Below are 914050 nucleotides of genomic sequence, written 5' to 3'. Positions count from 1 at the left end.
GCCCGCCTGCACATCCTTGGCAAGATGACCGAAGCGATGGGCGAGGCCAAGGCCGAGGTGTCGCAGTTCGCACCGCGCCTGTACACGATGAAGATCAACCCCGAGAAGATCCGTGACGTGATCGGCAAGGGCGGCGCGACCATCCGCGCGCTGACCGAAGAGACCGGCACGACGATCGACATCGGCGAAGACGGCACCATCACCATCGCCTCAGCCGACGCCGACAAGGCAGCCTACGCCAAGAAGCGCATCGAAGAGATCACCGCCGAAGTGGAAGTGGGCAAGGTCTACGAAGGCCCGATCACCAAGATCCTGGAATTCGGTGCGCTCGTGAACCTGCTGCCGGGCAAGGATGGCCTGCTGCACATCAGCCAGATCGCGCACCAGCGCGTCGAGAAGGTCACCGACTTCCTGAAGGAAGGCCAGATCGTCAAGGTCAAGGTGCTCGAGACCGACGAGAAGGGTCGCGTCAAGCTGTCGATGAAGGCCCTGATCGAACGCGAACCGCAGGCGCCTGCCACGCAGGAGTGATGCGGAGCGGGCGGCGACCGTCGCTGCCTGCCTGCTTCTTGACGCCATGAAAGCCATCGAAATCTCGTCCTACGGCAAGCCGGACGTGCTGCGTCCGGTCGATCGCCCCACGCCCTCTGCGGGGGCGGGGGAGGTGCTGATCCGTGTCAGCGCCTCTGGCGTCAACCGGCCTGACGTGCTGCAGCGCAAGGGGCACTATCCGGTGCCACCCGGTGCGTCCGACTTGCCGGGGCTCGAAGTCGCCGGCGTCATCATCGACGGCGACCGCGAAGCGATGCGCGCTGCAGGCTTCAAGCCCGGTGATCGCGTCTGTGCGCTGGTGGCCGGTGGCGGTTATGCCGAGCAGTGCGTGGCGCCGATCGGGCAGTGCCTGCCGGTGCCGGGCTCGCTGAGCGATGTCGAGGCGGCCAGCCTGCCCGAGACCTTTTTCACTGTCTGGTCGAACGTGTTCGACCGCGGTGGCCTGAAGGCGGGCGAGACCTTCCTCGTGCAAGGTGGGACCAGCGGCATCGGCGTGACGGCCATTCAGCTTGCCAAGGCGGTGGGCGCGACGGTGATCGCCACCGCGGGCTCCGACGAGAAGTGCGAGGCCTGCCGCTCGCTCGGTGCCGACCATGCGATCAACTACCGCAGCCAGGACTTCGTCGCCGAAGTGGCGCGTATCACCGAGAAGCGCGGCGTCGATGTCGTGCTGGACATGGTCGCCGGCGACTACGTGGCGCGTGAGCTGAGCTGCCTGGCCGAAGACGGCCGGCTGGTCATCATCGCAGTGCAGGGCGGGGTGGAAGCGCGCATCGACGCAGGTGTCGTGATGCGCAAGCGCCTCACCGTCACCGGCTCCACGCTGCGGCCGCGTCCGGTCGCGTTCAAGACGGCCATCGCGCAGTCTCTGCGCGCGAAGGTGTGGCCCTGGTTGGCTTCGGGCGCGGTCAAACCGGTGATCTTCAAGACCTTCCCGGCCGAACAGGCAGCGCAGGCCCACGCGTTGATGGAATCGAACGAGCACATCGGCAAGATCGTGCTCACGTGGTGAACCTCTAGGAATCGAATCGATGCGTCGCAAACTCGTGGTGGGCAACTGGAAGATGAACGGCAGCCGTGTGGCCAATGCCGAGTTGCTGGCTGCACTGAAGGAAGCCGAGCCGTGGGATGCCGCAGTGGCGGTGTGCGCGCCGTTTCCGTATCTCGCCGACACGGCGCTCTCGCTACAAGGCAGCCGCATGCAATGGGGGGCGCAGGACTGCTCGGCCCACGAATCGGGTGCGTACACCGGTGAGGTGTCGGCTGGCATGCTGGCCGAGTTCGGCTGCCACTTCGTGATCGTCGGCCACTCGGAGCGCCGAGCGCTCCATGCCGAGTCGGATCAATTGGTCGCCGACAAGACCAAGATCGCGCTGGCCCACAAGCTGACGCCGATTGTGTGCGTCGGCGAAACACTGGCCGAACGCGAAGCAGGCCAGACCGATGCGGTCGTCAAGCGCCAGCTGTCGGCGGTGATTCACACGCTCGGCCACTGCATCTCGCAGGTGGTCGTGGCCTATGAGCCGGTGTGGGCCATCGGCACCGGCAAGACCGCCACGCCCGAGCAAGCGCAGGCCGTGCACGCGGTGTTGCGTGCTCAACTGCATGCCGCCACCGAAAAATCAGGCGAGATGCTCATCCTCTACGGTGGCAGCGTGAAGGCCGACAACGCCAAGCACCTGTTCGCCCAAGCCGACATCGACGGCGGTCTCATCGGCGGTGCGTCGTTGAAGGCTGCCGATTTCGCTGCCATCTGCAAAGCCGCCGCCTGAGCGTCGGCCCTGAAGAACAAAACCTGGAGCTCGTAGCAATGCAAGTGTTGATGAATGTCGTGTTGGTGCTGCAGATCGTGACCGCGTTGGCCATGATCGGGTTGGTGTTGATCCAGCACGGCAAGGGCGCCGACATGGGCGCATCGTTTGGCAGCGGTTCATCGGGCAGCCTTTTTGGCGCCAGCGGAAGTGCCAATTTCCTGTCCCGTTCCACCGCGGTATGCGCTGCGATCTTCTTCTGCTGCACCCTGGCTCTTGCCTACAGCGCCAACACGCGCTCCGGTGCCACGCCCAGCGACAGCGTTCTCGATCGCGCAGGGGCGGCACCCGCGGCTGCGAGTGCTCCTGCGAGCAGTGCGGTACCGGCTGCGGCGGTGATCCCAGGGGCAGCGCCTGCTACTTCGACGTCCGCGCCCTCGGCCTCTGCGCCTGCCTCGATCCCGGGCAGCAAGTGATGTGAAACGCCGGGCGTTGTCCGGCGTCAAATCGCGCTGTAGGTAATACTGCAGCAGTGAGTTCGCGTGATGTTTGAGGTTAGAATCACAGGCTGTCTGGTGAGCGATACCTCATGCAATCCAGGCGCCGTTGCTGGAAGTTGAACGGCAGACCCGTTAGGCCGACGTGGTGAAATTGGTAGACACGCTATCTTGAGGGGGTAGTGGCGAAAGCTGTGCGAGTTCGAGTCTCGCCGTCGGCACCAGATCCATCGGCAAGGCACCTACCCGGCGCCTTGCCGGATTCAGCAGCCTGACGCCACCATGAATCTCGGCCCCTACCTTCCTGTGATCTTGTTCATCCTGGTAGGTGTGGCGGTCGGTGTGGCGCCCCAGGTGCTGGGTTTTCTCTTCGGGCCGCGTCGTCCTGACGCCGCCAAGAACTCCCCTTACGAATGCGGTTTCGAGGCGTTTGAAGACGCGCGGATGAAGTTCGACGTGCGCTACTACCTGGTGGCGATCCTCTTCATCCTCTTCGACCTGGAAATTGCTTTCCTCTTCCCCTGGGCCGTGTCGCTGCACGAGATCGGTGCTGCCGGCTTCTGGGCCATGATGTTGTTCCTGGGCATCCTTGTCGTCGGCTTCGCCTACGAGTGGAAAAAGGGCGCCCTCGACTGGGAATGATTGCGAGGTAGTACCGTGGGTATCGAAGGCGTTCTCAAAGAAGGCTTCATCACCACGAGCGTCGATGCTCTGGTCAACTGGTCCAAGACCGGTTCGCTGTGGCCGATGACGTTCGGCCTCGCGTGTTGCGCGGTGGAAATGATGCACGCGGGTGCCGCCCGTTACGACATCGACCGTTTCGGGATGCTGTTCCGTCCCAGCCCGCGCCAGAGCGACTTGATGATCGTCGCTGGCACGCTGTGCAACAAGATGGCGCCGGCGCTGCGCAAGGTGTACGACCAGATGGCCGAGCCGCGCTGGGTGCTCTCGATGGGCTCCTGCGCGAATGGTGGCGGCTACTACCACTACAGCTACTCCGTCGTGCGCGGCTGCGACCGCATCGTGCCGGTGGACGTCTACGTGCCGGGCTGCCCGCCGACGGCAGAAGCGCTGCTCTACGGCATCCTGCAGCTGCAGACGAAGATCCGCCGCGAAAACACGATCGCCCGCTGAGCGCACGCATGAGCAGACTCGACACACTCCAAACTGCGCTCGAAAGCGCGCTCAGCGACAAGATCAAATCCCTCGTCCGCGATCGCGGCGAGATCACGGTCACCGTGTCCGCCGCCAACTACCTCGACGTGGCGACCCGGCTGCGCGATGACGGCACGCTGTACTTCGAGCAACTCGTCGACCTTTGCGGCGTCGACTATTCCTCGTACAAGGACGAGCCGCGCGATGGCCCGCGCTTCGCCGTCGTCTCGCACCTGCTGTCGGTCCGCCACAACTGGCGCGTGCGCCTGAAGGTGTTCTGCCCTGATGATGATTTGCCATCGGTGGCGGCGCTCACCCCGATTTGGAACTCGGCCAATTGGTTCGAGCGCGAGGCATTCGACCTCTACGGCATCCTCTTCGACGGCCACCTCGATCTGCGCCGCATCCTCACCGACTACGGCTTCATCGGTCACCCGTTCCGCAAGGACTTCCCGGTCAGCGGCCACGTCGAGATGCGGTACGACCCCGAGCAGAAGCGCGTCATCTACCAGCCGGTGACCATCGAGCCGCGCGAGATCACGCCGCGCATCATCCGCGAAGACAACTACGGCGGCCTGCACTGATGGCTGAGATCAAGAACTACACCCTCAACTTCGGCCCGCAACACCCGGCTGCGCACGGTGTGCTGCGCCTCGTGCTCGAGCTCGACGGCGAAGTCATCCAGCGTGCCGACCCGCACATCGGCCTGTTGCACCGCGCAACCGAGAAGCTCGCCGAGACGCGCACCTACATCCAGTCGCTGCCCTACATGGACCGGCTCGACTACGTCTCGATGATGTGCAACGAGCACGCCTACTGCCTGGCCATCGAGAAGCTGCTGGGCATCGAGGTGCCCGAGCGTGCGCAGTACATCCGCGTGATGTTCTCCGAGATCACCCGCCTGCTGAACCACCTGATGTGGCTCGGTGCGCACGGCCTCGACTGCGGTGCGATGAACATGCTCATCTACTGCTTCCGCGAGCGCGAAGACCTCTTTGATATGTACGAGGCCGCCTCGGGCGCCCGCATGCATGCGGCCTACTTCCGCCCGGGTGGTGTGTACCGTGATCTGCCGGATTCGATGCCCCAGTACAAGGCCTCGAAGATCCGCAACGCGCGCGCGCTCGCGCAGATGAACGAGAACCGCCAGGGCACGCTGCTCGACTTCATCGAGACCTTCGCGAACAACTTCCCGAAGCGCGTCGACGAATACGAGACGCTGCTCACCGACAACCGCATCTGGAAGCAGCGCACCGTCGGCATCGGCGTCGTCTCTCCGGAACGCGCGCTGAACCTTGGCTTCACCGGCCCGATGCTGCGTGGCTCGGGCATCCAGTGGGACCTGCGCAAGAACCAGCCCTACGACGTCTATGACCGCATGGACTTCGACATCCCGCTGGGCAGCAACGGCGATACCTACGACCGCTACCTCGTGCGCGTGGAAGAGATGCGCCAGGCCAACCGCATCATCCAGCAGTGCGTGAAGTGGCTGAAGGCCAACCCCGGCCCCGTCATCACCGACAACCACAAGGTCGCGCCGCCCTCGCGCGTGGACATGAAGTCCAGCATGGAAGAGCTGATCCACCACTTCAAGCTCTTCACCGAAGGCTTCCACGTGCCCGAGGGCGAGGTGTACTCGGCCGTCGAGCACCCGAAGGGCGAATTCGGCATCTACATCGTGAGCGACGGCGCCAACAAGCCTTATCGCCTGAAGATTCGTCCCCCCGGCTTCCCGCACCTCGCGGCGCTGGATGAAATGTCGCGCGGCCACATGATCGCCGACGCGGTGGCCGTGATTGGCACCATGGACATCGTGTTTGGAGAGATCGACCGGTGAGCGCCGCCACTGCAACCCTCAGCGAGGCCACGCGCGCCCGCTTCGACCGCGAGGTCGCCAAGTACCCCGCCGACCAGAAACAGTCGGCCGTGATGGCGTGCCTGTCCATCCTGCAGCAGGAGCAGGGCTACGTGTCGGCCGACGGCGAGCGCCTGATCGCCGACTACCTCGGCATGCCGCCGATCGCGGTGCACGAGGTCACGACCTTCTACAACATGTACAACCAGCAGCCGCTGGGCACCTTCAAGCTCAACGTCTGTACCAACCTGCCGTGCCAGCTGCGCAACGGGCAGGGCGCGCTCAACCACCTGTGCGAGAAGCTCGGCGTGGAAGAGGGCGGTACCACGGCCGACGGCCTCTTCACCGTGCAGAAGAGCGAGTGCCTGGGTGCCTGCGCCGACGCGCCGGTGATGCTGGTCAACGACCGCCAGATGTGCAGCTTCATGGACAACCAGCGGCTCGATGCGCTGGTCGACACGCTGCGCGCCGGCGCCAGGAAGTGAGTTCGACGATGCAACCCCAGATCGACCTGTCGCAGTTCCAGGCCAAGGGCACGGAGACCTGCTTCCACGGCCGCCACATCGGCGCGCAGATCTATGACGGCCTCGACGGCAAGAACTGGTCATTGAAAGACTACGAGGCACGCGGCGGCTACCAGGCGCTGCGCCGCATTCTCACGGGCGGCAACGGCCTCGAGCCGATGACGCCCGAGCAGGTGATCGCCGAGGTGAAGACCTCAGGCCTGCGCGGCCGTGGCGGTGCCGGTTTCCCGACCGGCCTCAAGTGGAGCTTCATGCCCCGCATGTACCCGGGCGCGAAGTACCTCGTCTGCAACTCCGACGAGGGCGAGCCGGGCACCTGCAAGGACCGCGACATCCTCATGTTCAACCCGCACATCGTGATCGAGGGCATGGCCATTGCCGCCTTTGCGATGGGCATCGCCACCGGCTACAACTACATCCACGGCGAGATCTTCGAGGTGTACGAGCGGTTCGAAGCCGCACTTGAAGAGGCCCGCGCTGCCGGCTACCTCGGCAACAACATCTTCGGCTCGTCGTTCAACTTCCAACTGCACGCTGCGCACGGTTTCGGCGCCTACATCTGCGGCGAAGAAACCGCGCTGCTCGAGTCGCTCGAAGGCAAGAAGGGCCAGCCGCGCTTCAAGCCGCCGTTCCCGGCCAGCTACGGCCTCTACGGCAAGCCGACCACGATCAACAACACCGAGACCTTCGCGGCGGTGCCCTGGATCATCCGCAACGGCGGCCAGAAGTACCTCGAGATCGGCAAGCCCAACAACGGCGGCACGAAGATCTTCTCGGTGGTGGGTGACGTCAACCAGCCGGGCAACTTCGAAGTGCCGCTCGGTACGCCGTTCCCGAAGCTGCTCGAACTGGCGGGCGGTGTGCGCACCGGCCGCAAGCTCAAGGCGGTGATCCCCGGTGGCTCGTCGGCCCCGGTGCTGCCGGCGTCGATCATGAACGAGTGCACGATGGACTACGACTCCATCGCCAAGGCTGGCTCCATGCTCGGCTCGGGCGCCGTCATCGTGATGGACGACTCGCGCTGCATGGTCAAGAGCCTGCTCCGCCTCTCGTATTTCTACATGCACGAAAGCTGCGGCCAGTGCACGCCCTGCCGCGAAGGCACGGGCTGGCTCTTCCGCATGGTCGAGCGCATCGCCAACGGCCAGGGCCGCATGGAAGACATCGACCTGCTGAACTCGGTGGCCGACAACATCCAGGGCCGCACCATCTGCGCGCTGGGCGATGCCGCCGCGATGCCGGTGCGCGCCATGATCAAGCACTTCCGCGATGAGTTTGTCCACCTCATCGAGCACAAGACCAGCGTGGTCCCGGCCTACGTCTGACGCGGGCCCCCAAGGCAACACGACATGATCGAAATCGAACTCGACGGGAAGAAGGTAGAGGTCGCCGAAGGCAGCATGGTGATGCATGCAGCCGACAAGGCCGGCACCTACATCCCGCACTTCTGCTATCACAAGAAGCTCTCCATCGCTGCCAACTGCCGCATGTGCCTGGTCGAGGTGGAGAAGGCCCCGAAGCCCATGCCCGCCTGCGCCACGCCGGTGACGCAGGGCATGATCGTCCGCACCAAGAGCGACAAGGCGATCAAGGCCCAGCAGGGCGTGATGGAGTTCCTGCTGATCAACCACCCGCTCGACTGCCCGATCTGCGACCAGGGCGGCGAGTGCCAGCTGCAAGACCTGGCCGTGGGCTACGGCGGATCGTCCTCCCGCTACACCGAAGAGAAGCGCGTCGTCTTCCACAAGGAAGTCGGCCCGCTGCTCTCGATGGAGGAGATGAGCCGCTGCATCCATTGCACCCGCTGCGTGCGCTTCGGCCAGGAAGTGGCCGGCATCATGGAGTTGGGCATGGTGCACCGGGGGGAGCACTCCGAGATCACCACCATCACCGGCGACACCGTCGACTCCGAGCTGTCGGGCAACATGATCGACCTGTGCCCGGTCGGCGCGATCACCAGCAAGCCTTTCCGTTACAGCGCCCGTACGTGGGAGCTGTCGCGCCGCAAGAGCGTGAGCCCGCATGACGGCACTGGCGCCAACCTGATCGTCCAGGTCAAGAACCACAAGGTCCTTCGGGTGGTGCCGCTTGAGAACGAAGACGTCAACGAGTGCTGGCTCGCCGACCGCGACCGTTTCTCGTACGAAGCCGTCAACAGCGAAGACCGCCTGACCGCCCCCATGCTCAAGCAGGGCGGCGAGTGGAAGACGGTCGACTGGACGACCGCGCTCGAATACGTCGCCAACGGTCTGAAGCAGATCAAGACCGACCATGGTGCCAAGGCCATCGGCGCCTTGGGCTCCGCCAACAGCACCACTGAAGAATTGCACCTGCTGGCAAAGCTGGTGCGTGGGCTCGGCAGCGAGAACATCGATTACCGCCTGCGTCACGCTGACTTCGCCAATGTGGGCGGCGTGTCGTCCGGCTCGCCTACGGCTCGATGGCTTGGCACTTCCATCGCCTCTCTCTCCACGCTGCAAAGCGCGCTGGTGGTGGGTTCGTTCCTGCGCAAGGACCACCCGCTCTTCGCCCAGCGCATCCGGCAGGCTGCGCGCAAGGGCGCCAAGGTGTCGCGCATCAACGCCGTGGCCGATGACTGGCTGATCCCGACCGCGAACGACCTCATCGTCGCCCCGAACCTGTGGGCACAGGCGCTGGCCGAAGTGGCCAGCGCCGTCGCCGCCAGCAAGGGCATCGCTGCACCCGTGCAGGCTGAAACGACCGATGCGGCCAAGGCCATCGCCGCCGCATTGCTGGCCGGCGAACGCAAGGCCGTGCTGCTCGGCAATGCCGCCGCGCAGCACCCGCAAGCCAGTCAATTGCTGTCGCTCGCGCAGTGGATCGGCGAGCAGACCGGGGCGTCTGTCGGCTATCTGACCGATGCGGCCAACACCGTCGGCGCACAGCTCGTCAACGCGCTGCCCGGCAGCGGCGGCCTGAACGCCGGTCAGATGCTGTCGACCGGCGGGCTGAAGGCGGCCCTGCTGCTCAACGCCGAACCGGCCTACGACGCCGCCAACCCGGCTGCCGCCCGTGAAGCGCTGAACGGTGCTCAGATGGTGGTCGCGCTGACCTCGTTCAAGAACGCCGCCGTCGACAACGCCGACGTGCTGCTGCCCATCTCCCCGTTCACCGAGACCTCGGGCACCTTCGTCAACGCCGAAGGTCGCGTGCAAAGCTTCCACGGCGTGGTGCGCCCGCTCGGCGACACCCGTCCCGCGTGGAAGGTGCTGCGCGTGCTTGGCAACATGCTCGGCCTGAAGGGCTTCGAGTTCGAAACCTCGGAAGAGGTGAAGGCCGAAGCGCTGGGTGATCTGAGCACCGTTGCCGGTCGCCTGAGCAACAAGCCTGCTGCCGCACGGGCGGCTGCACCGACGGCCACACCCGGCCTCGAGCGCATCGCTGATGTGCCGATCTACTGCACTGACCCGCTGGTGCGTCGCGCCCCCTCGCTGCAGCTCACCGCCGATGCCAAACCGCCGGTGGCCGACATCCCGTCTGCCCTCTGGCTGCAACTCGGTTTGAGTGAAGGCGCCTCCGTGCGCGTTGCGCAGGGCAAGGCGCAGGCCGTGCTGCCTGCTCGTCTTGACGCCACGCTCGCGGCCACCGCCGTGCGTGTGCCGGCCGGCCACCCGTGCACCGCGTCGCTCGGCGCGATGTTCGGTGCCATCACCGTGGAGAAGGCCTGACCATGGTCGACTTGTTCAACCAGTTCACCCAGGCCTACCCCAACACCTGGGCCGTGGCCTGGAGCCTGATCAAGATCATCGCGCTCGTCGCACCGCTGATGATCTGCGTCGCCTACCTCACGCTCTGGGAGCGCAAGGCCATCGGCTGGACGCAGATCCGCCCCGGTCCCAACCGCGTGGGCCCGTGGGGCCTGCTGACGCCGATCGCCGATGCGGTGAAGCTGATCTTCAAGGAGATCATCCTCCCGACCGCTGCCAACAAGGGCCTCTTCCTGCTCGGCCCGATCATGACCATCATGCCGGCGCTGGCGGCCTGGGCGGTCGTGCCCTTCGGTCCCGAGAAGGCGGTGTCGAACATCAATGCCGGCCTGCTGTTCCTGATGGCGATCACCTCGATGGAGGTCTACGGCGTCATCATCGCCGGCTGGGCCTCCAACTCGAAGTACGCCTTCCTCGGCGCGCTGCGAGCGTCGGCGCAGATGGTGAGCTACGAGATCGCGATGGGCTTTGCGCTCGTCGTGGTGCTGATGGTCTCGGCCAGCCTCAACATGACCGACATCGTGCTCGGCCAGAACAAGGGCACCTTCGCATCGGCGGGCTGGAACTTCCTGTCGTGGAACTGGCTGCCGCTGCTGCCGATCTTCGTCGTCTACTTCATCTCGGGCCTGGCAGAAACCAACCGCCACCCGTTCGACGTGGTCGAAGGCGAATCCGAAATCGTCGCCGGCCACATGATCGAGTACTCGGGCATGGCCTTCGCCATGTTCTTCCTGGCCGAGTACGCCAACATGATCCTCGTCTCGGCGCTGGCCGTGACCATGTTCCTCGGCGGCTGGCTCGCGCCGATCTCGTTCTCGGCGATCGGCATGCAGACGCCGGCCTGGATCGAAGCCACCTCGTGGTTCTGGGACTGGTTCTGGCTCTTCGGCAAGACCTTCGTCGTGGTGACCATCTTCCTGTGGGTGCGCTCGACCTTCCCGCGCTACCGCTACGACCAGATCATGCGTCTGGGCTGGAAGATCTTCATCCCCGTCACGCTCGTGTGGCTCGTGGTCGTGGGTCTCTGGATCCAGTCCCCCTGGAATATTTGGAAGTAATCAGAGGGCAATGCCATGAGCGCTGTTGCATCCGTCAAGAACCTGTTTTCGAGCTTCCTGCTCACCGAGCTTTTCAAAGGCATGGCCCTGACCGGCCGCCACTTCCTGTCGCGCACGATCACCGTGCAGTTCCCGGAAGAGAAGACGCCGCTGTCGCCGCGTTTCCGCGGCTTGCACGCGCTTCGCCGTTATGAGAATGGTGAAGAGCGCTGCATCGCCTGCAAGCTGTGCGAAGCGGTGTGCCCGGCGCTGGCGATCACGATCGAGTCGGACATCCGTGATGACGGCTCGCGTCGCACCACCCGCTATGACATCGACCTGACCAAGTGCATCTTCTGCGGCTTCTGCGAAGAGAGCTGCCCGGTGGATTCGATCGTCGAGACCCACATCTTCGAATACCACGGCGAGAAGCGCGGCGACCTGTACTTCACCAAGGACATGCTGCTGGCCGTGGGTGACCGCTACGAGAAAGAAATCGCGGCCAACAAGGAGGCTGACGCGCGCTATCGCTGACCCAGCGGGCCGCAAGGCCCGGTCAGCGTGACCGTCACAAGAACCACATGGATACATCCACCGCGCTCTTCTACGTCTTTTCTGCCGTGCTGCTGGTCGCCGCGTTTCGCGTGATCACCGCACGCAGCGCCGTGCACTCTGCGCTCTTCCTCGTGCTTGCCTTCTTCTCCGCCTCGTGCGTCTGGCTGCTGCTGCGCGCCGAGTTCCTCGCCATCTCGCTCGTGCTCGTCTACGTGGGCGCGGTGATGGTGCTGTTCCTCTTCGTGGTGATGATGCTCGACATCAATGTCGATGCATTGCGCGTCGGCTTCTGGAAGCACTTCCCCGTGGCGGCCATCGTCGGCGTGGTGATCGTGCTCGAGATGGCACTCGTGCTCATCCCGGGCTTCGACGTTGTCAACGCGCCGCCGGCCGATGCCAAGTCGATCGCGATGGGCAACACCAAGCTGCTCGGCATCGAGATCTACACCCAGTACCTATACCCCCTGCAGATCGCGGCGCTCGTGCTGCTTGTCGCCATCATCGCGGCCATTGCGTTGACGCTGCGCCAGCGCAAGGACAGCAAGGCGATCGACGCGTCGCAACAGGTCAAGGTGAAGAAGGCCGACCGCCTGCGCATCGTGAAGATGCAGCCGGTCGTGGAGCCTCCGCCTGCGCCCCCCGCCCCGCCCGCAGGAGAGACCAAATGACAAGCCTCTTTGCCGGCCCGGTTGCGCTGGGGCATTACCTGACGCTGGGCGCGATTCTCTTCGCTCTGTCGGTGATCGGAATCTTCCTCAACCGCAAGAACCTGATCGTGCTGCTGATGGCCATCGAGCTGATGCTGCTGGCGGTCAACCTGAACTTCGTCGCCTTCTCGCACTACCTGGGCGACATGGCCGGGCAAGTGTTCGTGTTCTTCATCCTCACCGTGGCCGCCGCCGAGTCGGCGATCGGCCTCGCGATCCTGGTGGTGTTGTTCCGCAACCGCTCCAACATCAACGTCGACGAGCTCGACACGCTGAAGGGTTGATGGCATGAGCGCGACTTTGAACCCGAACCTGCTGCTCGCCGTTCCGCTGGCACCGTTGGCCGGTGCCATCCTCGCCGGCTTCTTCGGCAAGGCGATCGGCCGCCGCGGAAGCCATATCGCGACCATCCTGGGCGTGCTGGTGTCGTTCATCATCTCGGCCTTCGTGCTGAAGGACGTGATCGACGGCGCCCGCTTCAACGCCACCGTCTACGAGTGGATGGTGCTCGGCGGCCTGAAGATGGAAGTCGGCTTCCTGATCGACGGCCTGTCGGCCATGATGATGTGCGTGGTGACCTTCGTGTCGCTGATGGTGCACATCTACACCATCGGCTACATGGAAGAAGACGCCGGCTACCAGCGTTTCTTCTCGTACATCTCGCTCTTCACTTTCTCGATGTTGATGCTCGTGATGAGCAACAACTTCCTGCAGCTCTTCTTCGGCTGGGAAGCGGTGGGCCTGGTGTCGTACCTGCTGATCGGCTTCTGGTACACCAAGCCCACGGCGATCTTCGCCAACATGAAGGCCTTCCTGGTCAACCGGGTCGGCGACTTCGGCTTCATCCTCGGCATCGGCCTGATCGTGGCCTACGCCGGCACGCTGAACTACAGCGAGACCTTCGCCCGGGCCGGCGACCTCGCCAAGCTCACCTTCCCGGGCACCGAGTGGATGCTCATCACCGTCACCTGCATCTGCCTCTTCATCGGTGCGATGGGCAAGAGCGCGCAGTTCCCGCTGCACGTGTGGCTGCCCGACTCGATGGAAGGCCCGACGCCGATCTCCGCGCTGATCCACGCGGCGACCATGGTCACGGCCGGCATCTTCATGGTGGCGCGCATGTCGCCGCTGTTCGAGCTGTCGGACACGGCGCTGAGCTTCATCCTCGTGATCGGTGCCATCACGGCGCTCTTCATGGGCTTCCTCGGCATCATCCAGAACGACATCAAGCGCGTCGTCGCGTACTCCACGCTCTCGCAGCTGGGCTACATGACGGTGGCGCTCGGCGCCTCGGCCTACTCGGTCGCCGTCTTCCACCTGATGACGCACGCCTTCTTCAAGGCGCTGCTGTTCCTCGCCGCGGGCTCGGTGATCATCGGCATGCACCACGACCAGGACATCCGCAACATGGGCGGCCTGCGCAAGTACATGCCGATCACCTGGATCACCTCGCTGCTCGGTTCGCTGGCACTGATCGGCACGCCGCTGTTCTCGGGCTTCTACTCGAAGGACAGCATCATCGAGGCGGTGCACGAGAGCCACCTGTGGGGCGCGCAGTTCGCGTACTTCGCAGTGGTGGCGGGCGTGTTCGTGACGGCGTTCTACTCATTCCGGATGTACTTCCTCGTCTTCCACGGCAAGGAGCACTTCCACCACAAGCCGTTCCCCGGTGAACACGATCACCATGACGACGAGCACGGCCACCACGAGCCGCACACACCGCACGAATCGCCCTGGGTGGTGTGGCTGCCGCTCGTGTTGCTGGCCATCCCCTCGGTCCTCATCGGCTACCTGACCATCCAGCCGATGCTGTATGGCGAATTCTTCAAGGACTCGATCTTCGTCGACGCGACCAAGCACCATGCGATGAAGGAGATGGGCGCGGCCTTCCACGGCGCCTGGGCCATGGCGCTGCACGGCCTGCAGACGCTGCCGTTCTGGCTGGCGCTGGGCGGTGTGGTCACGGCCTACGCTTTCTATCTGGTCAAGCCCGAGATCCCGGCCTGGTTCCAGTCGAAGTTCGGCTTCATCAACCGCGTCCTCGAGAACAAGTACTACTTCGACGCCTTCAACGAGAAGGTGCTGGCTGCAGGCGCGCGCCTGCTCGGCACTGGCCTGTGGAAGGGCGGCGATGCGGCGGTGATCGATGGTGTGCTGATCAACGGCACGGCCCGTGGCGTGGGCGGTGTTGCCTCGCTGGTGCGGAATGTGCAGACCGGGCGCCTGTACTGGTATGCGCTGGTCATGATCCTCGGCGTGCTGGGCCTGATGACCTGGCAGTTGTGGCCCAACCTCGGCGCGGCGCTGGATGCTTTGCTCCGCGCCCTGTTTGGACGCTGATCGGGCACGGAGAACAAGAACATGGGTTTGATCAGTCTCGCCATCTGGCTGCCGATCGTCGCGGGCGTCCTGCTGCTCGCGCTCGGCCGCGATGAAAACGCCAAGGCCGTTCGCTGGATGGCGCTCGTCGCTGCCATCGTCAGCTTCCTCGTCACGATCCCGTTGATCACGGGCTTCGACTCCACCACCGCCGCGATGCAGTTCCAGGAAAACATCGCCTGGATCGAGCGCTTCCGGGTGCGCTACCACCTGGGCCTGGACGGCATCTCGGTGTGGTTCGTGCTGCTCACTGCCTTCATCACCATCATCGTGGTCATCGCCGCGTGGGAAGTGATCGACGAGCGCGTGAATCAGTACATGGGGGCCTTCCTGATCCTCTCGGGGATCATGATTGGCGTGTTCTCCGCGCTCGACGGCCTGCTGTTCTACGTCTTCTTCGAGGCCACGCTGATCCCGATGTACATCATCATCGGCGTGTGGGGCGGCCCGCGGCGTGTGTATGCGGCGTTCAAGTTCTTCCTGTACACGCTGGCGGGCTCGCTGCTGATGCTGATCGCCCTGATCTTCCTGTACTTCAAGTCGGGCAGCAGCTTTGAGATCCAGACCTGGCACAACGTGCCGCTCACGATCGGTGAGCAGACCTTGCTCTTCTTCGCCTTCTTCGCCGCCTTCGCGGTGAAGGTGCCGATGTGGCCGGTGCACACCTGGCTGCCCGACGCCCACGTCGAGGCACCCACCGGCGGCTCGGTGGTGCTGGCGGCCATCATGCTGAAGCTGGGTGCCTACGGCTTCCTGCGCTTCTCGCTGCCGATCACCCCGGACGCCTCGCACAAGTGGACCTGGGTGATCATCGCGCTGTCGCTGATCGCCGTGATCTACATCGGCCTCGTGGCGCTGGTGCAGCAGGACATGAAGAAGCTGGTGGCCTATTCGTCGATCGCCCACATGGGCTTCGTGACGCTGGGCTTCTTCCTCTTCAACGAGCTCGGCGTGTCGGGCGGCCTTGTGCAGATGATCTCGCACGGCTTCGTGTCAGGTGCCATGTTCCTGTGCATCGGCGTGCTGTACGACCGCGTGCATTCGCGGGAGATCGCAAGCTACGGCGGCGTGGTCAACACCATGCCCAAGTTCACCGCCTTCGCCGTCTTCTTCGCGATGGCCAACTGCGGCCTGCCGGGCACCGGTGGCTTCGTCGGCGAGTGGATGGTCATCCTCGGCACGGTGAAGGTGAACTTCTGGCTGGCCGCACTTGCCGCGACTGCACTGGTGTTCGGCGCGGCCTACAACCTGTGGATGGTGAAGCGGGTTTACTTCGGCCCCGTGGCCAACGAAGACGTGCGCGCGCTGAAGGACATCAATGCCCGCGAATTCGCGATGCTTGCCGTGCTGGCCGTGGCAGTGCTCTGGATGGGCCTCTACCCCAAGCCCTTCACCGACACCATGCACGTGAGCGTGACCGAGCTGCTGAAGCACGTGGCCATCTCCAAGCTGAACTGACGGAAGCTCAATTGAGCAACGCTGAACTGAGCGCAAGAACATGAACGACATGAACTGGCTGGCCGTCTACCCCGAGCTCGTGCTCCTGGGCATGGCCTGCGTGGTGGCCATGGTGGACCTGTGGGTCAAGCACCCGCGCCGCACACCGACCTACCTGCTGACGCAAGCAACGCTCGCCGTCGTGGCGGTCATGCACTGGCTGTACTTCGAAGGCGGCTTCACCATCTACGGCATGCAGCGCATGGTCGTGACCGACCCGCTGGGTCACTTGCTGGGTGTGTTCGCGACCATCTCCGTGATGATCGCGCTGGCCTATGCGCGGCCGTATGCCGAGCACCGCGAGATCCTCAAGGGCGAGCTCTTCACGCTGAGCCTCTTCTCGCTGCTGGGCATCTCGATCATGCTCTCGGCCAACAACTTCCTCGTGGTCTACCTGGGCCTGGAGCTGATGTCGCTGTCGCTCTATGCCCTGACGGCGCTGCGCCGCGACCATGCCGACTCGACCGAAGCGGCGATGAAGTACTTCGTGCTGGGCGCACTCGCCAGCGGCTTCCTGCTCTACGGCCTGTCGATGATGTACGGCGCCGCCGGCTCGCTCGACATCCCGAAGGTCTTCGAAGCCATCGCCACCGGGCAGATCAACAAGGCGGTGCTGGTGTTCGGCGTGGTGTTCATCGTGGCAGGCCTCGCGTTCAAGCTCGGCGCGGTGCCGTTCCACATGTGGATCCCGGACGTGTACCAGGGTGCACCCACTGCCGTCACGCTGCTGATCGCCGGTGCGCCGAAGCTGGCGGCCTTCGCCATCACTTTCCGTCTGCTTGTCGAGGGCATGTCAGGCGTGGCCAACGACTGGCAGCAGATGCTGATGTTCCTCGCCGTCGCGTCGCTCGTGATCGGCAACCTGGCCGCCATCGCTCAGAGCAACCTCAAGCGCATGCTGGCCTATTCGACCATCGGGCAGATCGGCTTCATGCTCCTGGGCTTCACGCCGACGGTGATCTCCAACAACACCTTCTCGGCCGCCAACGGCTACTCATCGGCGCTGTTCTACCTGGTGAGCTACGTGCTGACCACGCTCGGCACCTTCGGCATCATCATGCTGCTGTCGCGCCGTGGCTTCGAAAGCGAAGAGATCGACGACTTCAAGGGCCTCGCCAGGCGCAGCCCCTGGTACGCCGCGGTGATGGCGATCTTCATGTTCTCGCTGGCCGGTATCCCGCCGACGGTGGGCTTCTACGCCAAGCTGGCGGTGCTGCAGTCCCTGGTGTCGACCAACGATTCGCTCTACATCTGGCTGGCCGTGATCGCGGTCGTGCTGTCGCTGATCGGTGCCTTCTACTACCTGCGCCTGGTCAAGGTGATGTACTTCGACGAGCCGGTCGAAACCGCCCCGATCACCAGCACCGGCGACGTTCGCATCCTGCTTTCGCTCAACGGTGCGGCCGTGCTGATCTTCGGCCTGCTGCCCGGCTGGCTGATGATGGTCTGCGCCAACGCCGTGCTGCTCGCGCTCAAGACCTGAGCCGACGCGGCAAGATGAAAACCCCACGTCGCTTTGCTCTGCCCCGAGGGGGCGGTCAGCGGCTTCGGGCGGCCGGGCGCCGCTGACATGAGCGATCGCCATCTGACCGAGGAGCAGGTCAGCTCCGAGCAGGTCTACCGCGGCCACTTCCTCGACGTGCGACGCGACGAGGTGCGCCTGCCCGATGGCACGCTGGCGGCGCGTGAATACATCGTCCACCCAGGCGCGGTGATGATCGTGCCGCTGCTCGACGACGGCCGCCTGGTGGTGGAGCGCCAGTACCGCTACCCCCTGGGCCGTGTGATGCTCGAGTTCCCCGCCGGCAAGCTCGACCCGGGCGAGCCGCCGCTGCAGTGCGCCATCCGGGAGCTGATGGAAGAGACCGGCTACACCGCCCGCGAGTGGGCGAGGGCGGGCATCCTGCACAACGCCATCGCCTACTCCAATGAGGGCATCGAGGTCTGGTTCGCCCGCGGGCTGCAGGCCGGCGAGCGCTCCCTGGACGCGGGTGAGTTCCTCGACGTCGGCATCGCGACCGCCGAAGAGCTCGAGGCCCAGGCCGCCAGCGGCGAGCTGACCGACGCGAAGACCTTGATCGGCCTGCTGTGGCTGCAGAACTGGCGCGCGGGCCGCTGGGCCTTGAATTGGGGGCCTGCGTAAGCGCCATTCCCCCGCCCATAATGTGGGCATCATGAAGGTCCTGAACCTGCGCTGCGCCCACCACCATGCCTTTGAAGGCTGGTTTGCGTCCGAAGACGACTACCAGTCCCAGAACGAGCGGGGGCTGATCGAATGCCCGATGTGCGGCGACAAGGCGGTGGTCAAGCTGCCTTCGGCGCCGCGGCTGAATGTCTCTGGCGCGCGTGAGCCGGCGCCCCCAGCTGCGCCCGCTTCACCTCAGCAGGACCAGTCCATGACCTTGCAGTCGCTCTGGTTGCGTGCGGTCCAGCACGTGATGTCGACGACCGTCGACGTGGGCGACAAGTTTGCCGAAGAGGCTCGCCGCATTCACTACGGCGAAACGGAAGAGCGTGCCATCCGCGGCAAGGCCTCGGCTGAAGACGCCCAGGCCTTGCAGGAAGAAGGCATCGAAGTCATGGCCTTGCCGATCCCGGCGGCGGCCAAGGGCAAGCTTCAGTAGGCTGCGGCGCAGTCCCGCACGGGCAGGGCGGCCTCGGATGCCGCGGGCCTCGGGCTCAGCACCATGCTGGCCGACCGGCGGTAGACGAAGGCCGCGTCCTTCAGCGCCGACACGACGGCAGTGCCCGCGCGGTCCAGCGTGAAGCATTCCCTAGGGCCGAGCACGATGTCGCGCGGGTCGCCGTCCTGCGTGATCCACAGTTCCCCGCTTTGGCACTCGATGCGCTCGCCGCGGCGGGCACGCAGTTGGAAAGTCTGGCGGCGCTGCAGCCGGGTGACGGGGGTGATGGCGACTTGCATGGTGAGCTCCTTCGGTTGGGGGCCTGCATGCCATCCGGTCATGTGAGCGGCCGGTGACTGCGGGCTTGTACCTAGTGTCTGCAGCGATGGCGCGCATGACAAACGATCGTTTGGCATCCTTTGCATGCGAAATTGGAATGCGAGGTGTTCTCCATGCGACGCTACAAGCTGCCCCCACTCGACCTGCTCGAAGCCTTCGAGGCCGCAGCCCGCCATCTGAGCTTCACCCGGGCGGCCGATGAACTCGCGCTGACGCAATCGGCCGTCAGCCGGCAGATCGCGGCGCTCGAAGACAGCCTTGGCGTGCCGCTCTTCCAGCGCATGCACCGTGCCCTGCGGCTCACTGAATCGGGCGAGCTGTTTGCGCGCACCGCGAGTGCCGTGCTGATGCAACTGCAAGGCGCCACCGAGCAACTGCGCCAGATCGAGCGCCAGAAGACGGTGGTCGTCACCACCACGCCGGGCTTTGCAGGCTTGTGGCTGATCCCGCGCCTGTCCTCGTTCACCGCGCGCCACCCCGGGGTGGACGTGCGCATCTCCGCGAGCTTCACCCTCGTCAAGCTGGAACGCGAGGGTGTCGACATCGCCATCCGCTATTGCGCGAGCGCCGCCGCAGGCCCGCAGGCGGTGAAGCTCTTCGGCGAGGTGATGACGCCGGTGTGCAGCCCGGCCCTGCGTCGCACGCCGGGCAAGCCGCTCAAGAAGCCCGAGGACCTGCGCCACCACACCTTGCTCTACACCGAGCAGTCGCACAGCGCGCCGCTCTACGACTGGTCGATGTGGCTGCGGGCGATGCAGCTGGACATCAAGCCCGCCGCCGCGCTGTATTTCTCTGACTACGACCAGATGGTGAGCGCCGCGCTGCGCGGTCAGGGCGTTGCGCTCGGCCGCCTGCCGCTGGTCGAGCAGCTGGTGCGCGAGCGCAAGCTGGTCACCCCGTTCAGCCAGAGTGTGGCGTCACCGATGGGCTACCACCTGCTGCGTTCGGCGAACTCCGCCGACAAGTCGGAGGTGAGCGACTTCAGCGCCTGGCTGATGGAGGAAGCGGCGCGCTGAGCTTTGCTCAGAGCACCCGGCCCGGGTTCATCAAGCCTTGCGGATCGAGCGCGCGCTTGATGGCCCGCATCATCTGCAAGGCCACCGGCGACTTGCGGTGCGTCAGCTCGTCGCGCTTGAGTGCCCCCACGCCGTGCTCGGCCGAGATCGAGCCGCCATAGGCGGTGACGGCGTCGTAGACGATGGTGTTGACCGAGGGCTCGTGCAGGCGCAGGAACTCCGAGCCGTCCACGCCCAGCGGCGCCTGCAGGTTGTAGTGCAGGTTGCCGTCGCCCAGGTGGCCGAAGTTGACCGAACGCGTGCCGGGGTGGGCGGCTTGCAGGGCCGCATCGGTCTTCGCCACGAACTTGGGGATGCTGGAGACCGGCAGCGAGATGTCGTGCTTGATGTTCGGCCCTTCCTCGGGCTGGGCGAGCGGGATCGATTCGCGCAGGTGCCACATCGAGCGCGATTGCTCGATGGATTCAGCCACCGCCGCGTCCGTGATGAGGCCGGTCTCCATCGCGCTTTCGAGCAGGCCCTCGAAGAGGGCGCGGGCGTGGGCCTCGCTTTCGGTGTCCGACTGCTCCAGCAGCACCGTCCACTCGGCCTCGGGCAAGGGCTGGCGCAGCTGCGGGAAATGCTTGCGCACCAGCGACAGCGAAAAGCGGTTCATCACCTCGAAGCCGGTGAGCCCGGCACCCAGGCGCGCCTGCGCCATCTGCAGCAGCGCGACGGCGTTGGGCAGCGAGTCCAGCGAGGCGAGCGCCGTGGTGCGCGCGGCCGGCTGCGGGTAGAGCTTCAGCGTGGCGGCGGTGATGATGCCCAGCGTGCCTTCGCTGCCGATGAAGAGATCGCGCAGGTCGTAGCCGGTGTTGTCCTTGCGCAGGCCGACGAGCCCGTCCCACACCTCGCCGCCCGCGTTGACGACTTCGAGCCCCAGGCACAGCTCGCGCGCATTGCCGTAGCGCAGCACCTGCGTGCCGCCCGCGTTGGTGGCGAGGTTGCCGCCGATGGTGCAGCTGCCTTCGGCCGCCAGGCTCAGCGGGAACAGCAGGTTGCGGGCGGCCGCCGCCTGCTGCACCGCCTGCAGGATGCAGCCGGCCTCGACTGTCATCGTGAGGTTGGCCTCGTCGATCGCGCGCACCTTATTCATGCGCTGCAGGCTCAGCAGCACCTGAGAGCCACTGCCATCGGGCACGGAGCCCCCCACGAGCCCGGTGTTCCCACCTTGCGGCACCAGGCCGGCCCCATGGCGTTCGCACAGCTTGACGACGGCCGCCACTTCGGTGGTGTTGGCCGGCCGCACGACGGCGAGCGCCTTGCCGCGGTAGCGGCGGCGCCAGTCGAGCTCGTAGGCGGAGAGGTCGCCTTCGACCATCACGTTCGCCGCGCCGACCACCGTGCGCAGTGCGTTGACGAGCGCGGTGCTCATGCTTGTGCCTCCTTCGCGCTGCGCAGCCGCCAGCGCACGTGCATCGCACACGCGGTGAAGAGCGCCAGGCACAGCAGCACCTCGGCACCGGCCAGCCACGCGCTCAGGCCGCGGTCGCTGGTGGCACGCACCACGCCCTCGGTGAAATACAGCCACACCATCAGGCTCACCCAGCGGTAGGTGTACATGCGGTTGCGCCAGAGGCCAGGAATCGGAATCAGCAAGGGCAGGGCCTTGACCGCGAGCGTGCCGCGGCCGACGGGCGCAAGCCACAGCTCCCAAGCAAGGCACAGCACGAAGAGCGCGATCAGGCTGGCGAGCGCCAGCGCGCGGGTGCGGGCGACGAAAGGCGGGATCGGGGCGGGCGCGGCCGGTGCGGGCGGCGCGCCAGAGGAGGGTGTTGTAGAGGGCATGGCAGAGGTCATCGCTGGCTATGATGCCGCAAATGAATGTCCCGACCGTCTTCAAGCTCAGCTGGCGCGCACGTGTGAGCGAGTTGCTCGAGACCTTGCAGAACTGGCCGTGGCTGGAGACGCTGCGCACCCTGCGCCAGCGATTCCGCGAAGACCGACTGGGCCTGACCGCCGGCAGCCTGACCTTCACGACGCTGATCTCGCTCGTGCCGCTGGTGACGGTGATGCTGGCGCTCTTCACCGCGTTTCCGATGTTCGCCAAGTTCCAGGTCTCGCTGCAGAAGTATTTCCTGCAGGCCCTGGTGCCCGACAGCATCGCCCGCCCGGTGCTGGGCGCGCTGACGCAGTTCGCAAGCCAGGCCAATCGCCTCGGCACCTTCGGCCTGATCGTGCTGGTCCTCACGGCGCTCGCACTGATGCTCACGATCGACCGCACGCTCAATGCGATCTGGCGCGTGCGCAAGTCGCGCCCGATGACGCAGCGCGTGCTGGTCTACTGGGCGGCCGTGACGCTCGGGCCACTCGCGCTGGGTGTGAGCCTCTCCATCACGTCGTACTTCATCTCGGCCAGCAAGGGCCTGGTGAGCGACGTGCCCGGCGTCGTCACCGTGGTGCTCAACACCTTGCAGTTCGGGCTGCTGGCCGGCGGCATGGCGAGCCTCTTCCACTACATCCCCAACACGCACGTGCAGTGGCGCCATGCGCTCGCCGGCGGCCTTTTCGTGGCGGCCGCCTTCGAGCTGGCAAAGCGAGGCCTGGGGCTCTATCTCGCGAGCGTGCCGACCTACCGCACGATGTATGGCGCCTTCGCCACCGTGCCCATCCTGCTGATCTGGATCTACCTCGCCTGGGTGATCGTGCTGCTGGGGGCCGTGATCGCGGCCTATGCGCCGAGCCTGCAGATGCGGGTGGTGCGCCGCCCGTCTGTGCCGGGCTTCCGCTTCCTGCTGGCGGTGGGCATGCTGCAGGAGCTCATGCTGGCCCGCAAGCTCAACACCCACGGCATGAGCGCGGCGCAACTGTCGGCCACCCTGCGCACCGATCCGCTGCAGATCGAGCCCTTGCTCGACACGCTCGTCGCCATCGACTGGGTGGGCCGGCTCGACGAAGCCGGCAGCTCACGTTACGTGCTGCTGTGCGACCCCGAGACCACGCCGGCGAAGCCGCTGCTGGAGCAGGTGCTGCTCGACCCGGCGCCCGCCGTGCGGGCCTTCTGGGAGCACGCGCGCTTTTCAGAGCTCAAGCTGAAGGACGTGCTCCAGGCCTGAGCGGTCTCGCCTCAAAGCGGGATGCGGCCGGTCCAGATGTCCTTGTACATGACCCAGTCGCCCATGAAGCTGTAGAGCGGGCGCTTGAACGAGGCCGGCTTGTTCTTCTCGAAGCCGAAGTGCCCGATCCACGCGAAGCCGTAGCCGAAGACGAGCCCCAGCAAGATGAATGCGGGCGCTGTCGTCACGATCGCCGCGGCCAGGCAGAGCAGGGCCAGCGTGGAGCCCACGAAGTGCAGCCGCCGGCAGGTGCGGTTGCTGTGCTCGCTCAGGTAGAACGGGTAGAACTCGTCGAAGCTCTTGAGCGACTTCGGGTCAGGGGTAGTCCCGCCAGTGACGGTGGTCATGGTGTACGGCTGAGGAATGATCTGATGGCATTCAACACCCCATCGGGGGCTTCTCCCATCAGGGAATGTCCTGCGGGCAGCAAGACCTTGTCGGCCTCGAGGGCAGAGGCCAGCGCGTCGGCCGCCTTCGGTGGCGTCATCTGGTCAGCCGTGCCCAGCACGAGTGTCACCGGGCAACGCACCTTGGCCGCCGCCTCCAGCCCACGCGCATAGCCGTCGCAGGCCAGGAAGTCCTGGTGGAAGAGGTTGCCGTGGCCCTGTGCGGCATAGGCCGCTTGCAAGCGGCGCATCAGCGCGCGGTTGCCACCCTGCAGCCAGAAGCCGGGGGCAGGGGCCGAGGGCTTGGCGGCCAGGGTCGAATGCGAGAAGGCGTTGACCATCTCGATGGCTTTGAGGGGCGCCTCTGCGGCGGTCGAGATCAGCGCCGGCGACACCTTCATCGGGAATGCCGTGCCCACCATCACCAGGTGCGTCGCACCTTCGCCCAGGCGCGCCGCGGCTTCGAGTGCGATCAGCGAGCCCATGCTGTGGCCGACGAACGCCGCGCGCTCCACGCCGGCCGCCTGCAGCAGGTCGACGATCCATTGCGCCGCGGCTTCCACGGTCGCCGGCGCCGGCCCCTCGCTTCGACCGTGCCCGGGCAGGTCGACCGCCAGCACCGCGTGGCCGTGGTGTGCCAGCGAGCGCGTCTGCAGGCCCCACACACTGTGGTCGTGCATCGCGCCGTGGATGAAGACGATCACCGGGAGCTTGCCATCGAAGGGCTTGCCACCGGTGTACGCAAACGCGTCACGGCCTTGCACGCTGAGCTTCATGCGCCCGCCTTCTGCGCGGCCTTGAGTGCGCGCGAGAGGTCGTCGATCAGATCGTCGGCATCTTCCAGCCCGATCGACAGGCGGATCGTGCCCTGCGTGATGCCCGCCTGCGCCAGCGCCGCGTCGTCCATGCGGAAGTGGGTGGTCGATGCCGGATGGATGACGAGCGAGCGGCAGTCGCCCACGTTGGCCAGGTGCGAGAACACCTTCAGCGCCTCGATGAAGGCCTTGCCCTGCGCGCGATTCCCCTTGAGGTCGAAGCTGAACACCGAGCCGCAGCCGCGTGGCAGCAGCTTCGTCGCGAGCGCGTGGTCGGGGTGGTCGGGCAGCTCGGGGTAGCCCACGCGCGCGACCATCGGGTGCGCCGCAAGATGGGCCACCACCTTGCGCGCGTTGGCGACGTGCCGCTCCATGCGCAGCGACAGCGTCTCGATGCCTTGCAGGATCAGCCACGCCGTGTGCGGGCTCATGCAGGCGCCGAAGTCGCGCAGGCCCTCGCGACGCGCGCGCAGCAAGAAGGCACCGACCGTGCTCTCGTCGGCGAAGACCATGTTGTGGAAGCCGGCATAGGGCGCCGCGAGCTCGGAGAAATGGCCGTGTTTCGCGAATGCAGCCGCCCAGTCGAAGCGCCCGCTGTCCACCAGCACGCCCCCCACCACCGTGCCGTGTCCGCTCAGGAACTTGGTGGCCGAGTGGTAGAGCAGGTCGGCCCCATGGTCGAAGGGCTTGATGAGGTAGGGCGAGGTGAGGGTGGAGTCGACCAGCAGCGGCAGCCCGCGCTCGTGTGCGATGTCGCTCACGCTCGGAATGTCGAGCACGTCGAGGCCGGGGTTGCCGAGCGTCTCGCCGAAGAGCAGCCTGGTGTTGGGCCGGATCGCGGCGCGCCAGCCGTCGAGGTCGCCGGGCTTGACGAAGGTCGTCTCGATGCCGAATCGAGCGAGGGTGTAGTGCAGCAGGTTGTGCGAGCCGCCGTAGAGCGCGCTGCTCGACACGATGTGCGAGCCCGCCCCGGCGAGCGTCGCGATCGCGAGATGCAGCGCGGCCTGTCCGCTCGCGGTGGCGATCGCACCCACGCCGCCTTCGAGCGCGGCCACACGCTCTTCGAAGACGGCGGTCGTCGGGTTGGAGATGCGGCTGTAGACATGCCCCGAGCGCTCCATGTTGAAGAGCGCAGCGGCGTGATCGCTGCTCTCGAACACGAAGCTCGTGCTCAGGTAGATGGGCAGCGCGCGTGCGCCTGTGGTCGGGTCGGGCGCGCTGCCCGCATGCAGCGAGAGGGTGTCGAAGCCAGGGTCGGAGGGTCCGGGCATGGGGTCTCCCCGTAGTTGATGCGAGGGGATCTGTCTAGGGGGCAGGGGTGTTGCGTCGCGGGATTGTGGGCTATATTGGCCCGACACCTGCCACGGGAGATACCCATGAAAGTCTCGGACATCCTGCGTGTCAAGGGCGGCACCCTGTACACGGTTTCGCCCGACCAGCCTCTGGGCGATGCCGCCAAGACCATGGCCGAATTCGACATCGGCTCCCTCGTCGTGATGGACCACGGCGACCTGGTCGGCATGCTGACCTTCCGCGAAGTGATCCTCGCCGTCGTGGGCAACGGCGGCTCGGTGGGCAACAGCACCGTGCGCGGCGTGATGGACGACCACCCGCTCACCTGCACCCCCGAGACCGAGATCGACGAAGTGCGCCGCATGATGCTCGAGCGCCATGCGCGCTACATGCCGGTGGTGAGCCAGCGCACCCTCATGGGCGTGATCTCCTTCTACGACGTGGCCAAGGCCGTGGTCGACAGCCAGGACTTCGAGAACCGCATGCTCAAGGCCTACATCCGCGACTGGCCCGCCGCCGAAGACGCCCAGCCGCAAGCCCGGCTCTGACCTCTCTTCACGCGAGGGATAATCGCCGCCCATGAGCGGCAGCACCTTCGGCACACTTTTTCGCGTCACCAACTTCGGTGAATCCCACGGCCCCGCCATCGGCTGCGTGATCGATGGCTGCCCGCCGGGCATGGCCTTGTCGGACGCCGACATCCAGCCCGAGCTCGACCGCCGCCGCCCCGGCACCTCGCGCCACGTGACGCAGCGCAACGAGGCCGATGCGGTCGAGATCCTCTCCGGCGTGTACGAGGGCAAGACCACCGGCACGCCCATTGCCCTGCTGATCCGCAACACCGACCAGCGCAGCAAGGACTACGGCAACATCCTGCAGACCTTCCGCCCGGGCCATGCCGACTACACCTACTGGCACAAGTACGGCATCCGCGACCCGCGCGGCGGTGGCCGTTCATCTGCTCGCCTGACCGCCCCGACGGTGGCCGCGGGTGCCGTGGCTCGCAAGTGGCTGAAGGAAAAGTTCGGTACCACCTTCTTCGGCCACATGACGCAGCTGGGCGAGATCGCGATTCCGTTCGAGTCGCTCGACCACATTCCGAACAACCCTTTCTTTGCCGCCAACACGAGCGATATCGCGCGCCTCGAGGGCTACATGGACGAGCTGCGCAAGGCCGGCGACAGCTGCGGCGCGCGCATCGCCGTCGTGGCGCGCGGCGTGCCGGCAGGCCTGGGCGAGCCGCTGTACGACCGGCTCGATGCCGACATCGCCCACGCCATGATGGGCCTGAACGCGGTGAAGGGCGTCGAGATCGGCGCGGGCTTCGCGAGCGTCGCGCAGCGCGGCACCGAGCACGGCGACGAGCTCTCGCCCGAAGGCTTCCGCAGCAACAACGCGGGGGGCGTGCTGGGTGGCATCTCCACCGGGCAGGACATCACCGTCTCCATCGCCATCAAGCCGACGAGCTCGATCCGCTCGCCGCGCCAGTCGATCGACCTGCAGGGCCAGCCGGCCACGGTCGAGACCTTCGGCCGCCATGACCCCTGCGTGGGCATCCGCGCGACGCCCATCGCCGAGGCGCTGCTGGCGTTGGTGGTGATGGACCACGCGCTGCGCCACCGTGCGCAGTGCGGCGACGTGCACGTCGAGCCCGGCCCGATCCCCGGCGCGGCACCCTGATCCGCGTCAAGCGCGGAGAAAACCACGCTCAGGCGGGCTCACCCGCACTCAAGTTCGTCGGCCAGTCGGCCGAAACCCGTTGAGAAACCACCTCAAAGGTGGCGAGGGAGCCAGCCTCCCATGAAAACCAACGGGGATCGACATGAGCAGCACACCAGACGCGACGCGCCTGCCGGAAGCAACCTCCCGTCACCACGCCTTGTGGTCGCCTGGGGTGAGCCTCTTCCAACGCCTGCGGTTCAAGGCCAAGGCGGCCGTGGTGTCCGTCATGTTCCTCGTGCCGATCGTGGCGCTTGGCTGGAGCTTCTACAACGACAAGGCGGCCTCCATCGGCTTCTCGGCCAAGGAACGCCTGGGCATCGAATACATCCGTGAACTGATGCCGGCGCTCAAGCTGGGCGTGCAGCAGCGCAGTGCTGCAGGCACGCCCGCCGCCGCCGAGCTGGCCGGCAAGCTCGACGCGCAGCTCAAGCTCGTGGCCGTGGTCGAGCAGCGCCTCGGGGCCGAGCTCGGCACCACGCCGCTGCATGCCAAGCTGGTCGACGCGCACAAGGCCGTGGTCGCCGTTGCCGGCCAGAAAGACGAAGCGGCGTTCAAGGCCCACACCCAGTTCATCGCCGCGGTGCTCGACGTGCTGGGCCAGGCAACCGACGGCTCCAACCTCATCCTCGACCCGGACCTCGACACCTACTACCTGATGGACCTGTCGACCACCCGCGTGCCGCAGCTCATCGAGCTCGTCGCCCGAATGCAGCTGGCCGGTGACGCGGTGCTGGGCAGCTGGGCCGAACCGGTGCAGATCCGCGTGCTGGCCGACCGCGTGCCGCTGGTCGAGTTCCATGAAGAGCAGGTCAAGATCGGCCTGGCCAAGAGCACCGGCGCCACGGCCGAGCTCAGCGCCACGCTGAAGGCCGAGGCACCGATGAAGGACCTGCGCGCCTTCATCGAGCTGTCGCGTGCGTCCTTCTTCGGCGATGCGGTGAAGGGTGACAAGGCCGCGTACTCGCAGGCTGCGGCCAAGGTGATCGAGTCGCAGGTCGAGTTCTCGACCCGACTGCTCGACGACCTCGACCGTCTGATCGCCAAACGCGTGGCCGGCATGACCGCCGTGCGCGACGTGACGACCGCGATCGTCGCCGTGGCGCTCGCCGCGGGCCTCTACCTTTTCTACTGCTTCTTCCTTGTCACGCAGACGGGCTTGCGCGAGGTTCAGAAGCACCTCGAAGCCATGACCTCGGGCGACCTCACGACCCAGCCGCAACCCATGGGCAGCGACGAGCAGGCGCGCCTCATGGTGTCACTCGCCGACATGCAGCGCTCATTGCGCGCCATCGTGTCGCGCGTGCGCGGATCGTCCGACCAGCTCGTGCAGGCCAGCGGCGAGATCGCGTCCGCCGCGATGGACCTGTCGGCCCGTACCGAGCAGACCGCGTCCAACCTGGAGCAGAGTGCAGCGTCGATGGAGCAGATCTCCTCCACCATCAAGCACACCGCCGACAACGCCCATGAAGCGGCCAGCGTGGCCGTCACCAACTCGGGTGTGGCGCAGCGCAGCGGCGAGGTGATCGGCCAGGTGGTGAGCACCATGCAGGAAATCCACGCCTCGTCGACCAAGATCAGCGACATCATCGGCGTGATCGACGGCATCGCGTTCCAGACCAACATCCTGGCGTTGAACGCGGCGGTCGAAGCCGCGCGTGCCGGCGAGCAGGGCCGTGGCTTTGCAGTGGTGGCGAGCGAAGTGCGCAGCCTCGCGCAGCGCAGCGCGCAGGCCGCGAAAGAGATCAAGAGCCTCATCTCCGCCAGCGTGGAGCGTGTCGACTCCGGCACGCGGGTGGTGCAGGGCGCGGGTGCCACGATGGACGAGCTGCTCGGAAGCGCCCGCCGCATGAGCGACCTGCTGCACGAGATCTCGACTGCGGCCAAGGAAGAAAGCGCCGGCGTCACCCAGATGGGCGCCGCGGTGCAGGACCTCGACCGCATGACGCAGCAGAACGCCGCGCTCGTGGAGCAGACGGCCGCGGCCGCGTCGTCGCTGAAGGATCAGGCCACCGACCTGGCCGCCGAAGTGGCCAAGTTCCGCCTGCCCTGAGGCCCTCTCTTCGCCTCTGGCGGCCAGGCAGGATCAGCCTGCGAGTGCCAGGCGCTCGGTCGCAGGCTGCTGGGCGGTCTGTCGGGCACCGAGCCAGCGCCTGATTGCCGTGGCGGCTCGCTCTGCGCCGTTCACGCCTGCATACCAGCGCTGCACCCGTGCCGCGCCCTCGGCGAAGCCTGGCTCTTCGAGGAGGCGGTGAACCATGGCCGTCATCTTCGGTGTGTCGACATGGCGCGGCGCGATGGCCAGGCCTGCGCCGTGGCGGGCCGCGAGGTCGACGTTGAGCTCCTGCTCCGGGTGCAGCGGGATGCCCAGCAGCGGCGTGCCGCAGGTCATGGCGGTCTGCACCGTGCCCTGGCCGCCCATGCACACCGCGAGATCGACATGCGGCATCACGAGGTGGTTGGGCAGCAGGCCCGCGACCACGACGTCGGCGTCATCGCTCGGGCCATAGTCGTGGATCGTCGCGCCCACGATCACCCGCGCCCCCGTGGCGCGCACGCGCTTGACCGCGTTGCACAGCAGCTCGGGTGTGGCAGATGACAGCACCACCAGCACCGTGGGCCGTGAGCCGTCGAGGAAGGGCGTGACGACCGGCGGCACCGGAACATCGAGGCGGGCAAACAGCGGCCCGGTGTTCGCGAGTTGCGTGCCGGGCCGGAATGCCGCGGGGCGTCGCGGCTGCCAGCGGGCCATGTCGTCGTCCGACACGCCGAGCACCTCGGCGACGTCGGTCACCAGCGTCAGGTCGCCGAGCATCAGCGCGGCCAGCGTGGGCACCGGCTCCACGCCGAGTTCGGCGGCCACCACGTTGAGAAACCGCGTCGGGTCGCGCATGCGCGTGGCGCCCTGGTTGGCGAGAAAGCGCTTGACGGCGCGCGGCAGCCACTCGGTGCCCGGGATCGGCATCGTCGTGGGCACCGGCGCCAGGCCCCGCTCGAACACCGGCGGCACGTAGGAGCCGCCGTGCGAGGTGATGAGCGGTATGCCCGCGAGCCGCGACGACAGGTAGGTGGTGAGCGTGAAGCCCGTGACCACGGCGCGCGCGCCTACGCCGCGCAGGAATGCCGCCTCGGCCTGCACGCTCTCGCGCACTTCGTCGGGCGGCTGCATGCGCACGCCGGGCCGGCCGATCTGGATGAGGTTGCGCAGGAAGACCTCGCAGCGCGCCCGGTCGAAGTGCGGCGCCAGTGGTGTGGCCTGCTCGCCGGCCCGGCTGAGCACATCGGCATAGGGGCCGCCGTGCGTGGCAAGGCACACCGCCTCGCCCTGCGCGCGCAGGGCCTGCGCGATGTGCAGCATGCGTGTCGTCTCGGAGAGAAAGCCGCAGTGGGGCAGCAGTGCAATCATGTCGGTCCTCCGTGTGGATCGATAATAGGTAATATATTGGATATGTCAACCGACAAGCAGCGCCTCGACCAGTCACTCGAGGGGGTCGCGCCCGAAATCGCCGAGCGCGTGCGTGCCTTCCGGCTGCTGCTCGTGAGTGGCGCGCGGCTGCGCAAGCTGCTCGACCGAGAGCTCGCGCCCAGCGGCATCACGGTGCAGCAGGGCTCGATGCTCTCGTGGATCGAAGCCCAGGCCGAGCCGCCGACGCTCAAGCTCGTGGCCGAGGGCCTGGGCATGACGCACCAGAACGTCAAGCAGATCGCGGTGGCCCTGGAACGCAAGGGCTTCCTGGAGATCGCGGTCGACCCGGCCGATCGCCGCGCACGCCGCCTGCTGCTCACCGAGCAGCACCGCCGTTTCTGGCGCGAGCGCAATGTCGATGACTTTTCGGCCGTGCAGTCGTGGCTGTCGGTGCTGAGCGATGCCGAGGTGAGGCAACTCGTGCGGCTGATGCGCCGGCTGCACCAGCACCTGGGCGCGTTCGACGGCCCAGGCTGACCCGGCGACAACAACCATGGTTTTTCGCGGCGCTGCCGCAGGCGCTAACCTTGCGGCTCCGCTTCAGCGATCAAGCACACCATGAAATACACCCGCCTCGGCTCGACCGGTCTCAACGTTTCTCGCCTGTGCCTGGGCATGATGACCTACGGCACGCCGGAGTGGCGGCCCTGGGTGCTCGACGAAGCCGCGAGCCGGCCGCTGGTGAAACGCGCCGTCGAGCTCGGCATCAACTTCTTCGACACCGCCGACACCTACTCCGCCGGCGAGAGCGAGGTGCTCACCGGCAAGCTGCTCGGCGAGTTCTGCAAGCGCGACGAGATCGTCATCGCCACCAAGGTCTTCTTCCCCGTGTCGATGGAGACCAAGTTCGGCACCCACACCTCGGCCCAGCGTGTGCCGCTGAACACCCATGGCCTCAGCCGCAAGCGCATCTTCCACGCCATCGATGCCAGCCTGAAGCGCCTGAACACCGACTACGTCGACCTCTACCAGATCCACCGCTGGGACCCGCACACGCCGATCGAGGAGACGATGGAAGCGCTGCACGACGTGGTGAAGGCCGGCAAGGCGCGCTACATCGGCGCGAGCTCGATGTGGGCGTGGCAGTTCGCCAAGGCGCAGCAGGTGGCGAAGGAAAACGGCTGGACGCGCTTCGTCAGCATGCAGAACCACTACAACCTCGCCTACCGCGAGGAAGAGCGCGAGATGCTGCCGCTGTGCCGCGAGCAGGGCGTGGGCGTGATCCCGTGGAGCCCGCTGGCGCGCGGTTTCCTAGCCGGCAACCGGGCGCGTGACGACAAGACGAGTGGCGCCACCGCCCGCGCGAAGACCGATGACCTGGCCCAGCACCTCTACTACCGCGACAGCGACTTCGCGACCGTCGAGCGCCTGAAGGCGATGGCCGCGCAGCGCGGCGTGAGCGCCGCGACGCTCGCCTACGCCTGGCTGCTGCACCAGCCGGGCGTCACCGGGCCGATCATCGGCGCGAGCAAGATGCCGCAGTTCGACGATGCCGCCGCGGCGGTGGAGCTGAAGCTCTCAGCCGATGAGGTGAAGGCGCTCGGCGAGGGCTACGAGCCGCATCCCGTGCTCGGCCATTCCTGATGCGTGATCAGCTGCTGCCGCGCTGCACCAGCTGGTAGCCCACGTCGACCGAGGTCTGCGCGACCGGCTCGCGCTTCATCAGCGCGAGCAGCATGCGCGCCGCCTGCTCGCCGATCTCGGTGCGCGGCGTGTGCACGGTGGTGAGCGGGGGCAGCATCTGGTCGCTGCCGGCGAGGTCATTGAAGCCCGCCACCGCCACGCGCTCGGGCACCTTCACGCCCATGCGCAACGCGGCGAGCAGCCCGCCCTGGGCGAGGTCGTCGTTGCAGAAGAACATGGCATCCACATCGGGCCGCGTCTTGAGCAACTGCTCGAAGAGCTGGCCGCCAAGCGCCATCGACGAGCGCTCGGGGTTGAGCAGCTCCAGCTTCGGGTCGTAGCAGCCCGCTTCGCGCAGACAGCGGCGGTAGCCCTCGGCGCGCTGCATCACGCGCGGGTCGAGCTGTGCGGCGACGAAGGCGATGCGCTGGCGGCCGCGCGCGAGCAGGTGCGCGGTGATCGCATGCCCGGCATCGGCCTGCGAGAAGCCCACGCTGTGCACGCCGGGGGCCTGCGTCGTCTCCATCACGTGCACGCATGGCACGCCGCTCGCGGCGATGAGCTGGCGGCTCGCTTCGGTGCGGTCGAAGCCGGTGACGAGCAGGCCGGCGGGGCGGTGCGCCATGTAGCTGCGCAGCAGTTGCTCTTCTTCCTGCGGGTCGTAGTGCGTCACGCCGATGAGCGTCTGGAAGCCGGCGGGCAGCAGCGTGCGGTGCACGGCTTCCAGCAGGTCGACGAAGAGGGTGTTCGTCAGCAGCGGGATCAGCACCGCCACGTGAGAGCTGCGAGCAGACGCGAGCGCGCGGGCCGCGGGGTCGGGCACGTAGCCGAGCTGTTGCGCAGCGGCCTGCACGCGGGCCACCAGATCGGCGGCCACGCTGCGCTCGCCGCGCAGTGCGCGCGACACGGTGATCGGGCTGACGCCGGCCGCAGTGGCGACGTCACCCAGGGTCACCCGGCCGGTGGCGCGGGGACGGCGGGAAGAGGGCATGGGGGCGCTTGGAAAAGGACTTACGGGTTAGCCCGGATGGCGATGAAAGCTGTGGCGCCTAGGATAGCGCTGTCCAACGCAGTGCAGCAAGGCCGATCTCTCGTGGGTTTCCCTGAGAGAGCCTGATGCCACGGAAGGTCTGGCGGCCGCATGAAAGGGCCGTTTTTCTCCTCGATCGAGATAGCGCTATCCAATGTCTTCTGTCGTGTTCATGGGTGTGGCGGGTTGCGGCAAGTCGAGTGCGGGTCAGGCTGTCGCGCAGCGCCTGGGCTGGCCGCTGATCGAGGGGGACGATTACCACCTCGAGGCCAGCAAGGCCAAGATGAGGCAGGGCATCGCGCTCACCGACAACGACCGCGCCGAGTGGCTCGCCCTCCTGGGTGGACTGCTGGCCGACCATCAACGGCGCGGCCAGAGCGCGGCGCTCACCTGCTCTGCGCTCAAGCGCAGCTACCGCGACCTGCTGCGCAGCCGCAATGCCGGCTTGCGCTTCGTCTATCTGGAAATCGACAAGCCGCATGCGCTCGAGCGTGTGGCGGCGCGCGCGGGCGAGCACCTCTTTCCGCCCAGCCTAGTCGACAGCCAGTTCGCCACGCTGGAGCCGCCGCATGGTGAGCCGGGCGTGCTGTGCATCGATGCGCTGCTGCCGCGCGACGTACTGGCCGACCGCGTGGCCGACTGGGTGAGGACCACCGCATGACCCGACACGACGCCCCCCGTTCTCGCGTTCAGCGCCTCGCCGAAAGTGCGATGGCGCTTGCGCTCGCGGTGATGGCACTCGCCGTCTTCATCAACGTGGTGCTGCGCTATGGCTTTGGCAGCGGCATCGCCGCGAGCGAAGAGCTCTCGCGGTTGCTCTTCGTGTGGATGGTGTTCATCGGCGCGACGGCGGCGTATCCGCTCGGCGAGCACATGGCGTTCACGAGTCTCCTGCGCCCCTTGCAGAACAAGCCCATCGCGATGCGCGTGATGGCGGTCGTGATCCACGGGTTCGTCGTGCTGGCCTGCGCGCTGGTGGGGTGGGGCGCCTGGCAGCAGGTGGTGGTGGGCCTCGACAGCAAGAGCGTCGTGATGGGCTACTCGGCGGCATTGTTGCCTTTGCCGGCGTTCCTGTCGTCGGTCGCCATCGGCGTGATGGCCTTGATCAATCTCGTTCGTGGCAAGGCCATCGAGCTGGGCCATGAGGTGGACGTCGAATGATGACCCCCACGCTCACTTCGTTCGCTGCCCCCCGAGGGGGCGCAGGCCTTCCTTGGGGCGGCCCGGCGGGAGGCCTGTCATGAGCCAAGGCGCCGTCACCGTCCTCTTCATCGTGGTCATGCTGGGCCTGATGGGCATCGGCGTGCCCATGGCCTTTGCGCTCGTGCTCACCGGCGCCTCGATGGCCTGGGGCCTCGGCTTCTGGGACACCCAGCTCTTCGCGCAGAACCTCGTGGCCGGCATCGACAGCTTCCCGCTGCTCGCGGTGCCGTTTTTCATCCTCGCCGGCGAGCTCATGAACACCGGCGGCATCAGCCAGCGCATCATCGGCATGGCGCAGGCGTGGCTGGGCCACGTGCGCGGCGGTCTCGGCTTCGTGACCATCGGCGCGGCGATCCTCTTGTCGGCCATGTCAGGCTCGGCGCTCGCCGATGCGGCGGCGATGGCCACCATCCTGCTGCCGATGATGCGCAAGCACGGCTATCCGGTCGCGCCCTCGGCCGGCCTGATCGCGGCCGGGGGTGTCATCGGCCCGATCATTCCGCCGTCGATGGCCTTCGTGATCTACGGCGTCACGACCAACACCTCGATCTCCTCGCTCTTCCTCTCGGGCATCGTGCCGGGCTTGATCATGGGGGCGGGCCTGGTGCTCGCGTGGAAGATCGAGATCCGCAAGTTCGAGCTGGAGACCGACCCGCCGCTTCCCATCGCCGACCGACTGCGTGCGAGCGTGCGTGCGGTGTGGGCGCTGCTCATGCCGGTCATCATCATCGGCGGCATGAAGACCGGCTGGTTCACGCCCACCGAGGCGGCGGTCGTGGCGGCGGTCTACGCGCTCGTGATCTCGTTCTTCGTGCACCGCGAGATGAAGCTGTCTGACCTGCACGGGGTGCTGGTGCGTTCGGCCAAGACGACCGCGGTGGTGATGTTCCTCTGCGCCGGCGCGCAGGTCACGAGCTACATGATCACGCTGGCCGACCTGCCGGCCACGCTGTCCGCCTGGCTCGGGCCGATGGTCGAGAACCCGCGCCTCCTGATGGCCGTGATGATGGTGACGCTGGTGGTGATCGGCACCGCGCTCGACCTCACGCCGACCATCCTCATCTTCGCGCCGGTCATGCTGCCGATCGCCGTCAAGGCCGGCATCGACCCGGTGTACTTCGGCCTGATGTTCGTGCTCAACGGTTCGATCGGCCTCGTCACGCCACCGGTGGGCACCGTGCTCAACGTGGTGGCCGGCGTCGGCCGCGTGCGGCTCGACCAGGTCATCAAGGGCGTGAACCCCTTCCTGATCACCTACCTCGTGATCCTCGTTCTCTTCGTCGTGTTTCCCCAGCTCGTCACTGCACCGGTCAAGTGGATGCGGTGACCACCACAAGCAACGCTCACTCCCCAGGAGACAAACCATGAAGCTCATCCGCCGCACCCTGCTCGCCGCGCTCGCCGCTGCGTGCGTCGCCCCTGCGTTCGCGCAGGACATCAAGCCCCGCCTCATCCGCTTCGGCTACGGCCTCAACGAACAGTCGAACCAGGGCCGCGCCACCAAGGTCTTCATCGACGAGGTTGACAAGCTCTCGGGCGGCAAGATGAAGGTGCGCGCCTTCGGCGCCGCGAGCCTGGGCACCGACGTGCAGATGCAGCAGGCGCTGATCGGCGGCGCGCAGGAGATGATGGTCGGCTCGACCGCCACGCTCGTGGGCATCACGAAGGAGATGGCGCTATGGGACACGCCGTTCCTCTTCAACAACGCGCAGGAGGCCGACGCCGTGCTCGACGGCCCGGTCGGCACCAAGGTCAAGGCCAAGCTGGAAGAGAAGGGGCTGGTCGGCCTCGTCTACTGGGAAAACGGCTTCCGCAACCTCACCAACAACAAGCGCGCGGTCGCCAAGCTCGAAGACCTCGACGGCATCAAGCTGCGTGTGATGCAGAACACCGTCTTCCTCGACAGCTTCAAGACGCTCGGTGCCAACGCCGTGCCGCTGCCCTTCAGTGAGCTCTTCAGCGCGCTCGAGACCAAGGCGGTCGATGGCCAGGAGAACCCGTACAACACCATCCTCTCCAGCAAGTTCTACGAGGTGCAGAAGTACCTGACCGTCACCAACCACGTCTACAGCCCGTGGATCGTGACGGTGAGCAAGAAGTTCTGGGACCAGCTCTCGCCGGCCGAGAAGAAGGTGCTGCAGGACGCCGCGGTGAAGAGCCGCGACTTCGAGCGCAAGGACACGCGTGACGAAGCCGCCAAGGCCCTGGCGGATCTCAAGGCCAAGGGCATGCAGATCAACGAGCTGCCGGCCGCTGAAGCCGCACGCATGCGCGAGAAGCTGGGTTCGATCAACAGCTCGATCGCGGCCAACGTCGGCCAGGACCTCTGGAACGAGACCCAGGCCGAGCTCGCCAAGCTGCGCAAGAAATAAATGACGGCCCCTCGGCCGCGGGTACGCGGCCGATCCCCCGAGGGGATGCCGGCCGGCTTGGGGCGGCCCGGCGCTCGGCCGGCCCGCGCTGTTCACCGCTTCACTGCGAGACGTGGATCACGTCTCGCACCACCGGATAGATCTGGCTTCTCCAGCGCCGGCCACTGAACACGCCATAGTGGCCGACGCCGGCCTGCACATAGTGCGTCCGCATGTACGGCCGCAGGTTGGTGCAGAGGTCCTGCGCGGCGAGCGTCTGGCCCGTGGAGCAGATGTCGTCGCGCTCGCCTTCCACCGTCAGCAGGGCCGTCCTGCGGATCTTCGACGGGTCGATCGTGCGCCCGCGGAACTTGAGCTGCCCCTGCGGCAGCGCGTACTCCTGGAACACCAGGCTCACCGTCTCCAGGTAGAACTCGGCCGGCAGGTCGGCCACCGCGAAGTACTCCTCGTAGAACTTGCGGGTGTGCTCGGCCGCCTGGATCGTCTCTTCGTCTGGGTCGGGGTGCGCGAGGTTGGCGTAGTAGGTCTTGAAGGCCTCCATGTGCCGCTCCTTGTTCATCGACATGAACGCGGTCAGCTGCATGAAGCCCGGGTAGACGCGCCGCCCGCCGCCCTTGAAACGCCAGGGCACGCGGCTCACCAGGTTCTGCTCGAACCACTCGATGCCCTTGGTCATCGCGAGCTTGTTCACCTCGGTCGGGCTGATGCGGCAATCGATCGGGCCGGCCATCAGCGTGAGGCTCGCAGGCGTGGCCACGTCGCCGTCTTCCGACATCAGCGCCACCGCGCTCAGGGCCGACACACACGGCTGGCAGATCGCCATCAGGTGCGCGCCGGGCCCAAGCACGCGCAGGAAGTCCATCAGGTGCTCGGTGTACTCGTCGAGGCCGAAGCGGCCGTTCATCAGCGGCACGTCGCGCGCGTTGTGCCAGTCGGTGATGTAGACGTCGTGGTCGGGCAGCATGGTCTCGACCGTGTCGCGCAGCAGGGTGGCGAAGTGGCCCGACATGGGCGCCACGATCAGCACCCGTGGCTGCGCGGGCGTTCCGGCAGGCAGATCTTTCTTGAAGTGCAGCAGCGTGCCGAAGGGGGTGACGTGGGTCGCTTCCTCGGTCACGTCGACCGTGGCGCCCTTGAACTGCACGCTGTCGATGTCGAAGGGTGGCCGCTGGTGCGTGATCTCTCCGAGCTTGATGACCTCGAGCATCGCGGCGAACTTGCGGTTGGTCTCCACCTCGTCCCAGCCCAGGGTCTTGTCGCGCAGCAAGGGCAGGGTGCTCTTGGCAAAGGTGCGCAGCGGCCACATCAAGTCGGCATGGGCTTGGTAGGCCTCGTACATGGGCGTCTCCTGTCGCGCTGTTCGATGTGAGCTGCTTCTGCAACTTGTGCGCCAGCAGCGCTGCACCAAAGGGCACCGCCTTGGTGTGCGGCCGTGGCACATGCCTTGCAGAACGGGCCACCATCACGCCAACGGGAGACACGCTTCATGCCCTCAGTCGCCACCAAGGCCGCCCCGAAGAAGACCGCCGCCAAGCCGGCGAGCAAGCCCGCCGCTGCGCCCAAGCCGGCGAAGAAGCCCGTCGCGACGCTCAGCCTGTCGAGCAAGAACTATTCGTCGTGGTCGCTGCGCGGCTGGCTGCTCGCCAAGTTCGCGGGGCTGGAGTTCGAAGAGGTGATGGTCCCGCCCGACGATGCCGATGCACGCAAGGAGCTGCTGTTGCTGGCCCCGTCGATCCGCGTGCCGTGCCTCGAGCACGACGGCGCCAAGGTGTGGAACACGCTCGCCATCGCGCAGTACCTCAACGAGATCAAGCCCGACGCCGGGCTGATGCCCGACGACCGCATCGCCCGTGCGCACTGCCGCTCGGTCAGTGGGGAGATGAATTCGGGCTTCTCGAACCTGCGCTCGTCGCTGCCCATGAACCTGAAGGCACACCACCCGGGCTACAAGATCTGGGCCGGCGCCCAGCCCGACATTGACCGCATCATCGAGATCTGGACCGAGTGCCTCGCCACCTATGGCGGGCCCTATCTCTTCGGCAAGCAGCGCACGATGGCCGATGCGATGTTCGCGCCGGTGTGCACCCGGTTCCTCACCTACGACGTGAAGCTGCCCAAGAGCTGCATCCTCTACTGCCAGACCATCATGGCCATGCCGGAAATGCAGGAATGGGTGGCAGCGGCTCGCGCGGAGCCAGACGACATCGAAGAACTGGACATGGACTTCTGAACGTCGGCGAGGCCGGCGGCTGCGATGGCCGGACCTTGATCGACAGCAGGCCCAGCGTGCACAGCACGCACAAGGCGAGCTTGAGCTTGCCGGGCCTCAAGCCCACGGCGTGAAGGGCGGCACCTCGCACGGGCCTTCGACGTCCACCGTCTTGAAGTCCGCCGGGCTCACGATCTCCAGGTACTCCATGTCGGGCGAGTAGTCGAAGAGGTAGTGCACGATGCCCGGCCGCTGGTGCACGCAGTCGCCGGCGGAGACCAGCGTTTCCTTGTCGCCGTACATGAAGCGCGCCCAGCCCTTGATCATGATCACGATCTGGAACTCCGCTTCATGGCGGTGCCAGCCAGTGCCCTTTTCGGGTGCCATGTTGGCCTTCACGAGGTGGGCGATGACCTTGCCACGCGTGGCCTCGGCGACACCGAGGTCGCGGTAGAGGAAGAAGTCCCGCAGGCCTTCGCCCTTCCACTCCGTTTCGCCCGGTTTGACGTGCGAGAACTTGGTCTGGGTGGTGTCCAACATGTCCGCGCTCCTGGTTTGCTGCGACGCGCCATCGCCATGCATGAAGCGTTCCGCCCTGAACTGGCGCAAAAAGCCGCGAAAAAGGCCGTGGCAGCCTGTTTCGCCTGGGAACGCTTTGCCGGCCGGCCTGTCGGAGAATGCGAAGCATGAGTACCTGGGCACATTTCAAGGGCGCACTGCGCCTGGCCACCGGCGCGCTGGCCAGCTTGCTGCTGGCCGCGGGCGCACTGGCGGCCGACGAGTTCCTCGACCCCGAGGTGGCCTTCCGCCCCTCGGCCCGGGCGCTGGACGCGAACCACATCGAGGTGCGCTTCGACATCGCCCCCGGCTACTACCTCTACCGCGAGCGCCTGGGCGCGACCGCCGAGCCGGCCGGCATCCAGGTGACCGAATTGCGCATTCCCGCCGGCAAGATCAAGTACGACGAGACCTTCCAGAAGGACGTCGAGACCTACCGCGACAGCGTGACGATGACGGTCGCGCTCGCGCACATGCCCGCCACGCCTTTCAAGCTGACGATCACCAACCAGGGCTGCGCCGACAAGGGCCTGTGCTACTCGCCGCAGAAGCGCGGCTTCAAGGTCGAGCCGGGGCAGGGCGCGGGGGGCGCGCCGCGCTTCACCTACCTCAACGAAGCCCAGGCAGCGGCCTATGTGCCGGGTGGCGCCGCCACGGGTGCAGTGGCGGCCGCGTTGACCGGGGGCCCCTCGACCGCATCGCCCACCACCACACCGGCCCAGAGCAGCGCCGCGAACCTGCCGGAGGTGGCTGCACCGGCCGCCACCACCGGTGAGCCCACCGAGCCGGTCGGTCGCGCGCTGCAGTCGGGCAGCACGCTCCTTGTCGTCGGGCTGTTTTTCCTGCTGGGCCTCGGCCTGTCATTCACGCCCTGCGTATTGCCGATGCTGCCCATCCTCTCGTCCATCATCGTGGGGCAGGGGCAGCCGGTCTCCAAGGCGCGCGGCTTCTCGCTGGCGCTTGCCTATTCGCTGGGCATGGCACTCGTGTACACGCTCTTCGGCGTGGTCTCGGCGCTGGCTGGCGAAGGCCTGGGCCAGGCGCTGCAGAACGTGTGGGTGCTGGGCGGCTTCGCCCTGCTGCTGGCGGTGCTGTCGCTCTCGATGTTCGGCTTCTACGAGCTGCAGATGCCGGTGTCGGTGCAGAACCGGCTCAACCAGTTCTCGCAACGCTTCACCGGCGGCCAGTTCGCGAGCGTCTTCGTGATGGGCGGCCTGTCGGCGCTCATCGTCGGCCCCTGCGTCGCCGCACCGCTGGCCGGTGCGCTGGTCTACATCAGCCAGACGCGCGACGTCGTGCTCGGCGGCACGGCGCTCTTCTCCATGGCGGGTGGCATGAGCGTGCCGCTGCTGCTGCTGGGCCTGTCGGCCGGGGCGCTGCTGCCCAAGGCCGGCGAATGGATGAAGTACGTGAAGCTCGTCTTCGGCGTGATGCTGCTGGCCGTGGCCGTGTGGATGGTCGCCCCGGTGCTGCCCAGCTGGGCCGGGATGCTGCTCACCGCGGGTGTGCTGGTCGTCGCCGCGGCCTGCCTGGGGGCCTTCAGCGCCTTGCCGAAGCCGGCGTCGGTCTTGCGCCGCTTCTCCAAGGGCGCAGGCGTGCTGCTCGGCGTGTTTGCAGTCGCGCAGGTGGTCGGCGCGGCCACGGGCGGGCGCGAGCTCGCCCGCCCGCTGGCCCACCTGGGCAAGGGCGCTCCGGCGCATGCCGAGCTGGCGTTCCAGACCGTGCGCAGCGTGGCCGAACTCGACGCCGCGGTGCGCGCCTCGACCAAGCCGGTGATGCTCGATTTCTATGCCGACTGGTGCGTGGCCTGCAAGGAGCTCGAGAAGTTCACCTTCACCGATCCCGCCGTGGCCAAGAAGATGGCCGGCATGACGCTCCTGCGCGCCGACGTCACCGCCAACAACGACGACGACCGGGCGCTGCTCAAGCGCTACACGCTCTTCGGGCCGCCGGCGCTGATCTTCTTCGCACCCGCCGGCAACGAGCTGCCCGCCTCACGCGTGATCGGCTACCAGGACGCCCGCCAGTTCGGCAGCCACCTCGACCGGGTGCTGGCCACGGCCAAGCCGCTGAGCGGCCCGCAGGTCGGCCTCAAATAAGACGTGGCCGGCTCCCAACGCTTCGACCGGCTCGATGCGCTGCGCGCCGTCGCCATCCTGTGGATGGCGGTCTTCCACTTCTGCTTCGACCTGAACCACTTCAGGTTCATCCAGGAGAACTTCTACCGCGACCCGTTCTGGACGGTCCAGCGCACGATGATCGTGACGCTCTTCGTCTTCGTCTCCGGCCTGGGGCAGGCCATCGCGTGGGAACAGAGCCAGAGCTGGCCGCGCTTCTGGCGCCGCTGGGCGCAAGTGGCGGGCTGTGCGCTGCTGGTCACGGCCGGCTCCTATTTGATGTTCCCGAAGAGCTACATCAGCTTCGGCGTGCTGCATGCCTTCGCGGTGATGCTCATCATCGGCCGGCTCACCGCCGGCGCGAAGCGCTGGCTGTGGCCGATGGGGCTGGTGGCGATCGCGCTGCCTCACCTGGTGCAGGACCCGTTCTTCGACACGCGCCTCACCAACTGGGTGGGCCTCGTCACCCGCAAGCCGGTGACGGAGGACTACGCGCCGGTGCTGCCGTGGATCGGCGTCATGTGGTGGGGTCTGGCCGCCGGCCAATGGGTGCTGGCGCATCGGCGCCAGTGGCTCGCCGGGCCGCTGCCACAGCGGCTCTCGCCGCTGGCGGTGCTGGGCCGCTGGTCGCTCAGCTTCTACATGGTCCACCAGCCGGTGCTGATCGGCCTCCTGATGGCGGTGCGCGCGCTGGTCTGAGCCTCAGGCACCGCCGATTGCGCGGTTGACCTTGCCCGTGCCGTTGCAGTTCTGGCAGGGCGCCGAGTCCACGCGGCCCGAGCCGCCGCAGCGCGGGCACAGGCCTTCGCCCGAGCCCGGCGTGCCGGGCGGTGCTTCGTCACCGGGAACCGGCGCCGAGGTGACCGGGGCGCCTTCCCGCGGCGGCGGGACCGACTGGTCGATGGAGGCGCCGGGGTCTTCCTCGCCCGCGACGGACTCGCGGGCCAGGTCCACCGGCTTCGGGGCGGAGGAGGGGGCAGGCTGGTTCATGCCGATGGATCGGCAAGCGGCATGCCGCGCCGCCCGCCCACCCGCCGCGCCTCAGTCGCGCTGGCAGCGGCGCTCGTTCACCAGACAGCGCGCGTAGTCGGGGTCGGTCTTCAGCAGGTACATCGCGCGGGCCGCGTAGGCGGTGTCGGCGAAGTCGCTGAAGAGACCGTCGACGCCCAGCTCGTAGAACGCCAGGTACTCGTTGACCGGGTTGCCCTGGTAGTTGCTCGCCAGGCGCCTTTGCTCGTTGCGGAAGGTGTAGGGGTGCACCACCAGGCCGAGCTTGTGGGCGTTGGCCACGATGTCGGTGGCCGGCACCAGGCGGCGGTCGCGCTCGTCGACCACGCCATCTCCGTTGGCATCGGCGCAGGCCCCGTTGCGAACGGTGATGCACGCGCTGCTGATGAGGTAGGTTTTCCACGGGCCGATGCCGTCGGCGTAGCTGCGCACCTCGGCAAGGCCTTGCGGCGTGAGCAGGTCGCGGAAGAGGCCGGCCCGGCCGGCCACCGTCCAGTCGTAGGGGCGGTCATAGGGCGGGGTGAAGTCGAGCGAGCCGTCGGCATTCACGTCGTTCGCGTCCACCAGCTGCACCAGGCGCACGCTGGTGCGCGAGCGCAGGTACTTGAGGTTGGCCTGCTCGAAGGACTGGATGAACACCGGCGCGTTGCGGTGGTTCCAGCCGGCCTGGGCAAGCACCTGCAGCAGGCGGTCTTCGAGCGCCAGGCCGAGCTTCTGGTGGTAGGTGGGATGCTTGGTCTCGGGGTAGATGCCGATCTGGCGGCCGTGCTCGCGCGACTTGCGCTTCACGAGCTCGATCACCTCGGGCAGCGTGGGGATCAGGTATTTGCCGTTGAAGCTCTGGTCGCGTTCGCCGAACGACTGCACGGCGCGCAGCTGCTTGATTTCGGCCAGCGTGAAGTCGCTGGCGAAGAAGCCTTCTTCCTCCACGCCATCGACCACGGCCTTGCGCTTGCGGCTGGCGAATTGCGGCAGGCTGCCCACGTTGGTGGTGGCGATCAGGTTGGGCTCGTGGCGGGCGATCAGGTGGCCGTCCTTCGTGGCCACGAGGTCGGGCTCCACGTAGTCGGCGCCCAGCTCGATGCCCAGCGCATAGGCCTCCAGCGTGTGCTCGGGCAGGTAGCCATTGGCACCGCCGCGGTGGCCGATGACGAGCGGCGTGGTCTGGTCATGGTGATGGCGGCGGCCATGCGGCTCGGCCATCGCCGTCTGGGCACTGCCCAGGCAGGCCGCGAGCAGGGCCATGGTCATCGGCAGCTTGTTCAGGAATCGCATCGACTGTTCTCCTCTTTTGCAGGTCGGGAAGCCGGCGCACCTTAGGGCCGCCCGATGACATGCCCATGAAACGCGCCTCGGAACAGCAAAGTCGCGCATCGTAGGCACGCCACATTCCCCTGTGAGCGATGGGCCTGCCGGCAGCGGGGCCTGACAGATGTGTCAGTTGTCGCGAGGTGTGACCGGGGGTACGTTCCGCCTGGAGGAGACTCCATGAAGCACATCTCGCCGCAGCGTGCCATCTTGCTTGCCATGCTCGTGGCCGCCGCGGTCCTGACGGCACTGGCTTATTTCGCGTGGGACTTCGCCCGGCAGACCGTCGATGCCGCGCGCTACGTGGCGCACACCCACGAGGTCAAGGCGGTGATCCGCGACCTCGAATCGAGCCTGTACCGGGCCGAAGCCGGGCAGCGCGCCTACCTCACGACCCGCATCACCGCCTACCGCAACGAGCGCGACATGGCATTGCAGTCGCTCGAGAAGGGGCTGGCGGAGTTGTCGCGCCTGACCACCGACAACCCCGCGCAGGCCGCACGTGTCGGGGACCTGCGCCGCGACGTGGCAGCACGCCTGGCCGTCTACCGCGTGAGCGATGGGCTGCTGCAAAGCGGCAGCGCCTATTCGGCCGAGCAGCGCATCGAGATCGGTGCGCAGGCACTGGCCAACATCCGTCCCCACATCGACATGCTCGTGGGCGAGGAGGACCGCCTGCTGGCCGAGCGCGAAAGCCTGCAGGCCCAGCGCACGCGGACCACGGTGATGATCGGCGCCGCCTTCGTGGCGCTGCTGCTGGTGGTGCTGCCGACCACCTTCTGGCGCATGGCGCGCGACCTCAAGGCACGAGCCAAGGCCGAGGTGCTGGTGGCCGAGGAGCGTGCCTTCGACCTGGTGCACGCGCGTGCCCTCACGCTCTACAACGCCGAGAACGACCGCCAGCGCGTACTCGACGGCACGCTTGCGCTCCTGGGCGAGAACCCGCTGTTCCCCGTCGGCGCCTTCTATTGCTACGACGAATGGGCCGGCGGCCTTCGGCTCGATGCCTCGCGTGCCACGCCGGCCGACATCAAGCGCATGGTGCGCCTGGACGAAGGGCCGATCGGCGCAGCCGCGCGCGAGGGCCGCACCCTGTATCTGGACGGCCTGCAGGCCGAAGGCGCGATGAGCATCGAGACGGGCCTGGCCACCGTGCGGCCGGCCGGCGTGCTGATGTGCCCGGTGCAGTACCAGTCGCGACTGCTGGGCGTGCTGGTGCTGGGCGTGGCGCGCCCGCTTGCCGACCGCGACCGCGAGTTCGTGGTGCGCATGAGCTCCCAGCTGGCCGTGGCGATCAACAACCTGAACCACCTCGCCGAGATGAACCTCCTCACCGACCAGCTGCGCAGCCGCGGCGAGGACATCCAGCGCAAGAACGCCGAGCTCGAGCGGGCCAACCGCATGAAGAGCGAGTTCCTCGCCAACATGAGCCACGAGCTGCGCACGCCGCTCAACGCCATCATCGGCTTCTCCGAGATCATGAAGGACGGCCTGACCGGCCCCATCGCCGGCGAGCAGCTGGAGTACGTGCAAGACATCCACGGCAGCGGCAAGCACCTGCTGTCCCTGATCAACGACATCCTCGATCTCTCGAAGGTCGAGTCGGGCCAGGTGGTGCTCGAGCTCGACCAGGCCGACCCGCAGAACCTGGCCGCGAGCACGGCCTCGGTGCTGCGCGAGCGCGCCTCGACGGCGCGGGTGCGCTTCAGCGTGCAGTGCCCGCCCGACATCGGACGTCTCTGCCTGGACATGCGCAAGGCCAAGCAGATCGTCTACAACCTGGTCTCCAACGCCCTCAAGTTCACGCCCGAAGGCGGCAGCGTCACGCTCGCCATGGAGCGGGTGCCGGCGGAGCGGGTGAACACGGTGGTCTCCGAGCCGGGCACGCGGGTGTTCCCGCCCACCGGGCCGGCCTTCGATCACTACCTGGAGCTGCGCGTCGTCGACTCGGGCATCGGCATCGCGCCGGCCGACCTGGAGCAGCTCTTCCAGGCCTTCGTGCAGATCGACTCCTCGCTCTCGCGCCAGTACGCCGGCACGGGCCTCGGCCTCACGATGGTCCGCCGACTGGCCGAGCTGCACGGCGGCGGGGTGATGGTGCGCAGCGTCGAGGGGAAAGGCTCGATGTTCGTCGTGTGGTTGCCGTGGCGCAAGGCGGCCGCGCAGGCCGACGCGACGGGCCAGGCCGACCACGACGCCACGGCGGCACCCCACGAAACCGGCAACGGCGCCAGCGGCCCGGCCCGCCTGCCTGCGGGCAAGCCGCTGGTGCTGGTGATCGAAGACGACCCGCGGGCCGCCAACCTGATGCGGCTGCAGCTCGAGGCCAACGGCTACGCAGTCGAGTTCGCGGGTACCGCGGAAGAGGGCCTGAAACGCGCGTCCGAGCTGCGCCCGACCGCCGTGGTGCTCGACATCATCCTGCCCGGCATGGATGGCTGGGGCATGCTGGCGCGGCTGAAGGAGCAGCCCGACACCAGCAACATCCCGGTCGTCATCGTCTCGATCACCGACGAAGCCCAGCGCGGTTTCGCGCTCGGTGCGGCGCAGGTGCTGGTGAAGCCGGTGACGCAGAGCGACCTGCTCGCGGCGCTGGCCGCCGCGGGGCTCGACGAGCCGCACACCGGCGCGCGCGTGCTCGTGGTCGACGACGACCCCAAGGCCGTGGCGCTCGTGAGCAAGCACCTGCAGGTGGCCGGTTATGAGCCGGTGGGCGCCTATGGCGGCCAGGAGGCGCTCGACATCGTGCGTTCCGAGGCGCCGGCCCTTGTGGTGCTTGACCTGATGATGCCGCAGGTGTCGGGCTTCGACGTGGTGCAAGGCCTGCGCAACCACCCCGACACTGCCGGCATCCCCGTCATCGTGCTCACCGCCAAGCTGCTCACGCGCGAAGACCGCGCGCTCCTGAGCGGCAAGGTGCAGCAGGTGATGGAGAAGACAGACTTCAACTCCATCGGCCTCCTGGCCGAGATCAAGCGCGCACTGGCCGGCCGGCGGCCGCCGACCTGGCACTGAGAGGCCGCAAGGACCCGCATGCGACCCGACCCGACCATCCTGATCGTCGACGACAACGCGGCCAACCGCCGCCTCTACCAGGCCACCCTGGGTGACCTGGGCGCCGAGCTCTTCATGGCCAGCTCCGGCGAAGCCGCGCTGGAACTCTGCGATGCGCACCCCTACGCCATGGTCCTGCTCGACGTGCACCTCTCGGGCATGGACGGCTTCCAGGTGGCACATGCCATCCGCGACAAGTGCCCCGGCCTCGATGCGCCCATCGTCTTCGTCTCGGCGGTCTACGTGCACGAGCAGGACACCTACCGTGGCTACCGGCTCGGCGCGGTCGACTACATCCTCTCGCCCATCGTGCCGGAGATCCTGCGCGCCAAGGCGGCGAACTTCATCCGCATGTACCGGCTGCGCGTCGAGGCGCAGCAGCAGGCGCAAGCGATCGAGAAGGCCTACCGCGAGCTGCGCACCGTGCATGCCGAGATGGAAGGCTTCAGCTACTCGGTGTCGCACGACCTGCGCACGCCGCTCGGCCAGGTCGCCGGCTTTGCCGACCTGATGGCGATGGGCCACGCCGGCGAGCTCCCCGCCAAGGCGCGCGAGTACGTGGGCTACATCCAGGGTGCGGCCCACCGCATGAACAGCCTCATCGACGACATGCTGCTGCTCGGCAACATGAGCCGCACCGAGATGCAGGTGCAGCCGGTCGACCTCTCGCACCTCGCGCAGTCGCTGCTGATGGAGCTTTCGACGCTGCGGCCGCAGGCTCACCTGTCGTGGGAGGTGATGCCCGGGATGCAGGCACAGGGAGACCAGCGCCTGCTGCGTGTGGCGCTCTCGAACCTGCTGTCGAACGCATGGAAATACAGCGCAGGCGTGCCGCGCCCCTTCATCGAGGTCGGCAGCCGGGCCGAGGCGGGCGAGACGGTCTTCTTGGTGCGCGACAACGGCGCCGGCTTCGACGTGCATGCGGCGGGGGAGCGGCTTTTCCGGCCGTTCCAGCGCTTCCATGCCGACTCGGTCTTCCAGGGCAACGGCGTGGGGCTCGCCATCGTGCAGCGCGTGATCGACAAGCACGGCGGCCGCATCTGGGTCGAGTCGGCGCCGGGGCGGGGCGCCGCCTTCTTCTTCACGCTCGGGCGCTTGTCCAGCCGGCCGGCGCCCCTCGTCTGACATCAGGAGCAGTACAACCATGGCCAACATCCTCGTCGTCGAAGACAACCCGCAGAACCTGAAGCTCGCGCAGCTCGTGCTGCACAAGGCCGGCCACGCCGTGCTGGCCGCCGAGAACGGTGAGCTCGGCCTGCAGATCGCGCACGACAAGCAGCCCGACCTGGTGCTGATGGACGTGCAGATGCCGGGGCTCGACGGCCTGGAGGTCACGCGCCGGCTGAAGTCGAACCCGAGCACCTCGCACATCAAGGTGGTGGCGCTCACGGCGCTGGCGATGAAGGGCGATGCCGAGCGCATCCTTGCGGCGGGCTGCGACGCCTACCTCGCCAAGCCCTACCAGTACCAGCAGCTGATGGACGTGGTGAACAAGGCGCTTAACTGAGGCGCCTGCGCGGCGTGGCGCAGATACCATCGCCGCATGAGCAGCAAGACTTCGATCCTCTTCGGCTTCCACGCCGTCACCGTGCGGCTGAAGACGGCCGCCGACTCCATCGTCGAGATCCACGTCGACGCGACCCGGCGCGACCAGCGCATGCGCCAGTTCGTCGAGCGCGCCAAAGACGCCGGTGTGCGGCTGATCGAGAGCGACGACGATCGGCTGCAGAAACTCTGCGGCACCCATCGGCACCAGGGCGTGGTGGCGCGCGTGAACGCGGTGGCCAAGAGCCACTCGCTCGACGACACGCTCGACGCGGTGGAAGGCCCGCCGCTCTTGCTGGTGCTCGACGGCATCACCGACCCGCACAACCTCGGCGCCTGCCTGCGCGTGGCCGATGGGGCCGGCGCTCACGCGGTGATCGCCCCGAAGGACCATGCCGTGGGCATCAACGCCACCGTCGCCAAGGTCGCCAGCGGTGCCGCCGAGACGGTGCCGTACTTCATGGTGACCAACCTCGCGCGCACGCTGGGCGAGCTGAAGGAGCGCGACATCCGCGTCATCGGCACGTCGGATGCCGCCGAGAAATCGCTCTACGACATCGACCTCACCGGACCGGTGGCGCTGGTGCTCGGGGCCGAAGGCGCCGGCATGCGCCAGCTCACCGGCAAGACCTGCGACGAGCTCGTCCGCCTGCCGATGAAGGGCGCAGTGGAAAGCCTCAACGTGTCGGTGGCCTCGGGCGTGTGCCTGTACGAGGCCTTGCGTCAACGCGAGCCGGGCGGATGAACGAGGAGCCCGTGCCGCTGATGCGCGAGGCACGTGCCTTGGTGCAGGGCGCGGGCACTCTCGCGGTGCTCACGGGGGCCGGCATGTCCGCTGAAAGCGGCATCGCCACCTTCCGCGATGCGCAGACCGGCCTGTGGGCCAAATTCAACCCGGCCGAACTGGCCAGCCCCGAAGGCTTTCGCGCGAACCCGTCGCTCGTGTGGGACTGGTATGCGGAACGGCGCCGGGGCGTTCAACGGGCGCAGCCCAATGCGGGCCACGTCGCGCTCGCGCAGTTTGAAAAGACCCATCGCGGCCGCGTGAGCATCGTCACGCAGAACGTGGACGACCTGCACCAGCGCGCCGGCAGCCGCGACGTGATCCGCCTGCATGGCGACATCCTGCAGGACATCTGGCTCGACACCGGCCGCTGCCGCCCCTGCGACATGGCCCGCGTCGAGCCCGGCAGCCCGCCGCGCTGCAGCGCCTGCGGCAACCTGCTGCGCCCCGGCGTGGTGTGGTTCGGCGAGATGCTGCCGGCCGAGGCGCTCTCGCGCGCCGAGCTGCTTGCGCGGGGCTGCGACGTGATGCTCGTGGTTGGCACCTCGGGCGCCGTCTATCCCGCAGCGGGCCTCGCGCATGTGGCACGGCGTGCCGGCGCGAAGGTCATCATCCTCAACCCCGAACCGAGCGAGATCGACGACGAAGCGCACCTGCTCTTGCGCGGCACGGCGGCGCGGATCTTGCCTGCGTTGCTCCAACACGATTGAGGTCCATCCCATGCCTGTCATCGACGTCAAGCACCCCCTCGTCAAGCACAAGATCGGCCTGCTGCGCGAGGCCGACATCTCCACCAAGAAGTTCCGCGAGCTGACGCATGAGCTTGCGCGGCTGCTCGCCTACGAGGCCACGGCCGACTTCCCGCTCGAGAAGACCACCATCGACTGCTGGAGCGGCCCGGTCGAGATCGACCAGGTGAAGGGCCGCAAGGTCACGGTGGTGCCGATCCTGCGCGCAGGCCTCGGCATGGTCGACGGCGTGCTCGACATGATCCCGAGCGCCAAGATCAGCGTGGTGGGCCTGTCGCGCAACCACGAGACGCTGCAGCCCGAACACTACTTCGAGAAGTTCGTCGGCCACCTCGACGAACGCACCGCGCTCATCGTCGACCCCATGCTCGCGACCGCCGGCTCGATGATCGCGACCATCGATCTGCTGAAGCGACGCGGCTGCACCGATGTGCGCGCCCTCGTGCTCGTGGCCGCGCCCGAGGGCATTGCGGCGCTGCAAAAAGCGCACCCCGATGTGCGCTGCTGGACGGCCGCGGTCGACAGCCACCTCAACGAGCTGGGCTACATCATCCCCGGCCTCGGCGACGCGGGCGACAAGATCTTCGGCACGAAGTAAGCGCAAGGCCCCACGCTCTGCGAGGGGTCAACGTGTTGTCACACATCGGCGTCAGGCTGCGGGAACACATGCGGCGGTGCGTCATCACACGACCGAGGGAAGCACCTGAGTGCTTTTACGTTTCTTCGCTTTGCAGTGCCTTGACCGACCGTTTCAAGCAGTCGTAAGGTCGGCGCTCCCGAGCGTGAAAGGAGCTTTCTGATGAAGAAACCGTTTCGCTTCTGGATGACCAGTGGTGTCGCGATCATGGTCGCGGCCGTCAGTGGTGGCAGAAGTCTTGCCAGTGAAGACGAGCGGCTGACGCTGACCAATGTCAGCCGCTTCGGGGTGTCTGAAACGGTACACCGCATCGAGGCCAGCGCGCAGCGCCACGGCATGCACGTGCTGGCCTGCCTGCCGCAAACGCTCAACGAGGTGACGGGCGAGTCACGCTACATGCTGGTGCTCGAGTCGTCGCAGGGTGGCACGCCGGTGGTGATGGAAAGCGAAGGCGCCAAGCCCAGCCTGCTGCTCACTGTCTACCTCCAGCAGGCCCGCTCCGGCCACGGCACCGAGGTCTTCCTGCAGCAGGGGGCGCTGCAGGACCTGCCCGAGGGCCTGTCCGACCAGTTGCAGAGCGACCTCGCCGGCCTGCCGGCGGTGGTCGACGAGGCGCTCTCGGCCTGAGGCCGCGCCGCTACTGCGGCGAATAGTCGAAGTAGTCGAAATCCGCATGCAGGCCTGAGCCGCTCAGGTCCTGGCAGGCGAGGCCGATGTAGTTGCCGGTGAAGCCGAAGCTGCGCGGGAATCCGTCGTCGAAGCGTGTGGCGTGCTCGTCCGACAGCATGGCCGCGCGCAGCGTCTCGCCGAAGGGGCGCCAGTCGCCTTCGGCCAGGGCATACGAGAAGCGCAGCGCCTCGCCTTCGAATCGAAGCTTGAGCCACACCCGCGGCGCGCTGCCGATGGTGATGGGGGCGGCCGCCTCGCGCAGCTTGCCGTGGTCGTTGACCGACAACCGCAGCACCCGCCCGCCGCGCTCCTCGTCGTGCGAGACGTGCAGGTAGGCGTGGTTCTGCGTGTTGTAGTACGCCACCAGGCCCGCCATCTGCTGGAACACCACCGGCTCGAACTCGACCACGGTCTCCGCTTCGCAGTCGAAATGCTGCTGGCGCCGCGCGAGCAGGCTCTGGTCGAAGTTGGACATCAGCGAGCAGCGGCCGACCAGGCGCAGATGGCCAGGCCGTGCGGTCAGCGAGAGCCAGCTCGCGTCGGCCGGCTCGCGCAGCGTGTTCCAGTGGCCCGAGAGGGCGCTGGAGTCGAAATCGTCACGCACCGGCTCGCGTTCCACCGGCGCGGGGGCGAGCTTGGGTGCGGGCACTTCGGTGCGCGGCGCGTTGTCGCCATGGGCGAGGCGCGGCCAGCCCTCGGCCGTCCACTCGATGCGCTGCAGCGCGGTCTCGCGGCCGAGGTTGCAGTGCAGGCCGTCGTAGCTCTCGGGGGGCGAGGCGGGCGGCTGCTCGCGCCATTCGAGCGGCCGGCCGCACAGGTGCGCCATGTACCACTCGCCCTCGGGCGTGTCGACGAGGCTCGCATGGCCGGCGCGTTGCAGCCCTGCCGGCGACTTCTGCCATGCGGTGAGCAGCGGGTGGTGCGGGCTCAGTTCATACGGGCCGTCGATGTTGCGCGAGCGCGCGATCGTCACCGCGTGTTCGTAGAAGGTGCCGCCTTCGGCGGTGAGCAGCACGTACCAGCCGTCACGCTTGTAGAGGTGCGGGCCTTCCACCACGCCAAGCGAGGTGCCGGGGAAGATGTTCTTCACCGGGCCGGTGACGCAGCGCTTCTCGTGGTCGTATTCCTGCAGCAGGATGCCGTGGAACGCGTTGTGGCCGGGCCGGTGGTCCCACTGCATGCTGAGCACCCAGCTTCGGCCGTCGTCGTCATGGAACATCGACGCATCGAAGCCGCGGCTGTGCAGGTAGACCGGCTCCGACCACGGGCCGCTCGGATGCGGCGCGGTCACCACGTAGTTCGGCGTGTCCTTGTAGCCGCCGAGCTTGCTGCGCACGTTGGTGAACACCATGTAGAACAGCCCGTCGCGGTAGCTCAGGCACGGTGCCCAGATGCCGGCGGAGTCGGGGTTGCCGCGCATGTCGAGCTGGCTCTTGCGCGTCAGCGCGTACGAGAGGTGCTGCCAGTGCACCAGGTCGCGCGAGTGGTGGATGCGCACGCCGGGCCACCATTCGAAGGTGGAGGTGGCGAGGTAGAAATCGCGGCCCACGCGCAGGATGGCCGGGTCGGGGTGGAAGCCCGGCAGCACCGGGTTCTGGATGGTGGCGCTCATGTTCAGATGAATCGGTTGAACCAGTTTTCCAGCGCCTCTTGCTTGCCGGAGCGTGGTGCCACGTCGGTGTTGCGGTCGAGCGTGCGCTGGGCCAGGGCTGCCAGGTCGAACTTGCCGTCGTGGATGTCCTTGCCGAACTGCCCGTCCCAACCGGCGTAGCGCTCGGCCACGGCGCGGGCGTGGCCGCCGTCCTGGATCATCTTCTCTGCAGCCAGCAGCGCACGTGCTGCTACGTCCATGCCGCCGATGTGGCCGATGAAGAGGTCTTCCGCATCGATCGACTGGCGGCGCACCTTGGCATCAAAGTTCAAGCCGCCGGTCGTGAAGCCACCGGCCTGCAGGATGTAGTACAGCGCGAGCGCGGTCTCGGGGATGTTGTTGGGGAACTGGTCGGTGTCCCAGCCGCACTGCATGTCGCCGCGGTTCATGTCGAGCGAACCGAAGATGCCAAGCGAGAGCGCGGTCACGATCTCATGCTCGAAGCTGTGGCCGGCGAGCGTGGCGTGGTTGGCTTCGATGTTGACCTTGACCTCCTTCTCCAGGCCGTACTGCTTGAGGAAGCCGAAGACGGTCGCCACGTCGAAGTCGTACTGGTGCTTGGTCGGCTCGCGCGGCTTGGGCTCGATGAGGATGGGGCCCTCGAGGCCGATCTTGTGCTTGTGGTCCACCGCCATCGAGAGGAAGCGGCCGAGCTGTGCGAGCTCGCGCTTCATGTCGGTGTTGAGAAGCGTCTCGTAGCCTTCGCGGCCGCCCCACATCACGTAGTTGGCGCCGTTGAGCTTCTTCGTTGCGTCCATCGCCTCCTTCACCTGCAGCGCGGCCATCGCGAAGATCTCGGGGTCGGGGTTGGTCGCGGCACCGCTCATGTAGCGGCGGTGGCTGAAGAGGTTGGCCGTGCCCCACAGCAGCTTCACGCCGGTGCGCTGCTGGTGTTCGCCCAGCACGTCGACCATGCGGCGCACGCGGTCGGTGCTCTCGCGCGGGGTGGCGCCCTCGGGGGCGACGTCGAAGTCGTGGAAGCAGTAGTAGGGCACCCCGAGCTTGCTGAAGAACTCGAAGGCCATGTCAGCCTTGGCGCGCGCGGCCTCCATCGGGTCGGCCATCTTGTGCCACGGGCGCTGGAAGCTGCCGTCGTAGCCGAAGACGTCGAAGCCGTTCCAGCAGAAGGTGTGCCAGTAGCAGGCGGCGAAGCGCAGGTGGTCTTCCATGCGCTTGCCGAGCACGACACGGTCCTTGTCGTACCAGCGGAAGGCGAGGGGGTTGGTGCTGTGCTCGCCCTCATAGCGGATGGGGGCGATGTTCTTCAGGTAGCTCATGGGTACTTCTCCGAAAGTGAGGTTCAACCCGCGGGGCTCAGGCCTGAGCGAAGAGCTCGCGGGTTGCGGCATAGAGGCCGCGGAATCGTTGGTGCCGCGCGGCGAGCGCGGCGGTGCGCGAAGTGCGCGGCATGAAGCTCTGGCGCATTGCGGGCGGGCGGCAGACCTCGGCTTCGCTCCCGCCGTCGGCCAGCCATGCGAGCCGTGCCGCGCCGAGCGCGCCGCCGGCCTCTCCGCCCTCGACGGTGTGCACCTCGACGCCCAGCACGTCGGCATGGAGCTGGGCCCACATCGCGCTGCGGGCGCCGCCGCCCACGAGCGCGAGCGAGCGCACGTCGGTGCCGGCCGCACGCAGGGCGTCGAGCCCGTCGCGCAGGCCGAAGGCCACGCCTTCGAGCACGGCATGGGCGAGGGCGCGTGCATCGGTGTCGTGCGTCATGCCGAAGAACACGCCACGTGCGTTGGCATCGTTGTGCGGCGTGCGTTCACCCGAGAGATAGGGCAGGAAGAGAGGCGCCGCGTCTCGCTCGGCGTCGGTGAGCGTCTCGGTGCGCGCCAGCAGCGAGGCCTCGTTCTCGGCGCCGACGAGCTGCGTGACCCAGTGCAGGCACGAGGCCGCCGACAGCATCACCGCCATCTGGTGCCAGCGCCCGGGCAAGGCATGGCAGAAGGCGTGCACGGCCGAGGCCGGGTTTGGACGGAAGCGGTCGTTGACGACGAAGAGCACGCCGCTCGTGCCGAGCGACAGGAACCCGTCGCCCGGCTTCACGGCGCCGATGCCGACCGCGCTCGCGGCGTTGTCACCACCGCCGCCGGCCACGAGGACCGAGGTGGACAGCCCCCACGCGCTCGCCACCTCGGGCGAGAGGCGGGCCGACACGGCGCTGCCTTCCACCAGCTCGGGCATGTGCGCACGCGTGAGGCCGGTCGCGGCGAGCAGCTCGTCGGACCACGCCCGCTTCGCCACGTCGAGCCACAGCGTGCCCGCCGCGTCCGACATCTCGCTCACGAAGGCACCCGTCATGCGCCAGCGCAGGTAGTCCTTGGGCAGCAGCACCTTGGCCACCCGCTCGAAGACGGCCGGCTCGTGCTCGCGCACCCACGCGAGCTTGGGTGCGGTGAAGCCCGGCATCGCCAGGTTGCCGGCGATCTGCGGCAGGCTGGGAAGGGCCCTCGTGAGGCCCTCACACTGCGGCGCAGACCGCACGTCGTTCCAGAGGATGGCCGGGCGCAGCACTTCTCCGATGGCATCGAGCAGCACCGCACCGTGCATCTGGCCCGAGAGCCCGATGGCGCGCACGCTGCCCCACGCCTGTGGCGCGAGCTGGCGCAGCCGCGTCACGGCCGTCTGCGTGGCGGCCCACCAATCAGCCGGCGCCTGCTCGCTCCAGCCGGGGTGGGGTCGCAAGATGCCGAGCTTGACGCCAGCCTGCGCCACCACCGCGCCGCCGGTGTCGAGCAGGACAAGCTTGACTTCCGAAGTGCCGAGGTCGATGCCGAGGTACATGCGGGTACTGCCTTCCGTTCAGCGACGCACGCGCTTCTTGATCGCGGCTTGCGCGTCGGCCAGGGCGGCCTTGATGTCCTTGTTCTGCTCCAGCACCTTGTCGAGCTCGGCATTGACGATCTCGTTGGCGACCGGGTCGTACTTGTCGACCGCGATGGCCTGGATCTTGTCGGCCGAGACCTTCCAGAGCTGGCGCGCCTTCTGGCCGCCGAAGTACTCGATGGGCTCGTTGACGAACGGGTCGGACTGCGCCTCGATCAGCGCCGGGAATGCATCGAGCTTGCGGAAGGCCTCGATCTGCATGTCCTTGTTGGTCGTCATGAACTTGATGAACTCCCAGGCCGCGGCCTTGTTCTGCGCCTTCTGCGGAATGGCGTAGAACGAGCCGCCCCACGAGGCGAAGGCGCCTGCGGGCAGCTGGGCCGAGCGCCACTGGCCCTTGGAGTCGGGCGCGAGCCAGTTGCTCAGGTGGCCGCCGAGCCAGGCACCCATCATCTGCGAGGCCACCTTGTCGCGCTTGAAGCCTTCGCCCCACTCGGGCGACCAGGCCTTGACCTTGGCGTCGATGCCCGCGCTGCGCGCGGCCTTGGCCAGCTCGAAGCCCTTCTGGAAGCGAGGCGTGTTGATGAGCGGCTGGCCCTTCTTGTCGAAGTAGATGCCTTCGCCGGCCTTGAGGCCGGAGCGGATGTAGATGTCCTTGATGTCGACCGCGTCGGCCATCAGGTAGGCACCGGTGGCGGCCTTCACCTTCTTGCCGGCCTCGATGTACGACTCCCAGCTCTTGGTGAGGTCGGCCTCGCTGACGCCGGCCTTGTCGAGCAGGTCCTTGCGGTAGAAGAGGGCGCCGGGGCCGATGTCGGCCGGGATGGCGGCGAGCGTGCCCGAGCCGCTCATCGCGAGCGGCACGGTGAACTTGGCGAACTTCGAGGTGAGCACGTTGCCGTTGTAGGGCGGCTTGCCCAGGTCTTCGAGGCCCTTCGACTCGACGAGCCGGCCGATGAAGCTCAGCTCCACGCCCATCACGTCGGGCACGGTGCCGCCGGCGGCGAGCGCGGTCGTCATCGCGGTGTGGTGGTCCATGAAGGCCAGGCTCACGAGCTTGATCTCCACGTTGGGGTTGACCTTCTTGTACAGCGGGATGGCGGCCTTGACGGCCAGGTCGAAGCTCGGGAAGGACGCGACGGTCAGCGTGGTCGTGGCCTGTGCGTGTGCGCCGAAGGCGGCCACGGCGGCAGCAGTGCCGATGACCAGGCGCTGAAGCGCGGCCCGCTTGGTCAGTGTGTGCATGGGTTGTCTCCTGTGTTCTGAAAATGACTTGAAAAAGGATGGTGGTATTGGCGGAGAACAGGCGTTTTCAAATCTGCCGGTCAGGGGCTCGGTGAAGAGCTGGTCCTGCCGGGCAGTGGTTTGCCGCCGATGATCATTCCGAGCACTTCGTCCTCGGTGACCTCGGCGGTCTTGTAGGTGCCCACGGTGCGGCCGTTCTTCATCACCGTGAGGCGATCGGAAAGGCCGAACACGTCGGGCATGTCATGGGTGATCAGGAAGATGCCCACGCCCTGGGCCTTGAGCTTCTTCACGAGCTCGTGGACCATGCGTGTCTCTTCGGGGCCGAGCGCGGCGCAGGGCTCGTCCATGATCAGCACGCGGGCGTTGAAGTACAGCGCCCGCGAGATGGCGACCACCTGCCGCTGGCCGCCCGAGAGCGAACGCACCGGCACGCGGATGTTCTTGAAGTTGGGGTTGAGGCGGTGGAACACCTCGCGCGCCGCCACTTCCATCGCATCGTCGTCGAGCGTGCGAAAGCGGGTGAGCAGCTCGCGGCCGAGGAAGAGGTTGGCCACGCTGTCGAGGTTGTCGGCGAGTGCGAGCGTCTGGTAGATCGTCTCGATGCCGAGAGCCTGCGAATCGGCCGGCGTGTCGATCTTCGCCGGCGCACCGTTGACGAGGATCTCGCCGCTGTCGATCGGGAAGGCGCCCGCCAGCATCTTCATCAGCGTGGACTTGCCGGCGCCGTTGTGGCCGAGCACGGCGACCACTTCGCCGGGGTAGACGGTGAGGCTCACGTCTTCGACGGCGCGCACGCCGAAGAAGGCCTTGTGAATGTTCTTCAGTTCGACCAGCGGCGCGGTCATGGGCATCGGCGTGTTCATGTGAGCCGCTCCCCGGTCCAACGACGGTAGAGCACGTCGAAGACGACGGCGACGATCAGCACCTGGCCGATGATCACCATGCGCTGGCCGATGCCCACGTCGAGCAGCAGCAGGCCGCTCTCGAGGAACTGGATGATGAGTGCGCCCAGCACCGAGCCGAGCACGGTGCCGCTGCCGCCCGAGAGCGCCACGCCGCCGATCACTGCCGCGGCGATCACGTAGAGCTCCATGTTCGTGCCGAGCGAGTTGGTGCCGGCGTTGAGGCGCGCCACCGAGACCACCGAGGCGATCGTGACCAGCACCGCCAGCAGCAGGAAGAGCATCAGCATCACGCGCTTCACCGGGATGCCGACGAGCAGGGCGGCTTCAGGGTTGCCGCCGATCGCGTAGACGTAGCGGCCGAAGCGTGTGCGCCGCACGATGAAGGCCATGCCCATCACCACCACGCCCCAGATGACGACCGGGATGGGCACGCCTTGCGCGGCGTCCTTGCCGGGCAGCTGATAGGCGCAGGTGACGGCCACGAAGCCGAGCAGCATCGCCACCACGAGGCCGGCGAACGCGGCGTCGAACCACAGCGGCCGCACGGTGAAGCCGTGCGCTCGCTTGCTGCGCCGGCGTGCGGCGGTGTTGAAGATCACGAGGGCCGAGAGTGCCGCACCGAGCGCCCAGCTCAGCGCGGGGCCGAGCGAGCCGTCGAGGCCGCCGCCGAGCGCGAGGAAGGTGGGGTCGGTGATCGGCTGCGTCTTGCCGTCGGCGATGAGGAAGGCCGCGCCGCGGAAGGACATCAGTCCGCCCAGCGTGACCACGAAGGAGGGCACGCCGAGATACGCGGTGAGCCAGCCTTGGTAGAGGCCGACGACGAGCGCGAGCGCCAGCCCGGCGAGCGAGGCCGGGATCCAGTGCCAGCCCGAGGTGTACTGCAGGAAGGCGATGAGCACGCCCACGCAGCCCATCACCGAGCCGACCGAGAGGTCGATCTGGCGCGCCACGATGATGAGGGCGATGGCGGTCGCGACGATGCCGACCACGGCGGTCTGCTGCGCGATGTTGTAGAGGTTTTCCGGCGTGAGGAAAGTGCCGGTCAGCACGTGGAAGACCACGGCCATGACGGCGAGCACGACGGCCATCAGAGAAAGCCGCAGGTCGAGCGCGCTGATCTGGAGGGGAAGTGACATGGGGCCGAACGAGGCACCCGCTTGCGCGGGCGCCTTTCATTCACGTCGAGGGTTGGGTGGTGATGGCCTTACTTGCAGGCGGCGGGAGCGGTGGCTGCGGCCACGCCCTTGCATACCACGTCCTTGCTGACCCAGCCAGCCTTGATGACCACGTCGAGGTTGGCGGCGGTGACGGGCACCGGTGCCAGGAACTTCGAGGTCATCGGCACCTTCTTCTCGCCTTCGGCCCAGGTGACGGTGCCGTCGACCTTCTTGCCGCCGGCGAGCGCCACGGCGGCGGCTGCGGCTTCACGGCCGAGCACGCGGGCGTCCTTCCACACCGAGACGGTCTGCGTGCCGAGCGCCACGCGGTTCAGCGCGGCATGGTCGCCGTCCTGGCCCGAGACGGGCACACCCTTGATGCCGCGTGCGGACAGTGCCGCCACCACGCCACCGGCCGTGCCGTCGTTGGAGGCCACCACCGCGTCGATCTTGTTCTGGTTGCGCGTGAGGATCTGCTCCATGTTCTTCTGGGCGTTCTCGGGCTTCCAGCCGTCGGTGTATTCCTCGCCGACGATCTTGATGTCGCCCTTCTTCAGCGCATCGGCCAGCACTTCGCCTTGGCCGGCGCGCAGGAAGTTGGCGTTCGGGTCGGTGGGCGAGCCCTTGATCATCACGTAGTTGCCCTTCGGCTTGGCGGCCAGCACGGCCTTGGCCTGCAGGCGGCCGACTTCCTTGTTGTCGAAGGTGATGTAGAAGACGCCGGGCTGCTCGATCAGGCGGTCGTAGGCGACGACCGGGATGTTGCGCTGCTTGGCTTTTGCGAGCGCCGGCACGATCGCGTCCTTGTCCATCGCGAGGATGATCAGCGCCTTCGCGCCCTTGGCGATCAGGCCGTCGACGTCGGCCAGCTGCTTCTCGGGCGAGCCGCCCGCATCGGCGCTGATGTAGTTGGCGCCCAGCTTGGAGAGCTGTTCCTTGATGGCGGCCTCGTCGGTCTTCCAGCGCTCTTCCTGGAAGTTGGACCAGCTCACACCCACCACCGTTTGCGCGGCAGCGAGTGTTGAAAACGTTGTCAGAGCAGTGGCAAACAGTGCGTGGGTGAATTTCATGTTGTCTCCGTGCGTGTGTGATGGCGCCGAGGCGCGCTTTTGGGGATCAGGTGACGGGCCTCGGCCCGTCGGGGTCGGTCTCGAACCCGTGCCGTGACACGGATTCGAGAATCTCTGCGGACTCGTCCAGGCGCTGCAGCACCAGCGACGCGGCGCCGCGCGCCCAGGTCTCGTCGCCGCGGTGATGCACCACCAGCAGGTCGCGCTGGCGATGGGGAAGGGCCAGCGCTTCGTTCATCGCGCGCTGCAGCGAGTCGAAGAAAAGCTCGGTGCCTTCCTGCATGCCGTCGAGCATCACGAGCTGCGGCGCGAGCAGGTTGACCATGTTGCCCATCCAGCGGCCGAGCAGCTCGCCTTGTTGTTCGAAGATCCGGCGTGCCTGCTGGTGGCCTGCGCGGGCCTTCTGTGCCAGCTCGACATAGGCGGTCTCGATCTCGCCCGAGCCCAGCTCGCCCGCGGGCAGCAACCCGGCCTCCTGGCCCTGGCCGACCACCGCGCTGTGCGCCACGTAGGCTTCGAGGCAGCCGTGCTTGCCGCAACGGCAGGCACGCCCGTCGGGCACCACCTGGATGTGGCCGAACTCGGCCGCAAGGCCCGAGTGGCCGCGGAAGAGTTCGCCATCGAGCACGAGGCCGAGGCCCAGGCCGTGCTCCAGCGTGACCACGGCCACGTTGGTCAGGCGGGCGGCTTCGCCGAACCACTGCTCGGCGAGCGCCAGCATGTTGGCGTCGTTCTCGATCATGACGGGCACGCCCAGCGCGTCGGTGAGCGGGGCGGCGAGCGGAGCCGACTCGTCCTTGCGGCCCGGCTTGAGCATCGGGGACCAGTGCACCTCGCCGCGTAGCGAATCGACCATGCCTGGCACCGCCACGCCCACGCCGGCGAGGCGCTGGCGCACCTGCGGGTCGGCTGCGGCGAGGCAGGCCTTGATCTCCTTCACCAGCCGCTGCAGCAAGGCGGCCTGCGTGACGGGCGCGGAGATCGGCACCTTCAGGGTGTCGCGCACGCCGCCGGCAAAGTCGACGAGGGCGAGGGTGATCTGGTGCATCGACACCTTCACGCCCACCACCCAGGCGAAATCGGGGTTCACCGCCAGCTCGCGCTCGCGGCGGCCACCGCCGAGGGAGGGCCGCGCGCCGACTTCCATCAGCGCGCCACTTTCCAGCAGGCGGCGGGTGAGGGACGACACGGCCGGCTGGCTCAGCCCCGTGGCCTGGCCGATCTCGGCGCGCGACACGGGCGAACGCCCGAGACGCACGGTGTGCAGCACCTGGTAGAGGTGCAGCAGCGAGATCTGCTTGGACTGGAGACGGGTCATGGCCGCGGGTTCACGCGTTCGAAACCGGGATGGCTCCGAAAACATGGCGGCATTTTATTTCGGCGAACTATTTCTCCATGGGGGCTTACCCTGAACGCCGTTTCTGCTGGTTTCAGCGAACGGCTTCGAGCAGCACCCAGTGCTGCGCGTTGATCGCCACGCGGCCATTGCTCACGACCGCCGTGTTGCCGGAGTAGGCATCGCGCACCGTGCTGCCGTCAGGGAAGACGTCGCCCACGACGATGTGCTCGGCGCCGGTGGCGTCCATCGCGACCACCACACGGTCGCCGCTGACCGCATCGATGCGGCTGAAGGTGTACGGCTTGTCGGCGAGCTTCTGATGCGCGCCGCGGGCCACCGCAACATGTGCGCGGCGGAACTGGCCGAGCTTGCGCCAGTGCACGAGCAGGCTCGTGTCGACGTTGCCCCAGTTCATGTCGGAGCGGGTGGCCTGCTGGGGGTCGCTGGTCGGCGCGGGGCCGGGCAGGCGACGCGTCTCGTCGCCGTAGTAGATCTGCACCGCGCCGGGCGCGAGCATCAGCCAGGCGGCGCCGTCGGCGAGCCGCTTGCGGTCGAAGAGCTCGGTGTCGTGCGACGACAGGTAGCTGAGTGCGTTGTAGCCCGGCCGGCCGCCGAGCAGGCTGGCGTAGCGCGCATAGAGCTTTTCGGGATGCGCATCGCGCAGCGCCGCGTTCTGGAAGTCGAAGTTGATGAGCGCGTCGAAGCCGCTGTCGTGCAGCGGGTCGCGCTGCGGGCCCTTGCCCCAATCTTCGCCGACCATCCAGAAGGGCTCGTCGTCGATCTTCTTGTCGGGGTTGGCCTTCTTCCAGTCGGCGAGCGCTTGGGTCGCGGCGACTTTCAGCTCGGCCCACGCGGCCGGCTCGACGTGCTTGACGGTGTCGGCACGGAAGCCGTCGATGCCGTACTCGCGCACCCACTCGGTGAGCCACGCGACGAGGTAGCCGCGCACGGTGGTGTCGCGCAGGTCGCGCGCGCGGGTGCCGGGCTTTTCGCGCAGGAACTTGGGCAGCTTCACATGCGCCGTGCTCTCGGTGCGGAAGTCGGGCAGGAAGGCCAGCTGCTTGGTGAGCTCGTCGCGCCCGCCGTCGAGGTAGCTCGGCAGGCCGGCGCGCACCCAGTCGCGGCCCCACCAGTCGGTGAAGGCGAAGTTGTTGTAGTCGATGAACGAGTGATAGTTGGCGAGCGTCGCCTTCTCGGAGCCCGGCCACAGCACCCGCAGGTTGAGCTCGCGCGCGGTCTGCAGGTCGAGGTAGCCCGGGTGGTTCATCACCACGTCGAAGAGGATGCGGATGCCTTGCGCATGCGCGGTGTCGACCAGCTCGCGCAGGTCGGCCGGCGTGCCCATGGACTTGTCGAGCACGGTGTAGTCGAGCGCGTAGTAGCCGTGGTAGGCGTAGTGCTTGAAGGCCTTGTTGCCGCCGATCACCCAGCCGTGGATCTGCTCGTAGGGCGCGGTGATCCAGATCGCGTTGACGCCGAGTTCGCGGAACCAGCCTTCCTTCAGCTTGGCGGTGAGGCCTTTCAGGTCGCCGCCGTGGAAGGTGCCCACGTCGTCTTCGGGCTTGGCTTCGCGGGTGCGGCCGTAGGCGTTGTCGTTCGACGGGTCGCCGTTGAAGAAGCGGTCGGTGATGACGAAGTAGACGATCGGGTTGTCGGCGAAACGCGCCGGGCCAGGCGCGGTCGGCGCCGTCAGCAGCAGCACCGGCACCAGGGCCAGCAGCACCGCCAGGCGCCTCATCCCTTGATGCCCCCGGCGGTGAGGCCCGAGATCATCCAGCGCTGCGCGAGGATGAACACCAGCGTGATCGGCAGGCCCGACAGGATGGCCGCCGCGGCGAAGTCGCCCCACAGGTACTTCTGCTCATAGAGGAAGAGGTTGGAGCCGACCGCGAGTGTGAGCTTGGCCTGCTCGTTGAGCAGGATGGAGGCGACCGGGTACTCGATGATCGCGCCCACGAAGGCGAGCAGGAACACCACCATCAGGATCGGCAGCGCCATCGGCAGCAGCACGATGCGGAAGGCCTGCCAGGGTGTGGCGCCGTCGACCTTCGCCGCTTCTTCGATCTCGGCTGGGATGGTGTCGAAGTAGCCCTTGATGGTCCACACGTGCAGCGCGATGCCGCCCGAGTAGGCGAGCAGCAGCGACCAGTGGCTGTCGATCCCGAAGGTCGGGAAGACGTTGCCGATGCGGTCGAAGATGGCGTAGATGGCCACCAGCGCCAACACGCTCGGGAACATCTGCACCAGCATCAGGCCGGTGAGCGAGGCCTCCTTGCCGCGGAACTTCATGCGTGCGAAGGCGTAGGCGGCGGTGGTGGAGAACAGCAGCGTCACGAGGCCGGTGAGCGCGGCCACCTTCACCGAATTCCACAGCCAGCGCAGCACCGGGAAGGTGGGCTGCACCAGGCTGCCGTCGGGCGCGGTGTACGAGAAGCCGAGCGCAAGCGTCCAGTGTTCGAGGCTGATGCGATCCGGGATCAGGCTGCCGGTCGCGAAGTTGCCCGGCCGGAACGAGATCGACAGGATCATCAGGAACGGGAAGATCGTGACGATCACGAGCCCGATCAGGAAGGCATGCGCCAGCAGCACGCGCCAGCGCTGCGATTTGGCGACGACGATGGCCATCGTGTTGTCCTTTCAGCGGGCGGGATCGCGCGCGATCCGCGTGAACTTGATCTGCACCATCGAGATCGCCGCCACCATCAGGAAGATGACGGTGGAGACAGCCGCAGCGAGGCCGAACTGCTGGCCCGAGTCTTCGAAGGCGATGCGGTAGGTGTACGACACCAGGAGGTCGGTGGTGCCGGCGGGCACGGTGGTGTCGAGGAAGTCGGGCCGGCCACCGGTCAACAGCGAGATCAGTACGAAGTTGTTGAAGTTGAACGCGAAGGCGGCGATCAGCAGCGGCGTGAGCGGCTTGATCACGAGCGGCGCGGTGATGCGGAAGAAGTTGGTCAGCGGCCCGGCACCGGCCACCGCCGAGGCTTCGTACAGGTCGGCCGGGATGGCGCGGATGAGGCCCATGCACACCAGCATCATGTACGGGTAGCCCAGCCACACGTTGACGATGAGCAGCATCGCCTTCGCGAGCGTCGGGTCGGAGAACCAGGTGGGGCGGATGCCGAACAGCGCATCGAGGATCAGGTTGATCTCGCCGAAGTTGTTGTTGAAGAGGCCGCGGAAGACGAGGATGGAGATGAACCCCGGCACCGCATACGGCAGGAAGAGCAGCACGCGGTAGACGCCCTTGAAGCGCAGCGCATCCCAGTTCAGCAGCACGGCGAGCAGCATGCCCAGCGAGGCGGCGAAGAGCACGGTGAGCCCGGCGAACGCGACCGTCCACACGAAGATGCGCAGGAAGGGCTCGCGGAAGGCGGGCTCGGTGAAGATGCGGCGATAGTTGTCGAAGCCCACGCCGACCTGGAAGCCGGGGGTCACGCGCTCGCCATTGGCCTTCTCGTAGAAGCCCGTCTGGTGATTGGCCTTGAGCAGCTCGCCGGTGCGCTTGTTGACCAGTACGCCGGGTTCGCGTTGTTCGTAGACCTTCTCCAGACCCGAGAACTGGCGCAGGCCGGTCATCACCACCTGGCGGCCGCCGGGCAGCTCGAAGGTCAGGGCCTTGAGAGCCGCCTGGCGCTGGATGACGTCGCGCAGGGGCAGCGGCTCGCCCAGCGGCAGCTTCACCTGCGGTGCCGGCTCGACAGCCAGCTTGAGCGGTGCGTTGTTCTTGAGCGCGAGCGGGCCCGAGACCCAGGCCTTGGCTTCGTCGTCCGGGTCGCTCAGGCGCACGCGGAACTCCGGGCCGTCGGCGTGCAGCGTGAACGCGAGCGGGTCACCTTCGGCGGGCGCGGTCTCGTCGAGGTGGTACTGCGTCGCCCGCTGGAAGCTCAGCAGGTTGGCCGAGCTGTAGTTGGTGAAGCCGATGCCGATGGTGTAGAGCATCGGAAACACCACGAACACCATCGCCGCGGCGATGCCCGGGAAGAGATAGCGCCACGCGTAGAACCGTGGCGAGGTGTAGAGCCACGCTGCGAGCGCGGTGATGAAGAGGAGGGTGGCGGCCAGCAGCGTCTGGCCTGCGGCGTGGACCACCACCACGATGTAGAGCGCGGCCAGCAGGGCCGCGATCAGGATGAGCGGGCCGAACCAGCGCGGCGAATTTTTCTTGTGTGTCGGCATGGGGCCCGCGAGGACGAAGACTCAGGGTGCAGCGATGCGCTTGGCGGCGGCGTCCATCGCTTCCTTGGGCGACTGGCGGCCTTCGGTCATGTTCTGCAGCGCTGAGGCCATCGACGACCAGAAGCGGCCCATCTCCTTGTTGTTGGGCATCGGGGCGCCGTCCTGCGCGCTCGCCATCGTCGCCTGGATGTTGGGGTTGTTCTTGAGCTCGTTGAAGAAGGCCTTGTTGGCGGGCGTGCCGAGCGGCACGTCGTCGTTGATCTTCTTCAGGCCATCGACCGTGAGCATGTGGTTCTCGAGGAACTCGACCGCCAGGTCCTTGTTCGGCGTGGCCTTGGTGACCATCGCGCCGAGCACGCCGACGAAGGGCGCGGCCTTCTTGCCGGCGACGGTCGGGATCTTGGCGACGCCGAAGTTGACGTTGGCCTTCTTGAGGTTGTCCCACGACCAGGGGCCGTTGATCATCATCGCGACCTTGCCCTGCGCGAGGCCGGCTTCCATCTCGGCGTAGTTGGCGCCCTTGGTCATGACGCCGTCCTTGATCATCTTCGACAGCAGCTCGGCGCCCTTGAGCGCGCCGGCGTTGTTGACGCCGGTGTCCTTGGCGTCATAGGTGCCGTCGGCCTTCTGCTTGAAGGGGTAGCCACCGTTGGCGGCCAGCAGCGGCCAGGTGAAGTAGGTGTTGTTGTAGTCCCAGAGGATGGCCTTCTTGCCCGAGGCCGAGAGCTTCTTGTCGAGCGCGATCACCTCCTCGAAGCTCTTGGGCGGCGTGGGCACCAGGGCCTTGTTGTAGACAAGCGCCACCGCCTCGATCGACAGCGGGTAGCCCCAGGTCTTGCCGCCGACGGTGAAGGCCTTCCAGGCCAGCGGGTCGATGTCGGCCTGCACCTTCTTGCCCGGGGTCACCGGCTGCAGCAGGCCGCCTTCGATCCACTCGCCGATGCGGTCGTGCGGCCAGATCCAGATGTCGGGGCCCTTGCCGGCGGCGGCGGCTGCCTGGAACTTGCTCGGTGCGTCTTCGGGGTACTCCACCGTGACCGGGATGCCGGTCTTCTTGGTGAACTCCTCGCCGATCTTGATGATGCCCTTGTAGCCCTTGTCGCCGTTGATCCAGACGAGCAGCTTGCCGGGCTCGGCGGCCTGCGCGAGCGGCGCGAAGGCGGCGCCGAGGGTGAGGGCGGCCGCGGCCGCGAGAAGAGTGCGTTTGGTCTGCATGCTGGATGTCTCCTGGTTGTGGTGAGGTCTTGTCATGGCAGGGTGGCTCCCTGCTCGTCGAATACGAAGCAGCGCTCGCGCGGCAGGTGCAGCCATGCGGTGTCGCCGGTGTTGAGCGGGTTGTCGGGCGCGGTGCGCACGGTGATCGGCTCGGGCGCGCCGGGCACGCGCAGGTGCAGGTAGGTGGTGTCGCCCAGGTGCTCGGCGAGCTGCACGGTGGCTTTCACTGAGCCATTCGCCGGCGTGCTGTCGGCGGCGATGTGCTCGGGGCGGATGCCAAGCGTCACCGGCTTGCCGACGGCGGCGGCGCGCGCTGCGTCGCTGCTCGGCGACACGGGCACGACGCTGCCGTCCTTCAGCACCACGTGGCTCGCGTCGCCCAGTGTTGCGTCGAGAAAATTCATCCTCGGCGAACCGATGAAGCCGGCGACGAACTTGTTGACCGGGCGGTGGTAGAGGTCGAGCGGCGCGCCCACCTGCTCGATGCGACCGGCGTTGACGACCACGATGCGGTCGGCCAGCGTCATCGCCTCCACCTGGTCGTGCGTCACGTAGACCATGGTGGTGCGCAGCTCGCGGTGCAGGCGCGAGAGCTCCACGCGCATCTGCACCCGCAGCGCGGCATCGAGGTTGGACAAGGGCTCGTCGAACAGGAACACGCCGGGCTTGCGCACGATGGCGCGGCCGATGGCCACCCGCTGGCGCTGGCCGCCCGAGAGTGCCTTGGGCTTTCGGTCGAGCAGGTGCTCGATCTGCAGCGTCTGCGCGGCGCGCTGCACCGCGTCCTTCATCTCCTGCTTGCTGTAGCCGGCCAGGCGCAGCCCGAAGGCCATGTTCTCCGCCACGCTCATGTGCGGGTAGAGCGCATAGCTCTGGAACACCATTGCGATGCCGCGCTCGGCGGGTGGCACGTCGTTGACCAGGCGGTCGCCGATGTACAGCTCGCCGGCAGTGATCTCTTCCAGACCGGCGATGCAGCGCAGGAGCGTCGACTTGCCGCAGCCCGAGGGGCCGACGAAGACGAGGAACTCGCCGTCGTCCACCTCGAGGTCGATGCCGTGCAGCATCTCGACGTCGCCATAGGACTTGCGCAAACCGCTGAGCTTGAGGGTGGCCATGACGTGACCTTAGACGCTGCCGTGCTGCCCGTAGAAGAAACCATGCGCGGGCAGGGTGATGCGCTCATTGGCGACGCTGCCTTCGAGTTGCGCGTCGACCTGCGTCACGATCTGCCTCAGGCCGGTGGCCGGCACGTCGATCTCGACCGGCGTGCGGCCGAGGTTGAAGACGCACAGCAGCTCCGGGCCTTGGTCGGGCGTGCGGTAGAAGGCCAGCACCGGCTCGGCCGTGTCGACGAAGCGGATGCCGCCACGCAGCAGCCTCAGCTCCGTCTTGCGCCAAGCCAGCAGTCGGCGCATGAAGTGCAGGGGTGAAGTCGGGTCGGCTTCGCTCGCGTCGACGGCGCGGGCCGCATGCTCGGCCGGCACCGGCAGCCAGGGCTCGACCTCGCGGCCGCCGCTGAAGCCGGCGTGCACGAGGTCGCGCGACCACGGCATCGGCGTGCGGCAGCCATCGCGGCCCTTGAACTCGGGCCAGAAGGTGATGCCGTACGGGTCCTGGATCTTCTCGTAGGGGATCTCGGCTTCGGTCAACGCGAGCTCATCGCCCTGCCACCAGCACACGCTGCCGCGCAGCGACGAGAGCATAGCCAGCGCCACCTTGGTGTAGTCGGCCGTGGCACCCACGCCGCCCCAGCGGGTGAGGAAGCGCGGCACGTCGTGGTTGCCGATCGACCAGCTCGTCCAGCCGTCGGCGATCTGGGCTTCGAGCTCCTCGACCTGGCGGCGGATGTACGCCGCGCCGGTCTCGGCCGACAACAGGTTGAAGCTGTAGGCCATGTGCAGCTTGTCGCCGCCGCAGGTGTAGGCGGCCATGGTCTTGATCGAGTCGTCGTCACCGATCTCGCCCACGCTGGCCGCGCCGTATTCGTCGAGAAGGGTGCGGATCTTCTGCAGGAAGCCGATGTTCTCGGGCTGCGTCTTGTCGTAGAGGTGGCGCTGGAAGCTGTAGGGGTTGGAGGCGGGCACCGAGAGCGTGTCGGCCTTCTGGGCCGGCGGGTTGTCGCGCAGCTGCAGGTCGTGGAAATGGAAGATGCAGGCGTCGAAGCGGAAGCCGTCAACACCACGGTCTAGCCAGAAGCGCAAGTCGTCGAGCAGCTGCTTCTGGACCTCGGGGTTGTGGAAGTTGAGGTCCGGCTGGCTCGCGAGGAAGTTGTGCAGGTAGTACTGGCGGCGGCGCGTGTCCCACTGCCAGGCCGAGCCGCCGAAGATGCTGAGCCAGTTGTTGGGCGGCGTGCCGTCGGCCTTGGGGTCGGCCCAGACGTACCAGTCGGCACGGGCGTTGTCGCGGCTGGCGCGGCTCTGGATGAACCAGGGGTGCTGGTCGGAGCTGTGGGAGAGCACCTGGTCAACGACGACCTTGAGGCCGAGCTCGTGGGCGCGGGCGACGAAGTGGTCGAAGTCCTGCAGCGTGCCGAAAAGCGGGTCGACGTCGCGGTAGTCGCTGACGTCGTAGCCGAAGTCCTTCATCGGCGAGCGGAAGAAGGGCGAGACCCACACCGCGTCGACGCCGAGGCTCGCGATGTAGGGCAGGCGCTCGACCATGCCGGCGAAGTCGCCGACACCGTCGCCATTGCCATCGGCGAAGCTGCGCGGGTAGATCTGGTAGATGACGGCGCCGCGCCACCAATCGCGGTCGTGGGATGCCGCGGCCAGCACGGTCTGGGGCTCGCTCTTCATGGGCTGTGTCAGGACGATTTCTTGTGCTCTTGAACGATTCAGATGCAAGGCGAACCTAGGTAACGCGGTTACATCAACGAGGGCCGAACTTCAGGCTGGGCTCGACTTTAGTGAAGCTTCTGAATCGAGAAAGAGCGGGGTAACCCTAGGGTCCGGCTCATATGTACCCGAGGTACAGCTTTCAGGTGTCTCGAGGCACGAGCGTGAGCGGCAGCACCACCGAGGGCTCGTCGTCGAGCACCACGCGCACGGCGCTTTCGCCTTTTTCGACGCCGTCCTGCCGGATGGTGGTGAGGCCGGCGGCGGCAGCGGCGGGGATGTCGTCGAAGCCGACCACTGACACCAGCTCCACGCTTGGCCAAGTGCGCATCGCGCCCATGGCAGCGAGTGCGATGCGGTCGCTCGCCGCGACCAGCGCGATGCGCTTGTGCTTGCTGAGTCGGGCGCGCTCCTGCTCGACGGCGCGCAGCGCTGCGGTTTCGGGGTCACCGTCGTCGACGATGTGCCACACGATTCGCGAGGCATCGAAACCGGCGCGCCGTGCCGCTTGGGCGTAGCCGGCCACTCGCTCGCAAGCGTTGAACGGGCTGCGCGGTGCGCGTGCGGCCTGCGCCCGCTTCATCGGTTCTTCCGCAACGAAGAAGCACAGCACGAGCACGACATCGGGCTTCGCTTTCAGTGCATGCGCCATGGCGAGTTCGGCACCACGACGGTCTTCGAGGCAGACCGACGCCGCCCCCGGCACCATGGTGTCGACCACCACCAGCGGCAAGGGCGCCGCGCGAACCATCGGGGCGAACTCCGGGGGTACCTCGGCGTGGAAGATCAGTGCATCGGCCGTGGTCTGGAACGCAACGTCGAGCGTGGGCTCGATCTGGCGCGAGAACATGGGGATGAGCTGCAGCGTGAGGCCGCGCTGCTGCAGCTGCCTCGCCACGCCGCGCATGAAGTCGAGCGTGAGCGGGTCGTTGAAGGCGTAGGGCAGGTCGTGGTGGAAGACGAGCGCGACCTCGCGCAGCTCCTTGCGGCGCAGCGCGCGGGCCTTTGGGTCGGGGCCGAAGTAGCCGAGCTCGCGGGCGGTCGAGAGGATGGTCTCGCGCAACTCCTTCGAGAGCTGCTCCGGCCGGTTGAAGGCGTTGGAGACGGTGGTGCGGCTGATGTCCAGCTTGGCGGCCACGTCGGCGAGCGTCAGGCGCACCCGCCCGCTTCGGGCTCCGGTGTGCGCGGAGGAGGTCTCGTCGGTGGCCATCGTCGGTCGTGGAAAGTCGCGGGGACTATAGCGTCGAGCGGACGGGCTGATTCGCGATACATGCCGGTTACGGCATCGCGACCTTTGCAATCGAGATTGGACGCGAGCGCTGCGGCTCTCTATCCTGCGCGGCTCACTCAAAGCATGCAGGAGACATCAGATGCAATACCGCCCGCTCGGCCGCACCGGCTGGAACGTCTCGACCGTCAGCTTCGGCGCCTGGGCCATCGGCGGCACCTGGGGCGCCGTTGACGACGATGCTTCCATGAAGGCGCTGCACCGCGCGCTCGACCTCGGCATCAACTTCTTCGACACCGCCGACGTCTATGGCGACGGCCACAGCGAGCGGCTGATCGCGCGCCTGCGCCGTGAGCGTTCGGAGCCGTTCTACGTGGCGAGCAAGGCGGGTCGGCGTCTGTCGCCGCACACGGCTGACGGCTACAACAAGGCCAACCTCACTGCCTTCATCGAGCGCAGCCTGAAGAACCTCGAGGTCGAGGCGATCGACCTGCTGCAGCTGCATTGCCCGCCGGTGGAGGTGCTGTACCGGCCCGAGGTGTTCGACGCGCTCGATGGGCTGGTGAAGGCCGGCAAGCTGCGCCACTACGGCGTGAGCGTCGAGAAGGTCGAAGAGGCGCTCAAGGCGATCGAGTACCCCGGCGTTCAATCGATCCAGATCATCTACAACATCTTCCGCCAGCGGCCGGCCGATCTTTTCTTCGCTGTAGCACAGCGGCGTGGCGTCGGCATCCTCGCGCGGCTGCCGCTGTCGTCAGGGCTGCTCAGCGGCAAGCTCACGCGCGAGTCGACCTTCGCGCAGGACGACCACCGCAACTTCAACCGCGAGGGCGCCGCCTTCGACAAGGGCGAGACCTTCTCCGGCCTCGACTTCGAGCTCGGCCTGCAGGCGGTGGAAGCGCTCAAGCCGCTCGTGCCCGCCGGCCAGACGCTGGCGCAGTTTGCGCTGCGCTGGATCCAGATGCACCCGGCGGTGACCTGCAGCATCCCCGGTGGCCGCTCGCCGAAGCAGGTGGAAGACAACGCCGCGGCGGCCGACCTGCCGCCGATCTCGCCCGAAACGATGGCGGCCGTGCAGCAGGTCTACGAGCGCTTCGCCAAGCCCCACGTGCACCAGCGCTGGTGATCGGGCCTCGGCGTCAGACCTTGCCGCCGAGCTTGATGGTCTGGCGCTGCGCCCACACGCTCAGCGCGAGGGCGACGATCACCCAGGCGGCGGCGATCCAGTGCAGGCTCTTGTAGAGGTCGCGGCCTGATTCGCCGAGCGCGGCGTGCGCCGCGACCACGATGCCGCCGCCCGCGGCGCCCACCGCCTGGCCGAGGTAGATGGCCGACGAGTTGAGCGCCATCAGCGCGGTGGCCAGGTGCGGTGCCGCGAGCCCCAGCCGCGCCTGCTGCGCCGAGTTGGACGCGAAGCCGCCCAGGCCCCACGGCAGGATCACCAGCGCCATCGAGATCACGCCGGTGGCGAGCGGCCAGGCCAGCATGCTGATGGCCATGCCCACCATCGAGACCGCGACGATGCGTGCGGCGCCGATGCGGTCGATGTAGCGCGAGAGCAGCAGGTTGCCGAGCAGGCCGAAGGCGCCCGTCCAGAAGAAGAGGAAGCTGGTCTCGGCCGCGTTGGCCCCGATCACCTGGCGGTAGTAGGGCGCCATGTAGGCGAAGAGCGTGAACTGGCCCGCGCCACACAAGGCCGTGACCAGCACGATGGCCATCAGCACCGGGTGCGTGAAGACCTCGCGCCAGTCGGCCAGGCGCATGGTGGGCGGCTTGATGCCGTCGGGCATCACCACCCACACCCACCACGCGGCGCCGGCCGAGAGCAGGGTGACCAGGCCGAAAGCCCAGCGCCAGCCGTATTCCTCGCCGATGTAGCTGTGCATCGGCATGCCCACCACCGAGGCGACCGACCAGCCGAGGAAGATGAAGATGATCGAGCGGCCGCGCTCCTCGGGCGGCGCGACGAAGCCAATGGCCGCTGCGGCCTGCGGCGTGTAGACCGCCGCTGCCACCACGCAGAGCGCGCGCAGCGGCAGCAGCAAGGCGTAGTTGGGCGCGATGGCCGACAGGCCGTGGCCGATGGCGAACCACACGAGCGACAGCACCAGCAGGCGGCGCCGGTCCCAGTGGCCGAGCAGGGCGGCGAGCACAGGGGCGCCGAAGCACATCATCACCGCGGCGATCGAGATCAGCTGGCCGCCGAGCGCCACGCTCACCTCGAGCGAGCGGATCAGGTCGTTCAACGAGCCCGCCACCACCATCACGCCACAGCCGATGGCGAAGTTGCCGGCCATCAGCGCCCATCGGGCGCGGGTGACTTGCTGGTGCGGTGTGAGCTCTGCGGAGGCGGTCATCCCCGCAAGACCTTGAGGGCGGCTGGATTCACGATGCCCGTCGGGTTGCCGTTGACGAAATTGACGACGTGGTCGAAGGCCGCGCCGAAGTACATCTCGTAGCTGTCTTGTTCGACGTAGCCGATGTGCGGCGTGCAGATGGCGTTTTCCAGCCGCAGCAGCGGGTGGCCTTGCAGGATGGGCTCGCTCTCGAACACATCGACCGCCGCCATGCCGGGGTGGCCGCGGTTGAGGGCCGAGACGAGTGCGCCTTCCTCGATCAGCTCGGCGCGCGAGGTGTTGATGAGCAGGGCGGTCGGCTTCATGCGCCAGAGGTCATCGAGCTTGACCATGCCGCGTGTCGCGTCGGACAGGCGCACGTGAAGGCTCAGCACGTCGGCCTGCTCGAAGAAGGCTTCGCGCGACCCGGCCGCGGTGTGGCCCGCGGCCACTGCCTTCTCGCGCGAGGACTCGCTGCCCCACACGATCACGTTCATGCCAAAGGCGCGGCCGTAGCCCGCCACCAGCTCGCCGATGCGGCCGTAGCCCCAGATGCCGAGCGTCTTGCCCTTGAGCACCATGCCGATGCCAAAGTTGGACGGCATCGAGGCCGACTTCAGTCCCGACTGCTGCCAGGCGCCGTGCTTCAGGTTGCCGATGTACTGCGGCAGGCGGCGCATCGCCGCCATGATCAGCGCCCAGGTCAGCTCGGCCGGTGCCACCGGCGAGCCGGTGCCCTCGGCCACCGCGATGCCCAGCCGCGTGCAGGTCTCGACGTCGATGTGCGGCCCCACGCGCCCGGTCTGCACGATCAGCTTGAGCTTGGGCAGCTTCTCGAGGAGCTGGCGTGGGAAGTGGGTGCGCTCGCGGATCAGCACCAGGACTTCGGCGTCGCGCAGGCGCACCGAGAGCTGGCCGATGCCTTTGACCGTGTTGGTGAAGACCTTGGCGTTCAGCTGCTCGAGGCGCGTGGCGCACTTGAGCTTGCGCACCGCGTCTTGGTAGTCGTCGAGGATGATGATGTTCATCAGGGGGGCGTGAGGCCATCTCGGAAGGACCGGCCGATTGTGCCCGTCCGCAGTAGCATCCGGGCTCCCAAAAATACCGACACCACAACGGAGATTCCCCCATGCCCATCACCATGCACTCGGCGAGCGTGCCGATGTTCGTCCGCATGCTCACCAACCTGAGCAAGTTCATCGACAAGGCCGAGGCCCACGCGCAGGCGAAGAAGTTCGACCCGGCGGTGTACCTCGTGGCGCGCCTCGCGCCCGACATGCTGCCCTTCACCCGGCAGGTGCAGATCGCCTGCGACACGGCCAAGTTCTGCGTCGCCCGGCTGGGGGGCGTCGAGGCGCCCAAGCACGAGGACAACGAGGCCAGCCTGGGTGACCTGAAGGCGCGTATCTCGAAGACGCTCACCTTCATCCAGTCGGTGCCGGCGGAGCAGATCGTCGGCACCGAAGAGAAGGACATCAACGTGCCGCGCCGCGACGGCGTGATGGTGATGAAGGGTGAGGCCTACCTCAAGCATTTCGCCACGCCGAACTTCTACTTCCACGTGACGACGGCCTACGCGCTGCTGCGCCACTACGGCGTGGAGCTGGGCAAGGCCGACTTCCTCGGGGGCGCGTGATGCTCGAATCCCTGGGCGTGCACAACCTGCCGCTGTTCGTTGCGGCGGGGCTGCTGCTCAACATCACGCCCGGGGCCGACATGCTTTACGTCGCGAGCCACGCGGCCAGCGGAGGCCGGCGCGCGGGCCTGCTGGCGGCGCTGGGCATCGGGGCGGGCTGCCTCTTCCACGTGGCGCTGGCGACGGTCGGGCTGTCGGCCCTGCTCGCCAGCTCCGAGCTGGCGTTCAACCTCGTGAAATGGGTCGGTGCCGGCTACCTGGTGTGGATGGGCATCGGCATGCTGCGGGCTTCGCCCGGCGATGCACGCGAGGCGGTGGCGCCCGACGTGCGGCGCGTGTTCTGGCGCGGCGTGCTGACCAATGCGCTCAACCCGAAGGTGGCGCTGTTCTTCCTCGCGTTCCTGCCGCAGTTCATGACCCCGGATGCGCCGCACCAGGCGCTGGGCTTCGCGCTGCTGGGCTTGATCTTCACCGTCAACGGCACGCTGGTGACGCTGGCGTTCGGATGGCTGGCGGGCACGGCGTGCGAGCGCCTGGCCGGCCGGTTGCAAGGCAGCCAGGTCGGCCTCTGGCTGCAGCGAGCGGCGGGGGCGATGTTCATCGGGCTCGGCGTGAAGCTCGCGGCGGGCAGCCGCTGAATCGTTCAAACGAAGGATCTGCCTCCACGGCCAGGTCTGTACTCTTGGGCGTCCACAAGAGAACGGCCGATGAACGCTCTGCTGGTAGATGACCATGCCCTGTTCCGCGAAGGCTTTGCGCTCCTGCTGGCGACGCTCAAGCCCGACATTCAACTGGCCCATGCTTCCGGATGGCAGAACGCCGCGGACCTTGCCGCAACCCAGCGATTCGAGTTGGTCCTGCTCGACTGGTGGCTGGAGGACTGCGATGGCCAGACGATGCTCGAAAAGCTCAAGGCACAGGCTCCCGATGCCCGCATCGTCATCCTGTCGGGCGAGCGCAGCCCCGACATCGTCAATCGCGCCATCCAGCTGGGCGCCTGCGGTTTCATCCCGAAGGGGGCGAGCAAGCGGGAGTTGACCGACGCGCTCCAGCGTGTCTTGTCAGGCCAGATCTACTTGCCGAGCATGGAGCCCTTGCCCGCACGGCGAGTACCGGCGCCGACGGTGCACCAGAGCTTTCCCGAACTGACGAATCGGCAGGCGGACGTTCTGCGGTCGGCCTTGCGAGGGCACAGCAACAAGCTCATCGCGCGCGAGCTGGGCATTTCGGCCGCCACGGTCGCGACGCATTTGGCGGCCATCTACGGCATCGTCGGTGTAAAGAATCGAACGGAAGCCGTCTTCCTGGCCGCCACCCGGGGAGCGGTGATTGGATGAACGCAGCGCCCTCGACCACCACCGGGTGCACCTGATCGCCCGGCAGCGGTGGCGTGTCATCGTTCCCGTGCTGATCGCCGATCTGTTTCAGGCCTATCTGGCCTACTCGATCGGCTATGGCGCAGTTGCCGTCGTGTGGTACCTCGCCTGCATCGCGGTCCACGCCGCGAGGACGACGCATGTCACGAGCGCCCTGAAGATCGCTGGGCAAGAGCCAGGGCGTGCCTTGCGCCGGTTGACGATCAGCATCGGGGTGGTCGGCCTGCTCAAGGCGGCCATCTTGCCGGTGTTCTTCCTTCATGGCGTGACGCCTGAAACCTACCTTGCCTGCGTGATCGCGGCAGGCGTGGCGGCGGGAGGTGTCTCGTCGGTCGGCGGCACGGTCACGGGCTACGCGGCCTGGGCAGCGCCTCAGGCACTGGCGCTTTCCGTGGGCTGGGCGATACAGGGTGGCCTCGGGCCGCTCATTGGGGCCCTGTGGATCATGCTGTACGTCATCCTGCTGACGCTGGTACGGGACCACCGGACCGCCATGCTCGATCTGGTACGGGAAGTGGCCCAGCGGGAGCAGCTGGCGCAGAGCCTGGAAGCCGAGCGCGATCGTGCCAACGCTGCTGCCGCAGCGAAGACACGTTTCTTCGCCGCGGCGAGCCACGATCTGCGACAGCCGTTGCACGCGCTGGCCATCAATGCCACCACCCTCGAAATCGTTGCAGGGCAGCTGGGCGACCCGCGCGTCGTGGCGGTCAGCAATGGCATTGGGTCGGCTCTGGAGCAGAGCCGGTCGCTGCTCGATTCATTGCTCGACATCTCCAAGCTCGATGCTGGTGCCATCAGCGTGCGCGAGTTTCCGTGTGACCTGGCCGCGCTGCTGAGGCAGCTTGCGTCGCCATATCAGGTCGAAGCCCAACGCATCGGGCTGCGCTTCGACGTGGATGTCCAGCCGCCGCCCGAAGGTGGCTGGTGGGTGCTGGTCGACCCGGAACTGATGAGCCGGCTGGTGTCGAACCTGCTGTCCAACGCCATGAAGTTCACGAACGCTGGGTTTGTTGCCTTGCGCCTGGCATGGGAGCCGGTTGCGCAGCGGGTCTCGATCTCGGTGTCGGATTCGGGACCAGGTATTCCGCCCGAACAGCATCAGCAGGTGTTCGAAGAGTTCTTCCAGGCCGGGAATCCGGGTCGGGACCGGTCAAAGGGGCTGGGTCTTGGGCTGTCCATCGTGAGCCGCATTGCCGGGCTGATGGGTGCCAGCGTGGAGTTGCAGTCGGCCGTCAGCATCGGCTCGACCTTCACGGTGAGCTTTCCCTTCAAGTCGTCGCAGCCGGAAGCGGTCGAGGTGGCGAGTGCCGCGCCTGCGAAGCTGCACCGCGGCACGGTGCTCGTCGTCGACGACGAGAGCCAGATCCGCGATGCCCTGGCCACCATGCTCGCCACATCGGGGTGGAAGGTCCTGGCTGCCAGCGACGAGCCCGAGGCGATGCTGGCCGTCAGCGGTGCCGATGCGCGGCCCGATGCCGTGCTCATGGACTATCGGTTGGGCGACCAGAACGGCGTGGTGATCGCTGCGCGATTGTTCGAGCGCTTCGGCCAGATGCCGACCTTGATTCTGACCGGTGAGACGTCCACGAGCGTCTTGCTGCGCATCCGGGAGGCAGGCCTGTCCATCCTCCACAAGCCGGCTCTTGGGCGTGATGTGCTTGTGGCGCTTGACGAGATGCTCGCCTCGCAGCAGCCCGCGCGTTGAGCGGCTACAGCCGCGCCGTCGAGCCGTCGCTTTCCGGGAAGTGCTGTCCATGCTGCTTTCGGCGTGGGCGTGTCACGAGGCCCCGTCTTGAATCCATCGGCGCCTCCCCGGTGTGGGCGATCGTGGGCATGGTCGATGCCGACAAAATCGCGAATAGCGGGACTTGAGTGCGGCAGTGCGCCGTTCGTCGGTTCGAAGGATGGCCGCCGGCTCACGCATCCGGTTACGCTGCGCCCCGTTCGAAGGAGACAGGACACAACATGAAATGGATACGTCGCGGCGCCTGGGCGCTGCTGTGGCTGGCGCTGATCGTGGCCGTGGCCTTGTGGATCTACAGCCGCCGTGTGCTGCCCACGACGCAGGGCACGATCACGCTGGCGGGCGGCCCCGGCGGGTTGCGCGGCGAACTGCGCATCGAGCGTGATGCCGACGGCATCCCCACCATCAAGGCGGCCTCGCATGACGATGCGTTCTTCGGTCTCGGCTACGTGCACGCGCAAGACCGGCTGTGGCAGCTCGAGACGCACAAGCGCATCGCCAGTGGCCGGCTGGCCGAAGGCTTCGGCGAATCGGCCCTCGAGACCGACAAGTTTCTCCGCACGCTCGGCGTGCGCCGTGCGGCCGCGCAGCAGTGGGAGCAGGTGAGTGCCGAAGGCCGCGCCGCGCTCAGTGCCTACGCCGCCGGCATCAACGCCTATGTGCAGAACGAGCTGAGCGCCCGCCCGCCGGAGTTCATGCTGACGGGCCTGCAGCCCGAGCCGTGGGTGCCCGAAGACACCATCGGCTGGGCCACGATGATGGCCTGGGACCTGGGCGCCAACTGGTCGGGCGAGCTGCTGCGCCTGCGCCTGGCGCTGCAGCTGCCGGTCGATCGCATCCAGGAGCTGCTGCCGCCATACCCCGGCGAGAAGCCGCTTCCGACGGCCGACTATGCCGCGCTCTTCCGCAGCCTGAAGCTCAACGCCAACCTCGGCCAGGCGGCGCTGAGCGCGGCGCCGGTCTCGGGCATCGAAGGCGTCGGGTCCAACAACTGGGTGGTGGCCGGCTCGCATACCGAGACGGGCAAGCCGCTGCTCGCCAACGACCCGCACCTCAAGCTCACGGCGCCGGCCCTGTGGTACTTCGCCCGCCTCGAAGCACCGGGCTTCAAGGTGGCCGGCGCGACCATGCCCGGCCTGCCCATGGTGGTGCTGGGCCAGAACGAGCGCGTCGCCTGGGGCTTCACCAACACCGGGCCCGACGTGCAGGACCTGTACATCGAGCGCGTGAACCCGAACGAGCCCGCCGAGTACCAGACGCCCGAGGGCTGGGCCCGATTCGTCAGCGTCACCGAGACCATCAAGGTGCGTGGCAAGCCGGATGTGACGATCACGGCGCGAAGCACGCGCCACGGCCCGGTCATCTCCGACATCGGCGGTGCGACCGAAGGCATCGTCTCGTCCACGCGCCCGGCCTACGTGCTGGCGATGCGCTGGACGGCGCTCGACAAGGACAGCGGCACGCTCGACGCCGCACTTGCCTTCAACACGGCGCGCACGGTGCCCGAGTTCATCGCCGCAGCGGGCAAGCACCTGGCGCCGATGCAGAACATGGTGGTGGCCGATGTCGACGGCCGCATCGGCTTCGTGGCCGCTGGCCGCGTGCCGGTGCGCAAGCCCGAGAACGACCTCAAGGGCCTGGTGCCCGCGCCGGGCTGGGATGCACGCTACGACTGGGCAGGTGTGCTCGAGCCGACCTGGACGCCGCGCGAGACCGACCCGCCGCGCGGCTGGATCGCCACCGCCAACCAGCGCATCCACGACGCTTCCTACCCGCACTTCCTCACCAGCGAGTGGGCGGCGCCGTACCGGCAGCAGCGCATCGAGCAGTTGCTGGCCGCCAAGCCGAAGCACAGCCTGGAGAGCCTGCGGCAGATCCAGGCCGACGTGGTCTCGCTCGGCACGCAGCGGCTGATGCCGTTCCTGCGCAAGGCCCAATCTCAGCACGCGCTGGCCAGTGCTGCGCAGAAGGAGCTGGCGGGGTTCGACGGCACGATGGCGGCCGACAAGGCCGCGCCGCTCATCGCCTGGGCCTGGGCGCGGCAGCTCACGAACGGCATCTTCCGCGACGAGGTGGGCGCCGCGCAGTTCGACCGACTGATCGCCACCCGCAGTTTCCGCGAAGGGCTGGAGGGCGCGCTGGAGCGCAACGATGCCTGGTGGTGCGACGACAAGAGCACGCCCGCGCAAGAGAGCTGCCAGGACCAGGTCGATTCGGCGTTCACCCGCGCGCTCGACGAGCTGCAGGCGCTGCAAGGTGCCGATGTGACGAAGTGGCAGTGGGGCAAGGCGCACCAGGCGCGGTCAGAACACCGGCCGTTCAGCCGGGTGAAGCTCCTGGCCAAGTACTTCGAGCTGCGTACGCCAGTGGGCGGCGACACCTACACGGTGAACGTGTCGCGGGTGTCGCAGAAGCCCGACGCGACGACCGGTGAGCTCTATCTCGACGAGCACGGGCCGTCGTTCCGGGCGCTGTATGACCTGGGTGACCCGAGCAAGTCACGCTTCATGCATTCGACGGGGCAGTCGGGGATCGTGTTTTCGCCGCTGTACCGCAGCTTTGTTGACCGCTGGCGCGATGTGCAGGGCGTGCCGGTCTGGGCGTCTGAGCCGGCGAAGCATGTGTTGGTGTTGAAGCCTCGGGCTTCCTGAGCTCCTGTGTGTCTGAGCGGCGGGAAGGGCGTGGGGTGAGGGGCTCCGTTCATGTCCCTCCTTCATGAACGCTCCCGCGTTCATGAATTCCTTCCTTTACTTCACTGCGCCCCTCACCCCACGCCCTTCCCGCGAAACGAAGGAGGCATGCAAAGAAGCTTCACGGCCGTGCCCGGAGCGCAGTGGTGGGGTGCCGCATGGAGTGAAGTATTAGGAGGAATTCCTGAACCCGGGAGGGTTCAGGAAGGGGGACATGAACGCAATGCGGTACCCCGCCGCTGCGCTCCCCGCTCCGACTTCAGCACCGCAAGCTAGACCTGCCCGAACAATGCCTTCCGCTGCGCCGTGTAGTTCCACCAAGGCGCCGGCTCCGCCCCACCCATGAAGTCGGTGGCCGCCATGAAGGTGTCGAGCACGCAGGGGTCGTGTCGATGCCCCGTCACCGCGCAAAGCTTCTGGTAGAGCACGAAAGCGTCTTTGCCGCGCAGCTCCCGCGGGTGGGCGATGCCGATCAGCCGCAGGTCTTCGGCAAGCGAAGGCCCAATGTTGGGCAGCTGCTCCAGCCGCTCGCACTCCTGGGCGGTCTTGGCTTTCGGTGATTTGATGGAGGCCATCAATCGCCTCACATCATCATGTTGTTGCGAATCAAGCCGACGGCGATGCCTTCGAGTTCGAAGTCGACGTCACCGAAGGGGATGACGATGGGCTTGAAGTCGGGGTTTTCGGGCAGCAGCTCGATGCTGGTGCGTGTGCGGCGGAAGCGCTTGACGGTCACGTCTTCGCCGAGGCGGGCGACGACGATCTGGCCGTTCTTGGCGTCTTTGGCCTTCTGCACGGCGAGCAGGTCGCCGTCCATGATGCCGGCGTCTCGCATGCTCATGCCGCGCACCTTGAGCAGGTAGTCGGGGCGGCGCGGGAACATGCTCGCTTCCATCAGGTAGGTCTGGTCGATGTGCTCCTGCGCGAGGATGGGGCTGCCGGCGGCCACGCGGCCCACCAGCGGCAGCGTGAGCTGCGACAGGCTGGGCAGGGGTAGGCTGAACTGCTTGCCGCGGATCTCGTTCAGGGCGCGCAACGTGTCAGACTTCAGCCGGATGCCGCGCGACGTGCCGCCCACGAGCTCGATGACGCCCTTGCGGGCCAGGGCCTGCAGGTGCTCTTCGGCGGCGTTGGCGGAACGGAAGCCCAGCTCGCTCGCGATCTCGGCGCGGGTGGGCGGGGCGCCGGTGCGCTCGATGGCGCTTTGCACGAGATCGAGGATCTGCTGTTGGCGTTCAGTGAGCTTGGGCGCTTCCATCGGCGGCATCCTGAGTTTTCATCCAGTGCCTGTATTTTCATCCAGCTCAGCGAGAAATGCAAAACACTTCCAGAACAATCGTGGTGCTGGGCACCGGCGGCACCATCGCCGGCACGGCGGCCGATGCGGCTGACAACGTCGGCTACACCGCGGCGCAGCTGGGCGTCGAGGCGCTGGTCAAGGCGGTGCCCGCGTTGGCTGGCCTGCCGCTCGAATGTGAGCAGGTGGCGCAGGCCGACAGCAAGGACATGGGGTTTGCCATCTGGCGCGCGCTCGCGCAGCGCACGGCCCATCACCTTGGGCGTGACGACGTGGCCGGCGTCGTCGTGACCCACGGCACCGACACACTCGAAGAGACCGCCTATTTCCTGCAGCGCGTGCTGGCGCCGACGAAGCCGGTGGTGATGACCGCGGCGATGCGGCCCGCGACCTCGCTGCAGGCCGACGGCCCGCAGAACCTGCTCGATGCGGTGACCGTGGCCGGCGTGCCAGGTGCGCGAGGCGTGGTGGTGATGCTGTCCGGCACGGTGCACGCCGCGACCGATGTGCGCAAGGCCCACACCTACCGCGTGGACGCGTTCAGCTCAGGCGATGCCGGGCCGCTGGGCGTGGTGGAAGAGGGCGCCGTGACGGCGTGGCGCGCCTGGCCGCAAGGCGAGGCGCTTGGGCTGCAGTGGCTGCCGATGGAAGCGGATGCCTGGCCGCAGGTCGAGATCGTCACCAGCCATGCCGGGGCGAGCGGGGCGCTGGTGCGTGCCGCCTGCGAAATCGGTGTGCAGGGCCTGGTGGTCGCGGCCACCGGCAATGGCACGGTGCACGCGGCGCTGGAGGAGGCATTGCTCGAAGCCCAGGACCAGGGCGTGACCGTCTGGCGCAGCAGCCGCTGCGGCAACGGCCGGGTGCTGAAACGGGCCGACGACGTGCTGCCGTCGGCCGGTGAACTCACACCCGCGCAGGCACGGGTGGAGTTGATCCTTCAGTTGCTGTCGCCAGCGGGTTAGACCACGGTCAGGGTCACGTCGATGTTGCCGCGGGTCGCGTTCGAATAGGGGCACACCTTGTGGGCTGCCGCGACCAGCGCTTCAGCCTGGGCCTTCTCGAAACCCGGCACGGTGATCGCCATCGCGACCTGGATGCCGAAGCCGCCGGGGATGGGGCCGATGCCCACGTCGGCCTTGATCGACACGTCGTCCGGCAGCTTGATCTTCTGCGCGGCCGAGACGGCCTTCATCGCGCCGATGAAGCAGGCCGAGTAGCCGGCAGCGAAGAGCTGCTCGGGGTTGGTGCCCGGGCCGCCGGCGCCGCCCAGCTCCTTGGGGGTGCTCAGGTTGACCTTGAGGGCGCCGTCAGACGACTCGGCGGTGCCGGTGCGGCCCCCGGTGGAGGTGGCGTGGGCGGTGTAGAGGACTTTTTCGAGGGCCATGTGAAGCTCCGTTCAGGGGTGGGTGGAAGAAGGGGGTGATCAATGTGCCCCTGCGGCATCACCCGCAGTGGCGTCGAGGAGATTGGCGCGCAGTTGTTGCAGGCGTTGCGTGAGGCCTTCGATCTCCTGCACGTCGCACTGCATGGCCTGACCGAGCTGCACGGGCACGCGCTTGGCCTTTTGCCGGAGGGCGCGGCCTTCCGGTGTGAGGTGGACCACGACGCGGCGCTCGTCATCGGCAGCCCGCTTGCGCGTGAGCCAGCCCGACGCTTCCATACGCTTGAGCAGGGGCGTGAGCGTGCCCGAGTCGAGGAAGAGGCGCTCGCCCAGTTCGCCGACGGTGAGCCCGTCGCGTTCCCACAGCACGAGGAAGGCCAGGTACTGCGGGTAGGTCAGGCCCAGCGGTGCCAGGAGCGGCTTGTACAGCTTGGTCATCGCAAGCGACGTGGAATACAGCGCAAAGCACAGCTGCTGGTCGAGCTGTAGCCAATCGGCCTTGGCATCGTGGCGGCGTGGAGCGGTGTTCATGGAACGAGACTCTAATCGAAAGCTCGCAATTAGATTGCGCGCAATATAAATACCCTCCGAAGCGCAGGGTTGAACCCGGTTGGTGCGGCGCCGGCGGTTTGGGTATGGTGAGCCCATGACGCAGACCTACACCGAAGCGGCCCTGGCGGCCGCCCGCGCCGCAGCCGCCTTCAATGCCGAACAGCTCGATGCTGATGCCAGCGATCCGCAACGGCTGGGCTGGATGACCGGCGCACCACCGGCGCCGGAACGCCGCATGGCCTTTGCCGACAACAGCCGCAATCGCTTCCCGCAGATCCGCTGGTCGTTCAGCCATCAGCGCCACTTCCTGCCGACGAGCCCCGTGTGGCGCGGCGAGGGCCCGGTGTCGGCGCTGCCGCGTGCGCTGGAGGACTTCGGTGCCTTGCGCTTCACCCCCATCGCAGCCGACAAGCCGATGAGCTGGGCGGACGGCCTGAAGGCCACCTGGACCGACGGCGTGGTGGTGCTGCACAAAGGCCGCATCGTCGACGAGCGCTACTTCGGCGCGCTGCAGCCGCATCTGCCGCACCTGGCGATGTCGGTCACTAAGTCCTTCGTCGCGACGGTGGCGGCATCGCTCGTGGCCGAGGGCAGCCTCGACGAAACCCGCCGTGTCGACCACTTCGTTCCCGAGCTTGCGGGCTCCGGATTCGGCGATGCCACCGTGCGCCAGGTGCTGGACATGCGCACCGGTATCGCCTACACCGAGGACTACCTCGACCCGGAGTCAGGCGCCATCCGCCTGGGCCGGGCCATCGGCCTGTCGCCTCGCAGGCCCGACGACGCGGCCTCGCTCACCGACTACCTGCGGTCCATCGCCAAGCAGGGCGAACACGGCCAGGCCTTCACCTACAAGACCGCCAACACCGACGTGCTGGCCTGGGTGCTGATGCGCGTGACGGGCGTGACGCTCTCGGAGCTGCTGCACACTCGCCTGTGGGCGCCGCTCGGCATGGAGCAGGACGCCTACTTCGCCATCGATGCCTGGGGCACCGAGTTCGCCGGCGGCGGCCTCAACCTCGCGCTGCGCGACATGGCGCGGTTCGGCGAGGCGATGCGCTGCGATGGCGTGTTCAACGGCCGCCAGGTGGTGCCGGCGAGCGTGGTGGCCGACATCCGCCGCGGTGGCGAGCGCGGCGATTGCGAGCGCGCCGGCTTCCCCATCCTCACCGGCTGGAGCTATCGCAGCATGTGGTGGGTGTCGCACAACGCGCACGGCGCCTTCATGGCGCGCGGCATCCACGGGCAGGCGATCTACGTGGACCCGGTGGCCGAGGTCGTCATCGCCCGTTTCGCCTCGCACCCGGGCGCGGGCAACATGTTCAACGACCCGGTGTCGCTGCCGGCGTACCACGCCGTCGCGCAGGCCCTGCGCGCCTAGCCGGCGCTGAGCTCGTCGATCTGCGTCGTGAGCTCGAGCCAGCGGCCCTCGGCCTGCTCGGTCTCGTCGCCGATCTGCTTCAAGCGCTTGCCTTGCTCGATGCGCTGCGCAGGCGTGAGGTCGGGGCGGGCCGAGGCGGCTTCGATGTTGTCCTTCTCCTGGGTGAGCGCGGCGATGCGCTTCTCCAGGGTTTCGAGCTCCTTGCGCAGCGGCTTGGTCTGCTCGGCGAGTTTCTGCCGGGCCTGGCCGGAGGCCTTGCGGTCTTCGCGCTTCGCGGGCTCGGGTGGCGGGGCGGCGACCACGGCGGCCTGTGTTTCTTTCTTCACCTTGCCGCTGGCCGCATCCTTCGCGGCGCGTGCCATCTCGCGCGAGGTCTCGAGCAGCCACTTCTGGTAGTCGTCGAGGTCGCCGTCGAAGGGCTTGACGGTGCCTTCGGTGACGAGCCAGAACTCGTCGCACACCTCGCGCAGCAGCGCACGGTCGTGGCTCACCAGCATCACCGTGCCCTCGAACTCGTTGAGCGCCATCGAGAGCGCCTCGCGGGTGGTGAGGTCGAGGTGGTTGGTCGGCTCGTCGAGCAGCAAGAGGTTGGGGCGCTGCCACACGAGCATCGCGAGCACGAGCCGCGCCTTTTCGCCGCCCGAGAGCGTGCCCACGGCCTGCGACACCATGTCGCCCACGAAGCGGAAGGAGCCGAGGAAGTCGCGCAGCTCCTGCTCGCGCGCCTGCGGGCCCACGTCGCGCGCGAGGCGGATCATGTGCATCAGCGGGCCATCGTCGAGCGAGAGCACGTCGAGTTCCTGCTGGGCGAAGTAGCCGATCGTGAGGCCCTTGCCTTCGGTCACCTCGCCGGAGATCAGCGGGATCTCGTGGGCGATGGTCTTCACGAGCGTCGACTTGCCCTGGCCGTTGGCGCCGAGGATGCCGATGCGCTGGCCGGCGAGCACCGAGCGGTTGATGTCGCGCACGATGGGCACGCCGTTGTAGCCGCAGTTCATCATCGAGAACGCGAGCATCGGGTTGGGCAGCGAGACCGGCTCGCGGAACTCGAACTGGAAGTCGCTGCTGGTCAGCACCGGCCCGAGCTTCTCCATCCGCGCCAGCGCCTTCACCCGGCTCTGCGCCTGCTTGGCCTTGCTGGCCTTGGCCTTGAAGCGGTCGATGAACTTCTGCAGGTGCGCCATGCGCTCCTGCTGCTTGGCGTAGTTGGCCTGCGCCTGCAAGAGGCGCTCGGCGCGCATCTCCTCGAAGGCGGTGTAGTTGCCGGTGTAGCGGGTGAGGCGCGTCTCGTCGAGGTGCAGCGTGACCTTGGTGATGGCGTCGAGGAACTCGCGGTCGTGGCTGATGACGATCATCGTGCCTTCGAACTTCTGCAGCCAGGCTTCGAGCCAGACGAGGGCATCGAGGTCCAGGTGGTTGGTCGGCTCGTCGAGCAGCATCAGGTCGGCGGGGCACATCAGCGCGCGCGCGAGCTGGAGTCTCATCCTCCAGCCGCCCGAGAAGCTGTTGACCGGGTCGTCGAGCTGGTCGAGGCGGAAGCCCAGGCCCATGAGCAGCGCCTGTGCGCGAGGGCGGGCCTCGAAACCGCCGGCTTCGGCGATCTCCTGGTGGGCGTCGGCCATGGCGTGGCCGTCGTCGGCGGCTTCGGCGGCGGCCAGCGCCGCGTTGGCTTCCATCAGGCGCGTGTCGCCCTCGAGCACGAAGTCGGTGGCGCCTTGCTCGGTCTCGGGCATGTTCTGCGCGACCTCGCCCACGCGCCAGCGTGGTGGGATGGAGACGTCGCCCGAGTCCGACTGAAGCCGATGCGTCAGCAGGGAGAAGAGGGACGACTTGCCGGCCCCGTTGCGCCCCACCAGGCCGATCTTTTCACCGGGCTGCAGGGTGACGCTCGCGTCCTGCAGCACGATCTTCGTGCCGCGGCGCAGGGTGACGTTCTTGATGACTATCATGCTGAGACTGCTTCAATCCAAATTCTTCTTGAGACCTGACATGAGCCGCGGCCTCACCACCCAACTTCTCCATGCCGACCGCCTGGGCGGCGTGGAGCATGGCGCCACCCACAAACCTCTGCACACCTCGGCCGCCTTCGGCTACGAGACGGCTGCCGAGCTGGCCTCTGTCTTCCAGGGCGAACGCAGCGGCCATGTGTACGCCCGCCAAGGCAACCCCACCACCCAAGCGCTGGAGGCCAAGGTCACCCTGCTGGAAGGCGGCGTGGGCACCGTGAGCTTCGCCACCGGCATGGGCGCCATCGGCTCGATGTTCATGGCCTTGCTCAAGCAGGGCGATCACATCGTGGCCAGCCAGTTCCTCTTCGGCAACACGGCCAGCCTGTTCACCACCCTCGAGAACCTGGGCTGCTCGGTGACGCTGGTCGATGCGACCGACGCTGCCCAAGTGGCCCGGGCCATCACGCCCAAGACGCGTATTGTCTTCGTAGAAACGATCGCCAACCCGCGCACCCAGGTCGCCGACCTCGAAGGCATCGGCCAGCTCTGTGCGGAACGCGGCATTTTGTACGTGGTCGACAACACCATGACCACGCCGTACCTGTTCCGCCCGTCGGCGGTGAAGGCCGGCCTGGTGATGAACTCACTGTCGAAGTCGATCAGCGGCCACGGCAATGTGCTCGGGGGTGCGATCACCGACACCGGGCTCTTCGACTGGGCGAGCTTTCCCAATATCCAGGCGCCCTACAAGAAAGGCGCGCCCAAGACCTGGGGCCTGCTGCAGATCCGCAAGAAGGGTCTGCGCGACTTCGGCGCCACGTTGGGCGCCGAGGCGGCGCACCGCATCTCGAACGGTGCCGAGACACTCACGCTGCGCATGGACCGCGCCTGCGACAACGCCTTGAAGCTCACCACCTGGCTGGAGCAGCACCCGAAAGTCGCCGCCGTGCACTACCCTGGCCTCGAGAGCCACGCCCAGCATGAGAACGCCAGGCGCTGGTTCAAGGCCTATGGCGCGCTGATGAGCTTCGAGCTGAAGCCCGGCCACGACACCTTCGCGATGCTCGATGCGCTGGAACTCGTCATCAAGTCCAGCCACCTGGGCGACAACCGCACGCTGGCCATTCCCGTGGCGCAGACCATCTTCTGGGAGATGGGCCTGGAGAAGCGCCAGAAGATGGGCATCAGCGAATCGCTGGTGCGCATCTCGGTCGGCATCGAGGACTACGCCGACCTGCAGGCCGACTTCGAGCAGGCGCTGGCGAAGGTCTGATCAGCGCGGGCTGATCGCGAAGAGCTTCATCGTGCCGTTGGCCGACAGGTCGAGCCCGGCGGCATAGATCGTCGGCGTGCTGGAGCCGGCGCAGAACATGCCGCTCTGCACCGCGCTCGAGATCTCGGTGACCGCGAGCTGCGTGGCAGGCGAGACGCTGCCCGGCCCCTGCAGCCACGGGCGCGGCGTGTTGATCGACGGCAGCCCGTCGTACGCCATGCCGTCGCTGCCGTAGAGCGTGCCACCGGAAATGCAGAACTGCGGTTGCAGCGCTGTCGTCGCGAAGCTGTGGTTGAGCGTCGCGAACGACGACACCGTGTTGCTGCCGAGCGGCAGCGTCATCACCAGGTCGCGATAGCCGATCCACAGGCGGTTGTGCTTGTAGATGAGCGTGTGGATGCTGCCGTAGCCAAGGGTCGAGAAATCCCAGCGGCGCGCATCGCCGGTGGCGCCGATGCGGAAGAGGTTGCTGCCGCTGGCGGCGTAGAGGTTGCCGGTGCCGTCTGCCACCGCCGGCCAGGTGCCCAGGCCGGAGGAGCTGAGGGTGGCGATGCGCTCGTAGCGTGCGCTGAAGCTGGTGCTGGCCGTGCCGCTGCGAGATTCCCGGTAGACGTAGTTGCCGCTCAGGCCCCATGACAAGGCGCTGGTGCTGCTGTCGCCATCGGGCACGATCAGCTCGATGTTGCGGTCGTCAAGGTAGTTGAGCGAGATGCCGCCGTTGTTCATGTTGGCGGTGCCATAGCGGCGGGTGCCGGTGCCCTGCGCGATGCCCGACCAGTGGATGCCGAACTCGTCGATGCCTTCCGTCGTGCTGAGCGAGGCCGAAAAGCTGGCGGCCACCACGGGCAGCTGCCACTGCATCCAGCGGCCGGTGGTCGAGCCGCGCGCCGTGCGCTTGACGATGATGTCGTTGCCGCCGGTGTCGTACATGCGCAGGTAGACGCCGTCGTTGGTGGCCTGCATGCTGGCGATGTCGGGGCTGCCAGCGGGGAAGGAGAACTTGTTGACCGAGGCGACGGTGGCCGCACCGCCGCCGCCTCCTCCGCCACCACCACCGCCGCTGGAGGCGGCATCGTCGCCGCCAGCGCCGCCGCAGGCGGCAAGAGACAGGGCCAGCAGGATGGCGCTGGGGCGCGTGAAGCGGGCGGGCAGGGGCATCGTGACGGCGCGAAGTGAAGGGGCGCCGTGACTATCCTCAGGCGGCCATGCGCCTCCCATCGGCCGAATGGTCGATGTCGTGTGACGTAGTGCCGGTTGTCGGGCGGGCCAGTGCGATTGCTTCCGCGAGCGGCACCAGACCCACCATCGCGCCGCTGCCCGTGGCAGGCAGCCCGTCCTCCACGGCATGCGCAAACTGGACCGCCGGGTCGGCTTCGAGCCGCGCCTTCAGGGCCTGGACCTTGGGATGGGCGCGTGGGTCGACCGCCGAGTGGAAGTCGGCCCAGCGTGCCACGCCGATGAAGATCGCATCGGCCAGTGTCGGCCGCTCGCCCACCAGGTAGGGACCCTCGCCGATCATCGCTTCCAGCTGGGTGTGGCGGAGGGCCACCGCCTCGCGGCCGTGGTGCTGCAGGACCTGCTTGACGTCGTCCGGCATGCTCGGGTTTTCCATGGCCGCCCACAAGGGGCTGAAGGCGCCGGTGAAGCTGGTGTTGAGAAAGGCCATGAGCTGGTGCATGCGCAGCGAATCGCCGCTGCCCGGCGCGAAGCTGATGCGATGGTCGGTGTCGCGCGAGGCCATCCAATGCGCGATGGCCAGGTTCTCGGTGAGCGGCTGCCCGTTCTCGAGGATCAGCGCAGGCGTCTCGCGCCGGCCGTTCAGCCGCCCGTAGGCCTCGCTGAGCATGTCATCCGGCATGTGGACCCGCGCCACGCGATAGGGCAACCCCAGCCATTCGGACGCGGCCACCAGGCCGAGCGAGCTGCCTTGCGGAAAGCCGGCGAAGAGGATCGGTGTCATGTGAAGCTCCTTGTGTGTTGGAGCCTTCAGCGTAGGCATCGGAGTGGTCATCGTGAAGATCGCGAGCGTCGACATAAAGTCCACGCACGGAGACTTCCACCGATGACCAACCTCAACGACCTGCTCTTCTTCGTGCGCGCGGTGGATTGCGGCGGCTTCGCCGCGGCGGCGCGCCAGCTCGACGTGCCGAAGTCGACCGTGAGCAAGCGCGTGGCCGAGCTCGAGAAGCAGCTCGATGCGCGCCTCGTGCATCGCTCGTCGCGCAGCTTCGTGCTCACCGACGTCGGCCGCGAGGTCTACGACCATGCCCGTGCCGCGATGACCGAGGTCGAGGCCGCGGAAAGCGCCGTCAAGCGACGCCGCAGCGAGCCGAGCGGCGTGGTCCGCATCACGAGCTCGGTGCCGGTGGCGCAGCTCGAGCTGGCCTCGAAGCTGCCTCGCTTCATGCGCCAGCACCCCAAGGTGACGGTGCACCTGCAGGTCACCGACCGGTTTGTCGACCTGCTGCAGGAAAACGTCGACATCGCGGTGCGCAGCCATTTCGCGCCGCTGCGTGACTCGGAGCTGGTGCAGCGGCAGATCCGCAGCGAGCCGATCGTGCTGGCAGCCTCGCCGGCGTATCTGGCGCAACACGGCACGCCGGACAGTCCTGATGCGCTGGCCGTCCACCACGGCCTGCTGGCGCCGAATGCGGGCACCGGTGCCTCGTGGGCTTTGCGCCATGGGAATGGGGACGACGCTCAGGTGGAGCCCATGCCGCGTTTCCTGTCGAACGAATCGCTGACCTTGCTGGAGGCCGCACAGGCCGACCTCGGCATCGTCGCGCTCCCCCGCGGCATGCTGGCGAAGCATTTCGATGCGGGCCGGCTGGTGCACGTGCTGCCAGGGTGGACGGCCGGGACGGTCGTCACGACGGTGCTCACGCCGCACCGGCGCGGGCAGCTGCCCTCTGTACGAGCGGTGATCGACTTTCTGGCGGCGGAAGCAGGCAGCGCCTGATCAACGCGCCCACTTCACGAGCGCATCGCGCGTGACCAGGAGCACCTGGTCGTCGCCCGCGCTCGTGTCCAGCCAGGCCACTTCGAGCTTGCGGAAGGCGTGCTCGAAATGCGGGCGTTCGTTGCCGATCTCGAGCACCAGCACGCCGATGTCGCTCATGCGCGAGGGCGCGTCTTTCAGGATGCGGCGCACGAGGTCCATGCCGTCTTCTCCACCGGCCAGCGCGAGCTGGGGTTCGTGCAGGTATTCCTTCGGCAGCTCGCGCATGCTCTGGGTGTTGACGTAGGGCGGGTTGCAGACGATCAGGTCGTACGGGCCCTGCAGGTCGTTCAGGAGGTCCGACTTCACGAGCGTGATGCGCTTGGCGAGCTTGTGCTTGTCGATGTTCATCTTCGCGATGGCCAGGGCGTCGTCGGAGATGTCGGCTGCGTCCACCGTCACTTCCGGGTAGGCCATGGCAGCGATCACGGCCAGGCTGCCGTTGCCGGTGCACAGGTCGAGCACACGCTGCGTGCGGTCGGACAACCAGCTGTCCAGCGTGCCTTCGCCTTCACCATCGGCCAGCAGCTCGGCGATGAAGGAGCGCGGCACGATGGATCGCTCATCGATGTAGAAGGGCACGTTCTGCAGCCACGCTTCTTTCGTGATGTAAGCGGCGGGGCGGCGGGTGTCGATGCGCTCGGTGATCACCGCGTCGATCTTCGTGAGTTCGGCGTCGGTGAGTTCGCGCTTGGCATGCGGCTCCAGCTCGTCGAGCGGCATGCCGAGCGCCCACAGCACCAGCCAGGCGGCCTCGTCGAACGCGTTGGTTGTGCCATGCCCAAACGAAACGCCCGCCGATTTGAGGCGGGCGGCTTGCGCGGTGATGCAGTCGATGAGCTTCACAGCAGCAATCCTTCCAATGTCTTGCGGTAGATGTTCTTCAGCGGCTCGATCTCGGCCACCGCCACGTGTTCGTCGATCTTGTGGATGGTGGCATTGAGCGGGCCGAATTCGACGACCTGCTCGCAGATTTTCGCGATGAAGCGGCCGTCGGAGGTGCCGCCGGTGGTCGAGAGTTCGGTCTCGACGCCCGTCTCGCTGCGGATGGCGTTTTGCAGCGATTCGACCAGTGCACCCTTCGGCGTGATGAAGGGCTCGCCGCTGAGCGACCAGGCGATGCGGTAGTCGAGCCCGTGCTGGTCGAGCACCGCGTTCACGCGCGCCTTCAGCGTGTCGACGGTCTGCTCGGTCGAGAAGCGGAAGTTGAAGTCGACCACCAGCTCGCCGGGGATCACGTTCGACGCACCGGTGCCGCCGTGGATGTTGGACATCTGCCAGCTCGTCGGCGGGAAGTATTCGTTGCCGCGGTCCCAATCGATCGCCGCCAGCTCGGCCAGCGCCGGCGCGGCCAGGTGGATCGGGTTCTTCGCGAGCTGCGGGTAGGCGATGTGGCCCTGCACGCCCTTGACGGTGAGCTTGCCCGAGAGCGAGCCACGCCGGCCGTTCTTGATCATGTCGCCCAGCGTGTTGACGGAGGTCGGCTCGCCGACGATGCAGTAATCGAGCTTCTCGCCGCGTTCCTTCAGCGCCTGGCAGACCTTGACGGTGCCATCGACCGACGGACCTTCCTCGTCGCTGGTGATGAGCAGCGCAATGCCACCGCAACGATCTCCATGTTGGGCAACGAATTCCTCGACCGCCACCACGAAAGCAGCAATCGAGGTCTTCATGTCGGCCGCGCCGCGGCCATAGAGCTTGCCGTCGCGGTGCGTGGGCACGAAGGGGTCGCTCGTCCACTGCGTGAGCGGGCCGGTGGGCACCACGTCGGTGTGGCCGGCGAAGACGAGCAGCTTGCTGCCGGGCTTGCCCCGCCGCACGGCCCAGAGGTTGGTGACGCGGAAATCGTGCGGGCCGAAGCTCAGCGTCTCGCAGTCGAAGCCGAGCGCGGCCAGGCGTTTGATGATGAGCGCCTGGCAGCCACCGTCGTCAGGCGTGACCGAGCGGCGGGCGATGAGCTGTTCGGTCAGCGAGAGGGCAGCAGACATCAATCAGAAGCGCGTCGCGCGGAAGCCGCTGTTGCGGCCATCGTCGCCCGGCACGTCGAGCGTGATCTCGGTGAAGGTCGGCTGGTCATCGACCTCTTCCTTCTTGGGCTGCAGGCGCGACACCGGTTCGGTGTCGTTCTGCAGGCGCCACATCAGGTTGGTCGGCGAGTCGGCGTAGGCGAGGCCTTCGTCGCGGGTGATCACGCCTTCGCCGATCAGGCGGGCAAGGTCGGCCTCGAAGGTCTGCGAGCCCTCGGCCATCGAGTTCTCCATCGCTTCCTTCACGCCGTTGAAGTCGCCCTGTTCGATGAGCTCCGACACCAGCTTGGTGTTGAGCATCACCTCCACCGCCGGGCGGCGGCCGCCGGCCGACGCGCGCACCAGGCGCTGCGACACGATGGCCTTCAGGCCCGAGGCCAGGTCTGAGAGCAGGGCGGGGCGCGACTCCGGCGAGTAGAACGACAAGATGCGGCCCAGCGCGTGGTAGCTGTTGTTGGCGTGCAGGGTCGACACGACCAGGTGGCCCGACAGCGAATACGAGATCGCCATCGTCATCGTCTCGCGGTCGCGGATTTCGCCGATGTAGATGCAATCGGGCGCCTGGCGCAGCGCGTTCTTCAGCGCGATCTGCAGCGACTGCGTGTCGCGGCCCACCTCGCGCTGGTTCACCATCGAGCGCTTGTTGTGGAAGATGAACTCGATCGGGTCCTCGATGGTGAGGATGTGGCCGGCCATCTGCTGGTTGCGCTGCTCCAGCATCGAGGCGAGCGTGGTGCTCTTGCCGGTGCCGGTGGCGCCGACCAGCAGGATGAGCCCGCGCTTTTCCAGGATCATCGTGTTCAGGACCGGCGGCAGGTTGAGGCTGCCCAGCGCCGGGATGTCGTGCGGAATGCAGCGGAAGACGGCTGCGATCGAGCCGCGCTGGCGGAAGGCGCTCAGGCGGAAGCTGCCCACGCCGCTGATGCCGATGCCCACGTTGAGCTCGCCCGTGTCTTCCAGGTCTTCGAGCTGGCTCGGGGTGAGCAGCTCGGCCAGCAGCTGGCGCGGCTGTGATGCGCTCAGCGGCTGGTCGGAGAGCTGCAGGATCTGCCCGTTGATCTTGATGAGGATGGGCGTGGCGGCCGACAGGTAGACGTCGGACGCACTCTTCTCGGCCATCAGCCGCAGCACGCGTTCCATGTTGCCGCCGGAACCGGCGGTGCTGCTCGTCGTGGTGTTCATCGGAGTCCTTTCGGGGCTCGATCGATCAGGTTCAGAGAGCGAGGCGAGACTTCTTCGTTTTAATGGGGGAAAGAGATCAGCTGCGCAGCAGTTCGTTGATGCTGGTCTTGGCACGCGTCTCGGCGGTGACGCGCTTGACGATGACCGCGCAGTACAGGCTGTGGCTGCCGTCGACGGCGGGCAGCGAGCCGCTCACCACCACCGAGCCCGAGGGCACACGGCCGTAGGTGACTTCGCCGGTCATGCGGTTGTAGATCTTGGTGCTCTGGCTGATGTACACGCCCATCGAGATCACCGAGTTCTCTTCGACGATCACGCCTTCCACCACTTCGGAACGGGCGCCGATGAAGCAGTTGTCTTCGATGATGGTCGGGTTGGCCTGCAGCGGCTCCAGCACGCCGCCGATGCCCACGCCGCCCGACAGGTGCACGTTCTTGCCGATCTGCGCGCAGGAGCCGACGGTGGCCCAGGTGTCGACCATCGTGCCCTCGTCGACATAGGCACCGATGTTCACGTAGGAGGGCATCAGCACCACGTTCTTCGCGACATAGCTGCCATGGCGGGCGACGGCCGGCGGCACGATGCGCACGCCGGTGGCGCGCACTTCTTCTTCGCTGAGGCTCGAGAACTTGGTTTTCACCTTGTCGAAGAAGGCGAGTTCGCCGGAGCGCATCAGTTCGTTGTCGTTCAGGCGGAAGGACAGCAGCACCGCCTTCTTGACCCACTGGTTCACCGTCCAGTCGCCCACGCCCTTGCGGTCGGCCACGCGGATGCGGCCGGCGTTCAGGTCGTCCACCACCTGCGTGACCGCATTGCGGATCTCGGGGCTCGCGTTCTGCGGGTTCAGGCTGGTGCGGCCTTCCCAGGCGAGGTCGATGATGTTCTGGAGCTGTTGGGTCATGAGGGCTTCGGCTTAAAGGGACTTCACGTAAGAAGCGATGCGGTGCGCGGCTTCGAGGCATTCCTCGACTTCGGCCACCAGGGCCAGCCGCACGCGGCCGGCTCCCGGGTTCACACCGTCGACTTCACGGGCGAGCAGGCTGCCAGGCAGGACGGTCACATTGTATTGAGCCAGAAGGCCCAGGGCGAAGGCGATGTCGTCGCCGCCGTGTGCGTGTTTTGGGATGCCGGCCCAGAGGTAGAAGCTCGCGTCGGGGAGCTTCACGTCGAAGGCCTGCTCGAGCACGGGCATCACCTGCGCGAACTTGCGGCGGTACTTGTCGCGGTTGTCGACCACGTGCTGCTCATCGTTCCAGCCGGCGATGCTGGCGCGCTGGATCATCTGGCTCATGGCGCTGCCGTGGTAGGTGCGGTAGAGCAGGAATTTCTTGATGATCTGCGCGTCGCCGGCGACGAAACCCGAGCGCATGCCGGGCACGTTGGAGCGCTTCGAGAGGCTGGTGAGCGCGATCAGGTTTTTGAAGTCCTTCAGGCCGAGTTGCACGGCCGCTTCCAGTCCGCCGAGCGGCGGCTCTTCGCGGAAGTAGATCTCGGAGTAGCACTCGTCGGAGGCGATCACGAAGCCGAAGCGTTCGCTGAGCTCGAAGAGACGCTTCCATTCGGCCAGCGGCATCACCGCGCCGGTCGGGTTGCCCGGCGAGCACACGTAGATCAACTGCGTGCGCGCCCAGACGCTCTCGGGCACCGCGTCCCAATCGGCGGCAAAGTTGCGCTTCGGGTCGCTGTTGACGTAGTACGGCGCAGCACCGGAGAGCAGCGCGGCGCCTTCGTAGATCTGATAGAACGGGTTGGGGCAGACGACGGTGGCGCCGGGCTTCGTCGGGTCGATCACCGTCTGGGCCAGCGCAAAGAGCGCTTCGCGCGAGCCGTTGACCGGCAGCACCTGCGTCATGGCATCGACGGTCAGGCCGTAGCGGCGCGTGAGCCAGCCGGCGCACGACTCGCGCATCGCACGGTCGCCGGCCGTGGCGGGGTAGGACGCGAGGCCGCCGAAGCCGTCCACCAGCGCATCGAGGATGAGCTGCGGCGTCGCGTGCTTGGGCTCGCCGATACCCAGGCTGATGGGCTTGTAGGCCGGGTTGGGGGTGATGTCCTTGGTGAGGGCGCTCAGCCGTTCGAACGGGTAGGGGTGCAGCTTGGCCAGCAGAGGGTTCATGCGCCCGATTATCGGGGAGCGCGTTTGCCGAAACCGTCTGAGCCGGTGCGGATGACGGGCGCCTTCCACCCGGGCGGCCAGACGGGCTGGCCTTGCTCGCCGAGCGGGCTCTCCTGGCCCAGCTTGCGCATCAAGGTGGCGGCGTCGTAGGGCGCGTGGACCTTCACGTCGTTGTCGAAGTAGGCGTAGATGTCGCGCCGGGCGCGCTTGGGGGCGGGTTTGGGAGATGCGAGACGCGCATCCTCCACCTGGCCGCCTTCGCTCCAGGTCTGGATGCGGTGCGCCCAGCGGTCGAGCGCCGCATCGCTGTAGCCGCTGGCGTACAGCTCCTTGTCGCCGTGCAGGCGCAGGTAGACGAAATCGGCCGTCAGGTCTTCCAGCAGCGGCCATTTGCCGGCGGTGTCGGCCACGACGAGGGCGATGCGGTACTTGCGCAGGAGCGCGATGAACGCCGGGTCGGCGAAGCTTTCGTGGCGGATCTCCACGGCGTGGCGCATCGGCCGTTTGGCGTCGGGCTCGACGCTCGCGCGGCCCTCCACCCGCTTGTCGTGATGTACGGCGAGCTTCGCCGCGGCTTCGGTGTCGCGCGGCAGTTGCGCGAAGAAGGCTTCGAAACGCTCCGGCTTGAAGGGCAGCATCGGCGGAAACTGCCACAGGATCGGCCCGAGCTTGGGCCCGAGCTCGAAGATGCCGTTGGCCAGGAAGTTCGCGAGCGGCGTCTCGATGTCCTTGAGCCGGCGCATGTGGGTGATGTACTTCGGCCCCTTCACCGCGAAGACGAAATCGTCGGGTGTGTCGGCCGCCCACTGCGCATAGAACTCAGGTCGCTGCAGCGAGTAGAACGAGCCGTTGATCTCGATCGTGGGCAGCATGCGCGAGGCGTACTCCAGCTCGCGCCGCTGCGCCAGTTTCTCGGGGTAGAACACCCCTCGCCAAGGCTCGTAGCGCCAGCCGGAGATGCCGATGCGGATGTCGTGTGTGGCCATGTGCAAAGCCCGGCAAATGAAGTGCCGGACCGCGGTTTGCTGCAACCTCGGCATGCGAAGAACGCTCATCTCGACCTTGCTGCTGGGGCTTTCGGCCGTGGCCTGCACGGCGGGCCCGCCGCCAGCTGCGGCGCCGGCACCGGCCCCGGCCGCGCCGGCGGCGCGCAGTTGCGGCATCGCCAGCCTGCAGGCCAGTGTGCTGGCCCGCGTCAATGCGGCCCGGGCCCGTGGCGCCAGTTGCGGCAGCGCCGGCCGTTTCGGCCCCGCCCCACCGCTCGTGTGGAACGACGCGCTCGCCCGCGCCGCCGAGCGGCACTCGCGTGACATGGTGGCCGGCAATTTCTTCTCGCACACCGGGTCCGACAAGACCGAGTTGCGCCAGCGTGCCGATGCCGTGGGCTACAACTGGCGCACGCTGGCTGAAAACATCGCCGGCGGCCGTGGCTCGGTCGACGGGACGGTGCAGCAGTGGCTTGACAGCCCGGGACACTGCGCCAACCTGATGAAGCCGGACCTCGTGCACGTGGGCGTGGCCTGCGCGCTCGGCGGGCCGCGCAGCACCTACACCCACTACTGGACGATGGCGCTGGGTGCGCCGATGCGCTGATCGCTCAGAGGAGGCCGCGCTCTTCCACGTGTTTCGGCAGATCGACCACCGGCTGCGGCTTCCAGCCCTTTTGCCGGTGTTCGGCCACCACGTTCGTGTAGATGCCGCCGCGCACGTACCACTTGGCGGTGATGCGCACGAAGCGCGGGTTGGTGGCCTTCACGATGTCGTCGAGGATGGTGTTGGTCACTTTCTCGTGGAACGCGCCTTCGTTGCGATAGCTCCAGAAGTACATCTTCAGGCTCTTCAGCTCGATGCAGAGCTTGTCGGCAATCATGTCGATGGTGAAGTGCGCGAAGTCCGGCTGGCCGGTCAGCGGGCAATGGCAGGTGAACTCCGGCACCTGGAACTGGATGACGTAGTCGCGCTGCGGCGCCGGATTGGGGAAGACCTGCAGGTCCTTGCTCGGCGCGGTGGGCGGGTTGGCCGGTTTCTCGCGCTGGTTGAGTTTGGGCTTCGGGGCGGCGACTTTGGAGGACATCTTGGCCATGGCGGGGAAGGGCGTTTCGAGAGGTTTCTACGGGGGTTTCGCGAGGGGGGCGATGGTATCATCGCGCCTCGCTGGAAAGCCGCTGGATAGCGGAATTTCCTAAATAAATCAAGCACTTAGAAGCGCTCGGCGTGATGCCTGAGCCGCACCCGGACAGCTCTCTCCATGCGTCTGAATTCCATCAAGCTTTCGGGCTTCAAGTCCTTTGCCGAGCCCACGAATTTCCAGCTTCCAGGGCAGCTCGTCGGCGTGGTCGGCCCCAACGGCTGCGGCAAGTCCAACATCATGGACGCCGTGCGCTGGGTGCTCGGTGAGTCGAAGGCCAGCGAACTGCGCGGCGAGTCGATGCAGGACGTGATCTTCAGCGGCTCGGGCAACCGCAAGGGCGCGAGCCGCGCAAGCGTCGAGCTCGTCTTCAGCAACGAAGACGCCCGCGCCGGCGGCCAGTGGAACCAGTTCACCGAGATCGCGGTGAAACGCGTGCTCACGCGCGACGGCACCAGCAGCTACTTCATCAACAATCAGCCGGTGCGCCGCCGCGACGTTCAGGACGTCTTCCTCGGTACCGGCCTCGGCCCTCGCGCCTACGCCATCATCGGCCAGGGCACGATCAGCCGCATCATCGAATCCAAGCCCGAGGAGCTGCGTCTCTTCCTCGAAGAAGCCGCCGGTGTCTCCAAGTACAAGGAGCGCCGTCGCGAGACCGAGAACCGGCTGAAAGACACGCGCGAGAACCTCACCCGCGTCGAAGACATCCTGCGTGAGCTGAACGCCAACCTCGAGAAGCTCGAGAAGCAGGCCGAGGTGGCGAGCCAGTACCGAGCGCTGCAGGAGAGCGGCTCGCTCAAGCTGCACCAGCTGTGGTTCCTCAAGCACCGCGACGCGGCGAGTGAGCAGGAGCGCGTGAAGAAGGAAGTGCTTGAAGCGACCAACGCGCTCGAAGCCCGCATGGCCGAGCTGCGCCACGGCGAAGCCGAGCTGGAGACGATCCGCCAGGCGCACTACGCCGCAAGCGACGAGCTGCACACCGCGCAAGGCTCGCTCGCCGAAGCCTCGCTCGAAGTGAGCCGGCTGGAGGAGCGCATCCGCTATGTGGTCGAAGGCCGTCAGCGCGTGGAGCAGCGCCTTACCGAGCTGAAGGCGCAGAACGAGCAGTGGGAAGAGCGACAGGCCGAGGCCCAGGTGGAGCTGGAGCAGATCGCCGAGCAGATCGCCGCGGCCGATGAGCAGAGCGAGATCCTCGCCGCGCAAGCCGAAGAGCAGGCCGGCAACCTGCCCAACGCCGAAGACGCGGTGCGCGCCGCGCAGGCACGCGCCAACGAGCAGCGCAGCTCGGTCACGAGCGTGCAGCAGCAGATCCAGGTGCTGGCCGCCGAGAGCCGCAACATCGACGACCAGCGCCGTCAATTGAACGCCCGCCGCGAGCGCCTCGATGGCGAGCGCCGGCAACTCGCTGCGCCCGACACGGCGCGGCTCGAAGAGCTGAAGCAGCAATCCGCCGTCGCCGAAGAGGCACAGGCCGTGGCCGACGAGCGCCTGCACGAGCTGAGCGAGCAGGTGCCGGCGCTCGACGAAGACCGCCGCACGAAGCAGGAGCAGGTCAACGCCGAGAGCGGCAAACAAGCCGACCTCAGTGCCCGCCTCGAAGCGCTGCGCGCGCTCCAGGAAAAAGTGCAGACCGAAGGCAAGCTCAAGCCCTGGCTCGCCAAGCACGGGCTCGATGGCCTGCAGGGCCTGTGGACCAAGATCCACATCGAGTCGGGCTGGGAGACGGCGCTTGAATCGGCGCTGCGCGAGCGCATCAACGCGCTCGAGGTCGGCCGCATCGAGACGGCCCGTGCGTTTGCCTCCGACGCGCCGCCGGCCAAGCTGGCGTTCTACACGCCGCCGCAGGCCGCGATCACCAACACGCACCAGACGCTGCCGCGCCTGAGCGACCTGCTGCGCCTGGGCGATGCGGGCCTGAAGGCGCTGCTGAACGACTGGCTCGAAGGTGTCTACACCGCCGCCAACATCGACGAAGCTTTTGCCGCGCGCGACAAGCTGACGCACGGCGAAGTGATCATGACCCGCGAGGGCCATGCGGTGAGCCAGTTCGCGGTCTCTTTCTACGCGCCCGACTCCGAGCAGGCCGGTATGCTGGCCCGCGCGCAGGAGATCGAGAACCTGGAGCGCCAGTCGAAGGCGCAGGCGTTGATCGCCGAAGAGTCGCGCAGCAGCCTCGTGCGTGCCGAGGCGGCGTACACCGATGCGTCGCAGCGCCTGGTGACGGCGCGCCGTGAAGCGGCCGAGACGCAGACCCGTGCGCATCAGCTGCACGTTGAGCTGCTGCGCCTCTCGCAGCAGGCCGAAGCGACGAGCACCCGCCGTGGCCAGCTCGATGCCGAGCTCGCCGAAATCGACGGCCAGCTCGAAGAGCTGAACGAGCGCCGCGCCACCGGCGAGGCCAAGTTCGAAGAGCTCGACATGCAGCTCGCCAACACGCAGGAGCGCCACGCCGAGCTGGAAGAAGCGGTGATCACCGCCGAGCGCAAGCTGGCCGAAGCGCGCGAGCAGCTTCGCTCGCTGGAGCGCCAGGCGCAGGAGGCGCAGTTCTCCTCACGCTCGCTGGCCGCGCGCCGCAGCGAGCTGCAACGCAGCATCGAGACCGCGACGCAGCAGGTCGCCGCCAACGAACAATCGGCGGTGCAGCTGCAGGAAGAGCTGACGCGCCTGACCGATGCCTCGGCCCAGGCCGGCCTCGAAGCGGCGCTCGCCGTGAAGCTCGAGCGCGAAGCCGCCCTCGGCGCGAAGCGCAGCGAATACGACGACCTGACCCTGCGCCTGCGCCGCGCCGACGAGCAACGCCTGCAGCACGAGCAAAGCCTGCAGCCGATGCGCGACCGCATCACCAAGCTGCAGCTCGAGGAGCAGGCCGCCCAGCTGGGTGGCGCGCAGTACATGGAGCAGCTCACCGCTGCCGAGGTCGACCTCGAAGCGCTGGCGAAGAATGTCGCCGAGAACAACGTCAAGCTCTACGGCCTGCAAGGCGAGATCGATCGCATCAACCGCGAGATCAACGCCCTCGGCGCCGTGAACCTGGCGGCCCTCGATGAACTGACGGCTTCGCGCGAACGTAAGACCTTCCTCGACGCGCAGAACGCCGACCTGAACGAAGCCATCACCACGCTCGAAGGCGCCATCCACAAGATCGACCTGGAAACGCGCGACCTGCTGGGCAACACCTTCAACCAGGTCAACTCGCACTTCGGCCGCATGTTCCCCAGCCTCTTCGGCGGCGGCCAGGCCAAGCTCGTGATGACGGGCGACGAGATCCTGGATGCGGGCGTGCAGGTGATGGCCCAGCCGCCGGGCAAGAAGAACAGCACCATCCACCTGCTCTCGGGCGGCGAGAAGGCGCTCACGGCCATCGCGCTCGTGTTCGCGATCTTCCAGTTGAACCCGGCACCGTTCTGCCTGCTCGACGAGGTGGACGCGCCGCTCGACGACGCCAACACCGAGCGCTACGCCAAGCTCGTGAAGGAGATGAGCAGCGGCACGCAGTTCCTCTTCATCAGCCACAACAAGATCGCGATGGAGATGGCCGAGCAGCTGATCGGCGTGACCATGCAGGAGCAGGGCGTGTCGCGCATCGTGGCGGTCGACATGGAATCCGCGGTCAGCATGGCGGAAGCGGCCTGAACCCATGAACAGCCTGACCATCGCGCTGGCGGGCCTCGGGGGCGTGGTGCTGGCCGGCGTGGTGGCGCACGGCGCGTGGCAGGCCCGCAAGGCCGGCCCCAAGCGGGCCGAGCAACCGACGCCTGAGCCGCGCGAGCGCCAGGAGCCGCGCGACCTGATCGAGCCGGTGCTGGGCGATGTGCCCACCGACGCTCTGCCGCTCGATGCGGCCCCGATCACGGTCGACGACAAGCCCGTCTCGCCGCTGCCCATCGCGACGGTGCGCCGTGCAACGCAGCGCATCGATGCGCTCGTCGACGCGATCGCCACGCTGACCCTCGAATCGCCAGTGACCGGCGAGCTCGTGCTGGCCCACCAGCCCACCACCCGCCGCGCGGGCAGCAAGCCCTTCCTGATCGAGGGCCTGAACACCGAGACCGGCGAGTGGGAGGCGCCGCTGCCCGGCCGCCACTACGGCGAGCTGCAGGCCGGCGTACAACTCGCCAACCGCACTGGCGCGATGAACGAGATCGAGTACTCCGAGTTCGTGCAGAAGATCCAGCCGATGGCCGACGCGATCGGGGCGATGGCCGACTTCCCCGACATGCTCGACGCCGCTTTGCGCGCCAAGGAGCTCGACACCTTCGCCAGCCAGCACGATGCGCAGCTCGCCGTGCACCTGCAGGCCCGCTCGGTCGCGTGGAGCGTGGGCTACATCCAGCAGCACGCCGCCCGCCATGGCTTCGTGCCCGGCATGGTGCCCGGCCGGCTGGTGATGCCGTCTAAGGAGGAGGGTGCCCCACCCATCCTCACATTGACCTTCGACGCGCAAGCCGCGCTCGCCGACGACCCCAACCAGGCCGCCGTGCGCGACGTGACCCTGAGCTTCGACGTGCCGCAGACCGAAGCCAAGGCGGAGCCCTTCATCGCCTGGCAGGCGAGCGCGCAGGCGCTGTCGCTCGGCATGGATGCGGCGATCGTCGATGACAACGGCCAGCCGCTGAGCCCTCAAGGTTTTGCGGCGATCGGGGCTGAGCTCGGGAAGCTGTACGAGGCGCTGGAAGCGCGCGACATCGCGGCTGGGTCGATGGTGGCACGCAGGCTCTTCAGCTGAACGAAAACGGCCCGACGGGGCCTAAACTGCGGCGCCATGCCGCAGACCCCAGATACCGCCCGACGTGCCGCCCAGCTGCGTGAGCAGCTCAACCACCACGCCCACCGCTACTACGTGCTCGACGATCCGGAGATCCCTGACGCCGAGTACGACAAGCTGTTCCAGGAGCTGCAGGCCATCGAGGCCGCGCACCCCGAGCTGCTGACGGCCGACTCGCCCACCCAGCGTGTCATCGGCCAGGTGCTGGACGGCCTGACGCCGGTGTTCCACACCGTGCCGATGCTGAGCATCCGCACCGAGACCGACACCGAATCGAGCGGCGCCGTGGCCTTCGATGCGCGTGTGCGGCGCGAGCTCAAGCTGACCGAGGCCGACCCGCCGGTCGAATACGCCGCCGAGTTGAAGTTCGATGGCCTCGCCATCAACCTGCGCTACGAACACGGCGTGCTGGTGCAGGCGGCCACGCGGGGCGATGGCGAGAAGGGCGAAGACGTCACGCACAACATCCGCACCATCGGGCAGATTCCGTTGCGGCTGAAGGGGGTCGACGTACCGGTGCTCGAAGTGCGCGGCGAGGTCTACATGAGCCGCGACCAGTTCGAGAAGCTCAACGAACGCCAGCGCGAGCTGATCGCCAAAGGCGCGAAGAACGAGAAGACCTTCGTCAACCCGCGCAACGCGGCAGCGGGCGCGGTGCGCCAACTCGACTCGGCCGCGGCAGCGAAAAAGCCGCTGAGCTTCTTTGCCTACGGACTCGGCGACGTGCAGGGCTGGGAGGTGCCGCCCACGCACAGCGAGATGCTCGACGCGCTGCAGCGCTTCGGCCTGCCGGTCAGCAATGAACGCGTGGTGGTGAAGGGCGCAGAGGGCCTAGTCGCCTTCCACCAGAAGATCCGCGAGAAGCGCGACAGCCTGCCCTTCGACATCGACGGCATCGTCTACAAGGTCAACTCGCGCGAGCTGCAGAAGCAGCTCGGCTTCGTGTCGCGCGAGCCGCGCTGGGCGGTGGCGCACAAGTACCCGGCGCAGGAGCAGATGACGCTCTTGCGCGACATCGACATCCAGGTGGGCCGCACCGGCAAGCTCACGCCGGTGGCGAAGCTGGAGCCGGTGTTCGTGGGCGGCACGACGGTCAGCAACGCCACGCTGCACAACGAGGACGAAGCGCGCCGCAAGGACGTGCGCATCGGCGACACGGTGATCGTGCGGCGTGCCGGCGACGTGATCCCCGAAGTCGTGGGCGTGGTGCTGGAGAAGCGGCCGGCCGATGTCGGCGAGCCGTTCGATCTCTACAAGCGCCTTGGTGGCAAGTGCCCCGTCTGCGGCAGCGACATCGCGCGTGAAGAGGGTGGTGCCGACTGGCGTTGCAGCGGCGGGCTTTTCTGCCCGGCGCAGCGCAAGCAGGCGATCCTGCATTTCGCGGGCCGGCGCGCGATGGACGTGGAGGGCCTGGGCGACAAGCTCGTGGACCAGCTCATCGAATCGGGCCTCATCCGCACCTTGCCCGAGCTCTACACGCTGGGGCTTGCGAAGCTCACCGCGCTCGAGCGCATGGGCGAGAAAAGCGCGCAGAACCTGCTGGCCGGCCTGGAGAAGAGCAAGAAGACCACGCTTGCGCGCTTTCTCTTTTCGCTCGGCATCCGCCAGGTCGGCGAGACGACGGCGAAGGACCTGGCCAAGCATTTCGGCAAGCTCGACCTCATCATGGACGCGACGGTCGAGCAGTTGCTCGAAGTGCCCGACGTCGGCCCGATCGTGGCCGAGAGCATCCACACCTTTTTCCGCCAGCCTCACAACCGCGAGGTGGTCGAGCGCCTGAAGGCCGTCGGCGTGGGCTGGGAAGAGAAGGAAGGCGCCGGCGACCTGAGCCCCAAGCCGCTGGCCGGCAAGGTCTTCGTGCTGACGGGCACGCTGCCCTCGCTCTCGCGCGACGAGGCCAAGGAGATGATCGAAGCCGCCGGCGGCAAGGTCTCGGGTTCGGTGTCGAAGAAGACGACCTATGTCGTCGCGGGCGAAGAGGCGGGCAGCAAGCTCGACAAGGCGCGCGAGCTCGGGGTGGACGTGATCGACGAAGCCACCTTGCGCGAGCTGCTGGCTTCAGCCGGCTGAAGTCACCCCACCGAGCGCCGCGGCGAGCTGGCGTGCGCGAGCACGGCCAGCACCGCGAGGCACCACACGATCAAGGCACCGCTCGGCAGGTCGAACACCGCCGACAGCACGAGCCCGAGCGCGTAGCCGCCAATGCCGATGGCATAGGCCAGCGGCAGGCGCCGCGCTTGCGCGTGCTGCCGCACTCCGAGGGCCGGCACGATCAGGCTGGCGAAGACCAGGTACACGCCCACCAGCTGCACCGACACCGTGACGGCCAGCGCGAACAGCAGGTAGAAGCCCAGCCGCGGCAGCCGCGCGTGCCAGCCGAACCACATGGCAAGGATCAGCGCGGTGAGCGCTGCCGGCACGGCGAGTTGGCCGAAGCCCACCCAGAGGATCTGCCCGGCGAGCAGGTCACGCAGGTGCTCGCCGCCGTGCGGGTTCTTCGCCAGCAGCAGGATGCCGGCGGTGGCGGCCAGCACGAAGAGCACGCCGATCTGCGCTTCCTGCACCTCGGGCCAGCGCCGCTCCGTCCACGTCAGCAGCAGGGCGCCGGCGATGGCCGAGCTTGCCGCCGCCGCCTGCATCTGCCAGCCGCCCGACGGCAGCTCGAGCAGGCCCGCCACGATCACACCGAGGGCCGCGATCTGTGCGATCGCAAGGTCGATGAACACGATGCCGCGCTGGAGCACCTGAGCGCCCATCGGCACGTGCGTGGCGAGCACCAGCAGGCCCGCCACGAACGGCGCGAGCAGGATGGCGAGGTCGTGGTTCATCGCGTCGCCGCGAGCAGCAGCGAGAGCGTGCTGTCGAAGAGGCCGACGAGGTCCTTCGCCTGCTCGTTGCCGCCCACCGTGAACGGCAACGCCACGGCCGGGATGCGCGCCTGCTCCGACAGCCACTGCGACGCCCGTGGGTCCTGGTAGGCCGCGCGCACCACGAGCCGTGCCGGCTGCTTCGCGAGCTGCGCCTTCAGTGCCCCGAGGTGGCCCGCGCTCGGCTCGAGTCCGGGTTTGGGTTCCAGCGTGCCGACTTCGCGCATGCCCAGCCAGTGCCACAGGTAGCTCATGTTCTTGTGGTGCACGACCACAGGAAGCCCCTTGAGCGGCGCGGCCTGCTGCTCCCACCGGCGCAGCGCCTCGGCCCAGCGTGCGGCAAAGGCGACTTGTCGCTCCTGGTAGACACGTGCGTTGGCGGCATCGAGCTGCGCCAGTCGCTCGGCCAGGGCCTTGGCCACGAGTGCGATGTTGCGCGGGTCGAGCTGGATGTGCGGGTTGCCGGCGGCATGCACGTCACCGTCGCTGCGGTCCAGGCGCGCCGGCACGTCGAGCGCAGCGACGTACCGGCCCGCCTCGAAGTGGCCCGGCGCACCCGGTGCCACCTTCGCATTGCCCGACTGCTGCAGCAGCACCGGCAGCCAGCCCACCTCGAGCTCCATGCCGGTGCAGACGAGCAGGTCGGCGTTGCGCACCCGGGCGATGAGGCTCGGACGGGCCTCGATGCGATGCGGGTCCTGCAAGGCCGTGGTGGCCGACGAGACCTCCAGCTTGTCGCCGCCGAGCTCGGTGGCGAGTGCTGCCCACTCCGGCTCGCAGGCGACGACCTTGAGGGCCGCCTGCGCGTGCAGGCCGACGCCCAGCAAGGCCGCGCACAAGAGATGTCGAAGCATCGAGGTCTCCTCAGAACGTGTGAGCACCATGGGCGCCGAGGCTCATGATGTACTGCAGGAAGACCTGGCGGTCGGTCCCGTCGCCTCGGCTGCGGTCGGCGGCGAACTGCAGGCGCACGCGGCTGAACTCCGAGGGGGCGTAGTCGAGCATCACGGTGCTGCGCTCTGGCGTGGCCTTGGCAAGCGACGGGAAGTCGGCCGCGGTGAGCGTGCCGTTGTCGACCAGGCCGATGCGCGCGGTGCCCGAGTCGAGCCGGTCATAGCGTGCGCCCGCGCGCCAGCGGGGCATGAACTGGTAGACCGCCTGCGCGTACCAGCCGCTTTGCCGGCTGCGGTAGCTGTCGCTGAACGGGCCGCCCACGGCCGAGTCGTTGTCGAAGCTCAGGTCGCCGCTCTCGCGACGCTGGAAATACTCGGCCTGGACCTTCAGGTTGCGCTGGGTCGCGTTGCCCTGCGGCGCCCACTTGTAGACGGCATCGAGCACCCAGGTCGTGCTGCGGCCGGTGAAGCTGTTGACGATGGCCGTGCCGCCGGCATCGGTGTCTTCGAAGGCCCGGTCGGTCGCGCGATGGCGCAGCCATGACACGCCTGCGCGCCAGCTCGAGCTCGCGCCGAGGTCATCGCCCAGGTGCGCGGTGAGCGCGAAGACGCCGGCGCCGTTGCGCGAGGTGTCGCTGCCGGGGAAGCTGCGGCCCGCGCCGACCTCGGCGCCCAGCTCGATGAAACGGTCGGTCGGGGCGAGCCAGCGCAGTTGCAGGCCGTCGTTCTTGAAGGCGCCGCCGAAGAAGGCCTGGTAGGCCAGCGGTGCATCGGCGAAGTCCCAGGCGTGGGCATGCTGGCCGTTCAGGTAGCCGATGGACGACAGGAAGCGGCCGCCTTTGAGCGTGGCGCCGTTGAAGAGGCCGGTGCGTTCGAACCAGGCCTCTTCCACCTCGACCTCGTTCTCGGGCGTCACGGCGGCGGTGAAGCGGCCGTTGAAGGTGGGGTCGATGGCAGCGGTGAGGGTGAGCTCCGATTCGCCGAGCTGGAAGCTGCGCCCGCCGGGGCCGATCTCGCCGCCGCTCGGGATGAAGCCCTGGAAGCGGTAGGTCTCGGGGTCGCGCGAAAGCCTGGCGTAGGTGCCGTTGAGGATGAGCGAGATGGCCGGGTTGAACGAAGACGACGGCGTGGAGGCCGGGGTGGCTGGCGGGGTGGCTTGTTGGGCGGAGACGAACGAGGGAAGGGACGCGGCCAGGCAGGCGCCTGCAACCGCAAAGCGGAAAGCGAACATGAGAACGAAGTCCTGTGTCTGAAGAATGGAAGGCCCCCACCGCTGCAGAAGGCCGCGGTGGTGCGGTGACTTGCAGTGCGCAAGCCGGGGCTCAGGTCACAGGAAGACGGGCGGGGCGCGGGCCTGGAAGTGCGCCGGCGGGCGCTGGGCCGCGGAGGCGATGGCGGTGACGCCCGGCAGCACCGCCTCGGCGGCCATGACGGCCCATCCGTGCTGGCTGGCCAGCGCCTGCCCGAGGTGGGCGAGGGTGAGGCAGACCTCGCAGGCCTTGTCGGGCGCTTGCTGGCGATCGTCGCCGCCGGCCTGGTGCACGTCGGCGGAGCCGTGGTGCGAGAGCGCGTGCAGGTACGAGAGCTGGGGCGCAGCCACCAAGGCCAGCGCCAGCCACAAGACTCGCCATGAACGCAGGAAGGATCTCAAGGTACAGCCAGTTGCAAACCCGGCTGCATTTTCTGGCGGGCCGGCAGGGGGCGAAAGCTAACACAGCCGCAGAATGTCGCAAAGCCATGCGGTCAAGCATCCAGGGAGGACGCCATGCATCAGACCCAGCACCCCATTCGATGGGCGACCCTCACGCTGCTGGCCCTCGGGCTGGCGGCCTGCGGCGGCGGCGAGAGCTCTGCCGCCGCGAACCCGTGCACCAGCCTCGCCGGGCAGACGGTGGCCGGCGCCGCCATCAGCCGCGCGACGGTCGTGCCGGCCAACGGCGGCATCGGCGAGTACTGCCGTGTCGAAGGCTCGGTGCGGCCGGGCTTCCTGTTCGAAGTCCACCTGCCCACGCAATGGAACAACAAGCTGGTGCAGAACGGCGGTGGCGGCTGGGACGGCGTGCTGCAGCTCGTGCCGCAGGCCTCGATCTCTTCGTACGTGCGCGTTGCCTCCAACGGCGGGCATGTGGGTGACCCGCTCGATGCGTCCTGGGCACTCAACAACACGCAGGCGAAGAACGACTTCGGCTACCTCTCGGCCCACACGACCCTCGGTGTGGCCAAGGAGCTGGTGCGGCGCCGCTACGGCCGCGATGCGCAGCGCCATTACTTCCAGGGCTGCTCCAACGGCGGGCGCGAGGCGCTGATCGCGGCCAGTCGCTACCCCGCCGACTACGACGGCATCCTCGCGATCATGCCGGCCGTGAGCTTCACCGAGCTCTTCCAGGCCTTCATCCGCAATGCGCAGGCCTACAGCGCGCCAGGAGCGGCGATCAACTCGAACAAGGCCCGCGCCATCGCCACCGCGGCGGTCAACCAGTGCGACTTGAACGACGGGCTGCGAGACGGCCTGGTCGGTCAGCCCTGGGCCTGCAACTTCGACCCGGGCTCGCTGCAATGCACCGGCGCCGACAACGACAGCTGCCTCACCGCCCCGCAGGTGGCGGCCGCGCGCACCATCTACTCCGAGTACCGCTTGCCCAACGGCACGCTGGTCTACCCCGGCTGGAGCCCGGGTGGTGAAGACATCGGCTGGCCGGGCTGGATCGGCAACCCGCCCAACCAGCCGCTGGCCAACCAGTTCATCTTCGCCGACGGCCTGGTGCGCTACTGGCTGGCCAACGACCCGAGCTACAACACGCTCGCCAACTTCTCGCCGGCCAACTTCCAGCCACAGCTCGCCGCGGCCGCGGCCACGCTGGACGCATCGCCCAACCTCACCACCTTCTTCGCCCAGGGGCGCAAGCTGGTGCTGGTGCATGGCACGCACGACTGGGCCATCAGCTACAAGGGCTCGGTGAAGTACTTCGTGGAGGCCGGCGTCATGTCGGGTGGCGACGCAGTGCGCGACGCCAACATGGAACTCTTCCTGCTGCCCGGGGTGCAGCATTGCGGCGGCGGCGTGGGGCCTTTCTTCGTCGATTATTTCGATGCCACGGTGCAGTGGGTCGAGACGAATTCCCGGCCCTCGTCGCGCAGCCTGGTGGTCTTCGGCCCCGATGCGAACGGGCAGCTGAGGACGCGCCCCTTGTGCCGCTTCCCCACCTTCGCACGCTACGTTGCCGGCAACGAGGCATTGGCCTCGAGCTTCACCTGCTCGCTCTCCTGAACCAGAATGCCGGCATGGCCATACGAGACATCCTGAAGATGGGCGACCCGCGCCTGCTGCGCGTCGCCAAGCCGGTGCAGCAGTTCGACACCCCCGAGCTGCATGCGCTGATCGCCGACATGTTCGACACCATGCATGCCGCCAACGGGGCCGGGCTGGCGGCGCCGCAGATCGGCGTGGACCTGGCGCTCGTGATCTTCGGCTTCAAGAAGAACGAGCGTTACCCCGACGCGCCGCCGGTGCCCGAGACGGTGCTGCTCAACCCGCAGATCACGCCCTTGTCCGACGACGAGGAAGAGGGCTGGGAAGGCTGCCTCTCGGTGCCCGGCATGCGCGGCGTGGTGCCGCGTTTCGCTCGCATCCGCTACACCGGCTTCGGCCCACGCGGCGAGCGCATCGACCGCGAGGCCGATGGCTTCCATGCGCGCGTGGTGCAGCACGAATGCGACCACCTCATCGGCAAGCTTTACCCGATGCGGGTGCGCGACTTCCGCCGCTTCGGCTTCACGAGCGTGCTGTTCCCCGAACTGGACCCGGCCGACGACGATTGAGTTGCTGAACGCGGCCCGATTGCGAAGAAACGTTTCTGTGGTCAGCGCAGGGCGCGCGGGGCGCGTTGAAGCGGAACCGCGGCTCATTGCCGGCGCTCGAACGCGAGACATGCCCATGAAACAAACCTCCTTCGCGGCCCCCCGCCCTGCGTTCGCCCAGTGGCTGGGCCTCCTGGTCGGCCTGATGCTGCTGAGCCTGCTGGTGCTGCCGGCCGGCGCGGCCGAGGCCGACGACCCGCCAAGCCGGGCTGGCCGGGTGGCCGACGTGCGGGGCCAGGTGTGGATCTACGCCACCGACACCCAGGAGTGGATCACCGCCGTGCGCAACCGGCCGGTCACGACCGGCGATCGCCTGTCCACCGAGAAAGACGGCCGGGCCGAAGTGCGCATCGGGTCGACCGTGCTGCACCTGGGTGCCGACACCGAAGTGGAAGTGCTGCGCCTCGACGACGATCGCCTGAGCCTGCACCTGCACGGCGGCAGCCTCGCCGCGCGCCTGCGCACCCGCGAGGCGGCCGATGAATTCAGCCTGCGCACCGATGAAGGCACCTTCGTCACCGAGCGTGCCGGCCAGTACCGCTTCGACCGCGACGACAACACCAGCGTCGTCACCGTCTCCGACGGGCTGGCCCGCTACGAGGCCGATGGCACGGCGCTGCCGGTGCAGCCGGGCCAGCGCGTCGAGTTCTGGCGTGAGCGCGGTGCGCCGCAGTACTCGATCACCGATCCTCGCCGCGATGAGTTCGCAAGCTGGGTCGCTGCCGACACCGCGCGCGACGAGCGAAGCGTGTCGTCGCGCTACGTCTCGCCCGAGATGACAGGCGTGGAAGACCTCGATCGGCATGGCCGCTGGGAATCGGGCACCGAGTACGGTGCCATCTGGATCCCCCGCACCGTGGTCGCCGGCTGGGCGCCGTACCGCATGGGCCACTGGGCCTGGATCCACCCCTGGGGCTGGACCTGGGTCGACGATGCGCCCTGGGGCTTCGCACCGTTCCACTACGGCCGCTGGGTCTGGTATCGCAATGCCTGGTGCTGGGCGCCCGGCCGCTACGTGGCACGGCCGGTGTATGCACCGGCGCTCGTGGCGTGGGTGGGCCGCCCGGGGGTGAACGTGTCGGTGCGGGTCGGCAGCGCGCCGACGGTGGGCTGGTTCCCGCTCGGGCCGCGCGAGGTCTACGTGCCCGGCTACCGCGTGAGCCCCCGCTACGTGCAAAACGTCAACATCACCCACGTCACGCGCGTCACCAACGTCACGACGATCATCAACAACCCCGGCCAGGTGATGGCCAACACCCGCTACGTGAACCGCGGCCTGCCGCAGGCGGTGACGGTGGTGCCGTCGCAGGTGGTGGAGCGCCGCCAGCCCGTCGGGCGGGCGTACACGCCGGTCAATGAGCGCACCTTGCGCGAGTTCCACAACGAGCGGCCGCGGGCCCAGCCGCCGGTCGTGGCGCCGCCGCGATTCGAGCCGGGCACGCCGCGGCAGGTGGTCGACCCGCGCGCATCGCGCCCCGGCATGCCTCGCCCCGTGACGGGCCGCGATGCGGAAGCGGGTGGCCCGCGGCCGCCGGCCGTGATCTCGGCGCCTCGCACACCGGATCGTGACCCGCGTGATGGCCGTGACCCCCGCGAGCAACGCGACCCGCGGGACGGGCGTGACTGGCGAGATGGGCGTGAGGCGCGCGACGGGCGAGACGCCCGCGATGGCCGGGACCCACGTGATGGGCGAGACTGGCGCAACGGTCGCGATGACCAGAACGGCCGCGATGGGCGTGGTGGGCGGGATGCGCAGATCGGCCGTCCGACACCGCCGCCGCCTCAGCCGGTGCAGCAGCCCGCTCAACCGGCGCAGCCGCCGCAGCCCGGCTTCATCGGGCGGCCTGGTGTCGGTGCGCCGGACCGGCGCCCGGACGATCGCCGCTCCGACGAGCGTCGGCCGGATGAGCGTCGCCCTGACGAGCGCCGCACCGAGCCGCGCGAGCGGCCCGAGCCGCCGCGCATGGCACCGCCGCAGGTGCAGGCGCCGCAGCCGCGGCCGATGCCCGCTCCTCCTGCGCCGCAGCCCCAGCCTCAACCTCCGCAGATGCGGCCGTTGCCGCCGCCGCAAATGGCGCCTGTGCAGCCGCCTGCTGCGCGGCCGCCGATGGCGCCGCCTCAGCGCGATGCCCAGGTGCCGCGTGTGCGGGAAGACCGTGAACGGCCCGACCGCCCCGACCGCGGCGAGCGGCCGGAACGCGGCGAACGCATGCGCTGAGACAGGAAGCCTGCTGCTCCGCTCAGCGCAGCAGCGGCTTCAGCCCGGCCCACACGTTGGCCAGCATGGTCGGGTGGGCCTGTGCCGTCGGGTGGATGCGGTCGGCCTGGAAGAGCTTCTCCGGCTCGGCCACGTCGGCCACCCCTTTCAGCAGGAAGGGCACGAGCGCCACGTTCTCCGCCTTGGCCACGGTGCCGAAGAGGGCCGCGAAGTCATCGCTGTAGCGCCGGCCGTAGTTGGGCGGCACCTGCATCCCGACGATCAGCACCTTTGCGCCGGCGGCCTTGGACGCGCGCGCCATCGCGAGCAGGTTGTCGCGCGCCGTGTTGAGCGGCAGGCCGCGCAGGGCGTCGTTGGCGCCGAGCTCGATCACCACCAGCGTGGGCTGGTGCTGCTTGAGCAGCCCAGGCAGGCGCGAGCGACCACCCGAGGTGGTGTCGCCGCTGATGCTGGCGTTGACGATGGTCGCGTTCTGCTTGTCTTGCGCGAGCTGCTTTTCCAGCAGGGCGACCCAGCCCTTGCCGCGCTCGATGCCGTATTCGGCCGACAGGCTGTCGCCCACGATGAGGATGGTGTGGCGGGTCGCGGCCCAGGCGGGCAGCCCCGCCGATGTGGCCACCAGCGCAAGCGCGGTACAGTGGGCCAGCAGCGATCTGCGCTTCATCGCCGTCGTTTTCGATTCCATCTTCTGATCCATGTCCGAATCCATCATTGCCGTCGAACACGTCACCAAGCAAGTGCAGGACGTGAGCGGCCCGTTGACGATACTGCATGACATCGACTTCACGCTGGCACCGCGGCAATCGGCCGCGATCGTCGGCGCCAGCGGCTCGGGCAAGAGCACGCTGCTGTCGATCATCGCGGGCTTGGATACGCCGACGAGCGGTACGGTTCGCCTCGCCGGCACCGATTTGTTTGCCCTCGACGAAGACGCCCGCGCCGCCGCGCGTGCCGCGAAGCTCGGCTTCGTGTTCCAGAGCTTCCAGCTGCTGGGCAACCTGACGGCGCTGGAAAACGTGATGCTGCCGCTGGAGCTGCAGGGGCGGGTCGATGCACGCCTGCAGGCGCAGGAGATGCTGCACCGGGTGGGCCTGGGGGAGCGGCTCACGCACTACCCGAAGGTGCTCTCGGGCGGCGAGCAGCAGCGTGTGGCGCTTGCGCGGGCCTTCGTGGTGAAGCCCGCGGTGCTGCTCGCCGACGAACCCACCGGCAGCCTCGACTTCGCCACCGGCGAGCGGGTGATGGAGCTCATGTTCGAGCTCAACCGCGAGGCGGGCACGACGCTCGTGCTGGTGACCCACGACCGCAGCATCGCGGCGCGCTGCGACCGGCAGTTGAGGATCGAGGCCGGCAGGCTCGCAACGAGCTGAAAAACAAGAAGGCGCTCCGAGGAGCGCCTTTTTTCTGTCTCTGAGTCGAAATCAGCCCGAGGTGAACTTGTAGTCGGTCTTGGCCTTGCTCTTGATGTCGTCGCGGTACTTGGTGAGCTTCTGCTGGACCAGGCCCTGCTGGATGCGCGGCTTCACCTCCTCGAGGCTCGGGAACTGCGCTTCGCGCGTGTCTTCGAGCTTGATGATGTGGTAGCCGTACTGCGTCTTGACCGGCGTCTCGGTCAGCTCGCCCTTCTTGAGCGCCGACAGGGCCTTCGCGAATTCGGGCACGTAGGAGTCGGGGGCGGCCCAATCGAGGTCACCGCCGTTGGCGCCGGAGCCCTGGTCCTTCGAGTGCTTCTTGGCCAGCTCGTCGAACTTGGCGCCGGCCTTGAGCGCCTTGATCAGGTCCTTCGCCTCGTCTTCCTTCTCGACCAGGATGTGGCGGGCGTGGTATTCGGCGCCGCCGGCCTGGGCCTTGAACTTGTCGTACTCGGCCTTGATCTCGGCGTCGGTCACCGGGTTGTTCTTGTTGAAGTCGTTGAAGAGCTCGCGGATCAGGATGCTCTGGCGGGCCAGCTCCATCTGCGCCTTGTAGTCGGGCGAGCGCGCCAGGCCACGTTTCTCGGCTTCCTGCATGAACATCTCGCGCAGCACGACTTCGTCTTTCACCTGCGCCTCGAGTTCCGGCGTCTTGGGCTGGCCGCCGCGGGTGGCCTGCTGGAGCAGCACGTCGACGCGGGTCTTGGGCACGGCCTTCCCATTGACGATCGCCACGTTGCCGGCGACTTCGTCCTTCGACTTGCCCGGCTCCGCGCAGCCATGCAGCAGAGGGATGGCCACGACGAGCAACGATGCACGGGCGATGTTGGACAGCTTGTTCATGGGCGGATGCCTTTCAACGGAGAGATTTCGGCGGAGAACTCGGAGAGGGCGAAGGGGTGTCGTCGCCAGGGCGTGCGGCGTCTCGTGAGACGGCCTGTGGTTGCGTCAACCTTCGCCGGGGGCCCGGGCGTCGATCGCCAGGGCGTGGATGCCACGGGGCATCAGAAGGTGCAGGGCATCATAAACGAGGCGATGCCGCTTCAAGCGGCCCACACCGGCGAAGCGGCTACTGACGATGCGCACGCTGAAGTGCCGGCCTTCGCGGGCGCCGGCATGGCCGGCATGCAGGTGGCTGTCGTCGGTGATGGCGAGCTCTTCAGGCTGCAGCTGCTCGCGCAGCGCGGCCTCGATCTCCGAGGCGGTGACCGGCATGGCAGCTCAGGGCGTCTTGTCGGCCGGCGCAGGCTCGGCGGGCTTGGGCTCGTCCTTCAGGTAGCGGCTGATGAAGATCACCTGCGCGGCCATGAAGACGAACATGCACACCGTGATGCCGAATACCTTGAACGTCACCCAGGTCGACTCGGGGTAGCTGTAGGCGACGTAGATGTTCAGGAAGCCCATGAACGAGAAGAAGGCGACCCAGATGATGTTCAGGCGCTGCCACACGAAGTCGGGCAGCTCGATCTCGCCACCCATCAGCGTGCGCAGCAGGTTCTTCTTGAAGACCACGCGACTGAGCCACAGGCCCACGGCCATCGCCCAGAAATAGCCGCTCGGCTTCCACTTGATGAAGGTCGGGTTGTGGAACCACACCGTGGCGCCGCCCAGCACGACCACGAGCGCCAGCGTGATCCACAACATCATGTCGATCTTGCGGCGCATCAGCTTGAGGGCGGCCAGCTGGATGAGCGTGCCGCCGATGACGGCGATGGTCGCCAGCAGCGCGGGCGCTTCTTCCGCCCGGATCACGCCGCCCGAGACGAAGCCCGAGAAGTACTGGTTGGCGATGCCGGTCGCCCATTCGACATTCCTGCCGGCAAGCATGTAGACACCGAAGAAGAGCAGCAGCGGCAGGAAGTCGAGGAGGAGTTTCATCGCGAATCAGGGGCGCGCGGGGGCGCACGGGTGGCGGGTCAGGGCGAGGGCTTGAAGTCTATCGCCGCCGAATTGATGCAGTAGCGGTCGCCGGTGGGGGCAGGGCCGTCTTCGAACACATGGCCCAGGTGCGAGCCGCAGTTGTTGCAGCGAACCTCGATGCGCACCATGCCGTGGCTCTTGTCGACCACGCGCTCGATCACCTCGCTGTTGATGGGCTCCCAGTAGCTCGGCCAGCCGCAGCCGGCGTCGAACTTGGTGTCCGACTTGAAGAGCGGCGTGCCGCAGCCGACGCAGTTGTACTGGCCACGCTCGAAGTGGTCCCAGTACTTGCCGGTGAAGGCGCGCTCGGTGGCGGCGTGGCGTGCCACTTCGTATTGCATCGGGTCGAGCTGGGCTCGCCACTCCGCATCTGACTTTTCAACCTTGTACTTGCTCATGATGAACACGACACCTCGATGGCTTGCGCCCAGTCGGGCGGGAAATCGGCATACGCCGAATGCTCGGGCTGTTCGTCGTAGGGACGCTCCAGAACTTTCAGCAACTTGTGTGTCTCGCTGAAGTCACCTTGCCGGGCGGCGCGGATGGCCACTTCCGCCAGGTGGTTGCGCAAGACGAACTTGGGGTTCGCGCGGTTCATGCGCTGCGCGCGCTCCTCATCGACGCTGCCTTCGGCGCGCAGCCGCGCGCTATAGCCCGCCGCCCAGGCGTCGAAGGCGGGGCGGTCGAGGAAGAGGTCGCGCACCGCGTCGTTGCGCGCACCCTCGGCGCTGCTGAACTGCGCGAGGCGGCGGAAGGTGATGCTGAAGTCGGCCCGGTCGGCGGCCATGAGCTTGAGCAGGCCATCGATCAATTCGGCGTCGGCATCCTGCTCCGTGGCCAGGCCGAGCTTGGCGCGCATGTGGCGCTTGAGGGCCTGCGGGAACACGCTCTTGTAGGGCTCGAGTGCGGCGAGCGCCGCGTCGGGGTCTTCGATCAGCGGCATCAGGCCCTGCGCCAGGGCGTGCAGGTTCCAGAAGGCGACGTTGGGCTGGCGTGCATACGCATAGCGGCCCTGGTGGTCGGAGTGGTTGCAGACGTGGCCGGGGTCGAACGCATCGAGGAAGCCGAAGGGCCCGTAGTCGATGGTGAGCCCGAGGATCGACATGTTGTCAGTGTTCATCACGCCGTGGCAGAAGCCGATGGCCTGCCACCACGCCATCAGCTCGGCCGTCTTGCGCGCCACCGCTTCCAGCAGCGCGGCGTAGGGCTGCGCCAAAGTGGCGCACTCGGGGTAGTGGTGTTCGATGACGAAGTCGGCGAGCTGGCGCAGCGCGTCGTGGTCGTCGGCGGTGTGCGTGAAATGCTCGAAATGGCCGAAGCGGATGAAGCTCGGCGCCACACGGGTGACCACTGCGGCGGTCTCGACCGTCTCTCGCCGCACGGGAAGCGCCGAGCCGGTGATGCACAGCGCGCGCGTGGTCGGCACGCCGAGTGCGGCCATCGCTTCGGAGCAGAGAAATTCACGGATCGATGAGCGCAGCACGGCGCGCCCGTCGCCCATGCGCGAGTAGGGCGTGAGTCCGGCACCCTTGAGCTGGATTTCCATCGGGCCGCTGGCGGTGTCGAGCTCGCCGAGCAGGTGCGCCCGGCCGTCGCCGAGCTGCCCGGCCCACACGCCGAACTGGTGGCCGCTGTAGACGCTCGCGAGCGGCTTCATGCCAGGCAGGGAAGCGTTGCCGCTCAAGACCTGCAGCAGGCTTTCGCGGTCGCTTTGCAGGCCGAGCATCTCGGCGCAGCGCTCGCTCCAGGCGACCCAGTGCGGATCGGGCAGGCCTTGTGGCTGCAGGGCCGTGTAGAAACGGTCCCCCAGCGCTGCAAAGCGATTCGGCCAGCGCCGATCAAGCACAACCGACGCGTTCGCGCCATCGACAACTTCAACCATCACGGCAGTGTAGCGAGCGGCTCCTGCTCTGATTTCTCTAGGGGTAAACAGTAGAAATCGCCGAGGGAAGGCGTTCCTATCATCCGCTGCATCGCAGCAATCTCGAGAGGTAAGGACATGGCGCACCTGATGGGCCAGATGATGGAAATGCCGTTGATGATTTCGTCGCTCATCACGCACGCCGCGCGGCACGCGGCCGACACCGAGATCGTCTCCAAGCGCACCGAAGGAGACATTCACCGCTACACCTACAAGGACTGCGAGCTGCGTGCCCGCAAGCTGGCGCAGGCCTTCGCGCGGCTGGGCTGCGAGCCCGGCGACCGCGTCGGCACGCTCGCCTGGAATGGCTATCGGCACCTCGAGATCTATTACGGCGCCTCGGGCTCGGCGCTGGTGTGCCACACCATCAACCCGCGCCTCTTCCCCGAGCAGATCGTCTGGATCGCCGAAGACGCGAAGGACCGCGTGCTGTGCTTCGATCTGACCTTCCTGCCGCTGGTGGAGAAGATCGCACCGCTGCTCAAGAGCGTGAAGCACTTCGTGCTGATGACCGACCGTGCGCACATGCCGGCCAGCAGCAGCCTGCCGGGCCTGCTGTGCTACGAGGAGCTGGTGGAGGCCGAAAACGGGCAATACGCCTGGCCCGAGTTCGACGAGCGCACGGCGTCGAGCATCTGCTACACCTCGGGCACGACCGGCAACCCGAAGGGTGCCGTGTACAGCCACCGTTCAACGATGCTGCACGCCTACGCCAGCGCCTTGCCCGATGCGCTGGGTTGCTCGGCGGCCGACACCATCCTGCCGGTGGTGCCCATGTTCCACGTCAACGCCTGGGGGCTGCCGTACTCGGCGGCGCTCGTGGGCGCGAAGCTCGTGATGCCGGGCCCGCACCTCGACGGCAAGTCGCTGCACGAACTTTTCGAGACCGAGAACGTGACCTTCAGCGCGGGCGTGCCCACCGTGTGGCTCGGGCTCATCAACTACGTGAAGCAGAACGACCTCAAGTTCAGCACCTTCAAGCGCACCGTCATCGGCGGCTCGGCGTGCCCGCCGTCGATGCTGCGCACGCTGCAGGACGAATTCGGCGTGGAGGTGATCCACGCCTGGGGCATGACGGAGATGTCGCCGCTGGGCACGCTGGCCAAGCTCAAGGGCAAGCATCTGTCGCTCAGCAAGGAGGCGAGGGAGCGCCTGCAGTTCACGCAGGGTCGCGTGGTCTATGGGGTCGACATGCTGATCCTCGACGACGACAACAAGCCCCTGCCGTGGGACGGCAAGGCGTCGGGCAACCTCGTGGTGCGAGGGCCCTGGATCATCGCGAGCTACTTCCAGCGGCCCGAATCGCCGCTGGTGAAGGTGGACGGCCTGGAGTGGTTCCCGACCGGCGACGTGGCCACCATCGATGCCGATGGCTTCATGCAGATCACCGACCGCAGCAAGGACGTCATCAAGTCCGGCGGCGAATGGATCAGCTCCATCGACCTCGAGAACATCGCCATGGCGCACCCTGCGGTACATGAAGCGGCGGCCATCGCGTGCAAGCACCCGAAGTGGGATGAGCGGCCCTTGCTGGTCGTCGTGAAGAAGCCCGGCATGGAGGTCAACCGCGAAGAGCTGCTCGCGTTTTTCGAAGGGCGTATCGCGAAGTGGCAGATCCCCGATGACGTCGCCTTCGTCAAGGAAATCCCTCATACGGCGACCGGCAAGATCCAGAAACTCAAGCTGCGGGAGACATTCAAAGACCACCGACTACCGAGCTGATTTCTGGCTGTTCTGCAGAGTGGGAGCGGGGGTTTGCACTAGCGTGCGATTCCGGGTAATCCTTGAATCGAGTTGTAGGGCTATTCGGTTATGTTCATAGGGTTTTGTTTTGGCACTAAGGAGAAGTCATGAAATTCACAAAGAAGATGTTCGGCTTGTCGGTGGCCGCGGCACTGGCGCTCAACGCGAGCGTCGCGTTTGCTCAGGCCGGGGAGACCGTCAAGCTGGCATTCGTTGACCCGCTGTCGGGTCCGATGGCCAACATCGGCACGAACATCTTGCACACCTTCCAGGCCTTGGCCGACCGCAAGAGCGGCAAGGGCAACCCTGCAGGTGTGAAGTACGAGATCGTTCCCTTCGACAACAAGGGTTCCGCCCAGGAAAGCCTGAGCGTCCTGAAGGCCGTGATCGACCAGAACATCCGCTACATCGTCAACGGCAACGGCTCCGCCCCCGCCATGGCCCTGGTCGATGCCATCAGCAAGCACAACGAGCGCAACCCCGGCAAGGAAGTCGTGCTGCTGAACTACGCTGCGGTGGACCCTGACCTCACCAACAGCAAGTGCAACTACTGGCACTTCCGCTTCGACGCAGACACGTCGATGAAGATGGAAGCCATGACGACCTACATGAAGGACCGGAAGGACATCCAGAAGGTCTACATCATTGGCCAGAACTACTCGCACGGCCACCAGGTCGCCAAGTTCGCCAAGGAAAACCTGGCCCGCAAGCGCCCCGATGTGCAGATCGTCGGTGAAGACCTCCACCCGATCGCCCAGGTGAAGGACTTCGCTCCCTACGTCGCCAAGATCAAGCAGTCGGGTGCCGACACCGTGATCACCGGCAACTGGGGCAACGACATGGCCCTGCTGTTCAAGGCCGCGAAGGACGCTGGCCTGACGGTCAACTGGTACACCTACTACGCGGGTGCCGCCGGCACGCCGGCCGCCATCGGCGACTACGGCCTGGGCAAGATCCGCTACGTGTACCCGGGCTACCCCAACCTGCCGGGTGAGTACCAGGACGTGATGAAGGCCTTCGAAACCCGCTTCAAGGGCGAAGACTTCAGCACCGCCACCTCGATCTCGTTGTTCGACATCCTCAGCGGTGCCATCGCCAAGGCCAAGTCGACCGATCCGGTGAAGGTGGCCAAGGCCATGGAAGGCCTGTCGGTCAAGACCTACTCGGGTGAAGTGCAGATGCGCGCGGCCGACCACCAGCTGCAGCAGACCCTGTACCTCGCCAGCTGGAACAAGGTCGACAAGAAGAACCCGGTCAACCGCGAAAACACCGGCAACACCTGGCACCAGGAGAAGGTGTTCGAGCCCTATGTGGCCAGCACCCCGACCACCTGCCAGATGAAGCGCCCGGGCTGATTGCGCGCACGCCTTGAAGGCCTGCATCTGCAGGCTTTTCAAGGCGCCATTCGCATCTCTCTTGCAAGAGGCAAGTCTTCACGGGCTTGCCTCTTTTTGTGCGTTGCAGCGGGGTAGTCCCTAGCCGCGGGCTTTCCAAAATGAACTACGGTGCGCACTGCCTGCGCTGGTGTGCAGTCGAGTGCTTTCGTGTCTCGACCGCGACCGCGCGGCGTTGCGTCACGTAGTACGCTGGCGCGTTTTTTTGCGGGACGTTGCTCCGGCCACGCATGCCCTCCCGGGCGTGCACAAGAGCTTTCCACACTCACCTTTATCGGACCTGACGACGCGATGGAGTTCTTCACCATATCGCTATTGAACGGCATCAGCTACGGGCTGTTGCTGTTCATGCTGAGTTCGGGCTTGACCCTGATCTTCAGCATGATGGGCGTGCTCAATTTCGCCCACGCGAGCTTCTACATGCTCGGTGCCTATTTCGCGTTCACCACGATGAAATACGTGGGCTACTGGCCCGCGCTGATCGTGGCGCCGCTGCTGGCCTTCCTGGTCGGCGCGGCATTCGAGCGCTTCTTCCTGCGCCGCGTGCACAAGTTCGGCCACGTGCCCGAGCTGTTGATCACCTTCGGCCTGTCGTTCGTGCTGCTCGAGCTGGTTCAGCTCACCTGGGGCCGCCTGCCCGTGGACTACAAGGTGCCGCCCTCGCTCAGCGGCCCGCTGTTCACGCTCTACGGCACGCAGTTCCCGATGTACCGCGGCTTCATGATGTTGGTGGCCTTGCTGATGCTGGTCTCGATCTGGCTGCTGCTGGCGAAGACGCGCATCGGCCTCATCATCCAGTCGGCGCTGACGCACCCCGAGATGTCGGAAGCGCTCGGCCACAACGTGCCGCGCGTGTTCATGCTCGTGTTCGGTGGCGGTGCCGCACTGGCGGGCCTTGCAGGGGTGATCGGCGGCAACGCCTACGTCACCGAGCCTGGCATGGCGGCAGCGGTGGGCCCGATCATCTTCGTGGTGGTCGTGGTCGGTGGCTTCGGCTCGCTGGCTGGCGCCTTCGCGGCGTCGCTGCTGATCGGCATCATCCAGACCTTCGCGGTGGCGATGGACCAGTCGGTGCTGACGGCATTGCGCCATCTCAACGTGAGCGTTTCGCCCACCACCTTCGGCTACCCGCTGATGGAGCTCAAGATCTCCCAGGTGGCCCCCATCCTTCCCTACGTCTTGCTGGTGCTGATGCTGATATTCCGCCCGAAGGGCCTCATGGGCACGCGTGAGGGCTGACATGAGCAAAACACAATATTTCCAGTTCCAGCCCTTCAACGTCGGGCGTCTCCTGGTGTGGGGCGGCTTTGCGCTCCTGCTGATCGTCGCGCCGCTCATCTTCAAGAGCAGTCTCGCGCTGACGGTGCTGTCCCAGATCGGCTACATGATCATCATCTGCCTCAGCTACAACCTGCTGCTGGGGCAGGGGGGCATGCTGAGCTTCGGCCATGCGGTGTACACGGGCCTCGGCGCGTTCTTCACCATCCATGCGCTCAACATGGTCGGTGGCGGCAAGCTGCCGATCCCGGTGAGCCTGTTGCCCATCGTCGGCGGTCTTGCCGGTGCAGGCATCGCGGCGTTGCTGGGTTGGGTGACGACCAAGAAGTCGGCCAACACCTTCGCGATGATCACGCTGGGCGTCGGCGAGCTGGTGTTCGCGATGTCGCTGATGTTCGCGGGGTTCTTCGGCGGTGAAGGCGGCATCAGCGGCAACCGCGTGGTTGGCCAGCCGGTGCTGGGCATCACCTATGGCCCCGCCATTCAGATGTACTACCTGATCGCGGTGTACTGCTTCATCTGCACGGCCCTCATGTTCATGCTGACGCGCACGCCGTTCGGTCGCATGCTCAATGCGGTGCGCGACAACCCGGAGCGTGTGGAGTTCGTCGGTTACAACACCCAGGTGGTGCGCTATGTCGCGTTCATCATCGCCGGCTTCTTCGCCGGCATCGGGGGTGGCCTCACGGCACTGAACTTCGAGATCGTCACGGCCGAGGCGGTCCACGCCACGCGTTCGGGCGGCTACCTGCTGTTCACCTTCCTCGGTGGCGCGGCCTTCTTCTTCGGCCCGATCATCGGCGCGGTGCTGGCGGTGTTTGCCTTCGTGCTGCTGTCCGAGGTGACCAAGGCCTGGCTGCTCTACCTGGGCATCGTGTTCCTCGTGATGGTGATGTTCGCCCCCGGAGGCGTCTCCAGCATCATCATGATGAACCTGCGGGTGGCGAAGTTCGGCAAGTGGCGTCGCCTGGCGCTGTCGTACGTGGGCCTCTTCCTGACCACCCTGCTGTGGCTGGCGGGAGGCGCGGCGATCGTCGAGATGGTCTACCACCTCCAACTCGAAGCCGGCATGGGCGACACGATCAAGTTCATGGGCCGGGTCCTCAACGTCAGGGATGCCAACACCTGGATCGTCGCGGCTGCGCTGTTCCTTGTCGGCGGCGTGTTGTTCGAACTGGTGCGTCGCCGCTTCAAGGCGAAGTGGGACGGCATCCAGGAAGAAATCGAGAAAGAGATTCACCGCAGGGGTGCTGCATGAGCCAGGGCAACGTGGCAAACAACAAGGGCGGCTGGGCTGTCGAGCTCAATGACTGCCGCAAGAGCTTCGGCAAGACCGAGATCATCCGGGGCGCTTCGCTCAAGGTGAAGGAAGGCGAGCGTGTGGCCGTCATCGGCCCCAACGGCGCCGGCAAGTCGACCCTCTTCAACCTCATCAGCGGCCGCTTCGGTCTCACCAGCGGCGAGATCAAGCTGCACGGCGAGCGCATCGACGGGCTCAAGCCGTATGAGATCAACCGCCGCGGGCTGGCGCGCAGCTTCCAGGTTTCCAACCTGTTCGGCCGCCTGTCGGTCTTCGAGAACATCCGCTGCGCGGTGCTGTGGTCGATGGGCTACCGCTACGTGTTCTGGAAGTTCCTCGCCAACCTGCACGACGCGAACGACCGCGCCGAGCAGGTCATGCGCATGATCAAGCTGGAAGCCAAGCGCGACGAGGCGGCGATGAACCTCACCTACGCTGAACAGCGTGCGCTCGAGGTGGGGATCACCATCGCGGGCGGCGCGAGCGTCATCCTGCTCGACGAGCCGACGGCCGGCATGAGCAAGAGCGAAACCTCGCGCTTCATCGAACTCATCCGCGAGATCACCGTCGGCAAGACGCTGCTCACGGTAGAGCACGACATGGGCGTGGTGTTCGGCCTGGCCGACAAGATCGCCGTGCTCGTGTATGGCGAGGTGATCGCTTTCGACACGCCCGATGCCGTGCGCGCCAACGCGCGTGTGCAGGAGGCCTACCTCGGCTCGGTGCTTGCCGACCAACAAGCAGCGGGGCACTGACGACCATGACGATGCTTCAACTGAAAGACCTGCACGCCTATTACGGCAAGAGTCACGTGCTGCACGGCGTCGACCTCAACGTGAAACCGGGCGAGATCGTGGCGCTTCTGGGGCGCAACGGCTCCGGGCGCTCGACGACGGTCAAGACGATCATGGGTCTGGTCGAAGGCCATGGCTCGATCAAGTGGCGCGATCAGGAGATCCTCGGCAAGAAGGCCTTCGAGATCGCCCACGCCGGCATCGGCTACGTGCCCGAGAACCGCGACATCTTCCCCAAGCTCACCGTGCACCAGAACCTGATGCTCGGTGAGAAGGGCACGGGCAAGAAGCCGCGCTGGTCGTTCGACGACATGTACCAGATGTTCCCGCGGCTGAAGGAACGCCAGCACACCGAGGCCGGCGTGCTCTCGGGCGGCGAGCAGCAGATGCTCACGCTGTGCCGCACGCTGATGGGCGACCCCGACCTCATCATGATCGACGAGCCGACCGAAGGTCTGGCGCCGAAGATCGTGGAGCTGGTGGCTGAGTACCTCAAGGAACTCAAGCGCCGCGGCATCTCGGTGCTGCTGGTCGAGCAGAAGCTCACCATCGCGCTCGAGATCTCGGAGCGCTGCTACGTGATGGGCCATGGCCAGGTGGTGTTCGAAGGAACGCCGGCCCAGCTGCGCGCCGACGCGGCCATTCGCAAGGAGTGGCTGGAGGTCTAAGATCGACTGAAGCTTCAGCCGCCGCCCCCGGCCGGCACTGCTTCGCACGACATCCGGCTTGCCGGCTTGTCGCTGACGAGACAGGAGCCGGCCGTTCTGTTTTCTAGACTCGAACGATCGTTCGTTTTCTCTTCTCGAGGGTCTTCGCCATGAGCGCCACCTATGAACTGCGCGGCAACGTTGCCGTCATCACGCTGAACAATCCGCCGGTGAATGGCCTCGGTCTCGCGACCCGGCTCGGCATCACCCAAGGCCTGGAAAAGGCCGAAGCCGACAGCGCCGTCAAGGCCATCGTGATCACCGGCGCCGGCAACGCGTTCTCGGGGGGCGCCGACATCAAGGAGTTCGGCTCGCCCAAGGCGCTGGCCGAGCCCAATCTGCTGAGCGTGATCGCCGCGGTCGAAGCGACGAGCAAGCCCGTCGTCGCCGCGATCCACAGCGTGTGCATGGGCGGTGGCCTGGAGCTGGCGCTGGGCTGCCACTACCGCGTGGTCGCCAAGGGCACGCAGGTCGCGCTGCCCGAAGTGAAGCTCGGCCTGCTGCCCGGTGCTGGCGGTACGCAGCGCCTGCCGCGTGCGCTGGGCGTCGAAACGGCACTCAACATGATCGTGAGCGGCGAGCCGGTGAAGAGCGAGCTGCTCGCCTCGCTGCCGGGCCAGAAGCTGTTCGACAAGCTGGTCGACGGTGATGTGGTCACCGCCGCGCTTGCATTCGCAGCCGACGTCGCCGACAAGCGCCCGCTGCCCCTCGTGCGCAACCTCAAGGCCACGCACCCCAACGCCGACGGCTACTTCCAGTTCGCCCGCAACTCGGTGGGCGCGATGTCGCGCAACTACCCGGCGCCGCTGCAGTGCGTGGAGGCCGTCGCCAACGCCGTCTACAAGCCCTTCGACGAAGGCATGCGCCTGGAGCTCGTCACGTTCCAGAACCTGATGCTCACGCCCGAGAGCCGTGCGCTGCGGCATGTGTTCATGGCCGAGCGCGCCACGAGCAAGATCCCCGACGTGCCGGCCGACACGCCGGTGCGCGACGTGAAGAAGCTCGCCATCATCGGCGCCGGCACCATGGGTGGCGGCATCGCGATGAACTTCCTCAACGCCGGCATGCCGGTGGTGATGCTTGAGATGAAGCAGGAAGCGCTCGACCGCGGCATTGCGACCATCCGCAAGAACTACGAAGCCCAGGTCAAGAAGGGCAAGCTCACGCAGGAGAAGCTGGAGGCCCGCATGGCACTCCTGAGCACCACGCTCAACTACGGCGACCTGAAGGACGCCGACATGGTGATCGAGGCGGTGTTCGAAGAGATGGGCGTGAAGGAGAAGGTGTTCAAGGCGCTCGACGAGGTGATGAAGCCGGGTGCCATCCTTGCGTCCAATACCTCCACGCTCGACGTCAACCAGATCGCCGCCTTCACCAACCGCCCGCAAGACGTGATCGGCACGCATTTCTTCAGCCCGGCCAATGTGATGAAGCTGCTGGAGGTGATCCGCGGCGAGAAGACGGCGAAAGACGTGCTCGCCACCGTGATGGCGCTCGGCAAGAAGATCAAGAAGACCTGCGTGGTCTCGGGCGTGTGCGACGGCTTCATCGGCAACCGCATGATCGAGCAGTACTCGCGCCAGGGCGGCTTCCTGCTGGAAGAGGGCGCGACGCCCGAGCAGGTCGACAAGGCGATCGAGAAGTTCGGCTTCGCAATGGGCCCGTTCCGCATGGGTGACCTCGCCGGCAATGACATCGGCTGGTACATCCGCAAGCGCCGCTACGTCGAGCAGCCCGACATGGTCTACAGCAAGACGGCCGACGTGCTGTGCGAGATGGGCCGCTACGGCCAGAAGACCGGCGCCGGCTGGTACGACTACAAGCCGGGCAAGCGCGATGCGATCCCGTCGAAGGAAGTGGTCGCGATGATCGAGAAGGTGCGGGCCGAGAAGGGCATCACGCCGCGCAAGATCAGCGACCAGGAGATCGTGCAGCGCCTGGTCTACGCGCTCGTCAACGAAGGCGCCAAGATCCTCGAGGAAGGCATCGCGCTGCGCGCCTCCGACATCGACATGGTCTACCTCACCGGCTACGGCTTCCCCGCTTTCCGCGGTGGCCCCATGTGCTACGCCGACACGCAGGGCCTCTTCAACGTGGTCGCCAGCATGCGCCGCTTCCAGAAGAACCCGCTCGACGACGCGAAGTTCTGGGAGCCAGCTCCCTTGCTCGCCAAACTCGCCGCCGAAGGCAAGACCTTCAGCTGACGCAAACCACAGGAGACAAGCCGATGAAACGCGCCACCTTCACCAGCATGGAAACCAGCACCGCCGATGACTGGGCCATCATCAAGGAGGAGGCTGGCGCCTTCCAGCGGTCCTTGCCCGACCGCCTCATCGCCCACCTGAAGCTGCTCGAAGGCGACTACGGCGGCTTCCCGGTCGACCGCTACACCCACTCGCTGCAGACCGCCACGCGTGCCATGAAGGACGGTCGCGATGACGAGTACGTGGTGTGCGCGCTGCTGCACGACATTGGCGACACGCTCGGGCCCGCCAACCACTTCGACATCGCCGGCGCGATCCTCAAGCCCTGGGTCAGCGCCGAGAACCTCTGGATGGTGCAGAACCACGGCATCTTCCAGGGCTACTACTTCTTCCACCACCTGGGCCTGGACCGCAACCTGCGCGACCAGTTCGAAGGCCACCCGAGCTACGAGCGCACGGCCGAGTTCTGCGCGCTCTACGACAACCCGGCCTTCGACCCCAAGGGCGAGACGCTGCCCCTCAGCGAATTCGAGCCCGCGTTGCGCAAGGTCTTCGCCAAGCCCAAGAACAGCATCTACCTGCCGGCCCAGAAGGCGGCCTGATTCGACAAGACACCGGAGCATTCCCATGACCTCAGCCGTGATCGTTTCCACTGCCCGCACGCCGCTCGCCAAGAGCTGGAAGGGTGCCTTCAACATGACCCATGGCGCCACGCTGGGCGGCTTTGCGGTCAAGGCCGCCGTCGAGCGCGCCGGCATCGAAGGTGCCGAGGTCGACGACGTAATCATGGGTTGTGCAACCCCCGAAGGCGCGACCGGCGGCAACATCGCCCGCCAGATCGCACTGCGCGCCGGCCTGCCGATCACGGCGAGCGGCATGACCATCAACCGCTTCTGCTCCAGCGGCCTGCAGACCATCGCGACGGCCGCGCAACGCATCATCGCGGGCGAGGGCGACGTGTACGTGGCCGGCGGCGTGGAGAGCATCTCCTGCGTGCAGAACGAGGCCAACCGCCACATGGCCGCCGACGGCTGGCTCAAGGAGCACAAGCCCGAGATCTACTGGAGCATGCTGCAGACCGCCGAGCAGGTGGCCAAGCGCTACAACATCGGCCGCGACCGCATGGACGAATATGGCGCCGCCAGCCAGCAGAAGGCCTGTGCTGCGCAAGAGGCCGGCAAGTTCAACGACGAGATGATCTCGGTCACCACCGTGGCCGGCGTCGCCGACCCGGTGATGGGCCTGCGCACGAAGGAAGTGACCATCAGCGCCGACGAAGGCCTGCGCCCTGGCACCACCAAGGAAGGTATCGCCGGCATCAAGCCCGCATTGCCCGGGGGCGTGATCTCCGCCGGCAACGCCAGCCAGTTCAGCGACGGCGCCGGCGCCTGCGTGCTGATGAACGAGAAGCTCGCCGAGCAGCGCGGCTTCAAGCCGCTGGGCCGCTTCCTCGGCTTCGCGGTGGCCGGCTGCGAGCCCGACGAGATGGGCATCGGCCCGGTGTTCGCCGTGCCCAAGGTGCTGAAGAAGCTCGGCCTCAAGGTGAGCGACATCGACCTGTGGGAGCTGAACGAAGCCTTCGCAGTGCAGGTGCTCTATTGCGCCGACACGCTGGGCATCCCGATGGACCGCCTCAACGTCAACGGCGGCGCCATCGCGGTCGGTCACCCCTACGGCGTGAGCGGCCAGCGCCTCACCGGGCACGCGCTCATCGAAGGCAAGCGCCGCGGTGCCAAGCGCGTGGTGGTGACGATGTGCATCGGCGGTGGCATGGGTGCTGCCGGCGTGTTCGAGGTGCTCTGACAGGCCGCTGCCATGACGTACCGCTCCACCGTCGATTTCTTCCTGTATGACTGGCTGGCGGTGGAGGAGCTGACGCGGCGTCAGCGCTTCTCCGACCATTCGCGCGAGACCTTCTCGTCGGTGCTCGACACCTGCGAGCGCATCGCCCGCGACAAGTTCGAGCCCTTCAACCGCCTTGCCGACACCGAAGAGCCGCACTTCGACGGCGAGAAGGTGATCCTGCCGCAGGCGTCGTATGACGCGGCCAAGGCGTATGTCGAGTCCGGCATGCTCGCGGCCGCACAGGACTACGACATCGGCGGCATGCAGCTGCCCTGCGTGGTGGAGATGGCGGCCAACACCTTCTTCTCCAAGGCGAGCATCGGCCTCGGTGGTGGCGCCATGCTCACCAGCGGCAACGCCAACCTCCTGATGGCGCACGGCACCGAGTTGCAGAAGGAAGTCTTCGCGAAGAACGAATTCGCCGGCCGCTTCTTTGGCACCATGTGCTTGAGCGAGCCGCAGGCGGGCTCGTCGCTGTCCGACATCCTCACGCGGGCCACGCCCGATGGCGACGACTTCGAGGGCGACCCGCTGGGCCCACGCTACCGCCTGCGCGGCAACAAGATGTGGATCAGCAACGGCGAGCATGAGCTCACCGAGAACATCGTGCACCTGGTGCTGGCCAAGATCCCCGGGCCCGATGGCAACCTGATCCCGGGCACCAAGGGCATCTCGCTCTTCATCGTGCCGAAGAAGCTGGTCGACACCGAGGGCAATCTCACCGGCGAACGCAACGACGTGGCCCTGGCGGGCCTGAACCACAAGCTCGGCTACCGCGGCATTCCCAACACGCTGCTCAACTTCGGCGAAGGCAAGTACCCGGCGCGCGGCAAGGCCGGTGCGATCGGCTACCTGGTGGGCAAGCCCGGCGATGGCCTCAAGTGCATGTTCCACATGATGAACGAGGCGCGCATCGGCGTGGGCCTGGGCGCGGTGATGCTGGGCTACGCAGGATACGAGGCGAGCCTCGAATACGCGAAGGGCCGCCCGCAGGGCCGGCCCATCGGCGTCGGCGGCAAGGACGCCAAGCAGCCGCAGGTGCCGATCATTCAGCACGCCGACGTGAAGCGCATGCTGCTGGCACAGAAGTCGTACTGCGAAGGTGCGCTCGCACTGGAGCTGTACTGCTCGCGCCTCGTCGACGAGCTGCACACGGGAGACGTCGACAAGCGCGCTGAAGCCGGCCTGCTGCTGGAGATGCTCACGCCGATTGCGAAGAGCTGGCCCAGCGAGTGGTGCCTGGAGGCCAACAGCCTCGCGATCCAGATCCATGGTGGCTACGGCTACACCCGCGACTACCCGGTGGAGCAGTACTGGCGTGACAACCGCCTGAACATGATCCACGAGGGCACACACGGCATCCAGGGCCTCGACCTGCTGGGCCGCAAGGTGGTGATGGATGGAGGCAAGGGCCTCGCGCTGCTGGCCGCCAAGGTCAACGCGACGATCGAGCGTGCGGTGCAGACGCCCGAGTGGGCGGAAGCCGCGAACTCGCTGGCCGGTGCGCTCAAGCACCTGGGCAACGCGACCAAGTCGGCCTGGGCCACCGGCGTGCCGGAAGAGGCGCTGGCCAATGCCGTGCCGTACCTGCAAGCTTTCGGCCACACCGTGCTCGCCTGGATCTGGCTCGACGTCGCACTCTGCGCGCAAGCGTCGAAGGCCGACGAGAACCTGCGCCAAGGCACGCTCGCCGCCGCGCGCTATTTCTTCCGCTACGAGCTGCCGCGTGTACCCGCGTGGCTGAAGGTGGTGGAAACGCGCGACGACACCTGCCGCACCATGAACGACGCCTGGTTCTGAACTCGCCATGAAAACAAGCACCGTCGACACGCTGATCTGGGTCCTCATCTACGGCGGCCTGCTGGGCGTGGGCCTCGGGCTCTCGGTCCAGCGCAGCGACGATGCGCTGGGCACCACCGTGATCGTCATCGGCGGTGCAATCGCCGCCCTGGGCTTCGCCCTCATCTACGTGCGCTCGCGCATGAAAGACACGCCTCAACCTTCGGACAAGACAACACCATGAGCACCCCGATCCAGAAACTCTTCAACCTCAGCGGCAAGACCGCCCTCGTCACCGGCGGCTCGCGCGGCCTCGGCCTGCAGATCGCCGAAGCGCTCGGCGAAGCCGGCGCGCGCGTGCTGCTCACCTCTCGCAAGGCGAGCGACTTGGAAGAGTCCGCCGCGCACCTGAAGGCGCGCGGCATCGACGCGCTGTGGGTCGCCGCCGATGCGAGCCAGCCGGAGGAGATTCAGCGCATTGCGAAAGACGCGATGGAACGCCTGGGCAACGTCGACATCCTCGTCAACAACGCCGGCGCGACCTGGGGCGCGCCCGCCGAAGACCACCCGCTCGAAGCGTGGGACAAGGTCATGAATCTCAACATCCGCAGCATCTTCCTGATGAGCCAGGCCATCGGCAAGCTGAGCATGATTCCCCGCAAGCAGGGCCGCATCATCAACGTGGCCTCGATCGCCGGCCTCTCGGGCGCGGGCCCCGACATCCAGTACATCGCCTACGGCACGAGCAAGGGCGCGGCGGTGAACTTCACCCGCACGCTGGCGGGCGAGTGGGGCAAGTACGGCATCACCGTCAACGCGCTGGCACCGGGCTTCTTCCCGAGCAAGATGACCAAGGGCACGATCGAGCGCGTGGGCGCCGATGCGATGGCCTCGCGTGCGCCGCTGCGCCGCATCGGCGACGACGACGACCTGAAGGGCGCGGCACTGCTGTTCGCCTCGGCGGCCGGCAAGCACATCACCGGGCAGATCCTCGCCGTCGACGGTGGCGTGTCGGCCATCCACGGCGGCTGAACCTGCGGTGTCATGAAGTTCCACACCTTCATCCCCTTCGTCGAGCACCTCGGCTTCGAGCTGCTGAAGTTCGAGGACGGTGAGGCCGAGATCGCCGTCACGCTGCGCGAGGAGCTGTGCAACTCGTGGAGCGTGGCGCACGGGGGTGTGACGATGACGCTGCTCGACGTGACGATGGCGCACGCGGCCCGTGCCACTGGCCTGGACGGGGAAGGGCAGAGCAACGGCATCGGCGTCGTCACCATCGAGATGAAGACGAGCTTCATGCGCCCCGGCCTCGGCCGGCTGCATGCGAAGGGCAAGCGGGTGCACGGCACCGCCTCGCTCGCGTTTTGCGAAGCCCAGGTGTTCGACGAAAAGGGCGCGCTCGTCGCCCAGGCCACCGGCACCTTCAAGTACCTCAAGGGCCTGCCGGCCGGTGGCCGAAAGATCATGCGCAACAACGCGTCAGATTGATCGCGCCGCTGCGACACAAGACTCCCTCAAACCCTCACGAACACGCCCATGTCCGATCTGGTCTTGCACCACTATGCCGGCTCGCCTTTTTCAGAGAAGGTGCGCCTCATCCTCGGCTACAAGGGCCTGGCCTGGAAGTCGGTCACCGTGCCGGTGATGCTGCCCAAGCCCGACGTGGTGGCGCTCACCGGCGGCTACCGGCGCACGCCCTTCCTGCAGGTCGGCGCCGACATCTACTGCGACACCGCGCTGATGTGCCGCGTGATCGACGCGATGGCGCCGCAGCCGCCGCTGTACCCGGTCGCCGCGGGTGGCCTTCAGCACATGCTCGCGCAGTGGGCCGACACCACGCTCTTCTGGTCGGCCATTCCGTACACCATGCAGCCCGCTGGCGCGCAGTACTTGTTCGGCGATGCACCGCCTGACTTCCTCAAGGCCTTTGCCGCCGATCGTGCTGCGATGACGCCCAACCTGCGCCGCGCGACGACGGTCGACGGTGCGGCGCAACTGGCCAGCTACTTCGGCTGGCTCGACACCGAGCTCGCTGACGGTCGGCAGTTCCTGCTCGGCGCACAGCCCTGCATCGCTGACTTTTCAGTGGCGCAGTCGATCTGGTACATCCGCCGTGCGCCGCCGGTGGCCACCGTGCTGGCGCCGTTCACGCGCCTGCTCGCGTGGTACGAGCGCGTGGCGGCCTTCGGCCATGGCACGCCCGAGAAGATGCGCAGCGATGCGGCGCTCGAACTCGCCGCCGGCACGCATCGATTCGCGCCCACGCAGGTCGAGGCCAATGCCGGCTTTGCGGCCGGCGACGCGGTGACCGTGGCGCCCACCGACTACGCGACTGACCTCGTCAGCGGCACGCTGGTCGGCCTCAATCAGAACGAAGTGGTGATCGAGCGCAAGGACGAACGTGCCGGCACCGTGCACGTGCACTTCCCTCGCATCGGGTACCAGATCAAGAAACCCAAGATCGACTCAGGAGAAACGAAATGAAGAACTTCAAGGGCGGCACCGCCGTCATCACCGGTGCGGGCTCGGGCTTCGGCCTCGAGGCCTCGCGCATCGCCGCGAAGCTGGGCATGAATGTCGTGCTGGCCGACGTGCAGAAGGATGCGCTCGATGCTGCTACGGCCGAGATCGAGGGTTTGGGTGCGAAGGTGCTGCCCTTCAGGCTTGACGTGGCCAAGGCTGCTGAAGTGGAAGCGCTCGGCGCCGCCACCTTCGAGCGCTTCGGCGCTCCGACCTTCGTGTTCAACAACGCCGGCGTCGGCGGTGGTGGCCTGATCTGGGAACAGTCGCTCAAGGACTGGGAGTGGGTCGTCGGCGTCAACCTGATGGGCGTGGCCCACGGCGTGCGGGTCTTCACGCCGATGATGCTGGAAGCCGCGAAGAAGAACCCGGCCTACGAAGGCCACATCGTCAACACCGCCTCGATGGCCGGCATGCTGAACGCGCCCAACATGGGCGTGTACAACGTGACCAAGCATGCGGTGGTGGCGCTGAGCGAAACGCTCTACCAGGACCTGCGCCTCGTCACCGACCAGATCGGTGCTTCGGTGTTGTGCCCGTACTTCATCCCGACCGGCATCAGCAACAGCGCGCGCAACCGCCCGGCCGAGATGAAGGACGCCGATGCGAAGCCGACCAAGAGCCAGCTCATTGCCCGCGCGATGAGCGACAAGGCGGTGAGCAGCGGCAAGGTGACGGCGGCGACGATGGCGCAGTCGGTGTTCGACGCGGTGGCCGAAGGCCGTTTCTACATCTTCAGCCACCCGCACGCACTCGGCGGCGTGCAGACACGCCTGGAAGACGTGATGCAGCAGCGCAACCCGACCGACCCGTTCGCGGCCAAGCCCGAGCTGGGCCAGCAGCTCAAGGCGGCCTTGCGCGCGGCCGACTGAAACGGCGCGAGGAGGCGCGGCGGGGCACACAGTCCCGCCGACAATGCCTCCATGAATGCTTCTTCTCGAACGCCGCACATCGCCATCGTGGGCGGTGGGCCCGCCGGCCTCATGGCCGCTGAGGTGGCCGTGCAGGGTGGCGCGCAGGTCGACGTCTACGACGGCATGCCGTCTGTCGGCCGCAAGTTCCTGCTCGCCGGCAAGGGCGGCCTCAACCTCACGCACGGCGAGCCGCTGGAGCGATTCCTCGACCGATACGGCCCGCAGAGAGCGCGGCTCGAAGCATGGCTGCGTGCATTCGGCCCCGAGCAGATGCGCGCGTGGGCGCAGGGCCTGGGCATCGACACCTTCGTCGGCTCGTCGGGCCGTGTCTTCCCGACCGACATGAAGGCCGCGCCCTTGCTGCGTGCCTGGCTGCAGCGCCTGCGTGCGGCGGGTGTCCGCTTCCACATGCGCCATCGTTGCCGCGAGGTGCGCGCCGGACATCCCGTGAAGCTGCAGTTCGATGCACCTGAAGGCCCGACGGCGATCGAGGCCGACGCCGTCGTGCTGGGGCTGGGTGGTGCGAGCTGGGCGCGGCTCGGGTCCGACGGGGCCTGGGCGAATTGGTTGTCCGCGGACGAATTGGCCCCGCTTCGCCCGTCCAACTGCGGCTTCGACGTGGGGTGGTCGGCGCATCTGCAGGAGCGCTACGCCGGCCAGCCCCTGAAGTCGGTGCGGCTGTCATTCCAGCCGAGCGATGGGCCAGTGTTCGATCAGGTGGGGGAGTGCGTCGTCACGCAGACGGGGCTCGAGGGGAGTCTGGTCTATGCCGCGTCCGCCGCGCTGCGTGACGAGATCGAAGCTCGCGGCCATGCCGTGGTGCACCTCGACCTGCTGCCGGCCCGCAGCCTCGACTGGGTGCGTGACGAGCTGGCCCATCCCCGTGGACCTCGCTCATTGTCGACACACCTGAAGAGCCGGCTCGGCCTGCACGGCGTCAAGGCCGGCTTGCTGTACGAAATGCTGTCGAAAGACGACATGGCCGATGTAGGTCGGCTGGCGCAGGCCATCAAGGCGCTGCCGGTGCGCGTGAGGGCCACGCGGCCGATGGATGAGGCAATCAGTACTGCGGGCGGTGTGCGATTCGAGGCCTTGAGTGACGAGCTGATGCTGAAAGGGCGGCCGGGCGTCTTTTGCGCCGGTGAGATGCTCGACTGGGAAGCACCCACCGGCGGCTATCTGCTGACGGCCTGCTTCGCCACGGGGCGCACGGCTGGAGCCGGCGCCCTGTCGTGGCTGGCACGCGGCGCGTCTCCCGACGGCGCGCGCGCGTTGAACTGACCGGGTCAATACGGGCAGTTGTTGCGCGCGTCGGCAATGCGCAGGGTGTTGGCGACTTGCTGCTGATGGGGCGCGCCGCAGAGGAACGGGCTGTAGCGGGTGTCGTTGTCGACGAAGCGCTTGAACCACGAGATCATGTACTTGCCGACCAGGCCGTACTCGCCGCTGTCTTGCGGGAAGAAGTGGTCTTCGTTGTTCAGTTCCAGGTAGCCCTTGGGCGTGCTCGACGGAATGCTGTTGTAGAACGGGATCGAGTGCGTGGAGACGCTCGCGACCGAGTCACCATCGGCACCGATGATCAGCGTCGGGGCACGCACCGTGGAGAAGTTCTTGGTGGAGTGCCACGGGGCGAGCGGCACGGCCGCCTTCAGCTGCGGGTAGTCGCGCACGGCGGCCAGGCTGCCGCCGCCGCCCATCGAATGGCCTGCGACGGCCATGCGCGACGAGTCGACCTTGCCATACAGCACGTTGGTGCGGCTGCTGGCGTTGCTGACCACCTTGTCGAGCGCGGCCTTGAGCTGGCGTGCGCGGCTGTCGGGCTGGTCGGACGTGGAGTTCGTGTCGATCGTGATGACGACGAAGCCGTGCGAGGCGAGGCGGCTGCCGATCCAGCTGATGGAGGACTGGTAGGCAGTGAAGCCGGGCGACACGGCAATCACGCCGTAGCTGCCGGTGGCGGTCGGGTAGTAGATGGTGCCGCCGCCGAAGCCGCTCGCGCTGAGACGAGAGACGGTGGTGGTGCGGACGGCGAAGCTCCCGTCACGCTCGAGGCCAGCCACCGTGGGATCCGGGCCCTTCTGGTACTGGGCGCTCGCGACGCCGGTGAACAGGACGGCGGCTGCAATGACGGAAGCCTGGGTGAAACGCGCGAGGTGGCGCGTCGATTGGGAAGCAAGTTGCATGTTGTCTCCTTGGTTTTGGGCGTGTGCCGATGCAGGGCCCTTGTAGACGGCCGTTCGATATCGACAGTCGAATAGTGCACTAGTGTGCTATTAAACGTTTCATCGGTTTCCCTGAAAGACCGCGTCGCGATTTGTATGGCGGTGCTACTTCCCGTCAAAAAAGCAACCAGGGCGCGCAGCCGAGGCTGGCGCCCTGGGGGGCAGGTGCCGCGGCGCGTCTGGCTGACGGCCGGTGGCGGCCTTCAGATCAGTACGGGCAGTTCTCGCGGTAGTCGGAGAACGGGCCGAAGAAGCCCAGGTCCGCCTGGTGCTGAGCGCCGCAGAGGAACGGGCTGTAGCGCGTGTCGTTGTCGATGAAGCGCTTGAACCACGAGATCATGTAGCGGCCGACCAGCGGGTAGTTGGAAGACAGCTGTGGGAAGAAGTGGCCTTCGCCGTTCAGCTCCGCGTAGGCCTTGCGGGTCGTCGAGGGCAGGCTCGTGTAGAACGGGATCGAATGCGACGACACGCTGGCGATGGTGTCGGTCTCGCCACCGATGATCAGCGTGGGCACGGTCACCGTGCGCCAGCTCTTGGTGGTGTGCCACGGCGCCAGAGGCACGGCCGCCTTGTACGACGGGTTGTCGCGGGCCGCGGCCAGCGTGCCGCCGCCGCCCATCGAGTGGCCCGCCACGCCGAGGCGAGATGCATCCACCTTGTTGTAGAGCACGTTGGTGCTGGAGCGGCTCATGCTCACCACGCGGTCGAGCGCGGCCTTGAGTTGGCGGCCGCGGCTGTCGGGCTGGTCAGACGTGGTGATGGTGTCGATGGTGATGACCACGAAACCGTGCGAGGCCAGGCGCTCGCCGATCCAGCTGATCGACGATTGGTAGGCGGTGAAGCCGGGCGACACGGCGATGGCGCCATAGGAGCCCGAGGTGGTGGGGTAGTACACCGTGCCGCCGCCGAAGCCGCTGGCGCTGGTGCGCGAGATGGTGGTTGAGCGGATGGCGAACGGGCCACGGCTGGATTCCAGCGCGGACGTCGTCGGGTCCGGGCCCTTCTGGTACTGGGCATTGGCAACGCCTGCCAGCAGGACAGTGGCTGCCAGGACCGAAGCCTTGGCGAAGCGCGCGACATGGCGCAGTGTGGGGTTCAATGCGAGTTGCATGATGTCTCCTGTGTTGGGGCTAACGCCGATGGGACGAGCTATTTATGTACGGCTGTTCTAAATCGGCATTGCGAATGCTGCACGACAGTGCGTTTAAACGTTTCATCGATTTCCCTGATCCTGAATTCAGGCCCGGTATGTGAGGCTTGCGCGGCAAGTAGCCTCTCGTGGCGGCCCGATAGTTCTGATTCAGAAAGTTTTTTGTATGTCCGTGCACATCAACGATTCGCCCGTGTGGAAACGACCCGCCTTCTGGGCTTTGGCCGGGGCGGTGGCGGTGATAGGCGCTGTGGGCTGGCAGTGGTTCGGCAGTCCCGCCGATTTGTACCCAGCTGCTGAGACCGCGCAGCGAAGCGATTCCGCCCAGAAACAAATATCAAGTGCTGCGAGTGGAGCCTCTGGCGGCGCGGTGATGGGCGACAACGGCCTCGTGGAAGTCGATGTCCTTGGTGCCCGCATGGACGTGTCCCGCCTCTTCCAGCTTGGGTTTGGTGGCGGACTCAACGTCGACGGCGAGACCCGGGCAACGCTGGACACGCTGATGACGCAGCTGTCGGACCCCCCGTCCCAGAAGGAACTCGAGAAGCTGGAGTACACGCTGCGCCAGGGCCTGCCGAAGGAAGAGGCGGATAGGGCGCTGAAGCTGCTGCAAGGCTATCGGAGCTACCAGACGGACCTGCGCGCAGAAGGTGCGCAGCTCGGCATTCCCGAGACGCAGCAGAGCGTCGACGAGTACTTTGCCCAGGTGGGCCGCATCCAGCGGCGGCATTTCGACGAAGCGACGGCCACCGCGCTCTTCGGGGCGGACATCCGCAACGCCCGCGCCGTGATGATGGCCGCGGTGATCGACCAGAACCCGAACCTGAGCCTGGCGCAGAAAAAGGAGCAGATCGACGCGCTGCGCGCCGAACTGCCGCCGGAGCAGCGTGGCACCGTTCCCGAACCGGGTGCAGGGGCAGCGCCCGAGGCGAAATGACCGTGTGGCACACTTCGCCGCTTTCGTTTTTCGTCCCTCTGCGGACAGCTGTACTTGGACAAGATTCTTCTGCAGTTGGCTGGCGAACTGAAGGTTCGCGCAGCCCAAGTGAACGCCGCGGTGGAGCTGCTCGATGGAGGCGCCACCGTTCCCTTCATCGCCCGCTACCGCAAGGAGGCTACCGACGGCCTCGATGACACACAACTGCGCGAGCTGGAAGCCCGTCTGGGCTACCTTCGCGAGCTGGAAGAGCGCCGCGGCGCGGTGCTCAAGAGCATCGAGGAACAGGGCAAGCTGACGCCCGAGCTTCGCGCCGCCATCGAGGCGGTGCCGACCAAGCAGGAGCTGGAAGACCTCTACCTGCCCTACAAGCCCAAGCGCCGCACCAAGGGGATGATCGCCCGCGAGGCCGGCCTGGAGCCGCTGGCCGACAAGCTCTTCGCCGACCCGACACTCGACCCCGCGGCAGAAGCTATCGGCTTCATCAACGCAGAGGCCGGCTTTGCGGATGCCTTCGCCGTGCTCGACGGCGTGCGCGATCTGCTGAGCGAGCACTGGGCCGAAGACGCGACGCTGGTCGGCAAGCTGCGCGAGTGGTTGTGGGAAGAGGGCCTGCTCAAGTCCAAGCTGATGGACGGCAAGGACGAGAACAACGCCGACGTGGCCAAGTTCCGCGACTACTTCGACTACGACGAGCCGATCGGCCGTGTGCCGTCGCACCGGGCGTTGGCGGTGTTCCGGGGTCGCACGCAAGAAATTCTCGATGCCAAGCTGGTGGTCGATGAAGAAGTGGTGCCCGGTCAGCCCACGCTGGCCGAAGGCCGGATCGCGCGCCACCTGGGTTGGAGCCACGCCAAGCGGCCGGCCGACGACCTGATCCGCAAGACCATCGCCTGGACCTGGAAGGTCAAGCTGAGCCTGAGCCTGGAGCGCGACCTCTTCAGCCGCCTGCGCGAAGAGGCCGAGAAGGTGGCGATCAAGGTGTTCGCCGAGAACCTGCGCGACCTGCTGCTCGCCGCGCCCGCCGGCCCGCGCGTGGTGATGGGGCTGGACCCCGGCATCCGCACCGGTGTGAAGGTGGCGGTGGTCGATGCCACCGGCAAGGTGCTCGACACCAACACCGTCTACCCGCACGAGCCGCGCAAGGATTGGGAAGGCTCGATCCACACGCTCGGCCGCCTGTGTGCCACGCACGGCGTGAACCTGATCGCCATCGGCAACGGCACCGCCAGCCGGGAGACCGACAAGCTGGCATCCGATCTCATCAAGCGCATCCAGCAGCTCGCGCCCGGGACGCACATCGAGAAAGTGGTGGTGAGCGAGGCCGGTGCGTCGGTGTATTCGGCGAGCGAGTTCGCGAGCAAGGAACTGCCCGACCTCGATGTCAGCTTGCGGGGTGCGGTGAGCATCGCGCGGCGCCTTCAAGACCCGCTGGCCGAGCTGGTGAAGATCGAGCCGAAGAGCATCGGCGTCGGCCAGTACCAGCACGACGTAAACCAGGGCGAGCTGGCCAAGAGCCTCGATGCGGTCGTCGAAGATTGCGTGAATTCGGTCGGCGTCGACTTGAACACCGCTTCGGCCCCGCTGCTGGCACGCGTGTCGGGCCTGAGCACCGCGGTCGCCAACAGCATCGTGCGCTGGCGCGATGCCAACGGCGCCTTCAAGAACCGCCAGCAGCTGCTCGATGTGAGCGGCCTGGGCGCCAAGACCTTCGAACAGAGCGCCGGCTTCCTGCGCATCAGCGGCGGCGACAACCCGCTGGACCAGTCGGGCGTGCACCCCGAGACCTACCCGGTGGTCGAAAAGATCCTCAGCAAGGTCAGCAAGCCGCTGGCCGAGGTAATTGGCCGCAGCGACGTGATCCGCGCGCTGAAGCCCGAGGCATTTGCCGACGACAAGTTCGGCGCCATCACGGTGAAGGACATCCTCGCCGAGCTGGAGAAGCCGGGCCGCGACCCGCGCCCCGACTTCAAGGTTGCGCGCTTCAACGACGGCGTGGAAGACATCAAGGACTTGCAGCCGGGCATGACGCTCGAAGGCACGGTTAGCAACGTCGCCCAGTTCGGCGCCTTTGTAGACCTGGGGGTGCACCAGGACGGCCTGGTGCATGTCAGCCAGCTGTCGAACAAGTTCGTCAACGATGCGCGCGAAGTGGTGAAGGCGGGCGACATCGTCAAGGTGAAGGTGCTCGAGGTCGACCTGGCCCGCAAGCGCATCTCTCTCACGATGAAGCTCGATGCCGCGCCTGCGCCGCGTGGGGAACGGGGCGACAACAGCTATCGCCCGGCCGCGCGTGGCGAACGCATGGGTGGCCAGCGTGCCCCCGCACAGGCCCAGGTGCCGTCGGCGATGGCCGCGGCGTTTGCCAAGCTGCAGACCAAGCGCTGACCGGCCTGAGGTGATGCAAGCCCTGCAGGTCCACGCCGGTCCGCGTGCGCTGAAGCACTTGCGAGAGCACGGGCTTGCGGCATCGGACGTGCGGGCCATTCCCGGTGCGGCGGGAGGGCCGAAGGGCCTGGTGCTCGGCCCTCTCGACCAGTTCATCTTCGGGGACTGGCTGCTGCGCGACGAGGGGCAACCCGTCCATTTGATCGGTGCGTCGATCGGCGCCTGGCGCATGGCGACGGCCTGCCTGGACAACCCGCGGCAGGCCTTCGCCCGTATGGCCGATGACTACATCACGCAGGAATACGAGCACAAGGCCGGCAAGGCGCCGACGCCCACGCATGTGAGCGAGGTGTTTGGCGCAAAGCTGCTGGAGCACTTCGCGGGACAGGAAGCGCGTGTGCTCGCGCACCCCAGGTTCCGCCTGCATGTGTTCACCAGCCGAGGCAGGCACGTGCTCAGGCGCGAAGGTCGTAGCCTGTCGCGCGTCACGACGCCTCTGGGGTACCTGGGCGCTTTCGCGACCAACGTCGTGAGCCGCAAGGCCATGGGGGCGTGGCTCGAGCGGGTGATCTTCTCCGATGCGCGTGACACCTTTCCGCTTCACACCCACGACTACAGCACCCGCATCGTCTCGCTCGATGCGCAGAACCTGCAGCGGAGCATTCTCGCAAGCTGCTCGATCCCGTTCTGGCTCGATGCGGTGCACGACATCCCCGGCGGGCCGCGCGGTGCCTATTGGGATGGTGGCATCACCGACTACCACCTGCACCTGAACTACGCCTCGTTGCGCGAGGGCTTGGTGCTCTATCCGCACTTCCAGAAGACGATTATTCCCGGTTGGCTTGACAAGGCGCTGAAGCACCGCCACCGCTCGAGCGCGCACCTGGATAATGTCGTGGTCCTATCGCCTAATCCCGAATGGATTGCAACGCTTCCCAATGGCAAGCTTCCGGACCGCAACGATTTCAAACGCTATACCCACGATGTGCCTGCCCGGGTGAGGTCCTGGAGGCAGGCAGTGGCAGAAAGCGAACGCCTGCGAGACGAGTTCCAAGCGCTCGTCGAACGGCGCCAGCCCATCGCCGCGTTGCCACTTTGATCACCGACCCACGACCGTCGCCCACCACAGGAGGAGCCGCACCATGACCAACCCGCAGGGCCGCCCGAGCGCCCAAGCTGTCCAACTCCCGCACCAGCCGCTGCCGGACTACTACCCGTCCAACGATCTGCAGGCCCGCGAGAGTTTCCTGCGCAAGACCTTCGACGACACCGCGGTCGACTACAACCGGCTCGAAGCCATCCTGGGCCTGGGCACGGGTGCCAGCTACCGCGGCCGCGCACTCAAGCGTGCAGGCCTCAAGCCCGGCATGACGGTGGTGGACGTGGGCATGGGCACCGGGATCGTGTCGCAGCAGATCCTCAAGATCACCGGCGAACCCTCCAAGCTGATCGGCGTCGACCCAAGCCCGGGCATGATGGCGCAGGCGAAGCTGCCGGCCGACGTGGTGTGCAAGCTCGGTCGTGCCGAAGAGATTCCCGTGCCCGACGCGTCGGTCGATTTCCTGGTCATGGGCTACGCGCTGCGCCACATCAGCGACTTCTCGAAGGCCTGCGCCGAGTTCCGCCGCGTGCTCAAGCCGGGCGGCCGCCTGCTGATCCTGGAGATCACCATGCCGCAAGGGCGCATCGCCACGGCCTTGCTGAAGGCCTACATGCGGGGCGTGGTGCCGCTGCTGGCGCGCTTCGTGTCCAAGTCGTCCACGACGCCCATGCTGTGGCGCTACTACTGGGACACGATCGCCGGTTGCATTCCCCCGGCCCAGGTCATCGCGTCCTTGACCGAAGCCGGGCTGCTGGAGTCGGGGCGGTATGTGGAATTGGGCATCTTTTCCGAGTACACGGCACGGGGCTGAACTAGAATCGGCGCCTTCCAGTTCCACTGGCAATCTACAAGAGCGAGAAGGGCACCATGGTTATGACACCGCGAACTACGACCCGGCAGGTAAAGGTTTAGTCGGCCGCGGCTTCGTCACGTCTCTTCTCGTCATCATCAGAAAGCGCGGTTCACCACCGCGCTTTTTGCTTTCTGGAGTTCGCTCATCATGATTTCCGTTCAATTGCCCGATGGATCCAAGCGTCAGTTCGACGGCCCCGTGACGGTGGCCGAGGTGGCTGCTTCGATCGGCACCGGCTTGGCCAAGGCTGCGTTGGCTGGCCGCGTGGGGCAGGGCAGCGACGCCAAGGTCGTCGACACCAGCTACCGCATCGAAGCCGACACGTCGCTGGCCATCCTGACCGACAAGGATGCTGACGGCCTGGACGTCATTCGCCATTCGACGGCGCACCTGCTGGCGTATGCGGTGAAGGAGCTGTTCCCGGAGGCCCAGGTCACGATCGGCCCGGTCATCGAGAACGGCTTCTATTACGACTTCTCGTACAAGCGTCCCTTCACGCCCGAAGACCTGGCTGCCATCGAAGCAAAGATGTCGGAACTCGCCAAGAAGGACGAGAAAGTCGAGCGCCGCGTGCTGCCGCGCGACGAGGCGGTGGCGTATTTCAAGAGCCTGGGCGAGCACTACAAGGCCGAGATCATCGCGAGCATCCCGGCGAACGAAGACGTCTCGCTGTACCGCGAAGGCAAGTTCGAAGACCTGTGCCGCGGCCCTCACGTGCCCAGCACAGGCAAGCTCAAACACTTCAAGCTGATGAAGGTGGCCGGTGCCTATTGGCGTGGCGACCACCGCAACGAGATGCTGCAGCGGGTCTACGGCACCGCATGGGCCACGAAGGACGAGCTTCAGCAATACCTCACGATGCTCGAAGAGGCCGAAAAGCGCGATCACCGCCGGCTCGGGCGCGAGCTCGATCTCTTTCACATCGACGAACATTCGCCCGGCACGGTCTTCTGGCACCCGAAGGGCTGGGTGATCTGGCAGCAGGTCGAGCAGTACATGCGCGCGGTCTACCGCGACAACGGCTACCAGGAAGTGAAAGGCCCGCAGATCCTGGATCAGGGTCTGTGGGAGAAGACGGGCCATTGGGGCAAGTACCGCGAGAACATGTTCACCACCGAGTCGGAGAAGCGCGACTACGCGCTGAAACCGATGAACTGCCCTGGCCACATCCTGATCTTCAAGCAGGGCATCAAGAGCTATCGCGACTTGCCGCTGCGCTATGGCGAATTCGGGCAGTGCCATCGCAACGAGCCTACGGGCGGGCTGCACGGCATCATGCGCGTGCGGGGCTTCACGCAGGACGACGGCCACATCTTCTGCACGGAAGAGCACATCCAGGCCGAAGTCACGGCCTTCACGGCGCTGCTGCAGAAGGTCTACAAGGACTTCGGTTTCACCGACATCATCTACAAGCTTTCGACGCGCCCCGAGAACCGCATCGGTACCGAAGAAAGCTGGGACAAGGCCGAAGCTGCGCTGGCAGATGGCCTGCGCGCCTCGGGGTGCGAATTCGAATACCTGCCAGGCGAGGGCGCGTTCTACGGTCCGAAGATCGAGTACACGCTGAAAGACGCGCTGGGCCGCCCTTGGCAGTGCGGCACGATCCAGGTCGATCCGAATATGCCGGAGCGTCTTGATGCCGATTTTGTCGGCGAGGACGGTGCTCGCCACCGGCCCCTCATGTTGCATCGAGCCATCGTTGGCAGCCTGGAACGCTTCATCGGCATCCTCATCGAGCAGCATGCAGGCGCGCTGCCGGTTTGGCTTTCCCCGGTGCAGGCCGTGGTCATGAGCATCACCGACGATCAGGCGGATTACGCGCGGGACGTGACGAAAACGCTTCAAAAACAAGGGCTTAGAGTCGAGAGCGATTTGCGCAACGAGAAAATTACCCGTAAAATCCGCGAGCATTCCCTGCAAAAGGTCCCGTTCCTCCTCGTCGTTGGCGACAAGGAGAAGGCGAACGGGGCCGTTGCCGTGCGCGCTCGCGGTAACCAAGACCTCGGTGTGATGCCCCTCGCCGACTTCGCTTTGAAGATCGCGGGTGACATTGCCAATCGCGTTTGACGAGAGGTCCGGTTGCCCAGCACGCTTTGATTATTTTTGGGCCCTGTCGCCTTGGGGTTCGCTGAAGGATTTGAACTATCGCTACTTTTGCTGACCGCCGCGCTCCCAACGTGGAACGCAAGCACCGCCTGAACCGCGAAATCATGGCGCCGGAAGTCCGGCTCAACGGGGTGGACAACGAGCCCTTGGGCATCGTCCCCCTGCAAGAAGCTTTGCGGATGGCGGGTGAACTGGATGTTGACCTTGTCGAGATCGCCGCCCAGGCCGACCCGCCTGTGTGCCGCTTGATGGACTACGGCAAGTTCAAGTACCAGGAGCAGAAGCGCGCGGCGGAGGCAAAGGCCAAGCAGAAGGTCATCGAGATCAAGGAAGTCAAGTTCCGCCCGGGCACCGATGAAGGCGACTACCAGATCAAGCTGCGCAACCTGCGCCGCTTCATCGAGGAAGACGGCGACAAAGGCAAGGTCACGCTGCGCTACCGCGGCCGCGAGATCACCCACCAGGACATCGGCATGCGGCTTCTGGAGCGCATCCGCGACGACCTGGCAGATTGTTCGGTGGTCGAGAACATGCCCAAGCTCGAAGGCCGCCAGATGATCATGGTCCTGGGGCCGAAGAAGCGGTAGTCGAGGGTCGTTGAAGAGTTCACTGCCCTGGTTTGGTCACCGGGGTGATGCAAGAAGCCTCTGCAGGCTTACAAGACCGCGAGAGATTTCGCGGGCGCCTGCAGGAGCAATTTAGAAGGAGCAGTCATGCCCAAAATGAAGACCAAGAGCAGTGCGAAAAAGCGTTTTCGCGTTCGTCCGGGTGGCACCGTCAAGCGCGGTCAAGCGTTCAAGCGCCACATCCTGACCAAGAAGTCGACGAAGAACAAGCGCCAGCTCCGTGGTGCTGTCGGCGTCCACGAGACCAACATGGCGGGGATGGCGCAGATGCTGCCGTTCGCCGGTCTCTGATTTCTAGAAAGGAAACGACATGCCTCGCGTCAAACGTGGTGTAACCGCACGTGCTCGTCACAAGAAAGTTCTCGCACTCGCCAAGGGTTTCCGCGGCCGCCGCAAGAACGTATTCCGCATCGCCAAGGAAGCGGTCATGCGCGCTGGGCAATATGCCTATCGCGATCGCCGCACCAAGAAGCGTGTGTTCCGCCAGCTCTGGATCGCCCGTATCAACGCGGCGAGCCGTGGACTGGGTGTCACCTACAGCAAGTTCATGGCCGGCCTGAAGAAGGCCAACATCGACATCGACCGCAAGGTTCTTGCCGACATGGCCGTGAATGATCCTGCCGCTTTTGGCAGCATCGTCGAGAAGGTGAAGGCCCAGCTCGCTTGATGTCGTGATCACGCCGGGTGTTTGTTTGCCCGGCGCACGCAAGCTTTCAAAGGCCGACCTCGTGTGCGGCCTTTTTTGTTTGTTCTGAATTCGCTTTCCGTCCAACTGAACCGATGAACGATCTCGATCAACTGGTGCAAGCTGCGCAGGCCGATTTCCACGAGGCCACCGCACCTGCAGATCTGGAGAACGCCAAGGCACGCTACCTCGGCAAGTCCGGGCGTGTCACCGAGTTGCTCAAGGGCTTGGCCGCGCTATCGCCCGAAGAAAAGAAGACCCGCGGTGCCGACATCAATGCGGCCAAACAACGCGTCGAAGCCGCACTCAATGCGCGCCGCCAGGCGTTGGCCGATGCCGAGCTTCAGGCGCAGCTGAAGGCAGAAGCGCTCGACGTCACGCTGCCCGGCCGCAAGCGCGGCATCGGCAGCCTGCACCCGATCACTCGCACGATGGAGCGCATCGAAGCGATCTTCGGCTCGATGGGTTTCGATGTGGCCGACGGCCCCGAGATCGAGACCGACTGGTACAGCTTTACCGCACTGAACAATCCCGAGAACCATCCGGCCCGTTCGATGCAGGACACCTTCTACGTCGACATGAAAGACGCCGAAGGCCGCTGGCTCAACCTGCGTCCGCACACCTCGCCGATGCAGGTGCGTTACGCGCGGGCGCATGCAAAAAAGTACGAAGGTCAGGCGAAGATGCCCGACATCCGGGTCATCGCGCCAGGCCGCACCTACCGCGTCGACAGCGATGCGACGCACTCGCCGATGTTCCACCAGGTCGAAGGCCTCTGGATCGGCGAGAACGTGAGCTTCAAGGACCTGAAGTCGATGTACCTGGACTTCATCCAGGCCTTCTTCGAAACCACCGAACTCAAGCTGCGCTTCCGCCCCAGCTATTTCCCGTTCACCGAGCCCAGCGCCGAGATCGACATCATGTTCGAGCGAGGGCCGCTGAAGGGCCGGTGGCTTGAAGTGTCCGGTTCTGGCCAGGTGCACCCGCAGGTCGTGCGCAACATGGGCCTCGATCCCGAGCGCTACATCGGCTTCGCCTTCGGCTCGGGCATCGACCGCCTGGCGATGCTGCGATATGGCGTGAGCGACCTGCGCATGTTCTTCGAGGGTGACTTGCGCTTCCTGTCGCAGTTCAAATAAATCAGAAGCAGAAAAGACGAGATGCAATTTCCAGAGTCCTGGCTGCGGGAGTTCTGCAACCCGCCCCTCACCACCGAACAGCTGGCCGACCTGCTGACGATGTCCGGCATGGAGGTCGAAGAGCTGCGCCCCGTCGCGCCACCGTTCTCCGACGTGGTCGTCGCCGAGGTGCTCGAGGTCGCGCGTCATCCGAACGCCGATCGGCTCAACGTCTGCCAGGTGCGCACCGGCAGCGGCCCGACGCTCAACATCGTCTGCGGCGCTCCCAACGTGCGCCCCGGCATCAAGGTGCCGTGCGCGCTGGTCGGTGCCCGGCTGCCGCCGGCGGAAGAGGGCGGTGCGCCCTTCGAGATCAAGCTTGGCAAGCTGCGCGGTGTCGAGAGCCAGGGCATGCTGTGCTCGGCGCGCGAGCTCAAGCTGTCGGAAGACCACGGCGGTCTGCTAATCCTTGCCGACGACGCGCCGGTGGGGATGTCGATCCGCGAGCACCTGAAGCTCGACGACACGCTCTTCACGTTGAAGCTCACGCCCAACCTCGGGCACTGCCTGAGCGTCTACGGCATCGCGCGTGAAGTTGCGGCGCTGACCGGCTCGCCGCTGTTGAAGCAGAGCTTCACGCCGGCGAAGATCGTGCACGCCGACAAGCTGCCGGTGCGCATCGAAGCCCCCGACCTGTGTGGCCGTTTCTCGGGCCGCATCATCCGCAACGTCAACACAAAGGCGAACACACCCGCGTGGATGGTCGACCGTCTCGCGCGTTGTGGCCAGCGTTCGGTCACCGCGCTCGTCGACATCTCGAATTACGTGATGTTCGAGTACGGCCGGCCGTCGCACATCTTCGACCTCGACAAGATTCACGGCGGCCTCGTCGTGCGCTGGGGCCGCAAGGGCGAGCAGCTCAAGCTGCTCAACGGCAACACGATCGAAGTCGACGAGCGGGTCGGTGTGATTGCAGACGATCAGGCCGTGGAGTCGCTCGCCGGCATCATGGGCGGTGACGCAACCGCGGTGTCCGACGACACGCGCAACGTCTACGTCGAAGCCGCGTTCTGGTGGCCCGAGGCCGTCGCTGGCCGTTCCCGCCGCTACAACTTCAGCACCGATGCCGGCCATCGTTTCGAGCGCGGCGTGGACCCCGCGCAGACAGTCGAGCACATCGATCACATCACGCAGCTGATCCTTGACATCTGCGGCGGCGAGCCGGCCGCCATGGACGACCAGGCGACGAAGCTGCCGGCGCGCAAGCCCGTGTCGCTGCGCGTCGATCGCGCAGCCAAGGTGATCGGCATGCCAGTCACGCAAGCCCAGTGCGGCGAAGTGCTGCGACGCCTCGGTCTTGAAGTGAGCGAAGCGCCCGGTGTGTTGACCGTCACGCCGCCGAGCTGGCGCTTCGACCTGCAGATCGAGGAAGACCTGATCGAGGAAGTGGTGCGCGTGCTGGGCTACCAGAACCTGCCCGACACCCCGCCGGTCGCGCCGATCCGTGCGCATGTGCGCAGCGAGTCGCGCCGCGGTGTGCATGAGATCCGCCACGCACTGGCGGCGCTCGACTATCAGGAGACGATCAACTTCAGCTTCGTCGAAGAGCGTTGGGAAAAAGAACTCGCCGGCAACGAGAACCCGATCCGCGTGCTGAACCCGATCGCCAGTCCGCTCTCGGTGATGCGCTCGAGCCTGATCGGCAGCCTTGTCTCGGTGCTTCGCTTCAACCTGACCCGGAAAGCCACGCGCGTGCGCATCGCCGAAGTCGGGCGTGTCTTCAAGCGGGACGCGGCCGTCGTCGACGGTGCCGGCGCGGTGGCGGGCATCGATCAGCCGATGCGTGTCGCCGGGCTGGCCTGTGACTCGGTGGATGAGCTGCAATGGGGCACGAAGGCGCGCCCGGTCGACTTCTATGATGTGAAGGGCGATGTCGAGGCCTTGCTCTCGCCGCGCGTGGCGCGCTTCGTGCCCGCTTCACACCCCGCCTTGCACCCAGGGCGCTCTGCACGTGTCGAGATCGACGGCCGGGTGATCGGCTTTGTCGGCGAGTTGCACCCTCAGTGGCGCCAGTCGTATGAGTTGCCGGGAACGCCGGTGCTCTTTGAGCTGGATCTGGCGGCGCTGACCGAGCGGCCGGTGCCGGCTTTCCAGCCGATCCCGCGGCAGCAATCGGCTTGGCGCGACATCGCCGTGATTGCAGGTGAGCAGGTCAGCCACGACGCCCTGATCGAAACCGCCAAGGGCGCCAACGAGCAACTCGTGCGCTCGGTGAAGCTGTTCGATGTCTACAAGCCGGCGGCCGGTGCGTCGACCGACATGGCTGCGGGTGAACGGAGTCTGGCCCTGCGCTTGGAGATCCTCGACGACTCGACCACCCTGACCGACGAGCGCATCGAATCGGTCAAGGCCGAGGTCGTGGCAGCGCTCGGCCAACGGCTGGGCGTGCGTCTGCGTGCGTGACCTACTGGATAACCCGAATGAGTACCCCACCTCCAGAGAAAGCGCCTGATCGGGTCATGCTCCCGATGCTCGAAACACCGACCTTGACCAAGGCCGAGCTGGCCGAGTTGCTTTTCGAGCGGCTCGGCCTCAACAAGCGCGAATCCAAGGACATGGTCGAAGCCTTCTTCGACATCATCCATGGGACCCTTGTCACCGGAGAAGACGTCAAGATGTCGGGGTTCGGCAACTTCAATATCCGCCGCAAGGCGCCTCGGCCGGGTCGCAACCCGCGTACCGGCGAGGCGATCCCGATCAAGGCGCGAAACGTCGTCACTTTTCACGCGAGCCACAAACTTAAGGGGGTTGTCCAAGGCGACATCCCCGCGGGAGACGACTTCGAGTAAAGTCTAGCTTTCTCTCCTGATCTTATTGATTTACATGGAGAAAGCGCTTCCCGCCATTCCAGCCAAACGCTACTTCACCATTGGAGAGGTGAGCGATTTGTGCGGCGTGAAGCCGTATGTGCTGCGTTACTGGGAACAGGAGTTCACGCAACTCAAGCCCATGAAGCGGCGTGGCAATCGCCGCTACTACCAGCACCATGAGGTGCTCCTGATCCGCCGCATCCGAGAGCTGCTGTACGAACAGGGCTTCACCATCAGTGGTGCGCGCAATCGCCTGACCGAACTCGGCCACAGCCGCGGTGAGCCAGCTTCCGTGATCGACAGCAAGGAACCGGATGGCGTCGATGATGCCGAAGTGCTGGCCGCCGACGACGCGCTGGTGGCAGTAGCAGATGAGCCGGTGCCCGTTCCTGAGGTGATCACGACCGAGGTGTCGATGGTGCAGATGCGACAGGAACTGATCTCCATTCGCGGACTGCTCGTCGTCTGAGCGGAAGGCCTGATTTTTCAAGCTATACTGCGCGGCTCGTCGGGGTGTAGCGCAGCCTGGTAGCGCACTTGCATGGGGTGCAAGGGGTCGCGAGTTCGAATCCCGCCACCCCGACCATTGAACAGCACAAGCCCGGTACCGAAAGGTGCCGGGCTTTTTGCTTTCCGGCGCCAACAAAAAAAGGGGCTCACATGGAGCCCCTTCGGGTGGTGCGATGCGCTTTACCGGCTGGCCGCACTGGCGGGCGCGGCAGGAAGCGAGGCGGGTGCCGCCGGCGTGGCCGCCGCAGGCGCCGAAGCAGCAGTCGGTGCGCTGTGCGTCGCCGTACTGCTGGTCGCCGCAGTCATCGGCAGCAAAGGCACGATCAACAGCGCCACGATGTTGATGATCTTGATCAACGGGTTCACCGCGGGGCCGGCCGTGTCCTTGTAGGGGTCGCCCACGGTGTCGCCGGTGACAGCCGCCTTGTGCGCATCGGAGCCTTTGCCACCGTGATGGCCGTCTTCGATGTATTTCTTGGCGTTGTCCCAGGCGCCGCCGCCCGTGCACATCGAGATCGCGACGAAGAGACCGGTCACGATGGTGCCCATCAGCAGGCCACCCAGCGCGGCAGGGCCGAGCAGGAGGCCGACCAGGATTGGCACGATCACGGGCAGCAGGCTCGGCACGATCATTTCCTTGATCGCGGCCGTGGTCAGCATGTCGACCGCCTTGCCGTATTCGGGCTTGCCGGTGCCTTCCATGATGCCCTTGATGTCGCGGAACTGCCGGCGCACTTCTTCCACCACCGAGCCCGCTGCGCGGCCGACGGCCTCCATCGCCATGGCACCGAAGAGGTAGGGGATCAGGCCGCCGATGAAGAGCCCCACGATCACCATGTGGTTCGACAGGTCGAAACTCACGTGCATGCCGCGCGCTTCGAGCGCGTGCGTGTAGTCGGCAAACAGTACCAGCGCCGCAAGGCCGGCCGAGCCGATGGCGTAGCCCTTGGTCACCGCCTTGGTGGTGTTGCCCACAGCGTCGAGCGGGTCGGTGATGTCGCGCACGCTGTCGGGCAACTCGGCCATCTCGGCGATGCCACCGGCGTTGTCGGTGATGGGGCCGTAGGCGTCGAGCGCCACCACGATGCCGGCCATGCTGAGCATGGAGGTCGCAGCGATGGCGATGCCGTAGAGGCCGGCCAGCCAGTACGACACGACGATCGCGATGCAGACGAAGATCACCGGCCACGCGGTCGACTTCATCGACACACCCAGGCCCGCGATGATGTTGGTGCCGTGGCCGGTGGTCGAGGCTTGCGCGACGTGCTGCACCGGCTTGTAGTCGGTGCCGGTGTAGTACTCGGTGATCCACACCATCGCCGCGGTCAGCACGAGGCCAACCACGCAGGCGCCGAAGAGCGACATCGCGCTCACCGTGCCGCCGCCCACCAGTGCGACCGGTGCCGGGAACATGGTCTTCGCGACGAAGAAGAAGGCGATCAGCGACAACACGCCCGCGACGATCAGGCCGCGATAAAGCGCAGGCATCACGTTCTTCATGCCGGGCGAGGCCTTCACGAAGCTGCAGCCGATGATCGACGCAATGATCGACACCGCACCCAGCACGATCGGGAAGACCACGGCATTGATCGAGCCGCCCGTGACCATCAGCGCGCCAAGTGCCATGGTGGCGATCAGCGTCACGGCGTAGGTCTCGAAGAGGTCGGCGGCCATGCCGGCGCAGTCGCCCACGTTGTCGCCCACGTTGTCGGCGATCACCGCCGGGTTGCGAGGGTCGTCTTCCGGGATGCCGGCCTCGACCTTGCCGACCAAGTCGGCACCGACGTCGGCGCCCTTGGTGAAGATGCCGCCGCCCAGACGCGCAAAGATCGAGATCAGCGACGAGCCGAAGGCAAAGCCGAGCAGCGGCTTGAGCAGCGTCGACAGCGAACCGTCGGCCACAGGCTTGCCCGAGTTGATGAGGTACATGAAGAACACCGTCACCCCCAGCAGGCCCAGGCCCACCACCAGCATGCCGGTGATCGCGCCGCCCTTGAAGGCCACATTGAGCGCAGGGCCGATGCCTTGTGTGGCGGCCTGCGCGGTGCGCACGTTGGCGCGTACCGAGATGTTCATGCCGATGAAGCCGCAAGCGCCCGAGAGCACTGCGCCGACGACGAAGCCTGCGGCTGTCGTCACGTCAAGGAAGATGCCGATGAGCACGGCGAGCACCACGCCGACGATGCCGATGGTTCGGTACTGCCGGGCCAGGTACGCCGCGGCGCCCTGTTGAATGGCGCCCGCAATCTCCTGCATGCGGGCGTTGCCAGCGTTCTGGCTCAGGATCCAGCTTCTCTGAACGAAGCCGTAGAGAACTGCGGCAATGCCGCAGGCCAGCGCAAAGTAGAGCGCCAAGTTCGTCGACATCAGTGGGACTCCTCTTATCGGTTGTTCAAACACGTGAGAGAGACGGGCCCAGCGCTACTTCACCCCCGAGCAGAGGTACGGCCGGGTCTGCGGCGCATGCTACGGGGTTGCCCCCGTACTGGCAACGAACACCGCATGGTGTTTTCCATCGGTCATTCGCGGCCGACGCGACAGCGTCGTTGGCATGGATGCCGCGGCTACACTTCGGGTTTTCCCGCGCATTACACAGAGACAACGACCATGAGCCTTCACAACGTGACCCCTGGCGCCAAGGCGCCCGAGCAATTCAACGTCATCATCGAAATTCCGATGAACGCCGACCCGATCAAGTACGAGGTCGACAAGGAGAGCGGCGCGATCTTCGTCGACCGCTTCATGACCACGGCGATGCACTATCCCTGCAACTACGGCTACGTGCCGCAGACGCTGTCGGACGACGGTGACCCGGTCGACGTGCTCGTGATCACCCCGTTCCCGCTGACGCCTGGTGTGGTCGTGACCTGCCGCGCCATCGGCGTGCTGAAGATGGAAGACGAAGCCGGCGGCGACAGCAAGGTGCTCGCCGTGCCGATCGACAAGATCCTGCCGATCTACACCCACTGGCAGAAGCCGGAAGACATCAACCAGATGCGCCTCAAGGCCATTCAACACTTCTTCGAGCACTACAAGGACCTCGAAGCTGGCAAGTGGGTGAAAGTCGTGGGCTGGGAAGGCCCCGAGTCGGCGCGCCAGGAGATCGCAAACGGCATCGCGGCCTACAAGCCCGGCAAGTGAGGCCTGAAGTTCTGTTTTCGTACAGAGGGAGCTCCGGCTCCCTTTTTTCATGCTGGAACCCGGTCTTTGGAGCGGGCTCTACACTGACCTGTTGTTTGTCCAAGAGGTGCCGATGCTGCGTCGATTGCTGGGTCTCATGTTCGTCCTTTTGCTGCAGCCCGCGGTGGCGCAGACGCTGCCTGCGGGTGTGACGAAGGGGCCGTCGGTCGAAGGCATCACCGAGTACCGCCTGGCCAATGGCCTGCAGCTTCTGCTCATCCCCGACGACTCGAAGCCGACGACCACGGTCAACATGACCTACCGCGTGGGCTCGCGCCATGAGAACTACGGCGAGACCGGCATGGCGCACCTGCTCGAGCACCTGCTCTTCAAGGGCACGCCCAAGACGCGCAACGCGCTGGGCGAATTCACCAAGCGCGGCTTGAACGCCAACGGCAGCACCTGGTTCGACCGCACCAACTACTTCGCCAGCTTCGCCAGCAACGACGAGAACCTGAGGTGGTACCTCGACTGGCAGGCCGATGCGATGGTCAACAGCTTCATCGCCCGCAAGGACCTGGACACCGAGATGACGGTGGTGCGCAACGAGATGGAGATGGGCGAGAACAGCCCCGAGCGCATCCTCTTCGAGAAGACGCTGGCCACGATGTACCAGTGGCACAACTACGGCAAGAACACGATCGGCGCGAGGGCCGACGTCGAGAACGTCGACATCCCGCGCCTCCGGGCCTTCTACCGCCAGTACTACCAGCCCGACAACGCGACGCTCATCGTGGCGGGCAAGTTCGACCCCGCGAAGGTGCTGGGCTGGGTTCAACAATCGTTCGGCAAGCTGAAGAAGCCGGCTCGGAAGCTGCCGACGCAGTACACCCTCGACCCGGTGCAGGACGGCGAGCGCAGCGTGACGCTGCGTCGCGTGGGCGGCGTGCCGCTGCTGATGGCGGCGTATCACGTGCCGGCAGCGGCCCACCCGGACTTTGCGGCGATCGAGGTGCTGAATCAGATCCTGGGTGACACGCCATCGGGCCGCTTGCACAAGCGGCTCACCGCCAGGCAACTCGCAGCAGGCACATATGCCTTCTCGCAAGGGCTGGCGGACCCCGGCTTTGCGATCTACGGTGCGCAGCTTGCGCCGGGGCAGGACGTCGACAAGGCCCGCGGCGAGCTGCTGGCCACGGTCGAGTCCATCGCCCAGGAGCCCATCACCGAAGAAGAGCTGAAGCGGGCACAAGGGCAGTGGCTCAAGGCCTGGGAACAGGCCTTCACCAACCCGGAGACAGTGGGCGTGTCGCTCAGCGAATCGGTGGCGCAAGGCGACTGGCGGCTCTTCTTCCTGTTGCGCGACCGGGTGCGCGATCTCAAGCTTGCTGATGTGCAGCGGGTGGCCGTCGAGCGCTTGCTGCTGTCGAACCGTACGCTCGGCACCTACCTGCCGGTGGATGCGCCGGCACGTGCGCCTGCGCCAGTCAGGCCTGATGTGGCGGCCGAGCTGAAAAGCTTCAAACCGTTGGCGGCGGCCGCCGCGGTGCAGGCTTTTGACGCCTCGCCGGCCAACATCGACCGCCTGACCCAGCGCTTCGACATCGGTGGCCTGAAGGTAGCGGTGCTGCCCAAGGGCGCGCGAGGTGGTGCGGTGTCCGCGCTCCTGACGTTGCGCTTCGGCGACGAGAAGACGCTCTTCGGACAAGGCGAGGTGCCGGAGTTCGTGGCCGCCATGCTCGACAAGGGCACGGCCACGCTCTCGCGCCAGCAGATCCAGGACAGGCTCGACGCGCTGAAGACCGAGATGCGCATCGGCGGGGGTGGTGGTGTCGTCACCGTGAGTCTGACCTCGCGGCGCGACACCTTGCCCGACGCGATCGCGCTCGTGGGCGACGTGCTGCGCAACCCCTCATTCCCGCCCGAAGTGCTCGAGGAGCTGAAGCGCGCGGCGCTGGCCGACATCGAGCAGCAACGCAAGGAGCCCGAGGCGCTGGCCGACAACGCGGTGTCGCGCGCGATGAACCCGTACCCGCGCGGCGACGTTCGCTACACCAGCAGCTTCGACGAGATGGTGGCCGACATCAACGCGGTGACGGTCGACCAGCTCAAGGCCTTCCACAAGCGCTTCTACAGCGCGGCGCGCAGCGAGTTCGGTGCGGCCGGCGACTTGGACGTTGCGGCCTTGCGGGCTGCGCTCGACAAGGCCTTCGGCGGCTGGTCCGGCGGCGAGCCCTACACGCGGGTGCCACGCCCCATCGCCGCAGTGAAGCCGCAGCGCCTCCAGCTGCCCGCACCTGACAAGCAGAATGCGACGCTGCTGGTCCGCCAGAGCGTGCCGCTGCACGACCTCGACCCGGACTACCCGGCCTTGTCCATGGCCAACTACCTGCTCGGCACCGGTGGCCAGTCGCGCTTGTGGAAGCGCATTCGCGAAGACGAAGGCCTGTCGTACGACGTGCGCACCGGCATCCTGTGGAACAGCCACGAGCCGCACTCGATGCTGCAGGGCAGTGCGATCTTCGCGCCGCAGAACCTCGCAAAGGTCGAAGCGGCTTTCCGGCAGGAGCTCGCGCGGGCGCAGAAGGACGGCTTCACCGCGCAGGAGCTGGCCGAAGGCAAGCGGGGCCTCCTGGCATTTCGACGCCTCTCACGTGCGCAGGACCGCAACTTGGCCAGCGCACTGGCGAACAACCTGGACCTCAACCGTACGTTCGAGGTATCTGCGCGCGTGGACGACGCCCTCGGCAAGCTCACGCTGGAACAGGTGAACACGGCGCTGCGAAAGTACGTGAAGCCCGAGAGCTTCGTGACCGCCGTTGCCGGCGACTTCAAGCCTTGAAGGGCTGGCGCTCGTTGAGCTCGTCGAGGTAGCTCTCGACGCCGGCGCCTTCGCGCGACAGGAAATCGGCCACGGCTTGCGCGAACTGCGGGTGCGCCAGCCAGTGCGCCGACCAGGTCTGCACCGGCATCAGGCCGCGCGCCATCTTGTGTTCGCCTTGCGCGCCGCCTTCGAAACGCTGGTAGCCCTGGGCGATGCACCAGGCGAGCGGCTGGTAGTAGCAGGCCTCGAAGTGCAGACAGGAGATGTGCTCGGTCGCGCCCCAGTAGCGGCCGTAGGCAGCGCGCCGTTCGGGGTCGATCACGATCAGCGAAGCAGCGATGCGCTTGTCGTCGCGTCTTGCGATGAAGAGCAGCCAGTGCTCGGGCATGGTGTTGGCCATGCGCTGGAAGAAGTCGCGCGTGAGATAGGGCGAGGAGTGGTGCGCCCGGTAGGTGAGGGTGTAGCAGCGGTAGAAGAAATCCCAGTCGTCGCGTGAGATGTCTGCGCCTTGCAAGGCGCTGAAGGTGACGCCCGCTTCGATGACCTTGCGGCGCTCCTGCTGGATCTTCTTGCGCTTCTCGCGCTGCAGGCTCGACAGGAAATCCGCGAAGTCGGCATACCCCTCGGGCCGCCGGTTCTGCCAGTGGAATTGAACCGTGCTGCGCATCATCCAGCCGGCGTCTTGGGCTGCTTCTTGGTCGGCATCGTCGAGAAAGAGCACGTGAGCCGACGAAAGCTTGGCGTCCGTGGCGATCTGGGCCATGCCGCGCAGGAGCGCCACGCGCGACGCCGCGTCGCGCGCGAGCAGCCGGGGGCCCGGCACTGGCGTGAAGGGCACGGCGCTGAGCAGTTTGGGGTAGTAGCGCAGGCCGTGGCGCTGGTAGGCATCGGCCCACGCCCAGTCGAACACGTACTCGCCATAGGAGTGCGACTTCAAGTACAGCGGGCAGGCGGCGACCAGCGTGTCGCCGTCGTGCAGGGTGAGGAACTGCGGCTGCCAGCCGGTCTCGTCGATGGCGCTTTTCGACTCGTGCATCGCGGCGAGGTACTCATGCCGCATGAAGGGCGTGGCGCTGGGCTGTTGATCGAGCAGCAAGTTCCAATGCGCGGCGTCCACTTGGCCCGGGTGGTCGTGGACCCGAATGACATAATTCTTCGAGCTTCTTTCCTCACGCATATGTCATCGAACGCATCGGTCAAGGTTGCAATCGCGCAGATCAACGCAACCGTGGGTGATCTGGCCGGCAACGCGCGCAAGATCGTGGAGTTCTCGCGCCGTGCGCATGCGGAAGGTGCGCGTCTCGTGCTGGCTCCGGAGCTGGCGCTGTGCGGCTACCCACCCGAAGACCTGCTGCTGCGGCCCGCGTTCATGCAGTCGTGCGCGCAGGCGCTCGCCGAGTGCGCGCAGGCGTTGGCCGATCTGCCGGGGCTGCATGTGGTGGTGGGGCATCCGCATCAATGGGGCGAGCGCGGCGATGTTAGGTCGAAGTCGCATGCCGTGCAGCAGCGCTTCAATGCGGCCTCGGTGCTGCAAGGGGGGCGTGTCGTCGCCACCTACTGCAAGCGGGAGTTGCCCAACTACCAGGTGTTCGACGAGCGGCGCTATTTCGCCTCGGGCCGCGACGCGGGGCAGGGCCCGCTCGTCATCGAGATCGACGGCCTGACCTTCGGCATCAACATCTGTGAAGACGCCTGGTTCGACGAGCCGCCGCGTGCGGCCAAGGCGGCCGGTGCACAGGTGCTGTGCGTGCTGAACGCGTCGCCCTTCCACCTTGGCAAGGTGGCCGAGCGCGAAGAGCGCATGCGGCTGTGCGCACGAGACACTGGCATGCCGGTGCTCTATGCGCACCTGAGCGGCGGGCAGGACGAGGTCGTCTTCGATGGCGCGTCCTTTGCCCTCGATGCGACGGGGCAGGTTGGTGCACGGGCGCCGTTCTTCGAGGAGTCGCTGCTGGTGGTCGAGGTGAGTGCGAGCGAGGTGCGCGGCGCCGTCGCGCCGGTGCCCGAGATCGAGGCACAGGCCTGGGGCGCGCTCGTGACCGGCGTGCGCGACTACATCGGCAAGAACGGCTTCCCCGGGGTGCTGCTGGGCTTGAGCGGTGGCATCGACTCGGCGCTGGTGCTGGCGGTGGCCGTCGATGCGCTCGGCCCCGACAAGGTGCGCACGGTCATGATGCCGTCGCCCTACACGGCCGATATCTCCTGGATCGACGCGCGTGACATGGCCGAACGCCTGGGCGTGCGCTATGACGAGATCTCGATCGTGCCGATGTTCGAAAGCTTCCGGCAAAGCCTGGCCGCTGAATTTGCCGGCCTGAAGGAAGACACGACCGAAGAGAACATCCAGGCCCGCATCCGCGGCATCCTGCTGATGGCCCTGTCCAACAAGTTCGGCTCCATCGTGCTGACCACCGGCAACAAGAGCGAGATGGCGACCGGCTACTGCACGCTGTACGGCGACATGGCCGGCGGCTTCGCGGTGATCAAGGACGTGGCCAAGACCCTCGTGTACCGCCTTGCTGCCTGGCGCAACGCGCAGGGGCGCGAGATCATTCCAAAGCGAATCATCACGCGCCCGCCCTCGGCCGAGCTGCGCCCTGACCAGAAGGACCAGGACAGCCTGCCTCCCTACGAGGTGCTCGACGCCATCCTGCAGCGCTACATGGAAGAGGACCAGAGCATCGACGAGATCGTCGCGGCGGGCTTTTCTCCGGCCGACGTGGAGCGCGTCACTCGCCTCATCAAGATCAACGAGTACAAGCGCCGCCAGGCGCCGGTGGGCATCCGCATTACCCATCGAGCTTTTGGTAGGGATTGGCGCTATCCCATCACGTCGAAGTTCCGCGCTTAAACTACGTCCATCCTTTTGTTGCCTCGGAGTCCTCCATGAAACAGATCACCGCGATCGTGAAGCCCTTCAAGCTCGAAGAAGTGCGTGAAGCCCTCGCCGAGGTCGGCGTGACCGGTCTCACCGTGACCGAGGTCAAGGGCTTCGGCCGCCAGAAGGGCCACACCGAGCTGTACCGCGGCGCGGAATACGTCGTCGACTTCCTGCCCAAGGTGAAGGTCGAGGTGGTGGTGAAAGACGGCGATGTTGATCGATGCATCGAAGCCATCGTGAAGGCCGCCAAGACCGGCAAGATCGGTGACGGCAAGATCTTCGTCACCGCAGTGGAGCAGGTGGTGCGCATCCGCACCGGCGAGACGGACGAAGCCGCGGTCTGAACGCACTGGCTCCCCGCCGGAAAGAAGCCCGCTGCGAGCGGGCTTTTTCTTTTCAGATCTTTCGGTAGTCGTCGGGAGCCGTGGCCATCTTCGCATCGCGCGCCAGGCGCTCCAGCAGGTCGACGGCGTCGGCGGACGATTGCAGCAGCGGGCGTTGTGCCGCCGGTACGAACCCTTGGGCGACGCTCTGGTCGAGAAAAGCGAGCAACTGGTCGTAGTAGCCCTCGACATTGAGCAGGCCGACCGGCTTGTCGTGGTAGCCAAGCTGGCGCCAGGTCCACACCTCGAACAACTCCTCGAAGGTGCCGATGCCGCCGGGCAGGGCCAGAAAGGCATCGGCCCGTTCGGCCATCATCTGCTTGCGCTGGTGCATGGTGTCGACCACGTGCAGCTCGTGCAGGCCGGTGTGGCCGTGTTCGCGGTCCATCAGCGATTTCGGGATGACACCGACCACGCGGCCGCCGGCTGCCAGCACCGCGTTGGCGACGGCGCCCATGAGCCCGGCGTTGCCTCCGCCGTAGACAAGTTGCCATCCGCGTTCGCCGATCAGCGTGCCGACGTGGCGCGCTGCCGCCTCATAGCCGGGCTGGTGCCCGACCTTGGAGCCGCAGTAGACGCAGAGCGAGAAGGTGCTCACGGGAACTGGTGCCACAGGGCAGCTGCCCAGACGCTGCCGCACAGCACGAGCGAGAGGAACACGGCGGCGCTGGCCAGGTCCTTGGCGCGCTTGGAAAGGTCATGCCACTCGAACGACACGCGGTCGACGACGGCCTCGATGCCCGAATTCAAGAGCTCCACGATCATCACCAGCAGCACGCTGCCGGCCAGCAAGGCCACCTCGACCCAGCCGCGGCCGACCCAGAACGAGGCCGGGATCAGCACGAGGGCGAGCCACGTCTCCTGGCGGAAGGCGCTCTCCCCGCGGTAGGCCATCTTGAGGCCATCGAACGAATAACCCGTGGCGCGGATGATCCGGTCCAGGCCGGTGCGCCCCTTGAAGGAATTGCTCATGGGCGACGATTGTGCCCGGCAAGTTTGACGGTCTATGTCGTGGCGGGGCGCCGGGGGTCCGGCGTGGTGACGAGGCGTGTGCCGCACAGCGCGTCGTGCCAGAACTGGCGCTGCGGATGGAGCCGAGAGAGCAACGCGTAGACGACGATGCCGATGCCGACAGCCGTGAGCTCGGTGGTTGCAGACCAGTGGTTCAGTTTGGCCAGGAGATAGGCCGGTGCGATCCAGAGCGCGCAGGCAGCAAAGCGCAGGGCCGCGCGCGTGACGGTCAACGGGGCACCTGTCGCGGTGACGACCTTGATGCGCCAGGTCTGCATCGGCAAGGTCTGGCCGCGGCGCGTCCAGAACCACACGAAATAGAGGCCCCAGACGGCCACGCCGACGATCTGCATGATCACGTGGTACGAGGTGGCCGTGGCCGCGCCGGTGATCTTCAGGACGAGGGTGCCGACGAAACCCGACACCAGGGTCACGCCGAACAGCAGCAAGGCCTCGTAAAGCAGGCAGGCCAGACGTCGGCGCAGGCTGGGTGCCTGCAGTTCGCCGCCCTGCGCGGCCTCACGGGAAGTCATTGACGGGCAGGAGCGGAGGCTGGAGCAGCCGCCGACCGTGTCGCAGCGCCTTGCGGGCCGCGCTTGGGCAGCAAGGTCGACTGGTCGACGAAGCCCGGGGTCACGGCGATCTTGGGCAAGCCCGCAGGCTGGTGCGCTGGCGGGTTGGGCCGCTTGGTGATCAGGTTGGTGGTCGCACCGGGCTGCGCCTGGGCGACAGTGGGCGCCACGGGCTTGGGCTTGGGGGCGTACGACGGGTTGGGCACGACGTTCGACTTGAGAGGGCTCGTCGCCACGGCGCCTTCAGTGGCGGGCCTGCGGGCGGGAGGAACGGGTGCGGCTTTCGCGGCGAGTTGCTGGCGTTGCTCGGGCGGCAGCGCGTTGTAGGCCTCCCACTTGGCCTTGCGCTCCTGAACGGGCACCTGCTGGGCCTCCCGGAAGTTCAGGCGCGCTTGGCCGCGCTCGGGCGGGGTCATCTTGGCCCATTCGGCCATGCGGTTCTGGATGCGCGCCTGTTCGGCGGGTGGCATCGACGGAAACTTGTTCGCGATGTCGATCCACTTCGAGCGGCGCGGGCTGTCGATCCGGCCCCATTCGGCTTCCAGCGGTCGAAGGGCTTGCTGCTGGCTCTGGCTCAGCGACGACCAGGGCGTGCCTTCGGTGACCTTCGGGACCGGCCGACCGGACGTTGCCGAAGGGGCGGGTTGCGCCAGGGCGGCCGAGGTGCCGCAAGCGAGCACCGCCACGACCCACGCAACCCGGCGCAGCGCAAGGCGGCTGCGCTGAAGGGAGTCAGGGCGGGCGGGGTGCACGACTGCGACTCCGGTCAATCGCGAGGAGTCTTCAAGAACTCGACGAAGCCGGGGTCGCTGTAGGCCGCGGGAGGCAGGTCGTCGGCGAGGATCGAGGCGTCGATCTCGGCCGCGGCCGCAATCTGGTTCTGGGTGTGGATGCGCTGGATCAGCACCAACCCGCCAACGAGCACCAGCAAGGGCATCCACGCGGCGATCTGCACCCACCAGCCGGGGCGGCCGTCTTGCGGGTTGCCCAGGGTGAGGGTGCTGCCTCCGTTGTCTACGGCGGCCGAGGCGGACGTGGTGGCGGAGGAGGCGGCCCGGGCAGCCTGGGCGCGCTGGAGGGCCTGCTCACGGGCGAAGCGCAGCCGTTCGCTCACGTCTTGAGGGAGTGCGGCAGCGCGTTCCGTCAGCCGAGCCGTCATGCGCAAAGCGAGCCGGGCCTCCATGGCTTCCAGCTCCGCCGGTGCATAAGGACGAAGTTCAGTGCGGTTCATAGCTCAATTCCCTTTGCCTTCAGGGCATCGGCCAAGGCGTGCACTGCGCGTGAGCAGTGGGTCTTGACGCTACCCTCCGAGCACCCCATCACGGCGGCTGTCTCGGCGACATCGAGTTCTTCCCAGTAACGCAACAGAAAGGCTTCTCGTTGACGCGCGGGCAGCTTGGCCACTTCACCATCGATGGCTAGCAGGATCTGCGCCCGTGAAACCGAGTCTGCGGCGCTCTCCGAAGCTGATGAGTCATTCTCAGCCGCCAGAGTTTCCAGCAGATCGAAATCTCCGTCCTCGGATGAGGATTCGTACTCGGAAAAATTGCGCACGACCGCGTTGCGCACCTTCTGGCGGCGGAACCAGTCCATCGTGGCGTTGGACAGGATGCGCTGGAAGAGCAGGGGAAGTTCTGCCGCGGGCCGGTCGATGTATTTTTCGGCGAGGCGGATCATCGAATCCTGGACGATGTCCAGCGCCGCATCGTCGTCCCGGACGGCGTACGCAACGCGTTTGAAGGCGCGTCTCTCAACGCTCTTCAGGAAGTCCGCAAGTTCTTTGTCAGATGCCAAGGAGGTGCGCCTCGGGCGGGGCCGCTCAAAACGGCGGGGATTATGTCACTCGCCCACTCGGGCACCACGCCTCGTAGTTTGGCGTTCTATAATCCGCGTTCGCACATCATCTGGTCTCAATTTGGCGCCCGACCTGGGCGCCTGTGTTTTTGACCGAGCAGGCACCACACCCGCTTCACGAGAGCGAGGAGAGGTGCACCGATGGTTTTTCGTTAGAGAAATTCACAAAGGTTCAACATGGACATGTCTGCCGCGGACATCAAACGCGCCGCCTCGGCGCAGCCGCAAAACTCCCCCTCTGCCGAGCCCAATGGCTCGGAAATCCTGGTCCGCTGCCTTCAGGCCGAAGGCGTGAAATTCCTCTGGGGCTACCCCGGTGGTGCGGTCCTATACATCTACGACGCCCTGTACAAGCAGGAGAGCATCGAGCACATCCTGGTTCGCCACGAGCAAGCGGCGATCCACGCGGCCGACGGCTACGCCCGTGCGACCGGCGACGTCGGCGTCGCACTCGTGACCTCGGGCCCTGGCGTGACCAATGCCGTGACCGGCATCGCGACCGCGTACATGGACTCGATCCCGATGGTGATCATCACCGGCCAGGTCCCCACGCCGGCGATCGGCCTCGACGCCTTCCAGGAATGCGACACCGTCGGCATCACGCGCCCGATCGTCAAGCACAACTTCCTGGTGAAGGACGTGCGCGACCTCGCGACGACCTTGAAGAAGGCCTTCCACATCGCCCGCACCGGCCGCCCTGGGCCGGTGGTGGTCGACATCCCGAAGGATGTCTCGCTCAAGACCGCTCCGTTCCACTACCCGGCGAGCGTCGAGATGCGCTCGTACAACCCGGCGCGCAAGGGCCATGGAGGCCAGATCCGCAAGGCCGTGCAGTTGCTGCTGGCGGCCAAGCGCCCCTATATCTACACCGGCGGCGGCGTAGTGCTGGGCAACGCCTCGGCCGAACTGCGGGAACTGACCAATCTGTTGGGCTACCCGTGCACCAACACGCTGATGGGCCTGGGTGCCATTCCGGCGAGCGACCCTAAGTTCCTCGGCATGCTGGGCATGCACGGCACCTACGAAGCCAACATGACGATGCAGAACTGCGACGTCCTGCTGGCCGTGGGCGCCCGGTTCGACGACCGTGTGATCGGCAACCCGAAGCATTTCGCCACCGTCGAGCGCAAGATCATTCACATCGACATCGACCCGTCGTCGATCTCCAAGCGCGTCAAGGTCGACATCCCCATCGTGGGCGACGTGAAGGATGTGCTGCAGGAGCTGATCGCCCAGATCAAGGAAGCACAGGCCAAGCCTGACGTGCAGTCGCTGTCGGCCTGGTGGGGCCAGATCAACGAATGGCGCAAACGCGAGTGCCTGAAGTACAAGAACAGCACCGAGGTCATCAAACCTCAGTACGTCGTCGAGACGCTGTGCGAGCTGACCCGCAACCGCGACACCTACATCACCTCCGACGTCGGCCAGCACCAGATGTGGGCGGCGCAGTTCTACCGCTTCGAGGAGCCTCGCCGCTGGATCAACTCCGGCGGCCTGGGCACGATGGGCGTCGGCCTGCCGTACGCGATGGGCATCAAGATGGCCAAGCCCGATTCAGACGTGTTCTGCATCACCGGCGAAGGCTCCATCCAGATGTGCATCCAGGAATTGTCGACCTGCCTGCAGTACAAGACGCCGGTCAAGGTGGTCTCGCTCAACAACCGCTACCTCGGCATGGTGCGCCAGTGGCAGGAACTGGACTACCAGGGCCGCTACTCGCACAGCTACATGGACGCGTTGCCCGACTTCGTGAAGCTCGCCGAGGCCTATGGCCACGTCGGTCTGCTGGTCGAGAAGCCGGGCGATGTGGAACCGGCCCTGCGCGAAGCCATCAAGCTCAAGGACCGCACCGTTTTCCTCGACATCCGCACCGACCCCACGGAGAACGTCTGGCCGATGGTGCAGGCCGGCAAGGGCATCTCGGAGATGCTGCTCGGGTCCGAAGACCTGTGAAGCGCTGAACCCAGCCAGGGGTGGTGCGTTACCGCGCCCACCCGACCGCCTGGGAGACGCGCCGAACGCCTTCGGCCAATTCAACTTCACTCACGGACAGCGTGGCCAAGGGCCATGGGTTACCGCCCATGTCCTGAAGAGCGCGCTACACACCATGAAACACATCATTGCCCTGCTGCTGGAAAACGAACCAGGAGCCTTGTCGCGCGTGGTCGCGCTGTTCTCGGCCCGCGGCTACAACATCGAAAGCCTCACGGTCGCGCCGACGGAAGACCCGTCGCTCTCGCGCATGACCATCGTGACCACCGGGTCCGACGACGTGATCGAGCAGATCACCAAGCACCTCAACCGCCTGATCGAAGTGGTGAAGGTCGTCGACCTGACCGAAGGTGCCTACACCGAGCGCGAGCTGATGCTCATCAAGGTGCGCGCCGTCGGCAAGGAACGCGAGGAGATGAAACGCATGGCCGACATCTTCCGCGGCCGCATCATCGACGTCACCGAGAAGAGCTACACCATTGAACTGACGGGCGATGCGTCCAAGCTCGATGCCTTCATCGAAGCCCTGGACCGCACCGCCATTCTGGAAACCGTGCGCACCGGCACCAGCGGGATCGGGCGCGGCGAGCGCATCCTGCGCGCGTGAGTCCCTCACCGAAAATCCCCGAAACCCGCTTTGAACTGACGACAGAGAGAAGGAGCTAGACATGAAGGTTTATTACGACAAGGACGCCGACCTCAGCCTGATCAAGGGCAAGAACGTCGCCATCATCGGCTACGGCTCGCAAGGCCACGCGCACGCGCAGAACCTGAACGACAGTGGCGTGAAGGTCACCGTCGGCCTGCGCAAGGGTGGTGCTTCCTGGGGCAAGGTCGAGAAGGCCGGCCTCAAGGTCGCCGAAGTCGCTGACGCGGTCAAGGCTGCCGACGTCGTCATGATCCTCCTGCCTGACGAGCAGATCGCGGCCGTGTACTACAAGGACATCGAGCCGAACATCCGCCAGGGCGCTTCGCTCGTCTTCGCCCACGGCTTCAACGTGCACTACGGCTTCGTGACGCCGCGTGCTGACCTCGACGTCTGGATGGTCGCCCCGAAGGCGCCCGGCCACACCGTGCGCGGCACCTACACGCAAGGCGGCGGCGTGCCGCACCTGATCGCCGTGCATGCCGACAAGTCGGGCAAGGCGCGTGACCTCGCCCTGAGCTACGCCGCGGCCAACGGTGGCGGCAAGGCCGGCATCATCGAGACCAACTTCCGTGAAGAGACCGAGACCGACCTGTTCGGCGAGCAAGCCGTGCTGTGCGGCGGCACCGTCGAGCTGATCAAGGCGGGCTTCGAGACGCTGACCGAAGCGGGCTACGCGCCCGAGATGGCCTATTTCGAATGCCTGCACGAGCTGAAGCTCATCGTGGACATGATCTACGAAGGCGGCATCGCGAACATGAACTACTCGATCTCGAACAACGCCGAGTACGGCGAGTACGTCACCGGCCCGCGCGTCGTGACCGAAGAGACCAAGAAGGTCATGAAGCAGGTGCTGAAGGACATCCAGACCGGCGACTACGCCAAGAGCTTCATCCTCGAGAACAAGGCTGGTGCGCCCACGCTGCTGTCGCGTCGCCGCCTGATGGCCGAGCACCCGATCGAACAGGTCGGCGAGAAGCTGCGCGCGATGATGCCGTGGATCAAGAAGAACAAGCTGGTCGACCAGAGCAAGAACTGATCGGTCGAGCCTGCCCGCACGAGACGCCGCAAGGAAAACCTTGCGGCGTTTTTGCTGGGGGCTGCTGTATCCTCCTTGCCTTGGTTTTCGCCACTCTCACTGACGCAGATGAACGACATGCATGACGGCGTGCAACCCGTGGCCGACGCAGACGAAGCGCCTGCGCGCCCGCGCCGCAAGGGCATCTACATCCTGCCAAACCTGTTCACGCTGGCTGCGCTCTTTGGCGGCTTCTACGGCATCGTGATGGCGATGAACGGCCGCTTCGAGCAAGCGGCCATCGGCATCTTCTGCGCGATGGTGCTCGACAGCCTCGATGGCCGCGTCGCCCGCATGACCAACACGCAGAGCACCTTCGGCGAGCAGATGGACAGCCTGTCCGACATGGTCTCGTTCGGTGCGGCGCCTGCGCTCATCGTCTACGAATGGGCGCTGAAGGGCCTGGGCAAGCTGGGCTGGATCGCGGCTTTTGTCTATTGCTCATGCGCCGCGTTGCGCCTGGCCCGCTTCAACACCAACCTGGGTGTCGTCGACAAACGCTTCTTTCAAGGACTGCCCAGCCCCGCAGCCGCAGCCCTCGTCATGGGCTTCATCTGGTTGATGGACGACTCGGGCTTCAAGGTGGCGCTGACCGGCGACTGGCTGCGTTGGACGGCGTTCGGCTTCGCCCTCTATGCCGGTCTCACGATGGTCACGAACGTCCCGTTCTACAGCTTCAAGGACGTGAGCTTCAAACGCTCGGTGCCCTTCATCGTCATCGTGGCCATTGCACTGGGCATTGCCTTCATCACCTTGCATCCACCGTTGGTGTTGTTCGGCCTGTTCGTGATCTATGGCTTGTCCGGCTATGGGGTCTATGCATGGAAGCGCATGAAAGGCCGTCCGGTGAGCGTTATTGCCACCTCGATGGACGAGCCCGACGAAGAAGGCCTGCACCGCTGAAGAAAACGCTGATATATTCGCCGGCATGACGTTTTCGATCTCCCTCGCGCTAGTTCTACTAGAGGTGCCACGGGCTCGCTGATCGTTCACGTCCATCGTTTTCGTTCTCAACGGCCCGTTTGCAACCAGCATCGGGCCGTTTTGCATTTGGGTTTGCTGGTTGCCGTTCAACTCTCTTCAGGGGATGACCATGTTGAAGCAACCGCAGCAGAAGTACCGACCGTTTGCACCCATCGGCCTGCGTGACCGCACCTGGCCGGATGCCGTGCTCACCGAAGCACCGATCTGGCTCAGCACCGATCTGCGCGACGGCAACCAGGCGCTGATCGAGCCGATGGACGTGTCGCGCAAGCTGCGCATGTTCGAGATGCTGTTGCGCATCGGCTTCAAGGAGATCGAGGTCGGCTTCCCATCCGCGTCCCAGACGGAGTTCGACTTCGTACGGATGCTGATCGAGCAGGACCTGGTGCCGGACGACGTGACGATCCAGGTGTTGACGCAGGCGCGCGAGCCGTTGATTCGCCGCACCTTCGAGTCGCTCAAGGGCGCGAAGCGCGCCATCGTGCACCTCTACAACGCCACCGCACCGGTGATGCGCGACGTGGTGCTCGGCCTCGACCAGGATGGCGTGGTCGCGCTGGCCGTGGAGCATGCGCAGTTGATGAACCGGCTCGCTGCGGAGCAATCCGAGACCGACTGGCGCTTCGAGTACTCGCCCGAGACCTTCTCCGACACCGAACTCGTTTTCGCCAAGCGCATCGTCGATGCCGTCACCGAGGTGTGGCAGCCGACGCCGGAGCGCAAGTGCATCATCAACCTGCCGACGACCATCGAGCGTTCGACACCGAACATCTTCGCAGACATGGTCGAGTGGATGCACCGCCATCTGGCCCGTCGTGACTGCATCGTGCTGTCCGTCCACCCGCACAACGACCGCGGCACGGGCACGGCGACCGGTGAATTCGCGTTGATGGCGGGTGCCGACCGCATCGAAGGTTGCCTCTTCGGCAATGGCGAGCGCACCGGCAACTGCGACCTGGTGAATATCGCTTTGAACCTCTACACGCAAGGGGTGTCGCCGAACCTCGACTTCTCCGACATCGACGAAGTGCGCCGCTGCGTCGAGCACTGCAACCAGCTTCCGGTGCACCCGCGCCATCCGTACGTGGGCGACCTGGTCTACACCTCGTTCTCCGGCTCGCACCAGGACGCGATCAAGAAGGCCTTCGCCGCGCGCAAGGAGGGCAATGTCTGGAACATGCCTTACCTGCCGATCGACCCCAAGGACCTCGGCCGCAGCTACGACGCGGTGATTCGCGTGAACAGCCAGTCGGGCAAGGGCGGCATCTCGTATCTGCTCGAAAACGAATACGGCCTCGAGCTGCCGCGCCGCCTGCAGATCGAGTTCAGCCAGGTCGTGCAGGCCGTGATGGACGATACCGGCAAAGAGCAGACAGCCGCCGAACTGTGGAACATCTTCCAGCGCGAGTACAGCGCTGCGGGTGCCTGGGATGCGCAGGTCGTTCACGCGTCTATCTCGCCGGTTGCCGACGGGCAGGTGAAGCTTTCGACCAGCGTCTACGTCGATGGCCGAGGCCTCAAGGTCGAAGGGCAGGGCACCGGGCCGATCGAAGCCTTCGTCGAGGGCGTGAACCGCCAGCTGGCGAGCAAGGTGCGCGTGCTCGACTACCACGAGCACTCGATCGGCAGTGGTGCCGATGCCAAGGCCGTGGCCTACCTGGAGCTGCGTGTCGGTGACAGCCTCACGCTCTTCGGCGTGGGCATCGACGCCAACATCGTCTCGGCATCGCTGAAGGCCATCACCTCGGGCCTGCACCGTGCCCGTCGGCAAGGCAAGTTGCAGTTCGCCCAGGCCGCGCTCGCCTAACATCGCGGTAAACACAGTTCACGAGGAGCACCCCATGACCGACAAACTCATCATCTTCGACACCACCTTACGCGATGGCGAACAGTCGCCTGGGGCCTCGATGACCAAGGACGAGAAGCTGCGCATCGCGCGTCAGCTCGAGCGGCTGAAGGTCAACGTGATCGAAGCGGGTTTCGCCGCTTCGTCCAACGGCGACTTCGAGGCCGTGCGCGCGATCGCGCAGGCGATCAAGGACAGCACCGTCTGCTCGCTGGCCCGCGCCAATGACCGTGACATCTCGCGTGCCGCCGAGGCGCTGAAGGGCGGCAACTCGACGCGCATCCATCTCTTCCTCGCGACGAGCGCGCTGCACATGGAGAAGAAGCTGCGCATGACGCCCGACCAGGTGTTCGAACAGGCGCGACTGTCGACGCGCTTCGCGCGCAATCTGTCGGAAGACGTGGAGTTCTCGCCCGAAGACGGCTACCGCTCCGACCCCGACTTCCTCTGTCGCGTCCTCGAAGCCGTGATCGACGCCGGCGCGACCACTATCAACATCCCCGACACCGTGGGCTATGCGATCCCCGAGCTCTACGGCAACTTCATCCTCGACCTGCGCAAGCGCATCCCCAATTCCGACAGGGCGATCTGGTCAGTGCACTGCCACAACGACCTGGGCATGGCGGTGGCCAACTCGCTGGCGGGGGTGAAGATCGGCGGCGCACGCCAGATCGAGTGCACGATCAACGGCCTGGGTGAGCGTGCCGGCAACTGCGCGCTGGAAGAGGTCGTTATGTCGGTGCGCACGCGGAAAGACTACTTCGGCCTTTCACTCGACATCGACACCTCGCAGATCGTTGCCGCCTCACGCCTGGTCTCGCAGACCACCGGCTTCGTCGTGCAGCCCAACAAGGCCGTGGTCGGCGCCAACGCCTTCGCGCACGCCTCCGGCATCCACCAGGACGGCGTGCTCAAGGCGCGCGACACCTACGAGATCATGCGCGCCGAAGACGTGGGCTGGACGGCCAACAAGATCGTGCTGGGCAAGCTCTCGGGTCGGAACGCCTTCAAGCAGCGCCTGCACGAGCTGGGCATCGAGATGGAGTCCGAAGCCGAGATCAATGCAGCCTTCGCCAAGTTCAAGGAGCTGGCCGACCGCAAGAGTGACATCTTCGACGAGGACATCCTCGCGCTCGTGATGGACGAGTCGGTGACCGCCGAGCACGAGCACTACCGCCTGCTCGCGCTGTCGCAGCGCTCCGAGACAGGCGAACGGCCGCACGCGAAGGTTGCCTTCGCGGCGGGTGACCAGGAACTGCACGCCGAGAGCGACGGCAACGGCCCGGTCGACGCCAGCCTCAAGGCGATCGAGACGCAGGTGAAAAGCGGGGCAGAAATGCTCCTTTATTCGGTGAATGCCATCACCTCGGGCAGCACAGAATCCCAGGGCGAGGTCACTGTGCGGCTTCAACACGGCGGGCGCGTCGTCAACGGTGTGGGGTCTGATCCTGACATCGTCGTCGCGTCGGCCAAGGCCTATCTCTCGGCCTTGAACAAGCTGCACAGCAAGAACGAGCGCGTTGCGGCGCAGGGGTGATAAATGTCACACACCTGACAACACCTAGAGGCCGACTTTAGGAAAAACGCGCAAGTTTTTGATCTTGCGAGGTTTTTTCTGGTGGCCTACACTCGGGCGACCGAGCGTGAAAGGGTAGTTGTCGTGGTGCGTTTCACTTCCAGATCGGCGTCGTCTCTGCTGCGTGGCCTGATTGCCGTGGTGATTGCCGCCGCTGTGCCCCTGTCAGCGGGCGCGGCAGCCAAGCCTGCCAAGAAGCGCGCCGTGGCGGTTTCCAAGGCTCCGATCAAGTCCAAGACCGTGGTGGTGCGCGCCAACGTCAAGCGCACCAGCCTGCGCCACCGTGTGGTCGTTCCTGCCCGTCCTTCGTTCGGCCAGATCTATGGCCTGCACTCGGCGGAAGACCCGCTCGACCTGAAGTCCAGCGTGGCCCTGGTGATGGACCAGGACACCAATGAGGTCCTCTTCAGCAAGAACCCGCAGGCCGTGTTGCCCATCGCGTCGCTGACCAAGCTGATGACCGCGCTGGTGGTGGCCGAGGCCCGCCTGCCGATGGACGAGGTGCTGACGATCTCGCAGGACGACGTCGACACCGAGAAGGGCAGCCACTCGCGCCTGAAGGTCGGCACGCAGCTGACGCGCGGCGAGATGATGCATCTCGCGCTGATGTCTTCCGAGAACCGCGCCGCCCACGCCCTGGGCCGCCACTACCCCGGCGGGCTCGACGCGTTCGTCGCGGCCATGAACCGCAAGGCCATCGAGCTCGGCATGCCGGCCACGCGCTATGTGGAGCCGACCGGCCTGTCCAGCCGCAACCAGTCGAGCGCCCGTGACCTCGCGACCTTGGTCAAGGCGGCCTACCGCTACCCCGTGATCCGCGAACTGTCGGTGTCGCCTGAGCACCAGGTGGCCGTCGGCCAGCGCCACCTGCAGTTCCGCAACACCAATGGCCTGGTGCGTGACCCCGAGTGGGAGATCGGCCTGCAGAAGACGGGCTACATCTCCGAAGCCGGTCGTTGCCTGGTGATGCAGGCGAAGCTGGCCGGCCGCCAGCTGATCATGGTGTTCCTTGATTCGGCCGGCAAGTATTCGCGCATCGGCGATGCCGAGCGCGTGCGCAAGTGGGTCAACGAGCACATCAGCGCGGCCGCTCCGACGCCCGTGCGTGCCCCTGCCCTGGTGCCTTCGATCGTGCCACCGATCGCTCCGCTGCTGCCCGCTGCGCCGGTGGTGGCCCCTGCGGCTGTCGTGCTGCCCGAGGCCGCGGAAGAGAAGGCCCGCGAGATCATGGAAATGCCGAAGCTCACCTCCTGAGTTCCGCCCCGTTCAAACGCAAAGGGCCTGGCACTGCCAGGCCCTTTGCTTTGGGGCATCGATCAGGCGCGGTGCCCGAGTGCCGAAGAGATCTGCAGGGCAGTGGACTTCAATCTCTCCAGCCAGGCCTCTTCCAACCGGTCGGCGGGCGCCGAGATCGACAGGCCCGCCACGAGCTTGCCCTGGTCATCCAGGATGCCGGCGGCCATGCAGCGCACGCCCAGCTCCAGCTCTTCATCGTCGCGCGCGGTGCCGTATTGCAGCACCTTGGAGAGCTCGCGCTCCAGGTTGTTGACGTCGGTGATGCTGTTGCGCGTGTGGCCGGCCAGGCCGGTGCGCGTGGCATAGGCACGCACCCGCTGCGGGTCGTCGTGCGCGAGGAAGAGCTTGCCGACAGAGGTGAGATGCAGCGGGGCACGGCCGCCGACCGCGCGGACCACCTGCATGCCCGAGCGTTCGCTGTAGGTGCGCTCGATGTAGACGATCTCATCGCCCTGTCGCACCGACAGGTTCACCGGCTGGTGCGTCAGCTTGTGCAGCTCACGCATGGGGCCGAGGGCGGCGTCGCGCACGTCGAGTCGAGCCTTCACGAGGTTGCCCAGCTCCAGCAGGCGCATGCCGAGGCGGTAGCTCCCTGCCTCGGGACGGTCGACATAGCGGCCGACGGTCAGATCGTTCAGGATTCGGTGGGCGGTGGAGGGGTGGAGGCCGGTCTGCTCGCTGATGAGTTTCAAGGAGACCGGGTCCTGGTGCGAGGCCAGCAGGTCCAGCAGGGCAAACATGCGTTCCAACACCTGGATCGCCGGTTTTTGATCCTCTTTGCTTTTCATGCGGGCATTCTCCCCCGATTCATGCTCGTTTTGCATCGCGAAAATCAGACGACCATGCCGGCAGCGCGCCCCGAGCGGGTGGCGCCTTCGAGCGTGGCCGGGTAGGGGCCCTCGACGTAGTCGCCGGCGGCGAGCAGCCCTGCTGCAATGTGCTGGGCCGGCCGGCGCAGCCCGGGCGTGCAGAGGAAGGTCGCGCGCTTTTCCGTGGTGGTGCGCAGCCGCTGCAGGGGTGGCCCACCGAAAGCGGCATGCGCTTGCCGCAAGGTGGCCTCTTCGACGGCACTCATCCCGCGCGCGACCCACTCGGCCGCACCGCTGACCACGAGGGCGATGACCCCAGCCGGCCCCCCCAGCGCGCCGAGATCGAAGGCGAATTGCGCGGGATGCCCGTCGTCGCTGCGCAGCGCCATCATCGGTTGTGGCAGTCGTTGCGGGGCAGATTGCTGCGCGTAGACCGTGACGATGGGCTCGTAGCGCAACTCGGCGGCTTGTGCCGACCAGGTGGGGGCGATCGTGGCCGTCAAGCGTGCGGCTTCATTGGCAGTGCAGGCGAGCACGACGGCATCGAAGGTCTCGCCATCGAGTTGCCAGCCATCTTGAGCTGCCGCGAGACGCTCGACCCGCCTCGACAGGTGCACCGTCGCACCGGATGCCTTGAGCCAGCGCGCCGCAGGCGCGGGCCAGAGCTCGCTGAGGCGCTGTCGCGGCAGCAGCAGGTCGGCCGAGCCGGGGCCGGAGAAGAGCGCATCCTTCAGCACGCGCAGGAAGACGGCGGCGCTGGCCTGAGGCGCCGGCGTGTTCAGCGCCGCCACGCACAGCGGGTCCAGCAGCTCATCGCGCACCTTGGGCGGAAGCCGGGCGGTCAGCTGCGACACCGTGAGCGAAGCATCGCAGCGAAAGCGCTTCAGGGCCCACGCCGTCGAGGCCGTCAGCATCGCCCGCTTCTCCCGCCAACCCCACCCGGGGTAGCGCAGCACCGCGGCCGCGAAAGTGACGAGTGGCGACCCCGGTTGCAGCTGCAGGCCGGCACCATCGGGGTAGGTGACCTTCAGCGGCGTGCGCAGCAGCGCTTGGTCGAGGTCGACGCCGACGAATCGCATCAGCGACAAGGTCTGCGAATACGCGCCGATCAGGATGTGCTGGCCGTTGTCGAGCAGGGCATCGCCGAAGTCGACGGCGCGCGCACGGCCCCCAAGCTGAGGCGCCATCTCGTAGAGCGCGACGTGCTGGCCGCGCCGTGTGGCTTCGACCGCTGCCGCGAGACCCGCCCAGCCGCCCCCGACGACGGCCACCCGCCGTGCAGCGGCCATCAACGGCCTCGCCAGTTCGTGCGCGCCGCGATCCACAGCTTGCGCACGGGCGTGAGCGAGATGCGCTGGTGCAGCACCTGGAAGCCGCCGGCCTCGATCTCGCGCAGCAGCGTGCGGTAGATGTTGGCCATCATCAGCCCCGGCTTCTGCGTCTTGCGGTCGGCCTCGGGCAGCAGCGCGAGCGCCTCGTCATAAATGCGGTGCGCACGCTCGGCCTGGAATTTCATCAGTGCGGTGAAACGCTCGCTGTAGCCGCGGTTCAGCACCTCGTGGGCCTTCACGTCGAAGCGCTGCAGTTCCGACACCGGCAGGTAGACGCGGCCACGCCGCGCGTCGTCGCCCACGTCGCGGATGATGTTGGTGAGCTGCATCGCCAGCCCGAGCTTGTGCGCGTACTGCACGGTCGAGGCCTCGGTGCGGCCGAAGATGCCAGAGGCCACTTCGCCCACCACGCCGGCCACCAGGTGGCAGTAGCGCTCGAGGCCAGGGAAGTCGAGATAGCGCGACTGCTCCAGGTCCATCTGGCAACCCTCGATCACGGCGATGAGGTGCTCGGCGCGGATGTCGTAGTCGGCGATGTGCGGCATCAGCGCCTTCATCGCAGGGTGGCTCGGCTGGCCGCCGAAGCTGCTTGCCACCTCCTTGCGCCACCACGCGAGCTTGGTGGCGGCGACGCCGGGGTCGTGCACTTCGTCGACGACATCGTCTACCTCGCGGCAGAAGGCATAGAAGGCCGTGATGGCCGCACGGCGCGGCGGCGGGAGGAAGAGAAAGGCGTAGTAGAAGCTCGACCCGCTGGCCGCGGCCTTCTCCTGCACGTATTGCTCGGGCGTCATGGGCGGGCCTCCCGCAGCGACGCGGTGGTACGCGGCTTCATGCGAAGCGCACGCCAGAGCAGCAAGGGCGCGTCGTACCAGCGCAGCGTGGGTCGGGTGTGCAGCGTGTCGTGCTGCAGGTGCTCGATCTTCTCCAGGATGCGCAGGCCCCCTTGCACGACGAGGCGCAGCTCCCAGCCGGCGCGGCCGGGAATGGTGTGCACGAGCGGGGCGCCTTCGAGCATCATGCTCCGGGCCCAGGCCACCATCTCGGCCACGAGGGCGCGCATCGATGGCGAGTCTTCGCGTGCGAGGAATGCGCTGAGCCGGATGCCGTGGCGTGAGAGATCGGCCATCGGGATGTAGGCGCGGCCGCGGGTGGTGTCGATGCTCAGGTCCTGCCAGAAGTTGATGAGCTGCAGGGCACTGCAGACGGCATCGGACTGCTGAAGCGAGCGCGCATCGCGGATGCCGTAGAGGTGCAGCAGCAGGCGGCCCACGGGGTTGGCCGAGCGGCGGCAGTAATCGAGCACGCCTGCGCGGTCCGCGTACTGGTGCTGGCGGACGTCTTGTTCGAAGGCGGAGATCAGGTCTTCAAGCAGGTCCAGCGGCAGCTGGTGCTGGTCGAGCGCGCGTTGGAGCGGCGTGAACACATCGGCCCAGCGAGGCGCTGGTGCGGTGCCGCGGGCCACGGCCCGCAGTTCTGCCCGGTAGGCCTGCAGCTCGGCGCCCCGGTCCTCGGGAGAGGCCTCTCCTTCGTCGGCGATGTCGTCTGCCGTGCGTGCAAACCAGTAGATCGCGGCCACGGCCGGGCGCAGCGCAGGCGGGCACAGCACCGAAGCGACCGGGAAGTTTTCGTAGTGATCGATGCTCATGAGAGGCGCGCATTGTCGCTGTGAGCGGTGCCCGTGCCGATGGCGACATTTGCCGCAACGCGCGCGCCAGTTGCGCAAAAGTCATTTGACAGGGCAGGGTTTGCCTGAATACATTACTGACCAGTCAGTCAGTTGCGTAAACCCGATCCAGTCGAGGCTCTCATGCGTCCTACCCTGCTCGTTCCGTTGCTCAGCGTGGCCGTTCTGGCGGCTTGCACCAAGGCCGAACCGCTCTCGGAGCCGGTCCGGGCAGTGCGCACGACGACCATTTCGACCGACAGCGCCGGCGGCACCTATGAGTACGCGGCCGAGGTCCGTGCTCGTACGGAGTCGCGCCTGGGCTTCCGCGTCGGCGGGAAGGTGGTGCGCCGTGTCGTCAACGTGGGCGACTCCGTCAAGGTCGGCCAGGTGCTGGCGCAGCTCGATCCGCAAGACCTGAAGCTCGGCCAGGCGGCCGCGCAGGCGTCGCTCGTCGCGGCGCAAGCCAACCTCGACCAGAGCCAGGCCGATTTCAAGCGCTTCAAGGAGCTGCGCGACCAGGGCTTCATCAGCTCAGCCGAGCTGGAGCGTCGAGAGACGGCGCTCAAGGCCGCCCAGGCCCAGTTCGACCAGGCCCGTGCCCAGGCCAGCGTGCAGGGCAACCAGGCCGGATACACCACGCTCGTGGCCGATGCCAACGGCGTGATCACCGGTGTCGATGCGGAGCCGGGCATGGTGGTGGCCGCTGGTGCGCCCGTCGTGCGCCTGGCCCATGACGGCCCGCGGGACGTGGTGTTCAACGTCCCGGAAGACAAGGTCGGCCTGTTGAAGAGCCTGGCCGCACAACCGTCGCGGCTGAAGGCCAGGCTCTGGGGCTCGACCGAGACCTTCCCGACGCAGATCCGCGAGATCGCCGCTGCGGCCGACCCGGTGACCCGCACCTTCGCGGTCAAGGCCGACCTGGGCCAGACGCCTGCCACCGCCGCGGTGCGCCTGGGCCAGACCGCGACCATCGTGGCCGAGCTGCCACGCCAGGCCGGCGTGACCAAGCTGCCGCTGTCGGCGCTGCGTGAGTCGCAGGGGCAGACGAGCGTGTGGGTGGTCGACAAGGCGACGATGACGGTGTCGTCCAAGCCGGTGCAGCTCGCCGGTGCCGAGGGCAACGAGGCAGTGATCACCGGTGGCGTGAGCGCCGGCGACGTCGTCGTGACGGCCGGCGTGCACGTGCTCAACCCGGGCCAGCAGGTGAAGTTCTACGTCGACCCGACCGCGCCTGCCACGGCGGCGGCGAACGTCGGCACCTCCGTGGCCGTGAAGTAAAGCGAGGCCGGTGTGAGCGATGCATCTCCCGCCGTGCGCGCGGCGCGGTTCAACATTTCAAAGTGGGCGCTGGAGCACCCGGCGCTGACGCGTTATCTGCTCGTGGTGCTGATGGTGCTCGGCGCCGCGGCCTACTTCCAGCTGGGGCAGGACGAGGACCCGCCGTTCACCTTCCGCGCGATGGTCGTGCGGGCCTACTGGCCGGGCGCCACGGCGCAGCAGGTCGCCGAGCAGGTGACCGACAAGCTCGAGAAGACGCTGCAGGAGGTGCCTTACGCCGACAAGATCCGCAGCTACTCCAAGCCGGGCGAGACGCTGATCATCTTCCAGCTGAAGGACTCGACGCCGCCCAAGGACGTGCAGCAGATCTGGTACACGGTGCGCAAGAAGGTGGGCGACATGCGCGGCACCTTGCCGGGCGGTGTGGCCGGGCCGTTCTTCAACGACGAGTTCGGCGATGTGTACGGCTCGATCTATGCGCTCTCGAGCGACGGCTTCACCTATGACGAGCTGAAGGAGCACGCCGACCAGGTGCGCCAACGCCTGCTCAAGGTGAAAGACGTCAACAAGGTCGAGGTCTTCGGCGCGCAAGACGAGAAGATCTTCATCGAGATCTCGCAGAAGCGCCTGGCGCAGCTGGGCATCGACTTCAATGCCGTGCTTGCGCAGCTGGGACAGCAGAACGCAGTCGAGTCGGCCGGCGTCATCAACTCGCCGAGCGACTACGTGCAGGTGCGCGTGGGCGGGCAGTTCAACTCGGTCGAGCAACTGAAGAACTTTGCCATCCGCGCCAACGGGGCCAGTTTCAAGCTTGGTGACATCGCCGATGTGAAGCGGGCCTACGTCGACCCGCCGCAGGTGAAGGTGCGCCACCAGGGCAAGGAGGTGATCGCGCTCGGCATCTCGATGGCCAAGGGCGGCGACATCATCGAGATGGGCCAGTCGCTCAAGAAGGCGACCGACGCCATCCGCGACGACCTGCCGGCGGGCATCACGATGCACCAGTTCCAGAACCAGTCGACGGTGGTCGCGCGTTCGGTGAACGAGTTCGTCGGCGTGCTGATCGAGGCGGTGGTGATCGTGCTGGCGGTGAGCTTCGTCAGCCTGGGCCTGCACTTCAAGCCCTTGCGCCTCGACTGGCGCCCGGGCCTGGTGGTCGGCATCACCATCCCGCTCGTGCTGGCCATCACCTTCGTGACCATGTTCTATTGGGGCGTGGGCCTGCACAAGATCTCCCTCGGCTCGCTGATCATTGCGCTCGGCCTCTTGGTCGACGACGCGATCATTGCGGTCGAGATGATGGTGCGCAAGCTGGAAGAGGGCTACGACAAGGCCCGTGCTGCGACCTTCGCGTATGACGCGACGGCGATGCCGATGCTGACCGGCACGCTGATCACCGCGGTCGGCTTCCTGCCGATCGGCTTGGCGAAATCGACGGTTGGTGAATACACCTTCGCGATCTTCGCGGTGACGGCCGCGGCGCTGCTCATCTCGTGGTTCGTCTCGGTCTACTTCGTGCCGTATCTCGGCACGCTGCTGCTCAAGACCAAGCCGCATGCCGACAGCGACCAGCCGCACGAGCTTTTCGACACGCCGTTCTACACACGCTTCCGTTCGCTGGTCGACTGGTGCGTGAAGCACCGCTGGATCACCATCGGCCTGACCGTCGGCACCTTGGGGCTCGGGGTTGTTGGCATGAGTAAGGTGCAGAACCAGTTCTTCCCCGATTCGAACCGGCTCGAACTGCTGGTCGACCTGTGGCTGCCGGAAGGTTCGTCGTACAGCGCCAACGAAGCGATCACGAAGAAAGTGGAAGCGCGCCTGATGAAGCTGGAAGGCGTGGACCACGTGACCACCTGGGTGGGCAGCGGCGTGCCGCGCTTCGCGCTGGTGCTCGACCAGATCTTCCCGCAGACCAACGTCAGCCAGATCGTGCTGCTGCCGAAGGACCTGGCTGCACGCGAGAAGCTGCGCCACGAGCTGCCCGAGCTGCTCGCGACCGAATTCCCCGAAGTGCGGGCGCGGCCCAAGCTGCTGCCCAACGGGCCGCCGGTGCCTTACCCGGTGCAGTTCCGCGTCGTCGGGCCGGACCCGGCCCAGGTGCGCGCCTATGCCGATGAGGTGAAGGCGATCATGTTGAAGAACCCCAACATGCGCGGCGTGAACGACAACTGGAACGAGTCGGTCAAGGTATTGCGCCTGGAAGTCGACCAGGACAAGGCACGGGCGCTGGGTGTTTCCAGCCAGGCCATCGCGCAGGCGGCGCGCACGCTCAACAGCGGCACGACCGTCGGCCAGTACCGCGATGGCGACAAGCTGATCGACATCGTGTTGCGCCAGCCGTTGGAAGAGCGCAAGGCGATCACCGACCTGGCCAATGCCTACGTGCCCACGACCACCGGCCGCAGCATCCCGCTGGGGCAGATCGCCAAGGCGAACTTCGTGTGGGAACCGGGCGTGCTGTGGCGCGAGAACCGCGACTACGCTGCGACGGTCCAGGGCGACATCGTCGAAGGCCTGCAGGGGGCGACGGTGACGGCACAGCTCGACCCGCTGTTCGCGCCCATCCGCGCCAAGATGCCCGCAGGCTACCGCGTGGAAGTGGCCGGTGCGGTGGAGGAAAGCAGCAAGGGCCAGGGCTCGATCGCGGTCGGTGCGCCTCTGATGCTCTTCATCATGTTCACGCTGCTCATGCTCCAGCTGCAGAGCTTCAGCCGCGCGATGCTGGTGTTCCTGACCGGGCCGCTGGGCATCGCTGGTGTGGCAGCGGCGCTGCTGCTGCTGAATCGGCCGTTCGGGTTCGTGGCGCTGCTCGGCGTGATCGCGCTGATGGGGATGATCATGCGCAACTCGGTGATCCTCATCGACCAGATCGAGCAGGACCGCGCCCGCGGCGTGCCGACCTGGGACGCAGTAGTCGAAGCCTCGGTGCGGCGCTTCCGCCCGATCATCCTGACGGCCGCGGCGGCCGTGCTGGCGATGATCCCGCTGTCGCGCAGCGTCTTCTGGGGCCCGATGGCGGTGGCCATCATGGGCGGCCTGATCGTCGCGACGGCACTCACGCTGCTGGCCTTGCCCGCCATGTATGCGGCCTGGTTCCGCGTCAAACCTGCGGGGCAGGAACAGAGTAAGCAGGAAGAGGGCGGAAGGCTCGCCACAAGCGGCTAAAATCCGCGGTCCCCGAATTCGGCCGGATCAGTGTGACGGGGTCGCAGGTACTCGGTACAGCGACCCCGAAGCACTTTTCAGGCACCCGCGCGGGTGGCGAAATTGGTAGACGCACCAGGTTTAGGTCCTGACGCCAGCAATGGTGTGCGGGTTCGAGTCCCGCCCCGCGCACCAGCCTTATCCAAACCAGAGAGTCCGTACACATCATGGCTGTCACTGTTGAAACCCTCGAAAAGCTCGAACGCCGCATCACGCTGACGCTGCCGGCCGACACCATCAACAACGAGGTGCAGTCGCGCCTGAAGCGCCTGGCCCGCACGGTCAAGGCCGACGGGTTCCGCCCCGGCAAGGTGCCGATGAGCGTGGTGACCCAACGCTATGGCTACTCGGTCCACTACGAGGTGATGAACGACAAGGTCGGCCAGGCTTTCGAGCAGGCCACCAACGAAGCCAAGCTGCGCGTCGCCGGCGCGCCGCGCATCACCGAGAAGGAAAACCCGCCCGAGGGCCAGGTCGCTTTCGACGCGACCTTCGAGGTCTACCCCGAAGTGAAGCTGGGCGACATCTCCACCGCCGAAGTCGAGCGCGTGAGCGCTGAAGTGACCGACGCTGCCATCGACAAGACCCTCGACATCCTGCGCAAGCAGCGCCGCACCTTCGCCCAACGCGCCCAGGGCGACGCTGCCGGTGAAGGCGACCGTGTGACCATCGATTTCGAAGGCAAGATCGACGGCGTGCCCTTCGACGGCGGCAAGGCCGAGGGTTTCCAGTTCATCATCGGCGAAGGCCAGATGCTGGAGCAGTTCGAAAAGGCCGTGCGCGGCATGAAGGCCGGCGAATCGAAGACCTTCCCGCTGCAGTTCCCCGAGGACTACCAGGGCAAGGACGTGGCCGGCAAGGAAGCCGACTTCCTCGTCACTTTGAGCAAGATCGAGTCGCAGAACCTGCCCGAAGTGAATGAAGCGCTGGCCAAGAGCCTGGGCATTGCCGACGGCACCGTGGCTTCGTTGCGCGCCGACATCAAGAAGAACCTCGAGCGTGAAGTGAAGTTCCGCGTGCTGGCCCGCAACAAGGCCGCCGTGATGGACGCCGTGGCCAAGACCGCCGAGCTCGACCTGCCGACCGCACTGGTGGCCAACGAGACCGCCCGCATGATCGAGTCGGCCCGTGCCGACCTGAAGAAGCGCGGCATCAAGGACGCCGACAAGGCCCCGATCCCGGAAGAAATCTTCAAGCCGCAGGCCGAGCGTCGTGTGCGCCTGGGCCTGGTTGTCGCCGAACTCGTGCGTGCCAACAACCTGCAGGCCAAGCCCGAGCAGCTGCAGGCCCACATCGAGGAAATGGCGCAGAGCTACGAGAAGCCGGCGGAAGTCGTTCGCTGGTACCTCAGCGACCGTGAGCGCATGGCCGAAGTGGAAGGCGTGGTCATCGAGAACAACGTCACGGAGTTCGTGCTCAGCAGGGCCAAGGTCACCGACAAGGTCGTGCCGTTCGACGAGCTGATGGCCGGCTGATCGACCGCGATCGGCGAGGAAAGGGCGCCAGCCGGCACGGCGGGGCGCCCTTTGTTTTTCCATCGATCACTTTTCTGTGTCGCCTCTCTTGACGCGACATAATCAAGCCCAACCTGTAGGCATCACTTCTGAAGGACGCAACGGCATGAGCGCGCTGGACACTCTGGGTTTGGGCATGGTGCCCATGGTCATCGAACAGTCGGGCCGCGGCGAGCGCGCCTATGACATCTACAGCCGCCTGTTGCGCGAGCGCATCGTGTTCCTGGTCGGCCCGGTGAACGACCAGACCGCGAGCCTGGTCGTCGCGCAGTTGCTCTTCCTCGAGAGCGAAAACCCCGACAAGGACATCCACTTCTACATCAACTCGCCGGGCGGCTCCGTGACGGCCGGCATGGCGATCTTCGACACGATGGAATTCATCAAGCCCGATGTGTCGACCATGTGCGTGGGCATGGCAGCCAGCATGGGTTCGTTTCTGCTGATGGCCGGTGCCAAGGGCAAGCGTTTTGCGCTGCCGAATGCCCGCGTCATGATCCACCAGCCCTCGGGCGGTGCTCAGGGCCAGGCCACCGACATCGAGATCCATGCCCGCGAGATCCTCAAGACCCGCGAGCAACTCAACAAGGTCTACGCCGAGCGCACCGGACAGCCGATCGAGAAGATCCGCGCCGACATGGAGCGCGACTTCTTCATGGACCCGGAAGAGGCCAAGAACTACGGCCTGATCGACCAGGTGCTCAACAAGCGTGCCGGTCCGTCTGCCAGCTGAGGCAAACGGACAGGGGCCAAGGCCCGTAACTGCGACTGAAACGGGGCCTTTTTTGCGATCAAGGCCCCGTTTTCTTTTGCTCTATCATTGAACCGACTCCCTCTATCAAGCGCTCGTGCGACCCACCTAAATGGCCGAGAAAAAAGGCTCCTCCAGCGAGAAAGTCCTGTACTGCTCCTTCTGCGGCAAGAGCCAGCATGAGGTGAAGAAGCTGATCGCCGGTCCGTCGGTGTTCATCTGCGACGAGTGCATCGAGCTGTGCAACGACATCATTCGCGACGAGGTGCCGGCGGATACGCCGGAAGCCCGCGCCGCCAAGTCTGATTTGCCGGTTCCGGCCGACATCAAGGCCAGCCTGGACCAATATGTGATCGGGCAGGACACGGCCAAGCGCACGCTGTCGGTTGCGGTCTACAACCACTACAAGCGCCTCAAGCACATGGCCACGTCGAAGGACGACGTGGAGCTGGCCAAGAGCAACATCCTCCTGATCGGCCCGACGGGCTCGGGCAAGACGCTGCTTGCGCAGACGCTGGCTCGCCTGCTCAACGTGCCCTTCGTGATCGCCGACGCCACCACGCTCACCGAAGCCGGCTACGTGGGTGAAGACGTCGAGAACATCATCCAGAAGCTGCTGCAGAACTGCAACTACGACGTCGACAAGGCCCAGCGTGGCATCGTCTACATCGACGAGATCGACAAGATCTCGCGCAAGGCCGACAACCCGTCCATCACCCGCGACGTGTCGGGCGAGGGCGTGCAGCAGGCCCTGCTCAAGCTTGTGGAAGGCACCATGGCGTCTGTGCCGCCGCAGGGTGGCCGCAAGCACCCGAACCAGGATTTCCTGCAGATCGACACGACCAACATCCTGTTCATCTGCGGCGGGGCCTTCGACGGGCTCGAGAAGGTCATCCAGAACCGATCCGAGAAGTCGGGCATCGGCTTCGGTGCCACGGTGCATTCAAAGAGCGAGAAGCGTGTTTCCGAGGTGTTCCGCGAGGTCGAGCCTGAAGACTTGATCAAGTTCGGCCTGATTCCCGAACTGGTGGGCCGCCTGCCGGTCGTTGCGACCCTGGGTGAGCTGACCGAAGACGCCCTTGTGCAGATCCTGACCGAGCCGAAGAACGCGCTCGTCAAGCAATACCAGAAGCTTTTCGCGATGGACGGCGTCGAACTCGAGATCCGCCCGTCTGCTCTGAGCGCCATTTCCAAGAAAGCCCTGGCCCGCAAGACCGGCGCCCGCGGCCTGCGCTCGATCATGGAGCTCTCCTTGATCGACACGATGTTCGAGTTGCCCACGCTGGACGGCGTGGCCAAGGTGGTGCTCGACGAGCACACCATCGAAGAGAACGCCAAGCCCCTCTTGGTGTATCGAGAACAGGCTAAAGCCAGTGCCTGACGCGCCTCTGAGACTGAGGACCCTGAATAGCCTGCGCCTATCGGGCAGGTGTCTTGCAATTGATCCCTCGAGCCCTATGTGGGCCTGAGAAAGAGAGGTTCCTATGTCCGGACATCCTGTTTTGCCCGCTGAGCCCATCACCATGCCGCTGCTTCCGCTGCGGGATGTGGTGGTCTTCCCACACATGGTGATCCCGCTGTTCGTGGGTCGGCCGAAGTCCATCAAGGCGCTGGAAGCGGCGATGGAAGCGGGTCGTCAGATCATGCTGGTTGCGCAACGCGCCGCCGGCAAGGACGAGCCCAAGCCCGACGACATGTTCGAGGTGGGTTGCGTCTCCAGCATCCTGCAGATGCTGAAACTACCCGATGGCACGGTGAAGGTGCTGGTCGAAGGCATCCAGCGCGCCAACACCCACAGCATCAGCGACAACGGTGAGCACTTCGTGGCCGAAGTGACCCCGGTGCCGCCGGAGACCGACTCCAAGCCCGAGGTCGAAGCCCTGCGCCGCGCGGTGACGCAGCAGTTCGACCAGTACGTCAAGCTCAACAAGAAGATTCCGCCGGAGATCCTGACCTCCATCGCGGGCATCGATGATGCCGGCCGCCTGGCCGACACGATTGCGGCGCACCTGCCGCTGAAGCTGGAAAACAAGCAGTCGGTGCTCGATCTCTTCGCCGTGGACAAGCGGCTGGAGAAACTGCTCGAGCAACTCGAGCACGAAGTCGACATCCTCCAGGTGGAGAAGCGCATCCGTGGTCGCGTGAAGCGCCAGATGGAGAAGAGCCAGCGCGAGTACTACCTGAACGAGCAGGTCAAGGCGATCCAGAAGGAACTCGGTGACGGCGAAGAAGGCGCCGACATGGAGGAGCTGGAAAAGAAGATCATCGCCGCGAAGATGCCGAAGGAGGCGCGCAAGAAGGTCGATGCCGAGCTGAAGAAGCTCAAGCTGATGTCGCCCATGTCGGCCGAAGCGACCGTTGTGCGCAACTACATTGACACGCTGATCAACCTGCCCTGGACCAAGAAGACCAAGATCAAGCACGACCTTTCGCATGCCGAGGAAGTGCTGAACGAGGACCACTACGGCCTCGAGAAGGTCAAGGACCGCATCCTCGAGTACCTCGCGGTGCAACAGCGAGTCGACAAGGTCAAGGCGCCCATCCTGTGTCTGGTCGGCCCTCCTGGCGTGGGCAAGACCTCGCTCGGTCAGAGCGTGGCGCGCGCTACTGGGCGCAAGTTCGTCCGCATGGCGCTGGGCGGCATGCGGGACGAGGCCGAGATCCGCGGCCACCGCCGCACCTACATCGGATCGATGCCGGGCAAGGTGCTGCAGAGCCTCTCGAAGGTCGGCACGCGCAATCCGCTGTTCCTGCTCGACGAGATCGACAAGCTGGGAATGGATTTCCGTGGCGACCCGTCGTCGGCGCTGCTGGAAGTGCTCGACCCCGAGCAGAACCACACCTTCAGCGACCACTACGTCGAGGTCGACTTCGACTTGAGCGACGTGATGTTCATCGCCACCTCGAACTCGATGAACATTCCGCCGGCCCTGCTGGACCGGATGGAAGTGATCCGCCTCTCGGGCTACACCGAGGACGAGAAGGTCAACATCGCGACGCGCTACCTGCTGCCCAAGCAGCGCCAGAACAACGGCGTGAAGGACGAAGAACTCGACGTCACCGAATCGGCGGTGCGCGGGATCATCCGCTACTACACACGTGAAGCCGGCGTGCGTTCGCTCGAACGCGAGGTGTCGAAGATCTGCCGCAAGGTGGTCAAGGGTCTGCAACTCAAGACCTACACCGGTCAGGTGGTGGTGACCGAGGAAAACCTCAACGACTTCCTCGGTGTGCGCAAGTTCACTTATGGCCGCGCTGAAAACGCGAACCAGGTCGGCCAGGTGGTCGGTCTCGCGTGGACGGAAGTCGGTGGTGACCTGCTGACGATCGAAAGCGCTGTGATGCCTGGCAAGGGCAACATCATTCGCACCGGCTCGCTGGGCGACGTGATGAAGGAATCGGTCGAAGCAGCACGCTCTGTCGTGCGCAGCCGTTCACGCCGCCTCGGCATCAAGGACGAACTCTTCGAGAAGCGCGACATCCACATCCACGTGCCCGATGGTGCCACCCCAAAGGACGGCCCGAGCGCCGGCATCGCGATGACCACGGCCTTTGTTTCCGCGTTGACGGGCATCCCGGTGCGTGCCGACGTGGCGATGACGGGCGAGATCACGTTGCGTGGTGAAGTTACGGCGATCGGTGGTCTGAAGGAAAAACTCCTCGCAGCTCACCGCGGTGGCATCAAGACGGTGCTGATCCCGGAGGAGAACACCAAGGACTTGCAGGACATCCCCGAGAACGTGAAGAACCATCTCGAGATCGTGCCGGTGAAGTGGATCGACCAAGTGCTCGAGGTTGCGCTCGAGTCGGCGCCGCAAGCGCTGTCAGAAGAAGATCCTCCGAAGGTCGATGCGGAAACCGTGAAGCCGGTTGATGCGCCCGCCGTCAGTGGCGATTCGCTGAAACACTGAGTTGAAAGTTGCCCCGGTCTTGCAGGCCGGGGCATTTTTCCCTTATACTTTCAGCTTCAGTTGATTCGAGCAGTTGAGTCGATTGAAACCCCTGCGGGATTAGCTCAGTTGGTAGAGCGATACCTTGCCAAGGTATAGGTCGAGAGTTCGAGCCTCTTATCCCGCTCCAAATTCAAAAGGGAAGCTTCGGCTTCCCTTTTTGCCAAGGCAAAAGGCCTTTGGCCGCCACAGTCAACGGCGCGGTAGCAAAGCGGTTATGCACCGGATTGCAAATCCGTGTAGGTCGGTTCGACTCCGGCCCGCGCCTCCAGACATGCAGCTCAGAAAAACGCCCCGTTCACCGGGGCGTTTTGCTTTCCATGGCGCGTGATTCAGGCCGTCATTCGAACGCCTGCACGGCGACCAGCTTGCCGTTGCCCGGCTCGAACTCACAGCGGTAGTTGAACTGCACAAGGTTCATGCCCGGGGCACGTTGCACCGCGCCAATGCCTTCCAGGCTGGCGCGCCCACCAGGGGCAGGGCGGAGCTGTCGTGAGTCGGAGCCGAAGGCGATGCGGCCCACACGCGGGTGTTTGCTCTTGAGTGTGGCGGCCACGGCCGTTTCACACGCTTCGGGTGACACGCTGAGCAGGTCCGGTTGCCACTCCTTTTCTTCGCTCGCACGCGGGCCGGCGGCGTCACGAAACACGATGCCCGAGGTGGCGCCCGTCTTGTCGTTGTAGGCGCAGCCGTAGGTGAAGGGTGTCGCGGCGCCAGCGGCGTTGCGGTAGCGGCCAGCGCCCTTGATGTCGGTTTCTTCACCGGTGGTGGGCGACAACACGCGCTTTTCCTTGTTGAACTGAACGTCGCTCGCGTTGCGGCCACGCATTTCCTTGATGGTGTCAGTGACAGCCGCTTCGCAACTGTCCGCGGCCTTGGCGCCATCGGCAGGCATGGCGGCGTGCGCGGCGCTGCCGATCGCGAGCATGAAGTAGAGAGGTAGAAGAGTCTTCATCGGATGGACTGCGAGAAGCGGTTGATCGGCATGTTGTCGTGTTTTGCCTGCAGCGGCAAGAGAACGAGCCCTGAGCGTTTGGAGTCGAGACGAGCCGGCCGGTTCACCGAGGCTTCACACAAGGTCGTGCGGCTTCATCGCGCCTTCCCACGGCTGCCGGAAGCTTCCGAGCAAGCTGCCTCATCGGGTGGCGTACCGGAGCCCAAACTGTGACTTCCTCTTCCCATGTCGTCGTCCACGGTGGCGCGCCCTTGACGGGCCGGATCGACCCGTCGGCCAACAAGAATGCGGTGCTGCCCATCTTGTGCGCGACGCTGCTCACTCGCCAGCCCGTGCATTTGCGGGGCGTGCCCGACATCACCGACGTTCGCAAGATCCTGCAGTTCTTCGAGTCCATCGGCAGCGAGGTGCATGCCGACTGGGTGCGCGGCATCGTCGGCCTGCACCATCGGCACAGCATGTTCGATGCACGTCGACACCGCCTGCCCTTGGAGATGCGGTCTTCCATCATGCTGGTGCCGCCGTTGCTCGCGCGCTTCGGCGAGGCGCGCATCGAAGCCGAGGTGAAGGGCTGCACGCTCGGGGTGCGCGAGATCGATCCGCATGTGGAGACCCTGCGCTGCTTCGGCGCCCACATCGAGCAGGGCGACGATGCCTTCATCGTGCGCTGTGACGCTCCGTTGCGTGCGGCCGAACACTGGCTCGACTACGCTTCCGTCACCACCACCGAAAACTTCGTGTTGTGCGCGGCACTCGCCAGCGGGCGCTCGGTGCTGACCAACGCCGCCTGCGAGCCGCATGTACAGGAATTCTGCGAGTTCATGTGCCGTCTGGGAGCCCACATCGAAGGCATCGGCACGTCGCGGCTTGTGATCGAAGGTGTCGACGCACTCGGCGGCACCGAGTTCCGGTTTGCTGAAGACTTTCATGAGGTGACCACCTTCCTCGCCCTGGGCGCCATCACAGGTGGCGAAGTCACGGTGCGCAACTCACGGCCCGAACACTTCCCGCTCATCGACCGCAGCCTCGCCAAATTCGGCGTGCACGTGACTCACCGCGATGGCTGGTCGCATGCGCGCGTGCAGGGCGGCTTGAAGGTGGCCGAGCCCTTCACCCGGAACATGCTGCAGAAGATCGAAGCCGCCCCGTGGCCCTATCTGCCGGTGGACTTGCTTCCGATCTTCATGGCCTTGGGCGCGCGCGCCGAGGGCAGCGCGATGTTCTGGAACAAGGTCTACGACGGTGCGATGGGCTGGACCTCCGAGCTGTCGAAATTCGGTGCGCATGTGTTCCTCTCCGATCCGCACCGTGCCATCAGCTTCGGCGGCCGCCCGCTTGCGCCGGCAGAGGTGGACAGCCCCTACATCATCCGCGTGGCCATCGCCTTGCTGATGGTGGCGGCAAGCATCGAGGGCCGCTCGGTGATCCGCCATGCCGCGCCCATCCGGCGAGCCCACCCGCGCTTCGTGGAGAACCTCTCTGCACTCGGGGCGCAGATCGAATGGACGGAGCGCCCCTGAGCCCTGGGCATCCTTCAAGGCCGCAGGGCCATCGTGGGCGATAGACTCGCGGCCACGATGTACGCCAAATTCTTCGGCCTGCGGCAGGAGCCGTTCTCCATCGCCCCGGATCCGCGCTACCTCTTCATGAGCGAGCGGCACCGAGAGGCGCTGGCGCACCTGCTTTACGGGCTGCGCGGGGGTGGGGGCTTCGTGCTGCTCACCGGCGAGATCGGCGCCGGCAAGACCACGGTGTGCCGCTGCTTCCTGGAGCAGATTCCGAAGCGCTGCAACGTCGCCTACATCTTCAACCCCAAGCTGACGGTCATCGAGCTGCTGCGCACCGTCTGCGAGGAATTCCGCATCCCGCTCGATGCGGACCGCGTCCGCACCGAGAGCGTCAAGGAATACCTGGACCCCATCAACGAGTTCCTGCTCAAGACCCATGCGGTCGGGCAGAACAACGTGCTGATCATCGACGAGGCACAGAACCTCTCGTCCGAAGTGCTGGAGCAGCTGCGCCTGCTGACCAACCTCGAGACCAGCGAGCGCAAGCTGTTGCAGATCATCCTCATCGGCCAGCCCGAGCTGCGCGACATGCTGGCCCGGCCCGAACTCGAGCAGCTCGCGCAGCGCGTGATTGCCCGCTACCACCTGAAGGCGCTGAGCGAGAGCGAGACGGTGCAGTACATCCGGCACCGCCTGGGCGTGGCGGGCCTGAGTGGGGTGGTGCCGTTCGACCGGGCGGCACGAAAGCGCATCCACGAGTTGTCCCGCGGCGTGCCGCGCCGCATCAACCTGCTGTGCGACCGTTCGTTGCTCGGTGCCTACGCCGAGGGGCGCTCGCGGGTGACCCGCGAAATGGTCGACCACGCCGCGGTTGAAGTCTTCGGCGAGGCCGAGCGGCCGATCGCGGCCGCCGTGAGTGGCTTCAACCGCAAGCCGGTGTACGCCGCAGTGGCGGGCTTGCTGGCGGGTGTGTTGCTGTTCGGCCTGGTGAGTTGGGTGAGGGACGACGGCTCGAGCAGGTCGGCCGCGGCCATGGCCGCATCGGCGGTGCCGTCCAAGGCCGCGGTGGCTGCCCCCGTGGCCTCACGCCCGGCGACGCCCGCCTCGGCGGTGAAAGCGGTCGCCACGCTCGCCCTGGATGCCGGCCTGCGCAGCGAGACCCAGGCCATCCGCGAGCTGGCCGCCGCGTGGAAGGTGCCGCTCGCCGAGACCGACCCCTGCGGCACCGCTGCACGCCAGCAACTTCAGTGCTTCAAGAGCGACGATGGCGGGCTGGCGATGCTGCGGGCGCTCGATCGGCCGGGCGTGCTGACCGTGTATGACGACGCCGGCAAACCGGTCTACCTGCAGCTGGTGTCCCTCGGCACCGACAGCGCAACGCTGCGTGGCGCCGGCGGGGCGACCCAGACGGTGCTGCTCTCGGCGCTTGCGAAATCGTGGCGTGGCGAATTTGCGACCTTGTGGCGCACACCGCCGGCCTACATCGGCCGGGTGCCGATCGGCCAGAACGGGCCGGTCGTGGACTGGGTGGCCCAGCAGGTCGCGCGTGCTCAGGGCGAAGCGCTGCCGTCAACACCGGGCACGCTGGATGCCGCGTTGCAGGAGCGCATTGCCAACTTCCAGCTGGCGCGTGGCCTCAAACCCGATGGGCGGGTGGGGCCGATCACGCTGATGCACCTCAACCGTGTCGCGGGCGTGGACGAGCCGCGTCTGCTGCCCATCGTGGCGTCGAACTGAAAGGCGGGCGATGTCGTACATCCTTGATGCGCTGCGCAGGGCCGATTCCGAGCGGGAGCGCGGCGCCGTGCCCAGCCTGCACAGCAAGCAGATCGCGGCCGGCGTGGCCGAGGCCGATGACGGCGACGAGAGCCCGAGCGGTTCGGTGCAGCCCTTGTGGTGGGCGGTCGGTGGCTTGTCGCTGGCCCTGGTGGGCATGGCGGCCTGGCTGATGCTCGGGCGCTCGACGCCTGAGCCTGCGCCCGTTGCGCCAGCGGTGGCCGCAGCGCCGGTGCTGCCCCCGCCAGCGGTCACGGTTCAGCCGCCCCCTGTCTCCGCACCGGAAGCGCCACCGCAGGCAGCACCCGTGATGCCGCCGCCGCCGGTCGAACGCCGGAGCGCGCCCGTTGCGCCGCCGGCACCTGCGCCGGCGCGTGTCGCCACGGCCCCCAGGCCGACCGCGAAACCGGCCGAGGCGGTGGCCGCTGCGCCTCGTGATGAAGAAACGCCGGTGCCGTCGATCTCCGAGCTTCCCGATGACATCCGTCGCCAGTTGCCCACGCTTTCGGTCAGCGGCGCGAGCTATTCCAAGAACCCGGCGAGCCGCATGCTCATCCTCAACGGGCAAGTCTTCAAGGAAGGCGACAAGGTGGCCAACGACCTGGTGCTGGAGCAGATCCGCCTGAAGAGCGCCGTGCTGTCGTTCAAGGGGCGGCGCTACAGCGTCAGTTTCTGAACGGGGCTTTGGCGCGCGTCGATAATCCGCGCCCTGCCTGGTGATTCGGGCCTCGCCTGGGTGGTGAAATCGGTAGACACAGCGGACTTAAAATCCGCCGCTTCTCGAAAGAGGGCGTACGGGTTCGATGCCCGTCCCAGGCACCACATCGCGAGCGGCTCGATCAGCGCAGCCCGGCGGCCCTGAGCTTGTCTTTCTTGCTCGGCCTCTTGCCCTTGACGCCCCCTGTCGCCGCACCGGGCACTGCCGTCTCAGTCGGCTCATAGCCTTCGATCCGTTCGCGCGGCACTCGGCGGCTTTGCCGCTTCTCGATGAGGCGGAAATGCGCTTCGTCCTGGGCCCCGATGAAACTCACCGCCAACCCCTGGGCACCGGCGCGCGCCGTGCGGCCGATGCGGTGCACGTAGTCCGTGGCCGAGCGCGGCAGGTCGTAGTTCACGACGACGGGCAATTGCGAGATGTCAATGCCGCGTGCGCCCAGGTCGGTGGCGACCAGCACCTGCAGCTGGCCGGCCTTGAAGTCGGCGAGCACCCTTGTGCGCGCACCCTGGCTCGCGTCGCCATGGAAGGCCGCGGCCGGGATGCCGGCCTTGCACAGCTTGTCGGCCACGTGGTCGCAGGCATAGCGGGTTGCCACGAAGACCAGCGCGCGCGACCACGCGCCTTTTTCGATCAGGTGGCGCAGCAGGGGCGTTCGCCGCGCAGCGTCGACCTCGATCGCGTGCTCTTCGATCCTGGCAGGCACCTCCGGCTCGCGGGCGATGTCGACGCGGACCGGGTCGCGCAACAGGCCATCTGCCAAAGCCTGCACGGCAGCGGGGAAGGTGGCCGAGAACAGCAGGTTCTGCCGTGCCGTTGGCAGCAGCGCAAGCACGCGTTGGAGCTCATCCGAAAAGCCGGCCTCGAGCAGCCGATCAGCTTCGTCGAGCACGAGGCAGCGCACGCTGGTCAGGTTGAGTGCGTTCTGCGCGACCACGTCGAGCAGGCGTCCGGGTGTGGCGACGACCACATCGGCGCCGCCCCGCAAGGCCATCATCTGCGGGTTGATCGAGACGCCGCCGTACAGGATGGACACCTTCACCGGCTCGGCCAGGAAACGCGCGATCTCGCGCATCGATTCACCGACCTGTGCCGCGAGTTCACGGGTGGGCACGAGCACGAGCGCCTGGGTGCGCCGGGGTCTGGCCACGGCTTCGATGCCCTGAAGTACGGGCAACACGAACGCGGCCGTCTTGCCCGAGCCGGTCTCCGCCGAGGCCTGCAGATCGCGCCCGGCCAAGGCCACCGGGATGGCCGCAGCCTGGATGGGCGTGGGCGCTTCATAGCCCAATTCCCCCACCGCACGCAGCAGCGCGTGCGAGAGGCCCAGCGAGGCGAATGTCATGAAGCTGCTCACAGCCGTCTCGCCTTCACCGACTTGCCCTTCACCTTGCCGGCGTTGAGGCCGCGCAGTGCCTGGTCGGCGATGCTGCGCTCCACGGCCACATAGGTGGAGAACTCGTTGACGTTGATCTTGCCGATCTGTGCGCCTTCCAGACCGAGGTCTTTGGTGAGCGCTCCCAGCACGTCGCCCGGGCGGATCTTTTCCTTGCGGCCACCGAGGATCTGCAGCGTCACCATCGGCGGGCGCAGCGGCTTTGCGTCGGCCGGCGCGGTGAGCTCGCTCAACGGGTGCCAGGCGCTCGGGCTGCCCTGCATTTCGTCGATGCGGCCCACGCGCCCCATCTCGTCCATGCTGGCGAGGCTGAAGGCCCAGCCGGCTTCGTCGGCGCGCCCCGTGCGGCCGACGCGGTGCGTGTGCACCTCGGGGTCGGGCGTGATGTCGACGTTGATCACGGCTTCGAGCTGGGCAATGTCGAGTCCGCGCGCGGCCACGTCGGTGGCCACGAGCACGCTGCAGCTGCGGTTGGCAAACTGCACCAGCACCTGGTCGCGCTCGCGCTGCTCCAGGTCTCCGTGAAGTTCCAGCGCCACGATGCCTTGGGCCTGCAGGATGGCGACGAGGTCGCGGCATTGCTGCTTGGTGTTGCAGAAGGCGAGCGTGCTGGCGGGCCGGAAGTGGTTCAACAGCAGGCCCACCGCATGCAGACGCTCGCTTTCCTTCACCTCGTAGAAACGCTGGCGGATCTTGGTGTCGGCATGGCGCTCGGCGAGCTTCACCTCCTGCGGCTCGCGCATGAAGCGTGCGGCGAGTTGGGCCACGCCGTCGGGATAGGTGGCCGAGAACAGCAGGGTCTGGCGCCTCTTCGGGCAGGCGGCGATCACCTGTGCGATGTCGTCGGCGAAACCCATGTCGAGCATGCGATCGGCTTCGTCGAGCACCAGTGTGTTCAGCGCGTCCAGCGACAGCGTCTCGCGCGACAGGTGGTCGAGGATGCGGCCCGGCGTGCCGACCACGATGTGCGCCCCGTGGGCCAGGCTTGCCAACTGGTTGCGGACCGGCGCGCCGCCGCAGAGGGTGAGCGTCTTGATGTTGTCTTCAGCCCGTGCGAGGCGGCGGATCTCCTGCGTGACCTGTTCGGCGAGCTCGCGTGTCGGACACAGCACGAGTGCCTGCACGGCGAAGCGGCGTGGGTTCAGGTTTGCGAGCAGCGGCAGGGCGAACGCGGCGGTCTTGCCGCTGCCGGTCTTGGCCTGGGCGATCAGGTCCTTGCCGGCCAGTGCGAGGGGCAGGCTCGCGGCCTGGATCGGCGTCATCGAGGCGTAGCCCAGCTGTTGCAGGTTGGCCTGCGTCGCGGGAGGCAGGGGCAGGCTGCCGAAGGAGAGGGCATCGGTACGGGTCATGCGTGATTGTCGGCTGCGGCCGGGCCGACCTCAGCGCACTGGTCGTGCCCTTCGGCCGTTCAGAGGCCGGGTGCGTGCGCCACCTGGCATTCGAAGGGCAGCCAGCGCCCGGCGAGCTCCTGCAGGCGGGCTGCTTCGCCGGTGGTTTGCAGGCACACGCGGCGGGGCACCGCGGATGTCGGCTGCACAACGTTCAACAGGCGGGCGGCCTGGCGGGCCACCGGCTCGGCGGTGTCGACCAGCGTGACCCCATTGCCGAAGGCCTGCTGGATCTGCGCGTGCACGAACGGGTAGTGCGTGCAGCCGAGCACGACGGTGTCCACCTCGGCCTCTTTCAGCGGCGCGCTGAACTGGTCGATCAACCGGAGGAGCGCCGGGTCGTCGTGGATGCCTCGTTCGATCTGGCCGGCGAGGCCCGGGCACGGCTGCAGGTGCACGCAGAGGCCGGCACCGTGGGCGCTGAGCAGGTGCTTGAACTTCTCGCTGCGCAGCGTGGCGGGCGTGGCCATCACGCCGATGCGCCCATTGCGCGTGAGCGCGACGGCGGGCTTCACCCCCGGCTCGACGGCCACGATGGGCACCTGCGGCCAGCGCTCGCGCAGGCTCGCCACGGCCACCGCCGTGGCCGTGTTGCAGGCGATGACGAGGAGGCTGGCGCCTTCGGCAAGCAGGTGACTCGCGATGCGGTGGGTGCGTTGGCTGATGTACTCGTCGGTGCGCTCGCCATAGGGCGCATGGGCCGAGTCGGCCACGTAGAGCAGGTCGTGCGCGGGCAGCTGCGAATGCAGGGCCTTCAGCACCGACAGGCCGCCTACCCCGGAATCGAACACGCCGACAAGTGGGGTCCGGGTGGGGTTCATGGGGCGCGCAGTCTAGCAGTGCGAGACGAATGCACGTTTGCGGCGGCGCGCAATCATGAGACAATCACGAAAGCGAACGATCGTTCGTTTTTTTGCCGGGTCCTGCAAAGGGACGGCGGGAAAGCGGATTCCCCGTCTTCAATGTCCTAGGAGATACGTGCGATGAAAGTGCTGGTAGCCGTCAAGCGAGTGGTGGACTACAACGTGAAGGTGCGTGTGAAGAGTGACGGCAGCGGTGTGGACATCGCCAACGTCAAGATGAGCATGAACCCCTTCGACGAGATTGCGGTGGAAGAGGCCGTGCGTCTGAAGGAAAAAGGCGTGGTCACCGAAGTGATCGCCGTCTCTGCCGGCCCGGCCCAGTGCCAGGAGACCCTGCGCACCGCGATGGCCATCGGTGCCGACCGCGGCATCCTGGTCGAGACCCTTGATGGTCCAGGAAACGAGCTCCAGCCGCTGGCGGTCGCCAAGATCCTCAAGGCACTCGTCGACAAGGAACAGCCCGGCCTCGTCATCCTCGGCAAGCAGGCCATCGACGACGACTGCAACCAGACCGGCCAGATGCTGGCGGCCCTGGCCGACCTGCCGCAGGCCACCTTTGCGAGCAAGGTCGAGCTCACCGCGGACTCGGCCACCGTCACCCGTGAGGTTGATGGCGGCCTGGAGACCCTGAAGCTCAGCCTGCCGGCCGTCGTCACCACCGACCTGCGCCTGAACGAGCCGCGTTATGTGACGCTGCCCAACATCATGAAGGCCAAGAAGAAGCCGCTGGAGACCGTCAAGCCCGACGCGCTGGGTGTGGACGTCGCCCCGCGCATCAAGACCCTGAAGGTCAGCGAGCCCCCCAAGCGCAGCGCCGGCATCAAGGTGCCCGATGTCGCGACCCTCGTCGACAAGCTCAAGAACGTCTCCAAGGTCATCTAAGGGAAGCAGGAGAACACAACATGACCACGCTCGTCATTGCTGAACACGACAACAAGTCCGTCAAGGGTGCGACCCTGAACACCGTCACCGCTGCCGCCGCCATCGGGGGCGACGTGCACGTGCTCATCGCCGGCAACAGCGCCGGTGACGCCGCCAAGGCCGCCAGCCAGATCGCCGGTGTGGCCAAGGTGATCCACGCCGACGGCGCCCAGCTCGACCACGGCCTGGCCGAGAACGTCGCCGCCCAGGTCTTGACCATCGCCGGCCACTACAGCCACATCCTCTTCCCGGCCACTGCCAGCGGCAAGAACGTTGCCCCGCGCGTGGCCGCCAAGCTCGACGTCGGCCAGATCAGCGACATCACCAAGGTGGTGAGCCCGGACACCTTCGAGCGTCCGATCTACGCCGGCAACGCGATTGCCACCGTGCAGAGCGCCGACAAGGTGAAGGTGATCACCGTGCGCACCACCGGCTTCGACGCCGCGGCCGCCACCGGTGGCAGCGCCGCCGTCGAGACGGCAACCGCAGCCGCCGACTCCGGCAAGAGCAGCTTCCAGGGCAGCGAGATCGCCAAGAACGACCGCCCCGAACTGACCGCCGCCAAGATCATCGTCTCCGGTGGCCGCGCGCTCGGCTCGAGCGAGAAGTTCGTCGAGGTGATGACCCCGCTGGCCGACAAGCTGGGCGCGGCCATCGGTGCCAGCCGGGCTGCGGTGGATGCGGGCTACGCGCCCAACGACCTGCAGGTCGGCCAGACCGGCAAGATCGTCGCGCCGCAGCTGTACATCGCCGCCGGCATCTCGGGGGCCATCCAGCACCTGGCCGGCATGAAGGACAGCAAGGTGATCGTGGCCATCAACAAAGACCCCGAGGCGCCGATCTTCTCGGTGGCTGACTACAGTCTCGAAGCCGACCTCTTCACCGCCGTGCCCGAGCTGGTGAAGGCGCTCTGACCCACCACACGACGACGACAGCAGGCCCGTTCGCCCCAACCAGGCTGACGGGCTTTTTCTTGCCTACATAGAGAAGTATCGAAGGAGATGCCATGAGCTACGTTGCCCCCGTGAAGGACATGCTGTTCTGCATGAAGGAGCTGGCAGGTCTGGAAGAAGTCGCGAAGTTGCCGGGCTTCGAAGAGGCTGGGATGGAGACCGCACAAGCGGTGCTCGAAGAATCGGCCAAGTTCAACCAGGACGTGCTCGCGCCCCTCAACTTCGAGGGCGACAAGAACCCGTCGTACTGGAAGGACGGCCAGGTCTTCACCACGCCGGGCTTCAAGGATGCGTTCCGCCAGCTCGCCGAGGGCGGCTGGCAAGGCCTGCAGCACCCGACCGACTTCGGCGGCCAGGGCCTGCCCAAGACCATCGGGGCAGCCTGCATCGAGATGCTCAACAGCGCCAACATGAGCTTCGCGCTGTGCCCGCTGCTCACCGACGGCGCGATCGAAGCGCTGCTCACCGCCGGCTCGCCCGAGCTGCAGCAGACCTACCTGCCCAACATGATCTCGGGCAAGTGGACCGGCACGATGAACCTCACCGAGCCGCAGGCCGGCTCCGACCTCGCGCTCGTGCGCACGCGCGCCGAGCCGCAGCCCGACGGCACCTACAAGATCTTCGGCACCAAGATCTTCATCACCTACGGTGAGCACGACATGGCCGAGAACATCGTCCACCTCGTGCTGGCGCGCGTGGCCGGTGCGCCGGAAGGCGTGAAGGGCATCAGCCTCTTCGTCGTGCCGAAGTTCCTGGTCAACGCCGATGGCTCGCTGGGCGCGCGCAACGATGCGCACTGCGTCAGCATCGAGCACAAGATGGGCATCAAGGCCAGCCCGACGGCGGTGCTGCAGTTCGGCGACCACGGCGGCGCGATCGGCTACCTCGTGGGCCAGGAGAACCGCGGCCTCGAGTACATGTTCATCATGATGAACGCCGCGCGCTACGCGGTGGGCATCCAGGGCATCGCAGTGGCCGAGCGGGCCTACCAGAAGGCAGTGGCCTATGCGAAAGAGCGCGTGCAGTCGCGCCCGGTCGATGGCTCCATCAACAAGAGCGCGCCCATCATTCACCACCCCGACGTGAAACGCATGCTGATGACGATGCGTGCGCAGATCGAAGGGTGCCGCGCGATGGCCATCACGGCCGGTGCGGCCTATGACGCGGCCCATGCGCACCCCGATGCCGAAGTGCGCAAGCAGAACCAGGCCTTCTACGAGTTCATGGTGCCGCTGGTGAAGGGCTTCAGCACCGAGATGAGTCTCGAGGTCACCAGCCTCGGCGTGCAGGTGCACGGTGGCATGGGCTTCATCGAGGAGACCGGCGCCGCGCAGTACTACCGCGACGCGAAGATCCTCACCATCTACGAAGGCACGACCGCGATCCAGGCGAACGACCTCGTCGGCCGCAAGACCGCGCGTGACGGCGGCCAGACCGCCAAGGCCATCGCGCAGCAGATCGCGAAGACCGAAGCCGAGCTGGCCAAGCGCGACGGCGCCGCCGCCCGCGCGGTGCACAAGCGCCTGAGCGCGGCCCGCGTGGCTTTCGAGCAGGTGGTCGACTTCGTGGCCGGTGGCACCAAGGGCAACCCGAACGCGGTGTTCGCCGGCTCGGTGCCCTACCTGATGCTTGCCGGCAATGTGATGGCGGGGTGGCAACTGGGCCGTGCGCTGCTGGCCGCTGAATCGCAGCTCAAGGCCGGCGAGGGCGATGCCGCTTTCCTGCAAGCTAAGGTGACGACGGCGCAGTTCTACGCCGAGCACATCCTGAGCCGTGTGCCGGGCCAGCGCGATGCGATCGTCGAGGGTGCCGACAGCGTCACGGCACTCGCCCTCGAATCCTTCTGAGAACTTTCGGAGACTCCCTTGGCCTTGCCACCCATCCTTCAGAACCTGCCGCTGCCCATCATCGGCTCGCCGCTGTTCATCATCAGCAATCCCAAGCTCGTGATCGAGCAGTGCAAGGCAGGCGTCATTGGCTCGATGCCCGCGCTCAATGCACGCCCTGCGGAGCTGCTGGACGAGTGGCTGGCAGAGATCACCGAGACACTCGCGGCCTACAACAAGGCCAACCCGGACAAGCCGGCCGCGCCGTTCGCCATCAACCAGATCGTGCACAAGAGCAACGACCGGCTCGAGCACGACATGCAGCTGTGCGCCAAGTACAAGGTGCCCATCGTCATCACCTCGCTGGGCGCGCGTGAGGACGTGAACCAGGCGGTGCACGGCTGGGGCGGCGTGGTGCTGCACGACATCATCAACAACAAGTTCGCGCACAAGGCGATCGAGAAGGGCGCCGATGGCCTGATCGCCGTGGCGGCCGGGGCTGGGGGGCATGCGGGTGTGAAGAGCCCGTTCGCGCTGATCCAGGAGATCCGCGAGTGGTTCGACGGTCCGCTGGCCTTGAGCGGCTCGATCGCCAACGGTGCCGCCGTGCTCGCGGCCCAAGCGATGGGCGCCGACTTCGCCTACATCGGCACGGCCTTCATCGCCACCGAAGAGGCGCGCGCCGACGAGCGCTACAAGCAGTCGATCGTCGACGGCACGTCCGACGACATCGTCTACAGCAACCTCTTCACCGGCGTGCACGGCAACTACCTGGCGCCGTCGATCCGCAACGCCGGCCTCGACCCCGACAACCTGCCGACGAGCGACGCCAGTGCCATGAGCTTCGGTTCCAACCGCGTGAAGCCGTGGAAAGACATCTGGGGTTCAGGGCAGGGGATCGGCGCGGTGAAGAAGGTGCTGCCGGCGCGTGAACTGGTGCAGCGTCTGGCCAGCGAATACGCCGCCGCCCGCGAGCGGCTCGCAGCGATCGCCTGATCAGCCGGCGTCGACCGACAGGCTGCAGTCGCAGCCTTGGCCCGCGGCGATCAAGCGCCGCGCGGCCCGGCCCAGCACCTGGGCCATCCATCGCACCTTGATGTAGCGCTGCGGCTCGCTCACCACGCCGCAGCGGTACACCCGTTCACTTTCCATCCACACCAGCGCGGCGCAGCTGCCATGCCGTCGCCGGCTCACGAGCATGCCGACAGGGCAGGGCTCGGCCGCGCAGCACACCCCACAGCCATTGCAGGCTTCGCCGATTGCCGGTTTGGCGGGCGCTTCGGGCTGGATGTGGATCACGCGGTGCATGCGAGTGTGAGATTTATCCCTGTTGTCATCGTATGAAGCGCCGGGGAGTCCAATGCGGCGAAGTGACAGTGGTTCCAAGCCGGTGTTACAGTCGCGCCCAGACTTTTCAGGTCCTTCCCGTCCCCTTGATGTCAGTCAAGGCGGGTCGCAATCCGCCAGTCGGTTAAGCCGTGTCGCGGAAGGTTTATCAACCCACTACAGCCCCGGAAACCGGAGCGAAAGGTGAGCGAAATGATGCAGGAATACAGGTCGAACTCGTACCTGTTCGGAGGCAATGCGCCCTACGTCGAAGAGATGTACGAGGCCTACCTCGACAACCCGGGCTCCGTGCCCGACAACTGGCGTGCGTACTTCGACGCCCTCCAGAACGTCCCTGCGACCGATGGCACCGAGGCCCGCGACGTGGCCCACGCGCCGGTGGTGGAATCATTCGCTCAACGCGCCAAGGCCAACGCCTTCGCCGTCAAGACGAGCAGCACCGAGCTGGCCGTCGCACGCAAGCAGGTCCACGTCCAGTCGCTGATCGCCGCCTACCGCTCGATCGGCGCCCGCTGGGCCGACCTCGACCCGCTCAAGCGCCAGGAGCGCCCCAAGATCCCCGAGCTGGAGCCGGCGTTCTACGACCTGAGCGAGTCCGACATGGACATCACGTTCAGCGCGACGAACACCTACTTCACCACCGCCGAGCAGCAGACGCTGCGCGAGATCCTCCAGGCGCTGCGTGAAACCTATTGCGGCAGCATCGGCGCCGAGTTCATGCACATCACCGAGCCGGTGGAAAAGCGCTGGTGGCAGCAGAGGCTCGAGTCGATCCGCTCGAAGCCGAACTTCACGGCCGACGAGAAGAAGAACATCCTCGAGAAGCTCACGGCCGCCGAAGGCCTGGAGCGTTACCTCCACACCAAGTACGTCGGTCAGAAGCGCTTCTCGCTGGAAGGCGGCGAGAGCTTCATCGCCTCGATGGACGAAGTGGTGCAGCGCTCGGGCGTCAAGGGCGTGCAGGAGATCGTGATCGGCATGGCCCACCGCGGCCGCCTGAACGTGCTGGTCAACACCCTGGGCAAGATGCCCAAGGACTTGTTCGCCGAGTTCGACCACACCGCGCCGGAAAACCTGCCCTCGGGTGACGTGAAGTACCACCAGGGCTTCTCGAGCGACGTGTCGACCGACGGTGGCCCGGTGCACCTGAGCCTCTCGTTCAACCCCTCGCACCTGGAAATCGTGAACCCGGTGGTCGAAGGCTCGGTCAAGGCCCGCCTCGACCGCCGCGGCGACAAGGCCGGCGACACCGTGCTGCCCGTGCTGGTGCACGGCGACGCGGCCTTCGCCGGCCAGGGCGTGGTGATGGAAACGCTGGCGCTCGCGCAGACCCGCGGCTACTACACCGGCGGCACGCTGCACATCGTCATCAACAACCAGATTGGCTTCACCACCAGCGACCCGCGCGACACGCGCTCCACGCTGTATTGCACCGACGTCGTCAAGATGATCGAGGCCCCGGTGCTGCACGTGAACGGCGACGACCCCGAAGCCGTGGTGCTGTGCACCCAGCTCGCGCTCGACTACCGCCAGGAGTTCAACAAGGACGTCGTCGTCGACATCGTCTGCTTCCGCAAGCTGGGCCACAACGAGCAGGACACCCCCTCGCTCACCCAGCCGCTGATGTACAAGAAGATCGGCCAGCACCCCGGCACCCGCAAGCTCTACGGCGACAAGCTCGTCGCCCAGGGTGTGCTGCCGCCCGAGGGGCCGGACGACATGGTCAAGGCCTATCGCGCCGCGATGGACGCCGGCAAGCACACGGTCGACCCGGTGCTCACCAACTACAAGAGCAAGTACGCCGTCGACTGGTCGCCCTTCCTCAACAAGAAGTGGACCGACTCGGCCGACACCGCGCTGCCGCTCACCGAGATCAAGCGTCTTGCCGAGCGCATCACCTCGATCCCGGTCAACTTCAAGCCGCACCCGCTGGTCGAGAAGGTGCTCGCCGACCGTGCCGCGATGGGCCGCGGCGAGATCAACGTCGACTGGGGCATGGCCGAACACTTCGCCTACGCCTCCCTCGTGGCGAGCGGCTACCCCGTGCGCCTGTCGGGCGAAGACTGCGGCCGTGGCACGTTCACGCACCGCCATGCCGTGCTGCACGACCAGAACCGCGAGAAGTGGGACGAAGGCACCTGGACGCCGCTGCAGCACATCGCCGACAACCAGGCTCCGTTCGTCGTCATCGACTCGCTGCTGTCGGAAGAAGCCGTGCTCGGCTTCGAATACGGCTATGCGTCTGCCGACCCCAACACCCTCGTGATCTGGGAAGCGCAGTTCGGTGACTTCGTGAACGGTGCGCAGGTCGTGATCGACCAGTTCATCGCGTCCGGCGAAGTGAAATGGGGCCGTGCCAACGGCCTCACGCTGATGCTGCCGCACGGCTACGAGGGCCAAGGCCCCGAGCACTCGTCCGCCCGTCTCGAGCGTTTCATGCAGCTGGCGGCCGACAACAACATGCAGATCGTGCAGCCGACCACGGCCAGCCAGATCTTCCACCTGCTTCGCCGGCAGATGGTGCGCATGTTCCGCAAGCCCCTCGTGATCATGACGCCCAAGTCGCTCCTGCGCGCCAAGGATGCGTCGTCGCCGCTGAGCGAATTCACCAAGGGTGAATTCCGCACCGTCATCGGGCCGAACCACCCGGAGATCGACCCGCAGAAGGTCAAGCGCATCATCGCCTGCTCGGGCAAGGTCGCCTACGACCTGATGAAGAAGCGCGACGAGAAGAAGTCCTTCGACACCGTGATCCTGCGCGTGGAGCAGCTGTACCCGTTCCCGCACAAGGCCTTCGCCGCCGAGCTGAAGAAGTTCCCGAACGCGACCGAGGTGGTGTGGTGCCAGGACGAGCCACAGAACCAGGGCGCCTGGTTCTTCGTGCAGCACTACATCCACGAGAACATGGCCGAAGGCCAGAAGCTTGGTTACGCCGGCCGCCCGGCCTCGGCCTCGCCGGCCGTGGGCTACTCGCACCTGCACCAGGAACAGCAGAAGGCGCTGCTGGATCAGGCATTCGGCAAGCTCAAGGGCTTCGTCCTCACGAAATAAGGTATTGCGGCACGTCTGCCGCAATAACCTGCGCCGTTCGAAAGGCGTCTTCGACGCCTCTCAACGCCGCGGTTGTCGCAGCGAGTGCTCTAACGACAGCATCGAGACACAAAAATGGCAATCGTAGAAGTCAAGGTTCCGCAGCTTTCCGAATCCGTCGCCGAAGCGACGCTGCTGCAGTGGAAGAAGAAGCCCGGCGACGCCGTGGCCGTGGATGAAATCCTCATCGAGATCGAGACCGACAAGGTCGTGCTCGAAGTGCCGGCACCGTCGGCCGGCGTGATGGGTGAAATCGTCAAGGGTGATGGCTCCAGCGTCGTGAGCGACGAAGTCATCGCCAAGATCGACACCGATGGCAAGCCTGGTGCCGCTGCGCCTGCTGCGGCCGCGCCTGCGCCCGCTGCAGTAGCTCCCGCGCCGGCCGCGGCAGCGCCCGCCGCCGGCGGCAGCAAGGGCGACGTGGCCATGCCGGCCGCTGCCAAGCTGCTGGCTGACAACAACCTCGCGGTCAGCGCCGTCGCCGGCACCGGCAAGGACGGCCGTGTGACCAAGGGCGACGTGCTGGGCGCGATCGCCGGGGGTGCCAAGCCCGCGGCCGCCGCACCCGTGAGCGCACCGGTGAATGCCGCTGTCGCCAAGCCGCTGCCCGCCGTGACCGCACCTGTCGCGATGAATCTCGGCGACCGCCCCGAGCAGCGCGTGCCGATGAGCCGCCTGCGCGCGCGCGTGGCCGAGCGCCTGGTGCAGTCGCAATCGACCAACGCCATCCTCACCACGTTCAATGAAGTGAACATGGCCCCGGTGATGGAGATGCGCAAGAAGTTCCAGGAGAAGTTCGAGAAGGAGCACGGCGTGAAGCTGGGCTTCATGAGCTTCTTCGTGAAGGCGGCCGTGGCTGCGCTCAAGCGCTACCCGGTCGTCAACGCCTCGGTGGACGGCAACGACATCGTCTACCACGGCTACTTCGACATCGGCATCGCGGTCGGCTCGCCGCGCGGCCTGGTGGTGCCCATCCTGCGCAACGCCGACCAGATGACCTTCGCCGAGATCGAGAAGAAGATCGCCGAGTTCGGCAACAAGGCGAAGGAAGGCAAGCTGTCGCTCGAAGAGCTGACCGGCGGCACCTTCTCCATCTCGAACGGCGGCACCTTCGGCTCGATGCTGTCGACCCCGATCATCAACCCGCCTCAGTCGGCAATCCTGGGCGTGCACGCGACCAAGGACCGCGCCGTCGTCGAGAACGGCCAGATCGTCATCCGCCCGATGAACTACCTGGCGATGAGCTACGACCACCGCATCATCGACGGCCGCGAAGCCGTGCTGTCGCTCGTGGCGATGAAGGAAGCGCTGGAAGATCCGGCTCGCCTGCTGTTCGACATCTGAGGACACGACCATGAGCAAATCTTTTGACGTGGTCGTCGTCGGTGGCGGCCCCGGCGGCTACATCGCCGCCATTCGCGCCGCGCAGCTCGGCTTCAATGTCGCCTGCATCGACGAGTGGAAGAACAGCAAGGGCGGCCCCGCACCCGGCGGCACCTGCACGAACGTGGGCTGCATTCCCTCGAAGGCGCTGCTGCAATCGAGCGAGCACTTCGAGCATGCCGGCAAGCATTTCGCCGACCATGGCATCGGCCTGTCGAACCTGAGCATCGACGTCGCCAAGATGCTCGGCCGCAAAGACACCGTCGTGAAGCAGAACAACGACGGCATCCTGTACCTGTTCAAGAAGAACAAGGTGTCGTTCTTCCACGGCCGGGGCTCGTTCGTGAAGGCCGCCGATGTCGGCTACGAGATCAAGGTGGCGGGCGCGGCTGAAGAGAGCCTGACCGCCAAGCACGTGATCCTTGCCACGGGCTCCAATCCGCGTGCACTGCCGGGCGCGGCATTCGACGAAGAGAACATCCTCTCCAACGACGGCGCGCTGCGCATCCCCTCGGTGCCGAAGAAGCTGGGCCTCATCGGCGCCGGTGTGATTGGCCTCGAGATGGGCTCGGTGTGGCGTCGCCTCGGTGCCGAGGTGGTCGTGCTGGAAGCGCTGCCTACCTTCCTGGGTGCCGTCGACGAGCAGATTGCCAAGGAAGCGAACAAGGCCTTCGTCAAGCAAGGCTTGAAGATCGAACTGGGCGTGAAGATCAACGAGGTCAAGTCCGGCAAGAAGGGCGTGACCGTGGCGTATGCCAACGCCAAGGGCGAAGCGCAGACGCTGGAAGTCGACAAGCTCATCGTCTCAATCGGCCGTGTGCCGAACACCATCGGCCTGAACGGTGAGGCCGTGGGTCTGAAGCTCGACGAGCGTGGTGCCATCGTGGTCGACGACGACTGCAAGACCAACCTGCCCAACGTCTGGGCCATCGGCGACGTGGTGCGCGGCCCCATGCTCGCGCACAAGGCCGAGGAAGAAGGCGTGGCGGTGGCCGAGCGCATCGCCGGCCAGCATGGGCACGTGAACTTCAACACCATCCCGTGGGTGATCTACACCTCGCCGGAGATCGCGTGGGTGGGCCAGACCGAACAGCAGCTCAAGGCCTCTGGCCGTGCCTACAAGGCCGGCACCTTCCCCTTCACCGCCAATGGTCGCGCGCGGGCCCTGGGCGACACGACGGGCATGGTGAAGTTCCTGGCCGATGCCAAGACCGACGAGATTCTGGGTGTGCACATCGTGGGCCCGATGGCCTCCGAACTCATCTCGGAAGCGGTGGTGGCGATGGAGTTCAAGGCCTCGGCCGAAGACATCGCGCGCATCTGCCACGCGCACCCGTCGTTGAGCGAGGCCACCAAAGAAGCCGCGCTTGCGGTCGACAAGCGCACGCTGAACTTCTGACGTGACGGGCGTTCGAGCGCTCTACGAGCAGACGCTGGCCGAGCGGGGCTACCAGCCCGACCCGGCCCAGCTGCGCGCCATCGATGCGCTCGAACGCTGCGAGCGGGAGTGGGCGGACTACAAGTCCCGCCGCAGCAATGCGATCACCAAGCTGGTGGTCAAGCCGCCCATCCCGCGTGGCGTCTACATGCACGGCGGGGTGGGGCGGGGCAAGAGCTTCCTCATGGATTGCTTCTTCAACGCCGTGCCGCTCACCCGCAAGACCCGCCTGCACTTCCACGAGTTCATGCGCGAGGTGCACCGCGAGCTGGCTGAACTCAAGGGCACGGTCAACCCGCTGCATGAGCTGGGCAAGCGCATCGCGCGGCGCTATCGGCTCATCTGCTTCGACGAGTTCCACGTCGCCGACGTGACCGACGCGATGATCCTGCACCGTTTGCTCGAATCGCTGTTCGAGCACCGCGTGAGCATCGTCACCACTTCCAACTTCGAGCCCGACGGGCTGTACCCGAACGGCCTGCACCGTGACCGCATCCTGCCGGCGATCGAGCTGCTGAAGGAGAAGATGGAGGTGCTGAGCGTGGACAACGGCACCGACTACCGCCGTCGCACGCTTGAGCAGGTCAAGCTGTACCACACGCCGCTCGGGCCCGAAGCCGATGCCGCGATGAGCGAGGCCTTCACCCGCCTTGCCGAGAGCAAGGACGAGCCCCCGGTGCTGCACATCGAGCACCGCGAGTTGCAGGCCCGCCGCAAGGCGGGCGGGGCCGTGTGGTTCGACTTCAAGCAGCTCTGCGGTGGCCCGCGTTCGCAGAACGACTACCTCGAACTGGCAACGCAGTTCCACACGGTGCTGCTGTCAGATGTGCCGCAGATGTCGCCGCGGCTCGCCTCCGAGGCGCGGCGCTTCACGTGGCTGGTCGACGTGCTTTATGACCGTCGTGTGAAGCTCATCATGTCGGCCGCCGTGCCGCCCGAGCAGCTGTACACCGAAGGGCCGTTGGCGCACGAGTTCCCGCGCACCGTGTCGCGCCTCAACGAGATGCAGTCGACTGAATTCCTGTCGCTGGCAAAGCGGGACGTGGACACTTCGCTGACATGAAGGCCGCCGTGTTCTGTCTCGCACTCGCGGCCCTCACGGCTGCCCATGCGGCCGACCGCGAAGACCTCAAGCGCGAGCGCGAGTCCATCGAAGCCGACTACGCTCGCCGCGCCGAGGCCTGCAAGACGCAGTTCGTCGTGACGCCATGCCTCGACAAAGTGCGGATCGAGAAACAGAAGGCCCTGAGCCACGTGGCTGCGCAGGAAAACGCGCTGGACGCGGCCGAGCGCCAGGCGAAGGCGGATGCTCGCAAGAAGCGACTTGCCGACAAGGCGGCTGCGGCGGAAGCCGCTGCATCGGCGCCAGCGCCGGCAGCGTCAAAAGCACGTTCGGCTGCAGCCCGCAAGCCCGCCCAAGCGCGGCAAAAGCCGCAGGTGGACGAGCAAAGCCGCAATGCACGCGAGCAGGAAAAGCGTGCAGATTTCGAGGCCCGCCAACGCGAGATCGAAGCGCACCGAAAGAAGGTGGAAGAGCGCAACGCCGAACGAGCGCGCACGAAGCCAGCGCCGCGGCCCTTGCCGCCACCGGCGAGCGCCGCTGGCTGACGCGTCAGCTCAGCGGGTCGAGGCGCACGAGCGCCAGCGACAGGTTGTCGCCCGATCCACGGGCCCGCTGGCGGGCCTTGCTCACCAGCATCTCGCTCGCTTCACGCGGGGGCAGCGTGTGCACGATCGCGCCCAGTTCCTTGGGCGTGAAGTAGTGCCACAGGCCGTCGCTGCAGGCGAGCATGGTGTCGCCGATTTCCAGGCGGTCGATGTGGTGAAGGGTAAGCGGCGGATCCTGGAAGGTGCCCAGGCACCCGGTCAGCAGGTTGGACTGCGGGTGGGTGTTGGCCTCGTCTTCGGTGATCTGGCCTTCATCGACCAGGCGCTGCACGAACGAGTGGTCGATCGTGCGGCGAACCATGTCGGGCCCGCGGAAGTGGTACACGCGGGAGTCCCCCGCATGGATCATGTCGCACTCGCGAGAAGGGCTGATCAGGAACGCGGTGACCGTGCTGTGCGGCTCTTCCTCGGCCGTGATCGCGGTCAGCTTGATCATCAGGTGCGCTTCCAGCACCAGCTGCTTCAGCAACTCGGACGGGTCGTCCTGGTTGGGGCTGTAGCGATCGAAGAGCTGGCGCGCGGTGAGGATCACCTGGTCAGCGGCCTTGCGGCCTCCGCTCTTGCCGCCCATGCCGTCGGCCAGCACGGCCAGCGCGCAGCCGGGGATCCGGTGATGGGGCAGGATTTCGACCTGGTCCTGCTGGTAGGCGCGGTCGCCGCGGTGAATGCCGGTGGCCGCAGACAGCCGGTAGCCAGGTGGATTGCTCATGGGCGAAAACTATAATCGCTTCCGCCTCGCTGCCCTCATCGCGCTTTCATGGATGACAACCTGCATTCGCCACAGCGCCGATTGATCGAGCTGCGCATGGAACACGCCGACCTCGATTCGCTCATCGACCAGGTCGGCGAGGGCCGGCCCGACGAATTGGCACTGCGAAGGCTGAAAAAGCGCCGCCTCATCCTGCGCGACCAGATTTCCCAACTCGAAGCCCAGCTGGAGCCCCCAGAGCCCGCATGAGCATTCTTCGCGAGCATGTGGCGCAGGCCTTTGCGTCGGGCGGCCCTCTGGCCGAGGCGGACGAGCGCTACATCGAGCGTGAAGCCCAGCAGCGCATGGCGGACGCGGTGGCCGAGGCCATCGACGGGCAGAAAGCCCTGGTCGCCGAAGCGGGCACGGGCGTGGGCAAGACCTTCGCCTACCTCGTGCCGACCTTGCTGTCAGGCAAACGGGCGCTGGTCAGCACGGCCACCAAAAGTCTGCAGGACCAGCTTTTCCTGAGGGACTTGCCACGCTTGCGAGACGCGCTGCAATTGCCCATCTCGCTGGCGCTGCTGAAAGGGCGGGCGAGCTACCTGTGCCTGCACCGCATGAAGCAGGCGCACCAGTCGGCCCAGCTGCCCGATCGCTGGGCGGCGCGCACGCTGGCCAAGATCGAGGCCTGGTCTCAGAGCACGCAAAGCGGTGACCTGGCAGAGCTCGAGGGCCTGGACGAGCGCTCGAGCGTGATCCCGCTCGTCACCTCATCCCGCGACAACTGCCTCGGCAGCGAGTGCCCCGATTACCGTCAATGCCACGTCATGCGCGCCCGGCGCGAGGCCATGGCGGCCGACCTGGTGGTGGTGAACCACCACCTCTTCTTCGCCGACATGGCGCTGCGCGACAGTGGGGTGGCCGAGCTGTTGCCGAGCGTGGAAGTGGCGGTGTTCGACGAGGCGCATCAGCTGGCCGAAGCCGGCGTGCAGTTTCTCGGTGTGACGCTGGGCAGTGCGCAGGTGATCGACTTTGCCCGCGACATGCTGGGAGCAGGCCTGCAACTCGCGCGCGGCCTGGTGCCATGGCAGGACCTCTCCGCCGCCTGCGATCGTGCCGCGCGGGAGCTGCGGCTTGCGGCGGTGGGGCCGCTGCGCGAAGTGCGGGGCAGTTTCAAGTTGCGCTGGGATGAGCGGTCCGAACGAGACGACTTCCAGGCAGCTCTCGTCGCCGTGGCGGACGCCTGCAGCGCGGCGGCCGAAGCCCTCGACACCGTGGACGAGCTGGCGCCCGACTTCACGAAGCTCGCCGAACGTGCGCGTCAGCTCGCCCGTCATGCCGAGCAGTTCAGCCGCGAGGCGACGCCCGGCCGTGTGCGCTGGATCGATCTGTCGCCGCACCAGGCGCGCATGGTCGAGTCGCCGCTCGACATCCGCGAAGCGCTGCGCGAGCAGATGAACGCAGCGCCCAAGGCCTGGGTCTTCACCTCGGCGACGCTGGGAGACGACGAGCGCCTGAGCTGGTTCACGGAACCTGCGGGGCTCGACGACGCGGAGGTGCTGCGGGTCGGCAGCCCGTTCGACTATCCGGCCCATGCGCGGCTCTACGTGCCCACGCGTTTCCCCAAGCCGAATGAAGGCGCTCATCCGGCCGAGGTGGCGGCGCTGGCGGCTCGCCTGGCGCGTGCGCTCGGTGGGCGCACCTTCGTGCTGACGACCACGCTGCGTGCGCTGCAGGCCATCGGAGAACGTCTGCGCTCGATCTTCGAGGCCGAGCTGGATTCGATCCAGGTGCTGCAGCAAGGTGATGCGCCGAAGCGGCAACTGCTCCAGCAGTTTCTCAACCAGCCTCGCTCGGTGCTCGTGGGCTCGCAGAGCTTCTGGGAAGGCATCGACGTGCCCGGCGAAGCGCTGCAGTGCGTGCTGATCGACAAGCTGCCGTTTCCGCCGCCCAACGATCCCCTGGTCGAGGCACGGGTGAAACGCCTGGAAAGCGAAGGCCGCAATCCCTTTGCGGACTATTTCATCGCCGAGGCGGCGGTCTCGCTGAAACAGGGCGCCGGGCGATTGATTCGCAGCGAGACCGACCGGGGCCTCCTGGTGGTCTGCGACCCGCGGATGGCCGGTATGAACTACGGTCGCCGCTTGCGCGAAGCCTTGCCGCCGATGACACGTGTGGCGTCTGAGGAGGAGGCGCTGGCCTGGCTGGCGGAGCTGTCCGCCGCCGCGTTGCCGTTTTGAAGCTGCTTACTTCGGCGCCGGGAGGGTGGCCAGGAAGCTGCTGGTCGGGAAGTTCTGGCGCAGCACGCGGCGGGCATCGTCTCGCAGCTGGGTCAGGCCGAGCTTGTCGTAGCACTGCACGAGCAGCGCCAGTGCTTCTTCGGCAGCCGGTGCCTGCTGGAACTCCTGCAGCGTCTGCTGTGCGCGATTGACCGCCGCGAGGTAGGCACCACGGCGATAGTAGTAGCGCGCCACATGCACTTCATACGCCGCGAGCGAGTTCACGATGTAGCGCATGCGCACCTGTGCGTCCGGCGTGTACTTGGAGCGCGGGAACTGTTCGGCCAGTTGCTTGAACGACTGATACGAGTCGCGCGAGGCCTGCTGGTCACGCTCCGACAGGTCCTGGTTGGCCAGGCTGCCGAAGATGCCCAGGTTGTCGTTGAAGTTGATCACGCCCTGGAGGTACAGCGCGTAGTCGAAGGCGGGGCTGGTGGGGTGCAGCTTGATGAAGCGCTCGACGATGGCAAGGGCCTGGGCCTTCTCGCCGGTGCGGAAGCTCATGTACGCCCGCTCCAGCTGCGCTTGCTGCGACAGCAGCGTGCCGGCGGCGCGGCCCTCGAGCCGTTCATACAGCTTGAGCGCGCGTTCATAGTTGCCGGCAGAGGCTTCTTCGCGAGCCTCTGAATACAATTTCTCCACGCTCATGCCGGCGGTCTCGTCCTTCGGGACCGAGTCGCAGGCCGACAGCAGCAGCGACACCACAGCCAGCGACAAGGCTTTCGACGCGCGGCGAGTCCAGCGGATCCGATTCATCAACGACATGGCGCCGCCGCGGCAGCGCTTCGAGTGGAAAAGCGCAGAGTATATGGTTCGCCCCCCGCTGCCGGCCCTGGTGCCCCTGCTGACCGAGCAGGAGGAAGACGACGCGCCTGAGCGACGCACGAGCCTCGTGCCGGCCGAGCTGCACGGCACCCGCCTGGACAAGATGCTCGTCACGATGGCAGACGAGTTCTCGCGCAACCACCTGCAGCATCTGATCGACACCGGGCACGTCTGGGTCGACGGCGCGCCCGGCAAGGCTGCGTCGCGCAAGGTGCTGGCCGGGCAGCGCGTGGAGGTCGAGCTCGTGCCGACGGCCGAGAGCCGTGCCTTCAAGGCCGAGCCGGTCGCCTTGCCGATCGTGTTCGAGGACGATCACCTGCTGGTGATCGACAAGCCTGCCGGCCTGGTGGTGCACCCGGCAGCGGGCAACTGGTCAGGGACCTTGCTCAACGGGTTGCTGGCCCACCACGCAGAGGCCGCCTCCCTGCCGCGCGCCGGCATCGTGCACCGGCTCGACAAGGACACCTCGGGCCTGATGGTGGTCGGCAAGACCTTGCCGGCCGTCACTGCCCTCGTACGAGCGATCGCAGCACGCGAGGTTCGCCGCGAGTACCTCGCGCTGGTTCACGGGCGGTTCGCCGAAAAGTTTCTGCACATCGACCGGCCGCTCGCGCGCGACCCGCAATCGCGCGTGCGCATGGCCATCGTCGCCAGCGGAAAGCCGGCGCAGACCGACGTTACCCGGCTCGCCATGGCCGAGACCGATGACGGCCCCGTGACCGCCGTGCGCTGCAAGCTGCACACCGGGCGCACGCATCAGATCCGCGTGCACCTCGCGTCGCGCGGGTACCCGCTGCTTGCCGATGCCATGTACGGCGGCCGGCCAGCGCTCGGTCTGCATCGGCAAGCCTTGCATGCGGAGCAGCTGGCATTCGCGCATCCGCACAGTGGTGAGCCCGTGGCATTCCGGGCTGGCTTGCCGGCGGATCTGGCCGAGGCGTGGAAGCAGGTCGAGTAGGCCGTGGCGCCCCCCTCCGAGCTTCTATACAATGCCGGCAGTTCTCCCCAGGGTCTCGAGCGTCTGATTTGCGTTTGGCGCGCCGCGCACAGCGCGCACCTGCGGAAATGATCGTGCCGAAAGGGGCGCGATCCGTGGTTCACCGCGATGAGCGGTGTGAACTTCAAGGCCACACACTCAGCAGCCGACGACGTGGACATGCCGCCTGACGGCAGTCCCATGCGAAAAGCCGCTGTGAAAGAGTCCCGATGCGATGCCGGAAACGTGTCCGGCGATCCCGACTGAGGATGTAGACGACGTCTATGAACACACAGGATGCGAAGCGCGTCCTCGAAACCGCGCTCATCTGTGCGCAGCAGCCCTTGCCCCTGAAGGACATGCGCACCCTGTTCGCCGATGAACTGGGCCCCGACAGCCTGAGGGCCCTGCTCGACGAGCTGACCCGTGACTGGGAAGGGCGGGGCGTCGAGCTGGTGGCTTTGTCCACCGGCTGGCGCTTCCAGAGCCGGCCCGAGATGCGCGACTTCCTTGACCGGCTCAACCCCGAGAAGCCGCCCAAGTATTCGCGCGCGGTGATGGAGACGCTGGCCATCATCGCCTACCGCCAGCCGGTGACGCGGGGTGACATCGAAGACATCCGCGGCGTGACTGTCAGCAGCCAGATCGTCAAGCAGCTCGAGGACCGCGGCTGGATCGACGCCATCGGCTACCGCGAAGCGCCAGGTCGCCCGGCCTTGTATGCCACGACCAAGCAGTTCCTCGATGACCTCGGTCTCGCGAGCCTCGAGCAGCTGCCCGTGCTGGAAGGAGGCGCTCCGGCAACGGCCGTGGCCTTGGCCGAGGCACTGCCCGACCAGGGGTCGTTGCTGGAAGACTCGGGCCAGGCGGTGCTGAGCCTGGAGGGCGAGACGGAAGCTCCCGCAGAGGCCGATGTCGAGGCCGACGTCCATGCGGAGGCCCAGGATGAAGAAGCCTCGATCGCTGTTGCGGCTGATGCGGTGGCCGAGGTCGCCGAACCTTCACAAGGCGCTGCGGAGCTTCCTGCCGCTCACCCATCCGATGACGACCACGAGGCGGTGTTGCCGCCCGAACCCTCCGAACCACCTTCAGAACCCGCGGCAGAGACCGCCCCGACGGATCCCCAAGCATGAACCAGCCTGACGACGACACCCCGGTTGACGTGAGCTCCGCATCCGGCGATGCGGCGCCTGCCGAGGCCAAGCCTGTGCGGCGTCGCCGCACGGTCAAGGCCGAGGCGGCGGCACCCGTCGAGGACGCCGATGCGCCGGCAGCCGAAGCGCCTGTCGAGGCTGCGCCCAAGCCGGCGCGCAAGCGCCGCACCGCAGCGGCCAAGTCCGGCGAGGAAGCGGACGCCGCGACCCCTGCAGCGGTGCAGGAACAACCCGCGCCACACGAGGTGAGCGAAGAACCCGTGGCGCCGCGCGTTGAAGCGGCTGACGTTGCGGCTGCGCCTGAGGGGGATGCCGGCGAAGGCGGTTCGGAGTCTGCTGGTGCGGGTGACGAGGATCGGCCACGTTCGTCACGCAACCGCCGCCGCAACCGCAAGGATCGCCAGCGCGAGCGAGAAAGCGCGCCTGACCCGGCTGTTGCCGCGCAGTCCGTTGCCAACCAGGCCGGTGAGGTGTTCGCCCAAGTGTTGTCGGGGGATTTCGACGTCGAAACGCCCGTCGCCGAAGAGGCGCCTGAAGCCACGGAGGCAGGCGATGACGCCGCCACCGAACACAAGCGCGTGCTGGCCGCCGAGCCCGACGCACCCAAGCTTCACAAGGTGCTCGCCCAGTCGGGCATCGGTTCGCGCCGCGACATGGAGCAGCTGATCGAAGACGGTCACGTGACCGTCAACGACCAGCCGGCTCATGTGGGCCAGCGCGTGTCGTTCGGCGACCAGGTGAAGATCAAGGGCAAGCCGGTGCGCATCCGCATCGTGCCGCCGCCGGCGCGCATCATTGCGTATCACAAGCCCGTGGGCGAGGTCGTCACGCACGATGATCCGGAGGGCCGCCCGACGGTGTTCCGCCGACTGCCGCGATTGCAGCAGGGCAAGTGGCAGTCGGTGGGCCGCCTCGACCTGAACACCGAAGGCCTGCTGCTCTTCACCACCTCAGGCGAACTCGCCAACCAGCTGATGCACCCGCGCTTTGGCGTGGAGCGTGAGTACGCGGTGCGCGTGCTGGGCACGCTGACCGAAGACGACCGCGAAGAGCTGCTCAACGGCGTCAACATCGAAGGCCAGATGGCCAGCTTCAAGTCCATCCAGGACGGCGGCGGTGAAGGTGCCAATCACTGGTACCGCGTCGTCATCACCGAAGGCCGCAACCGCGAGGTGCGCAAGCTCTTCGACGAAGTGGGCCTCACCGTGAGCCGCCTCATCCGCATCCGCTACGGCACGGTGGTGCTGCCGCGCGGCCTCAAGCGCGGGGTGTGGGTCGACCTCGAAGAGAACGACGTGCGCGCGATCCGCCGGCTGGCCAGCGGCAACAACCCCGGCCAGCAGCAGGGCGAGCGTGGTGGCCCGGGCAACCAGCAGAACAACCAGAAGCGCGGCAACCGCAATGACCGCAACGACCGTGGCAATCGCCAGGAGCGTGGTCCGCGTGGTGGCCAGCAGCAACCCGTGCCAGCACAGGCGCGCGAGAACAGCTACGACGACCAGGACCGTGATGACGACCTGGACTTCGACCCCAGCAAGATCCCCAACCCGCTCGAGCAGACCTTCGACAAGCGCTTCGTGCAGAAACCGCGTGGCCCGGTGGGCGGCGGCGGCTTCGGCCGCGGCGGGGGGGGTTTCGGCGCCGGTGGCAGTGCGCCGCAGCGCCCGCAGGGCGGCGGCAACAACAAGAAGGGCGGCGGCCCGCGCGAGCCGGATCCGCTGCAGACCTCCGTCGGCTACATCGGCGCCGATGCCTTCCACCGCAAGAACCGCGGCGGCCGCGGCAAGGGCGGCGGGGGTGGTGGCGGGTACGGCGGCGGCGGAGGCGGTGGCTTTGGCGGCAACCGCCGCGGCCGCTGAGCCCTGCTGGAATTACGAAGGAACCCACCTTCGAGCGTTAGAATCCAAAACTTTGCCAAGTGCTTGATTCAGGAGAAGAAATATGGCGATCGAACGTACCCTTTCCATCATCAAACCCGACGCGGTCGCGAAGAATGTGATCGGCCAGATCTACGCGCGCTTCGAAGGCGCCGGCCTCAAGATCATCGCGGCTCGCATGGCGCACCTCTCGCGCAATGAAGCCGAGCAGTTCTATGCGGTGCACAAGGCCCGCCCGTTCTTCAAGGACCTGGTGGACTTCATGGTGTCCGGCCCGGTCATGATCCAGGTGCTCGAAGGTGAAGGCGCCATCGCCAAGAACCGCGACCTGATGGGCGCCACCGACCCGAAGAAGGCCGAGAAGGGCACCATCCGCGCCGACTTCGCCGACAGCATCGACGCCAATGCCGTGCACGGCTCCGACGCGCCGGAAACGGCCGCTGTCGAAGTGGCGTTCTTCTTCCCTGGCATGAACGTCTACAGCCGCTAAGTGCTGGCCTTGCGCCTCGACGTAGGCGTTGCCTGCTGAGCGCAAGGAAACCATCTCATGACACCGGCCAACCTGCTCGACTACGACCTCGACGGACTGGCCGCGTATTGCGAAAAGCTGGGTGAGAAGCGCTTTCGCGCCACCCAGCTTTTTCGTTGGATCCATCAAAAGGGCGAGGCCGACTTTTCGGCCATGTCCGACCTGGCCAGATCGCTGCGCGACAAGCTGGCCGGCGTGGCCGTCGTGGCGCCGCTCACCGTCATCAGCGAGCAGGCCTCGGCCGACGGCACCATCAAGTGGCTCTTCGACGTGGGCGGTGGCAACGCCGTAGAGAGCGTCTTCATTCCCGAAGATGACCGCGGCACGCTGTGCGTGTCGTCGCAGGCGGGCTGTGCGGTCGGCTGCCGTTTCTGCTCGACCGGCCACCAGGGGTTCAGCCGCAACCTCACCACAGGCGAAATCGTGGCGCAGCTGTGGTTTGCCGAGCATCACCTGCGCAAGCGCTTGAACCTGGCGCCAGGCGAACGCGCCATCACCAACGTGGTGATGATGGGCATGGGCGAGCCGCTGCAGAACTACTCGGCCCTCGTGCCGGCGCTGCGCGTGATGCTCGACGACCATGGGTATGGCCTGTCGCGCCGCCGCGTCACGGTGTCCACCTCCGGCGTCGTGCCGATGATCGATCGCCTGCGCGAAGACTGCCCGGTGGCGCTCGCCGTGTCGCTGCATGCCCCCGAAGACGCGCTGCGTGACAACCTCGTGCCGCTCAACAAGAAGTATCCGATCGCCGAACTGCTGGAGGCTAGCAGCCGCTACCTCGAGCGTGCGCCGCGCGACTTCATCACCTTCGAGTACTGCATGCTCGACGGCGTGAACGATACCCCTGCCCATGCCGAGGCGCTGGTGCAGATCAGCCGCACGGTGTCGTGCAAGTTCAACCTCATTCCGTTCAACCCCTTCCCCGAGTCGGGCCTCACACGCTCGCCGCGTGATCGTGTGACTGCCTTTGCGCGCATCCTGCAAGACGCCGGCGTCGTGACCACCGTGCGCAAGACGCGCGGCGACGACATCGCCGCCGCCTGCGGCCAGCTGGCGGGGGAGGTGCAGGACCGCACCAACGTCGCCGAGCGCATGACGCGTTCGCCGATCCAGATCCATCGCAAGAACCCTTCGTCCAACACTCCGGAGAAACATGCATGAATGTGGGCCGCAATCGCTGGTGGGTCACTGCCGCTTGCTGGGCATTCAGTTCATGGATTGCCGGGTGCGCGCTGCCGCCGCCATCGCCTGCGCCAGGCGAGACGCGCGATCGCGTCACCGAGTCCGACGAAAGCGAATCCAGCAAGCGTGCCCGCGTGCGCCTCGAGCTGGCCAGCGCCTATTTCGGTCGTGGCCAGTACACCACCGCGCTCGACGAGGTGAAGCAGGCTGTCTCGCTGAACCCAAAACTCGGCGAGGCTTTCAACATGCGGGGCCTGATCTATGCCGCGCTCGGCGACGACACGCTGGCGCAGGAAAGTTTCAAGCGCGCGCTTCAGTTGAATCCGAACGACGCCGACAGCTTGCACAACTATGGCTGGTACCAGTGCCAGCAGAAGCGCTACCGCGAGGCGCAGGCCCTGTTCCAGCAAGCGCTTGGAACGCCGCAATACCCGGCGTCCGCTCGCACGCTGATGACCAGTGGCATCTGCCACGCGCGTGCCGGCGAGTGGGCCGAGGCGGAAGTGGCCTTGAGCAAGGCCTACGAGCGTGACCCGGCCAATCCTGCCGCAGCGGTCAACCTCGCCGAAGTGCTGCTGCGCCGCGGCGAGGCCGAGCGCGCGCGGTTCTACATCCGCCGTGTGACCTCGACGCCGACCCAGTCCAGCGCACAGACGTTGTGGCTCGCCGCGCGCATCGAACACAAGCTCGGCAATCGCCAGGGAGTCAATGAGCTCGGCCGTGAGCTGCGCAGCCGTTTCCCGCAGTCGCGTGAAACTTCGGCCTTCGATCGAGGCCTCTTCAATGAGTGACACCCCAGGCGACGCCCCGATCGCCGACCCCGCACCGACACCAGACACCGCCGGCAGCCTGCTGAGGCAGGCCCGCGTGGCCAAGGGCCTGCACATTGCTGCGCTGGCGACCTCCATCAAGGTGGCGCCGCGCAAGCTCGAGCTGCTCGAGGCCGACCGCTACGACGAGCTCCCCGGCGCGACCTTCACCCGTGCACTGGCGCAGACCGTCTGCCGCACGCTCAAGATCGATGCGGCACCGGTGCTGGCCCTGTTGCCGCAGCCGGTCGATCAGGGCTTGTCGCAGTTGAGCCGCGGCCTGAACGAGCCGTTTCGCGACAAACCCGGCCGGCGCGTGCCCAGTGACCTGAGTTTCCTCAAGAGCCCGATCGTGATCGCGGCGGTGGGGCTGTTCGTGGCCAGCGTGGTGCTCTATCTGCTGCCCGTCGGTTGGGTGGCCGAGTTGACCGAACAGGCCAGCAGCACGGTACGCGAGGGCGACGCAGCCTCTGCCACGCCCCCACCGCCGGCCACGGCTGTCATCACCTTGCCGCCGCCGGCGGTTGTCATGCCGGCGTCCGAGGCCGTGTCGGCAGCCGCCTCGGCGCCAAGTGCGAGCGCTCCTGCCGCCGCCTCTGCGCCCGTGGCCTCAGCGTCGTCGCTGGCCGCGTCAGCACCCCTCAACGGTGCGCTCCTGCTGCGCGCCCAGGCGCGCTCCTGGGTGGAAGTGATCGACGGCCGTGGCAACCCGTTGATGTCCCGCCTGCTCGAAGCAGGAGAAACCGTGGGCCTCGACGGGCCTACTCCCTTGCGGGTGAGAATCGGCAACGCAGCGGCCACGCAGGTGTCGTTCCGCGGTCGACCAGTCGACCTCACTCCCTCGCGTGACAACGTGGCCAAGCTCGAACTCAGGTGATGTGATGACCCAGGCCCGTCCTGCCCTCGACGATTTCATCGAACCCGCCGTGCCGCTCGTGCGGCGCAACCTGCAGGCGCAGGTGCGCTGGGGCTCGCGCCTGGTCACGATCGGTGGCGACGCCCCGGTGCGCGTGCAGTCGATGACCAACACCGACACGGTCGACGTGATCGAGACGGCGATCCAGGTCAAGGAGCTGGCGGTGGCGGGCTCCGAGCTCGTGCGCATCACCGTCAACACGCCCGAAGCTGCCGTTGCCGTGCCGCACATCCGGGACCAGCTCGACCGCATGGGCATCGACGTGCCGCTGGTCGGCGACTTCCACTACAACGGCCACCGCCTGCTCACCGAATTCCCGGCGTGTGCCGAAGCCTTGTCGAAGTACCGCATCAATCCCGGCAACGTGGGCAAGGGCGACAAGCGCGACAAGCAGTTCGCCCAGATGGTCGAGGTCGCCGCCAAGTACGACAAGGTCGTGCGCATCGGCGTCAACTGGGGCAGTCTCGACCAGGAGCTGCTCGCCCAGATGATGGACGAGAACGGCAAGCGCGCCGAGCCCTTCGAGCCGCAGCAGATCATGTACCGCGCGATCATCACCTCGGCAGTCGAGTCGGCTCGACGCGCTGAAGAGGTCGGCCTGAAGGCCGGGCAGATCGTGCTGTCTTGCAAGATGTCGGGTGTGCAGGACCTGGTGAGCGTCTACCGCGCACTTGCCAAGCGCTGCGACTACCCGCTGCACCTGGGCCTCACCGAAGCCGGCATGGGCACCAAGGGCACGGTCGCCTCAACCGCGGCGCTATCGTTGCTGCTGCAGGAGGGCATTGGCGACACCATCCGTGTCTCGCTCACGCCGCAGCCCGGTGAAGCCCGCACGCAAGAAGTCGTCGTGGCGCTGGAGATCCTCCAGGCCCTCGGCTTGCGCTCGTTCAACCCGAGCGTCACGGCCTGTCCGGGTTGCGGCCGCACCACCAGCACCACCTTCCAGGAACTGGCCAAGCAGATCGACGACTACCTGCGCCTGCAAATGCCGGTGTGGCGCGCGCGTTACCCCGGTGTCGAGAAGATGAAGGTGGCGGTGATGGGCTGCATCGTCAACGGCCCGGGCGAAAGCAAGCATGCCGACATCGGCATCAGCCTGCCGGGCACCGGCGAAGCACCGGCGGCGCCGGTCTTCATCGATGGCGAAAAGGCACTCACGCTGCGTGGCGAGCGCATCGCCGAAGAATTCCAGGCGCTGGTCGAGAACTACATCGAGAAGCGCTACGGCAGCGCCACCGCCCAGCATTCGACCGCGCCGGCCTGACCGGGCCGCGCGCTCCGGCGAACGACGCCGTCGCACACGACGGCCTTCCATTCCTCTTCTTCCCGTTAGACATGGCTGACAAAAAAAGCGCCGCCCTGCAGGCCGTGAAGGGCATGAACGACATCCTGCCGCCTTCCGTGCCCCGCACCGAGAAGCTGCCGGATTCGGCCATCTGGGCCTGGTTCGAGACGACTGTTCGTCGCGTGCTGCAGAACTACGGCTACCAGTACCTGCTGACCCCGATCGTCGAACCCACCGCGCTCTTCGTGCGCGGCCTGGGCGAGGTCACCGACATCGTCGAGAAGGAGATGTACTCCTTCACCGACTCGATGAACGGCGACAAGCTCACGCTGCGCCCTGAGGCCACCGCCGGCATCGTGCGTGCGATGGTCGAGCACAACGCGCTCTACAACGGGCCGCTGCGCATCTGGACCATGGGCCCGATGTTCCGCCACGAGCGGCCGCAGAAGGGGCGTTATCGGCAGTTCAACCAGCTCGACGTGGAGGCGCTCGGTTATGCCGGGCCGGACGTCGACGCCGAGATGATCCTCATGGTGCGCAGCCTGTGGCGCGAACTGGGCCTGGTCATCGGCCAGCACGTGCGGCTGGAGATCAACAGCCTCGGCCAACCCGAGGAACGGCGTGCGCACCGCGAAGCGTTGATCCAGTACTTCGAGCAGAACGCCTCGGTGCTGGACGAAGACGCCAGGCGCCGCCTGCACAGCAACCCGCTGCGCATCCTCGACACCAAGAACCCGGCCATGCAGGCGGTGGTCGAGGCTGCACCCAAGCTGATGGACTTCCTGGGCGAGGCGTCGCTCGGGCACTTCAATGCCGTGCGCAAGGTGCTCGATGCCGCGGGCCTCGACTACCGCGTGAACACGCGCCTCGTGCGGGGCATGGACTACTACAACCTCACCGTCTTCGAGTGGGTCACCGACCACCTCGGCTCGCAAGGCACAGTGTGCGGCGGTGGTCGCTACGACGGGCTGATCGAGCAGCTGGGCGGCAAGCCCGCGCCGGCGGTGGGCTTCGGCCTCGGCATCGAACGCCTGCTCCTGCTGCTGCAGGAGCTGGCCGTGCCGGTGCCCACCAGCGCACCGGTGGCGTATGCGGTGATCCTGAGCGAATCGACGGTGGCTCAAGCCATGGTCACCATCGAAGCGCTGCGCCAGGCGGGCGTCTCGGTGCTGATGCACGCCGGCGGCGGCAGCATGAAGAGCCAGTTCAAGCGGGCCGATGCCAGTGGCGCCCGCTTTGCCCTCATCTTCGGCGACGACGAGGTCGCGCGCGGCGAGGTGTCGCTCAAGTCGCTGCGCGACGCTGCCGTCGCGCAGCGCAGCTTGCGCCTCGCCGACGCTGCCACCTGGGCCGCCGAACTGCTGGCCGCATAATCCCCGACTCATTTTGCAGAAACGTCAATCGTCATGGCCACCCATCTCGACCTCGAAGAACAAGAGCAGCTCGACCAGCTGAAAGCCTTCTGGAAGCAGTACGGCAACCTCATCACCTGGGTGCTGATCCTCGCGCTGGGTGGTTATGCCGGCTGGATGGGGTGGAACAACTGGAAGCGCGAGCAGTCGGTGAAGGCGGGCGTGCTGTTCGAGGAGCTCGAGAAGGCTGCTCAGGCGGGCGACCTCGACAAGACCGCGCGTGTCTTCGGCGACATGAAAGAGCGCTTCGGCGGCACCGGCTATGCGCAACAGAGCGCATTGCTGACGGCCAAGCTGCAGCACGACAAAGGCCAGGCCGAGGCTGCGCGCACCACGCTCGCTTGGGCTGCTGACAACGCGAGCGAAGACGAGTACCGCACCGTGGCGCGCCTCCGACTTGCGGGGCTGCTGCTGGATGAAAAGAAATACGACGAGGCGCTGAAGCAGCTCGACGGTGCAGGCAGCAAGGAATTTGCGGGTCTGGTGGCCGATCGTCGCGGAGACGTGCTGCTGGCCCAAGGCAAGAAGGACGAGGCCAAGGCGGCCTACCTGCAGGCCTGGAAGACGTTGGAAGAGACGGTCGAGTACCGCCGCATCGTTGAAGCCAAGCTCGCAGTGCTGGGCGCTGCGCCTGCAGCCGAAGTGCCGAAGACGGCCCCCATCTCCGGAGCCGGCAAATGATGGTGCAGGGGCGCCGTCTCGGCGCGTGGGTCTTGCTCGCGACCCTGGTGGGCTGCGCCAGCTCAGGCCGCCCGGACCCGACGCCGCTGCAGCCGCTGCAGGCGAAGGTCGCCGGCCGGCAGGTGTGGAAGGAAGACATCGGCAAGGTCAGCTTCCCGATGGCGGCCGCGGTGAACAACGGTGTCTTCACGGTCGCCGACGACAGCGGTCTGGTGCTGGCCCTGCAGGCCGACACCGGCAAGGAAGTGTGGCGCGCCAATGTCGGCGACAAGCTGAGTGCAGGCGTCGGCAGCGATGGCCGGTTCACGAGCGTCGTGACCCGCAACAACCAGCTCGTCACCTTGCAGGGCGGCAAAGTCGCCTGGAAACAAGGCTTGCCTTCTCGCGTGGTCACCGCGCCGCTGGTGGCAGGGGAGCGGGTCTTCGTGCTGGCAGTCGACCGTTCGGTGCACGCGTTCGATGCGCTCGATGGCCGCAAGCTCTGGACATACCAACGCCCGAGCGATGCCCTGAACCTGGCGAGCGCCGGCGTGATCATGCCCTTCAAGGACACGCTGGTGGTTGGGCAGGGCCCCAAGCTCGCAGGCCTCGACCCGCTGCGCGGCAGCCTGCGCTGGGAAGCGACGCTGGCGTCGCCTCGGGGAACCAACGAAGTCGAGCGCTTGGCCGATGTGGTCGGCCCGGCCGTTCGAGTGAAAGACCTCATCTGCGCGCGCTCCTACCAGGCGGCTGTCGCTTGCGTGAATGCGGAGCGCGGGAGCACGCTCTGGACGCGCAACGCGGGCGGCCTCGTCGGTGTCGGTGGCGACGACCAGATGGTCATCGGCGTCGATGCGACCGACCGTGTGAGCGCCTGGAAGGCCGCCGATGGGACGCCAGCCTGGACGGTCGAGAGCCTCCTCTATCGCAACCTGAGTGCGCCCATCGTGCTTGGCAAGGCGGCCGCGGTTGGCGACCTGAAGGGCATGGTCCACTGGTTTGCGCGCGACACCGGCGAGGCCGTGCTGCGCCTGCCCACCGATGGCAGTGCCATCAAGAGTGCGCCGGTGGCCTCCGGCCTGACGCTGCTCGTGGTCACGACCGATGGCGGGCTGTATGCCTTCCGCCCCGAGTGAACGACTGCCAGAGCGCCTGATCCCATGAAGCCAGTGATTGCGGTGGTGGGCCGCCCCAACGTGGGCAAGTCCACCCTGTTCAACCGCATGACCAAGAGCCGCGATGCGATCGTGGCCGATTTCTCCGGCCTCACCCGCGACCGGCACTACGGTGACGGGCGCTTGGCCGACCGCGAGTACATCGTGGTCGACACCGGCGGCTTCGAGCCCGACAGCTCCACAGGCATCGTCAAGGAAATGGCCAAGCAGACCCGCCAGGCCGTGGCGGAGGCGGATGCGGTGATCTTCGTGGTCGACCTGCGGGCCGGCGTCTCGGCGCAGGACCATGACATCGCGCGTTACCTGCGCACCGCCAACAAGAAGGTGTTCCTCGCGGCCAACAAGGCCGAGGGCATGAGCGACTCGCCACTGCTCGGTGAGCTGTACGAGCTCGGCATGGGTGCGCCGCACCCGATTTCGTCGGCGCACGGGCAGGGCATCCGCAGCCTGCTCGATGCGGTGCTCGCTGATTTCCCGTTCGACGACGATGGCGAAGAGGAAGAGGGCGCCGGAGAGCAGGCGCCGATCCGGCTTGCCGTCGCTGGGCGGCCCAATGTGGGCAAGTCGACCCTCATCAACACGTGGCTAGGCGAGGAGCGCCTCGTGGCCTTCGACATGCCCGGCACGACGCGTGACGCGATCACCGTGCCATTCGAGCGCCACGGGCAGAAGTTCGAGCTCATCGACACAGCCGGCCTGCGCCGCAAGGGCAAGGTGTTTGAGGCGATCGAGAAGTTCTCGGTGGTCAAGACCCTGCAGGCCATCGCCAGTGCCGACGTGGTGCTGCTCCTGCTCGATGCCACCCAGGGGGTCAGCGAGCAGGATGCCCACATCGCCGGCTACATCCTCGAGAGCGGTCGTGCCGTGGTGCTGGCCGTCAACAAGTGGGATGCCATCGACGACTATCAGCGCGAGACGCTGGAACGCTCGATCGCCCAGCGGCTCGCTTTTCTCAAGTTCGCGCCGGTGCTGCGGATCTCGGCGCTCAGGCGCCAGGGGCTCGGCCCGGTGTGGCAGGCCATCGCCGATGCCCATGCCTCGGCCACACGCAAGATGAGTACGCCGGTGCTGACACGCCTGCTGCACGAGGCGGTGGAGTTCCAGACACCCAAGCGCTCAGGTGGCTTCCGCCCCAAGCTGCGTTATGCGCACCAAGGTGGGATGTCGCCCCCGGTGATCGTGATCCATGGCAATTCGCTGGAGCATGTGACCGACGTCTACAAGCGCTATCTCGAGATGCGGTTCCGCGAGCATTTCAAGCTGGTGGGCACTCCGCTGCGCATCGAGATGCGCTCCAGCAAGAATCCCTACGCCGACAAAGACTAGGCTCATTGTCTTGAAAGCGGTGTTGCGGCGCAGTGCTGTGTTAACGTGACAGCCTCATCCACTACATATCACGGAGCATATCGTGAGCAATAAAGGGCAGCTTCTACAAGACCCGTTTCTGAACCTGCTTCGCAAGGAGCACGTTCCGGTGTCGATCTACCTTGTGAACGGCATCAAACTGCAGGGCCACATCGAGTCTTTCGACCAGTACGTGGTGCTGTTGCGCAATACCGTGACGCAGATGGTCTACAAGCACGCGATCTCGACCGTCGTGCCAGGCCGTGCGGTGAACTTCCACGCCGCAGAGGCTCCGGAGCAGACCTGAGCTACGGGCAGCGCCCGCCTAGGCGGACCTCACCTTGACTGCAGCGGCACCTACCGCCGCCTCGGCGGCGGGCGATTCCCCTCGCGCCATCCTGGTCGGGGTCGACCTTGGCGGTCGTTCCCATTTCGACGAGACCCTCGACGAACTGGCTTTGCTTGCCGAATCGGCGGGCGATGTGCCGGTCGCGCGGGTCATCGCCAAGCGCAAGGCGCCGGACCCGGCGCTCTTCGTGGGGTCGGGCAAGGCCGATGAGATCAAGGCGCTCGTCGAAGGGCACAAGGCCGAGGCCGTGCTGTTCGACCAGGCCCTCTCGCCGGCACAGCAGCGCAACCTCGAGCGCCACCTCGGCGTGGCCGTGGCCGATCGCACGATGCTGATCCTCGAGATCTTTGCTGCTCGGGCGCAAAGCCACGAGGGCAAGCTGCAGGTCGAACTGGCGCGCTTGCAGTACCTCTCGACGCGGCTGGTGCGCCGGTGGAGCCACCTGGAGCGCCAGCGCGGCGGCATTGGCACGCGCGGTGGCCCGGGTGAAGCCCAGATCGAACTGGACCGCCGCATGATCGGCGAGCGCATCAAATCGGTGAAAGAGCGCCTCGTCAAGGTGAAGCGGCAGCGCGGCACGCAGCGGCGCTCGCGTGAACGCAGCGGCACCTTCCGCATTTCTCTCGTTGGCTACACCAACGCCGGCAAGTCGACGCTCTTCAACGCCTTGGTAAAGGCGCGTGCCTACGCGGCCGACCAACTGTTCGCCACCCTCGACACGACGACCCGCCAGCTGTATCTGGAAGACCTCGACGCGACGGCGTCGCTGTCGGACACCGTGGGCTTCATCCGCGATCTGCCTCACAAGCTGGTCGAGGCCTTCGAGGCCACCTTGCAGGAAGCGGCCGATGCCGATTTGCTGCTGCACGTCGTCGATGCGGCGAGCCCCGTGCTCGACGAGCAGATGGCCGAGGTGCAGCGTGTGCTGCAAGAGATCGGCGCCGATGCCGTTCCGCAGATCCTCGTCTACAACAAGCTCGATAATCTCGCCGAATCGCAGCAGCCCCAGGCCTTGAGCGATGTGCTCGAGCGTGATGGCGGTTTGCGCGTTCCGCGGGTGTTCGTGAGCGCATTGCGCGGAACCGGGCTGCCTGAGCTGCGGCGCCTCATTTCCGCCGCAGTGGCGGCTGGCCGCGACACGGGCTTGAACTTCGACGAGACGGCTTCAACTTCCGGTGTGTCCGACACTGCGCCGGAAGCCCACGATGATGCGGACGCCAAAGCGTACAGACGACAACTTTGAACCTGTCATGACCATGAGCGCTATTCCTTCTTCCCCCGGCGAACACCCGTCGCGACTGCGCGATGTGGCGACCGCGGCGCGGGCTCTCTTGGCGGGAGTGCTCGGTTCGGTACGTGGCCGACTGGGCCGCCGTCCTGAGCTGGTGCTCAATAACGGGGGCCGTGGCGATGGTCCTCCAGATCTCGACGAGCTCTGGCGCGATTTCAATCGCAAGTTGAGCGGCCTCTTCGGCGGCAAGCAGCGCTCCACCAATGGTGGAAGCGGCGGTCCCAATTTCCAGCCCGACATGCGCGGCACCGGCATCGGCATCAGCTTGGTGGCCGGCCTCATCGTGCTGGTGTGGGCCGCCAGCGGCTTCTTCATCGTGCAGGAAGGCCACCAGGCCGTGGTCACCTCGTTCGGCAAGTACAGCCACACCGTGGATGCCGGCTTCAACTGGCGGTTCCCGTATCCGTTCCAGGCCAATGAGGTGGTGCCCGTCACCCAGCTGCGCTCGGTGGAGGTCGGCCGCAGTGCGGTCGTGCAGGCCACGGGCCTGCGGGAATCGTCGATGCTCACCAAGGACGAGAACATCGTCGACATCCGCTTCACGGTGCAGTACCGCCTCAAGGACTGCCCGCGCACGGTGGGCGCGGCTTCGGCACCGAGTGGTGCGACCTGCGGCGCACGCGCCTACCTGTTCGAGAACGCGAAGCCCGACGAGGCCGTGATCCAGGCGGCCGAGTCCGCGGTGCGCGAGATCGTGGGCAAGAGCAACATGGACCAGGTGCTGTACGAGCAGCGCGACGAGATCTCGTCGCAGCTGATGGCCTTGCTGCAGGCCCAGCTCGACCGGCTGAACACCGGCATCCTGATCGTCAACGTCAACGTGGGGAGTGTGCAGGCGCCCGAGCAGGTGCAGGCTGCGTTCGACGACGCTTTCCGTGCCGGCGCCGACCGGGAGAAGGCCAAGAATGAAGGTCAGGCTTATGCCAACGACGTGATCCCCAAGGCCCGAGGCAGCGCCGCGCGCTTGCACGAGGAAGCCGAGGCCTACAAGGCGCGGGTCATCGCACGGGCCGAGGGTGATGCACAACGCTTCAACCGCATCCTGACCGAGTACCAGAAGGCACCATCGGTCACCCGCGACCGCATCTACATCGACACCATGCGCGACATCTATGCGGGTGTGAGCAAGGTGATGGTGGACAGCCGCAACAATTCCAACCTGCTGTACCTGCCGCTCGACAAGCTGATCCAGCAGGCGTCAGCGCCGGCACCTGCGCAGCCTGCAGCCATCCAGCCGGCGGAGACGAGCCCTTCGACCTCGTCTTCCAGTAGCTCGTCCGACATCCGCCTGCGGGACGGCCCGCGTAGCCGCGAGCGAGACGCACGCTGATATCAGGGCAGGAAAAGACCATGAATCGAATCGGAACTTTCGCCATCGGCTTCATCGTGCTGCTGATGCTGGTGTATTCCACGCTTTTCATCGTGGACCAGAAGCAGTTTGCCGTCGTCTATGCACTGGGCGAGATCAAGGAAGTCATCACCGAGCCCGGCCTCAAGTTCAAGCAGCCGCCGCCGCTGCAGAACGTGGTGTTCCTCGACCGCCGCGTGCAGACGCTCGACAGCCCGGAGACCCGCCCCATCTTCACCGCCGAGAAGAAGAGCCTGGTGATCGACTGGCTCGTGAAGTGGCGCGTGACGGACCCGCGCCAGTTCATCCGCAACAGCGGCACCGACATGCGCAACGTGGAAGCGCGGTTGAGCCCGATCGTTCAGGGCGCCTTCAATGAGGAAGTCACCAAGCGCACGGTGCAGGCCATGCTGTCGACCGACCGCGACAATGTGATGCAAGGCGTGCGCACTCGCCTGACCGACGAAGCCAAGAGCTTTGGCATCGAGATCATCGACGTGCGCATCAAGCGTGTGGATTTCTCCGCCAACATCACAGGCTCGGTCTACGGCCGCATGGAGTCAGAGCGCAAGCGTGTGGCGAACCAACTGCGATCCACCGGTTTTGCCGAAGCCGAAAAGATCCGCGCCGATGCGGAGCGGCAGCGCGAAGTGATCCTCGCCGATGCCTACCGCGATGCGCAGACGATCAAGGGTGATGGCGATGCGAAGGCCTCGGCCATCTATGCGGAAGCGTTTGGCCGCGATCCGCAATTTGCCAAGTTCTACCGCAGCCTGGAGGCGTATCGAGCCAGCTTCCAGAACCGCTCCGACGTGATGGTCGTCGACCCGTCCGGCGAATTCTTCCGGGCCATGCGAGGCGAGATCGGGCCGTCGGGCGCCAAAAAGAAGGGCGAGTAAGCCTGAATGTCCGACTTGCTGCTGAGCGCCCTGGCGCTGATGCTGGTGGTCGAGGGACTTCTCCCGTTCCTCAGCCCCGGTGCATGGCGGCAAGTCTTTCAGCGGGCGTTGCAGCTCTCCGACGGGCAGATCCGCTTCCTGGGGCTGACCAGCATGCTCGTCGGGCTGGTAGCTCTGGCGCTGCTCTGGCCCTGAGCCTGCCTGCCGACTCAAAAACGTCTCCGGGGCGTGGCCGGCCGGTACAATCCTGTTTTTAATCCCCCGGTCATTTCACATGTCGTCTGCTTGGCTCCTGCCCGAGCACATTGCTGACGTCCTGCCCGCGCAGGCCCGACGCATCGAAGAACTCCGTCGCGATCTGCTCGATGGGGCTCGGGGCTACGGGTTCGAACTCGTCATGCCCCCGCTGCTGGAGCACCTGGACTCGCTGTTGTCTGGGGCCGGGCGTGAACTGGATCTCAAGACCTTCAAGCTGGTGGACCAGCTCAGCGGCCGCACGCTCGGCGTGCGCGCCGACACCACCTCGCAGGTCGCCCGCATCGATGCACATCTGCTGAACCGCCGGGGTGTGACGCGGCTGTGCTATTGCGGGCCGGTGCTGCACACGCGGCCCGATGGGCTGCATGGCACGCGCGAGCCGCTGCAGTTCGGCGCCGAGATCTACGGGCATGCCGGGCTCGAGGCCGACCTGGAGGTCCAGGAACTTGCTCTCGACGCGCTGCAGCGTGCCGGCGTCAGCCAGCTGACCCTCGACATGGGCGACGCCCGCATCGTGCGCGGTGTGCTGGCAGGCGCCTCCATTGAAGCTTCCGCGTTAGGGCAGATCTACGCCGCGCTGGCGGCGAAGGACCAGGCGGCGATGGATGCCGTCTCGGCGGCGCTTCCGGCCTCGGCACGGCAAGGGTTGAGCGCGTTGCTGAGGCTCTACGGGGGCCAGGAAGTGCTGGATGTGGCACGCGAGGCCTTGCCTCAGCATCCGCTGATCGCGGCTGCGCTCGATGATCTGACGTGGCTTGCCCAGCATTTGCGCGAGGCCTATCCCCAGGTGCGTATCGGCTTTGACCTGGCCGATCACAGCGGCTACGCCTACTACAGCGGGGCTCGCTTCGCGATCTTTGCGGCCGGCACCAGCGACGCACTGGTGCGTGGCGGTCGCTACGACGAGGTGGGCGCGGTGTTCGGGCGCAATCGGCCCGCTGCGGGCTTCAGCATGGACCTGAAGCAACTGGTGGCCATCGCTCCCACGCGCAGCATGCGCCCGGCCATTCGTGCGCCGTGGGGCGAGCAGCCGGAACTGCGGGCTGCGGTGCGCGCCTTGCGAGAGCAGGGCGAGTCAGTCGTGTGCATCCTGCCGGGCCACGAGCACGAAGGCGAAGAATTCGCCTGCGACCGTGAGCTCGCGAACGTCCAGGGTCGATGGCTCGTGCGCCCGCTCTGACACGGCAGCATTTTCATTCTTCAAGCAAACCGGATTCGAGCAATGCAACAGAAGCGCACCGGCCACAACGTGGTCGTCGTGGGCACCCAGTGGGGTGACGAAGGCAAGGGCAAGGTCGTCGACTGGCTGACCGACCATGCGCAGGCAGTGGTGCGCTTCCAGGGCGGCCACAACGCCGGTCACACGCTGGTGATCAAGGGTGTGAAAACCGCGCTGCAGCTGATCCCCTCAGGGATCATGCGTGACGGCGTGAAGTGCTTCATCGGCAACGGCGTGGTGGTCGACCCGAGCCATCTGCTGAGCGAGATCGAGCGACTGGAGGCAATCGGCCTCGACGTGCGTTCGCGGCTTTACATCAGCGAGTCCTGCCCGCTGATCCTGCCCTTCCACGTCGAAGTGGACCGTGCTCGCGAAGCGCTGCGCGAGACCAGCGGTGCCGGCAAGATCGGCACCACCGGCAAAGGCATCGGCCCGGCCTACGAAGACAAGGTGGCACGTCGCGCCATGCGCGTGCAGGACCTGAAGCACCCCGATCGATTTGCGAAGAAGCTGCGCGAACTGCTGGAGTTGCACAACTTCGCACTCAGCGGATACCTCAAGTCCAAGCCGCTCGAGTTCCAGCCGATCTTCGACCACGCGATGAAGGTCGCCGAGGCGCTGAAGCCGATGCTCGCGGATGTGGGCTATCAGCTCTATACCGCGAGCCAGAAGGGCGAGAACATCCTCTTCGAAGGCGCGCAGGGTACGCTGCTCGACATCGATCACGGCACCTATCCGTATGTCACCTCGAGCAACTGCGTCGCGGGCAATGCGGCCGCCGGTTCAGGTGTCGGCCCGGACATGCTGCACTACGTGCTGGGCATCACCAAGGCCTATACCACGCGCGTGGGCAGTGGCCCGTTCCCGACGGAGCTCGAGTGGGACACCCCGGGCACCGTGGGCAACCACCTTTCCGTCGTCGGCCAGGAGCGCGGCACGGTCACCGGCCGCCCGCGTCGCTGCGGTTGGCTCGACGCAGCGCTGCTCAAGCGCTCAATCATCATCAACGGCATATCGGGTCTGTGCATCACCAAGCTTGACGTGCTCGATGGCCTGCCCGAGATCAAGGTATGCGTCGGCTACGACCTGAACGGCAAGCGCCTCGATATCCTGCCGCTCGATGCCGATGAAATCGACGCGTGTGTCCCGATCTATGACACCTTCCCGGGGTGGACCGAGAAGACCGCCGGCATCACCGAATGGGATCGACTGCCGCTGAACGCACGCCGCTACCTCGAGCGCGTGCAGGAATTCATCGGCGCGCCCATCGACATGGTGTCGACCGGCCCTGATCGCGATCACACCATCCTGCTGCGCCACCCTTACCAGGCCTGATGCCCAAGGAGCTCTCTGCATGCTGACCGAAGACGGCAAACATCTCTATGTCTCCTGGGACGAGTACCACCTGCTGATTGAGCGACTGGCGCTCAAGGTGCACGCCTCGGGCTGGCAGTTCGACCAGATCCTGTGCCTTGCACGCGGTGGCATGCGGCCAGGTGACGTGCTGTCGCGGGTTTTCGACAAGCCGCTGGGCATCATGTCGACCAGCTCCTACCGGGCCGAGGCGGGCACCATCCAGGGCCGGCTCGACATGGCGAAGTACATCACCCTGCCCAAGGGTGAGCTTGCGGGCCGTGTGCTGTTGGTCGACGACCTCGCGGATTCGGGCGTCACGCTCAGGGCAGTGGTGGAGCGCTTGCGCAGCATGCCGTCGATCACAGAACTACGCTCGGCGGTGATCTGGACCAAAGGCGTGTCGAGCTACACGCCCGACTACTACGTCGAACTGCTGCCCACGAGCCCGTGGATCCATCAGCCGTTCGAAGAGTACGACGAGCTGCGTCCGGAAGGCCTGGCCCGCAAGTTCGCGATTTGACGTCGACTGTCGTCTGCTGCGGCACTGTGGCAACGATGGCCCCAACTGCTGCATCAACAAACGAGCGCGCCAACAAAAAGGCCTGCATCATGCAGGCCTCTTCGCTTTGCGTGCTATTCATTCACGCGCTATTTTTATCAACCACTTGGTGCCCAGGAGAGGACTCGAACCTCCACGGAGTTACCCGCTAGTACCTGAAACTAGTGCGTCTACCAATTCCGCCACCTGGGCATTTCAGGAAGTCTTGGACTATATCATCAAACAATCAAAATTTTCAAACACGACCGCCATCGGCGCTGAGCTGATGAGTGAAGTCGAAGGGACAGTGCAAGGGCATCGCGATGGCCACGGCTTCGTCGTGCGCGATGACAACCAGCCCGATCTCTATCTCTCGCCGCAGGAGATGCGCGCCGTCCTGCACCGTGATCGCGTGAAGGCACGCGTGGTGCGCTACGACCGCAAGGGCCGGCCCGAAGGGCGTGTGCTCGAGATCCTCGAACGTCGCAAGACGCCCATCATCGGCCGCCTGCTGCACGAGAGCGGTATCTGGCTCGTCGCCCCAGAAGACAAGCGCTACGGCCAGGACATCATGGTCCCGAAGAACGCGATCGCGAACGCCACAGCAGGGCAGGTCGTGGCGATCGAGTTGACGGAGCCGCCATCGCTCTATTCGCAGCCGATGGGCCGTGTGACCGAAGTGCTGGGCGAGATCGACGACCCCGGCATGGAGATCGAGATCGCGGTCCGCAAGTACGAGGTGCCGCACCGCTTCTCGCCGGAAACCCTGGCGCAGGCGGCGGGCCTGCCCGACAAGATCCGCCCTGTCGACAAACGCGAGCGGATCATCCTCACCGACGTGCCGCTCGTCACCATCGACGGAGAGGACGCACGCGACTTCGACGACGCGGTGTACTGCGAGCCCGCGAAGCACGGCCGCGGCAAGAGCGCCTTCGACGGCTGGCGTCTCGTGGTGGCGATCGCCGACGTGAGCCACTACGTGAAGCCGGGCGAGCCGCTGGACGACGATGCGTATGAGCGCGCCACGTCGGTGTACTTCCCGCGCCGCGTGATCCCGATGCTGCCGGAGAAGCTCTCCAATGGACTGTGTTCGCTCAACCCGAACGAAGACCGCCTGTCGATGGTGTGCGACATGCTCATCACGAAAGATGGCGACATCCACGCGTACCAGTTCTTCCCGGCCGTGATCTGTTCGCATGCGCGCTTCACCTACAACGAGGTGGCCGCGATCCTGTCGAACACGCGTGGGCCCGAAGCGGCGCGGCGCAAGGAGCTGGTGCCGCACCTGCTGCACTTGCACGAGGTCTATCGTGCACTTCTGAAGGCGCGCGCCAAGCGAGGCGCGGTCGACTTCGAGACGACGGAGACGCAGATCATCTGTGACGACAACGGTCGCATCGAGAAGATCGTGCCGCGCACTCGCACCGAGGCGCACAAGCTGATCGAAGAGGCGATGCTGGCCGCGAACGTGTGCTCGGCTGACTTCATCGCATCGTCCAAACACTCCTCGCTGTACCGCGTGCACGAAGGGCCGACGCCCGAGAAGAAGACGCTGCTCCAGAACTACCTCAAGCAGCTCGGTCTCGGCATGAACGTGAGCGACGACCCGAAGCCGGGCGAGTTCCAGGCGATTGCCGCGGCGACCAAGGATCGCCCCGATGCACAGCAGATCCACACCATGTTGCTGCGCTCGATGCAGCAGGCTATCTACACCGGCATCAACAGCGGGCACTTTGGCCTGGCGTACGAGGCCTACACGCACTTCACGAGCCCGATCCGGCGATATCCAGACCTGCTGGTGCACCGTGTGATCAAGGCGCTGCTCCAAGGCAAGCGCTACAGCCTCTTGAGCGGCCACGTCGAAGCTGCCGGCAAGTCACGCAGGAACTCCCATGCAGAAGAAGAGCAGTGGGAAGGCGTGGGAGCGCATTGCAGTGCCAACGAACGCCGTGCCGACGAGGCTTCGCGTGACGTCGAGGCCTGGCTCAAGTGCCGCTACATGCGCGAGCATCTCGGCGAGGAGTACAGCGGCACGGTGAGTTCGGTCACGACCTTCGGGCTCTTCGTCACGCTCGACAGCCTGTACGTCGAGGGTCTGATCCACATCACCGAGCTGGGCGGTGAGTACTACCGCTTCGATGAAGCGCGGCAGGAACTGCGCGGTGAACGATCGGGCATTCGCTACACCATCGGCTCACGCGTGCGGGTGCAGGTGAGCCGTGTGGATCTCGATGGCCGCAAGATCGACTTCCGCATGGTTCACGAGGGCGAAGACAGCGCGCTGCTCATGCGTGCCCGGCGCGACAAGACCGGCGCATCGAAGGCGGCAGGTGCTGTTGCCGAACTCGCCGCCGTGAAGGAGGCCGACCGCGCAGTGAAGGCTGCGACGAAGGCCCGCAAGGCAGGTTCCACCAGCAAGAAGACCGGCGCGCACCCGGTGCGTGCGGCCAAGTCTGCGGCTCGCAAGACGAGCGGCAAGACGGCACGCCGGCGGTGACGGTTCAGCGCCGCGGTGCGGCGCTGTGCATGGCGTCGATCAGGTCGGCCGCTCGCAGTGGCGAGGCCTGGCTGCGTTCAGCGGCGAGGCCGTGGAGCCACGTGGCATGGCGAGCAGCATCGAGTGCGCTGCTGCCGGACGCCGACCAGCACCCGCCGATCCAGCCAGCAAGCACGTCGCCGGTGCCGGCGCTGCCGAGGGCCGCGTTGCCGGTGCCGTTGATCCAGAGGTCGCCGTTCAGCCCGGCGATGACCGATCCGGAGCCTTTCAAGACGATCACGCAGCCGAATCGCTGACTGAGCTGGCGTGCAGCGGCCACGCGATCTGCCTGCACGCTCGCGGTGTCCGTGCCCAGCAGCCGCGCCGCCTCCAGAGGATGCGGCGTGAGCACGGTCTCGCGCTGACGTGGCGATCGAGCCGTCAGCAGCGCTGCCAGCGCTGGATCTGCCGCGACGGCATTCAAGGCATCGGCGTCGAGTACCAGACGGCCCGCCGTGCTCAGCAAGCGGGGCAAGGCTTGGCGAATGGCCGCCCCGCCGCCGCAACCGGCCACGACGGTCGCCGACTCGGCCGATGCGGTGTGTGACCACCCATGGCGCAGCATCAACTCGGGGCGACCAGCGTCGAAAGAAGTCAAGGTGGAGTCGAGCACGTCGACGTAGACCCGGCCTGCGCCGGCAGCGTGCGCAGCGCGCGCGGCGAGGAGTGCCGCGCCTGCCATGCCCGCTGCGCCGCCGACCACGGCGACGTCACCGAAGCTCCCTTTGTGCTGCGCGTGCCGACGGCTTGGGTGAAGTGCCGGAGAACCGCTGAGCCGAATGCTGGTGCGTTGGGGTGTCACCTCCAGCGGGTCGAACCAGACCTCGCCGGAGTGGTCGCGCCCAGCACCAGTGAAGAGGCCCGGCTTGAGCGTGAGCAGCGACAGCGTGTGGTCGGCCACGACGCAGGCTTTGCCATGGGGCTGGCCCGTGTCCGCGTTCAACCCTGACGGCAAGTCGACCGCCAGCACTGGGCAATCCAGAGCGTTCAGGTTGTCGATGAGCGCGGCGAGCTCGCCCGTAGGGCCTCTGCGGCCACCGAGACCCAGGACGGCGTCGATGGCCACGTCGGGTGCATGGGTCGGATGAGGATTCCCGCCGATGGCCACTCCCGCGCTGCGAGCGCGCGCATGCGCGTCTGCAGCGTCCGCGGGCAGGCGTGCGGGGTCGCAGAGCAGCGACAGTTCAACCGACCAGCCTGCGGCGCGGAGGTGGATGGCAGCGTCCAACCCGTCTCCGCCGTTGTTGCCAGGGCCACAGGCGATCCACACCTTGCGCGCATGGGGATGCAAGGCCCGCGTGAGCGCCGCCACCGCCATGCCCGCCCGCTGCATCAACGTATGCGTCGGCAAGCCCGCTTGCGCCTGCTGCTCCATCAGACGCGATGCCGCCACGTCGTGCAGTGGCCAGTCGTGCTGCGCGGGCAGGATGCGCTGCATGGCTCAGTGCCTCAGCCGCTCGAGGCCAAGGCCTTCTGTGTCGATCGCCGGCGGGCGCGATGAGATGGCGTCGGCGACGACCCGCGCCGAGCCGCACGCCAGCGCCCAACCACTGGAGCCGTGGCCGAGGTTGAGCCACACGCCGGGCAAGCCGCTCGCACCGAGGAGTGGCGGGCCATCGGGCAGCATGGGCCTCGCGCCCTTCCAGACCTGCGCCTGGCTCATGTGTGCCGCCCCGGGGAACCAGTCATTCAGCACCTTGTACAAGGTGGCGAGTGCCGCCTTGTGATGGCGCTCCGGCTGTCCGCCGATCTCGGCACTGCCTGCCACACGCAAGCGCGAGCCGAAGCGGCTGACGGCCACCTTGTAGCGCTCGTCCATCACAGCCGAGCGCGGGCCGATGTCGGGGTGCACGTCGAGCTTTCGCAGGGGCGCGGTCACCGAGTAGCCATACACAGGCACCAGCGGAAGCTTCAGGCCGTGGGCGCGCAGCAGCTGGGTGGAATCGACAGCGGCGCAGACGAGCACGGCGTCGAACGTTTCAGTTTCGGGCTCGAAGGGCAGCACGTCGGTGGGCGTCCCGTCGAGCCGGGCCGCGTCAGCGCTGACCCAGGTCGATTCCTCCATCGGCGAATAGACCTTGGTCACGGACGGTTTGACGCCTGGCTGCAGGTGCTGCACGTTGGTGTGGAAGCAGAACTTCGCACCGAGCCGCTCGGCCTCGGTGCGCAGCAGCAGGGCGAACTGGCGGCAATTGCCGACCTCATCTTGTGGCAGGTGGATGCCGGCGTGCAGCGGGGTCTCGGAGCTGAGACCCGGCTCGACCTGGCGGCACTGCGAGGCGTCGAGCAACTGATAGCGCATGCCGGCCTCATTCAGCAAGGCCAGGCCGGCTTGCGCACGCTCCTCATCGCGGCCGTTTCGCAGCAGGACCAGGTAGCCCTCGGTGCGCTCATAGTCGAGTTGAAGGGCATGGGTCAGCTTGTGCAGGCGCTGCTTGCTGTAGGTGGCCAACCGCTGGAGGCGGGCGCGGTTGCTGCGGTAAGCCGCTGGCCGGCAAGCGCGCCACCAGCGCCACATCCAGCCGAGGCTCGACGCGCCCATGCGGGCATTCAGGCGCACCGGAGCATGCCGCTGGAACAGGTGGCTCATCACATGCCATGGCATGCCGGGTGAGGCCCAGGGCGTGACGTAGCCGGGCGCAATGACGCCAGCGTTGGCGAAGCTGGACTCGGCGGCCACGCTGCCGCGACGCTCGAACACGGTGACTTCATGCCCATCTGCCGCGAGTTCATACGCAGAGGTGACGCCGACGATGCCGGCACCGATCACGGCGACGCGCATCAGGCGAGCCCCTTCGCGAGCGCGGCTTCGATGGCAAGAGACGCATCGAGCACCGTGTCGTCCTGCAGCGCATGGCTCCAGACCATCAGGCCGACAGGCATCTCGTCCGGCGAGTGGCAGGGCAGTGAGAGCGCACAGCCATCGAGCATGTTCACGACCGAGGGGTTGCGCAACAGGAGGGCGTTGGTGGCGAAGAAGACGTCGTCACTCGCCAGGCTTTCGATGGTCGGGGCGACGATGGGGACGGTGGGGCTGATGAGTGCGTCGTAGCGGCGCATCGTGAGGGTCATGCGGGAGATCCAGTCGGCGCGGGCGCGCGTGAGGTCGATGTAGTCGGCAGCCGACATCGTTTCGCCACGGCGGATGCGCAAGGCGACCCGCGGGTCGTAGTCAACTTGGCGCTGGGCGAGCAAGTGCCGGTGCCAAGCCCAGCTTTCGGCAGCGGAGAAGCCGCCGGTGGCGTTGATCGTGGCGAGCTCGGCCAGCTCGCGCAGGGCGATGGTGTCGATCTGCGCGCCGGCCTGGCGCAAGCTGGAGATCGCACGCTCGAAGGCGCTTGCGACGGTGGGGTCCATGCCGTCAAGTTGGGGCGTGGGGATCGCCAGGCGCAGCAAATGGAGAGGGCGAGCGGCGAGGCCCACGTGGCGTGCCGCCAGCACCTCGTGTAGCAAGACCGCATCGCGCACCGACCGGGTGATCGCGCAGGCCGTGTCGAGCGTGGTCGACAGAGGGATGGCGCCTTCCGTGGGAGTCAGACGAGCGGTGTTCTTGAAACCGACCAGGCCCTGAAGCGCGGCCGGGATGCGAATCGAGCCCCCCGTGTCAGATCCCAGGGCTGCCCACGCCGCACCACTGGCCACCGACACAGCACCTCCGGAGGTCGAACCGCCTGGAATGCGAGGCTCCGGATCCATGGCCAGAGTGGCTGGATTCGGGGGCGTTCCGTGATGTGGGTTGATTCCCACCCCGGAAAACGCGAATTCCGTCATATTGGTGTGGCCCGTGAGCGCGGCCCCCGCCGCTCGCAGGCGCGCCACGGCGGCGCAGTCGGCCTGGGCCGGTGGTGCATCGGCCAGCACACGCGAGCCGGCGGCGGTGATGTGGCCCTGGACATCGAACAGGGCTTTCACGCTCACGGCCAGGCCTGCAAGTGGCGGCAGCGGCACCCCAGCAGCTTGGCAAGCATCCGCATTGACGGCCGCAGCGCGCGCTTGTGCGTCGAAGCGCTTCAGGTAGGTGTGCGCGTTGGCCGGGCCGTCGGCACTGCGCAGGCTGGTCGCCAGCGCGTCGGCCGCCGTCGTGCGCCCTTGCTGCAGGGCGACGCGAGCGGCTGTCAGGTCATTCGTCATGGGTGCGAGAGTGCCTGCTATACTCCGCGGGTTTACCTGAGTGCCGCCCATGTCGGGCTGGCGTCGGTCGACAAATCGCGGATCCGGCTGTTGAAGGTGTCGCGCGTGTCCTCTGAAAGGGGCATCGCGATTCTGGTCGGATTCTAGAACCAACCTTTGGAGTGATTCATGTCCGTCACCATGCGTGAAATGCTGGAAGCCGGCGTCCATTTCGGACACCAAACGCGCTTCTGGAACCCCAAGATGGCCCCGTACATCTACGGCCATCGCAACAAGATCCACATCATCAACCTCGAGAAGACGCAGCCGCTCTTCCTCGACGCGATGAAGTTCATCCGCCAGCTCGCCGCCAAGCGCGGCACGATCCTGATGGTTGGCACCAAGCGCCAGGCCCGCGAAGTGATCGTTCAGGAAGCCAAGCGCGCCGGCATGCCTTTCGTCGACCAGCGTTGGCTCGGCGGCATGCTGACCAACTTCAAGACGGTCAAGGGTTCGCTGAAGAAGCTGAAGGACATGCAAGCCCAGGTCGAGTCGGGCAGCGAGATCCGCATCAAGAAGGAGGCCCTGCTGTTCCAGCGCGAGCTGGCCAAGCTCGAGAAGGACATCGGCGGCATCCAGGACATGAACGCGCTGCCTGACGCGCTGTTCGTCATCGACGTCGGTTACCACAAGATCGCCGTGGCCGAAGCCAAGAAGCTCGGCATTCCCGTGATTGGCGTGGTGGACTCCAACCATTCGCCCGACGGCATCGACTACGTCATCCCGGGCAACGACGACTCGTCCAAGGCCGTGGCGCTTTACGCCCGTGCCGTGGCCGACGCCGTGCTCGAAGGCAAGGCCAACGCCACCAACGAAGTGGCCCAGGCCGTGTCGGCCGAAGGCGACGAATTCGTGGAAGTCAGCGAGAACGCCTGAGCGACTCGCCCCGACTCACTTCACAGTGAGCATGAAAAGGGGCTTTGACAGCCCCTTTTTTTCAATCAATGCATGACGATTCCGGCGGTCGGCGCACGCTTCCGACCCCGAGCCAACAGGAGATTTGAGATGGCTGCAATCACCGCAAGCATGGTCGCCGAGCTGCGCGCCAAGACCGACGCCCCGATGATGGAATGCAAGAAGGCCCTGACCGAAGCCGGTGGGGACTTTGACAAGGCCGAAGAGTTGCTGCGCGTCAAGCTGGGCAGCAAGGCCGGCAAGGCCGCTTCGCGCATCACCGCGGAAGGCGTGGTCGCAGCGGCCGTGGAAGGCACCACCGGTGCCATCGTCGAGGTCAACTGCGAAACCGACTTCGTCACCAAGAACGATTCGTTCCTGGCGCTGGCCAAGGCCGCCGCCGAACTGATTGCCAAGAGCAACCCGGCCGACGTGGCGGCCCTCGGCGCACTGCCTTACTCGCAAGACGGCTTCGGCCCGACGCTTGAAGACGTGCGCAAGGGCCTGGTGGGCAAGATCGGCGAGAACATGTCGTTCCGCCGCTTCAAGCGCTACGCCAACGGCGGCAAGCTCGCGAGCTACCTGCACGGCACCCGCATCGGCGTGATCGTCGAATTCGATGGCGACGAGACCGCCGCGAAGGACGTGGCCATGCACGTGGCCGCCATGAAGCCGGTGTCGCTGTCGGCCTCCGACGTGCCGGCCACGCTCATCGAGAAAGAGCGCTCGGTGGCGGCATTGAAGGCTGCCGAATCGGGCAAGCCGGCCGACATCGTCACCAAGATGGTCGAAGGCTCGGTGCAGAAGTACCTGAAGGAAGTCAGCCTGCTGAACCAGGTGTTCGTGAAGGCTGCCGACGGCAAGCAGACCGTCGAGCAGTACCTCAAGTCGACCAGCACCACCGTCAAGGGCTTCACGCTCTACGTCGTGGGCGAAGGCATCGAGAAGAAGGTCGATGACTTCGCTGCTGAAGTCGCTGCCCAGGTGGCGGCCGCCAAGGGCGGGTGAAGCCCACACTGAGTCGCTGCGTGCAGGGCCTTCGGGCCCGGCTTCGGGGATAGACTCAACGCCCATCTCGTCTTGACCACAAGTCCGTCCGACCACAAGTCGACTTCACGAGGAAACTGAATGCCGGCCTACAAGCGCATCCTGCTCAAACTTTCTGGCGAGGCCCTGATGGGCGACGATGCCTACGGCATCAACCGCGCGACCATCGTGCGCATGGTGCGTGAGATCCAGGAAGTGACGCAGCTCGGGTGCGAGGTGGCGGTGGTCATCGGCGGCGGCAACATCTTCCGTGGCGTGGCCGGCGGTTCGGTCGGCATGGACCGGGCCACCGCCGACTACATGGGCATGCTCGCCACGGTGATGAACTCGCTGGCACTGGCCGACACCATGCGCCAGGAGGGCATGACCGCGCGTGTGATGTCGGCCATCGGCATCGAACAGGTGGTCGAGCCTTATGTGCGCCCCAAGGCGCTGCAGTACCTCGAAGAAGGCAAGGTGGTGGTCTTCGCCGCCGGCACCGGCAACCCCTTCTTCACGACGGACACGGCCGCGGCGCTGCGCGGCGCCGAAATCGGCGCCGAGATCGTGCTCAAGGCCACCAAGGTCGACGGCGTATACACCGCCGACCCCAAGAAGGACCCGAGCGCCACACGGTACAGCCGAGTCACGTTCGACGAAGCCATCACCCGCAACCTGCAGGTGCTCGACGCCACCGCCTTCGCGCTGTGCCGCGACCAGAAGCTGCCGATCAAGGTCTTCAGCATCTTCAAGGCCGGCGCGCTCAAACGCGTGGTGCTGGGCGAGGACGAGGGCACCCTGGTGCACGTGTGAGGGCAGGAGATTGAGATGAGCATCGCAGACATCCGCAAGAACGCCGAAGCGAAGATGGCCAAGTCCATCGAATCGTTTAAGAACGAGCTTGGCAAGATCCGCACCGGCCGTGCCCACCCGGGCATCCTCGACCAGGTGCAGGTCGAGTACTACGGCTCGATGGTGCCGATCAGCCAGGTCGCCAACGTCAGCCTGCTCGACGCCCGCACGATCAGCGTGCAACCTTGGGAAAAGGGCATGGGACCCAAGATCGAGAAGGCCATCCGCGAGTCGGATCTCGGCCTCAACCCGGCGGCACAGGGCGACCTGCTGCGCGTGCCGCTGCCCGCACTGACCGAAGAGCGCCGCCGCGACCTGACCAAGGTTGTGCGCTCGGCCGCCGAAGACTCGCGCATCGCCGTGCGCAACCTGCGCCGTGATGCCAACGACCAGGCCAAGAAGCTTCTGAAAGACAAGCTCATCACCGAAGACGACGAGCGCCGCTCGCTCGACGAGGTGCAGAAACTCACCGACCGCGTCATCGCGGAAATCGATCGCCTCACCTCGGCCAAGGAAGCCGAGATCATGGCCGTCTGACGCTGGCGCCTTCGTGGATTCAGCGCAGAGCGTCCCACGCCACGTTGCCATCGTGATGGATGGCAACGGCCGCTGGGCCAAGAAGCGCTTCATGCCGCGCGTCGTCGGCCACAAGTTCGGCGTCGATGCCTTGGTCAATGTGGTGAAGGCGTGTGCCGACCGGGGCATCGAGTACGTCACCGTCTTCGCCTTCTCGTCCGAGAACTGGAAGCGGCCGGCCGAAGAGGTCTCGGGGCTGATGAGCCTCGCCATCTCCACCGTGTCGAAGCACCTCACCCGCATGATGGGCGAGGGCGTGCGCATCCGCATCGTCGGCGACCGCTCCCATGTCGCGCCTTCGGTGCGTTCGGCGCTCGAGCAGGCGGAAGAATCGACGCGCCACAACACCCGCATCAACCTCTCCGTTGCCTTCAACTATGGCGGCCGCTGGGATGTCGTGCAGGCCTGTCAGAAGGCGATCGCCGAGGGCGTGGCGCCCGAAGCGTTGGACGAGGCCACCCTCTCGCGTTTCATGGCGATGAGCTTTGCACCCGATCCGGATCTTTTCATTCGCACCGGCGGCGAAGTGCGCATCAGCAACTTTCTGCTGTGGCAGGTGGCGTACTCGGAGCTCGTCTTCAGCGACTGTCTCTGGCCCGACTTCGGTGAGAAGGAACTCGACGCAGCCCTCGCCGACTACGCAAGGCGTGACCGGCGTTTCGGACAGGTGTCTTCGGCCGACGCCTCGGCCTTGGTGAGGGCCTGATGCGATGTTGAAGCAGCGCGTCATCACCGCGGTGATCATGCTGCTGGTCTTGCTGCCAGCGCTTTTTGCGCCGGTGGCCTGGCCGTTCTCCTTGCTGATGCTCGCAATGGCGGGCGCAGCGGCGTGGGAGTGGGGCCGTTTGAACGGCGCCACCTCGTCGAGCGCGGTGGCGATGGGCCTGGTGACGGCGGCGGCCTGTGGCGCCGCGCTCTGGGCCGGCTGGGTGCATGTCGGGCCAAGCGTTGCATGGTGGGTGGCGTTTGCCGTGTGGGTGCTGGGCGGCGCGCTCGCGCTGAAGGTTGGCGTCGCCTCCTGGCCTCAGCTGCCGCGTGTGGCGAGGTGGGTGCTGGGCATGGCTGCGGTCTGGACGGCTTGGCTGGCGCTGTCGAGCGCCAAGGCCGCAGGCATCAACTTCCTGCTGTCGATCTTCTGCCTTGTGTGGGTGGCCGACATTGCGGCCTATTTCGGTGGCAAGACCTTTGGTCGCCGCAAGCTTGCGCCGGCCATCAGCCCGGGCAAGAGCTGGGAAGGCGTCTGGAGCGGCATGGTCGGCGTGCAAGTCCTGGCCTGGGCGTGGATTGCGGCCGACCGCCACTGGCAACTGCCGTCCATGGATTCGGCGAGCCTCTTCACGGTGCTTCTTGAACGCCTGGGCGTCCCCGGGCTCGTGCTCGCACTGATCTTCCTGAGTGCAATGAGCGTCGTTGGCGACCTGGTCGAATCGCTCGTGAAGCGCAGCGCCGGCGCCAAGGACAGCAGCAACCTGCTGCCCGGTCATGGCGGCGTGCTCGACCGTGTCGATGCGCTGCTGCCCGTGTTTCCCATCGCACTGGCGCTGAGCACGCTCGGCGGTTTCTGAGCAACTCCATGCAACAGACTTCTCCCGCGCGGCAGCGCGTCTGCATCCTTGGCTCGACCGGCAGCGTGGGAGCCAACACGCTCGACGTGATGTCGCGTCATAGTGAGCGCTACGAAGTCTTCGCGCTGACGGCCCACAGCCGGGTCGCCGAGTTGCTGGCCCAGTGCATGGAGTGGAAGCCGCGCTATGCGGTGATGACACAACCCGGCGCGGCCAAGGACCTTCGCGATGGGCTCAAGTCCGCCGGCCTGCGTACCGAGGTGCTTGAAGGCCCGGGAGCCTTGTCGCTGGTGGCCGCTCATCCCGACGTCGATTCGGTGATGGCGTCCATCGTCGGAGCCGCGGGTCTGGAGCCCTGCATCGCAGCGGCACGCGCCGGCAAGCGCCTGATGCTCGCCAACAAGGAGGCGCTCGTCGTGGGCGGTGCGCTGTTCATGAAGGCGGTGAAGGAGGGCGGGGCAACGCTTCTGCCCATCGACAGCGAACACTCGGCCATCTTCCAGTGCCTGCCGGAAGACCGCAGCACCTGGGGCCGTCGCATCGACCACATCGTGCTCACCGCCTCGGGCGGCCCGTTCCGCGAGCGTGACCCGAAGACGCTGGCGAGCGTGACGCCCGACGAGGCCTGCGCCCATCCCAACTGGGTGATGGGTCGCAAGATCTCGGTCGATTCGGCGACGATGATGAACAAGGCGCTCGAGGTGATCGAGGCGCGCTGGCTGTTCGACCTGACGCCGGAGCAAATCCGCGTGGTGATCCATCCGCAGAGCATCATCCATTCGATGGTGGTCTGCCGCGACAACTCGGTGCTCGCCCAACTGGGCACGCCTGACATGCGGGTCCCCATCGCCTACGGCTTGTCATTCCCCGAGCGTATCGAGTCGGGCGCGAGTGCACTCGACTTCACGCAACTCGCGGCGCTCCAGTTCCAGCCGGCCGACCTCCAGCGCTACCCGGGCCTGCAGCTCGCCTGGGACACGCTGCGCGGTGCGGAGGGCAGCACCGCGGTGCTCAATGCAGCCAACGAGGTGGCCGTCGCTGCGTTCCTCGCGGGAACCATCCGCTTCGACCAGATTCACAGCGTCAATGCCCACACGCTGGATGCCATCGCACCGCCGGCCGACGCTTGCCGCTCGATCGAAGGCCTGCTCTCGCTCGATGCCAGCGCGCGCCGCGCGGCGGAGCAACAGGTGAGTCGCCTGCTGCGCGTTCCATGACCACTCTCTTCGGCTTCATCCTGACGCTGGGCGTTCTCATCGTCATCCACGAGTACGGCCACTACCGGGTGGCCCGTGCCTGTGGCGTGAAGGTGCTGCGCTTCTCTGTCGGTTTCGGCAAGGTGCTGTGGCGGCATCAGCGGCGGCCGGGCGGCACGGAGTTCGTGCTGTCGGCGTTGCCGCTCGGTGGCTACGTGCGCATGCTTGACGAGCGCGAAGGCCCGGTCGATCCGCAAGAGCGCCACATGGCCTTCAACCGCAAGCCCCTGAGCCAGCGCGCCGCGATCGTGGCGGCCGGGCCGGTGGCCAACCTGCTGCTGGCCGTCCTGCTTTATGCGGCACAGCACTGGATCGGTGTCGAAGAGCCCAAGGCACGCCTGGGGTCGCCGGCGGCGGCGAGCCTCTCCGAGCGCGCCGGCTTGCGCTCGGGCGACTGGGTACGTGCCTGGTCCCACGACGGGACCGACTGGGAAGACGTGCGCTCGCTGACCGATCTGCGCTGGCAGGTGACCCACGCCGTGCTGGAAGGCCGTCGCATCCATCTCCTCGTGACCAACGGCGACGGCCATGCGCAACGCACCGTCGTGCTCGAACTCGACAAGCTCAACGCCAAGGACATCGACGCCAAGCTCATGCAGAGCATCGGCCTGGGCGCACCGTATCGCGGCGACGAGCCGGTGTTGAACACCGTGATGGAGGGCGGCGCGGCCGCGCGGGCCGGGCTGCAGGCGGGCGACCTCGTGCTGAGCATCGACGGCACGCCGATGCGCGACATCGACCACCTGTGGCAGACCATCCGCGCCAGCGCGGACCGGCCTTCGACCGATCCTCAGCGCTGGTCGGTGCAGCGCAACGGGCAGGTGATCGATGTTGCAGTGAAGCCGGCCATCGTCACCGACGGCGACAAGCGGGTCGGCCGCATCGAGGCGAGCCTCGGCCGGCCCTTCGAGATGGTGACCGTGCGCTACGGCCTGTGGGACGGTCTCTCGCAGGCAGCCACGCGCACCTGGGAAGTTTCCTCGCTCACGGTGCGCATGCTTGGCCGCATGCTGATCGGCGAGGCCTCGCTGAAGAACCTGAGCGGCCCGCTGACCATCGCCGACTACGCCGGCCAATCGGTGAGCAAGGGCCTCGCTTACTATCTCGGTTTTCTCGCGGTGGTCAGCGTGAGCCTCGGGGTGCTCAACCTGTTGCCGCTGCCGGTCCTCGATGGTGGGCACCTCATGTACTATCTTTTCGAAGCCGTGACGGGGCGACCGCCCTCCGATGCGTGGTTGGATCGATTGCAGCGCGGCGGTGTGGCGCTGATGCTCGTGATGACGTCGCTCGCCATCTACAACGACGTGGCCCGCCTTCTGGGCCTGCACTGAATACTGCATGCGCACTCTCCCTGTCTCGTCACGCCTCCGCCTGTCGTACTTCCGCCCAAGCATCCTGTCGATTGCCCTCGGCATGGCCTTGCAGGCCGGCTCGGCCTGGGCCGTGGCACCGTTCGTGCTGAAGGACATCCGCGTCGAAGGCCTGCAGCGCTCTGACGCCGGCACCGTGTTTGCCTCGCTGCCTTTCCGAATTGGCGACACCTACACCGACGAGAAGGGCGCCGCCGCCTTGCGCGCACTTTTCGCGACGGGTCTCTTCAAGGATGTGCGCGTCGAGGTCGACGGTGACGTGGTCGTCGTGATCGTCGACGAGCGCGCCGTCATTGCCAACATCGACTTCGTCGGCTTGAAGGAATTCGACAAGGACGTGCTCGTCAAGTCGCTGAAGGACTTTGGCATCGGCGAAGGCCTGCCTTTCGACAAGGCCCTGGCCGACCGTGCCGAGCAGGAGTTGAAGCGCCAGTACCTGACAAAGAGCCTGTATGCGGCCGAGGTGGTGACCACCGTCACGCCGCAGGAGCGCAACCGCGTCAACGTCACCTTCACCATCACCGAAGGAGGCCCGTCGCGCATCCGCGAGATCCGCGTGTTGGGCAACAAGGCGTTCTCGGAAAGCACGCTCACGGGGCTCTTCGACCTCAACGACGGCGGCTGGCTCAACTGGTACACCAAGGGCGACCGCTACTCGCGCTCGAAGCTGACGGCCGACCTGGAGACGCTGCGCTCCTTTTATCTCAACCGCGGCTACCTCGAGTTCGCGATCGAGTCCACGCAGGTGAGCATCTCCGGCGACAAGCAGGACATCACCATCACGGTCAACATCAAGGAAGGCCAACCCTACACCGTCACCGCCGTCAAGCTCGAAGGCGACTATCTCGGCAAGGAAGACGAGTTCAAGTCGCTGGTGAAGATCGAGCCGGGCGAGGCGTACCGGGCCGAGTCGGTGGCCGAGACCACCAAGGCGTTCACCGACCGGTTCGGCACCTACGGCTATGCCTTCGCGCGGGTCGATGCGCGCCCCGAGATCGACCGGGCGACCGGCCAGGTCGTGCTGACGCTGGTGGCCGATGCCCAGCGCCGCGTCTATGTGCGCCGCATCAACGTCGCCGGCAACAGCCGCACGCGCGACGAGGTGGTGCGCCGTGAGTTCCGCCAGTTCGAGTCGTCCTGGTACGACGGCAACCGCATCAAGCTGTCGCGCGACCGGGTGGACCGCCTGGGCTACTTCAAGGAAGTGAGCATCGAGACCAACGAGGTGCCCGGCTCGCCCGACCAGGTGGACCTCACGCTGACGGTGGTCGAGAAGCCCACCGGCAACCTGTCGCTCGGCGCTGGCTTCTCGAGCGCCGACAAGCTGGCGCTGTCGGCCTCGGTCAAGCAGGACAATGTCTTCGGTACCGGCAACTACCTCGGCATCGAGATCAACACCAGCAAATCGGCCCGCACGCTGGTGGTGAGCGCCGTCGACCCGTACTTCACCCTCGACGGTATCTCTCGTGCGGTCGACGTCTTCTATCGCACGCAGAAGCCGATCAACAGCCAGGGCGAAGAGTACGAGTTCATCACGCCGGGGGCGTCGATCAAGTTCGGCGTGCCGTTCAGCGAATACGACACCGTGTTCTTTGGCGCCGGCATCGAGCAGACCAAGATCAAGGGCACCACCGGCCTGCCCAACAACATCTGGCTGCAAAAAGAGCTGTACGGCGAGAAGAGTACCTCGGTGCCCATCACCGTCGGCTGGACGCGCGACGGCCGCGACAGCGCCCTCGTGCCCAATGAAGGCAGCTACAAGCGCGTCAACATCGAGTGGGGCGCTGGGGCCGACACCCGCTATGTGCGCAGCAACCTGCAGTACCAGCACTATTGGCCGCTGTCGAAGAAGTACACCTTTGCCGTCAACGCTGAACTGGGCTGGGGTGAGGGCCTGCAGGGCCGTCCGTACCCGGTGTTCAAGCGCTTCTACGGCGGCGGTCTGGGCACCGTGCGGGCATTCGACCAGGGCACGCTCGGCCCGGTCGACTCGCTGGGCGGCTACATCGGCGGTACCCGCCGACTGAACCTGAACAGCGAGCTCTACCTCCCGGTGCCGGGCGCCGGCAACGACCGCACCTTGCGCTTCTTCGCCTACATGGATGCCGGCAATGTCTGGGACGACCAGACCACCCTCGACCCCTTGCGCGTCTCGGCCGGTCTGGGCCTGAGCTGGGTGTCGCCGGTGGGGCCTTTGAAGCTCAGCTGGGGCAAGCCCTTGCGGTATGAGCGCACGGATAGAATCCAGCGTCTCCAATTCCAGATCGGGACCGCGTTCTAATGAGCAGCTCTTCTTCTCTCAAGTCGGTGCTCTCTGCTGCCTGCCTGGTCGTGGCGGCCTGTGGCGCACAAGCGCAGGAACTGAGAGTCGCCTACGTCAACAGCGACAAGGTCATGCGCGATGCCTTGCCCGCTCAGGCCGGCTGGGTGAAGTTCGAAGCCGAGGTCAGTCGCCGCGAGAAAGAGATCAACGAGCTCACGAGCAAGCTCAAGGCTGCAGCCACCAAGCTCGACCGCGAAAGCCCCACGCTGCCCGATGCGGAGCGTGACCGCCGCCAGCGCGAGCTGATCGACCAGGACCGCGAGCTCCAGCGCAAGCAGCGCGCGTACCGCGAAGACCTGGCGCAGCGCCGCAACGACGAGATGATCGCCCTGCGCGAGCGTGTGCTGATCGCGGTGCGCCAGATCGCCGAGCAGGAACGCTATGACCTGGTCGTCCAGGAGGCCTTCCATGCCAGCCCGCGCATCGACATCACCGAGCGGGTGATCAAGATGCTCAACACCCAGGGCGGAAAGTGATCGGTGGCCGACGCCACGCTGGGTGAGATCGCCGCACATCTTGGCGGCGAGCTGATCGGTGACCCGGGACTGCGGATCACGCGCATCGGTCCCCTCGAAGGCGCCACGCCTTCCACCATCTCCTTCCTCTCCAATCCCAAATACCACAGCCAGCTGGCCGGCTCCCACGCGGGCTGCGTGATCGTCGGGCCTGCGTCCCGTGATGCCGCCATCGCCCGTGGTGCGACGCTGGTGACGGCCGATGCCTACCTCTCGTTCGCGCACCTCACGCAGTGGTGGGCGGCGCGCACCCGCCCGCCCGACCTGCCGGGCATCCATCCAAGCGCCGTCATCGACCCGGCGGCGCAGGTCGCCCGGTCCGCCAGCATCGGCCCCTTCGTCGTAGTCGAAGCCGGGGCCGTGGTCGAGGAAGACGCGGTCATCGGCGCCCACAGCTTCATCGGCCGCGACGCCCGGGTCGGCTGGGGCACCCGCCTCGCACCGCGCGTCAGCCTGATGTTCGGCACGCAGATCGGCGCCCGCGGCATCGTGCACAGCGGCGTCGTGCTGGGCGCCGACGGCTTCGGCTTCGCGGCCAGCCCGAGCGGGGCGGTCAAGATCGAGCAGTTGGGCAACGTGCGCATCGGCAACGACGTCGAGATCGGCGCCAACACCTGCATCGACCGCGGCGCGCTCGACGACACCGTCATCGAAGACGGCGTGAAGATCGACAACCTGGTCCAGATCGGCCACAACTGCCGCATCGGGGCGCACACGGCCATTGCGGGCTGCACCGGCATCGCCGGCAGCTCGATCATCGGCAGTCGCTGCATCATCGGCGGCGCGGCCATGATCACCGGCCATCTGAAGATCTGCGACGGCACCGTGATCTCGTCGTGCACGGCGGTCACCCGCTCGATCCTCAAGCCGGGCACCTACAGCGGCCTCTTTCCCATGGACGACAATGCGACCTGGGAAAAGAATGCCGCCACGCTGCGCAATCTGCATGCACTGAGAGAGCGCCTGCGCGCCCTCGAAAAGAAGACTCCTTGACGACCATGATGGACATCCACCAAATCCTGAAGACGCTGCCTCACCGCTACCCCATCCTGCTGGTGGACCGGGTGGTGTCGCTCGAGAAGAACAAGCGCATCCAGGCCATCAAGAACGTCAGCATCAACGAGCCTTACTTCAACGGCCACTTTCCGCACCGCCCGGTGATGCCGGGTGTGCTGATGCTGGAGGCGCTGGCCCAGGCGGCCGCCATCCTGGCCATCGAGACGATGGGCATCCAACTCGACGACCAGACCGTCTTCTATTTCGCCGGCATCGACGGCGCGCGCTTCAAGCGCCCGGTGGAGCCGGGTGACCAGCTGGTGCTCGAAGTCGACCTCGACCGCATGAAGGCCGGCGTCTGCCGCTTTGCCGCGCGTGGCCTGGTGGGCGGGGAACTGGCCGTCGAAGCCCAGCTGACCTGCACGATGCGTCGCATCGCCTGACCGGAAGGGCTCGCGATGGCGAACATCCACCCCACCGCGATCGTCGACCCCAAGGCTGAGCTCGCCAGCTCGGTGACGGTGGGGCCCTACGCGGTGATCGGCCCCGAGGTGCGCATCGGCGAAGGCACCACCGTGGGCCCGCACTGCGTGATCGAAGGCCGCACGACGATCGGGCGCGACAACAAGTTCTACCAGTTCGGATCCATCGGCGCGATGCCGCAGGACATGTCGCACGGGGGCGAGGTCACCCAGCTCGTGATCGGGGACCGCAACACCATCCGCGAGTTCTGCACCCTGAACACCGGCACCTTCAAGGAGCAGGGCGTCACCCGCGTCGGCAACGACAACTGGATCATGGCCTACGTGCACCTCGCGCACGACGTGCGCCTGGGCAGCCACACGGTGCTGGCCAACAACGTGACGCTCGCGGGCCATGTGCACGTGGGCGATTGGGCGGTGATCGGCGGCCTGTCCGGCGTGCACCAGTTCGTGCACGTTGGGGCGCACTCGATGATCGGCTTCCAGGGCCATGTGGCGCAGGACGTTGCGCCCTTCATGACCGTCGACGGCAATCCGCTGGCGGTGCGCGCGGTCAACCTGACCGGCCTCAAGCGCCGCGGCTTCAGCGAGGAGCGCCAGCGCCTAATCCGCCAGATGCACAAGCTGATCTTCCGCAGCGGTGCCACGCTGGAGCAGGCCAAGGCCGACATTGAAGGCCTGCGAGGGCAGGGCGGTGACGAGGACGTCCAGACCATGCTGGACTTCCTTGCCGGCTCCACCCGCGGCCTCGTGCGCTGAGCGGCGGGCGATCGATGAGTTCGACGACAGGCCCCCGCCTGGGGATGGTCGCCGGCGAAGCGTCGGGCGACCTGCTCGCGGGTTTGCTGCTCGGCGGGCTGAAGGGCCGCTGGCCCGGGCTGTCGACCTTCGGCATCGGCGGCCCACGCATGGCCGAGCACGGCTTCGACGCGTGGTGGCCGCACGAGAAGCTGGCGGTGCGCGGCTACGTCGAGGTGCTCCGCCACTATCGTGAGCTGGTGGGCATCCGCAACGCGCTCGGCGATCGCCTGCTGAAAGAGCGGCCCGATGCCTTCATCGGCGTGGACGCCCCCGACTTCAACCTCGGCCTCGAGACCCGCCTCAAGTCGGCTGGCATCAAGACCGTGCACTTCATCAGCCCGTCGATCTGGGCCTGGCGTGGGAAGCGCATCGAAAAGATCCGTGCGGCCGCCGACCATGTGTTGTGCATCTTCCCGTTCGAGCCCGAAATCTATGCGAAGCACGGCATTGCCGCGAGCTACGTCGGGCACCCGCTGGCCGACGCGATTCCGGTCGCGGTGCCGCGGGCGGCGTCGCGAGCGGCGCTCGGCCTGGACGACGATTCCCAGGTGGTGGCCTTGCTGCCTGGGAGTCGCCGCTCCGAGATCCAGTACAACGCGCCGCGCGTGCTCGCCGCTGCGCAGTTGATGAAGCGCGAGCGCCCGGGCCTGCGCTTCGTGCTGCCGGCCGTCCCGAGCCTGCGACCGATGATCGACCCCCTGGTGGCGCAATACGCGCCGTCGGCCGACGTGCAGGTGCTCGACGGCATGTCACATCAGGCGCTCGCCGCCTGTGACGTCACGCTCATCGCCAGCGGTACCGCCACGCTCGAGGCCGCGCTTTTCAAGCGGCCCATGGTCATCACCTACGTCATGCACTGGCTGACCTACCAGCTGATGAAGCGCATGGCCTACCAGCCGTGGGTAGGCCTGCCCAACATCCTGTTGCGCGACTTTGCCGTGCCGGAGTTGCTGCAGGGTGAGGCCACCCCCGACAATCTGGCCCGTGCCGCCTTCCGCTGGCTCGACGACCCAGAGGCATGTGCCTCGCTCGTCAGCCGCTTCGAGGGCCTGCACCTGCAACTGCGCTGCAACACCGCCCAAGCCGCCACCGATGCCATCGAAAAAGTCCTCCGTGCCTGAACAGCTCGGCCTGAGCTTCGACGTCATGGGTCTGATCGCCGGCGTCGACGAAGCCGGTCGCGGCCCGCTGGCCGGGCCGGTGGTCGCCGCTGCCGTCATCCTCGACGACCTGAAGCCGATCCGCGGCCTGAAAGACTCGAAGGTGATCTCGCCCCTCGTGCGGGAGCGGCTCTACGACGAGATCCGCGCCAAGGCCCTGTGCTGCTCCGTCGCGGAGGCCTCGGTGGAAGAGATTGACCAGCTCAACATCCTGCACGCCACCATGCTGGCGATGAAGCGCGCCGTCGAAGGGCTGCGCCTCAAGCCCGGCAAGGTGCTCGTCGACGGCAACCGGCTGCCCGTGCTCAAGATGGCGGCCGAAGCCATCGTGAAGGGCGACGCCAAGGTGAAAGCGATCTCGGCGGCGTCCATCCTGGCCAAGGTTCACCGCGACCGGCTGTGCCTCGCCCTGCACGAGGAGCACCCGCAGTACGGCTTCGACGGCCACAAGGGCTACGCGACGGCCGAGCACCTGGCGGCGCTCAAGGCGCACGGTGCCTGCGTCCACCACCGGCGCTCCTTCGCGCCGGTGCGTGAGGCGCTCGAAGGGCCGTGGGATGAGTGAGCCCAGGGTCGTCACCTCGCGTGACAACCCGCTGCTCGTGAAGCTGCGCAAGCTCGCAGCCGAGCCTGCTGCCTATCGCAAGCTCGGCCAGCTGTGGGTCGAAGGGGATCACCTGTGCGATGCGTTCCTCAAGCGCGGTGGGCGACCTGCACAGGCGGTGATCACCGAGGCTGCCTGGGAGCAGCCGGCCTTGCGCGAGCTGGCCCGTGCCGCCGATGTCGTGATCGTCATTCCGCTCTCGCTGATGGCGGCGCTCAGCACGCTCGAATCGCCGGCCCCGCTGGGGTTCGTGTTGCCGTGGTCGGACAAGGGTGCGATCCAGCCGCTTTCGCCGACCGTCATCCTCGACCGCCTGCAGGATGCCGGCAACGTGGGCACCGTTCTGCGCACCGCGGCGGCGTTCGGCTTCACGCAGTGCATTGCGCTCAAGGGAACCGCAGCGCTCTGGTCGGGCAAGGTGCTGCGCGCTGGCATGGGTGCGCATTTCGGACTCAACCTCGTCGAGCAGGTGGCCGAGGGCGACCTCGACGCGCTGAGGTCGCCGTTGCTCGGCACCAGTTCCCACGCACCCCAGGCCTTGCATGAAGTCGACTTGCCCTGGCCCTGCGCCTGGGTGATGGGCCACGAAGGGCAGGGCATGTCGGCCGGGTTGGCCGCGCGCTGCGTACAGACGCTGCGCATTCCGCAGCCGGGCGGGGAGGAATCGCTGAACGTCGGCGCTGCCGCGGCGATCTGCCTCTACGAATCAACCCGCCAGCGGCTCTGACGGCCGTCAGTACATCAGCCGATCCGGCCGGATGTCGCGCAGGATGGTGGTCGCGATCTCTTCGATCGACTTGTGCGTGGACGACAGCCACGAGATGCCTTCGCGACGCATCATGCTTTCGGCCTGGGCCACCTCGCGCTTGCAGTTCTCGAGATTGGCGTACTGGCTGTTCGGCCGGCGCTCGTTGCGGATCTCGGCCAGTCGTTCTGGCGCGATGGTCAGCCCGAAGCACTTGGCCTTGTGCGGCGCCAGGCTCTTGGGCAGCTCGTTGCGCTCGAAGTCTTCGGGGATCAGCGGGTAGTTGGCCGCCTTGATGCCGTGCTGCATGGCGAGGTAGAGCGAGGTGGGCGTCTTGCCGCTGCGGCTCACGCCGACGAGGATCACGTCCGCCTGCTCCAGGTTCTTCGCCGACTGGCCGTCGTCGTGCGCGAGCGAGAAGTTGATGGCCTCGATGCGGTCGGTGTACTCCTGGCTCTTCGACACATCGGCGAAGCGCCCGATGCGGTGGTTCGACTTGACGCCGAACTCGGCCTCCAGCGGCTCGATGAAGGTGTTGAACATGTCCAGCACCATGCCCTTGCTGGCCTTGAGCACGCCCAGCATGTCCGGGTCGACCAGGGTCAGGAAAACGACCGGGCGTACACCTTCGAGCTCGGCCGTCTGGTTGACCTCGCGCACCACCTGGTGGGCCTTGTCCAGGGTGTCGATGAAGGGTCGGCGCACGTGGCGCGGCTTGCCCGGGAACTGCGCCAGGATCGAGTTGCCGAAGGTTTCGGCCGTGATGCCGGTGCCGTCAGAGACAAAGTACACAGTGCGGTTCGGCATATGGAATCTCGGCCCGTGGAGTGAGGGGGTCGATCATAGGCAAATCGGGCCTAGAATCTTTTCAGACTCTTCCCAGTCGCACCACGCATGCCACCGCCTGCACTCCAACCACAACTCGATACGCAGCGAGTCGCCTCGCCGCTGGAGCCCTTGATCGGCTCGCGGCCCCGCTGGGAAGCACCGGTTTACCAACATCACGGAGCTTTCCCATGTCTTCCATCAATCTGGCGACCGCCCTGGTCGTGCCGTTTGAACACCTGAGGATGACCGACGTCGAGTCGGTCGGCGGCAAGAACGCCTCCCTCGGCGAGATGATCAGCCAGCTGGCAGCCTCGGGCGTGCGTGTGCCCGGCGGCTTTGCCACCACGGCCCATGCCTTCCGCCGCTTCCTGGCGCACAACGGCCTGGCCGAGCGCATCAACAAGCGGCTGGACACCCTCAACACCGAAGATGTGCGTGCGCTGGCCGAAGCGGGTGCCGAGATTCGCCGCTGGGTCGAAGAAACCCCATTCCCGGCCGATCTGCAAGAGGCCATCACCACCGAGTTCGCCAAGCTGACCGCCGGCAACCCGGCAGCCTCGTTTGCCGTGCGCTCCTCGGCCACCGCCGAAGACCTCCCCGACGCCAGCTTCGCCGGCCAGCAGGAGACCTTCTTGAATGTTGTCGGCATCGAGGACGTGCTGCACAAGATGAAGGAGGTCTTCGCCAGCCTCTACAACGACCGTGCCATCAGCTACCGCGTGCACAAGGGCTTCGCCCACACCGACGTGGCCCTGTCGGCCGGTGTGCAGCGCATGGTGCGCTCCGACCTGGGCGCGGCCGGCGTCATGTTCACCATCGACACCGAGAGCGGCTTCAAGGATGTCGTCTTCATCACCTCCAGCTACGGCCTGGGCGAGACGGTGGTGCAGGGCGCCGTCAACCCCGACGAGTTCTACGTGCACAAGCCCGCGCTCAAGAACGGCAAGCAGGCCCTCATCCGCCGCAACCTCGGCTCCAAGCTCATCAAGATGGAGTTCGCCACCCCCGAGGAGAAGAAGGCCTCGGGCAAGCTCGTGAAGACGGTCGACACCGCGACCGAGTTGCGCAACCGCTACTCGCTCAGCGACGCCGACGTGACCGAGCTCGCCAAGTACGCCCTCATCATCGAGCAGCACTACGGCCGCCCGATGGACATCGAGTGGGGCAAGGACGGCGGTGACGGCCAGCTCTACATCCTGCAGGCCCGTCCCGAGACCGTGAAGAGCCAGCAGGCCGGCAAGGCCGAGCAGCGCTACAAGCTCAAGGGCACGGGGACCGTGCTCGCGGAAGGCCGCGCCATCGGCCAGAAGATCGGCACCGGCCCCGTGCGCATCGTGCACAGCCTGGCCGAGATGGACACCGTGCAGCCCGGCGACGTGCTCGTCACCGACATGACCGACCCCAACTGGGAGCCGGTCATGAAGCGCGCGAGCGCCATCGTCACCAACCGCGGCGGGCGTACCTGCCACGCGGCGATCATCGCCCGCGAGCTGGGCATCCCCGCCGTCGTCGGCTGCGGCGACGCCACCGACACCCTGAAGGACGGCGCGCTGGTGACGGTCGCCTGCTCTGAGGGCGACACCGGCTACATCTACGACGGCCTGCTCGAGACCGAGATCACCGAGGTCGACCGCGGCGAGCTGCCGTACTGCCCGATCAAGATCATGATGAACGTGGGCAACCCGCAGCTCGCGTTCGACTTCGCGCAGATGCCCAACAGCGGCGTTGGCTTGGCGCGGCTCGAGTTCATCATCAACAACAACATCGGCGTGCACCCGAAGGCGATCCTCGACTACCCCAACATCGACATCGACCTCAAGAAGGCAGTGGAGTCGGTGGCGCGAGGCCATGCCTCGCCGCGCGCCTTCTACGTCGACAAGCTGACCGAAGGCGTGGCCACCATTGCGGCCGCTTTCTGGCCCAAGCCGGTGATCGTGCGCCTGTCGGACTTCAAGTCCAACGAGTACCGCAAGCTCATCGGCGGCAGCCGCTACGAGCCCGAGGAAGAGAACCCGATGCTTGGTTTCCGCGGCGCCTCGCGCTACGTGAGCGACGGGTTCGGCGATGCCTTCTCGATGGAGTGCGAGGCCTTGAAGCGCGTGCGCAACGACATGGGCCTGACCAACGTCGAGATCATGGTGCCCTTCGTGCGCACGCTCGGCCAAGCCAAGCGCGTGACCGAGATGCTGGCCGAAAAGGGCCTGAAGCGCGGGCAGGACGGTCTGCGCATCATCATGATGTGCGAGATCCCGAGCAACGCCGTGCTGGCGGATCAGTTCCTCGAGTTCTTCGACGGCATGTCGATCGGCTCCAACGACCTGACCCAGCTCACGCTGGGCCTGGACCGCGACTCGGGCATGGAGATCCTCGCCGCAGACTTCGACGAGCGCGACCCGGCGGTGAAGGCGCTGATCTCGCGCGCCATCACGGCCTGCCGTGCGGTGGGCAAGTACGTGGGCATCTGCGGCCAGGGGCCGAGCGACCACGCGGACTTCGCCGACTGGCTGGCACAGGAGGGCATCGTGTCGATCTCGCTCAACCCGGACACGGTGGTCGACACCTGGAAGCGGCTCGCGACGCGCCGCTGATCGCGCAACAGCACTCCCGTCGAGGGTAGATGAGGATGGCACGGGGCCGCTGCGCCCCGTGAGAATGGCCCGCCATGGCCGGCCCCTCTCCAGCATCCGATGACCTGAGCTCGCCCGCGTTCATTCGGCGGCTCAATCGGGTCTATGGCGCCTATGTGCTGGGGCTGCTGCTCTTCATCGCCGGCCTCGCCGGGCTGGAGGCGATGGGCATGTCGCGCCGGTGGATCGGCGCGATCTTCCTGCTCTCGACCGTGCTGCTGTATGCCGGCATTGGGGTGCTGTGCCGCACCTCGGAGGCAGACGAGTACTACGTGGCCGGCAGACGGGTGCCGGCGGCCTACAACGGCATGGCGACCGCGGCCGACTGGATGTCGGCCGCCTCGTTCATCAGCCTCGCTGGCACGATGTACCTGCAAGGCTATGCGGGCCTCGCGTTCATCATGGGATGGACGGGCGGCTACTGCCTGGTGGCCTTGCTGCTCGCGCCGTACCTTCGCAGCTTCGGCCAATACACGATCCCCGATTTCCTCGGCGCGCGTTACGGCAGTCATGGTCCGCGGCTGATGGGCGTGCTGGCGACCATCCTGTGCTCGTTCACCTACGTGGTGGCCCAGATCTATGCGATCGGCCTGATCGCGAGCCACCTCGTCGGCGTGGGTTTCGAGATCGGCGTGTTCCTCGGGCTGGGCGGCATCCTCGTGTGCTCGTTTCTCGGCGGCATGCGCGCGGTCACGTGGACCCAGGTGGCGCAGTACATCGTGCTCGTGGTGGCATTCCTGGTGCCGGTGTTCTGGTTGTCGGTCAAGCAGACCGGCGTGCCGGTGCCCCAGCTGGTCTATGGCCAGCAGCTGGAGAAGGTGACCGAGCGTGAGCAGGCTCTGCGGGCCGACCCGCGCGAGCTGGAGGTGATCGCGCTCTACAAGGCCCGGGCCGAGGAATACGCGGCCAAGCTGAAGGACGTGCCGACGGCACTCGCGCGTGACCAGGAGATCGCGCGCAAGCGTGTACAGCAACTGCGGGCGGAAGACGCGCCTCTCGCGCACATCCAGTCTGCGGAAAAAGCCTTGCTCGCCTTGCCTCGCGATGCCGAGACGGCACGACGCGTCTGGTCGCAGGCCAAGGCGGCCGCAGAGGCGAGGGCGCAGCCGCTGGGCGGGTTGCCGCCCCACGGCACCGCCTACGCGGGTGACCCGAAAGGGACGGCCGCGCAGCAGCGCGATTTCGACGACTCACGACGCAACTTCCTCGCGCTCGTCTTCTGCCTCACCATCGGCACCGCAGCCTTGCCGCACCTGCTGTCGCGCAGCTACACCACACCATCGGTGCGCCAGGCACGCCAGTCGGTGACGTGGTCGCTGTTCTTCATCCTGCTGTTGTACCTGTCGGCCCCGGCGCTGGCGGTGATGGTCAAGTTCGAGGTGTTCAACGTGCTGGTCGGCACACCGTTCGACCAGCTGCCGGGCTGGATTGCCAACTGGGCCAAGGTCGACCCCGGGCTCCTGAGCGTGAGCGACATCAACGGCGACAAGGTCCTCCAGCTAGGCGAGATCCGCATCGGCAGCGACATGGTGGTGCTTGCCACGCCCGAGATCGCGGGGCTGCCCTTCGTCGTGTCGGGCATGGTGGCGGCCGGGGCCCTGGCGGCGGCGCTCTCGACGGCCGATGGCCTGCTGCTCACCATCTCGAATGCCTTGTCGCACGACGTGTACTTCAAGGTCGTCGACGCGCGTGCGTCCAACAGCCGGCGGGTCACCACCTCGAAGATGCTGCTGCTGGTGGTGGCGTTGAGTGCGGCGGCGGTGGCAGCGCAGAAGCCGGCCGACATCGTGTTCCTGGTGTCGGCCGCGTTCTCGATCGCGGCGTCGGCTCTGTTCCCGGCGCTGGTGCTGGGTGTGTTCTGGAAACGGGCCAACGCCATCGGCGCGGTGGCCGGCATGGTGGCCGGCCTGTCGGTCTCGCTGTACTACATGGTCCGCAACGAGGCGTGGATGCGTGACATCGTTCACGTGGCGGCGCCGATCGATCTCTGGCTCGGCATCCAGCCGATCTCGGCGGGGGTGTTCGGGGTGGCGGCCAGTCTCCTGGTCACCGTCGCCGTGAGCCTGCTGACGCCCGGGCGGCCGCAAGCGGCGGGCGAGTTCCTGGCGTCGATCCGCTTGCCGAGGCGGCCGCAGTAGCGCCTTGGCGCCCTGAGGGCGGTTTCAGAGTAGAATCGCGGGCTTCCCTTGCCACACCCGGTCCGACGAGCATTCTGCTTGGCACTCCTGCCAGGCGTTGCGCCCGAAGACACGACGCCTACGGGGTGGCTTCCACACTGGAAACCAGAAGGAGTCCTATGCGTCATTACGAAATCATCCTGCTCATCCATCCGGATCAGAGCGAACAAGTTCCGGCCATGCTGGAGCGCTACAAGGGCATCGTCACCAATGGTGGTGGCAAGGTGCACCGCGTGGAAGACTGGGGCCGTCGCCAGATGGCTTACCTGATCCAGAAGCTGGCCAAGGCCCACTACCTCTGCATCAACATCGAATGCAGCAAGGAAGTCCTCGGCGAACTGGAGACCGGCTTCCGCTTCAACGACGCCGTGCTGCGTCACCTGACCGTCGTCAAGACCAAGGCCGAGACCGGCCCGTCGGTGATGATGAAGTCGGTGGAAAAGGACGAGGCCCGCAAGGCGCCCCAGCAGGAGGCTTCGGCCTGATTGAAAGTGCCCCGGCGCTCCTGAGAGCGAGGCTGGCATGAACCGCATGGTTCTGTCGGCGCAGCTGGTGGAGCGAGGTGCGGTGCGATACACCCCCGCTGGTCTTCCAGCTTGCGATTTCGGGCTCAAGCACGAATCGCAGGTCACCGAAGCCGGCACCCCTCGCAAGGTCTCCCTGGAGATGCGCGCAGTGGTCATCGGGGATCTCGCACAGCGCCTCATGAAGCTGGAGATCGGAAGCACCGGTACCTTCGCCGGCTTTCTGACCCACCAGCGCAATGGCCGAGGCACCGTCCTGCATGTGACCGAATTTGAATGAGCTGCAGTCCCTGGTGACGAGCTCTTGTTTGTTCCGGATTGAATTTCTAGAGAGGTGAGATATGCCCCCGCCACGTGGTAAAGGTCGGTTCTCGAAGGACCGCAAGCCCAAGCGCAACCAACAGTCCCTGCTGTTCCGCCGCAAGCGTTTCTGCCGCTTCACGGTGACCGGCGTCGAAGAGATCGACTACAAGGACATCGACACGCTGCGCGACTTCATCGGTGAAAACGGCAAGATCACGCCCGCCCGCCTGACCGGCACGCGCGCGTTCTTCCAGCGCCAGCTCACCACCTGCATCAAGCGCGCTCGCTTCCTGGCCCTGCTGCCGTACAGCGACCAGCACAAGGTCTAAGGAGCCACAGACATGCAAGTGATCCTGCTCGAAAAAGTGGCCAACCTCGGCAATCTTGGCGACGTCGTCAAGGTCAAGGACGGTTATGCCCGCAACTTCCTGATCCCGACCCGCGCCGCACGCCGTGCGACCGAAGCCGCGATCAAGGAATTCGAAGCCCGTCGCGCCGAGCTCGAGAAGGCTGCCGCTGAAAAGCTGGCCGCTGCTCAAGCGCTGGGTGAAAAGATGAACGGCCGCACCGTTCACATCACGCAGAAGGCCGGTGTGGATGGCCGCCTGTTCGGCTCGGTGACCAATCACGACATCGCCGATGCGCTCAATCGCATCGACTTCAAGGTCGTCAAGTCGCAGGTCCGCCTGCCGAACGGCCCGCTGAAGACGGTTGGCGAGCACACTGTGACCGTCGCACCGCACTCCGATGTGGTGGTCGAGGTCAAGGTGGTGGTGGTGGGCGAGACCGACTGAGGTCCTGCCGTGCCACAGAGAAGGGTCGGCTTTGCCGGCCCTTTTTCATTGGGCTTTGAGTTTTCCCTGTCTATCCGCAGCTTGACCACGCGATATGCACAGGGTTGCGCACAGGGCGTTCCCCCGGGTACGCAGTTTGCACTCTCGCTCCTAGGATCAAAACGATGTCGTCGGTCTTCAACCTCCCCCATCAAGCTGGCGCCGATCCGCGCGACGACGAAGTCGCACGCCTGCGCATCCCGCCGCACTCGATCGAAGCCGAGCAGAGCGTGCTGGGCGGCCTGCTGATCGACAACAGCGCCTGGGACCGCGCCGGTGACCTGCTCACCGACAGCGACTTCTACCGACACGAGCACCAGCTCATCTATGGGGCCATCGGTGGTTTGATCAACCAGGCGAAGCCTGCCGACGTGATCACCGTCTTCGAGCAGCTGCAGAGCCTGGGCAAGGCCGAGGCTTGCGGCGGCCTCGTCTACCTCAACGCGCTGGCGCAGAGCGTGCCCAGCGCCGCCAACCTGCGCCGCTACGCCGAGATCGTGCGTGAGCGCGCCGTGCTGCGAAAGCTGGTCGCTGCGAGCGACGAGATCGCCACTGCGGCCTTCAACCCGCAAGGCCGCCCGGTGCCGCAGATCCTCGACGAAGCCGAGAGCAAGATCTTCAAGATCGGCGAAGAAGGCTCGCGTTCGCGCCAGGGCTTCATCAGCATGGACACGCTGGTCGTGCAGCTCATCGACCGGGTGAACGAGCTGCATGAGAACGGCGCCGAGGAAGTGACCGGCGTGCGCACCGGCTTTTACGACATGGACAAGATGACCGCCGGCCTGCAACCCGGCGACCTCATCGTGCTGGCCGCCCGCCCCTCGATGGGCAAGACCGCCTTCGCCCTCAACATCGCCGAGAACGTGGCCGTGAACGAAGGCCTGCCAGTCGTCGTGTTCTCGATGGAAATGGGCGCCGCGCAGCTCGCCCTGCGCATGGTGGGTTCGCTCGGCCGCATTGACCAGTCGCACCTGCGCACTGGCAAGTTGCAGGACGACGAATGGGGCCGGCTGTCCGAAGCCGTCGAGAAACTGGGCAAGGCCGCCGTCTTCATCGACGAAGGCTCGGCCCTGTCGCCCAGCGAACTGCGCGCGCGCGCACGGCGCCAAGCCCGCCAATGCGGCCAGCTTGGCCTGATCGTGGTCGACTACCTGCAGCTGATGAGCGGCAGCGGTGGCGGCAGCGAAGAAAACCGCGCCACCGTCATCGGTGAGATCTCGCGCGGCCTCAAGTCGCTGGCCAAGGAGCTGCGCTGCCCGGTGATCGCACTCTCTCAGCTCAACCGAAGCGTGGAGACCCGCACCGACAAGCGCCCGATGATGAGCGACCTGCGCGAGTCAGGCGCCATCGAGCAGGACGCGGACGTGATCATGTTCATCTACCGCGACGACTACTACAACAAGATGGACGGCCCCACGCCGTCGAAAGAGCCAGGCGTGGCCGAGATCATCATCGGCAAGCAGCGTAACGGCCCGACCGGCACGGTCAAGCTCGCGTTCCTCAAGCCGCTCACCAAGTTCGAGAACATGGCACCGGGCAGCGGCGGTGGCGACTTCTACTGAGATCCTGGACTGCCGTGAGGCTTTCCGATCAGCGCGTCGTCTCGGCAAAGGTGCGAGCCGCCATGTCGGCCACCTGCTGGCCGGCGGCGACCACGCGGTTGCGGCCTGATCGCTTGGCCTGGTAAAGCGCCGCATCGGCGGCCTCGACCACGGCTGCTGCCGTGCTGCCATCGGAGGGGAAGGCTGCCACGCCGAACGAAGCGGTCACACGCACGGCGCTGGCCGCTTCGCGGAAGCTCAGGCCACGCACCCGGGCGCACAGATCTTCCGCCTTTTGCACCGCATCGTCGCGCGGGCACTCGGGCAGGATGAGGATGAACTCCTCGCCACCGAGGCGGCAGGCGATGTCGCTGGCGCGCACCGCCCCTTGCAGGCACTGGCCGGTGCCCTTGAGCACGGCGTCACCGGCTGCGTGGCCATGGGTGTCGTTGACCTTCTTGAAGTGGTCGAGGTCGACCACCACCACCGACAGCGACGACTGCGTGCGCTGCGCGCGCAGCAGCTCGCGGGCGAGCGTTTCTTCCATGTAGCGGCGGTTGTACATGCCGGTGAGCGGGTCCTTGATGGACTGGTCGCGCAGCACCTGGCGCAACTTGGCGTTCGACAGCGACAGGGCCACCTGCTCGGCGATGGTCTGTGCCATCAGCGCGGTGGCGGCCGCCGCGGGCTTGGCGGCAGGGTCGTCCGACCACACGTGCAGCTGGCCCATCACTTCGCCATAGGCCATCAGCGGCAGGCAGAGGTGGAAGCCGGTGATGGCGCTGTCGGCGTAGTGACGGCAACGCAGGTCCGAGGGGCTGGTGCAGACGTGCGTCTGCCCGCGGCGCAAGCCCCAGCAGGCGCTCGGCTCCATCATGGCCTCGTGGCGGGTGGCACCTTCGCCCCAGGCGCCGGCATGCTCCAGCACGTCGGCCGAGTTGCGGAAGAGGTAGACCGCGCCCGACGTGGCGGGCAGGAGGCGGTGGCAGTAGAGGCTCGTGACTTCGAGCGCTTCGACCAGGCTCATCTCGGTCTGCAGCACGCGCGACATCTCCCCGAGCGACAGCACCTCGTCGTTGCGCCGCTGCAGCGCGGCCACGCCTTCTTCCAGCTGCGCGCTGGTGGCACGCAGCGCGTCGGCTGCGCGCTCGCGCGCGCGCATCGAGTGCAGGATCACGCGGCCCAGATAGAAAAGCAGCGCAAAGGTGAGCAGCGTGCTGCCCAGTGAAAAGGCGATCGACCAGGTGACCTTGCGCGTCAGCTCGGCGTCGATGTCGGCAAGCTCCTCGACCCGGCGCGCGACCAGCCCGTCGACCAGGCGGCGCAGGTCGTCCATGTAGCGCTTGCCGGTACCGCTGCTCACGGCCTGCTGGGCGGCCTCGAAGCCGTCTCTCCGACGCAGCTCGACGTTGCGCTGGAGATCGGCCACCTTCAGGCGCGTGCTGGCGACGATGCGGGTCACGAGCTCGCGCGCCTCGGTCGATTCACCGGCGTAGCGGCTTTCCAGGCGCGACAGCTCCGGCGGCAGCTCGGCCATGGCCACGTTGTAGGTTTCGAGAAAATCTTCGCGGCCGGTGACGATGTAGCCACGCTGGCCGGTCTCGGCGTCGACCACCAGCGATTCCACGCGGCGCAGCGACTGCACCTGGCGGTCAACCACCTCCCGTGCATGCCGGGTTTCGTTGACCCAGCCAAGGCTGAGCGGCGGCACCGCCGCGGTGATGCACATCACGACGGCGGCGATCAGGGCGCCCGCGGTCAGGCGTTTTTGGTATTGGGTCAGCATGTGGACGGAGCTCGTCCCGCGAGCGTAGACGGACGAACCGTGTGCTGATCGCGAGAAAAGCGGGAAGCTTTCTTTCCAACGGGGTCTTGATGCTGTATAAAAATACAGTATGACGCTTCCCAAGCCTGACACGCCTCAAGCCCAGGTGCCCGTGAAAGGGCGGGGCACCAACTGGGCCATCGTGCACCGCTACGCCCGCCAGGCGGGCGAAAGTTTCGACGACGGCTGGGGTTCGATCGACCAGATGGCCGAAGAGGAGCACCTGCCGCGCGAGACGCAGATCATCGAGGAGCGGGTGAAGTCGGTGCTCTCCAGCAACGACTCGCCCGACATCGGCTTCGACCTCTCGGTCAACCCGTACCGCGGCTGCGAGCACGGCTGCATCTACTGCTTCGCACGGCCCACGCACAGCTACCTCAACCTCTCGCCGGGGCTCGATTTCGAGACCAAGATCATCGCGAAGGTCAACGCCGCGGAGCGTCTGCGTGAAGCCTTTGCCAGCCGCGCGTACGAGCCGTCGATGATCAACATCGGCGCGGCCACCGATGCCTACCAGCCCATCGAGCGCAAGCTCGGCATCACACGCTCGATCATCGAGCTGCTGCACGAGTGCCGGCATCCGTTTTCCATGGTCACCAAGTCGTCGGGCATCGAGCGTGACCTGGACCTGATCGTTCCCATGGCCGAACAGCGGCTGGTGGCGATCTACGTCTCCATCACCTCGCTCGACCCGAAGCTCGCCCGCATCCTCGAGCCCCGCGCGGCGGCGCCGCACCGGCGCTTGCGCGTGGTCGAGACGCTGGCCAAGGCCGGCGTGCCGGTGGGCGTGAGCGTGTCGCCGGTGATCCCCTTCATCAACGAGCCGGAGCTCGAGCGCATCCTCGAAGCCGCCGCCGAGGCGGGGGCGCAGTCTGCGTTCAGCATCGTGCTGCGGCTGCCCTGGGAGGTGAACCCGCTTTTCCAGCAATGGCTCGACCAGCACTACCCCGACCGCGCGGCGCGCGTGATGGCCCGCATCCGCGAGATGCGTGGCGGCAAGGACTACGACGCGAGCTTCGGCACGCGCATGAAAGGCACGGGGGTGTGGGCGCAGCTCTTGCGCCAGCGCTTCGACAAGGCTTGCGCGCGGCTCGGGCTGAACAAGACGCGCATCGAGCTCGACCTGTCGCTGTTTCGCAAACCGGTGATCGCGGCAGAACCGGCGAAGCGCTCGCGGCCGGCCGACGACGGGCAAGGCGAATTGTTCTGACGTCCTGGCGCTTTCAGGCCGCGGCTTCTTCCGGAGGCTCTTCGGCGCCGGGCTCGGCCGGGCGCACGTCACGCAGGTTCAGGGCACCGGGCTGGCGCCCGCCCGATTGGCCCAGCATCGCAGCACTCACGCCGACGGCGTAGAGGTCGCGCAGCGCGTCGGCGCGTTGCTGCAAGCCCGCGGCGTCGTCGATGCGTGGGCCGTGGCGCTGCAGCGTCATGCGCGCCATGTCGATCAGCTTGGCGTTGTAGGTGCGCTCGGCATGCGCGAGCAGCGCCTGCACGGCGGAGCGATGGTTGCCCTGCACCGTGTGCGTCACGGCCTGCTCGGCCATCTCGCTGATGCGCGCATGTGCCTGGCGCACGCGCTCGGCAAAAGGCGGGTGCGTGGCGGCGGCGCCGGCCAGCAGCTCGGTGAGGCCCTTGGAGCTGGCGAAGCGCAGCCCCAGCGTGTCGACCCAACCTTCGCAACCATCGAGCTGAAGCTCGCCGGCGGTCAGTTGTGCGAGCAGTGCCAGCAGGTTGCAGCCGGCTTCCACGTCGAGACCGGGCTCGTCGAGCTTGCTGAACAGGACCTTGACCTCGGCCACCACGGCCGCCACCTGCTTCAGCAGCATCAGGTTGAGCACCGACACGATGCTCGCGAAACGCTGCAGGCGCTTGCTGTTGGGAGCACGCTCCAGCGCATGCTGCACGTTGTCGACGCAGCGCTGCAGGCCTTTGCTGTCACGCTGCTGGAAACGGCTGAAGGCCAGCAGCACGAGCGACTGGAAGTCGAACATCTTCGAACTGATGCCGAGCGTGGCCGCCCGGTCGAGCATCTTGGCGGCCTCGTCGCGGTCGCCCATGAAGAAGGCGAGCATGCCGTGTTTCTGCAGCCGGGCAATCGAGCTCGGCGTGAGCGAGCTGGCCTTGCGGAAGGTGTCCAGCGCTTCGCCGAGGTTGCCTTGCTCGACCTGCACGCGGCCCATCACGTCGTAGGCGTCGACATGGCTCGGGTGGTCGCCGATCAGCGTCTCCAGCGTGCGCATGGCCTGCGTCGGCTGGTTGGCGTCGATCTGCGCACGCGCAATGCCCAGGCGCGCCCAGGGCAGGGCGCCGGTTTCGAGCACGGCCTCGCAGAGCTTCTTGGCCTCGTCGTGCATGCCCTGGCGCAGCAGCAGCTCGGAGCCGATGCGCGCCGCATAGAGCCAGTAGATCGAACGGCTGGCAAAACGCTGCAGGCACAGGCGTGTGGCCTGCTGGTAGTCGCCTTGCTCGATGGCGGTGAAGATGTCGGCCAGCGTCTTCTTGCGCTTGCGCGCCTGCGTCAGGCGTTCGCCGAGCGACGTGGCGGTGTGCGGCTTGAGCAGGTAGCTGTCGAGGGCGGACTCGGCCGCGTCGGCCACCATCGTGTACGAGGCCTCGCCGGTGACGATGATGAAGACGGTCGAGAAGGGCAGCAGCTGCGCGCGGCGCAGGTCGTCGAGCAGGTGCTGCGCGGTGTAGCCGGGGTCTTCCTGGTCGAAGCGGTGCTCGCACAGCACCACATCGAACGGGCGGGCTTCGAGCTGCTTGCGGGCGTCCTTGATGCGGCCGCATTGCACGACCGTGCCCACGCCGAACTCTCTCAGCTGCGCTGAGAGGATGCTGCGCGAGGTCGGGTTGCCATCGACAACCAGAGCCTTGCAGTCGGCGATTTCACGGTCCAGCAGTTGCACGGGGTCTCCAGGGGGCGCGCGGCGGCGCGTGAACTACTGCCGCCTTTGCGCCATCTCCCTGGAGTTATCGGCCCCGCCGAAAGCCGACTTGAGCCGGAGGACTTACTTGAAGAGGTCCTTGACCCGGTTGGTCCAGCTCTTGGCGTTGGGTGAGTGCTTGTCGGGCGACTTGGCCAGCGACTCGTCGAGCTCGCGCAGCAGCTTGCGCTGATGCTCGGTGAGCTTGACGGGCGTCTCGACGCTCACGTGGGCGTAGAGGTCGCCTGGGTAGCTGGAGCGCACGCCCTTGATGCCCTTGCCGCGCAGGCGGAAGGTCTTGCCGTGCTGCGTGCCCTCGGGCAGGTCGATCTCGGCCTTGCCGCCCAGCGTGGGCACTTCGATCGTGCTGCCGAGCGCGGCGGTGGTGATGCTCACCGGCACAGTGCAGTGCAGGTCATCGCCATCGCGCTCGAAGATCTCGTGCTGCTTGATGCGGATCTCGATGTACAGGTCACCGGAGGGCCCGCCGTTGGTCCCGGGCTCGCCATTGCCGGCCGAGCGGATGCGCATGCCTTCGTTGATGCCGGCGGGGATCTTCACCTCCAGCGTCTTGTTCTTCTTGATCTTGCCCTGGCCGTGGCAGGTGATGCACGGGTCGGGGATCACGCGGCCCGTGCCGTGGCAGTGCGGGCAGCTCTGCTGGATGCTGAAGAAGCCCTGGCGCATGGTGACGGTGCCGGCGCCGTTGCAGCTCGGGCAGGTCTTGGCCTGCGTGCCGGGCTTGGCACCGCTGCCGTGGCAGGTGCCGCATTCTTCCCAGCTGGGGATGCGGATCTGCGTCTCCTTGCCGTGGGCGGCCTCCTCGAGCGTGATCTCCATCGTGTAGCTGAGATCGCTGCCCCGGTAGACCTGCTGGGCCCGGCGCTGGCCGCCGGCCTGGCCGCCGAAGATGTCGCCGAAGATGTCGCCGAAGGCCTCGGCGAAACCACCGAAGCCCTCCGCGCCCGGGCCGCCCGGGCGGAAGCCGCCGGCGCTCGGGTCGACACCGGCGTGGCCGTACTGGTCGTAGGCCGCGCGCTTCTGCGGCTCGGAGAGCATCTCGTAGGCCTCCTTGACCTCCTTGAACTGCTCTTCGGCCTTCTTCGCGCCGTCCCCCTGGTTGCGGTCAGGGTGGAACTTCATGGCCAGCTTGCGGTAGGCCTTCTTGATGTCGTCATCGGAGGCGTTTTTCGCCACGCCGAGAACTTCGTAGTAGTCGCGCTTTGCCATGTGGTGTGCTGCTGATCTGGGTCGCTGTCGTTTCTACCGTCGCGCCCTTGAACGCGAAATCCCCCGCGTGCTGGTTTTGACAGCCCACGGGGGAATGTCTGGCAGCGGCGGTGCCGCCGTGGGCCAGGTTACTTCTTGTCCTTCACTTCCTTGAAGTCGGCGTCGACGACGTTTTCGTCGGCGGGCTTCGAGCTGCTGCCGCTGGTGCCGCCCGTCGGGGCTTCCGGCTGGGCGGCGGCGCCTGCCGCGGCCTGTGCCGCCTGGGCGTCGGCGTAGACCTTCTCGCCCAGCTTCTGGCTGGCGGTCATCAGCGCTTCGCTCTTGCCGTCGATCAGGTCCTTGTCGTCGCCCTTGATCGCCTCTTCGGCTTCCTTCAGGGCCGCCTCGATCTTTTCCTTCTCGCCGGCATCGAGCTTGTCACCATATTCGCTGAGAGACTTCTTCACGCTGTGCACGAGTGCGTCGGCCTGGTTGCGGGCCTGCACGAGCTCGAGCTTCTTCTTGTCTTCGGCAGCGTTGAGCTCGGCGTCTTTCACCATGGCCTGGATCTCGTCTTCCGACAGGCCCGAGTTCGCCTTGATGGTGATCTTGTTTTCCTTGCCGGTGCCCTTGTCCTTGGCGCCCACGTGCAGGATGCCGTTGGCGTCGATGTCGAAGCTCACCTCGATCTGCGGCGTGCCGCGCGGTGCGGGCGCGATGCCTTCGAGGTTGAACTCGCCCAGGCTCTTGTTGCCCGCAGCCATCTCGCGCTCGCCCTGGTACACCTTGATCGTCACCGCCGGCTGGCCGTCTTCCGCGGTCGAGAAGACCTGCGAGAACTTGGTCGGGATGGTGGTGTTCTTCTTGATCATCTTGGTCATCACGCCGCCCATCGTCTCGATGCCGAGGGACAGCGGGGTGACGTCGAGCAGCAGCACGTCGGTGCGGTCGCCGGCCAGCACCTGGCCCTGGATGGCGGCGCCCACGGCCACCGCTTCGTCAGGGTTGACGTCCTTGCGCGGCTCCTTGCCGAAGAACTCCTTGACCTTCTCCTGCACCTTGGGCATGCGGGTCATGCCGCCGACCAGGATCACGTCGTCGATCTCGCTCGCGTTGACGCCGGCATCCTTGATGGCGGTGCGGCACGGGGCGATGGTGCGCTCGATCAGGTCTTCGACCAGGGCTTCGAGCTTGGCGCGCGTGAGCTTGAGGTTCAGGTGCTTCGGGCCCGAGGCATCGGCCGTCACGTACGGCAGGTTGATGTCGGTCTGCGAGCTGTTCGAGAGCTCGATCTTGGCCTTCTCGGCCGCTTCCTTCAGGCGCTGCAGCGCGAGCACGTCCTTCGACAGGTCGACGCCTTGCTCCTTTTTGAACTCGGCAATGATGTAGTCGATGATGCGCTGGTCGAAGTCTTCACCGCCGAGGAAGGTGTCGCCGTTGGTGGACAGCACTTCGAACTGCTTCTCGCCGTCGACGTCGGCGATCTCGATGATCGAGATGTCGAAGGTGCCGCCACCGAGGTCGTACACCGCGATCTTGCGGTCGCCCTTGGCGGCCTTGTCGAGCCCGAAGGCGAGCGCGGCAGCGGTCGGCTCGTTGATGATGCGCTTGACATCCAGGCCGGCGATGCGGCCGGCGTCCTTGGTGGCCTGGCGCTGGCTGTCGTTGAAGTAGGCCGGCACCGTGATCACGGCTTCGGTCACGGTCTCGCCGAGGTAGTCCTCGGCGGTCTTCTTCATCTTGCGCAGCACTTCGGCGCTGATCTGCGGCGGGGCGAGCTTGTTGCCGCGCACCTCAACCCAGGCGTCGCCGTTGTCGGCGGCCGAGATCTTGTAGGGCATCAGGTCGATGTCCTTCTGCACTTCCTTCTCGGTGAACTTGCGGCCAATGAGGCGCTTCACCGCGTACAGCGTGTTGCGCGGGTTGGTGACGGCCTGGCGCTTGGCCGAGGCGCCGACGAGGATCTCACCGTCCTCCTGGTAGGCAATGATCGAGGGCGTGGTGCGCGCACCTTCGCTGTTCTCGATCACCTTGGTGGTGTTGCCCTCCATGATGGCCACGCACGAGTTGGTGGTGCCGAGGTCGATGCCGATGATCTTTGCCATGTTGGTTTACTCCTGAAGACTGAAATTCGGTTGTTCTCGAGTTGTGGATAACTGCGTGCTTTTCAAGGGTGCACGCTTGTGGGTTCTTTACTTCGGCGCGGCCACCGTCACGAGCGCGGGGCGCAGCACGCGGTCGGCGATCAGGTAGCCCTTCTGCAGCACGGTGACCACCGTGTTGGCGTCCTGCTCGGCGGGCACCACGCTGATGGCCTGGTGCTGGTGGGGGTCAAACTTGGTGGAGGCCGGCGGGTTGATCTCGACCACCTTGTTGCGCTCGAGCGCAGCCGCGAGCTGGCGCAGCGTCGCGTGCACACCTTCGAGCAACTGCTCGGGCGTGGCGGCCTGGATGGCGATGGCGGCCTCGAGGCTGTCTTTCACCGGCAGCAGGCTCTCGGCGAAGCCTTCGACGGCGAACTTGCGGGCCTTGCTGATCTCTTCCTCGGAACGCCGGCGAATGTTCTCGGCCTCGGCCTTGGCGCGCAGGTAGGCGTCTGACATCTCGGCCAAGCGGTTTTCGAGGGAGGGCTGGTCAGCGACGGCGGCAGCCGAAGAGGGCTCTGCGGCGGCGGCCGGGTTCTGGGTGTCGGCTGCGGCGGTGGCGGCCGTGTCCTGGGTGTTGTCTTCCGTGTTCTGCATGGGTCGGATACCTGTCGAAGCGGGGCATGTGGGTCATGCCCGCGGGATTTCAAGAGCGGGAAATGCGAATTTTTCAGGCCGTTGTCAGTCGGGGTCGATGGAGGCGCTCCAGCGGTCCCAGTCGGCCAATTTGCGCCGGTCGCGCTTGGTGGGGCGACCCTGTTCGATGGCCAGGGCCGGCTCCGGCGTCTCGCGCCGTTGGCGGGCGGCCTCTTCCCGGCGGGCGATGCTCTCCGGTGTTTCTTCGTAGAGCGCCTGGGCGACGGGCGCCGGGCCACGCACATGGCTCACGCCCACCACCTTGATCGTGCGGGCGGTCTGGGCCGCCTGGCGGATCTCCAGCAGGTCGCCGGGCCTGAGTTCCCGGGCCGGCTTGGCGACCTGACCATTGACCTGCACCCGGCCCTTGTCGATCTCCTGGGTGGCGAGACTGCGGGTCTTGTAGAACCGCGCAGCCCAGAGCCACTTGTCGAGCCGCACGCCTGGAGCCGCCTTGTCGCTCATGCCGTGTTCAGGGAATGGTGACCGGGGCGAGCTTCTGCGTGTCCCACCCCTGCAGGTGGCGCAAGGCGAGCGCGGTCAGGGCCGCCATCCATTCGTGCTGGTCGTTCAGACATGGCACGTAGTTGAAGTCGGTACCGCCAGCCTTCAAGAAGGCGTCGCGCGCTTCCTGGGCGATTTCTTCCAGCGTTTCCAGGTTGTCGGCCACGAAGCCCGGGCACATCACGTCCACCTTCTTCACGCCCTGTTTGGCCAGCTGCACGAGCGTCGGCTCGGTGTAGGGCTTGAGCCACTCGGCGCGGCCGAGGCGGCTCTGGAAGGTGACGACGAGCTTGTCGGGCTTGACGTCGGCACGGGCGGCCACGAGGCGGGCGGTCTCCATGCACTCGTCGAAGTAGGGGTCGCCGAGTTTCTGCGTGCGCTTGGGCATGCCGTGGAAGCTCATCACCAGGCGCTCGCCGCGGCCATGGGTCATCCAGTGGTCGGACAGGCGCTTGGCCAGCGCATCGATGTAGCGCGGGTCGTCGTGGAAGCGGTTGACGAAGCGGATTTCGGGCAAGACGCGTTCGCGCTTGCCCCAAGCATAGACCGCATCGGCGACGCTGGCAGTGGTGGCGGCACAGTACTGGGGGTACATGGGCAGCACCAGCACACGGCGTGCCCCCCCGGCCTTGAGCTCATCCAGCACCGAGGCGATCGAGGGCTTGCGGTAGCGCATGGCGAAACGCACCGTCACCTTGTGGCCGCGTTCACCCAGGTAGCCAGCCAGCAGCTTGGCCTGCTTGTCGGTCCAGATCGTCAGCGGCGAACCTTCCGGACGCCAGATGCTGGCGTAGCGCCTGGCCGACTGGGCCGGGCGGGTGCGCAGGATGATCCCGTGCAGGATCGGACACCAGATGACGCGCGGGATCTCGACGACACGGGGGTCGTGCAGGAACTCCGCCAGGTATTCGCGCACCGCCGGTGTGGTGGGGGCGTCGGGGGTGCCGAGGTTGCACAGCAGGATGGCGGTGTCGGGTGCGGGCATCGAGGCGGTGGGATGGCGCCGCCGGGCGTGGCGGGCAGGCCGGGATTATCGCGGCGCCCCGGCCACCGCCGATCAGGCCGCGCCGCGGCTGCGCTGCAGGCACTGCTCCACGTCGGCCAGCACGGTCGCAACGTTGATCGGCTTCGTCCAGTAGCCGATGAAGCCGGCCTCGTAGGCGCGCTGCACGTCGTCGGGCATCGCGTCGGCCGAGCACATGTACGCGGGTGCGGTGTCGAGGCCCGGCAGGGCGCGCAGCAGGCGCAGCACCTCGAAGCCGGTGGCGCCGGGCAGGTGGGCGTCGAGCACCAGCACTTCGGGTTGCCACTCCCGAGCAATGGCGAGCGCCTCGTCGCCGTCTTCGGCCACGCGCAGCTCGACGCGCTCGCCGTGCAGGCGCATCGCCTCCTCGAACAGGATGGCGTTGATGCGGTTGTCTTCGACGTAGAGCATGCGCAGGGCGCGCGTCTCGGTCGGCAGCAGCATCGGGGCGGGCTCCACCGGGGGCACTTCGGGCGCCTCGGTCGGCTGCAGTTGCAGGCGCACGCTGGTGCCGATGCCCGCCCGGCTCACGATGGACAGGCGGCCGCCGATGGCCTGGGTGAGGCTGCGCGCGATGATGAGACCGAGGCCGGTGCCTTCGATGGTGGAGGTCTCGCGGCCCAGGCGCTCGAAGGGCTGGAAGAGCCGGCTCATCTGCTCCTCGGTCATGCCGGAGCCGGTGTCCTCGATGCACAGCGCCAAGTGGTCGGGCAGGGCGTCGAGTCGCCAGCGCACGATGCCGCCGGGGTGGTTGTACTTGATGGCGTTGGAGCCCACGTTGAGCAGCACCTGGCGCAGCCGCTGCATGTCGGCCTGCACCCAGGTGCCGGCGGGCACGTCCAGTTCGAAGCGCACGTTGGCCGCCTTCGCGAGCGGCATCAGCAGCTCGGTGGTGCGTGTGACGGCGAGGTGCAGGTCGACCGGGTGCAAGTGCAGCGTGACCGCGCCTTGCTCGATCTTCTGCAGGTCGAGCACGTCGTCGATGAGCGCCAGCAGGTGCTCGCCGGCCTCGAGCACATGACCGGCATAGTCGCGCACCGTGGCTGCATCGAGGTTGCCCGGGCTGAGGTTGAGCAGCTGGGCGAAGCCGATTACCGCATTGAGCGGCGTGCGCATCTCATGGCTCATGCGCGACAGGAACTCGCTCTTGGCGTGGCTGGCGAGCTCGGCGGCCTGCTTGTCGCGCAGCGCCTGCTCGGAGTGGCGCTGCTGGGTGATGTCGCGGAAGGTCAGCACCACCGCGAAGGTCTGCGCCTCGGGACGCAATTGCAGCGGGTGCGCATTCAGCGCCACCCAGCGTTGCTCGCCGTCGGTGCGGCGCAGGGCATGGATCTGATTGACCAATGGCTGGTCGGTGGCAATGACGCGCAGCACGGGGTGCTGGTCGCTCGGCAGGGGGGCGGCGTCGGGGCCCAGCAGCTCGAATGGCCAGTCGCCGCTCTCTGCGTTCATGAGCGCCGTCTGTTCGGCGCCGACGATGTCGCAGCCCGCGGGGTTCACCGCGAGGATGCCGAGCGCCGGCGTGACCACCAGCAGGCCGTCGCTGATGGCGAGTGCCACGGAGCGGTACAGCTCCTCGGACAGGCGCAGCTTGTCGGCGGCGCGGGTCTGCTCGGTCACGTCGCGCTGCACGCCGATGTAGTGGGTGAGCTCGCCGTTCGCATTGCGCACCGGGGCCACATGCACGGCGTTGGAGAAGATGCTGCCGTCCTTGCGCACGTTGCGGATCGTCACCGAGGCAGAGCGGCCATGCGCAATCGCTTCGCGCAGGGTGCTGCAGCCGGGTTCGTCGCGCAGGTGGCCCTGGAGGAAGCGGCAGTTCTGCCCGAGCGCTTCGGCGCGGCCGTAGCCGGTGAGTCGCTCGAAGGCAGGGTTGATGTAGATGAGCGGCATGTCGGGCTGCGTCGCGTCGGACACGCACATCGACAGCGAAGCCTCGGCCTCGAAGGCGCGCTGCATGATCAGCACGTCGCGCTCGAGATTGCGCAGCTCGGTGAGGTCGCGGGTGACGTAGAGCACCCGCTGCTGGGGCATGGGCGAGATGCGGGCCTCGAAGGCACGCTCGACGCCGTCGGCCGTGGTCAGGTCGTACTGGATGCGCTGCACCTCGCCGGTGGCCAGCGCCCGCCCGATGGCCGCCAGCGCAAGCTCGGCGATCGGGCGCGGCACGCCGGCATCGAAGGTCTTGCCGCGCACCTTGTCCCATGGCTGCACCAGCAACGGGTGCTTGTCGGAGCTGCAGTCGAGGTAGCGGCCGTCGGCATCGAGCACGAACCACAGGTCGGGCACCGCGCCGAGCACCGCGCTCAACTGGTCCTGCGACTCGCGCAGCTGCGCCTGCTGTCGCGCCAGTGCGAGCTCGGCTTCCTTGCGATCGCTGATGTCGATCGACAGGTGGACCACGCTGCCGTCGTTGAGCAGCCGGTCGCTCAAGATCACCCAGCGCCCCTTCCAGCGCATCTCGTGCTGCTCGCCGCGCGGCGAGGCGAGTGACAGGCGCCAGCGCACGAAGTCGGCGCGGTCTTGCGCCGCGGGGTATTCGCCCGCGTCGGCCATGCGCTGCACCAGCTCCGGCCACGTGGGGTTGTCGTGCATGTACTCGGCGAGGCTGCGGCGCCACACGGCGTTGGCGATCACGACACGGCCTTGCGGGTCGGAGATCATCACGCCGGCGGTGAGGCTGTCCATCGCCTCGTTCAGCAGGCGCTCAGCGGCGCGCGCTGCACGCTGGGCCTCGATGCGCTCGGTGACGTTGCTGGTGGTGCCGCGGTAGCCGCGGAAGACACCCGCTTCATCGAACACTGGCGTGCCGCTGATGCTGACCGTGATGCGGCCGGTGGGGGAGGGCCGATGGGCCAGCACGTCGCGGAAAGGCGCGAACTGCGAACGGGCCTCCTGATAGCGTTCCCAGGAGTTGGTGAGGTCGTCCGCCACCGGCTCGTTGATCTGCTGCAGCGTGCGCCCGATGACGAGGTTGGGCGGCAGGCCTGTGTGGGCCTGCACGCCGGCCGAGACCCAGCGCACGCGGCCTTGGTCGTCGCTTTCCCAGAGCCAATCGGAGCTCGACAGGCTGGCCTCGCGCACGCGCTCGGCATGGTGGCGCCAGAGGCATTCCTTCAGGCGCGCATCGAGCAGGGCACCCGCGAGCGTGGCCGTTTCCCGCAGCGCGGCGAGCGTGTTGTCGTCGAAGTGGCCGCAACTCGGGTGTGCCATGCCGAGCAAGCCGACCGGGTGCTGCTGGGCGAGCACGCGGCATGCAGCCCAGGTCGAGCCGGAGGCGTCGGTGCCTTGCTGCAAGGGGCTGGTGTCGAGCGGCAGGGTGACGGCGAGCTCGGTCGCCACCAGGGGAAGCCTGGGCTCGGCGAGCCCGCTGTGGGCCTTGAGGTGAGGGCGCTGCTGGTCGTCGAGCACCGCGAGCCACACGGCGGCTCCGGGTATCTGGCGGGCCAGCAGCCGCACCAGGATGTCGAACTCTTCCTCGGGCGCTCCACCGAGCTTGCCGACTGCCCGCAGCGTGCCCTCGCGGCTGGCCTCGACAGTGGTGGTGGCCATGACCGGGGCGGGCGCCGTTCAACGCGTCGCCGAAGCGACGTCAACGAGGCAGAAACCGGCCCACAACATGCCGATGACTTTAGCGGAGAAGGCCAAACTCAAGGGGCCAGGATCGCCCGCACTTCCGCGCAGTGGTGCACGGAATCCGGTGCCGGCGCCCGAGTGTTTTAGAGCGCGTCCTGCGGCTGGGTGTCGGCGAACTTGAGGATCTCGAAGCGCACGCAGGGCGCCGTGGGGTCGGTGAGCGTGGCGCCCAGGCCGATGAGACCGGACCCGTGCAGCGTGCAGGTGCCGCGGCGCAGCGACACGATCTCGGAGCCGTTGGAGAAGCGCACGTAGGTGCCGTTGTAGCTGAGGTCGGTCAGCTGGAAGGCGCCGCCGTGCCAGTCGATGCGGGCATGCGAGCGCGACACGCGCGAGTCGTCGATGCAGTAGGTGACCTGCGGGCTGCGGCCCAGCACCACCGGCAGGCTCGGGCCGGCGTAGACGCGGTTGAGGTCGAGCCACACGAGACGGATGCCCTCGGGCTCCTGCTGAGGGAGCAGTTCACCGTATGCAGTGGCGGCGGTGTCGCCGAAGCGACGGCCTTCGATCAGGTAGACGTGCACCGGCTCCACGCGGCCGCGCAGCTGCACCTTGTCGAGGCTGCGGCAGCGCTCGCGGACGTCGGAGCCCAGGCCCGCCACCACGCTGGCGGTGGCCAGGGTTTCGTTGTCACCGGCATGGTCGAGCAGGCGCGCGGCCACGTTGACGGCGTCGCCGAAACAGTCGCCGGACATCTCGACCACTTCGCCGTGGGCCAGGCCCACCTGCAGCTTGAGCACCGGCACGTTGCGCTGGCCGGCAGGTGGGACGATGCGGTCGAGCGAGTCGTGCATCTCGTCAGCGGCAATCACCGCGGCGGCCGAATCGGCGAACACGGCCATCAGGCCATCGCCCAGGGTCTTGACGACCACGCCGCCCGAGGTGGAGACGATCTGCGAGATCAGCGCGACGCTGCGGGTGACCACGGTCGTGGCCTCGGCGTTGCCGAGCGTCTCGTACAGCGCCGTGCTGCCGCGCAAGTCGGCAAAGAGGACGGTGCGCTGAAGAATCTGTGCCATTCGTGAAGTTTATGGCACTCCACAAGCAAAACGCCCCGGCGAAATGGGCCGGGGCGTCCTGTCTTTTCGGTAGATCGATCAGAGGTTGTCGAGGTAGGTCCTCAGCTTGTCCGACCGGCTCGGGTGCTTCAGCTTGCGGATCGCCTTGGCCTCGATCTGGCGGATGCGCTCGCGGGTCACGTCGAACTGCTTGCCGACTTCTTCGAGCGTGTGGTCGGTCGACATCTCGATGCCGAAGCGCATGCGCAGCACCTTGGCCTCGCGCGGGGTGAGGGAGTCGAGGATGTCCTTCACCACGTCGCGCAGGCCGGCCTGCATGGCGGCTTCGATCGGCGCGGTGTTGTTGGTGTCCTCGATGAAGTCGCCCAGATGCGAATCGTCGTCGTCGCCGATGGGGGTCTCCATCGAGATCGGCTCCTTCGCGATCTTCATGATCTTGCGGATCTTGTCCTCGGGGATCTCCATCTTCTCGGCCAGTGTCGGGGCGTCGGGCTCGAAGCCGAACTCCTGCAGGTGCTGGCGGCTCAGGCGGTTCATCTTGTTGATCGTCTCGATCATGTGCACCGGGATGCGGATGGTGCGCGCCTGGTCGGCGATCGAGCGGGTGATGGCCTGGCGGATCCACCACGTGGCATACGTCGAGAACTTGTAGCCGCGGCGGTATTCGAACTTGTCCACCGCCTTCATCAGGCCGATGTTGCCTTCCTGGATCAGGTCGAGAAACTGGAGGCCGCGGTTGGTGTACTTCTTGGCGATCGAGATCACGAGGCGCAGGTTGGCCTCGATCATTTCCTTCTTCGCATCCCGCGAGGACTTCTCGCCCTCGTTCATGCGGCGGTTGATCTCCTTCAGGTCTTCCAGCGGCACCACGGCGCGTGCCTGCTGGTCGATCAGCTTCTGCTGCAGTTCCTGGATGGCGGGCAGGTTGCGCGTGAGGATGGCGCTGTAGGGCTTGCCGGCCGCGGCTTCCTTCTCGGGCCACTTCAGGTTGAGCAGGTTGGGCGGAAAGTTCTTGACGAAGTAGTCCTGCGGCATGCCGCACTTGTCGACCAGGATCTTGCGCAGCTCACGCTCGTAGCGACGCACGTCGTCGACCTGCGAGCGCAGGATGCCGCACAGCTTCTCGATGTTCTTGACCGTGAAGCGGATCGTCATCAGCTCGTCGCTGATGGCCTGCTGGGCCTTGTTGTACGAGGGCGACTGGTAGCCTTCCTTCTCGAAGGACTTGCGCATCTTCTCGAAGTTGGTGCGCAGGCTTTCGAACTTGATGAGTGCGGCCGCCTTCAGCTCTTCGAGCTTCTTGGTCAGTGCCTTGCTGCCGCCGTTCCCGTCGTCATCGTCTTCCTCGTCGAAGAAGTCGACGTCTTCTTCAGCCACGTAGTCGTCGGCCTCGTCTTCCGAGACGAAACCGTCGACCACTTCGGAGATCTGCATCTCGCCGGCGGCGATCTTGTCGGCATAGGCCAGGATCTCGGCGATGGTGGTCGGCGAGGCGCTGATGGCCAGCATCATGGCCTGCAGGCCGCCTTCGATGCGCTTGGCGATCTCGATTTCGCCTTCGCGCGTGAGCAGCTCGACCGTGCCCATTTCGCGCATGTACATGCGGACCGGGTCGGTGGTGCGGCCGAACTCGGAGTCGACGGTCGAGAGCGCGGCTTCGGCGGCTTCTTCGGCTTCTTCTTCGGTCGCGGTGGCGGTGCCGCTGCCGGCAATCAGCAGCGTGGCGGCGTCGGGCGCCTGCTCATAGACGGCGATGCCCATGTCGTTGAGCATCGACACGATGGCTTCGAGGATTTCCGCGTCGACCAGCTTCTCGGGCAGGTGGTCGTTGATTTCCTGGTGCGTCAGGAAACCACGCGTCTTGCCCATCTTGATGAGGGTCTTCAGCTCCTGGCGGCGCTTGGTGACTTCCTCTTCGGTGAGCGCGGTCTCGTCGAGGCCGAATTCACGCATCAGCGCGCGCTCCTTGGCGCGCGACACCTTCATGCGAAGCGGCTTGGCCTTGGCGGCCTTTTCCTCGCCAGCATCGGCTTCGGCTTCGGGCTCACCGGCCAGGTCGGCTTCGATGTCGGAGAAGTCCTCTTCGGGCACTTCTTCCTTCTTGGCGGCGCCGGCCTTGGGCTTGCGGCCCGGCTTGCCCTTTTCAGCAGGTGCGGCGGCCTTGGCGGCCGGCTTCGCGGGCGCAGCTGCGGCCTTGGTCTTCTTCTTGTCCTCGACTTCGGCCTTGTTGGCCTTCGTGGGCGCAGCGGGGGCTGCCTTGGCGGGAGCGCTCTTCTTCGCGGTCATGCAAATCCTCGGATGGTGATGGGCGTCACGGCTTGGTGCCGGGGCCTCAAAGGCGCACCAAACGACGAACCGAACCTGTCGTAGATACAGGCTCGGGCCGTTCGTTCAAGGGCAACGAAGAGACCTGGCATGGCGCAGCCACTTCAAAACGGCAAAAGGGTGACACCCTCGACCGGGAAGAAGCAGCCGTGTGCGGACAAGCTGGCGTGACCATCGAATGAAGCGCAGCCCTTGCGGGGGAGGTTGGCCTTGTATGGGGACCCTGGATCAAAGGGTGGCCGGGGACCGGAGGTGCTGCTGTCACTCTTGCCGCGTAACAAACCTTCCATTATCGGCGAAGAGGGGGCCTACGTCAAAGAGGCTTGCGAGGCGCTGAGTTGCCGGATGCGGTTGTCGAGTTCCCGCCAGCGGGCGAGGGCGGCAGGATCGCTGCCGGCGCGCTCGATGAGCGCCCGTTGAGCGTCTTTCAGGGCATCGATGCGAAGGCTGTCGACCACCCTGCGCAGGTCCTTGAAGTGGACTTCGTCGGCCAGCACGCTCTCGGGCATCCAGCGGGCGACGGTCTCGGCCCATTCGGTCTCTTGAAGGGCTTGCTCCAGCACAGCCCAGGGGGTATTGCCGTGGTCGTGGAGATGGCGCTCCAGCCAGGCGCACAAGGGCCCGTGGGGCGCTGGCAGATCGGCGAGCAGCTCGTGGTCGTCGGCGTCGAGTTGCTCCCACCACTCGCTGTGCAGGAGCAGCATCCGCAGGGCAGTGTCTTCCTTGCGGGCCGGGGCGGCCCGGCCAGCGAACCGGGGGGGGCGTGAGCCGGCCCGGGATGACTTGGCCACTGGCGCCGACGGTTCAGCGGCCTCGTCCCGGGACGTCGGATGACGCCGCGGGTTGCCGGCCGACTGCCACAGGCGCGCCAGGTCCGGCCCTGCCAGGCCGGCCATCTGGGCCAGTTCGCCGAGAAGCTGGAGTTTGAGCGCACCATTGGGCAGGGCGCTCCAGAGCGGCCTGGCGTTGGCGAGGAACCTGGCGCGGCCTTCCGCGCTGTCGAGGTCAACACCTTCCCGGGCCGCCTCGACCAGTTGGCGTGAGAGCGGTACGGCCTGGGCAACGTATTCCTCGAAGGCTTCGGTGCCATGCTCCCGCACATAGGAGTCCGGGTCGTGCTCGGTAGGGAGGAAGAGGAAGCGGATGCTGCGGGTGTCGGTTGCGTGCGGCAAAGACGCTTCGAGGGCGCGCCCCGCCGCGCGCCGGCCGGCCGCGTCCCCATCGAAACTGAACACCACCGATTCGGTGAAGCGGAAGAGCTTTTGCACGTGCTCTGCGGTGCACGCCGTGCCAAGGGTGGCGACAGCATTGGGAAATCCCAGCTGGGCGAGTGCGACCACGTCCATGTAGCCCTCGACCACAAGCACATAGCCGCGCTGTCGGATGGCGGCGCGGGCCTCGTGCAGCCCATACAGCTCGCGCCCTTTGATGAAGACCGGTGTTTCAGGTGAGTTGAGGTACTTCGGCTCGCCTTTGTCGAGCACCCGGCCGCCGAAGCCGATGACTTCACCCTGAACCGAGCGAATCGGGAACATGACCCGGTCGCGAAAACGGTCGTAGCGCTTGCGTTGCTCTTCCGTCTCGCCCTGGGCGATGACCAAGCCGCTCTCCTCGAGCAAGGGGTCGTCGTAGTGAGGAAAGACGCTCGCCAGGCCACGCCAGCCGTCCGGCGCATAGCCCAGGCCGAAGGCTGCGGCGATCTCGCCGGTGAGGCCTCGGCCCTTGAGGTACTCGATGGCCCGCGGGCTGGCCTTGAGCTGCTTGCGGTAATGCTCTGCGGCCTTGGCCAGCACGTCGTTCAGGGTGGCCTGCTTCTGCTTCAGCTCAGCGGCACGCTCTCGCTCCTGCGTTGAGCGGTCGTCCTCCGGTACCGTGAGGCCCACTTGCTGGGCCAGGTCGCGCACGGCGTCGATGAAGCCCATGCCGGCGTTTTCCATCAGGAAGCCGATGGCGTTGCCATGCACGCCGCAACCGAAGCAGTGGTAGGTCTGCCGGCTGGCGCTGACGACGAAGCTGGGTGTTTTTTCCCCGTGGAAGGGGCACAGGCCCTTGTGGTTGATGCCGGCCTTCTTGAGCTGGACGTGGCGGCCGACGACCTCGACGATGTCGACGCGAGAAAGCAGTTCCTGGACAAAGCTGGGCGGGATCACCCCACCAGTCTAGGGCCTCGCGTCTTCAGCCCGGAAGGGTCAAAGGGCGAAGTCGCTGAGCTTCTTGCCCGAGGCGATGGCGGCCTTCAGCCAGTTGGGCTGGAGCCCGCGGCCGCTCCAGGTTTCGCCGGTCGCGCTGTTGCGGTACTTCGGCGCCACCTTGGTGCCCTTACTGACGCCGGCCTTCTGCCCGGGGCTCTTCGCGGACAGGTCGGCCACCGTCAGGCCGTACTCGGCCATGATCGCCTTGACTTTGGCGATGGCGTCTTGGCGTTCGCGCTTTTGGGTCGCCTCGATTTCCTGTTCGAGGGCCGCGCGCTTTGCCAGCAGATCTTGCAGCGACGACATGAGAATCTCCCTTCTGCGACTAAATATATAGCCGGGCCATTTTATGGCCGGAGAAACGCGCGTGCTATTCGTGGAATTGCACGTCGGGTCAAATGAGACTCGTCTCCTCCAATATGAGGATGAGCCGGTATTGCCAATTGAGGGCGAAACCGTCAGGCAGAAGGCGGCACATACCCCGCCGGCTGCTCCGCGCCTTCACCAAAGAAAAATCGTTCCATCTGGCGCGCCAGATACTGGCGTGCACGCTGGTCGGCGAGATTGAGTCGGTTTTCATTGACGAGCATGGTCTGGTGCTTCATCCAGAGCTGCCAAGCTTCCTTGCTCACCTCGTTGTAGATGCGCTTGCCCAGCTCGCCGGGGTAGGGGGCGAAATCAAGGCCTTCGCCTTCCTTCTTGAGATACACGCATTGAATGGTGCGGGCCATGGGGTACTCCTTTTGTATTGAGAATCTTGGCGGCCATCAGGCCAGTTTCTTCACCAGCACCTGAGAGCGGCGGTCCCAGTTGTATTTGCGCTTGCGCGATTCAGGCAACCAGTCGGGGTCGACTTGTGCGAAGCCGCGTTTGATGAACCAGTGCATGGTGCGCGTCGTCAGCACGAAGATGCTCGTCATGCCCATGGCCTTCGCGCGTTGCTCGATGCGCTTCAGGATGCGCTCGCCATCGCCCTGGCCTTGCACGCTGTTGCTCACGGTGAGGGCTGCCATCTCGCCGGTCTTGGCTTCCGGGTAGGGGTAGAGCGCCGCGCACCCGAAGATCACGCCGTCGTGCTCGATCACGGTGTAGTGGTCGATGTCACGTTCGATCTCGGTACGGTCGCGCTTGACGAGCGTGCCGTCTTTTTCAAACGGCTCGATCAGCTGCAGGATGCCGCCGATGTCGTCGGCGGTCGCTTCGCGCAGGCTCTCGAGCTTCTCGTCGACGATCATGGTGCCGATGCCGTCGTGCGTGAAGACCTCCATCAGCACGCCGCCATCCACGTTGAACGGCAGGATGTGCACCCGCTCCACGCCTTCCTTGCTCGCCTTGACGGCATGTTGCAGGTAGAAGGCGGTGTCGGTCGGCTGGGTGGGGTTGGGCAGCTGCGCCAGGAGCTTTTCCGCATCGGCCAGTGCCAGTTCCTGGTCGATCTCCACGTCTTCGTCGCGCGGGTCGCCGGCGTGCGGGTCTTGCGGAATGCCGCGCACCTCGGTCACAAACAGCAGCTTGTCGGCCTGGAGCTCGATCGCCGCACTCGTCGCCACGTCTTCCATGCTCAGGTTGAACGCCTCGCCGGTCGGCGAGAAGCCGAAGGGCGACAGCAGCACCAGCGAGCCGGCGTCGATGTTCTGGCGGATGGCGATGGCGTCGATCTTGCGCACGAGGCCGGTGTGCTGGAAGTCCACGCCGTCGACGATGCCCACCGGCCGCGCAGTGATGAAGTTGCCGGAGATCATCCGCACGGCTGCACCGGCCATGGGGGTATTGGGCAGGCCTTGTGAAAACGCCGCCTCGATCTCATATCGAAGCTGCCCGGCGGCTTCCTGCGCGCAGTCGAGCGCCACCGGATCGGTGACGCGCATGCCGTGGCTGAAGCTCGACACATGGCCCTTGGCCTTCAGTTGCTCTTCTACCTGCGGGCGAAAGCCGTGCACCAGCACCAGCTTCACGCCCATGGCCTGCATCAAGGCAAGGTCTTGTGCGAACGCGGTGAGCTTGCCGGCGGCGATCAGCTCGCCAGCGATCGCCACCACAAAGGTCTTGCCGCGGTGCGCGTGGATGTGCGGCGCGACCGAGCGGAACCACGGGACGAAGGTGTGCGGAAAGATGAGGTCCATGCGCGCGCCGCTGGCGAGAGGCTGAAATAATCCGCGATTTTGCACGACGACCCTTGACGACAGACGCTTCCGCGCGTCGCGGCCGGCCCGCTCAGGCTCCCGCGACGCCCTTGCCACCGATCACCTTCCCCGAATCGCTGCCCGTGTCGGGCAAACGCGAGGAGATCGAGCGCGCGCTGTCGCAGCACCAGGTCGTCATCGTCTGCGGCGAGACCGGCTCCGGCAAGACCACGCAGCTGCCGAAGATCGCGCTGGCGATGGGGCGGGGCCGTGCCAACACCGGCAAGCTGATCGGCCACACCCAACCGCGACGGATCGCGGCGTCCAGCGTGGCTAAGCGCATCGCCGACGAGCTGAAGACGCCGCTGGGCGAAATCGTCGGCTACAAGGTCCGCTTCCAGGACCGCCTCCAGCCCGGCGCGAGCGTCAAGCTCATGACCGACGGCATCCTGTTGGCCGAGACGCAGACCGACCCCCTGCTCAAGGCATACGACACGCTGATCATCGACGAGGCCCACGAGCGGAGCCTCAACATCGACTTTCTGCTGGGCTACCTGCGGCAGATCCTGCCGCGCCGGCCCGACCTGAAGATCATCGTCACCTCGGCCACCATCGATGCCGACCGGTTTGCGCAGCATTTCGCGTCGCGCCACGGGCCGGCGCCGGTGATCATGGTGTCGGGGCGGCTCTTCCCGGTGGAGCAGCGCTACCGCCCCTTCGAGGAAAGCCGCGAGTACGGCCTCAACGATTCCATCGGCGACGCGGTCGATGAGCTCTGGCGCGAAGGCGCCGGTGACGTGCTCGTGTTCCTGCCGGGCGAGCGCGAGATCCGCGAGGCTGCGGACCACCTGCGGCGACACCATCCGCCCGGCGTGGAAGTGGTGCCGCTCTTTGCTCGCCTCTCGCAGCAGGAGCAGGACCGTGTCTTCGAGCCTCACAGCGCCCGTCGAATCGTGCTCGCGACCAACGTGGCCGAGACCTCGTTGACCGTGCCCGGCATCCAATACGTGATCGACGCCGGTACCGCTCGCGTCAAGCGCTACAGCTACCGCAACAAGGTCGAGCAGTTGCAGATCGAGCCGGTGAGCCAGGCGGCTGCCAACCAGCGCGCCGGCCGCTGCGGCCGCGTCAGCAACGGCATCTGCATCCGCCTCTACGACGAAAAAGATTTCAACGATCGCCCGCGCTTCACCGACCCCGAGATCCTGCGCTCGTCCCTGGCAGGGGTGATCCTGCGCATGAAGTCGCTCGGCCTGGGCCTGGTCGAGGATTTCCCGTTCCTCGAGCCTCCGCCGCGGCGAGCGGTGGCCGACGGCTACCAACTGCTCAACGAGCTCGGCGCCGTCGACGACCAGAACGAGCTCACCGCCACGGGTCGCGAACTCGCCAAGCTCCCGCTCGACCCGCGCGTCGGCCGCATGATCCTCGAGGCGCGCGACCGCCAGGCGTTGGCCGAAGTGCTCGTCATCGCCTCGGCCCTCAGCGTGCAGGACGTGCGCGACCGTCCCATCGAGCAGCAGCAGGCCGCCGACAACGCGCACAGGAAGTTCGATGACGAGAAGTCCGAGTTCGTGGGCACCCTCAAGCTCTGGAAATGGCTGGAAGACAGCAAGGGCGGCCAAGGCGAACACAAGCTGTCGAACCGCAAGCAGGAGCAGCTGCTGCGCGACAACTTCATCTCGCCGCGCCGCGTGCGCGAGTGGCGCGACATCCATTCCCAGCTGCACACCGTGGTGGCCGAACATGGCTGGCGCCTCAACGGCTCGCCCGCCACCTACGAGCAGCTGCACATGGCGATGCTGGCCGGACTGCTCGGCAACATCGGCCTCAAGAGCGATGAAGACGACTGGTACCTCGGCGCGCGCGGCATCCGCTTCTACAAGCACCCGGGCGCGAACCTCAGCAAAAAGCCGGGCCGCTGGATCGTGGCGGCCGAACTGGTCGAGACCACGCGGCTCTTCGGTCGCGGCATCGCCAACATCGAGCCGCAGTGGCTGCCCATCGTCGGGGCGCACCTGCTGAAGACCCAGTTGCTGGAGCCGCATTGGGAGAAGAAGGCCGGCGAGGTGGTGGCGCTGGAGCGCGCCACGCTCTACGGCATCGTCGTCTACAGCAACCGGCGTGTGAACTTCGGGAATGTCGACCCGGTTGCGGCACGAGAGATCTTCATCCGCGAGGCGCTGGTGAATGGCGAATGGGAAACCCGGCTGCCGTTCCTTGCCGCCAACCGCAAGCTCATCCAGCAGGTCGAAGAGCTGGAACACAAGTCGCGCCGGCAGGACGTGCTGGTCGACGACGAGCTGATCTACGCCTTCTACGACCAGCAGCTGCCGGCCGACGTGGTGAGCGGTGCCACGCTGGAGCGCTGGTACCGCGACGAGGTGAAGCGCCAGCCAAAGCTGTTACTGCTCACCCGCGAGGAGTTGATGCGCCACGAGGCCGCGGGCATCACCACTTCGGCCTTCCCGAAGACCATCCGGCTGGGTGGCGTGGACTGCAGCGCAAGCTACCTGCACGAGCCGGGTGATGCCAAGGACGGCGTGACGGTGACCGTGCCCATCTTTGCGCTCAACCAGGTGAGCGACGAACGTTGCGAGTGGCTGGTGCCCGGCATGCTGAAAGACAAGGTGCTTGCCCTGGTGAAAAGTCTGCACCAACGACCGAGGTCGCGCCTGGTGCCCTTGCCCGATTACGCGGCCGAGTTCTGCGAACTCACGCCGTTCGCGCAAGGCTCCCTGGTCGACGCGTTGCTGAAGGCGGTGCGCGAGCGCACCCAACTCGCAGTGCAGCGCAATGACTTCAAGCTGGAGCAGCTGCCGCCGCACCTGTTCATGAACTTCCGCGTGGTCGACGAGCACGGTCGGCAACTCGCAATGGGTCGCAATCTCGCAAGCCTCAAGGCCGAGCTGGGCGGGCAGGCGCGCTCGGCCTTCCAGGCGCTCGCCGCCTTGCGACCCAGCGTGCCAAAAGCCGCACAACCGGAAGTGCTCGCCGCAGACGTGAAACGGCCGCATGCGCCGGTGAAGGCGGAAATTGCGCCGCCGCCGTCCTCGGCAACGGATGCGCGCTACACCGACTGGACCTTCGGCGAGCTGCCCGAGCTGATGGAAGTGAAGCGCGGCAGCCAGAGCCTTGTCGGCTTTCCAGCCTTGATCGACAGAGGCGACCACGTGCTGATCGAGGTGTTCGACGAGCCCGACATCGCCGCAGCGAAGCACCGCGCCGGCTTGCGGCGCCTGGTCGCGCTGCAGATCAAGGACGCGCTGAAGTACCTCGAGAAAAACATCCCCGACCTGCAGAAGATGGCCGTGGCCTACATGCCGCTCGGCACGGCCGACGAGCTGCGCCAGCAGATCATCGATCTGGCGCTCGACCGGGCGTTCCTTGGCGATCCGTTGCCCACCGATGCCCAGGCCTTTCGCAAGCGCATCGACGAAGGCCGCGGCCGCCTTACCTTGATCGCCAACGAGGTGGCACGCAGCGCCCTGGCCATCCTGACCGAGTACGCCGCCGCCGCCCGCAAGCTGAAAGACGCCCGGCCGTCGAAGGACGTGGCCGACGACATCCACGCGCAACTCACGCGCCTCGTGACCAAGCGCTTCGTGCTCGAAACCCCATGGGCCCAAGTGGCCCACCTGCCGCGCTACCTCAAAGGCATCGTCATGCGGCTCGACAAGCTGCGTGCCGACCCCTCACGCGACAGCGCGCGCCTGGCCGAGATGCGGCCTCTGGAGCAGCGCTACCTGCGGCTGCAGGCTGAACGCCGCGGCGTGCGCGATGCGCGTCTGGACGAATTCCGCTGGCTGCTCGAAGAGCTGCGCGTGAGCCTCTTCGCACAGGAACTGCGCACGCCTCAACCCGTCAGCGTGAAGCGCCTCGAGAAAACTTGGGCGCAGATCAACGCCTGAAGGGCCCCATCTGCTGGGTACAATGCGCGCCGATCGGAGCGTAGCGCAGCCTGGTAGCGCAACTGGTTTGGGACCAGTAGGTCGCGAGTTCGAATCCCGCCGCTCCGACCATTCTTCTGTGGGTCACCCCCTCACTGCCCGTAGCTCAACTGGATAGAGCAGCTGCCTTCTAAGCAGCAGGTCGGGGGTTCGAGTCCCTCCGGGCAGGCCAGTCAGGCCGTCACGCCGACCCGACAGCCTCACCCGAACAGCTGCCAGCCCAGCGCGCCGATGGCGGCGATGAACATCACAGCCATGCCTGCAATCACCACGAGGCGCTGCCGCCATGGTTTGCGTCGGCGGATGCTGGGCATCGGCGTATAGGGCAAGGGTTCGTAGTCGACCGGTTCGTCCACCGACAGCATCGGCAACGAGTCATGACCCTCCAGGTCATCGAACGGGTTGACGATGCGCAGGGGCGGCAACGTCGGCTCCGCTTCTTCGGTGAGCGTCGGGACCTCCGGCACCTGGAACGGCTCCACGTCTTCGGCGGCAGGCGCCGGGCCGCGGTCGAAGTTGGCCAGCAACGCAAGCACGCTTTCGCTTGAATTCAACGGATAGGCCGGCGGCGCTGTCGGGATCGGCTCGCGCCTGGGGCGTTTCGCGCGCTTCTTCATCGGCGTGCCGTCCGGCTGCAGCGGCACGGGGCCGGAGTCGGCGGCAAAGAGGGCCCGGAACTCCGTGACGGTGCCGGGGCGCTCTGCGGGCGGGAGGCTCAATGCGGCGTCAATCGCGGCAAGAAAATCCGGCTGGTACTCCAGCGCCGAGGCACTGTCCTTGAAGCGCAGCAGCAAATCAGCCATCGCCGGGTAGCGCAAGGCCTGACCCGGTCGCAAGGCGGTCCATTCACCACTGATCGCGAAGTGCAGCACTGCCGCCACCGCGTGCAGGTCGCTGGTGACCATCGCCTGCATGCGTTCCGGGTCGGCGTAGGCGTCGACGTAGGGCTTGCGCAGATCGCTCTGCACCGCCAGGTGGACGGCGTCGAAGTCCATCAGCACCGGTTGGCCGTCGTCGCCCAGGTAGATGTTGATGGGCTCGACCTGCCCATGAGCGAGCCCCGCCTGGTAGAGCGTGGTCAACGCGTTCAGCAGCCCATCGAAGAAGGCCTGCAGCTGGGCCTGCGACGCGGGCTCGCCGATGCCATGTCGCCAGGCGAGCAGGGTGGTGCCGGGCAGGTAGGGCATCGACCGGTAGACGGTGCCGTTGGCCTCCCACACATTGACCACCCGCAAGAGGTTGGGATGTTCGAACTGCGAAAGCGTCAGCGCCTCCGTCAGGAAGGCCTGCAGGCCGCGCTGGAAAGCCTGCACGTTCGCCGGGTCGAGGACGTCCACCTTGCCACCGCGCACGCGGGTGGCCAGGCTCGACGGCATGTACTCCTTGATCGCGACCGTGCTGCCGTCGTGAAGGTGCCGCCCGAGGTAGAGCACGCCGAAGCTCGTGAGGCCGAGCACCTGCACGATCTCGAAGTCTTCCAGCCTTTCGCCCGGCAGGAGCGTCTGGCCGGCGATGGCGGGCATCGGGCCTGAGGGCTGGAGTGGCTCGGACAAGTTCATCGGGCGCGCTAAAACTTCGCCCATGCGGGCGAAAGTGTGTATTTTGACGCGGACAGTACGCGAACCAGCCGTTTTGGCGACCCCGGGTCTGGGGGGCGCAATCGCTGCCGGGCAAGCGACGCTCAGCGTCGCTGGTACTGCTGGGCACCGAACAGCACGTCGCGGGCCTGCGAGTCGACCAGCGGCTTGCGCAGGTTGGCCAGCACCTCCACGCCGCGCTGCACGGCCGGCCGCGCCGCGATCTCGTCGAACCAGCCCTTGAGGTGCGGGTAGTCGGCCCAGTCGATGCCCTGGTTCTTCCAGGAGCGCAGCCACGGGAAGATGGCGATGTCGGCGATGGTGTATTCGTTGCCGGCGATGTATTTGCTCTTGGCCAGCCGCTTGTCCATCACGCCGTAGAGCCGTTTGGCTTCGTTGGTGTAGCGGTCGATGGCATAGGGCAGCTTCTCCGGTGCGTAGATGCGGAAGTGATGCGCCTGGCCGAGCATCGGGCCCACCCCGCCCATCTGAAACATCAGCCACTCCAGCACCTCATAGCGGCCGCGTACGGTGCCGGGCAGGAAGCGCCCGGTCTTGCCGGCCAGGTAGAGCAGGATGGCGCCAGACTCGAACATCGAGATGGGCTCGCCATCAGGTCCGTCCGGGTCGACGATGGCGGGAATCTTGTTGTTCGGGCTGATCGAGAGGAACTCGGGCTTGAACTGGTCGCCTGCACCGATGTTCACCGGGTGCGCGCGGTACGCCAGGCCACATTCCTCGAGCATGATGTGCACCTTGTGGCCGTTGGGGGTAGCCCACGAATACACGTCGATCATCGCTATAGTCTCCAGTCATCGCGGCACCTGCCGTGTGCCCACTCTAGTGGATGCCACCTCATCATGCTTGATGCCTTCAAGAAGCTGATTTCCAGGCCGGCCCCTGGCCCCGACTGGCCCGAGGTGGTGGAGTGGGCCAAGCACAACAAGCTCAAGTACAAGCGCGAAGCCGAAGGCGAGGGCTTCGTGATCAGCGGCGGCATGGAAAGCAAGCCGTGGCGCCTGGAATGGGGCCCGCCACAACGCCAGTACATCGACGGCCATGAGCTGCGCCTGCGCATGGAGCTCGGCTTGTCTCCCAATCTGCAGGTGCTGCTGATCTCGCAGTCGCTGCTCGAGAACCTCGAACGCCAGGCCTTCGAGCGTTTCACCGAGAGCACGCAAACCGTGATCGACATGAACACGCCAGAAGAGATGCGCTGGCTGGCCATGTTCCCGAAGGTGCCGTACAAGGCGGCGAAAGAGGTGCGTTCGAGTTTCGGGCTCGTCAGCAGCGCGCAGGCCGAGGCCGCGTCGTGGGTGGAAGGCGCACTGGCTCAGCAACTCGAAGAGTCGATGAAGGGCTTCCTCAAGTCCGAACCACCTTTCGTGCTGATGCTGCTGCGCGGCCGGGCCTACCTGCGCCTGCAGTTGCCCGAGCCCAGTGTGAAGTGGATGACGCAGGCGGTCAGCCTGTTCGAGGTGGCCGTGCTGCAAGCCTTGCGCGTGGCGGGTGTGGGCGCCGAAGGCTCGCCCGACTGGCACACCACGGGCTCCACGGCCTGGCAGACGCAGCTCGGCCCTGAAGACCCGCCGAAGGGGCGCTGAGCCCCTTCGTCACCTTGCCGTCAGGCCGCGGCGTGGCGGCCGAGTTCCATCTTGGCGATGGCGTTGCGGTGCACTTCGTCGGGGCCGTCCGCGAAGCGCAGCGTGCGGGCCATGGCGTAGAAGTAGGCGAGCGGGAAGTCGTCTGACACGCCGCCGCCGCCGTGCGCCTGCATCGCCCAGTCGATCACCTGGCAGGCCATCGACGGCGCCACCACCTTGATCATCGCGATCTCGGCCTTGGCGGTCTTGTTGCCGGCCACGTCCATCATCCACGCCGACTTGAGCGTGAGCAGGCGGGCCTGCTCGATCATGCAGCGGGCCTCGGCAATGCGCTCACGCGTCACACCTTGTTCGGCGACGGTGCGGCCGAAGGCCACGCGCGAACTCGCGCGCTTGCACATGAGTTCTAGTGCGCGCTCGGCCAGGCCGATCAGGCGCATGCAGTGGTGGATGCGGCCCGGGCCGAGGCGGCCTTGCGCGATCTCGAAGCCACGGCCTTCGCCCAGCAGGATGTTGCTGGCCGGCACGCGCACGTTCTCGAACAGGATCTCGCAGTGCCCGTGCGGCGCGTCGTCGTAGCCAAAGACGGGCAGGGGGCGGATCACGGTGATGCCCTTCGTGTCGGCCGGCACGAGGATCATCGACTGCTGGCTGTGGCGAGGCGCGGTCGGGTCGGTCTTGCCCATGAAGATGTAGATGGCGCAGCGTGGGTCACCGGCACCCGAGATCCACCACTTGTGGCCATTGATCACGTACTCGTCGCCCTGGCGCTCGATGCGCGCTTCGATGTTGGTCGCGTCGGATGAGGCGACCGCCGGCTCGGTCATCGCAAAGGCGCTGCGGATCTTGCCGTCGAGCAGCGGCTCGGCCCAGCGCTTCTTGTGCTCGGCGGTGCCGTAGCGAATGATGGTTTCCATGTTGCCGGTGTCGGGCGCCGAGCAGTTGAAGACCTCGCTCGACCACATCACGCGGCCCATGATCTCGGCCAGCGGCGCGTATTCCTGGTTGCTCAGGCCCGGGCCGTATTCGGCTTCACGCACCGAGCCGTCGGCGCTGGGCGGCAGGAAGAGATTCCACAGGCCTTGCGCGCGGGCCTTGACTTTCAGCTCTTCGATCACCTGTAGCGGCGTCCAGCGCTTGCCGGCCTTGGTGTTGGCTTCGATCTCGGCGGTGTAGCGCGTTTCGGCGGGGTAGATGTAGTCGTCCATGAAGCGCAGCAACTTGGCTTGCAGCTCCTGGGTGCGTTGAGAGTAGGCGAAGTCCATGTCTGTCTCCTGGGGTGATTCGGGGCTGAGTGGTTCAGGCCTGCTGGGCGAACTGCCACGCCATTTCGGCCAGGGGCCGGGCGCTTGCGGCCACTTGGCGCGCCTCGGCGCTGGAGGCGGTGCCGTTCTCCACGCGCTTGGCGATGCCTTGCGAGATGCCGGCAGCGCGGAAGAGGTTGTAGGCGAGGTAGAAATTCCAATCGGCCTCCACCGTGGCCACGTCGTGACGGCCGGTGCGCTCACAGTAGCGACGCAGGTAGTCGGCCTCGAGCGGAATGCCCAGCGACGCAAGATCGAGCCCACCGATCCCGCGGAAAGTGGCCTGCGGGATGTGCCACGACATGCAGTGGTAGCTGAAGTCGGCGAGCGGGTGGCCGAGTGTCGACAGCTCCCAGTCGAGCACGGCGATGGCGCGCGGCTCGCTCGGGTGGAACATCAGGTTGTCGAGGCGGTAGTCCCCGTGCACGATCGACACCTGCGACTCATCGCGCGCACTCGCCGGCATGTTCGCCGGCAGCCACGCCATGAGGCGGTCCATCGCCTCGATGGGCTGGGTGATGGAGGCAACGTACTGCTTGCTCCACCGCGCAATCTGGCGCTCGAAGTAGCTGCCGGGCTTGCCGTAGTCGGCCAGGCCCACGGCCTTCACGTCGACCTGGTGCATGGCCGCGATCACGCGGTTCATCTCGTCGTAGAGCGCGGCGCGTTCTTCGGGCGCCATGCCGGGCAGCGACTGGTCCCACAGCACGCGGCCCTGCATGAACTCCATGATGAAGAAGGCGCGGCCGATCACCGACTCGTCTTCGCACAGCAAGTGCATCTGCGGCACCGGAACGGCGCTGCCCTGCAGGGCCGACATCACGCGGTATTCGCGCTCGATCGCATGCGCCGAGGGCAGCAGCTTGGCCACCGGCCCGGGCTTGGAGCGCATCACATACGAGCGCTCCGGCGTGACGAGCTTGTAGGTGGGGTTGGACTGCCCGCCCTTGAACTTCTCGAGCTGGAGCGGCCCGCGATAGCCGGGGAGATGCGCCTGCAGGTAGCGCTCGAGCGCCTGCGTGTCGATGGTGTGTGAACTGGTGTCGGGATTCATGGGTCACCGGCACCAGGGTGCCGTCAACGTTCGGAAAGTGAGATGAGCTTCTCGCGCGACAGCACGACGAGGCGCGTGGGCTCGATGCGCACCGCACCCGCCCGCTCGAAGCCCTTGAGCTCCTGGTTCACGCGCTGGCGCGAGGCGCCGAGCAGCTGCGCCAGGTCTTCCTGCGCCAGCTGCAAGCCGATGCGGATCTCGTCGCCCTGCTTCACGCCGTAGCCACGTGCCAGAAGCAGGATCTGCTTGGCCAGGCGCGCCGACAGCGGCCGCGTGTTGAGGTCTTCGATCATGTCGAACATCAGGCGCAGGCGACGGCAGTTGAGGCGCAGCAGCGCTTCGTACAGCTCGGGAAAGTGGGCGAGCAGCTCCTGGAAGTCGGCCTTGCGCACGACGAGCAGCGTGGTCTCGCCATGCGCATACGAATCGTGCGTGCGCGGGAAGTTGTCGAACAGCGAGATGTCGCCGAACCACACGCCCGGCTCCACGTAGGTGAGCGTGATCTCCTTGCCGGAGAGCGACACCGAACTCACGCGCACCGCGCCCTTGGCCACGCCCGACCAGCTCTCGGCCTGCGCGCCGCGCGACGCGAGCATCGCACCATCGGCCAGGCGCCTCACGTGCGCTCTCGACAAGATGGCTTCGCGCAGAGGTTGTGAGAGTTTGGAGAACCACGCGCCGGACTCGATGTTGGACTGCTCTTCGATTGTAAGAACGGGGCTGTTCATGGTTGTCTCTGTCGCGACAGCGTGTGTTGCTGTGGTCCTACTCGAACGTCGGTGGCCGCTTGTCCAGGAAGGACTGCAGGCCTTCACCGCCGTTCGGGTGGAAGAAGTTGTCGAGGAAGTGATCGCGTTCGAGGTCGAGCTGCTGCGCGAGGCTGCGCTCGGGCCACTGGTTCACGAGCTCCTTGGCGCTGGCGATCGCGTTGGGCGCGCAGGCTGCGAGCTTCTCGGCGATGGCGAACGCCTGCGTGCTCGCCTGCCCCTTGGGCACGACCCAGTTCACCAGGCCGTGGGCCTGCAACTGCGCGGCACTCACGGGCTCGAAGAGCCACAGCATCTGCAGCACCAGGTTGCGCGGCAGGCGCTGCATCAGTTGCCAGGTCGCGCCGCCATCGGGCGAGAGGCCGATGCGGCCATACGAGAGGATGAACTTCGCGTCGTCGGCGGCGACGATGAGGTCGCACGCCAGCGCGAGCGAGAAGCCACCGCCGGCGGCGGCGCCTTCCACGGCTGCGATCACCGGCTTGGGAAAGACGCGCAAGGCTTCGACGAAATCGTGGAAGCGCTGGAGCATGTTGTCCTGCACCGAGCGCTCGGCATCGCGGTTGGCCTTGAGGCGCTGGATGTCACCGCCTGCGCAGAAGAAGTCACCATCGCCGCGCAGCACGATGCAGCGCACGCTGCTGTCGTTCTCGGCGACGTCGAGGGCTTCGATCCCTGCAGCGAATACCTGCTCCGACAGCGTGTTGCGCGTGGCCGGGCCGCTGAGGGTCAGGACCAGGGCCGCATCACGGCGTTCGGCGTGCAGTTCTGAGGGCATGTGGCGGGTGAGGTGGGTGCGTGCAAGACGCACGCGGCGATTGTGTCATGCAGCATGGAATGCCGCTCCACGAGCCATGGTTCACCTCGTGAAGCGGGGCCTTCATGCTAGAGTGACTCGCTACCCCGCTGCCCCAAGAATGCAGAGATTTTTGCCCTCGCTCGCACTGTTCCTGGCCCTTGCGTTGGGCATGGATGCGGCGACGGCGCTGGGCCTTGGCAGGGTCGGTTCGGCAGCCGTGTTGGGCCAGCCTCTCAACTTCACCATCGCCGTGCGACTCGACGCTGGCGAATCCATCGAGACCCGTTGTGTCAAGGCCGAGGTGAGCTTCGGTGACCGTGTGCTGCCCGAGAGCGTGGTGCGCACGCGCCTGGAGACGGCCACGACGGGAGAGCGACGCATCCGCGTGACGACCACTCAGGCGGTCGACGAGCCCGTGGTCGCCGTGCATCTGCAACTGGGCTGCCCTTCGAGCCTTTCACGCAACTTCACGTTGCTCGCCGATCCACCGGGCGCGACCACCACCGCCTCGGGCCAGGACGGCTGGGCACCCGATCGAGCCGAGACCGCGGTGTCCCCGGTGCTCGCGGCCGTGCCGCCGGCCGCAGAGGCCTCCGCCCCGGCCGCCTCACCCGCCGCGCCGCCACGTGCGCGCAAGCGGCGCGGCGACGCGGCCGGCTCGTCGTCGACCGGCCCTGCTGTGGCGCCCACCGTGGCACCACCGGCACGTACTGCTCGCGAGACACGTGCTGCGCCGGCTGCTCCCGCCAAGCCGCGCGGCCCGATGCTTCGACTGGACCCCGTCGAAACCGATGCGCTCGTCGTTCCGCAGCTGCAGATGGAGACGCGGCTCGGCACTGCACCGCAGGAGCCGGCCTCTGGCGCGGCGCGGCGCCATGTCGACCCCGAGGTCGCGCAACGGCAAGAGGAACTGGAGCGCCTGAAGGCGATGGAAGCGTCGCTGCTGAAGCTGCGAGCCGACAGTCAGGTCACCCAGAAGGCGCTGGACGACATGCAGGCGCGCGTGCGAGCCGCCGAAGCCAGCCGCTATGCAAACCCGCTCGTCTATCTGCTGGTCGTGGTGTGCGTGCTGCTGACCAGCGCGCTCGTCGCCATGTGGTGGCTGCGGCGCCGCGATCGAGCGGCTGCGGCATGGTGGGGTGACCAGCACGCGGCAGGGGCTGGCGTGGCGCCCGAGCCGCTGGGTGAGATGACGGAGGAGGCCAAGGCGCTCAGCATCCCCGGTGTGATCTCCGCACCGTCTCCGCTGCCGACCCTCACACCGCCATCGGAGCCTCTGCCGCCGCCTGCTGCACCGGTGCCCACGCTGCGCGCTGCCGAGCCCGATGCGGTGGTCGAGCCACGCCGTCCCATGTCGGCCGAAGAGCTGATCGATCTCGAGCAGCAGGCCGAGTTTTTCGTGGTGCTCGGCCAGGATGAAGCCGCCATCGACCTGTTGATGGGCCATGTGCGCAGCACCGGCGGGGTGAGCCCCTTGCCCTATCTGAAGCTGCTCGAGATCTACCGCCGCCGTGGCGAGCGCGAGCCGTACGACCGCATCCGCGAGCGCTTCAACCGCCGCTTCAATGCCTACGCGCCCGAGTGGGACGTGGACCCGGAAGACGGCCTCAACCTCGAGGGCTACCCCGAGGTGATGCAGCGCCTGCAGGACGTGTGGAACCGGCCTTCGCAGGCGATGGAGCTGCTCGACACGGCACTCTTCCGCCGTGATGCCGGGCCGACCTTCGACGTGCCTGCCTATCGCGAGCTGCTTTTCCTCTACAGCACTGCGCGTGACCTGGCCGAGCGTGCCGTCGACGTGGAGGGAGTCGACCTCCTGCTGCCCCTCGGTGGCGAGCCGGCGCCGACGGTGACCAGCGTGCCGGCGTCGGCGGAGAAGGCCGAGCCACTCGCAAGCTTCTCGCTCGACCTCGACGTCTCCACCGAACAGCCGTCGCTGACGCTGGAAGAGTTCGAGTTCAAGAAAAGCAAGCGTTGAGACGCTCGAGCGCGAGCTTCAGCGTCTCGTCTTTCTTGGCGAAGCAGAATCGGGCCAGCTTCTGCTCGAAGCCGCCGGGGTAGAACGCCGACAGCGGGATCGCCGCCACGCCGACTTCGCTCGTGAGCCAGCGGCAAAACGCTTCTTCGTTCAGGTCGCTCACTTCCGAATAGTCGACGCTCTGGAAATAGCTGCCGGTGGTGGGCAGCAGCTTGAGCCGGGTCGAGGCGAGGCCGCTGCGGAAGAGGTCGCGCTTGCGCTGGTAGAAGCCCGCCAGTTGCTCGTAGGGTGCCGGGTCCGCCATGTAGTCGGCCAGGCCGTGCTGCACCGGCGTGTTGACGGTGAACACGTTGAACTGGTGGACCTTGCGGAATTCCGCCATCAGCGTTGCCGGGGCGGCCACATAACCGACCTTCCAGCCCGTCACGTGGTAGGTCTTGCCGAAGCTCGACACGACAAAGCTGCGCGCCGCCAGTTCGGGGCTGCGCGACACGCTCTCGTGCTGCGCGCCATCGAACACCATGTGCTCGTAGACCTCGTCGGCGATCACGAGGACGTCGGTCGGGCGCAGCAGCTCGGCCAGGCGCCGCATGTCGTCAGCCGACCAGACAGTGGCGCTCGGGTTGTGCGGCGTGTTGATGAGGATGGCACGGGTGCGCGGGCTGATGGCTGCGGAGATGCGGTCGAAGTCGGGGCGGAAGGTGCGCGGCGTGAGCGGCACATGCACGGCGCGGCCACCGGCCAGTTCGATGTTGGGCTCGTAGCTGTCGTAGCTCGGGTCGAGCACGATGACTTCGTCGCCTGGGTGCACGATGGCAAGGATGGCGGTCAGGATGGCCTGCGTGGCGCCCGCGGTGATGGTGATCTCGTGGACCGGGTCGTAGCCGTGGCCGTAGATCCGCGCGATCTTCTGGGCGATGGCTTCACGCAGCGGCAGCACGCCCGCCATCGGCGGGTACTGGTTGAGGCCGCGGCGCATGGCGGCGTTCACGGCGTCGAGCAGGCGGGGGTCGCAGTCGAAATCCGGGAAGCCCTGGCCGAGGTTGACGGCGTTGTGCTGCTGCGCCAGCGCAGACATCACGGTGAAGATGGTGGTGCCGACCTGCGGCAGGCGGCTGGTGATCCGGGGCGTGGCGAAGGTCGTGCTCATGGTCGCGTGTTCAGAGCTGGTAGTCGGTGGTGTCCTGGGGGCCGCCGTGGGCGTCACGGGAGCTCATCGCCTTGGTGATGAGCGCGCGGTTGAGCCGCTCCGACAGCATCTCGGCGAAGGCGAAGACGAAGTTGCGCAGGTAGGCGCCGCGCTTGAAGGCCACGCGCGTGATGCTGCGGCCGAAGAGATGCCCGACCGGCCGGGAGATCAGGTCGCCACCGGGCGGGTCGTCGCGCACCGCGATCTCGGAAACGATGCCGATGCCCAGCCCGAGGCGCACGTAGGTCTTGATGACGTCGGCGTCGATGGCCTCCAGCACGATGTTGGGCTTCAGGTGACGGGCGGTGAACGCCTGGTCGACGCGGGTGCGGCCGCTGAACGACGGGTGGTAGGTCACGATGGGCTCGCGCGCCAGGTCTTCCAGGCTCAGGCGCTCGGCCTGCGCCAGCGGGTGGCTGGGGGGCATCACCACGGCGTGCTGCCATTCGTAGCAGGGCAGGGCGACCAACTCGTCCACGTCGCCGATGGCTTCGGTGGCGATGCCGATGTCGGCCACCTCCTCGTGCAGCATCTGCGCCACCTGCGCGGGCGAACCCTGGTGCAAGCTGATGTTGACCTTGGGGAAGCGCTTGCGCAGCTGGGCCAGCGGCTCGGGCAGGAAGTAACGGGCCTGGCTGTGGGTGGTGGCGATCGAGAGCGTGCCGCTGTCCTGCTTGGAGAACTCTTCGCCGATGCGCTTCAGGTTGTTGACCTCGCGCATGATGATCTCGATGCTCGCCAGCACGTGCTGGCCGGGCTCGGTGACCCGGCGCAGGCGCTTGCCGTGCCGGGCGAAGATGTCGACCCCGAGCTCGCCTTCGAGCTCAAGGATGGCCTTGGAAATGCCGGGCTGCGAGGTGAAGAGCGCCTTGGCGGTCTCGGTCAGGTTGAGGTCGCGCCGGACCGCCTCTTGGACAAACCGGAACTGGTGAAGGTTCATATATCCAGAGCAGTATGTGAGCTGTCTGGATTATTCCACTGAGAGTATTAGGAGGCGAGCTTGAGCGCCGCTTCGGCCATGGCCCGGACCACGCTGTCGACCTCGCCGATGGCCGGCTGCAAGGACCAGGTGACCTGCGGGTAGACCGCGGCCAGTTCGGCGAGCAAGGCCGGCAGGTCCTTGCGCACATGGCCGCCCGCCCCAAGGAAAAGCGGCACCACGGCCACCTCGGTGCAGCCTTGGGCGGCGAGCGCCGCACCGGCCACCGGCAAGGTGGGGCTCATGAACTCCAGGAAGGCGAGCACCACTGGCATCCCGGGCCGCTGCTGGCGCACGATCTGCGCCACGGCCTCGAAGGGAAGGGCCCAGTTCGGGTCACGCGCGCCGTGCGCGAAGAGCAGCAGGCCAGTCGTGCTCATCGGTACCTCACGAGCCAGCTGAACGCCGCCAGCGACAACAGCAGGTAGATCAGGCTCGGCGTGGCCGCCACGATCCAGGGTGTCCAGCCTTGCAGAAGGCCGAGGTGCGAGGCCACGTTGTTGAGCAGCACGAAGCTGATGCCCAGCATGATCCCGCCGAAGACCTTGAGGCTCACGCCGCCGGCGCGCCCGTGCAGGTAGGCGAAGGGCAGGGCCAGGGCCACCATCACCAGGCAGGCAAGCGGGTAGAGCGCGCGTTTCCAGAAGCGGATCTCGTAGCGCTGTGCGGCCTGCTCGTTGTCGGCCAGGTGGGTGATGTAGCGAAAGAGCTCCAGGGTCGACATCGACTTCTCGGGGAGCACGGCGGCCGCCACCACGCTGGCCGGCAAGGTGCTGGCCCATTCGTAGGCCGGGCGTTTCTCTTCGTTGACGCTGGGCTGGAAGTCCGGCGCACCGACGGTGCTCCAGTCGGTGAGGGTCACGTCGGCGAGTGACCAGACGCCGTCCTGGTTGACGGAGCCGCTGCCGGCGCCGATGCGCCGCAGCAGCCGGCCGTTGGCATCGAACTCGAAGATGCGGATGTTGGCGAGTTCGCCGCCCGAGGTCGCGCGGCCGACGTTGATCGAGTACGAACGCTCGCCTTGTGGCGTCATGCTCTTGTCCTTCAGCCAGGCCCCGGAGCCGCCCACGCTGAAGCCGCCTTTCGCGCGTGTCTGCACCATGGTCGCGGCGCGCTCGCTGAGCGGCGCGAGATAGTCGCCCACCACGAAGGTCAGGACGGCGAAGACCGCGCCCAGCCCCGCCAGCAGCGAAAGCGCCCGCCCTGGTGCGAGCCCACCGGTGCGCAGGATGGTGAACTCCGACGATTGCGCCATGCGCGACAAGGCGTAGATGGTGCCGATCAGCACGGCGATCGGCACCAGCTCGTACAGGTGCCCGGGGAGCTCCAGCACCGAGTGAAGCGCTGCATGAAAGGCGGTGTAGCCCTTGCCCACGTCGGCCAGCTCGTCGACGAAGTCGATGAAGAAGAAGAGTGACAGGAACGCCAGCGCCACGAAGAGCACCGACGACACGATATCGCGATAAAGCAGGCGGCGGACAGTCCTCATGCGGGCGCCACCGTCGAGGTTGGGCGCCTCGGCCGCAGCTGCAGGTGCGTGCCGTGGTCGCGCCACCAGATCAAGGCGAGCGCCGCCAGGAAGGCGCCGCCGTGGATCACGGCCAGCGCCGCGCCCATCTCCAGCTTGCCGCTCGAGACCCAGGCTTTGCTCAGGTTGATGAGGTTGTAGTAGACGACGAAGGCGAGCAGCGCGAAGAGCAGGTTCCAGTTGCTGGCACGCCGTGGCGACGTGGCCGACAGGCCGATGCCCAGCAGCAGCAGGTTGCCCGCACCGAGCGCCAGGCCGAGCCGCCAGGCCAGCTCGCCTCGGCCAGCCGGGTCGGTGTCGCGCACGAGCTCGGCACTGCGCTGCGCCTTGGGCGGCAGCTTGTCCACGCCGCTGAGCGCCTTTTCGCCGGCCTGCACGCGGTAGGTCTCGAAGCTCGAGACGGTCTTCTCGTTGCTCTTCAGGTTCTGCTCGTTGCGCTGGCCCCGGTCGAGCACGAGGAAGTTGGCCTCGGGCGTGTTCTCGATGCGGCCGCTGCGGGCCGAGGTCACCGACTCGCTGTCGCCTTGCCGCGCGAGGATGAACACGTTGCGCGCATCACGGCCGTTGTCGGTGGAGCGTTCGATGAAGAACACGCGCTGCCCGTCGCGGGAGGTCTGGAACTGGCCGGGCGCCACGCGCGACAGGTCGGAGCGCTGCTCGAAACGCTCGCGCATCTCGTTGCTCTTCTGGTTGACCCACGGCCACACGAAGAGCACCAGCAGCGCCACCACCAGCAGCACCGGCCAGCTCACGCGCAGCACCGGCCGCACGAAGCGGGAGAGGCCCACGCCGCTTGCGAACCAGATGGCCATCTCGCTCTCGCGGTACATGCGGCCGAGCGTGGCCACGACCGAGATGAACAGCGAGAGCGCGAGCATCGTCGGCAGGTGGGCGAGGGCGAAATAGCCCAGCAGCAGCACCACGTCCTGCGGTGCGATGCGGCCCACCGCGGCCTGCCCGAGCGTGCGGATCAGCATCATCGTCACCACGATGGTGAGGATGACCACCAGCGTGGCGCCGAAGGATCGCGACAGGTCTCTTCTCAGAGAGGAATCGAATAACATCGTTGGATCATCTCGTAGGGCCGCCGCATTATGGACTTCCGTCATCAGATCGCCGCACCTGCGGCCTTGTCTTCCATTGCTGCCGATGCGCTGCTGCTGGTGGTCGTGGGCGAGGCGGTCGATGCGTCGCTCGATGCCAAGCTCGCCTCACCGCTGAACGACGCGCTGGCGCAGCACGACTGGAAGCTCAAGGCCGGCAACAAGCTCTACCTGCACCGACCGGCCGGCGTGAAAGTGGCGCGCGTGCTCGCGGTCGCGGCCGGCAAGGGCGGGGTGAAGGAATTCAAGTCGGCAGTGGCCGGCGGCGTGGGCCAGATCAAGGGCCTCGGCGCACGCCACGTGGCGGTGGCACTGGTCGGCGCGGAGCTGGACGAGGCGCACGCCGAAGCCGCCGCCACGGCCGCGGCCGACGCGCTCTATCAGTACCGCGATACCAAGCCCAGCGCACCGGCAGCGTCGCCGCTCGACAAGCTCACGCTCGTCTGCACCAAGGCGCAGACCAAGGCCGTGCAGGCCGGTCTGCAGCGCGGCCAGGCCATCGCGGCGGGCGTGACCTTTGCGCGAAACCTCGGCAACCGCCCGGCCAACCACTGCACGCCGACCTACCTGGCCGACCAGGCCAGGAAGCTCGGCCGCGAGCACGAGCTCAAGGTCGAGGTGCTCGACCGCAAGGACGTCGAGAAGCTCGGCATGGGCTCCTTCCTCGCCGTCGCCCAGGGCTCGCATGAGCCCTTGAAGTTCATCGTGGCCCGCTACAACGGCGCGGCCAAGACGCAGGCGCCCATCGTGCTCGTCGGCAAGGGCATTACCTTCGACACCGGCGGCATCTCCATCAAACCCGCGGCCGAGATGGACGAGATGAAGTTCGACATGTGCGGTGCCGCCAGCGTGCTGGGCACCCTGCGCGCCGTGGCCGAACTCAAGCCCAAGGTGAACGTTGTCGTCATCGTGCCGGCCTGCGAGAACATGCCCGACGGCCGCTCGGTCAAGCCGGGCGACGTCGTCACGAGCATGTCCGGCCAGACCATCGAGATCCTGAACACCGACGCCGAAGGCCGGCTGATCCTCTGCGATGCGCTCACCTACGCCGAGCGTTTCAAGCCTGCGGCCGTGGTCGACGTGGCCACGCTCACCGGGGCCTGCGTGATCGCCCTCGGCCACCACAACACCGGTCTCTTCTCGCCCGACGACGCCCTGGCCGATGAGCTCATTGCGGCCAGCCGCGCCTCCCTCGACCCGGCGTGGCGCATGCCGCTCGACGAGGAATACGCCGAAGGCCTGAAGAGCAACTTCGCCGACATGGGCAACGTCGGCCCGCGAGCGGCCGGTGCGGTGACGGCGGCGATGTTCCTCAAGAAGTTCACCGGCAAGTACCGCTGGGCCCACCTCGACATCGCGGGCACGGCCTGGAAGTCGGGCGCCGCCAAGGGCTCGACCGGTCGGCCGGTGCCGTTGCTGACGCACTTCGTGCTGTCGCAGGCGCGTTGACGTTTCATCCGGCCGTCGCCGTGACCGAGGTCAGCTTCCATTTCAACGTGCCTGACCGCATGGCCTATGCGTGCCGCCTGCTGCGCAAAGCGGTGCGCCGAGGCGCCAAAGTGGTGGTCTGCGCACCAGCAGACGTCCTCGCGCGATTCGACAAGCAGCTATGGGTCTTCGAGCCCCTCGACTTCGTGCCGCATGTCTACGCACGGCCGGGCCAGGCACCTGCGGCCCGCCTGCGCGACACCCCGGTCTGGCTGAGCGAGCAGGTGCGCGAGGTACCGCACCACGAGGTGTTGCTCAACCTGGGCCACGAGCTGGTCGATGGTTTCGAGGGCTTCGCCCGTGTGATCGAGCTGGTCTCGCACGACGGGGAAGACCGCCAGGCCGGCCGCGCCCGTTGGAAACACTACAGCGATCGTGGCTATGAGATCGCCCGCCACGACGTGGCGCAGGAGCCGCAGTCGTGAAGCCCACCGTTCCGCCGCAGCAGCCGCCGCAGCGCGTCCCGGTGCTCACCGAGGTCGTGGTGTTGCCCAAGGCGCAAGCGGTGCCCGAGGTCGACGAATTCCCGCCGCTGCCGGTCAACCCGGCGTTCGCCGAGACCGCGCCCACGCCGATGGGCAGACCGGAGCCCTACGTGCCGCCGGTGCAGGCCGCCCCGGCCGTGCCGGTGCAGGCGGCGTTCTCACCCGCTGTGGCTGTCGTCGACGAAGCCCGTGTGGTGCAGCGCGTGCTGGCCGACCTGGACAAGCAGCTCGACCTGATGTTCGAGCACCGCCTGCGCGAATCGCTCTCGCCGGTGCTGGCCCGCATGACCGACAGCCTCGTGCGCGAGATGCGCGCACAGCTGGCGGCCAACCTGCGCGAGATGGTCGCCCGGGCGGTCTCGCTCGAGCTCGACCGGCTGCAAAAGCGCTGATTCACGGCGCCACGCCGGCGGGTGTTTTAGAGCAACACCTCGTATTGCTTTTTCCTTTGGATTCGAGATCATGGCGGCCTGTCTGAGACAGCAGGCATAGGCACAAGCTTTGCTCATCAGCTTTCCCAACCCTCAAGGAAACACTTATATGAAGAGATCGACCTTTGCGCTCTCCGCGGTGGCCAGCATCGCCGTGGTGATGTTGTCGGCTTGCGGCAAGAAGGAAGAAGCCGCCGCTCCGGCCGCCTCGGCGCCCGCCTCGGCACCGGCCGCTGCCGCTGCCGACCCGTCGGTGATCAAGATCGGCCACGTGGGTCCCACCAGCGGTGGCATCGCTCACCTGGGCAAGGACAACGAGTACGGCGCCCGCCTCGCGATTGAAGAGCTGAACGCCAAGGGCGTGACGATCGGCGGCAAGAAGGTCAAGTTCGAGCTGGTCGCCGAAGACGACGCAGGCGACCCCAAGCAAGGCACCGCTGCCGCGCAGAAGCTGGTCGACTCCAAGGTCAACGGCGTGGTCGGCCACCTGAACTCGGGCACCTCGATCCCCGCCTCGAAGATCTACAGCGACGCCGGCATCCCGCAGATCTCGCCGTCGGCGACCAACCCCAAGTTCACCCGCCAGGGCTTCAAGACCACCTTCCGCGTCGTTGCTGATGACGTGCACCTCGGCGGCACGCTCGGCAAGTACTCGGTCACCCAGCTCAAGGGCAAGTCGATCGCCGTGATCGACGATCGCACGGCTTACGGCCAGGGCGTGGCCGAAGAGTTCGAGAAGGGCGTGGCGGCTGCTGGCGGCAAGGTCGCGGCCCACGAGTTCACCACCGACAAGGCTACGGACTTCACCGCCATCCTGACCAAAGTGAAGGCCGTCAAGCCTGACGTCGTGTTCTACGGCGGCATGGACGCGGTGGCCGGCCCGATGATCCGCCAGGCCAAGCAACTCGGCATCAAGGCCAAGTTCATGGGCGGCGACGGCATCTGCACGGGCGAGCTGCCCAAGCTGGCCGGTGGAGCGATGGCCGACGGCCAGGTGGTGTGCGCCGAGGCCGGTGGTGTCGAAGGCGAAGCCAAGGCAGGCCTGGAGGAGTTCAAGACCAAGTTCAAGGCCAAGTTCAACACCGACGTGCAGATCTATGCACCGTACGTGTATGACGCCGTGAACGTGCTGGTCGCCGCGATGGTCAAGGCCGACTCGGCCGACCCCGCCAAGTACCTGCCCGAGCTGGCCAAGACGACCGACTTCAAGGGCGTGACCGGCACCATCTCGTTCGACGAGAAGGGCGACGTGAAGAACGGCGCGCTGACGCTCTATACCTACAAGGGTGAGAAGCGCGAGCAGATCGCCGTGGTGCGCTGAGCTCCGGTTCAGGGCCAACAAAAAGGGCGCCGCGAGGCGCCCTTTTTCATGTCTGGCGGAGAGGGCGGGATTCGAACCCGCGGAGGGCTATTAACCCTCACACGCTTTCCAGGCGTGCGACTTAAACCGCTCATCCACCTCTCCGGAAGCGGCGGATTCTAGCCGACTCAAACCGGTGTCTTCTGCTTGATGAGCGCCATCGACGTCGAGATCAGCGCGGCGACTTCGCTCATGTTGCCGGGCACGATCATCGTGTTGTTCTTCTGCGCGAGCTGGGCGAAGGCTTCGACGGCCTTTTCGGCCACCTTGAGCTGGACCGCCTGTTCGCCGCCGGGTGACTGGATGGCCTGCGCCACCTTGCGGATGGCATCGGCTGTCGCATCGGCCACGGCCACGATCGCCGCGGCTTCACCCTGTGCCTGGTTGATGTCGGCCTGGCGCTGACCTTCGGAGCGGGCAATGAAGGCCTCGCGTTCGCCGGTCGCGATGTTGATCTGCTCCTGCTTGCGGCCCTCCGAGGCCGCGATCAGTGCGCGCTTCTCGCGCTCGGCGGTGATCTGCGCCTGCATCGCGCGCAGGATCTCGGCGGGCGGCGTCAGATCCTTGATCTCGTAGCGCAGCACCTTCACGCCCCAGTTCGCGGCGGCCTCGTCGAGCGCGTTGACGACCGAAGAGTTGATCGCGTCGCGCTCCTCGAAGGTCTTGTCGAGCTCCATCTTGCCGATCACCGAACGCAGCAGCGTCTGCGCGAGCTGGGTGATGGCCATGATGTAGTTCGACGACCCGTAGCTCGCGCGCATCGGGTCGGTGACCTGGAAGTAGATGATCCCGTCGACCTGCAGCTGGGTGTTGTCGCGTGTGATGCAGACCTGGCTCGGCACGTCGAGCGGCACTTCCTTCAGCGAGTGCTTGTAGGCCACCCGCTCGATGAAGGGCACGACGAACTTCAAGCCCGGCGTGAGCGTGCGGTCGTACTTGCCGAGGCGCTCGACGACCCAGGCGTGCTGCTGGGGCACGATCTTGAAGGTGCGGACGACGAAGATGACGGCGATGACCGCGAGGATGAGGGCGATTTCCATGGGCGCGCTTTCGGTTGAAGACCTTCAGGGGGAGGACGATGGCACGAGCACCAGCCAGTTGCCTTCGACGGCTGTGACGAGGTGCGTGCCGGGCAGGGCAGGGCTGTCGGGCTGCAGGCGGGCCGTCCACATCGTGCCGCGGTAGCTGACGCGGGTGGTGCGGTCGGGGTTCCAGGCGTCGACTTGCACACGCTCGCCGATGTCGAGGTTGACGTCGCGGTTCTCGGCCGCCGGGGCCGACGTGGGAAGCTTCATGCGACGCCAATGCCACAGCGCCGTGGCGCCGCCGCCGACGACGGCGGCCATCGCGATCTGCAGGCTGGTCGACAGGCCGAGGTGCGCCGAAACGGCACCGGCGGCGAGGCCCAGGGCGATCATCAGCAGGTAGAAGGTGCCAGTGGTCAGCTCGGCGGCGATCGCCACACCGGCCAGAACCCACCAGAACGTCGCCGTTGAAAGGTCCATTCCTCCTCCATGCAGGTTGTTGTCGGCGCAGTGTATTCCGGTCGCATCCTGGTTCTACACTTCGCGCTTTTCCAAGAAGCCTACCCCGGGGTTGCCATGCTGCGCTTTCGTTTTCCCATCGTGATCATCGACGAGGATTACCGGTCCGAGAACACCTCGGGCCTGGGCATTCGCGCCTTGGCCCAGGCCATCGAGAAGGAAGGCTTCGAGGTGCTCGGCGCCACGAGCTACGGTGACCTGGCGCAGTTCGCCCAGCAGCAGAGCCGGGCGAGTGCCTTCATCCTGTCGATCGACGACGAAGAGTTCTCGGGCGGCCCCGACATCGACCCGGCGGTGCTCAACCTGCGCAAGTTCATCCAGGAGATCCGCTTCAAGAACGCCGAGATCCCGATCTACCTCTATGGCGAGACGCGCACCTCGCAGCACCTGCCCAACGACGTGCTGCGCGAGCTGCACGGCTTCATCCACATGTTCGAGGACACGCCGGAGTTCGTGGCGCGCCACATCATCCGCGAGGCCAAGGCGTATCTCGATTCGCTGGCGCCGCCGTTCTTCCGGGCGCTGGTCGACTACGCGCAGGACGGCTCGTACTCCTGGCACTGCCCGGGGCACTCGGGTGGCGTGGCGTTTCTGAAGAGCCCGGTCGGCCAGATGTTCCACCAGTTCTTCGGCGAGAACATGCTGCGCGCCGACGTGTGCAACAGCGTCGACGAGCTCGGCCAGCTGCTCGACCACACCGGCCCGATCGCAGCCAGCGAACGCAACGCGGCGCGCATCTTCAACGCCGACCACTGCTTCTTCGTCACCAACGGCACCAGCACCAGCAACAAGATGGTGTGGCACCACGCGGTGGCGCCGGGCGACGTGGTGGTCGTCGACCGCAACTGCCACAAGTCGATCCTGCACGCGATCATCATGACGGGCGCCGTGCCGGTATTCCTGCGACCGACGCGCAACCACTACGGGATCATCGGTCCCATCCCGGAGAGCGAGTTCTCGAAGGAAGCCATCCAGCAGAAGATCGCGGCCAACCCGTTGCTGGCCGGCGTGGACGCCAAGAAGGTCAAGCCGCGCATCCTCACGCTGACGCAGAGCACGTACGACGGCGTGCTCTACAACACCGAGACCATCAAGCACTCGCTCGACGGCTACATCGACACGCTGCATTTCGACGAGGCCTGGCTGCCCCATGCGGCTTTCCACACCTTTTACAGCACGTACCACGCGATGGGCCGGGCGCGGAAGCGGCCGAAGGACCAGCTCGTCTTTGCCACCCAGTCCACCCACAAGCTGCTCGCAGGCATCAGCCAGGCGTCGCAAGTGCTCGTGCAGGATTCGCAGACCCGCAAGCTGAACCGGCACCTCTTCAACGAGGCGTACCTCATGCACAGCTCCACCAGCCCGCAGTACGCGATCATCGCGAGCTGCGACGTGGCCGCCGCGATGATGGAAGCACCCGGCGGGCACGCGCTGGTGGAAGAGAGCATCCAGGAGTCGCTCGACTTCCGCCGCGCCATGCGCAAGGTCGACAAGGAGTACGGCAAGGACTGGTGGTTCAAGGTCTGGGGGCCGGACAAGCTGGCCACCACCGGCATCGGCAAGAGCGACGAGTGGATGCTCAAGGCCGGCGAGAAGTGGCATGGATTCGGTGACCTGGCCGACGGCTTCAACATGCTCGACCCGATCAAGAGCACCATCATCACGCCGGGGCTCGACATGTCGGGCAAGTTCGCGAAGGCAGGCATTCCGGCGAGCATCGTCACCAAGTTCCTGGCCGAGCACGGGGTGGTGGTCGAGAAGACGGGCCTGTACTCGTTCTTCATCATGTTCACCATCGGCATCACCAAGGGCCGCTGGAACACGCTGCTCACCGCGCTGCAGCAGTTCAAGGACGACTACGACCGCAACGCGCCGCTGTGGCGCGTGTTGCCCGAGTTCGTGGCGCAGCACCCACGCTACGAGCGCATGGGCCTGCGCGACCTGAGCCAGGCCATCCACGAGGCCTACGCGAAGAGCGACATCGCGCGCCTGGTGACCGAGATGTACCTGTCGGACCTGCAACCGGCCATGAAGCCGAGCGATGCCTTCGCCCGCATTGCGCACCGACAGACCGAGCGCGTGGCCATCGACGATCTGGAAGGGCGCATCACCGCCTCGCTGGTCACGCCGTACCCGCCGGGCATTCCGCTGCTGATCCCCGGTGAGCGCTTCAACAGCAAGATCGTCGATTACCTGCGCTTCACGCGCGAATTCAACGCCCAGTTCCCCGGCTTCGACACCGACGTGCACGGCCTCGTCGAAGAAGACGGTGACTCGGGCACCCACAGCTATTACGTCGATTGCGTCCGAGATGAGTGAGATGAGCTATCCCCGCCTGTTGGGCGATGTTGGCGGTACCAATGCGCGTTTTGCCTGGCAGGCGAGCGCGGGCCAGCCGATCGAGTCGGTCTGCACCTACCCGTGCAAGGACCACGAGTCCTTGCTGGCGGCGCTGCAGCACTACCTGAAGGAGCAGGGCAAGCCGGTGCCGCATTCGTGCAGCATCGGCATCGCCACGCCGCTGGTCGGCGACGAGGTGAAGATGACCAACCACCATTGGTCGTTCTCGATCTCCGCGCTGGAGCGGGCCCTTGGCGTCAAGCGACTGCTGGTCATCAACGACTTCACGGCGCTGGCCTTGTCACTGCCGAGCCTGCCGGCCGAAGACCTGCTGCAGGTTGGCGGCGGGCAGCCGAGGGCGGGGGCGCCGGTGGCGCTGATCGGACCCGGGACGGGGCTCGGGGTTTCCGGGCTGCTGCCGTCGCCACGCGGTGGTGGTCTGGTGCCGATCATGGGCGAGGGCGGTCATGTGACCCTGTCGCCGACGAACGATCGGGAAGAAGCGGTGACACGCGTGCTGCGCGACCGTTTCGGCCATGCGTCTGCGGAGCGGGCCCTGTCGGGCCCTGGGCTCGTCAACCTGTACCAGGCCTTGTGCGGCCTCGATGGTGCCGACGCGTCGTTGCAGACCGCAGCCGAGGTCAGCGATGCAGCGGTCAGTGGGAGCAACACCCAGGCTGTCGAAGCACTGGCGCTCTTCCTCGGCATGCTCGGCACGGTCGCCGGCAACCTGGCACTGTCGCTGGGGGCGCTGGGTGGCGTGTACGTCGGCGGCGGCATCCTGCCGCGGCTTGGTGGCGACCGCATCATGCGGTCCGGCTTCCGCACGGCCTTCGAGCAGAAGGGCCGCTACCAGAACTACCTGGCCGCGATTCCCGTCTACGTGATCACAGCCAAGCAGTCGCCGGCCCTGGCCGGTGCTTCGCGGGCGCTCGACGAGCTCTGATCAGCCTTCGCCGCCGCCCATCACCTGGCTGAAACCGCCGTCGACATAGGTGATTTCAGCGCTGATACCAGCGGCGAGGTCCGACAGCAGGAAGGCCGCAGCGTTGCCCACGTCGTCGATCGTCACGTTGCGGCGGATGGGCGCGGTGGCGGCGAACTCGGCCTGGAGCTTGCCGAAGTCCTTGATGCCCGAGGCGGCCAGCGTCTTGATCGGCCCGGCCGAGATGCCGTTGACCCGGATGCCCTTGTCGCCCAGGGCCTGGGCAAGGTAGCGCACGCTGGCCTCGAGTGAGGCCTTTGCCAGGCCCATGGTGTTGTAGTTGGGCACGTAGCGCACTGCGCCCAGGTAGGTCAGCGTCAGCAGGGCGGCGCCTGGGCGCAGGTGGGGCAGGGCGGCTTTCGCCATTGCCGGGAAGCTGTAGGCCGAGATGTCGTGGGCGATGCGGTAGTTCTCGCGGGTCAGGCCGTCGAGGAAGTTGCCGGCGATGGCGTCGCGGGGGGCGAAGCCAATGGAGTGCACGAAACCGTCGAACTGGGGCCACGCTTCGCTCAGGCCCTTGAAGGTGGACTCGATCTGCTCGTCGTTGCCGACATCGCAGTCGAACACCAGCTTGGAGCCGAATTCGGCGGCGTACTCGGTCACGCGCTCCTTGAAACGGTCGCCCACGTAGCTGAATGCCAGCTCGGCACCCTCGCGGTGGCAGGCGCGGGCAATCCCATAGGCGATCGAGCGGTTGTTGAGCACCCCGGTGATCAAGAAACGTTTGCCGGCCAGGAATCCCATGCTGTCTCCGCACTGTTGAAAAAAGTCAGGGCGCGATTCTGGCACGCAGGCAGGGGCAGATTCCCGCGCTCGCCACGCGTGACAACTCCTTGGCAGCCCCGCAAAACCTGCCGACTTGACAACGCCAGCTCTTGCCGGTACCTGGAGTGCCCGCTACAATGCGCTTTTCGCAAGAAAACTGCATGGGCGGATTCTTCCAGCCCTTTTTTTTTGCTTTGATGCTTTTGGGCGCTGCATAACCTTGAATTGGCAAACCGTCGTTGAAAACACCGTGACCGGGCTCGGTTACGACCTCGTGGACTGCGAACGCAGCGCCAAGGGGTTGCTGCGTGTCTACATCGACCGTGTGGCCAATGACCCGGCAGGCGAGTTCATCGTCGTCGAAGACTGCGAGAAGGTCACCCGTCAGCTCCAGCACGTGCTGGAGGTCGAGGGTTGCGCCTACGAGCGCCTGGAAGTGTCGTCGCCCGGGCTGGACCGGCCGCTGAAGAAGCAGGCCGATTACGAGCGGTTTGCCGGGCAGGAAATCGAGCTCAGCCTCAAGGTGGCCTTCCAGGGCCGCAAGCACTACAAGGGCACGCTCGAGGCGCTGCCTGAGGGCTGGCGATTGGTCTTCCTCGACGGGAAGACCGAGACCGCCCTGGATTTTTCGCTCCAAGAAGTAAAGGAGGCCCGCCTGGTGCCCCAACTGGACTTCAAGGGCCGGCGTTTCCTGCCGGCCGCGCAGTCCGACGAGGGCAGCCCGGCGACGGCTGATGAAGTAGACGGAGATCACAAGCAATGAATCGTGAACTGCTGATGCTGGTGGACGCCATCTCGCGCGAAAAGAGCGTGGATCGCGAAGTCGTGTTCAACGCCGTCGAGGCGGCCCTCGCCTCGGCCAGCAAGAAGCTGCATGGCGGTGAGGTCGACATCCGCGTCACCATCGATCGCGAAAGCGGCGACTACGAGACCTTCCGCCGTTGGCACGTGGTGCCCAATGAGGCCGGCCTGCAGCTGCCTGACTCCGAAATCCTCCTGTTCGAAGCCCAGGAGCAGATTGCCGACATCGAGGTCGACGACTACATCGAAGAGCCGGTCGAGTCGGTGACCATCGGCCGCATCGGTGCGCAGGCGGCCAAGCAGGTCATCCTGCAGAAGATCCGCGATGCCGAGCGCGAGCAGTTGCTGAACGACTTCCTCGCACGCGGCGAGAAGATCTTCGTCGGCACCGTCAAGCGTCTCGACAAGGGCGACGTGATCGTCGAGTCAGGCCGTGTCGAAGGGCGCCTCAAGCGCAGCGAAATGATCCCGAAGGAAAACCTGCGCTCGGGCGACCGCGTGCGTGCCTTCATCACCGGCGTCGACCCGACCCTGCGCGGCCCGCAGATCATGCTCTCGCGCAGCGCCCCCGGTTTCATGATCGAACTCTTCGGTCAGGAAGTGCCCGAGATCGAGCAAGGCCTGCTCGAGATCAAGAGCTGCGCCCGCGACCCCGGCTCGCGCGCCAAGATCGCGGTGATCTCGCACGACAAGCGTGTCGACCCGATCGGCACCTGCGTCGGCGTGCGGGGCTCGCGCGTCAACGCCGTGACCAACGAGCTGGCCGGTGAACGTGTCGACATCGTCTTGTGGTCCGAGGATCCGGCCCAATTTGTGATCGGTGCGCTGGCCCCGGCCAACGTGCAGTCGATCGTGGTCGATGAAGAGCGCCATGCGATGGACGTGGTGGTCGACGAGGAAAACCTCGCGATCGCCATCGGCCGCGGCGGCCAGAACGTGCGCCTCGCGTCCGAAATGACCGGCTGGCGGATCAACATCATGACCGCCGAGGAATCGCAGGCGAAGCAGAACGAAGAGAGCGATGCGGTGCGCACGCTCTTCGTCGAGAAGCTCGACGTCGATGCCGAAGTGGCCGACATCCTGATCGCCGAAGGCTTCAGCAGCCTGGAAGAAGTGGCCTACGTGCCCATGCAGGAAATGCTGGAGATCGAAGGCTTCGACGAAGACACCGTCAACGAGCTGCGCACCCGTGCCAAGGACGCGCTGCTCACGATGGAAATCGTGCGCGAAGAGAAGGTCGACGACGTCTCGCAGAACCTGAAGGACCTCGACGGCCTCACGCCCCAGCTCATCGCCAAGCTCGCCGATGGTGGCGTGCACACGCGTGATGACCTGGCTGACCTGGCCGTCGACGAACTCACCGACCTGACCGGCGTGGGCGAGGACGAGGCCAAGACGCTGATCATGAAGGCGCGTGAACACTGGTTCACCACCTGATCGCCTCGACCGCACACCCGCCCACCGAACGCAGCCGCACCGCAAGACCCACGCAAGGAATCCCACAATGGCAGTGACCACCGTTGCCCAGTTGGCCGCCGAGCTGAACCGCTCCGCAGCGGCGCTGCTCGAGCAGCTCCAATCGGCCGGCGTCGCCAAGAAATCGACCGAAGACGCGCTGACCGAATCCGACAAGGAGCGGTTGCTCGACTTCTTGCGCACGTCGCACGGCACCGCCGGCGGCGAGCGCAAGAAGATCACGCTCACCCGCAAGTCGACCAGCGAGATCAAGCAGGCCGATGCCAGTGGCAAGGCTCGCACCATCCAGGTCGAGGTGCGCAAGAAGCGCACGTTCGTGAAGCGTGACGAGGCTGCGCCCGAGGAGCCGGCCGCGCCGGTCGTGAGCGAAGAAGAACTCGCCCGCCGCCAGGCCGAGGCCGACGCTCAGGCCGAGTTGCTGCGCCGCCAGGAAGCCGAGCTGGCCGAGAAGCGCCGCCTGCGTGAAGAGCAGGAGCAGCGCGAGCGCGAGGCCGCCGAGCAGCGCGCCCGCGAAGCCGCGGAAGCCGCCGCCAAGGCCGAGGCTGAAGCCGCCGCGGCCAAGGCCGCTGCTGCCGCTGCCGGCAAGAAGGCCGAGCCTGCGCCCGCGCCCGCACCTGCTGCGCCCGCACCGGCGCCGGTCGAAGCTGCGAAGCCCGCACTGCGTGTGGTCAAGGCCGCTGATGTGGTGGACGAAGAAAAGAAGCGCGCAGAAGACCTGGCCAAGCGCCGCAAGGCCGCCGAGGACGAAGCCCAGGCCATCCGCGCGATGATGAACGCGCCCAAGAAGGTGCTGCAGGCCAAGCCGGTCGAGGCGCCCAAGCCTGAAGCCGCCAAGGAAGGCATCAAGGGCACGATCCACAAGCCGACCGCCGCACCAGGTGCTGCGCCGGCCTCGACCACGGCCGCCAAGCCGGGCGACAAGAAATCCATCAAGTCGGAAAAGCTCTCCTCGAGCTGGGCCGACGATGCCGCGAAGAAGCGTGGTGCCGTAAAGGGCCGCAACGATGCACCGGCCGGCGCGAGCGCCCGCCCGGGCTGGCGTGCGCCCCGCAGCGGCCGCCGCGGCGACCGTGGCGATTCGGCGCAGTCGACCTTCGTCGCGCCGGTCGAGCAACAGGTGCAGGAAGTGCACGTGCCCGAGACCATCAGCGTCGCCGACCTCGCGCACAAGATGTCGGTCAAGGCCTCCGAGGTCATCAAGCAGATGATGAAGCTGGGCCAGATGGTCACCATCAACCAGCAGCTCGACCAGGAGACGGCCATGATCCTCGTCGAGGAAATGGGCCACAAGGCCTTTGCCGCCAAGCTGGACGACCCCGATGCCTTCCTCGAGGACGAAGCCGTCGAAGCGCAGTACGAGCAGCTGGCTCGCGCACCGGTCGTGACCGTGATGGGCCACGTCGACCATGGCAAGACCTCGCTGCTCGACTTCATCCGCCGTGCCCGTGTGGCCGCGGGCGAAGCCGGCGGCATCACGCAGCACATCGGCGCGTACCACGTCGACACGCCGCGCGGCATGATCACCTTCCTCGACACCCCCGGCCACGCGGCGTTTACCGCGATGCGGGCCCGTGGTGCCAAGGCGACCGACATTGTCATCCTCGTGGTGGCAGCCGACGACGGCGTGATGCCGCAGACGAAGGAAGCCATCCACCATGCCAAGGCGGCGGGCGTGCCCATCGTCGTGGCGATGAACAAGATCGACAAGCCCGAAGCGAACCCCGAGCGCGTGAAGAGCGAGCTCGTGGCCGAGGAAGTGGTGCCTGAAGAATTCGGCGGCGATTCGCCCTTCGTGCCCGTGTCGGCCAAGACCGGCCAGGGCATCGACGACCTGCTGGAGCAGGTGCTGCTGCAGGCCGAAGTGCTGGAACTCAAGGCCGCCAAGGACGCACCGGCCAAGGGCCTCGTGATCGAAGCCCAGCTCGACAAGGGCCGCGGCCCGGTCGCAACCGTGCTGGTGCAGTCGGGCACGCTCAAGCGTGGAGACGTGGTGCTGGCCGGCTCGACCTACGGCCGCGTGCGCGCCATGCTCGACGAGAACGGCAAGAACGCGACCGAAGCCGGCCCGTCGTTGCCGGTGGAGATCCAGGGCCTGACCGACGTGCCGCAGGCGGGCGACGAGTTCATGGTGCTGGCCGACGAGCGCCGCGCCCGTGAAATTGCGACCTTCCGCCAGGGCAAGTACCGCGACGTGAAGCTCGCCAAGCAGCAGGCCGCCAAGCTCGAGAACATGTTCGAGAACATGGGCGAAGGCCAGGCGCAGACCCTGCCGCTGATCATCAAGGCTGACGTGCAGGGCTCGCAGGAAGCGCTGGCGCAGTCGCTGCTCAAGCTTTCGACCGCCGAGGTCAAGGTGCAGATCGTGCACGCCGCGGTGGGCGGCATCAGCGAGTCCGACGTCAACCTGGCCATTGCTTCGAAGGCGGTGCTCATCGGCTTCAACACGCGTGCCGATGCCGGCGCGCGCAAGCTGGCCGAGCACAACGGCGTCGACATCCGCTACTACAACATCATCTACGACGCGGTCGATGACGTGAAGGCCGCGATGACCGGCATGCTGGCACCCGAGCAGCGCGAAGAGGTCATCGGCACCGCCGAGATCCGCACGGTGTTCGTGGCTTCCAAGATCGGCACGGTGGCCGGCTCCATGGTCACGGCGGGTGTGGTGCGCCGCAACGCGCGCTTCCGCCTGCTGCGCGAGAACGTGGTGGTCTACACCGGCGAAGTCGAATCGGTGCGCCGCCTGAAAGACGACGTGCGCGAGGTGGCGGCGGGGTTCGAGTGCGGTATCAAGCTCAAGAACTTCAACGACATCAAGGAAGGCGACCAGCTCGAGTTCTTCGAACTCAAAGAGGTGGCGCGAACGCTGTAAGGCGCGGAGTTGGCCTCGAACGCAAACCCCGCCCGCAACAAGGCGGGGTTTGTCTTTGAGGGCACCTGAAAGGAGTACCCGATGCGACACAAACGATCCATCCCCAACCGAGGCTTCCGCATTGCCGACCAGATCCAGCGCGATCTGTCGGAGCTGATCCGCGAGCTGAAGGATCCGCGCATCGGCATGGTCACGCTGCAGGCGGTCGAGGTGTCGCCCGACTACGCGCACGCGAAGGTGTTCTTCTCGGTGCTGGTGGGCGACGTGGCCGAGTGCGAAGCAGCACTCAACGAAGCGGCCGGTTTCCTGCGCAATGGCCTTTTCAAGCGCCTGCAGATCCACACGGTGCCGACGCTGCACTTCCAGTTCGACCGCACCACCGAGCGTGCCGCCGAGCTGAGCGCGCTCATTCAGCAAGCCAACTCGAGCCGAGCGAAAGACGACTGAGCCGATGGAGCCGCAACGCGTCCGCATCCCCAAGCGCGCCGTGCATGGCGTGCTGCTGCTCGACAAGCCGCTCGGCCTGTCGAGCAACGACGCGTTGCAGAAAGCCAAGCGCCTCTACCGCGCCGAGAAGGCCGGCCACACCGGCACGCTCGACCCGCTGGCGACCGGCCTGTTGCCCTTGTGCTTCGGTGCTGCGACCAAGTTCTCGCAGGTCAGCCTGGACGCCGACAAGCGCTACACCGCCACGCTGAAGCTCGGCGAGACCACGACGACGGCCGATGCCGAAGGCGAGGTGACGAAGACACGCGAGGTCGCCGTGACCCGCGAGCAGATCGACGCCGCCTGCCGGCATTTCACCGGCCCGATCGACCAGGTGCCGCCGATGCACTCGGCACTGAAGAAGGACGGCCGTGCCCTCTACGAATACGCCCGCGCCGGCCAGAACGTCGAGCGCGACGCCCGCAGCGTCACCATTCACAGCATCGACATCCTCGACTGGCAGCATGACCGCCTCGTGATCGACGTCCGCTGCAGCAAGGGCACCTACATCCGCACGCTCGCCGAAGACATCGGCGAGGCACTCGGCTGTGGCGCGCATTTGTCCGCATTGCGCCGCACCGGCAGCGGCCCGCTGACGCTCACGGGCGCCGTGACCCTGGAACAATTGGCGGCCAAGACCGAAGCCGAGCGCGATGCGCTGCTGCAACCCGCCGACACGCTGCTGGCCGATTGCCCGCTGGTGCGCCTGAACGACGAAGACGCTGGCCGATTCCTCAGTGGCGTGCGCCGCCGCACACCGCTCGCCGACACCAAACAGGTGCGTGTCTACGGCCCGCAGCCCCAGGCCTTCCTGGGCAGCGGCCACATCACCGCCGGTGAACTGATTTCAACGCGGCTCCTGAGTCCGCTGGAGGTGCAGGGCCTCCTCAACACCCATCCTGCGCAAGAGAGCTTCACATGACAAGACAGATCCGCAACATCGCCATCATCGCCCACGTCGACCATGGCAAGACGACCATGGTGGACCAGCTGCTCCGCCAGTCCGGCACCTTCGCCGAACACGAGAAGGTCGTCGACACCGTGATGGACAACAACGCCATCGAACGCGAACGCGGCATCACCATCCTGGCGAAGAACTGCGCGGTGAGCTGGCAGGGCACCCACATCAACATCGTCGACACCCCGGGGCACGCTGACTTCGGCGGCGAGGTCGAGCGTGCGCTCTCCATGGTCGACGGCGTGGTGCTGCTGATCGACGCGCAGGAAGGCCCGATGCCGCAGACGCGCTTCGTGACCAAGAAGGCACTGGCCCTCGGCCTCAAGCCCATCGTGGTGGTGAACAAGGTCGACAAGCCGGGCGCCAAGCCCGACGCGGTGATCAACGCCGCCTTCGACCTCTTCGACAAGCTCGGCGCAAGCGACGAGCAGCTTGACTTCCCGGTGGTCTACGCCTCCGGCATCAACGGCTGGAGCTCGCTGACCGAAGGCGCGCCCGGCGAGCAGTGGGGCCCCGACATGTCGGCGCTCTTCGACACCATCCTGAAGCACGTGCCGCCCAACGCCGGCGACCCGAACGCCCCGCTCCAGCTGCAGATCTCGGCGCTCGATTTCTCCTCCTTCGTCGGCCGCATCGGCGTGGGCCGCATCAGCCAGGGCACGCTCAAGCCGGCGATGGACGTGCTCGTGATGGAAGGCCCGGACGGCAAGGCCACCAAGGGCCGCATCAACCAGGTGCTGACCTTCCAGGGCCTGGACCGCATGCAGACCACCGAAGCCGGCCCCGGCGACATCGTGCTGATCAACGGCATCGAAGACATCGGCATTGGTGTCACCGTCACCAGCCCGACCGACCCGGCGCCGCTGCCCATGCTGAAGGTCGACGAGCCGACCCTCACGATGAACTTCTGCGTGAACACCAGCCCGCTGGCCGGCCGCGAGGGCAAGTTCGTCACCAGCCGCCAGATCTGGGACCGCCTGCAGAAGGAACTGCAGCACAACGTCGCGCTGCGCGTGAAGGAGACCGACGAAGACGGCATCTTCGAAGTCTCGGGCCGCGGCGAACTGCACCTGACCATCCTCCTGGAAAACATGCGCCGCGAAGGCTACGAGCTTGCGGTGAGCAAGCCGCGCGTGGTCTTCAAGGAGATCAACGGCGAGAAGTGCGAGCCGATCGAGCTCGTCACCGCCGACGTGGAAGAGCAGCACCAGGGCGGCGTGATGCAGGCCCTCGGCGAGCGCAAGGGCGAGATGGTCAACATGGAGCCGGACGGCCGTGGCCGCGTGCGCCTCGAGTACCGCATCCCGGCGCGTGGCCTGATCGGCTTCAGCAACGAGTTCATGAACCTGACCCGCGGCTCGGGCCTCATCAGCAACATCTTCGACGGCTACGAGCCGCACAAGGGCGAGATCGGCGGCCGCAAGAACGGCGTGCTGATCTCCATGGACGACGGCGAGATCTTCACCTACGCCCTCGGCAAGCTCGACGACCGCGGCCGCATGTTCGTCAAGGCGAACGACCCGGTCTACGAGGGCATGATCGTCGGCATCCACAACCGCGACAACGACCTCGTGGTCAACGCCACCCGCACCAAGCAGCTCACCAACTTCCGCGTGTCGGGCAAGGAAGATGCGATCAAGATCACGCCGCCGATCGACCTCACGCTGGAATACGGCGTCGAGTTCATCGACGACGACGAGCTGGTCGAGATCACGCCCAAGTCGATCCGCGTGCGCAAGCGCCACCTCAAGGAACACGAGCGCAAGCGCGCTTCGCGCGAAGCCGCGTAAGTTCGGATGCGGCTCACCCACGGCCGCGCAGCCGCGCTGATGGTGCTGGTGACGCTCCTCTGGAGCATCGCCGGCGTCGTCACCCGCCACCTGGATGCGGCGGCCAGCTTTGAAGTCACCTTCTGGCGCAGCGCCTTCAACGCGCTGGGCCTGGGGCTGGCGCTGCACTGGATGCGCGGGCCGGCGCTGTGGCGCGGGCTCGTGCGCTCGCCGTGGCCGGTGTGGGTCTCGGGCCTGTGCTGGTCGGTGATGTTCACCGCCTTCATGGTGGCGCTGACGCTCACCCGTGTGGCCAACGTGCTGGTGACGATGGCGCTCGGGCCGTTGATCACCGCGCTCTTTGCACGCATCTTCCTGCACCACAAGCTCGCGCCTCGCACCTGGGCGGCCATCGTGGTGGCCGGGGCCGGCATCGCGTGGATGTTCAGCCAGGGCGCCAGCGCCAACGAAGCCGGCGCGCTGGCCGGCATCGCGGTGGCGTTCGCCGTGCCGGTGGCGGCGGCGATCAACTGGACGGTGCTGCAGCACGTGAACCATGGCACTGACGACGCGCACGACATGCTGCCCGCGGTGCTGATCGGCGCCGTGATCTCCTCGCTCGTCACGCTGCCGCTCGCCATGCCCTTCAAGGCCACGCCGCATGACGTCGCGTTGCTCGGCATGCTCGGCGTGGTCCAGCTCGCCATTCCCTGCCTGCTCGTCGTCCGCCTGAGCCGTGTGTTGCCCGCGCCCGAGCTGTCGCTGCTGGGCCTGCTGGAAGTGATCTTCGGCGTGCTGTGGGCGTGGTGGGGTGCAGGCGAGGCGCCGGGCACGACGGCCCTCACCGGTGGTGCGCTCGTGATCGGCGCACTGGTGGCCAACGAACTCGTGGCGATGCGCGCCTCAGGGAAACGAACATGAGCGACAACACCGTCCTGACCGAAGTGCGTGGCCAACTCGGCGTGATCACGCTGAACCGGCCCTCGGCCCTGAATGCGCTGTCGCTCTCGATGATCCGCCAGATCACCGCGGCCCTGCAGCGGTGGCGCCATGACGACCAGGTGAGTGCGGTGCTGCTGCGCGGCGCGGGCCGCGAAGGCAAGGCGCCGGCCTTCTGCGCGGGCGGCGACATCCGCTTTTTCCACCAGGCCGCGTTGGCCGGCGATCCGACGCTGGAAGACTTCTTCACCGAGGAATACAGCCTCAACCACCTCATCCACACCTACGGCAAGGCGACCATCGCCTTGATGGACGGCATCACCATGGGCGGTGGCATGGGCCTCGCGCAAGGCTGCCGCCTCCGGGTGGCGACCGAGCACAGCAAGCTCGCCATGCCCGAGACCCACATCGGCCTGTTTCCCGACGTGGGCGGTGGCTGGTTCCTGGGCCGCTGCCCGGGCCGGGTCGGCGAGTACCTCGCGCTCACCGGGCAGGCGCTGGGTGCGGCCGATGCCATCGCCGTCGGCCTCGCCGATGTGTTCATGCCTTCGGCCGAGCTGCCGGTGCTGGCCGAGGCGCTCGCCGACCAGCCCCTCGACAACAGCGAGCAGGCGCTGGCCGTGGTGCGAGCAAGGTCGCAGGCCGTGGGCGATGCGCCGCTCACGCCGCACCGCGCCGAGATCGACCGCCACTTTGCCGCGGCGTCGATGGCCGACATCGCCGCTTCGCTAGCAGCCGATGGCAACCCGTGGGCGGCTGACACGCTGAAGGCCCTGCGCCAGCGCTCGCCGCTGATGATGGCGGTCACGCTCGAGCAGGTGCGCCGGGCCCGCGCGATGTCGCTGGCCGACGAGCTGCGCATGGAGCGTGGCCTGGTGCGCCGTTGCTTCCACCTGCGCCCGGGTGCCGCCAGCGAAACGGTGGAAGGGATCCGCGCGCTGGCGGTCGACAAGGACCACCAGCCGCGCTGGCAGCCCGCCACGATCGACGAGGTGACGCCGGCCTTGGTTGACCCCTTCTTCGAGAGCCCCTGGCCGGCACACGCACACCCGCTGCGCGGGCTCGCCTGATCGTCAGACCGGCGCGGGCGCCGCGCTCCGGAGCACTGCTTCGCGCTCCTCCTGCAGCAAGCGCTGCATCTCGCTTGCGGGCACCGGCCGGCTGAAGAGATAGCCCTGCGCATAGTCGCAGCCCATGCTGAGCAGCGCGTCGCGCTGTTCCACCGTCTCCACCCCTTCGGCGACCACCATCAGGCCGAGCGCCCGCGCCATCGAGATCACCGCGGTGGCGATGGCCACGTCGTCGCGCTGCTCTGGCAGCTCGCGCACGAAGCTGCGGTCGATCTTCAGCTTGTTGAGCGGCAGGCGCTTCAGGTACGACAGCGACGACAGCCCCGTGCCGAAATCGTCGATCGCCATGCGCATGCCCATCTCGCGCAGGCTCGCGAGCGAGTCAAGATTGGCCTGCAGGTCCTCGACCAGCGAGTGCTCGGTGATCTCGATCTCCAGCCACGAGGGCTCGGCGCCGCTCTGCTCCAGGGCATGCCGCACCTGGCGCTGCAGGATGCCGCGCTTGATCTGACGGCCCGAGACGTTCACCGCGACGTAGAAGTTCTCGTGTCCCTCAGCGTGCCACTGCGCCACCTGGCGGGCGGCTTCGGCCAGCACCCACTGGCCGAGCTCGACCACGAGGCCGCTCTCTTCGGCGGCGGCGATGAAATCCGCCGGGCCGATCAGGCCGCGCTTGGGGTGCTCCCAGCGCACCAGGGCCTCGGCGCCGAGGATCTTCCCGTTGTCGAGCGCCACCACCGGCTGGTAGTACAGGCGTAGCTCGCCGCGCGCGATCGCGTGGCGCAGTTCGCTGTCGAGCGTGAGCCGCAATTGCGAGCGGTGCAGCATCTCCGCCTTGAAGATCGCGTAGACGTTCTTGCCCGAGGCCTTGGCGGCATACATCGCGGCATCGGCGCTGCGCAGCAGCTCGCTCCAGTCGGCTCCGTCGGACGGGAACGACGACATGCCGGCGGAGCCTCGCACGAAGAGCTCGTCGGCGCCCAGCCGCACCGGCTCGCGCAGCACGCGGATCGACTCCTGTCCGATGCGGTCGAGCCCACTCTCGTCGGCCGGCAGCGCGAAGATGCTCATGAACTCGTCGCCGCCCAGGCGGAACACCTGCCCGCGCCCCTCGAAGCTCTTGCGCAGCCGATCGGCGATCGTGCGCAGCAGCAGGTCGCCGCTCGCATGGCCGAGCGTGTCGTTGACGTGCTTGAAGTCGTCGAGGTCGAGCATCATCACGCCGAAGGGCTGCCGGCGCGACACCAGCTCGCGCATGTGCTCGCCCGCGGCGTGGCGGTTGTAGAGGCCGGTCACCGCGTCAACGTAGGCGAGCTCGTCCAGGCGTGCTTCTGTGCGGTGGATGTCGCGGCGCACGCCGAGCGCGAAGAGGTAGGCCAGGCACAGGGCCCCGAGCGTGGACAGCGCGGTCACACCGGCGAAGGCAAGCGTGCGCTGGTGCAGCGTGCGCAGGCTGACGGCCATCGCCAGGCGGCCGATGAGCTTGCCTTGGTGAAGCACCGGCTGCGTGACGTAGATGTGGCGCCCCGTCACGCGCGACCCGGTGGTGCGCGCCGCAATGTGCACCGACAGCGGCGGGTCGACTTCTCCACCTCCGAGCTTGGGGCGGTAGAAGGCGATCAGCTCGCCGTGCTCGTCGAAGAGATAGGCCGAGGTCACGCTGCGCAGCGAGGTCAACGTGGCGAGCGTGTCGGTGGCTGCCGTGTTGTCGTCGAACAGCACCGCCGGGGCGCTGTTGTCGGCCACCGCACGCGCCTGGACCATCATGTCGTCGAGGATGGCCGAGCGCGCGGAGAAATAGAGGAAGACATTCAGCGCCACGCCCGCCGAGACGAGCGCGAGGCCGGCTGCCACGACGGCCGCGCGCGTGAGGCGGTGCGCCAGCCGCTGGTGCGGCAGGCCGAGCACCTGGGTCGGTGCCGCGGCGGGCGTTGAGCTTCCGAAGAGGCGTCGGGTCATTCGGTGACTTTCTTGGCCAGCCGCAGCAGCCGCGAGCTGATCTGCAGTCGGGCGTGGCGGGCGGCGGCGAGGTCGACGTTGAAGCCGATGCGGCCGGCGCTTTCGATGAGGTGCACGGTGAGGCCCTGGCCGTCGGCGTGGTCGCCCAGCACGAGGACGGGCAGGGTGCGCGGCAGGCGGGCGGCAAAGCCGGCCGTGCGGCGGCTGCCGGAGTCGAGGAACACGGCCTGGCACTGCTTCCAGCTGTCGAAGCCTTCGCCCATCTCGGCGACCTCGAGCTGCCGCTTGTTGACCGGGCGGCCGGCGAGCGCCTTGAAATAGCCGCCCAGCATGCCGGCCGTGTCGACGCACAGCGTGAGACGCGACCCGTCCACATCGGCAGGCCATTCGACGAACTGCAGGATGTTGTAGACGATCGCGACCTTCAGCTCCGGTGCGTCCACCGCATGCGCGGCCTGGCCGGGCGCGAGCAGCGGCAGGGCGAACGCCCACCGCAGCGCCCATCGGCACGGCCATTGCGAGAACCCAGGGAGGCGGCGCATGCTCGTCAGAAGCGGAAGTCCAGCCGCGCCGTCCAGGTGCGGCCGAGTTGCGCGATGCGCGGCTGCAGGGTGGGGTCGTTGCCCGGATCGTCGGGCCGGCGATCGAACACGTCGCGGATGCCGAAGGCCAGGCTCGCCCCACGTGCATCGATCGACTGCGACAGCGTCAGGTTGAAGACGCCGTAGCCTGCTGCCTGGCCGCGGCGCGACGCGGCGTTGAGGTCCATGCCGAGCGTCCAGCGCTCATCCAGTGGCAGGGCGACCAGCACGTTGCCGATCTGGCGCGCCGCGTATTGCGCGATGGGCAGCTCGCCGGTGTCGTGCGCGTGCTGGAAGGTCGCGTTCGCGCGAAGCAGGGCGCCCGAGGCGAAGCGCTGCTCGGCCTCCAGCTCCACGCCTTCAGCGGTCAGGCGGCCGACGTTGCGGTTGACCCAAAGCAGCGTCGACGGATCGATGCTGCCGGCCACCAGGTGGCGCGCCGCGTTGTGGTACCACGATAGGCTGAAGCGGCGCCGGTTGCCGGGCTGCCACTCGAGCGCGAGCTCGTTGCCTCTGACCTTCTCGCTGTGCAGGCTGCCGTCGCTGTAGACGAGGTCGCTGCGGTTGGGCAGGCGGTAGGCACTGCCGTGGATGAACTTGGCGACGAGCTGGTCGTTGGGTTTCCAGTTGAGCGCGAGGCGGGGGTTCCACGCGCTCGGGCCGTTGCTCATGTGGTCGTAGCGTCCGCCCAGCGTGAGCGTCACCCGGTCCGAAAGGCTCGCCTGGTCTTCGGCGTAGACGGAGACCCGGGTCGAGCGGGTCTGCACGTCCCAGTAGGTCGTCTGCGCCGCATCGAGGTCGAAGCTCTTGATGTTCTGGCGCGGCGCTTTCTGGAACTCGACCCCGGCCACGAGCATGTGGCCGCTCCAGCGGGTCGACAGCAGCCGGGCGTCGACGCCCCACCACTGGCCGAGGGCCTCCTCGCGGTTGATCACCGGCGTGGAGCTGAGGGCGTATTCGCCGTCGAAGCTGTAGCGGCCGGCAAACCCCCTCAGCTGGGCACGGGTCTTCTCGGCGAGCTCGCGCTCCCACGCCAGGTCGACCAGCGTCTCGGTGTCGTGGTAGTAGCTGCGCGGGTCGTTGAAGGCAAAGTCGATGTAGGTCGCGGCACCTTTCAAGCGCTCGGCATGCACGAGCGAGGCGCGCCAGGGCCCTTGCTCGGCGCGCAGGTAGAGGCTCTTGCGCTGCTCGTAGGTGTTGTTCGCGCGGCCATCGGTGGCAGGCGGGTTGTCGTACTCGGCCAGGTAGATCTCGGGGCCGCGGGCACGGGTGCGGGACGCCGAGGCGAAGATCGAGGCGCCGTTCTCCAGGCGCTTCGTGCCGCCCACCCGCACGATGTGGTGGTGGCCGGTGCCGGTGGAAAGGCTGCCCTCCAGCCCGTCGCGACCGGACTCGCGCGTGATCACGTTGACCACCGCGAAGAGCGCGTTGGCGCCATAGATTGCCGAGCCCTGGCCGGGGATGAACTCGATGCGGTCGACCAGCTCGATGTCGAGCGGAAAATCGGTGCCGAGGAACGCCATGTCATAGACGTTCTCGTTGATGCGGTTGCCGTCGATCAGCAGCAGCACACGGCTGTTGTAGTCGCCCTGCGCGAAGAAACCCCGCACGCCCAGGTAGGAGTAGGTGTGGTCGTTGGCGACCTGCAGGCCCTTCACCGAGGTGAGCGCGTCGGCGAGTGTGCGCCAGCCGAAGGCGCGGATCTCGGCCGCGCTGATGACCGTGACGGATGACGCGCTCTGGCTGCGCCGTTGTGCGAAGCGCGAAGCGCCGGTGACCTCCATGTCGAGGAGGGTGTCGAGCGGCAGGGCCGCCAGCGCGTCGACCTTGGCCGAAGGCGGACGCGAGGGCTCGTCGCTGCCTGCGGCATGGCCGGGGCTCGGGAAGGCCGCAAGGGCAACGGCAACGGACGTGGCAAGAGCGGCGGCAAGCAACTGTCGCTTGCCGGCGAAGGAGGGGCCTGAAGACTGCATGTGTGGGCGCGCCTGAACGCGTGGCCCCAAGAGCGGGCGCTGGAAAGGGACAACGATGTGTCGGTATCGGCAGCCCCTCGTCGCACTTGACGCCCTGGGGCCAAACCCGGGCCGCTGCTAGAGCGAATGCCCCAGGGATCGTGCATAAGTCATGGGTACCATCGGTTCGTTGCCCACGCTGCTTGCGCCTCTTGCACGCCATGCCTTCCGACTTGCCTGCCGACCAACCGACCGATCCCAAGGCCCCCAGTGCCTTGCTGTTGCTGATGGAGGGGCGGGCGCCGTGGGAGCTGGCCGCGAGCATTGCCGCCGCGCCGCTCTACAGCCGCCTGCCGGCCGGCGACGGGCACCCCGTGCTGGTCTTCCCCGGCCTCAGCGCCCCCGACATCACCACCTTGCCGCTGCGCACCTTCCTCCGCTCGCGCGGCTACACACCGTACGAATGGGAGCAGGGCTTCAACCTCGGCCCGCGCGAAGGCGTGCTGCAGCGCTGCCGCGAACGCGCCGAGATGCTGGCGCAAAAGCATGGCGAAGCGGTGAGCCTGGTCGGCTGGAGCCTGGGCGGCATCTATGCCCGCGAGATCGCGAAGGAAGTGCCCCAGCACACGCGCTGCGTCATCACCCTCGGCACGCCCTTCAGCGGCCACCCGCGGGCCAACAACGCGTGGCGCCTGTATGAATTCCTCAGCGGCCACACGCTGAGCGAGGCCGACCCGCTGATCGACCGCGTGCGCCAGGCGCCGCCGGTGCCCACGACCTCGGTCTATTCGCGCACCGATGGCGTGGTCTCGTGGCGCTGCAGCCTGAACGAAGCCTCGCCGCTGACCGAGAACATCGGCATCCACGCCAGCCACTTCGGCCTGGGCATGAACCCGCTCGCGCTCTACGTGGTGGCCGACCGCCTGGCGCAGACGCCGGGGCAGTGGCGGCCGTTCGAGCCGCAGGGCGCGGGCAAGTGGCTCTTCAAGACCACGCCCGGCTCACCGGTATCGCCGCAACCGGCACGCCACTCCACCTGATACGGTTCACAGTCGACGCACCCGAAGGAGCCCGACTGTGACCGCCAAGACCACCCGCTCTCCCACTCGAACCGAGCACGACAGCATGGGCACGCTGGCCGTGCCGGCCGAGGCGCTCTACGGCGCGCAGACGCAGCGTGCCGTCGACAACTTTCCCGTCAGCGGCCGCGGCATGCCCACCGCGTTCATCCGCGCGCTCGTGCTGGTGAAGCAATCGGCCGCGCAGGCCAACCGCAAGCTCGGCCAGCTGCCGCCTCCCATTGCCGACGCGATCGGCGCCGCGTGCCAGCAGCTGCAGGCCATGGACGACGACGAGCTGCGCAGTCATTTCCCGATCGACGTCTTCCAGACCGGCTCGGGCACCAGCAGCAACATGAACGCGAACGAGGTGATCGCCACGCTCGCGAGCCGCCGGCTTGGCGCGCCGGTCCACCCCAACGACCACGTCAACGCCGGGCAGAGCAGCAACGATGCGATCCCGACCGCGCTGCACCTGAGCGCCGCGCTGGAACTTCACCGCCACCTCCTGCCCGCCCTCGACCACCTGGTGCAGGTGACGCGGCAGAAATCGGCCACGGTGCATGCGCATGTGAAGACCGGCCGCACACACCTGATGGACGCGATGCCGGTGCGCATGAGCCAGGTGTTGCAAGGCTGGGCGCATCAGGTCGAGGCAGGCGCGGAGCAGCTGCGCGGCCTGATGCCGGCACTGCTGCAGCTCGCGCAGGGCGGCACGGCGGTGGGCACCGGGGTCAACGCGCATCCGCAGTTTTCGCAGGCCTTCGCGGCCGAGCTGACAGCGCTCACCGGCCTGCCGTTCCGCCCGGCCGACAGCTTCTTCGCGGCCATGGGCTCGCAGGACACGGCGGTGGCGGTGTCGGGCGCGTGCAAGCGTGTGGCGGTGTCGCTGATGAAGATCGCCAACGACCTGCGCTGGATGAACTCGGGCCCGCTCGCCGGCCTGGCCGAGATCGAGCTGCAGGCGCTGCAGCCGGGCTCGTCGATCATGCCCGGCAAGGTCAACCCGGTGATCCCCGAGGCGACCACGATGGTGGCGGCGCAGGTGATCGGCCTCGATGCGGCCATCACGGTGGCCGGCCAGTCGGGCAACTTCGAGCTCAACGTGATGCTGCCGCTCATCGCGAGCAACCTGCTGGAGAGCAGCACGCTGCTCGGCAACGCGAGCCGGCTGCTCGCCGACAAGGCCATCGCCACCTTCACCGTGAACGAGCAGCGGCTGCAGGAGGCGCTGTCGCGCAACCCCATCCTCGTGACGGCGCTCAACCCGCTGATCGGCTACGAGCGCGCGGCCGAGATCGCCAAGCAGGCCTACAAGGAAGGCCGCCCCATCCTCGACGTGGCGGCGGAAAAGACCGACCTCGGCCGTGAGCGCCTGGCCGAGCTGCTCAACCCGGCGAAGCTGACGGGCTCCGACTGAGCTCGGCGCGCAGCCGGGGCAGCGTCTGCGGGAACTCGCGCTGCACGAAGGCGATGAGCTTCTCGCGCAGCTCGCAGCGCAGGTCGAAGTTGGCGCCCGAGTTGGACGCGCTCACCAGCACGCGCACCTGCATCGCCCGGTCGTTGGCGTCGGTGACGGCAACGCTGCACACCCGCTTGTCCCAGAGGGCGGATGCTTCACACAGTCGCTTGGCCTCTGCGCGTACGGCCTCCACCGGAAGGCTGTAGTCCACCCACAGCAGCACGCTGCCGAGCAGGTTGGAGCCCTGGCGCGTCCAGTTCTGAAAGGGGTGGTCGGTGAACCACCCGAGCGGCACGATCATCCGCCGCTCGTCCCAGATCTTCACGACCACGTAGGTTGCGGTGATCTCCTCCACGTTGCCGAACTCGCCCTCGATGGTGACGGCGTCGTCGATGCGGATGGGCTGCGCGAGCGCGATGTGCAGGCCCGCCAGCAGGTTGCTGAAGACTGAGCGCGCCGCAAGCCCGACCACCAGGCCGGCCACACCGGCCGACGCCAGCAGGCTCGCACCGAATTGCCGGGCGCGCGGGAAGGTCATCAACACGAAGGCGAACCCGGCGATCAGCACGCCGGTGCTGGCGATACGCGACAGCACGCGTGTCTGCGTGTGCACGCGCCGCGCGCTGAGGTTGTCGCTGACGGTGGCCGGGTGCAGCGCGATGACGCCATCGGCCAGGCCCTGCAACACGCCGATCAGCGTCCACGAGGTCGCGCAGATGATGAGCACGCTCGTCAGGTGCTGCACGCTCGACAGGCCGCGCAGGTCTTCCGGCAGGCCTTGCAGCGCCACCTGGATGGCGATCAGCGGCACCAGCCACTGCATGGGCCGGTCGCAGCGGCTGATGATGGCGCGAAAGAGCGTCGAGTAGCCGGCCAGCCGCCGCACCACCGGCAGCATCAGCCGATGGACCAGCTGCGACACCACGACGATCGCCAGCACCACGAGCGCGAACTGGCCCCACGGGCCGAGCAGGTCGATGTTCATGTGGCGGCCTGGGCAAACCGGGTGCCGCTCAAGGAGCGGAATGGTGTTTGCCGGCAACGGTGATCACCTTCACCTTTCCAGGAGAGACAAATGGATCGCAACACCAACTCCCCCGACCAACGCATCGACGTTCAGCGTGACGCCGACCTGCAGCAATGGGCGAAGAAGCTCGATGCCTCGGAAGCGCAGATCAAGGAGGCCGTGCAGGCCGTGGGCGACCGCGCCTCCGACGTGGAGGAGCACCTCAAGGGCAGCCGCAGCACCACGAATGCCGAGCGCACGAAGCAGGCCTTGAAGGCGAGCGGCGACCGGCCAGGCTGAGGCTCGGCATTCCCTGCGAAAATGCGCGTGGGGCGCCGCCGTGGCGCCCACGCGCTTTATGGCTGATCAATCGAGCTTTTCCCCCTGGCGCTTGTCCGTCGCGCCGATGATGGACTGGACGGACCGGCATTGCCGCTACTTCCACCGTCTGCTGACGCGCCGCACCCTGCTGTACACCGAGATGGTCACCACCGGTGCGCTGCTGCATGGCGACGTGCCGCGCCATCTGGATTTCAACGACGAGGAGCACCCCGTCGCGCTGCAACTGGGCGGCAGCGAGCCGGAGGACCTGGCCCGGTGCGCGAAGCTCGCCGAGCAGTGGGGCTACGACGAGGTCAACCTCAACTGCGGCTGCCCCAGCGAGCGTGTGCAACGCGGCGCATTCGGCGCCTGCCTGATGAACGAGCCACAGCTGGTGGCCGACTCGGTGAAGGCCATGCGCGATGCGGTAAGCCTGCCGGTCACGGTCAAGCACCGCATCGGCATCGACCAGAACGAGAGCTACGACTTCGTGCGCGACTTCGTGGGCACCATCGCGCAGGCGGGCTGCGAAGTCTTCATCGTGCACGCGCGCAACGCGTGGCTCAAGGGCCTGAGCCCGAAGGAGAACCGCGAGATCCCGCCGCTGCGCTACGAGATGGTCCATCGGCTCAAGCGCGACTTTCCGCAGCTCACCATCGTGCTCAACGGCGGCGTGACGACGCGCGAGCAGATCGACGAGCAACTCGCGCACCTCGATGGCGTGATGCTCGGCCGCGAGGCCTATCACAACCCCTGGGTGATGGCCGACTGGGACGCGCGCTACTTCGGCGACGAGCACCCCGCGCTCGACCGCGCCGAGATCGAGTCGCGCATGGTGGCCTACATGGGCCGGCTGCAGGCCGCCGGCGTGCCGTGGTCGCATGCCTCGCGCCACATGCTTGGCCTGTGGAACGGCACGCCCGGCGCGCGCAAGTGGCGCCAGGTGTGGTCGGACCACCGGCTCAAGGGCGAAGCGCCGCAGCGCGTGTCAGAGCTCGCGCACCGGCGCGGCGCTGCGGCCGTCGCGGCCTGAGTGGCGCGGCCAGGTCGCGAGGACCACGCCGAGCAGCGCCAGCCCAAACGCGCCGACCTGCAGCGCATCGAAACGCTCACCGAGGAAGATCACCCCGACGAGCGCCGTGCTCACCGGCAGGAAGACGGTGAACACCCCGGCCGACGAGGCTGGCACGTGCTTGAGGCCGGTCATCCACAGCCAGACGGTGATCATGCTCGCAGCCAGCGAGTAGAAGACGAGGAGCGTCCATGACGGCCCGCCCACCGCGCCGAAGTCGAAGCGCATCGCCTGCCACAGGCCGAATGGAGTGACGAGCGCGAGGCCCCACAGGTTGACGAGTGCGCTGATGCGCTTGGCCGAGACCTGGCCCGTGAGTTTCTTGCCGATGACCACGTAGCTGGCCTCGCAGGCCACGGCGCAGAAGAGCAGCACGTTGCCGAGCAGCGAGGTGCCGCTCGCCGCGCCTTCATGCTTGGCCAGCGACACGAGCGCGATGCCGCCCACCGCACAGGCGATGCCCGCCGCGACCTGCGCGGTGATGCGCTCGCGCAATGCCACCCACGACATCAGCGCCACCATCGCCGGGATGGCCGCCATGATCACGCCGGCCGCGAGCGCCGAAGTCATCGACACGCCGAAGAGCATGCAGATCGAGAACAGGAAGTTGCCGAAGAACGACTCGAAGAAGAGCAGCACGCGGTCGTGCTGGCTGAGCGGTGCCTCGGTGGGCGAGCGCTTGACCCACGAGGCCATCGCCACGGCGGCAATGCCGAAGCGCAGCCAGGCCAGCAGGAAGATGGGGAAGACCAGCACCAGCGTCTTCGACAGCGCGACGTAGCTGCCGACGAGTGCCATCGAGCTGGCGAGGAAGAAGTAGGCGTAGACGGGAGGGCGTTGCGACATGAGGCCGCGATGATGCGGCATCAACTGTCGATGCGGATCCAAGTGGTCTTGAGCTCGGTGTACTTGTCGAACGCATGCAGCGACTTGTCGCGTCCGTTCCCGCTCTGCTTGTAGCCGCCGAAGGGAACGGTGATGTCGTCTTCGTCGTACTGGTTCACGTGCACGGTGCCGGCCCGCAGCGCGCGGGCCACGCGGTGTGCGCGGTTGAGGTTGCTGCTCCAGACACTGGCCTGCAGGCCGTAGCTGGAGTCGTTCGCCATGGCGATGGCTTCTTCCTCGGTCTTGAAGCGGATGACCGAGAGCACCGGGCCGAAGATTTCTTCACGGGCGATCTTCATGCCGTTGGCCACGCCGTCGAACACGGTGGGCTGCACGTAGAAGCCGCCGGTCTCGGCGCGGGCCTGCTCGCCGCCGGCGACGATCTTCGCGCCTTCGCGGCGGCCGGCCTCGATGTAGCCGAGCACCGTCTTGAGCTGCGTGTCGTCGACGAGGGCGCCCATCTCGGTCTTCGCATCGAGCGGGTCGGCCGGTTGGTGCGCGGGTGCCGTGCCGGCGACGACCTTCACGAAGTCGTCGGCGATGCTCTCGTGCACGAACACGCGCGAGGGCGCGTTGCACGACTCGCCCTGGTTGAAGAACATGCTGCCGGCCACGGTCTTGGCGGCGCGCTCGAGGTCATCGAAGTCGGGGAACACGACGAAGGCCGACTTGCCGCCGAGCTCGTTGTAGACGCGCTTCAGGTTGCTCCGGCCGGCGTACTCGAGCATCTTGCGGCCCACGCGGGTGGAGCCGGTGAAGCCGATGGCGTCGACGTCCATGTGCAGCGCGAGCGCCTCGCCCGCCTCGTGGCCGTAGCCGGGCACGACGTTGAACACGCCTTCGGGCAGGCCGGCCTCGATGGCCAGCTCGGCCAGTCGCAATGCCGTGAGCGGCGATTTCTCGCTCGGCTTCAGCACGACTGAGTTCCCCGCCGCCAGCGCCGGCCCGAGCTTCCAGGCGGCCATGATCATCGGGTAGTTCCAGGGCACGATGGCGCCGATCACACCCATGGGCTCGCGCGTGATGAGCGCGAGCGCGTTGTGCGGCGTCGGCGCGACCTCGTCGTAGACCTTGTCGATGGCCTCGCCGTACCAGCCGATGCAGCGCACCGCGAGTGCCACGTCGACCGACAGGCTGTACTGGATGGGCTTGCCCATGTCGAGCGTCTCCAGCAGCGCCAGCTCTTCGCGGGCGGCGTGGATCTTCTCGGCGAAGCGGACCAGCAGCTGCTTGCGCGCGGCCGGGGCTTGTGTCGACCAACGGCCATCGGCAAAGGCCTGGCGGGCGCTGGCGACGGCAGCATCGACGTCGCGCTGCCGGCCGCGGGCGACCTGCGTCAGCGTGCGGCCATCGATCGGCGAGACGCAGCCGAAGGTTTCGCCATCCACCGACGGCACGCGCTGGCCGCCGATGAAGGCCCGACCGTCGTACGAGATGGCCGCGGCGCGGGCATGCCAGTCGGGTTGCGGTCGGTTCATCGGCACTCCAGGCAGGTCAGAAACTCACCACCACGCCAAGGCCGATCAGGTGGTTGGTCTTCTTGTAGCCGCCGTTCTTGGCGTCGAGGAACACGGCCTCGGTGGCGCGGTCCATACGGTACTCGGCCTTGAGCGTGGTGTTGAGGTTGAAGAGGTAGCCCACGCCCATGGAAAGGGCAAAGCGGTTGGTGCCTTTCTCCGTGTCGTTCTGCGTCCAGGTGCCGGTGCCGTCGTCGGTCCAGCCGGGACCGATGCCGTTGCGGTCGTCAGACGCGGTGTAGCCCAGCAGGCCGCCGCCGTTCTTGCGGTTGTTGAGGTAGTCCATGCGCAGGATGCCCTCGAAGCGCGGCGTGAACTTGTGGGCCGCCAGCGTGGAGATGCCCCACCAGCGCGCGTCTCGCAGGTCGCCCGTCACCGGGTCGACGCTGATCGCGGCCTTGCGCTGCATGCCGTAGCTGAGCTGGGCCTGGGCCGTCCAGTCGCCGCGGATGAAATAGGCGTCGAACTCGAAGAGGTGCACCGTCGAGTCGCGCTGCGGGATCGGCTCGCCGAGGCCGTCGACGATGTTTTCGGTGAAGTTGGCCGCCTTGCCGTGCGTGCCCGCGAAGCCGAAGCCCTGGAACTCGCCGCGCGAGTAGTCCACCCGGTAGGCAAACACCGGCGAGCGCTCGCGCTGGTCGCGCATGCTCTTGTTCATGTTGGCGACCACGCCCTTGTAGATCCACTTGCCGCGCACGATCTCCATGCCCGCGCCGGTGTAGGCAGTGGGCAGGGTGAAGTCGAACAGCAGGTTGTGCGTGATGAGCTTGTTGAGCGTGGGCTGCAGGTACTCGTAGCCCGACCAGTCGGGAATCTGCCCGGCGATGAAGCGGGTCTGCAGGTCGGACAGCGGAATGGAGACCGAGGCTTCGTGGACCGGTGAGTTGCCATCGAACACCGACCCCACGCCCCGGTTGGGCGCGAGCGTGAAGCGCCACTTGGTGCCGCCTTCCAGCTCCTTCTGGAAGTCGAGGATGGCCATGCCGAAGTAGGAGTTGTCGTAGTTGTAGCCGCCGTCTTCCACCTTGTTCAGGAACTGGAAGCCCGAGCGCCGCTGCAGCTTGTTGTAGATGAAGCTCGGGTCCATCTGGCCGCTGATCTTCAGCAGGCGGAAGCCCATGGATTCCTGGCTGTCTTCCAGCGCTTCGGTCTTGATGGCGATGCGGTTGAAGTCCTGCTTCTCCTGCTCGGTCATGCCGCCGGTCGCCGGCTTGCTTTCGGCGTCCTTCAGCTTCTTCTCGAGTGCATCGACCTTCTCCTTCAACGCCCGTTGCTCGCGCCGCAACTCGTCGATGGACTGTGCCGTCGCGCCCAGCGGAAAGGCGGCGAGCAGTGCCAGGGCCAGGGCGCTCAGGTGCCGGTTGTTGTTCTTCATCGGTTCTCTCCTTGTGGCTGCAGGGTGGGGACGTCTTCAGGAACTCATGATCGATAGGCTTCGGCCATCTCGCGCTGGCGCTCCCGCTCGTGGCGCGCGATCAGCCAGCTGGCGAACGCGACGGCGATGGCAACGACGAGCACGACCAGCGTGGCCACCGCGTTGATGCTCGGGCTCAGGCCCAGGCGGGCGCGCGAGAAGATGACTTGCGGCATGGTGGTCGCACCCGGCCCCGAGAGGAAGGCGGAGAGCACCACGTCGTCGAGCGACAGCGTGAAGGTGAGCAGCCAGGCCGACAGCAGCGACTGCGCGATCATCGGCAGCGTGACGAGCGTGAAGACCTGCCAGGGGCGGGCGCCGAGGTCCATCGCGGCTTCTTCGAGCTGCGGGTTCAGGTCGCGCAGGCGCGCCTGGATGACGACCGTGGCGTAGGCCAGCCCGAGCAGCATGTGGCCCATCCAGATGGTGAGCATGCCGCGCTCGGGCACGCCGACCATGCGCTGCACCGACACCAGCGTGAGCAAGAGCGACAGGCCGATGATCACCTCGGGCATCACGAGCGGTGCGCTCACCATGCCCGAAAAGAGCGTGCGCCCGGGGAAGCGCCGGTACTTGACGAGCGCAAACGCGGCCAGCGTGCCCAGCACCACCGAGCCGCAGGCGGTGAAGAAGGCGATCTTGATCGAGAGCCAGAAGCCGGCGAGCAGCTCGCGGTCCTCGGGGAGCTGCGTGTACCACTGCAGCGTGAAGCCCCGCCACAGGTTGGGGATGGGCGAGTCGTTGAACGAGTAGATGACCAGCGCGGCGATCGGCAGGTAGAGGAAGAGGTAGCAGGCCGACAGCCAGCCGCGGCCGAACCATTTGTTGAGGCCGTTCATCGACGGGCCTCCTGCGCCTCAGCCTGGTATTTGCTGAAGAGCGCGAGCGGCACGATGATGAGCAGCACCATCACCACGGCCACGGCGGACGCCATCGGCCAGTCGTTGTTGCTGAACATCTCGTCCCACATCACGCGGCCGATCATCAGCGTCTGCGGGCCGCCCAGCAGCTCGGGGATCACGAGCTCGCCCACGCAGGGGATGAAGACGAGCATGCTGCCGGCGATGATGCCGGCCTTGGACAGGGGCACCGTCACCTTCCAGAACGCGACCCAGGCGGTGGCGCCGAGGTCGGCCGCCGCTTCGAGCAGTCGCAGGTCCATCTTGGCGAGGTTCGCGTAGAGGGGCAGCACCATGAAGGGCAGGTAGGTGTAGCTCATGCCCAGCACGAGCGAAAAGGGCGAGTTCAGGAGCTGCCCCGGTGACGCAATGAGACCGAGCGCCACGAGCCCGTGGTCGAGCCCGAGGCCGGTGATGAGCGTGTGCGCCCAGCCGTGGTCGCTGAGCAGACCCTTCCAGGCGTAGACGCGCAGCAGCAGCGAGGTCCAGAAGGGAAGCATCACCAGCAGCAGCAGGGCGGGCTGCACGGTGGGCCTGGCACGCGCCATGAAGTAGGCGAAGGGGTAGCCGAAGAAGAGGCACAAGCCGGTGGCGATGGCCGAGTACTTGAGGCTCGACAGGTAGGTCTTGAAGTAGAGGTCGTCTTCGGCGATGAAGAGGTAGTTGCGCAGCTGGATGGCGAACTGCAGGGTGCCGTCCTTGAAGGTGATGAGGTCCTTGAAGTGGACCGTCTCCATCTCGGAGACGCTGATCTTCAGCACCACCAGGAAGGGCAGCAGGAAAAACGCGAACAGCCAGAGATAGGGCAGGCCGATCACGGCGCTGCGACCCCGCGCCAGTGCGTGCAGGCGCGTCGCGAGCTTCATGCGGTGAGCACCACCTGGGCGGTGGGCGACCAGTGCGCCCACACGCTGTCACCCCGCGCGATCGGCAGGTCGTAATGGCGCTCGGTGTTGCTCTCGCTGACCTTGAGCTGTTTCCCGTTCGCGAGCAGCAGGTGGTAGACGGTGTAGCTGCCGAAGTACGACATGTCCTTCACCGTGCCCTGCACCTGGTTGTGCGGGCTGTGGGGGCTGGCGGGTGGCGCGGCGTCGAGGCGGATCTTCTCGGGCCGCACTGCCACCGTGACCGGCATGCCCTCGGTGCCGGTGATGCCGTGCCCCACGTAATGGGTGCAGCCGTCGCAGGTGATCACCACGTGGTCCGGCTGGTCGACGGTGAGCGTGCCGTCCATCAGGTTGACGTTGCCGATGAAGTCGGCCACGAAGCGGGTGGCAGGTGTCTCGTACACCTCTTCCGGCACCCCCACCTGCAGGAGGCGGCCCTCGCTCATGATGCCGATGCGCGTGGCCATGGTCATGGCCTCTTCCTGGTCGTGCGTGACCATCACGCAGGTCACGCCCACGTTGTGGATGATGTTGACGAGCTCGATCTGGGTTTCTTCGCGCAGCTTCTTGTCGAGTGCGCCGAGGGGCTCGTCGAGCAGCAGCAGCTGCGGTTTCTTGGCGAGGCTGCGCGCGAGCGCCACCCGCTGCTGCTGGCCGCCGGAGAGCTGGTGCGGCTTACGCTTGGCGTACTTGCCGAGCTGCACGAGCTTGAGCATGTCGTCGACCTGGGCGGCGATCTTGTCTTTCGGCAGGCGGTCGCGCCTGAGGCCGAAGGCGATGTTGTCCCAGACCGTGAGGTGGGGGAAGAGCGCATAGCTCTGGAACATCATGTTCAGCGGCCGCTCGTAGGGCGCGAGGCCGGCGAGGTCCTGACCGTTGAGGACGATCCTGCCGGTGGTCGGTGTCTCGAAGCCGGCCAGCATGCGCAGCAGCGTGGTCTTGCCGCAGCCCGAGGAGCCCAGCAGCGCGAAGATCTCGCCCTTCTCGATGTCGAGGCTGACGTCGTTGACGGCTTTGACGCCGTCAAAGTCTTTCACCACCTGCTGAATTTGCAGGAATGCCATGCCGGCGCCTCCGGGGAATCAGAGGCCGGTCTTGAACGAGGTGTAGGTGCGTGTCATCAGGCGCCGCAGATCGTTGGCGATCGCATCGGGCGCCGACATCTTCTTCATCTCCGACTCGGGCGGGAACACCGTCGGGTTGTTCGCCACCTCGGGCTTGATGAACTTCTTCGATTCCTTGTTGGGGTTGGCGTAGAACACCTTGTTGGTGAGCGACGCGTGCACCTCGGGCTTCAAGATGTAGTTGATGAACTTGTGCGCATTACCGGGGTGGGCGGCGTCATTCGGGATCACCATCACGTCGAAGAAGAGCAGGCCGCCGGTCTTGGGCAGCAGGGCCTCGATCTTCTGGCCGGTCTTGCCGTCGATGGCGCGCTGGCGGGCGATGTTGATGTCGCCCGACCAGCCGAGCGCCACGCAGATCGAGCCGCCCGCCATGTCGTTGATGTAGCCCGACGAGCTGAAGAGCGTGACGTAGGGGCGGATGGTCTTCAGCAGGTTGGCCGCGGCCTGGTAGTCGGCGGCGTTCTTGCTGTAGGCGGGCTTGCCCAGGTAGTAGAGGGCGGCCGGCACCACCTCGGTGGGCGAATCCAGGAAGGAGACGCCGCAGCTCTTGAGCTTGCTGATGTATTCGGGTTTGAAGACGAGGTCCCAGGCGTTGTCGGGCATCGGCGTGCTGCCGAGCGCGGCCTTCACCTTGTCGACGTTGATGCCCACCGTGGTGTAGCCCCACAGCCAGTTGACCATGTACTGGTTGCCCGGGTCGAGCTTGGCGAGCTGCGCCTGCACGTCGGCGTCGAGGTTCTTGTAGTTGGGGATCAGGCTGCGGTCGATCTTGCGCAAGAGGCCGCCGTCGATCTGCAGCTTGGCCCAGTGCGAGGAGGGCACGACGATGTCGTAGCCAGTCTTGCCTGCCACCAGCTTGGCGTGGACGATCTCGTTGTTGTCGAAGTTGTCGTAGCGGACCTTGATGCCCGTCTCTTTCTCGAAGTTCCGGATCGTGTCTTCGGCGATGTAGTCGGACCAGTTGTAGATGTTGAGGACTTTTTCTTCCTCCTGCGCCGTGGCTGCCGTGCCCCAGATCAGGGCCGTTGCCGCCATCACCGCACCCACCACACCAGCCATTCGCTTCATCGCTCTCTCCTTGATGTTGGGATCTGTTTGCTGCGCGAGTCTAGGCAGCGCATCCATGGGGCGCTCTAGAGGCAAACCCCGTGCCAGTTACCGCGGCCTTACCACCATCCGCGTTGCTTCAACTCCTGTTGTGTCAGGTCGAGACACTTCCTGATCAGCGCGGCCATCTCGTCGATCTGCGCCTTGGTCATCACGAGGGGCGGCGCGACGATCATGCGGTCGCCGACGGCGCGCATGATGAGACCGTTGCCGAAGCAGTGCGCGCGGCAGACCATGCCGACCTCGAGCTTGCCGTCGAACATCTCGCCCGAGGCCTTGTCTTTCACGAGCTGCAGCGCGCCCATCATTCCGCAGGTCTGGGCTTCGCCGACGAGCGGGTGGTCGGCGAGCGCGGCGAACTTCTCGGCGAGATAGGGCCCGATCTCGGTGCGCACGCGCTCGACCAGGCCTTCGCGCTGCACGAGCTTGATGTTCGCCAGGCCCACCGCGCAGGCCACCGGGTGACCCGAATAGGTGTAGCCGTGGTTGAACTCGCCGCCTTCCTCGATCAGCACCTTGGCGACACGCTCGCCGACCATCACGCCGCCGAGCGGGATGTAGCCCGAGGTCACGCCCTTGGCGAAGGTCATGAGGTCGGGGGTGTAGCCAAAGGTCTCGCAGCCGAACCACTGGCCGGTGCGGCCGAAGCCGCAGATCACCTCATCTGACACGAGCAGGATGCCGTGCTGGTCGCAGATGCGCTGGATCTCGGGCCAGTAGGTGGCGGGCGGCACAATCACGCCGCCGGCGCCCTGGATGGGCTCACCGATGAACGCGGCGACCTTGTCGGCGCCGATCTCCTGGATCCTCGCCTCCAGCGCGCGCGCGGCCTTCAGGCCGAACTCGTCGCGGCTGAGCGTCCGGTCGCTCTCGAACCAGAACGGCTGCTCGATGTGCACGATGCCGGGGATGGGCAGGCCGCCTTGTTCGTGCATGCCGCTCATACCGCCCAGCGAGGCGCCGGCCATGGTGGAGCCGTGGTAGGCGTTGTGGCGACTGATGATGACGCTGCGCTGTGGCTGGCCTTTCAGGTCCCAGTAACGACGCACCATGCGCACGATGGTGTCGTTGCCCTCCGACCCCGAGCCGCTGAAGAACACATGCTTGAACTGCGGCGGCGTCACCTGCGCCAGCAGTTCGGCGAGTTCGATCGCCGGCGGCGTGGTGGTCTGGAAGAAGGAGTTGTAGAAGGGCAGGGTTTCGAGCTGCTTCGTGGCCGCATCGATCAGCTCGCGCCGGCCGTAGCCGACGTTCACGCACCACAGGCCCGACATCGCGTCGAGGATCTTTTTGCCTTCGCTGTCCCAGAGGTAGATGTTGTCGGCGCGCGTGATGATGCGCGAGCCTTTGCGGGCCAGCGACTTGAAGTCGGTGAAGGGATGCAGGTAGTGCGAGGCGTCGGCGGCCTGCCAATCTTTCGTGGTGCGGGTCATGGTCGTGGCCTCAGACATGCAGCAGCAGGTGTTCGCGTTCCCAAGGCGAGATCACCTTCATGAACTCGTCGTGCTCGATCTCCTTGATCTCGGAGTAGACGGTGATGAACTCCTTGCCGAGCACGTCGTGCAAGTCCTTCTCGTCGTCGAGCCAGCCAAGCGCTTCGCTCAGCGAACGGGGCAACTGGTACTCGGAGAGGTAGGCGTCGCCCTTGCACTCGGGCGAGGGCTCGATGCGGTTCTTCATGCCGAGGTAGCCGCAGGCCAGCGTGGCAGCGAGTGCGACATACGGGTTGGCATCGGCACCGATCACGCGGTTTTCGATGCGGCGTGCCGAGGGCGTCGCCACCGGCGAGCGGATGCCGACGGTGCGGTTGTCGGTGCCCCACTGGATGTTGATCGGCGCCGACATCGAGCGTGCGAGCCGCCGGTACGAGTTGACGTAGGGCGCGAAGAGCGCCATCGCGGCCGGCGTGTACTTCTGCAGGCCACCGATGTACCAGTAGAACTCCTTGCTCGGCGAGCCGTCCGGGTTGCTGAAGATGTTCTGGCCGCTGCCCGAGTGCACCACGCTCTGGTGCACATGCATCGCGCTGCCGGGTTCGTTGGCCATGGGCTTGGCCATGAAGGTGGCATACATCTCGTGGCGCAGCGCCGTCTCGCGGATGGTGCGCTTGAAGAAGAACACTTCGTCGGCCAGCCCGAGCGGGTGGTCGTGGAAGAAGTTGATCTCCATCTGACCCGCGCCAACTTCGTGGATCAGCGTGTCGACGTTGAGCTCCATCTGCTCGCAGTAGGCGTAGATGTCTTCGAACAGCGGGTCGAACTCGTTGACCGCGTCGATCGAATAGGCCTGGCGGGAGGTCTCCGCACGGCCGCTGCGGCCCTTGGGCGGGCGCAGGGGCGTGTTGGGGTCGGAGTTGCGCTCGACGAGGTAGAACTCGAGTTCAGGCGCGACCACCGGGTTCCAGCCCTCGGCGGCGTAGAGGTCGCAGATGCGGCGCAGCACCGAGCGCGGCGCATAGGGGATGAGGTTGCCGTCGCGGTCGAAGCAGTCGTGGATCACCTGCGCGGTCGGGTCCACCGCCCAGGGCACGATGCGCACCGTGCTCGGGTCGGGGCGCAAATGCATGTCGCGGTCGGTCGCGTGGATGACGTCGTAGTACGGGCCTTCGTCGGGAAACTCACCCGTGACGCCGATGGCGACGATGGCTTCGGGCAGGCGCATGCCGCGGTCTTCGGTGAATTTCTCGCGCGGCAGGATCTTGCCGCGCGCCACGCCGGTGAGGTCGGGCACGAGGCACTCGATCTCGGTCACGCGGCGGTCGTTGAGCCACTGCTCGAGGTCGCTGAAGCTGAAGTTGTTCTTGTCCACCATGAGGGCACCTGTCTGGATCGGTTGGCCGGCGGGCAGCACCGGCGGTCGTTGCCATGAAGGCAACACTAGCGATCCGGGTCAGGCTGGCGGTGGCGGTCGCGGTAGGCGCGGCAGGCGTCGCCGAAAGCGGTGAACAGTTGAACGGAGATGGGGTTGCTGGCGGCCTTCCACTCGGGATGCCACTGCACGCACAGGTTGAAGCCCGGGGCGTTGGCCATCGAGAAGGCTTCGATCAGGCCGTCAGGGGCGCGGGCTTCGACGCGCAGGCCGGGGGCCAGTTGCTTCACGCCTTGGCCATGCGCGGTGTTCACCTGGAATTCGCGCGTGCCGACGATGGGCTCGAGGGCGCCGCCCGCTTCGACGATCACCTCATGGGCAAAGTCGTACTGCTCTTCGGGCGTCTTGTCGGTGATGCCGCGGTGGTCTCGCTGGCCGGGCACTTCCTGCACCGCCTGGTAGAGGCTGCCGCCGAGCGCGACATTCGCTTCCTGGAAACCGCGGCAGATGGCGAAGAGCGGGATGCCGCGTGCCAGCGCGCGCGGGATCATGGGGAGCGTCCAGGCGTCGCGGTCCTGGTCGAGGGGAAGGCTCGGGTCGTACACGTCTTCGCCGAAGTGGCTGGGGTGCACGTTGGACGGCGAGCCGGTGAGCAGCACACCGTCGGCGTGGTCGAGCAGCTCATCGATCTCGTCGGACTGCACGAAGGGCACGATCAACGGCAGGCAGCCGGCGAGCCGGATCGCGTCGATGTACTTCTTTCCAGCGATGTGGAAGGGGTGTTGACCGACCATGCGGTTGCAGGCGGGAACCAGGACCGCGGGTTTGCGGGCAGGCGCGGAGGCGGGAAGGGCGCTCATTGGGCTTGCTGCACGCCGGTTCTTGGCCGGGTTGCACTGGGCTTGCTGTTGACCATGTGTATGCAAACAGTTTGCCTGCCCGGCGGGCGAAGTCAACTCGGGCGCGCGCCCCGCATGGGCATCCTCACAACAGATCGCGCAGCCGGTAGTACGCCATGCCGAGCACGAGCGCCGGGGTGCGCAGCATGCGGCCGCCGGGGAACGGGCGATGCTTCAGCCGAGCGTAGACGTCGAAGCGCTCGGCTTGCCCTGTGATGGCTTCGGCGACGAGCTTGCCGGCCAGGCCAGTCAAGGCAACGCCGTGGCCCGAGAACCCCTGGAGGTGGTACACGTTCGGATGCAGGCGCCCGAAATCGGGCGCGCGGTTCATCGTGATGTCGACGAAGCCGCCCCAGGCGTGGGCGATGCGCGTGGCGCTGAGCTGCGGAAAGCTCTGCGCCATGCGGCGCTGCATGCTGGCCGCGAGGTTTGCGGGCGTGGCGGTGCTGTAGCTCACGCGGCCGCCATACAGCATGCGGTGGTCGGCGGTGGGGCGGAAGTAGTCGAGCACGAAGTTGGTGTCGCACACCGCCGAGCGGCTGGGGATGAGGCGCTGCAGCAGTGCCGGCTCCAGTGGCTCGGACGCCACGATGTAGGTCCCGACCGGCATGATGCGTTTTTCGAGTTCGGGTGCGAGGCCTTGCAGGTAGACGTTGCCGGCCAGCAGCGCATGTGCGGCGCGCACGTCGCCTTGGGGCGTCTGCAGGCGCACGGTCGCCGCGGGGGTGATGGCGGTGACCGGGGTCTCTTCGAAGATCTGGACGCCCAGGCTTGTGGCGGCGCGGGCCAGGCCCATCGTGTACTTCAGCGGGTTCAGGTGGCCGGAGCGTGCGTCGTGAAAGCCGCTGTGGAACCGCGGGCTGTCGATCCAGCGCGGCAGGTCGGCCGGGGCGATCCAGGTTGCGTCGTAGCCGTAGCGCTGCTGCATCCGCTCGAACCAGGTGCGCAATGCACGGCCTTTGCGCGCATTGACGGCGAGGCTCAGGTAGCCGGGCTGCCATTCGCAGTCGATGCCGAAGCGGGTGCAGCGCTGGGTGATGAGGTCGAGCGCTTCGAGCGTCGTGTCCCACACCGTGCGGGCGGCGTCGTCGCCCAGCTGGTCTTCGATCGTGGACTGGTCGCAGGCCAGGCCGGCGATGACCTGGCCGCCGTTGCGACCCGATGCGCCGGCCCCGACCCGGCGGGCTTCGAGCACCGCGACACGGAAGCCGCGTTCCGCCAGTTCGATGGCCGCCGACAGGCCCGCAAGGCCCGCGCCGACGATGGCCACGTCGACGTTCAGGTCACCGCGCAGAGGAGGGCGGGGCGAGCGCCCGGGCGCTGTCGCGTCGTAGTACGAATCGCGGGCCAGCGCGTCGTCGGTGGCGAGAAAACCCACCACGCGAGCGTCAGGCGGCGCGTTTCAAGGCATCGGAGATCGTGCCGATGATCTGGTCGATGTGCTTGTTCTCGATGATGAGCGGCGGCGAGAGCGCGATCGTGTCGCCGGTCGTGCGGATCAGCAGGCCCTTTTCCCAGCAGTCGAGGAAGACCGAGAACGCGCGCTTGCCCGGCTGGCCGTCGATCGGCTTCAGCTCGATGCCGCCGACGAGGCCGATGTTGCGCACGTCGACCACGTTCGGGTGGTCGCGCAGCGAGTGCACGGCGTTCTCGAAGGTGGCGGCCATCTTCGAGCCGCGGGTCAGCAGGCCTTCTTCGGCATAGGTGTCGAGCGTGCCCAGTGCGGCGGCACACGCGAGCGGGTGGCCTGAGTAGGTGTAGCCGTGGAAGAACTCGATCAGGTGCTCCGGGCCGGTCATGAAGGCGTCATGGATCTTCTGGCTCGCGAAGACGGCGCCCATCGGCACGCAGCCGTTGGTGAGGCCCTTGGCGACGGTCATCAGGTCGGGCGTCACGCCGAAATGCGTGGCGGCAAAGGGCGAGCCCAGGCGGCCGAAACCGGTGATGACCTCGTCGAAGATCAGCAAGATGCCGTGCTTGTCGCAGATGGCGCGCAGGCGTTCCAGGTAGCCCTTGGGTGGGATGAGCACGCCGGTGGAGCCCGCGACGGGCTCGACGATCACCGCCGCGATGGTCGAAGCGTCGTGCAGCGCCACGAGGCGCTCGAGGTCGTCGGCCAGGTCGGCGCCCTGCTCAGGCTGACCCTTGGTGAACAGATTGCGCGTGTCATGCGTGTGGCGGATGTGGTCCACGCCTGAAAGCAGCGAACCGAACATCTTGCGGTTGGCCACCATGCCGCCCACCGAGATCCCGCCGAAATTCACCCCGTGGTAGCCACGTTCGCGGCCGATGAGGCGGGTGCGGGAGCCTTCGCCGCGTGCGCGGTGGTAGGCGAGTGCGATCTTGAGCGCGGTGTCGACCGACTCCGAACCCGAGTTCGTGTAGAAGACCTTGCTGAGCCCCGGCGGTGTCAGCTTGACCAGCCGTTCGGCCAGCTCGAACTGCTTGGGGTGGCCCATGTTGAAGGGCGGCGCGAAGTCCATCTCGGCCGCCTGCGCGCGGATTGCCTCCACGATCTTCGGCCGGGCATGGCCCGCGTTCACGCACCAGAGGCCGGCAATGCTGTCGAGAACCTGCCGGCCTTCCGGCGTCCAAAAGTGCATGCCCTCGGCGCGTGAAATGAGGCGCGGTGCTTGCTTGAACTGCCGGTTGGCGGTGAAGGGCATCCAGTAGGCCGCGAGCTGGTCGTTCATCGAGGGCGCTCCTCAAAAAGGGGTGATTTGTCGGCTGAATGAAATGGCATTCGATCGGAGGGCTAGCAAATGACGAAGGCACATCGCGAACTGATCGTACGACTGTCGTCGCGTGCCGTCAGGCAGCTTGGCCTTTCCGCTCCGATGCGAATGCGTTTGGTGCCCATGCTTTCGCATTGAGGAACGATCGTTTCGCGATATGAGAAGCGAGCTTGCTGCGGCGCCGCAGTTTCTCTCGTATCGGAAAACTTGATTTCGCATCCAGAAATGATGCGGCTAAGTCTTTGATTTGATTGGAGTAGACAGCGTGTCTTATATAAGACATAAGTCTTCCGCTTCTCGCATTGCACCGCTATGCTTCCGTCAGTTTTCTGTCGCGTTCCTCTTCTCTCAAACCTCTGGAGTTCGTCATGACCAGTCAGACCCGTGAGCAACAAATCGCCGCCCTCGAAAAGGATTGGGCCACCAACCCGCGCTGGAAGGGCGTGAAGCGCGGCTACAGCGCCGCCGACGTCGTGCGCCTGCGCGGCAGCCTGCAGCCCGAGTACACGCTGGCCAAGCGCGGCGCCGAAGTGCTGTGGGAGAAGGTCAATGGCGGCGCCAAGAAGGGCTACGTGAACGCGTTCGGCGCGATCACCGCCGGTCAAGCCATGCAGCAGGCCAAGGCAGGCCTCGAGGCCGTGTACCTGTCGGGCTGGCAAGTCGCCGCCGACGGCAACACCTCGGAAACCATGTACCCCGACCAGTCGCTGTACGCCTACGACTCGGTGCCGACCATGGTCCGCCGCATCAACAATACCTTCAAGCGTGCCGACGAGATCCAGTGGTCGCGCGGCATCGGCCCCGGCCACAAGGAGTTCATCGACTACTTCCTGCCCATCGTGGCTGACGCGGAAGCCGGTTTCGGTGGCGTGCTGAACGCCTTCGAACTGATGAAGAACATGATCGCCGCGGGCGCTGCCGGCGTGCACTTCGAAGACCAGCTGGCCGCCGTGAAGAAGTGCGGCCACATGGGCGGCAAGGTGCTCGTGCCGACTCAAGAAGCCTGCGAGAAGCTGATCGCTGCCCGCTTCGCCGCCGACGTCATGGGCGTGCCGACCATCGTGCTGGCCCGTACCGACGCTGAAGCTGCCAACCTGATCACCAGCGACCACGACGCCAACGACAAGCCCTTCCTGACCGGTGAGCGCACGCAAGAAGGCTTCTACCGCGTGAAGAACGGCCTCGAGCAGGCCATCAGCCGCGGTGTCGCCTACGCGCCGTACGCCGACCTGGTGTGGTGCGAAACCGGCACGCCCGACATCGGCTTCGCCCGTGAATTCGCGCAAGCCGTGCACGCCAAGTGCCCGGGCAAGCTGCTGTCGTACAACTGCTCGCCGTCGTTCAACTGGAAGAAGAACCTCGACGACAAGGCCATCGCCGAATTCCAGCAGAAGCTGTCGGACCTGGGCTACAAGTACCAGTTCATCACGCTGGCCGGCATCCACATCAACTGGTACAACACGTTCCAGTTCGCTCACGCCTACGCCCGCGGCGAAGGCATGAAGCACTACACGGAAATGGTGCAGGAGCCGGAATTCGCAGCCCGCGAGCGCGGCTACACCTTTGTGTCGCACCAGCAGGAAGTGGGCGCCGGTTACTTCGACGACGTGACCACCGTGATCCAGGGCGGTTCGTCCTCGGTCAAGGCGCTGACGGGTTCGACGGAAGAAGAGCAGTTCCACTGATCTTCTTCTCCGCAGCTCTCTCGTTGAGCTGTTGATGTGGTGGGTTTGAGGCCCGGGAGTCTTTGGCTCCCGGGCTTTTTCTTCGGTCTCAGCGCAAGCGGCCCACGTAGCGGGTGCTGCCCGGGTCGAATTCGCTGTCGCGAAATGCCTGCCGTGCAGGTGCCGCAGGCAGCGGCGACTGGGCCGGTGCCTGCCTGGCCGTGGGGCGCACCCCGCCGAGCAGCACGCCCTCGAGCTTGTTCGCCCATTCATCCAGGTCGGCCTGCTTTTCGGCACGGGCGATGCGGATGACCTCGATGGCGTACTCGTGGCTCTTCACCAGCCACTCCACGTCGGTCACGCGCCCCACCTTGCGGCGCAGCAGCACGTGCAGATGGGCAGCGATGGCGAATTTTTCGTTCTCCAGCATTCGTGTTCCCTCGTGGATGCCTCACTCGATGCGTTCACCGTGCTGGCTCAGGTCCAGCCCGTCGTGTTCGTGTTGCGGCGAGACGCGCAGGCCGACCAGCAGATCGACGAGCTTCAGGATCAACCCCGTGACCACCGCGCTGTACACCAGCGTGGCCACGGCCCCCATGGCTTGGGCACCGATCGAGCCGTCCGCACCGCCGATCGCCTTGCTGGCCAGCACACCGGTGAGCAAGGCTCCGATGAGGCCGCCGATGCCATGCACGCCGAAGACGTCGAGCGAGTCGTCGGCGCCCAGCAGGCGCTTGAGCCCGGTGGCACCCCAGTAGCAGCCGAGGCCTGCGATGGCGCCGATCAACACCGCCGATTTCGCGTCGACAAACCCCGAGGCCGGCGTGATGGCCACCAGCCCCGCCACCGCGCCGCTGCACAGCCCGAGCAAGGTCGGCCGGCCGCGCAGCAGCCATTCGCCCAGCATCCATGAGAGCGCCGCCGCCGAAGCGGCCAGTTGCGTGACCAGGATGGCGAGGCCCGCGCGCCCGTCGGCGGCCGCGGCCGAACCGCCGTTGAAGCCCAGCCAGCCGATCCAGAGCAACGCGGCCCCGACCATCGTGTGCGCGAGGTTCGACGGCATCAGCGCCACCTGGCCATAGCCGCGGCGGTGGCCGAGCATCCAGGCGCAGACGAGGCCTGCCGCACCGGCATTGATGTGCACCACGGTGCCGCCCGCGAAGTCGAGCACGCCACGCGCGGCGAGCCATCCCGAGGGCTCCCACACCCAGTGCGCCACCGGCGCGTACACCAGCAGCGACCACAGCCCCATGAACCAAAGCAGGGCAGAAAAGCGCATGCGCTCGGCAAACGCCCCGACGATCAGGGCGGGCGTGATGATCGCGAAGCTCATCTGGAACATCGCGAACACCGACTCCGGCACCGCCGTGGCGAGGTGATGGACGGACAACTGGCCGCTGGCCTTGTCGAAGAACAGCGTCCCCAGGAGCAGCGCCGACAGGTCGCCGATGAAGGGCCCGCCCGGCATGAAGGCGAGGCTGTAGCCCGCCACGAACCAGATCAGGCTCGCCAGCGCGCACACGGCGAACACCTGCGCCATGGTGGCCAGCACGTTCTTCTTGCGCACCATGCCGGCATAGAAGAGCGCAAGCCCTGGGATCGTCATCAGCAGCACGAGCGCCGTGGAGGTGAGCATCCAGGCGGTGTCGCCGCTGTTGATCTGCGAGGCGGCCACGCGGGTGGGCCGTGTGGGGGCCGCAGCGGGTGTCGTGGGGGCGGCCGAGGCCGCCGTCGCCACGCTGCTCAGTTCAGGTGCCGAGGCCGCCTGCGCGTGCGCCGTGGTCGGCCATGCCGCCAGCACCACGATGAGCCAGAAGACAAAGAGCAGAACGACAACTTTCGCCGACTCGCGATGACCCGCCTGACTGCGCCAACCCATGAAGAGATCGCCCCGAAGCCCGTGGAGGCTTGCGGTCGAGCAAGTTCCAGGCCCGTGGCTGGGGGCCTGTCGGCCGCGGGAGCGAGTTCACGCGGCGGGCGTCACATCGACGCTTCGATCATCTGGCGGTATTCCACGGGCGTGGCCACGCGCGGGTTGGTCTTGTGGCAGTGGTCCTTCAGGGCACCTTCGATGATCCGGTCGAAGAGGTCTTCGCCGACGCCCATCGCGCGCAGGCCCGAGGGCAGGCCGAGGCGGCGGTTGAGGTCGCGCAGGGCTTCGGCCAGCTCCGTGCCTTTCGAGTCGCACGAGCCGATGCCGATCGCATGCGCCATGCGCTGCAGGCGCTGCTCCTTCTGGATGGACTCGGCCGCGGCGTTGAACTTCACCACCTCGGGCAGGAACATCGCGTTGAGCGTGCCGTGGTGCAGCTTCGGGTTCGCGCCACCCAGGCTGTGGCTCAGCGAGTGCACCGCGCCCAGGCCTTTCTGGAAGGCCATCGCGCCTTGCATGCTGGCGCTCATCATGTTCCAGCGTGCTTCGCGGTCGGCGCCGTTTTCGGTGGCGCGCACGATGTGCTTCCAGCCGCGCTCCAGGCCGTCGAGGGCGATCCCGTCGGCGGGTGGGTTGACCGCGGGTGCCATGAAGGTTTCCATGCAGTGCGCGATGGCGTCCATGCCGGTGGCGGCGGTGAGCAGCGGCGGCAGGCCCATGGTGAGCTCGGGGTCGCAGATCGCGGTCTTGGGCAGCAGGTGCCAGCTGTGGAAGCCGAGCTTGCGGCCGTCGTCGACGATCACGATGGCGCCTCGTGCGACCTCGCTGCCCGTGCCGGCGGTGGTGGGCACGGCGATCACCGGCGCCACGGCCTCGGTGATCTTCGGGCTGCCCCCTTCGATGGTGGCGTAGGTCTTCAGCGGGCCGGGGTGCGTGGCGGCGATCGCGACGCCCTTGGCCAGGTCGATGCTGGAGCCGCCACCGACGGCGATCAGCCCGTCGCAGCCTTCGCGCTGGTAGACCTCGACCGCCGCGCGCACCGCCGCTTCGGTCGGGTTGAAGGGCGTCTGGTCGAACGCGGCATGTGGCGTCTTGCCGAGCGCGGTGAGGGCCTTGTCGAGCACACCTGCCGCGCGGATGCCGGGGTCCGTCACCACCAAGGGCTTCTTGATGCCTGTGCGCTCGCACTCCTGAGGCAGCAGGTTCACGGTGCCGAAGTCGAGCTGGATCTGGGTCAGGTAATAGATGAAGGCCATGATGAACTGCTGACGAGAGGAGAAGGGATCTGGCCAGTATGCTCTGGCCCCTGGCCTGCCTCCATCGGGTCATCCCATAAAGCTCACGCGTGAGTCGCCATCTCCTGACCCCCACCATGCGCAGCCTGCTGGAGCGCATCCACCGCGCCGGCGTGCCGCCGCTGCATTCGATGCCGGTCCGCGACGCCCGCAAGGCGTACACGCTGCGTTCCGAAGTGCTGGACCTTCCTCGCGCGCCCCTTGCACGCGTCGAAGACATCACCATCCCCGCCGCCGATGGCACGCCCCTGGAAGCGCGCCTGTACGCGCCCTCGACCGCCGTGCTGCCGCTGATGCTCTACACGCACGGCGGCGGGTTCACCATCGGCAACCTGGAAACGCACGACAGCCTGTGCCGCCAGTTCGCCCTGCGCAGTGGTGTGGCGGTGGTCGCGCTGCACTACCGCTTGGCGCCCGAACATCGCTTCCCCGTGGCCGTCGACGACACCTGGTCGGCGATGACGTGGCTGTCTCGACACGGCGCGACGCTCGGCCTCGATGGCACCCGCCTCGCCGTGGGCGGCGACAGCGCCGGCGGCACGCTGGCCGCCGTGGCCGCACTCCATGCGCGCGACATCGGCCTGCCGCTCGCGCTGCAGCTGCTCATCACCCCCGGCACCACCGCGCATCAGGACACCGCCTCGCACGAGCAGTTCGAGAGCGGCTTCCTGCTCGAAGGCGAGGGCATCGACTGGTTCTTCAACCACTACATCGACCGCGCCCATCGCGAAGACTGGCGCTTTGCGCCACTCAACGCCGACGACGCCGAGGGCGTGGCCCCAGCCTGCTTCATCCTCGCCGAATGCGACCCGCTGGTCGACGAAGGCATCGCCTATGCCGACAAGCTGCGCGCGGCCGGCGTGGCGGTCGACCTCGATCTCTACCGCGGGGTCACGCACGACTTCATCAAAATGGGGCGTGCGCTGCCCGAAGCGATTGCCGCGCTCGATGCCGCATCCCTGGCCCTCCAGAAAGCCCTGACACCATGAAAAGAAGTGAATTCCGCTTCGCCGAGCGCCTGCGTGTGCGCTGGGTCGAAGTCGACATGCAGAAGATCGTCTTCAACGGCCACTACCTGATGTACTTCGACACCGCCGTCGGCGGCTACTGGCGCGCACTCGCCATGCCGTACAACGAGACGATGGAGTACCTGGGCGGCGATCTCTTCGTGCGCAAGTCGACCGTCGAATACCTCGGCTCGGCCCGCTACGACGACGTGCTCGACATCGGCGTGCGCTGCGCCCGCATCGGCAACTCATCGCTGGTGTTCCAGTGCGCCGTCTTCCGCAACGACCAGGCGCTGGTGACCGGCGAGCTGGTCTACGTCTTCGCCGACCCGGCGACGCAGACCTCGAAGCCGGTGCCGCAGGAGCTGCGCGAGGTGCTGCAAGGCTTCGAGGCCGGCAAGACCATGGTCGACGTTCGCGTGGGCGGCTGGGACGAGCTCGGCAAGGATGCACGCCACATCCGCACCACCGTCTTCATCGAGGAGCAGGGCATCCCGAAGGAAATGGAGTGGGACGAGGCCGACCCCGACCCGGGCTGCGTGCACGCCGTCGCGTACAACCGATTTGGCCAGCCGCTGGCAACGGGACGCCTGCTGGAGCACGTGCCGGGTGTGGCGAAGATCGGCCGCATGGCGGTGTCACAGACGATGCGCGGCAGCGGCGTCGGCCACGCGGTGCTGGAAGCGCTGATGAAAGCCGCGCGTGAGCAGGGCTACCGCGAGGCGGTGCTGCATGCGCAGATGTCGGCGGCGGCGTTCTACACGCGCGCTGGCTTCATCACGCGCGGGGCGATGTTTGAAGAAGTGGGAATCCCGCACATCGAGATGGTGCGTTCTCTTTAGCAACCTGATTCCCGCGAAAACGGGAATGACGGGCCGGTCCGATCAGACGCCGACCGATTGCCTGCGCCGCCGCGAGCCTTCGGGCTTGAGCAGGCTGCGCACACGGGTCTTGCGGGCAGGCTCGGCGGGCGACTCTTCGCTTTCGGTCACCACGCCCTGTGCCGCCGGGGCCTCCGAGGCCTCTTCGGTGTAGCGGGGCGGCCAGTCCTTGAGCGACGAGCGGCGCAGCAGCGCCATGCCGCCGGTGGGGCTGTAGGTGCGCTCCAGCACATGGGTCACGAGGCGCTTGTTCACGCGCTCGGTGATCACGAGCGTGGTGCTGCGGGTGCCGTAGTTGCCGTCGGCCGTGCGGATGAAGGCCGAGGACAAGGCCTTCTCCAACTCGTGCGGCACGCCGGTCATCGGCAGCTGTTCATCGGGCGCCGGCGTGCGGTCGCCCATGGCATCGAACAACTCCACTGCCAGCGTGTCGAGCGACTCGGCGCTGTCGATGGACTCGCGCACGCGCTCCTTGAGCGAGGTCACCTTGGGCCAGGGCGTGTCGAGCGAAGCATTCGACAGGCCGTACAAGCCGCGCTCCAGGCGCATCGGGTTCAGGTCCCGGCTGGAAGCGAAGAAGCATTCGCCGCGTCGGAAGTCGGCCGCAATGAGGTTGAAGCCGTTGTAGCCCGACAGCGCGGTGTGCATCCAGAAGCGGTCGGCGGTCAGGTCGCCGTTGAGCCAGCGGGTGACGATGCTGCCGCGCGAGGGCGCGTTCGGGTCGCGGTTCGCCGGGTCGCGCACGTTGGTGATGAGCGCGAGGCGGCCCTTGGCGGTGAGGCCGAGCCAGGTGCCACCGGCTTCGAGGTCGCGGCCACCCAGGATGTCGGGCTGGCCCGCACCGGGCGACCACCACGCCAGGCGTGCGGCCGGGCGCTGGAAGAATTCATCGCGGTTGGCCGCGATCACGAGGGGGAAGCGCCGCGACTGGTCGAGCGCGATGGCGACTAGGCACATGCGTCGAACCTCTCGGTGTGGCGAGCGCCCTCGATCCAGGGCGCGAGGCTCAGGGCAGCGTGTTCGATTGCGGCTTGCAGCGCGCCATCGATGCCATCAGGGGAGGAGTAGGTTTCCATCCAGGTATGCAGTCCATCTGCCGCTTCGGGGCGGCGCAGCAGCCGGGCCTGCAAGCCGGGATGGCGTACGCGCAACTCGGTCTGCATGCGCGACACCTGGGCGTGCAAGACGCTGGCGTTCTCTTGTGTCGCTCGATAGTAGATGAACAACTCGCGCACGATCCGCCTCCGCTGAGCAGCGCCGTGAACTGTTGCCGCGCTGGCGCAGCGCGTTGGGTCAGGCGGCGTCCGCCACCGGCAACAAGTACGGCAATTCCTCACGAATGAGGGCCGGCCCGTCTGCCGAACCCACGTGCACCGTGCCGCCTTCCAGCGCCGTGAGCTTCAGCTCGACCAGCGCGAGCGGCGAGGCGGCATTCACGACGAGCCCGGCCGGTTGCGACGGATCGGCGTCATGGAAGACTTCCTGCCCGGCCTGCAATGCCGCGCTGCTGCTGAAGAGGAAGCTGCGCCGCTTGATCGTGCCGCGGTACTGGCTGCGTGCCACCACCTCCTGGCCGGGATAGCAGCCCTTCTTGAAGTCGACGCCGCCCAGCACTTCGTAGTTGAGCATCTGCGGCACGAACTGGTCGACCGTGGCCGCTTCGATGCGCGCCACGCCGCTCTTCACCTCGCTCACGCGCCAGGCCGCTTCGTCGAGGGCGGGCAGGGCCGGCGGGGTCACGTCGAGCGGAGCGGCCCACAGGAAGCGTGCGGTGCCGTCCACATCGGGCAGGCGCACCACGTCCGCGCCTTCGTGCGTGGTCTTCCCCCACACCGTCGACGGTGCCGCGGAGCCAAGCCACGCCTGGGCCGACGGGCCAGTCAGGCCGAGCAGGCGCCATTGCGGCGACGCATCGCTCAGCTTGCATTTCGCCCGCAGCACGAACATCGACAGGCGCTTCTGCGTGGCCGCCAGCAGGTCGGCGCTGCAGGCGAGCAGGATGTCGTCGCCGCTGCGCTTCCAGCCGATGAAGCTCGCGAGCAGGCGGCCCTTGGCCGAGCAGTAGCCGGCGAGCCGCGCCTCGGCAGTGCCGAGCAGCGAGAAGTCGTTGGTGAGCTGGCTGTGGAGGAAGCTGGCGGCGTCGTCGCCTTGCGCGCGGATCAGGCCCCAGTGCGGCAGCGGTGCCGCACCGTCCAGTGCAGAAGAGGTCGTCATGCGGCGATTATCATCAGCCGCCATGATCTCAGTGCGCGAGGGTATGTTCAGCCGCAACGGCAAGGTGGGCAGCTAAAGATGGGCGGCTCATGAGGTTCCTGAAGCGCCTTTTCTGGCAGCTGGTGTGCGTGGCGATCCTCGCCGCGGGCGCTGTAGCGGGTGCGGCCTATTGGTGGCTCGACCAGCCGCTTGCGTTGGCCAGCCCCTCGGTCGAAGTCTCCATCGAGCCCAAGACCACGCCGCGCGATGCGGCCCAGGCCTGGGTGCAGGCGGGGGTCCAGACCGATGCGCGCCTGCTCTACGAGTGGTTCCGTTGGTCGGGCCAGGCGCGCAAGATCCGGGCGGGCAGCTACCAGGTCGGCACCGGCGTCACGCCGCGCACCCTGCTCGACAAGATGGTCAAGGGCGACGAGGTGATGGCCTCGGTGCGTCTTATCGAGGGCTGGACCTTCCGCCAGTTTCGCGCCGAGCTGGCCAAGGCGCCCGACCTGAAGCAGGCCACCGCGGGGATGAGCGAGGCCGAGTTGATGGCCGCAATCGGCGCGCCGGGCGTGCGGGCCGAAGGCCGCTTCTATCCCGACACCTATGCCTTCAGCAAAGGCGCGAGCGACCTGGCCGTGCTCAAGCGCGCCTACCGCACCATGCAGCGCCAGCTCGATGCGGCCTGGGCCGAGCGCAGCCCCGACACGCCGTTGAAGAGCCCGGACGACCTGCTCAAGCTGGCCTCCATCGTCGAGAAGGAAACTGGTGCGGCGAAGGACCGCGGCCTCGTGGCCGGCGTCTTCGTCAACCGCCTGCGCATCGGCATGCCACTGCAGACCGACCCGACCGTCATCTACGGCCTGGGTGAGCGTTTCGACGGCAACCTGCGCAAGATCGACCTGCAGACCGACGGCCCCTACAACACCTACCTGCGCGGCGGGCTGCCGCCCACGCCGATCTCGATGCCGGGGCGCGCCTCGCTGCTTGCCGCCGTGCGGCCCGACAAGACCCGCGCGCTGTACTTCGTCGCCAAGGGTGATGGCTCCAGCCATTTCAGCGAGTCGCTCGCCGAGCACAATCGCGCCGTCAATCAATACCAACTGAAACGATGACCAGCCGCTTCATCAGCTTCGAGGGCATCGACGGGGCGGGCAAGTCCACGCACATCGAGGCGCTGGCCGAGCGCTTGCGCCAGGGCGGTGCCGAAGTGGTGATGACGCGCGAGCCCGGCGGCACGGCGCTCGCGGAGAAGCTGCGCGAGCTGGTGCTGCATACGCCGATGGATGCGCTGACCGAAGCGCTGCTCGTCTTCGCAGCCCGGCGCGATCACATCCAGCAGGTGATCGCGCCGGCGCTCGCGCGTGGCGCCACCGTGCTGTGCGACCGGTTCACCGACGCCACCTTCGCCTACCAGGGTGCCGGCCGCGGCTTCGACACGGCCGTGCTGTCCACGCTCGAGGGCTGGGTGCAGGAAGGCCTGCAGCCCGACCTCACGTTCTGGTTCGACCTGCCGGCCGAGACCGCGGCCGAACGCCGCGCGGCGGCCCGTACACCGGATCGTTTCGAGCAGCTCGACGAGAAGTTCTTCAACCGCGTGCGCGCCGGCTACGAGGCGCGCTGCCAGCAGTCGCCGAAGCGCTTCGCCCGCATCGACGCCTCGCTCCCGCGCGAGCAGGTGTGGGCGCAGGTCGCCGCCCAGCTGGAGCAACGCGGGTGGTAGGCGCCGACGGCCAGCTGCCGCTGCCCTGGCTCGGCAAGCCCTTGCAGGACGCACTGCGCACCCAGCGTGGCCATGCGCTGCTGGTGCACGGGCCGCAAGGCACCGGCCAGTTCGAGCTGTCGCTGTGCCTCGCGCAGGCCTGGCTGTGCGAAGGCGAGGGCGCTCAAAAGCCCTGCGGCACCTGCGCCAGCTGCCACCTCGTGCAGGCCCATTCGCACGCGGACCTGCTGGTGCTGCTGCCGGAGGCCCTGCGCGAGTCGCTCGGCTGGGGCGGGGCGGAAGAGGGCGACGATGAAAAGGCGTCGAAGGCCAAGCCCAGCAAGGAGATCAAGGTCGAGGCGGTGCGCACCGCGGTGAGCTTTGCGCAGAGCACCTCCGCCCGCGGCAAAGGCAAGGTGGTGGTGATCCACCCGGCCGAGCGCATGAACGCCATCGCGGCGAACACGCTGCTCAAGACGCTGGAAGAGCCACCCGGTGTCGCCCGCTTCGTGCTGAGCTGCGGCGCGCCCGACGCGCTGCTGCCGACCATCCGCAGCCGCTGCCAGGCGGTGGCGCTGGGCCTGCCGCCGGCCGACGTGGCGAGCGCCTGGCTGGCCCAGCACAAGGTGGCCCAGCCCGATGGGATGCTCGCTGCGGCCGGTGGCCAGCCGCTCGAAGCGCTGGCCTGGGTGCAGGAAGGCATCGACGCCGTGAGCTGGACGCGATTCCCCAAGCAGGTGGCCGGTGGCGAGTCGGCACCGGTGGCCGGGTGGCCGCTGCCGCTATTGGTCGAAGCGCTGCAGAAGCTTTGCCACGACGCCATGTGCCTGGCCAGCGGCGCGCCGCCGCGCTACTTCCCGCCGGCCGCCTTGCCCACCGGCGCCGCCTTGCCGGCCCTTGCGGCGTGGTCGAAAGCGCTGCGCGATGCCCAGCGCCATGCCGAGCATCCGTGGAATTTGCCCGTGATGGCCGAGTCGCTCGTGCTGCAGGCCGCACAGGCCTTGAAGTCTCCCTTGGCGGCGAGACCTCCTTCGGTACACTCGGCCAGATGAGCGACGCGCCCTCAGCCCCCGTTCGAACCGCAGGCAACGCCCCCGTTGGCGCACGGCCCAGCGTCATCCAGCTGGTGTTTCGCGAGAAGGGTGCGCTGTATGCGGCCTACATCCCGCTCTTCGCCGATGGCGGCCTCTTCGTGCCGACCACGCGCGAGTACAAGCTCGGCGAAGACATCTACCTGCTGCTCTCCTTGCCCGACGATCCGCAGCGCTACCCGGTGGCCGGCAAGGTCGCCTGGATCACCCCGGTCAACGCGTCCGGTGGCCGCACCCAAGGCGTGGGCGTCAAGTTCCCGTCCGACGAGAAGACCCGCGTGCTGAAGATCAAGATCGAGGAAATCCTCGGCACCTCGATCCAGTCGGCCAAGCCCACGCAGACCATCTGATCCTGCGAGCGCCTGGCGCCTGCCGGACAATGTCCGGATGTACGTCGACTCCCACTGCCACCTGAGCTTCCCCGAGCTCAAGGAAAAGCTCCCCGAGATCCGCGCCGCCATGGCCGCCGCCCAGGTGGACCGTGCGCTCTGCATCTGCACCACGCTCGAGGAATTCGACGACGTGCACGCGCTCGCGATGGCCTACGACAACTTCTGGGCGACCGCCGGCGTGCACCCCGACACCGAAGGCCTGCGAGAGCCCAGCCTCGACGACCTGCTCACGCTTGCCGCCAAGCCGCGCGTGATCGGCATCGGCGAGACCGGCCTCGACTACTACCGCCTGAACGGCCGATCGGTCGCCGACATGGAATGGCAGCGCGAACGCTTCCGCACCCACATCCGCGCGTCGAAGCAGACCGGCCTGCCGCTCGTCATCCACACCCGCAGCGCGTCCGCCGACACCATCGCCATCCTCAAGGAAGAGGGCGGCCACAACGGCGTCTTCCACTGCTTCACCGAGACGATGGACGTGGCCCGCGCGGCGCTCGACCTCGGCTTCTACGTCTCGTTCTCCGGCATCCTGACCTTCAAGAACGCGGCCGACCTGCGCGAGGTCGCGCGCTTCGTGCCCATCGAGCGCTGCCTGATCGAGACCGACAGCCCCTACCTCGCACCGGTCCCTCACCGCGGCAAGACCAACAACCCGTCGTTCGTGCCCTTCGTCGCCAAGCTCATCGGCGAACTCAAGGGCATGCCCCCCGAGTCGGTGGGGGAGCACACCAGCCGCAACTTCGAGGCGCTTTTTCTGTCAGCGAAAGTCACACCGGGCGCGTGAAATACGCACGACGGGCTGCGTCCGTCGTCGCGTCGCAAGCCCTTGTCGGCACAGCGTTTTCGCGCTTTTCCGCGCCTGGTTTCGACTCGGCCGCCCTGACAGGCTTGTCAGGGAAATTCCGACCCGCGGTCTGGTGCCGACCTGACTTTCTGCACTCACCCCTTGCCGCCTACATTGGCTCCACTGTCATCGCACCTCTTGGAGCACAACATGTCGACCACCGAAATCCTGTCGAATCCGTTTGCCCTGATGATGAATCCCGCCGAAGTGCTGGAAGCTGTTGCCCGTTCGACCCGCCTCGACCACCTCCAGCGCCGCGTCTGCCGCCCGCTCGACAAGCCCGTGATCGCGAAGAAGGAATTCGCGATGGACGACTACGACGTCGCGATCGACAACGAGCTCGAAAGCGACTGAGTCGCCGAACCCAGTTTGAGTTGCTGCGGGTCCTGGCCCGCAGCTCCCCCGGCGCCGCCAGCAGTACCGCGGCGCCGGACCTATCTCCCTCCGGCCTCCCGCCGCAGGCACAGGCCTTGCCCATGAAGACTCTCGACGTGAGGGCTTCATGCACCACAGGCAAGGCGCGACACCCACTCCCCATCGTTCAGCGGTAAGGCATGCCGTCAAAGCTGCCCTGCTCACGGGCATCTTTGCCTGCGGAGGTCTGCTTTGAGCAACCCCGCGACGCTCGGCGACCAGGACGTCTACCTGTTCCGGGAAGGCACCCACGCACGCCTGTACGACAAGCTCGGCGGCCGCCTGGAGGGCGACGGTGCGCGTTTCGCCGTGTGGGCCCCCAATGCCGCCGAGGTGTCCGTGATCGGCGACTGGAACGGCTGGGACCCGAGCATCGACCGCCTGCGCGCGCGCCCTGACAGCAGCGGCATCTGGGAAGGGCGCGTGCCCGCGGCGCGCCACGGCCAGGCCTACAAGTTCCACATCGTCTCGCGCCACGGCGGCTACCGCGTCGACAAGGCCGACCCGTACGCTGTCGTCTCCGAGCTGCCGCCAGCCACCGCCTCGCGCTTGTGGTCGCTCGACTATGACTGGCACGACGCCGACTGGATGGCCAGCCGCGCCACGAAGAACGGCCTCGGGGCCCCCATCAGCATCTACGAGCTGCACCTGGGCTCGTGGCGCCGGCCCGACCCGGCCGCACCGGTGCCGTACTACAACTACCGCGAGCTCGCCCACCTGGTGGCCGATCACGTGAGCGAGCTCGGCTTCACCCATGTAGAGCTGATGCCGGTGACCGAGCACCCGTTCTACGGCTCCTGGGGTTACCAGACGACCGGCTACTTCGCGCCCACCGCGCGTTACGGCACGCCGCAGGATTTCATGTACTTCGTGGACCACCTGCACCAGCGCGGCATCGGTGTGATCCTCGACTGGGTGCCGTCGCATTTCCCGACCGACGAACACGGCCTGCAGTACTTCGACGGCACGCACCTCTACGAGCACGCCGACCCGCGCCAGGGCTTCCACCCGGAGTGGAACTCCAGCATCTTCAACTACGGCCGCAACGAGGTGAGGAGCTTCCTGCTCTCGTCGGCGATGTTCTGGCTCGACCAGTACCACCTCGACGGCCTGCGCGTCGACGCGGTGGCCTCGATGCTCTACCTCGACTACGCCCGCAAGCCGGGCGAATGGGTGCCCAACGACAACGGCGGGCGAGAGAACTTCGAGGCCATCACCTTCCTGCGCACGCTCAACGAAGCGGTCTATCGCGAGCACCCCGACACGGTGAGCATCGCCGAGGAGTCCACCGCGTGGCCGCAGGTCTCGCGGCCCACCTCGGCGGGCGGCCTCGGCTTCGGCATGAAGTGGAACATGGGCTGGATGCACGACACGCTCGCGTTCTTCAAGCTCGACCCCATCCACCGCAAGTACCACCACGGCCAGCTGACCTTCTCGCTGGTCTATGCCTTCCACGAGAACTTCGTGCTGCCGCTCTCGCACGACGAGGTGGTCTACGGCAAGGGCTCGCTCATCAACAAGATGCCGGGCGACAGCTGGCAGCAGTTCGCCAACCTGCGCGCGCTCTACGGCTACATGTGGGCGCACCCCGGCAAGAAGCTGCTCTTCATGGGCGGCGAGTTCGGCCAGCGCCGCGAGTGGACGCACGAAGGCCAGCTCGAATGGCATGTGACCGAGCGCCCCGAGCACGGCGGCCTGATGCGCTACGTGCGCGACCTGAACCACCTGCTGCGCGAGCACCCGGCGCTGTACGAGGTCGACTTCTCGCACGAGGGCTTCGAGTGGGCGGTGTCCGACGATTCGAGCGCCAGCGTGCTCGCCTTCCTGCGCAAGCCGAAGGGAAGGGGCGCCACGCTGCTCGTCGTGTGCAACCTGACACCGCTGCCGCGCCAGCGCTACCGCATCGGCGTGCCGCTGCCCGGCCACTGGCGCGAGGTGCTCAACAGCGACGCCGCCGACTACGGCGGGGCCGGCTGGGGCAATCTCGGCGGTGTCGACGCGCAGACCATCCCCTGGCACGGCCGGCCCTGCTCGGTGAGCCTGACCTTGCCGCCCTTGTCCACCCTCGTGCTGCAACAGGAGCCCCATGGCCCGCGCGAAGCTGACTGAGGCACCGCAAGGCATGCCGCCCGACGGCCGCCGGCGTGCGGTCATCGACGCCGTGCTGCCCTGCGTCGACGGCGGCCGATTCCCGGCCAAGTGCATCGCCGGCCAGCCCTTCCATGTGACGGTGCACGCCTTCACCGATGGCCACGACGTGCTGCGCGTGATGCTGCTGTGGCACCAGGAAGGCCACGCGGTGCAGGAAGTGGAGATGAAGCTCAAGTGGAACGACGAGTGGCATGCGAGCTTCACGACCTCGGTGCCGGGCCGCTACAACTACGAGGCGGTGGCCTGGGTCGACCACTTCCGCTCGTGGCGCGCCGAGCTCGCGCGGCGCGTGGACGCCGACGACATCCGCATCGCCGCACGCGTGGGCGCCGAGCTGGTCGACGAAGCGGCGGCGCGCGCGAAGGGCGATGACCGCGAGGCGCTGCTGCGCTTCTCGGCTGCGCTCAAGAAGCCGGCCGACGAGCCGCACGAGGTCGAGGCGCTGAAGGCGCTGGCGCTCGACCCGCTGCAGGCCCAGCTGGTCGACCGCTACCCCGACCGATCGTTGGGCGTGTCGTCCGGCAAGGTGCTGCCGCTGGTCGCCGACCGCGAACGCGCCGGCTTCAGCGCCTGGTACGAACTCTTCCCACGCTCGACGTCGGAAGAGCCCGGCATGCACGGCCGCTTCAGCGATGTTGAAAGGCAGCTGCCACGCATCGCCGAGATGGGCTTCGACGTCGTCTACTTCCCGCCCATCCACCCGATCGGGCGCGAGAAGCGCAAGGGCAAGAACAACGCGCTCACCACCGAGCCCGGCGACGTGGGCAGCCCGTGGGCCATCGGCGCGGCCGAAGGCGGCCACAAGAGCATCCTGCCGGCACTCGGCACACCGGAAGACTTCCGCCGCGTGGTCAAGCGTGCCAACGAGCTCGGCCTCGAGATCGCGCTCGACATCGCGCTGCAGTGCGCCCCCGACCACCCCTACGTCAAGCAGCACCCGCAGTGGTTCCGCTGGCGGCCCGACGGCACGGTGCAGTACGCCGAGAACCCGCCCAAGAAGTACCAGGACATCTACCCCTTCAACTTCGAGACCGAGGACTGGCAGGCGCTGTGGGTCGAGCTCAAGAGCATCTTCGACCATTGGATCGGGGAGGGCGTGCGCATCTTCCGCGTCGACAACCCGCACACCAAGTCGTTCGCGTTCTGGGAGTGGTGCATCGGCGAGATCCGCAAGCAGCACCCCGATGTGCTCTTCCTGGCCGAAGCCTTCACCCGGCCGAAGGTGATGCACCGGCTGGCCAAGCTCGGCTACAACCAGTCGTACACCTACTTCACCTGGCGCAACACCGCCGAAGAGCTCACCGAGTACTTCACCGAGCTCAGCCAAGGCCCGGGCCGGCACTACTTCCGCCCCAACGCCTGGCCCAACACGCCCGACATCCTCTCCGAGCACCTGCACGGCCAGGGCCGGCCGGCATTCGAGATGCGCCTCGTGCTGGCCGCCACGCTGAGCGCGAACTACGGCGTCTACGGCCCGGCCTACGAGCTGATGGAGAACACCCCGCGCAGCGCGGGCAGCGAGGAGTACCTGCACTCCGAGAAATACCAGTTGCGCCACTGGGACCTCAACCGCGCCGACAGCCTGCAGCCCCTGATGACGCGGCTCAACGCCATCCGCCGCGAGAACCGCGCCTTGCAGAGCAATGCCGGCCTGGAGTTCTTCAAGTCGGACAACGAGCAGCTGCTCGCCTACGCCAAGCGCACCCACGATGGCGACAACCTCATCCTGTGCGTCGTCAACCTCGACGTGCGCTTCCAGCAGTCGGGCTGGATCGAGCTCGACACCACCTGGCTCGGCCTCACCCAGCCGGGCGATGCCTACGAGCTCGACGACCTGCTCAACCAGCAGAGCTTCATCTGGCGCGGCGCGCGCAACTTCGTGATCCTCCAACCCGGCCAGGCCCATGTGATGCGCCTGCGCCGCGGCGTTCGCAACGAGCGTGACTCGGAGTCGTTCCAACGATGAACGCACCCCACACCCCGCACCTGCGCGCCGCGGAAGGCGGCCCGACCACGCCGGTGACGAATGCCGCGCTCTGGTACCAGGACGCCGTCATCTACCAACTCAACGTCAAGGCCTTCGTCGACAGCAACGGCGACGGCGTGGGCGACTTCCAGGGCGTGACCTCGCGGCTCGACTACGTGAAGGACCTGGGCGTCAACACCATCTGGCTGATGCCGTTCTACCCGTCGCCGCTGAAGGACGACGGCTACGACATCGCCGACTACCTCGACGTCAACCCGCAGTACGGCACGCTCGACGACTTCAAGCAGATGCTCGACGAGGCGCACAAGCGCGACCTGAAGGTCATCACCGAGCTCGTCATCAACCACACCAGCGACCAGCACCCGTGGTTCCAGGCCGCGCGCAAGGCGCCGCCCGGCTCGCCCGAGCGCGACTTCTACGTCTGGAGCGACACCGACGACAAGTACCGCGGCACCCGCATCATCTTCACCGACACCGAGACCTCCAACTGGACCTGGGACCCGGTCGCCAAGGCCTATTTCTGGCACCGCTTCTTCAGCCACCAGCCCGATCTCAATTTCGACAACCCGCGCGTGCTCGAAGCCATCTTCAAGGTGATGCGCTTCTGGCTCGACATGGGGGTCGACGGCTTCCGCCTCGATGCGATTCCCTATCTCATCGAACGCGAAGGCACCAACAACGAGAACCTGCCCGAGACGCACGCGATCATCAAGCAGCTGCGGGCGGCCATCGACGCCAACTACCCGAATCGCTTCCTGCTGGCCGAGGCCAACCAGTGGCCCGAAGACGTGCGCGAGTATTTCGGCGAAGGTGACGAGTGCCACATGGCCTATCACTTCCCGCTGATGCCGCGCATGTACATGGCCATCGCGCAGGAAGACCGTTACCCGCTCACCGAGATCATGGCGCAGACGCCCGAGATCCCGCAGAGCTGCCAGTGGGCCATCTTCCTGCGCAATCACGACGAGCTCACGCTCGAGATGGTGACGAGCAAGGAGCGCGACTACATGTACGGCACCTATGCGGCCGACCCGCGCGCGCGCATCAACCTCGGCATCCGCAGGCGCCTCGCCCCGCTGATGGACAACGACATCGACCGCATCAAGCTGATGAACAGCCTGCTGCTGTCGATGCGCGGCTCGCCCATCGTCTACTACGGCGACGAGATCGGCATGGGCGACAACATCTTCATCGGCGACCGCAACGGCGTGCGCACCCCGATGCAGTGGAGCCCCGACCGCAACGCCGGCTTCTCGCGCGCCGACCCGCAGCGGCTCTACCTGCCGCCGATCATGGACGCCATCTACGGCTACGAGGCGGTCAACGTCGAGTCGCAGCTGCGCGACCCGTCGTCGCTGCTGCACTGGATGCGGCGCATGCTCGCGGTGCGCAACACCAGCCGCGCCTTCGGCCGCGGCGAGCTGCTGTTCCTGAAGCCGGGCAACCGCAAGGTGCTGGCCTACCTGCGCACCTACCGCAACGAAGACGGCAGCGACGAGGTCATCCTCTGCGTGGCCAACCTCGCACGCTCGGCACAGCCGGTCGAGCTCGACCTGTCGGTCTTCAAGGGCCGCGTGCTGGTGGAACTGCTCGGCCGCACCGCCTTTCCGCCGGTCGGCGAACTGCCGTACCTGCTCACGCTGCCCAAGCACGGCTTCTACTGGTTCCAGCTCAGCACCGATGCGGCCGAGCCGAGCTGGCACCAGCCGATGCTGCCCGCCGAAGACCGGCCGGTGGTGGTGCTCTTCGATGGCTGGAACAGCATCTTCCGCGACCAGGTGGTGCCATGGCGCATTGGCCTCGCGGTGAAGACCCGCGCGCAGTTCGAGACCGACACGTTGCCGCGCCACATCGAGCAGCAGCGCTGGTACGGCGCCAAGGGCACGGCCCTGCAGCGGGCACGCCTCGTCGACCACGCCGTGTGGGACGACGGCGAGCGCGACGGACTGGGCAAGGCCAACGGCTGGCTGATGCCGCTGCTGGAGCTCGACGGTCCCGCCGAAGCGTCGACCTATTTCGTGCCGCTGTCGCTGGCCTGGGAAGACGCCAACCAGGAGGGCGACGAGGAGCGCTACCGCGCGCTCGGCACCGCCGCCATCGCCCGCGTCCGCCAGCAGGCCGCCGTGGGCGTGATGGGCGATGCCTTTGCCGACGAGCGCTTCTGCCGCGCGGTCGTGGCCGCGATGGGCCAGCGCCGCGAGCTGCGCACGGCAAGCGGCACGCTGCGCTTCCTGCCGACCACCGCCTACGCCGAGCTCTCCGGGCCGGATCTCTACAAGGTACCCGTCGGCCGCCCGCAGGCCGCGAGCAGCAACACCATCGTCACCTTCGGCGAGCGGCTCTTCCTCAAGGGTTACCGCCGCCTGCGCCCGGGCGTGAACCCGGAATTCGAGGTGGGGCGCTTCCTCACCGAAGTGGCCAACTTCGCGCACTGCGTCCCGGTGGCCGGCGTGCTGGAGTACCGCGGGGCCGACGGCGGCGTGCTCACGCTTGCGATCCTGCAGGCCTACGTGTCGAACCAGGGCGACGGCTGGGCCTACACGCTGGCCTACCTGCAGCGCGCGCTCGACCTGCAGCGCTCGCAGGGCAACCGGCTCGACGACGTGCACGGCGCCTATCTCACCCTGGCCGAGACGCTCGGCCGGCGCACGGGCGAGCTGCACCTCGCCTTCGCCACACCCAGCGACGACCCGGCCTTCAGGCCCGAGCCGCTCGCCGCCAGCGACGTGGCGGCCTGGCGCGACCGGGCCATGGCCGAAGCCCGCCAGACGTTCACGATGCTGAGAGCGGCCCTGCCACGCCTCGAGGGCGCCGCGCTGGAGCAGGCCCAGGCGGTGCTCGCGGCCGAGCGTGCGCTGCTCGATCTGATCGCGCGCAGCACGCAGCTCACCGGCCGCGCGCTCAAGACCCGCGTGCACGGCGACTTCCACCTCGGGCAGGTGCTGCTGGTGCGCAACGACTTCGTCATCATCGATTTCGAAGGCGAGCCCGGCCGCAGCTTCGACGAGCGGCGCGAGCGCCAGTCGCCGCTGCGCGACGTGGCCGGCATGCTGCGCTCGTTCAGCTACGCGCGCGCCGGCGGCCTGCGCGGCCTCGCGGCCCTGCCCGATGAAGTGGCGCAGCTCGAGCCCTTCGCCGCAGCGTGGGAGGCCGAGACACGCGCCGCCTTCCTGCGCGGCTATGCCAATGCAGTGAGCGGCAGTGCGCTGTACGAATCCTTCGAGTCGCAGCTGGGCCTGCTGTCCCTCTTCGAGCTGGAGAAGGCCTTCTACGAGCTTCGCTACGAGCTCAACAACCGGCCCGACTGGGTGGGCATCCCGCTCGGCGGGATCCTCGGGCTGGCGCCGCGCTGAAACGCCGGATGGAGAAACCGATCATGGACCGAGTCGACGTGATGCTGGAGCCCGTGCGGGCCTTTCTCGTGCAGGTGGGCGCCTTCCTGCCCAGTCTGGCGGTGGCGATCCTCGTGCTGCTGGTGGGCTTCCTGCTCGCGAAAGCCGCGCGCTTCGCGGTGCAGCGCGGCCTGCGCGCGATCAACTTCCACATCGTCACCGAGCGCTCCGGGCTCGACGGCTTCCTGCAGCGCGGCGGCACGCAGGCCGACACCGCCGCCGTGCTGGCCGCGCTCGTCTACTGGCTCGTGGTCTTCGCGGCGCTGGTAGTCGCCTTCAACGGCATGGGCCTCGCGCACGTGACCGATCTGCTGGGCAAGGTGATGCTCTTCCTGCCCAAGGTGATCGTGGCGGTGCTCATCCTCGCCTTCGGCGCGTATTTCGCCCGCTTCGTGGGCAACGCCGTCATCACCTACTGCCGCGGCGTCGGCCTGCCCGACGCGCAGGCCCTCGGCGCGCTCTCGCGCTACGCCATCCTGGTCTTCGTCGTGATGATCGCCTTCGACCAGCTCGACATCGGCGGCCGCATCATCAGCTGGGCCTTCCTCATCGTGCTCGGCGGCATCGTGTTCGCGCTGGCGCTGGCCTTCGGGCTCGGCGGGCAGCGGTGGGCGGCGGCGCACCTCGAGCGCTGGTGGCCGGCACCGAAGCCCACCGACCCTGACGAGCTCCCATGACAAGAGATGTTCCGATCACCACCGTCTGGCCCGGCCGGCCGTATCCACGTGGCGCCACCTGGGACGGCGAGGGCGTCAACTTTGCGCTGTATTCGCAGCATGCCGAGAAGGTCGAGCTCGTCTTCTTCGACGAGCGCGGCCGCCGGGAGCGCCAGCGCATCGCCCTGCGCGAGCGCACCGACAACGTCTGGCACTGCTACCTGCCGCAGGCGCGCCCCGGCATGGCCTACGGCTACGTCGTGCACGGCCCCTACAGGCCCGAGGAAGGGCACCGCTTCAACCCGCACAAGCTGCTGATCGACCCCTACGCGCAGGACTTCGTCGGCAAGCTGCGCTGGAGCGACGCGCTCTACGGCTACACCGTGGGCCACCGCCGTGCCGACCTCTCGTTCGACCGCCGCGAGAGCGCCACCTACATGCCCAAGTGCCGCATCGTCGACCCGGCCTTCACCTGGAGCGATGACCAGAACAGCGACCGCCACCCGCAGGTGCCGTGGAGCGACACGGTGATCTACGAGACCCACGTGCGCGGCTTCACCATGCGCCACCCCGGCGTGCCCGAGGCGCTGCGCGGCACCTACGCGGGCCTTGCGAGCGAGGCGTCCATCGACCACCTGCGCCGCCTGGGCGTGACGGCCGTCGAGCTGCTGCCGGTGCATGCCTACCTCAACGACCGGCACCTCGACGAGAAGGGCATGCAGAACTACTGGGGCTACAACACCTTCGGCTTCTTCGCCCCCGAGCCGCGCTATGCCTTCACCACCGACCCGGTGCGCGAGTTCAAGAGCATGGTCAAGTCGCTGCACAGCGCGGGCATCGAGGTGATCCTCGACGTGGTCTACAACCACACCTGCGAAGGCAACCACCTGGGGCCGACGGTCGGCCTGCGCGGCATCGACAACGCGGTCTACTACGCGCCGGCCGACGACCCGCGCTACTGCGCGGACTACACCGGTTGCGGCAATTCGCTCAATGTGCAGCATCCGCGCGTGCTGCAGCTGGTGATGGATTCGCTGCGCCACTGGGTGGAGGAGATGCACGTCGACGGCTTCCGCTTCGACCTGGCCACCACGCTCACGCGCGAGCACGGCAAGGTGGCGCACCGCGGCGCCTTCCTCGCCGCCGTGCGGCAGGACCCGGTGCTCTCGCGCGTGAAGCTCATCGCCGAGCCCTGGGACCTGGGGGAAGACGGCTACCAGGTCGGCCGCTTCCCGCCCGGCTGGGCCGAGTGGAACGACAAGTACCGCGACGGCATGCGCAGCTACTGGAAGGGCGACGGCGGGGTGATCGGCGAGTTCGCACGCCGGCTCACCGGCTCGTCCGACCTCTATGCCCACGCCCACCGCCGGCCCACCGCCAGCGTCAACTTCATGGCCGCGCACGACGGCTTCACGCTGCACGACGTCGTCTCCTACAACGACAAGCACAACGAGGCCAACGGCGAGGACAACCGCGACGGCCACAACCACAACCTGTCGTGGAACTGCGGCACCGAAGGCGAGACCGACGACCCCGAGGTGCTGGCCCTGCGCGAGCGGCAGAAGCGCAACCTGCTGGCCACGCTCTTCCTGTCGCAGGGCGTGCCCATGCTGCTGGCTGGCGACGAGATGGGCCGCACGCAGGGCGGCAACAACAACGCCTACGCCCAGGACAACGAGATGAGCTGGCTCGACTGGCAGATGACGCCCGAGCGCAGCGCGCTGCTCGCCTTCACGCAGAAGCTCACGGCCCTGCGGCGCGACCACCCGACCTTCCGCCGGCGCGACTTCTTTGCCGGCAAGGAGATCGGGGAGGGCCTGAAGGACCTGATCTGGCTGCGCCCCGATGGCGAGGAGATGACCGAGGCCGAATGGGCGACCGATTTCGCCCGCTGCCTGGGCATGTACCTGCCGGGCATCGCGCTTGCCGGTGACGATGCACGCGGCCAGCCGCTTTTCGACGACGACTTCCTCTTGCTCTTCAACGCTCACCACGAGGACATGGACTTCCTCATCCCCAAGATCGGCACCGAGCCCTGGCAGGTGGCCGTCGACACCTCGGTCGCCACCGGCACGCCGGAGGCCAGGGCCCTCGCACCGGGCGAGAGCTACACGATGAAGTGCCGCGCGATGGCAGTCTTGCGCCGGCCGGCGCATGGACGGGAGGCATCATGAAGCAGGCCGAGCGCTGGGCCGCTCCCGAGCCGGCCTGCATCCCCTCGGGGGATCGATCGCTGTACTCAGCGAGCGAGGGGCTGTCATGAATTCACACCGCATGCCGTTCGGCGCGGCAGTGCGCGACGACGGCCGTACCGACTTCCGCCTGTGGGCGCCGGCCGCCCCTCAGGTGACGCTGGTGCTCGGCACCGACGCCAAGCCCACGCGCATCCCCCTGCAGGCGGTGCGCGACGGCTGGCACGAAGCGCTCGCGGTCGATGCCGGGCCCGGCACGCCTTACCGTTTCGACACCGGCCACGACCTCCTCGTGCCCGACCCCGCGTCGCGCCACAACCCGGGCGACGTGCACGGCGCGAGCGTGGTGGTCGACCCGCGGGCCTACCGCTGGCAAGACGCCGGCTGGCGCGGCCGGCCCTGGCACGAGGCGGTGGTCTACGAGCTGCACGTGGGTGCGTTCACGCCCGAGGGCAGCTTCAAGGCCGCAGCGGCGCGCCTGCCCGAGCTGGTGCAGCTCGGCATCACCGCCATCGAGCTGATGCCGGTGGCCGACTTCCCCGGCCGCTGCGGCTGGGGCTACGACGGCGTGCTGCCGTTTGCGCCCGATGCGTCGTACGGCACGCCCGACGAGCTGAAGGCCTTCGTCGACACCGCGCACCGCCTCGGCCTGATGGTGCTGCTCGACGTGGTCTACAACCACTTCGGCCCCGAAGGCAACTACCTGCACGTCTACTGCCCGCAGTTCTTCAACGAAGCCAAGCGCACGCCCTGGGGCGCGGCGATCAACTTCGACGGCCCGCACAGCGAGGCCGTGCGCGACTTCTTCCGCCACAACGCGCTGTACTGGGTGGAGGAGTTCCACTTCGACGGCCTGCGGCTCGACGCGGTGCACGCCATCCACGACAGCTCGCCGCTGCCCATCGCCGCCGAGATTGCGCAGGCGGTGCGGGCCTTCGGCAACGCTGCCCAGCGGCCGGTGCACGTGGTGTTCGAGCACGACGGCAACCGCGCGAGCCTGCTCGAGCGCGGCAGCGACGGCCAGCCGCTCTTTGCCACCGCGCAGTGGAACGACGACCTGCACCACGCCGCCCACGTGATGCTGACCGGCGAGACCGACGGCTACTACGGCGACTACGCCGACGGTCCCGTGGGCCGCTTCGCCCGTGCCCTGGCGCAGGGCTTCATCTACCAGGGCCAGCCCTCCGCGCACCGCGGCGGCGTGCCGCACGGTGAGCCGAGCGGGCACCTGCCGCCGGGGGCATTCGTCTCCTTCCTGCAGAACCACGACCAAGTGGGCAACCGCGCATTCGGCGAGCGGATCACCGAGCTCGCCGACCCGGTGCGGCTGGACGCGGCGTATGCCTGCCTGCTGCTGTCGCCCCACGCGCCCATGCTCTTCATGGGCGAGGAGTTCGCGGCGTCGACGCCGTTCCCGTATTTCTGCGCGCTCGGGCCCGAGCTGGCGCAGGCCGTCTCGGAAGGCCGGCGCAACGAGTTCGCGCGTTTCGCGGCCTTCGCCAACCCGGCGGCGCGCGAGCGCATTCCCGACCCCAACGCACCGGCCACCTTCGAGTCGGCCAAGCTGCGCTGGCCGGAGCGCGAGCAGGGCGCACACGCCGAGCGGCTCGCCACCATCCGCGAGCTGCTCACCTTGCGGCGTGAACACCTCGTGCCGCGCCTGCAAGCCGCGACGGCAGGTGGCCGCTACCGTTTCGACGGCGGACTGCTCCACGTGAGCTGGCCGCTCGGCACAGGTGCGCAGTGGCACCTGGTGGCCAACCTGACCGACACCGAAGTCGCGGGCACCGCGCTGCCCTCGGGCCGCGTGGTGCATGCCCGACATGTGGGCCCGGAAGGCCGCTGGCCGCCGGGCGCCGTGCTGGTGGCGCTGGAGGAGGTGTCGCCGGCCAGCGAGGTGCGCCATGGATGAGCTGCGCCAAGCCCTCGAGCGCCTGTGCGAGCGCTACGGCGTGCTCACCGTGTTCCACGACGTGTGGGGCAAGCGCCATGAGGCCTCGAACGAGGCGCTGGTGAAGCTGCTCGGCGAGCTGGGCGTCGACGCCGCCACCGTCGAAGCCGCCACCGCCGCAGAGCGCGCAGCCAAGGCCGCGCAGGAGCGCGAGGGCAAGCCGGCGCTCGTCGCCCTGGACGCCGGCAGCACCGACTGGGCAGTGCCGGTGCGCTTGCAGGCGCCGCTGCGGGCCCTGCGCTGGTCGATCACGGAAGAGGGTGGGGCCCTGCACCAGGGCGAACTGCCGCTCGGCGACACGGGCATGGCGCAGCTTCAGCTGCGGCCGGGCGTGCCGCTGCCTGCGGGCTACCACCGCCTGCAGCTCGAAGGCTGGCCCGAGGACACGCTGCTCGTGGCCGCCCCCGCGCATTGCCACGAGCCACCCGCCTTGGCGGGTGGCCGCACCTGGGGCCCGGCGGTGCAGCTCTACGCGCTGCGCTCCGACCGCAACTGGGGCATCGGCGACTTCGGCGACCTCGCCACCGTCATCGAGCAGTGGAGCGCGCAAGGTGCCGGCATCGTGGGCGTGAACCCGCTGCACGCGATGTTCGGCCACAACCCGTTGCACATGAGCCCGTACAGCCCGTCGTCGCGGCAGCAGCTCAACACGCTCTACCTCGACGTGGAAGCGCTGCCCGACCTGCAGGAGTGCGAGCCCGCGCGCCAGCAGCTCGCCTCGCCCGGGTTCCAGGCGCGGCTCGCAGCCCTGCGCGCCACGCCCACGGTCGACTACGCCGGCGTCGCACAGGCCAAGGCCGAAGTGCTGCGCACGCTGTATGCGTGCTTCCGAGAGCGGCATCTCGCGACCGGCAGCAGCCGCGCGGCAGAGTTCCGCCGCTTCCAGGCCGCGCGCGCGCCGGGCCTGCGCCTGCATGCGAGCTTCGAGGCCCTGCAGGCGCACTTCCATGCGAAGGACTCGCTGGTCTGGGGCTGGCCGGTCTGGCCCGAGGCCTACCGCAAGCCCGAGTCGCCCGAGGTGCAGCGCTTCATTGCCGAGCACGAAGAGGAGGTCGAGTACCACGAATACCTGCAGTGGCAGGCCGACCTGCAGCTCGCGCGGCTGTCGCGCCGCTGCCGCGAGCGCGGCATGGCGGTCGGGCTGTACCTCGACCTCGCGGTCTCGGTCGACCGCGCGGGCTCCGACACCTGGGGCCACCAGGCGGCCTATGCGCAGGGCGCGACGGTGGGCGCGCCGCCCGATGAGGTCAACCCGAACGGGCAGGGCTGGGGCCTGCCACCGCTCAAGCCCGACGGCCTGCTGCGCGACGTGAGCCTCTTCGTGGCCACCCTGCGCGCGGCGATGCGCCATGCGGGCGCGGTGCGCATCGACCACGTGATGGGTCTGATGCGGCTGTACTGGATCCCGCCTGGCAGCTCGGCGCGCGAGGGCGCCTACGTGCTCTACCCGCTGCAGGCGCTGCTCGCCATCGTGGCGATCGAGAGCGAGCGCAACCGCTGCATGGTGATCGGCGAAGACCTCGGCACCGTGGCTGACGAGATGCGCTCGGCCATGCAGGAGCGGCAGCTGCTGTCGTATCGGCTGCTGTACTTCGAGCGCGAGCACGGCGGTGCCTTCAAGGCGCCCGAGGCCTACCCGCACAAGTCGCTGGTGGCGGTGAGCACGCATGACCTGGCCACGCTCGCGGGCTGGTGGCGCGGGCACGACCTCGACGTGCGGCAGGCGCTCAACCTCTTCCCCACGCCGCAGATGCACGAGCAGCAGCGCGCCGAGCGCGCCCACGACCGGCTGCGCCTGCTCAACGCCCTCCAGCAGCGCGGCCTGCTGCCGACCGAAGGACACATCGATGCGAGTGGCACGCAGCCCCTGGCACGGGCCGTGTCGGAGGCGGTGCATGCCTACGTGGCCAGCACGCCCGCGCAGCTGATGATGGTGCAGCTGGAAGACGCGCTCGGCGTGCCCGACCAGGCCAACCTGCCGGGCACGGTCGACGAGCACCCCAACTGGCGCCGCAAGCTGCCGCTCGGGCTGGAGGCCATGGCGCACAACCCGCGCGTCTCGGCGCTGTGTGCGCGCATCGCGTCCATCCGCCCGTCGCCGGTGGGCACGCTCGCCGCGCGGCCGCAGGGGCGGGCGGCGGCGGTGATCCCGCGCGCCACCTACCGTCTGCAGCTGCACAAGGACTTCAACTTCGACAACGCGCTGGCCGTGCTGCCCTACCTGCACCGCCTGGGCGTGAGCCACCTCTACTGCTCGCCGATCTCGCGCGCACGGCCGGGCAGCCTGCACGGCTACGACGTGGTGGCGCACGGCGAGATCAGCCCCGAGCTCGGCGGGCGCGAAGGCTTCGAGCGGTTTGCCAACACCGTGCGCGAGATGGGCATGGGCCTGATCCTCGACATGGTGCCCAACCACATGGGCGTGCTCGCCGCCGACAACCCCTGGTGGACCGACGTGCTCGAGAACGGCCAGGCCTCGGCCTATGCCCGCCATTTCGACATCGACTGGCACCCGGTCAACGCCGACCTCGAAGGCAAGGTGCTGTTGCCGGTGCTCGGCGAGCATTACGGCGACGTGCTCGCGCACCAGCAGCTGCGCCTGGGCTTCGAGCCGACGCGCGGCCGCCTGGTGCTGCGCTATTTCGACCATTGCTTCCCGCTCGCGCTGCGCAGCTACGCGCTGGTGCTGACGCAGGCGGCGCAGAGGCTCGGCGATGGCCACACGCGTGGCCAGGTCGAGGGCCTGGCTGACTCGTTTGCCGCGCTGCCGGCGCGCCCGGCGTTCGACGTGTCGATCGCGCGCAGCCGGGAAGAGCTGAAGTCGCGCCTGGCCGAGCTGGCGCAGGGCCATGCCGAGGTGGCCGCGGCCATCGACGCCGCGCTCGAGGTGATCAACGGCGAAGAGACGCGCGACACCCTGCATGCATTGCACGAAGGGCAGCACTACCGGCTGGCCTACTGGCGCGTGGCGGCCGACGAGATCAACTACCGCCGCTTCTTCGACATCAACGACCTCGCGGCGCTGCGCATGGAAGAGCCGGCCGTCTTCGAGGCCACGCATGCGATGGCGCTCGACCTGGCGGCGCAAGGCCTGGTCGACGGCCTGCGCATCGACCACCCCGACGGCCTGCACGACCCGGCGCGCTACTTCCAGCAGCTGCAGAGCGGCTACGCCGAGCGTGCGGGCATCACGCTGCCGCCGCAGCAGAGCGGCGAGCGGCCGGCCCGGCCGCTCTACGTGGTGGCCGAGAAGATCGCGGCGCCGCATGAAGACGTGCCGGAGGACTGGGCCATCCACGGCACCACCGGCTACCGCTTCGGCACCGTCGTCAACGGCGTGCTGGTCGATGGCAGCGCGGCCGAGCGCTTCGACCGCATCTGGCAGCACTTCAGCGGCGAGCGCGAGCCGTTTGCCGAGCTCGTCTACCGCGGCAAGCGCAGCGTGGCGCGCACCGCGCTCGCCTCCGAGCTGACGGTGCTGGCCACGGCGCTGATGCGCATCGCCCGCGCCGACCGCCGCACGCGCGACTACACCTTCAATGCGCTGCGCGATGCGCTGGCCGAGGTGGCGGCCTGCATGCCGGTCTACCGCACCTACATCCTCGGCAAGGCGTCGGCGCAGGACCTGCGCTTCCTCGACTGGGCGGTCGCCCATGCGCGCAAGCGCAGCGACGCGCCCGACCGCTCGGTGTTCGACTTCGTGAGCCGGGTGCTGCGCGGGCAAGGGCCCGACGGCGTGGCGCTGCCGCCCGAACACGCGGCCTGGCAATTCGCGGCGCGCTTCCAGCAGTTCTGCTCGCCGGTGGCGGCCAAGGGCGTGGAAGACACCGCCTTCTACCAGTACCACCGGCTGGTGTCGCTCAACGAGGTGGGCGGCGACCCCGGCCCCTTCGGCATGACGGTGCGGGCCTTCCACGGCGCCACCGCCGACCGCGCGGCGCGCTGGCCGCACACCATCCTCGCCACGTCGACGCACGACAACAAGCGCTCCGAAGACGTGCGCAACCGGGTCAACGTGCTCTCGGAGATGCCGGGGGCGTGGCGCCTGGGCCTCGCGCGCTGGAGGCGGCTCGCGCGCAGCCACAAGAGCGAGATCAACGGCGCGCCGGCGCCCTCGGCCGCCGATGAGTACCTCTTCTACCAGACGCTGCTCGGCACCTTGCCCGCTGGCGGGCTCGACGAAGCGGGCTTGCCGGCCTACCGCGAGCGCATCGAGCAGTACATGCTGAAGGCCGCACGCGAGGCCAAGCGCCACACCAGCTGGGTCTGCCCCGACGAGGTCTACGAGGCGGCGCTCGTGGGCTTCGTGCGCGGCGTGCTCGCGCGCGTGCAGCCCAACCCGCTGCTGAACGACCTGCAGGCGAGCGCCTCGGCGCTTGCGTGGTATGGCGCGCTGAACAGCCTCTCGATGGTGCTGATGAAGTTCACCTCGCCCGGCGTGCCCGATCTCTACCAGGGCAACGAACTCGTGACGCTCGACTTGGTCGACCCCGACAACCGCCGCCCGGTCGATTTCAGCCTGCGCGATTGCCACTTGACGGCGCTGGAGGCGATGCAATCGGAGCCCGATCTCAAGCAACACCTGCACGAGCTGGCCGAGCAGCCGCAGGACGGCCGCGCCAAGCTCTGGCTCACCTGGCGGCTGCTGCAGCTGCGCGCCGAGCGACCGGCGCTCTTTAGCGACGGGCGCTACGTGCCGCTCACGGTCACGGGTGCGCGGCACGAGCAGGCCATCGCCTATGCACGCGAACACGGCCATGAGGTGCTGGTGGTGGTGGTGGCGCGCTTTTTCTCTCGGCTCTCGCCGGAGCCCGGCGTGTTGCCGTTCGGCGAAGCCGTGTGGGGCGACACGGCCGTCGACCTCTCGCCACTCGGCGAGCAGCTCGCATCGGCCACCTGCACCGACGCGCTCACCGGGCGCCCCTTCGACATGCAAGACCAACCGCTGCCACTGGCGCAAGCCTTCTCCCTGTTCCCGGCAGTCGCATTGCGCTTCACACGGTAATCGGTGCGGCAAATTGGGAACATCGGACCTGACGCAAGGAGCAACCATGACCCAGGAACGCAAGACCCCCAAGAAGGCCGATCGGCCGGCCGCCCCCCGTGACCCGCGGGAAGTGAAACGCCCGGAGGAGCGGCTCGAAGGCAAGGCCCGCGAGCCCACCGAAGCCGTGCCCACCTACCAGGAGCTGCTCGACGAGGCGCTGGACGAAACCTTCCCTGCCAGCGACCCCATCTCGCCGAGCGCGGCGATGGCCGCCGAAAAGCGCATCAGCACCGACAAGGACGCGACCGACTGGACGCTGCGCCCTGGGGCCTGCCAGCCGCCAGAATGCGAGCCCTCCAAGGACTCCACTCCCAAGGGCTCGTGAGCCACCCCTATCTGCACCACCAGGGCGCCGACCACGCCACCTCGCTGGTCGAGGAATGCAGCGCCCGCTCGCTGCAGCTGCTGCGCGACAACCTCACGCCGCAGGGCATCCTTGCCGCCAGCCGCACCGAGGCCGCCGAGGCCCGCAGCTACACCCGCATCTTCGGCCGCGATGCCGCCATCTGCGTGCTGGCGATGGCCGGCACCGGCGACGAGGCGCTGGAGCACGGCGCCGTGGCAAGCATCGAATCGCTCGCCCAGTTGCAGGCGCCCAACGGGCAGATCCCGAAATACGTCGACCCGGCCGGCCAGGACGCCGACTTCTGGTACCTCGGCTGCATCGACGCCACGCTCTGGTGGCTGATCGCCATCGACCATGTGCGCCGCCACAGCCGCATCGGCGGGCTCGAGAAACGCTGGGGCGACGAGATCCGGCGTGCGCTGCAGTGGCTGCTGGCGCAGGAACACCAGCGCTTCTTTCTTTTGCAGCAAAACGAGGCCAGCGACTGGGCCGACATCATGCCCCGCTCAGGCTTCGTGCTGTACACGAATGCCCTCTGGTACCGGGTGAAGCTGCTGTACGAACTGCCCAACCTGGAGCAGACGCACTACCACTTCAACCACCTGTTCCACCCGTTCAAGAAAGACCTGCCCGAATACCGGCGCGGCCGGCTGCTCGGCCACTACGCGCGCCGCGGGCTGCGCGACCCGGGCCTGTACCTGAGCTTCGTGAACCTCTCGTTCGCGGGCGAGGAGGGCGATGTCTTCGGCAACCTGCTGGCGGTGCTGTACGGGCTGGCCGACGAGTCGATGGCGCGCGAGATCATCCAGACCTTCAACGAGGCCCGGGCGTCGGACCCATACCCCATCCGCGTTGTCACGCACCCGATCCAGCCCGACGACGAGCTGTGGCGGGCCTACATGAACCGCCACAAGCAGAACCAGCCGCACCAGTACCACAACGGCGGCATCTGGCCCTTCGTTGGCGGCTTCTGGGCCATGGCCCTGGCCCAGCTGGGCAAGAAGGAGGCCGCCCGCCACGAACTGGAAAAGCTCGCACAGGTGTGCAGCCTTGACGGCTGGCGCTTCACCGAGTGGTTCCACGGCCAGACCTTGCAGCCCATGGGCATGGCCGGCCAGAGCTGGAACGCGGCCACGTTTCTCATGGCGCAACAGGCGCTCGCCTGAGGGTGTCGTAAATGGGCAAATGACCCTTTTCCAGCAACGGCACGCCGTTTGCCACTCTCGCGTCATGACGACGAGAACAAACCCATGAGCAAGACTTCAGAGAGCGTGCTGGCGTTCGTGATGGCAGGGGGAGAAGGGACGCGGCTGCACGCGCTCACGGCGCACCGTTGCAAGCCGGCAGTGCCCTTCAACGGCAAGCACCGCATCGTCGATTTCGTGCTCAGCAACCTTGTCAACAGCGAGATCTACTCGATCTATCTGCTCGTGCAGTACAAGTCGCAGGCGCTGATCGAGCACGTGCGGCAGAGCTGGCAGCTTGCGCGTTTCCTGCCCGACCACTTCATCACCGTCGTGCCGCCGCAGATGCGCAACGGGCCCGAGTGGTTCCAGGGCACCGCCGACTCGGTCTACCAGAACCTCCACCTGATGGAGACCTTCCGGCCGGACATCGTGGCCGTCTTCGGCGCCGACCACATCTACCGCATGGACGTGCGCCAGATGATCGAGCACCACAAGGCCCACAACGCCGACGTGACGGTCGCCACCCTGCCGGTGCCGCGCGAGCAAAGCCCGAGCTTCGGCATCGTGGAGACCGACGACAACCTGCGCATCACCGACTTCCAGGAAAAGCCCGCGACCTGCCGCCCCATGCCGGGCAGCACCACGCATGCGCTCGCCTCGATGGGCAACTACATCTTCTCGGCCGACGTCCTGATGAAGGAGCTCCAGATCGCGCACGACAAGGGCGAGAGCGACTTCGGCAAGCACATCCTCCCGCGCCTGATGAAGACGCACAAGCTGATGGCCTACGACTTCGCGACCAACGTGGTGCCCGGCGTGGCCGACTACGAAGAGAAGGCCTACTGGCGCGACGTCGGCACGATCGACGCCTACTTCGCCGCCCACTTCGACACCCTGGGTGCCACCCCACGCTTCAAGATGACCAACTCCGACTGGCCCATCTACGCGAGCGCCGACCAGTCCGAGTCGGCCAAGGTCGAGTGCGGCGTGATCCGTCGCTCGGTGCTCGGCTCGGGTTGCATCGTCAACGACGCGCGGCTCGACCATGTGATGCTGCGCCGCGCAGTCACCGTGCAGCCCGATGCGGTGCTCGACCACTGCATCGTGATGGACCGCAACACCATCTGCCGCGGCGCCAAGCTGCGCAACGCGATCGTCGACCTCGACAACTGCATCCCGCCGGGCGAAACCATCGGCTACGACCTCGAGCGTGACCGCCAGCGCTTCCACGTGAGCGAAAACGGCATCGTGGTCGTACCGCGAGGGCACTTCCCGGCGCCGCGGGCATGAGCGGCCCGGCTGCGCTGAAGGTCCTGTTCGTCACCCCCGAATGCGCTCCCTGGGTCAAGACCGGCGGCCTGGGTGACGTGAGCGCAGCGCTGCCTGCGGCGCTTTCCGAGCAGGGGCACGACGTGCGGGTGCTGATGCCCGCCTACCGCCCGCTGGCGCAGCTGGTGCTCGAAGGCTCGCAGCGCCTGGCGCTGCCCGCAGAAGACGTGTGGCCGGCTGCGGAGCTGGTGCGGGTGGCCAGCGTGGGCTTCAGCCTCTGGTTGCTCGACTGTCCGTCGCTGTTCGACCTGCCCGGTGGCCCATATGGCGACGAGAAGGGCGTCGACCATGCGAGCAACGCCGAGCGCTTCGGCTTCCTGAGCCACGTGGCGGCGCGCACCGCCTCGGGGGCCTCGCCGTGGAAGGACTGGCGCGCCGACGTGCTGCACGCCAACGACTGGCCGACGGGCCTGGCCGCGGCCTACCTGAAGCGCATGCCCGCGCCGCAGGCCCGCAGCATGTTCACCATCCACAACCTCGCGTTCCAGGGCAACTTCCCGGCCGACCGCCAGGCGGCGCTCGGCCTGCCCGACGAGTGGATGCAGGTCGAGGGCGAGGGCCTCCTGCACTGGGGCCAGATCTCGATGATGAAGGCCGCCCTGCGCCACGCCGACGTCATCACCACCGTGAGCCCGACCTACGCGCGCGAGATCCAGGAAGAAGCGCTCGGCTTCGGCATGGACGGCATGCTGCGCGCTCGCAGCAAAGACCTGCACGGCATCCTCAACGGCATCGACACGCGGGTGTGGAACCCGGTGAGCGACCCGCTCATCCCGGTGCGCTACGGCGCCGGCTGCCTCGACGACAAGGCGGCGAACCGCGAGGCCCTGCAGGTGGAGCTCGGCCTCTCGGCCACGCACGCGGCACCGCTCTTCGGCGTGGTGAGCCGGCTCACCGACCAGAAAGGCATCGACCTCATCCTCGCCAACCTGCCATGGCTCCTGAAGCAGGGCGCGCAGCTCGCCGTGCTGGGCAGCGGCGAGGCGCGCTACGAGCAACAGCTGCGGGACGCCGCGCAGGCCTACCCGGCCCAGGTGGCGGTGCGCACCGATTTCAACGAACGGCTCGCCCACGTCATCGAGGCGGGGGTGGATGTGTTCCTCATGCCGTCGCGCTTCGAGCCCTGTGGCCTGAACCAGATGTACAGCCAGGCCTACGGCACGCTGCCGGTGGTGCGGGCAACCGGTGGCCTGGCCGATTCGGTGAAGGATGCGTCGGCGCCCGACGGCACCGGCTTCGTCTTCCAGGAAGACAGCGCCGATGCCCTGCGCGAGACGCTGATGCGGGTGCTGCGGGTGTGGCGCGACCCCGCGGCCTGGCGTGGCTTGCAGCAGCGCGCGATGGCGCAGTCGTTTGGCTGGCCGCAGAGCGCGCAGCGCTACGCGGCGCTCTATCGTCAAACGAATGGCCAGACGAATGGCCAGACGAAAGGCGACAGCCACGCGGGCTTTCAGGGCAAGCCGAGGGCGGCCCGCTCAGGCCGCCGCTGACTCGCGCTTCAGCTCGGCCTGGTGCTGCGCCAGGCGGCGACAGGTGTCGCAGGTGCCGCAGTCGCCCGGCGACGCCTCGCCCTCCAAGTGCTGCAGCAGCACGCGCCAGCGGCAGTGTCCGCTCTGCGCGTAGTCCACCATCTGCTCGAGCTTGGCGCGGTCGTTCTCGCGCCGTGCCTGGTATTCGCTCGCCAGGCGGTGCAGCGTCTGGCTGTCGAGCGTTTCCTTGAGCAGGCGCAGCTGGCCGTCGGCATCGCTGCCCACGATGCGCAGCCGGCGCAGCAGGCTCACCGCCACCTGCAGCTTGGTGCGTGGGATGTCCAGCCGCTCCACGAGCTGCGCGAGGGTCTGACCTGGCGCGCGCAGCAGCTCGGCGTAGAGCGCGTCGAGCTCGTCCAGCCCCGGGTAGCGGCCGGCCATGAAGAACTGCTGCACGGCCTTGTCGCGCTGCAGGAAGAGCAGGGTGCAGGTGGCGGGCTCGCCGTCGCGCCCGGCGCGGCCGGACTCCTGGTAGTAGGCGTCCAGCCCCGCCGGCATCTGCCAGTGCAGCACGAAGCGGGTGTCGGGCTTGTCGATGCCGAGGCCGAAGGCATTGGTCGCGACCATCACCCGCGCGCGGCCTTCCATGAAGGCGTCTTGTGCCGCGCGGCGCTCGTCGGCCTTGAGCCTGCCGTGGTAGAGCGCCACCGACTCGCGCGCGAGCAGCAGCGCCTCGTGCACCGCCTCGGCGGCCTTGACCGTGGCGCAGTAGACGATGCCCGAACCTTCCAGCCCCACGAGCAGGGCCTTCAGGCGCTCGAGCTTGTGGGTGTCGTCGGTGACGAGCTCCACGGTGTAGTGCAGGTTGGGCCGGTACACGCCGGTGTTGAAGACGCCCGCCGCCGGGATGGCCAGCTGCTGGCAGATGTCTCGGGTGACCTCGTCGGTCGCGGTGGCGGTGAGAGCGAGCAGGGTGGGGCGGCCGAGCGCCTGGGCCGCGTCGGCGATCTCCAGGTAGGCCGGGCGGAAGTCGTGGCCCCATTGCGAGACGCAATGCGCCTCGTCGACGACCAGCAGGCCGATGGGGTGCTGCTGCAGCTGCTCGCGAAAGCCCGCGTTCGCCAGCTGCTCGGGCGTGGTGAAGACGATGCGGGCCGTGCCGTCGGCCACCGCGGCCAGGGCCTCGCGGCTCTCGGTGCCGTCGAGCGCGCTGTTGACCTGTACCGCCGCCACGCCTTGCTGCGCGAGCTTGTCGCACTGGTCCTTCATCAGCGCGATGAGCGGCGAGACGACCACCGTGCGCCCCTCGATCAGCAGCGCCGGCAGCTGGTAGCAGAGCGACTTGCCCGCGCCGGTGGGCATGACGGCAAGGGTGTCTCGCCCGGCCAGCACCCGCTCGATCACCGCTTGCTGGCCTTCGCGCAGATGGTCGAGGCCGAAGGTGGTTTTCAGCGTGCGCGACAGCAGCCGCGCCGAGGGGGGCCCCGCGGGCCGGGGCTTCTTCTGGCTGCGCGCCACGTCAGTGGCGCGGGTCGTCGGCCGGGTCTTCCTCGCCGCTGTCGCTGTCGTCGTCGTCGACCACCAGTTCGTCGACGTCGAGGCGGTCGGCGTCGTCCAGAGCGTCCGAGGTGCGGATCACCCGGTCCGGCATGATGTCGCCGCCATCGCGCGGCTCGGTGCCGATCGCCGCGGCGCGCTCGCCGGTGCCTCGCGAATCGGTGTCGCTGTCGAGCTCGGCGGGAATGGCGCCGGTGCCACCGTCGTCGGCGTCGGTCGCCAGGGCGCGCTCGCCCTGCACGTCGCTGCCGGAATCGGAGCTGTCGCTCGGGCCCAGCAGATCGGCACCGGTGCCGAGGGGTCGTTGGGGGGCGGTGTTGCCGCCGAGGATGCTGCTCGTTGCCATCAAATGCTCCTGTATCTGCGCTGTGTCAGCGGTGAGCCGACTGTGGCGCGCCGCGCAGGCCCCGGCCATCGGAGCGCAGGGCGATCGCGTGTCGGGGTTCTCCCACGCACCCGCTCCCAAGGAAACACGGAACGGCACTTGCCCGCCGATAGGCATTGCCACTGAAAGGAACCGCAATGGATCTGTCGATCGACGAAATCTACGCAAGGCTCACCCGCGGCGTGGGCCGCGAGCTGGTCAACGATGACAACGTCTTCGCCCTCATCGAGCGCGCCGAGCGCGACCGCCACACCATCCTCGCCACCGAGCTGCGCGAATGGCAGGCGCCCTGCAGCTCGGTGCAGCAGGTGCCGACGACGATGGCACCCACGCGAGGGTTCAACCGCGAGAACGTGAAGCACTGAGGCGTTGCCCCGGCCGAAAAAATGAACCGGCCGGGTGCAGGCGCATGGCCGATCGGGGCGTGCGGCGCAGGCGCGCCAACGCAAGATGCGACTTTTGGCACGCCGTGCCTGCTCGCAATGGGGCATGTCGCGTTGGCCCGCTTTCTGCAGTGGAGTGCCGCTTGTCGATCCACTTGCCGCATTCATCATGCCCCGTTTCCGTCCTGCACTGCTCTTTGCTTCCTTCGCCTGCGCCTTCCTTCTTGTCGGCTGCAACCGCATCCCCGACACCGTCAAGATCGGCGTGGCCCAACCCATGAGCGGCCCGCTCGCGGCGCTGGGCCATGACATGAAGAACGGCGTCCAACTCGCCATCGACGAGCTCAACGCCCAAGGTTTCAAGATCGACGGGAAACCCGTCAAGCTGGAATTGGTGGCCGTGGACGACAAGTCCAATGCCGATGAAGGCGTGCGCGTCGCCGAAAGCCTGGTCGAGGCCGGTGTGGTTGCGGTGGTGGGGCACCTGAATTCCGGGGTCAGCATGGCCGCCGCTCCCGTCTATGCCAAGAACGACATCGCCCAGCTTGCGATCTCGACCAAGCCCGAGTACACCCAGCTCGGCCACTCGACCACGTTGCGCCTGGTGTCCAACGACGCGCTGCAGTCGAAGGCCCTGGGCTCGTATGCGGCCACGCTTGCCGGTGCCAGCAAGTTCGCGGTCGTCGATGACAACACGCCGTACGGCAAAGGCCTGGCCGACCTGGCCGCGGCCGAGATCAAGAAGGCCGGCAAGCCGGTGGCACTGCGCAAGTCGCTCGACGACAAGACCACCGACTTCAACACGCTGGTGCCCGAGCTCAAGGCGGCGGGCGTCGACGTGTTCGTCACCACCCTGGCCGACTTTCAGGTGGGTGCGCTGATCGAGCAGCTCGTCAAGGCGGAGCTCACCTCCATGGTGGTCATCGGGGGCGACATCAAGACGCCCAAGATGGCGCAGGCGGCGATGGGGGTACGCGGCGTGTATGCCACCTCGCCCATCGCCGATGCCATCGAGTTCCCCTCCGGCAGGCCCTTCCTGGACAAGTTCAACTCCGCTTTCAAGGGCAACCCGGTGTACGGCGCGCACTACGCCTACGACGCGACCTACGTGCTGGCGGCCGCCATGCGCCGCGCAGGGTCGGTCGACCCGAAAAAGCTGACGGCTCAACTCAAGGTCATTGACGCGCTCGCGCCCGTGACGAACAACATGCGCTTCCGCGAAGACGGCGAGCAGAAGTACGGTGCCGTGGGGGTCTACAAGGTGACCCGGGGTGCATGGGAGACCGTCACCCGCAGTGCCGACTGGTGAACCAACGAATCGAACTGGACTCCATATCGGCTGGAGTCAGGCGCGCCGCTTGCCGCTCAACTCCGCTTGATTCAAGTCCCGCGTTGAGGAGAACCACCATGGAACACAAGCTGCACCTGCTCGACTCGTTTCCTGCCCGCGGAGCGGACGGCCAGACCTACAAGGTCTGCGCCTACGAGCATCTGGTGAAAGACCAGTCGCTGCAGACCGACGGTCAGGAGCACTGGGAACCCAACGGTGCTGTCGAGTACCGGCTGGCCGGGGGCGAGAGCGTCGACGAGTTGGCCGACGGCAGCCTGCGCGTTCGCAATTCCGACCTGACGCTCACGCCCGTCGGCTCGCGACACTGAGGGACACCCCCGGTCCGGCTTGATCCAGATCAAGGCGCGGGCCGCTGCCGCCGTGGCGGCACAAGCAGGGCTCAAGGACGGCGCCGCGGGGCCGATATACCGTGCACCCTGGAGGCCACCCAAGAGCTACACATGAATGCCCCTGCCGGAACCGCGTCGACCGATGCGGTGAACCCGCATTACCTCAACCACGTCGTCAAGACCTCGGAAACGCACGACGTGGCGGTGTCCGAGGACATCCTCACCGGCAACGGCATCAAGCTCCTCGCCAAGGGCGCACGCATCGACGCCAGCACGCGCGAGCGATTGCTGCGCCACAAGCTGGCCAAGCCCCTCGAGGATTGCATCGAGATCGTCAACGGCATCATCCCGGCCCGCTTCGAGCCGGTGGCGGCGGCGCTGCTCGCCAAGCACCCGCTGCTCAATGCCTTGTGCGAAAGCGACCGGGCGCGCGCCATTCCAGCCTCGCTCGGGAGCCTGACGCTCTCGATGCCCATGCAGTCGCTGCTCACGGTCTACGGGCAGCAGCAGGAAGAGCGTGTCGAGCACGCCGTGGGCGTGTCTATGCTGGCCATGGCGCTCGGCCGCCGGCTGCTGCCCGGCGAGATCGACCGCCACCGCATGCTCGCGACCGCCGGCCTCGTGCACGACGTCGGCGAGCTGTACATCGACCCCGCGCTCGTGCGCAAAGGCACGCGCCTCGATACGCAGCAGTGGCGCCACATCGCCGCGCACCCCTTGATCGCCAGCCGCGTGCTGCGCGACATGGTCGGTGCCGGCAAGGACATCGCCGACACCGTGCTGATGCACCACGAGCGGCTCGATGGTTTCGGCTACCCGCAAGGGGTGAAGGGCGAGGCCTTGTCGCTCAACGGGCAGATCCTCGCCGCGTCGGAGTGGCTCATGGGGCTCGTGGAATCGGGCGTCACGCCCTTGCTGCGCGCGAGCATGGCCGCACGACTGGTGCCCGGAGAGTTCGCGCCGGCGCTGCTCGATGCCGTGTCGTCGGCCGCCCGCACCGCGCCCGACATGCCGATCGAGCTGGCCTCGGCACCGCCGCTGGAGCAAATGGTGCCGCGCATCCTGCGCATCGCCGGCACGCTCGAGCGCTTCCACGGGGAGCGCGGGTGGATCGAGCAACAGATCCTGTCGGCGAACGCGCCGGTGCGTCTCGTCCTCGAGTCGGGTTTGCAGCGCATCCAGCGCATCCGGGCGTCGTTCTCGAGCACCGGGCTCGACACCGGCAACCCGGTGCAGATCGTGTCGGAACTGGCGTCTTTGCAAGACGCGCGGGTCTATGCCGAAATCGTCACGCTCGTCGGCGAGATGGAGTGGCGCATGCGCGAGCTCGAGCGCGAACAGCGCCTGCGCGCCGGCCAGCTCGATGCTTCGGGCCAGTCCCTCATCGCCGAATTGGTCGGCCGCCTGAAAGGCCCGAAGACCCCAGCGGTCGCAGCGACCGGCTGACGGCAGAATCGCGCTCCGAATGGAAACCTGGAGCGCGTCGTGATTGCAGCCATCTGGATCGTGTTTGCCGTACTGCTGGCCGTCTGGACCGCGGCCGTCTGGCTGGCCTCCGCCGTCACGAACTGGGCGGCCGACGCCTTGCAGGCGGCCGGCGGCATCGGCGCCATCCGGGTGCCCGAAGTGGTGGCGCTCCTGCCGGCCTGGCTGCGCGACTGGATTCCCGGTGATCTGCTCGAACTGCTGCCGGGCATCCTGGCGAGCATCCAGCAGGCGGCGCAGTCGATCGAATCCGTCTTGCCCTGGGCCGGCACGGCCATCGGCTGGCTTGCCCCGATCCTGTGGGTGACCTGGGCCCTCGTCACGCTGGCGATGCTCGTCGTGACGCTGGTGATCCACGTGGCGGTGCGACGCTCGCGCCGTGTGGCGGCACCGACCGCTGTGTGAAAACCCTGGACGCCGGCTTTTCCAGACGCGGGGAGGGGCTGGGTGGCGGAATCCCGGAATGCGCGGCGTCCGCTCGTAACGTCGCTCAGCATTCGGTTCGACATGCCGACAAGAGTGCGGTATGGACGAGAGATCTGCCAGACATGGACCTTGGTCACGCCCGTCCGGCTGGTTCCGGTCGGGCTGGCTGTGGATCGTCCTGGCACTGGTGTGCTGCACGGCCAGCGGGCTCGCGGCCTATCACTTTGCCTACGCGGTATCGGCCCGGTCGCAGATCGCGGCCGCCTCGCAGAGCCTGCGGTCCGTCTCGGCGGCGCTCGGCGCCGTGCTCGGCCGCCACGAGGCGCTGCCGCGCATGCTGGCGCTGGACCCGCGCCTGAGCCAGGCCCTCGCGGCGCCCACCCACGCCGCCATCGGTGAGGCCAATGCCTATCTGGCAGAGATCGCCAGGAGTGGCAACCTCATGGCCGCATTCCTGATCGACGGGCGCGGCACGGCCCTGGCCGCCAGCAACTGGGACCGGCCGGGCTCCTTCGTCGGCCAGAACTATGCGTTCCGGCCGTATTTCCAGGACGCACTGGCCCACGGCACCGGGCGCTTCTATGCAGTCGGCGCGACGTCGGGCGAACCTGGCTACTTTCTTGCAAGCAGCGTGCAGGCAGCCGATGGCTCGAAAGGGGTGGTGGTGGTGAAGGTGGCGCTCGATTCGACGCTCAGGATGTCTGGCGACGACGCAGAGGAGGTCGTGGCGGTCGTCGACGAATTCGGCGTGGTGTTCCTGTGCTCGGACCGTTCATGGCTGTACCGCCCGGTGGAGCCCCTGAGCGCGAAAGACCTGGCCACGCTCAAAGCGACCCAGCGCTACGGCAGCCGGCTGAGCGCTGCGCCCTTGCACGCGGATCTGCTGCACTCGTTGCAACCGGTGTGGCACCGCATCGGCGACCGCGGCTGGCAGATCGTGTCGTTCAAGCACCTGCGCGCGTCACGCTCGGCTGGGTGGCTGGGGGCGCTCGCCGGGGTGCTGGCCGCGGCGCTGGTCATGGCCCTCGTGCTGTTTGCGTGGCTGCGCAGGGCACGCGACGTCGAACGCGAGCGCTCCCGTGAGCAGCTGAGCCAGAGCAAGGAGCGGCTGCATGCGGTCGTCGACAACCTGCCGGTGATGGTGTGCTTCGTCTCCAGCGAGCAGCGCTATGTGTTCGCCAACGCCTTGTATGCGCAACAGTACGGCTGCAACGCCCGCGAGCTCGAAGGCAAGGGCGTGTGGGAGGTGCTCGACCCCGAGGAATACGAGGCCACGCAGCCCCAGATGCGGCGCGCGCTCGCCGGCGAGACGGTGGTCTTCGAGCGCGAGTACCGCAGCATGCGGATGTATCGCTGCTTCGAGGCAACCTACCGGCCCGAGTGGAACCATGACAGGACGGCCGTCACCGGCGTCCACGTGATGACGCAGGACGTGACGCAGACCCAGCAACGCCTGCAAGACCTCGCGCGCCTGTCACAGCTCGACCACCTCACGCAGCTCATGAACCGCAAGGGGTTCGAGAGCCGCCTGGCCTCGGCGCTGTCGGCAGAGCCGGTGGCGGGAACGTACCTGGCCCTGCTGTTCATCGACCTCGATGGCTTCAAGCCGGTCAACGACACCCACGGGCATGCCGCAGGCGACGCGGTGCTGACCGCGTTCGGCCAGCGGGTGGCGCGCCTGGTGCGCGAAGACGACGTCGTCGCCCGCCTGGGCGGCGATGAATTTGCGGTGCTGCTGCCCGCGATCGCCAACGTGGGCGTGGCCGAGCGGGTGGCCAGCGCCATCGTCACACTGGCGCAACGCCCGTTCGCCGTGGAAGGCGGCCTCACGGTGCACATCGGCGCGAGCGTGGGCGTGGCCTGGCGACCGCACGACCGCACCATCGGACCGCAGGCGCTGTGCCACAGCGCCGACGCCTACCTGTACGACGCCAAGAAGGGCGGGCGTCGCACCTTCGTCATCGGTGAAGCGCTCGAACACACTCGGGTCGACTCGGCCGAACCCGCCGCAACCCACCTCAAGGAACGCGCATGATCCCCAACACCCACCAGCTGACGATGACGGTGCTGATGACACCCGACATGGCCAACTTCAGCGGCAACGTGCACGGCGGCACCATCCTCAAGCTGATGGACCAGGTGGCCTATGCCTGTGCGAGCCGCTACAGCGGGCGCTATGTCGTCACGCTGTCGGTCGACCACGTGACCTTCCGCGAGCCCATCCACGTGGGCGAACTCGTCACCTTCCTCGCGAGCGTCAACTACACCGGCCGCACCTCGATGGAGGTCGGCATCAAGGTGATGGCCGAAAACATCCAGGAGCGCACGACCCGCCACGCCAACAGCTGCTTCTTCACGATGGTGGCCATGGACGAAGGCCGGCCCGTGGAAGTGCCGACCCTGGTGCCCGCCAACGACGTGGAGGCCACGCGTCACCTGCAGGCCATGCGCCGCCGCAAGCTGCGGCTGCAGGCGCAGAACGAGACCTGACGCTCAGCGCGCGCCGCCCTTGCCGGGCTCGGTCGAGAAGTCGGCCGGCACCAAAGCGTGGCGGTGCAGCTTGTCGTAGAGCGTCTTGCGCGGCATCTGCAGCAGGTCGGCTGCCTTGCCGACGTTGCCGCCCGCGTTGCGCAGGGCTTCGCTGATCATCGAGCGCTCCAGCACGTCGAGCCGGGCGGCCAGCGAGTAGCCGCTGCTCCTGGCGGCCGCCACGCCATCGTCCAGCCCCAGGCAGAAGCGTTCCGACGCGTTCTTCAGCTCTCGCACGTTGCCCGGCCAGTGGTGCTGCTGCCATCGCATGAGCACCTCTACCGTGAGCTCGGGCGGCTCGACGCGGTAGCGCTCGGCCGCGCACTGGATGAAATGCGTGGCGAGCAGCGGGATGTCGTCCAGGCGCTCGCGCAGCGGGGCGATCTCGATCGAGGCAACGTTCAGCCGGTAGTACAGGTCGGCGCGGAACCGGCCCTGGTCGGACAGCAGCTTCAGGTCTCCCTTCGCAGCCGCGATCACCCTGCAGTCGACCGGAACGGATTCATTGCTGCCCAGGCGCTGGATCTCGCGCTCCTGCAGCACCCGCAGCAGTCGGGTCTGCATCGCCGGTGTCATCGACTCGATCTCGTCGAGGAAGAGGGTGCCGCGGTTGGCGTGCTCGATCTTGCCGATGCGCCGCTTGTGGGCGCCGGTGAACGAGCCGGCTTCGTGGCCGAAGATCTCGCTCTCGATGACCGACTCGGGCAAGGCGCCGCAATTGAGCGCCACGAAATGGCCGGTGCGCCGGCTCTCGTCGTGCAGCTGCTTGGCCACCACCTCCTTGCCGGCACCGGTCTCGCCGATGAGGAGGATGTCGACGTCGGTTGGTGCCAGGGCGCTGATGAGGCGGCGCACCCGCAGGATGGCGCTGCTCTGACCGATGACGGCCGACTTGTCGGCCGAGGGCAGGCGCTCGCGCAGACGGCGGTTCTCGGCGATCAGCGAATAGCGCTCGTGGCCGCGCCGCACCGACTCCACCAGCCGTTCCGACGAGAACGGCTTCTCGATGAAGTCGTAGGCCCCGTCGCGCATGGCCTCGACGGCCATGCTCACGTCGCCGTGGCCGGTGACCACGATGATGGGGAGGTCCTTGTTGCGGCCGTGGAGCTCTTCGAGGAACTTCAGGCCGTCGATGCCGGGCAGGCGGACATCGGTCACGACGACGCTCGGCTGGACCTGGTGGAACTCTTCCAGCGCGGCCTCTGCACTTGCGAAGGCCCGCACGCCGATCGACGAGAGCGACAAGGCCTGCTCGCAGGCCTTGCGCACCACGGCGTCGTCTTCAACGAGCATCACCGTCGCCGCGTGTGCAGCACCTTGGCTCATGCGGCCTCCAGCTCGATGGAGAACTCGGCCCCCGCGCGGGTGCTGCGGGCTTGCAGGCGGCCGCCCATGCTTTGGATGATGCCCAGTGACAGCGCGAGCCCGAGGCCCAGCCCTTCGCCGGCCGGCTTGGTGGTGAAGAAGGGCTCGAAGAGGTGGGGCAGCACGTCGGGCGCGATGCCGGGCCCCGAGTCGCGCACGCGCAGGATCACGCGGTCGTCGACACGCTCCGCGCTGATGTCGATGTGGCGCTTGTCCTGGCCGGCCACTTCATCGAGCCCGTTGCGCAGCAGGTTGACGAGCACCTGGGCCAGCCGTGTTTCGTCGGCCTTGACCCACAGGTCAGGCGGCACCTGGTGCTGGTCGATGGTGGCCTGCAGCTCGTCTCGCCGTGGCTCGACCAGCATCGCGGCCTGCGACACCGCGTTGACGACGTGCACACGGTCTGCCGAGGTGGGTGCCTTGCGCGCAAACGCCTTGAGCTGCGTGATGGTCCGCCCCATGCGGGCCGCCACCTCGCTGATGAGCGTGAGGTTCTCCTGCACTTCGGGAATGCGCCCCTGCTGCAGCAGCTTCGACCCATTGGACGACAGCGTCAGCAAGGCGGTGAGCGGCTGGTTGAGCTCATGGCTCATGCCGGCAGAAAGCTGCCCGAGCACCGCGAGCTTGCCGGCTTGCACCGCCTTGTCCTGGGTCTCGCGCACGATCGCTTCGGCGCTTTTGAGTTCAGCCACCTTGCGCTCGAGTTGCGCGTTGGCGTCCGACAGCGCCAGCGTGCGCTGTGCGATGCGCCCTTCGAGCTCGGCGTGGACGGCGCTCAGCCGCGCCTCGGCCGCGTGGCGGTCATTGCGCCTGCGGCGGCGCAAGTCCCACTGCACCGCGAGCGCCAGCAGCAGGCCGCCGCTCAGCGTGACGACGAGCGCACCCGTCAAGGCCGAGCGGTGCGCTTCCTGGGGGTCGACCAGCAGCAGCATCTGCCAGCCAAGCGGGCCGATGGGGTGGCCGATGACGGTGTAGTCGCGCGCCGTGCCGCCGCGGGTGAGGGTGGCCGTGCCGAAAGGCGAGATGGCCTCTTCGCGGTCGGAGATCGGCAGCAGCTTCGCGTCTCCGTACTGGTGGGTCTGCCGGAAGCGCTCGCGCACCGCCTCCGACAACACCCCCAGCGCGCGGTACTTCCACTCCGGCGCCGAGCTCAGGAAGACCACGCCTTCGTGGTCGGCCAGGAGCACCGTCTCGCCGCTCTGGCGCATGGCTTCCTCGAAGCCGTCGAGCGTGACCTTCACCGCGATCACGCCGGTCGCGCCGCGCGGCGTGAGGATCTGCGCGGCCAGGAAGTAGCCCGCCTCGCCGCTGGTCACGCCGACCCCATAGAAGCGGCCGAGGCGGCCGTCCCGCGCGTCGAGGAAGTAGGGGCGGAAGCCGTAGTTGCGCCCGACGAAGCTCGTCTTCTGGTTCCAGTTGCTGGCGGCGAGCGTGACGCCGGTGTCGTCGATCAGGTAGACGGCGCTGACCTGCGCCTTCGCGGCCGCCGCCTGCAGGAAGAGGTTGGCGGCCGCGCGGGTGGACTCGTCCGGCGCATCGAGAAGCGCGGCCAGTTGCCGCTCGAGGCCGAGCACGCCGGGCAGCACTTCGTGGCGCGTGAGCACCGCATCGAGCGTGAGCGTGAAGAACTCGAGGCGCTTCGCGCCGCTGCGCTGCTGGTCCTGCAAGCGGCTCTCGAGCAGGAACCGATAGGCAAACAAGCCGAGCGCCACGCAGGCGATGAACGCCATCACCGTCCATGAAAAGCGCGGCCAACCCTGGGTCGGGCGGCTCGTGCTCCTCACGGTGATGTGATGCGAAAGCATTGGCGTGCAGCGCGTGCTGAGATGCGCAGGAGTGTTGAGCCGTTCTGTCGGCACGGCGTCGTGGAAGCTACTTACACGCCGTGAACAACACGCACGGCGCGCATTCCGGACATCCGCAATCGCAATCGCCGGCCGTGCGGATTTCCAGCCAGACAGACCCGTTAAACCGAGAAGCAGTTTGCGCTTCACGAGGGAAAGCGCGAGTTGCATCACGCTTGCAGCGCCTGGCATGGCCGATGCAGTGGAGGGCGTGTCATTCACTCGGAGACAACACGATGACCCTCAAGTCCACGACAAGAATTCTTCTGGCTGCGGCGCTGGCCAGCGTCTCTCTGGTTGCTGCGGCGGCCGACTACCCCGACAAGCCGGTGCGCGTGATCGTGCCGTTTGCGCCCGGCGGCACCACCGACATCATTGCGCGCGTGGTGGCCGACCAGATGCAGGCGGTGATGGGCCAGCCGATGATCGTGGAGAACAAGGGTGGCGCGGGCGGCATGCTCGGGGCCACCGAGATCGCCAAGGCGCCTGCCGACGGCTACACGGTCGGCATCGCGACGGTGTCGACGACCGCGGCCGTGCCGTCGCTCAACCCCAAGACGCCGTACGACCCGACGGTCGACTTCACGTCGATCATCAACATCGCCGCCACGCCCAACGTGCTCGCGGTGCACCCGTCGTTCCCGGCGAAGGACTTCAAGGCCTTCCTCGAGCTCGTGAAGGCCAACCCGGGCAAGTATTCGTTCGCCAGCTCGGGCGCAGGTGGCATCGGGCACCTGCAGATGGAGTTGTTCAAGTCGATCACCAAGACCTTCATCACGCACATTCCCTACCGCGGCGCAGGCCCGGCCCTGACCGACACGATCGCGGGGCAGGTGCCGATGATCTTCGACAACCTGCCCTCGGCGCTGCCCTTCATCAAGGACAACCGCCTGCTGCCGATCGCCGTGGCCGCGCCTCAGCGCCTGCCCATGCTGCCCAACGTGCCGACCTTCAAGGAGCTGGGCCTCGAGCCGGTGAACCGCATGGCGTACTACGGCTTCCACGGCCCGAAGAACCTGCCGCGGCCCGTGGTCGCGAAGCTGCACGCGTCGGTGAAGAAGGTGCTGGAGAACCCCACGACGCGCAAGCGCATTGAGGAGACCGGCGCGATCATCATCGGCAACACCCCTGAACAGTTTGCGGCCGAGACCAAGGCCGAGTACGCCGTCTACAAGCGCGTGGTGGAGCAGCAGAAGCTCAAGCTCGACTGAACAGGAGGCCGCCATGCGGTACGCACGGATTCTGCTGAAGGCAATGGGCGCCCTGGCGATGCTCTTGTGCGCCCAGGCCGCACGAGCCGACATCGTGATCGGCCAGACCAGCGGCTTCACCGGCCAGGTGAAAGGCAGCGTCGAAGAGTTGTCGTTCGGGGCGAAGCTGTACCTTGACTTCGTCAACGCCAGCGGCGGTGTCAACGGGCAGCGCATCCGCCTGGTCCAGCTGGACGACAAGTTCGACCCCAAGCTCGCAGCGGCCAACGCGGAAGCCTTGATCGTCAAGGAGGGCGCGGTGGCGCTCTTCCTGAGCCGGGGCACGCCGCACACCCAGGCCGTGCTGCCGCATCTCGCCAAGCACCGGGTGCCCTTGATCGCACCGTCGACCGGCGCCATGGTGCTGCACCAGCCGCCGCACCCGTATGTGTTCAACGTGCGGGCGACCTACCAGCGCGAGGCCATGCGGGCCATCGAGCACCTGGGGGTGACCGGGCTCAGCCGCGTGGCGGTCCTGCACGTGAAGGACTCGTTCGGGGCCGATGCCGTGGTGGGGGCGCTGAAGGGCTTCGAGAACATCGGCAAGAGCCCGGTGGTCGTGCACGAGTTCGAGCGCGAGAACCCGGTGTTCTACGGCGTGGCGATGAAGGTGCTGCACAGCCGGGCGCAGGCGGCGCTGATCATCGGCTCGGCGACCGCGGTGGTCGATGCCACCAAGGCGATCCGTGCGGCGGGCTCGTCGGCGCAGATCATCACCTTGTCCAACAACGCCTCGGGCGCGTTCATCAAGCAGATGGGCGAGCATGCGCGCGGCACGATCGTGACGCAGGTCTTCCCGTACGAGCGGGCCTCCGGGCCGCGCTTCGTGCGGCACGCGCTCGAGCTGGCCAAGGGCAAGGGCAAGACCGAGCTGTCGCCCGCCATGCTGGAAGGCTTTGCCGCGGCGAAGGTGCTGGTCGAAGCGATCAAGCGGGCCGGGAAAGACCCGACACGCGCGGCCTTGCTTGCTGCACTGCACGGCATGCAGAGGCTCGACATCGGGGGGCTGGAGCTGTCGTATTCGCCGACGGACCACACGGGTTTCGACTTCGTCGACCTGTCCATCATCGCCGCCGACGGAAGGTTCACGCGTTGATGGTGTCGAGTGGGCTCTTCGCCGAGGACCCGCGCGCGGAAATCATTCAGCGGTCCGCTGAGCGAGCGCCAGGAGGTCTGCCGCCGAGTTCAGGCCAAGGCTCGCGCGTGCCCACCATTGGCTGAAGGAATCGCAGCGCTGGTTGATGTGCGGAAAGAGCCTCGGGGCGGGCGCGCAGTCGGCCGTGTCCCTGAGCCATGGTGAGAGGTGCGGATCATCGACGGTGCACACGCTCATCGCGCCTTGCAGGGCGGCGCCGACGGCGTTTGCATCCCCGTACCAGCACTCTGACGTCAGCTCGGCCATGCGCTCGCCGACAAAACGCCAGCGCCGCTCGGTCCAGGGCCAGGCGCGGTGAAAGTCGGTGGTGAAAATGCCGATCACCCGACACCTGTCGGGCAAGGAGTCGGGCAGGGCGCCCAGATTCCAGGGGTGCACGATCCAGACGTCGTAGCCGGCGGCGACCGCGGCATTCGGCGCCTTGGTGCCGAGCCCGGCGGGCGGGGCGGTGAACCGTTCAGGTTCCGGGCACGGGTCGTCCTCGCGGGCGGTGGGTTCCACGGCGCTCCGCTCCGATGCCGTGTGGGCGATGCGGTCGAGTACCTCGTACGAGGTGTCGACCACGCTGCCAGCGCTGTGCCACTCCGAAGGTGCATGCCGTGCCACGTTGTCGGCATTGAAGAGGTAGGGCTTGTGGCTTGCGGTGCCGGCGACCCACTGCCAGCTGAGATGGTTGCTGGCGAGGTCACCATCGAGCAGGTGGCCGTACAACCAGTCGGCGCCGGCACGCCAATGCACCTTTCGAAGGTGCACCACATAGCTCGCGAGCCACATGCGCGCATGGTTGTGCAGCAGGCCTGTGCGGTAGAGCGTGCGCACCGCCTGATCGATGGCCTGAACGCCGGTGCGGCCCTCTCGGATGTCGGCCGGCAGGGCCATGGCGTAGGCGCCGTCGTGCAGCGGGCCCTCGTGCAGCGAGCGGAAGATGCCCTCGCCGTGGTGCTGCCACTGGTGGCGGAAGTAGGCACGCCAACCCAGCTCGTAGACGAACCTGTGCTGCACCTGGAGCGAATGCCGCGCCGACACGCCGGACAGGACGTCACTGAGCGACACGAAGCCATGGGTGATATAGGGCGACAGTCCACTGACCGCGCCGTCGAGCGCGTTGCGGGTGCGCGCGTATACCTCGGGCCGAACGGCGGCAATCCGCTGGTGTGCCGCGGCAAGCGTGGGCGCTGGGGCCTGCATCACGCGCCACCCACCTCGCCCCGGCGGATGGCCGATGCACGTTCGCGGATCTCGCGCCGCTGTGCGTCGGTCAGCCGCGCCACGTTCTTCACCTGCAGCGCCATGCGGGCGTTGCCGGCGAGTTCGGTGTCGTGGCGCATGAGGAAGTCCCAATAGAGGGTGGTGAAGGGGCAGGCGTCTGCGCCCGCGCGCTGTTCGGGGTCGTAGCGGCAGCCCTTGCAGTGCGGGCTCATGCGCTGGATGTACCGGCCGGTGGCGATGTAGGGCTTGCTGCCAATCACGCCGCCGTCGGCGTACTGGCTCATGCCGAGCGTGTTGGGCAGTTCGACCCACTCGACCGCGTCGACGTACACCGCCAGGTACCAGGCGTGGACCTGCCGGGGCTCCACACCGAGCATCAGCGCGTAGAGGCCGGTGACCATCAGGCGCTGGATGTGGTTGGCGTACCCATGGGCAAGCGTCTGGGTGAGGGCGTCGCGCAGGCAGGCCATGTCGGTGGCGCCGTTCCAGTACCAGGCGGGCAGGTCGTGTCGGGCCTGCAGGGCGTTGCGCTCCAGGTAGCGTGGCATCTGTGTCCAGTACACGCCGCGCACGTACTCGCGCCATCCGAGGATCTGTCGGATGAAGCCTTCGACGCTGGCCAGGGGCGCCTGCCCTTGCTGAAACGCCGCTTCCGCCGCAGCCACCACCTCGCGCGGGTTCAGCAGCTTCAGGTTGAGGGCGGCCGACAGGTGTGAATGATGGAGCCACGGGTCGCCTGGCCACATCGCATCCTGGTAGCGGCCGAAGTGGGTCAGCCGCTGTGCGATGAAGCGCTGCAGCGACTGCAGCGCCTGCTCGCGTGTCACGGGCCAGGCAAAGCTGTCGAGCTCGCCCGGGTGCTCGGCGAAGCGCGTGCGGACGAGTTCGAGCACCTCCCGCGTGACGGCATCGGGCTCGAAGCGTGCACGCGGCGGCACCGCGCCCGGACCGTCGGCACCGAACGCTTCGCGGTTGTCGGCATCGAAGTTCCACTGGCCGCCGATGGGCTCGGCCGACGGGCCATCGCCTTCCATCAGCACGCGGTGGCGCCGTCGCTGCTCGCGGTAGAAGTACTCCATGCGCAGCGACTTGCGGCCCCTGGCATGGGCCGCGAACTCGCGAACGCTGCAGAAGAAATGCCGGTCCTCGCGGATGTCCAGCGGCAGGCGGTTGGCCTCGGCCACCGACTTGATCGCCTGCAGCACCCGCCAGTCGCCCGGCGCCGTCATGACCAGGCCCGCAGGACGCAGGCGCTGGATGTCGGCGTGCAGCTGGGCGGCCAGCGTGCCGGCGTTGCCAGGCACATCGAGCCGGGTGTAGTGCGTCGTGCGGCCGGCGGCCTGCAGGGCCAATGCAAAGTGACGCATCGCGGAGAGGAAGAGCGCAATGCGCGCCTTGCTCGACCACACGTGCGTCGACTCTTCTTGCACCTCGGCCATCCAGACCGCGTCGAGGCCGGTGTCGAAGCCGTCGAAGCCTGAGGCGTCGAGGTCGAGCTGGTCGCCCAGCACGACGATCAGGTGGCGCATCTCAGCCGCCCCCGGCCTTGTGGTGGCGCCACGCGTCGAAGCCGTGCTTCAGTTCCTCGCAGGCGGCCTGGTGCTCCGCCTGCAGCATCGCATTCGCCAAGGCACGCCCCGACAACCAGGCGCCTTCCACCCCAGCGCCGCCAAGAAAGTCGCCGCAGACGCCCAGCCCTTGCGCGTCGTCCCACCAGAACGGCGGATCCGGTTGCACCGGGTGCTGCGCTGGAAGTGCATAGCGCCAGCGGTGCACGACGCTCTGGTGCCAGTCGACCGGCTGCTGGAGCCAGTCACCGAGCGCCGACTGCAACTGCAGCTGGACCCAGCAGGCCGGCTGCTCCAGGTAGCGGCGACTCCAACCCGCGCGGGCGTGCACGACCCAGTGCGCCTTGCCGGGCACGCGCGGCCTGCCAGGGCGGGCGTCGTTGCGCAGCACCCAGGCGAGCGGCCCGCTCGGCGGCCGTGCCGCATCCCAGGTCGGGGCAGGATCCGGGGCATCCGCGACGCCCATCAAGGTCCAGCAGGGCTGAATCGTCACGACGCTTGCGTGGCGGGCCCAGTCCGGCCGGTGCGGGCCGATCAGGGGCGCCGCCTGTGCGGGCGGGATGGCCAGCACGACGGCATCGAAGGTCGCGGGGTGGCGTTGTGCGGCCGATTCGAGTTGCCAGCCAAGCGGGCCGCGCTGCAGCGTGTCGACGGGAAACGACCAGGTGGCAGGCACAGCTTCCAGCAGGCGGCGGCACGGCGCCGGCATGTCCGGCAGGGGCACGTGCAACGGCCCATTCGTTTCCAGGGGCAGGCTGCCCTCGGCCATCACGGGCGCCCAGGCCGCCAGTTCGCCTGCGCGCACGGCATCGTCGACGAAGGACTGGAACGCGGCGGTACGCGCCGTGATGCCGATCGCCCCATGGTCGAGCCGCGTGGAGCTCGCGTGCCCGTCTCGTTCCACCCATTGGAAGCGACGCGTGGCCAGGCGCCCGCCGGCCCCGCGTGACTTGTCGAAGACGTGAACCGCGTGGCCGGCGAGCGTCAGGGCATGCGCGCATGCAGCGCCGGACATGCCGGCACCGATGACGGCCACGGTTCTGGGGAAGTTCAATGACACCGGGTCATGATAGGGAGTCCGGCGTCAAACATTGTTCAGCTCTGCGATAGTCGCGCAAGTTGCCCTGATAATCCGGGTCAATAACGCTTCATGAGGTGCTGGATGGGACGAACCAAGTCATCCGCCACGGGCGGGCAGGGGGCCAGTGCGGGGCAGGGGACGCTTCACCGCAGCGGTGCCGTCGCCCGGATGCTGCGGATGCCGGTGGCGACGCTGCGTGTGTGGGAGCGCCGCTACTCGCTCACGCAGCCGCAGTTGTCTCCGTCGGGCCAGCGGCTCTACTCGGGCGACGATGTGCGGCGCCTCGCATTGATCAAGCAGCTGACCGAGGTGGGCCACGCCATCGGCAGCTTGGCGGCGCTCGACATGGCGCAGCTGCAACGTGTCGCGTCCACACACGCGCAGACCTTGGCCACCACGCAAGGTCGCAACACCGGCGAGGCGTCCGCAGGGCCTCCCGCCCGGGCCTGGCGGCTGGCGGTGATCGGGCCCGCGCTTGGGCTTCGGCTGCGGCGGCCGGGTCTGTTGCGGCGCCTCGGGCGGCCCGTCTCCTTGCTGGGCCCGTACGACACGGCGGCACAGGCCGCCGCGGCGCTCACAAGTTCGGACGTCGATGCCGTGTTGTTGCACGAGCCTCGGCTTCACGACGATTGGCTCGCCGCGCTTGACGCGGCGGCGCCTTCACTTGCCGGCGTGCCGAAGCTGGTGCTCTACGGCTTTGCAGCCGACGCCGTCTGCGAGGCGCTGGCGAATGCTGGCGCGACGCTGCTGCGCGGTCCGCAGCCCGACGCCGTGCTGGCACAGTGGCTCAACGGCCTGGCGCAGAGGCCCGATCGGGCCCAGCCGCTGACGGAGCGGCGCACGATGCAGACGCAGCCGGTGCCGCCACGCCGTTGGGACGACGCGGCGCTCGCTGACTTTGCGAGCCTGTCGACGACGGTGGCCTGTGAATGCCCGCGCCATGTGTCCGAACTGTTGGTGCAGCTGTCGCACTTCGAGGCCTACAGCGCGGAGTGCGAGCACCGCAGCGTGGCCGATGCGCAACTTCACGCGTACGTAAAGCAAGTCGCTGCGCAATCGCGAGCGCTGTTCGAGGCGGCATTGGAACAGCTGGCGCTGCATGAAGGCTTGTTGCTGCCTGGATCGTCTGGATGAGCGGCCGAGGCAACCGCCGTAAGTGCACCACAATGTATATTATGTAAAGTGACGACGGCGCATGGTCGCCTTAGCACGCTCAGGCCAGCGCACGGAGCGCCACCACGCGCTGCACCTTGCCGCCCGGGCCATGTCGGACAGGCGGCCCCTCAGTCCAAGCAAACCGTACGCCGCGGGCGCCCACGCTCTCTAGATACCGTTTGAGCGAGCGTGCAGCCCGGCCTGCCAGCTCACGCGACACCTTGGCCCTGTCTTCGACCACGATCTCAAGCTCGGCCGGGCCCCGTTGGACGACCTGGAAGTGCACCAGACCGCCTTCCTCCTCGAGCACGGTGCACAGCGCCAGCGGCAGCACGCTGACCTCGCGCCCCTGCGTCACGAGCCGCAAGGTGTCGTCATGGCGCCCGAGCACGTCGATCAGGGGAAACGGTGAACCGCAGTCGCAGCCTTCGGCATGCACGCGGATGCGGTCGCCCAGGTCGTAGCGGATCAGCGGCTGCAGGCGATTGGCCAGGTTGGTGAGCAGCGCGGTGGCGCCAAGCTGGCCTTGCGGCACGGGCTGGGCGTCTCGATCGACTGATTCCAGAATCGCCCAGTCGCTGTTGAGGTGCAGGCAGCCGCAACGACACGGCGATGCGAGCGCCAGGAATTCCGACGCCCCATAGCTGTCGACGACCTCGCAGCCGAAAGCCTGCTCGACATGGCGCCGCATGGTCGGCGACATCGATTCCCCGCCGGTCCAGATCTCGCTTGGGCGGATCCGCAAGCGGCCCGCGAGGTGCTCCTGCGCCAGCAGCACCGCCGAGCTGGGGTAGGTGGAGACGATGGTCGGCTCCAAGGCATTCAGCTGCGAGACGAGCTGCGCCATGGGTTGCAGGAACGACACTTCGTGAAGCCTGCCGGCGAACACCGGGTTCAGCCGTCGCAGGCGCCGGATCGACGCGATGCCGGCGAAGTGCCCGTTCGTCGCACCGACATACGCGATGCGCTCACCGACGAACCACGGGTCGGTGAAGCGACGCGAACTCCAGGGCCGGCGCTGCGATTCGAGCGCGTCGTAGACCGCCATCGCGGCATCGTCCTGGACGAAGACACCCGCCTCGCCCGAACTGCCGGAGCTCTGCCAGACCATGTAGCCACCCGGTCCTGGCGTACCGATGCGATCGCTGTCGCGCATGAAGCGGCGCACCGCATCGAGGTGCAAGGCCGGGTCGGTGACCCACTCGTCGAACCTTGCCATCAGCTCGCGTTTGCGGGTGACCGGCAGGTCCTGCAGCCTGGCCTCGGCAGGGTCGATGCCGTCCAGCAGGCGGCGAAACAGCGGAGATTTCGCCTTGGCATGACGAAGCAGCGCCTGGAGCCGGCGCGATTGCAGTGCCGCCAGCGCGTGCGGCCCACCGAGAGACGCGGCCATGGTCTCACCGGCCACGGCGCTCCACAACCATGGGTTCATCGTTCGTCCGACGCTAGGCGCTCAGGCCCGGCAGCCGCGCAGCAAGCGATTCCAGCAGTACGCCGCGTTTCATGGTCATCTCCTTCCGAACATCGACAGCATGCGTCAGATCAAAGGGCCGCATGTGATGCAGATCAACCCTTGATGCAACGCAATGCCCTCCTCCACCGTCTGCCAAAAGATCACCAAGCCGCAGGCATTCCGAGGCCGCGCGGCGCCACATCGACACAGGAGAGAAAGATGAACGCACTGACACGCTTCGAACGACTGAACGACTTCTTCCCGGACTTCTTCCGCGGCTTCCCGCGCCCCTCGCGGCTGGCCGACGACCTGCCGAACGACATTCCCATCGACGTCAGCGAAACCGACAAGCAGTACGAAGTGCGCGCCGAGGTGCCGGGCGTTCGCAAGGACGACATCCGCGTCACCGTCAACCGCAACTTCGTCTCCATCAGCGCCGAGGTGAAGCGCGAGAAGGAAGAAAAACAAGGCAAGCGGGTGCTGCTGACCGAAACCTGCACCGGCATGGTCTCGCGCAGCTTCACGCTGGAGCACGAGGTCGACGAGAAGGACGTTTCTGCAAAGCTCGACAACGGCGTGCTCACGCTGACCCTGCCCAAGCGCGAAGGCTCCAGCAGCCGGACCATCGCCATCAAATGACCGCCCCGTCGGGCAGCGCCATGCGTGCCATGGTCTTTCGTGGCGCGGGGCGGCCGCTCGAACTGGAGTTGCGTGCTCTGCCCCGGCCGGGCCCGGGCGAATTGCTCGTCAGGGTGCTGGCCTGCGGGGTCTGCCGCACCGACCTGCACATCGCCGACGGCGACCTGGCCCCGCCCTGCGGCTGCGTGGTCCCGGGCCACGAGGTCGTCGGCACGGTCGAGGGCCTGGGCGACGGCGTGCGTGGCTGGCTCGTCGGAGATCGTGTCGGCATCCCCTGGCTCGGCTGGGCCTGCGGAGAGTGCGACGACTGCCGCCGCGGCCGCGAGAACCTGTGTTCCCGTGCGGTGTTCACCGGCCACGGGCGCGACGGCGGCTACGCGTCGCACGTCGTGGCCCATGCCGACTTCTGCGTCGCGCTGCCGCACTCGCTCGACCCGGTCGACACGGCGCCCCTGCTGTGTGCCGGGCTCATCGGCTGGCGGGCACTGCAGGCCGCCGGCGATGAGGCCCGTGTCGTCGGGCTCTACGGCTTCGGTGCTTCCGCCCACCTGATCGCTCAGGCGGCGAAGGCGCAGGGCCGGCATGTCTTTGCGTTCACGCGCCCCGCCGATGTGGCGCGCCAGGCCTTCGCGCGCACGCTCGGCGCCGATTGGGCGGGGGGCACCGACACGCCACCGCCGCAGCCGCTCGACGCGGCAATCCTCTTCGCCCCCGATGGCGCGCTCGTGCCGCTCGCCCTCTCGCACCTGCGGCGCGGCGGGCGAGTCGTTTGCGCCGGCATCCACATGAGCGACATCCCGGCGTTTCCCTATGCGCTGCTCTGGGGCGAACGCGAAGTGCGCTCGGTGGCCAACCTCACGCGCGACGATGCCCGCTCGTTCTTCGCGTTCGTGCACGAGCACCCGTTGAAAGTCCACACGACGCCGTTTGCGCTCGAGCGGGCCAACGAGGCCCTGAACGGGCTGCGTGCCGGCACCTTCGAGGGCGCCGCCGTGCTGGTGCCATGAACAGCGCCGAGGTTTGCGCCGCGTCAAGCTCCTGCGTCGAAACGCGACCTACCTTCAAGGCTCCATGGCTTACACAGAGGACCGTCCCATGAACATCCTGCTCGCAGTCGACGACAGCCCGTTCAGCCGCCACATGCTGGCCTGGCTCGGTGCCCACCAGGAGTGGTTGTCCCGCGAACAGCGCTACGCAGTGGTGCACGCGCAGACGCCGCTGCCCAACGGCCTGCGCCTGCTGCTCGATGACAACCAGGCCGCCATGCGCCGCATCTCGGAGGCGAATGACGTGTTCCGCCCGGTGCGGATCTTCCTCGAGCGTCACGGCATCAGGGCGGAGTATTTCCACAACGAGGGCCCGGCCGCGAACGTGATCGTCGAGCAGGCGACGCAGTGGCACGCCGACATGATCGTCATGGGCTCGCGGGGCCACGGTGCCATCGGGCAGCTTGCACTGGGGTCGGTGGTGTCACGCGTGCTGGCGAGCGCGCCGGTGCCGGTGGTGGTCATCCCGCCGCCGCGCGCTTGAGATCGGCTGCCCTGCCCCCAGCGGGGCTGGTCACTCCCTCGGCTCGTGGTGTCCGCTGCGCCAGATCGAGCGCAGCAGCCACACCGCCCCCGCGCAAGCGCCGACGAATCCCAGCAGGCCGAAGGCCGGCAGCCCGAGCAGCATCGGGCCGCCGCGCACCGTCATCACGATCGACGAACCGACGATGAGCGCGGCCACGACCAGACCCACGGTGAGGCGGCTGGCGGCACGGTCGAGTTGATCGCCCACGCGGTCCAGGTGGTGCACGTCGATGTGGACCTGCACGCCACCATGGCGCACGTGGCGCAGCAGCCGTGCCAGGTCGTCCGGCACCGCACCCAGCAGCCCGGCCATGCGGCTCAGCGCCTGCCAGCCACGCCGCATCACCGCCTTCGGGTGGTAGCGCGCCCGCAGCGCACGCCTGAGCAGCGGCAGGGCCTCGGCGGCCATGTGGAAATCGGGGTCGAGACCACGGCCCATGCCCTCGGTCGAGATGAAAGCCTTGATGAGCAGCGCCAGGTCCGACGGCAGGCTCAGCTTGTGGCGGCGCAGGATGGCGGTCACGTCGGCCAGCATGGCAGCCAGGCTCAGCTGCGCCAGCGGCACGCCGTGGTAGGTGTCGACGAAGGCCTCGATGTCGGCGTTCAGCAGCATCTCTTCCTCGGCCGAGCCATCGGCCCACTCCAGCAGCACATCGGCCACCGCCGACGGGTCGCGCTGCACCAGGCCGAGCATCAGCTTGAGCAGCTCGTCGCGGCGCTGCATGGACAGCCGCCCCACCATCCCGAAGTCGATGAAGGCGATGCGGTTGCCCGGCAGGTAGAACACGTTGCCGGGGTGAGGATCGGCGTGGAAGAGGCCGTCTTCCACCACCATCTTCAACACCGCCTTCGCGCCGCGTTGGGCCAGCAGCTTGCGGTCGAGGCCTTCGCTTTCGGCGCGCTCGAGCGCACTGCCGGGCAGCCCGTCGATGAACTGCTGCACGTTGACCCGCTCGTGCGTCCACTCCCAGTAGACCTTCGGGATCACGATCTCAGCCTGGCCGCTGAAGTTGGCGGCGATGCGCTCGGCTTGCCGGCATTCATGCGCGAGGTCGAGCTCTCGGCGCAGCGAGCGGCCGAACTCCTGCACGAGCGCCACCGGCCCGTAGGGCCGCAGGTCCGGCCAGCGGTTCGCGGCGATGCCGGCCAGCCGCTCCAGCAGGCGCAGGTCGGCTTCGATCACCGGGCGGATGCCGGGCCGGCGGATCTTCACCACCACCTCGCTGCCGTCGTGCAGGCGCGCACGGTGCACCTGCGCGATCGAGGCAGCCGCCAGCGGCTGTTCGTCGAACCAGGCAAAGACCTGCGACGGCTCGCCTCCCAGGTCTTCGACCAGCTGGGCATGCAGCTCCTCGAAGGGAACCGCCGGCACGCGGCTGTGCAGCTTCTCGAACTCGGTGATCCATTCCGGGCCGAGGAGGTCTGCGCGTCCGGCGAGGATCTGCCCGAGCTTGACGAAGGTCGGCCCCAGCTCCTCGAGCGCGCGGCGCACCTGCAGCGGCGGCGGCAGGCGCGCGAGCTCCGCGGCGCTGTTCCAGTGCACCAGCCGGCCGGCCTTCTCCAGCAGGTCGGCCCAGCCCATGCGCCGCACCGCGTCGCCCAGGCCATGGCGCACCAGCACCGCCACGATCTCCTGCAGGCGACCGAGCTCGCGCGTGGCGCCGGGTGCGTGCCGGGATGCCCTCGTGTTCATGCGGGGCAGTCTGATGTGCGGCTGCGTCGGTTGGATTGATCCCGCGCAAGTCGGCGGACGGTCCGGCATGTGAACCTGCGGGTATCCGGAAGCACCTCGGAGACCACCACGATGACCCACGCTGCCCTCAAGATCATCCGTTCCGAGCATGCCGCCTTGTCGGCCATGCTGCGCTCGCTGCTGCTCCTGCTGGCGCAGCACCGCAAGGGCTCGACCCTGCCCGACTTCACCGCCCTGCGCGCGATGCTCTTCTACTTGGAGGAGTTTCCGGAGAAGCGGCACCACCGCATGGAGTCGGAGCTGCTGTTTCCCAAGTTGCGCGCACGCACGCCGCTCGCACGCCCCCTGCTCGACCACCTCGACGGCGACCACGCGTGCGGCGAGCGCAAGATCCGCGAGCTCGAACACGCGCTGACCGGCTTCGAGATGCTCGGCGAGCCGCGCCGCGAAGCCTTCGAGAAGGCTGTCGCGGGCTACGTCGACTTCTACCTGTCGCACATGAGCCTCGAGGAGCGGGAGATCCTGCCGCTGGCCGAGAAGGTGCTGACCCCAGACGACTGGGCTCAGCTCGACGCAGCGTTCCTGGCGAACGAGGACCCTCTCACCGGCGCCCCGCCGCCCATCGACTACGCCGCCTTGTTCACCCGGATCGTCAACCTCGTGCCCGCACCCATCGGGCTCGGCGCCTGACCGTCCACAACCCTGCCTGGAGATTCGCCATGACCTACCGCAGCCTGCTCGTTCTCGTGGATGACGACCCCTTGTGCGAGCGTCGTATCCAGACCGCCATTGCGCTGGCCAGGAGCTTTGACGCGCAGCTCACGGGTTTCGCGCCCACCGGCCTGCTGGAGCTGCCCAACACCGTGGGCGCGGCCGCGTCGATGGCCGAGTTTGCGCAGCTCGCGCGCGTCGAGCTCGGCGAGCGGGCACGGTCCGCGGCCCAGGCCTTCGAGAAGGCCTGCGAGGCCGCAAGGTTCAACGCCTGCCAGTCGGTCGTGATGGAGTGCGACGTGGCGGGCGGGTTGCTGCAGCAGACGCACAGCCACGACCTCCTCGTGCTGAGCCAGCCCGATCCGCAGGCGCCGGGCTACGCGGCGCGCAAAGTGGTCGTCGAGCGCCTCGTGCTCTTCAGCGCGCGGCCGACCTTGCTGCTGCCCTATGCGGGTTCGTTCGATGCGCCCTACCAGAACGTCCTCGTGGCCTGGGACGGCAGCCGCGAGGCCGACCGTGCCATCGCCGATGCGCTGCCGCTGCTGCGCAAGGCACGGCGGGTGGACCTCGTGGCCTGGCAGGAAAAGGGCCTGCTGGAGGGTTGGCCGGGATTCAGGATTTTTTCGCCAAATGAGCAGCTAAGTGCCTATTAGCATTGATAAAAACGGCACCAAAGTCCCTGCCCTGTTTCGTCAGAGGATCTTCACCTTAACGTTCATTGGCTCGACAGGCATCCGCAGATCCATCGTGTAGTCGCCATAGCGGTTCAGGTGGATGTTCCGGTACGGCGACAACGCTCCCAGCGTTTTCTCATCGATCTGATGCCTCCCCTCCTTCTTCAGCTCCGCCAGCACGCCTGACATCCGGTGCACGTTGTTCAGGATCAGCATGTTGGAGACCAGGTGGTTGTACTTGACCACCTTGCGCTGCTCATGCCGCACGTTCTCGGCGATCACTCCCTGATTGCCGAAGAATGTCCACTGCGCGAAGTTGTTGAACTCCTCGCTCTTGTTGGTGGCGGCATTGATGGTTTTGCGCAGCTGTGGATCGCTGATGTAGCGCAGCAGGAACATGGTGCGCCGGGCACGCCCAAGTTCTCTGAAGGCGAAGTACAGCTTGTTCTTGCGGCTCGCACTGCCCAGGCGCCGCAGTAGCGTTGACGGCGTGATCTTGCCGGCCTTGATCGACACGGCCACGCGCAGCATGTCCTCGTAGTGCCGCTCGATCAATTCCCAGTCCACCGATTGCCCTGCAAAGAGTGGCTGAATGTTCTGATACCGGCCCTCGCGGTTGGGCCGGTAGAAGATCAGGTCCTTGATGTTGCGAATCCGAGGCATCAGGTCGATGCCCAGCAAGTGCGCCAAGCCAAACACTGGCGTGTTCTGTGCCTGGGTGTCGCCATGCAACGTGTCTGGCTTGATGTCCGACTCGTTGCGGATCAACCCGTCGAGGATGTAGACCGCTTCATAGACGCCACAGGGAATGAAGTGGCTGAAGAGTGCGATGTAGGTGTCAGACACATGGTAGTAGCCGATGCCGCCGTAGCCACCGTACCGGATGTGGTACTCCGATAGCAGGTTCTGTTCGTACATCGTCCACTTGGTGCCGTCTGCAGAAGCGGTCTTGCCAGTGCCCCAGTACTTGGGAAGCCCAAACCGGTTGTAGGCGTTGACCGTCTTCACGATCGCCTTGTCCAGCCGCTCTTCGGTAATGTTGTGCAGATTGAGCCAGGCGATCTGCTTGCGGCTGAAGCCCTTGAGGCTTCTCGCCGTTTGGCTCGCGCCCATATTGAATCCATAGCAGAACAAGGTCGCGACGCATCGCGCACGCGGGTCATCGATCTTCGACTCGTATCCCGACAACGGGCCAAAGAGCTTGTGCAGGTCGAGCCATTTCTCGGTCTGTACCAGAACGTCGAGAACACTGTGGAAGCCCAGCCGCTCATTGATCTCGTAGTCGAGAGCGTCCAGCCCGTCTGGCGGTGTGTCGGTCGCCGGCTTCCGAATGGTCAGGCCATTCGGTCCCCAGGCCACAGAGTTGTTCTTGGGGAAGGCCTCGTCGATCTCCTCCGTCAGCCCTTCGAAAGTCGACTTGAGTTCCGATACGAAACTTGCTCCATCGATCGGGATATCGAGCATCGCAGCATAGGCCGGCAACTCCCGCTCGAGCGTCTCATCGTCGACGAAGTGTTCGCGGTAGTCGTCGTACTGGTCACTGTCCGAGATAAAGAGGTCGCCCGACTGCAGTTCCTCCTGCACCCGCTCGAAGATGCTGAGTTCAAGGAACTTGCGGTGCACGCGGGGTTGCCCTGCTTCGTCTTTGCTCACCACCAGCTTGCGCCACTTCTCCGGCAACCAGCGGAGATCCAACTCCGCGTCACCCAGGGTGCTGCTGAGGTACTCCTTGTGGCTGTTGCGATGCGCGAGCAGCCAGGTCACCGACAGCGCGAAAGCACCATCCTTGTAGGTCGGCTGCGGCTGCATCACCTCCAGGCAATCAAAGAGCAAGGCCCGCTTCGTCCGGTACAGCGGCAGCATGAACGGGAAGTAGTTGTTGCCGGCGAAGGCCATGTATTCATCGCATTCCTCGATGAGTCGCTGCGGCAGGTCCTTGAGGCTGGCCTGGATGGCAGCCAGCCGGTCGATCTTCTCGTCCTCCGTCTGATACGCCGACAGCATGTCGCGCAGTTGCCCGACCAAGCGGTCGACCTGCTTCACTTGATCTAGGTGATAGGCCTGCAGCCGCTTGTTGGCGTCAGAGTCGAGCTTGCGAACCGTCTTGATGAACATCTCGGCGACGTCATCGGTCGACTTGCGCAGCTGCGACTGAATGAGAAGGACAGCCAGCGTGTAGCGCTTGCGGATCTGTGTGCCACGCATGTCGGGTGCGTCCAAGGCTCGCGCCTCCAGCGTGAGCTGCGAGAGCTTGGTGGCGGCAATGTCAGACAGGCTGGGCAGCCCGTCGGCCAGCTCTGCCAGCCAGTGGATGTGCTGCAGAAAGCTGGCCACTTCCCGCGTGGTGGGACGTCCGGGCTCCTTCTTCAGCCGATCCCAATCCGTTTTGCCACCGTCGGACACCAGCAGGCTATCGAGGCGGCCGCGCAGCTCGGGTTTCAGGGCAAGGAATACGCGCTCGTAGATGGCACTGTTCACCGCTTCTCGAGAAGATCGGGCCAGCTTGTCCAGGAAGGTGAAGCCGGGCAGCACGTAGCCCTTGCTGACCAGTTCTTCCAGCAGGACGTTGATGATGTCAGGCAGCTCCTGCTTGGTCCGGGCAGCGTCAAGCGCTCTCTCGGCAAGCCAGGCTTCCGCCGGTGCATCCAATTGCCGCAAGTTCAGAAATTCCAGCACCTGCCGGAAGTGCCGCCCCTTCTCGCCTGATTCGTCATAGCGATCAAGCTGCTCGCGCGTGGGTCGAGCAACCCTTAGCTTGCGGCACACGTGCACGATGATGGGCATGGGTACTTCGCCCATGGTGACCGAGTAACCGAGCCGCTGCACGAGCTTGATCTGCAGCATGAGCATCGCTTGCGGCGCCGCCCGTCGGTACGCATCGGACACGAAGCGTCGCTCTTTCGCGGTTGGGGTGTACAGCTGCTCCAACTCTTCCGCGGAGACCTCCTCGCGCAAGCGAGGGTAGGCAGTTTCTTCAACAGAACTCATGCTCGACGAAGGCTGACAAAACCGCTCAGCGTAGCGGATATGAGCCCGTTCGCCTACGTGCAGGCTTCTGGGTAGCCGTGTGGTACCCGATGGCTACCAGATAGCTATCAGCTAGCTGCAAGCTTGCAGCTAGCTAAGGCAAGAAGGATGACTGCACGCGTCGCTCTCCCACTTAGGAGGAAGTGTCCAAAGGTGGTTGGACACTTGGGATCGATGATGTCTACTGAAATTGCTCTGCAGCGGGTCTACCGGCGTGGCGTTGGCGTGGCGCCAACCCAATGCCGTTGAAACTACCGGGGGGTGAACCGGGAGCCGTGCTCGTTGTAGGTGCGATGGCCAACGTCAGGATCGAACCCTGCGTCCAGCATGGAGGATCCAAGGTAGAGCAGAACCACCACTTCGCCGTCGCGGCCGGCAATGCAGCACTCGGACATCTCGTACCTGTCTGCGTCTAGGTTCTCGAACCAGACTTCGGCAGGCTGCTTTCCAACGCTCGGATGAGCCTTGCCGTTGCGCAGGAGATCAAAGGCGAAACTGTCGTCATCGATCTGCTTGCGAAGCCACCAACGACGTGGAATGTCTGCCGCGGGCTTGTGCCACCGGCGAATTCCTTGCGCGTTGTAGCACGCAAGAATCACTGGCAGCTTGTTGATGTCGGCGAGCCGCATACAGGTGGCGAGCACACTGGTAGCAAAGACGTCCGCCAGATCTTCGATTTCCCTAAAGCCCGGCCTACCCAGCGCTTGGACGCGCGGGTTGAACATCGTAGACGGCATCAAGAGGTGTGAGGCGTAAATGTCCGCCTCCTTCTCCAGGTGGACGTCAGACGCCCAGTTTTGGTCGGGCTCGTCGAGGCGGCATCGAAAGGATCGGCCGCGATGCATGTCCCAATGCCCCAGCTCGTGGCCGACAGAGAACCGCTCTCGGCCACGCACCGACGAGCGGCGTACGGTAGCGACTGCGCGATTGCCGACACCGATGAGCGTTGCCTCGCAGCCCTTCAGCGGTTCGTAGACCACCTCCATGTTGGCGTCCATGGCGATGAGGTCCACGTCGAGATCGCGCGGATCGATGATTCCCAGACTGGCAATGCGCGATTCGGCGCGCTGACCCGGCGTCATTCAACCGCACCTGGGGTGCCGGGGTCGCCTTCTGATTCAAGTCGCCGAAGCTGCCTGTAGGCACGGATCACGTCTTCATCCGCCATCTCATCCAGCTGGCGAGCAGCCAGGGTGTAGCGACCGTCGTTGGTGGCAGCCGCCTGCCGCAGCGCAGCTCGAGCATCGAACGCTGAGATATGGGATTCGAGTTGGGCACCACTCGGCGTTTCGGTCTTGGCTTGCAGTTTCTGACGTGCTGCCGCCAACCGACGGCGACCGGCTTCCGCACGTGCACCGTCCAGTAGCTGCACGCCGGCAGCCAGCACCGAGTCTGGATCCTTGCCATCGAGCACGGCCTCGTCGCTCATCTCTGTGAGTTCGGCGAGATAGGTGTCCATCAGAACATCCATCGGATCGGGCTTGGGCGTGGCAGTCATTTGTTCTTCCTCAGATTCGCGATGGGCTCCAACTTGCGCATGAGACGCTGCCTTGCCGCGTCGTAGCGCTTTGGGTCGAAGCCCAGGTCGTCGGCCGCCGCCTTGCCTCGAATTCCTTCTGACCAGGCCAGGAGGACCATCTGAGCGTCCTCATCGTCTGCTACCAGCTTCTCAATGGCTGCCAGCTGGCTTCGGCCGTCCATGATGCGCTCGGGAGAACGATCGTCTACAGCAGCAACGCCGGGAACGCGGTCTTCCCCGTCCTCCTCGCCTGCACCAACGTCGACGGTCGCAAACCGATCGATCGGGGCACCTTTTTGCTTCTTCCGGTCATTGCTGGCCAGGCTGTGCAGGACGTTCTTGAGCGTCTGGAGCGCTGATACGCCGCGTTTCCAGACCCGCTCGCCAGCAAGCAGCTTGGCCAGCGCCTCAGCAAGCAAGGATTCAGGTGTCCAGTCGGTCAAGCCGCTGGCGCGGAACCGGGCCAGGCGAAGAGCCCGCTCCCAATCTGCCGGCGACAGCGCCCGCAGCACGGCGTCGACCTCGGCCGGGCTCAGGCAGTCGTCAGGTGGTGGTGGCGAAGTCATTTTTTGCTCTCCCACGCTTGGACTCCCCGCCGTCCCCCTGTGGACGCTGGCGGGAAATATTTTTTGGGCGGCATCCACGGAGCGCGCCTCAGGAGTCCTACCTGGTAAGCGGGCACCACTTCCGGAGGCACGCGAACCTGTAAAGGAAATTATCCATGCAGCACGCTGCAACTCCCGACCGGGACGAACCCGGACACGACGGAAAGGGCGATCCGCCTGCCAAGCCCACCAAGATCATCGTCAACGGGCGCCAGAAGGAAACCTCGGCCAAGGAGCTGAGCTTCCAGGACGTGGTGCGCCTGGCATTCGATGACGCGGTGTTCAACGAGGTGACGATCTACACGATCACTTTCAAGCGCGGCCACGGCGACAAGCCGGAAGGCACGCTGGTGGAAGGTGAAACCGTCAAGGTCAAAGAAGGGATGATCTTCAATGTCGCGCGCACTGATAAGTCGTAGTCCTGATCTGCTGCGCCTGCAGAACGATGGGTACGAGGTAGATGTTCGGTCAGGGCATCTGCTGGTGCACTCGGTGCCCTATGTCAACGCGCGGGGCGAAATCGCCCTGGGCTGCGCGGTTTCGGAACTCACCCTTGCGGGTGACGTGACGAGTCGTCCCGGCAGCCACATCGTGATGTTCGTCGGCGAGCACCCCTGCAATCGCGACGGCAGCGAAATCCTGCAGATCAAGCACCAGAGCCACACCATGGCACTGGCCGCCGACCTGGTTGCGCAGCATTCGTTCTCCAACAAGCCGCCACAAGGCTACGCGGACTACTACGAGAAGATGACGCGCTACATCGAGATCATCAGTGCGCCGGCGATGTCACTTCGCACTGACGTAACGCCTCGCACCTACAAGGTCATCGAGGCCGCGGCCGACGACGGTGTCTTCAACTACGTGGACACCGCTTCCACCCGAGCCGGGATCGGCGCGATCACCGCCAAACTTGCCATGCGGCGCGTGGCCATCGTCGGGCTGGGTGGGACAGGCTCGTTCCTACTTGATCTGTTGGCAAAAACACCGGTTCAAGAGATCCATCTCTATGACGGTGACCTCTTCCTGCAGCACAACGCTTTCCGAGCACCCGGAGCCGCGTCGATCGAGGAGTTGCGGGACCGTCCCAGCAAGGTGGCTTATCACCGCGCGAACTACGCCCAGATGCGCCGTGGAATTCACGCGCACCGCGAGTACATCGGTGAAGACAATGTCTCGCAGCTGCAGGGCTTCGACTTTGTGTTTCTGTGCATGGATACCGGGCCGGCCAAGAAGCTCATCATCGATGCCCTTCACGCCGCCAATACGCCATTCATCGACACTGGCTTGGGTGTGCAGATGCTCGAGGACAGCCTGGAACTGTGGGCCATCTGCCGCGTGACCACCAGCACACCGGCAAAGCAAGATCATGTCGCCCGCCGTATTTCATTCGCGGTACCGGACGAGGACGGTGACTACGAACGCAACATTCAGATCGCCGACCTGAACGCCTTGACCGCTGCCTACGCGGTGATCAGGTGGAAAAAATTCTGTGGCTTCTATCAGGATCTCGAGCACGAGCACGACAGCACGTACAGCACCAATTGCAACCTGCTCACCGGGGACGACGTGCCATGACCAAGCGAGCAACTGGCAGGCGAATGGTGTCGCATGAGTTTGTCGAGTTCATCCCTGACAAGCTGCAAGAAGGCGTTTTGTACGTTTCGACCACGTATGCAACGGCGGCGCACCGCTGCCTTTGCGGCTGCGGCCGAGAAGTGGTGACGCCGCTGTCTCCCACGGATTGGCAGCTGACGTTCAACGGCGAATCGATCTCCCTCTGGCCGTCCGTTGGAAACTGGAGCTTTCCTTGCCGCGCCCACTACGTGATCGAGCGCAACCGAGTCAATTGGTGCGGCGATATGCCACAGCAATTAATTGATGCTGGACGGGCTCGTGATCGTCTATTGAAAGCGGCACACTTTGGTGATCGGCTCGCGTCGAGCGATCCCAAAATGCGGGCACTACAACCTGAGGAAAGCGGGGCAGAAGTACCGCGCCGCGGCCTTTGGTCTCGCCTGACGGCTTGGTGGCACGACCGATAGCCGTGTCTAGCAACAGATGGCCAGCTGAACGAGCCACCTGGGCCAATACCGCGGAAGGCCATGGCGAGCGTGGTGCTCGCGGGCAAGGCGCCCGTGTTGGCACGACTCACGCTCAAGTGACGCGTTCGGTGCCCGCTTGAGTCGAACGGGTAGTCCCCCGCACCCCGCGTCTTTGCAGTCAGCTGGCTCACCGGTGCGCCAGCCTTTGGACGGGGGCAGGTTCACATCACAGTGATGAAGAACTCCCGCGACCCGCGTCACTGCCCAGCCCATCAGCGTCGCATCCAGGGTCGCAAGCTGTGCTCCGGCAAGCGAGTCGAACTGAAGTTCACCGTGTAGCGCCAAGCCGGCAGCACCTTGGCAAGCGCCTCACCCAGATTCGGAGGGCCTTCCACAAGGAAGGTGCCTGCGATGCAGCGGAGGATGGTGCCGCCGGCGCCCCTGATCCTCAGGCGGGCGCGTCGCAGCTCCCGCTCATCGGGTTCGTGCGAAGTTCGCAGAACGAACATGCGTTGTCGGCGCATGGACTACCAGCCCGACGTGGCGGCCACGTAGGCCTGGGCGGCCTCCATCACGTGCTCGAAGCGCTTCGTCGGGTCGGACGACAGGATGACCTTGGCTTCCGGCTCAAACCCGCGCTGCTTGACCGCGGCGCCGAGCAGCACTTCGACCGGCGACAGGAGCCCCAGTTCCGGGCATTCCCCCGCAAAGAACAGCTGTGGGTGCCCATCGGTCTGCGCGAGCACGGCCAACAGGGCCTCGAGCTTGCCTCCGGCGAGCACCGGCAACGCCTGGTAGCGCGGATAGCGGGGTTCACCACCCACCACGGGCCCGGCGGTGAAGAGCTGCCCTTGGGCCGCCCGCCGCCGCACGTCCTCCACCGACGTTCCGAGTTGCACCGCCAGATCCCAGGCGCTGACTGGTGAGAACGGATCCGCCTCGCCCGAGAACACCGGCACTTGGGTCTTGGGCGCAGGCCTGGCGAACTTCCTCTTGCCGCGCGGCTTCGGCGGGTGTGCCTCGAAGACCAGCGTGCGGTCACCCTGGCGGTCTTCGGCGTCCCCATCGAGTGTGTTGGTGAACTCGGTACCTTCGAAGTCCTGGAACACCAGCACGCTGTGCCCGTCGGGATGTTGGACTTTCCAGACGCGCTCGATCTGCAGCGCTTCCCATCGGCCATCGCCCTCGTGAGAAGGGTTCATCTGCTGCAGGCTCACCGGCCGCCGCGTCTTCTCGACCTTCAGCAGTTCGCGCAGGTCCACATCCCAGGCGCAGCAGACGGAGCGCTGCATGTCGATGTCGTCACCCGAGACCAGGCACGTCACGATGAACCACGGCACCCGGATCGACAGGTGCAAGGCGCGGAAGCAATGCTCGCCTTGTCCGGCCAGCGCCGACATCAGAGGATCCTCGTAACTCTCATGCGCCACGAACATCAAAACTCCTGCGATATATAGGCTGGAGAGAGTGTCGTCTCTAGCGTCCCAGATGCCCATTCGGCATATGGACGGCCTACGGATAGGCTGGCGGCGGAACATCCTGATGCCCAAGTCCCTCTACAGCCGACACAACGAGATCTTTCTGGCGCTGCTACGCGACAGTCGGGAGTCCGTGCAGCTGCGCCAGTCGGATCTGGCGCATCTCCTCGGCCGGCATCAGGCGACCGTGAGCAGAGTCGAATCGGGAGAACGCCGTCTGGATGTTCTGCAGTTGCGTCAGTGGCTGGCAGCGCTTGGGGTCGACTTCCCGACCTTTATGAACGAGCTCGACCGGCGGCTCGGCGATTCGGCCGTGTTGGCCTCAGTCCTCCGGTTTCCGTTTGCCGAGCCCCTCGCCAAGCCGCTGGTGGAGCTCGCATCCTCGGAGCGCCGGCGCAGGCGATAGACGTCTGATCTCCACCTTTATATAGCGTGGATCAATCGGGGCTAATGCCGGACTCTCCGGCGGATGTCCACACGTGTCGGAAAACCGAAGACTGGCAGGCCGCGTGGCGCGGGTAGCTTCGACGCGGACGTCGCTTTCGTCGTGGGCGACGTGATCCGCAAGCTGCGCTTGACTGCAGGCCTTTCTCAGGAGACTCTGGCAGACATGGCCAACGTCGGGCGTTCGTATTGCGGCAGCATCGAACGAGGCGAAAGCCAGCCGACTCTGTTCGTCATCCTCAAGATGGCCGCCGCGCTAGAAATTGAAGGCCACGCCTTGGTGCGCCAGGTCGAGCATGCGTTAGCAAGAAGCCGATTCGGCAGTGGCAAGGGCGCTTCCCGTCGTAACTAAATGGGCTGGAGGTGTGGGCGGTTCCGCCGCCGACAGTGGCTCTTCGTCGGTGTAGGTCCGAGGGAATCACTTTGGTGCCAAGCCGATGTCGTCCAGCCTCAGCAAAATCTCAGTACGGCGACTTCGAGCTATTTCCCGCCAATCGACTCCCTCCTGAGCAGCAAGCAGCCCATACAGAAAGTTAAGGCTCGTTCCGGGAATTTGCCGTTTCAGAAGCGCATAGACCTCATATGCATCGCGCTCACGAAGCTGAGCCAGTGACTCAATTCCGATCTTGCGCAAGGCCAGCGTGCTCTTGGGTCCGAATCCAGGCAATCTGTCCGCAGGCATCTCATTCAGCCGTATGAAATGAATCTGAACATGCGACGTGACACCACCGGTTCGTCTCGGCATTTCACCGTGGCGGTGAAACTCAATCAACGGCTCCTAGGCTACCCACTTGCGATATCAGCGACGACATTGTGAGCATGCCGCTGCGGCACAACTTTCCGGGAAGGAGCTCACGATGACCACCGTACACAAGACCGCACAAATCAATGCGGACCCGCGCAAGGTGTGGGGACGCATAGCCGATGTTGGCAAAGTTCACGACATTCTGCCTTCAGTGGTCGAGTGCCGACTCGATGGTGACAAGCGCCTTTGCACCTTCGCGGACGGCGGTCAGCTCACCGAGCGGATCATTTCTGTCGACGCTGAGTTGATGCGTCTGGCCTACTCGATCACCGACTCACCGTTTCCATTGGAGTACCACGCTGCCTCAATGCGCGTGGTGCCGGAGGCGAACGGATGCCGTCTGGAGTGGACGACAGACCTGAAGCCGGATGCGCTCAAAGAGTCTCTTGCGCCGCTCTTCGACCAATTGTTCGAACAGCTGACCGCACGGGTCGGTGCCCAGTAACGCATCGAGGACCACAACATGACCAATCTTGTAAGCAGGATGATGACCACCCGGAACGTCGGGACTCTCGATCGCTTTGCCAGGGCGCTCCCGAGTGTTGCCGTCGCCTCGTTCGTCTACACGGGCCAACTGCAGGGGGCGGCTGCATGGGTACTGGGAATCATCTCTGCGATGCTGCTGGTGACGTCGCTCACCGGCTCCTGCAGCATCTACTATCTGCTCGGCTTTTCGACCTGTCCGATATCGGGCAAGCCCAGAAGCTGATGCAACCGCGGACAAGTCAACACGTCGCCGGCGCAGGCTGAAGGTCTGACGGGCGTCCCCGGTAGGGAACGCCCGTTTCGACCAGGTACTTGAATGCCGCCAGCGCGCGACTTGCCATCTCGTCGGAACGTCGTCGCAAAACGCCACCCAGCATTCGCTCGACAAATACACCGCCTTTCAGCCGAACCTGGGCATGAGTGCGCAGCAACGACGTCTCAGAATCCACCGATTCCACCTGCCAGCGGTTGGAAGCATGCGCGACCATTGGCAGACCTTTGGCCTCGTACTGGAACCAGCGTCCGACAGAGTCCCATCCCACCCAGTGTTCTTCAAGTCGAATACCGCCTCTCAGGGTGCAGTGGCGGATTGCGCCGACACCTTCTGAGTGACCGGGCGGACAAGCCGCAGTGAGCACAGCGTGCGACCACAATGGAATCTCATCCAGGGCCGTCAATTGTTTCCATATGCGTGAGGCATCGGCATTGATACAGGCGGAGGCGTGCAAGTCGATCATGATCTTTGCGGCAGAAGCCGGGGAAGTGATTACAAAAGGAGCGGGGCAATGGGAGTCTTCGACAACTTAGAAGATCTGAAGACTTTCGTCCAGGTTGTTGAATGCGGAAGCTTGTCTGCTGCTGCTCGTGCGCTCCAAGTCACGGTCAACGCCGTAAGCCGGCGAGTCATGCGCCTGGAGATGAATCTCGGAGTCAAGCTTCTCCGGCGCTCGACCCGGGCGGCCTCCGTGACTGACGAAGGGAGGCTGCTGTACGAACGGGCTCGCCAGGTGCTGGCGGTTCTCGACGCCGCAGAGGAGGAAGTTCGCGGCACCGGTGGCGCTTTGAAAGGATTGATCCGCGTGGGTCTCTCGGGTGGAGCCTGCAGCGTGGCGGTGCTCGGCGGGATCGGTCAGCTCTTGGACGAGCACCCCGATCTTCGCTTGCAAGTGCTGATCACGAATCGAGCGGCAGACCCGATCGGGGGTGGCCTGGACATTGCGCTTCATGTGGGTCCCCCGCAAGACAGCCGGCTCGTTGCAAGGCACCTTGCCCGTGCTTCCTGGCTTCTGGCGGCTGCTCCTTCCTACTTTGCCGCCGGGCGAGAAATGCCTCGATCGCCAGACGACCTGCGCGCTCATCGGTGCCTCCGTATCGCGAGCGATGTTGCGCAAGACCACTGGACCCTCACCGACGCAAGCGGAACCCTTCATCGGGTCGCTGTACGGGGCAACTTCGAGTCTGACGACTCCCGTGCCTTGTCCGATGCGACATACGCCGGCATCGGGATCGGCATACGCCCGCAGCGCGAACTGTTGGACGCAGTCGCACGCGGCACGCTCGTTCACGTACTTCCCGAGTATCGATTTGAGCCACTCGACGTGTACGCACTGATGCCGTCCGGCACCGCACGGCTCCCGCGAATGTCCGCATTTCTGGACTCGCTGGAGCAAGTGTTCAAGACGGCGTTGTGATGGGTGCCTCGGACGGTCCACGACCACCGCACTCACGCGCGCAGCACCCGAAGCCACTCCTGCTGGTCCGGCGACATGGCTGCATCGGGCGTGAGCAATGCCGATCGCAGGGCTTCACGGCTTTCTGCCTCAGGCTGTGGCGGGTCGGCCAGCAGCAACGCATCCAGCACCTGCCGGGCGAGCGCAAGTGTCTGGCCATAGCGCTCGAAGATGGCGCCCACGCTCACGTGTAGCGCCGGGTCTTCGAGCCAGCAGTCGTAGTCGGTGACCAGTCCAACCGTGGCGTAAGCCATCTGCGCCTCGCGTGCGAGGAAGACCTCGGGCACGTTGGTCATGCCCACGAGGTGGCAACCGACCTGCCGCAGCAGGTGGCTCTCGGCCTGGGTGCCCAGCCGAGGCCCTTCGACGCAGGCGTAGGTCAGGCCGCGTTTCACGGCCACGCCGGCACGCCCTCCCGCCGCCTGCACGGCGGTCACAAGTGCGGGACTGACGGGCCGCGCCGTGGAGACGTGGGCCGCCACGCCGCCACCGAAGAACGTACGGTCGCGCTGGCCGCGCGTCCAATCGATGTACTGCTCCGGCATCGCGAGCGTTCCTGGCGCCACGTCGAGGGCGAGACTGCCCACGGCGGAGAAGCCGAGCAGTTGCGTCGCGCCAGCACGCTTGAGCGCGAAGATGTTGGCGCGGTAGTTCACCTCGTGCGGCAGCAGTCGGTGGCCAGCACCGTGGCGCGCAAGGAACAACAGGCTTCGGCCGTGCAGGCGTCCTTTGAGGATCTCGCCGGACGGCGTGCCGAACGGTGTGTCGCCGCCAAGGCGCTCGTCGATGTCGAGCCCCTGCAAGTCGTAGAGGCCGGTGCCTCCGATGATGGCCAGCATGTCGTTCACTCCTCAAGTCGGATGGCTTCGCCCAGGCCATAGGTGGGGCCGTGGGCGATGCGGTGGAAATAGGAAGCGTGGGCATCGCTGCCCTCGGCCCATTGGTTCAGGAACTGAATCTGCGCGAGCGTCGCATCGGTGTCGATGGCGATCGCGTCGATGAAGGCGTCGCGGACCTGCACGCCGAAGCGTCGCTCCGGACCGTTGAACGGGCGCAAGGCGACACGCGTCAGAAGGCCCGCTGCATCGCCCGCGAAGTTGGGCATGCCGGCAGCACCGTTGTTGAGGATCCAGCGGGGGCTGGCCCCATCCGCCGGGCCCGCAGCCCGGAGCCCTTGGAAGACCGGCAGGCACGTGTGCGTGCAGGCAAACGCGTCGACCTGCGCGCGCTCGAACCAGCCACGCACGGTGGCGCGGTGCTCCACATCGCGCAGGTGCTCCTGGGCGAAGCCCCAGCCGGCCAGCGACTGGGCATCGCCGTGCACTATGCCAAGGCGAAGCCCGCCCACGTCGGCGCGCAACGTCATCGGCAAGGCAGCAAGCTGCGCGCGTTGGGCCGGCGTGGCAGCGGTGCGCAGTTGCCGCAGGATCCGGTTGGATCGTTCCACCACGGCGTCGCCCACCCAGTCGGGATAGGCGCAGCCGCAGCCGGCGTCTTCCTCGTCGGTGGCCGGCTCGGCCGCCAGCTCGGTCTCGACGTTGCCACGCAGCGCCGTGTGGGCCAGCACCTTGGCCTGCACCCGGGCGAAGATCGCCGAGTCGATGTCGAACCAGTGGAAGTCGCCGTTGAAGACAAGCCGGGTGCGACCCGGTTCGGCCGCGAACAGGTCGAGCACCCGGTTCAACGCGAGTTCGTTGCCGTAGAGACCGCCCACGACATAGAGCGTGTCGATCGCCGTCAGCTCGGGTGGGCGCACGAAGGTGTCGGGGCCGTATTGGTAGTGCAGAGGGCAGCTGCGGCCGGCGTTCATGTGGATCTCCTGAGTTGGTGGACGAGCCCGGAGGGTCGTGCCACAGGGGTTTGCGTGGCGCTGCGCGGCCGGTAGAGCGAGGCGAGGCGACCGGGGTCGAGCTCCTGCAGGGGCAGGTCCCACTGCACCTCGCCAGCGGCGATGCCGATGACGCGCGTGGCGAGCCGCGGCAACAGTTCGGGGTCATGGACCACGCTCACCAGCGTGCGGCCCGCCGGTTCGGCGAGCGCTGCCAAGGCATCGCAGACCTGTTGCGTGGCGCTCGGGTCGAGCGCGGCAGTGGGCTCGTCGGCCAGCACGAGCCGTGGCCGCTGCAGTTGCAACCGCGCGAGCGCGACCTTCTGCCGCTCGCCGCCGGACAGGCTGTCGGCGCGCGCGTCAGCCCGTTCACGGAGGCCCAATGCCGCCAATGCCGCATTGGCCTCATGCACGAGCGCGGGTGGGTAGAGGCGCAGCCAGCTGCGCAGTGCATCCCCGCCGCCCAGGCGGGCCAGTGCCCCCACGATCACGTTTTCGCGCGCACTGAGCCGTGGCACGAGGTGCAGGCTCTGCATCACGAGGCCGACCTCGTGACGCGCCACTTCGTGCAGCGCCTTGCCCAGCACGCGCACCTCGCCGGAGGCCGCCGGCACCAGCCCCGCCAGCAGCCGCAGCAGCGTGCTCTTGCCCGCGCCGTTGGGCCCGACGATGGCCAGACGCTCGCCATGTTGCACGGTGAGCCGGTCCACACGCAGGAGCACTCGGCCTGCTGTCTCGACGTGGACACGATCTAGCCACACCGCGGCGAGGCCATCGTCCACCGGCGTGCGGGGCTCACTCACAGCAAGGCCTCACGGATGCGGCGCGACAACGCGTCGAACGCCATCACCAACGCCACCACCACGATCAGGATCGTGGCCAGCCGGCTCCACTGGAAGAGGCTCACCGCTTCGCTGATCAGGAGCCCCAGTCCACCCGCGCCGATGAGCCCGAGGATGGTCGAGTCGCGGATGTTGAACTCCCACACGTAGAGGTGGTGGCTCACGAACTGCGGCAGCACCGAGGGCCACACCCCGTGGAAGAAGACCTGCGCCCCCGACGCCCCGGTCAGTCGCACCGCCTCGACCGAACCCATGTCGATCGCCTCGATGCTCTCGGCGTAGAGCTTGCCGTAGGTGCCCATCGAATGCAGCGCAATCGCGAGGATGCCGGCCGTCGGCCCCAGCCCGACGATGCCCACCAGCACCAGCCCGAAGACAAGCGTGTGGACCGAGCGCGCCACGTCGAGCACCGCCTTGGCTGCCCATGCGACTGCACGCGGCGCGCGCAGGTTGCGCGCCACCGCCATCGACAACGGCAGCGCCAGCACCGCGGCGAGCAGCGAGCCCAGGGTGGCTATCTGAAAGGTGGTCCACGCTGCGCGCGCCAGGCCGGCCAGGAACTGGGCCTCCAGTTCGCGGCGGTTCTCCACGCGCAGCACCGTGCCGTCGTCGCTGCGGTATTCGAGCCGCTCGGGGCCGAACCAGACGTCCAGAAAACTGGGCCGCGAGAAGTCGCCGAGGGACTTCACGAGGTTCTGCCATGGGTTGCGGCCCAGTGAAAGATCGCCGGCCGCGGCGAGCGTGTACAGGCAGCCAAGCACCACGGCGGCATAGAGCGCAACCAGTGCGAGGAACGCGAGCCGGCCACGCGCTGCGGGCGCCTTCACGGCAGGCATCACCGCGTGGGTCATCGGCTGGTGCTCCGTGCGTTCACTTCGCCCCCAGCTTGCCGGTTGTGAGACCGGCATCTCGGATGGGCTTGTAGAACGTGTTGTCGGACGCAATGAAGCCGGTGTAGTTGGCTGGCAGCAACTGAGGCTGCGACTTGAGCAACGGGCCCACCTCATCGAGCGCAGCCTGCAGGCGGCGAACGAAGGCGGCGTCCTGGTGCAGCGCGGCGCTCACGGCAACGGCGTCGTTGGGCAGCGGTGCCGACTGCCAGATCACCTTGCTTCGCTCGGCGCGGATCAAGCCCTGCTCGATCATGGCCGTGCGGTTGCGGTTGTAGTCGGCTCCCGCGTCGAGCTGGCCCGCGGTCACCTGCGTCTGGATGGCCTGATGCTTGGTGTACAGCACGCGGCCGAAATGCTTTTCGGGGTCGATTCCTTGCTGCATGAAGAAGTGCAGCGGGATCAGGTAGCCCGAGGTCGAGCCCTTGTCGCCGAAGGCGAAGCTGCGGCCCTTGCCCTTGGCGCCGAGCAGGTCCTGCACGGTGGTGAGGCCGGAATCCGGGTGCGTCACGATCATCGCGAAGTACTCCGGCTTGCCCTGGTAGAGGATGGTCGACACCACCTGCGCCCCGGCATGGTGATGGGCGAGCACGTAACCCCACGGCCCCATCAGCGCGATGTCGGTCTCGCCATTGGCGAGGCTCTTGGCGAGCCCTTCCCAGCTGTCGACGGTGCGCAGCTCGACGGGGCGGCCGAGGCGCTGCGACAGGTGCTGCGCCAGCGGTCGGTAGGTGGCGTCGTTCTTCTCGCGATCGGGCTGGAACATGCCCACGCCCAACTTCAGCGGAGCGGTCTGGGCGTGTGCCATCACCGGCAGGAGCGCGAGTGCAGCGGAAATGCCGGCCACGAGCCGGCGGCGCAGGACGTTCATGCAGGGTCCCTTTCTTGAGTGTTGGAAGCGGTGGAGAGCTTGGAAACCGCGGTCGCGCTGGGCAGCGTGTGGCGTGTGACGAAGCGGCGGTCGATGTAGTCCTTCAAGCGCCAGGCCCAGGCCCCAGCGGCGCTGAACGGCCCGCGCGAGGCGATGGCACGGCCGTCCCCGGTGGCCATCAGCACGAGGAACTGTCGTTGAGGTCGGTACGGAACGACACGGCCGGGGGCCCCGAGCACCACGCGCAGGTTGTGCGACAGGACCGGCGCCATGCGCACCGCCACCACGCCGGCCTTGGGAAGCGGCTGCGTGCCAGCCTCCCAGTGGGCGCAGTCGCCCGTGGCGAAGACATGGGGGTGCGACACCGATCGCAAGTGGGCATCGATGCGCACGAAGCCCTGTTCACTCACTGCCAGCCGGCCACGCCGCAAGACGTCGCGTTGCCAGTCATGGGCCTGCGCCCCGGTCGCCCACAGGACGAGCTGGCTGGTTCGGGCCATGGTGTCACACCACGTGCTGCCCAGCCGGAGGGTCACCCCGGCACGGCCCAGTGCGCGTGCGGCCGCACGACGCGCGCCGGACGACACCGTCGGCAGCAGCTGCATGTCTTGCGTCACCAGGCCGCCGTGCACGGCGCGCTCCGGGCGCAGCTGCCGCAGTCGCGCGAGCACGGCGAGCAGCGATTCGACGCCGGCCGGGCCGCCGCCAACGGCCGTCACAGTCCAGGGTGTGTGCGCGGAATGTTGTCGCCAGTCGGCCAACACCGTCTCGTAGGTCGTGGGCAATTCGGAGAGGGGCCTCATCGCCAGCACATGGCCACCCGCGCCGTCGGGAGGCCGCAAGGTCGACCCGACGTTGAGCGACAGCAGGTCGTAGCCCAGCACTTCGCCGGTGGACAAGCGGAGCTCGCGCCGGTCGGGGTCGAGTCCCAGCATTTCCGCTTGCACCCAACGGCAGCCGGCGGCAGCACACAACGCGGCGAAGTCGATGACCATCTCATCCAGGCGATACCGCCCAGCGAGCCATCCGGGCACCATGCCCGAGTAAGGCGCCAGCGCGTGCGGCGACACCACCACCAGTTCGACCCCGCGCAGCGGCTCGCGCGCCCAGTCGACCAGCACTCGGGCATGTGCATGGCCGGCGCCGGCGAGAACCAGCCGCTTCATTTCATGCTCCCAGCCGGCAGCCACCCGGCCGGCAGGTGCACCAGATCGGCCGGTTCGTCCACGTCGGCCACAGGCTGCAGTTCTTCCCATCGCAACTTTGCGGCGCGCAGGCGCTCGCGGGTCTGCGACATCACGGCGGCGGTGCTCCACGCGATGCCTTCGAACAGCGACGCCTGTGGGGCACGCAGGCCGATGAGCGCATAGCCACCGTCGAGCGCCGGCACGAACACGGCATCGTGTTCGTCGAGCGCCGCGTGTGCGCGGGCCAGGCAAGCAGCGTCAAGCGCCGGGGCGTCGGTGCCGATCAGGACCACGTGCGTGTGGGTGCCCAGCACGCGCGCGAAAGCGCGGTGCATGCGCTGCCCGAGGTCGCCTTCGCCCTGCACGGCCAAACGCAGCGCATGCGTTCTTGCCAGCGTCTGGAATGCAGGGTGCTCCGCATCGGGTGCGGCGCAAAGCTCCACCGTGTCGGACTCCGACGCGGCCGCCGCAGCGGCGGTGTGGGCCAGCATGCGCTCGGCCAAGGTGGCGGCGCCAGCCGCACCCAGTGCCGGGATGAGCCGCGTCTTGGCCAGGCCAGCCACCGGCGCCTTGGCGAAGACGATGACGGCGCGGCGCTTCACCGGTAGGCCTCGGCCAAGGCCTGCGCCGGCGTGCCGCGCCAGTAGCGCCAGCGCAGCCGCCACATGAGGAAGATGGTTCGCCACACGCCGCGCGTTTCCCAGCGCCGGCCGGACGTCATGACGCGCGCACGCAGGCAGGCAGGGTGGGAAATGGCGCAAAGGCGGCGCGAGATTTCCACGTCCTCCATCAGCGGCTGATCGGGGAAGCGTCCCGCCCGCTCGAAGGCGGTACGGGTGACGAATAGGCCTTGGTCGCCGGTGGCGATGCCCGTCCAACGCGAGCGCAGGTTCATGAGCGTGGCAACCACGCGCAGCATCGCGGGCCGGCCACTGATGCGCACATCGAAGCGGCCCCATGCAGCACCTGCCGTGAGCGCACGCCGCACGAGGTGGTCAGCTCCCTCGGGCAACTGGGTGTCGGCATGCAGGAAGAGCAACACGTCGGCCCGCGCCACCTCAGCCCCGGCGTTCATCTGTCGGGCTCGCCCGGCCGGCGTGATCAGAACGCGCTCGCACAAGGACCTGGCGAGCGTGACAGTGGCATCGTGGCTGCCGCCATCGGCCACGATCACCTCGGCCCCACGCGCGCGCAGCGGCGCCAGCGCCCGCAAAGTGGCCTCGATGCCGGCGGCTTCGTTCAACACCGGCACGATGATGGACAGCGTGGGCTCCATCTCAGGCGCGTTCCCAGGCGTGAAAGCGCTCCACCCAGCGCAGCAGCCGCTGGGGGGCGTGGGCTCGTTTCCACTCGCCTGCGGCGTACTTGTTGGCTTCGGCGAGCGTGGGGTAGGTGTGGATGGTGCCGAGGATCTTGTTCAGCCCCAGGTTGTGCTTCATCGCCAGCACGTACTCGGCGAGCAAGTCACCGGCGTGCTCGCCGACGATGGTCACTCCCAGGATCTTGTCGCGCCCCGGCACGGAGAGCACCTTCACGAAGCCGTGGTTGGTGCCATCGGCAATGGCGCGGTCGAGGTCTGCAAGGTCATAGCGGGTGACCTCGACGGCGATGCCCTGGGCCTTGGCCTCACTCTCCGACAGGCCCACGCGTGCCACCTCGGGAGACGTGAACGTGGTCCAGGGAATCACCGAGTAGTCGGCCTTGAACCGGCGCAGGCGGCCGAAGAGCGCATTGACGGCCGCATACCAGGCCTGGTGCGCCGCGGTGTGCGTGAACTGGAAAGGCCCCGCCACGTCGCCTACCGCGTAGATGTTCGGGTAGTGAGTGCGCAGGTAGGCATCGGTCTCGATGGTCTTGCGTTCGGTGAGCGGCATGTTGAGCTCTTCGAGGCCGTAGCCGGTGACGCGGGGGGTGCGGCCCACCGCGCACAGGATCTGGTCGAACGCGATGGCGACCTCCTGGCCGGCATGGCGCGCGACGAGGCGCTTCTCAGAGGCGCCGTCTGCGGGGCTGCCCAACTCGACGCGCAGCGCCTCATGCCCGGTGAGCACGGTGACACCGTCTTCGCGCAGCGATGCCGCCACCAGGGCCGACACCTCGGTGTCTTCGCGCACCAGCACACGGTCGGCCATCTCGACCTGCGTGACCTGGCTGCCCAGGCGCGCGAAGGCTTGAGCGAGTTCGCTGCCGATCGGCCCGCCGCCCAGCACGAGCAGGCGCCGCGGCAGCTCGGTCAAGCCCCACACCGTGTCGCTGGTCAGCACGCCCGCTTCCTGCAAACCCGGGATCGGCGGCACGAACGGGCTGGCCCCGGCGGCGATCACGATGCTTCGCGTGGTCAGCGTGCGGCTGCCGCCTTCGGCGAGCGCCACGTCCACGCTCCAGGGACTGGTGATGCGGGCATGGCCCTGCAGCACTTCCACGCCCAGCCCGGTGTAGCGTTCCACCGAATCGTGCGGCTCGATGGCGCGAATGACGGACGAGACGCGCTGCATCACGGCAGCAAAATCGACCGAACCGCGTGCGCCAACCACGCCGAAACGCTCGGCGTCGCGGAGGTGGCGCATCAGCTTGGCGCTGCGGATGAGCGCCTTGCTGGGCACGCAGCCGGTGTTGAGGCAATCGCCGCCCATCTTGTGGCCTTCGACAAGCGTCACCTTCGCCTTCACCACCGCGGCGATGTACGCGCTGACGAGGCCGCCCGAGCCGGCGCCGATGACGACGAGGTTGCGGTCGAAGTGCGCCGGCTTCTTCCAGCCCGCGTAGCGTTTGCGCCGCTGCAATGCGCCCACCACGGCCTTGGCGATGAGCGGAAACAGCCCGAGCAACACGAAGCTGCCAAGCAGCGGCAGCGAGAACACGTCGCCGGGCTGGTCGATCGCCGCCAGCTGCGTGCCGGCGTTCACGTAGACAGCGGTGCCCGCCAGCATGCCGACCTGGCTCGCGAGGTAGAAGCGCGCCGCCGGCATCGCTGTCAGCCCCATCAGCAGGTTGACCAGCCAGAACGGAAACAGCGGCACCAGGCGCAGCGTGAGCAGGTACCAGACGCCATCGCGCTTCAGCCCCTCGTTGATCGGCGCGAGGCGCTTGCCGAACCGCGCTTGCACCATGTCGCGCAACAAGTAGCGCGAGCCGAGAAATGCCAGCAGCGCCCCCAGGCTCGAAGCAAACGACACGACCAGCAGACCCATGGCCAGGCCGAAGATGGCCCCCGCCGCCAGCGTGAGCACAGTGGCTCCTGGCACCGACAGCGCCGTGGCGACGACGTAGATGCCGAAGAACACGGCCAGGGTCGCGAGCGGCTGCGCCTGGTAGCGGCTCACCAGGGCGTCGCGGCTGGCCTTGAGGTTCTCGATCGTCAGCCACTGCCCGAGGTCGTAGTGCCGGTAGAGCACGACCAAGAGGATGGCCGCAAGCGCCACCCCGATCCAAAGCCGCAGCCGCGCGGCGGGCATCAACGCGTGCCCTTGCCGGCGAACTGGATCACCACCGTCTGGGGCACGGGCGCCTCCAGCGCGCCGCCGCAACTGCTGCCCTGGCCGGCGGTGCAGCCGTAGCAGTGGTCGGCGATGCGGATGTCCTCACCCTCGGGGTCGTGCGTGAGCAGATCGCGCAGATGGGGGCGTGCGACCCGCTCCAGCCGAGCGTGCAGCCCGAGCATCTGGTTGAAGTCGCAGTCGTACAGGTCGCCTTGCCAATCCACGCTCACCATGCTGCGGCACATGACAGTGTCGAGGTTGTCGGCCTGGTACGCGCCGCGAAGCAGCGCCATGTAGCTGGCGAACGTGCCCTTGCTGACGAGCGTGCTGCCGAAGCGCTGCACCGGCATGTTGGTCAGTGCGAACAGGTGGTCGAACCGGATGCCGAAATGCTGGAGCAGCTCGCGCTTGTAGTCGGCTTCGAGGGCGGCCTGTGGCGGCGGCAGCGACGGGCCTTGCGGGTTGTAGACGAGATTCAAAACGAGTTTGCCGTCGCCCTGGCCGTAGCCGAGGGCATTGAGCTCGCAAAGGCCGGCGATGCTGCGGTCGAACACACCATCGCCGCGCTGGCGATCAACGTTGGCCGGCGAGTAGCAAGGTAGCGAGGCCGTCACTTCCACGCCTTGCGCCGCCAGGAACGCCGCTAAGTCGTGCTGGCCGGGCTCCGAGAGGATGGTCAGGTTGCAGCGGTCGATGACCCGCACGCCGAGGGCACGTGCTCCCTGCACCAGTTCGCGGAAGTGCACGTTCAGTTCCGGCGCGCCACCCGTCAGGTCGAGCGTGGCGATGCCGCGTGCCTGCAGTACCTGCAGTACGAGCGCTACGTGCTCGGCGTCCATCATTTCAGTGCGCTGCGGGCTGGCCGCCACGTGGCAGTGCAGGCAACTCTGATTGCACTTGTAGCCGAGGTTCACCTGGAGCGTATCGAGACGCCGGCGGCGGATGGGCGGGAAGTCGGTGGCTGCGAGCAGCGGGAGGGTGGCGTGCATCTCGAAGGCCTCGTGTGTTTTGGTCAGGGTCTGTGAACAACAGCGGCGCGGGTCAGCCGCTGTAGCAGGGCGCCTGCTCTGGCACCCAATGAAGATCGGCAAAGCCGGCCCGTGCCGTTTCGCCGGTGTTGTCGGTGTCTGCAGTGAGGGCGAGTTGCACCGGCCTGGTCGATGCGCCATAAAGCCGGGCGACATCGCGGCCAACGTTGCGCCGCTCCTGCACCCAGCGGCCGGCATCGCCTGCGCCGCTGCGCAGCACGATCATCGTGGTTCGGTCGGTGTAGGCGTTCGGCCGCTCGGTGCCGACAGGGTTCTGGTTGTCCCAGACATAGTTCACCGCGGCGTCGGGCACCGACGGGCCCCAGATGGAGCGCGCCATGCTCAGTTGCGCCCGCAGGCCGAAGCTCTTGTCGCGCTCCGGCAGGGCCAGGCTCACGTAAAGGCGCGCGGCGTAGTCGTCACCGCTGCGTTGCGTCATGTCTGCTTTCTTGAGCGGCGCGTCGATGCGCCATCGCCAGCACAGCACCGGCGTGCGCTGCAGGTCGATCTCGACTGGCCGGGCGAGCAGCGACATGCTGCCCGATGAACGCACTTCGAGCGCCGAGGCACCGTCCCAGTCGCGCAGACTGAATTCGTTGGGGCGGAGCTTGTCGTTCAGGCGCACCTCCTGCCAGGGCGCGAGGTCTCGCTGAAAACGACCGACCCACACGGCCTCGTCGGCCAGCGGCGCGGCCGCGGCCGGCAGCGCTCCGAGCATCGCCAAGCAGCCGAGAATCGCGCGGCCCCATGGAACGCTCGAAGTGGGGGAGTTCATGGGTTTCATCTGTCCACATAGTCGCTGGCGGCGGCATGAGGGTTACAGACACAAGAAAATATTGATCCGCGCCACCGGCCGGTGTAACCGCAGCGCCGGTGGCGGCGAATAAGACTGGTGAGAGGACACGCAGCGTGCGTGGTCATTACTCGTAAGGAGTGCGGCCGTGAAGACGGAAACATGGGTAGACATGCTGGCCCGAAGCGCCGGTCCGGCTCCGCGTGCAGTCGCAGCACGCCGGTTTGCGCCGGCTGCGCTGGGCGGCCTGCTTTGCAGCGCATTGCTGGCGGTGACGTTGATCGGGCGCCTGCCCGCATCCGCCTTTGACGCTGGCTACCCGTGGATGAAGCTCGCCTACACCGGCGCATTGGCCGTAGCTGCCTGCTGGATGGCCACCCGAGCCGCGCGGCCAGCTGCGTCAACAGCCCCTGCAGGGCTGGCGGTGCTGGCGGTGGTGCTTGCCATGGCAGCGATCGCCACGGCGGCGCTGGTGTTTCGAACGGCACCTGACAACCGTGCTGAAGCGATCCTGGGTGCGTCGTGGCAGGTGTGCCCGTTGGCGGTGCTCGTGCTGTCGCTGCCGGCGCTCGGCCTGTCGTTGTGGGCCATGCGCGGCCTCGCGCCCACACGCCCTCGCATGGCGGGCTTCTCGGCCGGCGTCCTGGCCGGCGCTGTGGGCGCTTTCGGTTATGCCCTGGCGTGCCCCGAGTCGTCGATGGCTTTCGTCACCATCTGGTACACGCTCGGCATCGGACTGGCCGGCCTGCTAGGTGCCGCGCTGGGGCAGCGACTACTGCGGTGGTGAACCCACGGCGTCAGAATGCCAGCTTTGTCGAGCGAAGCTGCACCGGCAGCTGACACGATGGCCCAAGGCACTCGCGATGACTTCGAATCTGAACTGAAGCCGCTCTGGCTGCGAGCGCAGGCCGGGGACGAGGCCGCGTACCGTGATTCGCTCTTGCGCATTGCCGCCCGGCTGCGGCCCTATTTCCGCAGGCGCCTGCAACGGCTGCCGCAGGAGATCGAAGATCTGGTGCAGGAGGTTTTGCTGGCGATTCATCTGAACCGAGGCACTCACCTGCCGGCGCTGCCAGTCACGGCCTGGGTCCTCGCGATTGCCCGGCACAAGCTGGTGGATCTCTACCGCCGACGCGGGCGGCGCGAAGACCACGACGAACCGCTGGATGGGGTCGAGGGTGAGGCGCTGGTCGCCGTAGAAGATGCTGGGGAGACGCAGCGCGACCTGGGCACGCTCCTGGAGCAATTGCCTGTCGCTCAGCGCACGGCCATCGTCTTGACGAAGGTGGAAGGTCTATCGGTGCTGGAAGCGGCGCAACGCACGGGCGCATCGGAGTCGGCGATCAAGGTGCAGGTCCACCGCGGACTGAAGCGTTTGTCCGCACTCGTGAGAACTGGGCATTAGGAGCGCTGCCCGCTCAATTGCTCGCAACGCTGGCAACGCGTACAGCCGATGGCGCTGAGTTGATCGCGTGCCCCTCATTTACGTAACCGTGTGGAATTACATGCAGGTGTTCATCGTCGGTTCGGGCAAGCTTGCTGAAGAGCTTCTCTCTTCGCTGAAGGTAGCTCCGCCTTTGCAGGTCCAACAGTGGAGAAGTCGATCTGCGCTGGACAGTCAGGCAATCGTGGTGCACGCCGGATCCGGCCGGGAACTTAGCGAGGTTGTGTCATGGTGCCGGGACTCGGGTTCAGTGCTCGTGGAGCTCGCAACCGGCTCGATGCTCGAGAACCAAGCGCCGGGCATTCCGGTTGTCTTGTGTCCGAACGCGAACATACTGATGTTGAAATTCATGCACATGGTCGAGAGAAGCGGACATCTCTTCCAACGACATCAAATTGCCCTGACTGAATCGCATCAATCCACGAAGACCTCAGCTCCTGGTACCGCCATTGCGTTGGCACGGTCGCTGGGCTTGTTGCCAAGTCAAATCACCTCCGTACGTGACGCAGAACAGCAGGCGACACGACTCGGAATCCCCGCAGAAAACCTGGCCCGCCATGCCTTCCACCGGATTGACGTGCAGGAGGGGTCTTGCACGATTCGCCTGGAGGCAACCGTTCTCGGCGCTTCGCCCTACGCATCGGGCGTCGCCCAGGTCATCAGGGCGATTTCCCAACAGCCACTCGAACAGCGGCTGTATTATCTGGAAGAGTTTCTCGTCAACGGCTGGATATGAGGTCCGGGAGTTCACGCTGGGTTTTGACGACGAGGTCGGATCGCTGAGCTAATGCTGTCGCTCAATGGTGAGTCTCCTCACCAATGCGGCCTTGATCGCTGGCGACGGCGCTCCCGCGATGGCCCACTTGCTGTGGCGTTCACAGGCCTCAAGCCGCCCACATCGGCGGTGCAGATCGGCCAGCACCGCATGGCACACATAGGAGTCGGCCATGGCCCCCGGCGGATCGAACTGCTCCAGCGCGACCAGTCCCTGCTCCGGCCCGCGCCACTCGGCGACCGCCAGCGCTTTCCCGAGTGCGTGAAGCGTCGACGGTGCGACGCGCTCCAGCAACTCGTAGCAGTCGACGATGCGGTCCCAGCGCGTTTCTGCGAGCGAAGGCGATAGGCAGTGCTCGGCAGCGATGCCCGCCTCGGCGTGATAGCGCGAGAAGGCCGGCCCCTGTGCCGAGGCCGCCAGCCAGGACATCCCCAGGGCCATCTCGGCCCGGTCCCATGACGACCGGTCCTGCTCGTTCAATAACAGGAGCTCGTGGGCCCCGCACTCTCTTGCCGCCATTCGCGCCGTGTGCAGGTGCATCAGAGCCAGCAAGGCAAAGGTTTCGGGCGTGCCGGCCAGTGGGTGCAATGCCAGCAGTAGCGCCAGCCGTTTGGCTTCATCGCACAACTCGCGACGGAGAGGCCTCGAGGCATGGGACGACAGATGCCCCTCAGTGAACATCGTGTACAGGATCGACTGGACCGCCGGCAAGCGTGAAGTGATCGTCGAAGCTTCCAGATCGTCGAGCGAAGGCCGCAACGTCGCCAAGTGGCTTCTGGCGCGGCTCAGCCGCTTGTAGACGCTGGCCTCGGTGGCAAAAAGTCGCTGTGCGATCTCGTGCACGTTGGACCCGCAGAGCGTCTTGAGCGCGAACACCAGCTGCGACTCCGCAGGAATGCCAGGGTCGCAGCAGACGAAGAGCATTCGAAGCTCGACGTCATGCACGTCCGCCAGCAGCTGGATGTCAGGAGCCTCCTCGGCCAGTTCTGCCCACGAAGCACCATGCTGGTCCGCTAGCCTTCGGCGCCGAGCTTCCTGGCGCAGCTCGCCAATCACTTGGTTGTAGGCGACCCGGTACAGCCAAGCGGTGGGGTTGTCGGGCGGCCCTACACGCTTCCAGGCCTCCAAGCCCGCGACCAATGCGCCTTGCACGGCGTCTTCCACGGCGTCCAGGTGCTGCAGGCCGACGCGGCGGCTCAACAAGGCCACGAGCCTCGCGTACTCGTGCCTGAAGAAATGCTCGGCGAGCTGCGTTGTCAAGGGGTCTGGATCTCGATCACTTCGACTCCCGAGCGCGGGCCGATCAGCCCCGGGCAGGCGCTCGCGATGCGGATGGCCTCGTCGAAATCGGAGGCGGTCACGATCATGTACCCGCCGACCAGTTCCTTGACTTCCACCAGCGGCGCGTCCGGCCCGGCCTGCGTCCCCACTAGCCGTGCCCCCCCCAGCCGGCCTCCCACGTCCGTCAGGTGATTCTGGAACTGCTCGCGCCATTCGTTGAACCGCGCGTACATCGATTGCATTTCCCCCGGTGACAGCTGCGGTTCATTCGCACCAGGCAGTGGCCTTTGCAGGCAGAGGTATTTAGGCATGTGGAGATCTCCCAAAGTTGACGCCGCCGCAAAAGCGCAGGGCATCCTATGACGTCTGGAAGGGGCGCATTTGGACACCAACAGGATAAAAGTTTTGGGTTCGAACCCCGGACGCCTCGGCCTCCATCGCCAATCGAAGCACCCCCGCCCGAGCCAGCCCTAAAAAAGATCGAGCCGCGTTCAGATTGGCCTGTAACAGGCCTACGACATGCGAAGTGGGACCAAGCGGAGCATCCCTCCTGAAATCACCGAGTGGGTGAATGTCGTCAGCCCGCTCCCCGCGGCGTGGAGGCCCACTCTAATTCCCAGTTAACCCGGTGACCGGCGTTGGTGGCGTCGTGCCGCGCGTCGTCTTCCGAGTGCACATAGATGCTGGTGGTGGCAATGTTGCTGTGTCCAAGGTTGTCGCGCACGACTTTCAGGTCCACCGAGTCGCTCTGGTGACTGCCGGCGGTGTGACGCAGCCAATGGGAGGACACGCGATCGATGTGTGCGGCCGCAGCCTCGTGCTCCGGTCCGCGAGCGCGCAACCGGGCGGCGGTCTGGCGAACGATGTCCTTGACGATTTCGTGCACCGCGCTGCGCGCCAGCGCCTTCGGCTCGCCGATCAGCGATCGCAAAAGCGGCGAGTTGTCGCCAGCCATCAGCAGGGCACGCAGGCCACAGCTGCGCCGGTAGCGGACTAGCTCGGACATCAACTCATCGGTGGCCGGTATCAGGCGAGCTTTGCCACCCTTGCCGGTCACCTCGAGCCACCAACGCTCACGCCCATCGGCGCTGCGTCGGCAAAAGAAGCCCTGCATCGTGGTCACGCACGCTTCCGTCACACGCAGCCCGCCAAGGTAGAGCAACGAGAACAACCAGCGCGTGCGCGCCGCACGCGCGGCGTCGCGCTCCGACAGGGTCGGCAACGCATGGATGGTTGTCTTGACCTCCTGCCAATGCTCATGCGGCAGGAAACGGCTCATGCGGGCAGCTCGCGGAGCTGCCTTGCGGCGTCCGAGCGCGAGCGGATTGCCCGTCAGATAGCCAGCTTCGACCAGCCAGTTGAAAAGGCCGTTGAGGATCGACAGTGCTTGGCGTTGCGAGGCCGGGCTCAGCGGCCCGGCGAATGGCCTCCACAGCGGTGAGGAGCGCGGCTGGCGAGCCCCCGGCGCCATCACCCAGCGCTCGGCGGGTTGGGGATCGGCGAGGAAGCGCTGGAAGACAAGCAGATCTTCGTGCGTCAGGTCAGACAGCGCCCGGCGGTGCTGGAGCACACACCACAGAAGCAGCCGCTCGGATTCCTTGCGGTAGCTCGCCAGCGTCGCCGGTGAGTCGGTGAAGCGCGCGAGCCAGCTTAAAACCGCCGAGCGATCGTCAAGCGCGGCAATCTGGCTCCGACCGCGTGCTCGATTGGCGCCGCCGACGCCCGAGACGGTGGCAGGGATTTGAAGTCTGTCGAGCGTGACGAGATCGGGCACAAGCGGCGATTTTGAGCAGCGACATCAAGATTATGGACATTAGAAAGATTATGTCCAGAGATGCGGCGCAGCCGTTTGATAGTCAACGTATTACGTCGTACTATCAACGCATGAGCACTGAAAACGAGATCCTGGCCGAAGTCGATACGCTAAAGGCCCGTTTCAGCGATACGAAATCGCTCTACCGCGAAGTCTGCGCACTGCTGTTCTTCCGCTACGGCATCACACCCACGACGAACAAGCTCTACCAGTACGTCCGCAAGGGCACGATGAGCACACCGGCCGAGGCGCTCGGCAGGTTTTGGGACGAGCTCCGCAGCAAAGCTCGGGTCGAAATCGATCACCCCGACCTACCGGTGGAACTCAAGGCCACCGCCGCTGAGGCCATCGCCGGGATCTGGCGTCACGCCACCGCGTCAGCTCGGGGCGAGTTGGAGGCGTTGCGGATCGAGGCGCGCGCTGATCTTGAGCAGGCGCGGCGCGAGCTTCAGGAGGGCAATGCGGCCGTCGAGGCAGCGCGACTGCGGGGCGAAGAGCTGCTCAATCAGCTGGGCGCGGCCAAAGCTGCGACCCAGGCGGTGCGCAATGACCTTGAGGCCGAGCGCCGCGCACATGCGGGTACCGCGGCCAGGCTGCAGGAAGTGCAAACCCAGCTTGGCCAGGCCCGCGAGCAGCAGCAGCGCCTCCAGGATGGGTTCAGCGCCGAACTGGCCAAAGTCCGCGATGCTGTCGCCCAGGCTGACCAACGAGCTGCAGCTGCTGAACGCCGGGCCTTGCTGGAAGTCGAGCAGGAGCGCCAAGCGCGTACCAAGGCAGACAAGCTAGCAGAGGCGTTGCGTGGCCAGATGGCGACCCAGGAGGCACAGGGGCGCCAGAAGGAACTGGCACAAGCCGAAATCACGGCTCGGTTGCAGTCCAGGGTCGACGCGTTACAGGCGGCGACCCAGCGCCGAGGTATCGACAACGAGGCACTTCAGCACCAGGTGGCACAGCTGCGAGACCAGCTGCAAGCCAGCCAGCAGGAGGCCACCAAATACCGCACGGAAGCGGAAACGGTCCAGGCGCTGCTGCAGCGTCTCAACCCAGCACCTGCGGCGGCTGTGAAGTCGAGCCGGCGCAAGCCTGCGTCGTAGCCCGATGCGATCCTGGAGGAGCCGTAAAGCCACAGGACGACGTGGCCGCGGCATGGCGCCCCAAGATGATCAAGATCTCCTCAAGCCTCATTCCCTCACCAAAAAGGCCTAACCATGAAGACGCTGGGCTTAGTCGTCGCACTGCTTTTCGTTGGACTGGTCTTTCTGACCCTTCTGCGTCGGAAGGCGAGCTCTGCCGGAGCTTCCGCAGAATGGCCGTTTTACGCCAAGCGATTCTGCTGTCTCAGCCGGAACAAGTTCTCTACCATCGATTGGTCAAGGCGCTGCCCGAGCACATGGTGCTTGCACAAGTGCAGGTGTCACGTGTGCTGGGCGTAAAGAAGGGCTTCAACTTCCTTGCGTGGAACAACCGAATCAATCGCCTGAGCTACGACTTCGTGCTCTGCGGCAAGGACGCCTCCGTCCTGGCCGTCATCGAACTAGACGACCAGTCGCACGACAACCCCGACCGCGCAGACACGGACCAGAAGAAGGACCGAGCTACCGCGGCTGCGGGTCTCCGACTCCTCCGCTGGCACGTGAAGTCGCTTCCAGACGAATCTGCCATCCAGGCCGCGTTCGTGCCACCCATCTTGATCACGGTCGATTAAGACGGATGGCGTCGGGCTGGGCACTAAAGAACCGCGAAACGCCTGTCTGAAGGGGGGGCAAGGTCGAAAAGCAATCGTGCACCTTGTTCAGCAGAAGCAGCGTGAAGCAACTGTGTGTCGAAGCTCTTGGACAACTGCACGAGGCGTTCTTGCATTCGTGCTCCCTCAGCGCGTGATTCGTCAGTACCGGCGTCGTTCAACCCATCCTCATTGAGAAGAAGAACGGGTAGTACAAGGTTGCCGTCCATTGCGCGTCGGGCCAGTTCCAACTCAAACAACTTGCTCTGGGCCTCCCGCTGCGCGTTCATAGCCTGACGCTGCGTCGTAGGCAAACTAGTGATTTGAACTAGCCAACGCTCGTGAGCGTAGTCGACTGTCACTTCCGGCGTGTCACCGGGCAGCTGCAAACGCCGCTCGAATCGCTTGCGTAAATCTTCGTTGTCCCCGGCCAGGTGACGTTTCAGCCTCGCCAGAAAACCGGATGTACGCAACGTGTGTCTCGGCGCGGCGGACGCTTCCTCTTCCTCGATCATTTCGTCAGCACTTCCGAAAGCGGTGACGCTTCGTACTGCTGCATCAAGAAGCTGTTCTAAAGAGAAGCCGCGCCCGACAAACGTCGGTCCGACCGAAAAACCATGGAATGGCGGGCGCAATTCTGAGATGGGAAGGCCCGCTCGCTGACGAGTGGACATGAAGTCCGCCACTTCGCGAAGAACACCCTGTGCGGCGTTGGCCCTCTGACGACCAAGCATCGCTCTTAGTCGATTCAACCGAAGGACAGGATAGGTCGCCGCTGTAAGCGATTGAATACTGGCCTCGTGAGGCTCCAGCGCCACGAGCGCGACCACACGCTCTCCAGTACCAGGGAGAGGCTCCCAGAAGACCGGTGCGTAGCGGGCTACGCAGGGCGGGGTCGCGAACGGGGTCGATTGCGCGTTGGCGACTTCGACGAGCTCCACAAAGTGTCTCCTTCAGGTCGGGACAAGCGCCGATGTAAATGCAATGCCAGCGCGGGCATGCGCAGATCGATGGACCGCAATACTACTTCTGCGACGGCGAACGTTTGGTCAACCTCCGCGCTATTCGTGCGCCAATTCCGAATGGCATCCGCCATCCATTGAAGCCGTTTCCGCAAAGTCATCAAGCTTGCAGGGACCCCTTCAATACCATGATCGTTTGGACGCCTCATCGCCATTTGGGCCGCAAGCGTATTGCCCTTCGCCTGATGCTCGGCCAGCTCAAGGCGCGTCGCCTGTGCGGCGAATCTCTTCATCACACGGGCAATAGGCTCGAGTGCCTCCTCGTGGTCAAAGAGCCACCACTTATCCCCGTCAAAGACGACGTTTTCATGGTGCCTGTCATCGTTTGCCACAAGCTCGTCCCACGCAGCGCCAGCTGGTCCTTCGGCCTTGTCGCAGAGGCGCTGCCAGATCAATTCTTCGACAGCTGCGTCGCCTTCGATCAATCGAACAAAGGTGTCATCGGGAAACTGAAGGTGACTGCCGAAACAAGCGAGGGTGCGCCCCTCAAGGCGTCGTGGAATTCCAGGAAGTTGATCCGCATCAGCAAGCACTAGGGATGCACGAGGAATCGGTAGTCGAAGCGCTTGCCCAGCCATAGCGCAGGCCAGTTCGGTAGCGAGGGCCACCGGCTTGGGTAGCCACTTGACGATCATCGGAACGCCAGTTTCTGCTCCGCCTTGCGGATGAGCCAAGCCACGCCAAACCTTATGGGTGTGGTTTCCTACGAGGGGCATACCTGAGGAGAGGAGCCGGTACACCGGAGGCGCTCTCCAAGACTCCAGATCCGCAGAGGAGTTGCGACTCATGTGGGTGGCTTGCTCAAGTCGGCATGGGATCCGAGTATGACTGACCAGCTCGCATTTGCGTCGTGTCCTCTTATGGCCGCGACGAGTGGCCACGTTTTTTAGGAGATTTTTCTGAGTATCCGGCAGACGTTCAGAACGTAGTCCTAGCGAGACTCCTGATTCATCCCTGCTAACCCGCGATGGAAAGTGTCATTCAAGCCAATCTACGGGAATAGATTTGAGGTCGATTTTGTCAACTCCCTCAACGGTTTAGCTCATTTTTTGGCGAAAAAATCTCGAATCCCGGCCAACCCTCTGCTGGCCGACGCCACACCGAATGCCGAGCTGGAAGAGGTGCGCGAATGGCTGCTGCGGCACGGCGTCTCGGCCGACGTGCGCAGCGAGGTGGCGTCCACCCCCATCGCCGACGCCATCCTCTCCCGCTCGGCCGACCTCGACACCGACCTGCTGGTGATGGGCGGCTACGGCCACACCCGCTGGACGGAGCGCCTGATGGGCGGCGCCACGCGCGGCATCCTGGCCACGATGACCGTGCCGGTCCTGATGTCGCACTGATGAGCATCCGCCACCTCGACCTGCTCCTCACGCCGAAGTCCGTTGCCGTCATCGGCGCCTCGGAGCGGCCGGGCAGCGTGGGCGCGACGGTGTGGCGCAACCTGCGCAGCGGCGCGTTCGCCGGCCCCGTGTGGCCGGTGAACCTGAAGCACCGCACGCTGGGCAATGCGCCCGTGTTCGACTCGGTCGGAGACCTGCCCGCCGCACCCGACCTCGCGGTCATCTGCACGCCAGCGCGCACCGTGCCCGGTCTGATCGAGGCGCTCGGCCGGCTCGGTACGCGTGCCGCGATCGTGATGACCGCAGGCATCGACGGCGAGACGCGCGCGGCCATGTTGTCCAAGGCCAAGCCGTACCTGCTGCGCGTGCTGGGGCCCAATTGCCTCGGCCTGCTGTCGCCACACATCGGGCTCAACGCGAGCTTCGCGCACATCGACGCACGGGCTGGCGACCTGGCCTTCGTGTCGCAATCGGGCGCGCTCGTGACGGCGGTGCTCGACTGGGCACGGCCCCGCGGCATCGGCTTCTCGCACATGATCTCGCTCGGCGAGCACGCCGACGTCGACTTCGGCGACCTGCTCGACCACCTGGCCAGCGACCCGCACACGCGCTCGATCCTGCTGTACATCGAGTCGATCGAATCGCCGCGCAAGTTCATGTCGGCCGCCCGCGCGGCTGCGCGCAACAAGCCGGTCGTCGTCGTCAAGGCGGGCCGTGGCGCCAAGGGCGCGGCCGCGGCGGCCTCGCACACCGGCGCCCTCGCCGGCTCCGACCTCGTCTACGACGCCGCCATCCGCCGTGCCGGCATGCTGCGCGTCTTCAACCTGGCAGACCTCTTCGTCGCCGCCGAAACCCTCACCCGCTTCGGCCGCAACCGCGACACTGCGCTGACCATCATGACCAACGGCGGCGGCGCCGGCGTGATGGCCGCCGATGCGGCCGAAGCCGCCGGCGTGCCGCTGGTCGAACTCAGCCCGGCGGTGCTGGCGACACTCGACCAGGCCCTGCCCGCCACCTGGTCGCGCCGCAACCCGGTGGACATCATCGGAGACGCCCCCGCGCAGCGCTACGTCGACACGCTGAATGCCCTGCTGGCACAGCGCGACACCGGCGCCATCCTCTTCATCCACGCGCCCACGGCCATCGTGCGCAGCGACGACATCGCGCAGGCCTGCCTGCCGATCGCCAAGGGTGCGAGCGGCCGGCTGCTGTCGTGCTGGCTCGGCGACGATGCCGTGCGGCCCGCACGCCGTTTGTTCGAAGAGGCCGGCATCGCCGACTACGCCACTCCAGAGCAGGCGGTGAACGCCTTCGCGATGCTCGCCACCTACTGGCAGAACCAGGCCTTGCTGCTCGAAGCGCCCGCGGCCGGCAAGCCGGGCGAGCCGGCGCTGGCGCGGGCCCGGGCGATCGTCTCGCAGGCGATCGGGTCGTCACAGCTGCTGCTGGACGAAGCGTCGGCCAAGGCGCTGTTGAGCGCCTACGGGATCGCCACCGTCGAGACGGTCGCAGTCGCGCCGGAGGCCCAGGCCGCGGTGGATGCAGCCTCCCGCCTGGGTTACCCGGTGGCCTTGAAGATTCTGTCGCCCGACATCAGCCACAAGTCCGACGCCGGCGGTGTGCGACTCGGTCTGCACGATGCCGACGAGCTGCGCGATGCCGCGCAGCGCATGCTCGACACCCTCCGCGCGCGCCAGCCTCGAGCGCGCATCGAAGGCTTCACCGTGCAACCGATGGTGGCGCGGCCCCAGGCACAAGAGCTCATCGTCGGCGCGAGCGTTGACCCCGTGTTCGGACCGGTGATCCTGTTCGGCCACGGCGGCACCGCGGTCGAGGTCGTGGCCGACCGTGCGCTCGCGCTGCCCCCGCTCAACCGCGTGCTGGCCCGGGACCTGATCTCGCGCACCCGCGTGTCGCGCCTGCTGGCGAGCTACCGCGACCGCCCGCCGGCCGATCTCGACGCAGTGTGCGACGTGCTGATTGCCGTTTCGCGCATGCTCGCCGACCTGCCGGAGATCGCCGAGCTCGACATCAATCCGATCTGGGCCGATGCCAGCGGCGCCATCGCGCTCGATGCGCGCGTGCGCCTGAGCCCGACGCCGGTGGCCGGCGCCAGTCGCTTCGCCATCGCGCCGTATCCGGACGGCCTGGCACAAGCCGTCTCGTGGCGCGGCCACCCGATCCAGCTGCGCCCGATCAAGCCGGAGGACGCCGAACTCCACAGCGAATTCGTCGCCCGCCTCACCCCGGAAGACCTGCGCCTGCGCTTCTTCAGCGCGCGGCGCGAACTGTCGCCGAGCGAGCTGGCGCGGCTGACGCAGATCGACTACGACCGCGAGATGGCGTTCATCGCCTTCGAGCCGGATGGCGTGCGGCCCGAGATCCTGGGCGTCGCGCGGGCGGCCTGCGACCCCGACAACGTGGACGCCGAGCTGGGCGTGATCGTGCGATCCGATCTCAAGGGGCAAGGGCTCGGCACCCTGCTGCTCGACAAGCTGGTGGCCCACCTCACCGCGCGCGGCACACAACGGCTGGTGGCCATCGTGCTGCGCGACAACAGCGCCATGCGCGACCTCGCCCTCGAACGCGGCTTTGTCGCCGATCGCACCTGGTCCGACCCCGGCACCCTGCGGCTCGTGCTGCCGCTCCAACCAGTCTCGGCCTCGGTATGAAGACCGATTCGGCGCCACTCCGCGGGCTGCGAGAGCGGCGCGGCAGCCCGTGGTTGCGCGAGGCCGATGCACGACCCGTGCACACCGCCACGCCATCTCCAGGCCTCGATGCCGCCTGGTCGGCCCCGGGGGCTTTTCCCACCACGGTGGCGCCCACCACCGCGCTCGGTGCGTACCTCGACTGGTGGATGAACCTCGCTGCCTCGCCGGCCAAGCAGCTCGAGCTGGCCACCGAGAGCGGAAGGCTCGCCGCAGACACCTGGCGCGTCTGCAGCGGCCAGAGCGTGGTGGAGCCGCTCCCGCAGGACAAGCGCTTCGCCGACCCGGCCTGGCAGGCGCCGCCGTACCACGCGATGGCGCAGGTGTTCCAGCTGTGGCAGCGCTGGTGGCACCGGGCCACGACCGGCGTGCCGGGCATCAGCCGCCACCACGAGGACATGGTGAGCTTTGCCGCACGCCAGTGGCTCGACATGGTGGCGCCCTCGAACTTCATCTCCACCAACCCGGTGGTGCGCCAGCGCACCGTCGAGCAAGGCGGCCACAACCTGTGGCGAGGCGCCCTGCACGCACTGGACGACCTGCAGCGCGACATCGCCGACCTGCCGCCCCTCGGCGCCGAGAACTTCACGCCGGGTGTGCACGTGGCCGTCACACCGGGCCGCGTCGTCCACCGCAACCGGCTGATGGAGCTCATCCAGTACGAGCCCAGCACCCCGAGCGTGCATCCCGAGCCGGTGCTGCTGGTGCCCGCGTGGATCATGAAGTACTACGTGCTCGACCTGTCACCGTCGAATTCGCTGGTGCGCTACCTGGTGTCGAAGGGGTTCACCGTCTTCGCCATCTCGTGGAAGAACCCCGACAGCGGCGACCGCGAGCTCGGGATGGACGACTACGCCCATCTGGGCGTGCTGGAGGCGCTCGACACCATCGCGCGCATCGTGCCGGGCAAGCCGGTGCATGCGGCCGGCTACTGCCTCGGCGGCACGCTGCTTTCGACCGTCGCGGCCTGGCTGGGCCGCCAACGCCGGGCTTCGCTGAAGACGCTGACCCTGCTCGCCGCGCAGACCGATTTCACCGAGCCGGGCGAGCTCGCGCTCTTTGTCGACGAAGCGCAGGTCGCCTACCTGGAGCGCCTGATGTCCCGCCACGGCTACCTCGACAAGCGGCAGATGCGGGCCACCTTCCAGCTGCTGCGTTCCAACGACCTGGTGTGGTCGCACCGGCTGCGCAGCCACCTGCTCGGCGAGCGCGAGACGCTGACCGACCTGATGGCCTGGAACGCCGACGGCACCCGCCTGCCCTACCGCATGCACATGGAATACCTGCAGAGCTTCTTCCTGCGCAATGCGCTCGCGCGCGGCGAGTGGCGCGTGCAGGGCTCGCCGGTGCACCTGTCGGACATCCGCGTGCCGGTCTTCAACGTCGGCACGGTGCAGGACCACGTGGCACCGTGGCGCTCGGTCTACAAGCTCCACGCCCTGTGCGATGCCGAGCAGACCTTCGTGCTGACCGCCGGCGGCCACAACGTGGGCATCGTCAACCCACCTGGCAACCCGGTGCCGTCGAGCTACCGGGTGCACACCCGGCATGCCGACGACCCGCTGCTGACGCCCGACGAGTGGCTGCAGGCCACGCCGCTGACGGCAGGGTCGTGGTGGGAGGCGTGGTCGTCGTGGCTTGCCAAACACTCGGGCCGGCGCGGCGCGGCGCCACGCATGGGTCTGCCGGGTCTGCCTGCGGATGATCGGGGCCCAGGCCACTATGTCCATCAACGTTGAGAGAGAGAGCCATCATGCTGAGATTCGATCTGCCCCAGGTGTGGTCCAACGTCGTGCGCTGGGAGGCCTTCATCACCTTCACGGTGTGCCTGCTCGCGCTGCTGCTGTCACCGTGGGTGATGGTGCTGCTGGTGCTTCAGGGCGCCGTCCGCGGCTTCGCCGGCCACATGCGATGCCCATCGCACCTGCTCTGGCAGAAAGTCTTCGTCGCCACGGGCCACGCCGGCAAGAAAACCGACGCCGGGCCGAAGATGTTCGCCAACAAGATTCTCTTCGTGGCCAGTTCGGTGTCCTTGCTGCTCTTCCTTGCAGGCAGCCCGCTCTGGAAAGTGCCCTGCACGCTGCTGATCGTCTTTTCATTCATGGAATGGGCGCTGGACTTCTGCGCCGCCTGCTGGGTCTACGGCGCGTGGTACCGGCGCTTCCCGCCATCCGGCAGCTGACCCCGCCACAGTTGCCATGCAGCCCACAGGGCCGGAGCCGCGAGCACGATCAGCACGTCGCCGGCCTGGAGCGTGGGCAGGCCCAGCGCGAGCGAGACGGCCGGCACCAGCGTGATCAAGGCCCCGGCGGCGCAGACCGCGAGCACCAGCACCTGGAGCATCCGGTTGGGCCGGCCCACGGCGCCCCGACCGCGGAACCACTGGAGCATCGCAAGATTGCCGACCACCACGCACGCGATGCCGGCCAGGCGCAGCTCCTCGTCGGTCGCCCCCGCGGCACGCGCCATCCACTGCACGCCGGCGACGAACGCCAGCGCCACCAGGCCCACGCCCAAGGCCCGCGCGACCCGGCGCGGCGCGAAGAGCCGGGCACTGGACGGCCGCGGCGGCCGCGTCATCGCCTCGGGCGATGCGGGCTCGGCCTCGAACACCAGCGAACACGCCGGGTCGATGATCAGCTCGAACAGCACCACGTGCAGCGGCAGCAGCAGCACCGGGCCGCCGAGCACCGGCAACAGCGACAGGCCGACGATGGGCACGTGCACGGCGAAAAGGTAGCCGATGGCCTTCTGCAGGTTGTCGAAGATGCGCCGGCCCGCGCTCAGCGCATCGACCAGCGAGGCGAAACGGTCGTCGAGCAGCACCAGCGACGCGGCCTCGCGCGCCACGTCGGTGCCCCGTGCGCCCATGGCGACGCCGATGTCGGCGGCCCGCAGCGCCGGCCCGTCGTTGACGCCGTCGCCGGTCATCGCCACCACCTCTCCGCGCCGCTGCAGGGCCTGCACGATGCGCAGTTTCTGCGCTGGTGCGATGCGGGCGAACACGGCGACGTGCATCACCACGCCTTCGAACTGCGCTTCGTTCATCGCGTCGATCTGCGCTCCGGTCAGCACCTGCATTGGCGCGCCGTCGCGCACGAGGCCCGCCTGTCGCGCGATCGACAGCGCCGTGGCCGGGGCATCGCCCGTGATCATCACCACCCGCACGCCCGCGGCGTGGCAGGCCGTCAGGGCGGCGGGCACATCGGCGCGCAACGGGTCTTCGAACGCCAGCAGGCCCTGCAGTTCGCAGCTCGGCTCCGAGCCCGCGGCGCGGGCCACCGCGATGACGCGCATGCCCGAGCTGGCCCAGCGCTCGGCCTGCGCCTGCACGGCCTCGGGCACCTGGGCACACAACGAGAAGATCGCTTCGGGCGCCCCCTTGAGTGCCGCCCACTGTTCGCGCGTGGCTTCGTGCCGCCACACCTGGCGCACGAACGGATGCCCCGGCGCCACGCCGTCGCGGGCGACGAGGCTCAGCCTGCTCTCGGTCCCGTCGGCTGACGACAGGCGGAAGATCGCCTGGTCCATCGGCTCCAGGCTTTCGCGCACGCTGGCCAGCGCCGCGGTCTCGATCAAGGCCTGCCAACGCGGATCGGGCGCATCGGACGGCCGACGCTCCGCCGCCGCGCCATCGGCGGTCTGCAGGCCGACGACTTCCATCTGGTTGCAGGTGAGCGTGCCGGTCTTGTCAACGCACAGCACCGTGGTGCTGCCCAGGGCCTCGATCGCCTGGGGCTGGCGCGTGAGCACCTTGAGCCGCGCGAGGCGCCACGCGCCGATGGCGAGCATCACCGTCCAGACCACCGCGAACTCTTCGGGCACCGTGGCCATCGCAAGCGTCAGGCCCACCAGCAGACCGGCCGTCCACGAGCCTTCGCGCCAGGCGAACACCGTCGTCGCGACCAGGCAGACGAGCAAGGCCAGGTAGGCCACGCCGCGCACGAGCCGCTTCAGGTCGAGGTGCAGCCGGCTCTCGCGCGCCGGCAGCGCCGCCATCGAGCCGCCAATCTGGCCGAGCGTGGTGCGCGTCCCAGTGGCAGTGACCAGAGCCACACCGTCGCCCTGCACCACCAGCGTGCCGGCATGCAGCTGGCCTTCGGCACCGGGCGACTCGGGCTGCTTGTCGACCGGCATCGATTCACCGGTCAGCAGCGACTCGTCGACCCGCAGCGCATGCGCCTGCACGAGCGCGGCGTCGCAGGCCAGGCGGTCGCCCTCTTCCACCAGCAGCCGGTCACCCACCACCAGCTCCTGGCTGGAGATGCGGCGCACCACGCCATCACGGATCACCGTGCTGCGCGGGCTGGCCAGGTCGCGCAGGGCCTCCAGCACGCGCTGCGTCCGCAGCTCCTGGTAGACCGAGATGGCGAGCACCACGGCGATGGACACGCCCAAGGCCGCGCCGTCCATCAGCTCGCCGAGCAGCGCGTAGAGCAGCGTGCAGGCCAGCAATAGCATCACCATCGGCTGCAGCGCCGCCGAGACGAGCGTGGCGGCGGCGCTCCGGTGGTCGGGAGACGGCAATCGGTTGGCGCCGTCGCGCTGCAGGCGAAGCGCCGCTTCGGCCTCGCTCAGGCCCGATTCGCGTGGAGGGTGTGTTGGCAGCGTGCTCATGCCGCGAGGCTGGCACGCGGTATCGGGCGAGGGCTTGCGCCACGTCAAGGGCTTCCCCGTTGCGAGGCCTAGGCTGGGAAGGTCAGTTTTGCAGGAGACCCACCATGCCCAAGGCATCTGCCACCCCCGACGCCCTTCTCTCGCCGGCCGTCAGCTTCGAGCCGCTGTTCACCCTGTCGACCCTGTTCGCGCAGAACGCACTGCGCCTGCAACAACTGCAGCTCGACGCGTGCATGGCCTGGCAGCGCTCGCTGGCCGCGACAGGACAGGAACTCTTCGACGAGTGGGCCTGCCGCTTCGCCGGCGGCGCACCGATCGACGGCTGATGGACCGCGCCCCCGCCCTGCAGCCGGTGTTCCGGACGCAAGGGCTGTCGAAGTGGTACGGCAGTGGCGACGTGCGCGTCGACGCGCTGCGCGGCGTCGACCTGGAAATCGGCCGCGGCGAATTCATCGTCTTGCTCGGCCCCTCCGGCAGCGGCAAGTCGACGCTGCTCAACATCCTGGGTGGGCTCGACGTGCCGAGCGCGGGCGAGGTCTGGTTCGGCGAGCAGGACCTGAGCCGTGCCGATGACGGCACCCTGACCACCTATCGCCGCGAACACGTGGGCTTCGTGTTTCAGTTCTACAACCTGATCCCGAGCCTCACGGTGCGGGAGAACGTGGCGCTGGTGACCGAGATCGTGCCCCACCCGATGCCGGTCGACGATGCCATCGAGCGGGTGGGCCTCACGCCGCGGCGCGACCACTTCCCGGCGCAACTCTCCGGCGGCGAGCAGCAGCGCGTGGCGATCGCCCGCGCCATCGCCAAGCAGCCGCAGGTGCTGCTGTGCGACGAGCCAACCGGCGCGCTCGACTACCAGACCGGCAAGCTGGTGCTGGAGGTCATCGCGCGCGTCAACGCGGAGCTGGGCACCACCACCGTCGTGATCACGCACAACGCCGCCATCGCGGGCATGGCCGATCGGGTGGTGTACCTGGGCGACGGGCGCGTGCTCAAGGTCGAGACCAATGCACGCAAGTGCCTGCCGTCGGAGCTGTCGTGGTGATGCGCTCGCTCGACCGCAAGCTGCTGCGCGACCTGCGCCTCATGTGGAGCCAGGCGCTGACCATCGCCCTCGTGGTGGCCAGCGGCATCGGCGGCTTCATCACCAGCCTGTCGGCCGTGGACTCGCTCTCGCTCGCTCGCGACCGGTTCTACACCCAGGGCCGTTTTGCCGACGTGTTCGCGTCGGTGAAGCGCGCACCGGCGGCGCTCGCCGAAACCTTGCGCGAGGTACCCGGCGTCGCCGACGTGCAGACGACTCTGGAGCAGATCGTGCGGGTCGAGATCGCCGGCCAGACCGACCCGGTGATCGGCCAGCTGATCGGCCTGAAGGTGGGCGACGCGGCGCGCATGAACCGCGTGTCAGTGAGCCGCGGCCGAATGCCGGAGCGCAACGAGTCGGGCAGCGCCAGCGGCGGCATCGAGGTGCTGGTGTCCGAAGGGTTTGCCCAGGCGCGCGGCCTCGTGCCGGGATCGCGGCTCGATGCGCAGATCAACGGCCGGCGGCGCGTGCTCGTCGTCGTGGGCACGGCCTTGTCGCCGGAATTCATCTTTGCCGGCCTCTGGGGCATGCCCGACACCCGCGGCTTCGGCGTGTTCTGGCTCGACCACGACGTGCTGGCCGCCGCCTACGACATGCACGGTGCCTTCAACCGCGTGGCGATCAAGCTCGCACCCGGCGCCTCGGAGCAGCGGGTGGTGGACGCGCTCTCGCGCCTGCTCTCGCCCTACGGCGGGCGCGAGGCCAACGGGCGCGACCGGCAGACCTCGCACGCCATGCTCGACAACGAGATCAAGGAGCAGCGCGTGCTCGGCACGGTGCTGCCGGCGATCTTCCTCGCGGTGGCGGCCTTCCTGCTGAACGTGGTGGTGTCGCGGCTGGTGTCGACGCAACGCGAGCAGATCGCCGCGCTGAAGGCGCTGGGCTATCCCAACCGCAGCATCGGGCTGCACTACCTCAAGCTCGTGCTGCTGGTGGTGCTGCTGGGCCTGGTGCTGGGCGTGCTGCTCGGCGACCGGCTGGGCACGATGTTCACCGGCCTGTACGCCGAGTTCTTCCACTTCCCGAGCTTCGAGCACCGCATCGCCCCGTGGCTGCTGGTGGTGAGCTTCGGCGTGGCGGTGGCCACCGCGGTGGCGGGCACCTTCAACGCCATCCTCGCGACCGTGCGCCTCGCGCCGGCCGAGGCCATGCGCCCGCCGGCGCCCGGCAGCTACCGCCCCACGCTGCTCGAACGGATCGGCGTGCACCGCATGGCGCCGGCGCTGCGCATGATCGTGAGGAACGTCGAGCGGCGGCCCTTGCGCAGCGCGCTCTCGGTGGGCGGCGTGGCCGCCGCGGTGGCGATCGTCGTGATGGGCAACTTCTTCCGCGACGCGATCGAGGTGATCGTGGACACGCAGTTCACGCTCAGCCTGCGCGGCGACATCACGGTGTGGACGCCCGAGGCGGTCGATGACGCCGTGCGGCTCGAGATCGCGCGGCTGCCGGGCGTGAAGGCGGTCGAGACCTCGCGCTTCGTGCCGGTGAGCATCGTCAGCGGGCACCGCGAGGAGCGCAGCCTGATCCGTGGTTACGCCGCACGGCCCGAGCTCTACCGCCTGATCGACGTGGCGGGCAAGGAGCTGGCCCTGGACGGGCGCGGCCTGGTGCTGACCGACCGCCTGGCCGACAAGCTGGGCGTGCGCGTGGGCGACCCGGTGCGGGTGAAGATCCTCGAAGGCCGCGAGCGCACGCTCGAGCTCGTGGTCGGGGCGACGGTGCGCGACATGATGGGCCTCAACGCCTACATGGACCGCACGGCCCTCAACCGCGCCCTCGGCGAAGGCGACCTGTCCACCGGCTTCGTGCTCGCGCTCGAACGCGGCACCGAGCCGCAGGCGCTGGAGGCCAGCAAGGCGCTGCCCCGCATCGCAGGGGCGTGGAGCAAGACCACGATGCTGCGCAACATGCAGGAGATCAGCGCACGCAACGTGCGCATCATGAGCACCATCCTCACCGCCTTCGCGAGCGTGATCGCGGTCGGCGTGGTCTACAACAACGCGCGCATCGCACTGGCCGAGCGCGCCTGGGAACTGGCCAGCCTGCGCGTGCTGGGCTTCACCCGCGGCGAGGTCTCGGGCCTGCTGCTGGGTGAACTCGCGCTCGTGATCGCGCTGGCGCTGCCGCTGGGCATGCTGCTCGGCTGGGGCTTGACGCACACGGTGACGGAGCTGCTCAAGTCCGACCAGTTCCTGTTCCCGGTGGTGATCCGTGCGCGCACCTATGCGTGGGCCGCGCTCTGCGTGGTGGCCGCGGGCGTGGCCAGTGCGCTCGTGGTGCGTCGGCGCATCGACCGGCTCGACATGGTGTCGGCCTTGAAGACGAGGGATTGATCGATGAAGCGTTCTACCGTGGTGACGATGGCAGGCGTGGCCCTGGCGGCCGTCGGCCTGCTGGTCTGGGCCTTTGCACCGAGGCCTGTCGAAGTCGAAGTGGCGACGGTCGTGCAGGCGCCGTTCCAGACCACCATCGACGAGGACGGCAAGACACGCCTGCGCGACCGCTACGTCGTCTCGGCGCCGCTCGCGGGGCAGCTCAGCCGTGTGACGCTGCGCGAGGGCGACCGTGTCGAGGCCGGCGCGGTGGTCGCCGAGCTCACGCCGGTGCTCGCCCCCATGCTCGACGAGCGAACGCTCAAGGAGCTGCAGGCCCGCCTGGCCGCCGCCGAGGCGCAGCGCGAGCGCACGAAGACACAGGCCGACGGCGCACGCATCGGCCTGCAGCAGGCGAACAACGAGGCCACGCGCTCGGAGCAACTGGCCGCGCAGGGCTTCGTCTCGCTCAACAAGCTGGAGGCCACCCGCCTCGCCGTCGAGGCCGCGCAGAAGGAGCTCGATGCTTCGCAGCAGGCCCGCGTCGTGGCCGAGCATGAGGTGGCGCAGGCGCGCGCGGCCTTGATGGCGATGCGGGGCACGACATCGGGCCGGCGTGTCTTCAGCGTCCGCGCACCGGCAGGCGGCCGCGTGCTCCGGCTGGCGCAGGTCAGCGAGAGTGCGGTTCCCCTCGGGGCGCCGCTGATGGAGCTGGGCGACACCGCGGCGCTCGAGATCGTCTCGGAGCTGCTGACGACTGACGCCCTGAAGGTGCGGCCGGGGTCGCCCGTGCTGATCGAACGCTGGGGCGGCGACGGCACCCTCTACGCGCAGGTGCGCCGCATCGAGCCTTCCGCCTTCACCAAGATCTCGGCACTCGGCGTCGAGGAGCAGCGGGTGAAGGTGGTGATCGACATCACGAGCCCCGCGGGCGAGTGGTCGGCCCTGGGCGACGGCTATCGCGTGGGGGTGCGGGTGGTGATGCTCGCGCTGTCGCAGGCGGTGCAGGTGCCGGCAAGCGCGGTGTTTCCGCTGACCGATGCCGACGGCCGAGCGGCGTTCGGCGTGTTCCGCATCGACGGCGGCCGCGCGCGCCTGGTGCCGGTGGAGATCGGCGCGCGCAATGCCAGCCATGCCTGGGTGCGCAAGGGCCTCGCGCCCGGCGCCGTGGTGGTGGTCTACCCGCCGCCCACGGTCCGCGAAGGCGCGCGGGTGCAGGCTCGTAAGGTCTGATCGCGCGGGCTGGCGTGCCCTTGTTTGCGCAGCATCAAACCGCGCCTTGCGGCCTGCGCCGACCATCGGGCATCGCAGCACTCCAGAGGGGATCACCATGCTACTCAAGGACAAGGTCTGTCTCGTGACGGGCGCGGCATCGGGCATCGGCCGTGCCATCGCACTCGCATATGGGCGCGAACGCGCCAAGGTGGTGGTGTCTGACGTCAACGTCGCCGGCGGCGAAGAGACGGTGGAGCTGCTGCGCGCCATGTCGGACACGAACGCGGTCTTCGTGCCCGCGGACGTCAGCGTCGCCTCCGACTGCGAGCGGCTGGTGGCGCGCTGCGTCGAGGTCTTCGGTCGACTCGACGTGGCCTGCAACAACGCCGGCATCGGCGGCGATCTCGCGCCCACCGCCGACTACCCGCTGGACGCGTGGCAACGCGTCATCGGCGTCAACCTCTCCGGTGTCTTCCACTGCATGAAGTACGAGCTGCCCGAGCTGCTGAAGACCGGTGGCAGCATCGTCAACGTGGCCTCCATCCTGGGCAGCGTGGGCTTCGCCAATGCGCCGGCCTATACCGCTGCCAAGCACGGCGTGGTCGGCCTCACGAAGACGGCGGCGCTGGAGTACTCGCCCCGCGGCGTGCGCATCAACGCCGTCGGCCCCGCCTTCATCCACACGCCCATGATCGCGGGGCTGGAGGAGGACCCGGCGACGCAAGCGCTGCTGGTGTCCAGGCACCCGATCGGCCGGATCGGCGACGCAAGCGAAGTGGCGGAACTGGTGCTGTGGCTCAACTCCAGCCGTGCCTCGTTCTGCACCGGCGCGTACTTCCCGGTCGACGGCGGCTACCTCTCGCTCTGAGCTGCGTTCAACGCCGATCGAGGTCGACGACGTCGCGGTACTCCGGCACCGAGCAAGTGAAGCCGTGCCGTTCCTCCAGCGCTTGGCGCAGGGTGTCGGCCGGCACAGGCTCGCCGTGGGTGACGAACACATGCCGCGGCCGTGCCGGCAGCGCACCGGCCCAGCGCAGGAGCTCGTCACGGTCGGCATGCGCGGACAGGGAGTCGAGGCATGCCACCTCGGCCCGCACCGGGATGTGCTGGCCGTGGATCTTCACCGACTCGGCGGCCGCCACCATGGCCGCCCCGCGCGTGCCGGCGGCCTGGAAGCCGGCGAAGACGATGCTGTTGCGCCCGTCCGGCGCGAAGGCCTTGAGGTGGTGCAGCACACGCCCACCGGACGCCATGCCGCTCGCCGAGATGATGATGGAAGGCACGCGAAGGTCGTTGAGGCGCTTGGACTCCTCGACCGTGTTGACGATGCGCGCGGCGTGGTACATCGCCTCGCACTGCGCCTCGTCGAGCCGGTGCTCGGCCCGGTGCTGGCGATAGAAGCGCGTCGCGTCGGCCGCCATCGGGCTGTTGAGAAACACCGGGATGTCGGGGATGCGGTGCTGCTGGCGCAGCAGGTGCAGCCCGTACATCAGCGCCTGGGCTCGCCCGACGGCAAAGGCCGGGATCACGACGATCCCGCCACGTGCCGCGGTGCGGCTCACGATGTCGGCCAGCGCGCCCAGCGCATCCGTGGCCGAGTGCGCACGGTCGCCGTAGGTGGATTCGACCACCAGCCAGTCGCACGCGACGGGCGGGGCCGGCGGGGCCATCAGCAGGTCCTCCTGGCGGCCGAGGTCGCCCGAGAACAGGATCGACCCACCCTTCCAGGCCACGTGCACGCTGGCCGCGCCCAGCAGGTGGCCGGCGCGCCGCAGCGTGACCGACACCCCGGGGATCGGCTCGAACGGCGCCCCGAAGCCGACGTCTCGAAACGCGGCCATCGCGGCACGCGCGTTGTCCTCGGTGTAGAGCGGCAAGGCGGGCCGGTGCCTGGAGAAACCGTGGCGGTTCGCGTACTCGGCCTCTTCCTCCAGCAGGCGGCCCGAGTCGGGCAGCAGCAGGCCGCAGAGGTCGCGCGTCGCCGCGGAGCAATGCACGTGGCCGTTGAAGCCCGCGTGGTCGAGCCGGGGGATGTAGCCGCTGTGGTCCAGGTGGGCGTGCGTGAGCACGATGGCGTCGATCTCGCGGGGCGCGATCGGCAGTGGCTCCCAGTTGCGCAGCCGCAGCTGCTTGAGGCCCTGGAACAGGCCGCAGTCGATCATCAGGTGGCGACCGCCGTGCTCCAGCAGGTACTTCGAGCCGGTGACGGTGCCGGTGCCGCCGAGAAACGTGAGTTTCATGCCGCCCTCCTCATGCGCCGCGCCGGCCGAGCGCTCGCAACTTGTCGAGCCATTCACTTCGTGCGGCATCGTCCAGCCCCTCGACCAGGCCGACCAGCGTTTCGTGGATCGGCGCGATGCCGACGAAGCCGAGGATGTTGCGCTCCAGCGCCTTGAGGCTGTGCGCGCGGAAGTACCAGCGGTACACCAGGGCCGGCATGCCCATCGTGACCACGATGCGCGCCGAGCGCCCGGTGAGAAGCTTCTTCGCCATCGGATGCCCCGCCACTTTTTCCAGCGCGAAGCCCGGCCGTGCCACCTGTTCGAGGAACCCCTTCACCAGCGCCGGCATGCCGCCCAGCCACAAGGGGAACACGAGCACGATGTGCTGCGCCCACGCGATCGCCTCCTGCGCCGGCAGCAGTGCGGGCGGCAGCGCGCCGCTGTCCCAGTCCTGCTTGCTGCGCAGCAGGGGGAAGTCGATCTCGGCGATGGTGATGGTCTTCACCTCGTGCCCGGCCGCTTGCGCACCTGCGGCATAGGCCGAGGCCAGCGCGTGGCAGAAGTGCTGCTCCTTGCCGTCCGGGTGGCCTTGGAGGATGAGGATGCGCCGAGGCGAGTCGCTTTTCATGAGAACGCAGCCTAGGCGTGCCGCAGCGCGCAGCGTTGACCTGCATCAACGAAGCGGCCGGAGGGAATGGCAGCAACCAGGCTTTGACGCCGGTCAAACGCCACACCGGGTGCGCAGCCGTAGGCTGATGTCGAGTGCGCTGACCCGAACCGTGGCAACAGATCCCCCATCGCCGCAGGCCGCCTATCCGGAGGCCGAGCCGATCGACCGGCTCGTTGCGGGCATCCTCGACAACGTCCTGGATGCCGTGATCACCATCGATGTGCAGCAGCGGATCCGGCTTTTCAATCGCGCCGCGGGAAGCATGTTCGGCTACGAGCCCGCCAGCATGCTGGGACAGCCGTTGGCCTGCCTGATACCGACCGAAGCGCGGGCGCTGCATGCGCAGATGGTCGGCCAGTTCGCGGCCACCGGCGCAAGCGCGCGTGCCATGGGTGCCACGCAGATGCTCACGGGCTTGCGCTCGGACGGCACCGAGTTCGCCATCCAGGCTTCCATCTCGCGCGCGGGAGAAGGCGCCGGTGTCCTCATGACGGCCGTCATCCGGGACGCGGCTGAACAACGGGCACTCGAGCGCGCTCGCGAGGCCTACGTCGCCGCGGAGGCCGCGCACCGCGCGAAGACGGACTTCATGTCGCGCATGAGCCATGAGCTGCGGACTCCGCTCAACGCTGTCCTGGGGATGACCCGCCTGGTCCAGGCCTCCGCGCTTGAACGCCTCTCCGAGCAGGAGCGCGAACAACTCCGTCTGGTGCTGACTGCCGGGGAGCGGTTGCGCGCATTGATCGACGACATGCTGGCGTTGGGTGTTCACTCGGTCCAGAGCCCGGCCGTCAGTTCGCCCCCGTCGAACACCCATCCGACGGGGCATGTGCTCTACATCGAAGACGACCCGGTCAACGCACTGCTCGTGACCGAGCTGCTGCGCTGCTGGCCCGCCGTGCGCGTGACGGTGGCGGAAGACGGAGCCTCGGGGCTGTCTCTGGCGCACACGGAGCAGCCCGACCTCGTCCTGCTCGACATGCACCTCCCGGATCTTCACGGCCTGCAGGTGCTCAAGCGCCTGCGCGAGCAACCATCGACTCGCCACATTCGCGTGGCGGCACTCTCTGCCAGCGCCACAGGCGACCAAGTGGCCGCGGCACTCGCCGCAGGCGCTGCCCGCTACTGGACGAAGCCCATCGACTTCGGTCCGTTCCTTGCGGGCATGCGACAACTGCTGCCTTCCTCGCCCGCGGCGGAGCGACCTTAGGGCAGGCGCAGCGCGAGGTATGCGCCTTCGCGCCAGACGACGAGCCGGGTTCCCCTGGCCTCTCGCCATGCCAGAAGCCAACGTGCCAGGTCGGCGCTGTCTTCGATCGGCTGGCCGTTCATGCCGATGACGATGTCTCCAAGCCGCAGGCCCATGGCGCGGCCGAGTCCCGCGTCGCGCAGGCCCGTGACGAACGCACCCGATGCGTAGCGCCTTCCAGCCGCCAATGCGGCCGACGGCGAAACATCCTCGAACGTTGCGCCCAGCCTCGGCCGCCTGGTGCCACCTTGTCGAATCTCCTCGGCGATCTGCAGCACGATGTCGATCGGGATCGAGAGGCTGACGCCAGCCGTGCCGTAGGGGCCGACCACGGTTCGCAGGTTCATGCCGATGATGGCGCCGGATGCGTTGAGCAGCGGCCCGCCGGAGTTCCCGGGGTTCATGGCAATGTCGCTCTGGATGAAGAACCCTTCTGCGTCTTCGGCCAGATGCCTCGTGCGGCCGGAGACGATGCCGGCGACCACGGAGCGCTGGAGGCCAAACGGTTCGCCCACGGCCAGCACCCAGTCACCGGGGCGGGACGCCGCAGGCCGGCCAAACGCGGGAACGGCCGACACCAACCCGCGAACCCGGAGCACGGCGATGTCGGTGTCTTCGTCGGTCCCGACGATTTCCGCGACCGCCACCTGAAGGTCGGCCGTCTTCACCAGAACACGGTGCGAGCCGGCCACGACATGCGCGGCCGTCACGAAGGCGCCCTGCGCGTCGAGGAAGAATCCTGCACCGATCGTGGCGGGGCTGATGTCCGCCCGCCACGGCGAGCGCTCCAGCCGTTGAGGGCGCCGGGCACCCTGGTTCTCGAACTCGATGACATCGTGTGGGTCTTCGCGGCCCTCTCCATACACCGAGACGATGCTCGGCAGCGCTCCCCGGAGGGCGCTTGAGAAGCCGGGCATCTCGCCGTGCGCCGCGGCCTGGGCCGGGAAGATGAGCGCTGCAAACCGCAGGCACATCGCCGCCACCGTGGCAACGGTGTTGCAGGTCTTCAGGCTCGGAACGGGTGAAGGCCAGTACATGCTCCACTCTATCGAGGCGCCCATCGGCTGGACCTTGATGCCAGTCAAGGCGCGGACCGCTGCCGCCGCAAGAGCTTCATCCCAGGGGCATGCGCCTTGCCGCACCTCGGGGCATGGCACGCGCACCTCGCTCCCGATCGCTGCTCCTGATCACCACCGCCGTGCTGCTCGGGCTCATGGGCCTCGCGCTCGTGGGCGGCGGCACCTGGCTCGCGGTGCTCGGGGGTTCGTGGTTCTACCTCGGCGCGGGGGCCGCGCTGCTGCTGTGCGCCGTGATGCTGGCGCGTGGCAACAGCCTGGCCTGGTGGGTGCAGGCGCTCCTGCTGCTGGCCACGATCGCCTGGTCGCTGTGGGAAGCAGGCCTCGACTGGTGGGCCATCGCGATCCGCTGCGACGTGCCCTTCCTCATCGGCCTGCTGCTGCTCCTGCCGCCGTATGCGCGCAGGCTCCTCAGCCGCGAGGCCGACCCGGGCTGGTCGGCCGCCCGACGTGACAGTGCGGGCTGGGCCCCCGGGCGCGTGGCGTTGGCCGTGTCGCTGCTGGTCTTCGTGGGCGTGGCGGTGGCAAGCTGGCTCCACGATCCGCACGACCGCAGCGGCACGCTCGCCTCGGCACCGATGGCGGCGGCCGCGCCTGCAGCGGCCAGCGGCTCGGCCGGCACGCATGACGCGCCCCCGGGCGAATGGCACGCCTACGGTCGCACGGGGCACGGGCAGCGCTACTCGCCGCTCACGCAGATCACGCCAGAGAACGTCGAGCGGCTGCAGGTGGCCTGGAGCTTCCGCACGGGTGACATGCGCGGGCGCGCGGGCGACCCGGAAGAAACCACCTTCGAGGTGACGCCGCTCAAGATCGGCGATCGCCTCTTCCTCTGCACGCCGCACCAGCAGGTGATCGCGCTCGATGCCACGACCGGCCAGCAGGTCTGGCGCTACGACCCGCGCATCAAGAGCGGCCTCGCGCTGCAGCACCTCACCTGTCGCGGCCTCGCCTACCACCCCGGCCCGACCGAGGCAGCCAATGCGCCCGCTGCGGCCTCGGCCCCCGCGCCGACCGAGCTGCCCGTGGCCACGGCGGAGGGCCCGGTCACCGATCGCTGTGGCGCGCGCCTCTTCATGCCCACGGCCGACGGCCGCATCATCGCGCTCGACCCGTCGACCGGAAGCGTCTGCCGCAACTTCGGTCGCGGCACTGGTCAGATCGACCTGTGGCGCGGCATGCCGCACGTGCGCCACGGCGGCTACTACTCCACCTCGCCGCCGGTGGTGACGCAGCGGATCGTCATCGTGGGCGGCACGGTGCTCGACAACGTGTCGACCACCGAGCCCTCGGGCGTGATCCGCGCCTTCGACGTGCAGACCGGCGAGCTGGTGTGGAACTGGGACCCGGGCCGCCCCGAGCAGACCGAGCCGCTGCCCGAGGGCCAGACCTACGTGCAGAGCACGCCCAACAGCTGGTCGATCTCGGCGGTGGACGAAGCGCTGGGCCTGGTCTACGTGCCCATGGGCAACCAGCCACCCGACCAGTGGGGCGCGAGCCGCACGCCGGAGGTGGAGCGCTACTCGTCGGCCGTGGTCGCGCTCGAGCTGGCCACCGGCCGCGAACGCTGGGTCTTCCAGACCGTGCACCACGACCTGTGGGACTACGACGTGCCCTCGCAGCCCAGCCTCATCGACCTCACCCTCAGCGGCAACCGCGTGCCGGCGCTCGTGCAGGCCACCAAGCAAGGCGAGCTCTTCGTGCTCGACCGGCGCAACGGCCAACCGCTGCTGCCGGTGACCGAGCGGCCAGTGCCGCAGGGCGCCACGGCCGGCGACCGCACCGCGCCCACGCAGCCGGTGTCGGCCCTGAGCTTCGACCCGCCGCCGCTCACCGGCGCGGCCATGTGGGGCGCCACCTGGTTCGACCAGATGGGCTGCCGCATCGCGCTCAAGCGCCTGCGCTACGAGGGCCGCTACACCCCGCCCACCACGGGCGGCACGCTGGTGTACCCGGGCAACTTCGGCGTCTTCAACTGGGGCGGCATCGCGGTCGACCCGGTGCGGCAGGTCGCCTTCGTGACGCCGACCTACCTCGCCTTCCACGCCACGCTCGTGCCGCGGCCCGACAACACCACGCCCGTGGTGCAGGGCAAGGCGCGCCCGCACGACCCGCTGCCCGCACTGAACGAGAACTTCGGCGCGCCCTACGCGGTGAAGCTCGGCGCCTTCACCTCGCCGCTCGGCCTGCCCTGCCAGCAGCCGCCCTGGGGCTATGTGGCGGGCGTGGACCTGACCACCGGCCAGGTCGCCTGGCGCCACCGCAACGGCACGGTGCGCGACCTCGCGCCGGTGCCGCTGCCTTTCCGCATGGGGGTGCCCAACCTGGGCGGGCCCGTCGTCACGGCCGGCGGCGTGGCCTTCCTCTCGGGCACTCTGGACTATTACGTGCGCGGCTATGAGCTCGCCACCGGCCGCGAGCTGTGGAAGTCGCGCCTGCCGGCCGGCGGTCAGGCCACGCCCATGACCTACCAGGGCCGTGACGGCCGCCAGTACCTGCTGGTGATCGCGGGTGGACACGGCTCGCTCGGCACCCAGGCCGGCGACCACGTCATCGCCTATGCCTTGCCGCCCTCATGAGATGCGCCCGGTCAGTCCTGTTTCAGCAGGTACTCCGCCATCAGCCGCGCGTGCGGCTCGGTCACGCCCAGGTCGGGCATGGCCGTGCCGGGGTCGATGCCCTGCGGATCGCGGATGAAGCGCACCAGCGCGTCGGCCGTGTTGGGCAGGCGGCCGGCGATGCGCTCGCGGCGGCGCCAGGCCGACAGCGGCGGGCCCACGTCGGTCTGCGGGCCGGTCACGCCGGGAATGCGGTGGCACGCCACGCACGCGTACTGGCGCAGCGCGAGCTGCGCGGCGTCGTCGCGGTTGCGTGGCTGCAGCGGGGCCAGGTCGGCAGTGGGGGCCTCGGGGCACGCACCGGCCTGGCAGGCCTCGCTCGCGCTCGGGCATGCGCCGGGCTGCGCGGCTTGGCGGTAGGCCTGCGGCGTGAGCGACGGCAGGTGCTGCACGAAGGCCGTCAGCGCCCACAGGTCGGCATCGCCCAGGCGCAGCTCCCAGCCCGGCATGCCCGTCATCTTGATGCCCTGGCGCGTGATCCAGTACAGCTCGGCGGGCTTCCAGTGCCGGGCGGCATCGATCAAGGGGCCGGGCAGCGGCTCCAGGCTCATGCCGATCGCGCTTGGCGCCACGCCAGGGCCGCCATGGCATTGCTCGCAATGGTCGCGGTAGCAGGCCGCGCCGCGCGCCACCTGCTCGGGCGCGCCGAGCGCGGGGACCTCCATGCTCGCGGCGCGAAAGCCGACCGAGCGACGCATCCCCAGGTGGAGCAAGTCGTACACCGGCTGCAGGTGCCCGCCGGTGGCGGAGATGTCGTACCAACCACGCCAGAGCACGAACGTGGCGCAGGCCGCGCCCATGAGCGCGGCAGCGAGCAGGGTGATCAGCACGTTCTTCATGGCGTTGTCGGCAGGCACACGATTGACCGCCAGCCGGCAAGCCGCGCGCCACATACAGCGCGGGCACTGATCAGCGCGTGCCTGGTTGCCTGCCTGCTGCCAGCGTGCGGCAAGCCGGAGCCGCCGCCAGGCTCGCTCATGGCCGGCGCCGACCCCGAGCGTGGCCGCCGCCTCATGTCGCACTACCAGTGTGGGAGCTGCCACGTGATCCCGGAGGTGCAGGCCGCCGACGGCCGCGTCGGCCCGAGCCTCGAGCGCTATGCCCGCCGCAGCTACATCGCGGGCAACCTGCCCAACGCGCCCGACACGCTCGCGCGCTGGATCGAGGCCCCGTCGTCGCTGCTGCCGGGCACCGCCATGCCCGACATGGGCGCCTCGACCCCGGACGCGCGCGACATGGCCGCCTACCTGATGACGCTGCGGTGATGCGCCGCGCCTCGGTCTTCTCACCGGCGAGCGAGCAGGCCGCCGCCCTGAGCGAAGTGAGCTGGGTGCTGATCGTCGGCGCCGTGCTGATCTTCGTGCTGGTGATGGTGCTGCTCGTGCTCGGGCTGCTGCGCCGCGGGCGTGGGCAGGTGGTGTCGAGCGCGGTGTGGCTGTGGGGCGGCGGCGTGGCCTTCCCGGTGGTCGTGCTGACCGCCCTGCTCTTCTACGGCACGCTGCGCACCGCCGGGCTCGACGTCGGCGTGGCGAACCCCGACCTCGTGGTCTCGGTCACCGGGCGGCTGTGGTGGTGGGACCTGCGCTACCGTGACCCGGCCACCGGCCGCGAGCTGCGCAGCGCCAACGAGCTGCGCATCCCGCAGGGCCGCACGGTGCAGCTCGGGCTGCAGTCCGACGACGTGGTGCACAGCTTCTGGGTGCCCGAACTCGGCGGCAAGATGGACCTGGTGCCCGGCCGCGTCAACCGCCTGGTCATCACCGCCACGCAGGCCGGCACCTACCGCGGCCAGTGCGCCGAGTTCTGCGGCGAGCAGCACGCGCGCATGGCGCTGCACGTGGTGGTGATGCCCCCGCGAGAATTCGACGACTGGCTGAGGGCACAGACGGCGATGGCCGCCCAAAGCGATGCCGCACGCGTGGGCGAGCAGGCTTTCAGGGAACAGGGCTGCGCGGTCTGCCACGCCGTCGACCCGGCCAGCACCGCACCCGCCCTCGGCCCCAACCTCGCGCGCGTGTCCTTGCGCAGCCACCTTGGCGCCGGCGTGCTGCGCAACGACGCCGGGGCCTACAAGCGCTGGCTGGTGGGCGTGCAGCAGTTGAAGCCGGGGGCGCAGATGCCTTCGTATGCGCGGCTCGACGCAGCGACGCTCGACGCGCTCTCGGCCTACCTGGAGTCGCTGCGATGAGCACTCCGCCGGAATCGCTGCCGAACGCGCTGCCCCGCCCGCCCGGCGATCTGGCCGAGCTGGAGCGCGTGTGGCGGCTGCCGCGCGGCTGGCGCAGCGTGAGCGCCGTCAACAACACCTACATCGGCAAGCTCTACATCGCGACCGCGCTGCTCTTCCTGCTGCTGGCGGGGGCGCTCGCGCTCCTGATGCGCGCGCAGCTGGCCGTGCCGGGCGCCACACTCGTCACGCCCGGCACCTACAACCAGCTCTTCACCATGCACGGCACGGTGATGATGTTCCTCTTCGCGGTGCCCATCGTCGAGGCCGTCGCCGTCTACCTGCTGCCCAACATGCTGGGCGCGCGCGACCTGCCCTTCCCGCGCCTGTCGGCCTATGCCTTCTGGGCCTACGCCTTCGGCGGGCTGGCCTTCTTCTGCACCCTCTTCGTGGGCCTCGCACCCGATGGCGGCTGGTTCATGTACCCGCCGCTCACGAGCCGCGTCTACTCGCCCGGGCTCAACGCCGACTTCTGGCTGCTGGGCATCGGCTTCATCGAGATCTCGGCCATCGCCGGCGCCATCGAGCTCATCATCGGCATCCTGATGACGCGCGCGCCGGGCATGTCGCTGTCGCGCATGCCGGTGTACGCGTGGTCGATGCTGATCGTGGGCTTCATGATCGTCTTCGCCTTCCCGGCGGTGATCGCGGGCACCATGCTGCTGGAGATGGAGCGTGCCTTCGACTGGCCGCTCTTCGACCCCACGCGCGGTGGCGACCCCATCCTCTGGCAGCACCTCTTCTGGTTCTTCGGCCACCCCGAGGTCTACATCATCTTCCTGCCGGCGGCGGGCATGGTGTCGTCGATGCTGCCGGCGCTGGTGGGCAAGCCGCTCGCGGGCCACCGCGCGATCGTGGCGGCGCTCTTCGCGGTGGGCTTCTTCAGCTTCGCGCTCTGGGCGCACCACATGTTCACCGCGGGGCTCGGGTCGCTGTCGATGAGCCTGGTGTCGGTGGCGAGCCTCGCGGTCGCCGTGCCGGCGGGCGTGCAGGTGTTCGCGTGGATCGCCACGCTCTGGCGCGGGCAGGTGCGCGCCAACGGGCCCACGCTCTTCATCCTCGGCTTTCTCGTCACCTTCGTGATGGGCGGGCTGACCGGCGTGATGGTGGCGGTGCTGCCCTTCGACTGGCAGGCGCACGACAGCTACTTCATCGTGGCGCACCTGCACTACGTGCTGATCGGCGGCATGGTGATGCCGGTGTTCGCGGCGCTCTACTACTGGCTGCCGGTGCTCAACGGCCATCGCTTGAGCGAACGCTGGGCGCGCTGGATCTTCGCGATGGTGTTCGGCGGCTTCCACCTCGCGTTCTTTCCGATGCACATCGCCGGCCTGATGGGCATGCCACGGCGCGTGTACACCTACGACGCCGGCCTCGGCTGGGAGTGGCCCAACCTGCTGTCGACCGCGGGCGCGGCGGTGCTCGCCGCGGGCGTGCTGATGCTCACGGCGGACGTGATCCGCACCGTGCGCCGCCCGCCGCGCGAGCACGGCAACCCGTGGCACGCGCCTACGCTGGAGTGGATCCCGTCCGAGACCTACGCCACGCGCAGCATCGCGCAGGTGGAGACGCGCTGGCCGCTCTGGCAGCAGCCGGGCCTGTCGCAGCAGGTGGTGGCCGGTCAGCACTGGCTGCCCGGCACGGCCACGGGGCTGCGCGAGACGCTCGTCACCGGCGCACGGCGCGCCGACATCCGCCACCTCATCGTGCTGCCCGGCCCGAGCTGGTGGCCGGTGCTGGGCGCGCTCGGCACGGCGGGCTTCTTCCTGCTGCTCACCGTCAAGTGGGTGGTGACGGCCTTTGCCTTTGGCGCCGTGGCGGTGGTCTCGGTGGTGGCCTGGATGTGGCAGGCCGACCGTCTCGCGCACGACACGCCGCCCAGCGCCACCATCGGCCGCAACGCGCAGGGCGAGGTCAAGGTGCCGGTGGGCGCCGCGCTGTGGGCCTCGCACTCGTGGTGGGCGACCATCATCCTGCTGATCGTCGACTTCACCGTGCTGGCCTCGATGGCCTTCGCGCACATCCACCTCTCGATGCGGCTCGACGTGTGCCCGCCGCCGGGCGCTGCGCTGCCGCCGCTGCGCGACATGCTGCTCGTCACCGCGGGCTTCGCCGCCAGCGCAGGGCTCTACGCCTTCACCGGCAAGGGCATCGGCCAGCGACCCTTGCCGCGCTGGCGGTTGCTGCTGCTCGGCCTCGCTCTGGCATCAGCCTTGGCGGCCACATGGGGCCTCGTCGGCGGCATGGCCGATGCCGGGCTTGCGCCCAAGGCCACCGGCTGGGCCGCGAGCATCGCGGCGATGCTCTTCTATCAGGGCTTCCACTTCGGCATCCTGCTCGTGATGGGTGCCTTCCTCGCGGCGCGCATCGCCCGTGGCTGGGCCCGCCCTCGCCAGCGCGCCACCTTCGACAACACCGGCCTGATGTGGTGGGGCGCCTGCCTGCAAGGGGCGATCGTGGCCCTGCTGCCCCACGCGATGGTGTGGGCCATGGCATGAAGCAGACGCCAGCCGCTCCGTTCTTCACCGGCGTGTGGGCCGGCATGGCGCCGCTCGTCGTGTGGGCGGCGCACTTCGCCTTCGGCTACGTGGCGATCGCCGTGGCCTGCGTGGGCGCACCGCCCGACCCGCAGGGGCTGCGCGCGGTGCTGCTGGGCGCCACCGCTCTGGCGTTCCTGGTGCTCGCGGCAATGCTTTGGCGGGCCTCGTCCCTCAACGGCCATGCCCAGCTCATGCGGCGCGTGGGCGCCCTGCTCTCGCTCATCGGCGTGGCCTGGTCGGGCGTGCCGGTGGTGTTGCTGCCGGCCTGCGTGCCTTAGGAGCTGACGCGATGCTCGAGAACCTGTCCCCGTGGATGAACGCCGCCGCCGTGTACGGGTTGCGCGACCGCTAAGGCTTGCGCGTGACGAGCCCGTCCCACACCTCGCGCATGCTCGCGACCACGATGGCACGTGCATCCGGGTCGCCGTGCCACAGCGCACGCAGGTAGTGCGTGGCCTGCTTCAGCGTCACGTGCGGCGGCAGCGGCGGCACGTTCGGGTCGGTCACCATTTCCAGCAGCACGGGGCGGTCGGCGGCAAAGGCTTCGTCCCAGGCCGGGCCCACCGCCTCGGGCCGGTCGACGCGGATGCCGTGCAAGCCCAGCATGCGCGCGAACTCGGCGTAGGCAAAGGCCGGCAGGTCCTGCGAGTCGCTGAACTTGGGGTCGCCCGCGGTGATGCGCTGCTCCCAGCTCACCATGTTGAGGTCGGCGTTGTGGAGCACCATCACGACCAGCCGCGGGTCGCGCCACTCACGCCAGCGGTGGGCGATCGTGATGAGACCGTTGATGCCGAGCATCTGCATCGCGCCATCGCCCACCAGCGCCACTACCGGGCGGCCGGGGTGGCACAGCTTGGCAGCGGTCGCATAGGGCACCGCGTTGCCCATGGTCGCGAGTCCACCCGAGAGCGAGCCCATCATGCCGCGCCGGGCCTTGAGGTCGCGCGCATACCAGGCGGCCGAGGTGCCCGAGTCGCAGGTGACGATCGCGTCGGTCGGCAGGCGCGGCGAGAGTTCCCAGAACACGCGCTGCGGGTTGACCGGCGTGGCCTGGTTCATCGCGCGTTTTTCCAGCACCTGCCACCACTGGCGCACGTCGGCTTCCACCTTCTCGCGCCAGCGGCCGTCGGACTGCGGCTCGAGCATCGGCAAAAGCTGCTGCAAGGTGAGCCGGCTGTCGCCGACCAGGTTCACCTCGGTCGGGTAGCGGATCGAGAGCTTGCGGGGGTCGAGGTCGATCTGCACTGCACGTGCCTGCCCTTCCTTCGGCAGGAATTCGGAATACGGAAAGCTCGTGCCGACCATCAGCAGCGTGTCGCACTGGCTCATCAGCTCGTAGCTCGGCACCGTGCCCAGCAGGCCGATGGCGCCGGTGACGCAGGGCAGCTCGTCGGGCACGGCGAATTTGCCGAGCAACGCCTTGGCGATGCCGGCACCGAGCCGATCGGCCACGGCGATCAGCTCGTCGGTGGCATGCAGCGCCCCCGCGCCGGCGAGGATCGCGACCTTGCGGCCGGCATTGAGCACCTCGGCCGCAGCACGCAGCTCGTGCTCGGCCGGCACCGCGGCGCGGTAGGTGGTGCCGATGCCCGAGTGCACCGTGCCGTGTGCGTGCGGGGGCTGCTCCACCGCGTCCATCTCCTGCAGGTCGTGCGGCAGCACGATGCAGGTGACGGCACGCCGCTCCTGCGCGATGCGCATCGCGCGGTCGACCAGGTGGCGCACCTGGGCCGGCACGGTCGCCATGTGCACGTACTCGTGGGCCACGTCCTTGAAGAGGCTCAGCAGGTCGACCTCCTGCTGGTAGTCGCCGCCGAGCGCCGCACGCGCCTGCTGGCCGACGATCGCAACCACCGGCTGGTGGTCGGCACGGGCGTCGTAGAGCCCGTTGAGCAGGTGGATGGCGCCCGGCCCAGAGGTGGCCATGCACACGCCCACCTCGCCGGTGAACTTGGCGTGCGCGGTCGCCATGAAGGCAGCGAGCTCCTCGTGGCGCGCCTGGATGAATTCCATGCGCTCGCCAATGCGCCCGAACGCCCCCATGAGGCCGTTGATGCCATCGCCCGGATAGCCGTAGACGCGGCGCACGCCCCAGGCGTGCAGCCGCTCCAGCAGTTGATCGCTGACGGTTTTCTTCATGCCGGTGGCGCGGCAAGTGGCATGCCCCCGGTTCCCGTGGGCCTCGCGACGACAGCGAATTTCCACGCGGATTCCCACGCGGGCTCCCATGCGGTTTTCCATGCTCCGCCGGGACAGTCTCCGTGCAAGCAACTCAACGGAGCCTCACATGGAAAACCTAGACACCCTGGAAGCCGACTACGTCATCACCGGTGCGGGCACGACCGCCATGGCGTTCGCCGACACGCTGCTCAGTGAAAGCACGGCCACGATGGTCATTGCCGACCGCCGCAGCCGGCCGGGCGGCCACTGGCTGGATGCCTACCCCTTCGTGCGCCTGCACGGCGCTGCCGCGGTGTACGGCGTGAACTCGCAGCCGCTGGGCCATGGCGTGATCGACAGCGTGGGCCTGAACCGCGGCCTGAGCGAGCTGGCGAGCGGCCCGGAGATCTGCGCCTACTTCGACCGGCTGATGCAGCATCGCCTCTTGCCGAGCGGCCGCGTGACCTACCTGAGCCGGCACGAGATCGGCGCCGATGGCGTGGCCACCTCGCTGGTCAATGGGCGGCGCGTCCGCCTCAAGGCGCGCCGCAAATGGGTTGACGCGGCGCGTGCGGACAGCCAGGTGCCGGCCACGCACAAGCCGAATTTCCGCGTCGCCGACGGCGTGCGCCTGGTGACGCCGACCGAGCTGACGCGTCTCACCGAGCCGGCGAGCGGATTCGTGATCGTGGGCGGCGGCAAGACCTCGATCGACACCGCCCTGTGGCTGCTGGAGCACGGTGCCGACCCGGACAGCATCACCTGGATCCGGCCGCGCGACGCGTGGCTGCTCAACCGCGCCGACATCCAGCCCACCCTGCCCTTTGCCTATTCCACGCTCGAAGCGATCACCTCGGAGCTGGAAGTGGCGCGCGACGCCGCCTCGGTGCAAGACCTGTTTGCGAAGCTCGAAGCCCGCCGCCTGCTGTTGCGCATCGACCCGGAGGTGGAGCCCACGATGTACCGCTGCGCCACCGTCAGCGAAGCCGAGCTCGAGCAGTTGCGGCGCATCAGGCGCGTGGTGCGGCTGGGCCGCGTGCAGGCCATCGAGCGGGACCGCATCGTCTTCGCCCAGGGGGAGCTCGCCACCACGCCGGGCACGGTGCACGTGCACTGCAGCACCTCCGGCCTGCCGCGCGCGCCCATCGAGCCGGTGTTCCAGGGCGAGCGCATCGTGCCGCAGTACGTGCGCCGCTGTTCGCCGTCGTTCAGTGCGGCGTTCATTGCGCACGTCGAAGCCACCGTGGAAACCGACGAGGAGAAAAACGCGCTCTGCCGGCCGGTGCGCGTGCCCGAGCTGCCCATCGACTGGCTGCGCATGCACGTCGACAGCGCGGGCAACCAGCTTCGCTGGTCGCAGCGGCCGGAGTTGCAGCAGTGGCTGCGTCGCTCGCGGCTCGATGCGTTCATGGGACTCTTCGAAGAGGCGGGCCGACAGGCCGCCAGCGAGGGCAACACCCGATGGGCCGAACTCCAGCAGCGTCTGCGTGACGCACGCGTTGCCGGAATCAAGCGGATGGGTGAGCTGCTGGCGGCCTGAGGCCGCCGGGCCGCCTTACTTCGGGATCACCACGGTGTCGATCACGTGGATCACGCCGTTGTCGGCCGCGATGTCGGTCGCGGTGACCTTGGCGTTGTCGACCGTCACGCCGTTGGCGGTGGCGACGGTGAGCTCCGAGCCCTGCACCGTCTTCACCTTGCCGGGCTTCACGTCCTTCGCCATCACCTTGCCGGGGACGACGTGGTAGGTCAGCACGGCGGTCAGCTTGGCCTTGTCCTTGAGCAGTGCGTCGAGGTCGGCCTTCGGCACCTTGGCGAATGCCGCATCGGTGGGCGCGAACACGGTGAACGGGCCGGGGCCCTTGAGCGTCTCGACCAGGCCGGCAGCCTGCAAGGCGGTGGCGAGGGTCTTGAAATTGCCGTTGGCGACGGCGGTGTCGACGATGTCCTTGGCCTGCGCCGCGAAAGCGGCAGACACCAGGGCGGAGAGAACGAGCAGCTTCTTCATGGAGGACTCCTGTTTCAGGGGTGAGGGAAAGTCAGAGCGTCGGGATCAGCACCTTGCTGATCACGTGGATCACGCCGTTGCTGGCGCGCACGTCGGTGGCGACGATGGGCGCCGGCGTCGCGGTGGTGTCGACGATGCGCAGCGGGCCGTTCTGCACGGTGATCGACTGGCCCGAGACGGTGGCGACCGGCGTGCCGAATGGGATCTGCGTCGAGAGCACCTGCGCGCCGATCACGTGGTAGGTGAGCACTGTGCTCAGTTGCGTGGGCGTGAGCGAAGCAACGGTCGAGGCGATGTCGGCAAAGGCCTGGTTGGTCGGTGCGAAGACGGTGAAGGGCCCTGCCCCGCTCAGCGTGCCGGCGAGGTTGGCGTCGACCACGGCGTCCACCAGCGTCGAGAACAGCGGGTTGGCCTGCGCCATCTGCACGACGTTGAGCACGCCGGGCGGCACGAGCACCTTGTCGATCACGTGGACGATGCCGTTGCGTGCGGGCACGTCGGCCGTCGTCACCGTGGCCTGCGTCAGCACGGCATCCGTGAGGCGCACGCCGCCGGTTGTCGACACGGCAAGCGTGGCCGGGCTGCCGGCAAAGCTGTAGGCCGTGGCCCGCGTGGCCGCCCCCGTGCTCAGCTGGGCAGCGGTCTGCCGGGTGGGCAGCACGTGGTAGTTCAGGATGTCGGCCAGCGCCTGGGCCGGCAACGCCGCCACCAGGGCGCCCGCATTCGCGAAGCCGAGCTGCGTGGCGAGCGTGTCGAAGGCGGCGTTCGTCGGTGCGAACACCGTCAGGCTCACGCTGGTATTGGCCAGCGTGGCCGACAGGCCCGCCTTGTCGGCGGCCGCCAGCAGGGCCGTGAGGTTTTGCTGCTGGGCGAGCGCAGCGATCGTGGGCGGTGGCGGCGGATCGTCATCGCCCCCGCCGCACGCGGCGAGAAAGCCCGCGGCGGCGCAGACGGCCAGCCAGGTTCGTAGCCAATGCATCATCTTCATCTCCTGAAAGTGAGGGAAGCCAAAGAGTCACAGCGGAGCACGCTTGCCGGCAGGGCTGGCGCAATGTGAACTGACAAGTTCACATAGTCAACCGTATGGTTTTTTTGTGAACTGCTCAGTATTGCTGTCGATTTGGCCTCGTGTGGAAGGTTCCGCGCGATGTGAAGAAAATTTACGTCCCGTCTTTTGCGCCGAGCGCCCCCATGAACCGACTCCAAGCCGAATGGCTCCGCCTCTACCTGCCAGCCGGTGTGCGTGACCCCGACGCGGGCACCGCGCTGTCCGACGGCCAGGGCCAGCTGAGGGCCCTCGTGATCGAGGTGTCGAAGCCCGCCGAGTGGGACGCGCTGGCCGCCGTCTGGCGCGGGGTGCAGGACGAGCTCGGGCTGCCGCCACCGGGCATCGCCGTGTCGGGCACCGATGGCCTGCAGCTCTGGTTCTCGTTGGCCGAGACCGTCAGCGCTACGCGCGGTGCCGCGTTCCTCGCAGGCCTGAGGCGTCGCTACCTCGCAGGCGTTGCCGGGCCCCGCGTGCGCCTCTGTCCGGACGAGGCGGCGCCTCAGTGCCGCGCTGCGCTCGTTCCCTCTCAGCAACCCGAGACGGGCAACTGGTCAGCCTTCGTCGCGCCGGGCCTCGCGCCGGTGTTTGCGGACACGCCATGGCTCGACGTCCCGCCCGGCATCGACGGGCAGGCCGACCTGCTCGCCAGGCTGGAATGCATCAAGCCGGAGGATTTCGACAAGGCCTTGCGAGGCCTGCGCGAGGCCGCGCCGTCGCCCGCAGCACCCACGCCGCAACCGGCGAGGCCGGCGGGCGACGTGGACCCGCGCCGCTTCCTGCAGCAGGTGCTGAACGACGAGGGCGCACCGCTTGCCTTGCGCGTCGAGGCCGCGAAGGCGCTCCTGCCTCACACGCCGATGTAGCGGTGCCAGAGCGAGGGGTCGGCGGCGAGGTCGGCCGAGGCGCCCTGCCACACCACCTGGCCACGCTCGATGAGCGTGTGGCGGTCGGCGAGCTTCACCAGGCGCTGCACGTATTTGTCGATGACGAGGATGGTCTGCCCCTGCGCGCGCAACTGGGCCAGGCAGCGCCAGATCTCTTCGCGGATGCGCGGCGCGAGGCCTTCGGTCGCCTCATCAAGGATCAGCAGGTGCGGGTTGGTCATCAGCGCGCGGCCGATGGCCAGCATCTGCTGTTCGCCACCCGAGAGCTGGTGGCCCATGTGGGCAAAGCGCTGGGCCAGTGCCGGAAAGAGCGCGACCACGCGGTCGAGCGTCCACGGCGTTTCGCTCGCGTTGCGCCGTGCGGCGAAGGCGAGCAGGTTTTCCTTGACCGAGAGATTCGGGAAGATCTGCCGCCCCTCGGGCACCACCGCCAGGCCCATGCGGGCGATGCGGTCGGGCGACAGCGCCTCGATGCGCTCACCGCGAAAGCGCACCTGCCCGGCACGCGCCGGCGTCAGCCCGAGCAGCGAGCGCACGGTGGTCGTCTTGCCCATGCCGTTGCGGCCCAGCAGCGTGGCGACCTCGCCCTGGCGGATGCTGAGGTCGATGCCGAACAGCACCTGGCTGCTGCCGTAGGCCGTCTCCAGCCCTTCAACCTCCAGCAGCGCGGCGCTCACGGCGTTTCCTCCGCATCCTCTGTGTCATCCCCCAGGTAGGCACGCTTCACCTCGGGGTGCTCGCGGATCTCGTCCGCCGTCCCGGTGGCGATGATCTTGCCGAAGACGAGCGTGGAGATGCGGTCGGCGAGGCGGAACACCGCGTCCATGTCGTGCTCGACCAGCAGCATGGTGACGCTGCCGCGCAGCCCCTGCAGCAGCGCGACCATGCGCTCGGATTCCTCGGGGCCCATGCCGGCCATCGGCTCGTCGAGCAGCAGCAGCTTGGGGTTCAAGGCGAGCGCCAGGCCGACTTCGAGCTGGCGCTGCTCGCCGTGCGACAGGGCACCGGCCGTGCGGTCGAGCTGCGCGCCCAGGCCCAGCCGCTCGGCCACGGCCGCCGCGGCCTCGTAGCGGGCGCGCTCGGCGCGCGCGGGCGTCCAGAAACGCAGGCTGCTGCCGTCACGCGACTGCACGGCCAGCGCCAGGTTGTCGAGCACCGAGAGGCGCTTGAAGACGCTCGTGATCTGGTACGAGCGCACCAGCCCCAGGTGCACCCGCTTGTGGATGGGCGTGGCGGTCACGTCGTGCCCATCGAAATGGATGCGGCCGCCGTCCGCGGCCAGTGCGCCCGAGAGCAGGTGGATGAGCGTGGTCTTGCCTGCGCCGTTGGGACCGATCAGCGCGTGCACCTCGCCTGCTTCCATCGAGAGGCTGGCGTGGTCGGTCGCCACGAGGCCGCCGAAACGCTTGACGAGTTGATCGGTGCGCAACAGGCTCATGCGCGAACCCTCCGCCGCAACAGGCTGAGCAGGCCGTTGGGCGCCAGCAGCACCACCGCCAGCAGCACCGCGCCGAGGCCGAACTGCCAGTGGATGGTGTAGCCCACCAGAACTTCTTCCAGCAGCAGGAACACGGCCGCACCGACCAGCCCACCATAGAGATAGCCCACGCCGCCGAGGATGACCATCACCATCAGCATGCCCGACTGGCTCCACTGCATGAGCGCCGGGCTCACGAAGTTGCCCTGGTTCGCCAGCAGCGCCCCGGCCAGCCCCGCGATGGCGCCGGCGAGCGTGAACGCGATCAGCTTGTAGCGAAACACGGCGAAGCCGAGCGCGGCCATGCGCGTCTCGTTTTCGCGGATGCCCTGCAGCACATGGCCGAAGCGTGCATTGAGCAGGCGGGCGATGGCGAAGAAGGCCAGCGCGCTCACGCCCAGCACCACGTAGAAGAACTGTGCGTCGCTTGCGAGGTCGAGCCCCAGGCCGACCCTCGAGCGCGAGGCGAGCGACAGGCCGTCTTCGCCGCCCCAAGTCTTCAGCGAGACCATCAGGTAGAAGAGCATCTGCGCGAAGGCGAGCGTGATCATGATGAAGTACACGCCCTGCGTGCGCAGGCTCACGAGGCCGATGACGAACGCGAAAAGCCCGCCCACCACGAAGGCCGCCGGCCACGCCACCCAGGCCGAGAGCACGCCGCCCTGCATCAGGATGCCCACGGTGTAGGCCCCCATGCCGATGAAGGCCGCATGGCCGAAGCTCACCATGCCGCCGAAGCCGAGGATCAGGTTCAGGCTCGTCGCGGCCAGCGCAAAGATGAGGATGCGGCTCGCCACGCCAATGTAGAACCTCTCGCCCACCGCATCGAGCGCCGGGGGCAACGCCGCCAGCACGAGCAGCAGCGGAATGGCGATGCGCAGGTCGAGGCGGTGGTCCAGCACGCTCGCCGGCTGGTTCTGGAAAGACGACGTCATGTCAGTGGGCCGGGAACAAGCCGCGCGGCTTCCAGAACAGCACGCCGGCCATCAGCACGTAGATGAGGATCGACGCCACGGCCGGGCCTGCGGTCGCCGCTGCGGCCGGGCCAAGCAGCTGGCCGAAGAGCACCGGCACCAGCGTGCGCCCCGCCGTGTCGACCAGGCCCACCAGCAGCGCTCCGAGCAGCGCGCCACGGATGGAGCCGATGCCGCCGATCACGATGACGACGAAGGCGAGGATGAGGATGCTCTCGCCCATGCCCACCTGCACCGCGAGCAGCGGGCCCAGCATGCCGCCCGCCACCGCGCACAGCGCGGCGCCGATGGCGAAGAGCGCGGTGAAGAGCAGGCGCACGTTGGTGCCCATGGCCTGCGCCATCTCGCGGTTGGACGCTCCTGCCCTCACCTGCATGCCCACCCGCGTGTGTGTGACCAGCAGGTAGAGCAGCAAGGCCACCGCGAGGCCCACGCCGATGATGAAGAGGCGGTACGCCGGGTAGCTGAAGCCGGGCAGCAGCTGCACCGGCCCGGCGAGCGCCGCCGGCATGGCCATCGGCACCGGCTGCGAACCCCAGACCATGCGCACCGCCTCGTTGGCCATCAGCAGGATGGCGAAGGTGCCGAGCACCTGCGAAAGATGGTCACGCTGGTAAAGCCTGCGCAGCACCGTCAGCTCGAGCAGGACGCCGATCGCGGCAGTGGCCAGCACGCCACCGCCCAGCCCAACCCAGAAGGAGCCGGACGCGGCGGCGATCGAGGCGATGAGGTAGGCCCCAACCATGTACAGCGAGCCGTGCGCCAGGTTGATCATGTCCATGATGCCAAACACGAGCGTGAGCCCGGCCGCCAGCAGGAACAGCATCAGCCCGAACTGCAGGCCGTTCAAAGCCTGCTCCAGCAGCAGGATCCCGGTCACGGGGTTTCAGCGGGCATCTTGCATTCGGCGGCGTACGCGTCGGCGTGGTTGTCGAACACCTTGCCCACGGTCTTGTTGGTGACGCGGCCCTGGGCGTCCTTCACCACTTCACGCAGGTAGTAGTCCTGCACGGGGAAGTGGTTGGTGTTGAACTTGAACTCGCCGCGCACCGATTCGAATTTCGCGGCTTCGAGTGCCTTGCGCAGCGCGGCCTTGTCCTCGATCTTGCCGCCCACGGTCTTGACCGCGCCGTCGATCAGGCGCGCCGCGTCGTAGCCCTGCGCGGCATAGAGCGTGGGCAGGCGGCCGTATTCCTTCTGGAAGTCGGCGACGAAGCGCTTGTTGGCGGCGTTGTCCATGTCGTGCGCCCACTGCGAGCTGTTCAGGATGCCGAGCATCGGCTCGCCCACCGCGCGGATCACGTCTTCATCGGCCGAGAAGCCCGGCGCGAAGAGCTTCATCTCCTTGTTGAGGCCGGTGCTGGTGAACTGCTTGATGAAGTTGATGCCCAGGCCACCCGGCAGGAAGATGAACACCGCATCGGCACCCGAGGCGCGGATCTGCGAGAGCTCGGCGCCGTAGTCGAGCTGGTTGAGCGGCGTGTAGGTCTCGAGCGCGATCTCGCCCTTGTAGAAGCGCTTGAAGCCGGCCAGCGCGTCCTTGCCTGCCGGGTAGTTGGGCGCGAGCAGCGCGATCTTCTTCACGCCACGGGCCTGCACCGTCTTGCCCACGGCCTCGTGCATGTTGTCGTTCTGGTACGAGGCGCTGAAGAAATACGGGTTGCACTGCGCACCGGCCAGCTGCGACGGACCGGCGTTGGCGCTGATGTAGAAGGTGCGCGACTGGAACACCGGTGGCGCCACGGCCAGCATGATGTTCGAGAACACGATGCCGGTCATGAAGTCGACCTTGTCGCGCTTGAGCAGGCGGTCGGCCGTCTGCTTGGCGGCGTCGGGGCTCATCTGGTCGTCGGCCACGATCACCTCGGCCGGCAGGCCGCCGAGCTTGCCGCCGGCGTGCTTCACCGCGAGCTGGAAGCCGTCACGGATGTCGATGCCCAGCCCCGAGCCCGCGCCCGACAGCGTGCTCAACAGGCCGACCTTGACCTTGTCGGCCGCGGCAGCCGGCAGCGCCGTCAGGGCGGCGGCCGCAAGGGCGACCAGGCGAATGGAAGAGAGCGGGCTCATGGTTGCTTTCATGGAATGGCTCGGGGGAGTAGGTCGAGGAGGAGATTCAATCACGGCTCACTGGATGGTGACCGAGAGGGCGTTGATCCAGGTCTGCCCCGAGCCCGACATCACCTCGTTGCCGAGCTCGATGTTCGAGACGTAGTGCGCCGGGTTCACATAGCCACGCGACACCGCGTCGTCGAGGATGGCCTTGATGTCGAGCGTGGTGGCGAAGGTACTGACGGTCGCGCGGTAGGCCAGGTAGCTCCACTGGTTGGGGTTGGCACCCGAGATGTCGCCCCAGTTCTGCTGGTACCAGACCTCGAAGTCCCGGCCGCCGATGTTGACCGTGCCGACGTACGCGCCGGCAGGCGGGAAGCCGCTGCCGGCCGTCCAGATCATCATTTCGTTGGCGATGTCCTGCGGGTTGGTGCCGGTCGGCGTGGCGCCGGTGCGGGTGATCCACAGCGAGGTGGCGACGTTGTAGCTGCCGGTGGTGGAGACGCTCAGGTCGTACTGCCAGTCGAAGCGCTGCAGGGCGTTGATGCGTGCCGGCAGTTGCGCGTGGTTGCTGGTGCCGCCGTCCCAGGGTTTCCAGCCCACGATGACTTCGGGGTACGCATACACCGTCGTGCCGTTCGCCGGCCAGTTCCACGACCAGCCGTATTGCGTTCCGGCACCGTTGGGCCGGCTCTGCAGGCATTGCGTCGACGCGAAGCTGCCAGCGGCGGCCTTGTTCCAGGTGTTGTTGGTCAGGCGCCCGAGGCCCGCCACCTCCACGGTGGCGAAGTCGGTGCAGCCGAGTTGCTGCGTGCCGGCGGCCGGCGCGGGAGCCGGGGCGGACGAGCCGCCGCCACAGCCGGTGGCAAGCATGGCGACGCTCAGGGAAAGGGACAGGACGGAGTACTTCTTCATGGTGGCGATGTCGAACAAAAGGCCGGCGCGCCACCAGGCATGCCGCACGCGTGCGGCCCCTCCCTCCGTGACTGCTTCCCTCGGGTGAGTGAAATCGCGGGGCTTCATCGGCCCCGCGTCCGTGCCGCAGTTTACGGAGTGCCTGAAAACGTTGTCACCGCGGAACCCGGGATTGACGGCGCATCCGGCGAGCCCTTCGTGGCTGCAGTAGCATCGCGGCATGCGTCGCTGGCTGGTCCTCCTGATGGTCGTGTTGCTCCCCTTGCGCGGGTGGGCGGGAGACCTCATGAGCTTGCAGATGGCGACGGCCGGCGTTGCCGCGCATGCCATGGCGGGGATGCCGGCCGACTGCCCGATGCACACCGGCGCCCAGGCGCCCGAGACGAGCGCTCACGACAGCAGCGACAGCACCCCTGCCCCCACCGGTGGCGTGGAGAGCTGCTCCTCCTGCCAGCTCTGCATCCCGCTTGCCAAGCTGGCCAGTGGCAGCCTCGAAGCGGTGAGCTTCGCGGTGCACGAGCAGCCCCTGATGCCGCGGGTCGCCTTCATGAGCGCATCGCTCGCACCGGCGGTCAAGCCGCCCATTTCCTGATCTCCAGGCCCGAAGTCCGTCCGCAGTTCTTGACTGCGGTGACCTGAACCGTGGCTCGCCCCCGAGCCGCTGCTGGAGATCCCGATGAACAACAAGCTATTCCTGGCCGCAGCGCTGCTGTGCGCCGCCCCTGCCTGGGCCAACCCCGAATGGGTGGCCGCCGAGGTCGTCAAGCTCGACCCCGCCCGCAGCAAGATCACGCTGAAGCACGCGCCCATCAAGAGCATCAAGATGGCCGCGATGACCATGCCCTTCAGGGTGCGCGACGCCGCCCTGCTCGCGCCGCTCAAGGTGGGCGACAAGGTGCGCTTCCACGTCGCCGAGAAGGACGACGAGCTGGTGATCCAGGAGATCGAGGAGGTCAAGCGATGAAGCGGCTCTCGATCGCGCTGGCCGCCGCCTTGACCACGGCAGGCGCCGTGGCCGCGCCCATGGGCTTCAAGGACAGCACCATGCTGATGGCCGACTTCAGCCCCAACTGGCGCGAGTCGTGGGTCAACCACGCGCTGACCGCACGTGACGCCATCGGCATCGGTGGCCTCTACATGCGCTCGGACGACGAGACCCGTTCCCGCACCCTGGCCGAAGCCACCTACACCCGGCTCGCCAAGCGCTGGAACCTGGAGCATGCGCAGGCCAATGTGTGGCTCTTCGCCGGCGCCGGGGCCATCCGCGGCAACGACTTCTCCGGCACCCGCTTCGCCTGGGCGCCCGGGCTGCAACTCGACTACGAGACGACCCGCCTCTACCTCGCCGGCACCGCGCGCCTGTACCGGGCCGAGGGCCTGAACCACGACTTCGGCTCGGTGCGCGCCGGGTTCTCGTTCTACGAGGTCGACTACGACGAGGTGCAGCCCTGGCTCGTCGTCGAAGCGCGGCGCATGCGCGGCCTCTCGGAGAAGATCGAAGTCACGCCCATGCTGCGCCTCATCCACAACCGTTATTTCGTCGAGCTCGGCGTCAACACCGACAAGCAGGCTCGCGCGAATTTCATGTACACGTTCTGAAGGAAACATCATGACCAAGCAACTCCTCATCGCCCTCGCCCTCGCCGCCACCGGCAGCGCGTCGTTCGCCGCCACCACGGTCAAGGCCACCGTCAACGGCATGGTCTGCGCCTTCTGCGCGCAGGGCATCGAGAAGCGCCTGTCCAAGCTGCCTGCCACGCAGGCGGTGTACGTCGACCTCAAGAAGAAGATCGTCGCCGTCGAAGCCAAGGAAGGCCAGACGCTCGACCCGAAGGTCATCACCGCCGAGATCACCGATGCAGGCTACGACGTGACCAAGCTCGAAACGGTGGAGCAATCGGTGGCCGACATCAAGGCCGGGACCAAGGCGAAGAAATGAGCGCCGACGGCATCGCCGAATCGCGCGCCGGCTGGTGGACATCGGTGCTGGGGCTCTTTGCGAGCTCCAGCACGCTCGTGTGCTGTGCGCTGCCGGCGCTGCTGGTCACGCTCGGCGCCGGCGCCGCGCTCTCGTCGCTGGTATCGGTGTTTCCGCAGGTCGTGTGGCTGAGCGAACACAAGGTCGAGCTCTTCGTGCTCGCGGGTCTCGCCATGGCCGGCAGCGGCTGGCTGCAGTGGCGCAACCGCACAGCGCCCTGCCCGACCGACCCGCGGCTGCGAGACGCCTGCCTGAGCACCCGCCGCACCTCGCGGCGGGTGTTCGTCTTCAGCCTGTGCGTCTACGCTGTCGGCGCCTGGTTCGCCTTTGTCCAACCCTGGCTCGGCGACTAGCCCTCAGCGCTTGTTGCGCACCGGCACCGGGATCTCCTCCGGCGCGATCTCCCGCACCAGGCGCAGGTCGGGGATCCGCCCTGCCATCGCCCCGGCCGACACGCGGAAGTGGTACATCGGCTGGATGGCCTGGTGGTCGTCGCGGCGGAAGGTCATCATGCCCTTGGGCGTGTCGAAGCTCATGCCTTCCATGATGTCGACGAGCTTGTCGCCCTCGGCCACGCCGGCACTCTTCTTCAGCGCGGTGACGATCGCCATGGCGGCCGAGAAACCACCCGCGGTGAACATGTCCGGCGGCTCGTTGTAGCGCATGAAGTGCTGCGACACGAGCCACATGTTGGCGTTGCCGCGCGGGAAGCCGAAGTAGTAGTACGCCGCGCCCTGCATGCCGGGCAGGCGGTTGAACTGCACCATCGCCGGCAGCGTGTTGCCGCCGGTGGCCATCTCGATGCCGGTGGCCTTGAGCGCCTCGTCGGCGATGTTGAAAGGCGAGCCGGCGCCGGCCCACAGCACCCAGATCACCTTGCGGCCGGGCTTGCCCTTGAGGCTGTCGATGAGGCGAGTGCGCGCCGCAGCGAAGTCGGTCGAGCCCGCCGGCATGTATTCCTCGTGCACCACCTTGCCGTGCTTGAGCGCGTCCTTGAAGGCGCGGATGCCGTCGCGGCCAAAGGCCGAGTCCTGCGCGAGCGTGGCCACATGCACGCCGGCCTGGTCGAGCGCCACCGCGTTGGAGATGGCGTCCTGCGAGCTGTTGCGCCCGGTGCGGAAGACATAGCGGTTCCACTTCTCGCCGGTGATCGCATCGGCCACCGCGGGCTCGACGATCAGCACCTTCTTGTGCTGGGCGGCGACCGGCAGCATCGCGAGCGCCACGCCCGACGAGGTGGGGCCCACCGCCAGGTCGGCCCGGCTTTCGGTGTAGGCCGTCTCCAGCAGCATCTTGCCGCGATCGGGCTTGCCTTCGTCGTCGTACTCGTTGACCACGAGCGTGCGGCCCGCGACCGTCATGGTGCCGCCGGTGGCGTATTCGAGGCCCATGGTGAAGCCGGTCGCGGTCTGCTTGCCATAGGCCTCGAGCGGGCCGGTCTTGCTGTAGATATGCGCGATGCGGACCTCCTGCCGCGGCGGCGGCGTTTCCTTCGCAGGCGCTGCGGCGGGCAATGCCAACGAGACGAGGAGCGCGGCTCCACGAAGTGCGGTGAGGGTGAGAGGGTGCATGGCTGTCTCCAACGAATGTGTCGCGGTTCGCGCCGTTGGCCGCTTGGGCCGCCGGCCATCCCATATCGCAATTCGCTGACCAGCCACGCGAAGTGCCTGAACTCCGACTTACGCCACGCTTTGTGGAGAGCGCCCGTTCACCTGGAGCCGCGCGCGCCCATTTGTGTCGAAATGTTCGGACAAGCGCGAGGGATCACCCTGTTCGACCGGCAGACAAACGTCTGGCCCGCATGACGATCCCTCGCCCACCGAGCAGGGCCCGCGGGCCTCGGCCCTGCAACGTTCCTCGCAGGAGCGAGGAAAGTTGCACGGACCGTGGCCCGTGGCGCATCGCTCACTGTGCCGGGCAGGCCCCACGGTAGAAGTAGTTCGAACCCGCCGGCTGCTCGCGCACGATCACGGCGGTGGTGCCGTAGCGCGAGCCCAGGTTGTCGTTCGAGCCGATGGCGCAGCCGTACAGGTTGCTCGTGCCGCAGGCCACGGCGCGCGCCGCCGTGATGTGCTGTGCCACGGTGGCCGAGGTCTGCGTGCACGATTCGACCACGCGCACGGTGCGCGACACGTTGTTGGAGCGGTTGCCGGTGGCGTCGGTCGCCCAGTACTGCAGCGTGTAGGTGCCGAGCACGGTGGTATCGACGCTGCCCGAGCTGTTGACGCTCGGCCAGGGGTCGAGGTCGTCGGTCGCGTTGGCCCACGGGTCGTTGAAGGGCTGGCCGCGCTGCACGGTGATGGTGGTGGCGCCGTTGAGCGTGATCGTGGGTGCCGTCACGTCGTTGATCACGTACACCGTCTGCGAGGCGGTGGCCACGTTGCCGTCGCTGTCGACGGCGCGGAAGTTGAGCACATAGGTCCCGGCCACCTCGGCGTTGACGCTGCCCGTCGTCTCCATGTTGATGAGACCGCCATCCCGCAGGTCGACCGCGAAGGCGTCGGGCGAGAAGCAGCAGTAGCCGCGGGCGATGCGCACCGTGGGCTTGTCGACGAAGATGCGCGGCAGCTGCGGGTGCAGCACGAAGACGTCGCGGTAGACGCTGTCGCGCGCCGCGTTGTGCTGGCCGCGGGTGTCGACCACGTCGTAGAGCACCTGGTAGCGGCCGATCTGCGAGGTGTTGGTGAGCACGGTGCCGGCACGGGTCACGCTGCCGGTCAGGTCGCCATCGAGCTCGTCGTAGGCGAAGTAGCCGGGCTCGACGAAGGTCGAGTTCTGCGCGATGTACATCGGGATGCAGATGAGCGGCATGCGGCAATGCGGGCCGATCAGGTCGACGATGGGCGGGCGGTCTTCGGCCACCACGTGGATGAGGCGCTTCTCGGGCACGGCCAGGTTGCCGGCCGAGTCGCTCACGTCGTACTGCAGCACGTAGTGGCCGGGCGTGGCGGTGTTCACGTTGCCGGTGACGCGGATCTTGCTCGTGAGCACGCCGTCCTCGCGATCTTGCGCCGTGGCCGACGGGGCCGTGTAGGCCGTGCCGACGAGCAGGTACTTCTCGGTGTCGCCGCTGAGCGTGATGCGCGGCGGCATGTCGCCCGCCTTGCACACGCCCGTGGCGTAGGCGTTGTCGCGCGAGCGCACCAGCGAGACCGGCGTGTAGCTGCTGCGCGAGCCGATCTGCTGGTTGGAGCCCACGGCACAGGCGTAGAGGTTGCTCAGGCCGCAGGCATAGGCCCGCCCCGCCGTGATGTGCGCGGCCGGCGTGGCGCTGGTGGCCTGGCAGTCGGCCCCGCTCCTGAAGCGCACGGCCTTGTTGAGGTTGAGCCGCCCGCCGCTCACCACCTTGGTGGCGGTGCCGGGCACCACGTCGGCACGGTTCATCAGGATGGCCTTCACCTCGTGGTAGGTGATGCCGGGGTTCTGCGCAAAGAGCAGTGCCGCAGCGCCCGCCACGTGGGGCGATGCCATCGAGGTGCCCTGGAAGCTGTCGTAGCCGCCATTGGGCACGGTGGAGAGGATGCTCACGCCGGGCGCGGCGATGTCGACCTCCACCGCGCCGTGGTTGGAGAACCAGGCCAGCGCGTCCTGGTGGTCGGTCGCGGCCACGCTGATGATGTTGGCCACCGGCAGGCCGGCAGGCACCGCGGTGGAGTGCTCGTCGGTGAAGGTGCCGTCATTGCCGGCCGCGGCCACGAAGAGCATGCCCGCGTCGGCCGCGGTCTGGATGGCGTCCTGCAGCGGCTTGGAATACAGCACGCCGCCACGGTCCCACGCGAGGCCGCCCCAGCTGTTGTTCGACACCTTGGCGCCCATGTCGGCCGCGTAGAGGATGGCGTTGATGGCATCCGCCGTGAGGCCGTAGCCGTCGGCACCGATGAACTTGAGCGCCATGATCTTCGTGCGCCAGGCCACGCCCACCACGCCCAGGCTGTTGTTGCCCACCGCGCCAATGGTGCCGGCCACGTGCGTGCCGTGGCTGTTGTCGTCCATCGGGTCGCCGTCGTTGTTGGCGAAGTCGTACCCGTGGACATCGTCGATGTAGCCGTTGCCGTCGTCGTCTATGCCGTTGCCGGGGATCTCGCCGGGGTTCGTCCACATGTTGGCGGCCAGGTCGGGGTGGCGGTAGTCGACGCCGGTGTCGATCACCGCGACGGTGACGTTGCTCGCCTGCGTGATGGTGTTCCAGGCCTCGGGGGCGTCGATGTCCGCGTCGGCACGGCCGCCGGTCTGGCCGGTGTTGTGCAGGCCCCAGAGGCGGGAGTCGAGGTCGTTGGGCGTGGCCTGCACGCGCAGGATGGCGTTCGGCGCCACCGTCTCCACCTCGCTGCGGCGCAACAGGCCCTGGTAGACGCTCGAGACATTGGTGCCGGGCGCGAAGGAGACCACGCGCCACGATTGCATGCGCGCCGCCAGTGCCTGCAGGCGGCGCGGCTGGTAGAAGCCATCGAGGCGCGTGGCGCTGAAGCCCGTCATCAGCGACTGCATCTGCGGCACCGTCACGCCCTCGCGGAACTTGACGAGCAGCTGCTGCGACTTCTGCCGCAGCGCCTCGCTGCGCGGCGTGGCGGGCGCGGGTGCCGCGACGCCGAGGCGCACGACCGGTGGTGCGGCCGTGGGCGATGCCTTGCCCACCGGGCTGCCGGCGTGCGCCGGCAGGGCCGCCAGCAGCACGACCATCGCCGACACGGCGGTGGCGCGGAAAAGAAACGACTTCATGGAAAGCTCCCTCTGGGATGACGACGAACGGCGCGAATGCTGCACCACAGCATTGCGTTTCGTAAGCCTCAGCGATTGCGTACGCGAGCCTGCGTACGCCAAAGTGCGTAACGCACATAACGCGCTATCCGAGCGGTGTCTGGAATGCGGCGACTGCACTGTCGACAAGGCTGCTCGGGAAGCGGACACACCGGGTCACGGCCGGCCACCCGCACCGGGGACGAAGCCCGTGGCACACGCTTTGCGTTGCTGCTCGTCGCAGCATTCAAGAGGGAGGGAGTGCGCCGAACAGGCCGTCAGCGCGGAATGGCGCCAACGTTGCGCAGCTCCGGGTACAGCACCAGCTTCTCGTACAGCGTGGCGCGCGAGATGCGCAGCAGCTTGGCCGCGGCGACGCGGTTGCCCGCCGTCGCGCGCAGGGCCGCACCGATCGCATTGCGCTCCAGGTCGGCCATCAGGTCGGGCAAGGGGCGGATCGAGTCGGCCGCATGGGGCGTCGCGGCGTGTTGATCGGGCTCGTCGACCGCGAGCCGCAGCGGGCTCGTCGGCGCGGCACGACCGGGCAGCACGTTGGCCAGATGGGCCGGCGTGAGCTGCAGGTCGTCGGTCATCACGCTCGCCTGCTCCAGCACGTTGCGAAGCTCGCGCACGTTGCCCGGCCAGCGCTGGCCCATCAGGATCTCGAGGGCATCGGGCGTCAGCATGCGCTGCGGCATGCCGCTGCAGCGGGCGATGTCGGCAAGCAGCGCATCGGCAAGCGCCCCCAGGTCGGACAGGCGCTCGCGCAGCGCGGGCAGCCGGATCGGCAGCACGTTGAGGCGGTAGAACAGGTCGGCGCGGAACTCGCCCGAAGCGACCATCGCCGGCAGGTCGCGGCTGGTGGCGGCGATCACGCGCACGTCGACGCGCACCACCTCGTTGGCCCCCAGCGGCTCGACCTCCTGCTCCTGCAGCACGCGCAGCAGCTTGGCCTGCAGCGGCAGCGGCATGTCGCCCACTTCGTCGAGGAAGAGCGTGCCGCCGCTGGCCATCTTGAACTTGCCGTCGCGCGCCTTGGTGCCCGCGCCGGTGAAGGCGCCGGGCGCCACGCCGAAGAACTCGGCCTCGAGCAGGCTCTCGGGGATGGCGGCGATGTTGATGCCGATGAACGGGCCCGCCGAGCGGGGCGAGGCCGCATGGATGGCCTGCGCCAGCACCTCCTTGCCGGTGCCGGTCTCGCCCAGCAGCAGCACCGTGCTCTCGGTGTTGGCCACGCGCAGGGCCATGCTCTTCAGGCCCACCGCGGCGGGGCTCGTGCCGATGAAGCTTGCGATCGTGTAGCGCGAGCGGCGCTGCACGGCGAGCTGCTTGCGCGCGTCGTCGAGCTCGCGCTGAAGCCGGGTGAACTTCGTCATCAGCGGCTGCATGTTGGTGCCCGGGTGGTCGAGCAGCACCATGCCGATGGCGCCGATCACCCTGCCCTGCGCGTCGTGCAGCGGCAGGCGCGTCACGAGGAAGGTGCCGGCCTGGTTGGTGAGCAGGTCCACCAGCACCGGGCGGCCGCTGTCGACCACGCTGCCCATCAGCGTGTTGGGCACCACCTCTTCCACCGGCCGGCCGACGAAGTCGTCGGGACCGCTGATGCCGAGGCCGGGCAGGAAGCGCTTGTAGCCTTCGCTGATCCACACGATGCGGTGCTCGCGGTCGACGACCATCATGCCCATCGCCAGCTGCTCGAACACATCGAACATCGACTTGGCCGCGAGCTTGAGCACGCGGTGAGGATCCAGGGGCAACAGCTGGGAAATGTCTTGTGCCATGTCTGCCATGTCTTGGCCATCAAGCTGCATGTGCGGCGCTCTCCATTGGACGGCACGACGGCGTGGCACTGTGGAGTGCCTTGCCTGTTTTCATGTCAGATATGTCGCGCTTCATGCGCTTGTGGCCCTCGGATGCGCGGCGGCGATCGGGTCGAGGTCGCAACAAGCATGCCCATGGCGCGCTGCAGCACGCCGCCATGGCGCGATGCGTCGAACATGCGTGAAGAGTTGCCGTCCGGTGTCCTGTTGCCGGACGAAGAAGCGGGTAAACCCTGTCTGAAGGCCAGTCGAAACCGACACGTTTCTCGAGGGGCCGTGCCTTGCCGGCCTCGCCGATCGCAGCGATGATCGTTTCGCCCAAAAAGAAGATGCTCCGGTCAATGATTGATCCACGCGCCAAGCTGCTGCGCTTGCTGGAAACCACCCGCCTCGAAGCGCTCGTGCAACACCTGCACGACGACCTCATCGCCGATGGCCGCGTCGCCGGCTTCGAGGTCAACCTCCACGACCCCGCACGCAAGAGCCTCGTCACCGCCGACCTGCGGCTGCCGGGCGAATACGCCGGCATCGAAGGCACCTACCGCGGCTTCCAGTACGTGCTGGACCGGGCCGATGCCAACGCCAGCGTGTTCACGAGCCGCACGCCGCTGGTGGTGGTCAGCGGCGACCTCGATCGCTTCTACGAGACCACGCGCATGCGCTTCGAGCGCTGGCGCATGCGCAGCCTGCTGGTGCTGCCCCTGCTCATGCCGGGGGCCGAGCAGCCCATCGGCACGCTCACCGTGTTCAGCCGCGACCACCTGCTCGGTGCGGCCGACCTGCCCGCCTTTGCCTCGCTCGCCGCGCTCTACGCACCGCAGCTCAAGCTGCACTGGGAGCTCAAGCTCGGCGCCAGCCGCAGCCAGACGGTGGAGCACATGGCGACGGAGATCCACCAGTTCGTCGAATACATCGCCGAGATGAACAGCCTGACGGCGGTCGACCAGGTCTACGCCTCGATCTCGCGCGAGTTCATGCGCCGCTTCGGGCTCGACATGGTCAACATCCTGATGGCCGAAGACGACCACCTGACGATGGTCCACAGCGCCTTCAGCGAGCCCTTTGCCCACCTCGCGGCGGAGTGGGAGCAGCATCGCTGCTCGACCGCCTATTCGCTCACGGTGCACGATGGGCAAAGCGCCCTCGTCTACATGCATGGCCAGCGCCTCGTGGTCGCGGATGCGCAGAAGATCCTGCACCTGCCCATGTCGGCCAAGGACCGGCGCGCCCTGGAGCTGCTTCGAACCGTTCGCTCGTTCAGCTACGTGCCCATCCGCCTGCACGAGAAGGTGATCGGCCTGATGTGGCTCGTGACGCTCTCCGAACAGCGTGTGCCGACCGAGGCGCAGCTCACGCTGATCGACCTGCTGGCATCGTTCATCAGCACCGCCATCGTCAACGCGCAGGCACACATGCGGGTGGAAGAGCAGACGCTGCAGATCGGCAAGCTCAACACCGAGCTCGAGGCCAAGGTGCAGCTGCTCGACGAGCTGGCACGCAAAGACAAGCTCACCGGCCTCAACAACTTCGGCGCACTCGAGGAAGAGATGCGCCGGCGCATCAGCGAAGCGCACCGCTCGCCGATGGCGCTGTCGATGATCCTGGTCGACATCGACCACTTCAAGCGCTTCAACGACACCTTCGGCCACCCGGCCGGCAACGTGGTGCTCAAGCGCGTGGCGCAGGTGATCTCGAAGGCGGTGCGCGACATGGACTTCGTGGCCCGCTACGGCGGCGAGGAATTCGCGGTGCTGCTGCCGCATTGCGACCTGCCCAGCGCGCTGGCGGTGGCCGAGCGCGTGCGCGCCGACATCGAGGCGGCGGTCATCGACAACGGGGACGAGCGGCACCAGGTGACGATCAGCGCCGGCTGTGCCGTGCTCGGCGCGCAGGAAGCGTCGGCCGATTTCGTGAGCCGGGTCGATGCCGCCTTGTACGAGTCCAAGCATGCCGGCCGCAACCGTGTGACGGCCGCGTCGCCACGCAAGCCCTAAGCGGCCACCAGCTGATCGGCCGCGAAGAAGGCCTCGATCAGCGCCAGATGCTCGGGGACGTTGAGCGCAGGCGCGTGGCCGCAGCTCGGGATGGTCACGGTCGACGCGCGCGGGCCGCGGCGGGCCATCTCTTCCAGCGCGTCGGCAAGCAGCAGGTCGGAGTCGGCACCGCGCAGGCACAGCACCGGGAGCGTGAGCGTGTCCCACGCGGCCCACTGGTCGTAGTCCTGCGGATGGGCGACGAACTGCTGCGCGATGGCCGGGTCGTAGTGCGGCGTCACCCGCCCGTCGGGCAGGCGGCGGGTGGACGACTCGGCGAGCAGCCGCCACTGCTCGTCGCTCATCCAGCCGAAGGGCTTGTAGACCTCGCGGAAGTAGCGCTCGAGTTCGCTCACGGTGTCGAACGCCGGCGGGGTGCTGGCGTAGACGGCGATGCGCGCCAGCGCCTCCTTCGAGAGCTGCGGCCCCATGTCGTTCAGCACCAGCCGTCGCATGCGCCCGCGCAAGGGCCCGGCGGCCGCGGCGATGCCGATGGCCCCACCCATCGACGTGCCGAGCCAGTGGAAGCGGTCGATGTCGAGCTGGTCGACCAGCGACGTGGCAAGGCCGACATACGACGCGAGGCAGTACTCGCGCGCCGGATCCTGGGCCCACTCCGAGAACCCGCGCCCGATTGTGTCGGGGCAGATCACGCGGTAGCGCCGCGCGAGGTGCGCCGCCGCGTGGTCCATGTCGCGGCCGGTGCGCGCGAGGGCGTGCCAGGCGATCACGGTCTCGCGGTGCTGCGAGCCCCACTCGGTGAAGTGGATCTCGCGGCCCTGGCAACGCAGGTAGCGGGAAGTCGGAGTGGTCACGGTGCTTTCCTCCAGGGATTCAGGGGCAGGTCCCGATCACGTAGTAATTGGCGCCGGTCTGCTTGAGCGTGGTGGTGGTGTAGGTGTTCCAGAGGCCCATGTTCTGGTTCGACCCGTTGGCATATGCATAGCCGCTGCGCTGCGTGGCACGGCCCGCCGTGGTGTGCGCGTAGTTCGACGCGGTGTAGCAGGTGGCGGTGGGCAGCGGCGTGCCGGTGGTGGTGCCGCTCGCGGGCGACGAGGTCGCGCCTTCGGCGCCGTTGCCATCGAGTGCGCGCACCGTCCAGCTGTAGGTGGTGCCGGCGGCCAGGCCGCTGTCGGTGTAGCTGGTGGTGGTGACCGTCGAGCCGTTGACCTTCGCGCCGTTGCGGTAGACGTTGTAGCCGGCCGCGTTGTTCACCGTGCTCCAGGTGATGGTCATGCTGCTGATCGTGGCGTTGGACGTGCTCACGTTGGCGGGCGCCGGCAAGGTGCCGCCCCCCGTGGAGCCCGAGGCCACGCGGTCGACCATCGCCTTGATGGCCGCGGCCTGCGTGCCGGACTTCTGCGCGAAGTTGCTGCCGTACCAGCCGATCCAGTCCCAGCAGGCGTTGGGGTTGGGCAGGGAGCCGCTGGCCGAGGTGGCGCGGCTGGTGCTGTCGACCTTGGTCTGCGGGAAGAGCACGATGATGTTGTTGGTGTCGGCCCAGCGGGTATAGCCGGTGTTCTTCACGAACTTGTCGGTGATGTTGGAGTAGCTCTGCAGGCAGCCGTGCAGTGCCACGTGCAGCTTGCACTGCGTGCCGCTCGCGCACGACGACGGCACGTACAGCCACCCGCTGGCGGCCATGCCGGGGTTGTTGTTGGTGTAGGCCGACTGGTTGAACTCGATGTAGTTGGCCGCGGCCGGTGCGTTGTTGCGCGCGTTGAGCGTGCCGTAGAGCTTGGTGAGCACGGCCTTGGCGCCGTCGTAGCCGCAGTTCGAGATGTAGGGCGAGGCCGAGCTGCCGCAGCTGTTGTTGCCGGTCGAGTCGAAGTCGGTCGGGAAGACGTGCGCGGTGCTGGCGCGCTTCACGTATTCCAGGTTGGCGGCGGGCACGCCGTTGTTGGTGTACTGCGTCTTCAGCGCGTCCATCGGGTTGGGGCCGACGGTCGAGTCGCTGGTGCCGACGAACATGTAGATCTTCTGGTTGGCGACGTTGGCCTTGTTGTCGATGGCCGTGCCGCTCCAGTTGTTGATGTCAGCCTGCATGGTGTTGAGCATGCTGCTGCTGATGGTCGCGTTGTACATGCAGGCCGTGTAGTTGCTGTGGCCGGCGCACATGTAGGGGCCTGCGGCAAACACGCCCACGCCGGAGAAGGTCGCCGAGTAGGCATAGCCGAGCTGGTTGGCCATGAAGCCTCCCGACGACAGGCCGGAGACGGTGATCTTGGTCTTGTCGACGTTGTAGGCGGGCAGCGCCACGACGGCGGCACTGCTCGAGGATGCGGCCACTGCCAATGCGGCGGCCATGAACACGGAACGGGTGAGTTTCAAGCTTGTCTCCTTTTGCCTCTGGTGGGCGTCGGGTTCCCGCTGCATCGCCGTGCAGTCGGGAGGCTTGGGCCTGCCCGGTGCATGCCGGGCCGGCTCCACTCCCTGCGTGCGTCGCGCTAGCGCTTGTTGCGGATGGGAACGTTCATCTGCTCGGGCTTGATCTCGGCCACCGCCTCGGGCACGCCCCAGGCGAAGGCCGGGTCCACCTTGATGCGGAAGTGGTACATCGACTGCATGGCCTGGTGATCGTCCTTGCGGAAGGTCATCTTGCCCTTGGGCGTGTCGAAGCTCATGCCTTCCATGGTCTTGATGAGCTTGTCGGTGTTGGTGTCGCCGTTGGTCTTCTTCAGCGCTTCGACGATGGCGATGGCAGAGGTCATGCCGCCTGCGGTGAAGAGCTCCGGCGGCTCCTTGAACTGCTTGTAGTGGTTGGCCACGAGCCACTCGTTCACCGGGTTCTTGGGGATGCCGAAGTAGTAGGTGGTGGCGCCTTCCATGCCGGGGAAGTTCTTGTACGAGGCCATCACCGGCATGATGTTGCCGCCCGTCACCACCTCGATGTTGTGGCGGCTCAGGTAGAGGTGCGCGGCCTTGAAGGGCGTGTTGGCACCGGCCCAGACCACGTAGACCACCTTGCGGCCGGGCACGCCCTTGAACGCATCGATGATGCGCTGCATGCCGGCGGTGAAGTCGGTGGTGGTCTGCGGCAGGTACTCCTCGTGGATCACCTTGGCGTTCTTCACCGCGTCCTTGAAGGCCTTCACGCCGTCACGGCCAAAGGCGTAGTCCTGCGCGAGGGTCGCGACCGTCGTGCCCGGCTTGTCGGCCACCATCGCGTTGGCGATCGCGTCCTGCGAGCTGTTGCGGCCGGTGCGGAAGATGTACTTGTTCCACTTGTCGCCGGTGATCGAGTCGGCCACCGCGGGCTCGACGATGAGGATCTTCTTCGCCTCTTCGGCGACGGGCAGCAGTGCGAGCGCCACGCCCGAAGAGCTCGGGCCGACCGCGATGTCGGCCTTGTCGTCGGCATAGGCCGCGGCGAGCAGGTTCTTGCCCACGTCCGGCTTGCCCTGGTCGTCTTTCTCGATCACCACGATCTTCTTGCCGGCCACCGTCATCGTGCCGCCGGTGGCGTATTCGAGGCCCATCATCAGGCCGGTCTGCGTCTGCTTGCCGTAGGCCTCGAGCGGGCCGGTGCGGCTGTAGACGTGGGCGATGCGGATCTCCTTGCCTTGGGCAAAGGCACCGCTGGTGGCGCAGGCCAGGGTGGTGGCCGCCAGGACCATCAGCGTCCGGCGCACGGGATTCGGGGTCATTCAAATGTCTCCTTGGATGTCGGCGTCCTTGGGGTGAAGACGCCGGATGTGGTGCTTCCCAGCGCAAGCTTGGTGCCAGCCCTTGCAAGCCCGCTTTATCGACGGATTCGCCCCGCTCAGCGGGCGGGACCGAGGGTTTGCGACAGGGCCCGCTGCCCGAGGGCTGGACGAAGCCGCACTGCAGCAACGCCCAGTTCCTCGACACAACGTCTGTTTCCCGGTCAGCGAGCTGGCAGCGTGATGCCGCCGGCCGAGGGCTGCACCGGGCCGTTTCAAGACAGAAAAAAAGCCTTGCTCCCCGAAGGGAACAAGGCCACAGCGCTCTCGGACGGAGAGTTCTCTTGCTTTGCGACTACTTCAAGCGGAAGGCCGACACCACGTTGGTCAGGCTCTGCGCCTGCTCGCGCAGGCTCTCGGCAGCGGCCGAGGCTTCCTCGACCAGCGCGGCGTTCTGCTGCGTCACCTGGTCGAGCTGCGTCACCGCGCTCGTGACCTGGCTGATGCCCGAGCTTTGCGCCGAGGCCGCGGTGGTGATCTCGCTCACGATGCTGGCCACCTCCTCGACACTCGCGACGATCTCGCTCATCGTCTCGCCCGCGGCCTTCACCAGCCGCGAGCCGGCATCGACCTTGTCGACGCTGGTGTCGATCAGCGCCTTGATCTCCTTCGCGGCCACTGCGCTGCGCTGCGCCAGCGTGCGCACTTCACCCGCCACCACCGCAAAGCCTCGGCCCTGGTCGCCGGCGCGCGCCGCTTCCACGCCGGCGTTGAGCGCAAGGATGTTGGTCTGGAACGCGATGCCGTCGATCACGCCGATGATGTCGCTGATCTTGCGCGAGCTGTCGTCGATCTCGCGCATGGTCCTCACCATCTGCGTCACCACCTCGCCGCCCCGCATGGCCACGGCAGAGGCGCGGTGCGCGAGCTGGTTGGCCTTCTCGGCGGCGCTCGCGCTGTGGCGCACGGTGCTCGTCAGGTCTTCCATCGACGACGCCGTCTGCTGCAGGCTGGAGGCCGCGCGCTCGGTGCGCTGGCTGAGATCGAGGTTGCCCGTGCTGACCTCGGCACTCGCCACGTGGATGCTGTCCGACGACTCGCGGATCTGGCCGACGAGCGTGCGCAGGCGTTCCTGCATCGCCGCAATGGCGAGCAGCAGGCGGCCGATCTCGTCGTGCGAGCCCACCTCCACCTGCGAGCTGAGGTCGCCCTCGGCGATGCGCTCGGCCACGCGGATGGCCCCGTCGATCGGCCGCTTCACGCTGCGCGTGATGCGCCAGCCCAGCAACGTGCCTGCGACCACGGCCGCGGCCACCACCGCCGCCGCAATCCACAAGGCACGCTGCTGGCCCGACACGGCGTTGGCGTAAGACGCCACGCTCGACTGGCGCTCCACCGCCATCAGCTGCTCGACCTTGCCGCGCCACGCGGCTTCCTGCGGGCGGGCATGGGTCATCAGCGTGGTGGTGGCTTCGATGTTGGAGCCGTCCTGGCCCTGCTTGGCGGCGCGCTGCAGCAGCGGGATCGCCACCTTGGCCGTGGCCGCGATCTCGCCCACGAGCGCACGCTCCTCGTCGGAGGCGCGGGCGCTGTCGAGCGACTCGGCGAGCCGGCGCTCGGTCTCCTGGTAGCGGGCGACCGTGGCGGCGAGCGCCTTCATCTCGTTGTCGATCTCGCGCAGGTCGGTGAGCAGCGCGATCGAGCGCGCCTGCACCGACATCTGGCTGATGTGGGTCAGCAGCTCCTGCGCCAGGTCGCTGCGCGCACTGTCGACCTCGACGATGTGCTGCATGCGCGCACCCATCGAGCGGATCTCCAGGCCGTTGAGCGTGGCCACGCCCACCAGCATCAGCACCAGGCTCGCAAAGCCCAGTGCCAACCGGCGCCCGACGGACAGCCTCAGCTTCATGCGTGCGCTTCGACTTGCGCCGCCGCCTTGGCCGGCTCGGCAGCGCTTGACTTCTTGCGACGCGCGATGAACTCACCCACGAATCCGCGGCGGAAGGCCAGCACGCACACCACGAAGATCACGCCGATGATGACCGTCACCCACGATCCCACGCGGTCGGCGAGGAAGTTCTGCAGGCCGATGATGGTGAAGGCGCCCACCACCGGGCCGGCGAAGGTGCCGAGGCCACCGAGCAGCGTCATCAGGATCACCTCGCCCGAGAGCGACCAGTGCACGTCGGACAGCGTCGCAAAACCCAGCACCAGCGTCTTCAGCCCACCGGCCAGGCCGGCGATGGCGGTCGACAGCACGAAGGCCAGCAGCTTGTAGCGGTTGACGTTGTAGCCGAGCGAGATGGCACGCGGCTCGTTCTCGCGGATCGCCTTCAGCACCTGGCCGTAGGGCGAGTGCACCACGCGGATGATGAAGAGGAAGACCGCGACGAAGATCGCCAGCACGAAGAAGTACATCGTGAGGTCGCTCTCCAGCGAGATCAGCCCGAAGAGCTTGCCACGCGGCACGCCTTGCAGGCCGTCTTCACCGCCGGTGAACGGCGCCTGCAGGCAGATGAAGAAGATCATCTGCGCCATGGCGAGCGTGATCATCGCGAAGTAGATGCCTTGCCGGCGGATGGCGATGAGCCCCACCACCAGGCCGAGCGCGGCGGCCACCAGCACCCCCGCGATCAGCCCGAGCTCGGGCGTGAAGCCCGCCGAGCGCACCAGCCAGCCCGTGCCGTAGGCCGCCGCGCCCATGAAGGCGGCGTGGCCGAACGACAGCAGGCCGGTGTAGCCCAGCAGCAGGTTGAAGGCACACGCGAAGAGCGCGTAGCAGAGCGCCTTCATCGCAAACACCGGGTAGATGCCGATGAAAGGCGCGGCGATGAAGAGCGCCAGCGCCGCCCATCCCGCCTTGCGGCCAGGAGTCGAGAACCATGAAGACAACTTACTTCTCCTTGCCGAAGAGGCCTGCGGGGCGAATCATCAGCACGATGGCCATGATCACGAAGACGACGATGCTCGAGGCCTCGGGGTAGAACACCTTGGTGAGGCCTTCGATCAGCCCGAGCACCAGGCCCGTGAGGATGGAGCCGAGGATCGAGCCCATGCCACCGATCACCACCACCGCGAAGACGACGATGATCAGGTTGCTGCCCATCAGCGGCGTGATCTGGATCACCGGTGCGGCCAGCACGCCGGCGATGGCTGCAAGGGCCGCACCCCCGGCATAGGTGAACATGACCATCAGCGGCACGTTGATGCCGAAGGCCTGCACCAGGGCCGGGTTCTCGGTACCGGCGCGCAGCTTGGCGCCCAGGCTCGTCTTCTCGATCAACGCCCAGGTGCCCAGGCACACGATCAGCGAGGCCACGATGACCCACGCGCGGTAGTTGGGCAGCACCATGAAGCCGAGGTTGGTGGCGCCCTGCAGCAGCTCGGGCACCGCATACGACTGGCCCGACACGCCGTACTGCTCGCGGAACACGCCTTCGAAGATCAAGGCCAGGCCGAAGGTGAGCAGCAGACCGTAGATCGGGTCGAGCTTGTAGAGGTGCTTGAGCAGAGAGCGCTCGATCACGAGGCCGAGCGCACCCACCACGATCGGCGCGATCAGGAGCGCCGCCCAGTAGTTGATGCCGAAGGTCTCGAGCGAGAACCACGCCACGTACGCGCCGATCATGTACAGCGCGCCATGCGCGAAGTTCACGATGCCCAAGAGGCCGAAGATCACCGCCAGGCCGAGGCTCAGCATGGCGTAGAACGAGCCGTTCACCAGGCCGAGCATCAGCTGGCCCATGAAGGCTTGTATGGGAATACCGAAGATTTCAGTCATGGGTGGATCCCCGCTTTCGCGGGGATGACCGGTTCTTTATTTCCAGAGGGCGCAGCGCGTTTCTGCCTTCGTCGTCCAGGCGGCTTCGCCCTTGATGGTCTCGACCACGTTGTAGTAGTCCCAAGGTTCCTTCGACTGCGCCGGCGTCTTGACCTGCATCAGGTACATGTCGTGCACCATGCGACCGTCTTCGCGGATGCGGCCGCCCTTGGCGAACACGTCGTTGATCGGCGTCTTCTTCATGTGCGCGAGCACCTTGTCGGCGTCGTCGGTGCCGGTCGCCTTCACCGCATTCAGGTACTGCAGCGCGGCCGAGTAGTCGGCGGCCTGCAGCGACGAGGGCATGCGCTTGAACTTCTCGAAGAACTTGCGGCTCCAGGCGCGGGTGTCGGCGTCCTGGTTCCAGTACCAGCTGTCGGTGAGGTACATGCCCTGCGCGGTCTTGAGGCCGAGCGAGTGCACGTCGTTGATGAACATCAGCAGGCCGGCGAGCTTCATCGTCTTGGTGACGCCGAACTCGTTGGCGGCCTTCACCGCGTTGATCATGTCGCCGCCGGCGTTCGCGAGACCTAGGATCTCGGCCTTGCTGGTCTGCGCCTGCAGCAGGAAGGACGAGAAGTCGCTCGCCGACAGCGGGTGGCGCACCGCACCGATCACGTTGCCACCGGCGGCCTTGACGACGGCGGAGGTGTCGGTCTGCAGCGCCGAGCCGAAGGCGTAGTCGGCGGTCAGGAAATACCAGCTCTTGCCACCGGCCTTGACCACGGCGTTGCCGGTGCCCTTGGCGAGTGCCACGGTGTCGTAGGCCCAGTGCACGGTGTAGGGCGTGCAGCGCTCGTTGGTCAGCGCGGAGGCGGCAGCACCCACGGCGATGAAGGGCTTCTTCTTCTCGGCAGCGATGCCGGCCATGGCGAGGCTGGCACCGGAGTTGGTGCCGCCGATGAGCAGGTCGAGGCCTTGCTGGTCGAACCACTCGCGCGCCTTGGCGCTGGCGATGTCGGCCTTGTTCTGGTGGTCGGCGACCAGCACTTCGATCTTCTTGCCGTTGATGGCACCGCCGAACTCGGCGACGGCGGCACGGATCATCTCGGCGCCGGCCGGGCCGTCGATGTCGGAGTAAAGGCCGGAGATGTCGGTGATGAAGCCGATGCGGATCACGTCACCGGAGATCTGGGCTTGCGCCAGCGGGGCGAGGCAGGCGAGGCCGCAAGCGGCAGCGATGGCTTTGATTTTCGAGAGCTTCAAGAAAGTGTCTCCTTAGACGCCTAGGGTTTCGTGCAGTTGCTCAAGGTGATCAGGCAACTGGGATTGGGTGAACTCTTGGATGACGCGGCCGTGCTCCATCACGAGGAAGCGGTCGGCCAGGGGGGCGGCGAAGCGGAAGTTCTGCTCCACCATCAGCACGGTGTAGCCGCGCGAACGCAGCATCAGCACCATCTCGGCGAGCTTCTGCACGATGACCGGCGCGAGGCCTTCGGAGATCTCGTCGAGCAGCAGCAGCTTGGCGCCGGTGCGCAGGATGCGGGCCACGGCGAGCATCTGCTGCTCGCCCCCGGACAGGCGCGTGCCCTGGCTCTTGGCGCGCTCCTTCAGGTTGGGAAACATCGCGTAGATGTCGTCGAGGCTCATGCCGGCAGGCATCAGCGAAGGCGGCAGCAGCAGGTTCTCTTCGGCGCTCAGGCTCGAGAAGATGCCGCGCTCTTCGGGGCAGTAGCCGAGGCCGAGGCGTGCGATGCGATGCGTGGGCAGGTGGATCGTCTCCTTGCCTTGCACCTTGATGCTGCCCTTGCGCGAGCCGATGAGGCCCATGATCGCCCGCATGGTGCTCGTGCGGCCGGCGCCGTTGCGGCCGAGCAGCGTCACGACTTCGCCTTCGTTGACGTGGAAGTTCACGCCGTGCAGGACGTGGCTTTCGCCGTACCAGCCTTGGAGGTTCTTGATTTCCAGGAAGGGAGTTGTCATTTTTTTAGTGCGTCCGTTGGTTGGTTTCGCGCGGGCTCGCTGCGGCGGGGCGCCGTGTTCCGTTCATGTCCCCCGACCGCTCACCACTCCCGTGGTGATCGGTCTCCTCCTTTGCTTCACTCCACACGGCGCCCCACCGCAGCGAGCAAGGCACGGCCACAGCACGCCACACGCTGTGCATGCCACCGCTGTGCCTGGCCGAGGCTGTCGGGTGACCGGCGCAGCGAAGTAAAGGAGGAGGCCAGGCGCAGCCTGGCCGGGGGACATGAGCGGAGCCGGTCACCCGGCAGCCTCGGCTCGCGCCGACAGACGCACGCGCATGCATCTCAATGCGCCCCCACCAGCTCGACCTGAGCGCTACCCATGTAGGCCTCGATCACCGCCGGGTTCTTAGACACATCGGCGTAAGGCCCCTCAGCCAACGTCGCCCCCCGCGCCAGCACCGTGATCGTGTCGGCGATGCTGGAGACAACGCTCATGTTGTGCTCGACCATCAGGATGGTCCGCCCCACCGACACCCGCTTGATGAGCTGCCGGATGCGGTCCACGTCTTCGCTGCCCATGCCCTGGGTGGGCTCGTCGAGCAGCATCAGCTCGGGCTCCATGGCCAGCGTGGTGGCGATCTCGAGCGCGCGCTTGCGGCCGTAGCTCAGCTCGACCGTGGTGAGGTTGGCGTAGGACGCGAGGTCGACTTCACGCAGCAGCTCGATCGCACGGGCGTTCAGACCGTCGAGCGAACGCTCGGGCTTCCAGAAATGAAAAGAGGTGCGCAACTTTTTCTGCAACGCGACGCGCACGTTCTCCAGCACCGTCATGTGCGGGAAGACCGCCGAGATCTGGAAGGAGCGGATCACCCCGCGCTCGGCAATGCGTGCCGGCGTGTCGTGCGTGATCTCTTCGCCGTTGAAGACGATGCGCCCGGAGGTGGGCGTCAGGAATTTGGTCAGCAGGTTGAAGCAGGTCGTCTTCCCTGCGCCGTTGGGCCCGATCAATGCATGAATGTCTCCTCGGCGGACACGCAAGTCCACTTTGTCGACAGCCACGAAGCCCTTGAACTCTTTCGTCAAGCGCTCGGTTTGGAGAATGCAATCCACTACTGCTCCTTTGCGAGAGGCGGCAGTGTCGTGAACGCAGTGACGCGTCGCAATATCGAGCGACTACGCTAGGGTTCACCCGAGCAAACGAGAGGCCGAGCGTGCAGTTTGTGGCGGCAGACGCGGTTAATCAGTTTTGCTTAAGTACAGATGGCATGTGATGTGCATCAGCACGCCGATATCCTCGCGCCGAGAAAAGCCACCATGCTGCAAACCGTGCTCCACCACCCGCCCGATGTGAACCTGATGCTCGCGTTCGACATGGCACCCGTGGGCCTTTGCGTGTCGAGCAACCGCGTCATCCAACGCTGCAATGAGGCCTATGCGTCGATGTTCGGCTACGAGCCCGAAGAGCTGATCGGCCACTCGATGTGCATGCTGTACCCGTCGCAGAACGAGTTTCTCGGCATCGGCGCGCGCGGCTTCGAAGCCCTGCGCGACCATGGCCGCTACTCCGACGAACGCATCATGAAACACCGCGATGGCCGGCTCTTCTGGTGCCACGCCTCAGGCCGCACGCTCGACCGAGAAGACCCGTATGGCTGCACCGTGTGGATGTTCGAAGACATCTCGGCGCGCCGCCCCATCACCACCGCCCTCACCTCGCGCGAGCGCGAGATCGCGCAGCTGCTGATCGAGGGCAAGACCAGCAAGCAGATCGCGCGTGTGCTCGAGGTGAGCCCGCGCACGATCGATGCACACCGCGTGCGGCTGCTGCGCAAGCTGAAGGTCAACACGGCGACCGAGATGGTGTCGCGCCTGGCCGGCCTCATGTAGGCCGGCGCAGGCGCTTCTTTCACGTCACATCAGTTCGGGATGCTGATGCTGGTGCCGCTGTAGGTGATGGCATTGCCCGCGGCCGGCGTGCCGGCGACCGCCGGCACGTGGGTCGTGGTCAAGGCCGGCGCCGCGCCCGGCGTGCCGCCGCGCGCCGTGGTGCGCACCACCTGGCTGTCGGGCAGCGCCGTGTTGTGGCGCAGCTTCGCGTACATCGCGTTCATGCCGTGGTTGAAGTACACGTGCAGCGGCACGAAGCGCGTGTCGAACCCCGAGAACGGAATGAAGGCATCGAAGTGCTGCGCGTTCTCGACCTCCAGGTAGCGCAGCTGGCTCGCGCTGCCCTCGACCACACGGTTGTAAGCCGCATAGGACCGCGAGTTGTGGTTGATCGCAAGCAGCGCATCGCTGCGGCCCGTCACGATCAGCGTGGGCTTGCCGCGCAGGTTGCCGTTGAGCTGCACTTCGGCGATGCCGGCGCGCACGGCCTGGCTTTGCGCAAGCGTCGGGGTCGAGGCGTTCGTCAAGGCGGCGCCGGACACGGGGTCGACCCCCGTCACCAGCGCACGCTGGCACAGCGCCGAGTCGAGGCCGAAGTCGGCCAGGTGGGTCGACGGCGAGACGGCGAACTGCCAGGCCTTCGCACCGCCCTCGCTGTCGTTGTAGACCACCGTGGCCGGCGTGCCGTTGGCCGTGCCGTTCGCGAGCGCGAAGCTCGCCGCCTTGGTGTTGCCGTTGACGGGAATCGGGTCGCCGGTGCCGTTGACCGGCGCGAAGCTCACGCCGCACAGGTTGTCGGTGAGGCCGAAGCGGCCATAGCTCATCGGGTACATCGCCGAGATGATCGGCCCGTTGCCCAGCCCGTAGTGGGCGTTGTGCATGGTGTCGTTCTCGGGCGTGAAGCCGTGCGCGCGCAGCTTGGCGAGCGCGTCGGTCGCCTGGTCGGCCGTGGTCGCACCGGTCACCAGGCCCTTGGCCGCGAGCGCGGTGCAGCGGTTGGCGGCACGCGCGTTCATGCCGACGAGGCTCATGTAGTTGTAGATCGAGACCTCGGCCATCTGCGCGGCCGGCGCCAGCGCAGCGCAAGGCTGGAAGATGTTGGCGTAGGTGAAGTAGTCGGCCAGTGAACGGCCGTAGCTCGCCACCGGCACCCCGCCGACGTTCACGCCGTAGCCGGTGGTCGTGAGCGGCTGCGCGCTGGGCTCGGAGGCCACCACGCCGTCGATCAGGCCGCCGGTGTCCTGCTCGGCGGCGCGCAGCACGGCCGCACCGCCGTTCGAGACGGAGCCGGCGAGCACGATCGTGTTGCCCGGCGTGTAGAGCGCGAGCTTGCCGTCGTTGGCGGGCGAGTTCGGCGCGTACTCGAGGTTGAGCGCGTGCAGTGCATAACGGATGGCCACGAGCGTGTCGGTGCCCCAGTCCTTCTCCGGGTTGACCTCCGAGTGCGCCTGCTTGATCGACAGGCGGTTCGGGAAGGCGGTGTTGAAAGCCGTGCGCGCCGCGTCGCTGATGGCCGAGGCGAAGTGCGACAAGGTGCCGGCCGCGGTGCGCGTGGCGCGCGTGCCGTCGATGCGGTTCACGCTGTCGTCGGCCGGGTCGTAGAGACCCACGCCCTTGCCGGCATCGGTGAGTGCCACGGCGCAGCCGCGCTTGAGGCCCCAGTCGGCAGACGTGCCGATGGCACCGTAGACACCGCGCGAGCCCGACGACGGGCCGGCCACGATGCACGGCGCGTTGCGGTCGAAGCTCGTCGGGATCTGCACCGCGATCGTCACCTGCTTGCGGCCGGTGCCGTCGTCGAGCACCGCGAGGTACTCGCGGCCGGGGATCAGGCCTTCGCCGAGCGTGTCGTTGCCGGCGAGGTCGATGTTGGGGCCGTACAGGCGACCGTAGCCACCGTTGGCGGTGGAGTCGACGAGGCCGCGGTAGTTGCTGTAGAGCGCGTTGCGGCGCAGCTCGGCGGCGGTCGGGCTCGCGGGGTCGGCGTAGGTCGGTGCCACGGCACTGCCGATGCCGGTGCGACCGAGGCCGCCGGTGAGCAGATCCTGCGTGGCCGCGGTGCTGCCGCTGCCGACGGTGGTGGCGCCGTAGGTCGTGACGCTCACGGTGGTGACGCCGGCCGGCTGCGTGCTCAGGGCCGGGTCGTCGCTGCCGCCGCAGGCGCTCAGGCCGGCAGCGCCCAGCGTGAGCATGGCGACACGAAACGTGCGCTTCTTGTTCGATGTCATTCGAAAGGTCTCCTCGGGATGGGTGAGCGGATCAATGTAGAAGTCACCCCGCGCGCCGAGCAGTCGTAGGAGTACATCAGGAGTACCCGTTAGGTAGTTCAGCGCCAGCAGCAACCCGTAGGTAATGGCACCGCCATCGAAGGCCCCGTGGTGCCGCGGGACACGCGCTCCTAGCATCGCTCTCACATTTCGTAACGTGAGGGGTGCTGCATGCACACATGGTGGAAACGCTTGGCGGTGGGGGGTGTCATGTTCACCTCGCTGGCCGCATCGGCACAGGAGCCGACGATCACGATCGGCCAGGTGGCGCCGCTCTCGGGGGTGCTCGCCACCACCGGCCAGCAGATGGTGCTGGGCGGCAAGGTGTACTTCGATTCGGTGAACGACCAGGGCGGCGTGCACGGCGCGAAGATCCGCACACTGGTGCTCGACGACGGCTACAAGGTCGACGAGACGCTGCGGCTCACGAAGGAGCTGGTGGCCAAGCCCGAGGTGGTGGCGCTCTTCGGCTTTGCGGGCAGCGCCAACATCGCCAAGCTGCTCGAGGAGAAGGTGCTGGCCGATGCCGGCATCGCACTCGTGGCGCCCTACACCGGCGGCGAGCTGCTGCGCAAACCGTTCAACCCGTGGATCTTCCATGTGCGCGCCGGTTATGCCGACGAAGCCGAGCACATGGTCAAGCAGCTCAACACGCAAGGCCTCGGACGCATCGCGGTGCTCTACCAGAACGATGCCTTCGGCAAGGCGGGCCTGGCCGGCGTGGAATCGGCGCTGCAGCGGCGTGGGCAGAAGCTCGTGGCCTCGGCCAGCTACGAGCGCAACACCGTCGAGGTGGAGTCGGCGGTGAAGGTGATCCGCGCCGCGGCACCGCAGGCGGTGATCATGGTCGCGATCAACAAGCCGGCCGCGGCCTTTGCGAAGCAGTACCGCGAGGCCGGCGGCGGCGGCCAGCTCTTCAACATCTCGGTGGTCGACCCGGCCGAGCTGGTCAAGCTCGGCGGCATCGAGAACGTGAAGGGCCTGGGCATCAGCCAGGTGGTGCCCTACCCGTACCGGCAGACGATTCCGGTCGTGCGCGAGTTCCACGAGGCGATGAAGAAGTACGCGCCGAAGGACGAGGTGAACTACACCAACTTCGAGGAATTCCTGGGCGCCAAGGTGCTGGTGGAAGCGCTGCGCCGCGCCGGGCCCAAGCCCACCCGCGCCAAGGTGATCACGGCGCTGGAGTCGATGAACAACTTCAACCTCGGTGGCGTGCGCATCGGCTTCGGGCCGAAGGAGCGCGTGGGGTCGCGCTTCGTCGAGGTGACGGTGATCAGCAGCCAGGGCAAGCTGCTGAAGTAGGCGCCGCTACTGCGCCGTCCAGCCGCCGTCGACCGGCAGCGTGATGCCGTTGATGTTGTGCGCCCAGGGCTGGCACAACATCGCGGCCACTTCGCCGATCTCCGACGGGGCCGACATGCGGTGGCTGGGCTGTTTCTCCTGCAGCAGCTCCTTGATGCCGGCGGCGCGGTCGCCGCCGTGCGCCTGCGCGCGCGCCATGATCTGCGGCTGGATCAGCGCGGTCTCGGTCCAGCCGGGCGCGATGCAGTTGGCGGTGACGCCGCCGGTCTCGATCGACCCGACGGCCGCACATTCGAGTGCCGCCACCCGCGTCAGGCCGACGAGCCCGAACTTCGCCGCCACGTACGGGCCCTTCTGCGCCGAGGCCACGAGCCCGTGCACCGATGCGATGTTGACGATGCGCCCATAGCCGCGCGACACCATGCCCGGCAAGGCCAGGCGCATGGTGTGGAAGGCGGCTGACAGGTTGATCGCGAGGATCGCGTCCCAGCTCTGCGGCGGCATGTCGACGATGGCGGCGGTGTACTGGATGCCGGCGTTGTTGACCACGATGTCGAGCCCACCCTGCCAGCCGATGGCCTCGGCCATCAGCGCGTCGATCTCGGCGCTGTGGCGCAGGTCGCGCATGACGTAGATCGCCTCGGGCGCACCGGCCTGGCAGACGCTGGAAAGCGCCGCATGGGCCTGCGCGGTCTCGGCCACGTCGTGCAGCACGATGCGCGCGCCGTCTTGCGCCAGCCGCGTGGCGATGGCAAGGCCGATGCCCTGCATCGAGCCGGTCACGAGGGCCGTGCGGCCCTTCAGCGTCATGGAAGCCATGTTGTCGATTCCGATCGGGTTTCAGCGCGGCGCCATCGCTGCGAGCTGCGCGCGCAGCTCGGTCTTGAGCACCTTGCCGTAGTGGTTCTTCGGCAGCGCATCGACCAGGTGGTATTCCTTGGGGCGCTTGAAGCGCGCAATGTGCTCGCGGCACACCTCGTCGAGCATCAGCGGCTCCAGCTCGCTGCCCGGGCACGGCACGACGAAGGCGACGACGACCTCGCCCCACTCGGCGTCGGGCCGCCCCACCACCGAGACCTCGGCCACGCCGGGGTGGTGCAGCAGCGCTTCTTCCACCTCGCGCGGATAGATGTTGGAGCCGCCGCTGATGATCACGTCCTTCGAGCGATCGCGCAGCGTGAGGAAGCCGTGCTCGTCGAGGCTGCCCATGTCGCCGGTGAAGAGCCAGCCGTCGCGCAGCGTCTTGGCGGTGGCGGCGGGGTCGCGCCAGTAGCCGGCCATCACCGAATCGCCCCGCACCAGCACCTCGCCGGTCTCGCCCGTGGGCAGCTCGCGGCCTTGTGAATCGGTCACGCGCACCTCCACCGCGGCCATCGCCACGCCGACCGAGCCGAGGCGGGCCAGGTGCTGGGGGTGCTGCACGTCGGTGATCTGCTGGCGCGACAAGGCGGTGATCGTCATCGGGCTTTCGCCCTGGCCGTAGATCTGCACGAAGCGCGGGCCCATCACGCGCAGCGCGCGCTGGATGTCTTCCACGTACATCGGGCCGCCGCCGTAGACGATGGTCTTGAGGCCGGTGCCGTCTTCGCCCTGCGCCACGGCCTGGTCGACGATGCGCTTCACGATGGTCGGCGCGGCAAACATCGACACGCTGCCGAAATGGCGGCCGAGCGCCAGCACCTCGGCCGCGTCGAAGCCACGCGACTCGGGCACCACGTGGCGGGCGCCGGCCATCACGTGCGGCAGGCCATAGAGACCGGCACCGTGCGACATGGGCGCGGCGTAGAGCGCGGCATCGTCGGGGTGGATGGCGTCGACGTTGCTGAAGTAGCACAACGACATCGTCATCAGGTTGCGGTGCGTGATCATCACGCCCTTGGGCCGGCCGGTGGTGCCCGAGGTGTAGAAGAGCCAGGCAAGGTCGTCGCCGCTGCGCTCGACGGGTGCGGCGAGCGGCTCGGCCTGCAGCAGCTGCGCGTACTCGGGCTGCTCGACGAAGACGAGCGCGCGCAGCTCGGCCGTGGGCGCGCCGAAGCCAGCACCGAAATCGACGAGAGCAGGACCGATGTCGTCGGTGGTGAAGGCGATCGACGCCTGGCTGTGGGCCAGGATGTAGTCGACCTCGCGCGGGTGCAGCTTGGGGTTGATCGGCACCACCGCCAGCCCAGCCCACCAGCAGCCGAAGAGGATCTCGAGCACCGACGGGTGGTTGCTCATGAAGAGGCCGACGCGGTCGCCCGGCTGCAGGCCATGCCGTTCGGTGATCGAGGCGCCGAGCGCGGCGGCGCGCCGGGCGAGCGTGGCGTAGTCGAAGAGAAGCTCTGTCCCCAGGTAGACGGCAGGGCGTTCGCCGGCGCTGCGGGCGCTGCGCAGGAGCAGATGGGCGAGGTTCATGGGCGGAAGGTTAAGAGCCTCGCCGGGCCGCTCGCAAGCCGCACAAGTACATCAGGGTTGCCACTTAGGCCCGTTCACGGTCTCGCGCACCACGTCGACGAAGCGCGACGCCAGCGGCGACAGCGGCACGCCGCGCCGCGTGAGCATGCCGATCTGCCGCGGGAAGCGCAGCTCGGCCAGCGGCAGCGCCTGCAGCCGCTGGCCGCCCGGGCCGGCCAGTTGCAGCTCGCTCATGATGGCGAGCAGGTCGCTGTGGGCCAGCAGCCCGATGAGCTGGCCCACGGTGTTGCTCACCTCCACCGCCACCTGCGGCCGCGGCAGACCGGCCTGGGTGAACACGGTCTCGAGCTTGCGGCGCGCCTCGACCTGGGGGCTGGGCAGCATCCAGTGCGCGTGCGTCAGGTCGGCGAGCTTGAGGCGTCGGCGCGCGAGCAACGGGTGGCCTTCGCGGGCCACCACGCAGAGGTCGTCGGTGATCAGGGGCTCGGCCAGCAGGTCTTCGGGCATGGTGACCGGCAGTGCGTTGATGCTGAGGTCGACGTCGCCTCGGCGCAGCGCAGGCACCAGCACGTCGTTGAGGTTGATGTTGACCTGCAGCCGTGCAGCCGGCCGCTGACGGTGCAGTTGCAGGCTGGCGGGGACGAACACACGCTGCGCATAGAGGGGCGACACGCCGACCCGCAGCACGCCCATCGCCCCGAGGTGCAGGTCGGCGGCCTCCTTGATGGCATCACCCAGGTCGCTGCGCAGCGATTGCGTGCGCTCGTGGAAGCGCTGGGCCACTGGCGTGAGCCGCATGCCGCGCGTGCTGCGCTCGAAGAGGGGGAAACCCAGCTCGCGCTCCAGGCGCTGGATGCCCTTGGTGATGGCCGGCTGCGAGACCCCAAGCGCCAGCGCGGCACCCCGCACCTGGCCCTGCTGCACCACGGCGAGGAAGTAGTCGATGTCGTCCAGTCGCATGGGCATGTGCGGATTTCCTTTTGATAACTCGAAGTTATCGCGTTTGGCCGATTGATTATCACGAATCGGCGCTTGCGTTCCTAGACTGAATCGCAAGGAGACCCACCCCATGAACCTTGGCATGTACCTGGCCCGCAGCGCGCGCTTCTGGCCCCACCGTCCGGCCGTCCTGTTCCGCGACGGGCAGCTCAGCTACCGGGACCTGGAGCTGCGCTCCAACCGCCTGGCCCACGCCCTGCAGGCACTGGGCCTCAGGCGTGGCGACCGCGTGGCCATCGTCTCGCCCAACCGGCCTGAGATCGTGGAGTTCGAATGCGCGCTCTACAAACTGGGCCTGGTGAAGGTGGCGCTCAACTCGCGCCTCGCACCGCAGGAGCTGGCCGATGCGCTGGCCAACGCCGAGCCTGTCGCCGTGGCCGCCGGGCCGGAGCACCGCGCCATGGTCGACACCGCGACCCGCCAGCTCGCCTCGCTGCGCCATCGCATCGCCTTCGAGCCGGCGAATGGCGACAGCACCTGGCGCCCCTACGAGCCGCTGCTGGCGGCGCAGCCCGACACCCACGTCTGCATCGACATGCAGGCCGACGACCTGGCCGTGCTGCACTACACCTCCGGCTCCACCGGCAAGCTCAAGGCCGCGATGCAGACGGTGGGCAACCGCTACGCCTCGCTGCGCAAGATCATCATGGGCCGCATGCACGCCGGCCCGGGCGACCTCCTGATGCTCTGCGGCCCGATCACGCATGCGAGCGGCATGTTCATCCAGCCCATGTTGTTCCAGGGCGCGAGCATCCTGCTGATGGAGCGCTTCCAGCCGGCCGAGATCCTGGAAGCGATCGAGCATCACCGCGTGACGCACTGCTTCATGGTGCCGGCGATGATCCACGCGCTGCTGGCGGAGCCGTCAATCCGGACGCGGGATCTCTCCAGCCTCAAGCTGCTGAGCTATGGCGCCGCGCCGATGTCGCCGGCGCGCATCCGCGAAGCGTGGGCCGCGTTCGGTCCGGTGCTGGCGCAGGGCTATGGCGCAGGCGAAACCACCGGCGGCGTGCTCGCGCTGTCGATCGACGACCACCGCCGCGCCATCGAGGGCGACCGCCCCGATCTGCTGCTCGCCTGCGGCCGTGCAGGAGGCGAATCCGACGTGCAGGTGCTCGACGACGCCGGCCGCCCCGTCGAAGGCGATGCCATCGGCGAGATCTGCGTGCGCGGTGCCGACGTCTTCGCCGGCTACTGGCGCGCCGAGCCACAGACGCGCGAGGTGCTGCAGCCCGATGGCTGGCTGCGCACCGGCGATCTCGCGCGGGTGGACCACGAGGGCTACATCTTCATCGTCGACCGCAAGAAGGAGATGCTGGTCTCCGGCGGTTTCAACGTCTACCCGAGCGAGGTGGAAAAGGTGCTGGCCGAACACCCGGCCGTGCACGAGGTGTGCGTGATCGGCGTGCCCGACGACCACTGGGGTGAAGCGGTGAAGGCCGTCGTGGTGTTGCGCGAGGGCCAGGACGCCGACGGCCCCGACGTGATGGAGTTCTGCCGCGGCCGGCTCGCTGACTTCAAGCGGCCGCGTTCGGTCGACTTCGTGCCGATGCTGCCCAAGAACGCAAACGGCAAGCTCTCGCGCAAGGACGTGCGCGAGCCCTACTGGCTCGGCCGCGAGCGCCGCGTCAACTGAACCCAGGAGCCCACATGACCACGACCCTCTTCGAAGGCTCTCCGGCCGCCGCCGAGTTCATCGCCCGCGTCGACGGCTTCATCGACGGCGAGCTGCGCCCGCTTGCCGCAGAGCACGGCATCACGCACGAGAAAGGCCCGTCGCGCGAGCTGCTGCGCCAGGTCTGGAAGCGTTCCCACGAACTGGGCTTCTACGGCATGACGCTGCCGCAGCCCATGGGCGGCGCCGGCTTCAGCCTCGTCGACCACGTGCTGGTGAAGGAGCACCTCTATGCGAGCGGCACGCCCTTCGCACCGCACATCCTCGGCGAGCTCTCGGGCCCGCCGCGCCTTGGTGCGCTGGTGAAGCAGGTCACGCAGGACCAGATGCAGCGCTTCATCCTGCCGGTCGCACGCGCCGAGATGGCGGTGTGCTTTGCCATCACCGAGCCCAATGCGGGCTCCGACGCGGGCGCGCTCGAAACCCGCGCCGTGATCGAGGGTGACGGCTTCGTGCTCAACGGCACCAAGCGCTTCATCTCGGGCTCGCCATTCTGCGACGCGGCGGTGATCATCTGCGCCACCGGCGACGACCCGGCCAAACGCGAGACCACCGCCTTCTTCGTCGAGCGCGACCGCCCGGGCTTTCGCATCGAAGAGGGATACAAGACCATGGCCGGCCAGTCGCACACCGGCAACATCGTGCTCACCGACTGCCGCATCCCGCTCGGCAACCAGATCGGCGAGCGCGGCAAGGGCCTGGCGCTGGCGCTCGGCCGCATCACCGTCAACCGCCTGCTGCACACGCCCGCGATGCTGGGCCTGGCCAAGCTTGCGCTGCAGGACGCCGTGCGCCACGCGCAGACCCGCCGACAGTTCGGCCAGCCCATCGGCGGCTTCCAGGCGGTCCAGCACCTGCTGGCCGACATGGCGACCGAGCTCGCGGCCGCACGCGCGCTGATGCTCTCGGTCGCTCGCCGGCTCGATGCCGGTGGCGACGCCCGCGCCGAGGCCTCGATGGCCAAGCTCTTCTGCTCCGAGACCGCCTTCCGCATCGCCGACCGCGCGGTGCAGGTGCTCGGCGGCGAAGGCATCGTGCAAGGCAGCCGCGTCGAGTTCCTCTTCCGCCTGCTGCGCATGTACCGCGTGCTCACCGGCACCAGCGAGATCCAGCGCAACACGATCGCCAAGGAGCTGCTGGCGCGCGCCGCAGCGGCCTGATTCCACACACCCACAAGACCAGGAGACAAGACCATGAATGCCATCACCCGCCGTGCCCTGCTCGCCCTCGGCCTGAGCAGCGCCTTGGCCGCCCACGCCAGCGACGCCTGGCCCACCAAGCCCATCAAGTGGATCGTGCCCTACCAGGCCGGCACCTCGCCCGACCAGACCGTGCGCGTGGTGGCCGATGCGATGGCGGACGTGCTCAAGCAGACCATCGTCGTGGAGAACAAGCCCGGCGTGGCCGGCAACCTCGGCGCGCAGGCCGCCGCCCGCTCGGCCGCCGATGGCTACACCTGGGTGTACTCCGGCTCGCCCATGTCGACCAGCATGCGCATGTACAAGAAGCCGGGCTTCGACGTGATGAAGGACTTCATCCACATCGGTCGCATCGGCACCTCCGACCTCACCATCGTCACCGCCGTCGGCTCGCCGCTCAAGTCGATGCGCGACCTGATCGACATCAGCAAGCGCGAGCCGGGCAAGCTCTCCTATGGCACCGGCGGCATCGGCTCGCCGGCGCACATGGGCGCCGAGCTGATGCTCAGCACGGCCGGCATTGAAGCCGTGCACGTGCCCTACAAGGGCGCAGCGGAGTCGGCCAATGCCGCCATCGGCAGGCAGGTCGAGTTCACGCTGGCCATCACCTCGGTGGTGCTGCCGCACATCCAGTCGGGCAAATTGGTGCCGCTGGCCATCACCTCGCCCAAGCGCCACCCGCGCCTGCCCAACGTGCCCACGCTGGCCGAAGCCGGCGTGCCGGTGGAGCTGGTGTCGATGGGCGGGCTGGCCGTGCCGGCCGGCACGCCGCAGCCGGTGGTCAAGCGCATCGGCGAGGTGCTCAACAAGGTGCTCGCCGACCCGGCGGTCAAGACCAAGCTCGAAAACATGGGCGGCAACATCACGCCCAGCACTCCCGCCGAATTCACCGAGGGGCTGCGCGCCGAAATCGCGCTGGCCGAGCGCATGATGAAGGCGGCCAGGCTCGAGGCGCAGTGACAGCATGAGCCTCCTGCGCACCGCCGCCATGGCGGCGTGGCTCTTCGCCGTCGGCGCCGCCAGCGCCCAGCCCAAGCCTGCCACCGAGGCCACGTGGGTCCTGCAGCACGCCGCCCGCGCGACCTTGCCCGCCGACGGACGACAGGCCTTCGATGACGCGACGCGCGGCCTGATCGAAGACGCCACCGACCTCGTCGTCGAAGGCCCGGGCGGCCGCCCGATCTGGCGCCTGCGCGACTACGACTTCCTGCAGCGCGAAGAAGCCCCCGACACCGTCAACCCGGCGCTGTGGCGCCATGCGCGGCTCAACCTCGCGAATGGTCTCTTCAAGGTCACCGACCGCCTCTACCAGCTGCGCGGGCTCGACCTGGCCAACATGACCATCGTCGAAGGCGACAGCGGCCTGATCGTCATCGACCCCCTGCTCTCGGTGGAGACGGCACGCGCCGGCCTCTCGCTCTATTTCAAGCACCGCCCGCGCAAGCCGGTGGTGGCCGTGGTCTACACCCACAGCCATGCCGATCACTTCGGCGGCGTGCGCGGCGTGGTCGACGAGGCCGAGGTGACGGCCGGGCGAGTGCAGGTCATCGCACCGGCCGGCTTCCTCGAAGAAGCCGTGGGCGAGAACGTGATCGCCGGCCCGGCGATGGCCCGCCGCTCGCATTACCAGTTCGGCACGCTGCTGCCGCGTGGCGAACGGGGCCAGGTCGACGCGGGGCTCGGCAAGGCCGGGCCGCCCGGCACGGTGAGCCTGATCGCACCGACGCGGCTGGTGTCGCAGCCCGTCGAACGGCTTCGCATCGACGGCATCGACATCGTGTTCGCGCTCACGCCGGAGGCCGAGGCACCGGCCGAGATGGTCATGCACTTCCCGCAGCTGCGCGTGCTCAACATGGCCGAGATCGTGACGCAGAACCTGCACAACCTGCTGCCCATGCGCGGGGCGCAGGTGCGCGATGCGCTGGCCTGGTCTCGCCACATCGGCGAGGCGCTGCAGCGCTTCGGCAACGAGAGCGACATCCTCATCGCCCAGCACCATTGGCCCGTCTGGGGCCACGACCGGCTGCAGGCCATGCTGCGGAAACAGCGCGACGCCTACAAGTACCTGCACGACCAGAGCGTGCGGCTGATGAACCACGGCGTGCCAGCCGACGAGGCGGCCGATCGCCTCCAGCTTCCGCCGTCGCTCGCCACCGAGTGGTCGACGCGCCCGTTCTACGGCCACCTCAAGCACAACGTGCGCGCCGTCTACCAGCGCTATCTCGGCCACTACGACGGCAACCCGGCACGGCTGGAAGCGCTGCCGCCGGTGGCGGCAGCGCGCAAGGCCGTCGAGTACATGGGCGGCGCAGACGCCGTGCTGCGCCGGGCGCGCGAAGACTTCGCCCGCGGCGAATACCGCTGGGTGGCGCAGGTCGCCTCGCAGCTCGTCTACGCCGATCCGGCCCACCGCGAGGCCCGTGCGCTCGCGGCCGACGCCTACGAGCAGCTCGGCTACCAGCAGGAGTCGGCCACCGCGCGCAACGCCTTCCTGCAAGGCGCCGCCGAGCTGCGCCACGGCGTGCCGCGCCTGCCCGCACGCGGGCCGCAGTCGGGCGACATGGCGCGTGCGCTGCCGCTCGGCCTCTTCTTCGACTCCCTCGGCGTGCGGTTCGACGCGGCCAAGGCAGACGGCCAGCGCATCGTGCTCAACTGGCGCTTCACCGACACGAACCAGCAGCACCTGCTCAACCTGGAAAACAGCGCCCTCACCCACGTGCCGGGCGCGCAGGACCCGCAGGCCCACGCCACCCTGACGCTGGCGCGCACGACGCTCGACGACATCGCCCAGCAGCGCACCACCCTGCAGGCGGCGCTGCAAGGCGGCCTGGTGCGCATCGACGGCGACGCCCGCCGGGTGGCGGCGCTCTTCGCGATGCTCGACCGCTTCGACCGCGTCTTCCCGCTCGTCGAGCCCCAATGAGCCGACCGGGCGGTGGCGCAGGACTTGCACCCTGCCCCCGCCAGAACCGAGCTTGTTGAACTACCGCAGGCGATCTGGCTCGAATCCCGCAATCCTTGAGAGGACGCTGCTGAAAGTGCAACATCCGCCGCTGTGCGCGGTCGAAGCCGGGCACGCCCCGGCACTTCCCGTTTCCACATGCCTCTGAATGCCTCGACCCTCTGGCCGGCCCTGCTGCTGGCCCTCGCCGCCCCGTGCGTGGCGCATGCGCAGGCCACAGCGAAGACCGAGCAGGTCGAGGTGCGCCTCGTCTCGGCCGCGGCCACCGTGCAACCCGGCCAGTCGCTGCTGGTCGGCTTGCAGCAGAAGATCATTCCCCACTGGCACACCTACTGGGTCAACCCCGGCGACTCGGGCCTGCCCACCACCATCGCCTGGACGCTGCCGGCCGGTGCCACCGCAAGCCCCATCCACTGGCCCACGCCCTCGCGCTACAGCCTCGGCCCGATCACCAACTACGGCTATGCCGACGAGGTGACGCTGCCCTCGGTCGTGCAGGTGCCCACGGGGCTGCGCGATGGCGATCGTTTCGAGCTGAAGGCAAAAGTCGACTGGCTGGTGTGCAACGACGTCTGCATCCCGCAAAACGCCACGCTGTCGTTGACGCTGCCGGTTGGCACCGCCGCCACGCCGAGTGGCGATGCCTCGTTGCTGCAGCAAGCCCAGGCGCGTGTGCCTCAGCGTGGCGAGCCCGCCAGCTGGCAGCTCGACGGCGGCAAGCTGCAGCTCGCCGTGCCCAAGGCCGCGCCCGCCCACGACGGCGCCTATTTCTTCGCGCGCAAGTGGGGCCTCGTCGCCCACGCCGAGCCGCAGCAGCTTCAGCAGGCCAGGCTCGTCATCACGCCGGGCGACAACGCACCGAAAGCCGGCGACGATGTCGACGGCGTGCTCGTGCTGCTGAAGGACGGCAAGCCCGTGCAGTCGCTTGCCATCGGCCACGACCCGGCCTCGCTCACGCCGGTGCCGGTGTCGGCTGCGGCGCCCGGCACGGCAGCCGCTTCAGCGCCGTCGGCCGATCAGCCCTCGCTGTGGCTGGCCCTCGGCCTCGCGCTGCTCGGCGGCCTGATCCTCAACCTGATGCCCTGCGTGTTCCCGGTGCTCACGATCAAGGTGCTCTCGCTGCTGCACACGGCACAGGGTTCACGCCGCGTGGTGCGGCTGCACGGGCTCGCGTATCTCGCCGGCGTGCTGGCAAGCTTCGCGGCGCTCGCGGGGGTGCTCATCGCGCTCAAGGCCGGCGGCGACAGCGTGGGCTGGGGCTTCCAGTTCCAGTCGCCGGTGTTCGTGCTGCTGGTCGCCCTGCTGATGTTTGCGGTGGGCCTGAGCCTCTCGGGCGTGGTGAACCTCGGCGGCAGCGCCGCCGGCATCGGCCAGGGGCTCGCGTCGCAGCCGGGCTTGCGCGGCAGCTTCTTCACCGGCGTGCTCGCGACCGTGGTGGCCACGCCGTGCACCGCGCCTTTCATGGGTGTGGCGATCGGCTATGCGGTCACGCAGCCGGCGGGGGTGACGCTGGCCGTGTTCCTCGCCCTCGGCCTGGGCCTCGCCCTTCCCTACCTGCTGCTGTGCGAATGGCCTGCGCTGCAACGCCGCCTGCCCCGCCCCGGCGCGTGGATGGACCGGCTGAAACAGGCCCTTGCCTTCCCGATGTATGCGAGCGCCGCGTGGCTGGCCTGGGTGCTGGCGCGCCAGGCGGGCCCGGAAGCGCTGGCCGTCGCGCTTGCCGGTGCGATCGGCCTGGCCCTCGCGGCCTGGCTCTACAGCAACACGCGTGACCTCGGCCCGCGGGGTCGCCATGCGTCTGCGGCCATCGCGACCTTGCTGGTGGTGGGCGCCGTGGGCTTCGGCACGCTCGGCGTGACGGGCACGACCAACGCGCCCCAGGCCACCACCGCCGCGGCCCACGGTGGCTGGGAGCCCTACACCCCCGAGCGCCTGGCCACGCTGCGGCAGGAAGGCAAGCCGGTCTTCGTGAACCTCACCGCCGACTGGTGCATCACCTGCCTCGTCAACGAACGGGTGGCGCTCTCGCCCGCGCATGTGGACGACGCGTTCCGCCAGGCCGGCATCACGCGCCTCAAGGGCGATTGGACGCGCGGCGACGAGCGCATCACCAAGCTGCTCGCCGAGCACGGCCGCAGCGGGGTGCCGCTCTACCTCTTCTACCCGCCGGGCGCACAGGCGCAGCCGCAGGTGCTGCCCCAGCTGCTGACCCCCGATCTCGTTCTCGCGGCGCTGAAGGCGCCGGCTTCACCCTGACCGCCTTTTTCCACAGGAGGACTCCATGACCCACTTCCGCCGCCAATGCCTGCTCGCCCTCGCCACGGCCTGGGCCTTCGTTCCCTTCGCCGCCCACGCAGTGGCCACGCTCGACCAGCCGGCGCCGGCCTTCACCGTGCAAGGTGCCGACGGCAAGCCGGTGAGCCTCTCGGCCTACAAGGGCAAGACGGTGGTGCTCGAGTGGACGAACCACGAGTGCCCGTTCGTGCGCAAGCACTACGACCAGAGCGGCAACATCCCCAAGCTGCAGAAGGAAGCCACCGCCAACGGCGTGGTGTGGCTGCAGGTGATCTCGTCGTACCCCGGCTCGCAGGGCCATGTGAGCGGGCCTGAGGCGCTGAAGCTCAACCAGCAGCGCGGCGCGGCCCCGACCGCGGTGCTGCTCGACAGCGACGGCAAGGTGGGCAAGGCCTACGAGGCCCGCACCACGCCGCACCTCTACGTGATCAACGCCGCCGGCAACCTCGTCTACAAGGGCGGCATCGACAGCATCCCCAGCAGCAACGCGAGCGACATCCCCAAGGCCGACAACTACGTCAAGCTGGCCCTCGCCGACGTGGCGGCCAACCGCAAGGTGGCGCAGGCGAACACCCGGCCCTATGGCTGCTCGGTGAAGTACGGCGACTGAGGCCGCGTCACCCAGGGTGCGTGGGGTCGACCCAGCGCACCTCTTCCGGCGGCTCGGCCGGCTCGATGTCGAGGTTGACGGCCACCGCCTCGCCATCGCTTCGCACCAGCACGCACTCGAGCGTCTCGGTGCGGCTGGCGTTGATCTCCTGGTGCGGCACGAAGGGCGGCACGTAGATGAAGTCGCCCGGGCCGGCCTCGGCGGTGAACTCGAGCTGCTCGCCCCAGCGCATGCGCGCCCGGCCCTTCACCACGTAGATCACGCTCTCGAGCGGCCCGTGGTGATGCGCGCCGGTCTTGGCATTGGCGTGGATGTGCACCGTACCGGCCCACAGCTTCTGCGCACCGACGCGCGCGAAGTTGATGGCGGCCTTGCGGTCCATGCCGGGCGTCTGTGCGGTGTTGGCGTCGAGCGAATCGGCGGGCACCACGCGCACGCCGTCGTGCTTCCAGCGCGGATCGTGGGAAGGGTCGTCGCTCATCGTCAGGCTCCTGTGGCTGCGCTTGATTCTGGCGCTGCCATGCCGTTCGTGCATATCAGCTAGGACGAGCCCCTGCTAGGCGATGGCCTGGTGCGCGCCCAGAATCGTCGCTCCTTCGGCACTTCTTCGGCATCCGCATGAGCACCACCCCCTTGCGCGCAATTTCCTCGATGGCCACCCGCCAGGTGCTGGCCGAGCTGGCGAGCCTCTACCAGCAGGCGCACGGCGTGGAGGTGCAGGTCGAATCCGTGGGCGGCGTGGACGCGGCCAGGCGCGTGGAAGCGGGTGAGGCCTTCGATCTCGTCTTCCTGGCCAGCGATGCAATCGACAAGCTCGCGGCGGCCGGCCATGTGCTGGCCGCGAGCCGCCGCCCGATCGTCGATTCGTCGGTCGCGATCGCCGTGCGGGCGGGCGTGCCCGTGCCCGACATCGCCTCCGAAGACGCGCTGCGCCGCGCGGTGCTGGAGGCTGCGTCGATCGGCTACTCGACCGGCCCGAGCGGCACGGCCTTGCTGAAACTCTTCGAGCGCTGGGGCCTGGCCGAAACACTCAAGCCCCGCCTGGTGCAGGCGCGCGCCGGTGTGCCGGTGGGATCGCTCGTCGCCAGTGGCGAGGTGGCCCTCGGCTTCCAGCAGTTGAGCGAGCTGATGAACCTGGACGGCATCACGCTCGTCGGCGGCATGCCGCCGGGGCTGGCCATCACCACCACCTTCACCGGCGCCGTGGCCGCCAAGGCGCAGCATCCGCAGGCGCATGCGGTGCTCGACTTCATGTCGGCCGACAGCACGGCCGAGCTCAAGCGCCGGCACGGGATGGACGCGCCGAAGGGCTGAGCGCCCTTCGCTCGCCTACTTCGCGTCGCGCCCCTTCAGGTGGCGCTCGACCGCCTCGGCGCGGTCGCCGACCTGCTTCACCGCTTCCTTGAGCTTCTCGGGCGTCGTGTTGAGCGCCTTGGCCCAGTCGCGCACCTCGTAGTCCTGGTTGATGTTGATGCGCTTGCGGTCCTGGCCGCCGCTCTTTTCCTTGCTGTCGGACATGCTTGGCTCCTTTGTAGTGACAAACGGACGCCACAAGGTAGAACGGCGGCCGCACCCTGGCTGTCAGCCCAGGCGCGACCGCGAAGTAGGAAGGCGCCGATTCAGGGCAGCGTCGCCAGGATGGCGCTGGCCCCGTTCACCAGCTCGCTGGCCGACACCTGCGAGAGGCGGCCCTTCGCCTGCAGCCGCTGCACGTCGTCGATGTAGTCGTTGAGCGTGTGGCGCACGAGCTTGTGGGCGACCGCCTGCGTCTGCCCGCCGGTGGCATCGCCGCGCGACAGGGCCTTGATGACGCGAATCACCTTGTGCGTCAGTTCGTCGTCGGCGCCGCTGGTGTAGAGGTAGAAGTAGCTCGCCTCCAGCAGGTCCTGCGCGGCGCGGCAGGTGGCGCTGCACGGCGTGCCGTGGCCCACGATGGAATGCGCGGCGAGGTGCTTGGTGCGCAGCGCGTCCTGCCAGAGCACGTAGCCGTCGCGCACGGTGTCGTGGGCCTGCGTGAAGACCGGCGCCACATAGCTGCCGTGCGTGGGGTAGAGCTGGTCGATCAGGCTCTGCTCGAACGGGATGTAGGTGCCATACAGGATGCAGAAGGCCGCGCCGGTGTTGGCGCCGCTGTTGAGCGCGGTGGGCACCGCGAACTCCGCGAGGCGGATGCCGCCGAGCGCGTTGCCGTACGCGTCACGCTGGATCACCGCACCTTCGGTGGTGATGGGCGGTGCGCTCGGCGGCTGCACCCCATCGCGCACCCAGCGCACCATGTGGTCGTAGACCGCGTTGATGACGTACTGGATGGGCACGCGCGGGTACGGCGGGCGGGCGCAGTCGCCGACCGTGGGCGCCACGCCGTCGCGTGCGAGCAGCGGCCGCGTGTTGAGCACGGTGCGGCGGCCCGAGTGGCTGGTGCCGGCCACCTCCCAGAAACGGAACAGCGGCGTGTCGGGTTGCCGGCTCGCCACCTGCGGCGGCACGTCGGTCTCGGAGATCAGCTTGAAGATCGGCACCGTGAGGTCGCTGCGCACCCGGCCGCCGCCGATGTAGAGCAGGTAGGCATCGACCGGGTCGCCGATCAGCGGGTGCAGCGCGTTGATGAACACCTGCAGCCGCCCCGCCGATTGCGACGCGCCGATCGCGAGCACCCGTTTTGCCTCCAGCTTGCCGAGCGGGCGCACGCCGGTCGGCTGGCGCAGCGCCTGCAGCGCCTGGGCGTAGATGTCGTAGGAGAGCGAGTCGTCGACCACCGTGCCGCCGGCCGTCACGTCGAGCGTGCCGTAGCGCGTGGTGCTCCAGTTCCGCAGGCCGTTGGGCGTGCCCTGCACGCCCACGCGCTGGGCCGAGATGCCCACCCACGCGTAGCCCGAGCGGGTGATGTGCTCGAACGAGGCGCCCCACATCGCGTCGAGGTCGTAGCCGGCGGTCACGTTCTGCCACTCGGCGAGCACGGTGCCGTTGAACTTCCACGGGCTCACCGGGCGGCGCACGAGGATGCGCGTGCGGTACGGGTGGCCGCTGCTGACGACCGAGCCGTTGGTGCCCAGCGGCACCGCGGTGTTGTAGCGGTTGGCCGTGCCTTCAATGAAGTACTCCTCCTCGACGTAGCCGACCGCGGCGAGGTTGTGCATCGTCGACATCCACGGGTAGTCACGCGAGGCGCTGCCCGGGGCCTGGGAGGGCACGGGCCCGACCACCGTGGGGCTGGGCACCGCGGCCTCGCCGCCTGGGTGGATGAGAAGGCCCGTTGCCAGCACGGCGGCGGCACAGGCTCCATGAACGACGGCACGCGCACGCGCCATGAGCTGCAGAGTCACGCTTGTCTCCCTTGTGTGGGTGGATGAAACCTCGACGGTGATGAACCGTTTCAAAGGCGCGCGAATCTAGTGCTTCTGGGGCGGTCTTGGCTTGAGTACACCGCTTGGTGTACCTGGGTATTCAGGCGTGGCTAACAACAAGCACGTGGGGCATGCGGAGGCACCGGTCCGCCGAGGTCTTCGAGGATCGTGCAGTCGACGGTGGCACCGCCGGCGCAGGCGGCGTCGCAGTTGCCGACGAACCTGGCCATGCTCGCTTCCAGCGCCTGCAGCTCGCTGAGCTTCGCGCGCAGGGCCTGCAAGTGCTTCGCGGTGATGTCGCGCAGCTCGGCACAGGGACGGTCTGGCGCATCGACGAGGCCGACCAGCTCGCGCACCTGCTCGATCGAGAACCCGAAGTCGCGGCAGCGGCGGATGAAGGTCAGGCGCCGCACTGCGCCCTGGCCGTAGAACCGGCGGCCGGCCTCGGTGCGTGGCCCGATCGGCAGCAGGCCGATCTCTTCGTAGTAGCGGATGGTGGGCACGGTGCAACCGGTCTGCTGCGCGAGCACGCCGATCGAGAGCGAAAGCGAAGGGTTCATGCGCCGATTTTGGCCGTGCTGCACGACGAGCTGCAGTCGCAGCTTGTTGCCCGGGGCGCACAGCGCCGCGCTTGCCGCCGACGCCAGGCGATCAACACCCCCACGCCGACGGCACCGAGCGCCAGCACGACCAGGCCCAGCTCGGCAATGCAAGCCCACAGCGCCGCGCCAAAGGCGGCCAGACCACCCGCCACGCCCGCCATGCCCAGCAAGGGAATGGCACAACACGCTGCACAGGCAGCACCGACGCCGAGACCGGCCTTCCAGAACTTCATGGCAACTCCTTCCAGTGAACGAACAGGCCCGGAAGGTAGATGCTCAAGTGGCTTGAGGAGCAAGCGGTAGCGTGATTGGATGCCGCCACTCGTGCGGCAAACTGCCCCGATGTCCATTGCCAGCGTCCGCACCATCCTCCCCCTCGCCGTCATCACCTGTACCGGGCTGCTGGCGATGGATCTCTACCTGCCCGCAGTGCCGGCCATGCAGCGCGGCCTCGGCCTCACGGTGGCTCAGGGCCAGGCGACCATCGCGGTCTTCCTGGCCGGGCTGGCAGCCTCTCAATTGCTGTGGGGCGAGGCGCTGCACCGCTTCGGGCCGCGGGCCTGCGTGCGCCTCGGCCTGTGGACGCTCATCGTGGCGAGCTTCGGTTGCGCGATTGCACCCGAACTGTGGTCGCTGCTGGCCATGCGGCTGCTTCAGGGCATTGCTGCCGGAGCGGCGACCGTGGTCTCGCCGACCGTGATCCGCGCCACGTTGCCCGACAAGGACGGCGTGCGCGGCATCGCCGCCATCTCCATGATCGAAGCGGTGATCCCCGCGGCGGGGCCGGTGCTGGGCACGGCGTTGCTGCTCGTCACCGACTGGCGCGTGACCTTCGCAGTGATCGGGGTCGTGTCGCTGGTGTCGATGCCGTTCGCGCTGGCCGCCACGCCTGCACGCCTGCCTCAGCACGACGAGAGCGCCCCCAGCGGCTACGGCACGCTGCTGCGCAACACCCGCTACCTCAAGCTCGCGCTCTCTCACGCGCTGTGCTTCGCGGCGCTCCTGTGCTTCGTGGGCAGCGGGCCGCAGGTGCTGCAGGCGGTGATGGGCCGGGGCGACGGCGCCTTCGCCACCGCGCAGGTGTGCGGCGTGGCTGCCTTCATCGTGATGGCGAGCCAGTCGGGGCGGATCAGCGCGCGGCTCGGTGCAGTGCGGGCCGTGCGGCTCGGCGCCTGGCTCCACCTGCTGCTGTGCGCGACCTTCTGGTGGGCCTGGTCGCATGCATCGCTCGGCTTCGGCTGGGTGCTCGCGTTCTGGATCGCCTTTTGCGGCACGCTCGGCATCCGCGGGCCTGCAGCGTTCAGCGAGGCCTTGCGCGTGCCCATGGCGCAGATGGGCCGCGCTTCGGCCGCGATGGTGCTGATGCTGCTCGTGGCCAGCGCCATGGCGACGCAAGGGGTTGCGCCCTACCTCCAACAGGCGGGGCTGTCCGCCGTGGTGGCGACAATGTTGGGGCTCTCTGTCGCGAGCCTCGTGCTGGCGCTGCGTGTGCCGGCCGAAGCCGGCTAGCGCATGAAGCCGAGGTTGCGCTCGCTGAAGTTGCGCAGCCCCGGGAAGACCATCAGGGTTTGGTTCTCGCTCAGGCCGAACCAGCGCGCCAGCGTGGCGCCGATCTGCTCGACCGAGGTGCCGGGGATCAGCGTGCCGTTGCCGACCTGGTCGGGGCTGCTGTCGAAGGCGTTGCTGTTGGCGTTGCGCATGCCGAGGGTCGGGAAGCGGCCGTAGAGGTCGCCCCCCTTGACCGCGCCGCCCATCAGGAAATGGTGGGCGCCCCAGCCGTGGTCGGTGCCGTCGCCGTTGCTCGTGAAGGTGCGGCCGAAGTCGGAGGCGGTGAACGCGGTCACGCTGTCGCGCAGGCCCATCGCACCGAGCGTGGTGTCGAAGTAGCGCAGACCGTGCGCCAGCATCGCGTAGAGGTTGGCGTGCGCGCGGTTCTGGTTGTCATGGGTGTCGAAGCCGCCGAGGCTCACGAAGAAGATCTGCCGCTTCGCCTGGATGCCGGCGGAGGCGCTGGCGTCGATCATGCGGGCGACCGTCTGAAGTTGCTGGGCGAGGTGGTTGATCGCCTTGCCGCCAGTGAGCGGGTTGTCGTAGAGCAGCTTGGGATCGGGGCTGACGTTGGGCGTGCCGAAGAGCGGGTGGCTCGCATCCTTCATCGCCAGGCGGAGGATCTCCTCGGCCTCGATCGAGCGGTTGTTGATGTCGGCAAGGTCACGCTCCAGCGGGTGCGTGCCGCGGGTGCTGCGCACCACGCGGCGCAGCGCCTCGCCCACGCCGAGCTGGCCGTAGATCGCATTTGTGCTGCCAGAGGTGGCCATGCGGATCGCGCCGCTCGCGCTCACCTGGTACTGGCGCACCCGGTCGCCCGAGAGCCAGACCGCGTTGCCCGAGGTCGAGATCGAGGTGAAGACGGAGCGGCCGTTCTGCGCCGCCAGGAGATCCGCCATCAGGCCACCCCACCCCTTGGTCGCGCCTTCGGGCTGGAACGACTGCCACATGTTGGCCTGGTCGTTGTGCGAGAAGAGGTGCGCAGGCTTCGGGTACAGGCTGTTGGCGTACTGCGCCTTGGTGGTGGGCAGCACCAGCGGGCCGGCGTTGGGCACGATGGCCAGGCGCTTCTCGTCGTTGAAGAGCGTCTGCAGCGTGGCCAGCATCGGGTGCAGCGCGAAGCTGCGGCCCTGCGGGTTCAACGGCCCGATGGGCAACACGCCGCCCAGCCGCTGCGGCGAGCCGGCGGAGGCGCTCGCCACCGGCGCGGTGCCGGGCGCGAGCAGCGCGATGGAGTCGGGCAGCTGGTTGCGCACCGAGGTGTAGGCGGCCCACGACGCGGCGTCGGTGGGCAGCACCATGTTCATGGAGTCGTTGCCCCCGTGCAGGAACACGCAAACCAGCGCCTTGTAGTCGCTCGCCGTCTGCGCGGCCGCGGAGCCGAGCGCCGCGAGGTTCAGCGCAAACGGGGCCGCTGCGCCCAGGCCGGCAAAGGCCGATGCCTGGCGCAGGAAGAGCCGCCGCGAGGCGCCGGTCGGGAAGTGGAGACGCTTCGTCGTCATTTCTGCACCTGGAATTCGGGCGAGGCCAGCGTGAGCAGCACGGCCGAACTCACGCGCACCTTCTTGCCGAGGTCGATGGCGGCCTGGCTGTGGGTCTGGATGGGCACGCTCGCCACGGCGGCCACGATCTCGGCCTTGAGCGCCGGCGGCATGCTGCCGTGCATGAGCTTGGCGTCGAGCCGGTCCACGAGCTCGGCGGGCCTGTCGGCGATGGCGAGCTCGGCGCTGTAGTCGGGCTGCACGTCGGCACGGTTGTATGGCGCACCGTTGACCACGCCCACGCCGCTGAACACCACGCTGCGCAGGTAGCTCACGTAGCCGGCCGCGCTGGTCTCGTGCAGCACCTGCAGCTCGGGCGCGACGAGGCCCGCCTGGGCCGCGGCCGAGCCGGGCTGCACGTAGCCGGGGCGGAAGAAATTGAAGACCGACGGCGAGCGGAACGCCGACTGGCCGAGCCGCGTGGCCGGGTCGTCGGTGTTGCCGATGCGCCAGTGGCCGCCGTCCGACCGCGCATTGAACGCGCGGAAGTACGCGGTCAGCCGCAGCAGCGGCTCGCGCACCTTGCCACCCGTCGCCGTGGGCGTGCGCGCTTCGGGGTGCAGCAGCAGGGCCTTGACCACCGCCTTCAGGTCGCCGCCGGTCGCGTGGAAGACCTGGGCCACGTCGCGCACATAACCCGGGCTCGGGTTGCTGCTCACCAGGCGCTGGATGAGCTGGCGCGAGATGAACGGCGCCACGTTGGGGTGGCTGGCCAGCGTGTCGAGCGCGATGCGCAGGCTCTCGGGGCCGTCGGTGTTGGCGGGCACCACCGCGCCGAGGAAGCGCTTCTCTTCCGGCGCGTGCATGCCGGGGTAGTTGATCATCGGCTTGATCGAGCGCTCGGGGTCGCTGCGCGAGGTGCCGCTCACGCTCACCGAGCCGGTGGAGAAGCAGGTGTGGTTGGTGGCGGTGGGCGCCACCGGGCAGGCCCAGCTCCAGCCGGTGAACACACGCGCGAGGCCGGTGATGTCGGCCGGGCCGTAGGTCTCGATCGGCTTGCCGTCGGCGAGCTGCTGCGTGCCGTCGGTGTTCAACCGGTAGAGGCCGATGCTGAAGAGCTGCATCACCTCGCGGGCGAAGTTTTCGTCGGGCACGCGGCCGGTGCGGGTGTCGGCCTTGCGGTTGCCGAGCGAGCTCAAGTAGCGGCCCATCATCGGGTGCAGCGCCACGCCTTCGAGGAGGTCGCGGTAGCGGCCGCTGCCGCGCGTGGCAAGCATGTCGAGGTAGTGCGCCACGGCGCGCGGGTCGTTGCCGACGAAGGTGTCCTGCATCGAGATCACCATGATCTCGGACAGCGCGAAGGCCACGCGCTGGCGCAGCTGGTCGTCGCCGGTCACGGCGGTGCGCCAGAAGGAATTGAAGACGCCGTCCTGCCCGGCCCACGCGCTGGCGTTGGCCGTGCGGAGCATGGCGGTCAGCGCGTCCCAGTTCGCGACGTGCGAGCTGGCCGGGGTGGCGAACTGCTCGTCGATCCAGCCGGCGTAGCCGAGGGCTTGCACACGCTGGATGGAAGCGTCGTTCGGGCCGAAGCTGGCCTGCGTGAGGAAGCGGGCCGCCGCGTGGCGGTCTGGCGCCGGGGCGGGGGCCGGCGGCGGAGCCGGAATCGGGGCAGGCGCAGGCGCCGGGCTCGGCGCCGGGCTGGGCTCGGGCGCAGGCGGCGTCACAGGGCTCGGGCTCGGCGCGGTCGTGTCACCCGCATCCGCCGGGCCTCCACCGCCTCCACCGCCACCACCGCCACCGCACGCGGCCAGCACAGCGGCCGTCATCATCATCGCTGTGACGCGTTTCACACGCGCACTGCACCCACAGCGCATGGCTTGCGCTTTGATCGTCAACACATCGTCCACCGTCGAGGCTACTGCTTGAAAACTCGCACGACGGGCGCGTGTTGACGCTTCTCTTGTGCCGCTCGCGATTGTTCTCGCGGGGCAGGTGCGGCGTGCGTTGCAGCAGCGGGCGGAAACGGCCTCTTTTCAGGCGATGCCCCGCCCGGTGGACGCCGGCGCTGGCGCACAACTTGTACGCACTTTGCGAGGGTCGGCGCGCAGTGCAGCACCAGCGCTCCGCACAGACCCTCGGATGAGGACAAGCCAGTACAGACACGCCCCACCCCCTACCTAGACTGGCCCTCCTGATGGAAAGGAACGCGTTCACGATCGAGCCGCCCGATACCCAGGTGTCGCCCCGGACCGAGCACGCCTACGTGGTGCCCGGCGGCGTGATGTTCACGACCTCGGTGATGCGCACTTGCACCATGCTGCGCCGCTGCGGCGGCATCGTGGTGTCGGCCGACGACAAGCCTTTCGAGCTGCACACGAACGGCAAGACGAGCTCGCACCATGCGCTCGTCGTCAAGCCGCTGGTCGAGCACCGGTTGCTGGCCGAGGACGTGAAGGTCGTCGCGCTGCTCGTGAACCCGCTGCACCCGATGTTCCGCATGTTCCGCGGCATGCCGCGGCACGGCGTGATGTCGCTGCCGCGCGAGGTGTTCGCGGTGCATGAAGCGCCGATGCTCGCCGCCCATCGCGGCCAGCTCGACGGCGTGCAGGGCAAGGCCCTGTACAACGGCCTGATCGCGACGGTCGGCCGCTACCTCCCGCCGCTCACCCGCACCCCGATCGACGACAAGGCGGACCACGTGGTGTCGCTGCTGCACGCCGACGTGAACCGCAGCCTGGCCGCGCTGGCGCAGAGCGTGGGGGTGTCGTACACGCGCATGTCGCACCTCTTCACCAAGTCGATGGGCATCTCGATGCGCAACTACCAGCTGTGGCTCAAGATCCACAACGCGCTCGGCATGCTGAACCGCAGCGTCACGCTCACCGAGATCGCACGCACCACCGGCTTTGCCGACCTTGCCCACCTCTCGCGCGTGTCGCGGCAGGCACTCGGTGCGCCGCTCACCTACTTCCGGTCGAACGACTCGCTGAAGAAGATCTACTGCCCGGCCTGAGCATCACGAGCAGGGTGTGGGTGCTCGAGCGACTCGATGATCGGGCAGTCGGGCCGCTCGTCGCCATGGCAGCAGTGCACCAGGTGCTCGAGCGTCGCCTTCATCGACTGCAACTCCTTCAGCTTGGCATCGAGCTCGTCGATGTGCGTCTGCGCGAGCGCCTTCACCTGCCGGCTGGAGCGGCGGCGGTTCTGCCAGAGGCCCAGCAGCTCGCGGATCTGCTCGATCGAGAACCCGAGGTCGCGCGAGTGGCGGATGAAGCGCAGCGTGTTGAGCTCCTTGTCGGTGTATTGCCGATAGCCCGCCTCGGTGCGACGCGCCTCGGGGAAGAGGCCCACGCTTTCGTAGTGGCGGATCATCTTGGCCGACACGCCGGAGGCCTTGGCGGCTTCGCCGATGTTCATGCTTGTGTTCCTTTCCAGCGGCGCAGCGTCAGCGCGTTGGCCACCACGCTCACACTGCTGAACGCCATCGCGGCGCCGGCGATCACCGGGCTCAGCAGGCCGAAGGCGGCCAGCGGGATGCCCAGCACGTTGTACGCAAACGCCCAGAAGAGCCCTTGCTTGATCTTCGAATAGGTGCGGCGAGACACGTCGAGCGCATCGGGCACGAGCCGCGTGTCGCCCCGCATCAGCGTGATGCCGGCGGTTTCGGTCGCCACGTCGGCGCCCCCCGCCATCGCGAAGCCGACCGACGCGGCGGCGAGCGCCGGGCCGTCGTTGAGGCCATCGCCGACGAAGGCGACCACGCTGCCGTCCTGCCGCAGGGCCTGCACCGCGGCGGCCTTGTCGGCGGGCAACACCTCGGCACGCACGTCGTCGATGCCGAGGGCGTGGCCCACGGCGGTGGCAGCGCCGCGGTTGTCGCCGGTGAGCATCACGGTCCTGATGCCGAGGGCGTGCAGGCGGGCGATGGCGTGCTGAGCAGATGGCTTGAGCGTGTCGCCAAACGCGAGCAGGCCCATCAGCTCGCTGCGTGAACCGTGCCGTCGCAGCAGCCACGACACCGTCTTGCCCTCGCCCGCCAGTCGCTCGGCATCCGCGGCGAGCGGGCCGGCATCGAGCCCTGCTTCGTGCAGCAGCCGTTTGCTGCCGAGCTGCACCGTCTGCGCGTCCACCATGCCTTCCACGCCACGCCCCGGCAGGGCCTTGGCACCTTGGGCGGGCGAGATCGCGAGGTGCTCGCTGTGCGCCGCCTCGAGCACGGCCAGCGCGAGCGGGTGGCTGCTGGTGGCCTGGAGCGACGCCGCGATGCGCAAGACCTCGCCGCGCTCGACGCCGGGTGCCGGCACGGCGGCCGCGAGCGACGGCTTGCCTTCGGTCAGCGTGCCGGTCTTGTCGAAGGCGACCACCGTCGTCGCATGGGCCACCTCCAGTGCCTCGGCGTCCTTGATCAGGATGCCGTGCCGCGCGGCCACGCCGGTGCCGGCCATGATGGCCGTCGGCGTGGCAAGGCCCAGCGCACACGGGCAGGCGATGACGAGCACCGCCACCGCGTTGATGAGCGCCGTCTCCCAGTCACCGGTGAAGCCTGCCCAGCCGAGGAAGGTGAGCAAGGCGATGCCCAGGACCACTGGCACGAACACCGCGCTCACACGGTCGACGATGCGCTGGATCGGCGCCTTGGCCGCCTGCGCCGACTCGACCATGCGGATGATGCGCGCGAGCGTGGTCTCGGTCCCGATGGCTGTGGTGCGCACGAGCAGCAGGCCGTCGTCGTTGAGCGCGCCGCCGGTCACCTTGTCGCCCTCGCCCTTGGCCACGGGCAGGCTTTCGCCGGTGATGAGCGACTCGTCGAGGTGGCTGCGGCCTTCGACGATCTCGCCATCGACCGGCACACGGTCACCGGGCCGCACCACGACCAGGTCGCCCAGTGCCACCTGCCCGACCGGCAGCTCGATCTCGCGGCCGTCGTCGCGCCGCACCCGCGCGGTGACCGGCTTGAGCGCATTCAGCGCGCGGATGGCATCGGCCGTCTGCCGCTTGGCGCGGCCTTCCAGCCACTTGCCGAGCAGCACCAGCGTGATCACCGCAGCCGAGGCTTCGAAATACAGGTGCGGCATGCCCTCGTGGCCGGCGTGCTTCCACATCAGGTAGACCGACAGGCCATAGGCGGCCGATGTCCCGAGAGCGACGAGCAGGTCCATGTTGCCGGCGCGTGCCTTCAGTGCCTTCCAGCCGGCGATGTAGAAGCGCGCACCGAGCCAGAACTGCACCGGCGTGGCCAGCGCGAGCTGCCAGGGCGCGGCGAGCATCCAGTCGATGCCCAGCACCTGCAGCAGCATCGGCAGCACGAGGGGCAGCGTGAAGGCGGCCGCCGCCGCGACCGGCCACCACTCAGGCAGGGGGCTCTTCGGCGCCTGAAGCGGCGCCCGGGTCTCGTCGACTTCGGCCGCGGCGTAGCCTGCCTTTTCAATGGCCGAGGTGAGCTCGGCCGCCGAGACATGCGGCAAGGCCTGGACAGACGCCGTCTCCGTCGCCAGGTTGACCGCGGCTTCGGTCACGCCCGGCACTTTTTTCAAGGCCTTCTCCACGCGGCCCACGCACGAGGCACAGCTCATGCCGGTGACTTGCAGCGTGATGTCTTTCAAAGAGGCGGTGACGGCGGCGTTCATGGGTGGCTCCTTGAGTGCATGTCGGCATCGTCAAGGTTCCAACAATGGGAAGGTCAAGCGATGCTGCGATCATCGCCCAATCGACGCATGGTTTTTCTGGAGAACGCCCGTGATTTCCTTTCAAGTGAACGACATGAGCTGCGGCCATTGCGTCAGCGCCATCACGCGGGCGGTCCAGGAGGCCGACGAGGCGGCGGTGGTGCGTGTCGACCTGGCGACGAAGCAGGTGCAGGTCGAGCCGGCAGCGGCCAGCGCTGAAGCGGTGGCCGAGGCGATCAGGGAGGCGGGGTATTCGCCGGTGCGGCTGGAAAGCTGAGGCCCGGCAGGACCTTCAGCTGGACGTATGGCTGTCTTCGTCGCGCTCGAGCGCCCCGCCTTCTGTCAGGTCGGTACGACCCGACGCCGCGCGGTCGCCTGCAACCGCTTGCAGCCCGCGGGTCTCGATGGACTGCAGAAGCTGGCGCGTGGCCGCGATCTGCTGGCTGAGGTGGTTGAGCGACCCGCTCAGCTCAGCCTGTTCCTGCGGCGGCTTCCCGGCGAAATCCGACTCGCGAAAGACGGGCTTCGCATCATGCCGACCGAATGATTTTTTTCCCATTGCTGACAGACAGACTAACTTCGCCGGTCATCGTAGGCGGCTCCATCGCCTGTTTCCAGGGCATGAACGCGCATCAGCTTGTAGGAAAACTCCGACGCGCCCGGCGGTGCCAGGCGCCCTTCACCCGGCGGTCAAAGCCAGCGCCACACCACGGCAAGCCATGAAGGCAGGCGACGTGCGGGACGGTAGTTCTGGCGAAGGTGCTGGTTCATCCTGGGCTCCAACGTGTACTGTATTTTCATACAGTATACGGAGGATGCCGGTGAACGCAAGCAGTGCTCCCAGGGCGCTGTGCTAGAAACGCCAGATGCGGATCCGCTCGCTGTTGCTGCTCGTCCTCACCGTCGTCTTCGTGCCGGGCTTCCTCGCCGCGGTGATGGCAGTCCAGAAGGTCCGCGAAGGCGAACGTGCCGCCGCGCTCAATGCCCTGCGCGAAACGGTGCGGGCCTCGGCGCTGCTGGTCGACGTGGAGATCCAGCGCTCCATCGGCACGCTGACGGCGCTCGGCGAGTCGGCCTCGCTGAGCGCGGGCGACCTGGCCACCTTCTACGAAGAGGCGCGCGCCGCCAACCGCCCTCCGCACGTGTGGACCTTGCTCTTCGATGAAAGCGGCCAGCAGCTTCTCAACACCTACGTGCCCTTCGGCACAACCTTGCCTCAGGCGCCGGCCGATCGCATCAGGGCGGTGTTCGAGAGCGGCAGGCCCCAGGTCAGCGACCTCACCGTCGGGGCCGTCTCCGGCAAGCTGCTGACCCTGCTCTACCTGCCCACCCGGCGCCTCAACGGCAAGCGCTACGTGGTGGCCCATGCCTATTCGGTCGACCACTGGCGCGCCACGGCGCTGCAGGTGGAAAACGGCTCCCCGGCCACCATCGGCGTGTTCGACGGTTCGGGCCGCTTCATTTCGCGCAACGTCAACGCCGACACTACCCTCGGCAAGCCGGCCCGCCCCGAGTTGGTGGCCGCCGCCGCTTCGGCGGCCGAGGGCGTGCTGCGCCACTACACGCTGGAAGGCGTGGACGTCTACGACGCGTTCACCCATTCCGAGCAAACCGGCTGGACGGTGGCCGTCGCGATGCCGGTGCATGCCATCGAGCGCTCGGTGACGCAGGCCGTGCTGTGGCTGGCCGCCAGCGGCCTGCTGGCCCTCGGCTGCGCGATGCTCGCGGCCTATGTCTTCGGGCGCACCTTCATGCGGGTGATCGAGACCGCCTCGGGCGCCGCGCAGGCGGTGGGGGCCGGCCAGGCGCCGCAGCTGCGCCCCACCCGCCTCGAGGAAGTGAACATCCTGTACGGCGCGCTCGCCGACGCCGGCCGGGTGCTGACGCAGGAGCGCCAGTCGCGCGAAGCCGCCGAGCGCGAGCGCGAGGAACTGCTTGCCCGCGAGACCGCGCTGCGCGAGACCGCCGAGCGTGAGAACACCGCCAAGGACCAGTTCCTCGCGCTGCTCGGCCACGAGCTGCGCAACCCGCTGGCGGCGATCGCCGGCGCCACCGCCGTGCTCAGCCACGAGCGCAGCACGCCCGAGGCACGCGAGAAGTTCCTCGGCATCATCCAGCGCCAGAACCGCCACCTCGGCCACATCGTCAACGACCTGCTCGACGTGAGCCGCCTCATGTCCGGCAAGATCGTGCTCGAGACGCGCCGCATCAACCTCGCCGAATGGGTGACGAGCTGCGCCGAGGCGCTGCGCGCCACCGAGAAGGCCGCGCAGCACGAGATCGTGGTGCAGGCCGAGGAAGCGTGGATCTACGGCGACGGCGTGCGCATCGAGCAGATCGTCAACAACCTGGTCTTCAACTCGCTCAAGTGCTCGCCCGCGGGCTCGCAGGTGATCATCACCGTCCGGAACGACGGCGAGCATGTGCGCCTGAGCGTGCAGGACTTCGGCATCGGCATCACCGCCGACCTGCTGCCGCGCGTCTTCGAGCCCTTCGTGCAAGGGCCGCCCCCGCCGGGCCGCATGTCGAGCGGCCTGGGCATCGGCCTCGCGCTCGTCAAGCAGCTGGTCGGCCTGCACGGCGGCGAGGTGCACGCATACAGCGCCGGCCCGGGACTGGGCGCGACCTTCACCGTGATCCTGCCCAGGGCCGAGGCCGGCACGCTGCCCGGCCAGCGCATCGCCCCCACCGACCGCCGCGCGCGGCACGTGCTGCTGGTGGAGGATGACCGCGATGCGATGGCGGCGATGTCGGAGCTCCTGCGCCTGATGGGCCACGAGGTGGTGCATGCGGGCAACCGCGACGAGGCGCTCGCCGCCGTCGAAACGCGGCGAGTCGACCTCGCGCTGATCGACATCGGCCTGCCGGGCCAGGACGGCTACGAAGTCGCCAGCGAGCTGCGCAACCGCGCGGGCTCGCGCCGCCTGCCGCTCATCGCACTCACCGGCTTCGGCCGTGACGCCGATCGCGTGCGCGCGCTGGCCGCGGGCTTCGACAGGCACCTGTCCAAGCCGGTCGACGCGGAGCTGCTGGCACGGACCATCGAAGAGGCCACCGCGTCCCAGGCCTGACCGGTCGCGCTGCGCGGCATCGTCTTTGCCGAGTCAGGGCGATGAACGCCAAGACACCACATTTCCGGTCAGATTTGCAAGGCCTGCAGCATGGGGCTTTGCCGATCGGTGCCGAGCCCCTGCCCAAGGATGCAGGCGTGTCGTTTCGCGTCTGGGCACCCGGCCATCGCTCGGTCGACGTGGCGATCGAGCGCGATGGCGACGTGCAGCACCACGCTTTGCGCCAGGGAGACGGCGGCTACTTCAGCGGCGTCGTGCCCGGCCTCTCGGCCGGTGCGCGTTATCGCTATCGGCTCGACGGCGCCGCGGCCTACCCCGACCCGGCCTCGCGCTTCCAGCCTGAGGGGCCGCACGGCCCGTCCGAAGTCATCGACGCGTCGCGATTCGAGTGGACCGACGCGGCCTGGACGGGCCTGCCGCTCACCGGCCAGGTGCTCTACGAGCTGCACGTGGGCACCTTCACGCGCGAAGGCACCTGGGACGCTGCCCTGCGCGAGCTCCCCGCGCTCGCCGAGCTGGGCGTGACGGCCATCGAGGTGATGCCGGTGGCCGACTTCCCCGGCAACTTCGGCTGGGGCTACGACGGCGTGTGCTGGTTCGCGCCCTCGCGCCTCTATGGCCGGCCCGACGACTTCCGCCGTTTCGTCGACGGCGCTCACGCGCTCGGCCTGGGCGTGGTGCTCGACGTGGTCTACAACCACTTCGGCCCCGACGGGTGCTTCCTGCGCGAGTTCTCGCCGGCCTACTTCAGCACCACGCGCTGCAGCGAGTGGGGCGACACGCCCAATTTCGACGGCCCCGATGCCGCCGGCGTGCGCCACCTCGTGCTGGCCAACGTGGCGCACTGGGTGCGCGAGTACCACATCGACGGCCTGCGGCTCGATGCCACGCAGAGCATCTTCGACGACTCGTCGCCGCACATCGTCGAGGAGCTGGCCCAGTCCATGCGCGAGGCAGCCGCGCCGCGCCGCGTGCTGCTCGTCAACGAGAACGAACCGCAGCACGCCGTGCTCGTGCGCCCCCGCGAGCACGGCGGCCGCGGCCTCGACATGGTGTGGAACGACGACTGGCACCACAGCGCGGTGGTCGCCGCCACCGGCCAGGACGAGGGCTACTACACCGACTACCGCGGCTCGGCGCAGGAGTTCGTCTCGGCGGCGAAATACGGCTTCCTGTACCAGGGCCAGTGGTACCTGTGGCAGGGCCAGCGGCGCGGCACGCCGGCGCTCGACGTGGCGCCCGCGCGCTTCGTGCACTTCCTCGAGAACCACGACCAGGTCGCCAACTCCGGCCGCGGGGAGCGGCTGCACCAGCAGTGCAGCCCGGCGCGCTGGCGCGCATTGACCGCGCTTCTCCTGCTGGGGCCGCAGACGCCGATGCTCTTCCAGGGGCAGGAGTTCGCGTGCAGCGCGCCCTTTCTTTTCTTTGCCGACCACCGCCCCGACCTCGCGGCGCTGGTGCTCAAGGGTCGGCGCGAGTTCACCGCACAGTTCGCCAACCTGGCCTCGCCCGAGGTCCAGCACACGCTGGCCGTGCCGCACGAGGCCACGAGCTTCGAGGCCTGCAAGCTCGACCACGGCGAACGCGCGCATGGCGTGCATGCGCAGGCCTGGCAGCTGCACCGCGACCTGCTCGCCCTGCGCCGCCACGACCCCTGCCTGCGCCGCGCGCAGCACGAGCGACGGGTGGACGGCGCGGTGCTGTCGCCCGATGCCTTCGTGCTGCGCTTCTTCGATGACCACGGCGACGACCGCCTGCTCGTCGTCAACCTCGGCCGCAGCCTGCACCTCGACCCGGTGCCCGAGCCGCTGCTGGCGCCGCCCGCGGGTCGCCGCTGGCAGCTGCAGTGGTCGAGCCAGGCGCTGCACTACGGCGGCGTGGGCACGCTCTTTCCTGACGCGGCAGAAGCCGACCGCCAGGTGCCCGGCCGCAGCCTGCCCCGACGCTTCGACAACTGGCACCTGCAGGGCGACACCGCGCTGCTGCTGGCGCCGGCCTCTTCATCCGAACCCCCACCCGCCAGCGAGGAGCCTTCGTGAACCCAGCCGTCACCGCCTCCATCGTGCGCCGCACCGATTCGCGCGCGCGTGACCCCCACCTTGCCCTCACCCGCGAATGGCTCGTCACCAACGGCATCGGCGGCTACGCCTCCGCGAGCATGGCGGGCCTCGGCACGCGCAAGTACCACGGCCTGCTCGTGGCCGCCCTGCCCAACCCGCACGGCCGCACCGTGATGCTCAACCACCTGGTCGAGACCCTTGTGTTCGAGGATGGCTCGCGGGTGCAGCTGAGCGGCGAAGAGCGCACCGGGAGCCGGCTGTCGCTGCCCGGCGTCGAGCACCTGCGCGAGTTCCGCCTCGAGGCGGGGTTGCCGGTGTGGGTGTTCGAGGTCGACGGCCACATCATCGAGAAGAGCGTGCTCATGCCCCACCGGCAGAACACCACGCTGCTGCTCTACCGCATGATCGACGGCCGCTCGCGGCTGCGCCTGGAGCTGCGCCCTGCCCTGCACTTCCGCCACCACGAAGCGGAGTTGAGCAACGAGCTGCAGGCCAACTACCGCTACAGCCTGGGCGACGTGCACGAGATCACCTGCGACGGCGGGCCCGCCACGCTGCGCCTGCGCGCGCGCGGGCCCGAGGTGTCGTTCCAGCAGCAGCCCGAGGAGATCTCGGAGCTGCACTACCGCATCGAGGCCGAGCGCGGCTACCGCCACGAAGGGCGCCTGTGGAGCCCGGGCGTGCTCACGATGGCGCTGCCGCTGGGCGACTCCGTCGCGCTCGTCGCCTCTACCGAGAGCATCGACACCATGAATGCGCTGGAACCTCAGGAGGCGGTCGCCGCCGAGCTGGAGCGCCGCGCGCGCCTGCTGCGCCGGGCGCCGCCCGAGGCCCGCAGCGGCGTGGCGGCCGAGCTGGTGCTGGCGGCCGACCAGTTCGTCATCACGCCCGCCGGCCGCACGAAAGATGCCGCCCGCGCCTTTGCCGAAGGCGACGAGATCAAGAGCGTGATCGCCGGCTACCACTGGTTCACCGACTGGGGCCGCGACACCATGATCAGCCTCGAAGGCCTCACGCTGTGCACCGGCCGCACGCACGAGGCGGCGAGCATCCTGCGCACCTTCGGCCATTACGTGCGCGACGGGCTCTTGCCCAACATGTTCCCCGACGGCAGCAATGAGGGCCTGTACCACACGGCCGATGCCACGCTGTGGTTCTTCCACGCGCTGGGCCGCTACCACGCGTTCACCGGCGACGACGCGCTGCTCGCGCGCCTCTTGCCGACGATGATCGACATCGCCGAGAAGCACGTCGAGGGCACGCGCTTCGGCATCGGCGTCGACCCGGACGACGGGCTGCTGCGCCAGGGCGCGGAAGGCTACCAGCTCACCTGGATGGACGCGAAGTGCGACGGCTGGGTGGTGACCCCGCGCCGCGGCAAGGCCGTGGAGATCAACGCGCTCTGGTTCAACGCCCTGCGCGTGCTCGCGGGCTGGCTGCGCCACGCCGGCCGCGGCCGCGAGGCCGAGCTGTATGACCGCCGCGCCGACCACGTGCGCGAGAGCTTCAACCGGCGCTTCTGGTTCGCGCAGGGCGGCTATCTCTACGACGTGGTGGACGGCCCGCAGGGCAACAGCGCCGAGTGCCGGCCCAACCAGGTGTTCGCCATCTCGCTGCCGCACGCGGTGCTCGACCGCAGCCGCTGGGCCGAGGTGATCGACGTGGTGCGCCAGCGGCTGCTCACGCCAGTGGGCCTGCGATCGCTCGCGCCGGGCAGCGCGAACTACGCGCCGCGCTACTTCGGCAGCCTGAAGGAACGCGATGCGGCGTACCACCAGGGCACGGTGTGGGGGTGGCTGATCGGGCCGTGGATCGATGCGTGGCGCAAGCTGCACCCGGGCGACGACGCCGGAGCGCGCGCCTGGCTCGAAGGGCTGATCGCGCACCTGGGCGAATTCGGCCTGGGCTCGGTGGCCGAGGTGTTCGACGCGGAGACGCCCTACACCGCGCGCGGCTGCATCGCGCAGGCCTGGAGCGTGGCCGAGCTGTTGCGCCAGCTCGTCGGCTCCCGGGCGTCGGCTTGACGGCGCTCGCTCGGCCCGGTGCTCAGCCCAGCGCGGGCGCCTGCGGCGCACGCGCGCCGGCGGTGGCCAGCAGCTGGCCGAGCAGGGCCGGGTCCACCGGCTTGGTGAGGTGGTGGTCGAAGCCGGCACGCATGGCTTCGTCGCGGTCGCTCGCCTGCCCCCAGCCGGTGATGGCCATGAGCACGGTGCGGCCGAGGGCCGGCTCCGCACGCAGCCTGCGCGCAAGCTCGTAGCCATTCAGGTGGGGCATGCCGATGTCGAGCAAGGCCACATCGGGTGGGTTGCGCCGCGCGGCGGCCAGCGCGGCCACGCCGTCGTGCACCACCTCCACGCTGTGGCCCGCCCCCCGCAGCAACTCGGCCAGGCTCGTGGCGAAGTCCACGTTGTCGTCGGCCACCAGCACGCGCATCGGGCGCACGGCGGGCACGCTGGTCGCCGCAGCGGGCGCCGCCGGTGGCACCGGCAGCACGGTCGCCGGGTCGAAGGGCAGCCGCACGGTGAAGCGCGAGCCCCGGTTGCGGCCCTCGCTGTGCACCGAGATCTCGCCGCCGTGCAGCTGCACGAGCTGGCGCGCGAGCGTGAGGCCGATGCCCAGGCCGGCACTGCCGCGTTCCAGGCTTTTGTCGCCCTGCTCGAAGAGGTCGAAGATGCGGTGCTGCATGGCCGGCTCGATGCCGAGGCCGCTGTCTTGCACCACCACCTCGACGCTGTCGTCCGTGCGCCGGACCGACACGCCGATGCGCCCACCCGACGGCGTGTAGCGGCAGGCGTTGGTGAGCAGGTTGCTGAACACCTGCGCCAGCCGCGCCGCATCGCCGCTCAGCGGCACCGCGACGCCCGGCTCCTCGAAGCTCAGCGACAGGCCCTTGTCGCTGGCCGTCCCCTGGAACAGCTCGACGGTGCTGCGGATCAGGTCGACCAGCTCCACCCGCTCCACGCGCAGCGAGAGCTTGCCGGTGGACACGCGCGACACGTCGAGCAGGTCGTCGATCAGCCGCACGATGTGCGCGAGCTGCCGCTGCAGGATGGCCATCGACTTCTCGCGCACCTCGGGCGTGCTGCGCTCGCGCCGCAGCAGCGCGAGCGCGGTGGTCATCGGCGCCAGCGGGTTGCGCAGCTCGTGCGCCAGCGTGGCGAGGAACTCGTCTTTCCGGCGGTCGGCCTGTCGCAGGCCCTGCTCGGCGCGCACCCGCTCGGCCATTTCCACCTCGAGCTCGCCGGTGCGGGCCTGCACCTCGGCCAGCATGCCGTTGAAGGCGGTGACGAGCACACCGATGTCCTGGTACTCCGTCTCGCGGGCGCGCAGGCCCCAGGCGCGCTTGGCCATCACCTCGTGGGCCACCTGCGTCATCTCGTCGAGCGGGCGCGCCACGCGGCGCAGCAGGCGGTTGAAGAACAGCACCGCGATGCCCAGCCCCATGGACATCACCGCGATCAGGATGAGCCCGTAGGTCGCGATGCGCCCGAGCATGTCATGCCGGCTTTCCAGGTAGACGGTGCCCACGCGCTCGTCGTCGTGCCGGATCGGGTAGGCCATGGTGAGCGCGGAGCCGCTGAACCGCACGCCATCGCGCAGCAGCGCAGAGTCGACCGTGCTCGGCAGCGGCTCCTGGCCATTGGCGCGGAAGAAGGCGAAGACGCGGCCTTCCTTGTCGTAGATGGCCGCCGTCTCGATGCGCCGCTGCAGTCGCAGCAGCGAGAGGTTTTCCTGGGCCGCGCGCGGGTCGTTGAAGACGAGCGCCGCCGCGCTGGTGTGGGCGATGAAGTCGGCCTGCGTGCGGGTCTCGTCGGCCCAGCTGCTGCGCGAGGTGAAGTACTCATAGGAGAGCAGCGCCGCCGAGCAGACCAGCAGCACGAGGAAGGTCGTGAGCAGCGAGGCGCGCGTGAGCTGCCCCTGCAGCGTGGTGAGCTTCATGCTGCCGTCAGGTGTTTTCACTTGACCACCCGTTCGGCGAGCGACAGCAGCCGCGAGCTCAGGCGCACGCCGGCGCCTTCGGCGGCCGGCACCGAAGCTTCGAAGCGCAGGCGGCCTTCGGTCTCGACGAAGCCGAGCGCCGCACCCCGCTCCAGCCCCTGCGGGATGTCGGTGACCGTGAGCACCGGCTGGCCCTTGCATGCGGCCAGCCATTCCGATGCACGTTTTGCAGCACCGCGGGTGATCATCAGCATGTGGACCCCCGCCACCTGCCGCGGCTCCGACAGCTCCACGACCTGGATGGCACGGTTTTGCACCAGACGGCCGGCCACCACGAGCGACAGGTCCTTGTGCAGGCTCGGCGAGCCGACGACCCCCACGACGATGGGTGCATCGGGCGATGAGAAGCTCGCCGCCGGCCATTCGACGAAACCCGCGAAGCGGTGCAGGTGCGCGGCCTTGGCCTCGTCGACGGTGGGGGCGGACGCCGGTGTTGCGGCCACCTGCGCGCTCGCGCCGGCTGCGCAGCACATCAGCAGGAGGCTCGCCGACCAGGCCGCGAGGCGGCGCCACGCAGCGCTCCCGGCCAAGGGCCGGCAGGGACGACGACGACTGAGGGCCAGGCCCATCACAGCAGCAGGCTCGGTCATGAGGCCGGCGATGGTAGCGCCGGTGCCGCTCATTTCACGGTGATTTCTACAGCCCGTTGCACTTGCGCAGAGTGCGGGGGGCCGCTCGGGCGCTCAGGTGCCCGTCGCGAGGTGCTGTGTGAGCCAGTCGCTCGCGAGCTGCGCCACCACGTCGAGCGTGCCGGCTTCGAGGAAATGGTGCGTCGCCCGGGGCACGACGTCGATGCGCTTCTCGCAGCGCAGCCGGCCGAAGGCCTGTCGATTGGCCTCGACGAGCTCCGGGTCGCCCGCGGCCACCACGAGCAAGGTGGGAATGCGCAGGTCGCCGAGCACATCGCTCGCCTGGTCGACCCGGCCGCTGCGCGAGACCAGCGCACGGATGCTGCGCGGGTGGCTTGCCGCCGCACGCAGCATCGCGGCGGCGCCGCTGTCGGAGGCAAAAAGCCCCAGCGGCTCGTGCTTCACCGACGCCGGCACCGCGCCGAGCGCCTGGTCGAGCCGGCGCGTGAGCAGCTCCACATCGCTCGCGCGCTCGCCGCCTTCGCCGTCGGCGGAGTTGAGCAGGTCGAGGTCGAGCGTGGAAAAGCCGCGTGCCTGCAGACGCAGCAGCACCGCCTGCGAGCGCGGCACCGTGGCCGGGCCGCCGTCGGGCCGGATGAACACGACCAGCCCCTGCGAGCCGCTCACCCGGCACAGCTCGGCCGCAGGCAGCTCGGGGCTCAGGTGAACGAGGGTGTGTTCAAGCATGGGGGCTCGGTCAGGGCAGGTTGGGACGACTCGCGAGCTCCCGCTTGCGCAGCGAGCTCGGCGCGTTCAGGTTCGCATCATCGGCCACCCCGACGCCGAGGCGGTCGACCAGCTCGCCACCGAGCCAGGCGGTGATGAGCGAGAGAAACGCGCCGCCGAACGAGAGCACATGGGCCAGCACGCTCGGCGTCTCTGGCGCATCGCGCCGCACGAACCAGCTTGCCGCAAAAAGCGCCAGCACCACGACATTGCCCACCGCGTGCATCGCGCCCACCGACTTGGCCCGCGTGCCCTTCGGAATGGCGAGCCAGTCGATCGTGCCGAACGGTGCGGCCACCAGCCCGGCGATCAAGCCGCCGGCGATCAGATAGTGCGCCACCAGCGCCATCGTGCCGCTGTCCATGCCACGGTGCAGCAGGTCGAACACGACCGATGCACCGAGCAGCCCGAGCGGGAAGACCACGAGCATCTGATGGATGGGGTGGCCGAGGAGACGGGCTTTGCTTTCCATGGTGGGTCCTTTCGGTGAGAGGGGTGTGGTCCTCGAAAGTTCGGCAATCGCGGTGCCCGCGTTGTGCGTGCAGCGTTCGTGGGGAACATGCCTTGCCCGCCGCCTGACGCCGGAGCTCCGCCCCGGCGCTGACCGAAAGGAGACCGTGATGACACCGCCCACCTCGCGCCACCCCGCCACGCAACGGCCACCGGCCCGCACATCCACCGGCGCGCCCCCGGAAGACATGTTTCATGCGCCTCCCATCGCAGAAGACGAAGACGGCCCCGACGTGAGCGCGCAGCCCGGCGCCGAGGTCGGCCACTACGGCATGGGTTATGGCGACCCGACGCGCCATCAAGGCGGCACCTGGCCCGGCGAAGGCCTGAGCCTGCCGCCGACACCGCAACCGACGGCCCCCCCTACCGGGAAGCAGATGGAGCCGTCCATGCCGCCCGGCGGTGGCACCGCCACGGCCAGGGAAAAGGGCGGCGGTCAACAATAGCCGCATGACGACGACCCCGACCCGACATTCCGTTCCCAAGACCAAGCTGAAGTTCGTGCTGCTCGAGGGCATCCACCCGTCAGCGGTGGACGCCCTCAAGCGCGACGGCTATTCCGACGTCGTCACCTCGCCCAAGGCGCTGGCCGGGGCCGAGCTGCGCGAGGCGCTGGCCGATGCGCATTTCCTCGGCATCCGCTCGCGCACGCAGCTCACCGCCGAGGTGCTGCGCGCCGCGCCCAAGCTTGCTGCGGTGGGCGCCTTCTGCATCGGCACCAACCAGATCGACCTGTCCACGGCGATGGAGCTCGGCATCCCCGTCTTCAACGCGCCGTTTTCCAACACGCGCAGCGTGGCCGAGCTGGTGCTGGCCGAGATCATCATGCTGATGCGCGGCATTCCGCAGAAGAACGCCCTGCTCCACCGCAACGGCTGGTCGAAGAGCGCCGAAGGCTCGTTCGAGGTGCGCGGCAAGACGCTGGGCATCGTGGGCTACGGCCACATCGGCACGCAGATCGGCGTGCTGGCCGAGCAGCTGGGCATGGTGGTCGTCTTCCACGACATCGAGTCGAAGCTCACGCTCGGCAATGCGCGCCAGCTCGCGAGCCTCGACGAGGTGCTGGAGCGCTCGGATGTCGTGACCCTGCACCTGCCCGAATTGCCGTCGACCAAGGGCCTGATCGGCAAGCGCCAGATCGCGGTGATGAAGCCCGGCGCGCACCTCATCAATGCCTCGCGCGGCACGGTGGTCGACATCGAGGCGCTCACCGAGGCGCTGGAAAGCGGCCACGTCGCGGGTGCCGCGATCGACGTGTTCCCGGTCGAACCGCAAGGCAACGATTCCAAGTTCGAATCGCCGCTCACGCGCTTCGACAACGTGATTCTCACGCCGCACATCGGCGGCTCCACGCTCGAGGCCCAGGCCAACATCGGCCGCGAGGTGGCCGACAAGCTCATCCGCTACAGCAACAACGGCTCCACGACCTCGGCGGTGAACTTCCCCGAAGTCGCGCTGCCCGAGCACACCGGCCGCAGCCGGCTGCTGCACATCCACCGCAACGTGCCGGGCGTGATGGCCCGCGTCAACGAGCGGCTCTCCAAGGCCGGCGTCAACATCGCGGCGCAGTACCTCAGCACGCGCGAAGACGTGGGCTATGTCGTGATCGACGTCGACAGCGGCTCGCCGGAGGTGGCCCTGGCCGACCTGTGCAGCTTGCCCGACACGATCCGCTGCCGCATCCTGTACTGACGACACCCGCTGCCGCGCGCGGCGCGGCGGCGATATGCTCTCGGCCGCCCTGTTGACGAAGAGGACCGAGTGCCCACCGCTGCCGCCCCCCGTGCCCGCCGCATGGCCCCTGAAGAGCGCCGCGAGCAACTGCTCGACAGCGCCGTGGCCTATGTGCTGGACAGAGGCCTCTCCGATTTCTCGCTGGAGAAGGTCGCCGCGCTCGCCGGCGTGAGCGTGCCCCTCATCTACAAGTACTTCCCCAAGCGCGAAGACATCCTGAAGGCGGTGCTCGAGCGCGAATACCAGTACCTCGGCGCCCGCAAGCTCGCCGCGCTGCCGGCCGATGCACCGCTCGAGCCGCTGATCCGCAACTCGCAGAAGCACGGCTTCGAATACCTCTACGAGCGCGGCCCGATCATCCGCCTGCTGGCGAGCGACCGCGCCGTCTCCGACCTCGTGCGCCGTCGCGGCAAGGACGAGCGCGCCGCCATCACCGAGCACTTCATCGACCGCATCGTCGAAACCTACGGCGTGCCGCGGCAGGTGGCGCAGGTGTGCTCGATCCTCGTGGTCAACGCGCCCATCCTCTCGGGCCGCGCGCTCAAGCGCGTGGGCGTGACCGCGGAAGAAGCAGCCGACCTGTGGACCGACTTCGCGCTGGGCGGCTGGCTGGCGCTGCAGAAACGCTTCCAGCAGCAGGAGAAGAAGCCGGCCGCCCGCAAGAAGCGCAGCGCGGGGCCCCGCGGCGACTGAGCGTTGCGCAGGGCCGAACGAGGCTCAGGCTTTGTCCCGGGATGCCGCGCAGGGGATGCACCCTAGACTGAAAAGTCGATTTCCAGGGAGCCCCATGAAGCACTTCGCACGACGGCTGTCCGCCGTCACCATCGCACTCGCCTGGCCGCTGGCCTTCGCCCAGGTGCCCGCCGAGGAGCCACAGCCGGGCGGCGCGCTCAACATCGGCACGCTGATGTACACCCTCAACGCCGGCTCGTTCGACCCGGCCGACTGGTCGTGGAAGCTCAACAACGACCTGGGCCTCGCCTACGAGCAGCTCATCGTGGCCGATCTTTCCAAAGCGCGCAGCCGCGGGGGCGCACACCGCTTCATCTCCGACGCCTGGCTGCCGCACGACGGCATGCGTGGCGAGCTGGCCGAGAGCTGGAAGATGCTCGACAACCCGCTGCGCGTGGAGTTCACCTTGCGTAAGGGCGTGATGTTCCCAGCCAAGCCCGGCGTGATGGAAGCGCGCGAGCTCACCGCCGAAGACGTGGTCTTCAGCTACAACCGCATCAACACCAGCCCGAAGAAGATCCCCGGCTACTTCGACCTTGTGGCCAAGGTCGAGGCCACGGGCAAGCACACCGTCGTCTTCACCTTCAAGAACTACAACTCCGAGTGGGACTACCGCTTCGGCTGGGGCTACTACTCCGCCATCGTGCCCAAGGAAGTGGTGGCCGCCGGCGCCGGCAACTGGAAGAACGTGAACGGCACCGGTCCCTTCCTGCTCACCGACTACATCCAGGGCAACTCGTCGACCTTCACCAAGAACCCCAACTACTGGGACAAGGAAAAGATCGGCGGCAAGGAGCACAAGCTTCCCTTCGTCGACCGGATCAGCTACCGCGTCATCAAGGAAGAAGCCACCGCGCTGACCGCGCTGCGCACCGGCAAGCTCGACGTTCTGGAGCTCGTGAGCTGGTCGGCCATCGACGAGCTGAAGAAGACCGCGCCCAAGCTCAAGACCTCGCGCTGGCTCGGCATCTCGGGCACGGTGATCGGCATGCGCGTCGACACCAAGCCGCTCGACGACGTGCGCGTGCGGCGCGCACTCAACATGGCCATCGACAAGCAGGCCATCATCAAGGGCTATTACGGCGGCAACGCCGAGATGTTCGTGCACCCCCAGCACCCCGACTACACCGGCTACTACGAGCCGCTGTCGGCCATGCCGGCCTCCATCCAGGAGCTCTACACCTTCAATCCCAAGAAGGCCAAGGAGCTGCTGGCGCAGGCCGGCTACCCCAACGGCTTCGAGTTCCGCGTGCAGGTCAGCGGCAACACGCAGAACCATGACCTCGTGACGCTGGTCTCGGCCTACCTCGAGAAGGTGGGCGTGAAGGTCAAGCTCGTCATCACCGAGCCGGGCGCGATGCAGAAGGCCCTCTTCACCGGCACCAACGAGCCGGGCTACTACTTCGTCAACACCATCACCAACCCGACCACCTCGCTGCGCAAGAACTTCACCAGCAAGGCGACCTTCAACCCCTCGCGCTGGAAGGACCCCAACTTCGACAAGAAGATGGAGGAGATCGTCGCCGAGCCCGACGAGAAGATCCGCCAGGTGAAGGTGCGCCTGCTGACGCGCGAGATCCTCGAGCAGGCGCCCTACATCTGGCTGCCCACGCCGTACGTCTACACCGCCTGGTGGCCATGGGTGAAGAACTACGGCGGCGAGCTGCGCGCTGGTGCCGAGCGCCCGGGCCCCATCCACGCGCGGATGTGGGTCGACCAGGCGCTCAAGAAGAAGATGGGCTACTGAGCCTCAGTTCGTGTAGCCGCGCAGCCGGTTGTAGTCCCCGACCTGCTCGCGCGACATCAGCGCCTTCGTCTGCAGGTGCGCGACCAGATGCACCGCCCGTAGTTGTCCCTGGAGTTCGCCGATATGGGCGGCCGAGGCTTGCACCAGGGCCTCGTCGGCCGTGCCTGAGGCGAACGCGCGGTCCAGCCGGGTTTCGGCCCCGATGACCTGCTCCCCCAAAGACTGCGCGCGCTCCTTCATGGCGGCCACGATGCGCTCGAGCTGCGTGGCTTGCTGCGGCGTGAGGTTGAGGCGCTCGCGCAACTCCAGTACGTGCATCGGCCCGGGCACCCCATTGAGCTCGGCCGGCAGTGACGCCCCCATGCCTTTGCCCGCGCGCAGGTCGGCGATCTGCTCGCTCGACAGCGCCTTGATCGCACGGCTCTCCATGCCGCTGTAGCTGCTGTGGGTGTGCGATTTGGGGTTGTGTTCGGCATGCACCAGGGTCATGGCACCCGCCACGCTACCGGAAGCCACGCCGGCGACGAGCAAAGTCAGCAGGAACGAACGCATGGTGGTCTCCTTGAAGCGGATGCAGCTCATGGGGCCGCCTGAATCGAGGTCACGGTGAAGGCACCGTTGACCTTGTCGGCAGTGAACTTCACCTTGTCGCCCTGCTTCACCGCGTCGAGCAGCTTGGCATCGGCCACGCGGAAGACCATCGTCATGCCGGCCATGTCGAGGTTGGGGATCGGCGCGTGCTTGAGGGTGATCTTGCCTTGCTCCTTGTCGATCTTGCGCACCTCACCGTCCACGAGCGGTGCGGTGGTCTGGGCGAAGACGGCGGCCGACACGGCCAGGCCGGCGGCGGCGAAGAGGGATGCGAACTTCATGGGAACTCCTTTTCTGTCGCGATTCATTTGACGGTCACCTTGCCCACCATGCCGGCCTCGAAGTGACCCGGGATCAGGCAGGCGAACTGGAACTCGCCTGCTTGCGTGAACTGCCAGACGATCTCGCCGCGCTGGCCCGGCTTCACGTGGGCCATGTGCGCCTCGTCGTGTTCCATGCCGGGGTGCTTCTTCATCATCTCGGCATGCTTCTTCAGCTCATCGGGCGTGCCCAGCACCATCTCGTGCAGCACCTGGCCCTTGTTGGTGGCCACGAGCCGCACCGTCTCGCCACGCTTCACGCGGATGTGGGCCGGCGTGAAGCGCATGGTGTCGGCCATGTCGACGCGGATGGTGCGCGTGGCCTTCGCGGGGTCGCCCTGGCGGCCGAAGGGCGTGTCTTCGACCTGGCTCGCGTCGTACGCGCGGGGCTTGGCGGAGTGCGCGGCATCGCCGTGCGCGAGGGCCGCCGTCGCCACGAGCGACACGGTGGCGGCGAGGGTGAGTGGGAAGAGCTTCATCGTCATCTCCTGTTCATCAGTGATGGCCCGCGTGGCCGCCGGCGGGCTTGCGCACCTTGAGCGTGGCGTCGTCGGGCTTGGGCGCATCGGTGCGCGCAGGCGCCTGCACTTCGCCGGTGTATTCGTAGGCCACGGTCCCCTGCGGGTGCTTGTACCAACCCGGGTCCTTGTAGCTGCCGCGGGGCACGTCGTCGCGCACCTTCACCACGGTGAACATGCCGCCCATCTCCAGCGGGCCGAAGGGGCCGGTGCCGGTCATCATCGGCAGCGTGTTGTCGGGCAGCGGCATTTCCATCGAGCCCATCTCGGCCATGCCCTTGTCGCCCATGACCATGTAGTCAGGCACGAGCTTGGTGATGCGCTCGGCCACGCCCTGGTGGTCGACGCCGATCATGTTGGGCACGTCATGGCCCATCGCGTTCATCGTGTGGTGCGACTTGTGGCAGTGGATGGCCCAGTCGCCCGCCACCGCGTCGAACTCGAAGGCACGCATCTGGCCCACCGCCACGTCGGTCGTCACCTCGGGCCAGCGTGCCGACGGTGGCACCCAGCCGCCGTCGGTGCCGGTCACGACGAAGTGCGGGCCGTGCATGTGGATCGGGTGGTTGGTCATCGTGAGGTTGCCCACCCGCACGCGCACACGGTCACCGGTGCGGCACACCAGCGGGTCGATGCCGGGGAAGACGCGGCTGTTCCAGGTCCACAGGTTGAAGTCGGTCATCTCGGCCGTCTTGGGCGTGGCAGCACCCGGCTCGATGTCGTAGGCCGCGAGCAGGAAGACGAAATCGCGGTCGACACGCATCTGCCGCACGTCCTTCGGGTGGATGATGAACATGCCCATCATCCCCATCGCCATCTGCGTCATCTCGTCGGCATGCGGGTGGTACATGTGCGTGCCCGCGCGCAGGAGCGTGAACTCGTAGACGAAGGTCTTGCCCGGCGCGATGTGCGGCTGCGTGAGGCCACCCACGCCGTCCATGCCCGAGGGCAGCATCACGCCGTGCCAGTGGACGGTGGTGTGCTCGGGCAGCTTGTTGGTGACGAAGATGCGCACGCGGTCGCCCTCCACCGCCTCGATCGTCGGCCCGGGGCTCGAGCCGTTGTAACCCCACAGGTTGGCCTTCATGCCAGGTGCCATCTCGCGCACCACCGGCTCGGCGACGAGGTGGAACTCCTTGACGCCGTTGTTCATGCGCCAGGGCAGCGACCAGCCGTTGAGCGTGGCCACGGGGTTGAAGGGCCGGCCGGTCGGTGGCGCAATCGGCGGCTGCATCGTCGGTGCGCTCTGGTAGACCGCTTCGGGCAAGGAGGCGGCGCCGACGCGGCTCACCGCGCTCGCGCCCAGCGCCACGGCACCGGCCGCGCGAAAGAAATCTCTGCGATTGGACATGGTGGTTCTCTCAGTGGCCGGCCGGCTGCTCGGAGCCGGCGGCCGATGTCGTGGAGGGGGCGGCGCTCGCGCCAGGCGAGCGGCCGGTCACGGCTGTCTGCAGGTGGGTCTCGGCCACCCAGAAGTCGCGCAAGGCCTGCACGTACTCGGTGACGCTGCGCACCTGCTCGCGTGAGTCGGCCAGCAGCTCGAAGACGCCGATCAGCATGCCGTTGTAGCGAAGCAGGTTCTCTTCCGAGATGCGCTTGCGCAGCGGCACCACCTCGTCGCGGTAGTGGCGGGCCAGGTCGTAGGCGGTGCGGTAGGCGCCGTACGACTCACGCACTTCCGAGCGGGCGTTGAGCGCCACTTCGGCCGTGCGGTGCACCGCCTGCATGTAGGTCGCCTCCGCGCGCCGGGTGCGCACGTCGCCGAAGTCGAACAGCGGCACGCTCAGCTCCAGCTCGAAGCCGTTGGCCCGCGGGCTGTCGGTCTCGCTCTTGTTCTGGTAGCCGACTTCCAGCGCGTTGACGAAGCGCGTGACGCGCGTGAGCCCGAGCGACTTGGCCGTGGCATCGGTGCTGCGCTTCGCCATCAGCACGTCGAGGCGCTTGTCGAGCGCCGTCTGCTCCGCATCTTTCGGCTCCGCGGGAGCCTGGGGCAGCTCGGGCAGGCGCTCCGGCAGCGTGAAGCCGAGTTGCTCGCCCGACACCCCGAGAAGCCGCGTCAGCCGCTCGCGGTCGGCCAGGGCCTGCTGCTGCGCACGAGCCAGGCCGGCCGTCGCGTCGGCGTAGAACGACTGCTCACGCATCTGCGCCAGCTTGTTGAAGTTGCCGGCGCGCAGCATGCGCTTGGCCAGCTCGTTCGACGCGTCGGCCGCTTCCTTCACCTGGCGGAAGTAGCCCACCAGCTCCTGCGATGCTACCGCGTTGAAGTACGCGCGGCGTGTGTCCGACGCGATGCCGACAGCGTCGTACGCCGCCTGGAACTGTGCCTGTTCGAACTGGCGTTGCCGCACCTCTTTCGCGATCGGCATCGTCAGAAGGCTCAGCACGTCGAACATGATCGCGCGCTCGATCTCGACCACCCCGGCCGCCGCCATCCGCCCGAAGCTGAAGACCGGGTTGCGCAGGCGCCCCGCCTGCACGAGCTCGGCCTCGGCCACGCCGAGCTGGCTGAAGCTCGCCTGCAGTCCGCGGTTGTTGAGCAGCGCCAGCTCGACGGCGCCATCGGCGCTCAGCGGTGCCTTGAGGATCTCGGCGATGCGCGCTTTCGCGCTGTCGGCCTCCTGGGGTGAGCGTTGTGCCGTGACCGCCTGCCCGGTGCGGGCCCGGGTCAGCTCAGACACCGTGCCCATGCCGCCATCGGGCGAGAAGGAAGCGCAGCCGGTGAAGACCAGCGCGGCAGCCACCGCGGCACCGAGGCGGCCACGCCGTTGATGTGTGTGTTTCATGTGTGGAAGACATCCGAGTCGCCTGCCGCGAGCCCCATCGGGCGTTGCGCAAGCCATGCACGTGCGTCGCACGCACGTGTCCCTTCCGGCCTCTCGCGGAGGCCGTCAATGGGTCAGATGCTTCGGGGCGGGCGCTCCTGCCCGTCCGACAGGAAGGTCGGTGCAGGAGCGTCGAGGGTGGGGAAATGGGTGCCGCCCGTAGGGAGCGGCGCCGGCAGCCCCGGCAGCGCGCTCAGCAACGGGGTTGCCGAGCAGAAGGCCGAGCACATGGTGCACTTGTTGTCCTGGCTGGCGTCGCCGCCCTGCCCTTGGTCATGGCCGTGATGGGTGCCGTGCGCCTCGGCACCCCGCTCGTGATGGTGGTCGTGATGCCCGCCGTGATCGGGCGACATCAGCGGCTGCTCGATTTGCGAACCGACGCCGGCCGGCCCGCACACCATGGCCGCTGCCATCGCGCCCCGGATGGGGAGCAAGGCAACCAGAACCACCAGGAGCCAGAAACGGAGCTGCTTCACGACGACGAGGTTATCAGAGGGGCGTAAGGTCAAGGCATGACGGGCGTGAGGCCACTCTAGACCTTCCCACTGGGACAAGGTCAAGCGAAAACTTTTTGCACTCACTCGCCGAGTGGAAAAGGCGGCGCCCGCTGGACTTTCCCATCATGGCAAGGTTCACAGTGCTCCCACCCCCACTTCCTGATGGAGCTTTCCATGATTGTGTTCAACGTGAACGACATGACCTGCGGCCACTGCGTGGTTGCCGTGACAAAGGCGGTCAAGGCTGTCGAGCCTGCTGCCACTGTCTCGGTCGACCTCAGGACCAAGGTCGTGCAGATCGACGCCACTCGCGCCGACGGGCAAACCCTCAAGTCCGCCATCGCCGATGCCGGCTACACCCCGGTGGAAGCCGCCCCGGCGGCAGCGCCGTCGGCTGCGCCCGCGCGCAGCTGCTGCGGCAGCTGCCACTGAGGCCCATGCCGGCTTGATGCCGATCAAGCCGGCGTTGCATGACGCACAGGACGATGGACAACATGAACCAGCGACACGCCGCCCCGGCAGGCGCAGCCGGGCCCGCCGCGGGCACGGTCTACACCTGCCCGATGCACCCTGAGATCCGGCAGGGTCACCCCGGCAACTGCCCGAAGTGCGGCATGACGCTGGAGCCGCTGATCCCCGAAGCCACGGCGGACGACGACAACCCCGAGTTGCGCGACTTCAGCCGGCGCTTCTGGTGGAGCTTGCCGCTGACAGTGGTCGTGACGGTGCTCGCCATGGCAGGTCATCGGCTTGGCTGGATGGACCCGGCTCGACAAAGCTGGCTCGAACTCGTGCTGACCTTGCCCGTCGTGCTGTGGGCGGGCTGGCCCTTCTTCGTGCGTTGCGCCCAGTCCCTGCGGCACCGCAGCCCCAACATGTGGACGCTGATCGGCATCGGCACCGGCGCGGCGTTCGTCTACAGCGTGGTGGCCACGGTCGCACCGCAGCTCTTTCCGGCGAGCTTCGCGGCACACGGGCGCATCGGCGTCTACTTCGAAGCGGCGGCCGTCATCATTTCGCTCACCCTGCTTGGGCAGATGCTCGAGCTCCGGGCCCGTTCGCAGACCTCGGCCGCGATCAAGTCGCTGCTCGGTCTGGCGCCCAAGACCGCACGCAGGATCCGCGACGACGGCTCCGAAGAAGACGTGCCGCTGACGCACGTGCACGTCGGCGACCGTTTGCGTATCCGGCCGGGCGAGAAGGTGCCGGTCGATGGCGTGGTGCTCGAAGGCTCCAGCGCCATCGACGAGGCCATGCTGACGGGCGAGCCGGTGCCGGTCACCAAGCGGCCCGGCGACAAGGTGATCGGCGCCACGATCAACACCTCCGGCACGCTCGTCATGCGCTCCGAGAAAGTCGGCTCGCAGACGATGCTCGCGCAGATCGTCCAGATGGTCGCGCAGGCACAGCGCTCCAAGGCGCCGATGCAGCGCATGGCCGACCGGGTCGCCGGCTGGTTCGTGCTCGTGGTGGTCGGCATTGCGCTCCTGTCGTTCCTCGCCTGGGGCTTCTTCGGCGGCGAGCAGGGCTGGCAATACGGGCTCATCAATGCGGTGGCGGTGCTGATCATTGCCTGCCCCTGTGCGCTCGGCCTGGCCACGCCGATGTCCATCATGGTGGCGACGGGCCGCGCGGCGACGCAGGGCATCCTCTTCCGCGACGCCTCGGCGATCGAGAACTTCCGCAAGGTCGACACCATAATCGTCGACAAGACCGGCACGCTGACCAAGGGCAAGCCGGCCTTCGAGCGCGCCGTGGCGGTCGACGGCGCGAGCGAAGACGAGGTGCTGCACCTGGCCGCGAGCCTCGACCAGGGCAGCGAACACCCGCTGGCGCAGGCGATCGTCGAGGCGGCCCGCAGCCGCAAGCTCGCGATCGCCGAGGCGCTGGACTTCGAGTCGTCGACCGGCATCGGTGTGCGCGGACGCGTCGAAGGTCGCCGCCTGGCACTCGGCAACACGGCCCTCATGGAGCAGGACGGCGTCGACGTGTCGCCGCTGCGGTCTCAGGCGGAGCAAATGCGCGAGCGCGGCAGCAGCGTGATGTTTCTCGCTGCCGATGGAAAGCTCATCGGCCTGCTCGCCGTGTCGGACCCGATCAAGCCCAGCACCCCCGAGGCGCTGCAACGCTTGCACGACGCGGGCGTGCGTGTCGTCATGGCAACCGGCGACGGCCTCACGACCGCGCGCTCGGTGGCGCGGCAACTCGGCATCGACGAGGTGCATGGCGAGGTCAAGCCGGCCGACAAGCTCGAGCTGGTGTCACGGCTGCAGCGCGAGGGCCGCGTCGTCGGCATGGCGGGCGATGGCATCAACGATGCGCCCGCCCTGGCCAAGGCCGACGTGGGCGTGGCCATGGGCACAGGCACCGACGTGGCGATGAACAGCGCCCAGGTGACGCTCGTCAAGGGCGACCTGCGCGGCATCGCGCGGGCGCGCGAGATCTCGCAGGGCACGGTCGCCAACATGCGCCAGAACCTGGTGTTCGCCTTCGTCTACAACGCGCTCGGCGTCCCGCTGGCCGCCGGCGTGCTGTACCCGTTCACCGGCTGGCTGCTCTCGCCGATGATCGCCGCGCTGGCGATGAGCCTGTCGTCGTTCAGCGTCGTCGCGAACTCGCTCCGGTTGCGCAGGAGCGAGTGACGCGACCGTCATCGTGCGAGCGCCACGCTCACGCCATCTGCATCATCTCTTCGAAGTTCCTGGAATAGAACCGCGTGCGCGCCTCGTCCGACAGCGCCCCCATCGAGCGCTCGAAACGTCCGATGGGGTCGTTGGTGCCCTCGGGGTGCGGGTAGTCGCTGGAGAAGAGAAAGAGCTCGGGCCCCGCGTCGGCGATCATGCGGCCCACGTCTTCGCTCGGGAACGGCGTGAACTTGAGCGCACGGCGGATCTGCTCCGAAGGCTTCAGCTTGAACGACGCCAGCATCGGGTCGCTCTTGGCGAAGATGCCGTGCGCGATGTCGAGGCTGCGCAGGAACTGCGGCACCCAGCCGGCGCCGAGCTCGATCACGCCGCCGCGCAGCGTGGGGAATCGCTCGAACACCCCGTCGCTCACCATCGACGAGAGAAAAAGCTGCGGCGCCATCGGCAGCGCCACCAGGTCGCGGAAGCGCAGGTTCTCGCCGCCGCCGTGCACGTCGGGCGGGCGCGGGCGGCCGGTCTGGTCGTAGCCCTTGGGCTGGATCGACGCACCGGCGCCCACGTGCAGCATGAAGGGGATGCGTGACTCGCTGAGCTCGCGCCAGACGGGGTCGAGGTCGGGGTGGCCGGGGGCGCGCTCGCCGGCGGGCTGCGATGGGATCCAGAACGCACCGCAGCCCAGGCGGATGCCTTCGCGGATCTCGCGCAGCGCGAGCTCGGGCTCCGAGAGCGAGACCTGGCCGACCGCGATCAGGCGCTTGTCGACCTGGCAGAACTCGGCGATGCCCCGGTTGTGTGCGCGCACGCCGCCGTAGCGCACCTCCATGTCCTCATGCGACAGGTACTGACCGCCGGCGAAGGTGGAGAACACCAGCTGGCTCGCAAAGCCCAGGTCGTCGAGCGCCCGCGGCCGCTCGGCTGCGGCGATGGCGCCCAGCGCCGCCCAGCCCTTGGGCCCGGCGACGACGTTGTGGCTGATGGCGGCCGTCTTCTCGGCGTCTTTCACCCGCTCGACCTGGCGCTGGATGTGCTCGTAGGTGCTGCTGCCCGCCTTGGCCAGGTTGAGCGGCTTGAGGCGGTCACGAATGCCGGGATCGGCATAGGAGGCGACCCAGTCCGGCGTCTCCATCAGGTGGCTGTCGGCGTCGTGCATGACGCGCTGTGTCGCATAGGGCATGGCTTCTCCTGCGGCATGAAGTGGTAGTAGAGAAATTCTCTACTACACAAGCGCATGCACAAGCCGGGGAATTCCCTCCAGCCACGAGACACCTGCGCGACAAGCGGGAATGGCACTTGCCGCACCGCTTGTTGACGAAGCCCTGCCACCAGAGGAATTCAAAGATGTACCTCCGTTTGCGCAAGCGCAAGAAGCCTCTCCCCACCGACCCCAACAGCCCCGCCGCAGTCGACGCCAGCGTCGAGCCCGCCACCGGGCCGGGCGAACTGCCCTCCAGCCCGACGAGCGACTGGGTCCCCGCCGAGCCCAACCAGGAAACGCCGGGCGACAGCGCCAGCATCAGCACCCCCCGTCACCCCAACCGCGGCAAGGCCCGCGAGTCCGCCCGCGGCTCGCATCGCTGACGGTAGAAAGCGCAAAGCAGCCCCGCAATTTGCCGATGCGGGGCCAGGCGCCTGCTGCTCAGGCGCCGCCTTGCGTGGCCTTATTGCGGCGCCGGGCCCAGGCCAGCACGCCCAGGCCGGCCGCACCGAGGATCAGCGAGGCCGGCTCCGGCACGGCGGCGACCGAACCGAAGTAGAGGTTGTCGATCTCGGTCGACAGCCGCGAGCCGTAGGCGTCGTAGAAGCTCAGCGCGGCAATGCCCGAGGCCGACGAGAAGCTGATGTAGCGGTTGGCCTGGTACGGCAGGTCCTCGGCCCAGGGTGGCTCCTGGCCGCCCGCGGGGTAGGTGCCGCCCGTGCGGCCGCGGCCGACCACATTGCCGTTCGCGTCCAGCGCCGACACGTAGGACTCCGAAGCCGCGCCATACGGCGAGCTCATGTGGAAGCTCACGTGGCTGGGCAGCGAACCGCTGAAGCTCACCCGCATCTCGTGGCCGCCGAGCAGGTACTGGTTGGGATGCGGCGGCGGGTTCGACGGGTAGTAGGTCTGCATCAGGTAGCCGACGTCGAAGGTGACTCCGAGCGCGGCGTACTGGGTGTCGACGGGGTAGTCGGAAAACGAATCGATCGGCCGCCAGGGCAGCTCGTCGAAGGTGATCAACGTCGCCTGGGCCGACGCCGCCAGCAAGGCAGACGCCACCAGGGCTCCGAGGGGACGAGCGACGCGCATGGCAACTCCCGGGGTTGAGGGCGACTCAGCGCAGCAAACAGCGCTCCTCCCCCAGGGCGAGCCGCTCACGCGGCTCGGTTGTCACCTCGGCCCGGCGCCGGGCGCTAGTGCAAGGTGTAGGGCCTGAGCGCCGTCGGCGTCTGCAGGTCGGGCGAAGCCTGCATCGCCTCGCGCGCCTTACCGCGCATCTCGTCGGGTGAAAGCGCCATGCCGACCCGGTCGCTGTAGTCGCGCGGTGGCTGCGCGGTGCGCTGGGCTTCGCGCCGGGCTGTCTCGGCGGCCCACACGTCGAGCGCCGTGACGCCCATCACCGCGATCATCGCCATCGCCGTGTTGCGGCGCTTGTTGCTGTTGGAGACCAGGTCGGCCGCGAGCGTGGCCAGGTCCAGTGCGTCGCCGGCGACACGGCCCCACAGCCAGGGCTGCGGGTCCTTGGCGGTGAGCAGCCCGATGCCGGTCGCGATTTCCCGAACGCCATAGGCTTGCAGCAAGTTCTTCCCATAGTTCACGCCGGTGGCCTGCGCGGTGGCCCTGGGCGCCAGCAACTCGGCCACGCCGAGCGCGATGCTGAACCAGCCGAGACCCTTGGCCATCGCCTCGGGCGTGAGCTGCATCGCCTTGAGGCGGGCCGGGCCGCTCGAGGGTGTGTCGAACTCGGTCTGCCCGGTCATGGGCTTGTCGTTCGCCGGATCGGGGATGGAAGCATTGGTGTTCTCGCTCATCGTGTGTCTCCTTAGTGGGGCTTGAGCACGACCTTGATGCACCCATCCAGCTTGTCGCGGAAGGTCTTGTACATCTCGGGCCCTTGTTCCAGGCTGGCCGTGTGGGTGATGACGAAAGACGGGTCGACCTGGCCATCGACGATGCGTTGCAGCAGGTCGTCGGTCCAGCGGTTGACGTGGGTCTGGCCGGTGCGCACCGTGAGGCCCTTGTTCATCAGCGCGCCCATCGGGATCTTGTCGACCAGGCCGCCGTACACACCGGGAATCGACAGGATGCCCGCCGGCCGGCACACGTAGATCATCTCGCGCAGCACATGCGGCCGGTCGGTCTCGGCCATCACCGCCTGCTTGGCGCGGTCATACAGGCCGTCGATCGCACGGGTGGCATGGCTTTCCATGCCCACCGAATCGATGCATTTCTCGGGGCCCTTGCCCTTGGTGAGCTGCTGCAGGCGCTCGATCACGCTCTCTTCCTCGAAGTTGATCGTGATGGCGCCGCCCGCCTTGGCCATCGACAGGCGCTCGGGCAGGCGGTCGATCGCGATCACCTGCTTGGCCCCCAGCATCACCGCGCTGCGGATGGCGAACTGCCCCACCGGCCCGGCGCCCCACACCGCCACCGTGTCGGTGGGCTGGATGTCGCACGCGACAGCGGCCTGCCATCCGGTCGGGAAGATGTCGCCGAGGAAGAGCACCTGCTCGTCGGAGAGCCCGTCGGGGATCTTCACCGGGGCCACGTCGGCAAACGGCACACGGACGAACTCGGCCTGGCCGCCGGCATAGCCGCCCGTCAGGTGCGTGTAGCCGAAGAGCCCCGCCGTGGTGTGGCCGAAGACCTTGTCGGCGATGTCCTTGTTGCGGTTGGTCGTCTCACAGACCGAGAAGTTGCCGCGCCGGCATTGCTCGCATTCGCCGCAGCAGATGGTGAAGGGCACCACCACCTTGTCGCCGATCTTGAGCTTCTTGTTCTCGGGGCCGACCTCCATCACCTCGCCCATGAACTCGTGGCCCATGACGTCGCCTTTCTCCATGCCGGGCATGAAGCCGTTGAAGAGGTGGAGGTCCGAGCCGCAGATGGCGCAGCTCGTCATCTTGATGATGGCGTCGCGCGGGTGCTCGATCTTGGGGTCGGGCACCGTGTCGTAACGGATGTCCGTCTTGCCGTGCCAGCAAAGTGCCTTCATGTGGGTTCTCCTGCAGTCGTGTGGACTGCGCGGCAAGCCGCGTTCCCCGAAGCGCTGGTGCTTAGCCCAGGCGCCCTTCCTGCATCGCGCTGACCGTGTCGCGGATCAGGTGGCCCGAGACCGAAAACCTCGGCGGCACGTTGGGCAAGGCGTCGATGGCGAACCATTGCGCGTCTTCGATCTCGCCCTCCTGCGGCACGATGTGCCCGCCGGTCCAGCGCGCGGTGAAGGCCACCATCAGGCTGTGGGGAAAGGGCCAGCTCTGGCTGCCGTAGTAGCGCAGGTCCTCGATCGTCACGCCCACTTCTTCGGCCACTTCGCGGTGCACGCAGTCCTCGAGCGACTCGCCCGCCTCGACGAAGCCAGCCAGCGCGCTGTACATGCCCTTCGCATAGTGCGGCGAGCGCGCCAGCAGCAGCTCGCCCGGTCGCCACACGAGCGCCATCATCGCGGGGCTCACGCGCGGGTAGGCGGTGTGGCCGCACGAGGGGCAGACGCGCGAGCGTTCGCCCGGGTGCAGCTCGGTCGGCGTGCCACACACGCCGCAGTAGCGGTGGCTGCGGTCCCACTCGACCACCTGAGCCGCGCGGCCTGCCAATGCGCTCACCTCGGGCGGCAAGGCCATCATCGCCGCGCGCAGCGGCGTGGGCCGCCACCCCGGTGGCGCTTCGGGCAGCACGAGGGCCCAGCAGTCCACGGCGGCCAGGGTGCCGAGGTAGTGCCTGCCGGTGGCCAGCGGCGCGAGCAGCGCGGTGGTGAGCGGCTGCAGCGCGATGCTCTCGGCCTCGGGGATCAGGAGGTCACGCCCGACGAACGCGAAGTGCCAGGCGTGGTCGGTCAGCGGAGAAGAAGACGCGGAAGAAGGCCGGCTGGCGGGAACGAAGCTCATGCGGTGACAAGCGGTGGTCCAGGAACCCCGCATCATCGCCGGAACGTGTGACCTTTGCTCGCAGTGCAACGCAGGCCGGCGAGGCCGAGCGCGTCAGACGTGGCGCTCCATCCAGTAGCGGCGCAGCGTGGCGCGCGGGTCGTCGATCACCGTCTCGTGCTCGGTGTCGATCACGAGCGTGGAGCGGGCCGGCAGCGTGTAGCTCGGCCAGTGCGGCAGGCGGGCGTTGTTGGGGTCGCCCTTCGCGGCGAACGAGGCCCACACCGACGACATCATCTTCGCGAGGCGGCGCTGGCTGTCCATCGGGCCGTTGAGCGCACGGCGGATGTCGTGCAGGCTCGGGCCGATGTCGACGCCATGCGTCGCGCCGAAGCGGCCGCCATACGCGGGGCTGGGCGCGCGCCAGAGGTAGGTCCACACCGGCGCGCCGAGCGCCATGGCCTTGCGGTCGGCCTGCAGGTGGGCCGCGCGGCGGAAGCCCATGTCGGTGTCGAGCCGCACCTGCATCATGTAGGGGCTCGCGCTTGGGTCTTCGCCGCGGTATTCCTGGAGCAGCAGCTCGGCATCGGCACCCACGCGCTGCCTGAAGAAGGCTTCGAGGCCGGCCTGGTCGAGGTCGAAGTTGACGGTGCGGTAGCTGCGCTCGTCGAGCGTGGTGCCGATGATCATGGGCACGTGGGCCGACACCTCCGGCGCATCAGGGTCGAAGGGGTGTCGTGGCACGGGGCCGTTCTCGTGCACCACTGGCGCGAAGCTGCGCGGCGCTTCGCCACGGGCGCGGTCGCCCATCTCGAGTGTGACCTGCGCGGCCAGCAGTTGCTGCATCGGCATCTCGTGCAGCCGGGTGATGCTCGCGCGGCTCAGGCCCAGCGCCTGCAGGAAGCGCTCGGCCTGCTCGGCCGCGTGGGCGGGAGTTGCGAGCTTGAGCACCGAGCCGCTCATCACGCCGGCTCGATGGAAAAGGCCCCTCGCCTTCGGCATGGCCATGAGCGTGCTCGTCTTGGCACCGCCGCCCGACTGGCCGAACACCAGCACGCGCGACGGGTCGCCACCGAAGGATTCGACGTTCTCGCGGAGCCAGCGCAAGCCGGCCACGATGTCGAGCATGCCCATCGCGCCCGAATTCGCATAGTCGCTGCTGAGCGATGACAGGTCGAGGAAGCCGAAGGCGCCCAGCCGGTGGTTGAGCGTGACGACGACTGCATCGCCGTGCTTTGCAAGCATCGCGCCATCGCAGCCCGGTGCATTGCCCGAGCCGCCGTACCAGCCGCCGCCGTGCAGGTGCACGATGACCGGCTTGCGCGCCGTGCGCTCGAGCGTGGGCGTCCAGAGGTTGAGCACGAGGCAGTCTTCGCCCATGCCGCCACCCTGGATGTCGAAGGTGATCATGTCGGCGTAGTCGCGCAGCCGGCTCGAGGGCGCCTGCGGTGCGAACTGGCCGTAGTTGGTGGCGTCGCGCACGCCGGTCCAGGTGGGCGGCGGCTCGGGCGCGCGGAAGCGGCGCGCACGGCCGGTGTCGGCGCCGTAGCGCAGGCCCTTGAAGGCGTGCACGCCGTCGCTCGTCAAACCTCGCACCCGCCCTTGCGCCGTCTCGACCTCGGGGAACAGGTCTTCGGCGCGGATCATCCTGGGGGCTGATCGTTCGGCAGGTGCGGCAAGGCTCATTTGATGGGCTTTCTCTTCTTGGCCGCGGGCGGCGGCGCTGGGTTGGCAGGAGCGTGCTCGGCGGTCGTCTGCGCGGCCAGCACAAGCTGGACCATCGCGTCGCCCCCCAGATCGATGTGCTGGTGCATCGCCCGCGCGGCGGCAGCAGCGTCGCCATCGCGGATCGCTTGCACGATGGCGCGGTGCTCCTTGTCGGACGCCTTCATGCGGCCGGGCTTGTCCATGCTGCGCTGGCGGTAGGCGGCGAGCGTGCGGCGCACCGAGCGCACATGCTCCACCAGCACCGGGTTGCCGCTCGCCTTGTAGATGACCTCGTGCAGCACCGCGTTGGCCTTCTCGTAGCCGCGACGGTCTTGCGCCTCGGCACACGCGGAGGCCTTGGCGAGCGCGGCTTCCAGGTCCTTGCACTGCTCGCTGGTCGCGCGCCGCGCGGCCAGGCTCGCGACGATCGACTCCAGTTCCGACAGCGCCTCGAGCGTGGCCACCAGCTCGGCCGGCGTCGCCTTGCGCACATAGATGCCCGAGCGCGGCGCGATCTGCACGAGCCCCTGCGTGGCCAGCACCAGCAGCGCTTCACGCACCGGCGTGCGCGAGGTCTTGAACTGGGCGGCCAGCGCCTTCTCGTCGATGGCGCTGCCGGGCGGCCAGGCGCCGGAGAGGATCTTTTGCTCCACGGCGATGCGGATGCGGTCCTGCAGGCTCGCGCTAGCGCCAGCTGCAGATTGACGGGCCAGAATCAGGTCCATGATCTAATATATCAAACGTCACTTTATATATACAACGCACCCCCGATGAGCACGCTGCTGCGTCCTGCTGTCCTCGCCCGCCGCCATGGCGGCCCCGAAGTGCTCGAGTACACCGACATCGAGGTGGCAGACCCCGGCCCGGGCGAGTTGCGCATTGTTCAGCACGCCATCGGGCTCAACTACGCGGATGTCTACCAACGCCAGGGCGCGCACGGGCCCCACGGCACCACGCAGTTCCCGGTCGTGCTGGGCTCGCAGGGTGCGGGGGTGGTCGAGTCGGTCGGCGAGGGGGTGCAGGGTTTCCAGGTCGGCGAGGCGGTGGCCTATGTGCACCCCGGCGCCTATGCCGCCGTGCGCTGCGTGCCGGCGAGCCGCACCCTGCTGCTGCCGGCGGGCCTGACGCTGGAGACGGCGGCGGCCACGCTGCTGCGCGGCATGACGGCCGAGTACCTGCTGCACAGGCTCTACGCCGTGCAGCATGGCGACCGGGTGCTCATCCACGCGGCCGCGGGCGGCATGGGCATGATCCTCTCGTCGTGGGCGCGCGCGCTGGGCGCCGAGGTGATCGGCACCGTGGGCTCCGAAGCCAAGCGCGAGACCGCGCTGGCACACGGCTGCCACCACGTCATCGACTACCGGCGGGAGAACTTCGTCGAGCGCGTGCGCGAGATCACCCACGGCGCCGGCGTGGCGGTGGTGTACGACGCGGTGGGGAAAGACGTCTTCCTGCCCTCGCTCGACTGCCTGCAGACACGCGGCATGGCGATCAATTTCGGCACCGCCTCAGGCGACGTCGAGGCCTTCGACCTGCAGCGCCTGCACGCCAAGTCGCTCACCGTCTGCCGGCCCACGCTGCGCAGCTTCATTGCCACGCGCGAGGAATTGCAGCACTCGGCCTCGGTCTTCGCCGCGGCGGTGCGCAAGGGCGCGGTCAAGGCGGAAGTCCATCGACGCTATGCGCTGCGCGATGTGCAGCAGGCTCACCGCGAGCTGGAGAGCCGCGCGACCACGGGCGCTGCGATCCTCGCCCCATGAGCTGAAAAAGGCGTCGAAAGCTCGGTGATCCCGCGCGACAACGCCTAGGACACCGACAACATCCGCCGGATCGTCGCCACCATCTCCGCGCGCATCTTTCCCTTCTGCACCTTCTCGTCGAGCAGCGCCTGCGCCGCCACGCCGCGCAGCATGCCGAGGATCATCGCGGCCTGCGCGTCGGGGTCGATGTCACCGCGGATCTCGCCGCGCGCGATGCCGGCGCGGATCTGGTTGGCGAAGTACTTGCGCGACGTCGCGGTGAACGCGCGCATGTCTTCCAGCAGGCTGCCCCCCGCGACGATCGCCTCGGTGAGCAAGACGTTCACCGCACGCGACGCGGGGCTGCTGCCCGAGAGGTAGAGCTCCACGTTGGCGATCAAGGCATCGAGCCCGGGCTCGTGGTGCGTCTGCTGCTCGGCGTCGACGAAGCGCTGGCGCAGCGACTGCGCCACCACGCGAAGAAAGGCGTCGCGGCTGCCGTAGTGGTGCGACACCAGCCCGCGGCTGTAGCCGGCCTTCTCGCCCACTTCGCTCAGCGTCAGCCCGTTCACGCCCTTCTGGCCGATCAGTTCGATGGCGCTTTCGAGCAGGCGTTGCTCGGCGTCCTGTCTGCGTTCGAGCTGGGTGCGGCGTGGCGGCGGTGAGGCAGGCGTGCGCGGGGGCATGGGAGAGCAGGCATCTTGTTCTGATGGGCCGGGAGAATAACCGCAGCAGCCGGGAACGCTGATTGCCCGACCAGAGGCGATGCACACAGAAGATCTCCAACGAAAAGCATTCCTCGCCCTGCTGGTGGCCGTGACGGTGGCCTTCCTGTGGGTGATCTTCCCGGTGTTCGGCGCGGTGCTGTGGGCGGTGACCTTCGCCATCCTCTTCAGGCCGCTGCAGCGCAGCCTGCGTTCCAGCATGCGGCTGCCACCTGCGGTTGCCGCCGCGCTCACGACCTTGCTCGTGCTGCTCCTCGTGATCCTGCCGGCGGTGGTGGTCTCGGGCTTCGTGGTCGAAGAGGCCGCCGCGCTCGTGCAGAAGCTGCGTTCGGGCGAGATCGACCTCACCGCGCTCTACCGGCGCATGCTGGGCGCCCTGCCCTCCTGGGCGACGCGCACCCTCGAAGGCGCAGGGCTCGGCGACCTGTCCAGCCTGCAGGACAGGATCAAGCAGACCGCGGCCGACGGCTCGCAGCCCATCGCACGCCGGCTGTGGACCATGGGCCAGGGCACGCTCGACTTCGCCGTCAACTTCTTCGTGATGCTCTACCTGCTCTTCTTCCTGCTGCGCGACGGACCCGAGCTGCTCAAGCGCGTGGGCCGCGCCGTGCCGCTCGAGCCCACGGTGCAGCAGCGCCTGGCCAAGAACTTCAGCACCGTGGTGCGTTCCACGGTCAAGGGCAACGTGGTCGTCGCCTTGATCCAGGGCGCGCTCGGCGGCATAGCGCTGCTCGTGCTGGGTATTCCCGGCGCGGTGCTCTGGGCGGTGGTGATGGCCTTCCTGTCGCTGCTGCCGGCGGTGGGGGCGGCGCTGGTGTGGGGCCCCATCGCGATCTATCTGCTGTCGACCGGCCAAGTGGCGCAGGGCATCGGGCTCATCGCCTTCGGCACGCTCGTGATCGGCCTCGTCGACAACGTGCTGCGCCCCATCCTCGTCGGCAAGGAAACGCGCATGCCCGACTGGGTGGTGCTCATCTCCACCATCGGCGGCATGTCGCTCTTCGGCATCAACGGCTTCGTGATCGGGCCGGTGCTGGCTGCGCTGTTCATCGCCGTGTGGGACCTCACCACCGACGACTCGACAGCGAGGCCTCAGCCAGACCCCTGACGCGTTCCAGCGCAGCGCCAGACGGCGCGACATTGAAACCAGAATCAACACTCCTGGCGACGCACTTCCTGAAGTGCTACAACCGGCGCCACTCTCGCAAGACCTCTTGCCATGTTGGTCGGCTACTACGAAACACCGCTGGTCCTGCTCTCGGTCCTCGTGGCCATCCTGGCCTCGTACACGGCGCTGAGCCTGGCCGAGCGTGTCTCCAGTTCGCAAGGCCAGGCCGCGCGCTGGTGGATCGCCGGAGGCGCCTTCGCCATGGGCACGGGCATCTGGGCCATGCACTTCGTGGGCATGCTGGCGTTTCGACTGCCCATCCCGCTCGGCTACGACCTCGGCATCACGCTGCTGTCGTGGCTGCTGCCCATCCTCGTGTCGGCCATCGCGCTGTGGCAACTGGGCGGCGTCGCACTGTCGTGGCCGGCGCTTGCGCGGTCGGCGGTGCTGCTGGGCATCGGCATCGTCGCCATGCACTACGTCGGCATGGCCGCCATGCGCATGGAGCCGGGCATCGTCTACGACCCCATGCTCGTGGCCGCATCGTTCGCGATCGCGATCGCGGCGGCGGCCGCCGCCTTGTGGATCGGTTTCCGCCTGCGCGCCAGCGCATCGCCGCACGTGTGGATCTACCGCCTGGCCGCGGCCATCGTGATGGGCTTTGCGATCGTCGGCATGCACTACACCGGCATGGGCGCGGCCAACTTCCCCGGCAACAGCATCTGCCGCGCCGCCACCGGCCAGTTCACCCTCACGCAACTCGCCACGGTGGTCGTGGTCGCCACCGTGGCGGTGCTCGCCATCGCGCTCCTCACGACGGTGTACGACGCGCGCCTGGAGGCACGCACCGCGGTGCTCGCGCTCTCGCAGCAGACCGCCCAGGAACGCCAGCAGATGCTGGAGCGCGAGCGCGCCCTGCGCCTCGAGGCCGAGCGCCTGAGCGCATTGAAGGATGAATTCCTCGCCACGCTGTCGCACGAGCTGCGCACGCCGCTCAACGCCGTGCTCGGCTGGGCGCAGATCCTGCGCACGCGCCATGACGAGGAGCTCATCCGCAAGGGGGTCGACACCATCGAGCGCAACGCGCGCCTGCAGGCCCGCCTGATCGACGACCTGCTCGACATGAGCCGCATCGTCTCCGGCCGCGTGCGGCTCGAGCCCGAGCTGGTCGAGCCGTGGATGGTGGTCGAGGCCGCCGTGGAAGCCGTGCGCCCCGCCATGTTCTCTAAGCAGATCGAGCTCACGGCCGACCTCGACCGCCACAGCGGCCGCGTGTGGGCCGACCCGAGCCGCCTGCAGCAGGTGATGTGGAACCTGCTGTCGAACGCGTCGAAGTTCACGCCGGCGCAAGGCACGGTGCGCGTGGAGTTGCGTCGCGAGCAGGGCCAGGTGGTGGTGCGGGTGATCGACAGCGGCATCGGCATCGCCGGCGACTTCCTGCCGCATGTGTTCGAGCGCTTCCGCCAGGCCGATGCCTCCACCACGCGGCGGCACGGCGGCCTGGGCCTGGGGCTGGCCATCTGCCGCCAGCTGGTGGAGTTGCACGGCGGCACGGTCGCGGTGAGCAGCGAAGGGCTCGGCCGGGGCACGACGTTCACCGTGCGCCTGCCCCTGCCCTCGGCCACGCCGCCGCCGCGCGACGCATCACCAGCGAGCCTTGCCAGCCCGGCCGCGCGCCAGCCGGCGGTGCCGCAGGAAGACCTGACGGGCACCACCGTCCTCGTGGTGGACGACGAGCCCGATGCCCGCATCCTCGTCCAGCAACTGCTCGGCGACCGCGGCGCCCGGGTGCTGATCGCCTCCAGCGGCGCGGCTGCACTCGCGCTCCTGCCCGAGGCACGGCCCGACCTCGTCGTCAGCGACATCGGCATGCCCGAGATGGACGGCTTCGAGTTCATCCGCCGCGTGCGCGCACAGCCCGACCCCGCCATCGCCGGCGTGAAGGCCATCGCGCTCACCGCGTTCACCCGGGCCGAGGACCACCACCGCGCGCTGCGCGATGGCTTCGATGCGTTCCTGCAGAAGCCGCTGGACGCGGCGATGCTGGTGTCGCAGGTGGCCCGGCTGACGCGGCTAGCGCCGGCGTCCGAGCCGCACTGAGCCGCTCACCGCCCGGCGAGCACCTGCCGGCCGTCCGCGGGTCGGCATTTCGGTGAGATTGGTCACCATGGGCGGGCTCAATTCGCCCGTCTTTCGGCCGATACCCCCTCCAGGATGCATTGCGCGTCTCGCCCTGCACCGCGCCCATGCCCACCACCCGGTCCACCGAAGCACGCCAGGCTCCACCCCCCAGGGGTGCGGACCGGGCGCGCCGCCGGCGCCTGAAAGACAAGCTCGCCGACGTGCTGTTCGGTCCCGAAGGGCCGCAGCGCTTCAGCACCAAGGTGTCCATGACCGGGCTCATGACCTACGTGCCCTGCATGCTGCTGGTCGTCTACTGCGGCTGGGCGGGGCTCACGCCGCCGCAGTTCGTCGTCCCGGTCGTGCTGGCCATGGTGCTCACGGTCGCCGGCTTCTACGCGGCGCTGCGCAGCGGCTGGTCGAGGCGCTTCGCCGACGCCGGGCTCATCCTTCCGCAGATGCTGGCATCGATCACCTGGGATGCGATCGGCTACGTGCTCATGGGCGAGGCGCATGCGGGCATGCTGATGCCGGCGGCACTGACCGTGACCTATGGCGTGTTTGCCCTGCACGGCCGCGGCGCCTACGCCGTGCAGGCCTACGCGATCGTGCTCATCGGGGCCACGATGGCCACCATGTGCGTGGTCGATCCGGCGATGTTCCCGGTGCGCGAAGCGGTGCTGCTGTACGCCAGCTTCGTCGTCACCATCCTGATGCTCGGCTGGACGGGCCACCAGATCGCCCAGCTGCGCCAGCGCGAGCGCGAGACGCGCGCAGAGCTTGGCGCCACGCTCGAGCAGATCCAGCAGCGGGCCACGCACGACAGCCTGACCGGCCTGCACAACCGCCGCCACATGCAATCGGCACTCGCCCACCACCTGGCCCGCGCCGAGCGCGACGGCATGCCGCTCACGATCGCCCTGCTCGACATCGACCATTTCAAGCAGGTGAACGACCAGCACGGCCACGCCGCGGGCGACGCCGTGCTCGCCGCCTTTGCCCGCGTGGCCGAAGCGGCGCTGCCGCCCACCGAACTGATCGGGCGCTGGGGCGGCGAGGAGTTCCTGGTGCTCAGCACGCGCGGCCTGTCGAGTGAAGAACTCCGGGCCCAGATCGACCAGGTGCGCGCCGCCCTGCTGCAGCAGCCGATCGACGTGCCCACCGGCCGCCTGTGCATCGACTTCTCGGCCGGCGTGGCCTCGCATCAGCCGGGCACGCCGCTCCCGGCCTTGATCGACAGCGCCGACCAGGCGCTCTATGCGGCCAAGCAGGGCGGTCGCGGGCGCAGCGTCATCGCCGGCGTCCAGGCACTGCCAGCCTCCGGCCACACTCAGATCCGGAGCGTCGTCCATGCCAGCGCCTGAGCTCGTGGGTGCGACCCCGCTGCCAGCGCCCTTCCCCCAGGCGAAGGACGAGGCGTCGCCCCAGCGCTTCACCTGGCTGCTGGGCCACGAGCCCAGGATGCGGACGTACCTCAGCCGCACCATGGTCAACTGCCTGCCCTATGGGGTGGGCACGCTGGTCGCCGTCCAGTGCGCCGCGCTGGGCGTCATGTCCACCGCCCTCGCCACCGCGCTGGTGGTCAGCCGCGCGCTGTCGCTGCTGGCCATCTACCTGGCCCTGCGCAGTGGCTGGAGCCAGCGGTTCCGCGATCCGTCGCTCTCGCTCTTGCAGGTGGTGACCGCGCTCCTGTGGACGGCCACGATGTACCTGCTGAGCGGCCCGATGCACACCGCCATGCTGCCGCTCCTGGTGCTGTCGATGGCCTCGGCGACCTTCCACCTCGACGCCACGCGCGCCCGCCACATCACCTGGTTCGCGGTGCTGCTGATGACGGGCGTGATGGGCGCGGCCACGCTCATCGACAGCCAGGTCTACGCGCCCAAGGTGCAGTTCTGCCTGTGGGTGATCATGGCGAGCATCCTGCCCACGGGGCTGCTCAACAGCATGCAGCTCAAGCGGCTCAAGCACCGCCTCAGGACGCAGCGCGAGGAGCTGCGCGTCGCCTTGACGAGGCTGCACGACCTGGCCACCCACGACGAGCTCACCGGCCTGGCCAACCGCGCGCACATGGGCGAGATGCTCGAGCAGTACCTGCAGCGGCACCGCGACGGCGGCGAGATCTTCTCCATCGCCCTGCTCGACCTCGACTTCTTCAAGCGCGTGAACGACACGCACGGCCACGGCGTGGGCGACGAGGTGCTCAAGGCCTTTGCCGAGGCCATGCGCCACACGGTGCGCGAGAGCGATCTGCCCGCCCGCTGGGGCGGCGAGGAGTTCCTCATCCTGCTGCCGCAGTCGGGTGCCGAGAACGCCCGCCTCGTGCTGGAGCGGCTGCGCGAGCACTTCGGCTCGCAGGTGGTGTCGCCAAGCGTGCCGTCGCTGCGCGCATCGTTCTCCGCCGGCATCGTGAGCCCCGCGCCGGGCGAAACGCTTGCGATGGCGCTGGCGCGCGCCGACCAGGCACTCTATGCGGCCAAGACCGCGGGGCGCGACCGCTGCTGCCTCGGCTGAGGCTCGTGGTCGGGCCGAGAGAGGTCGACGTCAGCTCGCGTTGCGGCGAACCATCGACCGCACGCGCCGCGCGTGAACGTAGGAGCGCAGGCCCGTCAGGCAGGGCGGCGAACTGGCCTGGCGGCACCACGCGGTGAAGTCGTCGAGGTCGAGCGTCCAGCAGTCCGGATCTTCGCCACGCTTCTGTGCCGCCGCGGCGGCACGGATCTGGAGCTTGTTCCAGTCGGTCCAGCTGGGAAAAGCCGCGTCGCGGGCGCACAGCACCGCGAGCCTGTCGTAGTCGGCTCGGTCGATGAGAAGCCCGGCAAGGAGGTTCGTGGGAAGGCGTTTCATGGGCGGCGAAAGGCGTTGCACGGAGCGTAGCAGGACTGTGCTTTTTGCACATTTGCCGTGAGGCGCACGTGGGATTGGGCATACCCCTGAATGTGCAGGTCGCGCACTCCTGCTACCGTCCGCCACTTCACTGTTTTCCCGCGCGCTTTGTCTGCCGACAGTCGTACCCCACCCGGCACACAGTCCTCCTCGTCAACGCAGTCCGCTCTCCTGGACGCTTGTCGCGCTGTTCTGACTCCGCTCGCCAGGCTCGCCATCGCGCGAGGCCTGCACCATTCCGACCTCGACGAGCTTCTTCGCGCGGCCTTCGTCGAAGCAGCACTCGACGCACACCCCGACGTCACGCCGCACCGCGCCGTGAGCCGCGTCAGCACGACCACCGGCCTGCATCGCCGCGAGGTCAACCGGCTCCTCCAGCGTGAGCCTGTCACCGGCGCCAAGCCCACCGCAGCCACACAGCTCTTCACGCGTTGGCTCAGCGATCCGGCGTGGCGCAAGCACGCCTCGCTTCCGCGCCTGGGCGCACAGAACAGCTTCGAGGCGCTCGCCCAGTCGGTGACGAAAGACGTGCACCCGCGCAGCCTGCTGGAAGAGCTGTGCCGCCTGGGCCTCGCGCGCATCGATGAAGCGAGCGACCGTGTCGAGCTGATCAAGGAGCGCTTCGCGCCCGCCGGCGACGAGCCTCGGATGCTCGGTTTCGTGGCCAGCAACGTGGGCGACCATCTGCGAGCCGCGGTGACCAACGTGCTCGCCGACACGCCACCGCATCTCGAGCAGGCGGTGTTCGCAGACGGCCTGTCGCCCGATTCACTGCAGGAGCTGCAACCCTTGATCCGCGAGCAGTGGCAGCACCTGCTGCGCACGCTCGCGCCCATGTTGCAGAACGCCATCGACAAGGACGCGGCGGAGGGCCGCGCACAAGACCAGCGGGTGCGTGTCGGCTTGTATGCCTTTCACGCGCCGATGACCGAATCGTCACGAGCAGACGTTGGCTCAGGGGAGGACCACCATAAAGCGCCGCGGCGCGCAGCCCGGAAAACGGGTTCGAAGGAGACGAAATGAGGCACTGGCCTTTGCCGCAACCCTGGTCCACCGTGGCGCTGTCACTCGCCACGTCGCTCTGCCTCTTGTTGACGGCCGCACTGCCCGGGTGTGGTGGCGTCGACAGCGGAGGCACCGGCCAGACGGTCGAGAACCCCACGGCGTCTGCCGGTCCCATCACGGGCTTCGGCTCCATCATCGTCAACGGCATCCGCTACGACGAGAGCCGGGCGAGCATCGTCGACGACGATGGCGTCACCCACCCGCCGAGCGATCTGCGCCTGGGCATGGTCGTCGAGGTGCAAGGCAGCGTGCGTGGAGGCACGACCGAGGGCACCGCCAGCCGCATCCAGTTCGGCCAGGAAATCAGCGGGCCGGTCAACTCGGTCAACGTGTCGGGCTCGAGCCTGGTGGTGCTGGGGCAGACGGTGCAGGTCGACGACGGCACGCTCTTCGGCGGCTTCGGCGGCGGGCTGTCGACCGTGGCACCTGGGCAACTGGCCGACGTCTATGGGTTCCAGGACCCGGTGTCCGGCAGCTACACCGCGACCCGCATCGAACGCCGGGCCTCGCTGACGCGCTACGTGCTTCGGGGAACGCTGGGCAACCTCGCCGGGCCACCGGTGCGCAATTTCTCGATCGGCACGGCGACGATCGACTACAGCACGGTCGCGCCGCAGGCGTTGCCGACGCTGTCGAACGGGCTGCGGGTGCGGGTCACCCTGAACACCACGCCGGTGTCGGGCCGCTGGGTCGCCACGAGCGTGCGGACGTCGCAGTACAGCTTCCCCGACAACAGCGAAGCCAAGGTCGAGGGTTTCGTCAGCAGCTTCACCAGCCGCTCGGACTTCCTGGTCGCCGGTGTGCGGGTCGATGCGAGCGCGCCCGGCCTGATCGTCCGTCACGGGACCGTGGCCGACCTGGCCAACGGCGTGCGGGTGAGGATCGAAGGCGAGATGCGCGCCGGCGTGCTGGTGGCCGACGTCCTCGATTTCAAGCGCGGCAGGCGGGAAGAATTCGAGCTGCACGGTCCCGTCGAAACGCTGAGCGTCGGCAGCCAGACGCTGGTGTTGCGTGGCATGACGGTGCGTTGGGACGGCGACACCCGGTTCACGGGCGGTCGGGTGAGCGACCTGGCCGAGGGTGTGCGGGTCGAAGTGAGAGGCTCGGCCGCGGGAACGCAGGTGCTGGCCGAATCGATCCGCTTCGAGCGTCCTTAGCCTCTGTGCCGAGCGAGTCTCAGGGGCCCCAAAAACGTTGAGTCCATTGAGACTACAAAGGCCCGTCTGCTGAAGCCGTGAGGGTCATGAGGATGTCGGTGTACCAGGAGACGTTGAGGCCGAGGTACTCGTCTACTTCGCGGTCTCGGTTGCCCATGTCCATGCGAGACGAGTGAACGCCAAGCAATTTCCAGCGCAGCGGCGGCGTTCCACTCAAGCCGTCTCTCTGTAAGCTCATCACCACGGGTGCACCACTCGTTCCGCTGTGCGTCCGTGCGTCCGTCAGAAAGAAGCCTTTGCCCTGGAAGCGCAGTCCCCAAGGTGACGCCAGTGTGGCTGCACGTGTCACCGGGAGGTGGTGCGTTGCGTCGTGAAAGCCGAGTGGAAAGCCTGGGATCACCAAAGCTTGCCCGAGTGGAATCTCGTCGTCTTCGCCGGCCAGGTCATGGGGTGTGAAGGCAGGAACGACAGTGCCCGCTGGGAGCTTGCCTTCCTCAATCTCGATTGCCGCGACGTCAACCTCCCCACCTTGGTCGACCCCTTGACGCCAGGTGGCTCGCCTATGGTCATACAGAAGCATCGACCAGCCGGTCGATCGCGCGGCGTTGTCGGCATCGACATGCAACTCGATCTCGATCCGGTCCGGGCGATGTTGGCGCAACTCATCAAGAAAAACGTGACGGCTGGTCACCAGGAACAGCTTCTTTGCGCGGCGAAAGAAGAAACCGCTGGCGTTTGTGAGACTTCGCGTGCCGGTGAACGTGGAGACGCGCGTGGTGGCAAACAGCAGTGGGTCGATCAAGGTCATGTCGTATCAGTCGTGGTCATCATCGCGACCCACTGGCGGAGGCGGCTGGGTGCTTTGAATGACCTTGGATTGTTGGTCGTACCCGGCTTGCCAGGCATCGCGCCGGCTTTTCCACTCGTCAACCGACTCACCTGTCGCCGGCGGCGAGTTTTCATCGTGGTCCATTGGGTTCACCGGAGGACTGTCGCCTCGCACCGCCGACTTCGCGCCCTGGCGAGCAAGTTCCGCCGCCTCGCGGCCGCGGCGGTGGTTGCGCTTCGTGCGCTGCTTGTTGCTCTCAGCCATGGTGAAGCTGCAGCAAGAGACATTCCCTCACGGCCTGAGCAAATTAAGCACAGGTTGTCGAGCAACCCAGAGCTGGCTCGCCGCCAACGAAGAGAACAGCACCGGGTGGAAAGGAAGCGTGGCATCAGCGCGAGCGATGGCATGGCTTAGTTCCGTCAAGAACGGCTCAGTCGCAATGAACGTCACCCTGTAATTCGGGTTCGTGTGCATCGCCCCCATTCGGCACGCCGCGACCCGCTGATACGCTGCTGCGTCGATGCTGTGGCCATCGATGGCAACAAAGTCGTTGTACACACAAGTGAGGTCGTCGAATCGCGGGTCAGCCGACACCACCTCTGCCGAGCGAATGAATTCGAGCCCCGTCACGAAGCCCTGAAACGTCTTGATGACATGGCGGCCGGCCCATGCATAGTGGCAACGACTCGCTCGGCGATCGTCACGGCCATCAGACTCCATTTTCTGTCTCCCTCAGACGAGTGGGCGTGCCGGGCGAGACGTCTCGCCGAACCTGCGCCACAGCGGAAAGCTCTTTCCACTGCGCCTGGGTGTCTTCGAACGGACACACTTCAGCGGCCGTGCAGGGTGCCGCCACCGGGCCGAGATGCACTCCAACCCGACGCCTGCGCACCACTTGCACGAGGCTGAAAAATACGCGCTTCAATCCTTGACACACGGCATCGCGCGTAGCGAGCGGGTCGAAGCTGTCTGCCTGATACATCGAATGACGTCCGTCACGCTGTAAGCCCCGCCAGCTCAATGCGGAGCCCCCGCCGCTCAACCGTAGACCTCCGTGAGGGTCCACCTTCCGCGCCGCATTCGACGTATCACACCGATCACGCCCGATGGTGTCGGAGCACCGTCGACCGCTTCGAATTGGGGCGCTGCAGCGTTCTCGTTGCCTCTGTAGCCCGTGCCGTCTTGCGGGCGCTGAGGCAAAGGATGGCTGCGCTCCGGAATGTTCTTACTGCCGCTGTCCATGTTCATTCGTCCCCTCGACAAGGCCTTCATGACAACAACATGGTCATGTAGGCAAGCCCAGTCGCAGTCTGCACTTGAGACCGGAGACCCTCTGTGCGGTGGCCAACACAGCGGGCTGCGTAGTCTCGCGACTACGTGCGCTCAGCCTGTCGGCTCCTTCCCGGTCGAAACCTGCGGCGTAGGGTACGAGGTTCATTCACAAGGAGCATCACATGCTGCGCAAGATCATCCTGCTGGCCATCACGACCGGCATTGGCAAAAGACTCTGGGACGGCTTCAAGGCCTACCAGGCCAAAGCCGCGCCTCGTCCCGTGCCTGTCGCCAACACCGCGGCGAAACCCGCGACCGCTACCGTCTCGACGGGCGACGATCACTGAACTTCCTCAACCTCGCGACGCGCAATGTCTGTGCGCCACCCCACAGAACAGAAAAAACATAAAAGCCTCGCGTGGGGTAGGCGCCACCTACCATGGCCCTTCCGCCGCAGGGCAATCTTCTTGGAGCACGCATGTCCCCCTACCTCGCTGCGGGGTTGCTTCCAAGCGGCGTCCCGGGGCTCGACATGGTCCTGGGAGGAGGTCTTCAGGAGTCTTCCTTCAACGTGATCGCGGGTGCACCGGGCACCGGCAAAACGACGCTCGCCTACCAGTTGATGTTCGCGCTCGCGACGCCCGAACGGCCAGCTCTGTATTTCACGGTGCTTGGAGAGCCGCCCCTACGCATGCTGCGCCATCAGCAGCGGTATCGGTTCTTCGACCTCGACCGCTTCAACCGCTCCATTCGACTCTTCAGCCTCACCGAGGCGGCCGCCACCGGCAACCCGGGCAAGGTTCTCTATCAGATCTCGAAGGAAGTTGAGGCCTTCGAGCCCGGTCTCGTGGTCGTTGACTCGTTCCGCACCGTACTCCTGACAGGCGGGCATGGCGGGAAAGCACGGGTCGGACTGCAGAAGTTCGTGCAGGACCTGAGCGTGCTCATGACGAGCTGGCAGGCCACTACCTTCATCCTTGGAGAGGATCTGCACGATGAAGACCTGAGCCCGGCCTTCACAGTGGCCGACGGTGTGATCGTGCTGAACCAGAGCACGAACCATAACGTTGCGGTTCGCAAGCTTGAGGTGTGCAAGATGCGTGGCCAGGCGACGCTGCCGGGCCTGCACGCATTTCGCATCGGCGTTGACGGCGTTGAAGTGTTTCCGCGCCGAATGGCGCTTGCGGCGTCTGCACTGCCGGCAGTTGCAACGGACAAGCGGCTCGACATGGGCGTGCCCGGCTTGAACGAGATGATGGGAGGAGGCCTGCCACGGGGCTACTCGCTCCTGGTGGCAGGCCCCTCAGGCTCGGGCAAAAGCATCTTGGCCGCGGCTTTTCTCGCTGAAGGGGTTCGGCGAGGCGAAGCCGGTGTCATCGCCGCCTTCGAGCAGCGGTCACATGCGTCCCGCGGTCCAGTCCTGGCCTCTCTGATCGAAAAGGGGCAGGTGGGCGTAGTGGACACGAGTTCGCCCGCCCTGTCAGTCGAGGAAATCGCCTGGTTGCTGCTGGTTGAGATTCGCCGACTGGGTGCCGTGCGCGTGGTCATCGATTCGCTTTCGGGGTTCGAACTCGCGCTGGCGCCGACCTTCCGGGACGAGTTTCGGGAAGCGCTGTCGCGCATGGTGGCAGCGCTGGCCGCCGAGGGCGTGTCCGTGGTGATGGTGTCGGAGCTGGAAGACCGCTACAACGACCTGCGGTTCAGCGCCTACGGAACAGCGTTCCTCACCGACGCCATCGTCGTTCAGCGCTACATCGAGATCGACGGCCGCCTGCAGCGCGTGCTGGCGGTGGTGAAGCTTCGCGGGTGCGCCCATTCCAGCGAGCTGCGCCTCTTTCACATTGACGACGACGGTTTGCATGTCGGTGGAATGCTGCCGGGCTACGAGGGACTCCTCCGAGGGCAGCCGACGCGCCGCATAAATCGTCTACCTGCTGCCGAATCGATCGACGATGCGTGACACCCTTGACGTCCAAGAGACGAGGCGAACGCGCGCTGCCGTTCACGGCATGGCGATGCTCAACCTGCAAGCCGAAGTGTTGCGCGCGCATTTCAGTCAATTGCGCACGCGCCTCGTCGAGCTGCAACTTGCGCTCAGCAAGGACGAGGCCGACCAGCAGCTGGCTCTTGCCGCCTCGCGGGCCGATGCGATCGCCGAGGCCGCTCGAGTCAAGTTCGATGACCTGGCGCGCCAAGCGCAGCGTGACACGCTCACCGGGCTGCCGACCAGCGACCTGATGCGTGAACGGATCTTGGCAACCATCGCCCGCGCGGGCCGACGAGAACTCAGGTTCGCGATGCTCGTCATCGACATTGACCGCTTCCACGAGGTCAACGACGTCTTTGGTCGGGCAGGCGGAGATGAAGTACTGAGGGAAACAGGGCGCCGCCTAGAGCGCGCCGTCCGCGATACCGACGGCGTGAGCCACCTCGGAGCGGATCAGTTTCTGGTTCTGCTGGCTGATCTATCGGCCTTGGCAGACCCTCGGGTGGTCGCGACCAAGCTGCAAGACAGGCTCCACGAGCCCATGGTGATCGGGGGAGGTGCCGTCCACGTCCGCGCGAGCATCGGGGTGAGCCACTATCCGACCGACGCTCACGACCCGCAAACGCTCTTCGCCCTGGCCGACGCCGCGGTGCACGCAGCGAAGCGGGAGGGGGCCATCGATGCTTCGGACAGCGCGAGATGGGAACAGCAGAATCGCCCGGTGCAAGTCTCGAGCACACGGGTCTGGACCGCATCATCACCCCGCGCCATGGAAGCGAGTCCGGTCCGACGATTCCACCGCTGAAGGGAGCGCGCTCCGCCCCGGTGGGCATGGGCGACGAACACCTCGACTTCCTCGCGATGGTCGCGCATGAGTTGCGCAATCCGCTGGCCCCGCTTCGGCAGGCAGCAGCGTTGCTGACACGCGACGGCATGGAAGAAGAAGGGCTCACGAAGCTGCAAGCCATCATCGTTCGGCAGGTGTCGCGCATGGCGAGACTCATCGACGACCTCCTGCACGTTTCGCGCGAGGGATCCGGCAGATTTCGCCTCAACGAGCAGGACGTGGACCTGGGACAACTGTTTCTGACCGTCACGGAGGCTTGCCACCCCAGCATCCAAAGTCGACGCCAAGTGCTGGTGACGCACTTTCCGGAGCGGTGGCCGACCCTGCGTGGTGATGCGGTGCGGCTGGCGCAGGTCTTCGGCAACCTCATCGACAACGCTTCGCGCTACACGCCGGAAGATGGCCAGGTGGAGCTGACCGCGACGGTGAGCGCAACCGAGATCGAAGTCGTCGTTGCCGACACCGGGTTTGGCATATCCGCAGCCGCCCTGGAGCACGTCTTCAAGCTCTTCGTGCAAGAGAACCGGGTGCCGTCGGCCGGCAGCGACGGTCTGGGCATCGGCTTGGCGGTCGTGCGGGACTTGGTGCACCTCCACGGGGGCACGGTCACTGCGCGCAGCGACGGCCCCAACATGGGGAGCGCCTTCGTGGTGAAGCTGCCACTCATGGGCACCTCAGCATCCAGGGTTTGAAGTGTCCGTGCGGCGATGACCCTGTTACCCGATTGTCATGACCGACGAAGGATCGAGCGCGTTCCTATACTCGATCGGCACATCGCGACTTGTCCGCGATGTTTGTTCATCAACGTTGCGGGAGGCGCATGTCTGGGGAAGACGACCCTCGTCAGAACCTGCTGATCGCCGCACTGCCCGCGACGGAATGGGAGCGCTGGCGGTCTGATCTCGAGCCGGTGGACATGCCGCTCGGCATGGTGCTGTATGAATCCGGTATGCGGATGACGCATGTGTACTTCCCGACCAGTGCCATCGCATCGCTGCTTTACCAGCTGGAGGACGGCGCTTCGGCCGAAGTGGCGGTGGTCGGCTTCGAAGGCGTCGTGGGCATTTCCTTGTTCATGGGGGGCGTGTCGACGACCAGCCGTGCCGTCGTGCAAAGCAGCGGTCGCGGCTACCGGCTTCGCGCCCATGTGCTGATGCAGGAGTTCAACCGGGCAGGCCCGCTTCTCCACCTTCTGCTTCGCTACACGCAGGCGTTGCTGACCCAGATGTCCCAGACCGCCGTGTGCAACCGTCACCACACGCTCGATCAGCAGCTATGCCGGTGGTTGCTGCTCAGTCTCGATCGCCTGCGCTCCAGTGAACTCGTCATGACCCAGGAACTCATCGCCAACATGCTGGGCGTGAGACGCGAGGGGGTGACCGAGGCGGCCGGTCATCTTCAGCGTGCGGGGCTGATCCGTTATCGGCGGGGACATATCACCGTGCTGGATCGGCCTGGCATCGAGCATCGCGTGTGCGAGTGCTACAGAGTCGTCAGGAGCGAATACGATCGTTTGCTGCCGCCGGTCGTGGCCACCTGACGGGCCACTCTCCTACACGCGGTCGCGAAGCCTGAACCTGCGGATGGTGCGCTGGCAGACAGATCAGAGGCGACCTGCCCCTCACACTGCATCAACCCCGCCGTTCGCATGCCGCTCCTGGTTGCGCCGTCCCGGTGCGAAGGAAGCGTATGTCAAACCTCATCTCTACCCCCATTGCCACCGGGATCCTGTGCGCCAGTTTGCTAGCCGTCATGGCGGCCTGTGCGAGCCCGGCGCCCCCAACCCAGCAGATGTCGCTGGCCGAAGCCGCCGTTCAGCGAGCCAGCAGCATGGGCACCGCTGATCTCGCACCTGCGGAGCTTCAGCTCGCCAAGTCGAAGCTGGCACGGGCCAAGGATGCGCAGGATGCGAAGCAGTTTGATCGTGCCGCGCGGCTTGCAGAGCAGGCACAGGTCGACGCCGAGGTGGCGGAGATGCACGCACAGGCCGTGCGTTCTCGGAGGGCCGCGCAGGAGACAGAGAACGCCGCCGCTGCACTCCGCGACGAAGTCGATCGCAAGGCCTCGCGCGGCCCCAGGAGCTTGCCATGAACGCCCGCTTCCTGGCTTCACCCATTGCTGCAGCCGTCCTGATGGCTTGCGCCACGGCCCCTGTGCCGAGCAGTTCTCTGGAGCAGGCCCGTCTGCGGGTCAAAGCCGCGCAGGCAGATTCGCGCATCGCAGCGCATGCTCCGATGGAGCTCAAGCGCGCGGAGCAGGCGCTGCAATTGACCGAGAAAACCTGGGCCGCAGACGGGAGTCCGGCCATCGTCGATCACCACGCCTACATCACGGGCCAACGGGTTACGCTGGCCCAGGAAACGGCCGCGAGCCTGGCTGATCAGGCCGTCACCACCAACGCAGCAGCCGAACGCGACCGGACTCGCCTGTCCGCACGTACCGCAGAGGCTGACACTGCCACACGGGAGCGCAACGAGGCCGAACGGGCCAGCGCGACCAAGTCTTCCGAGCTCGCGGCTGCCGAGCAGCGCTCGATGCGAAAGGACCAGGAGCTTGGCGAGCAGAAGTCGCGCGTGAACGATCTGGAGAGCTTGCTGGCCGATCTGAATGCGAAGAAGACGGACCGCGGGCTGGTGGTCACACTGGGCGACGTGCTGTTCGACACCGGGAGCTCCGCGTTACGCGAGGGCTCTTCGCGCCAGTTGCGAAAGCTTGCCGAGGTTTTACAGGATGCCAGCCGCTCGGCTTCGATTGAGGGATTCACGGACAACGTCGGTTCCGAAAGCTCCAACCGTGAACTCTCTGGCCGACGTGCGACTGCGGTCGCGACTGCACTGACGAGCCTTGGCGTTCCTGCGGCGCGACTGCGTACAGCGTCACGCGGCGAAGATTCTCCAGTTGCGGACAACGGCACTGCGCTCGGACGCCAGATGAACCGGCGAGTCGAGATGATCATTTCGCAGGACCGGCCGTGAGCTCACGACGCCTCCCTCTCGCGTCATGAGCTACCGCGAAGATCTTGCATCGATTGCTCAGCGCCTGCGTAGGGCAGAACTGGACCTCGCCGCATGGAAGGCCTCAGGGATCCATGAGAGGTACATGGAGGCCTACTTCCATGTGGAGAGCCTAGAGACCGAGATGCTGGAGCGCATGAGAAGGCAACGCACGGAGAACCCTACGGAGTAGCGCCGTCTGCTTGCAACGGGCTTCAGGCACACCTTTCATTACGGAGATGCAGATGCGAACGATGACGAAGGAGGAAGGGTTGAAAGCTTCGCTAGCGAAGCAGCAGAGTGATTTCACTGCTGAGGGAGCCCCTCCTCCGGTAAACGAGGCGTGTTCACAATTCAGTAGGGATGACACGCGCGCGACAAATCGCTATGTCCTGCGTTCCGTCGTCCCCAGCCCAACAGTCGCCGCTTCTCTGTTTGCGCTCAACGCTGTAGTGCAGGCGGGCGGAGAAGTCATAGACCGGGCCGAAGGCATGCTCCTATTCGCCGGGGACACAAGATCAGCGCGGAAGGTTGTGCAACGTCTTCAAGAGTGGACGTTGTCTGTTGAAACTCGCTACTTTCGCTACCGGGAACCGCCAAAAAAAACCGTGGCTAGACGCTAGCCAACGACATTGCACGGTTTGCTCCGAGATCTCCAGGGCATCGTGAACTTCGATTCCCAGATGCGGACAGTCGACTCGCACGCCTACTGATACTTCGCTTATGCTGGTTGGCGGGTTCAGCATATGACGTACAAGGCTCACCTTGTGCGGTATCCCACAACTCGAGACGCGAGCGGGCGCCTCTCACCCGCACTGCCCCACATACCCGCACGCGGTGCAGAAATCGCACCCGTCCTTGTGGATCACGTTCGGGTTGCCGCACTCGGGGCAGACCTTGCCGCTGATGAGCGGCGTGGTGGTGGTGTCGCGGTCTTGCGGTGACTCGAGCACGCCCATGTCGCGCACCGGGTAGCCCTGCTCCGTCAGCACGCCCAGCATCGCGTAGCGGTGGATGATCAGGCGCGCGAGGTAGGCCACCGTCGAGGGCCACGTCTGCTGGCGGCGCTCGCCGTGCGGCAGGCCGGGCACGAAGGCCATGAAGTGGCCGAGCGGCTCGGCATAGTTGAGCAGCTTGCGCAGCTTCATGCCGATCCAGGCCGGGTCGATCACGCGCATGTCGAGCGAGAGCACGCGGGCCAGGCCGTCGAGCGCGCGCGGGTAGTTGCCCGAGAAGCCCACCGCACACGGCCGCGTGACGGCCACGCCGTCCGGGCCGGGCAGCGTCACCTCCTTGAGCGTGAGCGTGAAGGCTTCGTCGGTGGCCGGGTTGTGCACGTCGACCGCCCACGCGAGCGTGCCGGAGGGGCCGGTGTGAGGCTCGTCCCTCGCAAACATCGCGTCGATCACCGGCGTGGGCGAACTGCCGCCCAGCCGCGGCAGCGCCTTGAGCTGCTCGCAGCGCCAGCGGATCACCGCCGCCGTGGCCGCCACGACGCCGGGGAACAGGCGCCGCTCGCCATTCGGTGGGAACGGCATCTCGAACGCACGCTCTTCCGCCACGGTCGCCAATGCATCGAGCTTCAATTGCAGCCAGGCCGGGTCGTTGGCGCGCAGGTCCATCGACAAGGTCTTGGCCAGCGCGCCCAGGCCGCGTGGTTGCTCCGCGCCGTTGACCCACACCTCGAAGGGCTTGGGTGCACCGTCGTCACCGGCCAACTCGCCGACGAAGAGCGCGAACTCGCCGAACGGATGGTGGACCATGAAGGTCCACGCCGCGTTGCCGCCAGGCAGCTCGGGCCGGCCGGGCCAGCGCAGCGACGAGAGCACCGGCGCGGGCAATCGGTCGAGCGCGAGGCGCTGGTTCGCATCGTTGAGCGTCATCACCGCGGGGCTGGCCTTCTGGCCTTGCGGCGTGGTGCTGAGCACCGAGCCCAGCACGGCGTTGGGCCGGTAGGTCGCGAGCCCCTTCAGGCCCGACTGCCATGCCTGCATGTAGAGGTTCTGGAAGTCGGCATACGGGTAGTCGGCCGGCACGTTGACGGTCTTGGAGATGGCGGTGTCGATGCACGGGGCGACGGCCGCGACCATCGCCGCGTGATCCTGTGCGCTCATCTCCAGCGCCGTCACGAAGGCGGGGGTGAGCGGTGCGTCCTCGCCCTTCAGGTGGCGGTAGAGCCGCCAGGCGTGGTCTTCGACCGCGTACTCCTTGAAGCTGCCATCGGGCATGCGCTTCTTGCGCACATAGCTCCAGCTGAAAGGAGGCTCGATGCCGTTGCTCGCGTTGTCGGCAAACGCGAGGCTGATGGTGCCGGTGGGTGCGATCGACAACAGGTGCGAGTTGCGCAGCCCGTGCGCGCGGATGCGCTCGCGCAGGCTCGCGGGCAGGCGCGAGGCGAAGTTGCCCTTGCGCAGGAAGAGGTCGGCATTGAAAAGCGGGAAGGCGCCACGCTCCTGCGCGAGGTCGACCGAGGCCTCGTAGGCGGCATCGCGCATCGCTTCCGAAATGCGCCGCGCCATCGCACGCGCTTCGGGCGTGTCGTAGCGCAGGTTGAGCATGATGAGCGCGTCGCCCAGGCCGGTGAAGCCCAGCCCCACGCGCCGCTTGTTGCGCGCTTCCTCCTGCTGCTGCGGCAGCGGCCACACCGTCACGTCGAGCACGTTGTCGAGCATGCGCACCGACACCTTGCAGAGCCTGGTGAAACCCTCGTCATCGAAGCGCGCGTTGGGCTCGAAGGGGTCGAGCACGAAACGCGTGAGGTCGATGGAGCCGAGGCAGCAGCAGCCGTAGGGCGGCAGCGGTTGCTCCGCGCACGGGTTCGTGCTCGCGATCGTCTCGCAGTACGACAGGTTGTTGTCGGCGTTGATGCGGTCGAGGAACAGCACGCCGGGCTCGGCATGGTCGTAGGTGGAGCGCATGACCTGCTCCCACAGGTCGCGTGCCCTCACCTTGCGGTAGACCCACACGCCATTCGCCTGGTGCGCACCGGCCTCCTTCTGCGCCACACCCGGCTCGGCGCGGTGAACGAGGGCGAAGTCGGCATCGGCCTGCACCGCTTCCATGAAGGCGTCGGTCACGCCCACGCTGATGTTGAAGTTGCGCAGGTCGCCTTCGTCCTTGGCGTGGATGAACTCCTCGATGTCGGGGTGGTCGCAGCGCAGCACGCCCATCTGCGCGCCGCGCCGTGCGCCGGCGCTCTCCACCGTCTCGCAGGAGCGGTCGAACACGCGCATGTAGCTCACCGGCCCCGAGGCGCTGCTCTGCGTGCTGCCCACCCACGCACCGCGCGGGCGGATGCGGCTGAAGTCGTAGCCCACGCCGCCGCCGCGGCGCATGGTCTCAGCCGCCTCGGTGAGCGCGATGTAGATGCCGGGGTGGCCGTCGTCGGCCTGGGCGATCGAGTCGCCGACTGGCTGCACGAAGCAGTTGATGAGCGTGGCCGACAAGCCGGTGCCGGCAGCGGACTGGATGCGCCCGGCCGGCACGAAGCCTTGCCGCAGGGCCTGCGCAAAACGCTCTTCCCACTGCGCCCGCGCCGCGCCGGGCTCGGCCTGCGCGAGCGCACGTGCGACGCGCTGGTACACGGCGGCGATGCTGCGCTCGTCGCCCTTGGCGTATTTCTCGATCAGCACCTCGTTGCTGATCTCCTGCGCCGGCAGGTTGGCGCGGGTGTGGACGGTGGGGTCGCTCGTCTCATGCATGGTCGTGGCTTTCCTGAGGGGTGCTCACGGTACGCCCGCGCACCGCGCGGCGTCCTTGATGCCGATCAGAGCAGTTTGCGGCACGTCCCCACGCTGCCCCTGCCGCAAGACCTTGCCCCCGTCGCGGGCAGCACTCGTCCTATGCCGGAGACGCGGCCAGCGGCATCCCCGCCGCGGGGGCCGCGGCCTCGGCCTGCGCCAGGGCCGCCTCGCTGAGCCGGAACTGCCCGACCGTCTGCGCCAGGCGCGTCGCCTGCTCGCGCAGGCTGCCGGCGGCCGCGGCGTTCTCCTCCACGAGCGCGGCGTTGTGCTGGGTCGTGGTGTCGAGGTCGTACACCGCTTTTCCGATGTCGCCGATGCCGTCTTCCTGCTGCACCGACGCGGCGGTGATCTCGCTCATGAGCGTCGACACCTCCTGCACGCGCTGCACGATCTCGGCCATGGTGGTGCCGGCCTGCTTCACCAACCGGTTGCCGCCTTCCACCCGGTCCACGCTGTCGGAGATCAGCGCGGCGATCTCCTTGGCCGCTTCGGCACTGCGTTGCGCCAGCGAGCGCACCTCGCTCGCCACCACCGCGAAGCCACGCCCCTGCTCGCCGGCGCGCGCGGCCTCGACCGCGGCATTCAGCGCCAGGATGTTCGTCTGGAACGCGATGCCGTCGATGACGCCGATGATCTCGGTGACGCGCTGGCTCGACGCCTGGATCTCGTTCATGCGCTGCACGACTTCGCCCACCGCCTCGCTGCCGCGCGCGGCAACACCCGACGCCGTGCTGGCCAGGTCGCTCGCCTGCCGGGCCGACGCCGTGCTGTGGCGCACTGTCTCGGTCAGCTCGGTCATCGCGCTGCTGGTGCGCTGCAGGTTGGCGGCCTGCTGCTCGGTGCGCGCGCTCAGGTCCTGGTTGCCTTGTGCGATCTCGGCACTGGCGGCCAGCACGGCATCGGCCGATTGCTGGATGCCCGAGACCATCGTGCGCAGCGAGAGCTGCATCTCCGTCATGGCGGCGAGCAGGCTGTCGCGGTCGCCGGGGCGCAGCTGGATCGCCTCGCCCAGATCACCCGCCGCGATGCGGCGCGCCACGTCGCGCGCATAGCGTGGCTCGCCGCCGAGCTGACGCACCAGCGTGCGTGTGATCGCCGCGCCCATCGCCACGCTGAGCAGCACCGCCAGCACCATGCCGCCCAGCAGCGCCAGCGTCGACAGGCGTTGCTGGCGACCCATGGCCTCGACGCGCTCGGCGGTGCGGCGCGACTGCAGGTCGATGAGGCCCTGCATCGCATCGATCCATTCCGTCTGCGGGCCCTGCACCTTCTCGATCAGCGTCTCGCTGGCCATCTCCTTCATGCCGCGCGAGGCCTGGTCCATCACCTCGTCGAGCAGGGGCAGCACCACGCCGCGAAGCTGGCCGATCTTGGCGTGCAGCGCACGCTCCTCGTCGTCGACCAGCAGCTCGCCCAAGGCCTGGTGCGCCGGGTCGAAGCGGCTGCGTGCGGCGGCCTGCGCCTCGCGCTGCTTGGCCTGCACGGCCGCGTCGCGCGTGACGATGACGTTGCGCACCGCGCGCGCCACCGCCTCGAGGTCGGCGCGCATGTGCCAGGCCAGCTCGCTCTTGCGGTTGTTCTCGGCCACGATGACGTCGACGCTCTGTTTCATGCCGGCGATCACCCACCAGGCGAAGGCCGCGATGGCCAGCAGCAGTGCGCCGCAGGCGCCGAAGCCGAGCGTCAGCCGCAGGCCGACCGGAAGATTGCGGAAGCGGTTCATGGTGTGTGTGTCCGTTGCAGGTTCAGGGGGGAAGTCACTCGGCCGCGGGCAGCGTGAAGTGGAAGCAGGCGCCCTGGCCCGGCGCCGACTCGGCCCAGACGCGGCCGCCATGGCGCTCGACGATGCGCTTGACGAGGCTCAGGCCGATGCCCATGCCGGGGTGCGCCGCGTCGTGCAGCCGCTGGAACGGCTCGAACAAGCCGCAGGCTGCCGACGCATCGAAGCCGATGCCGTTGTCGCGCACGACGACCGTGCCCGGCGCGCCGAGGTCCACCTCGACCACCGGCACCGCGCGCTCGCGGGTGAACTTCAGCGCGTTGCCGAGCAGGTTGACGAACACCTGCCGCAGCAGCACGCGCGAGCCGCGCACGAAGAAGAGCGGCGCCACGCGGATGTGCGGCAGCGGTGCCGTGCCGACCAGGGCCAGGTGCTCGATCGCCTCGACGACGACCTCGCGCAGGTCGAGCCGCTCTTCGGGGAGGCGGTCGCCTTCGGCCACGGCCAGCAGCGCCATCACGAGGCCGCAGAGCGCGTCGGTCTGCAGTGCGGTGGTCGACAGCAGCTGCATCGCCCGCGCGGTGTCGCTGCGCTCGATCGCATGCATGGCCAGCCGCGTGATGCCGCTCAGCGCGCCCAGCGGCCCGCGCAGGTCGTGCGACACGCCGTGGTTGAAGCTGCGCAGGCGTCGCACCGTGTCGCGCAGGTCTTCAGTTTGAACCTCACACATGCTGTCTCCAGGGCCCATCTGTCGATCATTTTTTGATCGTTTGTTTTCCCTTCCTTTCCTTTGTAGTTCTTTATCGTTCGTTTTAGATGATGGGTAACCCTAGCCCTGCCGCGAAAGCAGTGCAGAAAAACACGAAGAGGTGCGTTCAGCCGACGCTGAAGTAGAAGGTGGCGCCCTGCCCGGGCCGGCCTTCGGCCCAGATGCGGCCCTGGTGCCGCTCGACGATGCGCTTGACGATCGACAGCCCGAGGCCGAAGCCTTCGTACTTCGCGCCATGCAGCCGCTGGAAGGGCTGGAAGAGCCGCTGCGCCTGCTCGGGGCCGAAGCCCACGCCGTTGTCGCGCACGTGGAAGACGGTGTGCCCGCCCTCTTCTGCAGCGCCCACCTCCACCTGCGGTGCAGGGGCCGCGGCAGCAAACTTGGCGGCGTTGGTGATGAGGTTGACGAAGACCTGGCGCAGCAGCGTGGGGTCGGCGTCCACCTCGGGCAAGGTGCCGATGCTGAAGGCCACCGGTGTCCGGCCCGCCGCCTGCGGCACGGCCGCCACCGCCTCCCGCACCAGCGCCTGCGTGTCGACACGCTGGCGCTGCAGCTCGGTCTCGCTCGACCGGGCCAAGGCCAGCAGCGCATTGACCAGCGCCTCGGTGCGCTCGGCGCTCGCGGCAATCAGCCCGAGCATCTGCGAGGCACGCTCCGTCTGCCCGTTGGCCAGGTACTCGCAGGCCTTGCGCGATGCGCCGGCGATGCCGCCCAGCGGCCCGCGCAGGTCGTGCGACACGGTGCGGTTGAAGCTCTCCAGCCCGCCGATGATGTCGCGCAGCTGCGCCGTGCGGCCTTCCACGCGCTGCTCCAGCGTCTCGTTGGCGATCTGCAGCTGCTCGGCGTTGTGCTTCATCGCCAGATACAGGCTGCCGTTCTCGTAGATGCGGCCCGCCTGCGCGGCGTGGATGGCGAGCAGGTGCTCGTCTTCGTCGCCGAAGGTGTCCTGGCCCACCTTGTCGATGAGCAGGATCCAGCCGTACGACTGGTGCAGCGAGACCACCGGCGCCACCAGTCCGCTGGTGAGCGGCGGGCAGTTGGCCGGCAGGCCCAGGCGCACCGGGTCGCCTGACGGGTTGAAGAAGCGGCGGGGTGTGCGCTCCAGCATCACCGTGCCCAGCACGCCCGCGGCCAGGTCGCTCTGCCCGAGCCCGCCCGCGGCCTCGGGGTCGAAACCCCAGGTGGCGTAGTGCACCGTCTCGGCGTCGTCCTTCTGCCGCACGCCGAGGATGGCGTAGCGTGCACCGATGAGGTCGCGTGCACCGCGGCACACCTGGTCGAGCAAGGCCACCGGGTCGCGCTCGGAGGCCAGGCGCAGGTTGAGCTCGGTCAGCGCCGAGAGGCGCTCGTTGGCATGCAGCAGCTCGTTGGACTGCGCCACCAGCTTGTCGGTGACCAGGCGCAGGTGCTCGCGGTCGAAGTCGTCGACGGTGACGGCCGGGCCGGTCGGCCCCTGCCCGGCCAGCGCGGCCTGCACCACGTCCAGCACGTCCTGCGGCTCGCAGGGCTTGAAGAGGATCTGGTGCACGCCGCACGAGGCCGCGAGCTTGCGCGCCTCGCTCTCCATGAAGGTGGCCGTCCAGAAAATCACCTCGGTGGCGGCGATGCCCGGCTCCTCGCGCAGGCGGCGCGCGAATTCGTAGCCGTCCATCGTGGGCATGAGGATGTCGCAGATCACGAGCGCCGGCCGGGTGGTGCGCACCTTCTCCAGCGCTTCGGCCCCGTCGGCGGCCTCGTCGACCTGGTGCCCGGCATAGCCGAGCAGCGTAGCGATCAGGTCGCGGTTGGTGGCGTGGTCATCGACGACCAGGACGCGGGCCATGGCGTTCAGGCATCGCCCGCCCGCGACGGCAGGAAGGCTTCGATCTGCTGAACGAAGGTTTCAGGCTCGATGGGCTTGGAGAAGTAGCCGTCGAAGCCGGCCATGCGCACCTTCTCTTCGTCGCCCGACATCGAAAACGCCGTCACCGCGACGATGGGCGTGCCCTCGATCGCGGCGTCGAGCTTGAGCTTCTCGAGCACGCCGTAGCCGTCGAGCACGGGCATCTGCAGGTCGCAGATGATGAGCTCGGGCTTCTCGCGCCGCGCCACGGCCACGCCCATCTGCCCGTCGGTTGCGAGCAGCACCTTGTGGCCGCTGTGCTCCAGCAGGTATTGCGCGAGCTCCAGGTTGGCCTGGTTGTCTTCGATGATGAGGATGCGGGCCATGGCGATCTCCTCAGGTGGCAGCGGGCTGGGGTTGCAGGCGCAGCGTGAAACGGCTGCCCTCGCCCGGTTCGCTCTCGAAGGCGATGTGCCCGCCTAGAAGCTCAGCCAGGCGCTGGCTCAGGTGCAGGCCAAGGCCGGTGCCTTCGGCGGCGCGCGGGCGCATGCTCCCGGCCTGGCTGAAGGGCGCGAAGAGCTTCGACTGCTCTTCCAGCGGGATGCCGACCCCGGTGTCGTGGACCACCACCTCGAGCACCCCCTCGTGCTCGCGCAGGTTCAGGGTCACGCTGCCGGTGTCGGTGAACTTCACCGCGTTGCCGGCCAGGTTGAGCACGATCTGGTGCAGCGCCCGGCGGTCGGTCGTCCACATGAGCGGGGTCGGCGGCACCACGGTGTTGAGCTTGAGGCCCTTGGCCTCGGCTTGGATCTTGAGCGTGGCGGCCACCTCGTCGATCACCGCGCAGCAGTCGATCGGCGTCAGGGCCAGGTCGACCTTGCCGGCCTCGATCTTGGCCACGTCGAGCAGGTCGTTGATGAGCGCGAGCAGGTGCCGGGCGCTGCTCTGCACGGTGCGCAGCTGCTTGTACTGGTCGGGGGTGAGCGGCCCCGGCAGGCCCATCAGCAGCGTGCCGGTGAAGCCGATGATGGCGTTGAGCGGCGTGCGCAGCTCATGGCTCATGCTGGCGAGGAAGCGGTCCTTCGCCTGGTTGGCGGTGGCCAGTTCGAGGTTCTTTTCCTGCAGGGCGCGCTCGAAGCGCTTGCGCTCGCTGATGTCGCGGATGGCGCTCATCACGAAGGCGTTTTCCTCGGTGCGCAGCGGCGAGAGGCTGATCTCGATGGGGAACTCGGTGCCGTCCTTGCGCACGCCCGACAGGTCAAGCCCGGAGCCCATGGCGCGCTTGCGGGGCTGCAGGAAATAGTTGGAGCGGTGCCCCACGTGCGCCCGCCGGTAGCGCTCGGGCAGCAGGATGTCGACCGGCTTGCCGCGCAGCTCGCCGGGCTCGTAGCCGAAGAGGCTCTCGGCCTGGCTGTTGGCGATCACGATGTGGCCGGTGGGGTTGGCCATCACGATGCCGTCGGGCGTCGACTCCAGCAGCTCGCGGAAGCGTGCCTCCATCAGCTTGGCGTCGCGCTGCACCTTGATGTCGGTCACGTCCTTTTCCGACATCAGGATCGAGCCCTCGCCCGAGCTCGACAGCAGCTTGGCGGTGACGTCGACGCAGAGCATGGTGCCGTCCTTGCGGCGCCGCACCGACTCGTAGGTGATCGTGCCCTGGCCGACGATGTCGCTCAGGGCCTTCTGCTGCTCGGCCACCCGGTCCAGCGGCACCACGAGGTCGTGCACGCTGTGGCCGACGGCCTCGCTGCTGTCGTAGCCGAAAGTGGCCTGCGCGCCGCGGCTCCAGTGCGCGACACGTCCGTCGAGGGTGAGCACCACGCAGGCGTCGGGCAGCTCCTGGGCAAACAGTGTGGCGGCATCGAATGGCGTGTCGGCAGACGCGACGTCCATGCAGGCGGACTGGAGAGTTGGCGTGCAACCATTGGAGCATCGGGCACGCGGCACCGCACCTGTCACACCTTGCACGGGTAGGGGCATCGGCGGGCCCGTGCGCACCGCCTTTCCGCCAGTGCTACGCGGCCTGGGGCGTGGGGGCGAGCAGGCGCTCGAGCAGGTCGCGCACGCTGCGGATCTGCGAGCCGAAGGGCAGCGCGCCCACGCCGCGGAAGAAGAGGCCCTTGCGCGTGTCGCCCCGCAGGGCGGCGCCGAGCTGGTGGTCGATGCAGAACTGGCCCCAGCCCGGCAGCCCGTCGCGCAGGCCGCACTGCGCCAGGCAATCGAAGGCCTTGGTGCAGCGCGTGCGCAGGTGGGCCACCTTCTGCAGCCGGTCTTCGATCTTGAGGTAGCTGCGCAGCCACGGCGTGCCGACGGCGCGCGCCGGCAGGCCCGCCACGCTCGTGAACTCGACCAGGTCCTCGTCGCGCGCCTCGGCCAGCACGCGCTTGAACGCGGGGTCGGCATCGCTCTCTTCGGTGACGGCGAACGGCGTGCCCAGTTGCACGCCGGCCGCGCCCAGGCGCTGCAGGCGGGCGATGTCGTCGTGGCTGCGCACGCCGCCGGCGGCGATGAGCGGCACTTCGCGCTCGAGGCCTGCCGAGCGCAGGAAGGCCCGCGCCTGCGGCAGCACGTTCTCGAAGTCGAAGCGCGGGTCCTGCAGGTCGGCCACCCTGGCCGCCCCGAGGTGCCCGCCGGCGAGCCGTGGGTGCTCGATCACGATGGCATCGGGCATGCGCTTCTTGCGCTCCCACTTGCGCACGATGAGCTGCACGCCGCGCAGGTCCGACAGGATGGGCACGAGCAAGGCACGCGGGTGGTCCTGCGCCAGGTCGGGCAGGTCGAGTGGCAGGCCGGCACCCACCACCACGGCCTCGATGCCGCACTCCAGCGCGCGCTTCACCGAGGCGGCGTACTCGCTCACCGCCCGCATCACGTTGATCGCGACCAGCCCGCGGCCCAGCGAGTGCCGGCGCGCCGCGCGGATCTCGCGCTCCAGCGCTTCGAGGTTGGCTTCGTCGATGCAGGCCTTGGCCTCGGCCTCGCGGCCGACCTGTGCCGCCAGGCCCTGGGTGCGCGCCATCAGGTCGGGGTGGTGGCGCCGCAGGTCCACCGACGAGATGGTGCCCACGCCGCCCAGGCGGGCCACCGCGCCCGCCAGGCGGTGCGCCGAGATGCCCACGCCCATGCCGCCCTGCACCACCGGCAGGAGCGTCCTGTCTCCCAGCGCAAGGGGCGCAAGCCCGCCGCGCTGCAGCGACGGGGCGATGAGGGGGTCGATGTGGCGAAGCGTGTGGTCGGAGGACGGTGGCGCAGTCATGGCCGGCGAGGCTACCGGCCGGCTGCGCCCCGTTCCTTGCGGTGCATCAAGAAAGGGTGCCTCAGGCCTTGCTCGTGACCAGGCGGCTGCGCAGCGCGTCGAACGACATCGCCGCATGCAACGATGCCGCGAACTTGTCGGGCAGCGCGATCACCGTCTCGAAGGGCCGGAAGTCGGCGTTCTCACGGTCGTCGAGGAAGCGGATGGCGATCGAGCCGCCCTCCTTCTCGAGGAACGCGCGCACCGCGTCCATGCCCACCCCGCGCCCCGACACCTCGGTCACCTGTTCGGCGGTCGAGAAGCCGGAGCGGAAGATGAGCTGGGCCACCTCCTCGGCGCTGGTGCTGGCGCCCCGCGTCAGCAGGTTCTGCTCCATCGCCTGCTGGCGGATCCTGCCGAGGGCCAGGCCGCGGCCGTCGTCCTTCAGGTGGATCCACAGCTTGCCGTCGTCCACGTGCAGGCGAAGGTCGATGCGGCCGGCGTCGGGCTTGCCGGCGGCGGCACGCAGCTCCGGCTTCTCGATGCCGTGGTCGACCGAGTTGCGCAGCAGGTGGGTGAAGAGGTTCTTCAAGAGCGACGAGGCCTGCGTGCGCACCATCAGGCCGTGGTCTTCGATGTGCACCTGCGGCGGCGCCTTGCCCAGCTCCCTGGCGAGTGAGGGCAGCGACTCGAGCGTGCCCGAGAGGATCTCGCCGATCGGCTGGGTGCCCAGCATGTGCAGCGTGCTGCCCACATGCTGCAGCGCAAGGCGCATGGCGTTCGGGTCGCTGTGGTCCACACCCATCAGCATCGAGAGCGTCTCGGCCACCGTGTCGCGCTCGACCATCAGGAACTTCTCCACCGCGGCGCGGCGGCCCGGGCCCTTGCGGCCGAGCACCACGTCGTTCACGTGGGCGTAGTGCTCGATCAGCTCATGCACCTGGGCCAGCTCGGCCAGCAGCGCGCCCTGTTCCCACACCGCCTGCGCGTCCTTGCGCAGGTCGTCGTAATGCTGCTCGGTCACATGCACCTGGTTCGTGAGGCCAAGGAAGCCATAGGTCCGCGCATTGCCCTTGATGGTGTGCATGTTGCGGAACAGCAGGTTGATCGCGTCGGGCTTCTTCTCAGCCGTCTTCTCGATCAGCGCCTTGTTTTCGGCGATGAAGCCGCGCGCACTGTCGATGAACTCGTGGAACTTCTCCTGGCTCACCGCCAGGATCTCGCCGATCACCTGCAGCTCGCGCTTGCGGGCGTTGGCCTCGGCTTCCAGGCGCTTGAGCTCGGTGACGTCGCGCACGCAGAGCATGAGCTTGTCGACGTTGCCTTCCTCGCCCACGATGGGTGACCAGCTCAGGGCCAATGACTTCACCTTGCCATCGGCCAGCGTCTTGTCGAGCTCGGCCACCAGCAGGTGCGAGTTGAACTCGTAGTTCATCTCGTCTTCGCCGATCACCGAGGCAATGGCCGCGTCCACCTGCGACAGCAGGTCGGCGCCGAGGCTGGTCTTCGCAAAGATGAGGTCCATCACCGACACGCCGGCGATGTCGGTCGTCTCGAAGATGGTTTCGAGGTAGGCCGAGTACTCGGGGTGGATCGCCCCGCCCGAGACCACCGTCAGCACGCCCTGCGGCATGTTCTGCAGCATCGCGTTGATGTCGTTGGTCTTCTGGCGCAGCTGGGCGGTGCGCTCGGCCACGCGCTTCTCGAGCGACGCATACAGCAGCGCGTTGTCGAGCGACACCGAGAGCTGGCCGGCGATCAGCGCCACCGAGTCGAGGCGGTCGCCGCTGAAGGCGTTGCGCCGCTGGCGGTTCTCGAGCACCAGCATCGCGTGCAGGTGGCCCTGCTTGACGATGGGCGAGAACATCATCGAGCACTGCTCGAGCTTCTGCGCGAAGGCGTCTTCGTTGAAGCGCTCGTCGCGCACCACGTCTTCGATCAGCAGCAGCTCGCGGGTGCGCTCGGCATAGCGGAAGGCCGACAGCGCGAGTTCACCGGCCGCGCCGGCTTCTTCGACCGTCTGCGGCTTCGCATCGCCCAGCGTGTGCGCCATCACCCAGTCGTCCGAACCTTCTTCCGGCCGCACGATCAGCTGCACGCCGGTCGCGCCGGTGATGGTGCCGAGCACCTTGCCGACACGGTCGGTCAGCTTGGCCAGCACCGTCTCCGAGCTCAGCGCCTGCGAGGCGCGCAGCACCGCCATCAGGTCGAGCATCTCGGCACCGACCACCGAGGTGGTCTTGCCCGAATCGCTGCGCGAGAGGCCCTTGCCCGAGCGCAGGAAGGCATGCTGGCGGCGCAGCTCCTTCACCTTGCCGGCCGCGCCCCAGGCGTCGTACAGCTCGCAGGCGGCGAAGAGGATCGGCTTGGCCGCTTCTTCCATGCCTTGCGACAGGCGGAAGAGCGCGGCGCGCTCATGGATCAAGGCCTTGTGCCACGGGCGCGGCACGTCCTTCGCGGCGGTCACGGCGGCATCGAAGGCGGCACCCGCCGTCCACACCGACTCGAGCGCCCACGCACGTTCGGCGTCGAGCCAGGCCGCGAGGTGGGCGAAGTTGGCCGGCGCATCGGTGGCGCGGGCCTTCACCCACGCGAGGGTCGCATCGAGCTCTTCGACGAGCTTGGGCTTGTCTTCTTCTGCTGCACTTCGCAGCTGGTCGGCCAGCGAGAGAACGCGCAGCGCGCGCGCCACGGCGCTCAAGTAGTAGCCGGGCGTGCGGGGCGCGAGCGCCACGGCCATTGCACTGTGTTTCGCCAAGGCGGGCGCATCGCCGAACAGCGCGGCCCGGATGGTCGCGACCATGTGGTACGTGGCCGCGGTCGTGCCCGTCGGGTCGATCCTGGTCACGTAGTCGGCTTCGTCGAAGTGGTCGTCGGTCAAGGCGCCGGCCGAGCGCGTTTCACCGCGCAGCGCGAGCTGCAGCTGCAGGCGCGGCTGGTAGCGCTGCTGGAAGTCGAGGTTGCGCTGTGCGAGGGCGAAGTCGAGCCCGGCCTTCACCTCGGGCATGGCCAGGGCCAGCGTGGGCTGGCAGTCGAATGCCACGTCGCTGGCGACGTAGCTGAAGGCGACAAAAGGCTCGCGCATGCGCATCAGGTCGGCCCGTGCGCGGTGGAACTCGCCGAGGATCAGCTCGAGCGAATCGACCCAGTGCGCCGCCGAGATCGCGAAGATGCAACGCCCCAGCGCCTGGGCCTGGTCGAAGCCGCGCTTCTCGCACACCTCGATCACGTGGCGGCCCACCGCGTGGGCGCCGCGGAAATCCTGCGGCGTGCCGACCAGCACGAAGGGCAGCGACGCGACCGAGCCGGCCAGCCGCGGATGCGGCCCGTGTTCGACCCAGATCTTGTGGGCCATCAGCGTGAGCCAGGCCCAGGTCGGCGGGTCGGCGAAGTAGGCGGGCGTGGTGGTCTCGGGCAGGCTCTGCGCCAGGGCCAGCTCGCGGCCGGTGTTGATCTCGGGGCGATCGAAGTCGCGCAGGCGATCGTCGCCGCGGTACCAGCCGACCAGGCGCGCGATGCCGGCGCCGAGGTCCGGGCGGATGTCGGCCGGCTTGGGCATCTCCAGACGCGCCAGCAGGTCGAGGCCAGCCTGCATCGCATCGGCGAACTTGCTGCGCGCCACCAGGCTGTAGATCTGGTGCCGCAACGCGCCGCTCAGCAGCTCGGGCGCGAAGCCGGCATCGAGCAAGGACCGGTAGACAGCGTCGACATCGGCATGACGGCCCAGCTCGAAGAGGGATTGCAGCCGCTTGACGCTGAGGTCGAAGACACGTTGCTGCTCGTCGGCGCCCGCCACCAGGCGAAGCGAGCTGAGCGCGACCGACAGGTAGCGCTCCGAGAGGTCGATCTGGCCACGCGCACGCAGCGCATCGCCCTCGCGCTCGAGCAGCTCGGCGGCGCGGCGGCGGTCGCGGGTGTCCAGCCCATCATCCGCGGCCAGACCCGCATGGAAATACTGCGTTGCGACCAGCGCCTCGGGCCGCTTGGCGGCGTCGAGCTTGCGGGCGAAGCCGAGGTGCAGCGCATGGCGCTCGGCCGCCGGCAGTGCAGCCAGCGCGGCTTCACCGACGGTCGCGCGCGGCAGCGCCGGGCCGTCGTCACCGTCGACCACGAGGCCGTCGTCGAGGGCGGCGGCCAGCGCCTTGCGCAGCCGCGCCGGGGTCTGGCCGGTGGCGGCCACGAGGTCGGCCCATGCGGCGTGGCCACCGAGGGCGGCAAGCGCGTGGACGAGCCCGGCCGTCGCCTTCGGCAGCGCGGCGATGCGGGCCTGCAGCTCGGCGGGGCTGGCGGCGCCCACATACCGGCGCACGGCCTCGCCGTCCCACACCCAGCGGCCATCGCCGAGGCTCAGCACGCTGTCGGCGCGCAGCGCATTGAGCAATGCGACGATGCGGCCCGGGCAGTGCCGCGTGTGGCGCTCGAGGGAGGCGGCCAGCGGGCTGGCCTGGTCGACCGGCATGCGCAGCATGGTCGCGATCATGCGGGCCGCAGCGTCTGCGGCGAGCGGCGCGACCTCGAGGTCGGCGGGTGCGAAGGCCCGCACGCGCTCGGCGAGGTCGGCCGGGCCCGCGGCCACCAGCAGCAGACCGGGGATGAGAGCGCGCGCCGCTTCGGTGCTCAGCGCGGCGAGCAGCTTGAACATCAGCGGCGGCGCATGCTGCAGGTCATCGGCCACCAACACCACCGGCCGCTCGGCGCTGGCGAGCGCGCGCAGCAGGCGCACGGCGGCGTCGGCGATCGCGGTGTCGGCGTCGCCTTCGGGCTCCGCCGCCGGGTGTTCGCCCAGCAGGCTCCTGAATTCGGGCAGTTGCGCCACGCCATAGCCCAGGCGGCCGTCGAGCGCGGCGAGCAGCTTGTCGCGCACCTGCGCGAGTTGCCCGGTCGGCAAGGCCACGAGCTGGCGGCCGAGGCCGCTGAAGCCGGCGAGCGCATGCGCGCTGTCGCTGGCCGACGCGGCGGTGAAACGCCCGCCGGCATACCAGGCACGGCGCGTGGCGGCGATGCTGCGGAGTTCATCGACCAGGGCCGACTTGCCGACACCGGCCTCGCCCTGGATCCACAGCCATGGCGTCCTGCCTTCGCGAGCGGCCTCGAAGACCGCGCGCAGTCGTTCGATCTCCTTGTCGCGCCCGACCAGACCGGCCGGCGCCTTCAGTTCGGCACCGAAGTCGAAGGCGCCGAGCTCGAACGATTCGACCGTCTCCGCGGCCAGCCCGCGCTGCAGGCGCTGCAGGTCCTGCGCGAGGCCTTCGGCGCTCTGGTAGCGCTTCTCGGGCTCCTTGGCCACGAGGCGCATCACGATGTCGGACAGCACGGCCGGCACTTCCGGCACGAGCGTGGCGGGGGCCTCGGGCATCTGCACCAGGTGCGCGTGCACGAGCTCGAGCAGGTCTTCGGTCTCGAAGGGCTTGCGGCCCACCAGCACCTGGTACAGCGTCATGCCGAAGGAATAAAGGTCGGAGCGCGCGTCGGGCGCACGCCCGGTGCGGCCGGTGTGCTCGGGCGACATGTAGGCCCAGGTGCCGGAGATCTCGGCATCGGCGGCCGCGGCCGCCTCGGCGCCGGCGAGCACCGAGATGTTGAAGTCGATCAGCGTCGGGGCGAGCGTCTCGGGGTGGATCAGCAGGTTGCCGGGGCCGATGTCCTTGTGCACCACGCCGGCCTTGTGCACGGCCGCGAGGATGCGCGCCGCGCCGAGCGCGTAGTCAACCGCCTGCGTGGTGCTCAGCGTCCTGTCGCGCAGATAGTCGGTGAGGGCGATGCCGCCGTCGTCGCGCAGCACCAGGGTGTCGGCCGCCGGGGTGTCCATCACCGCCGGCACGCCGGCCACGTGGGCCACGCGCTTCAGCATGGTCAGCTCATGCCCCAGGCGGCGCACGGCGGGCGCGCCGATGGCCTGCTTCACCACCACGCGCTGGCCGTCTGCCTGTGTGCGGCGCAACACGCAGGCCTGTTCGGTGCGGTAGAGCACCACGTCGGTCGTCTGGGTGGGCGCGCTCGGGACTGCCGGCTTGTCGGGCTTCGTCATGTGGTGTGGACCTTGTTCGTGGAGACCGGGCGAGGAGCCTGCCCGGGAGATCGGCTACGTTCGATATCGGCCGGTCGTGCTAGTCGTTGAGACGGGAAAGCCCTGAGGTGAATCTGAACGGAATGACAGCTTGTTCACGAAGGGCTGCCCTATGCTCCCGGCGCAGCGCCCCGTCCCGCCCTCTTCCGTTCCGTCCCAGCGCATGTCCGACCCTGCCGACACGAAAGCTCCCGCCACCCGCGCCCGCCGCATGTCGCCCGAGGCACGGCGCGAGCAGATCCTCGACAGTGCCGTCTCCTACATCGTCGACAAGGGCCTGTCGACCTTCACGCTGGAAAACGTGGCCCACGAGGCCGGGGTGAGCAAGCCGCTGGTCTACAAATACTTCACGCGCCGCGAAGACCTGCTGCGTGCCGTGCTGGAGCGCGAATACGTCTACCTCGGCAGCCACAAGCTCGACGTGCTGCCCGCCGACGTGCCGATGGAGCCGCTGATCCGCGCCTCCAACCGCAACGCCTTCAACTACCTGTACGAACGCGGCCCGGTGATCCGCCTGCTGGCGAGCGACCGCAGCGTGGCCGAGCTCGTGCACCAGCGCGAGCGCAACGAGCGCAGCGCCATCACCGAGCACTTCATCAAGCGCCTGATGAAGACCTACGGCGTGCCGAAAGACGTCGCCTTCATCTGCACGGTGATGACGGTCAACGCGCCGATCCTCTCGTCACGCGCCTTGAAGCGCGCCGGCATCAGCGCCGAGCGTGCGGCGCAGGTCTGGAGCGACTTCGTGATGGGCGGCTGGCATGCGCTGGAGGCCCAGCAGGTCCCGGCCGGCAAGCCCAAGGCGAACGCCAAAGCCCCCGCCCCAGCCACCAGGCGCCGCAAGGCCTGAGGCCTGATCACCTCTCGATCTCCGGGTTGCCCCGGGCGCGGGCTATTACACGATCGTTATACTAATTTTCAGACCCTGCCCCACGCAGGGCGCAAGGAGACTCGTGATGCCCTACGCCGCCAACCGCGTCTGCCACGACGCCGACAGCCACATCATGGAGACGGTCGACTGGATCGCCCGCCACACCGACCCCGAGTTGCGCGACAGGATGCCGCCGCTCAACCTGTCAAAGTCGGCGACCAACAGCTACGAGTTCATCCACCAGGAAGTCGAGAAGCAGAAGGCGCGTGCCGCGCGCGGCGAGCAGCCGAACGACGTGGTGCACGGCCTCAAGGGCTGGAGTGCGCCGGGAGCGTTCGATGCCGCAGAACGCAAGGCCGCACTCGACGACCTGGGCTTCCACCGCCAGCTGGTGTTTTCCACCTTCAGCGCCGGCCAGTACCTTCACCACGAAGACATGGACGTGCGCTACGGCGGCGTTCGCGCGCACAACCGCGCGATGGGCGAGTTCTGCGCCGGTGACGACCGGCTCATCGCGGTGGGCCAGCTCTCGCTCGCCGACCCCAGGCGCTGCGTCGAGGAGATGAAGAAAGGCGTGCGCCTGGGCTGCGGCGCGTTCTGGATCCCCGGCATGCCGGCGGGCAACAAGTCGCCGGGCCATCCCGACCTCGACATCGTCTGGCAGACCTTCTGCGACCTGCGCGTGCCCTTCATGCTGCACGTGGGCCCCAACAGCAAGACCAAGATCCCCGAGTACGAGAACAACGGCCTGCCGAAGCCGAAAGACATCACCGGCGCCGAAGACGGCGAGAACCTGCGGGTGCGCGACTTCATGGTGCTGGCGATCGGGCCGCAGCAGTTCCTGACCTCGCTCGTCTTCGATGGCGTGTTCGAGCGCTTCCCCAAGCTGCGGGGCGGCGTGATCGAGCTCGGCGCCGGCTGGGTGCCCGAGTACCTGCGCATGCTCGACCTCTCGCAGCGCATCTTCAGGAAAGGCGACCCGACGCTGGCGGCGATGCCGATGAAGCCGTCGGAGTACATCCGCCGCGCCGTGAAGTTCACGCCCTTCCCTGGCGAGGATGTGGGCCGCATGATCCGCGACGCGGGGCCCGAGCTCTTTCTCTTCTCCAGCGACTACCCTCACCCCGAGGGCACCAACGACCCCATCGGCCGCTTCGAGCGCACCTTCACCGACATCACCGAGGACGCCAAGGAAATGTTCTACCGCACCAACTTCGAAAACATGATGGCGGTGCCGGCATGAGCAACAGCACTGGTCTGGATGCCGACCGTCTCGCCCTCATCACCGAGCACCTCCACAAGCACTACATCAAGCCCGGCAAGCTCCCCGGCTGCCAGACGCTGGTGGCTCGCCGCGGCAAGATCGCCTACCAGAGCGCACTGGGCCTGATGGACCGTGAGCGCAACAAGCCGCTGCGCGACGACACCATCTTCCGCATCTACTCGATGACCAAGCCGATCACCTCGATCGCGCTGATGCAGCTCTACGAGCAGGGGCACTTCCAGCTCAACGATGCGGTCTCGCGCTATATCCCCGAGTGGAAGAAGCAGCGTGTGTGGGTCTCGGGCTCGGGCCCGACGATGCAGACCAAGGTGCCCGACCGGCCGGTCTCGTTCCGCAACATGCTCAACCACAGCGGCGGCATCACCTACGGCGGCGGGCCGCTCGCCATCCCCGGCGCCACGCTGCACCCGGTCGATCAGGTCTACGGCGACTTGGGCCTCACCCGCGGTGCACGGCAAGACCTGGAGAGCTTCGTCAAGAAGCTGGGCCAGGTGCCGCTGCGCTACGAGCCCGGCGAGCGCTGGATGTATTCCTTCTCGACCGACGTCTGCGGCTACCTGGTGCAGGCGATCTCGGGCATGCCCTTCGAGGACTACCTGCAGAAGCACATCTTCGACCCGCTGGGCATGAAGGACACCGCCTTCCAGATCGCGCCCGACAAGGTCGACCGCTTCGCCGCCAACTACATCCGCCGCGAAGACAAGACGCTCGCGCTGATGGACGACCCGCAGGCGAGCACGTACGCGAAGCCGCCGGTCTTCGTCTCGGGCGGCGGCGGGCTGGTGAGCACGATGGCCGACTACCACCGCTTCTGCGAGATGCTGCGCCGCGGCGGCGAGCTCGACGGTGCCCGCATCATCGGCCCGCGCACGCTGCGCCTGATGACGCAGAACCACCTCCCCGGCGGGAAAGACCTGACGCAGGTTGCGCTCGGCAACTTCTCCGAGACCGCCAACGAAGGCATCGGCTTCGGCCTGGGCTTTGCCACCACGATCAGCGAAGTGGCGGCGGGCAGCTACGGCCCCGGCGACTTCTACTGGGGCGGCATGGCTTCGACCATCTTCTGGGTCGACCCGATCGAAGACCTGGTGGTGATCTTCATGACGCAGCTCGTGCCCTCGGGCACCTTCAACATCCGCGGGCAGCTGAAGAACCTCGTCTATTCGGCCATCGTCGACTGAGGGTCCATGCCCCTGAATTGACCCCGATCAAGCCTCGGGGTATGCGCAGGGGCGTACCGTAGGGCCTCGTCATCACCCCGCGAGGCCTCACCATGAAAATCCTTCTCGCCGTCGACGGCAGCCAGTACACCCAGCGCATGCTCGCCTACCTGGCGGCGCACCCCGAGCTGCTCGGCCCAACGGGTGAGTTCACCGCGCTCACGGTCGTGACGGCGGTGCCGCCGCACGTCACCGGCTACATCGACCGCGCCTCGCTGCAGAAGTACTACGACGACCAGGCCGAGGAGGTCTTGAAGACCGTGCGCGGCTTCGCCGCCGAGCGCCAGTGGAAGCCGACCTTCGTCACCAAGGTGGGCAACGCGGCCGACACGATCGCCGCCACCGCCAAGGAAGGCCAGTACGACCTGGTGATGATGGGCTCGCACGGGCACTCGCCGCTCAGCTCGCTGGTGATGGGCTCGGTGACCTCGCGCGTGCTCGGGCACTGCGCGACGCCGGTGCTCATCGTGCGCTGATGGCCGCGGCGAGACCGTCATGAGCCCGATCAAGCACATCCTGCTGCACCTCGACGCGTCGCCCCGCTGCGCGGTGCGGCTCCAGGTGGCGCGGCAGCTCGCCATCACGCACGAGGCGCGTGTCACCGGCCTCTTCGCCGTGACCTCGAGCTTCGCCGAGATGCCCTTCACCGCCGCCGAGAGCTCGCAGGCCGGGGCTTTCGTCCTCAAGCTCGACGCCGACCGCCGCGAGCGCGCCCTGTCGGCCTTCGACCGCTTCAGCAAGGAGGCAGGCCCGCTGATCGACTGGCGCGAGCTCGGCACCGAGCCGCCGACCTGGGGCGTGGCCCAGGCGGCCCTGTGCGCCGACCTCGTGGTGCTCGGCCAGCACGAGCCCGGCTCGGCCACCGCGCGCGACGTGCCGGCCGACTTCGTCGAGTCGGTGGTGGTCGACAGCGGCAAGCCGGCGCTCGTCGTGCCTTACACCGGCGACGTGCGCACGGTCGGGCACAACGTCCTCGTGGCCTGGAACGCCAGCCGCGAATCGGCCCGCGCCCTCGGCGCCGCCCTGCCCCTGCTCGCCCATGCGAAGCAGGTGCACGTGGTGAGCTGGAACGACCCCCAGGGCGCGGTGCAGGCCGCGGCCGACCGGGCCCAGCTGGAGCAGTACCTCGCCAGCCACGGCATCAGCGCCACGCTGCACTGGTACGGCGACGGCCCCGGCCAGGCCGGCGAGCGGCTGCTCTCGCTGACCACCGACCTCGGCAGCGACCTGCTGGTGATGGGCTGCTACGGCCACAGCCGCGCGCGCGAGCTCGTGCTGGGCGGCGCCACGCGCACCGTGCTCCGTTCGATGACGGTACCGGTGCTGCTCGCCCACTGAGGGCATGCGCAAGCTCGCCACGCCCTTGCTGCAAGGGGTGGCGCATCGAGCAACTCAGCCGCCCTGCTGCGCCGAGGCTTCGTCGGCCTTCTTGGCGCCGCGCAGGTTGAGCAGGAACAGGCCCACCTGCAGGGCGATCAACGCGTAGGCCTGCGCATGCCAGCCCCAGGCCACCCACAGCAGGTTGCTCCCGATGAAGCACCAGAAACCGAAGGCGCGCCGCCTCGGGTTTTTCGACGCCACCAGCCAGGAGGCCAGCAAGGTGACGAGCATGGCCGGCCATTGCACGGCGTTCAAGAGTTGGTCCATGACGCAGGCCGCGGCAAGATCGGTGCCGCCGCTGCGCCGAGATGTCGGTCAGTCGCGCAACGAGCGGAACTGCAGCACCCGACGCTGGTCTTCGCTCAGCCAGCAGGCGTAGGGCTGGAGCCCGGAGTACACGCCGTAGGGCGTCTTGGCATCGACCGAGAGGTCGTAGCGGTGGGTGGCGATCGGCTTGCCGGCGTACTGGATGACCTCGCTGCGCCGCTCGCCGATGGGCTGGATGCGCGCAGTCTCGGGCTCGGGCGTCCGCACCATCTTCCGCGCCGCCGCGGCGCACAGCTCGTAGCCGGCGAGGCCGCCCGCAGGCGTCTCGGGCGCGGCCGACGGCTGCACCGGCCTGGCCACGGCATCCGGCGCACACGGCGTCTGGCTGAAGGTGTTGCCGCACTTGTACATCTGCTGTGCCGACGCGAGGCCGGCATGGCCGGCCAGCAGGGCCAGGATGAGGAATCGAACGTTCATGAAGGAAGACACTCCGTGCAGATCTCAGGTCAGGCACCAGCCGGTGCAAGCCAGTGTGCCAGAGCGTGCCGGCCCCGCCGCCTCTACATTCACCTTGGCTTTGCGAAATACGGCGCGTAAGCTGCGGATGCCCGACCCTGGAGGTTGCCCATGAAGATCCTGCTGCCGGTGGATGGCTCGGAGCACGCGCTCGATGCGGTGCGCCACGTGTTGGCCCTCGTGCGCAACGGCCTCGACGCCAGTGTCGTGCTCGTCAACGTGCAGGAGCCCACCTACCTCTACGAGATGGTGCTCGCTCCGAGCGCCGACGTGCTGGAACGCGTGAGCGGCGCGGCCGGCCACCATTCGCTCGAGGCTGCCGAAGACCTGCTGCGCCAGGCCGACATCGAGTTCGAGAAGGAGCTGCTGAGCGGCGAACCTGCGCCCACGATCCTCGAGGCAGGCGAGCGCTTCGACTGCGACGCGGTGGTGATGGGCGCGCGCGGCCGGGGCCTCGCACGCAGCGTGCTGCTCGGCTCGGTGTCGCAGCGCGTGCTGCGCGGCTCGCCGGTGCCCGTGACCATCGTCAAGAGCGGACAGTCGCACTGGGTGGAGCCGGCCGCCGAGTGATCCCGGCGGGGTGGTTCAGTGCAGGGCCGCCTCGGTGCGGTACAGCATGTCGGACCACTGCCGCCCGAGGTCGACCCAGCGGTTCCACGCCTGCGCCGCCTCGGCGCCATCGGGCTTCTCGGTTGACGCCGCCTCGGTCACCTTGCCCACGCTCCCGTTCTCCGGCGTGGTGGCCGTGCCGGCCGCGCGGGCGAGCAAGCCGGCGGCCCGGGTCATGTGCTCGAGTGTCTCGGCTTGCGCGGCGGTGCAGATCGAGGTCATGCGCTGCCAGTACTGGCTTGCGCTTTCCAGGTCGTCGCGCAGCAATTCCGCCTGCACGTTCAGGAGCTCGGTCGGGTTGCCGGCTGACGCCACATCCGCACGGGCCTTGTCGTGCCGCCTGCGCGCCTGCTGGGCGGTTTCGAGCTGGCAACGGCGCAACTCCTCCGCCCGTTTGAGCACCACGTCCGCGAGGCTCATCAACGACTGCATCTGCTCCTGCGCCATGGCGAAGCCTGACGACTCCGCCGCTGCCAACATGGGCATCGATGCGGCCGGCGCGCTCGTGCGCGATGCGGCCGCCTTCTGGTTCCTGCTTGCCATGGGGTGTCTCCTCGTGAGTGCGGCGAACCCGCATTGAAGCGCGCACCACGCGGCTTGGCGCAATGCCCCTGCACCCGTTGCGCATATCGATGCTTGACAAGGCCATGACGTGCGGCAGTGCAACACGTGACACTGCTTGTCGCCACGCAGATCAGCGGCTATGTTCAGGGCTCGGGCGCCTGCGCCCGGAGCTGCATCTCGATAGAAATTGATCGTTCTCAACGACGCTGGCCGTGCAAGCCTTCAAGCTGTGCCGGGCAGTCAAAGGAGGCGATGCACTCCATGGAGATCACGCATGACCAGCCGAAGCAAGGATCTTCCCCCGCATCCGGCCGAACCGGACATGATCCTCCTGGCCCTCTTCCAGAGCCGCTTGCGAGAGCGCTCGCTCTACCTCGGCGAAGAGATCCGCGCACAGCGCAGCCGACTCTCGGCGCATGCGCAGCGCGCGATGATGGACGACAAGAAACCCGATGACGGCGGAGCCACGCTGGCCCGCATCGAGCGCGCCGAACAGGCGCTCGCCGCCGTGCGCCAGGCCCAGGCCCGCATGGGCAACGGCCGCTACGGCCTCTGCGACGAATGCCAGGAACCCATTGGCTGGGACGAGTTGCTCGAAGCGCCCGAGCAAACGGTGTGCCGCAGCTGCAGCCAATTCGGCGAGCTCGACGTCCTGTCGCAGACGGGCTCCTGAACCGCCACGCATCTGCGCGGCCAAGTCCCGCCAGCGGCTTGGCCCTTTCTGCCGCGGGGGATTGCGCCCGCGCAGAATGGGACGGAAGCCCTACTGGAGTGGTGCATGCCCCTTCCCGAAGACCAGCTCGTCCGGATCTTCCCGGGCGACAGCGAGATGGCTCGCCGCATGCGCGCATTCGATTGGTCGGCGAGCGACCTCGGCCAGCCTGAGCACTGGCCGCAGAACCTGCGCATCGCGCTCAACCTCTGCCTGACGACGCGCTTCCCCATGGTCCTGTGGTGGGGCCAGAGCCTCACCATGCTCTACAACGACGCCTACATCTCCTTCCTGGGCGATGCCAAGCACCCGCGCGTGCTGGGCCGGCCCGGCCGCGAGGGCTGGCCGGAGATCTGGGACGTCATCGGCCCGTTGCTCGACGGCGTGATGACGACCGGCATCCCGACCGTGCCCGAGGACACGCCGTTTTTCTTCAACCGCAGGCTGCCGCGCGAAGAGGTCTACGTCCGCTACACCTATTCGCCCATCCTGTCGGTCGACGGGACACGCGTCGAAGGCGTCTTCACCCCCTGCACCGAGACCACCGGCCAGGTCATCGGGCCGCGCCGCCTCGAAAGCCTGCGCAAGCTCGGCCTGCGCAACGCCGAGGTGCGCAGCGTCGAAGGCGCCTGCCGGCTGACGGTGCAGGCGCTTGCGACGAACCGGCACGACGTGCCCTTCGCGGCCGTCTACCGGGTCGATGGCGGGCACGCCCGGCTCGCGGCGTCGACGCACGCGCTGCCGCCGTCGCAGTTGCCTCCGACCGTGCCGCTGGACCGTGCGGCCGGCACGCCGTGGCCGCTGGCCACCGTTGTGCGGACGCGCGAGGTGGTCGAGCTGGCCGACCTCGCGCCCGCCGGCCTGAGCCTGCCCGGCGGGCCCTACCCCGAGCCGGCCACCTGCGCGCTGCTGCTGCCCATTCCGGCGAGCACGCGCGAGGGTCTTGCCGGCGTGCTGATCGCCGGGGTGAGCCCGCGGCAGCCGCTGGACGCGGCCTACCGGATCTTCTTCGACATGGTGGCCCGCCACATCGGCACCGCGATCGCGGATGCGCAGGCGTCCGAGCACGAGCGCGCGCGCGCCGAGTCGCTCGCGCAGCTCGACCGTGCCAAGACCGAGTTCTTCAGCAACGTGAGCCACGAGTTCCGCACGCCGCTCACGCTGATGCTCGGCCCGCTGGACGAAGCGATGTCACGCGCGCCCGAGCCGGCTCGCGAGTCGCTGCGCGTGGTGCAACGCAACGGCGAGCGGCTGCTCAAGCTCGTGAACACCCTGCTCGACTTCGCCCGCATCGAGTCGGGCCGCGCCAACGCGCGCTACCAGCAGACCGACGTGGCCGACCTCACCGCCGACCTGGCGAGCAGCTTCCGCGCCGCCTGCGAACGCGCGGGCCTCTCGCTGCGCGTGCACCTCCCGCCCGAGCCGGCCTGGGCCTGGGTCGACCGCGACATGTGGGAAAAGGTGGTGCTCAACCTGCTGTCCAACGCGGTGAAGTACACGCTCGCGGGCGAGATCGTCGTCACGGTCGACATCACCGATGAGCGGCTGCGCCTGCAGGTCGCCGACACCGGCGTGGGGATCCCGGCGGATTCGCTCGAGCGTGTGTTCGAGCGCTTCCACCGCGTGCAGGACGGCCGCGGCCGCAGCCACGAAGGCAGCGGCATCGGGCTCGCGCTCGTGCACGAGCTGGTGAAGCTGCATGGCGGCAGCATCAGGGTCGAGAGCGAGATCGACCGCGGCTCCATCTTCACCGTCGACGTCCCCACCGGCTACGCGCACCTGCCGATCGAGCAGGTGGAGCGCTCGCCCGACGCGGCCGGCCCGTCGCACCACTCGCGCAGCTACGTGCAGGAGGCCCTGGGCTGGCTGCTGGAGCCCGAGGCCACCGAGCCCGCGGTCGCGGTGCCCGGCCTCAAGCGCGCGCGCGTCCTGCTGGCCGATGACAACGCCGACCTGCGCCACTACGTGCAGCGACTGCTCGAGCCCGAGCACGAGGTGGTGACGGCACACGACGGCGTGGAAGCGCTGGCGCTGGCGCGCGAGGCGCGGCCCGACCTCGTCGTGACCGACATGATGATGCCTAGGCTCGACGGCTTCGGCCTGATGCGCGCACTGCGGGAAGACGCATCGCTCCAGTCGGTGCCCATCCTCATGCTCTCGGCGCGCGCCGGCGAAGAGGCGCGCATCGAAGGACGCCAGGCCGGCGCCGACGACTACCTCGTCAAGCCCTTCAGCGCACGCGAGCTGCGCAGCCGCGTGAGCAGCCTGCTGGCCGGCGAGGTCATCCGCAGCCACGCCATCGCCAGCCTGCGCGAGCACAGCGACCAGATGGCGGCGCTGCTGAACCACGCGCCGGTGGGCGCGGTGCTGATCGGGGCCGACTTCCGCATCCTGCAGGCCAACCCGGTGGCGCTGCCGGTCTTCAGCAACGTGGAAGGCGGCATCGTCGGGCGCGACCTCGGCGAGGTCATGCACCTGCTGTGGGACAAGCCCTTTGCCGACAAGGTGGAGCGCATCTTCCGGCACACGCTCGTCACCGGCGAGCCCTACGCCGCGCCCGAGACCGCCGAACGCCGGCGCGACCGCGGCGTGGTCGAGTACTACGAGTGGCGCGTCGACCGCATCCCCATGCCCGACGGCGGCCATGGCCTCGTCTGCTACCTGCGCGACATCTCCCGCCAGGTGCTCGCGCGCAAGGAGCTCGAAGCGAGCCACGCGGCCCTGCGCGACGTGGACGACCGCAAGAGCGCCTTCATCGCCACGCTCTCCCACGAGCTGCGCAACCCGCTGGCGCCCTTGCGCAACGGGCTGGAGATCCTGCGCCGGGTGAACGACCCCGCGATGCAGGAGCGCGTGCGCTCGATGATGGACCGCCAGCTGACGCACATGGTCCGCCTGATCGACGACCTGCTCGACGTGAGCCGCATCAGCCGCGGCAAGGTGGAGCTGCAGCGCCGGCACGTGTCGCTGGTGCAGGTGCTCCAGCACGCGCTCGAGGCGAGCCGGCCCTTCGTCGAGCAGGCCGGCCACGAGCTCAAGGTGGAGCTGCCCTCCGAGCACATCGTCGTGCATGCCGACCTCACGCGGCTGGCGCAGGTGTTCATCAACCTGCTCAACAACGCGGCCAAGTTCACGCCGAGCGGAGGGACGGTCTCCGTCCGCGTCGACCACGAGGGCGGCCAGGCGCTGGTGCGCATCGCCGACACCGGCCTGGGCATCGACCCGGCGCTCCAGCAGCAGGTGTTCGACATGTTCACGCAGGTGCACCGCTCGCAAGGCGGACTGGGCATCGGCCTCGCGCTCGCGCGCGGGCTCGCGCAGATGCACGACGGCGACATCACGCTTCGCAGCGCCGGCCGTGGCCAGGGGAGCGAGTTCACGGTGCACATTCCGATCGCCCAGGCGACGAGCGACGACGCCGCGACGGGCGACGATGCCGCGGCGGTGGCACCGGCGCAGCAGCGCCGCGTGCTCGTGGCCGACGACAACCGCGACTCCGCCCGCAGCCTGAGCCTCATCCTCGAGATGCTGGGCCATCGGACCATCATCGCCTTCGATGGCGAAGAGGCCCTGGCCCTGGCGCGGCGCTTCAAGCCCGACGTGATGCTGCTGGACATCGGCATGCCCAAGCTCGATGGCTACGACGTCGCGCGTGCGGTGCGTGCCAGCGATGGCGGGCAGGACGTGACGCTCATCGCGCTCACCGGCTGGGGCCAGGCGGAAGACCGGCGCAAATCAGGTGCGGTTGGCTTCGACCACCACCTGCTCAAGCCGGTCGACACGCAGCTCGTGGAGCAGCTCCTGCGCGATGCGCCGCTCTCGCAATGGCCGCCGCTGGCAGACGAGCCACTGCCGCCACCGTCGGCGCTCGCCGACGCTCAGGCCGCGCGCAAGGGCAGCTCGTTCACGTCGTAGACGACGGCCAGGCCCAGCTCCTTCGCGCGCGCGACGTCCATGTCGGCCCCACGCGAGGCGCCGGGCAGGCGCAGCACCGCGTCGCAGCGCTCGATGAGGCGGTGCGCCACCGGGTACTGGTAGGCCTGGAACACCGCATCGCCATGCTCCTTGCCACCCGCCGAATGGATGATCGGCAGCGCCATCCATTCGCCGATGAGCGGCAGGTGGCCGCGCTCGTAGATGGGCAGCGCATGGCGCTCGAGTTCGGCGCGGTTGGCGGCGATGCGCGCCGGGTCACCGTTGGTGCCCGACATGTAGGGGCCGGCGATGAGGACGAGAAGGGGTCGGTTCGGGCGATCTGTGGTCATGGCAACCTCATGTAGTTTCGTGCAACTTCGTGCAATCATAGGCACCCATGCGCACGAGCACAAGCCCCCGACGAGAATCCGCACCCATGCTCACCGTGCAACGCAAGCAGCTCATCCTCCAACGCCTCGCCGCCGAAGGGCAGATCGTCGCGAAGGACCTCGCGCAGGAACTCGGCACCTCCGAGGACACCATCCGGCGCGACCTGCGCGAGCTGGCCCAGGCCGGCAAGCTGCAGCGCGTGCATGGCGGCGCCCTGCCCGCCTCGGCCGCGATGGCCGACCTCAAGGTGCGCGAGAGCGTGTCGCCCGACGAGAAGATCGCGCTCGGCCGCGCCGGCGCCGCGATGGTCCAGCCGGGCCAGGTGGTGATCCTCGACGGCGGCACCACCGCGCTCCAGGTAGCACGCCACCTCGCACCGGGCCTGCGCGCCACGCTCGTCACCCACAGCCCCACCGTCGCGGTGGCGCTCGCGGCGCACCCGCACATCGACATCCTGATGCTCGGTGGGCGGCTCTTCCGCCACTCGATGGTCAACGTGGGCGCCGAGCTGATCGACGCCGCCTCGCGCCTGCGGGCCGACCTCTACTTCATGGGCGTGACCGGCGTGCACCCCGAAGCGGGCCTGAGCACCGGCGACGCGGAAGAAGCGGCGGTCAAGCGCGCGCTGCACAACCGCGCGGCCGAGACGGTGGTGCTGGCCTCGTCGGAGAAGCTGCTCGCGGCCTCGCCGTTTCTCGTGACGACGCTGCGCGACATCACGCAGCTCGTCGTGCCGCGCGGCACGCCGGCGCGCACGCTCAAGACCCTGCGCACCGGCGGCGTGAAGGTCGAGACCGCCTGAACGGGCCGGCACCGGGTTAACCTTCTGCCGTGACCACCCACGCCACCCACATCGCCGTCCTCGACGACGAGCTCGACATCACCCAGTTGCTCGGCAACTACCTCAAGACGCACGGCTACCGCGTGAGCCAGCTCCACAACGGCCGCGCGCTGATGGAGCTGATGGCCCGGGACACGCCGGCCCTGGTGCTGCTCGACCTGGGCCTGCCCGGCGAAGACGGCTTCGTCATCGCCCGCCAGTTGCGCGAGCACTGGCGCTGCGGCCTGGTGATCGTGACCGGCCGCGGCGATGCGGTCGACAAGGTGGTGGGCCTGGAGGTCGGTGCCGACGACTACGTGACCAAGCCCTTCGACCTGCGCGAGCTCGTGGCGCGCATCAAGGCCGTGTTGCGCCGCATCGAGGGCTCGCCTGCCGCACCCGCGGCCGCTGCACCGGCACCTCCCGCGAGCCCCGACCGGCTGAAGTTCGAAGGCTGGCAGCTCGACAGCGCCGCCCGCCGCCTGATCCACCCCGAGGGGCACGACGTGGCGCTCACCTCGGGCGAGTTCGACCTGCTGTGCGTGCTGGCCCGGCACCCGGGCCGCGTGCTCTCGCGCGACTTCCTGCTGGAGCAGACCCGTGGCCGCGAGGCGGGCCCCTTCGACCGCACGATCGACGTGCAGATCGGCCGCCTGCGCAAGAAGATCGAGGCCGACCCCGAGCAGCCGCAGATCATCAAGTCGGTGCGCAGCGCGGGGTATGTGTTCGTGCCACCGGTGAGCCCCGCATGAACCTGCAAGGCGTCGACGAGCCGGCGCTCTTCAGGTCGATCTTCGCGGCCTATCCCGACGCGCTGCTGCTCGTCAACGGCCAGGGCGTGATCGAGCTTGCCAACCCGGCCGCCGAAGCCCTGCTCGACTACAGCGCCGAGCAGCTCGTGGGACTCTCGGTCGATGCGCTGGTGCCCGACAGCATCCGCCCGCGCCACGCCGAATACCGCGCGGGCTACGCCAAGAGCCCCCGACCGCGGCCGATGGGCACCGACATGGAGCTCGTGGCCAAGCGGCGCGATGGCAGCGAGGTGATGGTCGAGATCTCGCTCAGCCCGCTCACGAGCCAGGGCCTGCCGCACGTGGTGGTGGCCATCCGCGGCATCGGCAACTACCCGCGCGTGAAGCGAGCCCTGCAACGTGCGCACTACGCCGAATGCGTGGCGCGCATGGGGCGGCTGGCGGTCGACGCGCGCGATGCCAGCCTGCTGCTGGAGCAACTGCCGCTGCAGGCCATGGAGGCGCTGCAGGTGCAGGTGGCGGTGGTGTTCCTGCTCGAGCCCAACCAGCTCGAGTTCCGCGTGGCCGCCGGCACCGGCCTGCTGCCGAGCGAGGCGGTCGGCAAGCGCATCCCCAACCGGCCCGACACACCGCCCGGCTACGTCTACGAGCATGCGCGGCCCGTGATCGTGGCCGACTACCGCCGCGAGACGCGCTACGCCGTGCCGCAGGCCTACCTCGACGCCGGCCTGGTGAGCGCGATGGCCGTGCCGCTGTCCGACAAGGGCCAGGTGGTGGGTGCCCTCGCAGTGCGCTCGACGCAGCCGCAGCGTTTCGGCGACGACGAGGTGCGCTTCCTCGAATCGCTCGCCAACCTGCTGGCCGCCACGCTGCAGCGCGTGCAATCCGAAGAGTCGCTGCACCACGCGCAGCGCCTGGAGAGCGTGGGCCAGTTGACGGGCGGCATCGCGCACGACTTCAACAACCTGCTCACCGTGATCCAGGGCAACCTGCAGGTGCTGGAGGAGCTGCCCGCGATCGAGGGCGACGGCTTCGCCCAGCAGCTGGTGGGCGCCGCGGCGCGTGCGAGCAAGCGCGGCGCCGAGCTCACCGGCAAGCTGCTCGCGTTCTCGCGCCGGCAGGTGCTGAGCCCGACCCGCATCGACGTGCCGGTGCTGATCGACTCGCTGGCCGACATGCTGCGCCGCACGCTCGACCAGCGCATCCGCATCGAGGTCCACGCGCCCGACGACTGTCCACCGTGCGTGGCCGACCCGGGCCAGCTCGAATCGGCGCTGCTCAACATCGCCATCAACGCCCGCGACGCCATGCCCAACGGAGGCACGCTCAGCTTCAGCGGCCAGCTCTGCGCGGCGCTCCCGATGCAGCTGCGCGGTGACTTCGAGCTGCACGACCGGCCCGATGCCTACATCGCCATCTCGGTGTCGGACACCGGGTCCGGCATGTCCGACACGGTCAAGGAGCGCGCCTTCGAGCCCTTCTTCACCACCAAGGAGCTCGGCCGCGGCACGGGCCTCGGCCTGTCGACGGTCTACGGCTTCGTCAAGCAGTCCCATGGCGCCATCACGCTCGACAGCACCGTCGGCCAAGGCACCACGGTCACGCTTTACATCCCGCGCTTCGCGGAAGCCGAGCAGGCGGCGGCGGACGCCGGCGCCAGCCCCGGCGATATCCCGCCCGGGCTCAAGGTGCTGCTGGTCGAAGACGAGGCCGAGGTTCGGGCGGTCGCCATGCGCTTCCTGGCCACGCTCGGCTGCGAGGTCACGCCCTGCGCGAGCGCCGAGCAGGCGCTGCCGCTGCTCACGCAGGATGCGGGCTACGGGCTGCTGCTGAGCGACATCGCGCTCGGCCCCGGCATGCGCGGCACCGAGCTTGCGCGCGAAGCGCAGGCGCGGCTGCCGCAGCTCGCGATCCTCCTGATGTCGGGCTTCTCGGCCGAGCTGCTCGACACGAGCCAGAGCGCGCCGCTGTCGTGGGAGCTGCTGGCCAAGCCGTATTCGCGCGAGGAGCTCGCGCATGCGCTGGTGACGGCCTTGCAGGCGGCCAAGGGCTGAGCGACCAGGCGCCGGCGGGCGCGCCCTGGGCATGCAGGTTGCCGAGAGGCTCGTGCATGCGACACCCGTCGCAGCCGAGGAGCCTGCCCATGGACACCCGCCTGCACCACCGACGCATCCAGATCGGCAACGTCGACACCTTCTACCGCGAAGCCGGCGACCCACGCGCGCCGGTCGTGCTGCTGCCGCACGGCTACCCCTGTTCGTCGTACGAGTTCCGCAACCTGCTGCCACGCCTGGCCGATCGCTGGCGCCTGATCGCGCCCGACTACCCGGGCGCGGGCTACAGCTCGACGCCGGACGACTTCGACTACAGCTTCGATGGCTACGCGGCATTCCTCGACCGATTCACCCGCGCGCTCGGGCTCGACCGGTATGTGCTGTATCTCCACGACTTCGGCTCGCCCATCGGCGCACGGCTCGCGATCCGCGCACCCGAGCGGGTGGCGGGGCTCGTCATCCAGAACGGCGACGTGCCGTACGAAGACGCGCTCGGCCCGGCGTATGCCGACATCGAGAAGACCTGGGCGCTGCCGCCGGCGCAGATGCGGCAGGCGCTTGGCAAGGCGATCAACGTCGAGACCTTCCGCGAGGAATTCCTGAACGCACTGAGGCCCGAGCTGGCCGACCTCATTCCGCCGGACCTGTGGACGCTGCACGCCTCGCTGCTCACGCCCCGGCGCAAGGAGATCGCCATCGACCTCATCGCCGGCCTGCGCGAGAACCGCGCCTGGTTCCCCGAGCACCGGCGCTACCTGCGCGAGCACCGGCCGCCCACCTTGATCGTGTGGGGCCCGCAAGACCGCTACATGCCCGAGATGTCGGCCCGGGCCTATCTGCGCGACCTGCCGGAGGCCGAGTTGCACCTGCTCGACGGCGGGCACTGGCTGCTGGAGACGAACCTGGACGAGGTGGTCACGCTGATGCGCGACTTTCTCTCGCGCGTTTCGGCGCGCAGCTGACACAATCAGCGCGCTGGCCCACCCGCGGCGCCGGCCTCCCTCCATGCGCAAGCTCCTCAGCACACTCCTTCTGTCGGTGTTCGTGTTGCTCGCGCAGCACGGCGCCGTGCTGCACGAGCTGAGCCACCTCGCGGCCGCTTCCTCGCCAGCGGACGGAGACGCCGAGCACCGAGGCGCGGCCGTGGCCTGCGCGTCGTGCCTCGCCTTGTCCCATGTCGGCCTGGGGGTTGCCCTCGACGCAGAAGGACCGCGCTTGCGGTCCGACCTCGCCTTCGAGGCGCACGCCTGGGCCAACCCGCCGGACCACACCGCCACACCTGTGCCGCCGCGCAGCCGCGGGCCCCCGGTGCACCTCTGATCGTTTGCAAGACGAGCTCGACCGCAGGCCGGTTTCCGGTGGGTCGAGCGTCCCGGTCACGTTCAGAGGTCACTTCCATGCTTGTCTTCCAAGCCCCTCGCCGCACGGCGAGCCCGGCGCGCGCCGTGGGCCTGCCGGCCCTTTTCTGCGCGCTCGCAATCGCCGCGACTTCGGCTCACGCGGCCGGCAAGGCCCACGCGCACGGCGATGCACGGCTCGACGTCGCCATCGAGCCGCAGCGGCTGAGCCTCCAGTTCTCGTCCCCTTTGGACAACCTCGTCGGCTTCGAGCGCGCGCCGCGCAACGACAAGGAGCGCCAGCAGGTCGATGCCGCGGTGGCCAGGCTCAACGCGGCCGACACGATGTTCAGGATCGACGCCGCGGCGCAGTGCAAGCTTGCCAAGGTGGAGCTGGCCTCGGCCGCCCTCAAGCTCGGCCCGGTCGACCCTGCGCAGGCGAAGTCGGACCACGCCGACATCGACGCCAGCTACGAGTTCTCGTGCACCGATGCCACCAAGGCCCGCCACATCGACATCGGCCTCTTCGAGTTCAAGCGCCTGCACCGGCTGGACGTGCAGGTCGCAGCGTCGACCGGGCAGTTCAAGCGGGCGCTGAAGCCGTCGGCCACCCGGCTGTCGCTGGCGCGCTAGGGGCCGGCCATGATCGAGGTGGTGGGTCTGCGCTTCCGGTGGCCCGGCAGCGAGCGCGACGGGATCGCAATCGACGAGCTGCGCATCGACGCCGGCAGCAGCGTCTTCCTGCATGGGCCGAGCGGCTGCGGCAAGAGCACGCTGCTCGGCTTGCTGGCGGGTGTGCTGCTCCCGCGCCAGGGCGGGGTGAAGCTGCTCGGCACCGACTGGGCCGCGCTGTCCGGCGCCAGGCGCGACGCGTTTCGTGCCGACCACGTCGGCTATGTGTTCCAGCAGTTCAACCTGCTGCCGTACCTGAGCGTTCTCGACAACGTCCTGCTGCCGTGCCGCTTCTCGGCCGTGCGCCGGACGCGCGCAACGGCGGCAGCCGGCTCGCCCGCGCAGGCGGCGCAGTCGCTGCTCGACCAGGTCGGCCTGAACCGATCGCTCTGGGCGCGCAGTGCCTCACAGCTGTCGGTGGGTCAGCAGCAACGTGTCGCGGCGGCCCGCGCGCTCATCGGCAGCCCGGAGCTCGTGATCGCCGATGAGCCCACCTCGGCGCTCGATGCCGCGCTGCGCGACGGCTTCATGGATCTGCTGCTCACCCAGTGCCACGCGTCGGGCAGCACGCTGGTCTTCGTGAGCCACGACGAGAGGCTCGCCGCGCGGTTCGGCCGGCGTGTTGCCCTGGCGGAGCTCAACCAGGCCGCGGCGGGTGACCTGGAGGCGGCGACATGAGGCCCGTCCACCAGGGAGGTTCACTGGAGACCCAGTTTCCGCACCTTCGCGGGGATGCCCATGCCGGTGCCGATGCCGGTGCCAGGACGGGCTGGAAGATTCCCGCGCTTGCGGTTCTCGCCACCGTGGTGACCATCGTCCTGGCGGCAATCGTGGTCCCGAGCGCCCGCAAGACGCTGGACTTCCGCCAGCAGCCCGCGCCCGAGCCGTATGCAGGCGACCCGGCTTTCGAGCAGATGCGCTGGTCCGACCTGGTGCCCTCCGGCTGGGACCCGGCCGAGCGCATTCGCACGCTTCAGCAGCGGCACACTGGCATCGGCGACAGCGACCCGCGCGCACGCGCCCTGCTCGCCCAGATGCGCGAGGTGCTCGACCAGGCACCGGCCGACGCGTCGCTCGCGGGCCGCCGCATCCGCATTCCCGGCTATGTGGTGCCGCTGGGCGGTGCGTCCCGCAGCACCACCGAGTTCCTGCTGGTCCCCTACTTCGGCGCCTGCATCCACACGCCTCCGCCGCCGGCCAACCAGGTGATCCACGTGGTGACGACGGAGCCGGTGAAAGGCCTCGCGGCGATGGACGCCGTGTGGGTGCGCGGCACCGTTGAGGTCACGCGGGTGGAGACAGCAACGGCCATCAGCGGCTACCGCCTGCGGGGCGCCACGGTCGAGGCCTATGACACATCGAGAAAGCGGTAGAGGCGTCGCATGAAACCACTGTTTTCATTGGCCGCCCGCAGCGCCTGGAACCGGCGATTCGTCCTGTCGCTGGTGGTGATGTCGATCGCCCTGTCGACCTTCCTGCTGCTGGGCATCGAGCGCATCCGGCACGACGTGCGGGAGAACTTTTCGCAGTCGGTGTCGGGCACCGACCTCATCGTCGGTGCCCGCACGGGGCCGGTTCAGCTGCTGCTGTACTCGGTGTTCCGCATCGGCAACGCCACCCACAACGTGCGCTGGAGCAGCGTCCAGGCGATCGGCCGCCATCGCTCCATCGCCTGGATGGTGCCGATCTCGCTGGGCGACTCGCATCGCGGCTTCTCGGTCGTGGGCACCACCCCCGACTACTTCGAGCGCTTCCAGTACGGTGACCGCCAGGCGCTGCGCTTCGCCCAGGGCCGTGCTTTCAGCGAAGTGTTCGAGACGGTGGTCGGCGCCGACGTGGCGCGCCGGCTCGGCTACAAGCCCGGCGACCGCATCGTGCTGAGCCACGGCGACGGCGCGCTCGCGGCCAACGACCATGCCGACAAGCCTTTCGTCATCGTCGGCGTGCTGCAGGCCACCGGCACGCCGGTCGACCGCTCGGTGCACATCAGCCTGCAGTCCATGGAGGCCATTCACCTCGACTGGGTGGCCGGCGTGCCGCTGCCCGGCATGGCGGTGCCGGCCGACCAGGTCGCGCGCCACGACCTCACCCCCAAGAACGTGACGGCAGTGCTGGTGGGCTTGAAGAGCCGCGCCGCGGTGTTTTCCGTGCAGCGCTCGATCGCGGAGTTCGAGGCCGAGCCGCTGCTGGCCATCCTGCCCGGCGTCGCGCTCGACGAGCTGTGGGAAGTGATCGGCGTGGGAGAACGCGGCCTGCTCGCCGTGAGCACGCTGGTGTCGCTCGTGAGCCTGGTGGGGCTGGTCGCGGTGATCCTCGCCGGCCTGAACGAGCGCCGCCGTGAGCTCGCCATCCTGCGCGCTGTGGGCGCAGGGCCGCGGCAGATGCTGGTGCTGCTGGCCATCGAAGGCGCGCTGGTGACACTGTCCGGCGTGCTGCTCGGGGCGGCGGCATGCTTCGCGGCAGTGGCGGCGCTGCGCTCCTGGGTGCAATCGCAGCTCGGGGTGATGCTGCAGCTGCAGTGGCCGAACCAGAACGAATGGCTGCTGCTGGCGGCATTGCTCGCCTGCGGCTGGGTGGCCAGCCTCATCCCGGGGTTCCGGGCCTATCGGCTCTCGCTGGCCGACGGCCTCTCGCCGCGGGTGTGAACGATCGGATCAACGACTTGTGCTGGAAGGATGTGGACATGACGAACCTTCATCGACTTGGGAGCGGCTTGCTGGCGGCGCTCATCTTCGCCACCGCGACGAGCGGCATGGCGCAACCCGCCCGTGGCGCGGCCGAGGGCGCTGCCTCACGCCCTGAGGCGCGCGAGATCCGCTGGGAAGAACTGATGCCCAAGGACTGGGACCCGTACAAGGAACTGCGCGAGCTCGGAGAGGGAAACGTCGTCGACGGAAGCCCCGAGGCGCTCCAGCGCATGCGCGACCTGCGCCGGATCTGGGACGACGCGCCGACGAACAAGGCGCTCGACGGCCAGGCCATCAAGCTGCCCGGCTATGTGGTCCCGCTGGAGGAAAGCAAGGACGGCCTGAAGGAGTTCCTGCTGGTGCCGTATTTCGGCGCCTGCATCCATTCGCCCCCGCCGCCATCCAACCAGATCATCCATGTGGTGGCGGCCAAGCCGGTCAAGGGCTTCTCCGCGATGGACACGGTCTGGGTGACGGGCACGCTCAGCCTCGCACGACAGGAATCCGAGATGGGCGTGAGTGGCTACCGGATCGCAGCCGCCTCCATCGTGCGGTACGTCCCGCCGGCTCGGTGAGCGGCTTCGTCGACCGCTTCCCGTGACGCGGCACGCGCTTTGCCGGCCCACTGCATCGTCACACGGGAGCAGCCGATGTCAGCAAACCCCACGGCCGTATTGGAGCGCGCCAACGCTGCAAGTCGCGTTGGCGATGTCGAGGGCTTCCTGAAGCACTGCACGGAAGACACCGTCTGGACCTTCGTCGGCGAGCAGGTCCTGAAGGGCAAGGCCGCCGTGCGCGAATGGATGACAGAGGCCTACCAGACGCCGCCCGAGTTCGAGGTGTATCGCATGGTGGTCGACGGCGACTTCCTGACGGCCATCGGCGAGATCACGCTCGAAGACGAGAGTGGCCATCCGGTGCGCCACAGCTACTGCGATGTCTGGCGCCTTCGTGACGGGCTGCTGGACCAACTGCATGCGTTCGTCGTCGAAGGCAGCATCGAGCGCACGAGATTCAGGTAGCCGCCGCGCTGGCCGGTCGTTCCAGCACGACGCGAAGCCCCGGTTGGGCGCGGCTCGCGGTGAGCGTCCATCCGTGGGCCTGGGCGATCTCCTGGCAGATCGCCATGCCGAGCCCTGCGCCCTTGTCGCGGCGATGGGGGCCGCGCCAGAAGCGGGCGAAGATGCTCGACATCTGCTCCTCCGGCACACCGGGCCCCCAGTCGCGAACGGTCATCGAGGTGGCATCGACGTCGACGCTCACGGGCGTGCCCGCAGGCGCGTGCTGGATCGCGTTCTCGAGCAGGTTCTTCAGCAGCGTGAAGAGCGCGCCCCGGTCGGCCAGCCAGCGCACACCCGAGGACGGATCGGGCAGGTCCAGGCGCACCTGGGCCGCACCGGCCATGCGCTCGAGGTAGCCGGCGGCTTCGCGCACCACCTCGTGCATGTCCACGATGGTCGGCCGGTAGTTCTGCGGCTCGCTGACCTCGGCCAGCAGCAGGAGCTGCTGCACCTGCCGGCTCATGTGTTCGACGTCCTGGAGCAGCATGTCGCGGTCGGTGGACGCCGGGCTGAGTTCGACCTGCGCCCGGATGAGGGCCAGCGGCGTCTTGAGTTCATGCGCTGCGGTGGCGAGGAACTCCTGCTGGATGCGGTAGCCCCGCTCGAGTCGATCGAGAACCCGGTTGAAGCTCGCAACGAAAGGCGCAATCTCGCGCGGTACCGCATGGGTGCTCAGCCGCACATGCAATGACCGCGGGGAGATCTCGGCGGCTGCGTCCGACACCTTCTGCACCGGCTTGAGCGCATACCGCAGCGTGAAGTAGACGCAGGGCCCGAAGACCAGCAGCAGCACCAGCGTGAACAAGGTGAGGCCGGCACCGGTGAACGGCAGGGCGAACTCCTGGTACATCAGCCGCAGGAACCGCCGGCTGATGGCGAACTGCACGTACCAGACCTTGCCTTCGCGCTCCACCAGCTGGGTGGCCCCGCGCATGGCGACGCCTTCATGCTCGAACTCGAAGCGGCCCGGCTTCAGCATCGCCTCGGCGCCGGACTCGGGCCAGAAGTCCACGCCCGGCGCTGACGACAGCATCACCTTGCCCGATGCATCGAGCACGCGAAAGCCGGCCTCCTGCTTCAAGCTCTCGAAGAGCTGCTTCGCTTCCTCGTCGAAGGCGACATCGGCATCGCGGTTCAGCGGGTCGGCGCCGATGCCGACCGGGTTGCCCTTCTCGTCGAACCGGATTTCGCCGGCGATCTCTCGGGTGGTGCTCGCCACGTCGAAGCCATAGACCACGTCGCCCTGGGAATAGAGAACGGCGACGGCCGTGGCAACGATGAGCACGATGCTCAAGACCGCCCCGCCCACATAGGCGAGCACGATCTTGACGTTGAGGCTATTCAGCCACGTCATCTTCACGAAGCGCATAGCCCAGGCTTCTCACGTTGACGATCTTCTGGCGCGAGCCGATCGCGTGCAGCTTTCGGCGGATCCGGTGCAGGGCCACGTCGAGGGCGTTCGGTGTCACCGCCTCGCTCAGCCCCCAGGCCGCGGCTTCCAGCTTCGAGCGGGGCACCGTGTCGCCGCCCCTTCGCGCCAGCGCCAGCATGATCTGCATCTCCGACGCGGCCAGCGACACGTGCTCCCCGCCGCAATGGAGCATGCCCTCGGCCGGTCGCAGCTGAAGGTCGCCATGCCCGGGCTCCATCGGCAGGCTTTCAACCGGCCGGCGCAGGAGGGCTCGCACACGCGCCACCAGCTCGTCCATGGCGAAGGGCTTGGGCAGGTAGTCGTCGGCACCGGCGTCCAGACCTTCGACACGGTCATGCAGTGCATCCCGCGCCGACAGGACCAGGCAGGGAATGCTCCGCTCGGCGTCGCGCAGCCGCTTCAGCAGCGTCAGGCCATCGCCGTCCGGAAGACCGCGGTCCAGGACCAGCGCACCGTAGGACACCTGCTGGAGGGCGGACCAGGCGGCGTCGATGCGCTGCACGGGATCGACAGCGATGCCCGCGGCCGCCAGGCCGTTGATCACCAATCGAGCAAGTCGCTCATGGTCCTCGACCAGCAGGATCCGGTTCATCAGAAGGTGTACATGTAGCCGAATATCACCTGGCTGGTGTTGGAGCGGCCGACGATCGGGCTCGTCCTGATGTGCTTGGCCAGGCGGGTGACGCCCACGTCGAGCAGCACCGAATGACGCGCGTCGAACTGGTACATGGTGCGCAGGCCGACGTCGACGTTCAGCCCGCCCTTGCCGGCGTAGGCCGCGCGTCCCGCAGTGGCTTCGGTGGCTCGCACGCCGTAGTAGTAGTCCACGTACTTCTTGTCGAGCCGGTGCGCCGTCACATAGGGAATGAGCATGGTGTGCTGTCCAAGGTGCAGCTCCTTTTCGAGGCCCAGGCTGAACCTGCGGCCCTTGCTGTGGCCCGACACGTCGGCGGCAAACTCGGCGCTGACATTGATCAACTCATTCTCCCACTCGACCTTGCCGCCGGCCCAGAACCCGCCTTTGCGCTCGGCCATGCCGGCGAGGATCGGCGCGTCCTTGGCCTTGTAGCCGCTCATGTCGAACTCGCCCACGATGCCGAAGTTGATCTCGCTTTCCTCGCCGAGTCGCACGCCGGGCAGCTTGACCTCGAGACCGAGGCCCTCGAACGACACGTACTGGTTCTCGAAGCGAAGCAGAGGCACGCCCTGGGTGTCCCGCTTGATCCCTCGGTAGGCGTCCTGCTTGGATAGCACGCCGAGGCCCAGGCCCCACTCGGTGCCTTGCGGGCCGCCCTGGCCGTCCCGGTCACCCGGACCGTCCTTTCCGTTTTGCTGCGCGTGGGCACTGGACAAAGCGCCCGCGACAACAAGAGCCAGCGTGACCAGCCGGGCCACGCTGACGGGCCGGGTCGAAGCGCGTGAGCGCGGGTGGTGAAGACATGCCATGTGAGGACCTGAAGAGTCGTTGAGGAGACGAAATCTTCCGGGCCCGACTCTTACGGCGCACTTTCCGGGCGACGTCTTCATTCGTGTGCTCATGCATCAACTGGAAAGGAGCCAGAAAGACAAGCGGCGCCACAGTGCTTCTCCATGCACTCGACCGGCAACCCACAGGGACGATCCATGCACCTTCAGCAACCTCCAACCGAGAACCCTCTTCAGCCCAGGCTCACATTGCTCGCTTCCTGCCAGCGCGTGGTGCTCTTCATCGCCACCGCCACGCTCTGCGGCTGCGCCACATCGCCTCGACCCGAGCCCGAGAGCTTGTCGAAAGCCGTGCCGCCACAGTGGCACGCGCCCTTGCCGCACGGCGGCAACGTGGCCGAGCTCGGCCGCTGGTGGGCGAGTTTCGATGATCCGCTGCTCTTGCGACTGATCGAGCAGGGCCAGCGCGTGAGTGCCACGCTGGCGCAGGCCGGCGCACGGATCGCCGATGCGCGGGCCGCTCGCGTGGCCGGCAGTGCCTCGCTTCTGCCGGCACTCGATGCGAGCCTGAACGCCAGCCGCGGCATCCCGAGCCTCGGTCTCCCGATCGCCACCACGGCATCGCTGGGCGTGCAGGCGGGTTGGGAAGTCGACCTCTTCGGCGCCAACCGTGCAGGTGCCAAGGCGGCCCAGGCCAGGCTGGACGCGAGCGAAGCCGCCTGGCACGTCGCGCGCGTCTCGCTCGCAGCCGAGGTGGCCTCTGCGTACATCGGGCTGCGCGCCTGCGAGGCCCAGCAGGCGCAGCTGGAGCTGGACGTCCGCTCCCGCGAAGAGACCTCCCGCCTGACGGCACTGGCCGCAGATGCCGGCTTCCAGGCCCCCGCTGCCGCCGACCTCGCGCGCGCAAGTGCCGCCAACGGCAGTGCCGCGCTGACGCAGCAACGCGCGCAGTGCGAGCTGTTTGTCAAGTCGCTGGTCGCACTCGCGGCCCTCGACGAAGAGGCCTTGCGCCAGGAGCTGGCCGGCTCGACAGCGCGCCTGCCGCAGCCGCGCGCGCTGCGCGTCGCCGAAGTGCCGGCCGAAGCGCTGGCACAGCGGCCCGACATCACCGCCGCCGCCTGGGACGTGGTGGCCGCCAGCGCCGATGCCGACCACGCCCGTGCCCGGCGCTGGCCGCGCATCACCTTGTCGGGCAGCATCGGGCCGGTGCGTCAACGTGTCGACGGTGTGAGCACCGATGGCACGGTGTGGAGCATCGGCCCCGTGGCCGTGACCTTGCCGCTCTTCGACGCCGGCGCGCGACGCGCCAACGCCGACGCCGCGCGGGCGCGCCACGACGCGGCACGTGTGGCCTATGCCGCCAGCCTGCGTGCCGCCGTGCGCGAAGTGGAGGCTGCACTGGTAAACCTGCACAGCGCAAACGTGCGTGGCGACGACACACGCGCCGCCGCCATCGGCTTCGAGCGCTCGTACCAGGCCACGGAGGCCCGCTTCCGCGGTGGCCTCGCGAGCCTCTTCGAGCTGGAGGACGCGCGCCGCAGCCTCGTGGCCGCGCGCAGCGCGCAGATCGAGCAGCAGCGCGAGGCCGTGGCCGCGTGGGTGGAGACCTACCGAGCCCTCGGTGGCGGGTGGAGCACGCCATGAAGACTTCTGCCCGCAAGTTCCTGCGCTTCGCCCTCCCCTGGCTCGTGATCGCCTTGGCGGTCGCGGCGGCCGCCGTGCAGGTGGCCAGTGCCGAGCCCGGCGGCCCGCAGCCCGCCGCCCAACCCGCCCTGGCGGTGACCGTCGTTCAACCCCTGCCGGCGCAGTGGCCCCTCCGTATCGCGGCCAACGGCAACATCGCGGCCTGGCAGGAGGCCAGCATCGGAACGCAGGCCAACGGGCTGATGTTGCGCGAGGTCCGCGTCAACGTGGGCGACAGCGTGCGCCGCGGTCAGGTGCTGGCCGTCTTCGACGCGGCGCCCGTGGCCGCTGAGCTCGCGCACAGTCGCGCCGCACTGGCCGAGGCCGAGGCCGCCCTGGCCGAGGCCGTCGCCAACGGGCAGCGAGCACGCGACCTGCAGCCCAGTGGCGCCCTCTCTGCGCAACAGGTCCAGCAATACCTGACGGCCGAGCGCATGGCGCAGGCACGACTGGCGGCGGCGCAGGCGCTGGCCGAGACGCAACGCCTGCGCCTCGCGCAGACCCAGGTGCTGGCGCCCGACGATGGCGTCATCTCTGCACGCAGCGCCACGGTGGGTGCGGTGCTGCCCACGGGGCAGGAGCTCTTCAGGCTGATACGACGCGGCCGGCTCGAATGGCGCGCCGAAGTGGCCGCGCCGCAGCTGGCGCGGCTGCAACCCGGCCAGCCGGCGACGGTGGTCCCGGTGGGCGGTGAGCCGATCCGGGGCACGCTGCGCATGGTGTCGCCGGCCGTGGACACGCAAACCCGCAACGGCCTCGTCTACGTCGACCTGCCCGCGGGCAGCCCGGCCCGCGCCGGCATGTTCGCGCGCGGCGACATCGAGGTCGGCACCGGCAGCCCGGCGCTGACCTTGCCGCAGGCGGCGGTGCTCTTGCGCGAGGGCTTTCACTACGTGCTGAAGGTGGGGCCGGACTCGCGGGTGATGCAGGCCAAGGTCACCGTCGGCCGCCGCGCCGGCGACCGGATCGAGATCCTCGCGGGCGTCGACGCCGGCAGCCAGGTCGTGGCGGCCGGCGTGGCGTTCCTGGCAGACGGCGACCTGGTGCAGGTGACGAAGAAGGCACGCCCATGAGCTTCAACGTCTCTTCCTGGTCGATCCGCAACCCGACCCCGGGCATCCTGCTCTTCGTGCTGCTCACGATCGCGGGCCTCATCGGCTTCGCTGGCCTGAAGGTGCAGGCGTTCCCCGACATGACGCTGCCCGCGGTGACGATCACCGCGTCGCTGCCCGGCGCCTCGCCCTCGCAGCTCGAAACCGAGGTGGCGCGCAAGATCGAGAACGCGCTCGCCACGGTGCAGGGTGTCAAGCACATCAGCACCACGCTCGGCGACAGCACCGCCCACATCACCGTCAGTTTCCAGCTCGAGAAGCCGCCGCAGGAGGCGGTGGACGAGGTGCGCGACGCGGTCGCGCGCGTGCGCGCCGACCTGCCGGACGACCTGCGCGACCCCGTCATCCAGAAGGCGGTGTTCGCCGACGCACCGGTGCTCACCTACACCGTGGCGTCGGATCGGCTGGACGAGGAGGCGCTGTCCTGGTTCGTCGACCACCAGCTCGGCAAGACCCTGCTGGCCGTGCCCGGCGTCGGCGCCGTGAGCCGCGTGGGCGGCGTCACGCGCGAGGTGCGTGTCGAGCTCGACCCGGCGCGGCTGCTGGCGCTGAAGGCATCGGCGGCCGACATATCCCGGCAGTTGCGCAAGGTGCAGCAGGAGGCCGCGGGCGGCCGGGCCGACCTGGGCGGCGCCGAACAGCAGGTCCGCGCCGTGGCCACGGTGCAGTCGGCCGAGGAACTGGCGGCGCTCGAGCTGGTGCTCAGCGATGGCCGGCCGATCCGGCTCGACCAGGTCGCGACCGTGGTCGACGGTGTCGCCGAGCCACGCTCCGCGGCGCGGCTCGACGGCCGGCCGGTCGTGGGATTCGTCGTCACGCGCGCACGCGGCGCGGGTGAACTGGAGGTGGCCGACGGCGTGCGCGCGGCCGTCGGGGCACTCAAGCTCACGCACCCCTGGATCGACGTGGTCGAAGCCATCGACCACGTGCAGCCGGTGCAGGACAACTACGAGGGCTCGCTGGCCCTGCTGCTCGAGGGCGCGCTGCTGGCGGTGCTGGTGGTGTTCTTCTTCCTGCGTGACTGGCGCTCGACGCTCGTGGCGGCGGTGGCCCTGCCCTTGTCGGCGATCCCCACGTTCGCGGTCATGCACCTGATGGGCTTCACCCTCAACACGGTGACGCTGCTCTCGCTGTCGCTCGTGGTCGGCGTGCTGGTGGACGATGCCATCGTCGAGATCGAGAACATCGCGCGTCACCTGCGCATGGGCAAGAGCCCGTACCAGGCCGCCATGGACGCGGCCGACGAGATCGGCCTCGCCGTCATCGCCACCACCTTCACCTTGATCGCCGTCTTCCTGCCGACCGCCTTCATGAGCGGTGCCGTCGGCAAGGTCTTCGTGCAGTTCGGCTGGACGGCGGCGATCGCGGTGTTCTTCTCGCTGGTGGTCGCGCGCATGCTCACGCCGATGATGGCCGCCTACCTGCTGAAGGCCCCCACGCGGCCTGCGGCGCACGAGCCGCGCTGGGTCGGCACCTACCTGGGCTGGGCCCGCTGGTGCCTGCACCACCGGGCGCTCACGATCGGCCTGGCCGCCGTGTTCTTCGGCCTGGGCCTCATGCTCGCCACCACGCTGCCCGATGAGTTCATCCCGGCGGACGACAACCCGCAGACGCAGGTCTCCCTGACCTTGCCGCCCGGCAGCACGCTCGGCGAGACCGTGGCGCTTGCCGGGCACGCAAGCGAGATCCTGCGTGGCCATGCGCACACCCGGAGCGTGTACACCACGGTCGGTGCCCGCCCGAGCAGCTCGGACCCCGGTGACGATGAGGGCCAGGCGGCCAGCAACGTGCGCCAGGCCGTGCTCACCGTGACCCTGTCGCCCGCTGGCGACCGCGCCGGCTTGAGCCGGCAGCAGATCGAACAGCAGTTCCGTGCGGCGTTGGCGGGCTTGCCGGGCGCGCGCATCAGCGTCGGCGGCGAGGGCTCCAGCGAGGCCTACGTGCTGGTGCTCGCGGGCGAGGACAGTCGCGTGCTCTTCCAGGCCGCTGCGCAGGTGGAGCGGGAACTGCGCACGATCCCTGGCATCGGCGCGGTCACGTCGAGTGCCGGCCTGGTGCAGCAGGACCTGGTCGTGCGGCCCGATTTCGCCCGCGCAGCCGATCTCGGCGTGACCTCCTCAGACATCGCCGAGACGCTGCGCGTGGCCACGGCCGGTGACCACGACCAGGGCCTGGCCAAGCTCAACCTCGGCGAACGCCAGGTGCCGGTGGTGGTGAAGCTCGCGGGCGCGGCGCGCCGCGACATCGACACGCTCGCGCAACTGCCCGTGCAGGGCACGCGCGGCGCCGTCCCGCTGGGCAACGTGGCAACGCTCGAGATCGGCAGCGGCCCCAGCGAGATCACCCGCCAGGACCGCGTCCGCAACGTCAACCTCACGGTCGAACTCAACGGCAGGCCGCTCGGCGACATCGAAGACGCGGTGCTCGCGCTGCCCAGCCTGCGCCAGTTGCCCCCCGGCGTGACGCACAGCGCCAGTGGCGAGGCCGAAGACATGGACGAGCTGGCCCAGGGCTTCGGCGTGGCGATGCTGATGGGTGTGCTCTGCATCTACGCCGTGCTGGTGCTGCTGCTGAAGGACTTCCTGCGACCGCTGTCCGTGCTCGTGGCGCTGGTGCTGTCGGTGCCGGGGGCGTTCCTCGCGCTGTACGTGACGGGCTCGACGCTGTCGATGCCGGCCCTGATCGGCCTCGTCATGCTGATGGGCATCGCGACGAAGAACTCGATCCTGCTGGTGGACTACGCGGTCATCGCGCGCGAGCAGCACGGCCTCGGCCGCACGGACGCGGTCATCGACGCCTGCCGCAAGCGCGCGCGGCCGATCGTCATGACCACCCTCGCGATGGGCGCCGGGATGCTGCCGATCGCGCTGGGCTGGGGCAGCGACCCGAGTTTCAGGGCGCCCATGGCCATCGTGGTGATCGGCGGGCTGATCTCTTCGACGGTCCTGAGTTTGCTGGTGATTCCGGTCGTCGTCAGTGGCGTCGATGCCTGGCAAACGACCGGATGGGGGCGTCATAGACGATCAAGGCGCGCAGGCTGATGCAGCAGTTGCTGGATGGCGGCGGCAAGCCGGTCCAGACGTACCGGCTTGGTCAGGCACACGCTGGCGCCCGCCTGCAGACAGTCCTGGAGGTGCTGCTCCGTCGCGTCCGCCGAGACGACGATGATGGGCAGGGTCGAGTAAGTCGAACTCGCGCGCAGCATCCGGGTTACCTGGAGGCCTGAGATCCCGGGCATGACGCTGTCCATCACGATGAGCTCGGGATGGAAAATGCGCACCTTGTCCATGCCCTGTTGCCCGTCGTCCGCGCTTTCGATGTCGTACCCGGCGGCGATCAGAAAGTCGACGAGCATGTCGCGGTTGTGGGCCACGTCGTCGATCACCAGCACGCGCGGGCGCCGCCCCTCCGGGTGTGCAGGAAGGCTCGGCGTCCAGGCCTCGCGTTCGCCGGTGTCGGCGAGCTGCAAGCGCAATTGGAACGAGAACTGCGTGCCGCGCCCCGGCTCGCTGGTCACGTCGATGTGTCCCCCCATCGCGGTGACCAGGGCCCGTGCCACGGTCAGGCCGAGCCCCGTGCCGCCTTCCCGCCGCTGCGCATCCCCAACCTGCTTGAAGGGCTGGAAGATGAGCGGAAGGTCCTCCGGCTGGATGCCGACACCCGTGTCGCGGACCTCGATCCGCACCAGGGCATGCCGGCCCTCCCGTCCTTCGTCGCGGGCGCACAGGGTCACGCTGCCGTGGTCCGTGAACCTCAGGGCGTTGCCCAGCAGGTTGAGCAGCACCTGGCGCAGGCGGAGTTCATCGGCCAGCACCACGACCGGGAGCTTCGGGTCCACGTCGAGGCCGAGGACCAGGTTCTTCTCGCCCGCCTTCGCGCGCAGCACGTCTGCCGCAGAGGCCAGGAAGGGCGCGATCTGCACCGGCGCCAGCACCAGCTCGTGCCCGTCGGCCCCGAGCTTCGAGAGGTCGAGCACGTCGTTGATCAGGGACAGGAGATGCTCACCGGTGGTGCGAATCGTCTCGATGCCCCTGCGCTGCTGCTCGTTCAATCCTTCGTCCATGCCGAGCAGCTGGGCGTAGCCGAGGATGGCGTTCAGGGGCGTTCGCAACTCATGGCTCAGGGTGGACGGGAACTCGCTGCCGGGGAAGCTGTCGGGCTCGGCCAAGCGGCGCGCGGGGCGCGGCTCGGGCGGCGGCGTCTTCCGGCGCTCGGACATGCAGGTGACCTCGGCGGCGCTGGTGCAGCAGCAGCTGGCGTCGGGCCGGGACAGGGGCATCGCACAGAGGGTCATCGCACGCTCCACGGGACTGCTGGACACGAACAAAGCGTAGGCCCTGGCGTGCCGCTCGACCATTGCGCCGAGGTACAGGATCCGTGTCCGCAGCGTCGCCTCGATTGGCGCCCGGGATGGGTTTCTAAGACTTAGGTATAGGCCCCGACCCGGGCTTGCCGAGGAGCGCGGCCAGGCAATCGAGCAACTCGTCGGGGACGAACGGCTTGACGAGATAGCCCTGGATCCCCGCGGCGCTGACGCGCACCTGCGTCGTCTCCTCGGGGTGGGCCGTCATGATGATCGTCGGGATCGCCTGGCCGGCGGCGGCCAGCGCTTCGTGCAGCTTGAGCCCCGACATGCCAGGCATGCGCATGTCGGCCACCAGGCAGTCGACGAGGGCGCGGTCCGGCGACGCGAGGAAGCTCTCAGCGTCCTGGAACGCGAGGGCCTGGAAGCCCGCCGCCTTCAACAGATCGCTGATCGCATGGCGGATCGACTTGTCGTCGTCCACGATGGCGACGATCGGCCGGTCGGCCATGGCGCCTCCTGAGGATGAGAATCCAGCCTAACGCGCGACGTGGCGCCGGCCCATTGGACTCAAGGCTCGGTCGCCTATACCTTGGTATGGCCTGCCGTCATGGCAGCGGAGACAGGCCCAGACCATCGGCCATGCGCACCAGCTCCGGAACCGATTTGGCGAGCATCTTGCGCATGACCTGACCCCGGTGGACCTTGACCGTGACGAGGCTCAGGCCCAGCTCGGCCGCAATCTGCTTGTTGGCCAAGCCGGCCACGACGAGCTTCATGACTTCACGCTCGCGCTCGCTGAGCGTGCGGTACAGCTGACTCAGCTGGGCCAGGCGTATGGCGTCGCGCCGCCGGGCGCGGTCGCGTTCGATGGCGGCGTCGACGGCGTCGAGCAAGGCCTGCTCCTCGAACGGCTTGGTGAGGAAGTCGGCCGCCCCCGCCTTCATCGCGCGCACGGTCATCGGGACATCGCCATGCCCGGTGATGAAGATGACCGGCAAGGCGATGCCGGCCTTGACCAGTTCCTGCTGGAAGGTGAGCCCGCTCATCCCCGGCAGCCGCACGTCGAGCACCAGGCAGCCGGGCACGTCCGCCCGCGTGGCACGCATGAACGCCTGCGCCGACGCGTACAGATGGACATCGAGCCCGACCGACCGGAACAGGCTGTCCAGTGCGCGCCGCATCGACTCGTCGTCGTCGACGACGAAGACGGCCGCGCGCTCGTCCGTCATGGCCGCCCCCCGGCAGGGTCATGGCCCTCGGCCGCCGGGGCGACCGGGAGCGTGAGGCTGAAGACGGCGCCATGGGGTTCATTCGCGCCGGCCCACAGCCTTCCACCATGGGCCTCGACGATGGAGCGGCTGATCGACAGGCCGATGCCGATGCCGTCCTCCTTCGTCGTGAAGAACGACTCGAACACCTGCTCCAGGCGCTTCGGGTCGATCCCGCTGCCGGTGTCGCGCACCTCGAGCCGGATCGCGTCGGCACCGTCGCGCCGCGAGACGAGCGTCAGCATGCGGGGGCGGTCCTGCACGGCGCTCATCGCCTCGGCCGCATTCACCACCAGGTTGAGGAGCACCTGCTGCACCTGGATGCGGTCGCCCAGCACGGCCGGCAAGGCCGGATCGAGATCGGCCTGCCGCACGATGCGGTGGGCACGCGACTCGTGTTCGGTCAGCGCGAGCACCTCGCGCAGCTCGCGGTTGAGGTCCAGGCGCTGCATGCGGACCATCTGGCGCTTGGTCAGCGCACGAATGCGCCCCACGACATCGCGGGCGCGGGCGCCGTCGGTCGCGATGTTCGCCAGCGTCGCGCGGGCCTCGGCCAGGTTGGGCGGCTGGGCGGCCAGCCAGCGGACACACGCGCCAGCGCTGGCGATCATGGCGCCCAGCGGCTGGCTGACCTCGTGCGCGATCGACGTGCTCAGTTCACCGAGCGTGGTCAGCCGCGACACGTGCGCAAGCTCCATGCGCGAGGTCTGCAGCGCATGGTCCTGCAGCCTCAGCATCTCTTCCACCCGCTTGCGCTCGGTGATGTCGCGCGCCAGGGCCAGGAAGTGCAGCCGACCCGCTTGGACGAAGGTCCCGCTGCGGATCTCGACCGGAAACACGGACCCGTCCCGGCGCCGGTGCCGGGTCTCGAAGGTGACGGTCTCGCCGGCGGCCGCGCGCTCGGCGATTTCCGCGATCGACTGGGCCTCCAGCCCAACGTCGAAGTCGTGCGGCCTCATGCCGATCAGCTCGTCGCGGGTGTAGCCCAGGCCTTCGCAGGCCTGGCGGTTGACGTCGATCACCTTCAGTTCGAGGTCCATGAGGAAGAACGCATCCGCCGCGTGGTCCGCGAAGGTGCGGAAACGTGCCTCGCTGGCCCGCAGGCTTTCCTGGGCACGCCGCAGGTCGGTGATGTCCTGCATCACGCCGAACTGCCGGATCGGTTGGCCGGCCTCGTTCCAGATCACGTCGCCCTGGCTGTGCACCATGCGCTCCTCGCCGTCGGGGCGCACCACCCGGTATTCCACGTCATAGCGCGGCCCGCCCTGCAAGGCCGCCTCGACCGCCTCGGCGGCCCGCAAGCGATCGTCCGGATGGATCAGCCCCAGCCAGCGCCCGTGCCAATGCGGCATGTCGACGGGCTCCACGCCGAAGATGCGGCTGGCCTCGTGCGACAGCACCACGTGCGACGTGCGGTAGTCGCGCTCCCACCACCCGACGTGCGCGATCCGCTGCGCCGCTTCGAGGCGGCGCTCGCTGTCGCGCAGGCTCTCGATCAGCAGCAGGCTGCCGAGGCCTTCGGCCAGGCGCCTGGCGATCTCGCGAAGGAGCCGCTGTTCTTCGTCGGTCCACGGGCGCGCCTGGGCGCAACGGTGCAGACAGAGCAGGCTGGGCTGCGCCTCCGTCGCCGGGAGCGCCATGGCCAGGTGCGCGCGAATGCCGTGGCGGCTCGCCAGTGTCCCCGGCAGCACTTGGACGGGGTGGCCCGAAGCACGCGAGGCTTCGAAAGCCGCCGCCAGCTGCTCGTCGCCCGCCAGGTCGGCACCCGGCGCCAGCACGGGGGCGAGCGGCGCACGCACGCGTTCCATGGCGACTCGCCAGTGCGTGAAGCCGGCATCCGAGGGATGCAGCAGCCACGCACGATCGCACGCCAGCAGGTCGATCGCCGCGTCCAGCACGTCGCGCAGCAGGCGTTCGACGTCGTGCGTGCCCTGCATCGCCCGGCTGATGCGATCCATGGCCTGCAGCAAGGAGAGCTGCGCGGTGCGCTCCGCCTCGGCGCGCTTGAGCGGCGTGATGTCGCGCGCCACGCCGCGGTAGCCGGTGAAGCGGCCGTCTTCATCGAACACCGGGAATCCGGACACCGACATGTGACGGATGCCGCCGGAAGCCGTGGGGCGGTCGATCTCGAAATCGCGGAACGGCAGCATCGCGGCCAGCGTGGCGCGGTGCTTGCGCCAGGCGTCCTCGTCGGGCCCGAGATACGGCAACTCCCAGCGCGTCTTGCCGATGTTGGCGCCCGGCTCCGGACCATCCTGCACGTTGGGGCCGAACTCCTGGCGGGTGAAGCGATGCTGCGTGTCCGTCTCCCAGTAGACGTCGAACGACAGCTGCACCAGGCTTCGAAACCGTTCCTCGCTGTCGCGCAGCGCCCGGGCCAGGCGCGTGTGCTCATCCAGGCTCGAGGCTTGGGGCACCTGCGACACGTGGTTGCTTGCCATGGCTGTCGACTACTGCGTCCTCGGAACCAGGAAATCAGCGGCCGGAAGCATTTTGGCCCGGTTCGGCCCAGCGGCGTGCCGCAAGAATCCGTGCAATTCCGAGGTCAGGCCGGATGGGACGCAGCTCCCCGGGAAAGTCCGCACGCGGCCAGCACCCCGGCCGGGCGCCCGCTTGCAGCGCCGGCCGCCGGCAGGTGTAAGCTGGCTTGCCACTGGGTGCGCCCGCCCTGCGAGCCGGCACTCCAGCGATCTTTCCGGAGGCGTCGATGACCGCACGCCGCAGTCCCCGCGCAGGCCTGACCCGCCGCGCCATCGTCCAGTTCGCTGCCGCCGCCCCGGTCGGCCTGGGCGCGCCGCGGCCCGCCACGGCGCAACGGGCGCCGGTGCGCGTGGGCTACGCGATGGCCCGCAGCGGCGCGCTGGCCGCCGGCGCTCAGGCCACGCAGGAACCCAACTACCTGCTATGGGCCGAGATGCAGAACGCGGCGGGCGGGCTCAACGTGGCGGGCAGCCGCCGGCCGATCGAGCTGATCGGCTATGACGATCGCACCGACGTCGAGACCTGCGTTCGCACCTACGAGAAGCTGATGGGCTCGGACAAGGTGGACCTGGTGCTGCCGCCATATGGCAGCAATGCCAATTTCGCAGTGGCGCCGTTGGCCACGCGATTCGGCTACCCCCTGCTCGCTCCCACCGTGCTGAGCCGCCAGCTGATCCGGATGAAGTTGCCGTACTACTTCTCGCTGCTCCAGCAGGCCGAGCCGATGATGGGGGCGCTGGTCGCGGTGCTGAAGGCCGGCGGCGTGAAGACCGCCACGGTGATCTACATCGACGACCTGTTCGGCCTGGAATGCCACGCGGCGCTGACGACCGCGTCGCGGGACGCCGGCCTCGTGATCCTCGAGGAGAAGAGCTATCCGTTCGGCGTGAAGGACCTGTCGCCGGTGCTGCGCACGATGAAGGACAAGTCGCCCCACGCCTTCATCGGCCTCACGTACCCGCCGGACACCATCCTCGTCAGCAGGCAGAGCCGGGAGATCGGCTTCAACCCGAAGGTCTTCTACGTGGGCGTGGGCACGTCCTTCCCGCTGTACCGCAGCGTGATGGGCACCGGTGCCGAAGGCGTGATGGGCATGGGCTCGTGGAATCCGAAAACGAGCGCCGGCGCCAAGGCGTATTTCGACGCGCACGTGAAGAAGTTCGGCAAGGAGCCGGACCGCTGGGCCAGCGGCGCGGGCTGGGCGGCCCTGGAGATCCTGACGGCCGCCGTGTCTCATGCCGGGCTGGACCGCAAGGCCATCCGTGATCACGTGGCCCACACCGAACACGACACCCTCCTGGGCAAGATCAGGTTCAGCGGCGGCGAAAACGTCGGCACGCCGGGAACCGTGAGCCAGTGGCAACAGGGCGAGTTCGAGGTGGTCTGGCCGACATCGAATGCGACGGCGGCAATGCTGGCGACCAAGCCAGCGTGGGCCTGACTGCGACCGCCTGGCCCAGGCTCACTGCAGCGTGGCACCCTCCGGCGCCAGGCTGCGCTGCACGCAGGCCGAGAGCACCGCCAGGTCGGGGATGCGCACCTCGCGGCGGCCGGTCTCGCTGAACTCGATGACCTTGTCGCGCGCCAGGCGCGAGAGCGCGCGGCTCACCGTCTCGAGCTTCATGCCGAGGTAGTTGCCGATCTCGGCGCGGGTCATGCGCAAGGTAATCTGGTCCGTGCGCAGGCCACGCTCGGAGAGCGACGCGGCCCAGTTGTGCAGGAACTCGGCCACGCGCGCATCGGCCGGCAGCGTGCAGATCGACAGCAGCGCATCGCGGTCGCGCGACATCTCGCGGCTCATCGCGGCGTGCATCACGGCCATCAGCGCCGGCTGTCGCAGGCTGGCCTGCAGCAGCGCGTCGTAGCGCACCGTCCAGACCTCGCCGGTGTCCATGGCCACCGCGTCGCAGCCGTGGCGGCCGGTCGCGATGCCGTCGAAGCCCAGCCAGTCGCCCTTGAACTGAAGGCCCACCACCTGCTCGCGGCCGTCGGCCGACAGGTTCACCAGCTTGAAGATGCCCGAGTTCACCACGTGCAGCGACTCGAAACGCTCGCCGGCCTCGTAGACCGCATCGCCGGCACGCAGCAGGCGCCGCGTGATTGGCAGGCTGTCGTGGAGGAGCTTCAGGTTTTCGGCGATGCGGTGGCCGGCCTGGCAGGTCTCGTGCTGCGGCGGTTGCACGGTGCGGGCGATGGCGGCGGCGACACGGGTCTGGTCGGTGGCGGTGGCGGTGGCAAGCATCGGGGGCTCCTTGGGGCGGTCGGGTGTGCGATGAAAGTCACTTTAGAAATCGACCGACAACCGCGTGCGAACGGCGCGCGACGCTGGGTAACAACGGGTGAGGCTTGTGTAAACGCTCTGTGTCAGCCGGTGCCGCGACGGCAACCGATGGCGGGCGATTGACGCGGGTCAAGGCCCCGTGCAGCGGGGTGCATACGCTCTCATCCGACGATGAACCCCAGCTTTTTCCAACACCGCAAGCCTGGCTCGCTCGACGGCCTGACGAGCAGGGACCTGGCGTCCCTTCTGCGCACCGCCGAATCGCTCAGGCTCGCCGCCGAGGCCGGCCGGCCGCAGCAGCCGCTGCGGGGCAAGAACATCGCCGTGATGAGCGAGTCCGGCGACGAACAGGCCGTGCAAGGGATCACCGCCGCGGCCAGCGCACTGGGCGCCCGCGTGTCGCACATCCGCCCCGGCGTGCCGAAAGACACCGCCCCGCTGCTCGGCCGGCTGTACGACGCGATCGAATGCGAGGGCTTGCCCGACGAGATGGTGCGCGAGCTGGAGCGGGGCGCGGGCCGGCCGGTCTTCTGCGGGCTGGGGGTTGCTGCCGCGGACCTCGTGGCCCACGGCCGCCGCGCCAGCACGCCGGTCAACCACCACTACGCGCTGCAGGCGCTGCTCTGCAGCGCGGTGGCGTGACCCCTCAGCGAGCGGGCCGGCTGAACTCCATCACGCCGTCGTCGATGCGACCGAAGCGCAGCGTGATCAGGTCGCGCACGTAGTTCTGGTAGAGCTTCCACGGTGCCTTGGAGCCCTGCTTGGGCATGTGGGCGGCGGCGCGCTGCACGTAGCCCGAGGTGAAGTCGATCCACGGCTCGGCCTGGAGCTCCGGGTCGTGGTTGCGCGGCGTGGCCTGCCGGTGGCCGTGGCGCTGCATGTGCTTGAGCAGGCGGCACACGTACTCGCAGGTCAGGTCGCATTTCAGCGTCCACGACGCATTGGTGTAGCCGAAGGACACGGCGAAATTGGGCACGTCGCTGTACATCAGGCCCTTGTAGCCAAAGGTCCTCGACGCTTCGACCTGGCGGCCGTCGACGCGCAGGTCCATGTCGTCGAGCGAGGTGAGCACGAGGCCGGTGGCGGTGACGACCAGGTCGGCCTCGAGCTCGGTGCCCGACTTGAGCAGCAGGCCCCGGTGCGTGAAGCGCTCGATCTCGTCGGTCACCACGGAGGCCTTGCCCGCGTAGAGCATGCGGAAGAGATCGCCGTCGGGCACGAGGCACAGGCGCTGGTCCCAGGGGTTGTAGCGCGGCGTGAAGTGGCGGGCAACGTCGACCTTGCTCCCGATGGCGGCCTGGACGCCATTGACCATGTACCGCTTGACCTGCGCCGGCCGTCGCTTGCACAGGCGGTAGAAGTACATCGACAGCGCGATGTTCTTCCAGCGCGTGAGGAAGTAGGCCCAGCGTACCGGCAGGACCTTGCGCAATGCATTGGCGATGCGGTCTTGCGCGGGGCGCGACACCACATAGGTCGGTGAGCGCTGCAGCATCGTCACGTGGGCCGCCGTCCTGGCCATCTCGGGCACGAGCGTCACCGCGGTGGCGCCGCTGCCGATCACCACCACGCGCTTGCCGGCGTAGTCGATGTCGGGGGTCCACTTCTGCGGGTGCACCACGCGGCCGGCGTACTGCCCGATGCCGGGGAAGTCGGGCAGGTAGCCGCCGTCATAGCGGTAGTAGCCGCTGCACATGAAGAGGAAGTTGCAGGTGAAGGTGGCACGCTCACCGTCGTGGCGCTCGACCTCCACCGTCCACCTGGCATCGGGTGTGGACCACGAAGCGCCCACCACCTTGTGGCCGAAGCGGATCTGCTTGTCGATGCCGTTCTCGGCCGCGGTCTCCCGGATGTACTGGAGGATGGTCGGGCCATCGGCGATCGCCTTCGCATGCGTCCAGGGCTTGAAGCGGTAGCCCAAGGTGTACATGTCGGAATCGGAGCGGATGCCGGGGTAGCGGAACAGGTCCCAGGTGCCGCCGATGGCCTCGCGCCCCTCGAGGATGACGACGCTGCGGTCGGGGCACTCCCTCTTCAGGTGGCAGGCCGCGCCGATGCCAGAGAGGCCGGCGCCGACGATGAGCACATCGGTGTGGGTGGTGGACATGGGCTCGTCTCGAATTGGAAGCCGGTAGCTTCGCTCCGTTTGCGCCCGCCACGTCTGAGGTGTTTACCTTATCTGTGCCAGCAAGGCGCTTTCAACCGCAATGGCCCAGCACACGGCCATCCCCGCAAGATAGAACAAGGCGCGCCAGGGCTGAAGCCCCAGAAGGAACACCACGGTGTGGGTATAGCGCAGGGCCACATAGGCGCCGAAGTACACCTGCGCGGCGCCAGCTGGAGCCCCCAGCAGCGTGTAGGTCAGCCCCAGGGCCAGGAACAGGGGCAGGTTCTCGGTGTCGTTGCGCCAGATGTTGGCGCACCGGCGCACGAAGTCTGCCTCGGCCTCGGCCGGCGGTTTGCGCATCAGGCGGGCATCTTCAGGAATGGGAAACACACCGGCCCGCACCCGGCTGATCACCTGCAGCACGCTGGTGAATGTCGTCTTGGCAAAGAGGGCCACCAGTGCGATGGCAAAGGCAGGCAGCGCGGGGAAGGCTTCGAGTGACGTCATCTCGCGGTCTCGATGAGTGATGGACGACGCGAATTGGGCCTGTGCATCCGCCGCGCAGCCATTGGCTGAAATGACAAGTTCATGATGGAATCCGCCACATGCCGTCCAAGCCTCGCATCGTTCACATCGGCGTCCTGGTCTTTCCGGGGTGCATCCGCAGCGGCGCCGTGGTGCCGCACGACGTGCTGGCCCTCGCCAACAGGCTCATGGCGTCGAGGCCGGCCGCCCAGCGCGTCGAGTTCAAAGCCCACTGGGTGGGCGCACGGCGCGGCGCGCGTGTCGACACCAGCGGCGTGGGGTTTTCCACCGTCGCGGCCGACGCCCACCCGCTCAGCGCGCTCATCGTGCCCGGCGTGGAGCACGCAGACACAGCCGACCTCAGCCAGGTGCTCGATGCCCTCGCTCCCGAGCAGGCGCTGCTGCGAACCCTGGCCGGGCAAGGCCTGCCGTTGTTGTTCGGCTGCTCGGCGACCTGCCTCGTAGCGCGGGCCGGGCTGCTGGACGGCCGCCGCGCCACCACCAGTTGGTGGCTCGCCGCCTACTGCCGCACGCATTTCAAGGCGATGCAGTTGCAGCCGGAGGCCATCCTCCTCGAAGACGGCGACTTGATCTCGGCCGCCGGCGTCACCTCGTATTTCGACCTGGCCTTGTGGCTGGTGGGCCGGCATGCGGGCGATGACATGCGCCAGATGGCGGCGCGCATGCTGCTGCACGACAGCCGGCGCGAGAGCCAGGCTCCCTATGTGGCGCAGGCGATCGCCGAGGGCCAAGGCCCTGTCGTCATCGAGCGAGCACGCAACTGGCTGGGTCGGCGCTTCGATCAGCCATGGACGGTGCAGGCCCTCGCGCAGCATTGCCGCACCAGCGAACGCACGCTGCTGCGCCGCTTCAAGGAGGTGATGGGTGTGGGCCCGGTGCAGTACGCGCAGAAGATGCGTGTGGATCGCGCCAAGACATTGCTGGAATCGACGCTGCTGTCGCTGGAAGACATCGCCACTCGCTGCGGGTACACCGACGCCTCGACCTTGCACAAGGTCTTCAAACAATGGGCGCACGTGACGCCAAGCGACTACAGGGCGCGCTTCGGTCTTCGTCGCTAGGGGCCCAAGCAGAGCGCCACGACACGCGCCCACAGGCCGTGCCCGAGCGCCCACCCTGAGGCCGCGACCAGGCCGGCGCCGGCCAGACGCACCGCCCAGCGGCCATCCATGAGATGGGCCGCCGTGTCACCGCCCAGGCGCAGCCATAGCGCCGGCCCAGCCACCAGCCCGATCGACGAGGTGATCGCAAAGGCCGCCATCACTGCCGCACCCGCCGCCGCACTGCCCGCCAGCGTGGCCACGACCAGTGCCGATTGCAGCAGGCCGCAGGGCCAGGCGAGCCACAGCATGCCGGCACCGGCAGCACGCACCGGGCCTTGCACCCGTTGCCAGCCTTGGGCGGCGAGTTCCGGTGGCAGCGAACGGCCCTGCCCTTGCATCCACTGCGGTTGTCGCCCCGTCCACACCAGCCAGAGCCCGACGCCGAGCACGGCCAGGTGCACGAGCACCCAGACGGGCCGCAAAGCAGGCGCTGCTTCGCCAAGCTGACGCAGCAGTGCCACGCTCGATGCGGCCACCGCGCCACCGGCGGCATAGCCCGTGAGACGCCCGACGTGAAAGCCCAGCGTCGCCTGGTTTGCGCCGCCACACGCCCGGATCACCCCCGCACTCGTGCCGCCGCACATCGCCAGGCAGTGCGGCACGCCGGCCAGGCCCATCAAGGCCGCGCTGAAGACGAGCGCGAGTTCCATCAGATGATGCGAGAGAACCTCTCGCGCTGGCGGTCGGCCTGCAGGTGGCGGTCGAACACCATCGCCACCGCGCGCACGAAGTGCCAGCCCATGCGGGTGACCTGGATCGCACGCGGCTCGATCTCGACCAGCCCCTGCTCAGCCAGCGTCTCCAGTTGCGCAAGCTCGCGGCTGAAGTACTCGCGCATGTCGACCAGGTGCGCCAGCTCGACCGATTCGAACTCCAGTCGGCCCTGGCACATGAGCGCCATGATCACCGCGCGGCGCACCAGGTCGTCGCGTGTGAGCGCCAGGCCGCGCACGATGGGCAGCTGGCCCTGGGCCAGCGCGTCGTAGTACTCGGGCAGTGTCTTCGCGTTCTGGCTGTAGGTCGCACCGATGTGGCCGATGGCCGACACGCCGAGGGCCACGAGATCGCAGTCGGGCTGCGTGCTGTAGCCCTGGAAGTTGCGGTGCAGCCGGCCCTGGCGCTTGGCCACGGCGAGGGCATCGTCGGGCAGCGCGAAATGGTCCATGCCGATGTAGGTGTAGCCAGCCGCCAGAAACGCCGCGATCGCGTCGCTCAGCATGCCCACGCGGTGGCCTGCGGGCGGCAGCTCGCTGATCTCGATGCGACGCTGGGGCTTGAAGCGCTGCGGCAGGTGCGCATAGGCGTAGAGCGCGATGCGGTCGGGCCGCAGCGAGGTGACCTGCTGCACCGTCCTCCCAAACGACACCGGGTTCTGCCTGGGCAGGCCGTAGATCAGGTCGACGTTGACCGACTCGAAGCCGATCTCGCGAGAAGCCTCCATCAAGGCGCGCACCGACTCGAAGGGCTGAACGCGGTGCACCGCGCGCTGCACCTGTTCGTCGAAGTCCTGCACGCCGAAGCTCAGGCGGTTGAAGCCGAGCGTGAAAAGGTGCTGCAGCCGCTCGCGCGTGACGGTCCGCGGGTCGACCTCGATCGACATCTCCGCGCCCGGGGCGATCCTGAAATGCCGTCGCAGCGCGCCCAGCAGGCGGCTCAGCTCGTCATCGCCGAGGAAGGTGGGCGTGCCGCCGCCCAGGTGCAGCTGCGAGACGCTCTGCCCCACGCCGAGCAGCGCGGTGTGCAGGTCCATCTCCTGTTCGAGCGCGTCGAGGTAGACCGCAGCGCGCCCATGGTCGCGGGTCACGACCTTGTTGCAGGCACAGTAGTAGCACACCGATTCGCAGAACGGAATGTGCACGTAGACCGACAACGGCGCAGCGGCAGCACCTTGCGCACGCAGCCGTGCGGCACGCTCATGGTCGGCCTGACCAAACGCTTCGACGAAGCGGTCGGCCGTGGGGTACGAGGTGTAGCGCGGGCCGGCGACGTCGTAGCGCTGCAGCAGCTCGGGCGTGATCTGGAAATGGGGCGTTGCGCTGGGCGCAGCCGGTGGACACAGGACGTCGCTCATGGTGCCCCCACTGTGCCAAGGCGACCCGCGCGCGCATTGACGCCGGTCAAGCGCCGTGACGGCCTGCACCAACAGAATCCTCGCAGGCTTGAGATGCATCACATGACCGACACCGTCCCGTCCTTCGCCGCCAGCAAGCGCAGCACCCGCGCTGCCGCACCGGCGCCCGCGCTCAAGGTGGCCTGCTCCAGCTGCAGCCTGCGCGAGCTGTGCCTGCCCGTGGGCCTGCCGCAGGCCGACATGGACCGGCTCGACACGCTCGTCACCACGCGGCGCAGCGTCGCGCGGGGCGACCTGCTCTTCCGCGTGGGCGACAGCTTCCAGTGCCTGTATGCGGTGCGCACCGGCTTCTTCAAGACCTGCGTGTCGCTCGAAGACGGGCGAGACCAGGTGACCGGCTTCCAGATGGCCGGCGAATTGCTGGGGCTCGACGGCATCGGCCACGAGCGGCACAGCTGCAACGCGGTGGCGCTGGAGGATTCGCAGCTGTGCGTGATCCCGTATTCGCAGCTCGAGTCGCTGTCACGCGAGTTCGGTGAGCTGCAGCGGCAGTTCCACAAGATCATGAGCCGCGAGATCGTGCGCGACCATGGCGTGATGCTGCTGCTCGGGTCGATGCGGGCCGAGGAGCGGCTGGCGGCGTTCCTGCTGAACCTCACGCAGCGCCTGCAGGCTCGCGGGTTCTCGTCATCGTCTCTCGTGCTGCGCATGACGCGCGAGGAGATCGGCTCCTACCTCGGGCTCAAGCTCGAAACGGTGAGCCGAACCTTCTCGAAGTTTCACGATGACGGGCTGCTGGAGGTGAAGCAGCGGGACATTCGCATCCTGGATGCCGAAGGGCTGCGTCGCCTCGTCAACAGCGCTCGCTGCTAGGGTCTGTTCACACTGCTAGAACGGGTCTTGCCGGTTCACCTCGCTGTCGGCCTTCATCAAGAGCACCGTCACCGCCCCCGACACCGCCATCACCCCCCAGCAGATGAAAAAGGTGGCCGTATAGACTGCCTGCCTGGGCCAGCCGACCACCTCCCCGCCGAACCACCGCAGGTCGCTCGGGTCGATCACCGCAAACAGCAGCATCTCCAGCACCCCGGCCATCAGGAACGACGGCCACAGGATCTGCAGCGCCCGCTGGCGGAAGGCCGGCGACAACATGGTCAGGGCGTCGGCGTGGCCGCGTGGTTGCGAGCCTTCAGCGCCGGGCTCATGGAGCCCGAGCTGTCGGCCACCGCCGCCGGCACCTGCACCACCGGGTCCACGTGTGTCAGCGCGATCTTCAGCGTGACGATGCCGGCCAGCACCACGGCCGCAGGCCCGGCCAGCACCAGCCACACCATGCCCACGCGCCACCAGGGCGTGGGTGCCGGAACGGTCTTCACATTGGCGTTCATCGCAAGGTCTCCTGTTTCCAACTCATCCACGCTTCATCGCGGCACGACGAAGGTCGACTTCTCGTCGACCACCGCCGCCCCGTCTTCCCCATGCGCCAGCCGCTCGATGCGGAAGCGGATGGCGTGCGCACCGGCGCCCAGCGACCTGGCCACGCCGTGCGGCACCTGCACGCTCACCGGCCACCAGCGCGCCTCGGCCGCACCCACCTCGAAGTCGGCGCGCGAGCTGATCGCGGCACCGTCCAGCCCATCGAGCGAGACGCGGTAGCGCTGCGTGGCCTCGGTGGCGTTCATCACCTGCAGCCGGTAGACGTTCTCGACAGCACCGTCATCCACCAGCCGCGCGAGCGCCCCTCGGTCACGCACCACGTCGACACGGAACGGGCTGCGCAGCGCGAGGCTCACCACGAAGCCGATGCAGATGAGCGCCAGCACGCCGCTGTAGACGAGCACGCGCGGCCGCAGCACACGCTTCAGGGTCTGCCCCGAAGACCAGCGGTTGGACAACCCGTTCTGCGTCGCGAAGCGGATCAGCCCGCGTTCGTAGTTCATCTTGTCCATCACCTCGTTGCACACGTCGACGCACGAGGCACAGCTGATGCACTGGTACTGCAGGCCGTTGCGGATGTCGATGCCGGTCGGGCACACCTGCACGCACAGGCCGCAGTCGATGCAGTCGCCCAGCCCCTTGGCTCTGGGGTCGACCTTGCGGCCGCGCGAGCCGCGCGGTTCGCCACGCTGCGGGTCGTAGCTGACGATGAGCGTGTCGCGGTCGAACATCGCGCTCTGGAAGCGCGCATACGGGCACATGTAGGTGCAGACCTGCTCGCGCAGGTAGCCGGCGTTGCCGTAGGTGGCGAAGCCGTAGAAGAGCACCCAGAACCATTCCCACGGGCCGAAGGACATGGTGAACGCTTCGCCCCACAGCACCTTCACCGGCGTGAAGTAGCCCACGAGCGTGAAGCCCGTCCACAGGCCGATCCCGATCCACGCGGCCTGCTTGCCGCCCTTGCGCCACAGCTTCTCGAACGACCACGGCGCGGCATCGAGCCGCATGCGCGCGATGCGGTCGCCCTCGAACCGGCGCTCCACCCAGAGGAAGATTTCGGTGTAGACCGTCTGCGGGCAGCTGAAGCCACACCACAATCGCCCCGCCACCGCGGTGAAGAGGAACAGCAGGTAGGCGCTGATGATGAGCAGCGCCGCGAGATAGACCAGGTCCTGCGGATGCAGCACCAGGCCGAAGATGTAGAAGCGCCGCGCGGCCAGGTCGAAGAGCACCGCCTGGCGGTCGTTCCATTGCAGCCAGGGCAGGCCGTAGAACATGATCTGCGTGAGCCACACCATCGCCCAGCGCCACTTGGCGAAGGTGCCCGTCACCGAGCGCGGGTAGATCTTCTTCTGCTTCTCGAAGAGCCAGCCGCCCTCGCCTTCGATGCCGCTTGCGGCTTCGGCGGCGGCGATGGGAATGACACGTGACGGGTTACTGCTCATCGCGAAGGAATCAAGGGCTCGTGCCGCTGCCGTGCGAAAGGCTCCACACGTAGGCACCGAGCACGTGGATCTGGCCCGGCGTCAGGCGCGAGTCATGCGCCGGCATGACGTTGACCTTGCCTTTGTTGACGATCGACACGATCGCGTCCTCGCCCCAGCCGTGCAGCCACACCTTGTCGGCGAGGTTGGGCGCGCCCAGTGCCGGGTTGCCCCTGCCGCCCACGCCGTGGCAGGCCGCACAGGCGGCAAACTTGGCCCGGCCTTCGTTGGCCTGGATCGCGTTGTGCGGGCTGCCCGACAGGCTGAGCACGTAGTGCGCGAGGTTGCCCACGTCGGTCGACGAGCCCACGGCCGCGGCCATGGGGGGCATGTTGCCGGTGCGGCCCTTGGCGATCGTCTCCTTGATGGCCTCGAGCGAGCCGCCGTAGAGCCAGTCGCTGTCGGTCAGGTTGGGGAAGCCCTTGCTGCCGCGTGCGTCCGACCCGTGGCAGGCGGCGCAGTTGTTGACGAAGAGGCGCTCGCCGATGCCCATGGCGCCGGCATCCTTGGCCAGCACCTCGGCGGGCTGCGCGACGTAGCGCGCGTAGACCGCCGCCATGGCGTCGTTGGCCTTCTTCTGCTCGGCTTCGTACTGGCCGGTGCTCGTCCAGTTCAGCGTGCCGGCGCTGCTGCCGAGGCCGGGGTAGAGGAAGACATAAGCACCGCCGCACACCACGGTCAACACGAACAGCACCATCCACCAGCGCGGCAGCGGGTTGTTGAGCTCCACCAGGTCTTGGTCCCACACGTGGCCGGTGGTGTTGTCCTTGGCCATCGGCGTGCGGCGCGAGGCGATGACGAGCAGCGCCAGGCAGGCGACGAGCGACCCCACCGTGGCGATGGCGATGAAGGTCGACCAGCCGCTGTTGAAGAAGTCACTCATGGCGGGCTCCCATAGCGGCGTCGTCGGCGTCGGCCATGAAGGGAACGAGGGCCGCTTCGTCGAAGCGGTCGCGGTTGCGCCGGGCCCAGGCCCAGGTGCAGATGCCGGCGAAGGTGGCGAGCGAGACCAGGGTCACCAGGGATCGAAGGTCGTTGAGGTCCATGTCGTTCTTCCCGTCTTACTTGAGGGCCGTGCCCATCACCTGCAGGTAGGCGATGAGTGCGTCGAGCTCGGTCTTGTTCTTCACCGCGTCGGTGGCGCCGGCGATGTCGGCATCGGTGTAGGGCACGCCGGCCACGCGCAAGGCCTTCAGGTGGTTGGGCAATGCCTTGCCGTCGACCGGCGCCTTGTCGAGCCAGGGGTAGGCCGGCATGTTCGACTCGGGCACCAGGTCGCGTGGGCTGATGAGGTGCAGGCGATGCCAGTCGTCGCTGTACTTGCCGCCCACGCGGTGCAGGTCGGGGCCGGTGCGCTTGCTGCCCCACTGGAAGGGGTGGTCGTAGACGAACTCGCCCGCGGTGGAGTACTTGCCATAGCGCAGCGTCTCGGCGCGGAAGGGCCGGATCATCTGCGAGTGGCAGTTGTAGCAACCCTCGCGCACGTAGACGTCGCGCCCGGCGAGCTGCAGCGCGGTGTAGGGCTTGAGGCCTTCGACCGGCTGCGTGGTCGAGCGCTGGAAGAACAGCGGCACGATCTCCACGATGCCGCCCACCGCCACCACGAGCAGGATGAGCACGATCATCAGGAAGTTGCTGGTCTCGATCTTCTGGTGGCTGAAGCGGGATTCGGTCTTTGAGGACATGGTGTGTCTGCCTTTTCAGTTCACGCGTGGGCCGCAGCGGCGACGGGCGGCACCGCGACCGGCACGGCGCGGCCGTTCATGGCCGTCTTCCACACGTTCCAGCCCATGATCAACATGCCGCTCAGGTAGAGCACGCCGCCCAGCAGGCGCACCACGTAGAAAGGGAAGCTCGCCTTCACGCTCTCGACGAAGGTGTAGACCAGCGTGCCGTCGGGGTTGACCGCGCGCCACATCAGGCCCTGCATCACGCCGGCGATCCACATCGCGGCGATGTAGAGCACGATGCCCACGGTCGCGATCCAGAAGTGCAGCTCGATCGCCTTGACGCTGAACATCCTGGTCTGGCCGAACATGCGCGGCACCAGGTAGTACAGCGTGCCCATGGAGATGAGGCCGACCCAGCCGAGCGCGCCGCTGTGCACGTGGCCCACCGTCCAGTCGGTGTAGTGGCTGAGGGCGTTGACGGTCTTGATCGACATCATCGGGCCCTCGAAGGTGCTCATGCCGTAGAACGACAGCGACACGATCAGGAACTTGAGGATGGGGTCGTCACGCAGCTTGTGCCACGCACCGCTCAGGGTCATGATCCCGTTGATCATGCCGCCCCAGCTGGGCGCGAGCAGCACCAGCGAGAAGATCATGCCGAGGCTTTGCGCCCAGTCGGGCAGCGCGGTGTAGTGCAGGTGGTGCGGGCCCGCCCACATGTAGGTGAAGATCAGCGCCCAGAAGTGAACGATCGACAGGCGATACGAGTACACCGGCCGCTCGGCCTGCTTGGGGATGAAGTAATACATCATCCCGAGGAAGCCGGCGGTGAGGAAGAAGCCCACCGCGTTGTGGCCGTACCACCACTGGACCATCGCGTCCTGCACGCCGGCGTAGGCCGAGTAGCTCTTCATCGCGCCCGCCGGGATGGCCGCGCTGTTGACGATGTGCAGCAGGGCCACGGCGAGGATGAAGCCGCCGAAGAACCAGTTGGCGACGTAGATGTGGCGGATCTTGCGGATGCCGATGGTGCCGAAGAAGACGATGGCGTAGGCCACCCACACGGCGGCGATCAGGAGGTCGATCGGCCACTCGAGCTCGGCGTACTCCTTGCCCTGCGTGTAGCCGAGCGGCAGCGAGATGGCGGCCGCCACGATCACGAGCTGCCAGCCCCAGAAGGTGAAGGCCGCGAGCTTGGGCAGGAAGAGCGACACCTGGCAGGTGCGCTGCACCACGTAGTAGCTGCTGGCAAAGAGCGCACTGCCGCCGAAGGCGAAGATCACCGCGTTGGTGTGCAGCGGGCGCAGTCGGCCGTAGCTGAGCCACGAGATGCCGAAGTTGAGTTCGGGCCAGGTCAGCTGCGCGGCGATGAGCACGCCGACCGCCATGCCGACGATGCCCCACAGCACGGCGGCGAGCGCGAAGTTGCGCACCACCGCGTCGCTGTAGACCGGCGTTGCAAGGGCCGGAGAGTTGGTGTTCATGGGTCGGGTCCGTTGGGTTTTTGGGTTGCTTCGATTGTCGGAAGCACCCTCCGGAAGGCCCTTGACGAGGATCAAGCGCCGGCAGGTGGATCGCCGTCGGCGTCGAGCACGCGCAGACCTTCACGCTCGAGGTCGTCGAACTGGCCCGCCTGCACCGCCCAGCCGAAGACACCGATGAGCGCGAGCACGAGCAGCACCGAGAGCGGGAGCAGGAGGTAGAGGCTTTCCATCTTTCGTCGTCAGCGTGAGAGGCGCAGTGCGTTGAGCACCACGAACAGCGAGCTCCCCGCCATGCCGAGGCCCGCGGCCCAGGGCGGCAGGTGGCCGGTGAGTGCCAGCGGCACGCAGGCGGCGTTGTAGGCGATCGACCAGCCGAGGTTCTGGCGCATCACGCGCACGGTCTGGCGGGCTCGCTCGAGCGCGGCGGGGATCTCGCCGAGGCGGCTGCCGAGCACGATGAAATCGGAGCGCTGCTGCGCGAGGGCGCTGCCGTGCGCGAGGGCGAACGACACGTCGGCGCGCGCGAGCACCGGGCCATCGTTGAGGCCATCGCCCACCATCAGCACGCGGTGGCCCTGCCCTTGCAGCGCTTCGATGGTGCGCAGCTTGTCTTCAGGCGTGGCTTGGCCTTGCGCTCGGGCGATGCCGAGACGGTGGGCCACGGCCTGCACGCTGCCTTCGGCGTCTCCGGACAAGAGACGCACCTGCAGACCGTGCGACACGAGCTCTTGCAGCGCTTCCTGCGCATCGGTGCGCAGGGCTTCATCGAACTCGAACAGCACCTGCTCATCGAGTGAGGCCCGGTGGGGAGCGAAGGCGACGCGTGGCCGCGTGGCCGTGCCCGCGACTGCGATGCCAACCCAGTCGGGCGCGCCCAGCCGCCAGAGGCGTCCCTGCGCGTCGTGCGCCTCGATGCCCCGCCCTGCGACCTCCTGCAGCTCGCGCCAGTCGTGCGAGGCGGCCGGGAGGGCATGCACCAACGCCACCGACAGCGGGTGGCGCGACAGCGCCGCAAGCGACGCCGCTCGCGACAGCAACGCCACCCGGTCTGCGTGAGGCGTGAGCACCGTGGCGGCGAGCACGAGGCGGTCTTGCGTCAGCGTGCCGGTCTTGTCGAAGACGGCGGTGTCGACGCTGGCCAACGCCTCGATCGCATCGAGCCGCTGCACCAGCACGCCGCGCCGCGCGAGACCGCCCGTGGCGGCCAGCAGCGCGGCCGGGGCGGCCAGCGACAGCGCACACGGGCAGGTGACGATGAGCACCGCGACGGCCACCCACACCGCACGTGTCGGGTCGATCACGCTCCACGCCGCCGCAGCGCCCGCGGCGAGCAGCAAGACGCCAAGCAGGAACGGGCCGGCCAGGCGGTCGGCCAGGCGCAGCACGCCGGGGCGCTGGGTCAAGGCATGCTGCAGCAGCTCGACGATCTGCTGGTAGCACGTGCCCTCGCCGAGCTGCTGCACACGCACGACGACCGGCGCCGCAAGGTTGAGGCTGCCGCCGACCACCTCGTCGCCCACCGCGCGCTCCACGGGGCGCGATTCGCCGGTGAGCATCGCTTCGTCGACCTGCGTGCTGCCTTCGAGCACCTGCGCGTCACCCGGGAAGGCCTGGCCGGCGGCCACGCGCACGCGGTCACCGACCTGCAGGCGTGCGACCGGCACGGTCTCGGCCGTGCCGTCGTCGGCCAGCCGCTCCACCGCATCGGGCAGGCGCTGCAGCAGCGCGTCAAGCGCCTCGGTGCTGCGATGGCGCGCCCGCAGTTCCAGCCAGCGCCCGGCCAGCAGGAAGCTCACGAACATGGTCATCGAATCGAGGTACGGGTCGGCACCGAAGGCACCGGTGGGCTCGAAGGTCACCACCGTGCCGGCGATGAAGGTGACGGCGATGCCGAGGGCCACGGGCACGTCCATCCCGATGCGCCGCTGGCGCAGCGCGTTCCACGCGCCCTTGAAGAACGGGCCGGCCGAAAAGAGCAGCACCGGCAGCGTCAGCACCCAGGCCGCCCAGCCCATCAGTGCCGCGAGATCGGGCGCAATCTCACCCGGCTCGGCCAGGTAGCCGGGCGTGGTGAGCATCATCACCTGCATCATGCAGAAGCCCGCCACGAAGAGGCGCCACAAGGCCTGTCGCGACTCGCGCAGCCGCGCGCCGCGGGCCGCTTCGTGCTCTGCGGGGAGCGCGCGGTAGCCGGCGGCCTGCACCGCATCGACCAGTGCCGAGGCGCGTGTGCGAGAAGGGTCCCAGCGCACCGAGGCGCGCTCGCTTGCAGCATTCACCTCTGCGCTCTGCACACCGGGCACGCGCCGGAGCGCCGCCTCGATCACGCCGGCGCATGCCGCGCAATACATGCCCTGCAAGGCCAGCACCGACTCGGCTTCGCGCCGGCCATCGGCCGCCTGGCGCCAGCTTGTGCACTTCGCGAGAGGCGCGTCGTCGTCGAGCGCGGCTTTCTCGCGTGGTGTCAAGGGAGGCAGGGGCAAGGCCACGCCGGCCTGTGGGGAGGTCATGCGCCACTCTAGGAAGTGCGACGGCACCGACGCATGACGCAGATCAATTCCGCGGCCTCAAGCCGGCTCGGGCAGATCAGTCGCGGTCTGTGCCGTTGGCCCCGCGGTCCCGGCGCCCGTCCGGCCGCCACAAGACCATTAATCAGTAGTTAACCTAGGTTAACAAAACATTAATGCTTTTAGAGTCCGACCTCGCGCAAGTTTGGAACCGGTTCCGTCTCGCGCCCCTTCCGTGCTTCAGCCCGCCCCCGCGGGCTTTCCAACCGGTGCAGAGGAGACAACATGAACATCACATTACGGGCGTCTGGGCTCTCGGCCAGCGCGTTGGCCTTGAGCCTGATGCTGGCCGCTTGCGGCGGCGGCGACGACACCGCCGCGCCACCCGCTGCTTCACCCGAACTGCAGGACTGGCCCCGCGTGCAGAGCGTGATCGCGCGCGACGCCACGCAGGAAGCGCAGATCCAGACCATCCTCGCCGGCATGACGCTGGCGCAGAAGGTCGGCCAGATGACGCAGCCCAACATCACGGCGATCACGCCGGCCGAGGTGCGGCAGTACTACATCGGCTCGGTGCTCAACGGCGGCGGCGCCTGGCCCGGCAACAACAAGCGCGCGAGCGCGGCCGACTGGGTGGCGCTGGCCGATGCCTACTGGGAAGCCTCGATGTCCACCGACATGGCCATCAAGGTGCCGCTCATCTGGGGCACGGATGCCGTGCACGGCCACAACAACCTCTACGGCGCCACCCTCTTTCCGCACAACATCGGCCTGGGTGCCGCCAATGACCCCGAGATGATCGAGCGCATCGGCGCTGCGGTCGCGAAGCAGGTCCGCACCACCGGCATCGACTGGACCTTCGCCCCCACGCTGGCCGTGGTGCGCGACGACCGCTGGGGCCGCACCTACGAGGGCTTCTCCGAAGACCCGGCCATCGTGAGCGACTACGGCGGGCGCTTCACCACCGGCCTGCAAGGCCGCTTCGACCCGGCCGGCCGGCCCACCGTGATCGCCACCGCCAAGCACTTCATGGGCGACGGCGGCACCGACATGGGCAAGGACCAGGGCGAAACGAAGGCCAACCTGCGCGACATGATGAACATCCACGGCGCGGGCTACTACACCTCGCTCGCGGCCGGCGCGCAGACCGTGATGGCCTCGTTCAACAGCTGGACCTTCACCGGCACCGACGGCAGCGGCACCGCACTCGACTTCAACAACGTGAAGATGCACGGCAACCGCTACCTGATGACCGACGTGCTGAAGGGCAAGATGGGCTTCGACGGCCTGATCGTGTCCGACTGGAACGGCATCGGCCAGGTGACCTACCAGGACAGCACCGGCACCACGCGCACCTGCACCAACTCCGACTGCCCGCCGGCCATCAACGCCGGCATCGACATCGTGATGGTGCCGGACGACTGGCGTGCCTTCATCACCAACACCATCGCCGCCGTCGAGGCGGGCACCATCCCGATGGCGCGCATCGACGACGCGGTAACGCGCATCCTGCGCGTGAAGATGCGCGCCGGCATCCTCAAGCTCGAAGGAGGCCAGGCCGTCTCGACGCGGCCCTCGCTGCGCCCCGGCGTGGGCGCGCCCGACGGCCTGCTGGCGCGCGACCTGGCGCGTGAAGCGGTGCGCAAGTCGCTGGTGCTGCTGAAGAACGCCAACGGCGTGCTGCCGCTCGCACGCGGCGAGAAGATCCTCGTCGTCGGCAAGAACGCCGACAACATCGCCAACCAGAGCGGCGGCTGGTCGCTCACCTGGCAGGGCACGAGCAACACCAACGCCGATTTCCCGAACGCCGACTCGGTGCTCGCCGGCATCCGCGAAGCGGCGGGCGACGGCAACGTGACCTTCTCGGCCACCGGCACCGGCGTGGACTTCGCCGAGTATAAGGCCGTGATCGCCGTGATCGGCGAAACGCCGTATGCCGAAGGTGTGGGCGACATCGGCCGCACCGGCACGCTGGAACACGCCAGGCGCTACCCCGAAGACCTCGCGGTCATCAACGCGGTCAGTGGTCACGGCATCCCGGTCGTCACCGTGCTGCTCACCGGCCGCCCGGTGTGGGTGAACCGCGAGCTCAACCGCAGCGACGCCTTCGTCGCCGCCTGGTTGCCCGGCACCGAAGGCAAGGGCATCGCCGATGTGCTGTTCCGCAAGGCCGACGGTACGGTGAACGTCGACTTCAGCGGCAAGCTGTCGTTCTCCTGGCCGCGCGAAGCCTGCCAGACCACGGTCAACAAGGGCGACGCCACCTACAACCCGCTGTTCGCCTACGGCTATGGCCTGAGCTACACGCAGGGCGGAACCGTGCCCGCGCTGGACGAGACCGTGCCCACCATCGGCTGCGGCCAGACGCCTCCGAGCGGCCCTGCGGCCACCGAAGACCTGATCGTCTACCAGCAGGCCGAAAGCCCGCTGCACAGGCTCTACATCGGCTCGCCTTCCGGCTGGGCCGTGCCCGTGGGCGTGGACCTGAACGCGGTGGTCACGACCGGCGACGGCAACGTGACGGTGCAGACCGCCCAGGTCAACGTCCAGCAGGACGCCAAGCGCGTCACCTGGACGGGCACCGGCCAGTTCATGGCCCAGTCCGTCGGCGTGACCAACGACTACACGAGCTACGTGGTCGCGGGTGCCAACGCCGCGCTGGTCTACGACGTCATCGTCAACGCCGCGCCCGAGGGCACGGTGCTGACGCGCATCGACTGCCAGTACCCCTGCTTCGGCGAGCTCGACATGACGACGGTCCTGCGGGGCCTGCCGCTGAACCAGCGGTCGACCGTGAAGATCCCGCTCAGCTGCTTCATCAGCACCGGCAGCAAGGGCACCGATTTCACGCTGGTCGACGTGCCCTTCCTGCTCTACACCGAGCGGCCGTTCAGCGCGACCTTCGCCAACATCCGCTGGCAGGTGGGTGCAGCGACCGACGCCGACGCCCTGCCCTGCAGCGCGCTGCAGCCGCCCCCGCCGCCCACCATCGAACCGCTGCCCGGCCCCACGGCCACGCTGTTCGGCACCGACGGCAGTTTCCTCGGCGGCTTCACGCTCGGCACCTGGTCGGGCAACGGCACCCACGTGGTGGCCGACACCACCACGACCCCGGGCGTGATCGACCTGAGCTTCGCGGCCGACGGCGACAACGGCATCAGCTTCATCAGCGGCCAGCCGATCAACCTGAGCAACTACGCGAACGGGCAGATCAGCTTCGAGCTGCGGGTGACGAGCTGGGGCAGCAACACCACAGGCCTGGTCATCAAGATGGAGAGCACGGGCACCGACTGCCGCAACAACGACTACCCGGTGCCGGCGCGGCCGGCGGCCGACGGGCAGTTCCACACCGTCACGCTCAACGTGGCCGATGTGGCGGGCAGCGAGTTCAATCCCTGCTTCACGCTGGAGAACATCCGCACGCCCTTCGGCATCTTCCCGACCTGGGGGGATCAGCAGGGCGTGCAGTTCCAGGTGCGCAACATCCGGCTGACGCAGTAGGCAGCCCTTCCTGAGCGAAACGACAGCGCCCCGCTCCCGCGGGGCGCCGCCGCGAGATCAGTCGCGGTCCAGCGTGCCGTTGGCGTCGCGGTCCACACCGAAGCGTGTGCCGTTGCCCGGCGGCACGCAGGTGAAGGTCAGCGGCGCGCCGGCGGCGCTCGCCTGGCTCAGCAGGCCGGAAAGCGACTGCGCCGCCTCACCCGACTTGTTGGGCACGAACTGCTGGCTGGCGTTCATCACCCAGCCGCGCTGCTGGCCGGAGATCACCCCCTTGGCGATCAGCTCGCACTCGGGGCGCGGGCTCGTCACACGGGCGCGCGACACGAGCAGGTTGAGGCGGCCGGTGATGTCGGTCTGCGAAGCGTTAGTCGGCGTCACCGTCACCTGCTGGCCGACGATGGGGTTCATCTCCGAGTTCATCGCCAGCACGAACTGCTCGACGTTGGCGCGCTGCGTGGTGTTGAGCGTGAAGACCGCGGCACTCAGGAACTTGAACACGGTGCCCGAGGCGCCCGAGTTGTCGAAGCCGAAGCCGCGGATCTGGTCGCCCACGCGCGGCTCGCTCGTGACCTGGGTGTTCTCGCCGAACATGCCGACCTTCTGGTACATGTTGCGCAGGTGCGGGATCTTCATGTCCTCGTCCACCCCGCCGCCTTCGATGGCCATCGTGCCGTCGGTGCCGAAGCGGTTGGCCACCGGGTTGACCACGTGGCACCCGTTGCAGGTGGTGATCGTGTCGGAGGTGACGGTGTTGTAGGCCGTCTGGCCGGCCGCCTGCGCCGAGGTCAGCGAAAGGTCGAGGTTGAGGATCGGGCTCGGCGGATAGGTCAGCTTCAGCGCGAACTTCGTGAACGCATCCATCTGCGCTGCGGTGAGCTGCGTCTCGCGCCCGAGCAGGCCGGTGAAGGCGGGGTTGAAGTCCTTGAAGGCCTGGTCTTCCACCGTCTGGCCGGCCACGCGGCTCGCGCCGGTGCGGTCACCGCGCCAGTGCATGGGGCCGTTGCCGGTCATGCCGCGCAGGCTCTGCGTGGTCATCGGGCCCTTCATCGGATGCAGGTTGGTGTTGCGGCCGATGCGCGGGACATTGGTGTTGTACGGCGTCGGGTTCTGCACGCGGCGCTCGTCCGGGTTGCCCAGGTCCCAGGCCAGGTGGTCCATGTCGCCGAAGATGTGGCAGCCCGAGCACGACGAGTCACCACGGCTCGAGGTGAGCTGGGCGTCGTAGAGGAAGGGGCGGCCGTTCACCACGACGGCAGGCTCGGGGTTGGCCATGCGCACGTGCGCGGCTTCGGTGAAGCTCGAGGTGTTGACGACCGAGATGCCGTTGTCGAAGCGCGTGGTGACGAAGGCACGGTTGCGCGGCGCGTCGAGCACCACGCCGGTCGGGCCACCGCCGGTCAGCGTGACGTGGCTGCTGGCCGAGGGGGTGAAGGTGTTGGCTTCGAGCTGCGAGGTGCTGAAGCGGCCGAGCTTGTTGGAGCCCATCGCGGCCAGGTACAGCGTGCCGCCGTCAGGAGAGATCGCCATCTCGAGCGGCGTGGCGAGCGCGGCGGCCTTCTCGGCCGCCGTGCCCACCGCGGCGTTGTAGCTCGTGATGTGCTTGTTGAGGTGGCGCGGCGAGACGGTGCTGCCATCGACCACCGTGATGCGGCTCTCGACGAAATGGCCGCGCACGGTCGTCGAGCGGGTGCCCGGGCCTTCGAAGCGCACGACGTTGCGCGCTTCCTGGTTGCTCACGTACACCTTGCCCGAGCTCGGGTTGACGGCGATGTTGAAGAGCGTGGTGCCCACGCCCGAGACGCGGCCCGTCACCGTCGGCAGGGTGCCGGTGGTGTCGATGGTGAACACGTCGTAGTCGGGCAGGTTCATGCGCACGCGGCTGTTCCACACGCGCGGGGCCACGCCGGTCCTGGGGTCGCCGTTGTCGATCCAGTCGCCGTTGGCGTTCTTCTGCACGATCAGGCCGGTCTGGGGCTGCTGCGTGCCGTCGGCCGCGGTGGTGGGCGGCGGCTTGTCGATGCCGCCCTCCTGCATGTCGTCGGTGAGGATCGTGGTCTTGTTGCCCGAGTTGAAGACGGCGGCGTAGACGCGGGTGCCGTCGGCATTGCGGGCAAGCGCGCGCAGGGTGTCGCCGAACATGTTCAGGCGCGTGACCGGCTGGCCGCCCAGGCGCGTGCCCGGGCTTGCGACCGAGTAGACCCAGACGTCGGCACGGCCCACGCCGGCGGTGGTGAGCTGCGGGTCGAAGCCGGCGTTCTGGCCGCGGTGTGCGGCGGTGATGAAGGCCCACTTGTTGCCCGCGCCGGCGAAGACGATGTCGCGCGGCTCGTCGCCCACCAGCAGGGTGTTGATCACCTTGCCGGGCAGCGTGGTCACGTCGACGATGCTCACGCTGTCGGACAGGTGGTTCACCACCCAGAGCTGGTTGTCGTTGGCGAGTGCCACGGCCACCGGCTCCATGCCGACGGGGATGGAGTCGAGCAGCGTCGGCGTGCTGCCGGTGATGTCGAACACCTCCACGCGGTTGTCGGGCGTGTTGACGGCATACAGGCGGGTGCCGGTGCTGTTGATGGCCATCGGCCGCACGTGGCCGCTCTCGAAGGTGACGAAGTCGCCGATGGGCGGGCGGCTCGCATTGCCGCCACCGCCGCCGGTGGACGTGCCGGCCACGGTGACGTTGTTGACGCGGTAGCTTTCGGTCGAGCTGTTGGCATCGACGCGGAAGCGCACCACCACGCTCGTCTGGTTGGCCGCCGCGGCGGGCAGCGTGAAGCTGACGCGGCCGCTGGTGGTGACGCGGGTCGATTCGATCTGCGTGAAGGCCCCGCCGTTGAGGGCGTATTCGGCGATGCCGCCCTCACCGAGGTCGAGCCCGGCGGTGACGCGGTCGAACGCGACCGTGATGTTGTTGTAGCCCACCGTGCTGATGGGCGACGAGGTGATCACGCCATCGGTGCTCAGCAGCGCGGCCGTCATGGTGGCGCCCAGGCTGGAGGTGGTCACGGAACCGGCAGAGCTGAACGTGCCGAGGCCGCTCGAGAAACTCTGCTGGAGAAGCGTGCTCTGGGCATGTGCGCTGAGGGCACACGCAGCCAGGCAGGACATGGACGCCAGGCGTCCGAATTGCCGTTTGACGGCAGGCCAACTCACGTGCATTGCAGTCTCCTTTTGTTGTCGTCGCACAGGAAACGGCAGCGTGAACCCCACCACTCCGGCGCTGCCGCAATAGTTGCACTGGCGTGCTTTTCCTGCGATTGACGCTTGTCCCTACGCATTCGTGCAAAAGTTGGCAAGTCGATACATGCAATTCGCGCAAGGTGGACTTGGACTGTCGCGCGCCCCCCTCAGGGAGTACCCGCATCCATGCTCTTAGGGATGTAGACGCACGGCTTTTGAATCAACAATGCCGATCCGCGAGGCGTGGCCGCCTCGATGCCCGCACACCGTCAGGAGGCACCCATGAGCCAGTTGTTGTCCAGCATGGCATCTCCACTCGGTGCCTCCGTGGCGCCGCGGAACCACGCAGCCGATGAGCACGCGCCCAAGATGTCCAAACTCCTGATCGTCGACGACCACGCGCTGGTGCGCGTCGGCATCGTCACCAGCCTTGGCGCACTCGACGACGCCAAGCTCCAGCTCCTGGAAGCGAGCACGCTTCACGACGCGATCGAGCTCTACCGCAGCGAGCCCGACATCGACCTCGTGCTGCTCGACCTCAACATGCCCGACTGCAAGGGCCTGCAAGGCCTCAAGCAGTTCCTCGAGACCTTCCCGCAGGCACGCGTGGCCGTGATCAGCGGCACGCAGGACGAGTTCGTGATCGGCCAGGTGCGGGCGCTCGGCGCCGTGGGCTACGTCACCAAGGGCCAGGCCCCGCGCGCCATGTGCGACACGGTGATGGGCCTCCTGGCCACGGCGCAAGGCGGTGTCACCGCGCCCTTCCCGCGCTTCCCGAGCTCGTCGCGCTATGACCGCGTGGCCGAGCTGGGCCCGCGCCACCTCGAGATCCTCGAGCTGGTGCTGTCGGGCTGCTCCAACCAGGAGATCAGCACCGCCACCGGCCTGTCGCTCGGCACCATCAAGAACTACGTCTCCACCATCCTGCTGGCGCTCGACGTGAAATCGCGCTCGCACCTGATCAGCCTGTTCAGGTAAGCGACGAGGTGCCGTTCCAGCTTTCGCCGCTTTCGCCGACCAGCACCGCCGGCATTCCCCAAGCCGCGAGCGACGAAGGGCCTGAGCGCCGCCGCGAGCGCACCCGTGCCTCGCAGCTAATGAAGCTGCTGCGCCATGGCGACATCACCGTCGCCGTGCTGGCCGGCCTGGCCGTCGCCTGCTGGCTTTCGTTTGCCGTCTGGATGCCCCACCACCGCGGCCTGTGGCTCTGGGCGGCGCTGGTGCACGGCGTGCAGGCGCTGCATGGCTGGCTCTTCTGGTCGTTCAAGCGGGCGGGCCGCTCGGCCCTGGCCCACCCCGGCACCTGGCTGCGGCACTACGAGGTCGTGGTCTTCCTGTCGGGCCTGAGCTGGGGCGTGGCGCCGCTCATGCTGCTGCAGGACGTGCGCTGGATGCCGCTCGTTCCGCTCGTGCTGGTGCTGCTCGGGCTGGCCGCAGTCGGCTCGCACAAGGTCGCGGCCCATCGCTGGACGATCTACCTCTGGCTGGTGCCGCTCCTGATGCCCGTGACCGCCTTCATGGCCTGGCTCGGCACGCCCACCACGCTCGCCCTGGCCCCGATGACCGGCGCCTTCCTGCTGGCGTGCCTGTACGTGGCCATCGGCCGGCATCGCCTGCTGATGAAGGAGCTGCAGACCAAGCTCGACAACGATGCCCTGGTGCGGGCGCTGCGCCAGCAGGTCACGCTCGTGGAGCAGGCCAACCGCGAGAAGAGCCGCTTCCTCGCATCGGCCAGCCACGACCTGCGCCAGCCGATGCACGCGCTGGGCCTCTTCACCGCCACGCTCGAGAAGCGCCTGCAGGGCACCGCGCTGCAGCCGCTGGTCAAGAACATGATCCGCTCGATCGACGCGCTGGAGCAGAGCTTCACCTCGATGCTCGACATCTCCAAGCTCGACGCCGGCGTGATCGAGCCCAACCTGCAGCCCTTTCCCATCCGCGACCTTTTCCGCGTGCTGCACATGCACTGCGCCGGCCAGGCGGAAGAGCTGGGCCTGGGCATGCGTTTCAAGGCCGGCGGCAAGATCGTGATGAGCGATGCGCACCTGTTGGAGCGCGTGCTGTCGAACCTCATCCACAACGCCATCCGCTACACGCAGGAAGGCGGCATCGTGGTCGTGGCGCGCACCCGCGCCGAGGCCATCAGCATCGAGGTGTGGGACACCGGCATCGGCATCCCCGAAGACGAGCTGCCCAAGGTCTTCGACGAGTTCTACCAGGTCGACAACCCCGGCCGCGACCGCTCGCGCGGCCTCGGCATGGGCCTGGCGATCGTGAAGCGCCTGGTGCTGCTGATGGGGCACCAGCTGGAGGTCTCGTCCAAGCCCGGCAAGGGCACGGTGTTTCGCATCCTCATCAAGGCCACGCCCTTCGACGAGATGGACAACATCGCGGTGGCGGCCGACACGGTGCCCTCGCCCATCGACGAGAGCCGCACGCTGCTGCTCATCGACGACGAGGAAAGCATCCGCGTGGGCATGAGCGACCTGCTGCAGACCTGGGGCTACAAGGTGCTCACCGCCGCCACCATCCAGGAGGCCTGCACCGAAGTGCGCCGCCATGCCGGGGTGATCGACATCGTGATCTCCGACCTGCGCCTGGCCGACGGCGAAGACGGCATCGACGCCATCGAGCGCGTGCGCAGCGTCTACGGTGCGCCGCTGCCGGCGCTGCTCATCACCGGCGACACCTCGCCCGACGAGGTGAAACGCGTGCACAGCAGCGGCCACCAGGTGCTCTTCAAGCCGGTACGAACCAAGGAGCTGTACGCGGTGCTGCGCAGCGTGCCCTGATCCCACGCACCCCCCTAGAACGTGGACACCGCGCCTCACCTTCGTCACTTTGAGGCGTCATGACCGGTGCCTAGCATCGGCGGCAATCTTCAAGAAGGGAAAGTCCGTGAGGACCTTGCATCGCACCATCTTCCTCGCCGCCGCGCTCGCCCTGGGCGCCCTCGCGGCGCAGGCGCAAGACGGCCTCGCGCCCGCCAGCACCCTTGCCCGCGACGCACTCGCCCGCCACCGCGATGCCAACGGCATCCTGGCGCTCAGCGCCGAAGGTCGCGCCCTCTACGAGCGCGACGTGATCAAGCTCGACGGCTACAGCTACTGCGGCCGCTCGGTGGCGCTCGCCGAGCAGGGCGAGTTCCGCCAGAGCATCCGCGCCGCAGCGAAGGCGCTGCACCTGGGCACCACGCAAGACAACGAAGACCTGCGCTCGCTGGCCCAGCGCGACCTCGCCATCGCCTACAGCTACGCGGGCCTGCTCGACGAGGCCGAGAAGTTCGCCAACGGTGCGCTCGCGCTCAAGCCCAAGAACCCGCAGCAGGCCCACGCCCCCTCGCACAAGGTGCTGGGCGACGTGGCGGCGCGCCGCGGCCGATACGGCGACGCTGCCGACCACTACAGGCGCAGCCAGGCGCTCGCGAGCGAGCGGTTCCGCCCGCTGGTGCTGGTGTCGCTGGCCAACGCCTACACCGCCGCGGGCCGCCCGACCGAAGCGCTGCAGCAGCTCGACACCCTGCCCCGCCCCGAGGCCGACAAGCTCGGTGCCTTCTACCTGCGCAGCCGCGCCAACGCACTGCTCGCCGCTGGCGTGGCCGACCAGGCGCATGCGCTTTTCCAGCGCATTTCCAGCGAGGCGAGCGGCGCCGATGCGCTCTACCACCGCCTGTGGGCCAACGAAGGCCTGGGCCGGGTCGAGCTGCAGCGCGGCAACAAGCCCGCCGCGCTCAAGGCCTACCTCGACACGGTGGCCATCGCCGAGCAGTTGCGCGGCAAGTTCCAGAGCGACGAGTTCAAGACCGGCCTCTTCGGCGACGTGCAGAAGGTCTTCGACACCGCGCTCGACCTCGCCATCACCCAGCGCGAATTCGAGGCCGCGTGGGTGCTGTCGGAAGCCTCGCGTTCGCGGCAGCTGCTCGACGCCGTGCGCGACCGTGCGGCCGACACGCTGGCCGAGCAGCGCATCACGCTCCCCGAGCTGCAGAAGAGTCTGGCCGTCGGCGAAGCAGTGCTCCAGTTCCACGTGCTCGACCAGCGCAGCATCGTCTGGCTCGTCACCCGCACCGGCCTCTCGGCCGCCGTCATCGCGCAGGGCCAGGCCGGGCTCGCGCCGCAGGTCGAGAACTTCCGCAGCAGCGTGATCGAGCGCCGCCGCGACACCACCACGCTCGCGGCCAGCCTCTACAAGCTGCTGCTCGCCGACCTCGACCTCGCGCCCGCGCAACGCCTTTTCGTCGTGCCGCACGGCCCGCTGCACTACCTGCCCTTCCAGGCCCTGCACGACGGGCGCAGCTACCTCATCGAACGCAGCGCGCTGAACGTCTGGCCCTCGGCCGCCGTGGGCGCGCGGCTGCTCGCCCGCGGCAGCGTGCCGGCGCCGCAGCTGCTGGGCTTCGGCAACCCGAGCACCGACAAAAACGTGCCGCTGCCCGGCGCCGAGCGCGAGGTGCAGCAGGTGGCCAAGCTCTTCACCGGCAGCGAGATCTTCCTGAAACAAGACGCGACGAAAGACCGCTTCAAGGCCAGCGCCGGCCGCCACAACATGGTCCACATCGCGGCCCACGCCGAGCTCGACGACGTGGACCCGCTCTTCTCGCGCATCCTCTTCGCCAGCACTGCCACCGAGCCCGGCCTGCTCGAAGCGCGCGAGATCTACGGCCTCGACCTGCGCGGCGTGCGCCTCATCACCCTCTCGGCCTGCGAGAGCGGCCTCGGCCGCGTGGCGCGCGGCGACGAGATCATCGGCTTCACCCGCTCGCTGCTCTCGGCCGGCGCCAACAGCATCGTCGCCTCGCTCTGGCCGGTGGCCGACGACTCCACCGACCTGCTCATGAACCGCCTCTACCGCGAGCTCGCCGCCGGCCGGGACCTGATGGCCGGCATGCAGGCCGCCCAGCTGGAAGTGCAGAAGAACCGCCGCTACGCGCACCCCTTCTTCTGGGCCCCCTTCAACGTGATCGGCAACGGCCGTTTGCTGGTGGCCGGCGAGGCTGCGCGATGAAGCGCTTCCTCGTCTCGTCGATCGCGCTTGCGGCATGCGCTGCCGTGCACGCCCAGAGCGCCCCGCTTCGCAATGCGCCCACGCCGGCCGCACCCGCATCCGCCCCCAGCCTCGCCCCCACGACGCAAGGCCGCTTCCTGCTGAAGGAAGTGCGCTTCAGCCCCACCAAGGCCGTGCGGCCCGAGGAACTGCAAGCCGTCGTCCAACCCTTCATCGGCCGCGAGATCGACGCCACCGACCTCACCGTGATCGCCACCGCCCTGCGCCAGCTCTACGACCAGCGCGGCTTTGGCATGTCCGGCGTCGGCTACCCTGCGCAAGACCTGACGGCGGGCATCTTGCAGATCGCGATCGTCGAGCCGCAGGTGGCGCAGGTCACCATCGAATCGCCGCCCAAGCCGCCCGTGTCACGCGAGCGCGCCACCCGCGTGCTCGAAGCCGTCGGCGTGCGCACGGGCCAGCCGCTCGACCTGCAGTCGCTCGACCGCGCGATGTACACGCTCAACGACTGGCCCGGTGTGTCGGCCAAGGCCACGCTGCTGCCGACCGGCGACGAAGGGCTCTACAAGGTCAACGTGCAGACCGAGCGCCGCCGCGCGTGGGACGCGAGCGTCGACGCCGACAACCACGGCTCCTCGGCCAGTGGCCGCTACCGCGTGGGCACGCTGCTGCGCTGGAACAACCCGGCCGGCATCGGCGACAACCTCGACCTGCGCCTGATGGCCTCGGGCGGCGCCGGCACCACCGTCGGCCGCCTCGGCTACGAAGCCCCGATCGGCCCCACGCCCTGGCGCGCCGGCATCGGCTACTCGCGGGTGGGCTACGAGCTCAGCGAAGAGTTCCAGGACGCCACCGGCACCGCCAATGTGATCGATGCCTCGCTGTCCTACCCGCTGGTACGTGGGCGCGACCGCAACCTCGTGACGCGCGTGGCCGTGCAGCACAAGAAGCTCGCCGACAACATCGCCGACATCGTCTCGTCGGACAAGTCGATCACCGCGCTCGACGCCACGCTCGCCTTCGAGTCGCGCGATGCGCGCTGGGGCGGCGGCTTCACCGGCGGCAGCGTGGGCGTGATGGCTGGCCGGCTCAAGTACGACAGCCAGCCCGACCCCAATGCCCCGCAGGGCAGCTTTGCCAAGCTCAGCTTCCAGGCCTCTCGGCTGCAGGCGCTTGGCCGTGGCTTCACGCTGCTCACCGGCATGGCCGGCCAGTGGACCGACAAGGTGCTCGACAACGCCGAGCGCTTCACGCTCGGCGGCGACAAGGGCGTGCGCGCCTACCCTGTGGCCGAAGGCTCCAGTGACGTGGGCGCGATCGTCAACCTGGAGCTGCGCCGCTGGTTCAGCCCCTTGTGGAGCGCCTACACCTTCTACGACTGGGGCCACGGGCGCGACAAGTCGCAAGACACGCTCACCGGCAGCGCGAGCCGCACGCTGCGCGGCTACGGCCTGGGCGTGCAGTTCACGCACCCCGATTGGTTCACCCTCAAGGCCAGCCTCGGCATCCGCGGCAAGGAGCAGGTGCGCTCCGAGCCCGACAACCCCAAGGCACGCCTGCTGGTGCAAGTGCAACGCTCTTTCTGAGGACACGGACATGAGCCAACCCTCGTTCAAGCATTCCCCGTTGGCGCTGTGCGCGCTGCTGGCCCTGGGCGCCCTGCCCGCGCATGCGCAGGTCGCCGCCAACACGCTGCCCGTGGTGCGCCCCGGCGGCGCCGTCATCAATGCGACGGTGGCCGCGCCGGTCGGCAACACGCTCGCCATCACGCAGACGCAGAGCGCCAGCAACCGTGGCCTGGTCGAGTGGTCGAGCTTCTCCATCGGCAGCGCCGCACGCGTCACCATCATCCAGCCGAACGCGCAGAGCCTGCTCGTCAACCGCGTCACCGGCTCCGGCAGCGGGCCGACCGCGAGCGAGATCCACGGCGCCATGACGGCCAACGGCCGCGTGCTGCTGGTCAACCCGGCCGGCGTGATCTTCGGCTCGAGTGCGCAGGTCAACACCGGCTCGCTGGTCGCCAGCGCCATCGACCTCGCGCCGTCGATGACGGGCAACAACTACGCGAGCCTGATGAACGGCGACCACATCGCGCTCAGCGGCGGCGCCGGCACGATCCACATCGCCACCGCCAACGACCCGCGCGCCCCGCAGATCCAGGTGACCGAGGGCGACTCCATCATCCTCATCAGCCAGTCGCAGATCGAGCACCACGGCGTCATCTCGGCGCCACGCGGCGAGATCAACATGACCAATGCGTCCGACGCCACGCTGCGCGCCGTGGGCACGAGCGGCTTCGTGCAGCTGGCGCAGGCCACGCCGAGCGAGCCGCAGTCGAGCACCCTCACCACTGGCCTCGGCTCGCAGACGCTCGCCGCCGGCGGGCGCATCGTCATCGGCGGCCAGCTGCGCGAAGAAGGCGGCGGACGCGCCGACAACCTGAGCATCGGCGGCGTCGTGAGCACCGCGTCGTCCACCGGCAACGGCGGCAGCATCCACATCGATGCCGGCGCCGGCGGCTCGCTCGCCGTCAGCGACGCGAGCATCACCGCCGCGAGCACCACCGCCACTGGCGGCCACGTCACGCTGCTGGGCAACAACATCACGCTGCAGCGCGGGGAGCAGGCCGGCGCGCCTGAAGTGATCGTCGACGGTGCCACCGGCGGCGGTCGCATCGAGATCGGCGACACCCGCACCCGCGCCGTGCTGGTCAACGACAACGTGCTGCTCTCGGCCGACGCCACGCGCAACGGCCACGGCGGCCAGATCCGCCTGCGCGCCATGTACGAAGACCGCAATGCGAGCTCGCCCGTGCCGCGCGCCGACTTCGGCGTGACCGAGGCCTATGGCGTGCTGCGCGCACGCGGTGGCACCGAGGGCGGCAACGGCGGGCAGATCGAGACCTCGGGCATGGCCGTGACCACGGCGCTGGCCAACGCGGGCGGCGTGACCTTCAAGCAAGCCAGCATCGACGCCCGCGCCCGCGCCGCCGGCGGTACCGCCGGTGCCTGGACGCTCGACCCCTACAACGTGAGCATCTCCAACGCCCCGCCGCAAGACGTGTCGGGCGGCTTCGAGCCCACCGGCCCCGGCGCCAACGTGCAGGCGAGCGACGTGGTGGCTGCCCTCAACGCCGGCACCAGCGTCGTCATCTCGACCGAGGCCGGGGGCGCCGGCACGCAGGCCGGCAACATCACCGTCGCCCCCGGCACCAGCATCATCCGCACCGCGGGCACGGCGCCCACCACGCTCACGCTGCGGGCCAACAACAACATCCTGGTCGACGGCAGCACCATCGGCTCCACCGGCGCCGGCCCGGTCAACCTCGTGCTGCATTCCGACGTCGACGGCAACGGGAGCGGCAGCATCGCCGTCGTGAACTCCACCCTCTCCACGGCCGGCGGCAACATCACCGCGAGCGGCGGCCTCAGCCTCGCGACCGGCTATGCCCAAGGCGATGCGTCGAACGCCGGCGTGAGCATCACCGCGAGCAGCATCGACACGGTCAACGTGCAGACCGGCGGCGCTGGCGACATCACGCTGCGCGGCCGTGCCGGTGCCTCGCCCGGCGCACCGGCCGGCGTGCGCCTCGATGGCAACTTCACCTTCGGCAACCTCACGGTGGATGGCCGCGCCAGCCATGGCACCGCGGTGCTGCTCAACGGCGCCGACCTCAACGGCGGCCAGGGCGCCGGCAACATCGACATCCGCGGCATCGCCGTCCGCACCGATTCGCTCACCGCCACCCTCACCGGCATCGAAGCCGACGGCACGCGCATGGTGGTCGGCTCGGGCACCCTCACCCTCGCCGGGCGCGGCGACGATGCCAGCATCTTCCCGAGCGGCGCGGTCGGCCTGCGCATCGGCGACCTGGAGATCGCGAACGCCGGCGCCACCGCCGGCACGGTCAGGCTGGTCGGGCAGTCGACCGGCGGCTCGATCGCCCCGGGCATCCAGGTGGCCCCGTCGGCCAGCACCGGACTTGTCATCGAAGACGACGGCAGCCCCGCCAACGTCAACCTGGTGATCGGCGCCCTGTCCGACGTGCGCGCCTCGTCGCTGGAGCTCGGTGTGGCTGGCGTGCCGCCCACGATCAACGTCACCGGCACCGTCAACATCCGCCCGCTGGGCGTGAGCGGCACCACAGGCGACCTGGTCGAGCAGACCACGGTGCCCATCACCATCATCCCGCGCGGCTCCAACGCCGGTGCCGGCACCTTCACGCTCCAGTCGGAGCTGGTGGCCACGGGCGGCATCTCGGCGGGTGGCGGCATCGTGGTGGGCTCGCGCGCGCATTCGGGCGCCATCGTGGTCGACACCAACGCCTTCCCCGTGGCCACGGCGCCCGCACGGCTGACCCTGCAGAACGAAGGCACCGGCTCGAGCGGCATCACGCTGCGGGCGGGCAACACCTTCGGCAACCTCGGCCTGCTGAGCGCCGGCAACATCGGCCAGGCCACCGGCAGCATCACCACGCAGGACCTGGTGATCCGCGGCGGCGCGGCGACCACCGTGACACTCGACTCGGCCACCAACCAGATCAACGGCAACTTCGCCTTCGACCCACCCGCCGCACTGACCCTGCGCACCGCAGGCGACCTGACGGTCGACGCCGCCAGCACCGCGGCCTACGACGCCACGTCCACCACCCCGTTTGCGCCCCTGTCCATCACCGGCAGCGTCGGTGGCAACACCGCCCTGCTGCAGGCGGGCGGCGACATCCAGGTCAACCAACCGATCACGATGACCGGCACCTCCGGGCCCCGGCTCGAGCTCGCAGCACCCACCGGCACCGTCACCTTCGCCACCGGCGCGGCGTTGAGCGCCCCGGGCGGCCTCTGGCGCATCTGGGCCCCGACAGTGGTCAACGCCACCGCGGCCGGCAGCTTCAGCAACCTCTACGGCTGCGTCTTCGGCGACACCACCACCTGCAGCGTCTCCGGCATCGCCCTGCCCACCACCGGCAACAGCCTGATGCGCGCCACGCAGCCCACGGTCACCGTGGCCGCCAACCCCACCACCGGCGTGATCGGCGCCCCGCTGCCCTCGCTCGGCTACAGCGTCACCGGCCTCGTCAACGGCGACACCGCTGCCGGTGCCCTGGCCGGCACGCTCTCCGCCACCCTCAGCGGCACCAACACCTACACCATCGGCCAGGGCACGCTTGTCTCGCCGCTCGGCTACAACATTGCGTTCACCCCGTCGATCCTCACGCTGCGTCGGGCGGAGCTGACGCGCCACATGCTGATGGATGCCTTCCACGCCGAGAACAGCTCCGACGTGTATGGCCGCAACCTCGACCAGCCCTTCGTCTGCACCGCCGCCTCGGTGGCCGGTGGCGGCCTGGGCTCGGGTGCCGGTGCCGACCCGCTGGCCTCCGAGTGGGGCAAGGTGCGCAACCAGCCGCAGCTCTCGGGCTGCCTGAACGTCACCGACGGCGGCTCCTGCTCGGCGTTCTGAGCTTTTCAACCCCCGAAGAGATGACGGAGATGACTTCGGCCATGCGCGGCAGATGACTTTCGGCTGATGCCGCTCGGGGCGCTGCTTCCTACAGTCCGCCCATCGTGATCAAAACCACAACCCGCACCACATGAACGCCCTCCCCGTCGAAGACCTGCTGGCCTCGCTCGGCGACGACAAGCCCTGTGGTGCGGACCTGGAATACGACCCGGCCTTCCTGGCGCTCGAGGAAGCCGCCCGCGGCAAGCCCGAGCAGCAGTTCGGAGACACGGTGATCGCTGCCGAGAGCCCCGACTGGCGCGTCATCAGCGAGCAGGCCCTGGAGCTGGCCCGCCGCACCCGCGACATCCGCGTCGCCGTGCACCTGGCCCGCGCGAGTGCCCGCCTGAAGGGCGCAGCGGCCTACGCCAGCGGCATCAGCCTGATCGCCGGCCTGCTCGAGCGTCACTGGGACCATGTCTACCCCCAGCTCGACGCCGACGACAACAACGACCCCACCATGCGCCTGAACGCGCTGGCCCCGCTGGTCGACGCCACCGCCGGCCTGGCCGACCTGCGCGCCGCCGCCATCGGCCCGGGCCGCCCGGCCGTCACCGTGCGCGAGATCGAGCTGGCCTTCGGCAAGACCGAGCCGCTGCCCGACGAGACCGTGCCCAGCACCGACGGCATGCTGCAGGCGCTGCAGGCCGCCGAAGGCCAATCGGCCGGCACGCTTGCCGCCCTCAAGCAGCTGCACGCCGACGTCACCCGCATCGAGAAGCTCCTGATCGACAAGGTCGGCGGCGCCCAGGGCCCCGAGCTGCGCCCGCTGCGCGTGCTGGCCCAGGCCCTGTCGTCCGCGGCCGAGCAGGCCGAGGGCAGTGCCGCCTCCGAATCCACCAGTGACGACGGCCGGCCCGCCGCTTCGGCAGGCACCGCCGCCGTGCGCGGCACGCCCGGCACCCTCGTCAGCCGCGAAGACGTGCTCAAGAGCCTCGACCGCGCCTGCGAGTGGCTCGAGAAGAACGAGCCCACCAACCCGGCGCCCCTGCTCATCCGCCGCGCGCAACGCCTGATGGGCAAGAACTTCCTGGAAATCATCAGAGATCTGGCGCCTGCCGGCATGGACCAGATCGAAAACATCGCCGGCACCCACAACGAGTAAGCGTTCGAGTCATCCCGTTCGTCTCCCTGAACAACCTGTAGAGGAGTTCCACCATGGCCACCAGCAGTCAGAAATTCATCGCCCGCAACCGCGCCCCGCGCGTCCAGATCGAATACGACGTCGAGCTCTACGGCGCCGAGAAGAAGGTGCAGCTGCCCTTCGTGATGGGGGTGCTGTCTGACCTGTCTGGCAAGCCCTCCGAGCCGCTGCCGCCGGTGGCCGAGCGCAAGCTGCTCGACTTCGACGTCGACAACTTCGACAGCCGCATGAAGTCGATGAAGCCGCGCGTGGCCTTCCAGGTGCCCAACACGCTGACCGGCGAAGGCAACCTCTCGGTCGACATCACCTTCGAGAGCATGGACGACTTCTCGCCCGCCGCCGTGGCGAAGAAGGTCGACTCGCTCAACCAGCTGCTCACCGCCCGGCAGCAGCTTTCCAACCTCATCACCTACATGGACGGCAAGACCGGCGCCGAGGAGCTGCTGGCCAAGGTCATCTCCGACCCCGCGCTGCTGAACAGCCTGGCTTCTGCGAAGAAGACCACCGACGAACCCAAGGCCGAATAAGCCCGCAACGCACTGAACACGGAGAAACGAAATGGCAGAAGCACAAGGTCAATCGTCCGCACTGCAGGGCGTCGAATTCCAGGGCGGTGATTTCGCATCGCTGCTGAAGAAGGAGTTCAAGCCCAAGAGCGACGAAGCGAAGTCGGCCGTCGAGAACGCGGTGCTCACGCTCGCGCAACAGGCGCTGGCCAACACCAAGGTCATCGGCAGCGACGTGGTCGCCTCCATCGAGGCCATGATCGCCGAGCTCGACGCGAAGCTCAGCTCGCAGATCAACCAGATCCTGCACAACCCCGAGTTCCAGCAGCTCGAGAGCGCCTGGCGCGGCCTGCATCACCTGGTGAACAACACCGAGACCGACGAGATGCTGAAGATCCGCGTGATGAACATCAGCAAGAACGAGCTCGGCAAGACGCTCAAGCGCTACAAGGGAACCGCCTGGGACCAGAGCCCGATCTTCAAGAAGGTCTACGAGGAAGAGTTCGGCCAGTTCGGCGGCGAGCCCTTCGGCTGCCTGGTCGGCGACTACTACTTCGACCACAGCCCGCCCGACGTGGAGCTGCTCGGTGAAATGGCCAAGGTCTCGGCCGCGGCGCACACCCCCTTCATCGCCGCTGGCGCCCCCGGCCTCATGCAGATGGAATCGTGGCAGGAGCTCGCCAACCCGCGCGACCTGACCAAGATCTTCACCACGCCCGAATACGCCGCCTGGCGCTCGCTGCGCGAAAGCGACGACGCGCGCTACATCGGCCTCGCGATGCCGCGCTTCCTCGCGCGCATCCCGTACGGCGCCAAGACCAACCCCGTCGAAGAGTTCAACTTCGAGGAAGACACCGCCAACGCCGACCACACCAAGTACACCTGGGCCAACTCGGCGTACGCGATGGCCGTCAACATCAACCGCTCGTTCAAGATGTATGGCTGGTGCTCGCGCATCCGCGGCATCGAGTCGGGTGGTGCGGTCGAAGGCCTGCCGACGCACACCTTCCCGACCGACGACGGCGGTGTCGACATGAAGTGCCCGACCGAGATCGCCATCAGCGACCGCCGCGAAGCGGAACTCGCCAAGAACGGCTTCATGCCGCTCGTGCACCGCAAGAACAGCGACTTCGCTGCCTTCATCGGCGCCCAGTCGCTGCAGAAGCCTGCCGAGTACGACGACCCCGATGCCACGGCCAACGCCAACCTGGCGGCACGCCTGCCCTACCTCTTTGCCACCTGCCGTTTCGCGCACTACCTGAAGTGCATCGTGCGCGACAAGGTGGGCTCCTTCAAGGAGAAGGACGACATGGCCAAGTGGCTCAACAGCTGGATCATGAATTACGTCGACGGCGACCCGGCCAACTCGTCGGAGACCACCAAGTCGCAGAAGCCGCTCGCAGCGGCCGAGGTGGTGGTCGAAGAGATCCCGGGCAACCCCGGCTACTACTCGTCCAAGTTCTTCCTGCGGCCTCACTACCAGCTCGAAGGGCTGACGGTGTCGCTGCGCCTGGTTTCCAAGCTGCCCTCGCAGAAGGCGGCCTGATCCACTGACCGACAACCCAGGGCGATTGCTGCAGCGTTCGCCTTTTATTCCCCGCGTCCCCTGTTACTGCGTCCCCTGTTCTTGCGTCCCTCTACCAGCACATCGTTTCCTCAGACTGACCTGAACTCAAGGAGAAATTCTCATGGCTTCCATTGACACCCACATCAAGTTTGCCGGCGTTGACGGTGAATCCACCCACAAGGACCACAAGGGCGAGATCGAAGTCCTCTCGTGGACCTGGGGCGTGTCCAACGAAGGCGGCAGCACGGGCGGCGGCTCGGGCAAGGGCAAGGCCACGCCGGCTCCGTTCCACTTCACCCACCTCTACGACAAGGGCTCGCCGGTGCTGTCGAAGTACTGCGCCTCGGGCAAGCACTTCCCGGAAGTGACCCTCACCTCGCGCAAGGCCGGCGAAGGCCAGAAGGACTTCCTCGTGATCAAGTTCAAGGAAGTGTTCATCTCGTCGGTGCAGCCCGCCGGCAGCTCGGGCGGCGACATCGTCGAGAGCGTGTCGTTCGTCTACAAGCAGATCGACTTCGCCTACAAGCCGCAAGACGACAAGGGAGGCCTGGGTGGCGAGGTGAAGTTCGGCTGGAACAACGCCACCACCGAGATCACCTGAGTCGCCGGCCACCCGGTACGGCAACACGATGCGGAATCGTTCCGAATCGTTGCCAGGCTCGCTGCAGCTGATGGCCGCGTCCGCGCGGCCGGTCAGCGGCCGCGCGACAGCGTTCGCATCTGCGCCCGCGTGAGTTCCATCGCGCTCGCGCGATGACACACGAGGAGATTTTTCATGTTCACGCTGACTCCCCAAACGGACAACGTCCAGTTCCTGCACGCGCTGCAGCAGGGCGGGCTGACCTCCGACTGGCTGCCCTTCAAGCAGTCCGAATGGATTGCCGAGAAGCTTCACGGCGGCATTCCGACCAAGTCGCCCCACGCATCCGGCGTCTGCAACGAGATGAGCGCCTGGATGATGACCAAGTGGATGAAGGAAGGCCCGAGCTCGCGCTACATCGCGCAACTCGACCGCGACGACGCGGCGCAGGCCATCCTCGGCATGGTCGAGGCCCGCGACTCGGCACCGGCGCACGTGAAGTGCGACTACGACTACTTCGCCTACCTGATGTCGCGCGCCGGTGTCGGCACCTCGCACAACGCGATGGTGTACGACACCGCCGCCAAGGCGATCGACGCTGCCAAGAACCTCGGCAACTGCGCGATCTGCATGCACGACATCAACGGCCCCGGTGATGGCCACACCATCATCTGCAGCGGCACGCACCGCAGCGTGTTCGACCCCAACGTGGGCTTCGTGCGCGCGATCGGCCCGCACCTCGGCACCATCCTCACGACCATCGTGAACACGCGCTACCCGGAGCTGAAGAAGGGTGCCATCGGCATCGTCTCCTGCAAGTAACCCCCAGCGCCCCAGTTCCACAGGAGCAACCCATGGCGAACCCAGCAGCGTTCGGCTCCCCCTCGACGGGGTCGAGCGACATCTTCCTGAGCGTCCAGACCAAGCGCGCCGGCAAGGTCAAGGGCGAGGCCGCCAACCCCGGCCACGAGGACGAGATCGTCGTCAAGGGGTGGAACTGGGGTGTCTCGGCGACCTCGGCCCTCGGGTCGACGCAGGCCACCAGCCGCCGCGCCTACAAGGGCCTCACGATCTACAAGCAGATCGATGCCGCCACCACGGCCTTGATGGCGGCGCTGGCCACCAACGACGAGGTGAAGGAAGCCAAGCTCACGATGCGCAAGTCGGGCTCGGAGCAGATCGACTACTTCCTCATCACCCTGCAGAAGGCCCGCATCAGCGCGGTGGACCACTCCACCGACGCTGCCGGCAACACCATCGAGACGGTCACGCTGCAGTTCAACAAGGTCTCGGTCGAGTACCGGCCGCAGAAGTCGGCCGGCAGTCGCGGCGCTTCGATGACCTTCGAAGACGAGATCCTCAACAACTGAGTCCTCAACCAACACGAGACCACCCACATGGCCACCGCCCAGGAACTCGTCGCCGCGGGCGACCCCCAAGCCGCCCTGCAGGCCTTGCAGCAGCAGGTGCGCGACAAGCCGGGCGACGCCAAGCTGCGCGTCTTCCTGTTCCAGCTGCTGGCGGTGCTGGGCCAGTGGGAGCGCGCGATGGCGCAGCTCGACGTGTGCGGCCAGCTCGACGCCGGCACGCTCGCCATGGTCAACACCTACCGCGAGGCCATCAAGTGCGAAGCGGTGCGCGGCGCGGTGTTTGCCGGCAAGACCACGCCGGTGGTGTTCGGCAAGCCTTCGGAGTGGATCGCCCTGCTGATCCAGGCCCTGGCGCACGATGCGCAAGGCCAGCCCGAGCAGGCGCAGCAGCTGCGCACACAAGCCTTCGAGGCTGCGCCCACCACGGCCGGCACGATCAACGGCGAAGCCTTCGACTGGATCGCCGATGCCGACTCGCGCCTCGGCCCGGTGCTCGAGGTGGTGCTCAACGGTCGCTACACCTGGGTGCCCTTCGATGCCCTCGCGGCCCTCAACGTGGACGAGCCCGAGGACTTGCGCGACATGGTCTGGGCCCCCGCGCACCTGACGTTTGCCAACGGCGGCGAATCGGTGGCGCTGATCCCCACCTGCTACCCCGGCACGCGCGAGCAACCCGACGGCAAGTTCAAGCTGGCGCGGGCCACCGAGTGGCTGCCGGCAGGCACCGACCAGTACGCAGGCCTCGGCCAACGCATCATCTCGACCAGCAGCGCCGAGCTCGGCCTCCTGGAAGTGCGCGAGATCAAGCTCACGCCGGCCACATGAGCTTCAACACCCGCGACCGTCTGCAGCCCGTCCTGCTGGACCGGCTCACCGACACCGCGCCGCTGTCGAACGTCGAGGCCGAAGACGCCCGCGTGATGAACAAGACGCAGATCCGCGAGGCGGTGCTGCGAGACCTGTCGTGGCTGCTCAACTCGGTGCAGCCGCTCGGCCCCGAGCTCGCCCGCCTCTACCCGGCCGCCGCCGAGTCGGTGCTCAACTTCGGCCTGCCCGCAATGTCGGGCCAGCTCGCCTCCAAGGTCGACGTGAGCCTGCTCGAGCGGGCCATCAAGCAGGCCATCCTGCGCTTCGAGCCGCGGGTGATGGAAGACTCGCTGCAGGTGAAGGCGCTCGACGCATCGAGCGTGCTCGACACCCACAACGTCATCGAGTTCGAGATCCAGGGCTTCATGTGGGCGCAGCCCGTGCCGCTGGAGCTGCTGCTGCGCACGCAGGTCGACCTCGAGGCCGGCCAGGTGGAAGTGCGCGACATGGCGAGCGGCACCGTGAGCCGCCGTGCGCCGCGCTGAGCGCAGCCGACGCCGCGGGTGTGACCAAAGTAGCTGTTCAGCCCACACCCGATCGACAGAATCCACTCCACTGATCCGCACACCTCCGCGATGGACCCGAACCTCCTGCGCCACTACAACGACGAGCTGACCCACCTGCGCGAGGTGGGCGCCGAGTTTGCGCAGGAGTTCCCGAAGATCGCCGCGCGCCTGTCGCTCGACGGGCTGGAAGTCACCGATCCGTACGTCGAGCGCCTGCTCGAAGGCTTTGCCTTCCTCGCCGCACGCATCCAGCTCAAGCTCGACGCCGAGCACCCCAAGCTGATCCAGCACCTGCTGGAGACGGTGTACCCCGGCTTCCTGTCGCCGGTGCCGTCGATGGTGGTGGCGCGCATGCGGCCCGACCCGCTCGACCCGAACCTCACCAAGGGCTTCACCTTGAAGCGCGGCAGCGCGCTCACCGCCGAGATGACCCGCGGCCAGAACACGCGCTGCGAGTTCCGCACCGCGCACGACGTGACGCTGTGGCCGATCGAGATCACCTCGGTGCAGTACTTCACCCACGCGCCCGACCTGCCGCTGGCCCATCTGCCCGTGGCGCGCCAGGTCAAGGGCGGCCTGCGCATCAAGCTCAAGCTGCATGGCGGCCTGAGCTTCCGGCAGCTCAAGCTCGACCACCTGCCGCTCTTCATCTCGGCGCCCGACGAGGTGGCCTTTCGCCTGCACGAGCTGGTGCTGGGCAACACGGTCGCCACCTGGGTCGCGGGCGCCAACGACCGCAAGAGGCCGATGCAGGGCTTTGCGGATGCCGAGTCCTTGCAGCCGCTCGGCTTCAGCGACGACGAAGCCCTGCTGCCCGAGACGCTGCGCGGCTTCAGCGGCCACCGTTTGCTGCAGGAGCTGGCGGCGATGCCGCAGCGCTTCCTGTTCTTCGATGTGCAAGACCTGGCCCGCCGCCTCGACCCCGTCGAAGGCGCCGAAGCCGAGATCGTGCTCCTGTTTTCGCGTGGGGACGCCGCCCTTGAATCGCTGGTGGACGCCGGCAGCCTCGCGCTCTTTTGTACCCCCGCCGTCAACCTCTTCAGCAAACGGCTCGACCGCATCCAGATGGCAGCGTCTGGCACCGGCAGCTGGGAGCACCACGTGGTTCCCGACCGCACGCGGCCGATGGACTACGAGGTGCACACGCTTGAGTCGGTGACGGGTTATGGCACGGCCCAGGTGGCGGAGCAGAAGTTCCTGCCGCTGTACGCGAGCTACCACGACGAGTCTCGAAACCACGGCGCTTACTTCACCGTGCGGCGCGAGCCGCGGCTGCTGTCGTCCCGCCAGCGGCAGGACGGCCCGCGCTCGGCCTACGTGGGGCAGGAGGTCTTCGTCTCGCTGGTCGACCCGCAGGCCGCGCCCTACCGCGAAGACATCCGCCAGCTGTCGCTCACCGCCCTCGTGACCAACCGCGACCTGCCGACGCTCCTGCCCGGCAACGCCACCACCTGGACGCTCGACGCCGCCGGCCCCGCCGGCCGCATCGAGACCCTGCGTGGCCCCACGCGCCCGGTGCAGCGCCTGGCACGCGGCGACGTGGGCTGGTCGCTCGTGAGCCTGCTCACGCTCAACTACCTGAGCATCGCCGGCGACGACCCCAAGCGCGCCGCCGCCACGCTGCGCAACCTGCTGGCCCTGCATGGGCCCGAGCAGGACGTGGCGTGGGCCAAGCAGGTCGAAAGCCTGCAATGGGTGGAAGCGAAATCGGTGGTGCGCCGACTGCCCTTTCCCGGGCCGCTGACCTTCGGCTGCGGCGTGGAGGTGACGGCCCTCGTCGACGAACTCGGCTTCCAGGGCAGCAGCGCCTTCCTGCTCGGCCAGGTGCTGTCGCAGTTCTTCGCCCGCCATGCGTCGACCAACAGCTTCTGCGAGACGGTGTTGCGGTCCGCAACCCGCGGCGAGATCTTCCGCGCCAAACCCCGCATCGGAGAAAAGGCAGTGCTGTGATGACAACCCCTCGTCCGGTGAATACACCGGCCGATCCCCCAAGGGGATGCGGGCCGGCTTGGGAGCGGCCCGGCGCTCGGCCCGCTGAGAGATGACCGCCGACGCCCGCGAGCTTCACGAACGCCGAGCCCGTCTCTACGAGCAGCTCGCGGCGCAGCCTTGGGCGCACGACTTCTTCGCGGTGCTGCGGCAGATCGAATCGCTGTCGCCGAATGCACCCCGCCTCGGCAAGGCCTTGCGGCCCGGTGCGGAAACCATCCGCCTGGGCCAGGACCCGGAGCTCGACTTCGCGCCCGCCGCCATCATGTCGTTCAAGGCCGAGGGCACGCGCCCTCGACTCGGCGCACGCTTCTTCGGCCTCTTCGGCCCGATGGGCCCGCTGCCGCTGCACCTGACCGAATACGCCCGCGACCGGCTTCGCAACCACGCCGACCCGACCTTCGCGCGCTTCGCCGACATCTTCCATCACCGCGCGCTGCTGCTCTTCTACCGCGCCTGGGCGCAGAACCAGCCCACCGTGCAGGCCGACCGGCCGCACGACGACCAGTTCGCCAAATGGGTGAGCGCGCTGTTCGGCCAGGCAACGGCCTCGATGCGCCGGGCCGACAACGTGCCCGATGCCGCCAAGCGCCACAGCGCCGGCCACCTGGCGAGGAGCACGCGCAACCCTGAAGCCATCTCGAAGGTGCTGCGCCAGTATTTCGACGTGCCCATTCGCGTGGAGCCCTACGTCGGCCACTGGATGCCGCTGCGCACCGAAGACCGCAGCCGCCTCGGCCGCCCGGGTGCGCGCCGCAGTGCGCCGCTCGGCGTGTCGGTCGTGGCGGGCGCCAAGGTGTGGGACCGCCAGTACAAGCTGCGCCTGCACATCGGCCCGCTCACGCTCGAGCAGTACCAGCAGTTCCTGCCCGGCCAGCCCTCGCTGATCGAGCTGCGCGACTGGATGCGCCAGCTCGTGGGCTTCGAGCTGCTGTGGGACGTGCGCCTCGTGCTCAAAGGCCATGAGGTGCCCAAGGCGGAGGTCGGTGGCCCGCTCGCACGCCTCGGCCGCACCACCTGGCTCGGCCGCAAGACACCGCACCCCGACCGCGGGGAACTCCATCTGCATCCCTCGCGCCTTGCTGCGCGACCACTCTGAACGGGAGACTCTCATGGCAGAAATCAGCCGCTCCGCCCTCTTCGGCAAACTCAACCCGCTGGCCTACAAGGCGATCGAAGGCGCCACCGTCTTCTGCAAGCTGCGCGGCAACCCGTACGTGGAGCTGCAGCACTGGCTGTTCCAGATCCTGCAGAACCAGGACAGCGACATCCACCGCATCGCCAAGCACTACGGCATGGATGCGTCGAACCTCGTGGCCGACCTGCAGAACTCGCTCGACCGGCTGCCGCGTGGCGCGTCGTCGGTGACCGACCTCTCCACCTTCGTGGAAGACGCGGTGGAGCGCGGCTGGGTCTACGGCTCGCTGATGTACGGCGGCACCCACGTGCGCACCGGCTTCCTCATCATCGGCCTGCTCAAGACCAAGAGCCTGCGCAACGTGCTGATGTCGATCAGCAAGCAGTTCGAGAAGATCCAGACCGACGACCTGACCGAGAACTTCCTGAAGATCGTGGGCGGCTCGCCGGAGGACCAGCAGACGGCCAGCGAAAGCGGCGCAGCGCCCGGTGAAGCCAGCGGCGCCATCGCGCCCGCCGCGATGGGCAAGCAGGAAGCGCTCAAGCAGTTCACCACCGACCTCACCGAGCAGGCCCGCAGCGGCAAGATGGACCCGATCGTCGGCCGCGACGACGAGATCCGCCAGGTGGTCGACATCCTGATGCGCCGCCGGCAGAACAACCCCATCCTCATCGGCGAGGCTGGCGTGGGCAAGACGGCGGTGGTCGAAGGCTTCGCGCAGCGCATCGCGCGCGGCGACGTGCCGCCCACGCTCAAGGAAGTGGAGCTGCGCGCGCTCGACGTCGGCCTCTTGCAGGCCGGCGCGTCGATGAAGGGCGAGTTCGAGCAGCGCCTGCGGTCGGTGATCGACGAGGTGCAGGCGAGCCCCAAGCCCATCATCCTGTTCATCGACGAGACCCACACGCTCGTGGGTGCAGGCGGCGCCGCGGGCACCGGCGATGCGGCCAACCTGCTCAAGCCCGCGCTCGCCCGCGGCCAGCTGCGCACCATCGGCGCGACCACCTTCGCCGAGTACAAGAAGCACATCGAGAAAGACCCGGCGCTGACCCGCCGCTTCCAGAGTGTGACGGTCGACGAGCCCGACGAGCCGCGCGCCATCCTGATGATGCGCGGCGTGGCCTCCACGATGGAGAAGCACCACAAGGTACAGATCCTCGACGAGGCGCTCGAAGCGGCGGTGAAGCTCTCGCACCGCTACATCCCCGCACGGCAGCTGCCCGACAAGTCGGTGAGCCTGCTCGACACGGCCTGTGCGCGCGTGGCCGTGAGCCTGCACGCCACGCCGGCCGAGGTCGATGACTGCTCCAAGCGCATCGAAGCGCTGGAAACCGAGCGCGGCATCATCGCCCGCGAAAACGCCATCGGCATCGACACCGCCAAGCGCTCGGCCGAAGTCGAAGCCTCACTCACGGCAGAGCGTGCCCGCCTCGACAAGCTGCAGAGCCGCTGGCAGGCCGAGAAGTCGCTCGTCGACAAGCTGCTCGACCTGCGCGCCAAGCTGCGTGGTGGCCTGGAGCCGGTGGAAGGCACCGGCAGCAAGCTCGAGAAGAGCGCCGAAGCCGCCGCGCCTGACGTGGCCAAGCTGTCGGATGCCGAGCGCAGCAGCACGCTCGCCGAGCTGAAGAAGGTGCAGGACGAACTCACTGCGCTTCAAGGCGAGAGCCCGCTGATCCTGCCGACCGTCGACTACCAGGCGGTCGCCAGCGTCGTCGGCGACTGGACCGGCATCCCCGTCGGCCGCATGGCCGCCAACGAGATCGAGACCATCCTCAACCTGGCCAAGTCGCTGGGCGAGCGCGTGATCGGGCAGGACCACGCGATGGAGATGATCGCCAAGCGCATCCAGACCTCGCGCGCGATGCTCGACAACCCGAGCAAGCCGATCGGCGTCTTCATGCTGGCCGGCACCTCCGGCGTCGGCAAGACCGAGACTGCGCTCGCGCTGGCGGAAGCGCTCTACGGCGGCGAGCAGAACGTCATCACCATCAACATGAGCGAGTACCAGGAGGCGCACACCGTCTCCACGCTCAAGGGCTCGCCCCCCGGTTACGTGGGCTACGGCGAAGGCGGCGTGCTCACCGAAGCCGTGCGCCGCCGCCCCTACAGCGTGGTGCTGCTCGACGAGGTGGAAAAGGCCCACCCCGACGTGCACGAGCTCTTCTTCCAGGTCTTCGACAAGGGCTGGATGGAAGACGGCGAAGGCCGCCTGATCGACTTCAAGAACACGATCATCCTGCTCACCAGCAACGCCGGCAGCGACCTGATCATGAACCTGTGCAAGGACCCGGAGCTGATGCCCGGGCCCGACGCCATCGCCAAGGCGCTGCGCGAGCCGCTGCTCAAGGTGTTCCCAGCGGCGCTGCTGGGCCGCATCGTGACCATCCCGTACTACCCGTTGAGCGAAGACATGATGGGCCGCATCGTCAAGCTGCAGCTCAACCGCATCAAGAAGCGCGTGGAGGCGAACCACGACGTGCCCTTCACCTTCAACGACGAGGTGGTGAAGCTGGTGGTGAGCCGCTGCAACGAAGTGGAAAGCGGCGGCCGCGTGATCGACGCGCTGCTCACCAACACCGTGTTGCCGCGCATCAGCCACGAGTACCTGACGCGGCTCGCATCGGGCAAGCCCTTGGCGAAGGTGGAACTCACCGTCGCCGACGGCGATTTCGCCTATGCCTTCGACTAGACCCGGGAAGGGCAAGGACAAGGAGCTGCCGCAGCGCCAGCTGCTGCAGCGCGCCGTCACGCTCCTGCGCGGCGGCCAGCTCGACGAGGCCGAGCCGCTGCTGGTGTCCATCCTGCAGCGCTGGCCCGGCTATCCCGATGCCTTGCACTTCCTCGGTGTGCTGGAGCACATCCGCGGGCGCAGCGAGCAGGCGGTGAGCCTGATCCGCCAGGCCATCGTGCGGCTGCCCGGCGACCCGGGGCCGCTCAACAACCTGGGCAACGTGCTGGTCGAAAGCCAGCGCTATGACGAGGCCGAGAAGGCTTACCGCGATTGCCTGGCCTTCCAGCCCGACCAGGTCGACGCGCTCACGAACCTCGCCACGCTCCTGCGCAGGCGCCGCCAGCATGCCGAGGCCGAGGCGCTGTGCCGCCGGGCCGTGAAGGTGAAGCCCGATTTCGCACTGGCCTGGTACACGCTGTCGCTCGCGCTCGTGGAGCAGGGTCACATCGACGAAGCCCTCGCCGCCCACAGCCGCGGCGTGGCGCTCGCACCCAAGCAACTGCAGGCCCGCAATGCCATGCCCAGGGCGCTGGTCCACCGCGGGCGGCTGGACGACGCAGCCCGGCTCTACCGTGCCTGGCTCGAGATCGAACCCGACAACCCCGTCGTGCGCCACCACTTGGCCGCCTGCGTGGGCGGCACGGTGCCCGAGCGGGCGAGCGATGCGTATGTCGAGAAGACCTTCGACGCGTTTGCCGCCACCTTCGATGCCAACCTCGCCGCACTCGACTACCGCGCCCCGCAGCTTGTGAGCGAACTGCTCCAGTCGCTGCTCGCACCGCCCTCGCGCCAGTACGACATCCTCGACCTCGGCTGCGGCACGGGCCTGTGCGGGCCGCTGGTGCGGGAGTGGGCGCGTGAGCTGAGCGGCTGCGACCTCTCGCAAGGCATGCTGGCCCAGGCCACACGCCGCCGTGTCTACGACCGGCTCGACCACGCCGAGCTGGTGGCCCACTTGAACGACAAGCCGCGCCACTTCGACGTGCTGGTCTGCGCCGACACGCTGTGCTACTTCGGCGAGCTGCAGCCCGCGATGACGGCGGCCGCAGCCGCACTGCGCCCGGGCGGCCGCTTCGTCTTCACCGTCGAAGCGTGGAAGTCCGACAGCGGCGAGTCGTACAAGCTGCAGCCGCACGGCCGCTACGCCCACCACCGCGGTTACCTGCGGCGCCTGCTGGCGCAGGCGGGGCTGGGCGAGCTGGCCATCCGCGAAGAGACGCTCCGCATCGAAGGTGGCCAGCCGGTGAGCGGCTGGCTGGTGGCAGCTCAGCTGCCGTAAGCCCCTCCACTGCAAGATCCGACCATGGCAAACGGCAGCCTCCCGGGCCCTCTGGGCCTCGACAACAACCAGCCTCTCATCGATGGCGGCACGAACTGCCTGAGCGAATGCTCCCCGCCCGCGGGTGGAGGCATGGAATGGCGCGCAGCTGAGCCCTCCGAGCCCTGGGACACGCTCGAGGGTTTCCGGGACTGGTGGAGCCAGGCGTTCGACTCTGCCGCGATGCTCGCGTGGTGGGTGATCGGCTCGCCCTCGTGGGTGCCGGGCTACCCCAAGGGCGAGCTCCAGTTCGGCCCGGAAGACAGCGAAACCAAGCACATGCGCGACACGCCGGCCTTCGTCGAAGCCGTCCAGATCTACCGCGACTGGCTCGCCGCAGGGCGCCCCCTCGGCAAGTACCGCATCAACGAGGTGGCGTGCGAATGGGTGCCCAGCAAAGGCTACTTCTTCGTGCAGGGGCGCACGGGCGGCGGCCGGCAGGGCCGCCCGGGCGACCTGTCGGAGCCGCTGAAGTACCCGCTGTGGGGATTCACCGGCAACTTCTCGATCCGCTTCAAGGAGGCCTACCTGATGGGCCCCGGCTACGTGGAAGTCGAGATGGAGAACTACACCTCCCTGCCCTCCTACCTGCACGGCCTGGACCAGGGCAACGAGTTCCTGGACAGCCTCTACACCGACACGCCGGGCGTTCCCATCCTCACCCGCAGCCGGCAGGTCTACCGCTTCGTCACCTACATCGCCCCGCCGCCCCCGGTGCCGGTGGCTGCGGTCTCACAGGTGGGCACCGTGCATACCGTGGTGGCCGGCGACAGCCTGTCCCTGCTGGCAGAGAAGTACTACGGCGACATGTCGCTGTGGCCGGTCATCTACAACGCGAACAAGGGCACCATTGGCCCCGACTTCAACCTGCTCGCCATCGGGCAGGCCCTCACCATCCCCGACCGTGCCAAGCTCACCGATGCCGAAATCCAGGCAGCCCGGGCATTGTCGAGACAGACCCTCCACACCAACCCCGTCCCCGTGGCCCCGCTTCGCTAGGGCCGCAGGCCCCGAGGCAGGCCACTGTGCTGGCCTCCGCCATGACTTTCGTCGCTTACCTCCCGGCAGCGCACGCCCTATCTTCACGCCACGCGTCCCGCACGCGCTCCAGGTAAGACCTCATGCCATCACCCATCACGCTCACCTCACCGCTGCCGGCCAGCGACTTGATGTTCGACTCGATGACGGCCAACGGCGGCTTGAGCACGCTTGAGGAGATGCAGGTCACGCTGCTCAGCCCGCGGCACGACATCAAGCCCGCCGACCTGCTGGGCAAGACGGTGACGGTCTCGGTGGCGCTGGCCGATGGCAAGCGGCCCTTCCACGGCTACGTGACCCGCTTTTCCATGGGCAGCCACCAGGGCCGGTACTACCAGTACCGCGCGACCGTGCGGCCATGGCTTTGGTTCCTGACGCGCACCAGCGACTGCCGGATCTTCCAGGAGATGAGCGTTCCCGACATCGTCAAGAAGATCTTCGAAGACCACCGGGTCGCCAACTACAAGTTCAACCTCTTTCGCAGCTACCGCAAGTGGAACTACTGCGTGCAGTACCGCGAGAGCGACTTCAACTTCATCTCGCGGCTGCTGGAGCACGAGGGCATCTACTGGTACTTCGAGCACAAGGACAACGAGCACAAGCTGGTGCTCGTCGATTCGCGCAGCGCGCATGACGCGAAGAAGGGGCACGAGACGCTCCCCTTCTACGAGCTGGGCTCGGCACCGCCCGACACCGAGTCGATTTCCCACTGGTCGTTCTCCCGCGAGATCCGCCCCGGAAAGACCGTACTCGACAGCTACGACTTCGAGCGCCCTTCGGTCGACCTGGTGGTCGACAAGGGGCAGCCGCAGGAGCACGACCTGGCCGACTCCGAAGTCTTCGACTACCAGGGCGACTACATCCAGGCCGCCGACGGCAAGCAACTCGCCGAAGACCGGCTGGACGAGCAGCACTCCCGCTTCCACGTCGTGCAGGGGGCGTCCAACGGCCACTCCATCCACGTGGGCAGCCTGCTGAAGATGACCAAGCACCCGCGCGACGACCAGAACGCCGAGTACCTGGTGGTCGCCACCTCGATCCAGGCCAGCGTGCGGTCCAACGAGTCGGGCGCCGGAGGCAACAACACCTTCCACTGCGACTTCCACGCCATTCCGTCGTCGCAGCAGTTCCGCCCGCAGCGCCGCACGCCCAAGCCCTTCGTGCAAGGCCCGCAGACCGCCGTGGTGGTGGGGCCAGGGGGCGAGGAGATCTACACCGACAAATACGGCCGCGTGAAGGTGCAGTTCCACTGGGATCGCGAGGCCAAGAAGAAGGACCTGAAGGACAGGAGCTCCTGCTGGGTGCGGGTGTCGTATCCGTGGGCCGGCAAGAACTTCGGCGCGATTCACATCCCGCGCATCGGGCAGGAGGTGGTGGTCGGCTTCCTCGAGGGCGACCCCGACCAGCCGCTCATCACCGGCCGTGTCTACAACGCCGAGCAGATGCCGCCGTGGGACCTGCCGGCCAACGCCACGCAGAGCGGCATCCTCACGCGCTCGTCGAAAGGCGGCGCGTACGCGAATGCCAACGCGATCCGCTTCGAAGACAAGAAGGGCTCGGAGCAGCTGTGGATCCATGCCGAGAAGAACCAGGACATCGAGGTCGAGAACGACGAGACGCACTGGGTGGGGCATGACCGGACCAAGACGATCGACCATGACGAGACAGTGCATGTCAAGCATGACCGCACCGAGACGGTCGACAACAACGAAACGATCACCATCGGCGTCGACCGCACCGAATCGGTGGGCAGCAACGAGACCATCGACATCGGCAGCAACCGCACCGAGACGGTCGGCGTCAACGAAGACATCACCATCGGCGCCAACCGCACCGAGAGCGTGGGCGCCGACGAGACCATTACCATCGGCTCCAACCGATCGGTCACCGTGGGCGCGAGCAAGACCGAAACCGTCGCGCTGCAGCGCACGCGCGCCGTGGGCGTCAACGAATCGGTCGCCATCGGCGCCGCGCAGGAGATTGCCATCGGCGCAGCCCAGACGGTCACCGTCGGCGCCGCCCAATCCATCTCGGTCGGCGCCAACCAGAGCACCACGGTCGGCGCCAAGCAGGACAACAGCATCGGCTCCGATCGCAAGCTCACCGTCGGTGGCTCACAGACCACCAGCATCGGCAAAGGGCGCAAGACCTCGGTGGCGGACGACGACGCCTTGAGCGTCGGCAAGAACCTGCGCATCACCGCCGCCGACTCCATCACCCTGACCACCGGCAGCGCCAGCATCACGATGAAAAAGGACGGGACCATCACCATCAAGGGCAAGGACATCACGATCGAAGGCTCGGGAAAGATCAACGCCAAGGCCAGCAGCGACATCGTGATGAAGGGCTCCAAGATCCTGCAGAACTGACCCCCTGCCGGGCAACCGGGTAGCCAGCAACCAACACGCAAGCGAGGTGGCCATGGGCCGCAGAGAAACCCCTGTCGACAACGCTGCCGCCGCGCGGTCCACGAGCGAGCTGCTCGCCCCGGCGCAGCCTCACGAGGCCGATGCGCTCGCCCCGCTGCTGCACCAGCGCAGCGCCCGGCTGCAGGCCCTGGCGCTGCCGGGCGTGGTGCTCGGCACGCTGGTGGCGCTGCGCGATGCCGGAGCGACGGCGCTGGTGCGCTGCCCCGAGGTGTCGGGCGACAGCGCGCTCACCGCACGCACCGTGGTCGACCTGCGGGCCGAGCACCTGGGCTCGCAGGTGGCGCTGTCCTTCGTTGACGCCGATGCCTTGCAGCCCATCGTGATGGGCGTGCTGCGAGACCCGGCGGTATCCAAGCTGCCCGCACCCGGCAGCGTCGAGCTCGAGGCCGATGGCGAACGCATGGTGGTCGCCGCACGCGAGCAACTGGTGCTGCGCTGTGGCAAGGCGAGCATCACGCTCACGAAGGCCGGCAAGGTGCTGCTCGAAGGCACCTACGTGTCGACCCGCTCCAGCGGTGTGAACCGCATCAAGGGCGGCTCCATCCAGCTCAACTGACGAGGCCTGCTCGCGCCATGTGGCACGTCGCCAATCAGACCCCCTTCTCGGCCGACCATGGCTGGGTGATGGACAAGGCCGGCAACAAGATCTGGCTGGTGGTGGTCAAGGCCAGCTTCGACGTGCAGCCCGATGGCCGCTGCTGCTTCGCGGCTGAGCAGGTGCCGGTGCTGCAGGTGGCGCAGCCTTATGGCGAGTTCGGCCAGAGCAGCCTTCGCTACGAAACCGACCTCGCCGGCGTGAAGGCCACGACCGACGTGCTGGTGCGCGGCGATGCGATGGCCCCACCCGGCAGGCTCGCGACCTCGGTCGAGGTCTCGCTCACGGCAGGCCACATTGACAAGCGCCTGCGCGTCACCGGCGACAGGCGTTGGGAGCGCGGCCCGATGGGCCTGAAGATCTCCGAACCCGAGCCCTTCGAGCGCATGCCCGTCGTCTACGAGCGGGCCTTCGGCGGCTGGGACCGCTCGGCCGCCAAGCCCGAAGACCACCGTCTGGAAGAGCGCAACCCCGTGGGCACCGGCTTCGCCGTGCGCGATGAGCACTGCGACGGCCTGCCGTTGCCCAACATCGAATACCCCGACCAGCTCATCAGCGGCTGGAAGGATCACCCGGCCCCGGCGGGCTTCAACGCCGTCGATGTCGCCTGGCTGCCGCGGCGGGCGCTGGCCGGCACCTATGACGAGAAATGGCGCCGCACGCGCTTCCCGCTGTGGGCCGAGGACTTCGATCCGCGTTATCACAACGCCGCACCTGCCGACCAGCAAGCGGCCGGCTTCTTCGAAGGTGGCGAGCGCATCCAGGTCACCGGCATGTCGGAGCGCGGCACGCTCGCCTTCGATCTGCCCCGCCTGAAGTTCGCGTTTCGCACCCGCTTCGGCAGCGAGCGCATCGACCAGGACGGCCAACTGTGCACGGTGCTGATCGAGCCGAACGAACACCGCGTGTCGCTCGCCTGGCAAAGCGCGCTCGTGTGCAACCGCCGCGCCGACGAACTCGACGAAACCCTGGTGCTGCAGAAATAAGGCAGGCGAACGTGTCAGCAAGCACCCCAGAAATCAAAGTGTCCGTGTGGGAGCGAAACCCCGCCGACGACATTTGCATCGTCGGCCTCGGCGCCCGCACGGCGGTGGGCTCGAACGTGCGCGCCACCGCCGCAGCCGTGCGCGGCGGCATCTCGGGCCTGGCGCTGCACCCGCGCTTCGTGGACCGGCTCGGCGAGCCCATCTCGTTTGCCGCCGATCCCGCCCTCGACCCCGAGCTCGCCCTCGAGCAGCGCATGCTCGACATGCTGCAGGCCGCGGCAAGTGAAGCGATGGCCACCGCCCCGTCGATCTGCCCCGATGCTTGCGTGATCGCGCTGCCCGAGCCGCGCGCCGGCATGCCCGTCGAACTCGAAGCCGCGCTCGCGCAATCGCAGGCCGGCGCGCTGGGCCTGCCGACAGACGGGGTGCGCACCCTGCCGCGCGGCCATGCTGCCGGGCTGATGGCGCTGCACGCGGCGGCGCAGTGGCTCTCGGATCAAGCCTCCCAGGCGGTGCTGGTGGTCGGCGTCGACTCCTACCACGAGCGCCAGACCTTGCATTCGCTGCAGATCCACCAGCGGCTCAAATGCAGCACGGTGCGCGGCGGCTTTCCGCCCGGTGAAGCCGCCGGTGCCTGCCTGCTGGTGCGCGAAGCCGTGGCCATGGCGGCCGGCCTGAACGTGCTCGCACGGCTGCGCAGTGCGGCCACCGCAGTCGAGCCGCATCCCCTGAGGGGCACCGAGCCCTGCATCGGCCAAGGCCTCACCGCCGCGATGGCCGCCGCCACGCGGCACCTGGCCCTGCCCGAAGAGCAGATCAGCGTGAGCTACTGCGACCTCAACGGCGAGCGCTTCCGCAACGAAGAGTTCATGTTCGCGCAGCTGCGCACGCAGGAGGCCTTCGCCGACGCCAATGACTACCTCTCGCCGGCCGATTGCTGGGGCGACGTGGGCGCCGCTTGCGGGCCGCTCTTCGTGGCGCTCGCCTGCGAGTCGCTCCAGCGCGGTTATGCCAAAGGCCCCTACCCCCTGCTGTGGGCAGGTTCCGACAGCGGCTACCGCTGCGCCGTGGCGCTCGACCTCGTGCCGCGAAAGGCCGGCACATGATCAACGTCGGCGTCAACCCACCCAACACGCCGGTCACCGAGGGCAGTCTCGACTTCTCTCCTGCCGACGTGCCCAACGTCTGCAAGATGCCCGGCCCGCCGGCGCCGTTCGTGCCCACGCCATTGCCCAACATAGGCCGCTCGGCCGACCGGCTCGACGACGCCACCTCCACCGTCAAGATCCAGGGCAAGAAGGTCGCGATCAAGGGCTCGTTCTACATGAGCCAACCCTCGCCCGACGTGGCCAGCCAGGGCACGGGCGGTGGCCTGATCTCCTCCGTCACCCAAGGCGCGACCGAGTTCATCGCCCCCGGCTCGATGGACGTCAAGTTCGAAGGCAAGAACGTGCAGCTCCTGGGCGACACCATGGGGAACAACGGTGGCTAAGAAAAAGAACAGCGCCACGTCGAAGAACAAGCAGGCGCCGACCACCAAGCCCTGGCTCAAGTGCGGCGAATGCGACACCTATGCGCAGCTCAACAAGAAGCGCGCCAAGCCGAGGTTCGAGCGCGACCACGTGCCCTCGCATGCCGCCATGAACAAGGCCGCGCAGAGCTCCAAGCGCATGCGCGGCGCGAGCAAGAAAGTGCGCAAATGCGTCAAGCAGTACATCAAGGACAAGGCCTTAACGATCGCCATCCCGAAGCAGATCCACCGCGACATCAGCCGCACCTGCGGCTCGCGCAACACCGCCTCGCAGATCAGCACCGACTCGGGCGACCTGAACGCCGCCGTCAACAAGGACATCGACCGCATCCAGAACCACATGGACAGCACCGGACACGCCTGCGCCAAGGCTTACAAAGACGCCGCCGACGAGGTGAAGAAGCAAGATCACAAGAAGCTGATCAACGACGCCATCGACAAGTGCAAAGGATAATGAAACGAGCCGCCGAGGGGCACGAACCTGGCCGCGATCGGACGCGGATGGCGCTCCCTCCCCACCTCACGCGAAAGGACTCTTGAATGGACTTCGAAGCCTGGACAAAACTCTTCGGCAAGAGCCAAGACGACCCCGACCTCAAGGCCGCGCTGGCGGCGGCCGGCGTCAAGAAGATCCCGAAGCTCGATGAAGACGAGACCTTCGTGCAGATCGAATTGAAAGGCCATGGGCTCGAATTGATCCTCACCGACGAGGCCATCCTGAAAGAGCTCGACGACCAGGACCTCGGCGAAGGCCCGCTGATCGCCAGCGGCCTCTTGGCCAAGCTCGGCAAGACGCACGGCCGCGATCTGTACAAGGGGCCGCTGCCTTCCGGGCTCACCGCCGCCTTGTCGCAGGCCGATGTGCGCAAGCTGCTAGGCCAGCCCGACGACCACGACATCGACGTCGACATCTGGAAGAAAGACGGCCTCGAACTGAGCGTCGACTACACCAAGGGGGGTGCGTCGATTGCCGGCGTGACCGCCTTGTTGCCCAACGCCCTTTGACCGCCGACAGCCGGCCCCGAGATTTTTCATGCGCGCACAAGACCTGGTCGCCCTGCTGGGCCGCCCGCAAACCGATCCCGACGTGGAATCGGCGCTGGTGCAGCACGCGGTGCGCAACCGCCCCGCCGTCAAGATCGACCCCGACGATGCGGACGGGCCGGTGGTCGGCACCCAGTCGTGGGTCAAGAACTCGCGCGCCGGCATCGAGTTCGGCTTCGACGACGAGGCCGCCTGGCGCGGCCTGGACGAGACCGAGTACAACCGGAGCCCCATGCTGCTGACGCAGCTCTACCTGTACGGCGAACACCAGGGCGTGCGGCCCTATGCCGGCGAGTTGCCGCTGGGCCTGCAGCTCTCGGACGACCGCGCCACCGTGCGGCAGAAGATGCTGCCCTACGACGCCTCGCGCCACTCCTACCGCCGCGACACCTGGGACACCCCCGGCTACCGCATCTGCGTGGGCTACACCGCCGGCGATGCCTCGATCGAGGTGGTGCTGTGCATGCTGCGCGAGCCGCCGCTGCCGCCGCTGCCCTACGCGCTGGCGCCGGTTCCGTCGGCCGACCGTCTGGCAGCGTTCTTCGGAAGCTCGCTCGACGACCCGGCGCTGCGCCAAGCCCTCGACCCGCTCGGCCTGAAGAACCGGATCGCCGACATCCACGACTCCGGCGAAGCCGACTTCAGCAACCCCTATGGCCTGGTCTTGAATTTCGCCGTGCCCGAAGACCGCAAACCCCGCAAGACCGCCAACACCCTGCTCGCCAGCGCGAGCTTCTTGCGCGAGCGCGAGCTCGGCGCCCGCGCCTGGACGGGAAGCCTGCCCTGCGACCTCGATTTCGAAGACTCGCCCGAGACCGCCGTCGCCAAGCTGGGGCGCGCGCCCGACAGCCGCTACGACGAAGATTTCATGGGCCACTTCTCGTGGAAGCAAGCGGACTTCACGCTGTACGTGACCTACAGCAGCATCGAGAACCGCCTCTTCCGCGTCAACATCCGCGCGCCAGGCCTGGCCACATGAGCACCACCGCAACAGCGCAAAAGCCGGTGGTGCCGGCGGTGCTGGCCCAACACCTGGACGATGCGGTGTCGCTGCGCTCGGTGCGCAGCGTGCTGCTGCGTGCGCCCCACGTGAAGCTGAAAGACCTGGCCCGCGCCGACGAGCGCCTGGCCGCGCACCTCGACGGCCTGTCGATCGCAGGCGACGCAGGCGCGGCGCTCAGCCGTGAGGCGCTCGACCTGCCGGGCGTGGGCCAGCTCTTCGTGTGCTGCGTGCTCGCCATCGAGCGGCGCGACGCCGCCCAACTCACGCAGCTCGTGTCTCTTCTGGAGCCCGTGCCCGATGCAGCGCGCGCCTTGTCGTCGGCCTTCGGCTGGGTCTCCGCACCCCTCTTGCGCGGGCTCACCGCGCCTTTGCTGCAAGCGCCCTCGCCCCGCATGCGTTGGCTCGGGCTCGTCGCCTGCGCGCAGCACCGCGTGGACCCGGGCAGGGCCCTCGACGAGGCGGTGAAAGACGCCGACGCCGCCCTGCGCGCCAGAGCGCTGCAGGCGGCGGGCGAGCTCGCCCGCGTCGATCTGCTGCCCTCGTGCCTTGACCGCCTCAGCGACGAAGCTCCCACGGTGGCGCTGGCCGCCGCGCGGGCTGCCGTCTTGCTTGGTGACCGCGAGCACGCCCCGCGCGTGCTGCTCGCCTGGGCGTCGACACCCGGGCCGCTGCAGCACGGCGCGCTGCTGCCCGCGCTCCTCGCATCAGACGCCGGCACCGCGCGCAGCCTGGTGCGCCAGATGGCGGCCTCGGGCAGCGACACACGCACCGTGATTCGCGCGGCGGGCCTGGCGGGCGACGCGCAGGCCGTGCCCTGGCTTCTCAAGCACATGGCGTCGCCGGACCATGCCCGCCTGGCGGGCGAAGCCTTCAGCTTCATCACGGGGGTCAACCTCAAGTGGCAGCACCTCGACGGCGAGCCTCCCGAGGAGGCCGCCGGCGGGCCGAACGACGATCCTCGCGACGAGCGGGTGGCGCTCGATGAAGATGACGACCTGCCCTGGCCCGATGTCGCCAAGCTCACCGCGTGGTGGCACACGCACGGCTCGCGTTTCGCTGCAGGGCAGCGCCACTTCGTCGGTGAATCGCCCTCGGTGGCACATGCGCTGGCGGTGCTCGGGCAAGGCATGCAGCGGCAGCGCCTGGTCGCGGCGGTCCACCTCTCGCTGCTGCAGCCGGGCACGCCCCTCTTCAACATCGCCGCGCCGGCTTCGCGCCAACGGCAGCAACTGGCCCGCCTGGGCGTCACGTCATGAGCATCGACGTCAAGACCGTCTTCGCCATCCTCGGGCCGCTGTTTCTGGTGTTGGCACTTATCCGCATGGCGCAAGCACGGGCCTTTGTTCCCCAGGCCAAGGCCTGGCTCATCACGGGCGCGATCTTCAGCGTGGTCGCGGCATGGCTCTGGTGGCAGCAAGCGGCCTGAAGAGACCGCGGGCCTGCGTCCTCACTCGCGCCAGACCCTGAAGCCGATCGTGCTGCCGCCGAGCGTGGGCTCGGCATGGAGCACGGCCTGCGGCGTCAAGGCCGTGAGCGGCGAGGCCCAGCTGCCGCCCTTGAGCACGTATTTTTCGCACGGCGTCTTGCCGGCCGCAGCACAGGTCGACGTCCACTGCCACACATTCCCCGCCCAGTCGTACATGCCCAGCGCATTGGGCAGGAAGACCCCCACCGGCGAGGTCTGCGGAAACCCGTCGTTGCAGGCCGACTCGCGCCACGGGAAGCCCGCCACCAGCGCCGCCGAGCGGTCGTAGCCGTTGCCCGAGCGGCACTCGACGAAGGGCACCAGCTTGCGCGTGCTGCCCTCGCCCACGTAGCGCCCGGCGTCCACCGCTTCGACCCACTCGGCTTCGGTCGGCAGGCGGTACTTCTGCTTCGTGCGCTGGCTCAGCCACTGGGTGTACTTCGCCGCGTCCTGCCAGCTGACGTTGACAGCGGGGTGCTTGTCGATGCCCAGCTCGCCGACGTCGCGCTTCTCGCAGGCGCGCGCCTTCACGCACTGCTCGTAGTCGTCGACCGTCACGGGGAAGGCGCCGATCGCTTTCGTGCCATTGCCCAGCACCACCATGCGCGGGCACTCGGGGCAGTCGCGCTGGTAGCTCGGCTCGACCGCACTGCGCGTGGGCTCGGCGGCGATCACGCTCTCGTACGCCGTGGCCACCTGCGTGCGCAGCCGCCCCGTGGGCGACAGCTCGAGGTACTTCCGCAGCTCCGCCTTGTTGCGCGTGGCGATCGCCATCTGGATGCGCTGCTGCTCTGCATCGGGGGCGCCGGCCACCGCCGCGTCTCCTGTGGGCGGGATGAAATAGAAATCGGTCGTGAGCGAGGTGTTTTCCCACGGCACCTGTTGCCCTTGAGACTCTTCGGTCACGCCCACACGCACGCGCTTGAACACGTCTTCGACGCGCATGCCGGGCGCGTTGAGATTCGCCAGAAGGTGCTTGGTGTAGACGCCGTTGCGGCCCTTGCCGTCGAGGGCCACCTTGCCTGGCGAGGTGGCAAAGGCGACCAGGCTGCCCTTGGGGGCGTCTACCGCCGCCAGGCCTGCGCCCTTGGCCGCAGTGAAGGGGTTGTTGCGGCAGGCATCGAGGATCACGAGGTTGATCGCGGCGCCCTTGCCTTCCAGGCGCTGCAGCACCGCGTCGATCTCCACGCCTTGCTCCACCACGTCGCCTTCGCTCTGCACCTTCGCGTCGACCGGCAGGATGTAGTTGCGCCCGCGCACCTGCATGCCGTGGCCGGCGTAGTAGAAAAGGGCCACGGTGCCGGGGGTGATCTGCTCGGCGAAGCTGCGCACGCGTGCGGTGATGTCGCGCTTGGTGGTGTTGAGCGCCACCGTCGTCTCGAAACCGCGTGACTTCAATGCCGTGGCCAGGTCGGCGGCATCGTTCGCCGGGTTCACGAGCGGAGCGGCGGCGTATGCGGAATTGCCGATCAGGAGCGCCACGCGCTTCTGGGCCCAGGCGCCACCGCTGGCGGCCAGGCAAATGAGCGTCAGCAGCCAGCGCGCAGCGAGGCTCACGTGCCGCTCACGCGCCGAACCTCGCGGCCGAGCGCGCCTTGGCCTTCTCGGCCTCCACTTCGCGGTCACGAGGCGGTGCGGTCGTGACCAGCGAGCTGATCAGCACGCGCGCGGCCTGCGCCACCTCTTCCACCGCGCGGTCGAACGCCGCCTCGTTGGCCTGCGACGGCCGGTTGAAGCCCGACAGCTTGCGCACGAACTGCAGCGAGGCGTCGCGGATCTCCAGCTCGGTGGCGGGCGGCTCGAAGTTGAACAGGGTCTTGATGTTGCGGCACATGGGGAAGCACTCCGACTACTTGGCGAGCACCACACGGTAATAGGTCTTGGCCTTCTCGGTCTGCAACGCGACGTAAGCCGCGTTCCCCACTCGGCCCACGCTGAGTTGCGCCTGCTTGGGCGCGCCCTGCAGCTTGAGGCGGCAGGTCTCGGCGCCGCGCTCGACGTCGTAGCACGAGAGCACGTTGCCGGTTGCCACCACCAGGTAGCGCCAGTTGCCGATGAAGCCACAGGCGATGGGCGACGAGGTGCCGTCTTCGCCCGATTCGCGCTTGCCCACGGGGTGCACGGTGTGCAGGTTGAACTCCTGCCCGCCGGCAATGTCGACCAAGTGGACGCGGCCGCCGTAGGTGCGGTTCAGGCCGCCGAGGCGGTCCACCGCCCAGGTGTAGCCGCCGACGGCGCCCACCTGCCCGTCGGGCGACACGGCGACGCATGCCTTGTCTTCGCCTCTCCACGTCTCCTTGTTGAGCTTGGCGGCCGACACCCACGGCGCATCGTTCACCGCAGTGCTGGCCGGCGCGAGCTCGGTCTCGGGCGGCGCAGTGGTAACGGCTTCGAGCACGAGCGGCACGCCCTTGGGCAGCGCGGGGCTCACTACCGTGAGGCTGGCGCGCTGCGCAGCGCCGTCGACCGCGCGCTGGATCGCGTTGCTGATCGCTGCCCCTTCGGTCAAGCCATCAGACGGCGGCACGCCGCGCGTGCCCATCTCGTTCAGCGTGAAGGCCTGCACCTTCGCCGACTTGTCGACGATGCGGAACTCGGCCGTGGCGGTCGCGGTATAGAAGAGGCCGAGCACCGGCTTCACGCTCACGCTCACGCCCACGCGCACGATCTTCTCGATGTCGTACCTGCCGGCGCGCTTCACGAACTCTTCTGCGGTGATCACATGGCCCGGGTCGGCGAGGTCGACCCAGCCTTTCTTGAGCTGGCGCGCCTTGGCCTCGTCGAGCACCACGTACTTCGAGTCGTTGAGCAGCTCTTCGGCGCGGGCCTGCGCCACCTTCTCGTAGGCCGCGAACTTGGGGTCGCTCATGTAGGCGGCGACCGAGACCTTGGTGCCTTCCTGCGCCACAGCCAGGCCGGAGGCAAAGACCCAGGCGAGGAAGAGCCACAAGTGCCTCATTGCCAGCTTTGCCCGATGCGTTCGACCAGCCGCTTGGCGGCACTCAGCGCAAGGATGTCGGTGGCCATCGCGTCCGACACCGGGTTCCAGCCGGTCAGGGCCTGGTAGGTGTCGTCGATGGGGCTGTCGAGCCCGCGCACCTGGCTCTTGACCGCACCTTCGAAGCGGTAGCCGGTGGACTTGTCGTCCGGGTCCTGGCGCTTGCCGATGCGGCCTTCGGCATCGAGCCGGATCAACGTGGCACCGGCCGCAGCCTTCGCGCCGCCCGTGTCGACCTGCGTGCGTGCCCCCAGCTTCGCGAGCGACTCGCCGAGCGAAGCGCACGCCTTCGTCCACGGCTCGGCCTTGCCACCCAGGCGCAGGCTGCAGCTGAGCGTGACCTGGCGGCCGGCGAAATACTCTTTCTGGCGCTCTTGCGAGAGCGCCTCGGGTGCGCAATCCTGCGCGTCGTTGGCGGCCTTGCGCGCGAGGCACGGGTAGCCGGCCTCGTTGAGCAGCGACACCAGCCGGGGCTGCGCCGCAAAGCCGATCATCGATTCATCGGGCACCCACGAGGCAGCCAGCAGCGTGCGCAGCGGCCTCAGCGCACGGCCGGCCGCTTCCAGGCGCTCGACTGGATTGGTCGCGCTCTTGAACTCGGCATACGCCTGCACATGCGACTGCGCGAGGCCGAGCAGGCGGGTCTCGTCCTGCTTCATCTTCGCGAGCATCTTGTCGACACCGCCGAGGCGCGTGCGCAGCGCCGCCACCGGCACCTCGGGCACGTCGCGGAAATCATTGCTGCCGAGCAGCGCTGCCGCCGCAGCCGCGGAACCTTCTCGCTGCACCAGCGGCTTGGTGGCGTCTTCGGCCAGCGTGAGCATGGCGCTCACCTGCTTGGCCAGGCCGAGCAGCAGATCGCGCTTGCGGGCGCGCTCGAAGTCGGCGCGGCCGATGGCCACGCGCACCCAGGCCTGGCAGCGGCGGGCATCGACCCATTGCTGGTCGACCCGCACGTTCTGCAGCGTCACGTTGGTGGTGGCCTCGGCCACCGATTCGATGGATGAGCGCAGGACCTGCTTGCCGCCTTCGCTCACCTTGCTGTCGTTGAGCCTGACGCTCGAGCTGACCGAGACGCGGATGCGCTCGGCCAGGTCTTTCAGCGCATTGGTGCGCGCCGCGGCCAGCGCCTCGGGCAGGCGGTCGCCGTCGATCGTGGCGGAGCCTACGGCGCTCACGGTCGACGGGTCTTCCGGTGCCTGCGGCGAGGTCCACGCCGGGGCGCTGTCGCCATCGCCGATCACCTTGCACGCGGCGGAGGCAAACGGGCTGATCGCCAGGCACACCAGCGCCACGACCAGCGCACCGAACAAGCGGTTGTTCGTCACTGCACGTTCTTCTGCGACACCTGCGACGGCACCGAGCGCTTGCGGAACTGCTGCAGCAGCATCTCTTCGACGTCGGCAGACGCCGTGGTGTGGGTAGCGGCCACGGCGTCTTTCACGAGGCTGCGCGTGCCGGCGGAGTCGAGCGTGACTTCGGCACAGAGCCACTTGCCCTTGCCAACGGCGACTTCTTCGACGCGCGTGACACGGGTGTTGGTGAGGGCCTTTTCGCTGAGCAGCTTGGCGCTCGAGCGGAAGGTCTGCGACGACTGTGCCCCCGTCTTCGACGAGAGCAGCTCGTCGCTGGCCTGGATGTTCACCTCCAGGTTGCGCGCGAGCGTGACGCGCGCGGCGGCCGCAGCCTGCGTGCGGTCCAGCGACGGGTTGCCGCTGGACTCGACGCACTCGGCCGCTGCCACGCCGCCCCCGGCGTCGGGCTGCAGCACCCAGGCAGGCCATGGCGAGGCGGCCGGCTTGTTGGATGCACAGGCCGCCATCAGGCAGGCTGCCGCCCCGAGGGAGAGGATGCGCAGCGTCGACATGATCAGAAGCGGATCTTCAGCCCGATGTTGAACACCACCGAGGTCTCCGTCTGGTCGAAGACCTTGGAGCGCTGCACGCCCAGTTCCTCGAAGAGGCTGGTGGCTTCGCTCAAAGGCTGCTCCAGGCCGGCGAAGAGGCCGACCACGTTGCCGGTGTCGCTGCCAGCGCCTGCCATCTCCGAGCGGGTGAAACCGACGACACCCTTGCCGTAGAAGAGCATGTTCGACGCCTGCGAGGGCTTGCCGATGTAGTAGGTGGCACCGGCCGTCACGCCGAGCGTGCTGGTGTCGGAGCCGTTGAAGTCCATCAGGAAGTACGTCGCGCCGACGTTGATCGACAGCTTGTCGGTCACCAGGCGCTCGTAGGTGGCGTTGACGTTGGCCTGCGAGAAATCGCTCGACGACGAGATGTTGCCGAACAACGAAACCGCATTGCGCTTCTCCTGGGCTTGCGCGCTCACTGCGACGGCGCTCAGCGCCAACGCGCCGGCCATCATGACGAGTGTCTTCTTCATGGGGGTGTGTCCCTCTGTCTGGGCGCGTGCTGCCCGCAGCCAGGCCGTGCAGTCGTCGGGCCTTGCGGCTGGCAGGCAGGTGCGCTCATGGGTGGTGGTCGACTGCGGCTGAAAGTGTCGCATCGGCCTTCGGCGCGGCCACATGACAAAGGTAATCCGCCTCGTTTGCGGCAAGAAGCGCCATGAGGAGGCCCTCCCGAGCCAGTACCGCCCGGCTCAGGCGCGGGCACACCCATTGCCGAGCAAGGGTAGCCGCCGAGCGGCTTCCTCTAACTTGTAGTACGGAGACCATCACCATGCAACTCAAGACGACACTTGCCGCAATGGCGGCCGCGGCCACCGCCCTCACCATCGGCATCAGCCACGCCCAATCGACAGGTGGAACATCGGGCTCGCCCGGCACCTCCGGCACGAGCGGCACCGCCAGCCCGGGGTCCCAGGGCTCGCAAAGCGGCACCTCCGGCGCCCAAGCCAACCCGGGCTCCAGTGGCACGAACGCCACCGGCACGAGCACCAACCCTGGCACGACTGGCACGACCGGCACGACTGGCACGACGCCAGGCACCACCAGCACCGGCTCCGGCACCATGGGCACGACCGGCTCCAGCTCCACCGCTCCGGGGACGAGCGGCAGCACCAGCACCGACTCGAGCACCATGGGCACGACTGGTTCGGGCTCCACCACCCCGGGCACGAGCGGCTCCATGGGAACCACCGGCACCAACTCGAGCAACTCGAGCACCATGGGCACGGGCAACAGCACCAACAACCGTTCGGGCACCCTGCCCGCCCGTGCCGACCGCGGCTGACGTGAACCTCTTCCCCGCCTGGGACGCCGCCGTCATCGGCGGTGGCCCGGCGGGCCTTACCACGGCCACGTACCTGGCCCGCTTCAGGCGCCGCGTGCTGCTCGTCGACTCGGGCAGCAGCCGTGCGGCCACCATCCCGCTGTCGCGCAACTACCCCGGCTTCCCCGGCGGCATCTCCGGCGCGCAGCTGCTCGGAGCCATGCGCGAGCAGGCCGAGCGCTACCCCATCCAGACCCTTGACGCCCGCGTCGACACGCTGGAGCGAACAGACGACAGCTTCATCCTGCAAGGCGAAGCACTTCCCGCGCCCATCCATGCCCGGCGGGTGATCCTCGCCACGGGCGTGAACGACGTCTGGCCCGACCTGCCCGAGGCCGTGACCGCGCTGCGCGAAGGCGTGCTGCGCTTCTGCCCCGTGTGCGACGGCTTCGAGGCCGCGGGCCGCCCGGTGGCCGTGCTCACGCGCAGCGTCGCGGGCGTGCGCGAAGCGATCTACCTGCGCCACTTCAGCGACGACGTGACACTTTTCCTGTCCGACCGCGAGGCGGTATTGCCTGCCAGTGAACTCCGCCAATTGCGGCAAGCGGGCATCACGGTGGCCGAGGCTCACCCGCAGGCCTTCGCCTTGTGCGAAGGCGGCGTGCAGGTGCGCTTCGGCGACGGGCTGCGCGAGTACGCCGCGCTCTACTCGGCCTTCGGCGTGCAGGTGCGCTCGCGCCTCGCCACGGGCCTGGGCGCCGCATGCGATGCGCTCGGCTACCTCGTGGTCGACGACCACCAGCAGACCAGCGTGCCGGGCCTCTATGCCGCGGGCGACGTGGCCAGCGGGCTCAACCAGATCAGCGTTGCCGTTGGTGGCGCCGCCATCGCATCCTCCGCCATCCACCTCTCGCTCGGCCTGCCTGCCAGCGGCGGCAACCCGTAGCCGACCGGCGTGGCACGGCCATGCACACCCGCCGCATGACTTTCGTTCATTGCGGGCCTTGGCGCCAGACCGGATAAACGCAACTGTGGGACCGCCACGCCCGAAGCCGGCGGCCTGACCCTTGGAGCTCTCATGCATCTCGTGATCCGCGCGCACACCCTGAAAGGCGAAACCTTGTCGCAGGCCATCACCGGCCATTTCGACGAACGCGGCGGCACGATCGGCCGCTCCGACACCAACACCCTGAGCCTGCCCGACCCCGAGCGCCACATCTCGCGCCTGCAGGCCGAGGTGTGGTTCAACAACGGCGGCTTCTCCATCCGCAACGTGGGCAGCGCCAACGCGATCACCGTCAACGGCCGCCCCATCAACCCCGGCGAAGGCACCAACCTCAGCGACGGCGACGAGATCATCGTCGGCAGCTATGGCATGCGCGCCACCTTCGGCGAGGCGGTCGACCCCGCGGCCACGCAGCCCGTGGCCGTCGACCCGCGCACGGTGATCAAGTCTTCCGCCACCGAGGGCAAGACCAACCCGCGCCCGCGCTCCTCGCTCGGCGGCTCGACGGTGGCCTCCACGACCAGTGCCTCCAACCCCTTCGCCGACCTGCTCGGCAGCGCCGTGAAGCCGGCGGCCGACGACCCCTTCGCCGGCCTGATGGGCGGCCAGGCGGCCCACCCGCCCACCACCGCCGTGCACGTGCGCGTGCCTCCGGCGCGTCCGGCCGCACCGGTGCCGCCCGCTCCCGCCCCCGCTCCGGTGGCGGCGCGCCTGCCCGACGATTTCGATCCGTTCGCCGACCTCGCACCCCCGCCTTCTTCCAGCGCCGCACAGACCGGCCTGGCCGGCTTCATGGCGGGCAGCCCGCCGGCGCCCTCGCCGTCGGCCGCCCTGCCGGCCGACCTGGGCCTGGGCGACCTGATCGGCACGCCGCCGGCGCAGGCGAGCAGCCTCGATGCCATGTTCGGCCTCGGCGGTGCGCCGGCGCCCGGAAGCGACCCGCTGGCCGGCTTCCTCTCTACACCCGCCAGCGGCGCGAAAGGCGCTCCTGCCGACAACAAGGACCCGATGGCGATGTTCGGTGGCACTGCCTCGGCGCCCCCGCCGCCCGTCGCGCCCACCGCCTCCAACCACACCCCGGAGTTGCGCGCGGCCTACGTGCCGCCCGCCGTGCAGGCTCCCAGGCCCGCGCCCCGGCCAGCACCAGCGCCCGTGCCTGCGCCGACGCCCATCGCCGCACCGACGGCCTTCCGGTCGCCACCACCGCCCGCCCCGCGCAGCGAGCCCGAGACGGTGCCGGGCGTGAAGCCGTCGCGCCTGGTGTTCGACTCGGCCCATGCGCCACTCGATGAGATCCCGCCGGTCACCGCACCGGCGCCGCTGGCAGCCGCCACGCCCTCGGCGCCGCCCGATGCGCTGTGGGCCGCCTTCTGCGAAGGCGCCGGCGTCAACATCAAGCTGCCCCAGGGCCTCACCCCCGAGATGATGAAGATCATCGGCCAGGTGATGCACCACGCGATCGACGGCACGATCAAGCTCGTGCACATCCGCGCCGCGGCCAAGCAGGAGATGAAGGCCGACGTCACCACCATCCAGGCACGCAACAACAACCCGCTCAAGTTCTCGCCCGATGCGGGCGTGGCCATCGAGCAGCTGCTGCAGCCCCCGATGCGCGGCTTCATGATGGGCCCGGTGGCGGTGAACGACGTGATGGACGACCTGCTCGGCCACGCCATCGGCACCATGGCCGGCATGCGCGCCGCGCTCACCGGCGTGCTCGACAAGTTCGAGCCCGGCAAGCTCGAGAACAAGCTCGCCGGCAACTCGGTGCTCGACAGCGTGCTGCCGATGAACCGCCGCGCCAAGCTCTGGGAGCTCTACCTGCAGCACTACAAGCGCATCCGCGACGATGCGCAGGAAGACTTCCACGATCTCTTCGGCAAGGCCTTCATCGAGGCCTACGAAGAGCAGCTCGACCGACTGGACCAAGCCCGCCACCCTTCCGTCTGACACGCCGCGCATGCTCGAGATCGAGATCGCCACCCGCAGCGAGGTGGGTGGGCGCAACCACAACGAAGACGACCTGCGCCACGGGCGCAACGGGCCGTTCGGCTATGCCGTGCTGTCCGACGGTGCCGGCGGCCACCAGGGTGGCGCCATCGCCTCAGACCTGGTGGTGCGCCTCACCGCCCACGCCCTGCAAAACGCCGTGCAGGCCTCGCCGCGCGAGCTGACCCAACTCGTGCTGCAGGCACATGACGCGGTGGTGCAGATGCAGGACAAGCAGCAGCGCGACCGCATGCACGCCACGCTCGTCGCCCTGTGGATCGACACCCGGCGCGAAGAAGCCCTCTGGACGCACGTCGGTGACTCGCGCCTGTACCTGCTGCGCCATGGGCGCGTGCTGCACGTGACGCAGGACGACAGCGTCGTGCAGCAGATGGTGGTGGCCGGCTACCTCACGCCGGAAGAGGCGCTGAACCACCCCAAGAAAAACCAGCTGCTGGCCGCCATGGGCACCGAAGGCGGCGTCGACCCCAACACGACCGAGCAGGCCGCGCCGGTGCAGGACGGAGACGCCTTCCTGCTGTGCAGCGACGGCTGGTGGGAGCACTTCAGCACACGCGACATCGAGGACCATTTCGCCGTGGCCGCGTCGCCGGCCGACTGGCTGCAGCGCATGGCCGAGCACATCGCCGGCCACGCCACGCCCCGGCAGGACAACTACAGCGCCATCGCCGTGTGGCTGGGCGACCCGGCCGAGACCACGCGGCTGAACGGCCTGTGGAGCGACACCGTGCCCGGCCCCATCCCCGGCGCCGGGTGACCTTGGTCGCTTTCATCCAGGCCCCGCATCGTTCAATATTCACACCGTCAAGAGACCCGCAGGAGATTGCCATGCGCACCCTTCACCACCCCGTCAGCCGCCCCGCTTCGAAACTCGTCGCCGCCTTGCTCGCCGCCACCCTGTGCGCCGCACCCTGGGCGCAGGAGGGCACGACGCTGCTCAAGGGCAACAAGGTGACCGAAGCCAACCTGCTGGACGCGCTCACCCCCGAGCCCGCCCCGGTCCTGACCCGCAGCCTGAAGGTCAGCCGCGACAACACCGGCGGCGTGCTGGCCGCCCCGAAGAAGAAGGCGAGCGCTTCGCTGCTCATCACTTTCGAGACCAACTCCTCCGAGCTGACCGCCAACGCCAAGCAGCAGCTCGACGTGGTGGCTGCCGCGCTCAAGAACGACCGCCTGGCCGACTACACCTTCAACGTGGAAGGCCACGCAGATCCGCGTGGGAACTCGGATGCCAACCTCGTGCTGTCACAACAGCGGGCCGAGAGCGTGCGCGAGTACCTGGTCGCGCAGCACTCGATCTCGGCGGATCGCCTGAAGGCCGAGGGAAAGGGTGACACGGATCTGCTCAACAAGAAGGTCATCGCGGCGCCGGAGAATCGGCGGGTGACGATCGTGACGAATCAGCCTTGATTCTTTTCGCTGCGTGAGGCTGCTGCCGGGTCTCGCCCCGGCGGGCGACCTACTTTCTTTGCTTCGCCAAAGAAAGTAGGCAAAGAAAGGCGACCCGACGGTGGCGGTCCGGCCGGAGGCCGGACTGCTCTGCGGTGCTCGGTCTTGAGGGGCCGCGCCTAACTCACTTCGCGAACTGCGCTCGCTACGTTCAGACAAGAGGCGCGAAGAATGTTCACGAAGCGCGCTCACGCGCGCGCCCCTCAAGCCCTGCGCTCCTCGACGCCACCCACGGGAGCGACACAGCTCGCTTCGCATCGCAACCAGGATAGGTGCGCGCGCGGCGCGCCCTACCCTCCAGCACGAGGCGAAGCGAGTCGAGAGTGTGATGCACGCGAAGCGGGCGGCGGTATCCCGGGGCCTTTGAGAGCCGTCGAGCAGCGCAGGGCTTGAGGGCTGCGCGCGCAGCGCGCTTCGTGATCTGACTTCGCGCAGCTGTCTGAGCGCAGCGGCCGCAGGCCGCGTAGCGAGTTCTGCGCGAGCCCTCAAGTCCGAGCAGCGCAGAGCAGTCGCCCCTAGGGCGACCGAGCGAACGGGGTGCCCTTTCTTTTGCCTTCTTTTCTTTGGGCAAGCAAAGAAAAGAAGGTCGCCCGCCGGGGCGAAATCCCGGCAAACAGCCTCACGCAGTAATCAGCGCCTCCGCAAGCCGCCGCGCCGCATCTGCGCCAGTGGCCTCTGCCCCTGCAACTGCCGCTCGATCCCCGCATTGAGCGACTCGCGCAAGAGATGCACCTCCTCCACGTGCCCGTAGACCCCAGGAAACCGCAAATCCAACCACAGCCACAAGGTGCAAGACCTCAACGCCTGCTCCATCCGATCCAAGCGGCTGTGCCCATCCACCGCATCGAGGAACCAAGGCCGCCCCGCCTTGCCGACGAGCGCATGCGCCCCCGCCCACTCCAGGAACTCCAGCACCTGCCCCTCGGCGCGCGTGTCCACCGGCGCCTGCGCATACACGAACCGCTGCTTCAGTGACAGCCGCGACGCCACCCGGTCCAGCTCCGCCGCGAGCTCCAACATCTGCTCCAGCTCGGCCACGGCGAAGTGCGCATCGTCGAGCTTCAACTGCTCCATGAACACGTCGAGCACTTCCCGCAAGCGTGTCTTGCGCAGGCGTGAGGCGATGGTGTCCACATGCCACCCGTTGGGCGCCACCGGCGCCTTGAAGTGACGTGGCGCACGCGGCGATCGGCCGAGCAAATCCTTCAGCACCTTGAGCGCATTCGGCTCGGCCTCGCGCAGCACGCCCACGAAGCCTTCTTCATGGATGCCGAAGCGCCCGGCGCGCCCTGCGATCTGGTGCACTTCCGATTCATCGAGCGTGCGGTCGGCCACGCCGTCGAACTTGGTGAGCGTGCTGAACAGCACACGCCGGATCGGCAGGTTGAGTCCCATGCCGATCGCATCGGTCGCCACGAGGATGTGCGACTCGCCCGTCGCAAAACGCTCGGCTTCGCGCTTGCGCACTTCGGGCGGCAGCGCGCCATACACCACCGACACCGGGTGGCCGCTGGCCGAGATCTGGTCGCGCAAGGAGAGCACCTCGCGCCGGCTGAACGCCACCACCGCGTCGCCATGCTTGAGCGCCGACACGGGCACCGGGTGCGGCAGCAGCTCCACGTGCTGCTTGCGCTCGAAGCGGCGCACGCTGCAGCGCTCGCCGCACAGGCCGAGCAGGTTCTCGAGCACCGGCACCGCAAACGCCGAGCAGATGATGATCACCTCGTTGGCCGGCACGCCGACGATCGCCTGCGTCCACGCCCAGCCGCGGTAGGGGTCGAAGATCATCTGCGCTTCGTCGATCACCGCCACGTCGACGGGGATGCGCGTGGCCATCATCTCGATGGTGCTCGACACCACCTGCGCATGGTCGGCCGGCACGTTCTCCTCGCCGGTGAGCAGCGAGCACGGCACGCCCCGCGCCACCAGGCGATCACGCCCTTCGAGCGCGAGCAGCCGCAGCGGCGCGAGGTACACGCCGTTGTGCGCCTGCGCGAGCTGCTCGAAGGCCGCATGGGTCTTGCCGCTGTTGGGCGGGCCGACATACAGCGTGACGCTGCGCTGCAGCTGGCGCGCGAGCTCGAAGGTGTCGGGGTAGCCCTGGAAGGCGAGCTCATGGTTGAGGCCTTCCAGCGTCTCGAGCTCGCTCGCGCGGTGCGCCCAACGCTCCTGCACCCGGCTGCAGGCATCGCTCAGCACCTCGGGGTTGCTCGTCGCATGGACCAGCGCGCATTCCGACTGCAGCCGCGGCAGCAGCGAGTCGAGGTGCGCCGGGCTGTGGGCACGGCTTCGCGCCACCAGCGCATCGAGGTGCGTCTTCAGCGCGCGGGCATGCGGATAGTCGGGCGCGGGGCCGAGGGCTTCGCGCAGAGCGTCCTGGTCGCCGCTGCGGTAGAAAGCCCAGACGGCCTCGGGATCCACCGGCACGGGGTGCAGCACCGGCACCTGCCAGCCGGGCTCATCGAGCTGCAGCACGTGGCTCACGACACGTGTCCACCTCGCGCCTTCGCGCGAGATGCCCAGCGCATCGAGCACCGCCGTGCGGTCGAGCATCAGCTGCCGCACGCCGGCGCCGGTGCCCACGGCATCGAGGTGGCGCAAGGCCACGTCCATCAGGTCGGGTGCGATCCACCGGCTCGGGCGCGCGCCCGACACCGCCTTCTGCAGCAGGATCAGCCCCATGTCGTCGAGATGGGCCTCCACGTCTGCGCTGCGTTCGCCTTCGTAGTCACTCGGCTTGACGACCTGCGGCAGCAGGTAGGCGGCCTGGCGGATGCGCTCGAAGGCCGGCTTGTCGATGTGGGCGGGCACCCGTCGCGCATGGCGAGGGTTGGGCAGGTTGAGATCGGTGTCGGTCATGGCGCAGGCAAGGGGCGACATCGTACCGGCGCCAGGCACCCTCGCCTCACCCGCCCCTCTTGCACATCGTGTTTCAAAGCCGCCTTCGCCGCGCGTGGACGATGGTTGTACCCTTCATTCCCCCTCGAAACCAAGACGTTTTCTCGCATGTTCGGTCGATCGAAACCCGTGGTGCTGGAGCCCTATGGCCACCGGCGAAAACGTGGCCGCCCTCCCCGCTGGCTGGTGCTGCTGCTGAGCGGCGTGGTGGTCGGCGCCGCCGGCGTGGTGGTCGTGCAAGAGCGCTACCTGCCGCCGCGCCTGTCGGCTGGCGAATCGGCCAAGCTGCGCAACGCCTACGACAGCACTGAAGCCGAGCGCAAGCGCCTGCAGCAGGCGCTGGCCGACACCGAGCAGAAGCTCGCCTCGACCACGGCGCAGCACAAGTCGCTGCAGGAAGAATTCGCCGGCAGCCGGGCGCGCATCGAGCGCCTGAGCGAAGACCTCGCGACCACGGTCGCCGCCCTGCCACCCGACCCGCGCGGCGGCACGGTCGAAGTGCGCGCCGGGCGCTTCACCGTGCGGGGCGGCGCCTTGGTCTACGACGTGGTGCTTGCACGCGAACGCGCCGGCACGCGCCCGACCACCGGTGTATTGCAGCTCCAGCTGATCGGCAGCTCGGCCAAGAGCCCCGAGACGACCGTGGCGCTCAAGCCGGTGCCCATCTCCTTCACCACGCACGAGGTCGTGCGTGGCAGCCAGCCCTTGCCCGACGGCTTCCGCCCGCGCGAGGCCAAGGTGCAGGTGCTGGACCGGCCCGCAGGCGCCGCGCTCGGCATGCGCGTGATGCTCGTGAAGTGAGCCGATGTCGCCAGTTGGCGACAGGTAAGGATCGTCCGACACGTTTTTCGTCCACGAACCACCCCGCTTCGGAACGGGCGTTGCCCGATCTGCGGTACCGAGGCCATCGTCTCGCCGCGGCCCTCCGGAGGCCGGATTCATTGACGGAAAAGGAGTTAGACACATGAAAGACGTATCCAAGACCCTGAGCATCGCCGCCGTTGTCGCCATGGTCAGCGCCGCGGGCGTGACCATCGCCCAGACATCGCAGGTGCCCAACAGCAACTCGCCCAACACGGCTTCGGCTCCCTATGCAACGTCCGATGCCCACAACCGCGAAGACAACACGGCCCTGCCGACCAGCGAAGGCAGCACCTCGGCCACCCAGAACGGCGCCGCCGCCACCCCGACGCTGGAAGAGCGCCAGGAAGGCTCCGGCAGCGTGGGCTCGCGCAACACGCCTGATGCGACCACCCCGTCGTCATCGTCGTCCACGATGGACAGCAGCACCTCGTCGTCCACCACGGACAGCGGCAGCACCTCGTCGTCGACCACCGACAGCGGCAGATCGAGCGCACTGCCGGCCGACAGCAGCAGCAGCGAACTGCCGGCACGTGCTGACCGTGGCTGATCGCGGTGAGACTTGACGCAGAACAACGGGCCTCAGGGCCCGTTTTTCTTGGGCAGGCTGATCAGAGCACCGGCTGGCGCGGCGCCTGCGGTGCCTCGGCCTGCGGTGCCTGGGGCTGCGACGCCTGCCCCGCATGGCGGGCAAACACCTCGTGCAAGGAGCGCTGCTCGGGCAGCACATACACCACCGTCGGCCCGGCCTCGACCAGAGGCCGCAGCACCTGCTCGTAAAAGGCCACCGGCAGGTTGATGCAGCCGTTGGAAATGCGGTTGTCGGCAACGGTGTCCGATGCGAGGCGCTCGAAGCGACGCTCGCTCTCCTTCACCTTGCGGATGCGGTGCATCGACACGGCAGCGTCGTAGTCGACCCACACCACGTCTTCGCCGGTCAGGTTCTCACCCATCTGGGCGACGAAGCGCCCGGCCGGCGTGATGCGCTCCTCGGGGAGGATCTGCGACAGCGGCTTGTCGCCGACACCGGGTACGGTGTCGTCGCCGATCGCCGAGCCGAGCAGCGCCGGCACGCTTTGCATCAGCTGGCCTCGCGCATCGAAGGCCATCACATGGGCACCCGGTTTGTCGACGACCACGAAGGGGCGCCCCCCGGCATCGCCTGCGACGGCCCATTGCACGACCTGCTCGAGCGGCGTGGCCGGCACACGCGACCCGGCCACCGGTTGCACGGGGAACGGGACCGACGCCGCCGACGCGGTCACCGCCGGGGGTGGTGCCGGCGTCGCGAGGCGGACCGCGATCGAGCCGATCGCCAGCTCCGCCGCGATGAACACCGCCAGCGACCAGTACGAGCCGAGCCAGGGTTCTTCCACGTCGGGCGGGCCTGCCCGCCTTGCACGATTTACCGGTTTGCCGTCAGTCTTGCCAGTCATGGATCGTCCTGTGGTAGTGACGGCGTGCGCGATGCACGCCCCCACAACCTCAGCAATCCATGGTCCCAGGAGGGTTGGAGCGCCCTCAGCGCACCTCGTCGATCGTCAGCAGGCTCGCGCCATAGGTGGGATCGCAGGCGCCCTGCGCCGGGCAGACGGGTTGGCCGGCGAAGGGGCTGTCGCCGCCGCTGCGCGCTGCCCACAGTTGCTCGGCGCGCACGAGGTCAAACTCGCGGATGTCGTCTGTCGACGAGCTGAGCCCCGCCTGCGAAAAGTCGCGCGGCAGGCGCGACACCATCGTCACGATGTGGTTGGTGCCCGGGGGGCCGCCGGCGGTGATCTGCCAGCCCTTGCGAGGGAGCGTGAGCTCCTTGTTGGCTTCGATGCGGTTGTCCTTGTCGATGCCGTTGGGGAACAGCAGGTACATGTGGCCCTTGTCGGTACCGGCGAGGAAGACGTAGACATAGCCCGACTGCGACGACTTCAGGCGGAACTGCAGCCGGTCCTTGCCGATCTGGATCGCCGACTTGTCGGCCAGTGCGTTCACCCCCAGCAGCGGGTCGGCCTGGCGCACGATGTCCTGCAAGGCGGTGACGATGCTGAACGGCGTGGCGGCCGGAGGCGGCGTGACGACGGCCGATGCCGGCGGCGCCGGGGGGTCGCCACGAGCGGCCGGCTGAGATGCGGCGACGCTGCCGGCCAGACCCGGGTCGGCGGCGGGTGGGGCCACTGGCGTGTGGTCGCGCAGGCCGAACCACCATGCCGCGGCGGCGAGCGCGCTCAGTGCAAGACCGCCGGCCACCCATAGGCCGGCGCGCGAGGCAGGTGGCACCGGGTCGGGGTTGAGCAGCTTGATCGGGGGCACGGGTGCCGCGGGCCGGGGCGTGGCGGCCACCGGTGGCGGCACCGGCGGGCTGGGTGGCGGCGGGGGTGCGACCGGCGGCGGCATCACCGTCGGCGCCATGAGCACGGTGGCGCCATCGTCGGCCGCGACCAGGGGCACCGGGGCCGAGGGCACCGGCGCGGCCACCGAGGGCGTGCCCGCGCCGAAGCTGAAGAGCTGTCGCAACGCCGCCATGTCCTGCGGCCGGTGCTCGGGCCGCACGGCCAGGCCTCGGTCGATGGCGGCCAGGAACTCCTGCGTGTAGTGCCCGGCACCCACCTGCGCCGCCGGCACCATGTCGTCCGTCACCATGCGGCTCACCGAGGGCAGCGGCGCCCGTCCGGTGATCGCGGCGTAGAGCACGGCCGACAGAGCGTAGACATCGGTCCACGCGCCCTGCTTCATCGAGGTCGACTCGGCGTATTGCTCGATCGGCGCGTAGCCCGATTTCAGGATCACCGTCAGCGCCTGCGTCGCATCGCTGATCACCCGGCGGGCGGCGCCGAAGTCGAGCAGCACCGGGCGCAGCGCATGCGGGCGGCCGATCTGCGTGGCCCCTTGCTGCAGCAGCAGGATGTTGTCGGGCGCGATGTCGCGGTGGTAGCAGCGCTCGTGGTGCATCGCCTCCAGCGCATCGATCAGCGGGTGCAGCAGCGCCAGCAGCCAGGCCTCGTCGGGCCGGGCGCCGTTCTCGGTGAGCCACTGCTTGAAGGTCGGGCCCTGGTAGTACGGCATCACCATGTAGGCGGTGCCGTTCTGTTCCCAGAAGCGATACACCTTCACGAGCGACGGGTGGTCGAACGAGGCCAGCAGCTGCGCCTCGTTCACGAAACTGCGCAGGCCGAGCTCGAAGGTCTCGCGATGGCGCATCGAGCGCACCGACACCTGGTGGTCGGTGCCGCGGGTGGCCAGCGACGACGGCATGTACTCCTTGAGCGCGACCACACGGCCGAGCTGGGTGTCTCGCGCCAGGTAGACGATGCCGAAGCCGCCTTCGCCGATCAGGCCCTCGATCACGTACTCCTGCAGCCGATGGCCGAGCGGCAGCGTGTTGCCGTTGCTGTCGATCTCGATGCCGCCGGCACCCGCCGACGTCGTGGCCGACGTCCGGTTGCCCATGTTCAGTGTTTCCGTCTTGTCCGGCGGAACGGGAGAACTCACCAACGACCCTCCAGCAACTCCGAGAAATGTTGAGCGGCGGGCAGACCCTGCGCCACGCTCAGGCTGTTGTCGGGCGACGCGGCATGGTCGGGCCACCAGAGGCTGTGGCCGGCGTAGCGTTGCAAGGCATCGGCCACCAGCAGCCCCTGGGCCCAGGTCGACAAGGACGCGGCGCCGGGCAGAGTGTGCCTCACCCTGCCCGGCAGGGGTTGCGCGGCGGCCGGCGCCACGTGCGCGTTTTCACCGAAGCCCGGGGCGCGTGCGAGGGTGGATTCGAATTCTTCCAACGTGGCGCCCGGTCGCAGGCTGCTCAGAGCCACCGCGCCGAGGTGCCCGTACCAGGCCTGCAGGGCGTCGAGCCCCTCGGCCGTGCCGGGCAGCGCCGGCAGGTTGCGGGCGATGACGAGCGGGAAGTAGCGGCCGACCTTGTCGACGCTCGGCATCATCACGCCCAGCCACCACTGGTCGTCGGCCACGCCCGGCGCCCAGGCAAAACGCCAGATCGGGCCGGTGAGGTAGACGTTGAGCCAGTTGCTGCCGAGCTGGGCCTGGCTGGCTTCGATGCCGCGCGCCAGCCACTGGTCGCACAGGTCGACGAAGCCTTGCGGCAACCGGCGGCTGGCGAAATCGCCCAGCATCGCCAGCTTGCCGTACCAGCCGGGGGCCTCGACGCCGGTGCCGGCGAGGAGGTCGAGCAGCGTTGACTCGTTCACGCCGGCCTCACAGCCGCCCCGGGCAGGAGAACTGCTCCAGTTCCGGCAGCCGGAAGGGATTGCGCACGCTGCTGGTGGTGACGAGGAACTGCGCCTTGCGGCCGTCGACGTTGAAGGTTGCCTTCCAGCGCTCGGGGCCGCCGGCCGGTTCGATCTGCTGCTTGTCGAAGATCTTGAACAGCGCCCAGGGCCCATCGGTCACCAGGCCCGACGCACCGCTGGCCGTCACCGGCGTGATCTGCACCCGCACCTGCGAGCTGCCGCGCGGGCCGGGCCACTGCACGGTCGCCGGGATCTGCGGGCCGTGCGAGTACTTCACGAGCTGGCCGTCGACGTCGAGGATGAACTGGGTGATGGTCGCGTCCATCTCCACCGGCTTGAAATCCAGCCGCACGCTGATCTGGTTGCCGCCGCCACGGAAGAAGGTCTCGCGGATCATCGCCGCGTGCTGGAACTGCAGCAGCGTGGAGTTGTCGGTGCCCATGCTCGCGCCATCGACGCTCTTGAACTTCCACGGCTTGACCGAGGTGTCGACGAAGTTGACGAGGTTCTTCTGGAAGAAGGTGTCGAAGAGCCCGCCCGGCGCGAAGAGACGCGCGAAGTCTTCGGGCGTGGCATCACGCTGGCTGCTGCGCGCGAACGGGTAGCGCCCGGCGACCGCCTGCCGGCAGAACTCGCCGATCTCGGTGTTGATCGCCTGGCCGAGGTTGCTGCGCGTGATCTCGAGCGCCGCCGAGGTGCCGCTCACCGACAACGTGTTGAGCAGCGAGCGCACCGGCTCGGGCAGGCGCGAGGCCTCGGCCTTCACCTTGTTGGGAACCTCCGACGGCGGCGGCACGTTGCCGCCCTTCACCGCCGTGTCGGCCGCGATCAGCAGCGTGAAGACCTCGTTGATGAGCGCGATGGTGCCGTCCACCGGCGGCGGCAGCTTGCCGTCGGGCGAACTCACCATCTGGCGCAGGCCGATGAAGCGGTCGTCGACGATGCTCTCGATCGCCTGGCCCGGCTCCACCGGCTGGATGCCGCCGCGGTTGCCCAAGAGGCGCATCAGGTCGTCGCGCGACTTCTGAAGCGCGTCGCGCGCCTTGGCTTCCACCGTGCCGACCACGTCCTTGCCCTGGCGCAGCGTGGTCTCGCGCGACATGGCCTTCAAGAGCGGCACCAGCGGGTTGTCGGGGGCCGACAGCACACGCGCCATCTGCACCGCCTGCGCGAGGTTCGCCGTCTTCACCATCTTGATGTCGGCGATGAACTCCTCCCAGGTCTTGGCGTATTCGGTGAGGTAGAGCCGCCGCACCTCGTCGTTGAGCTGGAGCTTGATGTCCATGTTCTTCAACGCATCGCGGCGCTTGCTGTCGTTCACGCCCAGCACCCAGCTCTCTTCATCTGCGAGCTGGCTGGCCACACGCTCCACTTCGCGCTGGAAGCCCTTGTGGTAGCCGTCGTGCGTGAAGAAGCCCGACACGCCCTTGGTCAGCGGCTGGCCGCTGCCACGCGTGAACACCAGCGGCGCCCCCGGCCCGGCCTTGGCCACGACCGTGAAGTCGGGGAACTCGGCGCCCAGGCCCTGCCGCTTCATGCGGCGGTAGATGCGCTCGGTGAGCGGCGTGGCGACGAGCCGTGCTCGCGTCTGCGCCACGAGGTTCTTGTCTTCGGGCAAGGGCGAGACGACGGCGCCTTCGGCCAGCAGTGCATCGAGGTGCGACTCCAGGGCGGCGCGCTGCTCGGTGGTCACCGCCCTTGGCAGCGTGAGCTCCCAGTCGGCGGTGACGTAGAGCTTGAGCGCCTTGGGGTCGAAGCGCTCGGGGTCGTACAATATGATGTACGCCTTCAAGGCTTCGTATTGCAGCTCGGGGTTGTCGTTGCCGGTCTTCAGCTGCTCCTCGATGCCGAGCGCGATGCGCGGCAGCACCGCGTCGATCAGCATGCGGCGGTAGGCCTGCTGCGAGGCGGCGTCGAGCTTCTTGCCCTGGTAGAGGCCGAAGCCCAGCGACAGCGGCACCGAGTCGCCGATGCTCGCGCGTGCCAGGTCGCGGGTGGCCTCGAGCGCTGGCAGCAGCACCAGCACGTCGGGCGAGTTGCGGTTCGGCGTGGCCTGCACCAGCTTCTTCACGTCTTCGGCGGCGGCGCCGACCTTGTCGACGTAGCGCTGGTTGCCGAAGTAGCTGATGCCCCAGGCGGTGAGGACGGCGGCGCTGACCAGGCCGATGGCCACGTAGGCGCCGAGCGCGAGGTAGCCGCGGCGGCGCTCCCACTTCAGGTCGGTGCCGGCCAGGCCACTCTCGGCGAACACCACTTCCTTCAGCAGGCGCTGCAGGAAGTAGCTCTTGCCGCTGGACTGGTTGGGCGGCACCACGGTGCGCTCCAGCCGGTAGGTGCGGGCGATGCGGCCGAGCATGCGGTCGATCGGCGTGCCTTCCTGCGTGCCGCTCACGAAGTACACGCCGCGCAGCAGCGGGTGGGCTTCGAACTGCGAGGGCGAGAAGACCTGCTCCAGGTAGTCCTTGAGCAAACCCTTCAAGGCTTCGAACTGCTGCGGGAAGGCGTAGATGCGGGCGCGGCGGCCGGAGTCGCGCTCCAGTTGGAGCTTGCCGATCAGGCCGTCTGTCAACCGCTTCTCCAGCGCGTCGAACTCGGTGCTGAAGGCCGACAGGTCGGTGCGCTGATGCTTGTCCAGCTTGAAGGTAAACCCCCAGGGCGCGGCGCGCGTGTCCTTGTCGACGTCACCCAGCGTCTCCATGAAGCCCGACAGCAGGTCGGTCTTGGTGACGAGCAGGTAGATCGGGAAACGCATGCCCAGGTGCTGGTGCAGCTCCTGCAGGCGGGCCCGCACGGTGGCGGCATGCTGCGCGCGCTCGGCCGTGCTTTGCGTCAGCAAATCGGTCACCGAGACGGTGACGAGCACGCCGTTCAGCGGCTGGCGCGGCCGGCTGCGCTTGAGCAGGCCGAGGAAGCCTTCCCATGCCTTGGCGTCGGTGTCCTTGTGGCTGTCCTGCGTGGTGTAGCGGCCGGCCGTGTCGATCAGCACGGCCTGGTCGGTGAACCACCAGTCGCAATTGCGCGTGCCGCCCACGCCTTTCACCGAGTGCTCGCCGGAGGCCGCGGCCAGCGGGAAGTTGAGCCCCGAGTTGACGAGCGCGGTGGTCTTGCCCGACCCCGGCGCGCCGATGATCACGTACCACGGCAGCTCGTACAGGTAACGCTTGCCCACGCGCGACGAGAGCCCGCTCCACAGGCCCGAGATCCCGCCCTGCGGCTGGTCGAACTTCGCGGTCTTGAGCGTCTGCAGCGCCTTGGCGAAACGCTCGTTGAGCACCTTGACTTCGCCATCGCCGGGGCTGGCGGCGGCCGCAGGCGCGAGCAGCTGGTTGACCACCTTGTCGTTCTTCTTGCGCGAGGCGACAAGCTTCCACACCTGGCGCAGCACGATCAGCAGCACGATCAGGCCAATGAACACCAGCCGCGCGGTGGTGCTCTCGAGCGGCCGCCAGTTGCCGATCGCCACCAGCGGGCCAACGATCCAGATGACGAGCGACAGCGCCAGCAGGCCCAGCACCAGCAGGACCCAGGGATTGAAGATGATGCCGAAGATCTTCTTGATCATGATCCGGCTCCGCGCGTCACGAACAAGGTGATCTCCACTCGGCGGTTGAGGGCCCGGTTGGTGGGCGTGTCGTTGGTGGCGACCGGCTCGCCGTCGGCGCGGCCTTCGGCGCGCACGCGGTCGGCGGGCAGGCCGTTGCCGACGAGGATCTCGCGCACGGTCTTGGCCCGCTCTTCAGAGAGGTGCCAGTTCGACGGGAAGCTCGCCGTGCGGATGCGCACGTTGTCGGTGTGGCCGGTGACGACCACCGCGCCCGGCACCTGCTTCAAGGCTTCGGCGATGCGCTTCATCAGCGCCTCGCGTTCGGAGGTGAGCGACGCGCTGGCCGGTGCGAAGAGACCATCGCCGCGGATGGTGACGACGGAACGGTCGACCTCGTCACGCACCTGCACCTGCTCGCCCTTGATGTCGGCCACCAGGAACTGCGCGAGGCGCGGCTTGGGCGCCGGCAGCTTGACGGGCGGCTGCGGCGGGTTGAGTCGCAGCTCCTGGATGCGGCCGAACACGGGGTCGGACTCGCCGCTCAGCCGGAACGACAGGAAGCTGTAGATCGCCACCAGCAGCAGCGCCACGACGGCAGCCGTGACCCACAGCGGCAGCCAGGTCAGCATGCTGCGCTTGCTCGGCTTCACGCCTTCCCAGTTCTGCGCGAGCGCCGGCGCGTAGGCGCCCCGCTCCTTCTGCAGGATCTGCGCAAGCCGCTCGCGCACCGCTTCGAGCTGCGCCTTGCCGCCATCGACCACGCGGTAGCGGCCTTCGAAGCCGAGTGAGAGCACGGCGTAGATGAGCTCCAGCAGGTCGCGGTTGGCAGAGGGGTTCTCGGCCAGCTTGGCCATCAGCTGGAAGACCTTCTCGCCGCCGCCCGTCTCGTTGTGGAACATCGCCAGCAGGCTGTGCCGGCCCCACTGCCCCGAGGCGCCCCAGGGCATGGTGGCCGCCACTTCGTCGAGCAGGGTGCAGAGGATGTAGCGCGCCGCCAGCACACGCTCGGGTGCGATGCCCTTGGCACGCGCCGCGGCTTCGAACTCGCGCACGCCTTGCGCCATCGATTCGCGCAGGCCGGCCGGGTCGGCCAGGTGCGTGGTGGCGCGCACCTGCGGCACAAGCGCGAGCAACGGGTTGGCCAGGGCGACCAGCGGATTCAGGCCGCTGTCGGGCACGCCGAGGTCGGCCGCGACGTCGACACCTGCGGCCCCCATGCGCGGCATGGCAGCGGCCGGCGCTGCGGCGGCACGGCCGCCGGGCGTGGGCATGATGAAGGTGCGGCCGGTGTCGATGTCGGCGAACGGGTCGTCCGGTGTCGAGTTGCTCATCGCGGGCTCTTGTTCAGGTGTAGGGGATCAGGGGCGCCGCATCACTTGCGCACGGCCCACAGCTCCAGCTCCAGGCCGGGGAAATCACCCGCGGTGTGCATTGCGAAGCTGCCGTTCTGCTCGATCGGCTTCCACAGCTCGCCGCCCCGCTCCAGCTTGAAATAGAAGAAGCCGTCGTGGAACGGCAGCTCGCGCGGCGCCACCGCCTGCGCCGCGAGGCCGATGCCGGGCAGCTGCAGGTTGACGAGGTCGCGGATCTTCTCGGGCGGTCCGATCTTGGTCTGCGCCGGGAAGCGCTGGCGCAGCTGCTCATGCGACAGCTGTGCATTCACCGCGAGGTAGAAGGTCGCGTTGCGCGCCAGCTCGATGTCGCTGACGACGGCGGTACGCACCCCGTGCTTGCGATCGACCAGCTCGACCTGGATCGCCTTCTGTTCCAGCACGGCCGTCAGCATGCCGCGCAGCGCGTCGAAGACCGGCGTGAAGGTGCGGGCCAGGTCGTCGTGCCGGTACGGCGGGAATTCGGGCGGCCGGCGTGCGCTGCTGGAGAGCGTGGCCAGGTCGCCGGCCAGCCGCAGGCAGTCGCCGTGCAGCTCGCGCGGGTGGGCCACCGGCGACGCGGCGTGCTGGCTGAAGATGGGCTCGTTGCGGTTGAGCGTCTGCAGCATCAGGAAGTCGGCCATCTCCGAGACACCGTGGCTCAGCTGCCCCATGCGGCCGGCGAGTTGCTGCGCACGCTGCAGGATCAGGCCGTGCAGCAGCGAGGCACTGGCCGAGAGCTGCGCCGTCGCATCGATGGCGACCTGCGGCGCGATGTAGTGGCGCTCCAGCGTCACCTGGCCGTCGCTGCGCCGTTCGGCCACGAAGGCCACGCCGAGCAGCGCGTAGGCCTCGCCCGCTTCTTTCGCGCGCACGAGGCGCAGGCGCAGCTTGCCAGTCTGGATGGTGGTGGGCTCGTCGGAGGCGTCGGTGTTGTCGCGCACCTCTTCCTCGACGGCGGCGAAGCGGGCGAGCTCGCCGTCACCCGTGCCGAAGTCCACTTCATTGAGGCCCTCACGTTGCAGCGGCAACGCGAGGTAGATCAGCTCGCCCTTCACATCGGGCGAGATCTCCAGCGGCGCCGGCAGCGGGTCGAGTTGCGGCATGGCGAAGGGGGTGCCGTCGGGCAGCATGCCGCTCGCGCGCGTGAGCCCCACCTTGCCCAGGGCGAGCAGCCCTTCGTCGATCTCCAGGTCGGCAAAGCCCCACGCGAAGGGCGAGAGGCAGCGCGCACGCGCATCGACCAGCCGTTCGAGGTAGCGGGTTTCCTGCTGGAAATGATGGGGCTGCAGGAACATGCCCGAGGACCACACGACTTTGGCGCGCCAGCTCATGGGTTGTGTCTTCTTTGAGGAGGAGAAGGTGTTGCTTTACTTCGGAGAAGTGCGCTTGGCCTGGAGGACGATGCCGTCGAGGTTGATCTCGACCACGTTCTTCTTCTTGGCCACCACCGGCACCACGGCGCGCCAGCGGGCGCGCTCGAGCTCGCGGAAGGCGGCCATCACGCCGATGAACTTGGTGTCGGGCGAGAGCGGCTTGCTGATGGGCTTGCTCTCCCCGGGACGCAGCACGAACTCTTCGCGGCTCACGAGGTCGGCGGCCAGCACGGCCTGGTCCTTCTCGAACAGCGACACGAAGTCGGCCTGCTCGAACAGCGTGGGCGCCTTCAGCTCGAAGACGCGCACCACCACCGGCGACGGCCGACGGCGCGCATCGGGGTTGACCTGCGCCGTGGCCACCACCGTCGTGCTCAGCGTGGCCGGGCCGCTGCTGAACATTCCGCAGCCGGGCAGCGCCACCGCGGCAGCCGCGCCAGAGGCGGTGAGCAACCAGCGGCGACGGTCTTGGGGAAGAAGGAACTGGGTCATGTGCGAGCTTCGGGTTCGTCGATCGTTCGTCGATCGTTCGTCGGGAAGGCAGGGGCGCACGAGGCTCCCCCGAGGGTCGCCCGCAGAATACCGGCGGCGCCTGGGCGCGCCGCGTGACCAAGGTCATCCGGCAGATGGATGAGGCCCCGGTTGACGAAGGTCAGTTGGACCGCGGCCACGCAAGGCCTAGGCTTCCCACCATGAAACGCCTGCCGACCCGCACCGCCCTGGGCCTCGCGCTCGCCGTCGTGGCGGGGCTTGCAGGTTGCTCGTCCAGCAAGCCTCCACCGCCTGCGGCCTCGTCGGCACCGGCGCCTCAGGCCGGCGCAGCACCCGCGCTGACGAACACGCCTCAGCGCGTGCCCGCCAGCACTGGCAAGGCCGCGCCCAAGGGGCCGACCGAGGTGCGCACGCGCAACGCGATGTTCAAGCTCGCGAGCTACGACGAGCTGCCCGGCTGGCAGGAAGACGACATGCGCGCCAGCTGGAGCGCCTTTCGCAACTCATGCGAGGTGCTGCAGAAGCGCGACGACTGGCGAGAGATCTGCGCCTCGGCGAAGACCGTGCCGCCCACCACCCGCGCGATGCGCAGCTTCTTCGAGAGCCGCTTCACGCTCTTGCGCATCCTCCACACCGACGCCCGCGGCGATGGCGACGTGACCGGCTATTTCGAGCCCCTGCTCGAAGGCCAGATGCAGCGCGATGCCGAATTCAGCACGCCGGTGCTCGGCGTGCCGCGCGACCTCTACACCATCGACTGGACACGTGTGCCCAAGGCCCAGCGACGCGCGGTCGTGCGCGTGCGCCCGGAAGGCAACCTGCTGCTGCCCGCGCAGCCGGGCGACACCGCCACCTTTGCGATGGACATGCGCCGCTTCGAGCTCGACGACCGCGACCGCCGCCTGCGCGTGCGCCTGGTCGGCAAGGCCGGGGCGCCCGATGCGCGGGTCGAGCCCTACTACACCCGCGCCGAGCTCGAAGCGCTCGGCCTGCCGCAAGGCATCGACGCACCGGTGGTGGTGTGGGTCAACGACCCGCTCGCGCTCTACGCCATGCAGGTGCAAGGCTCCGGCCGCGTGCGCATGCCCGACGGCCAGATCATGAGGCTGCAATATGCCGAGCAGAACGGCCACCCCTTCAAGCCGCTGCGCGTGGTGCCCAAGCAGAACGTGCGCGTCGCCACGCGAGGCCTCGGTGCGCCTGCGGGCGGCGGCGAGCAACCCGACAGCTTCGTGATCGAAGGCGATGCCGCCGAAGAGCCCGCCGACGACACACCGGTGCTGACGCGTGGCATGTCGGTCAAGCCAGCCCAGGGATCACCGGCGACGTCGAGCACCAGCAGCGCCAAGGACGACCCACTGGTCGAGGAGCTGTTGAAGGGCGCGCGCAAATCCTCGCCCACGCCGGCCGCCGGGTCGAACGCGGGCATTCCCGCCAGGCGCCCTGCCCCTGCGGCCACCACCACCGCCGCGAAGCCGGCCAAGGCCACCGTCACCGGCCGCCTCTTGGCCGACCCGAGCTTCGTCTTCTTCAAGACCGTGGCCGACCGGCCCATGACCGAAGGCCCGCAGGGCGCGCTCGGCGTGCCGCTCACGCCCGGCCGCTCGGTCGCCGTCGACCCGCGTGTCACGCCGCTCGGCTACCCCGTCTACCTGAGCGCCCCGGCCCCCAAGGGCTCGGCCATCTCGATGCAACGCCTGGTGTTCGCACAGGACACCGGCGGCGCCATCCGCGGCGCCGTGCGGGCCGACTACTTCTGGGGCTTCGGCAACGAGGCCGGCCAGATGGCCCGCTCGACGAAGCACCGTGGCCAGATGTGGGTGATGCTGCCCACTGCCGAGGCCAACCGGCTCGCGTCGAGCAAGCTGCTCACGCGCGGCGTGGCGCTGGGCACGGCCGAGGCCGACAGCGGGTGCCTCGTGCCGGACGGCGAGTTCTGCGTGGAGGTGGACTAGTCGATCAGCGACTGCAATTGCCTGATCTCATCGGCGCAGGCCTCGGCCGCCTTCGCTTCGATCCGGCGATAGGTCTCGATCAGCTGGCGGCCCACCTCGGTGATCTCGCTGCCACCACGGACCGCCCCGCCCCGCGCCGAGTCGGCGACCGGCGCACGCAGCATGCGGTTCATCTCGTCCAGCAGCAGCCAGGCACGGCGATACGACATGTCGAGGCTCTGCGCCGCCGCCGAGATCGAGCCGGTGGCCGCAATGGCCTCGAGCAGGGCCACCTTGCCGGGCCCGATGGCGATGGCATCGCCCACCGTGATGCGGAACCTGAACTTTGCGCTGGGGGCAGGCTTCTTCATGGAGGCGTGGTACGCGTCCTCAGAGACCCTTCGCCAGTGCGCGGGTGAGCGCCGCGGCGCCGAGCCCTTCCACATTCCCCACCCGCTGCCCCGACCACAGCGGCGTGAAGTCGCCCAGCCCCTTGGCCTCCGTGGCCGAGCGCAGCGGTGCAATCGCCGCGGTGGCGGTCGGAAACTCCGGCGCATCGGCCGACAGGGGCCCCAGCTCGCGCATCAGCCGGTTCACGATGCCGCGCGCCGGCCGGCCGGTGAAGAGGTTGGTGAGTGCCGTGTGGCGCGCCTGCGGGCTGCGCAGCGCGGCGCGGTGCAGCGCCGAGGTCTGCGCTTCGGGGCACAGCATGTAGGCCGTGCCCACCTGCACGGCCGAGGCGCCGAGCGCCATCGCCGCCTTCACGGCGTTCGCATCGGCGATGCCACCTGCGGCGATTACCGGCACCTTCACGGCCGCCACGATCTGCGGCAGGAGCGTCAGCAGGCCCTGCTGCAGGCTCAGGTCATGGTCGAGGAAGTGGCCGCGGTGGCCGCCGGCCTCCAGGCCCTGCGCGATCACCGCGTCGACGCCGTGCTCCTGCAGCCACAGCGCCTCGTCGACCGTGGTGGCCGACGACACGATGCGCGAGCCCCAGCCCCGCACACGCTTGAGCAGGTCGGGCGCGGGCAGGCCGAAATGGAAGCTCACGATCGGTGGCTTGAAAGGCTCCAGCACATCGGCGGCTTCGTGGCTGAACGGCTGCCGGCCGGCGCCGGCGGGCACCTTGTCGATGTCGATGCCGTATTCCCGGTGGTACGGGGCGAGCCGCGCGCGCCAGCGGGCCTCGCGCACCGCATCGGGCGCGGGCGTGGTGTGGGAAAAGAAGTTGACGTTCCACGCGCCGCCGCGGGCCGAGAGCGCCTTCAGCTCGTCTTGCAGCGCGGGCAGCGCGAGCATCGCGGCGGGCAGCGAGCCCACGCCGCCCGCGTCGATCACGGCAATGGCCAGCGGGCTTGTCTGCACACCGGCCATCGGGGCCTGGATGATGGGCAGCTCGGTTTGCAGAAGGTCTTGGATGCGCATCTCATGTCCTCGGTGAATCACTTCATCGTACCCGCGCGCGACTGCAAAAGCCGAGCGCCGCTGACCGTGCATTGGCTTGCCGTCCTACAGCCACCTCCTGCAGGTGACACCACCATCCCGGCATGCCACCGCCCGCCTCAGACCCACCGCCGCCCGCCCCCACGCCACGGTCTCGCTCGAGCCGATGGCGACCGGCGCGCATCGCTCTGTGGAGCGGCATCGCGGGCGTGTGCCTCACCGTCGGCCTGAGCGCGGCCTACTTCACCCATCTCCTTCGCCACGCACCCGATGCGCACGACCTGCGCCAGGTCACCTCGGCCCGGCCCTCGGTGCTGCTCTCGGCCGATGGCGAGGTGCTCGCCACCTTCAGCCGCGGCCCGAAGCAGCGCGTGACGGTCGAGGAGGTCTCGCCGCACCTGATCGACGCCCTGCTCGCGACCGAAGACCACCGCTTCCACACGCATGGCGGCGTGGACTACAAGCGCCTCGTCGCGGCGATCTACAACACCGCCACCGGCCGCACGCAGGGCGGCTCCACGATCACGCAGCAGCTCGCACGCAACCTCTTCCCCGAAGAGATCGGCCGCAGCCGCTCGTTGCACCGCAAGCTCAAGGAGCTGGTCACCGCGCTGCGCATCGAGCAGCTCTACACCAAGCAGGAGATCCTCGAGGCCTACCTCAACACCGCGCCCTTCCTCTTCAACGCCGTGGGCGTGGAGATGGCCGCGCGCACCTACTGGAACAAGTCGGCAGCCGACCTGAACGAGGTGGAGAGCGCCACGCTCGTGGGCATGCTCAAGGGCCCGCGCTACTACAACCCCGTGCTCAATCCCGATCGCGCGCGCGACCGGCGCAACCTGGTGCTCGCACAGATGCACAAGCGCGGCGCGCTCGACGCCAGCCGCCTGCGCCAGCTCACTGCGCAGCCGCTTCGGGTGAGCCTCAACCGCCAGGCCGAAGCATCCGGCCCCGCGCCGCATTTCACGCACCACGCACGCAAATGGCTGCTCGAATGGGCCGAGCCGCGCGGCATCAACCTCTACACCGACGGCCTCGTGATCGAGAGCACGCTGGTGATGGCGCTGCAGCGCGCCGCCGAGCAGGCGGTGGAGCGCCAGGCCGAAGCCCTGCAGCAGATCGCCGACGTGGAGTGGAGCCAGGCCCAGTTGCCCGAAACCTCGCTCGGCGGCGCCCGCCTGGCGCGTCGTGCCGAGCCCTTTGCCTACTTCTGGCGCCAGCGCCCAGAGCTGCTCAACGCGGCGATCCGCGAGACGCCGGAGTTCCGCCGCGCCGTCGAAGGCGGCGCGAGCGAAGAGAAGGCCCTGCGCGAGCTCTCGTCCGACAAGGAGTGGATCGCTGCGCTCAAGGCCCGCAAGACACGCCTGGAAGCCGGCTTCGCCGCGATGGACCCGACGACCGGCGAAGTGAAGGCCTGGGTGGGCAGCCGCGATTTCAAGCTCGACCAGTACGACCACGTGGCACAGGCCGCGCGCCAGCCCGGCTCGACCTTCAAGCCCTTCGTGTATGGCGCGGCGCTGGAGGGCGGCATTCGCCCGCAGCGCGCCTACCTCGACCAGGCGGTCGAGATCCGCAGCACCGACGGCAGCGTGTGGAAGCCCACCGACATGACGGCCCCGACCGGCACCACCATCACCCTGCGCGACGGCCTCGTTCACTCGCGCAACATCATCACCGCGCAGGTGATGCAGGACGTGGGCATCCACCGCGTGGTGTCGCTCGCCCAGGCCGCCGGCGTCGACCGGAGCCGGCTCGACCCCGTGCCCTCGCTCGCGCTCGGCACGAGCCCGGTCACGCTGCTGGAGATGGTCAACGCCTACGCCACCATCGCGCATGAAGGCGTGCGGCGCGAGCCGCTCGTCGTGAAGCGCATCCGTGACCGCGACGGCCGCATCGTCGCCGAGTTCGGCTCGTCGCCGCGGCGTGCGATGTCGCCTGAGTCGGCCGTGACGCTTGTCGACATGATGCGTGGCGTGGTGTCGCAAGGCACCGGCACGATGGTGCGCACGCGTTTCGGCATCGCGGCCGACGTGGCCGGCAAGACCGGCACCACGCAGAACAACACCGACGGCTGGTTCATCCTGATGCACCCGCGCCTCGTGGCCGGCGCCTGGGTCGGCTTCAACGATTCTCGGGTGACGATGCGCAGCGACTACTGGGGCCAGGGCGGCCACAACGCCATCCTGCTGGTGGGCGATTTCTTCCGCGACGCATTGCGTGGCGGGCTCGTGGACGCACGGGCACGCTTTGCCGACCCGCAGTCGCCCGGCGCGGTGATGGCGAGCTGGTCGCCGATCAGCGAGCGCGACGGCGCATCCATCGCCCGGCTCGAAGTGCCGCCGCAGGACACGCAGGCCGAGAACGCGGCGCCGAGCGACGACGCGCCACCGAAGACGTCGCAGGAGCTCGACCAGCTCATCCAGACCCTCGGCCGGCGCGACAGCTGGTCGTCGGGCGGCCCGGCCGGCGCGTCGATGTCGACCTCGCCGCTGCAGTAGAAGACGATCGCAGCGCCCAAAAAGAAAAAGGCCGGCTGAATGCCGGCCTTTGTCATGCGCAGCGCCCGTCAGGCTGCCTTGTCGATGTCGCGCAAGCGCTTGATCTGGTCGTGGTTGGCCTGCACGCCCAGCTGCTGGCGGGCAATGACCGCCCGTACCGGCTCGGGCAGGGCCTCCTCGCGAAGCGCGGCGCGGTAGCGTGCGAGCGCGGCGTCTTCGCCGCGTTCGCACTCTTCCAGCATCGCGTGATCGCTGTAACCCGCGAGTGAGCCGCGCACCGCCACCCAGCCGCGGTGCAACGCACCCGTGGCCGAGCCGCCGGAGTCCGGCTTGCCACCGTACTCCAGCACCAGGGTCTGCAGCTCGCTCGCCGCTTTGCGGCACTCCTCGGCGCGGCGCAGGAAGAGATCGCGCAGGTCGCTCGACTGCACGTGCTTGGCACACGCGGTGAAGCCGAGTTCGCCGTCTTTCGAGGTCTCGACCAGCTCATTCAAGGTATCGACGATGTCATCGTGGCTCATGGGCTTTCCTTTCGTACTGCTTCAGGAGGCCTGGACGACACGTCGAGAGCGGGTCGTCAGGCTTTCAGGGCCCCTCCTCCACGGCGATCTGCTTGGACAGCGTGCCGTCCGGCAAGGTGGCGTACTCCTTGAGCCGGTTGTAGAGGGTCTTCAGGCTGATGCCCAACGCTGCAGCGGTCTTTTCCTTGTGGTTGCCAAGGTACTCCAGCGTTGCAAGCGTCACCCTGCGTTCGATCTCGGCAAGTGCCGTACCCACCTGGATGGTGAGCGACGGCGCGCTCGAGGCATCGGCCGGGCTCGCCGGTTGTGCCGGGTCACCCGGCAGGCAGGCATCGTGGATCAGCGTGTCGGTGGCCATCACGTAGGCGCGGCACACCATGTTGCGCAGCTCGCGCACGTTGCCCGGCCAGCGATAGGCCTGCAGGCGCTGCAGGGTCGCGGGGGCGAACTGCTTGCGCTGGCCTTCGCGCTTGGAGATCTGGTCGAGGAAGTGCTGAGCGAGCAGCGGGATGTCTTCCGAGCGCTCGCGCAGCGGCGCGAGTGCGATGGGGAAGACGTTCAAGCGATAGAACAGGTCTTCGCGCAGCTTGCCGGCGCGCACAGCCTCCATCGGGTCGCGGTTGGTCGCTGCGACAAGGCGAACGTCGGTCTGCTGCACGGTGGTCGAGCCCACGCGCATGAAGGTGCCGGTCTCGAGCACGCGCAGCAGCTTCACCTGCAGGTCGAGCGGCATCTCGGTGATCTCGTCGAGGAAGAGCGTGCCGCCGCTCGCGCGCTCGAAGAAGCCCTGGTGCTGGCGGTCGGCGCCGGTGAAGCTGCCTTTCTCGTGGCCGAAGATCTCGCTTTCGATCAGCTGCGGCGAGATGGCGCCGCAATTCACCGCGAGGAATGGCCGCGCGCGGCGGCGGCTCAGGTCGTGCACCGTGCGGGCCACGACTTCCTTGCCGGTGCCGCTCTCGCCGGTGACGAACACCGTGACGTGCGTGCAGGCCACGCGCATCACCTGCTCATAGACACGCCGCATGACGGGCGAGCGGCCCCACAGGGCGCCGAAGTGGCCGTCCTTCTCGAGCTTGGCTTCGAGGTCTTGCGCTTCCTGGTGAAGCGGGCATGGCGCGCTCACACGCGCGATGAGTTTCTGCAACTGCTGCGGCGCCACCGGTTTCACCAGGTAGTCGGCCGCGCCGCGACGCAGGGCCTGGATGGAGGTGTCCAGGCTCGCATGGCCCGTCACCAGCACCACTTCGGTATTGGGCAGCGAGCGGGTGTCTTCCAGCAACTCGAGGCCGTTTCCATCCGGCAACACGAGGTCGAGCAACACGAGGTCAGGCGTTTGAAGCGCCATCTGGCGCCGCGCATCCCGCAGCGAGCCTGCGGTGGCGACGGTCAAACCTTCGGTGGCGACAAGCATGGCCAGGGTCTCGGCCGAATCGCTGTCGTCGTCAATTACCAAAACGTGTGGCATTCCGTTTGCTCCAGTACTACTGAATCGGTTGGAGTGGCAACCCTGTAGGAATTGCCGCGAGGTCTCCTTTCGCCCGATGCGCCCGGCTCGTGACCGGGGCTTCGGTGTTGTTGTGGTGACCGAATTGCGTCGTTGTCGAAGGCTTCATCTTGCCCAAGATGTGCAAAAAGCCGCGTCAGGGCGTGCCGATTTGCTTGTCGGAATCGTCTTACACGGCGGCCACATTCACTTTCAAAAACGGAAAGTTTTGCCGCCGATTTCACATGCCGGCATCCACGACATTTCAAGGAACCCTGCATGCCTGACCGACAAGACAAGCCCCGAGCCCCGACCGACGCGACCGTCCAGCAGCAGCGCAAGATCCAGCGCAGCCAGGACCAGCGCGACCAGGCCGCCAAGCCCGAAGCGAAGCAGAAGGAGTCGGCCCCCGTGCAGGCCGGCGCGCGCGAGCAGCCCGCCAAGCTGCCCGCCCAGCACCTGGAAAAGCCCGGCCTTGAAGCCGACCTGCAGCTCAAGCCGCAGTTCCTCGCCCCCGACTACGAAGGCAGCCACAAGCTGCAGGACAGGGTGGCGATCATCACCGGCGGCGACTCCGGCATCGGCCGAGCCGTGGCGGTGCTCTTCGCCCGCGAAGGGGCAGACGTGGCCATCGTCTACCTCGACGAGCACGAGGACGCCGAGGAGACGCAGCGCCACGTCGAGCAGGAAGGCCGCCGCTGCCTGCTCATCCCCGGCGACGTGAAGGACGCCGCCTTCTGCCGCAAGGCCGTCGACGAGACGGTGAAGGCCTTCGGCAAGCTCGACATCCTCGTCAACAACGCCGCCTTCCAGGAGCACGCGGCCTCGCTCGAAGACATCACCGACGAGCGCCTCGACGAGACGCTGCGGACCAACGTGCACGGCTATTTCCACATGGCGCGCGCCGCCCTGCCCCACCTGCGCGAAGGCGCGAGCATCATCAATACCGGATCGGTCACCGGCCTGCAGGGCAGCGCGCAGCTGCTCGACTACTCGGCGACCAAGGGTGCGATCCACGCCTTCACCAAGTCGCTCGCCAGCAACCTGATCGACAAGGGCATCCGCGTCAACGCGGTGGCGCCGGGGCCGGTGTGGACGCCGCTCAACCCGGCCGACAAGTCCGCGCAGGACGTGGCGGAGTTCGGCAAGAAGACCCAGATGAAGCGCGCTGCGCAGCCTGAAGAGATCTCGCCGGCCTTCGTGTTCCTCGCGTCGCCGGTGTGTGCAAGCTACATCACCGGCATCGTGTTGCCGATCACCGGCAGCGTCGGCGCGGAGTGATCGGCTGCGCCGCTCCAGCGGCACGCCGTTTGCAGCAAAAGCTGCGAGCGACCGGCAAAGTCTTCCACGCCGGGCCGTTCGACCCTGCGTGGCCGGCGTGAGCCCGAGCCGCGCAACGCGAGCAAACATGCGGGCTCGCGGCCGATGCCGGCGGTGCGCGAAACGCCGAGGCACGGTCGTTGCATTGAAGGCCGCCATCCCTTCACATCACACGGCCTTCAATGACTTCGATGTACTTGCACACCGAGCAGCGCCAGCAGCAAGGGCTCTCCCCGCGTTTGCAGCAAGCCGTACGCCTGCTCCAGTTGTCTTCGCTCGACTTCGCCCATGAGGTGCAGGCCGCAGCCGACAGCAACCCCTTTCTCGACACCGTGGACGACGAGCCGACCGGCGAGGCCGTCGCCACGCCCGACCTGGTGGTGCCCGAAGCGACGCACGCCAGCGCCCTGGAAAGCACGCCCCTCTCCACCGCCGCCCACGACGACGAGGGCGACGATGCCCGCGACAGCTGGCAGACCGCCGGCCCCTCCGACACCCCGCGCAGCGACGACCTCGACAGCTCGCCGATGAACCGCGTGGCCGCCGAGACCTCGCTCAGCGAATACCTCCTGCGCCAGCTGCACGTGCTGCCGCTCTCGCCGCGCGACATGACGCTGGCCGAGGCCATCGTCGAGTCGCTCGACGACGACGGCTACCTGCGCCTGGCCGACCTGGGCGAGCTGATCCCGGTCATCGAGCTCGACCCGGCCGTCACGCTGCCCGAGCTGCAGATCGCGCTCAAGCGCGTGCAGTCGCTCGAGCCGGCCGGCGTGGGCGCCCGCAGCGTGGTCGAGTGCCTGCTGCTGCAGCTCGACGGCATCGAAGACCCGCAGGAGCGCGAGCTGGTGCGCCTGCTAGTGTCGGAGAAGCTGGAGAGCCTGGCCCACAAGGACGTGGCGACGCTCGCCAAGCAGGTGGGCCGGCCGGTCGAGGCGGTGGCCGCGGCCTGCGCGCGCATCCGCCGGCTCGACCCGCGGCCGGGCTGGCGCTTCGGCTCCGCCGACATCCGCTACATCACGCCCGACGTGATCGTGAAGAAGGTGCGCAACGTGTGGACGGTCTCGCTCAACCCGGCGATCGTGCCCAAGGTGCGGCTGCACCGCGTGTATGCCGAGATGTTCCAGCGCCACCAGCAGGCCCAGCACCCCGAGCTGGCTTCGCAGCTGCGCGAGGCCCGCTGGACGCTGCGCAACGTGGAGCAGCGCTTCGCCACCATCCTCGGCGTGGCCCAGGCCATCGTGAAGCGCCAGCACCACTTCTTCGACTACGGCCCGCTCGCGATGAAGCCCATGGGCCTGAAAGAGATCGCCGAAGAGGTGGGCGTGCACGAGTCGACCGTCTCGCGCGTCACGAACAACAAGTACATGGCCACGCCCTCGGGCGTGTTCGAGCTCAAGTACTTCTTCTCGCGCGCGATGACGGCCACCAGCGGCACCGCTTTCTCGGGCACCGCCATCCGCGGGCTCATCAAGGACATGATCGACAACGAGAAACCCGGTGCCCCGCTGTCGGATGCCGAGATCACCCGCCAGCTGGCGCAGCAAGGCTTCGTGGTGGCCCGCCGCACGGTGACGAAATACCGCCATCTGCTGAACGTCGACGCCGTGGAGCGCCGCCGGGCTGGGGCCTGAAGGGGCCAGAGAGACAGATGGCCCCGCGCATCTCGGTTGTCATCCTCACCGACAAGCGCCCGCAGCACCTGCTGCGCTGTCTCACGGCCGTGCTCTCCCAGCGCTTCGATCCCGATGCTTTCGAGGTGATCGTGGTCGACGACGGCCATGACGACGCCACGCGCCACCTGGTCGACTCGATCCGCGAAGGCGCGCCTCTCGCCGCCGAGCTGCGCTACCTGAGGCCGGCCAACGGCCGCGGCCCCGCGCTCGCCCGCAACGTGGGCTGGCGTGCCGCCCGCGGCGAGCTGATCGCCTTCACCCACGACGACGCCGTGCCCGCGCCCACCTGGCTGGCCGAAGGCGAACGCGCCATGCGCATCCACCACGACTGGGTGGCGATGTGCGGCCGGGTGAGCGTGCCGCTGCGCGGCGAGACCACCGACCACGCGCGCAACACCGCGGCGCAGCTCGCGCGCGCCGAGTTCGTGACGGCCAATGTCTTCGTGCGGCACTGGGCGCTGGTGCGGGTCAACGGCTTCGACGAACGTTTCGCCCACCCCGGCCGTGAAGACGCCGACCTGCAGTTCCGCCTGATGACGCAGGCCGGCCACGTGGGCCGCAGCTCCCGGGCGGAGGTGGTGCACCCGGTGCGCGCCGCGCCCTGGGGCCTGAGCCTGGCCCTGCAGCGCAGCACCTTCTACGACGCCCTGCTCTACAAGAAGCACCCGCGGCTGTACCGCCAGCGCATCCGGCATGCGCCGCCGTGGAACTACTACCTCATCGTCGCGCTGGCGCTGGCGATGGTGCTGCTGCCCTTTGCGGGCCAGCCGGAGATCGCCTCCGCGTGCGGCCTCACGTTGCTGGTGCTGGTGCTGACCCTGACCGTCGAGCGGCTGCGCGACACCAGCCGCAGCCCGTCGCACGTGCTGGAGGTGCTGGCCACCTCGGCGCTGATCCCCTTCGTGGCGGTCTACTGGCGGCTGCGCGGCGCGATCCACTTCAGGGTGCTGTTCCTGTGAGGGCCAAAAATACCGCCCGCGCCCGCAGGTTGGCGGATGCCTTCATCATCCGCTCCTGACCGAGACCCTTCCACGAGCTGAAAACAAGCATTCCATGAGCGCTCCACCCATGACCGGCACCCCAGGCACCTCCACCGACGCCCTGCGCTCGAATGCGACAGACTGGCGCAAGCTGCTGCCGCTGCCGGTGGCCTCGCTCGTGCTCTACGTCGTCAAGGCGCTCGCGGTGATCGTGATCACGCTGGTGTGGCAGCAGGTGATGGAAACACGCAGCAAGGCGGCCGACGCCATCGCGCGGACCAACGTGGTGATGGAGCAGCTGCAGACGGTCATCGGCAGCATGAAGGACGCCGAGACCGGCCAGCGCGGCTTCCTCATCACCGGGCAGGAGACCTACCTCACGCCGCACACCGAGGGCAAGGCGGCGGTGTCGGCCCGGCTGCAGGCGCTGCGCAAGATGCTGGAGGCCGACCCGGCGCAGCTGCAGCGCATCGACACGCTGGAGCGCCTGATCTCCGACAAGCTGCAGGAGCTCGAGCAGAGCATCGTGCTCCAGCGCAACGGCGACCGCGAAGGCGCGCTCGGCGTGGTGCGCTCCGACCGTGGCCGCGCGACGATGGACCGCATCCGCGCAGTGGTGGGCGACATCGAAGGCGAGGAACGCACGCGCCTCACGCAGCAGCAGGAGCGCTGGCAGACCGCGGTCAACTATTCCAACCTGGTGACCTGGGCGGCCGCGGCCGTGCTGCTGTCGCTCATCCTCTACTCGGCCTGGCGGTCGTCGCGCGAGCACCTGGTACGCGAGACGCAGCTCTGGCTGCGCCAGGGCGAGGCCACGCTTGCCGGCACGCTGCAGGGCGACCAGCGCCTGGAAGCGCTCGGCAGCAACGTGCTCGCCTTCCTGGCCGACTACCTGGGCGTGGTGGTCGGCGCCGTCTACACCGCCGAGCGCGACGGCACCCTGCGCCGCGTGGCCACCTATGCATTCGACGCCGAAGAGCGCAGCGCCGTGGTGCAGCCCGGCGAAGGCCTGCTCGGACAGGCCGCGAAAGACAAGCGCCTGCTGCACGTGACCCAGGTGCCCGAGGGCTACCTGCGGGTGAACTCCAGCCTCGGCGGCACCACGCCGCGCGAGCTGCTCATCGCACCGGCCATGGTCTACGGCCGTGTGCAGGCCGTCATCGAGCTCGGCTTCCTGGGCGCGGTCAGCGAGCGACAGCGCGCGCTGATCGGCGAAGCGTCGGAGCAGCTCGCGATCGCCGTGCGCGCCTCGCGCGACCGTTCGCAGCTCGAGGAGCTGCTCGCGGAGACGCAGCGCCAGGCCGAGGAGCTGCAGGCGCAGCAGGAAGAGCTGCGCGTCAGCAACGAGGAGCTGGAGGAACAGGAACGCGCCCTCAAGGCCTCGCAGGCCCAGATGGAAGTGCAGCAGACCGAGCTCGAGCAGACCAACGCCCAGCTCGTGAGCCAGGCCACCCTGCTCGAGAACCAGAAGGACGAGCTGGCCCAGACCCAGCAGGTGCTGCAGGAGCGCGCCGCCGAGCTGGAGCGGGCCAGCCGCTACAAGACCGAGTTCCTCGCCAACATGAGCCACGAGCTGCGCACGCCGCTGAACTCGACGCTCATCCTCGCCAAGCTGCTGGCCGACAACCCGCAGGGCAACCTGACCGAGGAGCAGGTGCGCTACGCGCAGACCATCTCGGGCGCCGGCAACGACCTGCTCACGCTCATCAACGACATCCTCGACCTCTCGAAGATCGAGGCCGGCAAGGTCGAGGTGCACGAGGAAAACATCCCGCTCGGGCCGACGGTGGAGGGCCTCGTCCGCAGCCTGCAGCCGCAGGCCGGCCAGAAGGGCCTCGCGCTGTCGTCCCGCATCGATGCAGACGTGCCGCAGCACCTGCGCACCGACGGCCAGCGCCTGGGCCAGATCCTGAAGAACCTGCTCTCCAACGCGCTCAAGTTCACCGAGGCCGGCGAGGTCTCGCTGCAGGTCTCGGCCGAAGCCGGCGGCGTGGCCTTCGCGGTGCGCGACACCGGCATCGGCATCGCCGAGAGCCAGCAGGAGCTGATCTTCGAGGCCTTCCGCCAGGCCGACGGCAGCACCCACCGCAAGTACGGCGGCACCGGGCTCGGCCTCTCGATCTCGCGCGACCTCGCGCGCCTGCTCGGCGGCGACATCACCGTGCGGAGCAGCCCCGGCGCCGGCAGCGTGTTCACGCTGCACCTGCCCACCATCCGCACGGCCGGCCGCGTGGTGCCCGCGCCGCGGCCAGCACCCGCCCCGCTGGAGCGCGTCGAGGCCCCGGTCGTGCCGCTTGCGAGCCCCGAGCCCCGCCGTGCGCCTGCCGCGCCGCAGATCGAGGACGACCGCGCGCAGCTCACCGTCAACTCGCGCACCGTGCTCGTGATCGAGGACGACCCGCGCTTCGCCGTGATCCTGCGCGACCTCGCCCGCGAGATGAACTTCCAATGCGTCATCACGCACACCGCGAGCGACGGCCTGGCCGCCGCTGCGATGTACCGGCCGCGCGCCATCCTGCTCGACATGAACCTGCCCGACCACTCGGGCCTGGGCGTGCTCGACCAGTTGAAGCACAGCGCGCAGACGCGGCACATCCCGGTGCACATCCTCTCGGTGGCCGACTACACGCACGAGGCGCTGGAGCGCGGCGCGCTCGGCTACGACCTGAAGCCGGTGAAGCGCTCGCAGATCGTCGACGCGCTGCAGAAGCTGGAGGCCAAGTTCTCGCAGAGCATCCGCCGCGTGCTGGTGGTGGAAGACGATGCACGCCAGCGCGAGAGCATCGAGCACCTGCTGCGCAACGTGGAGGGCGTGCAGATCGTCTCGGCCGAGACCGGCGCCCAGGCGCTCGAGGCGCTCAAGGGCACGACCTTCGACTGCATGATCATGGACCTGAACCTGCCCGACCTCTCCGGCTACACGCTGCTGGAACGCATGGCCGAGCAGGACGACAAAGGCGACAGCGCCTTCCCGCCGGTGATCGTCTACACCGGCCGCTCGCTCAGCCCCGACGAAGAGCAGCAGCTGAGGCGCTTCTCGCGCTCGATCATCATCAAGGACGCCCGCTCGCCCGAGCGGCTGCTCGACGAGGTGACGCTCTTCCTGCACCAGGTGGAGTCGGCCCTGCCGGCCGAGATGCAGCAGATGCTGCGCACCGTGCGTGACCGCGACAGCACCCTCGAAGGCCGCCGCATCCTGGTGGTGGAAGACGACGTGCGCAACGTCTTCGCGCTCACGAGCGTGCTGGAGCCGCGCGGCGCAACGGTCGTGCTGGCCCGCAACGGCCGCGAAGCGCTCAACGTGCTCGCCCAGTCGCGCGAGCCCCAGCAGCCGCAGATCGACCTGGTGCTGATGGACATCATGATGCCGGAGATGGACGGCCTGACCGCCATGCGCGAGATCCGCAAGGATGCGACCTGGAAGCGCCTGCCCATCATCGCGCTCACCGCCAAGGCCATGCGCGACGACCAGGAGCGCTGCCTGGCCGCCGGCGCCAACGACTACATCGCCAAGCCGCTCGACGTGGAGAAGCTCCTGTCGCTGGTGCGCGTGTGGATGCCGAAGTGACACCCACCGAGCCACCACCCCATGCCCATCTCTCGGGACCAGGACATCGAGCTTCGATTGCTCATCGACGCGATCTTCCACAAGTACCACTACGACTTCCGCGGCTACGCCACCGCTTCGCTCAAGCGGCGCCTGGGCACTGCGATGACGCGCTTCGGCTGCAGCACGCTCTCGCAGCTGCAGGACAAGCTGCTGCACGACCCCAGCGCCTTCCCGCCGCTGCTCGACTACCTCACGGTGCAGGTGAGCGAGATGTTCCGCGACCCGGGCTACTACCGGGCGCTGCGCCACGAGGTGGTGCCGCTGCTGCGCACCTACCCGTCGCTCAAGGTCTGGGTGGCGGGCTGCAGTGCGGGCGAGGAGGCCTACTCGCTGGCCATCCTGCTACGCGAGGAGGGCCTGCTCGAGCGCACGCTGATCTACGCCACCGACATCAACACCGATGCCTTGAAGCGCGCCGAGGCGGGCGTCTACCCGCTGGAGCAGATCGCGCTCTACACGCAGAACCACCAGAAGAGCGGCGGCCACTCGTCGCTCTCCGACCACTACACCGCCGCCTATGGCCGCGCGGTGTTCGACAAGTCGCTGCGGCAGCAGATGGTCTTCTCGGACCACAGCCTCGCGACCGACAGCGTGTTCGCCGAGGTGCACCTGGTCTCGTGCCGCAACGTGCTCATCTACTTCGACCGGCAGTTGCAGGACCGCGCGCTGGGGCTCTTTGCCGGCGCGTTGTGCCGCAAGGGCTTCCTGGGGCTGGGCAGCAAGGAGTCGCTGCGCTTTTCGGTCCACCGCGACGCCTTCGACGACTTCGTGGCCGAAGAGCGCATCTACCAGAGGCGCAGCGAAGGATGAGTGCCATGCCCCGAATCCAGGCCGTGGTGATCGGCGGCTCGGCCGGTGGGGTCGACGCGCTCGCGGTCCTGCTGCCCGCGCTGCCCGCCGATCTGCAGGTGCCGGTGATCGTGGTGCTGCACCTGCCGCGCGAGAAGCCGAGCCTGCTGGTCGAGATCTTCGCGCGCCAATGCGCACTGCCGGTGAGCGAGGCCTGCGACAAGGCACCCATCGAGCCCGGCACGCTCTACTTCGCGCCGGCCGACTACCACCTGCTGGTCGACGAGGGGCCGAGCTTCGCGCTCTCGGTCGACGAGCCGGTGCACTTCTCGCGGCCTTCGATCGACGTGCTGTTCGAATCCGCTGCCGACGTCTACGGCGAACACCTGCTCGCCGTGGTGCTCACCGGCGCCAGCCAGGACGGCGCCGCGGGTCTGGCTGCCGTGCACCGTGCCGGCGGCCTCACGGCCGTGCAGCAGCCCTCGGAGGCACCCTCCCCCTACATGCCCGAATCGGCACTGCGTGCGAGCCCCGCCGCCCAGGTGCTGCCGCTGACCGGCATCGCCGAACTCATCGCCAAACTGGCCGCCACCGCAGCATGAACCTCGACAACCGCCACCCCGCACCACGCCCGAAGGTCAAGTGCCTGCTGGTCGACGACCTGGCAGAGAACCTGCACGCCCTGTCGGCCCTGCTCGCCGACGACGAGGTGGAGCTGCTGCAGGCCCGCTCGGGCACCGAAGCGCTGGAGATCCTGCTGGTGCACGAAGTGGCGCTCGCGCTGATCGACGTGCAGATGCCCGAGATGGACGGCTTCCAGCTCGCCGAGATGATGCGCGGCGTGCAGCGCACGCGCGACGTGCCCATCATCTTCGTCACCGCCGGCAGCAGCGACCGGCATCGCCAGTTCCAGGGCTACGAGAGCGGCGCGGTCGACTTCCTCTTCAAACCCATCGAGCCGCACATCCTCAAGAGCAAGGCCGAGGTCTTCTTCCAGTTGTGGCGGCAGAAGCAGCAGCTCGCGTGGGAGCTGCAGGAGCGCACCAACTCCCTGCGCATCCAGGAGATGTTCACCGCGGTGCTGAGCCACGACCTGCGGGGCCCCCTCTCGGCCATCCAGCTCTCGGCCAAGATCCTCGAGAAGCGCGCCGACGAAGACGCGCAGGTCATCGGCGGGCGCATCGCGCGCAGCGCCAAGTGGATGGGCCGCATGATCGAGGACCTGCTTGACGTGACCCGGGTGCGCCTGGGCCACGGCATCCCGATCACGCGCGCGCCGGTCGACCTGGCTTCGCTCGTGCAGGGCGTGATCCAGGAGCGCCAGGTGCTCAACCCCGACCGGCAGGTCGAGCTGCAGACCGAGGGCAAGCTGCAGGGCGCGTGGGACGCTGACCGACTGGTGCAGGTCGCCTCCAACCTGATCGGCAACGCGCTGCGCCACGGCACCGGCAACGCCGTGACCGTGAAGCTCGACGGCCGCCGCAGCGACCGGGTGGTGATGTCGGTGCTCAACGAGGGCAACATCCCCGCCGAGCTGCTGCCGTCGATCTTCGACCCATTCCGGCGCGGGCAGCGGCAGAGCAACCGCACCGAAGGCCTGGGGCTTGGGCTCTACATCGTGCAGCAGGTCGTGCAGGCGCACGGCGGCACGATCCAGGTCTCGTCGGAGCCGGGGCAGCCCACGCGCTTCGACGTGAGCCTGCCGCGCGAATGAACGCTCAGGCCGTCTCGGGCCGGGCCAGGCGCTCGGCCACGATGGCCAGCACCTGCGGGTTCCAGGGCAGGCCCATGTGGCTGCCTTCCACCTCGACGTTCTCGCCGTCGCAGTCGCCTTCGAGCACACAGGTCTCCCAGGCCACCACACCATCGGTGCGCGAGTAGATCGAGGTGGTGGGCACCGGCGGCGTCTCACGCAGCCGAGCGGCGAGCTTGTCGTCGACGAAGGGCGGCTGGCCGTTGACCAGCCGGTAGAGCCAGGCGACGTTGGTCTCTTCGCCGCGCGACAGGAAGGGCGTGCCGAGCGTGATGACCTGGCGCACCATCGGCGCCTGCAGCTTGGCGATCTCGCGGGCGTAGATGCCGCCGAGGCTCCAGCCGACCAGGCTCACACGCCGGTTGTGCAGCGAGGCCACGCCGCGCACATGGGTGGCCAGGTTGTGCAGCCACTCGTCGATGTCGCCTTTCGGGCCGGTGTTGAAGCCCTGCTCCCAGTCGTAGACCGCGTAGCCGAGGGCTTCGCAGCAGTTGCGCAGCGGCACGAGCGATCGTTTGTCGGCTGCGAGGCCGGGAAAGATGATGACCGGGTGGCCGTCGCCCTCGGGCAAGGCCTCGCGGTCCATCAGGTGCATGGTCGCGTATTCGATGACCGCTCTGAACGGCTCCACGCCCAGCAGCGCCAGTGAAGGGGCCACGACCTGGGGGTGAGGGGCTGCCATCGACTTGTTCATCTGCTCCATCCTTTCCGAGAAGATCTCTACTGCGGTGCATCATGGGTGACGCAGGACGTCTCGCCCATCGGCAGTGAAGACCATTCGGATGTGCGAATTCGCCTACGCAGTTTTGCCGAGTGGCCATGCGGCATCCACCCGCACTCGAGGGAGCCCCCCGTGTTTGAAGGAGCGCGCGGCGCGGCCACGAAGCTGCTGCAAAGTTTGCGCAGGCGTGGCAAAGCGCACGGGGTGTCAGCGGTCCGGCTGCGAAGGTGTGGAGATCTCGCGCAGGGCCTCGTCGGCATGCTGCGTGTCGTGCGTGGCCAGGTCGCCCAGCGACACGATGCCCACGAGCTCGTGGCGTGCATTGAGCACCGGCAGCCGGCGGATCTGCATGTCGCTCATCTGGTGCGCGGCAGTCTCGGTGCTGTCGTCTTCGCTGACCCAGCGCACGCGCTCGCTCATCACGTCGGACACGCAGGTCTCCGCCGGCCCCTGGCCTGCGGCGACGGCGCGCACCGTGATGTCGCGGTCGGTGATCATGCCCAGCAGCTTCTTTCCGTTGCACACCGGCAGTGCGCCGACGTTCAGTTCGTCCATCAGCTGGGCAGCGCGCTGCAGCGACTCTTCGGGCGCGATGACCTCGACGTTGCGGGTCATCACCTCGGATACCGTTTGCATGGCAGCTCTCCTTCATTGGGAAACACATCACCGGCAACCCGCATACCGCGCGCTCGGAACAGCGCTTGCTCCTGGACCGAAGCCCTTCCCCTTCGTGTCCACCGAGGAGACCCCATGCCGCCCGCTTCCGCCGCCCGCCCGAACACCCGATGGTCCGCCTGGCACGCGGCACGCAACATCCTCGTCGTGCGGCTCGACAACCTGGGCGACGTGCTGACCAGCACCCCGGCCATCCAGGCCATCCGTCAGAGCTCGCCACAGGCGCGCATCACGCTGCTCGGCTCGCGCGCAGGCGCGGTGCTCGCGCGGCACGTACCCGCGATCGACGACGTCATCGCCTACGACGCGCCGTGGCTCAAGAGCCCGTCGCACGGTGACCTGACCGACCGCCGGCTGCTCACCGCGCTGCGCCGCGGGCTCTTCGACGCAGCGATCGTCTTCACCGGCTGCCGCCAGAGCGCCCTGCCCGCCGCGCTGATGTGCCGGCTGGCCGGCATCCCGCTGCGCCTGGCGCACTGCGCGGACAACCCGCACGGCCTGCTCACCGACTGGGTGCACGACACCGACGACGACTGCCCGGAGGGCATGCGCCACGACGTGGCACGCCAGCTCGACCTCGTGCGATCCGTCGGCTTCCACACCGCCAACGAACGCCTGGTCTTCCGCTACGCGGCGACCGACGTGCTGAGCATGCGGCGCAAGTTCGTCGCCGCCGGCGGCGACATGAACCGGCCCTACATCGTGGTGCACCCCGGCGCCTCGGCCGAGGCCCTGCGCTACCCGGCCGAGCGGCTGGGTGCGGCCGCCGAAGGCATCGGCCTCGACAGTGGCTGCCAGGTGGTCTACACCGGCGGCCACGATGAGGCGGCACTGGTGGCCCGTGCACAGGCCGGCATGCGCACGCCGTCGGTCTCGCTCGCCGGCCAGATGACGCTCGGCGAGCTGGCCGCGCTGATCGCGGGGGCGCAGGTCGCGGTGTGCACCAGCAGCGGCCTCGCGCACATGGCCGCGGCGCTCGAGACGCCGGTGGTGGTGCTGGCCGCGAGCGGCTCGGCGCAGCACGCGCCATGGCGCGCCAGGGCACACGTGCTCGAGCAGGTCCACCCCGATGAAGTGATCGAGGCGGCGCTCGACCTCATCGAAGCGCCACCGCCGGTGTGGGCGCCGCCGCTGCCGCTGCACGCGGCGGCCAACGCGGCGTCGTGGGTGGCGCTGCGCTGACTTGCGTGTGCCGAGGACGGGCGGCCGGCCTCAGGCCGCGTACTGAACGCCCGCGGCCCTCACCCGCTCGTCGATCAGGCGGTTCAGCTCGCTGGTGAGGTGGCGGCGCACCGGCCCGTGCGCGTCGTGCCACACGCACAGCTCGAACGACATCGAGGCCGCCGCGAGCGTGGGCCGCAGCACCTCGGGGCCCGGCTCCTTCAGCACCTGCGGGTGGGCGAGTGCCGCATCGAGCAGCGCCTGCTCCACCACATGGGGGTCGCTCGCGAGCGTCACGTGCACCGGGATGCGCAGGCGGATCGGCGCCGCGGCGTAGACGAGGTTGGTCACCTGGTCGGTGATGAACTTCTGGTTGGGCACGAGGATGGCGATGTTGTCGTGCGTGACGATCATCGTGCGGCGCGCGCCGATGTCGCGCACGGTGCCCTCGATCGTGCCCATCTCGACCCGGTCGCCCACCTTGATGGGCCGCTCGACCATGATGATCACGCCGCTCACGAAGTTGCTGAAGACGTTCTGCAGGCCGAAGCCCACGCCGACACCCAAGGCGCCCGCCACCACGCTCAGCGCGGTGAGGTTCACCCCGGCGTTCTGCAGGATCAGCACGAAGCCGACGATCAGCACCAGGTAGCGCAGCATCGAGCCGAAGGCCTGCCGCGTGCCTTCGTCGAGATGGGTGTGCGTGAGCGCGCGGCGGATCAGCCAGGAGCGCATGGCGCCGGCGATCCAGAACAGGGCCACCAGAAAAACGGTGACCTTGAGCAAGGACGAGACGGTGAATGTCGCCGCGCCGAGCGTGAAGAGTTCGAAGTCGTAGTCGCGCCAGGAGGCCAGCCAGTCGGGTATCCGCATCAGAAGCGTTCCACCACCATCGCGCGCAGTCAGCGGCCCACGGCCTTCTCGAGCTGGGCCTTGGTCATGCTGGAGCGGCCCTTGATGCCGCGCTGCCGGGCCTCGTTGTAGAGCTGGTCGTAGGTGCGGCCCTGCGCGCCGCTGTGCGAGCGCTTCCCGCCGCGGTGGCCCGACGACACGTCGTCGACCGAGCTGCGGCTCGCCTCGCGCGCTTCGCCGTGGCGCGCGCGCTCCTTGTTGACGGTGCGTGCGGCGATCTCCTCGGCGAGCTTCTCGCTCTTGCCGCCGGACTTGAGGCTGTCCTTGATGTGCGAGTACTGGCGCTCGCGCTTGTCGCTCCAACGGTTCTCGGGCATGGCGTTCTCCTGTTGATGATGACGAGAGCTCACATCTGCTTGGGAATGGTCTTGCCCTCTGAATTGCCTCCCAGCCCGCCCGGCTTGACGGGCGTGGCGATCACCCCGCAGGCGATGCGCCGCCCGGCATTGCCCGAGGGCTGCGAGTTGTAGTCGTCGGGGTCGGCGTGCACCACCAGGGCCTTGCCGATGAGGTCGGCCGCGCCGGTACCGAGCAGGGTGCCCTTGACCTCGAAGTTGGCCACCGCGACGCCGGCCGCATCGGCCTTCAGCGACGGCAGGTCGCCGGCGTGGTGCTCGCCGTGCTGCGGCCCGTGGGGCTTGCCCTCGGGGTTGAGGTGCTCGCCGGCGCTGCTGGCGTCGGGTGCCGAGCAGTCGCCCTTCTCGTGCACATGGAAGCCGTGCTCCCGGTTGGGTGCGAGGCCGGCCACGCGGGCGCGCACCACCACGCGGTCGCCTTCCTGCGCCATGCGCACCATGCCATTGGCCTGCTGGCCGCTGGTCGGGGTGAGCATCGTGATGGCGGTGGGCGGTGCAGGCGTGCTGGACGCGCAGCCCCACAAACCGATCACGGCCACCGAGGCCGCTGCGAAGAGACGAGACGTATGGAAGGGGATGTACAGCATGGCGGACCTTCGTTCTGCCGCCACGATGGCGTGGCGATTGGCGATGGTCGCGCGCGCTTCGCACGCATGCTGTAGGACGACGCCGAGACCGGCCGTCAGTGGCCGCGCATCGCGCTCAGCCGCTGCGGCGCAGGTGCACGATCAGGCCTTCGATCGGCTGGCGCTGCTCTTCACGCACGGTCTCGCGGGCCATGCGCGCGACCTCGAAACCGTGGCTGGCGGCGAGGCGGCGCAGGTAACCCTCATGATGGGCATAGCGGAGGCTCGGCTGCAGGGTGAAGCCGGTCAACTCGTTCGCGCCCTCGGTCTCGGCGGAGAAGGCAAACACGCCGCCGGCGGGCATCAGCCTGGAGAGCGCTGCAAACACCGGCGCCAGGTCACCGAGGTAGATGAACACGTCGGCGGCGAGCACCAGGTCGTGCGGCTCGGCAGTGGTGGCGAGGTGCTGCACGATCTCGCCGTGGTGCAGCTCATCGTAGACGCCGCGTGCGCGGGCCTGCTCGAGAATGCGCGGCGCGAGGTCGAGGCCCACCAGGCGTTGCACCAGCGGCCGCACAAGCGGGCCGCAGAGGCCGGTGCCACAGCCGAGGTCGAGCGCGGAGCGGAACGCTTGCGGGTGAAGCTGCGCGAGCGGTGCGGCCAGGCCCTCGGGCACGCGGTAGTGGAGCACGCCGACGAGATGGTGGTCGAAGTCTTCGGCATAGTCGTCGAAGAGCGCCTGCACGTACGACGCCGGCGAGCGGGGCGGTGCCGCCGCCTCGCCCAGGCCGGCCAGGCAATAGGCCATCAGCTCGGGGTCGGCGCCGAGGTCGAGCGCCTGGCGGTAGAGCGTACGCGCCTCCTCGAGCGAGCCGCTGTCGCGCAGCAGGTCGGCCTGCTGGACCAGCTTGCCCAGGCCGTTGCGCCGGTGCAGCAGCGCGTCGGCATTGCCGGGCTCCACCGCCAGCACCTGGTCGGCACAGGCGATGGCCTCGGCGGGGCGGCCGAGCGCGACGCGCGTGGCCGCAAGGTTGATCAGCGTCGACACCCGGCCGGGCACGTGCTGCAGCGAGGTCTCGAAGGCACGCTCGGCCTCGGCCACGCGGCCGGCCTGCAGGTGGGCCAGGCCGTCGAAGAAGGCGGTCTTGGCCTGCTCGAAGGCAGCGGAGTCTGGCGGGGGTGACGTTGGGGTGGACATGGCCGGGATTATCCCGGCGGCTCGTCCGTGCCGACGTCGAAGCGGGCAACGATCACCGCATCGAGCGCGAGCGCACCCTGCCCCGCCGGGCCCACCCACACCGGGTTCAGGTCCATCTCGTCGAGCTGCGCGGCATGGGCGGCAACGAAGCCGGACACCTTCATCAGCAGGTCCACCAGCGCCGGCACGTCGGCCTTCGCGCGGCCGCGCAGGCCATCGAGCAGCGGGAAGGCGCGGATCTCGCGCACCATCGCCTCGGCTTCGGGGCGCGACAAGGGCAGCACCCGGCGTGCCACGTCGCGGAACAGCTCCACGTGGATGCCGCCCAGGCCGAAGGTCAGCACCGGGCCGAGCACCGGGTCTCGGCTCACGCCCACGAGCACCTCCACGCCACCTGCGGGCGCCATCGCTTCGACCAGCAGGCCATCGATGGCCGCGCCGGGGCGGTGCTGGTACACGTTGCCGTGGATGCGCGACCAGGCTTCGCGCAGCGCCGCATCGTCGGCGATGCCGAGCATCACGCCGCCGGCTTCGGTCTTGTGCGTGATGTCTGCGCTCAGCACCTTGGCCACGACCGGGTAGCCGATGCGCTGCGCGACCTGCACCGCCTCGTCGGCGCTGCACGCCACGCCCGACGCCGGCACCGCGATGCCGGCCTTCTGCATGAGCGCCTTGCCATCTGCTTCGTTCAAGGTGCTCGGCGCGCCCGCCAGCTCCCCAGGCGGCATGCGCAGCAGCAAGGGCTCGAATGGCGCGGCGCCCGTCACCTGCGCGTCACGCCAGCGGGCCCAGTCGATCCAGCGCTTCACGCACTTGACCGCCTTGCCGACCGAGCCGACGGGCACCAGGCCCGCTTCGGCGTACACATCGACCGCTTCGCCGCGGCGGCTGCTCATCCACACCGGGACGATCGGCACCCGTGTCTGCTGCTGCACCCGCACGGCGCTTTCGGCCACCTTGATGGTCACGTCGCCGTAGTCGATGGTCACCGGGAAGAGCACGAGCGAGACACTCGGGTCTTCGCAGACGGCGAGCAAGGTCTTGTCGATGAGGCGCGGGTCGGTGATGACGGCAGTGGTCGTGTCCACCGGGTTGCCGATGGCGGCATACGAGGGCAGGCACTCGGCCAGCACCTTCGTGGTCTCGGGCGCGAACTGGGCCAGCGTGAGACCGGCCTGGCCCACCATGTCGGCGGTGAGCGCCGAGGCGCCGCCCGACGAGCAGTAGATCGCCACGTCACGCTTGCCCTTGGGCGGGTGCGAACGCGCGACGAGCGCGGCCATGTCGGCGAGCTCGTCGATGTCGTCGACCTCGATCACGCCGAGCTGCCGGAAAAGCGCGCTGTTGACCTCGGCCGAGCCGGTGAGCGAGCCGGTGTGCGACATCGCGGCCTTCTGCCCGTAGGCCGAGCGGCCGACCTTGAGGGCGATGACCGGCTTGCCGTTGGCCACGGCGCGCTGCACGGCACGCACGAACTTGCGGCCGTCCTTGATGCCCTCGATCAGCGTGACGATGACCTCGATGCCCTCGGCGTCGGCCATGTGCGCGATGAAGTCGCTCACCTGCAGGTCGACCTCGTTGCCCGACGAGCACCACAGGCCGATGCCCAGGCCGCGGTCCATCGCCTGCAGCACGTTGCGGCCGAGGCCACCTCCTTGCGTGGCCAGGCCGATGGGGCCGCGACGCAGGTCGTGCTGGAACGAAGGTGAGAAAGTGAAGCCCAGGCGCTCGTTGATGTTGCACAGGCCCGGGCAGTTGGGGCCATAGACGCGCAGCGTCGATGTCGTGACGATGCCGCGCATCTCGTCCTCGAGCGCCTTGCCGGCTGGGCCCGCTTCGCCGAAGCCGGAGGTGTAGACGATGGCGAAGGGCACACCGCGCGCAGCCGCCTGGCGCAATGCAGGGTTGACATGCACCGCAGGCACCGAGATGAGCACGAGGTCGGGCGTGCTCGGCAGCGAGGCGACGTCGGGCCAGCAGCGCATGCCGGAGACGCTCTCGCGCTTCGGGTTGACGAGCATCACCTCACCCTTGAAGTCGGAATGCTTCAGCAGGTTGATGAGGGCGCGGCCGCCGATGCTGCCGGGGTCGTCGGAGGCGCCCACGAGTGCGACGGAACGCGGCGAACACAGGAGAGAGAGATCAGGAAGCGAGTCGTGCATGGGAACTGCGGAAGACTGATCAGGAGATGGCGTTGATGCCCAGGATCTCGCGGCCGATGATGAGCGTCTGGATCTCGGTGGTGCCCTCGGGGATCATGCCGCCGCGGGTGTCGCGGAAGATGCGCTCGATGGGCAGGTCGGTCGAGTAGCCGCTGCCACCGTGCACCTGCAGGGCCATGCTCGCCACCTCGTGCGCCGACTCGGTGGCGTAGAGCTTGGCGATGGAGCAGGCCTGGCGCACGTCCTGCCCGAGCTGCAGCGCGTGGGCCGCGCGGTAGCCGAGCGCGCGGGCCGCTTCCACGCGCACCGTCATGTCGACGATGTGCTTCTGCACCAGCTGGTAGCTGCCGATGAGGCGGCCGAACTGCTTGCGCTGCTTGACGTAGTCGATCGAGAGATCGAGCGCCGCCTGCGCCGCGCCGACCGCGCCCATCGCGATGTTGAGGCGGGCCGCATCCAGCCCTTTCAGCGTGCCCTTCAGCGCCTGGCCTTCCTGGCCGACGAGGTTTTCCTTCGGGATCTTCACGTCGTTGAAGCCGAGCTCGGCGGTGCCGGTGCAGCGCAGCACCATGGTGTCGAGCCGACGCACGTCGTACGGGCTCTTCGCACGCTCGACGATGAAGGCCGACAGGGCGCCGTCGCACGTGGGGCTGTAGGTGCGCGCGACGATCATCGCCACGTCGGCAAAGGCGCCGTTGGTGATCCACATCTTGCGACCGTTGATCACCCAGTGATCGCCCTTCAGTTCGGCACGCGTCTGGATGCCCGCGATGTTGGAGCCGGTGTCGGGCTCGGTGAGGCCGGTGCAGACCTTCAGCTCGCCGCGCAGCGCCGGCTTGAGGAAGCGCTCCTTCTGCTCGGGCGTGCCATGCGTGGCGATGCGGTTGATCGAGCCGTTGGTGATGTTGCACATGGTGCGCAACGAGAGCCAGTGGTAGCCGGCCTCTTCCATCATCATGGCCCAGGTGGGGTAGTCGATCCCCATGCCGCCGTCGTCTTCGGAGAGCGTGCCGCCGAGGTAGCCGAACTCGGCCAATCGCGGCAACAGCTCGAACGGAAAGCTGCGCTCGGCCTCGTGCTTCGTGATCAAGGGCACGACTTCGGCCTTCATGAAACGCCGGATGCTGTCGCGCAGTGTGACTTGTTCTGCGTTCAGGTCAATGCTCATCGTCCGTACTGCTTGTGAAGGTGTTGTGCGCCCATGGTGTCGTTCGACGAGCAGAACGGCACGTGGGGCAAACGTGCATGCACGGTAGCGACTTTGCTTGTTAGTCTGCAAGTATCTTGTTCACCCGGTCGCTCGTAGCGCTGCGTGGAACGACCCGAGGCAACGAAAGGAAATGCGATGACGAAGTTGCGTGTCCTGTTGATGGCGGTGGCGGCGCTGATGCTGACGGATGTGCCCGCGCGTGCACAAACCTATCCGGTGAAACCGATCACCTGGGTCGTGCCGTTCACTCCCGGTGGCGTGACCGACACCACCTCGCGCGCCATCTCCAAGAAGATGGGCGAGGTGCTGGGTCAATCGTTCGTCGTCGAGAACCGGCCGGGCGTCGGCGGATCGCTGGCCACCGAGCAGGTGATGAGCGCCGCGCCCGACGGCTACACCGTGCTCTACGCGACCTCGGGCACGATGGCCGCGAACCTCGCGCTCTACAAGACGCTCAAGTACCAGCCGCTGCGCGACTTCATTCCCGTCCACGGGATGTTCATGTCGCCCACCGTGCTGGTGGTCGAAGCCTCGCGGCCGTACAAGACGATGAAGGAGCTCATCGACTACGCGAAGGCCAACCCCGGCACGCTCAACTACGGCTCGGCAGGCCCCGGCACCGGCACGCACCTCACGAGCGAGATGGTGCAGGCCAAGACGGGCACGAAGATGACCCACGTGCCCTACAAGGGCAGTACGCCCGCGCTGCAGGACCTGCTCGGCGGCCGCCTGGACTTGATGTACGACTACACCGTGACGCTGCTGCCACACATCAAGTCGGGCAAGCTGCGCCCGCTCGTGGTGATGGGCACGAAGCGGCTGCCCGCCCTGCCCGATGTGCCGACCATCGCCGAAGCGGGATTCCCGGGGCTGGAGTCGAGCAGCTGGTCGGGCATCGTCGTGCCGGCCGAGACGCCGGCGCCCATCGTCAGGAAACTCTCGGCTGCGATGCACACCGCGCTCACCGACAAGGCCGTCGTCGCGCCTTTCGAAGAGATCGGCAGCCAGCCGCTCGTCGGCTACGACGAGCAGAAGTTCAAGGCCTTCATCGCCGACGAGATGAAGAAGTGGGCCGAGGTGGTGAAGGTCTCGGGGGCCACGCTCAACTGAGCGCGCCACGGCCGCCTCGCGCTCCCCTCAACGCTCCCGGTAGCGGGACACCTCGAAGGCCGACACCGGCGGCGCCTGGTTGCCCCAGGCGCTGCGCACATGCGAGAGCACGGCCGCCATGTCGTCGTCGTTCAGTGTCCCAGCGAATGGCGGCATGCCAAAGGGCCGCGGATTGCCGGCGGTCGACGGGGCGAAGCCGCCTTCCATCAACACGCGCACAAGGTTGGCCGGCGTGGCCATCGTCACCGCACGGTTGCCCGCCAGCGCGGGGTAGATGCCCTTGGCGCCCTCGCCCGCATCGCCATGGCAACCCGCACAGTGCTGGTCGTAGAGCTTCTTGCCCTGCGCCTGGTCAGGGCTCGGGCCCGGGAGGCTCGTCGCCCGAGAGGCGCTGGGCGGCAGGCTGCGCAGGTACTCGCCCATCGCGAGCAGGTCGTCGTCGCGCAGGTGCTGCGTGCTGCCGAGCACCACCTCGGCCATCGGGCCGAGCACCGAGGCGCGCGGGCTCATGCCGGTCTTGAGCAAGGTGGCGACCTCCTGCGGCGGCCAGTTGCCAACGCCGGCCTCGTGGGGGTCGCTCAACGACGGCGCGTACCAGTTCTGCACCGGGATCAGGCCGCCGCTCAGGTCGAGCGTGCCACCCGTGGCGCCGAGCGCGTTGCGGTGGCCGTGGCAGGCGTTGCAATGGCCCAGGCCGCGCACGAGGTAGGCGCCGCGGTTCCATGCAGCCGACTGGGACGCATCGGCAGTGTGCGTCTCGGGCTTGAAGTAGAGCGCGCGCCACACGGCGAGCGCGGCCTGCGTGCCATAGGGGAAGCGCATCGAGTGCTCGCGGTTCGGCTTGGCCACCGGCGGCAGGCTGCGCAGGTAGGCGTAGATCGCGTCGGAGTCGGCGCGCGTCACCAGCGTGTAGTTGGTGTACGGAAACGCGGGCGACAGCAGGCGGCCGTCGCGCGAGCGGCCGTTGTGCATGGCGCGCCAGAAGTGCGAAGCGCTCCACTGGCCAAGGCCGGTCGCTGCGTCAGGCGTGAGGTTGGGGCTGTAGATCGTGCCGAAGGGTGTGTCGATGCCGCGGCCGCCGGCATACGGCACGCCGCCGCGCTCGGTGTGGCAGCCGGCGCAGTTGCCGGCGCGTGCGAGGTATTCGCCGCGCTGGATCAGCTCGGGCGTGGCGGCGACAGGCGCCTCGTCGAGCGGGTCTTCGCCACGCAGGTTGAGGCCGACGACCACCGCACCCGCGAGCAGCACGAGCACCAGCACGACGAGCCATGCGCGCTTCATCGCACGGTACTCCCCTCGCCAGTCCCCCCGCAGCCCATCGGCATGGGCCCAGGCAAGGCGGCGGCTGGCTTGGCCGAGGCTGGCAACGGCTGCGCGGCCAGCCAGTGCGACACGGCACTGACGTCGTCGGGCGTGAGCACTTTCGCGATCTGCGCCATGCAGTCAGGCGCCATCGCGCGGCGGGCGCCCGACTTCCATGCACCGAGTTGCCCGGCGATGTAGTCGCGCGGGATGCCGAGGAGGCCCGGCAGGTGCGGCGTGACGCCGGTGAAGGTCGTGCCGTGGCACTGCGCACATGCGGGGATCTTGCGCGACGGGTCGCCGCGCAGCGCGAGCGCTTCGCCGCGTGCGAGCACGTCGGCCGGCACCTGCGCGGGCCGCGGTGGTGCGTACGGCAGGTCGAGCGACGCGAAATGCGCGGCGATCTCGCGAAGGTAGGCGTCTGACAGCGGATCGATCAGCCGCGTCATGGGCAGGTAGTGGCGCCGGCCATCGCGGAAGTTGACGAGCTGGTTGTAGAGGTAGCCCGCAGGCTTGCCGGCGATGCGCGGGTAGTAGCCGTCCCGCGCGGCGCGGCCCTCGGGGCCGTGGCAGCCGGTGCAGGCTTGCATGCGCTGGGCCATGCTGTCTTCGACCGCCACTGCCGACGCCGACCACAACACGCACACGAGCGCCGCGCAAAGAGACTTCATGGTCCCGAGCTTAGCGGGCAGTGCCGTCGCCGGTGTACTGGACAAATTGTCTCAGTCGGCAGCAGGGACGAGTCGCAGGCGCGTGATCTCCGAGGGCGCACCGAAACGCTTGGGCGGGCCCCAGTAGCCGGTGCCACGGCTCGTGTAGACCCAGAGCCGGCGCAGCTTGTGGAGGCCGGCCGTGAACGGCTGTTGCAAGGGCACGAAGAAATTCCACGGGAAGAACTGGCCGCCGTGCGTGTGGCCGGAGATCTGCAGATCGAAGCCGGCACGCTCGGCGGCTTCGGCGCTGCGCGGCTGGTGCGCGAGCAGCACACGCGTGGCATCTGCGGGCGCACCGGCCAGCGCGGCTTGCGGGTCGCTGCGGTGCGAGGGGTCGAAGAGATGCGCGGTGTAGTCGGCCACGCCGGCCACCACGATGGGTGCGGCGCCGTGCTGCAAGACGGTGTGTTCGTTGAGCAGCACACGGATGCCCAGGCGCCTGAGCTCGGCGATCCACGCGTGGGCGCCGGAGTAGTACTCGTGGTTGCCGGTCACGAAGAAGGTGCCATGGCGCGAGCGCAGCTCGGCCAACGGTGCCACATGGGGGCCGAGCTCGCGCACGCTGCCGTCGACCAGGTCGCCGGTGACCGCCACCATGTCGGCGTCGAGCTGGTTGACCTTGTCGACGATGGCCTGCAGGTAGGGCGCCTTGATCGTGGGGCCGACGTGGATGTCGCTGATCTGCGCGATGGTGAAGCCCTTCAGCGACGGCGGCAGGCCGGCGATGGGCACCTCGACCGAGACGACACGTGCGCGGCGGCGCGCGTTCACGAAGCCCCAGAGGGTGACCAGCGCGCCGACAGCCGGCACCGCCTGGCCGGTCCAGCGCGCGAGTTCAGCCGGCGCTCCGGCGATCGACCCGGCCAGCAGCACCAGCTCGCGCAGCAAGGTCAGCACGAAGAGCGACGAAAAGAGCCCCATGAAGACGAACCCCGCCCAGGCGAGACCTTCGGCCGCGCGGCGGTTCTGCATGCGCCGGGCCGTCATGCTGAGCGGCATCAGCACGGTCGAGGCGAGGAGCACCAGCGCGAAGCCCCAACCCGCCGCACCCCCCAGCTGCGGCACCAGTCGCCAGCCGATGTACAGGTGCAGCAAGGCGACGATGAGCGTGATCGGTGTGAATGACATGGCGGCAGTCGCAGTCGATGGGAAGCCTGCAGGTGGGCCCGACTGTGCGCGAGTTCAATGGAGCGCCGCGTCCAGACGCAAAAAAGCCCCTTGCGGGGCTTCTTGTCAGGCTGTGCTGGCGGAGACGGAGGGATTCGAACCCTCGATGCAGGTTTTGCCCACATACTCCCTTAGCAGGGGAGCACCTTCGGCCACTCGGTCACGTCTCCAGCACAGGGCGGCATTCTAGTTCAGAACATCGCCTTCAAAGCGCAACGATCAGGCAGCTTGTTGCTCGAGGTCGAACGCCTTGTGGAGGGCCCGCACCGCCAGTTCCATGTACTTCTCGTCGATCACGACGCTGGTCTTGATTTCGCTGGTGGTGATCATCTGGATGTTGATGCCCTCTTCCGAGAGGCAGCGGAACATCTTGGCGGCCACGCCCACGTGCGAGCGCATGCCGATGCCGACGATGCTCACCTTGCAGATCTTGTTGTCGCCGGTCACCTCCTTGGCGCCCATCTGCTGCTGGACCTTGTTCTTCAGCAGATCGATGGTGCGGGCGTAGTCGTTGCGGTGCACGGTGAACGAGAAGTCGGTCTTCCCGTCGTGCGACACGTTCTGGATGATCACGTCGACGTCGATGTTGGCGTCGGCGACGGGGCCGAGGATCTGGAAGGCGATGCCGGGCTTGTCGGGCACGCCGGCGACGGTGATCTTGGCTTCGTCACGGTTGAACGCGATGCCTGCAACAACGGCTTGTTCCATTTTTTCGTCTTCCTCAAAAGTGATCAGGGTGCCGGACTTGGCCTCTTCGACGAGGTCGATGTCCCAGGGGGTGAAGCTGGAGAGCACGCGCGTGGGCACGCGGTACTTGCCGGCGAATTCGACCGAGCGGATCTGCAGCACCTTGGAACCGAGGCTGGCCATCTCGAGCATCTCTTCGAAGCTCACGGTGTGCAGGCGGCGTGCCTCGGGCACGATGCGCGGGTCGGTGGTGTAGACACCATCGACGTCGGTGTAGATCAGGCACTCGTCGGCCTTCATCGCGGCCGCCACGGCCACGGCCGAGGTGTCGGAGCCGCCACGGCCGAGCGTGGTGATGTTGCCCTTGTCGTCCACGCCCTGGAAGCCGGTGATGACGACCACCTTGCCGGCGGCCAGATCGGCTCGCACGCGCTTGTCGTCGATGCTCTGGATGCGGGCCTTGGTGTACGACGAGTCGGTGGCGATGGGCACCTGCCAGCCGGCATAGCTCACGGCCTCCAGGCCTTCAGCCTGCAGTGCGATGGACAGCAGGCCCACCGACACCTGCTCGCCCGTGGACGCGATCATGTCGAGCTCGCGCAGCACGCCGTCGCTGGCAATCTCGGGCGACAGCTCCTTGGCCAGGCCCAGCAGGCGGTTGGTCTCGCCGCTCATCGCCGAGGGCACGACGACCATCTGGTGCCCGGCACGCGCCCACTTGGCCACGCGTTTGGCGACATTGCGAATGCGCTCCGTGGAGCCCATGGAAGTGCCGCCGTATTTGTGAACGATGAGTGCCATGAAAAGAGCCGGTCGTAGGAGGGAAACCGCGCATTTTAGCCGCGCTCCCAGCGCAAGCCCAGCTGCGGTTGGCCAGGCAGCGCCTGCACGCGTGCATCAATGCCCAGCCCAGGCACGAAGACGAGCTGGCCGCCGCTGTAGACGAGCGGCCCGTCGCGCTCCCACGCGGGCACGTCGGCCGCCTGGTACTGCTTCTTCAAGCTGCGGGCCGGCCGCCCGATGCCCGCCATGAACTGCTCGCCGCCAGTGCGGGGCCGCAGTTCGAGCTGCGCCAGCCACGCGCTGTGCACACCGCCCTCGCGGACCCTGACCGCCACGAGCACGCCGCCCCAGCGGGGCAACGGGTAGCGGCCGGCCTTGAGGATGCGCAGGCTGGTCTCGGGCTCCGCGTCGGCGGTGTGCGCCGCACGCTGGTGCGTCAGGCGGCCACGATGGCGGTGAAGCACGCCTTGCGGCCACTCCCAGCGTGCATCTCCCGTGCCGGGCAGCTCAGCCTGCAGCCGCTGGAGCAGCGTCGAGCCAGGCAAGGCCCCGCCCTCGCGCAAGAGCCAGGCACGCAGGGCATTGACCTGCCGCGGTGGGCTGAGGGCCCGCCAGGCCGACAGCTTGAGGCCCTCGGCATCGGCTACCTCGGCGAGGTCGATGGCGGCCAGTTCGGCCAAGGCTTCGGTCGCCTGTGCCGCCCAGGTCGCCGCGTCGGCCAGGCTCGCATCGGCCTGCGGAAAGGCCGCCGCGAGCGACGGCCACACCTCGAGGCGCAGCCGATTGCGGGCGAAGCGCGCTTGATCGTTGCTGTCGTCGTCGACGAACCGCAGACGGTGCTGCCGCACGTAAGCTTCGATTGCCGACCGGGGCCGTTGCAGCCACGGGCGTTCCCATCGCACGCCATCGCGCTCGGCCACCGGCGGCATGCCGGCAAGGCCGGCCACACCGGCACCGCGCAGGGCCTGCAGCATGAAGGTCTCGGCCTGGTCGCGCTGGTGGTGGGCGAGCAGCACCACGGACGCGCCTTCCTGAAGCGCCATCTCGCGCAGCGCCCGGTAGCGCTCGCGGCGGGCCCACGCTTCGACACTCTCGCCCACCGCCGGACGACGCGCGAGCCGATGCGCACAAAGGCGAACAGGCAAGCCTTGCTTCACCCAGCGGGCGCACTGCCGCTGTGCGTGCAGCAGCCAGTCATCGGCATGCGGGCTCAGCCCGTGGTGGACATGGAGGGCAAGAACTTCAACGCCCTGCCCCACCGCGGCGGTGGCGGTGGCATGCAGCAGGGCGGTGGAATCGCGGCCGGCGCTGTAGGCGACCGCGATGCGTCGAGGTGGATCAGCGGTCGCTGGTGTCCGTGAAGCGGCCATAGGACTGCAGTCGCTCGTAGCGCCGCTGCAGCAGTTCCTTGGGCTTGAGGTCGACGACCTGGCGCAAGGCATCGTTCAAGGCACGCTTGAGGAACGCGCACATCTGCTTCGGGTCGCGATGGGCACCGCCCACGGGCTCGTTGACGATCTTGTCGATGAGCCCCAGGGCCTTCAACCGGTGGGCGGTGATGCCGAGTTGCTCGGCTGCGTCGGGTGCGCGCTCTGCCGTGCGCCACAGGATGGAGGCGCAACCTTCCGGCGTGATCACCGAGTAGGTCGAGTACTGCAGCATCAACACCTGGTCGCCCACGCTGATGGCCAGCGCGCCGCCCGAGCCACCTTCGCCGATGATGGTGACGATGATGGGCACTTCGAGCTGGGCCATCTCGTAGATGTTGCGGCCGATGGCTTCCGACTGGCCACGCTCTTCGGCGCCGATGCCGGGGTAGGCGCCCGGGGTGTCGACCAGCGTGAAGACCGGCAGGCCGAATTTTTCGGCCAGCTTCATCAGGCGCAGGGCCTTGCGGTAACCCTCGGGGCGCGACATGCCGAAGTTGCGCATTGCGCGCTCTTTCGTGTCACGGCCCTTCTGGTGACCGATGACCATGCAGGCCTGGCCATTGAAGCGGGCCAGGCCGCCGACGATGGACTGGTCGTCAGCGAAGTGGCGGTCGCCACGCAGCTCCTGGAAGTCGGTGAAGACCTCGTTGATGTAGTCCATCGCATACGGCCGCTGCGTATGCCGCGAGATCTGCGTGACCTGCCACGGGGTCAGGTTGGAATAGATGTCCTTGATGAGCTGCTGGCTCTTCTTGCCGAGCCGGTCGATCTCTTCGGAGATGTCGACGGCCGATTCGCTTTGTACATAGCGCAGCTCTTCGATCTTGGTTTCAAGCTCGGCAATGGGTTGCTCGAACTCGAGGAAGTGTCGTTTGCTCATCCGTCAGGATCCCGGTGTGTTGACGCGCAGGGCGCGCGTTTTGCGTGAGGCGAGACAGAGGTCTCAGTAAGCCACAGGCAGAGGGTCGAGGCTGCGCCAAATGTACCACGTGGCCACCGAGCGAAAAGGGGCCCAGGCATCGCCGACTTCACGCGCTTCTGCCCTTGATACGGGCTCGCCGCTGAAGTAGTTGATGCTGATGCCCTTGATCAAGCCCACGTCGTCGAGCGGCAGGACATTCGGCCGCATCAGGTGGAAGATCAGGAACATCTCGGCCGTCCAGCGGCCAATGCCGCGGATGGCCACCAGCTCCTCGATGATGGCTTCATCGTCCATCTGCTGCCACTGGCGCACGTGGACCTTGCCCGACTCGAAATGCTGGGCCAGGTCGAGCAGGTACTCGACCTTGCGTGCCGACAGGCCGGCGCTGCGCATCACCGCCGCTTCGATCTGCGCGACCGCGGCCGGCAGCACCCGCGAGGGAGCCCCGTCCATGAGCGCGACGAAGCGATCCCACACCGCCTGTGCGGCCTTGACCGAGATCTGCTGACCGACGATCGAGCGGGCCAGCGTGGTGAACGCGTCACCGCGGCTTTGCAACTGCCCTTCCCCGCACTGGGGAATCAGCTTGCGCATCACGCGGTCGCGCTTGGCGAGGTGCTTGCACGCCTCGTCCCAGTACTCGGGGGTGACGGTTCGCACCGGGCTCACGCTTTGGTCCAGGTGGTGCCCTGCGGCGAGTCCTGCAGCACGATGCCTCGCGCGAGGAGGTCTTTGCGGATCTGGTCGGCGAGCGCGAAGTCACGTGCCTTCTTGGCAGCCGCGCGCGCTTCGATCTGGGCCTGGATCGCGGCGTCGTCGAGGCTTGCTCCCTCTTGCAGGTAGGCGCGCGGGTTCTGCTGCAGCAAGCCAAGTGCGCCACCAAGACCTTTGAGCAACGCGGCCTGCTCAAGAGAGCGCGTCCGGTTCACGTCGGACGCCAGCTCGAAGAGGACGGCCACGGCTTCGGGGGTGCTGAAGTCCTCGTTCATCGCTTCGCGGAAACGAGCCGCTTGCGGCAGCGTCCAGTCCACGGGTGTTGCCGGCACATCGAGATCGAGCAGTGCCGTGTACAGGCGACGCAGGCCGTTCCGAGCGTCTTGGAGGTTGGCGTCCCCGAAGTTCAGCGGGCTTCGGTAATGCGTGCGCAGCATGAAGAAGCGCAGCGTCTCCCCGTCGTAGTGCTTGAGCACGTCGCGGATGGTGAAGAAGTTGCCGAGCGACTTCGACATCTTCACGCCTTCGCCCTCGTCGTTCACGACGTTGAGGAACCCGTTGTGCATCCACAGGTTGACGAAGCGCTTGCCGTTGGCACCTTCGCTCTGGGCGATCTCGTTCTCGTGGTGCGGGAACTGCAGGTCCATGCCGCCGCCGTGGATGTCGAACTGCTCGCCGAGCAGCGCGCAGCTCATCGCCGAGCATTCGATGTGCCAACCCGGCCGACCGGGGCCGTAGTCGCTGGCCCACTTGGCATCTTCGGGCTCGGTGGGCTTGGCCGACTTCCACAGCACGAAGTCGAGCGGGTCATCCTTGCCATCGAGCACCGCCACACGCTCGCCGGCGCGCAGCTGGTCGAGCGACTTGCCCGAGAGCTTGCCGTAGCCTTCGAACTTGCGCACCGAGTAGTTCACATCGCCGTTGGGCGCGCGATAGGCCAAACCATTGCGCTCGAGCTTGCCGATCATTTCGAGCATCTGCGGCACGTATTCAGTGGCCCGCGGCTCATGCGTGGGGGACTCGATGCCAAGCGCTGCCACGTCTTCGTGCATCGCCCGGGTCATCTCGGCGGTGAGCTGGCGGATCGGAATGTTGCGCTCGAGCGCACGCTTGATGATCTTGTCGTCGATGTCGGTGATGTTGCGCACGTAGGTGACGCGATACCCGGAGGCTCGCAGCCACCGCGCGACCACGTCGAACGCCATCATGAAACGCGCATGCCCCACATGGCACAGGTCGTAGATGGTCATGCCGCAGACGTACATGCGCACATGGTTGGGCTCGATGGGAGCGAACACCTCGGTCTGGCGGGTCAAGGTGTTGAAGATGCGCAAGGTCATCGGATGAACTGGGAGCTGGAAGGTGCCCGATGCCGTGAAATTCAACCGGCCAGCTTCACGGTGAAGCACTGGCGCCGGGGCTGTTGAAAGGCCGTCGGACAGTGGGCCTGCGATACAATTTTCGGAGTATAGCGGCCGGGCTTTTGGTGGCGGCTCTCGCCATTCTCCCCTCTTGCACAAGAGCCCACTGAAGGCCCGTCCGAGCTTCCAAGGCGCCGCAGTCCGGTGCCCGCAACCCACCCCCACGACGTCGATGGTCCGTCTACCTTCTCCGCTTCTGAGCCTCGCCATCGCGGCCGCGATGACCTTTGCCGGTGGTGCGCATGCCGACGAATATTCTGATGTCGACCGCCTCTTCAGCGCAGGTCAGTGGGCCGAAGCCGTGCACAAGGCCGACCAGTTCCTTGCCGCCCATCCCCGTGATGCGCGCATGCGTTTCCTGAAGGGGCTCGCCGTCGCCGAGCAGGGCAAGAACGCCGAAGCCATCGCCATCTTCGTGAAGCTCACCGAAGACTTCCCCGAACTTCCCGAGCCCTACAACAACCTCGCGGTGCTCTACAGCAAGCAAGGCCAGTACGACCAGGCGCGGCGCGCGCTCGAGTCGGCGATCCGCACCAACCCGAGCTACGCCACCGCCTACGAGAACTTGGGCGACGTGTACGCCAAGCTCGCCAGCCAGGCTTATTCCAAGGCGCTGCAGATGGAAGGCAGCAACACCGCGAAGGTCGGCCCCAAGCTCGCGATGATCCGCGACCTCTTCACACCGAAGGCCTCGCCGCTGGCGGTCGCGAGCGCCAAGCCGGTCACCACGGCGAAGCCTCCCGCCGCCCCGTCTCCAGCGCCGGCCGCTGCGCCGGCGCCTGCCCCCGCGGTCGTGACGGCAAAGGCCGCCCCCACGCCGCCGGCACCGCGCGCCACGCCTGCCGCACCTGTTGCGCCGCCGCCCCCAGCTGCCCCCGTGTCCGCCGACGCGGCGCAGGAAGCCCAGGCCGCCGTCCAGGCCTGGGCCAGCGCCTGGAGCCGCAAGGACGTCGAGGCGTACATCGCTGCCTACACGCCCGCATTCACCGGTGGAAAGAGCCGCAAGGCATGGGAAGACGAACGCCGCGCGCGCATCGAAGGCAAGCGCAGCATCTCGGTCACGCTCAGCGACATCGAAACCCGCACGCAAGGCGACAAGGCCATCGTGCAGTTCCGCCAGCAGTACAGCGCCGACGCGCTGAAGGTCTCCAGCCGCAAGACGCTCGAGCTCGTGAAGGTGTCGGGCCGCTGGCTGATCCAGAAGGAAAGCACCGGCTCGTGAGCCCAGTGGAACTGGCTCGACTCACTCGGATTGCGCGCAAGGCAACGCTCGCCGCAACCGTCCTGGCAAGCTGCGCTCTCGCCGCAGCCGTCTCGGCGGCCGCGGCGCCGCCACCCGCCAAGAGCAGTGCCACTGCGCCCCGGCAGGCGTCGCCCGAAGCCAGGCTCATCGAGGTCTACCGCCTCATTCGCGCCGGCGACACCCGCCAGGCGCTGGCCAAGGCCGAATCGCTCGCGCGTGACGTGCCCAACTTCCAGCTCGCCCAGCTGGTCTACGGCGACCTGCTGCTGACCCGGCGCGGCAAGCTGGGGCCGCTGGAGGTCGCCCCGTCCGAACTGCCAGCCTCCGCAGCCGCCAACTGGGTTCAGCTGCGGCATGAGGCCGCCGTCCGACTGGCTGCCCTCACCGAGCGCCCACCGGCCCAGGCCGTGCCCCGCCAGTTCATCGACCTGCCGACCAGCACCCGCCACGCCATCGCCGTCGACGCAAGCCGCTCGCGGCTTTATCTCTTCGAGAACGACGCACAAGGCCTGCGGCTCGTCGCCGACCACTATGTTTCGCTCGGCCGGCTGGGCGTGGACAAGAAGGAGCAAGGCGACCAGCGCACGCCGCTCGGCGTGTACTTCATCACCAGCCGCCTCGAAGGCCGCCAGCTGAAAGACTTCTACGGCCCCGGCGCGCTCACGCTCAACTACCCCAACGAATACGACCGTCGCCGCGGCAAGACAGGAAGCGGCATCTGGTTGCACGGCGTGCCGCCCGAGAACTACGCCCGCTCACCACAAAGCACCGACGGCTGCGTCGTGCTCGCCAACGACGACCTGATGCGCCTGCTGCGCGAAGTCTCGCCGCGCCGCACGCCCGTCGTCATTGCGCCCAAGATCGAATGGGTGGCACACAGCCAGAACGAGCGCGAGCGCACCGCCGTGCGCGCCTTGGTCGAGCAGTGGCGCCAGGCACGCTCGCGCGGCGACATGGCCAAGCTGATGGGCTTCTACTCGCCGCAGTTCACGAGCGGAAATGCCGACCTCGCCCAATGGTCGAAGACCATGAGCCGCGAGGTGAACGCCGCGGGCGGCCGCGAGTCGGAGCTGAAGGAGCTCTCCATCCTGTCCTGGCGCGACAGCAGCGAGGTGCTGATCATCACCTTTGGCGAAGTGCTCAGGGGCCAGCGCAGCGGGCCGATGAAGCGCCAGTACTGGGGCAAGGAGGGTGGACAATGGAAGATCTTTTTCGAAGGAGTGATCGGATGATGAAAACCCGCTGGTTGCCCGTGCTCGCCGCTGCCGTGATCGGCTTCGGGGCGAGCCTTGCAGCCCACGCCCAGAAGGTCAAGCTCGCCACGTCGATGGGCGACATCGTGGTCGAGCTCGACGCTGCCAAGGCGCCCAAGACGGTCGACAACTTCGTGCAGTACGTGAAGGCCGGCCACTACGACGGCACGGTGTTCCATCGCGTGATCGACGGCTTCATGATCCAGGGGGGCGGCATGACGGCCGACCTGAAGGAGAAGAAGACGCGCGCACCCATCCCGCTGGAAGCTCGCAACGGCCTGAAGAATGACCGCGGCACCATCGCCATGGCCCGCACCGCCATCCCTGATTCCGCCACATCGCAGTTCTTCATCAACGTGAAGAACAACGACGCACTCAATGCGCCCTCCCCCGACGGTCACGGTTATGCCGTGTTCGGCAAGGTGATCTCGGGCATGGAGGTCGTCGACAAGATCCGCGCCGTGCCCACTGGCCGCGGCGACGTTCCCAACACCCCCGTGGTCATCAAGAAAGCCACTTTGGAGAAATGACATGAGCAAGACCATCGAACTGCAAACCAGCAAGGGCAACATCCGCCTCGAGCTCGACGAAGCCAAGGCGCCGGTCACCGTCGCCAACTTCGTCTCGTACGTCGAGAAGGGTCACTACGACGGCACGGTGTTCCACCGCGTCATCAAGGGTTTCATGATCCAGGGCGGTGGTTTCGAGCCGGGCATGAAGCAGAAGCCCACCGACGCGCCCATCCAGAACGAAGCCAACAACGGCCTCAAGAACAACCACTACACGATCGCGATGGCGCGCACCAGCGCCCCGCACTCGGCCTCGGCGCAGTTCTTCATCAACAGCACCGACAACGACTTCCTCAACTTCAAGTCGGAGTCGCCCAACGGCTGGGGCTATGCCGTTTTCGGCAAGGTCGTCTCGGGCCAGGAAGTGGTCGACGCCATCGAAGGTGTGAAGACCGGCAACCGCGGTGGCCATGGCGACGTGCCGCTGGAAGACGTGGTCATCACCAAGGCGCTCGTCGTCTGAGGTCCAGAGGCGCGATGAGTGAGACGCTTGCCGCGCCGCCCGAGCTCCATGCCGATGCGCGCTGGCAGCGCATCGACTTCATCTCCGACCTGCACCTGAGCGCGGACACACCGCGCACCTACGAGGCCTGGGCCTCGTACATGCAAGACACGCCGGCCGATGCGGTGTTCATCCTGGGCGACCTGTTCGAAGTGTGGGTCGGCGACGACTCGCGCTTCGAAGGCTTCGAGGCCGAATGCGCGCGGGTGCTGCGCGACGCTTCGGCCACGCGAAGCCTCGCGTTTCTCGTCGGCAACCGCGACTTCCTCGTCGGTGCGAAATTGCTGCAAGACTGCGGCATGACGCCGCTCGCAGACCCCACGCTGCTCACGGCGTTCAGCCAACGCGTGCTGCTCACCCATGGTGACGCGCTCTGCCTCGCCGACACCGAGTACCAGAAGTTCCGCGCGATGGTGCGCAGCCCGGCGTGGCAGCAGCAGTTCCTGGCGCAGCCGCTGGCAGCGCGCCGCGACTACGCGCGCCAGGTGCGCCAGCAAAGCGAGGCCAAGAAGCGTTTGCAGACCTCACCCGACGAGTGGGCCGACGTGGATGGGCCCGAGGCGCTGCGCTGGCTGCATGCCGCATCCTCGACCACCATGGTGCATGGTCATACCCACCGCCCTGCCTCGCTGCCGCTGGGTGACGGCTGCGACCGGCACGTCCTGTCCGATTGGGAGCTGGACCATGCGCCCCATCGCGCCGAAGTCCTGCGTCTCACGGGGCAAGGCTTTCAGCGCCTGCCCCTCGCACAAGCCCTGGCACGCTGAACACAATGGTGCTCGCCGCCTGGCGCCGCTGGCGCGAACGACGCACCCTGGCCACGCGGCCCATCCCCGACGCGATGTGGCAGTCGACCCTCGCACGTTATCCCTTCCTCGCCGCACTGCCGCCTCACGACGCCCAGCGCCTGCGCGAGATGGCCACCCTTTTCCTTGCGCAGAAAGAGTTTACCGGCGCGGGCGGGCTGGAAGTCACCGACGACATGGCCGTCACCATCGCCGCACAAGCGTGCCTGCCGGTGCTCGAGCTCGGCCTGCACTGGTACGACAGCTTCGTGACCATCGTGCTGCACCCTGACGAAGTGGTCGCCTCGCGCGAGGTGACCGACGAGTCGGGCGTGGTGCACGAGTACGAGGAAGCGCTTGTCGGCGAAGCCATGGGAGACGGCCCGATGATGCTCAGCTGGCGCGGCGTGACCGACGCGGCCCATGCCGGGGACGGCCCGGTCTACAACGTCGTCATCCACGAGTTCGCACACGTGATGGAGCTGCGCCGGGGCGAAGCCGTCGGCATTCCGCCGCTGCCGGATGCAGTGTCGAGGGAGCACTGGCGCCGTGTCATCGAGGCCAGCCACCTGCGGCTCCAGCGTCGGCTCGAGGCTGGGTTCGAGACCGTGCTCGACCCGTACGGCGCCGAGTCGGTCAGCGAATTCTTCGCGGTTGCCTGCGAAGGCTTTTTCGTGGCGGGCGCCGCGCTCCGCGAGGACGACCCTTACCTCTACGAGCTGCTGAAGAACTTCTTCCAGCAGGACCCGGCCGAGCGCCACGCGCCATGAAAAACGGGGCCCGAAGGCCCCGTTGATCGCCGGTGAAGGCTCAGGCCGTCGCCGGCTCGGCCTTGGGCCTGTCGCTCTTCTTCGGCGGCTGGATGTCAAGCACGACCTTGCCTTCGGCATCGAGGTCGACCGACAGGCGGCCCCCGTCGACCAGGCGGCCGAAGAGCAGCTCATCGGCCAGCGCACGACGGATCGTGTCCTGGATCAGGCGCTGCATCGGGCGTGCGCCCATCAGCGGGTCGAATCCCTTGTGCGCCAGGTGCTTGCGAAGGGCGTCGCTGAAGGTCACTTCCACCTTCTTCTCGGCCAACTGAGCCTCCAGCTGCAGCAGGAACTTGTCGACCACGCGCATGATGATCTCTTCATCGAGCGCGCGGAAGCTCACGATCGCATCCAGGCGGTTGCGGAACTCCGGCGTGAACAGGCGCTTGATGTCGGCCATCTCGTCGCCCTGCTCACGCGAGTTGGTGAAGCCGATGGTCGCCTTGTTCATGGTCTCGGCGCCCGCGTTGGTCGTCATGATGATGATGACGTTGCGGAAGTCGGCCTTACGTCCGTTGTTGTCGGTCAGCGAACCGTGGTCCATCACCTGCAGCAGCACGTTGAAGACGTCCGGGTGAGCCTTCTCGATTTCGTCGAGCAGCAGCACCGCGTGCGGCTTCTTCGTGATGGCTTCAGTCAGCAGACCGCCCTGGTCGAAGCCGACATAGCCCGGAGGCGCGCCGATCAGGCGGCTCACCGCATGGCGCTCCATGTACTCGCTCATGTCGAAGCGGATCAGCTCGATGCCGAGGATGAATGCCAGCTGCTTCGCGACTTCGGTCTTGCCGACGCCGGTGGGGCCGCTGAAGAGGAACGAGCCGATCGGCTTGTCGGGCTTGCCGAGGCCCGAACGCGCCATCTTGATGGCGGCCGAGAGAGCCTCGATGGCCGGCTCCTGGCCGAACACCACGCTGTTCAGGTCGCGCTCGATGGTCTTGAGCTTGGAGCGGTCGTCGTTCGACACGCTGGTCGGCGGGATGCGCGCGATCTTGGCGACGATCTCTTCGACCTCATTGCGGGTGATGGTCTTCTTCTGCTTGCTCTTGGGCAGGATGCGCTGCGCGGCCCCGGCCTCGTCGATCACGTCGATCGCCTTGTCGGGCAGGTGGCGGTCGTTGATGAACTTCGCCGACAGCTCAGCCGCCGCCTGCAGCGCGCCCAGCGCGTACTTCACGCTGTGGTGCTCTTCAAAGCGCGACTTGAGGCCCTTCAGGATCTCGACCGTCTGCTCGACCGAAGGCTCGACCACGTCGACCTTCTGGAAACGACGCGACAGTGCCGCATCCTTCTCGAAGATGCCGCGGTACTCGGTGAAGGTGGTCGCACCGATGCACTTCATCTGGCCCGAGCTCAGCGCCGGCTTGAGCAGGTTGCTCGCGTCCAGCGTGCCGCCCGATGCCGCGCCGGCACCGATCAGGGTGTGGATCTCGTCAATGAACAGCACCGCGTTCGGCTGGTCCTTCAGGTGCTTGAGCACGCTCTTCAGACGCTGCTCGAAATCGCCACGGTACTTGGTTCCGGCCAGCAAGGCGCCCATGTCGAGCGCATAGACCTGCGCATCGGCCAGGATCTCGGGCACTTCGCTCTGCGTGATGCGCCAGGCCAGGCCCTCGGCAATGGCCGTCTTGCCCACGCCAGCCTCACCCACCAGGAGCGGGTTGTTCTTGCGGCGACGGCACAGGATCTGGATGACACGCTCGACCTCGTGCTCGCGGCCGATCAGCGGGTCGATCTTGCCGTCGCGGGCCATCTGGTTGAGGTTCTGGGTGAACTGGTCGAGCGGCGAGCCCTTGGATTCGCCCTCTTCCTTCTCGCCCTCACCGCTGGAGCCTTCGTTCGACTTCGGCTGCTCGGGCGGGTCGGTCTTCTTGATGCCGTGGGCGATGAAGTTCACCACGTCCAGGCGCGTCACACCCTGCTGGTGCAGGTAATAGACAGCGTGCGAATCCTTCTCGCCGAAGATTGCCACCAGCACGTTGGCGCCGGTCACTTCCTTCTTGCCGCTGCCGGTGGACTGCACGTGCATGATCGCGCGCTGGATCACGCGCTGGAACCCGAGCGTCGGCTGGGTGTCGACCTCTTCCGTGCCACCCACCGTGGGCGTGTTTTCCTTGATGAACTGCGCCAGGCTCTTGCGCAGCTCGTCGATGTTGGCCGAGCAGGCCCGCAGGACTTCTGCGGCCGACGGGTTGTCGAGCAGCGCCATCAGCAGGTGCTCGACGGTGATGAATTCGTGGCGCTGCTGGCGCGCCTCGACGAACGCCATGTGCAGGCTGACCTCAAGCTCTTGCGCAATCATGCGGCCTCCATAATGCATTGCAGCGGGTGACCGCCACGCCGGGCAGCAGTCAGCACCAGTTCAACTTTCGTGGCCGCCACGTCCTTGGTGTAGACACCGCAGACACCACGGCCTTCCTTGTGCACCTTGAGCATGATCTGCGTCGCGGTCTCGAGGTCGCGTTTGAAATATTCCTGAAGCACCATCACGACAAACTCCATGGGGGTGTAGTCGTCGTTGAGGAGCACCACCTGGAACATCCGGGGCGGCTCTGTCTTGGCCGTCTTGCGCTCGGCGACAACCGCACCCTGGCCGCGCTCGGGCGGCGGCACAGCCTTCGGAGGCTTGGGCGGCGGAGGGGTGTCGTCAGGCATGGATTCATTCTAATGAGTTGGTGCTTTGCGCTTCAGTGTCTCGGATATTGCGCCGAAGCGGTCAACCACAAGGGCACAAATGCATCACGGCGGCTCCTCTTTTGGTCCGTTCGCAGCCCCGCCACGGTCCATTCAAGATGGATGCCAGGTCGGGGTTAGGCACCTTGACAGCCCCGGAACCCAGACTAAGAATGCCGCGGTTCTAGGGAGGAGCCCATGGCTTTTGGAACTGTCAAGTGGTTCAACGATGCGAAGGGTTTTGGCTTCATTGAACCTGAGGGGGGCGGCGAGGACGTCTTTGCCCACTTTTCGGCCATCAAGATGGATGGCTTCCGCACTTTGAAACAGGGCGGACGCGTCAGTTACGACGCGGTCCAGGGCCCGAAGGGACAGCTGGCACAAAACATCTGCCCGCACGAATCGCTCGACGCACCGGTTCCCGCGGCGATGCCGACCGGCGTGGGCGTCAGCGCCAGTTTGTAGCCAGCGGCTGCAACTGCACCAGCCGCCGTCGCCAGACACAAAAAAGCCCACCACAGGTGGGCTTTTTGCTGGGTCAGGCCGGGATCACATGTTCTCGATCATGACCTGGCCGAAGCCGGAGCACGACACCTGCGTCGCGCCGTCCATCAGGCGGGCGAAGTCGTAGGTGACCTTCTTCGACAGGATCGACTTCTCCATCGAACTGATGATGAGGTCGGCCGCTTCCGTCCAGCCCATGTGGCGCAGCATCATCTCGGCCGAGAGGATCTCGGAGCCCGGGTTGACATAGTCCTTGCCGGCGTACTTCGGCGCCGTGCCGTGGGTCGCTTCGAACATGGCCACCGAGTCGCTCAGGTTGGCGCCCGGGGCGATGCCGATGCCGCCCACCTGCGCGGCCAGCGCGTCGGACACGTAGTCGCCGTTCAGGTTGAGCGTGGCGATCACCGAGTACTCGGCCGGGCGCAGCAGGATCTGCTGCAGGAAGGCGTCGGCGATCGAATCCTTGACGGTGATTTCCTTGCCCGTCTTCGGGTTCTTGAACTTGCACCACGGGCCACCGTCGATCAACTGGGCGCCGAATTCCTTCTGCGCCAGTGCGTAGCCCCAGTCACGGAAGCCGCCTTCGGTGAACTTCATGATGTTGCCCTTGTGCACCAGGGTCACGTTGGGCTTGTCGTTGTCGATCGCGTACTGGATGGCCTTGCGCACCAGGCGCTCGGTGCCCTCACGCGAGACCGGCTTGATGCCGATGCCCGAGGTGTTCGGGAAACGGATCTTCTTGACGCCCATTTCCTCGGTCAGGAACTTGATGAGCTTCTTGGCCTTGTCGGTCTCGGCTTCGTATTCGATGCCGGCATAGATGTCTTCCGAGTTCTCGCGGAAGATCACCATGTTGGTCTTCTCGGGCTCCTTCACCGGCGAGGGGACGCCCTTGAAATACTGGATGGGGCGCAGGCAGACGTAGAGGTCAAGCTCCTGGCGCAGCGCCACGTTGAGCGAACGGATGCCACCACCCACCGGCGTGGTCAGCGGGCCCTTGATCGAGACCACGTACTCGCGCAGAACCTCGAGCGTCTCTTCAGGCAGCCACACATCGGGGCCATAGATCTTGGTCGACTTCTCGCCGGCGTAGATCTCCATCCAGTGAATCTTCTTCTTGCCCGCGTAAGCCTTCGCGACCGCGGCGTCGACCACCTTGATCATGACGGGCGTGATGTCGAAACCGGTGCCGTCGCCCTCGATGTAGGGAATGATCGGTTGGTCGGGAACGTTGAGCGAGAAGTCGGGGTTAACGCTGATCTTCTGCCCACCTTGAGGGACTTTGATGTGCTTGTACATGTCGTCGGCTCCGGACTGCGGGGTAGGTAACGAAAGATTCTATGCCACGGACTCTGTCAACCGACTGTCGTGGACCCACGTTGTCTGCCTGCCGCGCGATGAGCGCGCGGCAGATCCAAAACTTTCGAAAGGTAAATCAAATGAACAAGCTTCTGGCCGCTCTGATCGCTTCCCTGTTCGCCGTTGGCGCCTACGCAACCGACGCCAAGTCGGCCAAGCCCGCCGCTTCCGCCGCCAAGGCCGAAGCCAAGGCTGAGAAGAAGGCTGAAGCCAAGAAGGAAGAGAAGAAGGAAGCCAAGAAGGAAGAAGCCAAGAAGTAATCAGCGTCTCGCTGAACACTCTTGGTCGATTGCCATCACATGGCAGTCACCTTGCGAAAACGCCCGGTGCTTCACCGGGCGTTTTTCTTGGCGGCTTCGAGATAATCCCGCCAACTCATTTCCGGGCCCACTCACCATGCTGAACCGCCGCCTCCTGCTCGCTCTCTGCCTCTCGGCCGCAGGCATGAACGTCGGCGCACAAGGCACCCCGCAGAGCCTGCCGACCATCAAGCTTGGCGCAGGCATCCACAACATTCACGCGCAGGTTGCGCAGACCCCGGACCAGCGGGCCACGGGCCTGATGTACCGCCAGTCGATGCCGACCAACGAAGGCATGCTCTTTGTCTTCGAGCAACCGGCGCAGCAGTGCTTCTGGATGAAAAACACGTTCCTTCCGCTGTCGACCGCGTTCATTGCCGACAACGGCACCATCGTCAACATCGAAGACATGAAGCCGCAGACGCTGAACTCGCACTGTTCGGCCCAACCGGTTCGCTATGTGCTCGAGATGAACCAGGGATGGTTCGCCAAGCGCGGCATCAAGCCAGGCGCCAAGCTCACGGGCGGCCCCTTCGGTTCCTGATCACGACAACAAAGAGGCCGGTCACTGACCGGCCTCTTTCATGGCGCAAACGGGCTGCACTCAGGCGAAGTTCTTCGCCGCGAAGTCCCAGTTCACGAGGGAGTTCAAGAACACCTCGACGAACTTCGGGCGCAGGTTGCGGTAGTCGATGTAGTACGCGTGCTCCCACACGTCGATCGTCAGCAGCGGTTTGTCGGCGGTCGTCAGCGGGGTGCCAGCGGCGCCCATGTTGACGATGTCGACGCTGCCGTCGGGCTTCTTCACGAGCCAGGTCCACGCCGAGCCGAAGTTGCCCACGGCGCTCTTGGTGAAGGCTTCCTTGAAGGCTGCGTAGCTGCCGAACTTCTTGTTGATGGCCTCGGCCAGCGCACCGGTCGGCTCGCCACCGCCTTGCGGCTTCATGCAGTTCCAGAAGAAGGTGTGGTTCCAGATCTGGGCCGCGTTGTTATAGATGCCGCCCGACGAAGTCTTGATGATCTCTTCCAGACTCTTCGACTCGAACTCGGTGCCCTTCTGCAGGTTGTTGAGATTCACGACATAGGCGTTGTGGTGCTTGTCGTGGTGGTACTCCAGCGTTTCCTTGCTGAGGTGCGGTGCGAGCGCGTCGTGGGCATACGGCAGCGGCGGCAGGGTGTGTTCCATGAGCGAATCCTTTCGGGGGCAGTCCAGAGAAATTCGCGGGCATTGTAGGCACGCTCACGCAATAGCGTGCGGGCCATGCCGCTGGCGGGTCATTCGGCGGTGCGTCGTTGAACGCTCAGGACGGTCGCCCGCACCTGTCCATCGGCGAGATCGGCGGCGACAGTCTGGCCCGAGTGCAGCGCGTCGACGCTCGTGAGCGCATGGCCCTGCTCGTCGCTCAGCCACGCATAGCCACGCGCCAGCACCTGCCGGGGATCGAGCGCCGCAAGCCGCGCCTCGAGCGACGCAAGCCGCTGCCGCTGGGTGCCCACCGCGACGCTCGCCGAGCGCGCGAGGCGCCCTTGCCACTCGCGGCACGCGAGCCGCTGCTGCGGCACATGCCGTTCGGCGCGCGCACGCAAACGGTGACGCAGCACCGCGAGGCGCTCGGCCTGCCGCCGCACGAGTTCGGCGGGGCGCATCAGTCGCAAGGTCGCACGGTCGAGGCGCTGCGCCTGGGTGTCGATCACGAGGTGGATACGCCGCTCCATCACGCGGGCCACCGCGGCCAGCAGGGCCAGGCCTTCCTCCTGCGTGGGCGATGCCAGCTCGGCCGCGGCCGTGGGCGTCGGTGCCCGCACGTCGGCGGCCAGATCTGCCAGCGTCACGTCGGTCTCGTGCCCCACGCCGCACAACACCGGCAGTTCGCACGCCACGATCGCACGCACGACGCGCTCATCGTTGAATGCCCACAGGTCCTCGAGCGAGCCACCGCCCCGGCAGAGGATGAGCAGGTCGACCTCCCGCCGGCGATCAGCGGTCTGCAAGGCGTCGACCAGCGCCCTGGGTGCTTCGGCCCCCTGCACCAGGCTGGGATAGACGATGACCTCCACATGCGGCGCACGGCGCGCAAAGCAGGTCAGCACGTCATGCAAGGCCGCCGCGCCCAGCGACGTGACCACGCCGACGCGGCGCGGAAAACGAGGCAGGTCGCGCTTGCGGTCGGCATCGAAGAGCCCTTCGCCTTCCAGCCGCGCACGCAACTTCTGGAATTGCTCGAACAAGGCCCCGGCGCCCGCGCGCTGCATCGATTCGATGACGAACTGCAACTCGCCTCGCGGCTCGTAGACCGCCAGCCGCCCGCGCACTTCGACCAACTGGCCATCGGTCGGCGCGAAGTTGAGCAGGCTTGCCGCACGGCGAAACATTGCGCAGCGCAGCAGCGCCGCTTCGCCATCGGCGTCTTTCAGGCTCAGGTAGCAATGGCCGCTCGCGGCGCGCGAGAAGCCCGATACCTCGCCGCGGATCGTGACCGCCGCGAAGCGCGCCGCAAGTGCGTCCGACACCGCGTGCACCAGGCCCGCAACGCTCCACACCACGCGTTCAGGGCGCGCGAACAGTGGCTCAACCACGGGCAAACCCAAGCCTGATGCGGGTCGAGAACTCCACAAGCGCGCCAATCAAGGCATGGCGCGCCGTTTTGGCTGTCACGAGGCTTTCACAATCGTGCAAGCTATTGATTTTCAAGAGATTTTCTTTGCCTAAGTTTTGAGCAAACTGTCGCAGCGCTTGATTTTTCGCGGCCTGCGCGCGAGTGCCCCTGGGTTGCCCACAAAGTTATCCACACTTGCAGTGGACGAGCGCGGGAAGTGTTTTCAAGCGAGCAGCGTGGTCACAACACGCAACGATCGGACGGGGTGACAAGTGCGGCCAGAAGGCCATAATCGCGCCTCCCGCCTGGGGGCAGACTCGAAGAGGACAGGATTGTTTTCGATCATACAAGCCGCTGGTTGGCCCATTTGGCCCTTGCTTCTGTGTTCCGTCGTGGCGCTGGCGCTGATCATCGAAAGGGTCTCGAGCCTGCGCACCGCGCGTGTCGCGCCCCCCAAGCTGCTCGATGAAGTCATCTCCGTCACGCGTGCGCACCTGCCCGGGGCCGACGTCGTCAACAAGCTGGCCGACAACTCCATCCTCGGCATGGTGCTGGCCAGCGGCCTGCGTACCGTGATCGCCGACCCGCGCCTCACCGAGCCGGTGCTGCGCGCCTCGTTCGAGTCGGCCGGCCGAGTCGCCGTGCACCGCATGGAGCGCTACATGAACACCATCGGCACCATCGCCTCGGCCGCACCGTTGCTGGGGCTCATGGGTACGGTGATCGGCATGATCGAGATCTTCGGCTCGCAGGCACCCACGGGCGGCACCAACCCGGCCATGCTGGCGCACGGCATCTCGATCGCCCTCTACAACACCGCCTTCGGCCTGATGATCGCCATCCCGGCCCTCATCGCCTACCGCTATTTCCGTGGCCGCATCGAGGAGTACACCCTCGAGATGGAACAGGCCGCCGAGCGGCTGGTGCCACACCTGATGCGCTTCTCCGTGCCCCCCGTGAAGAAGGCGGCGCCCTGAGGCCATGTCCATGAACTTCCGCAAGCACCTCCGAGAAGACCCCGAGATCAACCTGATCCCGTTCATCGACGTGCTGCTGGTGGTGATCATCTTCCTGATGCTCTCGACCACCTACTCCAAGTTCACCGAGCTCAACGTCACGCTGCCCACGGCCGACGCTGACCGCCCGCGCGACAACCCGCGGGAGATCATCGTCTCGGTCTCCGGCGACGGGCGGTATGCGATCAACCGCAAGCTGCTCGAAGGCCGCAGCGTGGAGATGCTGGCCGCCGAACTGGGTGCCGCCTCCGAAGGCTCGAAAGACGCGGTGATCATCATCTCGGCCGACGCCACGGCGGCGCACCAGTCGGTCATCACGGTGATGGATGCAGCACGGCGTGCCGGGCTGCCCAAGCTGACCTTCGCCACCCAGGCCAACCAGGGCCGCTGAGCGGCTTGGCGGCGCGCCCTGCGGCCGCTGCCCGGCCCGTCCTCTTTCTTCACGACACCAACGTGCCGGCTGCATCAACCCTGCAAGAGGCCTGGCTCAGGCGTGGCGCCATCGCGTGGCTGTTGTGGCCGTTGTCATGGCTGTACGGCGTCATCATCGCCCTGCGCGCCGCGGGCTATCGCATGGGCTTGCTGCGCACGCACCGCCTGCCAGTGCCCGTGCTGGTCGTGGGCAACCTGATCGTCGGTGGTGCCGGCAAGACGCCGACCACGATGGCGCTCATCCAGCTGTTGCGAACCCACGGGCACCGCCCCGGCATCGTGTCGCGCGGCTACGGCCGATCGGTCGACGAGCCGCAGCTCGTCACCCGCGACACGCCGGCCGGCGAGGCCGGCGACGAGCCTTTGCTGATGCACCTGCGCACCACGGTGCCGGTGGCGGTGGGCGCCGACCGCGTCGCGGCCGGCCTGCTGTTGCTCAAGAATCACCCCGACCTGACCGTGCTCGTGAGCGACGATGGCCTCCAGCACCACCGGCTCGCCCGCGATGCGCAGGTGATCGTGTTCGACGAGCGCGGCGGCGGCAACGGTTGGCTGCTGCCGGCCGGACCCCTGCGGGAACCGGTGCCCGCCGAGGTGCCTGCGCGCAGCCTCGTGGTCTACAACGCCAGCCGTGCCAGCACGCCGCTGCCGGGCCACCAGGCGCAGCGCCGCCTGCGCGGACTCACCCCGCTCGCCGACTGGTGGGCCGGCCGGGCTGCCTCGCCCGAGGCCTTCGTGTCGTTGCAAGGCCGCAAGGTGATCGCCGCCGCCGGCATGGCGCGCCCTCAGCGCTACTTCGAGATGCTGCGCGCCCAAGGCCTGCAGATCGACGAGCTGCCCCTGCCCGACCACCACCCCTTCACCACCCTGCCGTGGCCCGCCACGGCCACCGACGTCATCGCCACCGAGAAAGACGCGGTGAAGCTGCGCCCCGGCCACATGGGCAGCACGCGGGTGTGGGTCGCAACGCTAGACTTTGAGATCGACCCGGCGATCGCCTCGCAACTGCTGCCGTGGCTCACGCCCACCACCTGAAGGACCTGTCCATGGACACTCGACTGCTCGAGCTCCTCGTCTGCCCGCTCTGCAAGGGCCCCCTCGAACACCAGCGTCCGCCGACGCATGCGCAGCATGAGCTCGTGTGCCGCGCCGACCGGCTGGCATTCCCGGTGCGCGACGGCATCCCGGTGATGCTCGAATCCGAAGCCCGATCCACCGACGCTCCCTCCTCTGCGCCGGAGGCCGCCGCGTGAAGTTCACCGTGCTGGTGCCCGCGCGGCTCAAGTCGACGCGTTTGCCACGCAAGGTGCTGGCCGATCTCGGTGGCGTGCCGATGGTCGTGCGCGTCGCGCGCCGTGCCGCGGCGTCCAGTGCGGCGCGCGTGGTGGTGGCGGCCGATGACGACGAGATCGTGCAGGCCTGTCGCGCCCACGCTGTCGACTGTGTGCTGACCGACCCCGAGCACCCCACCGGCAGCGACCGTCTGGCCCAGGCCTGCGCGCTGCTCGGCCTGCAAGGCGACGATGCCGTCGTCAACGTTCAGGGCGACGAGCCGCTGATCGACCCCGCGCTGATCGACGCCTGCGCCGGCTTGCTCGCGTCGCGCCCCGAGTGCGTGATGAGCACCGCCGCCCACGAGATCGACCACGTCGACGAGCTGCTCAACCCCAACGTCGTGAAGGTCGTGCTCGATGGCTCGGCGCGGGCACTCTATTTCTCCCGCGCGCCGATCCCCTGGTGGCGAGACGGCCACGCGCAGGGCGTGACGCAGCTGCCGCAACCGGCGCCGCTGCGCCACATCGGCATCTACGGCTACCGCGCGAGCTTCCTGCGCCGATTCCCTCAGCTGCCGCCGTCGCCGCTGGAAGCAATCGAGTCGCTGGAGCAACTTCGGGTGCTCTGGCACGGCGAGCGCATCGCGGTGCACGTGAGCAACACGCGCCCTGGCCCTGGCATCGACACGCCCGAAGACCTGGCACGTGTGCGTCAGCTTCTTGTATGACCCCCGTGCTATTCTCGTTTGCACCTGAGGCCTGCCCGCTCTGCAGGCACTGACAAGATTCCATACATAGAGATAGAGGACACCCCATGAGACTCATCCTTCTGGGCGCGCCTGGCGCCGGGAAAGGCACGCAGGCTGCGTTCATTTGCCAGAAGTTCGGCATCCCGCAGATTTCGACCGGCGACATGCTGCGTGCCGCCGTGAAGGCGGGGACGCCGCTCGGCTTGGCGGCCAAGAAGGTGATGGACTCGGGTGCCCTCGTGAGCGACGACATCATCATCGGCCTCGTGAAGGAACGCATCGCCCAACCCGACTGCGCGAACGGCTTCCTGTTCGACGGCTTCCCCCGGACCATTCCGCAAGCCGACGCGATGAAGGCCGCTGGCGTGAAGCTCGACGTCGTGCTCGAGATCGACGTGCCCGACAGCGCCATCATCGAGCGGATGAGCGGCCGTCGCACGCATCAGCCTTCCGGGCGCACCTACCATCTGAAGTTCAACCCGCCCAAGGTCGCAGGCAAGGACGACGTGACCGGCGAAGACCTGATCCAGCGCGAAGACGACAAGGAAGAGACCGTCAAGAAGCGCCTTGAGGTCTACCAGAGCCAGACCCGCCCGCTGGTCGAGTACTACGCCAAGTGGGCCGCCAGTGGCGATGCCAACGCCCCCAAGTACCGCAAGATCTCGGGCACCGGCACGGTCGACGAAATCACCGCCCGCGCCCTGCAAGCCCTGAGCTGATCACTCACGACAAACCGAAAGCCGCTCCCCGAGCGGCTTTTTTCATCCAGCACTCACCAGGAGCATCCCATGGACATCGCAGGCAAGGTCTTCATCGTCACCGGCGGCGCATCCGGCCTGGGCGAAGGCACGGTGCGCATGCTGGCCAGCAACGGCGGCAAGGTGCTGATTGCCGACCTGCAGGTCGACCGCGGCGAAGCCATCGCCCAGGAGCTCGGGGGCCGCTTCGTGCGCTGCGATGTGAGCCAGGAAGCCGACGGCCAGGCCGCGGTGGCCGCAGCGGTGTCGATGGGCAAGCTGATGGGCCTCGTCAACTGCGCCGGCATCGCGCCCGCCGTGAAGACCGTCGGCAAGGAAGGCGCCCACCCCCTTGCGATTTTCAGCAAGGTGGTCACGGTCAACCTGATCGGCAGCTTCAACATGATCCGCCTCGCGGCCGAAGCGATGAGCCGCAACGAGCCCGAATCGACGGGCGAGCGTGGCGTGTTGATCTCCACCGCCAGTGTCGCCGCCTACGACGGCCAGATCGGCCAGGCGGCCTACTCCGCCTCCAAGGGCGGCGTGGTGGGCATGACGCTCCCGATCGCACGCGACCTGGCGCGCAACGGCATCCGCAACATGACGATCGCGCCCGGCATCTTCGGCACGCCGATGCTCTTCTCGATGCCACAGGAGGTGCAGGACTCGCTGGCCGCCGGTGTGCCCTTCCCGAGCCGCCTGGGCACTCCGGCCGACTACGCGAAGCTCGTGCACCAGATCATCACGAATGACATGCTCAACGGCGAGGTGATCCGCCTCGACGGTGCGATCCGCTTGGCACCGCGTTAGAGCCTATTTGCGGCGCGCGGCGAGCGACCACAGCCGCGCGAGATCGGCCGTGCCGTCCTGGCCGGCCACCGTTTTCAGGACAGCCTGCGCGCGGGTGGCCTCACCCGCCAGGAGGTAGGCGATGCCGAGGTGCAGCTTCGCATCGTCGGGCCGCTTCAGGTTGCCCTTGGCGATGCCCTTCTCCATGAGCGCAAGGCCCTTCTTCGTGTCACCGAGAAAGGTCAGCGAGAAGCCGAGGTTCACCAGCTCGTCGCCATTGCGCGCCGCGCCGGCTTGCACCTCGCGTGTGGCGAAGCCCTGTTTCTCTTCGTCGGCCCGCTTCGCCACCAGGTCCTTCAGGCGGCGGTGCCGGTCGGCTTCGGCAGGCGTGCCGGTGCCCAGCACACCCGCGGCGAAACCCTTGTCGACCACCTGCCGGCCTTCGCCTGACAGGCCGGCCTGCACCGCGAGCTGCGCCATCTCCATGTAGTCGTTGGCGCTGCGCATGCTGCCGGTCGCGAGCATGAGGCGGTAGGTGTCGAGCGCCAGGCGGTCGCTGAAGCCGGGCTTGCGCTGCAGGCGGGCCAGCAGGTCGCTCCAGTACTCCTTCTTCGGGTAGTGGGCGATCAGGTGCTCGATCGCGAACACATGGCTCGCAGGGTCGTTGGCACGCTGCGCGGCGTTGAGCAGGAGCGTGAGGCGGTCTTCCGGCGTCACGCGGCCGGCCTTGTCGTCGCCCTGCACCTCGAGCACCAGCTCCTTGGCGGCACCGGCATAGTCACCCGACAGGTACTGCGACTGGATCACGAGCGTGCGGATCTGCGTGTTGCCACCACCTTCGGCCAGGTAGCGCCGGCCCCACGTGACGGCCTTGCCGTAGTCCTTCGCGCGGTAGAAGGCGCCGGCCAGAGACTCCAGCATGCGCAGCTGGTCCGCCGCGGGCAGCTTGCCGCTCGCCTTCAGCACCTCGAACGACCTGGCGGCTGTCTCGGCATCGCCGGCGCCCGACGCCGCGGCGATGCGCATGCGCTCGACCAGGTAGCTCTCGTGGGCGCTCTTGTTGGGCACCGCCTCGGCGTCACGCACCTTGGCGAGAGCTTCCTTGTACTTCTGCGCCTTGATGAGCTCCTGCGCCGCCTGCAGCGGCTTACCCACCTCGGGCCGCAGCGCTTCCTGCGCGACAGCCACCGCCAAGCTGCACGCCAGGCAGACCGCGACAAGGCCACGGCAAATCGACATGGCCATCACTTTACGAACTGCTCATGGCCCACGATGCCGAGCTTGGTCACGCCGAGGCGCTGCGCGCTCGCTAGCACCATTGCCACGTCCTTGTACTCGACGAGCTTGTTGGGCTTCAGGTGCACCTCGGGCTGCTCGGGCAGGGCCGCCGTGGCCGCCAACCTCGCTTCGAGCTCCGCCCGGTTGGGCAGGCTCTCGCCGTTCCAGAACACCGTGCCGTCGAAGTCGACGTCGATGGTCACCACCTGTGGCGGCACCGTCGGCGGCGGCGGCGTGCCGGTCGGCATGTTGATGTTGACCGAGTGAAGCTGGATCGGAATCGTGATGATGAGCATGATCAGCAGCACCAGCATCACGTCGATCAGCGGCGTGGTGTTCATCTCGACCATCACGTCGGGGTCGTCGCCACCGCTGCCCGGGCCCATGTTCATTGCCATCGTGTGTGATCCTTCAGCTGCGCGAGTCAACCACGAGGAGGAGGCTCGGTGACGAAGCTGACCTTCTGGATGCCCGCCCGCTGGCAGGCATACACCACCCGGCCGACCGACTCGTAGCGCGCCTTCTCGTCGCCGCGGATGTGCACCTCGGGCTGCGGCACCATCAGCGACACCTTCTTGAGCCGCTCGACGAGCGCGTTGTTGTCCGCGACCGCCACGTTGTTCCAGTAGACCTCGCCCTCGCGCGTCACCGAGATCTCGATATTCTCGGGCTTGGTCTGCCGCGCAAGATTGGTTTCCTTCGGCAGGGCGACAGGCGCGTTCTGTGTCACCACCGGCACGGTGATGAGGAAGATGATGAGCAGCACCAGCATCACGTCGACCAGCGGCGTGGTGTTGATGGTGGACAGCACCTCGTCCTCGTCGCCGTCGGGGGAGCCGACATTCATCGCCATGATCAGCGGGCCATCAACGTGCGGCGGAGCGGCTGCCGAGCAGCACGCCGTGCAGGTCGGCGCCAAAGCCACGCACCGACTCCATGGCCACCTTGTTGCGGCGCACGAGCCAGTTGTAGCCCAGCACGGCAGGCACCGCGACCGCCAGGCCGATGGCCGTCATGATGAGCGCTTCGCCCACCGGGCCGGCCACCTTGTCGATCGACGCCTGCCCCGCCACGCCGATGGCGGTGAGCGCGTTCAGGATGCCCCACACCGTGCCGAAGAGGCCGATGAACGGTGCGGTCGAGCCCACGGTGGCCAGCACCGCCAGCCCGTCCTGCATGCGGCTGTGCACCGTGTCGACGGCGCGCTGCACGCTCATGCCGATCCAGGTGTTGCGGTCGATGTTGGCGGTGAGTTCACCCGAGTGGTCGCGGCCCGCCTCGACGCCGCTCTCGGCGATGAAGTGGAACACGCCACCCGGCTTCAGCGTCTTGATGCCGTCGGCCAGGGTGGCCGACTTGAAGAAGCTCGCGCGGGCCTGCCTGGCCTCGGCGCTGAGCTTGAAGCTTTCCATCAGCTTGGTGACGAGGATGTACCAGCTTGCGGCGCTCATCAGCACCAGCAGGCCAAAGGTCAGCAGCGTGACCTTGTCGCCCTGCATCAGCATGTGCTTGAGGTCGTAGGGGTTCTCGACGCTCTCCTTGGCGGCGGCTGGCGCAGCGGCCGCCGCCACCGGCGCCGCCGCAGGGGCCGAGGCCGGTGCCTGTGCGTGCGCGGGTGCCGCGAATGCGCCCGCCAGCAACAGGCCTGCCGCGAGCGAGTGGAGTTTTCGAATCAGGGACATGAACATTCCATTCCGATCTGCTTGCTTGAAAAGGGAACCGGCTTGCCTCACTCGGGAGCCTTGTAGCTCAGCACCACGGTCGGGGTGCTCTCCTGCGCCTGCCCGATGCATTTGAACTGCGCCACCATCTCCAGGCTGTGCCGGTTGAACGCGCGGTGCGTGCTCTTCACGATGGCGACGTTCTTCACCTCGCCCCGCGTGCCGATGGTGAAGGACACGGTCACCTCGCCCGCGTTCAGCTGCGCCCGGGTGGCTTCGCGCGGAAAGCCGGCGTCCATCATCAGCTCCTTGTAGCCGGGGCAGCTCACCGCCACCGAAGGCGGCGCCGGTGGCGCCGCGGGCGGCGCAGGGGCCGGCACCGGCACCGTCGGCGCGATGGGCACCGGCGCGGGCGGCGGCGGTGTCGGCGTGGCGGTGATGGCCGGCGCGGGCGGCGGCGGCACGGCCACCTGCACTTCGGGCGGCGGGATGAAGGGCGGCGGCGGGGGTGCTTCCAGCTTGGGCGGCGGTGGTGGTGGCAGCTCGGGTGGCGGAGGCGGCTTGGTGACCTCCTCGATGACCTTGGTCTCGATGGGCGCCCGCGCGACGTCGACTTCCTTGCGTGCCAGGCCGGACATGAGGCCGAACAGGAGGACCGCGTGCAGCACCACCACGAAGGCGATGCCGATGAAGCGCCGGCGTGGGTCTGCCTGTGTCTTCGAAAAATCCATGCGGGTACTGCTCGTCGGTCCGCCGCCTATTGGAACGCGTAAGACAGCGTCAGGTACATGAAGCGGCCGCGGGCGTTGTAGAGCTCGGCGAAGCCCATCTGGCTGTAGGTGCCGTCGCTGGCGTTCTGCACGCTGAACGGCGGCATGCGATCGAACACGTTCTTGACGCCCGCCGTCACGGTCAGGCCCTTGATGCCGGCGTAATCGACCTGCACGTCGGTCTCGTCATAGGCGCCGACCTTGCGTGAGTTGCGGGCTTCGCTCAGGTAGTCGGCACTGTCCCAGAAGCCAGCCACCGAGCGCAGCGCGCCAGACACCGTCCATGGCCCCGAAGCGGTGCTCGCACGGAACGTGTTTCGCCAGCGTGGCAAGGCATAGGTGTTGACGGTTTCGCGCAGCGGTTCTCCGTCGCTTTCCTGCCGCTTCAGGCTGATGTAGTAGGTGGTGGTGTTCTGAAAGGTCACCGTGCCCAGCGACGTGCCGGGAAAGCGCACGCGGCCATCGAAGTCGACACCCTTGTGCACGCGCTGGGAGATGTTGAGAAGGTTCGTGTAGATGTAGTAGCGCCCACCGCGGAATTCGAAGAGGCCGCGGTCGATGGCTTCAGAGACGGTGGGCGAAGAAATGTCGTCGCGCTTCTTGATCTTCCAGAAGTCGATGCTGGCACTGACGTTGGGCATCGGATCGAGCACAAGGCCGAGGTTGTAGGTCTTGGCCTTCTCGGACTTGAGATTGGGGTTGGCGCCGTTGACCTGGAAGGCGTTGGCTCCACAGTTCGGCGGCAGGCCAAGGCCTGCGCACTGCTCGTCGGTGTCGATGGTGATCGCGCCTTCTTCCTGGCCGCCGTAGAGCTGCTTGAGCACCGGGGCCTTGAAGCTTTCGGTGTACGAGCTGCGCACCTTGACGAACGGGTTGGCCTGCCATGCGAGGCCGAGCTTCGGGCTCGTCTTGCTCTCGCTCGGATAGATGTCGTGCCGCAAGGCGACCTGGCTCTCGAGGTTCTTCAGGAGCGGCACCGACAACTCGCCAAACACGCCCTTGACCGTGCGCGACGCGTCGGCTCCCGCCTGCCGGATGTCGCCGACCACGTTGCCGGCCTGCATCAGGGTGTCGGGCCGATCGACGAGCCGCTCACGGTAGACCGCCGCGCCCACGGCATAGCGCAGCATGCCGGCCGGCATTTTCGTCACGTCGCCACTCACGTCGGCATTGATGAAGCGCGTCACGGCCTTGCCTTCGCGCACCGGCGTCACCTTCAAGCTCTCGACGAACACCGGGTCATTGGTGGTGACCGTGGGGTTGATGGCACCGGTGGTCGTGGCGGCCGTCCACAGCGTGCGGTCGTAGTAGTTGAACTGCGAATTCTTGATCTTGCTCACGCCCTGGCCCGCTGCAACTCGCCAGTCGAGAAGTTCGGTCGTCCCTTCGACACCGGCCACGGTGTTCAGGTAGTCGCTCACGCGGTGGGTGGTGCGCGGGCCGCCCTGCATGAATCGGCCGGCGATGTAGATCGTGCCCGGGTTCGTCGGGTCTTCGTAGGGGGTCTGGGAAGGGTCGGTGATCGGCACGTTGAAGAAGTCGGGCACCGGATGGCCTTCGAACTTGTCCTTGTTGCGCGAGGCCAGCACCTCCACGAAGCCCTTGAGCGACGGCGTGAACAGCACCGAGGCGGTGGCCAGGCCGCCCACTCGGTCGGCACCGTTGTAGGCGGTGATCACCGACTGGTTGAAGTCGTAGCGGCAGCGCACGTTGAAGCTGCCCGCCGGGCATGGCGCATAGGTCTGGTCCACGAACGAGCCGTCGTTCGGGTCGACGATGTTGCCGGTCGGGGCGAACGAGCTGCGGCCGTCAGGGCCACCGTAGCGTCGGAAGTCCGCCGAACTTGTCATCTCGCGGTCCCGGCGATAGATCGGGTCGCGCTTGAAGATGTCGAGGCCGAACGACACGTTGAACCGGTCGGTGGCGAGGTCACCGAAACCGCCGCTGAACCCCGCGGCCTTTTCCGTGGCGTCGCCGCGGCTGCTCTGGCCGTAGGTCGCGGTGGCGTTGATCCCCTTGTAGTCGCGCCGCGTGATGATGTTGATCACGCCCGCCACCGCATCGGCACCGTAGATCGCCGAGCCGCCGTCCTTCAGGATCTCGATGCGCTCGATCATCGACAGCGGCACCATGTTGATGTCGAACGCCGCGCCCGCACCCGACGAGTCGTAGAACGCGTTGATCGCCACGCGGCGCCCGTTCAGCAGGACCAGGGTGTTGTCGACCGCAAGGCCGCGCAACGCAAAATTGGCCGCCCCCGCCGCCGCCGGCGCATCACCGGTGAGCTCGCCTTGATCGTAGATGTCGATCGAGGCGATCGAACGGATGAGCTCGTTGACGGTCCTCGCGCCGGTCCGGGCGATGTCCTTGCGCGTGACGATGTCCACCGGCGCCACCCCCTCCTGGTTGGCGCGCTTGATCGCCGACCCGGTGATCTCCACCCGCTCCAGCTGAGGCTGCCCCTGGGTTTGGCCGAACACCGGCCCGGAGGCCAGCACGCCACCAGCCGCCATCAAGGCCGCCGAGCAGATGTTGATTCTTGTGAACATGGGGGCTCCTGGAAGGTCGATCGTGGATCGTGCAAGGCCCGTGCCGATCCCAGACGACGTGTCGCTTGCTGGCGTCTTTTGCTTTGTGTGTGCGAGAGATCAATCGCGAATTGTCTTCAAAGACGTCCGCGACGTCTCCCTAGAGTATCCCCAAGGAACGTGACACCGGATGAACGCCCGGGTCCGTCGTCATGCCTTGAGCCGTGGTACGGCCGCGAGCAGCGTGCGCGTGTAGGCGCTGGCGGGCCGCTGCAGCACCTCATCGGCCGGGCCGGCTTCCTCGATGCGGCCCTTCTGCATCACCACCACCCGGTCGGCCAAATACTCCACCACGGCGATGTTGTGCGTGATGAAGAGGTACGACACGCCCAGCTCCGCCTGCAGCTCGCGCAGCAGGTTGAGGATCTGCGCCTGCACCGACACGTCGAGCGCCGAGGTGGGCTCGTCGCAGACGATGAGGCGCGGCTTGAGCGCCAGCGCCCGCGCGATGGCGATGCGCTGGCGCTGACCGCCCGAGAACTCGTGCGGATAGCGCTTGAGCACCTCGCGCTTCATGCCCACGCGTTCGATCAGCGTCTCGATCTCGGCGCGGCGCTGCGGCGGGGCGATGTCGGGTCGCAGCGCGAGCAGGCCCTCTTCCAGCAGCTCGGCCACGCGCATGCGCGGGTTGAGCGAGCCGAACGGGTCCTGGAACACCATCTGCACCGCACGGCGTGCATCCCGCAGCGGCTCGCCCTGCAGCGTGAAGAGATCGGCGCCGTCCAGCAGCGCACGGCCCTCCACGCGCGCCTGCGAGCGCAGCAGCTGCACGATCGCCTTGCCGGTGGTGGTCTTGCCGCAGCCTGATTCGCCGACGAGCGCAACCGTCTCGCCCGCATGCACCTGGAACGAAACGTCACTCACCGCCGTGAACTCATGGCGCGCACGTGCCAGCAGCCCGCGCTTGAGCGGGAAGTGCACGCTCAGATGCTGCACATCCAGCAGCGGCGGCGCCGGCGCCTCACGCCGCGGGCTGGCCACCGGGTTGGCCCGCGGCGCCGGCTCGCCGGCCGCGACCAAGGGCTGCCCGCGCTTCGACGCATCGGGCAAGGCGCCGAGCAGCTGGCGCGCATAGGGGTGCTTGGGCGCGCGGAAAAACTCCTCCGCCTCGGCGGTCTCGATGATGCGCCCGCCATACATCAACGCCACCCGGTCGGCCATGCCGGCCACGACCGCAAGATCGTGCGTGATCAAGAGCAGGCCCATGCCCTTCTCGCGCTGCAGGCCGCGCAGCAGGTCGAGGATCTGCTTCTGGATGGTGACGTCGAGCGCCGTCGTCGGCTCGTCCGCCACCAGGAACTCCGGCTCGGCCGCCAGCGCGATGGCGATCATCACGCGCTGCTTCTGCCCGCCCGAGAGCCGGAACGGGTACTCGTCGATGCGGCGCTCGGGCTCGGGGATGCCCACGCGCCGCAGCCAGTCGATCGCCTTGGCGCGCGACGCGCCACCGCGCAGCGCCGTGTGCGCCTCGATCGCCTCGACGATCTGGTCGCCCACCTTCATCACCGGGTTGAGACTGGTCGCCGGTTCCTGGAAGATCATGCCGATGCGCCCGCCGCGCACGGCGCGCATGCCGGCTTCCGGCAGGGCCAGCACGTCCTCCCCTTCAAGGCTGTAGCGGCCGTGGGTGACGCGGCCGTTGTCCGGCAGCAGGCGCATCAGCGCCAGCGCCGTCATGCTCTTGCCGCTGCCCGACTCGCCGACGAGCGCGAAGGTCTCGCCGCGCTCGAGCGTGAGCTGCAGGCCGACGAGCGCCTGCACGAGGCCCTCGTCGGTGTCGAGCGACACCCGGAGGTCGTCAACCTGCAGCATGCGGCCGGCCCCTCCCGAGACGAGGGCGGAAGCTGCGCGAGCGCGGGTCGAAGGCATCGCGCACCCCATCGGCAAACAGGTTGGCCGACAGCACCAGCGCCACCATGAAGACAAACGCCGCGGCGAACTGCCACCACACGGCAGGCTCGCGGCTCATCTCGCTGCGCGCAAGGTTGATCATGCTGCCGAAGCTGCTGGTGCCGGGGTCGACGCCCACGCCCACGTAGGTGAGCACCGCTTCGTAGAGGATGAGCTCCGAGAAACTCAGCACGGTCGTGATGAGCACCAGGTGCATCACGTTGGGCAGGATGTGGCGCGCCATGATGCGGGCGTGGCCCACGCCGAAGGCGGTGGCCGCCTGCACGTACTCGAGTTCGCGCAGCTTGAGCGTCTCGCCGCGCACCAGGCGGCACAGGGTGGCCCAGCCCGTCACGCCCAGCACGATGCACAGCAGCAGGATCTTGAGGTCGGACCGCTCGGCGCCGGTCTCGAACATCTCGGGGTTCTTGTCGAGGAAGACCTGCACCATGAGCACGCAGGCGGCGATGAGCAGCACGTTGGGCACCGAGCTGAGCAGGGTGTAGAAGTACTGGATCACCTCGTCGACCCAGCCCTTGAAGTAGCCGGCGAGGATGCCCAGCACCACCGCCAGCGGCAGCGTGGCGAGCGTGGAAAGCCCGCCGATCACGAACGCGGTGCGCACGCTCTTCAGCGCGAGCAGGAGCACGTCGTTGCCGGTGCGGTCGGTGCCGAACACGTGATAGTGGCCCATCAGCGAAACGACCGCGCCGCCGAGCAGGCACACCACGCCCAGCGTGGCCGCCATCGCGCGCAAGGGGTAGGTGGTGCGGTCGGCAGCGATGTCGCGCAGGGCCTGCCGGGTGCTCCCGTGCGAACGGCGCAGCACCATCGCCGTGACCAGCAGCACCAGGGCGAAGACGGCGGCGCCGCCCAGCGCCCCAAGGGCGGCTCGCCTGGCCACGTCTCCCGCCCATTCCCTCTGCGGGTCGCGCAGGTGCGCGCCGCCGAACGCGAGGCGCGGGAATTCGCGCACCGTCTGGCCGCCCACGTTCACGCTTTCCTTGCTGAAGCCATGGGTGGCCAGTGGCGCCGAGTAGGTGGGCTCGCGCATCTCGACCTGGCGCGCGAGCGCCAGGTCGAGCAGCGAGATCGTGCGGGTGTCGTAGTAGACCTGACCACCCGGCGCGGCCGGTGCGAGCGCACGCCGGAAATGCACGCTGTCGAGCGCCGCCACCCCGGCGAAGAGCAACAGCACCACCCCGGCGCTGAGCGCGGCCGGGTCGTGCATCACCTTCTTCCAGTTCGCCTGCAGGGTGGGCTGGCGGCGCACGTGCCACACGTAGCCGGCCAGGGCCAGCGCCAGCACGTAGAGCGCGATATCAGTCCAGAGGAAGACCAGCTTGAAGCCCATGCTCAAGACTCCAGCCGCACGCGCGGGTCGACCCAGGTGTAGGCCAGGTCGATCAGCACGTAGCTGGCGATGTAGAGCACGGCCCCGAGGAAGACCATCGAGCGCACGATGGCGAAGTCCTGGCCCGAGATCGCCTCGATGACGAAGGTGCCCAGCCCGGGGATGCCGAAGAAACTCTCGAACACCAGGCTGCCGAGGAACACGTACGGCAGGTAGGCGCCGGCGCTGGTGATGATCGGAATGAGCGCGTTGCGCAGCACGTGCCGCATGAGCACCCAGTGCTCGGCGATGCCCTTGGCGCGCGCGGTGCGCACATAGTCCTTGCCCACCTCCTCGAGAAGCATCACGCGGTAGAGCCGCGCCTCGCTGCCCAGGCGCGACAGCAGCGACAGCAGCACCGGCAGCACGAGAAACTTCACCGCATCGAGCCCCGGCGCATAGCCCGAGATCGGCACCAGCCGCAGCACCCGTGCGAAGAGGTATTGCCCGACGATGATGTAGAAGAGCGCCGAGATCGAGAGCATCAGCACGCACAGCACCACGCCCCAGAAGTCGATGCGCGTGTGGCGGAAGAAGACCAGCAGCAACGCAAACACCGTGCTCACGATCAGCTGCAGGATGAACACCGGCACCGCCAGCGTGAGGCTCACCCCCATGCGCACCTTGATCTCATGGCCGATGTCGACGGCGTTGCGCGCATCCGAGCGGCCGAACTCGAGCGCCATCAGCGAGACGGAGCGCTCCCACACGATGGTCTGCGTGAGCTTGTCGGTGCCCTGGGCTTTGTCGTTCCAGTAGAGCGGCTTGTCGTAGCCGCGCTCGGCCTTCCACTTGTCGATCTGCTCCTGCGTCACACGCTTGCCGCCGATGTTGAGGCGCGCCATGTCGTCGGGCGTGTTGACGGTGAAGAAGAGGAAGAAGGTGACGAGGTTGACGCCGACCAGGATCAGCAGCGCATAGCCAAGGCGGCGCAGGAGGTAGCTCGTCATGCCGCCGGCTCCCCCGCCACATCACCCACCGGCCTGGCCGTGCGCTGCTCACGCGCGCGGAAGCTGCGCCAGGCCACCCAGCCCAGCCACAGCAGCAGCGGGACGGCCACCAGCACCGGCCACCAGACGGGCCGGTTCCACTCGGCCTGCGCCTTGGCACGCGCCGCGGCATCGACACGGTAGTACTTGGCGAGGTCGCGCACCACGATGCTGGGCTTGCCGTTGTGCACCCACGACTGGAAGGCGAGCCCCACGTAGGGGAAGTAGCCCCAGGCCCAGGGCGCGTCTTCCTGGGCGACGGCCACCATGCGGTCGATCACCTTCTGCTTCTCGGGGCCGTCGTCGAGGGTCTGCAGCTGCGCGTAGAGGCGGTCGTACTCCGCGTTCTCGTAGTTGGCGGCGTTCTCGCCCTCGTGCTTGACCTTGCCGTTGGGGCCGTAGAGCAGGAAGAGGAAGTTCTCCGCGTCGGGGTAGTCGGCGAGCCAGCCCCACCAGAAGATCTGGTGCGTGCCCTTGTGCACCTTGTCCTGGAACTGGTTGTAGTCGGTCGCGCGGATCTCGAGCTGGATGTCGATCTTCGCGAACTGGCGCACCATCCAGTCGAGCTCGGCCTTGATCTCCGGGGTGGGCGTGCGCTGGAAGTCGTAGTTGAGCACCAGCGGGCGGCCGGTCTTGGCGTCGCGCCCGTTGGGGTAGCCGGCCTCGACCATGAGCTTCTTCGCGTCCTCGATCGGGCGACGCACCACCTTGCCGTCGACGAGCTTGTGCGTCACCGGGTTCATGCCTTCGACCGTGCCGTGCCGCGCGCCGAACACGCCCGGCGGCACCGGCCCATGCGCGGCCTCGCCACCCTTGTTGCGGAAGATGCGGCCGTAGCCCTCTTCCCAGTCGATCGCGATCGAGATGGCCTGGCGCAGCTTGCGGTTCTTCACCTGCTGCTCCGGCGTGTTGCCCTTGCCCACCACCGGGTCGAGCCAGTTGAAGCCCAGGTACCAGTTGTTGATGTCGGTGGCCACGGGGAACTGGAAACCGCGCTCCTCGTATTCCTGGCGCACCGCGTCGGAGTCCTCCATGTCGACACGGAAGTCGATGCCCCACTCGGGGCGCTCGATCTCCGGCACGTCGAGGTAGCCCTGCTTGAACTTCTGCTTGCGCGGCACCTTCTCCTTCTCGATGGTGGAGACGATGGTGTCGGTAAACGGCATGGTCTTGCCGCAGTCGTCGAGCAGGCCCAGCTCCTTGTCGCCCGGCATGCCCTCGCAGGGATAGGGTTCGCCGCGGAAGTTGGGGTTGCGCTTGAGCACGTGGCGGCGGTCCTGCACGTACTCGGCCATCATGTACGGGCCGGTGCCCACCGGCCACTGGTTCCACGAGAGGCTGTTGCCGGCCATGCCGGGGCGGGCATAGAAGGCATCGGCCTCCCAGGGCACCGGCGCGGTGAAGGTCATCGCGAGCCAGTATTTCCACTGCGGGTACTTGCCCTTGAGTCGGATGCGCAGGGTGTACTTGTCGAGCGCGGTCACGCCCTCCAGCGGCCATTGGCGGAAATCGAGAAAGGGCTTGTCCTGCGACGAGGCGGGCAGCCCGGCACGCAGCTTGGCATCTTCGGCACGCACCAGCGCACCGTATTCCTTGAGGCCGAGGATGTAGGCCGAGAAGGTGGCGAAGACCGGCGCTTCGACACGCGGCGTGGCGTGGCGCTTGAAGGCGTAGACGTAGTCGTCGGCCACGAGCTCGCGGGTGCCGGTCTTGTCGAAATCGAAGGGCGAGCGCTTGTCACCCAGTTGCTCGCGCGTCAGCTCGTGGTAGAGGTAGCGGCCCTGCTCGTCCTTCGCAAACGCCGGGTGCGGCGCGTAGAGGATGCCGGGCTTGATCTTGATGTCGTAGACGCTCTCCACCACCTGCGCGCCTGGGGCGTCGTCCGGCAGACGCTTGCCGCCGGCACCCAGGTAGACCGGCTGCACCACCGCCTCGGCGGCCTTCGGGATCAGCTCATAGGGCCGCTTGAGGTAGTGGTAGCCGTACAGCGGCTCGTAGATCGAGTAGGTGTAGGGGGTCTCCGGGTTGCTGTACGACGCGGTCGGGTCGAGGTAGCGCGGCGAGCGCTCGTCGAACGAGTTGAAGAGCGTGTTCTCCTTCTCGGCGCCGGCGGGATACGGGCTGTTGTTGCAGCCGGCGAGCAGGGCCGCCACACCACCCAACCCGACACACAGCGCGAGCGAGATCCGGCGTGCGAGGCAGAGGGGTTGCATGGAGGGCGATGACGTCAGTGGCCCCAGCCCAAGAGCACGTCGCGTGCCTGTACCAGGAGCGTCACCTTCTCGCCGACCGGCATCGTCACCTTGGTCGGCACATGGCCGAACGGGAGCCCGGTGAGGATGGGCGTGTGGGTCTGGCTGCGCAGGTACTCGACCACGCCCTTCAGCGAGAAGCCGCGGTCGAGCGGCGACTTCCTGAACTCGGTGAAGCTGCCCAGCACCACTGCCTTTTGCGCACCGAGCACACCGGCCTGGTGCAATTGCAGCAGGCTGCGCTCGATGCGGTAGGGGTGCTCGTTCACGTCTTCGAGGAAGAGGATGCCGCCCTTGACCTTCGGGAAGTGCGGCGTGCCGAGCAGCGCATTGAGCACGCAGAGGTTGCCGCCCCACAGCACGCCCTTGGCTTGCAGGCCGTCGAAGCCCGTTTCGGTGCGGAAGCCCACCGCTTCGAGCGCGCCGGTCATCGCTTCGACGAAGCAGTCTTGCGTGATGTCGTCGACCTCGTCGCCGCCGAAGTCACCCACCGCCAGCGGGCCGGCCCAGCTGGTGGCGCCGGTGTGGGCGAGCAGGCCAAGATGCAGCGCCGTCATGTCGCTGTGGCCGACCCAGCGTGTGCCGCGCGACACGCTCTTTGCGACCAGCTTCCAGTCGATGCGGTCGAGCAGGCGCGTGAGCCCGTAGCCGCCGCGCGTGGCGAGCGCGATGTCGGGTGCGGCACGGGCGATGCGGTGCAGCGCGTCGAGCCGCGTGTCGTCGTCGCCGCCGAAGCGCTGGTGCTTGGCCAGCGCCGCGTCATCGATGTCGACCTCGAAGCCCAGCGCCTGGAGGCGTTTCGCTGCCTTGCGCAAAGGCGCGGCCTTGACCACCACGCCTGCCGGAGAGAACAGGCTCAGGTGCTGCGCGCCGTGCTCAGCTTCGTGGTGGTGGTGATGATGGTGGTGGCTCAACTTCGACAACCTCTCCGGTCGGTATCACGTCAATCGTGTCGGGGGCGGCGCCGAACTCGCTGTCGCCGGGCTCCGATGGAGCGGCTCTCCGCTTGCGGTACAGCTCACGTCGCTCGGCGAAGAAATCGCGCAGCACCTTGCCGCACTCGTCGGCCAGCACGCCGCCTTCGAGGTGGGTGTGGTGGTTGAGCTGCGGCACCTTGAAAAGATCCACCACCGACCCGGCGGCGCCGGTCTTGGGGTCGGTGGCGCCGAACACCACGCGCTTGAAGCGGGCGTGCATCAGGGCCATGGCGCACATGGCGCAGGGCTCAAGGGTCACGTAGAGCTCGCACTCGGGGAGCCGGTAGTTGCCGAGCAGCGTGGCCGCATGGCGCAGGGCCACGATCTCGGCGTGCGCGGTGGGGTCGTGCTCGGTGATGGGGCGGTTGTAGCCGGTTGCGATGACCTGACCGGCCCGCATGATGACCGCGCCGACCGGCACTTCGCCCACCAGCCAGGCGTTGTGGGCCTGGTCGAGCGCGATGCGCATGGCGTGTTCGTCGGCGGGGGTGCTCATTTACTTGTCGCGGCGTGCGTTCTCTTCCGCCGCCCTGGCGAGATCCTGCTTCAGCTGTTCCTGGATCTGCGCGGCCTGTTGCTGGACGGGCATTCCGGGTGCACTGGCGGCACCAGGTGGCGCGACCACCGCAGACGTCAGCATCCGGCCGGCAAACACCCAGGCCACGGCCAGCACCACCAACAACGACACCACGCTGAACACCGCTCTCATGCTCACCTTGCGATCCTGGAAAGCCCGCACTGTAACCGCCAGACCGTATGCTGCGGCCTCGATGCAAGACAGCCTGTTCCCGGAAGAAACGTCGCTCGCGCCGCCACCCCCGGCGCCTGCCGCCAAGCCCGCGCCAGAGACCCCGCGCCGACGCGGCACCAAGGTCCTGCCCTGCCCGCCCGACGAGGCGCACGTGGCACTCGCACGCGCGCTGCCGCCGCGACTGCGCCTGGGTGGCTCGTCCTGGAGCTACCCGGGATGGAAAGGCCTGGTGTGGGAAGACGAGCACAGCGAAACGAAGCTCTCGCGCGAGGGCCTGTCGGCTTATGCGCAGCACCCGCTCTTTCGCAGCGTCTGCATCGACCGCAGCTTCTACCGTGCGCTCACCGCACAGCAGTACGCCCGATATGCGGCGCAGGTGCCCGACGACTTCCGCTTCGTGGTGAAGGCGCCGGCCGCGGTCACCGATGCGACGGTGCGCAGCGAGAACGGCCGCGCGGTGCAGGAGAACCCGGTGTTCCTCAACGCCGAGATCGCGATCCGGGAATTCGTGGAGCCGGCGCTCGATGGCCTGGGCGCGAAGCTGGGCGTGCTGGTGTTCCAGCTGAGCCCGCTGCCGCTGCCCCTTCTGGCCAATCTGGACGAGGTGTTCGTGCGCCTGCGCGCATTGCTCCAGGCCCTGCCCTCATTGGCCGCAGCACCCGATGCGGTGGTGGCCGTCGAGGTGCGCGACCCCGAGTTCCTGATGCCTGCGTTCGCCACCTTGTTGCGCGACTGCGGTGCCGCCTATTGCCTCGGCCTCCAGGCGAAGATGCCGCCCATCGACGGCCAGCTACCGATGCTGAGAGCCATGTGGCCGGGGCCGCTGGTCTGTCGCTGGAACCTCAACCCGGTCAACGGCGCCTACGGGTACGAGTCGGCCGAGAAACGCTATGCCCCGTTCGACAAGGTGCTCGACCCGGACCCGCACACCCGCGACACGCTGGCCCGCGTGATCGCCGCCACCACCGGTGCCGGCCACAACGCCTTCGTCACCATCAGCAACCACGCCGAAGGCTGCGCACCGCTGTCGGCCGCGGCCCTCGCACAGGCCGTGGTGTCACGCGGCGGCTGAGGCGGCCGGCTGCAAGGGCCAGCGCGCGAGCGGCACGTGAAGGGACCTGGTGAGCAGGCTGTCCATCAGCACGAATTCGTGCACCCGCCACACGATGGGACCAACGGGCTGGGGTGGCCGCAGCTGATCGTCGTAGAGCAAGGTGACATGCGGCGTGAAGCGCGCATCGACGAGGTGACCGAAGCCGTGGCGCACCAGCGCGTCGCTCAGGCTGCGGCGAAAGTCGATCAGCGCGGCCAGGCCCTCGTCGTGGCCGCGCAGCACGAGCGGCCGCTTGCGCGGGCGCCCGGTGAAGCTCATCGCGCGGTCGAACACGACATCGAAAGGCGCGAAGCGCACGCTCGAGGCGGCCGCACTCAGCCCCTCGACGAGCGCCGCAGGCAGGCCCACGTGGTCACCGAAGAAATGCAGCGTGACGTGAAAGCGCGAGGTCGCGAGCACCCGCCCCTTGAGGCCATGCTCGGCTTTCAGGTCTTTGGCAGCGGCGGCGATGGCCGCGGCCGCCGGCGCTTCGGGCAGAAGCGCGAAGAACAGGCGATCGGTCGGTCGCGGCGGTGGATTGACACCTTCGGGGGTGAGTTGCTCGGCCACGCGTTGATTGTGCGCGGCCCGCTCCCTACCGAACGGGCAAGCCGACGAGCAGCAGGCCCATCCAGCGCGGCCGCCAGGAGAACGTGAAGGCGACGAGCACCGCAGCACCGGCCAGGGCCATCACCCAGACCAGCGGCGCCATCGTCACGTGGTCGACCCAGAAGCACACCGCGAGCGACACCGCCAGCGACGCACCGCCCAGCAGGCGCAGCACCAAGGCCGTGGTGCGGGGCAGCACCTGCGCCCCACGCACCTGCTCCCAATGCACCTGCATCGCCAGGGCGATCCAGCCGAGGCCGGCCACGCAGGCGGCCAGCGCGATGGTGAACTTCAGCGCGTCAGGCACCGGCAACCTCCACGGTGGCGGGGGCGACGTCGATCGAGGGGTTGTCGCGGCCGGTCTGCGCCGCCGCGCCGGCCCGTTCACGCGCACGCAGCCGGCGGGCCGCCACCACCGCGACCGCGGCACTCGCGAGCAGGCAAAGATCGACGCCTGCGACCGGCCAGTAGCCGTCGCCCACGCTCTTGAGCAGGTGGTCGCCGGTGGTGACCCAGTTCAGGAGCACGGCTGCGACGGCCAGCGCCGCCGCGGCCCAGCACTGTTCGCGCCAGGCGGGTGACAGCAGGCCCTGCTGCACCGGCTTGCTGCGCCATGCGGCGTGCAGCAGCGCCAGTGCCCAGGCGCCCCAGAAGATGCCCTCTTCCCAGTCGCCGCGATGGGCCATGCCGGTGGGCAGCAGGCGGTTGGCCACGAGGATGGTGAAGGTGGCGACGAGCATGCCGGTCACGGTGGTGACGGCCATCGCATCGGCCCAGCGTGCGCCGGAGATGCCCTGCTTCGCATGCTGGCGCTTGCGCTTCTCGACGAAGAAGATGAAGCCGGTGGCGATGCACACGCACCCCAGCAGGCCGCCCAGCACGTAGAACCAGCGCAGCAGCCAATGGCGGAAATGCTGCAGGTGCAGGCCGGTGAGGAATTCGTTGATGCTCGTCACCGCGGTCGGCGCGGGCTCCTCGTGGATCACGCGGCCGGTGGGCCCCGAGAAATGCACCGCCTGCCCGACCAGCGCCACACGGTCGCTGCCGGCGCGGTAGATGCTGACATAGCTGTTGCTGTCGCCGAGGTGGTTCACCGTGAGAAAGCCCACCTCGCCCGGCATGCCCCGCGCGTCCCAGCGGCGCTTGGCCTCGATCACCATCGCGTCGACAGAGGCGAGCGTGGCCGGCGTGCCGGCGGGCTTGAAGGGCAGGCCCTTGGCCTCGGCCTGCTGTTGCGCCGCGGCCAGCGCCTGCGGCTTGAGCATCGTCTCCGACAGGGGGAAGTAGATGCCGACGAAGATCAGCAGGCCCGTCAACGCGAAGACGAAGTGGAACGGCAGCGCCACCACGCCGGTGAGGTTGTGCAGGTCGAGAACGCTGCGCTGGGTGTGCTTCTTCGGGCGGAAGGTGAAGAGCTCGCGGAAGATCTTTCGATGCATCACCACGCCGCTCACCAGCGCGGCCAGCATCACGAGCGCGGCGATGCCGACGACCCAGTAGCCGAGGTTCATCCAGTGCAGGTGCAGGCTGTAATGCAGGGGGTAGAAAAAGCCGCTGCCGATCTTGAGCTGATCGCCGGGCAGCATCTGGCCGTTGCGCGGGTCGACCGTCGCGGTGCCGTGCACGTGGTCGTCAGGATCGTTCGGGTTGTTGCGGACCGCGAACTCGGCAAACACCTGCAGCACCGGATCGCGGTGCGTGGTGTACGCGCCCCAGTTCATCGCCGTCGGGCTGATCTCAGGCTTGGCACCAATGCGCCTGGCGGCTTCTTCGACCTCGTGCTCGTCGGGCGCGATCTGCAGGAAGCTCTTGGCCAGCAGCTTGTCGTACGAGGGCATCGGCTGCGCCGGGAAGCGCGTCTCGGGCATCGCCCAGCGGTCGATCTCGCGGTCGAACACCGAGAGCGATCCGAAGAAAAACGCCACCATCAGCACATAGCCGAGCACCAGGCCGAACCAGGTGTGCAGCCAGGTCATCGACAGCCGGAATGACTGGAACATCACAATCTCCTGAGGGTGGGTCGGTCAGTCGCCAAGGCGGGTGAGCCACCAGCCGGCCAGCGTCATCAGCAGGCCGCCGCCGAGCAGCACGCTCCAGACGCGCACGACGCTGGCCGCGGCAAACGCCCACAGGAAGCTGGCGAGGAACACGAGGAAGGCGTACAGCGCCGCGAGCGACATGGCATCGCTGTAGGTCATGCCTGCTTGGAGGCACACGCCGATGCCCAGCATCACGAGGCCCCACACGAAGGCATAGCTGCCGAGAAGACTGGCGCCGACGCGCGAAATGATGTGCCAGCGCGTGGCAGGGGTTGCGGCCATTTCTTGGACGAGATTGGGAATGATTCGCACCATTATGAATGCAAATCATTCCCATTCACAAATGGGCCTACGCCTGCTCGGCCTCCCGGTCGACGGCTATGACCGGGGTGGCGCCGTCATTCCCACTCTATTGTCAACAGGCGGACGCGGCTCAGTGGAAAAGCGCGCCATCCGTCGGCCGCGTGCCAGCCTGCTACCGACATATTTACCGTCGCGTAAAGGCATCTGCGTCAGCTTGTTTCACCCAATCTCATTGGCGGGGTCGCCCGCTGCGGAAATCAGGATAGGAATACAGCCGTTCTGAACCTGATGACGGTAACGATAGCTCGCCCCACCGCGCGATGACGGTATACACAGCGGTGTTGACTGTATGGTGCCGACCCTCCCCGAACCGGGCTCCTACGTGAAGGCGACACAAGGGCGTTCTAAAGGCAATGACAGCCACAGATTCAGAACCGCGGGCTGCTTTGCAGCGGTTGCGGTCACTCGGCTCGCGCATCCGAGTGGCGGCTTTCGGTCCGAGCTGCCATCCTTGACCCGCACGAACGTCGCGTCGTTTGCAGCGATCGCGACCAGCCGATTGAAGCCGCCCCCAGGTACAAGCCAACTCACCACCGCCGCATCGTCGGCGCCGATGTCCCCCACCCAGCTCGCACCGAGACCTTTTTCAATCCGCGTACGCGCCCGCCGCCTGAATCACCTTGGCCCAGCGAGCAACTTCGGCCTCCACGAACTTCTTGTGAGCAGCAGGTTCAACGCGTGCGTCGGACACAACGCTAATCCCCAAGGCCTCTTGGCGCTTATTGAGCTCCGGGTCCTTCAGTGCGCTTCGCAGCGCGGCGTTCAGCTTGGTGAGCACAGGAGCCGGCGTGTTCTTCGGCGCATAGAGACCGTGCCAAACGGTGACGCTGAAGTCCGCGAGACCGGACTCCGCAAGAGTCGGCAGCGAGGCCATGAGGGGAAGCTTCATGCGCTCTTTGCTGGTCACGGCATACGCACGAACCTTTCCGCCCTCGATCTGCGGCACAGCGTTGGTCGCCTGCTCGCACATCAAGTCAACAGTGCCGCCCATGAGGTCCGACATCGCAGGTCCGGTACCTTTGTACGGGATGGTGTTCAGCTCTGCCTTCAGCGAACTCTGAATCATCAGCCCGCAGAGATGCGAGGCTGAACCGACTCCCGCATGTGCGAGGTTGACCTTGGTCGGGTCAGTCGCGATCCACTTGCGGAGATCGGCGAAGGTCTTTGCCGTCAACGTGGTCCGCCCGATCAGTGTCGAGGGCGCCTCGTTGATGAGGCCGAGGTACGCGAACTCGTCGATGCCCTTGTACGGCAGCTTGCGGTACAGCGTTGGCGCCGTCGCAAAACCGATATGGTGAACCAGCAAGGTGTACCCATCAGCCGCAGCGGTCGCCACCCGTGCGGTACCCAAGGTACCGCCGGCACCACCGACGTTCTCGATGATGACTGGCTGATTGAGCTGCTTGCGCAGAGCTTCGCCAAGGTCTCGCGCGATCTTGTCGCTCGGGCCACCCGCGGTGAACGGAACCACAAGGGTGACTGGCTTTTCAGGAAACTCGGCGCGGGCAACACCCGCCACCGAGAGAAGAACCGAGGCCACGGTCAAGCCCCATACGCGCCGATGCATCTTGTCCATGCTTGTCTCCGATGTGGAGCGCCTCCAGGGGCGCCATGGACAAAATCATCGTGGGGCGGGCTGACGAACGCCAATGCTCGATTTCTTGGCTTTCATGCTTTGAAAGCACCGGGGATGACCTGGTGCTTCAGGCGGGAGGAGCAGCAGCAGTGGCCACTTTCCAGAACGCCTCGGCCGTCTTGCCGGCGTCGCCCCGCTGGCGGTACAGGCGGATCTGCAGATCGATGTGCCATTCGCCCGGAGCTGCAGCGACAAGACGTCCCGCCGCTAAATCGTCCTCGACCAACAGCTTCGGAAGCCAAGCCATCCCGCGCTTGTCGAGAGCCATCGTGCGAAGCACCGACGCCAGGTGCGCTGTCAGAACCTGATGGACGTGCATGCGGTCGAGCGCCGGCCCCTTCAGCTCCTTGAGGATGCGCCCGAGGCCAGATTCCGGGCTGTACCCCAGCCACTGAATCTGGCCGGCCTTGCCCCTCGCGTTCAGGCCATGCAGTGGCCCACCTCCTTCGGCAGGCGCAGAGACAGGGATCAGCTGGTCAGACCCCACCACGATGCTGGAGTAGTCCGCTTCGTCCAGCGGCCCGCGAACCCCCGGATGGCCATGCGCCAGCATGAAGTGCACTTGATTCTGGGAAAGCAATGCTTCGCACTTCTGTTGCACATCTGACATCAACTGCAGTTGCCCCATCGCGGTGTGCACTTCGAGGGCATGCAGCCATCGCGGCAGGAAGGTGAATGAGAGTGCGTGTGTGGCAGCAAAGCGCAGCGTCGTCGAACTGGCTTCAGCGATCGATCGAGCCTCGCCCGGAATCCCCGCGACTCGGGACTGGAGATCCTGTGCCACCGCCCTGAACCATTCGCCGACCTCGGTGACCCGGGCAGGCTGCGAACTGCGGTCGAACAGGTCCGCCCCGAGCCATTCCTCCAGCGCACGGATGCGACGGCTGAAGGCCGGCTGCGTCATGTGCCGCTCTTCCGCGGCGCGCGAGAAGTTGCCCGTGGCTGCCAGCGCCATGAAATCGTCGATCCATGACAGGTTCATCGACATGGCAGTGCTTTCAGGGCATCAAAGACAAGATAAACAGCATTGGAAAGGCGCGGCCACGACGACGATCATTTCCGCATCGCAACCAGACACCGGAGACTCCTGTGAAGATCGTCGAGATTCGTGAGAAGACTGTGCCCATCAGCTCTTCCATCCGCAATGCCTACATTGACTTTAGCAAGATGAACCTCAGCCTGGTTGCGGTCATCACCGATGTGATCCGCGACGGCAAGCCGGTGGTGGGCTACGGCTTCAACTCCAACGGCCGCTACGGCCAGGGCAACATGATGCGCGAGCGGTTCATCCCCCGCATCATGGAGACCAAGCCCGACGACCTGATCGATGCAAGCGGCAAGAACCTGGATCCGCACAAGATCTGGAACGCCATGTTCAAGAACGAGAAGCCGGGCGGTCACGGCGAGCGTTCGGTTGCGATCGGCACGATCGACATGGCGGTCTGGGACGCCGTCGCAAAGATCGAAGGCAAGCCACTCTTCCAACTCCTGTCGGACCGCTACGGCGACGGCAAGCCCAACCGCAAGATCTTCGTCTACGCCGCGGGGGGCTACTACTACCCCGGCCAGGACTACAAAAAGCTCCAGGACGAGATGAAGAGCTACATCGACCGCGGTTACACCGTGGTCAAGAAGAAGATCGGCGGTGCCTCACTCGACGAGGACTTGCGCCGCATCGATGCCATCATGGAAGTGCTGCAGGACGGCCAAAAGCTCTGCGTGGACGCTAACGGCCGCTTCGATCTCGAAACAGCGATTGCCTACGCCAAGGCCCTCTCCCAGTACGACCTCTTCTGGTACGAGGAGCCGGGCGACCCCCTGGACTTCGAGCTGCAAGCCACGCTGCGGCAGTTCTACAAGAACCCGATGGCCACCGGCGAGGACCTCTTCTCGATGCAGGACGCTCGCAACCTCATCCGCTACGGCGGCATGCGCCCTGACCGCGACTGGCTGCAGTTCGACTGCGCGCTCAGCTATGGCCTGATCGAGTACCTGCGCACGCTGGAGATGCTCAAGGAACACGGCTGGTCGCCCAGCCGCTGCATCCCTCACGGTGGCCATCAGATGTCGCTCAACATCGCTGCTGGTCTCGGCCTCGGCGGCAATGAGTCGTACCCCGACCTCTTCCAACCCTACGGTGGCTTCCCCGACGGCGTGAAGGTCGACAACAGCTACGTCACGCTGCCTGACCTGCCCGGGATTGGCTTCGAAGGCAAGGCTGACCTGTTCAAGGAAATGAAGGCCTTGACCGTCTGAGAGCTGCTGCGCCGGCCAACACGCCGACGCCTGGCACGCCGCGTCGCCCGGCCGGCGTGCCAGTTTCTTTCTTGATTTCGACGACGAGAGACCGCCTCCGGCGTGCGGGGCGTGGCACACCTTGTGGCGCCGGGAAACAACTTGATTTCAGCATCCACTTCCACGAGCGCGCCCGCTCCGCTCTACCGCCGCCTCTGCATACAGGTCCTCGCAGGCATCGTGCTCGCCGTCGCAGACCATCGCGCTGGTCGTTGGCCTGATGGTGGTCAACCTGATCAAGCCAGGCGTCGGGATGAACGTCGATCCGGCCACGCTTGATGGCAAGTCGATCGCCGCCTACACCAGCCAGGCGGCGGCGCAGCAAGGCGGCGCTGTCGAGTTCATCATGAAGAGTCCGAGAACGCACGCGCCCCGCACATGACGCCCGAGCAGGCTGCCGAGGCCGAGGGGCGCCACCGGCGCGCCTTGCTGCTGCGCAGCTTCGAGTAGAGCTCACTGTCGAAGGCGAACTTTGGAGCCTTGAAGGGGCTGAGTGAGGAAGCCCTGGACGCGCTTCTCACCCTGGCGCGACAGGAGCGCGGCTCACGCTAGTGGCCTGACTGCCGCAGGTATCGGGCCATCCCGAGGTCTGAGCAACTGGTCACCAGCTGCTGCGCAGCGGCTGCGGTAGCTCGGTGTCGAGCCGGGTAGGACCGGTCATCGCCCCCTACCGGGCATTCCACCCGCACGGACAGACTCAGGACGAGGGACTGGTTCAGGAGGTGCTGCTGACGTTCAGCGTGCGGGACGCAACGTGAAACCGTCGCCTGCCCAACGGACGGCCGCTCTCTTAAGACGCCGACTCACGCAGTCGACCCACTGCTGTCATTCAGTTCGCCAATCTGGGAGGCAGAAACCGGTCGCTCAACGTTTGACATGAGCGGCGGCGCAAGGCGTAGCCCTTGTGACGTCCTCTCGATGGAAGGGTTAGGCGTATGACTCACGCTTCGACGTGCTTGACTCGAACGCCGTGTGAGAGCGCCTCTTGGCATACCTGCTCTGCAAGAGCGTCGTCTTCGATTACGAGGGCCGTGTTTGTTTTCTCATTGAAGGGCAAGTATCCCGATTCATCATGATCCACGACGTCGAGAATCAAACCGTGCTTCTTGCAGTTCGCTACAAGGCGCCTGCCTTCTTTCGACTCGAATTTCCCAAGCGACACCTCAGCTCTTCCCTTGAGTGCTGCAAATGCTTCCGATGGTGGCATTACGCCGAACTCAGGCACTACTGAGCGCACGGCGGCTACCTCGCGAAGGGTTGGCCCTTCAGTAGGGAACTTGACCGTGAGCGATAGTGTTTGCCGATTGATGCGAAGCAACACCCAGCCGTCATTCGGGTTGTTCCAGAGGTAGGCATAGCTCGATGAGTTCTTCATACGCCTAACGTTTGACATGAGAGGCCCGACCCGGCTTGCCGGGGCGGGTCCTCTCGATGGAAGGGTTAGGCTTCACTGAGATAGCCTCGCTCCACCTGTTGTTGCTGATTCTCGAATATGGCCATGGCCGTCTTCATGCGCAAGAAGCCGAACTTTTGGTAGAAGGACTCTTTGCCCGGTACCGCGTACAAGATGATCTTCTTGTGGCCCCGCGAGGCCTCGACAAGATGAGACACGATCTGCTTGCCAAGCCCACTGCCTTGGCGACTTGGCATTACGGCGATATCGCAGATGTACGAGCAATCGGCTCCGTCGGCGAGCGCTCTTCCGGCGCCAACCAGCTTGGAGTCTTCATAGACGAAGCACTTGAACAGGCTGTTCGAGAAGACCTTCTGCAAATGCATGGGCTTCTTGTCGCCTAGCGGTGCGGCCTTGTAGAGCGCCGATAGCTCGGCCCAGTCAACCGAGTCTTCGGTGTATTTCCATTCAAGCGCCACGCGAGTACTCCTTGGTGAAGCCTAACGTGATATGGGCATCAGTATGAAAGGTCGCATGTAGCCACAAGTGGCTAGACGCACCCATTTGCGGATAGATGTGGAATCCATATCTGCCTACTTTTAAACCTGACCGAAGCGTATCAAAAGGGGCAGTAGGACAGGCTTTGGCGTGTCGCGGTGGGTCCTGGTGACGCCTAACGCTTGACATGAGAGGCCCGGCCCGGCTTGCCGGGGCGGGTCCTCTCGATGGAAGGGTTAGGCGCCATTGTGCTTACTCAGATCGGCGTCTTGGCTATCTATTGCTACGGGCACACCGTCGCGGAGGACTACAGACGCGCCATGTTCTTCTTCCCACTGTGGGATGCAGTCAAACAGTGCGAAACGACGTGTCTCCAAGTCGTTCTCATCGATCCGGAAACCCAGCAGTTCGACTTTTGTCTCTACCGTGCTGGCGCCACCTGGCAAATGGCAAGGATGTCTTGGATCTTCTTTGAGGAGCTCGACAAACCGATATTTGTTTGGGCGCCAGAACAGACGCTTGAGGAATGTTGTTGGTGGCACCTCCGGCGGTGGTGTTGGATCACCGAATGCAACCGTTTCCCGTGTTCGCATTGCATCTTCATAGAGCAGTTCGCGTATGCGACCTCTCGCCTCTGGCGTCAGGCTTGCGATTTCTCCGAGTGTGAAGAGAGTCTTTTCCGAGACGGCAGTTTGTCCTTCTAAGAGATAGATCTCGACTCCGAAAGAGCGCTGATACGAAGGAATGAACAGATTGATGGTTGCGTACGTGCCACTATCCGATCGAGTGATCTTTGCCTCTAAGTCGAAGGTTTGTCTTGATAGTTGTGCCATGTGAGCTATGGCGTCTAACGTTTGACATGAGAGGCCCGACCCGGCTTGCCGGGGCGGGTCCTCTCGATGGAAGGGTTGGGCGTCATTCGGTGATCTGGAACCGAACTTGGGCTCCATTGGGTAGGTCTTTGATCTGGAACGCTATATCTCCGGATGCAGCGATCAATTCGACGAGCGGGATAGACGCCAAATTGCTGCCGCCATACTCGCCACCGAGTAAGCCCGGAATCTTGAGACAGTACTTTCGACCTGGACCAAGTGGGCCTAGCCTGCCTCGTGCCTCTTCGACGAGTGCAACCATTGCCCAGTCTTCTTGAAATTCTTCGTCCTTGATCAAAGCGTCAAGAGCGGCGCGATCTTCAGCAATGGGTTTGCAGTACAGGTCTTCCGGGCAGATGCGCCAGTACTGACCTTGTCTATCGCGAACTATGAGGTTGCCAAAGTCGTTCTCTCCGACGACCTTCTCGGGTTTGATGCCTGTCCAACTCCACGCCCGCTCAATGTGTTCGATGAGTTCCATGACGCTCAACGTTGACATGAGAGGCCCGACCCGGCTTGCCGGGGCGGGTCCTCTCGATGGAAGGGTTAGGCGCCTGTTGTGCCCAGTGCAACGAACTCTCCTTCGAAGCGCCCAACTTCTTGACCCTCGTATAGGAGGGTTGATGACACGGAGATTCTGGCGCGACCTTTGCGCTCCAGCATGCGTGTAAAGGCCCTCCACCGCTCTGCGTCAGGGGAAAGAGCGTGAGCCGTGAAGTAGTCAAGGATGGCCTGCTCGTAGCTCATTGAGTTGCGTTGGATGACCAATCGGGTCTTGTAGCCGCCCGCGGATAGCTTGACGTGAAGAAGCGACCAGGCTGAAAGGATGGCAAGTGCAGATGCGCTACCGCCAAACACGGTGTCTCTGTGATTGATGTTTGGCTGCAATGGCGCGCCAAGAACAACCTGCTCAGGCGTTGCAACTTCGACTTGCACTTGCATGGCTGCGGACAGCGGGATGTGCTCGTGCAAGTAGGTTTGGATCTCACTCGGGGTCAATGCGCTTGCTCCTCAGGCGCCTAACGTTTGACATGAGAGGCGGCGCAAGGGCGTAGCCCTTGTGACGTCCTCTCGATGGAAGGGTTAGGCGTCTGCGCGCGCCAACCATCTCTAGTCATTTGTATCCGAAACGGATCTTTGGGGGATAGGCAACATGGCCGAGATCTGATTGAACCTGAACTCTCAGTAAGCAGAGTCCTATGAAGCGGCTGAATACTCGTCAGTTAGAACAACGTTTACAAGGGCCAGGTGACCGCGGAGCAGGCAAGTGCAGCACCAAACACCAGTCAGACCGTTTAGCTCCACGGGCCGTTCTTTGGCCATGTCTGAAGCGAACTTTGCGTGTGATGCGGGCCCGACCCCCTTGATCACGCGTACCTCTTCAGACAACGACCATTTGCGAACGGCTGACTTCACTGAGTTTGCATGAATCTGCGAGCAGTAGGTGCCACCGGCATAGTCAAGTACGAACGTGTAGAGGGCCATTGCGACGCCTAACGTTTGACATGAGAGGCCCGACCCGGCTTGCCGGGGCGGGTCCTCTCGATGGAAGGGTTAGGCTGCATTTTTGCTCACCCAGAGGACTAGCAGCGTGATGCCTAGTGCCGCCTGCGCCAAGAAGGCCAAACGGGTGATTCGGAGAAGTGCGCTGCCAAGTGAAGAGCGCGACCGCAACGCAGCGCCGATACCCAGGACGGGGAAGAACATCACAACCCAGGCGAACCAGGCAACGCCAACACCCATGCAGCCAAAGCTTTCACACCGCAGACGCCAGATGAGAACTGCGGTGACAGCGAGCGCCAGTACCGCGACGGCGTAGGCACCTGCGAAGACTTTGCTCACCGGGCAACAACCTTCATGCTGTGCGCTTGCCTATGCCGTGTGCTGGTCCTTCGCTGCATCGAAGGGAACTCGTCAGTAGCTGGTAGAGGGTTCGGGTCTTCTCGCATGGCGCCCTATGCAGCCTAACGTTTGACATGAGAGGCATGACCCGGCTTGCCGGGGCATGTCCTCTCGATGGAAGGGTTAGGCAGCACCGGCGGACCTCCCCAACTTTCTCTTGTGCCAATAGCGCACTAGCGTGCTGTACGCCCAGAGGAAGAAGCCGCAGGCCATGATGGTGTACCCAACATACTCGCCTGGAGTTGTCTTTGCTTCCATGCGAGGTGCACGGAGGCCGAGTGCGACCAAGTTGCCTATAGCTCCAATGAAGATGCCGACTAGCCCCTGGAGTTCGTACTTTGAGTCCGGATCTAAGACCTTCTCAATAGCGCGAACGCCAACAACACGAGCCTCTGGTTCAATCTTGCTGCCTCCATCCTGAATCAGCATCTTGACGACGAAGCAGTCTCCAGGATTCAGCAGTAGAGGTTCAACAACACCTCGACCACCTTGGACGGAAACCATCGGCTTTAGGTTAACGGGGTCTGATTCAACAATATCGGCGGTCAGTAGCTTTGCACCGGCGCTTGTATTGAAGGTTAACGGTTCAAGATAGTCTGCAGGAAGGATTGGTGTCGTCCCCGCGTTTCGGATGCGCACGGTTGCCATGTGTATCGCCCGTGCCAGTTGTCCGTCGAAAGTCACCGAGACCCGTCCCGCGACTTCTTCCTTTATCGTCAAGAGTGGGACGTTCGAGATGCGCTCGAATGTGATTCGCTTCCGCTCTTTCTGGCGACGGTAGATCCAGTAGCTCAAGGCCAGTGCCGCCAAGGCAAGCACGACGCCGATCGATTGCCACATCGGATCTCTGGCGAACTCCATGATTTTCTGTGTGGTCGACATATCGCTGTCGTTGTTTGTGCTGCCTAACGTTTGACATGAGCTGCATGACCCGGCTTGCCGGGGCATGTCAGCTCGATGGAAGGGTTAGGCGGCATTTTCGCTACCCGCGACTAGCTCCAGCAATACATCCGGGCAGCGCTCTTCATTGGCGCTGCCGTCCGTGAACTTGATTGCTCGGAATCCATGCCTTTCGTAGAAGCGACGTGCTCCTGCATTGGCTTGGAATGTGTAGAGCCTGATCGGTCGGGCAAGGGAGGCGAGAGCGAGCTCGAGGAGCCGCGAGCCGATACCTTGCCCGACATGGCCTGGCAAGACGTACAGCTGGTCGATCCAGCTTGTGCCTTCCGATATTGAGGTTGCAAGTACGCCGGCGATCGCTTCCGACACAGTTGCGACCGTGACGTTGTGGGATGGGATGAGCGTGTATTGCACCCACTGCACAACTTCCGACGGGCTATGCGCCATGGGTGCATAGGGAAGGAAGGCTTTACGAGACGAAATGATGACCTCGGCCACCGCCGGGGCGTCGTCCTCTGTGGCACAACGCAGCTTGACCTGCATGCCGCCTAACGTTTGACATGAGAGGCGGCGCCCGGCTTGCCGGGCGACGTCCTCTCGATGGAAGGGTTAGAGCGCACTTTTAGCACGAGGCTGAAATGCGAGGGCTGCGATAAGAAGCAGCGGATCGCCCAGCATTGCGACTGTGCCAATAGCGCCGACGAGAGCACCAACGACTGGTGCTTCTTGTGCGGGCGAGAAGGCTTGTGGTGCGCATGCGGCCAACACACCCTTCATGAAGAAGGCTCCACTGCAGTGGAGGCAGTGGTAGGCGCTTGCGGAGCCCATGCTGACTGTTTCTAAAGAGGTGCCTTCACAGCTTGGGCATTTTAGTGGCGGAGTACCGGCCTCAATTTGAATTGCATTGGTGTTTGCGGATGGTGCAGCCGCGGCCGGCTGACAGGCGGACGCAAAAGACTTGAGCTGCTCGGTAGTTAGCCAAGTTCCCTCGCAGTACAAGCATGACCAAACACCACCCATGCCATGCTCGACCGTGGACATGCGTTCGCGACAGTTCGGGCAAAGAGGGAGGCTCATGTGCGCTCTAACGTTTGACATGAGAGGCGGCGCCCGGCTTGCCGGGCGACGTCCTCTCGATGGAAGGGTTAGCCTTCAAGCCACGCGCCGCAGATGGAATGGAATACGCAGCTTGAAGTTGAACTCCTTTGGCTCGCCGTCTCCGGCCAATGGAGTGAACTCCCATTGCATAAAGGCCTTGATGACGTCTTCCGAAAGGTATTGATTCGGTGATTCAAGAATCCTGACGTCTTTTACCCGCCCGTCTTTTCCGACGTACACCACAAATAGGACGGCGCCCATGCCGCCGTGATTTGCTGTGGCTTCAGAGCCTTCTGGTATGACTGCCTTCGTGGCCTTTGGTGGCGACGCAACCTTGTCGAATCTCTTTGCCAGGAGGCCATTGACGTCTTCTGCCATGAGGGCAGATGCATCCTTTGCGTTAGAGGCGGACTTGCCATCCCGTCCGTACATTCGAGGAGGGGTCGTGCACGCTGAGGTGAGGAGGCAACAGATGACAAGCGATGGAATGAGAGCTGCGTGCATAAACGGGGACTCTTGAAGGCTAACGTTTGACATGAGAGGCGGCGCAAGGGCGCAGCCCTTGTGACGTCCTCTCCATGGAAGGGTTAGGTTTCAGCTTTTCGCCTTACCAAATATTGACGACGTACTGAGCGTTTTGTGCCCCAGTGACGCTAATGACAAGCTGGGATGGGACGAAGCTGTTGCCCTTGTAGACGGGCCTTGCGTTGTAGCGAACTGCTGCACCATCGGCTGCCAACTTCAGAATCTGGCTGTCGATCGTTGCCTTCTCGGCAGCCGACTTCTCCGGGATGTAGATGACATTGATCTCAGCGTCTTGTCCTCCAGCCGCAAGCGGGAACAGATGCACGCGTTGAAGTTTCCCGCTTCGATGAAGTGCTTGGACTTTGTCTCGGGTGTCGGCTTGCGCGTAGTCGACTCGGGGCTGCCCGGGAGTTGAAGCCTCCGATGTTCGGTCCGCGGTCGCCGAGGTTTGAGTGGCGCAACCGGCGGCCATAGTGACAAAGGCGAGCAGGGCTGCGACGCGATACATGCTTGTATTCAATGGCATCTCCTCTGGCGGTTGATTTGCTGAAACCTAACGTTTGACATGAGAGGCGGCACCCGGCTTGCCGGGTGACGTCCTCTCGATGGAAGGGTTAGGCCGCACGCCGCCACCAAGCCGCCCCGAGGGCGAACGCTGGAACTGCTGCGACCACCGATGTGATGCGCGACCAGAGTGGGATTGGCTGCTCATAGGGCATGAGGTTAGCTGCGCCGGCAAGAACAGCGACCACTGCGCCAGCAAGAAGAGCGGCGAACTGCGGCCTGCCTGGGCTTAAACGGGCGCTCCAATAGCCCCCTGGCAATAGGCACAAGAAGCCAATGGAGTGAGCGAAGACCAAATACGCGGTGGACTGATATGCCTTTACATAGAGTTCTTGGGTAGGCACGCCTTGAAGCACAAGGCCCCACAAGAACACCAAGCCAGAAACAAAAAGTACGGCATATGAGATGCCAAAGCCGACGGCTGCTCCAACCAAGATTGCGGCTCCTGCACTTGGCAGTGTTTGCTCATCTAGCGGAGCAGTCGGCGCAGCGTATCGATTCATATGTGTTTCGTGCGGCCTAACGTTTGACATGAGAGGCGGCGCCCGGCTTGCCGGGCGACGTCCTCTCGATGGAAGGGTTAGGTGTCTGTGGCAACGTTGTCCCAGTCGTCTTCTTGCTCATAGTTGGTCATCCAGTTCACGGCCTGATGCCACTCTTGGACGGATCCAGCCAGTACGTTTGGCGGACTAGGCTTTCCCGTCAACCGTGCGTCTCGGACCGCCCAATGCAGTCTGTACAGGAGGTCTGCCCAATCGAGGATTTCCTCCTTTGACCGAAGTCGGATGGCCGCTTCTAGTTGCATCGGTGTCTCGTTCTCCTTATGAGGAAATAGATGCAAGATGGAATCGACACTCGACTCGGTCGGAGGAATGTCAATCCTCTCAATCAGACCACCGCACCAAGCCAAGAAGAAGAGCGCCTCCAAGCGCCATGAGAACCTTGTGTACTGTTGTTCCGAAGGGCTCTCACTGAAAAGAAACTCCTGCTCTTCCTGTGACAGCCAAGACTCGACGTTCTGCGATTTGATGTAGCTTCTAAAGAAGTCCTGTCCACGGAGCATTGACGCGCCCACAACGGCCCAGAGCGCGATTAAGCGCTTCAGGAGTTCGTCTTTTGACCGAAGGTCTGTCTCATCTTCGGATTCGATTAAGGGCAAGTGTTCATTGACGGCGATTGCTAGCTGTCTGAGCCGTTGGTCGGAGTTGGACTTACGAAGTTCTGGAGTCATTCTTCAGACACCTAACGTTTGACATGAGAGGCCCGACCCGGCTTGCCGGGGCGGGTCCTCTCGATGGAAGGGTTAGCTTGCACCCGAGGCAAGACCAAGTACCAAGGCCACGACGAAGACGACCGCCAAGTAACCGACGAAGCAAAGCAAGGCATACAGCAGCGGCTTTCCCCAGCCCTTTTTGGGATAGCTTGCTCCGAAGCGACCGGCGATGTAGCGGGCTTGCGGGCGAGCACTTTGGACATACCAGGCGATCAACAGACCAAATGCCCCCGCACGGAACAAGAGGTCGACTTCTTTTGATTCCGGCATGAGCGTTGCTGTGATAGCCAAAACCACAAAGAAGGCAATAGACCCGATCAGCCACATCTTGGACTGGTCGGCTTTCTCCTTCTCCCCAAGCGCCTGCCAGTTTTTCATATGGAGAGCTGCGCCGAAGATAGGACTCAGAAATAGGCTCCAACTGGCTGCAGCATTCGGGTTCCAAAGCGACGGTGTGGCTTCCGTAATGGGAGCCTCATCGAGCGAGGCCTTCGGTGGTGCGTATGGATTTGTACTCATATGGTGATTAGTGCAGGCTAACGTTTGACATGAGAGGCCCGACCCGGCTTGCCGGGGCGGGTCCTCTCGATGGAAGGGTTAGGCGGCCGACGCACCATGCCACCTGCCATAAGGGTGCTTGGAAAGGCTGGAGTTGAAGTAGCGCGGATCATGAGTTACTTCTTCTCCGAGCCACTCTGGGTGGGTGAAAGGCTGGCTCTCTGATTGCAACTCGACCTCTGCGACGACGAGACCTGCGTTTTCACCAAGGAATTCATCTACTTCCCAGGTGCTCCCGTCGTGAGCAATGACTCTGCGTACCTTCTCAATGAGTGGACGCTCGCAGAGAAGTAAGAGTTCTTGACCGTCTTTGATGGGGATCTCGTACTCGAACTCGGCTCTTGATGCGCCTTTAGTGCGCCCTTTGATTGTGATGAACGCTTGTTCGCCAGCAATTCGGACACGTACGGTTCGGTCCTTGTCTCGATTCAAGTAGCCCTGGCTGAAGCGCACCCCTGCGCCTTGACGCCAAGCAGCGCCCACGACTAGAAACTTGCGCTCGATTTCAACGCCCATCTTCTTTCCTCGGACGCCTAACGTTTGACATGAGAGGCGGCGCAAGGGCGTAGCCCTTGTGACGTCCTCTCGATGGAAGGGTTAGACGCCGCTGCGCAACCGCTACCAGACCTACAGTGAAACGCAGACATGCGACTTGACTCTTAGAACTGCTTCCTGCTGAAACTGAAGTTTGTACTCGGACACGAGCGCTCGAATCGCAACTTCATTGGCCTCGCTTGGTGTGTAGACGAGGCTAAGGACAAATGAGGCTTCTTTGACGATTGAACCTTGCGCGGACTGCCACTGACCAGCGGCGGGCCAGACCGATAGGCCGGCCGGGAAGCGCGGTGTGACGGACTTGGCCAGATACGAAGCCCACTCTTCTGGCGACACAACACCTCCCGGTTTGGCTGTGCCGAAGTAGGTGAGTTCGTTCGTGGAGGCCTGTTCTCCAGAAGGGCAGCGAGCCTGGCCGTGGATCGCGCACCCGCTTTGAGTGATGGCTGCAAAAGCAAAGATCGCGAGCAGATAGCGCGGCATTTTGTTCCTGCGGCGTCTAACGTGATATGGACATCAATCTGTGAAGCCAGATGTAGCCACAAGTGGATAGATCTAGCCATTTGTGGATAGATGTGGAATCCATATCTATCCACGTTTTGAAACTTGGCCGAAGCGTACCAAAAGGGGCTTCCAAGGAGGCTGGGAAGGGGGCGGCGCTTTTGGCGTGACGCCAAAACCGCACAGTGGAAGGGTTGGGGGGCACCGACACTGCCCTTGCATCCATCCAGCTAGTGCTCAAGCAACATGTACCGACAAGTGATGCCGACGTTCACCGCAGACGGCGGGACTACGAGAGAGCCGTCGTTCGGGACAGTCCGCTTGTGGCCGAGACCTCCAGCTCGGTCTGGCACCACATAGCTGCCATTGAGGGCGGCCGCCCCGACACGACGCCCGGCGCGGCCGCCATCGACGGGCTCAGATCTCTGTCTGCTCAGAGATTTCCAGCGCGTCATCGACTTCGATACCGAGGTATCGCACTGTCGACTCAAGCTTGGAATGTCCAAGCAGCAACTGGACCGCGCGCAGGTTCTTCGTCCGCCGGTAGATCAGAGTCGCCTTGGTGCGTCGCATCGAGTGCGTTCCGTAGTCCGCGCGGTCGAGGCCAAGTTCGTCAACCCAGTGCCCAAGAATGCGAGCGTACTGCCGGGTGCCAAGATGAGGTGACTCGTGAAGCCGGATCGGGAACAAGAAGTCCTCGGACTTCAGTCCCGCCTGCTTGATCCAGGCCTGCAAAGCTCACGGGTAGCTCCCGTGATCTCAAACTGCACCGGTCGCTGAGTCTTATGCTGCATGACGATGGCGCGGGTGCCAGCTGCTCGCCATGGCAGACGTCTCGGACCTTGAGCGAAACGAGGTCGCATCCCCGAAGCTTGCTGTCGATGCCCAGATTGAAGAGTGCGAGCTCGCGCACCCGATTCTCCATCTGGAGACGCACCCGGAGCGCCCAGATGTCCTTCGGCTTGAAAGGTGCCTTCTGTCCGACGATCTTGCCCTTGTTCCAAGGCTCGCGAGGAGTGGCATTGCCTGACGTTCCCATGATGGTCTCCAATCGAGTTGAGGGCCATCGAGGATGCTCTTACGGGGCGGCTACCTGGCATCTCCGCGCGAAGGAAGATGCCGGTTCCGCGACGGTCGGCTTACGGATGCTCTGACGGACTCACAGTCCCGGCCAAGAGCGGTCGGTCGCTATGACGGCGCAGAGCGGACTACCCCTAGAGCGCATCCTTCATTGACACTCTTCCTGTTCGGACGAACGTTCACGCCAACCAAGCCTTGATTCGCGCCACCAATGCATCGCGGCTGATGCCGTACTTGTCATGCAGTGTGGGCAATGCGCCCGCATCGAGGAAGGTATCTGGCAACCCCGCCAGCTGAAACCCGGCGGGCTGAACCTTGTGCCGAAGCAGCGTGGTCGCCACCGTTTCGCCCAGGCCACCGATCACGGAGTGGTTCTCGGCCACCACGACGAGGCGATGTTTGTACTTCACGGCCTCGAGGATCGCCGCCTCGTCGAGCGGCTTGATCGTCGGGCAGTGCAGCACTGCCACGCCCACGTTGTCGGCTTGGAGCGCCTGCGCAACTTCGAGGGCACGCATGGTCATGAAGCCACTGGAGACCACGAGCACCTCGTTGCCGTCGCGCAGCAGCTTGGCCTTGCCGAGCTCGAACTTGTAGTCGTACTCGTCGAGCACGAGCGGCACATTGCCGCGCGCCAGGCGCATGTAGACGGGGCCCCTGTGCGCGGCGATCTGCGGCACCGCCTGTTCCAGTTCGAGCGCGTCACAGGGGTCGACGATGGTCAGCCCCGGGATGCCGCGCATCATGGCGATGTCTTCGGTGGCCTGGTGGCTGGGGCCGTACCCCGTGGTCAGGCCTGGGAGCGCGCAGCAGAGCTTGACGTTCAGGTTCTCCTCGGCAATCACCTGGTGGATGAAGTCGTAGGCCCGCCGGGTGCCGAAGACTGCGTAGGTGGTCGCAAAGGGAATCAGCCCCTCCTTGGCCATGCCACCCGCCGCGGCCATGAGCAGCTGCTCGGCCATGCCCATCTGATAAAAGCGATCGGGGTAGGCCTGCGCGAAGAGATGCAGGTCGGTGTACTTGGCCAGGTCGGCCGTCAGCCCGACGATCTCGGGCCGGTCGGCGGCCAGCTCGACCAGCGCCTTGCCGAACGGCGCGGCCTTCACGCGCTGCCCTTCGGCGGCGATCGAGGCGATCATCGCCGAGGTGGTGAGGCGCGGTTTCTTCTCGGTGACGGCATTCATGCGGATGCTCCTTCGGTCTGGGCTTGGTCGAGGATCTGGAGGGCCTGCTGCCACTCCGGTGGGTCGACGCGGATGAAATGGTTCTTCTCGCGCTGCTCGAGGAAGGGCACACCCTTGCCCATCAGCGTGTCGAAGAGAATCACGCGGGGCTTGTCCTCCTTCAACGCGCGCGCGACGTCGAAGGCCTTCAGCACGGCCGGCAGGTCGTTGCCCTTGACGCGCTGCACATGCCAGCCGAACGCCGCCCATTTGTCGGCCAGCGGCTCGAAGCCGAGGACCTTGTTCGACGGGCCATCGGCCTGCTGGTTGTTGATGTCGACCATGCAGATCAGGTTGGCCAGGCGGTGGTGCGCTGCACCCATGGCCGCCTCCCAGGTCGAGCCCTCGTCGAGCTCGCCGTCGGACATCGAGTTGTAGACGAAGGCCGGGTTCTTCTTGTGCCGCAGGCCCAGCGCCATGCCCACGGCGATGGGCAGGCCTTGGCCGAGCGAGCCGCCCGAGATCTCCATCCCGGGCGTGTAAGTCGCCATGCCCGACATGGGCAGGCGGCTGTCGTCGCTGCCATAGGTCTCGAGCTCGCTCTCGGGCACGATGCCGGCTTCGATGAGCGCGGCGTAGAAGGCGATGGCGTAGTGGCCGTGCGAGAGCAGGAAGCGGTCGCGGCCTTCCCACTGCGGGTCCTCGGCGCGGTAGTTGAGCGCGTGGCCATAGGCAACGGCCAGCACGTCGGCCCAGCCGAGGGCCTGGCCGATGTAGCCCTGGCCCTGCACCTCGGCCATGCGGAGGGCGTACCGGCGGATGCGATAGGCACACTGCGCCAAGTCGGCGAGCATGGTCATGGTGGTCTCTGTCATGGGAATCTCCTGGAAAGCGGAAAGGGGCGGGGTTCAGCGCAGGATGCTGGCGGGCACGTAGGACACGAGGGCAAGTACGCCGAAGGCCACCAGGTAGAAGGGGCCCAGCTCGCGCACCGTCTGGCCGACCTTCACCTTGGCCAGCGCGCTCGTGATGAAGAGCGTGGTGCCCACCGGCGGCGTGTACAGGCCGATGGCCAGGTTCACGACCATCATCACGCCCAGCTGGGTCATGTCCATGCCGATGCTGTTGGCCAGAGGGACGAACACCGGGGTCAGCAAGAGCACTGCGGCGGGCAGGTCGATGAACATGCCGAGCGCCAGCATCAGCAGGTTCATCAGCAGGATCACCAGCCACTTCGCATGCACGTTCTCCTGCACCCACTGCGCAATGCCCTGCGGCATCTGGTCGAAGGTGAGCAGCCAGCCGATCGCAGCCGACGCCATGATGACGAGCAGGACGACACCCGTGGCCAGACCGGCATGGACGATGGCGTCGTTCAGGCGCTTCCAGCCGAGGTCGCGGTAGATCACCGCCGAGACCAGCCCGGCATACAGCGTCGAGAGCACGGCCACCTCGGTGGGCGTGGCGATGCCGAAGCGCAGGAAGATGATGATCAGCACCGGCAGCACGACGGCCGGGCTGGCGTAGGCCAAGTGCCTGCGGAACGCGACGCCGTCGAAGCGCGAGGTGTCGCGCGGGAAGTTGCGCCGCCGTCCGACCCACCAGCAGGCCGCCATGAATCCGCCGCACATCAGCAGGCCAGGCAACACGCCGGCGACGAAGAGCGAAGCGATCGACGCGTTCGCGCTCAACGCGAACAGGATCAGCGGGATCGACGGAGGGATCAGGATGTCGATCGTCGCGGCGGCCGCCAGCGTGGCCGCCGAGAAGGCCGCCGGGTAGCCCAGGCGCTTGTGCCACGGGATCAGCAGCGAGCCGATGGCCGAGGCGTCGGCCACGGCCGAGCCGGACACGCCACCGAACAGCGTCGACGACAGCACGCCGACCTGCGCAGGGCCGCCATGGAAGCGGCCGATCAGGGCCGACAGCACGCCGACCAGCGCCTCGCCGAGCTTGCCACCCATCATCAGCGTGCCGGTCAGCATGAAGAACGGGATGGCGATCAGCGGAAAGCTCTGCACCTGGGCGACCATCTGCTGCACCAGCAGGTCGAGCGGAACCTTGTCGGAGGTTGCGGCGGCGGTCATCGCGGCCAGCAGCAAGGCGTGGGCGATCGGGATGGCCGCCACGGCGGCGACGAGAAATACAGCGAGGATGAGGGCGCTCATGGTGTTCTCCGAGGGAGCCTTGGGCTCACCAATGGGCCGCCGGCACGCGCGGCTCGGCGTCGTGGCTCGTGGCGGGTTCTGCAAATGTGGCCTGCCAGGCCGACTGCAGGGCCAGCACCGCCAGCAGTGACATGCCGACCATCACGCAGGCATAGGTGATGGAGCCGGGCAACTGCAGGATGGGTGATTTCTCGTCGTGCACGACTTCGAGCATGCGCAGCGTCGCCACGCTCAGGGTGCCGTACAGGCCCGCGACCAGCAGCCACCCCGACACCGTCACGATGCGCCGCGCCCGTGCAGGCAGCGCCTCCATCAGAAAGGTGGTCGTGATGTGCGCGCCGTGCACGGCGGCCAGCACGATGCCGGCCATCACCAGCCAGGGGAACAGCAGCTCGGGCACTTCGTTGGCCCATTGCAGGCTGGAGCCTGTGATGTAGCGCAGCACGGTGTTGGCCACCAGGATGACGAAGATCACGCCGGTGGACAGCCACAGCACCACGCGGCACAGGCCCACCACGCCGCGCTCGACGAGGCTGTGTTTGGTATCGATCATGGGTGTCTCCTTGGGTGCCATCCGCGGCACCCCGGGGTGTTTCAGTCGTCGATCACAGGCCGCGTGCAGCGGCAATGACCTTCTTGACGTACGGGCCGATCGGGCCGGCCGCCCACTTGGCGTCCACGTTGGCGGTGGCCTTCGCGAACGCCGCCTTGTCTGGCGTGGTCACTTGCACGCCCTTGGCCTTCAGGTCGGCGAGCACCTTGTCGTCAGACTCCTGCGACAGCCGGCGCTGCAGCACGGTCGCCTCGGCAGCCGCCTCCGTGACGGCCTTGCGGTCGGCCACGGACAGCTTGTCCCAGCTGCGCTTGCTCATCACGAACGGTGTCATCTGGAACATGTGGCTGGTGAGCGCCAGGTGCTTCTGCACTTCGTAGAGCTTGCTGGCGTGGATGTTGGCGAGCGGGTTCTCCTGACCGTCGACCACACCCTGCTGCAGCGCCACGTACAGCTCGGCGAACTTGATCTGCTGGGCCTCGGCACCAAGCGCCTGCATGATGTCGACCAGCACCGCGTCGGGCGGCGTGCGCATCTTCAGGCCCTTCATGTCCTCGACCTTGGTGATCGGCCGCTTGCCATTGGTCATGTGGCGGATGCCGTTGTCCCAGTAGCCGAGCACGACCATGCCCTTCTCGGCCGACTTGTCGGCAAGCTCCTTGCCGAGAGGGCCGTCGAGCAGCTTGAAGGCCTGGGCCGACGTGGTGAACAGGAAAGGCATGCCAAAGGCCGCGTACTCGGGCACCGAGTTGGCGATAGCACCTTGCGAATTGGCAGACAGGTCGAGCGCGCCAGTGCGCAGCGCCGTCACCATCGCGGCGTCGTCGCCGAGCTGCGCCGAGGGGGCCACCTGCACGTCGATGCGACCCGCGCTCCTGGCCTTGGCGACTTCGGCGAACTTCACGGCGGCTTCGTGGCGCGGGTTGCCAGGCGCGGCGCCGTGGCCGAGCGTCAGCTTGACCGACTGCGCCTGAACGGCAATCGGAACGAGCAGCGCGGCGGCGGCAAGGGCAATCAGGGCACGGGTGAGGGTCTTGTGTTGCATGGTCGTATGTCTCCGTTGGGGTGGGGCGGCGTCTCGGTGGGCGCCTTGTCAGTGAATCAACATGCCGCCGTTCACGTCGAGCGTGATGCCGGTGCAATAGGCGGACAGGTCGCTCGCGAGGAAAACGCAGGCGCCCGCCACATCGCTCGCGCGGCCCAGGCGCGCCAGCGGGATCGTTTCTGAGATCTCCTTCTTGCGCTCGGGTGTCAGCTTGCCCTGCGTGATGTCGGTCTCAATCAGGCCCGGCGTGATGCAGTTGATGCGAATGCCTTCAACGCCGAACTCGCGCGCCATCGCACGCGCTAGGCCGAGCACGCCAGCCTTCGCTGCCGAGTAGTGCGGCCCGCCGAAAATGCCGCCGCCACGTTGGGCCGAGACGGAGGAGATGCAAACAATCGAACCTGCCTGCTGCGTGCGCATCGCTGGCAGCACGGCCTGCGACATGTACAAGGTGCCGCGCAGGCTGACATCGAGGATGCGGTCGTAGTCGGCGCCGGTGATCTCCAGCGTCTTGACCGGCTGCGTGATGCCGGCGTTGTTGACCAGGATGTCGATGCGCCCGAAGGCCTTCAGCACGGCAGCGGCGGCGGCATCGCACGAGGTCTTGTCGGTCACATCGGCGACGAGGCCGAGGTGACCGCTGCCCAGCTGTGCCGCTGCGGCGGCAGGCTCGGCGCGAGCAAGGTCGAGCAGGACGACGTGGGCGCCCTGGGCCGCCATCAGGCGTGCGGTAGCGAAGCCGAGTCCGTTGAGTCCGGCGCCGCCGGTGATGACGGCAACTTTGTCTTTGAGCAGCATGTCTTTCGTCTCCAGTGGAGTGAGTGATCGAGGCGAACACCGAAGACAAGGCCGGCGGTGCCGAACCCTGGGGCTTGGTGACCCTCTGCGGGTGCCACGGCTGGTTGCCGTGGCTTGTCTCCCGTTGTTCTTGAGTGAATATTCGGCGCCGACGGGCATGATGACAAGGGATGCTTTCTCACCCTAAGATGACGTTCTGTCATCTAACGGCAGGGTTGACCCGATGGCTTCTCTCCCACCCGTCACCAACCTCCAGGCTTTCGAAGCCGTGGCGCGGCGGCGCAGCTTTGCGCTCGCCGCGGCCGAGCTGCACCTCACAGCCTCTGCAGTCAGCCACCAGGTCGCGCGGCTGGAATCACACCTTGGTGTGCGGCTGTTTGAGCGAAGTGCGCACGGAGTGCGAATCAGCGCGGCGGGCGAGACTTACCTGTCGAGAATCGGTGGCGCCTTGTCCGCCATCGCGGCGGCGTCAGAAGACCTCAGGCAGGGCGTCAGCAATAGCCTGTACGTCCACGCGGCTCCGAGCCTGGCCAGCCTCTGGTTGATGTCGCGCCTGCAGTCGTTTGCCCTGGCCTATCCCGACATCGCGCTCAACCTGTCGGCCGCGCACACGCACAGCGACTTCGCGCTGGGGCAGGTCGACATCGATCTTCGCTATGGCGTACCGAACTGGCCGAATGTTGTTGTGGAGCCCTTGTTCGAGGAGCGCATCGTCCCGCTCGCAAGCCCAGCCTTCATCCGGGAGCATCGACTGAAGCGACCGGAGCATCTCCTGGCCGTCAAGCTGATCCAGAGCAACGTCAGCGTCGTTCAATGGTCCGACTGGTTCGCAGCGTTCACCGACAAGCGCGCACCGGAACGATTCGCCGTGCGCTTCGACCGAGCGCAGATGTCATTGGACGCTGCAACCCAAGGCCTCGGTGTTGCGCTAGAGAGCACCACGATTGCCGGGCGGCACATCGTCGAGCAAAAGCTCCGGCCCGTGTTCGGGCTTGAAAAGGCAGTGCGGGTGAAAGCGCACTTCGCGGTGTACCCGGCGCGGCATGCGAAGCGGCCGCCTGTCGAAGCGTTCCTCGCGTGGCTGCACGGAGAGGCTTCGAAAGGTCAGGCTTTCTGAGCGGAGAACTGAGCAGCCTGAGTGGCTGCTCTTGCGAAGGACGAACGTCCGCCGCGGGTCGCATTCGGCCGATCGTGACCAAGAAAACAGTCGTCCGTGCGCACCCGTCTTCGGTTGGCCACGCTCAGCTGACCGGTTAAGCATGAGTAGCGGTCACATTCAACCAGTTGGGATGCGGATGACCGGTCTGAGTCTTACCGGTCACTCGTGGCCTGAACTCGATTGGCAGCACCCAGTCTGTAGCCGGCATCCCCAAGCGACCATGTCCACGTCGCCCCTGACCACCTTCAAACCCTTGGCGGACGTTCCCATCCCGACGCCGGCTGCGTCCGCCGTCTTCACATGGTCGAGGCCTTTGAGGGCAAAGAGAGCGTGGAGGACGACGTGACCGGTGAAGAAATCGCTGACAGCATGCGGCTCCCGATCGAAACGGGAAAAGGCCGCTCGAACATGAGTCGAATGTTTTTCCTAGGTTAGGCCAGCGACGCATCCATGCGCTGCACCGCGCGCCGTAAGAGTCCACGCAACCAAACCAGCCCAGGGTCCTGCGTCTTGTACTTGTGCCACTGCATGCTTTGCTCCATCACGTTGATGGGCAGCGGCGGCTCGTGCAGCACGATCGGCAAGGCGGGCTGCAGCTTCAGGGCGAGGCGCGCATGCACAGTGGCCACATGGTCGGTGCCGACCACCATCGCCGGCAGGGCGGCGAACCCGTGGCTAATGGCGACGACGCGACGCGTGAGCCCGAAGCGCCGGGCGAACCACGCCTCGAACGACTCGCCCGCCTGCCCCGGCGGCTGCATGACCACGTGGCCAGCATCGCGGTAGCGCTCAAAGCTCAGCTCGCCGCGGCCGAGCGCACCGTCACGCCACACCGCGCACAGGAACTTCTCTTCGTACAGCACTTCCTCGGGGTGATCGGGGGATACGAAACCGCGCGGGATGATCATCAGGTCCACCTCGCCGCGCTCCAGGCTTCGCTGCGGGTTCGACACCTGCGGCAGGAAGTCGAACGTCGCCGTGCAGCGCGCCTCCCTCGCGAGCGCAAGGATGTGCGGCGCAAACACCATCAGCGTGTAGTCGGACACGAAGAGCCGAAACGTGCGGTCTGACTTGGCCGGCTCGAACTCGGGCTGCACGGCCACCGTGCTATCGACGCGGACGAGGATGTCGCGCACCGACTCCTGAAGCCCTTCTGCACGCGGCGTGAGCTCCATGCGCCGCCCCACCTGCACGAGGAGCTCGTCGTCGAAGTACTCGCGCAGCCGCGCCAGGGCGTTGCTCGTCGCCGACTGGCTGAGGTGCAGCCGGTCCGCGGCTTTCGTGATGCTGCGCTCGGTCAGCAGCGCATCGAGCGCCACGAGCAGGTTGAGGTCAAGTCGGTTGTGTCGCATGGGGTGCGCCGTCATCCGCTGAAGCCAGGGGTAACCCGAAGACTATTCACCGGATCGATATCTCGTTTGGAAACAACCCATTTTTCAAGCGACGCGGCTCTCCCTAACCTCTCGGTAACCCGACTTCAGAACGATCAGGAGACAACGAATGGCATCGAGCCAGGCGAAGGGCGAACTCACGCCTTCGATTTGCAAACACACGGCCTCGGCCTGCTGACGATGTCGCCCGCGCTTCGCATCGGCATCGTCGGCGCTGGTCTCGCGGGGCTTGCGATGGCACTCACCGCCTCGTCGGCGGGTGCGACGGTGGAGGTCTTCGACGCGCCCGCCACAGCGCCGTCGAAGGCCACGCATCTCCATGTCACGGCCAACCTGCTGAGGGACCTGAACTCCCTCGGGCTCGCCGACAGCTGCGTGCGCAAAGGCTTTCCCTACAAGGGCATGGTGGTGGCGGATGTGCAGGGCCGGGCGTATTGCGAACTGGCGTCGCCGCGCCTGGCCGGCGAGCCGCTGCCGCCCGCGCTCGGCATGGTGCACGGCGACCTGCTTGGGCTTTTACGCCAGGCCGCGGTCGATCGCGGGGCCAAGCTGCACCAAGGCACAACCATCGTCGACGCCCTGCCCGACGCCACGCTCGTGACCCAGGCCGGCGAGCGGCACCCGATGGACCTGGCCGTGCTCACGAACAGGCCCGGCAGTGCCGGCACATTGCGCAGCGCCCTCGTCGCGTGGGAACCCGAAGCCCTGCCGCAACAGTGGTGCCAGACGCTGGTGCCGCGCCCGCTGGCGCTCGACCGTGCCACCCTCGTGCTGAGCCACGAGTACCCCAAGGTCTTGCTCGTGCCGGTCGACACACGACGGGCCGGTGTGGCGGTGATGTGGAACGAGCGCAGCCGCCCTTCCACTTCCGATATCCGCCAGGTGCTGGCGGCGCAGGGCGGCATCGTGGCGCCGGTGGCCCGCCACTGGGGCGCCACGACGCCGGTGACGGAGCGGCCGGTGCGCTTCGGCATGCAACCGGGCCCCTGGCATGCGCAGCGTGTGCTGCGCATCGGGCCTGCCGCGCTCGTTCTGCCACCGCACTTCGGCCAGCAGGCGGCGCAGTCGGTGGAAGACGCCCTCGTGCTCGGCGACCTGCTGCGCGCCCGCCTGCCACACGACGAACTACTCCACGCGTTCGAGGCACGCCGCCTCGATCGTGCGCGGCGGGTTCTCGAGATCACGTCGCAAGCCGCCCGCTGGAACGTGAGACCCGACGCTTCCACCGACCTGCTCGCCCTCGCCGAGCGGCTGGTGCCGCTGGTCGCGCGACCCGCCTGACCTTCCCACACCTCATTCCACCAAGACACACGAGAGGAGACCATGCTTCACTTCACCCCTGCTTCCCCCAAGCCGCCGCTTCGCCTGTCGGCCCTGACCATCGCGGCCATGGCCTGCGTCAACGCGCAGGCCCTCGAGTTCGACACCGGAGACTCCGGCCTCAAGCTGCGCTGGGACAACACGGTCAAGTACAGCGCCGCGGCGCGCGTCAAGAAGGCGGATCCCGGCCTTTCGCAGACGCGGTTCGGCCCCGGCGGTGTCGTCGGCCCGAACAACCTCAACCAGGACGACGGCGACAACAACTTCAGCCGCGGCATCGTCTCCAACCGGCTCGACCTGCTGAGCGAACTCGATGCGAGCTACGGCAACGTCGGCGCCCGCGTGAGCGGCGCAGCGTGGTACGACGCGGTCTACAACCGCGGCAACCAGAACCGCACCACCACGGCCAACCACACCCCCGGCAACGAGTTCCCGGAGGAGACACGCGAGGTCATGGGCCGCAAGGCCGAGGTGCTCGACGCCTTCGTCTTCGGCAAGCTGCAGCTCGGCGAGGTGCCGGTCAGCGCACGCCTCGGCCGCCACACCCTGCTGTGGGGCGAGAGCCTCTTCTTCGGCGCGAACGGCATCGCCGGCGGCATGGCGCCGCTCGACCTGCCCAAGCTGCTGTCGGTCCCCAACTCGCAGTTCAAGGAGATCGCGCGGCCCACCGGCAAGCTGTCGATGCAGGTGCAGTTGTCGTCTGCCGTGACCGTCGGCGCGTACGTGCCCTACGAGTGGCAGAAGACACGGCTGATGCCGGCCGGCGCCTATCTCTCCGGCAGCGACTCGCTCGGCCCCGGCGCCGAGCGCATCAACGCCGGCCCGACCGGCACCTTCGTGCGCGAGGCCGACCTCGAAGCCCGGGACAGCGGCCAGGGTGGCGTGCAGTTGCGCTGGCGCCTCGACGCGCTCGACGCCGACCTCGGCCTCTACGCCATCCGCTACCACGCCACCACGCCCAGCAACATCTGGACGACGATGAACGGCGCACCGCCGGCGCTCACCGCCCGCAGCTTCCGCTGGGTCTACCACGAGGGCGTGCGCGCTTACGGTGTGAGCCTGGCGAAGACGGTGGGCGACTGGAGCCTCGCCGGCGAAGCCTCGATCCGCCAGAACACGCCGCTCGCCAGTTCCGGGCGCACGATCATCCCGGCCATCGGGGTGGGCACGGGTTTCAACAATTCCGACAACCCGGGCTATGCGGTCGGTGAAAGCGCGCATGTGCAGTTCTCGTGGCTCGCGAGCCTCGGCCCCAGCGTGCTCTTCAATGAGGCGAGCTTCCTCGGCGAAATCGCCTGGAACCAGCGCCTCAAGGTCACGAAGAACGAAGCCGCACTGAACCCCAACGCCGACCGCTCGGCCACCGCGCTGCGCGTCGTGTTCTCGCCGACCTACCGGCAGGTGGCCCCTGGCCTCGACCTGTCGCCGAGCCTCGGCCTCGGCTATGGCTTCGGCAAGTCGTCGGCGGTGGGCCCCGGCTTCGCGGTGGACCACGGTGGCGACCTGACCCTCGGCCTCGGTGGCGTCTGGCTCGGCCGCTGGAACGCCAACCTGAGCTACGTGCACTTCCTGGGCAAGGCCAAGCCCACCCTCGACAACGCGAACAACGCCCAGTACGAGCAGGCGCTGAAGGACCGCAGTTTCCTCAGCTTCTCCCTGCGCACCACTTTCTGAACGGAGACCCCCATGTCACATATCACAAGAGGCCTTGCACTGGTCGCCCTCGTCGCCGCGTCGGCAGCACAGGCCGGCGTCACGCCCGAAGAAGCCGCCAAGCTGAAGACCACGCTCACGCCCTTCGGCGCCGAGAAGGCCGGCAACGCCGACGGCAGCATCCCCGCCTGGAACGGCGGCTACACCACGCCCATTCCCGGCTTCAAGAACGGCGGCCGCCGTGGCGACCCGTTCGCGAACGAGAAGCCGCTCTACTCGGTGACCGCCGACAACCTGGCGCAGCACGCCGGCAAGCTGAGCGAGGGCACGGTGGCCCTGCTCAAGAAGTACCCCAAGACCTTCCGGCTCGACGTCTACAAGACCCACCGCACCGCCGCCGCGCCGCAATGGGTCTACGACAACACCTTCAAGAACGCGACCACCGCCAGGCTGGAAGGCCACGTGCTCAAGGGTGCGTTCGGCGGCATCCCCTTCCCCATCCCGAAGACGGGCGAGGAGATGATGGCCAACAACGACCTGCACTGGCGCGGCGAGGCCTGGCAGAACGATTTCCGCGGCTACCTCGGCACCGCCAGCGGCCAGCGCGTGCTCTCGGTCGAGGCGACGGGCGACTGGCAGATGCCGTACTACGCGCAAGGCCAGCAGGACAAGTTCAACGGCGACTTCTGGCTGATCCGCCTCGTCAACTCGGGCCCGCCGGTGCGTGCCGGCGAAGCCCTTGTCGGCCGCCAGAACCTCGATGCCGACAAGACCGCCACCTGGGTCTACCTCACCGGCCAGCGCCGCGTGCGCAAGCTGCCCAACGCGTGCTGCGACACCCCCACGCCGGCGTCGAGCGGCGTCGCGAGCTTCGACGAGGTCGACGTGTTCGGCGGCCGCACCGACCGCTTCAACTGGAAGATCGTCGGCAAGCAAGAACTGCTGATCCCCTACAACAGCAACCGCCTGCACACGCCGACGAAGGACAGCGACGTCCTCCTGCCCCACCACTTCAACCCCGACCACGTGCGCTGGGAGCTGCACCGCGTGTGGGTGGTCGAGGCCAACCTCAAGCCGGGCCAGCGCCACCAGGCACCGCGCAGCCGTTACTACCTCGACGAAGACACCTGGGTGGCCGTGCTCGGCGACCGCTGGGATGCCAAGGGCCAGTTGTGGAAGACGCTGTGGGCCCACCCCGTCGTGATGCCCGACCTGCCGGCCACCACGCCGCAGCAGCAATGGGGCTTCCATGATCTGCTGTCGGGTGCGTGGTACGCGAGCGGCGTCGTCAACGAACGCAACACGCACTACCGCATCGTGCCGCGCCGGCCCGACAGCTTCTTCACCCCCGACGCCATGGCCGGCGACGGCGTGCGCTGAAAGACGCTGGCATGAACTTTCGCTTCACCTCTTCGGACCTGGCGCTCGCGGCGACGCTGCTGCTCGGCGCGACGGGTGCCGGCGCCGCCCCCGTGGGCGACGCGTGGCAACGCCCGGCGCTCTCGGTCAAGGCACCGGCGCGCCAGGCGCTGCTGTCGGCGGCCTTCGCCGGGGCGCGTGTGGTCGCCGTCGGCGAGCGCGGCCTCGTGGCGCTGAGCGACGACCGTGGCATCACCTGGCGGCAGGCGCCGTCGCCCGTCAGCGTGACGCTGACGACCGTGCGTTTCGCCGACGCACGACGCGGCGTGGCCGTCGGTCACGCCGGCACGGTGCTCACCACCGAAGATGCAGGCGAAAGCTGGACCGTGCGGCTGGATGGGCTGCGGCTCGCACGGCTCGCCAAGGAGGCCGCCGCAACACCCGAGGCCATGAAGGAGGCCGAGCGACTGCTGGCCGACGGGCCCGACAAGCCCTTCCTCGACGTGATGCTGTGGGACGCCCAACGCCTGCTGGCCGTCGGCGCCTACGGCATCGCCTTCCACAGCCAGGACGGCGGCAAGTCGTGGGCGCCGTGGATGGCCCGCCTGCCCAACCCCCAGGGCCTGCACTGGTACGTGGCGCGCCGCGCGGGCGATGCCATCGTGCTGGCCGGCGAGCAAGGCCTGCTCGCGCGTTCGGACGACGGCGGCCACAGTTTCCGCACGCTCGCCTCGCCCTACAAGGGCAGCTGGTTCACCGGCGAACTGCGTGCCGACGGCAGCCTCGTGCTCGCCGGTCTGCGCGGCAACGTGTGGCATGCGCGTGACGGCAACAGCGGCTGGGCGCAGCTCAGCACGCCGACCGGCACCTCCATCACCGCCAGCGCCACGGCGGCGGACGGCACGCTGCTGCTCGCCAACCAGGCCGGCCTGCTGCTCGCCTTGCGCGGCGAGACGCTGGTGCCGGTCAACGAACGCCCGCTGCCGATGCCGGCCGCGGTGCTGCCCCTGGCCCCCGACCGCGCGCTGGCCTTCGGGCTCGCTGGTGCCACGCCGGTCGCCTTGAACTTGGGAGCCAAGCCGTGAGCCTGGCTTCCTTCAAGACGCACGACACGCACGGCGTGACGCTCGACCAGTTCGACCGCCACTCCGGCTCGTGGGTCGAGCGCCTGCTGTTCAACCACCGCGCGGTGGTCGTGTGGCTGTGCCTGGCGGTGACCGTGCTGCTGGGCTGGCAGGCCACGCGCCTGCAGCTGAACGCGAGCTTCGACAAGACCATCCCCGCAAGCCACCCCTACATCCAGAACTTCCTGCGCCACCAGTCGGAGCTGAGCGGCCTGGGCAATGCCTTGCGCATCGCCGTGGCGCAGCCCGAAGGCTCGATCTACGACGCGAAATACCTGGAGACACTGCGCCGCCTGAGCGACGAAGTGTTCCTGCTGCCCGGGGTTGACCGGGCGCGCATGAAGTCGCTGTGGACCCCGAGCACCCGCTGGGTCGGCGTGACCGAAGACGGCCTGGAAGGCGGCCCGGTGATCCCCGACGGCTACGACGGCTCGCCGCGCAGCCTGCAGGCGCTGGCCGCCAACGTGGCGCGCTCCGGCGAGCTGGGCCAGCTCGTGGCGCGCGACGAACGCTCCTCGGTGGTCTACGTGCCGCTGCTCGCGCAGGGCACGGATGGCCAGGCGCTCGACTACGCAAAGCTCTCCGGCCAGCTGGAGACGCTGCGCGGGAAATACGAAGCCGAAGGCGTGCGTGTGCACATCACCGGCTTCGCCAAGATCATCGGCGACCTCATCGACGGCGTGCGCTCGGTGCTGGTGTTCTTCGCCATCGCCGTGGCCATCGCCACCGCGATGGTGTTCGCCTACACGCGCTGCGTGCGCTCCACCGCGCTGGTGGTGATCGCCTCGCTGGTGGCGGTGGTCTGGCAGCTCGGCCTGCTGCCGCTGCTCGGCTACGCGCTCGACCCGTATTCGATCCTCGTGCCCTTTCTCGTGTTCGCCATCGGCATGAGCCACGGCGCGCAGAAGATGAACGGGATCATGCAGGACGTGGGCCGCGGCACGCACAAGCTCGTCGCCGCGCGCTTCACCTTCCGTCGCCTCTTCCTCGCCGGCCTGACCGCGCTGCTGGCCGATGCCGTGGGGTTCGCGGTGCTGCTCGTGATCCACATCCAGGTGATCCGCGAGCTGGCCATCGCCGCCTCCATCGGCGTGGCCGCGCTGATCTTCACCAACCTGATCCTGCTGCCGGTGCTCCTGAGCTACGCCGGCGTGAGCACACGGGCCGCGCAGCGCAGCCTGCGGGCGCAAGCGCGCGAAGCGGCGGGCAGCGCCTCGCCGTGGCGCTGGCTCGAACGTTTCACCCAACGGCGCTGGGCCGGCGTCACCGTCGCGGTGGCGCTCATGCTCGGCACGGCGGGCTTCATCGCGAGCCTGCAACTGAAGATCGGCGACCTCGACCCCGGCGCCCCCGAGCTGCGAGCCGACAGCCGATACAACCGCGACGTCGCCTTCATGACGGCCGCCTATGGCGCGTCCAGCGACGTGCTGGCCGTGATGGTGAAGACGCCCGACGGGCAATGCTCCCGCTACGAGACGCTGAGCAAGGTCGACACGCTGGAGTGGGAGCTGCGCCAGCTCGACGGCGTGGAGTCCATCAACACGCTGGCACTGCTCAACCGCCGCGTGCTCGCCGGCCTGAACGAAGGCAACCCGCGCTGGTATGAGTTCCTGCCCAACCAGGACATGCTCAACACCGTGACCGCCGGCGCGCCGCGTGGCCTCTACAACGACGCGTGCGGCCTGCTCACGGTCTACGTCTTCCTGCGCGACCACAAGGCGCAGACGCTGGCGCGCGTGGTCGACCACGTCGAGGCCTTCGCCAAGGCCAACGACACGGCCGACACGAAGTTCCTGCTCGCCGCCGGCTCGGCCGGCATCGAGGCTGCGACCAACATCGTCGTCAAGGACGCCTGGCGCACCATGCTCCTGCTGGTCTACGGTGCGGTGGTGCTGCTGTGCTTCATCACGTTCCGCTCGTGGCGTGCGGTGGTGGTGGCCGTGCTGCCACTGGTGCTGACCTCCTTCCTGGCCGAAGCGCTGATGGTCGGCCTGGGCATGGGGGTGAAGGTCGCCACGCTGCCGGTGATCGCGCTCGGCGTGGGCATCGGCGTCGACTACGCGCTCTACATCCTCTCGGTCACGCTCGCGCAGCTGCGCGAAGGGCGCAGCCTGTCCGAGGCCTACCACCACGCGCTGCTCTTCACCGGCAAGGTCGTCACGCTCACCGGCATCACGCTGGCGGTGGGCGTGGTGACCTGGGTCGCGAGCCCCATCAAGTTCCAGGCCGACATGGGCGTGCTGCTCGCTTTCATGTTCCTCTGGAACATGCTGGGGGCGCTCGTGCTGCTGCCGGCGCTGGCGCACTTCCTCCTGCCGCAGGCGGCCGGCGTACAGCCGAGCGCCGCCGCGCCGGCCCACGATTCCTCCACCCCCGAACCCCGTCAGTTCCCCCAACGGGCGGCCTGACCGAACTTCATCATGTTCAAGTACTTCCCCACCAACTACGTCTGGAACCTCTCGGTCAACCTCGCGATCGAGATGGGCGCCCGCATCGGCGAGATCGAAGAGATGTGCGGCCCGCTGCACGAGGCCGCGAAGGCGCCCGACGCCGCCGGCACCAAGGCCTTCCGCGAGACCTGGGTGCGCATGGCCGACAAGCTGTGCGGCCTGGCCGAAGAAGACGCCGCCCGTGGCCGACTGCTCTCGGCCGGCGAGAAATACCGCCGCGCCGCGAGCTACCTGATCACCGCCGAGCGCTTGCAGGCGCACGACGCGCCGGGCCGCATGGACCTCTACCGCCGAGAGCTGGCGCTCTTCCTCGAAGGCTCGCGCCTGATGGGCGACACGGTGCAGCGCGTCGAGATCCCCTACGAAGGCAAGCACCTGTCGGCGCTGTACGTGCCGGCGCAAGGGCTGAAGCCCGGTGAGCGCGCACCGGTGCTGGTGCAGCTCAACGGTCTCGATTCCACCAAGGAGATGAAGCACCTGGTCGGCCTGCCGTCGTGGATGGCCAAACGCGGCGTGTCGTCGCTCGTGGTCGACCAGCCCGGCACCGGCGAGGCGCTGCGCCTGCAGGGCCTCACCGCCCGTTACGACACCGAGCACTGGGCCTCGCGCGTGGTCGACTGGCTGGAAACGCGCGACGACGTGGACCCGAAACGCATCGGCTGCGAGGGCGTGTCGCTCGGCGGCTACTACTGCCCGCGCGCCGTGGCGATGGAGCCGCGTTTCGCCTGCGGCGTGGCCTGGGGCGCCAACCACGACTGGCGCGACGTGCAGAAGCGCCGACTCGAGAAGGAAGGCGACTTCCCCGTGCCGCACTACTGGGCCCACGTGTGCTGGGTCTGGGGCGCGAAGGACATCGACGACTTCATGCGCATCGCCGAAGACGTGCATCTCGACGGCGTGGTCGAGAAGATCCGCGTGCCTTTCCTCGTGACGCACGGCGAAAAGGATTCGCAGATCCCGCTCAAGTGGGCGCACCGCACCTACGACCAGCTCGTCAACAGCCCCAAGCGCGAACTCAAGATCTTCAGCGACCGCGAAGGCGGCGTGCAGCACGCGAGCTTCGACAACAGCATCAACGCCGGCCACTACATCGCCGACTGGGTGGCCGAGACGCTGGGCGGCCGCCTCTCGGCCTCGAACTGATTCTTCCCTGGAGCACACCCGCATGAACATCATCGGACCCGACGCCCTCGTCTTTGGCGTCGACGACCTCGCCGCCTGCCGCCAGTACCTGATCGACTACGGACTGACGGACGCCGGCCACGACCGCTACGAAGCGCTGGATGGCACCGCTGTCGTGCTGCGCGCGAAGGACGACCCGTCGCTGCCGCCGCCGATGGGCACCGCCAGCATGCTGCGCGAAACCGTCTACGGCGTGGCCGACAGCGCGACGCTCGATGCCATCGAGGCCGAGCTGCGCCGCGACCGCGACGTGGCCCGCCGCGACGGCGTGCTGCGCTGCATCGACGACATGGGCTTCGCGCTCGCCTTCCAGGTGACGGTGCGCCGGCCGCTGTCGCTGCCCGGCGAACGGGTGAACGCCCCGGGCGCCGCGCCGCAGCGCCCGCTCAACGCGCTGGGCCTGCCGGAAGAGGCCTCGGTGCGGCCGCGCTCGCTGTCGCACGTCGTCTACTTCGTGCCCGATGCGGCCAAGGCCGAAGGGTTCTACAGCCGCCTCGGCTTCGTCTGCACCGACCGTTTCACCGGCGTGGGCCCCTTCCTGCGCCCGGCCGGCACGCAGGACCACCACACGCTCTTCATGATCCAGACGCCGCCCTTCATGAAGGGGTGCGAGCATTTCACCTTCCACATGGGCGGCCCGACCGAGGTGCTGCTCGCCGGCACGCGCTTCGTCGAGAAGGGCTACCAGAGCTTCTGGGGGCCGGGCCGCCACCGCTTCGGCAGCAACTGGTTCTGGTACTTCAACTCGCCGCTCGGCTGCCACGTCGAGTACGACGCCGACATGGACCTGCACGACGACGCCTGGTCGCCGCGCGAGGCACCGATGGGGGCCGATGCCTCGCAGCTCTTCCTCTTCCAGCACCGCGAGCGCTGGGCACCGAGCGGCCCGCCCCCCGGTGCCGGTGGCGGCAAGCACGCCGGTGCCTGACACGGAGCCGCACACCATGCGCCTGTGCCACATCGATGAACTGGCCGACGGCGGCTCGCGCGGCTTCGACCCGCACGGCGAGGGCCGCGACACGCTGCTCGTGGTGCGGCAGGCCGGTTCGCTGCATGCGTACGTCGACTCCTGCCCGCACCACGGCACGCCGATGGCGTGGCGCAAGGACGCCTACCTCAACGCGGCGGGCGACCGCATCGTCTGTGCGGCGCATGGCGCACAGTTCGACATCGCCTCCGGCATCTGCACGCTCGGCCCGTGCCTCGGGCAATCGCTCACCCGCGTGCCCGTCGCCCTCACATCACGCGGCGAGGTCCACCTCGCCCACCCAGACCCATCCCACGAGGAGACTTCACCATGACCCTGGCCGCACACAAGATCCTCATCATCGGAGGCGGCTTTTCCGGGATGTCCGCCGCGATCGAGCTGCGCAAGCGCGGCGCGGAGGTCGACCTGGTCGAGCTCGACGCCGACTGGCGCAACTACGGCGCCGGCATCAGCCTCGGCGGGGCTACGCTGCGCGCCTTTGACCAGCTCGGCATCCTCGACGACTACCTGCGCGAAGGCAGCGCGGCCGACGGCGTGGCCCTGCACCTGCCCGACGGCACACCGATCGGCCTGCTGCCCACACCGCGCGTGGCACGCCCCGACGTGCCGGGCGGCGGCGCCATCCTGCGTCCGGTGCTCGCACGCATCCTCGCAAACGCGACACGCGCCTCGGGCACGCAGGTGCGGCTCGGCACCACCTTCACCGAGATCCGGCAGGACGAAGAAGGCGTGGAAATCGACTTCACCGATGGGAAGCGCCAGCGCTACGACCTGGTGATCGGTGCCGACGGCCTCTACTCGAAGACACGCGAGGCGATCTTTCCCGACGCGCCCAAGCCGCGCTACACCGGCCAGGCCGTGTGGCGCGCCGTGCTGCCGCGGCCCCAGGCGGTGAAGACGGCCACGATGTGGATGGGCCGCGTGAAGCCCGGCGTGAACCCCGTGTCGGCGACACAGATGTACCTCTTCGTCACCGAGCACCGGCCCGTCAACGAGCGTGTCGACCCGCAAGACTTTCCGACTCTGCTGCGCGGGCTGCTGGCCGATTTTCCCGACCCGCTGCTGCAGGGCATCCGCGACCAGATCGGCGCCGATTCGCAGATCGTCTTCCGCCCGCTCGAAGGCCTGCTCGTGCCACAGCCGTGGCATCGCGGCCGCGTGGTGCTGATCGGCGACACGGTGCATGCCACGACGCCGCACCTCGCCAGCGGCGCCTGCATCGGCATCGAAGACGCACTCGTGCTGGCCGACGAGCTGGCGAGTACCGACGCACTCGACACCGCGCTGCGTGCCTTCCAGGCGCGCCGCTGGGAGCGCTGCCGCATGGTGGTCGAAAACTCCTTCCGCCTCGGCGAGATCGAGATGGCCAACGGCAGCAAGGAAGAACACGCCGGGATCATGCGCGCGTCGCTGATGGCGCTGGCCCAACCCATCTGACGAAAGGCGCACATGAACCGCAATCACCCTCGGCGGGGCCGCATCGCCTTGATGGTGGCGCACTGCGCCGGCATGGTCGACCTGGTGGCCCTGCCGGTGTGGGTGGGCACACTGATCTCGCGCTTCAAGCTCGACCCGCAGCAGGCCGGGGCGCTGGCGACCTTGTTCCTCGCCGGCGCGGTGGTCGCGAGTCTGATCGTCGCCCCGAGAGTGGGCCGGCTGCCGGTGCGCTGGGTGGCGACAGCGGGCTATGCAGTGTCAGCCATCGCCTTCTTCTGCCTGGCAATGAGCACGAGCTTCGGCAGCATGGCCGCGCTGCATGCGGTGGCGGGCCTCAGCGCCGGCGCGGCATTGAGCGTGACGCACGGCACGATCGCGCGCAGCGATACACCGCATCGCCTGTTTGCGCAGGTGGGCTTCGCGCTCGGTGTGTTCGGCATCGTGTTTCTCGGGGCCACGCCGCAGGTGGTGGCGGCGGCGGGCGGGCATGCGCTCTTCCTCGTCTTCGGCGGCGTGATGGTGGTGGCCACCCTCGTCTGCGCGGCGTTCTTTCCGGCGCCTGACGCCACGGCCGCCCAGCCCGAAGCCGGGCGGCAGCGCATCGCCGCCCCGGTGTGGTTCGGCATCGCCGGCGTCAGCGCGATGGCGCTGGTGCAGGCGATGAGCTTCAGCTTCCTGGAGCGCGCCGGCGCCGACCAAGGTTTCGCGGTGGGGGCGGTGACGGCCGTGCTCGTCGCGGCCGGGATCGTGAACCTGCTGCCCGCGCCGCTAGCCGCGCTGCTGGAGAAGCGCCTCCCTGCTCGCAGCGTCCTGCTGGCCGGGCCGGTGCTGCAGGCCGCGCTCGTGATGACGATCATGAATGCCACCACCTTCGCACCCTATGCCACCGCCGGCGCGCTGCTGGTGGCGGTGATGGTCTTCACCCACACCTTTGCCTTCGGCCTGCTGGCCCGGCTAGAGCCCACGGGGCGCGCGCTGGCCGCCACACCCGCCATGCTGATGGTGGGTGCGGCCATCGGGCCGGTGCTGGGCGGCACGCTGGTCAAGGCCTCGGGGTACGCGAGCCTCGGCTATGCCGCCGTCGCCATCGCCCTCATTGCGGTTGCGTGCATGAGCCAGCTCCCGAAACCCTCGGTGGCGCTGCCGGTGCAAAAGCCCGCGACGTGACACGCGCATCGCCGAACCAACCCCCTCCCCCGATGGCCATGACGACAACCAAACGCCGCTTCGTCGACCTCTCGATCTACCTGGAGAACGACGTCCTGTCCGACCCGCCGCCGCTGGCGCCGAAGATCACCTACCAGAAGCATGCCGACACGCTGCCCGAGTTCATGGCGATGATCCCCGGCACGAAGCCGGAGGACTATCCCGACGGTGAAGCCGCGGCCGCCGAATGGGTGACGCTCACCACGCACAACGGCACGCACCTCGATGCGCCCTGGCACTTCCACTCCACGCAGGACGCGAAGAACGGCGGCGCCCGCCCCTCAATCACCATCGACCAGGTGCCGCTGGAGTGGTGCTTCCAGTCGGGCGTGAAGCTCGACTTCCGGCACTTCCCCGATGGCTACGTGGCCACCGCGGCCGATGTCGAGGCCGAGCTCGCGCGCATCGGCCATACGCTGCAGCCGCTGGAGATCGTGGTGATCAACACCCGCGCCGGCTCGCGCTACGGCCACAACGACTACCTCGGAGCCGGCTGCGGCATGGGCTACGAGGCCACGATGTACCTGCTGGAGCGCGGGGTGCGGCTGACGGGCACCGACGCCTGGAGCTGGGACGCGCCCTTCTCCTACACCGCGAAGCGCGTCGCCGAGACCGGCAACAAGGCGCTGATCTGGGAGGGCCACAAGGCCGGCCGCGACATCGGCTACTGCCACCTGGAGAAGCTGCACAACCTGGAGGCGCTGCCGCCGCACGGTTTCACCATCAGCTGCTTCCCGCACAAGATCCGCGGCGCCTCGGCGGGCTGGACGCGCGCGGTCGCCATCTTCGAGGACTGACGAGACATGAGCTTCCCCCCCATCCACCGCGTCGTCACGGGCCATGACGCCGACGGCCAGGCGATCGTCATCAGCGATGGCCCGCTGCCCACCGTCGCAGAGATCAAGGCCATCCCGGGCACCGTCTTCCACGAAGTCTGGAGCACCCAGGGCACGCCCGCGCCCGTCGACAACGGCGTCGACCCGACGCTCGGCCCGCTGCTGCTGCCACCGCCGAAGCTGGGCACGCGCATCCGCTTCGTCGACATTCCGCCCGACACCGCCGATTTCGAGTTGAACGGTGCCAAGCGGATGAAGGAGGCCTTCGCGCAGATCGGAGACGAGCACGCGTCGACGGTCCGCGCCGACTCGCCACACCCGCTGATGCACCGCACCGAATCGATCGACTACGGCATCGTGATCGACGGCGAGATGACGCTCGTGCTCGACCGGGGCGAAGTCCTGCTCAAGTCAGGCAGCGTGGTCGTGCAGCGCGGCACCAACCACGCCTGGGCCAACCGGTCGGGCAGGCCCTGCCGCATGCTCTTCATCCTGGTCGACGGGCAGTACGAGCCGAGCATCGCTCGCGCCCTGGGCCGGCGAGACGGCGGAGGCCCTCTTGGCTCGTAGCAGCACCCTCTTCGACCTCCGAGGACGCAAGGCGCTTGTGACCGGCGCGACGCAGGGGCTGGGGCTCGCGATCACCGAGGCGCTTGCCTTCCACGGCGCGCATGTCATCGTGTCCGATCGCGACCCCGACGCTTGCGAACGCGCGGCGAGTGGGTTGCGCGACCTCGGGCTCGAGGCGTCGGGCGCGGCCGCCGATCTGGCCCATGTGACTGAAACAGAAGCCCTCGCCACGACGGCGGCCGACGTGGACGTGCTGGTGTGCAATGCCGGCGTCCAGGGACCGGCCTGGCCGCTGTCCGCCGTGACCGACGACGACTGGCAACGTGTCTTCTCGATCAACCTTCGCAGCGCCGAGCGGCTGTGCGCCGGCATCCTGCCCGGCATGGCCGAGCGCGGCCGGGGCAGCGTGGTGCTGATGTCGAGCATCGCGGGCCTGCGCGGGAACATGTCGATCGGCCTCTACGGCTTGACCAAGGCCGCCCTCGCCCAACTCGCACGCAACCTCGCCGTGGAGTGGGGCCCCGACGGCGTGCGCGTGAACGCAATTTCGCCCGGCCTCATCCGCACGCCGCTGGCGGCCGGCCTGCTCGACAACGCGGCCTTCATGCAGCGCCGCCTTGCCGCCACCCCGCTGCGGCGCGTGGGCGAGCCCCACGAGATCGCCGGCGTGGTGGTCATGCTCGCCAGCGACGCCGGTGGCTTCATCACCGGGCACAACCTCGTGGTCGATGGCGGGACCACCATCTCCGACGGCAACTAGGAACGACGTCAACGTGAAGTTCGCAACCCTGAAAGACGGAACGCTGGACGGCGAGCTCGTGGTGGTCTCACGCGACCTCACACGCGCCATCGCGGTCCCCTCGATCGCCACGAGCCTGCTCGATGCGCTGCAACGCTGGGACGAGGTGCACGACGCACTGCTCGACGTCTCGACCGCCCTCGACAGCGGCCGTGCCCCGGGCGCCCTCGCGTTCGACCCACGCGCCTGCGCCGCCCCGCTGCCCCGCAGCCCGCAGTGGCTCGACGGCTCGGCCTTCCTCAACCACGGCCGCCTGATGGAGCAGGCCTTCAACGCACCGCCGATTCCCGAGTTCGACAGCGTTCCCGTGATGTACCAGGGCGCGAGCGACGATTTCCTCGGGCCGCACGACGACGTGCCACTGCCGAGCGAAGCCGATGGCGTCGACTTTGAGGGCGAGTTCGGCGTCGTCTGCGGCCCGGTGCCGATGGGCGTCACGCCGTCGGCGGCGCTGCGCTGCGTGCGCCTGCTGGTGCAGGTCAACGACTGGAGCCTGCGCGCGCTCGGGCCGCATGAGATGAAGACGGGCTTCGGCTTCCTGCAGGCCAAGCCCTCCACCGCGTTTGCGCCGGTGGCCATCACCCCCGACGAGCTCGGCGGTGCGTGGCGCGATGGGCGCGTGCACCTGCGCCTGCACGTGCAGTGGAACGGCGAGCGTTTCGGCGAGCCGCACGGTGGCGAGATGAACTTCGACTTCGGCCGCCTGGTCGCGCACGCCGCGCGCACGCGCAAGCTGAGCGCGGGCACGATCGTCGGCTCGGGCACGGTGTCGAACGTGTCGCGCGCCGCGGGCTCCGCGTGCATCGCGGAGCGGCGTGTCATCGAGAAGATCGACCAGGGCGAGATCCGCACCGGCTTCATGCGCTTCGGCGACCGTGTGCGCATGGAGGCATGCTTCGACGAGGGGCAGCCTGGGCCGTTCGGTGTCATCGACCAGCGTGTCGTCGCCGCGGCGACCTGAGGCGGCCATGCATGTGCTGATCACCGGGGCCCACGGCTTCGTCGGCCACGCGCTCGCCACGCGGCTTGCCCGCGAGGGTGAGCTCGCCGGCCGAGCGTTGCGCCGCCTTTCGTTGGTGGACCTCACCTTCGGCGGCGCCCCCGCGCAGGAATGCGTGGTGCATCGCCTCGCCGGTGACCTGGGCGACGCCGCCTGGCTCGACCATCACCTCGACGGCGATCCGGTCGACATGGTGTTCCACCTCGCCAGCATTCCGGGCGGCACCGCCGAAGCGAACTACGCGCTCGCACGCCGCGTGAACCTGGACGCGACACTCTCGCTGCTGGAACGCGGCAAGGCGCAGGTGGAAGCCGGCGCCGCCTGCCCGCGCTTCGTCTTCGCGAGCAGCATCGCCGTGTTCGGAACGCTGCCCGAGCTCGTCACGGAAGTAGCGCAGCCCCGACCGCGCATGACCTACGGCGCGCAGAAGCTCATCGGCGAGATCCTCGTCGACGACTTCAGCCGGCGCGCCTGGGTGGACGGTGTGTCGCTGCGCATTCCCGGCGTCCTGGCCCGCCCCCCAGCACAGACGGGCCAGTTGTCGGCCTTCCTCAGCGACATCATTCGCGAACTCGCCGCGGGCCGCCCCTTCGCCTGCCCCATGTCGGCGAGCGCCACCACCTGGGCGTCGTCAATCGGCAACGTCGTCGACAACCTGCTGCACGCCGCCGCGCTGCCGCGCCACGCGCTGGGCGCCACGCGCACCTTCACCCTGCCGACCACGCGCTTCTCGATGGCGGAGCTGGTCGATGCGATCGGCGCGCTTCGCGGCACCGACACGCGGCCGCTGGTGCGCTACCACCCAGACGACCGCATCGAAACGCTGTTCGGCCGCTTCCCGCCGCTGGAAACGCCCGATGCGGAGCACGCAGGCTTCCACCGCGATGCAGACCTGCGTGAGCTGGTCCGGCGTGCACTGGATTCGTTATGAATGGGAGCCGCATGCGAATCGTCTCTGGCGCACTTCTCTTCGCAGCACTGGCGGGCGGCCACGCCGGCGCGGCGGGCATCACCATCGGCATGTCGGCACCGCTCAGCGGTCCGAACGCCGCCTATGGCCAGGGCCTCCTCCATGGCGTGAAGCTCGGCCTGGCGCATGCGGGCACGATCGACGGCCAGCCGGTCGAACTCAAGGCGATGGACGACGGCGGCGACCCCGCGCGTGCCTTGGAGAACGCCCGCCGGCTGATCCAGGCCGGCGCCGTCGCGCTCACCGCCTTCCACGGCACGCGCTCCATCGAAGCCCTGCGGCCCCTTCTCGAACAGACCGGCGTGCCGCTCGTTGGCGCGGCGAGCAGTGCCGACAGCCTGCGCGAGCCGCCCCAGCGCCATCTCTTCAACCTGCGCGCGGGCGCCCGCGACGAGGTGGCGGCCATCGTCAACCACGTCGACACGATCGCCCTCAACCGCATCGCCGCGATCGCGCAGGACGACGGCCTGGGCGCCTCGGGCCTGGAGGGCCTGAAGGTGGAACTGGTGCGCCTGGCCATGCGGCCGGTGGCGAGCGAGGGCCTGACGGCGGGCGCAACGCCCGAGGCGGTCGAGGCGGCGCTGCGGCGGGTCTGCAGCGCCACGCCTCAGGCGGTGCTGCTGGCGCTCGATGCGCGGCTTGCGCTGGAGGTGCTGCGATCGGCGGCCAGGTCCGGCTGCTCGAACACCCAGTTCGTGGCCTTCAGCGAGACCGGCGCGGCGCTGTAGATGTCGGACCGTGCGACGGAAGCGCGTGGCCTGACGGTGAGCCAGGTGTTGCCGCATCCCACGCAGATCAGCCACGCACTGGTCGCGGCGTACCAGCGGGCGCTGGGTGCGCAGCCATCGGCCGCGTCGTACCCATCGCTGGAGGGATACCTCTACGGCCGTGTGCTCGGGCAGGTACTGCGCGCATGCGGCAAACGCCCGACCAGTGCCTGCATCGTCGACCGTCTGGAGACGGCGCCGCCCATCATCGAGGGCTGGCGTCTGCGGTATGCGCGTGACGACCGGACCGGCTCGCGCTACGTGAACCTGACCCTGCTGGGCGCCGCGGGAAAGGTGAGCCGGTAGGTCGTCGACCAATTATTCAGGATACTGAAGATATCGAGACCACCGCCTGACGCCTACGCGATGAGCACCGCCACCCTCCCCGTCCGCATCGTCCACAAGACGACGGAAGCCGACGGGATCATCAGCCTACTGCTCGCGCCGGAGGGTCCGCTGCCGCTGCCGGCGTATTTGGCCGGGACCGACCACGTAGGCGCAGCGGTCATTCAGCCAGCGGGGATGCGGAAGACCGGTCTGGGCCTTGGCGGTCACTCATCGGCCTTACTCGACCGGCAGCAAACAGTCTCAAGCAGCCCGTCGAAGTGAACCGTCGGCTCTGCAGCGGTTGTCGTCGCTCGGGCTTCGACCTCAGTAGCGGCTGTTGGGCGCAAAGCCGCGGGCCAGACACTCCTGACCGCACTTCACAGAAAGACAGCATCGGGTGATACAGCCGACGCTCCACGCCCTTTGGGCTCGTCGTCTCGCGCAACGGCGTTTTGCTGTGGCGCCGCCGCTCTCTCGGCGCATAGTGGTCGACAGCCGATTGACGAATCGGACTTGCTTTGGTGCGGACCTGGGTCACTGCCGCTGGTCTTCGCGCTACTGGCGCGCGGCAGGTGGCGGAGCCCTTCGGCTAGGCCGGCCGCCTGGGCAGCCGCTAAGCTACTGGCTCATCGTCGGGCTGAACGGAGCGCGTCGGCCCGAGATACAGCTGTTCGCCGACTGCGTGCGGTCTCAGGCCGCTCTCACCCACGACGCGCCCAAGGCGGCAGGGCGCAAAAAAGACTATGGCGCTGCTGTCGATCTGGCACCTTCCCGCGCATCACCCTGTCAGGAGCGCGCACGGTGCGCGGGCCGCCCAAGGAGAACCCCATGCAATTCACAGGTGCAGGACGGCCCCTTTGCCGACACCCACGAGCACCTGGGTGGATATTTCGTCGTCGATACGGCCAGCTTGGACGACGCATTGGAATGGGCAGCGCGAGCACCATGCGCGTCGGCCGGCAGCGTCGAAGTGCGGCCGGTGCTGCCGCCGATGGACGCGCAAGCGTGAAGGCTGCGCAGGTTCACTCCGCTGCCGTGAACCGCTGCCGAGAAGTGCGCCCGTGAGCGACGCGGCGGCGGCGGCCGAGCGCGTCGCCCGTGAAAGCTACGGCCGCCTCGTGGCGCGCCTGGCCTGGCAATGGCGCGATCTCGCCGCGGCCGAGGATGCGCTGGCCGACGCCTTTGCCGCTGCGCTGCGCCATTGGCCCGAGCAGGGCGTGCCGGACGCGCCCGAGGCCTGGCTGGCCGCGGCGGCCCAGCGCCGCCTGCTGCACCACGCCCGCCATATCCGGCTGACGCTGGACCCGCGCGTGACCGCCTTGCTCGATGAGGCCGAACCCGAGGCGCCCCTGCGCCAGGCCGTGCCCGACGCACGGCTGCAGTTGATGTTCGTCTGCGCCCATCCGGCCATCGCGGTCAACGCCCACGGTCCACTGATGCTGCAGGCCGTCCTCGGGCTGGACGCGAAGGTCATCGCCAGCGCCTTCCTCGTCTCGCCCGCTGCGATGGCCCAGCGCCTGGTGCGTGCCAAGGCCAAGATCCGTGAAGCCGGGCTGCGCTTCGAGGCCCCGGAGGCCCGCGAGCTGCCGGCGCGCCTGGCGGCGGTGCTGGAGGCCGTCTACGCCGCCTACACCCTGGGCCGCCATGCGCTGGACAGCCCTGCCGACGACCTGTGCGAGGAAGCCCTCTTCCTGGCCCGCCTGACGGCGCAACTGCTGCCCGTTCAGGCCGAAGCCTGGGGGCTGCTGGCCCTGCTGCTGCATGCCGAGGCGCGCCGCGCGGCACAGTTCGACGCAGACGGCCGCTTCGTGCCACTGCCGGCGCAGGACCCGACCGGCTGGAGGGAGGACCTCATCCGCAAGGCTGAGGCGGCGCTGTGGACCGCCGCCAAGCTGCGCCAGCCCGGGCCTTTCCAGATCGAGGCGGCCATCCAGTCGGCCCATGCACAGCGACGCGTGACGGGACAGACACCCTGGCGCGCCATCGCACAGCTGTACGGCGTCCTGGTGCAGTACCACGCCAGCCTTGGCGCGCGCGTTGGCCAGGCCGTGGCCCAGGCCGAGGCCGGCGAGCCGGCGGCCGCGGTGGCGCTGCTGGATGCACTGCCGAAGGAGGCCGCCGGCTACGCGCCCTACTGGGTAGCGCGCGCCCATGTGCTCGGCCTGGCCGGCGCACCAGGCCGGCAGGCCGCGCTGCAGCGCGCCATCGGCCTGACCGACGACCCGCGGCTGCGCGATTTCCTGGTCGCTCAGCTCGGCTGAAGCGCCGCGCGAGCGCGGAGCCCGGTGAGAAACCTAAGGTGGTCTCCAGGCCGTGGAACCCTGGACGACACGCTTCTTGAACTCCCACGCTCCCCGCAGGCTGAGTGGGGGTCGCACCAGGCCACAACATCGCCTGCTGCCAGCCCTACCGCAATGCGCCGTCTGAGAGCCGGCGAAACGGCTCGGCTCAGGGAAGGATGGCGACGATGCGGCCGATCGACCAGTACGCGGCGACGGCCCCCATCGAGTACAGCAAGGCCGGCCGGCCCCGCTGCACCGAGGGCCAGCGTGCGAGCAGCTTCCACAGAACACACGCCACAAGCACGACCAGAAGTTGCCCGAGTTCGACACCGGCGTTGAAGGTGACCAGCGCCGCGGCCAGGTGCTGCTCGGGCAGCCCGATCTCCTGCAGCGCGCCGGCAAAGCCGAGCCCGTGCACCAGGCCGAAAAGAAACGCCACCATCGCAGGCCAGCGGCGTGACAGCGTCTGCTCCTTGTTCAGCGCTTCGCCCGCCACCAGCATGATGGAAAGTGCGATCGTCGCCTCGACCGGCGCTGAGTTCAGGACCAACCAACCCAGGCTGCTCGACGCCAGGGTCACGCTGTGCGCAAGCGTGAAGGCGGTGATCGTCCACACCAGCCTCCGCTCGAACCCGACCAGAAACAGCAAGCCCAACACGAACAGCAGGTGATCGAAGCCCATCAGGATGTGCTCGACCCCAAGCACAAGGTAGGCCCACACCACCTCGCCCACGCCACGCCGGTCATCCGCGGCGCCGAAGAGCTGCACCGAGGGTTGCGCCTGCGTCAGCGTGTGCACGCGCATCTGGCCATCGAGCCAGTAAACCTTCACCAGAACGGCCGAAAAGCGCCGGCCCACACCTTCAACACCCAGCCTGCCTTGCAGGCTCTCGGCGCCACAGCGCAGCACCGTCTCTTCGGCGCGGCAGCCTTCAGGCCAGCTGATGCGCAGGCCGGCATCTCCCGGGCGGTTGCCCGCTGTCCATTGCCAAAGGAACTCGGTCGGTCCCGCCTGACGGACTTCCATCTCGGCCATGCTGATCTCGTGGGCCCCGACCGCCGCGGCGCACAACGACAGCAGCAGCGCAACGCAGGCACGCAGCAGGTGCCTCATGGGGTGCCCGCCTCGACCTTCACGGTGTACTTCTTCGCGAGCATGCGCACCGCTGCGCTGCGCTGCTCGGCCATCACGTGGTCGGTCCAGTCCTGATGCACCACGTTTCGCAGTGATTCGAACACGGCGGGTCGCGCGGCGACGACGGCATCCAGCTTCACAACACGCCATCCGTCGCCTTGGCGCAGCGCCCGCCACGTGTCGCGCGGCAGCGCCTCCAGCGCTTGCGCGAACTCGGGGCCATAGCTCTGCACGATGGTCGGGTGCGGCCGCGCCTTGAACACACGCAGGCCAGCCTTCTCATCGGAGGAGGTGCCGCCGTTGAGCGCCGCCGCGAATGCACTGGCGGCGCCCTCGGTGGCATCGCCGGCGAGCACCGCCTCCTGGAAGTCGTAGCGCGCCGGCTCGTCGTACTTCACCCGATTCTTCTCGAACCACTCCTTGAGCACCGCGTCGTCGGCCGCGGGCCGCTGCAGCCCGGCGTTGATCATTGACAGCGCCTTGAAGATCACCCGATCACGAATGGCCTTGTCACCCTTGTCCATCTGCAAGGCGAGGCCCTCGCGGTAGAGCACCTCGTTGTCGAGCCACACGCGGCGCAGCGCATAGAGTTCATCTTCGCCGGGCTCGCGGCCGCGCGCCTCGCGGAACACCTTGATCGCCTCCGCGTCGACGGCTTCGTCGACCACGATTTCTCGCGCCTCGTCGGGCCGACCGTTGACGGCGCGGTCGAGCCCAAAGAGCAGCGCTCCGAGCACGATGAAATGCAACAGCGGCTCGCGCCACCATCGCACCGTGCCTCGTGCGCTGGGTGGTGGTGCGGTGTCGGGAGAAGAGGCTGTGGCGGACATCTCGGCGTGCTCTCGGAAGAGTCAGAAAAGCGAAAAGCCCGCGGACGGGCATACAAGCAGCGAGGCGCCGCGTGTTGCCACGCGGCGCTCGTGAACGTTAGGCAATCAGTTGGACGCGATGAAGTGGCCCTTCGGTGGTTCTTTGCGATCCGCCGGCACGCCGGCCACTGGCGTGCTGCCGGTCACCTCGACGAAGATGGGGTTGCTGTAGAACCACAGGTCAGACCAGGCGGCCACGTCGAAGGCCACCATGCGCTGCCCGTTGACCACCGGCAGGTGGTTCGGGCAACCATCGATCTTCGGCTGGCCCACGCCGGTGTACAGCGTGCCGTTCTCCGGCACGTTGCTGCCCACCGTCCTGCAAGGGATGCGCAGCATCGCGAACTCGGGGAACTCGATCGCGCTGCTGTTCTTGGCGTTGAGCGCGCCGGAGTTGGTCCACAGGTCCGACAACGGGTTGCCAGCAGCGTCGGTCTCGAACGGCACAGCGGCAGGCAGGTTGGTGCCGCGCAGGCGCACGTACTGCGACGACTGCACACCGCGGATGCGGAAGCTCATCGTCTTGAACTCGCGGTCGTGGCGCGGGCTGTTCCAGTTGGAGGCACCGAAGGTCTTCACGACGGCGGCGGTCTCGTTCTTGGCTGCTGCGGGCACGCTCGCCAGCGAGCGCAGCTGCTGCGGGTTGGCCATGTCGACCCAATCGTCCGGCCAGGCACCGGCGTAGTCAGGCGCGCCCGGCTGCTTGAAGCCCGTCACGCGGCCGCGGATCACGTCGATGTGGTCGAGCGATGGCTCGTCGATGAGCTGGGTGATGCCCACCTGCTGCAGCGAAGGGTTGGGGAAGCTGTAGGGTGCGTAGTTCTTGCCCTTGGGGTCGCGCACGGCGATCGCGACGACGATGTCGGAGCCGGGCTTGACCACGAGCTTTTCGCCCATGGTGGCGCAGTGCGGCAGGCCCTTGTCGTCGGTGTTGCGGGCCGCGGCGTTGAGCGCCATCGCCTCGACGGCAGCTTCGCCGAGCGCTTCAAGTTGGCGGCCGGTGGCCTGTGCCACGCGCGGGGGCACTGCACAGGCCACGAACGCGAGACGGTCGATGAGCTGGCCGGCCGAGACCCAGTTGTTGCCGCTGCGCAGGCCGTCGACGATCATCTGCGGGCTCACGTGGCGCGTGTCCGTCTTGCCATGCTTTACGAGCGTGTAGTTGCGCTGGTATTCGCCGGGCCAGAAGTCGTTGTCGCTGCGACGATCGTCGACGCTGAAGGCGCCGCGCGAGTGCCAGTCGGAGCTCGCGAAGAACCACCAGTTGCGGCCTTCGCCCAGCAGTGCATCCCACACGCCGCCAACTTGCGCGGCATAGACGCCGGTACCGCCGAAGGTGGTCCCGCCGACGGAGTCGTAGCGCACACCGCCGATGTTGTTGCGGCGCAGGCTGTATTCACCGCGGCGGTCGGAGGCACCGTGACCCGGCTGGCTCTCGAAGCCGAAGGCGACGCGCGGGCCAGCGTTGTTGAAGTTGCGCAGGTGCTCGACATTGAAGCCGTTGTTGCCTGCCGGGTTGAACGGACCGGCACGCTCCAGGTGGGCCGGCACGTAGTAGCTGCCGTCCGGGTGCTTGGCCGCCATCCACTTGATGGACTCGACCGTCTTGATGTGGCCGAGGTCACCGTTTGCACCATTGAGTTTGGCGGCCGCGACATTCCAGTCGGGGCTGGCGCTGTTGGCGCTGCCAGGCACGGAGCAGTCCCAGTTGTTCCCCAGTCCGGTGTTCACATTGCCCGGCTGTGTGGTGGTGTTACCGCGGCTGGTATCGCTGTTCCCACGGTCGAAGCAGTATTGCCATTGGGCCAATGCGTTGGCATTGCCGAGCGGCGTGTAGCCCGGGGTCTTGGGTAGCACCTGCTTGTAGATGGCCGGGGGCATCTGGCCGCTGATGACGGCCATCGACGTGTGCTCATGGCCTGCGACGACCGACTCCACGCCCATGAAGATCGGCTCGTTGCGGTAGGCCGCCAGGTACTCGAGCAGCGGGTACTGGTAGGTCTGCACCGCTTCCCAGCGCCACATGTTCTGGTTGACGCCCGAGCCCGACAGGTCGCCCTTGGGCGTGACAGCGGGGTTGGTGTTGCGCCAGGTGGTGGTCGGGCCCTGCAGCGTGGTGCCGTCGGTGGCGTAGACCAGCGGGTAGGCGGGCGTGGCGAGGCTCGCGTCTTCGGCCAGCGTGCAGTTGCGGTTGCCCGTGCCGCCGTGGCCGGCCTGCACGAACCAGTCGAGGCCCCAGGGCGTGGCCTCGGTGCGGTCCATCGAGCGCTTGACCTTCTTCTGCAGTGACACGGCACCGTCGGAGCAGGTGCTGTGGTTGTGGAAATCTCCGGCGAGGTAGGTCCCGGTGTTGCGGTTGCCGTGTTGGCGGTGATCGTTGGCGCCCGCGACATGCGGCGCGGTGGCCAGGGTGGCAGCGCCGAGTGTGGCAACGGCAAGCGCGATCTGGCGCTTCTGAAGGGTGAGGCTCATTGCGTCTCGTCTCCTGAGGGGTGGCGTTGGGGGATCGGAAGCACGACGCAGCAGAACCGCACGGCGATCGGCGCACATGGATGCTAGGAATCGCGTATGTCGGTGCCATGACAGTTGCAACCATCCGTGGCCATGTGCAGCCTGGCGCGCGTGCGTGCACCACTTACATGACAGGTCGATGACGGCCAGAACCCTCCACTCGGGATTGGTCGCGAGCGCATCCGGCCCGGAAGAATCTGTTGATGCGCGACGAAGTCTTCGGCCTCTTCCCCATTCCCCTGCTCCGCTCGACGGGCGTGCTCAGGCCGGAGCTCGTGCGCGGCTTGGTCGAACACTTCTCGGCACGCGCCGATCTCGACAACAGCTCCTCGGCGAATCTCAGCCACACCGCGCTGCTGAGCCCGGCCGACAGCCCGCTGCTTGTCTCGGTGGCAGAGTTGCTGAGCCCCAAGCTGATCGAGTTCGGCGCCCTGCTCTTCGGCGAACGCCTGGGCTGGTCGATCAAGGAGATGTGGGTCAACGTGCTCGAGCCGGGGGGCCGGCAGGCGATGCACAACCACGCCAACAGCTTCGTCTCCGGCGTGCTCTACCTGACGCCCACACACCCTGATTCACGCACCGTCTTCATGAAGTCCCCTGGTGGCACCGAGTTCTCGTTCAAGAACGATCACGCGGCTGTCATCACAGGGCCCTACAACGCCGAGAAGTGGATCAGCCCGCAGCCCGAGCCTGGCGACCTCGTGCTGTTTCCGAGCTATCTCATGCACGCCGTGCCGCCCAACGCCGGCGAACGACGCATCACGCTGGCCTTCAATGCCATTCCCACCCACATCGACTCCTGGGGCTACCGCATCCGCTTCAGCGGCTGACGAGCCGCGGCTCGGTGCAGGCCGGGCGCGCCTCGCGGCGGCGCTCATGCTGATGATCGCCTCGGGGTTTGCCGCGCTTGGCTACCAGATCGTGTGGACGCAGCAGGCCACCGTGTGGTTGGGGCATGAGTCGAGCGCCGTTCTGGCGGTGGTGGGCAGCTTCTTCGCCGGCCTGGCACTCGGCGCCGTGGCACTCGGCCGCCGCGCAGAGACAAGCACTCACCCGGGTCGCTGGTACGCGGTGTGCGAAGCCGTCATCGGAATCTGGGGCCTCGCGCTCGTGTGGGCAATGCCGCAGGCCGGTCGCGCGCTGATGCTGATCACCGGCGACGACCCGAGCGCGGCTTGGCAAGCCGCCGTCGCCTTTGGCGGGACCTTGGTGCTGCTGCTGCCTGCCACGGCCGCGATGGGCGCCACCTTGCCCGCACTCGAACGCGCGCTTGCCCGCGGTGCGCGGCGTGGCGACTCGCTCGCGCTGCTCTATGCAGGCAACACGCTCGGCGCGGTGCTGGGCGTGCTCGCCGCGGCGTTCTGGCTGGTACCCACACATGGGCTGTCGGCGACCGCCGCCCTGTGTGCGGCGCTCAACCTGCTGTGTGCAGTGGCCGCGCCCTGGCTCCTCGGGCGCGATGCACCGCGCGCCGCATCGGACGCGGCGGCAACACCGTCTCGCCAGCCCCTGGTGCTGCTCGCCGCGACCGGGCTTCTGGGCATCGGCTATGAGGTGCTGGTGGTGCGCGTGCTGCGTCAGGTGTCCGAGAACACCGTGTACACGTTTGCGATGCTGCTGGCCGTCTACCTCGTCGGCACGGCATGGGGCGCGGCGGCCTACCAGCGCTGGCGCGTGGGCCGCCCCGACGCAACGCAGACCACCGGGGTTTTGCTGATGGCGCTGGCCATCACGGCGCTGTGCGGCACGGCGAGCCTCTGGGCTGCAGGCACGCTCAAGTCAGCCCTGCTGGCCACCACCGGCGCGGGGATGGCCGCGGCCATTGCAGCCGAGGCCGTGCTCGCGGCCGCGGCGTTCGGCGTGCCCACCGTCGTGATGGGCGCACTCTTCAGCCACCTCGCCACGCAGGCCGTTGCGCAGGGTCAGGGCTTCGGCAGGGCGCTGGCGGTCAACACCCTCGGCGCGGCAATGGCACCCCTGGTCTTCGGCGTGGTGCTCGCACCGGCCGTTGGCCACAAGCTGGCGTTGCTCGTGGTGGTGGTCGGGTATGTGCTGCTCGCGCTGAGGGTCATGCGACCTGCCGGTCCGGTGGGCATCGCCGTGGCAGCCGGGGTGCTGGCGCTCGTCACCCCTCCACTCGCTTTCATCGACATACCAGAGGGCGGACGCATCATCAGCCACCGCGACGGCACACTTGGTGCCGTGAGCGTCGTCGAAGATGCACATGGTGTTGCTCGTCTGCACATCGACAACCGCCAGCAGGAAGGCAGCAGCGCCACGGCATATGCCGACGCTCGCCAGGCGCTGGTCCCGGTGCTGCTGCACCCGGCGCCGCGCCAGGCGCTCTTCCTGGGCCTGGGCACCGGCGTCACCGCGCGCGCTGCAGCGCTCGACGCGCAGTTGCATGTGCAGGTCGTGGAACTCGTGCCGGAGGTCATCGACGCGTCGGCACTCTTCGCAGATGTGCTGGGCCATGACACATCGGCGCGCCTGCAGGTCATCGCAGGCGACGCCCGCCGGCATGTAGGCACGACGGGGCAGCGATATGACGTCATCGTGTCCGACAACTTCCATCCCGCACGCAGCGGCTCGGCCTCGCTCTACACCGTGGAGCACTTCCGCGCAGTGCGGGCACGGCTCGCACCAGGCGGGCTCTTCTGCCAGTGGCTGCCGCTGCACCAGCTGGACCTGCCCACGCTGCGCAGCATCGTCGCAGCCTTCGTGGAGGCCGAGCCCGAGGGCCTCGCGGTGCTCGCCACGCTGAGCCTCGACACGCCGGTGGTCGGGCTCATCTCCCGACCTGGCAGCGGCCCCATCGACATCGCCACGGTAGGGGAGCGCTTACGCAGCGCGGCTCTGCCGGAGCCCTCGGCCGCCTGGGGCCTGCGCGACGAGGTGGCATTGCTCGGCAGCGTGATCGCGGGCCCGAAAGCGCTCGCACGTCTATCCGCGGGAGCTGAGCCGAACCGCGATGACCGGCCCGTCGTGGCTTATCGAGCTCCACGCGTCACCTATTCCCCCGACTCCCACCCGCGCGACCGACTGCTTGCGCTGCTTGGCGAGTTGCAGGTACATCCTGCCGAAGTGCTGAGCGCCGATGCTGCGACGTCCACGCGCCTCGTCGCCTATTGGCAGGCTCGTGACCGCTTCCTTGCGGCAGGCCGCGACGTCCAGCCCACGCGCGACGTGCAGCGCATGCTCGCCCAGGTACGGGAGCCCCTGCTCGAGGTGCTGCGCATCAGCCCCGAGTTCAGCCCCGCAGCGGAGCCACTGCGGCACATGGCCGCCGCACTCGCGCGGCTGGATGCCCCGGCCGCGCGCGCGCTCGAAGACGAGATCGCTCGCCTGCAGGGGACCGGACGATGAGCACGCAATCAAGCTTCGAAGTGCCGGCCTCGTCGATGCCCATGGAGCTGCAGGCGCAGGCGCAGGCCGAGGCCGACCGCTTCTATGGCGACGGGCCCGCGATACCGTGGCACGCAGGCGAGGCCGGCGACCCGCGCGCAACCTGGGGCTGGTGGGTGCTCGGCGGTGCGCTCGCCATCGCGGTGCTGGCGACCCTCGTGCGTTTCTTCGAGGCCGGAACCGACACCGCCACCCACGCCGCACCCGAGAGCCCGGCGGGGCATGCCGCTGTCGCGTCACCGCTGGGCAACCCCGATGAAGATCTCGTCGACGAGCCTGCGCCCTCGTCTTCTCCGAGCGCCGCAACGGTTCAGACGCGGCCGGGCCATTCGCACGTGGCCGTCACCCGCCAGGGCCGCGAATGGCAGATCGAAGCGAGCGGTGCTGCGCGCCTGCTCGTCGCCCAACGCCTTGCGGATGCGAGCGGCTCGTCTTTGCGCGGCGACCTGGCCGTGCTCGCCGCAGCGCGCCCGATCGACCTGAACTGGCGCGGCCGCAGCACCGCGCAAGCCTGGCAGGCCGTGCTCGGCCCGGGGCTCAGCTTCGTCACACAGTGCGGCGGCTCGCGGTGCCGAGTGTGGCTGCTGCAAGGGCAGGAGCCCGGAACGGCATTCCCGCTGCCGACGCGGCCGCCCATACCGCTGCCGGCGGTCGACGTGCCCGCTACCAACACGACACTCGCCTCGGCATCGAGCCGTCCCAGCGACAGCGCCGATCCGCGCGTGGCCGCCCACCACGATTGAACGACCGCCCATGACACGCGCCCTTCACCTGTCGCTGCTGGCGCCCTGCCTGCTTGCCAGCCACCTCAGCGCCGCGCAACCGGCATCCGCCGACACTCGCAAGCCCGCATCGCCCTGCGAAGCTCACCAGCCACGCCACGACCGGCTCGACGTGCGCTGCCGCTGGCCGGCCGGCAGCGGTCCGCAGGCGCTGCGCTTCGACGCACATTTCGCCGGCAGCCACGATGACACGAGCGCCTCGCTCGTTGCGAGTCTCAACGGAACAGCGCTGAACTGCGCGGCTGGCAGCAAGACCCAGCTCGATGGCCAGGACGAAGGGGACGTCACGATGAGCTGTCGCTTTTCGCTGACCAGCCCGCTGCGCGAGGAGGTGGTGCTGCGATTCGAACTGGCGTGGTTCCACGCGCGGCAGACCGGCTTCGAGCTGGTGAGCGAATAGCGAGCTTCATGTCTAGCCTGCACGACGACGACGATGAACGCGCCAGCAGCGCCGTGCACGCCGTCGCCTTTCTGCTTTCTGCCGTATTGCTCGCCTACGTTGTCGACCTGGTTCCCAGCCATTCGCCGACGCGCGCCAAGCTGCAGCTGTTCGCGGCGGTGATGGTGCTGATGTACCTCGCGTCCGCGCTGCTGCACGCCTGCACGCCCGGGGTATTGAAGGACGCATTGGAGCGTCTGGACCACGCGATGATCTATCTCTTCATCGCTTCGACATATTCGCTGTTCGAGGCCCAGCCACAAGGGATTGGCGGGGTGGTGTGGGCCCTGGCCATCGGGGGGGCCGTGGTGAGCATCGTCCGCCGTGCCGTCCAGACGACCTGGTCAGCTCTGCCCTACGTGTTGTTGGGATGGCTTGCTGTGGCCGGCATCGCTTGGCAGGCGAGCTTGTTGAGCGATGCGACGCTTTGCCTGCTCGTGGTGGGTGCCGCCATCTACACGATCGGCGTCCGGTCCTATCTGGCCTCGGGCCGACGCAAGTTCGCCCACGCTGAGTGGCACCTTCTTGTGGTGCTTGGAAGCGTGACGCACACCACCGCCGCGCTGGTCGACCGCTGGTGAGCTGGCTCGGGCGCTCCTAGCCCAGCGCGCCCCAACCCGTGGCGATGCGGCGGAACATCCCTTCGTCGTCGAGCGATTCGATGTCGACTTCCTCGCCGGTACCTTCCAGCACCACGCCTCCAAGCTGCTCGATGGTCTGACGCGCCGCCTTGTATGGCGCCTGGATCCAGTCGCCAGGCGTTTCATTGAACATGCGGAAGCTGTAGACGGTGACTGTCCGGGTCATGGCGTTCTCCAGAGCTCATGGCGCTTCGTGTCGCAGCGCATTCCTGACTCTACCGGTGGCGGCCGATCGCCGGAGCGCGACGCGGATAGGAATACCCCTTCATTTCCGGGTGAGCGCCGTCATCGATCTGTCACGCCGAACAAGACGCATGCTGGCAGAAGCGAGCGACAGCGTTCATGCCCCGGTCACGAGCCGTTCATAGAGTGTGCACGATGGGCAAAGAGTTGATCCTGATCGGCATCGTGGTCGTCGCCGGCATCGGTGTCTCTCGCCTCTGGATGTCTCGCCGCAAGGGTTGGAGCATCGTGCTGTGCCTGCTCGTCGCCGCTCTTGTCACATCGCTGGCGCGCCGCTGGCAGATCGACCTCAGCGGCGCTGCCTGAGATGAACGGCTCCCAAGGTCGACGGCGCGCCCTGCGCTGGGCAGGCGCGGCATGGGCGTGGATGAATATGGGTGGCTGTGCACGTCATGTGTCCTGGCCCGAGGTCACATCGTTGATCGAGCGTCTGGCGCCTTCTGTCGTGGGCGTCGGTGACGGCCGTGGCATCAGCGGCTCAGGCTTCACGCTCCAAGATCCCACGCTCGTCGCGACGGCGGCGCACGTTGTCATGGACCTGAAGGCACCCCTCATCGTGCGCACCTCGAGCAGCACCGTCGAAGCGCGCATGGCCCTCGTCGACGAGAAGGCCGACCTTGCCCTGGTCCGCTTGCCGCAACCGGGTTCGTTGGCCCGCCGGTCGGGCCTGCGCATTGCACGGGACGCACCGGTTCCGGGCCAGTGGGTGCTCGTCCTCGGATGCCCGTTCGGCACCTCACCCACCACCACGATCGGCATCGTGAGCGCCCTGCCCGGCGCCGTGCTGGAGCCGCCCGAACTGGCTCGGCGCCTGCAGCTCAACGCGGCCGTCAACCCGGGCAACTCCGGTGGCCCCGTGGTCGACCTGCACGGCCAGGTGATCGGCGTGGCCAACGCCACCGTGCCAGGGGGCTACGGGCTCGGCTTCGCCGTGCCCGCCCCTGAACTGCAAGCGCTGCTCGACGAACTCAGCCGCACTGGCCGAGGAAGTTGAGGTTGAGCGCCGAGATGCCGCCGTTCGCGGTGTTGGTCACGATCACGATGCCCACGCACGGCAGGCGCCCCTGGTTGACGCGCGGCCAGCCGTTGGCGAAGTAGAGCCGGTCGCCGCCGAAGAGCTCGTCCTCGTCGATGAAGTCGGGCCGAACCACCGCGCCCACGCCGCCTTCCTGCTGCAGGGAGTTGGTGATCGAGATCACCTTGTTGATGAGGCGGATCCCGGCCGCGATGTCGCGGGGCTGGCGCAGCGTCACGAGGTTGCGGATCAGGTCGCCGCCAATGCAGCCCACCAGCGCGACGCGCACCGCCGAGGCATCGCGCCCGAAGCCCGAGCCGGTGATGATGCTCGGGCGGTAATTCGGGCACACGAAGGCGACCGACGAGCTGGCCAGACACATGTCGATCGACACGTCACCGCCACCGCTCGCATTGATGGCATCGGCCGCCATGATGTTGACGAGGCTGTTCACCAGCGTCACGGTGAGCTCGATAATGTTGGCGCGTGCCGTGCCCGAGAGGTCGGTGAAGATCGAAAACGCGAAGGCGGCGAAGGAGTACACCTGCACTGGCTGCGTGCCTTGGTAGAACTCGCGCGGAGACACTGGCCCGCGCAGCCCAGGGGCCTTCTTCGAGGCAGCCACCCACGACGAGGCGCCGCGCACCGACGAGGTCGACACCACGGCCAGCAGCTCACCTGACTTGCGCTTCACCGCGTCCAGCAGTTGCGGCAGCTCGGTGCCCAGCAGCTGGTTGAGGGCGACCTGCTGCTGCGCGGCGCCGAGCGCGCTCAGCCGCAGCGCCTGCAGATCCGTCAGGGCCTGCCGATAGGCTGCGGCCGCGGCCTGCAGCGCGTTGAGCGTGTCCTGCGTCATCGCATTCACGTTGAGCGCCTCGACCTGCGTGCGGGCGGCGGTGATGCGGGTGCGCACCGTGGCCAACGCAGTGATGAAAGACGCGTCCTGCGCATCAGCGGTGAAGCCGCGGCTCGCCAGGAAGGCCGGCGTCAGCAGGCCACCGTTCGCCGGCGCCAGCACCTGGGTGGCGCTCAGCACAGCGGCGCTGTTGTCGGTGTTGGCCGACAGCGTCTGCAAGGCGGCGCGCGCTTCGGCGAGGCCGCTGGTGTTGCCCGCTTCGGCGGCACGGGCCGCTGCGGCCACCACGTCGTTCAGCCCGCCGGCATAACGGCTGGCCTGCACCGTGGTGGCGGCCGAGCCGCTCGGCAACACCAGGACTTCACGGTTGGCGACGATGGACGACCCGGCCAGCGACACCGTCACGCGGTAGCGACCGCCCGTTTCCTTGCCGTAATTCGGGTCGGTCGGGTCGCCGTCCGCATAGAGGCCTTCGGGGTCGATCGACGTGTCCTGGTTGAGCAGGCGCTTCACGAGCCTGGGGAAGCTCACGTTCAAGCCGTCGACGACCGGCGCGCGGCCGATCACGTTACCCACCGGTGCCACCGACACGCTGAACTGGAACGCGGCGTTGTCGAGCGCCACGCCGTTCGCGTCGCGTACCACGGGCGTGACCGAGATGCTGCCGTCGGGCGCGACGATCGGCTCCGAGAGCGAGATCTCCATCGAGCTGGGGCCGGCGACCACCGGCACGCCCGTCACGGTCCAAGTGAGCACGGCCGGGTTGAACGGCAAGGTGCGGTCTTGGCGGATGGTGAAGACATCGGTGCTGGTGAGCGTGGCGCCGGCGGCCAGGTTGCCCAGCGCCACGGTGCGCTTGATCACCTGTGTGGCCGGCGACGTGCTCTGCACCGAGGCTTGCACGGTGTTGAGCGCCACGTCGCCGTTGCGCACCGTGATGCGGTACGAGTAGTCGAAGGTGGTGCGGCCCGAGCGCACGGAGCTCACCAGCTCCTGGCCGGTGACGGTCTGCGCGACGACGAAGCCGGGCAGCATCGCCAACGCGAGCAGCAACAGCCACCACGAGAACATGCGGAGCACGCGTGTCATGCCGGCTCCTTCACGTCAAAGCCTTGCGCGCGACGGCGGCGGACCGCCGCACCGAGACCCAGGCCCGCCAGCAGCAACAGCGCGGGGGCGGGCAGCGGCACCGCCGACACGGCGGCCTCGGTCATGCCCGTCTGCACGGTGGTGAATGGGTCCGAGAGCACCAGCTCGTAGCGCTGCGAGCCGGGTACGAAGCCTTGCAGCGCGGTGAACATCACCGAGAAGCCGGTGAGCGGCCCACCGGCCGGCACCAGCCCCGCCAGGTGAAGCGCGTCGAAGTAGCCCACGTCGGGAATTTGCGGATCGGGCTGGACGACGAGGCTGCTCCAGCCGGCGGGGGACGCCGACACCGAGAGGTTGCTCAAGCCCGGCGCATCGAAATACACCGTGAATTCATCGAAAGCGACCACCGGACCGCTGTTGACCAGCTGGTAGTCGTAGCGCCACGTCTGACCGCCGAGCCAGGTCGCGCTGTATTCGACCAGTGCGGCCTGGGCGGAGCCCGCTGCCAACAACAGGGCCGCGACAGTCGCGCGCAGCCCAAGCTTCAATGCCTTCATCGGCACCCTCCCTGTTCATCAGCCACAAGACGGCGGCCCTTCCGGGCGGTGAGTCTCAAGCGCGAGCGTGACCCGCTGACGATCCGTGACCTAGCCTGTTCGGGCGGGTGGTGCCCGACACCTCGCCTGGTCTCGACATGGCCCCGGATGCCGCATGGCTTCAACGTGTTGTCATCTGCCGCAACGATCGTGCCGACTGGACGGTCGGCCCACGCCTTGGTGAAGTTGCCGGCACCGCCTCAACTCAAGGGATGCCATGTTGATTCGCTCATTGCTCGCGACCACGATCACCGCACTGCTGGGGACCGCCGCCCACGCGATCGGCCCCGGCGAACGCTGGAACCACTTCGATTTCGACGCGCGCAACTCCGCCTTCCACGGCGTGGAGCGCGAGGGCGCGGACGACGATCGCCGGGATCAACACGTCCACGACGGGCGCAAGCACCCGAACCATGGCCATTCACACAAGCAGCCGTTCAAGGTGAAGGTGATCGGCTTCAACGACTACCACGGCAACCTGCAATCTCCTGGCACCTTCGGTGTCAACACATCGGTGCCGGTGGCGCAGCGCCCGGCGGTCGGCGGTGCCGACTACCTGGCCGGCTACGTGGCCGCGCTCAAGAAGCAGAACCCACTGAACGTGGTGGTGGGCGCGGGTGACTTCATCGGCGCCTCGCCGCTCATCTCGGCGCTCTTCTTCGACGAGCCGGCGGTGGAGACGCTCAACCACATCGGCCTCGAGTTCAACGCCGTCGGCAACCATGAGTTCGACAAGGGCGCGGCCGAGCTCAAGCGCCTGCAGCGGGGTGGCTGCCACATCACGGATGGGGTGCCCGACCCCAACAGCTGCCGCGGCCTCGGCTCGAAGAGGCCGGGCCGATTCGACGGCGCGAAGTTCCAGTGGCTCTCGGCCAACGTGGTCGAGACCGCGACGGGCCGCACGCTGCTGCCCGCGGTCGGCATCAAGCGCTTCAACGGCGTGCCGGTCGCCTTCATCGGCATGACGCTGCGTGGCACGCCCACCATCGTCACGCCCAGCGGCGTGGCCGGCCTGCAGTTCCGCGACGAGGCCGACACCGTCAATGCCCTGGTGCCCCGCCTGCGCGCCCGTGGCATCGAGTCCATCGTGGTGCTGGTGCACCAGGGCGGCTTCCAGGGTCCGGGCCTGTCCGACATCAACGGCTGCGACGGCAACCTGGCGGGCTCCGACATCGCGAGCGTGGTGAGCCGCCTCGACAACGCGGTCGACCTCGTCGTCAGCGGCCACACGCACGCCGCCTACAACTGCTCGGCCAACACAGTGGACGTGAGCAACGGCGGTGCCACCATCACGCCGCGCAGCGCCGGCTTGCCCAACATCAGCGGCCGCCTGGTCCCGGTCACGAGCGCCAGCGCCTTCGGCCGCGTGCTGACCGACATCGACCTCACGATCGACCCGCGCTCGCGCGACATCATCGCCGTGGCGCCAACCAACCGCCTGGTCGACCGCAGCAACGCCGCAATCACGCCCAATGCCGACGTGGCCGCCATCATCGCGGGCTACAACGACCTCGTGTCACCGATCGCCAGCCGCGTGATCGGCTCGATCACCACCGACCTGCCCAACACGGCGGTCGACGCCGCCTGCAACATGCCTGCAGGCGACCTGATCGCCGATGCGCAACTGGCCGCCACCGCAGCACCCGACTTCGGCGGCGCGCAGATCGCCTTCATGAACCGCGGCGGCGTGCGCAACCCCGGCTTCACGTTCGCCAGCAGCCCGGCCGGCGAAGGGAACGGCAACATCACCTACGGCGAGGCCTTCACGGCCCAGCCGTTCGGCAACAGCCTGGTGACGATGACCCTGACCGCACAGAGCCTGAAGAACGTGCTTGAGCAGCAGTTCGCCGGTTGCCGCGACCAGGGCGCTGCCACCACGCGCCTGATGCTGCCCTCGGCCGGCTTCCGCTACACCTGGGACGGCGCGCAGGCCTGCGACTCGCGCATCCGCAACGTGACGCTCACCACCAACGGCCAGACCGAGACCCTTGTCGACGCCGCCGGCACGGTGCTGAACCCGACGCGCACCTACCGCGTGACGGTCAACAACTTCATGGCCACCGGCGGCGATGGCTACCGTGAGTTCCTCAACGGCACCAACCTGTTGGGCGGTGCGCAGGACATCGATGCGCTGGTCGCGTACCTTGCCGCCTTCAACGCACCGAACGCGCCCTACAACCCCGCCGACCCAGCCCTCGCCAAGCCACGCATCAACCGCGTGGGCGGCACCAGCTGCCCGAGCGGTGCCAACACCAACCCGTGATGCCGAGAGCCCACCTCGCTGCGCTGTGCCTGACCTTGCTGGGCGGCACAGCCTGCGCGCGCGATTTTTCGGCGCCGCCCGGATTGGCCTCCCTGCTGGAGCGTGCGGATGCGGCGCTGGCCGCCGGTGAGTCGTTGGGTGCACAGGCCGCCTACGAGCAGGCCGCAGCGCTGCAGCATGCGGCGCGCATCGAGGTGGGCTGGGTGCGCGCGCGCATGCAGGCAGGTGGCTACCGGCAGGCCGTCGCCTTTGCGGCGCACGCAGCGGGGGCCCACCCTGAGGAGGCACATGGTGCGCTGCTCTATGCGCATCTGCTGAATGCCGGCGGGCAGACGCAGGCCGCGCACAGTGTGCTCTCTCGCGCGCGGGAGCGGCTGCCTGGTGAACCCTTGCTCCAGGCCCCACTCAGTTCCTGCCCGTCTCATCGGTCGGGCGTCCCCGACGAGCTGCAACTGCCGTCGCTCGGCGAACCTCTGCCTCCAGGCCTCGTGGTCGCCGGTTCCGCGCTGCTGCTCGACGACGGCCAGCACGCGCTGGTCCCGCTGGCCATGGCTGACGAGCAGACACCGCTTTGGGTGCGCAACGGCCTGGGCCGTACACAGGCTGCCCGCATGGTGAGCCGCGATGTCGCGGCCGGCACAGCGGTGCTCGCGCTCGCCGCCCCGCTCGACACGCCGGCTACGCTCTCGCGCGCACCGCGTGAGGCGTTCCCGGGCAGCCCGGCGTTTGTCACCGGCTATGCCGCGAGCGCGCACGCAAAACCTGCGTGGCCGCAGCTGTGCGCTGGATTTCTCGGCACGCCGCCGCCCGACGGTGGCCCACGGCCGCTGGGCATTGCCATCGAAGCGGGCAGCGTGGGCGCGCCGGTGTTCGACAGCGCCGGCCGTCTGATCGGCCTCGTCGGCCCCATCGGCCCAACGGGGACACCGACGCTGCTCTCGGCACGCAACGTCACCAGCATCCCGACCTCGAACGACACATCGCCGCGGCCGCTCGACGAGGTCTACGAAAGATCACTGCGCAGCAGCCTGCAGCTGATTCGCCGGCCCCTCGCCATGCGAACAAATGAAACGCAGGCGCCTCCCCGATGAAACCTGCGGGCAACGAGCGCCACCCACAGTGAGCCCTGAGACACCTCTGCGTCGTTGAAAGGAACTCCATGAATCCGATGTCACTCGTCACCCTCCCTCCGGCACTGCTGCGTGCCGGCTTCGAGCACCACGCCGGCGCCACCCACGGCGAGCGCCACGAGCGGGCCGTGGCGCTGGCCATCGGCCTCGCGGCCGTGGTCGCCGCCCTCGCAATGGTCGCCGGAGAGCTTTTCGCATGAGAGATGCGTCCTCGCCGCTTCCTGCGGCATGACCCGACCGCGAAACGCGATCTGGTCCGTTCGGACCATGGCCCACCCCACGCCGCGCTGTGATGGCGCTGTCACATCGCATTGATACCTTGGCGCGCTCTGTTTCGCAGCCCGGTGTGATCTCGCGTGCGTGTGACCTTCCAGCTTCTCGTTCTCGTTGTCTCGCTCGGCACACCGCTCGCGCACAGTGCGCCTGCAGGCGTGTTCGTCTCGGACACAGATGAGTCGATCGCGCTGTCCGATCGCGGCTGGCTGCCCGGCGCACAGTTGCTGATCGCCGCGGAGCCGTCGCCGGCACTGCCTGGCCCGACGCTGCACCGTCCCTACGACACCATCGTCGCCAACGCCGCTCGGCGGCACGCGTTGCGGCCGGCACTGCTGCACGCGGTGATCGCGGTCGAATCGCGCCACGTGCCGCATGCCGTGTCGCCCAAAGGCGCGCTGGGCCTGATGCAGCTGATGCCCGCCACCGCACGCGCGCTGGGCGTCCGGCAGCCGCTCGACCCGACCCAGAACATCCACGGCGGTGCGCAGCACCTGCGACACCTGCTCGACGAATTCGGCGGTGATCTGCGCCTCGCCCTCGCTGCCTACAACGCCGGCGCCGCCGCCGTCCATCGCCATCGTCGCAGCGTGCCGCCCTTCGCCGAGACCCAGGCCTATGTGCCACGGGTGCTCGCACAGATGGCCCGTTTTGACAATCCCTCCATCTTTCCGACGACTGCCCCATGAAGCATCCACGCCTCCGAACGCTGGCCCTTTCCGTCCTGGCCTTGTCTGCCCTCGCAGGTTGCGGCGGCGGTGACGGTGATTCAACGACCGCGCCAGCGCCCAGCCCAGGGGTCAGCGGATATCCGAGCTCCGGCACCTATGGCTACACCGTCAAGGCATCAGGGCCGACGAACGCGCTGCGGCACGGCTTGTCCCTGCTGCACCCGGCAATGCCGGAAAACGAGTACGTGATCGAGACCGCCACCAGCGCGATCACCGACACACGCCTGATCGTGCGAGGCGACGTGAACGCTGCGCAGTCCACGGTGGCCAACCTGCAGTCCCACTCGCTCTTCTACATCTTCGGGGGCGACGTGCGCAGTGTGCGGCTGCAGGCTGATGGCACACAGCCGCGCCTGCAGATCAGGCGCTCCGACACCAGTACGGCCTGCCGCTTCCTGCTGAGCGCAAACGACCACGCGCAGCCCGAGAACTCACGCTTCGTGGTGTCGACCGCGGGCGCAGACGGCAACTGCGGCACGACCGACGACCGGTGGGCGGAAGTGCGCGAGGGGTCGGGGTCGACGCTCATCCTGCAGCCGCTTGCAGAGCGACCCCTGGACGTGTCACGCGATCCGATCACCCTGGCGCCGCGCGGGTGGATCTACCCTCGCGAGATCCAGCTCTGGAGCGGCAGCACGCTCGCGCTGCGCGCCTCCGGCTCCCTTGCCTTGACCCAGGTGCTGGCCGCCACGCCACACAGCGCGCTGGTGGGCGACGGCACGCGCTTGTCGGTGTTCAGCTTCACCGGGAACACCGCCACCGAGACACCGCTCGATGCCGCGCTCACCATCGGCACGAACTGGCGCTTGATCGGTTTCGACGCAGATCACTTCTATGTGTACGACGACGATCCCACCTACGTGTTCACCTCGCCGTGGCGTGTCCTGCGCATCTCGAAGGTCAACCCGACGGCCGTCTCCATCGGCAGCGGCACGGGCGTGATCAGCGTCGCCAGCCTCGGCATCAACGTGGTCTACCTCACCGTGTTCACCGCCAACAACAACGTGCTCGTGCGCTTTCCCAAGACCGGCGGCCTGCGCGTTGAATCGCCCTACCCGATCGACATCAAGCCGACGGTGCAAACCAGCGCCGCAGGCCGCCACCTGAAATGGGAGGTGAGCGGCGTAGGCAGCCCCAACGTGAACTACCGTGTGGACATCATCGACGAGGCGGGAACACCGCTGCAGCAGTGGCCGACCGGCGCCTTCCCCATCAGCATGGCCGATGCCAACGCAGAGAACCTGGGCGTCAGCGAGAACCGCACCCGATTCCTCATTGCAAACGGCTTCGGCGCCCGCGCCTTCAGCAACGCCTCGCTCATCGGCTACGACGCGGCCACCGGCACGGCACGCACCCTGGGCACGCTGCCCGCGTACGGCAATGACGTCGTCTTCGCCACCGCCTCCGGTGGCCCTGCGAACTTCGGCGCGGGCTTCGCCACGCGTTCCAGCAGTGGCAGCTACGTCGAGCAGGACGCACGGGTGTTCTCGTTCGACATCGGCGCCGCCGACAGCCTGCGCACGGCGAGCCGGCGGTGAGCGCGACCGAGGCCGCACAGGCTCCGGTCCTGATCCAGGTCACGCCCACCGAGCGCGGTGGTGTCCTCGACTACCTGCAATGCCTGGCCTCGCAGTGGGATGAAGCCGGCACGCCGTCGCACGTGCTGCCGATGTCGAAGGCACTGGCCCGCGAGCGCTCGCTCGACGAGCGCGTGGGCGACTGCTGCCGCGCGAGCGGCCGCGCGGCACTCGGCGACGCCTGCACCGTGGTGCTGCACTTCTCCGGCTATGGCTACGCGCCGCGTGGCCTGTGCTTCTGGCTGCTCAACGAGCTGACGGCACTGCGCCGGCGGCGGGGGGCGTCGCTGCGCCTGGTGGTGGTGTTCCATGAGCTCTTCGCGATCGGCCCGCCGTGGAGATCGGCCTTCTGGGTCTCCGACGCTCAGGCGTGGATCGCTCGCCGGCTGGCGCGCATGGCCGACGTGATGTGGACCAATACCGCCGCACACGCGCGCTGGCTCGGCAGCGCCGGCCTCCACGGCACACCGCTTCACGCGCGGCCGGTGTTCTCGAATGTCGGCGAGCCGCTGCGCACGCCGCTGTTGTCCGATCGCGTGCCGCGCGCGGTGGTCTTTGGCTCTGCGCCGACACGCGAGCGCGCCTTCACAGCCCTGCGGGGCCGGGAGCCAGTGCTCAAGGCCATGGGAATCGAGGCGTTGGTCGAAGCCGGTAGCGGGGAGTCCTGCTACCGGGAAGGACCCATCCCCTGCCAGCGTGTCGGCAGGCTTGCGCCAAACGAACTTGGCGAGCTGCTGCTGTCGTCGCGCTTCGGGCTCGTCGACTACGAAGCGCATGGCCTCGCCAAATCAGGCGTCTTCGCCGCGTACGCGGCGCACGCTTGCGTGGCCATCAACACCAGCCACATCACGGCCAACGACGATGGGTTGGCGCCTGGGCTCGACTATCACGTGCTGCCCGAACGCAGCACTGCCGTCGCATCGCCCGCGAAGCAGCAGGAGACGGCCGACCGCCTGTTCCGCTGGTACCAGCGGCATCGTCTCGAGCACCAGGCGCGAGAACTCCTCGCGCTCACCGGCGCATGCTGAACGACCCCCTGCCCTGAGCTTTCACTTCACCAAACAGTCATTCGCTCCCGCCTAGACTGGATTTCCAAGGGAAGCAAAGAAGAGGCCGTGCGGTGAGACTCGAATATCCGGCAGGGGGCGCCCTCGCCACCTCCGGCGCGCAGGCGCGCACCCAGGCGCTGCCGCGCGACCGACCCAGGCAGCCGACCTATTCGTCGCTCAACGTGCTGCGGGTCATCCTTGGCGTGGCCGTGCTGCTGTATCACCTGGGTGCCACCTTGGCGCTCGACAAGTATTTCGGCGTCGACCTCTACGAGCACATCTTCGGGTTCGGCGGCGCTCGCATTCCGTTCTTCTTCGTGCTGAGCGGCTTCCTGCTCACCATCGTCTACGCCCGCGACATCGGGTCGCCTGCCCGTGCGCCGGGGTTCCTCTGGCGCCGCGCTTTTCGGGTGTATCCGACCTACTGGATCATCCTGCTGGTGGTGATGGCGCCCGCGCTCTTCTTCGAGAGCCTGCGGGATGCCATCCCGCACGACCCACTGGTGCTGGTCAAGACCTTCCTGCTGATTCCGCAGCACCCGAGCGTGGCCGGCGCCACCGGCGCGCCGGTGCTCGTTGCGGCGTGGACGCTGCACTACGAGATTGCGTTCTACCTCGTGCTCGCCGTGTGGATCTGGAGCCGCGTGGCGGGCATCGCGCTGTGCCTTGTGCTCGCGGCCAACATGGCCGTCTGCACGGAGTGGCAGTGCGGCTTCTACAACAGCTTCCTGGCCGGTGGCAGCATGCTGTACTTCGCGTTCGGCGCTGGTGCCGCATGGCTGGCCCGGCGGCTGCCGCCATTGCCCAACGCGAAGTGGCTCACGTGGGTCGCCGGCCTCACCTACCTCTTCATCGCCGTGCTCACCCATGGAGATGACCTCGGCGTCGCCGGGGCACACGACCCGAGCATCTACTACGGCATGCTGGCGTCCCTGATCCTGCTGTGCCTCACGCGGGTGGAAGACGAGTCGCCCCGAAGCGAAGGCCCGCCCTGGCTCAAGGTGCTGGCGGACTCGTCATATGCGATGTACCTGATCCATTTCCCCGTGATCAGCCTGATGTGCAAGCTGCTCACCGGGGCCGGGCTGCGCGGCTTCTATGGCGCCACCGTGACGCTGGTCGTCACGCTGGGGGTGTGCTTGGCGCTTTCTGTGGCGTTCCACCTGCTGGTGGAACGGCGGCTGCTCGTCTTCAGGGGGACGGGCTGAGTTTCAAAGCGCCATGAGGGCGTCGCGCAGGTTCGCGGCCAGCACGTCGGCGAAATGCTGCTTGCCCTCGCGCGTCAGATGCGTGCCGTCGTGGTCGAGGTACAGGTCGCCGTTGCCATCGCCGCGGGGCGAGGTCGTGGTGCCGGTGCCGGTCTGCCAGGGACCGGTCTTCGGTGCGCTGGTACCTGCACTGTTGACCCAGCCGCCATTCAGGTTGTCGATGAACACCCAGGGGCCGCTGAGGCCCTGCAGCGTCTCGAGGATCACGTCGGCCTTCGCCTGCGCCACCGGATGCGTCGGCGTGAACTGCCGTGGCGCCCAAGGTCCCGTGGCAACGATCACACAGTCGGGCAAGGCCACACGCAGCCGCGCGTAGTACGCCGCCACCGCCTCGCCAAACCCCTGGAACGCATCGATCGCCGAGGCATAGATCACGTTGCCGTCCAGGTCGACCGACGGGCGGTCGATGACGTCGTTGAGACTGCCCGCGGTGATGAAGAGATCGGGCTGCAGCGCGATGGCGCGCTCGAGCCGGCCGCTGAAGGTGTAGGCCGGGTCGGCCGTCTGGCGGTTGGTGCCCACGCGCGCGTAGCCCGTTCCACCCCAGGCGTCGATGTCGAGGTGGGGGATGCCGAGCCGAGCCGCGGCAGCCCAGAAAAGGCTGTGGTCCCAGTCGGCGGCGTAGCCCTGGCCGTACGAGTCGGCCATCGCGATCATCGAGGGCTCGCTGGAGCGGTCCCACCCGGTGATCGTGCTGCCGGCTGGCACTGCCACCGCGCACGGGCCACGCTCGCTCCATGCATAGACCGACACCTTGCGCCGTGCACGGCTGCCGAAGTCGAAACACACGAAACGGTTGGCATCGCGCAGCACGGCGCCCTCGAACCCATCGGACAGCGTGGTCGTGATGAAGCGTGGCGCCATGTACTGCCCGTCCGCGATCAGCGTCGCCTTGGCGAAATGCCCGACGTAGAAGATCTCGAAGGCCTGCGCGTCCAGATCGAAGTGCAGGCCGCAGCCCATGGTGATGATGGGCGACAACACACGCCCTTCCACCACCGCGCCTGACCCCGTACGGATCACCCACTGCTCGCGTCGGTGGCCCCACACCTGCGGAATGTCCTTGAGCGTGGCGGCGCCCGGGTTGTCGATCGGCGGGTAGACAAGGGCATCGGGGCCGAAGACGGAGTCGATGCTGTTCTCGCGCTGCTGCGATACGGTGATCGCCTGTGGGCTGCGCCCGAGCACCGGTCGCGCCAGCGCGGCCTGGAGGCGACCGAGTGGCGTATTGACGGGCGCGGGCGGATGCGAAGGTGGTGCGGTTGGGGGCGAAAGAGCAGGCGGTGGCGATGGTGGGGCCGAGGAGACCGGTGGCGCTTGCTCGCCATCGCCTCCACCGCACGCAGTGAGCAGCCCCGAGGTCATCGGCAGCGATGCGATGGCCGCAACATGCCGCAGGAGCGTACGGCGCGTTCGCTCGGGCGCAGGCGCCGGACGGTCGCTCTCAAGGCGACATGGTGATCCGGTCATGAGACTCCTCCTGGGGTGACGGCTGCCTGAGGCTCTCCAGCGAGAGCACGTGCTGGTAGACGGCGAGATAGGCCTCGATGGCCGCCTCGGCCGAGAAACGGGCGGCATGAGCCAGTCCGGCCGCGCGCACGCGCTCGCGCTTCTGCAGGCTACGGCCGAGCACGCTGCGCAGGACGCCGGCGCCGTGCAACGCCCAGGCCGCGACCGCAAGGTCGTCGGTCGACCTGAGGCGCGGCAGGTAGGTGCATGCATCACCGCCCACCTCGGTCATCGGCGCCTCATCCGTGGTGATGACAGGGCATCCGCAAGCCTGGGCCTCGACGATGGGCCAGCCGAAGCCTTCGGCCAGGCTCGGAAAGAGCATCACCCGGGCATGCGAATAAAGCGCTTCCAGCACCTGCGTGGACAGTCCGCTGAAGAAACGCACCTCGGCCTGCGGCGGCAACATGGCGATGGCGGCCTGCAGTCGCGCATCGGGCGGCGGGCTCACCATCCACAATGGCAGCGGACACCGGCCGGCGGCGACCTCTTCGGCGGCATGCACGCCATAGAGCCGCACCACACCGACGCTGTTCTTGTACCACTGGCCACCCCCCACATGCAGCAGGTAGCCCGCCTCGCTGGCCGGCAGGCCGGCGTTGCTCAGCGTCTGCAAGGCCACCGCCTCCTCCTGCGGCACGTAGGGGTGGTTCAAGCCGTTGTAGACGACTTCCGAGGTGACGGGCAAGACCTCGCCGTATCGGTGCAGGTCGGCGCGCGACTTCTGCGAGATCGAGATGAAATGCCGCGCATGCTGGAAGCCGCGGCGGATGTAGCGCTGGTAGACGCGGCCGGTGAACGAGGTCGGGTTCTCGGCGATGTCGCCGAGCGCCGAGCGCAGTGCGAGCAGATCGTGGCAGTGCACCACATGCGGCCGGTGCGCCACGAGCGGCATCCAGGGGCCGAGCGCCTGGTCGCAGAAGACGTAGAGCGTGTGCGGCGGGTCACGACGCAGATCGGCGCGGATGCGCTGAGGAAACAACAGGTACTGGTCCACGTACCCCGCCCACTTCGAACCGGTGCCGCGCGGCACACGCGCCTGCAGCACAGGCTCAGGCTGGCGCAGCTCCACGCTGTGGCCGCGCGCGCGGTACGCCTCGGTCAGCATGCGGGCGAAATGGGCCTGGCTGTGCGAGCCGAGGAACGCGGGGTGGGTGTAGAGCACGAGTCTCACGGTGTCGCCCTGGCAGGAGTCGCGCCGAGTGCATGTCGCCTCAGCTGGGTGGAGAAATAGCCCAGCGCGACCACCGTGCTCACGAGGCCTGTGCTGGCGTTGATCATGAAGCTGCCGCGCACGGTCGACACGTCGACCAGGGCCGCGGCCACCACGGTGGCCAGCATGCCGGTCGAGATGCCCAGCCAGCCCGGCATCACCCAGCCGCGTGCGCAGCCGATGGTGTAGATGGCCCCGCCCCAGGCGGTGAGGGCGCTGGCGAGCAGCATCCACACCAGTTCGTCGTGCAGGCCCGCGTAGTGGCCGCCCAGCACCCACAGAATGGGCTGCGGCATCAGCATGCCGGCGGCCACCAGCAGCATCAGCAGCATGCCGTAGAACAGGTTGACGCCCGCAAAGCCAGCGGCCAGCTCCGCGGCGCTGTCGCGCCGGGCGAAGTACGGCAGCACGAGCGAGGCCGACACCGCGGTGATCACGGTGAAGAGCGCCGCCAGCCGCCCCAACGCCCCGGCCTCGGCCACGCGCTCCGCACTGCCGAACACGCCGATGAGCCACAGCGCCAGCTGGCTGCTCAGCACGAAGTAGATCGAGTTGGGCGCCTGCCGGCGCACATGGCGCTCGAGCGCCGGCTTGTGCTCGCCCGGCGGTGCGGGCGGCAGGTCGAGCTGCTGCTTCAGATACCGGCGCAGCACGAGCGCATAGACCGCTGCCGCTGCAAGGTTCACGAGGCAGGCGATGATGGCGTCGAGCGCCACGAACACCGCCACCATCAGCAGCCCGAGTTTCGCGAGGTTGATGCCCAGGTCCAGCTTCTGCTGCACACCCAGGTGCCCCAGCACCCGCGCGATCGACAACGCCATGCCGCCTCGCGCGGTGAACACGGCCGTCACCACGATCACGAGCGTGAGCACCGCCACCTGCCACAGCGGCGCGTGCTGGCGCGCCAGCAGGAAGGCGAAGCACGGCACGAGCACGACAAGCGACACCCAGGTGAGCCGCCGGTGCACCTTGTCGGCATCGACGATCAGGCGCCCGAGCGTTTTGCGCTCGGATGCGACGGCGCCGCCGATCGCCATCACCGCCGTGGCAAGGCCGAGGTCGCTCAGGATGATGGCAATGCTCACCATGCTCACCGCGAGCGTGTAGTAGCCGTACTCGGCCTGGGCCATGTGGCGCACGAGCACGATGCCGGCGAGGAAGCCTATGGCCTGCACCAGCACCTGCGTGCTCGCCACGCTGCCCAGCCGCGCGAGGCGGGCGCGGGTGATCAGCATGACCGCCGCCCGTCGACCAGCTCCCGCGGCGCCCGGGGGCGCGGTGCCCGCAGGCCGGGCGGCGGCGGAGCCGAAGATGCAGGCGCGGCCCCGGATGCGGGCAGGACCACCCGCTTCGGCTGCCTCAACGCCGCGCGGGCGGCCGCCACGCTCAGCCCGATGAAGAGCCACCCGTACACGTTGATGGAGCCGTGCCCGGCGATCTGGCCCAGCACGATGGTGTAGCCCGCGTAGCCGAAGAGCATCATCGGCAGCGGGTCGCCGGCATGCCGCGTGGCGGCCAGCACCTGGCGCCCTGCCCAGGCCGTGACCGCGAAACGGAAGAGGATGTAGGCCCCGCCGACCAGCGGCCCGAGGTCGACCATGTGGCGGCTGAAGTCGACCTCGGCGAGGATGCCCACCACCACCCCGTCGATGGTGGCACGCATGAGGATGCTGGCGTTGCCGCCATAGCCGAGGCCGTAGCCGAAGATCGGCACGTCGCCCACGAGGCGGACGAAGTCGAAGAGCGGCATCAGCGCCCGGCCCCATACGCCGCCTTCGATGTTGGCACTTTCGAATTTGGAGGCGTGGTTCCAGCGGTCGATGAAGGCCTGGATGGCGTCGGGGAAGAGCATCGGCGCGAGCAGCACGGCCCCACCCGCCACACACAGCGGAATGGTGAGCGCCTTGGCCCGCATCGACCCGTGGCCAACCACGCCGATGGCCACGGCAACGAGGGCCAGCAGGCCACTGAGCATCACGGTGCCGCGGCTGCCGCTGAAGGCGACCGAGGTGAGCAGCGCTGCAATCGCGACCAGCACCACCGGCAGCGGTGCCAGCCGGCGCTTCGCCGGCTGCAGCAGCGCGGCGATCGCGATCGCGAGCGCAGTGCCGATGAATTGCTGCAGCCCCGCGTTCGACGAGAAGGTGCCCGTCGCGCGCACCCGGGTGCCGTTGATGTTCATGCCCTGGAACTGAAGCTCCTTCTCCTCGGCGGTGCCGACGTTGATGGGCGCGTTGAGCGGCGACATGAACTGCGCCACCGCCAGCACCGCCATCGGGATCGAGAGGATCAAGGTCAGGCGCGCGAAGCGCCGAAGGTCTTCATGCGTGAACTGCTCGGCCACCAGGAAGGCCAGTGGCACGTAGAGGAAGTAGCTGCGCCAGCCGTAGGCACCGAGCAGCAGGCGCAGGTCGGTGGTGCCGCCGGTGGCCGTCTGCACCATCACCAGCAGCACACCCACACCGCCCATCGCCACGCCGATGGTGAAAAGGCGCTCGCCGCGCGGCCACAGCGCGTGACGAGTTGCCAGCAGGTAGGCGCAGACGACCACCGGGTCGCGGATGAAATAGATGTACTGGCTGTACTGCGGCGCCACGTACTTGCGCAGCGCGCCTTCAAAGATTGCCAGCAGGTACACCACCATGATGACCGCGACAACCTGTCGCCGGCCACGTTCACGCGGCGCCGGAAGGCCCACCGCCGCGGGCTGCACCACAGCCGCCGCCGGCGCGGGGCCGCGGCCTCGCAGAAAGGCAGGACGTGCGATTGAAGTCATGTTGAGCGGCGGCACGGCTGCCACCCGAGACCGCTCACTCTAGGTGGTGAATGTTGCAGTTTGGCGTCACGGCGTGCCGCTCGCGGGCCGTGTCTGGATGCGTCGAACGGTCACAAACCCTGCCTAGCATGGCTGCATGCCGCACGCCCACGCTCCCCGTACCTTGGTCGTTAACTTCAACGCCCCTGAGCTGAACCAGCTCGCCGTCGCCCTGGCTGCCAACGGCTCGCTCGATGCCTATGTGCGCCCCTACGTCAACAAGGGCCGCGCCTGGGAGCGCGCGCTGGCCGCCCTGCCGATGGCGGGCCGCGCCTACAGCACCACCTTCGGCCGGCGCCGCATCACCGACCCTCGGCTCGCCCGCCTCACGCATGAAGCCGGCGTGCTGCCCGACGTGCTGGCCGCCACCATCGGCCGCATGCCGGGTCTCGCGGTCAGCACCAAGCACCAGCTCACCACCACGCTCTACAAGTCGGTGCGCGAATCGGTGGCGCAGGCCGCCTGCCGCCATGTCGACGGCATCGACTGTGTGGTGGCCTACGAGGGCTTCGCACTGCCCGCCTTCGACGCGCTGCGCCAGCGCGGCGGTGGTGCCGCGGTGCTCAACTACCCGGTCTCGCATCACCGCTCCCGGCGCAAGGAGCGCCTCGAGGAGAACGAACGGGAGCCGCTCTTCGCCAGCACGTGGCCGGACTTCGACGACTGGCCGGTCGGCCACGAGGAGCGGCTCGACGCCGAGATCGCACAGGCCGACGCCATCCTGCTCGGCTCCACCTACGCCGCCGACACCTTCGTGGCCGAAGGCATCGAGCGCCGCAAGCTGCAGGTGATTCCCTACGGCGTCGACCTGCAGACCTTCACCCCGGGCCGCCCGCGCCACCGCAAGAGCAGCTTCAACGTGATCTACGCCGGCCAGCTGACGCAACGCAAGGGCATCGCGTACCTGCTGCGCGGCTATCGCAAGTTCGCCCGCCGCGACACGCAGCTCACGATGGTGGGCGCGCTCGTCGGCGGCGACGGGCCGCTGCGCCCCTATGCCAGCCACTTCAGGCACATGCCCCACCAGACCCGCCCCGCGCTGGCCGAGATGTACCGCAACTCCGATGTGTTCGTGCTGCCCACGCTGGTCGAAGGCATGGGCCTGGTGGTGCTCGAAGCGATGGCCTGCGGCCTGCCCGTCATCGTGACGGCCAACGGCCCGGGCGACCTGGTTCGCGACGGCATCGAAGGCTTCGTCGTGCCCACGCGGGATGAAGAAGCGATCTGTGACCGCCTGGAGCGCCTCTACCGCGACCCCGACCTGCGCATCGCGATGGGCCGGCATGCGATCCGTCGCGCGCAGGAGTTCAGCTGGGGCGCCTACACCGCCAAGGTGCAGGGCCTGCTCGCGGGCCTGATGCCGCGGCCGCACGCGCCGGCACTGCGCGTGGCGCATGCCTGAGCTGCGCGCGGCGGGGCTGCTCGCAGCAGTCTGCCTTGCGCCGCTGGCGTGGTCGCAAACAAGCACGCGCCTGTCGTTCGAGCTGCCGAGCGCGGCCACCACGAGCGCCGGCGTCTACGACCTGCAGGGCCGACTGGTGCGCACACTGTGGCGCGGCGACGCATTGCCCAAGGGCCGCCATGAGCGAAGCTGGGACGGGCTCGATGACATGAAGCGCCCGGCTCCGGACGCCCGCTACGAGATGCGCCTCGTGCACCACCAGATCCGCTACGTGTGGGAAGGCGTGATCGGCAACACCTCGCTCGGCACGATCGCGCAGCGGCACCGGGCGTACCAGCCGCCGCAGAGCATCGTCGTCGAAGGCGACCATGCCTACTACGCGGTCGGCTACAACGAGCAGCAGCCTGGCATCCACGGATTCGCGCTGGCCGCGCCGCAGCTCGACACCCGCCCGCTGGGCAGCAAGGACACCTTCGCCTCCATCTCGATGCTGGCCTCGGACGGGCACCGCCTGTACTGGGCCAACACCGGTGGACTCTCGCGCACCACCTTCGTCGGCGTCTACGACCTGAGCCCCTTGCGACCAGCCGTGTTCACGCAAGGCCAGCCGGTGTGCCTCTTCTACCGCTACAACAAGCCGCCCTGCGAGCCCGAGCAGAGCTACCAGAGCGTGATCGACGTCGAGACGCAGGACGGCAACGGCCCCACAGGCCTCGCCGTGCAGCGCCAGGGTCGTGTGCTGGCCGTCGCCCACGCCGCGCAGGGCATGGTGCGGCTTTTCGACAAGACGAGCGGCGCGCGCATCGGCCAGATCGCCGTGCCGCTCAATGCCAAGGCCTTGAACCAGCTGGCATTCACGCCGGCCGGCGACCTGTGGGTGATCTCGGGCCGCGTGGTGCGGCGCTACGCCGGTGTGGATCGCAATCCGCAGCTTGTCGCCACGGTCACCGGCCTTGCAAAACCAATCGCGGTGGCCGCGGCGCCCGACAGCGAGCACCTCTGGGTGGCCGACGGCGGGGAGCGCCAGCAGGTGCGCCAATTTAACCGCGACGGCCGCCCCGGCCTCATGCTCGGGCGCCACGGCGGCTATTCCGCCGACCCGCAGGTCGAGCCCGACAAGCTCTGCTTCCGCGGCCCAGCGCATACCGAACAGACGGGCATGGCGCAAACCGCCGACGGCAAGCTCTGGGTGATCGACCATTGCAACAACCGCCTGCTGCGCTTCCCGCTCAACGGCATGACGGTCGGCCGCAGCGACGAGCAGGTCGCCTACCTCCCGGGGTTCTACCTCTCGGCAGTCGACCACCAGAACCCACGTCGCGTGTTCGCCAACTTCCTCGAGTTCGAGGCGCAGGTCGACGGGCCGTGGGAACCCGGCAGCACCTCGTGGCGCCTGGTGCGCAACTGGTTGGGTGGCCTGCCGCCAGCACTCGACGACAAGCATGCGTTCAACGCGCTCTATGGCGGCCTGAGCACCGTGGAGACGCTTCGCAACGGACGTACCTACGGCATGGTGCGAGCCTTCGATCAGTATGTGGTGGTCGAACTGCCGCCCAGCGGCCCTCTGCGCGTGGTGCGGCCGCTCGGCACACCACTGCCGCGAGCCTTCCACCCGGTGATGTATGAGAACGGCGACCTTGGTCATGCGATCACGGGCGACAGGACGCAGGTGGTCTTGCGCCGCCCGCTGACGGGGTTCGACCCGCAGGGCAATCCCACCTGGGCCAGCGAGCCGGTGGTCATGGCGAGCGTCCCCGTGCTCAGCGGCACTCCTTACACACGACACTCGACGATGGGGCTGCCGCCGCGCTACCCCCTGACCGGCGGCGGCGTGGTCGTCTACCTTGACCCGTCGATCACCGGCAATGAAGGCTTCCACCTCGGCGGCGCACGACTGAACGGCAGCGACTGGCTGTGGCAGGCGAGCCCCACCGGGCCGCTGGATGGCAAAGGCACCTACCAGACCAAGGCGGTGGACGGCTGGCTGCAATACGGCGGCAACGCGGTGCTCGCGCATGGCCGCCACATCGTCTACGGCTACCACGGCGAGTTCTACCGCGACCTGCAGACGAACAACGTCGGCCAGGCGAACCAGTTCATGCACTTCGACGAGAGCGGCCTCTTCTTCGGACAGTTCGGCACGCCCTCGACCCGGCTTCCCCCGCCCGACCTTGCAGGCGTGAGCGGCAACGCCTTCACGCCCTCGCTCGTGCGCGCGGGCGACCGGCTCTACCTCTATCACAACGAAGAGTCATCGCATGGCGGCCTGCACCGCTGGCGCATCGATGGCTGGAACGATGTGCAGGACCTGCGCGGCCAGGGCACGGCTGGCAGCACCATCACGCTGCAATGAGCAGGCCGGTCATGCAGAGCCGCCACACCGCCATCGACATCGCCAAGGGCCTCGGCATCGTGCTCGTCGTGCTGGGCCACGACCGCACCGTCGGCGGCTGGGGCTGGCCGGGCTGGATGATCTTCTCCTTCCACATGCCCCTGTTCTTCGTGCTGTCCGGGGCGTTTCTGCGGCCTTCCGATGACATGCGCCGATTCGCCGTCTCGCGATTCCACGCCATCCTGAAGCCCTGCTTCGTCGTGGCGCTGCTAGTGGCGGCGGCGAAGTGGCTGGCCGGAACGCACGGAATGATTGCACCGGTCGGCGCGGGGGAGCTCTTCGGCGGCGTGCTGTACGGCACCGGCGCCACCCTCATGTGGACGCCGATGTGGTACCTGCCGCATCTCTTCATCGCCTCGTGCACGGGCCTGCTGCTGCTCAAGGCGCTGGCCGGTCGGCCGCAGCTCATGGTGCCGCTGTGCAGCACGCTGCTCGCGGGGGGCGTGTTCGCCATCGGCCGGCTGCCCGAGCTCCCGTGGAGCGCCGACCTGCTGCCGATCTCGGTTCCGTTCATGCTGGCCGGCTGGCACCTGCGCGACCGGATCTTCGCGGCACGGTTCCGCACGCTGCACTGCGCCGTCGCGATGGCGGTCTTCGTCATGCTCAATCTGGCGTTCGATGCGCGAATGGACCTCAACATGCGCGTCTACGACGACCTGCTCGTCAACACCGCCGAAGCCGGCTGCGGCGTCTACCTTGTGCTGACCCTGGCCTCGCGTCTGCAGAACGCGGGCCCGCCGTCACGCCTGTTCAGCACGCTCGGGTCGGCGTCGCTCTTCATCCTGATGTTTCACCACCCCATCCAAACGAAGGTGCTGACGGTGCTACAGGCCAGGGGCATGAGCGACTTAGGTGCCTCTGCCCTCGCGGTGACGGCAGGACTTGTGCTGCCGCTCCTGGTGTGGGATGGCGCGCGACGCCTGCCGCCGCTGGGTTGGTTGCTGCTGCCGCCGGTCAGGGCGCCGCACGCCCCGACATCAGCATCGCCCGCGCAAACATCGGAATGCGCCCGACAGTCTCAAAGTGAAGCTCCACAAGCCCGAACTCCTTGAGCAGTGAAGTGAGCGTAGAGCGAGAGAAGAACTTCAGCCGCCCCTCGTCGGTGAGTGGATCCCAGCGGGCGTCGAAACGGCCGGCGAAAGCCAGCGCGAGGTTCTTCGAGTAGCCGTGGAAGTTGGACGTCAGCACCAGCAGTCCGCCTGGCTTCAGCGCCGACAAGGCCACCGACACAAGCCGGCGCGAATGGGGCACGTGGTCCACCAGGTCGATCGCGATCACGGCGTCGAATCGGCCCACCAGCGCCGGGTCGAGCGCATGCATCGCATCACCGGCATGGAACGGCAGATGCGGGTAGTGGTGGCGGGCCACCTGCAGCTGCATTTCGTCGCGGTCGAGCCCGGTGGTGGCAAAACCGCAGCGGTCGAGTGCCGCAGTGAACCAGCCATCGCCGCAGCCGAGTTCGAGCACCGAATGTGAGCCCGCCTTCACGAGCTGCTCGACGATCGGCCGGGTCACATGGCTGTGGATCTGACGCGGGCCGGGCGTTCGATCGGCAATCAGCCGATCGATCATCGGGCGATCGGCCTTCACTGCCGGCTCCGCGCACGCAGCTCGCGCGCGGGCGAACCGGCATACACCGTCCAGGGCTTGAGGTCGCGGGTGGCGATGCTGCCGAGGCCAAGCACCGCTCCGTCGCCCACCGTCACGCCGGGGCAGACCACGGCACGCGCGGCCACCCAGGCATAGGCGCCCAGGCGGATCGGCGAGCTGATCATCGGGAACGCCGGGTCGTCCAGGTCATGCGTCGATCCGCAAAGATAGGCCTGTTGCGACACAGTCGCATGCGAGCCCAGGTGCAGCGGCAGTGCGTTGTAGATGACCGCGCCATTGGCGATGGCGACGGCGTCTTCGCAGATGAGGTTCCATGGCGCCCAGATCTCGGCCGCCGGGTAGATGCGGCAATGGGGCCCGAGCTTCGCGCCGAAGCAGCGCAGCACGAACGCACGCCAGACGTGCAGGGGCCGCGGCGTCCAGCGGATCAACAGGAGGTGCGCCAGACCCCACAGCGCCCGTGCCGCACGGTTGCGCAGCGACATGCTTGGCTGGAGGTACGGGTCGATCTCGGCGGCGATGTGGGTCGTCGGCATTTCAAACGCAATGTCGTCTCGCCGCCGCAGGTGTCAGCCAACCACCATGCGACCAAGCGTCGGGAGCGCGAGAGCTTAGGGGTCGAATGTGTCGAAGCCTTGACACGCCGAGGCACGGTTAGCCATGCCGAGAGCCACGCCCATGTCACACGGCATGGCTAACCTGAGGCATCCACGTACGCCATCGCGGCCTCGCGCGCGCCACGCCATGTCCAGCCTGTTCATTCCCTCCGGTGCACCGTCGGTGTGGCGCTTTCCGCCGCTGCACTGGGTGCTGGCCGCACTCGGCCTCGCCGCCACGATCGCCACCTTCTATTCAGGCCTGAGCTTCATGGTGGTGAGCTGGGGACAGGTGGAGGAATACAGCTACGGCTACTTCGTCCCCGCGATCACCGCCTTCCTCATCTGGCAGCGCAGTGACCGACTGCGAGAGATGGAGTTGCAAGGTTCATGGACCGGCATCGCTCTCGTACTGCTGGCCCTCGTGATGGGCGTGGTGGGCGAGTTCAGCGCGGTGCGCCTCTTCAGCCAGTACGGCTTCGTGGTCGCGCTCTTCGGCCTGTCGGTCTGCTGCATCGGCTGGCGCGGCACACGCGTCATCGCCGTGCCGCTGGCCTTTCTCTTCTTCATGATCCCGCTTCCGCAGTTTCTGCTGCGCGAGCTGTCGCAGAGCCTTCAGCTGCTGTCGTCGCAGATGGGCGTGGCGCTGATCCGCGCCTTCGGCATCAGCGTGTTCCTTGAAGGCAACGTCATCGACCTCGGCAGCTTCAAGCTGCAGGTCGTCGACGCCTGCAGCGGCCTGCGCTACCTCTTCCCACTGATGGTGCTGGGCCTGCTCGCTGCATATTTCTTCCAGGCGCCGTGGTGGAAGCGCGCGCTGGTCGTGGTCTCGACCGTGCCGCTCACCATCGTCATCAACAGCCTGCGCATCGGCCTCATTGGCGTGACGGTCGAGTACTGGGGCCCGACCATGGCCGAAGGCCTGCTGCACGACTTCGAAGGCTGGTTCATGTTCATGATCTGCCTCGCGCTCCTGGTGGCCGAGATGGCACTGCTCGCGCGCTTCAGCTCGCATGGCCGGCCGCTGCGCGAGGTGTTCGGGCTGGAGTACCCTGACCCGCCGCCCAAGGGCGCATCGGTGCAGTACCGGGCCTTCTCTGCGCCGCTCGCCACGGGCGCACTGCTGCTGGCCGCCGCAGGTGCCACGCTGCTGCTGTCACCGGTGCGCGACCAGGTCAAGCCCGTGCGCACACCCTTCGCGATGTTCCCGATGCAGTTCGACGGCTGGACCGGCCGCCCGGACCACATCGACCGGGACATCCTCGCCTGGCTGGCGGTCGACGACCACGTCATCGCCAACTACTCGCGTGGCACGGAGCCCTGGGTCAACTTCTACAGCGCCTACTACGCCACCCAGAGCGGCGGCCAGTCGGCTCACTCGCCGCGCACCTGCATCCCGGGCGGTGGCTGGGCGATCACCCAGATGGCCGTGACCGAAGTACCGCTGCCGCCCCCGGCCGGCATGACGAGCCTCGCGGTCAACCGGGCCGTCATCCAGAAGGGCGAGCACCGCCAGCTCGTCTACTACTGGTTCAACCAACGCGGCCGCATGCTGACCGACGAGCTCGAGGTGAAGTGGTTCATCCTGAAGGACGGCATCACCCGCTCGCGCTCGGACGGTGCGTTGATCCGCCTCGTCACCCCGATTGCCCGCGGCGAAGACATCGCGCTGGCAGACCGGCGCCTGACCGGCTTCACCGCCACGCTGCTGCCACGACTGAAGCAACACATCCCCGACTGACGCCATGACGACCTTCACTTCCCCCCTGCGTACCCTCGCCCTGTGCAGCACCTTCGTGCTGCTGGCTGCCTGCAGCAGCAAGGCCGACCGCATCGAGTCGGGCCTCGTCAAAGGAGCCGACTACGTGCGCCAGGCCGACTGGGACAAGGCCAGCGTCGAGGCGCGCAACGTGCTGCAGATGGACCCGAAGAACGCCCAGGCCTACTACCTCGCCGGGAAGATCGCCGAAGCGAAGGCCGAGGTGCAGCGCGCCTACGCCAGCTACAGCAAGGCGGTGGAGCTCCAGCCGCAACACCTGGATGCGAAGGCCGGCCTGGCGCGCCTGTTCCTGCTGGCCGACCGTGTGCCGGACGCCGAGGCCGCCATCGCCGACGGCCTGGCCCTCGACCCGAAGCACCCCGGCGTGCTGACCGCCCGCGCCGCCCTCACCGCACGCAAGGGCGACGCCGAAGGCGCGATCGCGCAGGCGCGTGCGGTGATTGCTGGCGAGAAGGCGCCGCCGGTCGATCCGAGCGTGCTCATCGCCGGCCTCTACACGGCACAGGGCAAGACCACCGCGGCACTGGAGGCCATCGAGGCTGCACTCAAGGCCCACCCGAACCACCTCGGCCTGCTGCAAGTGGCCGCCAAGGTGGCCGCTGCCAGCACCGACCCGACCGAGCGGGCCCGCGCCGCCGGCTACTACCGCACGGCCAGTGAGCAGGCGCCGCGCAACACCGAGCTCTGGACGGCCTGGGCCGTCCACCACACCCGTCTCAACGAGCTCGACGAGGCCGAAGCCGTCTTGCGTGCGGCGATCAAGTCGCAGCCCGACGACAGCGCGCGCCAGCTGTCGCTGGTCGATTTCATGGCGGCACGCCGCAGCAAGGACGCGGCCGAGAAGGAGTTCCTCGCCCTCATCGACAAGCGCCCGAAAGACACGGCGCTACGCTTCGGGCTCGCCAACTTCTACCGCAACAGCCAGCGCCCTGACGACGCGCGCAAGGTGCTGCAGGACATCGTGGCCAGCGGCAAGGAGAGTCCGGCCGCCTTGACTGCCCGCAACCAGCTTGCCGCCGAGGCGCTCGCGCTCGGCAAGACAGGCGAAGCCAAGACGCTCAACAGCGAAGTGCTCACCGCCAACCCGCGTGACGGCTCTGCGCTGCTGATGCGGGGCCGCCTGCAGCTGGCCGATGGCGACGCCCGCAGTGCCATCATCGACCTGCGTGCCGCCGCAAAAGACCAACCGGGCTCTCCTGAAGTCACCGCTCTCCTCGCGCAGGCGCACCGCGCGGCTGGCGAGCCGCAGCTCGCGCGTGAGGTGCTGGTCGACGCGGTCAAGTTCAAGCCCGGCAGCGCCGACCTGCGCCTCTTGCTGGCGGCCGACATGGCCGACGGCAAGGACTACGCAGGTGCCACTGCCGAGATCGACGCGGCCCTCAAGGCCGCTCCGCAGCATCAGCGTGCCCATGAGATGAAGGCGCAGATCGCGCTCGCGCAGAAGAACCCCGCAGGTGCCGAGGCGGTCTACACCACGCTCAAGCAGAAGGCCCCGAGCGACGCCAACGCGCCACTCAAGCTCGGCCAACTCTATGCCGAGCAGAAGAAGTACGACGCGGCCCTGAAGGAATTCGACCTCGCGGCCAGGCTGGCACCGAAGGCCGAGGCCCCGGTGCTGTCGGCCGTCGGCGTGCTGATCGCGCAGCGCCGCTTCGACGAAGCCCACAAGCGCATCGACGGTTTCGCCGAGCAGATCAACGCTCCCGCCTTTGCACACCGCATGCATGCGGAGGTGGCCGTGGCGCAGGGCGACCTGGCCCGCGCCGAGCAGGCATACCAGCGCATGGTCGAAGCCGCTCCCACCTCTCCTGCGGCCTACCAGGGCCTGGCGCAGGTGAAGGCCCGCCAGGGCCGCATGCCTGAAGCCCTGGCCCTGCTGGAGAAGGCCGAGAAAGCCAACCCGAACGACAAGGCCCTTGCTGCCCTTCGAGCGGAGTGGACGGTGCGCGCTGGCCGCAACGACGAGGCCATCACCCTGTACGAAGCCCTGCTCAAGCGCAACCCGGGCGACCCGGCCGCCGCCAACAACCTCGCCTACCTGCTCAGCGAGACACGTCCGCAAGACAAGGCCAGTCTTGAGCGCGCACTCGGCCTCATGCGGCAATTCGCCGATTCACCCAACCCCGAGTACCTGGACACGCTGGGCTGGACGCATTACAAGCTCGGCCAGTACGGCGAAGCCGTCATCGTGCTCGAGCGCGCCGTGAAGCGCGCGCCAGATGCCGCATTGCTCCAGTTGCACCTCGGCCTGGCCCTGCACAAGAAGGGCGACACCGCCCGCGCCCAGGCGCACCTGAAGAAGGCGCTCGACAGCAAGACCGCACTGCCCGGCCTCGACGAAGCCCGCACGCTGCTGGCCATGAAGTGATACGGGAAGTCGCGCCGCGCTTGCCCCGCGGCGCTGTCGAGGGCGTCAGTCGGATCGGCGCCGACGGGCGATGAAGACCATCACGCTCAAACCACCGGCCATCAGCGACCAGGGTTCCAGCATCGGCTCTTCCTTCGGTGCGCGGCGCGCGTCGGACACCACGTCATCGGCACGCGGGCGCGCACTGCGCGCACCGCTCCCCACCGAGCCGAACTGGCTTTGCACCGAAGGGCGTGGGGCCGCCGTCGGCAGGCGGTGCTCGCGCACTGCGGTCAGCACCTGGCCCGGACGCTCGGCGCTGCTCGGCGTGGCGGCGAGCAGCGCGCCACCGGCGGCGATCATCGCCAGCCAATGTCCCGTAGCCCGTCTCGTCTTCTGCTCCCGGATCACGTCGCATCCCTCACTCGTGTCGGCATCAGTCTGCGCATCGGCTGTGACAAGCCGTCGACCTTGCGTCCGTGAGGGGTGATCCCTTCAGGTCAACCGTGTGCAAGGTGTCACATGCCGACGCCACACTGCATGCATGAGCGATGCCATCAACACCCCCTCGATCAGGGGCCTGCCGCTGCGCAGCCTCGCCTGGCGCGCGCTGGCCTTCATGCTGCTCTTCATGGCGATGCAGGCCGGCTGGGAGGCTGCACGCGGCAGCTGGGTAGAGCGACTGTGGGTGCACCACCTGACCGTGCAGAGCGCCACGCAGGTCATCACGACGCTCACGCCCGAGATCCATGCTGTCGCGAAGGGGCCGCGCATCACCGCCCCCGGTGGCGGCATCAACGTGCTCTTCGGCTGCGAGGGCACCGACGTGGTGTTCATGCTGACGGCCGCGTTGCTGGTGTTCCCCATGACGTGGCGCAAGCGCCTCGGCGGTTGGATCGCAGGCTTGGCTTGGGTGCTTGTGCTCAACGTGCTGCGCATCGTGGTGCTCTTCTATGCCTATCGGAGCGACCCGGGCGTGTTCGACCTGCTGCACACGGCGGCGGCGCCGCTGGCGATGGTGGTGCTGACGGGGCTCTTCTTCCACCTTTGGCTTGCGCACAGCAGTCCGGCGCCGAGTGCGGCCCCTGCCACATGAGCAAGGCACTCGTGCTGCGTGTGCTGCTGGCCGCGGCCGTGGTGCTGACCATGGCACACATCGGTGCTCGGGATGTGGCGCAACTGCTGCTGCCGATGCTCCGTGAGGCGCTGGCCGTGGTGGCGGATGACTTCTCGATCCAGCACTTCGAGCTGACGCAGGAGCGCGCAAACACCACCATTGGTGCCCTGGCCGTGCAGGAGCGCACGCTCTTCCTCGGTGGGCAGGCCATCGTGCCCGATGGGCAGCAGGTGGTCGTGGCGAGCACGACGGTGGGCACGGTGATGCAGCCGCTCCTCGTGCTTGCCGTGCTCGTGCTGGCGTGGCCTGCGCGCTTGCTCGAGTTCATCGTGCGGCTCGGCGTTGCCGCCGGGGCCGCCATGGTGGTGCTGCTGCTGGATACGCCCTTTTCGCTCGCCGCATGGCTGTGGGACGTGCAGCTGAAGATGTACGAGCCTGGCAGCTCGTCGCCCTTGTTGTGGTGGAACGTCTTCCTGAATGGCGGCGGGCGCCTGGCACTCGGCCTCGTGGCCGCCGCGTTCGCCATCACCCTGGCGCAGCACTGGACGACACCGTCCAGACCACCGCAACCGGGGCGCTGACCTCAGATCAGTGGTGGACCTTCGTCCGTCTGAACACTGCCATCAGCATCGCCACCCACAGGGTGGCGTTCACGACGGCCATGGCCGCAAATGCGGCCGCACCGACCAGCTGCATGACATGTCTCCTTCATCACGGCTGTCTGATTCGCATGGTACGCAGGCACGCCGGATACTTGTGTGACAGAAGGCACGGTTTGACCGGGCTTTTCCGACGAGCAAGCACCAACGATTTCAACGACCTGGCTGAATGATATAAACCATATATACGATTTTCAAGGAGAGCCCATGTCCACGGCCACGTCTAAGCCCCTTCGCACCCCTGCTCGCAAAGCCACGACCTCACGCGCCCCCGGCCGAAAGTCACCGGCGGCCAAGGCCCCGACGCAAAAGTCGGCCGCGCGCAAGGCCACACCGGCAAAGAAGGAGGTCGACGCGGCTCCCGCCGAGGCCAAGCTTGCCGGCAAGAAGCCGAGGCTGGTCCGTGACAGCTTCACCATGCCGCAGCAGGACTTCGACTTGATCGCAGCCCTGAAGAAGCGGGCGCTTCTCGCAGGCCATGCCGCGAAGAAAAGCGAGCTGCTGCGCGCCGGCCTGCATGCGTTGGCCCGGCTGGACGAAACTGCCCTGCTAACCGCCCTCGACGGGTTGACGAAACTGAAGGCTGGGCGGCCCCGCAAGGAACGGTGAGCCGCCTCCGGGCTCAGTGTTTGCCCAGTTCGCCCCATCCCGTGGCCACGCGCCGGTAGGCACCTTGTGGGTCCAACGCCGAGAGTTCCACCTGCTCGGCCGTTCCCTCCACCACCTCACCGAGGAAGGTGAAGGCGATCGCCCGTCGCGTTGCCTTGAAGGTGGACAGCTCGGGACCGTCTTCGGCCCTCGTGTAGGACTTGAAGCTGTACACCGTGGCAGTCTGCTGCGCAAAGCTCATGTCGGGCACCTCATGCACTGGTTGAGGACACCGCAGCGGCCTGGTTGCGCCACAGCGGGGCACGCCCCGCTGTGTCACACCACCCACGGCAGAGGGCTCCGTGCGACGAGCATGGACCATGCCCGCGCCACCCTGTTCACTTTCGACCAGCCTGGCGCCGCGCCGCCACCCCGAAGAGCAGTGTCGCCATCAGGATCGCCGCCCACTCGGGCAGCGTCGGCACCTCGCCATCCCCACCGCCCGGGCCGGCGGCCGTGACGGCGAAAGACTGGCTGACCTGCGCCGCGGCGGCATAGGTGAAGTTGCCGCCCTGGTCGGCCGCCACCGTGCAGGTGCCGGTGGCCACGAGCGTGAGCGTGCTGCCAATCACGGTGCACACGAGCGGCGTCAGGCTGCTGTAGCTCACGACGAGTCCGGAGCTCGCGGTACCGGCGAGCGTGACCGGGCCGCCCGTCACCGGCACATCGGGCAGCGGTGGGAAGGTGATCGTCTGCGCCGCGCCTGTGGCGGTGATGCTGAACGAGCGGTCGACGCTCGGTGCTGCGGCGTAGGTGCCATTGCCAGACTGGTCGGCCCGCACGGTGCAGGTACCGACCGCCAGCAGGCTCACCGTGCCACCGGCCGTCACGCCGCAGGTCGACGGCGTGGTGGAGCTGAAGCTCACCACGAGGCCCGAGCTGGCCGTGGCGTTCACCGCGAAACTGCCGGAGCCGATGATGCGGTTGGGCAGCGTGCCGAAGCTGATCGTCTGCGCCGTGCCGCTCGAGAGGTTCAGGCCGATCACCACCGGGTCGTGGTCGGACGCACGGTAGGGTGTGGCGCTGTAGTAGTCGGGGCCGCAGGTCGGGCAGGCCGGCTGCTTGAAATCGAGGTTGTAGTCGATGATCGACGGCTCGTCGGCGTTGATGTGCCAGTGCACCGCGCCCGTCACCTGCGTCGACAGGCTGGGCGTGGTCAGGGCGTGGTCGAGCGCACCGGCTTCGCCGTCGAACACGTAGGAGTAGCCGCCCGCGGCCTCGTTCACGAGGCCGCCAACCACCAGGTCGTTCACCGGGTCTTCCTGCCCGTAGGCGTTGAGGTCGCCGATCACGATCACGTCGTCGTCTGCCGCCGCCGTCTTCACCGTGTTGATGAAGCTCAGGAGCGCGGTTGCCTGCTGGCGGCGCGTGCTGTTCCAGCAGCCTTGGCCGTCGCCCTGGTCGGCGTCCGCGCCGCCCGAGGGGCAGCTGCCCTTGGACTTGAAGTGGTTGACGACCACGCTGAACCTCTGGCCACCGGCCGAGAAGGTCTGCGCGAACGGTGGGCGGTTGTGGATCGCGTTGCCGTCGCTCATTGGGGAGCCCGAGAGTGCGAGCGTGCCCGGCTTGTAGATCATCGCCACGCGGATCGCATCGGTGCCGGTCGTGGGTGGGGCCGGCACGACGGCGTAGACGGAGAATCCCAGCTGCGCGTTGAGCGCATCGACCAGGTTCTGCGCGGCGGAGTTGCCGTTGTTCTGGATCTCCATCAGGCCGAACACGTCGGCATTGATGGTCACCATCGCCTGCACGATCTTGGCGCGCTGGCGCAGGAACTCGGCGTTGCTGCTGGCACCGCGGCACAGCGAGGCCGAGGGCGTGTCGCTGCCCTGCGTGCACACCTGGCCGGTCTGGCCGGCGGCGTTGGTGCCGTCGGTGAAGGTGGTGAAGTAGTTGAGCACGTTGAAGCTGGCCACCTTCACCGTGCCACCGGCCGGGGGCGGCGTGGCAGTGCGGTGGTTGACGCGGGTGAAGCTGGGCGCCACTGTGGGGTGGATGCGGTACATCGCGAGGCCGTCTGTGAGATTGGTCGCGAGGCCGTAGTCGATGACGCCGGTGATCCCGGCAATCGTGTCGCCGGCGCGCAGGGTGTTGTCGGCGCCGATGTAGGGCGTGGGGCTGGGGTTCTGGCTGCTCAGGCCATCGTCCAGCATGATGCTGCTGCGGGCGTTCAGGTCCTGCAGGCTGAGCGCGAGCGGCGTGCCGGGGCGGTGCACGTTCGTCGGCTTCACCAGCCGGCCGTTGGCCGACAGCGTGACCTGGCCGTAGCGGCCCTGGAAGTAGTTCTGCGAGGCGGTGAGCGTGGTGTTGATCTGCACCAGCATGCCTTCGTAGCGCTCGAGGTCGCCCTGGATGGCGATCGGAAACGTGATGACCGTCGGGCCGATGGTCCCGGTGCCCAGGAAGGTCGTGTTGCTGAGGCTCGTGAATTCGGTGACCGGGTTGGCCGCTGTGATCGCGTTGCCGGCCGCGCCGGTGTTGAACTCGGTCACGCTGCCGGTGATCTGCACCAGGTGGCCCGGCGAGACGATGGGGGCGGTGCTGGTGAAGACGAAGATGCCGTCCGACGTGGCGGGGTCGCCGTCACCGGTCGGATCCTGGAGGAAGTAGCCGTTGTTGTTGACCTTGGTGACCACGCCCCGTGTGGTGCGGCCGCCGCCGGTCATCGTGCTGGTCACACCGCTGCCCTGGATCGTGTAGATCGGGGTGAAGGTGGGCGATACCGCCGCAACGTTGAGCGTGACGGTGCAGTTCGCACTCTGGCTCTCGTTGTTGGCGAAACTCACGACCACCGGGTAGCTGCCGGCAGATATAGAGCCATCGAGCGCGAGACGCACCGTGGCCGTGCCGCCATCGGCCAGCGCCGGCGTGAACGAGGTCAGGCTCATGCCCGCGACGCTGCCGCCCGCGAAGGAGGCGGCGTTGACGATGCTGTCGGCATCGGCAGCCGAGAGCGCGAAGTCGATCACCGCGCCGGTGGCCACGTTGAGCGTGCTTGGGCAAGAGGGCACAACCGGCTGCGCGACCACGCCGCAGCTGCCGCTCGGCGAGGCCATGTTGCGCGGCGTGGGCCCGGCGACGGTGAAGTCCGTGCTGTTGTTGTCGGTGTCGGTGCAGCCGCTGGCGTTGCGGATCAGGGCGGTCGTGGCCGATGGTGAGGGAGCCACCGCAGTCTCGAAGCAGTTGCCGCCGCCGAAGCCGACCAGGTCGACGATCGTCGGGTCGCTCGGGCACGCTGAGGCGGGCAGCGAGGTGGTGCTGCTCACGAGGGCCACCTTGCCGGTCGTGGCGCTCATGTTGAAGCCGCCGCTGAAGTTGGCCGCGGGCAGCGCCACGCCGTTGGCGCCGCCGCTGCCGAGCTGGATCAGCAGGTACTGGCCGGCGCCGATGGAGCCGGTGAGATTGACCTTCTGGCTGCCCCAGCTGGTGCCCGTGGCCGAGGTGTACTGGATCGACCAGTTGTTGATCGACACCGACGCGGCACTCGCGTTGTAGAGCTCGACGAAGTCGTGGGTGTAGGGCGCGCCGGCATTGCCGCCGCCGCCGTACACCTGGCTGATCACGACGCCCGAGGTCGACGCCAGCGCCGTCGCGCTCGTCACCATGCCTACCACCGCGAGTGCGGCCAGCCAGCTCCGTTTCATCACGCTCTCTCCTGTCAGCGCGTCATTGCTTCTTGCGACGTGCCACGAAACCGAGGCCACCGAGACCGGCCAGCAGCAGCGGCAGCACGCCCGGCAGCGGCACGGCCGACACCGCGCCCGTCATCACGAAGTCGGTGGTGTTGCCTTCGGGCGTGACCTGGAAGCCGCTGCCCGAGAAGCTCAGCAGGTAGTTGCCGGCCGCGGGGCCCGAGCCGATGCTGAAGAGCGTCTCGAACCAGAGCCCGGCGATGGTGAGTGCGGAGCCGCTCTGCTGCACCTGCAGGAGCGGGCCCCCGTAGAGGTCGCTCGCCGCGGTGAAGCCACCGGGCGCGGTGCCGAAGAACACCTCGAAGGTGTCGGTCGGCGAGCTGGGCACGATCGTGATCTCGTTGCCCACGAGGTTGACGTCGTCGAAGGTGGCGCTGACGAGGAAGGTCGAACTCGTCGGCAGGCTGGTCGCCGCAGCAAGGCCCACGCTTGCGAAGTCGACGCGGTAGCTGCTGCTGGCAGTGACGATGGCGGCCTGCGTGCTGCCGGCCATGGCGACCCACAGAAGGGCGGCAAACGCGATGAGTTTCTTCATGGGTGTCTCCGGGTTCAGATGAAGCTGCCGCCGTTCTTGCGGCGGATGCCGATCACGGCCGGCTTCGGGATGCCGCTCGTGTTGCCGGCGATCGTGTTGCTCGGCCACTGAGAGCCGAAGGGCACGGTGCGCGTCTGGTTGAAGGTGCTGCTGCCGTCGAGCGAAAGCATCTCGATCGTGCGGCTGCGCGGGCCGGTGTTCTGCGCGTCGATCGGCGCGTTCTCGCCCGGGTGTTGCACGGCGAGCAGCAGGTGGTCGCCGACGAAGGTCGGCCCGGTCAACTCGCTGCGCATGGGGCCGATGGCAAACGGCAACTGCTTGCCCGCATCCGGCCCTTCGGTCGGGATGCAGAACATCCAGTTGTTGCCGTACACGCCCACCAGATTCGCCGCGTTGCCCGAGCCGGCCAGGGCGTGGTTGATGGTGGTCGGCGTGGCACTCGTGCCGAGGCCCAGGCCGTTGTGCAGGTTGGTGGACATGTCCATCACGCCCCACACGTTGCCCTTGGGGTCGAAGGCGAGGTTGTCGAGGTTGGCAAAACCCGCGCCGTTCGCAGCACCGGACTCTCCACCCTGCAGGAAGCGCGACCAGGTGAAGGTCGTCGCGGCGGGGTCGTTGCCGGCTTCCACGATCTTGTAGAGGCCACCGCTCTGCTGTTCGGTGTTGATTGCGGCGTTGTACTTGCTCACCGTGAAGATGCGCGAGTCGGCATAACCATCGCTGCCGGCGGCGCCGTCGGTGAACGCGATGAAGACTTCGCCGGTCTTCGGATGCACTTCCACATCTTCCGGGCGCGCCGAGGGCGTGCCGCCCACGAGATTGGCCGCGGCGAAGGCATCGCACAGGATGGCGCCTTGCGAGGTGTAGAAATTGGCCAGCGTGCGGCCCTGGTAGTCGGGCAGCGCGGAGGCTTCATTGAGCGTGGTGCAGGCGAAGAAGCCGCCGTCGACCGTCTGGCCTGCGACACCGGCTCGGCGCGGCAGGTTCGTGAGGCCATTGCGGTCACGCACGCCTTCGCTGGCGAACTGCGCCGAGGTGAGCGCGCTGGGCGCGTTGGGGTTGGTCGGCGTGGACAGCAGCAGCGGGATCCAGGTGCCGGTGCCGTCAGCGTTGAAGCGGGCAACGTAGAGCGTGCCGTTCTCGAAGAGCGCGCTGTTGGCGGTGTCGGTGACGTTGCCCACCACGCCGTGACTCGCGAACTTCCACACGTGGCCGCCGCGTCGGTCGTCGCCCATGTAGGCGGCCAAGGGCTGGCCTGCCTGCACCTTGAGCGCCACGTTCTCGTGCCGGAAGCGGCCGAGCCAGCTGTGCTTCTTGGCCCGCACGGCGGTGTTCTTCACGTCGATCTCGACAACCCAGCCGTACTTCTCGCCAACCAGGCCGAACTCCGCACCGGCGGTGCGGCTGCCGGTATCGGTCTGGGTGCCGGCGCTGAGGTAGCCGGTCTGCGTGCCGTTGGGCAGCACACCTTCGGTCACGCCGAGGAAGAAGGCACTGGGGTCGGCCTGGAAGTTCTCTTCGCAGGACAGGATGGTGCCCCACGGCGTGGTCCCGCCGGCGCAGTTGGCGATCGTGCCGATGATGCGGTTGCCAAGCGTGTCGGTGCTGAGCGGGAAGACGTCGGTCGCGGCCGGGCCGGTGCCCACGAGGTAGCGATCGTCGCCGACCTGGTGCGGGCGGTTGCCCCACGAGGTGACCTGCGAATAGCTCACCGTGCCGCGCGCATTGGTGTAGTAGGCATCGGTACGCTGGCCGTTGATGGCAAGACCCGACAGGCCATGCAGGCGACGATTGTCGACATGGCCGGCCACCACCGTGAAGCGGCCACCACGCGAGATGCGGCGGATGCGCAGGATGGAGCCACCGACGTTGTAGAGGCTCTCGCCGATGTATTCACGCGTGCGGGTGGTCGGGATCGGGTAGCCGATCACACGCTCGAATACGTTGTTCCCGGCCGGCGCGGTAATGGCCGACTCGGGGCAGATCTCGGAGAACGGGTACGAGACGTACTCGTGGTTGGTCCACAGCAGGCCTTCGTTGGTGCCCGACAGCGGGATGTAGCCGGTGTAGTCGGCGTTGAAGCCGACGTACTGGCTGGCATCGGCGAACACGCGGTCGCCCCAGGCGCTGATGACGTACCGCTCGAACTCGGGCGCCACCACCACATCGTCGATGACGGTGTAGGTAGGCAGCTCGACGGCGGGCCCGCCGGTCTCGGTGGGGGCGATGAGCGAGCCGGCGCCGTTCACGCCGGTGGGCAGAAAGTTCTGGTTGGTCACGAAGATGGGCAGCGGGAACGGCACGCGCACGGGTGTGAAGCTCACCGGCACAGGGGCCGCATTGACCGTCTCGGCCGACAGCAGGCCGCCGAGGCTCACGGAGCTCACCGCCACGCCGGTGCCACCGACGAAGCTCAGGAAATTGCGGCGATTCAGGTCTTGCATGGAATTCGTCTCCTGGGGTGTTCCTGGGGGATGACTAGGCGCACCGATCCATCACCGCCGGCACAGCGCCTGCGGCGGATCGATGACGTGTGTGAGGGACCGGGGGCGGCGCCGCTAGTCGGCGGCCTCCAGCGGCACGGGTTCGGTGTGGCCAATCTGTGCCAGCTCGACCACCACTGCACGCGCGCAGGCGAGCGCACCCAGCGCATCGGCCATGCGGCGCGCATCGGGCGGCGACGCCTCGCCACGCAGATGCCCCTCCAGCCATTCGAGCTGCCGGGCGATGTGGGCGAACTCCTGCACGCTCGCCATGTCACTTGTTCTTGCGTCGGCGTGCGGTCGCACCGAAAACCGCAATGCCCGCGGCCAGCAGCGGCAGCGCAGCGGGCAGCGGCACCGCCGACACCCCTGCCGCGATCAGGTTGCCGGAGTACGAGGCCGGCGAGCCTTCGAGCTGGCCACGGATCTGCAGCGTGTAGTTGCCAGGCACGAGGCCTGCCGCGGGCGTGATGGCGATGCTCTGGGTGAACGGGCCCGAGGTGTTGACGGTTCGCCAGCTCGTGGCCACCACACCCGCCGCGTTCAGCAGGTTGACCTGCAGGTTGCTGATGCCGAAGGTCGGCAGCCCGCCTGCGCCGTCGTCGAACAGGAACGCGGCCACGAGACTCGTGACGCTGGCGTCGCCGGACAGCACGAAGGTCCAGCGGTCGATGAAGTTGTAGGGGCTGGGCAGCGTGAGGCTGCTCAGCGAGAGGTGGCTGCCGGTGTCGTTGGCGAAGGCGACCGAGGCCGGCGCCGTGATGGTGCCGAGGCTGCCGGTGTAGTCGGCCTGGGCGACGCCCGCGGCGCCGAGAAGTGCCGCCATGGCGGCGGCCTTGAGTGCTGGGTGCTTCACGAAACGTCCCTCCTGGATGTTGACCTGATGGTGCGCGGACGCGGTGACAGGGTGTCTTTCGCCGGGCGACGCCGGCATGGCCCGATCGAGCCGGCCCGCTCCGGGACCGGCCCTGAGTCGTTCAGCGCAGCGGCAGCAGACGGTAGTACGGCGTGCCTTCGGCAGGCAGGCGCAGGTCGTAGAGGCCGTAGCCCGGCACCGTGAGCCGCGCCACCGAGCGGAACGGGCCGACCGCGTGTTGCGCGGACTGCAGCACATAGCGCCCGGGTCGCAGGGTGTGGGTCGTGGCCATGATCTGGCGGCCGCGCTGCACCACCTTCACACCACCGAAAGGGCGTGCCAGCGGGTCACCGATGAAGACGCCCTGCCCCGGCATCAGCACGCTCTTCCAGTACGCCTCGATCAGCGTCTCGCCACCGAGGTAGCGGCCCATCAGCACCGGAATGTCCGGGAACTTCTGGCGGAAGTTGCACGGCTCCACCACCGTGCCGTAACTGCCGGTGGCGCCGGCCGAAAGCCAGTCGAGCGCCGAGGTCTGGAAGCTGTCGGTCAGCATGCCGCCGAGCGACGTGAGGTGGTCGGCCACCGCGCCGTCGAGGAAGCGGTTGCTCTTGATCCGCCGCACGAACTGAGAGCCGGTGAAGGCGAACATCACGTCGCGGCGATCCTCGAGTTCGTCGGCCTGCACCACCTTCACCGGGTAGCCCGGGCCGAGCGAGCGCTTGACGGTGTCGTAGGTGACAGACCGGACGTTGCGGTTCGCATCACCGGTGTTCACCAGGTAGCCCGTGCCGCGCGGCCACTGGCCTTCCGCGCGCAGGCCTCGGTCGATCAGCGCCAGCGCCTCGTCGACGTCGCGGCCGGCCAGCATCATGGCGGGGCGCAGGCCATGGTCGCTGTGGGGGGCGTGGCTCGGGCTGTTGTAGTACGGCGAGCGGCGGGTGAGCTGGCAACCCGTGGCGCAGTAGGCCGGGTCGAAGCCGAAGGCGAAGGCGCTGGTGATCGACATGCAGTCCACGCGGTATGGCTGGGTCCATGCCAGTGCAAAGGCTTGCACCCGATGCGGCACACGCTCGGCCAGCTGCTGGTGCACGCGCTGGAAGTCGGCCAGGCTCATCACAGACTGGCCGGGCGGGAAGCTCACCCGCAGCACCGCCTCGGGCGCCAGCCCTCGTTGCCGCTGGTAGTGCTCGCCGATGCGCACACTGTCCGGGTCGGCTTCGTTGACGACCACGGCGAGATCGGCGGCACGCAGGCCGACCTCAGGCAGCAGCAGCTTGGGCAACTCGGCGGCCGATGCCAAGGCGGCCACGGCCCAGGCCGCGACGGCGGCGCAGGCGCGGCGAAGCCTCATGCGCGCCCGTGGCTCCACAAGCGACGGTACCAGGGCGTCCGCATGCCCGGCTCCGGCTCGCGGGCCTGGCTCATCACGGTGCCGATCAACGGGAACGGGGCCAGCAACTCGCTGGCGCTCTCGACGTCTTGCACGGACGTGGTGTGCTCTTCCACCACCAGCAGCGTGGTATCGGCCTGCGGGAGGAAGGCCAGCGCATCGGCGGTGTCGAGGAGCGGCGGCAGGTCGACGATCACGTAACGGTCGCGATAGCGCTGCTTCATTTCAAGGATCGACTGCTGAGCCGCACGCGTGGCGAGGAGCTCCGAAGAATTGAGCACCGGTTGCTCGCCCGCGGGCAGCAGCACCAGACGCGCCACGCCGGGGTTGACCAGAAGGTCCTGCAGCGGGCAGCCATCGGTGAGGTGGTCGCTCAGGCCAGCGGCGCCTTGCAGGCCGAAGAGTGACTGCAGGCCACGGCCCGAGAGGTCGGCATCGACCAGCAGCACTGCCGAGTCGTAGTCGGCCGCCATCGTGAGCGCGAGGTTCACCGCTGTCATCGACTTGCCTTCGATGGCACGTGGGCTCGTCACCGCCAGCAGGGTGTGGCCATCTGCGCGCATGCGCTGCAGCACCTGGTTGCGCAACATGCGGAAGGATTCGCTGAGCGGCGAGCGGTCATGCGAGACGATGCCGTGCGTGCGCCGCAGGCGCGCCAGCGCCTCGCCCACGACACGGGTGCTCGAGTACTCGATGTGCAGGGGCCGCACACGTGAATCGGGTTCGGCCTGCGCCGGGCGCACCACGTGTACACGTGCGGCACCGGCTTGCGCTGACGGCTCGCCTCCCATGCGTGCGTCATCGTCGTTGAAGAGCTTCATCACATCACCCCGTCCATCCGCCTGCATTCAGTTGGCCACACGCCGCAGCAGCGAATACCACGCCACCTCGACCGGCATGTAGAAGACATGGAACGCTGCCACCCCCAGCATCAGCACCACGGCGACCACCCCCAGCCACAGCAGACGTCGACGCGCACGCCGGCGCGCGGCCAACGGGTGCACCAGCGGCGGCAGCACGGCGAGCACAGGCACGTGCAGCAGACGCATCACGTCGCGCGGTCCATGCACTGCGCGGTCCAGCGACTCGCGCACGGCCGCCGCACCGATGCCGACCGCGATGGCCAGCAGCAGGCCCATCACCAGGATCAGCAGGCGGTTGGGGCGCACCGGCTTCTCGGGAAAGATGGGCGGTTCGATGAGCGTGAAGCGCTCGGCCTTGCGCTCCCGTTCGAGCTGCTCGGCCACCTGGGCCTGCATCTGCTTGTCGCGCAGTTCGCGGAAGCGGGTGCGCGAGCTGTCCATGTCGCGCACGATCTCGAGGTATTCGCGCTCGACCTCGGGCGACTGGCTCACGCGCGCGTCGTACAGCGAAAGCCGGTTGCGCAGCTCATCGCGCTCCTTGCGCAGCGAGATGAGCTGGGCGGCATTGGTGTCGATCTGCGCCTTGAGGTTGAGGTACACCGGGTTGTCGGGCTTGCGCGGCGTACGCGGCGCGGGAGCCGGGGCTTCCTCGAGCGCGACGATCTGGCGCTTGACGCGTGCGATGTCGGGGTGGTCGTCGGAAAACTTCTGTCGCAGCTGCGAGAGCTGGGCGTCGAGCTCCTGGCGGCGCGCTTCGCGATCCGTCATGTCGCCCTGTTCGCCTGTCTCGGCCTGCAGCACCGCGATCTCGCGGCGCAGGCGCTTCACGTCGGGGTGGTCGCTGCTGTAGGTGCCGATCGCGGCGCTCAGCTGCATTTGCAGGGCCTTCAATCGGTCATCGGGGTCGAGCACCGCGCCGCCAGCACTCATGATCGGCAGCTGCGGCTTGGTGTCGGCCAGCTGCGCCTGCAGCGAGGCAGTGCGCTCGTTGAGGAACAGGATTTCACGCTCCAGCCGCTGGATCTCGGTGGCCGAGCGCTCGCTGCCCATCTGGTTGGAGAGGCTGAGCTCCGGCAACCTGCCCTGGTTGCGCTCCTTGAAGGCCGCCAGCTTCTGCTCCAGCTCAGCGATGTGGCGCGTCACGCGCGACAGCTCTTCATCCAGGAACGAGGTGGTCTCGGCCGCCTTCTGCTGGCGGTTCTTGACGTTCTCATTGAGGTAGAGCGTGGTCAGTTCGTTGGCGATCTTCTGCGCCGCAGAGGCGTTCTCGCTGTCGTACGAAAGCGTGAAGGCGATGGTCGACTTGACCGGCGATCCGGTGCGACGGTCGGTCACTTCGGCGCTGATGGGCGTGAGTTTGATGTCGCGTCGCATGCGGTCGAGGATCTCCTCGCTCGTCTCTCGCTGGCGGGCCGTGCCGTAGAGGCCGTGGCGATCCACCATCTCCAGCAGCGTCGCGCGCGTCATCACCTGCTGGCTGATGACCTGGATGCGCTCGTCGGCAAAGCTCGTGACGGTGGAGCGCACGAACTCCGGCGGGATCTCCTGTTCCTTGATGAGGATGGTCGCGGTGGAGCGGTACACCGGCGGCAGCACCACCGCCACCACCACCGTGATCGCCAGCAGCACGCAGAACACGGTGATCGCCAGCGCACGCCGGCGCCGGAGCATGCCCAGGTGGTCACGCAGCGAGCGCGACGGCAAGGCCGTCGGGTCGGCCAGAGCGGAGAAGTCTTGTGCGAGAGCGGTCATGGTGGTGGTGTGGATCGTCGGACGCTCAACGGGAAGCCTCCAGTCGAGGCCAGTCGAGGCTCAGCGACACGGCGACGCTGCTCGAGCGCGCACGGCCGGCGAGCTGGCTGCCATGCGCACGGCGGTGCGTCGCACCGGCCTGGAGGCTGAGGTCGTCGCTCAGGCGTCGGCTGATCGACAGCGACAGGCTCTCTTCGGAGCGGGTGATGTCGCCGCCGAAGCTGCCGTAAAGCGCCCGGTTGCGCGCATAGCCGACCGAGCCGCTCATCACAGGCGAGAAGCTGTGGCCGAGCTGCGCACTGAGCGTGTCACGGCGGGCCACGACCCCCACCCCGCTGGGCGATTGTTCGCGCGCCGCGTTGAGCGAGAAGTCGGTGGTCTCATCGAGCTGCAAGCGGCCGGAGAGGTTGAACTGCAGGCCGCGCTTGGTCTCTCGCACAGCCTCCGCCACGAGCACATAGAAGGACGGGTTGTCCACACACCACGACGGCGCGAGACCGCACACCCTCACGAAGCGCTGCCCATCGTTGCGGCTGCGATAGCCGCCGATGCTGAGCGACAGGCTGTAGCGCTCCGTCATCGCCTGCGACCAGCCGAGGCTGAGCTGGTCGGTGGTCGACCGGTAGGTGCCGGCCTCGGTGCGGTAACGCCCGTGGCTCAGGTTGAGGCTCCAGGTCTGCAGCTCGGTGGAGCGGTACGACAGGCCGCCGCCCAGACTGCCGTTGCGGTAGTCGCTGCCGCCGCTTGCGCCATAGCGCGTCCGGTCGAACGAACCCTGCACATGGCCACCGATGCGCGGCGAGAACTGGCGCGACAGCCGGGCAGACACCAGGCTGGAGCGTCGGCGCGAGCGGCCCACCAGCACGTCGCTGTTCTCGATCTGGTTGTTGATGTCCTGCAGGTAGCTGGCCGACAGGTCCAGGCTGTGCAGCGGGTCGTCGAAGGTCTGGGTCAAGCCCCACTGGCCGTCCAGGCGATCGTTGCTGCCCGGGCCCTGCTCTTCCACGGCGGTCATCGCAGCGCGCACGCCGGTGCTGGCGTTCTCCGAGCGGCGGCTTGCCTGCAGGCTGGTCGACACTGACAGCGCGTTCATGCTGCCTCGCGGGTTGATCGCCAGGGGCGCGTTGTCGTTGACCTCATAACGCGTGCTCAGCTTGTTGTCCAGCGTCCATTGCTCGGCCCGTGTTGCCAGAGGCGCCAGGAGCAGGAGGAGGCCGGCCTTGCATCGTGGGTTCACGGCACCAGCAGCACGTCTCCGCTCTTCAGCGTGATGTTCTGCGAGAGGTCGCCGCCCTTGCGGATGCGCGAGTATTCGAACGGGATGGAGGTCGATTTCCCATCCACCTTGCGGATGATCTGGATGCCGTCTTCCGACGCGAACGGTGTCATTCCGCCCGCGATGCTGAGCGCCTGCAGCACGTCGATGTTGCGGCCGACCTGGAAGTCGCCCGGCTTGTTGACACGGCCGAGCACATAGATGCGGTAGCTCGCCACCCGGGCCACCGAGACGGTGACCACCGGGTCGGGCACGTATTTCGACAGGCGCTTGACCAGCTCGTCTCGCACCTGCGTCGCAGTCTTGCCCGCCACGATGACATCACCGGCCAGCGGGAACGAGATGCCGCCATCGGGCCGCACCAGCGTGGCGGCCTTCAGCGTCTCGTCGCGCCAGACCGAGATCTCGAGCGCATCCTCGGGGCCGATCACATAGGCTGGGTCGCCAGGCTCGGCGGCGGGCAGCGCCACCGCCGGAGCCGCGACCATTTCGGCGACCACCTCCCCCTCCGCCGTGACCTGCTGCGGTGTGCCGGGCAGCTTGAAGCCGGCGCAGGCCGACAAGAGCGCCACCATCAGGACCGCGCCGCCCCGCATCCCCCTCAGAACTTGTTCGTTCGCCATGGCCACCCTTTCAGCGATTGGCCGTAGGAGCGAAACGCTCGGCCTCGGCCTTGTCGCGGTACTCCTGCACGAGGTTGAAGGTCTTCACGTCGCCGAGCCCGAGCACCGGGTCGCGCTGCTTGAGCACGTCGCCCACCGTCTTGTGGCGGTACTTGTCGAGCAGCTCGGCGCTCAGCTGTAGCAGGCGCTCGTTCTTCTCACTGCATTCGCCGACCAGCGCCACCTGCGCGTCGTGCTCGCGCTTCAGTTTGGCCTGTGCCTCGTCACGCTGCTTCAGCGCACGCTCGCCAGACACAGCGCTGGCTTCCGCGGCCAGCTTTCGCTCAGCGAGGTCCTTCTCCAGGGCCGCCACCTTGTCGGCAAGTTGGTCGCGCTCGGTCTCGGCGGCCTTGAGCTTTTCCTGCAGTCTGGGCAGCGCGCCTCTCAGCGCCGCCACTTGCTGGCTTTGTGCCGCGACCTTCTTGTCGAGCTCGGCCTTGTCGGTCTCGAGCCTGGCCTTCGCGGCCTGCGCCTCCTGGGCCTGCTGCTGCGCCTGCTGAACCTGCAGCTGGGCGCGGCGGGCCGCCTTCTTGGCCTCGTCGGCCGACTGTGCCCATGCGGGCGTCGCGCCCAGCAGGATCAGGAATGAAAGGATCAGCCGTTGCAGCATGGGTCACCTCCTCAGAAGCGCACGTTGAGCTCGACCTGGAGCACATCGATCGACAGCGGGGCACCCGAGATCGCGTCGCCGCTGAAGTAGCGGACCGACGCCGCCGTGTTCTTGCCCACGCCGTAGCTCAGGCCGAGGATGTAGCCCTTGGCATCGGTGCCGCCGAGGCGGAAGTCGCCGTCGGTGTAGGCATCGACCACCGCGTCGCGCTCCAGGCGCTTGTAGGCCATCGAGGCCTGCCAGTCATGGGCAGCCTTCATCTCCGGAGAGCCGAAGGCCACGCGGATCTGGTAGCCCGTGGTCTCGGGGGCGACGTCGCGACCCACGCGCTCGCTCACCCGGGCGCGGTCGAAACCGATGTTGCGCACGTAGTCGCCGGTGATCGCGACGCGCCTGCCGCCCGGCACCGGAAAGTCAACCTGCCCGGTCAGGTTCACGAGGCGGAATTCGGAGGCCAAGGCCAACAGTGGCAGGGGTCGCAACGGATCGGTCGAGGACGAAACGTTGAAATAGGTGTTTCCCTTTTGCGCGAACTGCACCGCGGTGTACTCGCGGTCGCTCGTGCCGGGCGTGCTGTACTCGCCGACGATGTTGTCGTAGTGGTAGTACGCCAAGCCGAAGCGCGCGCCCATGCGCTCGGCGGTGCCAAGGCGCGTCACACCGGCCTGCAGGCCGTACAGCCACTTGTCTTCGCGCGACAGCTCCACCTCCTGGATGGGCGTTGCACCTAGCGTGGCAAAGCCCTGCCACTCGGCTGTGAGCTCCGGCGTCCACTGCAGGGCGAGGCCATCGAATCCGAGGTCGTTGGCCCAGACGAGGTCGGTGCTGAACCAAGGGTTGCCGAATCGGCCCAGCACCGCACTGAAGTTGCCACGTTTACCGCGGACGTAGGCGCGGTCGAAGGCGACGGTGAAACGGTTGCCGTAGTTGCCCAAGGTCTGGTTCGACGAGATCGGGTCGCTGCTGCTCCCCGTAGTAAGGCGCAGTCCGGCCGCCCAGTGCTCGTCGACCTTGGCGGTGAGGCCCGCACGGGCACGCACGCGGAAACGCGTCCGGTCTTCCGTCGTCGTGGCGGGCGAGACTTCCAAACGCTGGCGATTGGTCTCGGTGACGTTCGTGAAGAACGCCGCGGGCGAGTTACTCGAAGCGTAGTCGTCATACTGGTAGCGGGTTCGCAGATCACCCTCCCATTCGAGCGAGCGCACCCAGGCCGGCACCGAACCCGGCTTGGCCCACCCCTCGCGCGCCGCACGGGCCGCGAGGTCGAGCTCCACCTCGTCCTTCAATTCCTTGCGCTGGAACTCCGGCATGTAGGGGACCCGGACCGGGCCGGGCTTGTTGGCCTCGGCCAGCAGGGCATCGGCCTTCTCCCGTGTCAGCACACCCTGCTCCACCAGCATGTTGATGAGCTTGATGGTGGCAGCGCGCAGCTGCTCGGCATCGGCTTCGGGTGCGGCGAGCACCGGCGTGGCGCAGAGCGCAAGGGCCAGCAGGGCGGTCGGGCGGGAGAGGGATTTCATGGGATTTCCGAGAGGCACGGGTCAGGAGCGGTTGCTCAAGCGCAGTTGGATCGGTCGCATCGAGCTCGGCGGCACGTCGCGCAGCGGCGCGATGTCGAGCAGGGTCAGGTGGATCAGTTCGTCGACTTGCGCGTTGCCGGAGCCCGTCACGATGTCGGCCTTCTGCACCTTGCCGTCATCACCGATCCACACCTTCACGACGACGCGGAAGTCGTCGCGCAGCACCTTGCGGTTGCGCGACAGGGCCTCGAAGAAATGGCGTTGCAGCAGGCCCGAGTAGTAGGCCCCGCCGCCACCGGTGGTGAGGAGGTCGCGGCCACCGCGGCTGGCCTGCAGGCCGAAGCCGTCGCTGCCGGCGGCGGCATCCGCATCCACGCCAAGAGGCTTGTCGGAGGCCGGCTTGTCATCGGCCGGTTTCTCGGCGGGCTTGGGCTCGTCCTTTGGCGCCTCGACCTTGACCTCTTCCTTCACCTTCGGCGGCTCCGGCGGCTTTTCCTGCGGCTTGGGCGGCGGTGGCGGAGGAGGCGGCTTGATCAGCGCCACCTGCTGCACGCCGCGAGGCTTGGCGGCCGGCGTGGAGAGAAAGCCGACAAGCCACCACACCGCCGCGGCCAGCAGCCCCAGGCCGGCCACGATTAGCACAATGCCCCTGAGCCTGCCGGATGCGCCGTTCGGCTCGTCGAAGTCTTGCATGGTGGTTCCGGCGACGCCGCTCTACTTCACCAGGCGCTGTGTGACGAGCCCCAGCTGCGTGATGTCGAGGCGGCCCATCAGGTCGAGCACGTCGACGACTTTCTCGTAGTGCACCTTCGCGTCGCCCTTGATGACGACCGGGAAGCTCGGGTTCACCGCCTTGAGCTGTCGCAGCCGGTCTTCCAGCTCCTGCATGGTCACAGGGTGGGTGTCGAGGAAGATTTGACCGTCGTCGCGGATGGTGATGGCCTTGGTCTGTGGCTTGGCGAGGCTCGGCGCGGCGCTGGCCTTGGGCAAGTTGACCTTGATGCCCTGCACCGAGGCCGTCGTCATGATGATGAAGATCACCAGCAGCACATAGGCCAGGTCGAGCATGGGCGTGACGTTGATGTCGTCGTACGCCTTGTTGGCCCCTTGGACTTTCATCACTTCACCCCATTCGTCGCGTTCATCACACGGAGTGCTGCTCGGCGATGCGGGTGACCAGCTCGTCGATGAAGACGTGCATGTCGGAGGTCAGCTCCGAGATCTTGCTGGTCAGGTAGTTGTAGCCGAACAGCGCCGGGATGGCGACCGCGAGGCCCGCCACCGTGGCCACCAGCGCCGCGGCAATGCCCGGGGCGATCGAGTTCACGTTGACGTCGCCCGCGGCGGCAATGGCCGCGAAGGTGATCATCACGCCCACCACCGTGCCGAGCAACCCAAGGAAGGGGCCGCCGGCAATGCAGATCGTGAGCAGCACCATCTGCGAGTTGAGGCCCTGCGTCTCGCGCACCAGGCGGGCATCGACGGTGGCGCGGATCGCGTTGATCGACGCATCGGTCAGCACTGCCTCACGGCCGCTCTTCGCATAGGCGATGAAGCGGTGGCGCAGCTCCTCGGCGCCCGAGGCATACAGGCGGTAGAGCGATGATCGGCGGAAGCGCGCGGCGAGCGCCTTGTCTTCGTTCGCCTGGCCCTCGCCGTGCGCGGCGATGCTGTTGAAGAGCTGATCGAACTGCGTCTTGAAGCGCTCGTTGTCGCGCGCCGCAGCGTTGACCATCAGCGCCTTGGCGATCATCACGTAGACGCTGACGATGAACATCACCGCGAGGATGCCGATGACGATCCAGCCGTCGAGCGTCACGGCACCCAGCAGGATCTTGAAGTACGAGGCGCTTTCGGCATCACCACCACCTTCGGCTGCGCCATAGCTCACGAGCTTCTGCTCCTGGCCTTGCGACAGCGCGGCGAGCCGGAGCCAGTCGGACGGGCGTGCCGTGGTCGACACCTGCAGCTCGTCGATCTCACCCTTGAATTCCTTGCCGACCACACCTGCGCCGCCGAGCTGCACCGGTGCACCCGAGGCGCGGGCCGACTCGACACCATTGACGTAGAGCGTCAGGCCCTCCTTCACCACCACCGCCACGTGCTGCCACGCACCAATGGCCGCCGGTGCCGACGAGCTGGCCGCGAGCGCCCCCGACTCGGCCACGAACTTGCCGCCGCGCAACGAAAGCCGCAGGCCACTCGCCAGGTCGCTCTGCGCATAGAGCGAGGCGCTCATCGCTTCGGCAGGCTTCACCCACATCGACACGGTGTAGCCGTTGGCGCCCGGTTTCAGCGAAGGTGTGGCCGGCAGCACCAGCTCCTGCATACCGTCGAAGACGAGACTGCCACCGATCAGGCCGGCGCCTCCGAGCTTGGCCGTCGAACGGGTGGCGTGGTTGGCATTGGCGGTGCTGTCCTGTGGCTGGCCATCACGCTCGCCGAAGTGGTAGACCAGGGCCTGCGACACATCGTAGGTCGCGCGTGGCTCGCCCGCGGCCGGTGCGTTGGCGTTGCCGTAGTAGAGCCACACGTGCTCGTCCTTGTTGCCTGGCGCGAGTCGCGGCACCTGCACCCACACCAAGGCGAGTTCGTTCAGGCCGTCGAACTTCTCGATGTGGAACTTGAGCGGCGTCTTGTCGTCGGCCGCGATGAAGCGCAGGTCGCTGCCGTCTGGCTTCGCATCGACAAACGGAAAGTTGCCGGTATGCAGGCGCACGAGCACCGGGACGTTGTCGGCCTGTTCGGCAGTGCCGGCCCCCTCGGTGCTGGTGTTGAGGCCGATGCGCGCGCGGTGTTTCCAGTCGGCGTTCCAGGCCGCTTGCGCGGTGGTGGCGAGCAGGCAGGCGAGCGCGGTGACAATTGCTGCAACGGTGCTTCTCATGACGTTCTTTTGACCAGGCCGGCCTCACTCCCAGGGACAGCCAAAAAGAATAGAAGGGCTTTATTTCAAGGCCGTGAATTCAGGCGAGCCGATGGTCCGCACACCCGCGCTTGAGCGGTGCCGTTCGATGGCCGACACGAGGCGGCGCGCCGCCGCGGTCATGTCGAAATGCTGCGCGTAGCAGGCCGCAGCCCGCAAGCGCATCGCCTCGCGCTCGTCCTGAGGCGCTCCCATCCACTGACGCAATAGCTGAGCGGTGCCACCAACGGTGTCGTCGGCTGCAAAGCCCGCGCCGGCGGTCACCACTTCGCGCCAGATGTTGACCTTGTCCGACACCAACACCGGCACGCCGAGCGCGAGCGCCTCCACCACGGCCACGCCGAAATTCTCCTGGTGGGAGGGCAGCACGAAGACATCGGCCGCCTTCAACGCCGACCATTTGTCGTGGCCGGTGAGCATTCCCGTCCAGGTGATGCGCCCGCTGACACCAAGCGTGCGTGCACGCGCTTCGAGCCGCGCCCGCAGGCCAGGCTGGCCCTCCGGACCGGCCATCACGAGGTGCAGCGAGGGCATGTCGGCGGCCACCTGCGCAAAGGCGTCGATCAGCAGGTCGGCGCCCTTCTTCTCGTGCAGCCGCGCGAGGAAGAGCATCAAGTGCTTGCCGCGCGTCTCGGGCCAGTTCTGCACGAAGTCGCCGGCATTGCCGAGCTGCGAGGCGTCTTCCATCGTCACGCCGTAGCCCACCACCTCCGGCTTCACGCGATAGAGCCAGAAAGATTCCGCGGCGAGTCGCCTTTCCTCTTCAGCGGTGAAGAACACCGCGGCCGCATCCCGCAGCGTGCGGTAGTCGGCCCACGGCCAGTAGAGCCACTTCTTCAGGTGCTTGAGCGGGTACCGCCGCTTGAACCACGGGTCGAGCATGCCGTGCGGGTACACGAAATACGGCACGGGTCCACCTGCGAGCGCGCGGTGCACGGCGAGGGTGTGGTACTGCCACAGGCCGTGCACCACCACGGCGTCGTAGCGGCTGGCATGTGAGCGCAGCCACGAGATGAGCGATGCGCAATGGCCGTACACGCCGCGCACGGGGCCCAAGGCATGCACCGGTGCCGGGAAGGTGCGCACCCACGCCTCGGTCGGCGCGTCGAGGGTCAGCACCTCCTGCGTGTGGCCCATCTCGCGCGTGGCGATCACCGACTGCCGCAGCCCTTCGGCCATGCCGCCGGCGGCCGGATCGATCGAACGGATGACATTGAGCAAGCGCATGGTGGGCTCACTTCGCGAAGCAGTCGCGCTCCGTCTCCTTGCAGTTCTTGTCGCCGAAGCCCAGCACTTCGACGGTCAGGATGCTGGGCTTGGGAACGCCGGCACCGGTCGCGGCACGCGCGGCCTCGGCGGCGTTCTTCGCGGCTTCCTGCACGGCCTTGGCGCCGCCGTCTCCGGTGCCGCCGGCGCTCGCAATCGAGGCGGCCTGGCTGCCGGTCGCGGCCTGCGGTACGCCCTGCCTGTCTCCCTTGGCGGAGATGTTGTCGCCATTGTCGACCCGCGGTGCCACCACCGTGATGTTGCCGCTGGAGCGGATGCCCGCCTCGCCCGCGTCGATCGTGCCGGCGGGGGCGAAGAGGTACACGTCGCCCGCCTTGGGGGAAGGGAGCGGCCCGAGGCCATCGGGGTCGGAGGTGAGCGTCTGGATGCCGCTGCCGGCGGCGGCGTTGGAGACGACCAGCTTGACGCCAATCGGGTTGCCCGCCGAATCGTTGATCACTTCACGACGCGGGGGCGGCGTGGTCACCGAAGTCCTCGCGCCCCGACCTGCATCGATGCTGCCTTGCGACGAGAAGAGCAGGATGTCGCCGCCTTGCGCGGTGATGACCTTGCCCTGGTTGATGTTGAAGTCGCCGGCCACCACGCTCTGGATGGCGCCGCCCGCGTTGGTCAGCACGCCGATGGCGCGACCCTCGGACGGGGTCTGCAAGCCGACCACCGCCCCTCCATTGGGCGCCCACAGGTCGATGCCGCTGCCCGCATAGGTCTGGATGGAGGTCTGGTATCCGTAGATGCTGCCGGTCGCTCCAGCAGGAGACGCCGGCACCACGTCGGACACCACGTGCGCAAGTGCGTGTGAAAACACCATCGGGGTCACACTCGTCGGCAAGGCACCCTCTCCTCGGCGACGCAGGTAGTCGGTGAAGACGACCCCGAAGCGCTGCTCCAGGCCGACGAACTCGCGATAGGCCTGGCCACCTGGCCGTTCGGCCAGCGCCGCGACGGAACCCGCTTCACGCAACCGGGACAGATCGCCCTCCTGGTTCAGCAGACCATAGAGCCGCGCGACCGAGGCGCCGTCAGCACTGCTGAGCGGCAGCGAGCCCGCACGAAGCGCCTGCTGGTAGGCGGCAAACGCGCGCGGCGCAAGACCGTCGAGCTCCGCAAACCGGGCATACACAGCGTCCTGCCTGGCAAGCTGCGACACGCTGGTGGCGTCAAGGATCTTGCGCACATCGGGCTCCGTCAGCAGTTGCTGGTACAGGTCCATGATGTCGCTCGAGGCCTTGTTCAGTGCCTTGATCTCGGCATAGGCCTGGTCCATCTTGGCCAGGTCGACGTTGCCACTGACACCCGCGACGAGGGTCACGCGGGCACTGCCCGCGGCGGCCAGGTTCGGATTGAACGTGTTGCCCGTCGCCACGACACCCCCCAGGCCGTCATTCGTCCCACCGCCCGGTACCACCGCCGGGCCCAGGTCGATGTTGCGCCCCGCCTGTAGCACCAGGCGGCCAGGACCGCCAATCTGCAGGCCGGTCACGGCACGGATATCGCCACCGACTGCGCGCACCACGCTGACGTCACTGTCGTTCAGGTTCTGCAAGTTGAAGCCGGCGGACACGAGGTCGCGGCCCGCGATCACACGACCGGCGGCGGTCAGCGTGATCGTGTCTTCGGCGTTCGCCAGGACATCGCCTTCCAGCGCCTGCAGTTCGAAGACATACGGCCCCACCGGGTCACGGCTGACGATCCGGCTACCGGTACCCGGTGCACGAAGCTCGCCGCTCGAGATCGCAGTCGCGCGTTGCCTGGCGTAGCCGGTGGTCGCGGTCGGCAACAGCGCCGGATCGAGATCCGACCCATAGAGGGACACGTTCCTCAAGGTTCCTCCGGCGAGGAGTGCAACCCGTGCAGACCGCGAGGGATACGTGGTCAACGCGGCGGTCTGGTCCGGGCCGTTGATGTCGCCATCGAAGGCGGTGAACGACAGGCTCGCCGGGTACGCCCCAACGGTGGCATCGGTGAACGGACTGGCCTGCCCCGCCTTGCGCCAGGTCGCGCCGGTTGCCCCGTAGGCATAGCCGATGTCACCGCCTTTAGAAGTCAGCCCCGCAAAGCTGTTGGCCGAGTAGGTGAAGAACGAATGGAAATTGCCCGCGTTGGCGAAACTCGGGTCGGATGCCGGCGCCTCGCCCGTCACCCGGCCGGTCATCGCCTGCGACGTCGGGTTGAACACCCCCTGCAGCGAGATCGATCCGCCGGCCACCAGGTCGATGGAAGCGAGTTCCGGCACTGCGCCGCTGCTGACGCCCATCAGGTTGAGCTGAATGGGGTTTCTGTCCACGGTCGCCCCTTCATCGCTGGTGACGTGATGGGGCCGGATGTCTCCGCCCGCCTCCAGCCGGCCCGTGCCACGGCCGATGAGGAATGCACCGCTCACGATGTCGCCTGCGACCTTCACATCGAGATGGCCGCCGCCTTGCACGTCCACGCTCAGCGAGCCGCCCTCGAGGCTCGAGCGGCCGCTGGTGGGCAGCATCACGTCGAGGTGGCGCATGTCCCCGCCGGCCGTGATGCTCACATCGCCGCCGCCCAGGGTGCCCACAGCCTGTCGGAAGCGAGCGCGATAGGTCCACCAGTCGGTATTCGGCGCAGGCTCGACGCCGGGAAGGGTGTCCGTCGCTTCGCGCCCCTGGAACGCGAGCTGGGTCATGCGGCGCTTGCGCAGCCAGTCGTTCACCCAGAGGCTGCCTTGCTGGGACGCACCGGTGATGCTGCCGCCCGCCAGGAGGGTGATGGAGCCTCCATCGACGGACCATCGGGAGGTGGCGTCGTCCACACCGGTACGCCCCGCCGTGTAGATGGTCGCGTCGACGTTGTCGATGCGGATGTCGCGCCCCGCGGCCAGGGCGATGCGGCCGGTGCCGGTGCGCAGCTTGGCATTGGCACCGCTCAGCAGCAGCGAGCCGTTGTCGGCGGGCAAGGCGTTCAGCGGCCTCACGGCCAGCGGGTTGGCCGCGGAAAGGTCGGCGCCGCCAGCCAGCCGCAGGCTCCAGGTGTCGCCCGCGATGATGTTGTCGTCAACCGAGCCCACCGACGCACTCACGGTCAGGTTGCCTTCGGCGCGCACGGTCAGCGTGCCTGGCCGACCGTCGGCCAGCCAGCGCTCGTCGCGCAGGTTCCAGTTGCTGCCGAGGGTGATGTCGCCGCTGCTCGTATCGCTGCGGGCACTGCGTAACTCGGTGGCGCCGAGCACGCGGGCATCGCTCACCGCGCCGCTCTCGTCGCGCAGGCCGGCCACCGGCGCCTGCGTGGTGCCGGTGATGAAGTTCTGATGGTCTTGCGCAAAGCGATCGATGTCGCTGCTTGTCACGTCGCCCGCGACGTTGTAGACGCGCGTGGCCTCCAGGTCGACGGAGGCTGCAGTGCTGCCGCCTCTGCGCCGCACCGTCCCCTGCAGCGTGGCACTGCCCACCAGGTTCTGGTCGTCCCGGCTCACGCCGAAGTTCACCGAGCCCGCAGACCCGGACTGGCCGGCGCTAACATCGATCACCGCGTCGCGATCGAAGACCAGTGCCCCACCGCTGGTGGCCACGCGCACCTCGCCGCCGCGAGCCCCGGCTTCGCTGGCGCCGGCGCGCAGTTGGCTGCCGGCGCCGAGGGAGATGCCGCCATGGGCGAAGAGGTTGATCTGTGCACCGCCCTGTGCGGCACCAGTGCCCACCGTGCCGCTCACGTCGATGCGGCCGGTGTCTGCAGAGAGCGTCACGCGGCGCGCGGCCACGTGGTCCCCGGCGGCCACGTCGAGATCGCCGGTGCGCAGGCGGAGTTGCCGCTCCTCGGCGAACCCACCGGCGTTGAGGCGGTCGTTCACCGCGGAGAACGTGGTGGCACCGAGTGCGCCGAGGTCGAGACTCACGCTGCCCGAGCGGGCGCCGGCGGCTGCTCGTCCGGCCAGATCGCCTGTCAGGTTCACCGTGTCGGTCTTGATCGCCAAGCGCCCGGCGCCGCCACCCTGAGCAGCGGCCGAGACGTCCAGGCGCGCGCCCGCCTGCAGGTCAACCTGCGCCGCGTTCAGCGACACGCCGCCGCCATCTGCGGTGACGATGGTCCCGTTGAAGTCCTTGGCCTGGCCGCGCGCGTCGAGCAGCGCGCCCTGGGCGAGCGTGATGGTGCCGCCGGCAGCCCAGACGTCGATCTGGCCGGAGCGTGCCTGCACCGTCGTCGCCACATCGACGTGCCGTCCTTCCAGCGCCAGCCGGCCGCCGAGTTCGGTTTCGTTCGTGGGCACGGCGGCCGTGCCGCTGCCGGCCGACAGCGCGAGCCTCGCGTCCACAGCGCTCACGCGCTGCTGTGCGCCGCCGGCCACCAGCACACGCGGCGCCTGCAATGTGGTCCGAGCCGCCGAGTCCAGGCCTCCCCTGCCTTCAAGGGCGATCGTGTCGCGCGCGGTGAGGGCCACGTCGCCGAAGCCGCCCAGCCCCTTCGCGCCGTCCGCCAGCACGAGGCGATCGGCTGTCGCATTCAGCGTGCCGGCCCCGGTCTGCGCCGGGGCAACGGCCTCGCTGTTGTTGGCCAGGGTCAGCGTCCTGGCGCTCAGCGTGGCCTGCGCAGCTTCCCCCTGCGCGCCCACACGGCCGCGAAGCAATGGTGTGTCGAGCGTCAGGCTCTTGAGGTCGCTCGAGCCGAGCGTGGTGGCGCCCACGAGGTCGATCGCGCCGTAGCCACGCAGCACCAGCTCATCGAGCGCTCGGTAGTTCGCGAGTTGGCCGGTGCTCAGCACAAGGCCGCTCGTCACGGCGCCGGGCGCCACATCGCCGAGCGTCACCTGCCCCGACGAGAGGCTCAGCGCGCCGCCCGCACCGTTGTCGCCGCCAACGCGCAGTGTGCCGCTCGACTCGGTGGACTGGGTTGCGTCGATCAGCATCGACTTGCTCGACGTGAGCGTCGCGCCTTCGGCGATGCGCACGCTGCCGCGGGCGGCACTGGCCTCGCCCCGGTCCAGCCGGGCCTGCTCACCGGAGCTCAGGCGCAGCAGCGCGCCGGACGCATCGGCCGTGATGACGCCGGGCGACTGGGCCGGTGTGCCGGCGGCGTTGAGCACGCTGCCGACGCGCACGTCGATGCTGTCGCCGGCCACGAGCGTGATCTCGCGCAGATTCACTGCGCCGTCGCGGCTGTTGGCGACCACCACCTGGCTGTCGACCGCGCTGGCGGTGATCTTCTGGCCGGCATCGGTGTGGGTGCGCTTGCCGCCGAGCAGCACGTTGCCGTTGAGGCCCGAGAGCTGCTGGCCTTCGAGCTGCAGGTAGCCTTGCCACTCGGTCGCCGAGCTGACCTGGTCGACCACCGCGATGCGGTTGGCGCTGATGTCGATGTCGGCGACACGACCCGCGGTGTTGGCCGGCGAGTTCCCGGCGGCGGTGTTGAAGCTGCCGCGCAGGCGCACGTCGCTTGCGTTGTCGATCAGCAGTCGGCCTGCGTCCCACGGTGACGGTGGCGCTGCCATGCGCTCACGCTCGGCCGCATCAGCGAAAAAGCCGGCGCCGGTGAGGTTGTAGTCGGACGCACGCTGTGCGGCCGCGAGCCCGGGACGGATGACCACGCCGATGGTCTGCGATTCCTGCAGGTCGCTGCCGCTGGCACTGCGGCGGGCGGTGATGACCTTGTCACCGTTGAGCATGCGCAGGTCCTGCTGGGACTGCAGGTTGCGGTAGGCACTGCCGGTCTGCAACTCGACCAGGTAGGCGTTTGGCAACAGTGCATAGCGCGCGGACAGCAGCACATACTCGCCGGCCGGGATGCCGGCGCCTCGCTCGATCACGATGCTGTCGAAGCGCACGCCGTCGCGGCCGTTGGCCAGGCTGAAACCTAGACCCGGGTCGCTCACCGCAAGCGTGTGGCGGTCGTAGGGCATGGCCTGCAGCTGCGAGGCGGGGATGATGGCGTAGGTGTTGGCGGCCGTGGTGATGTCGTTGTCGCCGCCGTTGCCCTTCACGAACTCGACCGCGCGCACGTCGCCGCCGCCGCTCAGGTTCACCGTCGCCCCGGCCTGCACGTCGAGCATGGGGGCGTTGAGGGTCATGGTCTTGCCCTGGTCGGTGACGGAAGTGAGGGTCTGGTTGCCGCTGCCGTCGTCGTAGCGCCACTGGGTGCCGGAGTCAGTGCCGCCATAGAGCACCGTGAGGCCGTTGCCGGAGACCGAGGTCGTGCTGCCGGTGGAGAGCGTCAGCGACCGGCCAGCGTTCATCGCGATCTGTCCGAGTGGCGCCTTCACGGTGCCGCCCTGGTGGATGTCTTGCGCCTGCAGCGTGAGTTGGCCGCCGGCCGAGTACACGTCGCCGGCGGTGCGGCCGTTGCCGCTGATGGTGATGCGGCCATCTGCCACCGGTGTGCCGGTGGCGGTGTCTTTCACCGCGATGCCGAATTCTGTGCGCGTCGCGGGGTAGATCTGCGAGGCCTGGATCTCCACGTTGCCGGCGGTCGTGAGGCTGCCGACCTGGCGGGTGACGGCCTGGCCACCGGCGGTGCCGCTCTCGAAGCTCACCGAGCGGCCCACCAGTTGCACGTCGCCGTCGCTCTCGATGCGCGTGCGCTGAGCGCCGTTGACGGTGAGGTCGCCGTAGACGTTCACCATGCCGCCGCGCACCATCAGCTCGCCGGTCCCGCTGCGGGTGGTGACGGCGGGCGATACGCCGAGCGGCTTGAGGTTGTATTCGTCGACGCCGTCGAGCTCCTCTGCCACGCGCGGGCCCATCGACTGGCCGAGCGACACCGTCGACCCTGTGACAATCACCCGTGCGCCATCGGCCAGCTCGACCTGCGGTGCATCGAGGCGCACGCCGCGCTTGAAGTCCACGTTGACCGACTGCTGGAACTCGATGCGGTTTTCGGACTGCAGGCGCAGCTTGTCGAAGCCGCCGGCGGTGAGCGCGCGCACGTCCACGCGGGCATCCGCAGTGTCGACGTCGGCCGGCTGCACCGGGCCATTGCCGGGCGTGACGACGATGCGCCGCTCGGCAGGCATCTCGGCCTGCCGGTCGGGCCGCGTCAGTTCGAGCGCGAAGCTGCCGCCGGCGGCGGCATTCGAGCCGCCGTGGCCGAGCAGCGTGCCGTCGAGCACCGTGGCGCCTTGCGACTTGACCACCAGCGTGCCGGCATGGCCCTCGATCGTCTGCTTGACGAACGTGGGCGTGCGGCCTGGCTGCGCCAAGTCGACCACCTGGCTGACGCCCCCCACGTCGAGCCGCGCGCCCGCGTCGACCTGCACGCCGGCGCGGCGTGCCTCGAGGGTGATCGTGCCGCCATCGTGCAAGGTGCCTTGAACGAGGCCGCGCTCGTTGGGCGTGGCGACGAAAGTGCCGCGAACAGACACGTCGGCCTGGGCACCGAGGTGCAGCCGGCCGGTGGCCAGCGCGCCCTGGGAGTCGGGGCCGCTCACGGTGAGGCTGATCTTGCCGCCGGCGGCCCCCAGCCGGCCGTCGACCTCGAGTGCGTGGCGGGCGGTGAGCGCGATCTCGCCCTTCGGGTCGGTGGTGACGGACGCCCCCGCGCCGACGCTCAGCTCGCCGGCCGTCGGGCCCGGCGCGTCTCCGCGCGCGTTGAGGCTGACGGTCATGCTGCCGCGCTGCCCGTCGGGGAGCCGCTGCACGCTCGCCACGCTGGCGAGGTCGCCGCCGGTGGCCAGGCGACGCGCCGATGCGGTGTCGAGCACACGGTTGTGCTGCACCGCCTCGATGGTGGTGCCGGCGGTGATGGTGATGCCGCCAGCCGCCTCGATGCCCACCTTGGAGAAGCCGTGGTCGGCGAACAGGCCAGCATCCAGGCGCGTGGTGGCTGCGGGCACCGTGCCGGTGGTGCCCTCGGGCACGATCAAGGCTTCGCCAAGCTTGAGGTTCAGCTCGCCGCCCTTGCCGAGCGAGAAGCCGCGCAGCTCCGCCTGCATCCAGTCGGGGTTGGTCTGGCCCACAGAGCCGTTGGCGATGGTGAGCTTGCCACCGTCGCCCGCTGTGACGCGCTGGCTGGCCGAGAGCGAGGCACCGCCGCTCACGTCGAGCACCGAGCCTCGCTCGAGCGTGGAGTGGTAAATGCTCTTGTCCATCTCCAGCGTGATGCTGCCGCCATTGAGCGTCGACACGGCCGTGCCATTCGCGGCGGCGCGCCCGGTGGGCACAAGCGGCGGCACGCGACCGTCGGAGCTCGAGGCGTTGAGCCATTCACCCGCCGTCGCTAGCGTGGCCCCGCTACGCACGGTGATGTTGTGGCTGGTGTTGTCGGCCACTTCGGCCAAAGGAGCGGCCGCCTCTGCAGCGTGCAACACGAGCTTGCCGCCCGCGAGGCGGATGTTGCCGGCGATGTCGATCGCCTGCGCGCGCAGCGTCAACTCGGCGCCCGGGTCGGAGCGCAGCGAGACGCCCTCACCCATCAAGATGCGGCCATTGGAATTCAGCTCCACCGCACCGAAGCCGGATTCCACGCGCCCGTCGGCCGTCTGCGTGGAAGCGCCGAACACCTGGTCGGCGCCCAGCGTGAAGCCTCGGCGTTGGCCACCGCTCAGTTCGCTGCCCACGTGAAACGCCGCACCCAGGCTGTCGCTGGCATGCTGCGTCAGCGTGATGCTGCCGATGTTCTGTCGTTCATTGATGAGCCTGTGCGAGCTGCTGTAGTCGCCGATGCGCAGCGTCGCCCCGCGAGGCGCATTGCGGGCCTGGCGCGCCCCCACGGTCACGCCGCCCCGGAGCGTGCCGTCGAGGACCACGCCCGACTGCGCGCTGATGGTCACCGCGCCGCCCGACTTCCCTTCGACGTACCCGGGCTGGTAGGTCCGCACCATGCCGAGCGGGTTGCTGTAGCTGACCGTCTGGCCCCAGCGCGGGTCGGTCACCCTGTAGGTGTCGAGCACCTGCGTATAGCGCAGGCCCTGCGGCGCGTTGCCGATGTCGTAGACCTTTCCGTCGGCGCCCAGCAGGCGCGTCGTGCCGACCATGCCGCCGTTGTAGCGGTAGCCGCCACCGGACGCGTCGAGCGTGGCGCCCTCGCGCTGGATCACCGAGCCGCTGGAGCTGATCAGCAGATCACCGCCCACCGCCGCCTTCTCGGCCACGGTGCGCGCCACCAGGCCGCGGTAGCCGCTGAGGTCGAGGATGCCGTTGTCCTGCCGCAGGTCGACCGTCACCTCGGTGCCCCGCAGCACCCCGGTCTTCTGGTCGGGCGAGTTCTTCAGCTCGTTGGACGTGACGGTGAAGGTGACCAGGTTCTTGCTGAAGTCGACATCGGACCAGGTGCCCGCCACGCTGGTCTGGCTGCCCTGAGCGAGGTAGACGCGCGCGCCCTCGGCACCCTGGCTGCTGGACGCATCGAGCTTGATCACACCGCCCGCGGCACGCACGGTGCCGTGGTTCTCGATCGTTCGGCCCTGCACATCGATCACGCCGCGGAATTCGGTAGGGCTGCTCGCCGTGGGCGCATAGCCCTGGCTCTCGGGGGCGGTACTCGTGTCGTTGCGGTCGGGCGTCACTTCAGTGACGCTGCCTGCCTGGAAGCGGACGCTGCCCGACTGGGCCTTGTTCTTCGTGTGGGCCTTCAAGTAGATCGAGCCGTTGGCCTGTAGCGCCGTGTTGGCGGTGATGCGGCCTTCTTGGTTCACCGCCAGGGCGGCCAGCGTCACGTTGCCGCGGTCGGCGCTGACGTCGCCAGCATTGCGGATCAGGCTCGTCACGTTGCCGTCGGCCGGCACCTCCACTTCGACCACGTAGCCGCGCAGCGTGGTGTCGCTCTCGTTCGGGTTGATGGCAAGGTAGGCCTTGCTGCCCGCGGCCAGGACGACCTGGCCATCCGGGGCGCGGATCACACCGCCCTGGTTGTCGATGCTCGGCGCGAAGATCATGATCGAGCCACCTTGCCCAGCCTGCAGCACAGGCGCGGCCCGGCCGTCAGCGGCTCCGGTCAGCACGATGCTGCCGGTGGGCCCACCAGGAAGCGTGTTGCCCTGGTCGTCATAGCGGCCCTCGAAGGCGGGCGTGGCGCCGGCCAGCGCGCCGGACAGGAAACGCTGGTTGCTGATGTTGAGCGTTGAGGCGATCAGCGACTGCGTGTTCACCTGTGCACCGGCGCCAAACAGGATGCCGTTCTGGTTGACGAGGATGATCTGCCCGCCGCGGCTGCCGGCGGTCGCGCCTTCGCTCGTGAGCCGGCCCTGGATGACGCTTGGCCGTGCGTCATAGATGCGGTTCAGCGTGGAAGACTGGCTGCCCATCTGGTGGCGGAACAGCACCTCGGCGCTGCTGCCGATGTCGAAGGAACGCCAGTCGATGACACCGCGCAGCGAGGCCTGGTCGATCGTCAACTGCGCGCGGCCGGGTGCGGGTGTGGAGGGCGTGACCGTGATGCGGTCAGACACCACGCCGCGCAAGACCGGCAGTGTGTTGGGTGCGATCGCCCGCTGCGCGAGAGCCTCGTTCGGCAGCGAGAAGCTCAGCACCCCCAGGCCTGCAAGCACCATCAGGCTGCTGGCACTTTGGTGCCAGGGCTGGCGGCGGTGGACGGCGGTCGGGCGGACACGGAACGAGCGGGTCTTCTTCATGGTCGGGGGGCGTGATGTCAGCCGGCGGATTCTCGAAACCGGCCATGACATTTGCAGCGCCGCGGCATGCCCCGAACGAGCCACTCCCCACTGCCACGGGAGCGTCACACCACCGTCTCGGGCGAAGGCTAGAACCACCGTTGTCCAGACCAAAGCGAACCCCGATGAACGCCCCCCATGCCCCCGACTACCGGCAGGCCCCGCAAGCCCCGCAGTGGCCGCGCCGGACCCCGCCATCACCCCCGTCGCTGCGCCTGCTGGCGATGCTGCAAGAAGGCGTTGCGCTCGACGAACAGGGCCATGTGCAGCAAGCGATGAGCCGCTTCCAACAGGCCACGCAACACCACCCTGACTCCGCCGACGCCTGGGCCGCACTGGGCATGACGCAGTACCACCTCTTCGGCGCGGCTGCCGCAGAGGCCAGCTTCCAGCGTGCACTGCAGATCGACCCGGGGCGCGTGGACGTGATCGAGAAATTCGGTATCGCCCTGCAGGAGCAGCGTCGCTACGAAGATGCCGCGCTCGTCTTCGAGCGTCTGCTGCAGCTGGCACCTGCGTACCCGCTGGCCGCAGGCCGGCTGCTGCATTGCAAGATGCTCATCGCCGACTGGACACGCGCCGAAACGCTCCAGGCCCGCGTGGAGCAAGCCATCGAGAGCGGTCACAACGCCGCCGAGCCATTCGGCCTGCAGGGCTACTGCCGCTCGCCTTCCCTGCTGCGCCGTGCGGCCGCACAGTACTCCGCCACGTATCACCCGCCACGACGCGAGTTGCAGCGTCCGCCGGTGATCGGCTATGGGCCGAAGATCCGGATCGGCTACGTGTCGGGCGAGTTCCGCCAGCAGGCCACGTCGATCTTGCTGACCCAGGTGCTCGAGCTCCATGACCGCTCGCGTTTCGACATCGTCGCCTTCGACAACGGCTGGGACGACGGCAGCCCGTTGCGCCGCCGCATCGAAGCCTGCGTCGATGAACTGGTGCCCATCCGCGGCCTGCCGCACCTCGCCGCCGCGCAGGCCGTGCGCGAGCGCGGCGTTGACGTCCTCGTCAACCTCAACGGCCACTTCGGCCAGGCGCGCTCGCATCTCTTCGCACTGCGGCCGGCACCTCTCCAGGTCAACTACCTCGGCTTTCCCGGCACCATCGGCGCGCCCTACATCGACTACCTGATCGCCGACCACACGGTGATCCCGGAGGCCCAGCGGATGCACTACGTCGAGAAGATCGCCTACCTGCCCGACTGCTACCAGCCGAATGACAGCACCCGGCAGATCGCGGCCACACCCGCGCGCCGCAGCGACATCGGCCTGCCCGAGGATGCCTTCGTCTTCTGCTGCCTCAACAACGTCTACAAGATCGTGCCGGCGGTGTTCGACGTGTGGATGCGCGTGCTGCGCCAGGTGCCGCGCAGCGTGCTCATGCTCTACAGCGACACGCCTGCGACGCAAGACAACCTTCGGCGCGAGGCCCAGGCGCGGGGCGTGGCCGCGGGGCGACTGCACTTTGCCGGCAACCTGCCGCATGACCAGCATTTGGCCCGCCTCCGCCTGGCCGATCTCTTCCTCGACACCTGGCCCTACAACGCCCACACGACCGGCAGCGATGCCCTGTGGGCCGGCCTGCCGGTGCTCACCTGCGCGGGCGAGACCTTCCCGAGCCGGGTGGGTGCGAGCCTGCTGCAGACCGTGGGGTTGCCCGAGCTGGTGACGCACACGCCCGTCGCGTATGAGGCACTGGCGGTCACACTGGCCACGCAGTCGAAGCAACTGATCGCCCTGCGAGAGAAGCTCGCGGCGCAGCTGTCGCACTCCCTGCTCTACGACACACGCCGCTATACGCGGAACCTCGAAGGCCTGTATCACGCGATGGTCGACCGCGCCCGCGCCGGCCTGCCCCCTGCCCTGCTGCGGTAGCCTTGCGCCCTGGCGCCGAGTGGTGCAGCACAGGGCTTTCCGCATGAACGAACTTGAACTCAAGTTCCGGCTCGACGAACGCGCCGCGCAGCAATGGCAGCGGATGTTCGACGCGCAAGGGGCACGCCGCCTGCGGCTGCGTGCACGCTATTTCGACACCGATGACGGCAGCCTCGGCCGGGCGGGGATCGCGCTGCGGCTGCGCCTGGAGGGCGACCACTGGGTGCAGACGCTCAAGGCCCGCGGCGACAGTGCGGTGCACCGCCTCGAGCATGAAGTGGCCGTGCCGGCCGCGCCCGACGAGACGCCCGCCCTCGACATCGCTCACCACACGGGCACGCCTGCGCACGAGCAGCTGCTGAAGGCCATGGGCGGCACCGGCCAGGCTGCACTGGAGGAGCGTTTCGCCACCGACGTGTGGCGCTCGATCGTCGTGATCGAGGACCCGGCAGGCTCGCGTGTCGAGGCCGCGCTCGACCTCGGCCATGTCCACGCGGGCGACCGGCGAGCGCCAGTGGCAGAACTCGAACTCGAACACCTTGACGGCCCGGTGGCGTCGCTGTTCAAGCGCGCCGAAGAGGCGCTGTCGGTGGGCGGCCTGTGGTTGAGCACCATCTCCAAGGCCGAGCAGGGCGAGCGCCTGCGTCAAGGCAGCCCGACCCCGGCGACCAAGGCGCGGGCCGTTGCCTCGATGCCCAATGCCACCGGCGCCCAGGTGCTGCGCATGGTGCTCGCCAACACGCTGGCGCAGGTGCTGCCCAATCTCAGCATCGCCGCCGAAGGCCAGGCAGACGACGAGCACATTCATCAGGCCCGTGTGGGCCTGCGCCGTTTGCGCACCGCCCTGCGAGAGTTCGCCAAGACGGGGCCTCGAATCGACCCAGTCTGGGAATCTGCACTGGCGAAGACCTTCCGCACGTTGGGAGAGCAGCGCGACCATGAAGCCGTGTCGGCCGCCGTGCGGCCTTTGCTCGAGGCGGCCGGTGCGCCCAAGACGGTGTGGGACGCACCTACCGCCGTCGACACCACGGCCGCCGCACGCGCGCCCGCCCTCCAGCAGACGCTGCTGCACCTGCTCTCGCTCCTGCACGACAGCGACGAGTCGCTCAGCCCGCTGTCGCACGAGGCCGTGCTTGAACTCTTCGCCAAGCGACTGCAGCGCCTGCACCGCCGTGTCGAACGCGCCGGGCGCGTGTTCGAGACGCTGTCGACCACCGAGCAGCATGCGGTGCGCAAACGGCTCAAGCGCCTGCGCTACCTCAGTGAGTTTGCGCAACTGCTGTGGGCTGCAGACGAGGTGGATGCCTATGTCGACACGCTCAAGCCGATGCAGGAAGCGCTCGGCCACCACGCCGATTGCACCGTCGCGGCCGAACACTTTCAACGTGATGCCAAGACCGACCCGTCTGCGCAATTCGCTGCCGGCTATCTGCGCGGCCACCTGGAGACGACCGCACGCGTGGCTCACAAGGCGCTGCGACGAATGCGCAAGCTCCAGCGCTTCTGGCGCGACAGGCCCCCGCCGCTCAAAACAAAAGAGTCAGCGCTCTTGCGAGAGCGCTGACTCGGGCTTCACGAGGAAGGAACCGCCCCGCGAGAGGCGGTCTGAGGCAAGCGGATCAGAAGGCTGCGAGCTTGCCCGGCTGGCAGTTGTTCAGGTCCGTGCCGCCCACGAGACGTGACCAGGGGTTGCGGCCCGAAGTGCCGGTGAAGTCGGGCGCGGGGATGGAGGCTTCGAGCGCATCGAGGGCCATCAGTCCCGACGGACCGAACGTCTGGTTGCCGGCGTTGATGACCGAGATCACGGCCGGGTCGGCGAAGTCGTTCTTCAGCACCGTCAGGAACGCGCTGTAGCCAGCGGCTGAAGCCGTCGGCAGCGTGGTGCCGATGCGAGTGTTCAGCGACGCGTCGGTGTATTGCGTGTAGCGGCCGCTGGCCACGTTGGCGTGAGTCGGAGCGGCGCCGTTGATCTTGACGAAGCGCAGCGAACCACCGGCGGTCTGCTTGAACTCGGTCGAGATGGTGCCAATGGCACCACGGCCACCGGCCTGGTGGGCGTTCAGACAGGCAAGCACCTGGCCGCTGCCCGAGCCGTTCACCACGAGGTTGCTGCCGTTGCACAGGCTGTTGGCGGCGGTGTTGTCGAGCGCGGCGGGGCCGGAAACGAAGGGTTCCACGTCGGACTGGCACTGGCGAGCGCCGCCGGTTCCGTTCGTCGTGCGGGCGACAACGGCTTCGAACGACTTCTGCGTTCCCGAGCTGTCAGCACGGCGGGCCACGTAGACCATGTCGTCACCCACGGTGGCGCCGGTGAGACCGGACCAGGTCTGGCCTTCCTGCGTGTACAGCGAGGTGACTTGACCTTGCGTCAGCGAAGGCATGTTGGCTTCGTCGATCGCGCCGACGGTCAGGCCTTGCACGCCTTGCAAGGCTTCATAGATGTTGCGCGTGACGGGCACACCAAAGATCACCGTCGCCAGACCTTCGGCGCGAAGGTTGTTGTAGGTCGAAGGGCCGCCGAAGAATTGAGGCTCCACGTCCGACACGCCGATATAGCTCACGGCGTTGGTGGTCAGGGCGCTGGAAGCGCCGGCGCAAGCGATGTCCTGGAAAGTCGGCAGCGGACCGGTGCCGTCGACGTCGGCGGTCGACGAGGTGCCGGCGCAAGACGTGGCGAGGCGGGTCAGGTCGAGGAAGGGCAGCGGGGTGGCCGCGTTGACGGGGCCCACGCCAGCGCCGGAGCCGCCAACCGAATACTTGTAGAAGGCGACCTTCGTGGCGCCGGCACGTGGGGTGATGCGCGATGTGTTGGCAGTGCAGAAGTAGACGAAGTTGTTGCTGATCGAGTAGCGAGTCATCGAGCCGGCCGTGCAGTAGCGCAGGGCCGAAGCGAGCAGGCCCGGGTCCTGGGCGGTGGCGCCCGAGACACGGATGTTCATCGTGTCGCCGGTGAATTCGCCGGTGTTCGTGTAGGCGGTGGCCAGCAGGGCGTGCGCCGGGGCCGACAGAAGGGCGCAGGCGGCAGCGACGCCGAGGGAGATCTTGGTGAGCTTCATGGTGTTTCCTGGTAAATGCGTGGACGACCGGAATCTGGACGAGCTGCTCCCGTCTGCCATGACACTGTCATGGCAGGTGAGAGAAGCAAAAGGAAATTGCGAGGCCTTGGACGAATCAGGCCCCGAGTCTCATCAGGCCAATGCTGCAGCCTTGCGACGGCGCGCCATGGCGCCCAGGCCGAACAGGCCGCTGCCGAGCAGCCACACGGCGGCCGGCACCGGCACGGCGGAGACGGCCGGCGCAAGCGCGTAAACCACATCGCCGTCGGATTCGAGCGTGATGGAAGCGAAGCCCGCCGAGTTGCCGTACTGGGTGCGTTCGGCCTGAACCGTGGTGCTACCGGTGTAGGTCGTGCGGGCGAAGTAGAACAGGCTGGCAGCTTGGTCCAGGCTGGCCAGACCGTCGGCACCCAGGCCGAAGTTCGACGTGAAGTTGCTCGGAGCACCCGTGCCCGTCATCGACAGGGTGGCCGAGCCGAAGAAGGCCGACAGGCCGCCTGCAGCGCCGGAAGCGGTGTAGCCGTCGATGTTGCCGTTGGTGGCGGTCTCAGCCGGGTTGATGGACGACACCAGGGCGCGGCGCACGCTCTGAGCGCCGGAGTTGGCCGTAGAGTCCGAACCTGTCACCAGCCAACGGATGTCGGCGGCGTTCTGTCCGCCCACCCAGCTGGAGAAAGAGGCGTCGGAGAAATTGGCGGTGTTGCTGCTGTTCAGCAGCAGACCGGCTTCAGGCGTGCGGGTGCCGGTGACGGCGCCGTCGCCCGGGCGGGTCGTGATGCTGCTGGGCAGGAAGTCGTTCAGCAGGAAGCCTAGGTCGCGGATGTAGTAGTCGCCGGTCGACACGTTGACGGCGAGCAGCGCGACGCTGCCGTTGCCGGTGCTGGCATCGACGAGCGCCGCGTTGGCGCCGGCGGCCGACACCATCGCCACGGCGGCGGCGATCATCTTGAGCTTGAGTTTCATAAAAGGATCTCTCCTGGGTTTGAAAGTGGATAACGCAACTGAGCCCGCGCCGCACCGCGAGCCCGCCCTGAGGGACAGCGGAACGCTCGACAACCACGACATTGGCCGCATCGGCGTGCCTCCCTGAGGCGGGAACCTTCCGACAGCGGGCACTCTAGGAGTGCGCTGTGTCGTCGACGTGTGTCATGCACCCGAGAGAGTGGCTACTTCAGCCTAGTCCTGCGCAGACATCGCCGGATGTCTCGGCGCCGCCTGGCTCGTTCGGACTACCCGGCCTGGCCCGCAAGCGACCAGGCCTTCATCAGCGCGGCCTCGATGTCACGGGTGAAGCCCTTCTCGTGGAAGAGCGGGCCCGATGCGAGGTGCCGACGTGCACCGTCACGCCACTGCGCGAGGGACTCTGCGTCGTTCGCAAGACGCACAGCGGTGGCGACATAGGCCTGGTCGCTGTCTGCCACCCATTCGCCTCGGCCGATGGCGCCGAGGATGGAGGCCCCCATGCGCGAGGTGTGCGTGCGACCGCGCCGCGACACCACCGGCACCCCCATCCACAAGGCTTCGCAAGTGGTGGTGGCGCCGTTGTAGGGATAGGGGTCGAGCGCCACGTCGACCTCGTTATAGAGCTCGAGGTGGCTGGCCTTGCCGGCGATCCAGGCGCGCAGGTCGAGCCGGTCGGCCGAGATGCGACGCTGAGCCATGAAGGATTCAATGTTGCGCCGGTTGCCGGCCTGCGCCATCGACGACGACTTCAGCAGCAGGCGCGAGCCCGGCACTGCGTTCATCACCGCCGCCCAAAGTTCGAGCGTGTGGTCGGTGACCTTGGCGATGTTGTTGAAGGAGCCGAAGGTCACATGGCCCCGACGGAGATACGGCGGTGGTGCGATCTCGGGCGCCTCGTCGGGCCGGTAGCAGAACATCGTGCGGGGCAGGCACAGCGGCTTTTCGGATTCAAGCGGTGGCATGTCGCCCGGGTCGATCACCGCGTCGGTGATGCGGAAGTCGATTGCCGGCACGCCGCTGATGGTGGGATAGCCCAGGTAGCTCACCTGCACCGGCGCTGCTCCCAGCGCGAACATGAAGACGCGGGAGTTGGTCGTATGCCCTGCCAGATCGACCAGGATGTGGATGCCGTCGGCGACGACGCGGCGGCGCAATTGATCGTCGGTGAGCCCTTCGCACTCCACCCAGCGGTGGCCGTAGGACTTGAAGCGCTCGGTGACCGCATCGCCCCAGGCCAGGTTGTGGTAGCAGGTGACGTCGAATCGCGAGCGGTCGTGGTGCTCCAGCAAGGGGCCGATGAAATACGACACCGAGTGCCGCACGAAGTCACCCGACACATACCCCACGCGCAAGCGCTCGCCAGGTGCCAGCGGCGCCCACGCGGGCCGGGGCTCCGCACGCTTGAGCGTGCGGCCGAAGGCGGTATGTGCCTCGAAGACCGGTTGCGGGTCTTCATGCCAGTAGGTCGTGCCGAGCAGCAGCGTGGGGTACAGCTCGGCCCGTCCGCCGGAAAGAGCGACCGCCCGCTGGCAGTGCACCAGCGCCTCTTCCACGCGCCGGCATTGCAGCAGCGTGCTGCCAAGCTGGACCAATGCATAGGGGTCGGGGTCAAGCGTCGCAGCCTGGCCTGCCCACGAAAGCGCTTCGTCCACACGCCCTTCCCGTGTGAGCAGGCCGGCGAGCGCGCGCATCACCGCCGCGTCGGGCCGGTTGTGCTGCAGCCACTTCTCGAAGGCCTGGATCGCCAGCTTGGCGTCACCGAGTGCGCGCAAGCAGAAGGCGAGGTTGAGGCAGGCCTCGACGTTCGACGGATCGTGCGTGAGCGACTGGTTCAGCGCCTGCGCCGCCTCCACACGCCGGCGCGCCCGCAGCAACAGCGCGCCCTGGTTGCGCAACAGAACCGGGTTGTGGGGGTCCAGCTGCACCGCACGCGCCTGCGCCTCGATGATCTCGTCGCCGGGCGGATCATCCGCCCCGTTTTCGGCGCTCAGCGCTGTCTGCAGCGCCAGCGCGGCGGCCTTGTTGGCGTGGGCGGCCGCGCAGCTTGCATCGAGCTCGAGCGCCCGGTCGTAAAGCGCGACAGCGCCGCCAAGATCGCCGCGCAGCTTGCGCACGATACCCAGGCTCACGAGCGCATCCACATACCGGGGCTGAAGGCGCAACGCCTCGCGGTAAGCTGCCTCAGCCTCGTCGACCTGCGCTAACGCCTTGTACGCGCGGCCGAGCACGAAGTGGAAGCGCGCTTCCTCGGGCGCTGCCGCGACGGCCTGGCGCGCGTGAGCGAGGCCCTCGTCCAGCCGCTTCGTCATCTGCGCAGCGATGCTGAGCAGATGGTTCACCTCGCCACGCAGCGCACTCACACGCAGCAAGGGCCGCAGCAGGGCCTCGCCTTCCGCATGGCGCCCGGTGGCGAGCAGTTGCTGAGCCTGCGCCAGGACGGGAATTGCCGCGACGATGTTCATGGCGCCGCTCAGAACTCGAGGCTGCCGCTCACGTGGCCACGCACCTCACCCTGCTCGGTGCTGCCGGCGGCACGCATGGCGCGCGCCACATCCAGCGACAGGCTGCCATGCTGGCCGATGCGCAGCCGTAGGCCTGCACCCATGCCGATGAGCCCCTCGCGACGGTCCTGCTCAGGCAACACCGCTTTTGTCCAAACACCCGCACCGTCGAGGAAGCCGTGCACGCGCAGGTCCCGCAGCCAAGGGTCCTTCTGCAGTGGCGACAGGTCGGGCGAGCGCAGCTCGAATGAAAGACGCAAGCCCTGGTCACCGACCGAACCGCCCTGGAGGTAGCCGCGCACGCTGTCCACACCGCCCGCGGTGAACTGCTCGTCGCTGATCAAGGGCTGGTTTGCCACCTGGCCCTCCATGCGAGCCGACAACTCGAAGCCGCGCCGCAGTTTCTGCGTGCGGCTGAAGTCGAACTTCAGGGACGCGAAATTGCTCTGGGCTTGGTAGCGCTTGTTGGCAAACTGCGAGTTGTTGTCGATGAGCCCGCGCAAGCCAAGCACCAGGGTGACACCGCCTTGCGTGACAGCGCGCTTGCCCACCTCTGTGACCGAGTAGCCGGTGCTCAGCGGGAGGTAGCGCACCGGGGTGCAGTTCTGGATGTCAGAGCAATCGACGGTGTCGTCGGTCTTGCCGTTCATGTCCTTGTAGTCAGCGCCGAGCGTGAAGGCGGTCTGGCGCTTGTCGGTCCCGCCGAAGTACATGCGACGCAGGCCCCAGGTCTCGCCCGATCCGGTGGCCTGCGAACCCGTGAGCGCGACGCGGGTGCTGCTGCGCGACACGGTCAACGACATGAGCCACGCCCCTTCCCCCTCAGGCACCTTGTAGGACCCCGAAACGATGCGTACTTCGTCGGTGTCTTGCGGCGACGTCTGCACCATCAGGCTCGCGCTGTGCTCGCGCTGCCAGAGGTTGTCGTAGCGCAGTGTGCCGACGAGCCGCATCGGCGTGGTGTTGGGTGCGTGCTTGTTGTTGAGTTCAACACCGCCGTGGAAGGCCGACTGGTCCTCGACTTGCAGGTCGACCTCGCTGGTGCCGGGCACCTTGCCGGGCCGCAGCAGCGGCGACACGCGGCGGCCGGCCACACGGTTGAGGCTGCCGAGTTCTTCGGTCAGCCGGTTGTAGTTGACCACCTGGCCTTCTGCCACCGACGGCACCTGCTCGAGGATGCGGCCTTGCGAGTAGTACTTTGCGCCCACCACCCGCAGTCGCGACACACGCGCCTCGATCACCTGCAGCGTCACCACGCCCCCAGCCACGCGCTGCTCGGGCGTGTCGACGAGCACCGAGCCGAAGCCGGCCTGCTGGTAGGTCTGCTCCAGTGCGGCGCGCGCGGCTTCCACGTCGTTGACGGTGCGCTTCTCGCCCAGGAATGGCGCCACCGCGCGCTCGATCTTCTCGCGCGGCAGCACGGTGTTGCCGAGCACACGGTATTCAAGGATGTCGAAACGCGCCACCTCCACTTCGGCCTGCGGGGTGGTCTGCGCGAACACAGGTGAACCGATCGCGGACGCGATGGCCAGCTGCAACCCACCTCGGGCGAGCAGCGCGAGCACTGAAGGCATGAACTGTTCTTCTGATGAAAGCCGGACACACGGGGCAAGCCCTCCCCGGCCCGTGCGCACTGCCGGGCGACGCGCATTCTTCCGGCGCAAGATGACAAATCGACGAGGACGAACTCAGCTGTGCTCGCCTCGTGGCGTCACGCCGCTGGCAGCAGGCGCCGGCCCCAGCAGCGGCACTGCGCTCGGGGCGATGAAGCGCCACTCGCGGTAGGTCCTGCCGCCAGTGATCCCGGGCGAATCGGGCGGCCCGCCGATCGCGGTGCGTGACGACAGGCTGTGCACGCCGACAATGCCGCCATCGGCCAGACGGACCAGGCCCCACTCGGGTTTGTCTGTCATCGGATCGACATACGGCTGCCGCAGGAAGCGGCGCACACCTGGCACACGCGGGTCGCGCAGGAGGTGGGCCACCTCGCGCGGATACGGTGCCTCGGCGCCATGGGCCTGCTGACGGTAGCGCTCGATGGCGAGCTGATACTGGCGGCCGGCGAAGGCCAGCTGCCGCTCGTGCTCGCGCTGCTGCGCTGTCGCCCACACGGCACTGGCCATGCCCGCCGTCAGCGCGAGCAGGCTCACGAGGAAGAGGACGCCGAGGTAGGTGAAGCCAGCGTTGCCTCCGGCGCGTCTTCTCGTGCGTCTCACGCCGGCATCGGCACCGTGTCGGCCCGGGCGCCAGGCGCACCGCGCATGCGCGTGCCCACCAGGCCGATGACCGCCATCACGAAGAGCCACACCACCCCCGGCAAGGGCACCGGCGACACCTGGTTCTTCTCGATCTCCCACACCGTCTTCGCACTGGTGTTCACGAGGTCGAAGGTCTTCGCCTTCTGCTGCGCCTGCACGGTGGCCACGAGGTTCCACAGCGCCACGTCGGACGCGCCACGCAACACCTCGTACACCCGCCGGTGCGGCCCATCGGCCAGCGCGAAGACAGAGCGCGCGCCTTCAAGATCGACGCGGGCGGCTTCGATCGACAGCGCCACCGTGGCGCTCGCGAGCTCATCGCTCACGTTGGGCACGCCAGCCGGCGTCATGCCGGACCCCAGCACGATGGCCGCCTGGCTGCTCGCCGGTGCTGCCAGCGCGAGCACGGTGAGCACGGCCGCAGCCGCCTTCTGAACACGTTTGTAGCTCATGACTTTCCTTGACTTCTCGGTTGCAGAACCCCGCCGTCAGGCCGCAGGCTCGTGTTTCGCTGCGACGCCAGTGGTGGCGGGCAGCGGCGTGGTGCCGGAATCGACGTAGTCCTCAAGCAGCGCCTCCATGCGCTTGCGGCGGAAGCCGGCGGCGCCCACGCGCTGCAGCAGCGCCTCTTCCAGCAAGGCGATCGCCTCCTGGTTCACCGAACGTCGGTTGTCGAAAGCCTCACGGGTGATGAGTTCCTTGACCACGTGCGGCATCTTCTTGATGAACAAGTCCACATCCACGGCGTTGACCTCCTCGTCTTGTTGGCTGATCGGCACCACCGCGGCACCCTCTTCCTACCGCGGTGGTGATGTCGTGACGATAGGCTGGTGCCGTGACGGCACCACGAAGGCACCACTTCGCGACCAGACCGATCGGGCTAGTCCAGGGCGGTGCCCCGGGCAGGGCGGTCGGTGAATGCGACGCAGCAAACGAAACGCCCGCCGCGGCCTGGGCCGGGCGGGCGTTGGGTGACGGCCGGGCCGTCAGGTGCGGGGCAGGCTGCTCAGTGCGGCATCAGTCCGGATTGAGGATGCCGAGGCTCATCGCGCGGGCGATCGCATGCGTGCGCGTGGTCGAGTCGAGCTTGCGCAGGATCGCCTGGATGTGGTTCTTGATCGTCCACGGGCTGCACTCGAGCACCTCGGCGATCTCGGAATTGGTCTTGCCGCTCTTGATGAGGTTGAGGATCTCTTCCTGCCGTGGCGTGACGATGCGCCCGGCACGCTGCGTGGTGACGGCGGCGATCTCGCGCTCGGTCGACAGCACGCGCAGGAAGGCGTTGTGCACATGGGGACCGAGCAGTTCGATCAGGTAGCGCAGGCGCGCATCGAGCGGCACGGCAACGCGCGAAAACACGTAGAACGCCTCGAACTTGCCGCGCGTGCCCATCACAAGCTGCGCAGCCATGTTCTTCATCTCGTTGCCGATCACGAGCGCCAGCAGCCGGTCATCCGCTGCCTGCACCGGCTCGCTCGGACAGAACACGACATTGGCCCGTCTCACGGTAGCGACCGCCAGCAGGCGCGGCATCAGCCCGTTGAGCGGGTCGGAGACCACGTCGAACTGCTCCTGCTTGAAATAGCGGCTCGCGCTGAAGCGATGCATCGCCATGCCCTGGCGGGAACCATCCTCGATGCCGCAGATCAGGATCTCATGCGGAATGAGCGCCTGCACCGAGCTCTGGCTCCACACGAAGAACTGCTGTCGGCTGGAAACGCGGAACGACGCCTCCACCGCGTCGGCAAAGCGGCTGCGGTCGACCTCGTCGAGTAACGGAACCTGATTCACTTGCGTCTCCTCTCCACGCCGCAAGACGCGGCCCCCATGCGCCCACTACCAGCTGTCATATGCCTCGCCGTCGAGGCTCGTCCCTGCTGCACCGCTGCGCACGTCGTACACCCCCTCGCGCCCGTCGGTGGTCGGCGGCGGCACCACGACCCAGGTCGTGGCGCTGTCGGTCACCGGGTCGACCGGCAGCTTGCGCAGGTATCTCTTTTCCGCCAGCTCCTCCAGGGTGGCCGGATAGCGGCCACGGTCGGCGACAAACTTGTCGATGGCATCGCGCATCGCCGCGAGGTCGTGCTTGAGCACCGCCTCGCGGCTGCGCTCGACGCTGTGGAAGTAGCGCGGCAACGCGAGCGTCATGAGGCTCGCAATGATGGCCATGACCACCATCAACTCCATCAGCGTGAACCCGGCGTGGCGCTGCATCGTGCTCACCATTCGCGATAGGGGCGCCCGCTGATGCTCGTGCGCGGCGACAGCGAATACACATCGAACACATCACGCCCTGGCCGCGGGTCGGCAGGGTCGCTCTCGTAACTGCGCACCCCCCAGGTGGCCTCGGGCGGGAGCGTGGGCTCGGCCAGCGGATCGCGCGGCAGGCGGCGCAGGAAATACAGCTTGCGCCCGGTAACGCTGCCGACCTCGGGCACACCCTCGGTCAAGGCCGCGAGCGTGGGCGGGTAGCCGTTGTCGTCGGCGCTGCGACGGATGCGCCCCGCATCGGCGGCGACCTTGTACGCATCGATCGCCTCACGGATCTGGCGCAAGGCGGAGCGCAACTCCTGCTCCTGGCTGCGCTTCACAGCCAGGTCGGCAAAGCTCATCGCACCACCGGCCAACAAGGCGATGATGGCCACCGAGATCAGCAGCTCGACCAGTGTGAAACCGAGGGCGTGGCGGCGCATGGTCATTCCCGGTTGTTGGCACGCTGAGGCGCCGCCGGCGGCGCCACCGGAGGCGGCGGCTCGGCGGCCTCCTGCGGCGCATCTTCGGGGGCCGGCGCCGCGGCGTTGCGCACCACCCCACCCCGCCCGGGCGCCAGCGCCATGCGGCCCGTGCCTTGCAAGCGCAGGCGTGCCGCGCCGACCTGCGTCTCCGTACCGCCCGCGTGCTCCTGCCGCTCGAGCGGCACTTGCGCCAGGTTGCGCACTACGCGCGGCGTGATGAGCAGCACGATCTCGGTCTTGCTGCGGTCGTTGCGCTCGCTGGACAAGATACGACCGAGCACCGGCAGGTCAACCATGCCCGGCACACCGGCGGCGCTCTTGCGGTCTTCATCGCTGATGAGGCCGGCCAGCGCCTGAGTCTCGCCGTCCTTCAGTCGCAGCGCGGTGGTCGCGAGCCGCGTGCCGATCTGGTAGGTGAGCGAGCCCGAGCGGCTCTTGACCTCGCGCACGATGTTGCTCACTTCGAGGTTGACCTTCACACCCACCTCGTTGTCGAGGAAGACGTTGGGCTCGACTTCGAGCTTCAGGCCGACGTCCAGGTAGCTCACCGATTCAGACACGCCGACGTTGGCGGTGGAGGTGGTGGTGATCACCGGCACGCGGTCGCCGATCATGATGCGGGCCTTCTCGCGGTTCTTCACGCGGATGCGCGGGTTGGCGAGGATGTTGGTGTCGCCGGTCTCGGCGCGCAGGTTGAGCGAGGGGCTGTCGATGCCGATGCTCGAGCCCTGCACATTGCGCAGCTTGTCGAGCGTGAGCTGGGTGGTGGTGAGCGTGTTGTCGTTGACGATCGTGGAACCGGTGGCGCTCGTGACCACGGTCGCCGGGTTGCGCACGATGTTGAGCAGCGTGAACTTGCCCGGCGGCTCCAGGCCCAGCTCATGCAGCTGCGAGCGCTTCACTTCCAGCACCTCCACGTCGAGCAGCACCTCGGGCTCGGCGATGTCTTGCGCGGCGATCACTTTCTCGGCCAGGCGCACCGCATCGGCGCTGTCGCGGATGGTGATGGTGTTGAGCTTCTCGTCGGCGAACATGTCGCGCGTCTTGAGCACGGTCTTGAGCAGGGTGAACATGGTCTTCGCTTCGACGTTCGAGAGGTAGAACGTCTTCACCGCGAGGTCCTGGTAGTCCTTCTGCTTGGCCGGGGTGTTGGGGTAGATCAGCACCGTGTTCTCGTTGAGCACCTTGCGCTCGAGCTGGTTGGTCAACGTGAGCACGCTGATCACGTCGTCGATGCCGATGTTGCTGATCGACAGCGTCACCTTGATGTCGGGCCGCACCTCGCGGTCGAACACGAAGTTGATGCCGGTGGTCCGGGCGAGCGCGTCGAACACCGCCTTCAGGTTGGCATCGCGGAAGTCGAGCGAGACCGGCTTCCTCAGGTTCGACTTCAGCACCGGTGGCGAAGACGCATCGGCACCCTGCCGGCCCGGCAACTGGTCAAGGTGCTGCTTGAGGCTCTGGGCGCGCGCGTGGGCCGGGTTCTCGGCGAGCACGCGGCGCACGCGCTGC

808 protein-coding genes, 11 tRNA genes and 2 pseudogenes (2 of these 821 running past the window's edge) are annotated in these 914050 nt (G+C 67.6%); 441 read left to right on the top strand and 380 right to left on the bottom strand.

Features of this window, described 5'->3' with window-relative positions; genetic code table 11:
* The 21 genes from pnp to JI745_RS04555 all read left to right on the top strand — a co-directional run.
* On the top strand, positions 1–531 hold the 3' end of the coding sequence (gene pnp, locus JI745_RS04655; RefSeq protein ID WP_201804169.1) for a polyribonucleotide nucleotidyltransferase. Its footprint begins 1590 nt before the window's first position; 531 of the gene's 2121 nt are visible here — the last part of the coding sequence; its start codon lies off the left edge, out of view; it ends in the stop codon at positions 529–531.
* Positions 532–577: 46 nt separating this feature from the next.
* Entirely contained in the window at positions 578–1564 is a 987-nt protein-coding gene (locus JI745_RS04650; RefSeq protein ID WP_201804166.1) for an NAD(P)H-quinone oxidoreductase, read from the top strand.
* A gap of 19 nt (positions 1565–1583) precedes the next feature.
* The gene (tpiA, locus tag JI745_RS04645) at positions 1584–2324 is read left to right on the top strand and encodes a triose-phosphate isomerase (RefSeq protein WP_201804165.1); all 741 of its coding nucleotides are present in this window, start codon (positions 1584–1586) and stop codon (positions 2322–2324) included.
* 38 nt (positions 2325–2362) lie between these two features.
* Positions 2363–2779, top strand: coding sequence for a preprotein translocase subunit SecG (secG, locus tag JI745_RS04640; RefSeq protein ID WP_201804164.1), 417 nt, complete (start codon positions 2363–2365; stop codon positions 2777–2779).
* A gap of 160 nt (positions 2780–2939) precedes the next feature.
* Positions 2940–3024: transfer RNA gene (locus JI745_RS04635), tRNA-Leu, on the top strand.
* A gap of 58 nt (positions 3025–3082) precedes the next feature.
* Positions 3083–3442, top strand: a complete 360-nt coding sequence (locus JI745_RS04630) for an NADH-quinone oxidoreductase subunit A (RefSeq protein WP_201804163.1) — start codon at positions 3083–3085, stop codon at positions 3440–3442.
* Between the two features lie 15 nt (positions 3443–3457).
* On the top strand, positions 3458–3934 hold the full coding sequence (locus tag JI745_RS04625; RefSeq protein WP_201804161.1) for an NADH-quinone oxidoreductase subunit B family protein: 477 nt from the start codon (positions 3458–3460) through the stop codon (positions 3932–3934).
* A gap of 8 nt (positions 3935–3942) precedes the next feature.
* Positions 3943–4539, top strand: a complete 597-nt coding sequence (locus tag JI745_RS04620; protein WP_201804160.1) for an NADH-quinone oxidoreductase subunit C — start codon at positions 3943–3945, stop codon at positions 4537–4539.
* Positions 4539–5792, top strand: coding sequence for an NADH-quinone oxidoreductase subunit D (locus JI745_RS04615; protein ID WP_201804159.1), 1254 nt, complete (start codon positions 4539–4541; stop codon positions 5790–5792). The genes JI745_RS04620 and JI745_RS04615 overlap by 1 nt, the downstream gene beginning before the upstream one ends.
* On the top strand, positions 5789–6295 hold the full coding sequence (gene nuoE / locus JI745_RS04610) for an NAD(P)H-dependent oxidoreductase subunit E (protein WP_201804157.1): 507 nt from the start codon (positions 5789–5791) through the stop codon (positions 6293–6295). The genes JI745_RS04615 and nuoE overlap by 4 nt, the downstream gene beginning before the upstream one ends.
* An 8-nt stretch (positions 6296–6303) precedes the next feature.
* Entirely contained in the window at positions 6304–7659 is a 1356-nt protein-coding gene (gene nuoF / locus JI745_RS04605) for an NADH-quinone oxidoreductase subunit NuoF (protein WP_201804155.1), read from the top strand.
* Positions 7660–7683: 24 nt separating this feature from the next.
* Complete coding sequence (gene nuoG / locus JI745_RS04600) at positions 7684–10023, top strand: NADH-quinone oxidoreductase subunit NuoG (RefSeq protein WP_201804154.1); 2340 nt, start codon at positions 7684–7686, stop codon at positions 10021–10023.
* A 2-nt stretch (positions 10024–10025) separates the two neighbouring features.
* Complete coding sequence (gene nuoH, locus JI745_RS04595) at positions 10026–11120, top strand: NADH-quinone oxidoreductase subunit NuoH (protein ID WP_201804152.1); 1095 nt, start codon at positions 10026–10028, stop codon at positions 11118–11120.
* 15 nt (positions 11121–11135) lie between these two features.
* Entirely contained in the window at positions 11136–11633 is a 498-nt protein-coding gene (nuoI, locus tag JI745_RS04590) for an NADH-quinone oxidoreductase subunit NuoI (protein ID WP_201804151.1), read from the top strand.
* Positions 11634–11680: 47 nt separating this feature from the next.
* Positions 11681–12322 (top strand): NADH-quinone oxidoreductase subunit J, encoded by a 642-nt coding sequence (locus JI745_RS04585; RefSeq protein ID WP_201804149.1) that lies wholly within the window; start codon positions 11681–11683, stop codon positions 12320–12322.
* Positions 12319–12645, top strand: coding sequence for an NADH-quinone oxidoreductase subunit NuoK (gene nuoK, locus JI745_RS04580; RefSeq protein ID WP_201804148.1), 327 nt, complete (start codon positions 12319–12321; stop codon positions 12643–12645). The genes JI745_RS04585 and nuoK overlap by 4 nt, the downstream gene beginning before the upstream one ends.
* A 4-nt stretch (positions 12646–12649) precedes the next feature.
* The gene (gene nuoL / locus JI745_RS04575; protein ID WP_201804147.1) at positions 12650–14701 is read left to right on the top strand and encodes an NADH-quinone oxidoreductase subunit L; all 2052 of its coding nucleotides are present in this window, start codon (positions 12650–12652) and stop codon (positions 14699–14701) included.
* 21 nt (positions 14702–14722) lie between these two features.
* Complete coding sequence (locus JI745_RS04570; protein WP_201804146.1) at positions 14723–16198, top strand: NADH-quinone oxidoreductase subunit M; 1476 nt, start codon at positions 14723–14725, stop codon at positions 16196–16198.
* 40 nt (positions 16199–16238) lie between these two features.
* Positions 16239–17720 (top strand): NADH-quinone oxidoreductase subunit NuoN, encoded by a 1482-nt coding sequence (gene nuoN, locus JI745_RS04565; RefSeq protein WP_201804145.1) that lies wholly within the window; start codon positions 16239–16241, stop codon positions 17718–17720.
* A gap of 87 nt (positions 17721–17807) precedes the next feature.
* A complete protein-coding gene (locus tag JI745_RS04560; RefSeq protein ID WP_201804144.1) occupies positions 17808–18380 on the top strand; it encodes an NUDIX domain-containing protein in 573 nt (190 codons plus the stop codon).
* A gap of 31 nt (positions 18381–18411) precedes the next feature.
* Complete coding sequence (locus tag JI745_RS04555) at positions 18412–18861, top strand: DUF1178 family protein (protein ID WP_201804139.1); 450 nt, start codon at positions 18412–18414, stop codon at positions 18859–18861.
* Here JI745_RS04555 and JI745_RS04550 read toward each other — a convergent pair.
* Positions 18855–19160 carry a DUF2917 domain-containing protein gene (locus JI745_RS04550; protein WP_201804137.1) on the bottom strand — a complete coding sequence of 102 codons (306 nt, stop codon included), beginning with the start codon at positions 19158–19160 and terminating at the stop codon, positions 18855–18857. The two genes, JI745_RS04555 and JI745_RS04550, sit on opposite strands and share 7 nt — an antisense overlap.
* Positions 19161–19313: 153 nt before the next feature.
* Between JI745_RS04550 and gcvA the strand changes: the two genes are divergently transcribed.
* Entirely contained in the window at positions 19314–20216 is a 903-nt protein-coding gene (gene gcvA, locus JI745_RS04545) for a transcriptional regulator GcvA (protein ID WP_201804136.1), read from the top strand.
* Positions 20217–20223: 7 nt separating this feature from the next.
* On the opposite strand, the gene JI745_RS04540 is transcribed toward gcvA, so the two are convergent.
* Positions 20224–21630 (bottom strand): FAD-binding oxidoreductase, encoded by a 1407-nt coding sequence (locus JI745_RS04540; protein ID WP_201804134.1) that lies wholly within the window; start codon positions 21628–21630, stop codon positions 20224–20226.
* Positions 21627–22043: a DUF2069 domain-containing protein gene (locus JI745_RS04535; protein WP_201804133.1), complete on the bottom strand. Its 417-nt coding sequence runs from the start codon at positions 22041–22043 to the stop codon at positions 21627–21629. The genes JI745_RS04540 and JI745_RS04535 overlap by 4 nt, the downstream gene beginning before the upstream one ends.
* Before the next feature lie 32 nt (positions 22044–22075).
* Between JI745_RS04535 and JI745_RS04530 the strand changes: the two genes are divergently transcribed.
* Entirely contained in the window at positions 22076–23311 is a 1236-nt protein-coding gene (locus JI745_RS04530) for a YihY family inner membrane protein (RefSeq protein ID WP_201804132.1), read from the top strand.
* An 11-nt stretch (positions 23312–23322) separates the two neighbouring features.
* On the opposite strand, the gene JI745_RS04525 is transcribed toward JI745_RS04530, so the two are convergent.
* The 3 genes from JI745_RS04525 to JI745_RS04515 are packed head-to-tail and all read right to left on the bottom strand — an operon-like array spanning position 23323 to position 25783.
* Positions 23323–23658, bottom strand: a complete 336-nt coding sequence (locus JI745_RS04525; RefSeq protein ID WP_201804125.1) for a DUF962 domain-containing protein — start codon at positions 23656–23658, stop codon at positions 23323–23325.
* Positions 23655–24473, bottom strand: a complete 819-nt coding sequence (locus tag JI745_RS04520) for an alpha/beta fold hydrolase (protein WP_201804123.1) — start codon at positions 24471–24473, stop codon at positions 23655–23657. Before JI745_RS04520 ends, JI745_RS04525 begins: the two co-directional genes overlap by 4 nt.
* Entirely contained in the window at positions 24470–25783 is a 1314-nt protein-coding gene (locus tag JI745_RS04515) for an O-acetylhomoserine aminocarboxypropyltransferase (RefSeq protein WP_201804121.1), read from the bottom strand. The genes JI745_RS04520 and JI745_RS04515 overlap by 4 nt, the downstream gene beginning before the upstream one ends.
* A gap of 105 nt (positions 25784–25888) precedes the next feature.
* Here JI745_RS04515 and JI745_RS04510 point away from each other — a divergent pair, with 105 nt between their 5' ends.
* The 3 genes from JI745_RS04510 to JI745_RS04500 all read left to right on the top strand — a co-directional run bounded on the left by JI745_RS04510 (position 25889) and on the right by JI745_RS04500 (position 29577).
* Positions 25889–26353 carry a CBS domain-containing protein gene (locus tag JI745_RS04510; protein WP_201804119.1) on the top strand — a complete coding sequence of 155 codons (465 nt, stop codon included), beginning with the start codon at positions 25889–25891 and terminating at the stop codon, positions 26351–26353.
* A 31-nt stretch (positions 26354–26384) separates the two neighbouring features.
* Positions 26385–27485: a chorismate synthase gene (aroC, locus tag JI745_RS04505; RefSeq protein ID WP_201804118.1), complete on the top strand. Its 1101-nt coding sequence runs from the start codon at positions 26385–26387 to the stop codon at positions 27483–27485.
* Between the two features lie 142 nt (positions 27486–27627).
* A complete protein-coding gene (locus tag JI745_RS04500; protein ID WP_236674903.1) occupies positions 27628–29577 on the top strand; it encodes a methyl-accepting chemotaxis protein in 1950 nt (649 codons plus the stop codon).
* A 33-nt stretch (positions 29578–29610) separates the two neighbouring features.
* Here JI745_RS04500 and JI745_RS04495 read toward each other — a convergent pair whose 3' ends face one another.
* A complete protein-coding gene (locus JI745_RS04495) occupies positions 29611–30930 on the bottom strand; it encodes a nucleotide disphospho-sugar-binding domain-containing protein (RefSeq protein ID WP_201804114.1) in 1320 nt (439 codons plus the stop codon).
* A gap of 42 nt (positions 30931–30972) precedes the next feature.
* Here JI745_RS04495 and JI745_RS04490 point away from each other — a divergent pair, with 42 nt between their 5' ends.
* Together JI745_RS04490 and JI745_RS04485 are read left to right on the top strand one after the other, a co-directional pair.
* Positions 30973–31467, top strand: coding sequence for a MarR family winged helix-turn-helix transcriptional regulator (locus JI745_RS04490; protein ID WP_201804112.1), 495 nt, complete (start codon positions 30973–30975; stop codon positions 31465–31467).
* Between the two features lie 81 nt (positions 31468–31548).
* On the top strand, positions 31549–32574 hold the full coding sequence (locus tag JI745_RS04485; RefSeq protein ID WP_201804110.1) for an aldo/keto reductase: 1026 nt from the start codon (positions 31549–31551) through the stop codon (positions 32572–32574).
* A 7-nt stretch (positions 32575–32581) separates the two neighbouring features.
* Here JI745_RS04485 and JI745_RS04480 read toward each other — a convergent pair whose 3' ends face one another.
* Positions 32582–33604, bottom strand: coding sequence for a LacI family DNA-binding transcriptional regulator (locus tag JI745_RS04480; RefSeq protein WP_201804109.1), 1023 nt, complete (start codon positions 33602–33604; stop codon positions 32582–32584).
* 193 nt (positions 33605–33797) lie between these two features.
* Here JI745_RS04480 and JI745_RS04475 point away from each other — a divergent pair, with 193 nt between their 5' ends.
* The 4 genes from JI745_RS04475 to JI745_RS04460 all read left to right on the top strand — a co-directional run bounded on the left by JI745_RS04475 (position 33798) and on the right by JI745_RS04460 (position 37218).
* A complete protein-coding gene (locus tag JI745_RS04475) occupies positions 33798–34304 on the top strand; it encodes a gluconokinase (RefSeq protein WP_236674902.1) in 507 nt (168 codons plus the stop codon).
* Positions 34301–34804 (top strand): TRAP transporter small permease subunit, encoded by a 504-nt coding sequence (locus JI745_RS04470; protein WP_201804108.1) that lies wholly within the window; start codon positions 34301–34303, stop codon positions 34802–34804. The genes JI745_RS04475 and JI745_RS04470 overlap by 4 nt, the downstream gene beginning before the upstream one ends.
* Before the next feature lie 79 nt (positions 34805–34883).
* Positions 34884–36173: a TRAP transporter large permease gene (locus tag JI745_RS04465; protein WP_201804106.1), complete on the top strand. Its 1290-nt coding sequence runs from the start codon at positions 34884–34886 to the stop codon at positions 36171–36173.
* A gap of 37 nt (positions 36174–36210) precedes the next feature.
* Entirely contained in the window at positions 36211–37218 is a 1008-nt protein-coding gene (locus tag JI745_RS04460) for a TRAP transporter substrate-binding protein (RefSeq protein ID WP_201804105.1), read from the top strand.
* A gap of 100 nt (positions 37219–37318) precedes the next feature.
* Here JI745_RS04460 and JI745_RS04455 read toward each other — a convergent pair whose 3' ends face one another.
* Positions 37319–38557: a polyhydroxyalkanoate depolymerase gene (locus JI745_RS04455; RefSeq protein WP_201804104.1), complete on the bottom strand. Its 1239-nt coding sequence runs from the start codon at positions 38555–38557 to the stop codon at positions 37319–37321.
* 147 nt (positions 38558–38704) lie between these two features.
* Here JI745_RS04455 and JI745_RS04450 point away from each other — a divergent pair, with 147 nt between their 5' ends.
* The gene (locus tag JI745_RS04450; RefSeq protein ID WP_201804103.1) at positions 38705–39448 is read left to right on the top strand and encodes a glutathione S-transferase family protein; all 744 of its coding nucleotides are present in this window, start codon (positions 38705–38707) and stop codon (positions 39446–39448) included.
* Positions 39449–39544: 96 nt separating this feature from the next.
* On the opposite strand, the gene JI745_RS04445 is transcribed toward JI745_RS04450, so the two are convergent.
* A complete protein-coding gene (locus JI745_RS04445) occupies positions 39545–39967 on the bottom strand; it encodes a cupin domain-containing protein (RefSeq protein ID WP_201804102.1) in 423 nt (140 codons plus the stop codon).
* Positions 39968–40113: 146 nt separating this feature from the next.
* On the opposite strand from JI745_RS04445, the gene dsbD reads away from it, so the two are divergent.
* Both dsbD and JI745_RS04435 read left to right on the top strand, forming a co-directional pair.
* Complete coding sequence (gene dsbD / locus JI745_RS04440) at positions 40114–42084, top strand: protein-disulfide reductase DsbD (RefSeq protein WP_201804101.1); 1971 nt, start codon at positions 40114–40116, stop codon at positions 42082–42084.
* A 3-nt stretch (positions 42085–42087) separates the two neighbouring features.
* Positions 42088–42801: a heparan-alpha-glucosaminide N-acetyltransferase gene (locus JI745_RS04435; protein ID WP_310738482.1), complete on the top strand. Its 714-nt coding sequence runs from the start codon at positions 42088–42090 to the stop codon at positions 42799–42801.
* A 3-nt stretch (positions 42802–42804) separates the two neighbouring features.
* Here JI745_RS04435 and JI745_RS04430 read toward each other — a convergent pair whose 3' ends face one another.
* Entirely contained in the window at positions 42805–43092 is a 288-nt protein-coding gene (locus tag JI745_RS04430; protein ID WP_236674901.1) for a hypothetical protein, read from the bottom strand.
* 51 nt (positions 43093–43143) lie between these two features.
* Positions 43144–44385 carry a glycerophosphodiester phosphodiesterase gene (locus tag JI745_RS04425; protein WP_201804095.1) on the bottom strand — a complete coding sequence of 414 codons (1242 nt, stop codon included), beginning with the start codon at positions 44383–44385 and terminating at the stop codon, positions 43144–43146.
* A 213-nt stretch (positions 44386–44598) separates the two neighbouring features.
* Here JI745_RS04425 and JI745_RS04420 point away from each other — a divergent pair, with 213 nt between their 5' ends.
* From JI745_RS04420 to JI745_RS04390, 7 genes are all read left to right on the top strand, one after another.
* Positions 44599–47433: a response regulator gene (locus tag JI745_RS04420; RefSeq protein ID WP_201804093.1), complete on the top strand. Its 2835-nt coding sequence runs from the start codon at positions 44599–44601 to the stop codon at positions 47431–47433.
* 18 nt (positions 47434–47451) lie between these two features.
* Positions 47452–48597: an ATP-binding protein gene (locus JI745_RS04415; protein ID WP_201804091.1), complete on the top strand. Its 1146-nt coding sequence runs from the start codon at positions 47452–47454 to the stop codon at positions 48595–48597.
* A gap of 19 nt (positions 48598–48616) precedes the next feature.
* A complete protein-coding gene (locus JI745_RS04410) occupies positions 48617–48979 on the top strand; it encodes a response regulator (protein ID WP_201804085.1) in 363 nt (120 codons plus the stop codon).
* 36 nt (positions 48980–49015) lie between these two features.
* Positions 49016–49762, top strand: a complete 747-nt coding sequence (gene rlmB, locus JI745_RS04405) for a 23S rRNA (guanosine(2251)-2'-O)-methyltransferase RlmB (RefSeq protein ID WP_201804083.1) — start codon at positions 49016–49018, stop codon at positions 49760–49762.
* Positions 49759–50511: an NAD-dependent deacylase gene (locus JI745_RS04400; RefSeq protein WP_201804081.1), complete on the top strand. Its 753-nt coding sequence runs from the start codon at positions 49759–49761 to the stop codon at positions 50509–50511. The genes rlmB and JI745_RS04400 overlap by 4 nt, the downstream gene beginning before the upstream one ends.
* Before the next feature lie 10 nt (positions 50512–50521).
* Entirely contained in the window at positions 50522–51148 is a 627-nt protein-coding gene (gene upp / locus JI745_RS04395) for a uracil phosphoribosyltransferase (RefSeq protein ID WP_201804079.1), read from the top strand.
* A gap of 201 nt (positions 51149–51349) precedes the next feature.
* A complete protein-coding gene (locus tag JI745_RS04390; RefSeq protein ID WP_201804077.1) occupies positions 51350–51814 on the top strand; it encodes a hypothetical protein in 465 nt (154 codons plus the stop codon).
* Positions 51815–51824: 10 nt separating this feature from the next.
* Here JI745_RS04390 and JI745_RS04385 read toward each other — a convergent pair whose 3' ends face one another.
* From JI745_RS04385 to JI745_RS04315, 15 genes are all read right to left on the bottom strand, one after another.
* Positions 51825–53468 (bottom strand): glycoside hydrolase family 43 protein, encoded by a 1644-nt coding sequence (locus tag JI745_RS04385; RefSeq protein ID WP_201804075.1) that lies wholly within the window; start codon positions 53466–53468, stop codon positions 51825–51827.
* A 2-nt stretch (positions 53469–53470) separates the two neighbouring features.
* The gene (gene xylA, locus JI745_RS04380) at positions 53471–54784 is read right to left on the bottom strand and encodes a xylose isomerase (RefSeq protein ID WP_201804073.1); all 1314 of its coding nucleotides are present in this window, start codon (positions 54782–54784) and stop codon (positions 53471–53473) included.
* A gap of 37 nt (positions 54785–54821) precedes the next feature.
* Positions 54822–56291, bottom strand: coding sequence for a xylulokinase (gene xylB, locus JI745_RS04375; protein ID WP_201804072.1), 1470 nt, complete (start codon positions 56289–56291; stop codon positions 54822–54824).
* 18 nt (positions 56292–56309) lie between these two features.
* Positions 56310–57578: an ABC transporter substrate-binding protein gene (locus JI745_RS04370; RefSeq protein ID WP_201804070.1), complete on the bottom strand. Its 1269-nt coding sequence runs from the start codon at positions 57576–57578 to the stop codon at positions 56310–56312.
* 80 nt (positions 57579–57658) lie between these two features.
* The gene (locus JI745_RS04365; protein WP_255545562.1) at positions 57659–58444 is read right to left on the bottom strand and encodes an ATP-binding cassette domain-containing protein; all 786 of its coding nucleotides are present in this window, start codon (positions 58442–58444) and stop codon (positions 57659–57661) included.
* Positions 58441–59622, bottom strand: a complete 1182-nt coding sequence (locus JI745_RS04360; RefSeq protein WP_201804069.1) for a sugar ABC transporter permease — start codon at positions 59620–59622, stop codon at positions 58441–58443. The genes JI745_RS04365 and JI745_RS04360 overlap by 4 nt, the downstream gene beginning before the upstream one ends.
* A gap of 68 nt (positions 59623–59690) precedes the next feature.
* On the bottom strand, positions 59691–60713 hold the full coding sequence (xylF, locus tag JI745_RS04355; RefSeq protein WP_201804068.1) for a D-xylose ABC transporter substrate-binding protein: 1023 nt from the start codon (positions 60711–60713) through the stop codon (positions 59691–59693).
* Positions 60714–60759: 46 nt separating this feature from the next.
* Entirely contained in the window at positions 60760–62031 is a 1272-nt protein-coding gene (locus JI745_RS04350; protein ID WP_201804067.1) for an ROK family protein, read from the bottom strand.
* A 112-nt stretch (positions 62032–62143) separates the two neighbouring features.
* Positions 62144–63790, bottom strand: coding sequence for an alpha-amylase family glycosyl hydrolase (locus JI745_RS04345; protein WP_201804066.1), 1647 nt, complete (start codon positions 63788–63790; stop codon positions 62144–62146).
* Entirely contained in the window at positions 63787–64677 is an 891-nt protein-coding gene (gene malG / locus JI745_RS04340) for a maltose ABC transporter permease MalG (protein WP_201804065.1), read from the bottom strand. The genes JI745_RS04345 and malG overlap by 4 nt, the downstream gene beginning before the upstream one ends.
* Positions 64678–64689: 12 nt before the next feature.
* Positions 64690–66231, bottom strand: coding sequence for a maltose ABC transporter permease MalF (malF, locus tag JI745_RS04335; protein WP_201804064.1), 1542 nt, complete (start codon positions 66229–66231; stop codon positions 64690–64692).
* Positions 66232–66252: 21 nt separating this feature from the next.
* Positions 66253–67446, bottom strand: a complete 1194-nt coding sequence (gene malE, locus JI745_RS04330) for a maltose/maltodextrin ABC transporter substrate-binding protein MalE (RefSeq protein WP_201804062.1) — start codon at positions 67444–67446, stop codon at positions 66253–66255.
* 32 nt (positions 67447–67478) lie between these two features.
* On the bottom strand, positions 67479–68564 hold the full coding sequence (locus JI745_RS04325) for an ABC transporter ATP-binding protein (protein WP_201804061.1): 1086 nt from the start codon (positions 68562–68564) through the stop codon (positions 67479–67481).
* 9 nt (positions 68565–68573) lie between these two features.
* Positions 68574–70244 (bottom strand): alpha-glucosidase family protein, encoded by a 1671-nt coding sequence (locus JI745_RS04320; protein WP_201804059.1) that lies wholly within the window; start codon positions 70242–70244, stop codon positions 68574–68576.
* Positions 70245–70425: 181 nt separating this feature from the next.
* Positions 70426–71493, bottom strand: a complete 1068-nt coding sequence (locus JI745_RS04315; protein WP_201804057.1) for a LacI family DNA-binding transcriptional regulator — start codon at positions 71491–71493, stop codon at positions 70426–70428.
* Between the two features lie 160 nt (positions 71494–71653).
* On the opposite strand from JI745_RS04315, the gene JI745_RS04310 reads away from it, so the two are divergent.
* Positions 71654–72637, top strand: a complete 984-nt coding sequence (locus tag JI745_RS04310) for an aldo/keto reductase (protein WP_201804056.1) — start codon at positions 71654–71656, stop codon at positions 72635–72637.
* 13 nt (positions 72638–72650) lie between these two features.
* On the opposite strand, the gene JI745_RS04305 is transcribed toward JI745_RS04310, so the two are convergent.
* Both JI745_RS04305 and JI745_RS04300 read right to left on the bottom strand, forming a co-directional pair.
* Positions 72651–73868 carry an MFS transporter gene (locus tag JI745_RS04305; protein WP_201804054.1) on the bottom strand — a complete coding sequence of 406 codons (1218 nt, stop codon included), beginning with the start codon at positions 73866–73868 and terminating at the stop codon, positions 72651–72653.
* Positions 73865–74875, bottom strand: a complete 1011-nt coding sequence (locus tag JI745_RS04300; RefSeq protein ID WP_201804053.1) for a D-2-hydroxyacid dehydrogenase family protein — start codon at positions 74873–74875, stop codon at positions 73865–73867. Before JI745_RS04300 ends, JI745_RS04305 begins: the two co-directional genes overlap by 4 nt.
* A 101-nt stretch (positions 74876–74976) precedes the next feature.
* Between JI745_RS04300 and JI745_RS04295 the strand changes: the two genes are divergently transcribed.
* The 5 genes from JI745_RS04295 to JI745_RS04275 all read left to right on the top strand — a co-directional run bounded on the left by JI745_RS04295 (position 74977) and on the right by JI745_RS04275 (position 81254).
* Positions 74977–75483: a DUF1993 family protein gene (locus JI745_RS04295; RefSeq protein WP_201804051.1), complete on the top strand. Its 507-nt coding sequence runs from the start codon at positions 74977–74979 to the stop codon at positions 75481–75483.
* Entirely contained in the window at positions 75483–76121 is a 639-nt protein-coding gene (locus JI745_RS04290; protein WP_201804049.1) for a LysE family translocator, read from the top strand. Before JI745_RS04295 ends, JI745_RS04290 begins: the two co-directional genes overlap by 1 nt.
* A 69-nt stretch (positions 76122–76190) precedes the next feature.
* Positions 76191–76820: a response regulator transcription factor gene (locus JI745_RS04285; RefSeq protein WP_201804048.1), complete on the top strand. Its 630-nt coding sequence runs from the start codon at positions 76191–76193 to the stop codon at positions 76818–76820.
* Positions 76813–78564 carry a hybrid sensor histidine kinase/response regulator gene (locus JI745_RS04280; RefSeq protein WP_201804046.1) on the top strand — a complete coding sequence of 584 codons (1752 nt, stop codon included), beginning with the start codon at positions 76813–76815 and terminating at the stop codon, positions 78562–78564. The genes JI745_RS04285 and JI745_RS04280 overlap by 8 nt, the downstream gene beginning before the upstream one ends.
* A gap of 260 nt (positions 78565–78824) precedes the next feature.
* Positions 78825–81254: a penicillin acylase family protein gene (locus JI745_RS04275; protein WP_201804044.1), complete on the top strand. Its 2430-nt coding sequence runs from the start codon at positions 78825–78827 to the stop codon at positions 81252–81254.
* A gap of 311 nt (positions 81255–81565) precedes the next feature.
* Here JI745_RS04275 and JI745_RS04270 read toward each other — a convergent pair whose 3' ends face one another.
* Together JI745_RS04270 and lexA are read right to left on the bottom strand one after the other, a co-directional pair.
* Positions 81566–81868 carry a helix-hairpin-helix domain-containing protein gene (locus JI745_RS04270; protein WP_201804042.1) on the bottom strand — a complete coding sequence of 101 codons (303 nt, stop codon included), beginning with the start codon at positions 81866–81868 and terminating at the stop codon, positions 81566–81568.
* Between the two features lie 8 nt (positions 81869–81876).
* Complete coding sequence (gene lexA / locus JI745_RS04265; RefSeq protein WP_201804040.1) at positions 81877–82551, bottom strand: transcriptional repressor LexA; 675 nt, start codon at positions 82549–82551, stop codon at positions 81877–81879.
* Between the two features lie 56 nt (positions 82552–82607).
* Here lexA and JI745_RS04260 point away from each other — a divergent pair, with 56 nt between their 5' ends.
* A complete protein-coding gene (locus tag JI745_RS04260; protein WP_201804038.1) occupies positions 82608–83552 on the top strand; it encodes an asparaginase in 945 nt (314 codons plus the stop codon).
* On the opposite strand, the gene JI745_RS04255 is transcribed toward JI745_RS04260, so the two are convergent.
* Positions 83549–83974: an organic hydroperoxide resistance protein gene (locus tag JI745_RS04255; protein WP_201804036.1), complete on the bottom strand. Its 426-nt coding sequence runs from the start codon at positions 83972–83974 to the stop codon at positions 83549–83551. The two genes, JI745_RS04260 and JI745_RS04255, sit on opposite strands and share 4 nt — an antisense overlap.
* Positions 83975–84013: 39 nt before the next feature.
* Positions 84014–84502: a MarR family winged helix-turn-helix transcriptional regulator gene (locus JI745_RS04250; RefSeq protein ID WP_201804034.1), complete on the bottom strand. Its 489-nt coding sequence runs from the start codon at positions 84500–84502 to the stop codon at positions 84014–84016.
* A gap of 115 nt (positions 84503–84617) precedes the next feature.
* Between JI745_RS04250 and JI745_RS04245 the strand changes: the two genes are divergently transcribed.
* The gene (locus tag JI745_RS04245; protein ID WP_201804033.1) at positions 84618–85904 is read left to right on the top strand and encodes a serine hydrolase; all 1287 of its coding nucleotides are present in this window, start codon (positions 84618–84620) and stop codon (positions 85902–85904) included.
* On the opposite strand, the gene JI745_RS04240 is transcribed toward JI745_RS04245, so the two are convergent.
* Positions 85901–87853: an ABC-F family ATP-binding cassette domain-containing protein gene (locus JI745_RS04240; protein ID WP_201804032.1), complete on the bottom strand. Its 1953-nt coding sequence runs from the start codon at positions 87851–87853 to the stop codon at positions 85901–85903. The genes JI745_RS04245 and JI745_RS04240 overlap by 4 nt on opposite strands.
* 40 nt (positions 87854–87893) lie before the next feature.
* On the opposite strand from JI745_RS04240, the gene JI745_RS04235 reads away from it, so the two are divergent.
* Positions 87894–89126 carry a cystathionine gamma-synthase family protein gene (locus JI745_RS04235; RefSeq protein WP_201804029.1) on the top strand — a complete coding sequence of 411 codons (1233 nt, stop codon included), beginning with the start codon at positions 87894–87896 and terminating at the stop codon, positions 89124–89126.
* Here JI745_RS04235 and JI745_RS04230 read toward each other — a convergent pair whose 3' ends face one another.
* Positions 89127–90284 carry a hypothetical protein gene (locus tag JI745_RS04230; RefSeq protein ID WP_201804026.1) on the bottom strand — a complete coding sequence of 386 codons (1158 nt, stop codon included), beginning with the start codon at positions 90282–90284 and terminating at the stop codon, positions 89127–89129. It abuts the gene before it with no gap.
* Positions 90285–90321: 37 nt separating this feature from the next.
* The gene (locus JI745_RS04225) at positions 90322–91086 is read right to left on the bottom strand and encodes a glutathione S-transferase family protein (RefSeq protein WP_201804020.1); all 765 of its coding nucleotides are present in this window, start codon (positions 91084–91086) and stop codon (positions 90322–90324) included.
* A gap of 102 nt (positions 91087–91188) precedes the next feature.
* Between JI745_RS04225 and JI745_RS04220 the strand changes: the two genes are divergently transcribed.
* Entirely contained in the window at positions 91189–92085 is an 897-nt protein-coding gene (locus tag JI745_RS04220) for a LysR substrate-binding domain-containing protein (RefSeq protein ID WP_201804018.1), read from the top strand.
* On the opposite strand, the gene prmB is transcribed toward JI745_RS04220, so the two are convergent.
* The 6 genes from prmB to JI745_RS04190 all read right to left on the bottom strand — a co-directional run bounded on the left by prmB (position 92086) and on the right by JI745_RS04190 (position 98435).
* Complete coding sequence (prmB, locus tag JI745_RS04215) at positions 92086–92970, bottom strand: 50S ribosomal protein L3 N(5)-glutamine methyltransferase (protein WP_201804016.1); 885 nt, start codon at positions 92968–92970, stop codon at positions 92086–92088.
* On the bottom strand, positions 92967–94112 hold the full coding sequence (gene dapE / locus JI745_RS04210; protein WP_201804015.1) for a succinyl-diaminopimelate desuccinylase: 1146 nt from the start codon (positions 94110–94112) through the stop codon (positions 92967–92969). Before dapE ends, prmB begins: the two co-directional genes overlap by 4 nt.
* 3 nt (positions 94113–94115) lie before the next feature.
* On the bottom strand, positions 94116–95333 hold the full coding sequence (locus JI745_RS04205; RefSeq protein ID WP_236674900.1) for a PilT/PilU family type 4a pilus ATPase: 1218 nt from the start codon (positions 95331–95333) through the stop codon (positions 94116–94118).
* Positions 95334–95409: 76 nt separating this feature from the next.
* Positions 95410–96234, bottom strand: coding sequence for a 2,3,4,5-tetrahydropyridine-2,6-dicarboxylate N-succinyltransferase (gene dapD / locus JI745_RS04200; protein WP_201804007.1), 825 nt, complete (start codon positions 96232–96234; stop codon positions 95410–95412).
* A gap of 12 nt (positions 96235–96246) precedes the next feature.
* The gene (gene dapC / locus JI745_RS04195) at positions 96247–97449 is read right to left on the bottom strand and encodes a succinyldiaminopimelate transaminase (protein ID WP_201804005.1); all 1203 of its coding nucleotides are present in this window, start codon (positions 97447–97449) and stop codon (positions 96247–96249) included.
* 8 nt (positions 97450–97457) lie between these two features.
* Positions 97458–98435, bottom strand: a complete 978-nt coding sequence (locus JI745_RS04190) for a DUF72 domain-containing protein (RefSeq protein ID WP_201804004.1) — start codon at positions 98433–98435, stop codon at positions 97458–97460.
* A gap of 52 nt (positions 98436–98487) precedes the next feature.
* Between JI745_RS04190 and JI745_RS04185 the strand changes: the two genes are divergently transcribed.
* Positions 98488–99042 (top strand): CAP domain-containing protein, encoded by a 555-nt coding sequence (locus JI745_RS04185; RefSeq protein WP_201804002.1) that lies wholly within the window; start codon positions 98488–98490, stop codon positions 99040–99042.
* A 4-nt stretch (positions 99043–99046) separates the two neighbouring features.
* On the opposite strand, the gene queF is transcribed toward JI745_RS04185, so the two are convergent.
* Positions 99047–99523: a preQ(1) synthase gene (queF, locus tag JI745_RS04180; protein WP_236674899.1), complete on the bottom strand. Its 477-nt coding sequence runs from the start codon at positions 99521–99523 to the stop codon at positions 99047–99049.
* A gap of 174 nt (positions 99524–99697) precedes the next feature.
* Between queF and smc the strand changes: the two genes are divergently transcribed.
* Genes smc through ligA form a run of 3 tightly spaced genes read left to right on the top strand, consistent with a single transcriptional unit; the run spans position 99698 to position 106415 of the window.
* A complete protein-coding gene (smc, locus tag JI745_RS04175) occupies positions 99698–103213 on the top strand; it encodes a chromosome segregation protein SMC (RefSeq protein ID WP_201803999.1) in 3516 nt (1171 codons plus the stop codon).
* 4 nt (positions 103214–103217) lie between these two features.
* Positions 103218–104306, top strand: coding sequence for a cell division protein FtsZ (locus tag JI745_RS04170; RefSeq protein WP_201803993.1), 1089 nt, complete (start codon positions 103218–103220; stop codon positions 104304–104306).
* Positions 104307–104342: 36 nt separating this feature from the next.
* Positions 104343–106415, top strand: a complete 2073-nt coding sequence (gene ligA, locus JI745_RS04165) for an NAD-dependent DNA ligase LigA (RefSeq protein ID WP_201803991.1) — start codon at positions 104343–104345, stop codon at positions 106413–106415.
* A gap of 2 nt (positions 106416–106417) precedes the next feature.
* Here the strand turns inward: ligA and JI745_RS04160 are convergent, their stop codons facing one another.
* From JI745_RS04160 to JI745_RS04145, 4 genes are all read right to left on the bottom strand, one after another.
* Positions 106418–107173, bottom strand: coding sequence for a metal ABC transporter permease (locus JI745_RS04160; protein ID WP_201803990.1), 756 nt, complete (start codon positions 107171–107173; stop codon positions 106418–106420).
* A complete protein-coding gene (locus JI745_RS04155; RefSeq protein WP_201803987.1) occupies positions 107170–108066 on the bottom strand; it encodes a metal ABC transporter solute-binding protein, Zn/Mn family in 897 nt (298 codons plus the stop codon). Before JI745_RS04155 ends, JI745_RS04160 begins: the two co-directional genes overlap by 4 nt.
* A 10-nt stretch (positions 108067–108076) precedes the next feature.
* On the bottom strand, positions 108077–109336 hold the full coding sequence (locus JI745_RS04150; RefSeq protein ID WP_201803985.1) for a TonB-dependent receptor: 1260 nt from the start codon (positions 109334–109336) through the stop codon (positions 108077–108079).
* Positions 109337–109432: 96 nt separating this feature from the next.
* Complete coding sequence (locus JI745_RS04145; RefSeq protein WP_201803983.1) at positions 109433–109708, bottom strand: hypothetical protein; 276 nt, start codon at positions 109706–109708, stop codon at positions 109433–109435.
* Positions 109709–109870: 162 nt separating this feature from the next.
* Here JI745_RS04145 and JI745_RS04140 point away from each other — a divergent pair, with 162 nt between their 5' ends.
* From JI745_RS04140 to JI745_RS04130, 3 genes are all read left to right on the top strand, one after another.
* Entirely contained in the window at positions 109871–111373 is a 1503-nt protein-coding gene (locus JI745_RS04140) for a tannase/feruloyl esterase family alpha/beta hydrolase (protein ID WP_201803981.1), read from the top strand.
* A 14-nt stretch (positions 111374–111387) separates the two neighbouring features.
* Complete coding sequence (def, locus tag JI745_RS04135; RefSeq protein ID WP_201803979.1) at positions 111388–111924, top strand: peptide deformylase; 537 nt, start codon at positions 111388–111390, stop codon at positions 111922–111924.
* 115 nt (positions 111925–112039) lie between these two features.
* A complete protein-coding gene (locus JI745_RS04130) occupies positions 112040–114181 on the top strand; it encodes a DUF6600 domain-containing protein (RefSeq protein ID WP_201803977.1) in 2142 nt (713 codons plus the stop codon).
* Positions 114182–114203: 22 nt separating this feature from the next.
* Here the strand turns inward: JI745_RS04130 and JI745_RS04125 are convergent, their stop codons facing one another.
* Positions 114204–114878: an arylesterase gene (locus JI745_RS04125; protein WP_236674898.1), complete on the bottom strand. Its 675-nt coding sequence runs from the start codon at positions 114876–114878 to the stop codon at positions 114204–114206.
* Here JI745_RS04125 and JI745_RS04120 point away from each other — a divergent pair.
* On the top strand, positions 114877–115551 hold the full coding sequence (locus tag JI745_RS04120) for an ABC transporter ATP-binding protein (RefSeq protein WP_201803976.1): 675 nt from the start codon (positions 114877–114879) through the stop codon (positions 115549–115551). The genes JI745_RS04125 and JI745_RS04120 overlap by 2 nt on opposite strands.
* 51 nt (positions 115552–115602) lie before the next feature.
* Here the strand turns inward: JI745_RS04120 and JI745_RS04115 are convergent, their stop codons facing one another.
* The 5 genes from JI745_RS04115 to JI745_RS04095 all read right to left on the bottom strand — a co-directional run bounded on the left by JI745_RS04115 (position 115603) and on the right by JI745_RS04095 (position 119395).
* Positions 115603–116436 (bottom strand): peptidylprolyl isomerase, encoded by an 834-nt coding sequence (locus JI745_RS04115; RefSeq protein ID WP_201803970.1) that lies wholly within the window; start codon positions 116434–116436, stop codon positions 115603–115605.
* 105 nt (positions 116437–116541) lie between these two features.
* Positions 116542–116808 (bottom strand): BolA family transcriptional regulator, encoded by a 267-nt coding sequence (locus JI745_RS04110; protein ID WP_201803969.1) that lies wholly within the window; start codon positions 116806–116808, stop codon positions 116542–116544.
* Between the two features lie 6 nt (positions 116809–116814).
* On the bottom strand, positions 116815–117471 hold the full coding sequence (locus tag JI745_RS04105) for a septation protein A (RefSeq protein WP_201803967.1): 657 nt from the start codon (positions 117469–117471) through the stop codon (positions 116815–116817).
* A 38-nt stretch (positions 117472–117509) separates the two neighbouring features.
* Positions 117510–117911, bottom strand: coding sequence for a peptide-methionine (R)-S-oxide reductase MsrB (gene msrB / locus JI745_RS04100; RefSeq protein ID WP_201803966.1), 402 nt, complete (start codon positions 117909–117911; stop codon positions 117510–117512).
* Positions 117908–119395 (bottom strand): YdiU family protein, encoded by a 1488-nt coding sequence (locus tag JI745_RS04095; protein WP_201803965.1) that lies wholly within the window; start codon positions 119393–119395, stop codon positions 117908–117910. The genes msrB and JI745_RS04095 overlap by 4 nt, the downstream gene beginning before the upstream one ends.
* Positions 119396–119512: 117 nt before the next feature.
* On the opposite strand from JI745_RS04095, the gene JI745_RS04090 reads away from it, so the two are divergent.
* The 16 genes from JI745_RS04090 to JI745_RS04015 all read left to right on the top strand — a co-directional run bounded on the left by JI745_RS04090 (position 119513) and on the right by JI745_RS04015 (position 137193).
* Positions 119513–121156 (top strand): 3-(methylthio)propionyl-CoA ligase, encoded by a 1644-nt coding sequence (locus tag JI745_RS04090; RefSeq protein WP_201803964.1) that lies wholly within the window; start codon positions 119513–119515, stop codon positions 121154–121156.
* 128 nt (positions 121157–121284) lie between these two features.
* Positions 121285–122532: a branched-chain amino acid ABC transporter substrate-binding protein gene (locus JI745_RS04085; RefSeq protein ID WP_201803963.1), complete on the top strand. Its 1248-nt coding sequence runs from the start codon at positions 121285–121287 to the stop codon at positions 122530–122532.
* 330 nt (positions 122533–122862) lie between these two features.
* Positions 122863–123810: a branched-chain amino acid ABC transporter permease gene (locus JI745_RS04080; RefSeq protein ID WP_201803962.1), complete on the top strand. Its 948-nt coding sequence runs from the start codon at positions 122863–122865 to the stop codon at positions 123808–123810.
* A 1-nt stretch (position 123811) separates the two neighbouring features.
* Entirely contained in the window at positions 123812–125107 is a 1296-nt protein-coding gene (locus JI745_RS04075) for a branched-chain amino acid ABC transporter permease (protein ID WP_201803961.1), read from the top strand.
* Positions 125104–125904 (top strand): ABC transporter ATP-binding protein, encoded by an 801-nt coding sequence (locus JI745_RS04070; RefSeq protein WP_201803960.1) that lies wholly within the window; start codon positions 125104–125106, stop codon positions 125902–125904. Before JI745_RS04075 ends, JI745_RS04070 begins: the two co-directional genes overlap by 4 nt.
* A gap of 11 nt (positions 125905–125915) precedes the next feature.
* Positions 125916–126611, top strand: a complete 696-nt coding sequence (locus JI745_RS04065) for an ABC transporter ATP-binding protein (protein ID WP_201812326.1) — start codon at positions 125916–125918, stop codon at positions 126609–126611.
* A gap of 149 nt (positions 126612–126760) precedes the next feature.
* Positions 126761–128854, top strand: coding sequence for a 3-hydroxyacyl-CoA dehydrogenase NAD-binding domain-containing protein (locus tag JI745_RS04060; RefSeq protein ID WP_201803958.1), 2094 nt, complete (start codon positions 126761–126763; stop codon positions 128852–128854).
* Positions 128855–128877: 23 nt separating this feature from the next.
* On the top strand, positions 128878–129456 hold the full coding sequence (locus JI745_RS04055) for an HD domain-containing protein (RefSeq protein ID WP_201803957.1): 579 nt from the start codon (positions 128878–128880) through the stop codon (positions 129454–129456).
* 25 nt (positions 129457–129481) lie between these two features.
* A complete protein-coding gene (locus tag JI745_RS04050; RefSeq protein WP_201803955.1) occupies positions 129482–130657 on the top strand; it encodes an acetyl-CoA C-acyltransferase in 1176 nt (391 codons plus the stop codon).
* Between the two features lie 12 nt (positions 130658–130669).
* Positions 130670–132499 carry an acyl-CoA dehydrogenase gene (locus JI745_RS04045; RefSeq protein WP_201803953.1) on the top strand — a complete coding sequence of 610 codons (1830 nt, stop codon included), beginning with the start codon at positions 130670–130672 and terminating at the stop codon, positions 132497–132499.
* 7 nt (positions 132500–132506) lie between these two features.
* The gene (locus JI745_RS04040; protein WP_201803952.1) at positions 132507–132722 is read left to right on the top strand and encodes a hypothetical protein; all 216 of its coding nucleotides are present in this window, start codon (positions 132507–132509) and stop codon (positions 132720–132722) included.
* On the top strand, positions 132719–133510 hold the full coding sequence (locus tag JI745_RS04035) for an SDR family oxidoreductase (RefSeq protein WP_201803950.1): 792 nt from the start codon (positions 132719–132721) through the stop codon (positions 133508–133510). Before JI745_RS04040 ends, JI745_RS04035 begins: the two co-directional genes overlap by 4 nt.
* A gap of 12 nt (positions 133511–133522) precedes the next feature.
* Complete coding sequence (locus tag JI745_RS04030; RefSeq protein ID WP_201803948.1) at positions 133523–133966, top strand: PaaI family thioesterase; 444 nt, start codon at positions 133523–133525, stop codon at positions 133964–133966.
* A gap of 48 nt (positions 133967–134014) precedes the next feature.
* A complete protein-coding gene (locus JI745_RS04025; protein WP_201803946.1) occupies positions 134015–134962 on the top strand; it encodes a glutathione S-transferase family protein in 948 nt (315 codons plus the stop codon).
* Entirely contained in the window at positions 134959–135870 is a 912-nt protein-coding gene (locus JI745_RS04020; RefSeq protein ID WP_201803945.1) for an SDR family oxidoreductase, read from the top strand. The genes JI745_RS04025 and JI745_RS04020 overlap by 4 nt, the downstream gene beginning before the upstream one ends.
* Positions 135871–135921: 51 nt before the next feature.
* Complete coding sequence (locus JI745_RS04015; protein ID WP_201803943.1) at positions 135922–137193, top strand: TIGR03862 family flavoprotein; 1272 nt, start codon at positions 135922–135924, stop codon at positions 137191–137193.
* A gap of 5 nt (positions 137194–137198) precedes the next feature.
* Here the strand turns inward: JI745_RS04015 and JI745_RS04010 are convergent, their stop codons facing one another.
* Both JI745_RS04010 and JI745_RS04005 read right to left on the bottom strand, forming a co-directional pair.
* Complete coding sequence (locus JI745_RS04010) at positions 137199–138095, bottom strand: serine aminopeptidase domain-containing protein (RefSeq protein ID WP_201803942.1); 897 nt, start codon at positions 138093–138095, stop codon at positions 137199–137201.
* 247 nt (positions 138096–138342) lie between these two features.
* On the bottom strand, positions 138343–139245 hold the full coding sequence (locus JI745_RS04005; protein WP_201803940.1) for a dienelactone hydrolase family protein: 903 nt from the start codon (positions 139243–139245) through the stop codon (positions 138343–138345).
* A 205-nt stretch (positions 139246–139450) separates the two neighbouring features.
* Here JI745_RS04005 and JI745_RS04000 point away from each other — a divergent pair, with 205 nt between their 5' ends.
* The 13 genes from JI745_RS04000 (at position 139451) to JI745_RS03940 (ending at position 152555) form a co-directional block, all read left to right on the top strand.
* A complete protein-coding gene (locus JI745_RS04000; protein ID WP_201803935.1) occupies positions 139451–140221 on the top strand; it encodes a lipase secretion chaperone in 771 nt (256 codons plus the stop codon).
* Positions 140222–140275: 54 nt separating this feature from the next.
* Positions 140276–142609 (top strand): Tex family protein, encoded by a 2334-nt coding sequence (locus tag JI745_RS03995; RefSeq protein ID WP_201803933.1) that lies wholly within the window; start codon positions 140276–140278, stop codon positions 142607–142609.
* 13 nt (positions 142610–142622) lie between these two features.
* Positions 142623–143708 (top strand): patatin-like phospholipase family protein, encoded by a 1086-nt coding sequence (locus JI745_RS03990; protein ID WP_201803931.1) that lies wholly within the window; start codon positions 142623–142625, stop codon positions 143706–143708.
* A gap of 43 nt (positions 143709–143751) precedes the next feature.
* Positions 143752–144522 carry a class I SAM-dependent methyltransferase gene (locus tag JI745_RS03985; protein ID WP_201803929.1) on the top strand — a complete coding sequence of 257 codons (771 nt, stop codon included), beginning with the start codon at positions 143752–143754 and terminating at the stop codon, positions 144520–144522.
* 189 nt (positions 144523–144711) lie between these two features.
* Positions 144712–146631, top strand: a complete 1920-nt coding sequence (thrS, locus tag JI745_RS03980) for a threonine--tRNA ligase (RefSeq protein WP_201803928.1) — start codon at positions 144712–144714, stop codon at positions 146629–146631.
* Positions 146632–146741: 110 nt separating this feature from the next.
* The gene (infC, locus tag JI745_RS03975) at positions 146742–147257 is read left to right on the top strand and encodes a translation initiation factor IF-3 (RefSeq protein WP_404932797.1); all 516 of its coding nucleotides are present in this window, start codon (positions 146742–146744) and stop codon (positions 147255–147257) included.
* Between the two features lie 126 nt (positions 147258–147383).
* On the top strand, positions 147384–147587 hold the full coding sequence (gene rpmI / locus JI745_RS03970; protein WP_201803926.1) for a 50S ribosomal protein L35: 204 nt from the start codon (positions 147384–147386) through the stop codon (positions 147585–147587).
* A gap of 19 nt (positions 147588–147606) precedes the next feature.
* The gene (gene rplT / locus JI745_RS03965; RefSeq protein WP_201803925.1) at positions 147607–147963 is read left to right on the top strand and encodes a 50S ribosomal protein L20; all 357 of its coding nucleotides are present in this window, start codon (positions 147607–147609) and stop codon (positions 147961–147963) included.
* A gap of 113 nt (positions 147964–148076) precedes the next feature.
* A complete protein-coding gene (gene pheS, locus JI745_RS03960) occupies positions 148077–149120 on the top strand; it encodes a phenylalanine--tRNA ligase subunit alpha (protein ID WP_201803923.1) in 1044 nt (347 codons plus the stop codon).
* Positions 149121–149141: 21 nt separating this feature from the next.
* Positions 149142–151562 carry a phenylalanine--tRNA ligase subunit beta gene (gene pheT, locus JI745_RS03955; RefSeq protein ID WP_201803920.1) on the top strand — a complete coding sequence of 807 codons (2421 nt, stop codon included), beginning with the start codon at positions 149142–149144 and terminating at the stop codon, positions 151560–151562.
* Between the two features lie 56 nt (positions 151563–151618).
* The gene (locus tag JI745_RS03950; RefSeq protein ID WP_310738479.1) at positions 151619–151948 is read left to right on the top strand and encodes an integration host factor subunit alpha; all 330 of its coding nucleotides are present in this window, start codon (positions 151619–151621) and stop codon (positions 151946–151948) included.
* 34 nt (positions 151949–151982) lie between these two features.
* Positions 151983–152438: a MerR family transcriptional regulator gene (locus tag JI745_RS03945; RefSeq protein WP_201803909.1), complete on the top strand. Its 456-nt coding sequence runs from the start codon at positions 151983–151985 to the stop codon at positions 152436–152438.
* A 40-nt stretch (positions 152439–152478) separates the two neighbouring features.
* Positions 152479–152555, top strand: a tRNA-Pro gene (locus tag JI745_RS03940).
* 104 nt (positions 152556–152659) lie between these two features.
* Here the strand turns inward: JI745_RS03940 and JI745_RS03935 are convergent.
* A complete protein-coding gene (locus JI745_RS03935; RefSeq protein ID WP_201803907.1) occupies positions 152660–154846 on the bottom strand; it encodes a sodium-translocating pyrophosphatase in 2187 nt (728 codons plus the stop codon).
* Positions 154847–155086: 240 nt separating this feature from the next.
* On the opposite strand from JI745_RS03935, the gene ppa reads away from it, so the two are divergent.
* Both ppa and JI745_RS03925 read left to right on the top strand, forming a co-directional pair.
* The gene (ppa, locus tag JI745_RS03930; protein ID WP_201803906.1) at positions 155087–155620 is read left to right on the top strand and encodes an inorganic diphosphatase; all 534 of its coding nucleotides are present in this window, start codon (positions 155087–155089) and stop codon (positions 155618–155620) included.
* A gap of 136 nt (positions 155621–155756) precedes the next feature.
* Positions 155757–158441, top strand: a complete 2685-nt coding sequence (locus JI745_RS03925) for a pitrilysin family protein (protein WP_236674897.1) — start codon at positions 155757–155759, stop codon at positions 158439–158441.
* Here JI745_RS03925 and JI745_RS03920 read toward each other — a convergent pair.
* Entirely contained in the window at positions 158431–159600 is a 1170-nt protein-coding gene (locus JI745_RS03920; protein ID WP_201803902.1) for a GNAT family N-acetyltransferase, read from the bottom strand. The genes JI745_RS03925 and JI745_RS03920 overlap by 11 nt on opposite strands.
* Between JI745_RS03920 and JI745_RS03915 the strand changes: the two genes are divergently transcribed.
* Positions 159601–161274, top strand: a complete 1674-nt coding sequence (locus JI745_RS03915; protein WP_201803900.1) for an NAD+ synthase — start codon at positions 159601–159603, stop codon at positions 161272–161274.
* Positions 161275–161309: 35 nt separating this feature from the next.
* The gene (locus JI745_RS03910; protein ID WP_201803898.1) at positions 161310–161648 is read left to right on the top strand and encodes a P-II family nitrogen regulator; all 339 of its coding nucleotides are present in this window, start codon (positions 161310–161312) and stop codon (positions 161646–161648) included.
* Between the two features lie 52 nt (positions 161649–161700).
* On the opposite strand, the gene JI745_RS03905 is transcribed toward JI745_RS03910, so the two are convergent.
* Genes JI745_RS03905 through JI745_RS03880 form a run of 6 tightly spaced genes read right to left on the bottom strand, consistent with a single transcriptional unit; the run spans position 161701 to position 165064 of the window.
* Complete coding sequence (locus JI745_RS03905) at positions 161701–162285, bottom strand: TIGR00730 family Rossman fold protein (RefSeq protein ID WP_310738478.1); 585 nt, start codon at positions 162283–162285, stop codon at positions 161701–161703.
* Positions 162282–162659, bottom strand: coding sequence for a diacylglycerol kinase (locus tag JI745_RS03900; RefSeq protein WP_201803894.1), 378 nt, complete (start codon positions 162657–162659; stop codon positions 162282–162284). Before JI745_RS03900 ends, JI745_RS03905 begins: the two co-directional genes overlap by 4 nt.
* A 32-nt stretch (positions 162660–162691) precedes the next feature.
* Entirely contained in the window at positions 162692–163231 is a 540-nt protein-coding gene (locus JI745_RS03895) for an RDD family protein (protein ID WP_201803892.1), read from the bottom strand.
* On the bottom strand, positions 163228–164022 hold the full coding sequence (locus JI745_RS03890; RefSeq protein ID WP_201803891.1) for a DUF3106 domain-containing protein: 795 nt from the start codon (positions 164020–164022) through the stop codon (positions 163228–163230). The genes JI745_RS03895 and JI745_RS03890 overlap by 4 nt, the downstream gene beginning before the upstream one ends.
* A 14-nt stretch (positions 164023–164036) precedes the next feature.
* On the bottom strand, positions 164037–164501 hold the full coding sequence (locus JI745_RS03885) for a DUF3619 family protein (RefSeq protein ID WP_201803889.1): 465 nt from the start codon (positions 164499–164501) through the stop codon (positions 164037–164039).
* Positions 164498–165064 carry an RNA polymerase sigma factor gene (locus JI745_RS03880; protein WP_201803887.1) on the bottom strand — a complete coding sequence of 189 codons (567 nt, stop codon included), beginning with the start codon at positions 165062–165064 and terminating at the stop codon, positions 164498–164500. Before JI745_RS03880 ends, JI745_RS03885 begins: the two co-directional genes overlap by 4 nt.
* A gap of 237 nt (positions 165065–165301) precedes the next feature.
* Here JI745_RS03880 and JI745_RS03875 point away from each other — a divergent pair, with 237 nt between their 5' ends.
* The 8 genes from JI745_RS03875 to pbpG all read left to right on the top strand — a co-directional run bounded on the left by JI745_RS03875 (position 165302) and on the right by pbpG (position 174500).
* Complete coding sequence (locus tag JI745_RS03875; RefSeq protein ID WP_201803886.1) at positions 165302–167077, top strand: acetolactate synthase 3 catalytic subunit; 1776 nt, start codon at positions 165302–165304, stop codon at positions 167075–167077.
* Positions 167078–167231: 154 nt separating this feature from the next.
* The gene (gene ilvN / locus JI745_RS03870; RefSeq protein WP_201803884.1) at positions 167232–167723 is read left to right on the top strand and encodes an acetolactate synthase small subunit; all 492 of its coding nucleotides are present in this window, start codon (positions 167232–167234) and stop codon (positions 167721–167723) included.
* A 61-nt stretch (positions 167724–167784) separates the two neighbouring features.
* A complete protein-coding gene (gene ilvC, locus JI745_RS03865) occupies positions 167785–168801 on the top strand; it encodes a ketol-acid reductoisomerase (RefSeq protein ID WP_201803883.1) in 1017 nt (338 codons plus the stop codon).
* Complete coding sequence (locus JI745_RS26890) at positions 168759–168926, top strand: hypothetical protein (RefSeq protein WP_404932796.1); 168 nt, start codon at positions 168759–168761, stop codon at positions 168924–168926. The genes ilvC and JI745_RS26890 overlap by 43 nt, the downstream gene beginning before the upstream one ends.
* Positions 168919–169743, top strand: a complete 825-nt coding sequence (gene pssA / locus JI745_RS03860; RefSeq protein WP_201812324.1) for a CDP-diacylglycerol--serine O-phosphatidyltransferase — start codon at positions 168919–168921, stop codon at positions 169741–169743. The genes JI745_RS26890 and pssA overlap by 8 nt, the downstream gene beginning before the upstream one ends.
* A 190-nt stretch (positions 169744–169933) precedes the next feature.
* A complete protein-coding gene (leuA, locus tag JI745_RS03855; RefSeq protein ID WP_201803881.1) occupies positions 169934–171631 on the top strand; it encodes a 2-isopropylmalate synthase in 1698 nt (565 codons plus the stop codon).
* A gap of 34 nt (positions 171632–171665) precedes the next feature.
* On the top strand, positions 171666–173207 hold the full coding sequence (locus tag JI745_RS03850; protein ID WP_201803879.1) for a 2-isopropylmalate synthase: 1542 nt from the start codon (positions 171666–171668) through the stop codon (positions 173205–173207).
* A 126-nt stretch (positions 173208–173333) separates the two neighbouring features.
* Positions 173334–174500, top strand: coding sequence for a D-alanyl-D-alanine endopeptidase (pbpG, locus tag JI745_RS03845; protein WP_310738744.1), 1167 nt, complete (start codon positions 173334–173336; stop codon positions 174498–174500).
* 62 nt (positions 174501–174562) lie between these two features.
* Here pbpG and JI745_RS03840 read toward each other — a convergent pair whose 3' ends face one another.
* Genes JI745_RS03840 through hpnC form a run of 4 tightly spaced genes read right to left on the bottom strand, consistent with a single transcriptional unit; the run spans position 174563 to position 178330 of the window.
* Positions 174563–175330, bottom strand: coding sequence for an IclR family transcriptional regulator (locus tag JI745_RS03840; RefSeq protein WP_201803878.1), 768 nt, complete (start codon positions 175328–175330; stop codon positions 174563–174565).
* Between the two features lie 44 nt (positions 175331–175374).
* Complete coding sequence (hpnE, locus tag JI745_RS03835) at positions 175375–176640, bottom strand: hydroxysqualene dehydroxylase HpnE (protein WP_201803877.1); 1266 nt, start codon at positions 176638–176640, stop codon at positions 175375–175377.
* Entirely contained in the window at positions 176640–177476 is an 837-nt protein-coding gene (hpnD, locus tag JI745_RS03830; RefSeq protein WP_201803876.1) for a presqualene diphosphate synthase HpnD, read from the bottom strand. The genes hpnE and hpnD overlap by 1 nt, the downstream gene beginning before the upstream one ends.
* The gene (gene hpnC / locus JI745_RS03825) at positions 177473–178330 is read right to left on the bottom strand and encodes a squalene synthase HpnC (RefSeq protein WP_201803875.1); all 858 of its coding nucleotides are present in this window, start codon (positions 178328–178330) and stop codon (positions 177473–177475) included. The genes hpnD and hpnC overlap by 4 nt, the downstream gene beginning before the upstream one ends.
* Positions 178331–178492: 162 nt before the next feature.
* Between hpnC and JI745_RS03820 the strand changes: the two genes are divergently transcribed.
* From JI745_RS03820 to JI745_RS03780, 9 genes are all read left to right on the top strand, one after another.
* Positions 178493–179629, top strand: coding sequence for an efflux RND transporter periplasmic adaptor subunit (locus JI745_RS03820; protein WP_201803874.1), 1137 nt, complete (start codon positions 178493–178495; stop codon positions 179627–179629).
* Positions 179630–179641: 12 nt separating this feature from the next.
* Positions 179642–182797: an efflux RND transporter permease subunit gene (locus JI745_RS03815; protein WP_310738476.1), complete on the top strand. Its 3156-nt coding sequence runs from the start codon at positions 179642–179644 to the stop codon at positions 182795–182797.
* An 87-nt stretch (positions 182798–182884) separates the two neighbouring features.
* A tRNA-Leu gene (locus JI745_RS03810) sits at positions 182885–182971 on the top strand.
* A 32-nt stretch (positions 182972–183003) separates the two neighbouring features.
* On the top strand, positions 183004–184311 hold the full coding sequence (gene tig, locus JI745_RS03805) for a trigger factor (protein ID WP_201803873.1): 1308 nt from the start codon (positions 183004–183006) through the stop codon (positions 184309–184311).
* A gap of 145 nt (positions 184312–184456) precedes the next feature.
* Positions 184457–185080: an ATP-dependent Clp endopeptidase proteolytic subunit ClpP gene (gene clpP, locus JI745_RS03800; RefSeq protein ID WP_310738475.1), complete on the top strand. Its 624-nt coding sequence runs from the start codon at positions 184457–184459 to the stop codon at positions 185078–185080.
* Between the two features lie 130 nt (positions 185081–185210).
* Positions 185211–186479 (top strand): ATP-dependent Clp protease ATP-binding subunit ClpX, encoded by a 1269-nt coding sequence (clpX, locus tag JI745_RS03795; protein ID WP_201803871.1) that lies wholly within the window; start codon positions 185211–185213, stop codon positions 186477–186479.
* Between the two features lie 103 nt (positions 186480–186582).
* The gene (lon, locus tag JI745_RS03790) at positions 186583–189009 is read left to right on the top strand and encodes an endopeptidase La (protein ID WP_201803870.1); all 2427 of its coding nucleotides are present in this window, start codon (positions 186583–186585) and stop codon (positions 189007–189009) included.
* Positions 189010–189102: 93 nt separating this feature from the next.
* Positions 189103–189178 (top strand) — tRNA-Gly (locus tag JI745_RS03785).
* Between the two features lie 67 nt (positions 189179–189245).
* Positions 189246–189319: transfer RNA gene (locus tag JI745_RS03780), tRNA-Cys, on the top strand.
* A 69-nt stretch (positions 189320–189388) separates the two neighbouring features.
* Here the strand turns inward: JI745_RS03780 and JI745_RS03775 are convergent.
* Entirely contained in the window at positions 189389–190003 is a 615-nt protein-coding gene (locus JI745_RS03775) for a hypothetical protein (RefSeq protein ID WP_201803868.1), read from the bottom strand.
* A gap of 209 nt (positions 190004–190212) precedes the next feature.
* On the opposite strand from JI745_RS03775, the gene JI745_RS03770 reads away from it, so the two are divergent.
* From JI745_RS03770 to JI745_RS03755, 4 genes are all read left to right on the top strand, one after another.
* Positions 190213–191523, top strand: a complete 1311-nt coding sequence (locus tag JI745_RS03770; protein ID WP_201803866.1) for a UDP-N-acetylglucosamine 1-carboxyvinyltransferase — start codon at positions 190213–190215, stop codon at positions 191521–191523.
* A 57-nt stretch (positions 191524–191580) separates the two neighbouring features.
* On the top strand, positions 191581–193248 hold the full coding sequence (locus JI745_RS03765) for an ExeA family protein (protein WP_201812321.1): 1668 nt from the start codon (positions 191581–191583) through the stop codon (positions 193246–193248).
* Positions 193249–193258: 10 nt separating this feature from the next.
* Entirely contained in the window at positions 193259–193963 is a 705-nt protein-coding gene (locus JI745_RS03760; RefSeq protein ID WP_201803865.1) for a general secretion pathway protein GspB, read from the top strand.
* A 54-nt stretch (positions 193964–194017) separates the two neighbouring features.
* Positions 194018–194109, top strand: a tRNA-Leu gene (locus tag JI745_RS03755).
* A 17-nt stretch (positions 194110–194126) separates the two neighbouring features.
* Here JI745_RS03755 and JI745_RS03750 read toward each other — a convergent pair.
* From JI745_RS03750 to murI, 3 genes are read right to left on the bottom strand one after another with little or no spacing between them, the layout of a single operon-like run.
* Complete coding sequence (locus JI745_RS03750) at positions 194127–195347, bottom strand: DEAD/DEAH box helicase (RefSeq protein ID WP_201803863.1); 1221 nt, start codon at positions 195345–195347, stop codon at positions 194127–194129.
* A gap of 8 nt (positions 195348–195355) precedes the next feature.
* Positions 195356–196747 carry an ATP-dependent RNA helicase DbpA gene (gene dbpA, locus JI745_RS03745; protein WP_201803862.1) on the bottom strand — a complete coding sequence of 464 codons (1392 nt, stop codon included), beginning with the start codon at positions 196745–196747 and terminating at the stop codon, positions 195356–195358.
* A gap of 59 nt (positions 196748–196806) precedes the next feature.
* Positions 196807–197607: a glutamate racemase gene (gene murI / locus JI745_RS03740; RefSeq protein WP_201803860.1), complete on the bottom strand. Its 801-nt coding sequence runs from the start codon at positions 197605–197607 to the stop codon at positions 196807–196809.
* Between the two features lie 162 nt (positions 197608–197769).
* Between murI and JI745_RS03735 the strand changes: the two genes are divergently transcribed.
* The 4 genes from JI745_RS03735 to JI745_RS03720 all read left to right on the top strand — a co-directional run bounded on the left by JI745_RS03735 (position 197770) and on the right by JI745_RS03720 (position 202345).
* Entirely contained in the window at positions 197770–198531 is a 762-nt protein-coding gene (locus tag JI745_RS03735) for an electron transfer flavoprotein subunit beta/FixA family protein (protein ID WP_201803858.1), read from the top strand.
* 20 nt (positions 198532–198551) lie between these two features.
* Positions 198552–199484: an electron transfer flavoprotein subunit alpha/FixB family protein gene (locus JI745_RS03730; protein ID WP_201803856.1), complete on the top strand. Its 933-nt coding sequence runs from the start codon at positions 198552–198554 to the stop codon at positions 199482–199484.
* Positions 199485–199576: 92 nt separating this feature from the next.
* A complete protein-coding gene (locus JI745_RS03725; RefSeq protein ID WP_201803855.1) occupies positions 199577–201370 on the top strand; it encodes an acyl-CoA dehydrogenase in 1794 nt (597 codons plus the stop codon).
* 18 nt (positions 201371–201388) lie between these two features.
* Positions 201389–202345 carry a nitronate monooxygenase family protein gene (locus JI745_RS03720; protein WP_201803853.1) on the top strand — a complete coding sequence of 319 codons (957 nt, stop codon included), beginning with the start codon at positions 201389–201391 and terminating at the stop codon, positions 202343–202345.
* Here JI745_RS03720 and JI745_RS03715 read toward each other — a convergent pair whose 3' ends face one another.
* Entirely contained in the window at positions 202346–202657 is a 312-nt protein-coding gene (locus tag JI745_RS03715) for a hypothetical protein (protein WP_201803851.1), read from the bottom strand.
* A 231-nt stretch (positions 202658–202888) separates the two neighbouring features.
* Between JI745_RS03715 and JI745_RS03710 the strand changes: the two genes are divergently transcribed.
* From JI745_RS03710 to JI745_RS03690, 5 genes are all read left to right on the top strand, one after another.
* Complete coding sequence (locus tag JI745_RS03710; RefSeq protein WP_201812320.1) at positions 202889–205747, top strand: 2-oxoglutarate dehydrogenase E1 component; 2859 nt, start codon at positions 202889–202891, stop codon at positions 205745–205747.
* A gap of 114 nt (positions 205748–205861) precedes the next feature.
* A complete protein-coding gene (odhB, locus tag JI745_RS03705; RefSeq protein WP_201803850.1) occupies positions 205862–207130 on the top strand; it encodes a 2-oxoglutarate dehydrogenase complex dihydrolipoyllysine-residue succinyltransferase in 1269 nt (422 codons plus the stop codon).
* Between the two features lie 10 nt (positions 207131–207140).
* Positions 207141–208568: a dihydrolipoyl dehydrogenase gene (gene lpdA / locus JI745_RS03700; protein WP_201803849.1), complete on the top strand. Its 1428-nt coding sequence runs from the start codon at positions 207141–207143 to the stop codon at positions 208566–208568.
* 1 nt (position 208569) lies between these two features.
* On the top strand, positions 208570–209670 hold the full coding sequence (gene zapE, locus JI745_RS03695; protein ID WP_201803848.1) for a cell division protein ZapE: 1101 nt from the start codon (positions 208570–208572) through the stop codon (positions 209668–209670).
* Positions 209667–210215: a hypothetical protein gene (locus JI745_RS03690; RefSeq protein WP_201803847.1), complete on the top strand. Its 549-nt coding sequence runs from the start codon at positions 209667–209669 to the stop codon at positions 210213–210215. Before zapE ends, JI745_RS03690 begins: the two co-directional genes overlap by 4 nt.
* 4 nt (positions 210216–210219) lie before the next feature.
* On the opposite strand, the gene JI745_RS03685 is transcribed toward JI745_RS03690, so the two are convergent.
* On the bottom strand, positions 210220–210984 hold the full coding sequence (locus JI745_RS03685) for a PP2C family serine/threonine-protein phosphatase (RefSeq protein ID WP_201803846.1): 765 nt from the start codon (positions 210982–210984) through the stop codon (positions 210220–210222).
* A 48-nt stretch (positions 210985–211032) separates the two neighbouring features.
* Between JI745_RS03685 and JI745_RS03680 the strand changes: the two genes are divergently transcribed.
* Both JI745_RS03680 and JI745_RS03675 read left to right on the top strand, forming a co-directional pair.
* Positions 211033–211233 (top strand): YdcH family protein, encoded by a 201-nt coding sequence (locus JI745_RS03680; protein ID WP_201803845.1) that lies wholly within the window; start codon positions 211033–211035, stop codon positions 211231–211233.
* Positions 211230–213206 (top strand): ATP-dependent DNA helicase, encoded by a 1977-nt coding sequence (locus JI745_RS03675; RefSeq protein WP_201803844.1) that lies wholly within the window; start codon positions 211230–211232, stop codon positions 213204–213206. The genes JI745_RS03680 and JI745_RS03675 overlap by 4 nt, the downstream gene beginning before the upstream one ends.
* 6 nt (positions 213207–213212) lie before the next feature.
* On the opposite strand, the gene JI745_RS03670 is transcribed toward JI745_RS03675, so the two are convergent.
* Entirely contained in the window at positions 213213–214001 is a 789-nt protein-coding gene (locus JI745_RS03670) for an outer membrane protein assembly factor BamD (protein WP_201812319.1), read from the bottom strand.
* Between the two features lie 52 nt (positions 214002–214053).
* On the opposite strand from JI745_RS03670, the gene JI745_RS03665 reads away from it, so the two are divergent.
* From JI745_RS03665 to JI745_RS03570, 20 genes are all read left to right on the top strand, one after another.
* Complete coding sequence (locus tag JI745_RS03665) at positions 214054–215028, top strand: RluA family pseudouridine synthase (protein WP_201803842.1); 975 nt, start codon at positions 214054–214056, stop codon at positions 215026–215028.
* A gap of 302 nt (positions 215029–215330) precedes the next feature.
* Positions 215331–216179, top strand: coding sequence for an SMC-Scp complex subunit ScpB (scpB, locus tag JI745_RS03660; protein ID WP_201803840.1), 849 nt, complete (start codon positions 215331–215333; stop codon positions 216177–216179).
* Complete coding sequence (locus tag JI745_RS03655) at positions 216176–218059, top strand: pseudouridine synthase (RefSeq protein ID WP_201803838.1); 1884 nt, start codon at positions 216176–216178, stop codon at positions 218057–218059. Before scpB ends, JI745_RS03655 begins: the two co-directional genes overlap by 4 nt.
* Before the next feature lie 82 nt (positions 218060–218141).
* Positions 218142–218567 (top strand): nucleoside-diphosphate kinase, encoded by a 426-nt coding sequence (gene ndk / locus JI745_RS03650; protein ID WP_201803836.1) that lies wholly within the window; start codon positions 218142–218144, stop codon positions 218565–218567.
* A gap of 57 nt (positions 218568–218624) precedes the next feature.
* Positions 218625–219767, top strand: a complete 1143-nt coding sequence (gene rlmN, locus JI745_RS03645) for a 23S rRNA (adenine(2503)-C(2))-methyltransferase RlmN (protein ID WP_201803835.1) — start codon at positions 218625–218627, stop codon at positions 219765–219767.
* Positions 219764–220579, top strand: a complete 816-nt coding sequence (pilW, locus tag JI745_RS03640; RefSeq protein WP_201803833.1) for a type IV pilus biogenesis/stability protein PilW — start codon at positions 219764–219766, stop codon at positions 220577–220579. The genes rlmN and pilW overlap by 4 nt, the downstream gene beginning before the upstream one ends.
* Positions 220572–221474 (top strand): helix-turn-helix domain-containing protein, encoded by a 903-nt coding sequence (locus JI745_RS03635; RefSeq protein WP_201803832.1) that lies wholly within the window; start codon positions 220572–220574, stop codon positions 221472–221474. The genes pilW and JI745_RS03635 overlap by 8 nt, the downstream gene beginning before the upstream one ends.
* 4 nt (positions 221475–221478) lie before the next feature.
* Positions 221479–222777, top strand: a complete 1299-nt coding sequence (ispG, locus tag JI745_RS03630) for a flavodoxin-dependent (E)-4-hydroxy-3-methylbut-2-enyl-diphosphate synthase (protein WP_201803830.1) — start codon at positions 221479–221481, stop codon at positions 222775–222777.
* A 71-nt stretch (positions 222778–222848) separates the two neighbouring features.
* The gene (gene hisS / locus JI745_RS03625) at positions 222849–224171 is read left to right on the top strand and encodes a histidine--tRNA ligase (RefSeq protein ID WP_201803829.1); all 1323 of its coding nucleotides are present in this window, start codon (positions 222849–222851) and stop codon (positions 224169–224171) included.
* Positions 224172–224204: 33 nt separating this feature from the next.
* On the top strand, positions 224205–224891 hold the full coding sequence (locus tag JI745_RS03620) for a tetratricopeptide repeat protein (RefSeq protein WP_201803825.1): 687 nt from the start codon (positions 224205–224207) through the stop codon (positions 224889–224891).
* Entirely contained in the window at positions 224888–226006 is a 1119-nt protein-coding gene (gene bamB, locus JI745_RS03615; protein WP_236674895.1) for an outer membrane protein assembly factor BamB, read from the top strand. Before JI745_RS03620 ends, bamB begins: the two co-directional genes overlap by 4 nt.
* A gap of 24 nt (positions 226007–226030) precedes the next feature.
* Positions 226031–227371: a ribosome biogenesis GTPase Der gene (der, locus tag JI745_RS03610; protein ID WP_201803824.1), complete on the top strand. Its 1341-nt coding sequence runs from the start codon at positions 226031–226033 to the stop codon at positions 227369–227371.
* Positions 227372–227453: 82 nt separating this feature from the next.
* Positions 227454–227696, top strand: coding sequence for an RNA chaperone Hfq (gene hfq, locus JI745_RS03605; protein WP_047502530.1), 243 nt, complete (start codon positions 227454–227456; stop codon positions 227694–227696).
* A 34-nt stretch (positions 227697–227730) separates the two neighbouring features.
* Positions 227731–228981: a GTPase HflX gene (gene hflX, locus JI745_RS03600; protein WP_236674894.1), complete on the top strand. Its 1251-nt coding sequence runs from the start codon at positions 227731–227733 to the stop codon at positions 228979–228981.
* Positions 228982–228988: 7 nt separating this feature from the next.
* Positions 228989–230359 carry an FtsH protease activity modulator HflK gene (hflK, locus tag JI745_RS03595; protein WP_201803820.1) on the top strand — a complete coding sequence of 457 codons (1371 nt, stop codon included), beginning with the start codon at positions 228989–228991 and terminating at the stop codon, positions 230357–230359.
* 20 nt (positions 230360–230379) lie between these two features.
* Positions 230380–231276 carry a protease modulator HflC gene (gene hflC / locus JI745_RS03590; protein WP_201803818.1) on the top strand — a complete coding sequence of 299 codons (897 nt, stop codon included), beginning with the start codon at positions 230380–230382 and terminating at the stop codon, positions 231274–231276.
* A 6-nt stretch (positions 231277–231282) separates the two neighbouring features.
* The gene (locus JI745_RS03585; RefSeq protein ID WP_201803816.1) at positions 231283–231471 is read left to right on the top strand and encodes a DUF2065 domain-containing protein; all 189 of its coding nucleotides are present in this window, start codon (positions 231283–231285) and stop codon (positions 231469–231471) included.
* Positions 231472–231550: 79 nt separating this feature from the next.
* The gene (locus tag JI745_RS03580) at positions 231551–232714 is read left to right on the top strand and encodes an ATP phosphoribosyltransferase regulatory subunit (RefSeq protein WP_201803815.1); all 1164 of its coding nucleotides are present in this window, start codon (positions 231551–231553) and stop codon (positions 232712–232714) included.
* A 42-nt stretch (positions 232715–232756) separates the two neighbouring features.
* Positions 232757–234088: an adenylosuccinate synthase gene (locus tag JI745_RS03575; RefSeq protein ID WP_201803814.1), complete on the top strand. Its 1332-nt coding sequence runs from the start codon at positions 232757–232759 to the stop codon at positions 234086–234088.
* A 19-nt stretch (positions 234089–234107) separates the two neighbouring features.
* Positions 234108–234629: a phosphoribosyltransferase gene (locus tag JI745_RS03570; protein ID WP_201803812.1), complete on the top strand. Its 522-nt coding sequence runs from the start codon at positions 234108–234110 to the stop codon at positions 234627–234629.
* Between the two features lie 146 nt (positions 234630–234775).
* On the opposite strand, the gene JI745_RS03565 is transcribed toward JI745_RS03570, so the two are convergent.
* Positions 234776–234860, bottom strand: a tRNA-Leu gene (locus JI745_RS03565).
* A 25-nt stretch (positions 234861–234885) separates the two neighbouring features.
* Here JI745_RS03565 and rnr point away from each other — a divergent pair.
* Complete coding sequence (gene rnr, locus JI745_RS03560; RefSeq protein ID WP_404932840.1) at positions 234886–237144, top strand: ribonuclease R; 2259 nt, start codon at positions 234886–234888, stop codon at positions 237142–237144.
* A 4-nt stretch (positions 237145–237148) separates the two neighbouring features.
* Here rnr and JI745_RS03555 read toward each other — a convergent pair whose 3' ends face one another.
* The 3 genes from JI745_RS03555 to JI745_RS03545 are packed head-to-tail and all read right to left on the bottom strand — an operon-like array spanning position 237149 to position 241314.
* A complete protein-coding gene (locus tag JI745_RS03555; RefSeq protein WP_201803808.1) occupies positions 237149–238621 on the bottom strand; it encodes an NAD(P)H-hydrate dehydratase in 1473 nt (490 codons plus the stop codon).
* A gap of 3 nt (positions 238622–238624) precedes the next feature.
* Positions 238625–239965: an FAD-dependent oxidoreductase gene (locus JI745_RS03550; RefSeq protein ID WP_201803806.1), complete on the bottom strand. Its 1341-nt coding sequence runs from the start codon at positions 239963–239965 to the stop codon at positions 238625–238627.
* A complete protein-coding gene (locus tag JI745_RS03545; RefSeq protein ID WP_201803804.1) occupies positions 239965–241314 on the bottom strand; it encodes an amidase in 1350 nt (449 codons plus the stop codon). Before JI745_RS03545 ends, JI745_RS03550 begins: the two co-directional genes overlap by 1 nt.
* Before the next feature lie 168 nt (positions 241315–241482).
* Between JI745_RS03545 and rpsB the strand changes: the two genes are divergently transcribed.
* The 16 genes from rpsB to JI745_RS03465 all read left to right on the top strand — a co-directional run bounded on the left by rpsB (position 241483) and on the right by JI745_RS03465 (position 256500).
* The gene (rpsB, locus tag JI745_RS03540; RefSeq protein ID WP_201803802.1) at positions 241483–242229 is read left to right on the top strand and encodes a 30S ribosomal protein S2; all 747 of its coding nucleotides are present in this window, start codon (positions 241483–241485) and stop codon (positions 242227–242229) included.
* A gap of 129 nt (positions 242230–242358) precedes the next feature.
* A complete protein-coding gene (gene tsf, locus JI745_RS03535) occupies positions 242359–243255 on the top strand; it encodes a translation elongation factor Ts (protein WP_201803801.1) in 897 nt (298 codons plus the stop codon).
* Positions 243256–243375: 120 nt separating this feature from the next.
* Positions 243376–244086 carry a UMP kinase gene (gene pyrH, locus JI745_RS03530; RefSeq protein WP_201803797.1) on the top strand — a complete coding sequence of 237 codons (711 nt, stop codon included), beginning with the start codon at positions 243376–243378 and terminating at the stop codon, positions 244084–244086.
* Positions 244087–244101: 15 nt separating this feature from the next.
* Complete coding sequence (gene frr / locus JI745_RS03525; protein ID WP_201803796.1) at positions 244102–244662, top strand: ribosome recycling factor; 561 nt, start codon at positions 244102–244104, stop codon at positions 244660–244662.
* 13 nt (positions 244663–244675) lie between these two features.
* Positions 244676–245407: a polyprenyl diphosphate synthase gene (gene uppS, locus JI745_RS03520; RefSeq protein ID WP_201803793.1), complete on the top strand. Its 732-nt coding sequence runs from the start codon at positions 244676–244678 to the stop codon at positions 245405–245407.
* Positions 245408–245411: 4 nt separating this feature from the next.
* Positions 245412–246266, top strand: a complete 855-nt coding sequence (locus JI745_RS03515; protein ID WP_201803790.1) for a phosphatidate cytidylyltransferase — start codon at positions 245412–245414, stop codon at positions 246264–246266.
* Between the two features lie 8 nt (positions 246267–246274).
* Complete coding sequence (gene ispC, locus JI745_RS03510; protein WP_201803788.1) at positions 246275–247483, top strand: 1-deoxy-D-xylulose-5-phosphate reductoisomerase; 1209 nt, start codon at positions 246275–246277, stop codon at positions 247481–247483.
* Complete coding sequence (gene rseP / locus JI745_RS03505) at positions 247480–248853, top strand: RIP metalloprotease RseP (protein WP_201803786.1); 1374 nt, start codon at positions 247480–247482, stop codon at positions 248851–248853. The genes ispC and rseP overlap by 4 nt, the downstream gene beginning before the upstream one ends.
* 82 nt (positions 248854–248935) lie before the next feature.
* Positions 248936–251173 (top strand): outer membrane protein assembly factor BamA, encoded by a 2238-nt coding sequence (bamA, locus tag JI745_RS03500; RefSeq protein ID WP_236675158.1) that lies wholly within the window; start codon positions 248936–248938, stop codon positions 251171–251173.
* Positions 251173–251691, top strand: a complete 519-nt coding sequence (locus JI745_RS03495; RefSeq protein ID WP_201803783.1) for an OmpH family outer membrane protein — start codon at positions 251173–251175, stop codon at positions 251689–251691. Before bamA ends, JI745_RS03495 begins: the two co-directional genes overlap by 1 nt.
* Positions 251692–251694: 3 nt before the next feature.
* Positions 251695–252723, top strand: a complete 1029-nt coding sequence (gene lpxD / locus JI745_RS03490) for a UDP-3-O-(3-hydroxymyristoyl)glucosamine N-acyltransferase (protein WP_201803781.1) — start codon at positions 251695–251697, stop codon at positions 252721–252723.
* Between the two features lie 5 nt (positions 252724–252728).
* The gene (gene fabZ / locus JI745_RS03485; RefSeq protein WP_201803780.1) at positions 252729–253169 is read left to right on the top strand and encodes a 3-hydroxyacyl-ACP dehydratase FabZ; all 441 of its coding nucleotides are present in this window, start codon (positions 252729–252731) and stop codon (positions 253167–253169) included.
* Positions 253170–253184: 15 nt separating this feature from the next.
* Complete coding sequence (gene lpxA / locus JI745_RS03480) at positions 253185–253967, top strand: acyl-ACP--UDP-N-acetylglucosamine O-acyltransferase (protein WP_201803778.1); 783 nt, start codon at positions 253185–253187, stop codon at positions 253965–253967.
* Positions 253968–253981: 14 nt separating this feature from the next.
* Entirely contained in the window at positions 253982–255130 is a 1149-nt protein-coding gene (gene lpxB, locus JI745_RS03475; protein ID WP_236674891.1) for a lipid-A-disaccharide synthase, read from the top strand.
* Positions 255102–255734, top strand: a complete 633-nt coding sequence (rnhB, locus tag JI745_RS03470) for a ribonuclease HII (protein ID WP_201803776.1) — start codon at positions 255102–255104, stop codon at positions 255732–255734. The genes lpxB and rnhB overlap by 29 nt, the downstream gene beginning before the upstream one ends.
* Positions 255727–256500 carry an RNA methyltransferase gene (locus JI745_RS03465; RefSeq protein WP_201803773.1) on the top strand — a complete coding sequence of 258 codons (774 nt, stop codon included), beginning with the start codon at positions 255727–255729 and terminating at the stop codon, positions 256498–256500. The genes rnhB and JI745_RS03465 overlap by 8 nt, the downstream gene beginning before the upstream one ends.
* A gap of 6 nt (positions 256501–256506) precedes the next feature.
* On the opposite strand, the gene JI745_RS03460 is transcribed toward JI745_RS03465, so the two are convergent.
* Positions 256507–257325, bottom strand: coding sequence for a pyruvate, water dikinase regulatory protein (locus JI745_RS03460; RefSeq protein WP_201803771.1), 819 nt, complete (start codon positions 257323–257325; stop codon positions 256507–256509).
* Positions 257326–257534: 209 nt separating this feature from the next.
* On the opposite strand from JI745_RS03460, the gene ppsA reads away from it, so the two are divergent.
* From ppsA to dnaB, 7 genes are all read left to right on the top strand, one after another.
* On the top strand, positions 257535–259934 hold the full coding sequence (gene ppsA, locus JI745_RS03455; protein ID WP_201803768.1) for a phosphoenolpyruvate synthase: 2400 nt from the start codon (positions 257535–257537) through the stop codon (positions 259932–259934).
* Positions 259935–260008: 74 nt separating this feature from the next.
* Positions 260009–262111 carry a sodium:solute symporter family protein gene (locus tag JI745_RS03450; RefSeq protein ID WP_201803766.1) on the top strand — a complete coding sequence of 701 codons (2103 nt, stop codon included), beginning with the start codon at positions 260009–260011 and terminating at the stop codon, positions 262109–262111.
* A 158-nt stretch (positions 262112–262269) separates the two neighbouring features.
* Positions 262270–262635 carry a 30S ribosomal protein S6 gene (gene rpsF / locus JI745_RS03445; protein WP_201803765.1) on the top strand — a complete coding sequence of 122 codons (366 nt, stop codon included), beginning with the start codon at positions 262270–262272 and terminating at the stop codon, positions 262633–262635.
* Positions 262636–262672: 37 nt separating this feature from the next.
* Positions 262673–262954: a primosomal replication protein N gene (gene priB / locus JI745_RS03440; RefSeq protein WP_201803763.1), complete on the top strand. Its 282-nt coding sequence runs from the start codon at positions 262673–262675 to the stop codon at positions 262952–262954.
* A gap of 61 nt (positions 262955–263015) precedes the next feature.
* Positions 263016–263306 (top strand): 30S ribosomal protein S18, encoded by a 291-nt coding sequence (gene rpsR / locus JI745_RS03435; RefSeq protein ID WP_201803761.1) that lies wholly within the window; start codon positions 263016–263018, stop codon positions 263304–263306.
* A gap of 12 nt (positions 263307–263318) precedes the next feature.
* Positions 263319–263771 (top strand): 50S ribosomal protein L9, encoded by a 453-nt coding sequence (gene rplI / locus JI745_RS03430; protein WP_201803760.1) that lies wholly within the window; start codon positions 263319–263321, stop codon positions 263769–263771.
* A gap of 164 nt (positions 263772–263935) precedes the next feature.
* Complete coding sequence (gene dnaB, locus JI745_RS03425; RefSeq protein ID WP_201803758.1) at positions 263936–265372, top strand: replicative DNA helicase; 1437 nt, start codon at positions 263936–263938, stop codon at positions 265370–265372.
* A 28-nt stretch (positions 265373–265400) separates the two neighbouring features.
* Here the strand turns inward: dnaB and JI745_RS03420 are convergent, their stop codons facing one another.
* Positions 265401–267137 carry a diguanylate cyclase gene (locus tag JI745_RS03420; protein ID WP_201803755.1) on the bottom strand — a complete coding sequence of 579 codons (1737 nt, stop codon included), beginning with the start codon at positions 267135–267137 and terminating at the stop codon, positions 265401–265403.
* 109 nt (positions 267138–267246) lie between these two features.
* On the opposite strand from JI745_RS03420, the gene JI745_RS03415 reads away from it, so the two are divergent.
* On the top strand, positions 267247–268386 hold the full coding sequence (locus JI745_RS03415; protein ID WP_201803752.1) for a PA0069 family radical SAM protein: 1140 nt from the start codon (positions 267247–267249) through the stop codon (positions 268384–268386).
* Positions 268387–268399: 13 nt separating this feature from the next.
* Here JI745_RS03415 and JI745_RS03410 read toward each other — a convergent pair whose 3' ends face one another.
* From JI745_RS03410 to argA, 13 genes are all read right to left on the bottom strand, one after another.
* Positions 268400–270085, bottom strand: coding sequence for a tetratricopeptide repeat protein (locus JI745_RS03410; protein WP_310738473.1), 1686 nt, complete (start codon positions 270083–270085; stop codon positions 268400–268402).
* Between the two features lie 102 nt (positions 270086–270187).
* Positions 270188–271333, bottom strand: a complete 1146-nt coding sequence (gene dnaJ / locus JI745_RS03405) for a molecular chaperone DnaJ (RefSeq protein ID WP_201803749.1) — start codon at positions 271331–271333, stop codon at positions 270188–270190.
* Between the two features lie 128 nt (positions 271334–271461).
* On the bottom strand, positions 271462–273417 hold the full coding sequence (gene dnaK, locus JI745_RS03400; RefSeq protein ID WP_201803746.1) for a molecular chaperone DnaK: 1956 nt from the start codon (positions 273415–273417) through the stop codon (positions 271462–271464).
* A gap of 87 nt (positions 273418–273504) precedes the next feature.
* Positions 273505–274053 (bottom strand): nucleotide exchange factor GrpE, encoded by a 549-nt coding sequence (gene grpE / locus JI745_RS03395; RefSeq protein ID WP_201803744.1) that lies wholly within the window; start codon positions 274051–274053, stop codon positions 273505–273507.
* 84 nt (positions 274054–274137) lie between these two features.
* On the bottom strand, positions 274138–274557 hold the full coding sequence (locus tag JI745_RS03390; protein ID WP_201803741.1) for an RNA-binding S4 domain-containing protein: 420 nt from the start codon (positions 274555–274557) through the stop codon (positions 274138–274140).
* A 7-nt stretch (positions 274558–274564) separates the two neighbouring features.
* Positions 274565–275581, bottom strand: a complete 1017-nt coding sequence (hemH, locus tag JI745_RS03385) for a ferrochelatase (protein WP_201803738.1) — start codon at positions 275579–275581, stop codon at positions 274565–274567.
* A gap of 72 nt (positions 275582–275653) precedes the next feature.
* A complete protein-coding gene (locus tag JI745_RS03380) occupies positions 275654–279172 on the bottom strand; it encodes a PAS domain-containing protein (RefSeq protein WP_201803736.1) in 3519 nt (1172 codons plus the stop codon).
* A gap of 167 nt (positions 279173–279339) precedes the next feature.
* A complete protein-coding gene (locus JI745_RS03375; protein ID WP_201803734.1) occupies positions 279340–280275 on the bottom strand; it encodes an adenylate/guanylate cyclase domain-containing protein in 936 nt (311 codons plus the stop codon).
* Positions 280276–280353: 78 nt separating this feature from the next.
* Positions 280354–282561: an RNA polymerase sigma factor RpoD gene (rpoD, locus tag JI745_RS03370; RefSeq protein ID WP_201803732.1), complete on the bottom strand. Its 2208-nt coding sequence runs from the start codon at positions 282559–282561 to the stop codon at positions 280354–280356.
* 347 nt (positions 282562–282908) lie between these two features.
* A complete protein-coding gene (gene dnaG, locus JI745_RS03365) occupies positions 282909–284750 on the bottom strand; it encodes a DNA primase (RefSeq protein ID WP_201803729.1) in 1842 nt (613 codons plus the stop codon).
* A 39-nt stretch (positions 284751–284789) separates the two neighbouring features.
* The gene (locus JI745_RS03360) at positions 284790–285098 is read right to left on the bottom strand and encodes an H-NS family nucleoid-associated regulatory protein (protein ID WP_201803727.1); all 309 of its coding nucleotides are present in this window, start codon (positions 285096–285098) and stop codon (positions 284790–284792) included.
* Between the two features lie 152 nt (positions 285099–285250).
* Positions 285251–285523, bottom strand: a complete 273-nt coding sequence (locus JI745_RS03355) for an oxidative damage protection protein (protein WP_201803725.1) — start codon at positions 285521–285523, stop codon at positions 285251–285253.
* A gap of 36 nt (positions 285524–285559) precedes the next feature.
* Positions 285560–286915, bottom strand: coding sequence for an amino-acid N-acetyltransferase (gene argA, locus JI745_RS03350; RefSeq protein ID WP_201803723.1), 1356 nt, complete (start codon positions 286913–286915; stop codon positions 285560–285562).
* Between the two features lie 53 nt (positions 286916–286968).
* On the opposite strand from argA, the gene hrpA reads away from it, so the two are divergent.
* The 3 genes from hrpA (at position 286969) to JI745_RS03335 (ending at position 291034) form a co-directional block, all read left to right on the top strand.
* Complete coding sequence (gene hrpA / locus JI745_RS03345; protein ID WP_404932795.1) at positions 286969–290823, top strand: ATP-dependent RNA helicase HrpA; 3855 nt, start codon at positions 286969–286971, stop codon at positions 290821–290823.
* Positions 290824–290857: 34 nt separating this feature from the next.
* Positions 290858–290934: transfer RNA gene (locus JI745_RS03340), tRNA-Pro, on the top strand.
* A gap of 23 nt (positions 290935–290957) precedes the next feature.
* Positions 290958–291034, top strand: a tRNA-Arg gene (locus JI745_RS03335).
* A 28-nt stretch (positions 291035–291062) separates the two neighbouring features.
* Here the strand turns inward: JI745_RS03335 and JI745_RS03330 are convergent.
* Positions 291063–292385 carry a protein kinase domain-containing protein gene (locus JI745_RS03330; RefSeq protein ID WP_201803720.1) on the bottom strand — a complete coding sequence of 441 codons (1323 nt, stop codon included), beginning with the start codon at positions 292383–292385 and terminating at the stop codon, positions 291063–291065.
* 158 nt (positions 292386–292543) lie between these two features.
* On the bottom strand, positions 292544–293236 hold the full coding sequence (locus JI745_RS03325) for a glutathione binding-like protein (RefSeq protein WP_201803718.1): 693 nt from the start codon (positions 293234–293236) through the stop codon (positions 292544–292546).
* 63 nt (positions 293237–293299) lie between these two features.
* Here JI745_RS03325 and JI745_RS03320 point away from each other — a divergent pair, with 63 nt between their 5' ends.
* The gene (locus JI745_RS03320) at positions 293300–294043 is read left to right on the top strand and encodes a hypothetical protein (protein ID WP_201803716.1); all 744 of its coding nucleotides are present in this window, start codon (positions 293300–293302) and stop codon (positions 294041–294043) included.
* A 20-nt stretch (positions 294044–294063) separates the two neighbouring features.
* Here the strand turns inward: JI745_RS03320 and JI745_RS03315 are convergent, their stop codons facing one another.
* From JI745_RS03315 to JI745_RS03300, 4 genes are read right to left on the bottom strand one after another with little or no spacing between them, the layout of a single operon-like run.
* Complete coding sequence (locus tag JI745_RS03315) at positions 294064–295308, bottom strand: acyl-CoA dehydrogenase family protein (RefSeq protein ID WP_201803714.1); 1245 nt, start codon at positions 295306–295308, stop codon at positions 294064–294066.
* 34 nt (positions 295309–295342) lie between these two features.
* Positions 295343–296401 (bottom strand): phosphotransferase, encoded by a 1059-nt coding sequence (locus tag JI745_RS03310; RefSeq protein WP_201803711.1) that lies wholly within the window; start codon positions 296399–296401, stop codon positions 295343–295345.
* Positions 296402–296424: 23 nt separating this feature from the next.
* Positions 296425–297129 carry a Crp/Fnr family transcriptional regulator gene (locus JI745_RS03305; RefSeq protein WP_201803709.1) on the bottom strand — a complete coding sequence of 235 codons (705 nt, stop codon included), beginning with the start codon at positions 297127–297129 and terminating at the stop codon, positions 296425–296427.
* A 37-nt stretch (positions 297130–297166) separates the two neighbouring features.
* Positions 297167–297946 carry an oxepin-CoA hydrolase, alternative type gene (locus tag JI745_RS03300; RefSeq protein WP_201803707.1) on the bottom strand — a complete coding sequence of 260 codons (780 nt, stop codon included), beginning with the start codon at positions 297944–297946 and terminating at the stop codon, positions 297167–297169.
* 151 nt (positions 297947–298097) lie between these two features.
* Between JI745_RS03300 and JI745_RS03295 the strand changes: the two genes are divergently transcribed.
* Positions 298098–299945 (top strand): FimV family protein, encoded by a 1848-nt coding sequence (locus JI745_RS03295; protein ID WP_201803706.1) that lies wholly within the window; start codon positions 298098–298100, stop codon positions 299943–299945.
* On the opposite strand, the gene JI745_RS03290 is transcribed toward JI745_RS03295, so the two are convergent.
* The 5 genes from JI745_RS03290 to lptF are packed head-to-tail and all read right to left on the bottom strand — an operon-like array spanning position 299926 to position 304705.
* Complete coding sequence (locus JI745_RS03290; RefSeq protein ID WP_201803704.1) at positions 299926–301095, bottom strand: pyridoxal phosphate-dependent aminotransferase; 1170 nt, start codon at positions 301093–301095, stop codon at positions 299926–299928. The genes JI745_RS03295 and JI745_RS03290 overlap by 20 nt on opposite strands.
* A gap of 10 nt (positions 301096–301105) precedes the next feature.
* A complete protein-coding gene (locus tag JI745_RS03285; protein ID WP_201803702.1) occupies positions 301106–302074 on the bottom strand; it encodes a CysB family HTH-type transcriptional regulator in 969 nt (322 codons plus the stop codon).
* 47 nt (positions 302075–302121) lie between these two features.
* A complete protein-coding gene (locus JI745_RS03280) occupies positions 302122–302493 on the bottom strand; it encodes a sirohydrochlorin chelatase (RefSeq protein WP_201803700.1) in 372 nt (123 codons plus the stop codon).
* Positions 302490–303602 carry an LPS export ABC transporter permease LptG gene (gene lptG / locus JI745_RS03275; protein WP_201803699.1) on the bottom strand — a complete coding sequence of 371 codons (1113 nt, stop codon included), beginning with the start codon at positions 303600–303602 and terminating at the stop codon, positions 302490–302492. Before lptG ends, JI745_RS03280 begins: the two co-directional genes overlap by 4 nt.
* A complete protein-coding gene (lptF, locus tag JI745_RS03270; protein ID WP_201803697.1) occupies positions 303599–304705 on the bottom strand; it encodes an LPS export ABC transporter permease LptF in 1107 nt (368 codons plus the stop codon). The genes lptG and lptF overlap by 4 nt, the downstream gene beginning before the upstream one ends.
* Positions 304706–304735: 30 nt before the next feature.
* Here lptF and JI745_RS03265 point away from each other — a divergent pair, with 30 nt between their 5' ends.
* From JI745_RS03265 to JI745_RS03250, 4 genes are all read left to right on the top strand, one after another.
* A complete protein-coding gene (locus JI745_RS03265) occupies positions 304736–306193 on the top strand; it encodes a leucyl aminopeptidase (protein WP_201803696.1) in 1458 nt (485 codons plus the stop codon).
* Between the two features lie 20 nt (positions 306194–306213).
* Entirely contained in the window at positions 306214–306657 is a 444-nt protein-coding gene (locus JI745_RS03260; protein WP_201803695.1) for a DNA polymerase III subunit chi, read from the top strand.
* The gene (locus tag JI745_RS03255; RefSeq protein WP_201803694.1) at positions 306654–307109 is read left to right on the top strand and encodes a hypothetical protein; all 456 of its coding nucleotides are present in this window, start codon (positions 306654–306656) and stop codon (positions 307107–307109) included. Before JI745_RS03260 ends, JI745_RS03255 begins: the two co-directional genes overlap by 4 nt.
* A 148-nt stretch (positions 307110–307257) precedes the next feature.
* Positions 307258–308469: a branched-chain amino acid ABC transporter substrate-binding protein gene (locus JI745_RS03250; RefSeq protein ID WP_201803693.1), complete on the top strand. Its 1212-nt coding sequence runs from the start codon at positions 307258–307260 to the stop codon at positions 308467–308469.
* 53 nt (positions 308470–308522) lie between these two features.
* Here the strand turns inward: JI745_RS03250 and JI745_RS03245 are convergent.
* The 3 genes from JI745_RS03245 to JI745_RS03235 all read right to left on the bottom strand — a co-directional run bounded on the left by JI745_RS03245 (position 308523) and on the right by JI745_RS03235 (position 310013).
* Positions 308523–308613: transfer RNA gene (locus JI745_RS03245), tRNA-Ser, on the bottom strand.
* 23 nt (positions 308614–308636) lie between these two features.
* Complete coding sequence (locus tag JI745_RS03240; protein ID WP_201803692.1) at positions 308637–309548, bottom strand: SPFH domain-containing protein; 912 nt, start codon at positions 309546–309548, stop codon at positions 308637–308639.
* Positions 309549–309572: 24 nt separating this feature from the next.
* Positions 309573–310013 carry an NfeD family protein gene (locus JI745_RS03235; protein ID WP_201803691.1) on the bottom strand — a complete coding sequence of 147 codons (441 nt, stop codon included), beginning with the start codon at positions 310011–310013 and terminating at the stop codon, positions 309573–309575.
* Positions 310014–310109: 96 nt separating this feature from the next.
* On the opposite strand from JI745_RS03235, the gene JI745_RS03230 reads away from it, so the two are divergent.
* A complete protein-coding gene (locus JI745_RS03230; RefSeq protein ID WP_201803690.1) occupies positions 310110–312371 on the top strand; it encodes an arginine/lysine/ornithine decarboxylase in 2262 nt (753 codons plus the stop codon).
* A gap of 1 nt (position 312372) precedes the next feature.
* A complete protein-coding gene (glk, locus tag JI745_RS03225; protein WP_201803689.1) occupies positions 312373–313338 on the top strand; it encodes a glucokinase in 966 nt (321 codons plus the stop codon).
* On the opposite strand, the gene fabI is transcribed toward glk, so the two are convergent.
* A complete protein-coding gene (fabI, locus tag JI745_RS03220) occupies positions 313339–314121 on the bottom strand; it encodes an enoyl-ACP reductase FabI (RefSeq protein ID WP_201803688.1) in 783 nt (260 codons plus the stop codon).
* 241 nt (positions 314122–314362) lie between these two features.
* Between fabI and rimP the strand changes: the two genes are divergently transcribed.
* From rimP to JI745_RS03180, 8 genes are all read left to right on the top strand, one after another.
* The gene (rimP, locus tag JI745_RS03215) at positions 314363–314905 is read left to right on the top strand and encodes a ribosome maturation factor RimP (protein WP_201803687.1); all 543 of its coding nucleotides are present in this window, start codon (positions 314363–314365) and stop codon (positions 314903–314905) included.
* Positions 314902–316380 carry a transcription termination factor NusA gene (gene nusA / locus JI745_RS03210; RefSeq protein ID WP_201803686.1) on the top strand — a complete coding sequence of 493 codons (1479 nt, stop codon included), beginning with the start codon at positions 314902–314904 and terminating at the stop codon, positions 316378–316380. Before rimP ends, nusA begins: the two co-directional genes overlap by 4 nt.
* A gap of 67 nt (positions 316381–316447) precedes the next feature.
* On the top strand, positions 316448–319291 hold the full coding sequence (gene infB, locus JI745_RS03205; protein ID WP_201803685.1) for a translation initiation factor IF-2: 2844 nt from the start codon (positions 316448–316450) through the stop codon (positions 319289–319291).
* 81 nt (positions 319292–319372) lie between these two features.
* On the top strand, positions 319373–319738 hold the full coding sequence (gene rbfA, locus JI745_RS03200) for a 30S ribosome-binding factor RbfA (protein ID WP_201803684.1): 366 nt from the start codon (positions 319373–319375) through the stop codon (positions 319736–319738).
* A gap of 4 nt (positions 319739–319742) precedes the next feature.
* On the top strand, positions 319743–320699 hold the full coding sequence (truB, locus tag JI745_RS03195; RefSeq protein ID WP_201803683.1) for a tRNA pseudouridine(55) synthase TruB: 957 nt from the start codon (positions 319743–319745) through the stop codon (positions 320697–320699).
* The gene (typA, locus tag JI745_RS03190) at positions 320696–322525 is read left to right on the top strand and encodes a translational GTPase TypA (RefSeq protein WP_201803682.1); all 1830 of its coding nucleotides are present in this window, start codon (positions 320696–320698) and stop codon (positions 322523–322525) included. The genes truB and typA overlap by 4 nt, the downstream gene beginning before the upstream one ends.
* Before the next feature lie 6 nt (positions 322526–322531).
* On the top strand, positions 322532–323425 hold the full coding sequence (locus JI745_RS03185) for a DMT family transporter (protein WP_201803680.1): 894 nt from the start codon (positions 322532–322534) through the stop codon (positions 323423–323425).
* A complete protein-coding gene (locus JI745_RS03180) occupies positions 323422–324513 on the top strand; it encodes an enoyl-CoA hydratase/isomerase family protein (RefSeq protein ID WP_201803679.1) in 1092 nt (363 codons plus the stop codon). Before JI745_RS03185 ends, JI745_RS03180 begins: the two co-directional genes overlap by 4 nt.
* A gap of 3 nt (positions 324514–324516) precedes the next feature.
* Here JI745_RS03180 and JI745_RS03175 read toward each other — a convergent pair whose 3' ends face one another.
* The 3 genes from JI745_RS03175 to JI745_RS03165 are packed head-to-tail and all read right to left on the bottom strand — an operon-like array spanning position 324517 to position 329026.
* Positions 324517–326472 carry a bifunctional diguanylate cyclase/phosphodiesterase gene (locus tag JI745_RS03175; protein ID WP_201803678.1) on the bottom strand — a complete coding sequence of 652 codons (1956 nt, stop codon included), beginning with the start codon at positions 326470–326472 and terminating at the stop codon, positions 324517–324519.
* Positions 326469–327014: a YfiR family protein gene (locus JI745_RS03170; protein WP_201803676.1), complete on the bottom strand. Its 546-nt coding sequence runs from the start codon at positions 327012–327014 to the stop codon at positions 326469–326471. The genes JI745_RS03175 and JI745_RS03170 overlap by 4 nt, the downstream gene beginning before the upstream one ends.
* A 5-nt stretch (positions 327015–327019) precedes the next feature.
* Positions 327020–329026: a TonB-dependent siderophore receptor gene (locus JI745_RS03165; RefSeq protein WP_201803674.1), complete on the bottom strand. Its 2007-nt coding sequence runs from the start codon at positions 329024–329026 to the stop codon at positions 327020–327022.
* Between the two features lie 200 nt (positions 329027–329226).
* On the opposite strand from JI745_RS03165, the gene JI745_RS03160 reads away from it, so the two are divergent.
* Positions 329227–330045 (top strand): alpha/beta fold hydrolase, encoded by an 819-nt coding sequence (locus JI745_RS03160; protein WP_236674889.1) that lies wholly within the window; start codon positions 329227–329229, stop codon positions 330043–330045.
* Positions 330046–330130: 85 nt separating this feature from the next.
* Complete coding sequence (locus JI745_RS03155; RefSeq protein WP_201812313.1) at positions 330131–331483, top strand: class II fumarate hydratase; 1353 nt, start codon at positions 330131–330133, stop codon at positions 331481–331483.
* Here the strand turns inward: JI745_RS03155 and JI745_RS03150 are convergent.
* Positions 331452–332510 (bottom strand): mechanosensitive ion channel family protein, encoded by a 1059-nt coding sequence (locus JI745_RS03150; protein WP_201803673.1) that lies wholly within the window; start codon positions 332508–332510, stop codon positions 331452–331454. The genes JI745_RS03155 and JI745_RS03150 overlap by 32 nt on opposite strands.
* Before the next feature lie 90 nt (positions 332511–332600).
* On the opposite strand from JI745_RS03150, the gene JI745_RS03145 reads away from it, so the two are divergent.
* The gene (locus JI745_RS03145; RefSeq protein WP_201803671.1) at positions 332601–332831 is read left to right on the top strand and encodes a DUF3606 domain-containing protein; all 231 of its coding nucleotides are present in this window, start codon (positions 332601–332603) and stop codon (positions 332829–332831) included.
* Positions 332832–332937: 106 nt separating this feature from the next.
* On the top strand, positions 332938–333885 hold the full coding sequence (gene dusA / locus JI745_RS03140) for a tRNA dihydrouridine(20/20a) synthase DusA (protein WP_236674888.1): 948 nt from the start codon (positions 332938–332940) through the stop codon (positions 333883–333885).
* Here the strand turns inward: dusA and JI745_RS03135 are convergent.
* From JI745_RS03135 to JI745_RS03080, 12 genes are all read right to left on the bottom strand, one after another.
* Positions 333841–334770, bottom strand: a complete 930-nt coding sequence (locus JI745_RS03135) for a DMT family transporter (RefSeq protein ID WP_201803667.1) — start codon at positions 334768–334770, stop codon at positions 333841–333843. The genes dusA and JI745_RS03135 overlap by 45 nt on opposite strands.
* 20 nt (positions 334771–334790) lie before the next feature.
* Positions 334791–336287, bottom strand: coding sequence for an aldehyde dehydrogenase (locus JI745_RS03130; protein WP_201803666.1), 1497 nt, complete (start codon positions 336285–336287; stop codon positions 334791–334793).
* Between the two features lie 16 nt (positions 336288–336303).
* Positions 336304–337701 (bottom strand): DUF3138 family protein, encoded by a 1398-nt coding sequence (locus JI745_RS03125; protein WP_201803665.1) that lies wholly within the window; start codon positions 337699–337701, stop codon positions 336304–336306.
* A 44-nt stretch (positions 337702–337745) separates the two neighbouring features.
* Complete coding sequence (locus JI745_RS03120) at positions 337746–338579, bottom strand: ABC transporter permease (protein WP_201803664.1); 834 nt, start codon at positions 338577–338579, stop codon at positions 337746–337748.
* The gene (locus JI745_RS03115; protein WP_201803663.1) at positions 338576–339505 is read right to left on the bottom strand and encodes an ABC transporter permease; all 930 of its coding nucleotides are present in this window, start codon (positions 339503–339505) and stop codon (positions 338576–338578) included. Before JI745_RS03115 ends, JI745_RS03120 begins: the two co-directional genes overlap by 4 nt.
* Complete coding sequence (locus JI745_RS03110) at positions 339502–340590, bottom strand: ABC transporter ATP-binding protein (RefSeq protein WP_201803662.1); 1089 nt, start codon at positions 340588–340590, stop codon at positions 339502–339504. Before JI745_RS03110 ends, JI745_RS03115 begins: the two co-directional genes overlap by 4 nt.
* A gap of 18 nt (positions 340591–340608) precedes the next feature.
* Positions 340609–341712 (bottom strand): polyamine ABC transporter substrate-binding protein, encoded by a 1104-nt coding sequence (locus tag JI745_RS03105; RefSeq protein WP_404932839.1) that lies wholly within the window; start codon positions 341710–341712, stop codon positions 340609–340611.
* A 107-nt stretch (positions 341713–341819) separates the two neighbouring features.
* Positions 341820–343193 carry an aspartate aminotransferase family protein gene (locus JI745_RS03100; protein ID WP_201803660.1) on the bottom strand — a complete coding sequence of 458 codons (1374 nt, stop codon included), beginning with the start codon at positions 343191–343193 and terminating at the stop codon, positions 341820–341822.
* Between the two features lie 10 nt (positions 343194–343203).
* The gene (locus JI745_RS03095; RefSeq protein WP_201803659.1) at positions 343204–344571 is read right to left on the bottom strand and encodes a glutamine synthetase family protein; all 1368 of its coding nucleotides are present in this window, start codon (positions 344569–344571) and stop codon (positions 343204–343206) included.
* Positions 344572–344636: 65 nt separating this feature from the next.
* A complete protein-coding gene (locus JI745_RS03090; protein WP_201803657.1) occupies positions 344637–345428 on the bottom strand; it encodes a gamma-glutamyl-gamma-aminobutyrate hydrolase family protein in 792 nt (263 codons plus the stop codon).
* A 124-nt stretch (positions 345429–345552) separates the two neighbouring features.
* Positions 345553–346845 carry an FAD-binding oxidoreductase gene (locus JI745_RS03085; protein ID WP_201803656.1) on the bottom strand — a complete coding sequence of 431 codons (1293 nt, stop codon included), beginning with the start codon at positions 346843–346845 and terminating at the stop codon, positions 345553–345555.
* 10 nt (positions 346846–346855) lie between these two features.
* Positions 346856–348160, bottom strand: a complete 1305-nt coding sequence (locus JI745_RS03080) for an aspartate aminotransferase family protein (RefSeq protein WP_201803655.1) — start codon at positions 348158–348160, stop codon at positions 346856–346858.
* A 410-nt stretch (positions 348161–348570) separates the two neighbouring features.
* Between JI745_RS03080 and aceA the strand changes: the two genes are divergently transcribed.
* Positions 348571–349887 (top strand): isocitrate lyase, encoded by a 1317-nt coding sequence (gene aceA, locus JI745_RS03075; RefSeq protein ID WP_201803654.1) that lies wholly within the window; start codon positions 348571–348573, stop codon positions 349885–349887.
* Positions 349888–349975: 88 nt separating this feature from the next.
* Here aceA and JI745_RS03070 read toward each other — a convergent pair whose 3' ends face one another.
* From JI745_RS03070 to JI745_RS03060, 3 genes are all read right to left on the bottom strand, one after another.
* Positions 349976–350296, bottom strand: a complete 321-nt coding sequence (locus tag JI745_RS03070; RefSeq protein WP_201803653.1) for a hypothetical protein — start codon at positions 350294–350296, stop codon at positions 349976–349978.
* 21 nt (positions 350297–350317) lie between these two features.
* A complete protein-coding gene (locus JI745_RS03065; protein WP_201803652.1) occupies positions 350318–351745 on the bottom strand; it encodes an ammonium transporter in 1428 nt (475 codons plus the stop codon).
* Positions 351746–351846: 101 nt separating this feature from the next.
* On the bottom strand, positions 351847–352995 hold the full coding sequence (locus JI745_RS03060) for an iron-containing alcohol dehydrogenase (RefSeq protein WP_201803651.1): 1149 nt from the start codon (positions 352993–352995) through the stop codon (positions 351847–351849).
* 116 nt (positions 352996–353111) lie between these two features.
* On the opposite strand from JI745_RS03060, the gene JI745_RS03055 reads away from it, so the two are divergent.
* Positions 353112–354023 (top strand): alpha/beta hydrolase, encoded by a 912-nt coding sequence (locus tag JI745_RS03055; protein ID WP_201803650.1) that lies wholly within the window; start codon positions 353112–353114, stop codon positions 354021–354023.
* Complete coding sequence (locus JI745_RS03050) at positions 354020–354883, top strand: YbgC/FadM family acyl-CoA thioesterase (RefSeq protein WP_201803648.1); 864 nt, start codon at positions 354020–354022, stop codon at positions 354881–354883. Before JI745_RS03055 ends, JI745_RS03050 begins: the two co-directional genes overlap by 4 nt.
* Before the next feature lie 42 nt (positions 354884–354925).
* On the opposite strand, the gene JI745_RS03045 is transcribed toward JI745_RS03050, so the two are convergent.
* The 3 genes from JI745_RS03045 to JI745_RS03035 are packed head-to-tail and all read right to left on the bottom strand — an operon-like array spanning position 354926 to position 357160.
* Complete coding sequence (locus JI745_RS03045) at positions 354926–355879, bottom strand: NRDE family protein (RefSeq protein WP_201803647.1); 954 nt, start codon at positions 355877–355879, stop codon at positions 354926–354928.
* Positions 355870–356157 (bottom strand): DUF4936 family protein, encoded by a 288-nt coding sequence (locus JI745_RS03040; RefSeq protein WP_201803645.1) that lies wholly within the window; start codon positions 356155–356157, stop codon positions 355870–355872. Before JI745_RS03040 ends, JI745_RS03045 begins: the two co-directional genes overlap by 10 nt.
* 58 nt (positions 356158–356215) lie before the next feature.
* Positions 356216–357160, bottom strand: a complete 945-nt coding sequence (locus JI745_RS03035) for a YgfZ/GcvT domain-containing protein (protein ID WP_404932794.1) — start codon at positions 357158–357160, stop codon at positions 356216–356218.
* Between the two features lie 65 nt (positions 357161–357225).
* Between JI745_RS03035 and mltG the strand changes: the two genes are divergently transcribed.
* The 17 genes and pseudogenes from mltG to glgA all read left to right on the top strand — a co-directional run bounded on the left by mltG (position 357226) and on the right by glgA (position 383286).
* Positions 357226–358230 carry an endolytic transglycosylase MltG gene (gene mltG, locus JI745_RS03030; RefSeq protein ID WP_201803642.1) on the top strand — a complete coding sequence of 335 codons (1005 nt, stop codon included), beginning with the start codon at positions 357226–357228 and terminating at the stop codon, positions 358228–358230.
* Positions 358227–358838 carry a dTMP kinase gene (gene tmk, locus JI745_RS03025; protein WP_201803640.1) on the top strand — a complete coding sequence of 204 codons (612 nt, stop codon included), beginning with the start codon at positions 358227–358229 and terminating at the stop codon, positions 358836–358838. The genes mltG and tmk overlap by 4 nt, the downstream gene beginning before the upstream one ends.
* Positions 358832–359869, top strand: a complete 1038-nt coding sequence (holB, locus tag JI745_RS03020; RefSeq protein ID WP_310738465.1) for a DNA polymerase III subunit delta' — start codon at positions 358832–358834, stop codon at positions 359867–359869. Before tmk ends, holB begins: the two co-directional genes overlap by 7 nt.
* Positions 359866–360258, top strand: a complete 393-nt coding sequence (locus JI745_RS03015; protein WP_201803639.1) for a PilZ domain-containing protein — start codon at positions 359866–359868, stop codon at positions 360256–360258. Before holB ends, JI745_RS03015 begins: the two co-directional genes overlap by 4 nt.
* Positions 360259–360295: 37 nt before the next feature.
* A complete protein-coding gene (locus JI745_RS03010) occupies positions 360296–361084 on the top strand; it encodes a TatD family hydrolase (RefSeq protein ID WP_201803637.1) in 789 nt (262 codons plus the stop codon).
* Between the two features lie 210 nt (positions 361085–361294).
* Complete coding sequence (locus tag JI745_RS03005; protein WP_201803635.1) at positions 361295–361498, top strand: hypothetical protein; 204 nt, start codon at positions 361295–361297, stop codon at positions 361496–361498.
* A gap of 252 nt (positions 361499–361750) precedes the next feature.
* Positions 361751–363667: a 1,4-alpha-glucan branching protein GlgB gene (gene glgB, locus JI745_RS03000; protein WP_201803633.1), complete on the top strand. Its 1917-nt coding sequence runs from the start codon at positions 361751–361753 to the stop codon at positions 363665–363667.
* A complete protein-coding gene (locus tag JI745_RS02995) occupies positions 363645–365675 on the top strand; it encodes an alpha-1,4-glucan--maltose-1-phosphate maltosyltransferase (protein WP_201803632.1) in 2031 nt (676 codons plus the stop codon). The genes glgB and JI745_RS02995 overlap by 23 nt, the downstream gene beginning before the upstream one ends.
* A complete protein-coding gene (gene treS, locus JI745_RS02990) occupies positions 365672–369049 on the top strand; it encodes a maltose alpha-D-glucosyltransferase (RefSeq protein ID WP_201803630.1) in 3378 nt (1125 codons plus the stop codon). The genes JI745_RS02995 and treS overlap by 4 nt, the downstream gene beginning before the upstream one ends.
* A 23-nt stretch (positions 369050–369072) precedes the next feature.
* Complete coding sequence (locus JI745_RS02985; RefSeq protein ID WP_201803628.1) at positions 369073–369765, top strand: mechanosensitive ion channel family protein; 693 nt, start codon at positions 369073–369075, stop codon at positions 369763–369765.
* The gene (glgX, locus tag JI745_RS02980; RefSeq protein WP_201803627.1) at positions 369762–371918 is read left to right on the top strand and encodes a glycogen debranching protein GlgX; all 2157 of its coding nucleotides are present in this window, start codon (positions 369762–369764) and stop codon (positions 371916–371918) included. Before JI745_RS02985 ends, glgX begins: the two co-directional genes overlap by 4 nt.
* 85 nt (positions 371919–372003) lie before the next feature.
* Positions 372004–373848, top strand: coding sequence for a malto-oligosyltrehalose trehalohydrolase (gene treZ, locus JI745_RS02975; protein WP_201803625.1), 1845 nt, complete (start codon positions 372004–372006; stop codon positions 373846–373848).
* Positions 373841–378892: a malto-oligosyltrehalose synthase gene (locus JI745_RS02970; protein ID WP_201803623.1), complete on the top strand. Its 5052-nt coding sequence runs from the start codon at positions 373841–373843 to the stop codon at positions 378890–378892. The genes treZ (JI745_RS02975) and JI745_RS02970 overlap by 8 nt, the downstream gene beginning before the upstream one ends.
* Before the next feature lie 46 nt (positions 378893–378938).
* Positions 378939–379259, top strand: a complete 321-nt coding sequence (locus JI745_RS02965; RefSeq protein WP_201803622.1) for a hypothetical protein — start codon at positions 378939–378941, stop codon at positions 379257–379259.
* Positions 379256–380446, top strand: coding sequence for a glycoside hydrolase 100 family protein (locus tag JI745_RS02960; protein WP_310738464.1), 1191 nt, complete (start codon positions 379256–379258; stop codon positions 380444–380446). Before JI745_RS02965 ends, JI745_RS02960 begins: the two co-directional genes overlap by 4 nt.
* 84 nt (positions 380447–380530) lie before the next feature.
* A pseudogene (locus JI745_RS02955) lies at positions 380531–381739 on the top strand (glucose-1-phosphate adenylyltransferase); the annotation flags it as partial.
* Between the two features lie 32 nt (positions 381740–381771).
* Complete coding sequence (glgA, locus tag JI745_RS02950) at positions 381772–383286, top strand: glycogen synthase GlgA (protein ID WP_404932838.1); 1515 nt, start codon at positions 381772–381774, stop codon at positions 383284–383286.
* Here glgA and JI745_RS02945 read toward each other — a convergent pair.
* Positions 383272–384783 (bottom strand): RecQ family ATP-dependent DNA helicase, encoded by a 1512-nt coding sequence (locus JI745_RS02945; RefSeq protein ID WP_310738462.1) that lies wholly within the window; start codon positions 384781–384783, stop codon positions 383272–383274. The genes glgA and JI745_RS02945 overlap by 15 nt on opposite strands.
* Before the next feature lies 1 nt (position 384784).
* Positions 384785–385168, bottom strand: a complete 384-nt coding sequence (locus JI745_RS02940) for a hypothetical protein (protein WP_201803615.1) — start codon at positions 385166–385168, stop codon at positions 384785–384787.
* 176 nt (positions 385169–385344) lie between these two features.
* Between JI745_RS02940 and JI745_RS02935 the strand changes: the two genes are divergently transcribed.
* From JI745_RS02935 to JI745_RS02905, 7 genes are all read left to right on the top strand, one after another.
* On the top strand, positions 385345–385572 hold the full coding sequence (locus JI745_RS02935) for a hypothetical protein (protein WP_201803614.1): 228 nt from the start codon (positions 385345–385347) through the stop codon (positions 385570–385572).
* Between the two features lie 187 nt (positions 385573–385759).
* Complete coding sequence (locus JI745_RS02930) at positions 385760–386899, top strand: branched-chain amino acid ABC transporter substrate-binding protein (protein WP_201803612.1); 1140 nt, start codon at positions 385760–385762, stop codon at positions 386897–386899.
* 98 nt (positions 386900–386997) lie between these two features.
* Entirely contained in the window at positions 386998–387249 is a 252-nt protein-coding gene (locus tag JI745_RS02925) for a hypothetical protein (RefSeq protein ID WP_201803611.1), read from the top strand.
* Positions 387250–387381: 132 nt separating this feature from the next.
* Positions 387382–388716, top strand: coding sequence for an HD-GYP domain-containing protein (locus JI745_RS02920; RefSeq protein WP_201803609.1), 1335 nt, complete (start codon positions 387382–387384; stop codon positions 388714–388716).
* A 39-nt stretch (positions 388717–388755) separates the two neighbouring features.
* The gene (locus JI745_RS02915) at positions 388756–389160 is read left to right on the top strand and encodes a hypothetical protein (RefSeq protein ID WP_201803608.1); all 405 of its coding nucleotides are present in this window, start codon (positions 388756–388758) and stop codon (positions 389158–389160) included.
* A gap of 121 nt (positions 389161–389281) precedes the next feature.
* On the top strand, positions 389282–391216 hold the full coding sequence (locus JI745_RS02910; protein ID WP_201803606.1) for a diguanylate cyclase domain-containing protein: 1935 nt from the start codon (positions 389282–389284) through the stop codon (positions 391214–391216).
* Positions 391213–391671 carry an acyl-CoA thioesterase gene (locus JI745_RS02905; RefSeq protein WP_201803602.1) on the top strand — a complete coding sequence of 153 codons (459 nt, stop codon included), beginning with the start codon at positions 391213–391215 and terminating at the stop codon, positions 391669–391671. Before JI745_RS02910 ends, JI745_RS02905 begins: the two co-directional genes overlap by 4 nt.
* 3 nt (positions 391672–391674) lie before the next feature.
* Here the strand turns inward: JI745_RS02905 and JI745_RS02900 are convergent, their stop codons facing one another.
* Both JI745_RS02900 and JI745_RS26710 read right to left on the bottom strand, forming a co-directional pair.
* Positions 391675–393036, bottom strand: coding sequence for a sigma-54 dependent transcriptional regulator (locus JI745_RS02900; RefSeq protein ID WP_201803600.1), 1362 nt, complete (start codon positions 393034–393036; stop codon positions 391675–391677).
* Positions 393033–394859, bottom strand: coding sequence for an ATP-binding protein (locus JI745_RS26710; protein WP_201803598.1), 1827 nt, complete (start codon positions 394857–394859; stop codon positions 393033–393035). Before JI745_RS26710 ends, JI745_RS02900 begins: the two co-directional genes overlap by 4 nt.
* A gap of 296 nt (positions 394860–395155) precedes the next feature.
* On the opposite strand from JI745_RS26710, the gene JI745_RS02890 reads away from it, so the two are divergent.
* A complete protein-coding gene (locus JI745_RS02890; protein ID WP_201803597.1) occupies positions 395156–396130 on the top strand; it encodes a tripartite tricarboxylate transporter substrate binding protein BugE in 975 nt (324 codons plus the stop codon).
* Between the two features lie 13 nt (positions 396131–396143).
* On the top strand, positions 396144–397265 hold the full coding sequence (locus JI745_RS02885) for an ABC transporter substrate-binding protein (RefSeq protein ID WP_236674887.1): 1122 nt from the start codon (positions 396144–396146) through the stop codon (positions 397263–397265).
* A gap of 42 nt (positions 397266–397307) precedes the next feature.
* Here the strand turns inward: JI745_RS02885 and JI745_RS02880 are convergent, their stop codons facing one another.
* Genes JI745_RS02880 through JI745_RS02870 form a run of 3 tightly spaced genes read right to left on the bottom strand, consistent with a single transcriptional unit; the run spans position 397308 to position 401162 of the window.
* Positions 397308–398513, bottom strand: a complete 1206-nt coding sequence (locus tag JI745_RS02880) for an FAD-binding domain-containing protein (protein WP_201803595.1) — start codon at positions 398511–398513, stop codon at positions 397308–397310.
* Entirely contained in the window at positions 398513–400063 is a 1551-nt protein-coding gene (locus JI745_RS02875) for a cryptochrome/photolyase family protein (protein ID WP_201803594.1), read from the bottom strand. The genes JI745_RS02880 and JI745_RS02875 overlap by 1 nt, the downstream gene beginning before the upstream one ends.
* A 1-nt stretch (position 400064) precedes the next feature.
* A complete protein-coding gene (locus JI745_RS02870; protein ID WP_201803593.1) occupies positions 400065–401162 on the bottom strand; it encodes an NAD(P)-binding protein in 1098 nt (365 codons plus the stop codon).
* A 102-nt stretch (positions 401163–401264) separates the two neighbouring features.
* On the opposite strand from JI745_RS02870, the gene JI745_RS02865 reads away from it, so the two are divergent.
* Complete coding sequence (locus JI745_RS02865; protein WP_201803592.1) at positions 401265–402317, top strand: MerR family transcriptional regulator; 1053 nt, start codon at positions 401265–401267, stop codon at positions 402315–402317.
* A 79-nt stretch (positions 402318–402396) separates the two neighbouring features.
* On the opposite strand, the gene JI745_RS02860 is transcribed toward JI745_RS02865, so the two are convergent.
* Positions 402397–403731, bottom strand: a complete 1335-nt coding sequence (locus tag JI745_RS02860) for a phenylacetate--CoA ligase family protein (protein ID WP_201803591.1) — start codon at positions 403729–403731, stop codon at positions 402397–402399.
* On the opposite strand from JI745_RS02860, the gene JI745_RS02855 reads away from it, so the two are divergent.
* From JI745_RS02855 to JI745_RS02840, 4 genes are all read left to right on the top strand, one after another.
* Complete coding sequence (locus JI745_RS02855) at positions 403730–403915, top strand: hypothetical protein (protein WP_201803590.1); 186 nt, start codon at positions 403730–403732, stop codon at positions 403913–403915. The two genes, JI745_RS02860 and JI745_RS02855, sit on opposite strands and share 2 nt — an antisense overlap.
* Positions 403916–404010: 95 nt before the next feature.
* On the top strand, positions 404011–404430 hold the full coding sequence (locus JI745_RS02850; protein WP_201803589.1) for an Hsp20/alpha crystallin family protein: 420 nt from the start codon (positions 404011–404013) through the stop codon (positions 404428–404430).
* Between the two features lie 20 nt (positions 404431–404450).
* Positions 404451–405437 (top strand): zinc-dependent alcohol dehydrogenase family protein, encoded by a 987-nt coding sequence (locus tag JI745_RS02845; RefSeq protein ID WP_201812309.1) that lies wholly within the window; start codon positions 404451–404453, stop codon positions 405435–405437.
* Between the two features lie 88 nt (positions 405438–405525).
* Positions 405526–405960, top strand: a complete 435-nt coding sequence (locus JI745_RS02840) for a universal stress protein (RefSeq protein WP_201803588.1) — start codon at positions 405526–405528, stop codon at positions 405958–405960.
* Positions 405961–405990: 30 nt separating this feature from the next.
* On the opposite strand, the gene JI745_RS02835 is transcribed toward JI745_RS02840, so the two are convergent.
* Positions 405991–407694, bottom strand: coding sequence for an AarF/ABC1/UbiB kinase family protein (locus JI745_RS02835; RefSeq protein ID WP_201803586.1), 1704 nt, complete (start codon positions 407692–407694; stop codon positions 405991–405993).
* Between the two features lie 111 nt (positions 407695–407805).
* Here JI745_RS02835 and JI745_RS02830 point away from each other — a divergent pair, with 111 nt between their 5' ends.
* Both JI745_RS02830 and JI745_RS02825 read left to right on the top strand, forming a co-directional pair.
* Positions 407806–408384 (top strand): hemerythrin domain-containing protein, encoded by a 579-nt coding sequence (locus JI745_RS02830; RefSeq protein ID WP_201803585.1) that lies wholly within the window; start codon positions 407806–407808, stop codon positions 408382–408384.
* 29 nt (positions 408385–408413) lie between these two features.
* Positions 408414–409058, top strand: a complete 645-nt coding sequence (locus JI745_RS02825) for a universal stress protein (protein ID WP_201803583.1) — start codon at positions 408414–408416, stop codon at positions 409056–409058.
* A 39-nt stretch (positions 409059–409097) separates the two neighbouring features.
* On the opposite strand, the gene JI745_RS02820 is transcribed toward JI745_RS02825, so the two are convergent.
* From JI745_RS02820 to JI745_RS02805, 4 genes are all read right to left on the bottom strand, one after another.
* Positions 409098–412067 (bottom strand): Tn3 family transposase, encoded by a 2970-nt coding sequence (locus JI745_RS02820; RefSeq protein WP_201803581.1) that lies wholly within the window; start codon positions 412065–412067, stop codon positions 409098–409100.
* A 290-nt stretch (positions 412068–412357) separates the two neighbouring features.
* Positions 412358–413188: an ImmA/IrrE family metallo-endopeptidase gene (locus JI745_RS02815; protein ID WP_201803580.1), complete on the bottom strand. Its 831-nt coding sequence runs from the start codon at positions 413186–413188 to the stop codon at positions 412358–412360.
* Positions 413185–413604 (bottom strand): hypothetical protein, encoded by a 420-nt coding sequence (locus JI745_RS02810; RefSeq protein WP_201803577.1) that lies wholly within the window; start codon positions 413602–413604, stop codon positions 413185–413187. Before JI745_RS02810 ends, JI745_RS02815 begins: the two co-directional genes overlap by 4 nt.
* Positions 413601–414269, bottom strand: a complete 669-nt coding sequence (locus JI745_RS02805) for a hypothetical protein (protein WP_201803575.1) — start codon at positions 414267–414269, stop codon at positions 413601–413603. Before JI745_RS02805 ends, JI745_RS02810 begins: the two co-directional genes overlap by 4 nt.
* 77 nt (positions 414270–414346) lie before the next feature.
* On the opposite strand from JI745_RS02805, the gene JI745_RS02800 reads away from it, so the two are divergent.
* Genes JI745_RS02800 through JI745_RS02790 form a run of 3 tightly spaced genes read left to right on the top strand, consistent with a single transcriptional unit; the run spans position 414347 to position 416272 of the window.
* The gene (locus JI745_RS02800) at positions 414347–414649 is read left to right on the top strand and encodes a multiubiquitin domain-containing protein (protein ID WP_201803574.1); all 303 of its coding nucleotides are present in this window, start codon (positions 414347–414349) and stop codon (positions 414647–414649) included.
* On the top strand, positions 414624–415805 hold the full coding sequence (locus JI745_RS02795) for a ThiF family adenylyltransferase (protein ID WP_201803572.1): 1182 nt from the start codon (positions 414624–414626) through the stop codon (positions 415803–415805). The genes JI745_RS02800 and JI745_RS02795 overlap by 26 nt, the downstream gene beginning before the upstream one ends.
* Complete coding sequence (locus JI745_RS02790; RefSeq protein ID WP_201803570.1) at positions 415802–416272, top strand: DUF6527 family protein; 471 nt, start codon at positions 415802–415804, stop codon at positions 416270–416272. Before JI745_RS02795 ends, JI745_RS02790 begins: the two co-directional genes overlap by 4 nt.
* A gap of 527 nt (positions 416273–416799) precedes the next feature.
* Here the strand turns inward: JI745_RS02790 and JI745_RS02785 are convergent.
* Positions 416800–417768, bottom strand: a complete 969-nt coding sequence (locus JI745_RS02785; RefSeq protein ID WP_201803568.1) for a hypothetical protein — start codon at positions 417766–417768, stop codon at positions 416800–416802.
* A gap of 46 nt (positions 417769–417814) precedes the next feature.
* Between JI745_RS02785 and JI745_RS02780 the strand changes: the two genes are divergently transcribed.
* On the top strand, positions 417815–418156 hold the full coding sequence (locus JI745_RS02780) for a helix-turn-helix domain-containing protein (protein ID WP_201803566.1): 342 nt from the start codon (positions 417815–417817) through the stop codon (positions 418154–418156).
* Between the two features lie 63 nt (positions 418157–418219).
* Complete coding sequence (locus JI745_RS02775; RefSeq protein WP_236674886.1) at positions 418220–418546, top strand: helix-turn-helix domain-containing protein; 327 nt, start codon at positions 418220–418222, stop codon at positions 418544–418546.
* Positions 418547–418612: 66 nt separating this feature from the next.
* Here the strand turns inward: JI745_RS02775 and JI745_RS02770 are convergent, their stop codons facing one another.
* The gene (locus JI745_RS02770) at positions 418613–418966 is read right to left on the bottom strand and encodes a TfoX/Sxy family DNA transformation protein (RefSeq protein WP_236674885.1); all 354 of its coding nucleotides are present in this window, start codon (positions 418964–418966) and stop codon (positions 418613–418615) included.
* Between the two features lie 85 nt (positions 418967–419051).
* Between JI745_RS02770 and JI745_RS02765 the strand changes: the two genes are divergently transcribed.
* A complete protein-coding gene (locus tag JI745_RS02765) occupies positions 419052–419444 on the top strand; it encodes an SRPBCC family protein (protein ID WP_201803563.1) in 393 nt (130 codons plus the stop codon).
* Between the two features lie 18 nt (positions 419445–419462).
* The gene (locus JI745_RS02760; RefSeq protein ID WP_201803562.1) at positions 419463–419708 is read left to right on the top strand and encodes a DUF2892 domain-containing protein; all 246 of its coding nucleotides are present in this window, start codon (positions 419463–419465) and stop codon (positions 419706–419708) included.
* Between the two features lie 16 nt (positions 419709–419724).
* On the opposite strand, the gene JI745_RS02755 is transcribed toward JI745_RS02760, so the two are convergent.
* A complete protein-coding gene (locus JI745_RS02755) occupies positions 419725–420222 on the bottom strand; it encodes an SRPBCC family protein (RefSeq protein WP_201803561.1) in 498 nt (165 codons plus the stop codon).
* Positions 420223–420270: 48 nt separating this feature from the next.
* On the opposite strand from JI745_RS02755, the gene JI745_RS02750 reads away from it, so the two are divergent.
* The gene (locus JI745_RS02750) at positions 420271–421176 is read left to right on the top strand and encodes a LysR family transcriptional regulator (RefSeq protein WP_201803560.1); all 906 of its coding nucleotides are present in this window, start codon (positions 420271–420273) and stop codon (positions 421174–421176) included.
* A 32-nt stretch (positions 421177–421208) separates the two neighbouring features.
* Here the strand turns inward: JI745_RS02750 and JI745_RS02745 are convergent, their stop codons facing one another.
* From JI745_RS02745 to JI745_RS02695, 11 genes are read right to left on the bottom strand one after another with little or no spacing between them, the layout of a single operon-like run.
* Positions 421209–422054 carry an MTAP family purine nucleoside phosphorylase gene (locus JI745_RS02745; RefSeq protein ID WP_201803559.1) on the bottom strand — a complete coding sequence of 282 codons (846 nt, stop codon included), beginning with the start codon at positions 422052–422054 and terminating at the stop codon, positions 421209–421211.
* A gap of 5 nt (positions 422055–422059) precedes the next feature.
* Positions 422060–423025: a hypothetical protein gene (locus JI745_RS02740; RefSeq protein ID WP_201803558.1), complete on the bottom strand. Its 966-nt coding sequence runs from the start codon at positions 423023–423025 to the stop codon at positions 422060–422062.
* Positions 423022–423846 (bottom strand): ATP-binding cassette domain-containing protein, encoded by an 825-nt coding sequence (locus JI745_RS02735; protein WP_310738458.1) that lies wholly within the window; start codon positions 423844–423846, stop codon positions 423022–423024. The genes JI745_RS02740 and JI745_RS02735 overlap by 4 nt, the downstream gene beginning before the upstream one ends.
* The gene (phnE, locus tag JI745_RS02730; protein WP_236674884.1) at positions 423843–424736 is read right to left on the bottom strand and encodes a phosphonate ABC transporter, permease protein PhnE; all 894 of its coding nucleotides are present in this window, start codon (positions 424734–424736) and stop codon (positions 423843–423845) included. The genes JI745_RS02735 and phnE overlap by 4 nt, the downstream gene beginning before the upstream one ends.
* A gap of 19 nt (positions 424737–424755) precedes the next feature.
* A complete protein-coding gene (locus tag JI745_RS02725; RefSeq protein WP_201803556.1) occupies positions 424756–425646 on the bottom strand; it encodes a phosphate/phosphite/phosphonate ABC transporter substrate-binding protein in 891 nt (296 codons plus the stop codon).
* Entirely contained in the window at positions 425643–426812 is a 1170-nt protein-coding gene (locus tag JI745_RS02720) for an FAD-dependent oxidoreductase (RefSeq protein WP_201803554.1), read from the bottom strand. Before JI745_RS02720 ends, JI745_RS02725 begins: the two co-directional genes overlap by 4 nt.
* Positions 426809–427435, bottom strand: coding sequence for a TIGR04282 family arsenosugar biosynthesis glycosyltransferase (locus JI745_RS02715; RefSeq protein WP_201803552.1), 627 nt, complete (start codon positions 427433–427435; stop codon positions 426809–426811). The genes JI745_RS02720 and JI745_RS02715 overlap by 4 nt, the downstream gene beginning before the upstream one ends.
* Positions 427432–428109, bottom strand: coding sequence for a TIGR04283 family arsenosugar biosynthesis glycosyltransferase (locus JI745_RS02710; RefSeq protein ID WP_201803550.1), 678 nt, complete (start codon positions 428107–428109; stop codon positions 427432–427434). The genes JI745_RS02715 and JI745_RS02710 overlap by 4 nt, the downstream gene beginning before the upstream one ends.
* Position 428110: 1 nt before the next feature.
* A complete protein-coding gene (locus JI745_RS02705) occupies positions 428111–430288 on the bottom strand; it encodes an FAD-dependent oxidoreductase (protein WP_201803548.1) in 2178 nt (725 codons plus the stop codon).
* The gene (arsS, locus tag JI745_RS02700; RefSeq protein WP_201803546.1) at positions 430288–431301 is read right to left on the bottom strand and encodes an arsenosugar biosynthesis radical SAM (seleno)protein ArsS; all 1014 of its coding nucleotides are present in this window, start codon (positions 431299–431301) and stop codon (positions 430288–430290) included. The genes JI745_RS02705 and arsS overlap by 1 nt, the downstream gene beginning before the upstream one ends.
* Before the next feature lie 52 nt (positions 431302–431353).
* The gene (locus tag JI745_RS02695; RefSeq protein WP_236674883.1) at positions 431354–432115 is read right to left on the bottom strand and encodes a DUF3047 domain-containing protein; all 762 of its coding nucleotides are present in this window, start codon (positions 432113–432115) and stop codon (positions 431354–431356) included.
* A gap of 166 nt (positions 432116–432281) precedes the next feature.
* On the opposite strand from JI745_RS02695, the gene JI745_RS02690 reads away from it, so the two are divergent.
* From JI745_RS02690 to JI745_RS02680, 3 genes are all read left to right on the top strand, one after another.
* Complete coding sequence (locus JI745_RS02690) at positions 432282–432920, top strand: DUF1109 domain-containing protein (RefSeq protein WP_201803544.1); 639 nt, start codon at positions 432282–432284, stop codon at positions 432918–432920.
* Positions 432921–432977: 57 nt separating this feature from the next.
* The gene (locus tag JI745_RS02685; RefSeq protein ID WP_236674882.1) at positions 432978–433538 is read left to right on the top strand and encodes a sigma-70 family RNA polymerase sigma factor; all 561 of its coding nucleotides are present in this window, start codon (positions 432978–432980) and stop codon (positions 433536–433538) included.
* Between the two features lie 67 nt (positions 433539–433605).
* On the top strand, positions 433606–434313 hold the full coding sequence (locus JI745_RS02680; RefSeq protein WP_310738456.1) for a dihydrodipicolinate reductase C-terminal domain-containing protein: 708 nt from the start codon (positions 433606–433608) through the stop codon (positions 434311–434313).
* Positions 434314–434361: 48 nt separating this feature from the next.
* Here JI745_RS02680 and JI745_RS02675 read toward each other — a convergent pair whose 3' ends face one another.
* From JI745_RS02675 to JI745_RS02665, 3 genes are all read right to left on the bottom strand, one after another.
* The gene (locus tag JI745_RS02675) at positions 434362–435612 is read right to left on the bottom strand and encodes an RNA polymerase sigma factor (protein ID WP_201803539.1); all 1251 of its coding nucleotides are present in this window, start codon (positions 435610–435612) and stop codon (positions 434362–434364) included.
* Complete coding sequence (locus JI745_RS02670) at positions 435609–435944, bottom strand: YciI family protein (protein ID WP_201803537.1); 336 nt, start codon at positions 435942–435944, stop codon at positions 435609–435611. The genes JI745_RS02675 and JI745_RS02670 overlap by 4 nt, the downstream gene beginning before the upstream one ends.
* A gap of 266 nt (positions 435945–436210) precedes the next feature.
* Entirely contained in the window at positions 436211–437407 is a 1197-nt protein-coding gene (locus tag JI745_RS02665; protein WP_201803534.1) for a tyrosine-type recombinase/integrase, read from the bottom strand.
* A gap of 11 nt (positions 437408–437418) precedes the next feature.
* Between JI745_RS02665 and JI745_RS02660 the strand changes: the two genes are divergently transcribed.
* Both JI745_RS02660 and JI745_RS02655 read left to right on the top strand, forming a co-directional pair.
* On the top strand, positions 437419–438540 hold the full coding sequence (locus tag JI745_RS02660) for a DNA-binding protein (RefSeq protein ID WP_236674881.1): 1122 nt from the start codon (positions 437419–437421) through the stop codon (positions 438538–438540).
* 65 nt (positions 438541–438605) lie between these two features.
* Entirely contained in the window at positions 438606–439151 is a 546-nt protein-coding gene (locus tag JI745_RS02655) for a DUF2726 domain-containing protein (protein ID WP_201803530.1), read from the top strand.
* 23 nt (positions 439152–439174) lie between these two features.
* Here JI745_RS02655 and JI745_RS02650 read toward each other — a convergent pair whose 3' ends face one another.
* Positions 439175–439999, bottom strand: coding sequence for a hypothetical protein (locus JI745_RS02650; protein ID WP_236674880.1), 825 nt, complete (start codon positions 439997–439999; stop codon positions 439175–439177).
* 149 nt (positions 440000–440148) lie between these two features.
* Here JI745_RS02650 and JI745_RS02645 point away from each other — a divergent pair, with 149 nt between their 5' ends.
* The 5 genes from JI745_RS02645 (at position 440149) to JI745_RS02625 (ending at position 446427) form a co-directional block, all read left to right on the top strand.
* Positions 440149–440727, top strand: a complete 579-nt coding sequence (locus tag JI745_RS02645) for a hypothetical protein (RefSeq protein ID WP_201803527.1) — start codon at positions 440149–440151, stop codon at positions 440725–440727.
* A 513-nt stretch (positions 440728–441240) separates the two neighbouring features.
* Positions 441241–441534: a universal stress protein gene (locus JI745_RS26270; RefSeq protein WP_404932793.1), complete on the top strand. Its 294-nt coding sequence runs from the start codon at positions 441241–441243 to the stop codon at positions 441532–441534.
* The gene (locus JI745_RS02635) at positions 441534–444206 is read left to right on the top strand and encodes a bifunctional acetate--CoA ligase family protein/GNAT family N-acetyltransferase (RefSeq protein WP_201803525.1); all 2673 of its coding nucleotides are present in this window, start codon (positions 441534–441536) and stop codon (positions 444204–444206) included. Before JI745_RS26270 ends, JI745_RS02635 begins: the two co-directional genes overlap by 1 nt.
* A complete protein-coding gene (locus tag JI745_RS02630) occupies positions 444203–445984 on the top strand; it encodes an alpha/beta hydrolase (protein ID WP_201803523.1) in 1782 nt (593 codons plus the stop codon). Before JI745_RS02635 ends, JI745_RS02630 begins: the two co-directional genes overlap by 4 nt.
* 14 nt (positions 445985–445998) lie before the next feature.
* Positions 445999–446427, top strand: coding sequence for a DUF4395 family protein (locus JI745_RS02625; protein ID WP_201803521.1), 429 nt, complete (start codon positions 445999–446001; stop codon positions 446425–446427).
* On the opposite strand, the gene JI745_RS02620 is transcribed toward JI745_RS02625, so the two are convergent.
* Entirely contained in the window at positions 446385–448862 is a 2478-nt protein-coding gene (locus JI745_RS02620; RefSeq protein ID WP_236674879.1) for a cation-translocating P-type ATPase, read from the bottom strand. The two genes, JI745_RS02625 and JI745_RS02620, sit on opposite strands and share 43 nt — an antisense overlap.
* Before the next feature lie 104 nt (positions 448863–448966).
* Here JI745_RS02620 and JI745_RS02615 point away from each other — a divergent pair, with 104 nt between their 5' ends.
* The 5 genes from JI745_RS02615 (at position 448967) to JI745_RS02595 (ending at position 454344) form a co-directional block, all read left to right on the top strand.
* Positions 448967–449188, top strand: a complete 222-nt coding sequence (locus JI745_RS02615) for a hypothetical protein (protein ID WP_201803520.1) — start codon at positions 448967–448969, stop codon at positions 449186–449188.
* On the top strand, positions 449188–449910 hold the full coding sequence (locus JI745_RS02610) for an ABC transporter ATP-binding protein (protein ID WP_201803518.1): 723 nt from the start codon (positions 449188–449190) through the stop codon (positions 449908–449910). The genes JI745_RS02615 and JI745_RS02610 overlap by 1 nt, the downstream gene beginning before the upstream one ends.
* Positions 449910–452282 carry an FtsX-like permease family protein gene (locus JI745_RS02605; RefSeq protein WP_201812302.1) on the top strand — a complete coding sequence of 791 codons (2373 nt, stop codon included), beginning with the start codon at positions 449910–449912 and terminating at the stop codon, positions 452280–452282. Before JI745_RS02610 ends, JI745_RS02605 begins: the two co-directional genes overlap by 1 nt.
* A 3-nt stretch (positions 452283–452285) precedes the next feature.
* A complete protein-coding gene (locus JI745_RS02600) occupies positions 452286–453494 on the top strand; it encodes an efflux RND transporter periplasmic adaptor subunit (RefSeq protein WP_201803517.1) in 1209 nt (402 codons plus the stop codon).
* Positions 453495–453591: 97 nt separating this feature from the next.
* Positions 453592–454344, top strand: coding sequence for an SDR family oxidoreductase (locus tag JI745_RS02595; protein WP_201803515.1), 753 nt, complete (start codon positions 453592–453594; stop codon positions 454342–454344).
* A 7-nt stretch (positions 454345–454351) separates the two neighbouring features.
* Here JI745_RS02595 and JI745_RS02590 read toward each other — a convergent pair whose 3' ends face one another.
* Together JI745_RS02590 and JI745_RS02585 are read right to left on the bottom strand one after the other, a co-directional pair.
* On the bottom strand, positions 454352–455716 hold the full coding sequence (locus JI745_RS02590) for an MBL fold metallo-hydrolase (protein WP_201803514.1): 1365 nt from the start codon (positions 455714–455716) through the stop codon (positions 454352–454354).
* 10 nt (positions 455717–455726) lie between these two features.
* A complete protein-coding gene (locus JI745_RS02585; RefSeq protein WP_201803512.1) occupies positions 455727–456326 on the bottom strand; it encodes an NAD(P)H-dependent oxidoreductase in 600 nt (199 codons plus the stop codon).
* A gap of 151 nt (positions 456327–456477) precedes the next feature.
* Here JI745_RS02585 and JI745_RS02580 point away from each other — a divergent pair, with 151 nt between their 5' ends.
* Entirely contained in the window at positions 456478–457578 is a 1101-nt protein-coding gene (locus JI745_RS02580) for a response regulator (protein ID WP_201803510.1), read from the top strand.
* Here JI745_RS02580 and JI745_RS02575 read toward each other — a convergent pair.
* A complete protein-coding gene (locus JI745_RS02575; RefSeq protein ID WP_201803508.1) occupies positions 457575–458702 on the bottom strand; it encodes a S1C family serine protease in 1128 nt (375 codons plus the stop codon). The two genes, JI745_RS02580 and JI745_RS02575, sit on opposite strands and share 4 nt — an antisense overlap.
* 65 nt (positions 458703–458767) lie before the next feature.
* Here JI745_RS02575 and JI745_RS02570 point away from each other — a divergent pair, with 65 nt between their 5' ends.
* Entirely contained in the window at positions 458768–461272 is a 2505-nt protein-coding gene (locus JI745_RS02570; RefSeq protein ID WP_201803507.1) for a membrane-bound PQQ-dependent dehydrogenase, glucose/quinate/shikimate family, read from the top strand.
* A gap of 11 nt (positions 461273–461283) precedes the next feature.
* On the opposite strand, the gene JI745_RS02565 is transcribed toward JI745_RS02570, so the two are convergent.
* Positions 461284–462150 carry a c-type cytochrome gene (locus tag JI745_RS02565; RefSeq protein WP_201803505.1) on the bottom strand — a complete coding sequence of 289 codons (867 nt, stop codon included), beginning with the start codon at positions 462148–462150 and terminating at the stop codon, positions 461284–461286.
* Between the two features lie 138 nt (positions 462151–462288).
* Between JI745_RS02565 and JI745_RS02560 the strand changes: the two genes are divergently transcribed.
* Genes JI745_RS02560 through JI745_RS02545 form a run of 4 tightly spaced genes read left to right on the top strand, consistent with a single transcriptional unit; the run spans position 462289 to position 466356 of the window.
* Positions 462289–462576, top strand: coding sequence for a cytochrome c family protein (locus JI745_RS02560; RefSeq protein WP_201803503.1), 288 nt, complete (start codon positions 462289–462291; stop codon positions 462574–462576).
* The gene (gene coxB / locus JI745_RS02555) at positions 462576–463499 is read left to right on the top strand and encodes a cytochrome c oxidase subunit II (protein WP_201803502.1); all 924 of its coding nucleotides are present in this window, start codon (positions 462576–462578) and stop codon (positions 463497–463499) included. The genes JI745_RS02560 and coxB overlap by 1 nt, the downstream gene beginning before the upstream one ends.
* Entirely contained in the window at positions 463496–466036 is a 2541-nt protein-coding gene (locus JI745_RS02550; protein WP_201803500.1) for a cbb3-type cytochrome c oxidase subunit I, read from the top strand. Before coxB ends, JI745_RS02550 begins: the two co-directional genes overlap by 4 nt.
* Positions 466033–466356 (top strand): hypothetical protein, encoded by a 324-nt coding sequence (locus JI745_RS02545; protein WP_201803498.1) that lies wholly within the window; start codon positions 466033–466035, stop codon positions 466354–466356. The genes JI745_RS02550 and JI745_RS02545 overlap by 4 nt, the downstream gene beginning before the upstream one ends.
* 70 nt (positions 466357–466426) lie before the next feature.
* Here JI745_RS02545 and JI745_RS02540 read toward each other — a convergent pair whose 3' ends face one another.
* A complete protein-coding gene (locus JI745_RS02540; RefSeq protein WP_201803497.1) occupies positions 466427–468217 on the bottom strand; it encodes a thiamine pyrophosphate-requiring protein in 1791 nt (596 codons plus the stop codon).
* Positions 468218–468365: 148 nt separating this feature from the next.
* On the opposite strand from JI745_RS02540, the gene JI745_RS02535 reads away from it, so the two are divergent.
* Positions 468366–469778: a hypothetical protein gene (locus JI745_RS02535; RefSeq protein WP_201803495.1), complete on the top strand. Its 1413-nt coding sequence runs from the start codon at positions 468366–468368 to the stop codon at positions 469776–469778.
* Positions 469779–469793: 15 nt separating this feature from the next.
* Here JI745_RS02535 and JI745_RS02530 read toward each other — a convergent pair whose 3' ends face one another.
* Both JI745_RS02530 and JI745_RS02525 read right to left on the bottom strand, forming a co-directional pair.
* Positions 469794–470246: a fasciclin domain-containing protein gene (locus tag JI745_RS02530; RefSeq protein WP_201803494.1), complete on the bottom strand. Its 453-nt coding sequence runs from the start codon at positions 470244–470246 to the stop codon at positions 469794–469796.
* 31 nt (positions 470247–470277) lie between these two features.
* Positions 470278–471225, bottom strand: a complete 948-nt coding sequence (locus JI745_RS02525; protein WP_201812301.1) for a fasciclin domain-containing protein — start codon at positions 471223–471225, stop codon at positions 470278–470280.
* A gap of 212 nt (positions 471226–471437) precedes the next feature.
* Here JI745_RS02525 and JI745_RS02520 point away from each other — a divergent pair, with 212 nt between their 5' ends.
* The gene (locus tag JI745_RS02520; protein ID WP_201803492.1) at positions 471438–472157 is read left to right on the top strand and encodes a hypothetical protein; all 720 of its coding nucleotides are present in this window, start codon (positions 471438–471440) and stop codon (positions 472155–472157) included.
* Here the strand turns inward: JI745_RS02520 and JI745_RS02515 are convergent.
* From JI745_RS02515 to JI745_RS02490, 6 genes are read right to left on the bottom strand one after another with little or no spacing between them, the layout of a single operon-like run.
* On the bottom strand, positions 472142–472855 hold the full coding sequence (locus JI745_RS02515; protein ID WP_404932792.1) for an ABC transporter ATP-binding protein: 714 nt from the start codon (positions 472853–472855) through the stop codon (positions 472142–472144). The genes JI745_RS02520 and JI745_RS02515 overlap by 16 nt on opposite strands.
* A complete protein-coding gene (locus JI745_RS02510) occupies positions 472852–473616 on the bottom strand; it encodes an ABC transporter ATP-binding protein (RefSeq protein WP_201803490.1) in 765 nt (254 codons plus the stop codon). The genes JI745_RS02515 and JI745_RS02510 overlap by 4 nt, the downstream gene beginning before the upstream one ends.
* The gene (locus tag JI745_RS02505) at positions 473613–474590 is read right to left on the bottom strand and encodes a branched-chain amino acid ABC transporter permease (protein WP_201803488.1); all 978 of its coding nucleotides are present in this window, start codon (positions 474588–474590) and stop codon (positions 473613–473615) included. Before JI745_RS02505 ends, JI745_RS02510 begins: the two co-directional genes overlap by 4 nt.
* A 1-nt stretch (position 474591) precedes the next feature.
* Positions 474592–475509 (bottom strand): branched-chain amino acid ABC transporter permease, encoded by a 918-nt coding sequence (locus tag JI745_RS02500; RefSeq protein ID WP_201803487.1) that lies wholly within the window; start codon positions 475507–475509, stop codon positions 474592–474594.
* Positions 475506–476696: an ABC transporter substrate-binding protein gene (locus JI745_RS02495; protein ID WP_201803485.1), complete on the bottom strand. Its 1191-nt coding sequence runs from the start codon at positions 476694–476696 to the stop codon at positions 475506–475508. The genes JI745_RS02500 and JI745_RS02495 overlap by 4 nt, the downstream gene beginning before the upstream one ends.
* A 57-nt stretch (positions 476697–476753) precedes the next feature.
* Positions 476754–477593: a GH12 family glycosyl hydrolase domain-containing protein gene (locus tag JI745_RS02490; protein WP_201803483.1), complete on the bottom strand. Its 840-nt coding sequence runs from the start codon at positions 477591–477593 to the stop codon at positions 476754–476756.
* Positions 477594–477879: 286 nt separating this feature from the next.
* On the opposite strand from JI745_RS02490, the gene JI745_RS02485 reads away from it, so the two are divergent.
* The 5 genes from JI745_RS02485 (at position 477880) to JI745_RS02465 (ending at position 479924) form a co-directional block, all read left to right on the top strand.
* Positions 477880–478185, top strand: a complete 306-nt coding sequence (locus JI745_RS02485) for a hypothetical protein (protein WP_201803482.1) — start codon at positions 477880–477882, stop codon at positions 478183–478185.
* 84 nt (positions 478186–478269) lie between these two features.
* Positions 478270–478557 (top strand): copper-binding protein, encoded by a 288-nt coding sequence (locus JI745_RS02480; RefSeq protein WP_201803480.1) that lies wholly within the window; start codon positions 478270–478272, stop codon positions 478555–478557.
* On the top strand, positions 478554–479192 hold the full coding sequence (locus JI745_RS02475; protein ID WP_201803478.1) for a hypothetical protein: 639 nt from the start codon (positions 478554–478556) through the stop codon (positions 479190–479192). Before JI745_RS02480 ends, JI745_RS02475 begins: the two co-directional genes overlap by 4 nt.
* 10 nt (positions 479193–479202) lie before the next feature.
* Positions 479203–479532 (top strand): heavy-metal-associated domain-containing protein, encoded by a 330-nt coding sequence (locus JI745_RS02470; protein WP_201803476.1) that lies wholly within the window; start codon positions 479203–479205, stop codon positions 479530–479532.
* Positions 479529–479924 (top strand): hypothetical protein, encoded by a 396-nt coding sequence (locus JI745_RS02465; protein ID WP_201803474.1) that lies wholly within the window; start codon positions 479529–479531, stop codon positions 479922–479924. Before JI745_RS02470 ends, JI745_RS02465 begins: the two co-directional genes overlap by 4 nt.
* 3 nt (positions 479925–479927) lie before the next feature.
* On the opposite strand, the gene JI745_RS02460 is transcribed toward JI745_RS02465, so the two are convergent.
* The 3 genes from JI745_RS02460 to JI745_RS02450 form a co-directional block, all read right to left on the bottom strand.
* Positions 479928–481142, bottom strand: a complete 1215-nt coding sequence (locus JI745_RS02460; protein WP_201803472.1) for a substrate-binding domain-containing protein — start codon at positions 481140–481142, stop codon at positions 479928–479930.
* 334 nt (positions 481143–481476) lie between these two features.
* Positions 481477–484290, bottom strand: coding sequence for a S8 family serine peptidase (locus JI745_RS02455; RefSeq protein WP_201803471.1), 2814 nt, complete (start codon positions 484288–484290; stop codon positions 481477–481479).
* Between the two features lie 296 nt (positions 484291–484586).
* Positions 484587–486089, bottom strand: a complete 1503-nt coding sequence (locus JI745_RS02450; RefSeq protein ID WP_201803469.1) for a sigma-54-dependent Fis family transcriptional regulator — start codon at positions 486087–486089, stop codon at positions 484587–484589.
* 380 nt (positions 486090–486469) lie between these two features.
* Here JI745_RS02450 and JI745_RS02445 point away from each other — a divergent pair, with 380 nt between their 5' ends.
* Positions 486470–488122 (top strand): diguanylate cyclase, encoded by a 1653-nt coding sequence (locus JI745_RS02445; RefSeq protein WP_201803467.1) that lies wholly within the window; start codon positions 486470–486472, stop codon positions 488120–488122.
* Here the strand turns inward: JI745_RS02445 and JI745_RS02440 are convergent.
* From JI745_RS02440 to JI745_RS02400, 9 genes are all read right to left on the bottom strand, one after another.
* Complete coding sequence (locus JI745_RS02440) at positions 488119–488976, bottom strand: alpha/beta fold hydrolase (protein ID WP_201803466.1); 858 nt, start codon at positions 488974–488976, stop codon at positions 488119–488121. The genes JI745_RS02445 and JI745_RS02440 overlap by 4 nt on opposite strands.
* Before the next feature lie 19 nt (positions 488977–488995).
* Positions 488996–490468, bottom strand: coding sequence for a fibronectin type III domain-containing protein (locus JI745_RS02435; protein ID WP_201812299.1), 1473 nt, complete (start codon positions 490466–490468; stop codon positions 488996–488998).
* Between the two features lie 140 nt (positions 490469–490608).
* Complete coding sequence (locus JI745_RS02430; RefSeq protein ID WP_201803464.1) at positions 490609–491808, bottom strand: substrate-binding domain-containing protein; 1200 nt, start codon at positions 491806–491808, stop codon at positions 490609–490611.
* A 352-nt stretch (positions 491809–492160) separates the two neighbouring features.
* A complete protein-coding gene (locus tag JI745_RS26705; protein WP_201803463.1) occupies positions 492161–493714 on the bottom strand; it encodes a methyl-accepting chemotaxis protein in 1554 nt (517 codons plus the stop codon).
* Positions 493711–494697: a branched-chain amino acid ABC transporter permease gene (locus JI745_RS02420; RefSeq protein ID WP_404932791.1), complete on the bottom strand. Its 987-nt coding sequence runs from the start codon at positions 494695–494697 to the stop codon at positions 493711–493713. The genes JI745_RS26705 and JI745_RS02420 overlap by 4 nt, the downstream gene beginning before the upstream one ends.
* Position 494698: 1 nt before the next feature.
* Positions 494699–495586, bottom strand: a complete 888-nt coding sequence (locus JI745_RS02415; RefSeq protein WP_201803461.1) for a branched-chain amino acid ABC transporter permease — start codon at positions 495584–495586, stop codon at positions 494699–494701.
* A gap of 36 nt (positions 495587–495622) precedes the next feature.
* The gene (locus JI745_RS02410) at positions 495623–496831 is read right to left on the bottom strand and encodes an ABC transporter substrate-binding protein (RefSeq protein WP_201803459.1); all 1209 of its coding nucleotides are present in this window, start codon (positions 496829–496831) and stop codon (positions 495623–495625) included.
* A gap of 12 nt (positions 496832–496843) precedes the next feature.
* On the bottom strand, positions 496844–497548 hold the full coding sequence (locus JI745_RS02405; protein WP_201803458.1) for an ABC transporter ATP-binding protein: 705 nt from the start codon (positions 497546–497548) through the stop codon (positions 496844–496846).
* Between the two features lie 326 nt (positions 497549–497874).
* Positions 497875–498642 (bottom strand): ABC transporter ATP-binding protein, encoded by a 768-nt coding sequence (locus JI745_RS02400; RefSeq protein WP_201803456.1) that lies wholly within the window; start codon positions 498640–498642, stop codon positions 497875–497877.
* Positions 498643–498846: 204 nt separating this feature from the next.
* Between JI745_RS02400 and JI745_RS02395 the strand changes: the two genes are divergently transcribed.
* Positions 498847–499419 (top strand): helix-turn-helix transcriptional regulator, encoded by a 573-nt coding sequence (locus tag JI745_RS02395; protein ID WP_201803454.1) that lies wholly within the window; start codon positions 498847–498849, stop codon positions 499417–499419.
* 29 nt (positions 499420–499448) lie between these two features.
* On the opposite strand, the gene JI745_RS02390 is transcribed toward JI745_RS02395, so the two are convergent.
* On the bottom strand, positions 499449–501647 hold the full coding sequence (locus JI745_RS02390) for a 3-hydroxybutyrate oligomer hydrolase family protein (RefSeq protein WP_201803453.1): 2199 nt from the start codon (positions 501645–501647) through the stop codon (positions 499449–499451).
* A 249-nt stretch (positions 501648–501896) separates the two neighbouring features.
* Between JI745_RS02390 and JI745_RS02385 the strand changes: the two genes are divergently transcribed.
* The gene (locus JI745_RS02385) at positions 501897–502991 is read left to right on the top strand and encodes an ABC transporter substrate-binding protein (RefSeq protein ID WP_201803452.1); all 1095 of its coding nucleotides are present in this window, start codon (positions 501897–501899) and stop codon (positions 502989–502991) included.
* 6 nt (positions 502992–502997) lie between these two features.
* Here JI745_RS02385 and JI745_RS02380 read toward each other — a convergent pair whose 3' ends face one another.
* The 3 genes from JI745_RS02380 to JI745_RS02370 are packed head-to-tail and all read right to left on the bottom strand — an operon-like array spanning position 502998 to position 506351.
* Positions 502998–503801, bottom strand: coding sequence for a 3-hydroxybutyrate dehydrogenase (locus JI745_RS02380; protein ID WP_201812297.1), 804 nt, complete (start codon positions 503799–503801; stop codon positions 502998–503000).
* A 30-nt stretch (positions 503802–503831) separates the two neighbouring features.
* Positions 503832–505385, bottom strand: coding sequence for an AMP-binding protein (locus JI745_RS02375; RefSeq protein WP_201803451.1), 1554 nt, complete (start codon positions 505383–505385; stop codon positions 503832–503834).
* Positions 505386–505436: 51 nt separating this feature from the next.
* Complete coding sequence (locus JI745_RS02370) at positions 505437–506351, bottom strand: LysR family transcriptional regulator (RefSeq protein WP_201803450.1); 915 nt, start codon at positions 506349–506351, stop codon at positions 505437–505439.
* Between the two features lie 103 nt (positions 506352–506454).
* Between JI745_RS02370 and JI745_RS02365 the strand changes: the two genes are divergently transcribed.
* The 6 genes from JI745_RS02365 (at position 506455) to JI745_RS02340 (ending at position 515125) form a co-directional block, all read left to right on the top strand.
* On the top strand, positions 506455–508020 hold the full coding sequence (locus tag JI745_RS02365; RefSeq protein WP_201803449.1) for an AMP-binding protein: 1566 nt from the start codon (positions 506455–506457) through the stop codon (positions 508018–508020).
* Positions 508021–508034: 14 nt separating this feature from the next.
* Entirely contained in the window at positions 508035–509219 is a 1185-nt protein-coding gene (locus JI745_RS02360) for an acyl-CoA dehydrogenase family protein (RefSeq protein WP_201803448.1), read from the top strand.
* A gap of 33 nt (positions 509220–509252) precedes the next feature.
* Complete coding sequence (locus tag JI745_RS02355) at positions 509253–510218, top strand: tripartite tricarboxylate transporter substrate binding protein (protein WP_201803447.1); 966 nt, start codon at positions 509253–509255, stop codon at positions 510216–510218.
* Positions 510219–510222: 4 nt separating this feature from the next.
* The gene (locus JI745_RS02350) at positions 510223–512181 is read left to right on the top strand and encodes an alkyl/aryl-sulfatase (RefSeq protein ID WP_201803446.1); all 1959 of its coding nucleotides are present in this window, start codon (positions 510223–510225) and stop codon (positions 512179–512181) included.
* A 177-nt stretch (positions 512182–512358) separates the two neighbouring features.
* On the top strand, positions 512359–514476 hold the full coding sequence (locus JI745_RS02345) for a protein-disulfide reductase DsbD (protein ID WP_201803444.1): 2118 nt from the start codon (positions 512359–512361) through the stop codon (positions 514474–514476).
* A 25-nt stretch (positions 514477–514501) separates the two neighbouring features.
* The gene (locus JI745_RS02340) at positions 514502–515125 is read left to right on the top strand and encodes a redoxin domain-containing protein (protein ID WP_201803443.1); all 624 of its coding nucleotides are present in this window, start codon (positions 514502–514504) and stop codon (positions 515123–515125) included.
* A 7-nt stretch (positions 515126–515132) separates the two neighbouring features.
* Here JI745_RS02340 and JI745_RS02335 read toward each other — a convergent pair whose 3' ends face one another.
* Positions 515133–515606 carry a cupin domain-containing protein gene (locus tag JI745_RS02335; protein WP_201803441.1) on the bottom strand — a complete coding sequence of 158 codons (474 nt, stop codon included), beginning with the start codon at positions 515604–515606 and terminating at the stop codon, positions 515133–515135.
* Between the two features lie 137 nt (positions 515607–515743).
* On the opposite strand from JI745_RS02335, the gene JI745_RS02330 reads away from it, so the two are divergent.
* Positions 515744–516439: an extracellular solute-binding protein gene (locus tag JI745_RS02330; protein WP_236674877.1), complete on the top strand. Its 696-nt coding sequence runs from the start codon at positions 515744–515746 to the stop codon at positions 516437–516439.
* Between the two features lie 15 nt (positions 516440–516454).
* Here the strand turns inward: JI745_RS02330 and JI745_RS02325 are convergent, their stop codons facing one another.
* The 4 genes from JI745_RS02325 to JI745_RS02310 all read right to left on the bottom strand — a co-directional run bounded on the left by JI745_RS02325 (position 516455) and on the right by JI745_RS02310 (position 519304).
* Entirely contained in the window at positions 516455–516643 is a 189-nt protein-coding gene (locus JI745_RS02325) for a DUF3606 domain-containing protein (protein WP_201803439.1), read from the bottom strand.
* 101 nt (positions 516644–516744) lie between these two features.
* The gene (locus tag JI745_RS02320; protein WP_201803437.1) at positions 516745–518448 is read right to left on the bottom strand and encodes an alpha/beta hydrolase domain-containing protein; all 1704 of its coding nucleotides are present in this window, start codon (positions 518446–518448) and stop codon (positions 516745–516747) included.
* A gap of 131 nt (positions 518449–518579) precedes the next feature.
* Positions 518580–519029: a helix-turn-helix domain-containing protein gene (locus JI745_RS02315; protein ID WP_201803435.1), complete on the bottom strand. Its 450-nt coding sequence runs from the start codon at positions 519027–519029 to the stop codon at positions 518580–518582.
* Positions 519026–519304, bottom strand: coding sequence for a hypothetical protein (locus JI745_RS02310; RefSeq protein WP_201803434.1), 279 nt, complete (start codon positions 519302–519304; stop codon positions 519026–519028). The genes JI745_RS02315 and JI745_RS02310 overlap by 4 nt, the downstream gene beginning before the upstream one ends.
* 109 nt (positions 519305–519413) lie before the next feature.
* Between JI745_RS02310 and JI745_RS02305 the strand changes: the two genes are divergently transcribed.
* Positions 519414–520580 (top strand): MFS transporter, encoded by a 1167-nt coding sequence (locus JI745_RS02305; protein WP_201803432.1) that lies wholly within the window; start codon positions 519414–519416, stop codon positions 520578–520580.
* Here the strand turns inward: JI745_RS02305 and JI745_RS02300 are convergent.
* Together JI745_RS02300 and JI745_RS02295 are read right to left on the bottom strand one after the other, a co-directional pair.
* Positions 520577–522121 carry a DUF1501 domain-containing protein gene (locus JI745_RS02300; protein ID WP_201803430.1) on the bottom strand — a complete coding sequence of 515 codons (1545 nt, stop codon included), beginning with the start codon at positions 522119–522121 and terminating at the stop codon, positions 520577–520579. The two genes, JI745_RS02305 and JI745_RS02300, sit on opposite strands and share 4 nt — an antisense overlap.
* Positions 522118–523950, bottom strand: a complete 1833-nt coding sequence (locus JI745_RS02295) for a DUF1800 domain-containing protein (RefSeq protein WP_310738449.1) — start codon at positions 523948–523950, stop codon at positions 522118–522120. The genes JI745_RS02300 and JI745_RS02295 overlap by 4 nt, the downstream gene beginning before the upstream one ends.
* 344 nt (positions 523951–524294) lie before the next feature.
* Between JI745_RS02295 and JI745_RS02290 the strand changes: the two genes are divergently transcribed.
* Positions 524295–525113: a helix-turn-helix domain-containing protein gene (locus JI745_RS02290; protein ID WP_201803429.1), complete on the top strand. Its 819-nt coding sequence runs from the start codon at positions 524295–524297 to the stop codon at positions 525111–525113.
* Here JI745_RS02290 and cueR read toward each other — a convergent pair.
* Positions 525098–525517, bottom strand: a complete 420-nt coding sequence (gene cueR, locus JI745_RS02285) for a Cu(I)-responsive transcriptional regulator (protein ID WP_201803428.1) — start codon at positions 525515–525517, stop codon at positions 525098–525100. The genes JI745_RS02290 and cueR overlap by 16 nt on opposite strands.
* Positions 525514–527727: a cation-translocating P-type ATPase gene (locus tag JI745_RS02280; RefSeq protein ID WP_201803427.1), complete on the bottom strand. Its 2214-nt coding sequence runs from the start codon at positions 527725–527727 to the stop codon at positions 525514–525516. Before JI745_RS02280 ends, cueR begins: the two co-directional genes overlap by 4 nt.
* Before the next feature lie 109 nt (positions 527728–527836).
* On the opposite strand from JI745_RS02280, the gene JI745_RS26255 reads away from it, so the two are divergent.
* The 5 genes from JI745_RS26255 (at position 527837) to JI745_RS02255 (ending at position 534921) form a co-directional block, all read left to right on the top strand.
* Positions 527837–528043 carry a heavy-metal-associated domain-containing protein gene (locus JI745_RS26255; RefSeq protein WP_310738448.1) on the top strand — a complete coding sequence of 69 codons (207 nt, stop codon included), beginning with the start codon at positions 527837–527839 and terminating at the stop codon, positions 528041–528043.
* Positions 528044–528070: 27 nt separating this feature from the next.
* Positions 528071–528313 carry a hypothetical protein gene (locus JI745_RS02270; protein ID WP_201803426.1) on the top strand — a complete coding sequence of 81 codons (243 nt, stop codon included), beginning with the start codon at positions 528071–528073 and terminating at the stop codon, positions 528311–528313.
* A gap of 319 nt (positions 528314–528632) precedes the next feature.
* Positions 528633–530837: an ATP-binding protein gene (locus JI745_RS02265; protein ID WP_201803425.1), complete on the top strand. Its 2205-nt coding sequence runs from the start codon at positions 528633–528635 to the stop codon at positions 530835–530837.
* A gap of 41 nt (positions 530838–530878) precedes the next feature.
* Positions 530879–532876, top strand: coding sequence for a malto-oligosyltrehalose trehalohydrolase (gene treZ, locus JI745_RS02260; protein ID WP_236674876.1), 1998 nt, complete (start codon positions 530879–530881; stop codon positions 532874–532876).
* Positions 532873–534921 (top strand): amylo-alpha-1,6-glucosidase, encoded by a 2049-nt coding sequence (locus JI745_RS02255; RefSeq protein WP_201803423.1) that lies wholly within the window; start codon positions 532873–532875, stop codon positions 534919–534921. Before treZ (JI745_RS02260) ends, JI745_RS02255 begins: the two co-directional genes overlap by 4 nt.
* A gap of 22 nt (positions 534922–534943) precedes the next feature.
* On the opposite strand, the gene JI745_RS02250 is transcribed toward JI745_RS02255, so the two are convergent.
* From JI745_RS02250 to JI745_RS02235, 4 genes are read right to left on the bottom strand one after another with little or no spacing between them, the layout of a single operon-like run.
* Complete coding sequence (locus tag JI745_RS02250) at positions 534944–536857, bottom strand: ATP-binding protein (RefSeq protein WP_201803422.1); 1914 nt, start codon at positions 536855–536857, stop codon at positions 534944–534946.
* Positions 536854–537519 carry a YfiR family protein gene (locus JI745_RS02245; protein ID WP_201803420.1) on the bottom strand — a complete coding sequence of 222 codons (666 nt, stop codon included), beginning with the start codon at positions 537517–537519 and terminating at the stop codon, positions 536854–536856. Before JI745_RS02245 ends, JI745_RS02250 begins: the two co-directional genes overlap by 4 nt.
* A 60-nt stretch (positions 537520–537579) precedes the next feature.
* A complete protein-coding gene (locus JI745_RS02240; RefSeq protein ID WP_201803418.1) occupies positions 537580–538212 on the bottom strand; it encodes an alpha/beta hydrolase in 633 nt (210 codons plus the stop codon).
* Positions 538213–538222: 10 nt separating this feature from the next.
* Positions 538223–538723, bottom strand: a complete 501-nt coding sequence (locus tag JI745_RS02235) for a DUF2231 domain-containing protein (RefSeq protein WP_201803417.1) — start codon at positions 538721–538723, stop codon at positions 538223–538225.
* A gap of 148 nt (positions 538724–538871) precedes the next feature.
* Between JI745_RS02235 and JI745_RS02230 the strand changes: the two genes are divergently transcribed.
* The 4 genes from JI745_RS02230 (at position 538872) to JI745_RS02215 (ending at position 542974) form a co-directional block, all read left to right on the top strand.
* Positions 538872–539207 (top strand): hypothetical protein, encoded by a 336-nt coding sequence (locus tag JI745_RS02230; protein ID WP_201803415.1) that lies wholly within the window; start codon positions 538872–538874, stop codon positions 539205–539207.
* A 4-nt stretch (positions 539208–539211) separates the two neighbouring features.
* Positions 539212–540453: a phosphoglycerate dehydrogenase gene (serA, locus tag JI745_RS02225; RefSeq protein ID WP_201803414.1), complete on the top strand. Its 1242-nt coding sequence runs from the start codon at positions 539212–539214 to the stop codon at positions 540451–540453.
* A gap of 102 nt (positions 540454–540555) precedes the next feature.
* Entirely contained in the window at positions 540556–541188 is a 633-nt protein-coding gene (locus tag JI745_RS02220) for a TetR/AcrR family transcriptional regulator (RefSeq protein ID WP_236674875.1), read from the top strand.
* Positions 541189–541282: 94 nt separating this feature from the next.
* Positions 541283–542974: an ABC transporter substrate-binding protein gene (locus JI745_RS02215; protein WP_236674874.1), complete on the top strand. Its 1692-nt coding sequence runs from the start codon at positions 541283–541285 to the stop codon at positions 542972–542974.
* 3 nt (positions 542975–542977) lie between these two features.
* Here JI745_RS02215 and JI745_RS02210 read toward each other — a convergent pair whose 3' ends face one another.
* From JI745_RS02210 to JI745_RS02185, 6 genes are all read right to left on the bottom strand, one after another.
* A complete protein-coding gene (locus tag JI745_RS02210) occupies positions 542978–543526 on the bottom strand; it encodes a Spy/CpxP family protein refolding chaperone (RefSeq protein ID WP_201803409.1) in 549 nt (182 codons plus the stop codon).
* Positions 543527–543552: 26 nt separating this feature from the next.
* Positions 543553–543846: a copper-binding protein gene (locus tag JI745_RS02205; protein ID WP_201803407.1), complete on the bottom strand. Its 294-nt coding sequence runs from the start codon at positions 543844–543846 to the stop codon at positions 543553–543555.
* Between the two features lie 23 nt (positions 543847–543869).
* Positions 543870–544364 carry a plastocyanin/azurin family copper-binding protein gene (locus JI745_RS02200; RefSeq protein ID WP_201803405.1) on the bottom strand — a complete coding sequence of 165 codons (495 nt, stop codon included), beginning with the start codon at positions 544362–544364 and terminating at the stop codon, positions 543870–543872.
* 16 nt (positions 544365–544380) lie between these two features.
* Positions 544381–545754, bottom strand: coding sequence for a multicopper oxidase family protein (locus JI745_RS02195; RefSeq protein ID WP_201803403.1), 1374 nt, complete (start codon positions 545752–545754; stop codon positions 544381–544383).
* A gap of 10 nt (positions 545755–545764) precedes the next feature.
* Positions 545765–547186, bottom strand: coding sequence for a TolC family protein (locus JI745_RS02190; protein WP_201803402.1), 1422 nt, complete (start codon positions 547184–547186; stop codon positions 545765–545767).
* A 113-nt stretch (positions 547187–547299) separates the two neighbouring features.
* On the bottom strand, positions 547300–547701 hold the full coding sequence (locus tag JI745_RS02185) for a hypothetical protein (protein WP_201803400.1): 402 nt from the start codon (positions 547699–547701) through the stop codon (positions 547300–547302).
* Between the two features lie 195 nt (positions 547702–547896).
* Here JI745_RS02185 and JI745_RS02180 point away from each other — a divergent pair, with 195 nt between their 5' ends.
* Together JI745_RS02180 and JI745_RS02175 are read left to right on the top strand one after the other, a co-directional pair.
* Positions 547897–548154, top strand: a complete 258-nt coding sequence (locus JI745_RS02180; RefSeq protein ID WP_201803398.1) for a heavy-metal-associated domain-containing protein — start codon at positions 547897–547899, stop codon at positions 548152–548154.
* A 62-nt stretch (positions 548155–548216) separates the two neighbouring features.
* Positions 548217–550364 (top strand): copper-translocating P-type ATPase, encoded by a 2148-nt coding sequence (locus JI745_RS02175; RefSeq protein ID WP_255545468.1) that lies wholly within the window; start codon positions 548217–548219, stop codon positions 550362–550364.
* 28 nt (positions 550365–550392) lie between these two features.
* Here JI745_RS02175 and JI745_RS02170 read toward each other — a convergent pair whose 3' ends face one another.
* Positions 550393–551541 (bottom strand): amidohydrolase family protein, encoded by a 1149-nt coding sequence (locus JI745_RS02170; protein WP_201803397.1) that lies wholly within the window; start codon positions 551539–551541, stop codon positions 550393–550395.
* A gap of 164 nt (positions 551542–551705) precedes the next feature.
* Here JI745_RS02170 and JI745_RS02165 point away from each other — a divergent pair, with 164 nt between their 5' ends.
* Positions 551706–551945, top strand: coding sequence for a hypothetical protein (locus JI745_RS02165; RefSeq protein WP_201803395.1), 240 nt, complete (start codon positions 551706–551708; stop codon positions 551943–551945).
* Positions 551946–552003: 58 nt separating this feature from the next.
* Here JI745_RS02165 and JI745_RS02160 read toward each other — a convergent pair whose 3' ends face one another.
* The 6 genes from JI745_RS02160 to JI745_RS02135 form a co-directional block, all read right to left on the bottom strand.
* Positions 552004–552654: a PEP-CTERM sorting domain-containing protein gene (locus tag JI745_RS02160; protein ID WP_201803393.1), complete on the bottom strand. Its 651-nt coding sequence runs from the start codon at positions 552652–552654 to the stop codon at positions 552004–552006.
* Between the two features lie 104 nt (positions 552655–552758).
* A complete protein-coding gene (locus JI745_RS02155) occupies positions 552759–553376 on the bottom strand; it encodes a hypothetical protein (RefSeq protein WP_201803392.1) in 618 nt (205 codons plus the stop codon).
* 11 nt (positions 553377–553387) lie between these two features.
* Positions 553388–554560 (bottom strand): zinc-dependent alcohol dehydrogenase, encoded by a 1173-nt coding sequence (locus JI745_RS02150; RefSeq protein WP_201803390.1) that lies wholly within the window; start codon positions 554558–554560, stop codon positions 553388–553390.
* A gap of 61 nt (positions 554561–554621) precedes the next feature.
* Positions 554622–555449 (bottom strand): NAD(+) diphosphatase, encoded by an 828-nt coding sequence (nudC, locus tag JI745_RS02145; protein WP_201803389.1) that lies wholly within the window; start codon positions 555447–555449, stop codon positions 554622–554624.
* Positions 555450–555542: 93 nt separating this feature from the next.
* On the bottom strand, positions 555543–557114 hold the full coding sequence (locus JI745_RS02140) for a carboxylesterase/lipase family protein (protein ID WP_201803387.1): 1572 nt from the start codon (positions 557112–557114) through the stop codon (positions 555543–555545).
* Positions 557111–557860 carry a GntR family transcriptional regulator gene (locus tag JI745_RS02135; RefSeq protein WP_201803385.1) on the bottom strand — a complete coding sequence of 250 codons (750 nt, stop codon included), beginning with the start codon at positions 557858–557860 and terminating at the stop codon, positions 557111–557113. The genes JI745_RS02140 and JI745_RS02135 overlap by 4 nt, the downstream gene beginning before the upstream one ends.
* 45 nt (positions 557861–557905) lie before the next feature.
* On the opposite strand from JI745_RS02135, the gene JI745_RS02130 reads away from it, so the two are divergent.
* Positions 557906–558895 (top strand): quinone oxidoreductase, encoded by a 990-nt coding sequence (locus tag JI745_RS02130; protein WP_201803383.1) that lies wholly within the window; start codon positions 557906–557908, stop codon positions 558893–558895.
* 44 nt (positions 558896–558939) lie between these two features.
* On the opposite strand, the gene JI745_RS02125 is transcribed toward JI745_RS02130, so the two are convergent.
* Positions 558940–559560, bottom strand: a complete 621-nt coding sequence (locus JI745_RS02125; protein ID WP_201803381.1) for a TetR/AcrR family transcriptional regulator — start codon at positions 559558–559560, stop codon at positions 558940–558942.
* A gap of 79 nt (positions 559561–559639) precedes the next feature.
* Between JI745_RS02125 and JI745_RS02120 the strand changes: the two genes are divergently transcribed.
* The 4 genes from JI745_RS02120 (at position 559640) to JI745_RS02105 (ending at position 565342) form a co-directional block, all read left to right on the top strand.
* A complete protein-coding gene (locus tag JI745_RS02120; protein ID WP_201803380.1) occupies positions 559640–560707 on the top strand; it encodes an AI-2E family transporter in 1068 nt (355 codons plus the stop codon).
* Between the two features lie 111 nt (positions 560708–560818).
* Positions 560819–562807, top strand: coding sequence for an MHYT domain-containing protein (locus JI745_RS02115; protein WP_201803378.1), 1989 nt, complete (start codon positions 560819–560821; stop codon positions 562805–562807).
* Between the two features lie 146 nt (positions 562808–562953).
* Positions 562954–564192: a GGDEF domain-containing protein gene (locus JI745_RS02110; protein WP_201803377.1), complete on the top strand. Its 1239-nt coding sequence runs from the start codon at positions 562954–562956 to the stop codon at positions 564190–564192.
* A complete protein-coding gene (locus tag JI745_RS02105) occupies positions 564179–565342 on the top strand; it encodes a GGDEF domain-containing protein (RefSeq protein WP_201803375.1) in 1164 nt (387 codons plus the stop codon). Before JI745_RS02110 ends, JI745_RS02105 begins: the two co-directional genes overlap by 14 nt.
* A 30-nt stretch (positions 565343–565372) precedes the next feature.
* On the opposite strand, the gene JI745_RS02100 is transcribed toward JI745_RS02105, so the two are convergent.
* A complete protein-coding gene (locus JI745_RS02100) occupies positions 565373–565675 on the bottom strand; it encodes a hypothetical protein (protein ID WP_201803374.1) in 303 nt (100 codons plus the stop codon).
* 90 nt (positions 565676–565765) lie between these two features.
* On the opposite strand from JI745_RS02100, the gene JI745_RS02095 reads away from it, so the two are divergent.
* The gene (locus JI745_RS02095) at positions 565766–566737 is read left to right on the top strand and encodes a DUF6502 family protein (RefSeq protein WP_201803372.1); all 972 of its coding nucleotides are present in this window, start codon (positions 565766–565768) and stop codon (positions 566735–566737) included.
* Positions 566734–567936, top strand: a complete 1203-nt coding sequence (locus tag JI745_RS02090; RefSeq protein WP_201803371.1) for a DUF5666 domain-containing protein — start codon at positions 566734–566736, stop codon at positions 567934–567936. Before JI745_RS02095 ends, JI745_RS02090 begins: the two co-directional genes overlap by 4 nt.
* A gap of 52 nt (positions 567937–567988) precedes the next feature.
* On the opposite strand, the gene JI745_RS02085 is transcribed toward JI745_RS02090, so the two are convergent.
* Genes JI745_RS02085 through JI745_RS02075 form a run of 3 tightly spaced genes read right to left on the bottom strand, consistent with a single transcriptional unit; the run spans position 567989 to position 569485 of the window.
* Complete coding sequence (locus JI745_RS02085) at positions 567989–568744, bottom strand: trypsin-like peptidase domain-containing protein (RefSeq protein ID WP_201803369.1); 756 nt, start codon at positions 568742–568744, stop codon at positions 567989–567991.
* A gap of 6 nt (positions 568745–568750) precedes the next feature.
* Positions 568751–569029 (bottom strand): CrpP-related protein, encoded by a 279-nt coding sequence (locus JI745_RS02080; protein ID WP_201803368.1) that lies wholly within the window; start codon positions 569027–569029, stop codon positions 568751–568753.
* Positions 569030–569056: 27 nt separating this feature from the next.
* Positions 569057–569485 carry a hypothetical protein gene (locus JI745_RS02075; RefSeq protein WP_201803366.1) on the bottom strand — a complete coding sequence of 143 codons (429 nt, stop codon included), beginning with the start codon at positions 569483–569485 and terminating at the stop codon, positions 569057–569059.
* A 734-nt stretch (positions 569486–570219) separates the two neighbouring features.
* Between JI745_RS02075 and JI745_RS02070 the strand changes: the two genes are divergently transcribed.
* From JI745_RS02070 to JI745_RS02035, 8 genes are all read left to right on the top strand, one after another.
* Positions 570220–570384, top strand: coding sequence for a hypothetical protein (locus JI745_RS02070; RefSeq protein ID WP_201803364.1), 165 nt, complete (start codon positions 570220–570222; stop codon positions 570382–570384).
* 131 nt (positions 570385–570515) lie between these two features.
* A complete protein-coding gene (locus JI745_RS02065; RefSeq protein ID WP_201803363.1) occupies positions 570516–571997 on the top strand; it encodes an ATPase domain-containing protein in 1482 nt (493 codons plus the stop codon).
* Positions 571998–572046: 49 nt separating this feature from the next.
* Positions 572047–572829, top strand: a complete 783-nt coding sequence (locus JI745_RS02060; protein ID WP_201803361.1) for a GGDEF domain-containing protein — start codon at positions 572047–572049, stop codon at positions 572827–572829.
* Positions 572830–572855: 26 nt separating this feature from the next.
* Entirely contained in the window at positions 572856–573563 is a 708-nt protein-coding gene (locus tag JI745_RS02055; protein ID WP_201803359.1) for a sensor histidine kinase KdpD, read from the top strand.
* Between the two features lie 128 nt (positions 573564–573691).
* Positions 573692–574411 (top strand): Crp/Fnr family transcriptional regulator, encoded by a 720-nt coding sequence (locus tag JI745_RS02050; protein ID WP_201803357.1) that lies wholly within the window; start codon positions 573692–573694, stop codon positions 574409–574411.
* A 149-nt stretch (positions 574412–574560) separates the two neighbouring features.
* Positions 574561–574962: a DUF4398 domain-containing protein gene (locus tag JI745_RS02045; protein WP_201803356.1), complete on the top strand. Its 402-nt coding sequence runs from the start codon at positions 574561–574563 to the stop codon at positions 574960–574962.
* The gene (locus tag JI745_RS02040; RefSeq protein ID WP_201803354.1) at positions 574959–575846 is read left to right on the top strand and encodes an OmpA family protein; all 888 of its coding nucleotides are present in this window, start codon (positions 574959–574961) and stop codon (positions 575844–575846) included. The genes JI745_RS02045 and JI745_RS02040 overlap by 4 nt, the downstream gene beginning before the upstream one ends.
* 25 nt (positions 575847–575871) lie before the next feature.
* On the top strand, positions 575872–576057 hold the full coding sequence (locus tag JI745_RS02035) for a hypothetical protein (protein ID WP_201803352.1): 186 nt from the start codon (positions 575872–575874) through the stop codon (positions 576055–576057).
* A 613-nt stretch (positions 576058–576670) separates the two neighbouring features.
* On the opposite strand, the gene JI745_RS02030 is transcribed toward JI745_RS02035, so the two are convergent.
* The 8 genes from JI745_RS02030 to JI745_RS01995 all read right to left on the bottom strand — a co-directional run bounded on the left by JI745_RS02030 (position 576671) and on the right by JI745_RS01995 (position 593181).
* Positions 576671–579565 (bottom strand): adenosylcobalamin-dependent ribonucleoside-diphosphate reductase, encoded by a 2895-nt coding sequence (locus JI745_RS02030; protein ID WP_201803350.1) that lies wholly within the window; start codon positions 579563–579565, stop codon positions 576671–576673.
* Positions 579566–579704: 139 nt separating this feature from the next.
* Positions 579705–581330 carry a methyl-accepting chemotaxis protein gene (locus tag JI745_RS02025; protein ID WP_201803349.1) on the bottom strand — a complete coding sequence of 542 codons (1626 nt, stop codon included), beginning with the start codon at positions 581328–581330 and terminating at the stop codon, positions 579705–579707.
* Positions 581331–581364: 34 nt separating this feature from the next.
* On the bottom strand, positions 581365–582057 hold the full coding sequence (locus JI745_RS02020; protein WP_201803348.1) for an ATP-binding protein: 693 nt from the start codon (positions 582055–582057) through the stop codon (positions 581365–581367).
* A 145-nt stretch (positions 582058–582202) separates the two neighbouring features.
* A complete protein-coding gene (locus JI745_RS02015; protein WP_201803347.1) occupies positions 582203–583918 on the bottom strand; it encodes an ATP-binding protein in 1716 nt (571 codons plus the stop codon).
* A gap of 5 nt (positions 583919–583923) precedes the next feature.
* Positions 583924–584304: a response regulator gene (locus JI745_RS02010; RefSeq protein ID WP_201803346.1), complete on the bottom strand. Its 381-nt coding sequence runs from the start codon at positions 584302–584304 to the stop codon at positions 583924–583926.
* A gap of 10 nt (positions 584305–584314) precedes the next feature.
* Positions 584315–585811 carry a PAS domain-containing sensor histidine kinase gene (locus JI745_RS02005; RefSeq protein ID WP_201803345.1) on the bottom strand — a complete coding sequence of 499 codons (1497 nt, stop codon included), beginning with the start codon at positions 585809–585811 and terminating at the stop codon, positions 584315–584317.
* A gap of 121 nt (positions 585812–585932) precedes the next feature.
* Positions 585933–587174 carry a nitronate monooxygenase family protein gene (locus tag JI745_RS02000; protein ID WP_201803344.1) on the bottom strand — a complete coding sequence of 414 codons (1242 nt, stop codon included), beginning with the start codon at positions 587172–587174 and terminating at the stop codon, positions 585933–585935.
* A gap of 61 nt (positions 587175–587235) precedes the next feature.
* Positions 587236–593181, bottom strand: a complete 5946-nt coding sequence (locus tag JI745_RS01995; protein ID WP_201803343.1) for an AAA family ATPase — start codon at positions 593179–593181, stop codon at positions 587236–587238.
* Between the two features lie 202 nt (positions 593182–593383).
* Between JI745_RS01995 and JI745_RS01990 the strand changes: the two genes are divergently transcribed.
* From JI745_RS01990 to JI745_RS01970, 5 genes are all read left to right on the top strand, one after another.
* Positions 593384–594070, top strand: a complete 687-nt coding sequence (locus JI745_RS01990; RefSeq protein WP_201803341.1) for a TetR/AcrR family transcriptional regulator — start codon at positions 593384–593386, stop codon at positions 594068–594070.
* Between the two features lie 106 nt (positions 594071–594176).
* Positions 594177–595334 (top strand): amidohydrolase family protein, encoded by a 1158-nt coding sequence (locus tag JI745_RS01985; protein WP_201803340.1) that lies wholly within the window; start codon positions 594177–594179, stop codon positions 595332–595334.
* Entirely contained in the window at positions 595331–596557 is a 1227-nt protein-coding gene (locus JI745_RS01980) for a serine hydrolase (protein ID WP_201803338.1), read from the top strand. Before JI745_RS01985 ends, JI745_RS01980 begins: the two co-directional genes overlap by 4 nt.
* 92 nt (positions 596558–596649) lie before the next feature.
* Positions 596650–597072, top strand: a complete 423-nt coding sequence (locus JI745_RS01975) for a universal stress protein (protein ID WP_201803336.1) — start codon at positions 596650–596652, stop codon at positions 597070–597072.
* A gap of 19 nt (positions 597073–597091) precedes the next feature.
* Positions 597092–597934 carry a universal stress protein gene (locus tag JI745_RS01970; RefSeq protein WP_201803335.1) on the top strand — a complete coding sequence of 281 codons (843 nt, stop codon included), beginning with the start codon at positions 597092–597094 and terminating at the stop codon, positions 597932–597934.
* 54 nt (positions 597935–597988) lie between these two features.
* Here JI745_RS01970 and JI745_RS01965 read toward each other — a convergent pair whose 3' ends face one another.
* Both JI745_RS01965 and JI745_RS01960 read right to left on the bottom strand, forming a co-directional pair.
* On the bottom strand, positions 597989–598243 hold the full coding sequence (locus tag JI745_RS01965) for a hypothetical protein (protein ID WP_201803334.1): 255 nt from the start codon (positions 598241–598243) through the stop codon (positions 597989–597991).
* Between the two features lie 48 nt (positions 598244–598291).
* Complete coding sequence (locus JI745_RS01960) at positions 598292–598720, bottom strand: DUF4124 domain-containing protein (protein ID WP_201803333.1); 429 nt, start codon at positions 598718–598720, stop codon at positions 598292–598294.
* Between the two features lie 150 nt (positions 598721–598870).
* Here JI745_RS01960 and JI745_RS01955 point away from each other — a divergent pair, with 150 nt between their 5' ends.
* On the top strand, positions 598871–599329 hold the full coding sequence (locus tag JI745_RS01955) for a universal stress protein (RefSeq protein WP_201803332.1): 459 nt from the start codon (positions 598871–598873) through the stop codon (positions 599327–599329).
* 15 nt (positions 599330–599344) lie between these two features.
* Here the strand turns inward: JI745_RS01955 and JI745_RS01950 are convergent, their stop codons facing one another.
* Positions 599345–599911, bottom strand: a complete 567-nt coding sequence (locus JI745_RS01950) for a phasin family protein (RefSeq protein WP_201803331.1) — start codon at positions 599909–599911, stop codon at positions 599345–599347.
* 295 nt (positions 599912–600206) lie between these two features.
* Between JI745_RS01950 and JI745_RS01945 the strand changes: the two genes are divergently transcribed.
* Positions 600207–600605, top strand: a complete 399-nt coding sequence (locus JI745_RS01945) for a hypothetical protein (protein WP_201803330.1) — start codon at positions 600207–600209, stop codon at positions 600603–600605.
* A gap of 105 nt (positions 600606–600710) precedes the next feature.
* The gene (locus JI745_RS01940) at positions 600711–604559 is read left to right on the top strand and encodes an ATP-binding protein (RefSeq protein ID WP_201803328.1); all 3849 of its coding nucleotides are present in this window, start codon (positions 600711–600713) and stop codon (positions 604557–604559) included.
* Here the strand turns inward: JI745_RS01940 and JI745_RS01935 are convergent.
* The gene (locus JI745_RS01935; RefSeq protein WP_201803327.1) at positions 604523–604909 is read right to left on the bottom strand and encodes a DUF4406 domain-containing protein; all 387 of its coding nucleotides are present in this window, start codon (positions 604907–604909) and stop codon (positions 604523–604525) included. The genes JI745_RS01940 and JI745_RS01935 overlap by 37 nt on opposite strands.
* A gap of 86 nt (positions 604910–604995) precedes the next feature.
* On the opposite strand from JI745_RS01935, the gene JI745_RS01930 reads away from it, so the two are divergent.
* The 11 genes from JI745_RS01930 to JI745_RS01880 all read left to right on the top strand — a co-directional run bounded on the left by JI745_RS01930 (position 604996) and on the right by JI745_RS01880 (position 614293).
* A complete protein-coding gene (locus JI745_RS01930; protein ID WP_201803326.1) occupies positions 604996–605751 on the top strand; it encodes a DeoR/GlpR family DNA-binding transcription regulator in 756 nt (251 codons plus the stop codon).
* A 29-nt stretch (positions 605752–605780) separates the two neighbouring features.
* Positions 605781–606521 (top strand): winged helix-turn-helix domain-containing protein, encoded by a 741-nt coding sequence (locus tag JI745_RS26700; protein ID WP_201803325.1) that lies wholly within the window; start codon positions 605781–605783, stop codon positions 606519–606521.
* Positions 606518–608575, top strand: coding sequence for a GAF domain-containing protein (locus JI745_RS01920; protein WP_201803324.1), 2058 nt, complete (start codon positions 606518–606520; stop codon positions 608573–608575). Before JI745_RS26700 ends, JI745_RS01920 begins: the two co-directional genes overlap by 4 nt.
* Before the next feature lie 56 nt (positions 608576–608631).
* Complete coding sequence (locus JI745_RS01915; protein WP_404932790.1) at positions 608632–609537, top strand: alpha/beta fold hydrolase; 906 nt, start codon at positions 608632–608634, stop codon at positions 609535–609537.
* 43 nt (positions 609538–609580) lie between these two features.
* Positions 609581–609895, top strand: coding sequence for a hypothetical protein (locus tag JI745_RS01910; protein ID WP_201803322.1), 315 nt, complete (start codon positions 609581–609583; stop codon positions 609893–609895).
* Between the two features lie 77 nt (positions 609896–609972).
* Positions 609973–610545: a DUF2796 domain-containing protein gene (locus JI745_RS01905; protein ID WP_201803321.1), complete on the top strand. Its 573-nt coding sequence runs from the start codon at positions 609973–609975 to the stop codon at positions 610543–610545.
* Positions 610546–610554: 9 nt separating this feature from the next.
* Positions 610555–611262 carry an ATP-binding cassette domain-containing protein gene (locus JI745_RS01900; protein ID WP_201803319.1) on the top strand — a complete coding sequence of 236 codons (708 nt, stop codon included), beginning with the start codon at positions 610555–610557 and terminating at the stop codon, positions 611260–611262.
* A complete protein-coding gene (locus JI745_RS01895) occupies positions 611259–611957 on the top strand; it encodes a DUF3299 domain-containing protein (RefSeq protein ID WP_201803318.1) in 699 nt (232 codons plus the stop codon). The genes JI745_RS01900 and JI745_RS01895 overlap by 4 nt, the downstream gene beginning before the upstream one ends.
* Positions 611958–611966: 9 nt before the next feature.
* Complete coding sequence (locus JI745_RS01890; RefSeq protein WP_201803316.1) at positions 611967–613229, top strand: ABC transporter permease; 1263 nt, start codon at positions 611967–611969, stop codon at positions 613227–613229.
* A gap of 38 nt (positions 613230–613267) precedes the next feature.
* On the top strand, positions 613268–613846 hold the full coding sequence (locus JI745_RS01885) for a DUF3299 domain-containing protein (RefSeq protein ID WP_201803314.1): 579 nt from the start codon (positions 613268–613270) through the stop codon (positions 613844–613846).
* Between the two features lie 75 nt (positions 613847–613921).
* Positions 613922–614293 carry a nuclear transport factor 2 family protein gene (locus JI745_RS01880; RefSeq protein WP_201803312.1) on the top strand — a complete coding sequence of 124 codons (372 nt, stop codon included), beginning with the start codon at positions 613922–613924 and terminating at the stop codon, positions 614291–614293.
* On the opposite strand, the gene JI745_RS01875 is transcribed toward JI745_RS01880, so the two are convergent.
* Genes JI745_RS01875 through JI745_RS01865 form a run of 3 tightly spaced genes read right to left on the bottom strand, consistent with a single transcriptional unit; the run spans position 614286 to position 617210 of the window.
* Positions 614286–615686 carry an ATP-binding protein gene (locus tag JI745_RS01875; protein WP_236674873.1) on the bottom strand — a complete coding sequence of 467 codons (1401 nt, stop codon included), beginning with the start codon at positions 615684–615686 and terminating at the stop codon, positions 614286–614288. The genes JI745_RS01880 and JI745_RS01875 overlap by 8 nt on opposite strands.
* Complete coding sequence (locus JI745_RS01870; protein WP_201803308.1) at positions 615670–616356, bottom strand: response regulator transcription factor; 687 nt, start codon at positions 616354–616356, stop codon at positions 615670–615672. The genes JI745_RS01875 and JI745_RS01870 overlap by 17 nt, the downstream gene beginning before the upstream one ends.
* Positions 616356–617210 (bottom strand): MipA/OmpV family protein, encoded by an 855-nt coding sequence (locus JI745_RS01865; protein ID WP_201803307.1) that lies wholly within the window; start codon positions 617208–617210, stop codon positions 616356–616358. Before JI745_RS01865 ends, JI745_RS01870 begins: the two co-directional genes overlap by 1 nt.
* Before the next feature lie 228 nt (positions 617211–617438).
* On the opposite strand from JI745_RS01865, the gene JI745_RS01860 reads away from it, so the two are divergent.
* Genes JI745_RS01860 through JI745_RS01850 form a run of 3 tightly spaced genes read left to right on the top strand, consistent with a single transcriptional unit; the run spans position 617439 to position 623025 of the window.
* Positions 617439–618833 carry an efflux transporter outer membrane subunit gene (locus JI745_RS01860; protein ID WP_236674872.1) on the top strand — a complete coding sequence of 465 codons (1395 nt, stop codon included), beginning with the start codon at positions 617439–617441 and terminating at the stop codon, positions 618831–618833.
* A complete protein-coding gene (locus JI745_RS01855; protein ID WP_201803303.1) occupies positions 618830–619945 on the top strand; it encodes an efflux RND transporter periplasmic adaptor subunit in 1116 nt (371 codons plus the stop codon). The genes JI745_RS01860 and JI745_RS01855 overlap by 4 nt, the downstream gene beginning before the upstream one ends.
* Complete coding sequence (locus JI745_RS01850) at positions 619942–623025, top strand: efflux RND transporter permease subunit (protein WP_201803301.1); 3084 nt, start codon at positions 619942–619944, stop codon at positions 623023–623025. Before JI745_RS01855 ends, JI745_RS01850 begins: the two co-directional genes overlap by 4 nt.
* Here JI745_RS01850 and JI745_RS01845 read toward each other — a convergent pair.
* The 4 genes from JI745_RS01845 to JI745_RS01830 form a co-directional block, all read right to left on the bottom strand.
* On the bottom strand, positions 622998–624278 hold the full coding sequence (locus JI745_RS01845) for an ATP-binding protein (protein WP_201803299.1): 1281 nt from the start codon (positions 624276–624278) through the stop codon (positions 622998–623000). The two genes, JI745_RS01850 and JI745_RS01845, sit on opposite strands and share 28 nt — an antisense overlap.
* A 124-nt stretch (positions 624279–624402) precedes the next feature.
* Positions 624403–624798 (bottom strand): response regulator transcription factor, encoded by a 396-nt coding sequence (locus JI745_RS01840; RefSeq protein ID WP_201803297.1) that lies wholly within the window; start codon positions 624796–624798, stop codon positions 624403–624405.
* A gap of 97 nt (positions 624799–624895) precedes the next feature.
* The gene (locus JI745_RS01835) at positions 624896–625519 is read right to left on the bottom strand and encodes a response regulator transcription factor (protein WP_201803296.1); all 624 of its coding nucleotides are present in this window, start codon (positions 625517–625519) and stop codon (positions 624896–624898) included.
* A complete protein-coding gene (locus tag JI745_RS01830; protein ID WP_201803294.1) occupies positions 625516–627999 on the bottom strand; it encodes a PAS domain S-box protein in 2484 nt (827 codons plus the stop codon). Before JI745_RS01830 ends, JI745_RS01835 begins: the two co-directional genes overlap by 4 nt.
* 266 nt (positions 628000–628265) lie before the next feature.
* Here JI745_RS01830 and JI745_RS01825 point away from each other — a divergent pair, with 266 nt between their 5' ends.
* A complete protein-coding gene (locus JI745_RS01825) occupies positions 628266–629480 on the top strand; it encodes an amino acid ABC transporter substrate-binding protein (protein ID WP_201803292.1) in 1215 nt (404 codons plus the stop codon).
* Between the two features lie 21 nt (positions 629481–629501).
* On the opposite strand, the gene JI745_RS01820 is transcribed toward JI745_RS01825, so the two are convergent.
* Complete coding sequence (locus JI745_RS01820) at positions 629502–630281, bottom strand: Crp/Fnr family transcriptional regulator (protein ID WP_201803291.1); 780 nt, start codon at positions 630279–630281, stop codon at positions 629502–629504.
* A gap of 210 nt (positions 630282–630491) precedes the next feature.
* Between JI745_RS01820 and JI745_RS01815 the strand changes: the two genes are divergently transcribed.
* Positions 630492–630962 (top strand): hypothetical protein, encoded by a 471-nt coding sequence (locus JI745_RS01815; RefSeq protein ID WP_201803290.1) that lies wholly within the window; start codon positions 630492–630494, stop codon positions 630960–630962.
* A gap of 4 nt (positions 630963–630966) precedes the next feature.
* Here the strand turns inward: JI745_RS01815 and JI745_RS01810 are convergent, their stop codons facing one another.
* Both JI745_RS01810 and JI745_RS01805 read right to left on the bottom strand, forming a co-directional pair.
* Positions 630967–632427, bottom strand: coding sequence for an NAD(P)/FAD-dependent oxidoreductase (locus JI745_RS01810; RefSeq protein WP_201803289.1), 1461 nt, complete (start codon positions 632425–632427; stop codon positions 630967–630969).
* A gap of 63 nt (positions 632428–632490) precedes the next feature.
* Positions 632491–632934 (bottom strand): MAPEG family protein, encoded by a 444-nt coding sequence (locus JI745_RS01805; protein WP_201803288.1) that lies wholly within the window; start codon positions 632932–632934, stop codon positions 632491–632493.
* Positions 632935–633032: 98 nt separating this feature from the next.
* On the opposite strand from JI745_RS01805, the gene JI745_RS01800 reads away from it, so the two are divergent.
* Positions 633033–634034, top strand: coding sequence for a GlxA family transcriptional regulator (locus JI745_RS01800; RefSeq protein WP_201803287.1), 1002 nt, complete (start codon positions 633033–633035; stop codon positions 634032–634034).
* Here the strand turns inward: JI745_RS01800 and JI745_RS01795 are convergent.
* A complete protein-coding gene (locus JI745_RS01795) occupies positions 634031–634726 on the bottom strand; it encodes a sulfite exporter TauE/SafE family protein (RefSeq protein ID WP_201803286.1) in 696 nt (231 codons plus the stop codon). The two genes, JI745_RS01800 and JI745_RS01795, sit on opposite strands and share 4 nt — an antisense overlap.
* Positions 634726–636147, bottom strand: a complete 1422-nt coding sequence (gene hemN, locus JI745_RS01790) for an oxygen-independent coproporphyrinogen III oxidase (protein WP_201803285.1) — start codon at positions 636145–636147, stop codon at positions 634726–634728. The genes JI745_RS01795 and hemN overlap by 1 nt, the downstream gene beginning before the upstream one ends.
* 102 nt (positions 636148–636249) lie before the next feature.
* On the opposite strand from hemN, the gene fnr reads away from it, so the two are divergent.
* Positions 636250–637020 carry a fumarate/nitrate reduction transcriptional regulator Fnr gene (gene fnr / locus JI745_RS01785; protein WP_201803283.1) on the top strand — a complete coding sequence of 257 codons (771 nt, stop codon included), beginning with the start codon at positions 636250–636252 and terminating at the stop codon, positions 637018–637020.
* A 15-nt stretch (positions 637021–637035) separates the two neighbouring features.
* On the opposite strand, the gene JI745_RS01780 is transcribed toward fnr, so the two are convergent.
* The 9 genes from JI745_RS01780 to JI745_RS01740 all read right to left on the bottom strand — a co-directional run bounded on the left by JI745_RS01780 (position 637036) and on the right by JI745_RS01740 (position 644732).
* A complete protein-coding gene (locus JI745_RS01780; protein ID WP_201803281.1) occupies positions 637036–637299 on the bottom strand; it encodes a hypothetical protein in 264 nt (87 codons plus the stop codon).
* 2 nt (positions 637300–637301) lie between these two features.
* Positions 637302–637535 carry a nitrogen fixation protein FixH gene (locus tag JI745_RS01775; RefSeq protein ID WP_201803279.1) on the bottom strand — a complete coding sequence of 78 codons (234 nt, stop codon included), beginning with the start codon at positions 637533–637535 and terminating at the stop codon, positions 637302–637304.
* 33 nt (positions 637536–637568) lie between these two features.
* Positions 637569–639029: a cytochrome c oxidase accessory protein CcoG gene (gene ccoG, locus JI745_RS01770; RefSeq protein ID WP_201803277.1), complete on the bottom strand. Its 1461-nt coding sequence runs from the start codon at positions 639027–639029 to the stop codon at positions 637569–637571.
* A 10-nt stretch (positions 639030–639039) separates the two neighbouring features.
* The gene (ccoP, locus tag JI745_RS01765; protein WP_201803275.1) at positions 639040–639951 is read right to left on the bottom strand and encodes a cytochrome-c oxidase, cbb3-type subunit III; all 912 of its coding nucleotides are present in this window, start codon (positions 639949–639951) and stop codon (positions 639040–639042) included.
* Positions 639944–640114, bottom strand: a complete 171-nt coding sequence (locus JI745_RS01760; protein ID WP_201803274.1) for a CcoQ/FixQ family Cbb3-type cytochrome c oxidase assembly chaperone — start codon at positions 640112–640114, stop codon at positions 639944–639946. Before JI745_RS01760 ends, ccoP begins: the two co-directional genes overlap by 8 nt.
* Before the next feature lie 15 nt (positions 640115–640129).
* On the bottom strand, positions 640130–640753 hold the full coding sequence (ccoO, locus tag JI745_RS01755) for a cytochrome-c oxidase, cbb3-type subunit II (protein ID WP_201803272.1): 624 nt from the start codon (positions 640751–640753) through the stop codon (positions 640130–640132).
* A gap of 20 nt (positions 640754–640773) precedes the next feature.
* Positions 640774–642222, bottom strand: a complete 1449-nt coding sequence (gene ccoN / locus JI745_RS01750) for a cytochrome-c oxidase, cbb3-type subunit I (protein WP_201803271.1) — start codon at positions 642220–642222, stop codon at positions 640774–640776.
* Between the two features lie 71 nt (positions 642223–642293).
* Positions 642294–642452, bottom strand: coding sequence for a cbb3-type cytochrome oxidase assembly protein CcoS (ccoS, locus tag JI745_RS01745; protein ID WP_201803270.1), 159 nt, complete (start codon positions 642450–642452; stop codon positions 642294–642296).
* A gap of 9 nt (positions 642453–642461) precedes the next feature.
* Positions 642462–644732, bottom strand: coding sequence for a cation-translocating P-type ATPase (locus tag JI745_RS01740; RefSeq protein WP_201803269.1), 2271 nt, complete (start codon positions 644730–644732; stop codon positions 642462–642464).
* A 282-nt stretch (positions 644733–645014) separates the two neighbouring features.
* Between JI745_RS01740 and JI745_RS01735 the strand changes: the two genes are divergently transcribed.
* Positions 645015–648230 (top strand): exo 1,3/1,4-beta-D-glucan glucohydrolase, encoded by a 3216-nt coding sequence (locus tag JI745_RS01735; protein WP_201803268.1) that lies wholly within the window; start codon positions 645015–645017, stop codon positions 648228–648230.
* A 57-nt stretch (positions 648231–648287) separates the two neighbouring features.
* Here JI745_RS01735 and JI745_RS01730 read toward each other — a convergent pair whose 3' ends face one another.
* Entirely contained in the window at positions 648288–651233 is a 2946-nt protein-coding gene (locus tag JI745_RS01730) for a YncE family protein (protein WP_201803267.1), read from the bottom strand.
* A gap of 543 nt (positions 651234–651776) precedes the next feature.
* On the opposite strand from JI745_RS01730, the gene JI745_RS01725 reads away from it, so the two are divergent.
* The 28 genes from JI745_RS01725 to JI745_RS01590 all read left to right on the top strand — a co-directional run bounded on the left by JI745_RS01725 (position 651777) and on the right by JI745_RS01590 (position 685675).
* Entirely contained in the window at positions 651777–652385 is a 609-nt protein-coding gene (locus JI745_RS01725; protein ID WP_201803265.1) for a response regulator transcription factor, read from the top strand.
* Between the two features lie 8 nt (positions 652386–652393).
* Positions 652394–654199, top strand: a complete 1806-nt coding sequence (locus JI745_RS26695; RefSeq protein WP_201803264.1) for an ATP-binding protein — start codon at positions 652394–652396, stop codon at positions 654197–654199.
* A 106-nt stretch (positions 654200–654305) separates the two neighbouring features.
* Complete coding sequence (locus JI745_RS01715) at positions 654306–656411, top strand: CHAT domain-containing protein (protein WP_201803263.1); 2106 nt, start codon at positions 654306–654308, stop codon at positions 656409–656411.
* Positions 656408–657997, top strand: a complete 1590-nt coding sequence (locus JI745_RS01710; RefSeq protein ID WP_201803262.1) for a ShlB/FhaC/HecB family hemolysin secretion/activation protein — start codon at positions 656408–656410, stop codon at positions 657995–657997. Before JI745_RS01715 ends, JI745_RS01710 begins: the two co-directional genes overlap by 4 nt.
* Before the next feature lie 10 nt (positions 657998–658007).
* On the top strand, positions 658008–661871 hold the full coding sequence (locus tag JI745_RS26690) for an S-layer family protein (RefSeq protein ID WP_201803261.1): 3864 nt from the start codon (positions 658008–658010) through the stop codon (positions 661869–661871).
* A gap of 130 nt (positions 661872–662001) precedes the next feature.
* A complete protein-coding gene (gene tssA, locus JI745_RS01700; RefSeq protein ID WP_201803260.1) occupies positions 662002–663015 on the top strand; it encodes a type VI secretion system protein TssA in 1014 nt (337 codons plus the stop codon).
* Between the two features lie 53 nt (positions 663016–663068).
* On the top strand, positions 663069–663581 hold the full coding sequence (tssB, locus tag JI745_RS01695) for a type VI secretion system contractile sheath small subunit (RefSeq protein WP_201803259.1): 513 nt from the start codon (positions 663069–663071) through the stop codon (positions 663579–663581).
* 31 nt (positions 663582–663612) lie between these two features.
* Complete coding sequence (gene tssC, locus JI745_RS01690; protein ID WP_201803257.1) at positions 663613–665106, top strand: type VI secretion system contractile sheath large subunit; 1494 nt, start codon at positions 663613–663615, stop codon at positions 665104–665106.
* A 142-nt stretch (positions 665107–665248) separates the two neighbouring features.
* Positions 665249–665728 (top strand): type VI secretion system tube protein Hcp, encoded by a 480-nt coding sequence (locus JI745_RS01685; protein WP_201803255.1) that lies wholly within the window; start codon positions 665249–665251, stop codon positions 665726–665728.
* A gap of 174 nt (positions 665729–665902) precedes the next feature.
* On the top strand, positions 665903–666529 hold the full coding sequence (locus tag JI745_RS01680; protein WP_201803254.1) for a hypothetical protein: 627 nt from the start codon (positions 665903–665905) through the stop codon (positions 666527–666529).
* Between the two features lie 32 nt (positions 666530–666561).
* Positions 666562–667077, top strand: a complete 516-nt coding sequence (locus JI745_RS01675) for a type VI secretion system tube protein Hcp (protein WP_201803252.1) — start codon at positions 666562–666564, stop codon at positions 667075–667077.
* A 27-nt stretch (positions 667078–667104) separates the two neighbouring features.
* Positions 667105–667902, top strand: a complete 798-nt coding sequence (locus tag JI745_RS01670; protein ID WP_201803250.1) for a type VI secretion system accessory protein TagJ — start codon at positions 667105–667107, stop codon at positions 667900–667902.
* Positions 667899–668429: a type VI secretion system baseplate subunit TssE gene (gene tssE / locus JI745_RS01665; RefSeq protein ID WP_201803249.1), complete on the top strand. Its 531-nt coding sequence runs from the start codon at positions 667899–667901 to the stop codon at positions 668427–668429. The genes JI745_RS01670 and tssE overlap by 4 nt, the downstream gene beginning before the upstream one ends.
* A gap of 90 nt (positions 668430–668519) precedes the next feature.
* Entirely contained in the window at positions 668520–670400 is a 1881-nt protein-coding gene (gene tssF / locus JI745_RS01660) for a type VI secretion system baseplate subunit TssF (protein ID WP_201803248.1), read from the top strand.
* 91 nt (positions 670401–670491) lie between these two features.
* Positions 670492–671538 (top strand): type VI secretion system baseplate subunit TssG, encoded by a 1047-nt coding sequence (gene tssG, locus JI745_RS01655; protein ID WP_201803247.1) that lies wholly within the window; start codon positions 670492–670494, stop codon positions 671536–671538.
* Positions 671539–671551: 13 nt separating this feature from the next.
* Entirely contained in the window at positions 671552–674263 is a 2712-nt protein-coding gene (tssH, locus tag JI745_RS01650; protein ID WP_201803246.1) for a type VI secretion system ATPase TssH, read from the top strand.
* Complete coding sequence (locus tag JI745_RS01645) at positions 674250–675584, top strand: tetratricopeptide repeat protein (RefSeq protein ID WP_201803245.1); 1335 nt, start codon at positions 674250–674252, stop codon at positions 675582–675584. Before tssH ends, JI745_RS01645 begins: the two co-directional genes overlap by 14 nt.
* A 132-nt stretch (positions 675585–675716) precedes the next feature.
* Complete coding sequence (locus JI745_RS26235; protein WP_236674871.1) at positions 675717–676622, top strand: LysM peptidoglycan-binding domain-containing protein; 906 nt, start codon at positions 675717–675719, stop codon at positions 676620–676622.
* A 122-nt stretch (positions 676623–676744) separates the two neighbouring features.
* Entirely contained in the window at positions 676745–679030 is a 2286-nt protein-coding gene (locus JI745_RS01635; RefSeq protein ID WP_201803244.1) for a type VI secretion system Vgr family protein, read from the top strand.
* Between the two features lie 52 nt (positions 679031–679082).
* Entirely contained in the window at positions 679083–679646 is a 564-nt protein-coding gene (locus tag JI745_RS01630) for a DUF6484 domain-containing protein (protein WP_201803242.1), read from the top strand.
* Positions 679647–679663: 17 nt separating this feature from the next.
* Entirely contained in the window at positions 679664–680671 is a 1008-nt protein-coding gene (locus JI745_RS01625) for a DUF2169 domain-containing protein (RefSeq protein WP_201803241.1), read from the top strand.
* A gap of 44 nt (positions 680672–680715) precedes the next feature.
* Complete coding sequence (locus JI745_RS01620) at positions 680716–681777, top strand: hypothetical protein (protein ID WP_201803240.1); 1062 nt, start codon at positions 680716–680718, stop codon at positions 681775–681777.
* A complete protein-coding gene (locus tag JI745_RS01615) occupies positions 681774–682163 on the top strand; it encodes a PAAR-like domain-containing protein (protein ID WP_201803239.1) in 390 nt (129 codons plus the stop codon). The genes JI745_RS01620 and JI745_RS01615 overlap by 4 nt, the downstream gene beginning before the upstream one ends.
* On the top strand, positions 682156–682656 hold the full coding sequence (locus tag JI745_RS01610; RefSeq protein ID WP_201803238.1) for a hypothetical protein: 501 nt from the start codon (positions 682156–682158) through the stop codon (positions 682654–682656). The genes JI745_RS01615 and JI745_RS01610 overlap by 8 nt, the downstream gene beginning before the upstream one ends.
* Before the next feature lie 86 nt (positions 682657–682742).
* Positions 682743–683207 carry a hypothetical protein gene (locus JI745_RS01605; protein ID WP_201803237.1) on the top strand — a complete coding sequence of 155 codons (465 nt, stop codon included), beginning with the start codon at positions 682743–682745 and terminating at the stop codon, positions 683205–683207.
* Positions 683208–683235: 28 nt separating this feature from the next.
* Positions 683236–684225: a hypothetical protein gene (locus JI745_RS01600; RefSeq protein ID WP_201803236.1), complete on the top strand. Its 990-nt coding sequence runs from the start codon at positions 683236–683238 to the stop codon at positions 684223–684225.
* On the top strand, positions 684222–685505 hold the full coding sequence (locus JI745_RS01595; protein WP_201803234.1) for a TIGR02270 family protein: 1284 nt from the start codon (positions 684222–684224) through the stop codon (positions 685503–685505). Before JI745_RS01600 ends, JI745_RS01595 begins: the two co-directional genes overlap by 4 nt.
* The gene (locus JI745_RS01590) at positions 685502–685675 is read left to right on the top strand and encodes a hypothetical protein (RefSeq protein ID WP_201803233.1); all 174 of its coding nucleotides are present in this window, start codon (positions 685502–685504) and stop codon (positions 685673–685675) included. Before JI745_RS01595 ends, JI745_RS01590 begins: the two co-directional genes overlap by 4 nt.
* A 21-nt stretch (positions 685676–685696) precedes the next feature.
* On the opposite strand, the gene JI745_RS01585 is transcribed toward JI745_RS01590, so the two are convergent.
* The 6 genes from JI745_RS01585 to JI745_RS01560 are packed head-to-tail and all read right to left on the bottom strand — an operon-like array spanning position 685697 to position 691094.
* Positions 685697–687271 (bottom strand): caspase family protein, encoded by a 1575-nt coding sequence (locus JI745_RS01585; RefSeq protein ID WP_201803231.1) that lies wholly within the window; start codon positions 687269–687271, stop codon positions 685697–685699.
* A gap of 7 nt (positions 687272–687278) precedes the next feature.
* Positions 687279–687548: a DUF2277 domain-containing protein gene (locus tag JI745_RS01580; RefSeq protein WP_201803230.1), complete on the bottom strand. Its 270-nt coding sequence runs from the start codon at positions 687546–687548 to the stop codon at positions 687279–687281.
* A 15-nt stretch (positions 687549–687563) separates the two neighbouring features.
* On the bottom strand, positions 687564–688673 hold the full coding sequence (locus JI745_RS01575; protein ID WP_201803228.1) for a hypothetical protein: 1110 nt from the start codon (positions 688671–688673) through the stop codon (positions 687564–687566).
* Positions 688670–690040: an LPP20 family lipoprotein gene (locus JI745_RS01570; protein WP_201803226.1), complete on the bottom strand. Its 1371-nt coding sequence runs from the start codon at positions 690038–690040 to the stop codon at positions 688670–688672. The genes JI745_RS01575 and JI745_RS01570 overlap by 4 nt, the downstream gene beginning before the upstream one ends.
* On the bottom strand, positions 690037–690579 hold the full coding sequence (locus JI745_RS01565) for a hypothetical protein (RefSeq protein WP_201803225.1): 543 nt from the start codon (positions 690577–690579) through the stop codon (positions 690037–690039). Before JI745_RS01565 ends, JI745_RS01570 begins: the two co-directional genes overlap by 4 nt.
* A gap of 2 nt (positions 690580–690581) precedes the next feature.
* A complete protein-coding gene (locus JI745_RS01560) occupies positions 690582–691094 on the bottom strand; it encodes a hypothetical protein (RefSeq protein ID WP_201803223.1) in 513 nt (170 codons plus the stop codon).
* A 296-nt stretch (positions 691095–691390) separates the two neighbouring features.
* Between JI745_RS01560 and JI745_RS01555 the strand changes: the two genes are divergently transcribed.
* The 5 genes from JI745_RS01555 to JI745_RS01535 all read left to right on the top strand — a co-directional run bounded on the left by JI745_RS01555 (position 691391) and on the right by JI745_RS01535 (position 696308).
* Entirely contained in the window at positions 691391–691903 is a 513-nt protein-coding gene (locus tag JI745_RS01555) for a hypothetical protein (protein ID WP_201803221.1), read from the top strand.
* A complete protein-coding gene (locus tag JI745_RS01550; protein ID WP_310738444.1) occupies positions 691887–692828 on the top strand; it encodes an NAD(P)/FAD-dependent oxidoreductase in 942 nt (313 codons plus the stop codon). The genes JI745_RS01555 and JI745_RS01550 overlap by 17 nt, the downstream gene beginning before the upstream one ends.
* A 132-nt stretch (positions 692829–692960) precedes the next feature.
* A complete protein-coding gene (gene tagH, locus JI745_RS01545; RefSeq protein ID WP_201803218.1) occupies positions 692961–694838 on the top strand; it encodes a type VI secretion system-associated FHA domain protein TagH in 1878 nt (625 codons plus the stop codon).
* A gap of 10 nt (positions 694839–694848) precedes the next feature.
* Positions 694849–695655, top strand: coding sequence for a PP2C family serine/threonine-protein phosphatase (locus JI745_RS01540; protein WP_201803216.1), 807 nt, complete (start codon positions 694849–694851; stop codon positions 695653–695655).
* Between the two features lie 71 nt (positions 695656–695726).
* Positions 695727–696308, top strand: a complete 582-nt coding sequence (locus JI745_RS01535; protein ID WP_236674870.1) for an OmpA family protein — start codon at positions 695727–695729, stop codon at positions 696306–696308.
* A gap of 669 nt (positions 696309–696977) precedes the next feature.
* Here JI745_RS01535 and JI745_RS01530 read toward each other — a convergent pair.
* On the bottom strand, positions 696978–699206 hold the full coding sequence (locus JI745_RS01530) for a helicase-related protein (RefSeq protein ID WP_236674869.1): 2229 nt from the start codon (positions 699204–699206) through the stop codon (positions 696978–696980).
* A 147-nt stretch (positions 699207–699353) separates the two neighbouring features.
* Between JI745_RS01530 and JI745_RS01525 the strand changes: the two genes are divergently transcribed.
* Together JI745_RS01525 and JI745_RS01520 are read left to right on the top strand one after the other, a co-directional pair.
* A complete protein-coding gene (locus JI745_RS01525; protein WP_201803213.1) occupies positions 699354–700046 on the top strand; it encodes a hypothetical protein in 693 nt (230 codons plus the stop codon).
* Positions 700047–700209: 163 nt separating this feature from the next.
* On the top strand, positions 700210–700656 hold the full coding sequence (locus tag JI745_RS01520) for a hypothetical protein (RefSeq protein ID WP_201803212.1): 447 nt from the start codon (positions 700210–700212) through the stop codon (positions 700654–700656).
* A 61-nt stretch (positions 700657–700717) separates the two neighbouring features.
* On the opposite strand, the gene JI745_RS01515 is transcribed toward JI745_RS01520, so the two are convergent.
* From JI745_RS01515 to tssJ, 7 genes are all read right to left on the bottom strand, one after another.
* Positions 700718–701542, bottom strand: a complete 825-nt coding sequence (locus JI745_RS01515) for a hypothetical protein (RefSeq protein ID WP_201803211.1) — start codon at positions 701540–701542, stop codon at positions 700718–700720.
* Between the two features lie 85 nt (positions 701543–701627).
* The gene (locus JI745_RS01510) at positions 701628–703544 is read right to left on the bottom strand and encodes a serine/threonine-protein kinase (protein WP_201803210.1); all 1917 of its coding nucleotides are present in this window, start codon (positions 703542–703544) and stop codon (positions 701628–701630) included.
* Positions 703545–703582: 38 nt separating this feature from the next.
* Positions 703583–704299 carry a type VI secretion system-associated protein TagF gene (tagF, locus tag JI745_RS01505; protein WP_201803209.1) on the bottom strand — a complete coding sequence of 239 codons (717 nt, stop codon included), beginning with the start codon at positions 704297–704299 and terminating at the stop codon, positions 703583–703585.
* A 7-nt stretch (positions 704300–704306) separates the two neighbouring features.
* Complete coding sequence (tssM, locus tag JI745_RS01500; protein WP_201803208.1) at positions 704307–707903, bottom strand: type VI secretion system membrane subunit TssM; 3597 nt, start codon at positions 707901–707903, stop codon at positions 704307–704309.
* A complete protein-coding gene (locus JI745_RS01495) occupies positions 707900–709216 on the bottom strand; it encodes a DotU family type VI secretion system protein (RefSeq protein WP_201803207.1) in 1317 nt (438 codons plus the stop codon). Before JI745_RS01495 ends, tssM begins: the two co-directional genes overlap by 4 nt.
* Before the next feature lie 41 nt (positions 709217–709257).
* A complete protein-coding gene (tssK, locus tag JI745_RS01490; protein WP_201803205.1) occupies positions 709258–710589 on the bottom strand; it encodes a type VI secretion system baseplate subunit TssK in 1332 nt (443 codons plus the stop codon).
* A 36-nt stretch (positions 710590–710625) separates the two neighbouring features.
* Positions 710626–711123 carry a type VI secretion system lipoprotein TssJ gene (gene tssJ, locus JI745_RS01485; RefSeq protein WP_201803204.1) on the bottom strand — a complete coding sequence of 166 codons (498 nt, stop codon included), beginning with the start codon at positions 711121–711123 and terminating at the stop codon, positions 710626–710628.
* Positions 711124–711323: 200 nt separating this feature from the next.
* Between tssJ and JI745_RS26230 the strand changes: the two genes are divergently transcribed.
* Positions 711324–713078, top strand: a complete 1755-nt coding sequence (locus JI745_RS26230; RefSeq protein WP_236674868.1) for an MltA domain-containing protein — start codon at positions 711324–711326, stop codon at positions 713076–713078.
* Here the strand turns inward: JI745_RS26230 and JI745_RS01475 are convergent.
* Together JI745_RS01475 and JI745_RS01470 are read right to left on the bottom strand one after the other, a co-directional pair.
* Positions 713075–713428, bottom strand: coding sequence for a winged helix-turn-helix domain-containing protein (locus JI745_RS01475; protein ID WP_201803203.1), 354 nt, complete (start codon positions 713426–713428; stop codon positions 713075–713077). The two genes, JI745_RS26230 and JI745_RS01475, sit on opposite strands and share 4 nt — an antisense overlap.
* 19 nt (positions 713429–713447) lie before the next feature.
* On the bottom strand, positions 713448–714482 hold the full coding sequence (locus JI745_RS01470) for a nitronate monooxygenase family protein (RefSeq protein WP_201803202.1): 1035 nt from the start codon (positions 714480–714482) through the stop codon (positions 713448–713450).
* Positions 714483–714709: 227 nt separating this feature from the next.
* Between JI745_RS01470 and JI745_RS01465 the strand changes: the two genes are divergently transcribed.
* Positions 714710–716998, top strand: a complete 2289-nt coding sequence (locus tag JI745_RS01465) for a transglycosylase domain-containing protein (protein ID WP_310738443.1) — start codon at positions 714710–714712, stop codon at positions 716996–716998.
* A 68-nt stretch (positions 716999–717066) separates the two neighbouring features.
* On the opposite strand, the gene JI745_RS01460 is transcribed toward JI745_RS01465, so the two are convergent.
* Entirely contained in the window at positions 717067–717519 is a 453-nt protein-coding gene (locus JI745_RS01460) for a PA2169 family four-helix-bundle protein (RefSeq protein WP_201803200.1), read from the bottom strand.
* Positions 717520–717583: 64 nt separating this feature from the next.
* Entirely contained in the window at positions 717584–718984 is a 1401-nt protein-coding gene (locus JI745_RS01455; RefSeq protein WP_201803198.1) for a sigma-54 dependent transcriptional regulator, read from the bottom strand.
* 297 nt (positions 718985–719281) lie between these two features.
* Between JI745_RS01455 and JI745_RS01450 the strand changes: the two genes are divergently transcribed.
* From JI745_RS01450 to JI745_RS01420, 7 genes are all read left to right on the top strand, one after another.
* Positions 719282–720283, top strand: a complete 1002-nt coding sequence (locus JI745_RS01450) for an SDR family oxidoreductase (protein ID WP_201803196.1) — start codon at positions 719282–719284, stop codon at positions 720281–720283.
* 230 nt (positions 720284–720513) lie between these two features.
* On the top strand, positions 720514–721953 hold the full coding sequence (rpoN, locus tag JI745_RS01445; RefSeq protein ID WP_236674867.1) for an RNA polymerase factor sigma-54: 1440 nt from the start codon (positions 720514–720516) through the stop codon (positions 721951–721953).
* A 17-nt stretch (positions 721954–721970) separates the two neighbouring features.
* Positions 721971–722954 (top strand): glycosyltransferase family 2 protein, encoded by a 984-nt coding sequence (locus tag JI745_RS01440; protein WP_201803193.1) that lies wholly within the window; start codon positions 721971–721973, stop codon positions 722952–722954.
* Between the two features lie 94 nt (positions 722955–723048).
* Complete coding sequence (locus JI745_RS01435; protein WP_236674866.1) at positions 723049–726543, top strand: response regulator; 3495 nt, start codon at positions 723049–723051, stop codon at positions 726541–726543.
* Positions 726544–726564: 21 nt separating this feature from the next.
* Positions 726565–727395 carry a protein-glutamate O-methyltransferase CheR gene (locus JI745_RS01430; RefSeq protein ID WP_201803192.1) on the top strand — a complete coding sequence of 277 codons (831 nt, stop codon included), beginning with the start codon at positions 726565–726567 and terminating at the stop codon, positions 727393–727395.
* A 5-nt stretch (positions 727396–727400) separates the two neighbouring features.
* On the top strand, positions 727401–727976 hold the full coding sequence (locus tag JI745_RS01425; protein ID WP_404932789.1) for a chemotaxis protein CheB: 576 nt from the start codon (positions 727401–727403) through the stop codon (positions 727974–727976).
* Positions 727973–729088, top strand: coding sequence for a hybrid sensor histidine kinase/response regulator (locus tag JI745_RS01420; RefSeq protein WP_201803190.1), 1116 nt, complete (start codon positions 727973–727975; stop codon positions 729086–729088). Before JI745_RS01425 ends, JI745_RS01420 begins: the two co-directional genes overlap by 4 nt.
* 4 nt (positions 729089–729092) lie before the next feature.
* Here the strand turns inward: JI745_RS01420 and JI745_RS01415 are convergent, their stop codons facing one another.
* Positions 729093–729821, bottom strand: coding sequence for a triacylglycerol lipase (locus tag JI745_RS01415; protein WP_201803189.1), 729 nt, complete (start codon positions 729819–729821; stop codon positions 729093–729095).
* A gap of 234 nt (positions 729822–730055) precedes the next feature.
* Positions 730056–730484, bottom strand: a complete 429-nt coding sequence (locus JI745_RS01410) for a CBS domain-containing protein (RefSeq protein ID WP_201803188.1) — start codon at positions 730482–730484, stop codon at positions 730056–730058.
* Between the two features lie 114 nt (positions 730485–730598).
* Between JI745_RS01410 and JI745_RS01405 the strand changes: the two genes are divergently transcribed.
* Positions 730599–731705, top strand: a complete 1107-nt coding sequence (locus JI745_RS01405) for a glycosyltransferase family 9 protein (RefSeq protein WP_201803186.1) — start codon at positions 730599–730601, stop codon at positions 731703–731705.
* Between the two features lie 30 nt (positions 731706–731735).
* Here JI745_RS01405 and JI745_RS01400 read toward each other — a convergent pair whose 3' ends face one another.
* The 6 genes from JI745_RS01400 to JI745_RS01375 form a co-directional block, all read right to left on the bottom strand.
* A complete protein-coding gene (locus tag JI745_RS01400) occupies positions 731736–732557 on the bottom strand; it encodes a mechanosensitive ion channel family protein (protein WP_201803184.1) in 822 nt (273 codons plus the stop codon).
* A 29-nt stretch (positions 732558–732586) separates the two neighbouring features.
* Complete coding sequence (locus tag JI745_RS01395; RefSeq protein WP_201803182.1) at positions 732587–732913, bottom strand: plasmid stabilization protein; 327 nt, start codon at positions 732911–732913, stop codon at positions 732587–732589.
* Between the two features lie 29 nt (positions 732914–732942).
* Positions 732943–733539 (bottom strand): superoxide dismutase family protein, encoded by a 597-nt coding sequence (locus JI745_RS01390; RefSeq protein ID WP_201803181.1) that lies wholly within the window; start codon positions 733537–733539, stop codon positions 732943–732945.
* Positions 733540–733654: 115 nt separating this feature from the next.
* Positions 733655–734716, bottom strand: a complete 1062-nt coding sequence (locus tag JI745_RS01385; RefSeq protein ID WP_201803179.1) for a class I SAM-dependent methyltransferase — start codon at positions 734714–734716, stop codon at positions 733655–733657.
* Positions 734717–734724: 8 nt separating this feature from the next.
* Positions 734725–736878, bottom strand: coding sequence for an acetate--CoA ligase family protein (locus tag JI745_RS01380; protein WP_201803177.1), 2154 nt, complete (start codon positions 736876–736878; stop codon positions 734725–734727).
* 19 nt (positions 736879–736897) lie between these two features.
* Positions 736898–738046 carry an acyl-CoA dehydrogenase family protein gene (locus JI745_RS01375; RefSeq protein WP_201803176.1) on the bottom strand — a complete coding sequence of 383 codons (1149 nt, stop codon included), beginning with the start codon at positions 738044–738046 and terminating at the stop codon, positions 736898–736900.
* Between the two features lie 177 nt (positions 738047–738223).
* On the opposite strand from JI745_RS01375, the gene JI745_RS01370 reads away from it, so the two are divergent.
* Entirely contained in the window at positions 738224–739198 is a 975-nt protein-coding gene (locus tag JI745_RS01370) for a tripartite tricarboxylate transporter substrate binding protein (protein WP_201803174.1), read from the top strand.
* Positions 739199–739225: 27 nt separating this feature from the next.
* Here the strand turns inward: JI745_RS01370 and JI745_RS01365 are convergent, their stop codons facing one another.
* The 9 genes from JI745_RS01365 to cysS form a co-directional block, all read right to left on the bottom strand.
* Positions 739226–740479, bottom strand: coding sequence for a cytochrome c (locus JI745_RS01365; protein ID WP_201803172.1), 1254 nt, complete (start codon positions 740477–740479; stop codon positions 739226–739228).
* Positions 740476–741171 carry a c-type cytochrome gene (locus JI745_RS01360; RefSeq protein WP_201803170.1) on the bottom strand — a complete coding sequence of 232 codons (696 nt, stop codon included), beginning with the start codon at positions 741169–741171 and terminating at the stop codon, positions 740476–740478. The genes JI745_RS01365 and JI745_RS01360 overlap by 4 nt, the downstream gene beginning before the upstream one ends.
* A 51-nt stretch (positions 741172–741222) precedes the next feature.
* Positions 741223–742341, bottom strand: a complete 1119-nt coding sequence (locus tag JI745_RS01355; protein ID WP_201803168.1) for a metallophosphoesterase — start codon at positions 742339–742341, stop codon at positions 741223–741225.
* Positions 742342–742457: 116 nt separating this feature from the next.
* A tRNA-Ser gene (locus JI745_RS01350) sits at positions 742458–742550 on the bottom strand.
* 49 nt (positions 742551–742599) lie between these two features.
* Positions 742600–743868 carry an aspartate kinase gene (locus JI745_RS01345; RefSeq protein ID WP_201803167.1) on the bottom strand — a complete coding sequence of 423 codons (1269 nt, stop codon included), beginning with the start codon at positions 743866–743868 and terminating at the stop codon, positions 742600–742602.
* Positions 743869–743903: 35 nt separating this feature from the next.
* Entirely contained in the window at positions 743904–745220 is a 1317-nt protein-coding gene (gene tilS / locus JI745_RS01340) for a tRNA lysidine(34) synthetase TilS (protein WP_201803165.1), read from the bottom strand.
* Entirely contained in the window at positions 745189–746160 is a 972-nt protein-coding gene (locus JI745_RS01335) for an acetyl-CoA carboxylase carboxyltransferase subunit alpha (protein ID WP_201803163.1), read from the bottom strand. The genes tilS and JI745_RS01335 overlap by 32 nt, the downstream gene beginning before the upstream one ends.
* Positions 746161–746223: 63 nt before the next feature.
* Positions 746224–746871, bottom strand: coding sequence for a DNA-3-methyladenine glycosylase 2 family protein (locus JI745_RS01330; RefSeq protein WP_310738441.1), 648 nt, complete (start codon positions 746869–746871; stop codon positions 746224–746226).
* The gene (gene cysS / locus JI745_RS01325; protein ID WP_201803162.1) at positions 746868–748256 is read right to left on the bottom strand and encodes a cysteine--tRNA ligase; all 1389 of its coding nucleotides are present in this window, start codon (positions 748254–748256) and stop codon (positions 746868–746870) included. The genes JI745_RS01330 and cysS overlap by 4 nt, the downstream gene beginning before the upstream one ends.
* Before the next feature lie 253 nt (positions 748257–748509).
* Between cysS and JI745_RS01320 the strand changes: the two genes are divergently transcribed.
* From JI745_RS01320 to JI745_RS01295, 6 genes are read left to right on the top strand one after another with little or no spacing between them, the layout of a single operon-like run.
* Complete coding sequence (locus JI745_RS01320; protein ID WP_201803161.1) at positions 748510–749559, top strand: tetratricopeptide repeat protein; 1050 nt, start codon at positions 748510–748512, stop codon at positions 749557–749559.
* Positions 749556–750812: a L,D-transpeptidase family protein gene (locus JI745_RS01315; RefSeq protein ID WP_201803160.1), complete on the top strand. Its 1257-nt coding sequence runs from the start codon at positions 749556–749558 to the stop codon at positions 750810–750812. The genes JI745_RS01320 and JI745_RS01315 overlap by 4 nt, the downstream gene beginning before the upstream one ends.
* On the top strand, positions 750809–751363 hold the full coding sequence (locus JI745_RS01310; RefSeq protein ID WP_404932788.1) for a peptidylprolyl isomerase: 555 nt from the start codon (positions 750809–750811) through the stop codon (positions 751361–751363). The genes JI745_RS01315 and JI745_RS01310 overlap by 4 nt, the downstream gene beginning before the upstream one ends.
* 1 nt (position 751364) lies before the next feature.
* On the top strand, positions 751365–751865 hold the full coding sequence (locus JI745_RS01305; RefSeq protein WP_201803159.1) for a peptidylprolyl isomerase: 501 nt from the start codon (positions 751365–751367) through the stop codon (positions 751863–751865).
* Between the two features lie 14 nt (positions 751866–751879).
* Positions 751880–752671 carry a UDP-2,3-diacylglucosamine diphosphatase gene (locus JI745_RS01300; protein ID WP_201803158.1) on the top strand — a complete coding sequence of 264 codons (792 nt, stop codon included), beginning with the start codon at positions 751880–751882 and terminating at the stop codon, positions 752669–752671.
* 5 nt (positions 752672–752676) lie between these two features.
* Positions 752677–753459 carry a zinc-dependent peptidase gene (locus JI745_RS01295; protein WP_201803157.1) on the top strand — a complete coding sequence of 261 codons (783 nt, stop codon included), beginning with the start codon at positions 752677–752679 and terminating at the stop codon, positions 753457–753459.
* A 40-nt stretch (positions 753460–753499) separates the two neighbouring features.
* On the opposite strand, the gene clpA is transcribed toward JI745_RS01295, so the two are convergent.
* Both clpA and clpS read right to left on the bottom strand, forming a co-directional pair.
* Positions 753500–755800 carry an ATP-dependent Clp protease ATP-binding subunit ClpA gene (clpA, locus tag JI745_RS01290; protein ID WP_201803155.1) on the bottom strand — a complete coding sequence of 767 codons (2301 nt, stop codon included), beginning with the start codon at positions 755798–755800 and terminating at the stop codon, positions 753500–753502.
* On the bottom strand, positions 755797–756153 hold the full coding sequence (gene clpS / locus JI745_RS01285; protein WP_201803153.1) for an ATP-dependent Clp protease adapter ClpS: 357 nt from the start codon (positions 756151–756153) through the stop codon (positions 755797–755799). Before clpS ends, clpA begins: the two co-directional genes overlap by 4 nt.
* Before the next feature lie 216 nt (positions 756154–756369).
* On the opposite strand from clpS, the gene JI745_RS01280 reads away from it, so the two are divergent.
* Positions 756370–756636, top strand: coding sequence for a cold shock domain-containing protein (locus tag JI745_RS01280; RefSeq protein ID WP_201803152.1), 267 nt, complete (start codon positions 756370–756372; stop codon positions 756634–756636).
* Between the two features lie 84 nt (positions 756637–756720).
* Here the strand turns inward: JI745_RS01280 and icd are convergent, their stop codons facing one another.
* Complete coding sequence (icd, locus tag JI745_RS01275) at positions 756721–757974, bottom strand: NADP-dependent isocitrate dehydrogenase (RefSeq protein ID WP_201803150.1); 1254 nt, start codon at positions 757972–757974, stop codon at positions 756721–756723.
* Between the two features lie 140 nt (positions 757975–758114).
* Between icd and JI745_RS01270 the strand changes: the two genes are divergently transcribed.
* Both JI745_RS01270 and JI745_RS01265 read left to right on the top strand, forming a co-directional pair.
* Complete coding sequence (locus JI745_RS01270; protein WP_201803148.1) at positions 758115–758294, top strand: hypothetical protein; 180 nt, start codon at positions 758115–758117, stop codon at positions 758292–758294.
* A 136-nt stretch (positions 758295–758430) separates the two neighbouring features.
* Positions 758431–758877: a DUF192 domain-containing protein gene (locus JI745_RS01265; RefSeq protein ID WP_201803146.1), complete on the top strand. Its 447-nt coding sequence runs from the start codon at positions 758431–758433 to the stop codon at positions 758875–758877.
* 60 nt (positions 758878–758937) lie between these two features.
* On the opposite strand, the gene JI745_RS01260 is transcribed toward JI745_RS01265, so the two are convergent.
* Together JI745_RS01260 and xseA are read right to left on the bottom strand one after the other, a co-directional pair.
* A complete protein-coding gene (locus JI745_RS01260) occupies positions 758938–759519 on the bottom strand; it encodes a superoxide dismutase (protein WP_201803145.1) in 582 nt (193 codons plus the stop codon).
* An 89-nt stretch (positions 759520–759608) separates the two neighbouring features.
* Positions 759609–760910, bottom strand: coding sequence for an exodeoxyribonuclease VII large subunit (gene xseA / locus JI745_RS01255; RefSeq protein ID WP_201803143.1), 1302 nt, complete (start codon positions 760908–760910; stop codon positions 759609–759611).
* 352 nt (positions 760911–761262) lie between these two features.
* Here xseA and JI745_RS01250 point away from each other — a divergent pair, with 352 nt between their 5' ends.
* The 7 genes from JI745_RS01250 to JI745_RS01220 all read left to right on the top strand — a co-directional run bounded on the left by JI745_RS01250 (position 761263) and on the right by JI745_RS01220 (position 765948).
* Positions 761263–761907 carry a MotA/TolQ/ExbB proton channel family protein gene (locus JI745_RS01250; protein ID WP_201803142.1) on the top strand — a complete coding sequence of 215 codons (645 nt, stop codon included), beginning with the start codon at positions 761263–761265 and terminating at the stop codon, positions 761905–761907.
* A 10-nt stretch (positions 761908–761917) separates the two neighbouring features.
* Complete coding sequence (locus JI745_RS01245; protein WP_201803141.1) at positions 761918–762337, top strand: biopolymer transporter ExbD; 420 nt, start codon at positions 761918–761920, stop codon at positions 762335–762337.
* A 62-nt stretch (positions 762338–762399) separates the two neighbouring features.
* Positions 762400–763413 (top strand): tetraacyldisaccharide 4'-kinase, encoded by a 1014-nt coding sequence (gene lpxK, locus JI745_RS01240; protein WP_201803139.1) that lies wholly within the window; start codon positions 762400–762402, stop codon positions 763411–763413.
* Between the two features lie 11 nt (positions 763414–763424).
* Positions 763425–763631: a Trm112 family protein gene (locus JI745_RS01235; RefSeq protein WP_201803137.1), complete on the top strand. Its 207-nt coding sequence runs from the start codon at positions 763425–763427 to the stop codon at positions 763629–763631.
* A complete protein-coding gene (kdsB, locus tag JI745_RS01230) occupies positions 763628–764380 on the top strand; it encodes a 3-deoxy-manno-octulosonate cytidylyltransferase (RefSeq protein ID WP_201803135.1) in 753 nt (250 codons plus the stop codon). The genes JI745_RS01235 and kdsB overlap by 4 nt, the downstream gene beginning before the upstream one ends.
* 86 nt (positions 764381–764466) lie before the next feature.
* A complete protein-coding gene (adk, locus tag JI745_RS01225; protein ID WP_201803133.1) occupies positions 764467–765120 on the top strand; it encodes an adenylate kinase in 654 nt (217 codons plus the stop codon).
* 69 nt (positions 765121–765189) lie between these two features.
* Positions 765190–765948, top strand: a complete 759-nt coding sequence (locus JI745_RS01220; RefSeq protein ID WP_201803131.1) for a 3-hydroxyacyl-CoA dehydrogenase — start codon at positions 765190–765192, stop codon at positions 765946–765948.
* A gap of 3 nt (positions 765949–765951) precedes the next feature.
* Here JI745_RS01220 and JI745_RS01215 read toward each other — a convergent pair whose 3' ends face one another.
* The 13 genes from JI745_RS01215 to JI745_RS01155 form a co-directional block, all read right to left on the bottom strand.
* The gene (locus JI745_RS01215; RefSeq protein WP_201803130.1) at positions 765952–767166 is read right to left on the bottom strand and encodes a hypothetical protein; all 1215 of its coding nucleotides are present in this window, start codon (positions 767164–767166) and stop codon (positions 765952–765954) included.
* Positions 767167–767171: 5 nt separating this feature from the next.
* The gene (locus tag JI745_RS01210) at positions 767172–767603 is read right to left on the bottom strand and encodes a biopolymer transporter ExbD (RefSeq protein ID WP_201803128.1); all 432 of its coding nucleotides are present in this window, start codon (positions 767601–767603) and stop codon (positions 767172–767174) included.
* Positions 767604–767629: 26 nt separating this feature from the next.
* Entirely contained in the window at positions 767630–768058 is a 429-nt protein-coding gene (locus JI745_RS01205) for a biopolymer transporter ExbD (protein WP_201803127.1), read from the bottom strand.
* Between the two features lie 13 nt (positions 768059–768071).
* On the bottom strand, positions 768072–768887 hold the full coding sequence (locus JI745_RS01200; protein WP_201803125.1) for a MotA/TolQ/ExbB proton channel family protein: 816 nt from the start codon (positions 768885–768887) through the stop codon (positions 768072–768074).
* A 47-nt stretch (positions 768888–768934) separates the two neighbouring features.
* Positions 768935–769597 carry an energy transducer TonB gene (locus tag JI745_RS01195; protein ID WP_201803124.1) on the bottom strand — a complete coding sequence of 221 codons (663 nt, stop codon included), beginning with the start codon at positions 769595–769597 and terminating at the stop codon, positions 768935–768937.
* A 26-nt stretch (positions 769598–769623) separates the two neighbouring features.
* On the bottom strand, positions 769624–772185 hold the full coding sequence (locus tag JI745_RS01190; RefSeq protein WP_201803123.1) for a TonB-dependent receptor: 2562 nt from the start codon (positions 772183–772185) through the stop codon (positions 769624–769626).
* Between the two features lie 189 nt (positions 772186–772374).
* Entirely contained in the window at positions 772375–774036 is a 1662-nt protein-coding gene (locus tag JI745_RS01185; protein ID WP_201803122.1) for an ABC transporter ATP-binding protein, read from the bottom strand.
* Positions 774023–775468: an ABC transporter permease gene (locus tag JI745_RS01180; protein WP_201803121.1), complete on the bottom strand. Its 1446-nt coding sequence runs from the start codon at positions 775466–775468 to the stop codon at positions 774023–774025. The genes JI745_RS01185 and JI745_RS01180 overlap by 14 nt, the downstream gene beginning before the upstream one ends.
* A gap of 2 nt (positions 775469–775470) precedes the next feature.
* A complete protein-coding gene (locus tag JI745_RS01175; RefSeq protein WP_201803120.1) occupies positions 775471–776457 on the bottom strand; it encodes an ABC transporter permease in 987 nt (328 codons plus the stop codon).
* A complete protein-coding gene (locus tag JI745_RS01170; RefSeq protein ID WP_201803119.1) occupies positions 776454–778709 on the bottom strand; it encodes an ABC transporter substrate-binding protein in 2256 nt (751 codons plus the stop codon). Before JI745_RS01170 ends, JI745_RS01175 begins: the two co-directional genes overlap by 4 nt.
* Before the next feature lie 14 nt (positions 778710–778723).
* Positions 778724–779662 carry an LD-carboxypeptidase gene (locus JI745_RS01165; RefSeq protein WP_201803117.1) on the bottom strand — a complete coding sequence of 313 codons (939 nt, stop codon included), beginning with the start codon at positions 779660–779662 and terminating at the stop codon, positions 778724–778726.
* Positions 779625–780221, bottom strand: a complete 597-nt coding sequence (gene tadA / locus JI745_RS01160; protein ID WP_201803115.1) for a tRNA adenosine(34) deaminase TadA — start codon at positions 780219–780221, stop codon at positions 779625–779627. Before tadA ends, JI745_RS01165 begins: the two co-directional genes overlap by 38 nt.
* A complete protein-coding gene (locus JI745_RS01155) occupies positions 780222–780440 on the bottom strand; it encodes a hypothetical protein (protein ID WP_201803114.1) in 219 nt (72 codons plus the stop codon). It abuts the gene before it with no gap.
* 55 nt (positions 780441–780495) lie between these two features.
* Between JI745_RS01155 and JI745_RS01150 the strand changes: the two genes are divergently transcribed.
* The gene (locus tag JI745_RS01150; RefSeq protein ID WP_201803113.1) at positions 780496–781548 is read left to right on the top strand and encodes a DUF72 domain-containing protein; all 1053 of its coding nucleotides are present in this window, start codon (positions 780496–780498) and stop codon (positions 781546–781548) included.
* On the opposite strand, the gene JI745_RS01145 is transcribed toward JI745_RS01150, so the two are convergent.
* From JI745_RS01145 to JI745_RS01120, 6 genes are all read right to left on the bottom strand, one after another.
* The gene (locus tag JI745_RS01145) at positions 781534–782139 is read right to left on the bottom strand and encodes a 2'-5' RNA ligase family protein (RefSeq protein ID WP_201803112.1); all 606 of its coding nucleotides are present in this window, start codon (positions 782137–782139) and stop codon (positions 781534–781536) included. The two genes, JI745_RS01150 and JI745_RS01145, sit on opposite strands and share 15 nt — an antisense overlap.
* Before the next feature lie 25 nt (positions 782140–782164).
* Positions 782165–782485 carry a DUF3325 domain-containing protein gene (locus JI745_RS01140; protein ID WP_201803111.1) on the bottom strand — a complete coding sequence of 107 codons (321 nt, stop codon included), beginning with the start codon at positions 782483–782485 and terminating at the stop codon, positions 782165–782167.
* Positions 782478–784178, bottom strand: coding sequence for a PepSY domain-containing protein (locus tag JI745_RS01135; protein ID WP_201803110.1), 1701 nt, complete (start codon positions 784176–784178; stop codon positions 782478–782480). Before JI745_RS01135 ends, JI745_RS01140 begins: the two co-directional genes overlap by 8 nt.
* A 24-nt stretch (positions 784179–784202) precedes the next feature.
* On the bottom strand, positions 784203–784499 hold the full coding sequence (locus tag JI745_RS01130; RefSeq protein WP_201803109.1) for an iron uptake protein: 297 nt from the start codon (positions 784497–784499) through the stop codon (positions 784203–784205).
* A gap of 667 nt (positions 784500–785166) precedes the next feature.
* Complete coding sequence (locus JI745_RS01125) at positions 785167–786156, bottom strand: tripartite tricarboxylate transporter substrate-binding protein (RefSeq protein WP_404932787.1); 990 nt, start codon at positions 786154–786156, stop codon at positions 785167–785169.
* Between the two features lie 127 nt (positions 786157–786283).
* On the bottom strand, positions 786284–787204 hold the full coding sequence (locus JI745_RS01120; RefSeq protein WP_236674865.1) for a LysR family transcriptional regulator: 921 nt from the start codon (positions 787202–787204) through the stop codon (positions 786284–786286).
* A 101-nt stretch (positions 787205–787305) separates the two neighbouring features.
* On the opposite strand from JI745_RS01120, the gene JI745_RS01115 reads away from it, so the two are divergent.
* Entirely contained in the window at positions 787306–788472 is a 1167-nt protein-coding gene (locus JI745_RS01115) for a mandelate racemase/muconate lactonizing enzyme family protein (RefSeq protein WP_201803108.1), read from the top strand.
* 259 nt (positions 788473–788731) lie between these two features.
* Positions 788732–788893, top strand: a complete 162-nt coding sequence (locus JI745_RS01110; RefSeq protein WP_201803106.1) for a hypothetical protein — start codon at positions 788732–788734, stop codon at positions 788891–788893.
* A gap of 558 nt (positions 788894–789451) precedes the next feature.
* On the opposite strand, the gene JI745_RS01105 is transcribed toward JI745_RS01110, so the two are convergent.
* The 22 genes and pseudogenes from JI745_RS01105 to JI745_RS01000 form a co-directional block, all read right to left on the bottom strand.
* Positions 789452–789886 (bottom strand): hypothetical protein, encoded by a 435-nt coding sequence (locus tag JI745_RS01105; protein ID WP_201803105.1) that lies wholly within the window; start codon positions 789884–789886, stop codon positions 789452–789454.
* Between the two features lie 65 nt (positions 789887–789951).
* Positions 789952–790383 carry a GNAT family N-acetyltransferase gene (locus tag JI745_RS01100; protein ID WP_201803103.1) on the bottom strand — a complete coding sequence of 144 codons (432 nt, stop codon included), beginning with the start codon at positions 790381–790383 and terminating at the stop codon, positions 789952–789954.
* 255 nt (positions 790384–790638) lie between these two features.
* Positions 790639–791235, bottom strand: coding sequence for a hypothetical protein (locus tag JI745_RS01095; protein WP_201803102.1), 597 nt, complete (start codon positions 791233–791235; stop codon positions 790639–790641).
* An 82-nt stretch (positions 791236–791317) separates the two neighbouring features.
* The gene (locus tag JI745_RS01090) at positions 791318–791755 is read right to left on the bottom strand and encodes a T6SS immunity protein Tdi1 domain-containing protein (protein ID WP_201803100.1); all 438 of its coding nucleotides are present in this window, start codon (positions 791753–791755) and stop codon (positions 791318–791320) included.
* A 65-nt stretch (positions 791756–791820) separates the two neighbouring features.
* Positions 791821–792273 carry a YiiD C-terminal domain-containing protein gene (locus tag JI745_RS01085; protein ID WP_201803099.1) on the bottom strand — a complete coding sequence of 151 codons (453 nt, stop codon included), beginning with the start codon at positions 792271–792273 and terminating at the stop codon, positions 791821–791823.
* A 555-nt stretch (positions 792274–792828) separates the two neighbouring features.
* Positions 792829–793116, bottom strand: coding sequence for a hypothetical protein (locus JI745_RS01080; protein WP_201803098.1), 288 nt, complete (start codon positions 793114–793116; stop codon positions 792829–792831).
* Between the two features lie 183 nt (positions 793117–793299).
* Positions 793300–794058, bottom strand: a complete 759-nt coding sequence (locus JI745_RS01075) for a hypothetical protein (protein ID WP_201803097.1) — start codon at positions 794056–794058, stop codon at positions 793300–793302.
* Positions 794059–794142: 84 nt separating this feature from the next.
* Positions 794143–794619 (bottom strand): GNAT family N-acetyltransferase, encoded by a 477-nt coding sequence (locus JI745_RS01070; protein ID WP_201803096.1) that lies wholly within the window; start codon positions 794617–794619, stop codon positions 794143–794145.
* 66 nt (positions 794620–794685) lie between these two features.
* A complete protein-coding gene (locus tag JI745_RS26885; protein WP_404932786.1) occupies positions 794686–795153 on the bottom strand; it encodes a zf-TFIIB domain-containing protein in 468 nt (155 codons plus the stop codon).
* A 75-nt stretch (positions 795154–795228) separates the two neighbouring features.
* Positions 795229–795552 carry a TonB family protein gene (locus tag JI745_RS01060; RefSeq protein ID WP_201803095.1) on the bottom strand — a complete coding sequence of 108 codons (324 nt, stop codon included), beginning with the start codon at positions 795550–795552 and terminating at the stop codon, positions 795229–795231.
* A gap of 229 nt (positions 795553–795781) precedes the next feature.
* Entirely contained in the window at positions 795782–796207 is a 426-nt protein-coding gene (locus tag JI745_RS01055; protein WP_201803094.1) for a hypothetical protein, read from the bottom strand.
* A 636-nt stretch (positions 796208–796843) separates the two neighbouring features.
* On the bottom strand, positions 796844–797494 hold the full coding sequence (locus JI745_RS01050) for a DUF4272 domain-containing protein (RefSeq protein ID WP_201803093.1): 651 nt from the start codon (positions 797492–797494) through the stop codon (positions 796844–796846).
* Positions 797495–797566: 72 nt separating this feature from the next.
* Entirely contained in the window at positions 797567–797914 is a 348-nt protein-coding gene (locus JI745_RS01045; protein WP_201803091.1) for a hypothetical protein, read from the bottom strand.
* A 219-nt stretch (positions 797915–798133) separates the two neighbouring features.
* Positions 798134–798610: a CYTH domain-containing protein gene (locus JI745_RS01040; protein WP_201803089.1), complete on the bottom strand. Its 477-nt coding sequence runs from the start codon at positions 798608–798610 to the stop codon at positions 798134–798136.
* Between the two features lie 111 nt (positions 798611–798721).
* Complete coding sequence (locus JI745_RS01035; protein WP_201803088.1) at positions 798722–799132, bottom strand: DUF3574 domain-containing protein; 411 nt, start codon at positions 799130–799132, stop codon at positions 798722–798724.
* A 435-nt stretch (positions 799133–799567) separates the two neighbouring features.
* A pseudogene (locus tag JI745_RS01030) lies at positions 799568–800189 on the bottom strand (tyrosine-type recombinase/integrase).
* A gap of 220 nt (positions 800190–800409) precedes the next feature.
* Positions 800410–801414 carry a transketolase family protein gene (locus JI745_RS01025; RefSeq protein WP_201803086.1) on the bottom strand — a complete coding sequence of 335 codons (1005 nt, stop codon included), beginning with the start codon at positions 801412–801414 and terminating at the stop codon, positions 800410–800412.
* Positions 801411–802268, bottom strand: a complete 858-nt coding sequence (locus JI745_RS01020) for a transketolase (RefSeq protein WP_404932785.1) — start codon at positions 802266–802268, stop codon at positions 801411–801413. The genes JI745_RS01025 and JI745_RS01020 overlap by 4 nt, the downstream gene beginning before the upstream one ends.
* 33 nt (positions 802269–802301) lie before the next feature.
* Positions 802302–803561 carry a TRAP transporter large permease gene (locus JI745_RS01015; RefSeq protein WP_201803084.1) on the bottom strand — a complete coding sequence of 420 codons (1260 nt, stop codon included), beginning with the start codon at positions 803559–803561 and terminating at the stop codon, positions 802302–802304.
* Between the two features lie 25 nt (positions 803562–803586).
* Positions 803587–804114, bottom strand: a complete 528-nt coding sequence (locus tag JI745_RS01010; protein ID WP_201803082.1) for a TRAP transporter small permease — start codon at positions 804112–804114, stop codon at positions 803587–803589.
* Positions 804115–804166: 52 nt separating this feature from the next.
* Complete coding sequence (locus tag JI745_RS01005) at positions 804167–805159, bottom strand: TRAP transporter substrate-binding protein (RefSeq protein ID WP_201803080.1); 993 nt, start codon at positions 805157–805159, stop codon at positions 804167–804169.
* 48 nt (positions 805160–805207) lie between these two features.
* Positions 805208–805957, bottom strand: coding sequence for an SDR family NAD(P)-dependent oxidoreductase (locus JI745_RS01000; protein WP_201803079.1), 750 nt, complete (start codon positions 805955–805957; stop codon positions 805208–805210).
* 223 nt (positions 805958–806180) lie between these two features.
* Between JI745_RS01000 and JI745_RS00995 the strand changes: the two genes are divergently transcribed.
* Positions 806181–807074 carry a LysR substrate-binding domain-containing protein gene (locus tag JI745_RS00995; protein ID WP_201803078.1) on the top strand — a complete coding sequence of 298 codons (894 nt, stop codon included), beginning with the start codon at positions 806181–806183 and terminating at the stop codon, positions 807072–807074.
* A gap of 473 nt (positions 807075–807547) precedes the next feature.
* On the opposite strand, the gene JI745_RS00990 is transcribed toward JI745_RS00995, so the two are convergent.
* Entirely contained in the window at positions 807548–808468 is a 921-nt protein-coding gene (locus tag JI745_RS00990; protein ID WP_201803077.1) for a LysR family transcriptional regulator, read from the bottom strand.
* Between the two features lie 219 nt (positions 808469–808687).
* On the opposite strand from JI745_RS00990, the gene JI745_RS00985 reads away from it, so the two are divergent.
* The 20 genes from JI745_RS00985 to JI745_RS00890 all read left to right on the top strand — a co-directional run bounded on the left by JI745_RS00985 (position 808688) and on the right by JI745_RS00890 (position 828756).
* A complete protein-coding gene (locus JI745_RS00985; RefSeq protein ID WP_201803076.1) occupies positions 808688–809788 on the top strand; it encodes an FAD-dependent monooxygenase in 1101 nt (366 codons plus the stop codon).
* A 42-nt stretch (positions 809789–809830) separates the two neighbouring features.
* Positions 809831–811501 (top strand): DUF1302 domain-containing protein, encoded by a 1671-nt coding sequence (locus tag JI745_RS00980; RefSeq protein WP_236674863.1) that lies wholly within the window; start codon positions 809831–809833, stop codon positions 811499–811501.
* A gap of 12 nt (positions 811502–811513) precedes the next feature.
* Positions 811514–812860: a DUF1329 domain-containing protein gene (locus JI745_RS00975; protein WP_201803075.1), complete on the top strand. Its 1347-nt coding sequence runs from the start codon at positions 811514–811516 to the stop codon at positions 812858–812860.
* 11 nt (positions 812861–812871) lie between these two features.
* Positions 812872–813924 (top strand): hypothetical protein, encoded by a 1053-nt coding sequence (locus tag JI745_RS00970; protein WP_201803074.1) that lies wholly within the window; start codon positions 812872–812874, stop codon positions 813922–813924.
* Positions 813921–816371: an MMPL family transporter gene (locus tag JI745_RS00965; protein ID WP_310738438.1), complete on the top strand. Its 2451-nt coding sequence runs from the start codon at positions 813921–813923 to the stop codon at positions 816369–816371. The genes JI745_RS00970 and JI745_RS00965 overlap by 4 nt, the downstream gene beginning before the upstream one ends.
* A gap of 12 nt (positions 816372–816383) precedes the next feature.
* Positions 816384–817556 (top strand): S9 family peptidase, encoded by a 1173-nt coding sequence (locus tag JI745_RS00960; protein WP_201803073.1) that lies wholly within the window; start codon positions 816384–816386, stop codon positions 817554–817556.
* Between the two features lie 22 nt (positions 817557–817578).
* Positions 817579–818523, top strand: a complete 945-nt coding sequence (locus JI745_RS00955; RefSeq protein WP_201803071.1) for a VOC family protein — start codon at positions 817579–817581, stop codon at positions 818521–818523.
* A gap of 16 nt (positions 818524–818539) precedes the next feature.
* On the top strand, positions 818540–818896 hold the full coding sequence (locus tag JI745_RS00950; RefSeq protein ID WP_201803069.1) for a Rieske (2Fe-2S) protein: 357 nt from the start codon (positions 818540–818542) through the stop codon (positions 818894–818896).
* Positions 818893–820020: an FAD-dependent oxidoreductase gene (locus tag JI745_RS00945; protein ID WP_201803068.1), complete on the top strand. Its 1128-nt coding sequence runs from the start codon at positions 818893–818895 to the stop codon at positions 820018–820020. The genes JI745_RS00950 and JI745_RS00945 overlap by 4 nt, the downstream gene beginning before the upstream one ends.
* Before the next feature lie 12 nt (positions 820021–820032).
* A complete protein-coding gene (locus JI745_RS00940) occupies positions 820033–821187 on the top strand; it encodes an MFS transporter (protein ID WP_201803067.1) in 1155 nt (384 codons plus the stop codon).
* A 38-nt stretch (positions 821188–821225) separates the two neighbouring features.
* Complete coding sequence (locus JI745_RS00935; RefSeq protein ID WP_201803066.1) at positions 821226–822023, top strand: cyclase family protein; 798 nt, start codon at positions 821226–821228, stop codon at positions 822021–822023.
* A gap of 6 nt (positions 822024–822029) precedes the next feature.
* Positions 822030–822632 carry a cupin domain-containing protein gene (locus JI745_RS00930; protein ID WP_201803065.1) on the top strand — a complete coding sequence of 201 codons (603 nt, stop codon included), beginning with the start codon at positions 822030–822032 and terminating at the stop codon, positions 822630–822632.
* On the top strand, positions 822622–823392 hold the full coding sequence (locus JI745_RS00925; RefSeq protein ID WP_201803064.1) for an SDR family NAD(P)-dependent oxidoreductase: 771 nt from the start codon (positions 822622–822624) through the stop codon (positions 823390–823392). Before JI745_RS00930 ends, JI745_RS00925 begins: the two co-directional genes overlap by 11 nt.
* Before the next feature lie 13 nt (positions 823393–823405).
* A complete protein-coding gene (locus JI745_RS00920; RefSeq protein WP_201803063.1) occupies positions 823406–824392 on the top strand; it encodes a fumarylacetoacetate hydrolase family protein in 987 nt (328 codons plus the stop codon).
* 7 nt (positions 824393–824399) lie between these two features.
* Positions 824400–825362 carry an NAD-dependent epimerase/dehydratase family protein gene (locus JI745_RS00915; protein ID WP_201803061.1) on the top strand — a complete coding sequence of 321 codons (963 nt, stop codon included), beginning with the start codon at positions 824400–824402 and terminating at the stop codon, positions 825360–825362.
* An 11-nt stretch (positions 825363–825373) separates the two neighbouring features.
* Positions 825374–826129, top strand: a complete 756-nt coding sequence (locus JI745_RS26225; RefSeq protein WP_201803059.1) for an ABC transporter substrate-binding protein — start codon at positions 825374–825376, stop codon at positions 826127–826129.
* Entirely contained in the window at positions 826130–826474 is a 345-nt protein-coding gene (locus JI745_RS26880) for an ABC transporter substrate-binding protein (RefSeq protein ID WP_201803057.1), read from the top strand.
* A gap of 60 nt (positions 826475–826534) precedes the next feature.
* Positions 826535–826777, top strand: a complete 243-nt coding sequence (locus JI745_RS00900) for a hypothetical protein (protein ID WP_201803055.1) — start codon at positions 826535–826537, stop codon at positions 826775–826777.
* Between the two features lie 115 nt (positions 826778–826892).
* Complete coding sequence (locus JI745_RS26875) at positions 826893–827504, top strand: YciI family protein (RefSeq protein ID WP_404932783.1); 612 nt, start codon at positions 826893–826895, stop codon at positions 827502–827504.
* A gap of 52 nt (positions 827505–827556) precedes the next feature.
* Positions 827557–828756, top strand: coding sequence for a DUF6596 domain-containing protein (locus tag JI745_RS00890; protein WP_310738436.1), 1200 nt, complete (start codon positions 827557–827559; stop codon positions 828754–828756).
* Between the two features lie 187 nt (positions 828757–828943).
* On the opposite strand, the gene JI745_RS00885 is transcribed toward JI745_RS00890, so the two are convergent.
* The 3 genes from JI745_RS00885 to JI745_RS00875 form a co-directional block, all read right to left on the bottom strand.
* On the bottom strand, positions 828944–829891 hold the full coding sequence (locus tag JI745_RS00885) for a HupE/UreJ family protein (protein ID WP_201803053.1): 948 nt from the start codon (positions 829889–829891) through the stop codon (positions 828944–828946).
* Positions 829888–830742, bottom strand: coding sequence for a peptidyl-prolyl cis-trans isomerase (locus JI745_RS00880; protein WP_201803051.1), 855 nt, complete (start codon positions 830740–830742; stop codon positions 829888–829890). The genes JI745_RS00885 and JI745_RS00880 overlap by 4 nt, the downstream gene beginning before the upstream one ends.
* Before the next feature lie 105 nt (positions 830743–830847).
* Entirely contained in the window at positions 830848–833253 is a 2406-nt protein-coding gene (locus JI745_RS00875; RefSeq protein ID WP_201803049.1) for a hypothetical protein, read from the bottom strand.
* Positions 833254–833495: 242 nt separating this feature from the next.
* On the opposite strand from JI745_RS00875, the gene JI745_RS00870 reads away from it, so the two are divergent.
* From JI745_RS00870 to JI745_RS00850, 5 genes are read left to right on the top strand one after another with little or no spacing between them, the layout of a single operon-like run.
* Positions 833496–834122, top strand: coding sequence for a putative 2OG-Fe(II) oxygenase (locus JI745_RS00870; protein ID WP_201803047.1), 627 nt, complete (start codon positions 833496–833498; stop codon positions 834120–834122).
* 46 nt (positions 834123–834168) lie between these two features.
* Positions 834169–836658 carry a fused MFS/spermidine synthase gene (locus JI745_RS00865; protein WP_236674862.1) on the top strand — a complete coding sequence of 830 codons (2490 nt, stop codon included), beginning with the start codon at positions 834169–834171 and terminating at the stop codon, positions 836656–836658.
* Positions 836655–837440 (top strand): hypothetical protein, encoded by a 786-nt coding sequence (locus tag JI745_RS00860; protein WP_201803043.1) that lies wholly within the window; start codon positions 836655–836657, stop codon positions 837438–837440. Before JI745_RS00865 ends, JI745_RS00860 begins: the two co-directional genes overlap by 4 nt.
* Positions 837441–837450: 10 nt before the next feature.
* Complete coding sequence (locus JI745_RS00855) at positions 837451–837879, top strand: hypothetical protein (RefSeq protein ID WP_201803041.1); 429 nt, start codon at positions 837451–837453, stop codon at positions 837877–837879.
* An 8-nt stretch (positions 837880–837887) separates the two neighbouring features.
* Positions 837888–838499, top strand: a complete 612-nt coding sequence (locus JI745_RS00850) for a hemolysin III family protein (RefSeq protein WP_201803039.1) — start codon at positions 837888–837890, stop codon at positions 838497–838499.
* A 16-nt stretch (positions 838500–838515) separates the two neighbouring features.
* Here the strand turns inward: JI745_RS00850 and JI745_RS00845 are convergent, their stop codons facing one another.
* On the bottom strand, positions 838516–838725 hold the full coding sequence (locus tag JI745_RS00845) for a hypothetical protein (protein WP_201803033.1): 210 nt from the start codon (positions 838723–838725) through the stop codon (positions 838516–838518).
* A gap of 212 nt (positions 838726–838937) precedes the next feature.
* On the opposite strand from JI745_RS00845, the gene JI745_RS00840 reads away from it, so the two are divergent.
* Positions 838938–839108, top strand: coding sequence for a hypothetical protein (locus JI745_RS00840; protein ID WP_201803031.1), 171 nt, complete (start codon positions 838938–838940; stop codon positions 839106–839108).
* A gap of 112 nt (positions 839109–839220) precedes the next feature.
* A complete protein-coding gene (locus tag JI745_RS00835) occupies positions 839221–839796 on the top strand; it encodes a S1C family serine protease (protein ID WP_201803029.1) in 576 nt (191 codons plus the stop codon).
* On the opposite strand, the gene JI745_RS00830 is transcribed toward JI745_RS00835, so the two are convergent.
* Together JI745_RS00830 and JI745_RS00825 are read right to left on the bottom strand one after the other, a co-directional pair.
* Positions 839771–841762, bottom strand: coding sequence for a hypothetical protein (locus tag JI745_RS00830; protein ID WP_201803028.1), 1992 nt, complete (start codon positions 841760–841762; stop codon positions 839771–839773). The genes JI745_RS00835 and JI745_RS00830 overlap by 26 nt on opposite strands.
* Positions 841759–842319, bottom strand: coding sequence for a hypothetical protein (locus JI745_RS00825; protein WP_201803027.1), 561 nt, complete (start codon positions 842317–842319; stop codon positions 841759–841761). The genes JI745_RS00830 and JI745_RS00825 overlap by 4 nt, the downstream gene beginning before the upstream one ends.
* Before the next feature lie 256 nt (positions 842320–842575).
* Here JI745_RS00825 and JI745_RS00820 point away from each other — a divergent pair, with 256 nt between their 5' ends.
* The 7 genes from JI745_RS00820 (at position 842576) to JI745_RS00790 (ending at position 850589) form a co-directional block, all read left to right on the top strand.
* A complete protein-coding gene (locus JI745_RS00820) occupies positions 842576–844621 on the top strand; it encodes a bifunctional UDP-sugar hydrolase/5'-nucleotidase (protein WP_201803026.1) in 2046 nt (681 codons plus the stop codon).
* A complete protein-coding gene (locus tag JI745_RS00815; RefSeq protein WP_236674861.1) occupies positions 844621–845712 on the top strand; it encodes a serine protease in 1092 nt (363 codons plus the stop codon). Before JI745_RS00820 ends, JI745_RS00815 begins: the two co-directional genes overlap by 1 nt.
* 68 nt (positions 845713–845780) lie before the next feature.
* On the top strand, positions 845781–845951 hold the full coding sequence (locus tag JI745_RS00810; RefSeq protein ID WP_201803024.1) for a hypothetical protein: 171 nt from the start codon (positions 845781–845783) through the stop codon (positions 845949–845951).
* Between the two features lie 156 nt (positions 845952–846107).
* Complete coding sequence (locus JI745_RS26220) at positions 846108–846713, top strand: lytic transglycosylase domain-containing protein (protein WP_201803023.1); 606 nt, start codon at positions 846108–846110, stop codon at positions 846711–846713.
* On the top strand, positions 846710–848293 hold the full coding sequence (locus JI745_RS00800) for a hypothetical protein (RefSeq protein ID WP_201803021.1): 1584 nt from the start codon (positions 846710–846712) through the stop codon (positions 848291–848293). The genes JI745_RS26220 and JI745_RS00800 overlap by 4 nt, the downstream gene beginning before the upstream one ends.
* Complete coding sequence (locus tag JI745_RS00795; RefSeq protein ID WP_201803019.1) at positions 848290–849360, top strand: hypothetical protein; 1071 nt, start codon at positions 848290–848292, stop codon at positions 849358–849360. Before JI745_RS00800 ends, JI745_RS00795 begins: the two co-directional genes overlap by 4 nt.
* Before the next feature lie 92 nt (positions 849361–849452).
* Positions 849453–850589 carry an acyltransferase gene (locus tag JI745_RS00790; RefSeq protein WP_201803018.1) on the top strand — a complete coding sequence of 379 codons (1137 nt, stop codon included), beginning with the start codon at positions 849453–849455 and terminating at the stop codon, positions 850587–850589.
* Positions 850590–850592: 3 nt separating this feature from the next.
* On the opposite strand, the gene JI745_RS00785 is transcribed toward JI745_RS00790, so the two are convergent.
* The 4 genes from JI745_RS00785 to JI745_RS00770 form a co-directional block, all read right to left on the bottom strand.
* The gene (locus JI745_RS00785) at positions 850593–851837 is read right to left on the bottom strand and encodes an SGNH/GDSL hydrolase family protein (RefSeq protein ID WP_201803017.1); all 1245 of its coding nucleotides are present in this window, start codon (positions 851835–851837) and stop codon (positions 850593–850595) included.
* 256 nt (positions 851838–852093) lie between these two features.
* The gene (locus tag JI745_RS00780) at positions 852094–853332 is read right to left on the bottom strand and encodes a glycosyltransferase family 1 protein (RefSeq protein WP_201803016.1); all 1239 of its coding nucleotides are present in this window, start codon (positions 853330–853332) and stop codon (positions 852094–852096) included.
* Positions 853329–854606 (bottom strand): lipopolysaccharide biosynthesis protein, encoded by a 1278-nt coding sequence (locus tag JI745_RS00775; protein WP_201803015.1) that lies wholly within the window; start codon positions 854604–854606, stop codon positions 853329–853331. Before JI745_RS00775 ends, JI745_RS00780 begins: the two co-directional genes overlap by 4 nt.
* Positions 854600–856147: a hypothetical protein gene (locus tag JI745_RS00770; RefSeq protein ID WP_201803014.1), complete on the bottom strand. Its 1548-nt coding sequence runs from the start codon at positions 856145–856147 to the stop codon at positions 854600–854602. Before JI745_RS00770 ends, JI745_RS00775 begins: the two co-directional genes overlap by 7 nt.
* Before the next feature lie 136 nt (positions 856148–856283).
* Between JI745_RS00770 and JI745_RS00765 the strand changes: the two genes are divergently transcribed.
* Genes JI745_RS00765 through JI745_RS00755 form a run of 3 tightly spaced genes read left to right on the top strand, consistent with a single transcriptional unit; the run spans position 856284 to position 861032 of the window.
* Complete coding sequence (locus tag JI745_RS00765; protein ID WP_201803013.1) at positions 856284–857588, top strand: glycosyltransferase family 4 protein; 1305 nt, start codon at positions 856284–856286, stop codon at positions 857586–857588.
* Positions 857581–859941, top strand: coding sequence for a hypothetical protein (locus tag JI745_RS00760; protein WP_201803011.1), 2361 nt, complete (start codon positions 857581–857583; stop codon positions 859939–859941). Before JI745_RS00765 ends, JI745_RS00760 begins: the two co-directional genes overlap by 8 nt.
* Before the next feature lie 11 nt (positions 859942–859952).
* Positions 859953–861032, top strand: a complete 1080-nt coding sequence (locus JI745_RS00755) for an acyltransferase family protein (protein WP_236674860.1) — start codon at positions 859953–859955, stop codon at positions 861030–861032.
* On the opposite strand, the gene JI745_RS00750 is transcribed toward JI745_RS00755, so the two are convergent.
* Together JI745_RS00750 and JI745_RS00745 are read right to left on the bottom strand one after the other, a co-directional pair.
* Positions 860935–861570: a bifunctional 2-polyprenyl-6-hydroxyphenol methylase/3-demethylubiquinol 3-O-methyltransferase UbiG gene (locus JI745_RS00750; protein WP_201803007.1), complete on the bottom strand. Its 636-nt coding sequence runs from the start codon at positions 861568–861570 to the stop codon at positions 860935–860937. The genes JI745_RS00755 and JI745_RS00750 overlap by 98 nt on opposite strands.
* The gene (locus JI745_RS00745; RefSeq protein ID WP_201803005.1) at positions 861567–862127 is read right to left on the bottom strand and encodes a putative colanic acid biosynthesis acetyltransferase; all 561 of its coding nucleotides are present in this window, start codon (positions 862125–862127) and stop codon (positions 861567–861569) included. Before JI745_RS00745 ends, JI745_RS00750 begins: the two co-directional genes overlap by 4 nt.
* A 208-nt stretch (positions 862128–862335) precedes the next feature.
* On the opposite strand from JI745_RS00745, the gene xrtD reads away from it, so the two are divergent.
* Together xrtD and JI745_RS00735 are read left to right on the top strand one after the other, a co-directional pair.
* Positions 862336–863928 carry a VPLPA-CTERM-specific exosortase XrtD gene (gene xrtD / locus JI745_RS00740; protein ID WP_201803003.1) on the top strand — a complete coding sequence of 531 codons (1593 nt, stop codon included), beginning with the start codon at positions 862336–862338 and terminating at the stop codon, positions 863926–863928.
* 4 nt (positions 863929–863932) lie between these two features.
* Positions 863933–866335, top strand: a complete 2403-nt coding sequence (locus tag JI745_RS00735) for a tetratricopeptide repeat protein (protein ID WP_201803001.1) — start codon at positions 863933–863935, stop codon at positions 866333–866335.
* Positions 866336–866380: 45 nt separating this feature from the next.
* Here JI745_RS00735 and JI745_RS00730 read toward each other — a convergent pair whose 3' ends face one another.
* Positions 866381–866677, bottom strand: a complete 297-nt coding sequence (locus JI745_RS00730; protein ID WP_201802999.1) for a hypothetical protein — start codon at positions 866675–866677, stop codon at positions 866381–866383.
* 181 nt (positions 866678–866858) lie between these two features.
* On the opposite strand from JI745_RS00730, the gene JI745_RS00725 reads away from it, so the two are divergent.
* The 3 genes from JI745_RS00725 (at position 866859) to JI745_RS00715 (ending at position 868699) form a co-directional block, all read left to right on the top strand.
* Positions 866859–867410: an archaeosortase/exosortase family protein gene (locus JI745_RS00725; RefSeq protein WP_201802997.1), complete on the top strand. Its 552-nt coding sequence runs from the start codon at positions 866859–866861 to the stop codon at positions 867408–867410.
* Positions 867407–868012 carry a hypothetical protein gene (locus tag JI745_RS00720; protein ID WP_201802995.1) on the top strand — a complete coding sequence of 202 codons (606 nt, stop codon included), beginning with the start codon at positions 867407–867409 and terminating at the stop codon, positions 868010–868012. Before JI745_RS00725 ends, JI745_RS00720 begins: the two co-directional genes overlap by 4 nt.
* Before the next feature lie 285 nt (positions 868013–868297).
* Positions 868298–868699: a hypothetical protein gene (locus JI745_RS00715; RefSeq protein WP_201802994.1), complete on the top strand. Its 402-nt coding sequence runs from the start codon at positions 868298–868300 to the stop codon at positions 868697–868699.
* A 13-nt stretch (positions 868700–868712) separates the two neighbouring features.
* Here the strand turns inward: JI745_RS00715 and JI745_RS00710 are convergent, their stop codons facing one another.
* The 18 genes from JI745_RS00710 to JI745_RS00625 form a co-directional block, all read right to left on the bottom strand.
* Positions 868713–868940, bottom strand: coding sequence for a hypothetical protein (locus JI745_RS00710; protein ID WP_201802993.1), 228 nt, complete (start codon positions 868938–868940; stop codon positions 868713–868715).
* 136 nt (positions 868941–869076) lie between these two features.
* The gene (locus JI745_RS00705; RefSeq protein ID WP_201802992.1) at positions 869077–872382 is read right to left on the bottom strand and encodes an ExeM/NucH family extracellular endonuclease; all 3306 of its coding nucleotides are present in this window, start codon (positions 872380–872382) and stop codon (positions 869077–869079) included.
* 22 nt (positions 872383–872404) lie between these two features.
* Positions 872405–872965 (bottom strand): PEP-CTERM sorting domain-containing protein, encoded by a 561-nt coding sequence (locus JI745_RS00700; RefSeq protein WP_201802991.1) that lies wholly within the window; start codon positions 872963–872965, stop codon positions 872405–872407.
* Positions 872966–872979: 14 nt separating this feature from the next.
* Positions 872980–875409 (bottom strand): PhoX family phosphatase, encoded by a 2430-nt coding sequence (locus tag JI745_RS00695; protein ID WP_201802990.1) that lies wholly within the window; start codon positions 875407–875409, stop codon positions 872980–872982.
* Positions 875410–875523: 114 nt separating this feature from the next.
* Positions 875524–875721: a hypothetical protein gene (locus JI745_RS00690; RefSeq protein ID WP_201802989.1), complete on the bottom strand. Its 198-nt coding sequence runs from the start codon at positions 875719–875721 to the stop codon at positions 875524–875526.
* A gap of 1 nt (position 875722) precedes the next feature.
* Complete coding sequence (locus JI745_RS00685) at positions 875723–876304, bottom strand: FxDxF family PEP-CTERM protein (RefSeq protein WP_201802988.1); 582 nt, start codon at positions 876302–876304, stop codon at positions 875723–875725.
* A gap of 121 nt (positions 876305–876425) precedes the next feature.
* Entirely contained in the window at positions 876426–877658 is a 1233-nt protein-coding gene (locus JI745_RS00680; RefSeq protein ID WP_201802986.1) for a TIGR03790 family protein, read from the bottom strand.
* Entirely contained in the window at positions 877655–878518 is an 864-nt protein-coding gene (locus tag JI745_RS00675; RefSeq protein WP_201802984.1) for an AAA family ATPase, read from the bottom strand. The genes JI745_RS00680 and JI745_RS00675 overlap by 4 nt, the downstream gene beginning before the upstream one ends.
* 27 nt (positions 878519–878545) lie before the next feature.
* Positions 878546–880312 carry a GNVR domain-containing protein gene (locus JI745_RS00670; RefSeq protein WP_201802982.1) on the bottom strand — a complete coding sequence of 589 codons (1767 nt, stop codon included), beginning with the start codon at positions 880310–880312 and terminating at the stop codon, positions 878546–878548.
* A gap of 25 nt (positions 880313–880337) precedes the next feature.
* On the bottom strand, positions 880338–881549 hold the full coding sequence (locus JI745_RS00665; RefSeq protein ID WP_201802981.1) for a hypothetical protein: 1212 nt from the start codon (positions 881547–881549) through the stop codon (positions 880338–880340).
* Positions 881546–882211, bottom strand: a complete 666-nt coding sequence (locus JI745_RS00660; RefSeq protein WP_201802980.1) for a polysaccharide biosynthesis/export family protein — start codon at positions 882209–882211, stop codon at positions 881546–881548. Before JI745_RS00660 ends, JI745_RS00665 begins: the two co-directional genes overlap by 4 nt.
* A 10-nt stretch (positions 882212–882221) precedes the next feature.
* The gene (locus tag JI745_RS00655; protein ID WP_201802979.1) at positions 882222–882860 is read right to left on the bottom strand and encodes a hypothetical protein; all 639 of its coding nucleotides are present in this window, start codon (positions 882858–882860) and stop codon (positions 882222–882224) included.
* A gap of 11 nt (positions 882861–882871) precedes the next feature.
* Positions 882872–884380, bottom strand: a complete 1509-nt coding sequence (locus JI745_RS00650; RefSeq protein WP_201802978.1) for a putative porin — start codon at positions 884378–884380, stop codon at positions 882872–882874.
* A gap of 21 nt (positions 884381–884401) precedes the next feature.
* The gene (locus JI745_RS00645) at positions 884402–885073 is read right to left on the bottom strand and encodes a TonB C-terminal domain-containing protein (RefSeq protein WP_201802977.1); all 672 of its coding nucleotides are present in this window, start codon (positions 885071–885073) and stop codon (positions 884402–884404) included.
* 21 nt (positions 885074–885094) lie between these two features.
* Positions 885095–885499, bottom strand: a complete 405-nt coding sequence (locus JI745_RS00640; protein ID WP_201802976.1) for a biopolymer transporter ExbD — start codon at positions 885497–885499, stop codon at positions 885095–885097.
* A 25-nt stretch (positions 885500–885524) separates the two neighbouring features.
* Complete coding sequence (locus JI745_RS00635; RefSeq protein WP_201802975.1) at positions 885525–887264, bottom strand: DUF2341 domain-containing protein; 1740 nt, start codon at positions 887262–887264, stop codon at positions 885525–885527.
* Positions 887265–887324: 60 nt separating this feature from the next.
* Positions 887325–888530 carry a glycosyltransferase gene (locus JI745_RS00630; protein WP_201802973.1) on the bottom strand — a complete coding sequence of 402 codons (1206 nt, stop codon included), beginning with the start codon at positions 888528–888530 and terminating at the stop codon, positions 887325–887327.
* 7 nt (positions 888531–888537) lie between these two features.
* Entirely contained in the window at positions 888538–899112 is a 10575-nt protein-coding gene (locus tag JI745_RS00625; protein WP_201802971.1) for a filamentous haemagglutinin family protein, read from the bottom strand.
* Positions 899113–899276: 164 nt separating this feature from the next.
* Here JI745_RS00625 and JI745_RS00620 point away from each other — a divergent pair, with 164 nt between their 5' ends.
* Together JI745_RS00620 and JI745_RS00615 are read left to right on the top strand one after the other, a co-directional pair.
* Positions 899277–901025, top strand: a complete 1749-nt coding sequence (locus JI745_RS00620) for a tetratricopeptide repeat protein (protein WP_201802970.1) — start codon at positions 899277–899279, stop codon at positions 901023–901025.
* Between the two features lie 43 nt (positions 901026–901068).
* On the top strand, positions 901069–902589 hold the full coding sequence (locus JI745_RS00615) for a CHAD domain-containing protein (protein ID WP_201802968.1): 1521 nt from the start codon (positions 901069–901071) through the stop codon (positions 902587–902589).
* 55 nt (positions 902590–902644) lie between these two features.
* Here JI745_RS00615 and JI745_RS00610 read toward each other — a convergent pair whose 3' ends face one another.
* From JI745_RS00610 to JI745_RS00560, 11 genes are all read right to left on the bottom strand, one after another.
* Positions 902645–904081, bottom strand: coding sequence for a hypothetical protein (locus JI745_RS00610; protein ID WP_201802966.1), 1437 nt, complete (start codon positions 904079–904081; stop codon positions 902645–902647).
* A gap of 132 nt (positions 904082–904213) precedes the next feature.
* Positions 904214–905044: a VPLPA-CTERM sorting domain-containing protein gene (locus JI745_RS00605; protein ID WP_201802964.1), complete on the bottom strand. Its 831-nt coding sequence runs from the start codon at positions 905042–905044 to the stop codon at positions 904214–904216.
* Between the two features lie 266 nt (positions 905045–905310).
* Complete coding sequence (locus JI745_RS00600; RefSeq protein WP_201802963.1) at positions 905311–907506, bottom strand: tetratricopeptide repeat protein; 2196 nt, start codon at positions 907504–907506, stop codon at positions 905311–905313.
* 8 nt (positions 907507–907514) lie between these two features.
* A complete protein-coding gene (locus JI745_RS00595; protein ID WP_201802961.1) occupies positions 907515–909119 on the bottom strand; it encodes a ShlB/FhaC/HecB family hemolysin secretion/activation protein in 1605 nt (534 codons plus the stop codon).
* A 114-nt stretch (positions 909120–909233) separates the two neighbouring features.
* Positions 909234–909761, bottom strand: a complete 528-nt coding sequence (locus JI745_RS00590) for a type II secretion system protein (protein ID WP_201802960.1) — start codon at positions 909759–909761, stop codon at positions 909234–909236.
* Positions 909758–910255: a hypothetical protein gene (locus JI745_RS00585; protein ID WP_201802958.1), complete on the bottom strand. Its 498-nt coding sequence runs from the start codon at positions 910253–910255 to the stop codon at positions 909758–909760. Before JI745_RS00585 ends, JI745_RS00590 begins: the two co-directional genes overlap by 4 nt.
* Positions 910256–910291: 36 nt before the next feature.
* Entirely contained in the window at positions 910292–910585 is a 294-nt protein-coding gene (locus tag JI745_RS00580; protein ID WP_201802956.1) for an Arc family DNA-binding protein, read from the bottom strand.
* Positions 910586–910820: 235 nt separating this feature from the next.
* On the bottom strand, positions 910821–911594 hold the full coding sequence (gene epsA / locus JI745_RS26685; RefSeq protein WP_201802954.1) for an XrtB/PEP-CTERM-associated transcriptional regulator EpsA: 774 nt from the start codon (positions 911592–911594) through the stop codon (positions 910821–910823).
* A gap of 45 nt (positions 911595–911639) precedes the next feature.
* Positions 911640–912017, bottom strand: a complete 378-nt coding sequence (locus JI745_RS00570; RefSeq protein WP_201802952.1) for a type IV pilin protein — start codon at positions 912015–912017, stop codon at positions 911640–911642.
* Between the two features lie 5 nt (positions 912018–912022).
* Positions 912023–912496 carry a type II secretion system protein gene (locus tag JI745_RS00565; RefSeq protein ID WP_201802950.1) on the bottom strand — a complete coding sequence of 158 codons (474 nt, stop codon included), beginning with the start codon at positions 912494–912496 and terminating at the stop codon, positions 912023–912025.
* A 2-nt stretch (positions 912497–912498) separates the two neighbouring features.
* On the bottom strand, positions 912499–914050 hold the 3' portion of the coding sequence (locus tag JI745_RS00560; protein WP_201802948.1) for a secretin N-terminal domain-containing protein. It continues 410 nt past the right edge of the window; 1552 of the gene's 1962 nt are visible here — the last part of the coding sequence; its start codon lies off the right edge, out of view; its stop codon occupies positions 912499–912501.

Origin of the sequence: Piscinibacter sp. HJYY11, from assembly GCF_016735515.1 — a bacterium.
Taxonomy (GTDB): domain Bacteria; phylum Pseudomonadota; class Gammaproteobacteria; order Burkholderiales; family Burkholderiaceae_C; genus Rhizobacter.
The sequence above is the reverse complement of the archived record's forward strand: the minus strand, read 5'-3'. Positions and strand labels throughout refer to the sequence as shown.

Excerpts from the sequence above, each read along its gene's own strand:
- JI745_RS04650 (WP_201804166.1), top strand. The coding sequence starts at position 578 with ATGAAAGCCATCGAAATCTCGTCCTACGGCAAGCCGGACGTGCTGCGT.
- tpiA (WP_201804165.1), top strand. The coding sequence starts at position 1,584 with ATGCGTCGCAAACTCGTGGTGGGCAACTGGAAGATGAACGGCAGCCGT.
- secG (WP_201804164.1), top strand. The coding sequence starts at position 2,363 with ATGCAAGTGTTGATGAATGTCGTGTTGGTGCTGCAGATCGTGACCGCG.
- JI745_RS04630 (WP_201804163.1), top strand. The coding sequence starts at position 3,083 with ATGAATCTCGGCCCCTACCTTCCTGTGATCTTGTTCATCCTGGTAGGT.
- JI745_RS04620 (WP_201804160.1), top strand. The coding sequence starts at position 3,943 with ATGAGCAGACTCGACACACTCCAAACTGCGCTCGAAAGCGCGCTCAGC.
- JI745_RS04615 (WP_201804159.1), top strand. The coding sequence starts at position 4,539 with ATGGCTGAGATCAAGAACTACACCCTCAACTTCGGCCCGCAACACCCG.
- nuoF (WP_201804155.1), top strand. The coding sequence starts at position 6,304 with ATGCAACCCCAGATCGACCTGTCGCAGTTCCAGGCCAAGGGCACGGAG.
- nuoG (WP_201804154.1), top strand. The coding sequence starts at position 7,684 with ATGATCGAAATCGAACTCGACGGGAAGAAGGTAGAGGTCGCCGAAGGC.
- nuoH (WP_201804152.1), top strand. The coding sequence starts at position 10,026 with ATGGTCGACTTGTTCAACCAGTTCACCCAGGCCTACCCCAACACCTGG.
- nuoI (WP_201804151.1), top strand. The coding sequence starts at position 11,136 with ATGAGCGCTGTTGCATCCGTCAAGAACCTGTTTTCGAGCTTCCTGCTC.
- JI745_RS04585 (WP_201804149.1), top strand. The coding sequence starts at position 11,681 with ATGGATACATCCACCGCGCTCTTCTACGTCTTTTCTGCCGTGCTGCTG.
- nuoK (WP_201804148.1), top strand. The coding sequence starts at position 12,319 with ATGACAAGCCTCTTTGCCGGCCCGGTTGCGCTGGGGCATTACCTGACG.
- nuoL (WP_201804147.1), top strand. The coding sequence starts at position 12,650 with ATGAGCGCGACTTTGAACCCGAACCTGCTGCTCGCCGTTCCGCTGGCA.
- JI745_RS04570 (WP_201804146.1), top strand. The coding sequence starts at position 14,723 with ATGGGTTTGATCAGTCTCGCCATCTGGCTGCCGATCGTCGCGGGCGTC.
- nuoN (WP_201804145.1), top strand. The coding sequence starts at position 16,239 with ATGAACGACATGAACTGGCTGGCCGTCTACCCCGAGCTCGTGCTCCTG.
- JI745_RS04560 (WP_201804144.1), top strand. The coding sequence starts at position 17,808 with ATGAGCGATCGCCATCTGACCGAGGAGCAGGTCAGCTCCGAGCAGGTC.
- JI745_RS04555 (WP_201804139.1), top strand. The coding sequence starts at position 18,412 with ATGAAGGTCCTGAACCTGCGCTGCGCCCACCACCATGCCTTTGAAGGC.
- JI745_RS04550 (WP_201804137.1), bottom strand. The coding sequence starts at position 19,160 with ATGCAAGTCGCCATCACCCCCGTCACCCGGCTGCAGCGCCGCCAGACT.
- gcvA (WP_201804136.1), top strand. The coding sequence starts at position 19,314 with ATGCGACGCTACAAGCTGCCCCCACTCGACCTGCTCGAAGCCTTCGAG.
- JI745_RS04540 (WP_201804134.1), bottom strand. The coding sequence starts at position 21,630 with ATGAGCACCGCGCTCGTCAACGCACTGCGCACGGTGGTCGGCGCGGCG.
- JI745_RS04535 (WP_201804133.1), bottom strand. The coding sequence starts at position 22,043 with ATGCCCTCTACAACACCCTCCTCTGGCGCGCCGCCCGCACCGGCCGCG.
- JI745_RS04530 (WP_201804132.1), top strand. The coding sequence starts at position 22,076 with ATGAATGTCCCGACCGTCTTCAAGCTCAGCTGGCGCGCACGTGTGAGC.
- JI745_RS04525 (WP_201804125.1), bottom strand. The coding sequence starts at position 23,658 with ATGACCACCGTCACTGGCGGGACTACCCCTGACCCGAAGTCGCTCAAG.
- JI745_RS04520 (WP_201804123.1), bottom strand. The coding sequence starts at position 24,473 with ATGAAGCTCAGCGTGCAAGGCCGTGACGCGTTTGCGTACACCGGTGGC.
- JI745_RS04515 (WP_201804121.1), bottom strand. The coding sequence starts at position 25,783 with ATGCCCGGACCCTCCGACCCTGGCTTCGACACCCTCTCGCTGCATGCG.
- JI745_RS04510 (WP_201804119.1), top strand. The coding sequence starts at position 25,889 with ATGAAAGTCTCGGACATCCTGCGTGTCAAGGGCGGCACCCTGTACACG.
- aroC (WP_201804118.1), top strand. The coding sequence starts at position 26,385 with ATGAGCGGCAGCACCTTCGGCACACTTTTTCGCGTCACCAACTTCGGT.
- JI745_RS04500 (WP_236674903.1), top strand. The coding sequence starts at position 27,628 with ATGAGCAGCACACCAGACGCGACGCGCCTGCCGGAAGCAACCTCCCGT.
- JI745_RS04495 (WP_201804114.1), bottom strand. The coding sequence starts at position 30,930 with ATGATTGCACTGCTGCCCCACTGCGGCTTTCTCTCCGAGACGACACGC.
- JI745_RS04490 (WP_201804112.1), top strand. The coding sequence starts at position 30,973 with ATGTCAACCGACAAGCAGCGCCTCGACCAGTCACTCGAGGGGGTCGCG.
- JI745_RS04485 (WP_201804110.1), top strand. The coding sequence starts at position 31,549 with ATGAAATACACCCGCCTCGGCTCGACCGGTCTCAACGTTTCTCGCCTG.
- JI745_RS04480 (WP_201804109.1), bottom strand. The coding sequence starts at position 33,604 with ATGCCCTCTTCCCGCCGTCCCCGCGCCACCGGCCGGGTGACCCTGGGT.
- JI745_RS04475 (WP_236674902.1), top strand. The coding sequence starts at position 33,798 with ATGTCTTCTGTCGTGTTCATGGGTGTGGCGGGTTGCGGCAAGTCGAGT.
- JI745_RS04470 (WP_201804108.1), top strand. The coding sequence starts at position 34,301 with ATGACCCGACACGACGCCCCCCGTTCTCGCGTTCAGCGCCTCGCCGAA.
- JI745_RS04465 (WP_201804106.1), top strand. The coding sequence starts at position 34,884 with ATGAGCCAAGGCGCCGTCACCGTCCTCTTCATCGTGGTCATGCTGGGC.
- JI745_RS04460 (WP_201804105.1), top strand. The coding sequence starts at position 36,211 with ATGAAGCTCATCCGCCGCACCCTGCTCGCCGCGCTCGCCGCTGCGTGC.
- JI745_RS04455 (WP_201804104.1), bottom strand. The coding sequence starts at position 38,557 with ATGTACGAGGCCTACCAAGCCCATGCCGACTTGATGTGGCCGCTGCGC.
- JI745_RS04450 (WP_201804103.1), top strand. The coding sequence starts at position 38,705 with ATGCCCTCAGTCGCCACCAAGGCCGCCCCGAAGAAGACCGCCGCCAAG.
- JI745_RS04445 (WP_201804102.1), bottom strand. The coding sequence starts at position 39,967 with ATGTTGGACACCACCCAGACCAAGTTCTCGCACGTCAAACCGGGCGAA.
- dsbD (WP_201804101.1), top strand. The coding sequence starts at position 40,114 with ATGAGTACCTGGGCACATTTCAAGGGCGCACTGCGCCTGGCCACCGGC.
- JI745_RS04430 (WP_236674901.1), bottom strand. The coding sequence starts at position 43,092 with ATGAACCAGCCTGCCCCCTCCTCCGCCCCGAAGCCGGTGGACCTGGCC.
- JI745_RS04425 (WP_201804095.1), bottom strand. The coding sequence starts at position 44,385 with ATGCGATTCCTGAACAAGCTGCCGATGACCATGGCCCTGCTCGCGGCC.
- JI745_RS04420 (WP_201804093.1), top strand. The coding sequence starts at position 44,599 with ATGAAGCACATCTCGCCGCAGCGTGCCATCTTGCTTGCCATGCTCGTG.
- JI745_RS04415 (WP_201804091.1), top strand. The coding sequence starts at position 47,452 with ATGCGACCCGACCCGACCATCCTGATCGTCGACGACAACGCGGCCAAC.
- JI745_RS04410 (WP_201804085.1), top strand. The coding sequence starts at position 48,617 with ATGGCCAACATCCTCGTCGTCGAAGACAACCCGCAGAACCTGAAGCTC.
- rlmB (WP_201804083.1), top strand. The coding sequence starts at position 49,016 with ATGAGCAGCAAGACTTCGATCCTCTTCGGCTTCCACGCCGTCACCGTG.
- JI745_RS04400 (WP_201804081.1), top strand. The coding sequence starts at position 49,759 with ATGAACGAGGAGCCCGTGCCGCTGATGCGCGAGGCACGTGCCTTGGTG.
- upp (WP_201804079.1), top strand. The coding sequence starts at position 50,522 with ATGCCTGTCATCGACGTCAAGCACCCCCTCGTCAAGCACAAGATCGGC.
- JI745_RS04390 (WP_201804077.1), top strand. The coding sequence starts at position 51,350 with ATGAAGAAACCGTTTCGCTTCTGGATGACCAGTGGTGTCGCGATCATG.
- JI745_RS04385 (WP_201804075.1), bottom strand. The coding sequence starts at position 53,468 with ATGAGCGCCACCATCCAGAACCCGGTGCTGCCGGGCTTCCACCCCGAC.
- xylA (WP_201804073.1), bottom strand. The coding sequence starts at position 54,784 with ATGAGCTACCTGAAGAACATCGCCCCCATCCGCTATGAGGGCGAGCAC.
- xylB (WP_201804072.1), bottom strand. The coding sequence starts at position 56,291 with ATGTACCTCGGCATCGACCTCGGCACTTCGGAAGTCAAGCTTGTCCTG.
- JI745_RS04370 (WP_201804070.1), bottom strand. The coding sequence starts at position 57,578 with ATGCACACACTGACCAAGCGGGCCGCGCTTCAGCGCCTGGTCATCGGC.
- JI745_RS04365 (WP_255545562.1), bottom strand. The coding sequence starts at position 58,444 with ATGAACACGCCGATGCCCATGACCGCGCCGCTGGTCGAACTGAAGAAC.
- JI745_RS04360 (WP_201804069.1), bottom strand. The coding sequence starts at position 59,622 with ATGTCACTTCCCCTCCAGATCAGCGCGCTCGACCTGCGGCTTTCTCTG.
- xylF (WP_201804068.1), bottom strand. The coding sequence starts at position 60,713 with ATGAAATTCACCCACGCACTGTTTGCCACTGCTCTGACAACGTTTTCA.
- JI745_RS04350 (WP_201804067.1), bottom strand. The coding sequence starts at position 62,031 with ATGACCCGTCTCCAGTCCAAGCAGATCTCGCTGCTGCACCTCTACCAG.
- JI745_RS04345 (WP_201804066.1), bottom strand. The coding sequence starts at position 63,790 with ATGAGGCGCCTGGCGGTGCTGCTGGCCCTGGTGCCGGTGCTGCTGCTG.
- malG (WP_201804065.1), bottom strand. The coding sequence starts at position 64,677 with ATGGCCATCGTCGTCGCCAAATCGCAGCGCTGGCGCGTGCTGCTGGCG.
- malF (WP_201804064.1), bottom strand. The coding sequence starts at position 66,231 with ATGCCGACACACAAGAAAAATTCGCCGCGCTGGTTCGGCCCGCTCATC.
- malE (WP_201804062.1), bottom strand. The coding sequence starts at position 67,446 with ATGCAGACCAAACGCACTCTTCTCGCGGCCGCGGCCGCCCTCACCCTC.
- JI745_RS04325 (WP_201804061.1), bottom strand. The coding sequence starts at position 68,564 with ATGGCCACCCTCAAGCTCAGCGGTTTGCGCAAGTCCTATGGCGACGTC.
- JI745_RS04320 (WP_201804059.1), bottom strand. The coding sequence starts at position 70,244 with ATGAAGAGCGAGCCCCAGACCGTGCTGGCCGCGGCATCCCACGACCGC.
- JI745_RS04315 (WP_201804057.1), bottom strand. The coding sequence starts at position 71,493 with ATGGCCACCGACGAGACCTCCTCCGCGCACACCGGAGCCCGAAGCGGG.
- JI745_RS04310 (WP_201804056.1), top strand. The coding sequence starts at position 71,654 with ATGCAATACCGCCCGCTCGGCCGCACCGGCTGGAACGTCTCGACCGTC.
- JI745_RS04305 (WP_201804054.1), bottom strand. The coding sequence starts at position 73,868 with ATGACCGCCTCCGCAGAGCTCACACCGCACCAGCAAGTCACCCGCGCC.
- JI745_RS04300 (WP_201804053.1), bottom strand. The coding sequence starts at position 74,875 with ATGAACATCATCATCCTCGACGACTACCAAGACGCGGTGCGCAAGCTC.
- JI745_RS04295 (WP_201804051.1), top strand. The coding sequence starts at position 74,977 with ATGCCCATCACCATGCACTCGGCGAGCGTGCCGATGTTCGTCCGCATG.
- JI745_RS04290 (WP_201804049.1), top strand. The coding sequence starts at position 75,483 with ATGCTCGAATCCCTGGGCGTGCACAACCTGCCGCTGTTCGTTGCGGCG.
- JI745_RS04285 (WP_201804048.1), top strand. The coding sequence starts at position 76,191 with ATGAACGCTCTGCTGGTAGATGACCATGCCCTGTTCCGCGAAGGCTTT.
- JI745_RS04275 (WP_201804044.1), top strand. The coding sequence starts at position 78,825 with ATGAAATGGATACGTCGCGGCGCCTGGGCGCTGCTGTGGCTGGCGCTG.
- JI745_RS04270 (WP_201804042.1), bottom strand. The coding sequence starts at position 81,868 with ATGGCCTCCATCAAATCACCGAAAGCCAAGACCGCCCAGGAGTGCGAG.
- lexA (WP_201804040.1), bottom strand. The coding sequence starts at position 82,551 with ATGGAAGCGCCCAAGCTCACTGAACGCCAACAGCAGATCCTCGATCTC.
- JI745_RS04260 (WP_201804038.1), top strand. The coding sequence starts at position 82,608 with ATGCAAAACACTTCCAGAACAATCGTGGTGCTGGGCACCGGCGGCACC.
- JI745_RS04255 (WP_201804036.1), bottom strand. The coding sequence starts at position 83,974 with ATGGCCCTCGAAAAAGTCCTCTACACCGCCCACGCCACCTCCACCGGG.
- JI745_RS04250 (WP_201804034.1), bottom strand. The coding sequence starts at position 84,502 with ATGAACACCGCTCCACGCCGCCACGATGCCAAGGCCGATTGGCTACAG.
- JI745_RS04245 (WP_201804033.1), top strand. The coding sequence starts at position 84,618 with ATGACGCAGACCTACACCGAAGCGGCCCTGGCGGCCGCCCGCGCCGCA.
- JI745_RS04240 (WP_201804032.1), bottom strand. The coding sequence starts at position 87,853 with ATGATAGTCATCAAGAACGTCACCCTGCGCCGCGGCACGAAGATCGTG.
- JI745_RS04235 (WP_201804029.1), top strand. The coding sequence starts at position 87,894 with ATGAGCCGCGGCCTCACCACCCAACTTCTCCATGCCGACCGCCTGGGC.
- JI745_RS04230 (WP_201804026.1), bottom strand. The coding sequence starts at position 90,284 with ATGCCCCTGCCCGCCCGCTTCACGCGCCCCAGCGCCATCCTGCTGGCC.
- JI745_RS04225 (WP_201804020.1), bottom strand. The coding sequence starts at position 91,086 with ATGACACCGATCCTCTTCGCCGGCTTTCCGCAAGGCAGCTCGCTCGGC.
- JI745_RS04220 (WP_201804018.1), top strand. The coding sequence starts at position 91,189 with ATGACCAACCTCAACGACCTGCTCTTCTTCGTGCGCGCGGTGGATTGC.
- dapE (WP_201804015.1), bottom strand. The coding sequence starts at position 94,112 with ATGTCTGCTGCCCTCTCGCTGACCGAACAGCTCATCGCCCGCCGCTCG.
- JI745_RS04205 (WP_236674900.1), bottom strand. The coding sequence starts at position 95,333 with ATGAACACCACGACGAGCAGCACCGCCGGTTCCGGCGGCAACATGGAA.
- dapD (WP_201804007.1), bottom strand. The coding sequence starts at position 96,234 with ATGACCCAACAGCTCCAGAACATCATCGACCTCGCCTGGGAAGGCCGC.
- dapC (WP_201804005.1), bottom strand. The coding sequence starts at position 97,449 with ATGAACCCTCTGCTGGCCAAGCTGCACCCCTACCCGTTCGAACGGCTG.
- JI745_RS04190 (WP_201804004.1), bottom strand. The coding sequence starts at position 98,435 with ATGGCCACACACGACATCCGCATCGGCATCTCCGGCTGGCGCTACGAG.
- JI745_RS04185 (WP_201804002.1), top strand. The coding sequence starts at position 98,488 with ATGCGAAGAACGCTCATCTCGACCTTGCTGCTGGGGCTTTCGGCCGTG.
- queF (WP_236674899.1), bottom strand. The coding sequence starts at position 99,523 with ATGTCCTCCAAAGTCGCCGCCCCGAAGCCCAAACTCAACCAGCGCGAG.
- smc (WP_201803999.1), top strand. The coding sequence starts at position 99,698 with ATGCGTCTGAATTCCATCAAGCTTTCGGGCTTCAAGTCCTTTGCCGAG.
- JI745_RS04170 (WP_201803993.1), top strand. The coding sequence starts at position 103,218 with ATGAACAGCCTGACCATCGCGCTGGCGGGCCTCGGGGGCGTGGTGCTG.
- ligA (WP_201803991.1), top strand. The coding sequence starts at position 104,343 with ATGCCGCAGACCCCAGATACCGCCCGACGTGCCGCCCAGCTGCGTGAG.
- JI745_RS04160 (WP_201803990.1), bottom strand. The coding sequence starts at position 107,173 with ATGAACCACGACCTCGCCATCCTGCTCGCGCCGTTCGTGGCGGGCCTG.
- JI745_RS04155 (WP_201803987.1), bottom strand. The coding sequence starts at position 108,066 with ATGCTTCGACATCTCTTGTGCGCGGCCTTGCTGGGCGTCGGCCTGCAC.
- JI745_RS04150 (WP_201803985.1), bottom strand. The coding sequence starts at position 109,336 with ATGTTCGCTTTCCGCTTTGCGGTTGCAGGCGCCTGCCTGGCCGCGTCC.
- JI745_RS04140 (WP_201803981.1), top strand. The coding sequence starts at position 109,871 with ATGCATCAGACCCAGCACCCCATTCGATGGGCGACCCTCACGCTGCTG.
- def (WP_201803979.1), top strand. The coding sequence starts at position 111,388 with ATGGCCATACGAGACATCCTGAAGATGGGCGACCCGCGCCTGCTGCGC.
- JI745_RS04130 (WP_201803977.1), top strand. The coding sequence starts at position 112,040 with ATGAAACAAACCTCCTTCGCGGCCCCCCGCCCTGCGTTCGCCCAGTGG.
- JI745_RS04120 (WP_201803976.1), top strand. The coding sequence starts at position 114,877 with ATGTCCGAATCCATCATTGCCGTCGAACACGTCACCAAGCAAGTGCAG.
- JI745_RS04125 (WP_236674898.1), bottom strand. The coding sequence starts at position 114,878 with ATGGATCAGAAGATGGAATCGAAAACGACGGCGATGAAGCGCAGATCG.
- JI745_RS04115 (WP_201803970.1), bottom strand. The coding sequence starts at position 116,436 with ATGAACAAGCTGTCCAACATCGCCCGTGCATCGTTGCTCGTCGTGGCC.
- JI745_RS04110 (WP_201803969.1), bottom strand. The coding sequence starts at position 116,808 with ATGCCGGTCACCGCCTCGGAGATCGAGGCCGCGCTGCGCGAGCAGCTG.
- JI745_RS04105 (WP_201803967.1), bottom strand. The coding sequence starts at position 117,471 with ATGAAACTCCTCCTCGACTTCCTGCCGCTGCTGCTCTTCTTCGGTGTC.
- msrB (WP_201803966.1), bottom strand. The coding sequence starts at position 117,911 with ATGAGCAAGTACAAGGTTGAAAAGTCAGATGCGGAGTGGCGAGCCCAG.
- JI745_RS04095 (WP_201803965.1), bottom strand. The coding sequence starts at position 119,395 with ATGGTTGAAGTTGTCGATGGCGCGAACGCGTCGGTTGTGCTTGATCGG.
- JI745_RS04090 (WP_201803964.1), top strand. The coding sequence starts at position 119,513 with ATGGCGCACCTGATGGGCCAGATGATGGAAATGCCGTTGATGATTTCG.
- JI745_RS04085 (WP_201803963.1), top strand. The coding sequence starts at position 121,285 with ATGAAATTCACAAAGAAGATGTTCGGCTTGTCGGTGGCCGCGGCACTG.
- JI745_RS04080 (WP_201803962.1), top strand. The coding sequence starts at position 122,863 with ATGGAGTTCTTCACCATATCGCTATTGAACGGCATCAGCTACGGGCTG.
- JI745_RS04075 (WP_201803961.1), top strand. The coding sequence starts at position 123,812 with ATGAGCAAAACACAATATTTCCAGTTCCAGCCCTTCAACGTCGGGCGT.
- JI745_RS04070 (WP_201803960.1), top strand. The coding sequence starts at position 125,104 with ATGAGCCAGGGCAACGTGGCAAACAACAAGGGCGGCTGGGCTGTCGAG.
- JI745_RS04065 (WP_201812326.1), top strand. The coding sequence starts at position 125,916 with ATGCTTCAACTGAAAGACCTGCACGCCTATTACGGCAAGAGTCACGTG.
- JI745_RS04060 (WP_201803958.1), top strand. The coding sequence starts at position 126,761 with ATGAGCGCCACCTATGAACTGCGCGGCAACGTTGCCGTCATCACGCTG.
- JI745_RS04055 (WP_201803957.1), top strand. The coding sequence starts at position 128,878 with ATGAAACGCGCCACCTTCACCAGCATGGAAACCAGCACCGCCGATGAC.
- JI745_RS04050 (WP_201803955.1), top strand. The coding sequence starts at position 129,482 with ATGACCTCAGCCGTGATCGTTTCCACTGCCCGCACGCCGCTCGCCAAG.
- JI745_RS04045 (WP_201803953.1), top strand. The coding sequence starts at position 130,670 with ATGACGTACCGCTCCACCGTCGATTTCTTCCTGTATGACTGGCTGGCG.
- JI745_RS04040 (WP_201803952.1), top strand. The coding sequence starts at position 132,507 with ATGAAAACAAGCACCGTCGACACGCTGATCTGGGTCCTCATCTACGGC.
- JI745_RS04035 (WP_201803950.1), top strand. The coding sequence starts at position 132,719 with ATGAGCACCCCGATCCAGAAACTCTTCAACCTCAGCGGCAAGACCGCC.
- JI745_RS04030 (WP_201803948.1), top strand. The coding sequence starts at position 133,523 with ATGAAGTTCCACACCTTCATCCCCTTCGTCGAGCACCTCGGCTTCGAG.
- JI745_RS04025 (WP_201803946.1), top strand. The coding sequence starts at position 134,015 with ATGTCCGATCTGGTCTTGCACCACTATGCCGGCTCGCCTTTTTCAGAG.
- JI745_RS04020 (WP_201803945.1), top strand. The coding sequence starts at position 134,959 with ATGAAGAACTTCAAGGGCGGCACCGCCGTCATCACCGGTGCGGGCTCG.
- JI745_RS04015 (WP_201803943.1), top strand. The coding sequence starts at position 135,922 with ATGAATGCTTCTTCTCGAACGCCGCACATCGCCATCGTGGGCGGTGGG.
- JI745_RS04010 (WP_201803942.1), bottom strand. The coding sequence starts at position 138,095 with ATGCAACTTGCTTCCCAATCGACGCGCCACCTCGCGCGTTTCACCCAG.
- JI745_RS04005 (WP_201803940.1), bottom strand. The coding sequence starts at position 139,245 with ATGCAACTCGCATTGAACCCCACACTGCGCCATGTCGCGCGCTTCGCC.
- JI745_RS04000 (WP_201803935.1), top strand. The coding sequence starts at position 139,451 with ATGTCCGTGCACATCAACGATTCGCCCGTGTGGAAACGACCCGCCTTC.
- JI745_RS03990 (WP_201803931.1), top strand. The coding sequence starts at position 142,623 with ATGCAAGCCCTGCAGGTCCACGCCGGTCCGCGTGCGCTGAAGCACTTG.
- JI745_RS03985 (WP_201803929.1), top strand. The coding sequence starts at position 143,752 with ATGACCAACCCGCAGGGCCGCCCGAGCGCCCAAGCTGTCCAACTCCCG.
- thrS (WP_201803928.1), top strand. The coding sequence starts at position 144,712 with ATGATTTCCGTTCAATTGCCCGATGGATCCAAGCGTCAGTTCGACGGC.
- rpmI (WP_201803926.1), top strand. The coding sequence starts at position 147,384 with ATGCCCAAAATGAAGACCAAGAGCAGTGCGAAAAAGCGTTTTCGCGTT.
- rplT (WP_201803925.1), top strand. The coding sequence starts at position 147,607 with ATGCCTCGCGTCAAACGTGGTGTAACCGCACGTGCTCGTCACAAGAAA.
- pheS (WP_201803923.1), top strand. The coding sequence starts at position 148,077 with ATGAACGATCTCGATCAACTGGTGCAAGCTGCGCAGGCCGATTTCCAC.
- pheT (WP_201803920.1), top strand. The coding sequence starts at position 149,142 with ATGCAATTTCCAGAGTCCTGGCTGCGGGAGTTCTGCAACCCGCCCCTC.
- JI745_RS03950 (WP_310738479.1), top strand. The coding sequence starts at position 151,619 with ATGCTCCCGATGCTCGAAACACCGACCTTGACCAAGGCCGAGCTGGCC.
- JI745_RS03945 (WP_201803909.1), top strand. The coding sequence starts at position 151,983 with ATGGAGAAAGCGCTTCCCGCCATTCCAGCCAAACGCTACTTCACCATT.
- JI745_RS03935 (WP_201803907.1), bottom strand. The coding sequence starts at position 154,846 with ATGTCGACGAACTTGGCGCTCTACTTTGCGCTGGCCTGCGGCATTGCC.
- ppa (WP_201803906.1), top strand. The coding sequence starts at position 155,087 with ATGAGCCTTCACAACGTGACCCCTGGCGCCAAGGCGCCCGAGCAATTC.
- JI745_RS03925 (WP_236674897.1), top strand. The coding sequence starts at position 155,757 with ATGTTCGTCCTTTTGCTGCAGCCCGCGGTGGCGCAGACGCTGCCTGCG.
- JI745_RS03920 (WP_201803902.1), bottom strand. The coding sequence starts at position 159,600 with ATGCGTGAGGAAAGAAGCTCGAAGAATTATGTCATTCGGGTCCACGAC.
- JI745_RS03915 (WP_201803900.1), top strand. The coding sequence starts at position 159,601 with ATGTCATCGAACGCATCGGTCAAGGTTGCAATCGCGCAGATCAACGCA.
- JI745_RS03910 (WP_201803898.1), top strand. The coding sequence starts at position 161,310 with ATGAAACAGATCACCGCGATCGTGAAGCCCTTCAAGCTCGAAGAAGTG.
- JI745_RS03900 (WP_201803894.1), bottom strand. The coding sequence starts at position 162,659 with ATGAGCAATTCCTTCAAGGGGCGCACCGGCCTGGACCGGATCATCCGC.
- JI745_RS03895 (WP_201803892.1), bottom strand. The coding sequence starts at position 163,231 with ATGACTTCCCGTGAGGCCGCGCAGGGCGGCGAACTGCAGGCACCCAGC.
- JI745_RS03885 (WP_201803889.1), bottom strand. The coding sequence starts at position 164,501 with ATGAACCGCACTGAACTTCGTCCTTATGCACCGGCGGAGCTGGAAGCC.
- JI745_RS03875 (WP_201803886.1), top strand. The coding sequence starts at position 165,302 with ATGGACATGTCTGCCGCGGACATCAAACGCGCCGCCTCGGCGCAGCCG.
- ilvN (WP_201803884.1), top strand. The coding sequence starts at position 167,232 with ATGAAACACATCATTGCCCTGCTGCTGGAAAACGAACCAGGAGCCTTG.
- ilvC (WP_201803883.1), top strand. The coding sequence starts at position 167,785 with ATGAAGGTTTATTACGACAAGGACGCCGACCTCAGCCTGATCAAGGGC.
- pssA (WP_201812324.1), top strand. The coding sequence starts at position 168,919 with ATGCATGACGGCGTGCAACCCGTGGCCGACGCAGACGAAGCGCCTGCG.
- leuA (WP_201803881.1), top strand. The coding sequence starts at position 169,934 with ATGTTGAAGCAACCGCAGCAGAAGTACCGACCGTTTGCACCCATCGGC.
- JI745_RS03850 (WP_201803879.1), top strand. The coding sequence starts at position 171,666 with ATGACCGACAAACTCATCATCTTCGACACCACCTTACGCGATGGCGAA.
- JI745_RS03840 (WP_201803878.1), bottom strand. The coding sequence starts at position 175,330 with ATGAAAAGCAAAGAGGATCAAAAACCGGCGATCCAGGTGTTGGAACGC.
- hpnE (WP_201803877.1), bottom strand. The coding sequence starts at position 176,640 with ATGGCCGCTGCACGGCGGGTGGCCGTCGTCGGGGGCGGCTGGGCGGGT.
- hpnD (WP_201803876.1), bottom strand. The coding sequence starts at position 177,476 with ATGACGCCCGAGCAATACGTGCAGGAGAAGGCCGCGGCCAGCGGGTCG.
- hpnC (WP_201803875.1), bottom strand. The coding sequence starts at position 178,330 with ATGAGCATCGATCACTACGAAAACTTCCCGGTCGCTTCGGTGCTGTGC.
- JI745_RS03820 (WP_201803874.1), top strand. The coding sequence starts at position 178,493 with ATGCGTCCTACCCTGCTCGTTCCGTTGCTCAGCGTGGCCGTTCTGGCG.
- tig (WP_201803873.1), top strand. The coding sequence starts at position 183,004 with ATGGCTGTCACTGTTGAAACCCTCGAAAAGCTCGAACGCCGCATCACG.
- clpP (WP_310738475.1), top strand. The coding sequence starts at position 184,457 with ATGAGCGCGCTGGACACTCTGGGTTTGGGCATGGTGCCCATGGTCATC.
- clpX (WP_201803871.1), top strand. The coding sequence starts at position 185,211 with ATGGCCGAGAAAAAAGGCTCCTCCAGCGAGAAAGTCCTGTACTGCTCC.
- lon (WP_201803870.1), top strand. The coding sequence starts at position 186,583 with ATGTCCGGACATCCTGTTTTGCCCGCTGAGCCCATCACCATGCCGCTG.
- JI745_RS03775 (WP_201803868.1), bottom strand. The coding sequence starts at position 190,003 with ATGAAGACTCTTCTACCTCTCTACTTCATGCTCGCGATCGGCAGCGCC.
- JI745_RS03765 (WP_201812321.1), top strand. The coding sequence starts at position 191,581 with ATGTACGCCAAATTCTTCGGCCTGCGGCAGGAGCCGTTCTCCATCGCC.
- JI745_RS03760 (WP_201803865.1), top strand. The coding sequence starts at position 193,259 with ATGTCGTACATCCTTGATGCGCTGCGCAGGGCCGATTCCGAGCGGGAG.
- JI745_RS03750 (WP_201803863.1), bottom strand. The coding sequence starts at position 195,347 with ATGACATTCGCCTCGCTGGGCCTCTCGCACGCGCTGCTGCGTGCGGTG.
- dbpA (WP_201803862.1), bottom strand. The coding sequence starts at position 196,747 with ATGACCCGTACCGATGCCCTCTCCTTCGGCAGCCTGCCCCTGCCTCCC.
- murI (WP_201803860.1), bottom strand. The coding sequence starts at position 197,607 with ATGAACCCCACCCGGACCCCACTTGTCGGCGTGTTCGATTCCGGGGTA.
- JI745_RS03735 (WP_201803858.1), top strand. The coding sequence starts at position 197,770 with ATGAAAGTGCTGGTAGCCGTCAAGCGAGTGGTGGACTACAACGTGAAG.
- JI745_RS03730 (WP_201803856.1), top strand. The coding sequence starts at position 198,552 with ATGACCACGCTCGTCATTGCTGAACACGACAACAAGTCCGTCAAGGGT.
- JI745_RS03725 (WP_201803855.1), top strand. The coding sequence starts at position 199,577 with ATGAGCTACGTTGCCCCCGTGAAGGACATGCTGTTCTGCATGAAGGAG.
- JI745_RS03715 (WP_201803851.1), bottom strand. The coding sequence starts at position 202,657 with ATGCACCGCGTGATCCACATCCAGCCCGAAGCGCCCGCCAAACCGGCA.
- JI745_RS03710 (WP_201812320.1), top strand. The coding sequence starts at position 202,889 with ATGATGCAGGAATACAGGTCGAACTCGTACCTGTTCGGAGGCAATGCG.
- odhB (WP_201803850.1), top strand. The coding sequence starts at position 205,862 with ATGGCAATCGTAGAAGTCAAGGTTCCGCAGCTTTCCGAATCCGTCGCC.
- lpdA (WP_201803849.1), top strand. The coding sequence starts at position 207,141 with ATGAGCAAATCTTTTGACGTGGTCGTCGTCGGTGGCGGCCCCGGCGGC.
- JI745_RS03690 (WP_201803847.1), top strand. The coding sequence starts at position 209,667 with ATGAAGGCCGCCGTGTTCTGTCTCGCACTCGCGGCCCTCACGGCTGCC.
- JI745_RS03685 (WP_201803846.1), bottom strand. The coding sequence starts at position 210,984 with ATGAGCAATCCACCTGGCTACCGGCTGTCTGCGGCCACCGGCATTCAC.
- JI745_RS03680 (WP_201803845.1), top strand. The coding sequence starts at position 211,033 with ATGGATGACAACCTGCATTCGCCACAGCGCCGATTGATCGAGCTGCGC.
- JI745_RS03675 (WP_201803844.1), top strand. The coding sequence starts at position 211,230 with ATGAGCATTCTTCGCGAGCATGTGGCGCAGGCCTTTGCGTCGGGCGGC.
- JI745_RS03670 (WP_201812319.1), bottom strand. The coding sequence starts at position 214,001 with ATGAATCGGATCCGCTGGACTCGCCGCGCGTCGAAAGCCTTGTCGCTG.
- JI745_RS03665 (WP_201803842.1), top strand. The coding sequence starts at position 214,054 with ATGGTTCGCCCCCCGCTGCCGGCCCTGGTGCCCCTGCTGACCGAGCAG.
- scpB (WP_201803840.1), top strand. The coding sequence starts at position 215,331 with ATGAACACACAGGATGCGAAGCGCGTCCTCGAAACCGCGCTCATCTGT.
- JI745_RS03655 (WP_201803838.1), top strand. The coding sequence starts at position 216,176 with ATGAACCAGCCTGACGACGACACCCCGGTTGACGTGAGCTCCGCATCC.
- ndk (WP_201803836.1), top strand. The coding sequence starts at position 218,142 with ATGGCGATCGAACGTACCCTTTCCATCATCAAACCCGACGCGGTCGCG.
- rlmN (WP_201803835.1), top strand. The coding sequence starts at position 218,625 with ATGACACCGGCCAACCTGCTCGACTACGACCTCGACGGACTGGCCGCG.
- pilW (WP_201803833.1), top strand. The coding sequence starts at position 219,764 with ATGAATGTGGGCCGCAATCGCTGGTGGGTCACTGCCGCTTGCTGGGCA.
- JI745_RS03635 (WP_201803832.1), top strand. The coding sequence starts at position 220,572 with ATGAGTGACACCCCAGGCGACGCCCCGATCGCCGACCCCGCACCGACA.
- ispG (WP_201803830.1), top strand. The coding sequence starts at position 221,479 with ATGACCCAGGCCCGTCCTGCCCTCGACGATTTCATCGAACCCGCCGTG.
- hisS (WP_201803829.1), top strand. The coding sequence starts at position 222,849 with ATGGCTGACAAAAAAAGCGCCGCCCTGCAGGCCGTGAAGGGCATGAAC.
- JI745_RS03620 (WP_201803825.1), top strand. The coding sequence starts at position 224,205 with ATGGCCACCCATCTCGACCTCGAAGAACAAGAGCAGCTCGACCAGCTG.
- bamB (WP_236674895.1), top strand. The coding sequence starts at position 224,888 with ATGATGGTGCAGGGGCGCCGTCTCGGCGCGTGGGTCTTGCTCGCGACC.
- der (WP_201803824.1), top strand. The coding sequence starts at position 226,031 with ATGAAGCCAGTGATTGCGGTGGTGGGCCGCCCCAACGTGGGCAAGTCC.
- hflK (WP_201803820.1), top strand. The coding sequence starts at position 228,989 with ATGACCATGAGCGCTATTCCTTCTTCCCCCGGCGAACACCCGTCGCGA.
- hflC (WP_201803818.1), top strand. The coding sequence starts at position 230,380 with ATGAATCGAATCGGAACTTTCGCCATCGGCTTCATCGTGCTGCTGATG.
- JI745_RS03585 (WP_201803816.1), top strand. The coding sequence starts at position 231,283 with ATGTCCGACTTGCTGCTGAGCGCCCTGGCGCTGATGCTGGTGGTCGAG.
- JI745_RS03580 (WP_201803815.1), top strand. The coding sequence starts at position 231,551 with ATGTCGTCTGCTTGGCTCCTGCCCGAGCACATTGCTGACGTCCTGCCC.
- JI745_RS03575 (WP_201803814.1), top strand. The coding sequence starts at position 232,757 with ATGCAACAGAAGCGCACCGGCCACAACGTGGTCGTCGTGGGCACCCAG.
- JI745_RS03570 (WP_201803812.1), top strand. The coding sequence starts at position 234,108 with ATGCTGACCGAAGACGGCAAACATCTCTATGTCTCCTGGGACGAGTAC.
- JI745_RS03555 (WP_201803808.1), bottom strand. The coding sequence starts at position 238,621 with ATGCAGCGCATCCTGCCCGCGCAGCACGACTGGCCACTGCACGACGTG.
- JI745_RS03550 (WP_201803806.1), bottom strand. The coding sequence starts at position 239,965 with ATGCGCGTCGCCGTGATCGGTGCCGGCATCGTCGGCGTCACCTCTGCG.
- JI745_RS03545 (WP_201803804.1), bottom strand. The coding sequence starts at position 241,314 with ATGACGAATGACCTGACAGCCGCTCGCGTCGCCCTGCAGCAAGGGCGC.
- rpsB (WP_201803802.1), top strand. The coding sequence starts at position 241,483 with ATGTCCGTCACCATGCGTGAAATGCTGGAAGCCGGCGTCCATTTCGGA.
- tsf (WP_201803801.1), top strand. The coding sequence starts at position 242,359 with ATGGCTGCAATCACCGCAAGCATGGTCGCCGAGCTGCGCGCCAAGACC.
- pyrH (WP_201803797.1), top strand. The coding sequence starts at position 243,376 with ATGCCGGCCTACAAGCGCATCCTGCTCAAACTTTCTGGCGAGGCCCTG.
- frr (WP_201803796.1), top strand. The coding sequence starts at position 244,102 with ATGAGCATCGCAGACATCCGCAAGAACGCCGAAGCGAAGATGGCCAAG.
- JI745_RS03515 (WP_201803790.1), top strand. The coding sequence starts at position 245,412 with ATGTTGAAGCAGCGCGTCATCACCGCGGTGATCATGCTGCTGGTCTTG.
- ispC (WP_201803788.1), top strand. The coding sequence starts at position 246,275 with ATGCAACAGACTTCTCCCGCGCGGCAGCGCGTCTGCATCCTTGGCTCG.
- rseP (WP_201803786.1), top strand. The coding sequence starts at position 247,480 with ATGACCACTCTCTTCGGCTTCATCCTGACGCTGGGCGTTCTCATCGTC.
- bamA (WP_236675158.1), top strand. The coding sequence starts at position 248,936 with ATGGCCTTGCAGGCCGGCTCGGCCTGGGCCGTGGCACCGTTCGTGCTG.
- JI745_RS03495 (WP_201803783.1), top strand. The coding sequence starts at position 251,173 with ATGAGCAGCTCTTCTTCTCTCAAGTCGGTGCTCTCTGCTGCCTGCCTG.
- fabZ (WP_201803780.1), top strand. The coding sequence starts at position 252,729 with ATGATGGACATCCACCAAATCCTGAAGACGCTGCCTCACCGCTACCCC.
- lpxA (WP_201803778.1), top strand. The coding sequence starts at position 253,185 with ATGGCGAACATCCACCCCACCGCGATCGTCGACCCCAAGGCTGAGCTC.
- lpxB (WP_236674891.1), top strand. The coding sequence starts at position 253,982 with ATGAGTTCGACGACAGGCCCCCGCCTGGGGATGGTCGCCGGCGAAGCG.
- rnhB (WP_201803776.1), top strand. The coding sequence starts at position 255,102 with ATGCCATCGAAAAAGTCCTCCGTGCCTGAACAGCTCGGCCTGAGCTTC.
- JI745_RS03465 (WP_201803773.1), top strand. The coding sequence starts at position 255,727 with ATGAGTGAGCCCAGGGTCGTCACCTCGCGTGACAACCCGCTGCTCGTG.
- JI745_RS03460 (WP_201803771.1), bottom strand. The coding sequence starts at position 257,325 with ATGCCGAACCGCACTGTGTACTTTGTCTCTGACGGCACCGGCATCACG.
- ppsA (WP_201803768.1), top strand. The coding sequence starts at position 257,535 with ATGTCTTCCATCAATCTGGCGACCGCCCTGGTCGTGCCGTTTGAACAC.
- JI745_RS03450 (WP_201803766.1), top strand. The coding sequence starts at position 260,009 with ATGGCCGGCCCCTCTCCAGCATCCGATGACCTGAGCTCGCCCGCGTTC.
- rpsF (WP_201803765.1), top strand. The coding sequence starts at position 262,270 with ATGCGTCATTACGAAATCATCCTGCTCATCCATCCGGATCAGAGCGAA.
- priB (WP_201803763.1), top strand. The coding sequence starts at position 262,673 with ATGAACCGCATGGTTCTGTCGGCGCAGCTGGTGGAGCGAGGTGCGGTG.
- rpsR (WP_201803761.1), top strand. The coding sequence starts at position 263,016 with ATGCCCCCGCCACGTGGTAAAGGTCGGTTCTCGAAGGACCGCAAGCCC.
- rplI (WP_201803760.1), top strand. The coding sequence starts at position 263,319 with ATGCAAGTGATCCTGCTCGAAAAAGTGGCCAACCTCGGCAATCTTGGC.
- dnaB (WP_201803758.1), top strand. The coding sequence starts at position 263,936 with ATGTCGTCGGTCTTCAACCTCCCCCATCAAGCTGGCGCCGATCCGCGC.
- JI745_RS03420 (WP_201803755.1), bottom strand. The coding sequence starts at position 267,137 with ATGCTGACCCAATACCAAAAACGCCTGACCGCGGGCGCCCTGATCGCC.
- JI745_RS03415 (WP_201803752.1), top strand. The coding sequence starts at position 267,247 with ATGACGCTTCCCAAGCCTGACACGCCTCAAGCCCAGGTGCCCGTGAAA.
- dnaJ (WP_201803749.1), bottom strand. The coding sequence starts at position 271,333 with ATGGCAAAGCGCGACTACTACGAAGTTCTCGGCGTGGCGAAAAACGCC.
- dnaK (WP_201803746.1), bottom strand. The coding sequence starts at position 273,417 with ATGGCAAAGATCATCGGCATCGACCTCGGCACCACCAACTCGTGCGTG.
- grpE (WP_201803744.1), bottom strand. The coding sequence starts at position 274,053 with ATGCAGAACACGGAAGACAACACCCAGGACACGGCCGCCACCGCCGCA.
- JI745_RS03390 (WP_201803741.1), bottom strand. The coding sequence starts at position 274,557 with ATGAGCGACAAGGCGGCTCCAGGCGTGCGGCTCGACAAGTGGCTCTGG.
- hemH (WP_201803738.1), bottom strand. The coding sequence starts at position 275,581 with ATGCCCGCACCCGACACCGCCATCCTGCTGTGCAACCTCGGCACCCCC.
- JI745_RS03380 (WP_201803736.1), bottom strand. The coding sequence starts at position 279,172 with ATGGCCACCACCACTGTCGAGGCCAGCCGCGAGGGCACGCTGCGGGCA.
- JI745_RS03375 (WP_201803734.1), bottom strand. The coding sequence starts at position 280,275 with ATGGCACAGATTCTTCAGCGCACCGTCCTCTTTGCCGACTTGCGCGGC.
- rpoD (WP_201803732.1), bottom strand. The coding sequence starts at position 282,561 with ATGACCGCGAAGAAGAGCGCTCCCGCCAAGGCAGCCCCCGCTGCGCCC.
- JI745_RS03360 (WP_201803727.1), bottom strand. The coding sequence starts at position 285,098 with ATGTCGTCGCTGCAAGATCTGCTGGCAAAGCGCGCGGCCCTCGAACAG.
- JI745_RS03355 (WP_201803725.1), bottom strand. The coding sequence starts at position 285,523 with ATGGCCCGCACCATTCAATGCGTGTATCTCAAGAAGGAAGGCGAAGGC.
- argA (WP_201803723.1), bottom strand. The coding sequence starts at position 286,915 with ATGGACCTCATCTTTCCGCACACCTTCGTCCCGTGGTTCCGCTCGGTC.
- JI745_RS03330 (WP_201803720.1), bottom strand. The coding sequence starts at position 292,385 with ATGCCCGCCATCGCCGGCCAGACGCTCCTGCCGGGCGAAAGGCTGGAA.
- JI745_RS03325 (WP_201803718.1), bottom strand. The coding sequence starts at position 293,236 with ATGATCGACGTGTATTCGTGGGCTACCCCCAACGGCCACAAGGTGCAC.
- JI745_RS03320 (WP_201803716.1), top strand. The coding sequence starts at position 293,300 with ATGCTTGATGCCTTCAAGAAGCTGATTTCCAGGCCGGCCCCTGGCCCC.
- JI745_RS03315 (WP_201803714.1), bottom strand. The coding sequence starts at position 295,308 with ATGGACTTCGCCTACTCTCAACGCACCCAGGAGCTGCAAGCCAAGTTG.
- JI745_RS03310 (WP_201803711.1), bottom strand. The coding sequence starts at position 296,401 with ATGAATCCCGACACCAGTTCACACACCATCGACACGCAGGCGCTCGAG.
- JI745_RS03305 (WP_201803709.1), bottom strand. The coding sequence starts at position 297,129 with ATGAACAGCCCCGTTCTTACAATCGAAGAGCAGTCCAACATCGAGTCC.
- JI745_RS03300 (WP_201803707.1), bottom strand. The coding sequence starts at position 297,946 with ATGCCCTCAGAACTGCACGCCGAACGCCGTGATGCGGCCCTGGTCCTG.
- JI745_RS03290 (WP_201803704.1), bottom strand. The coding sequence starts at position 301,095 with ATGAGCACGACCTTCGCCACGCCCCGGATCACCAGCCGCCTGCCGCAG.
- JI745_RS03285 (WP_201803702.1), bottom strand. The coding sequence starts at position 302,074 with ATGAACCTTCACCAGTTCCGGTTTGTCCAAGAGGCGGTCCGGCGCGAC.
- JI745_RS03280 (WP_201803700.1), bottom strand. The coding sequence starts at position 302,493 with ATGAGCACGACTGGCCTGCTGCTCTTCGCGCACGGCGCGCGTGACCCG.
- lptG (WP_201803699.1), bottom strand. The coding sequence starts at position 303,602 with ATGAGGACTGTCCGCCGCCTGCTTTATCGCGATATCGTGTCGTCGGTG.
- lptF (WP_201803697.1), bottom strand. The coding sequence starts at position 304,705 with ATGTTATTCGATTCCTCTCTGAGAAGAGACCTGTCGCGATCCTTCGGC.
- JI745_RS03265 (WP_201803696.1), top strand. The coding sequence starts at position 304,736 with ATGGACTTCCGTCATCAGATCGCCGCACCTGCGGCCTTGTCTTCCATT.
- JI745_RS03250 (WP_201803693.1), top strand. The coding sequence starts at position 307,258 with ATGAAGAGATCGACCTTTGCGCTCTCCGCGGTGGCCAGCATCGCCGTG.
- JI745_RS03240 (WP_201803692.1), bottom strand. The coding sequence starts at position 309,548 with ATGGAAATCGCCCTCATCCTCGCGGTCATCGCCGTCATCTTCGTCGTC.
- JI745_RS03235 (WP_201803691.1), bottom strand. The coding sequence starts at position 310,013 with ATGGACCTTTCAACGGCGACGTTCTGGTGGGTTCTGGCCGGTGTGGCG.
- JI745_RS03230 (WP_201803690.1), top strand. The coding sequence starts at position 310,110 with ATGCTGCGCTTTCGTTTTCCCATCGTGATCATCGACGAGGATTACCGG.
- glk (WP_201803689.1), top strand. The coding sequence starts at position 312,373 with ATGAGCTATCCCCGCCTGTTGGGCGATGTTGGCGGTACCAATGCGCGT.
- fabI (WP_201803688.1), bottom strand. The coding sequence starts at position 314,121 with ATGGGATTCCTGGCCGGCAAACGTTTCTTGATCACCGGGGTGCTCAAC.
- nusA (WP_201803686.1), top strand. The coding sequence starts at position 314,902 with ATGAATCGTGAACTGCTGATGCTGGTGGACGCCATCTCGCGCGAAAAG.
- infB (WP_201803685.1), top strand. The coding sequence starts at position 316,448 with ATGGCAGTGACCACCGTTGCCCAGTTGGCCGCCGAGCTGAACCGCTCC.
- rbfA (WP_201803684.1), top strand. The coding sequence starts at position 319,373 with ATGCGACACAAACGATCCATCCCCAACCGAGGCTTCCGCATTGCCGAC.
- truB (WP_201803683.1), top strand. The coding sequence starts at position 319,743 with ATGGAGCCGCAACGCGTCCGCATCCCCAAGCGCGCCGTGCATGGCGTG.
- typA (WP_201803682.1), top strand. The coding sequence starts at position 320,696 with ATGACAAGACAGATCCGCAACATCGCCATCATCGCCCACGTCGACCAT.
- JI745_RS03185 (WP_201803680.1), top strand. The coding sequence starts at position 322,532 with ATGCGGCTCACCCACGGCCGCGCAGCCGCGCTGATGGTGCTGGTGACG.
- JI745_RS03180 (WP_201803679.1), top strand. The coding sequence starts at position 323,422 with ATGAGCGACAACACCGTCCTGACCGAAGTGCGTGGCCAACTCGGCGTG.
- JI745_RS03175 (WP_201803678.1), bottom strand. The coding sequence starts at position 326,472 with ATGACCCGACGCCTCTTCGGAAGCTCAACGCCCGCCGCGGCACCGACC.
- JI745_RS03170 (WP_201803676.1), bottom strand. The coding sequence starts at position 327,014 with ATGCGCCGCCTCCCTGGGTTCTCGCAATGGCCGTGCCGATGGGCGCTG.
- JI745_RS03165 (WP_201803674.1), bottom strand. The coding sequence starts at position 329,026 with ATGCAGTCTTCAGGCCCCTCCTTCGCCGGCAAGCGACAGTTGCTTGCC.
- JI745_RS03160 (WP_236674889.1), top strand. The coding sequence starts at position 329,227 with ATGCCTTCCGACTTGCCTGCCGACCAACCGACCGATCCCAAGGCCCCC.
- JI745_RS03155 (WP_201812313.1), top strand. The coding sequence starts at position 330,131 with ATGGGCACGCTGGCCGTGCCGGCCGAGGCGCTCTACGGCGCGCAGACG.
- JI745_RS03150 (WP_201803673.1), bottom strand. The coding sequence starts at position 332,510 with ATGAACATCGACCTGCTCGGCCCGTGGGGCCAGTTCGCGCTCGTGGTG.
- JI745_RS03145 (WP_201803671.1), top strand. The coding sequence starts at position 332,601 with ATGGATCGCAACACCAACTCCCCCGACCAACGCATCGACGTTCAGCGT.
- dusA (WP_236674888.1), top strand. The coding sequence starts at position 332,938 with ATGATGGACTGGACGGACCGGCATTGCCGCTACTTCCACCGTCTGCTG.
- JI745_RS03135 (WP_201803667.1), bottom strand. The coding sequence starts at position 334,770 with ATGTCGCAACGCCCTCCCGTCTACGCCTACTTCTTCCTCGCCAGCTCG.
- JI745_RS03130 (WP_201803666.1), bottom strand. The coding sequence starts at position 336,287 with ATGAACCGACCGCAACCCGACTGGCATGCCCGCGCCGCGGCCATCTCG.
- JI745_RS03125 (WP_201803665.1), bottom strand. The coding sequence starts at position 337,701 with ATGAAGAACAACAACCGGCACCTGAGCGCCCTGGCCCTGGCACTGCTC.
- JI745_RS03120 (WP_201803664.1), bottom strand. The coding sequence starts at position 338,579 with ATGAACGGCCTCAACAAATGGTTCGGCCGCGGCTGGCTGTCGGCCTGC.
- JI745_RS03115 (WP_201803663.1), bottom strand. The coding sequence starts at position 339,505 with ATGAAGCTCGCGACGCGCCTGCACGCACTGGCGCGGGGTCGCAGCGCC.
- JI745_RS03110 (WP_201803662.1), bottom strand. The coding sequence starts at position 340,590 with ATGGCATTCCTGCAAATTCAGCAGGTGGTGAAAGACTTTGACGGCGTC.
- JI745_RS03105 (WP_404932839.1), bottom strand. The coding sequence starts at position 341,712 with ATGGCTGGTGTGGTGGGTGCGGTGATGGCGGCAACGGCCCTGATCTGG.
- JI745_RS03100 (WP_201803660.1), bottom strand. The coding sequence starts at position 343,193 with ATGACCCGCACCACGAAAGATTGGCAGGCCGCCGACGCCTCGCACTAC.
- JI745_RS03095 (WP_201803659.1), bottom strand. The coding sequence starts at position 344,571 with ATGGTGGACAAGAACAACTTCAGCTTCAGCGACCTCGAGCAGTGGCTC.
- JI745_RS03090 (WP_201803657.1), bottom strand. The coding sequence starts at position 345,428 with ATGAGCGCCCTTCCCGCCTCCGCGCCTGCCCGCAAACCCGCGGTCCTG.
- JI745_RS03080 (WP_201803655.1), bottom strand. The coding sequence starts at position 348,160 with ATGAACGACCAGCTCGCGGCCTACTGGATGCCCTTCACCGCCAACCGG.
- aceA (WP_201803654.1), top strand. The coding sequence starts at position 348,571 with ATGACCAGTCAGACCCGTGAGCAACAAATCGCCGCCCTCGAAAAGGAT.
- JI745_RS03070 (WP_201803653.1), bottom strand. The coding sequence starts at position 350,296 with ATGCTGGAGAACGAAAAATTCGCCATCGCTGCCCATCTGCACGTGCTG.
- JI745_RS03065 (WP_201803652.1), bottom strand. The coding sequence starts at position 351,745 with ATGGGTTGGCGCAGTCAGGCGGGTCATCGCGAGTCGGCGAAAGTTGTC.
- JI745_RS03060 (WP_201803651.1), bottom strand. The coding sequence starts at position 352,995 with ATGGCCTTCATCTATTACCTGACCCAGATCCAGCTCGACTTCGGCACC.
- JI745_RS03055 (WP_201803650.1), top strand. The coding sequence starts at position 353,112 with ATGCGCAGCCTGCTGGAGCGCATCCACCGCGCCGGCGTGCCGCCGCTG.
- JI745_RS03050 (WP_201803648.1), top strand. The coding sequence starts at position 354,020 with ATGAAAAGAAGTGAATTCCGCTTCGCCGAGCGCCTGCGTGTGCGCTGG.
- JI745_RS03045 (WP_201803647.1), bottom strand. The coding sequence starts at position 355,879 with ATGTGCCTAGTCGCCATCGCGCTCGACCAGTCGCGGCGCTTCCCCCTC.
- JI745_RS03035 (WP_404932794.1), bottom strand. The coding sequence starts at position 357,160 with ATGGCGGCTGATGATAATCGCCGCATGACGACCTCTTCTGCACTGGAC.
- mltG (WP_201803642.1), top strand. The coding sequence starts at position 357,226 with ATGAGGTTCCTGAAGCGCCTTTTCTGGCAGCTGGTGTGCGTGGCGATC.
- tmk (WP_201803640.1), top strand. The coding sequence starts at position 358,227 with ATGACCAGCCGCTTCATCAGCTTCGAGGGCATCGACGGGGCGGGCAAG.
- JI745_RS03015 (WP_201803639.1), top strand. The coding sequence starts at position 359,866 with ATGAGCGACGCGCCCTCAGCCCCCGTTCGAACCGCAGGCAACGCCCCC.
- JI745_RS03010 (WP_201803637.1), top strand. The coding sequence starts at position 360,296 with ATGTACGTCGACTCCCACTGCCACCTGAGCTTCCCCGAGCTCAAGGAA.
- JI745_RS03005 (WP_201803635.1), top strand. The coding sequence starts at position 361,295 with ATGTCGACCACCGAAATCCTGTCGAATCCGTTTGCCCTGATGATGAAT.
- JI745_RS02995 (WP_201803632.1), top strand. The coding sequence starts at position 363,645 with ATGGCCCGCGCGAAGCTGACTGAGGCACCGCAAGGCATGCCGCCCGAC.
- treS (WP_201803630.1), top strand. The coding sequence starts at position 365,672 with ATGAACGCACCCCACACCCCGCACCTGCGCGCCGCGGAAGGCGGCCCG.
- JI745_RS02985 (WP_201803628.1), top strand. The coding sequence starts at position 369,073 with ATGGACCGAGTCGACGTGATGCTGGAGCCCGTGCGGGCCTTTCTCGTG.
- glgX (WP_201803627.1), top strand. The coding sequence starts at position 369,762 with ATGACAAGAGATGTTCCGATCACCACCGTCTGGCCCGGCCGGCCGTAT.
- treZ (WP_201803625.1), top strand. The coding sequence starts at position 372,004 with ATGAATTCACACCGCATGCCGTTCGGCGCGGCAGTGCGCGACGACGGC.
- JI745_RS02970 (WP_201803623.1), top strand. The coding sequence starts at position 373,841 with ATGGATGAGCTGCGCCAAGCCCTCGAGCGCCTGTGCGAGCGCTACGGC.
- JI745_RS02965 (WP_201803622.1), top strand. The coding sequence starts at position 378,939 with ATGACCCAGGAACGCAAGACCCCCAAGAAGGCCGATCGGCCGGCCGCC.
- JI745_RS02940 (WP_201803615.1), bottom strand. The coding sequence starts at position 385,168 with ATGGCAACGAGCAGCATCCTCGGCGGCAACACCGCCCCCCAACGACCC.
- JI745_RS02935 (WP_201803614.1), top strand. The coding sequence starts at position 385,345 with ATGGATCTGTCGATCGACGAAATCTACGCAAGGCTCACCCGCGGCGTG.
- JI745_RS02930 (WP_201803612.1), top strand. The coding sequence starts at position 385,760 with ATGCCCCGTTTCCGTCCTGCACTGCTCTTTGCTTCCTTCGCCTGCGCC.
- JI745_RS02925 (WP_201803611.1), top strand. The coding sequence starts at position 386,998 with ATGGAACACAAGCTGCACCTGCTCGACTCGTTTCCTGCCCGCGGAGCG.
- JI745_RS02920 (WP_201803609.1), top strand. The coding sequence starts at position 387,382 with ATGAATGCCCCTGCCGGAACCGCGTCGACCGATGCGGTGAACCCGCAT.
- JI745_RS02910 (WP_201803606.1), top strand. The coding sequence starts at position 389,282 with ATGGACGAGAGATCTGCCAGACATGGACCTTGGTCACGCCCGTCCGGC.
- JI745_RS02905 (WP_201803602.1), top strand. The coding sequence starts at position 391,213 with ATGATCCCCAACACCCACCAGCTGACGATGACGGTGCTGATGACACCC.
- JI745_RS02900 (WP_201803600.1), bottom strand. The coding sequence starts at position 393,036 with ATGAGCCAAGGTGCTGCACACGCGGCGACGGTGATGCTCGTTGAAGAC.
- JI745_RS02890 (WP_201803597.1), top strand. The coding sequence starts at position 395,156 with ATGACCCTCAAGTCCACGACAAGAATTCTTCTGGCTGCGGCGCTGGCC.
- JI745_RS02885 (WP_236674887.1), top strand. The coding sequence starts at position 396,144 with ATGCGGTACGCACGGATTCTGCTGAAGGCAATGGGCGCCCTGGCGATG.
- JI745_RS02880 (WP_201803595.1), bottom strand. The coding sequence starts at position 398,513 with ATGCAGGCCCCAGCGCCCACGCTTGCCGCGGCACACCAGCGGATTGCC.
- JI745_RS02875 (WP_201803594.1), bottom strand. The coding sequence starts at position 400,063 with ATGCGCCACCTGATCGTCGTGCTGGGCGACCAGCTCGACCTCGACGCC.
- JI745_RS02865 (WP_201803592.1), top strand. The coding sequence starts at position 401,265 with ATGGGACGAACCAAGTCATCCGCCACGGGCGGGCAGGGGGCCAGTGCG.
- JI745_RS02855 (WP_201803590.1), top strand. The coding sequence starts at position 403,730 with ATGGTCTCACCGGCCACGGCGCTCCACAACCATGGGTTCATCGTTCGT.
- JI745_RS02860 (WP_201803591.1), bottom strand. The coding sequence starts at position 403,731 with ATGGCCGCGTCTCTCGGTGGGCCGCACGCGCTGGCGGCACTGCAATCG.
- JI745_RS02850 (WP_201803589.1), top strand. The coding sequence starts at position 404,011 with ATGAACGCACTGACACGCTTCGAACGACTGAACGACTTCTTCCCGGAC.
- JI745_RS02845 (WP_201812309.1), top strand. The coding sequence starts at position 404,451 with ATGCGTGCCATGGTCTTTCGTGGCGCGGGGCGGCCGCTCGAACTGGAG.
- JI745_RS02840 (WP_201803588.1), top strand. The coding sequence starts at position 405,526 with ATGAACATCCTGCTCGCAGTCGACGACAGCCCGTTCAGCCGCCACATG.
- JI745_RS02835 (WP_201803586.1), bottom strand. The coding sequence starts at position 407,694 with ATGAACACGAGGGCATCCCGGCACGCACCCGGCGCCACGCGCGAGCTC.
- JI745_RS02830 (WP_201803585.1), top strand. The coding sequence starts at position 407,806 with ATGACCCACGCTGCCCTCAAGATCATCCGTTCCGAGCATGCCGCCTTG.
- JI745_RS02825 (WP_201803583.1), top strand. The coding sequence starts at position 408,414 with ATGACCTACCGCAGCCTGCTCGTTCTCGTGGATGACGACCCCTTGTGC.
- JI745_RS02820 (WP_201803581.1), bottom strand. The coding sequence starts at position 412,067 with ATGAGTTCTGTTGAAGAAACTGCCTACCCTCGCTTGCGCGAGGAGGTC.
- JI745_RS02815 (WP_201803580.1), bottom strand. The coding sequence starts at position 413,188 with ATGACGCCGGGTCAGCGCGCCGAATCGCGCATTGCCAGTCTGGGAATC.
- JI745_RS02810 (WP_201803577.1), bottom strand. The coding sequence starts at position 413,604 with ATGACTGCCACGCCCAAGCCCGATCCGATGGATGTTCTGATGGACACC.
- JI745_RS02800 (WP_201803574.1), top strand. The coding sequence starts at position 414,347 with ATGCAGCACGCTGCAACTCCCGACCGGGACGAACCCGGACACGACGGA.
- JI745_RS02795 (WP_201803572.1), top strand. The coding sequence starts at position 414,624 with ATGTCGCGCGCACTGATAAGTCGTAGTCCTGATCTGCTGCGCCTGCAG.
- JI745_RS02790 (WP_201803570.1), top strand. The coding sequence starts at position 415,802 with ATGACCAAGCGAGCAACTGGCAGGCGAATGGTGTCGCATGAGTTTGTC.
- JI745_RS02785 (WP_201803568.1), bottom strand. The coding sequence starts at position 417,768 with ATGGGCATCTGGGACGCTAGAGACGACACTCTCTCCAGCCTATATATC.
- JI745_RS02780 (WP_201803566.1), top strand. The coding sequence starts at position 417,815 with ATGCCCAAGTCCCTCTACAGCCGACACAACGAGATCTTTCTGGCGCTG.
- JI745_RS02775 (WP_236674886.1), top strand. The coding sequence starts at position 418,220 with ATGTCCACACGTGTCGGAAAACCGAAGACTGGCAGGCCGCGTGGCGCG.
- JI745_RS02765 (WP_201803563.1), top strand. The coding sequence starts at position 419,052 with ATGACCACCGTACACAAGACCGCACAAATCAATGCGGACCCGCGCAAG.
- JI745_RS02760 (WP_201803562.1), top strand. The coding sequence starts at position 419,463 with ATGACCAATCTTGTAAGCAGGATGATGACCACCCGGAACGTCGGGACT.
- JI745_RS02755 (WP_201803561.1), bottom strand. The coding sequence starts at position 420,222 with ATGATCGACTTGCACGCCTCCGCCTGTATCAATGCCGATGCCTCACGC.
- JI745_RS02750 (WP_201803560.1), top strand. The coding sequence starts at position 420,271 with ATGGGAGTCTTCGACAACTTAGAAGATCTGAAGACTTTCGTCCAGGTT.
- JI745_RS02745 (WP_201803559.1), bottom strand. The coding sequence starts at position 422,054 with ATGCTGGCCATCATCGGAGGCACCGGCCTCTACGACTTGCAGGGGCTC.
- JI745_RS02740 (WP_201803558.1), bottom strand. The coding sequence starts at position 423,025 with ATGAACGCCGGCCGCAGCTGCCCTCTGCACTACCAATACGGCCCCGAC.
- phnE (WP_236674884.1), bottom strand. The coding sequence starts at position 424,736 with ATGACCCACGCGGTGATGCCTGCCGTGAAGGCGCCCGCAGCGCGTGGC.
- JI745_RS02725 (WP_201803556.1), bottom strand. The coding sequence starts at position 425,646 with ATGAACGTCCTGCGCCGCCGGCTCGTGGCCGGCATTTCCGCTGCACTC.
- JI745_RS02720 (WP_201803554.1), bottom strand. The coding sequence starts at position 426,812 with ATGAAGCGGCTGGTTCTCGCCGGCGCCGGCCATGCACATGCCCGAGTG.
- JI745_RS02710 (WP_201803550.1), bottom strand. The coding sequence starts at position 428,109 with ATGGAGCCCACGCTGTCCATCATCGTGCCGGTGTTGAACGAAGCCGCC.
- JI745_RS02705 (WP_201803548.1), bottom strand. The coding sequence starts at position 430,288 with ATGCCCGCCGCGCGGCTGCGGCTTTGGATCGGGGTGGCGCTTGCGGCC.
- arsS (WP_201803546.1), bottom strand. The coding sequence starts at position 431,301 with ATGCACGCCACCCTCCCGCTGCTCGCAGCCACCGACTTCCCGCCCATC.
- JI745_RS02695 (WP_236674883.1), bottom strand. The coding sequence starts at position 432,115 with ATGAACTCCCCCACTTCGAGCGTTCCATGGGGCCGCGCGATTCTCGGC.
- JI745_RS02685 (WP_236674882.1), top strand. The coding sequence starts at position 432,978 with ATGGCCCAAGGCACTCGCGATGACTTCGAATCTGAACTGAAGCCGCTC.
- JI745_RS02670 (WP_201803537.1), bottom strand. The coding sequence starts at position 435,944 with ATGCCTAAATACCTCTGCCTGCAAAGGCCACTGCCTGGTGCGAATGAA.
- JI745_RS02655 (WP_201803530.1), top strand. The coding sequence starts at position 438,606 with ATGATCAAGATCTCCTCAAGCCTCATTCCCTCACCAAAAAGGCCTAAC.
- JI745_RS02645 (WP_201803527.1), top strand. The coding sequence starts at position 440,149 with ATGCAATGCCAGCGCGGGCATGCGCAGATCGATGGACCGCAATACTAC.
- JI745_RS02635 (WP_201803525.1), top strand. The coding sequence starts at position 441,534 with ATGAGCATCCGCCACCTCGACCTGCTCCTCACGCCGAAGTCCGTTGCC.
- JI745_RS02630 (WP_201803523.1), top strand. The coding sequence starts at position 444,203 with ATGAAGACCGATTCGGCGCCACTCCGCGGGCTGCGAGAGCGGCGCGGC.
- JI745_RS02625 (WP_201803521.1), top strand. The coding sequence starts at position 445,999 with ATGCTGAGATTCGATCTGCCCCAGGTGTGGTCCAACGTCGTGCGCTGG.
- JI745_RS02620 (WP_236674879.1), bottom strand. The coding sequence starts at position 448,862 with ATGAGCACGCTGCCAACACACCCTCCACGCGAATCGGGCCTGAGCGAG.
- JI745_RS02615 (WP_201803520.1), top strand. The coding sequence starts at position 448,967 with ATGCCCAAGGCATCTGCCACCCCCGACGCCCTTCTCTCGCCGGCCGTC.
- JI745_RS02610 (WP_201803518.1), top strand. The coding sequence starts at position 449,188 with ATGGACCGCGCCCCCGCCCTGCAGCCGGTGTTCCGGACGCAAGGGCTG.
- JI745_RS02605 (WP_201812302.1), top strand. The coding sequence starts at position 449,910 with ATGCGCTCGCTCGACCGCAAGCTGCTGCGCGACCTGCGCCTCATGTGG.
- JI745_RS02600 (WP_201803517.1), top strand. The coding sequence starts at position 452,286 with ATGAAGCGTTCTACCGTGGTGACGATGGCAGGCGTGGCCCTGGCGGCC.
- JI745_RS02595 (WP_201803515.1), top strand. The coding sequence starts at position 453,592 with ATGCTACTCAAGGACAAGGTCTGTCTCGTGACGGGCGCGGCATCGGGC.
- JI745_RS02590 (WP_201803514.1), bottom strand. The coding sequence starts at position 455,716 with ATGAAACTCACGTTTCTCGGCGGCACCGGCACCGTCACCGGCTCGAAG.
- JI745_RS02585 (WP_201803512.1), bottom strand. The coding sequence starts at position 456,326 with ATGAAAAGCGACTCGCCTCGGCGCATCCTCATCCTCCAAGGCCACCCG.
- JI745_RS02570 (WP_201803507.1), top strand. The coding sequence starts at position 458,768 with ATGGCACGCGCACCTCGCTCCCGATCGCTGCTCCTGATCACCACCGCC.
- JI745_RS02565 (WP_201803505.1), bottom strand. The coding sequence starts at position 462,150 with ATGAAGAACGTGCTGATCACCCTGCTCGCTGCCGCGCTCATGGGCGCG.
- JI745_RS02560 (WP_201803503.1), top strand. The coding sequence starts at position 462,289 with ATGGCCGGCGCCGACCCCGAGCGTGGCCGCCGCCTCATGTCGCACTAC.
- coxB (WP_201803502.1), top strand. The coding sequence starts at position 462,576 with ATGCGCCGCGCCTCGGTCTTCTCACCGGCGAGCGAGCAGGCCGCCGCC.
- JI745_RS02550 (WP_201803500.1), top strand. The coding sequence starts at position 463,496 with ATGAGCACTCCGCCGGAATCGCTGCCGAACGCGCTGCCCCGCCCGCCC.
- JI745_RS02545 (WP_201803498.1), top strand. The coding sequence starts at position 466,033 with ATGAAGCAGACGCCAGCCGCTCCGTTCTTCACCGGCGTGTGGGCCGGC.
- JI745_RS02540 (WP_201803497.1), bottom strand. The coding sequence starts at position 468,217 with ATGAAGAAAACCGTCAGCGATCAACTGCTGGAGCGGCTGCACGCCTGG.
- JI745_RS02535 (WP_201803495.1), top strand. The coding sequence starts at position 468,366 with ATGGAAAACCTAGACACCCTGGAAGCCGACTACGTCATCACCGGTGCG.
- JI745_RS02530 (WP_201803494.1), bottom strand. The coding sequence starts at position 470,246 with ATGAAGAAGCTGCTCGTTCTCTCCGCCCTGGTGTCTGCCGCTTTCGCG.
- JI745_RS02525 (WP_201812301.1), bottom strand. The coding sequence starts at position 471,225 with ATGCATTGGCTACGAACCTGGCTGGCCGTCTGCGCCGCCGCGGGCTTT.
- JI745_RS02520 (WP_201803492.1), top strand. The coding sequence starts at position 471,438 with ATGAACCGACTCCAAGCCGAATGGCTCCGCCTCTACCTGCCAGCCGGT.
- JI745_RS02510 (WP_201803490.1), bottom strand. The coding sequence starts at position 473,616 with ATGAGCCTGTTGCGCACCGATCAACTCGTCAAGCGTTTCGGCGGCCTC.
- JI745_RS02505 (WP_201803488.1), bottom strand. The coding sequence starts at position 474,590 with ATGACGTCGTCTTTCCAGAACCAGCCGGCGAGCGTGCTGGACCACCGC.
- JI745_RS02495 (WP_201803485.1), bottom strand. The coding sequence starts at position 476,696 with ATGAGCCCGCTCTCTTCCATTCGCCTGGTCGCCCTTGCGGCCGCCGCC.
- JI745_RS02490 (WP_201803483.1), bottom strand. The coding sequence starts at position 477,593 with ATGAAGAAGTACTCCGTCCTGTCCCTTTCCCTGAGCGTCGCCATGCTT.
- JI745_RS02485 (WP_201803482.1), top strand. The coding sequence starts at position 477,880 with ATGAGCTTGCAGATGGCGACGGCCGGCGTTGCCGCGCATGCCATGGCG.
- JI745_RS02480 (WP_201803480.1), top strand. The coding sequence starts at position 478,270 with ATGAACAACAAGCTATTCCTGGCCGCAGCGCTGCTGTGCGCCGCCCCT.
- JI745_RS02475 (WP_201803478.1), top strand. The coding sequence starts at position 478,554 with ATGAAGCGGCTCTCGATCGCGCTGGCCGCCGCCTTGACCACGGCAGGC.
- JI745_RS02470 (WP_201803476.1), top strand. The coding sequence starts at position 479,203 with ATGACCAAGCAACTCCTCATCGCCCTCGCCCTCGCCGCCACCGGCAGC.
- JI745_RS02465 (WP_201803474.1), top strand. The coding sequence starts at position 479,529 with ATGAGCGCCGACGGCATCGCCGAATCGCGCGCCGGCTGGTGGACATCG.
- JI745_RS02460 (WP_201803472.1), bottom strand. The coding sequence starts at position 481,142 with ATGCACCCTCTCACCCTCACCGCACTTCGTGGAGCCGCGCTCCTCGTC.
- JI745_RS02455 (WP_201803471.1), bottom strand. The coding sequence starts at position 484,290 with ATGAAGTCGTTTCTTTTCCGCGCCACCGCCGTGTCGGCGATGGTCGTG.
- JI745_RS02450 (WP_201803469.1), bottom strand. The coding sequence starts at position 486,089 with ATGGCACAAGACATTTCCCAGCTGTTGCCCCTGGATCCTCACCGCGTG.
- JI745_RS02445 (WP_201803467.1), top strand. The coding sequence starts at position 486,470 with ATGATTGATCCACGCGCCAAGCTGCTGCGCTTGCTGGAAACCACCCGC.
- JI745_RS02435 (WP_201812299.1), bottom strand. The coding sequence starts at position 490,468 with ATGGCCGCCGCATTGGCAGTGGCCGCATCCTCGAGCAGTGCCGCCGTC.
- JI745_RS02430 (WP_201803464.1), bottom strand. The coding sequence starts at position 491,808 with ATGACCCCGAATCCCGTGCGCCGGACGCTGATGGTCCTGGCGGCCACC.
- JI745_RS26705 (WP_201803463.1), bottom strand. The coding sequence starts at position 493,714 with ATGAAGCTGAGGCTGTCCGTCGGGCGCCGGTTGGCACTGGGCTTTGCG.
- JI745_RS02415 (WP_201803461.1), bottom strand. The coding sequence starts at position 495,586 with ATGACTGAAATCTTCGGTATTCCCATACAAGCCTTCATGGGCCAGCTG.
- JI745_RS02405 (WP_201803458.1), bottom strand. The coding sequence starts at position 497,548 with ATGACAACTCCCTTCCTGGAAATCAAGAACCTCCAAGGCTGGTACGGC.
- JI745_RS02395 (WP_201803454.1), top strand. The coding sequence starts at position 498,847 with ATGCTGCAAACCGTGCTCCACCACCCGCCCGATGTGAACCTGATGCTC.
- JI745_RS02390 (WP_201803453.1), bottom strand. The coding sequence starts at position 501,647 with ATGACATCGAACAAGAAGCGCACGTTTCGTGTCGCCATGCTCACGCTG.
- JI745_RS02385 (WP_201803452.1), top strand. The coding sequence starts at position 501,897 with ATGTTCACCTCGCTGGCCGCATCGGCACAGGAGCCGACGATCACGATC.
- JI745_RS02380 (WP_201812297.1), bottom strand. The coding sequence starts at position 503,801 with ATGACGCTGAAGGGCCGCACGGCCCTCGTGACCGGCTCGATGCAGGGC.
- JI745_RS02375 (WP_201803451.1), bottom strand. The coding sequence starts at position 505,385 with ATGAACCTCGCCCATCTGCTCCTGCGCAGCGCCCGCAGCGCCGGCGAA.
- JI745_RS02370 (WP_201803450.1), bottom strand. The coding sequence starts at position 506,351 with ATGCCCATGCGACTGGACGACATCGACTACTTCCTCGCCGTGGTGCAG.
- JI745_RS02365 (WP_201803449.1), top strand. The coding sequence starts at position 506,455 with ATGAACCTTGGCATGTACCTGGCCCGCAGCGCGCGCTTCTGGCCCCAC.
- JI745_RS02360 (WP_201803448.1), top strand. The coding sequence starts at position 508,035 with ATGACCACGACCCTCTTCGAAGGCTCTCCGGCCGCCGCCGAGTTCATC.
- JI745_RS02355 (WP_201803447.1), top strand. The coding sequence starts at position 509,253 with ATGAATGCCATCACCCGCCGTGCCCTGCTCGCCCTCGGCCTGAGCAGC.
- JI745_RS02350 (WP_201803446.1), top strand. The coding sequence starts at position 510,223 with ATGAGCCTCCTGCGCACCGCCGCCATGGCGGCGTGGCTCTTCGCCGTC.
- JI745_RS02345 (WP_201803444.1), top strand. The coding sequence starts at position 512,359 with ATGCCTCTGAATGCCTCGACCCTCTGGCCGGCCCTGCTGCTGGCCCTC.
- JI745_RS02340 (WP_201803443.1), top strand. The coding sequence starts at position 514,502 with ATGACCCACTTCCGCCGCCAATGCCTGCTCGCCCTCGCCACGGCCTGG.
- JI745_RS02335 (WP_201803441.1), bottom strand. The coding sequence starts at position 515,606 with ATGAGCGACGACCCTTCCCACGATCCGCGCTGGAAGCACGACGGCGTG.
- JI745_RS02330 (WP_236674877.1), top strand. The coding sequence starts at position 515,744 with ATGAGCACCACCCCCTTGCGCGCAATTTCCTCGATGGCCACCCGCCAG.
- JI745_RS02325 (WP_201803439.1), bottom strand. The coding sequence starts at position 516,643 with ATGTCCGACAGCAAGGAAAAGAGCGGCGGCCAGGACCGCAAGCGCATC.
- JI745_RS02315 (WP_201803435.1), bottom strand. The coding sequence starts at position 519,029 with ATGAACCCTTCGCTTTCGCTCTCGATCGGCGTGCTCGCGCAGCAGACC.
- JI745_RS02310 (WP_201803434.1), bottom strand. The coding sequence starts at position 519,304 with ATGAAGTTCTGGAAGGCCGGTCTCGGCGTCGGTGCTGCCTGTGCAGCG.
- JI745_RS02305 (WP_201803432.1), top strand. The coding sequence starts at position 519,414 with ATGTCCATTGCCAGCGTCCGCACCATCCTCCCCCTCGCCGTCATCACC.
- JI745_RS02300 (WP_201803430.1), bottom strand. The coding sequence starts at position 522,121 with ATGACGACGAAGCGTCTCCACTTCCCGACCGGCGCCTCGCGGCGGCTC.
- JI745_RS02290 (WP_201803429.1), top strand. The coding sequence starts at position 524,295 with ATGGAAAGGAACGCGTTCACGATCGAGCCGCCCGATACCCAGGTGTCG.
- cueR (WP_201803428.1), bottom strand. The coding sequence starts at position 525,517 with ATGAACATCGGCGAAGCCGCCAAGGCCTCCGGCGTGTCGGCCAAGATG.
- JI745_RS02280 (WP_201803427.1), bottom strand. The coding sequence starts at position 527,727 with ATGAACGCCGCCGTCACCGCCTCTTTGAAAGACATCACGCTGCAAGTC.
- JI745_RS02270 (WP_201803426.1), top strand. The coding sequence starts at position 528,071 with ATGGCTGTCTTCGTCGCGCTCGAGCGCCCCGCCTTCTGTCAGGTCGGT.
- JI745_RS02265 (WP_201803425.1), top strand. The coding sequence starts at position 528,633 with ATGCGGATCCGCTCGCTGTTGCTGCTCGTCCTCACCGTCGTCTTCGTG.
- treZ (WP_236674876.1), top strand. The coding sequence starts at position 530,879 with ATGAACGCCAAGACACCACATTTCCGGTCAGATTTGCAAGGCCTGCAG.
- JI745_RS02245 (WP_201803420.1), bottom strand. The coding sequence starts at position 537,519 with ATGAGCGGCACCGGCGCTACCATCGCCGGCCTCATGACCGAGCCTGCT.
- JI745_RS02240 (WP_201803418.1), bottom strand. The coding sequence starts at position 538,212 with ATGCTTGAACACACCCTCGTTCACCTGAGCCCCGAGCTGCCTGCGGCC.
- JI745_RS02235 (WP_201803417.1), bottom strand. The coding sequence starts at position 538,723 with ATGGAAAGCAAAGCCCGTCTCCTCGGCCACCCCATCCATCAGATGCTC.
- JI745_RS02230 (WP_201803415.1), top strand. The coding sequence starts at position 538,872 with ATGACACCGCCCACCTCGCGCCACCCCGCCACGCAACGGCCACCGGCC.
- serA (WP_201803414.1), top strand. The coding sequence starts at position 539,212 with ATGACGACGACCCCGACCCGACATTCCGTTCCCAAGACCAAGCTGAAG.
- JI745_RS02220 (WP_236674875.1), top strand. The coding sequence starts at position 540,556 with ATGGCCCCTGAAGAGCGCCGCGAGCAACTGCTCGACAGCGCCGTGGCC.
- JI745_RS02215 (WP_236674874.1), top strand. The coding sequence starts at position 541,283 with ATGAAGCACTTCGCACGACGGCTGTCCGCCGTCACCATCGCACTCGCC.
- JI745_RS02210 (WP_201803409.1), bottom strand. The coding sequence starts at position 543,526 with ATGCGTTCGTTCCTGCTGACTTTGCTCGTCGCCGGCGTGGCTTCCGGT.
- JI745_RS02205 (WP_201803407.1), bottom strand. The coding sequence starts at position 543,846 with ATGAAGTTCGCATCCCTCTTCGCCGCCGCCGGCCTGGCCGTGTCGGCC.
- JI745_RS02200 (WP_201803405.1), bottom strand. The coding sequence starts at position 544,364 with ATGAAGCTCTTCCCACTCACCCTCGCCGCCACCGTGTCGCTCGTGGCG.
- JI745_RS02195 (WP_201803403.1), bottom strand. The coding sequence starts at position 545,754 with ATGTCCAATCGCAGAGATTTCTTTCGCGCGGCCGGTGCCGTGGCGCTG.
- JI745_RS02190 (WP_201803402.1), bottom strand. The coding sequence starts at position 547,186 with ATGAAACACACACATCAACGGCGTGGCCGCCTCGGTGCCGCGGTGGCT.
- JI745_RS02180 (WP_201803398.1), top strand. The coding sequence starts at position 547,897 with ATGATTGTGTTCAACGTGAACGACATGACCTGCGGCCACTGCGTGGTT.
- JI745_RS02175 (WP_255545468.1), top strand. The coding sequence starts at position 548,217 with ATGAACCAGCGACACGCCGCCCCGGCAGGCGCAGCCGGGCCCGCCGCG.
- JI745_RS02170 (WP_201803397.1), bottom strand. The coding sequence starts at position 551,541 with ATGCCCTATGCGACACAGCGCGTCATGCACGACGCCGACAGCCACCTG.
- JI745_RS02165 (WP_201803395.1), top strand. The coding sequence starts at position 551,706 with ATGTACCTCCGTTTGCGCAAGCGCAAGAAGCCTCTCCCCACCGACCCC.
- JI745_RS02160 (WP_201803393.1), bottom strand. The coding sequence starts at position 552,654 with ATGCGCGTCGCTCGTCCCCTCGGAGCCCTGGTGGCGTCTGCCTTGCTG.
- JI745_RS02155 (WP_201803392.1), bottom strand. The coding sequence starts at position 553,376 with ATGAGCGAGAACACCAATGCTTCCATCCCCGATCCGGCGAACGACAAG.
- JI745_RS02150 (WP_201803390.1), bottom strand. The coding sequence starts at position 554,560 with ATGAAGGCACTTTGCTGGCACGGCAAGACGGACATCCGTTACGACACG.
- nudC (WP_201803389.1), bottom strand. The coding sequence starts at position 555,449 with ATGAGCTTCGTTCCCGCCAGCCGGCCTTCTTCCGCGTCTTCTTCTCCG.
- JI745_RS02140 (WP_201803387.1), bottom strand. The coding sequence starts at position 557,114 with ATGAGCCTTGCCGCACCTGCCGAACGATCAGCCCCCAGGATGATCCGC.
- JI745_RS02135 (WP_201803385.1), bottom strand. The coding sequence starts at position 557,860 with ATGGACCTGATTCTGGCCCGTCAATCTGCAGCTGGCGCTAGCGCGAGC.
- JI745_RS02130 (WP_201803383.1), top strand. The coding sequence starts at position 557,906 with ATGAGCACGCTGCTGCGTCCTGCTGTCCTCGCCCGCCGCCATGGCGGC.
- JI745_RS02125 (WP_201803381.1), bottom strand. The coding sequence starts at position 559,560 with ATGCCCCCGCGCACGCCTGCCTCACCGCCGCCACGCCGCACCCAGCTC.
- JI745_RS02120 (WP_201803380.1), top strand. The coding sequence starts at position 559,640 with ATGCACACAGAAGATCTCCAACGAAAAGCATTCCTCGCCCTGCTGGTG.
- JI745_RS02115 (WP_201803378.1), top strand. The coding sequence starts at position 560,819 with ATGTTGGTCGGCTACTACGAAACACCGCTGGTCCTGCTCTCGGTCCTC.
- JI745_RS02110 (WP_201803377.1), top strand. The coding sequence starts at position 562,954 with ATGCCCACCACCCGGTCCACCGAAGCACGCCAGGCTCCACCCCCCAGG.
- JI745_RS02105 (WP_201803375.1), top strand. The coding sequence starts at position 564,179 with ATGCCAGCGCCTGAGCTCGTGGGTGCGACCCCGCTGCCAGCGCCCTTC.
- JI745_RS02100 (WP_201803374.1), bottom strand. The coding sequence starts at position 565,675 with ATGAAACGCCTTCCCACGAACCTCCTTGCCGGGCTTCTCATCGACCGA.
- JI745_RS02095 (WP_201803372.1), top strand. The coding sequence starts at position 565,766 with ATGTGCAGGTCGCGCACTCCTGCTACCGTCCGCCACTTCACTGTTTTC.
- JI745_RS02090 (WP_201803371.1), top strand. The coding sequence starts at position 566,734 with ATGAGGCACTGGCCTTTGCCGCAACCCTGGTCCACCGTGGCGCTGTCA.
- JI745_RS02085 (WP_201803369.1), bottom strand. The coding sequence starts at position 568,744 with ATGACCTTGATCGACCCACTGCTGTTTGCCACCACGCGCGTCTCCACG.
- JI745_RS02080 (WP_201803368.1), bottom strand. The coding sequence starts at position 569,029 with ATGGCTGAGAGCAACAAGCAGCGCACGAAGCGCAACCACCGCCGCGGC.
- JI745_RS02075 (WP_201803366.1), bottom strand. The coding sequence starts at position 569,485 with ATGGAGTCTGATGGCCGTGACGATCGCCGAGCGAGTCGTTGCCACTAT.
- JI745_RS02070 (WP_201803364.1), top strand. The coding sequence starts at position 570,220 with ATGCTGCGCAAGATCATCCTGCTGGCCATCACGACCGGCATTGGCAAA.
- JI745_RS02065 (WP_201803363.1), top strand. The coding sequence starts at position 570,516 with ATGTCCCCCTACCTCGCTGCGGGGTTGCTTCCAAGCGGCGTCCCGGGG.
- JI745_RS02060 (WP_201803361.1), top strand. The coding sequence starts at position 572,047 with ATGGCGATGCTCAACCTGCAAGCCGAAGTGTTGCGCGCGCATTTCAGT.
- JI745_RS02055 (WP_201803359.1), top strand. The coding sequence starts at position 572,856 with ATGGGCGACGAACACCTCGACTTCCTCGCGATGGTCGCGCATGAGTTG.
- JI745_RS02050 (WP_201803357.1), top strand. The coding sequence starts at position 573,692 with ATGTCTGGGGAAGACGACCCTCGTCAGAACCTGCTGATCGCCGCACTG.
- JI745_RS02045 (WP_201803356.1), top strand. The coding sequence starts at position 574,561 with ATGTCAAACCTCATCTCTACCCCCATTGCCACCGGGATCCTGTGCGCC.
- JI745_RS02040 (WP_201803354.1), top strand. The coding sequence starts at position 574,959 with ATGAACGCCCGCTTCCTGGCTTCACCCATTGCTGCAGCCGTCCTGATG.
- JI745_RS02035 (WP_201803352.1), top strand. The coding sequence starts at position 575,872 with ATGAGCTACCGCGAAGATCTTGCATCGATTGCTCAGCGCCTGCGTAGG.
- JI745_RS02030 (WP_201803350.1), bottom strand. The coding sequence starts at position 579,565 with ATGCATGAGACGAGCGACCCCACCGTCCACACCCGCGCCAACCTGCCG.
- JI745_RS02025 (WP_201803349.1), bottom strand. The coding sequence starts at position 581,330 with ATGAACCGCTTCCGCAATCTTCCGGTCGGCCTGCGGCTGACGCTCGGC.
- JI745_RS02020 (WP_201803348.1), bottom strand. The coding sequence starts at position 582,057 with ATGTGTGAGGTTCAAACTGAAGACCTGCGCGACACGGTGCGACGCCTG.
- JI745_RS02015 (WP_201803347.1), bottom strand. The coding sequence starts at position 583,918 with ATGGCCCGCGTCCTGGTCGTCGATGACCACGCCACCAACCGCGACCTG.
- JI745_RS02010 (WP_201803346.1), bottom strand. The coding sequence starts at position 584,304 with ATGGCCCGCATCCTCATCATCGAAGACAACCAGGCCAACCTGGAGCTC.
- JI745_RS02005 (WP_201803345.1), bottom strand. The coding sequence starts at position 585,811 with ATGGACGTCGCGTCTGCCGACACGCCATTCGATGCCGCCACACTGTTT.
- JI745_RS02000 (WP_201803344.1), bottom strand. The coding sequence starts at position 587,174 with ATGACTGCGCCACCGTCCTCCGACCACACGCTTCGCCACATCGACCCC.
- JI745_RS01995 (WP_201803343.1), bottom strand. The coding sequence starts at position 593,181 with ATGACGAAGCCCGACAAGCCGGCAGTCCCGAGCGCGCCCACCCAGACG.
- JI745_RS01990 (WP_201803341.1), top strand. The coding sequence starts at position 593,384 with ATGTCCGACCCTGCCGACACGAAAGCTCCCGCCACCCGCGCCCGCCGC.
- JI745_RS01985 (WP_201803340.1), top strand. The coding sequence starts at position 594,177 with ATGCCCTACGCCGCCAACCGCGTCTGCCACGACGCCGACAGCCACATC.
- JI745_RS01980 (WP_201803338.1), top strand. The coding sequence starts at position 595,331 with ATGAGCAACAGCACTGGTCTGGATGCCGACCGTCTCGCCCTCATCACC.
- JI745_RS01975 (WP_201803336.1), top strand. The coding sequence starts at position 596,650 with ATGAAAATCCTTCTCGCCGTCGACGGCAGCCAGTACACCCAGCGCATG.
- JI745_RS01970 (WP_201803335.1), top strand. The coding sequence starts at position 597,092 with ATGAGCCCGATCAAGCACATCCTGCTGCACCTCGACGCGTCGCCCCGC.
- JI745_RS01965 (WP_201803334.1), bottom strand. The coding sequence starts at position 598,243 with ATGGACCAACTCTTGAACGCCGTGCAATGGCCGGCCATGCTCGTCACC.
- JI745_RS01960 (WP_201803333.1), bottom strand. The coding sequence starts at position 598,720 with ATGAACGTTCGATTCCTCATCCTGGCCCTGCTGGCCGGCCATGCCGGC.
- JI745_RS01955 (WP_201803332.1), top strand. The coding sequence starts at position 598,871 with ATGAAGATCCTGCTGCCGGTGGATGGCTCGGAGCACGCGCTCGATGCG.
- JI745_RS01950 (WP_201803331.1), bottom strand. The coding sequence starts at position 599,911 with ATGGCAAGCAGGAACCAGAAGGCGGCCGCATCGCGCACGAGCGCGCCG.
- JI745_RS01945 (WP_201803330.1), top strand. The coding sequence starts at position 600,207 with ATGACCAGCCGAAGCAAGGATCTTCCCCCGCATCCGGCCGAACCGGAC.
- JI745_RS01940 (WP_201803328.1), top strand. The coding sequence starts at position 600,711 with ATGCCCCTTCCCGAAGACCAGCTCGTCCGGATCTTCCCGGGCGACAGC.
- JI745_RS01935 (WP_201803327.1), bottom strand. The coding sequence starts at position 604,909 with ATGACCACAGATCGCCCGAACCGACCCCTTCTCGTCCTCATCGCCGGC.
- JI745_RS01930 (WP_201803326.1), top strand. The coding sequence starts at position 604,996 with ATGCTCACCGTGCAACGCAAGCAGCTCATCCTCCAACGCCTCGCCGCC.
- JI745_RS01920 (WP_201803324.1), top strand. The coding sequence starts at position 606,518 with ATGAACCTGCAAGGCGTCGACGAGCCGGCGCTCTTCAGGTCGATCTTC.
- JI745_RS01915 (WP_404932790.1), top strand. The coding sequence starts at position 608,632 with ATGCGACACCCGTCGCAGCCGAGGAGCCTGCCCATGGACACCCGCCTG.
- JI745_RS01910 (WP_201803322.1), top strand. The coding sequence starts at position 609,581 with ATGCGCAAGCTCCTCAGCACACTCCTTCTGTCGGTGTTCGTGTTGCTC.
- JI745_RS01905 (WP_201803321.1), top strand. The coding sequence starts at position 609,973 with ATGCTTGTCTTCCAAGCCCCTCGCCGCACGGCGAGCCCGGCGCGCGCC.
- JI745_RS01900 (WP_201803319.1), top strand. The coding sequence starts at position 610,555 with ATGATCGAGGTGGTGGGTCTGCGCTTCCGGTGGCCCGGCAGCGAGCGC.
- JI745_RS01895 (WP_201803318.1), top strand. The coding sequence starts at position 611,259 with ATGAGGCCCGTCCACCAGGGAGGTTCACTGGAGACCCAGTTTCCGCAC.
- JI745_RS01890 (WP_201803316.1), top strand. The coding sequence starts at position 611,967 with ATGAAACCACTGTTTTCATTGGCCGCCCGCAGCGCCTGGAACCGGCGA.
- JI745_RS01885 (WP_201803314.1), top strand. The coding sequence starts at position 613,268 with ATGACGAACCTTCATCGACTTGGGAGCGGCTTGCTGGCGGCGCTCATC.
- JI745_RS01880 (WP_201803312.1), top strand. The coding sequence starts at position 613,922 with ATGTCAGCAAACCCCACGGCCGTATTGGAGCGCGCCAACGCTGCAAGT.
- JI745_RS01875 (WP_236674873.1), bottom strand. The coding sequence starts at position 615,686 with ATGACGTGGCTGAATAGCCTCAACGTCAAGATCGTGCTCGCCTATGTG.
- JI745_RS01870 (WP_201803308.1), bottom strand. The coding sequence starts at position 616,356 with ATGAACCGGATCCTGCTGGTCGAGGACCATGAGCGACTTGCTCGATTG.
- JI745_RS01865 (WP_201803307.1), bottom strand. The coding sequence starts at position 617,210 with ATGGCATGTCTTCACCACCCGCGCTCACGCGCTTCGACCCGGCCCGTC.
- JI745_RS01855 (WP_201803303.1), top strand. The coding sequence starts at position 618,830 with ATGAAGACTTCTGCCCGCAAGTTCCTGCGCTTCGCCCTCCCCTGGCTC.
- JI745_RS01850 (WP_201803301.1), top strand. The coding sequence starts at position 619,942 with ATGAGCTTCAACGTCTCTTCCTGGTCGATCCGCAACCCGACCCCGGGC.
- JI745_RS01845 (WP_201803299.1), bottom strand. The coding sequence starts at position 624,278 with ATGACCCTCTGTGCGATGCCCCTGTCCCGGCCCGACGCCAGCTGCTGC.
- JI745_RS01840 (WP_201803297.1), bottom strand. The coding sequence starts at position 624,798 with ATGGCCGACCGGCCGATCGTCGCCATCGTGGACGACGACAAGTCGATC.
- JI745_RS01835 (WP_201803296.1), bottom strand. The coding sequence starts at position 625,519 with ATGACGGACGAGCGCGCGGCCGTCTTCGTCGTCGACGACGACGAGTCG.
- JI745_RS01830 (WP_201803294.1), bottom strand. The coding sequence starts at position 627,999 with ATGGCAAGCAACCACGTGTCGCAGGTGCCCCAAGCCTCGAGCCTGGAT.
- JI745_RS01825 (WP_201803292.1), top strand. The coding sequence starts at position 628,266 with ATGACCGCACGCCGCAGTCCCCGCGCAGGCCTGACCCGCCGCGCCATC.
- JI745_RS01820 (WP_201803291.1), bottom strand. The coding sequence starts at position 630,281 with ATGCTTGCCACCGCCACCGCCACCGACCAGACCCGTGTCGCCGCCGCC.
- JI745_RS01815 (WP_201803290.1), top strand. The coding sequence starts at position 630,492 with ATGAACCCCAGCTTTTTCCAACACCGCAAGCCTGGCTCGCTCGACGGC.
- JI745_RS01810 (WP_201803289.1), bottom strand. The coding sequence starts at position 632,427 with ATGTCCACCACCCACACCGATGTGCTCATCGTCGGCGCCGGCCTCTCT.
- JI745_RS01805 (WP_201803288.1), bottom strand. The coding sequence starts at position 632,934 with ATGACGTCACTCGAAGCCTTCCCCGCGCTGCCTGCCTTTGCCATCGCA.
- JI745_RS01800 (WP_201803287.1), top strand. The coding sequence starts at position 633,033 with ATGCCGTCCAAGCCTCGCATCGTTCACATCGGCGTCCTGGTCTTTCCG.
- JI745_RS01795 (WP_201803286.1), bottom strand. The coding sequence starts at position 634,726 with ATGGAACTCGCGCTCGTCTTCAGCGCGGCCTTGATGGGCCTGGCCGGC.
- hemN (WP_201803285.1), bottom strand. The coding sequence starts at position 636,147 with ATGAGCGACGTCCTGTGTCCACCGGCTGCGCCCAGCGCAACGCCCCAT.
- fnr (WP_201803283.1), top strand. The coding sequence starts at position 636,250 with ATGACCGACACCGTCCCGTCCTTCGCCGCCAGCAAGCGCAGCACCCGC.
- JI745_RS01780 (WP_201803281.1), bottom strand. The coding sequence starts at position 637,299 with ATGTTGTCGCCGGCCTTCCGCCAGCGGGCGCTGCAGATCCTGTGGCCG.
- JI745_RS01775 (WP_201803279.1), bottom strand. The coding sequence starts at position 637,535 with ATGAACGCCAATGTGAAGACCGTTCCGGCACCCACGCCCTGGTGGCGC.
- ccoG (WP_201803277.1), bottom strand. The coding sequence starts at position 639,029 with ATGAGCAGTAACCCGTCACGTGTCATTCCCATCGCCGCCGCCGAAGCC.
- ccoP (WP_201803275.1), bottom strand. The coding sequence starts at position 639,951 with ATGAGTGACTTCTTCAACAGCGGCTGGTCGACCTTCATCGCCATCGCC.
- JI745_RS01760 (WP_201803274.1), bottom strand. The coding sequence starts at position 640,114 with ATGGACCTCAACGACCTTCGATCCCTGGTGACCCTGGTCTCGCTCGCC.
- ccoO (WP_201803272.1), bottom strand. The coding sequence starts at position 640,753 with ATGTCCTCAAAGACCGAATCCCGCTTCAGCCACCAGAAGATCGAGACC.
- ccoN (WP_201803271.1), bottom strand. The coding sequence starts at position 642,222 with ATGAACACCAACTCTCCGGCCCTTGCAACGCCGGTCTACAGCGACGCG.
- ccoS (WP_201803270.1), bottom strand. The coding sequence starts at position 642,452 with ATGGAAAGCCTCTACCTCCTGCTCCCGCTCTCGGTGCTGCTCGTGCTC.
- JI745_RS01740 (WP_201803269.1), bottom strand. The coding sequence starts at position 644,732 with ATGACCTCCCCACAGGCCGGCGTGGCCTTGCCCCTGCCTCCCTTGACA.
- JI745_RS01735 (WP_201803268.1), top strand. The coding sequence starts at position 645,015 with ATGAACATCACATTACGGGCGTCTGGGCTCTCGGCCAGCGCGTTGGCC.
- JI745_RS01725 (WP_201803265.1), top strand. The coding sequence starts at position 651,777 with ATGTCCAAACTCCTGATCGTCGACGACCACGCGCTGGTGCGCGTCGGC.
- JI745_RS01710 (WP_201803262.1), top strand. The coding sequence starts at position 656,408 with ATGAAGCGCTTCCTCGTCTCGTCGATCGCGCTTGCGGCATGCGCTGCC.
- JI745_RS26690 (WP_201803261.1), top strand. The coding sequence starts at position 658,008 with ATGAGCCAACCCTCGTTCAAGCATTCCCCGTTGGCGCTGTGCGCGCTG.
- tssA (WP_201803260.1), top strand. The coding sequence starts at position 662,002 with ATGAACGCCCTCCCCGTCGAAGACCTGCTGGCCTCGCTCGGCGACGAC.
- tssB (WP_201803259.1), top strand. The coding sequence starts at position 663,069 with ATGGCCACCAGCAGTCAGAAATTCATCGCCCGCAACCGCGCCCCGCGC.
- tssC (WP_201803257.1), top strand. The coding sequence starts at position 663,613 with ATGGCAGAAGCACAAGGTCAATCGTCCGCACTGCAGGGCGTCGAATTC.
- JI745_RS01685 (WP_201803255.1), top strand. The coding sequence starts at position 665,249 with ATGGCTTCCATTGACACCCACATCAAGTTTGCCGGCGTTGACGGTGAA.
- JI745_RS01680 (WP_201803254.1), top strand. The coding sequence starts at position 665,903 with ATGTTCACGCTGACTCCCCAAACGGACAACGTCCAGTTCCTGCACGCG.
- JI745_RS01675 (WP_201803252.1), top strand. The coding sequence starts at position 666,562 with ATGGCGAACCCAGCAGCGTTCGGCTCCCCCTCGACGGGGTCGAGCGAC.
- JI745_RS01670 (WP_201803250.1), top strand. The coding sequence starts at position 667,105 with ATGGCCACCGCCCAGGAACTCGTCGCCGCGGGCGACCCCCAAGCCGCC.
- tssE (WP_201803249.1), top strand. The coding sequence starts at position 667,899 with ATGAGCTTCAACACCCGCGACCGTCTGCAGCCCGTCCTGCTGGACCGG.
- tssF (WP_201803248.1), top strand. The coding sequence starts at position 668,520 with ATGGACCCGAACCTCCTGCGCCACTACAACGACGAGCTGACCCACCTG.
- tssG (WP_201803247.1), top strand. The coding sequence starts at position 670,492 with ATGACCGCCGACGCCCGCGAGCTTCACGAACGCCGAGCCCGTCTCTAC.
- tssH (WP_201803246.1), top strand. The coding sequence starts at position 671,552 with ATGGCAGAAATCAGCCGCTCCGCCCTCTTCGGCAAACTCAACCCGCTG.
- JI745_RS01645 (WP_201803245.1), top strand. The coding sequence starts at position 674,250 with ATGCCTTCGACTAGACCCGGGAAGGGCAAGGACAAGGAGCTGCCGCAG.
- JI745_RS26235 (WP_236674871.1), top strand. The coding sequence starts at position 675,717 with ATGGAATGGCGCGCAGCTGAGCCCTCCGAGCCCTGGGACACGCTCGAG.
- JI745_RS01635 (WP_201803244.1), top strand. The coding sequence starts at position 676,745 with ATGCCATCACCCATCACGCTCACCTCACCGCTGCCGGCCAGCGACTTG.
- JI745_RS01630 (WP_201803242.1), top strand. The coding sequence starts at position 679,083 with ATGGGCCGCAGAGAAACCCCTGTCGACAACGCTGCCGCCGCGCGGTCC.
- JI745_RS01625 (WP_201803241.1), top strand. The coding sequence starts at position 679,664 with ATGTGGCACGTCGCCAATCAGACCCCCTTCTCGGCCGACCATGGCTGG.
- JI745_RS01615 (WP_201803239.1), top strand. The coding sequence starts at position 681,774 with ATGATCAACGTCGGCGTCAACCCACCCAACACGCCGGTCACCGAGGGC.
- JI745_RS01605 (WP_201803237.1), top strand. The coding sequence starts at position 682,743 with ATGGACTTCGAAGCCTGGACAAAACTCTTCGGCAAGAGCCAAGACGAC.
- JI745_RS01600 (WP_201803236.1), top strand. The coding sequence starts at position 683,236 with ATGCGCGCACAAGACCTGGTCGCCCTGCTGGGCCGCCCGCAAACCGAT.
- JI745_RS01595 (WP_201803234.1), top strand. The coding sequence starts at position 684,222 with ATGAGCACCACCGCAACAGCGCAAAAGCCGGTGGTGCCGGCGGTGCTG.
- JI745_RS01590 (WP_201803233.1), top strand. The coding sequence starts at position 685,502 with ATGAGCATCGACGTCAAGACCGTCTTCGCCATCCTCGGGCCGCTGTTT.
- JI745_RS01580 (WP_201803230.1), bottom strand. The coding sequence starts at position 687,548 with ATGTGCCGCAACATCAAGACCCTGTTCAACTTCGAGCCGCCCGCCACC.
- JI745_RS01575 (WP_201803228.1), bottom strand. The coding sequence starts at position 688,673 with ATGAGGCACTTGTGGCTCTTCCTCGCCTGGGTCTTTGCCTCCGGCCTG.
- JI745_RS01565 (WP_201803225.1), bottom strand. The coding sequence starts at position 690,579 with ATGTCGACGCTGCGCATCCTCTCCCTCGGGGCGGCAGCCTGCCTGATG.
- JI745_RS01560 (WP_201803223.1), bottom strand. The coding sequence starts at position 691,094 with ATGAAGAAGACACTCGTCATGATGGCCGGCGCGTTGGCGCTGAGCGCC.
- JI745_RS01555 (WP_201803221.1), top strand. The coding sequence starts at position 691,391 with ATGCAACTCAAGACGACACTTGCCGCAATGGCGGCCGCGGCCACCGCC.
- tagH (WP_201803218.1), top strand. The coding sequence starts at position 692,961 with ATGCATCTCGTGATCCGCGCGCACACCCTGAAAGGCGAAACCTTGTCG.
- JI745_RS01540 (WP_201803216.1), top strand. The coding sequence starts at position 694,849 with ATGCTCGAGATCGAGATCGCCACCCGCAGCGAGGTGGGTGGGCGCAAC.
- JI745_RS01535 (WP_236674870.1), top strand. The coding sequence starts at position 695,727 with ATGCGCACCCTTCACCACCCCGTCAGCCGCCCCGCTTCGAAACTCGTC.
- JI745_RS01530 (WP_236674869.1), bottom strand. The coding sequence starts at position 699,206 with ATGACCGACACCGATCTCAACCTGCCCAACCCTCGCCATGCGCGACGG.
- JI745_RS01525 (WP_201803213.1), top strand. The coding sequence starts at position 699,354 with ATGTTCGGTCGATCGAAACCCGTGGTGCTGGAGCCCTATGGCCACCGG.
- JI745_RS01520 (WP_201803212.1), top strand. The coding sequence starts at position 700,210 with ATGAAAGACGTATCCAAGACCCTGAGCATCGCCGCCGTTGTCGCCATG.
- JI745_RS01515 (WP_201803211.1), bottom strand. The coding sequence starts at position 701,542 with ATGACTGGCAAGACTGACGGCAAACCGGTAAATCGTGCAAGGCGGGCA.
- JI745_RS01510 (WP_201803210.1), bottom strand. The coding sequence starts at position 703,544 with ATGGGCAACCGGACGTCGGCCACGACGTCGGCGGGTGCCGGCGGCATC.
- tssM (WP_201803208.1), bottom strand. The coding sequence starts at position 707,903 with ATGATCAAGAAGATCTTCGGCATCATCTTCAATCCCTGGGTCCTGCTG.
- JI745_RS01495 (WP_201803207.1), bottom strand. The coding sequence starts at position 709,216 with ATGAGCAACTCGACACCGGACGACCCGTTCGCCGACATCGACACCGGC.
- tssK (WP_201803205.1), bottom strand. The coding sequence starts at position 710,589 with ATGAGCTGGCGCGCCAAAGTCGTGTGGTCCTCGGGCATGTTCCTGCAG.
- tssJ (WP_201803204.1), bottom strand. The coding sequence starts at position 711,123 with ATGACCCAGTTCCTTCTTCCCCAAGACCGTCGCCGCTGGTTGCTCACC.
- JI745_RS26230 (WP_236674868.1), top strand. The coding sequence starts at position 711,324 with ATGAAACGCCTGCCGACCCGCACCGCCCTGGGCCTCGCGCTCGCCGTC.
- JI745_RS01475 (WP_201803203.1), bottom strand. The coding sequence starts at position 713,428 with ATGAAGAAGCCTGCCCCCAGCGCAAAGTTCAGGTTCCGCATCACGGTG.
- JI745_RS01470 (WP_201803202.1), bottom strand. The coding sequence starts at position 714,482 with ATGCGCATCCAAGACCTTCTGCAAACCGAGCTGCCCATCATCCAGGCC.
- JI745_RS01460 (WP_201803200.1), bottom strand. The coding sequence starts at position 717,519 with ATGAGCCACGATGACATCGTCGATACCTTGAATGAGCTGGTCGAGACC.
- JI745_RS01455 (WP_201803198.1), bottom strand. The coding sequence starts at position 718,984 with ATGCCACACGTTTTGGTAATTGACGACGACAGCGATTCGGCCGAGACC.
- JI745_RS01450 (WP_201803196.1), top strand. The coding sequence starts at position 719,282 with ATGCCTGACCGACAAGACAAGCCCCGAGCCCCGACCGACGCGACCGTC.
- rpoN (WP_236674867.1), top strand. The coding sequence starts at position 720,514 with ATGTACTTGCACACCGAGCAGCGCCAGCAGCAAGGGCTCTCCCCGCGT.
- JI745_RS01440 (WP_201803193.1), top strand. The coding sequence starts at position 721,971 with ATGGCCCCGCGCATCTCGGTTGTCATCCTCACCGACAAGCGCCCGCAG.
- JI745_RS01435 (WP_236674866.1), top strand. The coding sequence starts at position 723,049 with ATGAGCGCTCCACCCATGACCGGCACCCCAGGCACCTCCACCGACGCC.
- JI745_RS01430 (WP_201803192.1), top strand. The coding sequence starts at position 726,565 with ATGCCCATCTCTCGGGACCAGGACATCGAGCTTCGATTGCTCATCGAC.
- JI745_RS01425 (WP_404932789.1), top strand. The coding sequence starts at position 727,401 with ATGCCCCGAATCCAGGCCGTGGTGATCGGCGGCTCGGCCGGTGGGGTC.
- JI745_RS01420 (WP_201803190.1), top strand. The coding sequence starts at position 727,973 with ATGAACCTCGACAACCGCCACCCCGCACCACGCCCGAAGGTCAAGTGC.
- JI745_RS01415 (WP_201803189.1), bottom strand. The coding sequence starts at position 729,821 with ATGAACAAGTCGATGGCAGCCCCTCACCCCCAGGTCGTGGCCCCTTCA.
- JI745_RS01410 (WP_201803188.1), bottom strand. The coding sequence starts at position 730,484 with ATGCAAACGGTATCCGAGGTGATGACCCGCAACGTCGAGGTCATCGCG.
- JI745_RS01405 (WP_201803186.1), top strand. The coding sequence starts at position 730,599 with ATGCCGCCCGCTTCCGCCGCCCGCCCGAACACCCGATGGTCCGCCTGG.
- JI745_RS01400 (WP_201803184.1), bottom strand. The coding sequence starts at position 732,557 with ATGCGGATACCCGACTGGCTGGCCTCCTGGCGCGACTACGACTTCGAA.
- JI745_RS01395 (WP_201803182.1), bottom strand. The coding sequence starts at position 732,913 with ATGCCCGAGAACCGTTGGAGCGACAAGCGCGAGCGCCAGTACTCGCAC.
- JI745_RS01390 (WP_201803181.1), bottom strand. The coding sequence starts at position 733,539 with ATGCTGTACATCCCCTTCCATACGTCTCGTCTCTTCGCAGCGGCCTCG.
- JI745_RS01385 (WP_201803179.1), bottom strand. The coding sequence starts at position 734,716 with ATGTCCACCCCAACGTCACCCCCGCCAGACTCCGCTGCCTTCGAGCAG.
- JI745_RS01380 (WP_201803177.1), bottom strand. The coding sequence starts at position 736,878 with ATGCACGACTCGCTTCCTGATCTCTCTCTCCTGTGTTCGCCGCGTTCC.
- JI745_RS01375 (WP_201803176.1), bottom strand. The coding sequence starts at position 738,046 with ATGAGCATTGACCTGAACGCAGAACAAGTCACACTGCGCGACAGCATC.
- JI745_RS01370 (WP_201803174.1), top strand. The coding sequence starts at position 738,224 with ATGACGAAGTTGCGTGTCCTGTTGATGGCGGTGGCGGCGCTGATGCTG.
- JI745_RS01365 (WP_201803172.1), bottom strand. The coding sequence starts at position 740,479 with ATGAAGCGCGCATGGCTCGTCGTGCTGGTGCTCGTGCTGCTCGCGGGT.
- JI745_RS01360 (WP_201803170.1), bottom strand. The coding sequence starts at position 741,171 with ATGAAGTCTCTTTGCGCGGCGCTCGTGTGCGTGTTGTGGTCGGCGTCG.
- JI745_RS01355 (WP_201803168.1), bottom strand. The coding sequence starts at position 742,341 with ATGTCATTCACACCGATCACGCTCATCGTCGCCTTGCTGCACCTGTAC.
- JI745_RS01345 (WP_201803167.1), bottom strand. The coding sequence starts at position 743,868 with ATGGCACTCATCGTTCACAAATACGGCGGCACTTCCATGGGCTCCACG.
- tilS (WP_201803165.1), bottom strand. The coding sequence starts at position 745,220 with ATGGCCGCTTCACGGACACCAGCGACCGCTGATCCACCTCGACGCATC.
- JI745_RS01335 (WP_201803163.1), bottom strand. The coding sequence starts at position 746,160 with ATGAGCAAACGACACTTCCTCGAGTTCGAGCAACCCATTGCCGAGCTT.
- cysS (WP_201803162.1), bottom strand. The coding sequence starts at position 748,256 with ATGACCTTGCGCATCTTCAACACCTTGACCCGCCAGACCGAGGTGTTC.
- JI745_RS01320 (WP_201803161.1), top strand. The coding sequence starts at position 748,510 with ATGGTCCGTCTACCTTCTCCGCTTCTGAGCCTCGCCATCGCGGCCGCG.
- JI745_RS01310 (WP_404932788.1), top strand. The coding sequence starts at position 750,809 with ATGATGAAAACCCGCTGGTTGCCCGTGCTCGCCGCTGCCGTGATCGGC.
- JI745_RS01305 (WP_201803159.1), top strand. The coding sequence starts at position 751,365 with ATGAGCAAGACCATCGAACTGCAAACCAGCAAGGGCAACATCCGCCTC.
- JI745_RS01300 (WP_201803158.1), top strand. The coding sequence starts at position 751,880 with ATGAGTGAGACGCTTGCCGCGCCGCCCGAGCTCCATGCCGATGCGCGC.
- JI745_RS01295 (WP_201803157.1), top strand. The coding sequence starts at position 752,677 with ATGGTGCTCGCCGCCTGGCGCCGCTGGCGCGAACGACGCACCCTGGCC.
- clpA (WP_201803155.1), bottom strand. The coding sequence starts at position 755,800 with ATGATTGCGCAAGAGCTTGAGGTCAGCCTGCACATGGCGTTCGTCGAG.
- clpS (WP_201803153.1), bottom strand. The coding sequence starts at position 756,153 with ATGCCTGACGACACCCCTCCGCCGCCCAAGCCTCCGAAGGCTGTGCCG.
- JI745_RS01280 (WP_201803152.1), top strand. The coding sequence starts at position 756,370 with ATGGCTTTTGGAACTGTCAAGTGGTTCAACGATGCGAAGGGTTTTGGC.
- icd (WP_201803150.1), bottom strand. The coding sequence starts at position 757,974 with ATGTACAAGCACATCAAAGTCCCTCAAGGTGGGCAGAAGATCAGCGTT.
- JI745_RS01270 (WP_201803148.1), top strand. The coding sequence starts at position 758,115 with ATGAACAAGCTTCTGGCCGCTCTGATCGCTTCCCTGTTCGCCGTTGGC.
- JI745_RS01265 (WP_201803146.1), top strand. The coding sequence starts at position 758,431 with ATGCTGAACCGCCGCCTCCTGCTCGCTCTCTGCCTCTCGGCCGCAGGC.
- JI745_RS01260 (WP_201803145.1), bottom strand. The coding sequence starts at position 759,519 with ATGGAACACACCCTGCCGCCGCTGCCGTATGCCCACGACGCGCTCGCA.
- JI745_RS01245 (WP_201803141.1), top strand. The coding sequence starts at position 761,918 with ATGAACTTCCGCAAGCACCTCCGAGAAGACCCCGAGATCAACCTGATC.
- JI745_RS01235 (WP_201803137.1), top strand. The coding sequence starts at position 763,425 with ATGGACACTCGACTGCTCGAGCTCCTCGTCTGCCCGCTCTGCAAGGGC.
- adk (WP_201803133.1), top strand. The coding sequence starts at position 764,467 with ATGAGACTCATCCTTCTGGGCGCGCCTGGCGCCGGGAAAGGCACGCAG.
- JI745_RS01220 (WP_201803131.1), top strand. The coding sequence starts at position 765,190 with ATGGACATCGCAGGCAAGGTCTTCATCGTCACCGGCGGCGCATCCGGC.
- JI745_RS01215 (WP_201803130.1), bottom strand. The coding sequence starts at position 767,166 with ATGTCGATTTGCCGTGGCCTTGTCGCGGTCTGCCTGGCGTGCAGCTTG.
- JI745_RS01210 (WP_201803128.1), bottom strand. The coding sequence starts at position 767,603 with ATGGCAATGAACATGGGCCCGGGCAGCGGTGGCGACGACCCCGACGTG.
- JI745_RS01205 (WP_201803127.1), bottom strand. The coding sequence starts at position 768,058 with ATGGCGATGAATGTCGGCTCCCCCGACGGCGACGAGGACGAGGTGCTG.
- JI745_RS01200 (WP_201803125.1), bottom strand. The coding sequence starts at position 768,887 with ATGTCCCTGATTCGAAAACTCCACTCGCTCGCGGCAGGCCTGTTGCTG.
- JI745_RS01195 (WP_201803124.1), bottom strand. The coding sequence starts at position 769,597 with ATGGATTTTTCGAAGACACAGGCAGACCCACGCCGGCGCTTCATCGGC.
- JI745_RS01190 (WP_201803123.1), bottom strand. The coding sequence starts at position 772,185 with ATGTTCACAAGAATCAACATCTGCTCGGCGGCCTTGATGGCGGCTGGT.
- JI745_RS01185 (WP_201803122.1), bottom strand. The coding sequence starts at position 774,036 with ATGCTGCAGGTTGACGACCTCCGGGTGTCGCTCGACACCGACGAGGGC.
- JI745_RS01180 (WP_201803121.1), bottom strand. The coding sequence starts at position 775,468 with ATGGGCTTCAAGCTGGTCTTCCTCTGGACTGATATCGCGCTCTACGTG.
- JI745_RS01175 (WP_201803120.1), bottom strand. The coding sequence starts at position 776,457 with ATGACGAGCTACCTCCTGCGCCGCCTTGGCTATGCGCTGCTGATCCTG.
- JI745_RS01170 (WP_201803119.1), bottom strand. The coding sequence starts at position 778,709 with ATGCAACCCCTCTGCCTCGCACGCCGGATCTCGCTCGCGCTGTGTGTC.
- tadA (WP_201803115.1), bottom strand. The coding sequence starts at position 780,221 with ATGAGCACCCCCGCCGACGAACACGCCATGCGCATCGCGCTCGACCAG.
- JI745_RS01150 (WP_201803113.1), top strand. The coding sequence starts at position 780,496 with ATGCAAGACAGCCTGTTCCCGGAAGAAACGTCGCTCGCGCCGCCACCC.
- JI745_RS01135 (WP_201803110.1), bottom strand. The coding sequence starts at position 784,178 with ATGTTCCAGTCATTCCGGCTGTCGATGACCTGGCTGCACACCTGGTTC.
- JI745_RS01130 (WP_201803109.1), bottom strand. The coding sequence starts at position 784,499 with ATGGCCGCAACCCCTGCCACGCGCTGGCACATCATTTCGCGCGTCGGC.
- JI745_RS01125 (WP_404932787.1), bottom strand. The coding sequence starts at position 786,156 with ATGGACAAGATGCATCGGCGCGTATGGGGCTTGACCGTGGCCTCGGTT.
- JI745_RS01120 (WP_236674865.1), bottom strand. The coding sequence starts at position 787,204 with ATGTCGATGAACCTGTCATGGATCGACGATTTCATGGCGCTGGCAGCC.
- JI745_RS01110 (WP_201803106.1), top strand. The coding sequence starts at position 788,732 with ATGGTGGTCAACCTGATCAAGCCAGGCGTCGGGATGAACGTCGATCCG.
- JI745_RS01105 (WP_201803105.1), bottom strand. The coding sequence starts at position 789,886 with ATGAAGAACTCATCGAGCTATGCCTACCTCTGGAACAACCCGAATGAC.
- JI745_RS01095 (WP_201803102.1), bottom strand. The coding sequence starts at position 791,235 with ATGGCACAACTATCAAGACAAACCTTCGACTTAGAGGCAAAGATCACT.
- JI745_RS01090 (WP_201803100.1), bottom strand. The coding sequence starts at position 791,755 with ATGGAACTCATCGAACACATTGAGCGGGCGTGGAGTTGGACAGGCATC.
- JI745_RS01075 (WP_201803097.1), bottom strand. The coding sequence starts at position 794,058 with ATGTCGACCACACAGAAAATCATGGAGTTCGCCAGAGATCCGATGTGG.
- JI745_RS01070 (WP_201803096.1), bottom strand. The coding sequence starts at position 794,619 with ATGCAGGTCAAGCTGCGTTGTGCCACAGAGGACGACGCCCCGGCGGTG.
- JI745_RS26885 (WP_404932786.1), bottom strand. The coding sequence starts at position 795,153 with ATGAGCCTCCCTCTTTGCCCGAACTGTCGCGAACGCATGTCCACGGTC.
- JI745_RS01060 (WP_201803095.1), bottom strand. The coding sequence starts at position 795,552 with ATGGCAGAAGACGTCAATGGCCTCCTGGCAAAGAGATTCGACAAGGTT.
- JI745_RS01055 (WP_201803094.1), bottom strand. The coding sequence starts at position 796,207 with ATGTATCGCGTCGCAGCCCTGCTCGCCTTTGTCACTATGGCCGCCGGT.
- JI745_RS01050 (WP_201803093.1), bottom strand. The coding sequence starts at position 797,494 with ATGACTCCAGAACTTCGTAAGTCCAACTCCGACCAACGGCTCAGACAG.
- JI745_RS01045 (WP_201803091.1), bottom strand. The coding sequence starts at position 797,914 with ATGAAAAACTGGCAGGCGCTTGGGGAGAAGGAGAAAGCCGACCAGTCC.
- JI745_RS01040 (WP_201803089.1), bottom strand. The coding sequence starts at position 798,610 with ATGGGCGTTGAAATCGAGCGCAAGTTTCTAGTCGTGGGCGCTGCTTGG.
- JI745_RS01035 (WP_201803088.1), bottom strand. The coding sequence starts at position 799,132 with ATGCCGCGCTATCTGCTCGCGATCTTTGCTTTTGCAGCCATCACTCAA.
- JI745_RS01025 (WP_201803086.1), bottom strand. The coding sequence starts at position 801,414 with ATGAATGCCGTCACCGAGAAGAAACCGCGCCTCACCACCTCGGCGATG.
- JI745_RS01020 (WP_404932785.1), bottom strand. The coding sequence starts at position 802,268 with ATGACAGAGACCACCATGACCATGCTCGCCGACTTGGCGCAGTGTGCC.
- JI745_RS01015 (WP_201803084.1), bottom strand. The coding sequence starts at position 803,561 with ATGAGCGCCCTCATCCTCGCTGTATTTCTCGTCGCCGCCGTGGCGGCC.
- JI745_RS01010 (WP_201803082.1), bottom strand. The coding sequence starts at position 804,114 with ATGATCGATACCAAACACAGCCTCGTCGAGCGCGGCGTGGTGGGCCTG.
- JI745_RS01005 (WP_201803080.1), bottom strand. The coding sequence starts at position 805,159 with ATGCAACACAAGACCCTCACCCGTGCCCTGATTGCCCTTGCCGCCGCC.
- JI745_RS01000 (WP_201803079.1), bottom strand. The coding sequence starts at position 805,957 with ATGCTGCTCAAAGACAAAGTTGCCGTCATCACCGGCGGCGCCGGACTC.
- JI745_RS00995 (WP_201803078.1), top strand. The coding sequence starts at position 806,181 with ATGGCTTCTCTCCCACCCGTCACCAACCTCCAGGCTTTCGAAGCCGTG.
- JI745_RS00990 (WP_201803077.1), bottom strand. The coding sequence starts at position 808,468 with ATGCGACACAACCGACTTGACCTCAACCTGCTCGTGGCGCTCGATGCG.
- JI745_RS00985 (WP_201803076.1), top strand. The coding sequence starts at position 808,688 with ATGTCGCCCGCGCTTCGCATCGGCATCGTCGGCGCTGGTCTCGCGGGG.
- JI745_RS00980 (WP_236674863.1), top strand. The coding sequence starts at position 809,831 with ATGCTTCACTTCACCCCTGCTTCCCCCAAGCCGCCGCTTCGCCTGTCG.
- JI745_RS00975 (WP_201803075.1), top strand. The coding sequence starts at position 811,514 with ATGTCACATATCACAAGAGGCCTTGCACTGGTCGCCCTCGTCGCCGCG.
- JI745_RS00970 (WP_201803074.1), top strand. The coding sequence starts at position 812,872 with ATGAACTTTCGCTTCACCTCTTCGGACCTGGCGCTCGCGGCGACGCTG.
- JI745_RS00960 (WP_201803073.1), top strand. The coding sequence starts at position 816,384 with ATGTTCAAGTACTTCCCCACCAACTACGTCTGGAACCTCTCGGTCAAC.
- JI745_RS00955 (WP_201803071.1), top strand. The coding sequence starts at position 817,579 with ATGAACATCATCGGACCCGACGCCCTCGTCTTTGGCGTCGACGACCTC.
- JI745_RS00950 (WP_201803069.1), top strand. The coding sequence starts at position 818,540 with ATGCGCCTGTGCCACATCGATGAACTGGCCGACGGCGGCTCGCGCGGC.
- JI745_RS00945 (WP_201803068.1), top strand. The coding sequence starts at position 818,893 with ATGACCCTGGCCGCACACAAGATCCTCATCATCGGAGGCGGCTTTTCC.
- JI745_RS00940 (WP_201803067.1), top strand. The coding sequence starts at position 820,033 with ATGAACCGCAATCACCCTCGGCGGGGCCGCATCGCCTTGATGGTGGCG.
- JI745_RS00935 (WP_201803066.1), top strand. The coding sequence starts at position 821,226 with ATGACGACAACCAAACGCCGCTTCGTCGACCTCTCGATCTACCTGGAG.
- JI745_RS00930 (WP_201803065.1), top strand. The coding sequence starts at position 822,030 with ATGAGCTTCCCCCCCATCCACCGCGTCGTCACGGGCCATGACGCCGAC.
- JI745_RS00915 (WP_201803061.1), top strand. The coding sequence starts at position 824,400 with ATGCATGTGCTGATCACCGGGGCCCACGGCTTCGTCGGCCACGCGCTC.
- JI745_RS26225 (WP_201803059.1), top strand. The coding sequence starts at position 825,374 with ATGCGAATCGTCTCTGGCGCACTTCTCTTCGCAGCACTGGCGGGCGGC.
- JI745_RS26880 (WP_201803057.1), top strand. The coding sequence starts at position 826,130 with ATGTCGGACCGTGCGACGGAAGCGCGTGGCCTGACGGTGAGCCAGGTG.
- JI745_RS00900 (WP_201803055.1), top strand. The coding sequence starts at position 826,535 with ATGAGCACCGCCACCCTCCCCGTCCGCATCGTCCACAAGACGACGGAA.
- JI745_RS00885 (WP_201803053.1), bottom strand. The coding sequence starts at position 829,891 with ATGAGGCACCTGCTGCGTGCCTGCGTTGCGCTGCTGCTGTCGTTGTGC.
- JI745_RS00880 (WP_201803051.1), bottom strand. The coding sequence starts at position 830,742 with ATGTCCGCCACAGCCTCTTCTCCCGACACCGCACCACCACCCAGCGCA.
- JI745_RS00875 (WP_201803049.1), bottom strand. The coding sequence starts at position 833,253 with ATGAGCCTCACCCTTCAGAAGCGCCAGATCGCGCTTGCCGTTGCCACA.
- JI745_RS00870 (WP_201803047.1), top strand. The coding sequence starts at position 833,496 with ATGCGCGACGAAGTCTTCGGCCTCTTCCCCATTCCCCTGCTCCGCTCG.
- JI745_RS00865 (WP_236674862.1), top strand. The coding sequence starts at position 834,169 with ATGCTGATGATCGCCTCGGGGTTTGCCGCGCTTGGCTACCAGATCGTG.
- JI745_RS00860 (WP_201803043.1), top strand. The coding sequence starts at position 836,655 with ATGAGCACGCAATCAAGCTTCGAAGTGCCGGCCTCGTCGATGCCCATG.
- JI745_RS00855 (WP_201803041.1), top strand. The coding sequence starts at position 837,451 with ATGACACGCGCCCTTCACCTGTCGCTGCTGGCGCCCTGCCTGCTTGCC.
- JI745_RS00850 (WP_201803039.1), top strand. The coding sequence starts at position 837,888 with ATGTCTAGCCTGCACGACGACGACGATGAACGCGCCAGCAGCGCCGTG.
- JI745_RS00845 (WP_201803033.1), bottom strand. The coding sequence starts at position 838,725 with ATGACCCGGACAGTCACCGTCTACAGCTTCCGCATGTTCAATGAAACG.
- JI745_RS00840 (WP_201803031.1), top strand. The coding sequence starts at position 838,938 with ATGGGCAAAGAGTTGATCCTGATCGGCATCGTGGTCGTCGCCGGCATC.
- JI745_RS00830 (WP_201803028.1), bottom strand. The coding sequence starts at position 841,762 with ATGACACGCGTGCTCCGCATGTTCTCGTGGTGGCTGTTGCTGCTCGCG.
- JI745_RS00825 (WP_201803027.1), bottom strand. The coding sequence starts at position 842,319 with ATGAAGGCATTGAAGCTTGGGCTGCGCGCGACTGTCGCGGCCCTGTTG.
- JI745_RS00820 (WP_201803026.1), top strand. The coding sequence starts at position 842,576 with ATGTTGATTCGCTCATTGCTCGCGACCACGATCACCGCACTGCTGGGG.
- JI745_RS00815 (WP_236674861.1), top strand. The coding sequence starts at position 844,621 with ATGCCGAGAGCCCACCTCGCTGCGCTGTGCCTGACCTTGCTGGGCGGC.
- JI745_RS00810 (WP_201803024.1), top strand. The coding sequence starts at position 845,781 with ATGAATCCGATGTCACTCGTCACCCTCCCTCCGGCACTGCTGCGTGCC.
- JI745_RS00800 (WP_201803021.1), top strand. The coding sequence starts at position 846,710 with ATGAAGCATCCACGCCTCCGAACGCTGGCCCTTTCCGTCCTGGCCTTG.
- JI745_RS00775 (WP_201803015.1), bottom strand. The coding sequence starts at position 854,606 with ATGCTGATCACCCGCGCCCGCCTCGCGCGGCTGGGCAGCGTGGCGAGC.
- JI745_RS00770 (WP_201803014.1), bottom strand. The coding sequence starts at position 856,147 with ATGACTTCAATCGCACGTCCTGCCTTTCTGCGAGGCCGCGGCCCCGCG.
- JI745_RS00765 (WP_201803013.1), top strand. The coding sequence starts at position 856,284 with ATGCCGCACGCCCACGCTCCCCGTACCTTGGTCGTTAACTTCAACGCC.
- JI745_RS00760 (WP_201803011.1), top strand. The coding sequence starts at position 857,581 with ATGCCTGAGCTGCGCGCGGCGGGGCTGCTCGCAGCAGTCTGCCTTGCG.
- JI745_RS00755 (WP_236674860.1), top strand. The coding sequence starts at position 859,953 with ATGCAGAGCCGCCACACCGCCATCGACATCGCCAAGGGCCTCGGCATC.
- JI745_RS00745 (WP_201803005.1), bottom strand. The coding sequence starts at position 862,127 with ATGCCGACGACCCACATCGCCGCCGAGATCGACCCGTACCTCCAGCCA.
- xrtD (WP_201803003.1), top strand. The coding sequence starts at position 862,336 with ATGTCCAGCCTGTTCATTCCCTCCGGTGCACCGTCGGTGTGGCGCTTT.
- JI745_RS00735 (WP_201803001.1), top strand. The coding sequence starts at position 863,933 with ATGACGACCTTCACTTCCCCCCTGCGTACCCTCGCCCTGTGCAGCACC.
- JI745_RS00730 (WP_201802999.1), bottom strand. The coding sequence starts at position 866,677 with ATGATCGCCGCCGGTGGCGCGCTGCTCGCCGCCACGCCGAGCAGCGCC.
- JI745_RS00725 (WP_201802997.1), top strand. The coding sequence starts at position 866,859 with ATGAGCGATGCCATCAACACCCCCTCGATCAGGGGCCTGCCGCTGCGC.
- JI745_RS00720 (WP_201802995.1), top strand. The coding sequence starts at position 867,407 with ATGAGCAAGGCACTCGTGCTGCGTGTGCTGCTGGCCGCGGCCGTGGTG.
- JI745_RS00715 (WP_201802994.1), top strand. The coding sequence starts at position 868,298 with ATGTCCACGGCCACGTCTAAGCCCCTTCGCACCCCTGCTCGCAAAGCC.
- JI745_RS00710 (WP_201802993.1), bottom strand. The coding sequence starts at position 868,940 with ATGAGCTTTGCGCAGCAGACTGCCACGGTGTACAGCTTCAAGTCCTAC.
- JI745_RS00705 (WP_201802992.1), bottom strand. The coding sequence starts at position 872,382 with ATGAAACGGAGCTGGCTGGCCGCACTCGCGGTGGTAGGCATGGTGACG.
- JI745_RS00700 (WP_201802991.1), bottom strand. The coding sequence starts at position 872,965 with ATGAAGAAACTCATCGCGTTTGCCGCCCTTCTGTGGGTCGCCATGGCC.
- JI745_RS00695 (WP_201802990.1), bottom strand. The coding sequence starts at position 875,409 with ATGCAAGACCTGAATCGCCGCAATTTCCTGAGCTTCGTCGGTGGCACC.
- JI745_RS00690 (WP_201802989.1), bottom strand. The coding sequence starts at position 875,721 with ATGGCGAGCGTGCAGGAGTTCGCCCACATCGCCCGGCAGCTCGAATGG.
- JI745_RS00680 (WP_201802986.1), bottom strand. The coding sequence starts at position 877,658 with ATGAGGCTTCGCCGCGCCTGCGCCGCCGTCGCGGCCTGGGCCGTGGCC.
- JI745_RS00675 (WP_201802984.1), bottom strand. The coding sequence starts at position 878,518 with ATGAAGCTCTTCAACGACGATGACGCACGCATGGGAGGCGAGCCGTCA.
- JI745_RS00670 (WP_201802982.1), bottom strand. The coding sequence starts at position 880,312 with ATGACCGCTCTCGCACAAGACTTCTCCGCTCTGGCCGACCCGACGGCC.
- JI745_RS00660 (WP_201802980.1), bottom strand. The coding sequence starts at position 882,211 with ATGGCGAACGAACAAGTTCTGAGGGGGATGCGGGGCGGCGCGGTCCTG.
- JI745_RS00655 (WP_201802979.1), bottom strand. The coding sequence starts at position 882,860 with ATGCTGCAACGGCTGATCCTTTCATTCCTGATCCTGCTGGGCGCGACG.
- JI745_RS00650 (WP_201802978.1), bottom strand. The coding sequence starts at position 884,380 with ATGAAATCCCTCTCCCGCCCGACCGCCCTGCTGGCCCTTGCGCTCTGC.
- JI745_RS00645 (WP_201802977.1), bottom strand. The coding sequence starts at position 885,073 with ATGCAAGACTTCGACGAGCCGAACGGCGCATCCGGCAGGCTCAGGGGC.
- JI745_RS00640 (WP_201802976.1), bottom strand. The coding sequence starts at position 885,499 with ATGAAAGTCCAAGGGGCCAACAAGGCGTACGACGACATCAACGTCACG.
- JI745_RS00635 (WP_201802975.1), bottom strand. The coding sequence starts at position 887,264 with ATGAGAAGCACCGTTGCAGCAATTGTCACCGCGCTCGCCTGCCTGCTC.
- JI745_RS00630 (WP_201802973.1), bottom strand. The coding sequence starts at position 888,530 with ATGCGCTTGCTCAATGTCATCCGTTCGATCGATCCGGCCGCCGGCGGC.
- JI745_RS00625 (WP_201802971.1), bottom strand. The coding sequence starts at position 899,112 with ATGAAGAAGACCCGCTCGTTCCGTGTCCGCCCGACCGCCGTCCACCGC.
- JI745_RS00620 (WP_201802970.1), top strand. The coding sequence starts at position 899,277 with ATGAACGCCCCCCATGCCCCCGACTACCGGCAGGCCCCGCAAGCCCCG.
- JI745_RS00615 (WP_201802968.1), top strand. The coding sequence starts at position 901,069 with ATGAACGAACTTGAACTCAAGTTCCGGCTCGACGAACGCGCCGCGCAG.
- JI745_RS00610 (WP_201802966.1), bottom strand. The coding sequence starts at position 904,081 with ATGAAGCTCACCAAGATCTCCCTCGGCGTCGCTGCCGCCTGCGCCCTT.
- JI745_RS00605 (WP_201802964.1), bottom strand. The coding sequence starts at position 905,044 with ATGAAACTCAAGCTCAAGATGATCGCCGCCGCCGTGGCGATGGTGTCG.
- JI745_RS00600 (WP_201802963.1), bottom strand. The coding sequence starts at position 907,506 with ATGAACATCGTCGCGGCAATTCCCGTCCTGGCGCAGGCTCAGCAACTG.
- JI745_RS00595 (WP_201802961.1), bottom strand. The coding sequence starts at position 909,119 with ATGCCTTCAGTGCTCGCGCTGCTCGCCCGAGGTGGGTTGCAGCTGGCC.
- JI745_RS00585 (WP_201802958.1), bottom strand. The coding sequence starts at position 910,255 with ATGAGCTACAAACGTGTTCAGAAGGCGGCTGCGGCCGTGCTCACCGTG.
- JI745_RS00570 (WP_201802952.1), bottom strand. The coding sequence starts at position 912,017 with ATGCAGCGCCACGCCGGGTTCACGCTGATGGAGTTGATGGTGGTCATG.
- JI745_RS00565 (WP_201802950.1), bottom strand. The coding sequence starts at position 912,496 with ATGCGCCGCCACGCCCTCGGTTTCACACTGGTCGAGCTGCTGATCTCG.